The 922746-nt window shown below is 71.4% G+C and carries 798 protein-coding genes, 11 tRNA genes, 1 other RNA gene, 24 pseudogenes, 2 CRISPR repeat arrays and 4 riboswitches (2 of these 840 only partly in view); of the genes and pseudogenes, 358 read left to right on the forward strand and 476 right to left on the reverse strand.

Features of this window, described 5'->3' with window-relative positions:
- The 3 genes from QFZ74_RS06685 to QFZ74_RS06695 form a co-directional block, all read left to right on the forward strand.
- Window positions 1-237: the 3' portion of a sporulation protein gene (locus QFZ74_RS06685; protein WP_307619851.1), read on the forward strand. Its footprint begins 546 nt before the window's first position; the window shows 237 of its 783 coding nt (coding positions 547-783); the start codon falls outside the window, past its left edge; it ends in the stop codon at window positions 235-237.
- Window positions 238-486: 249 nt separating this feature from the next.
- A complete protein-coding gene (locus QFZ74_RS06690; RefSeq protein ID WP_307619852.1) occupies window positions 487-1026 on the forward strand; it encodes a YbhB/YbcL family Raf kinase inhibitor-like protein in 540 nt (179 codons plus the stop codon).
- A gap of 167 nt (window positions 1027-1193) precedes the next feature.
- Complete coding sequence (locus QFZ74_RS06695; protein WP_307619853.1) at window positions 1194-1700, forward strand: HNH endonuclease; 507 nt, start codon at window positions 1194-1196, stop codon at window positions 1698-1700.
- A gap of 67 nt (window positions 1701-1767) precedes the next feature.
- On the opposite strand, the gene QFZ74_RS06700 is transcribed toward QFZ74_RS06695, so the two are convergent.
- The 3 genes from QFZ74_RS06700 to QFZ74_RS06710 all read right to left on the reverse strand — a co-directional run bounded on the left by QFZ74_RS06700 (window position 1768) and on the right by QFZ74_RS06710 (window position 4203).
- On the reverse strand, window positions 1768-2730 hold the full coding sequence (locus QFZ74_RS06700) for an SPFH domain-containing protein (RefSeq protein WP_307619854.1): 963 nt from the start codon (window positions 2728-2730) through the stop codon (window positions 1768-1770).
- A 131-nt stretch (window positions 2731-2861) separates the two neighbouring features.
- Entirely contained in the window at window positions 2862-3293 is a 432-nt protein-coding gene (locus QFZ74_RS06705) for an NfeD family protein (RefSeq protein WP_307619855.1), read from the reverse strand.
- Window positions 3294-3405: 112 nt separating this feature from the next.
- On the reverse strand, window positions 3406-4203 hold the full coding sequence (locus QFZ74_RS06710) for an ABC transporter ATP-binding protein (protein WP_307619856.1): 798 nt from the start codon (window positions 4201-4203) through the stop codon (window positions 3406-3408).
- A 155-nt stretch (window positions 4204-4358) separates the two neighbouring features.
- On the opposite strand from QFZ74_RS06710, the gene QFZ74_RS06715 reads away from it, so the two are divergent.
- Window positions 4359-5198, forward strand: a complete 840-nt coding sequence (locus tag QFZ74_RS06715) for a hypothetical protein (RefSeq protein ID WP_307619857.1) — start codon at window positions 4359-4361, stop codon at window positions 5196-5198.
- Between the two features lie 114 nt (window positions 5199-5312).
- Here QFZ74_RS06715 and chpE read toward each other — a convergent pair whose 3' ends face one another.
- The 3 genes from chpE to QFZ74_RS06730 form a co-directional block, all read right to left on the reverse strand.
- Window positions 5313-5561, reverse strand: a complete 249-nt coding sequence (gene chpE, locus QFZ74_RS06720; RefSeq protein WP_307619858.1) for a chaplin ChpE — start codon at window positions 5559-5561, stop codon at window positions 5313-5315.
- Between the two features lie 160 nt (window positions 5562-5721).
- Window positions 5722-6363, reverse strand: coding sequence for a response regulator transcription factor (locus tag QFZ74_RS06725; RefSeq protein WP_307619859.1), 642 nt, complete (start codon window positions 6361-6363; stop codon window positions 5722-5724).
- On the reverse strand, window positions 6356-7504 hold the full coding sequence (locus QFZ74_RS06730; RefSeq protein WP_307619860.1) for a GAF domain-containing sensor histidine kinase: 1149 nt from the start codon (window positions 7502-7504) through the stop codon (window positions 6356-6358). Before QFZ74_RS06730 ends, QFZ74_RS06725 begins: the two co-directional genes overlap by 8 nt.
- Before the next feature lie 239 nt (window positions 7505-7743).
- Here QFZ74_RS06730 and QFZ74_RS06735 point away from each other — a divergent pair, with 239 nt between their 5' ends.
- The 4 genes from QFZ74_RS06735 to serB all read left to right on the forward strand — a co-directional run bounded on the left by QFZ74_RS06735 (window position 7744) and on the right by serB (window position 12224).
- A complete protein-coding gene (locus QFZ74_RS06735) occupies window positions 7744-8439 on the forward strand; it encodes an SDR family oxidoreductase (RefSeq protein ID WP_307619861.1) in 696 nt (231 codons plus the stop codon).
- Entirely contained in the window at window positions 8436-9554 is a 1119-nt protein-coding gene (locus QFZ74_RS06740) for an S-adenosylmethionine:tRNA ribosyltransferase-isomerase (RefSeq protein ID WP_307619862.1), read from the forward strand. Before QFZ74_RS06735 ends, QFZ74_RS06740 begins: the two co-directional genes overlap by 4 nt.
- A 400-nt stretch (window positions 9555-9954) precedes the next feature.
- Window positions 9955-10659 carry a transglycosylase SLT domain-containing protein gene (locus tag QFZ74_RS06745; protein ID WP_307619863.1) on the forward strand — a complete coding sequence of 235 codons (705 nt, stop codon included), beginning with the start codon at window positions 9955-9957 and terminating at the stop codon, window positions 10657-10659.
- Window positions 10660-11015: 356 nt separating this feature from the next.
- A complete protein-coding gene (gene serB / locus QFZ74_RS06750) occupies window positions 11016-12224 on the forward strand; it encodes a phosphoserine phosphatase SerB (RefSeq protein ID WP_307619864.1) in 1209 nt (402 codons plus the stop codon).
- Window positions 12225-12324: 100 nt separating this feature from the next.
- On the opposite strand, the gene QFZ74_RS06755 is transcribed toward serB, so the two are convergent.
- The 4 genes from QFZ74_RS06755 to QFZ74_RS06770 form a co-directional block, all read right to left on the reverse strand.
- Window positions 12325-12843 (reverse strand): histidine phosphatase family protein, encoded by a 519-nt coding sequence (locus QFZ74_RS06755; protein ID WP_307619865.1) that lies wholly within the window; start codon window positions 12841-12843, stop codon window positions 12325-12327.
- Between the two features lie 79 nt (window positions 12844-12922).
- Window positions 12923-13132: a hypothetical protein gene (locus tag QFZ74_RS06760; protein ID WP_307619866.1), complete on the reverse strand. Its 210-nt coding sequence runs from the start codon at window positions 13130-13132 to the stop codon at window positions 12923-12925.
- 161 nt (window positions 13133-13293) lie between these two features.
- Window positions 13294-13410 carry an SGM_5486 family transporter-associated protein gene (locus QFZ74_RS06765; RefSeq protein ID WP_307619867.1) on the reverse strand — a complete coding sequence of 39 codons (117 nt, stop codon included), beginning with the start codon at window positions 13408-13410 and terminating at the stop codon, window positions 13294-13296.
- A gap of 136 nt (window positions 13411-13546) precedes the next feature.
- Window positions 13547-14788: a CynX/NimT family MFS transporter gene (locus tag QFZ74_RS06770; RefSeq protein ID WP_373462353.1), complete on the reverse strand. Its 1242-nt coding sequence runs from the start codon at window positions 14786-14788 to the stop codon at window positions 13547-13549.
- A gap of 157 nt (window positions 14789-14945) precedes the next feature.
- Between QFZ74_RS06770 and QFZ74_RS06775 the strand changes: the two genes are divergently transcribed.
- Window positions 14946-15638 (forward strand): FadR/GntR family transcriptional regulator, encoded by a 693-nt coding sequence (locus QFZ74_RS06775; protein ID WP_307619869.1) that lies wholly within the window; start codon window positions 14946-14948, stop codon window positions 15636-15638.
- Here QFZ74_RS06775 and QFZ74_RS06780 read toward each other — a convergent pair.
- The 3 genes from QFZ74_RS06780 to fabG all read right to left on the reverse strand — a co-directional run bounded on the left by QFZ74_RS06780 (window position 15616) and on the right by fabG (window position 17657).
- Window positions 15616-15960: a hypothetical protein gene (locus QFZ74_RS06780; RefSeq protein ID WP_307619870.1), complete on the reverse strand. Its 345-nt coding sequence runs from the start codon at window positions 15958-15960 to the stop codon at window positions 15616-15618. The genes QFZ74_RS06775 and QFZ74_RS06780 overlap by 23 nt on opposite strands.
- A 204-nt stretch (window positions 15961-16164) precedes the next feature.
- Window positions 16165-16932, reverse strand: coding sequence for an enoyl-ACP reductase FabI (gene fabI, locus QFZ74_RS06785; protein WP_307619871.1), 768 nt, complete (start codon window positions 16930-16932; stop codon window positions 16165-16167).
- Between the two features lie 5 nt (window positions 16933-16937).
- Complete coding sequence (gene fabG / locus QFZ74_RS06790; protein ID WP_307619872.1) at window positions 16938-17657, reverse strand: 3-oxoacyl-[acyl-carrier-protein] reductase; 720 nt, start codon at window positions 17655-17657, stop codon at window positions 16938-16940.
- Between the two features lie 356 nt (window positions 17658-18013).
- Here fabG and QFZ74_RS06795 point away from each other — a divergent pair, with 356 nt between their 5' ends.
- From QFZ74_RS06795 to QFZ74_RS06815, 5 genes are all read left to right on the forward strand, one after another.
- Complete coding sequence (locus QFZ74_RS06795) at window positions 18014-19537, forward strand: TldD/PmbA family protein (RefSeq protein WP_307619873.1); 1524 nt, start codon at window positions 18014-18016, stop codon at window positions 19535-19537.
- Complete coding sequence (locus QFZ74_RS06800; RefSeq protein WP_307619874.1) at window positions 19534-20928, forward strand: metallopeptidase TldD-related protein; 1395 nt, start codon at window positions 19534-19536, stop codon at window positions 20926-20928. Before QFZ74_RS06795 ends, QFZ74_RS06800 begins: the two co-directional genes overlap by 4 nt.
- 56 nt (window positions 20929-20984) lie before the next feature.
- Window positions 20985-22253 (forward strand): tyrosine--tRNA ligase, encoded by a 1269-nt coding sequence (tyrS, locus tag QFZ74_RS06805; protein WP_307619875.1) that lies wholly within the window; start codon window positions 20985-20987, stop codon window positions 22251-22253.
- Window positions 22254-22428: 175 nt separating this feature from the next.
- On the forward strand, window positions 22429-22893 hold the full coding sequence (locus QFZ74_RS06810; protein ID WP_307619876.1) for a DUF3099 domain-containing protein: 465 nt from the start codon (window positions 22429-22431) through the stop codon (window positions 22891-22893).
- Between the two features lie 215 nt (window positions 22894-23108).
- Window positions 23109-23324, forward strand: coding sequence for a hypothetical protein (locus tag QFZ74_RS06815; RefSeq protein WP_307619877.1), 216 nt, complete (start codon window positions 23109-23111; stop codon window positions 23322-23324).
- 16 nt (window positions 23325-23340) lie between these two features.
- Here QFZ74_RS06815 and moaA read toward each other — a convergent pair whose 3' ends face one another.
- The 3 genes from moaA to QFZ74_RS06830 all read right to left on the reverse strand — a co-directional run bounded on the left by moaA (window position 23341) and on the right by QFZ74_RS06830 (window position 26479).
- Window positions 23341-24330 (reverse strand): GTP 3',8-cyclase MoaA, encoded by a 990-nt coding sequence (gene moaA, locus QFZ74_RS06820; protein ID WP_307619878.1) that lies wholly within the window; start codon window positions 24328-24330, stop codon window positions 23341-23343.
- Between the two features lie 176 nt (window positions 24331-24506).
- Window positions 24507-26126 (reverse strand): cation acetate symporter, encoded by a 1620-nt coding sequence (locus QFZ74_RS06825; protein WP_307619879.1) that lies wholly within the window; start codon window positions 26124-26126, stop codon window positions 24507-24509.
- The gene (locus tag QFZ74_RS06830; RefSeq protein WP_307619880.1) at window positions 26123-26479 is read right to left on the reverse strand and encodes a DUF485 domain-containing protein; all 357 of its coding nucleotides are present in this window, start codon (window positions 26477-26479) and stop codon (window positions 26123-26125) included. The genes QFZ74_RS06825 and QFZ74_RS06830 overlap by 4 nt, the downstream gene beginning before the upstream one ends.
- A 323-nt stretch (window positions 26480-26802) precedes the next feature.
- Here QFZ74_RS06830 and QFZ74_RS06835 point away from each other — a divergent pair, with 323 nt between their 5' ends.
- The 3 genes from QFZ74_RS06835 to QFZ74_RS06845 all read left to right on the forward strand — a co-directional run bounded on the left by QFZ74_RS06835 (window position 26803) and on the right by QFZ74_RS06845 (window position 30380).
- A complete protein-coding gene (locus tag QFZ74_RS06835; RefSeq protein ID WP_307619881.1) occupies window positions 26803-28338 on the forward strand; it encodes a S8 family serine peptidase in 1536 nt (511 codons plus the stop codon).
- A gap of 72 nt (window positions 28339-28410) precedes the next feature.
- The gene (locus tag QFZ74_RS06840; RefSeq protein ID WP_307619882.1) at window positions 28411-29781 is read left to right on the forward strand and encodes a CoA transferase; all 1371 of its coding nucleotides are present in this window, start codon (window positions 28411-28413) and stop codon (window positions 29779-29781) included.
- A 212-nt stretch (window positions 29782-29993) separates the two neighbouring features.
- The gene (locus QFZ74_RS06845; RefSeq protein ID WP_307619883.1) at window positions 29994-30380 is read left to right on the forward strand and encodes a hypothetical protein; all 387 of its coding nucleotides are present in this window, start codon (window positions 29994-29996) and stop codon (window positions 30378-30380) included.
- Here QFZ74_RS06845 and QFZ74_RS06850 read toward each other — a convergent pair whose 3' ends face one another.
- The 3 genes from QFZ74_RS06850 to QFZ74_RS06860 all read right to left on the reverse strand — a co-directional run bounded on the left by QFZ74_RS06850 (window position 30381) and on the right by QFZ74_RS06860 (window position 33216).
- Window positions 30381-31427 carry a zinc-dependent alcohol dehydrogenase family protein gene (locus QFZ74_RS06850; protein WP_307619884.1) on the reverse strand — a complete coding sequence of 349 codons (1047 nt, stop codon included), beginning with the start codon at window positions 31425-31427 and terminating at the stop codon, window positions 30381-30383.
- 126 nt (window positions 31428-31553) lie between these two features.
- Complete coding sequence (locus QFZ74_RS06855; protein WP_307619885.1) at window positions 31554-32429, reverse strand: sterol desaturase family protein; 876 nt, start codon at window positions 32427-32429, stop codon at window positions 31554-31556.
- A gap of 76 nt (window positions 32430-32505) precedes the next feature.
- Window positions 32506-33216 carry a VIT family protein gene (locus tag QFZ74_RS06860; RefSeq protein WP_307619886.1) on the reverse strand — a complete coding sequence of 237 codons (711 nt, stop codon included), beginning with the start codon at window positions 33214-33216 and terminating at the stop codon, window positions 32506-32508.
- Between the two features lie 162 nt (window positions 33217-33378).
- Between QFZ74_RS06860 and QFZ74_RS06865 the strand changes: the two genes are divergently transcribed.
- The 5 genes from QFZ74_RS06865 to QFZ74_RS06885 all read left to right on the forward strand — a co-directional run bounded on the left by QFZ74_RS06865 (window position 33379) and on the right by QFZ74_RS06885 (window position 38223).
- The gene (locus QFZ74_RS06865; protein WP_307619887.1) at window positions 33379-34401 is read left to right on the forward strand and encodes a DEDDh family exonuclease; all 1023 of its coding nucleotides are present in this window, start codon (window positions 33379-33381) and stop codon (window positions 34399-34401) included.
- A gap of 102 nt (window positions 34402-34503) precedes the next feature.
- The gene (locus QFZ74_RS06870) at window positions 34504-34737 is read left to right on the forward strand and encodes a hypothetical protein (RefSeq protein WP_307619888.1); all 234 of its coding nucleotides are present in this window, start codon (window positions 34504-34506) and stop codon (window positions 34735-34737) included.
- Window positions 34738-34753: 16 nt separating this feature from the next.
- The gene (locus tag QFZ74_RS06875; protein WP_307619889.1) at window positions 34754-35587 is read left to right on the forward strand and encodes an SURF1 family protein; all 834 of its coding nucleotides are present in this window, start codon (window positions 34754-34756) and stop codon (window positions 35585-35587) included.
- Window positions 35588-35677: 90 nt separating this feature from the next.
- On the forward strand, window positions 35678-37462 hold the full coding sequence (locus QFZ74_RS06880; protein WP_307619890.1) for a glycoside hydrolase family 15 protein: 1785 nt from the start codon (window positions 35678-35680) through the stop codon (window positions 37460-37462).
- A 5-nt stretch (window positions 37463-37467) separates the two neighbouring features.
- Window positions 37468-38223 carry an SDR family oxidoreductase gene (locus QFZ74_RS06885; protein ID WP_307619891.1) on the forward strand — a complete coding sequence of 252 codons (756 nt, stop codon included), beginning with the start codon at window positions 37468-37470 and terminating at the stop codon, window positions 38221-38223.
- A gap of 373 nt (window positions 38224-38596) precedes the next feature.
- On the opposite strand, the gene amaP is transcribed toward QFZ74_RS06885, so the two are convergent.
- From amaP to QFZ74_RS06910, 5 genes are read right to left on the reverse strand one after another with little or no spacing between them, the layout of a single operon-like run.
- Window positions 38597-39184 (reverse strand): alkaline shock response membrane anchor protein AmaP, encoded by a 588-nt coding sequence (gene amaP / locus QFZ74_RS06890; RefSeq protein ID WP_307619892.1) that lies wholly within the window; start codon window positions 39182-39184, stop codon window positions 38597-38599.
- Window positions 39181-39867, reverse strand: a complete 687-nt coding sequence (locus tag QFZ74_RS06895; RefSeq protein WP_307619893.1) for a DUF6286 domain-containing protein — start codon at window positions 39865-39867, stop codon at window positions 39181-39183. Before QFZ74_RS06895 ends, amaP begins: the two co-directional genes overlap by 4 nt.
- Window positions 39864-40283 (reverse strand): Asp23/Gls24 family envelope stress response protein, encoded by a 420-nt coding sequence (locus QFZ74_RS06900; protein ID WP_307619894.1) that lies wholly within the window; start codon window positions 40281-40283, stop codon window positions 39864-39866. The genes QFZ74_RS06895 and QFZ74_RS06900 overlap by 4 nt, the downstream gene beginning before the upstream one ends.
- Window positions 40280-40474: a hypothetical protein gene (locus tag QFZ74_RS06905; protein WP_307619895.1), complete on the reverse strand. Its 195-nt coding sequence runs from the start codon at window positions 40472-40474 to the stop codon at window positions 40280-40282. Before QFZ74_RS06905 ends, QFZ74_RS06900 begins: the two co-directional genes overlap by 4 nt.
- A 48-nt stretch (window positions 40475-40522) precedes the next feature.
- The gene (locus QFZ74_RS06910; protein ID WP_307619896.1) at window positions 40523-41011 is read right to left on the reverse strand and encodes an Asp23/Gls24 family envelope stress response protein; all 489 of its coding nucleotides are present in this window, start codon (window positions 41009-41011) and stop codon (window positions 40523-40525) included.
- A gap of 87 nt (window positions 41012-41098) precedes the next feature.
- On the opposite strand from QFZ74_RS06910, the gene QFZ74_RS06915 reads away from it, so the two are divergent.
- Window positions 41099-41821: a nucleopolyhedrovirus P10 family protein gene (locus QFZ74_RS06915; protein ID WP_307619897.1), complete on the forward strand. Its 723-nt coding sequence runs from the start codon at window positions 41099-41101 to the stop codon at window positions 41819-41821.
- Between the two features lie 62 nt (window positions 41822-41883).
- Here the strand turns inward: QFZ74_RS06915 and QFZ74_RS06920 are convergent, their stop codons facing one another.
- The 3 genes from QFZ74_RS06920 to QFZ74_RS06930 all read right to left on the reverse strand — a co-directional run bounded on the left by QFZ74_RS06920 (window position 41884) and on the right by QFZ74_RS06930 (window position 45025).
- A complete protein-coding gene (locus QFZ74_RS06920) occupies window positions 41884-42687 on the reverse strand; it encodes an enoyl-CoA hydratase/isomerase family protein (protein ID WP_307619898.1) in 804 nt (267 codons plus the stop codon).
- A 183-nt stretch (window positions 42688-42870) separates the two neighbouring features.
- A complete protein-coding gene (locus QFZ74_RS06925) occupies window positions 42871-43092 on the reverse strand; it encodes a helix-turn-helix domain-containing protein (protein WP_188114171.1) in 222 nt (73 codons plus the stop codon).
- A 334-nt stretch (window positions 43093-43426) separates the two neighbouring features.
- Window positions 43427-45025: an ABC-F family ATP-binding cassette domain-containing protein gene (locus QFZ74_RS06930; protein WP_307619899.1), complete on the reverse strand. Its 1599-nt coding sequence runs from the start codon at window positions 45023-45025 to the stop codon at window positions 43427-43429.
- A gap of 328 nt (window positions 45026-45353) precedes the next feature.
- Here QFZ74_RS06930 and QFZ74_RS06935 point away from each other — a divergent pair, with 328 nt between their 5' ends.
- Window positions 45354-45767 (forward strand): VOC family protein, encoded by a 414-nt coding sequence (locus tag QFZ74_RS06935; protein WP_307619900.1) that lies wholly within the window; start codon window positions 45354-45356, stop codon window positions 45765-45767.
- Between the two features lie 90 nt (window positions 45768-45857).
- On the opposite strand, the gene QFZ74_RS06940 is transcribed toward QFZ74_RS06935, so the two are convergent.
- From QFZ74_RS06940 to QFZ74_RS06950, 3 genes are all read right to left on the reverse strand, one after another.
- The gene (locus tag QFZ74_RS06940; protein WP_307619901.1) at window positions 45858-47270 is read right to left on the reverse strand and encodes a hypothetical protein; all 1413 of its coding nucleotides are present in this window, start codon (window positions 47268-47270) and stop codon (window positions 45858-45860) included.
- Between the two features lie 258 nt (window positions 47271-47528).
- Entirely contained in the window at window positions 47529-48656 is a 1128-nt protein-coding gene (locus QFZ74_RS06945) for an alpha/beta hydrolase (RefSeq protein ID WP_307619902.1), read from the reverse strand.
- Between the two features lie 459 nt (window positions 48657-49115).
- A complete protein-coding gene (locus QFZ74_RS06950) occupies window positions 49116-49814 on the reverse strand; it encodes a class II aldolase/adducin family protein (protein WP_307619903.1) in 699 nt (232 codons plus the stop codon).
- 343 nt (window positions 49815-50157) lie between these two features.
- Here QFZ74_RS06950 and QFZ74_RS06955 point away from each other — a divergent pair, with 343 nt between their 5' ends.
- The 9 genes from QFZ74_RS06955 to cobI all read left to right on the forward strand — a co-directional run bounded on the left by QFZ74_RS06955 (window position 50158) and on the right by cobI (window position 62984).
- Window positions 50158-51399, forward strand: coding sequence for an inorganic phosphate transporter (locus QFZ74_RS06955; protein WP_307619904.1), 1242 nt, complete (start codon window positions 50158-50160; stop codon window positions 51397-51399).
- Between the two features lie 34 nt (window positions 51400-51433).
- Window positions 51434-51661, forward strand: a complete 228-nt coding sequence (locus QFZ74_RS06960; RefSeq protein ID WP_307619905.1) for a hypothetical protein — start codon at window positions 51434-51436, stop codon at window positions 51659-51661.
- Window positions 51662-51808: 147 nt separating this feature from the next.
- A riboswitch (cobalamin riboswitch) is annotated at window positions 51809-51943 on the forward strand.
- Window positions 51944-52052: 109 nt separating this feature from the next.
- Window positions 52053-53012 carry a cobalamin biosynthesis protein gene (locus tag QFZ74_RS06965; RefSeq protein ID WP_307619906.1) on the forward strand — a complete coding sequence of 320 codons (960 nt, stop codon included), beginning with the start codon at window positions 52053-52055 and terminating at the stop codon, window positions 53010-53012.
- A complete protein-coding gene (locus QFZ74_RS06970) occupies window positions 53009-54589 on the forward strand; it encodes a cobyric acid synthase (RefSeq protein ID WP_307619907.1) in 1581 nt (526 codons plus the stop codon). Before QFZ74_RS06965 ends, QFZ74_RS06970 begins: the two co-directional genes overlap by 4 nt.
- Window positions 54590-54597: 8 nt before the next feature.
- Complete coding sequence (gene cobN, locus QFZ74_RS06975; RefSeq protein WP_307624061.1) at window positions 54598-58251, forward strand: cobaltochelatase subunit CobN; 3654 nt, start codon at window positions 54598-54600, stop codon at window positions 58249-58251.
- Entirely contained in the window at window positions 58248-60260 is a 2013-nt protein-coding gene (locus QFZ74_RS06980) for a putative cobaltochelatase (RefSeq protein WP_307619908.1), read from the forward strand. The genes cobN and QFZ74_RS06980 overlap by 4 nt, the downstream gene beginning before the upstream one ends.
- Window positions 60260-60859 (forward strand): cob(I)yrinic acid a,c-diamide adenosyltransferase, encoded by a 600-nt coding sequence (gene cobO, locus QFZ74_RS06985; RefSeq protein WP_307619909.1) that lies wholly within the window; start codon window positions 60260-60262, stop codon window positions 60857-60859. Before QFZ74_RS06980 ends, cobO begins: the two co-directional genes overlap by 1 nt.
- Window positions 60859-62238: a cobyrinate a,c-diamide synthase gene (locus QFZ74_RS06990; RefSeq protein WP_307619910.1), complete on the forward strand. Its 1380-nt coding sequence runs from the start codon at window positions 60859-60861 to the stop codon at window positions 62236-62238. Before cobO ends, QFZ74_RS06990 begins: the two co-directional genes overlap by 1 nt.
- Window positions 62235-62984, forward strand: a complete 750-nt coding sequence (cobI, locus tag QFZ74_RS06995) for a precorrin-2 C(20)-methyltransferase (RefSeq protein WP_307619911.1) — start codon at window positions 62235-62237, stop codon at window positions 62982-62984. Before QFZ74_RS06990 ends, cobI begins: the two co-directional genes overlap by 4 nt.
- A 50-nt stretch (window positions 62985-63034) precedes the next feature.
- On the opposite strand, the gene QFZ74_RS07000 is transcribed toward cobI, so the two are convergent.
- Complete coding sequence (locus tag QFZ74_RS07000; RefSeq protein ID WP_307619912.1) at window positions 63035-63766, reverse strand: ZIP family metal transporter; 732 nt, start codon at window positions 63764-63766, stop codon at window positions 63035-63037.
- 101 nt (window positions 63767-63867) lie between these two features.
- On the opposite strand from QFZ74_RS07000, the gene cobM reads away from it, so the two are divergent.
- Genes cobM through cobC form a run of 6 tightly spaced genes read left to right on the forward strand, consistent with a single transcriptional unit; the run spans window position 63868 to window position 70185 of the window.
- Window positions 63868-64686: a precorrin-4 C(11)-methyltransferase gene (cobM, locus tag QFZ74_RS07005; RefSeq protein WP_307619913.1), complete on the forward strand. Its 819-nt coding sequence runs from the start codon at window positions 63868-63870 to the stop codon at window positions 64684-64686.
- A complete protein-coding gene (gene cbiE / locus QFZ74_RS07010; RefSeq protein ID WP_307619914.1) occupies window positions 64683-65927 on the forward strand; it encodes a precorrin-6y C5,15-methyltransferase (decarboxylating) subunit CbiE in 1245 nt (414 codons plus the stop codon). Before cobM ends, cbiE begins: the two co-directional genes overlap by 4 nt.
- Window positions 65924-67618, forward strand: a complete 1695-nt coding sequence (gene cobJ, locus QFZ74_RS07015) for a precorrin-3B C(17)-methyltransferase (protein ID WP_307619915.1) — start codon at window positions 65924-65926, stop codon at window positions 67616-67618. The genes cbiE and cobJ overlap by 4 nt, the downstream gene beginning before the upstream one ends.
- Window positions 67615-68208: a precorrin-8X methylmutase gene (locus QFZ74_RS07020; RefSeq protein ID WP_307619916.1), complete on the forward strand. Its 594-nt coding sequence runs from the start codon at window positions 67615-67617 to the stop codon at window positions 68206-68208. Before cobJ ends, QFZ74_RS07020 begins: the two co-directional genes overlap by 4 nt.
- Window positions 68205-69116, forward strand: coding sequence for a sirohydrochlorin chelatase (locus QFZ74_RS07025; RefSeq protein ID WP_307619917.1), 912 nt, complete (start codon window positions 68205-68207; stop codon window positions 69114-69116). Before QFZ74_RS07020 ends, QFZ74_RS07025 begins: the two co-directional genes overlap by 4 nt.
- On the forward strand, window positions 69106-70185 hold the full coding sequence (gene cobC / locus QFZ74_RS07030) for an Rv2231c family pyridoxal phosphate-dependent protein CobC (protein WP_307624062.1): 1080 nt from the start codon (window positions 69106-69108) through the stop codon (window positions 70183-70185). The genes QFZ74_RS07025 and cobC overlap by 11 nt, the downstream gene beginning before the upstream one ends.
- An 81-nt stretch (window positions 70186-70266) precedes the next feature.
- Here the strand turns inward: cobC and QFZ74_RS07035 are convergent, their stop codons facing one another.
- The 5 genes from QFZ74_RS07035 to QFZ74_RS07055 form a co-directional block, all read right to left on the reverse strand.
- On the reverse strand, window positions 70267-70518 hold the full coding sequence (locus QFZ74_RS07035; protein WP_307624063.1) for an LAETG motif-containing sortase-dependent surface protein: 252 nt from the start codon (window positions 70516-70518) through the stop codon (window positions 70267-70269).
- A gap of 113 nt (window positions 70519-70631) precedes the next feature.
- Window positions 70632-71723 (reverse strand): amidohydrolase family protein, encoded by a 1092-nt coding sequence (locus tag QFZ74_RS07040; protein WP_307619918.1) that lies wholly within the window; start codon window positions 71721-71723, stop codon window positions 70632-70634.
- 91 nt (window positions 71724-71814) lie between these two features.
- A complete protein-coding gene (locus QFZ74_RS07045; protein ID WP_307619919.1) occupies window positions 71815-72606 on the reverse strand; it encodes an amino acid ABC transporter ATP-binding protein in 792 nt (263 codons plus the stop codon).
- Window positions 72603-73436 carry an amino acid ABC transporter permease gene (locus QFZ74_RS07050; RefSeq protein WP_307619920.1) on the reverse strand — a complete coding sequence of 278 codons (834 nt, stop codon included), beginning with the start codon at window positions 73434-73436 and terminating at the stop codon, window positions 72603-72605. The genes QFZ74_RS07045 and QFZ74_RS07050 overlap by 4 nt, the downstream gene beginning before the upstream one ends.
- Window positions 73437-73441: 5 nt before the next feature.
- Window positions 73442-74293, reverse strand: coding sequence for a transporter substrate-binding domain-containing protein (locus QFZ74_RS07055; protein WP_307619921.1), 852 nt, complete (start codon window positions 74291-74293; stop codon window positions 73442-73444).
- A gap of 246 nt (window positions 74294-74539) precedes the next feature.
- On the opposite strand from QFZ74_RS07055, the gene QFZ74_RS07060 reads away from it, so the two are divergent.
- The 5 genes from QFZ74_RS07060 to thpD all read left to right on the forward strand — a co-directional run bounded on the left by QFZ74_RS07060 (window position 74540) and on the right by thpD (window position 79580).
- Window positions 74540-75640: an alanine--glyoxylate aminotransferase family protein gene (locus QFZ74_RS07060; protein ID WP_307619922.1), complete on the forward strand. Its 1101-nt coding sequence runs from the start codon at window positions 74540-74542 to the stop codon at window positions 75638-75640.
- Window positions 75641-76393: 753 nt separating this feature from the next.
- Window positions 76394-76921, forward strand: a complete 528-nt coding sequence (ectA, locus tag QFZ74_RS07065; protein ID WP_307619923.1) for a diaminobutyrate acetyltransferase — start codon at window positions 76394-76396, stop codon at window positions 76919-76921.
- Between the two features lie 12 nt (window positions 76922-76933).
- A complete protein-coding gene (gene ectB / locus QFZ74_RS07070; protein WP_307619924.1) occupies window positions 76934-78205 on the forward strand; it encodes a diaminobutyrate--2-oxoglutarate transaminase in 1272 nt (423 codons plus the stop codon).
- 80 nt (window positions 78206-78285) lie between these two features.
- Window positions 78286-78690 (forward strand): ectoine synthase, encoded by a 405-nt coding sequence (locus QFZ74_RS07075; RefSeq protein WP_307619926.1) that lies wholly within the window; start codon window positions 78286-78288, stop codon window positions 78688-78690.
- Between the two features lie 5 nt (window positions 78691-78695).
- Complete coding sequence (thpD, locus tag QFZ74_RS07080) at window positions 78696-79580, forward strand: ectoine hydroxylase (RefSeq protein ID WP_307624064.1); 885 nt, start codon at window positions 78696-78698, stop codon at window positions 79578-79580.
- A 67-nt stretch (window positions 79581-79647) separates the two neighbouring features.
- Here thpD and QFZ74_RS07085 read toward each other — a convergent pair whose 3' ends face one another.
- The 4 genes from QFZ74_RS07085 to QFZ74_RS07100 form a co-directional block, all read right to left on the reverse strand.
- The gene (locus QFZ74_RS07085) at window positions 79648-80700 is read right to left on the reverse strand and encodes an aminotransferase class V-fold PLP-dependent enzyme (RefSeq protein ID WP_307619927.1); all 1053 of its coding nucleotides are present in this window, start codon (window positions 80698-80700) and stop codon (window positions 79648-79650) included.
- A gap of 126 nt (window positions 80701-80826) precedes the next feature.
- The gene (locus QFZ74_RS07090; RefSeq protein WP_307619928.1) at window positions 80827-81561 is read right to left on the reverse strand and encodes a DsbA family oxidoreductase; all 735 of its coding nucleotides are present in this window, start codon (window positions 81559-81561) and stop codon (window positions 80827-80829) included.
- A 73-nt stretch (window positions 81562-81634) separates the two neighbouring features.
- Complete coding sequence (locus tag QFZ74_RS07095; protein ID WP_307619929.1) at window positions 81635-82150, reverse strand: GNAT family N-acetyltransferase; 516 nt, start codon at window positions 82148-82150, stop codon at window positions 81635-81637.
- The gene (locus QFZ74_RS07100; RefSeq protein ID WP_307619930.1) at window positions 82147-83124 is read right to left on the reverse strand and encodes a GlxA family transcriptional regulator; all 978 of its coding nucleotides are present in this window, start codon (window positions 83122-83124) and stop codon (window positions 82147-82149) included. Before QFZ74_RS07100 ends, QFZ74_RS07095 begins: the two co-directional genes overlap by 4 nt.
- A gap of 70 nt (window positions 83125-83194) precedes the next feature.
- On the opposite strand from QFZ74_RS07100, the gene QFZ74_RS07105 reads away from it, so the two are divergent.
- A complete protein-coding gene (locus QFZ74_RS07105; protein ID WP_307619931.1) occupies window positions 83195-84571 on the forward strand; it encodes an MFS transporter in 1377 nt (458 codons plus the stop codon).
- 12 nt (window positions 84572-84583) lie between these two features.
- On the opposite strand, the gene QFZ74_RS07110 is transcribed toward QFZ74_RS07105, so the two are convergent.
- The 4 genes from QFZ74_RS07110 to QFZ74_RS07125 all read right to left on the reverse strand — a co-directional run bounded on the left by QFZ74_RS07110 (window position 84584) and on the right by QFZ74_RS07125 (window position 91835).
- A complete protein-coding gene (locus QFZ74_RS07110; RefSeq protein WP_307619932.1) occupies window positions 84584-89779 on the reverse strand; it encodes a caspase family protein in 5196 nt (1731 codons plus the stop codon).
- Window positions 89776-90138 (reverse strand): hypothetical protein, encoded by a 363-nt coding sequence (locus tag QFZ74_RS07115; RefSeq protein ID WP_307619934.1) that lies wholly within the window; start codon window positions 90136-90138, stop codon window positions 89776-89778. The genes QFZ74_RS07110 and QFZ74_RS07115 overlap by 4 nt, the downstream gene beginning before the upstream one ends.
- A gap of 166 nt (window positions 90139-90304) precedes the next feature.
- Window positions 90305-91102, reverse strand: a complete 798-nt coding sequence (locus QFZ74_RS07120; RefSeq protein ID WP_307619935.1) for an HAD family acid phosphatase — start codon at window positions 91100-91102, stop codon at window positions 90305-90307.
- 145 nt (window positions 91103-91247) lie between these two features.
- Window positions 91248-91835, reverse strand: coding sequence for a TIGR03086 family metal-binding protein (locus tag QFZ74_RS07125; protein WP_307619936.1), 588 nt, complete (start codon window positions 91833-91835; stop codon window positions 91248-91250).
- Between the two features lie 182 nt (window positions 91836-92017).
- On the opposite strand from QFZ74_RS07125, the gene QFZ74_RS07130 reads away from it, so the two are divergent.
- From QFZ74_RS07130 to QFZ74_RS07160, 7 genes are all read left to right on the forward strand, one after another.
- Window positions 92018-93226 (forward strand): MFS transporter, encoded by a 1209-nt coding sequence (locus QFZ74_RS07130; protein WP_307619937.1) that lies wholly within the window; start codon window positions 92018-92020, stop codon window positions 93224-93226.
- 272 nt (window positions 93227-93498) lie between these two features.
- Entirely contained in the window at window positions 93499-94269 is a 771-nt protein-coding gene (locus QFZ74_RS07135) for a DeoR/GlpR family DNA-binding transcription regulator (RefSeq protein WP_307619938.1), read from the forward strand.
- An 82-nt stretch (window positions 94270-94351) separates the two neighbouring features.
- A complete protein-coding gene (locus QFZ74_RS07140; protein ID WP_307619939.1) occupies window positions 94352-95722 on the forward strand; it encodes a sugar ABC transporter substrate-binding protein in 1371 nt (456 codons plus the stop codon).
- Complete coding sequence (locus QFZ74_RS07145) at window positions 95719-96657, forward strand: carbohydrate ABC transporter permease (protein WP_307619940.1); 939 nt, start codon at window positions 95719-95721, stop codon at window positions 96655-96657. The genes QFZ74_RS07140 and QFZ74_RS07145 overlap by 4 nt, the downstream gene beginning before the upstream one ends.
- A complete protein-coding gene (locus QFZ74_RS07150) occupies window positions 96654-97499 on the forward strand; it encodes a carbohydrate ABC transporter permease (RefSeq protein ID WP_307619941.1) in 846 nt (281 codons plus the stop codon). The genes QFZ74_RS07145 and QFZ74_RS07150 overlap by 4 nt, the downstream gene beginning before the upstream one ends.
- A complete protein-coding gene (locus tag QFZ74_RS07155; RefSeq protein WP_307619942.1) occupies window positions 97496-98485 on the forward strand; it encodes a zinc-dependent alcohol dehydrogenase family protein in 990 nt (329 codons plus the stop codon). Before QFZ74_RS07150 ends, QFZ74_RS07155 begins: the two co-directional genes overlap by 4 nt.
- Window positions 98486-98592: 107 nt before the next feature.
- The gene (locus QFZ74_RS07160; RefSeq protein ID WP_307619943.1) at window positions 98593-99780 is read left to right on the forward strand and encodes a TerD family protein; all 1188 of its coding nucleotides are present in this window, start codon (window positions 98593-98595) and stop codon (window positions 99778-99780) included.
- Between the two features lie 180 nt (window positions 99781-99960).
- Here the strand turns inward: QFZ74_RS07160 and QFZ74_RS07165 are convergent, their stop codons facing one another.
- Window positions 99961-101400 (reverse strand): alkaline phosphatase PhoX, encoded by a 1440-nt coding sequence (locus QFZ74_RS07165; RefSeq protein ID WP_307619944.1) that lies wholly within the window; start codon window positions 101398-101400, stop codon window positions 99961-99963.
- 188 nt (window positions 101401-101588) lie between these two features.
- Window positions 101589-103019 (reverse strand): hypothetical protein, encoded by a 1431-nt coding sequence (locus QFZ74_RS07170; RefSeq protein WP_307619945.1) that lies wholly within the window; start codon window positions 103017-103019, stop codon window positions 101589-101591.
- Window positions 103020-103357: 338 nt separating this feature from the next.
- Between QFZ74_RS07170 and QFZ74_RS07175 the strand changes: the two genes are divergently transcribed.
- The 4 genes from QFZ74_RS07175 (at window position 103358) to QFZ74_RS07190 (ending at window position 112009) form a co-directional block, all read left to right on the forward strand.
- The gene (locus QFZ74_RS07175) at window positions 103358-105184 is read left to right on the forward strand and encodes an endonuclease/exonuclease/phosphatase family protein (RefSeq protein WP_307619946.1); all 1827 of its coding nucleotides are present in this window, start codon (window positions 103358-103360) and stop codon (window positions 105182-105184) included.
- 117 nt (window positions 105185-105301) lie between these two features.
- On the forward strand, window positions 105302-106204 hold the full coding sequence (dapA, locus tag QFZ74_RS07180) for a 4-hydroxy-tetrahydrodipicolinate synthase (protein WP_307619947.1): 903 nt from the start codon (window positions 105302-105304) through the stop codon (window positions 106202-106204).
- A gap of 146 nt (window positions 106205-106350) precedes the next feature.
- Window positions 106351-106656, forward strand: coding sequence for a trypco2 family protein (locus tag QFZ74_RS07185; RefSeq protein WP_307619948.1), 306 nt, complete (start codon window positions 106351-106353; stop codon window positions 106654-106656).
- 7 nt (window positions 106657-106663) lie between these two features.
- Window positions 106664-112009, forward strand: coding sequence for a trypsin-like peptidase domain-containing protein (locus QFZ74_RS07190; RefSeq protein ID WP_307619949.1), 5346 nt, complete (start codon window positions 106664-106666; stop codon window positions 112007-112009).
- 11 nt (window positions 112010-112020) lie between these two features.
- On the opposite strand, the gene QFZ74_RS07195 is transcribed toward QFZ74_RS07190, so the two are convergent.
- The 12 genes from QFZ74_RS07195 to QFZ74_RS07250 form a co-directional block, all read right to left on the reverse strand.
- A complete protein-coding gene (locus QFZ74_RS07195) occupies window positions 112021-112200 on the reverse strand; it encodes a hypothetical protein (protein WP_307619950.1) in 180 nt (59 codons plus the stop codon).
- An 85-nt stretch (window positions 112201-112285) separates the two neighbouring features.
- Window positions 112286-113275, reverse strand: a complete 990-nt coding sequence (gene dapD / locus QFZ74_RS07200) for a 2,3,4,5-tetrahydropyridine-2,6-dicarboxylate N-succinyltransferase (RefSeq protein WP_307619951.1) — start codon at window positions 113273-113275, stop codon at window positions 112286-112288.
- A gap of 174 nt (window positions 113276-113449) precedes the next feature.
- Window positions 113450-113989 (reverse strand): TetR/AcrR family transcriptional regulator, encoded by a 540-nt coding sequence (locus tag QFZ74_RS07205; RefSeq protein ID WP_307619952.1) that lies wholly within the window; start codon window positions 113987-113989, stop codon window positions 113450-113452.
- Window positions 113989-114309 (reverse strand): multidrug efflux SMR transporter, encoded by a 321-nt coding sequence (locus QFZ74_RS07210; RefSeq protein ID WP_307619953.1) that lies wholly within the window; start codon window positions 114307-114309, stop codon window positions 113989-113991. The genes QFZ74_RS07205 and QFZ74_RS07210 overlap by 1 nt, the downstream gene beginning before the upstream one ends.
- Before the next feature lie 124 nt (window positions 114310-114433).
- Window positions 114434-114766, reverse strand: coding sequence for a metal-sulfur cluster assembly factor (locus QFZ74_RS07215; protein ID WP_307619954.1), 333 nt, complete (start codon window positions 114764-114766; stop codon window positions 114434-114436).
- Window positions 114763-115233: a Fe-S cluster assembly sulfur transfer protein SufU gene (gene sufU, locus QFZ74_RS07220; protein ID WP_307619955.1), complete on the reverse strand. Its 471-nt coding sequence runs from the start codon at window positions 115231-115233 to the stop codon at window positions 114763-114765. Before sufU ends, QFZ74_RS07215 begins: the two co-directional genes overlap by 4 nt.
- Window positions 115234-115249: 16 nt before the next feature.
- Window positions 115250-116506 (reverse strand): cysteine desulfurase, encoded by a 1257-nt coding sequence (locus QFZ74_RS07225; RefSeq protein WP_307619956.1) that lies wholly within the window; start codon window positions 116504-116506, stop codon window positions 115250-115252.
- A complete protein-coding gene (gene sufC, locus QFZ74_RS07230; RefSeq protein WP_307619957.1) occupies window positions 116503-117267 on the reverse strand; it encodes a Fe-S cluster assembly ATPase SufC in 765 nt (254 codons plus the stop codon). Before sufC ends, QFZ74_RS07225 begins: the two co-directional genes overlap by 4 nt.
- Window positions 117268-117274: 7 nt before the next feature.
- Window positions 117275-117592 carry a non-heme iron oxygenase ferredoxin subunit gene (locus tag QFZ74_RS07235; RefSeq protein ID WP_307619958.1) on the reverse strand — a complete coding sequence of 106 codons (318 nt, stop codon included), beginning with the start codon at window positions 117590-117592 and terminating at the stop codon, window positions 117275-117277.
- A complete protein-coding gene (gene sufD, locus QFZ74_RS07240; RefSeq protein ID WP_307619959.1) occupies window positions 117589-118773 on the reverse strand; it encodes a Fe-S cluster assembly protein SufD in 1185 nt (394 codons plus the stop codon). The genes QFZ74_RS07235 and sufD overlap by 4 nt, the downstream gene beginning before the upstream one ends.
- A 60-nt stretch (window positions 118774-118833) precedes the next feature.
- Window positions 118834-120255, reverse strand: coding sequence for a Fe-S cluster assembly protein SufB (gene sufB, locus QFZ74_RS07245; RefSeq protein ID WP_307619960.1), 1422 nt, complete (start codon window positions 120253-120255; stop codon window positions 118834-118836).
- On the reverse strand, window positions 120252-121013 hold the full coding sequence (locus QFZ74_RS07250; RefSeq protein WP_307619961.1) for a metalloregulator ArsR/SmtB family transcription factor: 762 nt from the start codon (window positions 121011-121013) through the stop codon (window positions 120252-120254). The genes sufB and QFZ74_RS07250 overlap by 4 nt, the downstream gene beginning before the upstream one ends.
- Window positions 121014-121171: 158 nt before the next feature.
- Here QFZ74_RS07250 and QFZ74_RS07255 point away from each other — a divergent pair.
- From QFZ74_RS07255 to QFZ74_RS07270, 4 genes and pseudogenes are all read left to right on the forward strand, one after another.
- Window positions 121172-122015: pseudogene (locus QFZ74_RS07255) on the forward strand (aminoglycoside N(3)-acetyltransferase).
- Window positions 122016-122046: 31 nt separating this feature from the next.
- Complete coding sequence (locus QFZ74_RS07260; RefSeq protein ID WP_307619962.1) at window positions 122047-122970, forward strand: ABC transporter ATP-binding protein; 924 nt, start codon at window positions 122047-122049, stop codon at window positions 122968-122970.
- A 59-nt stretch (window positions 122971-123029) separates the two neighbouring features.
- Window positions 123030-123746 (forward strand): ABC transporter permease, encoded by a 717-nt coding sequence (locus tag QFZ74_RS07265; RefSeq protein ID WP_307624065.1) that lies wholly within the window; start codon window positions 123030-123032, stop codon window positions 123744-123746.
- A 53-nt stretch (window positions 123747-123799) separates the two neighbouring features.
- Window positions 123800-124840, forward strand: a complete 1041-nt coding sequence (locus tag QFZ74_RS07270) for a heme A synthase (protein WP_307619963.1) — start codon at window positions 123800-123802, stop codon at window positions 124838-124840.
- On the opposite strand, the gene QFZ74_RS07275 is transcribed toward QFZ74_RS07270, so the two are convergent.
- The 4 genes from QFZ74_RS07275 to QFZ74_RS07290 all read right to left on the reverse strand — a co-directional run bounded on the left by QFZ74_RS07275 (window position 124789) and on the right by QFZ74_RS07290 (window position 128289).
- Window positions 124789-125535, reverse strand: a complete 747-nt coding sequence (locus tag QFZ74_RS07275; RefSeq protein WP_307619964.1) for a nucleotidyltransferase domain-containing protein — start codon at window positions 125533-125535, stop codon at window positions 124789-124791. The two genes, QFZ74_RS07270 and QFZ74_RS07275, sit on opposite strands and share 52 nt — an antisense overlap.
- 41 nt (window positions 125536-125576) lie before the next feature.
- Complete coding sequence (locus tag QFZ74_RS07280) at window positions 125577-126683, reverse strand: amidohydrolase family protein (RefSeq protein WP_307619965.1); 1107 nt, start codon at window positions 126681-126683, stop codon at window positions 125577-125579.
- 183 nt (window positions 126684-126866) lie between these two features.
- A complete protein-coding gene (locus tag QFZ74_RS07285; RefSeq protein ID WP_307619966.1) occupies window positions 126867-127199 on the reverse strand; it encodes a hypothetical protein in 333 nt (110 codons plus the stop codon).
- Window positions 127200-127308: 109 nt separating this feature from the next.
- Window positions 127309-128289: a heme o synthase gene (locus QFZ74_RS07290; protein WP_373462469.1), complete on the reverse strand. Its 981-nt coding sequence runs from the start codon at window positions 128287-128289 to the stop codon at window positions 127309-127311.
- A 399-nt stretch (window positions 128290-128688) separates the two neighbouring features.
- On the opposite strand from QFZ74_RS07290, the gene tkt reads away from it, so the two are divergent.
- The 5 genes from tkt to pgl are packed head-to-tail and all read left to right on the forward strand — an operon-like array spanning window position 128689 to window position 135251.
- The gene (gene tkt, locus QFZ74_RS07295; protein ID WP_307619968.1) at window positions 128689-130776 is read left to right on the forward strand and encodes a transketolase; all 2088 of its coding nucleotides are present in this window, start codon (window positions 128689-128691) and stop codon (window positions 130774-130776) included.
- Window positions 130777-130809: 33 nt separating this feature from the next.
- Window positions 130810-131928, forward strand: coding sequence for a transaldolase (tal, locus tag QFZ74_RS07300; protein WP_307619969.1), 1119 nt, complete (start codon window positions 130810-130812; stop codon window positions 131926-131928).
- 4 nt (window positions 131929-131932) lie between these two features.
- The gene (zwf, locus tag QFZ74_RS07305; protein ID WP_307619970.1) at window positions 131933-133456 is read left to right on the forward strand and encodes a glucose-6-phosphate dehydrogenase; all 1524 of its coding nucleotides are present in this window, start codon (window positions 131933-131935) and stop codon (window positions 133454-133456) included.
- Entirely contained in the window at window positions 133453-134472 is a 1020-nt protein-coding gene (opcA, locus tag QFZ74_RS07310) for a glucose-6-phosphate dehydrogenase assembly protein OpcA (protein ID WP_307619971.1), read from the forward strand. Before zwf ends, opcA begins: the two co-directional genes overlap by 4 nt.
- Window positions 134469-135251, forward strand: coding sequence for a 6-phosphogluconolactonase (gene pgl, locus QFZ74_RS07315; RefSeq protein ID WP_307619972.1), 783 nt, complete (start codon window positions 134469-134471; stop codon window positions 135249-135251). The genes opcA and pgl overlap by 4 nt, the downstream gene beginning before the upstream one ends.
- Window positions 135252-135320: 69 nt before the next feature.
- Here pgl and QFZ74_RS07320 read toward each other — a convergent pair whose 3' ends face one another.
- The 5 genes from QFZ74_RS07320 to QFZ74_RS07340 form a co-directional block, all read right to left on the reverse strand.
- Complete coding sequence (locus QFZ74_RS07320) at window positions 135321-136160, reverse strand: carbohydrate ABC transporter permease (RefSeq protein WP_307624066.1); 840 nt, start codon at window positions 136158-136160, stop codon at window positions 135321-135323.
- Between the two features lie 8 nt (window positions 136161-136168).
- Window positions 136169-137527, reverse strand: a complete 1359-nt coding sequence (locus tag QFZ74_RS07325) for an ABC transporter permease subunit (RefSeq protein ID WP_307619973.1) — start codon at window positions 137525-137527, stop codon at window positions 136169-136171.
- Window positions 137528-137533: 6 nt separating this feature from the next.
- Window positions 137534-138868 carry an ABC transporter substrate-binding protein gene (locus QFZ74_RS07330; RefSeq protein ID WP_307619974.1) on the reverse strand — a complete coding sequence of 445 codons (1335 nt, stop codon included), beginning with the start codon at window positions 138866-138868 and terminating at the stop codon, window positions 137534-137536.
- A gap of 41 nt (window positions 138869-138909) precedes the next feature.
- A complete protein-coding gene (locus QFZ74_RS07335) occupies window positions 138910-140586 on the reverse strand; it encodes a glycoside hydrolase family 13 protein (protein WP_307619975.1) in 1677 nt (558 codons plus the stop codon).
- Window positions 140587-140746: 160 nt separating this feature from the next.
- Window positions 140747-142018: an ABC transporter substrate-binding protein gene (locus QFZ74_RS07340; RefSeq protein ID WP_307619976.1), complete on the reverse strand. Its 1272-nt coding sequence runs from the start codon at window positions 142016-142018 to the stop codon at window positions 140747-140749.
- A gap of 133 nt (window positions 142019-142151) precedes the next feature.
- Here QFZ74_RS07340 and QFZ74_RS07345 point away from each other — a divergent pair, with 133 nt between their 5' ends.
- From QFZ74_RS07345 to QFZ74_RS07355, 3 genes are all read left to right on the forward strand, one after another.
- Complete coding sequence (locus tag QFZ74_RS07345) at window positions 142152-142667, forward strand: PadR family transcriptional regulator (RefSeq protein WP_307619977.1); 516 nt, start codon at window positions 142152-142154, stop codon at window positions 142665-142667.
- Window positions 142625-143416: an ABC transporter ATP-binding protein gene (locus tag QFZ74_RS07350; protein ID WP_373462470.1), complete on the forward strand. Its 792-nt coding sequence runs from the start codon at window positions 142625-142627 to the stop codon at window positions 143414-143416. Before QFZ74_RS07345 ends, QFZ74_RS07350 begins: the two co-directional genes overlap by 43 nt.
- A gap of 109 nt (window positions 143417-143525) precedes the next feature.
- The gene (locus QFZ74_RS07355; protein ID WP_307619979.1) at window positions 143526-145802 is read left to right on the forward strand and encodes an FtsX-like permease family protein; all 2277 of its coding nucleotides are present in this window, start codon (window positions 143526-143528) and stop codon (window positions 145800-145802) included.
- 533 nt (window positions 145803-146335) lie between these two features.
- Here the strand turns inward: QFZ74_RS07355 and pgi are convergent.
- The 10 genes from pgi to uvrC form a co-directional block, all read right to left on the reverse strand.
- Window positions 146336-147988, reverse strand: a complete 1653-nt coding sequence (gene pgi / locus QFZ74_RS07360) for a glucose-6-phosphate isomerase (RefSeq protein ID WP_307619980.1) — start codon at window positions 147986-147988, stop codon at window positions 146336-146338.
- A gap of 277 nt (window positions 147989-148265) precedes the next feature.
- Window positions 148266-148601, reverse strand: coding sequence for an RNA polymerase-binding protein RbpA (locus QFZ74_RS07365; protein WP_003957010.1), 336 nt, complete (start codon window positions 148599-148601; stop codon window positions 148266-148268).
- A 208-nt stretch (window positions 148602-148809) separates the two neighbouring features.
- The gene (gene secG, locus QFZ74_RS07370) at window positions 148810-149040 is read right to left on the reverse strand and encodes a preprotein translocase subunit SecG (RefSeq protein WP_307619981.1); all 231 of its coding nucleotides are present in this window, start codon (window positions 149038-149040) and stop codon (window positions 148810-148812) included.
- Between the two features lie 158 nt (window positions 149041-149198).
- Window positions 149199-149975, reverse strand: coding sequence for a triose-phosphate isomerase (gene tpiA, locus QFZ74_RS07375; protein WP_307619982.1), 777 nt, complete (start codon window positions 149973-149975; stop codon window positions 149199-149201).
- A gap of 5 nt (window positions 149976-149980) precedes the next feature.
- Window positions 149981-151192 (reverse strand): phosphoglycerate kinase, encoded by a 1212-nt coding sequence (gene pgk / locus QFZ74_RS07380; protein ID WP_307619983.1) that lies wholly within the window; start codon window positions 151190-151192, stop codon window positions 149981-149983.
- 181 nt (window positions 151193-151373) lie between these two features.
- A complete protein-coding gene (gap, locus tag QFZ74_RS07385; RefSeq protein ID WP_307619984.1) occupies window positions 151374-152384 on the reverse strand; it encodes a type I glyceraldehyde-3-phosphate dehydrogenase in 1011 nt (336 codons plus the stop codon).
- A 504-nt stretch (window positions 152385-152888) separates the two neighbouring features.
- The gene (gene whiA / locus QFZ74_RS07390; RefSeq protein WP_307619985.1) at window positions 152889-153878 is read right to left on the reverse strand and encodes a DNA-binding protein WhiA; all 990 of its coding nucleotides are present in this window, start codon (window positions 153876-153878) and stop codon (window positions 152889-152891) included.
- A complete protein-coding gene (gene yvcK, locus QFZ74_RS07395) occupies window positions 153869-154939 on the reverse strand; it encodes a uridine diphosphate-N-acetylglucosamine-binding protein YvcK (protein WP_307619986.1) in 1071 nt (356 codons plus the stop codon). The genes whiA and yvcK overlap by 10 nt, the downstream gene beginning before the upstream one ends.
- Window positions 154936-155940, reverse strand: coding sequence for an RNase adapter RapZ (gene rapZ / locus QFZ74_RS07400; protein ID WP_307619987.1), 1005 nt, complete (start codon window positions 155938-155940; stop codon window positions 154936-154938). Before rapZ ends, yvcK begins: the two co-directional genes overlap by 4 nt.
- Window positions 155937-157997 (reverse strand): excinuclease ABC subunit UvrC, encoded by a 2061-nt coding sequence (gene uvrC, locus QFZ74_RS07405; protein WP_307619988.1) that lies wholly within the window; start codon window positions 157995-157997, stop codon window positions 155937-155939. The genes rapZ and uvrC overlap by 4 nt, the downstream gene beginning before the upstream one ends.
- Window positions 157998-158275: 278 nt before the next feature.
- Between uvrC and QFZ74_RS07410 the strand changes: the two genes are divergently transcribed.
- The gene (locus QFZ74_RS07410) at window positions 158276-159262 is read left to right on the forward strand and encodes a hypothetical protein (RefSeq protein ID WP_307619990.1); all 987 of its coding nucleotides are present in this window, start codon (window positions 158276-158278) and stop codon (window positions 159260-159262) included.
- A gap of 73 nt (window positions 159263-159335) precedes the next feature.
- On the opposite strand, the gene QFZ74_RS07415 is transcribed toward QFZ74_RS07410, so the two are convergent.
- Window positions 159336-159764, reverse strand: a complete 429-nt coding sequence (locus QFZ74_RS07415; RefSeq protein WP_307624067.1) for a Rieske (2Fe-2S) protein — start codon at window positions 159762-159764, stop codon at window positions 159336-159338.
- Window positions 159765-159948: 184 nt separating this feature from the next.
- Here QFZ74_RS07415 and QFZ74_RS07420 point away from each other — a divergent pair, with 184 nt between their 5' ends.
- A complete protein-coding gene (locus tag QFZ74_RS07420; protein ID WP_307619991.1) occupies window positions 159949-161055 on the forward strand; it encodes a LacI family DNA-binding transcriptional regulator in 1107 nt (368 codons plus the stop codon).
- The gene (locus QFZ74_RS07425) at window positions 161052-161963 is read left to right on the forward strand and encodes a carbohydrate kinase (RefSeq protein ID WP_307619992.1); all 912 of its coding nucleotides are present in this window, start codon (window positions 161052-161054) and stop codon (window positions 161961-161963) included. The genes QFZ74_RS07420 and QFZ74_RS07425 overlap by 4 nt, the downstream gene beginning before the upstream one ends.
- Window positions 161964-162141: 178 nt before the next feature.
- Here the strand turns inward: QFZ74_RS07425 and uvrA are convergent, their stop codons facing one another.
- Window positions 162142-165228: an excinuclease ABC subunit UvrA gene (gene uvrA, locus QFZ74_RS07430; protein ID WP_307619993.1), complete on the reverse strand. Its 3087-nt coding sequence runs from the start codon at window positions 165226-165228 to the stop codon at window positions 162142-162144.
- Between the two features lie 223 nt (window positions 165229-165451).
- Here uvrA and QFZ74_RS07435 point away from each other — a divergent pair, with 223 nt between their 5' ends.
- Together QFZ74_RS07435 and QFZ74_RS07440 are read left to right on the forward strand one after the other, a co-directional pair.
- Entirely contained in the window at window positions 165452-166141 is a 690-nt protein-coding gene (locus QFZ74_RS07435) for a maleylpyruvate isomerase family mycothiol-dependent enzyme (protein WP_307619994.1), read from the forward strand.
- A 110-nt stretch (window positions 166142-166251) separates the two neighbouring features.
- On the forward strand, window positions 166252-166908 hold the full coding sequence (locus QFZ74_RS07440) for an MBL fold metallo-hydrolase (protein WP_307619995.1): 657 nt from the start codon (window positions 166252-166254) through the stop codon (window positions 166906-166908).
- Between the two features lie 61 nt (window positions 166909-166969).
- On the opposite strand, the gene aroQ is transcribed toward QFZ74_RS07440, so the two are convergent.
- Window positions 166970-167443, reverse strand: a complete 474-nt coding sequence (gene aroQ, locus QFZ74_RS07445) for a type II 3-dehydroquinate dehydratase (protein ID WP_307619996.1) — start codon at window positions 167441-167443, stop codon at window positions 166970-166972.
- A 100-nt stretch (window positions 167444-167543) separates the two neighbouring features.
- On the opposite strand from aroQ, the gene QFZ74_RS07450 reads away from it, so the two are divergent.
- Both QFZ74_RS07450 and QFZ74_RS07455 read left to right on the forward strand, forming a co-directional pair.
- Window positions 167544-168590, forward strand: a complete 1047-nt coding sequence (locus QFZ74_RS07450; protein ID WP_307619997.1) for a S66 peptidase family protein — start codon at window positions 167544-167546, stop codon at window positions 168588-168590.
- Between the two features lie 10 nt (window positions 168591-168600).
- A pseudogene (locus QFZ74_RS07455) lies at window positions 168601-169361 on the forward strand (MFS transporter); the annotation flags it as partial.
- 32 nt (window positions 169362-169393) lie between these two features.
- Here QFZ74_RS07455 and QFZ74_RS07460 read toward each other — a convergent pair.
- From QFZ74_RS07460 to QFZ74_RS07485, 6 genes are all read right to left on the reverse strand, one after another.
- Complete coding sequence (locus QFZ74_RS07460) at window positions 169394-170494, reverse strand: calcium:proton antiporter (RefSeq protein WP_307619998.1); 1101 nt, start codon at window positions 170492-170494, stop codon at window positions 169394-169396.
- A 112-nt stretch (window positions 170495-170606) separates the two neighbouring features.
- Window positions 170607-170921, reverse strand: coding sequence for a hypothetical protein (locus QFZ74_RS07465; protein ID WP_307619999.1), 315 nt, complete (start codon window positions 170919-170921; stop codon window positions 170607-170609).
- A 91-nt stretch (window positions 170922-171012) separates the two neighbouring features.
- Window positions 171013-172017, reverse strand: a complete 1005-nt coding sequence (locus QFZ74_RS07470; RefSeq protein WP_307620000.1) for a TerC family protein — start codon at window positions 172015-172017, stop codon at window positions 171013-171015.
- Between the two features lie 281 nt (window positions 172018-172298).
- Window positions 172299-172874: a TerD family protein gene (locus tag QFZ74_RS07475; protein ID WP_307620001.1), complete on the reverse strand. Its 576-nt coding sequence runs from the start codon at window positions 172872-172874 to the stop codon at window positions 172299-172301.
- A gap of 158 nt (window positions 172875-173032) precedes the next feature.
- Window positions 173033-175186, reverse strand: coding sequence for an excinuclease ABC subunit UvrB (uvrB, locus tag QFZ74_RS07480; protein WP_307620002.1), 2154 nt, complete (start codon window positions 175184-175186; stop codon window positions 173033-173035).
- A 40-nt stretch (window positions 175187-175226) separates the two neighbouring features.
- On the reverse strand, window positions 175227-176120 hold the full coding sequence (locus QFZ74_RS07485) for an MHYT domain-containing protein (protein ID WP_307620003.1): 894 nt from the start codon (window positions 176118-176120) through the stop codon (window positions 175227-175229).
- A 287-nt stretch (window positions 176121-176407) separates the two neighbouring features.
- On the opposite strand from QFZ74_RS07485, the gene QFZ74_RS07490 reads away from it, so the two are divergent.
- The 4 genes from QFZ74_RS07490 to QFZ74_RS07505 all read left to right on the forward strand — a co-directional run bounded on the left by QFZ74_RS07490 (window position 176408) and on the right by QFZ74_RS07505 (window position 179955).
- Window positions 176408-177280, forward strand: a complete 873-nt coding sequence (locus tag QFZ74_RS07490) for a glycerophosphodiester phosphodiesterase family protein (RefSeq protein WP_307620004.1) — start codon at window positions 176408-176410, stop codon at window positions 177278-177280.
- A 104-nt stretch (window positions 177281-177384) separates the two neighbouring features.
- On the forward strand, window positions 177385-177939 hold the full coding sequence (locus QFZ74_RS07495) for a methylated-DNA--[protein]-cysteine S-methyltransferase (RefSeq protein ID WP_307620005.1): 555 nt from the start codon (window positions 177385-177387) through the stop codon (window positions 177937-177939).
- Window positions 177940-178102: 163 nt separating this feature from the next.
- A complete protein-coding gene (locus QFZ74_RS07500) occupies window positions 178103-179011 on the forward strand; it encodes a pseudouridine-5'-phosphate glycosidase (protein WP_307620006.1) in 909 nt (302 codons plus the stop codon).
- Window positions 178996-179955, forward strand: coding sequence for a carbohydrate kinase family protein (locus tag QFZ74_RS07505; RefSeq protein ID WP_373462354.1), 960 nt, complete (start codon window positions 178996-178998; stop codon window positions 179953-179955). The genes QFZ74_RS07500 and QFZ74_RS07505 overlap by 16 nt, the downstream gene beginning before the upstream one ends.
- 39 nt (window positions 179956-179994) lie before the next feature.
- On the opposite strand, the gene QFZ74_RS07510 is transcribed toward QFZ74_RS07505, so the two are convergent.
- Window positions 179995-180789, reverse strand: coding sequence for a methyltransferase domain-containing protein (locus QFZ74_RS07510; protein ID WP_307620008.1), 795 nt, complete (start codon window positions 180787-180789; stop codon window positions 179995-179997).
- A gap of 285 nt (window positions 180790-181074) precedes the next feature.
- Between QFZ74_RS07510 and QFZ74_RS07515 the strand changes: the two genes are divergently transcribed.
- Window positions 181075-182202, forward strand: a complete 1128-nt coding sequence (locus tag QFZ74_RS07515; RefSeq protein ID WP_307620009.1) for a magnesium and cobalt transport protein CorA — start codon at window positions 181075-181077, stop codon at window positions 182200-182202.
- 36 nt (window positions 182203-182238) lie between these two features.
- Here the strand turns inward: QFZ74_RS07515 and QFZ74_RS07520 are convergent, their stop codons facing one another.
- Together QFZ74_RS07520 and QFZ74_RS07525 are read right to left on the reverse strand one after the other, a co-directional pair.
- On the reverse strand, window positions 182239-182673 hold the full coding sequence (locus QFZ74_RS07520) for a CBS domain-containing protein (RefSeq protein WP_307620010.1): 435 nt from the start codon (window positions 182671-182673) through the stop codon (window positions 182239-182241).
- A gap of 169 nt (window positions 182674-182842) precedes the next feature.
- Window positions 182843-183475, reverse strand: coding sequence for a uridine kinase (locus tag QFZ74_RS07525; protein WP_307620011.1), 633 nt, complete (start codon window positions 183473-183475; stop codon window positions 182843-182845).
- A 122-nt stretch (window positions 183476-183597) separates the two neighbouring features.
- Between QFZ74_RS07525 and QFZ74_RS07530 the strand changes: the two genes are divergently transcribed.
- A complete protein-coding gene (locus QFZ74_RS07530; protein ID WP_307620012.1) occupies window positions 183598-184293 on the forward strand; it encodes a DUF2293 domain-containing protein in 696 nt (231 codons plus the stop codon).
- A gap of 158 nt (window positions 184294-184451) precedes the next feature.
- Window positions 184452-185939, forward strand: a complete 1488-nt coding sequence (locus QFZ74_RS07535) for a glutamate synthase subunit beta (RefSeq protein ID WP_307620013.1) — start codon at window positions 184452-184454, stop codon at window positions 185937-185939.
- Window positions 185940-186097: 158 nt separating this feature from the next.
- Here QFZ74_RS07535 and QFZ74_RS07540 read toward each other — a convergent pair.
- The 3 genes and pseudogenes from QFZ74_RS07540 to QFZ74_RS07550 form a co-directional block, all read right to left on the reverse strand.
- Window positions 186098-186377 (reverse strand): annotated as a pseudogene (locus QFZ74_RS07540) (SAM-dependent methyltransferase); the annotation flags it as partial.
- A gap of 8 nt (window positions 186378-186385) precedes the next feature.
- A complete protein-coding gene (locus tag QFZ74_RS07545) occupies window positions 186386-186661 on the reverse strand; it encodes a DUF397 domain-containing protein (RefSeq protein WP_307620014.1) in 276 nt (91 codons plus the stop codon).
- On the reverse strand, window positions 186662-187522 hold the full coding sequence (locus tag QFZ74_RS07550) for a helix-turn-helix transcriptional regulator (protein ID WP_307620015.1): 861 nt from the start codon (window positions 187520-187522) through the stop codon (window positions 186662-186664).
- Window positions 187523-187925: 403 nt separating this feature from the next.
- On the opposite strand from QFZ74_RS07550, the gene QFZ74_RS07555 reads away from it, so the two are divergent.
- Window positions 187926-188588, forward strand: coding sequence for an ATP-binding protein (locus QFZ74_RS07555; protein ID WP_373462355.1), 663 nt, complete (start codon window positions 187926-187928; stop codon window positions 188586-188588).
- The gene (locus tag QFZ74_RS07560) at window positions 188579-189046 is read left to right on the forward strand and encodes a hypothetical protein (protein ID WP_307620017.1); all 468 of its coding nucleotides are present in this window, start codon (window positions 188579-188581) and stop codon (window positions 189044-189046) included. Before QFZ74_RS07555 ends, QFZ74_RS07560 begins: the two co-directional genes overlap by 10 nt.
- Before the next feature lie 21 nt (window positions 189047-189067).
- Here QFZ74_RS07560 and QFZ74_RS07565 read toward each other — a convergent pair whose 3' ends face one another.
- The 4 genes and pseudogenes from QFZ74_RS07565 to QFZ74_RS07580 form a co-directional block, all read right to left on the reverse strand.
- Window positions 189068-189715 carry a DUF899 domain-containing protein gene (locus tag QFZ74_RS07565; protein WP_307620018.1) on the reverse strand — a complete coding sequence of 216 codons (648 nt, stop codon included), beginning with the start codon at window positions 189713-189715 and terminating at the stop codon, window positions 189068-189070.
- A 131-nt stretch (window positions 189716-189846) separates the two neighbouring features.
- A pseudogene (locus tag QFZ74_RS07570) lies at window positions 189847-190242 on the reverse strand (cytochrome P450); the annotation flags it as partial.
- Window positions 190161-190588, reverse strand: a pseudogene (locus tag QFZ74_RS07575) (amidohydrolase family protein); the annotation flags it as partial. The pseudogenes QFZ74_RS07575 and QFZ74_RS07570, both read right to left, overlap by 82 nt.
- A pseudogene (locus tag QFZ74_RS07580) lies at window positions 190569-190920 on the reverse strand (nucleotidyltransferase domain-containing protein); the annotation flags it as partial. The pseudogenes QFZ74_RS07575 and QFZ74_RS07580, both read right to left, overlap by 20 nt.
- A gap of 222 nt (window positions 190921-191142) precedes the next feature.
- Between QFZ74_RS07580 and QFZ74_RS07585 the strand changes: the two are divergent.
- Window positions 191143-191559: a RidA family protein gene (locus QFZ74_RS07585; RefSeq protein WP_307620019.1), complete on the forward strand. Its 417-nt coding sequence runs from the start codon at window positions 191143-191145 to the stop codon at window positions 191557-191559.
- Window positions 191556-192020 (forward strand): GNAT family N-acetyltransferase, encoded by a 465-nt coding sequence (locus QFZ74_RS07590; RefSeq protein WP_307620020.1) that lies wholly within the window; start codon window positions 191556-191558, stop codon window positions 192018-192020. Before QFZ74_RS07585 ends, QFZ74_RS07590 begins: the two co-directional genes overlap by 4 nt.
- Window positions 192021-192059: 39 nt before the next feature.
- Here the strand turns inward: QFZ74_RS07590 and QFZ74_RS07595 are convergent, their stop codons facing one another.
- A complete protein-coding gene (locus QFZ74_RS07595) occupies window positions 192060-192755 on the reverse strand; it encodes a uracil-DNA glycosylase (RefSeq protein ID WP_307620021.1) in 696 nt (231 codons plus the stop codon).
- 82 nt (window positions 192756-192837) lie between these two features.
- On the opposite strand from QFZ74_RS07595, the gene QFZ74_RS07600 reads away from it, so the two are divergent.
- Window positions 192838-193410 (forward strand): RNA-binding S4 domain-containing protein, encoded by a 573-nt coding sequence (locus tag QFZ74_RS07600; RefSeq protein WP_307620022.1) that lies wholly within the window; start codon window positions 192838-192840, stop codon window positions 193408-193410.
- Window positions 193411-193448: 38 nt separating this feature from the next.
- Here the strand turns inward: QFZ74_RS07600 and QFZ74_RS07605 are convergent.
- Window positions 193449-194136, reverse strand: a pseudogene (locus tag QFZ74_RS07605) (class I SAM-dependent methyltransferase).
- 61 nt (window positions 194137-194197) lie between these two features.
- On the reverse strand, window positions 194198-195172 hold the full coding sequence (locus QFZ74_RS07610) for an acyltransferase domain-containing protein (RefSeq protein ID WP_307620023.1): 975 nt from the start codon (window positions 195170-195172) through the stop codon (window positions 194198-194200).
- A gap of 66 nt (window positions 195173-195238) precedes the next feature.
- Between QFZ74_RS07610 and QFZ74_RS07615 the strand changes: the two genes are divergently transcribed.
- Window positions 195239-195556 carry a DUF6343 family protein gene (locus tag QFZ74_RS07615; RefSeq protein WP_307620024.1) on the forward strand — a complete coding sequence of 106 codons (318 nt, stop codon included), beginning with the start codon at window positions 195239-195241 and terminating at the stop codon, window positions 195554-195556.
- Window positions 195557-195629: 73 nt separating this feature from the next.
- Here QFZ74_RS07615 and QFZ74_RS07620 read toward each other — a convergent pair whose 3' ends face one another.
- The 4 genes from QFZ74_RS07620 to rpsA form a co-directional block, all read right to left on the reverse strand.
- Window positions 195630-196010, reverse strand: a complete 381-nt coding sequence (locus QFZ74_RS07620; protein ID WP_307620025.1) for a M48 family metallopeptidase — start codon at window positions 196008-196010, stop codon at window positions 195630-195632.
- A gap of 84 nt (window positions 196011-196094) precedes the next feature.
- Complete coding sequence (gene coaE / locus QFZ74_RS07625; RefSeq protein WP_307620027.1) at window positions 196095-196694, reverse strand: dephospho-CoA kinase; 600 nt, start codon at window positions 196692-196694, stop codon at window positions 196095-196097.
- 206 nt (window positions 196695-196900) lie between these two features.
- A complete protein-coding gene (locus QFZ74_RS07630; RefSeq protein WP_307620028.1) occupies window positions 196901-197839 on the reverse strand; it encodes a PAC2 family protein in 939 nt (312 codons plus the stop codon).
- Between the two features lie 199 nt (window positions 197840-198038).
- The gene (gene rpsA / locus QFZ74_RS07635; protein WP_307620029.1) at window positions 198039-199535 is read right to left on the reverse strand and encodes a 30S ribosomal protein S1; all 1497 of its coding nucleotides are present in this window, start codon (window positions 199533-199535) and stop codon (window positions 198039-198041) included.
- Between the two features lie 297 nt (window positions 199536-199832).
- Between rpsA and QFZ74_RS07640 the strand changes: the two genes are divergently transcribed.
- Both QFZ74_RS07640 and hrpB read left to right on the forward strand, forming a co-directional pair.
- The gene (locus tag QFZ74_RS07640; protein WP_307624068.1) at window positions 199833-200714 is read left to right on the forward strand and encodes a class I SAM-dependent methyltransferase; all 882 of its coding nucleotides are present in this window, start codon (window positions 199833-199835) and stop codon (window positions 200712-200714) included.
- A gap of 97 nt (window positions 200715-200811) precedes the next feature.
- A complete protein-coding gene (hrpB, locus tag QFZ74_RS07645) occupies window positions 200812-203346 on the forward strand; it encodes an ATP-dependent helicase HrpB (protein ID WP_307620030.1) in 2535 nt (844 codons plus the stop codon).
- Window positions 203347-203411: 65 nt separating this feature from the next.
- Here hrpB and QFZ74_RS07650 read toward each other — a convergent pair whose 3' ends face one another.
- The 3 genes from QFZ74_RS07650 to polA all read right to left on the reverse strand — a co-directional run bounded on the left by QFZ74_RS07650 (window position 203412) and on the right by polA (window position 208801).
- Entirely contained in the window at window positions 203412-205172 is a 1761-nt protein-coding gene (locus QFZ74_RS07650) for a lytic transglycosylase domain-containing protein (RefSeq protein WP_307620031.1), read from the reverse strand.
- A 338-nt stretch (window positions 205173-205510) separates the two neighbouring features.
- On the reverse strand, window positions 205511-205906 hold the full coding sequence (locus QFZ74_RS07655) for a hypothetical protein (RefSeq protein WP_307620032.1): 396 nt from the start codon (window positions 205904-205906) through the stop codon (window positions 205511-205513).
- A 165-nt stretch (window positions 205907-206071) separates the two neighbouring features.
- Window positions 206072-208801 (reverse strand): DNA polymerase I, encoded by a 2730-nt coding sequence (gene polA, locus QFZ74_RS07660; protein WP_307620033.1) that lies wholly within the window; start codon window positions 208799-208801, stop codon window positions 206072-206074.
- Between the two features lie 171 nt (window positions 208802-208972).
- Here polA and QFZ74_RS07665 point away from each other — a divergent pair, with 171 nt between their 5' ends.
- The 6 genes from QFZ74_RS07665 (at window position 208973) to QFZ74_RS07690 (ending at window position 215811) form a co-directional block, all read left to right on the forward strand.
- Window positions 208973-209437: a hotdog fold thioesterase gene (locus QFZ74_RS07665; protein ID WP_307620034.1), complete on the forward strand. Its 465-nt coding sequence runs from the start codon at window positions 208973-208975 to the stop codon at window positions 209435-209437.
- Window positions 209438-210076: 639 nt separating this feature from the next.
- Window positions 210077-211288, forward strand: coding sequence for a branched-chain amino acid ABC transporter substrate-binding protein (locus tag QFZ74_RS07670; RefSeq protein WP_307624069.1), 1212 nt, complete (start codon window positions 210077-210079; stop codon window positions 211286-211288).
- Window positions 211289-211389: 101 nt separating this feature from the next.
- Window positions 211390-212319 (forward strand): branched-chain amino acid ABC transporter permease, encoded by a 930-nt coding sequence (locus QFZ74_RS07675; protein ID WP_307620035.1) that lies wholly within the window; start codon window positions 211390-211392, stop codon window positions 212317-212319.
- A 5-nt stretch (window positions 212320-212324) separates the two neighbouring features.
- Window positions 212325-214160, forward strand: a complete 1836-nt coding sequence (locus QFZ74_RS07680) for a branched-chain amino acid ABC transporter permease (RefSeq protein ID WP_307624070.1) — start codon at window positions 212325-212327, stop codon at window positions 214158-214160.
- Window positions 214161-214168: 8 nt separating this feature from the next.
- Window positions 214169-215098 (forward strand): ABC transporter ATP-binding protein, encoded by a 930-nt coding sequence (locus QFZ74_RS07685; protein WP_307624071.1) that lies wholly within the window; start codon window positions 214169-214171, stop codon window positions 215096-215098.
- Window positions 215095-215811, forward strand: a complete 717-nt coding sequence (locus QFZ74_RS07690; RefSeq protein ID WP_307620036.1) for an ABC transporter ATP-binding protein — start codon at window positions 215095-215097, stop codon at window positions 215809-215811. Before QFZ74_RS07685 ends, QFZ74_RS07690 begins: the two co-directional genes overlap by 4 nt.
- Before the next feature lie 76 nt (window positions 215812-215887).
- On the opposite strand, the gene QFZ74_RS07695 is transcribed toward QFZ74_RS07690, so the two are convergent.
- Window positions 215888-216544 (reverse strand): ANTAR domain-containing response regulator, encoded by a 657-nt coding sequence (locus QFZ74_RS07695; RefSeq protein ID WP_307620037.1) that lies wholly within the window; start codon window positions 216542-216544, stop codon window positions 215888-215890.
- A 106-nt stretch (window positions 216545-216650) separates the two neighbouring features.
- Between QFZ74_RS07695 and QFZ74_RS07700 the strand changes: the two genes are divergently transcribed.
- Window positions 216651-216734 (forward strand) — tRNA-Leu (locus QFZ74_RS07700).
- 86 nt (window positions 216735-216820) lie between these two features.
- Window positions 216821-217600: a helix-turn-helix domain-containing protein gene (locus QFZ74_RS07705; protein WP_307620038.1), complete on the forward strand. Its 780-nt coding sequence runs from the start codon at window positions 216821-216823 to the stop codon at window positions 217598-217600.
- A 7-nt stretch (window positions 217601-217607) separates the two neighbouring features.
- Here the strand turns inward: QFZ74_RS07705 and pyk are convergent, their stop codons facing one another.
- The 5 genes from pyk to QFZ74_RS07730 form a co-directional block, all read right to left on the reverse strand.
- Complete coding sequence (gene pyk, locus QFZ74_RS07710; protein WP_307620039.1) at window positions 217608-219044, reverse strand: pyruvate kinase; 1437 nt, start codon at window positions 219042-219044, stop codon at window positions 217608-217610.
- A gap of 150 nt (window positions 219045-219194) precedes the next feature.
- A complete protein-coding gene (locus QFZ74_RS07715) occupies window positions 219195-219869 on the reverse strand; it encodes an SIMPL domain-containing protein (RefSeq protein WP_307620040.1) in 675 nt (224 codons plus the stop codon).
- Entirely contained in the window at window positions 219866-221293 is a 1428-nt protein-coding gene (locus QFZ74_RS07720) for a lysine N(6)-hydroxylase/L-ornithine N(5)-oxygenase family protein (RefSeq protein ID WP_307620041.1), read from the reverse strand. The genes QFZ74_RS07715 and QFZ74_RS07720 overlap by 4 nt, the downstream gene beginning before the upstream one ends.
- Window positions 221294-221661: 368 nt before the next feature.
- The gene (gene pepN, locus QFZ74_RS07725) at window positions 221662-224142 is read right to left on the reverse strand and encodes an aminopeptidase N (RefSeq protein WP_307620042.1); all 2481 of its coding nucleotides are present in this window, start codon (window positions 224140-224142) and stop codon (window positions 221662-221664) included.
- 236 nt (window positions 224143-224378) lie between these two features.
- A complete protein-coding gene (locus QFZ74_RS07730) occupies window positions 224379-224735 on the reverse strand; it encodes a chorismate mutase (protein WP_307620043.1) in 357 nt (118 codons plus the stop codon).
- Window positions 224736-224892: 157 nt separating this feature from the next.
- Between QFZ74_RS07730 and QFZ74_RS07735 the strand changes: the two genes are divergently transcribed.
- Window positions 224893-225774 carry a hypothetical protein gene (locus tag QFZ74_RS07735; protein WP_307620044.1) on the forward strand — a complete coding sequence of 294 codons (882 nt, stop codon included), beginning with the start codon at window positions 224893-224895 and terminating at the stop codon, window positions 225772-225774.
- Between the two features lie 24 nt (window positions 225775-225798).
- Here the strand turns inward: QFZ74_RS07735 and QFZ74_RS07740 are convergent, their stop codons facing one another.
- Entirely contained in the window at window positions 225799-227496 is a 1698-nt protein-coding gene (locus QFZ74_RS07740; RefSeq protein WP_373462356.1) for a cytochrome bc complex cytochrome b subunit, read from the reverse strand.
- Window positions 227497-227677: 181 nt separating this feature from the next.
- Between QFZ74_RS07740 and QFZ74_RS07745 the strand changes: the two genes are divergently transcribed.
- Window positions 227678-228550: a rhomboid family intramembrane serine protease gene (locus QFZ74_RS07745; protein WP_307620046.1), complete on the forward strand. Its 873-nt coding sequence runs from the start codon at window positions 227678-227680 to the stop codon at window positions 228548-228550.
- Between the two features lie 25 nt (window positions 228551-228575).
- Window positions 228576-229502, forward strand: coding sequence for a chitosanase (locus QFZ74_RS07750; RefSeq protein WP_307620047.1), 927 nt, complete (start codon window positions 228576-228578; stop codon window positions 229500-229502).
- A gap of 124 nt (window positions 229503-229626) precedes the next feature.
- Here QFZ74_RS07750 and QFZ74_RS07755 read toward each other — a convergent pair whose 3' ends face one another.
- The 3 genes from QFZ74_RS07755 to QFZ74_RS07765 all read right to left on the reverse strand — a co-directional run bounded on the left by QFZ74_RS07755 (window position 229627) and on the right by QFZ74_RS07765 (window position 236833).
- Window positions 229627-231090: a glutamate synthase subunit beta gene (locus QFZ74_RS07755; protein WP_307620048.1), complete on the reverse strand. Its 1464-nt coding sequence runs from the start codon at window positions 231088-231090 to the stop codon at window positions 229627-229629.
- The gene (gene gltB / locus QFZ74_RS07760) at window positions 231083-235591 is read right to left on the reverse strand and encodes a glutamate synthase large subunit (protein WP_307624072.1); all 4509 of its coding nucleotides are present in this window, start codon (window positions 235589-235591) and stop codon (window positions 231083-231085) included. Before gltB ends, QFZ74_RS07755 begins: the two co-directional genes overlap by 8 nt.
- Window positions 235592-236101: 510 nt before the next feature.
- Window positions 236102-236833, reverse strand: coding sequence for a VIT1/CCC1 transporter family protein (locus QFZ74_RS07765; protein ID WP_307620049.1), 732 nt, complete (start codon window positions 236831-236833; stop codon window positions 236102-236104).
- Window positions 236834-237285: 452 nt separating this feature from the next.
- Here QFZ74_RS07765 and QFZ74_RS07770 point away from each other — a divergent pair.
- From QFZ74_RS07770 to QFZ74_RS07785, 4 genes and pseudogenes are all read left to right on the forward strand, one after another.
- Window positions 237286-237580, forward strand: a pseudogene (locus QFZ74_RS07770) (ADP-ribosylglycohydrolase family protein); the annotation flags it as partial.
- A 226-nt stretch (window positions 237581-237806) separates the two neighbouring features.
- Entirely contained in the window at window positions 237807-239171 is a 1365-nt protein-coding gene (locus tag QFZ74_RS07775; RefSeq protein WP_307620050.1) for an ADP-ribosylglycohydrolase family protein, read from the forward strand.
- Window positions 239168-240061: a ribokinase gene (gene rbsK, locus QFZ74_RS07780; RefSeq protein ID WP_307620051.1), complete on the forward strand. Its 894-nt coding sequence runs from the start codon at window positions 239168-239170 to the stop codon at window positions 240059-240061. Before QFZ74_RS07775 ends, rbsK begins: the two co-directional genes overlap by 4 nt.
- On the forward strand, window positions 240058-240906 hold the full coding sequence (locus QFZ74_RS07785; protein ID WP_307620052.1) for a CoA ester lyase: 849 nt from the start codon (window positions 240058-240060) through the stop codon (window positions 240904-240906). The genes rbsK and QFZ74_RS07785 overlap by 4 nt, the downstream gene beginning before the upstream one ends.
- 73 nt (window positions 240907-240979) lie before the next feature.
- On the opposite strand, the gene lgt is transcribed toward QFZ74_RS07785, so the two are convergent.
- The 9 genes and pseudogenes from lgt to QFZ74_RS07825 all read right to left on the reverse strand — a co-directional run bounded on the left by lgt (window position 240980) and on the right by QFZ74_RS07825 (window position 247970).
- Window positions 240980-242008 carry a prolipoprotein diacylglyceryl transferase gene (gene lgt / locus QFZ74_RS07790; protein WP_307620053.1) on the reverse strand — a complete coding sequence of 343 codons (1029 nt, stop codon included), beginning with the start codon at window positions 242006-242008 and terminating at the stop codon, window positions 240980-240982.
- 119 nt (window positions 242009-242127) lie between these two features.
- The gene (locus tag QFZ74_RS07795; RefSeq protein ID WP_307620054.1) at window positions 242128-242904 is read right to left on the reverse strand and encodes a thioredoxin domain-containing protein; all 777 of its coding nucleotides are present in this window, start codon (window positions 242902-242904) and stop codon (window positions 242128-242130) included.
- 88 nt (window positions 242905-242992) lie between these two features.
- Window positions 242993-243811, reverse strand: a complete 819-nt coding sequence (gene trpA, locus QFZ74_RS07800; RefSeq protein WP_307620055.1) for a tryptophan synthase subunit alpha — start codon at window positions 243809-243811, stop codon at window positions 242993-242995.
- A pseudogene (trpB, locus tag QFZ74_RS07805) lies at window positions 243808-245095 on the reverse strand (tryptophan synthase subunit beta). The gene trpA and the pseudogene trpB overlap by 4 nt, the downstream one beginning before the upstream one ends.
- A 110-nt stretch (window positions 245096-245205) precedes the next feature.
- Window positions 245206-245443: pseudogene (trpM, locus tag QFZ74_RS30400) on the reverse strand (tryptophan biosynthesis modulator TrpM).
- A gap of 22 nt (window positions 245444-245465) precedes the next feature.
- Window positions 245466-246275 carry an indole-3-glycerol phosphate synthase TrpC gene (trpC, locus tag QFZ74_RS07810; RefSeq protein ID WP_307620056.1) on the reverse strand — a complete coding sequence of 270 codons (810 nt, stop codon included), beginning with the start codon at window positions 246273-246275 and terminating at the stop codon, window positions 245466-245468.
- Between the two features lie 132 nt (window positions 246276-246407).
- Window positions 246408-246836 (reverse strand): DUF2752 domain-containing protein, encoded by a 429-nt coding sequence (locus QFZ74_RS07815; RefSeq protein WP_307620057.1) that lies wholly within the window; start codon window positions 246834-246836, stop codon window positions 246408-246410.
- A 110-nt stretch (window positions 246837-246946) separates the two neighbouring features.
- Window positions 246947-247201 (reverse strand): HGxxPAAW family protein, encoded by a 255-nt coding sequence (locus tag QFZ74_RS07820; protein WP_307620058.1) that lies wholly within the window; start codon window positions 247199-247201, stop codon window positions 246947-246949.
- A gap of 130 nt (window positions 247202-247331) precedes the next feature.
- Window positions 247332-247970 (reverse strand): TIGR02234 family membrane protein, encoded by a 639-nt coding sequence (locus tag QFZ74_RS07825; protein ID WP_307620059.1) that lies wholly within the window; start codon window positions 247968-247970, stop codon window positions 247332-247334.
- 260 nt (window positions 247971-248230) lie between these two features.
- Between QFZ74_RS07825 and QFZ74_RS07830 the strand changes: the two genes are divergently transcribed.
- Window positions 248231-249448, forward strand: a complete 1218-nt coding sequence (locus QFZ74_RS07830) for a peptidase S8 (RefSeq protein ID WP_373462357.1) — start codon at window positions 248231-248233, stop codon at window positions 249446-249448.
- A gap of 38 nt (window positions 249449-249486) precedes the next feature.
- Here QFZ74_RS07830 and QFZ74_RS07835 read toward each other — a convergent pair whose 3' ends face one another.
- Both QFZ74_RS07835 and hisI read right to left on the reverse strand, forming a co-directional pair.
- Window positions 249487-250965, reverse strand: coding sequence for an anthranilate synthase component I (locus QFZ74_RS07835; RefSeq protein WP_307620060.1), 1479 nt, complete (start codon window positions 250963-250965; stop codon window positions 249487-249489).
- A gap of 11 nt (window positions 250966-250976) precedes the next feature.
- Window positions 250977-251369 (reverse strand): phosphoribosyl-AMP cyclohydrolase, encoded by a 393-nt coding sequence (gene hisI / locus QFZ74_RS07840; protein WP_307620061.1) that lies wholly within the window; start codon window positions 251367-251369, stop codon window positions 250977-250979.
- Between the two features lie 84 nt (window positions 251370-251453).
- Between hisI and QFZ74_RS07845 the strand changes: the two genes are divergently transcribed.
- Together QFZ74_RS07845 and QFZ74_RS07850 are read left to right on the forward strand one after the other, a co-directional pair.
- A complete protein-coding gene (locus QFZ74_RS07845) occupies window positions 251454-252089 on the forward strand; it encodes a TIGR03085 family metal-binding protein (protein ID WP_307620062.1) in 636 nt (211 codons plus the stop codon).
- A gap of 10 nt (window positions 252090-252099) precedes the next feature.
- Complete coding sequence (locus tag QFZ74_RS07850) at window positions 252100-252498, forward strand: VOC family protein (RefSeq protein WP_307620063.1); 399 nt, start codon at window positions 252100-252102, stop codon at window positions 252496-252498.
- Window positions 252499-252853: 355 nt separating this feature from the next.
- Here QFZ74_RS07850 and QFZ74_RS07855 read toward each other — a convergent pair whose 3' ends face one another.
- The 11 genes from QFZ74_RS07855 to hisD form a co-directional block, all read right to left on the reverse strand.
- Window positions 252854-254080 (reverse strand): MFS transporter, encoded by a 1227-nt coding sequence (locus QFZ74_RS07855; RefSeq protein WP_307624074.1) that lies wholly within the window; start codon window positions 254078-254080, stop codon window positions 252854-252856.
- Between the two features lie 40 nt (window positions 254081-254120).
- Window positions 254121-254708, reverse strand: a complete 588-nt coding sequence (locus QFZ74_RS07860) for a transcriptional regulator (RefSeq protein WP_307620064.1) — start codon at window positions 254706-254708, stop codon at window positions 254121-254123.
- A 90-nt stretch (window positions 254709-254798) separates the two neighbouring features.
- Window positions 254799-254930, reverse strand: coding sequence for a hypothetical protein (locus QFZ74_RS07865; RefSeq protein WP_307620065.1), 132 nt, complete (start codon window positions 254928-254930; stop codon window positions 254799-254801).
- 67 nt (window positions 254931-254997) lie between these two features.
- Window positions 254998-255753 carry an imidazole glycerol phosphate synthase subunit HisF gene (gene hisF, locus QFZ74_RS07870; RefSeq protein WP_307620066.1) on the reverse strand — a complete coding sequence of 252 codons (756 nt, stop codon included), beginning with the start codon at window positions 255751-255753 and terminating at the stop codon, window positions 254998-255000.
- The gene (locus QFZ74_RS07875) at window positions 255750-256169 is read right to left on the reverse strand and encodes a RidA family protein (protein ID WP_307620067.1); all 420 of its coding nucleotides are present in this window, start codon (window positions 256167-256169) and stop codon (window positions 255750-255752) included. The genes hisF and QFZ74_RS07875 overlap by 4 nt, the downstream gene beginning before the upstream one ends.
- Window positions 256166-256891 (reverse strand): bifunctional 1-(5-phosphoribosyl)-5-((5-phosphoribosylamino)methylideneamino)imidazole-4-carboxamide isomerase/phosphoribosylanthranilate isomerase PriA, encoded by a 726-nt coding sequence (gene priA / locus QFZ74_RS07880; protein ID WP_307620068.1) that lies wholly within the window; start codon window positions 256889-256891, stop codon window positions 256166-256168. Before priA ends, QFZ74_RS07875 begins: the two co-directional genes overlap by 4 nt.
- Before the next feature lie 3 nt (window positions 256892-256894).
- A complete protein-coding gene (gene hisH, locus QFZ74_RS07885; RefSeq protein ID WP_307620069.1) occupies window positions 256895-257542 on the reverse strand; it encodes an imidazole glycerol phosphate synthase subunit HisH in 648 nt (215 codons plus the stop codon).
- A complete protein-coding gene (locus QFZ74_RS07890; protein WP_307620070.1) occupies window positions 257533-257697 on the reverse strand; it encodes a hypothetical protein in 165 nt (54 codons plus the stop codon). Before QFZ74_RS07890 ends, hisH begins: the two co-directional genes overlap by 10 nt.
- Before the next feature lie 4 nt (window positions 257698-257701).
- A complete protein-coding gene (gene hisB, locus QFZ74_RS07895; protein ID WP_307620071.1) occupies window positions 257702-258295 on the reverse strand; it encodes an imidazoleglycerol-phosphate dehydratase HisB in 594 nt (197 codons plus the stop codon).
- A complete protein-coding gene (locus QFZ74_RS07900) occupies window positions 258292-259416 on the reverse strand; it encodes a histidinol-phosphate transaminase (protein ID WP_307620072.1) in 1125 nt (374 codons plus the stop codon). Before QFZ74_RS07900 ends, hisB begins: the two co-directional genes overlap by 4 nt.
- On the reverse strand, window positions 259413-260756 hold the full coding sequence (hisD, locus tag QFZ74_RS07905) for a histidinol dehydrogenase (RefSeq protein ID WP_307620073.1): 1344 nt from the start codon (window positions 260754-260756) through the stop codon (window positions 259413-259415). The genes QFZ74_RS07900 and hisD overlap by 4 nt, the downstream gene beginning before the upstream one ends.
- A 230-nt stretch (window positions 260757-260986) precedes the next feature.
- On the opposite strand from hisD, the gene QFZ74_RS07910 reads away from it, so the two are divergent.
- From QFZ74_RS07910 to ybaK, 4 genes are all read left to right on the forward strand, one after another.
- Window positions 260987-262564 (forward strand): oxidoreductase, encoded by a 1578-nt coding sequence (locus tag QFZ74_RS07910; RefSeq protein ID WP_307620074.1) that lies wholly within the window; start codon window positions 260987-260989, stop codon window positions 262562-262564.
- 183 nt (window positions 262565-262747) lie between these two features.
- Window positions 262748-263797: a hypothetical protein gene (locus QFZ74_RS07915; RefSeq protein ID WP_307620075.1), complete on the forward strand. Its 1050-nt coding sequence runs from the start codon at window positions 262748-262750 to the stop codon at window positions 263795-263797.
- An 18-nt stretch (window positions 263798-263815) separates the two neighbouring features.
- Entirely contained in the window at window positions 263816-264556 is a 741-nt protein-coding gene (locus tag QFZ74_RS07920; protein WP_307620076.1) for an LON peptidase substrate-binding domain-containing protein, read from the forward strand.
- A 68-nt stretch (window positions 264557-264624) separates the two neighbouring features.
- A complete protein-coding gene (gene ybaK / locus QFZ74_RS07925) occupies window positions 264625-265131 on the forward strand; it encodes a Cys-tRNA(Pro) deacylase (protein WP_307620077.1) in 507 nt (168 codons plus the stop codon).
- 203 nt (window positions 265132-265334) lie between these two features.
- Here the strand turns inward: ybaK and QFZ74_RS07930 are convergent, their stop codons facing one another.
- From QFZ74_RS07930 to QFZ74_RS07945, 4 genes are all read right to left on the reverse strand, one after another.
- Window positions 265335-266000: an AAA family ATPase gene (locus tag QFZ74_RS07930; RefSeq protein WP_307620078.1), complete on the reverse strand. Its 666-nt coding sequence runs from the start codon at window positions 265998-266000 to the stop codon at window positions 265335-265337.
- 34 nt (window positions 266001-266034) lie between these two features.
- Window positions 266035-266859 carry an ABC transporter permease gene (locus tag QFZ74_RS07935; RefSeq protein WP_373462358.1) on the reverse strand — a complete coding sequence of 275 codons (825 nt, stop codon included), beginning with the start codon at window positions 266857-266859 and terminating at the stop codon, window positions 266035-266037.
- Window positions 266860-266902: 43 nt separating this feature from the next.
- Window positions 266903-267877 carry an ABC transporter ATP-binding protein gene (locus QFZ74_RS07940; protein WP_307624076.1) on the reverse strand — a complete coding sequence of 325 codons (975 nt, stop codon included), beginning with the start codon at window positions 267875-267877 and terminating at the stop codon, window positions 266903-266905.
- Window positions 267878-268004: 127 nt separating this feature from the next.
- The gene (locus tag QFZ74_RS07945; protein ID WP_307620079.1) at window positions 268005-269240 is read right to left on the reverse strand and encodes an NYN domain-containing protein; all 1236 of its coding nucleotides are present in this window, start codon (window positions 269238-269240) and stop codon (window positions 268005-268007) included.
- A 227-nt stretch (window positions 269241-269467) separates the two neighbouring features.
- On the opposite strand from QFZ74_RS07945, the gene QFZ74_RS07950 reads away from it, so the two are divergent.
- Window positions 269468-269647, forward strand: a complete 180-nt coding sequence (locus QFZ74_RS07950) for a hypothetical protein (RefSeq protein WP_307620080.1) — start codon at window positions 269468-269470, stop codon at window positions 269645-269647.
- 85 nt (window positions 269648-269732) lie between these two features.
- Here QFZ74_RS07950 and dnaE read toward each other — a convergent pair whose 3' ends face one another.
- A complete protein-coding gene (gene dnaE / locus QFZ74_RS07955) occupies window positions 269733-273272 on the reverse strand; it encodes a DNA polymerase III subunit alpha (RefSeq protein WP_307620081.1) in 3540 nt (1179 codons plus the stop codon).
- A gap of 231 nt (window positions 273273-273503) precedes the next feature.
- Between dnaE and QFZ74_RS07960 the strand changes: the two genes are divergently transcribed.
- The 5 genes from QFZ74_RS07960 to QFZ74_RS07980 all read left to right on the forward strand — a co-directional run bounded on the left by QFZ74_RS07960 (window position 273504) and on the right by QFZ74_RS07980 (window position 279614).
- A complete protein-coding gene (locus QFZ74_RS07960) occupies window positions 273504-274829 on the forward strand; it encodes a DUF2252 domain-containing protein (RefSeq protein WP_307620082.1) in 1326 nt (441 codons plus the stop codon).
- 67 nt (window positions 274830-274896) lie between these two features.
- Window positions 274897-275583, forward strand: coding sequence for a hypothetical protein (locus QFZ74_RS07965; protein WP_307620083.1), 687 nt, complete (start codon window positions 274897-274899; stop codon window positions 275581-275583).
- Between the two features lie 83 nt (window positions 275584-275666).
- Entirely contained in the window at window positions 275667-276527 is an 861-nt protein-coding gene (locus tag QFZ74_RS07970; protein ID WP_307620084.1) for a thioredoxin domain-containing protein, read from the forward strand.
- Window positions 276528-276630: 103 nt separating this feature from the next.
- Complete coding sequence (locus tag QFZ74_RS07975; RefSeq protein ID WP_307620085.1) at window positions 276631-278301, forward strand: alkaline phosphatase; 1671 nt, start codon at window positions 276631-276633, stop codon at window positions 278299-278301.
- 320 nt (window positions 278302-278621) lie between these two features.
- Window positions 278622-279614, forward strand: coding sequence for a zinc metalloprotease (locus QFZ74_RS07980; protein ID WP_307620086.1), 993 nt, complete (start codon window positions 278622-278624; stop codon window positions 279612-279614).
- A gap of 32 nt (window positions 279615-279646) precedes the next feature.
- Here QFZ74_RS07980 and QFZ74_RS07985 read toward each other — a convergent pair.
- The 6 genes and pseudogenes from QFZ74_RS07985 to QFZ74_RS08010 all read right to left on the reverse strand — a co-directional run bounded on the left by QFZ74_RS07985 (window position 279647) and on the right by QFZ74_RS08010 (window position 285275).
- Window positions 279647-280217: pseudogene (locus tag QFZ74_RS07985) on the reverse strand (dienelactone hydrolase family protein).
- 47 nt (window positions 280218-280264) lie between these two features.
- Window positions 280265-281851 (reverse strand): Na+/H+ antiporter, encoded by a 1587-nt coding sequence (locus tag QFZ74_RS07990; protein ID WP_307620087.1) that lies wholly within the window; start codon window positions 281849-281851, stop codon window positions 280265-280267.
- Between the two features lie 117 nt (window positions 281852-281968).
- The gene (locus tag QFZ74_RS07995; RefSeq protein ID WP_307620088.1) at window positions 281969-282436 is read right to left on the reverse strand and encodes a GNAT family N-acetyltransferase; all 468 of its coding nucleotides are present in this window, start codon (window positions 282434-282436) and stop codon (window positions 281969-281971) included.
- Complete coding sequence (locus QFZ74_RS08000) at window positions 282433-283377, reverse strand: RluA family pseudouridine synthase (protein ID WP_307620089.1); 945 nt, start codon at window positions 283375-283377, stop codon at window positions 282433-282435. Before QFZ74_RS08000 ends, QFZ74_RS07995 begins: the two co-directional genes overlap by 4 nt.
- 69 nt (window positions 283378-283446) lie before the next feature.
- Complete coding sequence (lspA, locus tag QFZ74_RS08005) at window positions 283447-284043, reverse strand: signal peptidase II (protein ID WP_307620090.1); 597 nt, start codon at window positions 284041-284043, stop codon at window positions 283447-283449.
- Between the two features lie 68 nt (window positions 284044-284111).
- Window positions 284112-285275 (reverse strand): TraR/DksA family transcriptional regulator, encoded by a 1164-nt coding sequence (locus tag QFZ74_RS08010; RefSeq protein ID WP_307620091.1) that lies wholly within the window; start codon window positions 285273-285275, stop codon window positions 284112-284114.
- 601 nt (window positions 285276-285876) lie between these two features.
- Between QFZ74_RS08010 and ileS the strand changes: the two genes are divergently transcribed.
- Entirely contained in the window at window positions 285877-289014 is a 3138-nt protein-coding gene (ileS, locus tag QFZ74_RS08015) for an isoleucine--tRNA ligase (protein ID WP_307620092.1), read from the forward strand.
- Window positions 289015-289253: 239 nt separating this feature from the next.
- On the opposite strand, the gene QFZ74_RS08020 is transcribed toward ileS, so the two are convergent.
- From QFZ74_RS08020 to rsmH, 16 genes are all read right to left on the reverse strand, one after another.
- Window positions 289254-290501: a DivIVA domain-containing protein gene (locus tag QFZ74_RS08020; RefSeq protein WP_307620093.1), complete on the reverse strand. Its 1248-nt coding sequence runs from the start codon at window positions 290499-290501 to the stop codon at window positions 289254-289256.
- A gap of 52 nt (window positions 290502-290553) precedes the next feature.
- Complete coding sequence (locus tag QFZ74_RS08025; protein ID WP_307620094.1) at window positions 290554-290838, reverse strand: YggT family protein; 285 nt, start codon at window positions 290836-290838, stop codon at window positions 290554-290556.
- Between the two features lie 51 nt (window positions 290839-290889).
- Window positions 290890-291531 (reverse strand): cell division protein SepF, encoded by a 642-nt coding sequence (locus QFZ74_RS08030; protein ID WP_307620095.1) that lies wholly within the window; start codon window positions 291529-291531, stop codon window positions 290890-290892.
- Between the two features lie 129 nt (window positions 291532-291660).
- Window positions 291661-292380 carry a YggS family pyridoxal phosphate-dependent enzyme gene (locus QFZ74_RS08035; RefSeq protein ID WP_307620096.1) on the reverse strand — a complete coding sequence of 240 codons (720 nt, stop codon included), beginning with the start codon at window positions 292378-292380 and terminating at the stop codon, window positions 291661-291663.
- 6 nt (window positions 292381-292386) lie between these two features.
- Window positions 292387-293115 (reverse strand): peptidoglycan editing factor PgeF, encoded by a 729-nt coding sequence (pgeF, locus tag QFZ74_RS08040; protein WP_307620097.1) that lies wholly within the window; start codon window positions 293113-293115, stop codon window positions 292387-292389.
- On the reverse strand, window positions 293112-294317 hold the full coding sequence (ftsZ, locus tag QFZ74_RS08045; protein ID WP_307620098.1) for a cell division protein FtsZ: 1206 nt from the start codon (window positions 294315-294317) through the stop codon (window positions 293112-293114). Before ftsZ ends, pgeF begins: the two co-directional genes overlap by 4 nt.
- A gap of 278 nt (window positions 294318-294595) precedes the next feature.
- Window positions 294596-295390 carry a cell division protein FtsQ/DivIB gene (locus QFZ74_RS08050; protein WP_307620099.1) on the reverse strand — a complete coding sequence of 265 codons (795 nt, stop codon included), beginning with the start codon at window positions 295388-295390 and terminating at the stop codon, window positions 294596-294598.
- 25 nt (window positions 295391-295415) lie between these two features.
- Complete coding sequence (gene murG / locus QFZ74_RS08055) at window positions 295416-296504, reverse strand: undecaprenyldiphospho-muramoylpentapeptide beta-N-acetylglucosaminyltransferase (protein ID WP_307620100.1); 1089 nt, start codon at window positions 296502-296504, stop codon at window positions 295416-295418.
- Window positions 296505-296510: 6 nt separating this feature from the next.
- Window positions 296511-297866 (reverse strand): putative lipid II flippase FtsW, encoded by a 1356-nt coding sequence (gene ftsW / locus QFZ74_RS08060; RefSeq protein WP_307620101.1) that lies wholly within the window; start codon window positions 297864-297866, stop codon window positions 296511-296513.
- A 112-nt stretch (window positions 297867-297978) separates the two neighbouring features.
- Window positions 297979-299418, reverse strand: a complete 1440-nt coding sequence (gene murD, locus QFZ74_RS08065) for a UDP-N-acetylmuramoyl-L-alanine--D-glutamate ligase (RefSeq protein ID WP_307620102.1) — start codon at window positions 299416-299418, stop codon at window positions 297979-297981.
- Window positions 299400-300470, reverse strand: a complete 1071-nt coding sequence (mraY, locus tag QFZ74_RS08070; RefSeq protein WP_307624077.1) for a phospho-N-acetylmuramoyl-pentapeptide-transferase — start codon at window positions 300468-300470, stop codon at window positions 299400-299402. Before mraY ends, murD begins: the two co-directional genes overlap by 19 nt.
- Window positions 300470-301885: a UDP-N-acetylmuramoyl-tripeptide--D-alanyl-D-alanine ligase gene (gene murF, locus QFZ74_RS08075; RefSeq protein ID WP_307620103.1), complete on the reverse strand. Its 1416-nt coding sequence runs from the start codon at window positions 301883-301885 to the stop codon at window positions 300470-300472. The genes mraY and murF overlap by 1 nt, the downstream gene beginning before the upstream one ends.
- A 4-nt stretch (window positions 301886-301889) precedes the next feature.
- Complete coding sequence (locus QFZ74_RS08080; RefSeq protein ID WP_373462359.1) at window positions 301890-303566, reverse strand: UDP-N-acetylmuramoyl-L-alanyl-D-glutamate--2,6-diaminopimelate ligase; 1677 nt, start codon at window positions 303564-303566, stop codon at window positions 301890-301892.
- A gap of 33 nt (window positions 303567-303599) precedes the next feature.
- Window positions 303600-305549, reverse strand: coding sequence for a penicillin-binding protein 2 (locus QFZ74_RS08085; RefSeq protein ID WP_307620105.1), 1950 nt, complete (start codon window positions 305547-305549; stop codon window positions 303600-303602).
- 247 nt (window positions 305550-305796) lie between these two features.
- Window positions 305797-306351: a septum formation initiator family protein gene (locus QFZ74_RS08090; RefSeq protein ID WP_307620106.1), complete on the reverse strand. Its 555-nt coding sequence runs from the start codon at window positions 306349-306351 to the stop codon at window positions 305797-305799.
- A gap of 33 nt (window positions 306352-306384) precedes the next feature.
- Window positions 306385-307341, reverse strand: coding sequence for a 16S rRNA (cytosine(1402)-N(4))-methyltransferase RsmH (gene rsmH / locus QFZ74_RS08095; RefSeq protein WP_307620107.1), 957 nt, complete (start codon window positions 307339-307341; stop codon window positions 306385-306387).
- A 424-nt stretch (window positions 307342-307765) separates the two neighbouring features.
- On the opposite strand from rsmH, the gene QFZ74_RS08100 reads away from it, so the two are divergent.
- The 4 genes from QFZ74_RS08100 to QFZ74_RS08115 all read left to right on the forward strand — a co-directional run bounded on the left by QFZ74_RS08100 (window position 307766) and on the right by QFZ74_RS08115 (window position 313430).
- Window positions 307766-308317, forward strand: coding sequence for a carbonic anhydrase (locus QFZ74_RS08100; RefSeq protein ID WP_307620108.1), 552 nt, complete (start codon window positions 307766-307768; stop codon window positions 308315-308317).
- A 283-nt stretch (window positions 308318-308600) separates the two neighbouring features.
- Window positions 308601-309641: a MoxR family ATPase gene (locus QFZ74_RS08105; protein ID WP_307620109.1), complete on the forward strand. Its 1041-nt coding sequence runs from the start codon at window positions 308601-308603 to the stop codon at window positions 309639-309641.
- Window positions 309641-311005: a DUF58 domain-containing protein gene (locus QFZ74_RS08110; protein WP_307620110.1), complete on the forward strand. Its 1365-nt coding sequence runs from the start codon at window positions 309641-309643 to the stop codon at window positions 311003-311005. Before QFZ74_RS08105 ends, QFZ74_RS08110 begins: the two co-directional genes overlap by 1 nt.
- Before the next feature lie 40 nt (window positions 311006-311045).
- Window positions 311046-313430 (forward strand): DUF3488 and transglutaminase-like domain-containing protein, encoded by a 2385-nt coding sequence (locus tag QFZ74_RS08115; RefSeq protein WP_307620111.1) that lies wholly within the window; start codon window positions 311046-311048, stop codon window positions 313428-313430.
- A gap of 90 nt (window positions 313431-313520) precedes the next feature.
- Here QFZ74_RS08115 and QFZ74_RS08120 read toward each other — a convergent pair whose 3' ends face one another.
- From QFZ74_RS08120 to QFZ74_RS08130, 3 genes are all read right to left on the reverse strand, one after another.
- Window positions 313521-313910: a DUF3040 domain-containing protein gene (locus tag QFZ74_RS08120; RefSeq protein WP_307620112.1), complete on the reverse strand. Its 390-nt coding sequence runs from the start codon at window positions 313908-313910 to the stop codon at window positions 313521-313523.
- Window positions 313911-314189: 279 nt separating this feature from the next.
- Window positions 314190-314960 carry a bifunctional 2-polyprenyl-6-hydroxyphenol methylase/3-demethylubiquinol 3-O-methyltransferase UbiG gene (locus QFZ74_RS08125; RefSeq protein WP_307620113.1) on the reverse strand — a complete coding sequence of 257 codons (771 nt, stop codon included), beginning with the start codon at window positions 314958-314960 and terminating at the stop codon, window positions 314190-314192.
- 669 nt (window positions 314961-315629) lie between these two features.
- A complete protein-coding gene (locus tag QFZ74_RS08130) occupies window positions 315630-316187 on the reverse strand; it encodes an SAV_6107 family HEPN domain-containing protein (RefSeq protein ID WP_307620114.1) in 558 nt (185 codons plus the stop codon).
- A 177-nt stretch (window positions 316188-316364) separates the two neighbouring features.
- Here QFZ74_RS08130 and QFZ74_RS08135 point away from each other — a divergent pair, with 177 nt between their 5' ends.
- Window positions 316365-316994 carry a TetR/AcrR family transcriptional regulator gene (locus tag QFZ74_RS08135; RefSeq protein WP_307620115.1) on the forward strand — a complete coding sequence of 210 codons (630 nt, stop codon included), beginning with the start codon at window positions 316365-316367 and terminating at the stop codon, window positions 316992-316994.
- Between the two features lie 482 nt (window positions 316995-317476).
- Window positions 317477-319015, forward strand: a complete 1539-nt coding sequence (locus QFZ74_RS08140; RefSeq protein ID WP_307620116.1) for an NAD(P)/FAD-dependent oxidoreductase — start codon at window positions 317477-317479, stop codon at window positions 319013-319015.
- Window positions 319016-319044: 29 nt separating this feature from the next.
- Here QFZ74_RS08140 and QFZ74_RS08145 read toward each other — a convergent pair whose 3' ends face one another.
- The 5 genes from QFZ74_RS08145 to QFZ74_RS08165 form a co-directional block, all read right to left on the reverse strand.
- Entirely contained in the window at window positions 319045-320019 is a 975-nt protein-coding gene (locus QFZ74_RS08145) for a hypothetical protein (protein ID WP_307620117.1), read from the reverse strand.
- Between the two features lie 56 nt (window positions 320020-320075).
- Complete coding sequence (gene metF, locus QFZ74_RS08150; RefSeq protein WP_307620118.1) at window positions 320076-320999, reverse strand: methylenetetrahydrofolate reductase [NAD(P)H]; 924 nt, start codon at window positions 320997-320999, stop codon at window positions 320076-320078.
- Window positions 321000-321107: 108 nt separating this feature from the next.
- Window positions 321108-321764 (reverse strand): thiamine phosphate synthase, encoded by a 657-nt coding sequence (gene thiE / locus QFZ74_RS08155; protein WP_307620119.1) that lies wholly within the window; start codon window positions 321762-321764, stop codon window positions 321108-321110.
- A 147-nt stretch (window positions 321765-321911) separates the two neighbouring features.
- Window positions 321912-322277, reverse strand: coding sequence for an Rv2175c family DNA-binding protein (locus QFZ74_RS08160; RefSeq protein ID WP_307620120.1), 366 nt, complete (start codon window positions 322275-322277; stop codon window positions 321912-321914).
- Window positions 322278-322397: 120 nt separating this feature from the next.
- Complete coding sequence (locus tag QFZ74_RS08165; RefSeq protein WP_373462471.1) at window positions 322398-323561, reverse strand: NAD(P)/FAD-dependent oxidoreductase; 1164 nt, start codon at window positions 323559-323561, stop codon at window positions 322398-322400.
- A gap of 167 nt (window positions 323562-323728) precedes the next feature.
- Window positions 323729-323842: riboswitch (TPP riboswitch) on the forward strand.
- On the opposite strand from QFZ74_RS08165, the gene thiO reads away from it, so the two are divergent.
- The 6 genes from thiO (at window position 323840) to QFZ74_RS08195 (ending at window position 329665) form a co-directional block, all read left to right on the forward strand.
- The gene (gene thiO, locus QFZ74_RS08170; protein WP_307620122.1) at window positions 323840-325027 is read left to right on the forward strand and encodes a glycine oxidase ThiO; all 1188 of its coding nucleotides are present in this window, start codon (window positions 323840-323842) and stop codon (window positions 325025-325027) included. It overlaps the preceding riboswitch by 3 nt.
- A complete protein-coding gene (gene thiS, locus QFZ74_RS08175) occupies window positions 325024-325236 on the forward strand; it encodes a sulfur carrier protein ThiS (RefSeq protein WP_307620123.1) in 213 nt (70 codons plus the stop codon). The genes thiO and thiS overlap by 4 nt, the downstream gene beginning before the upstream one ends.
- Before the next feature lie 3 nt (window positions 325237-325239).
- Complete coding sequence (locus QFZ74_RS08180; RefSeq protein WP_307620124.1) at window positions 325240-326034, forward strand: thiazole synthase; 795 nt, start codon at window positions 325240-325242, stop codon at window positions 326032-326034.
- Window positions 326035-326149: 115 nt separating this feature from the next.
- Window positions 326150-328111 carry a Stk1 family PASTA domain-containing Ser/Thr kinase gene (gene pknB, locus QFZ74_RS08185; protein ID WP_307620125.1) on the forward strand — a complete coding sequence of 654 codons (1962 nt, stop codon included), beginning with the start codon at window positions 326150-326152 and terminating at the stop codon, window positions 328109-328111.
- Between the two features lie 70 nt (window positions 328112-328181).
- Entirely contained in the window at window positions 328182-329078 is an 897-nt protein-coding gene (locus tag QFZ74_RS08190) for a deoxyribonuclease IV (protein ID WP_307620126.1), read from the forward strand.
- Between the two features lie 92 nt (window positions 329079-329170).
- A complete protein-coding gene (locus QFZ74_RS08195; protein ID WP_307620127.1) occupies window positions 329171-329665 on the forward strand; it encodes a DUF4396 domain-containing protein in 495 nt (164 codons plus the stop codon).
- A gap of 24 nt (window positions 329666-329689) precedes the next feature.
- On the opposite strand, the gene QFZ74_RS08200 is transcribed toward QFZ74_RS08195, so the two are convergent.
- Window positions 329690-330331, reverse strand: a complete 642-nt coding sequence (locus QFZ74_RS08200; RefSeq protein ID WP_307620128.1) for a sulfite oxidase-like oxidoreductase — start codon at window positions 330329-330331, stop codon at window positions 329690-329692.
- Window positions 330332-330506: 175 nt separating this feature from the next.
- Here QFZ74_RS08200 and bfr point away from each other — a divergent pair, with 175 nt between their 5' ends.
- Window positions 330507-330986 (forward strand): bacterioferritin, encoded by a 480-nt coding sequence (gene bfr / locus QFZ74_RS08205; RefSeq protein WP_307620129.1) that lies wholly within the window; start codon window positions 330507-330509, stop codon window positions 330984-330986.
- Window positions 330987-331111: 125 nt separating this feature from the next.
- On the forward strand, window positions 331112-332068 hold the full coding sequence (locus QFZ74_RS08210; RefSeq protein ID WP_307620130.1) for an IS481 family transposase: 957 nt from the start codon (window positions 331112-331114) through the stop codon (window positions 332066-332068).
- Between the two features lie 84 nt (window positions 332069-332152).
- On the opposite strand, the gene QFZ74_RS08215 is transcribed toward QFZ74_RS08210, so the two are convergent.
- Both QFZ74_RS08215 and QFZ74_RS08220 read right to left on the reverse strand, forming a co-directional pair.
- Window positions 332153-332395, reverse strand: a complete 243-nt coding sequence (locus tag QFZ74_RS08215) for a bacterioferritin-associated ferredoxin (RefSeq protein ID WP_307620131.1) — start codon at window positions 332393-332395, stop codon at window positions 332153-332155.
- Window positions 332396-332553: 158 nt separating this feature from the next.
- The gene (locus QFZ74_RS08220; protein WP_307620132.1) at window positions 332554-333906 is read right to left on the reverse strand and encodes a class II 3-deoxy-7-phosphoheptulonate synthase; all 1353 of its coding nucleotides are present in this window, start codon (window positions 333904-333906) and stop codon (window positions 332554-332556) included.
- A 100-nt stretch (window positions 333907-334006) separates the two neighbouring features.
- Between QFZ74_RS08220 and QFZ74_RS30405 the strand changes: the two genes are divergently transcribed.
- Together QFZ74_RS30405 and QFZ74_RS08225 are read left to right on the forward strand one after the other, a co-directional pair.
- Complete coding sequence (locus QFZ74_RS30405) at window positions 334007-334063, forward strand: trp operon leader peptide (protein ID WP_115913573.1); 57 nt, start codon at window positions 334007-334009, stop codon at window positions 334061-334063.
- 95 nt (window positions 334064-334158) lie between these two features.
- Window positions 334159-336072 carry an anthranilate synthase family protein gene (locus QFZ74_RS08225; protein ID WP_307620133.1) on the forward strand — a complete coding sequence of 638 codons (1914 nt, stop codon included), beginning with the start codon at window positions 334159-334161 and terminating at the stop codon, window positions 336070-336072.
- 16 nt (window positions 336073-336088) lie between these two features.
- Here the strand turns inward: QFZ74_RS08225 and QFZ74_RS08230 are convergent, their stop codons facing one another.
- The 4 genes from QFZ74_RS08230 to QFZ74_RS08245 form a co-directional block, all read right to left on the reverse strand.
- Entirely contained in the window at window positions 336089-337117 is a 1029-nt protein-coding gene (locus QFZ74_RS08230) for a 6-phosphofructokinase (RefSeq protein ID WP_307620134.1), read from the reverse strand.
- 130 nt (window positions 337118-337247) lie between these two features.
- Entirely contained in the window at window positions 337248-337928 is a 681-nt protein-coding gene (locus tag QFZ74_RS08235; RefSeq protein ID WP_307620135.1) for a response regulator transcription factor, read from the reverse strand.
- Complete coding sequence (macS, locus tag QFZ74_RS08240) at window positions 337925-339148, reverse strand: MacS family sensor histidine kinase (protein WP_307620136.1); 1224 nt, start codon at window positions 339146-339148, stop codon at window positions 337925-337927. Before macS ends, QFZ74_RS08235 begins: the two co-directional genes overlap by 4 nt.
- 65 nt (window positions 339149-339213) lie before the next feature.
- Window positions 339214-339975, reverse strand: a complete 762-nt coding sequence (locus QFZ74_RS08245) for a 1-acyl-sn-glycerol-3-phosphate acyltransferase (RefSeq protein WP_307620137.1) — start codon at window positions 339973-339975, stop codon at window positions 339214-339216.
- Between the two features lie 181 nt (window positions 339976-340156).
- On the opposite strand from QFZ74_RS08245, the gene QFZ74_RS08250 reads away from it, so the two are divergent.
- Window positions 340157-340936, forward strand: coding sequence for a carboxylesterase (locus QFZ74_RS08250; RefSeq protein WP_307624078.1), 780 nt, complete (start codon window positions 340157-340159; stop codon window positions 340934-340936).
- Window positions 340929-341522, forward strand: coding sequence for a hypothetical protein (locus QFZ74_RS08255; protein ID WP_307620138.1), 594 nt, complete (start codon window positions 340929-340931; stop codon window positions 341520-341522). Before QFZ74_RS08250 ends, QFZ74_RS08255 begins: the two co-directional genes overlap by 8 nt.
- A gap of 63 nt (window positions 341523-341585) precedes the next feature.
- Here QFZ74_RS08255 and QFZ74_RS08260 read toward each other — a convergent pair whose 3' ends face one another.
- The 6 genes from QFZ74_RS08260 to QFZ74_RS08285 all read right to left on the reverse strand — a co-directional run bounded on the left by QFZ74_RS08260 (window position 341586) and on the right by QFZ74_RS08285 (window position 346896).
- A complete protein-coding gene (locus tag QFZ74_RS08260; RefSeq protein ID WP_307620139.1) occupies window positions 341586-342344 on the reverse strand; it encodes an endonuclease/exonuclease/phosphatase family protein in 759 nt (252 codons plus the stop codon).
- 149 nt (window positions 342345-342493) lie between these two features.
- Window positions 342494-343447, reverse strand: coding sequence for an ROK family glucokinase (locus QFZ74_RS08265; RefSeq protein ID WP_307620140.1), 954 nt, complete (start codon window positions 343445-343447; stop codon window positions 342494-342496).
- Window positions 343448-343501: 54 nt separating this feature from the next.
- Entirely contained in the window at window positions 343502-343972 is a 471-nt protein-coding gene (locus QFZ74_RS08270; RefSeq protein ID WP_307620141.1) for a DUF5304 domain-containing protein, read from the reverse strand.
- 342 nt (window positions 343973-344314) lie between these two features.
- Window positions 344315-345493 (reverse strand): ArsA family ATPase, encoded by a 1179-nt coding sequence (locus tag QFZ74_RS08275; RefSeq protein ID WP_307620142.1) that lies wholly within the window; start codon window positions 345491-345493, stop codon window positions 344315-344317.
- 43 nt (window positions 345494-345536) lie between these two features.
- Window positions 345537-345980: an SRPBCC family protein gene (locus QFZ74_RS08280; RefSeq protein WP_307620143.1), complete on the reverse strand. Its 444-nt coding sequence runs from the start codon at window positions 345978-345980 to the stop codon at window positions 345537-345539.
- Between the two features lie 118 nt (window positions 345981-346098).
- Window positions 346099-346896: a metallophosphoesterase gene (locus tag QFZ74_RS08285; RefSeq protein WP_307620144.1), complete on the reverse strand. Its 798-nt coding sequence runs from the start codon at window positions 346894-346896 to the stop codon at window positions 346099-346101.
- Between the two features lie 312 nt (window positions 346897-347208).
- Between QFZ74_RS08285 and QFZ74_RS08290 the strand changes: the two genes are divergently transcribed.
- Window positions 347209-349005: a long-chain fatty acid--CoA ligase gene (locus QFZ74_RS08290; RefSeq protein ID WP_307620145.1), complete on the forward strand. Its 1797-nt coding sequence runs from the start codon at window positions 347209-347211 to the stop codon at window positions 349003-349005.
- Between the two features lie 81 nt (window positions 349006-349086).
- Here QFZ74_RS08290 and QFZ74_RS08295 read toward each other — a convergent pair whose 3' ends face one another.
- The gene (locus tag QFZ74_RS08295) at window positions 349087-350229 is read right to left on the reverse strand and encodes a glycosyltransferase family 4 protein (protein ID WP_307620146.1); all 1143 of its coding nucleotides are present in this window, start codon (window positions 350227-350229) and stop codon (window positions 349087-349089) included.
- An 82-nt stretch (window positions 350230-350311) separates the two neighbouring features.
- Here QFZ74_RS08295 and QFZ74_RS08300 point away from each other — a divergent pair, with 82 nt between their 5' ends.
- Window positions 350312-351547, forward strand: a complete 1236-nt coding sequence (locus QFZ74_RS08300) for a glycosyltransferase 87 family protein (RefSeq protein WP_307620147.1) — start codon at window positions 350312-350314, stop codon at window positions 351545-351547.
- Between the two features lie 335 nt (window positions 351548-351882).
- Here QFZ74_RS08300 and QFZ74_RS08305 read toward each other — a convergent pair whose 3' ends face one another.
- The 5 genes from QFZ74_RS08305 to QFZ74_RS08325 all read right to left on the reverse strand — a co-directional run bounded on the left by QFZ74_RS08305 (window position 351883) and on the right by QFZ74_RS08325 (window position 357267).
- Complete coding sequence (locus QFZ74_RS08305) at window positions 351883-353091, reverse strand: hypothetical protein (protein ID WP_307620148.1); 1209 nt, start codon at window positions 353089-353091, stop codon at window positions 351883-351885.
- Window positions 353092-353119: 28 nt separating this feature from the next.
- Window positions 353120-354142, reverse strand: coding sequence for an NlpC/P60 family protein (locus QFZ74_RS08310; RefSeq protein ID WP_307620149.1), 1023 nt, complete (start codon window positions 354140-354142; stop codon window positions 353120-353122).
- 254 nt (window positions 354143-354396) lie between these two features.
- Complete coding sequence (locus tag QFZ74_RS08315) at window positions 354397-355434, reverse strand: NlpC/P60 family protein (protein WP_307620150.1); 1038 nt, start codon at window positions 355432-355434, stop codon at window positions 354397-354399.
- Between the two features lie 209 nt (window positions 355435-355643).
- Window positions 355644-356987 (reverse strand): NYN domain-containing protein, encoded by a 1344-nt coding sequence (locus QFZ74_RS08320; RefSeq protein ID WP_307620151.1) that lies wholly within the window; start codon window positions 356985-356987, stop codon window positions 355644-355646.
- 40 nt (window positions 356988-357027) lie between these two features.
- Complete coding sequence (locus QFZ74_RS08325; protein ID WP_307620152.1) at window positions 357028-357267, reverse strand: hypothetical protein; 240 nt, start codon at window positions 357265-357267, stop codon at window positions 357028-357030.
- 162 nt (window positions 357268-357429) lie between these two features.
- On the opposite strand from QFZ74_RS08325, the gene QFZ74_RS08330 reads away from it, so the two are divergent.
- Together QFZ74_RS08330 and QFZ74_RS08335 are read left to right on the forward strand one after the other, a co-directional pair.
- Window positions 357430-358173: a rhomboid family intramembrane serine protease gene (locus tag QFZ74_RS08330; protein ID WP_307620153.1), complete on the forward strand. Its 744-nt coding sequence runs from the start codon at window positions 357430-357432 to the stop codon at window positions 358171-358173.
- Complete coding sequence (locus tag QFZ74_RS08335) at window positions 358170-358451, forward strand: Lrp/AsnC family transcriptional regulator (protein ID WP_307620154.1); 282 nt, start codon at window positions 358170-358172, stop codon at window positions 358449-358451. Before QFZ74_RS08330 ends, QFZ74_RS08335 begins: the two co-directional genes overlap by 4 nt.
- A gap of 130 nt (window positions 358452-358581) precedes the next feature.
- On the opposite strand, the gene trpD is transcribed toward QFZ74_RS08335, so the two are convergent.
- The 5 genes and pseudogenes from trpD to QFZ74_RS08360 form a co-directional block, all read right to left on the reverse strand.
- Window positions 358582-359652, reverse strand: coding sequence for an anthranilate phosphoribosyltransferase (trpD, locus tag QFZ74_RS08340; protein ID WP_307620155.1), 1071 nt, complete (start codon window positions 359650-359652; stop codon window positions 358582-358584).
- Window positions 359653-359793: 141 nt separating this feature from the next.
- Entirely contained in the window at window positions 359794-361431 is a 1638-nt protein-coding gene (locus QFZ74_RS08345; RefSeq protein ID WP_307620156.1) for a cytochrome bc complex cytochrome b subunit, read from the reverse strand.
- Window positions 361428-362496 (reverse strand): annotated as a pseudogene (locus QFZ74_RS08350) (Rieske 2Fe-2S domain-containing protein). The gene QFZ74_RS08345 and the pseudogene QFZ74_RS08350 overlap by 4 nt, the downstream one beginning before the upstream one ends.
- A complete protein-coding gene (locus tag QFZ74_RS08355; protein WP_307620157.1) occupies window positions 362493-363305 on the reverse strand; it encodes a c-type cytochrome in 813 nt (270 codons plus the stop codon). The pseudogene QFZ74_RS08350 and the gene QFZ74_RS08355 overlap by 4 nt, the downstream one beginning before the upstream one ends.
- A 76-nt stretch (window positions 363306-363381) precedes the next feature.
- Complete coding sequence (locus tag QFZ74_RS08360) at window positions 363382-364002, reverse strand: heme-copper oxidase subunit III (protein WP_307620158.1); 621 nt, start codon at window positions 364000-364002, stop codon at window positions 363382-363384.
- A 203-nt stretch (window positions 364003-364205) separates the two neighbouring features.
- On the opposite strand from QFZ74_RS08360, the gene QFZ74_RS08365 reads away from it, so the two are divergent.
- Window positions 364206-364607, forward strand: a complete 402-nt coding sequence (locus QFZ74_RS08365) for a hypothetical protein (RefSeq protein WP_307620159.1) — start codon at window positions 364206-364208, stop codon at window positions 364605-364607.
- Between the two features lie 65 nt (window positions 364608-364672).
- Here the strand turns inward: QFZ74_RS08365 and QFZ74_RS08370 are convergent, their stop codons facing one another.
- The 4 genes from QFZ74_RS08370 to coxB form a co-directional block, all read right to left on the reverse strand.
- On the reverse strand, window positions 364673-365947 hold the full coding sequence (locus QFZ74_RS08370; protein WP_307620160.1) for an Ig-like domain-containing protein: 1275 nt from the start codon (window positions 365945-365947) through the stop codon (window positions 364673-364675).
- A gap of 133 nt (window positions 365948-366080) precedes the next feature.
- Entirely contained in the window at window positions 366081-366479 is a 399-nt protein-coding gene (locus QFZ74_RS08375) for a cytochrome c oxidase subunit 4 (protein ID WP_307620161.1), read from the reverse strand.
- A complete protein-coding gene (ctaD, locus tag QFZ74_RS08380; protein WP_307620162.1) occupies window positions 366476-368209 on the reverse strand; it encodes a cytochrome c oxidase subunit I in 1734 nt (577 codons plus the stop codon). The genes QFZ74_RS08375 and ctaD overlap by 4 nt, the downstream gene beginning before the upstream one ends.
- Window positions 368206-369165 (reverse strand): cytochrome c oxidase subunit II, encoded by a 960-nt coding sequence (coxB, locus tag QFZ74_RS08385; protein WP_307620163.1) that lies wholly within the window; start codon window positions 369163-369165, stop codon window positions 368206-368208. Before coxB ends, ctaD begins: the two co-directional genes overlap by 4 nt.
- A 377-nt stretch (window positions 369166-369542) precedes the next feature.
- Here coxB and QFZ74_RS08390 point away from each other — a divergent pair, with 377 nt between their 5' ends.
- On the forward strand, window positions 369543-370922 hold the full coding sequence (locus QFZ74_RS08390; RefSeq protein WP_307620164.1) for a cysteine desulfurase/sulfurtransferase TusA family protein: 1380 nt from the start codon (window positions 369543-369545) through the stop codon (window positions 370920-370922).
- Between the two features lie 111 nt (window positions 370923-371033).
- Here QFZ74_RS08390 and QFZ74_RS08395 read toward each other — a convergent pair whose 3' ends face one another.
- A complete protein-coding gene (locus QFZ74_RS08395) occupies window positions 371034-372008 on the reverse strand; it encodes a carbohydrate kinase family protein (RefSeq protein ID WP_307620165.1) in 975 nt (324 codons plus the stop codon).
- A gap of 202 nt (window positions 372009-372210) precedes the next feature.
- Here QFZ74_RS08395 and QFZ74_RS08400 point away from each other — a divergent pair, with 202 nt between their 5' ends.
- Both QFZ74_RS08400 and QFZ74_RS08405 read left to right on the forward strand, forming a co-directional pair.
- A complete protein-coding gene (locus QFZ74_RS08400) occupies window positions 372211-372414 on the forward strand; it encodes a hypothetical protein (RefSeq protein ID WP_307620166.1) in 204 nt (67 codons plus the stop codon).
- Between the two features lie 100 nt (window positions 372415-372514).
- The gene (locus QFZ74_RS08405; protein WP_307620167.1) at window positions 372515-374062 is read left to right on the forward strand and encodes a hypothetical protein; all 1548 of its coding nucleotides are present in this window, start codon (window positions 372515-372517) and stop codon (window positions 374060-374062) included.
- A 110-nt stretch (window positions 374063-374172) separates the two neighbouring features.
- Here the strand turns inward: QFZ74_RS08405 and QFZ74_RS08410 are convergent, their stop codons facing one another.
- A complete protein-coding gene (locus QFZ74_RS08410; protein ID WP_307620168.1) occupies window positions 374173-374529 on the reverse strand; it encodes an iron-sulfur cluster assembly accessory protein in 357 nt (118 codons plus the stop codon).
- A gap of 301 nt (window positions 374530-374830) precedes the next feature.
- Between QFZ74_RS08410 and nadA the strand changes: the two genes are divergently transcribed.
- The gene (gene nadA, locus QFZ74_RS08415) at window positions 374831-376015 is read left to right on the forward strand and encodes a quinolinate synthase NadA (protein WP_307620169.1); all 1185 of its coding nucleotides are present in this window, start codon (window positions 374831-374833) and stop codon (window positions 376013-376015) included.
- A 342-nt stretch (window positions 376016-376357) separates the two neighbouring features.
- Here nadA and QFZ74_RS08420 read toward each other — a convergent pair whose 3' ends face one another.
- From QFZ74_RS08420 to QFZ74_RS08440, 5 genes are all read right to left on the reverse strand, one after another.
- On the reverse strand, window positions 376358-379486 hold the full coding sequence (locus QFZ74_RS08420) for an efflux RND transporter permease subunit (protein WP_307620170.1): 3129 nt from the start codon (window positions 379484-379486) through the stop codon (window positions 376358-376360).
- Window positions 379487-379663: 177 nt separating this feature from the next.
- Window positions 379664-380347 (reverse strand): response regulator transcription factor, encoded by a 684-nt coding sequence (locus QFZ74_RS08425; protein WP_307620171.1) that lies wholly within the window; start codon window positions 380345-380347, stop codon window positions 379664-379666.
- A gap of 38 nt (window positions 380348-380385) precedes the next feature.
- The gene (locus QFZ74_RS08430) at window positions 380386-381606 is read right to left on the reverse strand and encodes a sensor histidine kinase (RefSeq protein ID WP_307620172.1); all 1221 of its coding nucleotides are present in this window, start codon (window positions 381604-381606) and stop codon (window positions 380386-380388) included.
- A 217-nt stretch (window positions 381607-381823) separates the two neighbouring features.
- Window positions 381824-382102 (reverse strand): hypothetical protein, encoded by a 279-nt coding sequence (locus QFZ74_RS08435; RefSeq protein WP_307624079.1) that lies wholly within the window; start codon window positions 382100-382102, stop codon window positions 381824-381826.
- Between the two features lie 43 nt (window positions 382103-382145).
- Window positions 382146-382937, reverse strand: coding sequence for a PspA/IM30 family protein (locus QFZ74_RS08440; protein WP_307620173.1), 792 nt, complete (start codon window positions 382935-382937; stop codon window positions 382146-382148).
- A gap of 285 nt (window positions 382938-383222) precedes the next feature.
- Between QFZ74_RS08440 and QFZ74_RS08445 the strand changes: the two genes are divergently transcribed.
- The 3 genes from QFZ74_RS08445 to QFZ74_RS08455 all read left to right on the forward strand — a co-directional run bounded on the left by QFZ74_RS08445 (window position 383223) and on the right by QFZ74_RS08455 (window position 385753).
- On the forward strand, window positions 383223-383825 hold the full coding sequence (locus QFZ74_RS08445) for a DUF3043 domain-containing protein (protein ID WP_307620174.1): 603 nt from the start codon (window positions 383223-383225) through the stop codon (window positions 383823-383825).
- Between the two features lie 80 nt (window positions 383826-383905).
- A complete protein-coding gene (locus QFZ74_RS08450) occupies window positions 383906-384610 on the forward strand; it encodes a methyltransferase domain-containing protein (protein WP_307624080.1) in 705 nt (234 codons plus the stop codon).
- Window positions 384611-384682: 72 nt separating this feature from the next.
- Complete coding sequence (locus tag QFZ74_RS08455) at window positions 384683-385753, forward strand: S1C family serine protease (RefSeq protein WP_307620176.1); 1071 nt, start codon at window positions 384683-384685, stop codon at window positions 385751-385753.
- A 57-nt stretch (window positions 385754-385810) separates the two neighbouring features.
- Here QFZ74_RS08455 and QFZ74_RS08460 read toward each other — a convergent pair whose 3' ends face one another.
- Entirely contained in the window at window positions 385811-386023 is a 213-nt protein-coding gene (locus QFZ74_RS08460) for a hypothetical protein (protein WP_307620177.1), read from the reverse strand.
- A 105-nt stretch (window positions 386024-386128) separates the two neighbouring features.
- Between QFZ74_RS08460 and QFZ74_RS08465 the strand changes: the two genes are divergently transcribed.
- Window positions 386129-387331: a bifunctional adenosylcobinamide kinase/adenosylcobinamide-phosphate guanylyltransferase gene (locus tag QFZ74_RS08465; RefSeq protein ID WP_307620178.1), complete on the forward strand. Its 1203-nt coding sequence runs from the start codon at window positions 386129-386131 to the stop codon at window positions 387329-387331.
- A 35-nt stretch (window positions 387332-387366) separates the two neighbouring features.
- Here QFZ74_RS08465 and QFZ74_RS08470 read toward each other — a convergent pair whose 3' ends face one another.
- Entirely contained in the window at window positions 387367-388359 is a 993-nt protein-coding gene (locus QFZ74_RS08470) for a class I SAM-dependent methyltransferase (protein ID WP_307620179.1), read from the reverse strand.
- A gap of 136 nt (window positions 388360-388495) precedes the next feature.
- Here QFZ74_RS08470 and cobT point away from each other — a divergent pair, with 136 nt between their 5' ends.
- The 3 genes from cobT (at window position 388496) to QFZ74_RS08485 (ending at window position 392115) form a co-directional block, all read left to right on the forward strand.
- Window positions 388496-389572, forward strand: a complete 1077-nt coding sequence (gene cobT / locus QFZ74_RS08475; RefSeq protein WP_307620180.1) for a nicotinate-nucleotide--dimethylbenzimidazole phosphoribosyltransferase — start codon at window positions 388496-388498, stop codon at window positions 389570-389572.
- Between the two features lie 61 nt (window positions 389573-389633).
- Window positions 389634-391385, forward strand: coding sequence for a phosphatidylglycerol lysyltransferase domain-containing protein (locus tag QFZ74_RS08480; RefSeq protein WP_307620181.1), 1752 nt, complete (start codon window positions 389634-389636; stop codon window positions 391383-391385).
- A 10-nt stretch (window positions 391386-391395) separates the two neighbouring features.
- Complete coding sequence (locus QFZ74_RS08485; protein ID WP_307620182.1) at window positions 391396-392115, forward strand: hypothetical protein; 720 nt, start codon at window positions 391396-391398, stop codon at window positions 392113-392115.
- On the opposite strand, the gene QFZ74_RS08490 is transcribed toward QFZ74_RS08485, so the two are convergent.
- Complete coding sequence (locus QFZ74_RS08490; RefSeq protein ID WP_307620183.1) at window positions 392055-392819, reverse strand: hypothetical protein; 765 nt, start codon at window positions 392817-392819, stop codon at window positions 392055-392057. The two genes, QFZ74_RS08485 and QFZ74_RS08490, sit on opposite strands and share 61 nt — an antisense overlap.
- 72 nt (window positions 392820-392891) lie before the next feature.
- Here QFZ74_RS08490 and QFZ74_RS08495 point away from each other — a divergent pair, with 72 nt between their 5' ends.
- Window positions 392892-393671: an adenosylcobinamide-GDP ribazoletransferase gene (locus QFZ74_RS08495; protein ID WP_307620184.1), complete on the forward strand. Its 780-nt coding sequence runs from the start codon at window positions 392892-392894 to the stop codon at window positions 393669-393671.
- A gap of 556 nt (window positions 393672-394227) precedes the next feature.
- Here the strand turns inward: QFZ74_RS08495 and QFZ74_RS08500 are convergent.
- From QFZ74_RS08500 to QFZ74_RS08515, 4 genes are all read right to left on the reverse strand, one after another.
- The gene (locus QFZ74_RS08500) at window positions 394228-394893 is read right to left on the reverse strand and encodes a spherulation-specific family 4 protein (protein WP_307620185.1); all 666 of its coding nucleotides are present in this window, start codon (window positions 394891-394893) and stop codon (window positions 394228-394230) included.
- Window positions 394890-396389 (reverse strand): hypothetical protein, encoded by a 1500-nt coding sequence (locus QFZ74_RS08505; protein ID WP_307620186.1) that lies wholly within the window; start codon window positions 396387-396389, stop codon window positions 394890-394892. Before QFZ74_RS08505 ends, QFZ74_RS08500 begins: the two co-directional genes overlap by 4 nt.
- Window positions 396386-397909, reverse strand: a complete 1524-nt coding sequence (pelF, locus tag QFZ74_RS08510) for a GT4 family glycosyltransferase PelF (protein ID WP_307620187.1) — start codon at window positions 397907-397909, stop codon at window positions 396386-396388. The genes QFZ74_RS08505 and pelF overlap by 4 nt, the downstream gene beginning before the upstream one ends.
- Window positions 397910-398004: 95 nt before the next feature.
- Window positions 398005-400044 (reverse strand): hypothetical protein, encoded by a 2040-nt coding sequence (locus QFZ74_RS08515; protein WP_373462360.1) that lies wholly within the window; start codon window positions 400042-400044, stop codon window positions 398005-398007.
- Window positions 400045-400387: 343 nt separating this feature from the next.
- Between QFZ74_RS08515 and QFZ74_RS08520 the strand changes: the two genes are divergently transcribed.
- The 7 genes from QFZ74_RS08520 (at window position 400388) to QFZ74_RS08550 (ending at window position 411467) form a co-directional block, all read left to right on the forward strand.
- Window positions 400388-401905: a leucyl aminopeptidase gene (locus tag QFZ74_RS08520; RefSeq protein ID WP_307620188.1), complete on the forward strand. Its 1518-nt coding sequence runs from the start codon at window positions 400388-400390 to the stop codon at window positions 401903-401905.
- A gap of 664 nt (window positions 401906-402569) precedes the next feature.
- Entirely contained in the window at window positions 402570-403958 is a 1389-nt protein-coding gene (gene lpdA / locus QFZ74_RS08525; RefSeq protein ID WP_307620189.1) for a dihydrolipoyl dehydrogenase, read from the forward strand.
- Between the two features lie 58 nt (window positions 403959-404016).
- Window positions 404017-405849: a 2-oxoglutarate dehydrogenase, E2 component, dihydrolipoamide succinyltransferase gene (sucB, locus tag QFZ74_RS08530; RefSeq protein ID WP_307620190.1), complete on the forward strand. Its 1833-nt coding sequence runs from the start codon at window positions 404017-404019 to the stop codon at window positions 405847-405849.
- A gap of 276 nt (window positions 405850-406125) precedes the next feature.
- Complete coding sequence (locus QFZ74_RS08535) at window positions 406126-406749, forward strand: GntR family transcriptional regulator (RefSeq protein WP_307620191.1); 624 nt, start codon at window positions 406126-406128, stop codon at window positions 406747-406749.
- A gap of 283 nt (window positions 406750-407032) precedes the next feature.
- A complete protein-coding gene (gene aceE, locus QFZ74_RS08540; RefSeq protein WP_307620192.1) occupies window positions 407033-409774 on the forward strand; it encodes a pyruvate dehydrogenase (acetyl-transferring), homodimeric type in 2742 nt (913 codons plus the stop codon).
- Between the two features lie 88 nt (window positions 409775-409862).
- Complete coding sequence (locus tag QFZ74_RS08545; protein WP_307620193.1) at window positions 409863-410837, forward strand: YafY family protein; 975 nt, start codon at window positions 409863-409865, stop codon at window positions 410835-410837.
- 111 nt (window positions 410838-410948) lie between these two features.
- On the forward strand, window positions 410949-411467 hold the full coding sequence (locus QFZ74_RS08550) for a DUF4240 domain-containing protein (RefSeq protein ID WP_307624082.1): 519 nt from the start codon (window positions 410949-410951) through the stop codon (window positions 411465-411467).
- A 3-nt stretch (window positions 411468-411470) separates the two neighbouring features.
- Here the strand turns inward: QFZ74_RS08550 and QFZ74_RS08555 are convergent, their stop codons facing one another.
- Window positions 411471-412310 (reverse strand): peptidoglycan recognition protein, encoded by an 840-nt coding sequence (locus tag QFZ74_RS08555; RefSeq protein ID WP_307620194.1) that lies wholly within the window; start codon window positions 412308-412310, stop codon window positions 411471-411473.
- A 179-nt stretch (window positions 412311-412489) separates the two neighbouring features.
- Here QFZ74_RS08555 and QFZ74_RS08560 point away from each other — a divergent pair, with 179 nt between their 5' ends.
- A complete protein-coding gene (locus QFZ74_RS08560; RefSeq protein WP_307620195.1) occupies window positions 412490-413674 on the forward strand; it encodes a MarP family serine protease in 1185 nt (394 codons plus the stop codon).
- A gap of 22 nt (window positions 413675-413696) precedes the next feature.
- Here the strand turns inward: QFZ74_RS08560 and QFZ74_RS08565 are convergent, their stop codons facing one another.
- Window positions 413697-414185 carry a GNAT family N-acetyltransferase gene (locus QFZ74_RS08565; RefSeq protein WP_307620196.1) on the reverse strand — a complete coding sequence of 163 codons (489 nt, stop codon included), beginning with the start codon at window positions 414183-414185 and terminating at the stop codon, window positions 413697-413699.
- Window positions 414186-414259: 74 nt separating this feature from the next.
- Between QFZ74_RS08565 and QFZ74_RS08570 the strand changes: the two genes are divergently transcribed.
- A complete protein-coding gene (locus QFZ74_RS08570) occupies window positions 414260-415153 on the forward strand; it encodes a TIGR01777 family oxidoreductase (protein ID WP_307620197.1) in 894 nt (297 codons plus the stop codon).
- Between the two features lie 192 nt (window positions 415154-415345).
- Window positions 415346-416797, forward strand: a complete 1452-nt coding sequence (locus QFZ74_RS08575; RefSeq protein ID WP_307620198.1) for an NAD(P)/FAD-dependent oxidoreductase — start codon at window positions 415346-415348, stop codon at window positions 416795-416797.
- A 764-nt stretch (window positions 416798-417561) separates the two neighbouring features.
- Here QFZ74_RS08575 and QFZ74_RS08580 read toward each other — a convergent pair.
- Entirely contained in the window at window positions 417562-419040 is a 1479-nt protein-coding gene (locus tag QFZ74_RS08580) for a regulator (RefSeq protein WP_307620199.1), read from the reverse strand.
- A 240-nt stretch (window positions 419041-419280) separates the two neighbouring features.
- Here QFZ74_RS08580 and lipB point away from each other — a divergent pair, with 240 nt between their 5' ends.
- The 4 genes from lipB to QFZ74_RS08600 all read left to right on the forward strand — a co-directional run bounded on the left by lipB (window position 419281) and on the right by QFZ74_RS08600 (window position 422445).
- Window positions 419281-420081 carry a lipoyl(octanoyl) transferase LipB gene (gene lipB / locus QFZ74_RS08585; protein ID WP_307620200.1) on the forward strand — a complete coding sequence of 267 codons (801 nt, stop codon included), beginning with the start codon at window positions 419281-419283 and terminating at the stop codon, window positions 420079-420081.
- Between the two features lie 134 nt (window positions 420082-420215).
- Complete coding sequence (gene lipA, locus QFZ74_RS08590; RefSeq protein WP_307620201.1) at window positions 420216-421181, forward strand: lipoyl synthase; 966 nt, start codon at window positions 420216-420218, stop codon at window positions 421179-421181.
- Between the two features lie 285 nt (window positions 421182-421466).
- A complete protein-coding gene (locus tag QFZ74_RS08595; RefSeq protein ID WP_307620202.1) occupies window positions 421467-421667 on the forward strand; it encodes a hypothetical protein in 201 nt (66 codons plus the stop codon).
- 73 nt (window positions 421668-421740) lie between these two features.
- The gene (locus QFZ74_RS08600; RefSeq protein WP_307620203.1) at window positions 421741-422445 is read left to right on the forward strand and encodes a DUF4191 domain-containing protein; all 705 of its coding nucleotides are present in this window, start codon (window positions 421741-421743) and stop codon (window positions 422443-422445) included.
- A gap of 313 nt (window positions 422446-422758) precedes the next feature.
- On the opposite strand, the gene QFZ74_RS08605 is transcribed toward QFZ74_RS08600, so the two are convergent.
- Window positions 422759-423226: an RDD family protein gene (locus QFZ74_RS08605; protein WP_307620204.1), complete on the reverse strand. Its 468-nt coding sequence runs from the start codon at window positions 423224-423226 to the stop codon at window positions 422759-422761.
- Window positions 423227-423436: 210 nt separating this feature from the next.
- On the opposite strand from QFZ74_RS08605, the gene glnA (QFZ74_RS08610) reads away from it, so the two are divergent.
- On the forward strand, window positions 423437-424846 hold the full coding sequence (gene glnA, locus QFZ74_RS08610; RefSeq protein ID WP_307620205.1) for a type I glutamate--ammonia ligase: 1410 nt from the start codon (window positions 423437-423439) through the stop codon (window positions 424844-424846).
- Window positions 424847-424995: 149 nt separating this feature from the next.
- Here glnA (QFZ74_RS08610) and QFZ74_RS08615 read toward each other — a convergent pair whose 3' ends face one another.
- Window positions 424996-425247 (reverse strand): hypothetical protein, encoded by a 252-nt coding sequence (locus tag QFZ74_RS08615; RefSeq protein ID WP_307620206.1) that lies wholly within the window; start codon window positions 425245-425247, stop codon window positions 424996-424998.
- A 274-nt stretch (window positions 425248-425521) separates the two neighbouring features.
- Here QFZ74_RS08615 and QFZ74_RS08620 point away from each other — a divergent pair, with 274 nt between their 5' ends.
- The 4 genes from QFZ74_RS08620 (at window position 425522) to QFZ74_RS08635 (ending at window position 428774) form a co-directional block, all read left to right on the forward strand.
- Window positions 425522-425779, forward strand: a complete 258-nt coding sequence (locus QFZ74_RS08620) for a hypothetical protein (RefSeq protein ID WP_307620207.1) — start codon at window positions 425522-425524, stop codon at window positions 425777-425779.
- Between the two features lie 104 nt (window positions 425780-425883).
- Window positions 425884-426801, forward strand: a complete 918-nt coding sequence (htpX, locus tag QFZ74_RS08625; protein WP_307624083.1) for a zinc metalloprotease HtpX — start codon at window positions 425884-425886, stop codon at window positions 426799-426801.
- 2 nt (window positions 426802-426803) lie between these two features.
- Window positions 426804-427397, forward strand: coding sequence for a hypothetical protein (locus QFZ74_RS08630; protein ID WP_307620208.1), 594 nt, complete (start codon window positions 426804-426806; stop codon window positions 427395-427397).
- Between the two features lie 186 nt (window positions 427398-427583).
- Complete coding sequence (locus QFZ74_RS08635; protein WP_307620209.1) at window positions 427584-428774, forward strand: winged helix DNA-binding domain-containing protein; 1191 nt, start codon at window positions 427584-427586, stop codon at window positions 428772-428774.
- 61 nt (window positions 428775-428835) lie between these two features.
- Here the strand turns inward: QFZ74_RS08635 and QFZ74_RS08640 are convergent, their stop codons facing one another.
- On the reverse strand, window positions 428836-429150 hold the full coding sequence (locus tag QFZ74_RS08640) for a hypothetical protein (protein ID WP_307620210.1): 315 nt from the start codon (window positions 429148-429150) through the stop codon (window positions 428836-428838).
- Between the two features lie 279 nt (window positions 429151-429429).
- Here QFZ74_RS08640 and QFZ74_RS08645 point away from each other — a divergent pair, with 279 nt between their 5' ends.
- The 6 genes from QFZ74_RS08645 (at window position 429430) to QFZ74_RS08670 (ending at window position 435752) form a co-directional block, all read left to right on the forward strand.
- Window positions 429430-429792, forward strand: a complete 363-nt coding sequence (locus QFZ74_RS08645) for an arsenate reductase family protein (RefSeq protein WP_307620211.1) — start codon at window positions 429430-429432, stop codon at window positions 429790-429792.
- A 148-nt stretch (window positions 429793-429940) separates the two neighbouring features.
- Window positions 429941-430678 (forward strand): hypothetical protein, encoded by a 738-nt coding sequence (locus QFZ74_RS08650; RefSeq protein ID WP_307620212.1) that lies wholly within the window; start codon window positions 429941-429943, stop codon window positions 430676-430678.
- 249 nt (window positions 430679-430927) lie between these two features.
- On the forward strand, window positions 430928-431956 hold the full coding sequence (gene glnII, locus QFZ74_RS08655) for a glutamine synthetase (protein ID WP_307620213.1): 1029 nt from the start codon (window positions 430928-430930) through the stop codon (window positions 431954-431956).
- 377 nt (window positions 431957-432333) lie between these two features.
- Window positions 432334-432918 (forward strand): winged helix-turn-helix domain-containing protein, encoded by a 585-nt coding sequence (locus QFZ74_RS08660; RefSeq protein WP_307620214.1) that lies wholly within the window; start codon window positions 432334-432336, stop codon window positions 432916-432918.
- A 66-nt stretch (window positions 432919-432984) separates the two neighbouring features.
- Entirely contained in the window at window positions 432985-433989 is a 1005-nt protein-coding gene (locus QFZ74_RS08665; RefSeq protein ID WP_307620215.1) for an NAD-dependent epimerase/dehydratase family protein, read from the forward strand.
- Between the two features lie 191 nt (window positions 433990-434180).
- The gene (locus tag QFZ74_RS08670) at window positions 434181-435752 is read left to right on the forward strand and encodes a DUF1996 domain-containing protein (protein WP_307620216.1); all 1572 of its coding nucleotides are present in this window, start codon (window positions 434181-434183) and stop codon (window positions 435750-435752) included.
- Window positions 435753-435870: 118 nt separating this feature from the next.
- On the opposite strand, the gene QFZ74_RS08675 is transcribed toward QFZ74_RS08670, so the two are convergent.
- On the reverse strand, window positions 435871-436269 hold the full coding sequence (locus QFZ74_RS08675) for a hypothetical protein (RefSeq protein ID WP_307620217.1): 399 nt from the start codon (window positions 436267-436269) through the stop codon (window positions 435871-435873).
- 119 nt (window positions 436270-436388) lie between these two features.
- Here QFZ74_RS08675 and QFZ74_RS08680 point away from each other — a divergent pair, with 119 nt between their 5' ends.
- From QFZ74_RS08680 to QFZ74_RS08700, 5 genes are all read left to right on the forward strand, one after another.
- A complete protein-coding gene (locus tag QFZ74_RS08680; protein ID WP_307624084.1) occupies window positions 436389-436928 on the forward strand; it encodes a tetratricopeptide repeat protein in 540 nt (179 codons plus the stop codon).
- Between the two features lie 49 nt (window positions 436929-436977).
- Complete coding sequence (locus QFZ74_RS08685) at window positions 436978-438939, forward strand: hypothetical protein (RefSeq protein WP_307620218.1); 1962 nt, start codon at window positions 436978-436980, stop codon at window positions 438937-438939.
- Between the two features lie 119 nt (window positions 438940-439058).
- On the forward strand, window positions 439059-439955 hold the full coding sequence (locus QFZ74_RS08690) for a metal-dependent hydrolase (protein ID WP_307624085.1): 897 nt from the start codon (window positions 439059-439061) through the stop codon (window positions 439953-439955).
- Entirely contained in the window at window positions 439955-441016 is a 1062-nt protein-coding gene (locus tag QFZ74_RS08695; RefSeq protein ID WP_307620219.1) for a PDR/VanB family oxidoreductase, read from the forward strand. The genes QFZ74_RS08690 and QFZ74_RS08695 overlap by 1 nt, the downstream gene beginning before the upstream one ends.
- Window positions 441017-441108: 92 nt before the next feature.
- On the forward strand, window positions 441109-441825 hold the full coding sequence (locus QFZ74_RS08700) for a TetR/AcrR family transcriptional regulator (RefSeq protein ID WP_307620220.1): 717 nt from the start codon (window positions 441109-441111) through the stop codon (window positions 441823-441825).
- 62 nt (window positions 441826-441887) lie between these two features.
- On the opposite strand, the gene pulA is transcribed toward QFZ74_RS08700, so the two are convergent.
- Complete coding sequence (gene pulA, locus QFZ74_RS08705; RefSeq protein ID WP_307620221.1) at window positions 441888-447332, reverse strand: pullulanase-type alpha-1,6-glucosidase; 5445 nt, start codon at window positions 447330-447332, stop codon at window positions 441888-441890.
- A gap of 315 nt (window positions 447333-447647) precedes the next feature.
- Window positions 447648-447919 (reverse strand): annotated as a pseudogene (locus QFZ74_RS08710) (glycosidase); the annotation flags it as partial.
- 138 nt (window positions 447920-448057) lie between these two features.
- Here QFZ74_RS08710 and QFZ74_RS08715 point away from each other — a divergent pair.
- From QFZ74_RS08715 to QFZ74_RS08725, 3 genes are read left to right on the forward strand one after another with little or no spacing between them, the layout of a single operon-like run.
- Window positions 448058-449341, forward strand: coding sequence for a hypothetical protein (locus QFZ74_RS08715; RefSeq protein ID WP_307620222.1), 1284 nt, complete (start codon window positions 448058-448060; stop codon window positions 449339-449341).
- A complete protein-coding gene (locus tag QFZ74_RS08720) occupies window positions 449341-449937 on the forward strand; it encodes a hypothetical protein (RefSeq protein ID WP_307624086.1) in 597 nt (198 codons plus the stop codon). Before QFZ74_RS08715 ends, QFZ74_RS08720 begins: the two co-directional genes overlap by 1 nt.
- On the forward strand, window positions 449934-450665 hold the full coding sequence (locus QFZ74_RS08725) for an ATP-binding cassette domain-containing protein (RefSeq protein WP_307620223.1): 732 nt from the start codon (window positions 449934-449936) through the stop codon (window positions 450663-450665). Before QFZ74_RS08720 ends, QFZ74_RS08725 begins: the two co-directional genes overlap by 4 nt.
- A 95-nt stretch (window positions 450666-450760) precedes the next feature.
- On the opposite strand, the gene QFZ74_RS08730 is transcribed toward QFZ74_RS08725, so the two are convergent.
- The 5 genes from QFZ74_RS08730 to QFZ74_RS08750 all read right to left on the reverse strand — a co-directional run bounded on the left by QFZ74_RS08730 (window position 450761) and on the right by QFZ74_RS08750 (window position 457417).
- A complete protein-coding gene (locus tag QFZ74_RS08730) occupies window positions 450761-452134 on the reverse strand; it encodes an alpha-amylase family protein (RefSeq protein WP_307620224.1) in 1374 nt (457 codons plus the stop codon).
- A 151-nt stretch (window positions 452135-452285) separates the two neighbouring features.
- Window positions 452286-453965, reverse strand: a complete 1680-nt coding sequence (locus QFZ74_RS08735; protein ID WP_307620225.1) for a glycoside hydrolase family 13 protein — start codon at window positions 453963-453965, stop codon at window positions 452286-452288.
- 90 nt (window positions 453966-454055) lie between these two features.
- A complete protein-coding gene (locus QFZ74_RS08740; RefSeq protein WP_307620226.1) occupies window positions 454056-454964 on the reverse strand; it encodes a sugar ABC transporter permease in 909 nt (302 codons plus the stop codon).
- A 13-nt stretch (window positions 454965-454977) separates the two neighbouring features.
- Window positions 454978-455985, reverse strand: a complete 1008-nt coding sequence (locus QFZ74_RS08745; RefSeq protein WP_307620227.1) for a carbohydrate ABC transporter permease — start codon at window positions 455983-455985, stop codon at window positions 454978-454980.
- Between the two features lie 157 nt (window positions 455986-456142).
- Entirely contained in the window at window positions 456143-457417 is a 1275-nt protein-coding gene (locus QFZ74_RS08750) for an extracellular solute-binding protein (protein WP_307620228.1), read from the reverse strand.
- Between the two features lie 348 nt (window positions 457418-457765).
- On the opposite strand from QFZ74_RS08750, the gene QFZ74_RS08755 reads away from it, so the two are divergent.
- Window positions 457766-458890, forward strand: a complete 1125-nt coding sequence (locus QFZ74_RS08755) for a LacI family DNA-binding transcriptional regulator (protein WP_307620229.1) — start codon at window positions 457766-457768, stop codon at window positions 458888-458890.
- Between the two features lie 126 nt (window positions 458891-459016).
- Complete coding sequence (locus QFZ74_RS08760; protein WP_307620230.1) at window positions 459017-459871, forward strand: phosphatase PAP2 family protein; 855 nt, start codon at window positions 459017-459019, stop codon at window positions 459869-459871.
- Between the two features lie 27 nt (window positions 459872-459898).
- On the opposite strand, the gene QFZ74_RS08765 is transcribed toward QFZ74_RS08760, so the two are convergent.
- Window positions 459899-462898 (reverse strand): bifunctional [glutamine synthetase] adenylyltransferase/[glutamine synthetase]-adenylyl-L-tyrosine phosphorylase, encoded by a 3000-nt coding sequence (locus QFZ74_RS08765; protein ID WP_307620231.1) that lies wholly within the window; start codon window positions 462896-462898, stop codon window positions 459899-459901.
- 293 nt (window positions 462899-463191) lie between these two features.
- Between QFZ74_RS08765 and QFZ74_RS08770 the strand changes: the two genes are divergently transcribed.
- The 10 genes from QFZ74_RS08770 (at window position 463192) to QFZ74_RS08815 (ending at window position 471512) form a co-directional block, all read left to right on the forward strand.
- Window positions 463192-464079 (forward strand): alkaline phosphatase family protein, encoded by an 888-nt coding sequence (locus QFZ74_RS08770; RefSeq protein ID WP_307620232.1) that lies wholly within the window; start codon window positions 463192-463194, stop codon window positions 464077-464079.
- 1 nt (window position 464080) lies between these two features.
- Entirely contained in the window at window positions 464081-465382 is a 1302-nt protein-coding gene (locus QFZ74_RS08775; protein WP_307620233.1) for an MFS transporter, read from the forward strand.
- Window positions 465379-466398: a TolB-like translocation protein gene (locus tag QFZ74_RS08780; RefSeq protein ID WP_307620234.1), complete on the forward strand. Its 1020-nt coding sequence runs from the start codon at window positions 465379-465381 to the stop codon at window positions 466396-466398. The genes QFZ74_RS08775 and QFZ74_RS08780 overlap by 4 nt, the downstream gene beginning before the upstream one ends.
- A 115-nt stretch (window positions 466399-466513) precedes the next feature.
- Window positions 466514-467389, forward strand: coding sequence for a helix-turn-helix transcriptional regulator (locus QFZ74_RS08785; protein WP_307620235.1), 876 nt, complete (start codon window positions 466514-466516; stop codon window positions 467387-467389).
- Complete coding sequence (locus QFZ74_RS08790) at window positions 467386-467610, forward strand: DUF397 domain-containing protein (protein ID WP_307620236.1); 225 nt, start codon at window positions 467386-467388, stop codon at window positions 467608-467610. The genes QFZ74_RS08785 and QFZ74_RS08790 overlap by 4 nt, the downstream gene beginning before the upstream one ends.
- Window positions 467611-467870: 260 nt before the next feature.
- Window positions 467871-468668, forward strand: coding sequence for a hypothetical protein (locus QFZ74_RS08795; RefSeq protein ID WP_307620237.1), 798 nt, complete (start codon window positions 467871-467873; stop codon window positions 468666-468668).
- Between the two features lie 221 nt (window positions 468669-468889).
- Window positions 468890-469357, forward strand: coding sequence for a hypothetical protein (locus tag QFZ74_RS08800; protein WP_307620238.1), 468 nt, complete (start codon window positions 468890-468892; stop codon window positions 469355-469357).
- 341 nt (window positions 469358-469698) lie between these two features.
- Window positions 469699-469950, forward strand: coding sequence for a CopG family transcriptional regulator (locus QFZ74_RS08805; RefSeq protein ID WP_307620239.1), 252 nt, complete (start codon window positions 469699-469701; stop codon window positions 469948-469950).
- Complete coding sequence (locus QFZ74_RS08810; protein ID WP_307620240.1) at window positions 469951-470394, forward strand: type II toxin-antitoxin system VapC family toxin; 444 nt, start codon at window positions 469951-469953, stop codon at window positions 470392-470394.
- A gap of 371 nt (window positions 470395-470765) precedes the next feature.
- Window positions 470766-471512 (forward strand): dienelactone hydrolase family protein, encoded by a 747-nt coding sequence (locus QFZ74_RS08815; protein ID WP_307620241.1) that lies wholly within the window; start codon window positions 470766-470768, stop codon window positions 471510-471512.
- 126 nt (window positions 471513-471638) lie between these two features.
- Here the strand turns inward: QFZ74_RS08815 and glnA (QFZ74_RS08820) are convergent, their stop codons facing one another.
- Window positions 471639-473000 (reverse strand): type I glutamate--ammonia ligase, encoded by a 1362-nt coding sequence (gene glnA / locus QFZ74_RS08820; RefSeq protein ID WP_307620242.1) that lies wholly within the window; start codon window positions 472998-473000, stop codon window positions 471639-471641.
- A 286-nt stretch (window positions 473001-473286) separates the two neighbouring features.
- Between glnA (QFZ74_RS08820) and QFZ74_RS08825 the strand changes: the two are divergent.
- The 6 genes and pseudogenes from QFZ74_RS08825 to QFZ74_RS08850 form a co-directional block, all read left to right on the forward strand.
- A pseudogene (locus tag QFZ74_RS08825) lies at window positions 473287-473632 on the forward strand (hemin transporter); the annotation flags it as partial.
- Window positions 473633-473783: 151 nt separating this feature from the next.
- The gene (locus QFZ74_RS08830) at window positions 473784-474467 is read left to right on the forward strand and encodes a DUF3105 domain-containing protein (protein WP_307620243.1); all 684 of its coding nucleotides are present in this window, start codon (window positions 473784-473786) and stop codon (window positions 474465-474467) included.
- Window positions 474467-475102: a DUF305 domain-containing protein gene (locus QFZ74_RS08835; RefSeq protein ID WP_307620244.1), complete on the forward strand. Its 636-nt coding sequence runs from the start codon at window positions 474467-474469 to the stop codon at window positions 475100-475102. Before QFZ74_RS08830 ends, QFZ74_RS08835 begins: the two co-directional genes overlap by 1 nt.
- A gap of 228 nt (window positions 475103-475330) precedes the next feature.
- Complete coding sequence (locus tag QFZ74_RS08840; RefSeq protein ID WP_307620245.1) at window positions 475331-477271, forward strand: protease pro-enzyme activation domain-containing protein; 1941 nt, start codon at window positions 475331-475333, stop codon at window positions 477269-477271.
- A 108-nt stretch (window positions 477272-477379) separates the two neighbouring features.
- Window positions 477380-479134: an NAD+ synthase gene (locus QFZ74_RS08845; RefSeq protein ID WP_307620246.1), complete on the forward strand. Its 1755-nt coding sequence runs from the start codon at window positions 477380-477382 to the stop codon at window positions 479132-479134.
- A gap of 141 nt (window positions 479135-479275) precedes the next feature.
- Window positions 479276-479674 carry a hypothetical protein gene (locus QFZ74_RS08850; RefSeq protein WP_307620247.1) on the forward strand — a complete coding sequence of 133 codons (399 nt, stop codon included), beginning with the start codon at window positions 479276-479278 and terminating at the stop codon, window positions 479672-479674.
- 224 nt (window positions 479675-479898) lie between these two features.
- On the opposite strand, the gene QFZ74_RS08855 is transcribed toward QFZ74_RS08850, so the two are convergent.
- The 3 genes from QFZ74_RS08855 to QFZ74_RS08865 all read right to left on the reverse strand — a co-directional run bounded on the left by QFZ74_RS08855 (window position 479899) and on the right by QFZ74_RS08865 (window position 482536).
- Window positions 479899-480483 carry a hypothetical protein gene (locus tag QFZ74_RS08855; protein WP_307620248.1) on the reverse strand — a complete coding sequence of 195 codons (585 nt, stop codon included), beginning with the start codon at window positions 480481-480483 and terminating at the stop codon, window positions 479899-479901.
- Between the two features lie 108 nt (window positions 480484-480591).
- Entirely contained in the window at window positions 480592-481782 is a 1191-nt protein-coding gene (locus QFZ74_RS08860; protein WP_307620249.1) for a helix-turn-helix domain-containing protein, read from the reverse strand.
- A 112-nt stretch (window positions 481783-481894) separates the two neighbouring features.
- Window positions 481895-482536: an HAD family hydrolase gene (locus QFZ74_RS08865; RefSeq protein WP_307620250.1), complete on the reverse strand. Its 642-nt coding sequence runs from the start codon at window positions 482534-482536 to the stop codon at window positions 481895-481897.
- Window positions 482537-482626: 90 nt separating this feature from the next.
- Here QFZ74_RS08865 and QFZ74_RS08870 point away from each other — a divergent pair, with 90 nt between their 5' ends.
- From QFZ74_RS08870 to bla, 4 genes are all read left to right on the forward strand, one after another.
- On the forward strand, window positions 482627-482959 hold the full coding sequence (locus QFZ74_RS08870) for a hypothetical protein (protein WP_307620251.1): 333 nt from the start codon (window positions 482627-482629) through the stop codon (window positions 482957-482959).
- A gap of 99 nt (window positions 482960-483058) precedes the next feature.
- Window positions 483059-483553, forward strand: a complete 495-nt coding sequence (locus tag QFZ74_RS08875; RefSeq protein WP_307620252.1) for a GNAT family N-acetyltransferase — start codon at window positions 483059-483061, stop codon at window positions 483551-483553.
- Window positions 483554-483593: 40 nt separating this feature from the next.
- Window positions 483594-484253: a YdcF family protein gene (locus tag QFZ74_RS08880; RefSeq protein WP_307620253.1), complete on the forward strand. Its 660-nt coding sequence runs from the start codon at window positions 483594-483596 to the stop codon at window positions 484251-484253.
- A 37-nt stretch (window positions 484254-484290) separates the two neighbouring features.
- On the forward strand, window positions 484291-485208 hold the full coding sequence (gene bla / locus QFZ74_RS08885; RefSeq protein WP_307620254.1) for a class A beta-lactamase: 918 nt from the start codon (window positions 484291-484293) through the stop codon (window positions 485206-485208).
- Between the two features lie 295 nt (window positions 485209-485503).
- On the opposite strand, the gene QFZ74_RS08890 is transcribed toward bla, so the two are convergent.
- The 4 genes from QFZ74_RS08890 to QFZ74_RS08905 form a co-directional block, all read right to left on the reverse strand.
- Window positions 485504-486724, reverse strand: coding sequence for an MFS transporter (locus QFZ74_RS08890; protein WP_307620255.1), 1221 nt, complete (start codon window positions 486722-486724; stop codon window positions 485504-485506).
- 193 nt (window positions 486725-486917) lie between these two features.
- Window positions 486918-487874: an endonuclease/exonuclease/phosphatase family protein gene (locus QFZ74_RS08895; protein ID WP_373462472.1), complete on the reverse strand. Its 957-nt coding sequence runs from the start codon at window positions 487872-487874 to the stop codon at window positions 486918-486920.
- A gap of 267 nt (window positions 487875-488141) precedes the next feature.
- Window positions 488142-488777 carry a TetR/AcrR family transcriptional regulator gene (locus QFZ74_RS08900; RefSeq protein ID WP_307620257.1) on the reverse strand — a complete coding sequence of 212 codons (636 nt, stop codon included), beginning with the start codon at window positions 488775-488777 and terminating at the stop codon, window positions 488142-488144.
- 309 nt (window positions 488778-489086) lie between these two features.
- Complete coding sequence (locus QFZ74_RS08905) at window positions 489087-490676, reverse strand: MFS transporter (RefSeq protein WP_307620258.1); 1590 nt, start codon at window positions 490674-490676, stop codon at window positions 489087-489089.
- A 208-nt stretch (window positions 490677-490884) separates the two neighbouring features.
- Between QFZ74_RS08905 and panB the strand changes: the two genes are divergently transcribed.
- The 3 genes from panB (at window position 490885) to QFZ74_RS08920 (ending at window position 493894) form a co-directional block, all read left to right on the forward strand.
- Window positions 490885-491751: a 3-methyl-2-oxobutanoate hydroxymethyltransferase gene (gene panB, locus QFZ74_RS08910; RefSeq protein WP_307620259.1), complete on the forward strand. Its 867-nt coding sequence runs from the start codon at window positions 490885-490887 to the stop codon at window positions 491749-491751.
- A 311-nt stretch (window positions 491752-492062) separates the two neighbouring features.
- Window positions 492063-493088: an ATP-binding cassette domain-containing protein gene (locus tag QFZ74_RS08915; protein ID WP_307620260.1), complete on the forward strand. Its 1026-nt coding sequence runs from the start codon at window positions 492063-492065 to the stop codon at window positions 493086-493088.
- Entirely contained in the window at window positions 493085-493894 is an 810-nt protein-coding gene (locus QFZ74_RS08920; protein ID WP_307620261.1) for an ABC transporter permease, read from the forward strand. The genes QFZ74_RS08915 and QFZ74_RS08920 overlap by 4 nt, the downstream gene beginning before the upstream one ends.
- 38 nt (window positions 493895-493932) lie before the next feature.
- Here QFZ74_RS08920 and QFZ74_RS08925 read toward each other — a convergent pair whose 3' ends face one another.
- A complete protein-coding gene (locus tag QFZ74_RS08925) occupies window positions 493933-497400 on the reverse strand; it encodes a BTAD domain-containing putative transcriptional regulator (protein WP_307620262.1) in 3468 nt (1155 codons plus the stop codon).
- Between the two features lie 219 nt (window positions 497401-497619).
- Between QFZ74_RS08925 and QFZ74_RS08930 the strand changes: the two genes are divergently transcribed.
- Window positions 497620-498420, forward strand: a complete 801-nt coding sequence (locus QFZ74_RS08930; protein ID WP_307620263.1) for a site-2 protease family protein — start codon at window positions 497620-497622, stop codon at window positions 498418-498420.
- Here QFZ74_RS08930 and QFZ74_RS08935 read toward each other — a convergent pair.
- Both QFZ74_RS08935 and npdG read right to left on the reverse strand, forming a co-directional pair.
- Window positions 498410-498601, reverse strand: a complete 192-nt coding sequence (locus QFZ74_RS08935; protein WP_307620264.1) for a hypothetical protein — start codon at window positions 498599-498601, stop codon at window positions 498410-498412. The genes QFZ74_RS08930 and QFZ74_RS08935 overlap by 11 nt on opposite strands.
- 89 nt (window positions 498602-498690) lie before the next feature.
- Window positions 498691-499404 carry an NADPH-dependent F420 reductase gene (gene npdG / locus QFZ74_RS08940; protein ID WP_307620265.1) on the reverse strand — a complete coding sequence of 238 codons (714 nt, stop codon included), beginning with the start codon at window positions 499402-499404 and terminating at the stop codon, window positions 498691-498693.
- 127 nt (window positions 499405-499531) lie between these two features.
- Between npdG and QFZ74_RS08945 the strand changes: the two genes are divergently transcribed.
- Both QFZ74_RS08945 and QFZ74_RS08950 read left to right on the forward strand, forming a co-directional pair.
- Window positions 499532-500131: a hypothetical protein gene (locus QFZ74_RS08945; RefSeq protein WP_307620266.1), complete on the forward strand. Its 600-nt coding sequence runs from the start codon at window positions 499532-499534 to the stop codon at window positions 500129-500131.
- Window positions 500132-500231: 100 nt separating this feature from the next.
- Entirely contained in the window at window positions 500232-501509 is a 1278-nt protein-coding gene (locus QFZ74_RS08950) for an MFS transporter (protein ID WP_307624087.1), read from the forward strand.
- Here QFZ74_RS08950 and QFZ74_RS08955 read toward each other — a convergent pair whose 3' ends face one another.
- The gene (locus QFZ74_RS08955) at window positions 501510-501743 is read right to left on the reverse strand and encodes a hypothetical protein (protein WP_307620267.1); all 234 of its coding nucleotides are present in this window, start codon (window positions 501741-501743) and stop codon (window positions 501510-501512) included.
- 58 nt (window positions 501744-501801) lie between these two features.
- On the opposite strand from QFZ74_RS08955, the gene map reads away from it, so the two are divergent.
- The gene (gene map, locus QFZ74_RS08960) at window positions 501802-502659 is read left to right on the forward strand and encodes a type I methionyl aminopeptidase (protein WP_307620268.1); all 858 of its coding nucleotides are present in this window, start codon (window positions 501802-501804) and stop codon (window positions 502657-502659) included.
- A gap of 27 nt (window positions 502660-502686) precedes the next feature.
- Here the strand turns inward: map and QFZ74_RS08965 are convergent, their stop codons facing one another.
- Entirely contained in the window at window positions 502687-503331 is a 645-nt protein-coding gene (locus QFZ74_RS08965; RefSeq protein WP_307620269.1) for a PhzF family phenazine biosynthesis protein, read from the reverse strand.
- A 111-nt stretch (window positions 503332-503442) separates the two neighbouring features.
- Here QFZ74_RS08965 and QFZ74_RS08970 point away from each other — a divergent pair, with 111 nt between their 5' ends.
- The 5 genes from QFZ74_RS08970 to QFZ74_RS08990 all read left to right on the forward strand — a co-directional run bounded on the left by QFZ74_RS08970 (window position 503443) and on the right by QFZ74_RS08990 (window position 508878).
- Window positions 503443-504360 carry a YihY/virulence factor BrkB family protein gene (locus QFZ74_RS08970; RefSeq protein WP_307620270.1) on the forward strand — a complete coding sequence of 306 codons (918 nt, stop codon included), beginning with the start codon at window positions 503443-503445 and terminating at the stop codon, window positions 504358-504360.
- 162 nt (window positions 504361-504522) lie between these two features.
- Complete coding sequence (gene efeO, locus QFZ74_RS08975; protein ID WP_307620271.1) at window positions 504523-505662, forward strand: iron uptake system protein EfeO; 1140 nt, start codon at window positions 504523-504525, stop codon at window positions 505660-505662.
- Between the two features lie 13 nt (window positions 505663-505675).
- Window positions 505676-506935: an iron uptake transporter deferrochelatase/peroxidase subunit gene (gene efeB / locus QFZ74_RS08980; protein ID WP_307620272.1), complete on the forward strand. Its 1260-nt coding sequence runs from the start codon at window positions 505676-505678 to the stop codon at window positions 506933-506935.
- A gap of 4 nt (window positions 506936-506939) precedes the next feature.
- Complete coding sequence (efeU, locus tag QFZ74_RS08985; protein WP_307620273.1) at window positions 506940-507812, forward strand: iron uptake transporter permease EfeU; 873 nt, start codon at window positions 506940-506942, stop codon at window positions 507810-507812.
- Window positions 507813-507939: 127 nt separating this feature from the next.
- Entirely contained in the window at window positions 507940-508878 is a 939-nt protein-coding gene (locus tag QFZ74_RS08990; RefSeq protein WP_307624088.1) for a hypothetical protein, read from the forward strand.
- 45 nt (window positions 508879-508923) lie between these two features.
- Here the strand turns inward: QFZ74_RS08990 and QFZ74_RS08995 are convergent, their stop codons facing one another.
- The 7 genes and pseudogenes from QFZ74_RS08995 to QFZ74_RS09025 form a co-directional block, all read right to left on the reverse strand.
- Window positions 508924-509646 carry a bifunctional DNA primase/polymerase gene (locus QFZ74_RS08995; protein WP_307620274.1) on the reverse strand — a complete coding sequence of 241 codons (723 nt, stop codon included), beginning with the start codon at window positions 509644-509646 and terminating at the stop codon, window positions 508924-508926.
- Window positions 509647-509733: 87 nt separating this feature from the next.
- Window positions 509734-510735 (reverse strand): small ribosomal subunit Rsm22 family protein, encoded by a 1002-nt coding sequence (locus tag QFZ74_RS09000; protein WP_307620275.1) that lies wholly within the window; start codon window positions 510733-510735, stop codon window positions 509734-509736.
- Between the two features lie 117 nt (window positions 510736-510852).
- The gene (locus QFZ74_RS09005) at window positions 510853-512040 is read right to left on the reverse strand and encodes a serine hydrolase (RefSeq protein ID WP_307620276.1); all 1188 of its coding nucleotides are present in this window, start codon (window positions 512038-512040) and stop codon (window positions 510853-510855) included.
- Window positions 511992-512198, reverse strand: a pseudogene (locus QFZ74_RS09010) (Bcr/CflA family drug resistance efflux transporter); the annotation flags it as partial. The pseudogene QFZ74_RS09010 and the gene QFZ74_RS09005, both read right to left, overlap by 49 nt.
- Window positions 512199-512259: 61 nt before the next feature.
- Complete coding sequence (locus tag QFZ74_RS09015) at window positions 512260-513480, reverse strand: D-alanyl-D-alanine carboxypeptidase family protein (protein WP_307620277.1); 1221 nt, start codon at window positions 513478-513480, stop codon at window positions 512260-512262.
- Window positions 513481-513665: 185 nt separating this feature from the next.
- On the reverse strand, window positions 513666-513860 hold the full coding sequence (locus tag QFZ74_RS09020) for a DUF397 domain-containing protein (RefSeq protein WP_307620278.1): 195 nt from the start codon (window positions 513858-513860) through the stop codon (window positions 513666-513668).
- Window positions 513857-514702, reverse strand: coding sequence for a Scr1 family TA system antitoxin-like transcriptional regulator (locus QFZ74_RS09025; RefSeq protein WP_373462473.1), 846 nt, complete (start codon window positions 514700-514702; stop codon window positions 513857-513859). The genes QFZ74_RS09020 and QFZ74_RS09025 overlap by 4 nt, the downstream gene beginning before the upstream one ends.
- 127 nt (window positions 514703-514829) lie before the next feature.
- Here QFZ74_RS09025 and QFZ74_RS09030 point away from each other — a divergent pair, with 127 nt between their 5' ends.
- Window positions 514830-515270, forward strand: coding sequence for an ATP-binding protein (locus tag QFZ74_RS09030; protein ID WP_307620280.1), 441 nt, complete (start codon window positions 514830-514832; stop codon window positions 515268-515270).
- Window positions 515271-515281: 11 nt separating this feature from the next.
- On the opposite strand, the gene QFZ74_RS09035 is transcribed toward QFZ74_RS09030, so the two are convergent.
- Window positions 515282-516154, reverse strand: a complete 873-nt coding sequence (locus QFZ74_RS09035) for a trypsin-like serine protease (RefSeq protein WP_307620281.1) — start codon at window positions 516152-516154, stop codon at window positions 515282-515284.
- A gap of 213 nt (window positions 516155-516367) precedes the next feature.
- Between QFZ74_RS09035 and QFZ74_RS09040 the strand changes: the two genes are divergently transcribed.
- Entirely contained in the window at window positions 516368-517591 is a 1224-nt protein-coding gene (locus QFZ74_RS09040) for a CdaR family transcriptional regulator (RefSeq protein WP_307620282.1), read from the forward strand.
- Window positions 517592-517640: 49 nt separating this feature from the next.
- Here the strand turns inward: QFZ74_RS09040 and QFZ74_RS09045 are convergent, their stop codons facing one another.
- A complete protein-coding gene (locus QFZ74_RS09045; RefSeq protein ID WP_307620283.1) occupies window positions 517641-518624 on the reverse strand; it encodes a Dyp-type peroxidase in 984 nt (327 codons plus the stop codon).
- Window positions 518625-519261: 637 nt separating this feature from the next.
- On the opposite strand from QFZ74_RS09045, the gene QFZ74_RS09050 reads away from it, so the two are divergent.
- Window positions 519262-521616 carry an FdhF/YdeP family oxidoreductase gene (locus QFZ74_RS09050; protein WP_307620284.1) on the forward strand — a complete coding sequence of 785 codons (2355 nt, stop codon included), beginning with the start codon at window positions 519262-519264 and terminating at the stop codon, window positions 521614-521616.
- A 50-nt stretch (window positions 521617-521666) separates the two neighbouring features.
- Here the strand turns inward: QFZ74_RS09050 and rnpB are convergent.
- Together rnpB and QFZ74_RS09060 are read right to left on the reverse strand one after the other, a co-directional pair.
- Window positions 521667-522070, reverse strand: an RNA gene (gene rnpB, locus QFZ74_RS09055) — RNase P RNA component class A.
- A 73-nt stretch (window positions 522071-522143) separates the two neighbouring features.
- Window positions 522144-522722: a Uma2 family endonuclease gene (locus tag QFZ74_RS09060; RefSeq protein ID WP_307620285.1), complete on the reverse strand. Its 579-nt coding sequence runs from the start codon at window positions 522720-522722 to the stop codon at window positions 522144-522146.
- 266 nt (window positions 522723-522988) lie between these two features.
- Here QFZ74_RS09060 and yaaA point away from each other — a divergent pair, with 266 nt between their 5' ends.
- Entirely contained in the window at window positions 522989-523771 is a 783-nt protein-coding gene (gene yaaA, locus QFZ74_RS09065; protein ID WP_307620286.1) for a peroxide stress protein YaaA, read from the forward strand.
- 16 nt (window positions 523772-523787) lie between these two features.
- Here the strand turns inward: yaaA and QFZ74_RS09070 are convergent, their stop codons facing one another.
- Genes QFZ74_RS09070 through QFZ74_RS09080 form a run of 3 tightly spaced genes read right to left on the reverse strand, consistent with a single transcriptional unit; the run spans window position 523788 to window position 526648 of the window.
- Window positions 523788-525002 (reverse strand): bifunctional RNase H/acid phosphatase, encoded by a 1215-nt coding sequence (locus tag QFZ74_RS09070; RefSeq protein ID WP_307620287.1) that lies wholly within the window; start codon window positions 525000-525002, stop codon window positions 523788-523790.
- A 12-nt stretch (window positions 525003-525014) separates the two neighbouring features.
- Window positions 525015-525758, reverse strand: a complete 744-nt coding sequence (locus QFZ74_RS09075; RefSeq protein WP_307624089.1) for a zinc ribbon domain-containing protein — start codon at window positions 525756-525758, stop codon at window positions 525015-525017.
- Window positions 525755-526648 (reverse strand): Nif3-like dinuclear metal center hexameric protein, encoded by an 894-nt coding sequence (locus tag QFZ74_RS09080; protein ID WP_307620288.1) that lies wholly within the window; start codon window positions 526646-526648, stop codon window positions 525755-525757. Before QFZ74_RS09080 ends, QFZ74_RS09075 begins: the two co-directional genes overlap by 4 nt.
- 244 nt (window positions 526649-526892) lie before the next feature.
- Here QFZ74_RS09080 and QFZ74_RS09085 point away from each other — a divergent pair, with 244 nt between their 5' ends.
- Both QFZ74_RS09085 and QFZ74_RS09090 read left to right on the forward strand, forming a co-directional pair.
- A complete protein-coding gene (locus QFZ74_RS09085) occupies window positions 526893-528119 on the forward strand; it encodes a hypothetical protein (protein ID WP_307620289.1) in 1227 nt (408 codons plus the stop codon).
- Between the two features lie 116 nt (window positions 528120-528235).
- Window positions 528236-528385 (forward strand): hypothetical protein, encoded by a 150-nt coding sequence (locus QFZ74_RS09090; RefSeq protein WP_307620290.1) that lies wholly within the window; start codon window positions 528236-528238, stop codon window positions 528383-528385.
- Between the two features lie 60 nt (window positions 528386-528445).
- Here the strand turns inward: QFZ74_RS09090 and QFZ74_RS09095 are convergent, their stop codons facing one another.
- On the reverse strand, window positions 528446-529324 hold the full coding sequence (locus QFZ74_RS09095; RefSeq protein ID WP_307620291.1) for a MaoC/PaaZ C-terminal domain-containing protein: 879 nt from the start codon (window positions 529322-529324) through the stop codon (window positions 528446-528448).
- A gap of 166 nt (window positions 529325-529490) precedes the next feature.
- On the opposite strand from QFZ74_RS09095, the gene QFZ74_RS09100 reads away from it, so the two are divergent.
- Window positions 529491-530300, forward strand: coding sequence for an ATP-binding cassette domain-containing protein (locus tag QFZ74_RS09100; RefSeq protein WP_307620292.1), 810 nt, complete (start codon window positions 529491-529493; stop codon window positions 530298-530300).
- Here the strand turns inward: QFZ74_RS09100 and QFZ74_RS09105 are convergent.
- Window positions 530186-530872 (reverse strand): hypothetical protein, encoded by a 687-nt coding sequence (locus QFZ74_RS09105; protein WP_307620293.1) that lies wholly within the window; start codon window positions 530870-530872, stop codon window positions 530186-530188. The two genes, QFZ74_RS09100 and QFZ74_RS09105, sit on opposite strands and share 115 nt — an antisense overlap.
- 178 nt (window positions 530873-531050) lie before the next feature.
- Between QFZ74_RS09105 and QFZ74_RS09110 the strand changes: the two are divergent.
- Window positions 531051-531308, forward strand: a pseudogene (locus QFZ74_RS09110) (LuxR C-terminal-related transcriptional regulator); the annotation flags it as partial.
- 13 nt (window positions 531309-531321) lie between these two features.
- On the opposite strand, the gene QFZ74_RS09115 reads toward QFZ74_RS09110, so the two are convergent.
- On the reverse strand, window positions 531322-532566 hold the full coding sequence (locus QFZ74_RS09115; RefSeq protein WP_307620294.1) for an RNA-guided endonuclease TnpB family protein: 1245 nt from the start codon (window positions 532564-532566) through the stop codon (window positions 531322-531324).
- 27 nt (window positions 532567-532593) lie between these two features.
- Between QFZ74_RS09115 and tnpA (QFZ74_RS09120) the strand changes: the two genes are divergently transcribed.
- The 5 genes from tnpA (QFZ74_RS09120) (at window position 532594) to QFZ74_RS09140 (ending at window position 538020) form a co-directional block, all read left to right on the forward strand.
- Entirely contained in the window at window positions 532594-533010 is a 417-nt protein-coding gene (gene tnpA / locus QFZ74_RS09120; RefSeq protein ID WP_307620295.1) for an IS200/IS605 family transposase, read from the forward strand.
- Window positions 533011-533292: 282 nt separating this feature from the next.
- Window positions 533293-535032: an MFS transporter gene (locus QFZ74_RS09125; RefSeq protein WP_307620296.1), complete on the forward strand. Its 1740-nt coding sequence runs from the start codon at window positions 533293-533295 to the stop codon at window positions 535030-535032.
- A 334-nt stretch (window positions 535033-535366) separates the two neighbouring features.
- Window positions 535367-536017: a class I SAM-dependent methyltransferase gene (locus QFZ74_RS09130; protein WP_307620297.1), complete on the forward strand. Its 651-nt coding sequence runs from the start codon at window positions 535367-535369 to the stop codon at window positions 536015-536017.
- Between the two features lie 22 nt (window positions 536018-536039).
- Window positions 536040-537035 carry an N-acetylmuramoyl-L-alanine amidase gene (locus QFZ74_RS09135; RefSeq protein WP_307620298.1) on the forward strand — a complete coding sequence of 332 codons (996 nt, stop codon included), beginning with the start codon at window positions 536040-536042 and terminating at the stop codon, window positions 537033-537035.
- A gap of 163 nt (window positions 537036-537198) precedes the next feature.
- On the forward strand, window positions 537199-538020 hold the full coding sequence (locus QFZ74_RS09140; protein WP_307620299.1) for a DUF5336 domain-containing protein: 822 nt from the start codon (window positions 537199-537201) through the stop codon (window positions 538018-538020).
- A 104-nt stretch (window positions 538021-538124) separates the two neighbouring features.
- On the opposite strand, the gene QFZ74_RS09145 is transcribed toward QFZ74_RS09140, so the two are convergent.
- From QFZ74_RS09145 to QFZ74_RS30410, 4 genes are all read right to left on the reverse strand, one after another.
- Entirely contained in the window at window positions 538125-538703 is a 579-nt protein-coding gene (locus tag QFZ74_RS09145) for a hypothetical protein (RefSeq protein ID WP_307620300.1), read from the reverse strand.
- Between the two features lie 140 nt (window positions 538704-538843).
- Complete coding sequence (locus QFZ74_RS09150; RefSeq protein WP_307620301.1) at window positions 538844-539914, reverse strand: prenyltransferase; 1071 nt, start codon at window positions 539912-539914, stop codon at window positions 538844-538846.
- Window positions 539911-540654: a class I SAM-dependent methyltransferase gene (locus QFZ74_RS09155; protein ID WP_307620302.1), complete on the reverse strand. Its 744-nt coding sequence runs from the start codon at window positions 540652-540654 to the stop codon at window positions 539911-539913. Before QFZ74_RS09155 ends, QFZ74_RS09150 begins: the two co-directional genes overlap by 4 nt.
- A complete protein-coding gene (locus QFZ74_RS30410) occupies window positions 540648-542684 on the reverse strand; it encodes a glycosyltransferase family 4 protein (RefSeq protein WP_373462361.1) in 2037 nt (678 codons plus the stop codon). The genes QFZ74_RS09155 and QFZ74_RS30410 overlap by 7 nt, the downstream gene beginning before the upstream one ends.
- Before the next feature lie 209 nt (window positions 542685-542893).
- On the opposite strand from QFZ74_RS30410, the gene QFZ74_RS09165 reads away from it, so the two are divergent.
- The 11 genes from QFZ74_RS09165 (at window position 542894) to QFZ74_RS09215 (ending at window position 554467) form a co-directional block, all read left to right on the forward strand.
- Entirely contained in the window at window positions 542894-543511 is a 618-nt protein-coding gene (locus QFZ74_RS09165) for a TetR family transcriptional regulator (protein WP_307620303.1), read from the forward strand.
- A 50-nt stretch (window positions 543512-543561) separates the two neighbouring features.
- Window positions 543562-543738: riboswitch (TPP riboswitch) on the reverse strand.
- Window positions 543739-543828: 90 nt separating this feature from the next.
- Window positions 543829-543982: riboswitch (cobalamin riboswitch) on the forward strand.
- 112 nt (window positions 543983-544094) lie between these two features.
- Window positions 544095-545339 (forward strand): prenyltransferase/squalene oxidase repeat-containing protein, encoded by a 1245-nt coding sequence (locus QFZ74_RS09170; protein ID WP_307620304.1) that lies wholly within the window; start codon window positions 544095-544097, stop codon window positions 545337-545339.
- Entirely contained in the window at window positions 545336-545989 is a 654-nt protein-coding gene (locus tag QFZ74_RS09175) for an SCO2322 family protein (RefSeq protein WP_307620305.1), read from the forward strand. Before QFZ74_RS09170 ends, QFZ74_RS09175 begins: the two co-directional genes overlap by 4 nt.
- Window positions 545982-547058, forward strand: coding sequence for a CbiQ family ECF transporter T component (locus QFZ74_RS09180; RefSeq protein WP_307620306.1), 1077 nt, complete (start codon window positions 545982-545984; stop codon window positions 547056-547058). Before QFZ74_RS09175 ends, QFZ74_RS09180 begins: the two co-directional genes overlap by 8 nt.
- Complete coding sequence (locus tag QFZ74_RS09185) at window positions 547055-549262, forward strand: ATP-binding cassette domain-containing protein (RefSeq protein WP_307620307.1); 2208 nt, start codon at window positions 547055-547057, stop codon at window positions 549260-549262. Before QFZ74_RS09180 ends, QFZ74_RS09185 begins: the two co-directional genes overlap by 4 nt.
- Complete coding sequence (locus QFZ74_RS09190) at window positions 549259-550089, forward strand: ECF transporter S component (protein ID WP_307620308.1); 831 nt, start codon at window positions 549259-549261, stop codon at window positions 550087-550089. Before QFZ74_RS09185 ends, QFZ74_RS09190 begins: the two co-directional genes overlap by 4 nt.
- Window positions 550090-550397: 308 nt before the next feature.
- Window positions 550398-550817, forward strand: a complete 420-nt coding sequence (locus QFZ74_RS09195) for a transglycosylase SLT domain-containing protein (RefSeq protein ID WP_307620309.1) — start codon at window positions 550398-550400, stop codon at window positions 550815-550817.
- A gap of 263 nt (window positions 550818-551080) precedes the next feature.
- Window positions 551081-552475, forward strand: coding sequence for an MFS transporter (locus tag QFZ74_RS09200; protein WP_307620310.1), 1395 nt, complete (start codon window positions 551081-551083; stop codon window positions 552473-552475).
- Between the two features lie 163 nt (window positions 552476-552638).
- The gene (locus QFZ74_RS09205; protein ID WP_307620311.1) at window positions 552639-553310 is read left to right on the forward strand and encodes an O-methyltransferase; all 672 of its coding nucleotides are present in this window, start codon (window positions 552639-552641) and stop codon (window positions 553308-553310) included.
- 25 nt (window positions 553311-553335) lie between these two features.
- Window positions 553336-553761 (forward strand): DUF1992 domain-containing protein, encoded by a 426-nt coding sequence (locus tag QFZ74_RS09210; RefSeq protein WP_307620312.1) that lies wholly within the window; start codon window positions 553336-553338, stop codon window positions 553759-553761.
- A 196-nt stretch (window positions 553762-553957) separates the two neighbouring features.
- The gene (locus QFZ74_RS09215; protein ID WP_307620313.1) at window positions 553958-554467 is read left to right on the forward strand and encodes a GNAT family N-acetyltransferase; all 510 of its coding nucleotides are present in this window, start codon (window positions 553958-553960) and stop codon (window positions 554465-554467) included.
- Window positions 554468-554469: 2 nt separating this feature from the next.
- Here QFZ74_RS09215 and QFZ74_RS09220 read toward each other — a convergent pair whose 3' ends face one another.
- From QFZ74_RS09220 to QFZ74_RS09230, 3 genes are all read right to left on the reverse strand, one after another.
- Window positions 554470-556551, reverse strand: a complete 2082-nt coding sequence (locus tag QFZ74_RS09220) for an MFS transporter (RefSeq protein WP_307620314.1) — start codon at window positions 556549-556551, stop codon at window positions 554470-554472.
- A gap of 88 nt (window positions 556552-556639) precedes the next feature.
- Window positions 556640-556981 carry a hypothetical protein gene (locus QFZ74_RS09225; protein WP_307620315.1) on the reverse strand — a complete coding sequence of 114 codons (342 nt, stop codon included), beginning with the start codon at window positions 556979-556981 and terminating at the stop codon, window positions 556640-556642.
- 218 nt (window positions 556982-557199) lie between these two features.
- Complete coding sequence (locus QFZ74_RS09230; protein WP_307624090.1) at window positions 557200-558351, reverse strand: glutathione-independent formaldehyde dehydrogenase; 1152 nt, start codon at window positions 558349-558351, stop codon at window positions 557200-557202.
- A gap of 214 nt (window positions 558352-558565) precedes the next feature.
- Between QFZ74_RS09230 and QFZ74_RS09235 the strand changes: the two genes are divergently transcribed.
- A complete protein-coding gene (locus QFZ74_RS09235) occupies window positions 558566-559093 on the forward strand; it encodes a GNAT family N-acetyltransferase (RefSeq protein ID WP_307620316.1) in 528 nt (175 codons plus the stop codon).
- 38 nt (window positions 559094-559131) lie between these two features.
- Here QFZ74_RS09235 and QFZ74_RS09240 read toward each other — a convergent pair whose 3' ends face one another.
- A complete protein-coding gene (locus QFZ74_RS09240) occupies window positions 559132-560034 on the reverse strand; it encodes a ketopantoate reductase family protein (protein WP_307620317.1) in 903 nt (300 codons plus the stop codon).
- A 107-nt stretch (window positions 560035-560141) separates the two neighbouring features.
- On the opposite strand from QFZ74_RS09240, the gene QFZ74_RS09245 reads away from it, so the two are divergent.
- Window positions 560142-560378, forward strand: coding sequence for a DUF2277 domain-containing protein (locus QFZ74_RS09245; RefSeq protein WP_307620318.1), 237 nt, complete (start codon window positions 560142-560144; stop codon window positions 560376-560378).
- Between the two features lie 22 nt (window positions 560379-560400).
- Here QFZ74_RS09245 and QFZ74_RS09250 read toward each other — a convergent pair whose 3' ends face one another.
- From QFZ74_RS09250 to QFZ74_RS09260, 3 genes are all read right to left on the reverse strand, one after another.
- Window positions 560401-561009, reverse strand: coding sequence for a DedA family protein (locus QFZ74_RS09250; protein ID WP_373462362.1), 609 nt, complete (start codon window positions 561007-561009; stop codon window positions 560401-560403).
- 105 nt (window positions 561010-561114) lie between these two features.
- A complete protein-coding gene (locus QFZ74_RS09255; protein ID WP_307620319.1) occupies window positions 561115-562746 on the reverse strand; it encodes an alkaline phosphatase D family protein in 1632 nt (543 codons plus the stop codon).
- A gap of 191 nt (window positions 562747-562937) precedes the next feature.
- Entirely contained in the window at window positions 562938-563582 is a 645-nt protein-coding gene (locus QFZ74_RS09260; protein ID WP_307620320.1) for an HNH endonuclease family protein, read from the reverse strand.
- 400 nt (window positions 563583-563982) lie between these two features.
- Between QFZ74_RS09260 and QFZ74_RS09265 the strand changes: the two genes are divergently transcribed.
- Together QFZ74_RS09265 and QFZ74_RS09270 are read left to right on the forward strand one after the other, a co-directional pair.
- Complete coding sequence (locus QFZ74_RS09265; RefSeq protein ID WP_307620321.1) at window positions 563983-564564, forward strand: TMEM165/GDT1 family protein; 582 nt, start codon at window positions 563983-563985, stop codon at window positions 564562-564564.
- Between the two features lie 250 nt (window positions 564565-564814).
- A complete protein-coding gene (locus QFZ74_RS09270; RefSeq protein ID WP_307620322.1) occupies window positions 564815-565483 on the forward strand; it encodes an HAD-IA family hydrolase in 669 nt (222 codons plus the stop codon).
- A 122-nt stretch (window positions 565484-565605) separates the two neighbouring features.
- Here the strand turns inward: QFZ74_RS09270 and QFZ74_RS09275 are convergent, their stop codons facing one another.
- The gene (locus tag QFZ74_RS09275) at window positions 565606-566460 is read right to left on the reverse strand and encodes a GH25 family lysozyme (protein ID WP_307620323.1); all 855 of its coding nucleotides are present in this window, start codon (window positions 566458-566460) and stop codon (window positions 565606-565608) included.
- Between the two features lie 162 nt (window positions 566461-566622).
- Window positions 566623-566697, reverse strand: a tRNA-Val gene (locus QFZ74_RS09280).
- Between the two features lie 282 nt (window positions 566698-566979).
- Between QFZ74_RS09280 and QFZ74_RS09285 the strand changes: the two genes are divergently transcribed.
- The gene (locus tag QFZ74_RS09285) at window positions 566980-568245 is read left to right on the forward strand and encodes a hypothetical protein (protein ID WP_307624092.1); all 1266 of its coding nucleotides are present in this window, start codon (window positions 566980-566982) and stop codon (window positions 568243-568245) included.
- A gap of 121 nt (window positions 568246-568366) precedes the next feature.
- The gene (locus QFZ74_RS09290; RefSeq protein ID WP_307620324.1) at window positions 568367-568915 is read left to right on the forward strand and encodes a DUF4383 domain-containing protein; all 549 of its coding nucleotides are present in this window, start codon (window positions 568367-568369) and stop codon (window positions 568913-568915) included.
- On the opposite strand, the gene QFZ74_RS09295 is transcribed toward QFZ74_RS09290, so the two are convergent.
- The 3 genes from QFZ74_RS09295 to QFZ74_RS09305 form a co-directional block, all read right to left on the reverse strand.
- Window positions 568903-570081 (reverse strand): amidase domain-containing protein, encoded by a 1179-nt coding sequence (locus QFZ74_RS09295; RefSeq protein WP_373462363.1) that lies wholly within the window; start codon window positions 570079-570081, stop codon window positions 568903-568905. The genes QFZ74_RS09290 and QFZ74_RS09295 overlap by 13 nt on opposite strands.
- A gap of 108 nt (window positions 570082-570189) precedes the next feature.
- The gene (locus QFZ74_RS09300; RefSeq protein WP_307620325.1) at window positions 570190-571470 is read right to left on the reverse strand and encodes a hypothetical protein; all 1281 of its coding nucleotides are present in this window, start codon (window positions 571468-571470) and stop codon (window positions 570190-570192) included.
- A gap of 61 nt (window positions 571471-571531) precedes the next feature.
- The gene (locus QFZ74_RS09305; RefSeq protein WP_373462364.1) at window positions 571532-573787 is read right to left on the reverse strand and encodes a transglycosylase domain-containing protein; all 2256 of its coding nucleotides are present in this window, start codon (window positions 573785-573787) and stop codon (window positions 571532-571534) included.
- Between the two features lie 233 nt (window positions 573788-574020).
- Here QFZ74_RS09305 and QFZ74_RS09310 point away from each other — a divergent pair, with 233 nt between their 5' ends.
- Window positions 574021-574242, forward strand: coding sequence for a zinc ribbon domain-containing protein (locus QFZ74_RS09310; RefSeq protein ID WP_307620326.1), 222 nt, complete (start codon window positions 574021-574023; stop codon window positions 574240-574242).
- Window positions 574243-574564: 322 nt separating this feature from the next.
- Here QFZ74_RS09310 and QFZ74_RS09315 read toward each other — a convergent pair whose 3' ends face one another.
- The 3 genes from QFZ74_RS09315 to QFZ74_RS09325 are packed head-to-tail and all read right to left on the reverse strand — an operon-like array spanning window position 574565 to window position 579067.
- Entirely contained in the window at window positions 574565-575404 is an 840-nt protein-coding gene (locus QFZ74_RS09315; protein ID WP_307620327.1) for an HAD family hydrolase, read from the reverse strand.
- Window positions 575404-577875, reverse strand: a complete 2472-nt coding sequence (locus QFZ74_RS09320) for a phosphoribosyltransferase (RefSeq protein ID WP_307620328.1) — start codon at window positions 577873-577875, stop codon at window positions 575404-575406. The genes QFZ74_RS09315 and QFZ74_RS09320 overlap by 1 nt, the downstream gene beginning before the upstream one ends.
- 25 nt (window positions 577876-577900) lie before the next feature.
- Window positions 577901-579067: an HpcH/HpaI aldolase/citrate lyase family protein gene (locus QFZ74_RS09325; RefSeq protein ID WP_307620329.1), complete on the reverse strand. Its 1167-nt coding sequence runs from the start codon at window positions 579065-579067 to the stop codon at window positions 577901-577903.
- Between the two features lie 195 nt (window positions 579068-579262).
- On the opposite strand from QFZ74_RS09325, the gene QFZ74_RS09330 reads away from it, so the two are divergent.
- Window positions 579263-580099, forward strand: a complete 837-nt coding sequence (locus tag QFZ74_RS09330; protein WP_307620330.1) for a TerD family protein — start codon at window positions 579263-579265, stop codon at window positions 580097-580099.
- Between the two features lie 276 nt (window positions 580100-580375).
- On the opposite strand, the gene QFZ74_RS09335 is transcribed toward QFZ74_RS09330, so the two are convergent.
- The 7 genes from QFZ74_RS09335 to QFZ74_RS09365 form a co-directional block, all read right to left on the reverse strand.
- Window positions 580376-581110: a Tellurium resistance gene (locus tag QFZ74_RS09335; RefSeq protein ID WP_307624095.1), complete on the reverse strand. Its 735-nt coding sequence runs from the start codon at window positions 581108-581110 to the stop codon at window positions 580376-580378.
- A gap of 128 nt (window positions 581111-581238) precedes the next feature.
- Complete coding sequence (locus QFZ74_RS09340) at window positions 581239-582387, reverse strand: DUF475 domain-containing protein (protein WP_307620331.1); 1149 nt, start codon at window positions 582385-582387, stop codon at window positions 581239-581241.
- A 172-nt stretch (window positions 582388-582559) separates the two neighbouring features.
- Complete coding sequence (locus tag QFZ74_RS09345; RefSeq protein ID WP_307620332.1) at window positions 582560-582757, reverse strand: hypothetical protein; 198 nt, start codon at window positions 582755-582757, stop codon at window positions 582560-582562.
- A gap of 121 nt (window positions 582758-582878) precedes the next feature.
- Entirely contained in the window at window positions 582879-583454 is a 576-nt protein-coding gene (locus tag QFZ74_RS09350; RefSeq protein WP_307620333.1) for a TerD family protein, read from the reverse strand.
- A gap of 119 nt (window positions 583455-583573) precedes the next feature.
- Window positions 583574-584149, reverse strand: coding sequence for a TerD family protein (locus tag QFZ74_RS09355; RefSeq protein ID WP_307620334.1), 576 nt, complete (start codon window positions 584147-584149; stop codon window positions 583574-583576).
- 140 nt (window positions 584150-584289) lie between these two features.
- On the reverse strand, window positions 584290-584748 hold the full coding sequence (locus QFZ74_RS09360; RefSeq protein WP_307620335.1) for a peroxiredoxin: 459 nt from the start codon (window positions 584746-584748) through the stop codon (window positions 584290-584292).
- Window positions 584749-584901: 153 nt separating this feature from the next.
- A complete protein-coding gene (locus QFZ74_RS09365; protein ID WP_307620336.1) occupies window positions 584902-585339 on the reverse strand; it encodes a DUF3052 domain-containing protein in 438 nt (145 codons plus the stop codon).
- Between the two features lie 370 nt (window positions 585340-585709).
- Between QFZ74_RS09365 and aceE (QFZ74_RS09370) the strand changes: the two genes are divergently transcribed.
- Window positions 585710-588475, forward strand: a complete 2766-nt coding sequence (gene aceE, locus QFZ74_RS09370; RefSeq protein WP_307620337.1) for a pyruvate dehydrogenase (acetyl-transferring), homodimeric type — start codon at window positions 585710-585712, stop codon at window positions 588473-588475.
- 207 nt (window positions 588476-588682) lie between these two features.
- On the opposite strand, the gene QFZ74_RS09375 is transcribed toward aceE (QFZ74_RS09370), so the two are convergent.
- Complete coding sequence (locus QFZ74_RS09375) at window positions 588683-590170, reverse strand: MFS transporter (protein ID WP_373462474.1); 1488 nt, start codon at window positions 590168-590170, stop codon at window positions 588683-588685.
- 289 nt (window positions 590171-590459) lie between these two features.
- Between QFZ74_RS09375 and QFZ74_RS09380 the strand changes: the two genes are divergently transcribed.
- The 3 genes from QFZ74_RS09380 (at window position 590460) to QFZ74_RS09390 (ending at window position 593594) form a co-directional block, all read left to right on the forward strand.
- Entirely contained in the window at window positions 590460-591152 is a 693-nt protein-coding gene (locus QFZ74_RS09380) for a TetR family transcriptional regulator (protein WP_307620339.1), read from the forward strand.
- Window positions 591153-591458: 306 nt separating this feature from the next.
- The gene (locus QFZ74_RS09385) at window positions 591459-592676 is read left to right on the forward strand and encodes an alpha/beta hydrolase (protein WP_307620340.1); all 1218 of its coding nucleotides are present in this window, start codon (window positions 591459-591461) and stop codon (window positions 592674-592676) included.
- A 66-nt stretch (window positions 592677-592742) separates the two neighbouring features.
- Window positions 592743-593594, forward strand: a complete 852-nt coding sequence (locus QFZ74_RS09390; RefSeq protein WP_307620341.1) for a DUF4429 domain-containing protein — start codon at window positions 592743-592745, stop codon at window positions 593592-593594.
- Between the two features lie 7 nt (window positions 593595-593601).
- Here QFZ74_RS09390 and QFZ74_RS09395 read toward each other — a convergent pair whose 3' ends face one another.
- Window positions 593602-594063 (reverse strand): MerR family transcriptional regulator, encoded by a 462-nt coding sequence (locus tag QFZ74_RS09395; RefSeq protein WP_307620342.1) that lies wholly within the window; start codon window positions 594061-594063, stop codon window positions 593602-593604.
- Window positions 594064-594159: 96 nt separating this feature from the next.
- On the opposite strand from QFZ74_RS09395, the gene QFZ74_RS09400 reads away from it, so the two are divergent.
- Window positions 594160-594630, forward strand: coding sequence for a GNAT family N-acetyltransferase (locus tag QFZ74_RS09400; RefSeq protein WP_307620343.1), 471 nt, complete (start codon window positions 594160-594162; stop codon window positions 594628-594630).
- A 215-nt stretch (window positions 594631-594845) separates the two neighbouring features.
- On the forward strand, window positions 594846-595673 hold the full coding sequence (locus tag QFZ74_RS09405; protein WP_307620344.1) for a serine hydrolase: 828 nt from the start codon (window positions 594846-594848) through the stop codon (window positions 595671-595673).
- Window positions 595674-595681: 8 nt separating this feature from the next.
- On the opposite strand, the pseudogene QFZ74_RS09410 reads toward QFZ74_RS09405, so the two are convergent.
- A pseudogene (locus QFZ74_RS09410) lies at window positions 595682-596086 on the reverse strand (ATP-binding protein); the annotation flags it as partial.
- A gap of 311 nt (window positions 596087-596397) precedes the next feature.
- Window positions 596398-597053, reverse strand: a pseudogene (locus QFZ74_RS09415) (pirin family protein).
- A 95-nt stretch (window positions 597054-597148) separates the two neighbouring features.
- Here QFZ74_RS09415 and QFZ74_RS09420 point away from each other — a divergent pair.
- The 5 genes from QFZ74_RS09420 (at window position 597149) to fabF (ending at window position 602153) form a co-directional block, all read left to right on the forward strand.
- The gene (locus QFZ74_RS09420; RefSeq protein WP_307620345.1) at window positions 597149-598354 is read left to right on the forward strand and encodes a CdaR family transcriptional regulator; all 1206 of its coding nucleotides are present in this window, start codon (window positions 597149-597151) and stop codon (window positions 598352-598354) included.
- A gap of 89 nt (window positions 598355-598443) precedes the next feature.
- Complete coding sequence (locus tag QFZ74_RS09425; protein WP_307620346.1) at window positions 598444-599355, forward strand: ACP S-malonyltransferase; 912 nt, start codon at window positions 598444-598446, stop codon at window positions 599353-599355.
- 27 nt (window positions 599356-599382) lie between these two features.
- On the forward strand, window positions 599383-600450 hold the full coding sequence (locus QFZ74_RS09430) for a ketoacyl-ACP synthase III (RefSeq protein ID WP_307620347.1): 1068 nt from the start codon (window positions 599383-599385) through the stop codon (window positions 600448-600450).
- A 97-nt stretch (window positions 600451-600547) separates the two neighbouring features.
- Complete coding sequence (locus tag QFZ74_RS09435) at window positions 600548-600796, forward strand: acyl carrier protein (protein ID WP_004001566.1); 249 nt, start codon at window positions 600548-600550, stop codon at window positions 600794-600796.
- A gap of 85 nt (window positions 600797-600881) precedes the next feature.
- The gene (fabF, locus tag QFZ74_RS09440) at window positions 600882-602153 is read left to right on the forward strand and encodes a beta-ketoacyl-ACP synthase II (RefSeq protein WP_307620349.1); all 1272 of its coding nucleotides are present in this window, start codon (window positions 600882-600884) and stop codon (window positions 602151-602153) included.
- A 202-nt stretch (window positions 602154-602355) separates the two neighbouring features.
- On the opposite strand, the gene QFZ74_RS09445 is transcribed toward fabF, so the two are convergent.
- Window positions 602356-602850, reverse strand: a complete 495-nt coding sequence (locus QFZ74_RS09445; RefSeq protein WP_307620350.1) for a DUF3145 domain-containing protein — start codon at window positions 602848-602850, stop codon at window positions 602356-602358.
- A 258-nt stretch (window positions 602851-603108) separates the two neighbouring features.
- Between QFZ74_RS09445 and QFZ74_RS09450 the strand changes: the two genes are divergently transcribed.
- On the forward strand, window positions 603109-604002 hold the full coding sequence (locus QFZ74_RS09450; RefSeq protein WP_307620351.1) for an SGNH/GDSL hydrolase family protein: 894 nt from the start codon (window positions 603109-603111) through the stop codon (window positions 604000-604002).
- A gap of 247 nt (window positions 604003-604249) precedes the next feature.
- Window positions 604250-605503: a pyroglutamyl peptidase gene (locus tag QFZ74_RS09455; RefSeq protein WP_307620352.1), complete on the forward strand. Its 1254-nt coding sequence runs from the start codon at window positions 604250-604252 to the stop codon at window positions 605501-605503.
- On the opposite strand, the gene QFZ74_RS09460 is transcribed toward QFZ74_RS09455, so the two are convergent.
- Complete coding sequence (locus tag QFZ74_RS09460) at window positions 605493-606305, reverse strand: EI24 domain-containing protein (protein WP_307620353.1); 813 nt, start codon at window positions 606303-606305, stop codon at window positions 605493-605495. The genes QFZ74_RS09455 and QFZ74_RS09460 overlap by 11 nt on opposite strands.
- 34 nt (window positions 606306-606339) lie before the next feature.
- Window positions 606340-606804 (reverse strand): MarR family winged helix-turn-helix transcriptional regulator, encoded by a 465-nt coding sequence (locus tag QFZ74_RS09465; protein WP_307620354.1) that lies wholly within the window; start codon window positions 606802-606804, stop codon window positions 606340-606342.
- Window positions 606805-606917: 113 nt separating this feature from the next.
- Between QFZ74_RS09465 and QFZ74_RS09470 the strand changes: the two genes are divergently transcribed.
- A complete protein-coding gene (locus QFZ74_RS09470) occupies window positions 606918-607940 on the forward strand; it encodes an NADP-dependent oxidoreductase (protein WP_307620355.1) in 1023 nt (340 codons plus the stop codon).
- 101 nt (window positions 607941-608041) lie between these two features.
- On the opposite strand, the gene QFZ74_RS09475 is transcribed toward QFZ74_RS09470, so the two are convergent.
- Both QFZ74_RS09475 and QFZ74_RS09480 read right to left on the reverse strand, forming a co-directional pair.
- A complete protein-coding gene (locus QFZ74_RS09475) occupies window positions 608042-609199 on the reverse strand; it encodes a serine hydrolase domain-containing protein (RefSeq protein ID WP_307620356.1) in 1158 nt (385 codons plus the stop codon).
- A gap of 239 nt (window positions 609200-609438) precedes the next feature.
- Window positions 609439-610236: a hypothetical protein gene (locus QFZ74_RS09480; protein WP_307620357.1), complete on the reverse strand. Its 798-nt coding sequence runs from the start codon at window positions 610234-610236 to the stop codon at window positions 609439-609441.
- A 289-nt stretch (window positions 610237-610525) separates the two neighbouring features.
- On the opposite strand from QFZ74_RS09480, the gene QFZ74_RS09485 reads away from it, so the two are divergent.
- The 6 genes from QFZ74_RS09485 (at window position 610526) to QFZ74_RS09510 (ending at window position 619369) form a co-directional block, all read left to right on the forward strand.
- Window positions 610526-612157: a histidinol-phosphate transaminase gene (locus QFZ74_RS09485; RefSeq protein ID WP_307620358.1), complete on the forward strand. Its 1632-nt coding sequence runs from the start codon at window positions 610526-610528 to the stop codon at window positions 612155-612157.
- A 345-nt stretch (window positions 612158-612502) separates the two neighbouring features.
- On the forward strand, window positions 612503-615499 hold the full coding sequence (locus QFZ74_RS09490) for a beta-galactosidase (protein WP_307620359.1): 2997 nt from the start codon (window positions 612503-612505) through the stop codon (window positions 615497-615499).
- Window positions 615496-616077 (forward strand): hypothetical protein, encoded by a 582-nt coding sequence (locus QFZ74_RS09495; RefSeq protein WP_307620360.1) that lies wholly within the window; start codon window positions 615496-615498, stop codon window positions 616075-616077. The genes QFZ74_RS09490 and QFZ74_RS09495 overlap by 4 nt, the downstream gene beginning before the upstream one ends.
- A 78-nt stretch (window positions 616078-616155) precedes the next feature.
- Window positions 616156-617217 carry a MerR family transcriptional regulator gene (locus tag QFZ74_RS09500; RefSeq protein WP_307620361.1) on the forward strand — a complete coding sequence of 354 codons (1062 nt, stop codon included), beginning with the start codon at window positions 616156-616158 and terminating at the stop codon, window positions 617215-617217.
- Between the two features lie 28 nt (window positions 617218-617245).
- On the forward strand, window positions 617246-617860 hold the full coding sequence (locus QFZ74_RS09505) for an O-methyltransferase (protein ID WP_307620362.1): 615 nt from the start codon (window positions 617246-617248) through the stop codon (window positions 617858-617860).
- A gap of 51 nt (window positions 617861-617911) precedes the next feature.
- Window positions 617912-619369 (forward strand): acyl-CoA synthetase, encoded by a 1458-nt coding sequence (locus tag QFZ74_RS09510; RefSeq protein ID WP_307620363.1) that lies wholly within the window; start codon window positions 617912-617914, stop codon window positions 619367-619369.
- A gap of 28 nt (window positions 619370-619397) precedes the next feature.
- Here the strand turns inward: QFZ74_RS09510 and QFZ74_RS09515 are convergent, their stop codons facing one another.
- On the reverse strand, window positions 619398-623075 hold the full coding sequence (locus tag QFZ74_RS09515; RefSeq protein WP_307620364.1) for a S8 family serine peptidase: 3678 nt from the start codon (window positions 623073-623075) through the stop codon (window positions 619398-619400).
- A 305-nt stretch (window positions 623076-623380) separates the two neighbouring features.
- Between QFZ74_RS09515 and QFZ74_RS09520 the strand changes: the two genes are divergently transcribed.
- The 3 genes from QFZ74_RS09520 to QFZ74_RS09530 all read left to right on the forward strand — a co-directional run bounded on the left by QFZ74_RS09520 (window position 623381) and on the right by QFZ74_RS09530 (window position 626439).
- A complete protein-coding gene (locus tag QFZ74_RS09520) occupies window positions 623381-624418 on the forward strand; it encodes a rod shape-determining protein (protein WP_307620365.1) in 1038 nt (345 codons plus the stop codon).
- Between the two features lie 282 nt (window positions 624419-624700).
- Window positions 624701-625834, forward strand: a complete 1134-nt coding sequence (locus QFZ74_RS09525) for an LLM class flavin-dependent oxidoreductase (protein ID WP_307624096.1) — start codon at window positions 624701-624703, stop codon at window positions 625832-625834.
- The gene (locus tag QFZ74_RS09530; RefSeq protein ID WP_307620366.1) at window positions 625831-626439 is read left to right on the forward strand and encodes a CE1759 family FMN reductase; all 609 of its coding nucleotides are present in this window, start codon (window positions 625831-625833) and stop codon (window positions 626437-626439) included. The genes QFZ74_RS09525 and QFZ74_RS09530 overlap by 4 nt, the downstream gene beginning before the upstream one ends.
- 77 nt (window positions 626440-626516) lie before the next feature.
- On the opposite strand, the gene QFZ74_RS09535 is transcribed toward QFZ74_RS09530, so the two are convergent.
- On the reverse strand, window positions 626517-627479 hold the full coding sequence (locus tag QFZ74_RS09535; RefSeq protein ID WP_307620367.1) for a DUF5996 family protein: 963 nt from the start codon (window positions 627477-627479) through the stop codon (window positions 626517-626519).
- Between the two features lie 628 nt (window positions 627480-628107).
- Between QFZ74_RS09535 and QFZ74_RS09540 the strand changes: the two genes are divergently transcribed.
- Together QFZ74_RS09540 and QFZ74_RS09545 are read left to right on the forward strand one after the other, a co-directional pair.
- Entirely contained in the window at window positions 628108-628989 is an 882-nt protein-coding gene (locus QFZ74_RS09540) for a formate/nitrite transporter family protein (protein ID WP_307620368.1), read from the forward strand.
- A gap of 191 nt (window positions 628990-629180) precedes the next feature.
- Window positions 629181-631826 carry an SCO7613 C-terminal domain-containing membrane protein gene (locus tag QFZ74_RS09545; RefSeq protein WP_307620369.1) on the forward strand — a complete coding sequence of 882 codons (2646 nt, stop codon included), beginning with the start codon at window positions 629181-629183 and terminating at the stop codon, window positions 631824-631826.
- A 304-nt stretch (window positions 631827-632130) separates the two neighbouring features.
- On the opposite strand, the gene QFZ74_RS09550 is transcribed toward QFZ74_RS09545, so the two are convergent.
- On the reverse strand, window positions 632131-633027 hold the full coding sequence (locus tag QFZ74_RS09550) for a UbiA family prenyltransferase (RefSeq protein WP_373462475.1): 897 nt from the start codon (window positions 633025-633027) through the stop codon (window positions 632131-632133).
- A 7-nt stretch (window positions 633028-633034) separates the two neighbouring features.
- Here QFZ74_RS09550 and QFZ74_RS09555 point away from each other — a divergent pair, with 7 nt between their 5' ends.
- The 3 genes from QFZ74_RS09555 to QFZ74_RS09565 are packed head-to-tail and all read left to right on the forward strand — an operon-like array spanning window position 633035 to window position 635734.
- Window positions 633035-634180 carry a type III polyketide synthase gene (locus QFZ74_RS09555; protein ID WP_373462476.1) on the forward strand — a complete coding sequence of 382 codons (1146 nt, stop codon included), beginning with the start codon at window positions 633035-633037 and terminating at the stop codon, window positions 634178-634180.
- Between the two features lie 7 nt (window positions 634181-634187).
- Window positions 634188-634703 (forward strand): isoprenylcysteine carboxyl methyltransferase family protein, encoded by a 516-nt coding sequence (locus QFZ74_RS09560; RefSeq protein WP_307620372.1) that lies wholly within the window; start codon window positions 634188-634190, stop codon window positions 634701-634703.
- Complete coding sequence (locus tag QFZ74_RS09565; RefSeq protein ID WP_307620373.1) at window positions 634700-635734, forward strand: NAD(P)/FAD-dependent oxidoreductase; 1035 nt, start codon at window positions 634700-634702, stop codon at window positions 635732-635734. The genes QFZ74_RS09560 and QFZ74_RS09565 overlap by 4 nt, the downstream gene beginning before the upstream one ends.
- A 148-nt stretch (window positions 635735-635882) precedes the next feature.
- On the opposite strand, the gene QFZ74_RS09570 is transcribed toward QFZ74_RS09565, so the two are convergent.
- Window positions 635883-636251: a hypothetical protein gene (locus QFZ74_RS09570; protein ID WP_307620374.1), complete on the reverse strand. Its 369-nt coding sequence runs from the start codon at window positions 636249-636251 to the stop codon at window positions 635883-635885.
- A gap of 26 nt (window positions 636252-636277) precedes the next feature.
- On the opposite strand from QFZ74_RS09570, the gene QFZ74_RS09575 reads away from it, so the two are divergent.
- On the forward strand, window positions 636278-636514 hold the full coding sequence (locus tag QFZ74_RS09575; protein ID WP_307620375.1) for a hypothetical protein: 237 nt from the start codon (window positions 636278-636280) through the stop codon (window positions 636512-636514).
- A 354-nt stretch (window positions 636515-636868) separates the two neighbouring features.
- Here QFZ74_RS09575 and QFZ74_RS09580 read toward each other — a convergent pair whose 3' ends face one another.
- A complete protein-coding gene (locus tag QFZ74_RS09580) occupies window positions 636869-637261 on the reverse strand; it encodes a UTRA domain-containing protein (RefSeq protein WP_307620376.1) in 393 nt (130 codons plus the stop codon).
- A 47-nt stretch (window positions 637262-637308) separates the two neighbouring features.
- Here QFZ74_RS09580 and QFZ74_RS09585 point away from each other — a divergent pair, with 47 nt between their 5' ends.
- Complete coding sequence (locus tag QFZ74_RS09585; protein ID WP_307620377.1) at window positions 637309-637962, forward strand: bifunctional 2-polyprenyl-6-hydroxyphenol methylase/3-demethylubiquinol 3-O-methyltransferase UbiG; 654 nt, start codon at window positions 637309-637311, stop codon at window positions 637960-637962.
- A gap of 635 nt (window positions 637963-638597) precedes the next feature.
- Here the strand turns inward: QFZ74_RS09585 and QFZ74_RS09590 are convergent.
- From QFZ74_RS09590 to QFZ74_RS09695, 22 genes are all read right to left on the reverse strand, one after another.
- Window positions 638598-640247, reverse strand: a complete 1650-nt coding sequence (locus QFZ74_RS09590; protein ID WP_307620378.1) for a DUF4192 family protein — start codon at window positions 640245-640247, stop codon at window positions 638598-638600.
- Window positions 640244-640768 carry a hypothetical protein gene (locus tag QFZ74_RS09595; RefSeq protein WP_307620379.1) on the reverse strand — a complete coding sequence of 175 codons (525 nt, stop codon included), beginning with the start codon at window positions 640766-640768 and terminating at the stop codon, window positions 640244-640246. Before QFZ74_RS09595 ends, QFZ74_RS09590 begins: the two co-directional genes overlap by 4 nt.
- Entirely contained in the window at window positions 640765-641772 is a 1008-nt protein-coding gene (locus QFZ74_RS09600) for an N-6 DNA methylase (protein WP_307620380.1), read from the reverse strand. Before QFZ74_RS09600 ends, QFZ74_RS09595 begins: the two co-directional genes overlap by 4 nt.
- An 87-nt stretch (window positions 641773-641859) precedes the next feature.
- Window positions 641860-642162 carry a hypothetical protein gene (locus QFZ74_RS09605; protein WP_307620381.1) on the reverse strand — a complete coding sequence of 101 codons (303 nt, stop codon included), beginning with the start codon at window positions 642160-642162 and terminating at the stop codon, window positions 641860-641862.
- Between the two features lie 61 nt (window positions 642163-642223).
- Window positions 642224-642862 carry a hypothetical protein gene (locus QFZ74_RS09610; RefSeq protein WP_307620382.1) on the reverse strand — a complete coding sequence of 213 codons (639 nt, stop codon included), beginning with the start codon at window positions 642860-642862 and terminating at the stop codon, window positions 642224-642226.
- A gap of 297 nt (window positions 642863-643159) precedes the next feature.
- Window positions 643160-643789: a hypothetical protein gene (locus tag QFZ74_RS09615; protein WP_307620383.1), complete on the reverse strand. Its 630-nt coding sequence runs from the start codon at window positions 643787-643789 to the stop codon at window positions 643160-643162.
- Between the two features lie 43 nt (window positions 643790-643832).
- Window positions 643833-644333: a hypothetical protein gene (locus QFZ74_RS09620; protein ID WP_307620384.1), complete on the reverse strand. Its 501-nt coding sequence runs from the start codon at window positions 644331-644333 to the stop codon at window positions 643833-643835.
- A gap of 62 nt (window positions 644334-644395) precedes the next feature.
- On the reverse strand, window positions 644396-644737 hold the full coding sequence (locus QFZ74_RS09625; protein WP_307620385.1) for an HU family DNA-binding protein: 342 nt from the start codon (window positions 644735-644737) through the stop codon (window positions 644396-644398).
- A gap of 161 nt (window positions 644738-644898) precedes the next feature.
- Window positions 644899-645708: a hypothetical protein gene (locus QFZ74_RS09630; protein ID WP_307620386.1), complete on the reverse strand. Its 810-nt coding sequence runs from the start codon at window positions 645706-645708 to the stop codon at window positions 644899-644901.
- Window positions 645709-645741: 33 nt separating this feature from the next.
- Window positions 645742-646149, reverse strand: a complete 408-nt coding sequence (locus QFZ74_RS09635) for a hypothetical protein (RefSeq protein WP_307620387.1) — start codon at window positions 646147-646149, stop codon at window positions 645742-645744.
- Window positions 646150-646168: 19 nt separating this feature from the next.
- Window positions 646169-646897, reverse strand: a complete 729-nt coding sequence (locus QFZ74_RS09640) for a hypothetical protein (protein ID WP_307620388.1) — start codon at window positions 646895-646897, stop codon at window positions 646169-646171.
- Window positions 646898-646925: 28 nt separating this feature from the next.
- Window positions 646926-648416 carry a DNA cytosine methyltransferase gene (locus QFZ74_RS09645; protein WP_307620389.1) on the reverse strand — a complete coding sequence of 497 codons (1491 nt, stop codon included), beginning with the start codon at window positions 648414-648416 and terminating at the stop codon, window positions 646926-646928.
- A gap of 211 nt (window positions 648417-648627) precedes the next feature.
- Entirely contained in the window at window positions 648628-649248 is a 621-nt protein-coding gene (locus tag QFZ74_RS09650) for a hypothetical protein (RefSeq protein WP_307620390.1), read from the reverse strand.
- Between the two features lie 89 nt (window positions 649249-649337).
- Window positions 649338-649661 (reverse strand): hypothetical protein, encoded by a 324-nt coding sequence (locus QFZ74_RS09655; RefSeq protein WP_307620391.1) that lies wholly within the window; start codon window positions 649659-649661, stop codon window positions 649338-649340.
- 60 nt (window positions 649662-649721) lie between these two features.
- A complete protein-coding gene (locus tag QFZ74_RS09660) occupies window positions 649722-650621 on the reverse strand; it encodes a helix-turn-helix domain-containing protein (RefSeq protein WP_307620392.1) in 900 nt (299 codons plus the stop codon).
- 83 nt (window positions 650622-650704) lie between these two features.
- Window positions 650705-651847 (reverse strand): PD-(D/E)XK nuclease family protein, encoded by a 1143-nt coding sequence (locus tag QFZ74_RS09665; RefSeq protein WP_307620393.1) that lies wholly within the window; start codon window positions 651845-651847, stop codon window positions 650705-650707.
- 64 nt (window positions 651848-651911) lie between these two features.
- Entirely contained in the window at window positions 651912-652895 is a 984-nt protein-coding gene (locus QFZ74_RS09670) for a recombinase RecT (RefSeq protein WP_307620394.1), read from the reverse strand.
- A 17-nt stretch (window positions 652896-652912) separates the two neighbouring features.
- Entirely contained in the window at window positions 652913-653257 is a 345-nt protein-coding gene (locus tag QFZ74_RS09675; RefSeq protein ID WP_307620395.1) for a hypothetical protein, read from the reverse strand.
- A 112-nt stretch (window positions 653258-653369) separates the two neighbouring features.
- Window positions 653370-653573 carry a hypothetical protein gene (locus QFZ74_RS09680; RefSeq protein ID WP_307620396.1) on the reverse strand — a complete coding sequence of 68 codons (204 nt, stop codon included), beginning with the start codon at window positions 653571-653573 and terminating at the stop codon, window positions 653370-653372.
- 86 nt (window positions 653574-653659) lie between these two features.
- Complete coding sequence (locus QFZ74_RS09685) at window positions 653660-654232, reverse strand: hypothetical protein (RefSeq protein WP_307620397.1); 573 nt, start codon at window positions 654230-654232, stop codon at window positions 653660-653662.
- A 678-nt stretch (window positions 654233-654910) separates the two neighbouring features.
- A complete protein-coding gene (locus QFZ74_RS09690) occupies window positions 654911-655156 on the reverse strand; it encodes a hypothetical protein (protein WP_307620398.1) in 246 nt (81 codons plus the stop codon).
- 28 nt (window positions 655157-655184) lie between these two features.
- Entirely contained in the window at window positions 655185-656417 is a 1233-nt protein-coding gene (locus tag QFZ74_RS09695) for a peptidoglycan-binding protein (RefSeq protein ID WP_307620399.1), read from the reverse strand.
- A 204-nt stretch (window positions 656418-656621) separates the two neighbouring features.
- On the opposite strand from QFZ74_RS09695, the gene QFZ74_RS09700 reads away from it, so the two are divergent.
- Window positions 656622-657032: a hypothetical protein gene (locus QFZ74_RS09700; protein ID WP_307620400.1), complete on the forward strand. Its 411-nt coding sequence runs from the start codon at window positions 656622-656624 to the stop codon at window positions 657030-657032.
- Between the two features lie 174 nt (window positions 657033-657206).
- Here the strand turns inward: QFZ74_RS09700 and QFZ74_RS09705 are convergent, their stop codons facing one another.
- The 26 genes from QFZ74_RS09705 to QFZ74_RS09830 all read right to left on the reverse strand — a co-directional run bounded on the left by QFZ74_RS09705 (window position 657207) and on the right by QFZ74_RS09830 (window position 681419).
- The gene (locus QFZ74_RS09705; RefSeq protein ID WP_307620401.1) at window positions 657207-657641 is read right to left on the reverse strand and encodes a hypothetical protein; all 435 of its coding nucleotides are present in this window, start codon (window positions 657639-657641) and stop codon (window positions 657207-657209) included.
- The gene (locus QFZ74_RS09710) at window positions 657642-658754 is read right to left on the reverse strand and encodes a hypothetical protein (RefSeq protein ID WP_307620402.1); all 1113 of its coding nucleotides are present in this window, start codon (window positions 658752-658754) and stop codon (window positions 657642-657644) included.
- Window positions 658751-659677 carry a hypothetical protein gene (locus QFZ74_RS09715; protein WP_307620403.1) on the reverse strand — a complete coding sequence of 309 codons (927 nt, stop codon included), beginning with the start codon at window positions 659675-659677 and terminating at the stop codon, window positions 658751-658753. Before QFZ74_RS09715 ends, QFZ74_RS09710 begins: the two co-directional genes overlap by 4 nt.
- Before the next feature lie 13 nt (window positions 659678-659690).
- Window positions 659691-660638, reverse strand: coding sequence for a phage tail domain-containing protein (locus tag QFZ74_RS09720; RefSeq protein WP_307620404.1), 948 nt, complete (start codon window positions 660636-660638; stop codon window positions 659691-659693).
- A complete protein-coding gene (locus tag QFZ74_RS09725) occupies window positions 660638-664906 on the reverse strand; it encodes a phage tail tape measure protein (RefSeq protein ID WP_307620405.1) in 4269 nt (1422 codons plus the stop codon). The genes QFZ74_RS09720 and QFZ74_RS09725 overlap by 1 nt, the downstream gene beginning before the upstream one ends.
- 35 nt (window positions 664907-664941) lie before the next feature.
- A complete protein-coding gene (locus QFZ74_RS09730; protein WP_307620406.1) occupies window positions 664942-665340 on the reverse strand; it encodes a hypothetical protein in 399 nt (132 codons plus the stop codon).
- Window positions 665283-665837 carry a hypothetical protein gene (locus QFZ74_RS09735; RefSeq protein ID WP_307620407.1) on the reverse strand — a complete coding sequence of 185 codons (555 nt, stop codon included), beginning with the start codon at window positions 665835-665837 and terminating at the stop codon, window positions 665283-665285. Before QFZ74_RS09735 ends, QFZ74_RS09730 begins: the two co-directional genes overlap by 58 nt.
- 2 nt (window positions 665838-665839) lie before the next feature.
- Window positions 665840-666493: a hypothetical protein gene (locus QFZ74_RS09740; protein WP_307620408.1), complete on the reverse strand. Its 654-nt coding sequence runs from the start codon at window positions 666491-666493 to the stop codon at window positions 665840-665842.
- A 134-nt stretch (window positions 666494-666627) separates the two neighbouring features.
- Complete coding sequence (locus QFZ74_RS09745) at window positions 666628-667071, reverse strand: hypothetical protein (RefSeq protein WP_307620409.1); 444 nt, start codon at window positions 667069-667071, stop codon at window positions 666628-666630.
- Window positions 667068-667496, reverse strand: a complete 429-nt coding sequence (locus QFZ74_RS09750; protein WP_307620410.1) for an HK97 gp10 family phage protein — start codon at window positions 667494-667496, stop codon at window positions 667068-667070. Before QFZ74_RS09750 ends, QFZ74_RS09745 begins: the two co-directional genes overlap by 4 nt.
- Window positions 667496-667927, reverse strand: a complete 432-nt coding sequence (locus QFZ74_RS09755; RefSeq protein WP_307620411.1) for a DUF6093 family protein — start codon at window positions 667925-667927, stop codon at window positions 667496-667498. The genes QFZ74_RS09750 and QFZ74_RS09755 overlap by 1 nt, the downstream gene beginning before the upstream one ends.
- Window positions 667917-668288 carry a hypothetical protein gene (locus QFZ74_RS09760; protein WP_307620412.1) on the reverse strand — a complete coding sequence of 124 codons (372 nt, stop codon included), beginning with the start codon at window positions 668286-668288 and terminating at the stop codon, window positions 667917-667919. Before QFZ74_RS09760 ends, QFZ74_RS09755 begins: the two co-directional genes overlap by 11 nt.
- Before the next feature lie 169 nt (window positions 668289-668457).
- Entirely contained in the window at window positions 668458-669288 is an 831-nt protein-coding gene (locus QFZ74_RS09765) for a glycosyltransferase family 2 protein (protein ID WP_373462477.1), read from the reverse strand.
- Between the two features lie 162 nt (window positions 669289-669450).
- Window positions 669451-670611, reverse strand: a complete 1161-nt coding sequence (locus QFZ74_RS09770; RefSeq protein WP_307620414.1) for a DegT/DnrJ/EryC1/StrS aminotransferase family protein — start codon at window positions 670609-670611, stop codon at window positions 669451-669453.
- A complete protein-coding gene (locus QFZ74_RS09775; protein ID WP_307620415.1) occupies window positions 670608-671666 on the reverse strand; it encodes an NAD(P)-dependent oxidoreductase in 1059 nt (352 codons plus the stop codon). Before QFZ74_RS09775 ends, QFZ74_RS09770 begins: the two co-directional genes overlap by 4 nt.
- Window positions 671667-671683: 17 nt before the next feature.
- Window positions 671684-673012 carry a hypothetical protein gene (locus QFZ74_RS09780; protein ID WP_307620416.1) on the reverse strand — a complete coding sequence of 443 codons (1329 nt, stop codon included), beginning with the start codon at window positions 673010-673012 and terminating at the stop codon, window positions 671684-671686.
- A gap of 10 nt (window positions 673013-673022) precedes the next feature.
- Window positions 673023-673697 carry a hypothetical protein gene (locus QFZ74_RS09785; protein WP_307620417.1) on the reverse strand — a complete coding sequence of 225 codons (675 nt, stop codon included), beginning with the start codon at window positions 673695-673697 and terminating at the stop codon, window positions 673023-673025.
- 66 nt (window positions 673698-673763) lie between these two features.
- Window positions 673764-674792: an NAD(P)-dependent oxidoreductase gene (locus QFZ74_RS09790; RefSeq protein ID WP_307620418.1), complete on the reverse strand. Its 1029-nt coding sequence runs from the start codon at window positions 674790-674792 to the stop codon at window positions 673764-673766.
- A 74-nt stretch (window positions 674793-674866) separates the two neighbouring features.
- Complete coding sequence (locus QFZ74_RS09795; protein WP_307620419.1) at window positions 674867-675412, reverse strand: cysteine dioxygenase; 546 nt, start codon at window positions 675410-675412, stop codon at window positions 674867-674869.
- A 389-nt stretch (window positions 675413-675801) separates the two neighbouring features.
- The gene (locus QFZ74_RS09800) at window positions 675802-677124 is read right to left on the reverse strand and encodes an acyl-CoA dehydrogenase family protein (RefSeq protein WP_307620420.1); all 1323 of its coding nucleotides are present in this window, start codon (window positions 677122-677124) and stop codon (window positions 675802-675804) included.
- A gap of 85 nt (window positions 677125-677209) precedes the next feature.
- On the reverse strand, window positions 677210-677770 hold the full coding sequence (locus tag QFZ74_RS09805; protein WP_307620421.1) for a GAF domain-containing protein: 561 nt from the start codon (window positions 677768-677770) through the stop codon (window positions 677210-677212).
- A 45-nt stretch (window positions 677771-677815) separates the two neighbouring features.
- On the reverse strand, window positions 677816-678409 hold the full coding sequence (locus QFZ74_RS09810; protein WP_307620422.1) for an ATP/GTP-binding protein: 594 nt from the start codon (window positions 678407-678409) through the stop codon (window positions 677816-677818).
- A 4-nt stretch (window positions 678410-678413) separates the two neighbouring features.
- A complete protein-coding gene (locus QFZ74_RS09815) occupies window positions 678414-678821 on the reverse strand; it encodes a DUF742 domain-containing protein (protein ID WP_307620423.1) in 408 nt (135 codons plus the stop codon).
- Window positions 678818-679309, reverse strand: a complete 492-nt coding sequence (locus QFZ74_RS09820; RefSeq protein WP_307620425.1) for a roadblock/LC7 domain-containing protein — start codon at window positions 679307-679309, stop codon at window positions 678818-678820. The genes QFZ74_RS09815 and QFZ74_RS09820 overlap by 4 nt, the downstream gene beginning before the upstream one ends.
- Window positions 679310-679339: 30 nt before the next feature.
- Window positions 679340-680827, reverse strand: coding sequence for an ATP-binding protein (locus tag QFZ74_RS09825; protein WP_307620426.1), 1488 nt, complete (start codon window positions 680825-680827; stop codon window positions 679340-679342).
- Window positions 680820-681419, reverse strand: a complete 600-nt coding sequence (locus QFZ74_RS09830) for a hypothetical protein (RefSeq protein ID WP_307620427.1) — start codon at window positions 681417-681419, stop codon at window positions 680820-680822. The genes QFZ74_RS09825 and QFZ74_RS09830 overlap by 8 nt, the downstream gene beginning before the upstream one ends.
- Window positions 681420-681682: 263 nt before the next feature.
- Here QFZ74_RS09830 and QFZ74_RS09835 point away from each other — a divergent pair, with 263 nt between their 5' ends.
- The gene (locus QFZ74_RS09835; protein ID WP_307620428.1) at window positions 681683-683017 is read left to right on the forward strand and encodes a DNA-binding protein; all 1335 of its coding nucleotides are present in this window, start codon (window positions 681683-681685) and stop codon (window positions 683015-683017) included.
- On the opposite strand, the gene QFZ74_RS09840 is transcribed toward QFZ74_RS09835, so the two are convergent.
- Window positions 683018-684034 carry an NAD-dependent epimerase/dehydratase family protein gene (locus QFZ74_RS09840; RefSeq protein WP_307620429.1) on the reverse strand — a complete coding sequence of 339 codons (1017 nt, stop codon included), beginning with the start codon at window positions 684032-684034 and terminating at the stop codon, window positions 683018-683020.
- Window positions 684035-684504: 470 nt separating this feature from the next.
- Here QFZ74_RS09840 and QFZ74_RS09845 point away from each other — a divergent pair, with 470 nt between their 5' ends.
- On the forward strand, window positions 684505-684873 hold the full coding sequence (locus QFZ74_RS09845; RefSeq protein ID WP_307624097.1) for a 2'-5' RNA ligase family protein: 369 nt from the start codon (window positions 684505-684507) through the stop codon (window positions 684871-684873).
- A gap of 268 nt (window positions 684874-685141) precedes the next feature.
- Complete coding sequence (locus QFZ74_RS09850; protein ID WP_307620430.1) at window positions 685142-685771, forward strand: HAD family phosphatase; 630 nt, start codon at window positions 685142-685144, stop codon at window positions 685769-685771.
- Window positions 685772-685798: 27 nt separating this feature from the next.
- On the opposite strand, the gene QFZ74_RS09855 is transcribed toward QFZ74_RS09850, so the two are convergent.
- The 6 genes from QFZ74_RS09855 to QFZ74_RS09880 all read right to left on the reverse strand — a co-directional run bounded on the left by QFZ74_RS09855 (window position 685799) and on the right by QFZ74_RS09880 (window position 689190).
- Window positions 685799-686020, reverse strand: coding sequence for a hypothetical protein (locus QFZ74_RS09855; RefSeq protein ID WP_307620431.1), 222 nt, complete (start codon window positions 686018-686020; stop codon window positions 685799-685801).
- A gap of 174 nt (window positions 686021-686194) precedes the next feature.
- A complete protein-coding gene (locus tag QFZ74_RS09860) occupies window positions 686195-686530 on the reverse strand; it encodes a hypothetical protein (RefSeq protein WP_307620432.1) in 336 nt (111 codons plus the stop codon).
- 80 nt (window positions 686531-686610) lie between these two features.
- Window positions 686611-686898 carry a hypothetical protein gene (locus QFZ74_RS09865; RefSeq protein ID WP_307620433.1) on the reverse strand — a complete coding sequence of 96 codons (288 nt, stop codon included), beginning with the start codon at window positions 686896-686898 and terminating at the stop codon, window positions 686611-686613.
- Window positions 686898-687947, reverse strand: a complete 1050-nt coding sequence (locus tag QFZ74_RS09870; RefSeq protein ID WP_307620434.1) for a major capsid protein — start codon at window positions 687945-687947, stop codon at window positions 686898-686900. The genes QFZ74_RS09865 and QFZ74_RS09870 overlap by 1 nt, the downstream gene beginning before the upstream one ends.
- A gap of 15 nt (window positions 687948-687962) precedes the next feature.
- Window positions 687963-688379, reverse strand: a complete 417-nt coding sequence (locus tag QFZ74_RS09875; RefSeq protein WP_093542794.1) for a K structural protein — start codon at window positions 688377-688379, stop codon at window positions 687963-687965.
- A gap of 103 nt (window positions 688380-688482) precedes the next feature.
- A complete protein-coding gene (locus tag QFZ74_RS09880; RefSeq protein ID WP_307620436.1) occupies window positions 688483-689190 on the reverse strand; it encodes a hypothetical protein in 708 nt (235 codons plus the stop codon).
- Window positions 689191-689550: 360 nt separating this feature from the next.
- Between QFZ74_RS09880 and QFZ74_RS09885 the strand changes: the two genes are divergently transcribed.
- The 3 genes from QFZ74_RS09885 to QFZ74_RS09895 all read left to right on the forward strand — a co-directional run bounded on the left by QFZ74_RS09885 (window position 689551) and on the right by QFZ74_RS09895 (window position 692334).
- Window positions 689551-689715: a hypothetical protein gene (locus tag QFZ74_RS09885; protein WP_307620437.1), complete on the forward strand. Its 165-nt coding sequence runs from the start codon at window positions 689551-689553 to the stop codon at window positions 689713-689715.
- Window positions 689716-689835: 120 nt separating this feature from the next.
- The gene (locus tag QFZ74_RS09890) at window positions 689836-691020 is read left to right on the forward strand and encodes a nitrilase-related carbon-nitrogen hydrolase (protein ID WP_307620438.1); all 1185 of its coding nucleotides are present in this window, start codon (window positions 689836-689838) and stop codon (window positions 691018-691020) included.
- Window positions 691021-691131: 111 nt separating this feature from the next.
- A complete protein-coding gene (locus tag QFZ74_RS09895; protein ID WP_373462344.1) occupies window positions 691132-692334 on the forward strand; it encodes an IS110 family transposase in 1203 nt (400 codons plus the stop codon).
- Here the strand turns inward: QFZ74_RS09895 and QFZ74_RS09900 are convergent.
- Window positions 692326-692649, reverse strand: a complete 324-nt coding sequence (locus QFZ74_RS09900) for a hypothetical protein (protein ID WP_307619457.1) — start codon at window positions 692647-692649, stop codon at window positions 692326-692328. The genes QFZ74_RS09895 and QFZ74_RS09900 overlap by 9 nt on opposite strands.
- Before the next feature lie 75 nt (window positions 692650-692724).
- A complete protein-coding gene (locus QFZ74_RS09905) occupies window positions 692725-694491 on the reverse strand; it encodes a hypothetical protein (protein WP_307620439.1) in 1767 nt (588 codons plus the stop codon).
- A 245-nt stretch (window positions 694492-694736) separates the two neighbouring features.
- On the opposite strand from QFZ74_RS09905, the gene QFZ74_RS09910 reads away from it, so the two are divergent.
- Window positions 694737-694877 carry a hypothetical protein gene (locus QFZ74_RS09910; RefSeq protein ID WP_307620440.1) on the forward strand — a complete coding sequence of 47 codons (141 nt, stop codon included), beginning with the start codon at window positions 694737-694739 and terminating at the stop codon, window positions 694875-694877.
- 168 nt (window positions 694878-695045) lie between these two features.
- Here QFZ74_RS09910 and QFZ74_RS09915 read toward each other — a convergent pair whose 3' ends face one another.
- From QFZ74_RS09915 to QFZ74_RS09925, 3 genes are all read right to left on the reverse strand, one after another.
- Window positions 695046-696539 carry a terminase large subunit domain-containing protein gene (locus QFZ74_RS09915; RefSeq protein WP_307620441.1) on the reverse strand — a complete coding sequence of 498 codons (1494 nt, stop codon included), beginning with the start codon at window positions 696537-696539 and terminating at the stop codon, window positions 695046-695048.
- Window positions 696536-697072, reverse strand: a complete 537-nt coding sequence (locus tag QFZ74_RS09920) for a hypothetical protein (RefSeq protein WP_307620442.1) — start codon at window positions 697070-697072, stop codon at window positions 696536-696538. Before QFZ74_RS09920 ends, QFZ74_RS09915 begins: the two co-directional genes overlap by 4 nt.
- 62 nt (window positions 697073-697134) lie before the next feature.
- The gene (locus QFZ74_RS09925; protein WP_307620443.1) at window positions 697135-697458 is read right to left on the reverse strand and encodes a hypothetical protein; all 324 of its coding nucleotides are present in this window, start codon (window positions 697456-697458) and stop codon (window positions 697135-697137) included.
- Window positions 697459-698017: 559 nt separating this feature from the next.
- Here QFZ74_RS09925 and QFZ74_RS09930 point away from each other — a divergent pair.
- The 3 genes and pseudogenes from QFZ74_RS09930 (at window position 698018) to QFZ74_RS09940 (ending at window position 706944) form a co-directional block, all read left to right on the forward strand.
- Window positions 698018-704162, forward strand: a pseudogene (locus QFZ74_RS09930) (DNRLRE domain-containing protein).
- A complete protein-coding gene (locus QFZ74_RS09935) occupies window positions 704156-704353 on the forward strand; it encodes a hypothetical protein (RefSeq protein WP_307620444.1) in 198 nt (65 codons plus the stop codon). Before QFZ74_RS09930 ends, QFZ74_RS09935 begins: the two are co-directional and overlap by 7 nt.
- A gap of 317 nt (window positions 704354-704670) precedes the next feature.
- Complete coding sequence (locus QFZ74_RS09940; RefSeq protein ID WP_307620445.1) at window positions 704671-706944, forward strand: peptidoglycan recognition protein; 2274 nt, start codon at window positions 704671-704673, stop codon at window positions 706942-706944.
- Between the two features lie 731 nt (window positions 706945-707675).
- Window positions 707676-712460: a CRISPR direct-repeat array (repeat unit 29 nt; unit sequence CTGCTCCCCGCACGCGCGGGGATGGTCCC).
- Window positions 712461-712738: 278 nt separating this feature from the next.
- Here QFZ74_RS09940 and QFZ74_RS09945 read toward each other — a convergent pair.
- Together QFZ74_RS09945 and QFZ74_RS09950 are read right to left on the reverse strand one after the other, a co-directional pair.
- Entirely contained in the window at window positions 712739-714043 is a 1305-nt protein-coding gene (locus tag QFZ74_RS09945; protein ID WP_307620446.1) for a hypothetical protein, read from the reverse strand.
- Window positions 713964-715685 (reverse strand): CRISPR-associated endonuclease Cas3'', encoded by a 1722-nt coding sequence (locus QFZ74_RS09950; protein ID WP_307620447.1) that lies wholly within the window; start codon window positions 715683-715685, stop codon window positions 713964-713966. Before QFZ74_RS09950 ends, QFZ74_RS09945 begins: the two co-directional genes overlap by 80 nt.
- A gap of 88 nt (window positions 715686-715773) precedes the next feature.
- Here QFZ74_RS09950 and QFZ74_RS09955 point away from each other — a divergent pair, with 88 nt between their 5' ends.
- Genes QFZ74_RS09955 through QFZ74_RS09975 form a run of 5 tightly spaced genes read left to right on the forward strand, consistent with a single transcriptional unit; the run spans window position 715774 to window position 720821 of the window.
- Complete coding sequence (locus QFZ74_RS09955) at window positions 715774-717297, forward strand: type I-E CRISPR-associated protein Cse1/CasA (RefSeq protein ID WP_307620448.1); 1524 nt, start codon at window positions 715774-715776, stop codon at window positions 717295-717297.
- On the forward strand, window positions 717294-717896 hold the full coding sequence (gene casB, locus QFZ74_RS09960; protein WP_307620449.1) for a type I-E CRISPR-associated protein Cse2/CasB: 603 nt from the start codon (window positions 717294-717296) through the stop codon (window positions 717894-717896). The genes QFZ74_RS09955 and casB overlap by 4 nt, the downstream gene beginning before the upstream one ends.
- A complete protein-coding gene (locus QFZ74_RS09965; RefSeq protein WP_307620450.1) occupies window positions 717893-719257 on the forward strand; it encodes a type I-E CRISPR-associated protein Cas7/Cse4/CasC in 1365 nt (454 codons plus the stop codon). The genes casB and QFZ74_RS09965 overlap by 4 nt, the downstream gene beginning before the upstream one ends.
- On the forward strand, window positions 719254-720114 hold the full coding sequence (gene cas5e, locus QFZ74_RS09970) for a type I-E CRISPR-associated protein Cas5/CasD (RefSeq protein WP_307620451.1): 861 nt from the start codon (window positions 719254-719256) through the stop codon (window positions 720112-720114). The genes QFZ74_RS09965 and cas5e overlap by 4 nt, the downstream gene beginning before the upstream one ends.
- Window positions 720111-720821 carry a type I-E CRISPR-associated protein Cas6/Cse3/CasE gene (locus QFZ74_RS09975; RefSeq protein WP_307620452.1) on the forward strand — a complete coding sequence of 237 codons (711 nt, stop codon included), beginning with the start codon at window positions 720111-720113 and terminating at the stop codon, window positions 720819-720821. Before cas5e ends, QFZ74_RS09975 begins: the two co-directional genes overlap by 4 nt.
- A 665-nt stretch (window positions 720822-721486) precedes the next feature.
- Window positions 721487-722671: direct repeats of the CRISPR family, unit length 29 nt; unit sequence CTGCTCCCCGCACGCGCGGGGATGGTCCC.
- A gap of 82 nt (window positions 722672-722753) precedes the next feature.
- Here the strand turns inward: QFZ74_RS09975 and QFZ74_RS09980 are convergent.
- The 5 genes from QFZ74_RS09980 to QFZ74_RS10000 form a co-directional block, all read right to left on the reverse strand.
- Window positions 722754-723659, reverse strand: coding sequence for a ParB N-terminal domain-containing protein (locus tag QFZ74_RS09980; protein WP_307620453.1), 906 nt, complete (start codon window positions 723657-723659; stop codon window positions 722754-722756).
- Between the two features lie 2 nt (window positions 723660-723661).
- Window positions 723662-724996 carry a hypothetical protein gene (locus tag QFZ74_RS09985; RefSeq protein ID WP_307620454.1) on the reverse strand — a complete coding sequence of 445 codons (1335 nt, stop codon included), beginning with the start codon at window positions 724994-724996 and terminating at the stop codon, window positions 723662-723664.
- A 131-nt stretch (window positions 724997-725127) separates the two neighbouring features.
- Complete coding sequence (locus QFZ74_RS09990; protein WP_307620455.1) at window positions 725128-725541, reverse strand: hypothetical protein; 414 nt, start codon at window positions 725539-725541, stop codon at window positions 725128-725130.
- Between the two features lie 285 nt (window positions 725542-725826).
- Window positions 725827-726918 (reverse strand): ParB/RepB/Spo0J family partition protein, encoded by a 1092-nt coding sequence (locus tag QFZ74_RS09995; protein WP_307620456.1) that lies wholly within the window; start codon window positions 726916-726918, stop codon window positions 725827-725829.
- Window positions 726919-727340: 422 nt separating this feature from the next.
- Window positions 727341-727514, reverse strand: coding sequence for a hypothetical protein (locus QFZ74_RS10000; RefSeq protein ID WP_307620457.1), 174 nt, complete (start codon window positions 727512-727514; stop codon window positions 727341-727343).
- Window positions 727515-727775: 261 nt separating this feature from the next.
- On the opposite strand from QFZ74_RS10000, the gene QFZ74_RS10005 reads away from it, so the two are divergent.
- Window positions 727776-728318: a hypothetical protein gene (locus QFZ74_RS10005; protein ID WP_307620458.1), complete on the forward strand. Its 543-nt coding sequence runs from the start codon at window positions 727776-727778 to the stop codon at window positions 728316-728318.
- 213 nt (window positions 728319-728531) lie between these two features.
- A complete protein-coding gene (locus tag QFZ74_RS10010; RefSeq protein ID WP_307620459.1) occupies window positions 728532-729134 on the forward strand; it encodes a hypothetical protein in 603 nt (200 codons plus the stop codon).
- Here QFZ74_RS10010 and QFZ74_RS10015 read toward each other — a convergent pair.
- Window positions 729112-730086, reverse strand: coding sequence for a recombinase family protein (locus tag QFZ74_RS10015; RefSeq protein ID WP_307620460.1), 975 nt, complete (start codon window positions 730084-730086; stop codon window positions 729112-729114). The two genes, QFZ74_RS10010 and QFZ74_RS10015, sit on opposite strands and share 23 nt — an antisense overlap.
- A gap of 106 nt (window positions 730087-730192) precedes the next feature.
- Window positions 730193-730459, reverse strand: a complete 267-nt coding sequence (locus QFZ74_RS10020; RefSeq protein ID WP_307620462.1) for a helix-turn-helix domain-containing protein — start codon at window positions 730457-730459, stop codon at window positions 730193-730195.
- A gap of 152 nt (window positions 730460-730611) precedes the next feature.
- Here QFZ74_RS10020 and QFZ74_RS10025 point away from each other — a divergent pair, with 152 nt between their 5' ends.
- Entirely contained in the window at window positions 730612-732495 is a 1884-nt protein-coding gene (locus QFZ74_RS10025) for a tyrosine-type recombinase/integrase (protein WP_307620463.1), read from the forward strand.
- Window positions 732496-732642: 147 nt separating this feature from the next.
- Here the strand turns inward: QFZ74_RS10025 and QFZ74_RS10030 are convergent.
- The 4 genes from QFZ74_RS10030 to QFZ74_RS10045 form a co-directional block, all read right to left on the reverse strand.
- Window positions 732643-732719: transfer RNA gene (locus QFZ74_RS10030), tRNA-Ile, on the reverse strand.
- A gap of 177 nt (window positions 732720-732896) precedes the next feature.
- A tRNA-Asn gene (locus QFZ74_RS10035) sits at window positions 732897-732969 on the reverse strand.
- 5 nt (window positions 732970-732974) lie between these two features.
- A tRNA-Asn gene (locus QFZ74_RS10040) sits at window positions 732975-733047 on the reverse strand.
- A 5-nt stretch (window positions 733048-733052) separates the two neighbouring features.
- Window positions 733053-733125: transfer RNA gene (locus QFZ74_RS10045), tRNA-Asn, on the reverse strand.
- 144 nt (window positions 733126-733269) lie between these two features.
- Between QFZ74_RS10045 and QFZ74_RS10050 the strand changes: the two genes are divergently transcribed.
- The 4 genes from QFZ74_RS10050 to QFZ74_RS10065 all read left to right on the forward strand — a co-directional run bounded on the left by QFZ74_RS10050 (window position 733270) and on the right by QFZ74_RS10065 (window position 739384).
- Window positions 733270-733575: a YtxH domain-containing protein gene (locus QFZ74_RS10050; RefSeq protein WP_307620464.1), complete on the forward strand. Its 306-nt coding sequence runs from the start codon at window positions 733270-733272 to the stop codon at window positions 733573-733575.
- Between the two features lie 105 nt (window positions 733576-733680).
- Window positions 733681-735132: an FGGY family carbohydrate kinase gene (locus QFZ74_RS10055; RefSeq protein ID WP_307620465.1), complete on the forward strand. Its 1452-nt coding sequence runs from the start codon at window positions 733681-733683 to the stop codon at window positions 735130-735132.
- 590 nt (window positions 735133-735722) lie between these two features.
- Window positions 735723-737456 carry an ABC transporter ATP-binding protein gene (locus QFZ74_RS10060; protein ID WP_307620466.1) on the forward strand — a complete coding sequence of 578 codons (1734 nt, stop codon included), beginning with the start codon at window positions 735723-735725 and terminating at the stop codon, window positions 737454-737456.
- A complete protein-coding gene (locus QFZ74_RS10065; protein WP_307620467.1) occupies window positions 737456-739384 on the forward strand; it encodes an ABC transporter ATP-binding protein in 1929 nt (642 codons plus the stop codon). The genes QFZ74_RS10060 and QFZ74_RS10065 overlap by 1 nt, the downstream gene beginning before the upstream one ends.
- Window positions 739385-739456: 72 nt before the next feature.
- Here the strand turns inward: QFZ74_RS10065 and QFZ74_RS10070 are convergent, their stop codons facing one another.
- The 5 genes from QFZ74_RS10070 to QFZ74_RS10090 form a co-directional block, all read right to left on the reverse strand.
- Entirely contained in the window at window positions 739457-740770 is a 1314-nt protein-coding gene (locus tag QFZ74_RS10070; protein ID WP_307620468.1) for an RNA polymerase sigma factor, read from the reverse strand.
- Between the two features lie 104 nt (window positions 740771-740874).
- Window positions 740875-742791 carry a DNA primase gene (dnaG, locus tag QFZ74_RS10075; RefSeq protein ID WP_307620469.1) on the reverse strand — a complete coding sequence of 639 codons (1917 nt, stop codon included), beginning with the start codon at window positions 742789-742791 and terminating at the stop codon, window positions 740875-740877.
- A 29-nt stretch (window positions 742792-742820) separates the two neighbouring features.
- Window positions 742821-744083, reverse strand: coding sequence for an NAD(P)/FAD-dependent oxidoreductase (locus tag QFZ74_RS10080; protein ID WP_307620470.1), 1263 nt, complete (start codon window positions 744081-744083; stop codon window positions 742821-742823).
- 195 nt (window positions 744084-744278) lie between these two features.
- Window positions 744279-745565, reverse strand: a complete 1287-nt coding sequence (locus tag QFZ74_RS10085) for a deoxyguanosinetriphosphate triphosphohydrolase (protein WP_307620471.1) — start codon at window positions 745563-745565, stop codon at window positions 744279-744281.
- 294 nt (window positions 745566-745859) lie between these two features.
- Entirely contained in the window at window positions 745860-746732 is an 873-nt protein-coding gene (locus QFZ74_RS10090) for a sirohydrochlorin chelatase (protein WP_307620472.1), read from the reverse strand.
- 172 nt (window positions 746733-746904) lie between these two features.
- Between QFZ74_RS10090 and QFZ74_RS10095 the strand changes: the two genes are divergently transcribed.
- Window positions 746905-747591, forward strand: a complete 687-nt coding sequence (locus tag QFZ74_RS10095) for a vancomycin high temperature exclusion protein (protein ID WP_373462365.1) — start codon at window positions 746905-746907, stop codon at window positions 747589-747591.
- 105 nt (window positions 747592-747696) lie between these two features.
- Complete coding sequence (locus tag QFZ74_RS10100; protein WP_307620473.1) at window positions 747697-749772, forward strand: molybdopterin oxidoreductase family protein; 2076 nt, start codon at window positions 747697-747699, stop codon at window positions 749770-749772.
- Between the two features lie 51 nt (window positions 749773-749823).
- Here the strand turns inward: QFZ74_RS10100 and QFZ74_RS10105 are convergent, their stop codons facing one another.
- Entirely contained in the window at window positions 749824-750249 is a 426-nt protein-coding gene (locus tag QFZ74_RS10105) for a gamma-glutamylcyclotransferase family protein (protein ID WP_373462366.1), read from the reverse strand.
- Window positions 750250-750386: 137 nt separating this feature from the next.
- On the opposite strand from QFZ74_RS10105, the gene QFZ74_RS10110 reads away from it, so the two are divergent.
- On the forward strand, window positions 750387-752030 hold the full coding sequence (locus QFZ74_RS10110) for a M4 family metallopeptidase (protein ID WP_307620474.1): 1644 nt from the start codon (window positions 750387-750389) through the stop codon (window positions 752028-752030).
- A gap of 75 nt (window positions 752031-752105) precedes the next feature.
- Here the strand turns inward: QFZ74_RS10110 and QFZ74_RS10115 are convergent, their stop codons facing one another.
- Window positions 752106-752612, reverse strand: a complete 507-nt coding sequence (locus QFZ74_RS10115) for a hypothetical protein (RefSeq protein ID WP_307624326.1) — start codon at window positions 752610-752612, stop codon at window positions 752106-752108.
- 307 nt (window positions 752613-752919) lie between these two features.
- On the opposite strand from QFZ74_RS10115, the gene QFZ74_RS10120 reads away from it, so the two are divergent.
- The 3 genes from QFZ74_RS10120 to QFZ74_RS10130 all read left to right on the forward strand — a co-directional run bounded on the left by QFZ74_RS10120 (window position 752920) and on the right by QFZ74_RS10130 (window position 755210).
- Window positions 752920-753567, forward strand: a complete 648-nt coding sequence (locus tag QFZ74_RS10120) for a dihydrofolate reductase family protein (protein ID WP_307620475.1) — start codon at window positions 752920-752922, stop codon at window positions 753565-753567.
- A 382-nt stretch (window positions 753568-753949) separates the two neighbouring features.
- The gene (locus QFZ74_RS10125; protein WP_307620476.1) at window positions 753950-754477 is read left to right on the forward strand and encodes a hypothetical protein; all 528 of its coding nucleotides are present in this window, start codon (window positions 753950-753952) and stop codon (window positions 754475-754477) included.
- 112 nt (window positions 754478-754589) lie between these two features.
- Window positions 754590-755210, forward strand: coding sequence for a class F sortase (locus QFZ74_RS10130; RefSeq protein ID WP_307620477.1), 621 nt, complete (start codon window positions 754590-754592; stop codon window positions 755208-755210).
- 9 nt (window positions 755211-755219) lie between these two features.
- Here QFZ74_RS10130 and QFZ74_RS10135 read toward each other — a convergent pair whose 3' ends face one another.
- On the reverse strand, window positions 755220-756002 hold the full coding sequence (locus tag QFZ74_RS10135; protein ID WP_307620478.1) for a TSUP family transporter: 783 nt from the start codon (window positions 756000-756002) through the stop codon (window positions 755220-755222).
- A gap of 187 nt (window positions 756003-756189) precedes the next feature.
- Here QFZ74_RS10135 and QFZ74_RS10140 point away from each other — a divergent pair, with 187 nt between their 5' ends.
- The 3 genes from QFZ74_RS10140 to nirD are packed head-to-tail and all read left to right on the forward strand — an operon-like array spanning window position 756190 to window position 760402.
- Entirely contained in the window at window positions 756190-757428 is a 1239-nt protein-coding gene (locus QFZ74_RS10140; RefSeq protein WP_307620479.1) for an NAD(P)/FAD-dependent oxidoreductase, read from the forward strand.
- Window positions 757428-760028, forward strand: coding sequence for a nitrite reductase large subunit NirB (nirB, locus tag QFZ74_RS10145; RefSeq protein ID WP_307620480.1), 2601 nt, complete (start codon window positions 757428-757430; stop codon window positions 760026-760028). The genes QFZ74_RS10140 and nirB overlap by 1 nt, the downstream gene beginning before the upstream one ends.
- Window positions 760025-760402: a nitrite reductase small subunit NirD gene (nirD, locus tag QFZ74_RS10150; RefSeq protein WP_307620481.1), complete on the forward strand. Its 378-nt coding sequence runs from the start codon at window positions 760025-760027 to the stop codon at window positions 760400-760402. Before nirB ends, nirD begins: the two co-directional genes overlap by 4 nt.
- Window positions 760403-760511: 109 nt before the next feature.
- Here the strand turns inward: nirD and QFZ74_RS10155 are convergent, their stop codons facing one another.
- A complete protein-coding gene (locus QFZ74_RS10155; protein WP_307620482.1) occupies window positions 760512-761516 on the reverse strand; it encodes a YafY family protein in 1005 nt (334 codons plus the stop codon).
- A gap of 108 nt (window positions 761517-761624) precedes the next feature.
- Between QFZ74_RS10155 and QFZ74_RS10160 the strand changes: the two genes are divergently transcribed.
- Complete coding sequence (locus tag QFZ74_RS10160; protein WP_307620483.1) at window positions 761625-762137, forward strand: hypothetical protein; 513 nt, start codon at window positions 761625-761627, stop codon at window positions 762135-762137.
- Complete coding sequence (locus QFZ74_RS10165; RefSeq protein ID WP_307620484.1) at window positions 762134-763465, forward strand: APC family permease; 1332 nt, start codon at window positions 762134-762136, stop codon at window positions 763463-763465. Before QFZ74_RS10160 ends, QFZ74_RS10165 begins: the two co-directional genes overlap by 4 nt.
- A gap of 305 nt (window positions 763466-763770) precedes the next feature.
- Here the strand turns inward: QFZ74_RS10165 and QFZ74_RS10170 are convergent, their stop codons facing one another.
- Complete coding sequence (locus QFZ74_RS10170) at window positions 763771-763959, reverse strand: hypothetical protein (RefSeq protein WP_307620485.1); 189 nt, start codon at window positions 763957-763959, stop codon at window positions 763771-763773.
- 95 nt (window positions 763960-764054) lie between these two features.
- Here QFZ74_RS10170 and QFZ74_RS10175 point away from each other — a divergent pair, with 95 nt between their 5' ends.
- Window positions 764055-764453: a hypothetical protein gene (locus QFZ74_RS10175; RefSeq protein WP_307620486.1), complete on the forward strand. Its 399-nt coding sequence runs from the start codon at window positions 764055-764057 to the stop codon at window positions 764451-764453.
- 31 nt (window positions 764454-764484) lie between these two features.
- A complete protein-coding gene (locus QFZ74_RS10180) occupies window positions 764485-764709 on the forward strand; it encodes a hypothetical protein (RefSeq protein WP_307620487.1) in 225 nt (74 codons plus the stop codon).
- 221 nt (window positions 764710-764930) lie between these two features.
- Here the strand turns inward: QFZ74_RS10180 and QFZ74_RS10185 are convergent, their stop codons facing one another.
- The 4 genes from QFZ74_RS10185 to ppdK form a co-directional block, all read right to left on the reverse strand.
- Window positions 764931-766559 (reverse strand): transposase, encoded by a 1629-nt coding sequence (locus QFZ74_RS10185; protein ID WP_307620488.1) that lies wholly within the window; start codon window positions 766557-766559, stop codon window positions 764931-764933.
- Window positions 766552-767127, reverse strand: coding sequence for an IS607 family transposase (locus QFZ74_RS10190; protein ID WP_307620489.1), 576 nt, complete (start codon window positions 767125-767127; stop codon window positions 766552-766554). Before QFZ74_RS10190 ends, QFZ74_RS10185 begins: the two co-directional genes overlap by 8 nt.
- A 36-nt stretch (window positions 767128-767163) precedes the next feature.
- On the reverse strand, window positions 767164-768105 hold the full coding sequence (locus QFZ74_RS10195; protein ID WP_307620490.1) for an oxidoreductase: 942 nt from the start codon (window positions 768103-768105) through the stop codon (window positions 767164-767166).
- Between the two features lie 173 nt (window positions 768106-768278).
- Window positions 768279-771026 carry a pyruvate, phosphate dikinase gene (gene ppdK / locus QFZ74_RS10200; RefSeq protein WP_307620491.1) on the reverse strand — a complete coding sequence of 916 codons (2748 nt, stop codon included), beginning with the start codon at window positions 771024-771026 and terminating at the stop codon, window positions 768279-768281.
- A 662-nt stretch (window positions 771027-771688) separates the two neighbouring features.
- Here ppdK and QFZ74_RS10205 point away from each other — a divergent pair.
- Together QFZ74_RS10205 and QFZ74_RS10210 are read left to right on the forward strand one after the other, a co-directional pair.
- Window positions 771689-772360, forward strand: a pseudogene (locus QFZ74_RS10205) (amylo-alpha-1,6-glucosidase); the annotation flags it as partial.
- Window positions 772361-772696: 336 nt separating this feature from the next.
- Window positions 772697-774328, forward strand: a complete 1632-nt coding sequence (locus QFZ74_RS10210) for a CDP-alcohol phosphatidyltransferase (protein ID WP_307620492.1) — start codon at window positions 772697-772699, stop codon at window positions 774326-774328.
- A gap of 708 nt (window positions 774329-775036) precedes the next feature.
- Here QFZ74_RS10210 and dusB read toward each other — a convergent pair.
- Window positions 775037-776179, reverse strand: coding sequence for a tRNA dihydrouridine synthase DusB (gene dusB, locus QFZ74_RS10215; RefSeq protein ID WP_307620493.1), 1143 nt, complete (start codon window positions 776177-776179; stop codon window positions 775037-775039).
- Between the two features lie 83 nt (window positions 776180-776262).
- On the opposite strand from dusB, the gene QFZ74_RS10220 reads away from it, so the two are divergent.
- Together QFZ74_RS10220 and QFZ74_RS10225 are read left to right on the forward strand one after the other, a co-directional pair.
- A complete protein-coding gene (locus QFZ74_RS10220; protein ID WP_307620494.1) occupies window positions 776263-777732 on the forward strand; it encodes an MFS transporter in 1470 nt (489 codons plus the stop codon).
- Window positions 777733-777887: 155 nt separating this feature from the next.
- Window positions 777888-779513 carry a transposase gene (locus tag QFZ74_RS10225; protein WP_307624101.1) on the forward strand — a complete coding sequence of 542 codons (1626 nt, stop codon included), beginning with the start codon at window positions 777888-777890 and terminating at the stop codon, window positions 779511-779513.
- 12 nt (window positions 779514-779525) lie between these two features.
- On the opposite strand, the gene QFZ74_RS10230 is transcribed toward QFZ74_RS10225, so the two are convergent.
- Both QFZ74_RS10230 and QFZ74_RS10235 read right to left on the reverse strand, forming a co-directional pair.
- On the reverse strand, window positions 779526-780599 hold the full coding sequence (locus tag QFZ74_RS10230; protein ID WP_307620495.1) for an alpha/beta hydrolase: 1074 nt from the start codon (window positions 780597-780599) through the stop codon (window positions 779526-779528).
- Between the two features lie 157 nt (window positions 780600-780756).
- The gene (locus QFZ74_RS10235; protein WP_307620496.1) at window positions 780757-781638 is read right to left on the reverse strand and encodes a helix-turn-helix transcriptional regulator; all 882 of its coding nucleotides are present in this window, start codon (window positions 781636-781638) and stop codon (window positions 780757-780759) included.
- Window positions 781639-781816: 178 nt separating this feature from the next.
- Here QFZ74_RS10235 and QFZ74_RS10240 point away from each other — a divergent pair, with 178 nt between their 5' ends.
- Window positions 781817-783244: an MFS transporter gene (locus QFZ74_RS10240; RefSeq protein WP_307620497.1), complete on the forward strand. Its 1428-nt coding sequence runs from the start codon at window positions 781817-781819 to the stop codon at window positions 783242-783244.
- A 101-nt stretch (window positions 783245-783345) separates the two neighbouring features.
- Entirely contained in the window at window positions 783346-783552 is a 207-nt protein-coding gene (locus QFZ74_RS10245) for a hypothetical protein (RefSeq protein WP_307620498.1), read from the forward strand.
- 63 nt (window positions 783553-783615) lie between these two features.
- On the opposite strand, the gene QFZ74_RS10250 is transcribed toward QFZ74_RS10245, so the two are convergent.
- Complete coding sequence (locus tag QFZ74_RS10250) at window positions 783616-784998, reverse strand: glycine--tRNA ligase (protein ID WP_307620499.1); 1383 nt, start codon at window positions 784996-784998, stop codon at window positions 783616-783618.
- 181 nt (window positions 784999-785179) lie between these two features.
- On the opposite strand from QFZ74_RS10250, the gene QFZ74_RS10255 reads away from it, so the two are divergent.
- Genes QFZ74_RS10255 through QFZ74_RS10270 form a run of 4 tightly spaced genes read left to right on the forward strand, consistent with a single transcriptional unit; the run spans window position 785180 to window position 788326 of the window.
- A complete protein-coding gene (locus tag QFZ74_RS10255; protein ID WP_307620500.1) occupies window positions 785180-786127 on the forward strand; it encodes a metal ABC transporter substrate-binding protein in 948 nt (315 codons plus the stop codon).
- A gap of 26 nt (window positions 786128-786153) precedes the next feature.
- The gene (locus tag QFZ74_RS10260) at window positions 786154-786954 is read left to right on the forward strand and encodes a metal ABC transporter ATP-binding protein (RefSeq protein WP_373462478.1); all 801 of its coding nucleotides are present in this window, start codon (window positions 786154-786156) and stop codon (window positions 786952-786954) included.
- On the forward strand, window positions 786954-787856 hold the full coding sequence (locus tag QFZ74_RS10265) for a metal ABC transporter permease (protein WP_307620502.1): 903 nt from the start codon (window positions 786954-786956) through the stop codon (window positions 787854-787856). Before QFZ74_RS10260 ends, QFZ74_RS10265 begins: the two co-directional genes overlap by 1 nt.
- A gap of 59 nt (window positions 787857-787915) precedes the next feature.
- A complete protein-coding gene (locus QFZ74_RS10270; RefSeq protein ID WP_307620503.1) occupies window positions 787916-788326 on the forward strand; it encodes a Fur family transcriptional regulator in 411 nt (136 codons plus the stop codon).
- Between the two features lie 148 nt (window positions 788327-788474).
- Here the strand turns inward: QFZ74_RS10270 and QFZ74_RS10275 are convergent, their stop codons facing one another.
- The 5 genes from QFZ74_RS10275 to QFZ74_RS10295 all read right to left on the reverse strand — a co-directional run bounded on the left by QFZ74_RS10275 (window position 788475) and on the right by QFZ74_RS10295 (window position 792989).
- Window positions 788475-789008: a YcxB family protein gene (locus tag QFZ74_RS10275; RefSeq protein ID WP_307620504.1), complete on the reverse strand. Its 534-nt coding sequence runs from the start codon at window positions 789006-789008 to the stop codon at window positions 788475-788477.
- A gap of 35 nt (window positions 789009-789043) precedes the next feature.
- Window positions 789044-789895 (reverse strand): isoprenyl transferase, encoded by an 852-nt coding sequence (locus QFZ74_RS10280; protein WP_307620505.1) that lies wholly within the window; start codon window positions 789893-789895, stop codon window positions 789044-789046.
- A 45-nt stretch (window positions 789896-789940) separates the two neighbouring features.
- Complete coding sequence (gene recO / locus QFZ74_RS10285; RefSeq protein ID WP_307620506.1) at window positions 789941-790690, reverse strand: DNA repair protein RecO; 750 nt, start codon at window positions 790688-790690, stop codon at window positions 789941-789943.
- Between the two features lie 49 nt (window positions 790691-790739).
- Complete coding sequence (locus QFZ74_RS10290) at window positions 790740-791447, reverse strand: FadR/GntR family transcriptional regulator (protein WP_307620507.1); 708 nt, start codon at window positions 791445-791447, stop codon at window positions 790740-790742.
- 369 nt (window positions 791448-791816) lie between these two features.
- A complete protein-coding gene (locus QFZ74_RS10295; RefSeq protein WP_307620508.1) occupies window positions 791817-792989 on the reverse strand; it encodes a transposase in 1173 nt (390 codons plus the stop codon).
- A 32-nt stretch (window positions 792990-793021) separates the two neighbouring features.
- Between QFZ74_RS10295 and tnpA (QFZ74_RS10300) the strand changes: the two genes are divergently transcribed.
- The 4 genes and pseudogenes from tnpA (QFZ74_RS10300) to QFZ74_RS10315 all read left to right on the forward strand — a co-directional run bounded on the left by tnpA (QFZ74_RS10300) (window position 793022) and on the right by QFZ74_RS10315 (window position 795570).
- Window positions 793022-793450 (forward strand): IS200/IS605 family transposase, encoded by a 429-nt coding sequence (gene tnpA, locus QFZ74_RS10300; protein WP_307620509.1) that lies wholly within the window; start codon window positions 793022-793024, stop codon window positions 793448-793450.
- A gap of 76 nt (window positions 793451-793526) precedes the next feature.
- Window positions 793527-793955, forward strand: a pseudogene (locus tag QFZ74_RS10305) (oligopeptide/dipeptide ABC transporter ATP-binding protein); the annotation flags it as partial.
- A 212-nt stretch (window positions 793956-794167) separates the two neighbouring features.
- Window positions 794168-794635, forward strand: a pseudogene (locus QFZ74_RS10310) (oligopeptide/dipeptide ABC transporter ATP-binding protein); the annotation flags it as partial.
- Entirely contained in the window at window positions 794635-795570 is a 936-nt protein-coding gene (locus QFZ74_RS10315; RefSeq protein WP_307620510.1) for a dihydrodipicolinate synthase family protein, read from the forward strand. The pseudogene QFZ74_RS10310 and the gene QFZ74_RS10315, both read left to right, overlap by 1 nt.
- A 197-nt stretch (window positions 795571-795767) precedes the next feature.
- Here the strand turns inward: QFZ74_RS10315 and QFZ74_RS10320 are convergent, their stop codons facing one another.
- The gene (locus QFZ74_RS10320) at window positions 795768-796463 is read right to left on the reverse strand and encodes a TerB family tellurite resistance protein (protein ID WP_307620511.1); all 696 of its coding nucleotides are present in this window, start codon (window positions 796461-796463) and stop codon (window positions 795768-795770) included.
- 184 nt (window positions 796464-796647) lie between these two features.
- On the reverse strand, window positions 796648-798369 hold the full coding sequence (gene leuA / locus QFZ74_RS10325) for a 2-isopropylmalate synthase (RefSeq protein WP_307620512.1): 1722 nt from the start codon (window positions 798367-798369) through the stop codon (window positions 796648-796650).
- 326 nt (window positions 798370-798695) lie between these two features.
- On the opposite strand from leuA, the gene QFZ74_RS10330 reads away from it, so the two are divergent.
- Together QFZ74_RS10330 and QFZ74_RS10335 are read left to right on the forward strand one after the other, a co-directional pair.
- The gene (locus QFZ74_RS10330; protein ID WP_307624102.1) at window positions 798696-799766 is read left to right on the forward strand and encodes a M4 family metallopeptidase; all 1071 of its coding nucleotides are present in this window, start codon (window positions 798696-798698) and stop codon (window positions 799764-799766) included.
- A gap of 21 nt (window positions 799767-799787) precedes the next feature.
- The gene (locus QFZ74_RS10335; RefSeq protein ID WP_307620513.1) at window positions 799788-800054 is read left to right on the forward strand and encodes a protealysin inhibitor emfourin; all 267 of its coding nucleotides are present in this window, start codon (window positions 799788-799790) and stop codon (window positions 800052-800054) included.
- Window positions 800055-800470: 416 nt separating this feature from the next.
- Here the strand turns inward: QFZ74_RS10335 and era are convergent, their stop codons facing one another.
- Complete coding sequence (gene era / locus QFZ74_RS10340) at window positions 800471-801433, reverse strand: GTPase Era (RefSeq protein ID WP_307620514.1); 963 nt, start codon at window positions 801431-801433, stop codon at window positions 800471-800473.
- Window positions 801434-801609: 176 nt separating this feature from the next.
- Between era and QFZ74_RS10345 the strand changes: the two genes are divergently transcribed.
- Both QFZ74_RS10345 and QFZ74_RS10350 read left to right on the forward strand, forming a co-directional pair.
- A complete protein-coding gene (locus QFZ74_RS10345; RefSeq protein WP_307620515.1) occupies window positions 801610-802920 on the forward strand; it encodes an ammonium transporter in 1311 nt (436 codons plus the stop codon).
- Window positions 802917-803255 (forward strand): P-II family nitrogen regulator, encoded by a 339-nt coding sequence (locus QFZ74_RS10350; protein ID WP_307620516.1) that lies wholly within the window; start codon window positions 802917-802919, stop codon window positions 803253-803255. Before QFZ74_RS10345 ends, QFZ74_RS10350 begins: the two co-directional genes overlap by 4 nt.
- A gap of 65 nt (window positions 803256-803320) precedes the next feature.
- Here QFZ74_RS10350 and QFZ74_RS10355 read toward each other — a convergent pair whose 3' ends face one another.
- Together QFZ74_RS10355 and QFZ74_RS10360 are read right to left on the reverse strand one after the other, a co-directional pair.
- The gene (locus QFZ74_RS10355) at window positions 803321-803674 is read right to left on the reverse strand and encodes a cytidine deaminase (RefSeq protein ID WP_307620517.1); all 354 of its coding nucleotides are present in this window, start codon (window positions 803672-803674) and stop codon (window positions 803321-803323) included.
- 28 nt (window positions 803675-803702) lie between these two features.
- A complete protein-coding gene (locus QFZ74_RS10360; protein ID WP_307620518.1) occupies window positions 803703-804578 on the reverse strand; it encodes a helix-turn-helix transcriptional regulator in 876 nt (291 codons plus the stop codon).
- Window positions 804579-804668: 90 nt separating this feature from the next.
- Between QFZ74_RS10360 and QFZ74_RS10365 the strand changes: the two genes are divergently transcribed.
- A complete protein-coding gene (locus tag QFZ74_RS10365; protein WP_307620519.1) occupies window positions 804669-806138 on the forward strand; it encodes an MFS transporter in 1470 nt (489 codons plus the stop codon).
- On the opposite strand, the gene QFZ74_RS10370 is transcribed toward QFZ74_RS10365, so the two are convergent.
- From QFZ74_RS10370 to hrcA, 14 genes and pseudogenes are all read right to left on the reverse strand, one after another.
- Window positions 806100-806459, reverse strand: coding sequence for an MmcQ/YjbR family DNA-binding protein (locus tag QFZ74_RS10370; protein ID WP_307620520.1), 360 nt, complete (start codon window positions 806457-806459; stop codon window positions 806100-806102). The genes QFZ74_RS10365 and QFZ74_RS10370 overlap by 39 nt on opposite strands.
- On the reverse strand, window positions 806456-807808 hold the full coding sequence (locus QFZ74_RS10375; RefSeq protein WP_307620521.1) for a hemolysin family protein: 1353 nt from the start codon (window positions 807806-807808) through the stop codon (window positions 806456-806458). Before QFZ74_RS10375 ends, QFZ74_RS10370 begins: the two co-directional genes overlap by 4 nt.
- Before the next feature lie 9 nt (window positions 807809-807817).
- Window positions 807818-808315, reverse strand: a complete 498-nt coding sequence (gene ybeY, locus QFZ74_RS10380) for an rRNA maturation RNase YbeY (protein ID WP_307620522.1) — start codon at window positions 808313-808315, stop codon at window positions 807818-807820.
- Between the two features lie 12 nt (window positions 808316-808327).
- Window positions 808328-809398 carry a PhoH family protein gene (locus tag QFZ74_RS10385; protein WP_307620523.1) on the reverse strand — a complete coding sequence of 357 codons (1071 nt, stop codon included), beginning with the start codon at window positions 809396-809398 and terminating at the stop codon, window positions 808328-808330.
- A gap of 117 nt (window positions 809399-809515) precedes the next feature.
- Entirely contained in the window at window positions 809516-810631 is a 1116-nt protein-coding gene (locus tag QFZ74_RS10390; RefSeq protein ID WP_307624103.1) for a carbohydrate kinase family protein, read from the reverse strand.
- 183 nt (window positions 810632-810814) lie between these two features.
- On the reverse strand, window positions 810815-811843 hold the full coding sequence (locus QFZ74_RS10395) for an adenosine deaminase (protein WP_307620524.1): 1029 nt from the start codon (window positions 811841-811843) through the stop codon (window positions 810815-810817).
- A 20-nt stretch (window positions 811844-811863) separates the two neighbouring features.
- The gene (locus QFZ74_RS10400; RefSeq protein WP_307620525.1) at window positions 811864-812769 is read right to left on the reverse strand and encodes a ribonuclease Z; all 906 of its coding nucleotides are present in this window, start codon (window positions 812767-812769) and stop codon (window positions 811864-811866) included.
- Window positions 812770-812775: 6 nt separating this feature from the next.
- Window positions 812776-813129: a histidine triad nucleotide-binding protein gene (locus tag QFZ74_RS10405; RefSeq protein WP_307620526.1), complete on the reverse strand. Its 354-nt coding sequence runs from the start codon at window positions 813127-813129 to the stop codon at window positions 812776-812778.
- 163 nt (window positions 813130-813292) lie between these two features.
- Window positions 813293-816443: pseudogene (locus QFZ74_RS10410) on the reverse strand (S41 family peptidase).
- Window positions 816444-816540: 97 nt separating this feature from the next.
- A complete protein-coding gene (locus QFZ74_RS10415; RefSeq protein ID WP_307620527.1) occupies window positions 816541-817116 on the reverse strand; it encodes a hypothetical protein in 576 nt (191 codons plus the stop codon).
- Between the two features lie 100 nt (window positions 817117-817216).
- Window positions 817217-817966 (reverse strand): 16S rRNA (uracil(1498)-N(3))-methyltransferase, encoded by a 750-nt coding sequence (locus QFZ74_RS10420; RefSeq protein ID WP_307620528.1) that lies wholly within the window; start codon window positions 817964-817966, stop codon window positions 817217-817219.
- Window positions 817963-819084 (reverse strand): nitronate monooxygenase, encoded by a 1122-nt coding sequence (locus QFZ74_RS10425; RefSeq protein ID WP_307620529.1) that lies wholly within the window; start codon window positions 819082-819084, stop codon window positions 817963-817965. Before QFZ74_RS10425 ends, QFZ74_RS10420 begins: the two co-directional genes overlap by 4 nt.
- Window positions 819085-819138: 54 nt before the next feature.
- On the reverse strand, window positions 819139-820287 hold the full coding sequence (gene dnaJ / locus QFZ74_RS10430) for a molecular chaperone DnaJ (protein WP_307620530.1): 1149 nt from the start codon (window positions 820285-820287) through the stop codon (window positions 819139-819141).
- Window positions 820288-821304 (reverse strand): heat-inducible transcriptional repressor HrcA, encoded by a 1017-nt coding sequence (gene hrcA, locus QFZ74_RS10435; RefSeq protein WP_307620531.1) that lies wholly within the window; start codon window positions 821302-821304, stop codon window positions 820288-820290. It abuts the gene before it with no gap.
- Between the two features lie 165 nt (window positions 821305-821469).
- Between hrcA and QFZ74_RS10440 the strand changes: the two genes are divergently transcribed.
- Together QFZ74_RS10440 and QFZ74_RS10445 are read left to right on the forward strand one after the other, a co-directional pair.
- Window positions 821470-822192 (forward strand): MBL fold metallo-hydrolase, encoded by a 723-nt coding sequence (locus QFZ74_RS10440; protein ID WP_307620532.1) that lies wholly within the window; start codon window positions 821470-821472, stop codon window positions 822190-822192.
- A gap of 47 nt (window positions 822193-822239) precedes the next feature.
- Window positions 822240-823058: a DUF3097 domain-containing protein gene (locus QFZ74_RS10445; protein ID WP_307620533.1), complete on the forward strand. Its 819-nt coding sequence runs from the start codon at window positions 822240-822242 to the stop codon at window positions 823056-823058.
- A gap of 220 nt (window positions 823059-823278) precedes the next feature.
- Here QFZ74_RS10445 and hemW read toward each other — a convergent pair whose 3' ends face one another.
- The 4 genes from hemW to lepA all read right to left on the reverse strand — a co-directional run bounded on the left by hemW (window position 823279) and on the right by lepA (window position 830878).
- On the reverse strand, window positions 823279-824511 hold the full coding sequence (gene hemW, locus QFZ74_RS10450) for a radical SAM family heme chaperone HemW (protein WP_307620534.1): 1233 nt from the start codon (window positions 824509-824511) through the stop codon (window positions 823279-823281).
- Between the two features lie 126 nt (window positions 824512-824637).
- Window positions 824638-826554 carry a SpoIIE family protein phosphatase gene (locus QFZ74_RS10455; protein ID WP_307620535.1) on the reverse strand — a complete coding sequence of 639 codons (1917 nt, stop codon included), beginning with the start codon at window positions 826552-826554 and terminating at the stop codon, window positions 824638-824640.
- Between the two features lie 257 nt (window positions 826555-826811).
- On the reverse strand, window positions 826812-828689 hold the full coding sequence (locus tag QFZ74_RS10460; protein WP_307620536.1) for a long-chain fatty acid--CoA ligase: 1878 nt from the start codon (window positions 828687-828689) through the stop codon (window positions 826812-826814).
- A 320-nt stretch (window positions 828690-829009) separates the two neighbouring features.
- Entirely contained in the window at window positions 829010-830878 is a 1869-nt protein-coding gene (lepA, locus tag QFZ74_RS10465; protein WP_307620537.1) for a translation elongation factor 4, read from the reverse strand.
- 234 nt (window positions 830879-831112) lie between these two features.
- On the opposite strand from lepA, the gene rpsT reads away from it, so the two are divergent.
- Window positions 831113-831379, forward strand: a complete 267-nt coding sequence (rpsT, locus tag QFZ74_RS10470; protein WP_030601710.1) for a 30S ribosomal protein S20 — start codon at window positions 831113-831115, stop codon at window positions 831377-831379.
- Window positions 831380-831655: 276 nt separating this feature from the next.
- Here rpsT and holA read toward each other — a convergent pair whose 3' ends face one another.
- From holA to leuS, 7 genes are all read right to left on the reverse strand, one after another.
- Window positions 831656-832645, reverse strand: a complete 990-nt coding sequence (gene holA / locus QFZ74_RS10475) for a DNA polymerase III subunit delta (protein ID WP_307620538.1) — start codon at window positions 832643-832645, stop codon at window positions 831656-831658.
- Between the two features lie 76 nt (window positions 832646-832721).
- Window positions 832722-832967: a hypothetical protein gene (locus QFZ74_RS10480; RefSeq protein ID WP_307620539.1), complete on the reverse strand. Its 246-nt coding sequence runs from the start codon at window positions 832965-832967 to the stop codon at window positions 832722-832724.
- Between the two features lie 405 nt (window positions 832968-833372).
- On the reverse strand, window positions 833373-835952 hold the full coding sequence (locus tag QFZ74_RS10485; protein WP_307620540.1) for a ComEC/Rec2 family competence protein: 2580 nt from the start codon (window positions 835950-835952) through the stop codon (window positions 833373-833375).
- Window positions 835949-836839 (reverse strand): helix-hairpin-helix domain-containing protein, encoded by an 891-nt coding sequence (locus QFZ74_RS10490; protein WP_373462479.1) that lies wholly within the window; start codon window positions 836837-836839, stop codon window positions 835949-835951. Before QFZ74_RS10490 ends, QFZ74_RS10485 begins: the two co-directional genes overlap by 4 nt.
- A gap of 369 nt (window positions 836840-837208) precedes the next feature.
- Window positions 837209-838054 (reverse strand): DegV family protein, encoded by an 846-nt coding sequence (locus tag QFZ74_RS10495; RefSeq protein WP_307620541.1) that lies wholly within the window; start codon window positions 838052-838054, stop codon window positions 837209-837211.
- Window positions 838055-838153: 99 nt separating this feature from the next.
- Window positions 838154-838858: a hypothetical protein gene (locus tag QFZ74_RS10500; RefSeq protein WP_307620542.1), complete on the reverse strand. Its 705-nt coding sequence runs from the start codon at window positions 838856-838858 to the stop codon at window positions 838154-838156.
- A gap of 167 nt (window positions 838859-839025) precedes the next feature.
- Window positions 839026-841905 carry a leucine--tRNA ligase gene (gene leuS / locus QFZ74_RS10505; protein ID WP_307620543.1) on the reverse strand — a complete coding sequence of 960 codons (2880 nt, stop codon included), beginning with the start codon at window positions 841903-841905 and terminating at the stop codon, window positions 839026-839028.
- Window positions 841906-842321: 416 nt separating this feature from the next.
- On the opposite strand from leuS, the gene QFZ74_RS10510 reads away from it, so the two are divergent.
- Together QFZ74_RS10510 and QFZ74_RS10515 are read left to right on the forward strand one after the other, a co-directional pair.
- Window positions 842322-843590 (forward strand): cytochrome b/b6 domain-containing protein, encoded by a 1269-nt coding sequence (locus tag QFZ74_RS10510; RefSeq protein ID WP_307620544.1) that lies wholly within the window; start codon window positions 842322-842324, stop codon window positions 843588-843590.
- The gene (locus QFZ74_RS10515; RefSeq protein ID WP_307620545.1) at window positions 843587-845197 is read left to right on the forward strand and encodes an NADH-quinone oxidoreductase subunit NuoF family protein; all 1611 of its coding nucleotides are present in this window, start codon (window positions 843587-843589) and stop codon (window positions 845195-845197) included. The genes QFZ74_RS10510 and QFZ74_RS10515 overlap by 4 nt, the downstream gene beginning before the upstream one ends.
- A gap of 47 nt (window positions 845198-845244) precedes the next feature.
- Here the strand turns inward: QFZ74_RS10515 and QFZ74_RS10520 are convergent.
- Window positions 845245-845317: transfer RNA gene (locus QFZ74_RS10520), tRNA-Ala, on the reverse strand.
- A gap of 158 nt (window positions 845318-845475) precedes the next feature.
- Window positions 845476-845548 (reverse strand) — tRNA-Ala (locus tag QFZ74_RS10525).
- A 112-nt stretch (window positions 845549-845660) separates the two neighbouring features.
- Here QFZ74_RS10525 and QFZ74_RS10530 point away from each other — a divergent pair.
- Window positions 845661-846908: a glycosyltransferase 87 family protein gene (locus QFZ74_RS10530; RefSeq protein ID WP_307620546.1), complete on the forward strand. Its 1248-nt coding sequence runs from the start codon at window positions 845661-845663 to the stop codon at window positions 846906-846908.
- Here QFZ74_RS10530 and QFZ74_RS10535 read toward each other — a convergent pair.
- From QFZ74_RS10535 to QFZ74_RS10545, 3 genes are all read right to left on the reverse strand, one after another.
- Window positions 846877-847110 carry a hypothetical protein gene (locus tag QFZ74_RS10535; protein WP_307620547.1) on the reverse strand — a complete coding sequence of 78 codons (234 nt, stop codon included), beginning with the start codon at window positions 847108-847110 and terminating at the stop codon, window positions 846877-846879. The two genes, QFZ74_RS10530 and QFZ74_RS10535, sit on opposite strands and share 32 nt — an antisense overlap.
- Window positions 847111-847113: 3 nt before the next feature.
- A complete protein-coding gene (locus QFZ74_RS10540; RefSeq protein ID WP_307620548.1) occupies window positions 847114-847287 on the reverse strand; it encodes a hypothetical protein in 174 nt (57 codons plus the stop codon).
- Window positions 847288-847356: 69 nt separating this feature from the next.
- Window positions 847357-848721 (reverse strand): MFS transporter, encoded by a 1365-nt coding sequence (locus QFZ74_RS10545; RefSeq protein WP_307624104.1) that lies wholly within the window; start codon window positions 848719-848721, stop codon window positions 847357-847359.
- A gap of 228 nt (window positions 848722-848949) precedes the next feature.
- Here QFZ74_RS10545 and QFZ74_RS10550 point away from each other — a divergent pair, with 228 nt between their 5' ends.
- Window positions 848950-849870: a helix-turn-helix transcriptional regulator gene (locus QFZ74_RS10550; protein ID WP_307620549.1), complete on the forward strand. Its 921-nt coding sequence runs from the start codon at window positions 848950-848952 to the stop codon at window positions 849868-849870.
- 52 nt (window positions 849871-849922) lie between these two features.
- Here the strand turns inward: QFZ74_RS10550 and QFZ74_RS10555 are convergent.
- The 6 genes from QFZ74_RS10555 to QFZ74_RS10580 all read right to left on the reverse strand — a co-directional run bounded on the left by QFZ74_RS10555 (window position 849923) and on the right by QFZ74_RS10580 (window position 854101).
- A tRNA-Ala gene (locus tag QFZ74_RS10555) sits at window positions 849923-849995 on the reverse strand.
- A gap of 89 nt (window positions 849996-850084) precedes the next feature.
- Window positions 850085-850753 (reverse strand): histidine phosphatase family protein, encoded by a 669-nt coding sequence (locus QFZ74_RS10560; protein ID WP_307620550.1) that lies wholly within the window; start codon window positions 850751-850753, stop codon window positions 850085-850087.
- Entirely contained in the window at window positions 850753-851196 is a 444-nt protein-coding gene (gene rsfS, locus QFZ74_RS10565; RefSeq protein ID WP_307620551.1) for a ribosome silencing factor, read from the reverse strand. The genes QFZ74_RS10560 and rsfS overlap by 1 nt, the downstream gene beginning before the upstream one ends.
- Window positions 851197-851344: 148 nt before the next feature.
- On the reverse strand, window positions 851345-853075 hold the full coding sequence (locus QFZ74_RS10570) for an LCP family protein (RefSeq protein WP_307620552.1): 1731 nt from the start codon (window positions 853073-853075) through the stop codon (window positions 851345-851347).
- A 16-nt stretch (window positions 853076-853091) separates the two neighbouring features.
- Window positions 853092-853853, reverse strand: coding sequence for a nicotinate-nucleotide adenylyltransferase (gene nadD, locus QFZ74_RS10575; RefSeq protein WP_307620553.1), 762 nt, complete (start codon window positions 853851-853853; stop codon window positions 853092-853094).
- An 83-nt stretch (window positions 853854-853936) separates the two neighbouring features.
- On the reverse strand, window positions 853937-854101 hold the full coding sequence (locus QFZ74_RS10580) for a hypothetical protein (protein WP_307620554.1): 165 nt from the start codon (window positions 854099-854101) through the stop codon (window positions 853937-853939).
- Window positions 854102-854373: 272 nt separating this feature from the next.
- Between QFZ74_RS10580 and QFZ74_RS10585 the strand changes: the two genes are divergently transcribed.
- The gene (locus QFZ74_RS10585; RefSeq protein ID WP_307620555.1) at window positions 854374-855561 is read left to right on the forward strand and encodes a M48 family metallopeptidase; all 1188 of its coding nucleotides are present in this window, start codon (window positions 854374-854376) and stop codon (window positions 855559-855561) included.
- A 38-nt stretch (window positions 855562-855599) separates the two neighbouring features.
- Here the strand turns inward: QFZ74_RS10585 and QFZ74_RS10590 are convergent, their stop codons facing one another.
- The 5 genes from QFZ74_RS10590 to proB form a co-directional block, all read right to left on the reverse strand.
- Entirely contained in the window at window positions 855600-856670 is a 1071-nt protein-coding gene (locus tag QFZ74_RS10590) for a hypothetical protein (RefSeq protein WP_307620556.1), read from the reverse strand.
- Between the two features lie 88 nt (window positions 856671-856758).
- Window positions 856759-857349, reverse strand: coding sequence for a hypothetical protein (locus QFZ74_RS10595; RefSeq protein WP_307620557.1), 591 nt, complete (start codon window positions 857347-857349; stop codon window positions 856759-856761).
- Between the two features lie 89 nt (window positions 857350-857438).
- Complete coding sequence (locus tag QFZ74_RS10600; RefSeq protein ID WP_307620558.1) at window positions 857439-858725, reverse strand: glutamate-5-semialdehyde dehydrogenase; 1287 nt, start codon at window positions 858723-858725, stop codon at window positions 857439-857441.
- 75 nt (window positions 858726-858800) lie between these two features.
- Complete coding sequence (locus tag QFZ74_RS10605; RefSeq protein ID WP_373462367.1) at window positions 858801-859262, reverse strand: hypothetical protein; 462 nt, start codon at window positions 859260-859262, stop codon at window positions 858801-858803.
- 139 nt (window positions 859263-859401) lie between these two features.
- The gene (gene proB, locus QFZ74_RS10610; protein WP_307624106.1) at window positions 859402-860508 is read right to left on the reverse strand and encodes a glutamate 5-kinase; all 1107 of its coding nucleotides are present in this window, start codon (window positions 860506-860508) and stop codon (window positions 859402-859404) included.
- 369 nt (window positions 860509-860877) lie between these two features.
- Here proB and QFZ74_RS10615 point away from each other — a divergent pair, with 369 nt between their 5' ends.
- Window positions 860878-862977, forward strand: a complete 2100-nt coding sequence (locus QFZ74_RS10615) for a hypothetical protein (protein ID WP_307620559.1) — start codon at window positions 860878-860880, stop codon at window positions 862975-862977.
- Between the two features lie 353 nt (window positions 862978-863330).
- Here the strand turns inward: QFZ74_RS10615 and galE are convergent, their stop codons facing one another.
- Window positions 863331-864302 (reverse strand): UDP-glucose 4-epimerase GalE, encoded by a 972-nt coding sequence (galE, locus tag QFZ74_RS10620; RefSeq protein WP_307620560.1) that lies wholly within the window; start codon window positions 864300-864302, stop codon window positions 863331-863333.
- A gap of 361 nt (window positions 864303-864663) precedes the next feature.
- On the opposite strand from galE, the gene QFZ74_RS10625 reads away from it, so the two are divergent.
- Entirely contained in the window at window positions 864664-866895 is a 2232-nt protein-coding gene (locus QFZ74_RS10625; protein WP_307620561.1) for a bifunctional glycosyltransferase/CDP-glycerol:glycerophosphate glycerophosphotransferase, read from the forward strand.
- Between the two features lie 25 nt (window positions 866896-866920).
- Entirely contained in the window at window positions 866921-870487 is a 3567-nt protein-coding gene (locus QFZ74_RS10630) for a bifunctional glycosyltransferase/CDP-glycerol:glycerophosphate glycerophosphotransferase (RefSeq protein ID WP_307620562.1), read from the forward strand.
- A gap of 99 nt (window positions 870488-870586) precedes the next feature.
- On the opposite strand, the gene obgE is transcribed toward QFZ74_RS10630, so the two are convergent.
- The 8 genes and pseudogenes from obgE to QFZ74_RS10670 all read right to left on the reverse strand — a co-directional run bounded on the left by obgE (window position 870587) and on the right by QFZ74_RS10670 (window position 881099).
- A complete protein-coding gene (gene obgE / locus QFZ74_RS10635) occupies window positions 870587-872032 on the reverse strand; it encodes a GTPase ObgE (RefSeq protein WP_307620563.1) in 1446 nt (481 codons plus the stop codon).
- 145 nt (window positions 872033-872177) lie between these two features.
- A complete protein-coding gene (gene rpmA, locus QFZ74_RS10640; RefSeq protein ID WP_307620564.1) occupies window positions 872178-872432 on the reverse strand; it encodes a 50S ribosomal protein L27 in 255 nt (84 codons plus the stop codon).
- 14 nt (window positions 872433-872446) lie between these two features.
- Window positions 872447-872767 carry a 50S ribosomal protein L21 gene (rplU, locus tag QFZ74_RS10645; protein ID WP_307624107.1) on the reverse strand — a complete coding sequence of 107 codons (321 nt, stop codon included), beginning with the start codon at window positions 872765-872767 and terminating at the stop codon, window positions 872447-872449.
- Between the two features lie 189 nt (window positions 872768-872956).
- On the reverse strand, window positions 872957-874018 hold the full coding sequence (locus QFZ74_RS10650) for an iron-containing alcohol dehydrogenase family protein (RefSeq protein WP_307620565.1): 1062 nt from the start codon (window positions 874016-874018) through the stop codon (window positions 872957-872959).
- Window positions 874006-874758 (reverse strand): phosphocholine cytidylyltransferase family protein, encoded by a 753-nt coding sequence (locus QFZ74_RS10655; protein ID WP_307620566.1) that lies wholly within the window; start codon window positions 874756-874758, stop codon window positions 874006-874008. The genes QFZ74_RS10650 and QFZ74_RS10655 overlap by 13 nt, the downstream gene beginning before the upstream one ends.
- Before the next feature lie 164 nt (window positions 874759-874922).
- Entirely contained in the window at window positions 874923-878906 is a 3984-nt protein-coding gene (locus QFZ74_RS10660) for an Rne/Rng family ribonuclease (protein WP_307620567.1), read from the reverse strand.
- A 260-nt stretch (window positions 878907-879166) separates the two neighbouring features.
- On the reverse strand, window positions 879167-880012 hold the full coding sequence (locus QFZ74_RS10665; protein ID WP_307620568.1) for a TIGR03936 family radical SAM-associated protein: 846 nt from the start codon (window positions 880010-880012) through the stop codon (window positions 879167-879169).
- A gap of 46 nt (window positions 880013-880058) precedes the next feature.
- Window positions 880059-881099, reverse strand: a pseudogene (locus QFZ74_RS10670) (hypothetical protein).
- A 260-nt stretch (window positions 881100-881359) separates the two neighbouring features.
- Between QFZ74_RS10670 and QFZ74_RS10675 the strand changes: the two are divergent.
- Entirely contained in the window at window positions 881360-882097 is a 738-nt protein-coding gene (locus QFZ74_RS10675; protein ID WP_307620569.1) for a hypothetical protein, read from the forward strand.
- Window positions 882098-882168: 71 nt separating this feature from the next.
- Here the strand turns inward: QFZ74_RS10675 and QFZ74_RS10680 are convergent, their stop codons facing one another.
- On the reverse strand, window positions 882169-883665 hold the full coding sequence (locus QFZ74_RS10680; RefSeq protein ID WP_307620570.1) for a glycosyltransferase family 39 protein: 1497 nt from the start codon (window positions 883663-883665) through the stop codon (window positions 882169-882171).
- 243 nt (window positions 883666-883908) lie between these two features.
- Between QFZ74_RS10680 and QFZ74_RS10685 the strand changes: the two genes are divergently transcribed.
- On the forward strand, window positions 883909-885030 hold the full coding sequence (locus QFZ74_RS10685) for a glycosyltransferase (RefSeq protein WP_307620571.1): 1122 nt from the start codon (window positions 883909-883911) through the stop codon (window positions 885028-885030).
- Window positions 885031-885046: 16 nt separating this feature from the next.
- Here QFZ74_RS10685 and QFZ74_RS10690 read toward each other — a convergent pair whose 3' ends face one another.
- The 17 genes from QFZ74_RS10690 to QFZ74_RS10770 form a co-directional block, all read right to left on the reverse strand.
- Window positions 885047-886315: a hypothetical protein gene (locus tag QFZ74_RS10690; protein WP_307620572.1), complete on the reverse strand. Its 1269-nt coding sequence runs from the start codon at window positions 886313-886315 to the stop codon at window positions 885047-885049.
- A gap of 264 nt (window positions 886316-886579) precedes the next feature.
- Window positions 886580-888559 carry a TIGR03960 family B12-binding radical SAM protein gene (locus tag QFZ74_RS10695; protein WP_307620573.1) on the reverse strand — a complete coding sequence of 660 codons (1980 nt, stop codon included), beginning with the start codon at window positions 888557-888559 and terminating at the stop codon, window positions 886580-886582.
- Window positions 888560-888632: 73 nt separating this feature from the next.
- A complete protein-coding gene (locus tag QFZ74_RS10700; RefSeq protein ID WP_307620574.1) occupies window positions 888633-890144 on the reverse strand; it encodes a CYTH and CHAD domain-containing protein in 1512 nt (503 codons plus the stop codon).
- Between the two features lie 97 nt (window positions 890145-890241).
- Window positions 890242-891438: a rod shape-determining protein RodA gene (gene rodA, locus QFZ74_RS10705; RefSeq protein WP_307620575.1), complete on the reverse strand. Its 1197-nt coding sequence runs from the start codon at window positions 891436-891438 to the stop codon at window positions 890242-890244.
- A complete protein-coding gene (gene mrdA, locus QFZ74_RS10710; RefSeq protein WP_307620576.1) occupies window positions 891435-893684 on the reverse strand; it encodes a penicillin-binding protein 2 in 2250 nt (749 codons plus the stop codon). The genes rodA and mrdA overlap by 4 nt, the downstream gene beginning before the upstream one ends.
- A 113-nt stretch (window positions 893685-893797) precedes the next feature.
- Window positions 893798-894475, reverse strand: coding sequence for a rod shape-determining protein MreD (gene mreD, locus QFZ74_RS10715; RefSeq protein WP_307620577.1), 678 nt, complete (start codon window positions 894473-894475; stop codon window positions 893798-893800).
- 17 nt (window positions 894476-894492) lie between these two features.
- Window positions 894493-895521, reverse strand: a complete 1029-nt coding sequence (gene mreC, locus QFZ74_RS10720) for a rod shape-determining protein MreC (protein ID WP_307620578.1) — start codon at window positions 895519-895521, stop codon at window positions 894493-894495.
- 170 nt (window positions 895522-895691) lie between these two features.
- Complete coding sequence (locus QFZ74_RS10725) at window positions 895692-896711, reverse strand: rod shape-determining protein (protein WP_062705440.1); 1020 nt, start codon at window positions 896709-896711, stop codon at window positions 895692-895694.
- 334 nt (window positions 896712-897045) lie between these two features.
- Window positions 897046-897459 carry a nucleoside-diphosphate kinase gene (gene ndk, locus QFZ74_RS10730; RefSeq protein ID WP_307620579.1) on the reverse strand — a complete coding sequence of 138 codons (414 nt, stop codon included), beginning with the start codon at window positions 897457-897459 and terminating at the stop codon, window positions 897046-897048.
- Between the two features lie 228 nt (window positions 897460-897687).
- Window positions 897688-898032 (reverse strand): DUF4233 domain-containing protein, encoded by a 345-nt coding sequence (locus QFZ74_RS10735; protein ID WP_307620580.1) that lies wholly within the window; start codon window positions 898030-898032, stop codon window positions 897688-897690.
- Between the two features lie 8 nt (window positions 898033-898040).
- Entirely contained in the window at window positions 898041-899570 is a 1530-nt protein-coding gene (locus QFZ74_RS10740) for a folylpolyglutamate synthase/dihydrofolate synthase family protein (RefSeq protein WP_307620581.1), read from the reverse strand.
- Between the two features lie 186 nt (window positions 899571-899756).
- Window positions 899757-902381, reverse strand: a complete 2625-nt coding sequence (locus QFZ74_RS10745) for a valine--tRNA ligase (RefSeq protein WP_307620582.1) — start codon at window positions 902379-902381, stop codon at window positions 899757-899759.
- 114 nt (window positions 902382-902495) lie between these two features.
- Window positions 902496-903782: an ATP-dependent Clp protease ATP-binding subunit ClpX gene (gene clpX, locus QFZ74_RS10750; protein WP_307620584.1), complete on the reverse strand. Its 1287-nt coding sequence runs from the start codon at window positions 903780-903782 to the stop codon at window positions 902496-902498.
- Between the two features lie 231 nt (window positions 903783-904013).
- On the reverse strand, window positions 904014-904679 hold the full coding sequence (locus QFZ74_RS10755; RefSeq protein WP_307620585.1) for an ATP-dependent Clp protease proteolytic subunit: 666 nt from the start codon (window positions 904677-904679) through the stop codon (window positions 904014-904016).
- Window positions 904680-904749: 70 nt separating this feature from the next.
- Window positions 904750-905355: an ATP-dependent Clp protease proteolytic subunit gene (locus tag QFZ74_RS10760; RefSeq protein ID WP_307624108.1), complete on the reverse strand. Its 606-nt coding sequence runs from the start codon at window positions 905353-905355 to the stop codon at window positions 904750-904752.
- Window positions 905356-905714: 359 nt separating this feature from the next.
- Entirely contained in the window at window positions 905715-907103 is a 1389-nt protein-coding gene (gene tig / locus QFZ74_RS10765) for a trigger factor (RefSeq protein ID WP_307620586.1), read from the reverse strand.
- A gap of 179 nt (window positions 907104-907282) precedes the next feature.
- A tRNA-Pro gene (locus tag QFZ74_RS10770) sits at window positions 907283-907359 on the reverse strand.
- Between the two features lie 168 nt (window positions 907360-907527).
- Between QFZ74_RS10770 and QFZ74_RS10775 the strand changes: the two genes are divergently transcribed.
- A tRNA-Gly gene (locus tag QFZ74_RS10775) sits at window positions 907528-907598 on the forward strand.
- A 75-nt stretch (window positions 907599-907673) separates the two neighbouring features.
- Here the strand turns inward: QFZ74_RS10775 and QFZ74_RS10780 are convergent.
- The gene (locus QFZ74_RS10780; protein ID WP_307620587.1) at window positions 907674-907868 is read right to left on the reverse strand and encodes a hypothetical protein; all 195 of its coding nucleotides are present in this window, start codon (window positions 907866-907868) and stop codon (window positions 907674-907676) included.
- Between the two features lie 544 nt (window positions 907869-908412).
- On the opposite strand from QFZ74_RS10780, the gene QFZ74_RS10785 reads away from it, so the two are divergent.
- A complete protein-coding gene (locus QFZ74_RS10785) occupies window positions 908413-909552 on the forward strand; it encodes an acyltransferase family protein (RefSeq protein ID WP_307624109.1) in 1140 nt (379 codons plus the stop codon).
- 34 nt (window positions 909553-909586) lie between these two features.
- On the opposite strand, the gene QFZ74_RS10790 is transcribed toward QFZ74_RS10785, so the two are convergent.
- Together QFZ74_RS10790 and QFZ74_RS10795 are read right to left on the reverse strand one after the other, a co-directional pair.
- The gene (locus tag QFZ74_RS10790) at window positions 909587-910042 is read right to left on the reverse strand and encodes an HD domain-containing protein (protein WP_307620588.1); all 456 of its coding nucleotides are present in this window, start codon (window positions 910040-910042) and stop codon (window positions 909587-909589) included.
- A gap of 31 nt (window positions 910043-910073) precedes the next feature.
- The gene (locus QFZ74_RS10795; protein WP_307620589.1) at window positions 910074-911252 is read right to left on the reverse strand and encodes a PP2C family protein-serine/threonine phosphatase; all 1179 of its coding nucleotides are present in this window, start codon (window positions 911250-911252) and stop codon (window positions 910074-910076) included.
- A gap of 161 nt (window positions 911253-911413) precedes the next feature.
- Between QFZ74_RS10795 and QFZ74_RS10800 the strand changes: the two genes are divergently transcribed.
- Window positions 911414-912655: a GNAT family N-acetyltransferase gene (locus QFZ74_RS10800; protein WP_307620590.1), complete on the forward strand. Its 1242-nt coding sequence runs from the start codon at window positions 911414-911416 to the stop codon at window positions 912653-912655.
- Window positions 912656-912902: 247 nt separating this feature from the next.
- Here QFZ74_RS10800 and QFZ74_RS10805 read toward each other — a convergent pair whose 3' ends face one another.
- Together QFZ74_RS10805 and QFZ74_RS10810 are read right to left on the reverse strand one after the other, a co-directional pair.
- Window positions 912903-913712 (reverse strand): Fpg/Nei family DNA glycosylase, encoded by an 810-nt coding sequence (locus tag QFZ74_RS10805; protein ID WP_307620591.1) that lies wholly within the window; start codon window positions 913710-913712, stop codon window positions 912903-912905.
- A 30-nt stretch (window positions 913713-913742) separates the two neighbouring features.
- Window positions 913743-914231, reverse strand: coding sequence for a ribose-5-phosphate isomerase (locus tag QFZ74_RS10810; protein WP_307620592.1), 489 nt, complete (start codon window positions 914229-914231; stop codon window positions 913743-913745).
- A 255-nt stretch (window positions 914232-914486) separates the two neighbouring features.
- Here QFZ74_RS10810 and QFZ74_RS10815 point away from each other — a divergent pair, with 255 nt between their 5' ends.
- On the forward strand, window positions 914487-915923 hold the full coding sequence (locus QFZ74_RS10815; protein ID WP_307620593.1) for an amino acid permease: 1437 nt from the start codon (window positions 914487-914489) through the stop codon (window positions 915921-915923).
- A gap of 78 nt (window positions 915924-916001) precedes the next feature.
- Here the strand turns inward: QFZ74_RS10815 and QFZ74_RS10820 are convergent, their stop codons facing one another.
- Entirely contained in the window at window positions 916002-916589 is a 588-nt protein-coding gene (locus tag QFZ74_RS10820) for a biotin transporter BioY (protein WP_307620594.1), read from the reverse strand.
- A gap of 269 nt (window positions 916590-916858) precedes the next feature.
- On the opposite strand from QFZ74_RS10820, the gene QFZ74_RS10825 reads away from it, so the two are divergent.
- The gene (locus QFZ74_RS10825) at window positions 916859-918271 is read left to right on the forward strand and encodes an amino acid permease (protein ID WP_307620596.1); all 1413 of its coding nucleotides are present in this window, start codon (window positions 916859-916861) and stop codon (window positions 918269-918271) included.
- Between the two features lie 118 nt (window positions 918272-918389).
- On the opposite strand, the gene QFZ74_RS10830 is transcribed toward QFZ74_RS10825, so the two are convergent.
- Window positions 918390-919028, reverse strand: a complete 639-nt coding sequence (locus tag QFZ74_RS10830; protein WP_307620597.1) for a DsbA family protein — start codon at window positions 919026-919028, stop codon at window positions 918390-918392.
- A 143-nt stretch (window positions 919029-919171) separates the two neighbouring features.
- On the opposite strand from QFZ74_RS10830, the gene pepN (QFZ74_RS10835) reads away from it, so the two are divergent.
- Window positions 919172-921745 carry an aminopeptidase N gene (gene pepN / locus QFZ74_RS10835; protein WP_307620598.1) on the forward strand — a complete coding sequence of 858 codons (2574 nt, stop codon included), beginning with the start codon at window positions 919172-919174 and terminating at the stop codon, window positions 921743-921745.
- 223 nt (window positions 921746-921968) lie between these two features.
- Window positions 921969-922746 carry the 5' portion of a hypothetical protein gene (locus QFZ74_RS10840; RefSeq protein ID WP_307620599.1) on the forward strand. Its footprint extends 263 nt past the window's final position, so the window shows 778 of its 1041 coding nt (coding positions 1-778); it begins with the start codon at window positions 921969-921971; the stop codon falls past the right edge of the window.

Raw genomic sequence — 922746 nt, forward strand, 5'->3', positions numbered from 1 at the left:
GAGTTCTTCCCGCCGGCGCAGTACCGCGGCCTCAATCAGGTGGAGCTGAGCTTCGTGGCCGACGGCCAGGGCATGGACGTCGTCCTGGAGATGGACAAGAAGCCGGGTCTGTTCAGCGAGGGCAGCGACACGTTCCGCTCGTTCCATGTGGGCCTGCACGACTTCCACGGGACCGACTGGGCGGCGTACCTCAACCAGTGGCTGTCCGAGGTCGGCAGCAAGCGCAACTGGTTCTAGGGGTTCTAGGGGGTGTCTCGTCGATCAGGCCGGATCAGGGAGCGGCGTCTGGTGCCGTGCATCGCAAGGCGGAGGAGGGCGTCGATGCGTGGGGGTCCCCCCTGCTCGAGCGAAGCCGAGAGCTTGGGGGAATCGGCAACCGACGACAACGCAGCGAGGTGCGTGCCAGGCGTCGCGAGTCCGGCATGACCGACGAGACACCCCCTAGGCTCGGATCCATCTGCACGTAGCGATCAAGGAGGTACCGAGGTGTCCGAGCTCAAGCGGCGGCCGCTGCCCCATGACTTCCATCCGCCCGTGCCGTCGTTCACCGTGACGAGCGACGACATCGCGGACGGGGCGACCCTCAAGGACGCTCAGGTCCACTCCGGCGGCAACATCTCGCCGGAGCTGCGGTGGGAGGGCTTCCCGCCCGAGACCAAGAGCTTCGCCGTGACGTGCTTCGACCCGGACGCCCCGACGGGCAGCGGGTTCTGGCACTGGGTCGTGTTCGACATCCCGGCCACGGTGACCGAGCTGCCGGCGGGTGCGGGCAGCGGCTCCTTCGAGGGGCTGCCCAAGGGCGCGGTCCAGGTGCGGAACGACTACGGGACGAAGGACTTCGGCGGGGCCGCCCCGCCGCCCGGCGACGGCCCGCACCGGTACGTCTTCACGGTGTACGCGGTCGACAAGGAGAAGCTCGGCGTGGACTCCGACGCCTCTCCTGCCGTCGTCGGCTTCAATCTGCGGTTCCACACGATCGCCCGGGGCCAGCTCATCGGCGAGTACGAGAACCCCGCGCAGGGCTGACGCGCGGAGCACCACGTCGGCCGAGCGTTCACGGAACGTTTGCCCGCCCCAGGTCTTGGAAGTGATCTGGGGCGGGCATTTTTTATTGCGTTGTCCATCTCGGCGCGCCCGTCCAGAGTTGATCCACGCCCGCCGGGGGTGGGTGGCGCACAGAGGAGGTGGGCTGGATGCGGGACACGTTGGTGCTGAACGCGAGCTTCGAGCCGCTGTCGACGGTGACGCTGAACCGTGCCGTCGTGCTGGTGCTCCAGGACAAGGCGGTCGTCGAGCAGGCCCACCCCGAGCTGCGCATGCGCGGTGCCGAGGTGGACATACCCGCGCCCCGGGTGATCAGGCTGTGCAGGTACGTGCGGGTGCCGTTCCGAAGACAAGCCCCGTGGTCGAGGCGGGGGGTGCTGGTCCGGGACCGGCACCGGTGCGCGTACTGCGGGCGGCGGGCGACGACGGTGGACCACGTGGTGCCGCGGGCGCAGGGCGGCTCCGACACATGGCTGAACACGGTGGCCTCGTGCGCCGAGGACAATCACCGCAAGGCCGACCGGACGCCCGAGCAGGCGGGGATGCCGTTGCTGCGGCTGCCGTTCGAGCCAACGCCGCAGGACGCGATGCTGCTGGCCCTCGGCCAGGACGATCTGGCGGCGCTGCCACAGTGGCTGACGCAGTCGGCGGCCTAACCGATCATGAGAGAGGGGCTCACCTTCCCAGGAAGGTGAGCCCCTCTCGTACGTCGTGAACGGTACGTCAGTCGATCTGCGGCTTCTCGCGGCGCTCGGTGGCGCCGCCGCCGTTGCCGGAGGTGCCGTTGCCGCCGCTCGGGCCACCGCCGGTCAGGTTGCCGAAGTTGCCCATGGCGCCCGACAGGCCCTTGAGGGCGTCGCCGATCTCGCTGGGGACGATCCAGAGCTTGTTGGCGTCGCCCTCGGCGATCTTCGGGAGCATCTGGAGGTACTGGTAGCTGAGCAGCTTCTGGTCCGGGTCGCCGGCGTGGATGGCCTCGAAGACCGTACGGACGGCCTGGGCCTCGCCCTCGGCGCGCAGGGCGGCGGCCTTGGCCTCACCCTCGGCGCGCAGGATCTGGGACTGCTTCTCACCCTCGGCGCGCAGGATCTCCGACTGGCGGACACCTTCGGCCTGGAGGATCGCGGCGCGCTTGTCACGGTCGGCGCGCATCTGCTTCTCCATCGAGTCCTGGATGGAGGTGGGCGGCTCGATGGCCTTGAGCTCGACGCGGTTGACGCGGATGCCCCACTTGCCGGTGGCCTCGTCGAGGACGCCGCGCAGCGCCGCGTTGATCTCCTCGCGGGAGGTGAGCGTGCGCTCCAGGTCCATGCCGCCGATGATGTTGCGGAGCGTGGTGACGGTGAGCTGTTCGATCGCCTGGATGTAGCTGGCGACCTCGTAGGTGGCGGCCCGCGCGTCGGTCACCTGGTAGTAGATGACGGTGTCGATGTTGACCACCAGGTTGTCCTGGGTGATCACGGGCTGCGGCGGGAACGGCACGACCTGCTCGCGCAGGTCGATGCGGTTGCGGATGGTGTCGATGAACGGGACCACGATGTTGAGTCCCGCGTTGAGTGTCCGCGTGTAGCGGCCGAAGCGCTCCACGATGGCGGCGCTGGCCTGTGGGATGACCTGGATCGTCTTGATCAGGGCGATGAAGACCAACACCACCAGAATGATCAGGACGATGATGACCGGTTCCATCGTCGTTCCCCGTACCCTTCTTCGCCTCGGAGCTTTCGGCAGATCTTATGGTTGTCGAAGATCTTGCTGCTCGAGTCTGACAGACCGTCGTACAACTCGGGGAGTGTTCGGCGCAGTTGATTCACACGAGGTCAGATCACGATCGCCGTGGCCCCCTCGATGTCGACGACGTCCACTTCCTGGCCCACGTCGTAGGCGCGGCCGGTGTCGAGGGCGCGGGCGGACCAGACCTCGCCGGCGAGCTTGATGCGCCCGCCGGCGCCGTCGACCCGTTCGAGTACGACGGCCTGCCTGCCCTTCAAGGCGTCGACGCCCGTGGCGAGTCGGGGCCGCTGGTCGCGGTGCCGGGACGCGATGGGCCGTACGACAGCGATGAGGGCGACCGACACGACCACGAAGACGATCACCTGGAGCACGACGCCGAGGCCGAGGCCTGCGACGCCCGCGGCGGCCAGGGCGCCGACCGCGAGCATGCCGAACTCCGGCATCGCGGTCACCACGAGGGGGATTCCCAGCGCGACCGCGCCGACGAGCCACCACACCCATGCGTCGATGTCGTTCACACGGTCATGGTAGGGGCGCGGTCGCGGGGCCGACAGGGTGCGAAGGGGGCTGCTCAGGACATCGAGCAGGACTTGGTTCAGGAGTGGGCTCAGGAGTGGGCTCAGGGGTGGCTCAGGACATCGGGAGGCCGTGGGCGGTCCAGCGGTCGCCGACCTGCTCGACGACGAGCGGGAGGCCGAAGCAACGGGAGAGGTTGCGGGAGGTGAGCTCCAGCTCCAGCGGGCCCGCGGCGAGGACCTTGCCCTGCCGGATCATGAGGACGTGGGTGAAGCCGGGGGCGATCTCCTCGACATGGTGGGTGACCATGATCATCGAGGGGGCGATCGGGTCGCGGGCGAGCCGGCCGAGGCGGCGGACCAGGTCCTCGCGGCCGCCGAGGTCGAGGCCGGCGGCGGGCTCGTCGAGGAGGAGCAGCTCGGGGTCGGCCATGAGGGCGCGGGCGATGAGGGTCCGCTTGCGCTCGCCCTCGGAGAGGGTGCCGAACTTCCGGTTCAGGAACTCGTTCATGCCGAGGCGGTCGAGGAAGGCGCGGGCGCGCTGCTCGTCGATGTCCTCGTAGTTCTCGTGCCAGTGCGCGGTCATGCCGTACGCGGCGGTGAGCACGGTCTCGAGGACGGTCTGGTTCTTGGGGAGCTTCTCGGCCATCGCGATGCCGGCCACGCCGATGCGGGGGCGCAGCTCGAACACGTCGGTGCCGGGCTTGCCGAGGGTCTCGCCCAGGATGGAGACGGTGCCCTCGGTGGGGAAGACGTAACTGGAGGCGACGTTCAGGAGGGTCGTCTTGCCGGCGCCGTTGGGGCCGAGGATGGCCCAGCGCTCGCCCTCCTTCACCGACCAGGAGACCTGGTCCACCAGAGCCCGGCCCTCCCGGACCACGGATACGTCCTGAAGCTCCAGTACATCGCTCATGAGCGTGTTGTCTCCCCTTGCAGTGGTGGCCGGTCTCGGCTCGTGCATACGCCTGTGGGCTCGGTCTGCCGCCCTCGGTGGGCGCAGCCCCCACACGAAATCTACGCCACCGGTACCACAGTCCATTCCCTCGGTCCGGTCCTTAGGGTGGAGCCATGCTCTCGGAACCGCGTTCAGGACGCCTCGCCGCATGGGGAAATGCCCTTTTGGCCGGACTTGTCGCACCGGATGACGCCGCGCTCGCCATCGTCGGCGAGGACGCGGTGCATCGTGTGGAGGGGCTGCCGGGTGAGTCGGCGCCGGTCGGGCTCACGCTCGCCCTGGGCCGGCTGCGGTCGCTGGGCGCGAGCGGGCTGCGGGTGGCGCTTCCCGCGCCCGGGCATCCACTGGGGCTGTGCGGGCCGCCGGAGTTCAACGCGCGGGCGCTGGAGGCCGAGGAGGCGGTGCTCTGCCACGGCGCCGCGTTCGGGCTCGTGCCCGAGGTGTACGAGGCCGGGCCCGCCGGTGATGTGCATGCCGAGGTCGTCTGGCACTGCCTGCCGGTGCGGGAGGCGCCGCCCGCCGATGTGCCGTCCCTGGGTGAGGCGGAGCGGGAGCTGGCGGAGGCTCTGCGGGAGGCGACCGAGGTGCTCGCGCGGCTGGACGTGGCCGGGTCGGGGCCGGTCGCGGAGGCGGCGATCGACGCGTACCGGGCGCGAGTCGATGGGGCGGCGCGTAGCGCCTCGTTGAGGGGTGGTGGTCGGGCGACGGGCGGGAGTGGGCGCGAGGTGCTGGCCCCGGGGTATCCGCCGCGGGCGGTACGGGTGTTGGAGCTGGCGCAGCGGGTGGGGCTGCTGATCTCGCTCGCGTACGACAACGGGCACGGGGGTGCGGTGAGCGCGTCGGAGATGGCGGCTCGGGCGGCGGCGCTGCGGCCGGTGGAGCGGACGGCTCGGCGGGCGCTCGTCGCGACGTACAACTCCGTTGTGGAGGAGCGGGAGCGTGGGTTGCGGTGACGTTGGGGCTGCCGCCCCCAGGCCCCCGCTTTCGGCCTGAACGGCCTCGTCCTCGAACGCCGGACGGGCTGAGTGGTGCCCCTCCCGAATGAAGCGGGAGGCCGGGACCGGGCGTCAGTGGTTGTGGCCGACGTTGCCGAAGGCGGGGTTCAGGACGCCGATGACGTTGACGCTGTTGCCGACCGCGTTCACGGGGATGTGGATCGGGGCCTGGACGAGGTTGCCCGAGACGACACCCGGAGAGTGCTTGGCCTCGCCGTGGGCCCAGGAGCCGCCGTTGGTGGCGGAGGCCATGCCCGCGCCGGCCGCCACCAGGCCACCGGCCACCATCGTCACGGCCGCTGCCTTCTTCAGGTTCTTCACTTCTCAAGCCCTCCCTTGGCGATCACCGCGGCGGGTGCCGCGGTACGCACTGGAGAACGCGGGGCGGCCCGAGAGGATGCGCCATACGGGTGACATTCCCACGACGGTATGAATCTCAGCCTGGAACGGGACCTTCCGTATTGCCGTATGACAGGACGATTCAGCCGGCAACGCCATGGCGTACGGCCCACAGCGCGGCCTGGGTGCGGTCGGACAGGTCGAGTTTCATGAGGATGTTGGAGACGTGCGTCTTGACGGTCTTCTCGGAGAGGACCAGGGCGCGGGCGATCTCGCGGTTGGACCGGCCGTCGGCTATCAGTCCGAGCACCTCGCGCTCCCGTTCGGTGAGGGAGCCTCCTCTGCCCTGGCCGGTGCCCGTCTCCTCCTGGGTCAGGAGTGCCTGCGCCACCTCGGGCTGGAGCAGGACGTGGCCGGCGTGGACCGAGCGGATGGCGGCGGCGAGGGCGTCGGGATCCACGTCCTTGTAGACGTACCCGGCGGCGCCCGCGCGCAGGGCGGGCACCACCGTGCGCTGCTCGGTGAAGCTGGTGACGATCAACACGCGTGCGGGGTTGTCGAGTTCGCGCAGTCTGCGCAGCGCGTCGATGCCGTCCATGCTCGGCATCTTGACGTCCATGAGGACGATGTCGGGCCGCAACTCCTCGGCGCGGGCGACTCCTTCGGCGCCGTCGGGGGCCTCGCCCACGACCTCGATGTCGTCCTGCACCTCCAGGAAGGTGCGCAGGCCCCGGCGGACGACCTGGTGGTCGTCGACGAGCAGCACCTTGATCGCGTCAGCCACCGGGAACCTCCATCTCGATCGTGGTGCCCTTGCCGGGCGCCGACTCCACGGTCAGCGTGCCGCCGACCCCGCTCGTCCGGTCGCGCATGGAGACCAGGCCCAGATGGCGGCCGGCGCTGCGGACCGACTGCGGGTCGAAGCCCTTGCCGTCGTCGGTGACGCGCAGGACGGCGCCGGAGCCGTGTCTGCCGAGCGTGACGTCCACGTGCTCGGCCCCGGAGTGGCGCAGTGCGTTGTGCAGGGCTTCCTGGGCGACGCGCAGCATGGCCTCCTCCTGGGCGGCGGGCAGGGCGCGGAAGCCGGTGCCGGTGAAGGTCACGCGCGCGGTGTGGGCGCGGTCGAGAACCTGGATCTGGGTGCGCAGGGTGGCGACCAGTCCGTCCTCGTCGAGGGCGGTGGGGCGCAACTCGACGACAGCGGCGCGCAGTTCGTCCGCGGCCTCGGCGGCGAGGGCGGTCACCTGCTGCAACTCGCCCTTGGCGCGGGCGGGGTCGCGGTCGATCAGCGCCGTCGCGGCCTGGGCGGTCAGGCGCAGGGAGAACAGCTTCTGGCTGACCGCGTCGTGGAGTTCGTTGGCGAGGCGGGAGCGCTCCTCGGCGATGGTCAGCTCGCGGCTGCGTTCGTAGAGGCGGGCGTTGGTGAGGGCGATCGCGGCGTGCTGGGCGAGGATCGACAGCAGTTCCTCGTCCTCCTCGGTGAAGCCGCAGCCATCACAATCCTGCGCCGGGCGCAGCTTGTTGGCGAGGAACAGCGCGCCGATGATCTCGTCGCCGTCGCGGATCGGCAGGCCCAGGAAGTCGGACATCTCGGGGTGGGCGGCCGGCCAGCCCTCGAAGCGTGAGTCCTTGCGGACGTCGCAGAGGCGCTCGGCGCGGGCGTCGTGCAGCATCGCGGCGAGGATGCCGTGCTGGCGCGGGAGCGGGCCGATGGCCTTCCACTGCTCGTCGCTGACACCGTCGACCACGAACTGGGCGAAGCCGCCGTGATCGTCGGGGACGCCGAGGGCGGCGTACTGCGCGTCGAGCAGCTCGCGCGCGGAGGCGACGATCGTCTTGAGGACGTCGCGCACCTCCAGGTGCCTGCTCATGGCCAGCAGCGCGGAACTCACCGCGGCGAGGCCGGACCGGGGGCCTTGACTCATGTCCTCACGGTACCGGCGGGGTGTGACAGTGCGGATCGGCCTGGTGACGGCGGCGGCTGGGCCGGTGGACGTAGGTCCCGTGATCTAGGTCCGGTGATCTAGGTCCGGGCCCGGGCCGGCGGCGTAGGCCGAAGGGCCCTGCGCGGTTGCGGCCGGTGCCCGAGGCGTTCGGGATCGTCTCCTTCCTAGGTTGGGTGCGTCGCCGATCACAGGACGGCGCGGAAGAGGGGACGGTTGTCATGCCGGTAGCGATGATCACGGGGGCTTCGAAGGGGCTGGGGTTCGCGCTCGCCGAGGCGCTGGCCGTACGGGGGTGGGATCTGGTGCTGGACGCGCGGGACCCGATCCCGCTCGCGGAGTCGGCCGGGCTCGTCGCCTCGCACGGGAAGCGGGTGGTGGCGTGGCCGGGCGACGTGACGGATCCGGGGCACCGGGCGGCCCTGCTGGACGCCGCGCGCGAGCTGGGCGGTCTCGATCTGCTGGTGCACAACGCCAGCGCGCTGGGCGCGGAGCCGCTGGTGCCGCTGGCGGAGCTGCCCTTGGAAGGGCTGCGGCGCGCGCTGGAGGTGAACGTGGTGGCCGCGCTGGGCCTGGTCCAGGAGGCGCTGCCGCTGCTGCGGGAGTCGTCGGCGGGCACGGTGATCGCGGTCAGCTCGGACGCGGCGGTGGAGGCCTATCCGACGTGGGGCGGCTATGGGGCGTCGAAGGCGGCGCTGGACCAGCTGGCCGCGGTGCTCGCCGTGGAGGAGCCGGAGCTGCGGGTGTGGGCGGTCGACCCCGGGGACATGGCGACGGACCTGTACGCGGTGGCCGTACCGGACGACCACGCTCCGCGGCCCGCGCCGGAGAGCGTGGTGCCGGCGTTCCTGCGGCTCCTGGAGGAGCGCCCGGCCAGCGGCCGGTACGCGGCGCCCGCTCTGCTGGACGTGCGGTGACACCGGTCACGGGGGCCTCCAGGACCCCGCACGTCCGGGACTGGGACGGCCTTCCCGAGGAACTGTCCGCGCGCGTGCCCGTCGAGCAGCGCGGGACCGGGCTCGGCCGGGACGGCGTACGGCTGCTGGTGTCACGGGGCACCGACGTGACGCATCACGCGTTCACGGAGCTGCCGCGGCTGCTGCGGGCCGGGGACCTGCTGGTCGTGAACACCTCGCCGACGCTGGCCGCCGCGGTGGACGGAGAGGTGGAGGACACGACCGGGCACGCGCGCGTGGTGGTGCACTTCTCCACGCGCGGGGACGACGGCCGGTGGGCGGTGGAGCTCAGAAACCCTGACGGATGCGGTACAACGCGCGCGCGGGCGGGCGTGCGCGCGGAGACAGAGGTGTGGCTGCCCGGAGGCGGGCGGCTGGTGCTGGAGGCTCCGCTGAGTGCGCGGGGCGAGCGGTTGTGGTGGGCGCGGGTGTCCGGGGCGGAGGTCACGGAGCTGCTGCGGGAACACGGCCGCCCCATCCGCTACTCCTATACGGAGCGGGACCAGCCACTGTCCGCCTACCAGACGGTGTTCGCGCTCCCGTCGCCCGACGGGGCGGGCAGCGCGGAGATGCCCAGTGCCGCCCGGCCCTTCACCCCGCGGCTGGTGGCGGAGCTGGTGAGCCGGGGCGTGGGATTCGCGCCGATCACGCTGCACACCGGGGTGGCGTCGGCGGAGGCGCACGAGCCGCCGTATCCGGAGCGGTTCGTGGTGCCGGAGGCCTCGGCGCGGCTGGTGAACGCCGTCCGGGCGGCGCGCGGCGGCCGACGTCCCGGGGAGCGCGACGGGCGGGTCGTCGCCGTCGGGACGACGGCCGTACGGGCCCTGGAGTCGGCGGCGGGGCCGGATGGGGTGGTGCGGGCGGCCGCGGGGTGGACGGATCTCGTGGTGACGCCCGCGCGCGGGGTGCGCGTCGTGGACGGCCTGCTGACCGGGCTGCACGAGCCGGCGGCCTCGCATCTGCTGATGCTGGAGGCGATAGCGGGGAGCGCCGTGGTGGACCGCGGCTACGAGGAGGCGCTCCAGGCCTCCTATCTGTGGCACGAATTCGGGGACACGCACCTTCTTCTCCCCTAGGAGTTCCTCCCTGGAAGGGCCGTTCGCGGTCCCTGGGGAGGGCCCGGCGCGGACCGCCGAAAACCCGCTCACACAGGGCATTGCTCAAGCAACTCAGCGTGATTCGGAAGGGTGCCCCATGTGAGCCCGCACATAGGGCGCAGATCACGTACGAAGGAACATAGGAGACAAAGAGGACCGTTGCGAACGGGGCAAACCGCACCCTCTGTCCCGTTTTGCCCACCCTGATCCACTACCCAGGATCGTACGTCACACCTTTGCCAGGGCATTTTGCGACCGCTAAGAATTGCTGCTGTCGCTCAGCGCCGCGGGTTTGGACTCGCGGCGTTCTTGCGGGCCGGAACCGATTCCCCCGCCACGAGTGAGCGGCGTCCGCGCTATTCGAAGAGGTCCAACTGCCATGCCCAAGAACATGAGTATTCGTGCTCGCGGTCGACAGCTGACCAAGCAGCACAAGATCGCGATCGCCGGCGTCACCGCTCTCGGTGCCGCAGCCATCGCTGTCTCCGCGATTCCCAACAGCGCGGAAACCACCCACACCGCCGCGGCGCCCGCCGCGACGCACGTGGCCTACAGCTCCGAGAAGGTCCAGACCGTCAAGGGGACGGTCACCGACCAGCTCGCCACCGAGAACGTCAAGCTCGACGCGATCGCCGCGAAGATGAAGGTCCAGGCCGAGTCGCACGCCGAGGCCGCCAAGAAGGCCGCGCAGGAGCGCACGCACGAGGCCGCCAGCCGGTCCGCGTCGCGCCCGGAGGTCCAGCTGGTCTCCGCGAAGACGTACTCGAACAACCTGGACGGCTGGATCAACCAGGCGCTCGACATCATGCACGACAAGGGCATCCCGGGTTCGTACCACGGGCTGCACAAGAACATCATGCGTGAGTCCTCGGGCAACCCGAAGGCCATCAACGACTGGGACATCAACGCCATCAACGGCATCCCGTCGAAGGGCCTGCTCCAGGTGATCCCGCCGACGTTCAAGGCGTACCACGTCCAGGGCACGTCCTGGAACATCTACGACCCGGTCGCGAACATCACTGCCGCCGCCAACTACGCGGCCGACAAGTACGGTTCGATCGACAACGTCAACAGCGCGTACTGAGGTAGGCGCGGGCCTCAGGCGTGAACGCCGCAGGGCGGTACCCGGGACCCCCGGGTACCGCCCTCCGTTCACATCCCGGCCCAGGTCGTCTGTTCGTTCAGCAGCCGGCTTTTCAGCGGCCCCCTCGAAGGTCCCCGGAGCTGTTGGCACTGGGTGACGCGGGAGTCACGGTCTGGCACGGGAAGCTGGCGGATGACCAGCGGCAGCGGGGAGTAGCGGGAGTAGTCTGACGACGGTCGACCGGATCGTGTCCGGCGCGCAAGGTCCCGGACACCGGCCAAACACCCAGTGTTCCGTGTCCGTCAGACGGACCTCGCAGGCGCGAGGCACTCAGTGCCGGATACGGTGGATGCACCATGAGCGCTTCGCAGAGTTCCGAGAGCCCCACTCTCCTCGTCAAAATCTTCGGCAAGGACAGGCCGGGCATCACGGCCGGTCTCTTCGACACCCTTGCCGCCTACTACGTCGATGTCGTCGACATCGAGCAGGTCGTCACCCGCGGTCGGCTGGTCCTCTGCGCGCTCGTGACCCAGCCGCCCACCGGGCTGGAGGGCGATCTCCGGGCCACCGTGCACAGCTGGGCCGAGTCGATGAAGATGCAGGCGGAGATCATCTCCGGGCACGGCGACAACCGCCCGCGCGGTCTGGGACGTTCCCTGGTGACCGTCCTCGGCCACCCGCTCACCGCCGAGTCGACGGCCGCCATCACGGCCCGGATCACCAAGGTCGGCGGCAACATCGACCGTGTCTTCCGGCTCGCCAAGTACCCGGTCACGGCGGTCGAGTTCGCGGTGTCCGGCGTGGAGACCGAGCCCCTGCGCACCGCCCTGGCCTCCGACGCGAGCGCGCTCGGCGTCGATGTCGCGGTCGTGGCGGCGGGGCTGCACCGGCGGGCCCAGCGCCTGGTCGTCATGGACGTGGACTCCACCCTGATCCAGGACGAGGTGATCGAACTCTTCGCCGCCCACGCCGGCTGCGAGGACGAGGTCGCCGAGGTGACGGCGGCCGCGATGCGCGGGGAACTGGACTTCGAGCAGTCGCTGCACGCGCGCGTGGCCCTGCTGAAGGGGCTCGACGCCTCGGTCGTACAGAAGGTGCGCAGCGAGGTGCGGTTGACGCCGGGCGCGCGCACCCTGATCCGCACGCTGAAGCGGCTCGGTTACCAAGTCGGCGTCGTCTCGGGTGGGTTCACCCAGGTCACCGACGACCTGAAGGAGCGTCTGGGACTGGACTTCGCCCAGGCCAACACCCTGGAGATCGTCGACGGCAAGCTGACCGGCCGGGTCACCGGCGAGATCGTGGACCGGGCGGGCAAGGCACGGCTGCTGCGCCGGTTCGCCGCCGAGGCCGGGGTGCCGCTGTCCCAGACGGTGGCGATCGGCGACGGCGCCAACGACCTGGACATGCTGAACGCGGCCGGGCTGGGCGTCGCCTTCAACGCCAAGCCGGTCGTCCGCGAGGCCGCGCACACCGCGGTGAACTTCCCCTTCCTGGACACCGTCCTTTATCTGCTGGGCGTCACGCGCGAAGAGGTCGAGGCGGCGAACACGCACGACGAGAGCTGAGCGGCCCGGACACTTCCTGTCCGGCAAGCGCCTCCCGCTCACGGCAAGGGGCCCGGCACCGCATCGGTGCCGGGCCCCTTCGTGTCGCGTGGGGCAGGGGTCACTCGGACGGTGCCCAGTACTCGGTCAGCGTGGCCACGCCCGGCTCCACGTCCTTCCACGAGCCGGTGAAGGTCAGCACGGCGTAGGCCGCGGCGGGGAACCCGCGGCGTCGCATCCGCTCGTGGGCGTCGTCCTCGGCCGCGCCGGTCAGCACGTCGGCCAGGCCGTGCACCCCCGGGTTGTGGCCGATGAGGAGCACGCTCCGCACGTCGTCGGGGACCTCGTTGAGCACGGCGATCAGCTCGCCGGGCGAGGCGTCGTAGATCCGCTCCTCGTAGACGGTTTTCGGCCGGTGCGGGAACTCCTGGACGGCGAGCTTCCAGGTCTCGCGGGTCCGGGTCGCGGTCGAGCACAAGGCCAGGTCGAAGGGGATACCGAGGTCGGCCAGCTTGCGTCCGGCGACCGGGGCGTCCTTGCGGCCCCGCTCAGCGAGCGGCCGCTCGTGGTCGGTCACCTGCGGCCAGTCGGCTTTCGCATGCCGGAAGAGGACGATCTTGCGGGGTTCTGCGACGCTCATGGGTCCCAGCTTCGCATGAAACAGGCCATGGGGCGCAGGGAGTTGACATGCCGATTCACCGTTCGAAGGCCACCCCGCGCTAGCGCGCGATCAGCGGCAGCAGCTGCTCGAAGAGGTGGACGAGCGAGGGTGCGCCCGTGGCCGCCTGGGCCTCGGACGGGTTGAGTATCAGCCCGAGCAGGCAGGCGAAGGCGAGCGCCGGCAGGGCGAGGGCCCACCAGGGCAGCCGGGTCTCGGCGCCGCCCCGGGTCGCCGCCGGACGGGGCCGGGTGTGCGCATGGACCGACATGACCGCCTCCGCTGTCTCCGAGTGGTGCGCGCCCCGCGTCTCGCGGTGCGCATCTCGACGCTACGGAATCGGCTGCCGCCAACCCATCCGGTGATCCACCCACTTGACCCTGACACTCGCCCCCTAGGGGACAGGGGGGTCAGCCCTACCGCGGGTGTGGGTCAGGGGGCGGCGATCGTCGCGATGACGGCGATGACCACGAAGATGGCGAAGAACGCGCCGAGGACGATCAGCAGCTTCTTCTGGCCGTTCTGGGGGTTCGGTTCGAGCACGGGCATACGGCCAGTCTCCCACCCGCCGCCCGGACCGGATCCGCCGGGGCCGCGGGTCGCCCCTCGTCCCGAGCCGGCCCCTCGTCCCGAGTTGGCCCGCCGTCCCCGATCCAGCCCCTCGCCCCGAGCGGGCCCTGGCCCGTCAGGCCCGCGCCTCGTCCTCCACGGTGCGGTCGCGGCCCGCCAGGACGCCCACCGCCATCTGGGGCAGCATGAGGCAGGCCATGAGGGCGATCGGGACGCCCCAGCCGCCGGTGTGCTGGTAGAGGATGCCGACCAGGAGCGGTCCGGGGATGGAGATCAGATAGCCGGTGCTCTGCGCGAAGGCGGAGAGCTGGGCGACGCCCCCGCCGGTCCTGGCCCGCATGCCGACCATGGTGAGGGCGAGCGGGAAGGCGCAGTTGGAGACGCCGAGCAGCAGGGCCCAGGCCCAGGGGGCGGCCGCCGGGGCGAAGTACAGACCCGCGTAGCCGGAGAGGCCGCAGGCGCCCAGGACCAGCACGATCGGCCCCTGGTGGGGCAGCCGGGTGGCCAGGCGCGGAATGACGAAGGCCAGCGGTACGCCCATGACCATGGTGACGGCGAGGAGCAGTCCCGCCGTGCTCGCGGGGACGCCCGCGTCACGGAAGATCTGCGGCATCCAGCCCATGGTGATGTAGGCGGCGGTGGCCTGGAGTCCGAAGAAGACGGCGAGCGCCCAGGCGGTACGGCTCCGGGTGATCCGCAGCGGAGCGGGCCGCGGCTGGTCCCCCTCGTCCCGCACGGGCTCGTCGGCGGTGCCCTTCTGCCGTACGAGAGGCAGCCAGGGCAGGACCGCCACGGCGGCGAGGGCCGCCCATACGGCGAGGCCCGAGCGCCAATTGCCGCCGAGCGCGCCGGTCATGGGGACGGTCACCGCGGCGGCGGCCGAGGTGCCGAGGGCGAGAGCCATCGAGTACAGGCCGGTCATGGAGCCGACGCAGTCGGGGAACCAGCGCTTGACGATGACGGGCATCAGCACGTTGCTGACGGCGATGCCCATGAGTGCGAGCGCGCTGGCGGCCAGGAAGGCGGCGGTGCCGCCGGCGTACGGGCGTATGAGCACGCCGGCGGTGATGGCGGCCATGCCGGCGCACACCACGGCGGCCGGGCCGAAGCGGCGCGCGAGGCGGGGCGCCATGACGCCGAAGACGGCGAAGCACAACGGGGGCACGGACGTGAGGAGTCCGGCCACGCTGCCGCTCATGCCGAGCCCGTCGCGGACCTCTTCGAGGAGCGCGCCGAGGCTGGTGATGGCGGGGCGCAGGTTCAGCGCGGTCAGCACGATGCCGACGACGACCAGGCGCGTCGCCCACGCGCGCGCGGGCGGGGTGTGCCTCACGCGTTCACCCGTGGCCGCTGCCATGGCCGTAGCCGTGGATGTCGTACCCGATGAGCCCGATGAAGGACGCGCTGCCGTCCTGGTTTCCTCGCCTGCCATGCCGTCCATCATAGAATCATGGGATGATTGACTGTCCATCCCCGGGCCGGATCCGCCCGGCGCACGCGTGCGAAGGTGTGCCATGCCTTTGAGCCACCCCCGCCGTTCGGCACTGTCCGAGCAGGTCATCGCCGAGCTGCGGAACCAGATCACCTCGGGCGAGTGGCCGGTCGGATCACGCATCCCGACGGAGCCGGAGCTGGTCGAGCAGCTCGGCGTCGCCCGCAACACCGTGCGCGAGGCCGTCCGCGCGCTCGCGCACAACGGTCTGCTGGACATCCGCCAGGGTTCCGGCACCTACGTCGTGGCGACCAGCGAGCTGGCGGGCGTGATGCACCGCCGGTTCGCCGACGCCGACCCGCGCCACATCGCCGAGCTGCGCTCCACGCTGGAGTCGGCCGCTGCCAAGCTGGCCGCCGAGCGGCGCACCGAGAAGGACCTCAAGCAGCTCGACGCGCTCCTCCTGCGGCGCGAGCAGGCCTGGGACTCAGGGGACGCCGAGGACTTCGTGACCGCCGACGCGACCTTCCATCTCGCGGTGGTGGCCGCCTCGCACAACGACGTCATGACCGCGATGTACGCCGACCTCGGCGAGGTGCTGCGGGAGTGGCTGCGCGCCGACGTCGGCACGCGGCTGACCCCGGAGACGCACATGGACCACACGCGGCTCGTCGACGCGATCCGCGCGGGCGACGCCGAGGCGGCGGCCACCGAGGCCGCGAGCTACCCGTTCCTGTGCCGGCCGGGGCGGTTCAGCTCTCCTTCCCGTGGCTGACCCACGCCGAGCCGACCTCCTTCCAGCACCGGCCCGAGAGCCGTACGGTCGTCGCCGGTCCGGCGTCGACCGGGTCGGTATCGGTGTCCAGGTCCCACCATCGGGCGCACTCGATGTGCAGACTCACGCGATCGGTGCCGACATAGGGGTTGTGGCAGTAGGCCACCACGTGCGAGCCGTCGACGGCCGTACGGCACTCGGCCCCGAACAGGTGCGGGGCGGAGTCGGTCCTCACGCGCGCGTGGGGCAGCGCCTCGTAGGGCAGGAAGAGCACGAGCGCGGCGGCCGCGGTCACTGAGGCCAGGCTCTGGAACAGGCGCACAAGGGGAACCTCCTCGGCCGTGCTGGGGAGGGAACGCACGCGGTGAACCCGCATCTCAGAGTGCGCCATCAGGGCACGATCACGCCCGGCCGGTGGGCCGAACGGGTGACATCGCCGCTCCATTGGGCCATCAGTGCACACACGCCGAGGCCCGCACCCGGAAGGGGGCGCGGGCCTCGGCGGTCACTCGGCCGGTGATGTCGATCAGGCGCCGACGGCGTGCAGGCCGCCGTCCACGTGGACGATCTCGCCGGTGGTCTTCGGGAACCAGTCGCTCAGCAGGGCGACGACGCCGCGGCCGGCCGGCTCCGGGTCCTTGAGGTCCCACTCCAGTGGCGCGCGGTTGTCCCACACGGACGCGAGCTCCGCGAAGCCGGGGATGGACTTGGCGGCCATGGAGCCGAGCGGGCCCGCCGAGATGAGGTTGCAGCGGATGTTCTGCTTGCCCAGGTCGCGCGCCATGTAACGGTTGGTGGCCTCCAGGGCGGCCTTGGCCGGGCCCATCCAGTCGTACTGGGGCCAGGCGTACTGCGCGTCGAAGGTGAGGCCGACGACCGAGCCGCCGTTCTGCATCAGCGGCAGGCAGGCCATGGTCAGCGACTTCAGGGAGAACGCCGAGACGTGCATGGCCGTGGCGACCGACTCGAACGGGGTGTTCAGGAAGTTGCCGCCGAGCGCGTCCTGCGGCGCGAAGCCGATGGAGTGCACGACGCCGTCGAGACCGCCCAGCTCCTCGCCGACGACGTCGGCCAGGCGCGCGAGGTGCTCCTCGTTGGTGACGTCGAGCTCGATGACCTTGGTGGGCTTCGGCAGCTTCTTGGCGATGCGCTCGGTCAGCGTGGGCCGCGGGAACGCGGTGAGGATGATCTCGGCACCCTGCTCCTGGGCCAGCTTGGCGGTGTGGAAGGCGATGGATGCCTCCGTCAGCACACCGGTGATCAGGATGCGCTTGCCCTCGAGAATTCCGCTCATGGTGATCAGTGACCCATTCCCAGTCCGCCGTCAACGGGGATGACGGCTCCAGTGATGTACGAGGCGTCGTCCGAGGCGAGGAACCGCACCGTCGCGGCGACCTCCTCGGCCTGCGCGTAACGGCCGAGCGGCACCTGCGACACGATGCCCGCGCGCTGCTCGTCGGTGAGCGCCTGGGTCATGTCGGTGTCGACGAAACCGGGCGCGACGACGTTGAAGGTGATGTTGCGCGAGCCGAGCTCCCGCGCGAGCGAGCGCGCGAAGCCGACCAGGGCGGCCTTGGAGGCGGCGTAGTTCGCCTGCCCCGCCGAGCCGAGCAGGCCGACGACCGAGGAGATCAGGACGACGCGGCCCTTCTTGGCGCGCAGCATGCCGCGGTTGGCGCGCTTGACGACGCGGAAGGTGCCGGTGAGGTTGGTGTCGACGACCGAGGTGAAGTCCTCCTCGGACATGCGCATCAGCAGCTGGTCCTTGGTGATGCCGGCGTTGGCGATCAGGACCTCGACCGGGCCGTGCTCGGCCTCGATCTCCTTGTAGGCCTGCTCCACCTGCTCGGGGTCGGTGATGTCGCACTTGACGGCCAGGCAGCCGAGTTCCGTCAGGGCGGCCGGCGGCTCACCCGAGCGGTACGTGATGGCGACCTTGTCGCCGGCGTCGGCGAACGCGCGGGCGATGGCGAGGCCGATGCCCCGGTTGCCTCCGGTGACGAGAACCGAGCGGCTCAACGGATCACCCTTTCGATAGCGGTTTGCAACAGTCCGACAACCCGCCCGAACACCTGGATGACAGGCGGCTTCACCGAAAACCTATCGGTCCGGGCGCATCGACGGGCAATCGGTCACCGACAGTGGCTCCCCTTCACTCCTGTCGGGTTCCTACAGTGTGCGCGTCCGTACGTTCCGCTCCCGCCGCCGGGCCGGCACGGTCCCGCCGCCCCTCGGGAACGGCACGGCGGACGTGCGAAGTCGCCGCACTGGCCCGGGGGTTGGCCCCGCGCTCGCCCCTGGGGGCGCCGGTGGGCCATGATTCACTGCCTGCGACGGCCATCGCCGGAGAGCACCTCGTCGAAGGGACCCCACCCGTGCCCCATGAAGTCGATCAGTCGTTCCTGGCACTTCCCCTACGCGCCCTGGCCGACGCCGCGCTCGCCCGCGCGCGGGCGCTGGGGGCCGAGCACGCGGACTTCCGGTTCGAGCGGGTGCGCAGCGCGTCCTGGCGGCTGCGGGACGCAAGGCCGGCCGGGTCCTCCGACACCACCGACCTCGGGTACGCGGTTCGGGTCGTGCACGGCGGGACCTGGGGCTTCGCCTCCGGCGTCGACCTGACGATGGACGCGGCCGCCAAGGTCGCCTCGCAGGCCGTGGCGATGGCGAAGCTCTCCGCCCAGGTGCTCAGGGCCGCCGGGTCGGAGGAGCACGTGGAGCTGGCCGCCGAGCCGGTGCACGCCGAGAAGACATGGGTGTCGTCGTACGAGATCGATCCCTTCTCCGTGCCCGACGCGGAGAAGACGGCGCTGCTGGCCGACTGGAGCGGGCGGCTGCTGGCGGCGCGCGGGGTCAACCACGTCGACGCGTCGCTGCTCACCGTGCACGAGAACAAGTTCTACGCGGACACCGCGGGCACCGTGACCACCCAGCAGCGGGTGCGGGTGCATCCGCAGCTGACGGCGGTGTCGGTGGACGAGTCCAGCGGCGAGTTCGACTCGATGCGGACGATCGCGCCGCCGGTCGGGCGCGGCTGGGAGTACCTGACCGGCACCGGCTGGGACTGGGACGACGAGCTGGCACGGATCCCGGGGCTGCTCGCGGAGAAGATGCGCGCGCCGAGCGTGGATGCGGGCCTCTACGACCTGGTCGTCGACCCGTCCAACCTGTGGCTGACCATCCACGAGTCCATCGGGCACGCCACCGAGCTGGACCGCGCCCTCGGCTACGAGGCGGCCTACGCCGGCACCTCCTTCGCCACCTTCGACCAGCTCGGCAAGCTGAAGTACGGCTCCGAGCTGATGAACGTCACCGGTGACCGCACCGCCGAGCACGGCCTGGCGACCGTCGGCTACGACGACGAGGGCGTCGAGGCGCAGTCCTGGGACCTGGTGAAGGACGGCACGCTGGTCGGCTACCAGCTGGATCGCAGGATCGCGAGGCTGACCGGGTTCGAGCGGTCCAACGGGTGCGCGTTCGCCGACTCCCCCGCGCACGTGCCCGTGCAGCGCATGGCCAACGTCTCGCTCCGCCCGGACCCGGCGGGGCTGTCGACGCAGGATCTGATCGGGGGCGTGGACCGCGGCATCTACGTCGTCGGCGACCGCTCGTGGTCCATCGACATGCAGCGCTACAACTTCCAGTTCACCGGGCAGCGCTTCTTCCGGATCGAGAACGGCCGGATCGCCGGCCAGTTGCGGGACGTGGCCTACCAGGCGACGACCACCGACTTCTGGGGTTCGATGGCGGCCGTCGGCGGCCCGCAGACGTACGTCCTGGGCGGCGCCTTCAACTGCGGCAAGGCCCAGCCGGGCCAGGTGGCCGCCGTCTCCCACGGCTGCCCCTCCGCCCTCTTCCGGAGCGTCAACATTCTGAACACCACGCAGGAGGCCGGTCGATGAGCGCCCGTACGAGCAAGCCGCACGAGATCGTCGAGCGTGCGCTGGAGCTGTCGCGGGCGGACGGGTGCGTCGTCATCGCCGACGAGCACTCCACCGCCAACCTGCGCTGGGCGGGCAACGCGCTGACGACCAACGGCGTCACGCGCGGGCGCACGCTCACGGTGATCGCCACGGTGGACGGCAAGCAGGGCACGGCGGCCGGGGTGGTGTCCCGCTCGGCCGTGACCGCGGAGGAACTGGAGCCGCTGGTGCGGGCCGCCGAGGACGCCGCGCGCGAGGCCGGACCCGCCGAGGACGCCCAGCCGCTGGTGAGCGGGGTGCCGCAGTCCCCCGGTTTCACGGACGCGCCCGCCGAGACCTCCTCCGCGGTGTTCGCCGACTTCGCCCCGGCGCTCGGCGAGGCGTTCGCCCGCGCGCGCGGGGGCGGCCGCGAGCTGTACGGCTTCGCCAACCACGAGCTCGTCTCCACCTACCTGGGCACGTCGACGGGGCTGCGCCTCAGGCACGACCAGCCCACCGGCACGCTGGAGCTCAACGCCAAGTCCCCGGACCGTACGCGCTCGGCGTGGGCGGGCCGCTCCACGCGGGACTTCAAGGACGTCGACCCGACCGCGCTGGACGCCGAGCTGGCCGTACGGCTGGGCTGGGCCGAACGGCGCGTGGAGCTGCCCGCGGGCCGCTACGAGACGCTGCTGCCGCCGAGCGCGGTGGCGGACCTGCTGATCTACCAGCTGTGGTCGGCGTCGGGCCGGGACGCGGTCGAGGGGCGGACGGTGTTCTCCAAGCCGGGCGGCGGCACGCGCGTCGGCGAGAAGCTGTCCGGGCTGCCGCTGACCCTGCGCAGCGACCCGGGCGAGCCGGGCCTGGAGTGCGAGCCGTTCGTCGTCGCGCACTCCTCCGGGGGCGATCAGTCGGTGTTCGACAACGGGCTGCCGGTCGCGGCCACGGAGTGGATCGGCCGCGGTGAGCTGAAGCACCTGATCACCACCCGGCACAGCGCCGCCCTGACCGGGCTGCCGGTGGCCCCGACCGCCGGGAACCTGATCCTGGACGGCGGCGACGACCGCTCCATGGAGGAGATGATCGCGGACACCGAGCGCGGGCTGCTGCTGACCTGCCTGTGGTACATCCGCGAGGTGGACCCGGCGACGCTGCTGCTGACGGGCCTCACCCGGGACGGCGTCTACCTCGTGGAGAACGGCGAGGTGACGGGCCAGGTCAACAACTTCCGGTTCAACGAGTCGCCGGTGGGTCTGCTGGGGCGGGCGACCGAGGCGGGGCGTACGGAGAAGACGCTGCCCAGGGAGTGGAGCGACTGGTTCACCAGGGCAGCGATGCCCGCGCTGCGCATCCCGGATTTCAATATGAGCTCTGTCAGTCAGGGCGTATAACCTCGTAGTCGGCTGTCACCCGACCGCCCGAAGATCATCAAGGAGACACGAGAACCGTGACGGACATCGTCGACGAACTGAAGTGGCGCGGGCTCATCGCCCTCTCCACGGACGAGGACGCATTGCGCAAGGCGTTCGCGGACGGTCCCGTCACGTTCTATTGCGGCTTCGACCCGACCGCGCCCAGCCTCCATCTCGGCAACCTGGTGCAGATTCTGACGATGCGCCGGATCCAGCAGGCGGGCAACCGACCGCTGGGCCTGGTCGGCGGTGCCACGGGCCTGATCGGCGACCCGAAGCCGACCGCGGAGCGCACGCTCAACGACCCCGCGGTGGTGGCCGGCTGGGTGGCTCGGATGCGCGGCCAGATCGAGAGGTTCCTCGACTTCGACGGCCCGAACGCCGCGACCATGGTCAACAACCTGGACTGGACCCAGGGCCTGTCGGCCATCGACTTCCTGCGGGACATCGGCAAGCACTTCCGGGTCAACAAGATGATCTCGAAGGAGGCCGTCGCCCGGCGTCTGCACTCCGACGCGGGCATCAGCTACACCGAGTTCAGCTACCAGATCCTGCAGGGCATGGACTTCCTGGAGCTGTACCGGCGCTACGGCTGCACGCTGCAGACCGGCGGCAGCGACCAGTGGGGCAACCTCACGGCGGGCGCCGACCTGATCCACAAGGTCGAGCCGCATGTCCCGGTGCACGCGCTGGCCACGCCGCTGATCACCAAGGCGGACGGCACCAAGTTCGGCAAGACGGAGTCCGGCACGGTCTGGCTCGACGCCGAGCTCACCACGCCGTACGCCTTCTACCAGTTCTGGCTGAACGCCGACGACCGCGACGTCTCCAAGTACCTGCGCATCTTCAGCTTCCGCTCCCGTGCGGAGATCGAGGAGCTGGAGAAGCAGACCGAGGAGCGTCCGCAGGCGCGGGCCGCGCAGCGCGCGCTGGCCGAGGAGCTGACGACGCTGGTGCACGGCGCCGAGCAGACGGCCGCCGTGATCGCCGCGTCGAAGGCGCTGTTCGGCCAGGGCGAGCTGGCGGACCTGGACGAGGCCACGCTGGCCGCCGCACTCTCCGAGCTGCCGCACGCGAAGGTCACCGAGCTCGCCCAGGTGACCGACCTGTTCGCCGAGGTCGGCCTGGTGGCGAGCAAGTCCGCCGCGCGCCGCACGGTCAAGGAGGGCGGTGCCTACGTGAACAACGTCAAGGTCGCCGCCGAGGACGCCGTCCCCGCCCGGGAGGACCTGATCCACGGCCGCTGGCTGGTGCTGCGCCGGGGCAAGAAGAACCTGGCGGCGATCGAGGTCGCGTCCGCCTGAGCCCCGTCCGAAGGGCGGCTCCCGTGCTCGGGGGCCGCCCTTCGCCGTGTCCGCCGCCCCGGTCTCGAAGGCGGGGCGAGTGCGGCGTACCGTGGAACCCGGCCTGGTCGTTCCTGCCGGGCCGCTGGTCGGCTGCGGGGCCGGGAGGTCCGATGCGGGCGGATGGTGGAGCGTGATGCGGAAACAGCACGACGGGGGCAGCGCCCAGGTCTTCCGGATCACCGGCGCACGCACCGGCCTGGCCGAGGACGTGCGCGGCCGGCAGCGCCGGTACGTCATCTCGATGTCGGTCCGCACCCTCGCGGTGATCCTCGCGGCCAGTCTCTGGAACGTCGAACGGTACGTCGCCATCGTGGCGTTGGTGCTCGGGGCGATCATCCCGTACATCGCCGTGGTGATCGCCAACGCGGGCCGGGAGCGGCCGCCGTCGCTGCCGTCGACCTTCGCGATCACCCCGACGACCATGGCCCCTCCGACGCTGTCGCCGGTCGCGGAGATCGCGCCGAGGCTGCCGGCGGACGCGCACCGGGAAGCGGACGGCAGCGCGGACCCGTCGTCCGCGCATCCCGAGTCCGCTCCGGGAGACGCGCGGACCGGCCCGGAGGCGAAACCGTGCCGTGACCCGGCCGACGGGGTCTGACCACCGCGAACGCGCGGCGGACGGCCGCCGGCCCGGCGGCAACCTCAGGAAAAGCTCAGATCAATCATGCAGTTCCGGTGCCGGGCGACGGGTCACCCGTGACATACTGCGTACGCGCTCCGCATCCCCCGTCGGAGCGACGGACCGACGCCGGGCAGCTCCCCCCGTGGCTGCTCGGCGTCGCCTTGTTTACGGGCCTTTTGTGAGACGAACCAGTGACGACTGACCCCATCTGCTCCGCCAAGGGCTGCCGCGCCGACGCCGTGTGGGTGCTGGCGTGGAACAACCCGAAGCTGCACACGCCGGAGCGGCGCAAGACATGGCTCGCGTGCGACGAGCATCGGGAGCACCTGTCCCAGTTCCTGGGCGTGCGGGGCTTCCTGAAGGACGTCGTCCCGCTGAGCGACTGGGAGTCACCCGAAGGAGCGTGAGAGCGGGGCGGAAGGCCTAGCCGCCGATCGCCGACATGGGTCGGTCCGGCTGGTGGAAGGACGGGTCGTCCAGGCCGGAGCCCGCCTTCTTGCCCCACATCGCCTCGCGCCAGATGCGGGCGATCTCCTCGTCGGGAGCGTCCGAGCGCAGGGCGCCGCGCAGGTCCGTCTCCTCCGTGGCGAACAGGCATGTCCTGATCTGGCCGTCGGCGGTCAGGCGGGTGCGGTCGCAGGCCGCGCAGAACGGGCGGGTGACGGAGGCGATGACACCGACGCGGTGCGGGCCGCCGTCGACGATCCAGCGTTCGGCCGGGGCGGAGCCGCGCTCCCCGGTGTCCTCCGGGGTGAGTTCGAAGCGGGTGCGCAGGGCGGTGAGGATGTCACCGGCGGTGACCATACTGTCGCGCTTCCAGCCATGCTGGGCGTCCAGCGGCATCTGCTCGATGAACCGCAGTTCGTAGTCGTTCTTCACGGCCCAGGCCAGCAGGTCCGGGGCCTCGTCCTCGTTGAGGCCGGGCATCAGGACCGTGTTCACCTTGACCGGGTTCAGGCCGGCGTCGCGGGCGGCTTCCAGGCCGTCGAGCACGTCCTGGTGGCGGTCGCGGCGGGTGAGGGACTTGAAGACGTCCGGACGGAGCGTGTCGAGGGAGACGTTGACCCGGTCCAGGCCCGCGGCCTTGAGCGCGCTGGCCATCCGCTTGAGCCCGATGCCGTTGGTCGTCACGGACATCTGCGGGCGCGGCTCGAGGGCCGCGACGCGCTCGATGATGCCGACGACGCCGGGGCGGATCAGCGGCTCGCCGCCCGTGAAGCGGACCTCCTCGATCCCGAGGGAGGTGACCGCGATGTCGATCAGGCGGACGATCTCGTCATCCGTGAGCAGGGTGGACTTCGACAGCCACTGCAGGCCCTCCTCGGGCATGCAGTACGTGCAGCGGAGGTTACACCGGTCCGTCAGTGAGACGCGCAGGTCGGTGGCCACCCGGCCGTAGGTGTCGATGAGCACGTGGGCCCCCTCCCTTTCCCGGAAGACTCGTCTTTTCGTCACTTGCGAGCCTACGCGACATCTCTGACATCGGCTGCGACGACTGTGCTCCCGGAAGTTCCCGGAAGCAGAACGCGGCCGCGCCGCAGAGCCCTCTGCGACGCGGCCGCGCGCGGGCCGCCGTGGACACGGACCGCTCAGTGCGCTCCGGTACCCGTCAGGGAGCGGACCTCCAGCTCCGCGTACTTGCCGGCGTCCGGCTCCTCCTTCGACAGGAGGGTGCCGACGACGCCGAGCAGGAAGCCGACGGGGATGGAGATGATGCCGGGGTTCTCCAGCGGGAACCAGTGGAAGTCGACGTCGGGGAACATCGACGTGGGCGCGCCCGAGACCACCGGCGAGAACAGCACCAGGCCGACCGCCGTGACGAGGCCGCCGTAGATCGACCACAGGGCGCCGGCGGTGGTGAACCGCTTCCAGAACAGGCTGTAGAGGATGGTGGGCAGGTTGGCGGAGGCGGCGACCGCGAAGGCGAGGGCCACCAGGCCGGCCACGTTGAGGTCGCGGGCGAGGGCGCCGAGGACGATCGAGACCGCGCCGATGCCCACCGTCGCCCAGCGGGCCGCGCCCAGCTCCTGCTTCTCGGTGGCGTTGCCCTTCTTGATGACGTTCGCGTAGATGTCGTGCGCGAAGGAGGAGGACGAGGCCAGGGTCAGGCCCGCGACGACCGCGAGGATGGTGGCGAAGGCGACCGCGGAGATGGAGGCGAGGAGGATCGCGCCCCAGCTGGAGTCCACGCCGCCCAGGTGCAGGGCCAGCAGCGGGGCCGCGGTGTTACCCGCCTTGTTGGAGGCGATGATCTCGTCCGGCTTGATCAGCGCGGCGGCGCCGAAGCCGAGGGCGAGGGTCATCAGGTAGAAGGCGCCGATGAGGCCGATCGCCCAGATCACGGACTTACGGGCGGCCTTGGCGGTGGGCACCGTGTAGAAGCGGATGAGGATGTGCGGCAGGCCGGCGGTGCCGAGGACCAGGGCGATGCCGAGCGAGAGGAAGTCCAGCTTGGTGGTGCCCGTGGCGCCGTACTTCAGGCCCGGCTCCAGGAACGCTGCGCCCTTGCCGCTGGTGTCGGCGGCCCTGCCCAGCAGCTCGGAGAGGTTGAAGTGGAACTTCAGCAGGACCAGGAAGGTCAGCAGCAGGGCGCCGATGATCAGCAGGACGGCCTTGACCATCTGGACCCAGGTGGTGCCCTTCATGCCGCCGATGGTGACGTACACGATCATCAGGACGCCGACCAGGGCGACGATGCCGATCTTGCCGCCGTCGCTGGTGATGCCGAGGAGCAGCGAGACCAGCACGCCCGCGCCGGCCATCTGGGCCAGCAGGTAGAAGATCGACACGACGATGGTGGAGGTGCCGGCCGCGGTGCGGACCGGGCGCTGGCGCATCCGGTACGCCAGCACGTCGCCCATCGTGTAGCGGCCGGAGTTGCGCAGCGGCTCGGCGACCAGGAGCAGGGCGACCAGCCAGGCGACCAGGAAGCCGATGGAGTACAGGAAGCCGTCGTAGCCGAAGAGGGCGATGGCGCCGGCGATGCCGAGGAAGGACGCGGCGGACATGTAGTCGCCGGAGACGGCGAGGCCGTTCTGGAAGCCGGTGAACTGCCGTCCGCCGGCGTAGAAGTCGGCGGCGTCCCTGGTCTGGCGGCCGGCCCAGACGGTGATGACGAGGGTCGCGGCGACGAAGACCGCGAACAGGGTGATGATCAGCGTGCGGTGCTCGCTCGCCTCTCCGGCCGCCAGAGTGATCGCGGGGCTCATGCGTCGCCCTCCATCCGGGACTTGATGGCCTGGGCCTTGGGGTCGAGCTTGGCGGCGGCGTGCCGCGCGTACCACCAGGCGATGAGGAACGTGGTGAGGAACTGGGCGAGACCGAGGACGATCGCCACGTTGATGTTGCCGGCCACCTTGGTCCCCATGAAGCCGCCCGCGTAGTTGGACAGCAGGACGTACAGCAGGTACCAGGCGATGAAGGCGATGGTCAGCGGGAAGGCGAAGGAGCGGTAGGAGCGTCGCAGTTCACCGAACTCCGCGCTCTGCTGCATCTCGGCGAACTCCTCGGTGGAGGGGAGTTGGGCTTGCGCTTTGGGCGGGGGCGGCGTCTCGGTAGCCACGGAGTCTCCTCGCGTTACGGGCATGCGGTTGTTGCTCTGACAGAGACAAGGTCACACAACGGAGTGCGGCGGATCGACTCCCCTGCGTGATCTCGGCAGGGGGCCTCGATCCTGCTGACTTTCCCTGCCCAAGGTCACGGCGCCGCGCGAGGAGCGGTTCAACTCCTTTGTGTTCTTTCGGAAGTCACCTCCATGAGTCACCACAAGTCATTGCTGACCGGCGAGTGCGGGAGATAGTTTCAGCCGAGCACCACCCGTCATGTACCTGCCCGAAACACAGCCGTGTCTCGGGCGGCTTCGTTTTCGGACGATGTGGAGACCCCATGCCTCATGTGCGTTCCAGACACCGGCTCGCTCTCGCCGTGCCGGTGGCACTGTCGCTGACCGCCTCGCTGGGCTTCCTGCCCGCGGCGGCGTCGGCGGCTCCGCTGTCCGGCCAGGCGGCGCAGGCGTCCCGGGCGGCGACCGGCGAGAACCTCGCCTACGTCGTCAACACCGAGCGGGACAAGCGCACGATCGAGTCGGTGCGGAAGGCGATCGCCGCGAACGGCGGGACCATCGTGGCCACTTACGCGAAGATCGGCGTGTTCGTGGTCCACTCCGCGACCGCGGACTTCGGTGCGCGGATGCGCGCGGTGCGCGGGGTGCAGTCCGCGGGGGCGACGCGTACGACGCCGCTCACCGCGGCGGGGACCACGGACGAGGGTTCCGTGCAGGTCCTGTCCAAGGCCGAGGCCGCGCGGGTGGCGCAGCGTTCGGCGGCGGGCGAGGAGCCCCTCGAGGCCGACCAGTGGGACCTGCGGGCGATAGGCGCCGACAAGGCGGCGCAGGCCAACCCGGGCAGCAGGTCGGTGACCGTGGGCGTCATCGACACGGGCGTCGACGACACGCACCCGGACATAGCCCCGAACTTCTCCCCCTCGCAGTCCGCGAACTGCGTGAGCGGCAAGGCGGACACGACGTTCGGCGCCTGGCGCCCGGCGGACGCGGACCACTACCACGGCACGCATGTGGCGGGCGAGATAGCCGCCGCCCGCAACGGCATAGGCGTCGCGGGCGTCGCACCGGGTGTGAAGGTCGCGAGCATCACCGTGGCCCAGCCGGACCCGGGTTCGCTGTTCTATCCGGAGAGCGTCGTCTGCGCCTTCGTCTTCGCCGCCGATCACGGCGTCGAGATCACCAACAACAGCTACTACGTTGATCCGTGGCTGTACAACTGCATGGACGACCCGGATCAACGTGCCATCGTCGACGCGGTCAACAGGGCCCAGTTGTACGCCCAGGGCAAGGGCACGCTCAATGTGGCCTCGGCGGGCAACTCCAACGACGACCTCGACTCGGACGCCCTCGTCGACGACTCCAGCCCGGACGACTCGACCCCGGTGAACCGCACGGTCGACCCGCACGAGTGCTTCGACGTGCCGACCCAGCTACCGGGCGTCGTCACGGTCAGCGCGACGGGCGTCAAGGGCGCCAAGTCGTACTACTCGAGCTACGGCAACGGCGTCGTCGACGTCGCGGGTCCGGGCGGCGACAAGTACCAGATCCCGGACACGCCGTCGAAGAACGGCCGCATCCTGTCCACCCTGCCGAACAACCAGTACGGCTTCCTGCAGGGCACGTCGATGGCCTCCCCGCACGTGGCCGCCGTGGCCGCGCTGCTGAAGTCCACCCACCCGGACGCCGGTCCGGCCGAGCTGCAGGCGCTGCTCAAGGCACAGGCGGACAACCCCGGTTGCCCGACGGACCCGTACGACGGGGACGGCGACGGGGTCGTGGACGCGACCTGTGTGGGCGGCGAGCGGGTGAACGGCTTCTACGGATCCGGCATCGTCAACGCGCTGCGCGCGGTCAAGTAGCCGTCGAGATCGGTCGCTCCGTCAACTTCCCACGGCCATAGGTTGATTCAGTCAATACTGCATAGTGCAGTCATGACTGACATCAAGTTCGCCTGGTCCGCTCTGGACGGTGACCCCGGTCTGCTGCCCCGGGTCACCACCGTGGCACGGGAAGGCGCGCTCCAGGCGCGCCTTCCCGTACGGGAGTTGGCGCGCGCGTGCGTCGGCGCGTGCGCGCTGGCCGCCGCCGAACTGGGTGCCCGGCGGGCCGGGCTCGCCGAGGTGCCGGAGGTCCGGGTCGACGACGGCGCGGTCGCGACCGCCTTCCACAGCGAGCGGCACGTCCGGGTGGACGGCCGGCCGCCGGTCTCCTTCGCCCCGCTGTCGCGGTTCTGGCGCACGGCGGACGGCTGGGTGCGCACCCACGCCAACTACCCGCACCACCGCGCGCGGTTGCTGGGCGCGCTGGGGCTCCCCGAGGACGCCTCGCCCTCGGACGTCGCCGACCGGCTCGCCGAGCGCTCCGCCCTGGAGGCGGAGGAGACGGTGTACGCCGCCGGCGGTCTCGCCGTCGCCCTGCGCACGCCCGCCGAATGGGCCGCGCACCCGCAGTCGGCCGCGCTGTCCGAACGCCCCTTGGTGGAGCGTCGCCGACTGGACGCGGCCCGCGCGCGGGCGCTCCCTCCCGTGGACGCCTCTCCCCTGCTGCCCGCGGCCGGGCTGCGCGTCCTGGATCTGACCCGCGTCCTCGCGGGCCCCGTCGCCACGCGCACGCTCGCCCTGCTCGGCGCGGACGTGCTGCGCGTGGACGCCCCCTGGCTGCCCGAACTCCCCGATCAGCACGCGGACACCGGCTTCGGCAAGCGCTCGGCCCGGCTGGACCTCACCACGGACCACGCCGCCTTCGAGGAGCTGCTGGCCGCGGCGGACGTCGTGGTCACCGGCTACCGGCCGGGCGCCCTTGACCGGTTCGGGCTCTCCCCCGAGGCGCTGGCCGAGCGGCGGCCGGGGCTGGTGGTGGCGCAGGTGTCGGCGTGGGGTGCGTACGGGCCGTGGGGCGAGCGGCGGGGCTTCGACAGCCTGGTGCAGGTCGCGACCGGCATCGCGGCGGTCGAGGGCTCGGCCGGTGAGCCGGGCGCGCTGCCCGCGCAGGCTCTGGACCACGGCACGGGCTATCTGCTGGCGGCGGCCGTGCTGCGGGCGCTGACGGAGCGGTCGTACGACGGGCACGGCCGCCTCGTACGGCTGGCGCTGGCGCGGACGGCGGCGTGGCTGACGGACGGCGCTCCCGTGCATACGGTGAGCGGGGCACCGTACGAGGCGGCGGCCCCCTGGCTCGCCGAGCGGGACAGCGCGCTCGGACGGCTGCGGTACGCGCTGCCGCCGGTGTCCTTCACGGGCGCCCCGGTCGACTGGGCGCGACCGCCAGTACCGTGGGGGACGGACGCATCGCGCTGGACGTGAGGCCACGGTGTGATCCCAACGTCGGCGCATCTTCCGGGACTTGCCCCGGTTCGCGGATGCCGGCGAGGATCCCGGGGCGACGTCGACACGACCGGCCGCGGAAGCGCGCGGCGCGAGCGCGGACAGCCGCCTGGCCTCGGCGCCCCGTTCCGGGGCCGTCCGCGGCACTGCACGCCACCGGGGAGGCCGCGGCGGCCCCGGGCACCGGCGGAATGCCCCTGCTGCGCACGGTGCTGTTCGCGGCGCTGTGCGTCCCGGCGGGCAAGCTGTGCGTGAGCCGGCTCGCCCGCCGGCTGCCCGGCCCGGCGCCCGGCCTTCCCCGCGACCGGGCCCCGCACGCGGCCGCCGCCGGTTTCCTCGCCGAGGTCCGGCTCGCGTCGGTCATGGCGACCGGCAACCTGGCGCCCACCCTCCTCGGCCAGATCGACCTCGGCGGCCTGTGTCGGCTCCGGCTGGGCCGCATCCCCCGACCCGCTGGCCGCATCCCCCGACCCTCCGGCCGCGTACGCGCCCGCGCGCGCCGAAGTGTTCGTCCTCGGGGCGGTGGTCACGGTGTCGAGAGTGCTGACGGCTCTGCCGGGGCGATCCGCTGGTCCTGATCAGCCGTTGGTGACCAGGACCTTGAGCGCCGTGCGCTCGTCCATCGCCTTGTAGCCGTCCGGGACGCCCTCCAGGCCGACCGTCATGTCGAAGACCGGCGAGGGGTCGATGGTGCCGTCGAGGATGTCGGGCAGCAGCTCGGGGATGTACGTGCGGACCGGGGCGACGCCGCCGCGCAGGGCGATGTTCCGGTCGAACATGACGCCGAGGTCGAGGCCGGTGCCGCTGCCGTGCGGGACGCCGACGAAGCCGATGCCGCCGCCGTCACGGGTGATGTTGACGGCCGTCCGCATGGACTGCTCGGTGCCGACGGCCTCGACGACGCCGTGCGCGCCCTGGCCGCGGGTGAGCTCGCGCACCGCCTCGACGGCGGCGTCCCCGCGCTCGGCGACGACGTCGGTGGCGCCGAAGCGGCGGGCGATGTCGGTGCGGACCTGGTGGCGGCCCAGCGCGATGATCCGCTCGGCGCCGAGCCTCTTGGCGGCGAGCACCGCGCACAGGCCGACGGCGCCGTCACCGACGACGGCGACCGTGGCGCCGGGGCGGGCGCCCGCGGCGAGGGCGGCGTGGTGGCCGGTGCCGAGGACGTCGGAGAGGGTCAGCAGGGAGGACAGCAGGTGCTCGTCGGAGGCCGCGTCCTTGGGCAGCTGGACGAGGGTGCCGTCGGCGAACGGCACGCGCACCGCCTCGCCCTGGCCGCCGTCGTAGCCGACGGAGCCCCAGAAGCCGCCGTGCTCGCAGGAGGTGGTCAGGCCCTCGCGGCAGTAGTCGCAGACGCCGTCGGACCACATGAAGGGGGCGACCACCAGGTCACCGCGCCGGACGGTGCTCACGTCGGAGCCGGTCTCCTCGACCACGCCGAGGAACTCGTGGCCGATGCGCTGTCCCGGCCGGCGGGCCGCCTCACCGCGGTACGCCCACAGGTCGCTGCCGCAGATGCAGGCGCGCAGCACCCGGACCACGGCGTCCGTGGGCAGCTGCACCATGGGCTCGGGCACGTCCTCCACGCGCATGTCGAACGGGGCGTGGATGGTGGTGGCGCGCATGGCGGGTCCTTCTGGTGCTGTGTCTCGTGCGAGGCGCCCGGCGGGCGGCCGGGCGCCCTTCACGGTACGCCGCCCCCGTCGCGCCCCGCGCGCGGAGGGTGCCCCGGACCAGCGGAAGCCGCCCGCTCAGACGACCGCGGCCCCCTCGGCGGGCGCCGTCCGCTCGCGCGCGGGAGCCGGTTCCCAGCCGGGCCCCCGGAACACCCGGCCCGCGCGTTCGCGCCAGCTGGTCGCCGACTTGAGGTCCTTGACGATGGAGACGTACTCGTGCGTGGCGACCTTGATCGGGTTGTACGTGTTGATGTTCTTGGTCAACCCGTAGACGGGACGCTCCACCTCGTTCACGAACGATCCGAAGAGCCGGTCCCAGACGATCAGCATCCCGCCGAAGTTGCGGTCGAGGTAGCCGCCCTGGGAGGCGTGGTGGACGCGGTGGTGCGAGGGGGTGTTGAGGACGTACTCGAACCAGCGGGGCATCTTGTCGATGCGTTCGGTGTGGATCCAGAACTGGTAGACGAGGTTGACGGAGGAGCAGAAGGCGAGGGCGGCCGGGTGCACGCCAACGGCGACGAGCGGGACGTAGAACGGCCAGACCGTGAGGCTCGTCCAGGGCTGGCGCAGGGCGGTCGTGAGGTTGAACTTCCGGCTGGAGTGGTGGACGACGTGGCAGGCCCACAGGATGCGGACGACGTGATGGCCGCGGTGGGACCAGTAGTAGAGGAAGTCCTGCGCGAGCAGCATCAGCGGGAAGGTCCACCACAGCAGCGGCACGCGCAGGGGCGTGAGGGCGTAGACCGCCGTGTAGAGGGCGACGACCGGGATCTTCCACAGGGCGTCGAAGAACAGGCTGCCGAGCCCCATGGAGAAGCTCGTGGCGGCGTCCTTGGCCGCGTACCCGGCGGCGTCCTCGTCGGGATCGAGCCGGACGCCGATCATCTCGACGACGGTGAGCACCACGAAGGCGGGTATCGACCAGAGCACGACGTCCGGCAGGTTCGGCATGGGTGCACCGTAGAACCACCGGTCGGCCACGGCCAGACGCTGTTACCAACAAGTACGCCCGCCCGCGCGGCCGGAGCTAGACGCCGGCCGCTCCCAGCAGCGTCCCCGCGGCGTAGGTGACCCCCATGGCCAGCGCGCCGCCGGCCACGTTGCGCAGCACCGCCCGCCCCGGCTTGGCCGCTCCCATGCGCGCGCTGCTCCACCCGGTGAGGACGAGCGCGGCGAGGACGGAGCCCACGGTGACCGGCAGCCGTACGAAGGCCGGCGGCAGCACGATCGCGAGCAGGGGCAGCAGGGCGCCGATGGTGAAGGCGAGGAAGCTCGCCCAGGCGGCGTGCCACGGGTTGGCCAGCTCGTCGGGGTCGATACCGAGCTCCACGCGCGCGTGGGCCTTCAGCGCATCCCGTTCCGTGAGCTGGACGGCGGCCTCCCGCGCCACGTCCCGGGACAGGCCACGCTCCTCCAGGAGGTCGGTCAGCTCCTCCAGTTCGGCCTCGGGCTGCTCCTTCAGCTCGCGCCGCTCCATGGCGAGGGCGGCCTTCTCGGAGTCGCGCTGGGTGGAGACGGACACGTACTCCCCGGTCGCCATCGACATCGATCCGGCGAGCAGTCCGGCGAGGCCTGCGGTGAGCAGGGCGGCCCGGTCGTCCGTGGCCCCGGCCACGCCGACGACGATGCCGGCGGTGGACACGATGCCGTCGTTCGCGCCGAGGACGGCGGCCCGCAGCCAGTTGAGCCTGGAGCCGAGCGCGCCGCCGTGGGCCTCGGCATGGGTTGGTTCGGTCACGGGAGGGAGGATCGCACAACCGCCCACCCCGGGCGCCACTCCACCCGTACCACCCAATTGGCACACTAGCGGACATTAACCCCAATTCCCTGCGCGCGGGCGGCAGTCGGCGGGAGCCCTCCGGAACGGGGCTGTCAGTCATGGCCCGTATCCTCAGTGACCATGCTCGAAGACACGACCGCAGCGACCTCGCCCACCCAGTGGCCGGCCGCGTACCCGAAGGGGTACGCGGTCGTTGACGTCGAGACCACCGGCCTGGCCCGGCACGACCGGATCATCTCCGCGGCCGTCTACCGGCTGGACGCGCGCGGCGAGGTCGAGGACCACTGGTACACGCTGGTCAATCCGGAGCGCGACCCGGGTCCGGTGTGGATCCACGGTCTGACGAGCGAGACGCTGGAAGGCGCGCCGCTCTTCGCGGACATCGCCGAGGAGTTCGCGGCGCGGCTGGCGGACCGGGTACTCGTCGCGCACAACGCCGTCTTCGACTGGCAGATGATCGCCCGCGAGTACGCGCGCGCCGAGCGCGAGGCGCCGGTGCGGCAGCGGCTGTGCACCATCGCGCTCTCCAAGGAGCTGGGCCTGCCGCTGCGCAACCACAAGCTCCAGTCACTGGCGGCGCATTTCGGCGTCGTCCAGCGCCAGGCGCACCACGCGCTGGACGACGCGCGCGTGCTGGCGGAGGCGTTCCAGCCGAGCCTGCGGGCCGCGGCGGCGGGCAACGTACGGCTGCCGCTGCTGGAGTGCCGCCCGCTGACGGAGTGGAGCGACCGGCCCGCGCCACGGATCGGCCGCCAGGCCGGCGGCGAACACGGCGGCTACGGCGGCTACCGGCCGAGCAGTTGGCGCGCGGGCCGCAAGCGGCCGGCCTGCCCCTACCCCAACCCGGGCCGGTACGAGGAGGGCGCGCGCCTCAAGCAGGGCATGCGGGTCGCGTTCTCCGGGGACACGTCGGTGGACCGCGAACTGCTGGAGGACCGGGCGGCCGAGGCCGGGCTGCACGTCGCGACGAGCCTGTCCCGGCTGACCAGCCTGCTGGTCACCAACGACCCCGACTCGGGCACCTCGAAGGCGGCCAAGGCGCGGCAGTTCGGCACCCCGGTGGTCGACGAGGCGGCCTTCGGACAGCTCCTCGCCGACGTCGAGCCCGCGGCGGGCGACGGCGCGGGCGCGCCCCGGGAGTGACGGGACGAAGGCGCCTCCCCGGGTGCCCGGACGGGTGATTGCCGGGCGGTCCGCCCGGCGTGCCGCTCGCCCGCGCGGCGGCCGCCGCTCACCCTGTGGCGCATGGCGAAATGCGAAGTATGCGGCAATGAGTACGGAATGACCTTCGAGGTGCACGCGCAGGGCGCGGTGCACGTCTTCGACTGCTTCTCCTGTGCGATCCATCGCATGGCCCCGGTCTGCGAGCACTGCGACGTCCAGATCATCGGCCAGGGAGTGGAGGCCGACGGCCAGTGGTACTGCGGCGCCCACTGCGCGCGCGAGGCCGGGAAGACCGGGATCGTCGACCGGGTGTGAGCCCGTACCCGCCCGAATGCACCCCACGACCGAGTTGTACCGTCGTGGGGTGCACCGCTTCCGTTTCCTGCTGACCCGCCAGTGGGTGATCCTGACCCTCGTCGCGATCGCGCTGATCCCGACGATGATCCTGCTGGGCTTCTGGCAGCAGCACCGGTACGAGACGCGCACCGCCCGCAACCAGCTCGTCTCGGACGCCCTGCACGCGAAGCCGGTCCCCGTGGAGCGGCTGACCTCCCCCGGCCACGCCGTGACCAGCGCCGAGAAGTACCACACCGTCACCGCGACGGGCACCTTCGACACCGCGCGGGAGGTCGTCGTCCGGCGCCGCGTCAACGTCGACGACAAGGTCGGCTTCCACGTCCTGACCCCGCTCGTCCTGACGGACGGCAAGGTGCTGCTGGTCAACCGCGGCTGGATCCCCGCGACCGGCGCGCAGACCGCCTTCCCGAAGGTCCCCGCGCCGCCCGCCGGCCGGACGACCATCACGGGCCGGCTGATGGCCGACGAGACGACCGCGGCCAGCGGCATCAAGAACGTCCGGGGCCTGCCCGACCGGCAGATCATGCTGATCAACAGCGAGGAGCAGGCACGGCGGCTCGCCACCCCGGTGCTCGGCGGCTACGTCGAGCAGACGGCGCCCCAGCCGAAGGGCAGCACCCCGGAGCAGATCTCCGACCCCGGCAGCGAGGACGCCCCGCTGAACTACGCGTACATGATCCAGTGGTGGCTGTTCGCCGCGTGCGTCCCGGTCGGCTGGTGGTTCCTGGTACGCCGTGAGCTCCGCGACCGAGCCGAGGCGGCCCTCACCGAGCAGGCGACGCCGGAGACCGAGCCCGCGACGGCGTGAGACGCGTGAGACCGCCGCTCCGCACCCGCTCCTGAACCCACCCGGCCGCACCCTGATTGCCCCGCCCCCCTGCCGGGAACCCGAAACCCCGTGCATCCCCGCATCGAGGACTACGCCCTTATCGGCGACGAACAGACGGCGGCCCTGGTCGGCAAGGACGGGTCCATCGACTGGCTGTGCCTGCCACGCTTCGACTCCGCCTCCTGCTTCGCCCGGATCCTGGGCGACGAGGAGAGCGGCCACTGGCGGATCGCCCCCGCGGGCGCGGACGTCTGCACGCGCCGGGCCTACCGCGACGACACCCTCGTGCTCGACACCGAGTGGGAGACCTCCGACGGCTCGGTCCGGGTCACCGACCTGATGCCGCAGCGCGAGCACAGCCCCGACGTCGTACGCGTCGTCAAGGGCCTCAGCGGGCGCGTCACCGTGCGCAGCACGCTCCGCCTCCGCTTCGACTACGGCTCGATCACCCCGTGGATGCGCAAGTCCGGCGGCCACCGGGTCGCCGTCGCCGGTCCGGACTCGGTGTGGCTGCGCAGCGAACCCGCCGTGCGCACCTGGGGCGAGGACTTCGGCACGCACTCGGAGTTCACCGTCGAGCCGGGCGAGAAGGTGGCGTTCGTCCTCACCTGGCACCCCTCGCACGAGGCCCGGCCGCCGCTGGTCGATCCGTTCCACGCGCTGCACACCAGCGTCAAGGACTGGCGGCGCTGGGCGTCCCACTGCGACTACGACGGCCCGTACCGGGACGCGGTCGTCCGCTCCCTCATCACACTCAAGGCCCTCACCTACGCCCCGACCGGCGGCATCGTCGCCGCGGCCACCACCTCGCTGCCCGAGGAGCTCGGCGGCGTACGCAACTGGGACTACCGCTACTGCTGGCTGCGGGACTCCACACTCACCCTCGAAGCCCTGCTCTCGGCCGGCTACCACAAGGAGGCCGAGGCCTGGCGGGACTGGCTGCTGCGCGCGGTCGCGGGCGACCCGGCCGACCTCCAGATCATGTACGGACTGTCCGGCGAGCGCCGGCTGCCCGAGTGCGAGGTGCCCTGGCTGCCCGGCTTCGCCGGCTCCACGCCCGTACGCATCGGCAACGGCGCCGTGAACCAGCTCCAGCTGGACGTGTACGGCGAGGTCATGGACTCCCTGTGGCTGGCTCGCACTTCGGGACTCTCGACCAAGCCGCACATGTGGAACATGCAGCGCGCCCTGATGACGTTCCTCGAATCGGCGTGGCGGCAGCCGGACGAGGGCCTGTGGGAAGTGCGGGGCGGCAGGCGCCACTTCGTGCACTCCAAGGCGATGGTGTGGGTGGCCGCCGACCGGGCCGTACGGACGCTGGAGGCGTACCCGAAGCTGGCGGGCGACCTGGACGGCTGGCGGGCGATGCGCGACGAGGTGCACCGGGAGGTGTGCGAGAAGGGCTACGACCCCGAGCGGAACACCTTCACGCAGTACTACGGCTCGCGCACCCTCGACGCCGCCCTGCTGCTGCTTCCGCGCTTCGGCTTCCTGTCGCCGGGCGATCCGCGCATGGTCGGCACGGTGGACGCGGTGCGCGCGGAGCTGGGCCACGACGGGCTCGTGCGCCGCTACACCACCGACGATCCGCCCGTCGACGGCATGCCGGGCAGCGAGGGTGCCTTCCTCGCCTGCTCGTTCTGGCTCGCGGACGCGCTGCATCTGACGGGCCGCACCGAGGAGGCGCGGGAGCTGTTCGAGCACCTGGTGGGCCTGACCAACGACGTGGGGCTGCTGGCCGAGGAGTACGACCCGGTGTCCGGGCGCCAACTCGGCAACTTCCCGCAGGCGTTCAGTCATATCGGCCTGGTGAACACGGCCCTCGCCCTGTTCGGGGGCGACAAGGCAGGATAGGCACCATGGATCTTGGACTGAAGGACCGGGTGTACGTCGTCACCGGGGCCACGCGCGGACTGGGCAACGCCGCCGCGCGCCAGCTCGTCGCCGACGGCGCGAAGGTGGTCATCACCGGACGGGACGACGAGCGGGTCGCCGAGGCGGTGGCCGAACTGGGCCCGAACGCGGCCGGACTGGCCGTCGAGAACGCCGACCCCGAGGCTCCGGCGCGGCTGATCGAGGCCGCCCGCGAGCACTTCGGCGGCTTCGACGGCATCCTCATCAGCGTCGGCGGCCCGCCGGCCGGCTTCGTCGCCGACAACACGGACGAGCAGTGGCGTACGGCGTTCGAGTCGGTGTTCCTGGGCGCGGTACGGCTGGCCCGCGCGGCGGCCGCGGAGCTGGGGGCGGGCGGGGTCATCGGCTTCGTGCTGTCGGGCTCGGTGCACGAGCCGATCCCGGGGCTGACCATCTCCAACGGACTGCGGCCGGGACTCGCCGGGTTCGCCAAGTCGCTCGCGGACGAGCTGGGCCCGGGCGGCATCCGCGTGGTGGGGCTGCTTCCGGCCCGCATCGACACCGACCGGGTGCGCGAACTGGACGCCCTGTCCGCCGACCCGGCGGTCACCCGCGCGGCCAACGAGGCCCGCATCCCGCTGCGCCGCTACGGCACCCCGGACGAGTTCGGCCGCGTGGCCGCGTTCCTGCTCTCCCCGGCGGCGTCCTATCTGACGGGGCTCATGGTCCCGGTGGACGGCGGCATGCGGCACGGCTTCTGAACGGGGTGAGGTGACGCGGGACGGGTGGGCGGAACACTCCGTCCGGCGCGGACCACCCCGAAGCGAGCTCAGGCCGGGAGCGTCGAAGCGCGGGGCGGGCATGGGCCGACCTGTCACCGGCCGCCGCCTCCGGTGCCAGGCGACGGCGGGATACGACACGGGTCCGATACGCCCGGTCGCAAACCGACCGGGGGCCGCGACAGCTCACCCGTTCCCCGCGGCGCGGACCACCCTGAGGCGAGCCCAGGCCGGGAGCGTCGAAGCGCGGGGCGGGCATGGGCCGACCTGTCACCGGCCGCCGCCTCCGGTGCCAGGCGACGGCGGGATACGACACGGGTCCGAGACGCCCGGTCGCGAACCGGCCGCTACCGCGTCAACTCACCCGTTCCGCGCGATGCTTGCCTGCCCTCAGGCGGACCTCCGTCGGGAGGTTGGACAAGCCTGCCGAGGTGCGGGCGTGGGTCAGGGGTTGGGTGGAGAGTTCGTGCAGGACCGTGCCGGGGTCGACGTCCGGTTCCATCAGGAGCCACAGGCGGGCCCTCGGGGCGCCGCGCCGGCCCGTCAGGCTGGTCTTGGCGTAGGTCACGCCGTCCAGCCGTGTCGCCCCGTCGGACAGGGCGTTCTCCAGGGCGCGGCCGCGCAGCAGCGCGCCCGCGCCGTCGCCGGTGTCGACGAGCACCTCGGCCAGCCGGCGCCGGCGCAGCACCGCGACCAACCACCACAGCGCGAGCAGCGCGAGGATCGCGAGCGCGGCGAGGACCACCGGCCACCACCAGCCGGTGCTCTGCCACCGCGTCCGCTCGGCGGCGCTCAGCAGGACGTCGTCGCGCCCGGTGTGGATCCACCAGGCGGGCGGCCGCACGCCCAGGCCCACGGCCAGCACCGAGCCGCCGAGGACGACCAGCAGCAGCCCGACGAGTCCGATCAGCACACGGTTGACGGTCCTGAGCACCGCGCTCACCCCTTCCGTCCGGGCCGGGCGACCCGTACCGACAGCGCGGGAGGCTTGACGAGCCCCAGCCCGCGGACCGCCTCGGCGAGCGACACGTCCAAGTCGGCGCGTACCTCGTCGAGTTCCCGGAAGTGCGCGAGCGCGCGGACGTCGGCCTTGCGCCGTCTCATGCGCACCCGCACCGACCGCACGCCCGCGACCTCCATGGCCCGGTCGCGCAGCACCTGGCCCGCCGCGACCCGATGCAGCCCGGCGCGGACGTCGGTGTGCGTGCGCCGCATCGGCAGCAGGGCCCGCACTCCGGGCGTGAGCGCGAGGAGCAGCAGCCACAGGCCGAGGGCGACGGTGACGCCCGCGCCGATCAGCACCCACAGGTCGTCCAGTGGACGCTGGGCGAGCTGGCCGGCCAGTTCGCGGCGCCAGGCCAGGGCGGGCCGCCCGGCCCGTACGGCCGCGATGTCGTACAGGAAGACGCCCGCGCCGAGCAGGATCAGCAGCGCGACGATGCCCGCGGGAACGCGCCGCGCGGACCAGAAGCGGCGGTTGCCGCCGCCCTCGCCGTCCACCGTGTGCGGCGGGCCGTAGGCCGCGGCGGAGGACGACTGGTCCAGCTCGGGACCGGCCCCCTTCTCCATGACCGGCAGCCGCTGTGTGCTGTTCTCGGTTCTCTCGGTGCCCTGGGACTCGCTCATCGCGTCCTCCCGTGTAGCGCGCCGTGCGCCGGCACCGGATGCAGACGCTCCACCCGGACGGCGACCTCCGGTACCTCCATGCCCACCAACGCGCTTACCCGCTCGGTGACGTGACGACGCACGGCGGCGCAGCGGCCCGCGATGTCGCTCGGGTATTCCAGGTCGAGATGGATGCTCACCCGTGCCGATTCGTGAGGGGCTCCCGGCTCCACGGCGGTGACGGGTTTGCGGCGTACGACCACGGTCGCGTGCGGCGGCGCGGCGTCCGGCGGCAGCGATCCGAGCGCCTCGCGCGCCGCCTGCGCGGCGATCTTCGCGACGACCCGGTCGGGGATGCGGGTGGCACCGCGCTCACCGGGCATGACGACGGACGGTGCGCCGGTCGTCTCACCGGCCCCACCGCGGACGGACGTCATGGGCGCCGGTCGCGTTTGTGCTCGCGGGCATGGAAGAAGTCACCCAACTCCCATTCCCCCTCGATGAATCGGCCGACGACGAACCCGATGGCGCCCAGCGCCGCCACCAGAACGAACGCGCCGAACCCGCCGAAGTACCCGGCGAAGCCCAGCAGCATTCCGGCGATCATGCCGACCACGGCCATGTTCATGCCGTCCTCCTCAGGCTCTCAGCCGCAGGTTGTCCACTCGTCGGAGCGTCACTGGATGCGGGGCTCCGGCTCCTCATCTTCCTCTTCCTCCGGCAACTTGACGTCACTCACCGCGATGTTGACCTCGACGACCTCGAGCCCGGTCATCCGCTCGACGGCCGCGATCACGTTCTCCCGTACCGCGCGCGCGACGTCGGAGATCGCCACGCCGTAGACCACGACGATCTCCAGATCGAGCGCGGTCTGCTTCTCGCCGACCTCGGCCTTCACTCCGCGCGTCACGGACTTGGTGGACCCGCCGGGCACCCGGTCGCGCACGGCGCCGAGCGTGCGGCTCAGTCCGCCGCCCATCGCGTGAACGCCCATGACGTCCCGCGCCGCCAGCCCGGCGATCTTCTCCACGACGCCGTCGGCGATGGTCGTCCGCCCGCGGCTCGCGGGGTCGCCGCCGCCGCGCCGGGTGGGCTTACGGGTCTGCAGCCCAGGCTCCGTCTCGTCCGGGGAGGTGGTGGGGTTCGGCTCCCTCATGTCGCTCATCGCCGTACGTCCCTTCGCGATCGTCGTCCTTTGACCACGGTAAGTGCGGTTGGCGCATCCTGCGCCAAGATGGGGCAGGCTGGAGCAATGACGGCGGACCGATGGACACAGGCGGTACGGGATCAACTGGCGCTGGGCAGGGTGCTTCCGCTCGGTGGACCGCGAGACGGCGCCTGGATCACGGAGGGGGCGGCCGAAGCGGTGCTGCGGCGCGCGGTGGCGGCTGTGCCGGGCGTGCGCCTGGGCGCGCTCCGGATCGGCCTCGCCGACCCGGAGGACGTGAGCGACCCCGTCGTACCGGCGCCGCCGAGCGCGCTCCCGCCGGGGCCGCTGCGGCTGACGGCGGACTTCGCGGCCACGGCCGCCGAGCCCCTGCCGGCGGCGGCGAACCGGCTGCGCACGGCCCTGTCGACGGCGGCGGACGAACTCCTCGGCCTCACGGTCGCCGAAGTGGACCTGCGGGTGACCGAGCTGCTGGACGAGCAGACGCAGCCCGAGGCGGTCCGCTCACCGGAGCCGCCGCGGGCACGCGAGGCCACCACCCCGTACGAGACGCGGGCGGCCGAGGTGGCGCTCGGCGTCCCCGGCGTGACCCATCTGACCGGCACCCTGGGCGGACTGGGCCGGGCGGTGCACGTCGAGGACACCTGGCGCACGGAGACCGCGCTGCCCTCCCGCCACGTGCGCGTGGAGGTGGCGGTGTCCGGGGACCGCCGGGCCGTGGACGTGGCCCGGCAGATCCGCGCGGCACTCACGGACACACTGGACGACCGCCCGACGGCGGCCGTCCTGGTGACGACGGTGAGCTGACCGCCCGGTCCCACGCCACGCTCAGCCAGCCGCGGCCCTGCTCACGCCCCCAGGCGCACCGCTCACTCGCCGATGCCCGCCAAGTCCCGCAGTCGGCGGGCCTGGGCCTGGCGCTCGGCGGTGCACTGCTCCTCGAAAGTGCGGCTCGCCGCCCCGCGCAGCAGGGCCTTGGTCTCCACGACGGCGTCGCGGGGCGCGGCGAGGATCGCCTCGGCCAGGTCCCGTGCCGCGGCGTCGAGTTCGGCGGCCGGGACGGCCAGGTTGGCCAGTCCGGACAGCACGGCCTCCTCGGCCTGTACGTACCGGCCGGTGGCGCAGATCTCCAGCGCCCGGGCGTATCCGACCAGGTTCACCAGCGGGTGCGTGCCGGTGAGGTCGGGCACGATGCCCAGGCTGGTCTCGCGCATGGCGAACTGCACGTCATCGGCGACGACGCGCAGGTCGCAGGCGAGCGCCAGCTGGAAGCCCGCGCCGATGGCGTGCCCCTGGACGGCGGCGATGGACACGAGGTCGTTCCGCCGCAGCCAGGAGAACGCACCCTGGAACCCGGCGATCGTCGCGTCCAGTTCGGCGTCGTCCAGGCGCGCGATGTCGGTGAAGGTCGGCTCGCCCTCGATCCCCTCCGGGGTGAACATCTGCCGGTCCAGCCCGGCGGAGAAGGACTTGCCCTCGCCCCGCAGCACCACGACGCGGACGGAGCCCGGCAGCAGCCGCCCGACCTCGGCCAGCGTGCGCCACAGGGCAGGGCTCTGGGCGTTGCGCTTGGCCGGGTTGGTCAGGGTCACCGTGGCGAGCGCGTCGTCGGCGGTGAGGCGTACGCCGTCCTGGTCGAGTACGGCGGTGCGGTCCTGCTCGGGCGAAGCCATGGGGCGCCTCCGATGAGTGCGGTCATGACGCATGCCGTACGTGACGCAGGCATGCAGAAGTGACTGCACAGTAACCACCCGGTCGATCTGGTCTGTCCCCAGGTCCCCTTAAGGGCTTGCCTCAAGAAGACGTCGGGACGAACGACCGGGTGGCCACCATCGAAGCCGATGGGCCGCCCGGGGTCAGGACGATGCGGACTTCTTGCCCCGGGTCGCTCCGCCACGTCCGCGAAGCGTGACGCCCGACTCACTGAGCATCCGGTGCACGAAGCCATACGAGCGGCCGGTCTCCTCGGCCAGCGCCCGGATGCTCGCACCGGAGTCGTACTTCTTCTTCAGGTCTGCCGCGAGCTTGTCGCGCGCGGCGCCGGTCACCCGGCTGCCCTTCTTCAGAGTCTCGGCCACCCGTGCCTCCTCATGGGAAGTGCGCTCTGGTCCCCTCATGATCACCCCTCCGGGGCGGGATGGCCACCCATTCGGCAAGGTCCGTACGACCCGGATGTGACGACGGGAGCGCATCCCCACATACGGAATTGAGGCTTCCGGGGCAGGGCGCCGCGGGGGCCGAACGGGTTGTTCCGGGAAGCGGCAGGTCAGGGACGCGAAACGGCCGATCCCTTGGGGTGAAAGGGATCGGCCGCCTCATGGTCGGAGGACACACCTCAATACGAGGAGATCTCACACAGATGATGGATCACGGCTCGGCCGAATGATCCATACGCGTGGATCACACATTCGATCAAGCCAGGGCGACGAGATCCGCGTAGTCCGCGCCCCACAGGTCCTCGACGCCGTCCGGCAGCAGGATGATCCGCTCTGGCTGGAGCGCCTCCACGGCACCCTCATCGTGGGTGACGAGGACGACGGCGCCCTTGTAGGTGCGCAGCGCGCCGAGGATCTCCTCACGGCTGGCCGGGTCGAGGTTGTTGGTCGGCTCGTCGAGGAGCAGGACGTTGGCGGAGGACACCACCAGGGTGGCCAGCGCGAGCCGGGTCTTCTCACCGCCGGACAGCACACCGGCGGGCTTGTCGACGTCGTCGCCGGAGAACAGGAAGGAGCCGAGCACCTTGCGGACCTCGACGAGGTCCATGTCGGGCGCGGCCGAGCGCATGTTCTCCAGGACCGTGCGCTCGGGGTCGAGGGTCTCGTGCTCCTGGGCGTAGTAGCCGAGCTTGAGGCCGTGACCGGGGACGACCGAACCGGTGTCGGGCCGCTCGACGCCGCCGAGGAGCCGCAGCAGGGTGGTCTTGCCGGCGCCGTTGAGGCCGAGGATGACGACCCGGGAGCCCTTGTCGATGGCCAGGTCGACGTCGGTGAAGATCTCCAGCGAGCCGTACGACTTCGACAGGCCCTCGGCGGTCAGCGGGGTCTTGCCGCAGGGCGCGGGCTCGGGGAAGCGGAGCTTGGCGACCTTGTCGGACTGGCGGACGGCGTCCAGCCCCGACAGGAGCTTGTCCGCGCGGCGGGCCATGTTCTGGGCGGCGACCGTCTTGGTCGCCTTGGCGCGCATCTTGTCGGCCTGCGAGTGCAGGGCGGCGGCCTTCTTCTCGGCGTTGGCGCGCTCGCGCTTGCGGCGCTTCTCGTCGGCCTCGCGCTGCTGCTGGTAGAGCTTCCAGCCCATGTTGTAGACGTCGATCTGGGAGCGGTTGGCGTCCAGGTAGAAGACCTTGTTGACGACCGTCTCGACCAGGTCGACGTCGTGGGAGATCACGATGAAGCCGCCGCGGTACGTCTTGAGGTAGTCGCGCAGCCAGATGATCGAGTCGGCGTCGAGGTGGTTGGTGGGCTCGTCGAGCAGCAGCGTGTCCGCGTCGGAGAACAGGATGCGGGCCAGCTCGATACGGCGGCGCTGACCGCCGGAGAGCGTGTGCAGGGGCTGGCCGAGCACGCGGTCGGGCAGGTTGAGCGCGGCGGCGATGGTCGCGGCCTCGGCCTCGGCGGAGTAGCCGCCCTTGGTGAGGAACTCGGTCTCCTGGCGCTCGTACTGCTTGAGGGCCTTCTCGCGGGTGGCGCCCGTGCCGTTGGCGATGCGCTGCTCGTTGTCGCGCATCTTGCGGATCAGTACGTCGAGCCCGCGCGCGGAGAGGATGCGGTCACGGGCGAGCACGTCGAGGTCGCCGGTGCGGGGGTCCTGCGGGAGGTAGCCGACCTCGCCGGAGCGGGTGACGGTGCCCCCGGCGGGGATGCCCTCGCCGGCGAGGACCTTGGTGAGGGTGGTCTTGCCGGCGCCGTTGCGGCCGACCAGGCCGATGCGGTCGCCCTTGGCGACGCGGAAGGTGGCGTTCTCGATGAGGATGCGGGCACCGGCGCGCAGCTCGATGCCGGAGGCGGAGATCACGGACAGACTCCAGGGCGTGGGAAATGGACGGAGGGCGGCTGAGGACGGTCCCGCCGTCTAATGCGCGAGGAGAATGGCCATGGGCCGATTCTAGCGGGGCGATGCAAGCGCTTTATCTGCGTGCGGGTGTGCGATGGCGCACCGCGGGGTGGTCGAGGACGTCCGCGAGGCGGTCCGCGAGGCGTTGTCAGTGGTGGGTGGAAGACTGAACAGCGGGCCGGATTCCTGGGGTCTTCCCCGGGCTTCCGCGCCTGCTCCACCTTCGGTTTCACCAGTTCACGACCAGCGAGTTCACGACCCATCGACGACTCACGACGGAGTGATCGGCATGACGGACACGGGCGGCGGACGGCCGAGCATGTACCCCACGATTCTGTACGCGGACGCACGGGCGGCGATCAAGCAGCTCACGGAGGCCTTCGGATTCACCGAGCTGTCGGTGTACGAGGGCGAGGACGGCAAGGTGCTGCACGCCGAGCTGGCGCAGGGCAACGGCGCGGTGATGCTCGGCTCCAAGGGCCGCGGCGGCCTCTTCGACTCGGTGATGAAGGAGGCGGGCCCCGCGGGGGTGTACGTCGTCGTGGACGACGTCGACGCCCACCATCAGCACGCCGTGGACCACGGCGTGGAGATCCTGATGCCGCCGACGGACCAGGACTACGGCTCCCGCGACTACATGGCCCGCGACATCGAGGGCAACATCTGGAGCTTCGGGACGTACGCGCCCGAGATACGGGCCTGATCGAGGGGTCCTCGGGCCGGTACCGGCGGGTCCGGCGTCGCTTCACGGACGCCGGACCACCGCGCCGGCTCGCCGCCCGGGTGGATCCGCTCAGCCCCCGGTGTGCACCTGGAAGGCAGCGCGGCGCACGGCCTTGGCCAGGGCCGGGTCGGGGTGGGCGGCCGCGAGGGCGACCAGGACCTGCACAGTGCGCGGGTGCCCCACCGCGCGCACCTCGTCCAGCAGTTGGGGCACGGTGGGCTGTACCGCGGACTCCAGGTGCCGTACGAGCAGCGGCGCCTCGCCGTGGTCGGCGACGGCGGCGGCCGTGTCCACCCACAGCCATGTGGCCTCTTCGCGGGTGAGGGCCTGGTGGGCGTCCTCGGGGTCGACGCCCTCGTGCTCGGCCAGCCACAGCAGGGCGTACGGCCGCAGCGTCGGCTCGTCCAGCACGGCGTGCACGTCGGGCTCGGCGGGGGCGCCGACGACGCGCAGCGCCTCGAAGGCCAGGCCGCGCAGCAGGGCGTCCTCGCCGCGGGCGGCCTCGATGAGCTCGGTGACGGCGCTGCCGACGGGGCGGGCGGCGAGCCAGGCGCGGTACTCGGCGCGGGCGGCGTTGGGGCGCAGTTGGGCGCAGCCGCGGAGCATGTCCTCGGCCGCGTGCTCGATGTTCCCGGCGGGGCTCTGCGCGGCCACGCAGATCTGCTCCAGCTTGACCCACACCGCCCAGCTGCCGAGCGGGGTGAGCGTGGCCTGCCCCTCGCCGTAGGTGAGGGCACCGACGGAGGCGAGGGCGTTCAGGGACCAGTCGAGGAGCGGGGCGAGCGGGGCGTCCTCGGTGGGCGCCGGGCCGACGGGGCTCACGGACGCGGGTGCGACGTCGTCCGCGGGGGCGGCCGCGCTCGTGAGCGCGGCCGCCGTCGCCACCGGGCCGACCACGGCGGGGGCCGCCGGAGCGGGCTCGTACGCCACTTCGCAGCGGGCGGTGCGCAGTTCGGTGACCCGCTGCTGGAGCAGGTCGAGGAGCTGCTCCACGGGCACCGGGCCGGCGGACAGCTGGAGGAAGGAGAGCACCTGGGGCATGGCCGAGACCACCTCGGAGACGGCGGCGGCCTCGTGGCCGGCGGGCTCCGGGCAGGCGAGCGACCAGGCGTCGAAGAGGGCGACCCAGCCGCGCAGTACGGCGCTGTCGTCGCGGTCCCAGGCGTGCAGCCGCCAGCCGGGGCGGGCGATGCCGCCGTGCACCTCGACGAGGCCGGCGAGCCGGGCGGTGTCCCAGTCGGCGCTGACCTGAGCGACGGTCAGGCCGAGGTCTTCGGCCGCCCGTTCGGCGGTCTGCGGGGAGAGGGTGGCCTTGCCGTCGTCGGTGGCGCCGTCCCGGCCGGGGCCGAGGGAGGCGTCGGCCCACAGGGCGACACGGACGGCGCCGGACAGGCCGGAGCGTGCCATTCTGGCCAGTTCGGCGGGGGCGGGTGTGCCCTCCGGCGGCCGGGGTGCGGGGCGGCGCGCGGGCCGCTGGTTCATCGCTCGGGGGGCGGCGGCCAGGGGTCGCGGTCGGACGAGTCGAAGCCTGGAGTCGCGCGGGATACGGGACGTCACGGGTGCAGTCTTCCGGTTGACGGTCCGAAAACCCAAACGGAATGTCACGGCGGGCGACGGGGCTGGCCAACGCACGCGGTCCCGAGGAGGCCCGGAAGGCGTGTTCAGGCCAGGCGTACGGCCGTGAACGGAGGCGGGGTCAGGTGCCTCGACAGCGGTTCCGGACGCACGGATGCGGAGGAGTCACATGAGCGGAGTCAGGAAGCGGCGCAGCCGCTCCTCGTACTCCGCCGGGTCGGCGTTCCACATGGCGCCGTGCGGGGCGTTCGGCACGGTGTGCAGGGCGATCCGGTCGGGGCGGCTGTCGGCGAGGCGGCGGGAGAGGTCGAAGGAGGCCACCGCGTCGTCCGGCCCGTGGATGATCAGGGTCGGCACCGTGAGCCGCTGGGGGTCCGCGGCCTCGGCCAGGACGTCGGCGTGCGGGCCGGTACGGCCCTGGGCCGCCCGGACCGCGAGGGGCAGCATGGGGCCAGGCATGTGGCGGGCGGCGGCGAGGGACCGCAGCGTGCCTTCCCAGCTGAGCACCGGCGAGTCGAGGACGAGGCCGGCCACGTGCTCGCGCACCGGCGAGTGCGCGGCGGCGCGCAGGGCCATGGTGGCGCCGGTGGACCAGCCGTGGAGGACGACGCGGCGGGCGCCGTAGCGCAGGGCGTAGCGGATCGCGGCGTCCAGATCGCGCCACTCGGTCGTGCCGAGGTGGCTCAGCCCGTCGGGGGACGGGGGTGCGCCGAGGTCGCCGCGGTAGGCGAGGGCGAGCTGGGGCAGCCGTCGGTGGTGCAGGAACTCCATGACGTTCAGGGGGAGCTCGCGGGTGGTGCCGAGCCCGTGCACGAGGATCACCCAGGTGTCCCGCTCGCCGGGCACGAACCAGGCGGGCAGCCGACCGAGTTCGCCCGGCACGTCGACGTCGGCATGGTCGAGGCCGAGGGCGGCGCCCGGGTCGCCGACGTGCACGTTGGGGGTCAGCCAGACCTTGTCGCCGGACCGGAGGCTGCCGTGCGTGACGCGTTCCAGGCGGCGTACGACGGTGTCGGCGCTGTGCGCGGCGGACTCCAGGACGGGGCCGACCACGGCGTGCGTGCCGTTGCCCGCGAGGCCGTAGGTGCCGGGGTGCAGGGAGGCCAGGTCGCGGGTGAGGGTGATCCGGCCCGGGCCCGTGCCGTGCACGGTGAGCCGGGGCTGGGTCGGCAGCGGCCGGCCCGGGGGCGCCTTGAGCGCGGCATTGCTGGCCCGTCGTCCGGCGAGCACGCCGGCCACGGCGCCCACCAGGGCCGCAGCGACGCCGGCGGCCACCACTTTGACTGTGCGCACCCGTCCAGTGTCCGGTCGGACCCGCTCACCGGCCAGCGGGACCGGAGGTTGGCGACTGGGGCGAGCGGACCCGGCGAGGCGAGCGGACCCGGCGGGGAGACGAGCGGGCCCGGTGAGGGGGAGCGAGCCGACCCGGCGGGGGGGGCGAGCCGACCCGACCGGGGGCGAGCGGCCTCAGGGGCACGCGACGCCCGCGAGGCGAGCCAGCCCGCCCGGCAGAAAGACGAACAGACCCGGCCGAGAGGCGCGAGCCGCCCTGCGAACAGGCCCAGCGGGGAGTCCCGCCCGACGGGTGGGGCGAACGAGCCCGGCGGGGGGCGGGCGAGTCCGACCCGACGGGGGTGAGCGGCCCCGGGGCGCGCGACGCCCGCGGGGAGAGCCAGCGGCCCGGCGGAGAGACGAGCAGCCCTGCGGGGAGACAGGTCATCAGCCCGGCCGGGGGCGCGAGTGGGGCGGTGGTCAGGGTTTCTGGCCGTATGCGCGCAGGCGCTCGCCCGCCTCGGCTACCTGTGCCGGGGACAGCAGATGCGGGGTGCGGCCCGGCAGGGAGGATGCCTTCAGCCACACCCGGCACATCCACTCCAGCTGGGCCGTGCGGTCGTACGCCTGGTCCAGGGTGGCGCCGTAGGTGAGCGTGCCGTGGTTCTCCAGGAGGCAGCCGTAGCGGTCGTCAAGGGCGCGGAGCATGTTCTCGGCCAACTCCTCGGTGCCGTAGGTCGCGTACGGGGCGACCCGGACGGGGCCGCCGAGGGCGCCGGTCATGTAGTGGATGGAGGGGAGCTCGGGCACGAGCGTCGAGACGGCCGTGGCGTGCACGGCGTGCGTGTGGACGATCGCGCCCGCGTCGGTGGCCCGGTAGACGGCGAGATGCATGGGCAGTTCGCTGGTCGGGACCAGGCGGCCGAGGACCTGACGGCCGTCGAGGTCGACGCCGGTCACGTCGTCCGGGGTCAGCCGGTCGTAGTGCACACCCGACGGCGTGACCAGCACGGTGTCCCCGACGCGCACCGACACGTTGCCCGAGGCGCCGACGACCAGCCCGTCGGACACCGTGCGACGTGCGGCGACGACCAGGTCCTCCCAGGCGCGTGCCTCCTCGCCGCTCACGTCCCTCTGTTCCCGCCTCTGTTCAGCCTGTTCCCGCCTCTGTTCAGCCATGCGGTGATCTTGCCAGCCGGTCCCCCGGCGGGGCAGCGCTTGGCCGAAGACCGCCGGTCATTCGACACTTCGTACGCGACGGCGGCACCTGACCGCCGGACGGCCACACGCTGTACGCGAGCCGCGGCAGCCTGTCGGGTGACCAGGATCTCTTCGACGGGTCGCCGAACCGGCCGAAATCGTTCGCCCGGGACACTGAGCCAAGGGGCGTCTGGGCCGCCACGAGCAAGCGGAGCAGCGGCTCCCTCTTGGTGACACCATGACGCCCGACCCAGTTCACCTTCCGTTCACTCAGGTTCCTTACGGTCAACGCGCCAATGACCTCGAACGATTGCCTGGGTAAATGGAAAACTTCTCGCTGATCCTCGCGATTGTGGTGATAACCGCACTCGCGTTCGATTTCACGAACGGTTTCCACGACACCGCCAACGCGATGGCCACGACCATCTCCACCGGTGCGCTGAAGCCCAAGGTCGCGGTGGCCATGTCCGCCGCTCTCAACCTTGTGGGCGCCTTCCTCTCCGTGGAGGTCGCCAACACGATCTCCAAAGGTCTCGTCGACGAGACCGGCATCCGTCCCGAGGTCATCTTCGCCGCCCTGGTCGGCGCGATCCTCTGGAACCTGCTGACCTGGCTGGTCGGACTCCCCTCCAGCTCCTCGCACGCCCTGATGGGCGGCCTGGTCGGCGCCACCGTCGCCTCGGCGGGCTTCGGTGCCGTCCACGGTGACGAGCTCGTCACCAAGGTCCTCCTCCCGGCGGTCGCGGCCCCGGTCGTCGCGGGTCTGGCGGCGATGCTCGCCACCCGGCTCTCGTACACGATCGGCAGGAAGGCCGAGGGCGAGGCCACCCGCAAGGGCTACCGCGCCGGTCAGATCGCCTCCGCCGGCCTGGTGTCCCTCGCGCACGGCACGAACGACGCCCAGAAGACGATGGGCATCATCACCCTGGCCCTGGTCGCCGGCGGCGCCATCGCCCCGGGCTCCAACCCTCCGATGTGGGTCATCCTCTCCGCGGGTCTCGCCATCGCGCTCGGCACCTACCTCGGCGGCTGGCGCATCATCCGCACCATGGGCAAGGGCCTGACCGAGCTCCAGCCGCAGCAGGGCTTCGCCGCCCAGACCAGCGCGGCCACGGCCATCCTGGCCTCCTCCCACCTGGGCTTCTCCCTCTCCACCACGCACGTCGTCTCCGGCTCGGTGATGGGCGCGGGCCTCGGCCGCAAGGGCGGTGTGGTCCGCTGGTCCACGGCGACCCGCATGGTCGTCGCCTGGGTGCTGACGCTCCCGGCCGCCGCCCTGGTCGGCGCGCTCGCCGAGACCGTGACCGGCCTGGGCGACTGGGGCACCGCGGGCGTCGCCGTCTTCCTGGTCGCCTCCAGCGCCGCGATCTGGAAGCTCTCCCGCCGCGAGGTCGTCGACAGCAGCAACGTCAACGGCACCGAGGAGCCGGCCGGTGTGGTGACCACGGCGATGGCCGCCGTGACGCCGCCCCCGGTGGGCTCCGTGTCCGCCCAGGACCTGACGGCGAAGATGCCCGCCCAGGCCACCGCCGAGCCGGCCACTCACCCGGCCGCCACCGTCTGAGCCACGCCACCCGGGTACGTAAGGAATCATCACGATGAAGATCGACTGGGCAGCCATCGGCTCCGTCTTCGGTGTCAGCCTCGCGGTGGCCGTCGGCCTCGTGGCCCTGTTCACCCTCGGGGTGTCGGGTCTGTCGCGACGCGAGCGGGCGGTCGCGCAGGGCGACTCCGCGGCCCTCGCGCTGACCGGTGCCTACGTGTGCTTCGCCGGCTGCGCGGCGGCGGTGGCGTACGGCATCCACCTGATCATGGCCAAGGGCTGATCGAACTGATCATGATCAAGGGCTGACCGAAGCCCTTTCCGGAAGGCTCCTCCCCGACAGGTTCGGGCAGGAGCCTTCTCCATGCCGCCCTGTGGGGCTCGGCACACTCTCCCCGCGCAGGTCAATGGGCAGTTGACGGCCCTTCCGGGCACGTGGTGGACTGCCGGGGCCATGTACGGCGGCAGAAGAGGAAGCCGGTGCGAATCCGGCGCGGTCCCGCCACTGTCACCGGGGAGTACTCCCCGGGAGCCAGGAACTCTTGCCGCCGGTCTCGTCGAACCAGGGCGTGGACACCCTGAGTGAGGACATACCGCCATGCTCGGCTGCCGTTCGTGCGCCACCGGATCGCCCTTCCGCACCACGATCTCTGACACCACGACCGGCTGAGCACATGCGTGCCGATCGCGTCTTCGCGTACGGCACGGCCGCCGGCCTCCTCGGTGACCTGCTCCTCGGCGATCCCCGCCGCGGGCATCCGGTCGCCGTGTTCGGGCGCGCGGCCGGAGCCGTGGAACGGCTGCTCTGGCGGGACCACCGCGGATGGGGCGCGCTGCACACCGCCGTGTGTGCGGGCGGCGCCGTCGCCCTCGGGGTCCTCGCCGAGCGGGCCGTCCGTCCGTCGTTCACCGCGTCCGTCGCCCTGACCGGCGCCGCCACCTGGGCCGTCGTCGGGGGCACGTCGCTCGCCCGCGAGGCCCGGGGCATCGGGCGCGCCCTGGAGAGCGGCGACGTCGAGGAGGCCCGGGCACGGCTGCCGCGGCTGTGCGGGCGGGACCCGCAGGCGCTCGACGCCGACGGGATCGCGCGTGCCGTCGTGGAGTCGGTCGCCGAGAACACCTCCGACGCGGTCGTCGGGGCGCTGGTCTGGGGGGCCGTGGGCGGGGTGCCCGGACTCCTCGGGTTCCGCGCCGTGAACACCCTCGACGCCATGGTCGGCCACAAGTCGCCCCGCCACCGGCGCTACGGCTGGGCCTCGGCCCGGCTCGACGACGCCGCCGGCTGGCCCGGCGCACGCCTCACCGCGTCCCTCGCCGCCGTCGCGGGCCCGCATCCGCGCGGCGCCCTGCGCGCCTGGCGCGCCGACGCGCACCGGCACCCGAGCCCCAACGCCGGTCCGGTGGAGGCCTCCTTCGCGGGCGCCCTCGGCGTACGGCTCGGCGGCACCCTGTCCTACGCGGGGCGCGTCGAACACCGCCCGGTGCTCAACGCCGGCGGCCGCGCCGTCACCACCCGGGACGTCGAGCGCGCCGTACGCCTGTCCCGGCGCGTCGGCTGGCTCGCGCTCGGCGCCGCCGTCGCCGCCCGCGCGGCCCTCACCGCCGCAACGCGAACGAAGGGACGTACGTCATGAGCGGGGGACTCCTCGTCGCCGGCACCACCTCCGACGCCGGCAAGAGCGTCGTCACCGCCGGGATCTGCCGGTGGCTGGCGCGCCAGGGCGTCAAGGTCGCGCCGTTCAAGGCGCAGAACATGTCCCTCAACTCGTTCGTGACGCGCGAGGGCGCGGAGATCGGGCGGGCGCAGGCCATGCAGGCCCAGGCCTGCCGCGTCGAGCCGACCGCGCGGATGAACCCCGTGCTGCTCAAGCCGGGCAGCGACCGCAGCAGCCAGGTCGTGCTGCTCGGCAAGCCGGTCGGCGAGCTGAGCGCGCGCGGGTTCTTCGGGGGGCCTGGGGGGTCGTCCGGGTCGTCCCCCGGGAAGGAACTGCGCGGCGGACAGCGGGAGCAACTGCTCGGCACCGTGCTGGACAGCCTCGCCGAACTGCGCGGCAGCTACGACGCGGTGATCTGCGAGGGGGCCGGGTCCCCCGCCGAGATCAATCTGCGGCGTACCGACATCGTCAACATGGGTATCGCGCGCGGCGCCCGGCTGCCCGTGCTCGTGGTCGGCGACATCGACCGGGGCGGCGTCTTCGCCTCCTTCTTCGGCACGGTCGCCCTGCTCGCGCCCGAGGACCAGGAGCTGGTCGCCGGGTTCCTGGTCAACAAGTTCCGCGGCGACGTCGGCCTGCTCGAGCCCGGCCTGGACATGCTGCACGGGCTCACCGGACGCCGGACGTACGGCGTCCTGCCCTTCCAGCACGGGCTCGGCATCGACGAGGAGGACGGGCTGCGGGTGTCCCTGCGGGGAGCGGTCCGGGAGTCCACCGTCGCGCCGCCCGTCGGTGAGGACGTGCTGCGGGTCGCCGTCTGTGCGATCCCGCTCATGTCCAACTTCACCGACGTGGACGCGCTCGCCGCCGAACCGGGCGTCGTGGTGCGGTTCGTGGACCGGCCCGAGGAACTGGCCGACGCCGATCTCGTCGTGATCCCGGGCACCCGGGGCACGGTGAAGGCGCTCGCCTGGCTGCGCGAGCGCGGGCTCGCCGACGCGCTCGTGCGCCGGGCCGCGGAGGGACGCCCCGTCCTCGGCGTCTGCGGCGGCTTCCAGATCCTCGGCGAGCACATCGAGGACGAGGTCGAGAGCCGGGCGGGCCGGGTCGACGGGCTCGGCGTGCTGCCCGTCCGGGTGCGCTTCGCCCGCGAGAAGACCCTCACCCGGCCGGTCGGCGAGGCCCTCGGCGAACCCGTCGAGGGCTACGAGATCCACCACGGCGTCGCCCACATCACGGGCGGGGAGCCGTTCATCTCTGATGACCAAGGACACAGCCTGGACGGCTGCCGGGTCGGCCACACCTGGGGCACGCACTGGCACGGCTCGCTGGAGTCGGACGGCTTCCGGCGGGCGTTCCTGCGCGAGGTGGCGGCCGCCGCGGGCCGCCGTTTCGTGCCCGCCCCCGGCACCTCCTTCGCCGCGCTGCGCGAGGAGCAGCTCGACCGGCTCGGCGACCTGATCGAACACCACGCGGACACGGACGCGCTGTGGCGGCTCATCGAGTCGGGCGCGCCACAAGGACTGCCCTTCATTCCACCGGGAGCGCCCGCATGAGCACAGCGTTGAGCACAGTGTTGTTGTTGTCGACCGCCGACACCGATCTGCTGGCGGCCCGCGCCGCCGACGCCTCCTATCTCATCGGCAACCCGACCCGGGTGGACGTCGACGGCGAGCTGCCCGGGCTGATCGAGGGCGCGGACGTCGCCGTCGTACGGCTGCTCGGCGGCAAGCGGGCCTGGGAGGAGGGGCTCGCGGCGCTGAAGGCGTCCGGTGTGCCGACCGTGCTGCTCGGCGGGGAGGCCGTGCCCGACGCCGAGTTGATGGCCGAGTCGTCCGTCCCGGCCGGTGTCGTGGCGGAGGCGCTGCGCTACCTGGTCGAGGGCGGCCCCGCGAACCTCACCGAGCTGGCCCGGTTCCTGTCCGACACCGTGCTGCTGACCGGCGAGGGCTTCGAGGAGCCGCGGACGATGCCCGGGTACGGCGTCCACGGCGAGCGCGCCCAGGTGGCGGGCCGCCCGACCGTCGGCGTGCTGTTCTACCGGGCCCACGAACTGAGCGGCAACACCGCCTTCGTGGACACCCTGTGCGAAGCGATCGAGGCGCACGGCGCCAACGCCCTTCCGGTGTACTGCGGTTCGCTGCGCGACGCGGACCCCGGGCTGTACGAGCTGCTGGGCGACGCCGACGCCCTCGTCGCCACCGTGCTGGCCGCGGGCGGCACGCACGCCTCGCAGGCCTCGGCGGGCGGCGACGAGGAGGCCTGGGACATCGGAGCCCTGGCGGATCTCGACGTCCCGGTGCTGCAAGGGCTTTGCCTCACCTCCTCGCGCGCCGCCTGGGACGCCTCCGACGCGGCCCTCTCCCCCATGGACGCGGCGATGCAGGTCGCGATCCCGGAGTTCGACGGGCGCCTGATCACGGTGCCGTTCTCCTTCAAGGAGCAGGGCCCGGACGACGTACCGGTGTACGTCGCCGATCCCGAGCGGGCGGCACGCGTCGCCGGGATCGCCGTCCGGCACGCCCGGCTGGGGCACAAGACGAACGCCGACAAGAAGCTCGCGCTCGTCTTCACGGCGTACCCGACCAAGCACTCCCGCGTCGGCAACGCGGTCGGCCTGGACACGCCCGCCTCGGCGGTCCGCGTGCTCGACGCACTGCGCGACGCCGGATACGGAGTCACCGAATATCCCTCCGGCGGCGACGAGTTGATCCACCGGCTCATCGAGGCCGGTGGCCACGACGTCGAGTGGCTCACCGAGGATCAGCTCGCCGCCGCGCCCGCGCGCGTGCCGCTGGCCGACTACCGGGCCTGGTTCGAGGCGCTCGACCCCGCACTGCGGGAGGCCATGCTGGAGGCGTGGGGCGAGCCGCCGGGCAGCCTGTACGTGGACGGCAACGACATCGTGCTGGCGTCGCTCCGGTTCGGGAACGTCGTCGTGATGATCCAGCCGCCGCGCGGCTTCGGCGAGAACCCGATCGCGATCTACCACGACCCCGACATGCCGCCGTCGCACCACTACATGGCCGCCTACCGCTGGCTGGAGAACAGCTTCGGTGCCGACGCGATCGTGCACATGGGCAAGCACGGCACGATGGAGTGGCTGCCGGGCAAGGGGCTGGGACTGAGCGGCGGTTGCGCCCCGGACGCCGTCCTCGGCGACCTTCCTCTGATCTACCCCTTCATCGTCAACGACCCCGGCGAGGGCACCCAGGCCAAGCGGCGCGGACACGCCACGGTGGTCGACCACCTGGTGCCGCCGATGGCGCGGGCCGACACGTACGGCGACCTGGCGAAGCTGGAGCAACTGCTCGACGAGTACGCCCTGGTGAGCGACCTCGACCCGGCGAAGGCGCCGAGCGTGCGCGCCCAGATCTGGACGCTGGTCAAGGCCGCCGAGCTGCATCATGACCTGCACGTGGACGAGCAGCCGGGGGACGACGACTTCGACGAGTTCGTCATGCACATCGACGGCTATCTGTGCGAGATCAAGGACGTGCAGATCCGCGACGGACTGCACATCCTGGGCGGCGGACCGGTCGGCGAGCCGCGCGTGAACCTGGTGCTGGCGGTGTTGCGCGCCTCCCAGGTGTGGGGCGGCCGGGCGAACGCGCTGCCGGGCCTGCGTGCCTCGCTGGCCGCTCATTTCGGGCTGGTGGAGAAGGAGTTGCTGGCCGAGCCGGGCGCGCCGGTGAAGGTACCGGTGGAACTCACGGACCTGGTCGACGGTCCGTCCCGTACGGCCGCCGACGCGATCGACCTGCTGGAACAGCTGTGCCGCAGGCTCGCGGAGGCGATGGAGTCCCGGGAGTGGGACGTCACGGCGGTCCCGGCTCTGGTCCGCGTGACGGTGGGCACCGAACTGCCCGACGCCGTCGCCGTGTTGGAGTTCGCCTGCGCGGAGGTCGTGCCGCGGCTGGCGCGCACCACGGACGAGATCGGTCACATCCTGCGGGCGCTGGACGGCGGTTACGTCCCGGCGGGCCCCTCGGGTTCACCGACGCGCGGTCTGGTCAACGTGCTGCCGACCGGCCGCAACTTCTACTCCGTCGACCCCAAGGCCATTCCCTCCCGGCTGAGTTGGGAGGTCGGCCAGTCGCTCGCCGACTCTCTGGTGCAGCGGTACCTGGCCGACACGGGCGCGTACCCGAAGTCCGTCGGCCTGACGGTGTGGGGCACGTCCGCCATGCGCACCCAGGGCGACGACATCGCCGAGATCCTGGCGCTGCTGGGCTGCCGTCCGGTGTGGGACGACGCCTCGCGCCGGGTGACCGGCTTCGAGGTGATCCCCCTGGAGGAGCTGGGCCGCCCGCGCATCGACGTCACGGTCCGTATCTCCGGCTTCTTCCGGGACGCGTTCCCGCACGTGGTCGGGCTGATCGACGACGCGGTACGGGCGGTGGCCGAGCTGGACGAGCCGGCGGCGTCCAACTACGTGCGGGCGCACGTGGAGGAGGACGCGGCCGAGCACGGCGACCGGCGCCGCGCGACGGCCCGCGTCTTCGGCTCGAAGCCGGGGGCTTACGGCGCGGGCCTGCTGCCGCTGATCGACGCGCGCAACTGGCGCAGCGACGCGGACCTCGCCGAGGTGTACGCGGTGTGGGGCGGCTACGCCTACGGGCGCGGGCTCGACGGGCGCGCGGCGCGCGGGGACATGGAGACGGCGTTCCGGCGGATCGCGGTGGCGGCGAAGAACGTCGACACGAGAGAGCATGACATTGCGGACGCTGACGACTACTTCCAGTACCACGGCGGCATGGTGGCGATGGTGCGCCACCTGACGGGCGCGAGCCCCGAGGCGTACGTCGGCGACTCCGCCGTACCGGACCAGGTGAAGACGCGGACGCTCGGCGAGGAGACGCACCGCGTTTTCCGCGCCCGGGTGGTCAACCCCCGCTGGATGGCGGCGATGCGGCGTCACGGCTACAAGGGCGCCTTCGAGATGGCGGCGACCGTGGATTACCTGTTCGGGTACGACGCCACGGCGGGGGTCGTGGACGACTGGATGTACGAGAAGTTGTCGGCGGAGTACGTCTTCGACGCCGAGAACCGGGACTTCATGACGAAGTCCAACCCCTGGGCCCTGCGGGGCATCACCGAGCGGCTGCTGGAGGCGGCGGACCGGGGGCTGTGGGCCGAACCCGACGCGGACACGCTGGAGCGGCTGCGGGCCACCTACCTGGAGCTGGAAGGCGACTTGGAGGGCGACGAGAAGTGACCACCCCCTTTCCGTTCACGGCCGTCGTCGGCCAGGACGATCTGCGGCTCGCGCTGCTGCTGAACGCGGTCTCGCCAGCGGTCGGCGGCGTCCTCGTACGCGGCGAGAAGGGAACCGCCAAGTCCACGGCCGTACGCGCCCTTTCGGCACTGCTGCCGGAGGTCGACGTCGTCTCCGGGTGCCGCTTCTCCTGCGACCCGGCCTCCCCCGACCCCGGCTGCCCGGACGGCCCGCACGAGTCGGGTGCCTCCGGGCCCCGGCCGGCCCGTATGGTCGAACTGCCCGTCGGCGCCTCCGAGGACAGGCTGGTCGGCGCGCTCGACATCGAGCGGGCGCTCGCGGAGGGCGTGAAGGCCTTCGAACCGGGCCTGCTGGCCGACGCGCACCGCGGGATCCTGTACGTCGACGAGGTCAACCTCCTCCACGACCACCTCGTGGACCTGCTGCTGGACGCCGCCGCGATGGGCGCCTCCTATGTCGAGCGCGAGGGTGTCTCCGTACGGCATGCGGCGCGGTTCCTGCTGGTCGGGACGATGAACCCCGAAGAGGGCGAACTGCGGCCGCAGTTGCTCGACCGGTTCGGGCTGACCGTCGAGGTCGCCGCTTCGCGTGAGCCGGATCAGCGGGTGGAGGTCGTGCGGCGGCGGCTGGCGTACGACGACGATCCCGCCGGTTTCGCGGCCCGCTGGGCCGACGAGGAGGCCGCCGTCCGGCAACGGATCGTCGCGGCCAGGGAGTTGCTGCCGACGGTGCGGCTCGGTGACGGGGCGCTGCGGCAGATCGCGGCGACCTGTGCCGCCTTCGAGGTCGACGGCATGCGCGCCGACATCGTGATGGCCCGCACCGCCACCGCGCTGGCCGCCTGGGCGGGACGGACCGACGTGCTCGCCGAGGACGTACGGCAGGCCGCGCTGCTCGCGCTGCCGCACCGCAGGCGCCGTAACCCCTTCGACGCTCCGGGACTTGACGAGGACAAGCTGGACGAGACCCTGGAGGAGTTCTCCGGGAACGGGGACGGGAACGGGGAGGGGGACGACGATCCCGACCCCGGTCCGGACGGGCCCGGCGGGGGCGGCGGGCAGCCTGCGCCCGACGAGGGGCCGCAGGGCGGGGACACCGGAGCGCAGCCGGAGGCCGGTGAGGGCGGCGAGCCGCAGGCGACAGGCGCCTCCGAGCAGTCCCCGGCGCGCGCCTGCGAACCCTTCCGCGCCAAGGTGCTGAGCGTGCCCGGGATCGGCGAGGGTGCCGCCGGACGCCGCTCCCGCGCGAGGACCGAGCACGGGCGGACCACGGGGGCCCGGCGCCCCCAAGGTGCCCTCACCAAGCTGCACTTGGCGGCGACCGTACAGGCGGCGGCGCCGCATCAGCGGGCGCGGGGCCGGTCGGGTCCCGGGCTGGTCGTCCGCCGGGACGATCTGCGGCAGGCCACCCGCGAGGGACGCGAGGGCAACCTCGTGCTGTTCGTGGTCGACGCCTCCGGCTCGATGGCGGCGCGGCAGCGGATGAGCGCCGTGAAGGGTGCCGTGCTGTCGCTGCTGCTGGACGCCTATCAGCGGCGGGACAAGGTGGGGCTGGTGACCTTCCGGGGGTCGGCCGCCGATGTCGCGCTGCCGCCCACCTCCTCCGTCGATGCCGCCGCCGCGCGGCTGGAGTCGCTGCCGACCGGCGGTCGTACGCCGCTGGCCGCCGGACTGCTCAGGGCGCACGAGGTGCTGCGGGTGGAGCGGCTGCGGGATCCGGCGCGGCGGCCGCTGGTCGTGGTGGTGACCGACGGGCGCGCGACCGGCGGGCCGGAGCCGGTCGCGCTGGCCGGGCGGGCGGCGCGGCTGTTCGCGGCGGAGGGGGTCGCCTCGGTGGTCGTGGACTGCGAGTCCGGGCCCGTACGGCTGGGCCTGGCCGGGCAGTTGGCCGGTGAGCTGGGCGGCGCGGCGGTGACGTTGGACGGGTTGCGGGCGGATTCGATCGCCGGGCTGGTCAGGGAAGTTCAGGGCGACAGGAGGGCCGCGTAATGCCGCAGGGACAGCCGAGTGTGGTGCCGGACGACGGTCTGACGACGCGCCAGCGGCGCAACCGCCCGCTGGTCGTGGTGCACACGGGCGTCGGCAAGGGCAAGTCGACGGCCGCGTTCGGGCTGGCGCTCAGGGCGTGGAACCAGGGGTGGCCGGTCGGGGTGTTCCAGTTCGTCAAGTCGGCGAAGTGGAAGGTCGGCGAGGAGCGGGCGCTGCGGGTGCTCGGCGACTCGGGCGAGGGCGGCAGCGTCGCCTGGCACAAGATGGGCGAGGGCTGGTCCTGGGTGCAGCGGGACGCCCAGATGGACAACGAGGAGAAGGCCCGCGAGGGCTGGGAGCAGGTCAAGCGGGACCTGGCGGCCGAGACGTACCGGCTGTACGTGCTGGACGAGTTCGCGTACCCGATGCACTGGGGGTGGGTGGACACCGACGAGGTGGTCGAGGTGCTGCGCGGCCGGCCCGGGACCCAGCATGTGGTGATCACCGGGCGGAACGCGCCGGAGAAGCTGGTGGACCTCGCGGACCTGGTGACCGACATGTCGAAGGTCAAGCACCCCATGGACGTGGGGCAGAAGGGCCAGAAGGGCATCGAGTGGTGATGTCGTCGGTGCCTCGGCTGGTCATCGCCGCGCCGTCCTCCGGCAGTGGCAAGACCACCGTCGCCACGGGGCTGATGGCCGCGTTCACCGCGCGGGGGCTCGCCGTGTCCCCGCACAAGGTGGGGCCGGACTACATCGACCCCGGCTATCACGCGCTGGCCACGGGGCGGGCGGGGCGGAACCTGGACGCCTACCTGTGCGGTCCCGAGCTGGTCGCCCCGCTGTTCCTGCACGGGGCGCGGGGGTGCGACCTCGCCGTGGTCGAGGGCGTGATGGGACTGTACGACGGGGCGGCGGGCGAGGGGGAGCTGGCGTCGACGGCCCATGTCGCCAAGCTGCTGCGGGCGCCGGTGGTCCTGGTCGTGGACGCGTCGTCGCAGTCGCGGTCGGTGGCGGCGCTGGTGCACGGGTTCGCGTCGTGGGATCCGGAGGTACGGGTCGGGGGCGTGATCCTGAACAAGGTGGGGTCGGACCGGCACGAGGAGCTGCTGCGGGAGGCGCTGGATTCCTCCGGGGTGCCGGTGCTGGGCGCCTTGCGGCGGGCGCCGCAGGTGGACACACCTTCTCGGCACCTCGGGCTGGTCCCTGTCGCCGAGCGGCACGGTGCCGCTGTCGACTCCGTCGAGGCGATGGCCGCGCAGGTGGCCCGTGGGTGTGACCTGGCCGCGTTGGAAGCGCTGGCCCGTGCCGCGGGTCCCGTACCAGGGGGCTCCGCCCCCTGGACCCCCGAACCTGTGCCCACCCATGACCCGACTCGGTCTGCTGAAGAGCGAGCCCCCGTCGTCGCCGTCGCCGGCGGTTCCGCCTTCACCTTCTCCTACGCCGAGCACACCGAGCTGCTCACCGCCGCCGGTGCCGAAGTCGTCACCTTCGACCCCCTGCGGGACGAGCAACTGCCCGAAGGCACCGCGGGTTTGGTCATCGGGGGCGGATTCCCCGAGATGCACGCCGTGCAGCTGTCCGCCAACGAGCCGCTGCGCAGGGCCGTCGCCGAACTCGCGGAGCGCGGCGCGCCCGTCGCCGCCGAGTGTGCCGGGCTGCTCTATCTGTGCCGGGAGCTGGACGGGCTGCCCATGTGCGGTGTGCTGGACGCGACCGCGCGGATGACGGACCGGCTGACCCTGGGCTACCGGGACGCGGTCGCCGTCGGGGACAGCGTGCTGGCGGCAGCGGGGACGCGGATGCGGGGGCACGAGTTCCACCGGACGGTCGTGGAGCCGGGTTCGGGAGCGGCGCCGGCCTGGGGGGTGCGCGGGCCGGGGCGGCCGCGCGTGGAGGGTTTCGTGCAGCAGGGCGTGCACGCGAGTTATCTGCACACCCACTGGGCGTCCGAGCCCGGTGTGGCCCGTCGGTTCGTGGAGAGGTGCCGGACGTCATGAGCAGCAGGCTGGTCGGGGTCGGGGTCGGTCCGGGTGATCCGGAGCTGGTGACCGTCAAGGGGGTGGGCGCGCTGCGCGCCGCCGAGGTCGTCGTCGTCCCGGTGATGGCCGTGGCCGACGGGACGGACGGCGGGGAGCCGGGGCGGGCCGAGGCGACCGTGCTGCACTACGTGTCCGCCGAGAAGGTCGTCCGGGTCGTGTTCGCGCTCAACGAGCGCAGCGACCGGACCCGCCGGGAGGCGGCCTGGGACGCGGCGGGTGAACGGGTCGCCGCCCTGCTGCGCGGCCACGGCTCGGTGGCGTTCGCGACGATCGGGGACCCGAACGTGTACTCCACGTTCACGTATCTCGCGCAGACGGTGGCGGAGCTGGTGCCGGGGCTGGTCGTGGAGACGGTGCCGGGGATCACCGCCATGCAGGACCTCGCGGCCCGGTCGGGGGCCGTGCTGACCGAGGGCACCGAGCCGCTGACGCTGGTGCCGGTGACGGCGGGGTCGAGGGTGCTGAAGGAGGCGCTCGGCGGGCCGGGGACGGTCGTCGCGTACAAGTTCGGGCGGCAGGCGCGGGAGGTCGCCGAGGCGCTGCGGGAGAGCGGGCGGCTCGAGGGCGCCGTGTGGGGGTCGGCGCTGGGGCTGGCGGAGGAGTCCATCCGACCGGCCGGGGAGCTGGACGGGGCGCCGCTGCCGTACCTGTCGACGCTCATCGCGCCCGCGCGGCGCGAGGGCGGCCGGGGCGGCAAGCTGTGATTCCCTCAAAGGTCTCGGATGTCCCAGCCGTCCCGGTCGTCTCAGTGGTGTCAGCCGGACGACAGTCCGACCACCAGCCAGATGAACGCCACCCCGGCGACCGTGCACAGCAGGGTCGAGCGGGCGGGGTGCTCGTGGTGGGCCTCGGGGAGGATCTCGGCGGCGGCGAGGTAGAGCAGTGCGCCGCCGAAGAAGCCGAGATAGCCGCCGAGCAGTTGCTCCGGGATGGTGACGAAGGTGGTCGAGGCGGCGCCGACGACGGGGGCGAAGGCGTCCGCGACGAGCATGGCGATGGCCCTGCGGCGCGCGTTGCCGTACAGGCTCGTGATGGTGAAGGTGTTGAAGCCGTCGGCGAAGTCGTGGGCGATCACGGCGAGCGCGACCGAAAGGCCCACGCCGCCGCCGACCTGGAAGGCCGCGCCGATGGCGATGCCGTCCATGACGCTGTGGCCGACCATCGCGGCGGCCGCCGTGAGGCCCACCTCGGGCACGCGGTGACCGTGCTCGCCGGCGCCGTGGGCGGCCTGGCGGGCGGCGAGGAGACGTTCCACCAAATGGGCCACAAGAAAGCCGGCCACGAACAGCAGCAGGGCCGCCGGCACGCCGAAGATCTTCCGCCCGGCCGCCTCCAGCGACTCGGGCAGCAGATCCAGGCCGACCACGCCCAGCATCAGGCCGCCGGCCAGGCCCAGGACCAGGTGGCGGCGGTCGGTCACGCGCTGTGCCGTCCAGCCGCCGGCCAGCGTCATCAGGAACGCGCCGAGCGCGACGAGGACCGCCATAGGCCCTTGCTATCCGATCGGGGCCCGTTCGCGCACGTCCGGAGCGACGCGTGACGGACGTGACGAAGAAGAGCGACAAGAGCAGGAGAGGACCCGTTTCCATGGACGATGCCCCCACCGGCAAGGTGACCTTCGTCGGGGCCGGTCCCGGCGCCGCCGATCTGCTGACGTTCCGTGCCGCGCGTGCCATCGCCGAGGCCGACGTCGTGATCTGGGCGGCCAGCCTGGTCCAGGCCGAGGTCCTGGAGCACGCGCGCGAGGACGCGGAGGTCCTGGACTCGGCGGCGATGTCGCTGGAGGACGTCGTCGCCGTGTACGAGCGCGCCCGCGCCGAGGGGCTGCGGGTCGCCCGGATCCACTCCGGCGACCCGGCCCTGTGGGGCGGTACGCAGGAGCAGTTCGACCGGTGCGTTGAGCTCGGGATCGCCACGGAGATCGTTCCGGGCGTCTCCTCGTTCTCCGCCGTGGCGGCCCTCGCGGGGCGCGAGCTGACGATTCCCGAGGTGGCGCAGTCCGTCGTCCTCACCCGGCTCGGCGGCGGCAAGACCCCGATGCCGCCCGGGGAGGAGGTGCGCGAGTTCGCCCGGCACGGCACCACCATGGCGGTGTTCTTGTCGGCGGCCCGCAGTGGTCAGCTGGTGCGGGAGCTGCTGGAGGGCGGCTATCCGACGGCCACGCCGGTCGTCGTCGCGTACCAGGCGACCTGGCCGGAGGAGCTGGTCGTCAGGTGCACGATCGGCACGCTGGAGGAGACGGTCAAGGAGCACCGGCTCTGGAAGCACACGCTGTTCCTGGTCGGCCCGGCGCTCGACGCCCACGGCACCCGCTCGCACCTGTACCACCCGGGTCACTTCCACGGCTTCCGCAAGGCCGACCCCGAGGCCCGCAGGGCCCTGCGCGCGCGGCGGGCGGAGGCGTGATCACGGTCGTCGGGACGGGCACGGGGACGCCGGTTCCCCAGGACATCGCGGAGGACGTCCTCGCGGCGGCGGAGCTGGTGGTCGGCGGGCGGCGGCATCTGGAGTCCGTACGGCTGCCCGAGGCGGCGGAGCGGGTGGTGCTCGGGCCGCTGGCACCCGCGCTGGACGTCATCGGGGAGTACGTCGGCAAGGAGCGGCCGGTCGTCGTGCTGGCCTCGGGCGATCCGGGGTTCTTCGGGATCGTGCGCGCGCTGGCCGAGCGGTTCGGGTCCGGGCTGCTGGACGTGCGTCCGGGGGTGTCGTCGGTGGCGGCGTCCTTCGCGCGGCTCGGGCTGCCCTGGGACGACGCGGTCGTGGTCAGCGCGCACGGGCGGGACCTGCGGACGGCCGTGAACGTGTGCCGGGCGCATCCCAAGGTCGCCGTGCTGACCGGGCCGGGGACCGGTCCGGCCGAGCTGGGTGCGGCGGTCGGCGCCGGGCGGGTCCTGGTGGTGGCGAGCGCGCTCGGCGATCCGGAGCGCGAGCGCGTGGAGCGGGTGACGCCGGCTGAGGCCGCGGACCGGGACTGGGGGACGGCGGTGAGCGTGGTGCTGTGCCTGGACGAGACGCGGGCGCCGGCCGCCGTGCGGACGGTCGCCGGGGTGCCCGCGCGGCCCGCTCCATGGGCGCTGGAGGAGGACGCGTTCGCGTACCGCGACTCGATGATCACCAAGTTCGAGGTGCGGGCGCTGGCGCTGGCCCGGCTCGCGCCCGGCCTCGGCGACCTGGTGTGGGACGTCGGCGCGGGGTCCGGGTCCGTGGCCGTGGAGTGCGCGCGGCTCGGCGCGGCGGTCGTCGCCGTGGAGAAGACCCCGGACGGGGTGGCGCGCATCCGGGCCAACGCCGAGGCGCACGGCGTCGACGTGGACGTGGTCCACGGGGCGGCGCCGACCGTACTGTCCGGTCTTGACGATCCCGACGCGGTGTTCGTGGGCGGCGGGGGCGGCGAACTGCCCGCCATCGTCACGGCGTGCGCGCGGCGGGCCCGGCGGACGGTGGTGGTCGCCATGGCCGCCCTGGACCGGGTGCCGGCGGCACGCGAGGCGCTGACCGCCGCCGGGTTCACCTGCGACGGGGTGCTGCTCCAGTCGTCGCGGCTGGCACCGCTGCCCGGGGACGTGACCCGGCTCGCGGCCGCCAATCCCGTCTTTCTGCTGTGGGGCGTCCGGCCCCCGGCCCGTAGCGAGGGAGTTGCTCAGTGATCGGCCTGATATCCGCCACCGCGGCGGGGGCGGCGGCGCGGGACCGGCTGGCCGCGGCGTGGCCCGGGCGCACGCGGGTGTACGACGGTCCGGTCGCGGACGCCGTACGGGCCGCGTTCGCGGAGTGCGAGCAGTTGGTGTGCTTCCTGGCGACGGGGGCCGTGGTGCGGCTGATCGCGCCGCTGCTCGGCGACAAGGCCGCCGATCCCGGTGTGGTGTGCGTCGACGAGGGCGGACGGTTCGCCGTGTCGTTGGTGGGCGGCCACGGCGGCGGCGCCAATGAACTCGCCCGCCAGGTGGGCGGGTTGCTGGGTGCCGAGCCGGTGGTGACGACCGCGACGGACAGCGTCGGGCTGCCGGGCCTGGACACGCTCGGCCTCCCCGTCGAGGGTGCCGTGGCGGCCGTCTCGCGGGCCCTGCTGGACGGCGAACCGGTCGCGCTGGAGGCGGAGTTGGCGTGGCCGCTGCCTCCGCTGCCGACGGCGCCGCAGGGGGCGTACACGATCCGGCTGACCGATCGCGCGGTCGAGGCCGGTGAGCGCGCGGTGCTGCTGCGCCCGCCGTCGCTCGTCGTCGGTGTGGGGGCCTCGAAGGGGGCGCCGGTGGCGGAGGTGCTCGCCCTGGTCGAGACGGCGCTGCGTGAGGCCGGGCTGTCCGCGGCCTCGCTCGCCGAACTGGCCACCGTGGACGCCAAGTCGGAGGAGCCGGGCATCGTCGGGGCGGCCGAGCGGCTCGGGGTGCCGCTGGTGACGTACGCGGCCGGGGAGCTGGCGCGGGTCGAGGTGCCCAACCCCTCCGACGCGCCGCTCGCCGCCGTCGGCACCCCGTCCGTCGCCGAGGCCGCGGCACTGGTCGGCGGAGGCGAACTCCTCGTACCCAAGCGCAAGTCCTCCGAACGGCCCGCGATGGCCACCTGTGCCGTCGTACGGCGGCCCGGGCGCGGGCGGCTCGCGGTGGTCGGGCTCGGTCCCGGCGCCCGCGACCTGCTCACCCCGCGCGCGGAGGCCGAACTGCGGCGCGCCTCCGTGCTCGTCGGGCTCGACCAGTACGTCGACCAGATCCGCGATCTGCTGCGGCCCGGCACCCGCGTCCTGGCGTCGGGGCTCGGGGCCGAGGAGGAGCGGGCGCGCACGGCGGTCGCCGAGGCCCGCGCGGGGCACGCGGTGGCGCTGATCGGCAGCGGCGACGCGGGGGTTTACGCGATGGCGTCGCCCGCGCTCGCCGAGGCGTCCGACGACATCGACGTGGTCGGCGTGCCCGGGGTGACGGCGGCGCTGGCGGCCGGGGCGATCCTGGGCGCGCCGCTCGGCCACGACCACGTGTCGATCAGCCTCTCCGACCTGCACACGCCGTGGGAGGTCATCGAACGGCGGGTGCGGGCGGCGGCCGAGGCGGACCTGGTGGTCACGTTCTACAACCCCCGTTCCCGGGGCCGCGACTGGCAGCTGCCCAAGGCGCTCGCGATCCTCGCCGAGCACCGGGAGCCGCGGACGCCGGTCGGTGTCGTCCGCAACGCCTCGCGCCCGGACGAGTCCGGCCGGGTGACGTCGCTTGCCGAACTCGCCCCGGAGACGGTCGACATGATGACGGTCGTGACCGTGGGCAACACGGCGACCCGGGAGATCGCGGGGCGCATGGTCACCCCGCGCGGCTACCGCTGGCAGGACACCCGGCCGGAGGAGGCCCGATGAGCCGTGTGGTCCACCCCATCGAGCAGGAGTCCTTCCGCCGGCTGCGCGCCCGTCTGGACACCTCGTACTTCCCGCCGCTGAGCCGGGCGGTGGTGGAGCGGGTCATCCACTCCGCCGCCGACCTGGAGTACGCGGCCGATCTCGTCCTGGACGAGGCCGACCTGAGGCCCGCGCACGCGGCTCTGCACGCGGGCGCTCCGGTGGTCGTGGACGTGGAGATGGTCGCGGCGGGCATCACGCGCCGCGACACCGTCTGCCATCTGAAGGACGCCAAGTCGGGCCCGGGGCTGACCCGTTCGGCGCATGCGGTCCGGCTGGCGTACGAGGAGGTCGGGCCCGGCGCGCTGTGGGTGATCGGCTGTGCGCCGACCGCCCTGGAGGAACTGCTCACGCTGGACGCCGATCCGGCGCTCGTCATCGGTCTGCCCGTCGGCTTCGTCGGCGCGGCCGAGTCCAAGGCCGCGCTGCGCGCGAGCGGGCTGCCCGCCGTCAGCAACGTGTCCGAGAAGGGCGGTTCGGCGGTCGCCGCCGCCGCGCTCAACGCCCTTCTGTATCACCCGATTTCACCTTCCCCGGAGGAGACCCCGTGACCACCCAGCCGCCCGCCCTGCTCGTCGCCGGTCACGGCACCCGGGACACCGCCGGGGCCGAGGCGTTCCGCTCGTTCGTACGGGAGTTGGGGCGCCGGCATCCCGAACTGCCCGTGGCGGGCGGCTTCATCGAGCTGTCCCCGCCGCCGCTCGGCGAGGCCGTCGCCGAGCTGGTGGAGCAGGGGGTACGCCGGTTCGCCGCCGTTCCGCTGATGCTGGTGTCGGCCGGGCACGCCAAGGGCGACATCCCGGCCGCGCTGACCCGGGAGAAGGAGCGGCACCCCGGGATCTCTTACACCTACGGCCGTCCGCTGGGCCCGCACCCGGCGCTGCTGAACGTGCTGGAGCGGCGGCTCGACGAGGCGCTGGGCGGCGACGGGGACCGGGCGGACGTGACCGTGCTGCTGGTGGGTCGCGGCTCCACGGACCCGGACGCCAACGCCGAGGTGCACAAGGCGGCCCGGCTGCTGTGGGAGGGGCGCGGGTACGCGGGCGTGGAGACGGCGTTCGTGTCGCTGGCGGCCCCGGACGTGCCGAGCGGCCTCGACCGGTGCGTGCGCCTGGGCGCGCGCCGCGTCGTCGTCCTCCCCTACTTCCTGTTCACCGGGATCCTCCCGGACCGGGTGCGGCGGCAGACCGAGGACTGGGCGGCGGCGCACCCCGAGGTGGACGTGCGGTCGGCGGACGTGATCGGTCCGGAGCCGGAGCTGCTGGACCTGGTGTGGGAGCGGTACGAGGAGGCCGTCCGGGGCGACCTGCGGATGAACTGCGACTCGTGCGTGTACCGCATCGCGCTGCCGGGCTTCGAGGACAAGGTGGGCCTGCCGCAGCAGCCGCACTTCCACCCGGACGACGACGGCCACCACCACGGCCACGGGCACGGGCACGCGCATGCGCATGCGCACTGAGGGCGAGCACGACCTGCGTCACCACGGCGACGCGGAGGTCCGCGACGACGGCTCGGCGCTGGTCGACCTCGCCGTCAACGTCCGCTCCGGCACTCCCCCGGCGTGGCTGCGCGCGCACATCGCCGAGTCGCTGACCGGCCTCGCGGCCTACCCGGACGGGCGGGCCGCGCGGGCGGCGGTGGCGGCGCGGCACGGTCTGGCGGCGGAGCGGGTGCTGCTGACGGCCGGCGCGGCCGAGGCGTTCGTGCTGCTCGCGCGCGCCTTGAAGGTACGCCGACCCGTCGTCGTACACCCGCAGTTCACCGAGCCGGAGGCGGCTCTGCGGGACGCGGGGCACACGGTGGACCGGGTGCTGCTGCGGCCGGCCGACGGCTTCCGACTGGACGCTTCGGCCGTCCGCGAGGACGCCGACCTGGTGGTGGTCGGCAATCCGACGAACCCCACGTCGGTGCTGCACCCGGCCGCCTCGCTCGTCGAACTGGCGCGGCCTGGGCGGACGTTGGTGGTCGACGAGGCCTTCATGGACGCGGTGCCGGGTGAGGCCGAGTCCCTGGCCGGACGCACGGACATCCCCGGTCTGGTGGTGCTGCGCAGCCTCACCAAGACCTGGGGTCTGGCCGGGCTGCGTATCGGCTACGTGCTGTCCGCCCCGGAGACGATCGCGGAACTGGAGCGCGCCCAGCCGCTGTGGCCGGTCTCCACCCCGGCCCTGGCGGCCGCGGAGGCGTGCGTGTCCCCGCGCGCGCTGGCCGAGGCGGGCCACGCCGCCCACCGCGCCGCCGCCGACCGCGCCCATCTGCTGACAGGCCTGGCCGCCTTCGCCGACCGCGGCGTACGGGCCGTGCAGCCCGCCGCGGCCCCCTTCGTCCTGCTCCACACCCCGGCCGCCCCGACCGTCCGCCAACACCTCCGCGACCTGGGCTTCGCCGTACGCCGCGGGGACACCTTCCCCGGCCTGGGCGAGGACTGGCTGCGCCTGGCGGTACGGGACCGTGCCACGACGGACGCGTTCCTGACGGCGCTGGACCACGCACTGGAGCAGCCGCCCGGCCGCGCGGGCCCCGGCTAGCGGCCGCCCCACCGGCCCACCCCTCAAGACCCCTGGCCTCGGCGCACGGCATCGACAAGTCAACGGCAGCGCGGCACAGCTCTACCCCCGGCGCCCCCGTCGCCGCCGGGCCAGCGCCAGCGTTCCCGCGCCCATCGCGAGCAGTGCGGCGGAGCCGGCTGCCAGGTAGGGGGTCAGCGGGCTGCCGCCCGTGGTGGCCAGGTCCGCCTCGGTGGCCGGGGCGCCCTGGGGCTTCGGGGCGGCGGCGGGGGTGGCGGGGGTGGCCGGCGGGGTCTCGCGGACGAAGCTGCGTGGGAACCCGGCAAGAATTACGCACGACGGGTGAACCGTCAGCGATCCCGCGTCACTTCACTCCTTCGTGGACTCCTCGGGAGTGCGTTCGGATTCCGTGGTGCGAGCAACACACGTGTTCCCGCACGCCCGTTGCTCCACGACCGACCCGCCCCCTACTCCACGACCCGCCCGCCCAGCACCACCCGGCGCGGCGCCGCGAGCACCCGTACGTCCGCGCGCGGGTCGCCCTCGTACACCACGAGGTCGGCCGGTGCGCCCTCCTCCAGGCCGGGCCGGCCGAGCCAGGCGCGGGCGCCCCAGGCCGTCGCCGAGAGGGCGTCGACGGGCGGGATGCCGGCGGTGACCAGTTCGGCGACCTCGCCCGCGACCATGCCGTGCGCGAGCGCACCGCCCGCGTCCGTGCCGACGTACACCGGGATCCCGGCGTCGTACGCGCCGCGCACCGTGTCGTAGCGGCGCTCGTACAGCCGCCGCATGTGCGCGGACCAGGTGGGGAAGCGGGCGTCGCCGCCGGCGGCGAGCTGGGGGAAGGTGGCGATGTTGACGAGCGTGGGGACGATCGCGACGCCGCGCTCGGCGAAGAGCGGGATCAGGTCCTCGGTGAGGCCGGTGGCGTGCTCGATGCAGTCGATGCCCGCCTCGACCAGGTCCCGCAGGGAACTCTCGGCGAAGCAGTGCGCGGTGACGCGGGCGCCGAGGCGGTGGGCTTCCGCGATGGCGGCTTCGACCGCCTCGCGCGGCCAGCAGGCGGCGAGGTCGCCGAGGTCGCGGTCGATCCAGTCGCCGACCAGCTTGACCCAGCCGTCGCCGCGCCGGGCCTCCTGGGCGACGTACGTGACGAGGTCGTCCGGCTCGATCTCGTGGGCGTAGTTCCTTATGTAGCGGCGGGTGCGGGCGATGTGCCGGCCGGCGCGGATGATCTTCGGCAGGTCGTCGCGGTCGTCCACCCAGCGGGTGTCGGACGGCGAGCCCGCGTCGCGGATCAGCAGGGTGCCCGCCTCCCGGTCGGTCAGCGCCTGCTTCTCCGCGGTGTCCGCGTCCACCGGACCGTCCGCGCCGAGTCCCACATGGCAGTGGGCGTCGACCAGACCGGGCAGCGCCCAGCCCGTGACGGTCCGGACGTCGCGCGCCCCGGCGGGGCGGTCGTACGTGATCCGGCCCCCGAGGACCCAGAGTTCGTCGCGGACCTCGTCCGGGCCGACGAGGATCCGCCCCTTCACGTGCAGCACCGCTTGATCGCTCATGCACGGCACTCTAATGAAGGCACCGCTCGCTCCAGAAGGAGCTGTTCGGTCCCGCAGGAGCTACCCGTGGAGCTACCCGTCCCCGCAGGAGCTACTCGTTCCCGCCCACCTGGTCCGACGTCTCCTCCTCGACGTCCGCCATCGCGGGGTCGAGGAGCCGGGACAGGAAGTGGCGGGTGCGCTCGTGCCGCGGGTTGCCGATGACCTGGTCGGGGGTGCCCTCCTCGACGACCACGCCGCCGTCCATGAAGACGACCCGGTCGGCGACCTCGCGGGCGAAGGTCATCTCGTGGGTGACGACCATCATGGTCATGCCCTCGTTGGCGAGCATGCGCATCACGGCGAGGACGTCACCGACCAGCTCGGGGTCGAGCGCCGAGGTCGGCTCGTCGAAGAGCATCACCTCGGGGCCCATCGCGAGCGCGCGGGCGATGGCGACGCGCTGCTGCTGGCCGCCGGAGAGGGAGCCCGGGTAGGCGTCCGCCTTCTCGGACAGGCCCACCCGCTCCAGGTTCTCGGCGGCGACCCGCGCGGCCGTCGCCTTGTCCCGGCCGAGCACCCGGCGCTGCGGCAGGGTGAGGTTCTCGGTCACCGACACGTGCGGGAACAGGTTGAACTGCTGGAAGACCATGCCGATACGGCGGCGTACCGCGTCGATGTCGACGTCGGGGTCGGTCAGTTCGGTGCCACCGACGAAGACCTGCCCCTTGGTGGGCTCCTCCAGGAGGTTGACGCACCGCAGCAGGGTCGACTTGCCGGAGCCGGAGGGGCCGATGACGCAGACGACCTCGCCCTGGCCGATCTCCAGGTCGACGCCGCGCAGCACCTCGTTGTCCCCGAAGGACTTGTGCAGGTCCCGGACGTGGATCTCGGGGCGGCTCATCGGACGGCCTCCCGGCTCTTGGACTCCATGCGGCGGACGACGAGGCTCAGCGGGACGGTGACCAGCAGGTAGCACAGGCCCGCGACGAGGATCGGCGTGGAGTTGGCGGTCGTACTGGCCAGGTCGTTGCCGAACTTGGACAGTTCGCGCTCCTCCAGGGTGACGCCGAGGAACAGCACCAGCGAGGAGTCCTTGAAGAGCAGGACGAGTTCGTTGGTGAGCGGCGGCAGGATGATGCGGAAGGCCTGCGGCAGGATGATCGAGACCATGGCCCGGGCCGGGGAGAAGCCGAGCGAACGGGCCGCCTCCATCTGCCCCTTGGGGACCGCCTGGATGCCCGCGCGGATCGTCTCCGCCATGTAGGCGGCGGCGACCAGGCCGAGCGCGACGGCGACCTTGCCGTACGTCCCGCCCGGGAACTCGACGCCCGGGAAGGCGAGCGGCACGGCCACGCCGACGAAGATGAAGATCAGCAGGGCCGGCAGGCCGCGGAAGATCTCGATGTAGACGCTCGCGAGCCAGCGGTAGGGCGCCACGGACGACAGCCGCATCAGCGCGACGACCATGCCGAGGACCAGTCCGACGACGAAGCCGGACAGGGTGTAGAGCACGGTGTTCTTCAGCGCCAGCGTGATGACGTCGGGGAACATCTGCCGGGCGATGTCCACCTGCGCGAACTGGTTCTGCAGCCGTCCCCAGTCCGCCGAGGCCGCGAAGGCGGCCACGGCGGCGACGAAGACGGCGTACTGGATACCGCGCGAGAGCGTGCGCTTCTGGCTGCGGCTCAGGCCCTTCCTGCGGGGCTGGAGTCGTACGTCGGTGTCGGTCATGGGGTTCAGGAGGCCGCGGGCGAGGCGGCGGACGCCTCGTAGGGGCCGATCCACTTCTCGTAGAGCTTCTTGTACGTGCCGTCCGCCTTGGCGTCCTTGATCGCCTTGTTGACGGCGGCGAGGAGCTTGGTGTTGCCCTTCTTGACCGTGAAGCCGTACTGCTCACCGGTCTTGAGGTTGTCGACCACCTTGAAGGCGTCGGCGTTGGCCTTGTCCTTCAGCCAGCCCTGGACTACGGGATAGTCGATGACGACGGCCTGGACCTGGCCGGTGCGCAGGCCGTTGAGGACCGCGTCGGAGGAGTGGAAGGAGATCGGGTCGTAGCCCTTGCTCTTGACGTAGTCCTCGCCGGTGGTCTGCGCCTGGGCGCCGAGCTTCTTGCCCTTGGCCTTGACGTCGGCCAGCGAGTCGATGCCGGCTTTCTTGTTGACCAGGACGGCCTGGGTCGCCTCGAAGTACGGGTCCGAGAAGTCGACGTTCTTCTTGCGCTCCTCGGTGATGGTCATGCCGGCGGCGGCGATGTCGCACTGGCCGGAGTTCAGGAACGCACCGGTCTTGAAGTTCTCGAACGGCGTGTCGAGGATCTGCTGCTTCACGCCGAGGTTCTTGGCGACCAGGTCGACCAGGGAGACGTCGAAGCCCTGGACCTTGCCGTCGATGACCGACTGGAACGGCGGGTACGGCAGGTGGGTGCAGGTGGTGAGCTGGCCCGGCTTGGCGAGCTGGACCCCGCCGGCGGCAGTCTTGCTGGCGCCGCCGCCGCTGTCGCTCGACGAGCAGCCCGCCACGAGAGCCAGCCCGGCCGCGGCGGTGACAGCGGCGAGGATGCGGGCCCGGCGCCCGAGGAGCGTGGTCACAAAGGCCTCCTGTAGGTGGAAAACGAGGTTCCGATTATAAGGAAGTGTTTGGGTTACTCAAATTATTCCCTTGATCTTTTACTGCGGCGGCCTCGGATCCCATGCCCGCCCCAAAGCCAGCGAGAGCCCGCGAGCGTCCTGTCGGGGTGTCAGCTGCCCGCCGTCCGGAACGTATGGCCCGAAAGCCGCCGGTTACGCTCGACCCGCGTACTGGATCCGATCCCGTGACCGAAGAGAGCGACCGCCGTGACCCACCCCCTGCTCGATCTGCCCCCGCTGAGCGCCGACCGCTTCGCCTCCGTCGAGGACCGGGTGGCCCGGCTGCTCGACACCCGGCAGGACATCGTGATCATGCAGGGCGAGGCGCTGCTGCCGCTGGAGGGCGCGATCCGCGCGGCGGCCGGGTCGGGCACGACGGCGCTGAACGTGATCACCGGCCCGTACGGGCAGACCTTCGGCAACTGGCTGCGCGACTGCGGCGCCACGGTGATCGACCTGGCGGTCCCCTTCCACACGGCGGTCACCGCCGGCCAGATCCGCGAGGCCTTCGCCGAGCACCCCGGGATCGACTTCGTCTCGCTGGTGCACGCGGAGGCGGCGACCGGCAACACCAACCCGGTCACGGAGATCGGCGAGGTCGTACGGGAGCACGGCGCGCTGTTCTACCTGGACGCGGTCGCCTCCGTCGGCGCGGAGCCGGTGCTTCCGGACGCGTGGGGCGTGGACCTGTGCGTGATCGGCGCGCAGAAGGCGATGGGCGGGCCGGCGGGCGTCTCGGCGGTGTCGGTGAGCGAGCGGGCGTGGACCCGGATGGCCGCGAGCCCGCACGCCCCGCGCCGCTCCTACCTCTCCCTGCTGGACTGGAAGGAGCGCTGGATCGACGGCGGCCGCAAGGCTCTGCCGCACGCCCCGGCCCAGCTGGAGATGCTGGCGCTGGAGGCGTGCCTGGAGCGGATCGAGGCGGACGGCCTCGATGCGGTGATGGCCCGCCACCGCGGCGCCGCCCTGGCCACGCGGGCCGGCGCGGTCGCGCTGGGCGCGGGCCTGGAGCCGTACGTCTACGAGGAGCGGGACGCGGCCCCGGTCGCCACGACGCTGCGCGTACCGGCCGCCCTGAACGCCGCGGAGCTGGTCGCCCGAGCCCTGTCGGCCGACCCCGCCCTTCCCCTCGCCGCGGGCGGCGGACCCCTCTCCAAGGAAATGGTCCGCGTCAACCACTACGGCAAGGACGCAACCCCCCAAGCGGTACAGGCCACCCTGACCGCCCTGGCCACGGCCCTCTCCGAACAGGGCCTGACGGTTGACGTGCCTGCCGCTCGGCGCGCGGCGGAGTCGGCCTGGCAGTAGCCCTCCAGTCCCGGCGCCCGGAAGCGGCACCTTCCGGACGCCGGGCAACCGGGGCACCTGATTGCGAACACCCCTGCAAGGGGCCGAACGAACGCGACCCGAGCCGCCACTCACGAAGCGAACGCCCGCACAGGCCGACCGAGGCGAAGCCTCCGGCGCGGAGGAACGACAGGCGCGGACGCCCGGACGACGGAGCTGGACGGGCGCGGGCTCGGCCCGACGCGCGGAACGATCTCCTGCAGAGGCTGCTCGCGGCAAGCGCATGCACTGATCCGCCCGGCCACGCCGCGCACATTCGCACAGGCAAGGCGACGGGCCAGACCGGCACCCACGCGCACTGCTCGGCCGCGCGCCCAGCCGAGCAGAGGCAGGCGCGGGCCTACCGAAGCGAAGCCTCCCCGCGAACACGTACCCCAAGCAGCCCTCGCCAGAGCATTCGCCTCACAAACCGTCGCCCACATCCGATCAGCGGACATTTCGCGGGAGCGTATCGGTGGCGAAACGGGGGCATGAATTCGAGGTAATTCGGGAATCCCTTTTCAGGGATGGCTTTCCCTAGAACTTCTGCCCGCAATCCGCGAGGTTAAACAAAGCTATTTTCATCCAGGTTACGCGGATGTGACACACTCCACATAAGTGGGTAGTATGCCCGATTTATGGTGGGTCAAAAACGAACATAACACCCCTCCGCTCACACCCGCCCCCCTCACGCACTCGTGCATTTTTGAATTTGCCTCGCTAAATTCAACCGGCATGACTGCCGCACAAGCAGACCTGCTCATCGACCGACCGTCGGTGGCGGACGGGGCCGCGCTCTGGCGTATCGCCAAGGCCTCCGGAACACTCGATCTCAACTCCTCGTACAGCTATCTGCTGTGGTGCCGCGATTTCGCGGGCACATCGGCGGTGGCGCGCGGGGCGGACGGTGAGCCCGTCGGTTTCGTCACCGGGTACATCAGGCCGGAGCGGCCGCACACCCTGCTCGTCTGGCAGGTGGCGGTCGACTCGGCGCACCGGGGCCGGGGCGTCGCGGGCGCACTGCTCGACGGACTCACCGCACGGCTCACGGCCGAGCACGGGATCACCTCCGTCGAGACGACCATCACACCGGACAACACCGCCTCGGCACGCCTGTTCGCCTCGTACGCCGCCCGGCACGACGCCTCCGTCACCCGCGAGGTGCTGTTCGACGCGGGGCTGTTCCCCGACGGCCCCCACGAGCCCGAAGTCCTGTACGTCATCGGCCCGTTGACCACCGCGCCGACCCGCCCGTCGCATTGAGGAGCGATCACTGTGACCATCACCCAGCCCGACCTCAGCGTCTTCGAGACCGTCGAGTCGGAGGTGCGCAGCTACTGCCGTAACTGGCCCACGGTCTTCGACCGTGCGCAGGGCAGCCTGATGTACGACGAGGACGGCCACCGCTACCTCGACTTCTTCGCCGGCGCGGGCTCACTCAACTACGGCCACAACAACCCCGTCCTCAAACGGGCACTGATCGACTACCTGCTGCGTGACGGCGTCACCCACGGCCTCGACATGTCCACCACGGCCAAGCGCTCGTTCCTGCGGGCCTTCCAGGACCTGGTTCTGCGGCCACGCGACCTGCCGTACAAGGTCATGTTCCCCGGGCCGACGGGCACCAACGCCGTGGAGTCCGCGCTGAAGCTGGCCCGGAAGGTGAAGGGCCGCGAGTCGATCGTCTCCTTCACCAACGCCTTCCACGGCATGTCGCTGGGCTCGCTGGCCGTCACCGGCAACTCCTTCAAGCGCGCCGGGGCCGGTATCCCGCTGGTCCACGGCACGCCGATGCCCTTCGACCACTACCTGGACGGCCAGGTGCCGGACTTCCTGTGGTTCGAGCGGCTCCTGGAGGACCAGGGGTCCGGGCTCAACCAGCCCGCCGCCGTGATCGTCGAGACCGTGCAGGGCGAGGGCGGTATCAACGTCGCGCGTGCCGAGTGGCTGCGCCGGCTGGCCGAGCTGTGCGAGCGGCGCGACATGCTGCTGATCGTCGACGACATCCAGATGGGCTGCGGCCGCACCGGCGCGTTCTTCTCCTTCGAGGAGGCCGGGATCACGCCCGACATCGTCACGGTGTCGAAGTCGATCAGCGGCTACGGGCTGCCCATGTCGCTGTGCCTGTTCAAGCCCGAGCTGGACATCTGGGAGCCGGGCGAGCACAACGGCACGTTCCGCGGCAACAACCCGGCGTTCGTGACGGCCACCGCCGCCCTGGAGACGTACTGGAGCGACGGCGCCGCCATGGAGAAGCAGACCCGCACCCGCGGCGAGCAGGTCGAGCAGGGCCTGATCGACATCACCGAGGAGAACCTGGCCGATGTGAAGGAGTACCGCGGCCGGGGCCTGGTGTGGGGCCTGGAGTTCCGCGACAAGGAGCGTGCCGGGCGCGTGGCGCGGCGCGCCTTCGAGCTGGGGCTGCTCATCGAGACGTCCGGCCCGGAGAGCGAGGTCGTCAAGCTGCTGCCCGCGCTCACCGTCACGTCCGAGGAACTGGACGAGGGGCTGAGCGTCCTGGCCCGTTCCGTCCGCGAGACCGCCTAGCCCGGTCCGCGTATCCGTCCGGCGCGTCCGTGGGACGCGACGCGCCGGCAGTCCATCCCGCAAGGAGGAAGTGCACCACCGTGATCGTCCGTTCGTTCAAGGACATTGAAGGCACCGACCGTCATGTGAAGGCGGCGTCCGGCACCTGGGAGAGCAAGCGCATCGTGCTCGCCAAGGAGCGGGTCGGCTTCTCCCTCCACGAGACCGTCCTGTACGCCGGGACGGAGACGTCGATGTGGTACGCCAACCACATCGAGGCCGTCGTCTGCACGGAAGGCGAGGCCGAACTCACCGACCACGAGACCGGGAAGACGTACTCGATCACCCCCGGGACCATGTACCTGCTGGACGGGCACGAGCGGCATACACTCCGCGTCAAGGAGGACTTCCGCTGCATCTGCGTGTTCAATCCGCCGGTGACCGGACGGGAGGACCACGACGAGAACGGTGTCTACCCGCTGCTCACCGAGCCCGAGGAGGTGTGAGCACCATGACCGTCACCGACCTGTACCCCAGCCGCGGCACCACCGAGGTGACCGTCCCCCGCCAGGACCCCGTGGTCTGGGGCGCGCCCGACGCCCCGGGTCCCGTCACGCCCGCCGACCTCGGCGCGTTCGAGCGTGACGGCTTCCTCACCGTCGACCAGCTGATCAGCGACGACGAGGTCGCCGTCTACCGGCAGGAGCTGGAACGGCTGGTCAGCGACCCGGAGATCCGGGCCGACGCGCGTTCGATCGTCGAGCCGAAGTCGAAGGAGATCCGCTCGGTCTTCGAGGTGCACCGGATCAGCGAGGTGTTCGCCCGGCTGGTGCGCGACGAGCGGGTCGTGGGGCGCGCCCGGCAGATCCTGGGCTCGGACGTGTACGTCCACCAGTCCCGGATCAACGTCAAGCCCGGCTTCGGCGCGAGCGGCTTCTACTGGCACTCGGACTTCGAGACCTGGCACGCCGAGGACGGTCTGCCGCGGATGCGGACGGTGTCCGTCTCGATCGCGCTGACCGAGAACCACGACACCAACGGCGGGCTCATGATCATGCCGGGCTCGCACAAGACGTTCCTGGGCTGTGCCGGCGCGACGCCCAAGGACAACTACAAGCAGTCGCTCCAGATGCAGGACGCGGGCACGCCGTCCGACGAGGCGCTGACCGCGATGGCGGACGCGCACGGCATCCGGCTGTTCACCGGGAAGGCCGGTTCGGCGACCTGGTTCGACTGCAACTGCATGCACGGCTCCGGCGACAACATCACGCCGTTCCCGCGCAGCAACGTCTTCATCGTGTTCAACAGCGTGGAGAACACCGCGGTCGAGCCGTTCGCGGCGCCGGTGCGGCGCCCGGAGTTCATCGGCGCCCGGGACTTCACCCCGGTCCGGTGAGCTGAGCCCCGTCCCACCACGGCTGCCGCCGGTGCCCAGCGCGGGTGCCGGCGGCAGCCGTGTGTGTTCAGCCGTCCAGGACGTCCAGCAGGCGGTCGACGTCGGCGGGCGTGTTGTACAGGTGGAAGGACGCGCGCAGATTGCCCGCGCGGTCGGAGACCTCGATGCCCGCGCGGCTCAACTCCGCCTGACGGTGGCCGAGTCCGGGCACGGAGACGATCGCGGAGTCGGGTGCGGGCAGTGCCTCGTGGCCGAGCCGGGCCAGTCCGGCGCGGAACCGGTCGGCGAGGGCCAGGTCGTGGGCGCGCACGGCGTCCACGCCCAGTTCCTCGACGAGTTCGAGCGAGGGGCGCAGTCCGGCGTAGGTGAACAGGGCGGGGCTCACGTCGAACCGGCGGGCGGAGTGGGCGAGTTCGGCGACGGGGCCGTAGCAGCTGTCCCACGGGGCCTCCGCCGCGACCCAGCCCGCGAGCAGCGGTGTCAGTCCGCCGAGGTCCTCGGGCACCACGAGGAAGGCCGCCCCGTGCGGGCCGACGAGCCATTTGTGGCCGATGCAGACGGTGAAGTCGAACGCGTCCGCGTCGATCGGCAGCCAGCCCGCGGACTGGGAGCAGTCGACGCAGGTGCGCGCGCCGTGCGTGCGGGCCGCCTCGCGCAGGGCGGGCAGGTCGGCGAGCCGTCCGTCGGCGGACTGGGCGGTGCTGACCGAGACGAGCGCGGTGCCGGGCCGGACGGACTCGGCGAGCCGTTCCAGGGGGACGGTGCGCACCTTCAGGTCGCCGCGGATGTGGAACGGGGTGACGACGGAGCTGAAGTCGTCCTCGGCGGTGAGGACTTCGGCGCCCGCGGGCAGCGCGGCGGCGACCAGCCCGATCTGGGCGGCGGCCGAGGGTCCGGTCGCCACCCGGCCGACGGGGACGCCGGCCAGCCGGGCGAAGGACGCCCGGGCGGCCTCGACGTCGGCGAAGAGCGGGTCCGTCGGCCGGCCCTCGGCCCGCAGGAGCGCGGCCTGGTGCAGCGCGGCGACCGTGCGGGCCGGGAGGAGCCCGTTGCTCGCGGTGTTCAGGTAGGTGTTCCTCGGAGCGAACTCGGCACGGACGAGGGTCTCGAAGGTCTCCATGGGACCACTGTGCGGCCCCGCGAAGTCGCCGTCCATCGCGGATGATTACAGGGTTTCTCCCAGGAGCGCTTATACGTCACCGCCGAGCAGCGCTTCTCCCCCGTCGGCCGCCGGAGACGCTCCCGTTCAGCTCTTCGGTACGGCGCACCCGTCCGGCCCACACGCCTCGGCGCCGCCGTCGCCGCCATCGCCGCCCTCTTCGAACAGCCGGAGCACCGTCTGCTCGCCCCACGCCTGGTTCAGCGCCTGGGTGAAGACCTCGTCGGGCTGGGCGCCGGAGACGCCGTACTTGCGGTCGATGACGACGAAGGGCACGCCGCTGATGCCGAGCTGGGCGGCCTCGGCCTCGTCGGCGCGGACCTCGTCGGCGTAGGCGGTGGGGTCGGCGAGCACCGCACGCACCTCGTCGGCGTCGAGTCCGGCCTCGACGGCCAGCTCCACCAGGCGCTCGTCGCCCTCGGTGAAGACGGACCGCTCCTCGGCGAAGTTGGCCCGGTACAGCGCCTGGAGCAGCTCGCTCTGCCGGCCGCGCTCCTTGGCGAGGTGCAGCAGGCGGTGCATGTCGAAGGTGTTGCCGTGGTCGCGGCCGCGGGTGCGGTAGTCGAGCCCCTCGGCGGCGGCCTGCGCGCCCAGGTTGTCCTCGCCGGCCTGTGCCTGCGCCTCGCTCATGCCGTACTTCCGGGTCAGCATGGTGATCACCGGCTGGGCGTCGCCCTTGGCGCGGCCGGGGTCCAGCTCGAAGGACCGGTGGACCACCTCGACGTCGCCGCGGTGCGGGAAGGCCGCGAGCGCCTTCTCGAAGCGGGCCTTGCCCACGTAGCACCAGGGACAGGCGATGTCGCTCCAGATTTCGACGCGCATGCGATCGGCTCTTTCCAGTTCGTACGGGACGGAGGCTCTCTCCGCGGGTACGTGAACGTTCAAGCAGGCGGGTTCATTCCCCGGGCGTCTCCCCGGGCACGGTGTAGCGCAGGTACAGGTGGTGGTCGCCCGCGGCGGGCGGGGTCTGCGGGTCCGGCAGCCAGCCCTCGCGGGCGTAGAACGCCTGGGCGCGCTTGTTGTCGACGTGCACGTCGAGCACGGCCGCGCGCCGCCGGTCGGCCCGCCACTGCTCCACACAGGCGGCGTGCAGGGCCCTGCCGATGCCGGACCGCCAGCGGCCGGGGTCCACATGGAACTGGAACAGCTTGACGGTGTCCGCACCCGCCCCGTCCGGCGTCCGGAAGGACGCGATGCCGACGATGCTCCCCTTCTCCACGGCGCACAGCACGTGCGCGTCGGTGCGCTCGATCGACCCGCGCCAAGCGGCCTGCCAGTCGATATCGCCCTGCGGCACGCCGTCCGGGTAGTACGTCGAACGGGCCCGCAGATGCAGATCGGCGATGGTCTCGGCCTCCGCGGGCACAGCGGTGCAGATCAGGAGGATTCCGGTCTCACGGTCATCGATCATGCAGCGGAGGACGCGCCGGCTCCGCCCCCGGTTCCGCGCCGGCTGAACTGGGCGCGGTAGGCGCTCGGGGTGAGTCCGGTCCGCCGGACCAGATGGGCGCGCAGCGAGTCGGCGGTGCCGAGCCCCGAGGCGCGCGCCACCTGGTCCATCGGCAGGGTGGTGGTCTCCAGCAGTTCCCTGGCCCGCTCGATGCGCTGGTGGAGCAGCCACTGCAGGGGGCTGACGCCGCTCTCCGCGTGGAAGCGGCGGGTGAGGGTGCGGACGCTGACGCCGGCGTGCCGGGCCAGGTCGGTGAGGGTGAGCGGCTTGTCGAGGTTGCGCATGGCCCAGCCGCGGGTGTCGGCGCACACGGTCCCGCGCTCGGGCGGCAGCGGGGTTCGGGTGAACTGGGTCTGGCCGCCGGGGCGGACCGGGGCCACCAGGGCCAGCCGGGCGACCTCGTTGGCGACGGCGGCGCCGTAGTCGGTGCGGATGACGTGCAAGCACAGGTCGAGGCCGGCCGCGTAGCCGGAGGAGGTCAGGTACGGGCCGTCCTGGGCGTAGAGCACATCCCCCTGCATCTCGACGCCGGGGTGCCTGCGGCGCATCTCCTCGGCGTGCGCCCAGTAGGTCGTGGCCCGGCGGCCGTCGAGCAGACCGGCCTCGGCGAGGGAGAAGGCGCCGGTGCAGATGGAGGCGATACGGGTGCCCGCCCCGGCCGCCTCGCGCAGGGCCGCCACGACCCTCGGGTCCGGGGAGTAGGGCTCGCCGGTGCCGGCCACGAGCACGGTGTGCGCCTCGCGCAGCGCCTCCAGGCCGTGCGGCACATGCAGGTCGAGACCGCCGGTCGTGGCCACGGGGCCGGGGTCGGGCGCGCAGATGACGACCTCGTAGCCCGGCGCTCCGGCCACCTCGACCTTGCCGAAGAGGAGTTCGGGGATGGCGAGGTTGAACATCGACACGGGCGGCGACGCGATGACGGCGACACGGAGCATGGCCAGAACCTCCGGATGCATGGCAATCGGGCCACTACTGTACGCCGTTGAAGATCCGCAGCATGGAGCCATGTCAACGAGCCAGACTCTCCCTACGCCCCAACTGACGCCTGAAAAAGGCGAGTTCACGACTTCCTCCCCGCCGGCTGTCGCGCTCGCCGCCGCGCTGCTCGGCTTCGCGCTGATCACCCTCGACGCGTCGGTGGTGAACGTCGCCCTCCCCGCGATCGGTTCCTCCCTGGGCGGAGGCCTGTCAGGTCTCCAGTGGGTGGTGGATGCCTACACGCTGCCCTTCGCGGCCCTGATGCTCTCCACGGGCGCGCTCGCTGACCGGGCCGGGGCGAGCCGGGCGTACGGCCTGGGCATCGCGGTGTTCACCCTGGCCTCGGCGGCCTGCGGGTTCGCCCCGGCCCTCCCGGTGCTGATCGGCGCCCGGGTGGTACAGGGCGTCGCGGCGGCCGTCGTGCTGCCCGCCTCGCTGGCCCTGGTGCGGCAGGCGTACACGGACCCGGCGCGCCGGTCCCGGGCGGTGGCCGCCTGGGCGGCGGGCGGTTCGGTGGCGGTGGCCCTCGGGCCGGTGGCCGGTGGCGCGTTGACCACGGCCTGGGACTGGCGCGGGATCTTCTTCGTCAACCTGCCGCTCGGCGTCGTCGCCCTGGCCCTGCTGACGCGGACACGGCGCTCGGAGCGCCGGCCCGCGCCGCTGGACCTGCCCGGTCAGGCGACGGCCGTGATCGCCCTGACGGCACTCACCTTCGCGGTGATCGAGGGCGGTACGACGCGGGCGGTGGCGTTCGTGGTGGCGGTGACCGCGGCCGTGCTGTTCGTCCGGACCGAGGCCCGTCAGCCGCATCCGGTGGTCCCGCCCGCCCTGTTCCGCGACCGGGCCGTGCGCGTGGCGGTCGCGGCGGGCGCCGCGTGCAGCGTGGCCTTCTACGGTGTGGTCTTCCTCTTCTCGCTCTTCTTCCAGCAGGCGCAGGGCCGTTCCGCGCTCTATGTCGGCCTCATGTTCCTGCCGATGACCGGGCTGATCGCGGTGACCAACGTGGTGTCGGGCAAGCTCGCGCAGCGCTACGGCCCGCGGCCGCCGATGCTGGCGGGCCAGGCGCTCGCGGTGCTGGGGCTGCTGGGCCTGCTGACCGTCGGCACCAGGACGCCCGCCACCTTGGTGGCCGTGCTCCTGATCCCGCTGGCCCTGGGCTGCGCGCTCGCCATTCCCCCGCTGACCGCCCTGATGCTGGACGCGGTGCCCGCCGAGCGCGCGGGGGTCGCGGCGGGCGTACTCAACGCGGCGCGGCAGGTGTCCGGCGGGCTCGGCATCGCCGTGTTCGGGGCGCTGGTCGCCGGCGGCTTCGCCACGGGGATGCGGACGAGCCTCGCCGTGGCCGCCGCGCTGCTCGCCCTGACCTGCCTGCTGACCGCCCGCGGGACGGCGGCCCGGGGGTGAACTTCCGCCCCGTCAGGCCGCCGGGACCTTTCCGGGCAGGAAGGCGCGGGCCCGCTCGGCATCGGTGTCCGTGAGGTCCTTGCGGGCGAGCAGGGGGTCCAGGACGGCGTCGGCGCCCGAGGCGGCGAAGGCGTCCGGGGTGCCGTCGGTGTGGTGCTCCAGCCAGGCCAGGGACTGGGCGATCACCCGGCGGGAGTCGTCGGGGTCGAGGTCGTCCAGGCGCAGCAGGGAGCGGAGGACGAAGCGGGACCGCCAGATGGGCATGTGGTGGTCCAGCCAGGTCAGCGCCCAGCCGGTCGCCGCCCTGCGCTGGGCCTCGGTGAGGTCGGAGCGGGTGAGGTACGGCTCCAGCAGGAAGCTGACGTCGTAGACGGCGGGGTCGGCCTGCACGCTGTCGACGACCAGGCGCAGCAGGGCGCGCGTCTGGTCGGGGGCCAGGTCGGTCCGGTTCAGCAGGGGGCCGAGCACCCGCCAGGAGTCGGGGGCGGCGTGCGCGGTGACCCAGCGCAGGGTGAAGTCGGCGAACCGGCGCAGGTGTTCGGGGCCGAGGTCGGTCCGCCACAGCAGGGGCGTGAGGACGGTCTGGGCGTTGCCCGGGCTGCCGTAGCGCTCCAGCCAGACACCGGTGAGGTCGAAGGCCTGGCCGATCTCCTCGGCGGTGAGGCCGGGCTTGGCGTTCAGCGAGACCAGGACGTGGCGGGCCTCGCCGATGGTGCCGTAGGCGCGCAGCCAGGCCGTCGTGTGGGCGGCGGCGCGGCGGGTCTCCTCGCCGGTGAGGTCGGTGCGGGCGAGCAGTGGTTCGAGGACGAAGCGGGCCTCGCGCATGGACACATGGCGGCTGAGCCACAGGTCGGTGAAGGCGACGGTGGCCTGGGCCCGGGCCCCGGTGATCTCCCGCCGGGTGAGCAGCTTGTCCAGGACGAAGCGGGCGTCGGGCGTGGCCACTTGGCGCTCCAGCCAGTCCGCGGCCAGGGAGATGCCGCGCTCCAGCTTGTCCGGGCCGATCCGCGTGTTCCCGATCAACGCGCCGAGCGTGAAGGTGGCCTGGGTCCCCTGCCAGTGCTGCCCCAGCCACTGCAGGGCGTGGGCGGCGGCCAGGTCGACGTCCTCGTCGGTGAGACCGGGCAGTGACAGCAGCGGCTGGAGGAGGTAGGAGGCGCCGGGCTGGATGGCGTGGTGGGCGAGCCAGGTCATGGCCGCGGCGACGGTCTGCCGGAACTGCTCCTCGGTCAGCTCGTGATGGGTGAACGTCGCCCGCAACACCCGTACTGCCTCGGGACGTTCGGCGTGCTGCTCCAGCCATGCGAGCGCGGAGGCGAGGTCCTCGCGGACCTGTTCGTCCACCGGGCCGTCGGTGGTCAGCCGCCGCGAGAGTTCGGTCGCCTCACGGAAGGTGGTGCCGTTCTGCTGCTCGCGCAGGTCGGCGAAGGCGAGCGCGCGCCGGTGCTCGTCGTCGGTGAGGCCGGTGCGCTCCAGCAGCGGCGGCAGGACGAAGTCGGCCTCCAGCGCGCGCCCGTGGTCGGTGAGCCAGGCGAGGGCCGAGGTGACCGCTCCCTTGGCCTGCACCGGGGTGAGGTCGCCGCGGCCGAGCAGCGCGCCGAGGACGTAGCCGCCGTTGCGGCCGGTGCCGTGCAGCTTCAGCCAGCGCGTCGCGTGGCCGATGGCCTGCTGGGCGTGGCCGGGCGTGAGGTCGGGGCGGGAGAGCAGGGCGCGCAGGACGTAGTCGGCGACGTCGGTCCGGCCGTGGCAGCCGAGCCAGGTGATCGCCGACGCGATGGCCTGCCGGGCCTGTTCCTGGTCGAGGTCCTGGCGGCACAGCAGTTTGTTGAGGGTGAAGCTGGCCTCCCGGGACTCGGCGCGCGAGTCCAGCCAGGCGACGGCGACGGCGTTGGCCCGGCGGGCCGCGTCCTCGGGCAGGTCGGGGCGGTCGAGCAGGACCCTCAGGACGTATCCGGCGGAGTCGAGGTCGCCGTGGCAGCCGAGCCAGGCCGTGGCCGAGACGATGGCCTGCCGGGCCTGGCCGTCGGTGAGGTCGCCGCGGGCGAGCAGCGCGCCCAGCGCGAAGGTGGCGCCGGGGGTGGTGGCGTGGTGCTCCAGCCACTCACCGGCGTACTCGACGGCCCGGCGGCTCTCGTCCTCGGTGAGGTCGGAGCGCTCCAGCAGCGGGTGGATGAGGAAGTCCGCCTCGGTGGTGGTGGCGTGCTGTTCCAGCCACTGGCCGGCGAAGCCGACCGCCCGGCGGCTCTCGTCCTCGGTGAGGTCGGAACGCTCCAGCAGGCGGCGGATGAGGAAGTCGGCCCCGGCGGTGGCCGCGTGGTGCTCCAGCCACTGCCCGGCGCACTGGACGGCCCGCCGCATCTGGCTCCGGGCCAGTTCGGTGCGGGCGAGGAGCGGTCGCAGGACGTACGTGGCGGGGTGCGCGGTGGCGTGCTCCTCCAGCCACCACAGGGTCATCGACGCCGCCTGGCGGGCCTCGTTCTCGGTGAGGTCGCGGCGGCTCAGCAGGGCGCGCAGCACCTTGTGCGGGTCCCACAGCGTGCGGTGGTGGCGCAGCCACTCGAGGGCGAGGGCGACCACCTGCCGTGTCTCGTCGTCGGTGAGGTCGGTGCGGGCGACGAGCGGCGGCAGGATGTGGGCCACCTGGCGCACGGTGACGTCGTTCTCCGACCACTGCAGCGCGGCGGCGACGACCTTCCGGGTCTGCTGGAAGGTGAGGTCGGTGCGGGCGACGAGGCCGCGCAGCACGAAGTGGGCTTCCAGGATGTCGCCGTGGCGGCGCAGCCAGCCGATCGCCTTCCAGACGGCGGGCTTGTGCTGGTCGGCCGGTATGTCGGTCCGGCTCAGCAGGGGGCTGAGGACGTAGCTGGCCTCCCGCCGCCAGCCGTGGGACTCCAGCCAGCGCAGGGCCGCCGGGACGAGCAGCAGCGCGCCGTCGGTGGGCAGGTGCCACAGGCCGCGGTAGAGGACGTGCCGGGCGTTGACGCCGTCGCCGAACTCCTCCAGCCAGGGGCCCACGATCTCCGGCCAGTTCTGCACGGCGGCGTCGGACCAGGGCTGTCCGGTGCAGATCGCGCCGAGCGCGTAGCCGCCGATGTCGGCGTCGTAGCGCATGACGTCGCCGATGGCCGGGGCGTTGTCGGCGAACCAGGCGTCGAGCGCCGCGGAGACGGACTCGGCGCGGCCGGCGAGGGCGAGGTCGTTCACGAGCCGGGCGAGGTTGGTGGCGTAACGGCCGATGGTGCGCGCGCTGGTGAGGCAGCCGGCGAGGAGGATCCGGGTGCGGCGGCGGTCGGGGTTGCGGCTGGCCGCGGGCAGGATCACGGACTCGACGAGCTGGTCGCACACCACGTCGTGGGCGGTGGTGAGGATGTCGCCGTCGCCGCCCTCCCCCTCCAGCCAGCCGAGGTCGATGAGGGTCTCGACGACGCCCTCGGCGCGGTCGGCCCCGCTGGAGGTGTGGGTCAGCGCGGCGGCGGCCGCGGCGGTCACGTCGGCGCGGGCCTGCGGACAGGCGGCGGCCGCGGCGGCCGCGGCCACCAGGCTGTCGGAGGCGGTGACCTGGTCGAAGGTGGTCTCCTTGCGTCCGCGGACGGCGAGGTCGTCCTCCTCCAGCCGGCTCCTGAGCCACCGCGGGAGGTCGCCGCTCGCGCGCAGCCCGGCTGTGTCGGGGATGGGCAGCCCGCTGATGACCCGGCGCTCCAGCTCGCGGGCGACCAGCAGCGTGATGATGGGGCGGTGGCCGCAGATCTCCCGCATCCGGTCCATGCCGAGCCGGTCGATGGCGGTGGGGGCGAGGTTGGCCAGGGCGTGGTCGGCGACGAGGCGCTGGAACTCCTCGTCCTGGCGCAGCCAGACCTCGTCGAACAGGTCGTGCAGCTGGACGTGGTCGGCCTTCTGGAGCCAGCCGGGGCGCACCGAGGCGAGGAAGGCGACCTGGATGTTCCTGCGGCGGGCCTCGGGCAGCAGGCGGTGGCGCAGCGCGGTCAGGTCGAGCTGGGCGTCGTGGTTGTCGTCGTCCTTCAGGTACTCGTTGAGGTAGTCGATCACCACCAGGGCCGGGCCGGTGCCGGCGAGGACCTGGCTGCTGATCTGCCCGGTGACGGACGACTCCCGCCCCGGTCGGACGTGCAGGACGCGCCAGCCGCGGCTCAGCGCGATCCGGCCCACCTCCAGGCCGGTGCGGGTCTTGCCGGTGCCGGCCGCGCCCACCAGCAGCACCCCGCGGTCGTCGGAGTTCTGCAGGCGGCCGAAGAGCCGGTCGGGGTGGGCGCGGTGATCGGGGCCCGGGGAGACGAACGGCAGGTGCTCGGGGGTGAGGTTCTTCTTGAAGCCGCCGAGGCCGTCGACGAAGCTCTGCTGGCCGACGACCGCGGCGAGCGGGTCGGGCGCGGGCTCGGTCCGCTGCTGCGGGACGGCGGCCTCGGCCGGGGTGGCCGGGCGGCGCCAGGCGGTGTTCCGGGCGAGCGGGATCTTGTAGCCGGAGCCCCGGCTGGCCATCCGGGGCTCGGGGACGCGGGCGCCGTCCACCCGGACGTCCTTGAGCCGGGACCGTACGGCCTCGAAGACGTCGCCCGTGCTGAGGTGCGTCAGGTCCGGGCCGCGGCGCCCGTCGGGCAGGGTGTCCGGCAGGCCCTCCCGGAGTACGTCGACGAGCGCCAGGGTGAAGACACTGCCCTCGGGCAGGCACAGGGACTGCTGGGTCTCGGCGGCCGAGGTGAGCACGCAGGCGCCCTCGATGGCGAGCGTGTCGCTGTCCGCCGCGGGAGCGGTCTCGCCCATGCGCAACGCCATGCCGCTGTAGCAGCAGTCCACGATGACGACCTTGTGCCGTGCCCGGGAGGCGGACACGTACTCGCGGATGTCCTCGTACGGCACGGAGTGGTGGCGGCGGGTGTGGCTGGAGGCCTCGGTGGCCAGGAGCAGGCTGCGGCCGTCGCGGTCGTAGTGGCCGTGCCCGGCGTAGTAGACGAGGAGCAGGTCGTCGGCCTCGGCGGCGGCGGTCTCCACCGCGTCGAGGACGGTGCCCATGTCGCTGCCGGGGGGCAGGACGACGCACGTCTTCTCGTCCAGCTCCCCCACGTCCGGGGAGGTCAACTGGGCGCGCAGTGCGGGGATGTTGCGGCTGACGCCGTCGAGGTCCGGGAAGTGGCTGAAGGCGTGGACGCCGAAGAGCACCGCGCGGGAGCCGCCCGTCGGCTGCCCGGTCATGACGGGAGCGTGCCGGCGTCCGGGTTCTGGCCCTCCAGGCGGCGCAGCAGGTCGGCCAGTTGCGCCGGGTCGAGGTGGCCGATGTCGACGGTCGTGGCACCGTACGTCAGCTTCCGGGCGCCGGACCGCAGGGCCTGCCCGGCGCGGGCGCCGCGCCAGCTCGCGTACGCCACCGCGAAGTTGGCGATGTCGAGGGCGTGCCCGAAGGCGACGTCGAGGGCGTCGAAGGCGCCCATCGTGGAGCCGGGGGTGCTGACCGGGGTGACGGACAGCCGGGCGGCGTCGGGATCGCGGCTCAGCCACTGCTGAAGGTCCGTCAGAGCCTGTTCGTCACCGTCGCCTTGGATGCGGATCAGCATGCCTCGTCCTCCCCCGTCGCCTGTGCCTCAAGCAGAGCCGATGGTAACGGAATTCACCCGCCGGGGAAGTCTCGCGCGGCCACCCGGGAGGGGGCCGCCCGACCCGGCCGGCAGAACCGGACGGGGGGGCGGCCCGGGTCACCCAGGGCCTCTCGTGTGGAAGCCCCTAACCGACGAAGTACGTCGGGTTCGGCAGCTTGTAGGTCCGGTCGGCGTAGCCGCCGTCCAGGTCGGAGTACTGGTCGCCGAAGTCGGCGATGATGTCGTACCCGAGGTCCTGCTCGATGTGCTTGCGGGTGCCCGCCTTGTACTGGACGGTCGTGCACGTCCAGGTCCCCGGGGTGGCGCAGCCGCTCAAATACGCCGGCGGGTTCGCCTTGTCCTTGAGGAACATGTGGGCGGCGTCGAGGTTCACGTCGGCGCCGGTCCGCTTCAGGTTGGTCACGGCGGCGGTGCGCTGGGACTCGCTCAGCCCCGAGTTGTAGAAGACGGCCACGCCCCTGTCCTCGGCGTAGCGCACGAGTTCGGGGCTGCCGAAGACGGCCGGGCGGTCGGCGCGGTCGACGTAGGCCGCCCAACTCGCCGCGTTGTAGGTGTAGTTGTAGCGCTTCTCGTAGTCGAGGCTGAGCAGCAGCGTGTCGTCGATGTCGAAGACGACCGCGGGCTTCTCGCCCTTCTGCAGGGACTTGGCCGCCGCCTTGTCGATGTAGCGCCTGGCGTCGGCGTCGAGGCGGGCCAGGTCCCGCGCGTAGGGGCTGTCCGGGGACGCCTGGTACACGCCGTCGGCGTCGGGCGCGGTGCCGTAGTAGGTGTCGATGTCCTTCACCAGGGTGCCGATGTTGTACGGCTCCTGGGTGGAGTTGGCCGTCGACTGGCCGGCCGTGGCCGCGCCGGCGCCGTAGAGGGCGCCGCCGGCGACGGCGCAGGCGGCGGCTATGGCGGCCGCTCTGAGGGACTTCCGCATGGAATCTCCGGGTCTGCGTGAACGAGTGGTGCGCCAGTGTGATGAGTGGTGCACCAGGTCGCGCACTGTCTACGCGCATCACACCCGGACGGCGACCCGTTTTAACCGATCGATACCTGCGCGAGCGGCGACGCCCCGTGAGCGGCTACGCCTTCCACTCCGGGTCGCGTCCGCTCAGTCCCACCAGCCTCTCCACCAGGGGCCGGTCGTCCTGGACGGTGACGACGGGACCGAACAGGCCGGCCGGGCGGTTGGGCTCCTCGGCCGCGGCGCGCAGGAAGACCTGCGCTCCCTGGAGGGCGGCGGGGTCGGGCGTGTAGTCCTGCCCGGTGGCGCGGGCCAGGTCCCAGCCGTGGATCACCAGCTCGTCGGCGGCGACGAGGCCCGCGACACCGCCGGGCAGGTCGACGCCGCCCGCCCGGGTCATGCCGGCCCAGGCCTCCGGGTCGCGCCAGGCCTCGGCGAGTTCGTCCAGCGCCCCGGCGAGCTCCTCTCGCCAGCCGGGTCCGATGTCGGGGACGGCGGCGTCCGGGGCGGTGTCGGTGGTGGCGCCCAGGTCCTTGCGGCCGGCGTCCCGGAAGGCCCTGGCCAGCCCCACCAGGTGCCCCAGCAGATTGCGCACCGTGTAGTCGGGGCACGGCGTCGCTCCTGGAAGGTGCTCGTCGGACACCCCCTCGACGAGCCGCGCCACCTCACGGGCCTGCGGGCCCAGGTCGAACCTCATGTCGGTCATACCGGCCTCCTCCGCGTCCTCATACACACCGATCCCAGGATTGATTCGGATCCCATCACGAGAAGGACCGCCCCGCGACGCAAAACTCATCGGCCGCGGCCCCTTTGGGTCACCGCGCCCGCACGCTTCCAGGGCACCTGCCCGATGCCCGTACCCCCGCCTTAGACCAACCATGACCGGGTATGACGACTCGGACGACCTCCTGGGCGGTCACGCGCGTCCTGCGGGACCGCGACGCGGGGCTGTATCTGGCGGGCGTGGTGGTGTCCGCCTTCGGTACGTCGGCGCTGTGGCTGGCGTCCGGCGTATGGGTCAAGGACCTCACCGGCTCGAGCGGGCTGGCGGCGCTGTGCATGCTCGCGATGTGGCTGCCGACGGCGGCCGGTCCGGTGCTCGGCACACTGGCCGACCGCTTTCGCCGGGGCCAGCTGCTCCGCGGCTTGAACATCGGCCTGGCCGGCCTCCTCCTCACTCTCACCACCGTCCGCTCCCCGAACGGGCTGTGGCTCCTGTTCGCCGTCCTGTTCCTGTACGGCGCCGCCGGCGTCGTCCATGACGCCGCCGAGTCGAACCTGGTCGTCGCTGTCGTCGGTCCGGAGCTGCTCGGCGACTTCAACGGGCTGCGGACGACCGCGACCGAGGGCATGAAACTGGTGGCCCCGCTGACGGGCGCGGGCCTCTACGCGGCGTACGGCGGGCCGGCGGTCGCCCTCCTGGACGCGGCCACCTTCGTGCTGACGGCCGTGCTGTACGCCCTCCTTCGTGTCCGAGAGGAACCGCCCGCGGCGCGGACCGGAGGCGACTGGCGCAAGCAGACCGTGGCGGGCGTCCGCCACCTGTGGGGGCACCCGCACGTGCACGCGCTGGTCCGGGCGGGCGGCACGACGATGTTCTTCGGCGCCCTGAGCGCCACGACGACGTACGCCATCGTGGACGCCCTGGGGCACTCCCCCGCCTACGCCGGTGCGCTGTACGCCGCCCAGGGCGTCGGCTCGGTGGCGGTCGGGCTGTTCTCCGGACCCGCGTTGCGGCGGCTGGGCGAGCGGCGGTTCGCGGCGTACGGCATCGCCCTCATGGGCGTCGCGGTCGCCGCTCGGGGCGTCCCGGCCGATGCCGTGGCGCTGGCGGGCAGCGCGGCGATCGGTCTCGGGCTGCCGTGCGCGCTGATCGCCACGTTCACCGCCGTACAGCGCGGCACGCCGAGCCCCCTGCTCGGCCGCGTCACCGCCACCGCCCACACGCTGCTCTTCCTCCCGAACGTGCTCGGACTCGCCGTCGGCGCGGTCCTGGTCGAGCTCGTCGACCACTGGCTGCTGCTGGTCCTGTCCGGCCTGGGGCTGGCCGCGACGGCCACGTCCTTGGCGATGCGTACCCACGGGCACGCTCGCTGAAGAGTCCGGCGGCGGAAAACGATCGTTCGTGGCGGAGGCGGGCGTCGAACGGGCGTTCCGTCGTGCGTTTCGGGCACGGATGGTGCCCGCTCTCACCCCCTTGGGCGCAGCCACGCAGGTCCGCGGCGGGCACGCCCGGGGCCGAACGGGCATGAACGGGCAGCATCAGGAGCGCAACAGGCCTGGTCAGGGGCGCGCGCCCGCTGTAGAACTTCCCCCAGGGCCGAAGAGGGCCCGAACGGGCAGTCCTGCAACGAGGCGGGTGACGGGAAATGAGCACGCGGACGGCGGAGGAACGCCAGCGCGAGATCGTGCGGGCGGCGCGCGCGAGCGGCTCGGTCGACGTCACCGCGCTCGCCGCCGGCCTGGGCGTGGCCAAGGAGACCGTACGGCGGGATCTGCGCGCCCTGGAGGACCACGGCCTGGTGCGCCGCACCCACGGAGGCGCCTACCCCGTGGAGAGCGCCGGGTTCGAGACCACCCTCGCGTTCCGGGCGACCAGCCATGTGCCCGAGAAGCGCCGGATCGCGGCCGCCGCGGCCGGGCTCCTCGGGGACGCCGAGACCGTCTTCGTCGACGAGGGCTTCACCCCGCAGCTCATCGCCGAGGCCCTGCCCGCGGACCGGCCGCTGACCGTGGTCACCGCGTCCCTGCCGGTCGCCGGCGCGCTCGCCGAGAAGGGCGACATGTCGGTGCTGCTGCTCGGCGGCCGGGTCCGCTCGGGCACGCTGGCGACCGTCGACCACTGGACGACGAGGATGCTCGCCGGCTTCGTGATCGACCTCGCCTACGTCGGCGCCAACGGCATCTCCCGCGAGCACGGTCTGACCACCCCGGACCCCGCGGTCGGCGACGTCAAGGCGCAGGCGATCCGGGCATCCCGGCGCACGGTCTTCGTGGGCGCGCACACCAAGTTCGGCGCGGCCGGCTTCTGCCGGTTCGCCGAGATCGGCGCGCTGGAGACGATCGTGACGAGCACGCTGCTCCCAGCCACCGAGGCCCACCGGTACTCCCTGCTGGGACCGCAGGTCATCCGGGTCTGACCACTTGCACAACCCACGTGTTTCCAGGGGCTCTTCGCACCGAGCGGCGCCCCTTATGTCCGCATACATCCAGGAGCGACTCATGCGCACCCAGAGCCGGCGGAGGCCGCGAGCGATGCTCGTCATGGCCGCCGCAGGGACGCTGCTCGCCCCGCTGCTCTCCGGCTGCTGGGTCGGAGCGGGCGGGTCCGGTTCCGGCGGTGACTCCATCAACGTACTGATGGTCAACAACCCGCAGATGACCGAGTTGCAGAAGCTCACCCGCGCCCATTTCACCAAAGAGACCGGCATCAGGGTCAACTTCACGGTCCTGCCGGAGAACGACGTCCGCGACAAGATCAGCCAGGACTTCGCCAACCAGGCCGGGCAGTACGACGTGGCGACCCTGAGCAACTACGAGATCCCGATGTACGCCCGCAACGGCTGGCTGCGCGACATGGACGGGTACGTCGCGAAGACCCCGGCGTACGACGAGCGGGACATCCTGGGGCCGATGCGCCAGTCCCTGACCGCCGACGACGGCAAGCTCTACGGCCAGCCCTTCTACGGCGAGTCGTCCTTCCTGATGTACCGCAAGGACGTGTTCGCGAAGAAGGGCCTGAAGATGCCCGCCCACCCGACCTGGACGCAGGTCGCCGGCCTCGCCGCCAAGGCCGACGGCGCCGAGCCCGGCATGAAGGGCATCTGCCTGCGCGGACTGCCCGGCTGGGGTGAGCTGATGGCACCGCTCACCACCGTCGTGAACACCTTCGGCGGCACCTGGTTCGACAAGGGCTGGAAGGCGCGACTCGACTCCCCCGAGTTCGAGAAGGCGACGAAGTTCTATGTCGGCCTGGTGCGCAGGCACGGTGAGTCGGGCGCGGCCCAGTCCGGGTTCGCCGAGTGCCTCAACAACATGACCCAGGGAAAGACCGCCATGTGGTACGACGCCACCTCGGCGGCGGGCCTGCTGGAGGCGGCCGAGTCCCCGGTCAAGGGCAAGCTCGGCTACGCCCCGGCCCCCGTGGAGAAGACGGACTCCTCCGGCTGGCTCTACACCTGGGCCTGGGGCATCCAGAACGCCTCCCGCAACCCCGACAAGGCCTGGAAGTTCGTCTCCTGGGCGTCCGGCAAGGGCTACGAGCAGCTCGTCGGCGACACCAGCGGCTGGTCCGACGTCCCGGCGGGCAAGCGTGCCTCGACGTACGGCAACCCCGCCTACCGCCAGGAGGCCGCCGCCTTCCAGGAGATGACCAGGAAGGCCATCGAGAGCGCCCGGCCGAACGACCCGGGAGTGCAGCCGCGGCCCGCGCCCGGCATCCAGTTCGTCGGCATCCCCGAGTTCACGGACCTCGGCACCAAGGTCTCCCAGGAGATCAGCGCGGCCATCGCCGGACGGCAGTCGGTCGACGCGGCCCTGCGGAAGTCCCAGCGGCTCGCCGAGAAGATCTCGAAGGAGTACGAGGGACGTTGACCGCCACGACCACCGCACCGATGAGCACGGCATCCGTACCCGCCGTGCAGCGTCCCTCGACGCGGCTGCGCGCCTGGGCCACCCGGGCGCCGCTGCTGCCGGCCCTCGTCTTCATGATCGCGGTGACCCAGCTGCCGTTCGTGGCCACGCTGGTGATCTCCTTCTTCGACTGGAACGCGCTCTACCCCAAGGCCCGTCACTTCACCGGCCTCGACAACTACGGCCAGGTCCTGACCGACGCGGACCTACGCCACTCGGTGTGGGCCACCGTGCTGCTGACCGTGGCCGTGGTCCTGGCCAGCCTGGTGCTGGGCCTCGCGCTCGCCCTGCTGCTGGACCGCAGGTTCCGCGGCCGGGGGATCGTACGCACCCTGCTGATCGCGCCGTTCCTGGTCGTGCCGGTGGCCGCGGCCCTGCTCTGGAAGCATGTGCTCTACAACCCTGAATACGGCCTGTTCAATGGGCTGTTGCACTATGTGGGCGGGCCACAGCCCGACTGGGTGTCCCACACCCCGCTGCTCGCGGTGGAGGCCTCCCTGGTCTGGCAGTGGACGCCGTTCATGATGCTGATCCTGCTCGCCGGACTCCAGAGCCGCGACCAGCAGCAGCTGGAGGCCGCGCGGGTGGACGGCGCCAGTGACTGGCAGATCTTCCGCCATCTGACGCTCCCGCACCTGCGCCGCTATCTCGAACTCGGCGCGCTGCTGGGCTCGATCTACATCGTCCAGAACTTCGACGCGGTCTTCACGATCACGTCCGGCGGCCTGGGCACCGCCAACCTGCCCTACACCGTCTACCAGAGCTTCTACCAGGCCCACGAGAACGGACTCGCCTCGGCCGCGGGCGTCCTGGTGGTCATCGGCTCGATCGTCATCGCGACCTTCGCCCTGCGTGTGGTGTCGTCGCTGTTCCGCGAGGAGGTGTCGCGCGCATGAGCGCCACGGCCGTACGAGTACGCAGGGGCAAGGGAGTCGGACTGGGTCTGGTGGCATGGCTCGCCGGGATCCTGTTCTTCCTGCCCGTCGCCTGGATGGCGCTGACGTCGTTCCACTCGGAACAGGACGCGGCGACCAACCCCCCGTCCTTCGCCGCCTCCCTGACCCTGGACGGCTACCGCGAGTTCTTCGGCAGCGGCGGCGGGGCGAGCCCCTGGCCCGCGCTGATCAACTCGACCGTGGCGTCGGTGGCGTCGACGGCGTGCGTCCTGCTGCTGGCGCTCCCGGCGGCGTACGCGCTGTCGATCCGGCCGGTGCGCAAGTGGACCGACGTCCTGTTCTTCTTCCTGTCCACGAAGATGCTGCCGGCGGTGGCGGGCCTGCTGCCCGTCTACCTGTTCGCGAGGAACGCCGGGCTGCTGGACAACATCTGGCTGCTCGTCATCCTCTACACCTCCATGAACCTGCCGATCGCGGTGTGGATGATGCAGTCCTTCCTGGCCGAGGTGCCGGTCGCCGTGATCGAGGCGGCCCGGATCGACGGGGCGCGGCTGCCCACGATCCTGGCCCGCGTGGTCGCGCCGATCGCGCTGCCGGGCATCGCCGCCACCGCGCTGATCTGCTTCATCTTCAGCTGGAACGAGCTGCTGTTCGCCCGGGTGCTCACGGGCGTGGTCGCCGAGACCGCCCCCGTCTTCCTGACCGGCTTCATCACCAGCCAGGGCCTGTTCCTGGCGAAGGTGTGCGCCGCGTCGCTCGTCATCTCCCTGCCGGTGCTCGCCGCGGGGTTCGCCGCCCAGGACAAGCTGGTCCAGGGCCTGTCGCTTGGAGCCGTGAAATGAAGGCCGCCGTCATCGAGTCCGTGGGCCGCGCCGTCGTCACCGAGGTCCCCGACCCGACACCCGGCCCGCGCGAGGTCGTCGTCGAGGTCGCCGCCTGCGGCCTGTGCGGCACAGACCTGCACATCCTCCAGGGCGAGTTCGCGCCCAAGCTGCCGATCGTGCCGGGCCACGAGTTCGCCGGCGAGATCGTCGGGGTGGGCGCCCAGGTCACCGAGGTCGCGATCGGCGACCGGGTGGCGGTGGACCCCTCGCTGTACTGCTTCGAGTGCCGTCAGTGCCGCAGCGGGCACAACAACCTGTGCGAGCGGTGGGCCGCGATCGGCGTGACCGTGCCGGGCGGGGCGGCGCAGTACGCGGTGGCGCCGGTGGCCAACTGCGTGAAGCTGCCCGAGCACGTACGCACCCAGGACGCGGCCCTCGTGGAGCCGCTGTCCTGCGCGGTACGCGGCTACGACGTCCTCAATTCCCGCCTCGGCGCCCGCGTGCTGATCTACGGCTCCGGCACCATGGGCCTGATGATGCTGGAGCTGGCCAAGCGGACGGGCGCGGCGAGCGTGGAGATGGTCGACGTGAACCCGGCCCGGCTGGAGACCGCCCGCCGGCTCGGCGTCTCGGCCGCCGCGGGCAGCGCGGACGAGCTGGACCGGCCGCAGGGCTGGGACGTCGTGGTCGACGCGACGGGCAACGCGGCCGCGATCCAGGACGGCCTCGACCGGGTCGCGAAGGCGGGCACTTTCCTCCAGTTCGGCGTCGCCGACTACGCGACGCGGGTGACGATCGATCCGTACCGCATCTATAACTCGGAAATCACTATCACCGGTTCCATGGCCGTGCTCCACAGCTTCGAGCGGGCGGCGGAGCTGTTCGCGAACGGCGTGCTGGACCCGGACGTGTTCATCAGCGACCGGATCGCCCTGGAGCGCTACCCCGAGGCGCTGGAGCAGTTCAAGGCGGGCGTCGGGCGCAAGATCGTCGTCGTCCCCTGAGCTGGTGCCTGAGCCGGTGCCTGAGCCGGTGCCTGGGCCGATCGGGGGTCCGTCCGTCGGTAAGGGAACGGCAAAGTGATGTCGTTCGTTGACCCGGCATGACAGCTATGACCCCTGGCTCGAACATCCCTCTGCCGGTCGCCCGGGTGACGGTGGACGTCGCCGCCCCGGTGCGGCTCGACGTGTCGAGCCTGCTGCTCACCGCCGACGGCAAGGTGCGCTCCGACGACGACTTCATCTTCTACAACCAGCCGGCCGGCCCGGGGGTGACGTACCGCTCCGGAGGCGGTGCGACGCCCGACGCGATCACCGTCGACACCGCCGCCGTGCCGCCCGGCATCGAGAAGATCGTCGTCACCGCGAGCCCGGACGCCGCGGGCCAGACCTTCCAGGGCATCGAGCCGACGGCCACCATCCGCAACGCCGACGACGGCAGCGTCCTCGCCACGTTCACGCCCCCGCGGCTGGACGCGGAGACGGCGCTGCTGATCGTGGAGATCTATCGCAGGAACGGCACCTGGAAGGCCCGTGCGGTCGGCCAGGGTTATGCGAACGGGCTCGCGGGCATCGCCACGGACTTCGGCGTGACGGTGGAGGAACCGGCCGCGACCCCCCAGGCCCCGGCCCCGGCCCCCGCGCCCGCCACGCAGCCCGTGGCTCCCCCGCCGCCCGCGGCTCCGCCCGCCCCGGCCGCCGCCGCACCCGCTCCGGGCGCCGGGAAGATCAACCTGGACAAGGGCCGGGTCAGCCTCCAGAAGAACCAGACCGTCTCCCTGGTCAAGGGCGGCCGCCCGCTGCTCTCCCAGGTGAAGATGGGCCTCGGCTGGGAGCCGGCGTACCGCGGCAAGGACATCGACCTGGACGCCTCCGTCATCGCCTACGGCCCGCAGCGCAACCACGTCGACAGCTGCTACTTCGGCAAGCTGGGCATCCTGAACGGCGCGATCCAGCACTCCGGCGACAACCTCACCGGCGAGGGCGGGGGCGACGACGAGGTCATCACGGTCGACCTGGGGCGCATCCCGCAGGAGGTCACCGGCCTGGTCTTCACCGTCAACTCCTTCTCGGGCCAGAAGTTCACCGAGGTCGCCAAGGCCTACTGCCGCCTGCTGGACGCCGCGACCGGCGAGGAACTGGTCCGTTTCGACCTCACCGGCGCCGAGCCGCAGACGGGCGTGATGATGGCCAAGCTCATCCGCCAGTACTCCGGCGAGTGGGAGATGACGGCGATGGGCGACTTCGTGAAGTCCCGCACGGTCCGCGGCATGGTGAAGCCGGCGGCCCAGGCGCTGTGACGCCGTGAGCACGACGGCCGGTCCCACCGCGCGAGCGGGCGGGACCGGCCGGACGAGGGCAGCTCTCAGGGGGCCGGGCGGGACCTGGCGCGGTTCCGGCCGCGCCTCAAAGGGGCGCGGGGAACCGCGCGACCAGCCACGACGGACCCGCAGGTGAAGCACGCGCCTCCAGCGGAGCGCTCAGCGCTGGCGCTTCCAGGGGCCGGTGATGGCGAGCATGATGCCCGGCGTCTGGATGTTGGCGAACAGCGTGCTGCCGTCCGGGGAGAACGTCACGCCGGTGAACTCGCTGTACTCGGGCGCCTCGGCGGTGCCGATGTTCAGCTCGTTGCGGGCGATCGGGTAGGTGCGGCCGCTGTCGGTGGCACCGAACAGATGCTGCACGCCCTCGCCGTCCTCGGCGATGACGAGGCCGCCGTACGGGGAGACGGTGATGTTGTCGGGGCCGTCGAAGGCGCCGTCGGCGGACGGGTCGGGGTTGACGCCGAAGCGGACCTTCAGCGTCAGCGTGCGGCGCGCCGGGTCGTAGAACCACACCTGCCCGTCGTGCGGGACCGGGCTCTCCTCGCGGGCGTAGGAGGAGACGACGTAGACGCCGCCGTCACCCCACCACATGCCCTCCAGCTTGCGGGCGCGGGTGATCTGGCCGTCGGTGAACTGCTTGCGGACGGACGTGGTCCGCGCGTCGCGGTCCGGGACGTCCACCCAGTCGACGCCGTAGACGGTGCCGATCCGCGTCGCGCGGGAGAGGTCGTCGACGAAACGGCCGCCGGAGTCGAAGCACTTGAAGGCCTGGAGGGTCCCCGCGTCGTCGGCGAGGGTGCGCAGCTTGCCGTGGCCGTGCTCGAAGCCCTTCGGCGGGGTCCAGCGGTAGAAGAGGCCGTTCGGGCCGGCCGCGTCCTCCGTGAGGTACACCTGGCCGCGCCGCGGGTCGACGACGACCGCCTCGTGCGCGTAGCGGCCGAACGCCTTGACGGGCTTCGGGTCGCGGTTGGCGCGGCGGTCGGCGGGGTCGACCTCGAAGACGTAGCCGTGGTCCTTGGTCATGCCGTTCTGGCCGGCCTTGTCCTCGGTCTCCTCGCCGGTGAGCCAGGTGCCCCACGGGGTGTGGCCGCCCGCGCAGTTGGTGGAGGTCCCGGCGATGCCGACCCACTCGGCGACGTGGTCGCGGCGGACCTCGACGACCGTGCAGCCACCGGAGGCGGCCGGGTCGTAGACGAGCCCCTCGGTGAGCGGCACCGGGTGGGCCCAGTTGGCGCGGGGGCCCTTCAGCTCGTGGTTGTTGACCAGGAGGGTGGCGCCGCGGGGGCCGGGGAAGGTGGAGGTGCCGTCGTGGTTGGACGGGGTGAACTCGCCGGACTCCAGCTTGGTCCTGCCGCTGTAGGTGATGACGCGGTAGGAGAAGCCGGCGGGGAGGGCCAGGAGGCCGTCGGGGTCGGGGACCAGCGGTCCGTAGCCGAGGCCGCCCTGCCCGGCCGCGGACTCCTCGCCCGCGCTCTCGGTCTCCGTGGCGGCGAGGGCGTTCGGGGCGGTGGCGAGGGAGGCGACAGTGCCCGCCAGCGCGACGCCGGCACCGGTGAGCGCGGATGTCCTGGTGAAGTCCCTGCGGGTGAGCGACATGGTGTCTCCTGTGACGGTGGGTGCCTGGAGGGCGGCGGGCTCAGGCTCAGGTCCGGCGAAACAGTCGCCGCCCCGCCTGAACGGGAGTTGAACGCCGGACGACGGCACCGGGCCCGCTTCCGTGAATCCGCAGGGGCCGCCGGGCCCGCGCCGTCACACGCGGGCCGGGAACGGAGGGGGCGGGGGCCTCAGATCCCCTGCTGGGACCGTGCCTTGAAGGCGGCCTTGCGGGCCTCCTTGGCGACCTTCTTGTCCGGGTGCAGCCGGCCCATCGCCTCCAGGACGTCGGCGGTGTCCGGGTGCTCCACCCGCCAGGCGGCCTGGAAGAACCCGCTGTGCTGCGCGGCCAGGCCCTCGACCAGCGCCTGGAGTTCGTCGGAGTTGCCCTCGGCGCGGAGCTGCGCGGCCAGGGTGTCGATCGTCAGCCAGAACACCATGTCCTGCGACGGCGCGGGCACGTCGGCGGCGCCCCGCTCGCTCAGCCAGACCCGGGCCAGGCCGCCCAGTTCGGCCTCGTCGAGGACCTCCCGCAGCGCGGGCTCCGCATCCGGGCCGACCAGCGACAGCGCCTGCTGGCAGCGCAGCCGGCGCAGCGGCGCCCCGGCGTCGGCACCCTTCGCGGCGGCCAGCAACTCGCGGGCGGCGGCGAGGGATTGACGGCGGGTGAGCCACTGCTCGGTCTCCGCGCGGGCGGCGGCCGGCGGGAAGGCGGACGTCTCGTCGAGCAGGACGTCGGCGCCCTTGTCCGCGAGTTCGCCGACCGCGGGCGCCTCGAACCCGGCCTCCAGCAGCCGGGCCCGCAGCCCGTAGACGCCGAGCGGGGTGAGCCGGACCATGCCGTAGCGGGTGATGTCGGTGTCGTCGACCGGGGCCGGGGGCTCCTCGGCGCCCTCCTCCACCATCAGCGCGTCGTCGACGGGCCGGTACTCCACGAGCCCGGCCGGCTCCAGGATCCGGAACTGGTCGTCCAGGCGCATCATCGCGTCGGAGATCTGCTCCAGGACGTCGTCGGTGGGCTCGTCCATGTCGTCGGGGACGAGCATCGAGGCGGCCAGCGCGGGCAGCGGGACCGGGGCGTCGCCGGGGCCGTCCTCGCCGGCGGTCAGCAGGTACAGGTTGCCGAGGACCCCGTCGAGGAACTCCGCCTCGGCCTCCGGGTCCCAGTCGAGCGAGGAGAGGTCGATCTCGCCGCCCTCGTCCAGGGCGTCGATCAGCCCGTCCAGGTCGGGCACGCTCGCGTCGCCGATCGCGGCCTCCAGGACGGCGAGCCACACCGCGAGCACGTCGTGCGGCGAGCCGCCGGTGAGCAGCGCGAGCTCCTCGCCCGCGGTCACGGTCCCGGCCTCCTCGTCGACGACCTCGACCAGAGCGGCGTCCACGGCGGCCCGCCAGGCCTCGGCGGCGTACTGCGGGGCGTCCTCCCCGGTCAGCCCGAGCACCTCGGCCGCGGCGGTCAGCTGCTCCTCGACCAGGCTGCCCCCGGCGTCGACCCGGGTCCCCTCGCCGGCCCAGCGGGCGAGCCGGGCGGCCCGTGAGAGCAGCGGCGTGGCCAGCGCGTCGCGGGCCAGCTCCGCTTCGGGGCGCAGCCGTACCGGGGGCAGGGGGGAGCTGTCTGACATCGGCTCGTTCTCCTAGGGGCGCCGTGACGGCCGTGCGGCCTTGGGGACGACGTACGACTGGACCGGCGGGGACTGCGTACGACTCGGCTGCTCAGCCTAGACGGATTTCCACCTATGCCGCCCGGTTCCGCTCCCGTCCCCCGTGCACGGGGTGTCCGGACCTTGACAACTCCCGTGGCCAGGCTGGAGATTGACGCGCGTAGAAAACGGGGGGACCTCTGTTCGTCGTGCTCTGTGCGTGTCACGCGCCGCCGCCGCGTGTCATGCACGTCTCGTGTGTCAGGCACGCCCGCGTCCCGCCCTCGTCCCGACGCATCCGTACGTCCCCGGAGGGAACCTTGCCGAGCAGATCCAGCGCGCGTCTCGCCGCGCTCACCGTCGCCGCCGTCTGTTCCGCGGCATCCACTGTCGTCCTCACCTCTCCCGCGCACGCCGACGCGGTGCGCATCCACGACGTCCAGGGCACGACCCGCCTCTCGCCGTACACCGGCCAGAAGGTGACGGACGTCCCGGGCGTCGTGACCGGCGTCCGCGGCTACGGCTCCTCGCGCGGCTTCTGGATCCAGGACCCGTCACCGGACGCCGACCCGGCGACCAGCGAGGGCGTCTTCGTCTTCACCGGCTCCACCCCGAAGGTCGCCGTGGGCGACGCGGTCACGGTCACCGCGACGGTCTCCGAGTTCGTGCCCGGCGGTGCCACGAGCGGCAACCAGTCGGTGACCGAGCTGACCAAGCCGGTGATCACGGTCCGGTCGAGCGGCAACGCCGTCCCGGCCGCCACGGTGCTCGACGCCGCCTCGGTGCCGGACGCCTACGCCCCGGCGGGCGACAGTGCCTCGGGCGGTTCGGTCAACGGCCTGCCGCTCGACCCGTCGGCGTACGCCCTGGACCGCTACGAGTCCCTGGAGGGCATGAACGTCCGGGTCGCCGACGCGCGGGTGGTCGGCGCGAGCGACCCGTACACCGAGCTGTGGGTCACCGTGAAGCCCGAGGAGCACGCCACCGGGCGCGGCGGCACGCTGTACGGCTCGTACGACGCTCAGAACGGCGGCCGGCTCCAGATCCAGTCCCTCGGCGCGGTCGCCGACTTCCCGGCGGCGGACGTGGGCGACCGGCTCACGGGCAGCACCGAGGGCCCGCTCGACTACAACCAGTTCGGCGGATACACGCTGGTCGCGAACCGGCTGGGCGCGCTGGAGAGGGGCGGTCTGGAGCGCGAGACGACGCGCGAGCAGGGGCGCGACGAGCTGGCGGTGGCGACGTACAACGTCGAGAACCTGGACCCGGGCGACGCGACGTTCGACGCGCACGCGTCCGCGATCGTGCACAACCTCAGCTCGCCCGACATCGTGTCCCTGGAGGAGGTCCAGGACAACAACGGCGCGACGGACGACGGGACGGTCGCCGCGGACCGGACGGTCCAGAAGCTGACCGACGCGATCGTCGCCGCGGGCGGCCCGCGCTACGACTGGCGTTCCATCGACCCGGTCGACGACCGGGACGGCGGGGAGCCCGGCGGCAACATCCGCCAGGTCTTCCTGTTCAACCCCGAGCGGGTCTCCTTCACCGACCGCGCGGGCGGCGACTCGACGACCGCCGTCGGTGTCATCAAGGAGCACGGCAAGGCGCGGCTCACCGTGTCCCCCGGCCGGATCGAGCCGGCCGACGCGGCGTGGTCGAGCAGCCGCAAGCCGCTCGCGGGCGAGTTCGTCTTCCGCGGCAAGACGGTGTTCGTGATCGCCAACCACCTCAACTCCAAGGGCGGTGACCAGGCGCTGACCTCGCAGTACCAGCCGCCGACGCGCTCCTCGGAGATCCAGCGCCACGCCCAGGCGACCGTGGTGAACACGTTCGTCAAGGAGATCCTGAAGACCCAGAACAACGCGGACGTGATCGCCCTCGGCGACATGAACGACTTCGACTTCTCGGGCACCGTGCGGATCCTGGAGGGCGACGGCGCGCTCTGGTCGGCGATCAAGTCGCTGCCGGCGAGCGAGCGTTACTCGTACGACTACCAGGGCAACAGCCAGGTCCTGGACCAGATCCTGGTCAGCCCGTCGGTCCGCCGGGACCGCGGTCTCGACTACGACAGCGTGCACATCAACGCGGAGTTCCACGACCAGATCAGCGACCACGACCCGCAGGTGCTGCGGTTCCGCCCGTAGGGGCGCGTCCGGGCGGGGGCGGTGCGGCGACGCGCCGCCCTTCGCTCACCGGTGCTTAGCACTACCTCGCAGCAGATCTAAGTGGATCTCCGGGGCGGCGATGCCGAGACTACCCGCATGACGCTCATCCACACCCCCGTCCCGCCCTTCGGGCGCACCCTGTGCGCCATGGTCACGCCCTTCACCGCCTCGGGCGCCCTGGACCTGGACGGCGCCCAGGTCCTGGCGGCCCGGCTGGTCGCGGAGGGCTGCGACGGCCTCGTCCTGAACGGGACGACGGGCGAGTCCCCGACCACCACCGACGCCGAGAAGGCCGACCTCGTCCGGGCCGTCCGGCAGGCCGTGGGCGCCCGGACGCCGCTCGTCACGGGCACCGGCACCTTCGACACCCGCCACACCGTCGAGCTGACCCGGGCGGCCGAGAAGGCGGGCGCGGACGGGGTGTTGATGGTGACGCCGTACTACAGCAGACCGCCACAGGACGCCGTGGAGGCCCACTTCCGCGAGGTGGCCGACGCGAGCGCCCTGCCGGTGATGCTGTACGACATCCCGGGCCGCACCGGCACCCGCATCGCCCCGGAGACGATGATCCGCCTCGCGGGGCATCCGCGGATCGTGGCGGTCAAGGACTGCTCCTACGACTTCCTCGGCACCCAGAAGGTGCTGTCCCGCACGGAGTTGGCGTACTACGCGGGCTGCGACGAGCACATCCTCGCCCTGTACGCGGTCGGCGCGGCGGGCTGTGTGAGCACGGTCGCGAACGTCGTACCGCGCCAGGTCGCCGCCGTCCTCGACGCGTTCGAGGCGGGCGACACCGGCCGCGCGGCCGTGCTCCAGCAGCGGATCACCCCGTTCGTCGAGGCGGTGATGGACGGGGGCCTGCCGGGGGCGGTCACCACCAAGGCGCTGCTCGCCGGTCTCGGGCTCCCGGCCGGACCGGTGCGCGCACCGCTGCGGCCCGCCGGGCGGGAGGCGGTCGCCGGGCTGCGCGCGGCGCACGACGCGCTCGTGACCGCCTGACCGGGCGCCCTGCGCGGGTGGCCGGAGCAGGGCGACGGAGCGGTGCACTTCGGGTGCGCGGGGGCGGGCCGTCTGTCACACTTTGAGCCGCGCATACGCGTACGGGCGAACGCCTGTAGGGACAGCTGTACTTGACGGGGGATCACATGGACATCGAACTGGCCGACCTGCTCGCGTCGTTGCGCTCCGAGCTCGACCGCGCCCGGACGGACGCCGACGGCAAGGACGTGCGGTTCCGCATCAACTCCATCGACCTGGAGCTCCAGGTGGCGGTGGAGAAGTCCGCCGACGCCAAGGCGGGCGTCAGATTCTGGGTGGTCTCGGTGGGCGGCGGCGCCGCCGCGAAGTCCTCCCGCACACACACGATCAAGCTCAGCCTGGACGCCCGGACGGACACCGGCGATCCCGTGCTGACCGGCGACGACGTCTCGGACCTGCTGTCCGCCGGCTGACCGCGCGATGAAGCCGCTCGACAAGGCCCGTGTGGCCGAGGTGATCGTCAGACACCCGGACCGCGCGGAGTACGGATCGGGCTACCGCATCAGCACCCACCTGATCCTGACCGCGGCCCATCTGCTCGGGCCCGAGGGCACTTTGCCCTGCACGGTGCTGCTCGGCGGCACCGACACCGAGCACGCCGCCGCACCGGTGTGGCGTGCCTCGGGGCGGGATCTGGCACTGCTCCGGCTGGAGCCGCGGGCGCAGGACGGCGCGCCCGCGCCGGCGGCCGTGCCACCGGTGGCGCTCGGCCGGCTGCCGGACGAGACGGGCAGTGTGCCGTTCACCGGGATCGGGTTCCCGGCCTACGCCCAGCGGGCCGCCTCGGCCCGCGCGCAGGGGCTGCGCCGGCGCGACAGCAGGCAGGTCGGCGGGTTCGTCCAGCTGGGCTCCAACATGAAGTCCGGGCTGCTGGATCTCACGTTCACCACCGCACCGCCGGGCGACCGGGGCCCGGACGGGCAGGATCCCTGGCAGGGGATCTCGGGGACGTCCCTGTTCACACAGGACGGCGCGCTGCTGGTCGGGGTGCAGGCGCAGCGGCTGCCCGCGGCGGGCACCGGCAGCGCGGAGGCCGAGCCGGTCGCCGAGGCGCTGGCGGACCCGGAGTTCGTGCGTCTGCTGGTGCTCGACGGCGTACGACCGCAGCCGGTTCCGGTCGAGGTGCCCGGGCGGGAGCGCGGGGCGCCGCTGCCGGCGGTGGTGGGGCAGCACGATCTCATCGAGGGATTCGGTGACTTCAAGAAGAACCTGACCCCGGAGCACCTGCCGTTCGTCTCCCCCGGCAGCGATCACGACGCCGATCCGCAGCAGCTGTTCGTACGCCTGGTCACCTCCGCCGACCGGGGCGTGCTGCTGGTGGGCGCGGCGGGAACGGGCAAGACCCGCACCGGACTTGAGGTCGGGCGACTCGCCCTCCAGGCCGGCTGGCGCGTGCTGCACGTGCTGCCGGGCGAGGACACGTCGATCACCGACCAGATCGCGGAGCAGGTGCTCGCGGAGCACAGTCCCGTGCTGGTGGTGATCGACTATCTCAACGAGTCCCAGCTGGACCTGCCCGCGCTGCGGCACCGGCTCATACCCGAGGCCCATCGCCGGGGCATCCCGATGGCGCTGCTCGCGTCCGTACGTCCGGGTTGGCTGCAGCGGGCCGATCCGGCGCTGCTGCACGAGCTGTTCGACGAGGTGCCGCTGCGGCAGGACGACGCCTTCCGGCAGCAGGTCACCGACAACGCGCTGGTGAACCTGGCGCCCACCGCCGTCCGCAAGCTCGGCAAGGAGCGCATGACCGCGATGTGCGGGCACCGCCCGATCGTCGCCCTGCTGATCGCGCGCGAGATAGAACGCCGGGTCGAGGAGGGGCTGACCGTGCCCGTGACCGCGGGTCTGCGCAGCAGCGGTGAGCTGCCCGGCTGGCTGGAGCGGCGGCTGAGCGAGGACAGCCTGACCGTGCCCGGCCGTACGGACACCTTCACGCCCGCGCGGGCCTCGAACGGTCTGGTGGCCGCGGCCGCCGCGGCGGCGGCCTGCCCGCAGTCGCGGACGGAGGTGACGGCCGCCGCCCGCGCCGCCCTGGCCGAGGTGTCCGGTGAGGCGCCGGACGCCGAGGACATCGTGGGGACGCTCGTCTCGCTGGGCTGGCTGGAGCCGGAGAACGACCTGCTGTCGGTCGCCCACGACGTGGTGGCCGACCAGCTCATCGAGTCCGTCGTGCTGCCCGAGCGCGACGCCGGCCCGGACCGGACCCGCACCTCCGCGATGCTCGCCGGCTCTCTCACCGGACCGCGCACCATCGGCCGCTACGCGGTCAACATCGGCCGGCTCGTCAACGACCTGTCGCTCGCCGACCGCGCGGGTCCCGTCTCGCCCGTGCTCAGCGGGTGGTTCGAGGACAACGCCGCGACCATCGGCCGCGTCCTGCGCCATGACGCCCGCATCGGCAGCTACGCGCTCGGCGCCGTCTGCTCCGGGCCGCCGTGGGCCGCCGCCGCGGTCGACTGCTGGGAGGAGGTCGTCAGCCCGTGGCTCGTGGAGTTCGGCACCGGCGCCGACGCCCGTCACCTCCTCTACCGCGGCCTGCGTCATCTCCCCGCCGACGGGGCGCTGCTCCTCGTCCCCGCCGCGCTCCAGTGGCTCGAGGTCAACGTGCGGCGGCAGTACGCCAGTTACGTGCTCAGCCCGCTGCTGCACCGGACGGACCTGCCGCCCGAGGCCGTCGAACAGGCCGTGCGGGCGACGCTCATCTGGCTGGACCGCCATGTCCTCAGCACGGACGCGCAGTTCGTGCTGCGCTCGCTGCTCACCCGCCCCGACCTCACCGTCGACCAGACCCGGCAGGCGATCACGTCGGCCCTGACCTGGCTGGAACAGCACGCGACCGCCACCGAGGCCCGGCTCGTGCTGCGGTCGCTGCTCTCCCGGACCGACCTCACGCCCGAGGAGGCGCAGCCGACGGTGACGGCCGCGCTGGCCTGGCTGGACCGGCACGGGATCCGCGCCGAGGCCCAGTTCGTCCTGCGGTCCGTGCTCACCCGCCCCGACCTCGACGCGGACGAGGCCCAGCAGGCGATCGCCGCCGCGCTGACGTGGCTGGAGCAGCACGCCTCCACCGCCGACGCCGAGTTCGTGCTGCGCTCGCTGCTGTTCCGTACCGACCTCCGGGCGGACGCGGCACGGCGGTCCATCTCGCTGGCGGTGGACTGGCTGGACCGCCATGCCGAGCTCACCGACGTCCAGTTCGTGCTGCGGTCCCTGCTCACCCGGACCGACCTGCACACGGACGAGGTACGCAAGGCGGTCGCCGGCGCGGTGACCTGGCTGGAGGCCGAGGCCGCCACCATCGACGCCGGCTTCGTCCTGGCCCCGCTGCTGGCCCGCCCGGATCTCGACGCGGGCGAGACGCGGCAGGCGGTCGCCGCCGCCCTGACCTGGCTGCGGCATCACGCCACCACGGGCGACGCCGACTTCGTCCTGCGCGCGCTGCTGTTCCGTACCGACCTCCGCGCCGACGACGTACGGCAGGCCGTCTCCTCGGCGGCCGACTGGCTGGTCCACCACGCCGAGTTGTACGACGGCCAGTTCGTGCTGCGGTCGCTGCTCTCCCGGCCCGACCTCACCCCGGCCGACACGCGTCAGGCGGTCACCGCGGCCGGGACCTGGCTGGCATACCACGGCACCACGGCCGACGCGGGCTTCGTCCTGGCCCCGCTGCTGGCCCGCCCCGACCTCGCCCCGGAGGAGGCCCGGCCGACGGTCGCCACGGCCCTGACCTGGCTGAGCCATCACGCCGCCCTCGCCGACGCGGGCTTCGTGCTGCGCTCGGTGCTCTCCCGCGCCGACCTCGGTCCGGGCGACACGCGCCAGGTGGTCACGGCCGCCCAGACCTGGCTGGCCCAGCACGCGGGCACGCTCGACGCGGGCTTCGTCCTGGCGCCCCTGCTGGCCCGTCCGGACCTGGACGTGGCCGAGACGCGGCAGGGGGTGACCGTCGCGCTGGCCTGGCTGGACCTCCATGCCACCACCGCCGACGCCGACTTCGTGCTGCGCTCCCTGCTCACCCGGACCGATCTGCACACGGACGAGGCCCGGCCGACGGTCGCCGCCGCCCTGACCTGGCTCGACGACGTCCAGCACGCGGCCGCCGCCGACGCGTGCTTCGTCCTGTCCCCGCTGCTCGCCCGGCCCGACCTCGGTACGGACGAGGCGGCGCAGGCCGTCTCCATATCCCTGACCTGGCTGGACCTGCACGCCACCACCGGCAGTGCCCGCTTCGTCCTGCGGCCGCTGCTCGCCCGGCCCGAACTCGTCGCGGACGAGGCGCTGCCGACGGTCGCCGGGGCCCTGACGTGGCTGTCGCACCACGCCACCACGGCCGAGGCCGGCTTCGTCCTGGCTCCGCTGCTGTCGCGCCCCGACCTCACCCCGGACGGCACCCGCAGGACCGTCACCGCGACCCTGTCCTGGCTGGCGCACTACGCCGGGACCTCCGAGGCCGGTTTCGTCCTGGCCCCGTTCCTGGCCCGGCCCGACCTGGACCCGAACGAGGCCCGGCAGGCGGTCATGCTCGCCCTGAGCTGGCTGGACCTCCACTCGGCGACCTCCGAGGCCCGTTTCGTCCTGGGCCGTCAGCTCTCCCGCAGCGACCTCACCCCGGACGAGGCCCGCCGGACGGTCGCCGCGGCCCTGACCTGGCTGGACCATCACGCCACGGCCGCCGAGGCCCGCTTCGTCCTGCCCACGCTGCTGTCCCGTCCGAGCCTCCCGGACCCGCAGCCGGCGATCTCCACGGCCCTGACCTGGCTGGGCCATCACGCCGCGTCCGCCGAAGCCCGGTTCGTCCTGCGGCCGTTGCTCGCCCGCCCGGGCCTGGCCGAGACCCGCCAGACGGTCGCCGCCGCCCTGACGTGGCTGGGCCACCACGGTACGACCGCCGAGGCCCGATTCGTCCTGGACCGCCAGCTCTCCCGCAGCGACCTCATCCCGGACGAGGCCCGGCAGACGATCAGCGCCGCCCTCGACTGGCTGGACCAGCACGCCACCACCGCTGAGGCCGGCTTCGTCCTGGCCCCCCTGCTCGCCCGCACCGACCTCGCGGCGGACGACGCGCGGGGGGCGATCTCGGCGGCATCGGACTGGCTGACTCCCTACGCCACCACGGCCGAAGCCGGCTACGTCCTGCGGTCGTTGCTCGCCCGTACCGACATCTCCCGGGACCGGACCCGGCCGACGATCGCCACGACCCTGACCTGGCTGGCCCATCACGTCACGAACCCCAACGCGCGCTTCGTCCTGGACCGCCAGCTGACCCGCACCGACCTCACCCCGGACGAGGCGCAGCAGACGATCACCACGACGCTGGCGTGGCTCGACCACCACGTCACCACGCCCAACGCCCGCTTCGTCCTGCCCCCGCTGCTGTCCCGCCCGGACCTCGCCCCACCCGAAGCGCACCGGACCATCACGGCAGCCCTCACCTGGCTGAGCCTCCACGCCGAGACCCGCAACGCCAGCTTCGTCCTGCCCCCGCTGCTCTCCCGCCCCGACCTGGAACCCGACGAGGCACGGCAGGCGATCCCGGCCGCCCTCACCTGGCTGGGCCTCCACGCCGAGACCCGCAACGCCAGCTTCGTCCTGCCTCCGCTCCTGTCCCGCCCGGACCTCACCCCACCCGAGACCCGCCAGACGGTCGAGGCAGCCCTGACCTGGCTCACCCACCACCCCTCCAGCGCCCGCTTCGTCCTCCCGCTCCTACTGGCCCGCACGGACCTGACCCCGGAGGAGGCGGAGAGGGCGGCGACGCTGGGGTGAGCGACGACCGGTCACTCGTAGCTGCTCAGGCAGGGAAGCGTCGGCAGCAGGAAGCGGACCGCTTTCGGCGCGCGCAGCACCAGCCGTCGGCCGACGAGTAGCGCCACCAGCCCCAGGAGCGCCGTGCCTGCCACGAGCAGAGGGGGCAGGTTAGATCTCGGCTCGGCTCCGTCCACGACAGGACACGACACGGGGAACGCCCTTCCGGCTCGATCCTCGGACCGGTTGGAAGGGCGCTCAATGGTGCCGGCGGCGGCAAGTCACCGCCGCCGTCCGTCAGTTGTGGCTGTGCAGGATGTCGTTCAGGCCGCCCCAGACCGCGTTGTTCGGGCGGGCCTCGACCGTGCCGGTGACCGAGTTGCGGCGGAAGAGGATGTTGGAGGCGCCACTGAGGTCGCGGGCCTTGACGACCTGGCCGTCGGGCATCGTCACGCGGGTGCCCGCGGTGACGTACAGGCCGGCCTCGACGACGCACTCGTCGCCCAGCGCGATGCCCACGCCCGCCTCGGCGCCGACCAGGCAGCGCTCGCCGATGGTGATGCGGACGTTGCCGCCGCCGGAGAGGGTGCCCATGGTGGAGGCGCCGCCGCCGATGTCGGAGCCGTTGCCGACCACGACGCCCGCCGAGATGCGGCCCTCGACCATCGACGTGCCGAGCGTGCCGGCGTTGAAGTTGACGAAGCCCTCGTGCATGACCGTGGTGCCCTCGGCGAGGTGCGCGCCCAGGCGGACCCGGTCGGCGTCGGCGATGCGGACGCCCTTGGGGGAGACGTAGTCCGTCATGCGCGGGAACTTGTCGATCGAGGTGACCTGGAGGTGCAGGCCCTCGGCACGGGCGTTCAGCCGAACCGTCTCGACGTCGTCCACGGCGACCGGGCCGAGCGAGGTCCAGGCGACGTTGGCGAGGTGGCCGAAGATGCCGTCCAGGCTCAGGCCGTGCGGCTTGACCAGGCGGTGCGAGAGGAGGTGCAGGCGCAGGTAGGCGTCGTGCGCGTCGATCGGCTTGTCGTCCAGCGACGTGATGACCGTACGGACCGCGACGACCTCGACGTTGCGCCGGGGGTCCGGGCCGATCGCCTGCGCGGCACCCTCGCCGAGCAGCTCGACGGCCTGCTCGGGCGACAGCGACTCGGTGCCGGCCGGGCCGGGCTCGGTGACGAGTTCGGGCGCGGGGAACCATGTGTCGAGAACGGTGCCGTCGGCGGCGACCGTGGCGAGGCCGGCGGCGACGGCGCCGGTGGTGCGAGGAGCGTTGGTGTCGGTCATGAGGGAAACCTAACCTGGCCGGGGTCCCCCAGGCGAACCGTCGTGCCCTGCCCCACCGAGCCCGGGCCGGTTCCAGCCGCGCCTCACGCCCTGGCACCGGAGCCCGGCCGTACCAGGGGCGTTCGGATCCCCGGGAAGCACGCCGGGCCCGCCCCCAGCCCCGAGGCCCCCGCCTCACCCCCGGAGCACCCTCCCCAACGTCTCCCGCGCATACCCCTCGTCATACGCCGCCCCCGTCAGCAGCACCTGCAGACAGATCCCGTCCATCAGCGCGAGCAGCGCATGGGCCGTCACCGGGTCCGTGCGACGGGCCAGGCGCTGCGTCGTCTCCTCCGTCCACTCGGCGGCCACGGGGCGCAGGGCCGGGCGTCGCAGTGCCGCCAAGTACAGCTCGTACTCCAGCTCCACGCCCGTCCGGTCGGCGCCCAGCCAGTCCCCGAGCAGGCGCGCCAGGCCCGCCGCGAGGTCGCCCTCCTCCTCGTCCAGGACGCCGCTGGTCGCGAGCTCCTGGGCGAAGCCCTCGTTGGCCTGGCGAAGGGCGGCGACCATCAGGTCGTCGAGGGTCGCGAAGTGGTACGTCGTGGAGCCGAGCGGGACGTTCGCCTCGGCGGCCACGGAGCGGTGGCTGAGGCCGGCGATGCCCTTCCGCCCGACGACCCGGATCGCCGCGTCGATGATCCGCTGGCGCCGCTCGGGGTCGTAGCGCCGGGGCATCAGTGCGCGCCGCCCAGGTTGAGCACGACCACTCCCGCGACGATCAGCACGATCCCGGCGACCTTAGGGATGCTCAGCCCCTCGCCGAACAGCACCAGGCCGAGCGCGGCGACGGCCGCGGTGCCCACGCCGGCCCAGATCGCGTACGCCGTGCCGATCGACACGGTCTTCAGGGTCTGGGCCAGCAGGGCGAAGGCCACGAGGTAGCCGAGAACGGTCAGCAGTGATGGTCCCGGCCTGCTGAAGCCCTCGCTGTACTTCATCGCCGTCGTGGCGACCACCTCGGCGGCGATGGCTCCGGCGAGCAGCAGATAGCCCATGTGTACAAGCGTACACAACGCAGCCGCCTCATCTACCCGTAAGCGCACACGCCAAACCCATGAGCGGGCATGAAAAACGGCGAGGTCCCGGTCGGGACCTCGCCGTCGACAGAGCCGGCTGACCTCAGACGTTGAAGCCCAGCGCGCGCAGCTGCTCGCGGCCGTCGTCCGTGATCTTGTCCGGGCCCCACGGGGGCATCCAGACCCAGTTGATACGCAGCTCGTTGACCAGACCCTCGGTGGCGTCCTTGGCCTGGGACTCGATGACGTCCGTCAGCGGGCACGCCGCCGACGTCAGGGTCATGTCGATGGTCGCCACGTTCGAGTCGTCCACGTGGATGCCGTAGATCAGCCCGAGGTTGACGACGTCGATGCCCAGTTCGGGGTCGACCACGTCCATCAGGGCCTCACGGAGCTGCTCCTCCGAGGCCGGCTTCATCTCCACGGTGTCGCTCATGCCGTCTTCCTTTCGGCGTCGGCTCCGGTGGTCAGTGCCTGGGCCGTCGCGTCCTTCCACGCCATCCAGCTCAGGAGGGCGCACTTGACCCGCGCGGGGTACTTGGAGACACCGGCGAACGCGACCGCGTCCTCCAGGATGTCCTCCATGGCGTCGTCGGGCTCGATCCGGCCCTTGGACTGCATCAGCTCCAGGAAGGTCTCCTGGATCTTCTGCGCGTCGGCCAGTTCCCTGCCGACGAGGAGTTCGTTCAGTACGGACGCCGAGGCCTGGCTGATCGAGCAGCCCTGGCCCTCGTAGGAGACGTCCTCGACCGTCGTGCCGTCGTACTTCACGCGAAGGGTGATCTCGTCGCCACACGTCGGGTTCACATGGTGCACCTCGGCGTCACCATCCCGAAGACCACGCCCGTGCGGGTTCTTGTAGTGGTCCAGGATGACTTCCTGGTACATGGAGTCGAGCTTCACTGTTCCAGCACGCCCTTCAGCCGAAGAAGTTCCGTACGTGCTCCAGTCCGTCGACCAGAGCGTCGATCTCGGCCGGCGTGGAGTACAGATAGAACGACGCGCGCGTGGTCGCGGGAATTCCGTACCGCAGGCAGACCGGCCGTGCGCAGTGGTGACCCACACGCACCGCGATGCCCTGCTCGTCGAGGACCTGGCCCACGTCGTGGGGGTGGATGTCGCCGAGCGTGAAGGAGATCGCCGCGCCGCGGTCCTCGGCCGTGGTGGGGCCGATGATCCTGAGGTCGGGGACCTCCTTGAGCCGCTTCACCGCGTACTCGGTGAGCGCGTGCTCGTGGGCGAGGATCTTGTCCATGCCGATCGACGACAGGTAGTCGATCGCCGCGCCGAGACCGACCGCCTGCGCGATCGGCGGCGTACCCGCCTCGAACTTGTGGGGCGCGGGGGCGTACGTCGAGGAGTGCATTGACACCGTCTCGATCATCTCGCCGCCGCCGAGGAACGGAGGCAGGTCCTCCAGCAGCTCCTGGCGGCCCCACAGGACGCCGATGCCGGTCGGGCCGCACATCTTGTGGCCGGTGAAGGCCACGAAGTCGGCGCCGAGGGCCTGGACGTCCAGCGGCATGTGCGGAGCGGCCTGGGAGGCGTCGATGCAGACGAGCGCGCCGACCTCCTGGGCGCGGCGCACGATCGCCTCGACCGGGTTGACCGTGCCCAGGATGTTGGAGACCAGCACGAAGGAGACGACCTTCGTCTTCTCGGTGATGATCTGGTCGATGTTGGACAGATCGAGGCGGCCGTCGTCGGTCAGGCCGAACCACTTCAGCTTCGCGCCCGTGCGCTGCGCGAGCAGCTGCCACGGCACGATGTTGGAGTGGTGCTCCATCTCCGTGATGACGATCTCGGTCTCGTGGTCGACCCGGTAGGGCTCGTCGGCCCAGCCGAGCATGTTGGCCACGAGGTTGAGCGACTCGGAGGCGTTCTTGGTGAAGATCACCTCGTCGCGACTGGGCGCGTTGATGAACTCCGCGACCTTGTCGCGCGAGCCCTCGTACAGCGCCGTGGCCTCCTCGGCGAGCACATGCACACCGCGGTGGACGTTGGCGTTGTAGCGCTCGTAGTACTCACTGAGTGCGTCCAGCACCTGGCGCGGCTTCTGCGAGGTCGCGGCGTTGTCCAGGTACACGAGCTTCTTGTCGTCGTGGACCAGGCGGTCCAGGACGGGGAAGTCCTTGCGGATCGCCTCGGTGTCGAGGAGGCCCGGCAGCTGTGTCACGCGGATACGCCACCCTTCGTGTAAGCCTCGTAGCCCTCTTCCTCCAGCTTGTCGGCGAGCTCGGCGCCGCCGGACTCGACGATGCGGCCGCCGGAGAAGACGTGGACGAAGTCGGGCTTGATGTAGCGCAGGATGCGCGTGTAGTGGGTGATGAGCAGGGTGCCCGTCTCACCGGTCTCCCGAACGCGGTTGACGCCCTCGGAGACGACGCGCAAGGCGTCGACGTCGAGGCCGGAGTCGGTCTCGTCGAGGATCGCGATCTGCGGCTTCAGGAGCTCCAGCTGGAGGATCTCGTGGCGCTTCTTCTCACCGCCGGAGAAGCCCTCGTTGACGTTGCGCTCGGCGAAGGAGGGGTCCATCTGGAGACGCTCCATGGTCTCCTTGACCTCCTTCACCCAGGTGCGCAGCTTGGGGGCCTCGCCGCGGATGGCGCTGGCGGAGGTGCGCAGGAAGTTGGAGACGGAGACGCCGGGGACCTCGACCGGGTACTGCATGGCGAGGAACAGGCCGGCGCGGGCGCGCTCGTCGACCGACATGGCGAGGACGTCCTCGCCGTCGAGGGTGACGGTGCCGCCGGTGATCGTGTACTTCGGGTGACCCGCGAGCGAGTAGGCGAGGGTCGACTTGCCGGAGCCGTTGGGGCCCATGATGGCGTGCGTCTCGCCCTGCTTCACGGTGAGGTCGACGCCCTTGAGGATCTCCTTCGTGGCGTTGTCGGCCTCGACGGTGACGTGCAGGTCTCGGATTTCAAGCGTTGCCATGGGTGCCTCAGGACTCCTGGGTGAGGGAGACGAGCACGTCGTCCCCTTCGATCTTTACGGGGTATACGGGGACAGGGCGCGTCGCCGGAAGAGCGTCGGGCTTGCCGGAGCGGAGGTCGAAGCGCGAGCCGTGCAGCCAGCACTCGATGTGGCAGTCGTCCACCTCTCCCTCCGCCAGCGAGACGTTCGCGTGCGAGCAGATGTCGTAGATCGCGAACACCTCGCCCTCGGTGCGCACGACCGAGACGGGCGTGCCGTCGAGTTCCACCCGCTTCGGGGTGTCCTCCTCCAGCTCGCTCATCCCGCAGACTCGTACGAAGGTCATGCGACCGAAGCCTCCAGCTCCTCCGCGATCTTGGCGAGCAGGCGCTCCTCGATGTCGGCGACACCGATCTGCTGGACCAGCTCGGCGAAGAAGCCGCGGACGACGAGGCGGCGGGCCTCGTGCTCCGGGATGCCGCGGGCCATCAGGTAGAAGAGCTGCTCGTCGTCGAAGCGGCCGGTGGCGGAGGCGTGGCCGGCGCCGACGATCTCACCGGTCTCGATCTCCAGGTTCGGCACCGAGTCGACGCGCGCGCCGTCCGTGAGGACCAGGTTGCGGTTCATCTCGTAGGTGTCGGTGCCCTCGGCCGAGGCCTCGATGAGCACGTCGCCGATCCAGACCGCGTGCGCGTCGTCGCCCTGGAGCGCGCCCTTGTAGGCGACGTTGGACTTGCAGTGCGGGGTGTTGTGGGTGACCAGCAGGCGGTGCTCCTGGTGCTGGCCGGCGTCGGTGAAGTACAGGCCGTACAGCTCGGCCTCGCCGCCGGTGCCCGCGTAGGTGATGCGCGGGTGCAGGCGGACGAGGTCGCCGCCGAAGGTGACGACGACCGACTTGAAGGAGGCGTCGCGGCCGATCAGCGCGTTGTGCTGGGACACGTGCACGGCCTTGTCGTCCCAGTCCTGGACGGAGACGACGGTCAGCTTGGCGCCGTCACCGAGGATGTAGTCGACGCCCGCGGCGAGCACCGCGTCACCGGTGTGGTCGATGACCACGACGGCCTCGGCGAAGGCGCCGAGCTCGATCACCTGGTGGCCGAAGACGGTGCCGCCCTCGCCGTGGACCGCGATGCGGATCGGCTCGGTGAGGACGGTCTCCTTCGGCACGGTCACGACCGAGGCCTGCTCGAAGGCCGAGTACGCCTGGGCGGCGACGCGGTCGACGGGAGTGCCGGCCTTGCCGAGCCGGGCGTCGTCGCGGCCGACGGTCTCGACGGTGACGCCCTCGGGGGCCTCGACGGCGACCTTGACGCCCTCGCTGGTGGCGACGGCGGTGCCGTCGTGCAGACCGCGCAGGCGCTCCAGCGGGGTGAACCGCCACTCCTCCTCGCGGCCGTGCGGGACCGGGAAGTCCGCGACGTCGAAGGACGGAGGCGCGCTCATGCGCGAGACGACGGTCGACTCCGCGGCGACCGCGATCGAGCCGGCGGTGGTGGAGCCCACCGGGATGTTCTGAGCCTCAGCCATGGCTGTCGTTGTGCTCTCTTCCTACGTCAGAAATTCGCTGGCTGCTGTCGGGGGCGGGCCTTAGCCGACCGCGCCCTCCATCTGCAGCTCGATCAGCCGGTTGAGCTCCAGCGCGTACTCCATCGGCAGTTCCTTGGCGATCGGCTCGACGAAGCCGCGCACGATCATCGCCATCGCCTCGAACTCGCTCAGACCACGGCTCATCAGGTAGAAGAGCTGGTCCTCGGAGACCTTGGAGACGGTCGCCTCGTGGCCCATGGACACGTCGTCCTCGCGGACGTCGACGTACGGGTACGTGTCCGAGCGGGAGATGGTGTCGACCAGCAGCGCGTCGCACAGCACGTTCGACTTCGAGCCGGGGGCCCCCTCGCCGATCTCGATCAGACCGCGGTAGGAGGTACGGCCGCCACCGCGCGCCACCGACTTGGAGACGATGTTGGACGAGGTGTTCGGGGCCATGTGGACCATCTTGGCGCCGGCGTCCTGGTGCTGGCCCTCGCCCGCGAAGGCGATGGAGAGGGTCTCACCCTTGGCGTGCTCGCCCATCAGGTAGACGGCCGGGTACTTCATCGTCACCTTGGAGCCGATGTTGCCGTCGATCCACTCCATGGTCGCGCCCTCGTAGGCGACGGCGCGCTTGGTGACCAGGTTGTAGACGTTGTTCGACCAGTTCTGGATGGTCGTGTAGCGGCAGCGGGCGTTCTTCTTGACGATGATCTCGACGACCGCGGAGTGCAGCGAGTCCGACTGGTAGATCGGGGCGGTGCAGCCCTCGACGTAGTGCACGTAGGCACCCTCGTCGACGATGATCAGGGTCCGCTCGAACTGGCCCATGTTCTCCGTGTTGATACGGAAGTAGGCCTGGAGCGGGATCTCGACGTGGACGCCCGGCGGGACGTAGATGAAGGAGCCGCCCGACCACACGGCGGTGTTCAGCGAGGCGAACTTGTTGTCACCGGCGGGGATGACGGTGCCGAAGTACTCCTTGAAGAGCTCCGGGTGCTGCTTGAGCGCGGTGTCGGTGTCGAGGAAGATGACGCCCTGCTCCTCCAGGTCCTCGCGGATCTGGTGGTAGACGACCTCGGACTCGTACTGGGCGGCGACACCGGCGACGAGGCGCTGCTTCTCGGCCTCCGGGATGCCCAGCTTGTCGTAGGTGTTCTTGATGTCCTCGGGCAGGTCCTCCCAGGACTCCGCCTGCTTCTCCGTGGAGCGCACGAAGTACTTGATGTTGTCGAAGTCGATGCCCGACAGGTCCGAGCCCCAGTTCGGCATGGGCTTCTTGCCGAACAGCCTGAGGCCCTTGAGGCGCAGCTTGGTCATCCACTCGGGCTCGGACTTCTTCGCCGAGATGTCACGGACGACGTCCTCGTTCAGGCCGCGCTTCGCTGCGGCACCGGCTACGTCGGAGTCGGCCCAGCCGTATTCGTACTTGCCCAGACCCTCGAGTTCGGGGTGGGCAGTCTCCGTGGGGAGAGTCATGCGGGGTTCCTCCCGGCCGTGCTAGCAGATGCGTCAGATACGTCAGATGCGTCAGTGGAAATCTTGGGGATGAACGTCGTGCAGACACCGTCGCCGTGGGCGATCGTCGCCAGTCGCTGGACGTGGGTTCCGAGCAGCTCCGCGAAGATCTCGGTCTCCGCCTCGCACAGCTGGGGGAACTGCTCCGCGGCGTGCGCGACCGGGCAGTGGTGCTGGCAGAGCTGCTCACCCTTCTGGGGGTGGGGCGCGCTGCGTGCCGTAGCAGCGTACCCGTCCACGCTCAAGGCCTTGGCCAGCGCTTCGGTGCGTTCATCGGGGGCCGCCTTCTCGATCGCCTTGCGGTAGGCGTCAGCCTGCGCGGAGATCCGGGCCCGTGCGAAAGCGGCGACGGCTTCCTTGCCCCCGCCGTGCTCGGCGATCCAGCGGAGCGCGTCCACGGCGAGCTTGTCGTACGACTGGTCGAAGGCGTCCCGGCCGCAGTCGGTCAGCGCGAAGGCCTTGGCGGGGCGGCCGCGCGACCGCGTCCCGTACACCCGCCGCTCGCGCGCCTCCACGATGTCGTCGGCGACCAGTGCGTCGAGGTGGCGGCGGACCGCCGCCGGGGTGAGCCCCAGCCGGCCGGCGAGTTCGGTGACGGTCGACGGGCCGTGGTCCAGGATGGATCGCGCGACCCGGTTGCGCGTCGAACGCTCCCCGGTCGTGAGCTCCTCCTGCGGGGCCCCCTTGAGGGTCTCCCGAGCCATGCCGACGTTTTTCACAACGCCATTGTTGCGTAATTCCTCAGGCCCTGACAAGCCGGGCCCTGTCCGGCGGACGGTGCCTTTCATCACTTAGGCATACCTAATCCGACCTGCGGAAACACCGCGGAGACCCCACCGGCCCGACTCGGTGATCACGCGCCTCACCAGGCAATTCGATGGCGCACCGCACCGTCTTCCGGCACACGCTGGCCTCCGCCCCGACCGGCCCTCTCGTCACCCGCGACACCATTTCGGCGCGGTTGGGCGAAATGGGTGTCGAGAGGGGTGAGATCCTGCTCGTCCACTCCTCGCTGCGCTCCCTGGGCTGGGTGTGCGGCGGCGCCGTCGCCGTGGTCCGGGGACTCCTCGACGCCGTCGGTCCGGAGGGCACGCTCGTGGTCCCGACCCACTCCGCCGACCTCTCCGACCCCGCGGTGTGGGGGAACCCGCCCGTGCCGGAGGAGTGGTGGGAGACGATCCGCGCCACGATGCCGGCGTACGACCCTCGCGTCACGCCTTCGCGCGAGGTCGGCGTGATCCCGGAGACCGTCCGTACCTGGCCTGGCGCCCTGCGCAGTGCGCACCCCCAGACCTCGTTCGCGGCGCTCGGCCCGCGCGCGGCCGAGATCGTGGACGGGCACGCACCCGACTGCCGGCTCGGCGAGCACAGCCCGCTGGCCAGGCTGGAGCGCAAGGGCGCGCGGGTGCTGTTGCTGGGCGCGGGGATACGACGTGTGCACCAGCTTTCATCTGGCCGAATACCGCCTCCCGGCGCCGCGCGTGCGCATCGGGCGGCCGGCCGCGGGCGGCGGCTGGGAGACCGTGAGCGAGGTGTCGATCACCTCGGAGCGGTTCGACGAGCTGGGGCACGACTTCGAACGTGACCGTCCGGTCGTCCGCGGCACGGTGGGCGCGGCGGAGGTACGGCTGTTCCCCGTGGCCGACGCGGTGGCGTACGCGGAGCGGTGGCTGGTGCTGCACCGGCCCCGTGCGGAGGAGTTCCCGCACCCGGCCGCCTGAGGGCCGAACGGCGTACTTAGACTCTGTCCTCATGCGAAGTGAGCCGGCAGTCCAGGTCCAGGCCCTGGTGAAGCGGTACGGCACGAAGACCGCGGTGGACGGCCTCGACCTGGTGGCCCGGGCTGGGGTCACCGCCGTACTCGGACCCAACGGCGCGGGCAAGACGACCACGATCGAGACCTGCGAGGGGTACCGGAGGCCGGACTCCGGCACGGTGCGCGTCCTGGGTCTCGACCCGGTCGCCGACGCCGCCGCGCTGCGTCCCCGCGTCGGCGTGATGCTCCAGTCCGGCGGCGTCTACTCGGGCGCGCGGGCGGACGAGATGCTGCGGCACGTGGCGAAGCTGCACGCGCATCCGCTGGACGTGGACACGCTGATCGAGCGCCTCGGGCTCGGCAGCTGCGGCCGGACCTCCTACCGGCGGCTGTCCGGCGGCCAGCAGCAGCGGCTCGCGCTCGCCATGGCCGTCGTCGGACGCCCGGAGCTGGTGTTCCTGGACGAGCCGACGGCCGGCCTCGACCCGCAGGCCCGCCGGGCCACCTGGGACCTGGTACGGGACCTGCGCGCCGACGGCGTCTCGCTGATCCTCACGACCCACCACATGGACGAGGCCGAGCAGCTCGCCGACGACGTCGCCATCATCGACGCCGGCAAGGTGATCGCCCAGGGCTCGCCCGACGAGCTGTGCCGCGGCGGCGCCGAGAACACCCTGCGCTTCACGGGCCGCCCCGGGCTGGACGTCGGCTCCCTGCTCAAGGCGCTCCCCGCGGACTGCGCGGCCGCCGAGCTGACGCCGGGCTCGTACCGGGTCGTCGGCAAGGTCGACCCGCAGCTGCTGGCGACCGTGACCTCGTGGTGCGCGCAGAACGGTGTGATGCCGGACCGGATCTCGGTCGAGCGGCACACCCTCGAAGACGTCTTTCTTGAGCTCACCGGCAAGGAGCTGCGCTCGTGACGACGACCACCACCACGGGTACGTACGCCCCGAAGCCCGGCGCCGCCCCGCTCCCCCGCATGATCGCGGCGCAGGCGGCGCTGGAGACCCGGATGCTGCTGCGCAACGGCGAGCAGCTGCTGCTGACGGTCGTGATCCCGACGCTGCTGCTGGTCCTGTTCAGCTCCGTCGACATCGTGGACACCGGCGCGGGCAACGCCGTCGACTTCCTGACCCCCGGCGTCCTCGCGCTCGCGGTGATGTCGACGGCGTTCACCGGGCAGGCCATCGCGACCGGCTTCGAGCGCCGCTACGGCGTGCTGAAGCGGCTGGCGTCCTCGCCGCTGCCCCGCTGGGGGCTGATGACGGCGAAGACGGCGTCCGTGCTGGTCACCGAGGTCCTCCAGGTGATCCTGCTGACGGCGATCGCCTTCGCGCTGGGCTGGTCGCCGCACGGCGGGCCCGCCGCCGTCGTGCTCCTGCTGATCGTCGGCACGGCCGCCTTCTCCGGCCTCGGCCTGCTCATGGCGGGCACGCTGAAGGCGGAGGCCACGCTGGCCGCCGCCAACCTGGTCTTCCTGCTGCTGCTCGTCGGCGGCGGCGTCATCGTGCCGCTGGAGAAGTTCCCCTCCGCCGCGCAGCACGTGCTCGCGCTGCTGCCGACCTCGGCCCTCTCGGACGGCCTGCGGGACGTCCTCCAGCATGGGGCCGGGATGCCGTGGGGCGACCTCGGGATCCTGGGCGTGTGGGCGGTCGTGGGCCTGGCAGCGGCCGGCAGGTTCTTCCGCTGGGAGTGACGAAGCCCCGCAAGGGCGACCCTCGTGAAAGCGTGCACAAGCCGCCCCCTACGATGGTGCGCGTGCCAAAGCTGACCCGCGCCGACGCCGTAGCGGCCCTGCGCAACCCGCTCGCCTTCATCGCCGACCGCTGGACCCCGGCTCCCCGGACCGTCCAGCGGGCGGCGCTCGCCGCGCTCGTGATGGCGGTGGTCATCGTGGTCACCGGTGGTGCGGTACGCCTGACCGGCTCGGGCCTGGGCTGCCCGACCTGGCCCAAGTGCACCGCCGACTCGCTCACCACCACCGGCGCGATGGGTATCCACGGCGCCATCGAGTTCGGCAACCGCATGCTGACGTACGTGCTGTGCGCGGCGGTCGGCTGGGCCATCGTCACCGCCCGCTCCGAGAAGCCGTGGCGGCGCGGCCTGACCCGGCTGGGCTGGGCGCAGTTCTGGGTGGTCATGGGCAACGCGGTGCTCGGCGGCATCGTCGTGCTGGTCGGCCTCAACCCGTACACGGTCGCGGCCCACTTCCTGCTCTCCACCGCGCTGATCGCGGTCGCCACGGTGATGTGGCAGCGCACCCGTGAGGGCGACGAGGCGCCGCGTCCGCTGGTCGGCAGGTCGGTGGCCCAGCTGGTGTGGATCCTGGTGGCCGTCTCCGTGCTGCTGATCGCGGCCGGCACCGTCGTCACCGGCTCGGGTCCGCACGCGGGCGACTCCAGCCAGGTCGAGCGGATGCCGCTGGACTGGGAGACGGTCAGCAAGCTGCACGCGGTCCTGGCCTGGATCGTGGTGACCCTGACGTTCGCCCTGTGGTTCGTCCTGAAAGCGGTCGACGCCCCGAAGGGCCCGCTGAACCGCACCCGCGACCTCTTCGTCGTCCTGCTCCTCCAGGGCGTCATCGGCTACGTCCAGTACTTCACGGACCTCCCCGAGGGCCTGGTCGCCCTGCACATGCTCGGCTCCTGCCTGATGTGGATCGGCGCCCTGCGCGTGCTGCTGTCGCTGCGCGAGCGCCCCGGCGCGGCGGTCGAGGTGCCGGCCCCGGCGGCTCAGGCTCAGACTCCGTCGTACGACGCGACGAGCTCGTCGATCGCCGCCCCGAGGTAAGCCCGCGTCAACTCCGCCCTGCGAGCCGTCCACCGTTCGGTGGGCGGCTCGGCGGTGCCGTAGCGACGGCGGCGGATGTCCTCGACCACCTCGACGGGGGCGCCCAGCGCGGGCAGCGTCTCCAGCGCCTCGCGCTTGGTGATCAGCCGGCCCTCCCTGAGCGTGACGGCGGCGCGGGCGTGGGTGACCATGCCGAGGTCCACCCAGACCTCCTGGGTCCAGTTGTCCGCCCGGTCCACCTGCCGCCGCCAGTAGTTTTGTTGGTCGCGCACCACGAACGCGGCGAGCTCCCGGTCCGGCACCGCCGGGAGCAGCTCGCCGGGCTCCGCCCCGTAGAGCACCCGGCCGAAGTCGTGCAGCTCGCGCCGGGTCACCGGGGTGACCGGCCGCCGGAACAGCTCCTCGTACGCCCAGGTCAGATGCGATCGCCCGGCGTCGGCGGTCGTCGCCGGGGTCAGATAGCTGCAGTGCAGACGGTCGGCGAGCGGCGCGTCGCGCAGGCGGGCGTGCAGCAGGGCCACCCGCCACACCGTCCGTGCCGTGAGCGGACGCGGCAGTACGGCGACCAGGTCCAGGTCGCTGCGCCCCTCCTGGTAGTCGCCCCCGGCCAGCGACCCGTGCGCCCACACGGCGACGGGGGCCGACGTGGCCAGGCCTGTGAGGAAACGCCCGATGAGGGCTTCGGTGTCGGTCACCCGGCCAGTCTGGGGAAGCGGGCCCGGGCCGTACACCCCGCTCACCCGAGTCCGTACACCCGCCGCGCGTTTCCGGACGCCAGCATCGACGCCACCCGCTGGGCGTCGGACGGGGACCAGGCGCCCTCGGTGATCCAGGTGCCGAGGACGCGGTTGAGGGCCTCGCGGAACAGGTGGGCGCCCACGACGTGCAGCTCCGGCAGGCTCTGGGCGCCGCTGGAGAAGAGGATCTTGCCGAAGGGGGCCAGCTCCAGGATCTCGGCGAGGACGGTGGCCGCACGGGCGCCGGTGCGTACGAGCGCGGCGCCCGAGTCGGCGTACACGTGCGGGAAGGCGCCCGCGAGATGGGCGGCGTGGCGGTGGTACGGGTAGCCGTGCAGCAGGACCAGGTCGGTGCCGAGGCCGGCGGTGGCGCGGACGAAGCCGGTCAGCAGCCCCGGGTCCGTGCGGTCGACGCGGGTGCCCGGTCCGCCCAGTCCGGCGTGGAGTTGCAGCGGCAGGCCCGAGGCCACCGCGATCCACAGCAGGTGCCGCAGCAGCACCGGGTCGTTCAGCTCCCCGCCGACGCGCCGCCCCGCCAGCCAGCGGCCGGCGGCCCCGCGCACCTCCCCCGGTCCGGGCGGCTCGGGCGCGAGCGCCAGTCCGTGTCGCAGCGCCGCCACCGAGGTGAAGGCGACGGCGCCGGTGGCGGCGCCGTGCACCGACTCGGCGAGGTTGGCGAGGAAGGAGTCGACGGTGCCGGAGGTGTCGGCGACCTGCTCGGCGAGGACTTCCAGGCGCACGATCTCGTGGGCGCGCGCGCCGCCCGCCGAGGCCAGTTCGTCCGGTCCGGTCAGATCGCCGGGCAGGCCGGTGTCGACGAGGAACGTCGTGATGCCGCTGCCCCGCAGCAGCCTGCGGCCCGCTTCCAGTACGCCGAGTTCACGACGCCGGGCGAGATAACGGGCGGGCGCGCAGTGCGCTTCCAGGCCGAGAAGCGGGGGGCACCAGCGGCGTACCGCGAAGCCGGTCTGGGTGTCGAAGAGCGTGGTGCCCGGCGCGGGCGGTCCCTCGGTCCGCGCCAGTTGGGCCTCGAAGGTGCCGAGGCCCAACTCGGTTCTCAGGACGCCGTGGCAGTACTGGTCCACCAGGGACGGCGTTTCGATCATCCGGGCTCCCCGCGTAGACGCTGCGCTGCTCTACGGTCCTAACGGGTGAACCGGGGTAGAGGTGTTGCGGGCTGTTCGAGGGAGGACGATGTGGTGAGGCGGCCGCGGGTCATCGGTGGCTGGTCGCGCCCACGCGACGGAGTCGCAAATTCAGCAGGGCCCCGTGCCCTTTGGGCGCGTTGTTCAGCCGTTGCTCGGGCCGCCGAGCTGGATCCCCGCCATGCGCGTCCACTCGTACGGGCCCGTCTTCACCTTGGCGGCGAACTCGCCGTCGAACGACTCGTGGACGGTGATGCCGGCCTTCTCCACCGCCTTCTCGGCGATCTCGTAGCTGGGCGCCACCAGGTCGCCCCAGCCGCCGTCCTCGCCGACGAGCACGATGCGGGCGCCGCGCTCGCCGATGTAGGCCACCTGTCCCTCGGCACCGCCGTGCGCCTTGGAGAAGCTGTCGATCTGCCGGGCGAGCTTCGCCGCCGTCCGCTCGGCCTTCGCGTCAACCTGCTGCGTGTCTGCCATGGTCAGGATGCTACCGACGGGTAGATCAAACGGCGACGGGCGGGGTGCGTGGCCTTGACCACGAACCCCGCCCCTACGGCGGACAGATGAGGGACTGGCGGAAGAGGGACTAGCGGAGGAAGGGGTCCACCGCGACCGCCACGAAGAGGATCGACACGTAGGTGATCGACCAGTGGAACAGGCGCATCTCCTTGAGCTTGGCGCCCGTCGCCTCCGCCTTCGCACGGTTCTGCAGGCCGTGCGCCTCCCACAGCCAGAAGCCGCCGGCCGCCAGCGCGACCGCCGTGTAGAACCAGCCCGTGTAGCCGAGCGGGGTCAGCAGCAGGGAGACGGCGACCATCACCCAGCTGTAGATCACGATCTGCCGGGCGACCACCTTGTTGGAGGCGATGACCGGCAGCATCGGCACGCCCACGCGCGCGTAGTCGTCCTTGACCTTCATGGACAGCGGCCAGTAGTGCGGCGGCGTCCAGAAGAACATGACGAGGAAGAGGATGACCGGCGCCCAGGACAGGGAGTCGGTCACCGACGACCAGCCGATGAGCACCGGCAGACAGCCCGCGATGCCGCCCCACACGATGTTCTGCGACGTACGCCGCTTGAGGATCATCGTGTAGACGACGACGTAGAAGAGGAGCGCTCCGAGCGACAGCCACGCCGACAGCCAGTTGACGGTGAATCCGAACAGCAGCGTCGAGACGACCGCCAGCATGATGCCGAAGGCGAGGCATTCACGCGGGCTGACCATGCCGGTGACCAGCGGGCGCTGCGAGGTGCGGTCCATGAGCGCGTCGATGTCGCGGTCGATGTACATGTTCAGCGCGTTGGCGCCGCCCGCGGAGAGGAAGCCACCGACGCAGGTGAGGAGCACCAGCGTCAGGTCGGGCACGCCCTGCTGGGCCAGGAACATCACCGGGACGGTGGTGATGAGCAGCAGCTCGATGATCCGTGGCTTGGTCAGCGCCACGAACCCCATGACACGGGCCCCCAGCGGCCGGTGGCCCGGGCTCTGAGTCGCACCGGGTTCCCCCGTGGCCCTCATGGCACGGGCGGTGCCCCCAGGACGGGAATCGACGGCCGTCACGTACACCCCTGACAGAGACATCCCAGCGAGCCCCGCCGTGTGAACAGGCGGTAAAGGCTCGCGCGTACCACGCCACTGTAGACGTTGCCCAGACCCCGGCTTCCGCGGGGGTCGGATCGTGTTCGGCGGGGGCGCTGCCGGACGTGTCGCGGGCGGCGGCCGGAGCTGACCGAAACCCGGTTGAGCAGGGAGGCGGAAGCGTCCGTATTCATGTGCCACACCGCCTCGCGGGCGACCGGGAGGCGGATCCGCGGGAGTCCCGGCAGTCTGGAATGGCTCGCAAAAACGCACGTCCCCACGAGGGTAGGCTCGACAGCGGCCGGTGGGCACCCAGTGCGCCGGCAGCCGGGGGCACCTGCCCACAGAGACCGGCAACCGACATGTGGAGAGGAGCCCTGACCCAGGGTGAGCACCAAGCCGACCACCACAGACCTCGAGTGGACCGAAGTGGACCAGCGGGCCGTGGACACCGCCCGCGTCCTGGCCGCCGATGCCGTACAGAAGGTCGGCAACGGCCATCCTGGTACGGCGATGAGCCTGGCGCCGGCCGCGTACACCCTCTTCCAGAAGGTGATGCGGCACGACCCCGCCGACCCGGAGTGGGTCGCGCGCGATCGCTTCGTGCTGTCCGCGGGCCACTCCTCCCTGACCCTGTACACCCAGCTCTACCTCGCGGGCTTCGGCCTGGAGCTGGACGACCTGAAGGCGTTCCGCACCTGGGGCTCGAAGACCCCGGGCCACCCGGAGTACGGGCACACGACGGGCGTGGAGACGACGACCGGCCCGCTGGGCCAGGGTGTCGCCAACGCGGTGGGCATGGCGATGGCCGCCCGGTTCGAGCGCGGTCTGTTCGACCCGGACGCTCCGCAGGGCGAGTCCCCCTTCGACCACTACATCTACTGCATCGCCGGTGACGGCTGCCTCCAGGAGGGCGTCTCCGCGGAGGCCTCCTCGATGGCGGGCCATCAGCAGCTCGGCAACCTGATCCTGCTGTGGGACGACAACCACATCTCGATCGAGGGCGACACCGAGACGGCGGTCTCCGAGGACACCTGCAAGCGCTACGAGGCCTACGGCTGGCATGTGCAGCGCGTCGAGCCGAAGCCCAGCGGCGACCTCGACCCGCAGGCCCTGTACGAGGCGATCGAGGCCGCGAAGCAGGTGACGGACAAGCCGTCCTTCATCGCGATGCGCTCGATCATCGCCTGGCCGGCCCCGCACGCGCAGAACACCGAGGCCGCGCACGGCTCGGCGCTGGGTGACGAGGAGGTCGCGGCCACCAAGCGCGTCCTCGGCTTCGACCCGGAGCAGAGCTTCGAGGTCTCCGACGAGGTCATCAGCCACACCCGCCAGGCGCTGGAGCGCGGCCGCCAGGCCAAGGCCGAGTGGGAGAAGTCCTTCCAGGAGTGGCGCATCGACAACCCGGAGCGCGCCGCCGAGTTCGACCGCATCAGCAAGGCCGAGCTGCCCGCCGGCTGGGAGGACAAGCTCCCGGTCTTCGAGACGGGCAAGGGCGTCGCCACGCGTGCCGCCTCCGGCAGGGTGCTCCAGGCGCTGGGCGCGGTCGTGCCCGAGCTGTGGGGCGGCTCCGCCGACCTGGCCGGCTCGAACAACACGACCATCGACAAGACGTCGTCGTTCCTGCCGGCGGACAACCCGCTGCCGGAGGCCGACCCGTACGGCCGGACCATCCACTTCGGCATCCGCGAGTTCTCCATGGGCGCCGAGATGAACGGCATCGCCCTGCACGGGAACACCCGCGTCTACGGCGGCACGTTCCTCGTCTTCTCCGACTACATGCGCAACGCCGTGCGCATGTCGGCGCTGATGCACCTGCCGGTGACGTACGTGTGGACGCACGACTCCATCGGCCTCGGTGAGGACGGCCCGACGCACCAGCCGGTCGAGCACCTGGCCGCGCTGCGCGCGATCCCGGGTCTGAACGTCGTCCGCCCGGCCGACGCCAACGAGACGGCCGTCGTCTGGGGCGAGATCCTCAAGCGCTACACCAAGGTCTTCGGCAAGGGCGCCCCGCACGGCCTCGTGCTGACCCGCCAGGGCGTGCCGACGTACGAGCCCGACGAGAACGCCGCGCGCGGTGGTTACGTCCTGTTCGAGGCCGAGGGCGGCGCTCCCGAGGTCATCCTCATCGCCACCGGCTCCGAGGTGCACGTCGCCGTCGAGGCACGCGAGCAGCTCCAGTCCGAGGGCATTCCCACGCGCGTGGTGTCGATGCCGTCGGTCGAGTGGTTCGAGGAGCAGGACCAGGGGTACCGGGACAGCATTCTGCCCCCGTCCGTGAAGGCGCGGGTCGCGGTGGAGGCCGGGATCGGCCTCACCTGGCACAAGTACGTCGGGGACGCCGGCCGCATCGTGTCGCTGGAGCACTTCGGTGCCTCCGCCGACGGCAAGGTCCTCTTCCGCGAGTTCGGCTTCACGCCCGAGAACGTGGCCGCGAAGGCCCGGGAATCCCTGGCCGCCGCCCAGCGCTGACGCTCATATACGACACGTAGGAGATGTAATTCCATGACAGACGCACTCAAGCGCCTCTCCGAGGAGGGCGTCGCGATCTGGCTGGACGACCTGTCGCGCAAGCGGATCACGTCCGGCAACCTCGCCGAACTGATCGACCAGCAGCACGTCGTGGGCGTCACCACCAATCCGTCGATCTTCCAGAAGGCGATCAGCCACGGCGACGGTTACGAGCAGCAGGTCGCGGACCTCGCCGCCCGCAAGGTCACCGTCGAGGAAGCGATCCGCATGATCACGACGGCGGACGTCCGGGACGCGGCCGACGTCCTGCGCCCCGTCTTCGACGCGACCGACGGCCAGGACGGCCGGGTCTCCATCGAGGTCGACCCGCGCCTGGCGCACAACACGGCGGCGACCATCGCCGAGGCCAAGCAGCTGGCCTGGCTGGTCGACCGGCCCAACACCCTCATCAAGATCCCGGCCACCAAGGCGGGCCTCCCGGCGATCACCGAGGTCATCGGCCTCGGCATCAGCGTCAACGTCACGCTGATCTTCTCGCTGGAGCGCTACCGCGAGGTCATGGACGCCTACCTGGCCGGCCTGGAGAAGGCCAGGGCGCGCGGCCTGGACCTGTCGCTGATCCGCTCGGTGGCGTCGTTCTTCGTGTCCCGCGTGGACACCGAGATCGACAAGCGGATCGACGCCCTGGGCACCGACGAGGCCAAGGCGCTGCGCGGCAAGGCCGCCGTCGCCAACGCCCGGCTCGCCTACCAGGCGTACGAGGAGGTCTTCTCCTCCGACCGCTTCAAGGCGCTGGAGCAGGCGGGCGCCCACAAGCAGCGTCCGCTGTGGGCCTCCACCGGCGTGAAGGACAAGGCGTACTCGGACACCATGTACGTCGACGAGCTGGTGGCGCCGAACACGGTGAACACCATGCCGGAGGCCACCTTGGAGGCCACCGAGGACCACGGCGACGTCCGCGGTGACACGGTCTCCGGCACCTACGAGCAGGCCCGCGCCGACCTCGACGCCGTCGAGGCGCTCGGCATCTCGTACGACGACGTGGTCCAGCTGCTGGAGGACGAGGGCGTCGAGAAGTTCGCGACGTCCTGGAACGACCTGCTGAAGTCGACCGAGGCGGAGCTCAAGCGCCTCGCTCCCGCGAAGGACTGACACCTTGTCGAGCAGCAACCCGCTGCGTGACCCCGCAGACCGACGGCTCCCGCGTATCGCGGGGCCGTCGGGCCTGGTCATCTTCGGCGTCACGGGCGACCTGTCACGCAAGAAGCTGATGCCCGCCGTGTACGACCTCGCCAATCGGGGTCTGCTGCCGCCGGGCTTCGCCCTCATCGGCTTCGCCCGCCGCGAGTGGGACGACGAGGACTTCGCCCAGGAGGTCCACGACGCGGTCAAGGAGCACGCCCGCACGCCCTTCCGCGAGGAGGTCTGGCAGCAGCTCGTCCAGGGCATGCGCTTCGTGCAGGGCACCTTCGACGACGACGCCGCCTTCGACCGGCTGCGCTCCACGATCGACGAACTGGACAAGGCACAGGGCACGGGCGGCAACTTCGCCTTCTACCTGTCGGTGCCGCCCAAGGCGTTCCCGGTCGTGATCAAGCAGCTGAAGAAGCACGGCCTCGCCGACCAGGAGGGCGGCTCCTGGCGGCGCGCGGTCATCGAGAAGCCGTTCGGCCACGACCTGAAGTCGGCCGAGGAGCTCAACGAGATCGTCCACGAGGTCTTCGCCCCGGACCAGGTCTTCCGCATCGACCACTACCTGGGCAAGGAGACCGTCCAGAACATCCTGGCGCTGCGCTTCGCCAACACGCTCTTCGAGCCGATCTGGAACCGGTCGTACGTCGACCACGTGCAGATCACCATGGCCGAGGACATCGGCATCGGCGGCCGGGCCGGCTACTACGACGGCATCGGCGCCGCGCGCGACGTCATCCAGAACCACCTGCTCCAGCTGCTGGCGCTCACCGCCATGGAGGAGCCCTCCTCCTTCGACGCGGACGCGCTCGCCGCGGAGAAGACGAAGGTCCTGGGCGCGGTCCGGCTGCCGAAGGACCTGGGCAAGCACACGGTGCGCGGTCAGTACGCCGAGGGCTGGCAGGGCGGCGAGACGGCGGTCGGTTACCTCCAGGAGGAGGGCATCGACCCCAAGTCGAAGACCGACACGTACGCCGCGATCAAGGTGGAGGTCGACAACCGCCGCTGGGCGGGCGTCCCCTTCTATCTGCGCACCGGCAAGCGGCTCGGCCGCCGGGTCACGGAGATCGCGGTCGTCTTCCAGCGCGCCCCGCACTCCCCCTTCGACCAGACGGTGACGGAGGAGCTTGGGCAGAACGCGATCGTCATCCGGGTCCAGCCGGACGAGGGCATCACGGTCCGCTTCGGCGCCAAGGTGCCGGGCACCTCGATGGAGATCCGGGACGTCTCCATGGACTTCGCCTACGGCGAGTCCTTCACGGAGTCCAGCCCGGAGGCGTACGAGCGGCTCATCCTCGACGTCCTGCTCGGTGACTCGAACCTGTTCCCGCGCACCGAGGAGGTCGAGCTGTCCTGGAAGATCCTCGACCCGATCGAGGAGTACTGGGACAGGCACGGCAAGCCGGCGCAGTACCCCGCGGGCACGTGGGGCCCCGTCGAGGCCGACGAGATGCTCAAGCGAGACGGACGGAGCTGGCGCCGCCCATGAAGACCGATCTCACGGACACCACCGCGAGCAAGATAAACAAGGCGCTCGTGGAGGGCCGGCGCGCCATCGGCACCCCGGCCGTCGGCATGGTCCTGACCCTCGTCATCGTCACCGACGAGGAGAACGCCTACGACGCGCTGAAGGCCGCCAACGAGGCCTCGCGCGAGCACCCCTCGCGCACCCTCGTGGTCATCAAGCGCGTCTCCCGCTCGCCCCGCGCCCGCACGGCCTCGCGCCTGGACGCGGAGGTGCGGCTCGGCATGGAGGCGGGCACCGGCGAGACGGTGATCCTCCGGCTGTACGGCGCGGTCGCCGACCACGCCCAGTCGGTGGTCCTGCCGCTGCTGCTGCCGGACGCGCCGGTCGTCGTCTGGTGGGCGGTCAACGCCCCGCTGGATCCGGCCGGCGACCCGCTCGGCGCGCTGGCCCAGCGCCGGGTGACCGACACCTACTCCGCCGAGGCCCCGCTGCGCGAGCTCAGCGCCCGCGCCGAGGCCTACACGCCCGGGGACACGGACCTGTCGTGGACCCGCATCACGCCCTGGCGTTCGATGCTGGCCGCGGCGCTGGACCAGGTCGACTGCGAGGTGCGGGCCGCCGAGGTGGAGGGCGAGGAGTTCAATCCGAGCTGCGAGCTGCTGGCGATGTGGCTCGCGGACCGGCTGGACGTGCCCGTCAAGCGCTCGCTGTCCGCCGGCCCCGGCCTCACGGCCGTCCGGCTGGACACCAACTGCGGGCCGATCGCCCTGGACCGCGCGGACGGTTCGCTGGCCACGCTGTCCATCGCGGACCAGCCGGACCGTGCGGTGGCGCTGAAGCGGCGCGAGACGTCCGAGCTGATCGCGGAGGAGCTGCGGCGGCTGGACCCGGACGACACGTACGCCGCGGCGCTGCGGTTCGGGCTGAACCGGCTGTCGGGTACGTCCGAGACGCCCGAGCCCGCGACGGAGCAGCCCGCGCCCGCGAAGAGGACGGCCGCCAGGAAGGCCCCGACGAGGAAGGCGGCGGCGAAGTGAGCACCCCGCAGCTGGTCGTGCACCGCGACAAGGAGCTGATGGCGCAGGCCGCCGCGGCCCGGCTGATCACCAAGATCGTGGACGCGCAGTCCTCGCGCGGCTCCGCGTCGGTGGTGCTCACCGGCGGCCGCAACGGCAACGGCCTGCTGGCCGCGCTGGCGGCGGCGCCCGCACGGGACGCCGTCGACTGGGGCCGGCTGGACCTGTGGTGGGGTGACGAGCGGTTCCTGCCCGAGGGCGACCCCGAGCGCAACTACACCCAGGCGCGCGAGGCCCTGCTCGACGCCGTACCGCTGGACCCCAAGCGCGTGCACCCGATGCCCGCGTCGGACGGTCCGTACGGCAGTGACGTGGACGCGGCGGCCGAGGCGTACGCCGAGGAGCTGGCCCGGGCGGCCGGTCCGGAGAACCACGGCAGCGTGCCCGTCTTCGACGTGCTGCTGCTGGGCGTCGGCCCGGACACGCACGTGGCCTCGCTCTTCCCCGAGCTGCCCGGCGTCCGGGAGACCGAGCGCACGGTGATCGGGGTGCACGGCGCGCCGAAGCCCCCGCCGACCCGGATCTCGCTGACCCTTCCGGCGATCCGCGCGGCCCGCGAGGTGTGGCTGCTGGCGGCCGGCGAGGACAAGGCGCAGGCCGTGGCGATGGCCCTGTCAGGCACGGGCGAGATCCAGGCCCCGGCGGCGGGAGCGCGGGGCCGCTCGCGCACGCTGTGGCTGCTGGACTCGGCGGCGGCCTCCCAGCTGCCGCGGTCGCTGTACCCCCCGGCGTCCCCGTGACCGGGTGACACGGACGGAGGGGCGGCGCAGATTCCCTGCGCCGCCCTCCGCTTTTCCGTTGTACGCCGGTTACTTCACCGATCCGGCCATCACGCCCTGCACGAAGTGCTTCTGGAACGCGAAGAACACGACCACGGGCACGATCAGCGACAGGAACGCGCCCGGCGCCAGCACGTCGACGTTGCTGCCGAACTGCCGGATCTGGGACTGGAGTTCCACGGTGAGCGGCTGGGCGGAGCTGTCGGCGAAGAGCAGCGCGACCAGCATGTCGTTCCACACCCACAGGAACTGGAAGATGGCGAGGCTGGCGATGGCCGGCCGGCCGATGGGCAGCACGAGGCGGGTGAAGATGCGCCACTCGGTGCCGCCGTCCATGCGGGCCGCCTCCAGCATCTCCTGCGGTATCTCGGCGAAGTAGTTCCGGAGCAGGAACACCGCGAACGGCAGTCCGTACGCCACATGGAAGAGGATGACGCCGGGGATGGTGCCGAACAGGCCGAGCTGTCCGAAGAGTTGGGCGACCGGCAGCAGGCCGATCTGCACCGGCACCACCAACAGGGCGACCACCAGCAGGAAGACGGGTTCGCGGCCAGGGAAGTCCAGCCACGCGAAGGCGTATCCGGCGAGCGCGGCGATGACGACGACCAGGGTCGTGGCCGGCACCGAGATCAGCACCGTGTTCCAGAACGCCTGCGTCATCCCGGCGTTCTTCAGCAGCGCCGTGTAGTTGTCGAGGGACAGCTGCCCGGGGGTGGCCAGCGCCGTCCACCAGCCGCCCTTGGCCGCGTCCTGCGCGGAGCGCAGGGAGGAGACGAACAGCCCGGCCAGCGGGGTGAGCCAGACGAGCCCGATCACCACGAGGAACGCCTGGACCAGCGAGCTGCCCAGACCGCGCCGGACCGTGTGCATCGCCGCGCTCATCGCTGACTCCTTCGGAAGCGGCGGACGTTGAAGACCATCGCGGGGACGACCAGGAGCAGGAGCAGCACGCCGAGGGCGCTGCCGAGTCCCTGGTTGTTGCCGCCGCCGAAGGACACCAGCCACATCTGGGTGGCGAGCACGGTCGCGTCCTCCTGCACGGGCCCCGGCGCGATGATGTAGACGAGGTCGAAGACCTTCATTACGTTGATGACCAGGGTGACGAAGACGACCGTCAGCACCGGCGCGAGCAGCGGCACGGTGATCCGCCGGAAGATCTGCCACTCGTTCGCCCCGTCCATCCGCGCCGCCTCCAGCACGTCGCGCGGCAGCGTGGACAGGCCCGCGCCGATCAGGACCATGGCGAAGCCGGTCCAGATCCACAGGTACGCCCCGATGATCGCCGGGGTGACCAGCGCGGGGCCGAGCCAGGAGACGCCGTCGTAGGGCTGCGCGAAGTTCGACGCGGGCAGCTTCAGCGTGTACGCGCCGGAGCCGAGGTGCCCGAACCGGAAGGAGCCGTCGGGTGCGGTGGTCGTGGCGGCGACCGTCTTCCCGTCGCGTACCGCCTCGACCTTCATGCCGGGCAGTCCGCTCTCGCGCGGGTCGACCTTGCCCTGCCGGCCGCCACCACCGGGTACGAAGTCCAGGTAGACGACGCCTCGCAGTTCGCCAGGGGTCGCGTTCTGTCCGACGGCGGGGCTGGCGTTCTTGGGCAGGTCGCCCGGCAGCACGCCGACCATCGGAAGCGCCACGGTGTCACCGGGCGACACGCGCGCACTCGTCCGGTACGAGCCGTCCCGGCCGTGGGTCAGCAGCTCCCGTCCCTCGCGGCCGCGTGCCGTCGGGTAGGGCGAGGTGCCCTGGAAGGCGTCGTGCACCGAGACCACGGCCGCGTTGAGCACGCCCTTGTGCGGGTCCTCGTCGTAGGCGAGCCGGAAGACGATGCCGGCGGCGAGGAAGGACACCGCCATGGGCATGAACATCAGCAGCTTGAAGGCGGTGGCCCAGCGGACCTTCTCCACCAGGACGGCGAGGATCAGGCCGAGGCCGGTCAGCAGCGCGGGGGCGACGACCACCCAGACGGTGGTGTTGCGGATGGCCTTGAGGGTGGCCGGGTCGCGGAACATCTCGGCGTAGTTGCCGCCGCCGACGAACCGGGTGCCGGAGGCGTCGAAGAAGCTGCGGCCGACCGAGAACAGCACCGGGTAGACGACGAGCGCGCCGAGCAGGAGCAGGGCGGGCAGCACGAAGAGCAGGGCGACGGTCCGACCGCGCCGCCGGGCGCGGCGCTTGAGCGCCGCGCCCGGGGCGGTGGGCGCGCTCCCCGTCTCGTGTGCGAGCGTGGTGGTGGTCATGGCAGGTCAGCCCTTGTAGGCCTTGGCGGCCGCGGCCTCGAGCCTGTCCGCGGTCGCCTTCGGGTTGGAGGGGTCACGCAGGAAGTCCTGCAGCAGCTTCCACTCGCCGGCGCCCTTCGTGCCGCCGAACGCCGCGGGCGCCTGGTCGGACATGTCGAAGCGGACGGCGTTCTTGTCACCGGCGGCGACGAGGGACTTGGCGGTGGCGCGGGTGACGTCGTCGCCGTAGGAGGCCATGTCGACCTTCTTGTTCGGCGACAGGAAGCCGCCGGCCTTCGCCCACACGGCCGCGGCCTCGGGGGTCGCCAGGTACTCCAGGAGCTTCATGCCCGCGTCGGCGTTCTTGCCGGACTTGAGCACGACGGCCGCGTCGCCGCCGCTGACCACCGGGGCGCTGCCGCCGCCGACCGCCGGGAACGGGAAGAAGTCGGCGTCCTTGCCGACGGTCTTGCCGAACTGGTCGTGGGCGACACCGGCGACGAAGTCGCCCTCGTAGACCATGCCGGCCTCGGGCTTGGGGCCGAAGACCTTCTCCACCGAGCCGGGGAAGTCGGTGTTGAGGGCCTCCTTCTGGCCGCCCGCGACGAGTTGCTTGTCCTTGAAGAGCTTGCCCAGCGTGGTGAGGGCCTTGACGACGCTCGCGTCGGTCCACTTCAGCTTGTGGGCGGCGAGGGCGTCGTACTTCTCGGGACCGGCCTGGGAGAGGTAGATGTTCTCGAACCAGTCGGTGAGGGTCCAGCCGTCCTGGCCGGCGACCGCGAAGGCGGAGAGGCCGGAGTCGGAGACGGTGTGACCGGCCTTCAGCATCTCGTCGTACGTCTTCGGCGCCTTGACGCCGGCCTGGGCGAGGGCGTCGGGGCTGTACCAGACGGTCGACTTGTGGGCGGCCTTGAAGTAGAGGCCGTACAGCGTGCCGTCGACGCTGCCGTACGTCTTCCACACCGGCGCGTAGTCGGCGCTGATGGTCTGGTCGGTGGTCTTGGACAGCGGCTTGAGCCAGCCCTTCTTGGCGAACTGCTGGAGCACGCCGACCTGCGGGACCATCACGACGTCGGGGGCGTTGCCGCCCTCGATCTTGCTGCCGACGACGGTGGAGACGTTGTCGCCGGTGGAGGTGAACTGCGTCTTGGCGCCGGTCTTCTCGGTGAAGGCGTCGAGCACCTTCTGGAAGTTCTTCTGCTCACTGCCGGACCAGACACCGGCCACGGTGACCGTCTGACCGCTGAGCGCCTTGTCGCCGCCGCCCGCGGCGACCGGGGAACCGCCGCCGCAGGCCGTCGCGCCGAGAGCAAGGGCGAGGGTCGTGCAGCCGGTGAGGAGGGTGGTACGTCGTCGCATCATCGTTGATGTTCCTTCGTGGTGTGGGGAGTTGACGGAGACGGTCAGAGGTCGGCGAGCCACCAGGCGGCGGTGGCGCCGGGCAGTTCCCCGGCCGGGCACGGCCCGCTGGCGAGCAGGGGGGTGCCGGGGACGGGCGCGGTGGCGGGGGCCGTACCGAAGTTGACGGCACAGACCAGGCCGTCGCCGCGGACGAAGGCGAGGACGTCGGGCTCGCTGTCCAGCCAGCGCAGCGTCCCCTCGCCCAGCTGGGGCAGGGAGCCACGCAGCTGGAGGGCGTCGCGGTACATGTGCCAGAAGGAGCGGGTGTCGGCGAGGGCACGCTCGGTGGCGTACTCGGCGAACCACTCGGGCTGCGGCAGCCACGTCCTGACGCCGTCGCCCCCGGTGGTGAAGCCGAACGGGGAGGCCTGTCCCGACCAGGGCAGCGGCACCCGGCAGCCGTCGCGGACGTGCATACGGCTTCCGGTGCGGTGGAAGATCGGGTCGGTGAGGACGTCGTCGGGCAGGTCGACGACCTCGGGCAGGCCGAGCTCCTCGCCCTGGTAGACGTACGCGGCACCGGGCAGCGCCAGCATCAGCAGCGCGGCGGCGCGGGCGCGGGCGGCGCCGAGGCCGCTGCCCTCGGGGGCGGCCTCGCCGTAGCGGGTGACGGTGCGGACCTGGTCGTGGTTGTTGAGGACCCAGGTGACGGTGGAGCCGGTGCCGGCGATGTCGGCCATGGCCTCGGAGACGACCTTGCGGAAGGCGTCGGCGTCCCAGGGGGTGCGGAGCAGGTCGAAGAAGAAGGCCTGGTGGAGCTCGTCGGAGCGGACGTACTCGGCGTGCTCGCGGGCGGTCGGCACGGAGACCTCGCCGACCAGGAGCCGCTCGCGGCCGTCGCGTGCGGTGTACTCCTCGCACACCGCGCGCCAGTGCCGCCACACGTCGTGCACCTCGGGCTGGTTCCAGGCGAGCTGGTTGATCGCGTCGCGGGTGCGGTAGTCGGCCTCCGGGTCGTCGGAGTCCGGCAGTTCGGGGTGCTTGTAGAGGCCGGCGGCGACGTCGATACGGAAGCCGTCGACGCCCCGGTCCAGCCAGAAGCGCAGGACGCGGTCGAACTCGGCGGCGATCTCCGGGTTGCGCCAGTTCCAGTCGGGCTGCTCCGGCGTGAACATGTGCAGGTACCACTGGCCGGGGCGGCCGTCCGCCTCGGTGACCCGGCTCCAGGCCGGACCGCCGAACATGGCGTGCCAGTTGTTGGGCGGCTCCTCGCCGTCCACGCCGCGGCCCTCGGCGAAGTGGAAGCGGGCGCGGGCCTCGGAGCCCGGCTCGGCGGCCAACGCCTCACGGAACCACGCGTGCTCGCTGGAGCAGTGGTTGGGAACGATGTCCAGGAGCACCTTGATGCCGAGCCGCCGTGCTGCCGCCATCAGCAGGTCGAACTCGGCGAGGTCGCCGAAGACCGGGTCGACGTCGCAGTAGTCGGCGACGTCGTAGCCGTGGTCGTGCTGGGGCGAGGGGAAGAAGGGGCTCAGCCAGATGCCGTCGACGCCGAGCTTCTTCAGGTACGGCAGCCCGGCCCGTACGCCGGCGAGATCGCCGATGCCGTCGCCGGTGCTGTCCAGGAAGCTGCGGACGTACACCTGGTAGATCACTGCGTCGCGCCACCAGTGGTGGGTGCGGACGTGCTGGAGACTCACCCCGAGGACCTGTCTGTCGTGCCGACGTAATGCCTGCATGTTAAGTAGCGGTGTCGCGCAGGTGTCAACGAACATCGGGGAGCCGACGGGCAGTTGAGCTACTCAAAAACGGACGTATCACCTCGACCTGGCAACAAATGAGATGCCCGCGTTACCTAACAGGTAAATAGGCGTGTCGAGGGGGGCGCCTACCGGCCGGCTACCGGTGGGAGACGGCGGCGAGCTCGCGGGCCAGCCGCCGTACCGCGCTGCCCGGCGTCTGCCGCCCGGTGAGCGCGTCGTGCACGACCGCCTGCACCACCAGGCTGACCTGGTCGTAGTGCGGGCTCTTGGGGCGCGGGACGGCCGACAGCACGCTCTGCCGCAGGGTCGGCAGATACGGGAACTTCCGTACCAGGGACGGGTCGTCGTAGAGCGAGGCGCGCACGGGCGGCAGCGCGCCCCGCGTGAGGACCTCGCGCTGGACGCGCTCACCGGTGAGGTACGCGATCAGGCGGGCGGCGGAGTCGGGGTGCCGCGCGTGCGTGGTGACGGCCAGGCTGGAGCCGCCGAGAACGCTGGTGCCCGGCCCGTCCGGTCCCGGCAGCGGTACGGCGCCGACCTTCCCGGCGACCTTGGAGCCCGGGGCGGACGCGGCGACGTACGCGTACGGCCAGTTGCGCAGGAAGAGCAGCCGGCCGTCCTGGAAGGCCCGCCTGGACTCCTCCTCCTTGTACGTCAGCGCCCGCTTCGGGATCCAGCCCTCGCGCACCCCGCGCGCGAGGAACCCGATGCCCTCGCGGGCCGCCGCCGAGTTCACGGTGACGCGGGCGCCCTCGTCGCCGAGGATGGAGCCGCCCGCCGAGTACACGGCCTCGGCCGCGTTCACGGTGAGGCCCTCGTAGGGCAGGAACTGGCCCGCGTAGCCGTCGAGTCCGTGCCGGGGCGCGATGGTCCGGGCGTCGTGGGCGAGTTCGGCCCAGGTGCGCGGCGCCGGCACGCCTTCCGCGGCGAGGACGTCCTTGCGGTACAGCAGCAGACCGGCGTTGGTGACGTACGGCACAGCGTAGAGCCGGCCGTCGTAGGTGGCCGTGTCGACGACCGGCGGCAGGAAGGACTTCAGCGGGAAGCGTCCGGGCGGCAGCGGGCGGATCCAGCCGGCCGCCGCGAACTCCGAGGTCCAGTTGACGTCGATGTTGAGGACGTCGAACCGGCCGCGGTCGCCGCCGCGCAGGTCGGTCGTCATCTGCGCGTGTGTCTCGTCGGCGGAGTCCGGCAGTTCGACGAGGGTGACCCGCTCGCCGGGGTGGGTGCGGTTCCAGCCGTCGAGCAACGGGCCGAGGTAGCCGGTGAGATCCCCGGCGGTGGCCAGGGTGAGCGGCCCGCGGCCGCCCCCGGCCGCCTCGTCGGCCCGGGCGCCCGAGGCGACGTACCCGGTCAGAACCACGGCCAGGACGAGAAGGCCCCTACCGGCGGCACGGATCCACCGCATAGGTTCCTCCCGTACAGCGGCGCACTCCGGGCACCGTTGCCCGGGATCAGAGGCAATCTATACCGGTTGGGTATGGGCGATACTAGGGCGTGGAGCACATCACGGGGACCACGAGGACAGGAGGACCGCACACGTGCGTCTGGCCCTCCTCGCACTCCTCGCGCGTGGCCCCGCCCACGGATACGAGCTCAAGCTGGCCCTTGAGCAACTGCTGGGCGCCGCGTACCCTCAGCCGAACGTCGGCCAGATCTACGTGACCCTCGGCCGCCTGGAGAAGGCGGGACTGATCGAGGGCGAGGAGGTCGAGCAGTCCGGTCGGCCCAACAAGAAGCCGTACCATCTCACCGACGCCGGGCGCGAGGCGCTGCACGCCTGGTACGAGGAGACGGCGGACGAGCCGCGGGTCCGGGACGAGTTCTTCATGAAGCTCGCGCTCGCCCGGCAGACCGGTCTCGCCGACCAGATCACCCTCATCAACAAGCAGCGGCGCCAGTACCTCAACACCATGCGCAACCTGTCGAAGCTGGCCGCGGCCGAGAACCGGGACAACCGCATCGCCCATCTCCTCATAGAGGGCGCGATGCTGCACCTCCAGGCCGACCTCGACTGGCTGGAGCGGTGCCAGGAAGAGCTGGAGGAGCTCCAGTGAGCAGCACCACCGCCGCTCCCCTGCTGCGGGCCGAAGGCCTGGTGAAGACCCACCACGGCGCGGGCGCCCCGGCGCACGCCGTGCGCGGGGTCGATCTGTCCGTGGCCCGGGGCGAGTTCGTGGCCGTGACCGGCCCGTCCGGCGCCGGCAAGTCGACGCTGCTGCATCTCCTCGGCGGCCTCCAGCGGCCCGACGCGGGCAGCATCTGGCTGGACGGCGAGCGGACCGACGCCTACTCCGAGGCGCGCTGGGCGGTGGAGCGCCGCAAGCGCATCGGCATCGTCTTCCAGTTCTTCAACCTGGTCTCCAACCTCTCGGTCGCCGACAACGTCGAACTGCCCGCGCTGCTCGCCGGCGCGGCGCCGAAGCGGGCGCGCGCCGAACGGGAGGCGCTCCTGGCCGAGCTGGGCCTGGCGGGCAAGGAGCGCAGCATGCCGGGCGAGCTGTCGGGCGGCGAGCAGCAGCGGGTCGCGCTGGCCCGCGCGCTGGTCAATCATCCCCCGCTGCTGCTGGCCGACGAGCCGGCCGGCAGCCTCGACAGCAAGGGCACCCGTGAGGTGATGCGCCTGCTGTCCCGCTTCCACGACCGGGGCCAGACCATCCTGCTGGTCACCCACGACGCCCGCCTGGCCAGCGCCGCGGACCGCGTCATCAGCTTCTTCGACGGCCGTATCGCCGACGACGCCGCCCTGGACACCGCCCCGTCCCGGCACACGGGGATATCGGGCGTGCTGGAACTCAGGGACTGACGGTGGAGTACGGCGAACTGACGGTGAAGTACGGCGAGCCGAGGACGGCGGCTCGTTCCGCCGGGCATGCGCGCGACCGGGCCCCGCACGGGCCGGGGGCGGAGTAGCCGTGCGGGCCATGGTGCGCTGGGCGCACTCCGATCTGCGCACGCACCGCGGTGAGGCGCTGTTCATGGTGCTCGCCACCGCGGGCGTCGTCGCGTCGCTGCTGCTGGCCACCGCGCTGTTCGGCTACGCCACCAACCCCTGGCAGCGGATCTTCACCCAGGCCCGCGGCGCGCACGTGTGGATCCACGCCGCACCGTCCGCCGACACCGGCCGGCTCGCCCGGCTGGCCGGCGTCGAGGCCGTCGCCGGGCCCTTTCCGACCGAGTCCGTCACCGTCTCCTCGCGCGGCACCCGCGCCCAGACCGAACTCCGCTCCACCCCCGAACGTCCCGCCGTGGGCCGGCCGTTGCTCACCTCCGGCCACTGGCTGCGCCCCTCCGACCCCGACGGCGTGGTGCTGGAGAACCGTCTCGCCCGAGCCCTGCTGGCGGAGCCCGGGGACACCCTGACGCTGCCCGGCACGACCCGGACCCTGACAGTCGTCGGCGTCGCCGACAGTCCCGAACCCCGCTACAGCCCCGGCGAGCAGCCCGGCCTGGTCTGGGCCCCGCCCCCCGCCGTCCACCCCGCCGGGGACCAGGTCGTCGGACTGCGGCTGACACGTCCCGACGACACGGACTACGCCGTGCAGCGCGCCGTCACCGTGCTCGGTGCCGGCGCGGTCGGCGAGGTCTCCACCTGGCAGCAGGCGCGCGCGGAGGCGCAGGGCGACAGCCGGCTCCTCGGCCAGGTGCTGGGCCTGTTCGGCCTGGGCGCGCTGGTGGCCGCGGGGTTCGCGGTCCACGGCGCGATCGGCACCCGCATCCGCGGTCATCTGCGGGACATCTCGGTGCTCAAGACGATCGGCTTCACGCCCGGCCAGGTCGTGCGGATCTTCCTGCTCCAGCATGTCGCGTACGCCGTCCTCGGCGCCGTCGCCGCGGCGGCGCTCATCCGGGGCCTGGGCCGCCTGATCCCGGGCCGGCTCGGTGACGCGGTGGGCGTGTGGCAGGGGCTGCCCGGACACACCACGGCACTGTTCGCGATACCGGTGGGATCGGTGCTGTTCATCGCCCTGACGACCGGCCTCGCGGCATGGCGAGCGGGCCGGGTGTCGCCGGTCCCGGTGCCGCGCCGCGTCACCCCGACCGGCGGCCGCCTGACGGGGATCGCCCGCCGGGCACTCGGCCTGCGCCTCCCCCCGGCCCTGGTCCTGGGCTGCCACGCGGCGTTCACCGGCCGCCGCCGTTCGGTGGCCACGGTGGCCCGGCTGACACTTCCGCTGCTGCTGATCGTGGTGGCGCTGAGCGCGTGGACGACGATCGACCGCTTCCACAGCGACCCGCAGCGGATGGGACTGGCCGCGTCGCTCACGGCCCGGGCGGACCACGACCTGACCGACCGGCAGACCCGCTCACTGCTGGAGCACGACCCCCGGGTCGCCGCCGCCTACCCGGGCGTCGAGATGGCCGCGCTGGTCCCGGGCCAGACCGCCACGATCGCGCTGCGCGGCCTGGGCATCCGGCACCACCCCTACCCGTACGCCATCGCCGAGGGCCGCCCGGCCCATGGCCCCGACGAGGCGGTGGCCGGCCAGGGCTTCCTGACCCTCCTGGACGCGCGCGTCGGCGACTGGGTCCGGATGACCGTGGGCGACCGGCCGCAGATCCTGCACATCGTCGGCCGCAGCATCGAACCGGAGAACGCCGGCCGCACGGTCTCGACCTCGCTGGACACCCTCCGCGAGAACGACCCCCAGCTCACCCCGACCCTCTACCAACTCCGCCTGCGCCCCGGCGCCGACCCCCACCACGTCGCCGCCGCCCTGACCCGCGCCGGCCACGGCCACCTCGACGTCCACGCCGTGACCAACCCGGCCGACGGCCTCTCCCCGCTCCGCGGAGTCGTGGCCGGCCTGGTCGCCGTACTCGCCCTGATCGCCGTCGTCGAACTCCTCACCACCATCGGCGGCTCACTCCGCGACAGCGAACGCGACCTGCTGGCCCTGAAGGCGATCGGCATGTCCCCCCGCCAGATCACCACACTCACGGCCACGTCCACGACCTGCACCACCCTTCTCTCCACCCTCCTCGCCACAACCCTGGGCCTCCCCCTCTCCCACTGGCTGATAGACACCCAGGCAACCACCAACGGAATCGGCCCAGGAATCGCCCAGCCCCCGTCACTCCCCCTACTCACCACCCTCACGGCAACGGCGCTCGCGGCCGCGGCAGGACTGTCAGCGGTTCCGGCGGGGCGGGTGGCTCGGGGGAGGTTGGGGGAGGTGGGGGTGGGGTGAGTTGAGGGGGGCACTGGGGAGGCAGGCGGGGAGTTGAGGGGCGCGGCCAGGGAGGGGGCGGGGTGCGGCCGGGGGCTGGGGTCCGGGGCGGAGCCCAGCAGGAGTGCAGGGGGCGCAGCCCCCGCTGGGGTCCGGGGCCGGAACCCAGCAGGGGTGCAGGGGGCGCAGCCTCCCCTGGGGTCCGGGGCCGGAACCCAGCAGGGGTGCAGGGGGCGCAGCCCCCGCTGGGGTCCGGGGCGGAGGCCCACCGGGAAGCTCATCCACCTCAGCGCCCCACTCGCCCGCCCCAGCAGGGGCAACACCCGCCGGGGCGAGGGCGGAGCCCAGGAGGGGTGCAGGGGGCGGAGCCCTCGCCGGGGTCTGAGGCGGAGCCTCAGGGGACGTCAGCTCTTCAACTCACCGAGACGGGTGGGCCGGTGGGCAAGACCCCTCACCGCACCGCACCCGCACCGCCGGGGTCTGGGGCGGAGCCCCAGGGCGAGGGCGCCCTTCTGACCTACCGAGACGGGCGGGTGGGTGGGCAAGACCCTCCGTCAACGCCCCCGCAGGGAGCGATACCTAGCCACCAACCCCCGCGTGGACCCGTCCAACCCCACCACCTCCGCCCCCTCCGTCAACGCCGGCTCCACCCTCTTCGCCAGCACCTTCCCCAGCTCGACCCCCCACTGGTCGAAGGAGTCGATGTTCCACACCGCCCCCTGCACGAACACCTTGTGCTCGTACAGCGCAATCAGCTGCCCCAGCACCGACGGAGTCAACTCCCGCGCCAGGATCGTCGTCGTCGGCCGGTCCCCCCGGAACGTCTTGTGCGGCACCAGCTCCTCCGGCACCCCCTCCGCCCGCACCTCGTCCGCGGTCTTGCCGAAGGCCAACGCCTGCGTCTGCGCGAAGAAGTTGGCCATCAGCAGATCGTGCTGCGCCCTGAGTTCCTCACTCAACTCCCCCACCGGCTCGACGAAGCCGATGAAGTCCGCCGGGATCAGCTTCGTACCCTGATGGATGAGCTGGTAGTACGCGTGCTGACCGTTCGTCCCCGGCGTCCCCCACACCACCGGCCCGGTCTGCCACTCCACCTCCCGCCCGTCCCGCGCGACGAACTTCCCGTTGGACTCCATGTCCAACTGCTGCAGATACGCCGTGAACCTGGACAGGTAGTGCGAGTACGGCAACACCGCATGTGACTGCGCGTCATGGAAGTTGCCGTACCAGATCCCGAGCAGCCCCAGCAGCAGCGGCACGTTCTCCCCGGCAGGCGCGTCGCGGAAGTGCTCGTCGACGATGCGGAACCCGTCGAGCATCTCCCGGAACCGCTCCGGACCGATCGCGATCATCAACGACAGCCCGATCGCCGAGTCGAACGAGTACCGACCCCCGACCCAGTCCCAGAACTCGAACATGTTGGCCGTGTCGATCCCGAACTCGGCGACCTTCTCGGCGTTGGTCGACAGCGCCACGAAGTGCTGGGCGACGGCCTCCTGCCCGGCGTTCAGCCCGGAGAGCAGCCAGTTGCGCGCGGACGTCGCGTTGGTGACCGTCTCGATCGTCGTGAAGGTCTTGGACGCGACGACGAACAGCGTCTCCGCCGGATCCAGGTCCCGTACCGCCTCGTGCAGATCGGCCCCGTCCACGTTCGACACGAAGCGGACGGTCAGATCCCGGTCGGTGAAGCTGCGCAGCGCCTCGTACGCCATCGCCGGCCCGAGATCGGATCCGCCGATCCCGATGTTGACGACGTTTCTGATGCGCTTGCCGGTGTGACCGGTCCACTCCCCCGAGCGCACCCGCTCGGCGAACTCGCTCATCCGGTCGAGCACCGCGTGCACGGCGGGGACCACGTTCTCGCCGTCGACCTCGATCACGGCGTCCCGCGGCGCGCGCAGCGCGGTGTGCAGCACGGCCCGGTCCTCGGTGACGTTGATCTTCTCGCCCCGGAACATGGCGTCCCGCAACCCGAAGACGTCCGTCCGGGCGGCCAGTTCACGCAGCAGCCGCAGCGTCTCGTCGGTGACCAGCTGCTTGGAGTAGTCGACGTACAGATCGCCGACCTGAAGCGTGTACGTGTCACCGCGCTCCGGATCCCCGGCGAACAGGTCCCGCAGATGCGTGTCGGCGAGCTCCTCGCGGTGCTTGGCCAGAGCGGTCCACTCGGGGGTCTGGTTGAGCCTGGTGCGGCCGTCAGCGTTCATGTCCGACTTCAGCCTTCTTTCCTGCCTGTTCCGTGCTGCGTGTCTTGCCCCCGCTGCCGGCCCAACCTAGTTGATCAGCCCGGAACACGAGCCGTCGCAGGGCCGTCCACCCGCGCAACATCAGATACGTCCGTCTTGCGCGCCGGTGTCGACGAGGTGGCCGCCGACCGTAAGAGGACGGCCGTCCGCGGACACGCCCGCGACCGCTCCGTACACGCGCAGGCAGGCGAAACAACTCCGGCCAGGCGCCCGCAGGCACCCAGCCGGTTCACAACCTCTAGATCTCGCCCCGCAGTTTGGCGAGCGCCTCGGCGAGGATCGCCTCGCCGTCCGCGTCGCTGCGCCGCTCCCGCACGTACGCGAGGTGGGTCTTGTAGGGCTCGGTACGCGGCGGGTCCGGCGGATTGTCCCGGTCCTGTCCGGCCGGGAAGCCGCAACGCGGGCAGTCCCAGGTGTCGGGGACCTGCGCGTCGCTGGCGAAACTCGGCTGAGTCTCATGCCCGTTGGAGCACCAGAAGGAGATGCGCAGGCGCGGGGCGGACTCGCCCCGCTCTGCCTCGCCCATCGGCCCCGCCCCGACCCGGCTTCCTCGGATCGCGTTGCCACTTGCCACGGTCGTAACTCCCTGCGTGATGGTGCCGCGAAGCGAGTCGGCGTTTCACTTCGCCGCGAGCGCCTCAGTCTACGTAAGGCCCAACGCGCGTCCAGTGATAGGAGTTACAGCCCCACACAAGACGCAAGCCCCATGATAGGCCGCGCCTTGGAGCGCGTACCGAACATGGGGCCCTGCGTACGAAATGTATGTACTTGTGAGACGCTGATCAGCTGTTCGTCTTCATGAGCATTCCGAGGACGATGATGCTCGCGAACCACAGCAGCCCGACCACCAGGGTGATGCGGTCCAGGTTCCGCTCGGCGACCGAGGAGCCACCGACGGACGACTGCATACCGCCACCGAACATGTCGGAGAGACCGCCGCCCTTGCCCTTGTGCATCAGCACCAGCAGCATCAGCAGCAGGCTGAAGATGATCAGGGCGATCGAGAACCCCAAAACCACGGCTGGACCAACTCTCTCGGAATCGTATGAACGACGGGGGCACGGTGCCCAGGGACTATCCAAGGCTTCCTACCATGCCCCCGCAAGGGTACGACGGATCGCGCCGGGCGCCTACTCACCGGCTGCCCGGCGCACTGATCACGCCCGGCGGCTCACTGGTCGCGGAAACGCACGATCTTGACGAACTCGTCCGTGTCCAGCGAGGCCCCGCCGACGAGGGCGCCGTCGATGTCGGGCTGGGCCATGATCTCGGCCACGTTGCCCGCCTTGACGGAGCCGCCGTACTGGATGCGGACCTTGTCGGCCACGTCCTGCGAGTACAGCTCGGCGAGCCTGGCGCGGATGGCGGCGCAGACCTCCTGCGCGTCCGCGGTGCCGCAGACCTGGCCGGTGCCGATGGCCCACACGGGCTCGTAGGCGATCACGATGCTCTCGGCCTGCTCGGCCGGGACGTCCTTCAGGGCGCCGTCGAGCTGGGTGAGGGTGTGGGTGACGTGGTTGCCCGCCTGGCGGACGTCGAGCTCCTCGCCGACGCACAGGATCGGAGTCAGGCCGTGCTTAAGGGCGGCCTTGACCTTGGCGTTGACGACCTCGTCGGTCTCGTTGTGGTACTGCCGGCGCTCGGAGTGGCCGATGACCACGTACGTGCACTTCAGCTTGGCCAGCATCGGGCCCGAGATCTCACCGGTGTACGCACCGGAGTCGTGCGCCGAGAGGTCCTGGGCGCCGTACTTGATCTTGAGCTTGTCGCCGTCGACCAGCGTCTGCACGGAGCGCAGGTCGGTGAACGGCGGCAGGACGGCGACCTCGACGGCGTCGTAGTCCTTGTCGGCCAGGGCGAAGGCGAGTTTCTGGACGTGGGCGATGGCCTCGAGGTGGTTGAGGTTCATCTTCCAGTTGCCCGCCATGATCGGCGTGCGCGTGCTCATTGAGGTCAGTCCTCCAGTGCGGCGAGGCCGGGGAGCGTCTTGCCCTCGAGGTACTCGAGAGAGGCGCCGCCACCGGTCGAGATGTGGCCGAATGCGTTCTCGTCGAAACCGAGCGTACGCACGGCCGCGGCGGAGTCACCGCCGCCGACGACGGTGAAGCCGTCCGAGTTGACGAGAGCCTGGGCTACCGCCTTGGTGCCCTCGGCGTAGTCGGGGTGCTCGAAGACGCCCATGGGGCCGTTCCAGAAGACGGTCTCGGCGTCGGCGAGCTTCGAGGCGTAGAGCTCTCGGGTCTTCGGGCCGATGTCCAGGCCCTCCTGGTCGGCGGGGATCTTGTCCGCGTCGACCACGGTGTGCCGGGAAGGCGCCTTGGTCTTCAGGTCCGGGAACTCCGGGGAGACCAGGACGTCGACGGGGAGCAGCAACTCCACGCCTTTCTTCGCGGCGCGCTCCATGTACTCCTTGACGGCCGGGATCTGGTCCTCCTGGAGGAGGGAGATGCCGACCTCGTGGCCCTGGGCCTTGAGGAACGTGTAGGCCATGCCGCCGCCGATGAGCAGGCGGTCGGCCTTGTCGAGGAGCTTGTCGATGACGTCGAGCTTGTCGGAGACCTTGGCGCCGCCGAGCACGACGACGTAGGGGCGCCGGACGTCGTCGGTGAGCTTCTTCAGGACGTCGACCTCGTTCGCGATCAGGTAGCCGGCGTAGTGCGGCAGCCTGGCCGGGAGGTCGTACACGGAGGCGTGCTTGCGGTGGACCGCGCCGAAGCCGTCGCCGACGTAGACGTCCGCGAGGGCGGCGAGCCGGTCGGCGAACTCGCCGCGCTCGGTGTCGTCCTTGGATGTCTCGCCGGGGTTGAAGCGCAGGTTCTCGATGACCGCGACCTGGCCGGGCTCCAGGCCGTCGACGGCGTCGTGGGCGGCGGGGCCGACGGTGTCCTGGGCGAACGCGACGGGCGCGCCGAGCAGTTCACCGAGGCGCTCGGCGGCGGGCAGCAGCGAGAACTCGGGGTCCGGGGCGCCCTTGGGGCGGCCCAGGTGCGAGGCCACGATCACCTTGGCGCCCGCGTCCGCGAGGGCCTTGACGGTGGGCAGCACAGCGCGGATCCGGCCGTCGTCGGTGATGACACCGTCGGCGAGCGGGACGTTGAGGTCGGCGCGGACGAAGACCCGCTTGCCGGCCACGCCGTCGGCGAGAAGTTCGTCGATGGTCTTCATGAGGGGAACTCCTGAGAGGTCTCTGTGACGAGGCTCTTGATCGTACGAGGGCTGATCGTGATCGTACGAGGGCTGATCGACCGTACGTCAGCGGCCGACCCGCACGTGCGGCAGGGCCCGGGCAGTGCGTCGGTCGCGCTGCCCGGGCCCTGCTACCGCATCGGTGTGTCTGCTCTGGTGATCAGAGCTGCTCGCCGACGAAGACCGTGAGGTCGACGAGGCGGTTGGAGTAGCCCCACTCGTTGTCGTACCAGCCCAGGATCTTCACCGAATTGCCGTCCTGGACCATGGTCATGGACGAGTCGAAGGTGCAGGACGCCGGGTCGCCGACGATGTCCGAGGAGACGATCGGGTCCTCGGTGTAGGACAGGTAGCCCTTGAGGTCGCCGTCGTCGGCGGCCTTCTTGAACGCGGCGTTGACCTCGTCCTTGGTGACCTCGCGCTGGAGCTGCACGACCAGGTCGGTGGCCGAGCCGGTGGGAACCGGGACGCGCATGGCGATGCCGTCCAGCTTGCCCTTGAGCTGCGGCAGCACCAGGGCGGTGGCCTTGGCGGCGCCGGTGGTCGTCGGGATGATGTTCTCGGCGGCGGCACGGGCGCGGCGCAGGTCCTTGTGCGGGAAGTCCAGGATGCGCTGGTCGTTCGTGTACGCGTGCACCGTGGTCATCAGACCCTTGACGATGCCGAAGTTCTCGTCGAGGACCTTCGCCATCGGCGCCACACAGTTGGTGGTGCAGGAGGCGTTGGAGATGATGTGGTCCTTCTCCGGGTCGTACTGGTCCTGGTTGACGCCCATGACGATGGTGACGTCCTCGTCCTTGGCCGGAGCCGAGATGAGGACCTTCTTGGCGCCACCGGCGAGGTGCTTCGCGGCGTCTTCCTTCTTGGTGAAGATGCCGGTCGACTCGATGACGATGTCGACGCCCAGCTCACCCCAGGGGATGTCGGCCGGGTTGCGCTCGGACAGAACCTTGATGGTGTGGCCGTCCACGGTGATGGTGTCGGCGGTGTGCGAGACCTCCTGCTTGAGACGACCCAGGATGGTGTCGTACTTCAGCAGATGAGCCGTGGTCGCGGTGTCACCCAGGTCGTTGACAGCCACGATCTCGATGTCTGCACCCTGCTCCAGCAGCGCGCGGAAGTAGTTACGACCGATGCGGCCAAAGCCGTTGATGCCTACGCGGATCGTCACGAACCGATCTCCTCGTTGGTACGCCGGCTCAGCGCCGGCGAGCTGTATGGGATGTCCCCGACCACCCACGACCCTACCCCTCTGAGTCCCCCGTAGTGACATCTAGATGCCCTCATACGCGGCACGCCGACCTTTACCCGCCAGTAGGGGACGGATTGCTCAAACGTGCAGGGGCACAAGCCACTTGAGCACGCGACGTCGATCGCCCTGTGCCGCACGGCTTTCCGACGCGAACCGGCGTCCCCGGAAGGGGGTTCGGGTACGGAGCCCGGCCCTCGACGGCCCGCTCCGCCCGCCCGCGACCGCCGCTGGTCGCCGCCGATCGCTGCACGCGAACATCCGTCAGGCGGTCCTGCCCGGCGCGGCGTCGACCGCGTGGGCGGTGGAGGGGGTGGGTGGTGGAGGGGATGGCGGTGGAGCCGGTGGCCGGTGGGTGGTGCGGAGAAACGAAAGTGCCGACACCCTGCGACGGGTGTCGGCACTTTCATGCCTGAGGAGGGGGTGTCAGCCCACCAGGTTGTCCGCCATCTCCTCGGTGAGGTTGGCCTCCGTGCCCGGGATGCCCAGGTCGGCGGCGCGCTTGTCGGCCATCGCGAGCAGACGGCGGATACGGCCGGCGACGGCGTCCTTGGTCAGCGGCGGGTCGGCGAGGGCGCCCAGCTCCTCCAGCGAGGCCTGCTTGTGCTCCATGCGCAGCCGGCCCGCGGCGGCGAGGTGCTCGGGGACGTCGTCGGCGAGGATCTCCAGCGCACGCTGCACCCGGGCACCGGCGGCGACGGCGGCGCGGGCCGAGCGGCGCAGGTTGGCGTCGTCGAAGTTGGCGAGCCGGTTGGCCGTGGCGCGGACCTCGCGGCGCATCCGCCGCTCCTCCCAGGCCAGCACGGACTCGTGCGCGCCGAGGCGCGTCAGCAGGGCGCCGATCGCGTCACCGTCCCGGACGACGACCCGGTCCACCCCGCGCACCTCGCGTGCCTTCGCGGCGATCGACAGCCGCCGTGCGGCACCGACGAGGGCGAGCGCAGCCTCGGGACCCGGACAGGTCACCTCCAGGGAGGAGGAGCGGCCCGGCTCGGTCAGCGAGCCGTGCGCCAGGAAGGCCCCGCGCCAGGCCGCCTCCGCGTCACAGGTGGCCCCGGAGACGACCTGCGGGGGCAGGCCGCGGATCGGGCGCCCCCGGCCGTCGACGAGGCCGGTCTGCCGGGCCAGCTGGTCCCCGCCCGCGACGACGCGTACGACGTAGCGCGAGCCGCGCCGCAGCCCGCCGGGCGCCATGACGATCAGCTCGGAGCTGTGGCCGAAGATCTCCAGGATGTCCCGCTTGAGGCGCCGGGCGGCCATCGCCGTGTCCAGCTCCGCCTCGATCACGATCCGCCCGCTCACCAGGTGCAGGCCGCCGGCGAACCGCAGAACGGCGGAGACCTCCGCCTTCCTGCAGCAGGTCCGGGTGACGGGGAGCCGAGAGATCTCGTCCTTCACCGCTGCCGTCATCGCCATGGGCCGATCCTTCCATGCATCCGAAAAATACGGTCGTACGCGGCGGCCAACAGCTCCGGGTCGTGCCGGGGAGAACCGTCGGTCCGGGCCACGGGCGCCAGCTCCACCGCGGCTCCGAGCCGCTTGGCAGCCTCCGTGAGCAAGTCGCGGTCGGGCACGGCGGCCTCGTCGGCCAGCACCACGTCCAGGGCGAGTTTAGGGGCGTGTCGCCCCAAAACCTCCAAATGACGCTGCGGGGAGAAGCCCTCGGTTTCTCCCGGCTGCGGGGCGAGGTTCAGGGAGAGGACCCGTCGCGCCTTCGTCGCCGTGAGTGCCTCCAGGAGTTCGGGGACGAGCAGATGCGGGATGACCGAGGAGAACCAGGAGCCGGGACCGAGCACCACCCAGTCCGCGTCCAGCACCGCCTCGACGGCCTCGGGAACCGCCGGCGGGTCGTGCGGCACGAGGTGCACCGACTGCACCTCGCCGGGTGTGAGGGCCACGGTCGCCTGCCCCCGCACCGTGTCCACATCGTCCGGACGCTCCGGGTCGTGGCCCTTGACCAGGGCCTGGAGCGCGAGTGGCACGGCGGACATGGGCAGCACCCGGCCGTGCGCGCCGAGCAGCTTGCCGACCAGGTCCAGGGCCTGGACATGGTCACCGAGCTGCTCCCACAGCGCGACGATCAGGAGGTTCCCGACCGCGTGGTCGTGCAGGTCTCCATGGGACGCGAAGCGGTGCTGGATGACCCTGGACCAGGTCTGACCCCAGTCGTCGTCGCCGCACAGCGCGGCCAGCGCCTTGCGCAGATCACCGGGCGGCAGAACGCCCAGCTCGTCACGCAGCCGCCCGCTGGAGCCGCCGTCGTCGGCCACGGTGACGACGGCGGTGAGGTCGCCGGTGATCCGGCGCAGCGCGGCGAGCGAGGCGGACAGCCCCATACCGCCGCCGAGGGCCACCACCTTGGGCTGGGCGCCCCGGCGGCGCGGCCGGGCGCCCCGGGCCACGGCCGGGAGGCGGCTCGCACGTGCCTCGGGCATCACCCGGCGCAGCCTGCTCAGCCGCGGTGTACGTCTCGTCATTCCCGTCCCATGTCCCGGTGGACGACCACCGTCTCCACGCCCTCGGCCGCGAGCCGCGCGGCGAGCTTCTCCGACATGGCCACCGAGCGGTGCTTGCCGCCCGTACAGCCGATGGCGATGGTCACATAGCGCTTGCCCTCCCGGCGATAGCCGGCCGCGATCAACCGCAGCAGCTCGGCGTACCGGTCGAGGAACTCCTTCGCACCGGGCTGGTTGAAGACGTACGCGGCGACCTCCTCGTTGACGCCGGTGTACGGGCGCAGTTCCGGGACCCAGTGCGGGTTGGGCAGGAAGCGCATGTCGGCGACCAGGTCGGCGTCGACCGGGAGACCGTACTTGAAGCCGAACGACATCACGGTGGCCCGCAGCTCGGGCTCCTCATCACCGGCGAACTGGGCGTCCATCTTGGCGCGCAGCTCGTGCACGTTGAGGCTGGAGGTGTCGATCACCAGGTCGGCGTCGCCGCGCAGCTCACGCAGCAGCTCCCGCTCGGCGGCGATGCCGTCGACGATGCGGCCGTCGCCCTGGAGCGGGTGCGGGCGGCGCACCGACTCGAAGCGGCGTACGAGGGCCTCGTCGGAGGACTCCAGGAAGACGATGCGCCGGGTGACGCCCCGGGTGTCGAGCCCGGCGAGGGACTCGCGGAGGTTGTCGAAGAAGCGGCGGCCGCGCACGTCGACGACGACCGCGATCCGTGCCACGTTGCCCTGGGAGCGCGCGCCGAGCTCCACCATGGTGGGGATGAGGGCGGGCGGGAGGTTGTCGACGACGAACCAGCCGAGGTCCTCCAGACACTTGGCTGCCGTCGACCGGCCGGCTCCGGACATGCCGGAGATGATCACCAGCTCGGGGATGTCCGGAGCGGCGGCCCCGGCTGTCGTGGCGTCCGTACTCACCTGGGCTGCTCCGTCTTCCGGGGGCGTCGGCCGCGTCTGGTCCCGGCCCGCTTCCTCGTGCGTGCGATCTCGCTCGGCTGTGGGCTGTGCGTCGTGGTCCGTCATGTCTCCTGCCCCCGTCGTTCGTCCGGGTTGCCCGCAGACACGGGCTCCCCCGAGGAGTCCGTCGTCGCTCCGGGTTCCTCGTCATCCATGATCTCTCCGGTCGCCGTGTTCACGGCCGGTGCGGCCGCGGGCGCCTGCGCGAGGGCCGCGGCGATCGTCTCGGCCGTCTTCCGGCCTATGCCGGGCACCTCGCGGATCTGGTCGACGGTGGCGGCCCGCAGCTTCTTCAGCGAGCCGAAGTGCTTGATCAGCGCCTGCTTGCGCGCGTCGCCGAGGCCTGGCACGTCGTCGAGGGGGCTGGAACGCAGGCGCTTGGCGCGCTTGGCCCGCTGATAGGTGATGGCGAAGCGGTGCGCCTCGTCACGGACGCGCTGGAGCAGGTAGAGGCCCTCGCTGGTCCGGGGCAGCACCAGCGGGTCGTCGTCGCCCGGCAGCCACACCTCCTCCAGGCGCTTGGCGAGGCCGCAGACGGCGATGTCATCGATGCCGAGCTCGTCGAGTGCCCGCTTGGCGGCCGCGACCTGCGGCTGGCCACCGTCGACGACGACGAGCTGGGGCGGGTAGGCGAACTTCCTGGGCCGGCCGTCGGCGTCTTTCAGTCCGCCCTCACCATCGCCCTGCAGCGCCTCCTCGCCGTCGGTCCACTCCCCCGTCTTCTCCTTCTCGGCGAGGTAGCGCTTGAAGCGCCGCGAGATCACCTCGTGCATGGAGCGGACGTCGTCCTGCCCGGCGAATCCCTTGATCTGGAAACGGCGGTACTCGCTCTTGCGCTGGAGCCCGTCCTCGAAGACGACCATGGAGGCCACCACGTCGTCACCCTGGAGGTGCGAGATGTCATAACACTCGATCCTGAGCGGGGCGCTGTCCAGGTCGAGGGCGTCCGCGATCTCCTCCAGGGCTCGCGAGCGCGTGGTCAGGTCGGAGGCCCGCTTGGTCTTGTGCAGGACGAGCGCCTGCTGGGCGTTGCGCTGGACCGTCTCCATCAGCGACTTCTTGTCGCCGCGCTGCGGGATGCGAAGCGAGACGTTCGCCCCGCGGCGAGTGGCCAGCCACTCCTGGATCGGCTCCACCGGGTCGGGCAACGCCGGGACCAGCACCTCCTTGGGGACGGCGTCCCCGCTCTCCTCGCCGTACAACTGCTGGAGGGCGTGCTCGACCAGGGCCCCGGTGGTGATCTCCTCGACCTTGTCGGTCACCCAGCCGCGCTGGCCCCGGACCCGGCCGCCGCGCACGTGGAAGATCTGCACGGCCGCCTCCAGCTCGTCCTCGGCGACAGCGATGAGGTCGGCGTCGGTCGCGTCGGCGAGCACGACCGCGTTCTTCTCCATGGCCTTCTTCAGGGCCCCGATGTCGTCGCGCAGGCGGGCGGCCCGCTCGTACTCCATCTCGTCGGCCGCCTCCATCATCTGCTTCTCCAGGCGGCGCAGATACGTCCCGGTGCGGCCGGCCATGAAGTCGCAGAACTCGTCGGCGAGTTCGCGGTGCTCCTCGGCGGAGATCCGGTCGACGCAGGGGGCCGAGCACTTGCCGATGTAGCCGAGCAGGCAGGGGCGGCCGGTGCGGGCGGCGTTCTTGAAGACGCCGGCCGAGCAGGTCCGCACGGGGAAGACGCGCAGGAGCAGGTCGACCGTGTCGCGGATGGCCCAGGCGTGCGCGTACGGCCCGAAGTACTTCACGCCCTTCTTCTTGTGGCCGCGCATCACCTGCACCCTCGGGTACTCCTCGTTCATCGTCACCGCGAGGTAGGGGTAGCTCTTGTCGTCGCGGTACTTGACGTTGAACCGGGGGTCGAACTCCTTGATCCAGGAGTACTCCAGCTGCAGCGCCTCGACCTCCGTGGACACCACGGTCCACTCCACGGACGCGGCCGTGGTGACCATGCTCCGGGTGCGGGGATGGAGGTTCGCCAGGTCCTGGAAGTAGTTCGCCAGACGTTGACGCAGGCTCTTCGCCTTTCCGACGTAGATCACCCGGCGGTGCTCGTCGCGGAACTTGTACACCCCGGGGGAATCCGGGATCTCTCCCGGCTTGGGGCGGTAGCTGGAGGGGTCGGCCATGTCTCACACCCTACTGTCGAGGGGTGACAGTCCGGCGGGCCTGTGGACAACGCCCGCCGGGGCTGACGCGACTCGGCCAGGTGTGCGCCACGGTTGGCCCAAGGTGTTGTCGGGGCTTGGTCAACACGCTTCAATGCGGGGGAACTCGGGGCCGTGAACGACGGCGTCCGGATCGGCGTAGGGATGTGCGGACGCCCCGGTGCCGACGGGGTGGCCCCGAAGACCGGTGCGAACGGTCTGACCAGCCGTTGTGATCATTCACAGAAAGGCCCCTGTGCATGCGGCACGCCACACAGCACGCGGATGTCGCCACCGACGATCCCCTCGCGGCGGCGGAGGAAGCCGGCCGAGCCGAGGAACTGGACACCGCTCTGCGGGGCGGCCCCTTCCACGTCGCTCTGCGCGCCGCGATCGCCGCTCGCGGACTGCCGCTCCAGCGCGTCCAGCACCATCTGTCGCGCCACGGGGTCAGAGTGGGCGTCACCAGCCTGAGCTACTGGCAGCAGGGAGCGCGGCGTCCTCAGCGCCCCGAGTCGTTGCGGGCGGTGCGGGCCCTGGAGGAGATACTGCAGCTGCCGGAGGAGTCGCTGATCCGGCTGCTCGCCGAGGCCGAGGAGCGCTCGGCGGCACAGCGCCCCGCCGCCCGCTCGTACCGGTCCCTGGTGGAGGCCTCCGACGTCCTGGACCGGCTCCACGCCGAGCTGGGCTGGCCCCTCGACAGCGGCCTGCACTCCCTCGGACACCACGAGCGGGTACGGATCGGCGCCCACCGCGAGCTGGCGGCCCGCGAGTCGCACCACATCGTGCGGGCCCACCGGGACGGCGTGGACCGCTTCGTGGCCGTCCACCACGGCGACCCGGGCTGCGCGCCCGAGCGCATGACGGTGCACGCCCTGGAGAACTGCCGCACCGGACGGGTCCGGCTGGACCAGGCGACCGGCGTCCTCGTGACCGAGCTGCTCTTCGGCACCCGGCTGCGCTCGGGCGACACCTTCCTCTTCCGGTACGGCGTCGAGGACGGCACGGCCGGACCCTCGCGCGAGTACGTCCGCGGCTTCCCCTCCCACGGCGGCCAGTACGCGCTCCAGGTGCGCTTCCACGCGGACGCCCTGCCGGTGCGCTGCCACCGGTTCGCCCAGCACTCGGCAGCTGCCCCGCGCAGCGGCCGGCAGGAGCTCCCGTTCAGCGGGCTGTACCGCTCCGTCCACCTCGTGGAGCCCCGCGTGCGCCCGGGAATCATCGGTATCGGCTGGGACTGGGACTGAACGGCCGGTCCCGGCTCCGTCCGGTCCCGTCGGCTGTGGCGCGCCAGCGGCCGGAGGCGCACCGGCCCGCTGATCAGGCCTCGGGGCCCGCGACGATCCTGCCCTTGGCGACCTTGACCGGCAGCTCGTTCAGCGGCTCGGTCGCCGGGGCCTGAAGGACCTTGCCGGTGCGGGCATCGAACTCGCTCCCGTGGCAGGGGCAGATCAGCGTCGTCCCCTGAAGCCGGTTGATGGCGCATCCCGCGTGCGTGCAGATCGTGCTGTACGCCTTCAGGGTGCCGTCGTCGTCCCGGCTGACCACCACGTTGTGCTCGCGGTACAGCGTGGCGCCGCCCTTCGCGACCTCGCTCTCGGCCCCGAGCTGCACGGGTGCGGTCGGCTTCGGGGCCCCTGCTGCGCCGGCTCCGGGACCGCAGGCGGTGAGGCCGAGCCCGGCGAGCGGAGTGACGGCGGCTCCTCGGAGGACGGTACGACGGCTCGCGGGGGTGGGCCGGGCGGGCATCTGGTTCTCCACGGTTCGGGGGTGGTGCAGGGCGACGATACCCGGGGAGATCAGGGCGTTCTCCGGCGGGACCGGGTTGGGGCGGCGAGAGACGTAAGCGATTACGCAAGCGTTTACGTCTCCCTGCCGGATGGGATACCTTCCCGGCCAGAAGGCCCGCCGCGGCCGCTCAGGGAGGATCACGATGCCCACGATGGCCGACGTCGCACGCAGCGCCGGAGTCTCCGTGGCGACCGTCTCCCACGTGCTGAACGGCACCCGCCCTGTACTGCCCGGCACCCGTCAGGCCGTGCTGGACGCGATCGACGCGCTCGGCTACACGCCCAACACCCTCGCCCGCTCCCTGGTGACCTCCCGCACCCGCTCCATCGGACTCGCGGTGTCGGCGATCAGCAACCCGTACTTCACGGAGATCCTCCAGGGCGTGGAGGCCGCCGCCCTGGAACGGGGCTACAGCCTGCTCATCGCCGACCCGCACGACGACCCCGCTCACGAGCGCACGGTCGTCCAACTCCTCCATGAGCGGCGCGTGGACGGCATGATCGTGACGCCGTCCGCGGACCCGAGCGCCCTGCTCGCCTACCTCGGCCGCCACGCCGTACCGACCGTGTTCCTGGACCGGGTGACCGACGTCCCCGCCGAGTCCGCCGGTGAACCGGCGCCGCACTTCGACCAGGTCTGCGCCGAGAGTGCCGAACCCATGGCCCGGCTGGTCACCCACCTCGCCGAACTGGGTCATCGACGGATCGGCCTGGTCGCCGGGCTGCCGGGACTCAGCACCACGCGGGAGCGGATCACCGGCTACCGCCAAGGCCTCGCCAAAGCCGGCCTGGACTACGACGACCGGCTCGTGGTGTCCGGCAACTCCACCTCGGCCGGCGCCGAACAGGCCACCGCTTCCCTCCTCTCGCTCGCGGCTCCGCCCACGGCGCTCGTCACCGCCAGCAACACGATGACGATCGGCACCCTGCGCGCCCTGCGCGAGCGCGGCCTGACCGTGCCGGACGACATCGCCCTGTGCTGCTTCGACGACTTCGCCTGGGCGGACCTGTTGTCGCCCCGCCTCACCGCGATCGCACAGCCCAGCAAGGAGATCGGCGTCCAGGCCGTCCAGCTGCTGCTCGACCGGCTGGCCGCGCCGGACCGGCCCGCTCGAACCGTGCGGCTGCCCTGCACCTTCGTCCACCGCACGTCGTGCGGTTGCCCCGAGCGATCCGCGAGGGGCGGGAGCTCCGGGCACTCTGCGGACCCGAACCGACCCGAGCAGCCCAGGAAAGGACGCCTCTCTTGATCGTCGTCGCCGGTGAGGCACTGATCGACCTCGTACCGCAGGGCACAGGCGCCCTCGCGAGCCTGAAACCGGCTCTTGGCGGCGGGCCGTACAACACGGCCGTGGCGCTCGGCCGCCTCGGCTCTCCCACGGCCTTCTGCTCCCGCACGTCGCACGACGCCTTCGGCGAGGCGCTGCTGGGCGGGCTGCGCCGGGCCGGCGTTGACGTTTCGGGCGTGCAACGCGGTACGGAGCCGACCACCCTCGCGGTCGCCACCGTCGACGAGAGCGGCTCGGCCGCCTACTCCTTCTATGTCGAGGGCACCGCCGACCGCCTGTTCACGCCGCCTGCCCAACTCCCGGCCGCGGCACGTGCCGTCTCCTTCGGTACCTGCTCGCTCGTCCTGGAACCGGGGGCGAACGCCTACGAGGAGCTGATGCGGGCCGCGGCAGGACAGGGCCTGTTCACCGCGCTCGACCCGAACATCCGGGCGGGACTGATCCCGGACGCCGACGCCTACCGGGCACGGTTCAGGACGTGGCTGCCCTCGGTGTCGCTCCTGAAGCTGTCCGAGGAGGACGCGCAGTGGCTGGGCGGCACCCCGCGCGACTGGCTGGCCGCAGGGCCCTCGGCCGTGGTGATCACCCGCGGCGGGGACGGGCTCACCGTGTTCACCCGGGACGGAGGGGAACACTCCGTCCCGGGTGAGAAGGTTGACGTCGTGGACACGATCGGCGCTGGTGACACGGTCAACGCGGCCCTGCTGCACGGGCTGTACACCCAGGACCTCCTCTCCCCCGAGGCGCTCGCCGGCCTGGGGGCCGACGAGTGGAAGCGGCTGCTGCGGTTCGCGGCGCGGGCGGCGGCGATCACCTGCTCGCGCGCGGGAGCCGAGCCTCCGTACGCGGGCGAGTTGGGCGATCTCTAGCTCGATCCAGTTGTCAAGGTTCGGCTGGACAAGCGGTTCGCGGGACCGGTGAACCGCAGGGCCAGGGTGGCTGATGGTGGAACGAGCGGTGCCCCGCGGGGAGTTCCCGCGGGGCACCACTTTTTTGACGAGGTATCAGAAACCGGCTGTCGCTCGGCTTCGACGGCTCTGCCGTCGGTCACGCCTTGGGTGCGCCCGTCGCCTTCTTCGCGGCCGCCGTCTTCTTCGTGGCCCCGGCGGCCTTCTTGGTCACCGTGCTGTTGACGGACTTCGCCTTTGCGGAGACGGTCACCTTGGCCGTGGCCGTCTTGCGCGCCGTCGCCCCGGCGGCGACCGTCTTCTTCGCCGCCGTCTTCTTGGCCGTGGCCGCCTTCTTCGCCACCGTCTTGCGCGGGGCCTTCACAGGAGCCGCGTCGCTGATCCGGTCGGCGCCGAGGATGTCGCGCAGGAACTTGCCGGTGTGGCTGGCCGGAACCCCGGCGACCTCCTCCGGCGTGCCCTCGGCGACGACCAGGCCACCGCCGGCGCCGCCCTCCGGGCCCATGTCGACGATCCAGTCGGCGGTCTTGATCACGTCGAGGTTGTGCTCGATGACGATGACCGTGTTGCCCTTCTCTACCAGCCCGCCCAGGACCTTCAGCAGCTTGCTGATGTCCTCGAAGTGCAGGCCGGTGGTCGGCTCGTCCAGGACGTAGACCGTGCGGCCGGTGGAGCGCTTCTGGAGTTCGCTGGCGAGCTTCACACGCTGCGCCTCACCGCCGGACAGCGTGGTCGCGGACTGGCCGAGACGGACGTAGCCGAGACCGACCTCGCTGAGGGTCCTGAGGTGCCGGGCGATCGCCGGGACGGCCTCGAAGAACTCGAGGGCCTCGTCGATCGGCATGTTCAGGACTTCGGCGATGGACTTGCCCTTGTAGTGGACGTCCAGGGTCTCCCGGTTGTAGCGGGCGCCGTGGCAGACCTCGCACGGGACGTAGACGTCCGGCAGGAAGTTCATCTCGATCTTGATGGTGCCGTCGCCCGCGCAGTTCTCGCAGCGGCCGCCCTTGACGTTGAAGGAGAAGCGGCCGGGCAGGTAGCCGCGGACCTTCGCCTCGGTGGTCTCGGCGAACAGCTTGCGGATGTGGTCGAAGACGCCGGTGTAGGTCGCCGGGTTCGACCGCGGGGTGCGGCCGATGGGCGACTGGTCGACGTGCACGACCTTGTCGACAAGGTCGTCGCCGGCCACGCGCGTGTGCCGTCCGGGCACGTTCCTCGCGCCGTTCAGCTCACGGGCCAGGTGCGTGTAGAGGATGTCGTTGACCAGCGTCGACTTTCCGGAGCCGGACACGCCCGTGACGGCGGTGAACAGGCCCAGCGGGAAGGACACGTCGATGTCCTGGAGGTTGTTCTCGCGGGCGCCGTGCACGGTGAGCTGGCGGGACGCGTCGCGCGGGCGGCGCACGTCGGGCAGCGGGATCGACTTCTTGCCGGCCAGGTACTGACCGGTCTGCGACTCGGCGTTGGCGAGCAGCTCGTCCAGGGAGCCGCTGTGCACGACCTTGCCGCCGTGCTCGCCCGCGCCGGGGCCGATGTCGACGATCCAGTCGGCGACCTTGATGGTGTCCTCGTCGTGCTCGACGACGATGAGCGTGTTGCCCATGTCGCGCAGCCGGACCAGGGTCTCGATCAGCCGGTGGTTGTCGCGCTGGTGCAGACCGATGGACGGCTCGTCGAGGACGTACAGGACGCCGACGAGTCCGGAGCCGATCTGGGTGGCCAGGCGGATGCGCTGGGCTTCGCCGCCGGAGAGCGTGCCTGCCGCGCGGTTCAGCGACAGGTAGTCGAGGCCGACGTCGACCAGGAACCGCAGCCGCTCGTTGACCTCCTTCAGCACCCGCTCGGCGATCTTCTTGTCCCGGTCGCTCAGCTTCAGCTCGCGCAGGAAGTCCGCGCAGTCACTGATGGACATCGCGGCGATCTCGGCGATCGACTTGTCCATGATCGTGACCGCGAGGACGATCGGCTTGAGGCGCGTGCCCTCGCAGGTGGGGCAGGGCACCTCGCGCATGTAGCCCTCGAAGCGCTCGCGGCTCGCGTCGCTCTCGGCCTCGCTGTGCCGGCGCTTGACGAATGGGACGGCGCCTTCAAAGGCCGTCGTGTACACGCGCTCGCGTCCGTACCGGTTGCGGTAGCGGACCTCGATCTGCGTCTTGTGGCCGTACAGCAGGGCCTTCTTGGCGCGCTGCGGAAGTCCGGCGAAGGGGATGTCGGTGCGGAATCCGAGCGCGTCGGCCAGGGCACCGATCAGTCGGCCGAAGTAGTCCTTGGTGTGACCGTGCGACCAGGGGTGGATGGCGCCCTCGTCGAGGGACTTCTCCTCGTCGGGGACGATCAGCTCCGGGTCGACCTCCATGCGCGTGCCGATGCCGGTGCACTCCGGGCAGGCGCCGAAGGGCGAGTTGAAGGAGAAGGAGCGGGGCTCGAGCTCCTCGAAGGACAGGTCGTCGTACGGGCAGTACAGGTGCTCCGAGTACATGCGCTCGCGCTCGGGGTCGTCCTCGGGGAGGTCGACGAAGTCGAGCACGACCATGCCGCCGGACAGGCCGAGCGCGGTCTCCACGGAGTCGGTGAGGCGGCGCTTGGCGGAGTCCTTCACCGTGAGGCGGTCGACGACCACCTCGATGGTGTGCTTCTCCTGCTTCTTCAACGTGGGCGGGTCGGAGAGCTGGATGATCTCGCCGTCCACGCGCGCGCGGCTGTAGCCCTTGGCCTGGAGGTCGGAGAAGAGGTCGACGAACTCGCCCTTGCGCTCGCGCACCAGCGGCGACAGCACCTGGAAGCGGCTCCCCTCGGGGAGTTCCAGAACCTTGTCGACGATGGCCTGCGGCGACTGGCGCGAGATCGGACGCGAGCACTCGGGGCAGTGCGGCTTGCCGATGCGCGCGAAGAGCAGGCGCAGGTAGTCGTAGACCTCGGTGATCGTGCCGACCGTGGAGCGCGGGTTGCGCGAGGTCGACTTCTGGTCGATCGAGACGGCCGGGGAGAGGCCCTCGATGAAGTCGACGTCCGGCTTGTCCATCTGGCCGAGGAACTGCCGGGCGTACGAGGAGAGCGACTCCACGTAGCGCCGCTGCCCCTCGGCGAAGATCGTGTCGAAGGCCAGCGAGGACTTGCCCGACCCAGACAGGCCCGTGAAGACGATGAGCGAGTCGCGCGGCAGGTCGAGCGAGACATTCTTGAGGTTGTGCTCGCGCGCGCCACGGACGATGAGACGGTCGGCCACGCCGGTCCGCACCTTTCTTGAGAGAAGTGACAGGGGCGAGGCCCCCGTGCTTCTTCAGACTAGGGGGAGCCACTGACAACGCCGGTCGGATTCCCGGTTGCATAACAATCCCCGACCATCCAGCATGCCCGACGCCACCTTCGACGATATAGCACGCGCATTCGATTAGCGGGGGCGGTTCACCTCCTTCACCCGAAGGAGTGGCGCCGCTAGGGTCGGCCTCATGATTGATCACGCCCACGACCTGGCGTCTGTACGGGACGCGTCCGAACGGCTCCTCACCGCAGTCGCACAATTGGACGAAGCGGCAGTGACCGAACCCTCACGGTTGCCCGGCTGGACCCGCGGGCACGTCCTCGCGCACGTCGCCCGCAACGCGGACGCGCTCGTCAACGTCCTCGAGGGGCGCCCCATGTACGCCTCCGGCCCGGTCCGGGACGCCGACATCGAACGGGACGCCCCGCGCCCCGTCGCCGTCCAGCTCGCCGACCTCCGCGAGAGCATCGACCGCTTCCAGGAGGCGGGTGCCGAACCGGCGGACTGGTCGCGCACGGTCGAGCTGCGCAACGGGATCACCGACTCGGCGACGCGGGTGCCCTTTCGCCGGTGGGCCGAGGTCGAGCTGCACCATGTGGACCTCGGGATCGGCTACGAGCTGGAGGATCTTCCGGCCGAGTTCGTCGAGCGGGAAATCGACTTCCTCGCGGACCGATTCCGCGGGCACGAGGACGTGCCTTCCACCGATCTGGTCTCCACCGAGGAGCGCACCTGGACCACCGGCGGCGGCGCTCCGGGCGGCCCCGTCGTGGTCGAGGGACCGGCAGCCGAACTGCTCGGCTGGCTCGCCGGCCGCCGCGACGGCTCCGCGCTGACGGTCAAGGGCGGCACGCTTCCGGTGCTTCCTCCGCTCTAGCAGCCGACGGGCGCCGCAGTGCCTCCGGCTGCTTGCAGCGCCGCGGCCGGCGGCCCGGTGACAGCCCGTGCACGGCCCCCGGAGCACCCCTCCGCTATAGGCTGATCGTCATGACGTACAGCGGCGAAGTGACGGTCGGCGGACCGGCGGACGTGCACGAGCTGAAGGACCTGATGATCACCAAGATCGCGGTGGGTCCCATGAACAACAACGCCTATCTGCTGCGCTGCCGGGCCACGGACGAGCAGTTGCTGATCGACGCGGCCAACGAGCCGGACCGGCTGCTCGGCATGATCGGTGACGACGGCATCGCGTCCGTCGTCACCACGCACCAGCACGGTGACCACTGGCAGGGTCTCGCCGAGGTCGTGGAGGCCACGGGCGCGCGCACGTACGCGGGGCGGGACGACGCGGACGGCATCCCGGTGCCGACCGACGTCCGCGTCGACGACGGTGACGTGATCCGGGTGGGGCGCGTGGAACTCACCGCGCGCCACCTGGTGGGGCACACGCCGGGATCGATCGCGCTGGTCTACGACGACCCGCACGGCCACCCGCATGTCTTCACCGGGGACTGCCTCTTCCCGGGCGGTGTGGGCAACACCCACAAGAACCCCAAGGCGTTCGCCAGCCTGATCCACGACGTCGAGACCAAGATCTTCGACGCGCTCCCGGACGAGACCTGGGTCTACCCCGGCCACGGCAACGACACCACGCTGGGCGCCGAGCGACCGCACCTTCCGGAGTGGCACGCGCGCGGGTGGTGAGCGCGAGGGGGCGCTCGTCGGGGGCGCGGTCCCCGCGGTCGTACGCCCCCGAGCTCCCCGGCTAGGCCTCGGACTCCCCCGCCCCCACCAGCGTGGCCACCCGCTCCACGCCGAACACGTACCCCTGCACACCGCATCCCGCGATGACGCCGTCGGCACGCAGGGAGACGTACGAGTGGTGCCGGAACGACTCGCGCTGGTGGATGTTGGAGATGTGGACCTCCACCACCGGAATGTCGTCGCAGGTGTTGAGGGCGTCCAGGATGGCGATGGACGTGTGCGAGTAGGCACCGGGGTTGATCACGATCCCGCAGTGGCTGAGCCGCGCCTCATGGATCCAGTCGACCAGTTCGCCCTCGTGGTTGGACTGCCGGAAGTCCACCGTGCCGCCGTGCGCGGCCGCCGCCTTGGCGCACATCGCCTCGACGTCGGCCAGCGTCTCCGTGCCGTAGATCTCCGGCTGGCGCTGGCCGAGCAGGTTCAGATTGGGCCCGTTGAGGATCATGATCGGTGCATGGGCCAAGGTGCGGGGCACGGTTCCTCCGGTCCGGTCCAGGGCGGTCGGACGGCGACCGCGGCTCTCACCCCGGTTTATCACGCTGCGCAGGCGAGTCCGCTCGCCGTACCCTCCTGCAATGACGACGATCACGTACCCGCCGAAGCCGTCGCCCGGTGACCGCATAGCGGTGATCTCGCCTGCCTCGGGCCTCCCGGAACTCTTTCCGCGCCCGTTCGAACTCGGCCTGGAGCGGCTGCGTGAGGAGTTCGGCCTCGAACCGGTCGAGTACCCGACCACCCGCAGGATGGGCACGACGCCCCAGGAGCGTGCCGCCGACATCAACGCGGCGTTCGCCGACCCCGACGTCAAGGCGGTCATCGCCTCCATCGGCGGCGACGACCAGATCACGGTGCTGCCCTTCCTGGACCGGGAGTTGATCCGCGCACACCCGAAGCCGTTCTTCGGGATGAGCGACAACACGAACCTGCTCGCCTTCCTGCGTAACACGGGAATCGTCGGCTACCACGGGGCGACGGTGATGACCGCCCTCGGCCGCCCCGGGGCGATGCATCCACAGACCGCGGCGTCCCTGCGAGCGGCGCTTTTCACGTCCGGCGCGTACGAACTCGCGCCCGCCGAGCGCTGGCGCGACATCGACCGCGACTGGAGGGATCCGGCCACCTTCGAGACCGAACCGGAGACCCGCCCGGGCACCGGATGGATCTGGCACCACGCCGACCGCGTGGTCGAGGGCCGCAGTTGGGGCGGCGCCCTGGAGATCGTCGGCTGGCTGCTGATGGCCGACCGCGAGATCGGCAGCGACCTCTCCGAGTACGACGGCGGCGTACTGCTGCTGGAGACCTCGGAGGAGTTGCCGAGCGCTACGGAGGTATTCCGCACCCTGCGGAACATGGGCGAGCGCGGACTGCTGGGACGATTCTCCGCGCTGCTGATGGGCCGGCCCAAGACGTGGTCGTTCGAGCAGCCCAACAGCCCGGAGGAGGCCGCCCGTTACGCCGCCGAGCAGCGGGAAGCCGTGCTGCGCGTGCTGCGAATGTATGCACCCGACATGCCTGCTGTCTTCGATGTGGACTTCGGCCACACCGATCCCCAACTCGTCCTCCCCTATGGGGGAACGATCCGCGTCGACGGCCCTTCCCGGCGCATCACGGTCACCTACTGACGCGCTCCGCACCTCGCAATTCGCCGAGTGGGGGTGGCGCGTGCCCTTCTGGGCGGGGTGCTGGCCGTGGCCGGGCTGTGGCTGCGCTCGTCGCTCGCCGAGAGTCCCCGGTTCCTGGAGATCGACGCCCCGCGCGCGTGCCGTTCGCCGATCTCGTACGGCACCACTGGCGGCTGCTGCTGCTCGCGGCTGGGGCGCTCGCGGTCGGATACGCGGTGTTCTACGCGGTGACCACCTGGTCGCTGGCGTATGCGACCGAGCGGCTCGGGGTGAGCCGTACCGTCATGCTGGCCTGCATCCTGGCCGCCGTGGTCGTGAAGGGCGCGCTCACGCCCTTGATGGCGATGCTCGGCGATCGCTACGGCCGACGGCCGCTGTGCCTGACCGGGTGCACGAGGTGTGCCCTGTGGATGTTCCCGATGGTCGCGCTGCTGTCGACCGGCGCCCCGCTGCTGATGTCTCTCGGCACCCTCGGGGCGCTGATCGGGATTCATCACGATGTTCGCGGTGATCGCCGCATATCTGCCGGAGCTGTACGAGCCACGGGTGCGCTGCACCGGCGCCGCAGTGAGCTAACCTCGGCGGCGTCCTCGGGGGTGTGCTCACCCCCGTCGCGGCGACCGGGCTCGCGGAGCACGGCGGGCGCGTTCCGTGGGGCGTGGCGCCTATCTGACTGCGGTCGCACTGCTGCTGAGCCTCGGCTGCTTCGCGCCCCTGCCGGAGACGCGCCCCGTGCCCGTGATGGCGGGGGCCGAACCGGCCGCGGGGTGAGGCAGCGAAGGCTGGATCGGGGACGTCTCCGACTACGGGTTGATCGCCAGCTCCAGGTACGCCGCGAACAGCACCAGGTGTACGCCGCCCTGGAGCAGTGTGGCGCGTCCCGGTGCCACCGTCAGGGAGCTCACCACCACCGTCAGAGCGAGCAGCAGCATGTGCGTGGAGCCGAGGCCGAGGACGAGCGGTCCGGGCAGCCACAAGGTGGCGAGGGCGACGGCGGGGATGGTGAGTCCGATGCTGGCCATCGCGGAGCCGAGGGCGAGGTTGAGGCTGGTCTGCACGTGGTCGCGGCGGGCCGAGCGCAGGGCCGCGATCGTCTCGGGCAGCAGCACCAGCAGCGCGATGATCACACCGACGACGGCATGGTGCAGACCGGCGGCCTGCACGCCGGCCTCGATGGCCGGCGACACGCCCTTGGCCAGACCGACCACGCCGACCAGGGCGAGCCCCAGCAGGCCGAGGCTGATCCAGGCGGTACGCGCGGACGGCTTCGCCGCATGGTCGTCCGCCGTGATCACCTCGCCGCGTCGGGTGACCGGCAGGAAGTAGTCGCGGTGCCGCACGGTCTGAGTGGTCACGAACAGGCCGTACAGGATCAGCGACGTCACCGCGGCGAAGGTCAGCTGCACGCCGGAGAACTCCGGACCCGGCGCGCTGGTGGTGAACGTCGGCAGCACGAGGCTGAGCGTGGAGAGGGTCGCCACGGTCGCCAGCGCGGCGCCGGTTCCCTCGGGGTTGAAGACGGCGGTGCCGTGGCGGAGGGAGGCCACGAGCAGACTCAGGCCGACGACACCGTTGCAGGTGATCATCACGGCCGCGAAGACCGTGTCCCTGGCCAACGTCGCACTCTTGGGCCCTCCGTCGGCCATGAGGGTGACGATCAGGGCGACCTCGATGATCGTCACGGCGATGGCGAGGACCAGGGAACCGTAGGGTTCGCCGACACGATGGGCGACCACCTCGGCGTGATGCACTGCGGCCAGTACCGACCCGGCGAGCACCGCCGTCACCAGCGCGACGAGCGGGCTGGGAAGATCACGTCCCCAGGTGAGGCCGAGAAGGACGACCGCAAGCAGCGGCACGATGACGGTCCACTGCACGGCGAGCGACCTGAGCCGAGTACTCATGCATCAGTGATGGCCGAGACGTACGGGGTTCGCATGCCGGTCCTCCCTCGCGCGGGGGCCGCGCCGGCACAGCGCGGCCCCTCCCCAGTAATGGTTCGGGATATCGGGCCCGTCACTTGGCCTCGTTCATCTCCAGAACGTCGCACTCCGTGAAGGACGGCGGGCTCGTACACAGGGCCGCCATCTTCTCGGCGAACTGCCTCGCCTCGGGGTCCTGGCTGCTGCGCACGGCCTCGTCGTATGAGTCGAACATGAGCAGTTCGAGATAGCGGCCCGGGTGGTTTCTGTCCTTGAGGACGGCCTGGCGCGCAGGGCCGTGCCCATTGCCGCCGAAGCGCTTCTCGATGTTCCTGGCAAGAGCTCGCATCTCATCGATGCGGTCGGTCTCGAACTCGATGATCTGCACGAACTTCTTCGATGTGTCCACGGTTCTCTCCACCTGGCCGTGGCGCCCCAGGACGGGAACGCTCAGCACCCACCGAAGCACCGTGTGTGACGGTCGGCAATTCGTCACATGGTCAGGAGGCGTCGACGCTGTCCTTCTGGGTGCCGCCGCTCCGTGCGTGTACGGCTTCGGCCGCCGCCTGCCTCCTGGACGCCACCAGACTGGTGATCGTGGTGACGATCAGTACGGCGCAGATCACGCCGAGCGAGACCGGGATGCTGATCTCCGGGACGTGGACCCCAGACTCGTGGAGCGCGTGGAGCACCAGCTTGACGCCGATGAAGCCGAGGATGATCGACAGACCGTACGAGAGGTGGACCAGCTTCTTGAGCAGGCCGCCGATGAGGAAGTAGAGCTGCCTGAGGCCCATGAGGGCGAAGGCGTTGGCGGTGAAGACGATGTACGGGTCCTGCGTCAGACCGAAGATCGCCGGGATCGAGTCGAGCGCGAAGAGCACGTCGGTGGTGCCGATCGCCAGCATCACGACCAGCATCGGCGTCATGACGCGCTTGCCGTTCTGCTGGATCCACAGCTTGGTGCCGTGGTAGCGGTCGGCCACACCGAACCTGCGCTCGACAGCCTTGAGCAGCCTGTTCTCCTCGTACTCCTCGTCCTCGTCCTTGGATCGGGCGTCCTGGATCAGCTTCCAGGCGGTCCAGATGAGGAAGGCACCGAAGAGGTAGAACACCCAGGAGAAGCTGGCGATGATCGCGGCTCCCGCGGCGATGAAGACGGCCCGCAGGACCAGGGCTATCAGGACACCGACGAGCAACACCCGCTGCTGATAGCGCGAGGGGACCACGAACTTCGCCATGATCAGGACGAAGACGAAGAGGTTGTCGACGCTCAGCGACTTCTCGGTGATGAAGCCGGCGAAGAACTCCCCGGCTGGCTGACCGCCCCCGAAGAAGAACAGTCCCAAGCCGAAGAGTCCGGCCAGGGCGATCCAGACGGCCGTCCAGATGCCCGCTTCCTTGATGGACACGTCATGGGGCTTGCGGCCGATCACGAAGTCCGCCGCGATGAGAGCGGCGAGACCCGCGATGGTCAGGACCCACAGGGTCAGGGAAACATCCACTGCGCCTCCGGTTGTGAACGGCAAAAATCATCGTCGTTGTCACCGGAGGTCTCTTCCACCCGGGGCGGGCCGGCGCCCCGGGACCTTCTGGATCCGTACTGACGGGAACGCCGCAGCAGATAGGGAGTACTCCCCTCCGTACGGAAGACACTACCCAATTGCCAAAGATTAGTAAAGTGTTCAGTAAAAGAAAGACCAAGTTCGCTGGTCAGTTGCACTTTACTTACATTTGATCAAAGCTTCGCCGACCTGGGCGGGACGCGTGGCACCTGCCCCCTCCTCTACAGGAGCGGCAGGATCGTCGGCATCAGGTCCTGGAAGGTACGGCCGTTGGCGGGGGCACCCAGAGCGGTCATCTTCCAGCCGCCGCCGGCCCGGTGCACCTTCGCCATGATCTGAGCGGTGTAGGCGCCGCCGCCCGCCAGGGTGTAACGGGCGAGCTCCTGTCCGTTGGTCTCGTCGACCAGGCGGCAGAACGCGTCCTGCACCTCCTGGAAGGTCTGGCCCGTGAAGGAGTTCACGGTGAAGACGATCTGGTCGATGGTGGCGGGAACGCTCTGGAGGTTGACAAGGATGGCCTCATCGTCGCCCCGGCCCACGCCGCCCACGAGGTTGTCACCGGTGTGACGCACGGAGCCGTCGTCGCTGACCAGGTGCCGGAAGAACACGACGTCGACGGGCTCCTTGTCGGCGAACAGCACGGCGGAGGCGTCCAGGTCGATCTCCCGCGTCCGCGAACCGAACAGGCCGCGGCGGGGTGCCGCCTGCCACCCGAGCCCCATCCGGACCGCCGTCAGGGTGCCCCCGTCCTGCTTCTCCAGGCTGATGGCCTGACCCTTGGTCATGTTGACGGTCACGGCGACTTCCCCTTTCGCATGTCCCCTGTCGCCGCGGAGCCCGCGGCTCATCAGGAAACCCTACGCAGGGGCACCGACGGAGCCGAGCCCCGGCCCGTGCTTTGTGTCGGTGTTGCAACACTTCGCGCACCGACTGGGTCCGGCACCGGATGCGGAGGTCAGGCCAGCCCCGCCTCCCTCATCTGGCGCAGCTCCTTCTTCATCTCGGAGACCTCGTCGCGCAGCCGGGCGGCGATCTCGAACTGGAGGTCCGCCGCGGCGGCGCGCATGCGCTCCGTCATCTCCTCGATCTGCTCCGCGAGTTCGGCTGCGGGCCGGTCGGTCGGCACCGCGTCCTTCGCCTTGGCCCTGCCCTTGGCGGGCTTGGCGGCCTTCGTGCCCTTGGCCGCCTTCTCGGAGAGGGCCGGAACGGGGGCCTTGGCGCCCCGGCCGTCCTTCGTCTTGCGGTAGCCGGAACCGAGCAGCTGCTCGGTGTCGACCTCCTCGCGAGCGATCCGCGCGACGATGTCATTGATCTTCTTGCGGAGCGGCTGCGGGTCGATGCCGTTGGCCTTGTTGTAGGCGACCTGCTTCTCGCGTCGGCGGTTGGTCTCGTCGATGGCCTTCTCCATCGCCGGCGTGATCTTGTCGGCGTACATATGGACCTGACCGGAGACGTTGCGCGCCGCGCGGCCGATGGTCTGGATCAGCGACGTGCCGGAGCGCAGGAAGCCCTCCTTGTCGGCGTCGAGGATCGCCACCAGGGACACCTCGGGCAGGTCGAGGCCCTCGCGGAGGAGGTTGATGCCGACCAGGACATCGAACTCGCCGGCGCGCAGCTCGCGCAGCAGCTCGACGCGGCGCAGGGTGTCGACGTCGCTGTGCAGATAGCGCACCTGGATGCCGAGCTCCACGAAGTAGTCCGTGAGGTCCTCGGCCATCTTCTTGGTGAGCGTGGTGACCAGGACCCGCTCGTCCTTCTCGGTGCGCTGGCGGATCTCGTGCACCAGGTCGTCGATCTGCCCCTCGGTGGGCTTGACGACGACCTCCGGGTCGACGAGGCCGGTGGGGCGGATGATCTGCTCGACGACGCCATCGCCGCGCGAGAGCTCGTACTTGCCCGGGGTCGCCGACAGGTAGACGGTCTGGCCGGTCCGCTCCTGGAACTCCTCCCACTTCAGGGGGCGGTTGTCCAGGGCCGAGGGAAGGCGGAAGCCGTGGTCGACGAGGGTGCGCTTGCGGGAGGCGTCGCCCTCGTACATGGCGCCGATCTGCGGCACGGTGACATGCGACTCGTCGATGACGAGCAGGAAGTCGTCCGGGAAGTAGTCGAGCAGGGTGTTGGGCGCGGAGCCGGGCGAGCGGCCGTCGAAGTGCATCGAGTAGTTCTCGACGCCGGAACAGCTGCCGATCTGGCGCAGCATCTCGATGTCGTACGTCGTACGCATCCGCAGACGCTGGGCCTCCAGGAGCTTGCCCTGCTTCTCCAGCTCGGTCAGGCGCTCGACCAGCTCCTTCTCGATGTCGTTGATGGCCCGCTCCAAGCGCTCGGGTCCGGCGACATAGTGGGAGGCCGGGAAGACATACAGCTGCTGATCGTCGCTGATGATCTCACCCGTGAGCGGGTGGAGGGTGGACAACGCCTCGATCTCGTCGCCGAACATCTCGATGCGGACGGCGAGCTCCTCGTACACCGGGAAGATCTCGATGGTGTCGCCGCGGACGCGGAAGGTGCCGCGCGTGAACGCCATGTCGTTGCGCGTGTACTGGATGTCCACGAAACGGCGCAGCAGCTCGTCGCGGTCGATCTCGTCGCCCACCTTCAGGGGCACCATGCGGTCCACGTACTCCTGCGGAGTACCGAGGCCGTAGATGCAGGAGACCGAGGCGACCACGACGACGTCGCGGCGGGTGAGCAGCGAGTTGGTTGCCGAGTGGCGCAAGCGCTCGACCTCCTCGTTGATCGAGGAGTCCTTCTCGATATAGGTGTCCGACTGCGGGACGTACGCCTCGGGCTGGTAGTAGTCGTAGTACGAGACGAAGTATTCGACCGCGTTGTTCGGGAGGAGCTCACGGAACTCGTTGGCCAGCTGGGCGGCGAGCGTCTTGTTCGGCGCCATCACGAGGGTGGGGCGCTGGAGCTTCTCGATCATCCACGCCGTGGTGGCGGACTTGCCGGTGCCGGTCGCGCCCAGCAGGACGACGTCCTTCTCACCGGCCTCGATGCGCCGGGCCAGCTCGGCGATGGCCGCCGGCTGGTCACCGCTGGGCTGGTACGGGCTGACGACCTCGAAGGGCGCCACCGTGCGTTCGATCTGGGAAACGGGCCGCATGGGATCCACCGTACGACCCCGCACTGACAACGGGTCCGGATCACCAGTTCTGCGGGGTGCGGGAGCTGCGGTACTCCCGCTGCCTGGCCAGCTGCCCGGCGCGGAGGTACATGCTCCGGCTCCGGTGCGGGGCGACGGCACCGGCCGGGACCCCGGGCTTGCGTTCGACACGGCTCCAGTCGGGCTTGCCCATGACCATCAGCGGGTCGAACATCACGACGACGCCTGCGAGCAGGAGGAAGGCGAAGGGGCCGATCAGCATGGGCGCGAGCAACGCGGCGGGCGAGTCGCCGACGGTGGACGACGTGGCGGCGTGCAGAGCGTGAAGATCGCGCAGTTGGACACTGAGGGCGGCCATGCCGGTGTAGTGCATGCCACTGACGGCCAGCCCCATGACGAGGCTCGCCCCCACGCTCCCCAGGACCCCGCGGACATGCCCGGCGGCCCACAGGGCGGCGGTGGCGGCCACGACCCCTATCAGGACCGACACGGCGACGGTGAACGTGTTGTAGACGAACTTGCCGTCGACGTGCACGCCCGCCATGCCGAGGTAATGCATGGACGCGATGCCCAGCCCGGTGATCGTTCCACCGGTGAAGAGCGCCGCCCCTTTGGCACCGCGATAACCGACGATGAAGATCCCGATGCTGACCATGACGATGGCGAGCCCGAGGCTCGCGTACATGATCGGCCTGTCGTAGTGGATCGGGGTCCCGGTGACGGTGAACCCCATCATGCCGACGAAATGCATGGTCCATATCCCGGAGCCGATCGCGGCCGAGCCCAGGGCGAGCCAGAGGGGGCGCCAGGCCTGCGTCACCAGCATCGATCTCGCGGTGCAGCGCAGGCCGAGGGCCCCGCCCAGGCAGGCCATCAGATAGGCCACCAGCGGGGTCACGACTCCATAGCTGAATCCGTCGACCGTGCCTTGCATGCGCGGCTGCCCTTCACCCTCTTGCGTCCCCGAATTACTGACACGCGGCCCCGCCCCGGAACCGCTCGGGCGGTCAGGGTTGACGCTGAGAGTATGACCCGCACCGGAATGGTCGAACGATTTTCCGGCAAAGAAACACGCACCTGCCCCAGTTGTGAGGCACCGGTGAGCGGTCTTGGGCAACTCCATGCCATCTGTGCCCCTCCTGCACCCTGTCTCGTTGCCCCTCTGCTGTCACTGTGGTTCTGTCCATATTCGTCAGCATTCGCTCGATGCGAGGAGCACGTATGTACGCGCGCGCAATTGCCGCCACGACCACCGCGCTTCTGGGGACGGCCACCCTGCTGACCCCAACCTCCGACGCGCGGGTCGGCGACGTCCGCGCGCGTCCCGCCGTCGTCGCCCACCGGGGCGCGTCCGCTTACGCCCCGGAGAACACCCTGCCCGCCGTCGACACGGCCGCCCGCCTGGGCTTCTCCTGGGTCGAGAACGACGTGCAGCGCACCAAGGACGGGGAGCTCGTCGTCATCCACGACGACAACCTCAAGCGCACCACGAACGCCGAGGAGGTCTTTCCCGGCCGGGCGCCCTGGAAGGTGAAGGACTTCACCGCCGCCGAGATCGCGCGTCTGGACGCGGGGAGCTGGTTCGGTCCCGCGTACGCGGGCACACGCGTGCCGACCCTGAAGCAGTACCTGCGCCGGCTCGACCTCAACCACGAGAAGTTGCTCCTCGAACTCAAGAACCCGGAGCTGTATCCGGGCATCGAGCAGCAGACCCTCAAGCTCCTGGGCAACGAGGGCTGGCTGGGCGGGCGATACTCCGGACGGCTGATCGTGCAGAGCTTCGACGCGGGCAGTCTGCGCACCGTGCACGATCTGAAGCCGGCCCTCACGACCGGCTTCCTCGGCACACCGGCCAAGGCCGAGCTGCCCGGCTACGCCCGCTTCGCCGACCTGGTCAACCCGTCGCACAGAAAGCTCACCAAGGGCTACGTCACCGCCGCGCACGCGCTCACGGGGCCGCACGGCAGACACCTGAGGGTGTTCACCTGGACCGTGAACGACGCGGACACCGCGCGGAGCGTGGCCCGGTACGACGTCGACGGCATCATCTCGAACAAGCCCGACCTGGTGCGGGCGGCACTGAACGGGCGCTGACCCCCGCGCGGGCAGCCGATCGCCGGGTCCGTTCCGGGCCGTTGGCGCTGTCCCCGGGCCGGGGTTCGCGGGGCGCTGTCAGTGGCGGGTCGTACCGTGGGCGCATGGACAGCCATGGAGAGTACGAGCAGCAGGTCGTGTGGGCCGTCATGGACACCGGCATCGGTCCGCTGCTGCTGGCGGCAACCCGGGACGGCCTGGTCAGCGTCGCGTTCCACGCCGACGACGCGGTACGCGACGAGGCGCTCGCGCAGTTGGCGGCCCGGCTGGGCGCCGAGCCCGTCGAGGCGCCCGGCTCTCCGCTGCTGGCCGAGGCGATACGGCAGGTCGAGGAGTACTTCGCGGGCCGGCGGAAGGACTTCTCGGTGCCGCTGGACTGGACGCTGATCTCCGGCTTCAACCGGCAGGTGCTGCGCGAGCTGGCGACCGGCGTCCCTTACGGCGCGGTCGTCGGGTACGGGGAACTGGCGAAGCGGGTCGGCCAGCCCGGCGCGGCGCAGGCGGTGGGTGCCGCGATGGGCGCCAACCCGCTGCCGGTCGTCGTGCCCTGTCACCGGGTCGTGGAGAGCGACGGCGGGATCGGCGGCTTCGCCGGCGGTCTGGAGACCAAGCGGAGGCTGCTCGCACTGGAGGGCGTGCTGCCCGAGCCCCTGTTCTGACCTGGCCCGACCGCTACGCGTCGTGCCGGGCCGCGAAGGCGCAGCCCCGGGCGCCGTACGAGACCATGATCGAGGTCGGACACGGGCACGTCGAGCGCAGGCGTTTATCCGGGCCGTCGTCACGCCAGAGATGAGGGAGGACCGACTGACGGGAGGCGGACACGTGGGGCTGGTGGTGTCGGAGGAGGTCCGGGAGGCGATCGACGCAGGCCGTCCCGTGGTGGCCCTGGAGTCCACGATCATCGCGCACGGGCTGCCACGCCCGCGCAATCTGCGGGTGGCGCGCGAGCTGGAGGACGCGGTACAGCAGGAGGGTGCCGTACCCGCGACGATCGCGGTGCTGGACGGACGCCCCCACGTCGGCCTGGACAAGGAGCAGTTGGAGCGGGTCGCGAACGAGGAGGGGATCCGCAAGCTCGGCCAGCGGGATCTGCCGCTCGCCATGGCCGCGGGGGCGAGCGGGGCGACCACGGTGTCGGGGACGGCACTGCTGGCGGCTCTGGCGGGTATCCGGGTGTTCGCGACGGGCGGCCTCGGCGGCGTGCACCGGCAGTGGACGGTGACGCAGGACGAGTCCGCTGACCTGGGGCTGCTGGCGCGTACGCGGATCACGGTGGTGTGCGCGGGCGTGAAGTCGATCCTGGACGTCCCGGCGACGCTGCAACGTCTGGAGACGCTGGGTGTGGCCGTCGCCGGATACCGCACGGACCGCTTCCCCGGCTTCTACCTGTCCGACTCCGGGCACCCCGTGGACTGGACCCTGGAGAGCCCGGAGCAGGTGGCGGCGGTCATGCGGGCGCAGGACACGCTCCGCAGGCCGGAGTCGGCGCTGATCGTCGCCAACCCTGTCCCCGAAGCTCAGCAGCTCGACCCCGCGCTCCACGCGCGCGTGCTGACCGAGGCGCTGCACGCGTGCGAGGAGCAGGGTGTCACCGGTCAGGCGGTCACCCCGTTCCTCCTCGACTACCTGGTCCGGCACACGGACGGGGCTTCCCTGGAAGCCAACCTGGCGGCGGTGCGCGGCAATGTGCGGCTGGCCGCGCGGATCGCGGCGGCGTGGGCTCGAGGGTGAGGGCGGAAGGAGGTGCGAGCCGCGGCGGTCTCCTGGTCGTGGGGGATGTCATCACCGACGTCGTGGCCCGGCACCGGGGCCCGCTCTCGGCCGGAACCGACACGGCGGCCTCGATCCTGGCGCTGCCCGGGGGCGCGGGCGCCAACGTGGCCTGCTGGGCGGCCCACTCGGGCTGTGCGGACGTACGCCTGTTGGGGCGATTGGGCGCGGACGCGGCGGCGTGGCACGAGCGGGAGCTGATCGCGGCCGGGGTGCGGCCGCAGCTCGTGGTCGACCCCACGGCCACGACGGGGACGGTGATCTGTCTGGTCGACACGGCGGCCGCCGCCGAGCGCACCTTCCTCACGGACAGCGGCGCTTCACTGCGGCTCGATCCCGCCGACTGGTCGGATGCGCTGCTCGACGGGGTCGCCCGGCTCCACCTGTCCGGCTATCTGCTGTTCTCGAAACCGAGCCGGGCCGTTGCCGCGGCAGCGCTCGGGGCGGCCCGCGCGCGTGGTGTGCCGGTGAGTCTGGATCCGGCCTCGGCGGGCTTCCTGCGCGAGCTGGGCGTGGACCGCTTTTTGGCGCTCGTCGACGGTCTGGACGTACTGCTGCCCAGTCTCGACGAGGCGTGCCTGCTGACCGGGCTGCCCGATCCGGTGGACGCGGCGGCCAAGCTGAGCCGTCACGTCCCGCTGGTGGTGGCCAAGTTGGGCGCCGACGGCGCTCTGGTCGCACGGTCGGGCGCCGTGATCGCCCGCGTTCCCGCCGCACCGGCCGCGCCCCGTGACACCACGGGTGCCGGTGACGCCTTCACCGGCGCGTTCCTCGCCGCGCTGATGGCGGGCGCGAGTGCCGAGGAGGCGGCGTCATCGGGTTGCCGGGCGGGAGCGCTGGCGGTGGGGAGGACGGGCGGGCGCCCACCCGCCCGCAGGCCCGCCTCTCCGCCGCCCCTGCCATGAGCCGGGGGACGGCAAGCTACGGCGCGAAGCCGGCCCGGACTAGGCCTTGCGACCCCACGCCGAGATCATCGGCGCCGTGGCCAGGTCCATGCTGCCGGAAGCGACGTTGGCCAGGTGCTCCTCGATGTCCTGGTCGGTGGCCAGGCCCGCGGTGACGAGCTGATCGCGGATCTGCCGCACGGTGGCGGTCTCCAGGGCGGCGCAGGCCGGCGAGGTCACCGGGAAGTACGCGTCGGCCTCCACGCGGCGCAGTCCGGCCTCGCGCAGCAGGCGCGGCAGCCTGCGGCCGTAGGACAGGTCGGCTCCGCGGTCGGCGAGCAGCTCGCGGAAGCCGTTCCGCAGCCGGTTCGCGAGCTGCTGCTGGGGACCGCTCTCATCGGGGCAGATCAGGGGCTGAAGAGCAGGGTCGGCGTCCTCGATCAGCAGCCGTCCGCCCGGCCGCAGGGCCTTGATCATCGACGCCAACGCCCTTTCCCTGTCCGGTACATGGACAAGGACGAGCCGGGCGTGCACCAGGTCGAAGCCCTCCGCGGGCGGTTCGTCGGTGCCCACGTCGTGGACGCGCACCTGGACCGGCGGGCGGGCGGCCGCGGCGAGAATCGAGGTGTCGATGTCGGTCGCGACCACCTTTCCGGTGGGCCCGACCTTCTTGGCCAGCCAGGACACGACCGAGGTGCCGCCGGCGCCGACCTCCCAGCAGCGCCAGCCGGGGCCGACGCCGAGCTGTTCGAGGTGCCGGAACGTGGTCGGGTCGAAGAGGGTGGCGAAGGCATCGAAGCGTTGCCGCGCCTCGGCCTGCCGGTTGTCGAGGAGATAGCCGTCGGTTCGCGTCATGCCGCGATCATCCCAGTTGCCTCGCATGTCCGGGACGGCCGACGCTCCGAGGCGCCGGGCCTGACCGTCCGCGGCTGTGAAAGGGTGGACCACCAGCGGAAACGAGTCGCGATCAAAGCCGGGGAACGGGCCTGTTCCACAGCCGGCGCTGAGCCTTGTCCACAGCCGGGAACAAAGCGGAATTCCCTGTTCCCACAGGCTTTCCCACGATGTACTCGGGACTGGCAGACTTTTCCGCCAAGGCGCGACCACACGGCGCGAGGAGATCCACGCAAGGAGATCCAGATGTCCATGGCAGGAAACCTGCGGAAGGTCCGAGGGCTGGGCCGGGTCGGCGGTCTGCGCAGGGTGGCGCGGCTGGCCAGGCGGCAGCCGCGGGTCGACCTGAGTCATCCCGCGCGGTCACCGCTGGGATCCTCCGTGGTCAACTGCGTGACCTACCGGGGCGGTGCCCGGGTCGCCGGGAGCGATGATCTGGTGGACGCCGTGCGGCGGGTGCGCGAGAGCGGCGACGGGTTCGTGTGGCTGGGACTGCACGAACCGACGGACCGTGAGTTCGCTGGCATCGCCGAGCTGTTCGACCTGCATCCGCTCGCGGTCGAAGACGCGGTCGAGGCGCATCAGCGCCCCAAGATGGAGCGGTACGGCGACACGCTGTTCGCGGTGTTCAAGACGGTCTGCTACGTCGAACACGAGCAGCTGACAGCGACCAGCGAGGTGGTGGACACCGGAGAGATCATGGTGTTCGTCGGCCATGACTTCGTGATCACCGTTCGGCACGGGCGGCACGGCTCACTGGGGCCGCTGCGCGAGGAGTTGGAGTCGGACCCGAAACAGCTGACCAAGGGACCAGCGGCCGTGCTGCACGCGATAGCGGACCATGTGGTCGACGACTATCTGAACGTCACGGACTCGGTCCAGGCCGACATCGACCAGGTCGAGACGGACGTGTTCGCGGAGAACGGCGCACGGGTCGATCCCGGGCGTATCTACCAGCTGAAGCGTGAACTCCTGGAGCTGAAGCGGGCGGTGGCGCCCCTGGCCCGCCCTGTCGAGGATCTCGCCACACGGCCGATACGGGTGATCGACCCGGAGATACAGGCCTACTTCAGGGACGTCCTCGACCACCTGTTGCGGGCCAAGGACCAGATCGCCTCCTTCGACGAGCTGCTCAACTCGATCCTGCAGGCCCACCTCGCGCAGGTGACGGTCGCGCAGAACGAGGACATGCGGAAGATCACGGCCTGGGCCGCGGTGATCGCCGTGCCGACCATGGTGTGCGGGGTCTACGGCATGAACTTCGATCACATGCCCGAACTGCACTGGCGGTACGGCTACGCGCTGGTCATAGGCCTCATATCCGTGGCGTGTCTGGTGCTGCACCGAGGTTTCCGGCGCAACGGCTGGCTGTGACCCACGCGGAGATGGGCGGAGTGGTGAACGCCGGCGTCAGTGGCCGGACGGCATGGTCCTGGCGTAGACGCTCTCGGTGAAGGCGGCGATCTCATCCTCGCCCAGGTGCTCGACAAGGTCGGATTCGCTGATCATGCCGACCAGGCGCTTGTTCTCGATGACGGGGAGCCGGCGGATCTGGTGCTCCCGCATCTCGTGCAGGACGTCGCCGATGTCGGCACTCGACTCGATCCACCGGGGCGTGCCCTTCGCCATCTCGCCGGCGGTGACCTTGGACGGGTCGTGCCCCATCGCCACGCAGCCGACGACTATGTCGCGGTCGGTGAGAATGCCGCAGAGCCGCTCGTTCTCGTCGCTGATGGGCAGCGCCCCCACGCCCAGTTCGCGCATCAGCTGGGCAGCACGGTCGAGGGTCTCGTGGGCGGGGATCCACTGAGCGCCGCGGTGCATGATCTCTCCAGCGGTGGTCATGGTGTACCTCCCGGTACCGGACGGGCCGGTGCGGCGCGGGACGCACCGCTGGGTCCCGGCGCCCTCAATTCTCCCGCGCACGGGCCGGTACCCGCACCCTCAGGGCCAACGGCTACGTGAGCGGGAGGCCGGTTTCCGCGAGTCGATGGGGATCGGCGGGTGTGCCGGATCAGCCGTTCCACGCCGGGTGGCGGGGGTCGTCGGCGCGTACCAGGACGTCGGCCGAGGACGCGGGGTCGGTCTCCTCGATGTAGCGCTCGAAGGCTGGGAGAGTCCACTGGTCGTCCTCCGGCGTACGGCGCCGCAGGGCGCCCGGGGAGAGCTGGACGTGGACGGTCATGTCGAAGGGGAACCAATGCCGAAGGAGGAGAGGACCGTGAAGCAACAGGACTCCACCAGGCGGGAGTTGGACGTACGAGCTGCGCGTGGCGCGGTCGGTGGCGGGGTCCCACAGGTCAGGGAGGACGCGGCCGTCTCCGCCAGGGTCGAGAGGACCGAACACCTCGCGCCACAGGGCTGCCGTGTCGAACCAGCCTTCGTAGTACGACTCCGTGTCGCGGCGGCCATACTCCAGCCGGAGGGAGGCCGGACGCAGAAAGTCCTCGGTCCCCACCAGCAGCGAGGGGCGGCCACGCACCCTCAACGCCTCCGCGACCCGCTCGGCCAGGTCCCCCGGCCGAGCCGCCGGCGCACCGTCGAAAGCGACGCGCGGCCAGGAGCCACCGTCGGCGGACTCCAGCATGAGCAGCCGCTCGGCCAGCTGCTCGCCGAGCCGGTCCCAGGTGATCGCTTCGAGTCGCACGGGTCCCATGATGCCGCGCGATGTGCGGGGAGCCCCGACCCAGGGCTCCGTGCTGGATGCCCGGCCACCCGGCCGGAGAGACCCAGCAGAGAATCCTCGGCCGGACAGGGAAAGGACCACGTATGGCGCCCCTCGTGACTCCCTCGTCCGGAAGCGGCCTGGTCGTGATCCAGCCGCTGCGGCGGAAGCACTGTGCCGCGTGCCGGCGCGGGCCGTTGTCGCTGCTCGTGGTCGAGGACGGTACGCCGCGTTGCCTCGACTGCGCCGACCTCGGGCATCTGGTGTTCCTGCCGAGCGGTGACACCGCGCTCACGCGCCGGTCGCGGGAGGAGAGCGCGTTGTCGGCGGTGGTGGTGCGGCTCAACCGGCGCAGGAACCGGTACGAGCGCCAAGGGGTGCTCGTCGAGGAGGAGGCGCTGGCGCGGGCCGAGGAGCGGTGCCTGGCCGACTCGGAGGCCAGGAGCAGACGCCGGGCACGGGACACGCAGCGCCGGGCGGTGGAGGACGTGCGGTTCCCGGAGGCGTTCACCGCGGAGATCCGGCGGCTGTTTCCCGGGTGTCCGGCCGAGCGGGCCCAGGGGATCGCGGCGCACGCGTCGCTGCGGGGCAGCGGCCGGGTCGGGCGTAGTGCGGCGGGGCGGGCCTTGTCCGAGGAGGCCGTGAGATCGGCGGTCGCGGCGTCAGTACGGCACGTGGACACGCCGTACGACCAGTTGCTGATGAGCGGCGTGCCTCGGAAAGAGGCGCGGCGGCGAACGGCGGGAAAGGTGGAGACGGTGCTGGCGGAGTGGGGGGTGTCGGATGAGGGTGTGGACTGAGACAGGGGTGGGGCGCGTTCTGCGGAGGTTGCTGGGCTCGCCGCTGTGGGGATGGCTCGGCTCTCCTCTGCGCGGCGGGAGCGGGGGACGTATCGTGGCCGGAAGGGCGCCGACCGGTGATGTACGGGTCGTGGTACGCGGACGCAAGGAAGACGGCCATGGCCGATCCCAAGGGTTTCATGACCACGCCGCGCGAGGAGTGGCCGCGTCGGCCTGTCACGGAGCGGGCCCGGGACTGGGACGAGGTGTACGTCCCTGGAGCGCTGCTGCCGATCATCAGCAAGCAGGCCGACCGCTGCATGGACTGCGGGATCCCGTTCTGCCACGACGCCTGCCCGCTGGGCAATCTGATCCCCGACTGGAACGACTTGGTCTCGCGCGAGGACTGGCGTGCGGCGAGCGAGCGGTTGCACGCCACGAACAACTTCCCCGAGTTCACGGGGCGGTTGTGTCCGGCGCCGTGCGAGGCGGGGTGTGTGCTCGCGATCAACCAGCCGGCCGTCACCATCAAGAACGTCGAGTGCGCGATCGCGGACCGGGCCTGGGTGGAGGGCTTCACACCGCCGCGGCCGCCGGACCGGCTGTCCGGCCGGACGGTCGCGGTGATCGGTTCGGGGCCGACGGGGCTCGCCGCGGCGCAGCAGCTCACCCGGGCCGGCCACACCGTCGCCGTGTACGAGCGGGACGACCGGATCGGCGGGCTGATGAGGTACGGCATCCCCGCGTTCAAGATGGAGAAGCACCATCTGGAGCGGCGGCTGGAGCAGATGCGCGCCGAGGGGACCAGGTTCCGTACGTCGACGGTGGTCGGACGGGACGTAGGGGCGGCCGAGCTGCGGGCGCGCTACGACGCCGTGGTGATCGCGACCGGGGCGACGGCGTGGCGGGAACTTCCGGTGCCTGGTCGGAAGTTGCAGGGGATACACCAGGCGATGGCGTATCTGCCGCTGGCCAACCGGGTGTGCGAGGGGGATCTGGAGGCCTCTCCCCTGTCGGCCGCTGGGAAGCACGTCGTGATCGTGGGAGGGGGCGACACCGGGGCGGACTGTCTCGGTACGGCGGTGCGGGAGGGCGCGGCGTCGGTGACCCAGCTGGACATCTACGCCCAGCCGGGGGCCGACCGGGACGAGGACCGCGATCCCTGGCCGACGTACCCCAAGCTCTACCGGCTGTCGCCCGCGCACGAGGAGGCGCGCGACCTGGAGACGGCGCCGGCGGCGGACGCGGACGCGCGGCTCTTCGCGGCGTCGACGCTCCGCTTCGCCGGGGACACGAACGGGCACGTGCGGTCGCTGCATCTGACCGAGGTGGACGCGGAGCGGCGGCCGCTGCCGGGTACGGAGCAGGTCCTCCCGGCCGATCTGGTGCTGCTCGCTCTCGGCTTCTCCGGTCCCGACCGGAAGGACGGGCTCATCGACCAGCTGGAGCTCGCCCTGGAGCCCCGGGGCACGATCGCCCGGGACGCGGACTTCGCGACCAATGTTCCCGGGGTGTTCGCCGCAGGGGACGCCGCGCGTGGGCAGTCGCTGATCGTGTGGGCGATCGCGGAGGGGCGGGCGGTGGCGGCGGCCGTCGACCGCTATCTGACGGGGAGTTCACAACTGCCGGCGCCGATATCGCCGTACGACCGGCCCATGGCAGTCTGACGCGGGGGCGTCGGCCGCACCGAGAGTCCGGGGTTACGGGCCGGAGGTCAGGGTTTGCGGCCCACCGTGCCGTAGCCCGGGACGGTTCCGTCGTTCTGGCCGGGGACCGGCTCGCCCAGTTGGGGGTTTCACTGGTGCACCCCGAGGACGGCGCGTTGGACGACGTGGGGGTCCGTGGCGATCTCCCGGGCGATCTGATGGAGGTTCGGCTCGGTGGGGATGCCCGTGCCGATGTCGGGGAACTGCCGTGTCCCGTTCCGGGGCAGCCGGCGCGTGGCGCGGTGCTTGAACGCGCGGTTGACGCGGGTCATGACCGGAACCCTCGGTTCGAGGGCGAGTATCAGCCGGCCCATCTCCTGGTCGGCCGGGTAGTTGTCCTGTTCGGGAGGGATGCGGTCGGCTGGTGTCGATCTCGGTCAATTCGGTGGTCGAGAGCAGCGGGCTGTTCAGGACAGCAGGAAGTCCGCCGCCCCGGCCTTGGCGCCCTCGATGAAGGCCGTCATCTCGGCAGAGGTGTAGATCAGCGCCGGTCCGTCCGGGTCGGTGGACTGGCGGACGGCTATTCGGCCGTCGTCCAGCTTCATCGCTTCCAGGCAGTTGCCCCCGTTGCCGCCGCTCCAGGGCTTGTGCCACCCCTCGCTGCCCAACTCCCGTGCGGGCATGCCGTTGTAGACGCGCTCCGCGCAGACCACGGGCCCGGGCTGGGACATGATGCGATCCATTCACAACTCCTTGCGGAGATCCAGGAGGATCTCCTTCGTGCGATGTGCTGCGGCGGCCTGGGCCGCCATGCGGTCCATGACCTCGAGGTAGCTCGCCACCTCGGCGGGCGTGTCCAGGTAGACGGCGCCGGTCAGGTACTCGCTGTAGACCATGTCGGGAAGCTCCGGCACGGCGAATCGGAACAGGACGAACGGGCCGTACGTGCCGGGGTGCGGCCCACTCGCGAAGGGGGTGATCTGGAGGGTCACGTTGGGCAGCCGTTCGACGTCGAGCAGCTTGTCGATCTGCCCGCGCATGACCTCCGGTGGGCCGACCGGCCGGCGCAGGGCGGTCTCGTCCATCACCGCCCAGAACCGGGGGGCGTCGGAGCGGGTGAGCAAGCCCTGGCGCTGCATGCGCAGTGCGACGTGCCGCTCGATGTCGTCGGGACGGGTCTGGCCGATGGCACCCGATCTCAGCACACCCCGCGCGTAGTCCTCGGTCTGGAGGAGTCCGGGCACGAAGTGCGGCTCGTACGAGCGGATGAGCGCGGCGGCGCCCTCCAGGCTGACGTGCATCGAGAACCAGCCCGGCAGGATGGCGTGGAATCGCTGCCACCAGCCCGGCTTGTTGGCCTCCTCGGCCAGCCGTACGAAGTCGTCGGTTTCGTCGTCGCGGACGCCGTACGCCTTCAGCAGGAGCTGGACGTACGGGATCTTGAGGGATACCTCGGCGGTCTCCATGCGGCGGATGGTGGCCGGGGCGACGTGGAGGACGCGGGCGGCCTCCTCGCGCTTGAGGCCGGCGCGTTCCCGCAGGTCCAACAGGCGTCGGCCGAGGACGACCTGGCCCACGGTCGGTGCGGACCGCGGCTCGCTCACGCTCCCACCTCCACGCATGCGTCCCGGACAGTCCTACGGCGCCATGCGAAGGCTCACTCGGTGAACGGTCCCCCGGTCATGTTCCGCGGCCATGCTCAAGGGCCGCGTTCCATGACCTGTTCTTTGACCGCGTTCGTGGCCGTGCTTCGTGGCCGGAAACCGCGTTCCGTGATGCGACCGATCGCCGATGACCCCAACTGGCGCCGTGGGACCTGCTGTTGCGAGCAGTGTGCCACGGCTCTTCATCTCGTCATACAACACTCTGCATTTTTCAGAGTGATGCTTGCCATGTGTTCCTGGCAGGGTGATAGTGGCAAGCGTGATTCCGTCCGCGCCCTTAGCAACAGTCACCGCCGCCGACCGTTCCGGTCCCGGCGCAGTTACGGGAGTCGTCCCCGGTGGGGTGGCTGTCGAGCGCAGGTTCCGGTTCGAGTTGGCCGCGCATCCGGCTTCTCCCGCCCAGGCGAGGCGGCTGACACGGGCCAGACTCGCCGGCTGGTCGGTGAGCGCGGAGACCCGCGACTCGGCCGCCCTGGTCGTGTCCGAGCTCGTCACCAACGCGATCGTGCACACGACGAGCTGCCGTCTCGTCTGCGAGCTGCGCCGTCACGAGGACTCGGTGCGGATCTCCGTGTGCGACGAGGGGTGCGCGCCGGGCGAACCCCACCCGTCCCCGCAACAGCCCGAGGAGGAGCACGGGAGGGGATTGCTCCTCGTCGAAGCCCTCTGCGAGGCCTGGGGTGCCCAGGAGCACGGCCCGGGGCTGCTGGTGTGGGCCGAGTTGCGCAACGACCTGGGCTGGGGCGCACGCCCCAAGCCGGGCCCGTCCCAGGGTTCCAGCGACCAGGAGCGTACGCAGCCGGACCACCGACTCACGGAACCCGACCACGGATTCGCGGCACTGGAACACCGACCTGCGGCCCCGGAGCACGGACTCGCGAACCTGAACCACCGCCTCCCGGCCCCGGAGCACGGCCTCACAGAGTCGGACCACGGACTCGCAGGGTCGGAACCGGACCACCTGTTCGCGGAACCGCACCACCGCACCGAGCCGGAATGGCCGTGAGCCGCGGCCAGGGCTCGGGACAGGCACGCGCACTGGACACGCTGGTGCGCATGTCGCGCGCGCGGCACGCTACCGCGGTCGCTCCGGCCGCGGCAGCCACGACGGTGCGCGTGCCGCTGCCCGACGGCATGACGGCACCGCTGGGCTGCGACGCCGTCGCCGTGCCGATCCGTATCGCACGGCTCGTCGCGCCCCGGCTCCCCCGCGTGGGATGCGTGTACGCCGACGGGACGCACTGGTGGTGGATCCTGCCGTCCGACTCGGACTACGCCCTGCGGTGGCCCGCCCCCTCGCACTACGCGTCCGGCGCGCTCCTGCCCGCGGGCGCGCGCCTCATCCACCGACCGGAGGGCACGCTTCCGTACACCCCGCCGATACCCCTCTACCTCGCGCTGTGCCGGATCACCGGAGCACCCCCGAACTGGGCCGGCCAGCGCAGCACCCCGAACGGGGTGTGAGCCGGAGCCCTTCCGGGGCCGTCAGTAGTCGTACTCGTCGTGATAGCGCACGCGGTCGCTGCCCTCCGGGGTGCGGCCCAGCGCCGTCAGGTCGAGCAGGCTGGTGGTGGAGCCGAGTCCGTCGAGCCCGTCCTCGTACGTCGAGTAGGTGTGGAAGACCCGGTCGTGTTCCCGCAGGAAGCAACTGAGGCCGGGCCGTTCGACCAGCTCGCCGTCCTGCTGCTCCAGGGTCACCTCGAAGTCGCGGTTGAAGGTGCTGTCGTACGACGAGACCCAGGGCAGCGTCCATCCCATCCGCGCCTTGAACGGCAGGATCTTCGTGAACGGCGCCCGGGACACGGCCGCGAACGACGTCGCGCGCGCCCTGAGATGCGCCAGATTCCCGATCTGGTCGAGGAAGGCCGAGCAGTGGGGGCAGCCCGCCTCCCACTCCGGCGCGAACATGAAGTGGTAGACGACGAGTTGGGGCCGCCCCTCGAAGAGGTCCAGCAGGGTCGCCTTCCCGTCGCCGCCCTCGAAGACGTACTCCGTGTCGACCTCGACCATGGGAAGGCGGCGGCGTTCCGCGTTGAGCGCCTCACGCGCACGCCGCGCCGCCTCCTCCTTGGCGCGCAACTCGGCCCGCGCCGCGTGCGCTTGCTCGGGCGAAACGATCTCCGGTAGCGGCATCGGCCCCTCCTGTACGACGGTCACGACAATCACGACGGTGCGTTCTCGGTGGTGACCGTCGGGCGGAGCGGAACTCATCGCTGGGGCGCGAGATTTTTTCGCGGTGCCGGATCGTTCAGCGTACGGACGCGTCAGTACGTCACCGGAAGCGCGCGAAGGCCCCGCGCGCGCAGGGAGGGACGCCAACGCAACTCGCCGTCCGCGAGCGCCAGGTCGGGGAACCGTTCCAGGAGGGCCGCGAGCGCGATCTCGGTCTCGGCGCGGGCCAGCGGCGCGCCCAGGCAGTAGTGGATGCCGTGTCCGAGGGCGAGGTGTCCAGAGGTGTCGCGGCCGAGGTCGAGTCGGTCGGGGTCGGGGAAGCGGGCGGGGTCGCGGTTGGCGGCGGACAGGGACACCCAGGCGGTCTCGCCCGCGGGGACGGTGACCTCGCCGATCGTCACGTCCTCTACCGGGAAGCGCCTGATCGCCAGCAGAGCGGGACCCTCGTAGCGGACGAACTCCTCGACCGCGGAAGGGATGCGACCGGGGGCAGCAGCAACGCGCGGTCGTGCATCACCACGAGTCCGTGGACGATCGTGGTGCGGACATCGAAGGAACGCGCGCTGTGCACGAGCGTGGCGGCGAGGTCGTGGATCGGCTGGGTGTGCGGGCCGGTGAGGTCGACGAGGATGATGTCGGCTCGGCGTTCGGGCGCGAGCGTGCCGACGCTGTCGCCGGGGCCGACCGCGCGGGCGCGCTCTGGAGAGTCGCGTGGTGCAGGGCCTGGCGCGACGTCAGCCAACGCGGGTCGCCTTCCGCCGACTTCTGGTCGAGGGAGGTCAGCGCCATCGACTCCCACACGTCGAGCGAGTTGTTAGAGGCGGCGCCGTCCGTGGTCCGGGCGCAGTTGTGCGAGGGCGTCGTCGATCCCGCGCAGTCCGGCCCTCTCCAGCAGCCGCTTCTCGTTCGTCACCCACGCGCCGCGGAACGCCAGCACCGCGTGGGCGGTCTGGGTGGCTGCGGTGACGATGGCGCCGGCGACCTCGGTGAGGCGGGCGTACGGGGCGTGGTTGGCCTTCGTAGTCGAGGGTGGCGCGGGCGGTGCCGTGCCAGCGTGCCGGGGCCGTACGCCGCAGCGCTTCCGGGTACTCGGTCGGGCGTGGCAGCTCGCATCGCAGGACCTGGTTGAGCGCCAGCTCGGCGACGATCAAATAACTGGACCTGCCACGGGCGGGCCGCCGGTCGTAGAGGGAATGGGCCGGTGCGCGGCGCGGGCCGCGCGGACCAGAAGCACGAGGGCGAGCGGTTGGTCGTCGATCGCCGCGGCCAGCGACTCGTCCCGCCTCTTCCTCGAGTCGCTGCGCGCCGAGGAGAAATGGGATGCGCCGGTGGTCGGCGGTGCGGATGATCGGGAGTTGCCCGGTCACTCACCGCAGGAGGCACTGCCCATGATCCACCGCGCCATCGCTCCCGTCCTGTTCCCGCCGCCCACCTACTCCCATGCCTCCGTCGTCGAGGCGGGTACGAAGCTCGCGTTCCTCGCCGGGGCCGTGCCGCTCGACGAGCGGGGTGAGGTGGTCGGAGCGGGGGATCCGGTGCGGCAGGCCGAGCAGGTGATCGCGAACCTGAGTGAGCAGCTCAGGGTCGTGGGCAGCGACCTGCCGCATGTGGTGGCGACCGAGGTGTACGTCGTGAGCAGTGAGCCCGCGGTGCTCTCGGACGTGTGGAAGGTGGTCGAGGCTTCCGGGCTGAGCGCCGGGCCCCACTCGTCGACGCTGCTCGGGGTGGCCTGCCTCGGGTACACGGGGCAGTTGGTGGAGATCACGGCCACGGCGGTGGTGCCGGAGGAGGGCGCGCGCCCGTGAGCAACGACGCGGCGATCGTCCTGCGCCGGGCGGCCGCTGCCGACGCGGCCGCCGTCGCCGATGTCTGGCTGCGCTCCTTCGCCGCCGCGCTGCCGACGGTCGTACGGCCGCGGTCGGACGACGAGGTACGCGACTACATCCGGGACGTGGTGCTGCCGTTCCGGGACACCTGGGTCGCCGAGTCGGCCGGCGGGGGCGGTGTCGTCGGGATGATGGTGCTCGACGACAGTCTGCTCTCCCAGCTCTACCTCGCCCCGGAGTGGCGGGGGCGGGGCATCGGCGACCGGTTCGTCGCCCTCGCCAAGGAGCGCAGTCCGGCGGGCCTCGCTCTGTGGACCTTCCAGGTCAACAAGCCCGCCCACCGCTTCTACGAACGGCACGGCTTCGTCGCCGCGGAGTTCACGAACGGCAGCGGCAACGAGGAGCGGGAGCCGGACGTGCGGTACGTGTGGCAGCCGTAGGGCGATCCCGGTCGGCCTCCGTCGTTGCGGCGATGCCGCTCACGTGGCGAGTCCCGCCGCATCCGCCGCCGTACGCAGTACCTCCCGCAGCATCTCGGGGGTGAGGCGGCCGGTGAAGGTGTTGCGCTGGCTGACGTGGAAGCAGCCGAAGAGGTCCAGGCCGTCGAGCGGCACACGGGTGCCGTGGGCGAAGGCGGGCCGGGGGCGGGGTACGGTCCAGCCCGCTTCGGCCAGCGCGGGCAGCGCCGCCTGCCAGCCGAAGGCGCCGAGCACGACCACGGACCGCAGCGTCGGCCGCAGCAGCCGCAGCTCCTCGACCAGCCAAGGGCGGCAGTTGTCGCGCTCCTCGGGCGTCGGTTTGTTGGCGGGCGGAGCGCAGTGCACCGGCGAGGTGACCCGTACCCCGTACAGTTCCAGCCCGTCGTCGGCGCTGACGGCGGTGGGCTGTGAGGCGAGCCCGACATCGTACAGCGCCTGGTACAGCACGTCGCCCGAACGATCACCGGTGAACATGCGCCCAGTGCGGTTGCCGCCGTGCGCGGCCGGGGCGAGCCCGATGATCAGCATGCGGGCGTCGGGCGGCCCGAAGCCGGGTACCGGCCGCCCCCAGTAGTCCCAGTCGGCGAAGGCGGCCCGCTTGGTCCGGGCCACTTCCTCCCGCCAGCCGACCAGCCGCGGACAGGCCCGACAGCCGGCGATGCGCCGGTCGAGGCCTGCGAGAGGGCTGTTTTCCATGCGTCCACGGTAGGTCAGGGGGCGGGGTGGGTGGCCGATGCTGAGGAACGGCTCCCCCGTCCCATGGAGCTAAGGTCAGAACATGGCCCCCGACGATCTGCACTCCGGAAAGAGCAGCCGGACCGGCGCGACCGACACCGCCACGGACGCACCCACCGGCTCAGACCCGACCGGAACCGTCCTGGGCGACGGCACCCAGACTGCCGAGGACCCCACGACCGCAGCCGCCGTGGCTGCCGCTCAGGCCGCCAGTGTGGCGCCCGGCGAGACCGTGCGCGTCGACAGCTGGATCTGGGCGGTGCGGCTGGTCAAGACCCGTTCTCTGGGCGCCGCCGCCTGCCGGGGCGGGCACGTCCATGTGAACGGCGACCGCGTGAAGCCCGCGCACTCGTTGAGCGTCGGTGACGAGGTGCGGCTGCGGCACGAGGGCCGGGAGCGAGTCGTCGTGGTCAAGCGCCTGATCCGCAAGCGGGTCGGTGCCCCCGTCGCCGTCCAGTGCTACCTCGACAACTCCCCGCCGCCCCCGCCCCGCGAGGCCGTGGCCCCCGCCGGTCTCCGCGACCGCGGCACCGGCCGCCCCACCAAGCGGGACCGGCGCGAGCTGGAGCGCCTGCGAGGACTCGGCGGCGCCGGCGATCGCCCCGAAGGGCGCTGACCCTCGACGGGCGCCTACCCCCGGCCCCCCTCAGCCCCTCAGCCCTCCCCCCTCCGAACCGCCCGCACCCACACCCGATCCGGCGTCAGGTACTCGTCCACCTCCAGTCCCGCCTCCCTCAGAGCCTCCTCGAACTGTTCCCGGGTGAGGGGCCTGGCCAGGAATGTCTGGGTCCAGGTCGTGTCCGGGAACAGGTACTCCGCCCTTACCGAGTTCACGCCGTCCCCGACCGGGTCGGCCGACACCATGCGCACGGTGAAGCCGTTGGGGTCGACGCGTTCTCTCGGCAGGTCGGTGTGGTAGTCCTCGCCCTCCCGCTGGATCAGCACGTAGCCGCCGTCGGCCACGTGGCGGGCGCACGTGCGCAGCATGCCTCGCCGCACGTCGGCGTCGCCGGCGTGGACCAGGAACGACGCGAGCATCACTACGTCGAAGCTCTCGCCCAGGTCGAGTTCCTCGATGGGGCTGCATATCGTGCGTGCTCCGCGGACGCGTTCCAGCATCTCGGCGGATTCATCCACCGCCGTGACCGTGAAGCCCCGTTCCAGCAGGGGGTGTGTCACGCGTCCGACGCCGCTGCCCAGTTCCAGGATGCGGGCCGCCGGCCGGTACGGCCGCGGCGATGATGTCCGGCTCGTCGCCCACCGGCAGGCGCGCGTAGAGCTCGACCGCGCAGCCGTCCGGGGTGATCGCACCGGGTCCTGTCCCCTCGTACCCCTCACGCATTTCTGCCGTCATGCCCGGACAACGGGCCGTGCCCGCACGGACGTTCCCTCACCGCGCTGGTTCACTCGTCCGAGTAGTGCTGCGGCCCCACGGGAACTTCCCGCGTGCCCAGCTCCCCCCGCAGCTCACCTGGTTCCAGCGGGAACCACCCGTGCCCGATGTGCCAGTGGCGGCCCGCTCGCAGATGATCGCCGACGGCCCGTTGGACGGAGGTGCGGCGCGGCAGGTCGGCGGGCGGCAGGTCCGCGTCGCCGAACACGAACTGCACCGGCTCCTTGTCGGCCGGTTCCGAGCCGTCCCAGCCGACCCGGAACCGGTCCTGGAAGCGGACGATGTTGGAGTCCGCGGGCAGATACTCCCTCAGTTGCGGATCGAGCAGCCAGGACTCGCAGATCGCGGTGTCGCGGCGCTCCTCGGGGAAGTGCCGGGAGAAGAACTCCCGTGCCCGGGCGAGGGAAAGGTCACAGGCGGCGGGGGTGAGCGGGCCGTGGAAGTCGGGGATGTGGAGGGCGAGGCAGGGGTCGCCCGCCGACTCGGGCATCCCGGTCGCGGCGAGCCGCCGTGCCGCGCTCCTGCGGACCCGCGCCCGCTCGAACTGCAGCCGCCCCAGCTGGTACAGCAGACCGCGGAAGTGCAGGACGAGCCAGTACGGGGACTGCACCCCGCCTCTGCCGTACCGTCTGCGGTACACGGCGATGTGGCGGCCCAGGTCGGCGAGGGTGCGCCGGGAGATCTCGTCCGGGATGCCGCGCTCGCGGTGGTACGCGCGCGTGTACGGGAGCGCGGCGACGAAGACGTACACGGAGAAGTAGTCGCCCAGGGCCGCCGGCGGCTCGGCGGACCGGTCCTCGATCCGCGAGGGGCGGCCGATCTCCCCCATGTACTGGACCAGGTCCTCGCTGTACTCCGCCACGAGCCGCGACAGGCCGGGGTCGCCCGTCACCCTGCGCCGCAGACCGACAAGTTGGTTGATGTCCTCGTGGGGTACGGCGAGGTCCAGCAGCAGCTCGGCAAGGTCGTCGGCGTCGGGCAGCACGGCACGGTCTCCCTTTGGTGAACGACTTTCGCGAAGAGTACGTTGCTAGAAGGAGTGATGGTCCCGATGCGTACGGGCAGTGAGCCGGTGACCGCACGCAGTGCGCTGCGCGCGCGGTTCTGGCTGAGCCTGTGGGGGATGGCATGGGCGGTCTTCGGCACGGCGGCGTTCGCGCTCGTCGGACGCCCGGGCTGGGCCACGGCGTGCGGGGCGCTGTGGCTGGTGGCCACCATCGACATGTTCATGATTCTGAGGCACCTGCGGCAGGGTCCGCACTACCAACCGGGCCGGAACATCCCGCCGTACCGGCCGCCGGACCGCGGCCCGCCCTACCCCCGCCACCCACGCCCACGCCCACGCCCACGCCAGCATCACCACCCCTGACCCGGCCCCGACCGACCAGTACCCGGCCGGCACGATGCGAGCAGCGACCCGCCCTGACCACCGAGTGGCCCCCTCAGGTCTCGAAGCGGGCCGCCCTCAGATACTCCGGGTTCGGGTCCAGCGCGGCGGCCAGCCGGAAGTGGCGTTTGGCCTGGTCCGGATAGCCCCGGCGTTCGTAAGTGCGGGCGAGGGCGAAGTGCGCGAACGCGTTGTCCGGCTCGCGCTCCAGGACGATGGTGAACTCCAGCTCGGCGGGGCGCAGTTGCGCTGCCGCGAAGAAGGCACGCGCGCGCAGCAGGCGCGCGGCCGTGTTCTCGGGGTGCGCGGCGATGACTCCGTCGAGCAACTTCACCGCGCCCCGCGGGTCCCGTGCGTCGAGCAGTTGCTCGGCGGCACGGAAGTCGATGACATGCGTCTCCGGACTACGTCCGTTCGAACCGCTGGTCTGGGGCACAGCAAAGTCCTTCCCTCGCTGGAGGACTTCAACGCCCCGGCAGGGACACGCTATTCCCCGGAATCCTCGGACACCCGCCGTGCGTCACGCGTGCGCTCTGCGGACGAGGTCGGCCCATACGTCGTCCACGCGCCGCTCCAGCACGTCCAGGGGTACGTCGTTGTCGATGACGACGTCGGCGATCTCCCGGCGCTTCTCGCGGGTCGCCTGGGCGGCCATGCGCGCGCGGGCGTCCTCCTCGGTCATGCCGCGCAGCCGTACGAGCCGGTCGAGCTGGGTCTCGGGGCTCGCGTCGACGACCACCACGACGTCGTACAGCGGTGCGAGGCCGTTCTCGGTGAGGAGCGGGACGTCGTGGACGACGACGGCGTCGTCGGCCGCCGCGTTCTCGAGTTCGAGGGAGCGGGCGCGTACCAGGGGGTGCACGATGGCGTTCAGGACGGCCAGCCTCTCGGCGTCCGCGAAGACGATCGCGCCCAGTGCGGGCCGGTCCAGGCTGCCGTCCTCGGTGAGCACTCCCGCGCCGAAGGCCTCGACGACCGCCGCGAGTCCGGGAGTTCCGGGCGCGACGACCTCGCGGGCGATGCGGTCCGCGTCGATCAGCACGGCACCGCGCTCCACGAACAGCCGCGACACCTCGCTCTTGCCGGCGCCGATCCCGCCGGTCAGGCCAACTTTCAGCATGAGCGGAAGCCTAGGCCCTGCCACTGACAGGCAGTCGACCGGCACCGCGACCGCCGCCGACCCGGCATACGCCCGCCGGCCCCCGCCGGCCCCCGCCGGCCCCCGCCGGCCCCGCGACCTCCACCGCCCCTCGACCTCCGCCGACGCCGACACCGACACCGACACCGACACCGACACCGACACCGACCAGCCCTATCTCCTCGCGCCTACCCGTCGCCCTCGCGCTCCGCCAGGAACCGCTCGAATTCCTGCCCGATCTCGTCCGCCGAGGGGATGTCGGCCGGTTCGGCGAGCATGTTGCCCCGCAGCTCGGCGCCCGCGGCGGCGTCGTACTGGTGCTCAAGTCCCTGAACGAGCGAGGTGAGTTCCTCGTCGCCCTCCTGGATCTGGCGGTCGATCTCGGTCTGCGTGCGGTGTGCCTCCGTGCGCAGGGCGTGCGCGATGTTGGGCAGGACCAGTCCGGTGGCGGAGGTGATGGCCTCCAGGGCCGTCAGTGCCGCGTCCGGGTAGGCGGAGCGCGCGATGTAGTGCGGGACGTGGGCGGCGACGCCGAGCACGTCGTACCCGGCTTCGATGAGGCGGTACTCGAGCAACGCCGCGGCGCTGCCCGGCACTTCGGCCTCGTCGAAGGGGCTGCGGTGGCCCCAGACGAGGTCGGTGCGGTTGCCGTGCGGGGTGAGACCCACGGGGCGGGTGTGCGGGACGCCCATGGGGATGCCGTGGAAGTTCACGGACAGGCGCACGCCGAGCCGCTCCACGATCAGCCGTACGGCCTCGGCGAACCGCTCCCACTCCACGTCGGGTTCGGGGCCGGACAGCAGCAGGAAGGGCGCACCGGTGGCGTCCTGGAGGAGCCGGACCTCGATGCTGGGCACCTCGTAGTCGGTCCAGCGGTCGCGCTTGAACGTCAGCAGGGGGCGGCGCGCCCGGTAGTCCACGAGCCGGTCGTGGTCGAAGCGGGCCACGACCTGGTGGGGCACCGTGTCGAGGAGGCGCTCGACGATCTGGTCGCCGGTCTCCCCCGCGTCGATGTATCCGTCGAAGTGGTAGAGCATGACCAGACCGGCCGCCTCCTGGGCGAGCGCCATGTCGACGACTGCCAGCCCCTTCGGCTCCCATGCGTACAAACCCTGCGGATCAAGCACTGTGACCGCTCCTCCTCGTGTTCATACGGTCCAACACGCCTCGGAACACGAGCATTCCCGCCCCACGGCTTCTGACGCCCCATCACAAGGCGCCCCATCTCATGACACGCACGGCGGGCCCCCGGAAACGCTTGAGGGACCGCACCTCGAAAGGTGCGGTCCCTCAACCGACTTACCGGCTAAGCCCAGCGGCTAGCGATCAGCTCTGGCCGCCGGCCAGCTTCTCGCGCAGCGCGGCCAGCGCCTCGTCCGAGGCCAGGGCACCAGAGGTGTCCGCGCCCTCGGAGGAGTACGAACCGCCACCGCCGGCCGCGGCCGGAGCGGCAGCCTCGCCGCCCTCGGCGGCAGCGGCCTCGTCGGCCTCGCGGGACTTGATGACCTGCGCCTGGTGCTGCTCGAAGCGAGTCTGCGCCTCGGCGTACTGGCGCTCCCACTCCTCGCGCTGCTTCTCGTAGCCCTCGAGCCAGTCGTTGGTCTCGGGGTCGAAGCCCTCGGGGTAGATGTAGTTGCCCTGGTCGTCGTAGGACGCGGCCATGCCGTACAGGGTCGGGTCGAACTCGACGGCCGACGGGTCGGCACCGAAGGACTCGTTGGCCTGCTTGAGGGACAGCGAGATCCGGCGACGCTCGAGGTCGATGTCGATGACCTTGACGAAGATCTCGTCGTTGACCTGGACGACCTGCTCCGGGATCTCCACGTGGCGCTCGGCCAGCTCGGAGATGTGGACCAGACCCTCGATGCCCTCGTCCACGCGGACGAACGCACCGAACGGAACCAGCTTGGTGACCTTACCCGGGACGACCTGGCCGATCTGGTGGGTACGGGCGAACTGCTGCCACGGGTCTTCCTGGGTCGCCTTCAGCGACAGGGAGACACGCTCGCGGTCCATGTCGACGTCGAGGACCTCGACGGTGACCTCCTGGCCGACCTCGACAACCTCGGACGGGTGGTCGATGTGCTTCCAGGAGAGCTCGGAGACGTGCACGAGACCGTCGACGCCACCCAGGTCCACGAAGGCACCGAAGTTGACGATCGAGGAAACGACGCCGGAGCGGACCTGACCCTTCTGGAGGGTCGTGAGGAACGTCTGGCGGACCTCGGACTGGGTCTGCTCGAGCCAGGCACGGCGGGACAGGACCACGTTGTTGCGGTTCTTGTCCAGCTCGATGATCTTGGCCTCGAGCTCCTTGCCCACGTAGGGCTGGAGGTCGCGAACGCGGCGCATCTCGACGAGGGAGGCCGGCAGGAAGCCACGGAGGCCGATGTCGAGGATGAGACCACCCTTGACGACCTCGATGACGGTACCGGTGACGATGCCGTCTTCTTCCTTGATCTTCTCGATCGTGCCCCAGGCACGCTCGTACTGAGCGCGCTTCTTGGACAGGATCAGACGGCCTTCCTTGTCCTCCTTCTGGAGAACGAGGGCCTCGATCTCATCGCCCACGGCGACGACCTCGTTGGGGTCGACGTCGTGCTTGATGGAGAGCTCGCGGCTCGGGATGACGCCTTCGGTCTTGTAACCGATGTCGAGCAGGACCTCGTCCCGGTCGACCTTCACGATGACGCCGTCGACGATGTCGCCGTCGTTGAAGTACTTGATCGTCTCGTCGATCGCGGCGAGGAAGGCTTCCTCGTTACCGATGTCGTTGACCGCAACCTGCGGGGTGGTGGCGGTGGTCTCGGTGCTGCTCGTCATGTGGAAAAGGGCTCCGGTACGGACATTGAAGTCGTAGGTACTGCTTACGCCGGGAGCCCGTTTCGCTCTGATGAAGCCGGACAGCCAAGGAAACGCCTCACCAGTAACTGGTGATGGCGCCTCGAGAACCGAGGGGACATACAACAGATGCGAGCGCAGCCTGCTACGTCTGAGGTGCGCAGGCCCGCAGCGCAACTTGTAGCATACGGGGGCAGCCGGACAGGGTCAATGCGCGAAGGCGCCCAGCCGGGGCGGATCACCGCATACCCGGCACAAGAACCGTCCCACGAGGCCATGATGACCCCGCTGGACCCCCCTCGCGACACACTCCTGGCGGCTGCTCGGAAGAGTACGACGAGGGAGCCCATCATCCAAGAGCCCGAACCCTTCGAACCGGAAGCCACCCGGCGTGACGCCTCGGTCGCGGAGAGCTCCCGTGCCAACCGCGGCTGGTGGGACCGGAACGCGGACGAGTACCAGAGCGAGCACGGCACGTTCCTCGGCGACGACCGCTTCGTGTGGGGACCCGAGGGCCTCGACGAGGTCGAGGCGGAGCTGCTCGGTCCGGTGGAGGAGCTGAAGGACAAGGACGTCCTGGAGATCGGCGCCGGCGCGGCCCAGTGCTCGCGCTGGCTGACCGCCCGTGGCGCCCGCCCGGTCGCCCTTGACCTCTCCCACCGCCAGCTCCAGCACGCGCTGCGTATCGGCGGCTCGTTCCCCCTGGTGTGCGCGGACGCCGGCGCGCTGCCGTTCGCGGACGCCTCCTTCGACCTGGCCTGCTCCGCCTACGGGGCGCTGCCGTTCGTCGCTGATCCGCGGCTGGTGCTGCGCGAGGTGCGGCGGGTGCTGCGCCCGGGCGGCCGCTTCGTCTTCTCCGTCACCCACCCCATCCGCTGGGCCTTCCCGGACGAGCCGGGCCCCGAGGGGCTGTCGGTGTCGTCCTCCTACTTCGACCGCACGCCGTACGTCGAACAGGACGATCAGGGCCGCGCGGTCTACGTCGAGCACCACAGGACGATCGGCGACCGCGTCCGGGACATCGCCGTCTCGGGCTTCCGCCTGGTCGACCTGGTGGAGCCGGAGTGGCCGGCCTGGAACACCTCGGAGTGGGGCGGCTGGTCGCCGCTGCGGGGCGCCCTGATCCCGGGGACAGCGATCTTCGTCTGCGAGCGCGACTGAGGGCAGCCCCCGTCTCCCCCTCGTCCTCTTCACACGCACGCGTTCACACGCACGCGCGCGTGAAGGGCGGTTCGCGGTGGCGTACGACACTAGGGGCGTGATCCGTTACGACGCTCTGGACGCCCTGCCCGTACGTGGTGCCCTGCCCGCCCTGGACGACGCGCTGGAGGGGCACGGCACCGCCGTGCTCGTCGCGCCGCCTGGTACGGGCAAGACGACGCTGGTGCCGCCGGCGCTCGCGGGGCTGCTGGGCGAGGGACCCGCGCGGCGGGTGGTCGTGGCCGAGCCGCGGCGGATCGCGGCGCGGGCGGCGGCCCGGCGGATGGCGTGGCTGCTGGGCGAGAAAGTGGGCGAGAGCGTCGGGTACACCGTGCGCGGTGAGCGGGTCGTGGGCCCCCGCGCGCGTGTGGAAGTCGTCACGACCGGTGTGCTGCTCCAGCGGCTCCAGCGCGACCAGGAGCTGAGCGGCGTCGACGTGGTGGTGCTCGACGAGTGCCACGAGCGGCATCTGGACGCGGACACGGTGGCGGCGTTCCTGTGGGACGTACGCCAGACGCTGCGGCCGGAGCTGCGGCTGGTGGCCGCGTCGGCGACCACGGACTCCGAGGGGTGGGCGGCACTGCTGGGCGGCGCGCCGGTCGTCGAGGCTCGGGGTGTGGCGCACGAGGTCGGTGTGGTGTGGGCGCCGCCGGCTCGTCCGGTGCGGCCGCCGCACGGCATGCGCGTCGATCCGGCGCTGCTCGCGCATGTGGCGTCGCTGGTGCGGCGGGCGCTGGCCAAGTGCTCCGGGGACGTGCTGTGCTTCCTGCCGGGCGTGGGCGAGATCGCGCGCGTCGCCGGACAGTTGGGGGATCTGAGCGGATTCGGCGACGTCGAGGTGCTCCAGGTGCACGGCCGGGCTCCTGCCGCGGTGCAGGACGCGGTGCTGGCGCCCGGGGAGCGGCGCCGGGTGGTGCTGGCCACGTCGGTGGCGGAGTCGTCGCTGACGGTTCCCGGGGTGCGGGTCGTGGTCGACTCCGGCCTCGCGCGGGAGCCGCGGGTCGACCACGCGCGCGGGCTGAGCGCGCTGACGACGGTACGGGCGTCGCAGGCGGCGGGGCGGCAGCGGGCGGGCCGCGCCGGGCGTGAGGCGCCGGGTGTGGTGTACCGGTGCTGGTCGGAGGCGGAGGACGTACGGCTGCCGCGTTTCCCGGCACCGGAGATCAAGGTGGCCGATCTGACGGCGTTCGCCCTGCAGGCGGCGTGCTGGGGCGACCCGGACGCCACCGGGCTGGCCCTGCTGGACGCGCCGCCGGGCGGGGCGATGGCGGCGGCGCGGGACGTCCTGACGGCGATCGGCGCGGTGGACGCCGCCGGCCAGGCCACCGAGCGGGGCGTACGGCTGTCCCGGCTGGGGCTGCACCCCCGGCTCGGCCGGGCGCTGCTCGACGCGGTGCCGCTGGTCGGGGTGGAGCGGGCCGCCGAGGTCGTCGCACTGCTGAGCGAGGAGCCACCGCGGGAGTACGGGGACGATCTGGCGGCGGCGTTGCGGGCGGCCCGGCGGGGCGGTGACGCGTACGCGGCGCGCTGGCGGACCGAGGTACGGCGCCTGCGCGATGCCGCTGCGCAGTCCGGCCCCACGCGCGCGCGGGAGCCCGAGCGGGCGGAGGCCGGTGTCACGGCCGAGGACAGGGTGGTCGGGGTGGTGGCCTCGCTGGCCTTTCCGGAGCGGGTGGCCAGGCGGGTCGGCGGGTCGCATCTCATGGTGTCGGGAACGCGGGCCGAGGTCGCGGACGGGTCGGGGCTGCGGGACGGCGAGTGGATCGCGGTCGCCGTGGCGGACCGGCCCGTGGGCAAGGGGCACGCGCGCGTGCGGCTGGGGGCGCTCGTCGACGAGGATGTCGCGCGGCTCGCGGGCGGGGCGCTGCTGGCGGAGCGGGACGAGGTGCGCTGGGGCGACGGGGACGTCGTGGCGCGGCGCGTCGAACGGCTGGGGGCCGTGGAGTTGACGGTACGGCCGCTGAAGGACGCCGATCCCGCCCTCGTACGCGAGGCCCTGCTGGAGGGGCTGCGGCAGGAGGGGCTCGGGCTGCTGCGGTGGTCGGCGGAGGCGGAGGTCCTGCGGCAGCGGCTGGCGTTCCTGCGGCTGCATCTCGGGGAGCCGTGGCCGGACGTCTCGGACGAGGCCCTGCACGCGCGCGTGGACGAGTGGTTGGAGCCCGAGCTGGGGCGGGCCCGGCGGCGCGCCGACCTCGCGCGGATCGACGCCGGTGAGGCGCTCGCCCGGCTGCTGCCCTGGGCGGGCGGTGAGGCGGCCCGGCTCGACGAACTCGCTCCCGAGCGCATCGCCGTACCGAGCGGGTCGCGGATCCGGATCGACTACGGCGATCCCGAACAGCCGGTGCTGGCGGTGAAGTTGCAGGAGATGTTCGGGCTGCACGAGTCGCCCGCGGTCGCGGGGGTGCCGCTGCTCGTGCACCTGCTGTCCCCGGCAGGGCGGCCGGCCGCCGTCACCGCCGACCTCGCCTCCTTCTGGAAGGACGGGTACCGGGGCGTCCGGGCGGAGCTGCGCGGGCGCTATCCGAAGCACCCGTGGCCGGAGGACCCGGCCACGGCCCAGCCGACGCGGCACACCAAGGCCCGGCTCGGGTGAGAGACGGGTGAGGGCGCCTCCGCCGCGGCGGGGGCGCCCTCGAACTCCCGGTGTCCCGGCGGTCGTTACGGCGTCGGGGACTGGCTCGGCGACGGGTCGGCCGTCGAGGGGCTCGGCGAGGGACTGGCCGAGGCGTCGGCCGCGGCGACCTTCAGCTCCACGGTCAGGGTCGCGCCGCCGGTGGCGGCGATGCGGAGCAGGAACGTGCCGGTGGTGTCGTCGGCGTACAGCTTCGGCAGTGTGAGCTTGCCGTCGGCGTCCGTCGTGAGGCCGGTCAGGGCGCGCACGGGCTTGCCGTCGGCGTCCTTGAAGTAGGGGCCCTTGTCGTTCGCGGTGGTGTCGTCGGCCGACTTGATGAGCGTGGCGGTGGCCGCGACCTTGTCCGCGGCCGTGCCCTTGTACGTCGCCTTCACCTCGACCTGGTCGGCGAACTCGCCGCCCGGGCCGCAGGTGAACGCGGTGTCGCCGGTGCGGGCGAGGGTGTCGGCGGCGTGCGGGGTGACGGTGGCCGTGTAGTCGAGGCCGCGGACCGAGCGGCCCACGACGGTGGCGCGGACCGTGAAGTCGCCGGTCTTCTCGCCCGCGTGGAGTGCGGGGGCGACCGCGGTACCGCCGGCGTCGGTGACGACCGTGGCGACGCTCTCGCCGCCGGTGAAGACGGCGTCCGTGTCCCCGACGACGGCGAAGCGGATCCTGACCTTGCCGACGGGCTTGCCGTCCGCGGTCTCGGCGCGCGTACTGATCCGCTTGGTGAACGCGTCCCCGGCCATCGCGGTGAGCTTGGCGGTGCCCGCGTCCTCCAGGTGGTCCACCGTCTCGGTGGGCGTGGGCGAGGGGGTCGGCGTGCCGGGAGCGGGCTTGCCGGGAGTGCTCGGCGAGCCCGGAGTGGGCGGGCTCGACGGGTTGGCGGGCTTCCCGTCGCCGGAGTCGCGGTGGTGGTTGTGGTTGTTGTCCGGCTGCGTCGGCGACGGCGACGGGGTCACGCGCGCGTGGTCGTCGCTGCGGTTGACGGGCACGGTGCCGGTGCCGTCGGGGACGGAACGGGCGCCCTCGCGGTAGTACTCCAGCCACCTGAGGACCGTGTTCAGGTAGTCCTGCGAGTTGTTGTAGCTGAGGATCGCGTGGTGCAGGTCGCTCTGGACGGACAGGTCCCAGCCGTTGCGGCACAGGTAGTGACCGGTGGCGAGGGCGGCGTCGTAGACGTTGTTGGGGTCCTTCTTGCCGTCGCCGTTGCCGTCGCGGCCGGCCCACGCCCAGGTGGACGGGATGAACTGCATGGGGCCGACGGCCCGGTCGTACCTGCCGTTGCCGTCGTACGCGCCGTGGTCGGTGTCCTTGATGAGCGCGAAGCCGTTACCGTCGAGCTCGGGGCCGAGGATCGGGTCGGGCGTGGTGCCCGACGCGTCGACGCGGCCGCCCCGGGCGTGGCCCGACTCGACGTTGCCGATGGCGGCGAGGAGTTCCCAGGGCAGGTTGCAGCCCGGCTTGGCGTCGCGCAGCTCGGTCGCGGCCTTCTTGTAGGCGCCGAGGACGGTGGCGGGGATGTTCGCCTCGCTGCCGCCCTGGGTACCAGGGCCGCCGGGGCCCGACGAGGGGTCGGGGGCGGGGCTGTGGAGCGGCGGAAGGTCCGTGTAGTACGGCGAGTTGCCGGTGGCGCTGCCGTCGGAACCGGATCCCGGCGAGGGACTGGAGGCGCCCGCGGAGGCCTCGTTGTGACCCACCGCCGCGCCCGGGGCCTGCGACGCGGACAGGGCCGCCACCGCTGCCGCCGCCACCGCGGTCGTCACCGCCCCCTTGCGGAGCCGTCTGCCGAATTGCGCCGCCATTGAGTGCACCCTCCCGTGGACGCCCACGCGTCCTTCTCTGTCTGCCTGCCTCGCCGTGGTGGTGTGACGGTTGAGCCTCTGTTCTGGTTGCCCCCCGCTGTCCCTGTACGAGGCTGTCCTTGTACGAGCTGACCCGGCGCGGTCGACCGAACCCCGCGGCCGGCGACCTCAGGTGACCCTACGACAACTTGCTTTGCGCGGACATGCATTGCCGCCCGATGTCCCCGTGTTGGCCACATGTCGTCACCGGAGGGGCTGCGTTGGCCTGCGAAGTGGTGGGGATGCCGCCGCTGTCGGGGCGGCGGGCCACTGCTGAGGGTCGGCGTACGTCGGTGGGCTCAGAGGCCGGCGTCCGGCCGCCGCCGCCGGGCGCGGCGCTGGGCCGCGCTGCCCGGTCGCTCGGTGAGGGTCGCCACGAAGACGGTGACGGTGCGCGACGGGCGCGGTCTGGGCAGCAGGGTGAGCAGCAGCGCGAGGTAGCCGCGCAGAAGGTCGGCCCACTGCCGCCAGGCGGCGGCCGGGCCGGGCCGGCGCAGACGGCGCCTGAACCGCCGCCGGAGATCCGTCACGGCGGTGCGCATGACCGCGGCCAGGTCGGTCGGGATACGGGCGGTGCTTGCGTCGGCCGCGAGGGCCAGGACCAGCGGAGGCCGCATCGACGGGGCCGCGGCGGCGTCCGCCCATGCCGTGGTCCACGGGTGCGCCGTCCTGCGGTGGAGCATGCGTATACCCATGCCCGCATCCTGACCGCCGGGGGTGGACGGGGCGTTCTGACGGGGGCCACGTGAGTGACGGGCCCTCCGGGGGTTGCCGGCCGGAACTTTCCGGCCTGCCCGAAGAACGGGGCGCTGCGGCACCCCGTGCCGCAACGCCCCCCTTCCGCTTCAGCCGCCGCAGGCTCAGTGGGCGGCCGATTCCCAGTCGCGGCCCACGCCGACCGAGACGTCCAGCGGGGCGCGGAGGTCGACGGCGTGGGCCATCTCGTGGCGGACGAGTTCCTCGACCCGCTCGCGCTCGCCGGGGGCGATCTCCAGGACGATTTCGTCGTGGACCTGGAGGAGCATGCGGGAGGTGAGCTTCGCCTCGCGCAGGGCCCGGTCGACGTTGAGCATGGCGATCTTGACGATGTCGGCCGCCGTGCCCTGGATCGGCGCGTTCAGGGCCATGCGCTCGGCCGCCTCGCGGCGCTGGCGGTTGTCGCTGTTGAGATCGGGCAGGTAGCGGCGGCGCCCGAAGAGCGTCGCCGTGTAGCCCGTGGCCCGCGCCTCGTCGACGGCCCGGCGCAGATAGTCCCGTACCCCGCCGAAGCGCTCGAAGTAGGTGTCCATCAGGGCACGCGCCTCGGCGGCCTCGATGTTCAGCTGCTGGGAGAGACCGAAGGCCGACAGGCCGTACGCCAGGCCGTACGACATCGCCTTGATCTTGCGGCGCATCTCCGCGTCCACGGCGGAGCGCTCGACGCCGAACACCTGCGAGGCGACCGTGGTGTGCAGGTCCTCGCCGGAGTTGAACGCCTCGATCAGGCCCTCGTCCTCGGAGAGGTGGGCCATCACGCGCAGCTCGATCTGGCTGTAGTCGGCGGTCATCAGGGACTCGAAGCCCTCACCGACCACGAAGCCGCGGCGGATCGCGCGGCCCTCGTCGGTGCGGACCGGGATGTTCTGGAGGTTCGGGTCCGTGGAGGACAGCCGGCCGGTCGCGGCCACCGTCTGGTTGAAGGTGGTGTGGATGCGGTCGTCGCCGCCCGCGATCGTCTTGATCAGACCCTCGACCGTGACGCGCAGCTTCGCCTGCTCACGGTGGCGGAGCATGATCACCGGCAGTTCGCTGTCGGTCTGGGTCGCGAGCCAGGCCAGCGCGTCGGCGTCGGTGGTGTAGCCGGTCTTCGTCTTCTTCGTCCTGGGCAGCGCCAGCTCGCCGAAGAGGACCTCCTGGAGCTGCTTGGGCGAGCCCAGGTTGAACTCGTGCCCGGCCGCCGCGTGCGCCTCCTTCACGGCCTGCTGCACGGCGGCCGCGAACGTCTGCTCCATCGCCTCCAGATGGGCGCGGTCGGCGGCGATGCCGTGGCGCTCCATGCGGGCCAGCAGCGCGGACGTCGGCAGTTCGACGTCGCGCAGGAGGCCCGCGGCGCCGACCTCCTCCAGGCGCCCCTCGAAGGCCTCGCCCAGGTCGAGGATGGCACGGGCCTTGATCATCAGGGCCTCGGCCTCGGCGCCGTCGTCCGCGCCGAAGGCGAGCTGGCCGTCGGCCGCGGCGGCGGGGGCCAGCTCGCGGTGCAGGTACTCCATGGACAGCGCGTCCAGGTCGAAGGAGCGGCGGCCCGGCTTCACCAGGTACGCGGCGAGCGCCGTGTCCATGCCGACGCCCTCGATGGTCCAGCCGTGCTCCGCGAAGACGCGCATGGCGCCCTTGGCGTTGTGGAAGACCTTGGGCCGGTCCGCGTCGGCCAGCCACGCCGCGAAGGCGTTCTCGTCGGCCTCGTCCAGCTCGGCCGGGTCGAACCAGGCGGCCGCCCCGTCGGCCGCGGCCAGCGCGACCTCGGCGACCGAGCCGGCACCGCGCGCCCAGCTGTCCACGGTGGCGACGCCCAGCGTCCCCGTGCCGTGCTCGGCGAGCCAGCCGGCCAGCTCGCCCGTGCCGAGCTGCCTGCCGTCCAGCTCCACGCCGTCGACCGCGACCGGGGTGGTCTCCGCCTCCTCGGCGCCGGGGTCGACGGCGAAGAGCCGCTCGCGCAGCGAGGGGTTGCGGATCTCCAGGGTGTCCAGGATCATCGCGACGCTCTTGCGGTCGTACGGCGCCCGCTCCAGGTCGGCGACCGTCTTCTCCAGCTCCACCTGGCGCTCCAGCTCGGTCAGCCGCCGGTTGAGCTTGACCGCCTCCAGGTGGTCGCGCAGGTTCTGACCGGCCTTGCCCTTGACCTCCTCGACGCGCTCCACCAGCTCCGCGAACGAACCGAACTGGTTGATCCACTTCGCGGCCGTCTTCTCGCCGACGCCCGGGATGCCGGGGAGGTTGTCGGACGGGTCACCGCGCAGCGCCGCGAAGTCGGGGTACTGGGCGGGCGTCAATCCGTACTTCTCGAAGACCTTCTCCGGGGTGAACCGGGTCAGCTCGGAGACGCCCTTCGTCGGGTACAGCACCGTCGTGTGCTCGGAGACCAGCTGGAAGGAGTCGCGGTCGCCGGTGACGATCAGCACCTCGAAGCCCTCGGCCTCGGCCTGCGTGGCGAGCGTGGCGATGACGTCGTCCGCCTCGAAGCCGTCGACCGCGAAACGCTGGGCGTGCATGGCGTCGAGCAGCTCGCCGATCAGCTCGACCTGGCCCTTGAACTCGTCCGGCGTCTTGGAGCGGTTCGCCTTGTACTCCGTGAACTCCTGCGAGCGCCACGTCTTGCGGGAGACGTCGAACGCCACCGCGAAGTGCGTGGGCGCCTCGTCACGCAGCGTGTTGGCCAGCATCGACGCGAAACCGTAGATCGCGTTCGTCGGCTGGCCCGTCGCGGTCGTGAAGTTCTCCGCGGGCAGCGCGAAGAACGCGCGGTAGGCCAGCGAGTGCCCATCCATGAGCATCAGCCGGGGACGGCCGCCGCCCGGGGTCTTGTCGGTCTTCTTCGATGCTGTCTCTGCCACGCCCCCGATCCTGCCACGCCCCACTGACATCCCCGAACGCGTCGCGACGGGCCCTGGCCGCCGGGCCGGTCAGCGTCCGTCTGGAACAATCGCCGCCCGACTGAGCGTTTGCTCAGTCGGGTGTACATCGGCCCGACCACGACGACCCGACGACGAACGGAGCCCGGCCCCATGGGTGAGCAGCAGCACGTGAAGTTCCCGCAGGAGGTCATCGACGAGTACGCCGCGCTCGGCGTCGACCTGCCCGCACTGTTCTCCGCCGGCCACCTCGGCACGCGCATGGGCGTCCAGATCATCGAGGCCTCCGCGGACAAGGTCGTCGGGACGATGCCCGTGGAGGGCAACACCCAGCCCTACGGACTGCTGCACGGCGGCGCCTCCGCCGTGCTCGCCGAGACCCTCGGCTCGATCGGCTCGATGCTCCACGGCGGCCCCTCGAAGATCGCGGTCGGCGTCGACCTCAACTGCACCCACCACCGCGGCGCGCGGTCGGGCATGGTCACCGGCGTCGCCACCCCCGTCCACCGGGGCCGCTCGACCGCGACGTACGAGATCGTCATCAGCGACGAACAGGGCCGCCGCGTGTGCAGCGCCCGGCTCACCTGCCTGCTCCGCGAGACCCCCTCGGCGGGCTGACCTCCGCGCCCCCTCACCGGACGACCGGCCCGGCGTACGCCCCCCAGCGCGTACGCCGGGCCGTCAGCGTTTCTATAGCTGAGCGGAGTTGCCCGACCGTCCACCGGCCTCGGGGCCTGACCGGGACCGGCGTACCCCGCGGCACATTGGCCGAACCAACGCCCCCTCCTTTCCCGGAAGTTGTGCACCGGAACCTTCGGCCACCGCACCGCCGCCTCCGCGCCACCTGCGCACACCGATGTCACACTCCGTAACTCACACGTCATCCACACCGCAGACGCGTCTCCCCCACCGCGCCGACCTCTACCCCTCCCGCACTCCGCCCCTCACCCGCGCCCCGCGGCGCGCCCGCCGCAACGCCAACTGCCAACCGGAAGTGCGCGTTCTCGACACGCGGGCCCGGCACGATTTCCACCGGACCCGTCAACGCCCCTCCCACGTCAGGCACGCAGCTCGCCGCCCGAAGGGTCATAACAAGAACGTCACAAGCCGGTCCACGCCGATGTCCCGGCCCTCGTACCGGCCTTAGAGTCACGGCCAGTCACCGCTCCATCAGGAGTTCGGTACCGGCGCGGCACCCGCTGTCCCCCGTGGGGAAGGGCGTGCCTGCGGAAAGGACTGATTGTGCGACAGCGTTCACTGGTGATTCTTACCTCCGTCCTCACCACCGGAGCTCTGACTCTCACCGCCTGCGGCTCCCGCAACGACGACGGCAAGAGCGGTGACAGCGGCAACACCACCGTCGTCATCGGCGTCGACGCCCCGCTCACCGGCCAGAACTCGGCCACCGGCCTCGGCATCCAGTACGGCGCGCAGATCGCCGTCGACGACGCCAACAAGAACAAGACCGTCCCCGGCGTCACCTTCAAGATCAAGGCCCTCGACGACAAGGCGCTGCCCGCCACCGGCCAGCAGAACGCCAGCCAGCTCGTCGCGGACAACGACGTCCTCGGCACCATCGGCCCGCTCAACTCCGGTGTGGCCACGCAGATGCAGCAGGTCTTCGCCACCGCCAACCTGGTGGAGATCTCGCCGTCCAACACCAACCCCGAGCTCACCCAGGGCAAGGACTGGCAGACCAAGAAGGTCCGCCCGTACAAGACGTACTTCCGCACCGCCACCACCGACGCCTACCAGGGCGGGTTCGCCGCGGACTACGCCTTCAACGGCCTCAAGAAGAAGAAGGCCTTCGTCGTCGACGACAAGCAGACCTACGGCGCCGGCCTCTCCAAGATCTTCAAGCAGCAGTTCGCCAAGCAGGGCGGCAAGATCGTCGGCACCGACCACGTCAGCGTCGGCGACCGCGACTTCTCCACCCTCGTCACCAAGATCAAGAACTCGAAGGCCGACATCCTCTACTACGGCGGCCAGTACGACGAGTCCCAGGTCCTGACCAAGCAGCTCAAGGACGGCGGCGTCAAGATCCCGCTGTTCGGCGGCGACGGCATGTTCACCCCGACCTTCATCAAGACCGCAGGCAAGGCCTCCGAGGGCGACCTCGTCACCTCCATCGGCGTCCCCGTCGACACCCTGCCCGCCGCCAAGGACTTCGTCGCCGCCTACAAGGCCAAGAAGTACCCCGGCGACTACGGCACCTACGGCAGCTACTCCTACGACGCCGCCACCGCCATCATCAAGGCCGTCGGCCAGGTCGTGAAGGACGGCAAGGTCCCCAGCGACGCCCGCGCCCAGGTCACCGACGCCATCCAGAAGACGTCCTTCGAGGGCATCTCCGGAAAGATCTCGTTCGACGAGTTCGGCGACACCACCAACAAGCAGCTGACGGTCTACCAGGTCACCAAGGGCGAGTGGAAGTCCGTCAAGAGCGGCACCTTCGAGCCCAAGAACTGACCCTCGCACCACCCCGGGCCGCGCGGCACAGACCACCGTCTCCGCGCGGCCCCTGTTCTACCCCAGACCCCTGTTACTCCCCACCACATGGAGGCCATGCGGTGAACACCCTGCCGCAGCAGCTGGCCAACGGGCTGTTCCTCGGCTCGATGTACGGCCTGATCGCCATCGGCTACACGATGGTGTACGGCATCGTCCAGCTCATCAACTTCGCCCACGGCGAGATCTTCATGACCGGAGGCTTCGGCGCACTCACGGTCTACCTCGCCCTGCCGGACGGCATATCCATGTGGATTGCCCTACCAGCCATGCTCATCGGCGGAGCACTCGTCGCCGTGCTCATCGCCGTCGGCGCCGAACGCTTCGCCTACCGGCCACTGCGCGGCGCACCACGCCTCGCCCCCCTCATCACCGCCATCGGCCTCTCCCTCGCCCTCCAGCAGGCCGTCTTCAACTGGTACCCCGACGCCAAGTCCGCCCGCGTCTTCCCCCAGCTCCCCGTCGGCCCCTTCCATCTCGGCCACATCACCATCCAGAGCGGCGACCTCTTCCTCCTCGTCGCCGCCCCCCTGTGCATGGCCGTCCTCGCCCTCTTCGTCCGCCTCTCCCGCACCGGCCGCGCCATGCAGGCCACCGCCCAGGACCCGGACACCGCACAGCTCATGGGCATCGACACCAACCGCATCATCGTCATCGCCTTCGCCATCGGCGGCCTCTTCGCCGCCGTCGCCGGCGTCTCCTACGGCCTCAAGTACGGCTCCATCGCCTACGACATGGGCTTCATCGCCGGCCTCAAGGCCTTCACCGCCGCCGTCCTCGGCGGCATCGGCAACATCTACGGCGCCATGCTCGGCGGCCTCGTCCTCGGCCTCGCCGAAGCCATGGCCACCGCCTACATCGCCGACGTCCCCGGCATGCAGCAGCTCGGCGGACAGGGCTGGGCCGCCGTCTGGGCCTTCGTCCTGCTCATCCTCGTACTCCTCTTCAGGCCACAAGGCCTGCTCGGCGAACGCGTCGCGGACAGGGCGTGAGCAGCATGACCGACATCGAGACCACCCCCGTCATCCCGCTGCCCGCAGCCCTCGCACGCGCGCTGGCCACCGCAGGCGCCGTCCTCACCCTCGCGTCCACCTTCCTCGCATGGACATGGACCGCAGCCTTTCCCGGCGACCTCACCATCTACGGCTACCCCGCGGGCCTCCAGGTCATCACCCTCATCGGCGCGGTCCTCGCCCTCGTCCTCGCCCTCGCCGCCTACGGCGTCCCCGGCCTGGACCGGCTCACCCCCAGCCGCAGCAACAACCCCCTCGCACTCATCTCCCTCGGCACCTTCGCCGTCGTCTGGTTCACCATCATCGCCATCGCCGTCGACCTCGGCGGCCTCGCCAACCTCGAACCCGGCGGATACATCGCCGCCGTCGCCGCCCTCATCCTCGCCGGCGGCGCACTCGGCCTGCCCCTCGACCGGCACACCGCCGACTCCCAGCGCAAGTCGAGCTGGGCCGCACACCGCATGCTCGGCATTTACTACCGCGCATACCGCTACCTGCGGCTCGCCAAGCCCACAACACCCAAGGCCACCACGACGCCCCGCGCCTGGGCCGAACGCCTCACCATCGCCATCGCCACCGCCCTCGCCCTCGTCGTCTTCACCTACGGCATCGGCATCGACGACGACGCCAGCGAAACCTTCATCGGCTACCTGATCCTCATCGTCTTCGGCACCATCGCCCTCATCCACGCCGGACTCCTCGACCGCTACGCGGCCATCTGCGCCCGGCACAAGGGATTCGCCGCCGGCCTCGCCTTCGCCGCCGCCGCGGTCTTCCCCTTCACCCAGAGCAACGACCACAACGCCAACCTCGGCGTCAGCATCCTCATCTTCGCCACCGTCGCCCTCGGCCTGAACATCGTCGTCGGCCTCACCGGCCTCCTCGACCTCGGATACGTCGCCTTCCTCGGCGTCGGCGCCTACGCCGCCGCCCTCGTCTCCGGCTCCGAGTTCTCCCGCTTCGCCGGCGTCCAGTTCCCCTTCTGGGCCGCCGCCCTCACCGGCATGGGCGCCTCCCTCGTCTTCGGCGTCCTCATCGGCGCACCCACCCTGCGCCTGCGCGGCGACTACCTCGCCATCGTCACCCTCGGCTTCGGAGAGATCTTCCGCATCACCGTCAACAACCTCGACGGCGACTCCGGACCCAACCTCACCAACGGCCCCAACGGCATCTCCCGGATCCCCGACATCGAGCTCTTCGGACTCAACCTCGGCGACTCCCACGACATCGCCGGATTCACCCTCGGCCGATTCGCCAACTACCTGTTCCTCATGCTCATCGTCACGGCCATCGTCGTCCTCGTCTTCACCCGCGCCGCCGACTCCCGCATCGGCCGCTCCTGGATCGCCATCCGCGAGGACGAGACCGCCGCCACCGCCATGGGCATCAACGGCTTCCGCGTCAAACTCATCGCCTTCGCCCTCGGTGCCTCCCTCGCAGGACTCGCCGGCACGGTCATGGCTCACGTCAACTACAGCGTGAACCCGCAGCCCTACCAGTTCGCCGGCGCCGCCCCGCCCAACTCCGCCTTCCTCCTCGCCGCCGTCGTCCTCGGCGGCATGGGCACCGTCAGCGGCCCCCTCCTCGGCGCCAGCCTGCTCTACCTCATCCCCGAGAAGCTCCAGTTCCTCCAGAACTACGAACTCCTCGCCTTCGGCATCGCCCTCGTCCTCCTCATGCGCTTCCGCCCCGAGGGCATCATCGCCAACCGCCGCCGCCAACTCGAATTCCACGAGACCGGCCAACTCGACATCCCAGAACAAGCGACGCTGACCGACGAACCGTCGTCCATCACGTCCGTCACCAAGGCGGGGGCGTGACCACCACCATGACCACACCCGTACTCGAAGCCCGCGACGTCACCATGCGCTTCGGCGGACTCACCGCCGTACGCTCCGTCGACTTCACCGTCAACAGCGGCGAGATCGTCGGCCTCATCGGCCCCAACGGCGCCGGCAAGACCACCTTCTTCAACTGCCTCACCGGGCTCTACACCCCCACCGAAGGCACCGTCGCCTACAAGGGCACCGTCCTGCCGCCCAAGCCCCACCTCGTCACCCAGGCCGGCATCGCCCGCACCTTCCAGAACATCCGCCTCTTCGCCAACATGACGGTCCTCGAGAACGTCCTCGTCGGCCGCCACACCCGCACCAAGGAAGGCCTCTGGTCCGCCCTCCTGCGCGGCCCCGGCTTCAAGAAGGCCGAAAAGGCCAGCGAAGAACGCGCCATGGAACTCCTCGAGTTCATCGGCCTCGACCACAAGCGCGACCACCTCGCCCGCAACCTGCCCTACGGCGAACAGCGCAAGCTGGAAATCGCCCGCGCGCTCGCGAGCGAACCCGGACTGCTCCTGCTGGACGAACCCACCGCCGGCATGAACCCCCAGGAGACCCGCGCCACCGAGGAACTCGTCTTCGCCATCCGCGACAAGGGCATCGCCGTCCTCGTCATCGAGCACGACATGCGCTTCATCTTCAACCTGTGCGACCGCGTCGCCGTCCTCGTCCAGGGCGAGAAGCTCGTCGAGGGCACCTCCGAGGTCGTCCAGGCCGACGAACGCGTCGTCGCCGCCTACCTCGGCGAGCCCTTCGAGGGCGACCCCGGCGAGGCCGAGGTCCAGGAGGTCGAGGCGGCCGAAGCGGCGGCGACAGCCGAGGCTTCCACGGAGACCGAGAGCGCCGACGCCGAAGCCGAATCCGACGCCGAATCCACCGACGCGGAGAGCACCACCGGCACCACCAAGGGAGAGACCCCGTGACCGCACTCCTCGAGGTCGAGGACCTCCGGGTCGCCTACGGCAAGATCGAAGCCGTCAAGGGCATCTCGTTCAGCGTCGAGGCCGGCCAGGTCGTCACCCTCATCGGCACCAACGGCGCCGGCAAGACGACCACCCTGCGCACCCTCTCCGGACTGCTCAAGCCCACCTCCGGGAAGATCCTCTTCGACGGCAAACCGCTCAGCGGCGTACCCGCCCACAAGATCGTCGCCCTCGGCCTCGCCCACTCCCCCGAAGGCCGGCACATCTTCCCCCGCCTCACCATCACCGAGAACCTCCAGCTCGGCGCCTTCCTCCGCAAGGACAAGGAAGGCATCGAGAAGGACATCCAACGGGCCTACGACCTCTTCCCCATCCTCGGAGAACGCCGCAAGCAGGCCGCCGGCACCCTCTCCGGCGGCGAGCAGCAGATGCTCGCCATGGGCCGCGCCCTGATGTCCCGGCCCAAGCTGCTCATGCTCGACGAACCCTCCATGGGCCTCTCGCCGATCATGATGCAGAAGATCATGGCCACCATCGCCGAGCTGAAGTCCCAGGGCACCACCATCCTGCTCGTCGAGCAGAACGCCCAGGCCGCCCTCTCGCTCGCCGACCAGGGCCACGTCATGGAGGTCGGCACCATCGCCCTCTCCGGCAGCGGACAGGACCTGCTGCACGACGAGTCGGTACGCAAGGCGTACCTCGGCGAGGACTGATGCCGTAGACGCCGTATATGGGAGAGGCCCGCGCCCCTGGATCCAGGGGCGCGGGCCTCTCCCGTACGACTGTTGCTCAGCCCTTGGCGGACTTCTTCTCCTGGCTGTCCGCGATGACCGCCTCGGCGACCTGCTGCATCGACATCCGCCGGTCCATCGACGTCTTCTGGATCCACCGGAACGCGGCCGGCTCGGACAGCCCGTACTCCGTCTGGAGAATGGACTTCGCGCGGTCCACCAGCTTGCGGGTCTCCAGGCGCTGGGAGAGGTCGGCGACCTCCTTCTCCAGCTCCCGCAGCTCGGTGAAGCGGGACACGGCCATCTCGATCGCCGGCACGACGTCGCTCTTGCTGAACGGCTTCACCAGGTACGCCATCGCACCGGCGTCCCTCGCCCGCTCGACGAGGTCGCGCTGCGAGAAGGCGGTGAGCATGAGGACCGGGGCGATGGACTCCTCGGCGATCTTCTCGGCCGCGGAGATGCCGTCGAGCTTGGGCATCTTCACGTCGAGGATCACCAGGTCGGGCCGGTGCTCGCGGGCGAGTTCCACGGCCTGCTCCCCGTCACCGGCCTCGCCGACGACGGTGTACCCCTCCTCCTCCAGCATCTCTTTCAGATCGAGCCGGATCAGCGCCTCGTCCTCCGCGATGACGACGCGGGTCGTCAGCGGAGGCACGTGCGACTTGTCGTCGTCGGGCACGTCTGTGGGCTGGGGCGACTCGGGGGCGGTCACAGGGGCTCCTTGATACGGGCCGGGCGGGTGCTGCGCTAACCACAGAGCCTACCTAGCTGCAGCAGCCTCCAGTGAACCGGTACACTGCCATGCAGTTCCACGACCTGCCCGGTTGGAGGAATCTGGTTAGACTCGCGGTGCTCAAACCACCGTGCCTTAGGGCATGTGGGTTCGAATCCCACACCGGGCACTCAGAACGGAAAGCGGAGGACCACGTTCGCATGGTCCTCCGCTTTTTGCTGCATATGGCCGTCGGCGATCACACAGAGTGGCCGCATGGAACAGCACAGTCCTTCGATCCGCGCTCATGCTGTCGCACTCATGCGCCAGGGCGTCCCCAACCGTATGGTCGCCGAGCAGCTCAACATCCCGCGCGGGACCGTCGGCTGGTGGCGGAGCGAAGACCGCAAGGCTCGCGGCGAGATCTACCATCAGCCGACCGACTGTCCTAGGTGTACCGGGCGCCCTGTCGACCAGGTCGCGTACGCCTACCTGCTCGGCCTCTACCTCGGCGACGGGCACATCGTCTCCAAGTACAAGCAGCACCACTTGTCGATCTTCTGCGACGCCACACAAACCGGCCTCATCGCAGCCGCCGAGGATGCCATGCGCAAGGTGATGTCACAGCCCAGCGTCAGGCAACGACGCAAGACCGGCTGCGTGGAGGTGAAGTCTCACAGCATGCACTGGACCTGCATGTTCCCCCAACACGGCCGGGGCAAGAAGCACGAACGCCACATCGCCCTTGAACCCTGGCAGCAGGAAATCGTCGACGCGCACCCTTGGGATTTCATCCGAGGGCTCATCCATTCCGACGGTTGCCGCATCATCAACTGGACGGAAAAGCTGGTCGCCGGGGCGCGCAAGCGCTACGAATACCCTCGGTATTTCTTCTCCAACAAGTCGGACGACATCCGGAAGCTCTTCACGAACACCCTCGACAAGGTAGGCGTCGAGTGGACCACCCTGGCTCGCGGAAGCGACCCCTTCAACATCTCCGTCGCCCGCAAAGCCTCCGTCGCCCTCATGGACCTCCACGTAGGGCCCAAATACTGACCGTCCCCTACTTAGGGCTGTCGTCCTCCCCGATGTGATGCACCCGCACCAGGTTCGTCGAGCCCGCGACTCCCGGAGGCGAGCCCGCCGTGATGACGACCACGTCGCCCTTCTTGCAGCGGCCGTACTTCAACAGCAACTCGTCCACCTGGTCCACCATCGCGTCCGTCGAGTCCGCCTGCGGTCCCAGGAACGTTTCCACGCCCCACGTGAGGCTGAGTTGGGAGCGGGTGGCCGGTTCGGGGGTGAAGGCGAGGAGGGGGATCGGGGAGCGGTAGCGGGAGAGGCGGCGGGCGGTGTCTCCGGATTGGGTGAAGGCCACCAGGAACTTGGCGGCGAGGAAGTCGCCCGTCTCCGCCGCCGCGCGGGCGACCGCGCCGCCCTGGGTGCGGGGTTTGTTCCTTTCCGTCAAGGCCGGTAGGCCCTTGGCGAGGATGTCCTCCTCCGCCGCCTCGGCGATACGGGCCATCGTGCGGACCGTTTCCACGGCGTGCTTGCCCACGCTCGTCTCACCCGACAGCATCACCGCGTCCGTGCCGTCGATGATCGCGTTGGCGACGTCGGAGGCCTCCGCGCGCGTGGGCCGGGCGTTCTCGATCATCGAGTCGAGCATCTGGGTGGCGACGATGACCGGCTTGGCGTTGCGTTTGGCGAGTTTGATGGCGCGCTTCTGGACGATGGGGACCTGCTCCAGGGGCATTTCGACGCCGAGGTCGCCGCGGGCGACCATGAGGCCGTCGAAGGCGGCGACGATGTCCTCGATGGCGTCGACGGCCTGGGGTTTCTCGATCTTGGCGATGACGGGCAGGCGCCGGCCTTCCTCGTCCATGACGCGGTGGACGTCCTTGATGTCCTTGCCGCTGCGGACGAAGGAGAGGGCGATGGTGTCGAAGCCGGTGCGCAGGGCCCAGCGGAGGTCGGTCTCGTCCTTCTTGGAGAGGGCGGGGACGGAGACGGCGACGCCGGGCAGGTTGAGGCCTTTGTGGTCGGAGACGACGCCGCCTTCGAGCACGGTGGTGTGGACGCGGGGTCCGTCGACGGAGGTGACTTCGAGGCTGACCTTGCCGTCGTCGACGAGGATGCGTTCGCCGGGGGTGACGTCGGTGGCGAGGCCGGGGTGGGTGGTTCCGCACTGGTGGCGGTCGCCCTGGGCGCCGTCCTCGACGGTGATGGTGAAGGGGTCGCCGCGTTCGAGGAGTACGGGGCCTTCGGTGAAGCGGCCGAGTCGGATCTTCGGGCCTTGAAGGTCGGCGAGGATTCCGACGCTGCGGCCGATTTCGTCGGAGGCCTTGCGTACGTGCTGGTAGCGCTCCTCGTGTTCGGCGTGGGTGCCGTGGCTGAGGTTGAATCGGGCGACGTCCATTCCGGCTTCGACCAGGGCTTTGATCTGGTCGTACGCGTCGGTGGCGGGTCCCAGTGTGCAGACGATCTTTGCTCGGCGCATGGTTTCGAGCCTAGGCCTTACCCGCGGGTAGAGATTTGGTGTGACGTGACTGCTCAAGGACCTTCGGGTGAAGGGGGATTGACAAGTCTTGAATCAAGCAGCCTGGAATATTCCGTTGGGTTATTCATTCGAATTCCGGGCTCGGTCGGTTCACAGGTGCGGTGGCGTCATCGTGAAGCGGGCGGTGACCTGGGCGTAGAGGTGCTGGCGTTGGGGTTCGAGGTCGAGTGCGGGAGGCGGTGTGTTTTCCGCGGGTGCTCCGTAGCCGGGGGCGCGGGGGGCTGTGCGGACGCGGGGTTCGGCGTGTTCCGTGCCGATGTCGGCGATGTCGATGAGGCCGGTCAGGGTGCTGCCGAGGGCTTCCGCGTATTCGCGGGCGCGCTGGACGGCTTCGCGTACGGCCTGCCGGCGGACCTGGGTGCGGGCCGGTGAGTCGGGGCGCAGTGCCCACCAGGGGCCGTCGACGCGGGTGAGTTCGAGGTCGGCGAGGCGGGTGGTGAGTTCGCCGAGGAGGGTGAAGTCGGAGAGTACGGCGGTGATCTGGACGTGTCCGTGGTGGGTGCGGACGCGTTCGCCTCGGCCGCGTTCGCTGAGTTCGGGGGTGATGGTGAGGTGGCCGGTCTCCAGGCGTTCTACGGCGTCGCCGTGGCTCTTGATGAGGTCGAGGGCGGCGGCGTTGCGTCGGGTGAGGTCGTCGAGGGCCGAACGTCGGTCGCGGCCACGGGCGTTGACGGTGACGGTGATGCGTGCTGTCTCGGGTTCGGCTTCGAGGTGTGCTTCGCCGCGGACGGCGACGCGGGGCGGTTCGGGCGAAGGGCTCGTCATGGTTTCACTGTGTCATGGGCCCGGTCGGTGAGGGGGGTGAGCCGGTGTGTCTGCCGTGCTCCGGGTACCGCGGCGGGCTGTTCGAGGCCGAAGGTGGTGAAGGCCGTCCGGGGTGGGAGGGGGTAGGGGTCTTTCCCGGTGAGGGTGTTGAGGATGGTGGCGCTGCGGTGGGCGGCGAGGCCGAGGTCGGGGGTGCCGACGCCGTGGGTGTGGAGTTCGGCGTTCTGGACGAAGGCGGTGCCGGTGATGGTGGGGTCGAGGACGAGGCGGTGGTGCTCGTCGACGCGGGGGCGTTCGCTGCTGTCGCGGCGCAGGTAGGGGTCGAGTCCGGCGAGGAGTTGGTCGAGGGGGCGTTCGTGGTAGCCGGTGGCGAGGACGACGGCGTCGGTGGTGAGGCGGGTGCGGGTGTGCTGCTGGGTGTGTTCGAGGTGGAGTTCGATCTTGGTGGTGGCCATGCGGCCGGCGGTGCGGACCTGGACGCCGGGGGTGAGGACGGCGTCGGGCCAGCCGCCGTCGAGGGTGCGGCGGTAGAGCTCGTCGTGGATGGCGGCGAGGGTGCCGGCGTCGATGCCCTTGTGCAGTTGGCCCTGGCGGGCGACGAGTTGGTCGCGGACGGGTTCGGTGAGGGCGTGGAAGTAGCGGGTGTAGTCGGGGGTGAAGTGTTCGAGGCCGAGTTTGGAGTACTCCATGGGGGCGAAGGCCTCGGTGCGGCCGATCCAGTGGAGGCGTTCGCGGCCGGTGGGGCGGTGGCGCAGGAGGTCGAGGAAGATCTCGGCGCCGGACTGGCCTGAGCCGACGACGGTGACGTGCCCGGCGGCGAGGAGGGCGTCGCGGTGGTCGAGGTAGTCGGCGGCGTGCAGGACGGGGACGCCGGGAGCGTCGGCGAGCGGCTTGAGGGGGCTGGGGATGTGGGGGGTGCTGCCGATGCCGAGGACGATGTTCCTGGTGTAGGTGCGGCCGAGGGCTTCGGCTTCGCCGTCGGCGTCGAGTTGGGTGAAGTCGACTTCGAAGAGGGCGCGTTGGGGGTTCCAGCGGACGGCGTCGACCTGGTGGGAGAAGTGCAGTCCGGGGAGGTTCTCCGAGACCCAGCGGCAGTAGGCGTCGTATTCGGCGCGGTGGATGTGGAAGCGCTCGGCGAAGTAGAAGGGGTAGAGCCGGTCGCGGGTCCTGAGGTACTGGAGGAAGGTCCAGTTGCTGGTGGGGTCGGCGAGGGTGACGAGGTCGGCGAGGAAGGGGACTTGGAGGGTGGTGCCCTCGATGAGGAGTCCGGGGTGCCAGTCGAAGCGGGGCCGTTGTTCGTAGAAGACGGTGTCGAGTTGGGTGAGGGGCTGGGCGAGGGCGGCGAGGGAGAGGTTGAAGGGGCCGATCCCGATGCCGGTCAGGTCGCGGGGTGCCGCGGGTTCGTGGTGTGGGGGGTGGGCCATCGGGGGGGTGGTTCCTTCCACGAGTTCGAGGAGCTGGGTCGGGTCGTCGGGGCGGGTGCGGTGTGGAGCAACGGCCTGAGGGCGCCCGGCCCTTCGGGTCCTGAGGTGAGGGGCGGCGTGCTCATGGGCTCTCCTCGGGGGCACGGGCCTCGGGGGCAGGGTCAGGCGGGCTTGCCGGGGCGGCGCGGCCGGACTGCGCAACGATCGGAACCCGATCGTGGGTACTCCCGTGCGGCGAAAACGTGTGAGAGCGCCGGGTGAGGAAGGGGCGGCGCCGGGCGTGCGGTTGACGTGAGCCCGCGGAAAGACGGACGTCCGCCCCGTCCTCGAGAGGGCGGGGCGGACGTCGGCCGGGGTGAAGGGGGGTGCTACGCCTCCCGTACGCGCAACGCTCGTGCCAGGTCGTCGAGTTGGTCGGCGAGGGTGCGGCCGAGGGACGGGGCGGGGGCCGACTCGCGCAGGCAGGCCTCGCCGAGGGTGAGGGTCTCGGCGTCGACGGCGTGGGCCGGGAAGGCCCAGCGGCCGGCCGCGGTGGCGATGGCGGGGCCGCGGCGGGCGGCCACGGCGACGGCGTCCTCGAAGTAGCGCGGGATGTACTCCCGTACGAGGTCGGCCTGTTCGGGCTGCCAGAAGCCGCGGGCGGTGGCGGTGAACAGGTAGTTGGAGAGGTCGTCGGAGGCGAACATCGCCTCCCAGGCCGCGCGCTTGGTCTCGGGGTCGGGCAGACAGGCGCGGCAGCGGGCGGCGCCTTCCTGGCCGGTGGCGCTGGGGTCCCGGTTCAGTTCGGCGGTGATGGCGGCCTCGTCGGTGGCGCCGAGGACGGCGAGGCGGGCGAGGATGCGCCAGCGCAGTTCGGGGTCGAGTTCGGGGCCGCCGGGCACGGTGCCTTCGGCGAGCCAGGCGGCGATGGTGTCGGGGTGGGCGGCGACGTCGATGAAGTGGCGTACGGCGACGAGGCGCAGGCCGGGGTGGTCGCCGTCCTCGCTGCGCCGGATGAGGTCGCGGCACAGGGAACTGAGGGTGGCCAGGGCGGCGGGGCGTTCCTCGGGGCTCAGGTAGCGGTCGGCGACCTGGGTGGCGGCGAAGGCGAGGACGCCCTGGACGAGGGCGAGGTCGGTCTCGTGCGGGAGGTGGGTGCGGGCGGTCTCGAGGTAGGCGGCGGGCGGGAGTTCGCCGTCGCGGACGGCGTCCCTGAGAGCGTTCCAGACGACGGCGCGGGTGAGCGGGTCGGGCAGGCCGGACAGGTGGGTGCGGAGCGTCTCGAAGGACTCGGGGTCGAAGCGGACCTTGGCGTAGGTCAGGTCGCCGTCGTTGAGGAGGAGCAGCGCGGGCCGTTTGCCGAGGGGGTGCGGGGTGGTCTGGGGGATGTCGAGGTCGACGCGTTCGCGCAGGGTGAGGCCGCCGTCGTCGGTGAGGTCGTGGTCGTAGAGGCCGGCGGTGACGCGGTGGGGGCGGCTGCCGGTGCGTTCGACGGTGAGGGTGCGGGTGCCGTCGGTGGTGTCGATGAGGGGGGTGAGGGTGTCGACGCCGGTGGTGCGCAGCCATGCGTCGGCCCAGGCGTGGACGTCGCGGTCGGTGGCGGAGGCGAGGGAGTCGATGAAGTCGGCGAGGGTGGCGTTGGCGAACCGGTGTCGTTCGAAGTGGGTGTTGATGCCGGCGAGGAAGTCCTTCTCGCCGAGCCAGGTGACGAGTTGGCGCAGGGCGGAGGCGCCCTTGGCGTAGGAGATGCCGTCGAAGTTGAGCAGGGCGGAGGCGGTGTCGTCGACGGCTTCGGGGGCGACGGGGTGGGTGGTGGGGCGCTGGTCGGCGTCGTAGCCCCAGGCCTTGCGGGTGACCCCGAACTCGACCCAGGGCTGGGTGAAGCGGGTGGCTTCGAGGGTGGTCTGGTAGCCCATGTACTCGGCGAAGGACTCGTTCAGCCAGATGTCGTCCCACCACTTGAGGGTGACGAGGTCGCCGAACCACATGTGGGCCATCTCGTGGGCGATGACCATGGCGCGGGTCTGGCGTTCGGTGTCGGTGACGGCGGAGCGGTAGACGAAGTCGTCGCGGAAGGTGACGAGTCCGGGGTTCTCCATGGCGCCGGCGTTGAACTCGGGGACGAAGGCCTGGTCGTAGGAGTCGAAGGGGTAGGGCTCGTTGAACTTCTCGTGGTAGCGGTCGAAGCAGGCGCGGGTGATGTCGAGGATCTCGTCGGCGTCGGTGTCGAGGTGGGGTGCGAGGGAGCGGCGGCAGTGGATGCCGAAGGGCAGGCCGCGGTGTTCGGTGCGGACCGAGTGCCAGGGGCCGGCGGCGACGGCGACGAGGTAGGTGGAGATGAGCGGGGTGGTGGCGGCGCGCCAGCGGCCCTGCCCGAGGTGTTCGGTGATGCCGTTGGCGAGGACGGTCCAGCCGTCGGGGGCGGTGACGGTGAGGTCGAAGACGGCCTTGAGGTCAGGCTGGTCGAAGGCGGCGAAGACTCGCTGGACGTCGTCCATGAACATCTGGGTGTAGACGTACGTCTCGCCGTCGGTGGGGTCCGTGAAGCGGTGCATGCCCTCGCCGGTGCGGGAGTAGCGCATCGTGGCGTGGACGCGCAGTTCGTGCTCGCCGGCGGTGAGGTTCTTCAGGGGGAGTCGGTTGCCGTCGAGGCTCTCGGGGTCGAGGGGTTGTCCGTCGAGCGTGGCGGCGCGCAACTCGGCGGGCTTCAGCTCGACGAACGTGTCCCCGTCGGTCCGTGCGGTGAACCGGATCTCGGTGCGGGAGTCGAAGGTCTCGTCGCCGGTGGTGAGGTCGAGGTCGACCGCGTACCGGTGGACGTCGAGGAACTGTGCTCGGAGCTGCGCTTCGTCGCGCGTCAGTACGGACATGCCCGCCATGCTGCCTGATGGCGCGGACCACGCACAGGGGTGGTCCGGTCAGCGGCTTGTATCCGCGTCCGCGGCGACGCCCAGCGCGAGGGCGGCGCTGATGCCGGGCAGGCATGCCGGGCAGGCATGCCGGGCAGGCGGATGCCGGACAGGAGCGGGCCGGCGCGGGCGGCGGCCGGGCCTGCTCCGCGCGTCCGTGTCACGCCGGTGCGTGGGGGCCGCCGGGTCGGCGGCGGTCAGTGCGTGCCGACCGCCGGGTCGGCGGCGGTGTCTCCGGCGATGCGCTCGTGGTGCCGGATCACCTCGGCGATGATGAAGCCCAGGAACTTCTCGGCGAACGCGGGGTCGAGTTTGGCGTTCTCGGCGAGGCTGCGCAGGCGGGCGATCTGCCGGGACTCGCGGGCCGGGTCGGCGGGCGGCAGCTGGTGGGCGGCCTTGAGGCGGCCGACCTGCTGGGTGCACTTGAAGCGCTCGGCGAGCATGTGGACGACGGCCGCGTCGATGTTGTCGATGCTGTCGCGGAGCCGGTCGAGCTCCTGGAGGACGGCGGCGTCGACATCTCCGGTCCCGGTACCGGGGGTGCTGGTGGTCATGGGGGTCCACCCTATGCGGCGCGCGGAGCGCGGGACATCGCGCCCCGTCACCGCAAGCGCCCCGTCACCGCGAGCGCCCCCGCACCGCGCGCCCCTCACCGAGCCCGTGCCGCGCATACAGTGGTGGGGAGGTTCTGGGCGTCTTTGGGGGTAGGGCGTGGCGAACGGCGGACCGGTCGAGCACGGCTACCCGCATCTGGAGACGGTGCGGGCCGCTGTCACCGCGCTGTACAGGCGGCTCTCGTACGACACGGTGCAGACCTTCGCGGCGAGTGTGGCCCCGGCGGACGTGGCGTTCTGCGACACCGACGACCTGTATCTGGGCGCGCAGCGGGTGGCCCGGGAGATGGTGCGGCACTTCCGGCTTCCCGACGCCCGGCTGGTGGTGAGCTTCCGCGAGATGACGCATGCGGCGAACGTGGAACTCGCGGCGGGTCCCGAGTACTTCGTGGAGCTGAACGAGCGGTTCCGTACGCATCGCCGGGACATCGGGGCGGCGCTGGCGCACGAGGTGGCGCACGTCTATCTGCACCGGCTGGACCTGTCGTTCCCTTCGACGGCGGAGAACGAGATCCTCACGGACACGGCGGCGACGTATCTGGGCGCGGGCTGGCTGCTGCTGGACGCGTACCGGGAGGACGAGGTGTCGTCGCAGAAGCTCGGGTATCTCACGCCGGAGGAGTTCGGCTACGTCCTGGCGAAGCGGGCGCTGCTGTTCGGTGAGGATCCGTCGGTGTGGTTCACCAGTCCGCAGGCGTACACGGCGTACCGCAAGGGTCTGGACCGGGCTCGGCAGGACGCGGAGCAGCCGCCGCTGACGGGGGCCGGCTGGGCGGGGCGGAGGCGGTACGCCCGGGACCGGCGGCACGCTCCGGGGCCGCGGCCCGGTGTGCCGTACGCCTTCGCTCCCGACGGCCGGGGGCGGCTGCGGGTGTCGTTCCCCTGTCCGACGTGTCACCAGCGGATCCGGGTGCCGGTGAGCGGCCGGGTGCGGGCGCGGTGCGCGCTGTGCCGGACAGTGCTGGAGTGCGACACGTAGGCGGCTGTTGCTGGTGGGGCGGGCTCAGTGCGGGTGTTCCCCGCCGGTGAGTTCCCGGTACTCCTCGGGGGTGGGTTTGGCCACGTGCGTCCCGGGTCCGTACATGCGGCGGGACAGCCGGGCGCGGAGCCGCTGGGAGCGGGTGACCTGGCGTCGTACGCCGCCCGCGTCCTCGCGCGGGCCGATCTCGTACGGCGGGTTCTGCTCGTGCTGGGTGAGGGTGAACAGCTGTGCCTGGGTGAGGGGCTCGTGGACCTCGATGTACTCGCCGTGCGGCAGCAGCTTGATGGTGCCGGTCTCGCGGCCGTGCAGGACCTTGTCGCGGTCGCGCAGTTGGAGGCCGAGGCAGATCCGTTTGGTCAGCAGGAAGGCGAGGACCGGGACGACGAAGACGGAGACCCGTACGAACCAGGTGATCGCGTTGATGGAGAGGTGGAGGTGGGTGGCGACGATGTCGTTGCCGCCGCCGATCAGCAGGACGACGTACAGGCTGAGCCAGGCGACGCCGAGGCCGGTGCGCACGGGTGCGTTGCGGGGGCGGTCGAGGAGGTGGTGCTCGCGTCTGTCGCCGGTGACCCAGGCCTCCAGGAAGGGGTAGAGGCCGAGGGCGAGCAGGAGCAGCGGGAAGAGGCTGAAGGGGATGAGGACACCGAGGGCCAGGGTGTGGCCGAAGGCGTTGATCTCCCAGCCGGGCATGACGCGGATCAGTCCCTCGGAGAAGCCGAGGTACCAGTCGGGCTGGGCGCCGGTGGTCACCAGGTCGGGGCGGTAGGGGCCGAAGGCCCAGACGGGGTTGATGGTGGCGAGGCCGCCCATCAGGGCGAGGACGCCGAAGACCAGGAAGAAGAAGCCGCCCGCCTTGGCCATGTAGACGGGCAGGAAGGGCATGCCGACCACGGTCTTCTGGTCGCGTCCGGGCCCGGGGTACTGGGTGTGCTTGTGGTGGAAGACCAGGATCAGGTGGGCGACGACGAGGCCCAGCATGATGCCGGGCAGCAGCAGGACGTGGATCGGGAAGAACCGCGAGATGATGTCGTGTCCGGGGAACTCGCCGCCGAACAGGAACATCGACAGGTACGTCCCGACGATCGGGACGGACAGGATCGCGCCGTCGGCGAAGCGGACGCCGGTGCCGGAGAGCAGGTCGTCGGGGAGCGAGTAGCCGGTCAGTCCGGTGATGATGCCGAGGAACAACAGGGTCCAGCCGAACAGCCAGTTGATCTCGCGGGGCTTGCGGAACGCGCCGGTGAAGAACACCCGCATCATGTGCACGAGCATGCCGGCGACGAAGACGACCGCGGCCCAGTGGTGGATCTGCCGGATCAGCAGGCCGCCGCGTACGTCGAAGCTGATGTGCAGGGTCGACTCGTACGCCTTGGTCATGACGATGCCGTCGAGCGGTTCGTACGAGCCGTGGTAGACGACCTCGGCGCCGCTGGGTTCGAAGAAGAGCGTGAGGTAGATGCCGGTGAGGATCAGGATGAGGAAGCTGTAGAGGCAGATCTCGCCGAGCATGAAGGACCAGTGGTCGGGGAACACCTTGCGCAGGTTGGTCCTGGCCAGGGCCATGAGGCCCAGCCGTCCGTCGGCCCAGTCGGCGATCCGCTCGCCTTTTCCGGGCGGGTCCTCGCGTGCCAAGCGAGCCTTGTGTGTCTCGTGTGTCTTGTGTGTCTTGTGTGCGGAGGGCCCTGACTCGTCTGCCGGTCGCGCGCGGTCGCTCATACGCCGCCTCCCCGTCGTCTGCCTTCAGGGTGGCACGGGGGCGCGGCTGGGCCAACGGTGTGGACGGGAGGGCTGGTTGATCACGAGCCCCGCGTTGATCTCCTGTCACACCCCTTCGCTATTTTGTTCGCCGCCGACCCCACCGGCGCAGTCCTGTCCCTGTGTCTTCGAGGAGCCGGCCGTGGATGCCCAGTCCGCTGTCACCACCTGCTACCGCCATCCCAAGGTGGAGTCGCACGTCCGCTGTACGCGCTGTGACCGTTACATGTGCCCCGACTGCATGCGCGAGGCCTCCGTCGGCCACCAGTGCGTGGACTGCGTGAAGGAGGGCGCGCGCTCGATACGCCGGGCACGGACGGCGTTCGGCGGCCGGATCACGGCGGTGCCGATCGTGACGTACGTGCTGCTCGGCCTCAACGTAGCCGCTTACCTGGGCGAGTTGGTGCGGCCGGGGCTGGTGCGCCGGTTCGACATGCTGGGTGCGGTGCCGCCGGGCTACCTCCCCGAGGGTGTCGCGTACGGCGAGTGGTACCGCCTGCTGACCAGCGGGTTCCTGCATCTGCTGCCGGACGAGGGCATCGGGGTGGTGCACATCGTGATGAACATGGCGTCGCTGTGGACCATCGGCCGGGTGGTGGAGGCGCAGTTGGGCCGGGTCCGCTACCTCGCCCTGTACCTGCTGTCGCTGCTCGGCGGCTCGGTCCTGGAGATGCTGATCTCCCCCGACGCCCGGGCCGTCGGCGCGTCCGGCGCGATCTTCGGGCTGGGTGCCGCGTACTACGTGCTGGCCCGCCGGCTGGGCTTCGGCATGAGCGAGGTCAACCGCTATATGACGGGGCTGCTGCTGTGGCTGGTGCTGTCGTCGTGGTTCGCCTCCTGGCAGGGGCACCTCGGCGGGCTGCTGACCGGCGGCGCGGTGGCGCTGGCGTACGCGTACGCGCCGCGTGACGGGCGCCGGGTGCTGGTGCAGACGGGTGCCTGCGTGGGCCTGCTGGTGCTGCTCGTGGTGCTCGCCTGGGCTAAGGCCACGCAGCTCACGGGAGGGGCGGTCTGACCCGCCGCGCCGTACGGTGTCCGGCATGAAACGTTCCGCGGTCCTGCTGCTCGCGGCCGTCCCGGTCGTCGTGACGGCGGTGGTGTACGCCGTCTCCCCCGGCGGGCCGGACCCCGGCGCGGAACGGGACCGGCCGTCGGCCGCACGGAGCGCGGGCGCCCGGGACGCCGGCGCCGCGGACGCCAAGGCGCGGGCCGAGCGGGCGCGGCGGGCCGAGGACGACGCGCTGGTCGCCGACGCCCCGCCCCGCCTGTCCGCTCCCGACAAGAAGGAGCTGGCCCAGCAGATCCTGGCCAGCGCCGAGAACTCCACCCTCGACTGGCGCAGCGCCTTCGGCTACATCGAGGACATCGGCGACGGCCAGGGCTACACGGCCGGCCTCGTCGGCTTCTGCACGGGCACCCATGATCTGCTCACCCTGGTCGAGCGTTACACACGAGCGCACCCGGACAACGGTCTCGCCCGCTACCTGCCCGCGCTGCGCGAGGTGGACGGCACGGACTCGCACCGGGGCCTGGACCCCGGGTTCCCGGCCGCCTGGAAGGCGGAGGCGGAACTTCCCGCGTTCCGCAGGGCGCAGGAGGACGAGCGGGACCGGGTCTACTTCGACCCGGCCGTGCGCCTCGCGGGGCTCGACGGGCTCGGCACGCTGGGCCAGTTCGTGTACTACGACGCGATGGTCTTCCACGGCCCGGGCACCGGCCCCGGCGGCTTCTACGGGCTGCGCGAGCGGGCGATGGCCGAGGCCGGCACCCCGGCGGAGGGCGGCGACGAGACGACGTATCTCGGTGTCTTCCTGGACGTACGGCGGGAGGCCATGCGGTCCAAGCGGCCCGGTATCGACACGACCCGCATCGACACGGCCCAGCGCCGGTTCCTGAAGGAGGGGAACCTGGACCTGAGCACGCCGCTGGAGTGGCAGGTGTACGGGGACACGTACCGGGTGCCGTAGGCGCGGCGTTCGCGGACGTGCGGCGGCGCCTGCCCGGATGTCCGGTCGGGGACAGGAGGGCAGGCGCCGCCTGGCGTTCCGTACTCCGTTGTACGGGACGTGTGGTGGGGTCCTTGCGGGACCGTCAGACCATCAGTGCGCGGTCCGTCGGGCGGATCGGGGCGGGGAGTTCGCTGGCGCCGGTCAGGAAGCGGTCGACTCCCTTCGCCGCCGAGCGGCCCTCCGCGATCGCCCACACGATGAGGGACTGGCCGCGGCCGGCGTCACCGGCGACGAACACGCCGGGCACGTTGGTCTGGAAGTCGGCGTCGCGGGCGATGTTGCCGCGCTCGTCGAGGTCCAGGCCGAACTGCTCGACCAGGCCGTTGGCCCGGTCGGTGCCGGTGAAGCCCATGGCCAGGGTGACCAGTTGGGCGGGGATACGGCGTTCGGTGCCCGGCTTGGAGGTGAGCCTGCCCTCGACGAACTCGACCTCGGCCAGGTGCAGCCACTGCACGTCGCCGTTCTCGTCGCCCTCGAAGTGGGTGGTGGAGACGGAGTAGACCCGCTCGCCGCCCTCCTCGTGGGCGCTGGTGACCTTGTAGAGCATGGGGAAGGTCGGCCAGGGCTGGTCGAGGGGGTGCCGCTCGTCGTTCGGGCGCGGCATGATCTCCAGCTGGGTCACCGACGCGGCGCCCTGGCGGTGGGCGGTGCCCACGCAGTCGGCGCCGGTGTCGCCGCCGCCGATGACGACGACGTGCCTGCCCTCGGCCGAGATCGGCGGGCTGACGTAGTCGCCCTCCTGGACCTTGTTGGCCAGCGGCAGGTACTCCATCGCCTGGTGGATGCCGTTCAACTCCCGGCCGGGTACGGGGAGATCGCGGGCGGTGGTGGAGCCGGCGGCGATGACGACCGCGTCGTAGCGCTTGCGCAGGGCGGTCGCGGTCATGTCGCGGCCGATCTCGATGCCGGTACGGAAGCGGGTGCCCTCCGCGCGCATCTGCTCGATGCGCCGGTTGATGTGCCGCTTCTCCATCTTGAACTCGGGGATGCCGTACCGGAGGAGGCCGCCGACGCGGTCGGCGCGCTCGTAGACGGCGACCGTGTGCCCGGCCCGGGTGAGCTGCTGGGCGGCGGCGAGGCCGGCCGGGCCGGAGCCGATGACGGCGACCGTCTTGCCGGACAGGCGCTCGGGCACCTGCGCGGCGACGGCTCCGTTCTCCCACGCCTTGTCGATGATCGAGACCTCGACGTTCTTGATGGTGACCGGCGCCTGGCTGATGCCGAGCACGCAGGCCGACTCGCAGGGGGCGGGGCAGAGGCGACCGGTGAACTCCGGGAAGTTGTTGGTCGCGTGCAGGCGCTCGGAGGCCCCCGTCCAGTCCTCGCGGTAGGCGTAGTCGTTCCACTCGGGGATCAGGTTCCCGAGTGGACAGCCGTTGTGGCAGAACGGGATGCCGCAGTCCATGCAGCGGCTCGCCTGCTTGCTGATGATCGGCAGCAGGGAGCCGGGGGCGTACACCTCGTTCCAGTCCTTGACGCGCTCACCGACGGGGCGGGTCCTGGCGACCTCGCGGCCGTGGTTGAGGAAGCCCTTGGGATCAGCCATTGGTCGCCGCCTCCATCATCTTCTCGGTGATCTCGGTCTCGGAGAGACCGGCTCGCTCGGCGGCGTCCTTGGCGGCGAGCACTGCCTTGTACGTACTGGGGATGATCTTGCTGAAGCGGTCGGCGGCGGTGTCCCACTCGGCCAGGAGCTTCTCGGCGACCGTGGAGCCGGTCTCCTCCTGGTGGCGGCGCACCACGTCGTGCAGCCACCGCTTGTCGTCCTCGTCCGGCGCCCCGACGGCGGCGAGGTTGCCGGCGTTGACGTTGTCCGGGTCGAGGTCGAGGACGTAGGCGATGCCGCCGGACATGCCGGCCGCGAAGTTGCGGCCCGTCTCGCCGAGGACGACCGCGCGGCCGCCGGTCATGTACTCGCAGCCGTGGTCGCCGACGCCCTCGGCGACCACCGTCGCGCCGGAGTTGCGGACGCAGAACCGTTCGCCGGTGCGGCCGCGCAGGAACAGCTCGCCGCCGGTGGCGCCGTAGGCGAGGGTGTTGCCCGCGATGGTGGAGTACTCGGCGAGGTGGTCGGCCGTGCGGTCCGGGCGGACGACGACGCGGCCGCCGGACAGGCCCTTGGCGACGTAGTCGTTGGCGTCGCCCTCCAGTCGCAGCGTGATGCCGCGTGGCAGGAAGGCGCCGAAGGACTGGCCGGCCGAGCCGGTGAAGGTGATGTCGATGGTGTCGTCGGGCAGGCCGGCGCCGCCGAACTTCTTCGTCACCTCGTGGCCGAGCATCGTGCCGACGGTGCGGTTGATGTTGCGGATGGCGACCTGGGCGCGCACCGGGTGGGCGTCGGTGGCGTCGGAGCCGGCCAGCGCGTCGGCGGCGAGCTTGATCAGCTCGTTGTCGAGGGCCTTCTCCAGGCCGTGGTCCTGGGGGACGACCTGGTGGCGTACGGCGCCCTCGGGCAGTTCAGGGACGTGGAACAGCGGCTGAAGGTCCAGGCCCTGCGCCTTCCAGTGGTCGACGGCGCGGGTGACGTCGAGCGCCTCGGCGTGGCCGACGGCCTCCTCGATGGAGCGGAAGCCCAGCTCGGCGAGGATCTCGCGGACCTCCTCGGCGATGAACCGGAAGAAGTTCACGATGTGTTCGGCCTTGCCGGTGAAGCGCTCGCGCAGGGTCGGGTTCTGCGTGGCGATGCCGACCGGGCAGGTGTCGAGGTGGCAGACGCGCATCATGACGCAGCCGGAGACGACGAGCGGCGCGGTCGCGAAACCGAACTCCTCGGCGCCGAGCAGCGCGGCGATGACGACGTCGCGGCCCGTCTTCAGCTGGCCGTCGGTCTGGACGACGATGCGGTCGCGCAGCCCGTTGAGCAGCAGGGTCTGCTGGGTCTCGGCGAGGCCGAGCTCCCAGGGGCCGCCCGCGTGCTTGAGGGAGGTCAGCGGGGAGGCGCCGGTGCCGCCGTCGTGACCGGAGATCAGCACGACGTCGGCGTGCGCCTTGGAGACGCCGGCGGCGACCGTGCCGACGCCGACCTCGGAGACCAGTTTCACGTGGATGCGGGCGGCCGGATTGGCGTTCTTCAGGTCGTGGATCAGCTGGGCGAGATCCTCGATGGAGTAGATGTCGTGGTGCGGCGGCGGGGAGATGAGGCCGACGCCGGGCGTGGAGTGCCGGGTCTGGGCGATCCACGGGTACACCTTGTGGCCGGGCAGCTGGCCGCCCTCGCCGGGCTTGGCGCCCTGAGCCATCTTGATCTGGATGTCGTCGGCGTTGACGAGGTATTCGCTGGTCACGCCGAAGCGGCCGGAGGCGACCTGCTTGATGGCGCTTCGTCGCGCCGGGTCGTACAGGCGCTCCGGGTCCTCGCCGCCCTCACCGGTGTTGGACTTGCCGCCCAGCTGGTTCATGGCGATGGCGAGGGTCTCATGCGCCTCCTGGGAGATGGAGCCGTACGACATGGCGCCGGTGGAGAAGCGCTTGACGATCTCGGAGACCGGCTCGACCTCCTCGATGGGGATCGAGGGGCGGCCGGAATCGAGGCTGAACAGGCCGCGCAGCGTCATCAGGCGCTCGGACTGCTCGTTCACGCGGTCCGTGTACTTCTTGAAGATGTCGTAGCGGCCGCTGCGCGTGGAGTGCTGGAGGCGGAAGACCGTGTCGGGGTCGAACAGGTGCGGCTCGCCCTCGCGGCGCCACTGGTACTCGCCGCCGATGTCCAGCGCCCGGTGGGCGGGCGCGATGCCGCTCGCCGGGTACGCCTTGGCGTGCCGGGCGGCGACCTCCTCGGCGATGACGTCGATGCCGACGCCGCCGATCTTGGTGGTGGTGCCGTTGAAGTACTGCTCGACGAAGGCCTCGTCGAGGCCGATGGCCTCGAAGACCTGGGCGCCGCGGTAGGAGGCGACGGTGGAGATGCCCATCTTGGACATGACCTTCAGGACGCCCTTGCCGAGCGCCTTGATGAGGTTGCGGATGGCCGTCTCGGGCTCGGTGCCGGGCAGGAAGGTGCCCGCGCGGACCAGGTCCTCGACGGACTCCATCGCGAGGTAGGGGTTGACGGCGGCGGCGCCGTAGCCGATGAGCAGGGCGACGTGGTGGACCTCGCGGACGTCGCCGGCCTCGACCAGCAGGCCCACGTGGGTGCGCTGCTTGGTGCGGATGAGGTGGTGGTGGACGGCGGCGGTGAGCAGCAGCGAGGGGATCGGCGCGTGCTCGGCGTCGGAGTGCCGGTCGGACAGGACGATCAGGCGGGCGCCGTTCTCGATCGCGGCGTCGGCCTCGGCGCAGATCTCGGCGATGCGGGCGGCGAGGGAGTCGCCGCCGCCGGAGACCCGGTAGAGGCCGGAGAGGGTCGCGGCCTTGAAGCCGGGCAGGTCGCCGTCGGCGTTGATGTGGATGAGCTTGGCGAGCTCGTCGTTGTCGATGACCGGGAAGGGCAGCAGGACGGACCGGCAGGAGGCGGCGGTCGGGTCGAGCAGGTTGCCCTGCGGGCCGAGGGAGGAGCGCAGGGAGGTGACCAGCTCCTCGCGGATCGCGTCCAGCGGCGGGTTGGTGACCTGTGCGAACAGCTGGGTGAAGTAGTCGAAGAGCAGCCGCGGGCGCTCGGAGAGGGCCGCGATCGGCGAGTCGGTGCCCATCGAACCGATCGGCTCGGCGCCGGACTCGGCCATCGGCGCGAGAATGACGCGCAGTTCCTCCTCGGTGTAGCCGAAGGTCTGCTGGCGGCGGGTGACCGAGGCGTGGGTGTGGACGATGTGCTCGCGCTCGGGCAGGTCGCCCAGCTCGATCTCGCCGGCCTCCAGCCACTCGGCGTAGGGCTGCTCGGCGGCGAGGGTCGCCTTGATCTCGTCGTCCTCGATGATGCGGTGCTCGGCGGTGTCGACGAGGAACATGCGGCCGGGCTGGAGGCGGCCCTTGCGGACGACCCTGGCGGGGTCGATGTCGAGGACGCCGACCTCGGAGCCGAGGACGACGAGGCCGTCGTCGGTGACCCAGTAGCGGCCGGGGCGCAGGCCGTTGCGGTCGAGGACGGCGCCGACCTGGGTGCCGTCGGTGAAGGTGACGCAGGCGGGGCCGTCCCAGGGCTCCATCATCGTGGAGTGGTACTGGTAGAAGGCGCGCCGGGCCGGGTCCATGGAGTCGTGGTTCTCCCACGCCTCCGGAATCATCATCAGCACGGAGTGCGGCAGCGAACGCCCGCCCAGGTGCAGGAGTTCGAGGACCTCGTCGAAGGACGCCGAGTCGGAGGCGTCGGGCGTACAGACGGGGAAGGTCCGCTGAAGGCTCTGCTCACCGAAGAGGCCGGAGGCGAGCTGGGACTCGCGGGCGCGCATCCAGTTGCGGTTGCCCTTGACGGTGTTGATCTCACCGTTGTGCGCGACGAAGCGGTACGGGTGCGCGAGCGGCCACGACGGGAAGGTGTTCGTGGAGAACCGGGAGTGCACGAGCGCGATCGCGGAGGCGAAGCGGCGGTCGGACAGGTCCGGGAAGAAGGGCTCCAGCTGGCCGGTGGTCAGCATGCCCTTGTAGACGATCGTGCGCGCGGACAGCGAGGGGAAGTAGACGCCCGCCTCGCGCTCGGCGCGCTTGCGCAGACCGAAGGCCTTGCGGTCCAGCGCGATGCCCTCGCTGGCGCCGTCGCCGACGAAGATCTGCCGGAAGGCGGGCATGGTGGAGCGGGCGGTGGCGCCGAGGAGTTCGGGGGCGACGGGCACCTCGCGCCAGCCGAGGACGGTCAGGCCCTCCTCGGCCGCGATGGCGTCGATCCGCGCGACGGTCTCGTCGGCGTCCTCCTCGGGGAGGAAGGCGATGCCGACGGCGTAGGCGCCGGCGGCGGGGAGCTCGAACCCGGTGACCTCGCGGAAGAAGGCGTCGGGGACCTGGCTGAGGATGCCCGCGCCGTCGCCGGAGTCGGGCTCGGAGCCGGTGGCGCCGCGGTGTTCGAGGTTGCGCAGCACCGTGAGTGCCTGCTCGACCAGCGCGTGGCTCGCCTCGCCGGTGAGGGTTGCGACGAAGCCGACGCCGCAGGCGTCGTGCTCGTTGCGGGGGTCGTACAGACCCTGCGCGGCAGGGCGAGCGTCCATGAACGACCAGGACTGGTCGTTCATGGAGAGCTGGGACGGCTGGCGCGGTGTACGCATCGGCTCTCCCGTCGTCGTCATTGGCATGTGGCTGGTGCCGAGGGACGACGTTGGCCCTCTGCGTGGAGCGTGGAGCTCAAAATTTCGTGCAGGTTACCGGCGGCTCTCGATAACTGGAAAGTAGGTTCCAGCATGCGGACACCGGGCGCGCGCTGCGGGTACGGCGAACCGACGCCGGAGGGTGTGAGCGGGGGTATATGCGGGGACTGGGTGCGGCACATGAAAGACCGGGCCGGGCGGGATCAGGGTTGGATCCAGACCCGTCGGCCGAGGGGCGGGAAGAGCGTCGTGGCCCGTCCCGCGTTGCACGGCAGGCGTCATTGCCCGCAGCGCTTACGGCTCATGCCCGCTGGTTAAGCGTTCGAAACCAGCAAGTAACAGTTGTGACGGCTATTCATGCAGGCCACCGCATAAACAGCGGTTCACCTATCCTACGGCCGTTCCGAACAGCACGCCGAGGAGGTACGTCACACCGGCCGCAGCCCCGCCGAGCGCGAGCTGCCGCAGACCGCTGAACCACCAGCTGCGCGCCGTCACCTTGGCCACCACGGCGCCGCAGCCGAACAGCCCCGCGAGCGCCAGCACCACGGCCGGCCACAGCGCGCTCGCGCCGAGCAGGTACGGCAGGAGGGGCAGCAGGGCACCCAGCGCGAAGGAACCGAACGAGGACACGGCCGCGACCAGCGGCGAGGGCAGGTCGCCGGGGTCGATGCCCAGCTCCTCACGGGCGTGGATCTCCAGGGCCTGCTCGGGGTCCCTGGACAGCTGGCGGGCGACCTCGCGGGCGAGCTCCGGCTCGACGCCGCGGGCCCGGTAGAGCGCGGCGAGTTCCTTCTCCTCGTCCTGCGGGTGCTTGCGCAGCTCCCTGCGCTCCACGTCGAGCTCGGCCTCGACGAGTTCGCGCTGGGAGGCGACGGAGGTGTACTCGCCGGCGGCCATGGAGAAGGCCCCGGCGGCGAGCCCGGCCAGACCGGTCAGAATGATGGCCTGCTGCCCGACGGATCCGCCGGCGACGCCGGTCATCAGGGCGAGGTTGGAGGCCAGGCCGTCCATCGCCCCGAAGACGGCGGGGCGCAGCCAGCCGCCGTTCACGTCCCGGTGCGTGTGGTTGTCACGGTGCGCCTCGTGCAGCGCGGCCTCGGTTTCGATGATGGCCATGAGGTCCCCCAGATAGCTTAGGCAAAGCTAACTTTAGATACGTTCTACTTTTCGACAACCTCAACCTACGCCACTCCCCCAGCCCCCCGCCAGCAAGGAAAGGCTGCGCTAACCTGCACGTTTGTCGTGGAGCGCTGCCCCGTGCCGGGGGGCCGGCCGGATGTCGGTCCGGGTGATGCTGCGGCCGGTGAGGCTCGTGCGCGCTTCGCCGCCGGGCCTGCGTGAGCGCCTGGCGCCGGCGCTCACCGGCGAGCGACTGGAGGCGGGCGTGGCGGCCGTGGCGCAACGCCCGGCGCGCGCTCGCCCTCGCACACGCCACGACACCGCCTTCGCTCTGCCCCTGCTCCTGCTCCTGCCCCTGCCCCTGCCCCTGCCCCTGCCCTGCTCCTGCTCCTGCCCTGCTCCTGCTCCTGCCCCTGCCCCTGCCCCTGCTCCTGCCCCTGCCCCTGCTCCTGCTCCTGCTCCTGCGGCACCAGATCGTCGGCCACGTCCACAGCTACGGCGTAGCCGCCGCCGAGACGGTCCGGTCGCCCTCGCCGCCGCGGCCCGCCTGTGCCGGGTCGCCGACTCGGCGCCCGCGCTGGCGGCGCGCCGACCGGCACCCTCGGCGGCGGCGTCGATCCCGGAGTCCCGGCGCGACGCCTGCCGCACACTCTCCGGGTGCGCGATCCCCGCCTCACCGGCACCGGCCTCGTGGAACTCGCCGATCTCCTGGAAGCCGCACAACCGGCCCCACCGGGAGGATGATTCGGGGCATGACGCCCAAAGGAGAAGAGAGCAGCGGGCCGTGTCCGGGCGGGCCCGGCGGTCTCGACGAGCGGATCGCCTCCGCTCTCGTGGGAGCCGCCGTCGGCGACGCTCTCGGGGACCCGTCGAGCGCTGCTCCCCCGACCAGACCCTCGAACGCCACGGCGGCCGCGTCCACGGCGTCGCCGGCCCGTGGAACGGCGACGCCTGGCGCCGGAGGTCCCCGATGCTCCGCGTGACCTGGGTGCAGCCGGAGGACCTGGTGCGCCACGAGTTGCGACAGGCACGGCAGGACGGCCGCGAGCCCAAGGTGATCGCGGCCCGGTGGCGGGCGGCCGGCGGCAGCGAGGAAGCGCCGCCCGGGGGCGCGTCGACGCAGCCGGCGTCGCGCTATCTGCGGCTGCTCGCCGAGGACCTGCTGGACGAACTGGCCGATCTGCCCAGCCGGTTGAGCGAGCAGGAGCCGACCGACCTGGCGCGGATCAGGCGGCTCTGCCCGGACTGGCCGCAGGCGTCCGGGCGGGCCCCCTCCCCCGGCCATCGAGGCTTCGAGGCGGCCTGGCTCGGGCGGGCGGCGGGCTGTCTGCTCGGCAAGCCCGTCGGGACACTCCCCCTCGACGCCATCCGCAGGCTCGCCCGCGCCACCGGCAACTGGCCGCTGAACACCTGGTTCACGGCACGCGGCGTCCCCGAGGAACTGCTGGACGAGCACCCGTGGAACCGCCGCTCGGCCGCGACCTCCCTGGCCGAGAACATCGACGGCATGCCCGAGGACGACGACCTCGACTACCCGCTCCTCAACCTGCTTCTGCTGCAACGCCACGGCCGGGCCTTCACCACCACCGACGTGGCCCGGCTGTGGCTCGACGAGCTCCCGGCCGGACGGACGTCCACCGCCGAGCGCCTCGCCTACCGCAACCTCCTCGTCGGCATCGAGCCCCCGCACACCGCCCGCCACCGCAACCCGTTCCGCGAGTGGACCGGCGCGCTGACCCGCGCCGACGTGCACGGCTGGACCAACCCGGGCGACCCCGCGGCCGCCGCGGAACAGGCCCACCGCGACGCCGTCCTCACCCACACCGCCAACGGCGTCTACGCGGCGATGTTCACCGCGGCCACCATCGCCGCGGCGGCCACCGGCACCCAGGACGTCCACGCCTGTCTGCGCACCGGGCGCTCGGTGGTCCCGCCCGGCTCCCGGCTCGCCCGGGCAGTCGACCATGCCGTCGAACTGGCCTTGACGCACGAGAAGTTCGAGGATGTGGTGGACGAACTGCACGCCGTCCACTCCGCCGACCACCACCGGGCCCATGCCATTCCCAACACCGCCCTGATCGCCGCCGCCCTCACCCACGCCGACGGCGACTTCACCGGCTCCGTCTGCCGTGCCGTGTCCGGCGGCTGGGACACGGATTCCACCGGCGCGACAGCCGGGAGCGTCGCGGGCCTGCTCGCCGGGACCCCCGCCGCCCTCCCCGAGCGCTGGACGGCTCCGCTGAAGAACCGGCTGGCCACCTCCGTGGCCGACTTCGACGGCACCGGCTTCGACACCCTGGCCCATCTCACCCACCTGGAGACGACCCGCCCATGACCCATATCGCCGTCCTCGGCAGCATCAACATGGACCTCGTCGCGTACGTCGAGAAGGCCCCGCAGCGCGGAGAGACCGTGACCGGACGGGAGTTCCGTACGATCCCCGGCGGCAAGGGCGCCAACCAGGCGATCGCCGCGGCCCGTGCGGGCGCCACGGTCTCGATGATCGGCGCGGTCGGCACCGACGGCTCCGGCATGCGGCTGCGCGAGACGCTCGAACACTCCGGTGTCGACACCGACTTCCTGCGCACGGTCGAGGGTCAGTCCGGCACCGCGCACATCGTCGTGGACGACGAGGGCGGCAACGCGATCGTCGTCATCCCCGGCGCGAACGGCACCGTCGACCACCTCAGCCCCGGCGACGAGGGCGTGATCGCCTCCGCGGACGCCCTGCTGCTCCAGCTGGAGATCCCGCTCGCCGGTGTCCTCGCCGGCGCGCAGGCGGCCCGCCGCCACGGCGTCCGTACGGTCCTCACCCCGGCGCCCGCCCAGCCGCTGCCGCCCGAACTCCTCGAAGCCGCCGACCTGTTGGTGCCCAACGAGCACGAGGCGGCAGCCCTCACCGGCCGCGCCGACCCGTACGACGCGGCGGTCGCGCTGCTCGACCTGGTGCCGGAGGTGGTCGTCACCCTGGGCGCGTCCGGCTGTCTGTACGTGACGCGGGACGCCGAACCGCTCATGGTCCCCGCGCCGCAGGTGACCGCCGTGGACTCGACCGGCGCGGGCGACACCTTCGCCGGCACCCTCGCGGTGGCGCTCGCCGAGGAGCGCCCCATCCGGGAGGCGCTGACCTGGGCGGCCGCCGCGGCGGCGCTGTCGGTGCAACGGGAAGGCGCCTCGGCGTCGATGCCGTACCGGCCCGAGATCGAGACGCAGTACACCGCATGAGCGACACCTCCCGCCCGCACGGCGCGGACACGGCCGCCGTCCATCCGCTCACCTGGCTCTACGTCCCCGGCGACCGGCCCCACGTGGTGCCCAAGGCACTGGCCTCGGGCGCGGACGTGGTGCTGGTCGACCTGGAGGACGCGGTCGCCCCCGACCGCAAGGACTACGCCCGCGACGCCACCGCCGAGCTGCTCTCCGAGCCGCAGTCGGTGGCGGTGCACGTGCGGATCAACTCCGCCGAGACCCCCTGGGCGGCGGCGGACCTGCGAGCGGTCGCCGCGCTCCCGGGCGTCGCCGGGCTGCTGCTGCCGAAGGTCGCGTCCGCGGGCGAGGTGGTGCGCGCCGCGGAGCGGACCGGGCTCCCGCTGTACGCCCTCCTCGAAACGGCCCTGGGCATCGAGCACGCCTACGCGATCGCCTCCGCCCACCCGTCCCTGAAGGGCATCACGCTCGGAGAGGCGGACCTGCGCGCCGATCTGGGCGTACGCGACGACGAGGGCCTGGTGTGGTCCCGCTCCCGGATCGTCGTCGCCGCGCGGGCGGCCGGGCTCGTCCCGCCCTACCAGTCGGTGCACACCGACGTCCGTGACCTGGACGGCCTCGCCGCCTCCTGCGCCCACGGTCGCCGCCTGGGCTTCCTGGGCCGCGCCGCCATCCACCCCCGCCAGCTCCCGGTCATCGAGCGGGCGTATCTGCCCACGGAGGCGGAGCTGGAGGAGGCCGAGACGATCGTGAAGGCGGCGACGACGGAGCAGGGCGCCCAGGCGCTTCCGGACGGCCGCTTCATCGACGCGGCGGTCGTGGCGGCGGCCCAGCGCACGCTGGCCCTGGGCCGCCGGGCCTGAGAAACGCCGAGGGCGCCCGGATCGATCCGGGCGCCCTCGGGCGGTCGTACGGAGTCCGTCGTACGGAGGAAGGTCAGCTCTTCTTCCCCGCCGACGTGGCTTCGTCCTTCTTCTCAGGCTTCTTTACAGAGGCTTCGGAGTCTTCGGAAGGTTCCGAGGTGGACTCGGCCTCGGACTTTGCGTCGTCCTCCTCGGGCACCGCCTCCGCCTCCGCCTCGGGGGCGGACTTCTCCGCCCTGGCGTCCGGCGGCACCTCGGAGTCGTCGTCCTGGTCCGCGTCGTCGGAGGCGCCCGGCTCCACCACGGACTCGCGGCCCGGCCGACGCTTCGACGACACGAAGATGTACCCCACCGCGAGCAGGAAGACGATCAGCGCGGTCCAGTCGTTGAGGCGCAGGCCCAGGATGTGGTGGGCCTCGTCGACGCGCATGTACTCGATCCAGCCGCGGCCCACGCAGTACGCGGCGACGTACAGGGCGAAGGCCCGGCCGTGGCCGAGGTTGAAGCGGCGGTCGGCCCAGATCACGAGCAGGCCCACACCGACACACCACAGGGACTCGTACAGGAAGGTCGGGTGGTAGTAGCCGGGCACCCGGCCGCCCGTGGAGGAGGTGATGTGCAGGGCCCACGGGACATGGGTCTCGCGGCCGTACAGCTCCTGGTTGAACCAGTTGCCCCAGCGGCCGATGGCCTGTGCGAAGGCGATGCCGGGGGCGATGGCATCGGCGTAGGCGGGCAGCGGGATGCCCCGGCGGCGGCAGCCGATCCAGGCCCCGACGGCGCCGAGTGCGATGGCGCCCCAGATGCCGAGGCCGCCCTCCCACACCTTGAAGGCGTTCACCCAGTCACGGCCCTCGCTGAAGTACAGCTGGTAGTCCGTGATCACGTGGTAGAGCCTGCCGCCGACCAGGCCGAAGGGAACGGCCCAGATCGCGATGTCGGCCACCGTACCGGGCCGGCCACCGCGGGCGACCCAGCGCTTGTTGCCGAGCCAGACGGCGACGAAGACGCCGATGATGATGCAGAACGCGTAGGCACGCAGCGGGATCGGACCGAGGTTCCAGACCCCGCGCGACGGGCTGGGAATGTAGGCAAGTTCCATGGCAAGGTCGACGCTACCGTGCCGGGCGGGGCGCGCGGTGTGCGGTCCGGCTACGGGTCCATAACAGGGCGTGAGGCGGCGCCCTGCGCGAGACCCACCCGGGGCGCCGCCCGCCGGGCTCAGCCCTTCGCCGCGTCCTCCACCATCTGCTTCAGCTTCGCCGGGGTCATGGTCTGGTCCTGGTAGATGTTCTTGCCGTTCAGCAGGACGGTCGGGGTGCCGCTGTAGCCGCCGGCCTGGAAGGCCTTGTCGGACTTCACGACCCAGTTGTTGTGCTTGCCGTCCTTGACGCAGGCGCGGAACGCCGGGGTGTCCAGACCCTCGACCTTGCCCGCGAGCTCGATCAGCTTGTCGTTGCCGGCGAAGGCGTCGTCCGTCTCCTTGGGCTGGTTCGCATAGAGCACGTCGTGGTAGTCGCGGAACTTCCCGGCGTCCTGGGCGCAGGCCGCCGCGTTGGCCGCGTGCAGCGAGCCGGTGCCGCCGAGGTTGCCGTCGATGAGCGTGACCACGTGGTAGTCGATCCGGAGCTTGCCGGAGTCGGTCAGCTCGTGGAGCGTCGGCCGGTAGCTCGTCTCGAAGGCCTGGCAGGCCGGGCAGCGGAAGTCCTCCCAGACGGTGAGCGTCGACTTGGCGCCGTCCTTGCCGACCGGGATCGCGAGACTGTCCTTGCCCTGCGCGCCGGAGGGCGCGACGACCGGGCCCGCGGAGTCGCCGCTCTTGTTCTTGCCGGCGTTCGCGGCGATCACGCCGATCACGGCGGCCAGGCCGAGCACACAGACGACGCTCGCGCCCACGATCAACGCGCGTCGTCGCTTCTCGGCGGCCTTCTGCTTCTCACGCTCGACCGCCATCCGCTCCCGGGCGGTGCGCTTTCCGTCACGGTTCTTCTCGCTCACACCCCCAGAACGAACCGGGGAGGCGCAACGCGCCTCCCCGGTCCCAGGTCCACCCGTACGAGGGACCCCGGCAGAAATCACCGCTCCGTTACGCCTGTCCGCGCACGCCCTTGGCCAGGTCACCGGCGAGTTCGCGGACGGCTTCGAGCCCGGCGGCCTCGTCGGGCGCGTCCAGCATCAGCTTGACGAAGGCCGAGCCGACGATCACGCCGTCGGCGAAGCCGGCGACCTCGGCGGCCTGGGCGCGGTTGGAGACGCCGAGGCCGACGCAGACGGGCAGGTCGGCGCGGGCGGCCCGGGTGCGCCGCACCAGGTCCTTGGCCTGCGTGCCGACCGACTCGCGGGTACCGGTGACGCCCATCAGCGAGGCGGCGTACACGAAGCCGCTGCCTGCCGCGGTGATCTCGGCGAGCCGCTGCTCCTGGCTGCTGGGGGCGACGACGAAGACCGTGCCGAGGCCGTGCTTCTCGGCGTGCTCGCGCCACAGGGCCGACTCCTGGACCGGCAGATCGGGCAGGATGCAGCCCGCGCCGCCCGCCTCGGCCAGCTCGGCGGTGAACCGCTCGACGCCGTAGCGGTCGATGGGGTTCCAGTACGTCATGATCAGGACCGGCTTGCCGGTGGCCTCGTAGGCCTCGCGGACCGTGCGCATGACGTCGGCGATCTTCACCCCGCCGCGCAGGGCGATGTCGTCGGCGGTCTGGATGACCGGGCCGTCGAGCACCGGGTCGCTGTGCGGCAGGCCGACCTCGACGATGTCGGCGCCGCCGTCGAAGGCGGCCTTGATCGCCTCGATGCCGCCGTCCACGGTCGGGAAGCCGGCCGGGAGGTAGGCGACGAGGGCGGAGCGGCCCTCCGCCCTGGCACCCGCGAGGGTGTCGTTCAACAGCTGGACGTTGCCGCTCACTTGGCGTCTCCCTCGATCTCGGCGGTGTCGGCCGCGTCGGCGGCCACCGTGGCGTCGGTGTCGTACAGGCCGAAGTAGCGGGCGGCGGTGTCCATGTCCTTGTCGCCGCGGCCGGAGAGGTTGACGATGATCAGGCCGTCCGGGCCCAGCTCCTTGCCGACCTCCAGGGCACCGGCGAGCGCGTGGGCGCTCTCGATGGCCGGGATGATGCCCTCGGTGCGCGACAGCAGGCGCAGTGCCTGCATGGCGGCGTCGTCGGTGACCGCGCGGTACTCGCCGCGGCCGCTGTCCTTGAGGTAGGAGTGCTCGGGGCCGATGCCCGGGTAGTCCAGACCGGCCGAGATGGAGTACGGCTCGGTGATCTGGCCCTCCTCGTCCTGCAGGACGTAGGAGCGGGAGCCGTGCAGGATGCCGGGCTCGCCGGCGGTGAGCGTGGCCGCGTGCTCGCCGGTCTCGACGCCGTGGCCCGCGGGCTCGCAGCCGATCAGGCGGACGTCCGCGTCGGGGATGAAGGCGTGGAAGAGGCCGATGGCGTTGGAGCCGCCGCCGACGCAGGCGATGGCGGCGTCGGGCAGCCGGCCCGCGCGCTCCAGGATCTGGCGGCGCGCCTCGACGCCGATCACGCGGTGGAAGTCGCGGACCATGGCCGGGAAGGGGTGGGGGCCTGCGACGGTGCCGAAGAGGTAGTGGGTGTGGTCGACGTTGGCGACCCAGTCCCGGAACGCCTCGTTGATGGCGTCCTTCAGGGTGCGGCTGCCGGACTTCACGGCGACGACCTCGGCGCCCAGCATGCGCATGCGGGCCACGTTGAGGGCCTGGCGCTGGGTGTCGATCTCGCCCATGTAGATGGTGCAGTCGAGGCCGAACAGCGCGCAGGCGGTGGCGGTGGCGACGCCGTGCTGGCCGGCGCCGGTCTCCGCGATGACGCGGGTCTTGCCCATGCGCTTGGTGAGCAGGGCCTGGCCGAGCACGTTGTTGATCTTGTGCGAGCCGGTGTGGTTGAGGTCCTCGCGCTTGAGGAACACCCGGGCGCCGCCCGCTTCCGCGGCGAAACGGGGTACCTCGGTGAGCGCCGACGGGCGGCCCGTGTAGTTGACCAGCAGGTCGTTGAGCTCTCGGGTGAACTCGGGGTCGTGCTTGGCCTTGTCGTACTCGACGGCGACCTCGTCCACGGCGGCGACGAGGGCCTCCGGGATGAAACTTGCCGCCGTATGCGCCGAAGTAGCCTTCGGCGCTGGGGACTTGACCCTCCGGGTCGGGGAAGAAGAAGTGTTCGCTGGGCATGCCGGTACCTCACGGTGAGTGCGTGGAAAAGACACTAATCGCCGTGGGGGCAGGGGTTGTCCGTTGGCCGCGGGCCGGATGTGGCTGGTCGCTCCCCCAAGCTCTCAACTTCATTCGAGCAGGGAGGGACCCCCATCGCGGCGGAGTCGCATATTCGAACAGAGTCCCGCGCCCCTATGGGGCGCGCTGCCATCGACGTCCGTTTACCTGCCCAGGTTCGTCACCGATGACGTAACGCACCCGTCGCCCGTGCACGCGCCGTGCGGGCGCGCGGCAGCCCCGGGGCCGGCAGCCGCGCGCAAGGCGGGCATACGGGTCCCGGGTCGCCGGGGTGTCAGGGGTGGTCATCGGGGCCAAGCCTACCGGCAGGTCAGTCCCGGCCGTGGCGGAGTGCGGGGTGCTCGCCCGCGGCCACGAGGTCGGCTACGGCGGTCTTCGGGTCGCGGCCGGTGACGAGGGACTCGCCGACCAGGACGGCGTCGGCGCCCGCGTTGGCGTACGCGATCAGGTCGTGTGGGCCGCGCACGCCGGACTCGGCGACCCGGACGATGCCCTCGGGGACCTCCGGCGCCACCCGCTCGAAGGTCGTACGGTCGACCTCCAGCGTCTTGAGGTTGCGCGCGTTGATGCCGATCACCTTGGCGCCGGCGGCCACGGCACGCTCGACCTCGTCCTCGTCGTGCACCTCGACGAGCGGAGTGAGGCCGATGGACTCGGCGCGCTCGATGAGGGACTCCAGGGCGGGCTGATCCAGGGCCGCGACGATCAGCAGCGCGAGGTCGGCGCCGTACGCGCGGGCCTCCCACAGCTGGTACGACGTGACGATGAAGTCCTTGCGCAGGACCGGGATGTCGACGCGGGCGCGGACGGCCTCCAGGTCGGCGAGCGAGCCGCCGAAGCGGCGCTGCTCGGTCAGCACGGAGATGACGGCCGCGCCGCCCGCCTCGTAGTCGGCGGCGAGCCGGGCCGGGTCGGCGATGGCGGCCAGCGCGCCCTTGGACGGGCTGGAGCGCTTGACCTCGCAGATCACCTTGACGCCTTCGCCGCGCAGGGCGGCCACGCCGTCCTTGGCGGCAGGAGCCTTCGCCGCGCGCTCCTTGAGCTCGTCGAGGCTGACGCGCGCCTGCCGTTCCGCGAGGTCGGCACGGACTCCGTCGATGATCTCGTCGAGCACACTCACGCGAGGGGCCCCCTTCCGGACGGTGGTTCAAGTGGGCGGGAAGCCCGTGGTCACTGCGATGGTATCCGGAGGAAGGCGCTGGCCTCGCATCCGGTTGACGGTGGTCCCAATACCTGGACGCCCACCTTTTGATCAAGGATGCAACCAGCCACCGAAGGGCAGGTTCCGGACAACCGTGAAGATCAGCAGGAGCGCCCCCAGGCTCCACAGGCGCACGGGCCCGAGTTCGACGCGCAGGGGTCGGCCGCGGGCCGCGCGCACCGCCCAGACGGTCCACAGCACGGCGAAGGCGGCGTAGCCGGCGACGGCGAGGGCGTTGTCCTGGAGGGCCGCGGCGATGTCTCCGTGGACGAAGGCGTGCGCGCTGCGCAGGCCGCCGCAGCCGGGGCAGTACAGGCCGGTGAGGCGGAGCAGGGGGCACACCGGGTAGTGGCCGGGCTCGTTCGGGTCCACCGCGCCGACGTACGCGAAGGCGGCGGCGACGGCCGCGAGGACACCGGCCGGGGCGGCGAGCCGCTTCCAGGGGGCCGCGGTCAGGGTGTCGGCGTTCACGCCCGTCATTGTGCCCGGTGCGCGTGTCGCCCGGTGCGCGTGTCGCGGGCGCACGAAAGGGGCGGTCCCGGCTGCTCGTCGAGCGCCGGGACCGCCCCTCACCTGAGGTCCTGCGAAGCTCAGCCCTCGACGCCGACCGGCTCGGGCGTCACTGACGGGCGGGGCTGCGCCTGGTGGCTGTCCTTCGGCTGGCCCAGGCCCATGGAGCGCATGACGGCGCCGACGACACCGCCGAGCACCACGATCACCATTCCGGCCCAGAAGCCCAGCGGCTGGGCCATCACCATGAACGCGCCCGAGACGCAGAAACCGATGAAGGCGATGGTGACACCGGTCCAGGCGGCCGGGGTGTGTCCGTGGCTGCTGCCCGCCATTGCTTGCTCCTCATTGCGCTGGTCATTGCTCTGTTCGTGGGGGGTGAGCCGGAAGCTCACGCTCCATTGTCCCGTACCACGCACGCGCGAGATGAGCGGGGGTCGTTCTTCGGCGGGGCCCCTGTGCCGCTTACGCCCCCGTCGGGTCCTCGCCCCGGTCCAGTGCCTTCCAGAGGTCCTCGGGCCGGTCCGGGTCGACGGCCTTGGCGGGGCGGCGCGGCTCGGCCGTGCCGCGCTCGTAGCGGCCGGACATCGCGGGCCAGGTACGGCCGTGGCGCAGGGCGATCAGCCCGGCGATCAGGAGCAGCGCACCGCCGACGGCCGCGACGTAGGGCCAGCCGGTGTGGGTGAGCGCGGTCACCGTGGCGGAGGTGTCGCCGGTGGCCTCGGCGGCCTTCTCGTCGAGCGCGGCGCTGTCGGAGGCGCCGACCAGGGCGGCGGCGACCGTACCGGCGCCGGAGAGCGTGAGGAGCGCGGCGACCAGGACGCGGCCGAGCCGGCGCACGGCGAAGACGGCGACGAGCGCGGCGAGGCCCACGACGGCGAGGGCAGCGGGGACGCCGGTGACGTCGCTGCCCTTGGCGGTGAGCGGGATGGCGCCGCCGGCCACCGCCGCGGCGCCCTCGGACCAGAGCTGCCGCGAGGCCAGCAGCGTCACGGCCGCGCCGAGCGCACCGCACAGCAGCGCCAGGGCGAGGCTGCGGCGGCCGGTTCGCGCGGGTCCGGCGGTTTCGGAACGGGGGTGGGGAACGGCAGTCACGTACTCCACTATCGCCTGCTCGGGGACCGGCTCTCCGCCCGGGGGCTCGTCAACCCATGGTCGGACCACTCTTCGATCATGAACATCTCATGATCGCCACATGAATCGGCCACGCACGGCAAAGGGTCGTCCCGGCTTCAAGCGTCCGTCTTGTTGACGTGTTCCCGACACTCATAGGTTCTGCGCCGGTCCTGCCGCGCTCCCTGCGTCAGGCCCGCACAACGCACCCGCATGCCCCCTGGTTCACCCCCACTTCCGGAGGAAGTACGTTGCGCAGAACCGCTTCGTTCAGCGTCGTGGCATCGCTCGCCACGGCAGCCCTGGCCCTGACGGCACCCGTCGGACAGGCGGCGACCACCGCTTCGCCGGCCCACGGCGTCACGACCGCCCGCTCGTGTGCGGCGCCGACGCAGAAGGACGTCATGGCCTGCAACGCGCTCAAGGTCACCGCGGGGACTCCGAAGTCCGCGCGCGCCGAGAGCGATCTCACCGCCGCCGCCGCGCCCGCCGGCTACGGCCCCACCTCGCTCCAGACGGCGTACAACCTGCCGTCCGCCACGGGCGGTTCGGGCCAGACCGTGGCCATCGTCGACGCGTACGACGACCCGAACGCGGAGGCCGACCTCGCGGTCTACCGTTCGCAGTACGGTCTGCCCGCCTGCACCACCGCCAACGGCTGCTTCCAGAAGGTCGACCAGAACGGCGGCACCAGCTACCCGCGCGGCGACTCCGGCTGGGCCGAGGAGATCTCCCTCGACCTCGACATGGTCAGCGCGGCCTGCCCCAACTGCAAGATCCTGCTGGTCGAGGCGACCACGCCGACCATGACCAACCTCGGCACGGCCGTGAACACCGCGGTGAACAAGGGCGCCAAGTTCGTCTCCAACAGCTACGGCGGCGGCGAGTCCTCCAGCGACGCGACGTACGACTCCTCGTACTTCAACCACCCGGGCGTCGCCATCACCGTCAGCTCCGGTGACAACGGCTACGGCGTGGAGTACCCGGCCGCGTCCAAGTACGTGACGGCGGTGGGCGGTACGTCCCTGAACACGTCGTCCACCGCGCGCGGCTGGACCGACACGGTGTGGAACGGCGCCGGCTCGGGCTGCTCCGGCTACGACGCCAAGCCGACGTGGCAGACCGACGGCGGCTGCGCCAAGCGCACCGTCGCCGACGTCTCCGCGGTCGCCGACCCCAACACCGGCGTGGCGGTGTACGACTCCTACCGGACCGCCACCGGCTGGATGGTCTTCGGCGGCACCAGCGCCTCGGCCCCGCTGATCGCGGCCACCTACGCGCTGGCGGGCGCCCCGTCCGCGGGCTCGTACCCGGCCTCGTTCCCGTACGCGCACACCTCGGCGCTGTACGACGTGACCAGCGGCTCCAACGGCAGCTGCGGCGGCTCGTACCTGTGCACCGGCACCGCCGGGTACGACGGTCCGACCGGCCTCGGCGTGCCGAACGGCACGGCGGCCTTCACCGGCTGAGTCCGGCTGGGGCCGACGCACTGCCTCCGGCTGAACCCCTACGGGTTCAGCCGGTTGGCCGTATTCACCGCCCGCAGGACCGCGGCCGCCTTGTTGCGGCACTCGTTGTCCTCCGCGACCGGGTCGGAGTCGGCGACGATGCCCGCTCCGGCCTGCACGTACGCCGTGCCGTCGCGCAGCAGGGCGGTGCGGATGGCGATGGCGGTGTCGGAGTCGCCGGCGAAGTCCAGATAGCCGACGCAGCCGCCGTACAACCCGCGCCGGGACGGCTCCAGTTCGTCGATGATCTGCATCGCGCGGGGCTTGGGCGCGCCCGAGAGGGTGCCGGCGGGGAAGCAGGCCGTCAGCACGTCGAAGGCCGTACGCCCGTCGGCGACCTTGCCGGTGACGGTCGAGACGATGTGCATGACGTGCGAGTAGCGCTCGACGGACATGAAGTCGACGACCTCGACCGAGCCGGGCTCGCAGACCCGGCCCAGGTCGTTGCGGCCGAGGTCGACGAGCATGAGGTGCTCGGCGCGCTCCTTGGGGTCGGCGAGCAGCTCGTCGGCGAGCGCCTGGTCCTCCTGTGGGGTGGTGCCGCGGTGCCGGGTGCCGGCGATGGGGTGCACCATGGCCCGCCCGTCCTCGACCTTGACGAGGGCCTCGGGGGACGATCCGACGACGTCGAATCCGTCGAAGCGGAACAGGTACATGTACGGCGAGGGGTTGGTGGCCCTGAGGACCCGGTACACGTCCAACGCGCTTGCGGTGCACGGGGTTTCGAAGCGCTGCGAGGGGACGACCTGGAAGGCCTCGCCCGCGCGGATGCGCTCCTTGACGTCCTCGACGGCCTCCTGGAAGTCGGGGCCGCCCCACAGCGCGGTGTACTCGGGCAGTTCGGAGGGCGGCAGGACGGCCGGGGGCTGGGCCACCGGGCGGGAGAGGTCCGCCTCCATCGCGTCGAGCCGGGCGACGGCGTCGGCGTACGCCTCGTCGACGCCGGTGTCGAGGTCGTTGTGGTTGATCGCGTTGGCGATCAGCAGGACCGAGCCCTCCCAGTGGTCCATGACGGCCAGGTCGCTGGTGAGCAGCATGGTCAGCTCGGGCAGCTTCAGGTCGTCGCGCTCGCCGGGGCCGATCTTCTCCAGGCGGCGGACGATGTCGTAGCCGAGGTAGCCGACCATGCCGCCGGTGAAGGGCGGCAGGCCCTCCTGGTGCGGGGTGTGCAGCGCCTCGATGGTGGCGCGCAGGGCGGCCAGCGGGTCGCCGCCGGTGGGGACGCCGACCGGCGGGGTGCCGAGCCAGTGGGTCCGGCCGTCCTTCTCCGTGAGCGTCGCGGCGGAGCGGACGCCGACGAAGGAGTAGCGGGACCACGAACGGCCGTTCTCCGCGGACTCCAGGAGGAAGGTGCCGGGGCGCTCGGCGGCCAGCTTGCGGTAGAGCGCGACCGGGGTGTCGCCGTCGGCGAGGAGCTTGCGGGTGACCGGGATGACGCGGCGGTCGGTGGCGAGCTTGCGGAACGTCTCGAGATCCATGGCGGCCGACCTTACTGAGCCGGGGCGGACGAGCGGTCCGCGTCGGGGGCGAGCAGGACGTCATCGTCGAAGCAGGTGCCCGCGCCGGTGTGGCAGGCGGCGCCCACCTGGTCGACCTTGACCAGCAGCGTGTCGGCGTCGCAGTCGAGGGCGACGGACTTGACCCACTGGAAGTGGCCGGAGGTGTCGCCCTTCACCCAGTACTCCCGGCGGCTGCGCGACCAGTAGGTGCAGCGGCCGGTGGTCAGCGTGCGATGCAGTGCCTCGTCGTCCATCCAGCCGAGCATCAGCACCTCTCCGGTGTCGTACTGCTGGGCGATGGCGGGGACGAGCCCGTCGGCGCCGCGCTTGAGGCGCGCGGCGATCTCGGGGTCGAGGCTGCTGGGAGGCGGCGTGCTGGTCATGGGTGCCATTGTGCCGCGCGGCACCGGCACTCCCGAAAACCGTGTCCCCTGCGCGGACGCGGTGCGTGGCCGTAGGCTGACGTCATGTCGACCTTCGCCAAGCGTGAACGGCTTCTGCTCGCCGACCTCTTGGAAACCGCCGGTCCGGACGCGCCGACCCTCTGCGAGGGCTGGCAGGCCCGTGATCTCGCCGCGCACGTGGTAGTGCGCGAGCGCCGCCCGGACGCCGCCGCGGGTGCCATGATCAAGCAGCTCGCGTCCCGGCTGGGCACGGTGACGGAGGAGTACGCGGCCAGGCCGTACGAGGAGCTGCTCCGGCTGATCCGCACCGGTCCGCCGCGGTTCTCGCCCTTCCAGCTCAAGCAGCTGGACGAGGCGGCGAACACGGTCGAGTTCTTCGTCCACGCGGAGGACGTGCGCCGCGCCCAGGAGGGCTGGAGTCCGCGCGAGCTGGACCCCGTCTTCCAGGACGCGCTGTGGTCCCAGCTGGAACGCTCCTCCCGCCTGGTGGGACGCCGCGCCCCCACCGGGCTGGTGCTGCGCCGCCCCGACGGCCGGACGACGGTCGCCCACCGCGGCACGCCGGTCGTCACGGTCACCGGCGAGCCGTCGGAGCTGCTGCTGTTCGTGTACGGCCGGCAGAACGCGGCGCACGTCGCCCTGGAGGGAGACCCGGACGCCATCGCCGAGCTGACCGAGTCGAAGCAGCTGGGCTTCTGAGGGGCGTCCCATGATCAAGGTCGCGATGACCCATGTGTACGTCGACGACGTCCCGACGGCGCACACCTTCTACACGGACGTCCTCGGCTTCGAGACCCGCACCTACCTGGACCTGGGCGGCGGCACCCTGTTCGTCACGGTGGGCGCCCCCGGCGGCACCCAGCAGGACCTCCAGCTCCTGCTGGAACCGGGCGAGGGCCCCATCGCGGAGCCGTACCGCCGCGCGCTGTACGAGGCCGGCATCCCCTGCATCGTCTTCGCGGTGGACGACATCCGGGCGGAGTACGCACGCCTGCGCACCCGGGGCGTCCACTTCACCCACGAACCCCAGGAACAGGGCCCGGTGATCGCCGCGGTCCTGGACGACACGGTCGGCAACCTGGTCCAACTGGCGCAGCCGAAGGACTGACGGGTCTCTCGGACGCCGGCGCGACAGCGTCCCCGTGGAGCCCCGGCCGCCGTGCACGACGCCCGCGTGGCGGTCCCCGGACCCGGCCACGCGTGACGCCGCGGTCGACGGCCTCACCCCGTGAGCCGGAGGCGGCCCGACACCGACTCGACCCCGCCCCAGGCGCCACGCCCCGTCAACGCGGCGGCAGGCCCGGGTAGAGCCCCGACGCCATGCCCGACTGCCGGGCGTCGCATGACGCCGTCGACAGCCTCACCCCGTGAGCCGGAAGCAGCCTGAGAGCGGCAACACTGCCGGCACCGACTCGACCCCCAGGCGCCCACCCCGCCCCACGAAAATCGAGCCCCCGCCCGCCTCAGCGAGGCAGCTCGGCCCGGCGCAACCCCGGTACGCACAGCGCGACGACGCCGCCGAGGCCGCAGGTCGCCGCGCTGGCGACGAACACCGGGCCGCAGCCCCAGGCGCCGATGGCGCCGGCGGCGAAGGGCATGCTCAGCGGGGCGATGCCTAGGCTGACGACGCTGGCGACGGAAGTGACGCGGCCCAGGTACGCGGGTTCGCCCTGGGTCTGGAGCAGGGCGCCGCACATGGCGCCGCTGAGTCCGGCGAGCAGTCCGATGAGCACGGCCACCCCGACGGCACCGACCAGGTTCGGGACGTAGGCCAGCGCGCCGATCGCGACGCAGCCACCGAGGATCGCGCAGGCGGCGACCAGTCCGGCGCGCGGCAGCCGCCCCCGGACGGCCAGCAGCAGCGAGGCGGCGCCCGCGCCGACGCCGAAGCCGGCGAGCACCCAGCCCATGCCGGGAGCACCCCAGCCGCGCTGCTCGGCGAGCAGGGTCAGGCCGACGTTGAGCGGACCGACGAAGCCGAGGTCGCCGAGGGCGATGGCCAGCATCAGCGGGGCGAGGACGCGGTGCCGGCGGATGTAGGTCAGCCCCTCCCGGAGGTCCCGCCAAGGGGTCGCCCTCTTCGCCGCGCCCCCGGTGTCGTCGGCGGGCAGTTCACGCACCCGGACCGAGACCAGCAGCGGTACCGACACCGCGATGAGCAGCCCGGCCAGGGCGAAGGCCGTCGCCGCGCCGCCGAGCGCGACGCCGAGTCCGCCCAGCGGGGCTCCGGCGACGCTCGCGCCGCGGATCGCGAGCCCGCGCATGCCCTGGACCCGGGCGAGCTGTCCCTTGCCGGTGATCCGGGCGGGGAGGGCGCCGACGGCGGGCATGAACACGGCGTCGACGGTGCCGAAGACGAGGGCCAGTACAGCCAACGGCCACAGTCCCGGACGCGTGAGGAACAGCAGCGCGGCCACCGCGAGGGCGGCCGCGCAGCGCACCGCGTCGCTCCCTATGACGACCCGGCGCGGCCCCAGCCGGTCGGCGATCACTCCCCCGCCCAGCATCAGCACGGCCCGCGGCAGCGCGCTGACCGACATCACGATCCCGGCCTGCGCGGCCGTCCCGGTCTGCACGGCGGCCCAGGACAGTGCGATGTAGTACACGTTGTCCCCGACCATCGAGGCCGTGTAGGCACCGAGCCAGCGCAGGACGTTGGGGTCGCGATGGGCCGGGCGGTCCGTGCCCATGGCAGCGGACGGTATGAGCGTGTCGGTCACGGCATTCCTCTCAGACACGGAACGGGAACCCGTACACGTGCAGCGCGACGTTCTCGCGCCCTTCGGTGTCGCCGGCGGCTTCGGCGGCCCGGCCCTTCTCCTCGTACTTCCTGGCCAGCGCGACCAACTCCTCGCGCAGCTCGCCCAGTTCTGTGGGCGTCAGGCGCAGCAGGGACTCGCTGTCCGGGGCGGAGGAGTTCCACTCGGGGCCCCAGGTGGCGCGCTCGTCGAGATAGCGGCGGTACAGGTCGGCACGCTGGTCGTGGAAGAGCCGGGTGGCCGCCAGATGGGCGGCGGCCTTGCCCGGCTCACCGCGGAAGTCCTTGTCCTGGATGCTCAGCCCGTCGGACGCGGGCTGCCACCACCGCTCGCGTCCGTCACCGCTTTGCGCCCGCGCCTCCTCGATGAGCCCGTGCTCGGCGAGCTTGCGCAGGTGGTAACTGACCAGGGACACGGCCTCGTCCACGTGCTCGGCGAGCTGGGACGCCGTGGCGACCCGCTCGACGCACAGCAGCCGGTACAGGTTCGCCCGCAGCGGATGCGCGAGCGCCTTCAGCGTCCCCACGTCGGTGATCCGCCGGTTCTCCTTGCCTGCCATGCCCCGCACTCTAGAAGCGAAAGAAAGGTTGCGCAATTAATATTGCGCAACCTTTCTTTCGCTTCCTGGGGTGACGCGCACACAGTTGCGCTACCGCGGCCGCGCAAGCCCCTCGATCAAGGCATCATGCGCCAGCCGCTCAACCGGAATGTCCCACTCCTCGGCCTCCGCGCACAGCTCGGCCAGCTCTTCCTCGGTGAAGTCGATCGTGATGACAGGCATCTGCGCAGCCTAGGAACGCGGACCGCAGTGCCGCCACCGCGTTCCCCACCAAGAGCGACCCCCCGAACTAACGAACGGGATGCCCCGCCTCCCGCAACGTCTCCTTCACCTCGCCGATCCGCAGGTCGCCGAAGTGGAAGACCGAGGCGGCGAGGACCGCGTCCGCGCCCGCCTCGACCGCCGGCGGGAAGTCGGCGAGCTTGCCGGCGCCGCCCGAGGCGATGACCGGGACCCGGACGTGCTTACGGACGGCGGCGAGCATCTGGAGGTCGTAGCCGTCCTTGGTGCCGTCCGCGTCCATGGAGTTGAGCAGGATCTCGCCGGCACCCAGCTCCGCCGCCCGGTGCGCCCACTCCACCGCGTCGATGCCGGTGCCGCGGCGGCCGCCGTGGGTCGTCACCTCGAAGCCCCCGGACGGGGTCCGGCGCGCGTCCACCGACAGCACCAGGACCTGACGGCCGAAGCGCTCCGCGATCTCGCGGATCAGGTCCGGGCGCGCGATCGCGGCGGTGTTGACGCCCACCTTGTCGGCGCCCGCCCGCAGCAGCTTGTCGACGTCGTCGGCCGTGCGGACGCCGCCGCCGACCGTCAGCGGGATGAACACCTGCTCGGCGGTGCGGCGCACCACGTCGTACGTCGTCTCGCGGTCGCCCGAGGACGCGGTGATGTCCAGGAACGTCAGCTCGTCGGCGCCCTCGGCGTCGTACACCTTGGCCATCTCGACGGGGTCGCCCGCGTCGCGCAGGTTCTGGAAGTTGACGCCCTTGACGACCCGGCCGTTGTCCACGTCCAGGCAGGGGATGACTCGGACCGCCAGGGTCATGACTCCACGGCTCCTCTTACTGTCCCGGTGAATGCTTCTAGTTCGACTTCGACCAGGATGCGCGGGTCGACGAAGCCCTCCACCACCAGGAGGGTCGCCACCGGGCGCACCGCGTCGAACAGTTCCTTGTGGGCGCGGGCCGCCTCGTCGACGTCCCGCGTGTGCGTCAGGTACATCCTCGTACGGATCACGGACTCGATGCCGAGCCCGAACTCGCCGAGCGCCTCCAGCGCGCTGGTGAAGGCGACCTTGGCCTGTTCGTACGGGTCGCCCTCGCCGTACAGCACCTGGCCGCGGAAGGACGACGTACCGGCCACCAGCACCCGGTCGCCCGCCGCGACGGCGCGCGCGAAGCCGATGGCGTCCTCCCAGGGACTGCCGCTCTGCACGCGCCGTACGGGGGCATCGGGTGTCACGACGACACAGCCTCCAGGGCCTCTTCCAGGGTGAACGCCTTGGCGTACAGGGCCTTGCCGACGATGGCGCCCTCGACGCCGAGCGGCACCAGGTCGGCGATGGCGCGCAGGTCGTCGAGCGACGAGACGCCGCCGGAGGCCACGACCGGGCGGTCCGTCGCCGCGCAGACGTTCCGCAGCAGCTCGAGGTTCGGGCCCTGGAGCGTGCCGTCCTTGGCGATGTCGGTGACGACGTAGCGGGCGCAGCCTTCCTGGTCGAGGCGCGCCAGCGTCTCGTAGAGGTCGCCGCCGTCGCGGGTCCAGCCGCGGCCGCGCAGCGTGGTGCCGCGTACGTCCAGGCCGACCGCGATCTTGTCGCCGTGCTCGGCGATGACCTTGGCGACCCACTGAGGGGTCTCCAGGGCGGCGGTGCCGAGGTTGACGCGAGTGCAGCCGGTGGCCAGGGCGGCGGCGAGCGTGTCGTCGTCGCGGATGCCGCCGGACAGCTCCACCTTGATGTCCATGGCCTTGGCGACCTCGGCGATCAGCGCCCGGTTGTCGCCGGTGCCGAACGCGGCGTCCAGGTCGACCAGGTGCAGCCACTCGGCGCCGGAGCGCTGCCAGGCGAGGGCGGCCTCCAGCGGGGAGCCGTAGGAGGTCTCGGTCCCGGACTCGCCGTGCACGAGGCGGACGGCCTGGCCGTCGCGTACGTCGACGGCGGGGAGGAGTTCGAGCTTGGCCATGGTCTACAGGGTTCCGATCCAGTTGGTGAGCAGCTGTGCGCCGGCATCGCCGGACTTCTCGGGGTGGAACTGCGTGGCGCACAGGGCGCCGTTCTCGACGGCGGCCACGAAGGGCTTGCCGTACGTGGACCAGGCGACCATGGGCGGCCGCATCGCCGGGTGGGTCGCCTCCATGGTCCAGTCCTGGCAGGCGTAGGAGTGCACGAAGTAGAAGCGCGCGTCGGGGTCGATGCCGGCGAACAGGTCGGAGCCGGCCGGCCAGTCGACGGTGTTCCAGCCCATGTGCGGCACGATGTCGGCCTCCAGCGGCGCGACCGTGCCGGGCCACTCGTCGAGGCCCTCGGTCTCGACGCCGTGCTCGATGCCGCGCGCGAACATGATCTGCATGCCGACGCAGATGCCCATGACCGGGCGCCCGCCGGCCAGCCGGCGGCCGATGATCCAGTTGCCGCGGGCGGCCTCCAGGCCCTTCATGCAGGCGGCGAAGGCGCCGACGCCCGGCACGAGCAGGCCGTCGGCGTTCATCGCCTTGTCGTAGTCGCGGGTGATCTCGACATCGGCGCCCACGCGCGCGAGGGCGCGCTCGGCGGAACGGACGTTGCCGAAGCCGTAGTCGAAGACCACGACCTTCTTGGTGGCGCTCAACTCCACACCCCCAGACGCATGACGCCGGCGACGAGACACATGCCGGCGCCGATGGAGAGCAGGACGACGAGGCTCCTCGGCATGTCCTGCTTGACGAAGGAGATGATGCCGCCGGCCAGGAAGAGGCCGACGACGATCAGGATGGTGGACAGGCCGTTCATGGGGTTACAGCGCGCCCTTCGTCGAGGGGAGGATGCCCGCCGCGCGCGGGTCGCGCTCGCTGGCGTAACGCAGTGCCCGCGCCAGTGCCTTGAACTGGCACTCCACGATGTGGTGGGCGTTGCGCCCGTACGGCACGTGCACGTGCAGCGCGATCTGCGCCTGGGCGACGAACGACTCCAGGATGTGCCGGGTCATCGTCGTGTCGTACTCGCCGATCATCGGCGCCATCTTCTCGGGCTCGGTGTGCACGAGGTAGGGGCGGCCGGAGAGGTCGACGGTGACCTGGGCGAGGGACTCGTCCAGCGGGACCGTGCAGTTGCCGAAGCGGTAGATGCCCACCTTGTCGCCGAGCGCCTGCTTGAAGGCGGCGCCGAGCGCGAGGGCGGTGTCCTCGATGGTGTGGTGGGAGTCGATGTGCAGATCGCCGTCGGTCTTGACGGTCAGGTCGAACAGACCGTGCCGGCCGAGCTGGTCGAGCATGTGGTCGTAGAAGCCGACACCCGTGGAGATGTCGGTCTTCCCGGTGCCGTCGAGGTCGATCTCGACCAGGACCGAGGTCTCCTTGGTGGTGCGCTCCACGCGCCCTACGCGGCTCATGAGCTCTGCTCCTTCTTCAGCTTGCGGACCGCGTCGAGGAACGCGTCGTTCTCTTCGGGGGTGCCGGCCGTGACCCGCAGCCAGCCCGGCACGCCGTTGTCCCGGACCAGGACGCCCCGGTCGAGGATCCGCTGCCAGGCCTCGTGGGCGTTCTCGAACCGGCCGAACTGGACGAAGTTCGCGTCGGACGCGGTGACGTCGTAGCCGATCGCGCGCAGCTCGGCGACCAGCCGGTCCCGTTCCTCCTTCAGCTGCTCGACGTACTTCAGCAGCGTGTCGGTGTGCTCCAGGGCGGCCAGCGCGGTCGCCTGGGTGATCGCCGACAGGTGGTACGGCAGCCGGACGAGCTGGACGGCGTCCACGACCGCCGGGGCGGCGGCGAGGTAGCCGAGCCTCAGGCCCGCCGCGCCGAACGCCTTGGACATGGTGCGGGAGATGACGAGGTGCGGGCGGCCTTCGAGCAGCGGCAGCAGCGAGTCGCCGTGGCTGAACTCGATGTAGGCCTCGTCCACGACCACCATCGACGGCTTGGCCGCCTGCGCGGCCTCGTACAGCGCGATGACCGTCTCGGGCGGGACCGCGTTGCCCGTGGGGTTGTTGGGGGTGGTGATGAAGACGACGTCGGGCCTGTGCTCGGCGATCGCCCGCTCGGCCACCGCGAGGTCGATATCGAAGTTCTCGTCGCGGGGACCGGAGATCCAGCCGGTGCCGGTGCCGCGCGCGATCAGCGCGTGCATGGAGTACGACGGCTCGAAGCCGATGGCCGTACGTCCGGGTCCGCCGAAGGTCTGCAGCAGCTGCTGGATGACCTCGTTGGAGCCGTTGGCGGCCCACACGTTCTGCGGGCCGAGCCGGTACTTGCCCGTCCGCGTCAGGTACGCGGCGAGCTCGGTGCGCAGTTGGACCGCGTCCCGGTCGGGGTAGCGGTTCAGGTTCCGGGCGGCCTCGCGGACCCGCTCGGTGATCCGCTCGACCAGCGGCCCGGGCAGCGGGTAGGGGTTCTCGTTGGTGTTCAGCCGTACGGGGACGTCCAACTGGGGCGCGCCGTAGGGGGACTTGCCGCGAAGCTCGTCGCGGATGGGGAGCTCGTCCCAGGGGGACGAAGAGGGGTTGCCGGTCACTTGCTCGTCGGTACCTTCCAGCCGAACCTCGCCTTGACCGCCGCGCCGTGCGCGGGCAGGTCCTCCGCCTCCGCCAGCGTGACCACATGGTGCGCGACGTCCGCCAGCGCGTCCTCGGTGTAGTCGACGATGTGGATGCCGCGCAGGAAGGACTGCACGGACAGACCGGAGGAGTGGCAGGCGCAACCGCCGGTGGGCAGCACGTGGTTGGATCCGGCCGCGTAGTCGCCCAGGGAGACGGGCGCCCAGGGGCCGATGAAGATCGCGCCCGCGTTCTTCACACGGTCGGCGACCGCGGCGGCATCGGCGGTCTGGATCTCCAGGTGCTCGGCGCCGTAGGCGTCGACGACCCTGAGGCCCTCCTCGACGCCGTCCACGAGGACGATCGCGGACTGCCGGCCGCCGAGGGCCGGGACGATCCGGTCGTCGATGTGCTTGGTGGCGGCGACCTGCGGCTTCAGCTCCTTCTCCACCGCGTCGGCCAGCTCGGCCGAGTCGGTGACCAGCACGGCGGCGGCCAGCGGGTCGTGCTCGGCCTGGCTGATCAGGTCGGCGGCGACGTGCACGGGGTCGGCCGTGGAGTCCGCGAGGATCGCGATCTCGGTGGGGCCGGCCTCGGCGTCGATGCCGATCTTGCCGGTGAAGTAGCGCTTGGCGGCGGCCACCCAGATGTTGCCGGGGCCGGTGACCATGTTGGCGGGCGGGCAGGACTCGGTGCCGTACGCGAACATCGCGACGGCGGTGGCGCCGCCGGCGGCGTACACCTCGTCCACGCCGAGCAGCGCGCAGGCGGCGAGGATCGTCGGGTGCGGCAGGCCCCCGGCTGGATCATTTTCAAAAGCGGGGGCCTGGGCGGGCGAGGCAAGGGCGATCGACTCGACGCCGGCCTCCTGTGCGGGCACCACGTTCATGATCACGGAGGACGGGTAGACGGAGCGGCCGCCGGGCGCGTACAGCCCGACCCGCTCGACCGGCACCCACTTCTCGGTCACGGTGCCGCCGGGCACGACCTGGGTCGTGTGGGTCGTACGGCGCTGTGCGCGGTGGACGAGACGGGCGCGGCGGACGGACTCCTCCAGGGCGGCACGGACGTCCGGGTCGAGGGCTTCGAGCGCGTCGGTGAGCGCCTGGGCCGGGACACGGACGGATTCCAGCCGTACTCCGTCGAACTTCTCCGCGAAGTCGATCAGCGCCGCGTCGCCACGATGATGCACGGCCTCGCAGATCGGACGCACCTTCTCCAGGGCGGCCGCAACGTCGAAGTCGGCTCGGGGCAGCAGGTCACGCAGGGCGGGGCCCTCGGGGAGGGCGTCGCCGCGCAGATCGATTCGGGAGATCACGGTCCCAATTCTCTCAGACCGGAGTCGAACACTGTCCGCGCGTATCAATGGCTGATACAGAACCCACCGGGGACTGATACAGAACGTGAGGCAATCGCTGCTACAGAGCGTGGCCGGAACCAGAAGTTCCCCTCACGCTCAGTGTTCGAAGTGTCACCCAGCGGGCATCAGCGGTGTACGAGCCGCACGCAACAGACGAACCGCGTGGGGCTGAGGAGGAAGGAGGAGCCGTGACCGAAGTGGCGGCCCTCTCCACCGGGGACCTGCCCGAGGACCTGACCGCCACCGAGGCCGGGATGTGGCAGGCCTTCCGCAACGGCAGCGTGTACGACCTGAGCAGCGGGGACCGGGGCGTCGACGATCCGCACAGCGGGCATCCCTGGGGCGCCGGACGGAGCGTGCGCGCCCGGGTCGTCGCCTGGCTGCTGCTCGACGGGCCGCCCGCGCTCACCGGCCGGGTGGCCGCCCTGAAGCTGGTAGGCGTCCGGATCACCGGCGTGCTGGCCCTGGCGGGCGGCACGGTCACGCCGTACCTGGAACTGCACGACTGCCGCTTCGACCAGGAGGTCCGGCTGCCCGAGGCCCGCTTCACGACGCTGCGGCTGGTGAACTGCTCGGTGCCGCGCCTGGAGGCGGCGCGTGTGCAGACCGAGGGCGATCTGCACCTGCCGCGCTGCCGCTTCCGGTACGGCATCCGGCTGACCGACGCGCACATCGGCACCGACCTGCTGCTCAACCAGGCGGTCGTGCACCACGACCGCAGTGGCCGCTCGATCTCCGCGGACGGCGTGAGCGTCGGCCAGGACCTTCAGGCGGAGCTGCTGGAGTCGCACGGTGAGCTGCGGCTGCGCGGCGCCAAGGTCGGCGTGTCCCTGAGCCTGCGCGGCGCGCGGCTGATCAACCCGCGCGCGCGGTTCGCCCTGAACGCGCCCCAGCTCACCGTCGAGCGCAGCCTGTACCTGACCCCGGCCGGGGTGGGCAGCCCGCTGCTCAGCGGCGCGACGCCCGCGCGCGGGACGCGCATCCAGCGGTTCGAGTGCCAGGGCGGGATCCGGCTGGACGACGGGCGGTTCGGGGACGCGGTCGACCTGGAGCGGGCGCGGCTCACCCTCACCGACGACCAGGAACTGTCGCTGCGCCGGGTGCAGACGCCCGAGCTGCGCTTCCTCGGGGACCGGCCGCAGCGCGGGCGGGTGGTGCTGTCGGGGGCGCGGATCGTGACCCTCGTGGACCGGGCGGGCAGCTGGCCGGGACCGGGCGGCCTGCAGATGGGCGGCTTCGCGTACGAGAGCCTCGTCCCGCGCGGGCCGTTCCCGCTGGACCGGCGGCTGGAGTGGGTGGCGGCGGCGACCGCCGAGTACCACCCGGAGCCGTACGAGCGGCTGGCCGGGGTGCTGCGCGGCGCCGGCGAGGACGAGGACGCGCGCGAGGTGCTGCTGGCCAAGCAGCGCCGCCGCCGCGAGACGCTGCCCCTGGCCGCGAAGCTGTGGGGGTACGCGCAGGACTGGACGGTCGCCTACGGGTACCGGCCGGGCAGGGCCGCGGTGTGGATGGCGGTGCTGTGGGCGGCGGGGACCCTCGCCTTCACGCACACGACCCCGGCGCCGATGGACCGCGGCGGCCACCCGTCCTGGAGCCCGTCCCTGTTCGCCCTCGATCTGCTGCTGCCCGTGATCGACCTGGGCCAGGTGGACGAGTGGCAACTGCACGGCGGCTGGCAATGGCTGGCCGCATCGATGATCCTCCTCGGCTGGGTCCTGGCGACAACGGTGGCGGCGGGGGCGACTCGGCTGCTGCGGCGGGGGTGAGACGGGCGGGGTCCGTGGCGGGGCCGGGGCCGGAGCCGACGTGGCGCAGGCGCGTCGGCTCGGCAATGGCAGGTGCGCAACAATGGTTGAAGAATCACCTTTTACCGGGCCTTGACCGGTGCCCGTACAACTTTCCGCAGGTTGCCCGAACCCTCTGGCGCCGCGATGACCTGCGGACTTTCAATGGTCGACACCATGCCTCTGCTGCACGCCCTCCTCCGTTCCGTACGGAGGGCACGAACCGCCTCGCGCCCCGCCGACGGACTGCCGGCCGACGACGAGGTCCTGCTCGACGCGCCCGACGAACGGCTCGCCCCGGCGCTGGTCGCCGCGGCCGGCGGCGCGTACGAGCCCGCCGCGACGGTGCTGGCCGCGACACGCGCGGACCGCGCCTGGGAGGACCGGGACCGGTACCTGCGGCGGCTCGCCGCCTTCGCCCGCTCGCGCCCGGAGTGGGCGGACGCGTGGCGCGCGGCCGCCCCGGACGACCCGGACGCCCTGCTGCTGCACGCCCAGCTCGCCGTCGACCGCGCCTGGTGCTCCCCCGCCCGGGCCGAGCTGCTGCGCGAGGTGGAGCCGCTGATCACCGCGGCCGCCGGGGCCGACCGGCGCGACCCGGTGCCGTGGCGCCTCGCGCTGGACCGGGCGCGCGGCACGGACGCCGGGCGCGCGGAGGCCACCCGTCTGTGGGAGGAGGCGACACGCCGCTCGCCGCACCACTACGGCTGCCATGTCGCCGCCCTGCGCCACCTGTGCGACCGGGCCCTCCCGGACGCCCAGGACGAGCCCGGCGCGCCCGAGGTACTGTTCGCCTTCGCCGAGTCCGCCGCCCAGGACGCCCCGCCCGGCGCCCTGGTGCGGGCCCTCCCGCTCCACGCGGCCCACGCCTGCCTGACCCGGAACGCCGCGGTGCCGCGGGACAGCCTGGACACGGCCGCCGACCTGGCCCTCGACCTGTCCGCACGGCACCCCGCGGCCGACCCCGCCACGGCCCGGATACGTAACCTGCTGACGTACGTCCTGATACGCCTGGACCGTCCGCGGGACGCCCTCGGGCAGCTGCGGCTGATCGGGCCGTACGTCACGTCCTTCCCCTGGGACCGGTTGTCCGACGACCCGCTGGGTCACGTCCTGCGGCTGCGCGAGGAGCTCGCCGCGGCCGCGGACCGGCCCCGCGAACCCGCCGGATCCGGACGAACCGGCAGGCAGGGCGGGACACCACTCCGCCCATGACCATTAGGCTGTGACGCCGTGACCACCGTCCGTCTTCCCCTCTTCCCGCTGAACTCGGTGCTCTTCCCGGGCCTGGTGCTCCCCTTGAACATCTTCGAGGAGCGCTATCGCGCCATGATGCGCGAGCTGCTCAAGACCCCCGAGGACGAGCCGCGCCGCTTCGGCGTCGTCGCCATCCGCGACGGCCACGAGGTGGCCCCGAGCGCGCCGGGCATGCCGGATCCGACGGCGGTGCCCGAGCGCGGCCCGACCGCCGGCTTCGGCGCCGACCCGTCGCGGGCCTTCCACGGCATCGGCTGCATCGCCGACGCCGCGACCATCCGCGAGCGGCCGAACGGCACCTTCGAGGTGCTGGCGACGGGCACGACCCGGGTCCGGCTGCTGTCGGTGGATACGTCCGGCCCGTTCCTGACGGCGGAGCTGGAGGAGCTCACCGAGGAGCCCGGCGACGAGGCGGGCGCGCTGGCCGAGGGCGTGCTGCGCTCGTTCCGCCAGTACCAGAAGCGCCTGGCGGGTGCCAGCGAGCGGTCGCTCACGACGAACGCGGAGCTGCCGGACGACCCGTCCGTGGTCTCCTACCTGGTCGCCGCCGCGATGATGCTGGACACCCCGACGCGCCAGCGCCTGCTCCAGGCCCCCGACACGGCCTCCCGCCTGCGCGACGAACTGAAGCTCCTTCGCGCGGAGACGGCCATCCTCCGCAACCTGCCGTCCCTGCCGGCGGCCGAGCTGACGCGCTCGCCGACGAGCCTGAACTGAAGCCTGAACGAAAGCCCGAACTGAAGCCTGAACGGAAGCCCGAACAGAAGCCTGACCTGAAGAAGGCAATGCCGAAGAAGCAGCAGAAGCAGAAGCAGCAGTCCGGTGGCACCCCCGCCACGGTGGCCCTGACGGCCGCGGGCGTGGAGTACACCGTCCACGCCTACGACCACGACCCCGCCCACCCGTCGTACGGCGAGGAGGCGGCCGAGGCGATGGGCGTGTCCCCGGAGCGCGTCTTCAAGACACTCGTCGCGGACGTCGACGGCGCGCTGACGGTGGCCGTGGTCCCGGTGGCGGGCTCCCTCGATCTCAAGGCCCTGGCCTCGGCGGTGGGCGGCAAGCGGGCCGCGATGGCCGACCCGGCCCTCGCCGAGCGCACGACCGGCTACGTACGCGGCGGCATCTCCCCGCTGGGCCAGCGCAAGCGGCTGCGCACGGTCCTGGACGACTCGGTCGCCGCCCACGGCACGATCTGCGTCTCCGCGGGCCGCCGCGGCCTGGAGGTCGAGCTGGCCCCCGACGATCTGGCCAAGCTGACGGACGCCGTCCTCGCGCCCATCGGGCGTGCGTGACCTCTCGACGGACGCCCCGTCCTCGGCTACTACGAGGACATGTCGAAGAGAACCCGCAAACGCAGGTGGCGCACGAAGAAGGGCCGCGCGAACCACGGGCGGCGACCGGCGTAAGGCGCAGAGAGCGACCGGCGTAAGGCGCAGAGAGCTCGACGGGGCGCCGTTCGCTTCACGCGAGCGGCGCCCCGGTCTCCCTCACGACCTCACGCGGGCGGCGTCCCGTACGGCCCCGCCTGCTCCACGTGCTCGAAGGGGTCCGGGTCCCGCGGCCCGAACAGGGCCGTCAGCCCCAGGTGCACCAGCAGTGCGCTCACCGGCCAGGCCAGCAGCGCCCCCTTGGCGCCGAGCTTGAGCGGGGCGGAGAACATCACGCCCTTGCCGACGGCCTTCGCGTGCGCGATCACGTCCTGGGTGGGCCCGAGCCACACCCCGAGCCGCCACGCCAGCACCGAGCCGAGCAGCCCGCCGACGCCGAGCGCCACCGCGAGCGGCGCGCCACCGCGCCGCCGCAGCAGGAACACGGCGAGCGCGCTCACCAGGCCGAAGCCCAGTGCCAGCAGGGTGAACGTTCCGTCGACACCGGCCGCCTGCTCACCCTCGGTGTCCTTGAGGTAGACCACCCAGGCCTTGTCCACCTGGTCGCCCACCAGCGGCACATGGGGAGCCAGCCACCACCACAGCAGCCCGAGCAGCAGCCCGCCGAGCGTCATCGCCGCCGTGATCACGGCGGCCTCCCGCACTTCGGTCTTCATCCCGGGACCGTCCTGTTCGTACACGCCCCCGTCCGCTCCGGCAGGCGGCGACCCCTGCCAGGCCTGGTGCGGGGACTGGTCGTGCGGTGGCGGTGGCGGAGTCAGCGGTGCGGTCACCCTGACATCGTGCCAGGTCGCCCGGTACGGCGCGTCACCGGACGGCGGCCCGCCGGTAGGCCCAGGAGGCCACGGCGAGCGACACCACCCCGACGATCGCGCACACCCCCAGGTCAGCGGCGACGAGCGCCCAGTCGGGGTGCGGGGCGAAGGTGCGCGCGTAGGCCTCGACACCGTAGGTCGACGGCAGCAGGTCCCGCGCGAGGCGGACGATCCCCGGCATCCGGTCGGCCGGGAGCACCCCGAGCAGCAGGGCCGCCGACATGCCCAACTGGCCGAGCAGGGTCGCCAGTTCCGGCCGGGGCGCGAGCAGCCCGAAGGCGGCGCCGAGCCCGGAGAGCGCGGCGCCCGCGAGCGGGATCACGGAGGCCAGGATCCACAGGTTCGTCAGCGGCAGCCCGAACAGCACGGACCCGAGGACGGCGGTGACCAGGGTGCCGGGCACGGTGAAGGAGGCGTACGCGCCGGCCGCGCCGAGCACCACCGCGGCGGGCGGCACGGGCAGCGTGGCGTAGTGGTCGAGCCCGCCGCCGGCCCGCAGCTGCCCGAAGTACTGCGACAGCAGGTTCAGGGCGACGTAGGCGACGACCACGACCGACGAGCCGGCCACCACGGCCCGGGCCTCGGCCGGGGTGTCCACCACGCCGCGCATCATGACCATGATGCCGACGGACTGGAAGGTCGCCACGAACAGCAGCGGGATGCGTGCCACGCGCGCGCGGGACAGCTGCGCCCGGTAGACGGCGGCCAGCGACGGCCACAGCCGGGCGCGCGGTCCGAGCTTCGCGGCGCCGCGGACCGGCGGCTCCGCCAGGGTCCGGGCCCGGCCCGACACGGCCTCGGCGGATACGACACTCACGTAGTGCTGCCCTTCCTCACACCGATGACACCGATGCCCTCGCTCACGCCTTCACCAGCCCCTGCCGTGCGGCCCCGCCCAGCGTCAGGTAGACATCCTCCAGGCTGGGCGTGGTGAGCGTGAAGTCGTCCAGCGCGGCGAACGCGGCCCCGCCGGTCACCGTGGCGACGACCGCGCGGGCCTCCTCGGGCACCAGCCGGAGCGTCCAGCGGCGCCCGGACTGCTCGGCCCGCTCCCGCAGCGCGGCGATCTCGGGCACCCCCAGGGGCGCCGCCTCCCGCCACACCAGCTCGACGCGCACCTCGTCGGCGACGCGCTCCTTGAGCCCGGCCGGGGTGTCGCAGGCGATGACCCGGCCCCGGTCCAGGACGGCGACCCGGTCGAGGACGGACTCGGCCTCGATGACGTTGTGGGTGACCAGCAGCACGGTCGTGCCGTGCTCGGCGCGCCGCCGGTCGACGGCCGCCCAGACCGCGCGCCGGGCCACCGGGTCCATGCCGGTGGTCGGCTCGTCGAGGACCAGCAGGGGCCGCTGCCCGACGAGGGCGGCGGCGAAGCAGGCGAGCCGGCGCTGTCCGCCGGAGAGCTTCTTCAGCGGGCGCCCGGCGATCGGGGCGAGCCCCAGCTCGTCGAGGACGTCGTCCCGCGCGGCCCGCGCCTGGCGTACGTCGAGTCCGCGCAGCCGTCCGGTGGTCTCGGCGGCGAGGGAGACGGTCAGCTCGTCGAGGGCGGTCGACTCCTGGCCGAGGTAGGCGAGGATCCGGGCGGCCCGCTCGGGGTGCCGGACGATGTCGTGGCCGAGGATCCCGACGCTGCCGTCGTCGGGGCGCAGCAGCCCGGTGAGCTGCCGTACGAGGGTGGACTTGCCGGCGCCGTTCGGCCCGAGCAGTCCGAAGATCTCCCCGCGCCCGACGTCCAGGTCGATCCCGTCGGTGGCCCGGACCTCGGGCACGGCCGGTGTGCCGCGGCGCGCGGGGACGGCCGGGTAGGTCTTGGTCAGCCCGCGTACGGCGCACACGACGTCGTGCTGATGCCGAGGTGCCGGTGCCGCGCGCGTACTCACAAGGGAGGAGACTACGGGGTGCGCGGCCTTTACTCGCCTTTGGGGCCGCTCCCGCGGATCCCCCGCGGTGTGCCCTGCGGGTTCACTCCCCGGCGGCCGCGTGCTCCGCCGCCGTGCGGACGTCGATCTCGCGCCAGAAGCCGGCTCGGATGGCGTAGCGGTCGTGCTCGTCGATCTGGTCGTCCTTGTGGGCGAGCAGGCCGAACCGGGCGGCGTAGCGCAGCAGTTCGCCGTCGATGCGGTGCGGGATGCGCGGGTACATGCCGGACAGCTTCTGCAGGTGGACCTGGTCGCCGAGCCGGGCCATCCAGCGCCGGGCGAAGACCTGTCCGACCTCGTACGGGTCACCGCCGACGGTCGTGATGTCCTCCTCCCGGTCGGCCCAGCGCTGCTCGGCCGTGGTGAGCTGGGCGAGCGTCGGCATGGAGGCGGCGTCGGCGGACTCCGCGGTGCCGCCGGGCCGGTCGACCCAGCCCTTGTCGGAGGACCAGCGCAGGGTGGCGGTCGAGGGGGTCCCGGGGTGCTGGACGCCGTGGGTGCCGGGGGCGTGCAGCGCGGCGAGGTCCTTGGGGGTGGGGACGCCGCCGCCCTTGGCCGCGGCCGTGCGCTCCTGCGTCCCGTTGCCCGGCGCGTGGGCGGCGGAGGCGTGGTCCTCCTGCTCGGCGGCCCGCTCGGCCGCGGCGGCGAGCGCGGAGTCGGGCAGCGGGGCGGAGAGAATCGCGGCGATCTCGGGCCGGGGCACCGGGGGCGGGGCGCAGACGCCGGTGAGTTCCTTGGCGCGGACGGCCTTGGTGATCCACGTCCGGTCCAGCACGCGCCGCTCGTCGGCCTCGGCGACCAGGTCCTCGGACTGGTTGTAGTCGCCGTCGGCGGCCTGGACGGCCCACAGGTGGACGGCGACGCCGTGCTCCTTGGCAGCCATCATGCCCGGCAGCAGGTCGCCGTCGCCGGTGACGAGGACGATGTCGGAGCAGGCGCGGTTGCGGGCCAGCTCGGTGAGCTCGGCGTGCATGGCGGCGTCCACGCCCTTCTGGGCCCAGCGTCCGTCGCTGCGGGTCAGGGCGCCCAGCCGGACGGTGACCCTGGGCATCACGCGCAGCCTGCGGTGCTCGGGCTGGGGGACGCGGTCCGGGGCGCCGTCGAACCAGTAGATGCGCAGCAGGGGGCGCTCGGTGTCCGACTCGGCTCGCTCGCGCAGCGCTTGGACCAACGCGGGGTGGTCGACGGTGATCCGGGACCGCGACGGCTCACCGGCGAGGAGGCTGGCGGCGGCCCCCAGCAGATACCCGGCGTCCACCAGCACGATGCAGCGGTCCACGCGACTCACCCTCTTTCCGGGAGGTTTGCTTCGGGCTGTGCTTCGAGTCTGCCCGACCGCGCGGGCGTTAACGGCCCGAACTCGATCTTCGGCGTGGCGTTTCGGGGTGCGGTATGCCCGACGAGCCCTGTCACAGACGGTAATTGTCCGACATGCGAGTTATGTCGACACATGTGAATCTGAGGACGGCCCTGGCCCCTAGATTCCCCCTCAGGAGGCAGATCACCATGGCCAAGAACAAGAACCGCAAACAGGGTGCCCCCCAGAACCGCGCCTCGCAGGCCGAGCAGGCCAAGGAGCAGGCGCACCGGGCGTCCACGGAGGCGCACGAGTCCCCCGTCATGCACGCCCCGGGCAGCCCGGCGGATGTTGCTCGTAAGCAGCAGAAGCGCTTCGGCCACAACTGAGGCCCGCGCAGGCAGCCGAGAGGGGTGCACCCGTGACGACGGGTGCACCCCTCTCGCGCTGTGGGCCGCGCTCACGCGGCGCCGCTCAGCCGGCCAGGCAGGACGGGCCCAGCAGCACCTTCAAGTCGCCGAACAGCGCCGGGTCCGGCTTCACCCGATGCCGGTCCAGCCGCAGCACCGTCGTCTTGCGCGGGCCCTGGAGCTTGATGCGGACCTCGCTGTCGCCCTTGTGGTGGGTGAGGATCTCACCGAGGCGGCTGATCATCGGCGGGGTCACCTTGACCGCCGGAATGGTCAGCACCACGGGCGCGTTGGTGCCCGCGTTGGACAGGTCCGGGACCATCAGCTCCATCGCGACGAGCCGCGGCACGTCCTCGCGCTTGTCCAGGCGTCCCTTGACGAACACCACGGCGTCCTCGACGAGTTGGGTCGACACCAGCTGGTACGTCGCCGGGAAGAACATGCACTCGATGGAGCCCGCGAGGTCCTCGACCGTGGCGATCGCCCAGGCGTTGCCCTGCTTGGTCATCTTGCGCTGCAGGCCCGAGATGATGCCGCCGATGGTGACCACCGCGCCGTCGGCGTGCTCGCCTCCGGTGAGCTGGGAGATGCCCGCGTCGGCCTTGTCGGACAGCACGTGCTCCAGGCCGAAGAGCGGGTGGTCGGAGACGTACAGACCGAGCATCTCCCGTTCCTGGGCGAGCAGATAGGTCTTGTCCCACTCCTCGGTCGTGAACTCCACGTCGAGTCCGAAGCCGGGCTCGCTGCTGTCCTCCTCGCCCATGCCGCCGAAGAGGTCGAACTGCCCCTCCGCCTCCTTGCGCTTGACCGCGACCACGTTGTCGATCATCGGCTCGTACTGCGCGGTGAGGCCCTTGCGGGTGTGGCCCATCGAGTCGAACGCGCCCGCCTTGATCAGGGATTCGGTGGTGCGCTTGTTGCAGGCGACCGCCTCGACCTTGTCGAGGTAGTCGGGGAAGGAGCTGTACTTCCCCTTGGCCTTGCGGCCGCGGATGATCGCCTCGACCACGTTGGTGCCGACGTTGCGGACCGCGGAGAGGCCGAAGAGGATCACGTCGTCGCCCTGGGCGGCGAAGTTGGACTCGGACTCGTTGACGTTCGGCGGGAGCACCCTGATGCCCATGCGGCGGCACTCGTTGAGGTAGACCGCCGACTTGTCCTTGTCGTCCTTGACGGAGGTCAGCAGCGCGGCCATGTACTCGGCGGGGTGGTTCGCCTTCAAGTAGGCGGTCCAGTACGACACCAGGCCGTACGCGGCCGAGTGCGCCTTGTTGAACGCGTAGCCGGCGAACGGGACCAGCACGTCCCACAGGGCCTGGATGGCCTCGTCGCTGAAGCCCTTGTCGCGGGCGCCCTTCTGGAACAGGACGAAGTTCTTCGCCAGTTCCTCGGGCTTCTTCTTGCCCATCACGCGGCGGAGGATGTCGGCCTCGCCGAGCGAGTAACCGGCGATGATCTGGGCGGCCTTCTGCACCTGCTCCTGGTAGACGATCAGGCCGTGGGTGACGTCCAGGACCTCCCTGAGGGGCTCTTCGAGCTCCTTGTGGATCGGCGTGATCTCCTGGAGGCCGTTCTTGCGCAGCGCGTAGTTGGTGTGCGAGTCCATGCCCATCGGGCCGGGACGGTAGAGCGCGGAGACGGCGGAGATGTCTTCGAAGTTGTCGGGTTTCATCAGCCGCAGCAGGGAGCGCATGGGCCCGCCGTCGAACTGGAACACGCCGAGGGTGTCGCCGCGCTGGAGCAGTTCGAAGGTCGTCGGGTCGTCGAGCGGCAGGCTCAGGAGATCGATGTCGATCCCCTTGTTGGCCTTCACCATCTTGACGGCGTCGTCCATGATCGTGAGGTTGCGCAGGCCCAGGAAGTCCATCTTCAGCAGGCCGAGCGACTCACAGCTCGGGTAGTCCCACTGCGTGATGGTCACGCCGTCGGTGTGCCTCACCCAGACCGGGACGTGGTCGGTGATGGTCTCGCTGGACATGATCACGCCGGCGGCGTGCACACCCATCTGCCGGACCAGGCCCTCGACGCCCTTGGCGGTGTCGATGACCTTCTTCACGTCCGGCTCGTTCTCGTACATCCCGCGGATCTCGCCGGCCTCGCTGTAGCGCGGGTGCGAGGGGTCGGTGATCCCGTTCAGGTCGATGCCCTTGCCGAGGACGTCGGCGGGCATCGCCTTGGTGAGCCGGTCGCCCATGGCGTACGGGTAGCCCAGCACGCGCGCGGAGTCCTTGATCGCGTTCTTCGCCTTGATCTTGCCGTACGTGCCGATCATGGCGACCTTGTCGGCGCCGTACTTCTCCGTCACGTACCGGATCACCTCGACGCGCCTGCGCTCGTCGAAGTCGATGTCGACGTCGGGCATGGAGACGCGCTCGGGGTTGAGGAACCGCTCGAAGATCAGGCCGTGCGGGATCGGGTCGAGGTCGGTGATGCCCATGGCGTAGGCGACGATCGAGCCGGCCGCGGAGCCTCGGCCGGGGCCGACCGCGATGCCGTTGTTCTTGGCCCACATGATGAAGTCGGCGACCACGAGGAAGTAGCCCGGGAACCCCATCTGGATGATGACGTCCATCTCGTACTCGGCCTGCTTCTGGCGGTCCTCGGGGATGCCGCCGGGGAAGCGGCGCTCCATGCCGCGGCGGACCTCCTCCTGGAACCAGGTGATCTCGGTGTAGCCCTCGGGGATGTCGAACTTGGGCATGAGGTCGCGCTTCTCGAACATGCCTGTGGTGTCGATCTGCTCGGCCACCAGCAGCGTGTTGCGGCAGCCCTCCTGCCAGGCGTCCGAGGAGTCGATGGCGTACATCTCGTCCGTGGACTTCAGGTAGTAGCCGGTGCCGTCGAACCTGAAGCGGTCGGGGTCGGAGAGGTTCTTGCCGGTCTGGATGCACAGCAGGGCGTCGTGCGCGCCGGCCTCGTGCGCGTACGTGTAGTGCGAGTCGTTGGTGACCAGCGGCGGGATGCCGAGCTTCTTGCCGATCTCCAGCAGGCCGTCACGGACCCGGCGCTCGATCTCGATGCCGTGGTCCATCAGCTCCAGGAAGTAGCGGTCCTTGCCGAAGATGTCCTGGTAGTCGGCCGCCGCCTTCAGGGCCTCGTCGTACTGCCCGAGGCGCAGCCGCGTCTGGAGTTCGCCGGAGGGGCAGCCGGTGGAGGCGATCAGGCCCTCCGACCACTGGGCGATGGTCTCCTTGTCCATACGCGGCCACTTCTGGAGCCAGCCCTCGGCGTACGCGTCCGAGGACAGCCGGAAGAGGTTGTGCAGGCCCGTGCTGTTCGCCGCCCAGATCGTCTTGTGCGTGTAACCACCCGAACCGGAGACGTCGTCCCGCTTCTGGTGCGGCTGGCCCCACTGGATCTTGCGCTTGTTGCGCCGGGACTCGGGCGCGACATAGGCCTCGATCCCGATGATCGGGGTGACTCCGGCCTTCTGCGCGGAATGGAAGAAGTCGTACGCCCCGTGGAGGTTGCCGTGGTCGGACATGGCGATGTGCGTCATGCCCATCTCATTGCAGGCGTTGAACATGTCCTTGAGCCGCGCGGCACCGTCCAGCAGCGAGTACTGGGTGTGGACGTGCAGGTGCGTGAAGGGCGGCTTGGACACGGTTCGGGCCTCCAAGGGAAACTGCCGCGGACGATCCGGGGATCGCCTGCTGACCGTTTGCGGACGGACTGGGGGACAGCTCGGAAGTCTATGCCCCGGCACTGACACTCGACGGGCTTCAGCGCGTACGGTCGTGCGCGGGCCCGGGCACGACCGCGTACCGTCGCCCGTTGGACACGGCAGAAACGCCGTCGTACCCGATCCAGCACCTGCACCAGGAGGCACCCAGCGATGTCGGTCCCCCAGCTCAGCGACGAGCAGCGCGGCGAGGAGATCCTCGCCGTCTTCGACACCGCCTTCGGCCAGCTTCTGGCCGCCGACCCCGCCGCGTTCCACGTGAAGTTCCGGAAGATGGCGGCGTCGGCCTTCGCGTTCTACCGGGGCACGGCGTGCCTCTTCTACCACGACCTGGACGCCGAGAAGCGCGGCGGACCGTACCTGGACGAGCGCACCTCGCGTGTGTGGATCCACGGTGACCTGCACGCCGAGAACTTCGGCACGTACATGGACGCGAACGGCCGCCTGGTCTTCAACGTCAACGACTTCGACGAGGCGTACGTCGGCCCCTTCACCTGGGACCTGAAGCGCTTCTCGGCCTCCGTCGCCCTGATCGGGTACGCGAAGGCGCTCAGCGACGAGCAGATCACCGACCTGGTGCGGGTGTACGCGGGCGCGTACCGCGAGCGCGTCCACGACCTGGCGACCGGCGCCAAGAGCGACGAGGTGCCGCCGTTCACGCTCGACACCGCGCGCGGGCCGCTCCTGGACGCGCTGCGCGACGCCCGTTCGCTGACCCGGTTCGGGCTGCTGGACTCGATGTCCGAGATCCGTGACTTCGAGCGCCGCTTCGCGCCCGGGGCCGGCTCCATCGAGCTGGACGCCGCCACCCGCTACAAGGTGCTGGCCGCCTTCGACGGCTACCTGGAGACGCTCCCGGAGACCTCCCTGGCCCGCCCGGACTCCTACCGGGTCAAGGACGTGGTCGGCCGGCGCGGCATCGGCATCGGCTCGGCGGGCCTGCCGTCGTACAACATCATGCTGGAGGGCCACAGCGACGCCCTCGAGAACGACGTCGTGATCTACATGAAGCAGGCCCAGACCCCGGCGGTCTCCCGGCACATCACGGACCCGGCGATCCGCGACTACTTCCAGCACGAGGGCCACCGCACGGTGATCTCCCAGCGCGCCCTGCAGGCGCACGCCGACCCGTGGCTGGGCTGGACCGAGCTGGACGGGGCCGGTCAGCTGGTCGCCGAGATCTCGCCGTACGCCGTTGACCTGGACTGGGGCGACATCGACGACCTGGAGGAGATCGCGGCCGTCGTCGCCGACCTGGGCCGGGCCACCGCCACGATGCACGCGGCCGCGGACACCACCTCGGGCGAGTCGCTGGTGCCGTTCTCCACGGAGCGGGCCATCGACGCGGCGATCGCCGCCGACGAGGAGGGCTTCGCGGACGTACTGGTGGACTTCGCCCACGACTACGGCGCCCGCGCGCGGGCCGACCACCAGATCTTCGTCGACCTGTTCCGCAACGGCCGGATCCCCGGCCTGTGACCGCCCCCGGGCTCACAGGAACCCTTTAGGGGTGTCTTACCGGAGCCCGTGACACACTCTCCACGCTATGGACATATCCGGGACCCAGCTCAGAGCCGTGCGCGCGGCGCTGTTCACGGCCTTCGTCGTGACGCTCAGCACCGCGTCGCACGTGCTGCTGTCCCGGGTTCCGCTGCCGCTGCCGACCGTGGGCGCGGTCGCCGCCGGGGTCTTCGCCACCGCGTTCGCGCTGGCGGGCCGGGAGCGCGGCGTCGGCCGCATCGCGGCCCTGCTGGTGCCGCTGGAGCTCGCCGCCGACACGGTGTTCACCACCGGCCAGCACGCCTGCTACGGCCGGGCCGGCGGTCCGGTGGCCGGCCCGCTGCACGCCGTCGGGCTGGACGTGCTGTGCCGCGGCGGGGCCGTGGGCACACCGCTGGCCCGGATGACGGACGGCCCCGGCCGCGCCTCCGCGCTGCTCGCGCACGCCGAGCCGGCCGCCGCCTGGCTGCTCCTCGCGGCGCACGTCGCCGTCGGGCTCCTCGCGGCGGCGTGGCTGCGCCGCGGCGAGCGGGCGCTGACCCAGTTGCTGCGGGCGGCCGCGGCCGTCACCTTCCGCCCGCTGCTGGTGGCCGTGGCGGCGGTGGCGGTACGTCCCGCTCCGGTGCGCCGGCCGGCGCGCCCCGCACCGCTCGTGGCCGCCGCCCGCGACCGGCTGTTCGTGTACTCCCTGGGACGCCGTGGCCCACCGCGTCCGGTGGCCGCCGCCGTCTGAGCGGCTCCCCCGGCCCCCGAACAGGACCACCTCCCCACACGTATCCCGCGTACGACAGGTGCGCGTCCCACAGGAGATCACCCATGAGCAAGCGGAACGCCCAGGCGGCGAAGACGGCGGCACGGGAGCGGCTGCGCGTCGAGCGTGAGCGGCAGGCCAAGCGCGACAAGGTCAAGCGGCAGGCGATCGTGGCCGCCTCGGCCGTCGCGGTGCTGGCCGCGGCCGGCGGCATAGGTTACGCGGTGGTGCAGGCGAACCAGCCGAGCCACTGGCAGAGCGTGCAGGACAGCAAGGACGTGAAGGCCGGCAAGATCGTCGCGCCGGCGAACACCACGGGCCGGAACGGCACCACGGTCGTCATCGGCAAGAGCAGCGCGAAGAAGACCCTGAAGGTCTACGAGGACCCGCGCTGCCCGGTCTGCGCCGGCTTCGAGCAGGCGGTCGGCCCGACCGTGAAGAAGGACGTCGACAGCGGCAAGTTCAGGATCCAGTACATCGGCGGCACCTTCCTCGACGGCGACGCGCTCGGCAAGGGCAAGATCGGCAAGAACGGCGAGGGCTCCAAGAACGCGATGAGCGCCATGGGCGCCGCGCTGAACGTGAGCCCCGAGGCCTTCCTCGACTACAAGTCCGCGCTGTACTCGGCGAAGTGGCACCCGGACGAGAAGGTCGACAAGTTCAAGGACGACGCCTACCTGATCGAGGTCGCCGACACCGTCCCGGCGCTCAAGGGCAACGCCCAGTTCCAGAACGCCGTGAAGAAGGGCACCTACGACGCCTGGGCGCTGGCGATGTCGAAGACCTTCGACACCAACAAGGACGACGTGACGGGCACCCCGAGCTTCGTCATGGACGGCAAGAAGCTCACGAGCGGCCCCCAGGGCTACCCGCCCATGACGGTGGCGGCCTTCAACTCGGTGGTGGGCGCGGCGCTGAAGGGCTGACGGGCCGCCGGAAACCGGTACCGCGGCAAGCTCCACGCAAAGAGCGGGCGAACTTCACGAGTTCGCCCGCTCTCGTGCGTACCGATCAGTAGCCTGATCGGTCGTGACCAGTCGACACAGATCACTCGCAGCGGCCGCGGGACTCAACTCCCCCGCGCCGCGCCGCCGTACGGTCGTCAAGGCCGCGGCCGCCACCGCCGTCCTGGCCGGCCCGATCGCCGCCGCGCTGCCCGCTCGCGCCGCCACCGGCGCCCCCTCCTTCCTGCACGGCGTCGCCTCCGGCGACCCGCTCCCGGACGGCATCCTGCTGTGGACCCGGGTGACCCCGGTCCCCGAGGCGATACCCGGCTCCGGGGTCGGCCCGGACACCGAGGTGAGCTGGGTCCTCGCCACGGACAAGGCGCTCGGGAACGTCGTCGCCCGGGGCTCCACCACCGCGACGGCCGCCTCGGACCACACCGTCAAGGCCGACATCCGCGGCCTGGCCCCGGCCACCGACTACTGGTTCCGCTTCTCGGCGGGCGGCACCGACTCCCCGGTGGCGCGCGCCCGTACCGCCCCGGCGGCGGACGCGGCGGTGCCGGGCCTGCGCTTCGGCGTGGTCTCCTGCGCCAACTGGGAGGCGGGGTACTTCTCCCCGTACCGCCATCTCGCCGCCCGCGGCGACCTCGACGCCTGGCTGCACCTGGGCGACTACATCTACGAGTACGGGACCGGCGAGTACGGCACGCGCGGCACGGTGGTGCGCCCGCACACGCCCACGCACGAGATCCTCACGCTCGCCGACTACCGTGCCCGGCACGGCCGTTACAAGACCGACCCGGACCTCCAGGCCCTGCATCTGAAGGCGCCCGTCGTCGCCATCTGGGACGACCACGAGTTCGCCAACGACGCCTGGTCGGGAGGCGCCGAGAACCACACCGAGGGCGTCGAGGGCTCCTGGGCGGCGCGTCAGGCGGCCGCCAGGCAGGCCTACTTCGAGTGGATGCCGGTCCGCCCGGCCATCGCGGGCACCACCTACCGCCGACTGCGCTTCGGCAAGCTCGCCGACCTGTCCCTGCTGGACCTGCGCTCCTTCCGCTCCCAGCAGGCCGCCGTCGGCAGCGGCGCGGTCGACGACCCGGACCGCACCCTCACCGGCCGCGCCCAGCTCGACTGGCTGAAGGCCGGGCTGAAGAGCTCCGACACCACCTGGCGGCTGGTCGGCAACTCGGTGATGATCTCGCCGGTCGCCTTCGGCTCGCTCACCGCCGATCTGCTGAGGCCGCTCGCCGAGCTGCTCGGTCTGCCGCAGGAGGGCCTGGCCCTCAACCCCGACCAGTGGGACGGCTACACCGACGACCGCCGTGAGCTGCTGGCGCATCTGCGCTCCAACGCCATCGGCAACACCGTCTTCCTGACCGGCGACATCCACATGGCGTGGGCTTGTGACGTGCCGGTGGACGCGGGCACCTACCCGCTGTCCGCGTCGGCGGCCACCGAGTTCGTGGTCACCTCGGTGACCTCCGACAACCTCGACGACATGGCCAACCTGCCCGAGGGCACCGTCTCCGCGGTCGCCGCGCCGGTCCTGTGCTCCGCCAACCGGCACGTCCAGTGGGTCGACACCGACCGCCACGGCTACGGCGTCCTGGACATCACCGCGGACCGGGCGCAGATGGACTACTACGTCGTCTCCGACCGCACGAACGCCGACGCGACCTCGTCCTGGGCGCGTTCGTACCGCACGCGCAGCGGCACGCAGAAGGTCGAGCGGACGTACGACCCTGTGTAAATCCTGTGCGGCAAGGCCTGTTTCGGTCAACCGTGCCGCGACCAAGGTCTGTTGACCGGGGATCGCGGCGATGCGGCGGGTGGTGCCGACCGCGCACCAAATCCGGACACACCACCCGCCAGCGTCATCCAGCTCGTGACACCGGGATCCCGGACTCCGGCTCGCGGCACGGACCACTGCCGTCAATTGTCAGGATCTGCCGGACATTTGATTGGGCTTGATCACGACTCCTCGCGGTTGGTCATGTCCACGTAATCTCCGGGCGGCGGCTGGGAAGACCCCAGGCCTCCTTCCCCACAACGCATCAGCTAGGAGTCAGCATGCGTGCGCTCGCCCGGATACCCCGCCTTACGCGCAGACGCCTCGTCGGCACGGCCCTCGCGGCCGGAACGCTGTTGCTCTCCCCCGTGTCGGGGCCGACCCAGGTGGCCGCGGCGCACGCTCCGGCCGCCAAGTGCGCCGGGGAGACCGGTCAGTCCGCGGCCCGCAAGGCCCGCCCCGTACACGGCGACGAGGGCCTCGCCGAGCCCAACGAGGTCAGCACCGCCAAGGCCGAGGCGATGAACGCCGACCTGCGCAAGAAGGTCGACAGGCTGCCCTCCTCCGGCAGTCGCAGTCTCGCCGCCGCCGCGGCGGCCACGGTCCCGGTGTACTTCCACGTCATCCACGACGGCGCGGCCGGCCAGCTCAGCTCGACCGACATCAACGCCCAGATGAACGTGCTGAACGCGGCCTACGCCGGCCAGGGCACCGGCAACACCGACTCCGGCTTCCAGTTCAGCCTGGCCGGCACCGACTACACGGACAACGCGGCCTGGTACAACGTCGGCTCCGGCTCGCAGGAGGAGAAGGCGATGAAATCCGCCCTGCGCAAGGGCGGCGCGAACGCGCTCAACATCTACACCGCCAACCTCGGCGGCGGCCTGCTGGGCTGGGCCACCTTCCCCAGCTCCTACGCCTCCAGCCCCTCCATGGACGGCGTCGTCATCCTCGACGCGTCCCTGCCGGGCGGCTCGGCCGCCAACTACGACGAGGGCGACACCGCGACGCACGAGGTCGGCCACTGGCTCGGCCTCTACCACACCTTCCAGGGCGGTTGCAGCGGCCAGGGCGACTACGTCTCCGACACCCCGGCCGAGAAGAGCGCCGCGTTCCAGTGCCCCGAGGGCCGGGACACCTGCACCCGCTCGGTCGGCGCCGACCCGATCCACAACTTCATGGACTACACGTACGACTCCTGCATGTACCAGTTCACGGCCGGTCAGGTGGCGCGCATGCAGCAGAGCTGGGCGGCGTACCGCGCGGCGGGCTGAGCGGCCACCGCTGACCAGCCACGGCTGACCGGCTACAGCGAGTCGAGGAAGCCGAGCGCCACCCGCCAGGTGGCCTCGGCGGCCTCCGCGTCGTAGTCCGGCAGGTCGGGGTCCATGTACAGGTGTCCGGCGCCGGGGTAGCGGTAGATCTCGACGTCGGCGCCCGTCCGGCCCATCTGGAGGTACCAGGAGCTCAGCCACTCGTCCGTCTCGTAGGGGTCGGGTTCCGCCACGTGCAGCTGGACCGGCAGGTCGTCGGCCGTCGCGTTCGACGCGATGTCCGAGGTGCCCTGAAGGAGCAGCAGTCCGCGCGCCTTGTCGTCGCCCAGGGCCAGCGTCTGCGCGACGGAGGCGCCGAGCGAGAAACCGGCGTACACGAGCCCGCGCTCCGAGTAGGGGCGCTGAAGCGAGGACCGCCCTCTTCAGCAGTTCGTCCTTGCCGACCTCGTCCCGGTAGGCCGCGGCCTCCTCCATGGTCTCGAACGTCCGCCCCTCGTACAGGTCCGGCGTCCACACCTCGTGCCCGGCGGCCCGCAAGCGGTCCGCGGCCTGGCGCACGGCGGGGGTGAGGCCGTAGGCCGAGTGAAAGAGCATGATGTTCATGGGGCCATGGTGCCAGCCGGGTACGACAGCACCGTGCCGCGAGGCGCTCAGCGCAGGCTCCGTACGTCCAGGTGCCGCAGCACCCGGTCCACCACCTCCGGGTCGGCCCCGGGCTCGCTGCGCGCCGAGAGCACCGCGTGCCGCGCGGCGCTCAGCATCTCGCCCTGGATGCGCCGCACCCGCTTCAGCCGCCGTACCCGCTTCTCGTGGCCCTCGCGCCGCTCCTCCTCGCCGACGTCCGGGCTGATCCGCGCCCCGATGTCGAAGGCCCGCCGCAACATCTGCTCGGACAGCTCCTCCGGCAGTTCCTCGTCCTGCTCGATCTCCCGCAGCCGCTGCTTGGCCGCTTTCGCCGCCCGCAGCGCCAGTTGCTTCTCGAAGTCCTTCTCGCGCTCGGTGTCGGCCCGCACCCCCAGCCGTTTCACCAGCCAGGGCAGGGTCAGCCCCTGGAGCACCAGCGTCGCCATGATCACCGCGAAGGCGATGAAGATGATCTCGTTCCGGTCGGGGAACGGCCCGCCGTCCCGGGTCGTGAGCGGGATGGCGAGCGCCAGCGCGACCGACGCCACCCCGCGCATCCCCGCCCACCACATGACGACGGTCTCCCGCCAGGTCATCGGAATGTCCTCGTCGCGAACCGCCTTCGCGTGCCAGCGCTGGGTCAGCGCGGTGGCGGGCACCAGCCACAGCAGGCGGACGACCACGACGACCGCCACGACCGCGGCCGACCAGACGAGCATCTCCGCCCAGCGCCCGGCCGCCGTCCGGATCGCGGTGTGCAGCTCCAGCCCGATCAGTCCGAACGCGACCCCGGTGACGAGCGTCTCGACGATCTCCCAGAAGGTGTGCCCGGCCAGCCGCGTCGTCACGTCGTCGGGATCGGCGGCGTACTCGGCGAGGTACAGCGCGACGGTGAGCACGGCCAGCACGCCGGAGCCGTGCAGCACCTCGGCGAGCACGTACGAGGCGTACGGCACCAGCAGCGTGAGCCCGATCTGGAGCGTGGCGTCGCCGAGGAAGTCGAGCAGCCGGTTCGCGCACCAGCCCAGCACCAGTCCGACGCCGACCGCGACGACGGCGGACAGGACCAGGTCCAGCCCGGCCCGCCAGGGCGAGAAGCTTCCGCTGACGACGGCGGCGATCGCCACGTGGTAGAGCACGATGGCCGTGACGTCGTTGAACAGCCCCTCGCCCTCCAGGATCGACACCAGCCGGCGCGGCAGCCCGAGCTGACCGGCGACGGCGGTGGCGGCGACCGGGTCGGGCGGGGCGATCAGCGCGCCCAGCGCCAGGGCACCGGCGATGGGCAGCCCGGGCACGATCGCGTGGGCGACCGCGGCCACGCAGAACGTGGTGACGAACACCAGGGCCACGGCCAGCAGGAAGATCGGCCGCTTGTTGGCCGTGAACTGCCGCCAGGAGGTGCGCCGTACGGCCGCGTACAGCAGCGGCGGGAGCAGGGCGGGCAGGATCAGCGCGGGCGGGATGCTGACGTCCGGCACGAAGCTGGCCAGCGAGAGGGCGATCCCGAGGAGTGTCATGAGCACCGGCGCCGGGAGCCGGAAGCGGTCCCCGACCGGGACGCTCACCACGGCACCGAGCAGCAGCACGAACAACAGGACCAACTGATCCACGGCCGGCACTCCGGGAGTCGACGTTCACACAGCGGGCCTCAAGCCTGCCATGTGACCTCGCTCACCCGACTCTTTCGCCGCCCGGCCGCGAAGCGCGCCGCAGCGCCCCGGCCCGCCCTACAGAGCGCGCCGCATCGCCTGGTGCGGGATCCCCGCCTCGGGGTATTCCGGGCCGTACGCCGCGTAGCCGAGCCGCTCGTAGAAGCCCAGGGCGTGTGTCTGCGCGTGCAGGTCGACCGCGGTCAGGCCCCGCGCGCGGGCCGCGTCCTCGATGGCGCGCACGAGGGCGACGCCGACGCCCAGTCCGCGCGCCTCCCGGGCGACGGCGAGCCGCCCCAGCGCGCCCACCGACGGGTCGGCGCCGGCCTTCGGGGCGGCCGCCTCGCCGTACAGCAGCCGGCCGGTGCCGAGCGGCGTGCCGTCCTCACGGACCGCCAGCACGTGCACCGCAGCGGCGTCGTACGCGTCGTACTCCAGGTCCTGCGGGACGCCCTGCTCGACGACGAAGACCTCCTTGCGGACCGCGAAGCACGCCTCGCGGTCGGCGGGGTCCTCGGCGACGCGCACCACGTACGGCGCACTCACGCGTAGGTCTCCTCGCGGACCTGGTCGAGGGCCTGCTGGAGGTCCTCCGGGTAGTCGCACTCGAACTCCACCCAGTCACCGGTGCCCGGGTGCTCGAAGCCGAGCCGCACGGCGTGCAGCCACTGGCGGGTCAGGCCGAGCCGCTTGGCGAGCGTGGGGTCGGCGCCGTAGGTCAGATCGCCGACGCACGGGTGGCGGTGGGCGGCCATGTGGACGCGGATCTGGTGGGTGCGGCCCGTCTCCAGCTTCACGTCGAGCAGGGAGGCGGCGCGGAAGGCCTCGATGAGGTCGTAGTGGGTCACGGAGGGCTTGCCCTCGGCCGTGACCGCCCACTTGTAGTCGTGCTGGGGGTGACGGCCGATGGGGGCGTCGATGGTGCCGCTGGTCGGGTCGGGGTGGCCCTGGACGAGCGTGTGGTAGCGCTTGTCGACCGTGCGCTCCTTGAACTGGCGCTTCAGCGACGTGTACGCGCGCTCCGACTTGGCGACCACCATCAGGCCGGACGTGCCGACGTCGAGGCGGTGGACGATGCCCTGGCGCTCGGCGGCGCCGGAGGTGGAGATGCGGTAGCCGGCGGCGGCGAGGCCGCCGATGACGGTCGGACCGGTCCAGCCGGGCGAGGGGTGGGCCGCGACGCCGACCGGCTTGACGATGACGACCACGTCATCGTCGTCGTGGACGATCTCCATGCCCTCGACCGGCTCGGCGACCACCTGTACGGGCGCGGGCGCCTGGGGCATCTCGACCTCGAGCCAGGCGCCGCCGCTCACCCGCTCGGACTTGCCGACCACCGTGCCGTCGACCTGGACCTTGCCGGCAGCGGCCAGCTCCGCCGCCTTGGTGCGGGAAAAGCCGAACATGCGCGAGATGGCGGCGTCGACGCGCTCGCCCTCCAGGCCGTCGGGCACGGGCAGGGTACGGATCTCGGGAATCGTGCTCACCCGTCGAGTATGACGGACGGCTCCGACGGCACCGACCGAGCCTGTGGACAAACCCCCCGGACCGGGGCCTCAGTCCTTGTGGACGGTGCCGTCCGGGTCCAGGCCGCGGAAGGACAGCAGCACGATCAGGATGCCGCCGCACACGATCGCCGAGTCGGCCAGGTTGAACACCGCGAAGCCCCGGGGCGCGATGAAGTCGACGACCTCGCCCTCGAAGAGCCCGGGCGAGCGGAAGATCCGGTCGGTGAGGTTGCCGAGCGCGCCGCCGAGGAGCAGGCCGAGCGCGATCGCCCAGGGGGCGCTGTAGAGCTTGCGGGCCAGCCGGATGATCACGACGATCACGGCGGCCGCGATCACGGTGAAGATGATCGTGAAGGCCTGTCCGAAGCCGAAGGCGGCGCCCGGGTTGCGGATGGCGTTGAGCTCCAGCCAGCCGCCCACGATCTCGATCGGCGGGTGGTGCTCCAGCTTCGCGACCACGAGCAGCTTGCTGATCAGGTCGAGGGCGTACGCGAAGACGGCCACCACGAACAGCACGGCGATGCGGCGCTTGCCCCGGGGCCGCGCCGCCGCGTCCTCGGCCGCGCCCGCGCCGGGCCGCGCCGGCTGCTCGCTTCTGTCGTCCGGAGTGTCCGGCATGCCGATGGTGCGCTCCGCCTCTGCCACGTGAGTCCCTCAACCTAGGTGCCTCGACCGAGGATGAGACTACGGCACGCCCCCGACGGCCCTCGCGCTCAGGAGCGGCGTTCCTGCTTCTGCTTGCACTCCACGCACAGTGTGGCGCGCGGGAACGCCTGCATACGGGCCTTGCCGATGGGGTTGCCGCAGCTCTCGCACAGTCCGTACGTGCCCGCGTCCAGCCGCTGGAGGGCGTGCTCGGTCTGGATCAGCATCTCGCGCGCGTTGGCGGCCAGCGCCATCTCGTGCTCGCGCGTGATGTTCTTGCTGCCGGTGTCCGCCTCGTCGTCGCCCGCGCCGTCACCGGAGTCACGCATCATGCCGACGAGGGAGGCCTCCGACGAGCTGATCTCGGTGCGCAGCCGCTCTCCCTCGGACAGCAGTTCGGCGCGCGCCTCCTCGACCTCCTGGGGCGTCCACGGGTCCTCCCCCGGGCGGACGGCGAGTTCGCCGGGCGCCGCCGGCCGTGCCTTGGGAACGGCGGTCTTCGCCGCCGTGGCCGTGCCAGGGGTCTTCTTCGCAACCACCGTCGTGGCTCCCGTCTGCTTCGCGGCCTTGGCCGCGCCCACCTTCTTGGCCGTGCTCTTCTTCCTGGCCGTGCTCTTCGCGGCGGTGTCCTGGACAGTGCTCTTCTCGGCCGGGCGCTTGGCCGCGCTCTTCTTGGACGTGCTCTTCCTGCCCGCGCGCGCGGCGGTGCTCTTCGGGGGGGCCTGCTCCGCGACCGCCGCGGTGCCGGCCTCGGCGACCGGCTTCTTGGCCGCGGCCCGCTTGGCGGTCGTCTTCTTGTCGGTCGTCCTCTTGTCGGTCGTCTTCCTGGCGGCCGTCTTCTTCGCGGGGGCCTTCGCGTTCGCGGGGCTCTTCGCGGCGGCCGCCTTCGTGGTGGCGGCCTTCCCGGACGCGCCCTTGGCGGCGCCCGCTCTACTGGAGGCCTTCTTGGGGGCGGCCTTCTTGGCAGCCGTCCTCTCGTCCTCGGCCTCTGCACTCATCGTCGTCATCACGGCCGCCTTCTTGCCCGCCGATTTCTTCCTGCTCACCGACTTCTCCGCGCCCGGCCCCTGGTGGGCGGACGCACCGCTTCCGTTGACCGCTCCCCCGGTCCTGGCCGGACCTGCCCGCGTGCTCTTCTTCCCCCCGGCGCCCCTGGCCGCACCAGCGGAGGCAGCCGCGCGCCCGGACCTGCCGGACGCCGGCTGCTGTACGGCCGTCTTCTTCGCCACCATGGCCGCGGCCCCTTCACATATTGTGATTTCGCTCGCGAATCGTTATGGGACGATAAATCGACTTCAGCCCCGCGGCAACGGGGCACGCTGTCCGATTCGTCCGCCCCCGTACCGCCCGCGCGGACCCTTTTGCGTTGTGCCCCGCTCCCCGCCGGGTAATCCGCCGGGCCGGGCATCCCCGGATACGCTCCCCCGCACCTCCCCATTCGGGTCATCGCCGCCGGGGCCGGTGCCGGAAAAGCGGTCGGCCGCTGTCTGTGCCGCGCCGTACACTGGGCAGAGCGAAAAGCGTGGATGGGGACGAGTAGCGGCGTACGCAGCCCAGAGCGACCCGGGGACGGTGGGAGCCCGGGGGCGAGCGCGACGTGAAGATCACCCCGGAGCCGCCGGAAGAACGCCTTGGACAGTGGGCTCCGCCCACTGTCCGCCCAGGGCCAGTAGAACCGGTATCGCGACCCCAATGAGGGGGCTCACCGGCGCGCAGGGCGCCTGGAGAGCCAAGGAGGGTGGTACCGCGGGAGCGCGCCGCACGGCGCACGTAGCACTTACGGCTCTCGTCCCTCCGACGGAAGGCAGCAAGTCCGTTGGAGGAAGCTCGCAGATGACAGAGCCGACGTACCGCCAGGTGCCCGCCCAGGTCGACCTGCCCGCGCTCGAGCACGAGGTGCTCGACTTCTGGCGCGAGCAGAAGATCTTCAACAAGACCCTGGAGCAGTCCGCGGGCCGTCCGGAGTGGGTGTTCTACGAGGGCCCGCCCACCGCCAACGGCATGCCGGGCGCCCACCACATCGAGGCGCGCGTCTTCAAGGACGTCTTCCCCCGCTTCCGCACCATGCGCGGCTACCACGTGGGCCGCAAGGCCGGCTGGGACTGCCACGGCCTGCCCGTGGAGCTGGCGGTCGAGAAGGAGCTGGGCTTCAGCGGCAAGCAGGACATCGAGGCGTACGGCATCGCCGAGTTCAACGCCAAGTGCCGTGAGTCCGTGCTGCGACACACCGACGCCTTCGCCGCGCTCACGACCCGCATGGGCTACTGGACCGACCTCGAAGACCCGTACCGCACGATGGACCCCGAGTACATCGAGTCGGTCTGGTGGTCGCTGAAGGAGATCTTCGACAAGGGCCTGCTCGTCCAGGACCACCGCGTCGCCCCCTGGTGCCCGCGCTGCGGCACCGGCCTGTCCGACCACGAGCTGGCGCAGGGCTACGAGACGGTCATCGACCCCTCCGTGTACGTCCGCTTCCCGCTCACCTCCGGCCCGCTCGCCGGCGAGGCCTCGCTGCTGGTGTGGACGACGACCCCCTGGACGCTCGTGTCCAACACGGCCGTCGCCGCGCACCCCGACGTCACCTACGTCGTCGCGAGCAACGGCGAGGAGAAGATCGTCGTCGCCGAGCCGCTCCTCGAGAAGGCGCTCGGCGAGGGCTGGGAGACCACCGGCCAGAGCTTCACCGGCGCCGAGATGGAGCGCTGGACGTACCAGCGTCCCTTCGAACTCGTGGAGTTCCCCGAGCCGGCCCACTTCGTGGTGAACGCCGACTACGTCACCACCGAGGACGGTACGGGCCTGGTCCACCAGGCCCCCGCCTTCGGTGAGGACGACCTCAAGGTCTGCCGCTCCTACGGCCTGCCGGTCGTGAACCCGGTCCGCCCCGACGGCACCTTCGAGGAGGACGTCCCGCTCGTCGGCGGCGTCTTCTTCAAGAAGGCCGATGAGCAGCTCACCGCGGACCTCGACGCCCGCGGTCTGCTCTTCCGGCACCTGGCGTACGAGCACAGCTACCCGCACTGCTGGCGCTGCCACACCGCGCTGCTCTACTACGCGCAGCCGTCCTGGTACATCCGCACCACGGCCGTCAAGGACCGGATGATCGCGGAGAACGAGGGCACCAACTGGTTCCCGGAGACGGTCAAGCACGGCCGGTTCGGCGACTGGCTGACCAACAACATCGACTGGGCCCTGTCCCGCAACCGTTACTGGGGCACCCCGCTGCCGGTCTGGCGCTGCGAGGAGGACCACCTCACGGTCGTCGGCTCGCGCGCGGAGCTCTCCGAGCTGACCGGCACCGACCAGTCCGAACTGGACCCGCACCGTCCGTACATCGACGCGGTCACCTTCCCGTGCCCCGAGTGCGGCAAGACGGCCACGCGCGTGCCGGAGGTCATCGACGCCTGGTACGACTCGGGTTCGATGCCGTTCGCGCAGTGGGGCTACCCGCACAAGAACAAGGAGCTGTTCGAGAGCCGCTACCCGGCGCAGTTCATCTCCGAGGCGATCGACCAGACCCGCGGCTGGTTCTACACGCTGATGGCCGTCGGCACGCTGGTCTTCGACAAGTCGTCGTACGAGAACGTCGTCTGCCTGGGCCACATCCTCGCCGAGGACGGCCGCAAGATGTCCAAGCACCTGGGGAACACCCTGGAGCCGATCCCGCTGATGGACCAGCACGGTGCGGACGCCGTGCGCTGGTTCATGGCGGCCGGCGGCTCGCCCTGGGCGGCCCGCCGCGTCGGCCACGGCACGATCCAGGAGGTCGTCCGCAAGACGCTGCTCACGTACTGGAACACGGTCGCCTTCCAGGCCCTGTACGCCCGTACGTCGAACTGGGCGCCGTCCGCGGCGGACCCGGCCCCGGCCGACCGCCCGGTCCTGGACCGCTGGCTGCTCTCCGAACTGCACGCGCTCACCGACCAGGTCACCCAGGCCCTGGACGCGTACGACACTCAGCGCGCCGGAAAGCTCCTGTCGGCGTTCGTCGACGACCTGTCCAACTGGTACGTCCGCCGCTCGCGCCGCCGCTTCTGGCAGGGCGACAAGGCCGCGCTGCGCACGCTGCACGAGGTCGTCGAGACGGTCACGAAGCTGATGGCGCCGATCACCCCGTTCATCACCGAGCGGGTGTGGCAGGACCTGATCGTGCCGGTCACCGCGGGCGCGCCCGAGTCGGTGCACCTGGCGTCCTGGCCGGAGGCGGACCTGTCCGCGATCGACCCGGAGCTGTCGCGGCAGATGGTCCTGGTCCGCCGCCTGGTGGAGCTGGGCCGCGCCACGCGCGCGGAGTCGGGCGTCAAGACCCGCCAGCCGCTGTCGCGTGCGCTGGTGGCGGGTGCGGGCTTCGAGACCCTCGACCCCGAGCTGCACACGCAGATCACCGAGGAGCTGAACGTCAGCTCCCTGGCCTCGCTCTCGGAGGTCGGCGGCTCGCTGGTGGACACGACCGCCAAGGCCAACTTCCGTGCGCTGGGCAAGCGGTTCGGCAAGCGAGTCCAGGACGTCGCCAGGGCCGTAGCCGACGCCGACGCGGCCGCGCTGTCCCTGGCGCTGCGCGAGGGCACGGCGTCGGTCGAGGTCGACGGCGAGACGATCACCCTCGCCCCCGACGAGGTGATCATCACGGAGACCCCGCGCGAGGGCTGGTCGGTGGCCTCGGACTCCGGCGCGACCGTCGCGCTGGACCTGGAGATCACCGAGGAGCTGCGTCAGGCGGGCCTCGCCCGTGACGCGATCCGCCTGATCCAGGAGGCCCGCAAGAACAGCGGCCTCGACGTGGCCGACCGCATCGCGCTGCGCTGGACCTCGACGGACCCGGCGGTCATCGCGGCCCTGACCGAGCACGCGAACCTGATCGCGGACGAGGTCCTGGCCACGGACTTCGCCCAGGGCGAGGCGGACGACTCCTACGGCACCCCGTTCACCGACGAGGGCCTGTCCCTCACCTTCCGCCTCCGCAAGGCATAAGGACCCCGGCACCCGAGGGCCCGGGTCCCGAGATTCGTCTCGGGACCCGGGCCTTCGGCATTGCGTACGCCGAAAACCCCCTCACCACCCGAACGAACACCGCACCCGCCACGAACAGACGTCCGACGCGCCCCACTCGCGCCGACCCCCGTCAACACGCGTAAAAAGGGCGAGGCCCCGGATCGAAATCCGGGGCCTCGCCCTGAACGCTGCCGACGTTCTGGCCGTACTACTGGCCGTCAGTTGTCGTCCTCGTCGATCAGGAACCCGCGCATCGGCGACGGTGCCTGACCCATCGGGGACGGGCCCTGCGGGCGGACCGGCGCCATCGGCTGGGTCATCGCCGGGGACATCTGCTGCTGACCGCCACCGTAGGAGGGGGCGGACGGCGCAGAGGAGCCGCCCATCGTCTGGTTGCCGCCGCCGTAGGACGGGGCACCCGCGCCGGCCGGAGCCATCGAGGGCGCCGGGGACGGCGGCAGGGACGCCGCGGCCGGGGTACGCGGCGGAGCCAGCGAGTCGTCGGCCTGGGTCTCCAGCTGACGCAGCTGCGACTCCAGGTACGACTTCAGGCGCGTGCGGTACTCGCGCTCGAAGCCGCGCAGGTCCTCGACCTTGCGCTCCAGCGTGGCGCGCGCGGACTCCAGGGAGCCCATGGCCACGCGGTGCTTCTCCTGCGCGTCCCGCTCCAGGGCGTCGGCCTTGGCACGGGCGTCACGCTCGAGACCCTCGGCGCGGCTGCGGGCCTCGCCGACGATCTTGTTGGCCTCGGAGCGGGCCTCGGCGATCGCCTGGTCGGCGGTCTGCTGGGCCAGCGAGAGGACACGCGCGGCGCTGTCGCCACCGGGGCCACCCTGACCGGGGCCGCCGGGACCACCCATCGGACCGCCCATGGGGCCGCCCATCGGGCCACCCATCTGCTGCGGCATGGGGGGCTGACCACCCATCGGGCCGCCCTGACCCATCGGACCGGGACCCTGACCCATCGGGCCGGGACCCTGCGGACCGCCCTGACCGCCGGGACCGGCAGGCAGCTGCGGGGCACCGCTCGGCAGCTGGGGCGGGCCACCCATGGGGCCACCCATCTGCTGCTGCGGCGGGCCCGATATGCCGGCGGGCACCGGGCCGCCGGGGCCTCGCATGCCCTGCTGCGGCATACCGCCCTGCTGCATCCCGCCCTGCTGCATGCCACCCTGCTGCTGCATGCCACCCTGCTGCTGCATGCCACCCTGCTGCTGCATGCCGCCCTGCTGCTGAGGCGGGCCGTCCTGCTGCTCCGGGGGCTTGCGCATGTTCTGCTGGTTCTGCGCAGCCGCGCGCGTGGCAGCGGCCAGCTTGGCGCGCAGGTCCTCGTTCTCGCGGAGCATTCGGGTCAGCTCGGCCTCGACCTCGTCGAGGAAGGCATCGACCTCGTCCTCGTCATAGCCTTCTCGGAGGCGTACGGTCGTGAACTGCTTGTTCCGCACGTCCTCGGGGGTCAACGGCATCTCTTCACCTCAACGTAGTCGTCGGCATCGGCAAGACGGTAGTTCACATCGCTCACAGCCGGCTCACGATAGAGATCAGGATGTAGACGATGATCATCAGCACGAAGAAGGACAGATCGAGCGCCACGCCCCCGAGACGCAGCGGCGGAATGAACCGCCGCAGAAGCTTGAGCGGTGGATCGGTGACAGTGTAAGTGGCCTCCAGAACGACCACCATCGCCTTGCCGGGTTGCCACGAGCGGGCGAACTGGAAGACATAGTCCATGACCAACCGGAAGATGAGCACAACGAGGAAGCACATCAGCGCGATGTAGATGACATCCAGGACCACGCCCATGACCCCTGCTTCCCTCTCCCCTGGTTTTCGTGCAACTGCCGGTCTTGCGTCTCAGCTCTGGTTGAAGAACCCGCCCTCTGCGATACGGGCCTTGTCCTCCGCCGTGACATCGACGTTAGCAGGCGACAACAGGAACACCTTCTGCGTCACCCGCTCGATGCTGCCGTGAAGACCGAACACCAATCCGGCCGCAAAGTCGACAAGTCGCTTCGCGTCCGTGTCATCCATCTCGGTCAGATTCATGATCACCGGGGTGCCCTCGCGGAAGTGTTCCCCGATGGTACGGGCCTCGTTGTAGGTCCGGGGGTGGAGCGTGGTGATCCGGTAAGGCTCTCGCTCGGACACGACCTTGGGCATGATCACCGGCGCACTCTTCTCCAGGGACTGGCGTTCTTGTGTGATGGACGCCACGGGCGCGATACGCGCAGGGCGCCCCGATTCCGCGGCTAGCGAAGCCGAATGGGACACCGGCTCGCGCGGCGCCGGAGGCTGCACCACACGTACCGATTCGTCCCTTTGGGGTTGGTGTGCACTGTGCGACTGGTGTGACGGCTCATGCCGTCTGTGGTCACGCTCGGGCTCCGGGTCGAGTTCGGGCTCGAAGTCGTCGTCGGGGTCGAATCCCCGGCCGTCGTACCCATCGTCCTCCACGAGGCCGAGGTAGACCGCCATCTTGCGCATCGCGCCGGCCATGCTCTGAGTCCTCCGCTCTGTGGTGGATCGGGTGACGACTGCCAAGTGCCCGCGATCCACTCGGTCGTTGCGGCCGCCTTTCGGCCGTATTGACCATATTTTCTGCTGTGGTCCGACTTCTTGGCGACGTTACCCGAGCCCGGGGCGGACTCCGAGTACCGCAGTGCCGACGCGCACATGTGTCGCTCCGGCCGCCACGGCCTGCTCGAGGTCCGTGCTCATCCCCGCCGAGACCATGTTCGCAGCCGGATGAGCTCGGCGCAGGCTGGTCGACAAATCCATCATCCGCTCGAACGCCTGTTGTTGGCGCCCGGCGTACTCCCCCGTGAGAGGGGCGACGGTCATCAGTCCGTCGAGCCGCAGTCCCGGCGCGACGGCGACATGGTCGGCCAACTCTTCGATTCCGCCCGGCGCGACGCCGCCCCTCTCGCCCCGGCCGCTCTCCCCCGCGTCGAGCGCGACCTGGAGCAGGCACCCCACCTCGCGCCCGGCCCGGACGGCCTCCTTGGACAGGGCCGTGACGAGCCGTGAACGGTCGACGGACTGCACGAAGTCGGCGTAACCGACCACGGAGCGCACCTTGTTGGTCTGCAACTGACCGACGAAGTGCCAACTCAGGGGCAGGTCCGCGCACTCGGCGGCCTTGGGTGCCGCGTCCTGGTCGCGGTTCTCGGCGACGTGGCGCACACCGAGTTCTGACAGGATCCGCACATCGCTCGCGGGGTAAGTCTTGGTGACCACGATGAGGGTCACGTCCTCCCGCTCACGGCCCGCCGCCGCACACGCGGCGGCGATCCGCTCCTCCACCTTCGCCAGATTCGCGGCGAGTTCAGCCTTACGGTCCGTCATGTCCCATCAGTCCAGCCACACATAGCCCGCGAGCCGCCCGGTGGTGCGGTCGCGGCGGTACGAGAAGTGGTCGCCCGACTCCCGCGTGCACACCGGGGAATGCTCCCGGTCGTGCACCCCGAGCCGTTCGAGCTGCGCGTGCACGCCGGCGCTCACGCCGACCGCCGGTGTACCCCAGCTCGTCTCGGCGTGCGCCGCCGGTTCGACGGCGGCCACCTCGGCGCGCATCTCCTCCGGCACCTCGTAGCACCGGCCGCAGACGGCGGGTCCGGTGCGTGCGACGATCCGGGCCGGATCCGCGCCCAGTTCGGTCATCGCCCGTACGACGGCCGGAACGACTCCGGCGACCATGCCGGGGCGCCCCGCGTGCGCCGCCGCGGCGACCCGGGCGACCGGATCGGCGAGCAGCACCGGGGTGCAGTCGGCGGTGAGTACGGCGAGGGCGAGCCCGGGGCGCGCGGTCACGATCGCGTCGACCTCGGGCACGGGCCGGGTGCCCCAGGGTCCGTCCACCACCGCGACGACCGCCGAGTGGACCTGGTTCATCCAGACCACGTTCGCCGGGTCGAGTCCCAGCGACTTGGCGGCCAGTTCGCGGTTGGTGCGTACGGCCTCGGGGTCGTCGCCGACCGCCCCGCCGAGGTTGAGCTCCTCGTACGGAACGGCGCTCACCCCGCCCCACCTGTCGGTGAAGGCGAAGTGCGCGCCGCTCACGGTGTCGCGCTGTCCTATCACTTCAGGAAGTCCGGCACGTCCAGTTCCTCGGCCGTGCTGTCCGAGTAGCTCCGCGGCGCGGGCGGCGCCGGCGGGGTGACCGGGATGTCCGGCACCGGCGCCGGGGCGGGCTCGGGCTCCTCCTTCGGCGTCACGCTGCCGAGCGAACCGAAGGACGGGCGGCTCTCGGTCTGCCGTGCCGGAGCGGGCTCCTCGCGGCGGGCCGAGGACGGGGCCGACGACGAGCCGGCGGAGTTCTCCCGGCGGGCCGGCGGCTGTCCGCCGTCGAAGCCGGCCGCGATCACGGTGACCCGGACCTCGTCGCCGAGGGCGTCGTCGATGACCGCGCCGAAGATGATGTTGGCCTCGGGGTGAGCGGCCTCGCTGACCAGCTGGGCGGCCTCGTTGATCTCGAACAGACCGAGGTCCGAGCCGCCGGAGATGGAGAGCAGGACGCCGCGGGCGCCGTCGATGGACGCCTCCAGCAGCGGCGAGGAGATCGCCATCTCGGCGGCGGCCACCGCGCGGTCGTCGCCGCGGGCCGAGCCGATGCCCATGAGGGCCGAACCGGCCTCGGACATGACCGACTTGACGTCGGCGAAGTCGAGGTTGATCAGACCCGGGGTGGTGATGAGGTCGGTGATGCCCTGGACACCGGAGAGCAGGACCTGGTCCGCGGACTTGAAGGCGTCCAGGACCGAGACCTGGCGGTCCGAGATGGACAGCAGCCGGTCGTTGGGGATGACGATGAGGGTGTCGACCTCTTCGCGGAGTTCGGCGATGCCGTCCTCGGCCTGGTTCGCGCGGCGCCGTCCCTCGAAGGTGAACGGGCGCGTGACCACGCCGATGGTGAGGGCGCCGAGCGAGCGCGCGATGTTGGCCACGACGGGTGCGCCGCCGGTGCCGGTGCCGCCGCCCTCGCCGGCCGTCACGAAGACCATGTCGGCCCCCTTGAGGACCTCCTCGATCTCCTCGCGGTGGTCCTCGGCGGCCTTGCGGCCGACGGCCGGGTTGGCGCCGGCGCCGAGTCCGCGGGTGAGTTCACGGCCGACGTCGAGCTTGACGTCGGCGTCGCTCATCAACAGCGCCTGAGCGTCGGTGTTGATGGCGATGAACTCGACGCCCTTGAGACCGACCTCGATCATCCGGTTGATGGCATTGACACCACCGCCGCCGACACCGATGACTTTGATGACTGCGAGGTAGTTCTGCGGTGCTGCCACGTCGAAGGCCTCTCGCCTCGAGTTACGTGTCGACGACTCGCGGCGCTGCCGCGATCCGACGACTGATGCCGATTGGGACGGTCCGAGTGCCGACCCGAACCCTAACGCTGAAGTTTAGGGTTACCAGTGTGTCTGTTCCTTGGACTCTTCCGAACAGGACACTAAGTCGACAAGTGGCGCGCGTTCAACGAACACGCCGAACCTCCCGTTTTTCTTTTCACCCTATGTGATCAGCCCTGGCAGTACCCAACCAGGGTGTTGGCCTGCGCTGATGTGCGTCAACTCCCCGATGACACCGGGGCGGTGGGAACGGCGACGTCGAAGTGCCGTGCGTTCGGGGCCGCTTTCATGAGCGCGGTGAGTGCGCGCGCCTTCGCGCGGCCGTTCTCGCCGCTTCCCCAGTCGACCGTCCGACCGCCGCCCAGCTGAAGCGAGATGGCGTCGTAGGAACGGACTTTGACGCTCCCGGTCTCGTGCAGGACGGCGGCCGGGAGGGCGCCCGCGACGCGCACCGCGGCCCGCGTGAGCCGGTCGGTGCCGAAGCGCCGCAGACTCGCGGAGGCCGAATCGGACCGGGAGGCAGCGAGGTCCAGAACCGGAATGTTCTTCGGTGCCTTGGGAACGGTGGCGAAACGGACGCCCTCGTCGTCGACTTCGACGAACTCGCCATTTCTGCGCACCAGGAGGACCGGAGCCCGCTCGGTCACCTTCAGCCCGATGCCGTGCGGCCAGGCGCGCACGACCTCCACGGTGTCAATACGCGGCATTTTCCGGCGGAGTCGGGCCTCGATCGCGCCGGTGTCGACGGAGACCAGCGGGGCACCGACGGGCGCCTCGGAGGTCCGGCGGACCTGATCGGACGTCAGAATCCGGGTACCGGCGACGGATACGCGCTCCACCCGCAGCCACGGGGAGCCGTACAACACCCAGACGGAACCGGCACCGAGCAGCACGACGGCGACCGCCAGGATGACGATCGTACGAAGACGGGGCAGGCCTGGTCGCCGAAGGAGCGGCGGGCCGGACGACCCCTGCTGGCGTTCACCGCGCTCGGCAACGGTCGGTCCGGCCACGCTACTGCCCTTTCGTCATACGGTCCTAACGGCGCGAGGCGATGGCCTCGTACACCATGCCGACGAGCAGCTCGTCGGCGTCGCGGCGGCCGAACTCGCCCGCGGCGCGGGACATCTCGTACAGCCGGTGCGGATCGGCCAGCACGGGAAGGACGTTCTGCTGCACCCACTCCGGCGTGAGGTCGGCGTCGTCGACGAGGAGACCGCCGCCCGCCTTGACCACCGGCTGGGCGTTCAGCCGCTGTTCGCCGTTGCCGATGGGCAGCGGGACGTAGGCGGCGGGAAGTCCGACGGCGGAGAGCTCGGCGACGGTCATCGCGCCCGCGCGGCACAGCATCATGTCGGCCGCGGCGTACGCGAGGTCCATCCGGTCCAGGTAACTTACCGGGATGTACGGGGGCATTCCCGGCATCTGCTGCACCTGCGGCAGTTCGTTCTTCGGACCGACCGCGTGCAGGATCTGGATGCCGGCCTGCTGCAGCCACGGAGCGACCTGCTGGGTCACCTCGTTGAGGCGGCGGGCGCCCTGCGAGCCGCCGGAGACCAGCAGCGTGGGCAGGTTGGGGTTGAGGCCGAAGTAGGCGCGGGCCTCGGGGCGCAGCGCCGACCGGTCCAGCGTCGCGATGGTGCGGCGCAGCGGGATGCCGATGTAGCGGGCGTCGCGCAGCTTGCTGTCGGGCGTGGAGACGGCGACGCGGGAGGCGTAGCGCGAGCCGATCTTGTTGGCGAGACCGGGGCGGGCGTTGGCCTCGTGGATCACGATCGGCACCCCGAGCCTCTTGGCGGCCAGGTACGCGGGCAGCGCGACGTAGCCGCCGAAGCCGACCACGGCGTCCGCCTTGGTGCGTTCCAGGATCTCCTCGGTCGCCTTGATCGTGCCGCGCAGCCGGCCCGGGACGGTGATCAGCTCAGGCGTGGGCTTGCGCGGCAGCGGCACCGCCGGGATCAGCGCGAGCTCGTAGCCGCGCTCGGGAACGAGCCGGGTCTCCAGACCCCGCTCCGTGCCCAGGGCCGTGATCCCCACGGTCGGGTCCTGCCTGCGCAGGGCGTCCGCGAGGGCGAGCGCGGGCTCGATGTGGCCCGCGGTGCCCCCGCCGGCAAGTACGACATGCACCGAAATTCACCGCTCTCCGGACGATCGCGCCACCGTGGCGCGCCGTCGCATCGTGTTCCATCTACGGGGCCCCGCAGGACCCCCAGCACTCCGCTTTCTACCAAAGCGAGGTTGCCGCATCGCAAGCGCCGCCCTCGCCGCGGGCTCCTCGCGCGCGAAGGCGATCAGCAGCCCGATGGCGAACATGGTCGGCAGCAGGGCGGACCCTCCGTAGGAGAACAGCGGGAGGGGGACGCCGGCGATCGGCAGCAGACCGAGCACCGCACCGATGTTGATCACCGCCTGCGCGGTGATCCAGGTCGTCACGCCTCCCGCGGCGTACCTCACGAAGGGGTCCTCCGTGCCTCCGGCCACGCGGATACCCGCATAGCCTAGGGCCGCGAAGAGCGCGAGTACCGACAGCGTCCCCGCGAGGCCCAGTTCCTCACCGGTGACGGCGAAGATGAAGTCGGTGTGGGCTTCGGGGAGTTGACCCCATTTTTCCACACTCGCGCCCAGTCCGGATCCGAAGAGGCCGCCGGATGCCAGGGCGTAGATCCCGTGCACGGCCTGCCAGCAGTCGGCTACTCCGGAGCGTGGTTCGGTGGCGCCGACGCAGGCGAGCCTGGCCATGCGGTTGGGGCTGGTCTTGATGAGGATCACACCGATCGTGGCGGCGATCGAGAGCACGCCGACGAACAGCCGGGTCGGCGCTCCCGCGAGCCACAGCAGGCCGAACAGGATCGCCGTGAGAATGATCGCGGTGCCCATGTCGCCGCCGAGCATGATCAGCCCGAGCAGCAGGAAGGCGACCGGGACCAGCGGCACCAGCATGTGTTTCCACTGGGTCAGCAGCTTCTTGTCCTGCTTGCGCGCGATCAGGTCGGCGCCCCACAGCACCAGGGCGAGCTTGCCGAACTCACTGGGCTGGATCTGGAAGGAGCCGCCGAGCGAGATCCAGTTCCGGTTGCCGTTGACCGCCATCCCTATCCCCGGGATCTGCACCAGGGCCATCAGGAAGACGGCGCCGGCCAGGATCGGGTAGGCCAGCGCCCTGTGCAGCTTCACCGGCATGCGCGAGGCCGCGAACAGCAGGCCGCCGCCGATCACCGCCGCCAGGAACTGCTTGCGGAAGAAGTACGACCCCGGCAGCGACAGCTGGAGCGCGGTGATCTGGGAGGCCGAATACACCATCACCAGGCCGAGCACGGTGATCAGCAGACTGCCGCCGAGGATCAGGTAGTACGCCGTCAGCGGCCGGTCCCAGGCCTTCCGCGCGCGGGTGTAGAACCGCCGTACCGGGTTGTCGTGCGAGGACTGCGGGGAAGCGGGCCGTCTCGGGGTCCGCTGGACCGGGGGACGGCTCGTACGGCTAGCGGCCATCACCGGCTCCCGCCCCGCCGCCGGCTCCCGCCCGCAGGCTCCGCCTGAGCCACATCCGAGTCACGCGTCCCTCCAAGGGTCCCGAAGTACCCGTCCTGGCCGAGACCCGCCGTCAGGCGCCCGCGCCGAGTTCGCGCACCGCCTGCGCGAACGCGTCACCGCGCTTGTTGTAGTTGGTGAACATGTCCATGGAAGCGCAAGCCGGGGCCAGCAGCACCGTGTCGCCGGGCTGTGCGAGCCGCGCCGCCTCCTGGACCGCCTGGAGCATCGCCCCAGTGTCGGCCCGGTCGAGGTCGACGACGGGTACTTCCGGCGCGTGTCGCGCGAGGGCTTCGCGGATCAGACCGCGGTCCGCGCCGATGAGGACGACGCCCCGCAGCCGCTTGGCCGCGCCCGCGACGAGTTCGTCGAAGGAGGCGCCCTTGGCGAGGCCGCCCGCGATCCACACGATCGGCTCGTACGCCGCCAACGAGGCTTCCGCGGCGTGGGTGTTGGTGGCCTTGGAGTCGTCGACGTACGCCACGCCGTCCACGTCGGCGACGTGGGAGATGCGGTGGGCGTCGGGGGTGAAGTTCCGCAGACCGTCGCGTACGGCCTCGGCGGGCACCCCGAAGGAGCGCGCGAGAGCCGCCGCGGCAAGGGCGTTGGCGATGTTGTGCGGGGCCGGCGGGTTCACGTCGCAGACCTCGGCGAGCGCCGCCGCGTTCTTCTGCCGGTTCTCGACGAAGGCGCGGTCGACCAGGATGCCGTCCACGACGCCGAGTTGGGAGGGCGCGGGCGCGCCCAGGGTGAACCCGATGGCCCGGCAGCCCTCCTCGACGTCGGCCTCGCGGACCAGGTCCTCGGTGAGCTTGTCGGCGACGTTGTAGACGCAGGCGACCCGATTGCCCTCGTAGATACGGCCCTTGTCCGCGGCGTAGGCCTCCATGGAGCCGTGCCAGTCGAGGTGGTCCGGGGCCAGGTTGAGCACGGCCGCCGAGTAGGCGCGCAGCGAGGGCGCCCAGTGGAGCTGGTAGCTGGACAGCTCGACCGCGAGGACGTCGTACTCCTCGTCGCCGAGGACCGCGTCCAGCAGCGAGACGCCGATGTTGCCGACGGCGGCGGTGCGCAGGCCCGCCGCCTTCAGCATGGAGGCGAGCATCTGGACGGTCGTGGTCTTGCCGTTGGTGCCCGTCACGCACAGCCAGGGCGCGGCGTCCGGGCCGCGCAGCCGCCAGGCCAGCTCGACGTCGCCCCAGACGGGGACGCCGGCCTGCTCGGCGGCCGCGAACAGCGGCTTGTCCGGCTGCCAGCCGGGCGCGGTGACGATCAGCTCGGTGCCTTCGGGCAGGGTCGCTCCGTCACCGAGGCGCACGGTGATCCCGAGTGCCTCCAGTTCGGCCGCCTGCGCCCGGGCGCGCTCGTCGTCGCCGTCGTTGACGACGGTGACGATCGCGCCGAGACCGTGCAGGACCTTGGCCGCCGGGACGCCGGAGACGCCGAGCCCGGCGACGGTGACGTGCTGGCCCTGGAATTCCGAAGGCACCGAGTCGGTCACTTGTCTGCTGCCCATCCTGCGTAGAAGAGACCCAGTCCGACGATCACACAGATGCCCTGAATGATCCAGAAGCGGACCACGACAAGGACTTCGGACCAGCCCTTGAGTTCGAAGTGGTGCTGCAGTGGCGCCATCCGGAAGACGCGCTTGCCGGTGAGGCGGAAGGAGCCGACCTGGATGACCACCGACATGGTGATGAGCACGAACAGGCCGCCGAGGATGGCCAGCAGCAGCTCCGTACGGGAGCAGATGGCCAGACCGGCGAGCACACCGCCGAGGGCGAGCGAGCCCGTGTCACCCATGAAGATCTTCGCCGGCGAGGTGTTCCACCACAGGAAGCCCAGGCAGGCGCCCATCAGCGCGGAGGAGACGACCGCGAGGTCGAGCGGGTCGCGCACCTCGTAGCAGGCGCCCGGGTTGGTCAGCGTCATCGCGTTGGCGCAGGACTCCTGGAACTGCCACACGCCGATGAAGGTGTACGCGCCGAAGACGAGGACGGAGGCGCCGGTGGCGAGGCCGTCCAGACCGTCGGTGAGGTTCACGCCGTTCGACATCGCGAGGATCATGAACAGCGCCCAGACCACGAACAGCACGGGGCCGATCGTCCAGCCGAAGTCCGTGATGAACGACAGCTTGGTGGAGGCCGGGGTGTTGCCGCGGGCGTCGGCGAACTGGAGCGAGAGGACCGCGAAGGCGATACCGACGATCAGCTGGCCGGCCATCTTCGCCTTGGCCCGCAGACCCAGCGAACGCCGCTTGACGATCTTGATGTAGTCGTCGAGGAAGCCGACCAGGCCCATGCCGAACATCAGGCCGAGCACCAGCAGGCCGGAGAAGGTGGGCGGGTAGCCCGTGATCACCTTGGACAGGAAGTACGCGGCGATCGTCGCCAGCATGAAGGCGATACCGCCCATGGTCGGCGTACCGCGCTTGCTGGCGTGCTCGCGCGGGCCGTCGTCACGGATGTACTGGCCGTAGCCCTTGCGGGCGAGGAGCTTGATCAGCAGCGGGGTGCCGACGAGGCTCAGGAAGAGACCAATGACTCCTGCGAACAGGATCTGCTTCATCATCGGGCGGCAACCTCACCCTCGGCACCGGTCGCGAGCAGCGCCTGGGCGACACTCTCGAGACCGACCGAACGGGACGCCTTCACGAGGACGACGTCTCCCGGGCGCAACTCGCTGCGCAACAGGTCGATCGCCGCCTGTGCGTCGGACACGTGCACCGACTCCTCACCCCACGAACCCTCGTTATATGCGCCCAGTTGCAGCCAGGACGCTTCCCTGCCCCCGACCGCGACGAGCTTGCTGACGTTGAGCCGGACGGCGAGCCGTCCGACCGCGTCGTGCTCGGCGAGCGCCTCGTCACCGAGCTCGGCCATCTTGCCGAGCACCGCCCAGGTGCGCCGCCCGTTGCCCATGGCCGCGAGCGCGCGCAGAGCGGCTCGCATGGACTCGGGGTTGGCGTTGTAGGCGTCGTTGACGATGGTCACGCCGTCCGGGCGCTCGGTGACCTCCATCCGCCAGCGGGAGAGGGAGCCCGCCTCCGAGAGCGCGGTGGCGATCTCGTTCGCGGACATGCCCAGCTCATGGGCGACGGCGGCCGCGGCGAGCGCGTTCGACACGTGGTGCTCACCGTACAGGCGCATGGTCACATCGCTTGCACCGGAGGGTGTGTGAAGCCTGAACGAGGGCTGTCCACTGTCCGTGAGTCGCACGTTCTCGGCCCGTACGTCCGCTTCGGCCGACTCTCCGAAAAGGACCACCTTCGCCTTGGTACGGGCGGCCATGGCGCGGACCAGCGGGTCGTCGGCGTTGAGGATCGCGGCGCCGCCGTCTTCGGCTGAGGGCAGGCTCTCCACGAGCTCGCCCTTGGCCTCGGCGATCTGCTCGCGGCCGCCGAACTCGCCGATGTGGGCGGTGCCGACGTTGAGCACGAGGCCGATCCTCGGCGGGGTGAGGCCGGCGAGGTAGCGGATGTGGCCGATGCCGCGGGCGCCCATCTCCAGCACGAGGAACTTCGTCTCCTCGGTGGCGGACAGGGCGGTCAGCGGCAGCCCGATCTCGTTGTTGAGCGAGCCGGGCGTGAACACGGTCGGCGCCTTGCGCTGGAGCACCTGGGCGATGAGGTCCTTGGTGCTGGTCTTGCCCGCGGAGCCGGTGAGGCCCACGAGGGTCGCGCCGAGGAGGGTCACCACGTGCCGGGCGAGGGCGCCGAGCGCGGCCTGGACGTCGTCGACGACGATCGCGGGCACGCCGACGGGGCGCGACGCCAGTACGGCGGCCGCCCCGGCGTCCACCACCTGGCGGGCGTAGTCGTGGCCGTCCGCGCGCTCGCCCACGAAGGCGACGAAGAGGCTGCCGGGTCCCACCTCACGGGAGTCCCGGACCACCGGCCCGGTGACCTGGACGGACGGATCCGGTATGTCGTGCGTCTGCCCGCCGACGACTGCTGCGATCTCGGCGAGGGAGAGGGCGATCACAAGTTCATCCCTGGGTCTTCTGGATAGCTTCGCGAAGCACCTGGCGGTCGTCGAAGGGACGGACCACTCCGGCGATGTCCTGGCCCTGCTCGTGGCCCTTGCCCGCGACCAGCACGGTGTCGCCGGGCTGGGCCCGGCCGACGGCGGCGGCGATGGCGGCGGCCCGGTCCTCGAAGAGGAGCACCTCTCCGCGCTCGTGCGCGGGCACGGAGGCCGCGCCCTGGAGCATGGTGGCGAGGATCGCGAGGGGATCCTCGGAGCGGGGGTTGTCGGAGGTCAGTACGGCCGTGTCGGAGAGCCGGGCCGCGGCGGCGCCCATCGGGGCGCGCTTGGTCTGGTCGCGGTCGCCGCCGCAGCCGAGCACGATGTGCAGCTGCCCCTTGGTGACCTTGCGGAGCGCCTTGAGGACCGACTCGACGGCGTCGGTCTTGTGGGCGTAGTCGACGACGGCGAGGTACGGCTGCCCGGCGTCCACCCGCTCCAGCCGGCCCGGTACGCCGGGGACGGCGGCGATGCCGTCGGCGGCGCTCTGCGCGTCGAGGCCGGAGGCGGCGAGGGCGGTGATCGCGGCGAGGGTGTTGGCCACGTTGAAGGGGCCCGCCAGCGGCGACTTGGCCGCGATGCACTGGCCCTCGGGGCCGATGACGGTGAACGTCGAGTCCATCGGACCGACCTCGACGTCCTCGGCGCGCCAGTCGGCGTCGGGGTGGCCCTCCGCGGAGAAGGTGACGACCGGGACGGATGCCTCCCGCGCGAGCCGGCGGCCGTACTCGTCGTCGAGGTTGACCACACCGAGCCGGCTGCGGCGCGGGGTGAACAGCTGCGCCTTGGCCCGGAAGTAGTCCTCCATGTCGGAGTGGAACTCCATGTGTTCCGGGCTGAGGTTGGTGAACACCGCGATGTCGAAGACGCAGCCGTCGACCCGGCCGAGGACCAGCGCGTGGCTGGAGACCTCCATGGCGACCGCCTCGACCCCGCGCTCGCGCATGACGGCGAACAGGGCCTGGAGGTCGGTGGCTTCGGGGGTGGTGCGCTCGGACTTGATGCGCTCGTCGCCGATGCGCATCTCGACCGTGCCGACCAGTCCGGTGGACCGGGCCGTACGCAGGCCGCCCTCGACGAGGTAGGCGGTGGTGGTCTTGCCGGAGGTGCCGGTGATCCCGATCTGGAGCAGATCGCGGCCCGGCCGGCCGTAGATGGTGGCCGCCAGTTCGCCCATCCCCGCGCGCGGGTCGTCGACCACCAGGACCGGCAGTCCGGTCGCGGCGGCGCGTTCGGCGCCGGCCGGGTCGGTCAGCACGGCGACCGCGCCGAGGCCGGCGGCCTGGGTGGCGAAGTCGGCGCCGTGCAGGCGGGCGCCCGGGAGGGCGGCGTACAGGTCGCCGGGACGGACGGCGCGCGAGTCATGGGTGATACCCGTGACGGCAGCGGCGGTCGCCGGCGTGGCGGCACCCAGCTGATCGGCGAGCTCCGCGAGTGGGGTGGCGGAGACCTGAACCGGTCGTGGCGGTCCCGGATATGTCACGGAAGCGCCCTTCTGGGTGGTTTGGGACTGATCAGCGTGTGGCACGGCGGTGAGCGTACCGGGCTCACCCGCTCCAGAGCTAAAAAGGGGCCCGCGCCCGGCGCTGGGGGGCGTGGAGCCGGAATGGTTCCCCGGCTCGGGAGTGATCGTTGTCACGACTGGTTCCTGTGCTCTTTCCCGACGTTCTGCTCAGGGCTTGTAGGCGACGGGCAGGTTCGCGGCCTTGGCGCCGGTGGGCGGGACCTGGAGGGTCTTCAGCGCGAACTCCATCACCTGCTTGTAGATGGGGCCGCAGATCTGACCGCCGAAGTAGCTGCCCTTGGTGGCGTTCTGGATGGCGCAGTAGACGGTGACGCGGGGCTTGTCCGCCGGGGCGAATCCGGCGAACGAGGAGGTGTAGCCGCGGTACTTGCCCGTGGCCGGATCCACGCGGTTGGCGGTGCCCGTCTTGCCCGCGACGCGGTAGCCGGGGATGCGGGCCTTGATGCCGGTGCCCTGCTCGTCGTCGACGACGGACTCCAGCATCTGGGCGAGGGTCTTCGCCGTCTTCTCGCTGACGACCCTTGTCCTCTCCGGCTGTGGGGCGGGCGCGAAGCGGCCGTCGGCGCCGCGCGTGCCGCGCACGAGGGTCGGCGCGATACGGACACCGCCGTTGGCGATCGTCGAGTAGACGGACGCCGCCTGCATCGCGTTGATGGAGAAGCCCTGGCCGAAAGGAATCGTGTACTGCTGCGAGGTGGACCAGGTGTTCGCGGGCGCCAGGATGCCCCGGGTCTCCCCGGGGAAGCCCAGTCCCGTGTACGCGCCGATGCCGAACTTGCGCAGGTACGAGGAGAGGACCTTGTTGGCCTCCGGCTGGCTCTTTCCGAGCTGACCGGTGGCCAGGATGGTGCCGATGTTGCTCGACTTGGCGAGCACGCCGTTGAGCGTGAGGTGCCAGGTCGGATGGTCGACGTCGTCCTGGAAGAGCCGGTCGCCGCGGTGCAGCCGGTTGGGGACCACGACGTGGGTGAACGGGGTGGCCGCGTTCTCCTCCAGGACGGCCGCCATCGACATGACCTTGGCGGTCGAACCGGGCTCGAAGGCGTCCTGGAGGGCCGCGTTGCCCATGGCCAGGGGGTTCGCCTTCGAGAGGTCGTTGGGGTCGAAGCCGGGCGAGTCCGCCATGGCGAGGATCTCGCCGGTGCGGGTGTCCTGGACGATCACGTAGCCGCGGTCGGCCTTGGACTTCCTGACCTGCTCGCTGATGGCGTTCTGTGCCGCCCACTGGATGTCGCGGTCGAGGGTGAGCTCGACGTCGGCGCCGGACACGGCGGGGGTCTCGGTGGAGCCCACGGTGGGCACCTGGCGCCCGCCGGACTGGGCGTAGCGGACCTTGCCGTCCTTGCCGGACAGCTGCTTGTCCAGCTGCTGCTCGATCCCGCCGCCGCCCTTGCCCTCGGCGTTGACCCAGCCCAGCGTCCCGGCGGCGAGGTCGCCATTGGGGTACACGCGCTGGCTGCTGGGGTCGCAGAAGACGCCGGCGAGGACGTTGGCGGCGCTCTTGTCGTGCTGCGCCTTCTGGGCGAGCGCGTTCTTCAGGTCCTTGATCTGCTTCCAGACCTGCGGGGTCTGGCGTGCGGCGAGCTTGACGTAGCGTGCGTTCTTGTTGCTCGGCCGGAGCTTGTGGACCAGGTCGGCCTGCTCCTGGCCGAGGATGGGCGCGAGGAGCGCGGCGGCCCGCTCGGGGCCGTCGTCGATGCCCAGCTGCCTGCGGTTGAACATCGTCGGGTCGGCGGTGATGTCGTTGGCGTCCTCGCTGATCGCGAGGGCCACCCCGGAGCGGTCGGTGATCCCGCCGCGCTCGGCGGTGATGGTGTGGACGACATAGCGGTTCTGCTCGGCCTTGGCGGCGTACGCGCTGGCGTCGACGGCCTGCACCTGGAGCAGCCGTACGAAGAAGACGAGCAGCACCAGCGTCAGACCGAGCCCGACCATGCGCAGCCGCGGCCGCGGACTGCCGAGCCGGAGGCTGCGGGGCCCCGGGGGCCGCCCCCCGCCGGGCCGCCGCACCGGCCGCGCCCCGTTACGGGGACGGGGAGGCCGCGGAGGACGGGCCGGACCGGGCACACGGCGACGCGGCGGATTCCTGTCGGGCACTTGCGTCACCTGCCGGGAGTCGGGGTCGTGGCGAACCGGGGAGCGGTTACCGAGGCACTCCGGCCCCTGCTTCCCGCCCGACGCACACCGGAACCCACCGGCCGCCCGCCACCGCTCGCGCGGCGGAGCGGCATCGCGGGACCGGACACACGGCGGCACGGCGGACACCCGCCGCCGCTTCCGCAGCGGAGCGGCATGGCCGGACCGGGCACCCGGCGACGCGGCGGATTCCTGTCGGGCACTTGCGTCACCTGCCGGGTGTCGTGGGCGGGGTGGAGCTCGGGGCGGTGGGGGCCTGCGGGCGTGCCGACGAGGAGGCGGCGGGGGCCGGGCCGGCCGGGGGCTGCTGCGACGGGCCGGCCGGGGACTGCGTCGGCGCGGCGGACTGGGTGAGCGCCTCGGGGGCCGGCGGCTGGGACGGGCGGGGTGCGGACTGGGGGGCGGCGGGGCTGGGGGCGCCCTTGACGGAGCCGTCGGGGGCGAGGAAGGCGGGGTCACCGCCGGGCACCATGCCCAGTTCGCGGGCGCGGCGCTGGAGGGCGTCGGGCGCGGAGTAGGCGTCGATACCGCGCTGGAGGGCCTGCTCCTCGTCGGTGAGGCTCTTGGTCTGTTTCTGCAGGTCGTCGAGTTGGAACGAGCCCTCGCTGAGGGCCGAGTTCAGCACCAGCAGCCCGATGAGGCCGCCGCCGAGGAGGAGGACGACGAGGAGGACGAACGGAGTGCGCGCGGCCTGACCAGAGCCGCTCGGGAGGAGCCGCGCGAGCCGGGCGGCCCTCCCCCGCAGTTCGGGTTTCCTACGCACTTGCCCTCCGGTGAGTCCGGGGACCCGACTCGCTCACTCGGCGTCCTCCCTGATGCGCTCCACCCCACGCAGCCGCGCCGGAGCGGCCCGGCGGTTCTCGGCGATCTCTTCCTCGGTGGGAAGTTCGGCACCGCGCGTGAGCAGCTTGAGCCGGGGCTGGTAGCGCTCGGGCACGACGGGCAGCCCGGGGGGCGCGGTGGACGTGGCACCGGCCGCGAACACCTGCTTGACCAGGCGGTCCTCCAGCGACTGGTACGACAGGACGGCGATCCGCCCGCCCACGTCGAGCGCCTTCACCGCGGCAGGGATCGCCCGTTCCAGGACGGACAGCTCGCCGTTGACCTCGATGCGCAGCGCCTGGAAGGTGCGCTTGGCGGGGTTGCCGCCGGTGCGCTTGGCCGCCTGCGGCAGCGCGTCGCGGATCAGCTCCACCAGCCGGGCGCTGTTGGTGAACGGCTCCTTCTCGCGCTCGCGGACGATCGCGGCGACGATCCGCTTGGCCTGCTTCTCCTCGCCGTACGCGCGCAGGATCCGCACCAGTTCGCCCGCTGGGTAGGTGTTGAGGACCTCGGCCGCGCTGATGCCGCTCGTCTGGTCCATGCGCATGTCGAGCGGGGCGTCCTGGGCGTAGGCGAAGCCGCGGTCGGCCTCGTCGAGCTGCATGGAGGACACACCGAGGTCGAACAGAATGCCCTGCACGCGCGGGATGCCGAGCCGCTCCAGGACCTCCGGCAGCTCGTCGTAGACGGCGTGCACGAGGGTGGCCCGGTCACCGAAGGGGGCGAGCCGCTCCGCGGACAGGCGCAGGGCCTCCTTGTCGCGGTCGAGGGCGACGAGCCGGGCCTCCGGGAAGCGGGTGAGCAGGGCCTCGCTGTGACCGCCGAGGCCCAGGGTGCAGTCGACGACCACCGCTCCCGGCTGCTCCAGGGCAGGTGCCAGCAGATCCAGGCACCGCTGGAGCATCACCGGGACGTGTCGACTCTCGGTCAAGGGGGGCCTCTCAGGTCCGGCGCGGTCGTACGCACCGCCGGGTCCCCGCCCTCCCTCGGTGAAGGGGAGCTCTGCCGGCGCCGGAGGCGTCAGCCGACCGGAGCGGGGGGAGGCCGAGCCGTACGTACGCGCCGCGCACGTGGGGAGACGCACCGCGCGGGTGGCGGGGTCTCCGGGGGAATTCAGTCCAGCGGGGAGGGTCTCGCCTCCCGCTTCGCGTCACTTTAGTCCACCCTGTCGTACGGTCAATCAACCGGCCTGCGCGTCGCCCGCCCCGTCCCGAACGGCGCCGAATTTCGCCCGGAAACACCCTTTCAGCGCAGCTTTATCCACCCTGTGGGGTAGCCCACAACAGGCCGCGATGACGTTCTTTGTCCCCCCTCACAACGGGACCGGACGGCACGTGACCAGTAACGTCATGAGTATGACGACTTCTGCAGCAGTTCCCGCCGGGTCCGAGAACGCCATAACAGGCGGCAGCGCCGTAACGAACCGTCTCGTAGAGGCCAACGAGCGGTACGCGGCCGCCTTCACCGACCCGGGGATGGACGCCCGTCCCGTCCTCCAGGTCGCCGTCGTGGCGTGCATGGACGCCCGTCTCGACCTGCACGCCGCGCTCGGCCTGCAGCTCGGTGACTGCCACACCATCCGCAACGCGGGCGGTGTCGTGACCGACGACGTGATCCGCTCCCTGACGATCAGCCAGCGGGCCCTCGGCACGCGCAGCGTCGTCCTCATCCACCACACCAACTGCGGCATGGAGTCCCTCACCGAGGACTTCCGGCACGACCTGGAGATGGAGGTCGGCCAGCGTCCGTCCTGGGCCGTCGAGGCCTTCCGGGACGTCGACCAGGACGTACGGCAGTCCATGCAGCGCGTGCGCACCTCGCCGTTCCTGCTGCACACCGACGACGTGCGCGGCTTCGTGTTCGACGTCAAGACGGGTCTGCTGCGCGAGATCGACCCGGCCTCCTGACCTCGGCCCGGCCGGCCCGGCCGCCCCGGGCCGGCCGACGGCCCGAGCCGCTCCCTCTGGCCCGGAACACCCCGCCTTACCGCATCGGCGGACGGTCGAAAAGACCGCAAGACCGACATCGTGCGGGCAGTTATCCACAGGCGAGTGACACGAATCGGTAACGGCGGCAAGATTGCGGGATGAGGCGTCACGCGGAACCGTTCTCGCGTGGTGCCCGTTTTCGGGGAGGGCCGGTCCGCGCACGGAGCGACGGCCCGGGCAAGTGCGGGCCGAGGAGGGCCGGGTGACGACCTATGACGATCGAGCGAGCCTCACTGATCTGACTGCCACCGTGGAGCGGATTCGCGGGTCGGTGGAGGGAGTGATCGAGGGCAAGTCCGAGGTCGTGCGGCTTTCGCTGACCGTGTTGCTCGCCGAGGGGCATCTCCTGATCGAGGATGTCCCCGGCGTGGGCAAGACGATGCTGGCCAAGGCGCTCGCGCGGTCCATCGACTGCTCGGTGCGGCGCATCCAGTTCACGCCCGACCTGCTGCCCTCGGACATCACCGGTGTGTCCATCTGGGACCAGCAGCGTCGGGACTTCGAGTTCAAGCCGGGCGCCGTCTTCGCGCAGATCGTGATCGGCGACGAGATCAACCGCGCCTCGCCCAAGACCCAGTCCGCGCTGCTGGAGTCGCTGGAGGAGCGCCAGGTCACCATCGACGGGAAGACCTACGAACTGCCCAGCCCCTTCATGGTGGTGGCCACGCAGAACCCGGTCGAGATGGAGGGCACGTACCCGCTGCCCGAGGCCCAGCGCGACCGCTTCATGGCCCGCGTCTCCATCGGCTACCCCAGCGCGGACGCCGAGTTGCAGATGCTCGACGTCCACGGCGGGGTGAGCCCGCTGGACGACCTCCAGCCGGTGGCGCACGCGCACGAGATCGTGAAGCTGATCGAGGCGGTGCGCGGCGTGCACGTCGCGGAGTCGGTCCGGCGCTACACCGTGGACCTGGTCGCCGCGACGCGCACGCACCCGGATCTGCGGCTCGGCGCCTCCCCGCGCGCGACGCTGCATCTGCTGCGCGCGGCCAAGGCGTCGGCGGCCCTCAGCGGCCGGGACTACGCGCTGCCGGACGACGTCCAGGAGCTCGCCGTCCCGGTCCTCGCGCACCGGCTGCTGCCCACCGCGCAGGCCCAGCTCAACCGGTGCACGGCCGAGCAGATCGTCGAGGAGATCCTCCTGAACACCTCCGTGCCCGCCTCGCCGCATCAGGACAGCGGCTTCGGGCTGGGCGGCCGGGGCGCGTCCGCCCTGGGCCGGCCGTCGAGGCGGAGCATGTGATGAGCACCGGGGGGATGCATCAGCCGGAGGCCGAGCGCGGGGAGTACGGGGAGGGTGGCGGCTTCCGTGCGGCCCTGGCGGGGCTGACCACACGCGGGCGGTCCTTCTTCGCGGCCGGGGTCGCCGCCGCGATCTGCGCGTACGTCCTCGGGCAGAGCGATCTGCTCCGGGTCGGGCTCCTGCTGGCCCTGCTGCCGCTGATCTGCGTGATCGTGCTCCACCGGACCCGCTACCAGGTGGCGGCCGCCCGCCGGCTCTCCCCCGCGCGCGTGCCCGCGGCCGGCGACGCCCGGGTGCAACTGCGGATGGACAACGTCTCGCGGCTGCCCACGGGTCTGCTGATGCTCCAGGACCGGGTGCCGTACGTGCTCGGTCCGCGCCCCCGCTTCGTCCTGGACCGGGTCGAGCCCGGCGGCAGCCGCGAGGTGTCCTACCGGGTCCGTTCGGACCTGCGCGGCCGCTATCCGCTGGGCCCGCTCCAGTTGCGGCTGACCGACCCGTTCGGGATGTGCGAACTGACCCGCTCCTTCTCGGCGTACGACACCCTGACCGTCGTCCCGCGCGTGGCGGCGCTGCCGCCGGTGCGGTTCGGCGGCGAGGCGAAGGGGTACGGCGATGGGCGGCAGCGCGCGCTGGCGCTGGCCGGCGAGGACGACGTGATCCCGCGCGAGTACCGCCACGGCGATGACCTGCGCCGCGTGCACTGGCGCTCCACCGCGCGCTACGGCGAGCTGATGGTGCGCCGCGAGGAGCAGCCGCAGCGCGCCCGCTGCACGGTGCTCCTCGACACCCGGGGCGTCGCGTTCGAGGGCGCGGGCCCGGAGTCGGCCTTCGAGTGGGCGGTGTCGGGCACGGCGTCCGTCCTGGTCCACATGCTCGAACGCGGCTTCACGGTACGGCTGTTGACGGACACCGGCAGCTCGGTGCCCGGGGAGGGCGCCGAGGGGTTCTCGGGCGAGGCCACGGCGGACGCGGCCGGGCTGATGATGGACACCCTCGCCGTGGTCGACCACTCGGACGGCACCGGCCTGTCGCGCGCGTACGACGTGCTGCGCGGCGGCAACGAGGGGCTGCTGGTGGCGTTCCTCGGCAGTCTCGACGAGGAACAGGCCACGGTGGTCGCCAGGATGCGGCGGCGCAGCGGGGCCGCGGTCGCCTTCGTCCTGGACAGCGACACCTGGGTGCGCGGGGCGGCGGAGGATCAGATGCCGGACCCGGCCGCGGATCCTCTGCGTCTGCTGCGCGAGGCCGGCTGGACGGCGCTGAGCGTGCCGCGCGGTGCCGCGTTGGCCGACCTGTGGCGTCGGGCGGAGCGCGAGGGCACAGGAGTGGCCGCGGTGGGCGGCGGGGAGGCACGGAGTTGAGCGTGGGGGCGGGGTCGTGGCGGGGGCAGGAGGGGTGGGCATGAGCGGGCGTGCGCGGCTGGCGGTGTGTGCCGTGGCGGCGACGATGATGGCGGCCTGCGCCCTGTTGCCGCTGGTCTCCCCGGCGACATGGATCATCCAGGCGGCCTTCCTGCTGTCCGTGCAGGCGGGGGTGGGCGCGGCGGCCCGCCGGGTGCCGCTGGCGCGGACGCTGACGGCGGCGGCGCAGGTGCTGGTCACGCTGATGCTGCTGACCCTGTTCTTCGCGCGCGGCCACGCGATCGTCGGCGTGATCCCGGGTCCGGAGGCCCTCGGCCACTTCGGTTCCCTGTTCGTCCAGGGTGCGGACGACGTCGGCCGGTACGCGACGCCGGCGCCGCTGTCGGACGGCATCCGGCTGATGCTGCTCTGCGGTGTCCTGGTCATCGGGCTGCTGGTGGACACCCTCACGGTGTCCTTCCGCAGCGCGGCCCCCGCCGGGCTGCCGCTGCTCGCGCTGTACTCCGTCGCGGCGGGCCTGAACGGCAGCGGCGCCGACTGGCTGTGGTTCCTGGTCGCGGCGGGCGGCTATCTGATGCTGCTGCTCGCCGAGGGCCGGGACCGGCTCGCGCAGTGGGGCCGGGTCTTCGGCACGGCGCCCCGCGCTCCCGGTGATCCGGCGCCCGACGTGGCGGCCCCGGCCCGCACCGGGCGGCGCATCGGCGCGGCCGCGCTGGGCCTCGCCCTGTTCGTGCCGTTCCTCCTGCCCGCGATGCAGGGCGGCCTGCTGGGCGACGCGGGCACCGCCGGGGGTGCGGACAACGGCTCCGGCGACACGATCTCCGCGGTCAACCCGCTGGTCTCGCTGCGCGACAGCCTGAACGCGGACGAGGACCGCCAGGTGCTGTCCCTCAGGACCACGTCGACCGACATCTCGCACCTGTATCTGCGCATCGTCTCCCTGGACGACTTCGACGGCACCACCTGGAAGCCGTCCCGGCGGCGCATCACCGGCGTCCCCCATCCGTTCCCGGCCCCGGCCGGTCTGAGTCCCGCGGTCAAGCGCACGCCGGTGCGCACCTCGATCGAGGCGGCGGACTGGTACGCGCAGGACTGGCTGCCGATGCCGTACCCGCCGAGCGAGGTGAGGATCGGCGGCCGCTGGCGCTATGAGCCGGAGGGCATGACGCTGGTCGGCGACCACGGCCAGACCACGCGCGGCGCGACGTACGACGTGAGCAGCCTGACCGTGGAGCCGACCGCCGAGCAACTGGCCGACGCGCCGAACCCGTCGGCGGAGCTGGTGGACGCGTACACGCGGGTGCCGCCCTCGCTGCCGCCGGTGGTGGCCAGAACCGCCCGGCAGGTCACCGAGGGGACCCGCAGCCACTACGACCAGGCGGTCGCGCTCCAGGACTACTTCGCGGTGAACGGCGGCTTCCAGTACGACACCGAGGTGGCCGTCGGCCGGGGCCCGGGCGCGATAGCGACCTTCCTGCGCAAGAAGCAGGGCTTCTGTATCCACTATTCGTTCACGATGGCCGCGATGGCCCGCACGCTGGGCATCCCGGCCCGGGTCGCGATCGGCTTCGCGCCCGGCTCCCCGCAGCCGGACGGCACGGTGTCGGTCGGTCTGAAGGACGCGCACGCGTGGCCCGAGCTGTACTTCGAGGGCATCGGCTGGACCCGCTTCGAGCCGACTCCGACCCGGGGCGACGCGCCGGCGTACACGCAGCGGGAGGCGCCCGGGAGCAGTGTCCCGGACCCGGCCCGTCCGTCGCGGGGCGCCTCCGTGGAGCCCTCGGTGTCGGCGTCGGCGAGCGAGAGCTGTACGGCGATGCGGCGGAAGCTGGAGGAGTGCGGGGGCCCGTCGGCGCAGGTCGGGGCGGGGTCCGGCGGGAGCGGCCCGCGGTGGTGGGAGCCGGTGCTGTGGACCCTCGGCGCGCTCGCGGTCGTGGTGGTCCCGCTGCTGCCGATGCTGTGGCGCAGGAGGCTGCGGGCCGTACGGCTGGGCGCGCACGCCCGCACGGACGAGGGCGCGGCGGCCCACACGCTGGCGGTCTGGCAGGAGGTCACCGACACGGCCTGGGACGTCGGCATCCCGCCGGACGACTCGCGGACCCCGCGCAAGGCGGCCGACCGGATCGTCCGGCTCGGCCAACTGGATCCGGCGGCCGCCTCCGCCGCGCACCGGCTGGCGGACGCCGTGGAGCAGGTGCTGTACGCGCCGCGGCCGCGGCCGGTTGCCGGGCTCGCGGAGGACGCGCGCCAGGTGATCGGCGGCCTGACCGGCGCGGTCGGCGAGCGTACGCGGCTGCGCGCGCGGCTGGCCCCACGGTCGTGCGTCCGGGTGCTGTGGGCGGTGTCGGCCCGGTGGGCGTCGCTCATGGAGCGGGCGGCGGCGGCCCGGCCGGTCCTGCGCAATCCGTTCGGACAGCGCGGCTGAGAACGCCCGGCGCGCCGAGCACGACCGAGGGGTGACCACCCGGACCGGGTGGTCACCCCTCGTGCTTGTCCAGAGATGCGCTGGTGGGCGCTAGTGGCCCTGTTCGTCGCGGCGGCGCTGCCAGCGCTGCTCGATGCGGTCCATCATGGAGCGTCGCTGCCGTGCCTGACGGCGGGTGTGCGGGGTGCCCGCGGGCTGCTCGCCCGGCTTCGGAGCCTTGCGCCAGCCTGTGACGGCGAGTACCGCGCACCCCAGCATGACGAGGAAGCCCACCACGCTGACCCAGATCTGCTGCGCGACCATTCCGGCCATGAGGAGCGCGATACCCACGAGGAATCCGGCGCCTGCCTGATAGACCCGTCGCCGGGTGTGCGTGCGCAGCCCGTTTCCCTCAAGCGCTGTCGCGAACTTGGGATCTTCGGCGTACAGCGCTCGCTCCATCTGCTCGAGCATGCGCTGCTCGTGCTCCGAGAGCGGCACGGAGTCCTCCTCATCGTGCAGTCGCCGGGGCGGCGACCCGGGGGTCCCTTAAGGATAGGCAGGGAATCGCCCCCGTGAAACCCGCCCCTCTGCGCCAATTGGCCAACCAGAACCCACCACGACGGACCCGGCTCGCTGAGGCTTCCATTCCCCTGCGGCCGCCCCGTCATGCCGGGCGGTCTCCCTCGATCATACGGCGCAAACCCCTCGATCGGGGGGCGTGTGCTGTAGTCCATGTGCCGCCGAGGCCCTGATCAGGGGCGTGACGGGGGCGGTTGCTCAGTCCTGTGCAGCGCCGTGCGTCTCGCCGAGCACATGGAGCTGGGTGGCGACGGAATGGAACGCCGGGAGCTCGGCCGCCGCGGCCTCCAGCTGGAGCAGGGCGTCGAGGGCTCCGGGTTCGGTGTCCACGAGGACTCCGGGGACCAGGTCGGCGAAGACCCGCACGCCGTGCACGGCCCGGACGCTGAGCCCGGCCGCCTCGACCAGCTCGGTGAGCTGCTCGGCGGTGAAGCGGTGCGGCACGGGGTCCGCCGCGCCCCAGCGGCCCTGGGGGTCGTCGAGGGCGTGCTTGGCCTCCCGGAAGTGACCGGCCAGGGCGCGGGCGAGCACGGCGCCGCCGAGGCCGGCCGCGAGCAGGCTGAGGACGCCCTCGGGGCGCAGGGCGGCGACGGTGTTGCGGATGCCCTCGGCCGGGTCGTCGACGTACTCCAGGACGCCGTGGCACAGCACCGCGTCGTAGCTGCCGCGCTCGACCACGTCGAAGAGGCCGAGGACGTCGCCCTGGACGCCGCGCACCCGGTCGGCGACGCCGGCCTCGGCGGCCCGGCGCTCCAGCGCGAACAGCGCGTTCGGGCTGGGGTCGACGACGGTGACGCGGTGGCCGAGGTGGGCGAGGGGCACCGCGAACCTGCCGCTGCCGCCCCCGAGGTCGAGGACGTCCAGCGCGTCACGCCCCGTGGCCTTGACGCGGCGGTCCAGGGCGTCCTGGAGAACGTCCCGGACCACGGCAGTACGGAGGGAGGCGCGAGAACGGCTCGGGTCCGGCACGGCAGTTGGCTCCTCGGCGCGGCACCGCCTGCTGCCGGCGGTGCGAACGGAGTGCCTCCCCCGCCCGGCAACGGGAGCGGGAGGCTTCAGGCGTTCCCCACCCTATTGCCTCCCCCGCCGCCCCCGGTCACCACGGTGACCTGCGCCGCCCCGAGTCTCGCAGGGTGGACGGCACGGGCCGCACGAAGCGCGCCCTCCCGATCGAGCACCAGGCGCGCACCGCAGCCGTCACGCCCGACGGCCGGCCCCGACCCGTCAGGGAGAAGGCCGAGCAGGCCGGTGGGCGTCCACGTCGGTCACGCGACCGCCGGCGAGAACAGCAGGCGCCCCGCAAGGGCGGACGCGGCACTCCTGGCCGGGTCAAGGCCCGCCCTTGGCACAGCCCGCCCCGCCTACCTCCCCCTTCAGCCGCCTCCGGCCCGCCCCGGACAGCGGTCACGCGGCCGCCAGTGCGAAACAGCAGGCGCCCCGCACGGGCGGACACGGCGCTCCCCGCCGAACCGGGGCCGGCCCTTCGCACAGCCAGCCCCGCCTACCTCCCCCTTCAGCCGCCTCCGGCCCGCCCCGGACAGCGGTCACGCGGCCGCCAGTGCGAGCGGCAAGGCGCCCCGCACGGGCAGACGCGGCACTCCTGGCCGGGGCACGGCCCGCCCCCGCCCGCCTCCCCCTTCAGCCCGCGTCCGGCATGTTCCGATCGGTGGCTGAGGTGTCCGGGCGGGGTCGGGGCAGGGCCGGCGGGAGCTTCAGCAGGCGTTCGACGATGCGGACGAACATCGCCACGTCCCGTATGAGGTCGTCGGCGTCGCGGCGGCCTGCCGCGCCCTGGATGCCCGCCTCGGCGCGGGCGCGGCGGTCGGCGCCGGAGGCGAACAGGGCGCTCCACTCGGTGAGTTCGGGCGCGATCTCGGGCAGCACCTCCCAGGCGCTGCGGATGCGGGCGCGACGCCGCGGCGAGGGTTCGGGCCGGGCGCGCGCGGCGAGGACGGCGGCGGCCGTCCGCAGGGCGGCCAAGTGGGCCGTGGCGTAGCGCTCGTTGGGCGTTTCGAGGGCGGTGGCCTCGTCGAGTCCCGCGCGGGCCTGGGCGAGCAGGGAGAGGGCGGCGGGTGGGACGGCGGCCGGCCGCTGCACGGGGTGGACGTCGCTCGCCGGGTCGCCCGGCGAGGGGGCGGGGAGGGCAGGGCCGGTGGCGCTGCGCCGACGGGCGGCGGCCGCGGACGAGTTGGCCATGACGAACCTCCTGTCGTCTGGATGACGGCACCGTGGCCGTATGTGCCCATCATGAGGTATGCCACCGACAACCCGTTCTGACCTGGACTTTCTCCTCGATCGAAAGTTCGGACGGCAGCGGGGCGACCGATCGGCCCGCGTTCCGGCCGGGGCGCCCTTCCTGTGAGAATCGGGGCCATGGAAAGCAGCAGCGCCCGGCCGGGCGGCAGCACACGCCGTGAGGCCACGCGGCAGAGGCTCTACGAGGCGGCCGTCACGCTCATCGCCGAACAGGGCTTCTCCGCCACCACGGTGGACGAGATCGCCGAGCGGGCCGGGGTCGCGAAGGGGACGGTGTACTACAACTTCGCGAGCAAGTCGGTCCTCTTCGAGGAGCTGCTGCGGCACGGGGTGGGGCTCCTGGCCGCCTCCCTGCGCGAGGCCGCCGAGCGCACCGCGCGCGCGGGCGGCGACAGTACGGCCGCCCTGGACGCGATGATCCGCGCCGGGCTCGTCTTCATCGACCGCTACCCGGCCTTCACCCAGCTCTACGTCGCCGAGCTGTGGCGCACCAACCGCGCCTGGCAGTCCACGCTGATGATCGTCCGCCAGGAGGCCGTCGCCGTCGTCGAGGGCGTTCTGCACGAGGGGATGGCGAACGGCGAGCTGAGCGCGCGGACGGACGTCCAGCTGACGGCCTCCGCGCTCGTCGGCATGGTGCTGGTGGCCGCGCTGGACTGGCAGGCGTTCCAGCCGGAGCGCTCCCTGGACGACGTCCACGCGGCGCTGTCCCTGCTGCTGCACGGACGGTTCGGCGGCCGGGACTGACCCGGTTCCGCTCCGCCCGCGCGCGGGCACGGGAAAGCGCCGGTCCGCCGTGGCCGCGTCCCCCGCGGACCGCCGTCGGACCGGCGCCTTCGTGTTCCCCCGTTCCCCACCGGGCTCCGCAGCCGCACTCCCCGTGCGGACCCCCGTCGAAGCCCCTGCCGGTCGTTCCCCGCTTCCCCCGTACCCCCGTTGCCTCTCTTCCGCCGACGGCATCGGCGGAAGGAGCGGTCAAGGGCGCGAGCCGCGTTCCGCCGCCCCGTGTCGGCGGTGCCGGAGCCGCGCCCCCTTCCGTGCCTCCACTCTCCCGTTCCCGCAGGTCGCGCCCCATCCGCGCACGTACTCAACTCGCTCCCTAGGTACGGATACTCAGTTCTGCGCACGCAGGCCCAGCAGCCGGCGCCGCCGTCTGGTCCCGAGCGCGTCCGCGCTCGTACTCCCGCCCGCGCGGGGGACTGTCAGTGGTGGTGGATAAAGTCGCAGGCATGGCACGGATTGCGGTGATCGGCGCCGGGATGGGCGCGATGGCGTCCGCCGCCCGGCTGGCCGTCGCGGGCCACCGGGTGGTGGTGTACGAGCGGACGGAGACGTACGGCGGAGCGGTGCGCCGGTTCGAGCGGGACGGGTTCCGTTTCGACACCGGTCCCGGTCTGCTGCCGCTGCCCGCGGTCTACCGCGACCTGTTCGTCAAGACCGGCAAGGAGCCGCTGGAGGACTGCGTCGATCTGGTGCAGGTCGACCCGTCCTCGCACCACGTCTTCGCCGACGGTACCGAGGCCCCGCTGCCCAACGCCTCGCGCGCGGGCGTCGTCTCGGCGCTCGACGAGGCCCTCGGCTCGGGCGCCGGGCAGCGCTGGGGCGACTTCCTGGTGCGCGCCCGCGAGGCCTGGGACCGTACGCGCCGCCCCCTGCTGGAGGAGCCGCTGTGGCCGAACTGGCCGGTGCTGGCCGAGCGCGAGCCCTATCCGGCCGTCCCGCACAAGAAGCTGCTGCGCACCCGTCGCGCGGGCACGCTCGCCGAGGTCGGCGCCTGGGAGCTGCGCGACGAGCGCCTCACCGCGCTCCTGGAGGGTCACGCGCTCGCGTACGGCCTCGACCCCCGGACCACCCCGGCGAGCGCGGCCGTGCTGCCGTACATGGAGCACGCCTTCGGCACCTGGTACGTCCGCGGCGGCATACGGGAGTTGGCGCGCGCGGTGTACGAGCGCTGTCTGCGGCGCAAGGTCGAGTTCGTCTTCGGCGCCGAGGTCACCGGGATCGTCCGGGAGGACGGCCGGGCGGCGGGAGTGGAGCTGGCCGGGGGCACGGTGGCCGAGGCCGACTTCGTGGTCGCCGGTGTCGCTCCCGAAGCCCTCGACGGCGTCGTCGCGGACGCGCCCGTGCGCGGCGACGGCGAGGTGGCGCCCCAGCAGGGACGGGCGAGTCGGCTGACCGTGCTGCTGGCGCTGCGCGGCGCACGGCCGGACGGGACGCCGCACCGGACCGTGGTGCACGCCCAGGACCGCGACGCCGAGCTGGACGCTCTGTTCGGCGCCCCGGCGGCCGCCACCGCGCACCCGACCGTCACCGTGCCGCGCCCGACCGTCACCGTGCTGCGCCCGGACGACCCCTCGCTGGTCCCCGACTCCGCGCACGAGGCGGTCACCCTCGTCGCGCCGGTCCCCGCCGGGTTCGGCGAGGGCGGTCAGTCAGCGCGGCGGGCCCTCGACGCCCACGTGGAGGCCATGATCGGCGCCGCCGAGCAGGCCGTGCCCGGCCTGCGGGACCGCATCCTGTGGCAGCACACGTGCACACCCGCCGACATCGCGGAGGCGACGGGCGCGGTGGGCGGCGCAGTCCCGGCCCCAGCGCTCGCGGCCGGCGGCGGACGCCTGCTGCATCCGGCCAACTCCACCGCTCTGCCAGGGCTGTTCACCGCCGGAGGCTGGTCACACCCCGGCGGCGGCCTCCCGCACGCGGGCATGTCGGGTGCGCTGGTCGCCGGACTGATCGTGGAGGGGCCGGAGTTCAAGGGCTCCCAATGACGCCCCGGCAGCGCGGCTAGGCCGGCGACTCAGAAGCGGTACTGCTCGTCGTAGCCGTGCCCCTGCTGCTGCTGTCCGTGGCCCTGCTGCCCGTACTGCTGCTGCTCGGGCGGGAGTTCGCCGCCGTAGGCCTCGTCGGTGCGCTGCTGCGGTACCCACGTCCCGCCGCCCTGGGTCTCGCCGTAGCCGCCGGACGCGTACTGATCCTGGCCGTAGCCCTGCTGCCCGTACTGCTGCTGGCCGCCGTACGTGGAGTCGTACGAGCCCTCGCCATAGGTCTGGGCGCCGGTGTACGGGTCGTACTGCACGTACTGCTGCTGGCCGGTGGCGTCGTAGCCGTACTGCTGCTGTCCGTATCCCGAGTAGTCGTAGGCGTAGGCCTGGTCGGCGCCCTGGCCCGCGGTGGCGTAGCTCTGGTCGTGGTGCTGTCCGGCGGCCGCGTAGGCGGGGTCGGCGGAGGCGGTCGCGTACGAGCCGGTGTCGTAGATGCCGTACGAGCCGGTGTCGTCGGGCAGGGGCTGGGGCTCGTAGACGGCGGTCGCCTCGGCTGCCGCGCGGGCCGGCGTGAAGACGTCGTCCCGGTCGTAGTCGGCGGCGGCCGCAGGGGAGTTGACCTGGTCGTACGGCGCGCCGTCCTGGCCGGCGTAGCCCGGCGCGGGCGTCGCCGCCTCGTAGGCGGGACCCTCGTCGCGCGCGTCGTCGTAGGCGCCGCCCTCGTGGTCCGCCTCGTCCCGGCCGTCGTCGGCGCCGGGGCGCTTGACCGCCCAGCCCTCGGCGAAGCCGCGGCGGAACGACAGCGTGACGTAGGTCTGGCCGACCGCGAACGCTGCCGCGCCCAGCCCGATGACCACCACGGAGGGGATGAGCACACCGATCACGACACAGAGGAAACCGCCGAAGGCGAGGAGTCGCCAGCGCAGCCGCGCCTTGTACTGCAGCAGCACCTCGCCGAGCAACCACAGTGCGACGATGCCGAACGCGATATAGAGGACCGTCCAGCCCATGTACGCCCCTCTCCCAGTGACCGTTACGCAGTGTGTCGTATCCGGGTGTGGCCGGTCTAGGCCTGCGGCGGGTCGTGCAGGCCCAGGTTTTCGTAGATTTCCAGTGGTGCCGTGGAGTTGTTGAGCGTGATGAAGTGCAGCCCGGGCACACCTTCGGCCAGCAGCCGCGCGCAGAACTCCGTGGCGAACTCGATGCCAATGGAGCGTACCGAAGCCGGATCGTCCTTCGCCGCGAGGATGCGCTCCCGCAACGCGGACGGGAACGTCGCGTTGCTGAGCTGGGGCAGCCGCTCCAGCATCTTCACGCTGGTCACCGGCAGGATCTCGGGGATGACGGGTGTCTCGCACCCCGCGGCGGCGACCCGGTCGCGCAGGCGCAGATAGGACTCCGGCTGGAAGAACATCTGCGTGATGGCGTAGTCGGCGCCGGCCCGGCACTTGTCGACGAAGTGCGCGACGTCCGTATCCCAGTCGCGCGAGCGCGGGTGCATCTCCGGGAAGGCGGCGACGCCCACGCAGAAGTCGCCCGCCTCCTTGATGAGTTGGACGAGCTCGACGGCGTAGGTCAGGCCCTGGGGGTGTGCCAGCCAGTCGCCCATCGGGTCGCCGGGCGGGTCGCCGCGCACGGCGAGCATGTTGCGGATGCCCGCGTCCGCGTACTGGCCGATGATGTTGCGGAGTTCGGCCACGGAGTGGTTGACCGCGGTGAGGTGGGCGACCGGGGTGAGCGTCGTGTCGACGACGATCTGCTGGGTCTCCTTGACCGTGGTCGCGCGCGTGGTGCCGCCTGCGCCGTACGTCACGGAGACGAAGTCGGGGGCCACCGCCTCGACCCTGCGAAGCGCCGCCCACAGGTTCTTCTCACCTTTGGGGGTCTTCGGCGCGTAGAACTCGAACGAATACGTCGTCTTGCCGGTCCCCAGGATGTCGCGCACGGTGCGTGCGCGGTCGGTCCTGGTGGATGCGGTTCCGAGGGCCATACCCGCAGGTTAGTCAGGGGTGGGCGGTGTCCCAACCGGGCACGGGAAAATGGCACGAATTGCCGACTTCTTGTCCACCCCTTGGACAGCTCCGCGCTACCGCTACCGCTACCGCTGCCGCAGTCGCTTCGCGAAGTCGGCCGCGGCGGCGCCCGGGTCGTCCGCCTCGGTGAGCGCGCGGACGACGACGACGCGGCGGGCGCCCGCGTCGAGTACCTCGTCGAGGTTGCCGAGGTCGATGCCGCCGATCGCGAACCAGGGGCGGTCCGTGCCCAGCGCGGCCGTGTGCCGGACCAGGTCGAGGCCGGGGGCCGGGCGGCCGGGCTTGGTGGGGGTCGGCCAGCAGGGGCCGGTGCAGAAGTAGTCCACGCCCTCCTGGACGGCGGCCGCGGAGGCCTCGGCCTCGGTGTGCGTGGAGCGGCCGATGAGGACGTCGTCGCCGAGGATCGCGCGGGCCGCGGGGACCGGCAGGTCGCCCTGGCCGAGGTGGAGGACGTCGGCGGAGGCGGCGTGGGCGACGTCCGCGCGGTCGTTGACCGCGAGCAGCTTGCCGTGCCGGGCGCAGGCGTCGGCGAGGACCTCCAGGTACTCCAGCTCCTCGGCGGCCTCCATGCCCTTGTCGCGCAGCTGCACGATGTCGACACCGCCGGCCAGGACGGCGTCCAGGAACTCGGCCAGGTCGCCCTGGCGCCTGCGGGCGTCCGTGCACAGGTAGAGACGGGCGTCGGCGAGCTGGGCACGGGCGGTGGTCGTGGTGTCGGGCATGGCGGAACGTCCCCCCGGGGTCGGTGCGTGGTGGGTGGCCGAGCGGTGACCCGTGGCCATGAGGAAAGACCCTAGGTCACCGCCCGGCCGGGGACGGAGCGTGCCCGCCCCCGGCCGCCGCACCTGTGCGTGGTGTCGGTGTACGGGTCAGACGGCGAGCGCCTGGGCGCGGCGCTTCACCTCGGTGCCGCGGTTCTCGCTCAGGGCCTGGGCGGGGGTTCCGGGCAGGGACGGGTCGGGGGTGAAGAGCCACTCCAGCATCTCTTCGTCGGTGAAGCCGTCGTCCCGCAGGAGCGTCAGGGTGCCGGTCAGGCCCTTGACGACCTTGTCCCCGTCGATGAAGGCGGCGGGGACGTGCAGTGCCCGGTTCTCACCACGGCGTACGGCGATGAGCTGGCCCTCCTTGACCAGCTGCCGCACGCGCGTCACCTCGACACCGAGCATCTCGGCGATCTCGGGGAGGTTGAGCCAGGCAGGGACGAGAGCATCGATCTTTGCGTCAATCTCGGTCACGGAAACAGCGTGCCATCCCGGACTGACAGTCGGAAGTCGGGCCGGTCCAACTCGGGACATTTCTGGTCATCTCATGGCTTCCTTCGGCCGACCAGGCCACGGGCTCCCCGAAGCGACCGCTCAGAGCGTGGCCGCCTTCAGGGGCCGGGCGTGGTCCGCCAGCAGCTCCGGATCCATCGGCGCGCCGCTCTCGATGAGCCGCCGCCCCTGGGCCAGGTCACGCGGCCGGCCCACCGCCAGCAGGGCGACCAGCCGGCCCTCGCACAGCCAGCAGACGGACCAGGCCGGGCCGACGGGGTCGCCGCGCCAGACCAGCGTGTCGGCCGACGCGTGGTGGCCGGCGTACTGGACGAAGCGGCCGAACTGCTCGGACCAGAAGTACGGCACCGGGTCGTAGACGGCGTCGGTCTCGCCCATGACGGTCGCCGCGACCGTGCGTGGCCCCTGCAGGGCGTTGTCCCAGTGGTGCACCAGGAGCCGCTCGCCGTACCGGTGCGAGGGGAAGGAGGCGCAGTCGCCGACGGCGTACACGTCCGGGGCGGAGGTGCGCAGCCGGTCGTCGGCGACGACCTCGCCGTGCGCGCCGAGTTCGATGCCGGAGCCGGCCAGCCAGGCCGTGGCGGGGCGCGCGCCGATGCCGACGACGACGGCGCCCGCGGGCAGCCGCGCGCCGTCGTCGAGGACGACCGCGCCCTCCTCGACGCGCTCCACGCGCGCGTGGGTGCGCAGGGTGGCGCCACTGTCGGCGTACCAGGCGGTCATCGGCGCGGTCACCTCGGCGGGCAGCGCCTCGGCGAGCGGGCGGTCGGCGGCCTCGACGACGGTGACCGCGCAGCCCGCCTCGCGGGCCGCCGTCGCGAACTCGGCGCCGATCCAGCCGGCGCCGACGACCACGATGTCGTGCTGCCGGGCGAGCACGGGCCGCAGCCGCTCGGCGTCGTCGAGGGTGCGCAGCAGATGGACACCGGGGACGCCCTCCGAGCCGGGCAGGCTGATGGGTGCGGCGCCGGTCGCGAGGACGAGGACGTCGTACGGGACGGGTCCCGCCTCGGTGTCCAGTTCGTGGTCGGCTGGGCGCACGCCCAACGCCTCGCGGCCCAGCAGGAGTTCGATGCCGAGTCCCTCGAAGTCCACGTCGAGGGCCGAGCCCTCCGCCTTGCCGAGCAGGACGGCCTTGGACAGCGGCGGCCGGTCGTACGGCTGGTGCGGCTCCGCCCCGATGAGCGTCACGATGCCGGTGAAGCCCCGTTCGCGCAGGGCGACCGCGGTCTGCACCCCCGCCATCCCCGCCCCGACGACGACCACGCGCCGTCCCTGTGCCGTGTCCGCGTCCCGCGTCTCGTCGCTCACTCGATCACCATAGACAATCCGGATTCCCTCGGTCAGGGGGCGAGCGAGGGCCGGGGGACGTGCTGGCAGGCCTGCGCGGCCGCGGGCTAGGGTGGCGGGGACAACGCACTCGCGGGAGCCCGGACGCACCGGGCTGAGAGGGAGGCTGACGCGGCCTCCGACCGTACGAACCTGATCCGGGTCATGCCGGCGAAGGGAGGGGCTGGACGCCCATGTCGTCACGTACGTCCGACGTGCTCGTCGTCGGAGGCGGGATCATCGGTCTGGTCACGGCCTGGCGTGCCGCGCAGCGCGGCGTGGCCACGGCCGTGGTGGACCCCGGCCCCGGCGGAGGGGCCGCCCAGGTCGCCGCCGGGATGCTGGCCGCGGTCACGGAACTGCACTACGGCGAGCAGACCCTGCTGGCCCTGAACCTGGAATCGGCCCGCCGCTACCCCGACTTCGCCGCCGAGCTCACCGAGCTGACCGGCCTCGGCCTCGGCTACCGCCGGTGCGGCACGCTCGCGGTCGCGCTGGACTCCGACGACCGGGCCCACCTGCGTGAACTGCACGCGCTGCAACAGCGCTCGGGCCTGGAGTCGGTGTGGCTGACCGGCCGGGAGTGCCGGCGCCTGGAGCCGATGCTCGCGCCGGGCGTGCGCGGCGGGCTGCGCGTCGACGGCGACCACCAGATCGACCCGCGCCGGCTGGCCGCGGCCCTGGTCGCCGCCTGCGAGCGCACCGGAGTGGTCTTCCACCGCACGCGCGCCGAGCGCCTCGACGTCATCGGGGACCGGGTCACCGGCGTCACCACGGCGGACGGCACCGCGCTGGCCGCCGGGCAGGTCGTGCTCGCGGCCGGCAGCCTGAGCGGCGAGCTGGCGGGCGTACCGGACGACGTAAGGCCGCCGGTGCGCCCCGTGAAGGGGCAGGTGCTGCGGCTGACCGTGCCGAAGCGGTACGCGCCGTTCCTCAGCCGCACCGTGCGGGCCGTGGTCCGCGGCGGCCAGGTCTATCTGGTGCCGCGCGAGAACGGCGAGCTGGTCGTCGGCGCGACGAGCGAGGAGCTGGGCTGGGACACGACGGTGACCGCGGGCGGCGTGTACGAGCTGCTGCGCGACGCCCACGAGCTCGTGCCCGGCATCACCGAGCTGCCGCTGACCGAGACGCGCGCGGGGCTGCGTCCCGGCTCCCCCGACAACGCGCCGCTGCTCGGCCCGACCGCCCTCGACGGACTGCTGCTGGCCACCGGCCACTTCCGCAACGGCGTCCTGCTCACGCCCGTCACCGGCGACGTCATGGCCCACGTCCTCGCCACCGGCGACCTCCCCCCGGAGGCGCGCCCCTTCACGCCGCGGCGCTTCGACGCCGCCCTCACCCCTGTCTCGCCTGTCTCGTCTGTCTCGGAGCAGCCCGCATGAGCACGCCCGTCACCATCTCCGTCAACGGGCAGCGCCGCGAGGTCGCGCCCGGCACCGTGCTGGACGCGCTGGTGCGGAGCCTCACCGCGGCGCCCGCCGGAGTGGCCGCCGCTCTCAACGAGACGGTGGTCCCGCGCGCGGAGTGGCCGTCGACGGCCCTCGCCGAGGGAGACCGCGTCGAAGTCCTCACCGCCGTCCAAGGAGGCTGACCCATGGCCGACGATCCCTTCGTCCTCGGCGGTACGTCCTTCACGTCCCGCCTGATCATGGGCACCGGCGGTGCGCCGAGCCTCGACGTGCTGGAGCGGGCGCTGGTCGCCTCCGGCACCGAGCTGACGACCGTGGCGATGCGCCGGGTCGATCCGGGGGTGCACGGCTCCGTGCTGTCGGTCCTGGAGCGGCTCGGCATCCGGGTGCTGCCCAACACGGCCGGCTGCTTCACCGCCGGCGAGGCCGTGCTGACGGCCCGGCTGGCGCGGGAGGCGCTGGGCACCGACCTGGTCAAGCTGGAGGTCATCGCCGACGAGCGCACCCTGCTGCCGGACCCGATCGAGCTGCTGGACGCCGCCGAGACGCTGGTCGACGACGGGTTCACGGTGCTGCCGTACACCAACGACGACCCGGTCCTCGCGCGCAAGCTGGAGGACGTGGGCTGCGCGGCGATCATGCCGCTCGGCTCGCCGATCGGCTCCGGTCTCGGCATCCGCAACCCGCACAACTTCCAGCTGATCGTCGAGCACGCGCGCGTGCCGGTGATCCTGGACGCGGGGGCCGGTACGGCGTCCGACGTGGCGCTGGCGATGGAGCTGGGGTGCGCGGGTGTGATGCTCGCCTCGGCCGTCACGCGCGCGCAGGAGCCGGTGCTGATGGCGGAGGCGATGCGGCAGGCGGTCAGCGCGGGCCGGCTGGCCCTGCGGGCCGGGCGCATCCCCCGCAGGCACTTCGCGGAGGCGTCGTCGCCCACCGAGGGACTCGCCCGTCTGGACCCGGAACGCCCGGCGTTCTAGTCCGTTCGGTCTTCCGTCCGGTCTCTGCGTGGCGCGTCACAAGTGGGCTGCGGTAACGCCCTGAACCCGGTCCCGGCCGGGCGGCGTGTCAGTCTCCCCTCGTAGACTCGCCTGCGTGGATACGACGCTTCAGGACCCCCTCGTCGGGCAGGTGCTCGACGGCCGTTACCGCGTCGAGGCGCGGATCGCCGTCGGCGGCATGGCCACGGTCTACCGGGCCCTGGACACCCGTCTGGACCGGGTCCTCGCCCTCAAGGTGATGCACCCCTCGCTCGCGGCCGACGGCTCCTTCGTCGAGCGGTTCATCCGCGAGGCGAAGTCGGTGGCCCGGCTCGCCCACCCCAATGTGGTGCAGGTCTTCGACCAGGGGGCCGACGGGTCGTACGTCTATCTCGCGATGGAGTACGTCGCCGGGTGCACCCTGCGCGACGTGCTGCGCGAGCGCGGGGCGCTTCAGCCGCGCGCCGCCCTGGACATCCTGGAGCCGGTGCTGGCCGCGCTGGGCGCCGCGCACCGGGCGGGGTTCGTGCACCGGGACATGAAGCCCGAGAACGTGCTCATAGGGGACGACGGCCGGGTCAAGGTCGCCGACTTCGGGCTGGTGCGGTCCGTGGACACGGTGACGAGCACCACCGGTGCCGTGCTCGGCACCATCTCCTACCTCGCGCCGGAGCAGATCGAGCGGGGCGGCGCCGCGGACGCCCGCGTCGACGTGTACGCCTGCGGTGTCGTCCTGTACGAGATACTGACCGGCGACAAGCCGCACACCGGCGACTCCGCCGCCGCGGTGCTCTACCAGCACCTCCACGACGACGTACCGCCGCCCTCGGCCGCCGTGCCCGGGCTGCCGTACGCGCTGGACGAGCTGGTCGCCGCGGCCACCGCGCGCACCCCGGACGTCCGGCCGCACGACGCCGTGGCGCTGCTCGCCCAGGTGCGTGAGGCCCGCGCGGGCCTGACCGCCGAGCAGCTGGACGCCGTACCGCCGCAGGCGCTCTCGGCCGGGCACGACAACGCCGGGGACCGCACGAGCGTGATCCCGCGCTCGCTGACCGTGCCGCGGCTGCTGCCGGTCGGCGAGGCGGACGACCCGACCACGCGCGTGGAGTGGACCGCGTCCGTCGAACGGACCAGCCTGTACGAGGTGCCGCCCGCCCCGCCGTCCGGTGGCGCCGGACGCGGGCTCTCGCGCGCGCGGCGCGGCATCGTCACGCTCGTGGCGGCCGTGCTCGTGGTCTTCGGCGTCGGGGCCGGCGTCTGGTACATCAACTCCGGGCAGTTCACCAAGGTCCCGCCGCTGCTCGCGAAGACGGAGGCACAGGCCAGGGCCGAACTGAAGGGGGACGGGCTCGACGTCAAGCAGGTCAGGCACGCCTACAGCGACACGGTGAAGCGGGGCACGGTCATCAGCACCGATCCGGGGGCCGGCGCCCGCATCCGCAGCAGCGGCGCGGTGACGCTGACCGTCTCCGACGGGCCGGAGACCGTGCGGGTGCCGGGTCTGCAGGGCTACCGGCTGGACAAGGCGCGGGCGCTGCTGAAGGACCAGAGTCTGGAGCCGGGCATGGTCACCCGGGAGTTCAGCGACGACGTCGCCAAGGGCATGGTGATCGGCACCGACCCGGAGGCCGGCACCGAGCGGCACGCGGGCTCCGCCATCGCGCTCACCGTCAGCAAGGGCAGCCCGGTCGACGTTCCGGACGTCACCGGCGAGGACCTGGACAGCGCCCGGGAGGAGCTCACGGACGCCGGCCTGCGGGTGCGGATCGCCACGCGCGAGGTCGACTCGGAGTACGACAAGGGCGAGGTCGCCGAGCAGACCCCGGCGGGCGACGGCGAGGCCGCCGAGGGCGACACGGTGACGCTGACGCTGTCCAAGGGCCCCGAGATGGTCGGGGTGCCGGACGTGGTCGGGGCGAAGGCCGACGACGCGAAGAGGCGGCTGGAGAAGGCCGGCTTCGAGGTCAAGGTGAGCCGCGGGCTGTTCGGCCTGTTCGGCGACACCGTGAAGCGGCAGTCGGTGCGCGGCGGCGAGAAGGCGCCCAAGGGCTCGCAGATCACGATCACCGTCCGCTGAGCGGCCGGGGCGGGGCTGGCCGATGACCGGTGTTTTCCTCGGGCCGGACCGGGCGTGACACCCTGAACGGGTGATACGTCAGCAGTCCGGCGCCCCCGCCCCCCTCAGCCCCCTCCGCAACCCCGTCGGCGGCCACGTCCCCGTGGCCGGCGGCCTGCACTCGGTGGGACTCACCTACGCCCACGATCTGAAGGCCGAGGCCGTGCAGGTCTTCGTCGCCAATCCGCGCGGCTGGGCGACCCCGGCCGGGAACGCGCGGCAGGACGAGGCGTTCCGGGAGACCTGCGCGCGGGAGTCGGTCCCTGCGTACGTGCACGCCCCCTACCTGATCAACTTCGGCTCGCACACCGAGGCGACCGTGGAGAAGTCGGTGGAGTCACTGCGGCACTCGCTGCGGCGCGGGCGGGAGATCGGCGCGCTGGGCGTCGTCGTGCACACGGGCAGCGCGACGGGCGGACGGGACCGGGCGGTGGCGCTGAAGCAGGTACGGGAGTTCCTGCTGCCGCTGCTGGACGAGCTCACCCACGACGACGACCCGTACCTGCTGCTGGAGTCCACGGCCGGGCAGGGCGCCTCGCTGTGCTCGCGCACCTGGGACTTCGGGCCGTACTTCGAGGCGCTGGAGGCGCACCCGAGGCTGGGCGTGTGCCTGGACACCTGCCACGTCTTCGCGGCCGGGCACGACCTGACCGGCCCGAGCGGCATGCACCAGACGCTCGACCTGCTGGTGGAGACGGTCGGCGAGGGCCGGCTGAAGCTGATCCACGCCAACGACTCCAAGGACGTCGTGGGCGCGCACAAGGACCGCCACGAGAACATCGGCTCGGGCCACATCGGCGAGGACCCGTTCCGGGCCCTGATGACCCACCCCGCCACCGAGGGCGTCCCGCTGATCATCGAGACCCCGGGCGGCAAGGAGGGACACGCGGCGGACGTGGAGCGCCTGAAGAAGCTGCGGGAGGGATAGTCCGGCCCGGAATCCAGAACCTCGGGAATACCCCTGGGGGGTATCTACGTTCCAGTCGTCACGGGAAACGGCACTCAGCACCGGAGGCACCCATGACGCACGAGGCGCACGCACACGCACACCACACCCATGAGCACGGCCACGCGCCAACGGCCACGTGGTCCATGGCCGCGCAGGCCACCCTGCACTGCCTCACCGGCTGTGCCATCGGCGAGGTGCTCGGCATGGTCGTCGGCACGGCGTTCGACTGGGGCAATCTGCCGACGATGGTCCTGGCGATCGCGCTGGCGTTCCTCTTCGGTTACGCGCTCACGCTGCGCGGGGTGCTGCGGGCGGGCGTCGGTCTGCGCACCGCCGTGCGCGTGGCGCTGGCCGCGGACACGCTGTCGATCGCCGTGATGGAGCTGATCGACAACGGCGTGATCGCGCTCTGGCCGGGCGCGATGGACGCCCACCTGGGCGACCTGCTCTTCTGGACCGCGCTGGCGATCTCGCTAGTGGCGGCCTTCGTGGTCACGACGCCCGTCAACAAGTGGACGATCGGCCGCGGCAGGGGCCATGCGGTGGTGCACCGGTACCACCACTGACCGGCGCCGGCCGGGAGGAGAGCGTCAGAGCTCGGGGCCGTCCCCGGGCTCCTCCTGGTAGGAGTAGCGCTGTTCCTTCCAGGGGTCGCCGAGGTTGTGGTAGCCGCGCTCCTCCCAGAAGCCACGGCGGTCCTCGGTCATGTACTCGACGCCGCGGACCCACTTGGGCCCCTTCCAGGCGTACAGGTGCGGGACGACGAGGCGGACCGGGAAGCCGTGCTCGGCGGTGAGGAGTTCGCCGTCCTTGTGGGTCGCGAAGATCGTGCCCTCGGCGGCGAAGTCCGACAGGCGGAGGTTCGCGCTGAAGCCGTACTCCGCCCAGACCATCACATGGGTGACGCCGGAGGCGGGCGGCGCCGCCTTCAGGATCGCGCTCGCCGGGACGCCGCCCCATTCGGCGCCGAGCATGCTGAACTTGGTCACGCAGTGGAGGTCGGCGACGACGCTGGTGTACGGCAGGCCCGTGAACTCCTCATGGGTCCAGCAGCGCTTGTCGCCGTCGGCGGTGGCCCCGAAGACCCTGAACTCCCAGCGCTCGGGGCGGAACTTGGGCACCGGGCCGTAGTGCATGACCGGCCAGCCGCGCTGGAGCCGCTGCCCCGGCGGAAGCTCGGACCGTACGCCCTCTCCGAATTCTCCAGATTCGTGCTCCACCGGCTGCCCCATGGTTCCATCCTGACAGACGCGGAGCAGTGCGTTTGACCAGGTGTCCCCCGAAGCGGACAACTGATGACAAGCGTGGATGTACTTACTAAGTACGCACTTACTGGACGATCTTTGGCACCCGGTGCAATCATGCGCCCGCAACCTCCCCATCCCCCATGCGGAAGGAGCCTCTGCGATGCAGGGCGACCCCGAGGTCCTGGAATTCCTGAACGAGCAGCTCACCGGCGAGCTCACCGCCATCAACCAGTACTTCCTGCACGCCAAGATGCAGGAGAACTTCGGCTGGACGAAGCTCGCGAAGTACACGCGGCACGAGTCGTTCGACGAGATGAAGCACGCCGAGGTGCTGACCGACCGGATCCTGTTCCTGGAGGGGCTGCCCAACTACCAGCGGCTGTTCCATGTGCGGGTGGGTCAGACCGTCAAGGAGATGTTCGAGGCGGACCGGCAGATCGAGGTGGAGGCGATCGACCGGCTGACGCGCGGCGCGAAGGTGATGCGCGAGAAGGGCGATCTCACATCCGCGAACATCTTCGAGGACATCCTCGCCGACGAGGAGCACCACATCGACTACCTGGACACCCAGCTGGAACTGGTGAACAAGCTCGGGGAGGCGCTCTACCTCGCGCAGCTCATCGAGCAGCCGGACAGCTGAACCGGCTCCGCACGAGGAGACTAGGTGTATTGATCACGAGCGTTGTTGACACTCGCTGGGCTTGATCATGGCGAAGACCTCCGGTGTGGTGGAGCTGTCTAGGACTGCACCGCACGGAGGTCTTCGTGTCCCACCGTAATGCCCGGCTGACCGTTCACGGCAGGCGGCTTCTCGTTGAACGTGTCTGCGCAGGTCGCCCCGTTGCGCATGTCGCGGCGGAGATGGGCATCTCGCGGGCCACGGCTCACAAGTGGGTCCGCCGCTGGCGGGCAGAGGGCGAGTCGGGCCTGCACGACCGTTCCAGCAGGCCGCGGACGACACCCCACCGCACGCCCGCGATGGTGGAGGCCCACGTGTGCCAACTGCGTCAGGCCCGCAAGCTCGGCCCGGCCCGCATCGGCCCCGTCCTGGGCATGCCCGCCTCGACCGTGCACCGCATCCTGGTCCGCCATGGCCTGAATCGCCTGGCCCATCTTGACCGGCCCACGGGTGAGGTCATCCGCCGCTACGAACGCGACCGCCCCGGCGAGCTCGTCCACGTCGACGTCAAGAAACTCGGCCGGATCCCGGACGGCGGCGGTCACAAGGTCCTGGGCCGCCAGGCAGGCCGTGCCCGACGCAGCAGCATGGGCTTCGACTACGTCCACTCCGCCGTCGACGACCACAGCCGTCTCGCCTACAGCGAGATCCACCCGGACGAGAAGGCCGACACCTGCGCAGGCTTCCTCCGCCGGGCCGCAGCCTTCTTCGCCACCTGCGGCATCGAGCACATCGAACGCGTTCTGACCGACAACGCCTGGCCCTACCGCAAAAGCTTCGCCTGGCGGCAAGCCCTGGCCGACCTCGGTGCGGCCGGCAAGCTCACCCGCATCTACCGGCCGCAGACCAACGGCAAGGTCGAACGCTTCAACCGCACACTGCTCGACGAATGGGCCTACCTGCGGCCCTACACCAGCAACACCGAACGCGCCGAAGCCCTGCCAGACTTCCTCCACACCTACAACCACCACCGCTGCCACACCGCACTCGGCGGCCACCCACCGATCAATCGTGTGAACAATGCTGCGGGTCAATACAACTAGGGCCTGTCGTTTGGATCATCCCGGCGTCGCGGACGGTCGAGAAGTACCGCACCTCACAGCCGGCCTGATCCAAACGACAGACCCCTAGGCCGCTTCCGGGAACGCGGGTGCGGACGGGAGGTCGGAGAGTACCGGCCTGCCCTGGTCGGCCAGCTCGCGGCGCGGGCAGGCGCCCCGGCCGAGGATCGCCTGGATGCGGCGTACGCACGACCCGCAGTCCGTGCCCGCCTTGCAGGCGGAGGCGATCTGGCGCGGGGTGCAGGCGCCGCCCTCCGCGTGCTGCTTCACCTGTTGCTCTGTGATGCCGAAGCAACTGCAGACGAACACGCGGATCCACCTCCAGCCGGGGATTGAAAGGTCATGCCGCCCCGATTGATCGGTGAGGCAAACCTAACCTTACCCGCGATGCGGGTACGGAGAAAGCGATGGGGCGCGGATCGTCTGTGATCCGCGCCCCACTCACGCCTCGGTCAGAGGCCGGAACCTCACTGGTCCCGGTACATCTCCGCCACGAGGAACGCCAGGTCGAGCGACTGGCTGCGGTTCAGCCGCGGGTCGCAGGCCGTCTCGTAGCGCTGGTGCAGGTCGTCGACGAAGATCTCGTCGCCGCCGCCCACGCACTCGGTGACGTCGTCGCCGGTGAGCTCCACGTGGATGCCGCCCGGGTGCGTGCCGAGCTCCTTGTGGACCTCGAAGAAGCCCTTCACCTCGTCGAGCACGTCGTCGAAGCGGCGGGTCTTGTGGCCGGAGGCCGCCTCGAAGGTGTTGCCGTGCATCGGGTCGGTCACCCAGGCCACCGTCGCGCCGGACGCCGTGACCTTCTCGACCAGCTCGGGGAGCCTGTCGCGGATCTTGTCGGCGCCCATACGGACGATGAAGGTCAGCCGGCCCGGCTCGCGGTCGGGGTCGAGGCGCTCGATGTACTGCAGCGCCTCCTCGGCCGTGGTCGTCGGGCCGAGCTTGATGCCGACCGGGTTGCTGATCCTCGAGGCGAACTCGATGTGCGCGCCGTCCAGCTGCCGGGTGCGCTCACCGATCCACACCATGTGCCCGGAGACGTCGTACAGCTTGCCGGTGCGCGAGTCGATCCGGGTCAGGGCGGTCTCGTAGTCCATCAGCAGCGCCTCGTGCGAGGCGTAGAACTCGACCGTCTTGAACTCCTCGGGCTCCGCGCCGCAGGCCCGCATGAAGTTCAGCGCGTTGTCGATCTCGCGGGCGAGCTGCTCGTAGCGCTGGCCCGAGGGGGACGACTTCACGAAGTCCTGGTTCCAGGCGTGCACCTGGCGCAGGTCGGCGTAGCCGCCGGTGGTGAAGGCGCGCACCAGGTTCAGCGTCGAGGCGGAGGCGTGGTACATCCGCTTCAGCCGCTCGGGGTCCGGGACGCGGGCGGCCTCGGTGAACTCGAAGCCGTTGACGGAGTCGCCGCGGTAGGTCGGCAGGGTCACGCCGTCGCGGGTCTCGGTCGGCTTGGAGCGCGGCTTGGAGTACTGGCCGGCGATCCGGCCCACCTTCACCACGGGCACGGACGCGGCGTAAGTGAGCACGGCGCCCATCTGCAGCAACGTCTTCAACTTGGCCCGAATCTGCTCGGCGCCCACAGCGTCGAAGGACTCCGCGCAGTCGCCGCCCTGGAGCAGGAACGCCTCCCCCTTGGCCACAGCCGCCATACGGGCACGCAGCTGGTCGCACTCGCCCGCGAAGACGAGCGGCGGATACGACTCGAGGTCCGCGATCACTGCGCGCAGAGCCTCGGGGTCGGGGTACTCGGGCTGCTGCGCCGCGGGCAGGTCTCGCCAGGTGTTGCCAGCGTGGGAGCTGGTCTTAGCGTTCACGGTCACGCGCTCAACATTACGGGGTGATGTCACGTGATCCCGTCCGCGCCCAGCAAATGAGACACGGCGTACGCAGTGCGGACATGCATGCGATAGGGTCCGACGCATGTTCGCGCTTTCGATCCAGAACTGGTGGTGGACCGCTCATCCGGCGGCCCACTGACTGCGCGTACCCACAGACTTCGCGAAGGCCGCCCGAGGGCGGCCTTCGGCGTTTCCGGGCCGCCCCTCTCCCACCCGAGAAGGATCACGGACCCCATGGACCTGCTGGACCTGCTGCACGACCCACGCCCCTTCGCCCTGCTCCGCCGCCGCTCCCCCGGGCGCGACGGGGACACGGTGGAGGTGCTCGTCGGGCCGGTGACCACCCGCGAGCGGCTCGCCGACCTCCCGGAGGAGGGCCTCGCACTCGTCCCGTTCCGGCAGATCCGCGAGCGCGGCTTCGACGTCCGCGACGACGGGACCCCGCTGGCGGTGCTCACGCCCGAGGAGTCGTACGAGATCCCGCTGTCCGAGGCGCTGGAGCAGCTCCCCGCGCACGACGTCCGTGTCCGGGGCGGCGGCTTCGACGTCGATGACGAGGAGTACGGCGAGATCGTCGGGCGGGTGCTGCGCGAGGAGATCGGGCGGGGCGAGGGCGCGAACTTCGTGATCCGGCGGACGTACGAGGGTGAGGTCCCGGGGTTCGGGCGCGCCGACGCGCTGGCGCTGTTCCGGCGGCTCCTCGAGGGCGAGCGCGGCGCGTACTGGACGTTCGTCGTGCACACCGGGGAGCGGACGCTGGTCGGGGCGAGCCCGGAGGTGCATGTCCGCATGTCGAATGGAAGGGGCGAGCGCGAAGCGCTCCCGGCTGAGGGCGGTGGTGGGAGACGGGCGGGCGGGACGGTCGTGATGAACCCGATCAGCGGGACGTACCGCTACCCGGCCGAAGGGCCGACGCCCGAGCACCTGCTGGACTTCCTCGCCGACGGCAAGGAGATCGAGGAGCTGTCGATGGTCGTCGACGAGGAGCTCAAGATGATGTGCACCGTCGGCGACATGGGCGGGGTGGTGGTCGGCCCGCGCCTGAAGGAGATGGCGCACCTCGCGCACACCGAGTACGAGCTGCGCGGGAGGTCCTCGCTGGACGTGCGCGAGGTGCTGCGGGAGACCATGTTCGCCGCCACGGTCACCGGGTCCCCGGTGCAGAACGCCTGCCGGGTGATCGAGCGGCACGAGAGCGGCGGGCGCGGCTACTACGCCGGGGCGCTGGCGCTGCTCGGCCGGGACTCCGGGGGCGCCCGGACGCTCGACTCCCCCATCCTCATCCGCACCGCCGACATCGACGCGGCCGGGCGGCTGCGGGTCGGGGTGGGCGCGACGCTCGTCCGCGGCTCGGACCCGGCGAGCGAGGTGGCGGAGACGCACGCGAAGGCGGCGGGGGTGCTGGCGGCGCTCGGCGTAGGGCCGTCGCGTCCGCGCGCGGAGCGGGCCCGGCCCCGGCTGGCCGACGACCCGCGGGTGCGGGCGGCGCTGGACGGGCGGCGGTCCTCGCTGGCGCCGTTCTGGCTGCGGATGCGGGAGCAGGCGCCGTCCCTCGGGGAGCACGCGCTGGTCGTCGACGCGGAGGACACCTTCACCGCGATGCTGGCGCATGTGCTGCGCGCGTCCGGCCTGGACGTGACCGTGCGACGGTACGACGAGCCGGGACTGCGGGAGGCGGTGCTCGCGCACGAGGGTCCGGTGGTGCTCGGCCCGGGCCCGGGGGACTCCTCGGATCCTGCCGACCCGAAGATGCGGTTCCTGCGGGAGCTGACCGCCGACGTGCTGCGCGAGCACCGGCACGGCGTGCTCGGGGTGTGCCTCGGGCACGAGCTGATCGCGGCGGAGCTGGGGCTGGAGATCGTCCGCAAGGAGGTGCCGTACCAGGGTGCGCAGACGGAGATCGACCTGTTCGGCAGGATCGAGACCGTCGGCTTCTACAACAGCTTCACGGCCCGCTGCGAGGACGAGGCTCAGGCGGAACTGGCAGCCCAGGGCATCGAGGTGAGCCGGGCCGCGAACGGTGAGGTGCACGCGATCCGGGGCCAGGGGTTCGCCGGGGTCCAGTTCCACCCGGAGTCGGTTCTGACCCTCGACGGGGTCTCGGTCGTGCGGGAACTGGTGGGGCAGCCGCGCCGCACGACCGTGTAGCGTCCGGGGGCTTTCGTCAGCCGAAGAAGACGCCGACCTCCTCGTACAGCTTCGGGTCCACGGTCTTCAGCCTGGCCGTGGCCTCGGAGATCGGGACGCGGACGATGTCCGTGCCGCGCAGGGCGACCATCTTGCCGAAGTCGCGGTCGTGGACGGCGTCGATGGCGTGCAGGCCGAAGCGGGTGGCGAGCCAGCGGTCGAAGGCGCTCGGCGTGCCGCCGCGCTGGACGTGGCCGAGGACCGTGGTGCGCGCCTCCTTGCCGGTCCGCTTCTCGATCTCCTTGGCCAGCCACTCGCCGACGCCGGAGAGCCGGACGTGGCCGAAGGCGTCGAGCGAGCCGTCCTTGAGCACCACGTCGCCGTCCTGGGGCATGGCGCCCTCGGCGACGACGACGATCGGGGCGTACGACGCCTTGAAGCGGGAGGTGATCCAGGCACACACCTGGTCGAGGTCGAAGCGCTGCTCGGGGATGAGGATGACGTTGGCGCCGCCTGCGAGGCCGGAGTGCAGGGCGATCCAGCCGGCGTGCCGGCCCATCACCTCGCAGACGAGGACCCGCATATGGGACTCGGCGGTGGTGTGCAGCCGGTCGATGGCCTCCGTGGCGATGCCGACGGCCGTGTCGAAGCCGAAGGTGTAGTCGGTGGCGGAGAGGTCGTTGTCGATGGTCTTGGGCACGCCGACGCAGGGCACGCCGTACTCGTCGGACAGCCGCGCGGCCACGCCCAGGGTGTCCTCGCCGCCGATCGCGACGAGCGCCTCGACCTCCTGCTTGGCGAGGTTGTCCTTGATCCGGCGGATGCCGTCCTGGAGCTTGAGCGGGTTGGTGCGCGAGGAGCCGAGGATGGTGCCGCCGCGGGGCAGGATGCCGCGCACGGCGGGGATGTCGAGACGGACGGTGTCGCCTTCGAGGGGGCCGCGCCAGCCGTCCCGGTAGCCGGTGAATTCGTAGCCGTACTCCTGGACGCCCTTGCGGACGATGCCGCGGATGACGGCGTTGAGCCCGGGGCAGTCGCCGCCTCCGGTCAGTACTCCGACCCGCATGGATGTGTCCCTTCGCCGCGGTTGCCTGACGAGGGCCACGCTAATGGTGATGCACGTCACTCATGCAGGGGCGGGAAGGGCAATTCCGGTGAATTGCCGGTCGGTTGGTTGACGCGGGCGGCGGCGCCGCTCACTCCTCGTCGAGCCCCCGCTCGATCGCGTACCGCACCAGCTCGACGCGGTTGTGCAACTGGAGCTTGCCCAGAGTGTTCTGGACGTGGTTCTGCACCGTGCGGTGGGAGATGACCAGGCGCTCGGCTATCTGTTTGTAGCTCAGTCCCTTGGCGACCAGGCGCAGCACCTCGGTCTCGCGGTCGGTCAGCCGCGGCGCGTTCGGCTCCTCGGCCTCGGCCGCGGCGCCGCCCGGATCGGAGGCCAGCCGCCGGTACTCGCCGAGGACCAGTCCGGCGAGTCCGGGCGTGAACACCGGGTCGCCGACGGCGGTTCGGCGCACCGCGTCGAGGAGTTCCTCGGTGGACGCCGACTTCAGCAGATAGCCGGTCGCCCCGGACTTCACGGCCTCCAGGACGTCGGCGTGCTCGCCGCTGGCCGACAGCACCAGGACGCGCAACGCCGGGTTGGCGCCGACGAGTTCCTTGCAGACCTGGACGCCGGGCTTGGCCGGCAGGTTCAGGTCCAGGACGAGGACGTCCGGGCCGGCGGCCAGCGCGCGGCGCACCGCCTGCTCGCCGTCCCCGGCGGTGGCGACCACCTCGAAGCCGGACTCGGCCAGGTCCCGGGCGACCGCGTCGCGCCACATCGGGTGGTCGTCGACCACCATGACCTTGATCGGGCCCTGTGCCTGCGTCATCGCTTCTCCGCCTTCCCCCGCGGGGCCTTCGACCGGGCCCTGGGAACCGTCAACTCCACTTCGGTGCCCTGTCCCTGAACCGACACCAGCTCGGCGCTGCCGCCCAGGTCGCGCAGGCGCCCCCGGATCGACTGGGCCACCCCGAGCCGTCCCTCGCCCTCGGCCTGGGCGAGCCGGCCCTCGGGGATGCCGGGTCCGTCGTCCCGGACGGTCACGACGACCTCGCCGGGCTCGTCCTCGACCAGGATCCAGGCCCGGGCGTCCTCTCCCGCGTGCCGGCGGACGTTGTCCAGGGCGGCGCCCACCGCCGCGGCCAGCTCGCGCGCGGCGGCCGGCGGCAGCAGGACGGGCGCGCCGGGTTCGGCCAGGCTGACGTGGGCTCCGGCGTGCGGGGCGAGCAGGGCGCACAGGTCGACGGGGGCGGTGGCGTCGTCCGGCTCCTCGACGGTGCGGACGACCGCTCCGGCGTCCGCCGATGTCCGGGGGACGGGGACCAGTCCGCCGGAGACCAGCGTGCGCAGCGCCGCCTCCTGCTCGCCGGCCAGGCGTCCCAGCTCGGCCGCCTCGCCGCCGAGCACCGCGCCCCGGCGCTGCACCATCGCCAGCACCTGGAGCACGCCGTCGTGGATGTCCCGGGCGAGCCGCTCCCGCTCCCGGGTCACGGCCTCGATCTCCAGGGCGCGGGCGAGGGTGCGCTCGGAGGCGCGGGCGACCTCGACGACGTACCCGATGCCGATGGAGGCGATACAGACGAGGAGCACGTTGTGCACGGTGTCGCGGGTCGGGGCCCCCCGCTCGACCAGGTTGGCGCAGGCGACGATCGTCGAGGCGCAGGCCGCCCACCGCCAGCCGCCCTTGATGGCGAAGGCCAGCACGGCGCCGGCGGTCCATATCGACGGCAGGGTCGGGCCGCCGTCGGTGATGCGGTGGTGGGTGACGGCGAACGGGGTGAGAAGGATGCCGACGAGGGCGATCGTCAGGTCGGCGACGAGGAAGCGCCGGGTGCAGTGCGCCGCGCCGGCCACCTTGGGGAAGGTGGCCAGGGTCCAGAGCAGCAGGACGGCGTAGTAGCCGATCGCGATCCAGGGGCGGGCGAACTGGGCGTGGGCGGCGACGCCGAGACCGATGGCGTACAGCGCCGTCAGCACGCGGTACGCCGTCAGGGCACGCCACAGCGGCTGCTCGACGGACATCGTCATGACCCGCTCACGCTTGGACATGTCCCCCCATGATGTTCGGTTCGCCGCCCCCGGCCCCGGATCCGTCCCGATCCTGACGAAAGACCCTAGGCCTCGGAATTCTTCTTCCCTGACTTGCCTGGCTTGCCTGGCTTGCCTGACTTCTCGGCCTTCTCGGCCTTCGCCGCCTCCGCGATCTGCCGCTTGGCGGCGGTCGCGTACATGTCGACGTACTCCTGGCCGGAGAGCTTCATGATCTCGTACATGACCTCGTCGGTCAGCGCCCGCAGGACGAAGCGGTCGTGCTCCATGCCCTGGTAGCGGCTGAAGTCGAGCGGCCTGCCGATCCGGATGCCGGGCCGCATCAGCTTCGGCACGACCTGGCCGGGCGGCTGGATCTTCTCCGTGTCGATCATCGCGACGGGGATGACCGGCGCACCGGTGGCGAGCGCGACGCGCCCGAGGCCCCCGGGCTTGCCGCGGTAGAGGCGGCCGTCGGGCGAGCGCGTGCCCTCGGGGTAGATGCCGAACAGTTCACCGCGCTCGATGACCTCGATGCCGCTCCTGATGGCCGCCTCGCCCGCGCCGCGCGCGCCGGAGCGGTCCACGGGGAGTTGGCCGACGCCCTTGAAGAAGGCGGCGGTCATCCTGCCCTTGAGACCGGGGGTGGTGAAGTACTCGGCCTTCGCGATGAAGGTGACCTTGCGGTCGAGCATCACGGGCAGGAAGAACGAGTCCGAGAACGACAGGTGATTGCTCGCCAGGATGGCGGGGCCCTCGGCGGGGATGTTCTCCAGCCCCTCCACCCAAGGTCTGAAGGCGACCTTCAGCGGTGCCCCGATGGCGACCTTCATCGCGCCGTACAACAACCGAGTGCCTCCTGTTTCCGTCGGTCAGACCATAACCCGGACCACTGTCAAAGGACCCGACGACCCTGGTCGGTGTCAGTACGGTCGCGTACGGTGAGGGGGCCTGGAGTCGTGCACGCCCGCTCCACGCCCGTTTCGTGATCACATCCCGTACGTCCTTCTCATGAACAGGAGTACCGAGGTGCCGGTCCTGCCTGGAGCCGAGCCGTACCGCCACGACGGCGGTGAGGTCGGGATCCTCCTCTGCCATGGTTTCACCGGCTCGCCCCAGTCGCTGCGCCCCTGGGCGGAGCACCACGCCGCGCACGGCCTGACCGTGTCGCTGCCGCTGCTGCCCGGCCACGGCACGCGGTGGGAGGACATGCGGCTCACCGGCTGGCGGGACTGGTACGCGGAGGTGGACCGCGAGCTGCGGTCCCTGCGCGAGCGCTGCGCGCGGGTGTTCGTGGCGGGCCTGTCGATGGGCGGCGCGCTGGCCCTGCGGCTGGCGGCCCGGCACGGGGACGCGGTCGCCGGCGTGGTGGTCGTCAACCCGGCGAACAAGGTGCACGGCGCGTCGGCGTACGCCCTTCCGGTGGCCCGGCACCTGGTGCGGTCGGCGCCGGGGATCGCGAGCGACATCGCGCTGGAGGGCGCGCAGGAACTCGCCTACGACCGGGTGCCGCTGCACGCGGCCCACTCCCTGCGGACCTACCTGCGACTGCTGGACGGGGAGCTTCCGCAGGTCACCCAGCCGCTGCTGCTTCTGCGCAGCGCCCAGGACCATGTGGTGCCGCCGGCCGACTCGGCCCGGGTGCTGAGCCGGGTGTCCTCGCGGGACGTACGAGAGGTCGTACTGGAACACAGCTACCACGTCGCGACGTTGGACCACGACGCGGACCGGATCTTCGAGGAGAGCCTCGCTTTCACCGGCCGGCTCGCACCCCGTGTCGGCAAGGAAGGGACGGCCGCAGTTGGCTGAGCACGACTCCGACCGCGAGGATCGCGAGCCGGACGAGAAGGGTGTCCCCTTCGACGAGAACGCCGCCTGGGCGGCGATCGTCGCGGGGTACGGGGACGAGCCGCCGGACCCGCCGGGCACCGAGCCCTACCGGCCGGTCCGGGATCTCGCGCTGCCCGAGCCGGAGGAGTCCCCGGAGGAGTCCGGCGAGGAGGACCGCGGCACGGAGACGGGCGGTGCGAGCCGTCCCGGCGGGCCGCTGGGCAGCTCGATCTCGTTCGCGCCCGGCGTCGGACCGCGCGACTACCGGGTGTCCGAGGCGTCCGAGGCGTCCGACGACGATCTCGGCGAGGACGACGAGGGCCACTTCGTGCCGCCCGAGCCGCCGCCGCTGCCCGCCGCCGACACCACCGCCAAGTTCGCCTGGCTCGGTGTGGTGGGCGGCCCGATCCTGCTCCTGCTGGCGATACTGCTCGGCTGGGAGATGACCTGGTGGCTGGCCACGCTCGGTATCGGCGGCTTCCTCGGCGGCTTCGTCACGCTGGTGACGCGGATGCGGACGGACGACGACGAGGACGACGGCCCGGGGAGCGGCGCGGTGGTCTGAGCAGCGCGGTGGTCTGAGCAGCGCGGTGGTCTGAGCGGCGCCGCGTTTTTCACGCCGCGCCTTTCACAACGCTGGGACCCGGAGGGCGGCCAGGACCGGGAGGTGGTCCGTGGCCGCCCTCAGGTCTTCCTCCGTCACGCCCGGCAGGCCGGCGGTCGGCACGCCGCAGCCGAGCACCTCGACGCCCTTCGTCGCGAAGATCGCGTCGATGCGCTGGTGGGGGTCGGCGGGGGTGGACGTGTACTCGCCGCCCCAGGGGGCGGTGGCCCAGCCGTCCTGGAGTTCGCGGGCCAGCCGCCGGAAGGTGCGGCCGCCGGGGCGCTCGTTGAGGTCGCCGCCCGCGACGGCGTGCTCCACGCCGAGGCCGGCCAGCCGGTCGAGCAGCAGACCGCCCTGCGCGTACCGCTCGTCCTTCTGCAGGCTCAAGTGGCAGCTGAGCACGCCGATCCGGGCGGCGCCGAAGCGTACGACGGCGGTGGCGAAGCCGCGGCGGTGCAGGCCCGGGGTGTGCGGCAGGAGGACGTCCTCGGTCCGCTCGACAGTGGCCCGCAGCGAGCAGAGGATCGCGGGTCCCGTCGCCGTGGCACCGCCGGTGAGGACGACCTGTCCCGAGGCCGCCGCGAGCCGGGCGAGCTTCTTGCGCCAGCGGAAGAAGCGGGGGGCCTCCTGGAGAAGGACCAGGTCGGGGGCGCAGGCGGTGATGACCCTGGCCAGCGCGTCGGTGTCGTCGCGCATCGAGCGGACGTTGTAGCTCAGGACGCGGACGAGGGCTGAACCGTCGGGCTCTGTGCGGGAGTCGGGTAGCGGTGGCGGTGTCGGCATGCGGGTCAATTTAGTTGGCACCCGGGGCTGGTGCGCCTATGAGATCGGGGCGCGGGGGTGGGTGCGCGACTGCCAGTCGTCGGTGGCTGGTCGCGCCGTTCCCCGCGCCCCTTGGGTGGGCACAGGCGCCGTGGCCCGAAAGGCGAGCGTCACATGATCGGGTCGGGCTCGCGGGCGAGGTCCGCCGCGCCGACGAGGCCGGCCTTGTTGCCCAGCTGAGCCGCGATCACCTCGGCGACCGGACGCCAGTTGCCGCCGACCAGCCAGCGCTTGTACGACTTGCGGATCGGGTCCAGGACCAGCTCGCCCTCGTCGGAGAGACCGCCGCCGACGATGAACGCGGAGGGGTCGAAGAGGGAGGCCAGGTCGGCGAGACCGGCACCGGCCCAGCGGGCCAGCTCGCGGTAGGAGTCCACGGCGACCGGGTCGCCCTGGCGGGCGGCCATGGAGATGTGCTTGCCCTCGATGCCGTCGGGGGTGCCGTCGCCCAGGGAGAGCAGCAGTTCGGCAAGCTCGGGGGTGGCGTTGGCGCGCTGCTTGGCGTACCGGACGAGGGCGCGGCCGGAGGCGTACTGCTCCCAGCAGCCCTGCGAGCCGCAGCCGCACATCAGGCCGTCCGGCACCATTCGGATGTGGCCGAACTCGGCGGCCACGCCGAAGTGGCCGCGGCGCAGCTTGTTGCCGATGATGATGCCGCCGCCGAGGCCGGTGCCGAGCGTGATGCAGATGACGTTGCGGTGGCCCTTGCCCGCACCGAACTTGTACTCGCCCCAGGCGGCCGCGTTGGCGTCGTTCTCCACGACGACCGGCAGGCCGACGCGGGCCTCGACCTTGTCCTTCAGCGGCTCCTGGCGCCAGTCGATGTTGGGCGCGAAATAGACGGTCGAACGCTGCCGGTTCACGTAGCCGGCCGCGCCGATGCCCACGCCGACGATGTCGTGCCCGGCGCGCGCGCCCTCCACCGCCGAGGCGATGGCGTCCACGATGGCCTCCGGCGTGGTGGGGGTCGGCACCTTGAAGGTCGAGAGGATGTTGCCTTCCTCGTCGACCACCCCGGCCGCGATCTTCGTGCCGCCGATGTCGACGCCGATGGTGAGTCCCATGAATCCCTCAGTTCCGGTCGAGCCCCGCTAGGGCCAACCGTACCCGAGGCGGTTTCAGTCCAGGTCGATGCGTTCCCCGGGGCCGTCGTCGTCGCCCTTCGCGGGGTTCGTACGGGACGTCCAGCGCCCCTCCTGGCCCTGCACGGCGGAGCGGTAGGCGGCGAGGAGTTCGGTGCCGGCCGCGGCCAGGTGGTCGAAGACGTCCGGGTTGCGCTCGATGACCGGCTCGACGGCGGCCTTGGCCTGCTGCACGGCCTGCCGCACCGCCTGCTGGGCGGCCGGCCCGGCGATCGCGCCCAGGAGGGGCGACTGGACGCCGGACAGTTTGTCGGCGACGGCGTCGACGAGCTTGCGCAGCTCCTCGGCGGCGGACCCCGGCGGCGGGGCCTGCTCGGACCGGCGGCGGGCCTTCTCCGCCGCGAGGTCCTCGGCGCAGGCGGTGGCCCACGCGTCGGCGTCACTCACCCGCACCTCGTCGGCCGCTTCCGGCTCCGGGGCGTCAGGCGTGGGGCGCTCTTCGCTCATGGCGGACTCCTGACTACGGTTCGTCTCTCCGACGTTACCCGAACGGGCGTACCGGGTTCACCACGCGCTCGCGTCCGCGAGGCCGGCCCTGGGCAGAGCGGGCGGCGACCACGCCCCGGGGTGGGGCGGCTGGCGCCGTTCCCGCGGCCGCGGTGCCACCTCTTCTGTCTTCGGCCGGTGCGCGGGCGGTTCGGGCGTGGGGGGCATGGCCACCCATGGTCTCGACCGGTGCGCGGGCGGTTCGGGCGTGGGGGGGGCGATCCGGATACGCAGTTCGCTGTCACGCAGCCAGGCGCCCGCCAGAGTGCAGCGGCGCAGAACGCCGCGACCGCTCCCCCGGTGTCACTTCCCCCGTGGCCACAGTCCCGGGTCCGGGGTGAAGCGGATGCGGAGTTCGCCGTTGCGGAGGGCGGCGCCTGCGACGGTGCAGCGGCGGAGGGCGGAGGGGAGGGGGACGATGCGGTGGAACGCGCCGGTGGTGACGACCAGTTCGTCGCCGCGGCGGATCAGGTCGAGTTCCTCGCGTATCGCGCCGGGCAGCGGGATGTGCCAGACGAGGACGCCGTCCTCGGCGATGGAGTCGGTGACGTGCCACTCGACCGGGGCGGGCGCCGCGTTGACGCCGGGTGCGGTGAGCGCGGCGAGGTCCTCCGGGCCGCGCGGGTCGCGGCCGAGGTGGGGCACCTCGTGGACGTCGTACGGCTCCCCCGGCTCGCGCCAGTCGGCCAGGGCCTTGCGCTGCTGGGCGAGGAGGCAGGCGAGCCAGCTGTCCGGGGCGGTCTCGGGCAGGACGCGGTTGGCGACGAGGGCCTCGGTGCGCAGGCCGCGCAGGGCGATGCCGAGACCGGCGGCGCGCACGGCGGCGGCGCCGGCCGGGCCCGGCTCCGCGACCAGGCGGACGGTGGTGGCGCGGTCGGCCAGGACGGCCTCGACGGCGGCGAGTTCGACGTCCCACCGGCCGGCCGTCTCGTACAGCCACTCGGCGGGCATGGGGACGCCGGCGAGCCGGCCCAGGACCGGGCGCAGGGCGCGGGCCGCCTGCCGCTCGGGCGGGAGCAGGCGGCGCAGGTAGCGGCGCAGCTCCTCCGGGAGCGCGAGCAGGGCGAGGGCCTGCGGAGTGGGCGGGAGGTCGACGACGAGGAGGTCGTAGCGCTCCGAGAGGGCCGCGTCCCTGAGGGCGCGCAGGAACGACAGCTCCTCGGCGCCGGGGAGCGGCGTGACCTCCTCGGCGTCCAGGCGGGAGGCACCGAGCAGGTCGAGGACGTTCGCGGCGCGGGTCTGGAACGCGGTGAGGTCCTCACGGAAGCGTTCGACCGCGTCGGGGCGCCAGGCCGTGAGGCCGGGGGCGGCTTCGACCGGGACGGGCCCGGTCTCCGTGCCGAGCGCGGCCCCGAGGGTGTCGGTGCGGTCGGCGCTCAGCACCAGGGTGGTGGTGCCCTCGCGCGCGGCCCGCAGGGCGGTGGCCGCGGCAACGGTCGTACGGCCGCAGCCGCCCGGACCCGTGATCAGGATGGTGCGCATGACGGTGAACGGTACCCGCGCGCGGGGCGCGAGGGCGCCATGCTCACTGCTCGCCCGACTCCACGCGCTTCTTCAGGCCCGCGAGCGCCCGGTCGATGATGACCTTCTCGGCCTTGCGCTTGATCATGCCGAGCATGGGGATCTTGACGTCCACCGTCAGCCGGTACGTCACCTCGGTGGCGCCCGCGCTGGCCGGCTTCAGCACATAGGTGCCGTCGAGGGAGCGCAGCATCTGGGACTTGATCAGGGTCCAGGAGACCTCGTGGTCGCCGGTCCAGGTGTAGCCGAGGACCTGGTCGTCCTTGATGGCGCCGGCGTCCATCACGAGGCGGACCTGCTCGGCCCGGCCCTGGGCGTCGGTCTCGAGGATCTCGGCCTGCTTCACTTCGCCCGTCCAGTCCGGGTAGCGGACGAAGTCGGCGATCACCGCCATCACGTCGGCCGGTGCCGCCTCGATGGTGATGCTCGAGCTGGTGTGTTCCGCCATCGCCGTGGCTCCTCCAGATACGGGCCGGTTGTGCGCGCTGCGTGCGCACGCGTGTGCAGCGTGAAGGCTACCGCGCGGCCTCCCGGCCGACTTCACCGCCCGCCCCCACACGCCGCTCTCACCACTGAAGCACCCACGGCTGTCCGGTCCCCGCGAAGTGGCCCACGTTCACGCACTCGGTCGCCCCGATCCGCATGCGGCGCACCAGCGGCTGGTGGACGTGGCCGAACAGGTGGTAGCGGGGCCGGGTGCGGCGGATCGCGGCCAGCAGGGCCCGGCTGCCGCGCTCGAAGCGGCGCGCCACCGTGTCGTACACCAGCTCCGGGACGTCCGGCGGGATGTGCGTGCACAGCACGTCGACCTCGCCGACCGCCTCGACCTTCGCGGCGTACTCCTCGTCGCTGATCTCGTACGGCGTCCGCATGGGCGTGCGCAGGCCGCCGCCGACGAAGCCGAAGACGCGGCCGCCGATCTCCATCCGCTCGCCGTCGAGGACCGTGGTGCCGGGCCCGGCGTACTCGGGCCACAGCGGCGGCATGTCGACGTTGCCGTACGTCGCGTACGTCGGGGTCGGGAACGCGGCGAACATCTCGGCGTACTGTCTGCGCACCGCCGCCTCGATCACCGTGCGCCGGTCGGAGCCGAGGCCCGCCCACAGCCGGGCGCCGAACTCCCGGGCCTCCTCGAAGCGGCGGGCGGTGCGCAGCTCCACGATCCGGCGGGCGTTCTCGGCGCCGAACAGGTCGGGGAAGATGCCGCGCGAGTGGTCGCGGTAGTCCAGGAAGAGCACGAGGTCGCCGAGGCAGATCAGGGCGTCCGCGCCCTCACCTGCCCGGGCGAGGTCGCGGGCGTTGCCGTGCACGTCGCTGACGACGTGGACGCGGGTCCTCGGCTTGCCGGCGGGTGTAAGTGCCATGGTGATCGAGCGTAGGCGTGTGTGGCATACGTGAACAGTGGCGTCCTGGCCTCCGGTTACTGGCACCTCAGGAAAGGCGTGGACTACTGTGCGCGAAGAAGCACCGATCGGTGTGACGCGGCGAACATCTCGCCGAGACCCCCTGTCGAAGAAGCCATACCGGCGGGTAACGTCCGGCCAGTCCAGTCGTGCTCTGGATTTCAACCACCGGGCCCCGGGCTCCTGGTGATTCCGGAGCACCTGCCCGCGCCGTGGACCGCACTGTCGCATGCACAACGTCGTGGCGCCGGCGCCTTAAGAGGAGCAGCAGTCTTGCGCGAGTTCAGCCTTCCGGCCTTGTACGAGGTCCCTGCCGACGGCAATCTGACCGACATCGTCCGCAGAAACGCCGCGCAGCACCCCGACGTCGCCGTCATCGCGCGCAAGGTCGGCGGCACCTGGCAGGACGTGAACGCCCTGGACTTCCTGTCCGAGGTGCACGCCGCCGCGAAGGGCCTCATCGCCTCGGGCATCCAGCCCGGCGACCGGATCGGCCTGATGTCGCGCACCCGCTACGAGTGGACACTGCTCGACTTCGCCATCTGGAGCGCGGGCGCGGTCACCGTGCCGGTGTACGAGACCAGTTCCCCGGAGCAGGTGCAGTGGATCCTCTCCGACTCGGGCGCCAAGGCCTGCGTCGTCGAGATGGACAACCACGTCGCCGCCGTCGACTCCGTGCGTGACCGGCTGCCCGCCCTCGATCACGTCTGGCAGATCGAGGCCGGCGCCGTGGAGGAGCTCGGCCGGCTCGGCAAGGACGTCAGCGACGCGACGGTCGAGGAGCGCAGCTCGCGCGCCAAGGCCGACGACCCGGCGACCCTCGTCTACACCTCCGGGACGACCGGCCGCCCCAAGGGCTGCGTGCTGACCCACCGCAGCTTCTTCGCCGAGTGCGGCAACATCGTCGAGCGCCTGCGTCCGCTGTTCCGCACGGGCGACTCCTCGGTCCTGCTCTTCCTGCCGCTCGCGCACGTCTTCGGCCGGCTCGTGCAGGTCGCCTCGATGATGGCGCCGATCAAGCTGGGCCTGGTCCCGGACATCAAGCAGCTCACGGACGAACTGGCGTCCTTCCGCCCGTCGATGGTCCTGGGCGTGCCGCGCGTCTTCGAGAAGGTCTACAACTCGGCGCGCGCCAAGGCGCAGGCCGACGGCAAGGGCACGATCTTCGACAAGGCGGCGGACACCTCCATCGCCTACAGCAAGGCGCTGGACACCCCGGCGGGCCCGGGTCTGCGTCTGCGGCTCAAGCACAAGACGTTCGACAAGCTGGTGTACAGCAAGCTGCGCGCGGTGCTCGGCGGGCGGGGCGAGTACGCCATCTCCGGCGGCGCCCCGCTGGGCGAGCGCCTCGGCCACTTCTTCCGCGGCATCGGCTTCACGGTCCTGGAGGGCTACGGCCTGACCGAGTCGTGCGCCGCCACCACGTTCAACCCCTGGGACCGGCAGAAGATCGGCACGGTCGGCCAGCCGCTGCCGGGCTCCGTCGTCCGGATCGCCGACGACGGCGAGGTGCTGCTGCACGGCGAGCACCTGTTCAAGGAGTACTGGAACAACGCGGGCGCGACCGCCGAGGCGCTGGCCGACGGCTGGTTCCACACCGGTGACGTCGGCACGCTCGACGAGGACGGCTACCTCAGGATCACCGGCCGCAAGAAGGAGATCATCGTGACCGCGGGCGGCAAGAACGTCGCCCCGGCCGTGATCGAGGACCGCATCCGGGCGCACGCGCTGGTCGCGGAGTGCATGGTGGTGGGCGACGGCCGCCCGTTCGTGGGCGCGCTGGTCACCATCGACGAGGAGTTCCTCGGCCGCTGGGCCGCCGAGCACGGCAAGCCGGCGGACTCCACCGCCGTGTCGCTGCGCGAGGACGCGGAGCTGCACGCCGCGATCCAGGCCGCGATCGACGACGGCAACGCCGCGGTGTCGAAGGCCGAGTCGGTCCGCAAGTTCCGTATCCTGTCCGGCCAGTTCACCGAGGAGTCGGGCCACCTGACCCCGTCACTGAAGCTCAAGCGCAACGTGGTGGCGAAGGACTTCGCGGACGAGATCGAGGGGATCTACCAGAAGTAGTCGCCCGTACGACGCTCCACGTGCCGTGGCGCGGCCTCCCGTCGGGGAGACCGCGCCACGGCGCGTTTCAGGGAGCTGGTCTCAGAGCAGCGCCTTGAGGTTCTCGGCGAGCAGGTCCCAGCGCCACTTCTCCTCGACCCAGGCCCGTCCGCGCTCGCCCATCCGGCGGCGCAGCGCGGGGTCGCCGAGGAGGGCGACGATGCGGTCGGCGGCGTCCTCGGGGGAGCCGCCGCGCACGACCCAGCCGGTCTCGCCGTCGAGCACCGCGTCTGGCGCCCCGCCGGAGTCGCCGGCGACGACGGGCAGTCCGGTCGCCGAGGCCTCCAGGTAGACGATCCCGAGCCCCTCGACGTCGAGGCCGCGGCGCCGGGTCCGGCACGGCATGGCGAAGACGTCACCGGCGCCGTAGTGCGCGGGCAGCTCCGCCCAGGGCACGGAGCCGGTGAAGCGCACGGAGTCCGCGACCCCGCTCTCGCGGGCGAGCCGGCGCAGGTCGTTCTCGTACGGGCCGCCGCCGACGATCAGCAGCACCGCGTCCGGCTCCTTGGCCAGGATGCGCGGCATGGCCCGGATCAGGGTGTCCTGGCCCTTGCGCGGCACGAGCCGCGAGACGCACACGACCACCGGCCGGTCGGACAGTCCGAGCCGGGCCCGTACCTCGTCGCCGCCGGAGCCGGGGTGGAAGGTCTTCTCGTCGACGCCGGGCGGCAGTTGCACCATCCGCGCGGCCGCCTCGGGGGTCAGCGCCCCGGCGATCCGCGAGCGGGTGTACTCGCCGAGGTAGGTGAGTGTGTCGGTGTCCTCGCCGATCCGGCGCAGCAGTTGCCGGGCGGCGGGCAGCTGGGCCCAGCCGGCCTCGTGCCCGTGGGTCGTGGCGACCAGCCGCTCGGCGCCCGCGGCCCGCAGGGCGGGCGCCATCAGGCCGAGCGGCGCCGCCGCCCCGAACCACACCGAGGTGCAGCCGTGCTCGCGCAGCAGCCCGGTGGCGCGCCGGGTCGCCCCGGGCGTCGGCAGCAGCATCGTCGTACGATCGCGTACGACCGTGAAGGGCTGCTCGGCGTCGAAGGCGGCCGTGGCCTCGATCCCCTCCCGGCTCCGCTTCCAGGTGGAGGCGTAGACGACGAGGCGCTCCGGGTCCAGCCGCAGCGCCATGTTGTGCAGGAACGCCTGGATGCCGCCGGGCCGGGGCGGGAAGTCGTTGGTCACGATGAGGGTCTTGTGCATCGCCGCCGACCCTACCGGGCGCGTGTCCGGAACGGGTCCGGCGGACCGGGTGGCGACGGGCAGCGGACGAACAGGGGCTCAGGTGAACAGGACGGCCGTGGGACGGCCCGTGGCGTGGCTGCTCGGCGCGTGGGGGGCCGGCCGGCTGGTGCTGCTGCTCCTCGTCTTCCGGGTGGTCGCCCTCCCGGGCGCGGACGTCACGACCGACGTGTCGGTGATCTACCAGGGCTGGTTCGAGGTGCTGCGCCAGGGCACGTTCCCGCTGGACGACGTGACCTGGCAGTACCCGCCCGCCGCCGCCCTCGCGATCCTCTCCCCCGCCGTCCTGCCCTTCCTCGGCTACGCCTCCGCCTTCTTCGCCCTGGCCTGCCTCGCCGACCTGGCCGTCCTCGCCCTGCTGGTGTCCGCGGGCCTGCGCCCCGGCCGGTCGCTGTGCGGCGCCGGGGTGTGGGTGGCGGGCCTGCCGCTGCTCGGCCCGACGGCCTACGCCCGCTACGACGTGATGGTGACCGCAGTCGCCGTGGCCGCGCTGCTCACCGCGGCGCGGCACCCTCGGGCGGCGGGAGCGCTGGCGGGCTTCGGGGCGATGCTCAAGGTGTGGCCTGCGCTGCTGCTCCTGGGGGCCGTACGGCGCCGGACGTGGGCGGCGGCCGCGCTGACCGCCGCGTCCGTGGCCGCGCTGTTCGCGCTGGCGATGCCCGGCGCCTTCGCGTTCCTCACCTTCCAGCGCGACCGGGGCACCGAGGTGGAGTCGCTGGGCGCCCTGGTCTTCCATGTGGCCCGGCACTTCGGCTGGCAGGGTCAGGTGCTGCTCAACTACGGCTCGGTGGAGTTCCTGGGCCCGTACGTCGGGGCGGTCAGCACGGCCGCGCTGGGCCTCACCGCCGCCGCCTTCGGCTGGCTGCTGCTGTGGCGGCTGCGGGCGAGACGGTTCCTCCCGCACACGCTCGCCGACGCGGCCTTCACTGCGGTGCTGATGTTCACGGTCACCAGCCGGGTGATCAGCCCGCAGTACCTGGTGTGGCTGATCGGCGTGGCCGCCGTCTGCCTCGGCTACCGCGCCGGACGCATGGCGCTGCCCACCTGGCTGCTGCTGGCGGCGGCCCTGGTGACGACCGTGGAGTTCCCGCTCTGTTTCGGCAACGTCGTGGCCAGTGACCGGTACGGTGTCGGCCTGCTCGTCCTGCGTAACGGCCTGCTGCTCGCCGCCGCCCTCCTCGCAGCCCGCCGGCTGTGGCGGGACTCGGTGATGCCGCCCGCCGCGGCCCCCGTCCCGAGCCAGACCCCCCACACGAAGGCGACCGCGGACGCCTCCTGACGACACCCCGGCACCGCCGCTCACCCCAACTGCACCCGCAGACAGTCCCGTCACCGCCCGGTGAACCTCTCCGGCGTCGTCCCGAGCACCGCCCGCAACGCGCCGCCCAACACACCCGCGCGCCCACGGTGGCCACGCAGGCGACCCCGATCGGCCGCCTGACCAGGCACCGTCGAAGGCCGCCCGCCTCAGCCCAACTGCACCCGCAGGCAGTCCCCGCCACCGCGCAGTGAACTTCTCCAACGTCCACCGCAACGCCCCGCCCAACACGCCCGCGCGCCCACGCAGGCGACCCCGATCGGCCGCCTGACCAGGCACCGTCGAAGGCCGCCCGCTCACCCCAGCTGTGCCCGCAGGTAGTCCCGCCACCGTGCCGTGAACTTCTCCGGCGTCGTTCCGAGCACCGTTCGCAGTGCCTCCTCCAGCGCGCCCGCTCGCTGGGGATGGGCGCCGACGGCTCGGTAGAACTCGCCGAGCCGGACCTCGCCCCAGTGGTCGGCGATCATGCGGCAGGCCAGCCAGCCGCTCTCGTAGGCCTGCGCGAGCTGGGTGGCGTCGCCGCTGAAGGCGAAGTCACGGTCCTCCGGCAGGCTCGCCGGGATCCGGCCCTGGCGGACGGCGCGGGACAGTTCCGGGGCGGCCTGGAGGGGGGTGCGGCCGGTGCCGAGGTAGCCGGCCCAGTCGGCGTAGCCCTCGGAGAGCCACAGCGGGGTGGCCGCGGAGGTGTCGGCGCGGGTGGCGACATGGGTGGTCTCGTGGGTGAGCACCACCTGCTTGCCGACGTCGCCGAGGTCGGCGTACGCCTGCGGGTTCACGGTGATCCGGTCCGCAGGCGCCCGGCCCGAACCGCCCGCCTCGCCGGTGGTGACGGCGGCGATGCCGCGGTAGGAGGAGGCCGGCGAGCCGAGGAGCGCCGCTATGTCGTCCAGGGACCGCGGGACCAGCAGGACGACGCGCCGGGCCCAGGAGGTGCCCCAGGTCTGGGTGACGGCGGGGACCGCGCGGTCGGCGAGCCGGGCGTACCCGCGCAGCGCGCCGGCGGACTGCCCGACGCCCAGCACCAGGCTGCGCTCGCCCCGGGCCACCGCCACCGTGCCCTGGTCCCACAGCTGCGCGGAGGCCTCCTTCGCGGGCCGGTCGGCGGCGACGTACCAGTGCCCGTCGGCCGTGCGGCCGAGGGTGAGGCTGCGCTCGGCGGTGACGGGGGACCGGTCGTAGCCCCGGATGCGGTAGCGCAGTTCGGCGTCGGCCGTGGTGGTGGGGCCGCCGCGGTGCAGGCCGGTCAGGCGGTACGTCCAGGACGCGAGCGGCAGCGCGCGCAGGCGCCCGTACGGGGTGCTGCTGCCGGTGTCGGCGTACGCCCGCTCGTCGTGGCCGAGGAGGGCCGCCGCGCGCCGGTCGAGGACGTGCTGCACCTCGGTGCGCGCGGGGTCGGCGGCGGGCTGTCCGCCGCACCCCGTCAGGGAGACGAGCAGCAGACAGAGCCCCACGGCACCCGGGCTCCACGCCCGCCTGCGACCCCTGCGACCCCTGCGACCAGCCATCCGCCGATCGTACGGCCCCCGCCGCCGGTCAGACGCGGGTGACCGAGGAGACCGGCATCATGCCGACCGGGTCGTAGCGCACGGCCGCGCCGGGATGGGGCGCGTGGATCACCTGGCCGTTGCCCACGTACATGCCCACGTGTCCGGCGTCGGAGCGGTAGATGACCAGGTCGCCGGGCCGGGCCTCGGCGAGCGGGATCCGGCGTCCGGCGAACCGCTGTTCCTGCGAGGTGCGCGGCAGCTGGATCCCGGCGCGGGCGTACGACCACTGCATCAGGCCCGAGCAGTCGAAGCCGGAAGGGCCGCTCGCGCCCCACACGTAGGGACGCCCGAGGGCGGAGCGGGCGGCGGCGACGGCCGCGGCGGCCCGGGCGCTGGGCGCGACGGCGCCGCCGAAGCCGGGCAGGCCGGCCAGGTCCGGGCGGCCGTCGCGGGAGGTCCGCTCGTAGGCGGCCCGCTGCTCGTACGGCAGGGAGGCGAGCAGCAGCCGGGCCCGGGCGAGCTTCTTCTCCACGGTGCGCTTGTGGTCGGCGACGGCCCTGCGGCTCCGCTCCAGGTCGTGGAGCGCGCGGGCGGTCTCGGCCCGCTCCTGGGTGAGTTCACGCAGGGCCGTGCGGAGTCTTCGCAGCCGGCCGGCCTGGCGGGCGTCGATCCGGCCGAGCGTGGTCGCCTTGTCGAGGTAGGCGTCCGGGTCGTCGGAGAAGAGCAGGGCCACGGCGGGGTCGATGCCGCCGGAGCGGTACTGGGCCCCGGCCAGCGAACCGAGCTGCTCCCGCAGGGAGTTCACGCGCTCCTGCTGGCGGGCGATCTCGTCCTGCGCGTCGCCGATCCGCCGGTGCAGCACGCCGGCGCGCTCATGGGCCTTGTTGTAGGCCTCGGTCGCCTTCTCGGCCTGCTCGTAGAGGCGGTCCACCTCGACGCGGGGATCGGCGTGCGGCGCGGCGCCCGCCGGTACGGCGCCGAGGACGGCGGTCGCGGTGGACAGCGCGCACAGGGCGGCGCCGGCGCCCCGGTCGAACCCGGACGGTACAAGGCGGCGATGGAACCCCACGAAGCCGCACCCCTTCCGCTGGCGGACATGACAGCTCCGAGCGGTCACGCTCCCCGGGACGCATGGCTGCGAGGGGAACGTGACCGCTCGAAAACGCGCCAGACAGTAGCCGTGCGGACCCGTACCGGCCAAAGACGTCCGCGGGCACAGACGGTGACACCCCGCCGCCGACGCAGGTCAGCAGCGGGGTGCGGGGCAGAACGCGCCCTGGCAATTCGCCCGTTCGGGCGGACGGGGGCGGGTCCGGAAGAACCTCAGACGCGGACGCCGAACATGAACGGACCGCCGATGGTGCTCATCGACTCGTAGCGGACGACCGTGCCGGTTCGCGGGGCGTGCAGCACCTGGCCGTTGCCCGCGTAGAGGCCGACGTGGTGGATGTCGTTGAAGAAGAAGACCAGGTCGCCGACCTGGAGGTCGTTCATCGACGAGATGCGCGTGCCGATGTTGGCCTGCTGCTGCGCGGTGCGCGGGATGGAGACGCCGGCCTGGGCGTAGGCCCAGGAGGTCAGGCCCGAGCAGTCGAAGGAGGACGGGCCGGTGGCACCGTAGACGTAGGGCTTGCCGATCTGGCTCTGGGCGGCGGAGAAGGCCGCGGAGGCCCGGCCGGAACCGAGGTGCAGGCCCAGCTCCACGCGGGCGGCGGCGGAGCGGCTGGCGCGCGCCTCCTTGGCGGCGAGTGCCGCCTTCTCCTGCGCGGTCAGGGTGTTGAGCAGTCTCTGCGCCTCGGCGAGCTTGCCCTGGACTTCCTTCTTCTTGTTGCCCAGCTCGGTCCGGGTGGAGGCGAGGTCCTTGAGCTTCTCGGCCGCCTCGGCGCGCTCCTGGGCGAGTTCGCGCTGCTTGTCCTGGATCTTCTTCAGGGCCTCGACCTGCTGGCTGCTCAACTGGTCGAGCGTGGAGGCCTTGTCGAGGTAGTCGTCCGGGTCGGCCGACAGGAAGAGCTGGACGGAGGGATCTATGCCACCGGAGCGGTACTGGGCGGAGGCCATCGAACCCAGGCCGTCGCGGAGCTTGTTGAGCTCTTCCTGCTCGCGCGCGACGTTGTCCTGGATGGTGGAGATCTCCTTCTGGAGCTTCTCCTGCTTCTCCTTGGCGCCGTTGTAGCGCTCGGTGGCCTGCTCCGCCTGCTCGTAGAGCGCGTCGACCTTGGCCTTGACCTCGTCCTTGTTCGGCTTCTCGCTCGGAGCCGCGTTGGCGGCCTGTGCGCTGAGGACGACGGCAGCGGCGGCTGCGGTGGTCAGCACGGTCACGCGTGCGCGGCTCGGCTGCTTCGGTCGACGGTGGGACGCCACGGAGCTGGGCTCCTTCGTTTGAGTGATAACCCGTGCGGAGGTTCGAGCCCAGACCCTAGTGACCTTGCTGTGATCAGTTCAAATCCTCAGATGAAAAAATGCGTCACACCCTGCATTCTTTGCACACAATTCACATGCGGTGACGCTCACTTGACGCTAGGTCGTGCGACGGAACCGTCAATTCAGGCATTGAGCCCGTACGTTGACCTTCACGACAGACGCTTGAGAAGCACCGCGGAAGCCACGGGACGGGCCCCGGCCTTGGCGACCCCGTCGGCCACCTCGCGGTCGGTCGAGGCGACGATGACCGGACGGCCCGGCGGCTCGGCGCGCACCAGCTGGCGGATCAGCTCGTCGGCCGTCACACCCGGCTTGGAGAACAGCACCCGCACCCCGCGCGGCGGGGCGAGCAGCACGGGCGCGGCGAGTTCGGCGCCGTCGAAGACGCATGTGACCTCGGCGCCGGTCTGCGCGGCGAGCTGCGAGAGCTGACCGAGCAGCCTGAGCCGCTGCTTCTCCAGCGGCATCTGCGGATAGCCGGTCTTGGTGACGTTGTAGCCGTCGACGACCAGATGCGCCTGCGGCAGCGCGAGCAGCTGGTCGAGGATCGCGGGGTCGCTGTCGGACAGCGCCCGCGCCGCGATGTCCTTCGGCGTCATCCGCCCCGGCTCGACCGCGTCCACGGTCTCGGCCGGGCGTACGGAGACGGGCGGCAGCGCCAGTTCCCTGCGCAGCCCCTGGGCCGCGTCCAGCACGGTGTCGAGCAGCAGCCGCAGCCGCATGTCCTCGACGCTGCGCCCCTCGCGGACCGCCCGGCGGCCGGCCTCCAGCGCCGCCTCGGCCTCGCCCAGGCGGGCCTTGAGCCGGCGCGTCTCGCTCTCGGCGGCGGACACCTGCGCCTGCCCCTCGGCGCGCACTGCCTCGATCTCGGCCTGCGCCTTGCGCAGCGCCGCCTCGCCGCGCTTGACGTCACTGAGGGCCGCACGGAGCTTGCGGTGAAGCGACTCCGCTTCCTTCTTCGCCGACTCCAGCTCCCCGCGCAGCCGCTCGGTCTCGGCGCGGGCCTGCTCCCGGGCACGGTCGCGCTCCTCGCGCAGCCGCTCCAGTTCGGCCCGGCTCTCCTCGTCGGCGCGCTCGGCGTCGGCGCGCTCGACCTCCTCGCCGGCCGCGCTGACCAGCTTCACCCAGCCCGTGGGGCGCAGCACATAGGCCGCGGCCGCCACGTCGAGCGGATCCGCGGCCGGGGGCGCCGAGCCGGCGTCGAGGGCGCCGGAGAGCTCCGGCTGGGCCTCTCTGAGCTTCTCGCCGATGCGCTGGCGGAAGAGGGTGTCGGTCTCGACGGCCGCGGCCATGGCGCTGCCCGCGAACTTGGCCCGGCGATTCGGGGCGAAACGGGCGTACTGCCGTAGCTGGGCGGGCAGTTCGCCGACCGTCAGCCCACCGAAGCCGTCCGCCACGATCTGCACGACCCGGCGCCGCACGCCGTCGGGCAGCGGACGGTCAAGCACCTCGGCGGTGCCGTCGCCCGGCCCTCCGCTGGTGGTCTCCACCATCCGTCACACCCCAATACGTGTACGGGGCCCGCTCCCTGACTCAGGAGCCGGCGCCCGGCCTGTCCACGAGTTCCACCTGATCCAGCGCGTTGCACCAGCGGCAGCGCACCGACTCGATGGTCTCACTGAGCACCTCGCGCTCCTCGACCGTGGGTTCCCCGCCGAGATCGAGGTGGACGAACTCGACGACCTTCGACTCGCGCGTCACGTCGAAGCGGGTGAGGTTGCCGCAGAGGGTGCACCGCCACCGCGTCGTGGCGGTCGGCAGGGGAACCGGCATCGTGGCCTCGCTTCCGTCTTCTGCTTCCAGTGTCCGTGACGCGCCGTCTGCCCGACGCCTGTGGCTCGTAACCCTACGGCCTGGGGGGTCCTCGACGCCCGCCCGGCCACGGCGGCGAGGCGGTCCGTGCTACTGCGTCCCGTTACGTCATGCTCTGTATTCATGATCGGCAATTGGAGCGGGGCGCGTGGCAGGACCCTTCGGACCGTCCGGCGCGCGCCGGCACCCGTGACGCACGCCCTGATCACCCTGTGCTGTCTGATCTTCGCACTCGGCCCGGCGTCGGGACTCAATCCCTCGTACGGGACCGGCCAGACGCTGTTCCTCGCCCAGCGGGCGTACTTCCGGCACTGGGGCGTGGTCCCCGCGGACCTCTTCGACGGCCCCGCCGGCGAGGTCCTCACCCCGGTCACGGCCCTGTTCCTGCACGGCAGCTGGGTGCATCTGCTCGGCAACATGCTCTTCCTGTACGTCTTCGGCGCGATGGCCGAGGAACGGATGGGCCGGGTGCAGTTCACGCTGTTCTACCTCGGCTGCGGCTATCTGGCACTGCTCGGCTACGCGGCGGCCAACGCGAACTCCGAGCAGTCGCTGGTCGGAGCCTCGGGGGCGATCTCGGCGGTGCTCGGCGCCTTTCTCTTCCTGTTCCCCGGGGCCCGTGTCACCAGTCTCCTCCCCTTCCTGCTGTTCCTCCCGGTGCGCTTCCCCGCCTGGGTCGTGCTGCCCTTCTGGGCGGCCCTGCAGTGGGTCGCGGCGGGGCGGGCCTCGCAGGGGCCGGGGGTCGCGTACCTGGCCCACCTGGTGGGCTTCGGGCTGGGCTTCGTCTACGCGTGGGGGCGGTTCGGGCGTGGGACTAGAGTGAAGGTCACCGCAGCTCCGGCCCCCGAGGGAGAGAACCAGCCGTGATCACCGCGATCGTGCTCATCAAGACCAGCGTGGACCGGATCCCCGAGATCGCGGAACAGATCGCCTCACTGGACTCGGTGAGCGAGGTCTTCTCCGTCACGGGCACGTACGACCTGATCGCGATGGTGCGGGTGCGCGAGCACGAGGACCTCGCGGACGTCATTCCGGGGCGGATCAGCCGGATTCCAGGCGTGGAGGCGACGGATACGCATGTGGCGTTCCGTACGTATTCGCAGCACGACCTGGAGGCGGCGTTCTCGATCGGGCTGGACGCGTAGGCCTGAGGCCTGCTTGAGCGCCTGCTCGTCTGCGGGGCGCGGATCGTGGGCGACTGCCGGCACGTGGTGGCTGGTCGCGCCCGCGCGGCGGAGCCGCACATCGATGCAGCCCCGCGCCCCTAGAGGTGCGCTATCCCTGAGCGTTGCTCGCCAGTACCCAGCGTTCCAGGGCTCGCTTTGCCGCGCCTGAGTCGATCGACTCCGCCGCCTTCGCCATGCCCTCGCGGATCTGGTCCGGCAAGGGGGCCTCGGTGGGGTTCAGGGCTACCAAGGCCGCCGCCGCGTTCAGGAGGACCGCGTCTCGGACCGGGCCCTTCTCGCCGTCCAGGACGCGGCGGGCCACCTCCGCGTTGTAGGAGGGGTCACCGCCACGGAGGGCCTCCACCGGGACCAGGTCGATGCCGACGTCGCGCGGGTCGAAGGTCTCCTCGGTGACCTTGCCGTCGCGGACCACCCACACCCTCGAGGTGGACGTCGTGGTCAGCTCGTCGAGGCCGTCGTCGCCCCGGAAGACCAGCGACGAGTTGCCGCGCTCGGCGAAGACGCCCGCCACGATCGGCGCCATGCGGGGGTCCGCGACGCCGACCGCCTGGGACCGCACCTGCGCGGGGTTGGTCAGCGGGCCCAGGATGTTGAACGTGGTGCGGATGCCCAACTGACCGCGCGCGGCGGCCACATGCCGCAGCGAGGGGTGGAACTTCACCGCGAAGCAGATGGTGATGCCCGCTTCCTCGGCGACCTCGGCCGTGCGCTTCGGCGTCAGGTCGAGGTTGATCCCGAGCTTCTCCAGCACGTCCGAGGAGCCCGACGCCGAGGACGCCGCCCGGTTGCCGTGCTTGACCACCTTCACGCCCGTACCGGCGACGACGATCGAGGCCATCGTGGAGATGTTCACCGTCTTCGCGCCGTCGCCGCCGGTGCCGACGATGTCGACGGCGTCCCCCGGCACCTCGATGACGTTGGCGTGCGCGTACATCGTCCGTACGAGGCCGGTGATCTCCTCCACCGTCTCGCCCTTGGCCCGCAGCGCCACCGCGAAGCCGGCGATCTGGGCGTCGGTCGCCTCGCCGCGCATGATCCGGTCCATGGCCCAGGCGGTCTCGTCGGCGCTCAGGTTCCGGCCGCTCAGCAGACCGTCCAGCAGGGCAGGCCAGGAACGGCCCGCCGCGGTGTCGCCTCCAGCGGGGGTCACAGCGCTCATGAGCACGCTCCTGGGTCACAGGTCCCGGAGGTCCGGGACGCGAATCTAGACAGTCCCACCCTATCCAGCCTCCGGGTGTGCGAAGGGCCCCCGTCCCAAGAGGACGGGGGCCCTTCGACCGTGGCGTGGCGTGCGCAGCGATCAGTGGTGGCCGTGGCCGCTCGTGATCTCCTCGTACTCCTCGGCGGTCGCCTTCGGGATCTGGGAGTCGTCGCCGTAGTAGGCGTTGCTGAGCTTGGCGCGCAGCTTCTCGGCACCCGTGATCTTCCGCTCGACGCCGTTCTCGTCCACCGCCGGGCCGACCAGGGCCGGCTCGTACTGGTGGTGGGCGGTGAGGGTGTGCAGCTGCTCCTGGCTGAGCGGCTCGTGGACCTCGATGAACTCACCGTGCGGCAGGCGCTTGATGATGCCGGTCTCCCGACCGTGCAGCACCTTCTCCCGGTCGCGGCGCTGGAGGCCGAGGCAGATCCGCTTGGTGACGAGGAACGCGATGACCGGTCCGACGAAGAAGAAGATCCGGACGAACCAGGTGACGGCGTTGATCGACAGGTGGAAGTGCGTGGCCCACAGGTCGTTGCCGCCGCCGACCAGCGTGATCATGTAGATCGTGATCCAGGCGACGCCGAACGCGGTACGCGTCGCGGCGTTGCGCGGACGGTCCAGGATGTGGTGCTCGCGCTGGTCGCCGGTGATCCAGGACTCGATGAACGGGTAGACCGCGAGCGCGACCAGGACCAGCGGGAAGAGCACCAGCGGGATGAACACGCCCAGGACGAGCGTGTGGCCCCAGAAGTTGATCTCCCAGCCCGGCATGAAGCGGATCAGGCCCTCGGCGAAGCCCATGTACCAGTCGGGCTGGGCGCCGGTCGACACCTGGTCCGGGCGGTAGGGGCCCATGGCCCAGATCGGGTTGATCTGCGCGATGGCCGCGATGGCCGCGATGACACCGAAGACCAGGAAGAAGAAGCCTCCGGCCTTGGCCATGTACACCGGCAGCAGCGGCATGCCGACGACGTTCGTTTCCTTCTTGCCGGGGCCCGCGAACTGCGTGTGCTTGTGGTAGAAGACCAGGATCAGGTGCGCCACCATCAGGCCGAGCATGATGCCCGGCAGCAGCAGGATGTGGACCGCGTAGAACCGCGCCACGAAGTCGTGGCCGGGGAACTCGCCGCCGAAGAGGAAGAACGACAGGTACGTGCCGACGATCGGCACGGACAGGATCGCGCCCTCCATGAAGCGGACACCGGTGCCGGAGAGCAGGTCGTCCGGGAGCGAGTAACCGGTGAAGCCGGTGAACATGCCCAGGACGAACAGCAGGAAGCCGAACAGCCAGTTGATCTCACGCGGCTTGCGGAACGCGCCGGTGAAGAAGACGCGCATCATGTGCACGAACATGCCCGCGAGGAAGATCAGGGCGGCCCAGTGGTGGATCTGCCGGATGAGCAGACCACCGCGCACGTCGAAGGAGATGTGCAGGGTCGAGCTGAACGCCTCGGACATCAGCTGTCCCTGGAGCGGGACGTAACTGCCGTGGTACTCCACCTCGTTCATCGACGGGTGGAAGAACAGCGTCAGATACACACCCGTCAGGATGATGATGATGAAGCTGTACATGCACACTTCGCCCAACATGAACGACCAGTGGTCGGGGAAGATCTTGCGCATGTTGGCCTTGGCCAGGGAGTAGATCCCGAGCCGGCCGTCCGCCCAGTCGGCGATGCGCTCGCCGCGGGGCGCCTGCCCGCCGGAGCGGGGCTGTTCGTTGGCTGCAGTACTCATCCGCGCTCCCAGAATGCAGGACCGACGGGCTCCTCGAAGTCGCCGAGCGCCTGGAGGTAACCCTCGTCGTTCACGCCGATGCGGAGCTGCGGCAGGGCGTGACCGGCGGGGCCGAAGATCACTCGGGCACCGTCGGAGAGGTCGAAGGTGGACTGGTGACACGGGCACAGGACGTGGTGCGTCTGCTGCTCGTACAGGGAGATCGGGCAACCCACGTGGGTGCAGATCTTCGAGTACGCCACGATGCCCTCGTGCGACCACTCGAGCTCGCGCTTGTCCTTGATGTCGTCCGGCTGGAGCCGCACGATCATCAGGGCCGCCTTGGCGATCTCGGTCTGGAAGTCCTCGGCCTTGTCCTCCAGGCCCTCGGGCTTGGCGAACGTCAGCGAACCGACGGCGACGTCCTCGGGACGCAGCGGCTGGTTGGTGTTGACGTTGACGAGGAGCTTGCCCTTCGACCACAGCGTGTGCCGCAGCGAGGTGCCCGGCAGCGGGCCGAGGTCGCGCAGCAGGACGAGGCCGGACAGCGGCACCAGGGTGAGCGCGCCGAGCATCGTGTTGCGGATCAGCTTGCGGCGGGCCGAGCCCGGACTCCTTGGCGCCCGCCCGGAAGTCCTCGAAGACCTTCGCGCGGACCTCGGGGGTCGCCGAGATGTCGTGCCGCTCGTCGGTCAGCTCCACGTCGGACATCAGGGTGCGGGCCCAGTGGACCGCGCCCGCGCCGATGCAGAACAGCGCCGTGCCGAGGGTCAGACCCAGCGCGAAGTTCAGGGCGCTGAGGTGACCGATCGGGAAGACGAAGACCGACTTGTCGGCCGGGATCGTCACATACGCGGCGATGAAGGCGAGGGCGGCCAGCATCGACACCGTGAACAGCATGGCCACGACGCGCTCGGACCGCTGGGCGGCCCGCTCGTCGATGTCCTGGATCCGGTGCTCGTGCGGCGGCAGACCGGGGTCGGCGAACGGGTGCTTCTCGTCCGCGACGCTGACGGCCTCGTGCTCGCTGTGTCCTGCGGGCCGCTGGGCCGGCAGGTTCTCTTCTGGAATGTCTTGGCTACTCATGACTTCTTGGCCTTTGCGGTCCGAGCGGCGACCCAGACGGCGACCGCGATCAGGGCACCCAGTCCGAAGATCCATCCGAACAGGCCCTCGGTGACCGGGCCGAGACCGCCCAGCTCGAGACCGCCGGGGTTCTCGGTGTTGCTGCTGTTGACCGCGTTCAGGTACGCGATGATGTCCTTCTTGTCCTTCTCCGGCATCGTCGTGTCGGGGAAGGAGGGCATGTTCTGCGGGCCGGTCTGCATGGCCTCGTAGATGTGCTTCGGGGCGACACCCTCGAGGGTCGGCGCGAACTTGCCCTTGGTCAGCGCACCACCCTTGCCGGTGAAGTTGTGGCACTGCGCGCAGTTGGTGCGGAACAGCTCGCCACCGTGGGCGATGTCGGCGCCCTGGGGGCCGTACTGCTGCTCGGTCGGCACCTCAGGACCGGCGCCCAGCGACGCGATGTACGCCGCGAGCTGGTCGATCTGGGCCTGGTCGTAGATGGGCTTCTTGCTCGGGACCTGGGCACCCTGGGAGGTGGCGGCCGGCATGCGGCCGGTGCTGACCTGGAAGTCCACGGCCGCGGCGCCCACGCCCACCAGGCTCGGCCCGTCGGAGGTGCCCTGGCCACCGGTGCCGTGGCAGCTGGCGCAGCCGACCGAGTAGAGCTTCTTGCCCTCCTCGATCGTCAGGGACTGGGCCGTTTCATCGGCCTGTGCCTTGCTCGCGGGCGCGAACGCGGCGTACAGCCCCCCAGTGGCCGCCAGCGCAAGGAGTAGGACGACGACCGCCGCCAGCGGATGGCGTCGTCGTACGGAGAGCTTTTTCACGGATTACCCCGGTGTCAGGATCTTCTGCGTCGATGCTTCAGGGATTGGATCGGCCCGGCCGTCTCCGGCGCGCCGATTACTTGATCAGGTAGATCGTTGCGAAGAGGCCGATCCAGACGACATCGACGAAGTGCCAGTAGTAGGACACGACGATGGCGGCGGTCGCCTGCTCGTGCGTGAACCTCTTGGCCACGTAGGTGCGGCCGAGGACCAGCAGGAAGGCGATGAGACCGCCCGTCACGTGCAGGCCGTGGAAACCGGTGGTCAGGTAGAACACCGAGCCGTACGGGCCGGAGGAGAGCGAGAGCCCGTCCTTCGTGACCAGCTCCGTGTACTCGAAGATCTGACCGCCGATGAAGATCGCACCCATCACGAAGGTGACGGCGAACCAGGCCCGGAGCTTCTTCACGTCACCGCGCTCGGCGGCGAACACGCCGAGCTGACAGGTGAGTGAGGAGAGCACCAGGATCGTGGTGTTGGTCGCCGAGAACGGAAGGTTCAGCGCGGACGCCATTTCCTTCCAGTACTTGGGACCGGTCACCGATCGCAGGGTGAAGTACATCGCGAAGAGGGCCGCGAAGAACATCAGCTCGGAACTCAGCCAGATGATGGTTCCGACGCTGGTGAGGTTCGGCCGATTGACCGACGGGTGCGCGTGCCCGGTTTCTACTGTCGTTGCTGTCGCCACGACCGACATTATGTCGGTCGCTTATCTGGCCCTCACCCCGGGGGTCCCGTTCGGAGTGTCCGTGCGGTGTGTACTGCTTTGATGCCGCCGCGCGGACCCATCGAAGGCCTGTCCGAACCGGTGTTGACGAGGTGTCGGAAGGGGTAGCATCCGCGCCATCGGTACCCGGAAGTTCCCGACCCATACTGTGTCTTTCTAGGCGTGGAGGAACAATGCAGGCGACCGCGACGGTGCTGGTCTACAGCGATGACGCAGGCACCCGTGAGCAAGTGCGGTTGGTCACGGGCCGCCGGCCCGCCCCGGACGTCCCCCTCGTGGAGTTCGTGGAGTGCGCCACGCCCGCCGCCGTCATGCGGGAGCTGACCAAGGGCGGCATCGACGTCTGTGTCCTGGACGGCGAGGCCGTGCCGATGGGTGGCATGGGCCTGTGCCGGCAGATCAAGGACGAGATCTTCGACGCCCCGCCGGTACTGCTGCTCATGGGCCGCCCCCAGGACGCCTGGCTGGCCACCTGGAGCCGCGCGGAGGCCGCTGTGACGCTCCCGGTGGAGCCGGTGGAGTTCGCGGGCGCCCTCGCCTCCCTGCTGCGGCAGAAGAGGCTCCAGAGCGCCTAGGAGACGCAAGGGGCGTGCGGGGGGGCGTACAGCGGCTGTACGGCCCCCCGCACGCCCCTGTGTGTTCAGAGCGCCGTCGGCTGGAGGCGGGCCATGTCCTCGGGCCGCTGGGTGTCCGGCGTGCCGGCCATCAGGGCGCTGCCGCCCCGCCACTTCTCCCAGGGGACGTTCCAGTCGCCGAAGCCGTTGTCGAACGGGGTCATCTCCTGGCCGTTGGAGTTGACGACCTGGACGATGTCGCCCTCTCGGACGGTGTTGAAGAACCACTCCGCGTTGCCGGTGCTCATGCCGGTGCAGCCGTGGCTGACGTTGGCGGCGCCCTGGGAACCGACGGACCAGGGTGCGGCGTGGACGTACTCGCCGGACCAGGTGACCCGGGTGGCGTAGTACACGGGCAGGTCGTAGGAGTCGGAGGTGCCCTCGGCGATGCCGACCGTGGTCCCGCGCATGCGTACGAAGTACTCCTTGCCCAGGATGACCTTGACACCGTTGCGGGTCTCGAAGCCGGGCTTGCCCGTGGTGATCGGGATCTCCTTGATCACCGCGCCATTCTTGTAGACCTTCATGGAGTGCGTCGCGGCGTCGGTGACGGCGATGATCTGGTCACCGGTGGTGATCTTCAGGGGTTTGCCGGTGCCGCCGCGCAGCCGGTCGCTGATCTTGACGCCCTCCAGGTTGCTGCGCACCTGGATCGTGGCGTGGGTGGGCCAGTACTCCTTGGGCCGGTAGTGCAGTTGCTTGTCGTTCACCCAGTACCAGGCGCCCGCGACACCCGGCACCGAGTCGACCTGGAGGGACCGCTCGACGAGGGCGCGCTGGGCCTTGTCCCGTACGGGCTGGCTGAGGTCCGCGGTGATGGGCTGGCCGACGCCGTACTCCCCCGTCTTGGGCCCGAACGTGACGTCCAGGGCCTTCTTGGCGGTGGGCTTGGTGGTGTCGAAGTCCAGGACCTTGCGGCCGGGCGCCCCGTCCTCGCCCTCCGTGCTGACCCGCACGGTGTAGTGGGCGTTGGCGGCGAGTGGGGAGGTGCTGTGCCAACGGCTGCCGTCGGCGGCGAGTTCGCCCGTCACGTAGCGGCCCGTGGCGTCCATCGCCGTGACGTCCGTGATGCGGTCGTCCCCGGTGGCGCTGACCTCGAGGGGCTTGTCCGGGTCGGCCTTCTTGCCGGAACCCGTGGGGGCGTTGAAGGAGATCCTGTCCGCCGCGTCGTAGGGCCGGGCTGACAAGGATTCGCTGTCCGAGCTACAGGCGGTCAGGCCCGCACCGAGGGCGGTCACCAGCAGGGTGCAGCCGATGACGGTGCCGGCTCCCGCGCCGCGAAAACGCACAGTGTGGCTCATGCCGCCACGCTAAGCAGATGAGCGGACCGGTGCGCGGTAGGACAGTCCGATCGTGGGCCTTTTGTCCGGCAAATGGGGGAAGCCCGGGCCTCCTGACGGAGTGCCCGGGCTTCCCCGGAGTGCGCTGCGTGCGCTACTGCGTGCGGCTCTCACCGTGGTAGTACTCGAACACCCAGCCGAACAGACCGATCAGGATGATCGGCGCCGAGAAGTACATCAGCCACCAGCCGACGGCGATGCCGAGGAAGGCCAGCGCGCCGCCGATGCCGAGCGCGAGCGGCTGCCAGCTGTGCGGGCTGAAGAAGCCCAGCTCGCCGGCCTCGTCCGCGACGTCGGCCTCCTTGTTGTCCTGGGCACCCGCGTCGACCCGCCGGGCGGTGAAGCCCAGGTAGTAGCCGACCATGATGCACAGGCCGAAGGCCATGACGAGCGCCGTCGTACCGACCGGCTCCTTCGACCACACGCCATAGACGACCGCCATGACGAGGATGAAGGCGCTCAGCCACATGAACATCCTGCCCTGGATCTTCACTTGCCGGCCTCCTTGCCGCCCGCGATGGCACCGGCGTGGCCGGCGTGCTCAAGCTGCTCGAGGGCCGCGATCTCAGGGTGGTGCAGGTCGAACGCCGGGGATTCGCTGCGGATCCGCGGCAGGGTGAGGAAGTTGTGCCGCGGGGGCGGGCACGAGGTGGCCCACTCCAGCGAACGGCCGTAGCCCCAGGGGTCGTCGACGCCGACCGGCTTGCCGTACTTGGCCGTCTTCCACACGTTGTAGAGGAACGGCAGGATCGACAGGCCGAGCAGGAACGAGCTGATCGTGGAGATCGTGTTCAGGGCGGTGAAGCCGTCGGCCGCCAGGTAGTCGGCGTAACGACGGGGCATGCCCTCGGCGCCCAGCCAGTGCTGGACCAGGAAGGTGCCGTGGAAGCCGATGAACAGCGTCCAGAAGGTGATCTTGCCGAGGCGCTCGTCGAGCATCTTGCCGGTGAACTTCGGCCACCAGAAGTGGAAGCCGGAGAACATCGCGAAGACGACGGTGCCGAACACGACGTAGTGGAAGTGCGCCACCACGAAGTACGAGTCCGAGACGTGGAAGTCCATCGGCGGCGAGGCCAGGATGACACCCGTCAGACCACCGAAGGTGAAGGTGATCAGGAAGCCGACGGCCCAGAGCATCGGGGTCTCGAAGCTCAGTGACCCCTTCCACATGGTGCCGATCCAGTTGAAGAACTTCACACCGGTCGGGACCGCGATCAGGAAGGTCATGAAGGAGAAGAACGGCAGCAGCACACCGCCGGTGACGTACATGTGGTGCGCCCACACGGTCACGGACAGACCGGCGATCGAGATCGTCGCGGCGATCAGACCCATGTAGCCGAACATCGGCTTGCGGGAGAAGACCGGGATGACCTCACTGATGATGCCGAAGAACGGCAGGGCAATGATGTACACCTCTGGGTGTCCGAAGAACCAGAAGAGGTGTTGCCACAGCAGTGCGCCACCGTTGGCCGCGTCGAAGACATGGGCACCGAACTTGCGGTCCGCCTCCAGGGCGAACAGCGCGGCGGCCAGCACCGGGAAGGCCAGCAGGACCAGGACACCGGTCAGCAGCACGTTCCACACGAAGATCGGCATGCGGAACATGGTCATGCCCGGAGCACGCATGCAGATGATCGTGGTGATGAAGTTGACCGAGCCGAGGATCGTGCCGAAGCCGGAGAGGGCCAGACCCATGATCCACATGTCGGCGCCGAGGCCCGGCGAGCGGACCGCGTCCGACAGCGGGCTGTACGCGAACCAGCCGAAGTCGGCCGCGCCCTCGGGGGTGATGAAACCACCGACCGCGATCGTCGAGCCGAACAGATAGAGCCAGTAGGCGAACATGTTCAGCCGCGGGAACGCCACGTCGGGCGCGCCGATCTGCAGCGGCATGATCCAGTTCGCGAAGCCGGCGAAGAGCGGGGTCGCGAACATCAGGAGCATCACGGTGCCGTGCATCGTGAACGCCTGGTTGAACTGCTCGTTGGACATGATCTGCAGGCCCGGCCGGGCCAGCTCGGCGCGCATGAGGAGCGCCATCACGCCGCCGATCAGGAAGAACGCGAACGACGTCACGAGGTACAGCGTGCCGATCGTCTTGTGGTCGGTGGTCGTCAGCCACTTCACCACGACGTTGCCGGGCTGCTTGCGCCTGACCGGCAGCTCGTGCTCGTACGAGTCTTCAGCTGCCGCGGCACCCTGGGGTTCGTTGAGGATGCTCACAGGTTGTTCGTCTCCCGGTTCTTCTCATGCGGCGTCTGCTTGATGCCGGCGGGAATGTAACCGGTCTGCCCCTTCTTGGCGAGGTCCTTGAGGTGCTGCTCGTAGCGCTCGGGGGAGACGACCTTCACGTTGAACAGCATCCGGGAGTGGTCGACGCCGCAGAGCTCCGCACACTTGCCGAAGAAGGTGCCCTGGTGGTTCGGGGTCACCTGGAAGGCGTTGGTGTGGCCCGGGATCACGTCCTGCTTCATCAGGAACGGCACCACCCAGAAGGAGTGGATGACGTCACGCGAGGTGAGGATGAAGCGGACCGTCTTGCCCTCAGGGAGCCAGAGCGTCGGACCGGGGTTGTGCGTCTGCGGGTTCCGCGTACCGGGCGTGCCGACGTCGTAGACGCCGCCGGCGTTCGCCGGGAATTCCTTCACGAACCGGTTCGGAATGGCGTCCAGGTTCGGATCGGTCTTCGCGTTGCCCTTGGAACCGGGAACGTTCTCGATGTAGTTGAAGCCCCAGCTCCACTGGAAGCCGACCACGTTGACCGTGACGTCGGGCTTCTTGGAGAGGCTGAGGAGCTTCGCCTCGTCCCGGGCCGTGAAGTAGAAGAGCACCGAGATGATGATGATCGGGACCACCGTGTACAGGGCCTCGATCGGCATGTTGTACCGGGTCTGCGGAGGTACCTCGACCTTGGTGCGGCTGCGCCGGTGGAACATGACGCTCCACAGGATCAGGCCCCACACCAGCACGCCGACGGCGAGCGCGGCAGCCCAGGAACCCTGCCACAGGGAAAGGATCCGCGGAGCCTCTTCCGTGGTCGGGGTGGGCATACCAAGGCGGGGGAAGTCCTTGTATGTGCAACCGGTCGCGGTCGCCAGGACCAGGCCCGCGGTCAGTGCCTGCAGCAGCTTCCGCCGCATCGGGCGCCGCGGCGAGCGGTCGGAGCCGTTGGGACTCACGTAGCGCCTTCCCGAGAGTCTCGCCCGCGCTGTACGGCTGCGGCCGTCTCGCTGGTCGGTCGCCGCCCTGCGTCGGGCAGGGGTTTGATGTTTATGCGGACCAAACCCTACTGGACGCATTTCGGGGTCGCGCGGGAGGGGTGGGCAACGCGTCGCGCCTCCCCCCGAGGGGCCCCGGACACCCCGCCGTACACCGCCATCTGACGGGGATTCGACGCTTTCGGGGGCCTATGTCTCGGGGTCGTTACGGACGCTCGTGCGGGGGGTGACGACGAGGGGTCGGGATTGTGCGTGTTCAGGCGGATCTCCCACGAAAAGCCCGACAGGTGAGCCGGGCCGCCAGGACGGGTCGGCGCACCGAGGATTAGCGTGGCGGTGTGTCCTACTTCGACGCGGCCTCCGCCGCTCCCCTCCACCCCGTCGCCCGGCAGGCGCTCCAGGCCTCGCTCGACGAGGGGTGGGCCGATCCCGCACGGCTGTACCGGGAGGGGCGGCGGGCGCGGATGCTGCTGGACGCGGCGCGCGAGGCGGCCGCGGAGGCGGTGGGGTGCCGGCCGGACGAGCTGGTGTTCACCTCCTCCGGGACCCGGGCCGTGCACACCGGCGTCGCGGGCGCGCTGGCGGGACGGCGCCGGACCGGACGCCACCTGATCGTGTCAGCCGTCGAACACTCCTCGGTGCTGCACGCGGCGGACGTGTTCGAGGCCGACGGCGGATCGGTGACCCGGGTCCCGGTCCTGCGTACGGGCGCGGTCACCGCGGACTCCTACGCCGGGGCGCTGCGCACCGACACCGCGCTGGCCTGTCTGCAGTCGGCCAGCCACGAGGTGGGGACCGAGCAGCCGGTGGCCGCGGTGGCCGAGGTGTGCCGGGCGGCCGGGGTGCCGCTGCTGGTGGACGCGGCCCAGTCGCTGGGCTGGGGGCGCGTCGAGGGCGACTGGTCCCTGCTGACGGGCAGTGCCCACAAGTGGGGCGGGCCGTCGGGGGTCGGGCTGCTCGTCGTACGCAAGGGGGTGCGGTTCGCGGCCCAGGGGCCGGTGGACGAGCGCGAGTCGGGGCGGGCGCCCGGGTTCGAGAACATCCCGGCGATCGTGGCCGCGGCCGCATCGCTGCGGGCGGTACGGGCCGAGGCGGCCCAGGAGGCCGTACGGCTGCGGGAGTTGACCGAGCGGATCCGCACCCGGGTGCCGGAACTGGTGCCGGACGTCGAGGTGGTGGGCGATCCGGCGCGCAGGCTGCCCGGGATCGTCACCTTCTCCTGCCTCTACGTCGACGGCGAGGCGCTGCTCGACGCCCTGGACCGGGAGGGCTTCTCGGTGTCGTCCGGGTCGTCCTGCACGAGCAGCACGCTGATCCCGAGCCATGTGCTGAAGGCGATGGGTGTGCTGAGCGAGGGCAACGTACGGGTGTCGCTGCCGCCGGGGACGCCGGCGGAGGACGTCGAGCGGTTCCTGTCGGTGCTGTCCGGGGCGGTGGCCGGGGTCCGCGAGAAGCTGGGGGCGCCGGTCGGGACGGCTTCTGCGACGCCGGTCGAGGAGCTGATCGTGGACGCACTCGGCCGGCGCTGCCCGATCCCCGTCATCGAGCTGGCGAAGGTCATCGGGGACGTGCCGGTGGGCGGCACGGTGCGCGTCCTGTCGGACGACGAGGCGGCACGGCTGGACATCCCGGTGTGGTGCGAGATGCGCGGCCAGGAGTACGTCGGCGAGGAGCCGGCGGAACGAGGCGCCGCGTACATCGTCCGCCGGGTGAGCTGAACAGAGGCTCAGGGGCAGCCGACTCAGGGGCGCGGGGAACTGCGCGACCAGCCCCGACGGACCCGCGGTCGACACGGGACCCGTCGAGGCACACGCGTGGTCGCCCGCAGATCAGGCCAGGTGCGCCCGCACCTCCGCGGCGGCGTCCTCGCCGTAGGCCTTGGTGAAGCGGTCCATGAAGTGACCGCGGCGCAGCTGGTACTCCTGCGTGCCGACCGTCTCGATGACGAGGGTGGCGAGCATGCAGCCGACCTGGGCGGCGCGCTCCAGGGAGACGCCCCAGGCCAGACCGGACAGGAAGCCGGCGCGGAAGGCGTCGCCGACGCCGGTCGGGTCGGCCTTCACGTCCTCCTCGGGGCAGCCGACCTCGATCGGGTCCGCGCCGACCCGCTCGATGCGCACGCCGCGCGAGCCGAGGGTGGTGACCCGGTGGCCGACCTTGGCGAGGATCTCCTCGGCGCTCCAGCCGGTCTTGGACTCGATGAGCCCCTTCTCGTACTCGTTGGAGAAGAGGTAGGTCGCCCCGTCCAGCAGTATCCGGATCTCCTCCCCGTCCATGCGGGCGATCTGCTGGGAGAAGTCGGCGGCGAACGGGATGTTCCGGGAGCGGCACTCCTCGGTGTGGCGGAGCATCGCCTCGGGGTCGTCGGCGCCGATCAGGACCAGGTCCAGGCCCTCGACACGGTCGGCGACGGTCTTCAGCTCGATCTGCCGGGCCTCGCTCATCGCACCGGTGTAGAAGGAGCCGATCTGGTTGTGGTCGGCGTCGGTGGTGCACACGAAGCGGGCGGTGTGCAGGGTCTCGGAGATGCGGACCGACTCGGTGTCCACGCCATGCCGCTCCAGCCAGGCGCGGTACTCGTCGAAGTCGAAGCCCGCGGCGCCGACCAGGACCGGCCGGGTGCCGAGCTGTCCCATGCCGAAGGCGATGTTGGCGCCGACGCCGCCCCGGCGTACGTCGAGGTTGTCGACCAGGAAGGAGAGCGAGACCGTGTGCAGCTGGTCCGCGACGAACTGGTCGGCGAAGCGGCCGGGGAAGGTCATGAGGTGGTCGGTGGCGATGGAGCCGGTGACTGCGATGCGCACGGCTGGGACTCTCCTGAGGAATGTGGTGGGGCGCGGCGCCCGCGCACGTCCGAGGGGCGGCGGGGAGGAGACGGGCGGGCGGTTGACAGTTAACGCTACCCGCTCCGCTCTCCGTACCGGCCCGAATGCGGACGTCGCGGCCGACAAACCTACCCGATAGTAGATCTTTCGCCACCACCCGCACCATGCCTACGGTGCGTTCATGACGAACCTCAAGGCCCCCGCTCCGGCCGACCTCGACGGCGATCTGGCCTCTCTGCGCGGCGACTGCGCCCGGATGGCCCGGCACTGGACGACGCCCAAGCGCGCCGCGTCCCGGCCGGTACCACCCTCGCTCATCCACGGGGTGGACGTCCCGGCGAAGTCCGCCCGGCTGCTGGACGCGATGTCGGAGTACGGCGACTAGCCGACTCCCGTCTTCGAGGGAACCGCACGCTCCTCTCCCGCGTCCCATCGCCGTCCCCCATGAAGGGGACGCGGGCCACGACTCACCAAGGAGCGATGCGGTGAACAGCGAGCGACCGGACAACCCCGACCACGCCCCCGGCGAGGACGCGGCCGCGGGGAGCGACAGGCAGGCCCTTGCCGGGGACGGCAGGCCCGCGCGCCGCCGCTCACCCGTGGTCATCGCCTCGGTCGCGGCCGCCGTGCTGGTGGCCGGGGGCGGCGGCGCCTACCTCGCCACGACGGCCGCGGGCGGGTCGGGCGGACGTACGGACTCCGAGGCACCCGGCACCGACGCGGCTCCCCCGCCCCTCGCCCTGGACGGCTTCACGGCGGGCGACACGGGCGGCGGCACCGGCAGTGGGAGCGGCGGAAGTGGAGGGGGCAACAACGGGATCGCGCCCGGTGAGCCCGATCCGTACGGCCCGACGTACCGGGTGCGCGGTTCGCTGCCCGAGGGACCGGGCTCGGCGCCCGTGTACCGACCGGCCGGTGAGGTCACCCGCGGTGAGGTCACCCGGTTGGCCGAGGCGCTCGGGGTGAAGGGGACGCCGGTGGCCGAGGGGCGGCAGGGCTGGCGGGTGGGACCGGAGAAAGGCGGCGCGGGTCCGACGCTGCGGGTGACCCGGCAGGCGCCGGGGACCTGGACCTTCCAGCGGTCCGGAGCCGGGAGCGACAACTGCGCGAAGGGCCCGGTGTGCGCCCAGCCGCCGAACGGCCGGGACGCCGGCCCGGTGAGCGCGAAGGACGCGGAGAAGGCGGCGGCGCCGGTGCTGAAGGCGCTGGGCCAGGACGACGCCAAGGTCGACGCGAGCCAGGCCGCCGGTGGCCGGCGCATGGTGAACGCCGATCCGGTGGTGGGCGGACTGCCCACGTACGGCTGGCGGATCGGGCTGTCCGTGGACGAGCGGGGCGACGTGGTCGACGGCAGCGGGCTGCTGAAGGCGCCGGCGAAGGGGGTCACGTACCCCGTCGTGAGCGCGCGCCGGACGCTGGAGCTGATGAGCAAGGCGCCGCGGACCGAGCAGCGGATGGGCATCGGCGGCTGCGCCAGTCCTGTACCGCTGAAGGACCGGGCGGAGCAGCCGTGCGGGGCGTCGGGGAGCCCTTCGGGGCAGGAGGCGGCGACGGTGGAGAAGGCGGTGTTCGGACTGGCCGCGCAGTCCGTCGCGGGGCGGCAGACGCTGGTGCCGTCCTGGCTGTTCGAGGTGCGGGCGGCGGGGGCGCGGGACGCGTTCACGGTGACGTATCCGGCGGTCGACCCGAGGTATCTGGCCTCACCGTCGGAGCCGTCCGGGAAGGCGACCGGGGTGCCGCGGACGCAGGACGTGAAGGTGGCGGGTTACTCGGCCGACGGCCGGGAGCTGACCGTGCGCTTCACGGGCGGGGTGTGCGCCGAGTACCGGGCGACAGCGGCGGAGAGCGGGGAGCAGGTGACGGTCAGGGTGACCGAGACGGTGCGGTCGGACAAGCCCTGCATCCTCATCGCCAAGGAATACGGGCGGACCATGCGCCTGGACGAGCCGCTCGGCGACCGGAAGGTGGTCGGGACGTTGGGCACGCGGGTCCCGCTGGCCAAGCCGGGCGCGCGTCTGCCGCAGGCTCGTTGAGGGCCGGCGGCGGCAGGTCTGGGTGAACGCGAAGGCGGCGGCCCCCGTCGAGTGGGGGCCGCCGCCTTCGCGTTCACATGAGGTCGTACGGCCGGGGCCGTACGGGGGGCTCAGCTGAAGGAGTCGCCGCAGGCGCAGGAGCCCGTCGCGTTCGGGTTGTCGATCGTGAAGCCCTGCTTCTCGATCGTGTCCACGAAGTCGATCGTGGCGCCGCCCAGGTAGGGGGCGCTCATGCGGTCGGTGACGACCTTGACGCCGCCGAAGTCCTTCTCCACGTCGCCGTCGAGCGAACGCTCGTCGAAGAAGAGCTGGTAACGCAGGCCGGAGCAGCCGCCGGGCTGGACGGCGACGCGCAGGGCGAGGTCGTCACGGCCTTCCTGGTCGAGCAGGGCCTTGACCTTTTCCGCGGCGGCGTCGGTCAGAACGATGCCGTCGGTGACGGTGCCGGTCTCGTCCGATACGGACATCTACATCTCTCCCGGGTTGTACGGAGACTGCTTGCGGACCAGTGCAACCAGCGAGGCCGCGGATTCATTCCGGGCCCGCGGATTCGGTTCCGGTTCGAGCACATGTGTTTCTTTTCCGTCCTCATGCTCGCACATGCGCCGCGGGGCGGACAGCGAGCTGTGGACGACCGCGGGCGCGTCACGGCACCGCGAGAGGCCTTCGGGATTCATGTCACACCGACGCGATGGCCATCGTCAAAGTGACATAAAGCAGTTATCATAGATAGCGTCAGTTAGACGAAAAGTAGAAAGGGTGCGTGCCGTGACCACCGCCCAGACCCCGGAGCTCGACGTACAGCCGACTCCCCTCGCCCTGCTGCTGCTCGGCCGCGAGGCCGATCCGAAGAGCGAGCGCGGCGTCGAGTGCCCCGGTGACCTCCCCTCGCCGTCCGACCCCGACCTGGTGGCGCGCGCCCGCGCGGCCAAGGAGAAGCTCGGCGACAAGGTCTTCGTGCTCGGCCACCACTACCAGCGCGACGAGGTCATCCAGTTCGCCGACGTCACGGGCGACTCCTTCAAGCTGGCGCGGGACGCGGCGGCGCGCCCCGAGGCCGAGTACATCGTGTTCTGCGGTGTGCACTTCATGGCGGAGTCCGCGGACATCCTGACGGGCGACGACCAGAAGGTCGTCCTCCCGGACCTGGCCGCGGGCTGCTCCATGGCCGACATGGCGACGGCCGAGCAGGTCGCCGAGTGCTGGGACGTCCTGACGGAGGCGGGGATCGCCGAACAGGTGGTCCCCGTCTCGTACATGAACTCCTCCGCCGACATCAAGGCCTTCACCGGCAAGCACGGCGGCACCATCTGCACCTCCTCCAACGCCAAGCGCGCCCTCGACTGGGCCTTCGAGCAGGGCGAGAAGGTGCTGTTCCTGCCCGACCAGCACCTGGGCCGCAACACCGCCGTCCGCGACATGGGCATGTCCCTGGACGACTGCGTCGTCTACAACCCGCACAAGCCGGGCGGCGGTCTGACGGCGGACGAGCTGCGCGCCGCGAAGATGATCCTGTGGCGCGGCCACTGCTCGGTGCACGGCCGCTTCAGCCTGGACTCGGTGAACGACGTGCGCGCCCGCATCCCCGGGGTGAACGTCCTCGTCCACCCCGAGTGCAAGCACGAGGTCGTGGCCGCGGCGGACCACGTCGGCTCGACCGAGTACATCATCAAGGCCCTGGAGGCGGCCCCGGCCGGCTCCAAGTGGGCCATCGGCACGGAGCTGAACCTGGTCCGCCGCCTGGCGAACCGTTTCGCGCCCGAGGGCAAGGAGATCGTCTTCCTCGACAAGACGGTCTGCTTCTGCTCGACCATGAACCGCATCGACCTCCCTCACCTGGTCTGGGCCCTGGAATCCCTGGCCGAGGGCACCCTCGTCAACCGGATCACGGTCGACAAGGAAACGGAGGCGTTCGCGAAGCTGGCCCTGGAGCGGATGCTGGCGCTGCCGTAGGTCTCCCACCGACCCGCCCCCGCTGTCGATCACGCCGCCCTCACCGACGCGCCTACGGCGCCCGGCGGGGGCCCGGTCGGGCTCGGGGGCGGGCCGACGGAGGGTCCGGGAACGGCCGGCGGCGTGCCCGGCGTGGCTGGCGCGGGCTCCGGGCACGGGGCCGGCGGAGGCTGGCGGGGGTATGGGGGCGCAGCCCCCAAAAGGGGCGCGGGGAACTGCGCGACACGCCATCACGCACCCGCAGCCGTCGACGGGCAAGTGACGGCAGACGAGGTGAACGCACCGAGGCCCGGCACGCACCACCGTGCGTGCCGGGCCTCGGTCATGAGCAGGCGGGCGGCGCTACACCCCCGCCGGCTCCGGCTCGTCGGAAGCCGGCGTCGCCTGCGAGGTGCTCCCCGCCTTCCTCGCCCGCTTGATCTCCCGCTTCTTCGCCCGGCGCTCCTTGCGGAGCTCCAGCATCGCGTAGAGCGTCGGGACCAGGAGGAGGGTCAGCAGGGTCGACGTGATGAGACCGCCGATCACGACCACCGCGAGCGGCTGGGCGATGAAGCCGCCCTCGCCGGTGACGCCGAGCGCCATCGGCAGGAGGGCGAAGATCGTCGCCAGGGCCGTCATGAGGATCGGGCGCAGACGGTGGCGGCCGCCCTCGATCACGGCCTCCACGACGCCGTACCCCTGGCCGCGGTACTGGTTGATCAGGTCGATCAGCACGATCGCGTTGGTCACCACGATGCCGATCAGCATCAGCATGCCGATCATCGCGGGCACGCCCATCGGGGTGCCGGTGGCGATCAGCAGACCGATCGCACCCGTCGCCGCGAAGGGGATGGAGACCAGCAGGATCAGCGGCTGGGCCAGTGAGCGGAACGTCGCCACCAGCAGCATGAAGACGATCGCGATCGCCGCCAGCATGGCCAGGCCGAGGTTCTTGAACGCGTCGTCCTGGTCGGACGACACGCCGCCGATCTCGGCCGTCGCGCCCGCCGGGAGCTTCAGCGCCTTGATCTTGGTCTGGAGCGCCGCACTCACCGCGCCCGTGTTCTCGCCGTCCGGCTTCGCGGTGATGGTCGCCGCGCGCCGGCCGTCGATCCGGGTCATGGAGACCGGGCCGTCCACCAGCTTGACCGTCGCGATGTCACCCAGCTTCACCGCGCCGAGACGCATCGCGCGCAGCTGGGCCAGCGTCTTCGCCGGCGTCGCCGACTTCACGACGATGTCGCGCTCGGTGTCGTCCAGGATCGCCTTGCCGGCCGGGGTGCCCCGCACTCCCTGCGCCACGGCGGCGCCCAGCGTCTGGTCGGTGAAGCCCGGCGCGGCGGCCTTCGCGTTCGCCTTGACCGAGATCCGCGGCACGCTCCGCGCGAGGTCGCTGGAGACGTCGGTGACGCCGTCCAGGCCCGCGACGACCGACCGCACCTGCTCCGAGGCCGTGCTCAGCACCTTCGGGTCGGCCGCCTTCACGACGACGCTCAGGTTCTGGTTGCCGAATGCGGCACCGGCCGCGACCGTGGTCGTACCGGCGCCCTTGAGTTCCTTCAGACCGTCCTCGATACGGCGCTGCACGTCGGCGGAGGACGCGGAGTCCTCCAGCATCACCTGGTACGACGCCTGGTTGGTGTCCGTACCGCCGCCGAAGGCCGCCATGAAGCCGGACGAGCCGACCGTGACCTGGTAGTCCTTGACGCCCTTGGTCGCGGCGAGGAGCTTCTCCACGCGGCGCGCCTGCGCGTCCGTGGCCGCCAGGCTGGTGCCGGGTTTCAACTGCTGCTTGACGGTGAGGACTTCCTGCTCGCCCTGGTCGAAGAAGTTCGTCTTCAGCAGCCCGCCCATGCCGAAGGTGCCGAACAGCACCACCACGGCGATCAGCACGCTGGTCAGCCGGCGGCGCGTCGCGAAGCACAGCACCGGGACGTACGCGCGCTGCAGAAGGCTGCGGGCCTCCTTCTCCTCCGCCTTGCGGCGGGCCTCCGCCGCGTCCTCGGGGGTGCCCTTCGGGGCGCGCAGGAACCAGTACGACAGGACCGGGACGACCGTCAGCGAGACGAGCAGGGACGCGAGCAGCGCGGCCGTCACCGTGAGGGAGAACGAGCCGAACATCGCGCCCACCATGCCGCCGACCAGGCCGATCGGCAGGAACACGGCGACGGTGGTGAGGGTCGAGGAGGTCACCGCGCCGGCCACCTCGCGGACCGCGCTGACGATGGCCTCGTGGCGCTCCTCGCCGTAGCCGAGGTGGCGCTTGATGTTCTCCAGGACCACGATCGAGTCGTCGACGACGCGGCCGATGGCGATGGTCAGCGCGCCCAGCGTCAGCATGTTCAGCGACAGGTCCCGCGTCCACAGGACGATCAGCGCGAGCACGACCGACAGCGGGATGGAGACCGCGGTCACCAGGGTCGAGCGGAGCGAGGCGAGGAAGACCAGGATGACGAGGACCGCGAAGAGCAGGCCGAGGGCGCCCTCGGTGGTCAGGCCCTTGATGGACTTCGAGACCGCCGGGCCCTGGTCGCTGACGACCGTGATCGTGACGCCGGAGCCGAGGTCCTGACGCAGCTTCGGCAGCTTGTCCTTGACCGCGTCGGAGATGGCGACCGCGCTGCCGTCGTGGTCCATGGTCACGTTGACGGCGAGGCTCGGCCGGCCGTCGGTGCGGGTGAGCGAGTCGGCCGGGGCCGGCTGCTCCTTGACCGTGGCCACGTCACCGAGACGAACCGGCTTGCGGACGCCCTCACCGGTGATCATCAGATCCCGGATCTGCTTCAGCGAGCTGAATCCGCCGCCGACCTGGACGGTGCGGTTGGCGCCGTCCTCGTCGAAGGAGCCCGCGGGGACGGTCGCGCCGCCCGCCTGGAGGGACTGGCCGATGGCCGCCGGGCTGACGCCCGCGCGGGCCAGCTTGGCGGTGTCGGGGGTGACGGCGACCTGGAGGTTCCGCACGCCCATGACCTGGACGCGGCCGACGCCGTCGACGTCCTTCAGTGCCGGGACCACCGTCGTGTCGAGCTGGTCGGCGAGGGCCTGCTGGTCCTTGCCGGAGGTGACGGCGAGGACGACGGTGGGCATGTCGTCGGTGGAGCCGGAGATCACCTGCGGGTCGACGGTGTCCGGGAGCTGGGCGCGGGCCCGGTTGACGGCCTGCTGAACGTCGGTGACGAGGCGCTTGGTGTCGTTGCCGTAGTCGAAGGACGCCATGATCACGGCGTTGCCCTCGCTGGCCGTGGAGGTGACACCGGTGATGCCGTCGACGCCCTCGAGGCTGGTCTCGATGGGCTCGACGACCTGCTTCTCGACGACGTCGGGGGACGCGCCCTGGTACGGCGCGATGACCGACACCATCGGCAGTTCGATGGTGGGCAGCAGCTGCTGCTTGATCTGGGGTATCGCGATCGCCCCGAAGACGATCGCGACGAGCGACACGAGCCCGATCAGGGCCCGTTGCGCGAGGCTGAATCTCGACAGCCAGGACATGTGTCAGGGTCTCTCTTCGGTGAGCGGCGTGAGCGGCGTGAGCCGCGGAGAAAGCGGAAGGGGGCACGTCTGCGCGCCCACCCCACCACCCTGGTCCATGCGCGGACGCCGATCCGTAGGCCCCAGGTCCATTTCCTCACCCCCCGCCTACTCCGACCGCAGTACGCCCGGTGGCGGTCAGTCCGTCCTCGGGCGGACCAGCCCCGATTCGTACGCGATCACCACGAGCTGGGCGCGGTCGCGGGCGCCGAGCTTGGCCATGGCCCGGTTGACGTGTGTCTTCACGGTCAGCGGGCTCACCTCCAGGCGCTCGGCTATCTCGTCGTTGGAGTGGCCGCCGCCGACCTGCACGAGCACCTCGCTCTCGCGTCCGGTGAGCGCGGCGAGGCGTTCGGAGCGAGCCGGGTCTCCGGCGTCGTCTGTCGCGTCGCCCTGGGCGAGGAAGCGGGCGATGAGCCCCTTGGTGGCCGCCGGCGAGAGCAGGGCGTCCCCGGCGGCGGCGACCCGGATGGCGTTGAGGAGTTCGTCGGGCTCGGAACCCTTGCCGAGGAAGCCGGAGGCGCCGGCCCGCAGCGCCCGCACCACGTAGTCGTCGACCTCGAACGTCGTCAGGATGACCACGCGGACGTCCGCGAGGGACGGATCGGCGCTGATCTGACGGGTGGCGGCGAGGCCGTCGGTGCCCGGCATCCGGATGTCCATGAGGACGACGTCGGCCTGGCGTTCCCGGGTCAGCCGCACCGCCTCGGCGCCGTCGGAGGCCTCGCCGACGACCTCCATGTCGGGCTCGGAGTCGACCAGCACCCGGAACGCGCTGCGCAGCAGGGCCTGGTCGTCGGCGAGCAGGACACGGATCGTCATGCGAACTCCCCCGTCGTCGTGCGGGTGCCCCGCACGTGTCATGCCGGCTCCCCCGTCGCGGCGGTCCGGGTCTTGACCGGCAGGATCGCATGGACACGGAAGCCGCCTCCGTAACGGGGACCGGTGGTGAGGGTGCCGCCGAGCGCGGTGGCCCGCTCGCGCATGCCGAGCAGCCCGTGCCCGCCGCCGGGCTGCGGGGCGGTGTCCTTCGCCGGGCCGTCGTCGAGGACGGTGACCTCGATGTTCGGTCCCACGCGGACGACGCTGACCTCGGCCTTGGCCTCGGTGCCCGCGTGCTTCTGCACGTTCGTCAGGGCTTCCTGGATGATCCGGTACGCGGCCAGGTCGACGGCGGCGGGCAGTTCGGTGTCCTGGTCGGCGCGGGCGACCTCGACCTGGAGCCCGGCGCTGCGGCAGGTGCCGGCGAGGTCGTCGAGGCGGCTGAGTCCGGGGGCGGGTTCGGTGGGGGCCTCGGGGTCGCCGGACTGGCGGAGCAGGCCGACGGTGGCGCGCAGTTCGTCGAGCGCGGAGCGGCTGGCCTCGCGGACGTGGGCGAGCGCCTCCTTGGCCTGGTCCGGGCGCTTGTCCATGACATGGGCGGCGACCCCGGCCTGGACGTTGACCAGGGCGATGTGGTGGGCGACGACGTCGTGCAGATCGCGGGCGATGCGCAGGCGCTCCTCGGCGACCCGGCGGCGGGCCTCCTCCTCGCGGGTGCGCTCGGCCCGCTCGGCGCGTTCGCGGATGGCCCGCACGACCGCGCGGCGGCTGCGGACGGCGTCCCCGGCGGTGGCGCCGATGCCGGTCCAGGCGACGAGGGCGAGGTTCTCCTGGGCGTACCAGGGCAGAGGGCCGGCGAGCATGGCGGCGCCGGTCAGCACGGCCATGGTGAGCAGGCCGACGCGCCAGGTGGTGGAGCGGTCGGTGGCCGAGGCGACGGTGTAGAGGGCGATCACGGCGGACATGGCGACCGGGGCGCGCGGGTCGCTGATGACGCACTCCACGACGGAGAGGGCGACGGTGACGGCGAGCACCGTGCGGGGTGCGGCGCGGCGGAAGACGAGCGCGGCCGCGCCGAGCGTGATGAGGACGAGGCTGAGCGGGTCCGGGGTGCGCACACCCCAGGTGACGCCGTGCGGTCCCCGGGGGTCGGCGAACGATCCCGCGACCATGCACACGAGCACGCCGGCCGCGATGGCGGCGTCCAGGGCGAGGGGGTGCGCGGTGAAGGGGCGGCGCGCGCGGTCGACGGTGCTCACCCGGTGAACAGTACGTCCCCGGCGCCCGCGCTCCCGGACCTCCGCATCGGACCGGATGCCCGCAATCGCGCCCCGGACCGGGGACGGGCCGGGTTCCCGCCCCGGACCGGAGACAGCAAGGGTTCCCGCCTCGGAGCGGACGCTCCGCAGCCCCGCCGTGCACGCGCCGGACGGGACGGCCCCGCCCCCACCCGGAACCGCACGGGCACCGGCACCGTCACCCCGGGATGAGGCCGTCGCCGCTGAGCAGCTCCCGGACCTCCTCCAGGGTGGCGTCCGGGGAGGGAAGAATGAGGTCCGACGGCTCCAGGAAGTCGTCCGGGACGGGCTCGCCCAGGTCGCGGACCTTGTCGAGCAGGGCCTGGAGGGTGCGGCGGTAGCCGGGGCCGTCGCCGTTCTCCATCTCGGCCAGGAGCTCGTCGTCGAGCTTGTTGAGTTCGGCGAGGTGGCTGTCCGCCAGCCTCACCTGCCCCTCCCCCATGATCCGCACGATCATGTCGGCCATCTCGCCCTCCGGCTCTCGCACCTGCGGGGTGGTCCTACTGCTTGTCGAAGCGCGGGGTGTCCTGCGGCTGCTGCTGGGACTGCCCCTGGCCGGCGCCGCCCTCGATCGCCTGCTGGGAGGTGCCCCCAGCCAGCTCGGCCTTCATGCGCTGGAGCTCCAGCTCCACGTCCGACCCGCCGGAGAGCCGGTCCAGCTCGGCCTGGAGCTCGTCCTTGGCCATGCCGGTGGGGTCGTTCAGGGCGCCGGAGGCGAGCAGTTCGTCGATGGCGCCGGCCCGGGCCTGCATCTGGGCGGTCTTGTCCTCGGCGCGCTGGATGGCGAGGCCGACGTCGCCCATCTCCTCGGAGATGCCGGAGAAGGCCTCGCCGATACGGGTCTGGGCCTGGGCGGCGGTGTAGGTGGCCTTGATCGTCTCCTTCTTCGTACGGAAGGCGTCGACCTTGGCCTGAAGGCGCTGGGCCGCCAGGGTGAGCTTCTCCTCCTCGCCCTGGAGGGTCGCGTGCTGCGATTCGAGGTCCGTGACCTGCTGCTGGAGCGCGGCGCGGCGGGAGAGCGCCTCGCGGGCGAGGTCCTCGCGGCCGAGGGCGAGCGCCTTGCGGCCCTGGTCCTCCAGCTTGGTGGACTGCTGCTGCAGCTGGTTGAGCTGGAGTTCCAGGCGCTTGCGCGACGTGGCGACGTCGGCGACGCCGCGGCGCACCTTCTGGAGCAGCTCCAGCTGCTTCTGGTACGAGTAATCGAGGGTCTCGCGCGGGTCCTCGGCCCGGTCAAGGGCCTTGTTCGCCTTCGCGCGGAAGATCATCCCCATACGCTTCATGACACCGCTCATGGGCTTCGCGCGCCCCCTTCTGACGGACTCCGGCTCACAGCTCTGCGACAGAACCCACAGTACGGGCCCTGCATCCATTACCGCACTGTTCGGGGACGGATGCGCTCCTCCCCAAGGACGATGGCGGACGGTTCCGGTCCGGCGCAGGGAGGAGGTGACTCCCAGAGGTGCGCCGGGTGAACCGTCTGCAACGTCCGCTCTGTCCCCCTACAGACGACTGGTGTTGCCGGATCGTTCCCCGCGGGGCTGGGGTCTATACCCGGCCACCACGTACCCTTGGATTTTGTGTTCCGTAGCCGTGCCAACAAGGACGAGAAGGGCCGGGCCGCCGACAAGGCGCCGGTGACCGACTCCAAGCAGCCCCGTGACCCGCAGGCCCCGAAGGGCCGCCCTACCCCCAAGCGGAGTGAGGCGCAGTCCCAGCGCCGCAGCATCGCCAGTACGTCGTCGTCACGCAAGGACGTCGCCCGTCGTCAGCGCGACGATCGCCGCGCCCAGATGGAGCGACAGCGCCAGGCCCTGGCCGGCGGCGACGAGCGTTACCTCCCCGCCCGGGACAAGGGTCCTGTCCGCAAGTTCGCCCGCGACTGGGTCGACTCGCGGTTCAACGTCGCGGAGTTCTTCCTGCCGGTGGCCGTGGTCATCCTGGTGCTGAGCATCGTGAAGGTGCCGGTGCTCCAGCAGGTCGCGCTGGGCCTGTGGGTGCTGGTGATCGTCCTGATCGTGCTCGACTCCGCCTTCAGCGGGTTCCGGCTGCGTACGCGGCTGGCGGAGCGCTTCCCCGACCACAACCGCCGGGGCGCCGTCGCCTACGGCCTGATGCGCTCGCTCCAGATGCGCCGTCTCCGGCTGCCGAAGCCGCAGGTCAAGCGCGGAGAGCGGCCCTGAGCGCTGCCTCTTTTCCCGAGGGCGCGGCAAGCGCCTGGCTCAGCACTCTGGGCGGGCTGCGCAATGTCGTACGGCAGGAACTGGTCGCCCGTCAGCTGGAGGAGCAGATAGCCGCGCGGTTCCCGGTGGGACAGCGGCTGCGGGTGCTCGACGTGGGCATGGGCCAGGGCACGCAGGCACTGCGGCTGGCCCGCGCCGGGCACCGGGTGACCGGGGTCGAGCAGAACACCACGATGATCGAGGTGGCCCGCGAGGCCCTGGCCGGTGAGCCCGAGGGCATCCGCGCGCGGATGCGTGTCATCCAGGGCGACGGTCAGGAGACCGGCGTCCACTTCCTGCCCGGCAGCTTCGACGTGGTGCTCTGCCACGGCGTACTGATGTACGTCGACGAGCCGGACCCCCTCATCGCCGGGCTGGCCCGGATGCTCGCCCCCGGCGGGCTGTTGTCGCTGCTGGTGCGCAACGGCGACGCCCTGGCGATGCGGCCGGGGCTGTCCGGGGACTGGGCGGGGGCGCAGGACGCGTTCGACACCACCTCCTACCGCAACCGGCTGGGGCTGGACGTACGCGCCGACCGGCTGGAGTCGGTCACCGCAACGCTGGCAGGGATCGGGGCTCCGCTGCACGCCTGGTACGGGGTGCGCGTCTTCACGGACCTGGCGCCGGACGGGGCCCCGGCTCCGGAGGACCTGGACGAGCTGCTGGCCGCCGAGGAGCGGGCCGGGCGCACGGATCCGTACCGCGCGGTGGCGGCGCTGCTGCACCTGTGCGGCGTACGGGGCTGACGGCCCCGCGCGCGGCGCCCGTTCGGAGGTACACCGCAGGCCCGGCCGTCCGCCGCGCAAGAGACTCTGGGCATGGACGCTTCCCGTGCCCCTGCCCTGCGGGCCGTCGCCTCGCTCTCCGCGCTCGTGTGCTGTGCGCTCCTGGTCTCCGGATGCACCGGCTCCGGTTCGCCGACCCGGACGGAGGTCGCGACCACGCGGTCCTCGGTGCACATGCCGAACAACGACCTGGAGCACGACTACCAGAAGGTGATCAAGGACGTCCTGCCGTCGGTGGTGCAGATCCAGGCGGCCCGGGACCTGGGGTCGGGCGTCGTGTACGACGACCGGGGGCACATCGTCACCAACGCGCACGTGGTGGGCGACGAGAAGATCTTCCAGGTGACGACGGCCAGCAGCAAGGACCCGCTCACCGCCCGGCTCGTCTACTCCTTCCCGGACCAGGACCTCGCCGTGATCAAGCTGGACCGGGTTCCCAGGGGGCTGAAGCCGGCGCGGTTCGGGGACTCCGAGAAGGTGGAGGTCGGGCAGATCGTCCTCGCCATGGGCTCGCCGCTCGGGCTGTCGTCCAGCGTCACGCAGGGCATCGTCTCGGCGACCGGGCGGACCGTCAGCGAAGGCTCGCAGGACGGCGGCACGGGCGCCACTCTCGGCAACATGGTGCAGACGTCGGCCGCCATCAACCCGGGCAACAGCGGCGGCGCGCTGGTCAACCTCGACGGGCAGGTCATCGGCATCCCGACGCTCGCCGCGACGGACCCCCAGCTCGGGGGCGGGGCGGCGGCCGGGATCGGGTTCGCCATCCCGGCGTCGATGGTGCGGACGGTCGCCGACCAGATCATCAGGACCGGCAAGGTCACCAACACGGGGCGGGCGGCGCTCGGCATCACGGCGCGGACGGTCGTGGACGACTCGTTCCAGCCCGTCGGGGCCGCCGTGGTCGAGGTGCAGAGCGGCGGGCCGGCGGACAAGGCGGGCATCGAGTCCGGGGACGTCATCACCCGGCTCGGCGACGCGGACGTCACGGATCTCACCTCGCTCGCCGAGGCGCTGGCGGCCGCGAAGCCGGGCCGGCGGACGACGGTGACGTTCGACCGCGACGGCACCGAGCACAAGGCGGAGGTCACGCTGGGCGAGCAGTGAGCGGGCGGGGGGCGGCCGGAGTCCCCGGCCCGCCCCCCGCCCCCTGCCCTCGGGCTCCTACGCCTCCTCGGCGTGCAGGCTCATCGGCCCGTAGATCTCCGTGGTGTCCTCGAACAGCCGTACCTGGTCCGCGCCGCCCTCCGTCAGGGCCTTCCAGTGCTCACCGATCCAGGACTCGGCGTCCCCCTGCGTGGTGAACTCCTCGGGCTGCACCGCGGGCTGGAGCTCCGCCCCGTCGGTCTTCTCGAACCGCCACGTCCATGCCGCCATGTGCGCCTCCCAGATGTGAGCACGTGCCGAGCGGAAAGCCTATACGGACGTCCCTTCGGCGCCACCGGTGCGCGAGACCTGGGGCGACACGGGAAAATCGGGTCTGTGGAACTGACTCTGCTCGGCACCGGTGCCCCCGCGGGACTCCCCCGCCCCGACTGTCCCTGCGCGGCCTGCGCGACCGCTCTGGGCCCGGACGCGCGGGCGGCCACCTCCGTGCTGGTCGACCGCGCGCTGCTGCTCGACCTCACGCCGGGCGCGGCGTTCGCGGCCGCGCGGGCCGGGCACTCCCTGGGCGGCGTACGCCAGGTGCTGCTGTCGCATCCGCACGACGGACCGGCGGTGGAGGTGCCGGCGGGCCTGCCGCAGCCCGTACGGGTCCCGGACGGGCGGGAGTTGACCCTGCTGACGGGACATCGGGTGCGGGCGCTGGCCATGGACGCGGGCGGTACGGGGTACGCGGTGACCGGGCCCGGCGGGCAGCGGCTGCTGTACCTGCCGCCGGGAGGCGCGCCGGCCGGTCTGGAGGAGGGGTCCACGGAGATGTACGACATGGTGCTCGCGGACGTCGTCGGACGTCCGGACGCGCTGGCCAGGCTGCGGGCGGTCGGCGCGGCCGGGCCGACGACGGACGTGGTCGCCGTCCATCTGGACCACGACGTGCCGCCGGGCCCGGAGCTGCGGCGCCGGCTGGCGGCGGCCGGGGCGCGGGCGGTGCCGGACGGGGCGACGCTGATGGTCGGGGCGTACGAGGACGTCCCGGACGTGCCGCGCCGGACCCTGATCCTCGGCGGCGCCCGCTCGGGCAAGTCGGTGGAGGCCGAACGCCGGCTGGAGGCGTTCCCGGACGTCCTGTACGTGGCCACCGGCGGCACCCGTGCCGGGGACTCCGAGTGGGCGGCCCGGGTGGCCGCGCACCGGGAGCGACGCCCGGGCTCCTGGCGTACGGCGGAGACGTGCGACCTGGTCCCCCTGCTCAGGGAGGACGGCCCGCCCCTGCTGATCGACTGCCTCGCCCTGTGGCTGACGGACGCGATGGACGCGGTCGGCGCGTGGGACGACGCCGAGTGGGCCTCGGGCGGCGAGCGCGCCCTGCGCGCCCGGGTGCGGGAGCTGACGGACGCGGTACGGACCACCCGCCGCAGCGTCGTCGCCGTCTCCAACGAGGTGGGCTCGGGCATCGTCCCGGCCACCCCGTCCGGCCGCCGCTACCGGGACGAACTCGGCAAGCTGAACGCGGCGTTCGCGGCCGAGTGCGAGCAGGTGGTGCTGGTGGTCGCGGGGCAGGCGCTGGTGCTGCGGGGCTGAGGACCGGCTGGGCCCGCTGGGCCGCTGGGCCGCTGCTAGGGCTTGCGGGCGATGAGGCGGTACGCGTTGGAGAAGCGCGTGCGGCGCAGGACGGGGGCCAGGGTGTGGTCGAGGGCGGTGGCCAGGGCGATCGCGGGGGTGCCGGCCCGGGCCAGGCGTTCGGGCAGGGTGTGGCGCAGGGCCAGGGAGAGGGCCGTCGCGAGGTCGTGCGGGGTGTGCGCGGCGCGGCGGTCCACCGAGAGGATCGTGCAGCCCTGGTCCTGGAGTTCGGCGCGGAGGTTGGCCAGGGGCATCAGGTGCAGCGGGCGTCTGCGGCCGTGCGGCAGCCACCACGTGCCGAGCAGGGCCGCGAACGCGCAGTGCGGGTCGGGGAGTTCGAGCAGCAGATGGCCGCCGGGGCGCAGGACGGCCAGGGCCGCGCGGAGTTCGGCGCGCGGGTCGGGGGCGTGTTCCAGGTGGTGGAACAGGCTGACGACGTCGTAGCGGGAGCGCAGCCGGGCGGCGACGGGCGGGTCGGTGAGCCGACCGACGTACGCCTCCTCCACGCGCCCGGCCGCCCGCGCCTCCATGACGTGCGGGCCGCGGTCCAGGCCGTCGAAGGCGGTGTAGGCGAGCAGTTCGCACGCAGCCTCTGGGAAGCGGGCGTCGCCGGTGCCGACGTCCAGCCAGCTCTCCGGCTCGGTGAACCCGGGCGAGCGGAGCATGGCGCGGGCGGCCGCGCGGTGACGGCGGGCGGAGCGGGGGCGCTCGGCGAGCGGGTACGGCTCCTCGTCGTCAGCGGCCCGCTGGTGGAGGGCGAGGCCCTCGGCGGTGAGCCGGGGGTTCTGAAAGGCGTGGGCGCACTCCAGGCACTCGTCGAGGTCGGACATCTCCGGTGCGCGGCGGCGCGGGCCGGGGGCGCGCAGCCGGGTGCGCAGCCGGGCGGAGCCGCACCAGGGGCAGTCGACGCGGCGCGGTTCGCGGAGGGGGTCGGCGGCCCGCGGAGCGGGGGCGCGAGGGGCGGGGGGTGTGGGCGGCTCCGGCGGCATGGGCGACTCCCGATCGTGCGACAATCCGCTGCAAACCGGAACGTAGGGGATGCCGATCTTGGGTGCCAAGGCGGCGCGGCGGTGCGGGGGCGATGTGGCCGGGAGAGGTTCGCGCGCTGCCGGTACTGTTCGGCGAATGAGCTCGCTTAATCTCGACGACTTCACCGATCTGATCGAGCGTCCCGACGGGGGCGTGCGCCGTGACGCCGAGGCGCTCCGGGAGTCTCGGATCGTGCCGCCCGGCGCGCTGGGGCGCCTGGACGAACTGGGTGAGTGGCTGTCGGCCGCGCAGGGCGCGGTGCCGGTGCGGCCGGTGGAGCGGCCGCGGGTGGTGCTCTTCGCCGGCGACCACGGGATCGCCGCGCAGGGCGTCTCGGCCCGGCCGGCGGGCAGCGCCGGGCAGTTGGTGCGGGCCGTCCTGGAGGGCGCGAGCCCGGTGGCGGTACTGGCGCGGCGGCTCGGGGTGCCCGTGCGCGTCGTGGACATGGCGCTGGACTGCGCGACGGACGGGCTGCCGGAGGAGGTCGTACGCCACCGGGTGCGGCGCGGCAGCGGCCGGATCGACGTCAAGGACGCGCTGACCCTCGAGGAGGCGGAGGCCGCCTTCCGTGCGGGCATGGCCGTGGCCGACGAGGAGGCCGACTCCGGTACGGACCTGGTGGTGCTCGGCGATGTGAGCGTGGGCGGGACCACCGCCGCCGGCACGCTGGTCGCCGCGCTGTGCGGGACCGACGCCTCGGTGGTGACCGGACGCGGGGGCCTGGCGATCGACGATCTGGCCTGGATGCGCAAGTGCGCGGCGATCCGCGACGCGCTGCGCCGGGCCCGGCCGGTGCTCGGGGAGCCGCTGGAGCTCCTGGCCACCGTGGGCGGCGCCGACCTCGCCGCGATGACCGGCTTCCTGCTCCAGGCCGCCGTACGCAAACTCCCGGTGATCCTGGACGGCATGGTGGTGTCCGCGTGCGCGCTGGTCGGGCAGCGGATCGCCTTCCGCGCGCCGGACTGGTGGCTGGCCGGGCACCGGTCGGGCGAGCCGGGGCAGGCGAAGGCGCTGGACCGGATGGCGCTGGAGCCACTGCTGGACCAGGGCGTGACCGTCGGCGAGGGCGTCGGCGCGCTGCTCGCCCTCCCGCTGGTCCAGGCCGCGGCGGCGCTGGCCGCGGAGCTCCCCGAGAAGGAGGAGGAGAAGAAGAAGGAGGAGGAGAAGGAGTAGCGCGGGGCGCGAGGCGCGAAAAGCGCGGTTCGCCGCATTTGCACCCATATGATCTTCCGTTATGGGAGATGTGCGTTTCGCTGCCCGAATTCCTGACCGAGCCGCCGCCTTCGCCGTCTGGTATTTGCGGGCCGTCGCGTTCGTCAACTTCCTCAGCGCGGTGTGGGTCTCCCTCGGCCAGGACGTGCGCCGGCACAACCAGGAGAACCTCTTCACGCCGTACCTGCTGACGGCCGGCTTCGCCTCCGGGGTGTTCACCGCGTTCCTCGCCGTCACCATGCGGCGCCGCAAACGCGCCGCGTGGATCCTCAACCTGGTGCTCGGCGGGGCCTTCCTCGCCCTGCTCGCCTTCGCGATGGCGTTCCCGGAGATCAGGCGGTCCGCGCAGAACTGGGTCTCGCTGGCCCTCACCGCCGCCTTCGTCGCCGCCCTTCTCGCCGGGCGCCGGGAGTTCTACGCCAAGGGCGACCGGTCCAACCCGCGGCTCGCCGCCACCGTCGCCGTCGGCGGCGGACTCGCCGCCTCGCTGCTGGCCGCGCTGCTGGTGACGGTGACCAACCAGGCGCCGGACGCCGGGAGTTCGACGTTCGCCGAGCGCTGGCAGTACGGCACCCTGCGGCTGATCTCGGTGTCCGCCGAGGAGTCCAGCTTCCCCGGGATCTCCTCGCCCACCTGGTCCGACGTCGCCGTCAACGTGCTCAGCACGGCCCTCGTCCTCGGCGTCCTCTACGCCGCCTTCCGCTCCCGGCGGGCCGTCGACCCGCTCACCGAGGACGACGAGAAGCGGCTGCGCGCCCTGCTCGACGCGCACGGCGAGCGGGACTCGCTCGGCTACTTCGCGCTGCGCCGGGAGAAGAGCGTGCAGTGGTCGCCGACGGGGAAGGCGGCCGTGGTGTACCGCGTCATGGGCGGGGTGGCCCTGGCCTCGGGCGATCCGATCGGCGACCCGGAGGCCTGGCCGGGGGCGATCGTGCCCTGGCTGGCGCAGGCGCGGGCGCACGGCTGGATCCCGGCCGTGATGGGGGCCGGCGAGGAGGCGGGGACGGTGTACGCGCGGCACGGTCTCGACGCCCTCGAACTCGGCGACGAGGCCGTCGTGGACGTCGCCGAGTTCACGCTGGAGGGACGGGCCATGCGCACCGTCCGGCAGGCGTACAACCGGGTCCGGCGGGCCGGGTACACGGTGCGAGCGCGGCGGCACGAGGACATCCCGGCCGACGAGATGGCGTACCTGATCGAGCGCGCGGACGACTGGCGCGACGGGGCCACCGAGCGCGGCTTCAGCATGGCGCTCGGCCGGCTCGGGGACGCCCGCGACGGCCGCTGCCTGATGCTGGAGTGCACCGGCGCCGACGGCGAGTTGAGGGCGCTGCTCTCCTTCGTGCCCTGGGGCCCGGGCGGCCTCTCCCTGGACCTGATGCGGCGCGCGAGGGACTGCGACAACGGGCTGATGGAGTTCATGGTCATCGACCTGCTGCGCCACGCCCGCGAACTCGGCGTCCGCCAGGTCTCGCTCAACTTCGCGATGTTCCGGTCGGTCTTCGAACGTGGCGCCCGCCTCGGCGCGGGCCCGGTGCTGCGGCTGTGGCGGTCGCTGCTCAGCTTCTTCTCGCGCTGGTGGCAGATCGAGTCGCTGTACCGGGCCAACGCCAAGTACCGGCCCATCTGGGAACCGCGGTTCCTGCTCTTCGAGAAGAGCGCGGACCTGCTGCGCATCGGCCTCGCGGCGGCGCGCGCGGAGGGGTTCCTCGGGGCGCCGCCGCCGGGACTGCCGAAGTGGCTGCACCGCAGACACCTGGAGTCGACGGGATGAGGGCCGCCGGATGACGACGCTCGCCCGCTGGGCCCGCACCGAATGGGGACCGCTGTACACCACCGTGCGCGGCCCCCTCCGGGAGCGGGGCTGGCGGGCGGCCCCGCTGACGCTCGGGGCGGTGTGTCTGACGGCGGTGCTGCAGTTCGCGCAGAACCGGACGTGGGGATACGGCCTGGTCCAGGAGTGGGGGACGGTGCGGGCGGCGGACCCGCTGCTGCCGTCCCTGCTGCGCACCCCGCTGTCGCTGTTCGTCCCGGCGCTGGACCTGCCGGTGTGGGGCGCGCTCGCCCAGGTCCTGTTCGTGATCGGGATCGCCGAGATCTGCCTCGGCCGCCGCCGGACGCTGCTCATCGGGTACGCCGCCACGCTCGCCGGAACCTTGTACGCCCGCGTCGGCGTCGCCCTGGGCCCGGGCCATCTACTGGGCCTGCCCGCCTCGGACGCGCTGGTCGTGGACACCGGCCCGTCGGCGGCCGTCGTCGCGCTCGCCGTGTTCGTGGCCTGGCGGTACGGCGCCCGGGTCACGGCCGGTGCGGTGGTGGTGGCGATGGTGGCCGAGGTGCTGGTGAAGAACAACCTCGCCGGCAAGGAGCATCTGTCGGCCCTCGCCGGCGTCGGCCTGCTGTGCGCGGCCTCGGCCCTGCGGGACCGCTACCGCGCGGCGGCTCAACGGGGGCCGGGCAGGCGGCCCTTCCCCGGGTCGGGCCTTCCGCCGATCCAGTCCTGAACGGCCCGGCTGGGGCCCATCCATCGCCGGTCGTGCCGGTAGGCGCGCAGGATCGACTTGGCCCGCGCGCGTGACCGGCGCCGGTAGAAGCGCTTGGCCCAGAGGGAGCCCGGGCGGGCGAGGCGGAGGGCGCCGAACAGGGCGACGGGCGGGACGACCACGCCGAACAGCGCGATGCGGGCCTTGCCCTTGCCCAGGGCGATGAGCGAGAAGAGGAAGTTCACCGCGATGGTCGCGATGACGGTGCCCCGGTCCTGGAGTTCGTCCTGGGTGAGGTCGTCGACGCCGAACGGGGCGAAGCCGGCGAGGAGCAGCCCGACCAGCGCCGCCGTGAGGACCACGACCTCGACGCTCTTGCGGCCCTGCTCGCTCCAGTACACGTCGTCGAGATGCAGGATCAGCGCGAACTCGTCCAGGACGAGCCCGACCCCGACACCGAAGACGAAGGCGGCGAGGACCCCGCCGAAGCCGTGCCGGTCACTGGCGACGGCCCCGAAGCCGCCGACGACGGTGAGGAGCACCCCGGGAACCACATGATGGATGTGCAGCCCGCCCGCCTCGACGTTGCCGAACGGCCCCTTGCCCGCCCGGATCAGACGGGTGATGAGCCGGGTCACGAGGAAGGTCAGCACGAACGCCGACAGGGCGACGAGCAGCGGGAGCTTGCCGGGTTCGACGACGTTCCGCTCCCACCAGTGCCCCATGTGCGCACTTTATCCGCACTTGCCCCTCGGGTGCCCGTTCGGCCCCGGCCGGGCGCCCGGTACCCTGCGCCGATGTCCAAGTCCCCCTGGCCGGACGGCCTGCGCTTCGCCTTCGGCACCCTCACCGTGTTCCCGGTCAAGGTCTCCCGCTGGGACCGCGAGGCCGCGCGCGGCGGCATGCTGTGCGCCCCGCTGGCCGGGCTGGCGGTCGGGGTGTGCGCCGCGGCGCTGGGCGTGCTCCTGCTGGTCCTCGGCGCCGGGCCCCTGCTCGCCGCCGTCGCCACCGTGGCCGTCCCCGCCGCGCTGACCCGGGGTCTGCACCTAGACGGCCTGGCCGACACCGCCGACGGGCTCGGCAGCGGCAAGCCCGCCGAGGACGCGCTGCGCATCATGAAGCAGTCGGACATCGGCCCGTTCGGGGTCGTCACCCTCCTGCTCGTACTGCTGACCCAAGTGGCCGCGCTGACCCAGGCCTACGCCGACTCGTGGGCCCGGGGCGCGCTCGCCGCCGTCGTCTCGGCGACCGCCGCCCGGCTGGCCCTGACCCTCGCCGCCCGCACGGGGATACCTGCCGCCCGCCCGGAGGGGCTGGGGGCGGCCGTGGCCGGGGTGGTGCCGGCGGGCGGCGCGCTGGTCGCCGCGCTCGCCGTGGTGCTGGCCGCCGCGGGCGCCGGCCTCGGACCGTACGACTCCGTCCGCACGGCCCTCGCGGTCGCGGCCGCCGTCGCCGCCGCCGAACTCCTCCTGCGCCGCTGCGTACGCCGCTTCGGCGGCGTCACCGGCGACGTGTTCGGCGCCCTCGCGGAGACCGCGGCGACGACGGCCCTCGTGGTGCTGTCGCTGCGCCACTAAGCAACCCGCACCCGTACCGGGAGGGGCTGCGCGGGCGCCGGCCTCGGACCGTACGACTCCGCCCGCACGCCCCTCGCGGAGACCGCCGCGACGACGGGGCACTCGTGGCGCTGTCGCTGCGCCACTAAACAACCCGCACCCGTACCGGGAGGGGCTGCGCGGGCGCCGGCCTCGGACCGTACGACTCCGCCCGCACGCCCCTCGCGGAGACCGCCGCGACGACGGGGCACTCGTGGCGCTGTCGCTGCGCCACTAAACAACCCGCACCCGTACCGGGAGGGGCTGCGCGGGCGCCGGCCTCGGACCGTACGACTCCGCCCGCACGCCCCTCGCGGAGACCGCCGCGACGACGGGGCACTCGTGGTGCGTCGCTGGGACGCTAGGAAATCCGCACCCGTACCGGAGGGGCTGGAGGCAGCCGTGGCCGGGGTGGCGCCTTGGTCGCCGCGCTCGCCGTGGCGCGTGGACGCCGGCCTCGGACCACACGACTCCGTCCGCACGCCCCTCGCGGAGACCGCGGCGACGACGGGGCACTCGTGGTGCCGTCGCTGGGCCGCTAAGCGACCCGCACCCCGTACGGCAGCGTGCCCCACGGATGGGGTCCCGTTCCGGGCACCGCGCAGTGCACCCCGGCGCCGCGCTCACGCGCGATGCTCTCCAGGTCGACGCCGGGCGGGACGCCGTACACCAGGTGGCACAGCCGCACGCCGGGGTCGTAACGGCCGGGTGGCGGACGGGCGGTGCGGTACGCCGACCAGGGGCCCTCGAAGGTGACGAGGACGTCGGCGAGCCTGGCGTAGGCGGGGTGCGGCGGCGTGCCGTGGTTGAGGACCAGCGTGCCGCAGCCGGTGCTCCAGGCGGCCGCCGCCAGATGCTGGTAGTGCCGCAACTGCTCGACGCCCGCGGCCGCCTGGTCCAGGAAGGCGCCGTCGGTCCCGTACCAGGAGCGGTAGCGGGCGAGGTCGCGGACGACGTCGGCGTGCGGGCGGCGGCCGTAGTCGGTGTCGACGTACCCGAGCAGCCGTACTCCCCCGGAGGGGGCGCCCCCAGCCGCCCGCAGCCGGGCGGCGGCCTCGGCGAACGCCGGGTCGGGACGCTCGCCCGGGCCGCTCGCCGGGTTGAGGACGACCCCGTACAGGCGCGGGGCGGCCAGGGCGATCGACTCCCATTCGGCGGGGCGGACGGACGGGTGCTCGTAGTAGGGGACCAGCAGCGCGCTCATCGGTGGGCGGTCGCCCTTCCCAGCAGGCCGCACACCAGGCCGGTCTGGGCGGCGGCGGCCGAGCCGTAGGCGGCCAGGGCGATCCAGTGCGGGCCGGCGGCGTGGGTGAGCAGGGCCGCGGTCTGGCCGGCGGCTGCCACGCAGCAGAGCACGGCCGCGCCGAGGACCGCGCCGAAGGACTGGAGCAGCAGCCCGGTCCACAGGACGACCCCGAGCAGGAGCAGGTCGGCGAGGCGGACGCCGGACAGGCGTGGGGTGTGCGGCCACAGGGCGGAGGTGGCCAGGCCCAGGGCGAGCAGGGTGAGCAGGAAGCCGGCCAGGCAGCGGACGAGGGTGAGGGCGGTCCTGCGCCGGAACGCCCTGGCCGTGCCGCTGGCGCGCAGCCCGGCGAGGCCGCCGCTGCGGAAGCGGTGGAGCAGCCATTCGGCGGGCCCCATGCTGAGCGTGAGCGCGACGGCGGCGGGCGCGGCGACCGCGCTGCGCGCCTCGCCCGCTATGACGTCGCCGAGCGCCGAGTACACCAGCAGCACCCCGCTGCCCAGCCCGAACGCGGCGTACGGGAGCGAGTCCGCGAGCCACGGACGGCCGAACCGCCGCCCCCGCGAGGGCACCAGCGCCACCAACCCCGCGCCCCACCGCCCCTGCCCCAACTCCTTCACCACCGGGGCGACTTCGAGCAGTCCGAGGACGGCCACGGTGGCGAGCGGGCCCAGCAGCAGGACCAGCCGGGCGGACAGGGGCACGGGATGGACCAGGGCCAGCAGCGCGCCCGCCGCCATCGGCGCGAGGGCGGCGAGCAGTACCCGTTCGCGGCCCATCACCAGCAGGACACCGGCCGCCCCCAGATAGCAGGACTGCCCGGCGGCGAAGGCGACGGCGCCCGGCCGGCCGGGGCCCGCGACGGCCAGCGCGACGAGCGTGCCGAACAGCATGCCCACCGGCGCCCCGACGAGCAGGCAGCGGCGGGCGGCCGTGCGGTCCCCCAGGCCCAGCCAGACGTACGCCCGGTGCGCCAGCCCCTGGTTCCAGGCCCAGCCGGCAAGGGCGCCCGCCAGCAGCGGGAGAGTGCCCGCGGGCAGGCCGAGGGCCTCGGGGCGGCCGGTGAGCAGGGGGCCGCCGAGGACGTAGGCGAAGCCTGGGAGGGCGAAGACGACACCGCGCAGCAGACAGCCCAGCAGCCCGATCCGCCACGGGTCGGGGGCGGGTCCCTCCGGTTCCGGGTGGCTGCGCGGGACGCGGTCGTAGAGTTCCTCGGCGAGCGCGAAGGAGTTCCTGACGCCGTACCGCTCGCGTATCTGGTCGTCCGACAGGCCGTCGGACTCCAGCAGCGCGGCGATCTCGTCGGGGTGGACGGCCGCGGCGACGAAGTCGTCGAAGCGCAGGGCGAGTTCGCCGATCGGATCGGGCGTGGCCCAGCCGGGAACGGAGGGCTGGCGGGGGACGTACGGGACGGTGTCGGGGACGGCGCCGGGCGGCAGCCGGACGCTGCCGCTCACCAGTCGGTCCCGTCCGTGGCGACCGCCGCGTACCAGGGGTCGCGCAGCTCGACGGTCCAGTCGGCGACCGTCTCGACGGCGGGCTCGTAGACCTCGGGCAGGCCCGCGAGCTCCAGGTAGATCGTGCGGAAGTTGTCCACGCAGCGACGCAGGGTGAAGCGGTCGATCACCCGCTGACGGGCCGACTCCCCCAGTTTCGCGCGCCGTTGATCGTCCTTGAGGAGGGTCAGCGCGGCGGCGGCCATCTTCTCGGGCTCGCGCGGCGGGACGACGAGACCGCTGTCGCCGACGGCCTCGCGGACCCCGCCGACGTCGGTCGAGACGGTCGTACGGCCGCAGGACATGGCCTCGATGAGGGAGAACGGGAAGCCCTCGGAGATGGAGGACAGCATGACGACGTGGCCGGCCGCGTAGGCCCGCCAGACCTCGCTGATCCGGCCCTCGAAGGTGAGCCCGTCGGTGACGCCGAGTTCGGCGGCGAGTTTCTCCAGCCGGGTGCGGTAGGCCTCGCCGCCGGGCGGGACGGGACCGAACAACCGCAGCCGGGTCTCGGGGAGTTCGGCGCGCACGAGGGCGTACGCGCGCAGGAGCGTTTCGAGGTCCTTGATGGGGTCGACGCGGCCGCACCAGGTCAGGGTGGGCACGTCGGGCTCGGGTCCGGCGCAGGGGAAGGCGTGCGGGTCGACCCCGTTGTAGACGGTGCGGATCCGGTCGGCGTCGGCGCCGCCGCGCTCCTCCCAGCGGCGGTTGTACTGGTTGCAGGGGGTGATCAGGTCGGCCGCGCGGTAGCCGAGGGAGTTCAGCTCGCGGTAGAAGCCGAGCATGAATGCCTTCACCGGCCAGCGCTGCCCGTCGCCGAGGTAGCCGAGGTAGCGCTCGCGCAGATAGATGCCGTGCTCGGTGAGCAGGAAGGGCACGCCGTCGAGGTGGCGGGCGGCGAGCGCGGGCAGGGTGGCCAGGCCGCTGCTGACGGCGTGCGCGACGGAGTCCTCGGGGATGCGCACGCCGAGCGGGCGCAGCGCGTGCTCCAGCAGGTCGGTGGCGGTCAGGGCGTCGTGCACGGTGGGCCGGGCGGCCGCGGTCGGCAGGTGCGGCATCGTCCAGATCCACATCAGCGAGCGCAGCGCGGACTCGGTGCGCAGGGCGGCCGAGAGCCGTCCGTCGCGGGCGAGCAGGGCGAGTTCGTGCAGCGCCGCGCCGAAGTCGCAGGGGGCGCCGGGGTCGAGGAAGGACAGCAGGAAGCGCTCGTAGGTGTCGGTGAAGCGGCGGCGGGCCCTGCCGTACGGAGGCCGCTTGTGGCCGGGGCGCGGGCCCCAGGTCGGTACGGAGACGTGCCGTCGGACGTTGGCCGGCAGCTCCCAGGTCACCGGTTCACGGCCGGTTCCGGTGAGCGAGACGAGGTGGAAGCCGACCTCGGGCATGCCCTTGACGAGCTGGTCGCACCAGGTGCTGACCCCGCCGTGGACGTGCGGATAGGTGCCTTCGGTGAGCATGGTGACATGACGGCCTGTTCGCCTCATGCGCGGTTCCCCCCTGTGGAACAACAAGTGCGACGCTCGCCGCACGCCTCGGCCGCCGGTGACCGGCGGCCGAGGCGTGGACGGTGTTCCGCTCGTTATGCGGGCAGCTTCAGCGTGACGGCGGACTGGAGCGTGCCCGACGTGGTCCACGCCGAGCGCTCCCCCGCGTACGGCGTCCCGAACGCGGGGCTGGTGAGCAGGAGTTGCTGCCTCGTTCCCTCGGGCGCGGTCACCGGGACCTGGGTGCCGGACGGGGCGGTGACGGTGACCGTGCTGCCGACGCGGTACGCCGTGACCTTGCCGGCGTCGAGCGCGTCCTGCCACTTGGCGCGGTTCTGGAGCTCGGCGCCGAGGGCGCTCTGGCGGAGGTTCACGATCGGGGTGTTGTCGGTGAACAGGGCCCGATAGCGGGCGAGCACCTCGTTCAGGACCGGGTAGAGGATGCGGTCCTCGGCCAGGTTGGACTGGTGCGCGTAGTGCGGGCGCGGGTCGTTGCCGAGCACATGCCCGAGGTCGGTACGGGCCTCGGCGGGCACGATGTGGGCGTCGTAGCCGGTGGCGGTGTCCAGCGGCGCGGGCAGGCAGGTCGAGGCGGGGTTGTTCTCGCAGACGCCACTGCCGCCATCGGCCCTGGACGTGTAGATGTAGTTGTACTCGTCGGCCATCTCGGCCTTGGTGCCCACGTTGTAGTACACGTTCATCGGGTAGCGGGGCACGGTCAGCGTGCTGCTGCCGACCGGTCGCTGCTCGGGCTCGCGGGAGTTGTCCGAGGCGGTCCACCTGATGCCGTTCGTGGCGAGGGCGCCCGCGAGGTTCGGGTTGTCCTGCGGCTGCTGGGGCAGCGTCTTCAGGCCCGAGTGCTCGCCGGTGACCAGTTCGGTGCGGTCGACCGACAGACCGTGGGTCAGCGCCCAGGAGTAGTTGTCGCCGATCTCCGCCGAGATGGCGGAGCGGCTCAGCCACCGCGTCGTGCCGTCGGCGTTCTCGGCGCAGCTCCACGGCACGGTCGAGGTGTCCTGCACACAGCCGAGGAAGCGGTGCGTGTAGGTGTGGTTGACCCAGCGGTACTGGGCCTTGTCGGCGAGCAGCCGATCGGTGAGCGCGTCGGCGCCGCCGTGCTCGCTCTTCCACTCCTCCCCGGCACCCGCGTTGAAGACCATGTCGAGCGTGAATCCATGCTCCCGCTGCCACTGCGCGGCGTACGCGGCGTCGTCGGCGGTCATCCGGATCGGCACGGTCCCCTCGCCGTCGCCGCCGACGCAGTCGAGGTCGCCGGGTGTGCAGTTGCGGGCGGTGTCCCAGCGGGCGTCGGGGGCGAAGACGTCGTCGACGTGCACCGCGAAGTAGTTGCGGGCCTGCCCCAGGTGCACGCCCTGGGTCAGCCAGTCGACGATGCCGCGGGCGAGGACCCGGAACTGCTCCTGGTACTGGTTGTAGGCGAAGGTCAGCACCAGCTCCCGCCGCCCGTCGTGGGCGTACTCCCCGAGCAGACTGCCGCTTCCCGTACCCCCCGGCACCGGCACGTCCACATAACTGGTGAACCCGCTGCGCGGCCGGGCGACGAAGGCGTAACTCTCTTGAACGCTCGACGAGTTGTCCTCGAACCGGAAGTCCCCGTCGAGGTAGCCGAAGGGCCCGGACCGTCCGGCCGCGGTGACGGAGGCGGTACGCCCGTCGAGGCTGCCGGTGTAGCCGCCCTCACCGGCGTAGTCGAGCCCGACCTCGGGATGGGCCCAGGTGTAGGCGTCGACCTGCGGGATGGCGTACGTCCGCTCGTACGCCTCCAGGGCGGTCTGCTCGGCGGAGCCGGCGCCGAAGGGGGCCTCGTCCGGGAGGATCACGCCCTGGTACTTGGCCCGGGGCACGCCGCCGACCGTGTCGCTCAGGAAGGCGCCGGTGACGACCGGACGGCCCGGGTCGTCGAGGTCGACGCTGGTGTACGGGATGCCCTGGCTCTTGAGCTGGGCGGTGAGGGCGTCGACGGGAGCGCCGCCGTCGTCCACCACCAGCACCTTCAGATCGATGCGCGGCGGGGCGGCCGCCGATGCGGCGGGCGCGCCGAGCCCCAGCCCGGCCACCCCCACCACCGCCGCGACGACGACCGTCGCTCTCCATCGGTGCGCACGGTGTGCCAATCTCGGTTCCTCCCCCCAGAAGACCCCCTGCGGTCAATTCCGTGGGGGATCAGTGGAAATCATGTGAACCGGCGGGCACTTGACCCTCCGGAACCCGACGAGTGTGGCTCAGCTCACCCACAAGGGGGGACGAGAAGCGACCATGACTCCCCGTACAGGTGAACGACCGCAGAAATGAGCGAACGGCCGCACGAGCGTAGTCTCATCCCGGGTGTTCACCGGGAGACCGGACAAGAACCCCGGTCGAGAGGCGCCCAGACCACATCGCGGGCCGGTCCCCGGGCCCGGTCGCCCCATCCGCTCGACCACAGCAACTTCACACCGGAAGCGAGATCTCACCACCGTGACTGCTCTGACTCTCAGCACCGCCGCGGCGCCCGGCCTGCGGGCCGACGCGATCGTCGTCGGCGTCGCCAAGGGCGCCAAGAGGCCCGTCGTCGCGCCGGGCGCCGAAGCCGTGGACGAGGCGTACGACGGCAAGCTGGCCGGCGTCCTGGAGACCCTCGGCGCCTCGGGTGCCGAGGGCGAACTGACCAAGCTGCCCGCCCCGGCCGGATTCAAGGCGCCGATCGTGCTGGCGGTCGGCCTGGGCGACAAGCCCGCGAAGGGCGCGTCCTACGACGCCGACGCGCTGCGCCGCGCGGCCGGTGCCGCCGCCCGCGCTCTGGCCGGCTCGAAGAAGGCCGCGTTCGCCCTGCCCGTCGCGGACGCCGACGCCGCCGGTGCGGTGGCCGAGGGCGTGCTGCTCGGCGCGTACGCGTTCGACGCGTACAAGCAGAACGGCGGCAAGGCGGACAACGGCAAGGCGCCGCTCGCGGAGGCCGTGCTGCTCGGCGGCAAGGGCCGCGACAAGGCGTACAAGGCCGCCGTCGAGCGCGCCACCAAGGTCGTCGAGGAGCTCAACCGCGCCCGCGACCTGGTCAACACCCCGCCGAACGACCTCGACCCGGCGGCCTTCGCGGCACTGGCCGAGACCGCGGCCAAGGAGCACGGCCTCAAGGTGCAGGTGCTCGACGAGAAGGACCTGGTCAAGGGCGGCTACGGCGGCATCCTGGGCGTCGGCGGCGGCTCGGCGTCGACCCCGCGCCTGGTGAAGCTGTCGTACACGAACCCGAAGGCGAAGAAGCACCTGGCCCTGGTGGGCAAGGGCATCACGTACGACTCGGGCGGCATCTCCCTGAAGCCGGCCGGCCACAACGAGACGATGAAGTGCGACATGGCCGGTGCCGCCGCGGTCTTCGCCGCCGTGGTCGCCGCCGCCCGCCTCGGCCTGGAGGTCAACGTCACCGGCTGGCTGGCACTGGCCGAGAACATGCCGTCGGGCTCCGCCGTCCGCCCGGGCGACGTGCTGCGCATGTACAGCGGCAAGACCGTCGAGGTGCTGAACACCGACGCCGAGGGCCGCCTCGTCCTCGCCGACGCGCTGTGGGCCGCCTCCGCGGAGAAGCCGGACGCGCTGATCGACGTGGCCACGCTGACCGGCGCGATGATGGTGGCGCTGGGCAGCCGCACCTTCGGGATCATGGCGAACGACGACGAGTTCCGCTCGACGATCCACGAGACGGCCGAGCAGGTCGGCGAGCCGGCCTGGCAGATGCCGCTGCCCGAGCACCTGCGCAAGGGCATGGACTCGGCCACGGCCGACATCGCCAACATGGGCGAGCGCATGGGCGGCGGCCTGGTCGCCGGCCTGTTCCTGCGCGAGTTCGTGGCCGACGGCATCACCTGGGCCCACCTGGACATCGCGGGCCCGGCCTTCAACGAGCAGTCCCCCTTCGGCTACACCCCCAAGGGCGGCACGGGCTCGGCCGTCCGCACCCTGGTCCGCCTGGCCGAACGCATGGCCGACGGCGAAGCCTGACGCAACGGCGCGGCGGCGACCTCTCGCCGCCGCGCCCGGACAGCCCCGCACCGTAAAGACGGCGCCCGCCCGAACACGGCCCCTACCGCGGCCCGCACCCAAGGACGGCGAGATCCCGCCCGCCTGCCCGCAGCCCGCACCGCAGGACGGCGAGACCCCCCGGCCCCTGCCCGCGCAGCCCGCACCGCAGGACGGCGAGATTCCGGCGTCCCTGCTCACTGCGCCACGCGCCCGCACCCGCACCCGCACCCGTACCCGGCCGGGTACTGCCATCCCCCATCCCTCCGCCCCCGTGCCCGCAGCCGCGGACGGCGGGAAGGGGACGTGGCGGGGGTGCCCGCCCGCAGCGGCCGGCGAAAAGTCCGGTCCCCTCGAAACCCACCGTGCGCCGGACCGAGGACGGGGACCCCCGTCGCGGCCCCGCCCCACGACCCAACCGCCCGCGCACCCGCCAAAGCCAGGCGCAGCCAGACTCCCCGAGCACACCGGTGTGATGGACGAGACGTCTCAGACACCGGCCCGGCGTCTCCTCCGCACGCGGCAAGTGCAAAGATGGGGCTCGGCAGGACAGGGCCCCCCAAGGGCCGAGAAAGAGCGGCCGGACACCAGCCGCCGCCCGGTCAGTGAAGACCGGCGTACGGCGCACATGCATGGAGGACGTGACGTGGCGAACGACGCCAGCACCGTTTTCGACCTAGTGATCCTCGGCGGCGGTAGCGGCGGTTACGCCGCGGCCCTGCGCGGGGCACAGCTGGGCCTGGACGTCGCCCTGATCGAGAAGGACAAGGTCGGCGGCACCTGCCTGCACCGGGGTTGCATCCCCACCAAGGCCCTGCTGCACGCGGGCGAGATCGCCGACCAGGCCCGCGAGAGCGAGCAGTTCGGCGTCAAGGCCACCTTCGAGGGCATCGACGTACCCGCCGTCCACAAGTACAAGGACGACGTCGTCTCGGGCCTGTACAAGGGCCTGCAGGGACTCATCGCCTCCCGCAAGGTGACGTACATCCAGGGTGAGGGCCGGCTCTCCTCCCCCACCTCCGTGGACGTCAACGGCCAGCGCATCCAGGGCCGTCACATCCTCCTCGCGACCGGCTCCGTGCCGAAGTCGCTGCCGGGCCTGGTGATCGACGGCGACCGCATCATCTCCTCCGACCACGCCCTCGTCCTGGACCGCGTGCCCAAGTCCGCGATCATCCTCGGCGGCGGTGTCATCGGCGTCGAGTTCGCCTCGGCGTGGAAGTCCTTCGGCGCGGACGTCACGGTCATCGAGGGCCTCAAGCACCTCGTCCCGGTCGAGGACGAGAACAGCTCCAAGCTCCTCGAGCGTGCCTTCCGCAAGCGCGGCATCAAGTTCAACCTCGGCACGTTCTTCGAGAAGGCCGAGTACACGCAGGACGGCGTCAAGGTCACCCTCGCCGACGGCAAGGAGTTCGAGGCCGAGGTCCTCCTCGTCGCCGTCGGCCGCGGCCCGGTCTCGCAGAACCTCGGTTACGAGGAGCAGGGCGTCGCGATGGACCGCGGCTACGTCCTCGTGGACGAGTACATGCGGACCAACGTCCCCACCATCTCCGCCGTCGGCGACCTGGTCCCGACGCTCCAGCTCGCGCACGTCGGCTTCGCCGAGGGCATCCTGGTGGCGGAGCGCCTGGCCGGTCTGAAGACCGTTCCGATCGACTACGACGGTGTGCCGAAGGTGACGTACTGCCACCCCGAGGTCGCCTCCGTGGGCATCACCGAGGCCAAGGCCAAGGAGATCTACGGCGCGGACAAGGTCGTCGCTCTCAAGTACAGCCTGGCGGGCAACGGCAAGAGCAAGATCCTCAAGACCGCGGGCGAGATCAAGCTCGTCCAGGTCAAGGACGGTGCCGTGGTCGGCGTCCACATGGTCGGCGACCGCATGGGCGAGCAGGTCGGCGAGGCCCAGCTGATCTACAACTGGGAGGCGCTGCCGGCCGAGGTCGCCCAGCTCATCCACGCCCACCCGACGCAGAACGAGGCGCTCGGCGAGGCCCACCTGGCCCTGGCCGGCAAGCCGCTGCACGCGCACGACTGACCCTCGGTCGACGGACGCGACGACAGACTTCCGCAATTCATAAGGAGCAACCGAAACCATGCCGGTTTCCGTAACCCTTCCGGCGCTCGGTGAGAGCGTCACCGAGGGCACAGTCACCCGCTGGCTGAAGGCCGAGGGCGAGCGCGTCGAGGCCGACGAGCCGCTGCTCGAGGTCTCGACCGACAAGGTCGACACCGAGATCCCCTCGCCCGCCGCAGGCGTGCTGGCCTCCATCAAGGTCGCCGAGGACGAGACCGTCGAGGTCGGCGCCGAGCTGGCCGTGATCGACGACGGCACGGGCGCCCCCGCTGCCGCCCCGGCCCCCGCCGCTGCCGAGGCCCCGGCCCCGGTGGCCGAGCCCACCCCGGCCCCGGCCGCCGAGGCCCCCGCTGCCCAGGCTCCGGCCCCCGCCGCCGCGGCCCCGGCCGGTGGCGCCGAGGGCACGGACGTGGTCCTGCCCGCGCTCGGTGAGTCCGTCACCGAGGGCACCGTCACCCGCTGGCTGAAGTCGGTCGGCGACAGCGTCGAGGCCGACGAGCCGCTGCTCGAGGTCTCCACGGACAAGGTCGACACCGAGATCCCGGCGCCCACCGCGGGTGTGCTGCTGGAGATCGTGGTCGGCGAGGACGAGACCGCCGAGGTCGGCGCCAAGCTCGCCGTCATCGGTGCCGCGGGCGCCGCCCCGGCCGCGGCCCCGGCCCCGGCCGCCGCTGCCCCCGCGCCCGCTGCCCCAGCCCCCGCCGCCGCAGCCCCGGCTCCGGCCGCCCCGGCTCCGGCCGCCCCGGCCCAGGCTCCGGCGCCCGCCGCTCCGGCTCCCGCCGCCGCTGCCCCGGCCCCGGCCGCCCCCGCGGCCCCGGCTGCCCCGGCCCAGGCTCCGGCTCCGGCTCCGGCTCCGGCCGCCCCGGCTCCCGCCGCAACCCCCGCCGCCCCCGCGGCCCCGGTCGCCGCCCAGGCGACGGACGAGGGCGCCTACGTCACCCCGCTGGTGCGCAAGCTCGCCGCCGAGAGCGGTGTGGACCTGTCCACCGTCAAGGGCACCGGCGTCGGCGGCCGCATCCGCAAGCAGGACGTCGTCGCCGCCGCCGAGGCCGCGAAGGCCGCCGCCGCTGCCCCGGCTCCGGCCGCCGCCGCGCCGGCCGCCAAGAAGGCCCCGGCGCTGGAGGTCTCCCCGCTGCGCGGCCAGACCGTCAAGATGACCCGCATCCGCAAGGTCATCGGCGACAACATGGTCAAGGCGCTGCAGGAGCAGGCCCAGCTGTCGTCGGTCGTCGAGGTCGACGTCACGCGTCTGATGAAGCTGCGCGCCAAGGCGAAGGACTCCTTCGCGGCCCGCGAGGGCGTCAAGCTCTCCCCGATGCCGTTCTTCGTCAAGGCCGCCGCGCAGGCGCTGAAGGCCCACCCGGTCATCAACGCCAAGATCAACGAGGCCGAGGGGACCATCACCTACTTCGACACCGAGAACGTCGGTATCGCGGTGGACTCCGAGAAGGGCCTGATGACCCCGGTCATCAAGCACGCCGGTGACCTCAACATCGCCGGTATCGCCAAGGCCACGGCGGAGCTGGCGGGCAAGGTCCGCGCCAACAAGATCACTCCGGACGAGCTGTCCGGCGCGACCTTCACCATCTCCAACACCGGTTCGCGCGGTGCCCTGTTCGACACGATCATCGTGCCGCCGGGCCAGGTCGCGATCCTCGGCATCGGCGCCACGGTCAAGCGCCCGGCCGTCCTGGAGACGGAGGAGGGCACGGTCATCGCCGTCCGCGACATGACCTACCTGACCCTCTCCTACGACCACCGCCTGGTCGACGGCGCCGACGCGGCCCGTTACCTGACGGCGGTCAAGGAGATCCTGGAGGCGGGCGAGTTCGAGGTCGAGCTGGGCCTCTGATCCCCTGAGGCAGTACAGCGCCCCGTCCGGAACTTCTCCGGACGGGGCGCTGCCGTTGCAGCCGGCGCTAGCCGCAACCCCCGGGGGCGCGGGGAACTGCGCGACCAGCCACAACCGGACCCGCACCCGCCCGACGACAGACCAAACCGAGCTCCAAGGCGCCCCAACCCACGTGTAAGCCTCGTCTCACCTGCGCAAAAGCACCCTCGTCGGCCTAACCCGCGGAGCGAACCGGCCTTATTGTCTAAGCGTCAAAGTCCTCCCGAAGGAGCCCTCATGACCGCCCCCGTCGTCCACTCGCTGCGCGAACAGATCCGCGAGCACATCGTGGAGGGGATCGTCAGCGGCCGCTGGCAGCCGGGCGAGCGGATCGTGGAGCGGCGGATCGCGACCGAGCTGGAGGTCAGCCAGACCCCCGTACGCGAGGCGCTGCGCGAGCTGGAGTCGCTGCGGCTGATCGAGTCGGCGCCCAACAAGGGCGTGCGCGTACGCAATCTCACCGCGGCCGACCTGGAGGAGAGCTACCCGGTCCGGGCGGGCCTGGAGGCCATCGCGGCGGAGCTGGCGGCCGCACGGCTGGCGGAGGACTGCTCGGCCCTGGAGCCGCACGTCACGGCCCTCTACGACGCCGACCGCAACGCCGACGGCACGGCCCAGGTGCGCCATACGGTCGGTTTCCACCGGGAGTTGGTGCGCGCGGCCGGCAACTCCGTGCTGCTGCACACCTGGGAGGGGCTGGGCATCGAGGTGTTCACCGCCCTGTCGATCCGCTGGCTGGGGACCGTGCAGCAGTCGTACGCGGAGGAGCACGAGGAACTGGTGCAGGCCTTCCGCCGCCGGGACCCGAGGATCGCGGACCTGGTCAAGTCTCACGTCCTGGGCTGCGCCCCGCGCGCGTAAGCAAGCCGCCCCACACCCAGCGAACCAAGGTCACCCCCGTCACTCACCTGCGAAAACCCGGATCTTCGGCGTCACCGGGTGCCATTTCCGAAGGCACGCCGTGCCGACTTTCTCGAAATCAAGGGGTTTTACCCCTTCCCCCTTTGATCGATCATCGATCAGCAAGTTACAGTCGCCGACGGACTTCCATCCCAGAGTCCGCGCCCTGTCCTGCCAAAGACCAAGGGCACCCCCGAACCCTTATCGATGAGGGAACCCCCTTCGCACTGAGGAAGGCGGCGACATGACCGACCCCAACGCCATCCAGCCGAGCGCGCTGGACCAGCTCCCGGACCGCGACCCGGAGGAGACCGCCGAATGGCAGGCCTCGCTGGACGCCGTCGCGCGGGAGGCCGGTCCGCACCGTGCCGCGTACCTGATGCGCCGCACGCTGGAGCGCGCCGAGGCGGGCGGCGTGGCGCTGCCGAAGCTCCTCGAGACCGACTACGTCAACACCATCCCGACCGCCGCCGAGCCCGAGGTGCCCGGTGACGAGGAGATGGAACGCCGGATCACCGCCTGGAACCGCTGGAACGCGGCCGCGATGGTCACCCGCGCCTCGAAGCTCGGCGTCGGCGGCCACATCGCCACCTTCGCCTCGGCGGCCTGGCTGTACGAGACGGGCTTCAACCACTTCTTCAAGGGCAAGGAGGCCGACGGTTCGGGCGACCAGCTCTACATCCAGGGCCACGCCTCCCCCGGCATCTACGCCCGCGCCTTCCTCGACGGCCGCCTCAGCGAGCACCACCTGGACAACTTCCGCCAGGAGGCGGCCGGTGGCGGTCTGCCGTCGTACCCGCACCCGCGGCGGCTGCCCTGGCTGTGGGAGTTCCCGACCGTCTCCATGGGCCTCGGCCCGCTGTCGGCGATTTACCAGGCGCGCTTCAACCGCTACCTCACCAACCGCGGCATCAAGGATGTCTCGGCGTCCCACGTCTGGGCGTTCCTCGGCGACGGCGAGATGGACGAGCCCGAGTCGACGGCCGCGCTCGCGCTGGCGAGCCGCGAGGGCCTGGACAACCTGACCTTCGTCATCAACTGCAACCTGCAGCGCCTCGACGGCCCGGTCCGCGCCAACTTCAAGATCGTGCAGGAGCTGGAGGCCCAGTTCCGCGGCGCCGGCTGGAACGTCGTCAAGACGCTGTGGGGCACCGCCTGGGACGAGCTGTTCGCCCTGGACACCACCGGCGCGCTCGTCCGCCGGCTGCGCGAGGTGCCGGACGCGCAGGTGCAGACGTACCAGACGCGCGACGCCGCCTACATCCGCCAGGACTTCTTCGGCAAGGACCCGGCGCTCGTCGAGATGGCGAAGCTGCTGAGCGACGACAAGATCCTCGAGTGCTTCCACCTCTCGCGCGGCGGTCACGAGGCCCGCAAGGTCTACGCGGCGTACAAGGCGGCCGTCGAGCACAAGGGCGTGCCGACCGTGATCCTGGCCCAGACGGTCAAGGGCCACACCCTCGGCGACGGCTTCGCGTCGAAGAACGCCAACCACCAGATGAAGAAGCTGTCGGTGGAGGAGTTCAAGCAGATGCGTGACCTGCTCGAACTCCCCATCTCCGACGAGCAGTTCGTCGACGGCGTGGTGCCTTACGGCCGCCCGGGCGCGGACTCCCCCGAGGTCCGCTACCTCCAGGAGCGCCGCGCGGCCCTCGGCGGTCCGGCCCCGGCCCGCCGTGTCCACCCGGTCGCGCCGCTCCCCGCTCCCGCCGACAAGGCGTTCGCCTCCTTCGACAAGGGCTCCGGCTCGCAGAACGTCGCCACCACCATGGCGTTCGTCCGTCTGGTCAAAGACCTGGTCCGCGACAAGGAGACGGGCAGGCGCTGGGTGCCGATCGTCCCGGACGAGGCGCGCACCTTCGGCATGGAGTCGCTGTTCCCCTCGCTCGGCATCTACTCGCCCAAGGGCCAGACGTACGAGCCGGTCGACCGCGACCAGTTGATGTACTACAAGGAGGCCCAGAACGGCCAGATCCTCAACGAGGGGATCACCGAGGCCGGTTCGATGGCCGACTTCATCGCCGCTTCGTCGTCGTACGCGACGCACGGCGAGGCGATGATCCCGTTCTACATCTTCTACTCGATGTTCGGCTGGCAGCGCACGGCCGACCAGATGTGGCAGCTCGGCGACCAGCTCGGCCGCGGCTTCCTCGTCGGCGCCACGGCGGGTCGTACGACGCTGACCGGTGAGGGTCTGCAGCACGCCGACGGCCACTCGCCCGTGATCGCCGCGACCAACCCGGCCGCGCTGTCGTACGACCCGGCGTTCGCGTACGAGATCGCCGTGATCGTCAAGGACGGTCTGCGCCGCATGTACGGCGAGGCGGCCCCGGGCGAGGACCCGAACGTCTTCTACTACCTGACGGTCTACAACGAGCCGCTGCCGCAGCCCGCCAAGCCGGCCGGCCTCGGCATCGACGAGGGCATCGTCAAGGGCCTGTACCGCTTCAACACGGCGGAGTCGGCGGGCCTCACGCCTGCTTCCCCCAAGCTCTCGACTTCGCTCGAGCAGGGAGGTACCCCCACCGCCCCGCGGATCCAGCTCCTCGGCTCGGGTACGGCGATCCACTGGGCGCTGGACGCGCAGAAGCTGCTCGCCGAGGACTGGGGTGTGGCGGCCGACGTGTGGTCGGCGACGTCCTGGACCGAGCTGCGCCGCGACGCGCTGGAGGCGGACGCCGCCCTGTTGCGCGGCGAGGAGCGGGTGCCGTACGTCCGCCAGGCGCTGCACGGCGCCGAGGGCCCGGTGCTGGCCGTCTCCGACTACATGCGCCAGGTCCCCGACCAGATCGCGCAGTGGGTGGAGCAGGACTGGTCCTCGCTGGGCGCCGACGGCTTCGGTCTGTCGGACACCCGTGCGGCCGCCCGCCGCCACTTCGGCGTCGACGCCGAGTCGATCGTCGTCGCGGCCCTGGCCCAGCTCGCCAAGCGCGGCGAGGTGCAGGTGACCGCGGTGAAGGAAGCGCGGGAGAAGTACGGCCTGTAGCAGGGTAGTAGGGCTTGATGTCCGGTGAAGGGGTACGGCGAACTCGCCGTACCCCTTCGCTGTCAGTGGGCCCCGGCATCATGGCCGTATGCGCGCCGCCCGCCTCATCAAGATGGTGCTCCTGCTCCAGTCCCGCCCGGTCATGACCGCGGCCGAGCTCGCCCGTGAGCTGGAGGTCTCGGAGCGGACGGTCACGCGGGACGCGCAGGCGCTCTCGGAGGCGGGCGTGCCGGTGTACGCGGACCGGGGGCGGGCCGGGGGCTACCGCCTGATCGGCGGCTACCGGACGCGGCTGACGGGGCTGGCCCGCGGCGAGGCCGAGGCGCTGTTCCTGAGCGGGGTGCCGGCGGCGCTCAGGGAGATGGGCCTGGAGGACGTGGCGGGTGCGGCCCGGCTGAAGGTGTCGGCGGCCCTGCTTCCCTCCCTGCGGGACGCTCCGCACACGGCGGCGCAGCGGTTCCATCTGGACGCGCCGGCCTGGTTCCGCGAGCCGGACCCGCCCGCGCTGCTGCCCGCGATCGCCGAGGCGGTGTGGGACGACCGGTGCGTCGTCGCCCGCTACCGGCGCGGCGAGGCCGAGGTGGAGCGGACGCTGGAGCCGTACGGACTGGTGCTGAAGGCGGGCGCCTGGTACCTGTGCGCGCGGGTCCCGGACGCGGACGCCTTCCGGACCTACCGCCTCGACCGCTTCACCGCCGTCAAGCCCTCCGGGCTCCGGTTCACCCGCGACGAGGCCTTCGACCTGCCCGGCTTCTGGGCGAACCAGGCGGAGCGGTTCGCCCGCTCGATCCTGCGCGCCGAGGTCGTCGTACGCCTCTCCCCGGAGGGCGTGCGCCGACTCCCGTACGCCGTCGACCCCCTGGCCGCGCGCGAGGCCCTGCGCGAAGCCGCCGAGCCGGACCCCGACGGCTGGCTGAGAGCGATCGTCCCGGTGGAGTCGGAGGAGGTGGCCCACACCCAGCTCACGGCCCTGGGCCCGGAAGCGGAGGTCCTGGCCCCGGAGTCCCTGCGCAAACGCTTCACGCAGGACGCGGAGCGGCTGGCGCGGCTGTACGCCCGCTGACTCGCGCGACTGTACGGGGTCCCTTCCCCCGTGGGCCCTGGTGCTCCCCGCCGGGTGAATCGTCGTACTCCACGTGCGTCGTACGCGATCAGGCCCGATGCTTGACGCGTGATGGACGAGATGGAGTTCTGGGAGCTGGTGGATGTCACCCGGGCCGGTGCCGAGGGCGATCCGGAGGACCAGGCCGACCTGCTCGTGGAGCGGCTTGTGCAGTTGGACCCGGAGTCGGTCCTGGACTTCGCCCGTCATTTCGAGGCCCGTTACAACCGTGCGTACCACTGGGACCTGTGGGGTGCCGCCTGGGTGCTGCTCGACGGGGCGAGCGACGACGCGTTCGACTTCTTCCGCTGCTGGCTGATCGGCCAGGGACGGGAGGTCTTCGAGGGCGCGGTGCACGACCCGGACTCGCTGGCCGACCTCCTGGGCGACTTCGACGAGGAGATCGACGGCGACGGCGAGGATCTGGGCTACGCGGCGGACGAGGCGTACGAGCAGCTCACCGGTGCCGTCGCCCCCGACCTGGGCATCGCGTCGGCGCCCGCGGAGCCGGAGGGCGACCCGGTCGACTTCGAGAACGACCGAGTGCTCGCGGAGCGTTATCCCCGGCTGTGGGACCGGTTCAGGGAGTGAGGCTCAGTGGGCCTCGGGCCGCAGGTTCTGCCAGCCGGGCCGTCGGCCGGCCGGTGGCACCGGCCGGCCCTGCAGCCGCGCCGCCGACGTCCTGATCTCCGGGAGCCGGGCGGTCAGCGCCGCGCCGGGGCAGCTCGTCCGGTACCCGGCGTCGTGGCCGGAGAGGACCGGGAGGCCGGCCGGGACGCCGGCCGGGTAGCGGCTGAGCCCGTTGCTGGAGACGAGGCGGGTCCGTCCGCGCGGGTCGATGCCGGCCAGGCCCAGCTTCCAGGCGGCGACGGCGGCGATCGCCTCGGTCATGGCGCGCGGCACGGGCACGCCGTCCGTGAAGGTGCCGATCGCGGCGATGCCCGCGGTGCGGTGGTTGAAGCCCTGGGTGTGGGCGCCGGTGACGGCGCGGTCGACGCCGCCCGCGCGGCCCTCGTAGATGGTGCCGCAGCGGTCGACGAGGAAGTTGTAGCCGATGTCGTCCCAGCTGCGGGCGCCGGTCTGGCCGGCGTACAGGTGGCGGATGATGCGGGGCGCGTCGGCGCAGGCGTAGTCGCCCGGCGAATCGGTGTGGTGGACGAAGACGGCGACGACCTTGTCGTCGTAGCGCGGCGGCGGCTGGGTGTGCGCCGCCGTGCCGTCCAGCCAGACCGAGCGCGGCACGATGGGCGGCCTGGGCGCGTGGTGCGGCGCGACGGGACCTCCGGGCCGGGCGGCGGGCCGGTCCTGCGCGACGAGGCCCACGGCGCCGCCGCCCGGCCACACCGCGAGCGCGAGGACGGCGGCGAGGACGGACAGGCAGCCGAGCAGCAGCATGAGGCGGGGTACGCGCACGCGGCGTCGGAGGGCACACATGGTCCCCACTGTCGACACGGCGCGTCCCGTCCGCGATGTGTGATGTGCCACCCGGCGGAACCATCGTCCTGGTCCGGGGCGTTTCTGGGGGTACACGCACGCGTGACCGGTTCCGGAGTTCACGGGCCGGACCCGGCCGCGCGCGCGTGGTCGTCCGGGACGAGAAGAAAGGCGGCTCCGTGGACGTACTCGACGTGCTGCTCGCCCTGGTGATGCTCCTCTACGCGGCGTCCGGCTACCGGCGCGGACTGGTGGCCGGCTGTGTCTCGCTGGCCGGGTTCGTGGGCGGCGCGGTCGTCGGGGTGTGGATCCTGCCGTGGGTGATGGGCCACGTCGCGCGCGGGACGACCCTGGCGACGGTGCTCGCGGTGCTGACGGTGCTGGTCCCGGCGGCGGTGGGGCACGAGCTGGCGGCGCAGTTGGCGCTGCGGGTGCGGCTGGAGCTGGACCGGGGGCCGCTCAGAGTGGCCGACGGCATAGGCGGCGCGGCGGCCAACGCGGTCGCCGTGCTGATCGTGGCCTGGGTGGCGGCGAGCGTGCTGGGCGCCTCGTCGACGCCGGTGGTGACGACGGCGATCCGGGACTCGGCGCTGCTGCGCACGGTGCAGAACACCATGCCGGACACCACTCCCACGTGGTTCTCCCGTGCCACGTCCGCGCTGACCGAGGCGGGCTTCCCGCAGGTCTTCAACCCGTTCGAGAGCGAGTCGGCCGCCCGGGTCGCGCGACCGTCCGGGGACAGCGTCACGGCCGACGCCGCGCGCGCGGCGCGGCTGAGCACGGTGAAGGTCGAGGGCGCCGTGGGCACGGAGGGCCGCGAGGGCAGCGGGTTCGTGTACGCGGCGCAGCACGTGATGACCAACGCACACGTGGTGGCGGGCATCGACCACCCGAGCGTGCGGATCGGCGGGGTCGGTGAGCCGCGCACGGCGCGGGTGGTGCTCTTCGACCGGTACCGGGACGTGGCGGTGCTCTACGTGCCCGGGCTGAGGGCACCCGTGCTGCACTTCGACGGCGTGGCCTCGCGCGGCGACTCGGCGGTGGTCGCGGGCTATCCGCGCAACGGCGCCCTGAACCTCCAGGCCGCGACGGTGGCGAGCCGGGTGCGGGCCCGGGGCCAGGACATCTACGGCGAGGCGACGGTCACCCGTGAGATCTACTCGATCCGTTCGACGGTGCGCCCCGGCAACTCCGGCGGCCCGCTGCTGACCACCGACGGCCAGGTGTACGGCATGGTGTTCGCCCGTTCCGTGTCCGACGCGGAGACGGGGTACGTCCTGACGGCGGACGAGGTGGCCTCCGACGCCGGGCGCGCGGCGAACGCGACGGCGCCGGTGGACACCGGGGAGCTGCTCACGTCGTAGCGCCGGCCCGGCCGGGTCGGTCTCACACGCGGCGCCCCATGATCACGTCGTCGACGTACGCGCCGTCGAGCAGGAACTCCTCCGGCAGCACGCCCTCCACGGCGAACCCCTCGGACTCGTAGAGCCTGCGCGCGGGGGCGTTGTGCCCGAGCACGCGCAGGGTGACGCGCCGGGCGCCGCGCCGGCCCGCCTCCGCGACGGCGGCGCGCACCAGCGCCCGTCCGACGCCCCGGCCGCGCGCCTCGTCGGCGACGGCGATGCCCTGGATCTGCCGGACGTGCGCGTTCGAGGCGAGCGGGGTCGCGGGGACGAGGCGGACGTAGCCGACGGCGCGTCCGTCGAGCTCGGCGACCAGATAGTCGTCGGGGAGGTGGCGCTCGTCGAAGAACGGCGGGTACGGCGGCGTCGGCTCGGGCTGGACCGCGTGCAGGGGCGACCAGGTGAGACGGTCGAGAAGGGCGAGTGCCTCCTCGTCCTCGGACAGGGCGGCGCGTATGTACGGTTCCGGCATGGCGGTCAGCCTACGTCGGCCGACAGGAGCACCTCGTCGGGTTTTCGGGCGCCCGCACCGGCATGCTGGGGTGCATGAAACCTTCGCGAATCGCGGTGGCCGGCGCGTCCGGGCTCATCGGCAGCGCCCTCGTACGGTCCCTGGAGGCGGACGGTCACGAGGTGGTGCGCCTCGTACGCCGTGAGCCCCGGGCCGGGAACGAGGTGCGCTGGGATCCGGAGCGGGGCGAGGTGGACACGGCCGGGCTGGCCGACTGCGACGTCGTGATCAACCTCGCGGGCGCCGGGGTGGCCGACCACCGCTGGACGGAGGCGTACAAGAAGACGATCCGCGACAGCCGGGTGCGCGGTACGGCGACGCTGGCCGGGGCGATCGCCGGCCTGGAGCAGCCACCGCGCGTCTTCGTGAACGGCAGCGCGATCGGCATCTACGGCGACACCGGGAACCTTCCCGTCGACGAGCGGACGCCGCCCGGGGAGGGTTTCCTGCCGTCCGTGTGCGTGGAGTGGGAGGCCGCGGCGGCGCCGGCGCGGGAGGCGGGGATCCGTACGGTGTTCCCGCGCACCGGCCTGGTGGTGTCCCGCGCGGGCGGCGCCTGGGGCCGGATGTTCCCCCTCTTCGCGGCCGGGCTCGGGGGCCGGATGGGCAGCGGGCGGCAGTACTGGTCGTACGTCGCGCTGGACGACGAGGTCGCCGCGATCCGTCATCTCATCGACCGGGACGACCTGTCGGGGCCGTTCAACATCACGGCGCCGCAGCCGCTGACGAACCGTGAGATCACCGGGGCGATGGGCCGGGTGCTGCACCGGCCGACGCTGTTCTCGGTCCCGGAGAGCGTGCTGCGGGTGGCGCTGGGCGAGATGGCCGGGGACGTGCTGGGCAGCCAACGGGTGCTTCCCGCCCGGCTGTTGCAGTCGGGGTTCACCTTCGCCTACCCCGGCATCGAGGACGCGATCCGCGCGGCGTGACGGCCCGCCGCCCGGCCGCCGCACGAGGGTGACACGGTCCGACCGCATGCGACCGCCGTGCGACCGTGCCCTGTCGATGCGCGACTGCCGCTGACCGGTCCCGGCCCTAACCTCGACCCGAACTCGGGTATCCCAGAAGCCGGTTGGGGGCATGACGTCTCCACCGGCCGCGCAACCTCGAGGAGGGGCCACGTGCTTGAGCCCGCGTACCAGGCGGACGTCGTCGTCGTGGGAGCCGGGATCGCCGGACTGTCGGCGGCCCATCGGCTGACCAGCGCCGGAGTGACGACCGCGGTCCTGGAGGCCGCCCCGTGCGTGGGCGGCCGCATGTCGACCGAGAAGGTCGACGGCTTCCGGCTCGACCGGATCGGACAGTTCCTGTCCACCGCGTACCCCGAACTGCGCCGGACGCCCGGGCTCGACGCCCTCGTCCTGCGCCCGTTCGCCCCGGGGGTCCTGCTGCACCACGACGGGCGCCGGCACCGCGCGGGCGCGCCGGGCAGCGGAGGGAGCGCAAGGGGCGCACTTCATGTGGCGCGCGCCCTCGCAAGCGCCCCTCGTGGGCCGGGCGGCTCCGGCCGGCCCGGCCCGAACACCGCCGCCGACGGCGGCAGTACGTCGTCGCCGGGCCGCCTCGCCCGCCACCGGCCGGGCGACCGCGCCCCGATGTCCTTCGGCCCCGCCCTCACCCGCCCCCTCGGCATCGGCGCCCCGCTCCGGCTGCGCGCCGAGCTCACCCGGATCGCCGCGACGCCCGTGGAGCGCATCCTGGCCCGGCCCGAACTGCCCGCCGCGCAGGCCCTCGCGGCGCGCGGGGCGACCGCCCGCACGCTCGACGGTTTTCTGCGCCCCCTGCTCGCGGCCCTGCTGTGCGACCCGGAGCTGACGACGTCCAGCCGATGCGCCGACCTGGCGCTGCGCTCCTTCGCGAGCGGGAGGCTGTGCGTGCCGGAGGGCGGTGCCGAGGTGCTGCCGGAGCTGCTCGCCCGCGCGCTGCCGCCCGGCACCGTGCGCACCGGCGTCCGGGTCACCTCGGTCTCCACGACCTCGGTGACCACCGCCGAGCACGGCGAGATCCGCTGCCGCGCCGTCCTGGTGGCGACCGACGCGCGCACCGCGGCCACGCTGCTGCCCGGCCTGCGCGTGCCGGACTTCCACCCGGTGACGGTGGTGCACCACGCGACCGACGAGCCGCCCGCCACGGGCACGTCGCTGCTGCTGGACGCGGACCGCGGCGGCCCCGTCGCGCACACCGCGGTCGCCAGCGAGGTCGACCCGAGCCGCGCACCCGCCGGCCGCGCCCTGGTCTCGTCGACCGTCCTCGGCACCCCGCCCGGGGACGTGGACACCGCCGTCCGCCGCCACCTGGCCCAGCTGTACGGCACCTCGACCCACCGCTGGGAGACCCTCGCCGTCCACCACACCCCCGAGGCCGTCCCCGCCATGCGCCCCCCGCACGACCTGCGCCGCCCGGTACGCCTCCTGGCCGGCCTCTACGTCTGCGGCGACCACCGCGACACCAGCACCGTCCAGGGCGCCCTCCACTCCGGCCGCCGAGCCGCCGCCGCGGTCCTCTCCGACCTGGACACCCCAGACTCCCTCCACCAAGCAGACCCGCCCCCGACGATGCACAGGGCAGCGTGAGGGGGGCGGCGGGCGCCTCCGGCACGGGCCCGACCGGGCCGCCCCACACGGGACTCGACCCACGGGACGACCGAACACGGCCCGCATCGTGGGCACCCGGCCTCACGCCGGACGGCCAGGGTCCGAACCCGCGCACAAGGCCCCTCCGGCACGGGCCCGACCGGGGTATCCCACACGGGACTCGACCCACGGGACGACCGAACACGGCCCGCATCGTGGGCACCCGGCCTCACGCCGGACGGCCAGGGTCCCAACCCGCGCACGAGGCCCCTCCGGCACGGGCCCGACCGGGGTATCCCACACGGGACTCGACCCACGGGACGACCGAACACGGCCCGCATCGTGGGCACCCGGCCTCACGCCGGACAGCCAGGGTCCGAACCCGCGCACAAGGCCCCTCCGGCACGGGCCCGGCGTAGGCCCTGTCCCGCCCGTGAAGCATGGCCGCCGGGGCGCCACAAGCCCGTCCCGGCGCGACCTCAGCCGAGCACGCCCCGAGCGCCCGGCTCGGGCTGCCCTCCCCCGCGCCGACCTGCTGCCGCAGTGCGGGCCGGCGAACCCGGCACAGACCTGCCCGAACCCGGTCACCCCTTCCTTTCGCCTGGCGCAAGCCTGGCGGCGCCGCCACCACCACCCACGCGGCCTGACCCGAAAGCGGCGCGCCCCTGACGCAGGGCCGCCGGGGCGCCGCCCCAAGCCGGCCCCAGACATGGCCCCTGCCAACACGAACCGCCCCTCCCGCGGCAGCCCCCACGCCGCGTCCCCTACCCCAACGCCGCCACCTTGTCCCGATACCCCCGTACCGGTGCCGCTTCCTTGTAGGGCGCCAGACGGCGCTCGAAGTCCTTGACGTACTCGACGGCCCGTACCGAGCGCATCTCGGCGGCCTGGGTGGCGGCTTCGGCGGCAAGGGCGCAGGCCTGGTCGAGTTCGCCGAGGCCCAGGCGGGCGGTGGCGAGGACGACGCGGCAGAACAGGCGGCTTCGGGCGAACGCGGGGGCGCGGAGCTGGAGGGAGCGCTCGGCGTGCTGGGCGGCCGCGCGGAACTGCTGGAGGTCGCGGTGGCAGTGCGCGAGATCGTCGGCGAGCTGGGCCTCGTCGAAGAAGCGGGCCCAGTGCGGCACCTCGTCCCCGGGCCGGGCCGTCTCCAGGGCGCGCTCGGCGCGGACCAGCGCGCCGGTGCACGCCCGCACCTCCCCCAGGACGCCGTGAGCCCGCGCCTCGGCCGCGTGCAGCAGTGCCTGGACGACCGGCGGGGCGCTCGTCCCGATGCCCTGCTGCGCCACCCGCACCAGCTGGACGGCCTCCCGCCCGTGCCCGAGGTAGACGGCCTGGCGGCTCATCGTGACCAGGACGTACGAGCCGTAGGCCCGGTCCCCGGCGGTCTGGGCGAGCCGCAGCGCCTGCACGAAGTAGCGCTGGGCCAGTCCGTGCGCGGCGATGTCGTACGACGTCCAGCCCGCGAGCCAGGTCAGGTCGGCGGCCGCGGCGAACAGGCGGCGGCCGGTCTGCTCCCCGTAGGTGCCGCGCAGCATCGGCTCGCACTCGTGTTCCAGGTAGCGCACCAGCGCCTGCCGGGCGTGGCCGCCGCCGTACTGGTCGTCGAGGGAGCGGAACAGCTCGGCGACCGAGCGCAGCGCGGCGATGTCGCCGCCGGTGACCCGGTGGCCGGGGGCGCGCTCGACCTGCACGCGCGCGCGAGGCGCGGTCCTGCCCTGCGCCGGGAGCGGGGCCGCGAGCCGGGGACCCGCGGGGCCGCCCTGCGCCGGCACCTTGGGCACCGCCTCGCCGTGGGCCACCCGGTCGTCGGCCCGGCCGATCAGCCAGTCCCGGCTGGGCACGACGAGGCCCGCCGGGGTGAACGCGATCTTGCGCAGCTCGGCATGGCTGCCGGAGTCCTTGCGCCACAGGCCGCTGACGATGTCCACGGCCTCCTCGGGGGTGATGGCGAACTCCAGCCCGGCGTACACCGGCGCACAGGCGTCCAGCCCGAGATCCTGGGCCGTGAGCCGGCGCCCGAGCCGGCGCGTGAAGACCTCGGCGATGAGCGCGGGCGTGGTGCCGCGCGGCTGCTGACCGCGCAGCCACCGGGTCACGGATGTCTTGTCGTATCTGAGATCCAGCCCGTGTTCGATCCCGAGCTGGTCCACGCGGCGGGCCAGACCCGCATTGGAGAACCCCGCTTCTGTGATGAGCGCGGCAAGCTGGCGGTTGGGAGTGCGCTGCGCGGGTCGTTCCGTCATCTGCGGTGCGGTCTCCTGCCTTCCGGACTGTCGAAGTGCCCGGATTGCCTGTGAGCAGCCCTTATGGCCTCATGAACGGCGCGAATGTAGCGGAGAGTGAGCAGCCGATCGCACACTTCCCCGTTCATTCATCCGATCGGGTGAGGAGTGACCGCTGAGCTGACGCGCGAAGGCCAGACGTACAGTGGCTTGGGCGCATGACGTGCCTGACACACCCTGTCGCCGAAGGAGGCGCTTGCCGTGAGTGAACTGCGGTTCGTCCGCATGGGGTTCGGCGCGAACGCCGTCGACTACCAGGAGGCGTGGGACGAGCAGCGCCGCGTGCACGCGGCCCGGTTCGCCGACGAGGCCCCCGACACCGTGCTGCTCCTGGAGCACCCCCCGGTGTACACCGCGGGCCGCCGCACCGAGCACAGCGAGCGCCCGCTGGACGGCACCCCGGTCATCGACGTGGACCGCGGCGGCAAGATCACCTGGCACGGCCCCGGCCAGCTCGTCGGCTACCCGATCCAGAAGCTCCCGCGCCCGGTGGACGTCGTCGCGCACGTCCGCCGCCTGGAGGAGGCGCTGATCCGCACCTGCGCGGAGTTCGGCCTGGAGACCACCCGGGTCGAGGGCCGCAGCGGCGTCTGGGTCCTCGGCGACCCCGTCGAGCAGCGCCCGGCGCTCGGCGGACTCTCCCTCGACCTCGACCCGCGGCTGAGCGACGAGGAGTTCGACCCCCGCCTGAACGGCCCGGAGTACGCCCCCTCCAACGCCGGCCAGCGCCGCGAGGACCGCAAGATCGCCGCGATCGGCATCCGCGTCGCCAAGGGCGTCACGATGCACGGCTTCGCCCTGAACGTGAACCCCGACAACAAGTGGTTCGACCGGATCATCCCCTGCGGCATCCGCGACGCCGGCGTCGCCTCCCTCGCGGGCGAGCTCGGCCGCGACGTGACGCTCGACGAGGTCCTGCCGGTCGTCGAACGCCACCTGAAGGAAGTACTCGAGAACGCGGACCTGAAGCCGCGCGTGATCGAGAAGACCCCGGCGGCATAAATCGCCCCGCGCAGCGCTTGAGAGCGAGGGACTGGGCCATAGGTCAGAACCACCGCCGGGCACCAGCGCCGGGCACCAAAACCAACGGGCGTACCCTGAAGGACGCCGAAGAACCAATCGCTAGGGAGCCGGTCGTGTCCGCAGTCGCACCCGACGGACGCAAGATGCTGCGCCTGGAGGTCCGCAACAGCCAGACCCCCATCGAGCGCAAGCCCGAGTGGATCAAGACGCGGGCGAAGATGGGTCCCGAGTACACGAAGATGCAGAACCTCGTGAAGAGCGAGGGCCTGCACACGGTCTGCCAGGAAGCCGGCTGCCCGAACATCTACGAGTGCTGGGAGGACCGCGAGGCGACCTTCCTCATCGGCGGCGACCAGTGCACCCGGCGCTGCGACTTCTGCCAGATCGACACCGGCAGGCCCGAGGCCCTCGACCGCGACGAGCCCCGCCGCGTCGGCGAGTCCGTGGTCACCATGGACCTGAACTACGCCACCGTGACCGGCGTCGCCCGCGACGACCTGGAGGACGGCGGCGCCTGGCTGTACGCGGAGACGGTCCGCCAGATCCACGCGCAGACCGCCGGGCGCCCGGCCGGCCGCACCAAGGTCGAACTGCTCGCGCCCGACTTCAACGCGGTCCCGGAGCAGCTCGCCGAGGTCTTCGCCTCCCGCCCCGAGGTCTTCGCGCACAACGTCGAGACGGTGCCCCGGATCTTCAAGCGCATCCGCCCCGGCTTCCGCTACGAGCGCTCGCTGAAGGTCATCACCGAGGCCCGCGACTTCGGCCTGGTCACCAAGTCCAACCTGATCCTGGGCATGGGCGAGACCCGCGAGGAGATCAGCGAGGCGCTGCGGCAGCTGCACGACGCCGGCTGCGAGCTGATCACCATCACCCAGTACCTGCGCCCCTCCGTGCGCCACCACCCGGTCGAGCGCTGGGTGAAGCCGCAGGAGTTCGTGGAGCTGAAGGAGGAGGCCGAGCAGATCGGCTTCTCGGGCGTGATGTCCGGACCGCTGGTACGGTCCTCCTACCGCGCCGGGCGCCTCTACCAGATGGCCATCGAGAAGCGCGGCACCTACATCGCCGTCCAGGCTGTCTGACGCTCCGTCACCGCCCTTGCGTCACCGAGTGCCAGGGCGGGATATGAGTTCGAGCACACAGAGCTACTCACCGGTAGGGGTAGCGACGACGCGGTCCTGACCGTCCTCGCAGCTGAGGGCGCCCGTCAGGGCCGCGTCAGCATTTCGGACGCCACCGTCCAGGCTTCATCGGTGTTTGACGGGTCGGTCACGCGCTGGTAACACCAATCAGTGACCCTGGAATCACAGCACGTGCACATTCACCCGTACTCGAACTCGAGCTCGTTCCGAGGGGGGACCCCCGCCATGCAGGCCGCGCCCGTCCGCGCCAACGCCATCCCGTCCATCACCGGGGCACTCCGTGCCGTCGAGTCGCTGCTGATGAGCGGCGGCCACCGCACCGCCCGCCGCAACGCCTGGACCTCCGTCCTGGAGGACCGCCGCCGCGCCCAGGACAGGGTCGAGGCGCAGCGTGTGATGGAGCGGGCCACCGCTCCCCGCCCGTGACCCTCGCCGTACGCTCCGTGCTCTGCGGGCACTGCCTTCGTGGGCGCTGCCGGGGGCACGTAGACTTCGTGGCATGGCGAGGAAGGAAACCGCGGTGGCGAACGCCGCGAACACCGGGCGACTGAAGCAGATCGTCCTGACCTACAAGATGACCCGCAAGGCCGACCCTCAGATCGGTCTTGTACTCGCGGCTGTCGGCATCATCACCTTCGGTGTCCTCCTCGCGATCGGCTTCCTGATCGGTTACCCCATCTATCTGGGCATCCTGGGCCTGCTGCTCGCGCTGCTCGCGATGGCGATCGTCTTCGGCCGCCGGGCCGAGCGCGCCGCCTTCGGGCAGATGGAGGGGCAGCCGGGCGCGGCCGCGGCCGTGCTGGACAACATCGGCCGGGGCTGGACGACGACACCGGCGGTGGCGATGAACCGCAGCCAGGACGTCGTGCACCGCGCGGTCGGCAAGGCCGGCATCGTGCTGGTCGCCGAGGGCAACCCGAACCGGGTGAAGTCCCTGCTGGCCGCCGAGAAGAAGAAGATGAACCGCATCGTCGCCGACGTTCCGGTGCACGATCTGGTCGTCGGCACCGGCGAGGGCCAGGTCGAGCTGAAGAAACTGCGCACGACGATGCTCAAGCTCCCGCGTGTCCTGTCCGGCCCGCAGGTCACCACGACCAACGACCGGCTGCGCGCGCTGGGCGACCTGATGAGCAACATGCCGCTGCCGAAGGGGCCCATGCCCAAGGGCGCCCGCGTCCCGAAGGGCGGCCCGAGGGGCCGCTAGTCCTTGCCAGTCCCCGCTGGTCCTCGTACGAGAAAGGGGGCGCGCCCGGAGTGATCCGGGCGCCCCCTTCGTCGTACGTCCGGAAGGTCCTTCGTGCGGGAACGCCAGGGCCTGTCCGGCGGATCAGGTCGCGGGAAAGCTACGGCGCCTGATCAGTGCAGGTGAGCGGGGTCTGGTGCGTCCAGCTGCAAGGCGGAGGAGGGCGGCCCCCCGCGCGAGCGGAGCCGAGCGTGGGGGAGTTGGCAACCGACGACAACGCCGCAGACGGGCGGTGCCAGGCCCCGCGTCTGCGGCGTGATCCGCCGGACAGGCCCTAGATGCGGACCTCGACCGTCTTCGCCAGCCGGTCGTGCAGGCCGCGGCCGTCGCGGTCCCAGACGAGGGGCGGGATGGCGAGGAAGAGCAGGACCGTGCGCAGCAGGGCGCGCGCCGGGCTCACCCGGCCGGTCTCCAGGGCGACCACGCGCAGCCCGAAGAGCCGCTTGCCCGGGGTGAAGCCCACCGTGCCGAGGGTGAGGACCAGCAGCACGAAGAGGACGAGCGGCGCCCAGACCCGGGCCGCCTCGTTGTAGCTGTGCGCGATCAGGCCGTATGCGATCAGGAGGCACAGGCCCCAGTCCACCGCCAGTGCCCCGAGCCGCCGCCCCGGACGAGCGATCGAGCCCGGACCGTCCTCGGGCAGACCGAGCTGCTCGCCCCGGTGGCCGAAGTCGGCCCCGGCGTCCTCCATGGCCGCGCGCGGCCCGGAGAGCCACGACCCCATTGCTTGCCTGTTGTCCACCCGTCCAAGGTACTGCCCCGGTAAAGGGCGGGGAGACGTCGGGGTGTCCCGGGGCTACCGTTGAAGCGGGGGCGGTTAACTTCAGCGAAACAAACGGGTCACGCCCGAGAAATCACCCGTCCCTAGGGTCGGGGACAGCGTGTGCCACCGGACTGGCCGCACGAACGATCTACCACCCCGGCACGGACGGTCGGGAGTAGGAGGAGCTGGATGTTCCAGAACGCCGACGAAACCAAGAAGTTCATCGCGGACGAGGACGTCAAGTTCGTCGACGTCAGGTTCTGCGACCTGCCGGGCGTCATGCAGCACTTCACGGTGCCCGTCGATGCGTTCGACCCGGACGAGGAGCTCGCCTTCGACGGATCGTCGATCCGCGGTTTCCAGGCGATCCACGAGTCCGACATGGCGCTGCGCGCGGACCTGTCGACCGCCCGGATCGACCCCTTCCGCCGCGACAAGACGCTGAACATCAACTTCTTCATCCACGACCCGATCACGGGCGAGCAGTACTCCCGTGACCCGCGCAACGTGGCGAAGAAGGCCGAGGCCTACCTGGCCTCCACGGGCATCGCGGACACCGCGTTCTTCGGCCCCGAGGCCGAGTTCTACGTCTTCGACAGCGTCCGCTTCAAGACGGCCGAGAACGAGGCCTTCTACCACATCGACTCCGAGGCCGGCGCCTGGAACACCGGTGCGCTGGAGGACAACCGGGGTTACAAGGTCCGCTACAAGGGCGGCTACTTCCCGGTCCCGCCGGTCGACCACTTCGCCGACCTGCGCGCCGAGATCTCCCTGGAGCTGGAGAAGAACGGCCTGAAGGTCGAGCGCCAGCACCACGAGGTGGGCACCGCCGGCCAGGCCGAGATCAACTACAAGTTCAACACGCTGCTCGCGGCCGCCGACGACCTCCAGCTCTTCAAGTACATCGTGAAGAACGTCGCCTGGCGCAACGGCAAGACGGCGACCTTCATGCCGAAGCCGATCTTCGGCGACAACGGTTCGGGCATGCACGTCCACCAGTCGCTGTGGGCGGGCGGCGAGCCGCTCTTCTACGACGAGCAGGGCTACGCCGGCCTCTCCGACATGGCCCGCTACTACATCGGCGGCATCCTCAAGCACGCCCCGTCGCTGCTGGCCTTCACCAACCCGACGGTGAACTCGTACCACCGCCTGGTGCCGGGCTTCGAGGCGCCGGTCAACCTCGTGTACTCGCAGCGCAACCGCTCGGCCGCGATGCGTATCCCGATCACGGGCTCCAACCCGAAGGCCAAGCGCGTCGAGTTCCGCGCGCCCGACTCCTCCGGCAACCCGTACCTGGCCTTCTCGGCCCTGCTCCTCGCGGGCCTGGACGGCATCAAGAACAAGATCGAGCCGGCCGAGCCGATCGACAAGGACCTCTACGAGTTGGCCCCCGAGGAGCACGCGAACGTCGCGCAGGTCCCGACCTCGCTCCCGGCCGTCCTCGACGCCCTCGAGGCCGACCACGAGTTCCTGCTCCAGGGCGACGTCTTCACGTCCGACCTGATCGAGACGTGGATCGACTACAAGCGCACCAACGAGATCGCGCCGCTCGCGCTGCGTCCGCACCCGCACGAGTTCGAGCTGTACTACGACGTGTGATCAGCCGCGGGGTTCCTCGGACCCCGCCCGCACGATCATCGCGCACGATCGAGGGCCGTCACCCCGAGTGTTCCCACTCCGGGTGACGGCCCTCGGCCGTTGTCATGCCGTTGTGTTGTGAGCTCTGTTGTGAGCTACGGCCGCCGGTGTCAGGGGACGAGGATCACGACGACGTTGCTTGCGCCACCGTAGAAGCCGTTCCCGTAACCGTAGGGATAGCCGTAGAAGCCGTTGTAGCAGTTGTTCCACCAGCCGCGGCCGCAGCCGTGCGTGATGGCGTTGGTCGCCTGGTCCGGGGTGGCCGCCGAGGCCGTTCCGGCTGCGCCCGCCGCAGCTCCACCGGCCATCAGAAGGCTGACGGCAGACACCGCGAAAAGACGCTTGGCCCGAAGTGCATTCATGGACACACCTTCCTTCCACCGCAAAGTCCCACCGCAAAGGGAGGTACGGCGCGGTGATAGGTGTTGCCGCCTGACTGACGAGAGGCACCCGGGGTCCCTGGCCGGGGGCGTGCCTCCCTCGCGCGGCCCTCACCCAGAAAGGCTAGCCGTCCGGTGTCCGCTCGGCATCCGGAGCGACTACGGAGCGAATCCGGGTGCAACCATCGGCGCGCCACCGCGTCCTACTCTCGGGGGCGATCGTTCCCCTCTCCTTGGATGCGAAAGGTGACCGGGAATGTCCGAACGGGACGACTGGCAGCGCGAGTTCGATCACCGCTGGGCGCGTGCAGCCGAGCACAAGGAGCCGTCGGCGCGGGCCCGGATGCTCGCCGCCCGCTGGCGCGAGAACCCTCCGGAGCCGGTCCCGTTCCGTGCCGACCCGGATCCCGTCTCGCAGCCCCGCTCGTCCTGGACGTCGGCGGCCATCGTGTTCGGCTGCGTCGCCGCGGTGATCCTCCTGCTCGGGTACGTCCGGCTGCGGTCGCCGTACTAGAAGGGGCACGGCAGGCGTACAGGACTCCCCGCGCCGGGTGCCGAGGTGCACACTGGACTCGGGACGACTGCGGAACGAGAGTGCCTGACTGCGGGGTGATGCAGATGCAGAGCCGCTTCCGGAGCGATCGGCGGTTGACCGCGCGCATGGGCGTCACGCTGTTCCTGCTCGGGTTGCTGTACGTGGCGTTCGTCGCCGCGCTGATCGTGCTGCTGAAGTCCTGGATCCTGGTCGTGGTGCTCGCGGCCGGGCTGCTCCTCGCCCAGTACTGGTTCTCCGACCGGGTCGCCCTGTACGCGATGCACGGACGGGTCGTGGAGCGGGAGGAGTATCCCGAGCTGCACGGGGTGGTCGACCGGCTGTGCGCCCAGGCGGACATGCCCAAGCCGGTGGTCGCCGTGTCCAACATGGACATGCCGAACGCCTTCGCGACCGGGCGGAACCCCGATCACGCCGTGCTCTGCGTGACCACCGGGCTGCTGCGCCGGCTGGAGCCCGGGGAGCTGGAGGGCGTCCTCGCGCACGAGCTGTCGCACGTGGCGCACAAGGACGTCGCCGTGATCACGGTCGCGTCCTTCCTCGGCGTGCTCGCGGGCCTGATGGTGCGGTTCGCCTTCTACTCGCAGCTCTTCCGCGGGCGCAAGGACCAGAACACGCTCGTGATCTTCGCGGGCGTGATGGGCGTCTCGGCGGTGGTGTACGCGCTGAGCTTCCTGCTGATCCGGGCGCTCTCGCGGTACCGGGAGCTGGCCGCCGACCGGGCCGCCGCCCAGCTGACCGGCCGCCCCTCGGAGCTGGCTTCCGCGCTCACCAAGGTCACCGGGGAGATCGCCCGGATCCCGACGAAGGACCTGCGCACGGCCCAGGCCTTCAACGCCTTCTTCTTCACCCCGGCGCTCGGTGCCCAGCCCGGGATCACCCGGCTCTTCTCGACCCACCCCAGCCTGGAGCAGCGGCTGGAGCAGCTCAGCCGCATGTCCGTCGAGCTGGGCGAGGCGACGGCGCCGGGGAAGGCGGCCTGAGCATGGGGCTCCTGGACGTCCTCCTGGGTCGTACGAAGCCCGTCGCACCCGATCTCGACCAGCTGTTCGCGCTGCCCTCGGCGGCCGTGACGCTCCAGGCCGCGACCGGGTTCACGCCGACCGGCGCCGGGGCGGTGTGCTTCGCCACGGTGGAGGGCGCGGCCTTCGAGCAGACGCACCGGGAGGTGCAGGCCCTGCTCGACGCGGACGCCGACCGTGAGGGACCGCCGGTCGAACTCGTCCGGGACGACTACGGCTACTCCTGGCTGGTGTCCCGGCGCCGCCCCGACCGACTGCCGCAGCTGGTCAACGACCTGCACGCGGTGAACGGTTCGCTGGAGACGGCCGGCTTCGGCCCGCAACTGCTGTGCTCGCTGGCCGGCTTCGAGACCGAAGGGGCCGGCAGCGAGCAGCGCCTCGCTCTGGTCTACCTCTACAAGCGAGGTACGTTCTTTCCGTTCGCGCCGCTGACCGACGGCGGTGAGCGACGCGACAACGCGCTGGAGCTGCGCGTGAAGGCGGCCCTCGGCGACGACCTGCGGATCGAACCGGACCTGGGCCGCTGGTTCCCGGTGTGGGGCGCCCCCGGCCTGTGACGGCGGGCGCGCCGCCTCAAGTGCGCTTGCGCCGCTCCTGCCGCCGCGCCTCGAAGGGCCGCTCGCGCCGGTAGGCACCCCGGTACTCCACCGTCACCGGGTGAGCGTTCCCCGCCCCCGCTGTCAGTGCCGTACGTCACCATGCATCCGGACGCACAGGGACGGACCCGAGGGGTGGAGGTCGGTATGACCGGCGGAGGACGGCGGCGGCACATCGGTGTGGCGGAGCGGCGGGCCCGGCTGGGGCTGCGGCACCGGCTGGCTGGAGCGGCGCGGGCGGCGAGCCCCGAGGAGGTCGCCGACTCTCTGGTGGCGCTGCACGGCACGGACCCGGCGACGGTGTACCTGGCGGTGGGCGCGCGGCTGACGGAGCCGGACAAGACGGTGGCCGAGACCGAGCGGGCGCTGTACGAGGACCGCACGCTGCTGCGCATGCACGGCATGCGGCACACGGTGTTCGTGTTCCCGGCGGAGCTGACCGCCGTGGTCCACGCGTCCACGAGCCTCGCGGTGGCCGCCCGTGAACGGGCCAAGCTGCTCAAGGACATGGCGGAGGCGGGCGCCCCGGACGCGGCCTGGCTGGCGGAGGTCGAGCGCGCGACGCTGGCCGCGCTGGCGCGACGCGGGCGGGCGACGGCCGCGGAGCTGGCGGCCGACGAGCCGCGTCTGCGGGAGCAGTTCGTGTACGCGGCCGGGAAGCCCTACGAGGGCATCCACACCGTCTCGACCCGTCTGCTGAGGGTGCTGGGCGTGGAGGGCAAGGTGGTCCGCGACCGCCCGCTCGGCTCGTGGACGTCGAGCCAGTTCCACTGGGCGCCGGCCCCCGAGCGTCCCGAGTTGGACCCCGCCGAGGCCCAGGCGCGCCTGCTCGAACTCTGGCTCACGGCCTGCGGCCCGGCGACGGAGGCCGACCTCAAGTGGTGGACGGGGTGGAAGGTGACGGAGGTCCGCCGCGCGCTGGCCGCGATCGGCGCGGTGACCGTCTCCCTGGACGAGGGCCTCACGGGGTACGTCGCCCGGGACGACGTCGAGCCGGTGGCGGAGCCGTCGGCCCCCTGGGCGGCGCTGCTCCCCGCCCTGGACCCGACGGCGATGGGCTGGCAGCAGCGGGACTGGTACCTCGCCCCGGAACTGCGCCCCCTCCTCTTCGACCGCAGCGGCAACGTCGGCCCGACGGTGTGGTGGAACGGGCGGGTGGTCGGGAGCTGGGCGCAGCGGGCGGACGGCGAGATCGTGTGGCGGATCGTCGATCCGGACACCGGCCGCGAGACGCGGGAGGCGGTCGCGGCGGAGGCGGAACGGTTGCTGGGCCGGCTCGACGGGAGACGGGTGACCCCGCGCTTCCGGACGCCGCTGGAGCGGGAGTTGGTGGCCTGAGCCGGCCGCCTCTCGGCGTCGGGCGCCCCGGGAGATCACGGGGCGCCCGGCGCCGCGGCGCTCAGCGGGAGTAGCGCATGAACGCGCGCACCATGTGGCACGTCGTGTCCGACGGCGGGTGAACGCCTATCAGCTCCGCCGCGCTGCGGATGGTCTCGTTGCGGGCCTGGTCCGGGAGGTACACGCCCAGGTCGAGCAGGGCGATGGCGAGGCGCATGGCCTTGAGGCGGCGGTTGTGCATGACGTACCAGGCGCGCGGGCGGCCGGCCGGCAGCGCGCGCTTCATCACGGGCGCGAACGGCAGGTCCATCTGGACGGGGCGCTTGGCGGTGGACTGGGTGGGCAGGGACGTCGGCTTCAGTGCGGCAGCGGGCACGGGCATCCTCCTGTCGCGATCAGGGCACCCGCCAAGGTCTCCGACGACCTTGGCGACCCCCTCGAACACTGCTTCCAGTCTACCGGCCACCACTGACAATCGGTGAGGTCGCATCGACCCTCAAATCCGGTGCTGGACCTGGGAATTGCTGCCGTTTCACGGCCGTTCCGCACGGGGCGTGAGAGGCGGTTAAGTATTCGAACAGAGGGGGTGGTGCGGGTCACGGAATCCAGGCCCTCCCATGGGACTTCGAGGCCGCCACCGGCTACCGTGTGCCGCATGGAAATCTGGATCAACCCGGCCTGCTCCAAGTGTCGCAGCGCCCTCTCCCTGCTCGACGCCGAGGGCGCCGACTACGTCGTCCGCCGCTACCTCGAGGACGTACCGAGCGAGGACGAGATCAGGGCCGTACTGGAGCGCCTCGGCCTCGAACCGTGGGACATCACCCGCACCCAGGAGGACGACGCCAAGGAGCTCGGCCTCAGGGACTGGGCGCGCGACGACGCCTCGCGCGATCGGTGGGTCAAGGCCCTCGCCGAGCACCCCCGGCTCATCCAGCGTCCGATCATCACGGCCGAGGACGGCACGGCGGTCGTCGGGCGCTCGGAGGAGGCCGTACGGGACGCCCTGTCCCGCGGCTGAGGCCGGCGCCGGCGGACGGTTCACGCGAGCCCCCAACTCCCTTGTGACACACGTTACTTCAGCGAACTCCAGCAACCGCTGAGCAACCTCGTCCGGGCGCCCGTACATAGCGGCGTACGCTCCCCTACCTCTTCAGGAGGCGACGCGCATGTCGCGCAGGCGAACGCTCGGCACGAAGAAGAAGATCGCACTGCTGGTCAGCGCCGCGGCGGTGGCGGGCGGCGGGGCATTCGCGATGGCGGCCACGTCGAACGCCGCGCAGACCCCCCGGACGCTGTCCGCCGCGGACTCGACCGTCTGCCAGGGCCTGGCCACGGCGCTCGGCAACAACGAGAAGTTCATCGAGGGCCAGCGCGCCGATCCGGACGCCCAGTCGGCGGCCCGGATCGAGAACCGCGAGGCGGTCATCGAGCAGATCAAGGTCCAGCAGAAGGCGGCCGGCTGCACCGTCGGGGAGTCGGCCCAGGGCTCCCAGGCGGAGCAGAACGGGCAGCAGGCCGGGCAGCAAAGCGGGCAGGCGGGTGCCCAGCAGGGCGCCGGACAGGGTGCTGACCAGGGCGGTCAGCAGGCAGGTGGGCAGACCGCGCCCGGTGGGGACGCGGGGGACGCCGGGAACGCGGGCGGTGCCGCCGCCTCCGGCCAGCAGGTGTGCAACGGCTCCACCGTGACGCTCTCCGGCGAGGCCGGCGCCCCGGCGGCCTCCAGCAACCAGTTCCCGGCGGGAACGACGCTGAAGGTCACCAACCTGGACAACGACAAGTCCACCACCGTGAAGGTGACCTCCGTCTCGGGCAGTTGCGTCCTGCTCAACAACGCCGCCTTCGAACAGGTCCGGGAGCCCGGCAAGTTCCTCATCCGCCGGGCGGTGATCGAGAAGGTGGGGTGAGCGTGCGGCCCTCAACGGCCGCGCGTGCCGCGGGTACGCCGCCTCGGACCGGCACATGACCGGGCCAGGTCCAGGAGGAACAGGCGGCGTACCCGCGTGCCATCGCCGGATGAACCATCGGACGACTCGTCAGGTAACACCGGGTTCACATTCAGGCAATGATCGGGAAATCGCCTTTTGGCAGGCTGTCCGTCGGCGCTCCGCGAGGCGCGCCAGACCCACCCGAAGCCCGAAGGAATGATGGGGCCCATGAGCTTCAAGGCCGAGTACATCTGGATCGACGGCACCGCACCGACGGCCAAGCTGCGTTCCAAGACCAAGATTCTGGCCGACGACGCCAAGGGCGCCGAGCTCCCGCTGTGGGGCTTCGACGGCTCGTCCACCAACCAGGCCGAGGGCCACTCCTCGGACTGCGTGCTCAAGCCGGTCTTCTCCTGCCCGGACCCGATCCGCGGCGGCGACGACATCTTGGTGCTGTGCGAGGTCCTGGACACGGACATGACGCCGCACCCGTCCAACACGCGTGCCGCGCTGGCCGAGGTCGCCGAGCGGTTCGCCGACCAGGAGCCGATCTTCGGCATCGAGCAGGAGTACACCTTCTTCGAGGGCGCCCGCCCGCTCGGCTTCCCCGAGGGCGGCTTCCCGGCCCCGCAGGGCGGCTACTACTGCGGTGTCGGCGCCGACGAGATCTTCGGCCGCGAGGTCGTCGAGGCTCACCTGGACAACTGCCTGAAGGCGGGCCTCGGCCTCTCCGGCATCAACGCCGAGGTCATGCCGGGCCAGTGGGAGTTCCAGGTCGGCCCGCTCGCCCCGCTGGAGGTCTCCGACCAGATGTGGGTGGCCCGCTGGCTGCTCTACCGCACCGCCGAGGACTTCGGCGTCTCCGCCACCCTCGACCCCAAGCCGGTCAAGGGCGACTGGAACGGCGCCGGCGCGCACACCAACTTCTCCACCCGGGCGATGCGCGAGGGCTACGACGCCATCATCACCGCCTGCGAGTCCCTCGGTGAGGGCTCCAAGCCGCTCGACCACGTCAAGCACTACGGCGCGGGCATCGACGAGCGCCTCACCGGCCTGCACGAGACGGCCCCGTGGGACGAGTACTCCTACGGCGTCTCCGACCGCGGCGCCTCGGTCCGTATCCCGTGGCAGGTCGAGAAGGACCGCAAGGGCTACATCGAGGACCGTCGCCCGAACGCCAACGTCGACCCGTACGTCGTGACGCGGCTGCTCGTCGACACCTGCTGCACCGCGCTGGAGAAGGCCGGCCAGGTCTGATCCGCGCGCCACTTGTGAACACGCGCCGGGGCGTCCACCACTGCGGTGGGCGCCCTTTGGCGTCCACCAGCCTGTCCGAGCAGTGAGAGGAGACTCCTGTTGCCGGGCCGCTTCTGCTTCAATGGGCCCATGACCGGCTACCGGAAGTGCGGCGCGACGGGTCGCCATGACCTCGAGCCCTTCTGGCCGTCCCGTCAGCACCACGACTTCGACCGGGTGTGTTGCCGCGCGATGACCGCGCCGGCCCTCTGAAGCCGTTCCACCCAGGCCTTCGGCCGGCGCGAGACGACGTACGTCCCCCGGCGCGCCCGATCCGCATCGCGGCCGCCGCCCCTCCCGACGAACTCGCACTCCTCGCGCGAAGGAGCTGACCTCCCATGGCGACCACCCATACTCTTCCTCTCGCCTCCGACTCCCCTTTCCCGAACGGCACCCGGCAACGGCTGCGGGCCGTCGACCGGGACGAGGTGACCGAGCTGGCGGACCTCCTGCCGCCGGGCGCCACCTGGCTGCCCGCGCCTCCGCACGCCCTGCCCACCCTGCCGGGCCGACCCCCGATGGTCGGCTACCTCGTGCTCGTCCCGGCGGACCAGCAGCCACCCTTCCCGCCGGCACCGGCACCGGCGCCCGCGACACCCGACGTGACGGCGGCGCGGGACACCGGCGGCGACGCCCTCGTCCGCATAGACGCCGCCCAGCGCGTCGCGACCGTAGACGGACGCCAACTCGACCTCACCTACCTGGAGTTCGAGCTCCTCGCCCATCTCGTGGCGCACCCGGGCCGGGTGCACACCCGCGACCATCTGGTCAGCACCGTGTGGGGCTACGGCCACGTGGGCGACGGCCGCACCGTCGACGTCCACATCGCCCGGCTGCGCCGCAAGCTGGGCGCCGAGCACCGCCGGACGATCCAGACGGTGCGCCGCGTCGGCTACAAGTACAGTCCCCCGACGGCGAGTTGAGGCCCGGCGCGTACGCTCTCGGCGAATCGGCCCGCGTCCCGCGTCCCGGCCGTGCACGATCGCGGCATGAGGCTTCTGATGCTGGGCGGTACGGAGTTCGTGGGGCGGGCCATCACCGAGGCGGCGCTCGAACGCGGCTGGGAGGTGACCGTCTTCCACCGAGGACGGCACCAACCCCCGGCGGGCGTGCGGTCGTTGACCGGTGACCGCACCGGCCCCGACGGGCTGGCCGCCCTCGCGGGCGACGCGGAGTGGGACGCGGTCGTGGACACCTGGTCGGGCGCGCCCCGCGCCGTGCGGGCGGCGGCGCGGCTGCTGCGGGGCCGCGCCGGGCGGTACGTGTACGTGTCGAGCCGCTCGGTGTACGCCGACCCGCTGCCGGCCGGCAGCGCCGAGGACGCGCCCCCGGTGGAGGGGGCCGCGGCCGACGCGGAGCAGACCGACTACCCGCGGGACAAGCGGGGCGGCGAGCTGGCCGCCGTCGAGGCGTTCGGCGCGCAGGACTCGCTGCTGGTGCGGGCGGGACTGATCCTCGGGCCGTACGAGAACGTCGGCCGGCTGCCCTGGTGGCTGACCCGGATCGCCCGCGGCGGCCCGGTCCTGGCGCCGGGGCCGCGCGACCTCTCCCTGCAGTACGTCGACGTACGCGACCTCGCCGACTGGACGCTCGGCGCGGTGGAGCGGGGGCTCGGCGGTCCGTACAACCTCGTCAGCCCGCCCGGGCACACCACCATGGGCGCCTTCCTCGACGCGTGCGTACGGGCCACCGGCGCCGCGGCCGAACTGCGCTGGACCGACCCGGAGATCGTCCTCGGCGCGGGCATCGAACCCTGGACCCAGCTTCCGCTGTGGGTCCCCCCGGACACCGAGCTGTACGACGCCGTGCACCGCGGCGATGTCACCCGCGCCCTGGCGACGGGCCTCACCTGCCGCCCCGTCGAGCACACCGTCGCTGACACCTGGCACTGGCTCCGGGCCATCGGCGGCACGGCGCCCCAGCGGGCGGACCGCACGCGCAAGGGTCTCGATCCGGAGGTGGAGGCGAAGGTGCTTGCGGCGACCGCTGACTGACGCGCCGCCCGTCTCACGCGATCCATTCAACTCCTGTCAGGAAAAGGCCTGTTGGGGGCCAGCGCCCCCATGAACCTCGAATGAATTCGTGAGGCGGCTGAACACTCCTGGGGCCCCGTCCGTATCGAAGGGAGCCGCTTCACTCCTGTCGGGCGCCTCGATGCCCCGCAAGGAAGCCAGAGGAGTTCCCAATGGGACGCAATACACGAAAACGCCGTATGCCCCTGGCCGCCAAGGCCATCGCCGCATCGGCAGCCCTAGCGCTCGGTGGGGGCGGGCTGGTCTGGGCGAATTTCTATGCCTCCGCGCACGAGTCGGGTGGCTCGGCACAGAGTCGTACGACGGCCGCCGCCGCGCAGGTCTCGACGATCGACTGTCCGGACGTCGGCCAGAAGCTGACGGACGTGCCGGGCCAGGCCCGGACCGAGGTCGACGGTGAACTGGGCACGCTCGACAGCCAGATCACGGACGCCTACCAGCGTCTGGCGACCACGCGCGACGCCCAGACCCGGGACGCGAGCTTCGTCCAAAACGACATCCTCCAGCCGTTGACGGACCGCCGGAAGGTGATCCTCGACCGGATCAGGCTGGAGATCACCCGGGTCGGCGGCAGCGCCCCCCAGGACCTGGACAACCTCGCCAACTGCACCGGTCGGCCCGCCGACCAGAACACCGGCGGCCAGACCGGCGGCTGGGGTTCGCAGACCGGCGACGGCCAGCAGCAGGGCGACCAGAACAGCCAGCCGCCGCAGGACGGTTCCGCGCAGCCGCCCCAGGACGGCGGGGCCCAGCCGCCGCAGAACGGCGACGGCGGGGGCCAGCAGCAGGGCAACGGCGGTCAGGCCGGCAACGGTCCCGTCGCGGCGGACTTCGTGGACATCACGAAGGTGCAGGCGAACGTGGCCGCGAAGCCGCGCCAGGCCCGCGGCGCCTCGACGGGCACGTTCACCACGCGGTGCGGCGTCAACGCGAACAAGAACCACAACACCGACAACGTCATCGTGGCGCCCGGCGTGACCAACGGCGCGCACCACCTGCACGACTACGTCGGCAACCAGAAGATCAACGCGTTCGCCAGCAACGACACGTTCCTCCAGGGCGGCACCAGCTGCCAGAACAAGAACGACCTCTCGTCGTACTACTGGCCCGTGGTCCGCGTGCAGGACGGCTCGCAGGACTTCGACCAGAACGCGGACGGCGGGGGCAAGGAGGGGAACGTCGGCAAGATCCTGGTGCCCAAGCAGGCCCAGATCAAGTACGCCGGCTCCCCGACCGGCAAGGTCGTCGCGATGCCCCAGTTCCTGCGCATCATCACCGGTGACGCCAAGACGACCACCAACGGTCTGGCGAACGCCAACGCGCACTGGAGCTGCACCGGTTTCGAGGACAAGGTCCAGCTGACGGAGCAGTACCCGATCTGCCCCGAGGGCAGCGACGTGGTGCGCTCGTTCGCCTTCCAGAGCTGCTGGGACGGCCAGAACACCGACAGCGCCAACCACCGCACCCACGTGGCGTTCGCGGACGCGAGCGGCAACTGCCAGAACGGGTTCAAGGCGATCCCGCAGCTCACGATGCGCCTGGTGTACGACATCGATCCCCCGGCCATCGAGAACGGGGCGGTGAAGAACGCCTACGCCGTGGACGGTTTCCCGGAGCAGCTCCACAAGCCGGCCACCGACCACGACGACTTCATCAGCATCACGAACGGCGGCCTGGCGAACAAGATCGCGAGCTGCCTCAACCGCGGTCAGCGGTGCCAGTGAACCGGTGATCCCGTGAGCCGGTCGACGGACCGGCGATGACGAGGCCGGTGGCGGAGCCCCCCTCCCGCCACCGGCCTTCGTCGTGTCCCCGTGCCTGCGCGCGTCGTGCCTGCGCGCGTCAGCCGCCGTGCGCGTGGTGGTCGGCCCCGTTCTCCACGGTGCCGCCGAGCGTGCCGCGCAGCGCCCTGACGACGCCGTCGTCGCCGACCGCGACCCACTTGCGGCCGACGAGGTAGTGACCGCCGTAATCCTTCGCGTCATTGATCCACTCGCGCTGACCGCGGTCGGTGGCGAAGGTCGCGAGGACGAACGTGCCGTCCCGGTTACGGCACAGGGCCTGGCGGATCTCGTCGGCGTCGGTCTGCATGTCCGGCGTGCACTTGACCTCGGCGGCCAGGCTCTCCAGGCTGCCGGTGGCGGTCGGCGGCACGGTGTCCTTGTCCCCCGAGCCGCAGCCGGCCAGCGCCGCCGCGGCCACGACGCCCGCCACGGCGAGCATCGCTCGCGTCACCCTCATGGTGTTCCTCCGGTCCTGTGGGCCGAGCATTACGCGCCGGGCCCCTGACGGAGACCCGGCGCCCTTCGATACGGGCGCCGCGCACCCTGCGCTCAAATCCCCTGTCCCCACGGGCACAGCTGTGCGAGGGTGGGCCGGTGAACCAGGACTGGGAAGACCGCGTATCGGCCGCATGGGCCTCCTTCGAGACGTACGCGGAGGACGACGCTCCCCGCTTCCGTGCCGTGATCGACGCGCTCGTGGCCGAACTGCCCAAGGGCAGTCCGCTGGGTCCCTTCGAGCGGGCCTGCGCCTGGGACTCGACCGGCCACTCGGACAAGGCGGTGCCGCTGTACCGGGAGGCCCTCGCGCTCGGGCTCGGTGACGTGAGCGGCTACAAGGGCCGTCGGGCCAGGATCCAGCTCTCCAGTTCGCTGCGGAACACCGGACAGGCGGAGGAGGGCGTCAAGCTCCTCACGCCCGAACTGGACGCGCGGTCGGACGAGTTGGACGACGCCGTGCGCGCCACCCTCGCGCTGTGTCTGTCCAGCCTCGGCCGGGACCGCGAGGGGCTCTCCCTCGTCCTCGGCGCGCTGGCGCCCCATCTGCCGCGTTACCAGCGGTCGATGGCCAACTACGCGCGGGCGCTGGTCGATCCGGCCGACGAATCGGACGCCTGAGTCACCCGTGCGGCGGTGACCAACCACCGGCCGGCTCGTTCTTCTGGACGTGCAGCCACAGGATGTAGCCCCGCGTCACGCCTCCGTCCCCTCCCCCGCGACCGGCGCCGCCGTCGACGTCGCCCGCGCCGAGGCCGCACTCGTCGAGCACTATCCACGGCTCGTCCGGCTCGCCTACCTGGCGCTGCCGTCCTCCCTGGGCCGCAGTCGGCGCGTTCTGACCGCGCACGCCCTCACCCAGCGTGCCCTGCCGCGCGGCCGCAGGCCGGCCTCCGTGATCCCGGCCCAGAGCGGCGGCGCGGGCGGCACCGCGATCGACGGCGTGACCGACGGCCGTGAGGACAGCCCCGGTTACGCCTTCGTCCGCCTCCAGGTGGTCCGCGGGGCCCTGGAGGCGGGTCTGCCGCTCCGGCGCCTGGCCTTGCCGAAGCGGTCCCAGCTGCCGCCGCTGCTCCCGCAGGTGCGGGGCCTGCGCCTGTTCCCGCGCTCGGGCGGTGCCGACGAACTCGCCCTGGAACAGCGGCTGTCCGCCCTGTCCGCCCCGGCCCGTGCGGCGTATCTGCTGCGCGGTCTGGAGCGGCTCGCCGACCCTGACGTACGCCGGGTGCTCACCGCGGCCGGGGTCGCGGAGCCGGACGCGGCCCTGGCGGAGGCGAACGGCGTCCCCGCCGAGTACGCGCTGCTGGACTCGCCCGAGTTCGACCCCTGCTCGCTCCAGGCCCGGCCGACCGATCTGATGCGGCGCAGGCAGCACACCAAGGCGGCACTCGCCGCGACGGCCGCGCTGGCGCTGTGCGGCGCGCTGGTCGCGCTGCCCGGCGGCTGGGGGCCCGACGGCGCGGCGGCTCCAGCGTACGCGCAGAACCCGGCTGCCGAAGCCGCCCTGGACCCGGGCAAGTTGACCCGGGTCGCACCGATCGCGTGGAAGACCTCGTCTCGGAAGGACTTCTCCGCCTGGCCGGCCCGCGGCTCCCTCACCGGCGACACGGCCCTGCTGCGCCGCGCCCTCGCGGTATGGGCGCGCCCCGGCGAGTCGGTCCGTGTCTCGGCGACGCCCGGCACCCAGACCGGCGGCCCGGCCGGACCGCCCCAGCTGTTGTACGCGGGCGAGGTCGACGCCGCGCGTGTGGTGATCCTCTACGACGGCCTGCGCATCGCCCGGTACGCCGAGCCGAAGGACGGCACCCAGGGCGCGGCCCTCGACTTCGCCCGGGTGGACGGGGCGAACGGGGCGGCGGCGAGCGCGGTGGTGCTGGGCCGCTCCGACGGCAACGTCCGCTATCTGACGGCTCCTTGGGTGACGAAGGCCGCCGAGCGGGACCTGCTGAAGCCGGGCGCCGGGGCGATGGACCTCGATCTGGCCGACGGAATCACCTCTCCGCTCGCCAGCCCGGCGCTTCAGCCGCAGGCCTGTACGTCGTGGAACGCCCTGGAGCTGACCGACTCCTCCGGCCGGCATCTGACTACCGACCTGGGCGAGTTGGTGCCCGCCCGGCTCACCACCGGCCGCCCCGGCTCGACCGGCGACGCGCCCTCGGCGCAGGCGCTGCGCGCGTGGGCGCCGTTCGCCTGCTCGCTGGGCGCGGCGCGGGCGGCGGGGGTGCGCAGCGTCAACGCCTGGGCGTACGCGTCCCAGCCGCTGCCGGACGCGGGCGGCACGGCCGCCTGGGTGTGTACGCGGGCCGAGACCTGGCGGGGCGAGGGTTCGGTGTCGCTGGCGCAGTTCCACACGCCCGAGGGGCGGTACGGGGCGGTCGCGGCCAAGGGCGTCGACGTGACGGCGTGCGGGTGGCGTGATCCGCACGTGCTGGCCGGGGTGCTGTGGAAGTCCGGTACCGGCTCCTGGTACCTGCTGGCCGCGGGCAGCAAGGACACCGCGTCGATCCGCGCGAGCGGCGGGGCCGAGGGTTCCGCCCAGGGCCCGCTGCTCGCCGTCCGCGCCGCGCAGGGGGCGCGGGCCGAGCTGAGGGGCACCCGGAAGGACGGCGGTTCGCTGACGGGTCTGCGCTAGTCGGCGCCGCGCCGGCGGGCGCCGCGCCACGCTTGCTGACATTCGTGTCAGCGAGTCCGTGCAGAAGGGTTCTCCCGCTGTCGGTCCGTCGCTACATTGACGCCATGTCCAACAAGGCCATGTCCAACAAGCAGGCCCGGCCGGTGACGTCCGAGCGGACTCCGCTCAAGGCCCGCAACGTGTCCTTCTCGTGGGAGGACACGCCGCTGCACTGGGTGCCCGGGGATCCGTTCACCACGCACACCATCAACGTGCTGCACCTGCTGCTGCCCGCCGGCGAGCGGTGGTTCGTGCATGTCTACAAGCAGGTGCTGCCGTACATCCGCGACGAGCGGCTGCGCGAGGACGTCATCGGGTTCATCGGGCAGGAGGCGATGCACTCCCAGGCCCACGACGAGGTGCTGCCGCATCTGAAGGAGCAGGGGCTCGACCCGACGCCGTACACCGCGCAGGTCGACTGGTTCTTCGAGAAGCTGCTCGGCGACCGCACGCTGCCGCCCGGCAAGCCGCGCACCTGGTGGCTGATGGAGCGGGTGGCGCTGATCGCGGCGATCGAGCACTACACCGCGTTCCTGGGCGACTGGGTGCTGAACGCCGAGGAGCTGGACCGGCGCGGCGCCGACCCGATGATGCTGGACCTGCTGCGCTGGCACGGCGCGGAGGAAGTCGAGCACCGATCGGTCGCGTTCGAGCTGTTCATGCACCTCGACGGCGGCTACCGGCGCCGGGCGCGCACCTGGGCCGCGGCCTTCGCGGCGCTGGTGTTCCTGTGGCAGCGCGGCACCCGTTTCTTCATGGAGAACGACCCCACGCTGCTCGACGGCAAGGCCACCTTCCGGGACTTCTACCGGCGCGGCCGCCGTGGCACGCTGCCGGCGACCGGGGACCTGCTCAAGGCGATTCCCCGCTATCTGAGCCGGGACTACCACCCCTCGCAGGAGGGCTGCACCGAGCAGGCGGTCACCTATCTGGCCTCCTCCCCCGCCGCGCTCGCCGCCGAGAAGGGGACGGCGTGATGCCGAGGCTGCGTACGGTCGTGCTCGTCGCGGGTGCGGCCCTGCTGACCAAGCGGGCGCTGCGGCGCCGTATCCAGGCCGCGCCGCTGTGGCCGATGCCCGCGCTGGAGGAACCGGTCTCGGGGCGGCCCCGCTCCCGGTCCCTGCGGCTCCGGATCACCGCGCACGAGACGGTGGCCGACGGCGTGGTCCAACTACGCCTGGAAGGGAAGGGGTTGCCGCGGTGGCAGCCCGGGGCGCATCTCGACCTGGTGCTGCCGTCGGGGCTGGTGCGCCAGTACTCGCTGTGTGGGGACCCCGGGGACACCTCGTCGTACACCGTCGCCACCCGGCTGGTCGAGGGCGGGCGTGGCGGCTCGCGCGAGGTGCACGATCAACTGGCCCTGGGGATGCGGCTGGAGGTGCGCGGGCCGCGCAACCGCTTCCCGCTCGTCGAGGCGCCCGCGTACCTGTTCGTGGCCGGCGGCATCGGCATCACGCCGATCCTGCCGATGCTGCGGGCGCTGCCGGAGGACGCGGAGTGGCGGCTGCTGTACTGCGGCCGGACGCGGGCGTCGATGCCGTTCCTGGAGGAGGTCGGCAAGCTGGCGGGTGACCGGGTGACCGTCGTCGCGGAGGACGAGGACGGACGGCCGGACCTGGACGGGCTGTTCGCGGACGCCGTCGCCGAGGGCACCGCCGTCTACTGCTGCGGCCCGGAGGGGCTGATGGACGCGGTGGAGGCGCGGCTGCCCGAGGGTGCCGAGCTGCACCTGGAGCGCTTCGCGCCGCGCACCGCCCCCGGCGGGGGCAGCGGGGACACGGAGTTCACTCTCGAACTGCGCCGCAGCGGACGGACGTTGACCGTCCCCGCCGACTCCACCGCCCTGGCCGCCGTCCGGGCGGAGCTGCCGGGCACCCTCTACTCCTGCGAGCAGGGCTTCTGCGGTACCTGCCGGCAGCGGGTGCTTCAGGGCGAGGTGGACCACCGGGACGAACTGCTGTCGGACGCGGAGCGGGCGGACTCGATGCTGATCTGCGTCTCGCGGGCGCGCGGCGACCGCCTCGTGCTGGACCTGTGACGGAATCCGTACCGGACAGACCCTTCGTTCCTGCACGCTCTCCGTTCGAACCTGCTCCATAGGCGGCCGGATTCGATCGGTAAGGTGTTCGTATGACTACCGGTGCCCGCCGCCGCATGGGTGTCGAGGAGCGGCGGCAGCAGTTGATCGGCGTCGCCCTCGAACTGTTCAGCCGCCGCTCCCCCGACGAGGTCTCGATCGACGAGATCGCCGCGGCGGCGGGCATCTCGCGCCCGCTCGTCTACCACTACTTCCCCGGCAAGATGAGCCTGTACGAGGCCGCGCTGAGGCGCGCCTCGCAGGATCTGGCGGGCCGGTTCGTGGAACCGGCCGAGGGACCGCTGGGGGCCCGGCTGCTGCGGGTGATGGGCCGGTTCTTCGACTTCGTCGACCAACATGGGCCCGGCTTCTCGGCGTTGATGCGCGGCGGCCCCGCGGTCTCCGCGGAGGGCACCCGCGCGAAGGACCACGTCTCGGCCACGCACGCGCTCATCGACTCCGTGCGGCAGGCGGCGTACGACCACATCCTGGCGCACCTGGACGTCGCCGATCCGCCCGCGCGCCTGGAACTGGTGATCCGCTCCTGGGTCTCGCTCGCCGAGTCGACGGCCCTGATCTGGCTGGACGGCCGCCGCATCCCGCGCGCCGAACTGGAACTCCAGCTCGTGCACGACTTCGCCGCGCTGGCGGCGGTGAGCGCCGCCTACGACGCGGAGATGGCCGCCCTCCTGCGCCGCATGGTCGAGGACGAACCGGCCGACGGCCCCTTCGCGGAGCTCGTCGGCCGGCTGATGTCCCTGGCGTCCTGAGGCTGCTCCCTACCGGTCGAACTTCCGGTAGGGGACGTCCAGTTCGCGCACGGAGCCTGGCCCTACTGCCCGGCCCACGTGAACACCGCCACGCTCCTCGCCGGGACGGTGAACGTGCCCGAATCAGCCGCGTACGACGAGGACTTCACGGTGGCGTCCGTGCCCGACGCCTGCACGGGGTGCAGACGGTACGGCGTGCCCGCGAGGGTGCCGACGCGCTGCTCCTGCTTCTCCGGGGTGGCGTTGAACACCACGACCAGGTCACCGAGCTTCATGGTGATCACGCCGGGTGTCTCGTCCGTGCCGGACAGTGGGAAGGACAGCTGGGACTGCACCTGCGCGGCCGTGCCGAGGGAGAATGCCTTCTCGGTCGTACGGATCCGCAGCAGGTCGCGGTACGCGGCCGAGGCCCCGCCGATCTGCTCGCAGCCGACGCGGATCTTCCCCAACAGCGGCTTGGCGTACGCCCACTTGGACTCGTTGTCGGCCGCCGGAGGCAGCCCGCGTCCGAAGCCGTTGCCGTCCGCGCAGTTCCAGTGGATGGCGTTGAACCAGTCGCCGCTGTCGAAGGAGTTGCGGTCCAGGGACTTGGAGCGCAGCAGGTCACTGCCCGCCTGGGACAGGGCCGGGCCCTGCGAGAGGGCGGCCGTGGCCATGGCGAGGACCTGCATCCGGGCCCGGTCGGCGGCGCTCGTGCCGACGGGCAGCTTGAAGGCCAGCGCGTCGAACAGCGACTCGTTGTCGTGCGCGTCGGCGTAGGCGAGGGCGTCGCCCGGCGCGTCGGCGTACCCGGCGGGTGAGCCGTTGTAGTCGACCCCGGCGCCGGTGACCTCCTTGCCGCCGGTGTCGGTGAAGCGGTACGCGGCGAGGTTGCCGGACAGGCCGACCTTGATCAGGTCCTGGTAGTGCAGGAGGCGGGCCTTCTGCTCCTCCCGGCTGCCGTTGCTCTCCGAGGAGTTGGGGTCGGTGTAGAGGCCCGACGCGAAGCCCTGGACGCCGGGGTCGGAGTCGAAGGGGCCGCCGCCGCGCACGGCGTCTCGGGCGCGGTCGGAGAAGGTGGCGATGCCCGTGCCGGCCATGTTCTTCTGCGTGGCCTGCACGAACCGGGCGTCGTCGGCGACCTCCCCGAAGTTCCAGCCCTCCCCGTAGAGGATGATCTTCTTGCCGTCGACGCCGTCCTTCGCGAGGGTCAGCGCGTCGAGGGCCTTGCGGACGGCGATGATGTTGGCCTTCGGGTGGTGGCCCATGAGGTCGAAGCGGAAGCCGTCGACCTTGTACTCCTTGGCCCAGGTGACGATCGAGTCGACCACCAGCTTGCCCATCATGGCGTTCTCGGTCGCGGTGTTGGCGCAGCAGGTGCTGTTGGCCACGCTGCCGTCCGCGAGGAGGCGCTGGTAGTAGCCGGGCACGATCTTGTCGAGGACGCTGGTGTCCGCCTGGCCGCTCGCCGCGGTGTGGTTGTAGACGACGTCCATGACGACCCGCAGGCCGTCCTCGTTCAGCGACTTGACCATCTCGCGGAACTGAACCGTACGGGCCGTACCGTCCGGGTCGGTGGCGTAGGAGCCCTCGGGGACCGTGTAGTGGTACGGGTCGTAGCCCCAGTTGTAGGCGTCCTTCGCGGCGGTCTTCGCGACGCACGCCTGCTGACGGTCGGAGTCGGGCGCGTAGGAGCCGAGGTCGCAGTCGACGGTGGCCTGGTCGGCCTTCTTCTCGGGGATGGTGGCGATGTCGAAGGCGGGCAGCAGGTGCACGTACGAGGTGCCGGCCTTCGCCAGCTCCCGCAGGTGCTTCGAGCCGTCGCTGTCCTTGTCGGTGAACGCGAGGTAGGTGCCCCGGTCCGCGGCCGGCACGGTCGGGTCGGCCACCGAGAAGTCCCGGATGTGCAGCTCCTGGATCTGCGCGTCCCGCAGCGGTACTGCCGTGGGCTTGGCCAGGGACGACCACCCGCCCGGGGCGAGGGACTTGTCGGCGAGGTCGACGACGAGGCTGCGCTCGGAGTTCGCGGTGAGGGCGACCGAGTAGGGGTCGGTGACCTTGTTGGTGACGACCTTGCGGACGCTGGGCGCCCAGACCGTGACGACGTACCGATAGGCCTTGCCCTTCCAGGACTTGGGCCCGGTGACGGACCAGACGCCGGTCGCCTCGTCGCGGTGCATCGGCACGGTGGAGCCGTCGATCTCCAGCGCCGCGCTCTGCGCGGTGGGCGCCCACACGGCGAGCGTGGGACGGCCGTCGCGGAAAACGGGCCCGAGGTGTGCCGTCGTCGCACCGGAGTACAGGTCGTCGAGCGCGCCCGCGATCTGCACGCCGGTCGCGGCCAGGACCGCTCGGTTGGCGGCGCGCTGGGAGGCGACGAGCTGGCCGCGCAGGGCCTCGCGCACCCGGTCCCGGTCGCGCGGGTCGACGGACCAGGCGGTGTAGTTCTTGAGGTGCGGGAACCTCGCCTTCTGGGCGTCGGTGAGGGCGGTCTTCGTCAGGCGCAGCCAGCGCTCGTCGTCGCTGGTGAGCGTCCCGTCCTTGGCGGCGATCGAGCCGTCGTGGGAGGAGAGCAGCTGGGTGGAGGCGGCGCCCTCGACGCCGTTCCAGGCGACGGTGTCCCGGTCGATCCAGATCGCCTTGGACGTCGTCAGGTCGAGCGCGGCCGCGCTGCCCGCGGGCTGCGGCAGCAGGTACTTCTCCTGCCCGCTCACCAGCCACACCTCGTGGCCGCTCGCCGTGAGGTCCAGGGACTGGTCGGTGGGCAGGTCCTTCTCGTCGCCCTTGTGGAGGATGTAGCTGAGACTGGTGGCACCCTCGGTGAGCGGCACCTCGAAGACCGCGCCATAGGCATCAGTCTTCACCGGCTTCAGAGGGTCCGACCAGTCGGTGGGGTGGGCGGCGCCCGTCCAGGTGTGCAGGCCCCAGCCGTCGTAGTTCCCTCCCCCAGAGCCGAATGCCTGGGAGGTGCCCCCAGCACGGTGGTAGTGCAGGACGGCCTTGGCCGTGTCCTGCGCGGGATAGTCGGGCCGTTCGGTGAGGACGTCCGTCTTACCCTGCTCGACCCACACCTCACCCGTCCTGGTGACGTCGATGGCGCGGTCGGCGGAGACGTCCTTGTTGCCGTCCTTGTCGATGACCAGGAAGCCGACGTTCGAGGCGCCCGGCTTGAGCTTGACGTAGGCGAAGGCGCCGTAGGCGTCGCGGCCGATGAAGGGGTGGCTGGCGGGCCAGTTCGTGGCCTCGCCGTCGGCGAGGTCGCCCCAGGCGTACAGGCCCCAGTTGCCGTAGTCGCCGTCGGCGCGCTTGTAGTGGACGACCGCGTACTCGCGCGAGGAGGCCGTGGGGACCTCGGGGGCGGGCGGGGTGCCCGTGGTGCTGTCGGCGGTGGCGCTCGCGGTCCGCCCGGCCGAGTCGATCACGACGGCCTTGTAGCGCAGGGCGGTCCCGGGCGGTACGTCCTTGTCGATGGTCTGGGTGACCTTGTACGGGGCGTGGTCGGCGGACCCGAGCGTGCGCCAGGCGCCGCTTCCGGCCTGGGCGGCGAAGACGACCCGGTTGAGCCGTCCTCCGTCGGTGTCGGCGGAGACCTCGACCGTTCCGGTGGCGCCGGCGGCCGGGGCCTTCAGGGTGAGCGTGGGGCTGGTGGCCGGCTCGGCGAGCGGGGCGACCGCCTTGAGGACGACGGCGGATCCGGGCGGGACGGTGAGCGTGAGCCTGCGGTCGGCGTCCGTGCGCACCGTGGCGTCGGTGCCGTACAGGCCCCGGTACGTCATGTCGGCCGAACCGGTCGCGAAAGTGGCCGACTTGGCGTCGTCGGCGTTGTTGAAGGCGACGACGTACTCGGCGCCGGTGTGGGCGTCCGTCCGGGTGACGGCGTAGACGCCGGGGCCGTCGGCGGCGTACCGCTGGACCTGGACGCCGTCGGTGAGCGCGGGGTTGTGCCTGCGCAGCTCGGCGAGGGACGCGATCTGCCGGTAGAGGGGCGCACGGGTGTCGTAGGCGTCGTCGGCGTGGGTGCGGTCGGTGCCGATCTCGTCGTCGTCGAGGTAGTCGGCGGTCTTCGAGGCGAACATGGTCTGGCGGGCGTCCTTGTCGCCGCCGGAGCCGGTGAAGCCCTGTTCGTCGCCGTAGTAGACGACCGGGTTGCCTCGGTTGAGGAACATCAGCTCGTTGGCGAGCTTGTCCTTGCGCAGGATCTCGGCGTCGCCGGCCTTCGGGTTGTCCTGCTTCAGGAAGTACCCGATGCGGCCCATGTCGTGGTTGCCGAGGAAGGTGACCTGCTCGTAGGCGTTGGCCTTGTCGGTCGTGTACCTGTAGTCGTCGCCGAAGACGCCCGCGAGCCGCTGCGCGCTGCCGCCCTGGGAGGCGTAGGCGCGGGCCGCGTCCTGGAAGGGGAAGTCGAGGGTGGCGTCGAGGCGGCCCTGGGTGACGTACGGGGACGTGACGGCGGTGTCGGCGGAGTAGACCTCGCCGAACATGAAGAAGTTCTCACGGCCGTGCGCGGCGGCGTACCGGTCGAGCGCGGTCGCCCACTGGGTCCAGAACTCCATGTTGACGTGCTTGACGGTGTCGATGCGGAAGCCGTCGACGCCGTAGTCCTTCACCCAGCGCTGGTAGATGTTCTCCATGCCTCGGACGACCTCGGGACGCTCGGTCCACAGGTCGTCGAGGCCGTTGAAGTCGCCGTACGCGCTGTTCTCGCCGGCGAAGGTGGAGTCGCCGCGGTTGTGGTACATCGTCGGGTCGTTGAGCCACGAGGGGGCTTTGACGGACCGCTTGGCGGCGGGGACGACCGGCGTGCGCGGGAAGGAGCCGGCGTCCACGGCGGGGAACTCCCGTCTGCCGTCCGCGTAGTCGGCGTCGTCGAAGGGGCGGCCGTCCTTGGTGAGGTAGGGGAAGGCGCCCTTGGAGAGGTACGCGTGGGACTTCGGCTCGTAGTCCACGACGTCGGCGGTGTGGTTGGTGATGACGTCGAAGAAGACCTTCATGCCCTTGGCGTGCGCCGCGGAGATGAGGGCCTTGAGGTCGTTGTCGGTGCCGAAGTGCGGGTCGACATGGGTGAAGTCGGTGATCCAGTAGCCGTGGTAGCCGGCCGAGGCGTCGGAACCCGACCCCTGCACCGGCTGGTTCTTGAAGATCGGCGCCATCCACAGGGCGGTGGTGCCCAGGCCCTTGATGTAGTCGAGCCGCTTGGTCAGGCCCTTGAGGTCGCCGCCCTGGTAGAAGCCCTTGTCGGTGGGGTCGTAGCCGGTGCTGAGCCGTGAACCGGTCAGCCCGCCGCGGTCGTTGGCGGTGTCGCCGTTGGCGAAGCGGTCCGGCATGACGAAGTAGAACTGTTCACGGGTGTCGTCGTGCCGCGTGGGCGCGGAGGCGAGCCGTGCGTCGGACGGGGGCGGGGGCGGGGCGTCGGCGTGCGCGGCCACCGGCTGCACGAGGGCGGCGACCAGGGCGGCGACGGTGACGGCCGCGGCCCGTCGGGCGTGCGGGGTACGGCGCGTGCGGGGCGCCGGCCATCTCGGTATCACAGGGTGAACTCCTCGCGACTGCGGCTCACTTGGGTCCGGCCCCTTCACCGCGGCACGGCTGCGCTGCCGGACGCCCGCGCGACGCTATCGCCAACGAAAGGTTTACAGCAAGAGTCTTGAAAAGAGCAGCAAGACCTTTCACGCAACTCCAAAGCGGAGTCGAAGCAACAGCGGTCAGTGGGTGACGCCCTCCGGCCACAGCACGCGTACCGGGACGCCAGTCCACTCCGCGTAGGCCACCACGTCCGAACCCCCACGCGGGTTTCCCGTCCCACACCGCGATCAGCTCGTCCTCCAGACCTACGAGAGCTTCGGCTCGTGGCTGATCACCACGTAGCCCTTGCTGCCGCGGCCGAAGGTGATGAGGTTGTTGCCGTTGTCCCACTGTTGGTCACTGGCTGACCGCGGGTGGCGTTGCGGAAGGCGACCATGGACTTGATCTCCGGCCACGCCTGCCGGCACTTCCAGTCGCCCACCCAACAGGCTTTGACCGTACCGCCGTTGGGTGGGCCAACGTCCGGGTCCGACCACCCGTAACCGGAGTTGATGTCCGGGGCGCCGTACGGCCAGGCCAGCATGAAGACCGATGGACCACACCGCCGCGGACCCAGGCCGCCCTTACCCTGCACCTGACCAACTCGGCACCATGACAAAACAAGCACTCGCTGTTTACCCGACGGCGACGCACCACGCCCCCTGTTCGGACCGCTCCAGGAAGCCAAGAAGTGAAACCCCTCACACTCATCAGGTCCAGCAGTGCGCTGCGGGTCGCGCCCGTCGCCCTGCTTCTCGTGTTCGCCTACTACGCCACCGATCTCGGTGACGACCTCCGCGTCGATCCGCTGGGCTACTCCGCCACCGTGGTCGACGCGGTACTGCGCAACCTGCTGCCCGTGGCCTTCGCGCTTGCCTCAGGTCTCGCCGCGTGGGAGGCGCGGAAGCTGGGGGTCTCCGAAATCTGGAGGCTGGGGGCCGTGCGATCCCGCTACACGATCGCCGCACGGCACCTGTCTCCCGTCGTCGCACTGGCCTGGTTGATCCTCGCCCTTCCCACGCTGTGCGCCCTTGTCCAAAAGCAGGTTGCGCCCGACCTGCCCGGCCTCACGCTGCTGGCCTTCGCGCTGGTGCTTTGCGTCGCCCACGCCATCGTCGGATTCGCCGTCGGAGCCGCCATTCAGCACATCGCCGTAGTGCCCGTCGTCGCGGTCACCGACTTCCTGGCCGTCGGCTGGTCCACCGGACTGTCGATACCGTGGCCCCGGCACCTCACCGGCCTCTTCGCCGGAAAGATGATGTTCGGCGAACTGCCCACCCCGGCAGCCCTCGCGGCCCCCCTCCTGCTCGCCGTCGGCTCCGCCTGCGCCATGGCTCTGCTCTGGGCACCTGTTTCTCGCTGGCTGCGAGGAGCCCTCGCGGGAGCACTCTTCTTCGCCTGCGCGTTCGGATCGTTCTCCTTGGTCAGCAACTGGAGTTACATAGGCCCACGGAGCACCGGTCACGGCATGCTCGCCTGTGCCGGGCAGTCCCCACGCATCTGTCTGCCTGAGGCGCGCGCCGAGCACATATCCGCTCTCACCGAGGAAGCGGAAACGACGCTGGAAACCCTGCGTCGAGCCGGTCTGCCTGCCGAGCCCACGTCCATTACAGACACTGCTCTCAGCATCCGGTATCCCGAACCGTCCACGGATGACGACTGGACCGTCCCACTCAGTGTCGGCGAGGCGACCGGCACCGTTCGCTACCAGATCGCCCGCGAAGCGGTGCGTTTCGAATGTGCCCCTCCCGCCACCGGTCCCGCCCGCCAGGTGTACTACTGGGTGTCCTTCAAAGTCGGAGAGGCAGACACCTACTTGAGACGGCTCAGCTCCGAACCCGATTTCACAGCCCAGGAGCGCAGCCGTCTCCAAGACCAGGTAGGAGAGGTCCTGCAGTTGAGCGGGGCACAGCAAATCGGCTGGTACGAGAGGACCGTGGCGGAGGCGTGCGAGGAAGACGGGAAGACAACGTGATGTGGTGGCTGCGTGCCCGCCGCGCCCACACGCGACTGCCCCTGGGCTTCCTGATGTTCACGCTTCTGGCGGCGATCGTTCAGGACACCCCCCTCTTCCTGCCGTCCATCTGGGCCGGCGGCTCTGAGCTCGTGCAGGCTGTCACACTTGTTCCGCTCGTCCTGACCTCGGTCCTCTTCGACTGTCTGCACACTCGGCTGGACGCCGCCGAGAACACCGGAATCCGCCCCGTCAGGTTCTTCGACGTCCTGCTCACACTCGGCGTGGTGGTACTCGCGCTTGCCGTGGGCGAGGTGATCGTCATGGTCACCGGGGCCGCATCGGCCGAGACACTGGGCCGCAACACAGCCTTCCTCGCCGGCCTCACCCTGTTGTGCGGGGCTCTCTTCGGGAGATCCGCAGTCCTCGTTCCCGCACTATGGCCGCTGATCAGCGTGCTTTTCGGCATGAGGGCGGCTGGCGATCCGTACCCGTGGACCATACTCCTCGAACCGCCTGGCACCTGGTACGCCTCTACGGGAGCCCTCTTGATGCTCGCCGTCGGCGTTGGTGCCCACCTCCTTCCACCGAACCGCTTCGTACGGAGAGCCGCATGACCCTTGTTCTCAATTCCTGCACCTTCGCCTACGGCCGACGGCGGGCTCCCGTGCTGAAGGACTTCGACTACCGCCTTCCGGACGGACTGACCATCCTTCTCGGCCCGAACGGGGCCGGCAAGTCCACGATGTTGCAGCTGGCTGCTGCCGTCACCGCGCCCCAGCGGGGAACCGTGACGTGGGATGGACTCGACGCCAAGAGCAAGGACTACCGGCGGACGGTGGCCTGGATGCCGCAGAACATCACCCCCCTGCCCTCGCTCACGGCACGGGAGTACGTCGCCTACGTGGGCTGGTTGAAGGGAATGAGCAGGGACGACGCCTGGGACAACGCCCCTCGAGCGCTGTCCCGCGTCGAGATGTCGGAGCACGCTGACACCCGCACCAGCCAGCTCTCGGGCGGCCAGCTGCGGCGTGTGGGTGTGGCCTGTGCCCTGGTCCACGATGCGCGGGTGCTCCTCCTGGATGAACCCACGGCCGGCATGGACCCACGTCAGCGACGGGTTTTCCGCGATCTCCTTGTCGCGGTCAAGGGCGAGGTCCGCATCCTGCTGTCCACGCACGACGTGACCGACCTCGCCGAAGAGGCCGATCACGTGTCCGTTCTGGTTGGCGGACGTCTCGTGCAGAGCGGGTCGACCAGCGAGTTCCTCGCCCACACTCCGCCCGGTACGGCGCAAGGCCGGGCTGCCGAAGGGGCTTACACGACCCTACTCGAGTCGGCCTGACCCGTTCGGGCGAGCCCGGTCATGGACGAGACGCCCTTGAGCGACCACGAGCGTATCGTTGGCGGGCGACTCACCCCTCGGACGCTCACTACCGGTTAACAGCTCGACTTCCCCGCATAGATGGCGAGCGCGGTGTTCGGCGCGACCGACGCCGTGAACCAGCCGGTGCTGTTCACCGTCACGGTCCGGCCCGCCTGCACGTCGCAGTAGGTGCCCGCGGGCAGCGACGTCTGGAAGGAGCGGTTGGCCGCCGTGCCCTCGTGGTTGATCACCACATAGCCCTTGCTGCCGCGGCCGAAGGCGATGAGATTGTTGCCGTCGTCCCACCAGTTGGTGACCGCCTGGCCCCGGGTGGTGTTGCGGAAGGCGACCATGGACTTGATCTCGGGCCAGGCGTGCTGGCACTTCCAGCCGTCCTGCCAGCAGGCGTTGACGGTGCCACCGTTGGGCGGACCGGCGTCGGCGTCCGACCACTCGTAGCCCGAGTTGATGTCCGGGGCGCCGTAGGGCCAGGCCAGCATGAAGACGTTGGCCAGCGTGTAGGTGGCGCCGCTCTTGTAGTTGAGCGTGCTGCCGTTGCGCTCGGTGTCGTGGTTGTCGACGAACACCCCGGCCTGCGAGCTGCCCAAGTAGCCCCACGGCTCACCGAAGTTGTTCAGATAGGCGAGCTTCTCGGTGTTGAAGACCCGCTTGAGGTCGTAGGCGTACCGGAACTCCTGGACGTCGCCGTTCGCCGTGTACTCGGTGGGCTGGACCGCCTCGCCCGCGCCGTAGATGACCTCCTGCTTCCAGTAGACGGACGGGTTGGTCAGGCGGGACTTGATGTTGGCGAGGTCGGCCGTGTCGATGTGCTTGGCCGCGTCGATGCGGAAGCCGTCCACGCCCAGGGAGAGCAGGTCGTTCATGTAGGCCGCGATGGTCTGGCGGACGTACGGCTCGCCGGTGTCCAGGTCGGCCAGGCCCACGAGTTCGCAGTGCTGGACGTTGAAGCGGTCCTGGTAGTTGGAGACCTGGGCCGTGCAGTCGTCGAAGTCGGGCGAGGAGTACAGGCCGGGGTAGTTGTACTTCGTGTAGGACGAGCCGCCGGTGCCGGTGCCGGATCCCGCCGACATGTGGTTGATGACCGTGTCGGCGACGACCTTCACCCCGGCGGCGTGGCAGGAGTTGACCATGTTCTGGAAGGCCGCGCGGTTGCCCAGGCGGCCCGCGATCTTGTAGCTGACCGGCTGGTACGACGTCCACCACTGCGAGCCCTGTATGTGCTCGGCGGGCGGTGAGACCTGGACGTAGCCGTAGCCGGCCGGGCCGAGGGTGGTGCCGCACTCGCGGGCGACCGAGGCGTAGCTCCACTCGAAGAGGACGGCGGTGACGTCCTTGGTGCCCGGCGGGGAGGCGTGTGCGGTAATCGGGTTCATGACAAGAGCCGCGGCCGCGAGGGCCGTGACCCCGGAGAGCGTTCTGCGCGCCATGTGGGGGTTCCTTCGCCGTTGAAGGCTTGCTGCGATGTCGACTTGCTGCAAGATTGCTGAAACCTTGCGGTAGCGCAGATGTTAAGGGCCCGCCACCCAAAAGGGCAGCGGGCCGTGGGAAGTTGAGCCGAGAAGTTTCCCGGGCGGGGCCTCAGGCCGTCGTCCACCACACCGTCGTGTCGGCGGTCAGCTTGGCCTCGCCGTCGGCCTCGGTCAGCTCACCACTGGCGAGCAGCACCTCGCCGTACGCCGGGATGGTCACCGACTCGCCCGAGGTGTTCGCCACGCACACGAACCCCCCGCGACGGAAGGCGAGGACGCCCTCCGGAGCGCGCAGCCACTCGACCGCGTCGCCCGCGCCGAGGTCGGGCTGCTCCCGGCGCACGCGCAGCGCCGACCGGTACAGCTCCAGCGTCGAACCGGACACGCCCTCCTGCGCCTCGACGCTCAGCCCGCCCCAGGACGGGGGCTGGGGCAGCCAGCTCCCGGCGGGGCCGAAGCCGTACGAGGAGCCGGTGCGCGTCCACGGGATCGGCACCCGGCAGCCGTCGCGGAAGCCGTCCTGGCCGGCGCCGCGGAAGTACGCCGGGTCCTGGCGCACCTCGTCGGGCAGGTCGACGACGTCCGGCAGGCCGAGTTCCTCGCCCTGGTAGACGTACGCCGATCCGGGCAGGGCGAGCATCAGGAGGGTGGCGGCGCGCGCCCGGCGCAGACCCAGCGCACGGTCTCCGGCGGTGCGGATCTGGGTGCCGAGGCCGGGCGGGTTGGCGAAGCGGGTGGAGTGCCGGGTGACGTCGTGGTTGGACAGCACCCAGGTGGCCGGGGCGCCGACCGGGCGCATGGCGTCGAGAGTGCGGTCGATGACGGTCTTCAGCTCCTCGGCGTCCCAGTCGGTGCTCAGGTACTGGAAGTTGAAGGCCTGGTGCAGCTCGTCCGGGCGGACGTAGTTGGCCGTGCGCTCGACGGTGGGCGTCCAGGCCTCGGCGACGAAGATCCGGTCGCCCGCGTATTCGTCGAGGATCGTGCGCCACTGCCGGTAGATGGCGTGCACGCCGTCCTGGTCGAAGAACGGCATCACGTCGTTGCCCAGCAGCTTCAGCTGGTCGTGGTCGCCGAGGTCGGGCAGACCCTCGGCCTTGACGAGGCCGTGGGCGACGTCGACGCGGAAGCCGTCCACGCCCATGTCCAGCCAGAAGCGCAGGATGGAGCGGAACTCGTCGCCGACGGCCGGGTGTTCCCAGTTGAAGTCGGGCTGCTCGGGAGCGAAGAGGTGCAGGTACCACTCCCCGGGCGTGCCGTCGGGTTCGGTGACCCGCGTCCAGGCCGGGCCGCCGAAGACGGACTCCCAGTCGTTGGGCGGGAGTTCGCCGTTCTTCCCCTTGCCGGGGCGGAAGTGGTAGCGCTCCCTGAGCGGTGATCCGGGGCCCTCGGCGAGCGCCCGCTTGAACCACTCGTGCTGGTCGGAGGAGTGGTTGGGGACCAGGTCGACGATGATCCTGAGGCCGAGGGCGTGCGCGTCGCGGATCAGCGCGTCGGCGTCCAGCAGGGAGCCGAACATCGGGTCCACGGCACGGTAGTCGGCGACGTCGTAGCCCGCGTCGGCCTGCGGCGAGGCGTAGAACGGGCTGAGCCACACGGCGTCCACGCCGAGGTCGCGCAGGTACGGGAGTCGGGAACGTACGCCTTCCAGGTCTCCCATGCCGTCGCCGTCGCTGTCGGCGAAGCTGCGCGGATAGACCTGGTAGATCACCGCGTCCCGCCACCAGTCGCGGTGGGAGGCGACGGTGGCGAGGGCGGAGCTCGGGGCCGGGTCGGCGGAGTGCTGGCTCATGGCGTCCTTGATACGAGACTGAGTGCGGATCTTGGGAGGGTGCGCGGCGGGCGCACGGAAGCCCTGCGCCGGAGCTTCGGGGCGGGCGGGTCAGCCCTTCGTGCCACCCGCGGTGAGACCGGTCACCAGGTTCTTCTGGACGAGGTAGAAGAAGACGGCGACGGGTATCGCGATCAGCACCGCGGTGGCGCACATCAGGTTGCGCTGCGCGTCGTGCTCGCTGATGAAGCTCTGCAGACCGACGGCGAAGGTGTACTTGTCGTCGCTCAGCATGAACGTCGAGGCGAAGGCGACCTCGCCGAAGGCCGTGATGAAGGAGTAGAAGGCGGCGACCGCGAGCCCGGGCTTGGCGAGCGGCAGGATCAGCCGCAGGAAGGTGCCGAAGGGGCTGAGCCCGTCGACCCGGCCGGCCTCGTCGATCTCGAAGGGGATGGTGTCGAAGTAGCCCTTCAGCAGCCACGCGCAGTACGGCACGATCGTCGAGGAGTTGACCAGGACGAGGCCGAGGTAGGTGTCGACGAGGCCCAGGTCCGACATGATCTGGTACATCGGCACGATCAGTACGGCGATCGGGAACATCTGGGTGACCAGCAGGACCCACATGAACTTCTTGTAGCCGGGGAAGCGCATGCGGGAGACCGCGTAACCGGTGGTGGCGGCGATCAGCACGCCGACGGCGGTGGTGCCGAGGACGACGATCAGCGTGCTCTTCAGCCAGTCGAGGAAGCTGGTGTGCCCGAGGACGAAGGTGTAGTTGTCCAGCGTCATCTTGTCCCAGATGGCGCCCGGGTGGAGGTAGTCGTCCTTGTCCGGGCCGAGGGACAGATAGATCAGCCAGCCGACCGGGAAGAACGCGATCAGGCTCGCCGCGGTCAGCACGGTGTGGCGGGCGGCGGAGGCGAGGGGGCCGCTCGCGCCGCGCCGGCTGCGGCGCTCGGCGGGGCGTGCGGGGGCCTCGGCGGTCGGGGCGGAGGTCAGGGCGGTGGTCGTCGTGCTCATGGGAACTCCTGCCTCAGATCGCGAGCTGCTGGTCGTTGCGGTTCAGCCAGCGGCGGTAGAAGGAGGTGAAGACGACCAGGATGGCCAGCAGCAGCATGCCGTAGGCGGCGGACTGGGCGAAGTCACGCGGCTGCTGTCCGAAGCCCAGGTAGTAGGCCCAGGTGACGAGGATCTGGGCGTCGGGCGAGCTGTGGGCGCCGAACAGCAGGAAGATGATGGCGAACTGGTTGAAGGTCCAGATGACGCCGAGGAGTACGACGGTGGAGCTGACGGACCTGAGGCCCGGCAGGGTGACGTAGCGGAACCGCTGCCAGGCGCTCGCGCCGTCCATCTCGGCGGCCTCGTACAGCGAGGTGTCGATGGACTGCAGCCCGCCGAGCAGCGAGACCATCATGAACGGCACACCCACCCAGGCGTTGACCATGATCGCGGCGAACCGCTGCCAGAACACGTCCTCGAGCCACTGCGGCTCGGGCAGATGGAGGGCGTGCAGCGCGGTGTTGACGATGCCGGTGTCGGCGAGCATGAACCGCCAGCCGAAGACGGTGACGAAGGTGGGCACCGCCCAGGGCAGCACGAGGATCAGGCGGTACAGCGTGCGGCCGCGGAAGTCCTGGTTGAGCAGCAGGGCGAGGCAGAGCCCGATGGTGTAGTGCAGGGCGACGCCGACCGCCGTCCACACGATCGTCCAGAGGAAGTGCGACCAGAAGCGGTCGTAGGACGCCGGGCCGAACAGGATGTCCTGGTAGTTGTCCAGCCCGATGAACCTGTACGTCGCGTCGATGTGGTTGACGCCGATCGTGCGCGCGGTGTTGAGGCTGTTGGCGTCGGTGAGCGTCAGATAGAAGCCGTACACCAGGGGGTAGACCACGAGGACGCCGAGCACGACGGCCACGGGGGTGATCATCGCGTAGGCGTACCAGTACTTCTGGACGCTGTGCTTGAGGCGCAGGGCCGGCCCGGGCCGGGGCGTGCGGTCACCGCGGCGCTGGCCGGTCGCGCGGTCGATGGCGACTGTCATGGTTCGACAACCTTCTCAAAGGTCTGCGGATCAGGCGGAAACGTGAGATTCGGGCGGTGAGCCGTGGGCCGGTCGGTGAGCCGCGGCGGGCCGGGCACAGGCCGATGGCCGCCGGATCCCTCCCCCCATGTCGGGAGATCCGGCGGCCATACGGGGCTTACTTGCTGAAGTCCGGGACCAGCTTGGTGAACGCGATCTCCGCGTTGTCCAGGCCCTTGTCCAGGGACTCCTTGCCACCGGCGATCTTGGGCAGCTCGGTGTCCAGCGGGCCCCACAGGGAGCTGTACTCGGGCAGCGCCGGGCGCGGCTGGGCGGCGGGCAGCACGGACTGGTAGCCGGCGATACCCGGGTCGGCCTTGACCTGGGCGGTGTAGGCGTCGTCGCGGGTGGGCAGCGTGGAGTTCTTCAGGGCGACGGTCTCCTGCGACTTCGCCGAGGTCATGAACTGCACGAACTTCAGGGCCGCTTCTTGGTGCGCCTTGTCGGAGCCGGCGTACACGGACAGGTTGTGGCCGCCGGTCGGGGCGCCCGCCTTGCCGCTGGAGCCCGCCGGGACGGTCGCGATGCCGAGGTTGGCCTTGTCCTTGAAGGCCGAGCCCTTGTAGAAGTTGGTGATCTCCCAGGGGCCCTGGACGATCGAGGCGACCTTGCCGCTGACGAACGCGTCCTGGATGTGGGCGTAGGCGTCCGCGGTGGCGTCGGCCTTGTGCAGGCCCTTGCCGGAGAACAGGCCGAGCCAGGTGCCGTAGGCCTTCTTGGCGGCGGGCGAGGCGACGGTGATCTTCTTGGCGGCGGCGTCGACGGTGTCGGTGCCCTCGCCGTAGAGGAAGCTCTGCGCGTAGTAGGCCTGGGTGGAGCCCCAGTAGCCGTCGACGCCGGTCTTGGCCTTCACCTTCGCCGCGTCCGACTTCAGCTCGGCCCAGGTCTTGGGCGCTGCGTCGATGCCGGCCTTCTTGAACAGGGCCTTGTTGTAGACGAGTGCGAGGGTGTCGGTGACGATCGGCACGCCGTACGTCTTGCCCTGGTACTGGGCCTGCTTGATCAGGTTGGGCTGGAACTTGTCCTTGTCGGCGAGGGCGGCGGTGTCGTCCAGCGGCAGGAAGTAGCCCTTCTTGGCGAAGGCCGGGGTCCAGCCGACCTCGGAGCGCAGCACGTCCGGGGCGCCCTTGGAGGAGGCGGCCGTGTCGAACTTGTTCTGCGCCTGGTCGAAGGGCACGTTGGTGTACTTGACCTTGATGTTCTTGTTGGCGGCCTCGAACTGCTTGACGAGGGCCTTGTACGTCGGTGCCTCATTGGTGGCGTTGGTGGTGTCCCACCAGGTGATGGTCACCGGGCCGTCCGACTTCTCGTCGCCCTTGTCGCTGCCGCCGCAGGCCGTCGCCGCGAGGGCGAGGGACGCCACCAGAGCGGTGGACGCTATGCCACGCCGCATGAGTTCTCCTTGAGGGTGAAAGCCCGAGTGCTGCAAGGGGCGGGCCCGTCCGCCGCCCCTGCGACTTTGCCGACCGCGCCGTTGCCGCCGCCGGGCGACTGGAACGTAACAGCGATGCAAGCCTTGCGAAAGACCTTGCAGAAAAAAAGTGCAAGAGGCCCCGAGAGTTACCCTGTCGTGACCGGGTCTCGACCCTGTCGCGACCCGGCAGCGGGGCCGCTCAGCGGGTGATGGCGCACTTGTGCAAGACTCTGCAAGCTCTTGCCAACCAACTCCGCCGCCGGGATCATCCGTTGCAGAGCGGACGCCGACCGGCCGCGTGGCCGACCACAACGACGAGGGAGCGCGATGACGCAGCAACCCGCAGCGGGCCGTGGGGCGGCGCGCGCACGGCGTCCGATCGGCGGGCAGGACGGGCCGCGGCCGGCGACGGCCGGTGCCGTGACCCGGCTCGCCGACATCGCCGCGCAGGCGGGCGTGAGCGAGGCGACCGTCAGCCGCGTCCTCAACGGCAAGCCCGGCGTCGCCGCCACCACCCGCCAGTCCGTGCTCGCCGCGCTGGACGTCCTCGGCTACGAGCGCCCGGTCCGGCTGCGGCAGCGCAGCGAGGGCCTGGTGGGCCTGATAACACCGGAGCTGGAGAACCCCATCTTCCCGGCGCTGGCCCAGGTCATCGGCCAGGCGCTGACCCGCCAGGGCTACACGCCGGTGCTCGCCACGCAGACCCCGGGCGGGTCGACGGAGGACGAGCTGACCGAGATGCTGGTCGACCGCGGGGTCGCCGGGATCATCTACGTCTCCGGGCTCCACGCGGACACCACCGCCGACATGCAGCGCTACGAGCGACTGCGGGCGCGGGGCGTGCCGTTCGTCCTGGTCGACGGTTTCTCGCCGAAGGTGCAGGCGCCGTTCATCTCCCCCGACGACCGGGCGGCGATGCACCTGGCGGTCACCCATCTGGCCTCCCTCGGCCACACCCGGATCGGCCTGGCGCTGGGCCCGAAGCGGTTCGTGCCCGTCCAGCGGAAGATCGAGGGGTTCGTCCGGACGATGCAGGAGCTGCTGGGTCTCAGCGCGGACACGATCGAGTCGGACCTGGTCCAGCACTCCCTCTACACCCTGGAGGGCGGGCAGGCGGCGGCGACGGCGCTGATCGAGCGGGACTGCACGGCGATCGTGTGCGCCAGCGACATGATGGCGCTGGGCGCGATCCGGGCGGCCCGGCAGCGCGGGCTGGAAGTCCCGCGGGACGTCTCGGTGGTGGGCTTCGACGACTCGCCGCTCATCGCGTTCACCGACCCGCCGCTGACGACGGTCCGCAAGCCGGTGCCGGCCATGGGCCAGGCGGCGGTGCGCACGCTGCTGGAGGAGATCGGCGGCACGCCCGCGCCGCACAGCGAGTTCGTGTTCATGCCGGAGCTGGTGGTCCGCGGCTCGACGGCCTCGGCCCCCGGGGAACGCGGCCGGCCCTGAGCCCTCCCTCGCGTCCTGAGGGCGCCCTCGGGGCGGGCGCACGGCAGCGGTAGGACATGCGAACGGATGCCGACCTTGGGATGATCTGTTGGAGAACGCTTTTCTGGCAGACTCTAGGCCATGCCCATGAGTGACTCGACCGTGACGGAGCAGGAAGGTCGCGCACACACGGCCGTTCCGGAGCCTGTCACGGGCGAGGGCGAGCAGGGTCTGGTGCGTCGGCTGCGCAGTCCCGGGCGCCCCCGCTTGTGGTTCGAAATCCTCCTGATCGCGGCGAGTTACTGGACGTACTCGCTGGTCCGCAACGCGGTCCCGGAGCAGAAGGCCGGGGCGCTGCGCAACGCCGACTGGCTCTGGAGCCTGGAGCACCAGCTGGGCATCGCCGTCGAGGTCTCGATCAACCACACCGTGAACTCGGTGACTTGGCTGATCGTGAGCATGAACTACTACTACGCCACCCTGCACTTCGTGGTGACCATCGGGGTGCTGGTGTGGCTGTACCGCTGGCATCCGGGCCGGTACGCGGCGACCCGGCTGGTGCTGTTCGCGACGACGGGCGTGGCCCTGCTCGGCTACTACCTGTTCCCGCTCGCGCCGCCCCGGCTGATGAACGGCCGCCGCTTCGTCGACACGGTGTCGGTCCACCACACGTGGGGCTCCATGGCCTCCGGCGACCTGAAGCACATGTCCAACCAGTACGCCGCGATGCCGTCCATGCACATCGGCTGGTCCCTGTGGTGCGGGCTGACCATCTTCGCCCTGACCACCGTGCCCTGGGTCCGCGTCCTCGGCCTGCTCTACCCGGCGACCACCCTGCTGGTCATCGTGTCCACGGCCAACCACTTCTGGCTGGACGCGGTCGGCGGCGTCCTGTGCCTCACGTTCGGCTTCGCCCTGGCCCGCCTCTGGTACGGCTCGCTGCCCTACGCGCTGCCCCGGCTGGCGCCGCGGGCGCGGGCGCCGCTGCCGAGTGAGGCGTAGCGGCCGTACGAGCTGCGCATACGGGCTTCACGCGCCGTAGAAGAGTTCCTCCACCACCGCCCGCGCCCGCCGCGTCGTACGGCGGTAGTCGTCGAGCATGTCGCCGACGTGGCCCGCGCCGTAGCCGAGGTACCGGCCGACGGCGGCCAGGTCGCGGCCGTGCGAGGGGAAGGTGTCGCCGGCCCGGCCGCGCACCAGCATCACGGCGTTGCGCACCCGGGTGGCCAGCACCCAGGCCTCGTCCAGGGTCTCGGCGTCCTCGGTGGAGACCAGCCCGGCCGCGCAGGCGGCGGCGAGGGCCTCGCGGGTGCCGGTGGTGCGCAGCCCGGGCTCGGCCCAGCCGTGCTGGAGCTGGAGCAGCTGGACCGTCCACTCGACGTCGGACAGGCCGCCGGGGCCGAGCTTGGTGTGCAGCTTGGGGTCGGCGCCGCGCGGGAGACGCTCTGACTCCATGCGGGCCTTCAGCCGCCGGATCTCGCGCACGGCGTCCTCGCCGAGCCCCTCCGCCGGATAGCGCAACGGGTCGATCAGGTCGATGAAGCGGCGGCCGAGGTCCTCGTCGCCGGCGACCGGTTCGGCCCGCAGCAGCGCCTGGGACTCCCAGACCAGGGACCAGCGGCGGTAGTACGCCCCGTACGACTTCAGGGTGCGCACCAGCGGGCCGGACTTGCCCTCCGGGCGCAGGTCGGCGTCGATGAGCAGCGGCGGGTCGGTGCTCGGGATCTGGAGCAGCCGGCGCATCTCGGCGACGACCTTGTTGGCGGCGTCCGCGGCCACGCGCTCGTCGACGCCCTCGCGCGGCTCGTGCACGAACAGGACGTCGGCGTCGGAGCCGTAGCCCAGTTCGTGTCCGCCGAAGCGGCCCATGCCGATGATCGCGAACTTGGTGGGCAGCTCGTCGCCCCAGCCCTCGCGGACCACGGCCCGCAGGGTGCCGGAGAGGGTGGCCGCGGTGATGTCGGAGACCGCCGCGCCGACCCGGTCGACGAGCGCCGCCGGGTTGTCCTCGACGGGCTTGGTCTCGGTGCCGTAGGAGTCGACGATGGCGGCGGCGGCCGTACGGAACAGCTCCCGGCGCCGGACCCCGCGGATCGCGGTGACCGCCTGGTCGGCGTTCTTGGCGCGGCCGACGGCGGCGAGGATCTCCTGGTCCAGCTGGGCGCGGTCGCGCGGCTCCAGGTGGCCCTTGCCGCCGTCGCCGTCGCCGAGCAGGGCGACCGCCTCGGGGGCGCGCATCAGCAGGTCGGGGGCGAGGCGTCCGGCCGAGAGGACCCGGGCGAGGTTCTGCGCGGCGGCTCCCTCGTCCCGCAACAGCCTGAGATACCAAGGGGTCTTGCCGAGGGCGTCGGAGACCTTGCGGAAGTTCAGCAGGCCCGCGTCCGGGTCGGCCGAGTCGGCGAACCAGCCCAACAGGACGGGCAGCAGCGTGCGTTGGATGGCCGCCTTGCGGGTGACGCCGGAGGCGAGCGCCTCGATGTGGCGCAGGGCGGCGGCCGGGTCGGCGTAGCCGAGGGCGACCAGGCGTTCGCGGGCCGCCTCGGCGCTCAACCGGACTTCGCCGGGCGCGAGTTGGGCGACGGCGTCGAGCAGCGGCCGGTAGAACAGCTTCTCGTGCAGCCGTCGTACGACCCCGGCGTGCCGCTTCCACTCGCGGATCAGCTCGGCCACCGGCTCGGTGCGCAGCCCCAGGGAGCGGCCGAGGCGGCGCAGGTCCTCCTCGGCCTCGGGGACGAGGTGGGTGCGGCGCAGCCGGTGGAGCTGGATGCGGTGCTCCATGGAGCGCAGGAAGCGGTAGGCGTGGTCGAGCTGGACGGCGTCGGCGCGGCCGATGTAGCCGCCGGCGGCCAGGGCCTGGAGGGCGTCCAGCGTGGTACGGCTGCGCAGTGTGCGGTCGGCGCGGCCGTGCACCAACTGCAGGAGCTGCACGGCGAATTCGACGTCGCGCAGACCGCCGGGCCCGAGCTTCAGCTCGCGCTCGACCTCGGCGACGGGGATGTTCTCGACGACCCGGCGCCGCATGCGCTGCACGTCGGCGACGAAGTTCTCGCGCTCGGCGGCCTCCCAGACGAGCGGTTCGACGGCGGCGACGTACTCCTGTCCCAGCGCCATGTCCCCGGCGACCGGCCGGGCCTTGAGCAGGGCCTGGAACTCCCAGGTCTTGGCCCAGCGCTGGTAGTAGGCGAGGTGGCTGCTGAGCGTGCGCACGAGGGGGCCGTTGCGGCCCTCGGGCCGGAGGTTGGCGTCGACGGGCCAGATGGAGCCCTCGACGGTGGTCTCCGAGCAGATCCGCATCATGTGCGAGGCCAGCCGGGTCGCGGCGCGCAGCGCCTTCTGTTCGTCGGTACCGTCCGCCGCCTCCGCGACGAAGATGACGTCGACGTCGGAGACGTAGTTCAGCTCGTGGCCGCCGCACTTGCCCATCGCGATCACCGCGAGCCGGCACGCCGCGGCGTCCTCGGGGGCGGCGGCGGAGGCGATACGGAGGGCGGCGCGCAGGGTGGCGGTGGCGAGGTCGGCCAGTTCGGCGGCGGTCTCGGCGACGTCGGTGGTGCCGCACACGTCACGGGCGGCGATGGACAGCAGGCAGCGGCGGTAGGCGACGCGCAGGGAGACGGGGTCGGTGGCGCCGGCCAGCCCCCGCTCGAACTCCGCCACTCCGGGGTGCAGGTCCTGCGGTTCGTAGGTGACGAGCTCCTCCCAGTCCCGCGGATGGCGGGCGAGGTGGTCGCCGAGCGCGGCGGAGGCGCCGAGGACCCCGAGCAGCCGGTCGCGCAGCGGCTTGGCCGCGACGAGGGTGTCGAGCAGCTCGCGGTGGGCGGCGTGGTCGGGCTGGGCCTCCAGCAGCCGGACGAGGCTGTGCAGGGCGAGGTCGGGGTCGGCGGTCGCGCCCAGCGCCTCCAGCAGCACCGGGTCGTCGCGCACGGGCACGAGTTCGGCGCTGTCCAGCTGCCGCTCGGCGGCCGACGGGTCGGTGAAACCGTGCCGCAGCAGCCGCGTGAAGGTACTGCTCCTGCGCCCCGGCGTCATCCGGCGGCCTCCCCTCGGATCAAGGTCGTCCTGGCCTGAGCCTAGTCGCAGAGCGAGGGCGGGGCGCGGAGTCGTACGTCTCACCTGCGGCCTTGGCCCGCGGGGCGTTGCCGGGGAGCGGTGTCGTGCTGCGCGGGACGGCGGCGCGCCGTCCGAAATCACGCCCAGGGTCCGGCAGTTCACGCCGTTTTCACCGGACCGACCCGAAGGTGTCGGGTGGGGTGATGTTGACGTGGGCATGCTCTGTCCGCGCCGCCGCGTCCATCCCGTCCGCTCCCTCACCGGAGGTTGTTGTGTCAGGCAGTTCCGTGTTCCGCCGTGCCCGCGCCGTCGTGGCGTCGGCGTCGGCCTTCGCCGCGGCCGCCGTCGGCCTGTGGACCGGGCTCGGCGGTGAGTCCGCGCACGCCGCGGGCGCCGTGCCGTCCCCGGACCACGTCGTCGTCGTGGTCTTCGAGAACCACGCCTACAGCCAGGTCATCGGCTCCTCCAGCGCCCCGTACATCAACTCGCTGAAGACCGGCGGGGCGAACCTCACCCAGTCCTACGGCATCACCCACCCCAGCCAGCCCAACTACTTCGCCCTGTTCTCCGGCTCCACCCAGGGCATCACCGACGACAGTTGCTACACGCCCGGCTTCTCCTCCGCCCCCAACCTGGCCTCCGAGCAGCTCGCGGCCGGCCGCACCTGGGCCAGCTACAACGAGACGCTGCCCAGCCAGGGCTCGACCACGTGCAGCAGCGGCACCTATGCCCGCAAGCACAACCCGTGGTTCGGCTTCAGCAACGTGCCCACGTCGAGCGCGAAGACGTTCACCCAGTTCCCGACGGACTACACGACGCTGCCCCAGCTGTCCTTCGTGGTCCCCAACCTGTGCAGCGACATGCACGACTGCTCGGTCTCGACCGGCGACACCTGGCTGAAGAACAACCTCGGCGCCTACGCCACCTGGGCCAAGACCCACAACAGCCTGCTCGTCGTCACCTTCGACGAGGACAACCGGCTCAGCGGCAACCGCATCCCGACCGTCCTGTACGGCCAGCCGGTCACGCCGGGCTCCAGCAGCGCGACCACGTACAACCACTACGACCTGCTGCGCACCCTGGAGGACACGCAGGGCCTGACGAGCCACGCGGGCAACGCGGCCTCCGCGCAGGACATCACGGGGATCTGGGCCCCCTGACATGTACGTAGCGGACAGCCGCGCAAGCACGCCCAGCGCTGAGGTGTCCGCGAACGGCGCCGTCCGGCCTCCCGCCGGGCGGCGCCGCACCGCGGTCGCCCCCACGGTCCTCGCGCTCGGCACGGTCAGCCTGGTCACCGACGTCTCGTCCGAGATGGTCACGGCGGTGCTCCCGCTGTACCTGGTGGCGGGCCTCGGCCTCTCCCCGCTGGGCTTCGGCCTCCTGGACGGCATCTACAACGGCGTCTCGGCGCTGGTACGGCTGGCGGGCGGGCATCTGGCCGACCGGGGCGGAGGCCGCCACAAGTGGGTGGCGGGCGCCGGATACGCGGTGTCGGCGCTCTGCAAGCCACTCCTGCTCCTCGCGCACACCGTGACGCCGATCGGCCTGGTCCTGGCCGCCGACCGCACCGGCAAGGGCCTGCGCACCGCCCCGCGCGACGCGCTGATCTCCCTCACCAGCACCCCGGAGACCCGCGGCCGCGCCTTCGGCGTCCACCGCGCGATGGACACGGCGGGCGCCCTGCTCGGCCCGCTCGCCGCGTTCCTGATCCTCAGGGCGACGGTGGACGGCTACGACGCGGTGTTCACGGTGAGCTTCTGCGTGGCGGTGATCGGGGTGCTGGTACTGGTGCTGTTCGTGCCGGGCGATCCGGGCGATCCGGGCGACCGGCACGGGACCGCCGTCGCCGAAGGCCCGCGCCCCACACTTCGCGCGGCGGTGGCCCTCCTCCGCCACCGCGACCTGCGCCGCATCGCCGTCTGCGCCCTGCTGCTGGGCCTGGCGACGGTCAGCGACTCCTTCGTCTACCTGCTGCTGCAACGCCGCCTCGGCGTCCCGGACCGCTGGTTCGCCCTGCTGCCGCTGGGCACGGCGGCGGCGTTCCTGCTCCTGGCGATCCCGCTGGGCCGGCTCGCGGACCGGCTGGGCCGCCGGCGCGTGTTCCTGGCGGGCCACGCCGCCCTGCTCCTCGCCTACGCCCTGCTCCTCACGTCGTGGCACGGCCCGGCGCTCCCGTACGCGGTCCTGCTCCTGCACGGCGCCTTCTACGCGGCGACGGACGGCGTGCTGATGGCGGCGGCCTCGGAGGTCGTACCGCCGGGACTGCGCACGTCGGGCCTGGCGTTGGTCCAGACGGGCCAGGCCCTGGCCCGCTTCGTCTGCTCGCTGGCCTTCGGTGCGGCCTGGACGGTGTGGGGCGACCGTACGGCGCTCACGGTGGCGACGGTGGCACTGGCGGGCTGCGCGGTGTACGCGGTGTATGCCCTGACCTTGAACGGTACGGAGGAGAAAGCAAGTTGACGGTACGAACCCGCATCCTGATCCTGCTGTCGGCGGTAGCGGCCCTGGCGGTGGTGGCGGTGGCCGCGGTGCTTCACGCATCGGCCCGAGCCGAACACCGCGACCAGCCGCAGGCAGGCGGCCCGCCTGTGGTCTCGGGCGAGGTGAGGCTCACGACCCCCGGCCGCATGGTGTTCCGCAACATGGCGTGGGGCCCGCACCGCGACGAACTGACGACGGTCGACGCGTCGTCCCCGACGGGCCCCCGCACCGCCTCGGGCGTCAAGTGCCTCCGCTTCTACGCCGCTTCAGGCACCGGTGTCTGCCTCCAGTCGATCCACGGCGCCCTCTCGGACACGTACCGCGCCTTGATCCTCGACTCGGCTCTCCACACCAAGGCGCACTACGACGTCCCCGGCATCCCGTCCCGCGCCCGGGTCTCCCCCACCGGCCACTTCGCCGCCTGGACTGCGTTCGTCGGCGGCGACTCCTACGCGGGCACGAACTTCTCGACGCGCGCGGCGATCGTGGACGTCAGGACGGGGAAGCTGATCCCGACCCTGGAGACCTTCCGCGTCATCAAGGACGGCCGCACGTACCGTGCTTCCGACGCGAACTTCTGGGGCGTGACGTTCGCATCGGACGACCGCACGTTCTACGCGACGCTGGCGACGAAGGGCCGGACCTACCTGGTCCGGGGCGACCTGCACACCCGCACGGTCACGACCCTGCACGAGAACGTGGAGTGCCCGTCCCTCTCCCCGGACGGGACACGCATCGCGTACAAGAAGCGAGTCAAGGGCCTTTCGAAGGACGCCCCGTGGCGCTTGCACGTCCTGAATCTGCGCACGATGCGCGAGACACCACTTGCGGAGACGCGAAGCGTCGACGACCAGGCGGTCTGGAAGGACGACCACACGGTGGTGTACTCGCTGCCGGGCGACTACGGCGCCGACCTGTACGAAATGCCGTCCGACGGCACGGGACGCCCCCACCGCATCAGCACCTCGGCGGTCTCCCCGGCGTTCATCGGCTGACCTCATGTAGCTCAAAGGCGTTCCGGTCGCTTCGTTCACGTCACTCGGGGTGGCCGGGCCCTCTACCTTCGGACACGTCGCGATAGGACGCGTACGAGGGAGGGGGCGCGGGCGGATGTCGGTGGACGGTGAGGCCGTACGGCTCAGGGGCGGGATGGACGAGCCGGGGTGGGAGGTGGACCCGGACGACGAGTGGGGCGTGGCCGTCGTCGCCACGGTGGGACGCCAGTTGAAGCTCCGGAGAGAAGCCGTCGGGCTGCGCGCCGCCGAGTTCGGGGCGGCGGTGGGGTACGGAGAGGACCTCGTCTACAAGATCGAGGGCGGGTCGCGCATCCCCCGGCCCGAGTATCTGGAGAAGGCGGACGAGGTTCTGCGGGCGGGCGGGTTGCTCGCCGCGATGAAGGAGGACGTGCAGAAGGTCCGGTATCCGAAGCGGGTGCGGGATTTGGCACGGATGGAGGCAACTGCCATAGAGATGGGGGTGTATGTAGGGCTCAGCGTTCACGGGCTGCTGCAGACGCCGGAGCATGCGCGGGCGCTCTTCGAGGTGTGGCAACCGGCTTACTCGACGGAGGAGGTCGAGCGCATGGTCACGGCCCGCATGGCCCGCAAGTCCGTCTTCGAGCGGTTGCCTGCCCCCTCCCTCAGTTTCGTCCAGGAGGAAGTCACGCTGCGGCGCCCCGTCGGCGGCACGACGGTGTGGCGTCAGCAGCTCGAACATCTGCTGGAGGTAGGGCGATTGCGTAACGTCACACTGCAAGTGATGCCGACGGATGCCGGTGCTCACCCTGGTCTGAACGGCAAGATCGAGGTGCTGAAGTTCACCGACGGCACGGCGGTCGGCCGCTCGGACGGCGCCTACAACGGCCGCCCGACCACAGACCCGAGGCAGCTACGCATCCTTGAACTGCGCTATGCCACGATCCGGTCGGAGGCTCTCACGCCCCGGGAGTCGCTGGCCTTCATCGAGCACATGCTGGGAGAATCATGATTCGTAAGGCCCCTGCCGCGGACCGCCCCGAGCCGGACTGGTTCAAGAGCAGCTACAGCGACGGCCCCGACGGCAACTCCTGCGTGGAGATCGCCATAGCGATAACCCCCGCTACCGCTCCCGTCGTTCACGTACGGGACTCCAAGTCCCCGCGGGGCCCCCGCCTCACCCTCACCCCCTCCGCGTGGGCGGACTTCCTGGCCTTCACGGGCCGGGATTGATCCGCCCGGCCATGTCCGGATGGCGTCACCCGGAACCGACCAACGGCGCCGCAGCCGACGGGAGTTCGGTCAGGACGGCGTCCGTGCCGTACTCGGCGGCGAGGGTGATGTCCACGGGCAGTGCGGCCGGCGACCCGGCGGGACGAGGTCGCTGTCCGGGCAGTCCGCCAGCGGGCCGCGGTCACCCGGCCGTACGTGTCCAACGTCAGATACGTCCGTGAGCACGCCCCTTGTCAGTGCGGTGCGCTTCACTGTCCGCCATGGAGCTCACGCAAGCGACCGTCAACGACCTGCTGGCCCAAGTCGGCCCGGCGGGCGGCCACATGTACCTGCCCACCGACCTGGACCCGCAGGACCTGACCGACCTGCTCGCCGACAGGTACGGCGTCCCGCGCACCCTCGTCCTCGACGGCTTCACCGATCCGACGGCCGACGAGTCCAGGGGCGCGGCTCTCCTCGTTCCCTTCGAGGACCGGGCCGTGAAGATACGGGCATGGGCGTACGGGGATCAGTGGGTCGGCACGGGTACGGCGCGGGATGCAGAAGGAACCGAGCGCCCGGTACTGGTGGTCGCCCCCAGAGAGGTGCCCGAGCCCGTGGAGGTGGCTCCGGACGAGGGCGTCGACTGGATGGAACGGCTCATACGGATCACCGGCTGGACGCAGCCCGCTCAGCGGCCGGACGTGGACTGGGCGGAGATGGAGTCGCGCCTGGGTACCGCGCTGCCCAGCGACTACAAGCGCATGGTCGAGACGTTCGGCGAGGGTGCCTTCGACGGATACCTGGACCTGAACCAGGAACCGTGGACGCATCACAGAGAGGACGGGCTGCTCATCTGGGCGGGCACCGAGCACGAGGACCTTTACTGCTGGAGGACCGACGGCGACGACCCCGAGCACTGGCCCGTCGTGGTCCAGTCCTTCGACGGCGAGGACGTCCCCTTCGAGTGCCAGACCGCGGAGTTCGTCTGCCGCATCCTCATCGACCCGCACCACCGGTTCACGATGGCCCGCTATTTCGACACCCACTGGTTCATGAACTACCGGGAAGCCGACTGACCTCTCGGGAACAGGACGGATCGAACCGTGTCAGTGGCTGGTGACAGGATCCAGGGATGCGGATCAAGGGATACGACCACGGCCCTCTGGTCGCGGGGGAACCACTGCTGGATCGGCCGGGCTTCTGGTCGAACTACCTCCTGGCGATGTGCGGTTACGGGTCGAGTACGGCGCGCCCTGTTCCGGAGTAGTTCGGCGATGACGGCGCCGATACCGATGCCTTGTCGGAGGTCCTCTTCGACTGCGAACGCTGGCCGGTGTTCCGCGTACCCGCTGCAGACGGTCCCGGAGTCGTGGTGATCCACCGCAACATGGTGGGCGACTACGGCATCGACTACCTCCTCACCCACCCGGGCCGGAGCTACGCGCAGCAGGTCGCCGGCTGGGAAGGCGGCCTCTCCGGAACCGGACTGCCTTGGCACGAACTGGTCCGCATCGCCGAGACCCCGTCCCCCACGGCCGAAGGGGTCCGGGACACGGCCGCCCGCCTCCTGCTGATCCTTCCCCTCCTCAGCGATTCGGACGTCCCGGAGACAGCGCCGGCGAGACTCGGCGCCGCCCTGACTTCGGCCGGAGCACCCCAAGACACCGTCTCCCACACAGCGGAGCACCTGCTTGTCCACCTGACGAGAAGAGCGCACCACGATCACACATGGGGTTCGCCCCTGAGCGGGAGCTGTGAGAGCTGAGCAACGGACCATGACCCGTTCACCCCGGACAGCTAAGGGGCCGCAGAACCACGAGGCGCAGGGCGCCCAGCCCCATCCGGTGCGAGGAAGTCGATGTCCCTGGCGGAGTGCATGTCGCCGAACATTACGGTCATGCCATGGCACAAGCACTGCTCCGACGTTTCATCGCTCTGAGTTAGGCCCCGCTCGGCACATGCTGCTCACGGCCACGGGCCGGGCTCCCGCCGCCCAGCGCCGACAGGCGGTGGAGTCGACGTTCACGTCCCAGGTGATCAGCCCGTATCAACGACCGTCGGCCCACAGACCCGGCAGCGAACGTATGGCAGGCGTACCATATAGCCATGAGCCTGAAACGAACCACGGTCTATCTCGAGGACGAGGACCTGCGGCAGCTCAAGGTCACCGCCGCCCGTCAGGGCATCAGCGAGGCCGAATTGATCCGCGAGGGTGTCCGACTCGCCATCGCCCGCAATCGCGTGTGGGACGAGCCGGCCGGGCTCCCCGTGCTCGACAGTGGTGATCCCGGCTTCGCGGAGCGGGCTGACGACATACTGCGCGACACCGGCTTCGGTGACTGGAGCAAGGCCTCATAGGTGATCGTCATTGCCGACACCTCGGGCATCATCGCGTCGGTCGACCGCAGCTGTCCCGAGCACGCGACGGCTCGGCACGTCATGGACACCGCTGGGCTCGTCGTCATCCCCCAGCTCGCGCTGGCCGAACTCGATCATCTGTTCAGCGGCCGGTTCAGCAAGGACGCCGCAGGGCAGGTCATCGACCAGCTCCTCGCGCAGGTACGGAGCGGGCGCTACCGCCTGGGTGACGCCGACGTCGACGTCCTCACCGACGCACGACTCGTTCAGCGCCGCTACCAGGGGCTCGCGCTGGATCTGACCGACTCGGTGATCGCCGTCCTGGCCCGCGAATACGCCACGGAGGCCGTCCTCACCCTGGACCGCAAGGACTTCCGGGCCATCCGCCCCCTCACCGCCCACCCGGCATTCCGGCTCCTGCCCGATGACCTGGATGACCTGTAGGTGCCGCGGAGCCACCCGCTGAAAGTCTTCGGGCCGAGCGGCAGCCGCTCCGGCCCGCAGGCAAGTCCAGCCTCGGATCTGTTCACCGCCCCGGCAACCGCGCGATGCAAGGGACGAACGAGCCCTGGCCATACAGTGCTTGCGCCTGCGCCAAGACGTCCGCCCACTCGTCGAGCGGACCACGGGGCCCCCGCGGAAAACCGTTTGGCGGCCCACGGCGCCCCCTGCTAATTTCACAGAGGCCGTGCGAGAGAACGAGGAGGTGGGACCCATGAACGTATCGACGTGGGTGCTCTCCTCCGGGGTCACGGTCGGGCGATAGGCAGGTCGTCCGGGAGCGCCGTTCAGCAGCACTCCCGAAAGGCACGACCATGGACCTTCGCTTCACTTCCGAGCAGCGCCTCGACGACGGCGTCCTCGAACGCGAATTCACCCTCGGCGAGATCCCCGGCATCCTGTGGACCCCCGGATCCGCATCCGCATCCGCACCGGTGCCGCTGATCCTGCTCGGCCACCCCCCGCTCGGACTGCACAAGATGTACCCCCGGCTGGTGGGCCGGGCCCGGCGCGCCGCGGCGGACGGCTTCGCCACGGCCACCATCGAGCTCCCCGGATGCGGCGACCGGCCCCGCTGGCCCGCCGCCGAGCAGGCCCGCGCCGACCTGCGCCGGGCCAGGGAAGCCGGCGAGCCGGTCGGCGACGAGATCGTCGACGCCCTCGTCCTCCCTCTCGTCGACAAGGCGGTCCCGGAATGGCAGGCCGCCCTTGACGCCCTCCTGACGCTGCCCGAGATCGGCGGCCCGGTCGGGTACTCGGGGGGAGTGATCTCCATCGGCGTCCGGCTGGCGGTGGTCGAGCCGCGCATCGTGGCCGCCGGTCTCTTCGCCGGGAGCCTCGTGCCTCGCACCATGTTCGAGGAGGCCCGCCAGGTCACCATTCCGCTGCACGTCCTGCTGCAGTGGGACGACGAAGGGAACGACCGGCAGGCGGCCCTGGACCTGTTCGACGCCTTCGGCTCCAAGGAGAAGTCCCTGCACGCCAACATGGGCGGCCACGCCGGCGTCCCGCAGTTCGCGGGAGACTCCGCGGCGCAGTTCTTCACCCGGCACCTGAGGTGAGGCCGGGCCATCCGCCCCCTCACCACCGGTTCACCGGTGCCACTGAGCCACTGAGCCACTGAGCCACTGAAAGCCTTCGGGCCGGCGCACACCGTGCCGGCCTGAAGGCAAGTCCAGCCCAGTCGGCTACAGCACCGGCAGATTCTTCCGAAGCTCGAACGCCGTCACCTCGGACCGGTACTCCTCCCACTCCGACCGCTTGTTCCGGAGGAAGAAGTCGAAGACATGCTCGCCGAGCGTCTCGGCGACCAGGTCGCTGCGCTCCATGAGCGTCAGGGCCTCGCCCAGGTTCTGGGGCAGTGGTTCGATGCCCATCGCGCGGCGCTCGGCGTTGGAGAGGGCCCAGACGTCGTCCTCGGCGCCCGGTGGGAGTTCGTAGCCCTCCTCGATGCCCTTGAGGCCGGCGGCCAGGAGGACGGCGTAGGAGAGGTAGGGGTTGGCGCCCGAGTCCAGGGAGCGGACCTCGATGCGGGCGGAGCCGGTCTTGCCGGGCTTGTACATGGGCACGCGGACGAGGGCGCTGCGGTTGTTGTGGCCCCAGCAGATGTAGGACGGGGCCTCGCCGCCGGCGCCGGCCGTGCGCTCGGAGCCGCCCCAGATGCGCTTGTAGGAGTTGACCCACTGGTTGGTGACCGCGGAGATCTCCGCCGCGTGCCGCAGCAGGCCCGCGATGAAGGAGCGGCCGACCTTGGAGAGCTGGTACTCGGCGCCGGACTCGTAGAACGCGTTCCGGTCGCCCTCGAAGAGGGAGAGATGGGTGTGCATGCCCGAGCCGGGGTGCTCGGAGAACGGTTTCGGCATGAAGGTCGCGTGCACGCCCTGCTCCAGCGCCACCTGCTTCATGACCTGCCGGAAGGTCATGATGTTGTCCGCCGTCGAGAGCGCGTCGGCGTAGCGGAGGTCGATCTCCTGCTGGCCCGGGGCGCCCTCGTGGTGGGAGAACTCCACCGAGATGCCCATCGACTCCAGCATCGTGATCGCCGTACGGCGGAAGTCCATGCCGACGTGCGTCGGGGTGTGGTCGAAGTAGCCGGAGTTGTCGGCTGGGGTGGGGCGGGAGCCGTCCAGGGGCCGGTCCTTCAGCAGGAAGAACTCGATCTCCGGGTGGGTGTAGAAGGTGAAGCCCAGGTCGGAGGTCTTGGCCAGCGCGCGCTTGAGGACGTAGCGCGGGTCGGCGAAGGACGGGGAGCCGTCCGGCATGAGGATGTCGCAGAACATGCGGGCGGTGCCGGGGGCCTCGGCGCGCCACGGCAGGACCTGGAAGGTCGACGGGTCCGGCTTGGCGATCATGTCGGACTCGTAGACCCGGGCGAAGCCCTCGATGGCGGAGCCGTCGAAGCCGATGCCCTCGTCGAAGGCCTGCTCCAGCTCGGCCGGGGCCACGGCCACGGACTTGAGGAATCCCAGCACGTCCGTGAACCACAGCCGTACGAACCGGATGTCGCGCTCCTCCAAGGTCCGGAGCACGAACTCCTGCTGCTTGTCCATCTTCCGCTTCCCCATCCTTGCTGGTCAGGCCGCCTTCCACGGTGCCGCGAGAGGCGGTCGGCACCCGAGCATCCCACCACACCACCATTTCGTGCGCGTTGCGGACCATGATCGAGCGGCCGGCTCCTGTCTGAACGCCGTACGGCCACCGTCACACACGGACCGCCGCGCCGTCACACATACGACGGCGGGTGTACCGCCCTGTCGACCATCTTGCCTGGTCCCGCCGACATCCGTAATGGCCGAGCGGTCCGCCGCGGGGCAATGTCGGCGGTCCGCCGCCCGAGTCTCGATGCTGGCGCAGCTCGCGGAGACCGGTCACCAGGGCCCGGTCACCGTCGTGCACGGCGACCGCTCCCCCGCCACCCACGCCCTGCGCGACGACCAGGAGGCGTACGCCACCAAGCTCGCGGACGCCTCCGTGCACTTCTTCTACGAGCAGGGCGCGCGGGAGGGCGAGCCCACGGGACGCGTCGGCCTGCGGGACATCGACGTCCTGCCCGGCACGCGCGCGTACCTCTGCGGGCCGCTGCCGTTCATGCGCGCGATGCGCTCGCAGCTTGATCGAGAAGGATGTGGCTCCGGCCGACATCCACTACGAGGTCTTCGGCCCCGACCTCTGGCTGGCGTAACGGCCCTGTCACGAGTCCGCGGGAGCCCGGGGGATCCCCAAATTATTCTTCTCGAGCGTTTCCATGGCGCATCCCTGTGGCGGGACCCGCCTCTCCCCTTAGGATCATCGGGCCCTACCGTCCCGCCCTTTTCTTCAGAAGGACACGCCTCATGGGTTCCGCCAAGAGCACCGGCACCGCGGCGCGTACCGCGCGCATAGAGGAGATGCGGCGCGCCGAGAAGGCGCGTGAGCGTCGCAACCGGATCCTTGTCATCGCCGCGAGCGTGGTGGCCGTCGCCGGTCTCGTCGTCGGCGGCATCGTGGTCGTGCGGTCGCAGGGCGACGACTCCGACGCCAAGCAGGACGCCAAGAACACGGCGGCGAGCGCGAAGAAGCGCCCCGGGCACTTCGTCACGCGCAAGGACGGGGTACGGGTCTGGGAGGGCACGCTGACCCGCAATCACGTCGTCGCGGCGGTGCACTACCCGAGCGAGCCCCCGGTCGGCGGCGACCACAGCCGCGTCTGGCAGAACTGCAACGGCGACGTGTACACCAAGGCGCTCAACAACATGAACACCGTGCACGCGATGGAGCACGGCGCGGTCTGGGTGACGTACACCAGCAAGGCGCCCAAGGCCGACGTCGAGGCGCTGGCGGCCAAGGTGCGCAAGACGCCGTACACGCTGATGAGCCCGGACGAGGCGCAGAAGGACCCGATCATGCTCAGCGCGTGGGGGCATCAGCGCACGGTGAAGAGCGCGAGCGACCCCGATGTGGACCGTTTCCTCGCCGAGTTCGTGCAGGGCAAGCAGACGCCCGAGCCGGGTGCACCGTGCACGGGCGGCCTGTCGTAGTGCGCAACACGGTGCTGATCGCCGGGGCCGCGGCGGCCGCGCTCGTCGCGGCCGGCGCGATCACCTACGCGGTCGCCGAGGGCGACGGCACGAAGCCGGTGACCTCCGCGGGCACGCCCGGCGCCGAGTCCGCGGACGCGGGGTTCGCGCGGGACATGGCGGTCCATCACCAGCAGGCCGTCGAGATGTCGTGGATCGTGCGCGACCGCACCCGGGACAAGGAAGTGCGGTCGCTCGCCTACGACATCGCGCAGACGCAGGCCAACCAGCGGGGCATGCTGCTTGGTTGGCTGGATCTGTGGGAGCTGCCGAAGGTGTCGGCCGAGCCGCCGATGACCTGGATGGGCATGGGCGACATGGCCTCCGGCAAGGACGGCGCGCTGATGCCTGGCATGGCGACCAACGCCCAGTTGAAGGAGCTGAACCGGCTCAGCGGCCGTAAGGCCGAGGTGCTCTACCTCCAGTTGATGACCGCCCATCACCGGGGCGGCATCCACATGGCCGAGGGTTGCGTGGCCAAGTGCACGGTGGGCGTGGAGAAGAGGCTCGCGCGGGGCATGGTCGACGCGCAGCGGTCCGAGATCGAGTTGATGGCGGCGATGCTCAAGGAGCGGGGCGTGCAGCCGCGTTCGTAACACCACCGCAAGGATCAAAGCCCCAATTCGCCCCGCCTGGCGGTTCCTTGAGCCCGCCTGACGGTTCCTTGGGTTTCTCTTGACCCTCGCGTTCCCCTGGCATGAACGGTTCATCGCAAGAGTGGCCGTCATCGTGTGATCCATGAGCGGGCCACTGCCGCCGCGGGCCCGAGCGGATCGGCGAAGACCGACCACTACATGCATGCGAGTCGCATCGCAGGGGGTTCTATGAGATCCAACCGCGCCACATTGCGCACCGGCATGAGCCTGGCGGCGACGCTGCCGATGCTCGCCGGTGCGCTGGCGCTCGGCATACCCGCGGCACACGCCGCGGACGACCCGGGCCGGGACACGCTCTCCGGCACCCGGCCGGCCTGGGCCACGGCCACGGCGGACAAGGGCGACGCCGCGAACGGCGCCCAGGTCTCCGCGCGGGTCTACCTGGCCGGACGGGACGCGGCCGGCCTCGCCCGGTACGCGAAGGCGGTGTCCGACCCGTCCTCGTCGCAGTACGGCAAGTACCTGACGGCCAAGCAGGCGCAGGCGCGCTTCGGCGCGACCCGGGCGCAGGTGGCCGCGGTGAAGTCGTGGCTGACCTCGGCCGGCCTGAAGGTCACCGGCGTCAGCGCGCACTACGTCTCCGTCACCGGTGACGTGGCCGCCGCCGAGAAGGCGTTCGGCACCCAGCTGCACAACTACGCCAAGGGCAAGAGGACTTACCGCGCGCCGTCGCGCACGGCCTCCGTCCCGGCCACCCTGAAGGGCGCCGTCCTGACCGTCACCGGCCTGGACAACGCCCCGCACAAGGCGAGCCACAAGGACCAACTGCCGCCGCCGGACGCCGTGTTCAAGAACTCGGGCCCGTTCTCCTCGTACTACGGCTCGAACATCGCGAGCACGCTGCCGGACGCGTACGGCACGAAGATCCCGTACGCGGTCAAGGGCTACACGGGCAAGCAGCTGCGCGCCGCGTACGGTGCGGGCGCGCACACGGGCAAGGGCGTGCGGATCGCCATCACCGACGCCTTTGCCTCGCCGACCATCGCCTACGACGCGGCCACCTACGCGAACAAGCACGGTGACGCGGCCTGGACGACGGACCAGCTCCACCAGGTGCTGCCGAAGAAGTACACGAAGACCGAGGAGTGCGGGGCGGCCGGCTGGTACGGCGAGGAGACCCTCGACGTCGAGGCCGTGCACGCGGTCGCGCCGGAGGCCGACGTCACCTACGTCGGCGCCTCGTCCTGCTACGACGACGACCTGCTCGACTCGCTCAGCAAGATCGTCGACAAGCACCTGGCCGACATCGTCTCCAACTCCTGGGGCGACATCGAGGCCAACCAGACGCCCGACCTCGCGACCGCCTACGACCAGGTCTTCCAGCTCGGCGCGGTGCAGGGCATCGGCTTCTACTTCTCCTCCGGCGACAACGGCGACGAGGTCGCCAACACCGGGACCAAGCAGGTGGACACCCCGGCCAACTCAGCGTGGGTGACCGCGGTCGGCGGCACCTCGCTGGCCGTCGGCAAGGGCGACCACTACCTGTGGGAGACCGGCTGGGGCACCGAGAAGGCGGCGCTGTCGGCCGACGGCAAGAGCTGGGTCGGCTTCCCCGGCGCCTACACCTCGGGCGCGGGCGGCGGCACCAGCAAGACGGTCGCGCAGCCGTACTACCAGAAGGGCGTCGTCCCGAACGCGCTCGCCACGGCCAACAGCGCCTCCGGCAACCGCGTCGTCCCGGACATCGCGGCGATCGCCGACCCGAACACCGGTTTCAAGGTCGGCCAGACGCAGACCTTCCCGGACGGGAGCCAGCAGTACAGCGAGTACCGCATCGGCGGCACCTCGCTGGCCGCCCCGGTGATCGCGGCCGTCCAGGCCCTGGCCCAGGAGGCGCGCGGCGGCAAGCCGATCGGCTTCGCCAACCCGGTGATCTACAGCCGGTTCGGTTCGAAGGCGTACCACGACGTCACGGACAACCCGACGGGCTCCGGACTCGCCGTGGCACGCGTCGACTTCGCCAACGGCGTCGACGCTGCGGGCGGTGTGCTCACCTCCGTCCGCAGCCTCGGCAAGGACAGCTCGCTGTCCGCGGGGAAGGGCTACGACGACGTGACCGGCGTGGGCTCGCCCGCGAACGGCTACGTCGACTCGTACAGCCGCCGCTGATCCTTCGGCGACCGGTGCCCGCCCGGCACCGGTGAGGGGGGCGGCGTGGGGTGCACCACACCTCACGCCGCCCCCCATCGCGTCGCTCTGACGATTACACTGGGTCGCGTGCCTCAGCTACGTCTCGCCCTGAACCAGGTGGACGCGAAGGTCGGCGACCTCGCCCACAACACCGAGTCGGTGGTCCGCTGGACGCGGCACGCCGCCGAGCGGGGAGCGCACCTCGTGGCGTTCCCCGAGATGGTGCTGACCGGGTATCCCGTCGAGGACCTGGCGCTGCGCTCCTCCTTCGTCGAGGCCTCCCGCGCCGCCCTGCGCACGCTGGCCGCACGGCTCGCCGACGAGGGGCTCGGGGAGGTGCCGGTGGTCGTCGGCTACCTCGACCGCGCCGGGACCGCGCGGCCGCGCTACGGCCAGCCGGCCGGCGCCCCGCAGAACGCGGGAGCGGTGCTGCACGGCGGCGAAGTGATCCTCACCTTCGCCAAGCATCACCTCCCCAACTACGGCGTCTTCGACGAGTTCCGCTACTTCGTTCCGGGTGACACGATGCCGGTCCTGCGGGTGCACGGGGTGGACGTCGCCTTCGCCATCTGCGAGGACCTGTGGCAGGACGGCGGGCGCGTCCCGGCGGCCCGTTCGGCGGACGCGGGCCTGCTCCTGTCCATCAACGCCTCCCCCTTCGAGGTCCACAAGGACGACACCCGCCTCGACCTGGTCCGCAAGCGGGCCCAGGAGGCGGGCTGCACCACGGCCTACGTCGCGATGACCGGCGGCCAGGACGAGCTGGTCTTCGACGGCGACTCGATCGTGGTCGACGCCGACGGCGACGTGCTCGCGCGGGCGCCCCAGTTCGCCGAGGAGTGCGTGCTGCTGGACCTGGACCTCCCGCCGGCCGCTGCCGTCGCCCCGACGGGCGTGGTGGACGACGGTCTGCGCATCGAGCGCGTGGTCCTGTCCGAGGAGCCGGTCCCGGCGTACGAGCCCCGGTACACCGGCGAGCGCGCGGACCGGCTGGACGACACCGAGGAGATGTACGCGGCGCTGGTGGCGGGCCTGCGGGCGTATGTGCACAAGAACGGCTTCCGGTCGGTCCTGATCGGCCTGTCCGGCGGCATCGACTCGGCCCTCGTCGCGGCGATCGCCTGCGACGCGGTGGGCGCGGAGAACGTGTACGGCGTGTCGATGCCCTCGAAGTACTCCTCGGAGCACTCGAAGGAGGACGCGGCGGAGCTGGCGCGCCGCACGGGCCTCAACTTCCGTACGGTGCCCATCGCCCCGATGTTCGACGCGTACATGGAGTCGCTGGGGCTGACGGGCCTGGCGGAGGAGAACCTCCAGTCCCGCCTGCGCGGCACGCTGCTCATGGCCCTCTCCAACCAGGAGGGCCACATCGTGCTGGCCCCGGGCAACAAGTCCGAGCTGGCGGTGGGCTATTCGACCCTGTACGGCGACTCGGCGGGCGCGTACGGGCCCATCAAGGACGTGTACAAGACGTCGGTGTTCCAGCTCGCGGAGTGGCGCAACCGCGTCGCGCTGGAGCGGGACGAGACCCCGCCGATCCCCGAGAACTCCCTCACCAAGCCCCCGAGCGCCGAACTCCGCCCGGGCCAGATGGACACGGACTCCCTCCCGGACTACGCGGTCCTGGACGCGATCCTCGACCTCTACGTCGACCACGACAAGGGCGCCGACACGATCATCGCGGCGGGCTTCGACCCCGACCTGGTCACGAAGACCCTCCGCATGGTCGACACGGCGGAGTACAAGCGCCGCCAGTACCCGCCGGGGACGAAGATCTCGGCGAAGGGCTTCGGGAAGGACCGGCGGATGCCGATCACGAACGGGTGGCGGGAGCGGGGCTGAGCGGTTCCCTGGGGGCTCCGCCTCCAAGCCTCATTTGCCCACCCGGCCCCTGGGACGGGTGGGCTCGCCTGGTGAGGTGTCGCGTATTTCACCAACGGCATCAGTAGATCGCCCCGGTGTGTGTCGAGGCTCTGCGGCATCATGATCGCCGTGAATACCGAGACACTCGTCGACGTCTGGCAGCGCCTTCTCACCGACCCTCACAAGTCGTGGGTGCTGTTCGAACACGGCACCTGTGTGGTGCTTACCGCTCCCGATAGAGACCTTGCCGAACAGGCCACCGAGATCCTCAGGGAGTTCGGTCCTGTGCGTGCAGGCTCTGCTGCGGGAGACTTCGGGGTGATCGACGTCAAGGACGCCGACGGCTGGGTGGTCACCGGTCACCACCAGGACGTCCTCTCTTATGTCGCGCCCGACGAGCCCAGTGGTCCAGAGAACTTTGCTGTCGGGATGTGCGGACGTTCCAAGCGCCACCGTGACGGCACCGAGCTGCACGTCGTCCATGTCGAGGACCGGCGTGGCTCCGCAGGTCCTGTTTAGGGACGCGGCTGACCCTCGGCCGCGGCGCTTGGCCACGACGACCAGGCCGGGCTGGGCGGCACCTACCCTTGTTGCCCAGGGCTGGGCCCACAGAGAACTGACGACAGTCGAATACGCGAGCCCACCGGTATCGAGGCCCGCCCGTCCCCTTCGACGCGGTTGATCGAACCCCCTGTCTCTCAGCCCCCACCTCTGAGTCCGGTCTGCCCAGGTGCGTTCTTCCATCACTGGCCGTCTTCCGCCACTGCCCGCTGCCCGACCGCGAGCAGCCGTGCAACCCTCAGCGGCGCGCAGAGTTCGGCGGCCGACCGCATCGGCACGGACCAGTACGAGTGGCACGAGCTCGGGTCGAAGTCCGTCTCGTTCAACCGCGGCACCCCGAGATAGGTGGCGCGCCCGAGCACCTCCACGTCCAGCCGGGTACGCCACTCGTCCGCCGCCTGGCGCCAAGTGTGGGGCATGCTCGCCGGCACCAGCACGTAGTACCGGCGTCCGCGAGGGTCGCAGATGACCGGGCCGCTTCCGAGGGCGTCTTCCAGGAACGGGTCCACCTCGTCCGGCTCCTCCGCCCCGGCGATCGCGAAAACCAAGCCACCAGGGATCCGTACGGCGGAGAACAGGGTTCCGAGCGGCAGCAGCGCGACCTTGTGCTCCTGCCACTCCAGCCGGGCCCGCTGAGGAGCGCCATGGGAGGACAGCAGCCAGTGCTCGGCCGCCAGTCTCCGATCGGCGGTGGAGTGTGCCAGAACGCCGGGCTCATGTTCGACCGGGCTGAGTGCCATGACTGCGGATTCGGCTGTGGGTTCCATGTGCCGACGCTCCTTCTCGGGCCGCTGGTTCCTGCGCGTGCGACAGAGAATGAGCCCCGGAGAAGTGCACAAGTACCCCGGTGAGGGTTAGTTGACCTACTGGCTGGCTCAGGTGGCGGCACACCACTCGGCGAAGTTCGTGAGACTTTCCGCGTCGGCTCGCTTCAGGCGTCGTAGCGTGGCGGCGTCCTCCCGCACCCAGGGGTGCTCACGGGTGTGCTGGGGTGCGATGCTGCGAGCCGTCTGCAGCGACGCGAATGCGTCGTCGGTACGACCGGACCACAGCTGGGCGCGGGCGAGTTCGATGTAGTAAGCGCTGCGGCGCTCGGCCGGCAGGCCTTCCTGGGGCGGCTTCCATCCGTCCGCGACCTCAAGAGCCCGTACGACATGTTCGTCCCCGAGGCTGACTGCTACGGACACCTCGTGAACGCGTACCGAATCGCGACCGAACGCCGTACCGCAGTACACCCCTTCCGGTACCCGGTCTGCGCATCGGCGGGCCTGATCGAGGTGAGTGTGTGCGGCAGAGGCATCCCGCGCCCGGCCGGACACGACCGCAGCGCGCATGTGAAGAGCGCCCCGAGCCGCGATCGCCGGTGGAGCGTCGGAGATCGGCAATTCGTCCAGTGCCTGCTCCAAGGCACGCAGCCCCGAAGAGTAGGCGTGTGCGGCGAAGAACGTCTCCGTTCTGACGTAAGCGACCGAGGCGGCCAGCAGGGGATCCTCGACCTTGGGCGCCGCCCACCGCATCAGCTCGACCAGTTGGGCGGACAGGTCATGGGCTCCGAACTTGTAGGCGATGGCGTCCGCCGACCGATAACCCCGCACCAGGAGTCCGGCAAGCGCGGGCCGTGTCTGAGGACCGGCGGCGTCGTACGCACGAGCCAGTTCAGCGAGCAGGTCGGGGAGTTGACGGACAATGCGCGTGTACTGGGCGGCCAGGCGCCAGCGCACTGTATCCGCGACAGCCGTGCGGAGTTCATGGAGGCAGCGCACAGGTCCCTCTTCGGGAAGGTCGTACGCGGCGATCGCAGCAGAAAGGGCGGGGAGCGCTTCACGAACCCGCGTATGAGCCGGGCCGCGGTCCGCGCGTAATCGGGACGGGTCGACACCGAGGGCGTCGGCGATGGCCTCGAGCGTCGCATTGCTGACACCGCGCTCACCACGCTCGATCTTACGAACGGCCCCGAGAGACAGATGGGCGGCATCAGCGAGTTGCTGCTGGGTCAGCTTCGGCCGCAGGACGCTCCGGTAGTAGGCGATCCGCGCGCCTACTGAGCCCATGTTGCGCGAAGACATACTGGCTCCAGTTCGGTCCGTCCTCCTCGCACCGTACCCACGGCGCCATGTCACGGACCTACGAAAGGCCCTGATTCAAGGCCTGTTGGGACCATGGGGCCCCAGCCCCCACTCAGGCCGAGACGATCCGAGCGAGTTGTGTCAGGCTCTCCACTCTCCAGTCCGCCGCTGCCACGACCTCCGGGTCGTCCGCCCAGAGATGCCCCCACGGTCCACGCCGGATGTGCGCGGTGCGCAGTCCTGCGGCCTTCGCGGGGAAGATGTCATTGGCCGGGTGATCTCCCACGTACAGGGTTGCTTCCGGAGCGGCCTGGGCCACCTCCAACACCCGCGCGAAGAACTCGGGTTGCGGCTTGGCCACCCCCCACTCCCCCGAGGTGAGAACGACGTCCGCCGGCAGGTCCAGGTCACGCATCAAGTCACCCATCCGGGCTGTCTGGTTGCCCGCGACGACGACGCGTACCCCGGCCTTTCGCAGGGCGGTCAGCGCGGGCCGTACGTCGTCGTAGAGGTCACTCTCGTCCAACTGCTCGCCTCGGCCCGCAGCCTCACGAGCGCGGTACTCGGACGCGACATCGATACCCGGCCGCACGAGCCGGATGGCCTCCGCGTTGTCGAGGCCCTGGGCGACGACGGCCCCGACGAGCGCGGAGAGGGTGTGCCGGGGGACTCCGAGCCAGTCCGCCCAGGAGGCCCAGTACCGATCGTCCCTGGTGATCGTCTCGCCGATGTCGAACACGATGGTCTCAATCACCCGACGCAGCCTACGGTTTCCGGGACACCGTGTGCTCTGCGGCTCTGCCGCACGATCCGCAGGTCTCCGCCCGTGGGCCCAAGGAGTGTCATGGGAATCGAGCTGGAATTGCATTCCAGGCGACCGGCCCGGGGGAAGGCGTCCCGGGACAGCCTGATCCGCGGGTCCTACCAGCACGGCGACGCACTGGCGCGGGTGCTCAGCGGGCTTCATCGACGTGCCCCGGGCAAGCTCGCCTGGGTGGATCCCTACGGCAACACGTTGTTCAACGAACAGGAAGCACAAGCCACCCTCGACGAAGTCGCGCCCCTGGAGCAGCAGTGCACCGACACGCGCCAGAAGGCAGCCCTGAGGGATCTCACCGAACTGCTGGAGGCGTGCGCGGCGACGAAGGGCAGCTACTTGTGGTTCGTCGGTGACTGATACTCCAGTCGTAGATCGTTATGTGCCCTGGTCTCAGGGCTGTCTGCCACTGGCAGAAACTCAGATGGCCTCAGCGCACGATCTGGTTAGAGTCGGGCGATGCCCGAGCTGAAGCGGCTGCATGCCGGCCACGCCCCGGCGGTCCTGGACTTCGAGCTGGCGAACCGCACCTACTTCGCTGCCTCGATCTCCGACCGCGGCGACGACTTCTTCGACCAGTTCACCGACCGGTACAACGCCTCGCTGGCCGAGCACGAGGCCGGCATCTGCGCCTTCTACGTGCTCGTCGCCGAGGACGGCTCGGTACTCGGCAGGTTCAACCTGTACGACCTGGAGGACGGCACTGCCAGACTCGGCTACCGGGTCGCGGAGCGGGTCGCCGGCCGTGGCGTGGGGACCGCGACCGTCCAGGAGCTGTGCCGGATTGCGGCGGCACGGCACGGGCTGCGCACACTGCGGGCGGCCACCTCCCACGACAACGCCGCGTCCCAGAAAGTCTTGACCAAGGCCGGGTTCTTCCCGGTTGGCCCTGCCACCCCGGCCGATCTCGGCGGCAAGTCAGGCACCTGGTACGAGCGCAGCCCCCAGCCGTAGACCTTCGCCGTCCGACGTCGAGCTGCCCTAGGGTCGCCCCATGCGACGTACGGCACGAGTGGCATTAGCTGGAGCTGCAGTTCTGGCCTGGGGCGAGTGGTTGAACTGGCGCTGGTCCCGAGCTCTCGTGGGGAACAGCGGGGGAACTACCGAGGCCGTGGTCGTGCTGGGATACCGGAACTCCCAAGCAACAGCGAACGGCATCAACCGCTGGCGAGTTCGTGCTGGAATTCGCTCCATCGCCGCTGACAGCACGCCGCGTGACACTCGCGTCATCTTCAGCGGCGGAACGACCAGCGGTGGCACGGCGGAGGCTCGGTTGATGGCCGACTACGCGAAGTCGGGGCTCGGGTTCGACGGCACAGTGGTCCTCGAAGATCAGAGCAGGACGACATGGGAGAACATCACGAACGTGATCCCGCTGCTTGAGGACGTCGACCGCATCAAGATCGCCTCCCAGCCGGCTCATGCGCTCAAGGCCCGCGCTTACTTGCTGCGGCAGCGCCCCGATCTTGCCGAGAGGCTCGTGCGTGCGGATGACTACCGTCCTGGCGAGTGGACAGTCGTCAAACCGTTGCTGGCTCTGTACGGACTTTGGACACTCCGCGGGCTCAACGCCGGCGAACGGAACATCTCTCGGCAGAGCCAGGGCGGCGGTCACTTGCGCGGCGGAACCAACCTCTCCCCCGCGCACGTGTAGACGTACATCGTGATCGTCACAGAGGGGAACGCACGCCTTGCTTAGCTCAGGACCACGCCCGTCCCGGCGTTCCGCGCTGCTTCTCGGTGCCGGTGCGGCGGCTTCTGTCGCTCTCGCGTCCGCCGGGACGGCCCACGCGTCGGTCGCATCCGGCGACGACGTCAGCGCGCAGTTGAAGGCGCTGGAACGGGAACACGCCGCCCGGGTGGGGGTGTTCGGCCGCAATCTGCGTACCGGGAAGCAGGTGGCGTACCGGGCGGACGAACTCTTTCCGATGTGCTCGACGTTCAAGACCATCGCCGTCGCGGCCGTCCTGCGCGACCTCGACCGGGACGGCGAGTTCCTGGCCAAGCGGGTCTTCTACGCCCAGGCGGACGTGGACAAGGCGGCGTACGCCCCGGTCACCGGCCTGCCGGAGAACCTTGCGAACGGCATGACCGTCGCCGGGCTGTGCGACGCCGCCATCCGCTACAGCGACAACGGAGCGGCGAACCTTCTGTTCGCCGAGCTGGGCGGGCCGAGGGCCGTCACCCGGTTCTGCCGGTCGATCGGGGACGGCACGACCCGGCTCGACCGCTGGGAGCCCGAGCTCAACTCGGCGGAGCCGGACCGCGTCACCGACACCACCACCCCGCGCGCCCTGGGCCGGACGTACGCCCGCCTCGTGCTCGGCGACGCGCTCGCGCCGCACGACCGCGAGCGGCTCACCGGGTGGCTGCTCGCCAACACGACCAGCGGCGAGCGATTCCGCAAGGGGATCCCCGCCGACTGGACCGTCGCGGACAAGACCGGCGGCGGACGGTACGGCACGAACAACGACGCGGGCATCGCCTGGACGCCGGACGGCGCACCGGTCGTCATGACCGTACTGACGACCCGGTTCGAGGAGGCCGCCGCGGCCGACCACCCGCTGGTCGCGAGCACCGCCGCACTGCTGGCGGCGGCACTCGGCTAGGGCGGCTGGTACGGCCGGTCGACTGCTAGCGCTGATGTGGCTGGCACGGCTGGTCGACTGGCACCGCCGGTCAACTGGTACCGCTGGTGCGGCCAGTTCGGCTGGTACCCCTGGTGCGGCTGGCACGGCCGGTCGACTAGTACCGCCGGTCAACTGGTACCGCCGGACGGCCAGTCGACTGGCACCGCCGATACGGCCAGTTCGGCTCGTACCGCTGGTGCGGCTGGCGCCGCCGGTACCGCCGGCCCGGCCTGCGGCGCCCCGGCCAGGACGGCCGACGGCGCGGCGCGCGCGGTCAGTGGCGCAGTGCCTCCGACGGCTCCGGGACGTGGCCGGTGACCAGGCGTTCGCGGGCCGGCGTCACCGCGCCGCGCCTGCGGTCCACGGCGTACGCCAGGGTCGCCACCGCCACGCCCAGGACCGCGAGGCCCGCGCCCGCCAGTGCCGGGGAGGTGACGCCGAAGCCCGCGGCCAGGGCCAGGCCGCCGATCCAGGCGCCGCCCGCGTTGGCGAGGTTGAAGGCAGCCTGGTTGGCGGAGGAGGCGAGGGACGGGGCGGCGGAGGCCTTCTCCATGACCATGAGCTGGAGCGGCGAGCCGGTGATGAACGCGGCGGCGCCGAGCAGGGTGACCGCGACGGCCGCGCTCCACTGGGCGCTCATGAGCACGGGGAAGAAGGCCAGGACGACCACCAGGGCCGCCAGGCCCCCGAAGAGCGTGCCGCGCAGGGAGTGGTCGGACAGGCGGCCGCCCAGCAGGTTGCCGGCGGTCGCGCCGACGCCGAACAGGGCCAGCAGCACGGTGACGCTGGCGTGGGCGTACCCGGCCGAGTCGGTGAGCATCGGCGTGATGTAGCTGTACGCCGAGAAGAGCGCCGCGAAGCCCGCCACGGTCGTGGCCTGCGCCAGCCAGACGGGCAGGGAGCGCAGGGCGGCCAGTTCGCGGCGCAGGCCCACGGCCGGGGCCTCGGCGGAGTCGCGCGGGATGAGGAGCAGCAGCGAGGCTATCGCCGCCAGGCCGATCACGCCCACGGCGAGGAAGGTGGCCCGCCAGCCCAGGTGCTGGCCCATGAGCGTGGCCACCGGCACCCCGACGACGTTGGCGACGGTCAGGCCGAGGAACATCCGCGAGACGGAGCGGGCCTTGCGCTCGGGGGCGACGAGGCCCGCGGCGACGACGGCACCGACGCCGAAGAAGGCGCCGTGCGGCAGACCGCTGAGGAAGCGGGCGGCCAGCAGCCAGTGGTAGTCGGGGGCGAAGGCGGAGAGAACGTTGCCCACGGTGAACAGACCCATCAGCGCGACGAGGACCGTGCGGCGGGACATCCGGGCGGTGGCCGCCGCGAGCAGCGGGGCGCCGATGACCACGCCGAGCGCGTACGCGGAGACCAGGTGCCCGGCGGTGGGGATGGAGATGTGCAGGTCGTCCGCGACGTCGGGCAGCAGGCCCATCATGACGAACTCGGTCGTGCCGATGCCGAAGGCGCCCACGGCGAGGGCGAGCAGGGCCAGGGGCATGAAGGGGCCTGTGCCTTTCTGAGGAAGGGGATTCAAGCTGCTTCGAGCTGCTTCGAACTACTTCGTGCAGCTTCCTGCGGCTTCGTGCGGCTTCGTGCGGCTGTCCCGCGGCATTCGCGCCGCTTATGTTCAGCTACGCAACAAAGTCTCTCAGGCCCAGTATTCCAGCGGGTTACGGCGACCCCCGCGCCGGTTAAGAGACCGTGTCGAGCTTCACACGCGCGGCCACCGGCAGATGGTCGCTCCCGGTCGGCGGCAGCGTCCAGGAGCTCTCCGGCTCGACGCCCCGCACCATGATCTGGTCGATCCGCGCCATCGGGAACGACGCCGGCCAGCTGAACCCGAAGCCGCTGCCCGCCGCGCCCTGCGTGGAGCGCAGCTGGGAGGTGACGGCGTTGAGCGCGCGGTCGTTCATCGTGCCGTTCAGGTCGCCGAGCAGCGCGACCCGCGAGATGGGCTCGTCCGCGATGGCCTCGCCGAGCGCGTCGGCGCTCGTGTCGCGCTGCCGGGCGGTGAAGCCGGCCGCCATCTTCACCCGGACCGAGGGGAGATGGGCGACGTACACCGCGAGCGGTCCCTCCTGCGTGCGGACCGTGGCCCGCATGGCGCGCTCCCAGCCCAGCCGGATGTCGACGGGATGGACGTCGCTCATCGGGTACTTGCTCCACAGCCCGACCGTGCCGACGACCGCGTGGTACCGGTACGTCGGCGCCAGCGCGCGCTCGTAGACGGGGACCGCGGAAGCCTCCAGCTCCTCCAGCGCCACCACGTCGGCGCCGGAGGACGCGACGTCACGGGCGGTGCCGGCCGGGTCGGCGTTGTCGGCGTTGACGTTGTGCGTGGCCACCATGAGGTCGCCGCCCGCGCCGGTCCGGTCGACGAGCAGCTGGCCGAAGAGGTTCAGCCACACGATCGCCGGCAGCAGCACCGCGATCAGCGCGGTGGCCGACTTGCGGAGCAGCCCGAGGAGCAGCAGCACCGGGATCAGCAGACCGAGCCAGGGCAGAAACGTCTCGATGAGGCTGCCGAGGTTGCCCACGGTGTTGGGGATGCGCGAGTGGAGCAGCAGCACCAGGGCGAGGGCGATCGCGACGAGGCCGATGAGGATCCCGCGGCGCCAGATGCCCGGGTCGCCCCGCCAGGACCGCATCAGGCGCCGAATCCGAGAACCCCGGTGCTCGGGCCCCGAACCCGCGGCGCCCGTCTCCGTCACGTACGCCTGCTGCGCCATACCGCCCGCCTCACAAACTGCCGCGCCGCCGTCGTTCCCCCAGGTGACGACCCTAGGGGATGACCGGCTCCGTTCTCACCGTCCCATGACGGCCGTACGCAAGACGAAGACGTACAACTCGGCGCGAGAAGTTCCGGTTACCCGGGGTACGAGTGCGTGCTGTGACGAAACGCGCACAGAATCCGGCTATGCGGTGGCGGCCCGTGGCCGCAGGCCGTCGAGCACCGTGTCGACGATCTGTTCCGCGAGCCCCTCGGGGAGTCCGGCGTCGGGGCGCATGAAGGCGCGCACGATCATCGGGCCGACGACGATGTCGTTGATCAGGTCGATGTCGAGGTCGTCGCGGAGCTCGCCGCGGCTGAGCCCACGGCGCAGCACGTCGTAGCCCAACTGGCGCCGCGGAGCTATGACGGTGGCCTCGTACGCCGCCCACAGCTTGGGGCTGCTCTTCATCTGGGCGTAGACGTTGTGCATCATCATCGACGAGCGGTTGAGCAGGCCGCGTTCGCGCATGGCATCCAGGATGACGACCAGGTCGTCGCGCACCGAGGTGCCGGGGAGCACGGGGTCGGGGGGCTCGGCGGCGCGCAGGACGTCGCAGAAGAGCTCCTCCTTGCCGCTCCAGCGGCGGTAGATGGTGGCCTTGCCGACGCCCGCGGTGCGGGCGATCCGCTCGATGGAGAGCTCGGCGAGGGGCACGCCCTCCTCCAGGAGCTTCATCACGCCCTCCAGGATGGCGCGTTCCACGGTCTCGCTGCGGGGGCGCCCCCGGGCGGGACCACCGGGACCGCACGGTCGCGGCCGGCTCTCGGCAAGGCTCACGTCACTCCGTCCTTTCGCTGTGCTGCGGGCATTGTCTCCCGCAGCCGCCTCCTTCCCCCGTTGTCCTTCTTGTCCTTCGGTACCGCCCGCGCGTCGGCCGCCCGGCGCTCACGCCTCCGGGGCGCGCCGCCACGCCGCTCTTGCGGACCGGGGACACCCTCCCGGCCGCCCCGGCTCCGCCCCGCGGACCCTGCTCCGCCCCGCGGGCCTGGTGGCGCCCCGGGACCGCATCGGCACGACCAGCACCGAGTGCGTCCCGGACGCCCTCCGTCCCTCGGGCCCCACTCCGCCCCGCGGGCCGCCGGCCCGCTACTCCGCGGCCGTGACCAACTCCTTCTCCTTCTCGCCCTCGTGGTCCGCCGGGGGCTTGCCCGGCAGGAACAGGGCGACCACCACCGAGCCGAGCAGCGCGACGCCGGTGCCCCACAGGGCGGTGGTGTGCATGGCGTGCAGGAAGGCGTCGCCGGCCGGGCCGACCAGCGCCTTGCCGGGCGCGCCGAGCCGGGCGGCCACGCCCAGGGTGGCCTCGATGGACTCGCCCGCGGCGTTCCGCAGGCCGGGCGGCAGCGCGGTGAGCTTGTCCTCGATGCCGTTGCGGTACGCGGTGGACAGCACCGAGCCGAGGACGGCGATGCCGAGGGCGCCGCCGACCTGGCGGAAGGTGTTGCTGAGCGCGGAGGCGGAGCCGGCCTTCTCGCGCGGCAGGGCCTGCATGATGACGACCGAGGTCGGCGTCATGATGTGCGCCATGCCGGTACCCATGAGGAAGAAGACGGCCTCCAGCGCCCAGATCGGCGTGTCCGCCTCGAAGCTCGCGAACGCGGCCAGCGTCGCGGCGACCAGGAGGAGCCCCGCGGTGGTGGTGACCTTGTTGCCGAACCGGTCGACGACCAGCCGGGCCCGCGGCGCGAAGATCATCTGCGCGGCGGCCAGCGGCAGCATCAGCAGACCGGCCTGCAGCGGCGTGTAGCCGCGCACGCTCTGGACGTAGAAGACCGAGAAGAAGGTCACGCCCATCAGCGCGAAGAAGACCAGCGCGATGGCGGCCATGGCGGCCGAGAAGACCTTGTTCCTGAAGTAGGTGACGTCGAGCGAGGGGTGGTCGCTGTGCTTCTCGAAGAGGACGAAGCCGACGAGGACCGCGAGGCCGCCGATGATGGACGCGAGCACCTTGGCGTCCGTGAAGTCGGCCTGCTGGCCGCCCTTGATGATGCCGTAGACGAGCAGGACCAGGCCGACGACGGACAGTACGACGCCGACGGGGTCGAGCCGGCCGGGCTTCGGGTCGCGCGAGTCGGGCACGAGCCAGACCATCAGCGCGACCGCGAGGATCACGATCGGCACGTTGATGAGGAAGACCGAGCCCCACCAGAAGTGGTCGAGCAGGACGCCGCCGGTGATCGGGCCGATGGCGATGGCGAGTCCGACGCCGCCCGCCCAGATGCCGATGGCCTTGGGCTGCTCCTCGCGCTCGAAGACGTTCATCAGGACCGCGAGGGTCGCGGGCATGACGAACGCGGCACCGAGGGCCATCAGCGCGCGGTAGGCGATGAGCTGGCCCGGGGAGCCGGACTCGGCGGCGAGGGCCGAGCCGAGGCCGAACACGACGAGGCCGCCGAGCAGGACCTTCTTGCGGCCCACCCGGTCGCCGATGAGGCCCGCGGTGAACAGCAGGCCCGCGAAGACCAGGGTGTAGGCGTTGATGGCCCACTCGATCTCGCTCTGGGTCGCACCCAGTCCGGTCGGCGCCGGGGTGGCGATGGTCTTGATCGCGACGTTCAGGATCGAGTTGTCCAGCACCACGATCAGCAGGCTCAGCATCAGCACGCCGAGGATCGCCCAGCGGCGCCGGTGCACCGCTTCGGGTATTCGAGGGGCGGAGACGGCAGGAGTTGTCATGGATCCGACCCTAGAACCATTTCAATACGGCACCGTCTCGTATCTGAATTCTTTTACCGAGACCTTACGCGTACGGCGAGATCGAGGCGGCCCGCGCACCATGTCAAGTGGGGGTCCCTCTGGCCGTCCTTGGCACGAGGTGCCACCATGGAGGGGATCCGGGGACGCCGTCAGGGCGCCTCGAGATGACTTGTAAGGAGCCGTTGCAATGACGCAGCTTTCGGCTGCCCAGACGAAGCCCTCCGACGGCAGCAAGGCGCTGTACGGGGGCAAGGGCACGCGCCGTATCACCGTCCGCGACATCGCCCTCGCCAAGGAGCGGGGCGAGAAGTGGCCCATGCTCACCGCCTACGACGCGATGACCGCGTCCGTCTTCGACGAGGCCGGCATCCCCGTGATGCTGGTCGGCGACTCGGCGGGCAACTGCCACCTCGGGTACGACACCACCGTGCCCGTCACCCTCGACGAGATGACCGTGCTGTCCGCCGCGGTCGTACGCGGCACGAACCGCGCCCTGATCGTCGGCGACCTGCCCTTCGGCTCGTACCAGGAGGGCCCGGTGCAGGCCCTGCGCTCGGCGACCCGCCTGGTGAAGGAGGCCGGGGTCGGCGCCGTGAAGCTGGAGGGCGGCGAGCGCTCGCACGAGCAGATCCGGCTGCTGGTGGAGTCCGGCATCCCGGTCATGGCCCACATCGGCCTGACCCCGCAGTCCGTCAACGCCATGGGCTACCGCGTCCAGGGGCGCGGCGAGGAGGCGGCCGCGCAGCTGCTGCGCGACGCCAAGTCCGTGCAGGACGCGGGCGCCTTCGCGGTGGTCCTCGAACTGGTCCCCGCGGAGCTGGCCGCCGAGGTCACCCGTGTGCTGCACATCCCGACCGTCGGTATCGGCGCGGGCCCGGAGACGGACGCGCAGGTCCTGGTGTGGACCGACATGATGGGGCTGACCGGCGGCCGCGTCCCGAAGTTCGTCAAGAAGTACGCCGACCTGCGCACGGTCATGGGCGACGCCGCCAAGGCCTTCGCGGAGGACGTCGTGGGCGGCACGTTCCCGGCCGAGGAGCACTCCGTCCACTGACGTACATCAGACCACTGCGGTAACACCACGGACAGCCTCTGCCGACTTCCCCCATCGGCAGGGGCTGTCCCCTTTTTGCGCCTGAACCGGCGCCGCTCTCGCGGAGGCGGTTGCTCGCCGTCGTGGTTACTCAATTGATGGTTGCGGTGGTCGTCGGGGGTTTTTGCGCCTTGAACCGGCGCCGCTCTCGCGGAGGCGGTTGCTCGCCGTCGTGGTTACTCAATTGGTGGTTGCGGTGGTCGTCGGGGGTTTGTCGGTGCTGTCGGCTTCTTGTCGGCGGTTTGTCAGTGGCGGCTGGCACTGTCCTTGCCATGACGCGAATCGACAAGAACCCCAGGGGCGGGAGCCACGCGGTACAGGTGCGGGGGCTGGTCAAGCACTACGGCGAGACCAAGGCGCTGGACGGCGTCGACCTCGATGTGCGCGAGGGCACCGTGATGGGCGTGCTCGGGCCGAACGGCGCGGGCAAGACCACCCTCGTACGGATCCTGTCCACCCTGCTGGCCCCCGACGCCGGCCAGGCGACCGTGGCCGGGTACGACGCCGTGCGCCAGCCCCGGCAGCTGCGCCGGGTGATCGGGCTGACCGGACAGTACGCCTCGGTCGACGAGAAGCTCCCCGGCTGGGAGAACCTCTACATGATCGGCCGGCTGCTCGACCTGTCACGCCGGGACGCCCGTGCCCGCGCCGACGAACTGCTGGAGCGGTTCTCGCTCACCGAGGCGGCCAAGCGCCCGGCGTCGACGTACTCCGGCGGTATGCGCCGGCGGCTCGACCTGGCCGCGTCGATGATCGGCCGCCCCGAGGTGCTGTTCCTCGACGAGCCGACCACCGGTCTGGACCCGCGCACCCGCAACGAGGTCTGGGACGAGGTCAAGGCCATGGTCGGGGACGGCGTCACCGTCCTGCTGACCACCCAGTACATGGAGGAGGCCGAGCAGCTCGCCTCGGAGCTGACCGTCGTGGACCGCGGGAAGGTCATCGCGAAGGGCGGCATCGAGGAGCTGAAGGCGAAGGTCGGCGGGCGGACGCTGCGGGTGCGGCCCGCCGATCCGCTTCAGCTGCGCCCGCTCGCCGGGGCGCTGGACGAGCTGGGCATCACCGGGCTCGCCACCACCACCGTGGACACCGACAGCGGCACGCTGCTGGTGCCGATCCTCAGCGACGAGCAGCTCACCGCCGTCGTCGGCGCGGTCACCGCGCGCGACGTCACGATCTCCTCGATCACCACCGAACTCCCCAGCCTGGACGAGGTGTTCCTGTCCCTCACCGGCCACCGTGCCAGTGCCCCGCAGGACGCCACGCCTGCCGACACCCGCGAAGAGGTCGCCGTATGAGCGCCAACGTCCCTGCCGTCGACGTCCGTATCCCACTGCGCGGCCACCTGCGCCACACTGGGGCCCTGATCCGCCGCAACCTGCTGTGGATCCGCCAGGACCCGGAGTCGATGTTCGACGCGCTGCTGATGCCGATCGTCTTCACCCTGCTGTTCGTCTACGTCTTCGGCGGCTCGATCGGGCAGGCGCTGGGCGGCGGTCAGGACCAGTACGTGCAGTACGTCATCCCCGGCATGATCGCGATGATGAGCATGACGCTGTCCCAGGGCGTCGGCACCGGCTTCAGCCAGGACTTCAACTCCGGTGTGATGGACCGGTTCCGGTCCCTGCCGATCGGCCGCGGCTCGGTGCTCTTCGCGAAGATCTCGGTGGAGCTGGCGCGGATGCTGTTCGCGACGACCGTGCTGATGATCGTCTCGGTGCTGGTCGGTTTCGACATCAGCAACTGGGCGGGCCTGTTCGCGGCCGTGGGTCTGTCCGCGGTGTTCGCCTCGTCGGTCATGTGGGTGTTCCTCACCCTGGGCGTGGTCCTGAAGAACGCGCAGTCCGTGCAGGCGATGGGCTTCCTGGTGCTGTTCCCGCTCCAGTTCGGCTCGTCGATCTTCGCGCCGACGAAGTCGATGCCCGGCTGGCTGCAGGCCTTCACCGACTACAACCCGCTGTCCACGCTGGCGGACGCGGCGCGCGGGCTGATGCTGAACGGCTCGGCCAGCCCCCACGACCTGTGGGTGACCCTGGGCTGGTCCGTGGCGATCACCGTGGTGATGGCGCCGGTCGCGATCCACAAGTTCCGTACCAAGAGCTGACGTTCAGGCCTGTGGGCAGGCCTGCGGGCGTGCGCGTGTCAGACCAGGGCGGTGGCCTTTGCGAGGGAGAGGTCACCGCCCTCGGCGTACGCGGCCTCGTACGCCGGGCCGTCGAGCGAGGCCCGGATCGCGGCCATGGTGCGCTCGCGCACCTCGCGCTCCACTCCGGACGCGACATGGCCGGGCGGCAGCAGGGCGTCCGCGGCGGCCAGACACCGGGCGGCGTCCGCGGCGCGGCCGCCGCCGTCGACGCCGGCGAGGGCCATCGCGGCGACGGTCAGGCAGATGGACGGCAGATGCGGGGTGATGGTCTGGGACAGCGGGTCGGCGGTGTGCCGCAGCGCCTCGCGGATCTTGCCCAGGGAGTCGGTGGGCGCGCCGTCGAGGGCCTCCACCCAGGCCTCCTGGGTGAGGATCATGGCGTCGAAGACGACGAAGTGCGCGATCTTGAACTCCTCGCGCAGGAGCCGGAGTTGTTCGCGGGCCTCCGTGACGCGGTCGGTCAGGGCGAGCCGGCCGGCGAGGAAGAGACGGGCGGCGGGCATCGACTCGTTGTGCGTGCCGTCACCCCGGGCGATGACCTCGCGCAGCAGGCGCTCACCGCGTTCGACGTCGCCCGTCTCCAGGAGCACATTGCCGAGGCGGGCGCTGAGAATCGCCTTCTGGGCGCGGGCACCGAGACGTTCGGCGTGCTCCATGGCGGCCTCGTAGTCGGCGGCGGCCCGGGCGTACTCGCCCTTGCGCTCGCGCGCCTCACCGCGTGCGGAGAGCGCCTCGGCGGTGCCCCAGTCGTCGCCCAGGCGGCGGAAGATCTCCAGCGACTCGTCCGCGTCCTGGGTCGCGTCGCCCGCCCAAGTGGTGCGGTTGGCAAGGAGGTTGGCGCGCATCTGCAGGGCGCCGGCCAGCTCCCATTCGTAGCCCTCGGTGTCCCGGCAGGTGCGGACGCAGGCGTCGACGATGGTCCGCAGCCGGTCCGCGCCGCCGGTCAGCATCACGGCGAAGAACCAGACCAGGCCCGGACTGCGGCAGACCTGCGGGAGCCCGGGCTCGTAGACCTCGGCGATGGCCCGCAGCTTGGCCTGGGCCGCCGGAGTCTGCCACGCGTCCAACTCGGTGTCCATGCACGCGAGATGGGCGAGGTGGACACTGCGCCGGGCCTCGACGAGGAGTTCGCCGGTGAGCGGGGGCGAGACGTCGGTGCAGCGCTGCCACACGGGTTCGGCGCGGCGGACCGGCTCGGCGAAGGGATCGGGCCCGAGGGACATGACCTCACGGCACCAGGTGCGGGCCTCGATGCGCAGGTCACGCATCTGCCAGTACGAGATCAGGGAGAGGGCCAGGCAGAGCGCCTCCTGCTCGTCCCGTTCGGCGACGGCGTGCCGCAGGGCGGTGCGCAGGTTCTCGTACTCCAGCTGGATCCGCTCGACGGCGGCACGCTGTCCCCGGCCGCGCAGCAACGGGTCGGTGGTACGGGCGAGTTCACGGAAGTACGTCAGGTGGGCGCGCTCGGCGGGCCCCCGCTGCCCGGCCTCGTCGAGCCGTTCGCGCGCGTACTCGGCGACGGTCTCCAGGAGCCGGTAGCGCATGCCGCCGTCGGCCGAGGGGGCCGCGACGACGAGGGACTTGTCGACGAGGGAGCCGAGCGCGTCGAGGGCGACGGGGCCGCAGACGGCCTCGGCGGCGGCGAGGTCGCAGCCGCCGGCGAACACCGACAGGCGGCGCAGGACGTCCCGTTCGTCCTCGTCCAGCAGGTCCCAGGACCAGTCGACGACGGCCCGCAGGGTCTGCTGGCGCGGCAGCACGGTGCGGCTGCCCGAGGTGAGCAGCCGGAAGCGGTCGTCCAGCCGGTCGGCGATCTGCCGCGGGGTGAGCATCCGCAGCCGGGCGGCGGCCAGTTCGATGGCGAGGGGCAGTCCGTCGAGCCGTCGGCATATCTCGGCGCAGGCGGCCGCGGTCTCCGCGTCGGCGTCGATGCGGAAGCCGGGCCGGGCGGCGGCGCCGCGGTCGGCGAGCAGCCGCAGCGCGACCGGCTCGGGCAGCGGCTCCACGGGCCGCAGCAACTCCCCCGGTACGCCGAGGGGTTCACGGCTGGTGGCCAGTACGGTCAGCCCGGGGCAGCGCTCCAGGAGCCGCTCCACCAGACGGGCCGCGGCGTCCACGACGTGCTCGCAGTTGTCGAGGATGATCAGCATGCGGCGCCGGCCGCAGTGCTCGACGAGCCGCTCGACGGGATCGTCGTACCGATCGGCGACCGCCCGCATGCCCTCGGCGCCGGCGCCGTGCAGCAGCGTCTCGCGGGCGCCGATCGCGGTGAGCACGGCCTCCGGTACGGCCTCGGGGTCGTCGACCGGCGCCAGCTCGGCCAGCCACACCCCGTGCCGGCCGGCGTCCCGCACGGTCTCGGCGGCCTCCTGCGACAGCCGGGTCTTGCCGGCCCCGCCGGGCCCGAGCAGCGTGACGAGCCGGGCCGACGCGAGGTCGCCCCGGATGGTCTCGATGTCCGCCTCGCGGCCCACGAAGGAGGTGAGGCGCGCGGGGAGGTTGCCGTGGAGGGCTCCGTCAGGACGGCTCGGGTGGGCCGTGCCCACGGAAGGATCCGGCGCCCGCACATCGGCATCCGGCGGACCGTATCCGGCCGAAGGCACGCCCGCGACATCAACAGCGCCCCGGCCGCCGCCATTGCCGTACGTCCCGTACGTGCCGGCCCCGGCCGGGTACCCGGCACGCGGCGCGCCGCCCCCGTCGCCGTTCCCGTGGGCAGGGCCTCCGGCCGTATGTCCGCCCCGCAGCAACTCCCCGTGCAGAGCGCGCAGTTCCGGACCCGGGTCCGAGCCGAGCCGCTCCGCGAGCAGCCGTCGTACGTCCTCGTAGGCGGCGAGCGCCTCGGCGGTGCGGCCGGTGTCGCGCAGGGCGCGCAGGCGCAGCGCCTGGAGGGGTTCGTCCAGTGGGTGGCCGTCACACAGGGCGGTGAGCCCGGGCAGCGCCTGTGCGGCGTGGCCGAGGGCGAGGGCGGCGGTGTGCCGGGCGCGCAGGGCGTCGAGGCGGCGGGCCTGGAGCCGGGCCGCCTCGGCGGTGCGGTCGGGCAGGTCGGCGAGGGCGGGTCCGCCCCACAGGGCGAGGGCGTCGTCGAGGGCGACGGCGGCCTTGGCCGGATCGTCGTCGTCCAGCGCGCGCAGCCCCTCCCCGACGAGCCGCTCGAACCGGTGCAGGTCGATGTCGTCGGGGGCGGCGGCGAGCCGGTAGCCACCGTCCGCCGAGGCCACGGCGTCGGCGCCGAGCGCCCGCCGGAGCCGGCCGACCAGCGCCTGGAGCGCCCCGGTGGCGTCGGCGGGCGGCTCGGCGCTCCAGACCTCGTCGACGAGCAGCCCCACCGGGACGGTCCGCCCGGCCCGCAGGGCGAGCACGGTCAGCAGGGCACGCAGCCGAGCTCCGCCCACGGGAACGGCCGTGCCGTCGGGGCGGAGCGCCTGGGTGGTGCCGAGGATGCGATAGCGCACGGGGTCCATTGTCCCTGGGGACGCCGGTCCGCCGCCTCCGGGTTTCACACACCCGTGAAACGGGGAGCGGCTCCGGTCACGGCACGACCGCGGCGAGGAACCTCCGGCCGAGCGCGGAACGTTCTCCCCTCACCGTCGGTACGGTCGATCCCCGCCGCCGGTACGGTCGACCCTCACCCCCGTATACGGTCGACCGGACGGCCGCCACCGACCCGACTCAGGAGATCCATGACCACCGCCACCACCCGCCCCGCCGACCGCCGGATCAGTCCCGTCTTCGTGGGGATCCTGGCCGTCACGGCGGTCACCGGATGGGCCACCTGGACCGGGTTCGCGGCGCAGCCGGGGCTCGCCGTGTTCCTCTTCGTGACGGCGGCCTGGGTCGTCTCGCTCTGTCTGCACGAGTACGCGCACGCGCGCACGGCGCTGCACGGCGGGGACATCTCCATCGGCGCGAAGGGCTATCTCACGCTGAACCCGCTGAAGTACACGCACGCCCTGCTGAGCATCGTGCTGCCGGTCGTGTTCGTGATCATGGGCGGGATCGGTCTGCCCGGCGGGGCCGTCTTCATCGAGCGCGGGCGGATCCGGGGCCGCTGGCGGCACAGTCTGATCTCGGCGGCGGGCCCGCTGACGAACGTGCTGTTCGCGATCGTGTGCACGGCCCCGTTCTGGCTGCACGCCGTGGACGGTGTGCCCCTCGGCTTCCGGTACGCGCTGGCGTTCCTGGCACTGCTCCAGGTCACGGCCGCGATCCTGAACTTCCTGCCGGTGCCGGGCCTGGACGGCTACGGGGTGATCGAGCCGTGGCTGCCGTACGGCGTCAAGCGCCAGGTGGAGCCGTTCGCGCCGTTCGGTCTGCTGCTCGTGTTCGCGCTGCTGTGGGTGCCCTCGGTCAACGCCGTGTTCTTCGACGTGGTCGACGTGGTCCTGCGCGGGCTGGGGATCGACCTCAGGGACTGGTACTGCGGCCAGGAGCTGTACCGCTTCTGGCTGGGCACGAACGAGCTGTGCGCGGTCAGCCCGTGACGGACGTCGCGTCGCCCTTCGCGGCCCGGCCGCGCTTGACGTAGTACCAGGCCATGTTGGACGAGACGCCCGCGAGCAGCACCCAGACGATCCCCAGCCAGCTGCCCTGGACGAAGGAGACGGCTGCCGCGACGACGGAGAGGACGCAGACGGCGAGGGCGTAGAGGGCGAGGCGGGACATGGGGTGGGCTCCTGTCGGGGGACACTGCTTCGCCGACCAGTGTCCCCCATGCCTGTGGGCCTCCCGGAGCCGGGAGTGCCCGGCCCGGCTCACACGTCGGTGACGCGGAGCCCGGCGTGCGCCTTGTAGCGGCGGTTGACGGAGATCAGGTTGGCGACGAGAGCCTCCACCTGGTGGGCGCCCCGCAGCCGGCCCGCGTAGACGCCGCGCATGCCGGGGATGCGTCCGGCGAGCGCCTGCACGATGTCGGTGTCGGCCCGCTTGTCGCCGAGGACCATCACGTCGGTGTCGATCCGGTCGACCTCCGGGTCCTCGAGCAGGACGGCCGACAGGTGGTGGAAGGCGGCGGTGACCCGGGAGTCGGGCAGCAGGGCGGCGGCCTGCTGGGCGGCGCTGCCCTCCTCCGGCGTCAGGGCGTAGGCGCCCTGCTTGTCGAAGCCGAGCGGGTTGACGCAGTCCACGACGAGCTTGCCGGCCAGCTCCTCGCGCAGTGACTGAAGCGTCTTGCCGTGGCCCTCCCAGGGCACGGCGACGATCACGATGTCGCTGCGGCGGGCGGTCTCGGCGTTGTCGTAGCCCTCGACGCCGTGTCCGATCTCCTCGGCGGCGGCCTGTGCGCGCTCGGCCGCGCGGGAGCCGATGATCACCTTCTGGCCGGCCCGGGCGAGCCGGTATGCGAGGCCCTTGCCCTGCGGTCCGGTGCCGCCGAGCACGCCGACGACCAGCCCGGAGACGTCGGGCAGGTCCCAGGGGTCCTTGGCGGGGGCCTTCGCGGGCTGCTGTGCACTGTCGGTAGAGGTCATGCGGCCGACTCTACGTCCGCCGCCCGCCGCACCGGATCATGCGGCCGGGGGCCCCGTCCTCCCCGGTCGGGCGAATCCCGCCCGAACCCCGCGCCCGGCAGGCGTGGTTGGGGCAGGATGCGGTCGCATGGACGCCGTACGGGTCGCGCTCCTTCGCGAAGTGCTCGCCGGAACCGAGTGGTTGGGGGCCACGCGGCGGTTCGCCGGAGTGCTGCGCGGCTCCGTGGTGACGCACGGCGGCGGGCTGCTGCTGGTGGGCACCCCGGAGTACGAACCGTGGCACCTGGCGGCGCATCTGGTGGACGAGGCCGCCTGGTCGGGCACGCCGGAGCTGGCCCCGACGCTCGTACGCCATGGCGCGCGCCCCTCGGACCCCGCGCACCTGGCCGTCGGTCCGGGCCGGATCGCGGCGGCCCGGCGCGGCGAGACGCTGCTGGTGGTCGCCCCCGGGGAACCCGCCCCGCTGCTGGAACGGGTGCATGACGCGCGCCGGGCCGGGGCGACCGTGCTGGCGCTCGGCTCGACCGACGGTGACCTGGGCGCGATGGCCCACGAGACGCTGGCCGTCCCGGACGGGGCCGAGCTGGACCTGGACACCGTGCAGCACCTGGTGAGCGCGGCGGCCGGCGAGAACCCGCTGCCCGTCCCGCGGGGCCGCGGCCGCTTCCGCGACCGGCTGTCGCGGATCGCCGACCATCTGACCTCGCCGCCGCCGGGCGTCTGGTAGCCCGCGAACGGCCCCCGCCCGCGCGGAAACCCGCGCGGAAATCGGTTGCCCGCGGCTTTCCCGCGGCGGACGATGACCCCTCGTGACCGATGCCGACGGCCTGCGCGGCCTGCTCCCCGACCTGTCTCCCTGGCGGGCGTCCGCCGACTTCCGCCGGCTCTGGCTGTCCGGGCTGATCAGCAACTTCGGCAGCTTCCTCACCCTCGTCGCGCTGCCGGTGCAGCTCAAGGACCTCACCGGGTCGGCCGCGGCGGTGGGCGCGATCGGCGCGGTGGAACTTCTCCCGCTGATCGTGTTCGGGCTGTACGGCGGCGCGCTCGCCGACGCCCTGGACAAGCGCGGGCTGATCGTGTCGTCGGAGGCCGGACAGGGGCTGCTCAGCGCGGCGCTCCTGCTCAACGCCCTGCTCCCGCACCCCGCCGTCTGGCCGCTGTACGTCGTCGCGGCCCTCTCCTCCGCGCTGTTCGCCATCCAGCGCCCGGCGCTCGACTCACTGTGGCCGCGGATCGTCGCCCACGCCGACCTCCCGGCCGCCGCCGCGCTCAACTCCCTGCGCTGGACGGTCAGCGGGGTGGCCGGCCCGGCCGTGGCGGGCGTGGTCGTGGCGTACGCGGGGCTCGCGTGGGCGTACGCGGCGGACGCGCTGACCTTCGTCGTCTCCCTCGCCCTGGTCCTCGGCATCGCCGCCTCGCCCGCGTCCCACGAGGCCGTCAAGCCGTCCCTGAAGGCGATCGGCGAGGGCGCCCGCTACGCCTGGAGCCGCAAGGAGCTCCTCGGCACCTACACCGTCGACCTCGCGGCGATGTTCCTCGCGATGCCGCTCGCGGTGCTGCCGTTCCTCGCGGACGAACTGCACGCGAAGTGGGCGCTGGGGCTGATGTACGCGGCCATCCCGGCGGGGTCGCTGCTGGTGAGCCTGACCAGCGGCTGGACCTCGCGGATCCACCGGCACGGCCGGATGGTGGTGCTGTCGGCCACCCTGTGGGGCCTGGCCGTCGCCGCCGCCGGCGTGGTGGGGAACGTCTGGCTGGTGCTGCTGTTCCTCACCGTGGCCGGCGGCTGCGACATGGTCAGCGGGATCTTCCGCTCCGCCATGTGGAACCAGACGATCCCGGACGAGCTGCGCGGGCGGCTCGCCGGGATCGAACTGCTGTCGTACTCGGTGGGCCCGCAGCTGGGCCAGGTCCGCGCGGGCGGCATGGCGGCCTGGCTCGGCGTGCGGACGTCCGTGGGGGCGGGCGGGCTGCTGTGCGTGGGCGTTCTCGGCCTGCTGGCCCTGTGCCTGCCGGGGCTGATGACCTACGACGCGCGGACGAACGAGCACGCGGTCCGGCTGCGCGAGCGGCGGGCGGCCGCGGCCGAGCCCGTGGCGGGCTGATCAGCCCTCGTCCTTGCCCTCGCCCGAGGGGGCGTCGTGCCAGCGCGGGTCGTTCTCCCACTGCAGGTCGCGCTCCCGGGCGGTCTCCAGGGCGTGCTGGGCCTCGGCGGGGGTGGCGTACGGACCGAAGCGGTCCTTGGCCGGGCACTCGGGGCCCTCCTCCACCTTCTTGTGCTCCAGGCAGTAGTACCACTCGCCCGGCTTCCCGGACGTCCGCTTCTTGAACACCGTCATGACCGGCTCCTTTCGCCACGGACATGGTCCCCCATGCCCGCTGGTTAGACTCGCTGGCATGTCTGGCCAGTCGCTGCTCGTACCAGGGGAGCTCTCTCCCACCCGTTCGGTACCCGGAAACATCCGCCGCCCCGAGTACGTCGGCAAGCCCGCGCCGACGCCCTACACCGGACCGGAGGTGCAGACCCCCGAGACCGTCGAGGCGATGCGCGTCGCCGGGCGGATCGCCGCGCGGGCCATGGAAGAGGCCGCGAGGATCATCGCGCCCGGCGTGACCACCGACGAACTGGACCGGGTCGCCCATGAGTACATGTGCGACCACGGCGCCTACCCGTCCACGCTCGGCTACCGCGGTTTCCCCAAGTCGCTGTGCACCAGCGTCAACGAGGTCATCTGCCACGGCATCCCGGACTCGACGGTGCTGCGGGACGGCGACATCGTCAACCTGGACGTCACCGCGTACATCGGCGGGGTGCACGGCGACAACAACGCCACGTATCTCGTGGGGGACGTCGACGAGGAGTCGAAGCTGCTCGTCGAGCGGACCCGGGAGTCCCTCAACCGCGCGATCAAGGCGGTCAGGCCGGGCCGCCAGATCAACGTCATCGGCCGCGTCATCGAGTCCTACGCCAAGCGCTTCGGGTACGGCGTGGTCCGGGACTTCACCGGGCACGGGATCAGCACGTCCTTCCACTCCGGACTGATCATCCCGCACTACGACAGCCCGCACGCGACGACGGTCATGCAGCCCGGGATGACCTTCACGATCGAGCCGATGCTGACGCTGGGCACACACGAGTACGACATGTGGGACGACGGCTGGACCGTCGTCACCAAGGACCGCAGGCGCACGGCCCAGTTCGAGCACACGCTGGTCGTGACGGACACCGGGGCGGACATCCTCACCCTGCCGTGACCGGCTCGGAGAAGTCCAAGACACCCCCTAGCGCTCCAGGATCACGCGGCCGCCGATCTCCACCCAGCCCTCGGGCTGGGGCGCGGTCAGGATCTGGGAGCCCGCGCCCTGGCGGATGTTGAGCGCGCGGCCCAGCTGACGGGTGAGCAGCAGGGCCGCCGCGCCGGTGGCCTCGTCCTCGTCGATGCCGTCGTCGCGTCCCGGGAAGGCGCGGGCGCGGATACGCCCGGCCGCCTCGTCCTCCCACGCCCAGGCGTAGATCCACTCACCGGGCGGCGGCACGGGCAGCGCGTCGACCTCGGCGGCGCCCGCGTACTGGCGCAGGGTGCGCGGCGGCGCCCACTCGGGGCGGGCCTCGATCCAGCTGAACTCCCCGTCCAGGCGCGCGCCGACGGCCCCGGCGGGGGTGAGGAGTTCGGGCACGTCCAGCAGCCAGGCCGTGCCGACGCAGGGGTGGCCGGCGAAGGGCAGGCGCAGGGTCGGGGTGTAGATGTCGATGACACCGCGCTCGGGGTCGTCGACGAACACGGTCTCGCTGAAGCCGAGTTTCCCGGCGAGCGCCTGCCGGTCAGCCCGCTCGGGAAGCCGGGAGCCGTCGCGGACGACGCCGAGCTCGTTGCCGTACCCGCCGCCCGCCGCGCAGAAGACGCGCAGCACGTCGTAATCAGTCACCCCTGCATATTCGTCCACGCCCGCGCGAGCTGTCCACGCGCCTCCGACCGGCCGCGCCGTACACTGCCCACACCCGTCTCCGCTTCAGCGCCGTGACCCATCGCAGGCCTCATGCCCACTGATTCCGCCCAGTCCGCCGCCCCCCGTCCCGTCGTCAACTCCCGGCGCCGCGCCGCCTGGTGGCCCGCGTTGCGGCGTACGCCCGTGTCGTTGTGGCACGACGACATCTCCGACTACGCGGCCGCCCTGACGTACTACGCGGTCCTCGCGGTGCTGCCCGCGATGCTGGTCGCGGTCCTCGCGTTCGGTCTGATCAGTCCGGACACGGCGAAGGAGTTCGTCAGCCACGTCACCGCGTACGCGCCCGCCGAGTCCGCCGCGGACCTGCACGCCGTCCTGACGCGGATGCTGGACACGGACGGGAGCGCGTGGCCGCTGCTGGTCGCCGGTACCGTCAGCGCGCTGTGGTCCGCCTGCAGTTACCTCGCCGTCTTCCGCCGGGCCCTGCACTTCATGCACCGGGTCGAGGACCGGCGCTCGCCGTGGCGGAAGGCGCATCGGCTCGTCCTCACCGCGCTCGCGCTGCTCGTGCTGCTCCTGGCCGGTTCGCTCGCCCTGCTGCTCACCGGGCCGCTGGCCGAGGACGCGGGCCGGCTGCTCGGGCTGGGCGCCACGGCGGCCTGGGGCTGGAGCGTGCTGCGCTGGCCGTTGCTGCTGTGCCTGGTGGCGCTGCTGGTCGCGGTCGTCTTCCGCACCGGTCCGGTCCCGGCGCGCCGGAGCGGACACAGCGTGACCGGCGGTGTCGTGGCCGCCGTCCTGTGGCTGGCCGTCTCCACCGGCTTCGAGGTGTACGCCTCCACCCTGAGCACGTACAGCAGGCTCTACGGCTCCCTCGCCGGCGTCGTCGTCTTCCTCGTCTGGCTGTGGCTGTCCAACCTCGCGTTGCTCGCCGGCGCGCAGTTCACCGCGGAGTTGGCGAAGGACGGCGCGAAGGACGGCACCCCCAGCGCCGCCGCCACCGCGACTTGACCTACGCATGACTCGCCATTGACGTGGCTTTTGGGACGTCGAGATCAAGCCGTGTCTGTGATTTTCGCCCTGCCCGGGAGTCCCGGATTGATGGGTGCCACTGAGGTTAGCCTCAGGTAAGTTAGGTGAGCCTCACCAACCCGTCCTCTGCTGGGAGCCCGCATGCGAGCCGTCCGACTTTCCGTCATCGCCGCCGCCACCGTGGTCGGTCTGACCGCCGTCACGGCCTGCACGGCGAAAAGCGACGCCAAGAGCGACAGCGACGCGATCCGGGTGACCGCCGCCGACTCCACGTGCGACACCTCGGCCAAGTCGGTCCCGGCCGGCCAGGTCACACTGGACATCGAGAACAAGGGCTCGAAGGCCACCGAGGTCGAGATCCTCTTCCCGGACGACCGGATCGTCTCCGAGAAGGAGAACATCGGCCCCGGCACCAAGTACACGCTGACCGCCGAGATGAAGGCCGGTTCGTACGAGATCGCCTGCGTCCCGGGCATGAAGGGCCACGGCGTACGGCAGAAGCTCACCGTCGACGGCGGCGGGTCCGCCGCCAAGCGGGACCCGAAGCTGGACAAGGCCGTCGCCGAGTACCGCGCCTACGCCCAGGAGCAGGCCGACGCCACGCTGCCGCTCGTCGAGAAGTTCGCGAAGGCCGTCAAGGACGGTGACGTCAAGGCGGCTCAGAAGGCCTACGCGCCCTCGCGCCTCGGCTGGGAGCGCACCGAGCCGGTCGCCGAGTCCTTCGGCGACATCGACCCGAAGGTCGACGCCCGCGCGGACGGCCTGGAGGACGGTCAGAAGTGGACGGGCTGGCACCGGCTGGAGAAGGCGCTCTGGAAGGACAAGAAGATCGGCGCCGAGGAGAAGGCCCTGGCCGGCCAGTTGGTGACCGACCTGAAGGAGTGGCAGGAGCGGGTCGGCGAGGCCGAGATCACCCCGACCTCCATGGCCAACGGCGCCAAGGAGCTGCTCGACGAGGTCGCCACCGGCAAGGTCACCGGCGAGGAGGACCGCTACTCGCACACCGACCTGGCCGACTTCAAGGGCAACGTCGAGGGCGCCGAGAAGGCGTACGAGCTGCTCAAGCCGGTCGCGTCGAAGAACGACCCGGCGCTGGCCAAGGAGCTCGACCGGCAGTTCGCGGCCCTGAACACCCTGCTCGACAAGTACCGCTCGGGCAAGGACTCGTACGACTTCGTCTCCTACGACAAGGTCACGGAAAAGCAGCGCAAGGAGCTGTCGGACGCGGTGAACGCGCTCGCCGAGCCGCTGTCCAAGCTCGCCGCCTCCGTCGTCAAGTAAGGAAGTCCTGACCATGACGACCGAGACGACGCAGCAGTGCCCCGCCTCCCCCTCCCGCAGGGCGGTCATCGGCTGGGGCGGGGCCGGGCTCGCGCTCGGTGCCGCCGCGACCGGCGGCGCGGTGGCGATGACCCGCACCGGCGACGACGTCGCCCCGGTGGCCGCGGACGCGGGCGCCGCGGTGGACTTCCACGGCCCTCACCAGGCGGGCATCGCCACGCCGGTGCAGGACCGGCTGCACTTCGCCGCCTTCGACGTGAAGACCGAGGACCGCGCGGAGTTCGTGCGGTTGCTGAAGGACTGGACCCGGGCCGCCGCGCGGATGACCGCCGGACAGCCGGTCGGTGACGCCTTCGGCGGTCTGCCCGAGGCGCCGCCGGAGGACACCGGCGAGGCGATGGGCCTCAAGCCGTCACGGCTGACGCTGACGATCGGCTTCGGCCCCTCCCTGTTCGAGAAGTTCGGCCTGAAGGACCGGCGCCCGGAAGCCCTCGTCGACCTTCCCAAGTTCCCCGGCGACAACCTGGAGAAGGCGCGCAGCGGCGGCGATCTGTGCGTCCAGGCCTGCGCCGACGACCCGCAGGTAGCGGTGCACGCCATCCGCAACCTGGCCCGTATCGGCATGGGCAAGGTCGTCGTCCGCTACTCGCAGCTCGGCTTCGGCAAGACGTCGTCGACGACGCCGGACGCGCAGACTCCGCGCAACCTGCTGGGCTTCAAGGACGGCACCCGCAACATCGCGGGAACCGAGACGGACCGGCTGAAGAAGTTCGTGTGGGTGGGCGAGAAGGACGGTCCCGACTGGATGACCGGCGGCTCGTACCTGGTCGCCCGGCGCATCCGCATGAACATCGAGACCTGGGACCGGACTTCGCTCCAGGAGCAGGAGGACGTCTTCGGGCGGGACAAGCGCGAGGGCGCGCCGGTCGGCAAGGCCAAGGAGCACGACGAGCCGTTCCTGAAGGCGATGAAGCCCGACGCGCACGTGCGCCTCGCGCACCCCGACGCCAACAACGGGGTGACGATCCTGCGCCGCAGCTACTCCTACACCGACGGCACGGACGGTCTCGGCCGCCTCGACGCGGGCCTGCTCTTCCTCGCCTACCAGCGCGACGTACGCGAGGGTTTCATCCCGCTGCAGCGCAAGCTGTCGCGTCACGACGCGCTCAACGAGTACATCCAGCACGTGAGTTCGGCGGTCTTCGCGATCCCGCCCGGCGTCCGCGACAAGGACGACTGGTGGGGCCGGGCGCTGTTCTCCGAGGAGGCGTAGTCACTTGTTCTCCAACTACCTGATCGGTCTGCGCGAGGGCCTGGAGGCCAGCCTCGTCGTCTGCATCCTGATCGCCTATCTGGTCAAGACCGGCCGCAGGGACGCCCTGAGGCCGATCTGGACCGGCATCGCGGTCGCCATCGCCATCGCCATGGGCTTCGGCTGCGCGCTCGAATTCGGCTCCCAGGAGCTGACGTTCGCGGCGCAGGAGGGTCTCGGCGGCACGCTGTCCATCGTCGCGGTGTGCCTGGTGACGTGGATGGTCTTCTGGATGCGGCGCACCGCGCGGCACCTGAGGTCCGAGCTGCACGGCAAGCTGGACGCCGCCCTCGCGATGGGCACCGGCGCGCTGGTCGCCACCGCCTTCCTGGCCGTCGGCCGGGAGGGCCTGGAGACCGCGCTGTTCGTGTGGGCGTCCGTGCACGCGGCCAGCGACGGCACCCCGCGCCCGCTGATCGGCGTGGCGCTGGGCCTGGCCACCGCGGTGTTCCTGGGCTGGCTGTTCTACCGGGGCGCGCTGCGGATCAATCTGGCCAAGTTCTTCACCTGGACCGGCGGGATGCTGGTCGTCGTGGCGGCGGGCGTGCTGGCGTACGGCTTCCACGACCTGCAGGAGGCCGGCTGGGTCCCGGGCCTGCGTGACCTGGCCTTCGACATCAGCGACACGATCGAACCGGACAGCTGGTACGGCACGCTCCTGAAGGGCGTGTTCAACTTCCAGCCGGATCCGACCGTCGTCCAGGTCACGGTGTGGCTGCTCTACCTGGTCCCGACACTCACGGTTTTCCTCGCCCCGGTAGGGTTCGCCTCCGGGAAGGGGAAGGTGAAGGCACCTCATGACCAGGGATCGCAGCCCTCGAAGGCTTCGCAGGCGTGACCGGACGACGCCGGCCGGCTCCGGCTCCGGCTCCGGCTCCGGCTCCGGCTCCGGCTCCGGCTCCGGCTCCGTGAGAACGCTCCGCTCCGTGAGAACGCTCCGCCGGGGCGTGCTGGCGGCGGCCGCGCTGACCGTGCTGTCGCTGACGGCGAGCGGATGCGTGGTGGTGCACGGGGAGCGCGAGGTGCTCCCCGTCACCACGCGCGCCGAAGCGGCCACGGCGCTCCGGCAGTTCACGGACGCGTACAACAAGGCCGACAAGGCGTACGACCGTTCCCTGGACGCGGGCCATGTCACCGGGGCCCTCGCCGACATCGACGGGGCCCGGCTGAAGGCGGCGCACGCGAGCAGCCCGGGCGGCAACCCCGGTTCGATACCGCTGAAGCTGTCGGACGCGAAGTTCACGATCCCCAAGAAGGCCGGCTGGCCGCGCTGGTTCGTCGCCGACGCCACGGCCAACAAGGGCGGCAGCGCCCACTGGCTGTTCGTCTTCACCCGCCACAGCCTGTCCCAGCCGTTCCAGGTGGCGTATCTGACGCTGCTGGCGCCGGGCGCCGTACCGGAGTTCAAGAAGGACAAGGACGGCTGGGCCGAGGCGATTCCCGCCGACTCGAAGGAACTGGCGTACCCCCCGCAGGACTTGAGCCGCATGTACGCCACGTACCTCAAGTCCGGCGGCAGCGGCTTCGCGCCGGGTCCGCACACCAGCGACTGGCGTCAGCAGCGCATCAAGTCGGCCAGGAAACCGGGTCTGGTCACCCAGTACGTCGACGAGCCCCTGACGTCCGGCGACTACGCCCCGCTGGCCCTGCGCACGGCGGACGGCGGCGCGCTGGTGTTCTTCACCTCGCGCCACTTCGCCAAGCAGACCGCGGCGGTGGGCGCCGCCATCCCGACGTTCACCAAGCAGGTGCAGTCCCTCACCAAGGGCGAGGTCAAGCAGTCCCTGACCCTGGAGTTCATCTCCAACCAGGCGGCGCTGGACCCGAAGAAGGGCGCCTCGGGCCCGGCGGGGGTGTCGCTGGTGGGTCGTATCCAGGGGCTGACGGGGGCGCGGGGCGAGTAGCCCCTGCCCTCGCGGGGGCGTCTCAGTGTCGCCGCGGGGCGGCCCTCAGTGCCGCCGGGGCCAGGCCGGGCGCTCGTCCGCGTGGCGGGTGCAGGCGTCGGTGAGGGACTCGAGGAGCGTCAGCGGGTCGGGCAGCGGATGCTCCGGACCGCGCAGCCAGCTGACGCCGCGGTCACCGTCGCCGGGGAGCCGGGCCGGCGGGACGAGGACGTACGAGCCGCGGCAGTGCCAGCGCAGGCCGGGGTGCTCGTCCATCGTCTCGGGGCGGCAGTCCAGCTCGCACGGCCACCACTCGTCCTCGTCCTCGGGGGTGCCGCGGGTGAGGGTGAAGAACAGCATGCGGCCGTCGCCGCTCTCGGCGACCGGGCCGACCTCGACGCCGGAGGCGAGCAGCCGCTCCAGCGCCTCGCGCCCGGCCTCCAGGGGCACGTCGAGCACGTCGTGGACCATGCCGGTCGCGGTGATGAAGTTGGCCTCGGGCTGCTGGCGGATCCAGCGCTCGAGCTGGGCGCGGTCGGTCGTGGACTGGGTCTGCCACGCGAACGACACCGGGTGCCGGGCCGGGGTGGGACAGCCCACGCGGTCGCAGGAGCAGCGGTAGTCGGGGCCGGGGTGGGCGGCGGGTGCGAGCGGCAGTCCCGCTCCGGCGGCGTCGAGCAGCAGGGCCTCACGGCCGCCGTCGTCGGCGGGCTGCTGCGGGCGGCGTCCACGCAGCCACCGGGAGAGCCTGCCCTGCCGGTCGGACCGACCGCCGAACGTCCCGCTCATCAATCCCCTCGCCTCGCTGGTGTGCGGACAACATGCCCTATGGTCCCACCCTTCGAGGCATCCGGTGACCGGGGCCCTTTCCGGCGGTCACGGCTCCTGGGTGCCGGGCGGCGGCCAGGCGTCGCCCCACTGCGTGTCCCGGGCGGCCCTGTACAGCTCGCCGTGGCGCTTGGTGACCGTCGTGCGGCGCAGCTGGTCGTCGGCCTCGCACAGGTCCAGCAGCACCTGTCCCTTGCGGATCTGCGGCCGCCGGATCACGCGGGCGGCGGCCGGGTCGACGGGGAAGCGGGCGGCGGCGACGTAGCTGAACTTCTCGTCCTCGTACGCCAGTGAGCCGCCCTTGACCTGCCGGTGCAGCGAGGAGCGGCTGACCCGGGCGGAGAAGTGGCACCAGTCGGTGCCGGGCACGATCGGGCAGGGCGCGCTGTGCGGGCAGGGCGCGGCGACGTGGAACCCGGCGTCGATCAGCCGCTGCCGGGCCTCGATGACGCGGGCGTACCCGGCGGGGGTGCCGGCCTCGACGATCACGACGGCCTGTGCGGCGGCCGCGGCGGCGTCGACCAGGGCGGCGCGGTCGGCCTCGGAGAGTTCGTTGAGGACGTAGGAGACGGTGACGAGGTCGGCGCTGCCGAGCGCGAGGCCGGCGCCGATGCGGGCGCGCTGCCAGCGGGCGCCGGCCAGGGCCGGGTTCGCGGCGGCGATCTCCCGGCCGAGGGCGAGCGCGGGCTCGGCCCAGTCGAGCACGGTCACCGGCCGCTCCCCGTCCCAGGTGGCGCTGACCGCCCAGGTCGCCGCCCCGGTCCCGCCGCCGACGTCGACATGGCTGCCGGGCGCCCAGCCGGGCACGGCGGCGGCGAACGCCTCCAGCGCCGCCCGTACGGCCTCGAAGGTCGCGGGCATCCGGTACGCGGCGTACGCGGCCACGTCGGCGCGGTCCCGCAGGATGGGCGCGTCGGTCGGGGTCTGCCCCCGGTAGTTGGCGATCAGCCGGTCCACGGCTCCGGCGGCCTGTTTGGGCGGCAGCCCGTCGAGCAGGCCGGCGAGGGCGGCGCGGAGGGTCTCGGCGGTCGGCAGTGCGGGGTCGTTCACCCGGCGATTCTATGGGCGCCCTGCGTTGGCCCGGCGCGACCACCGCGTTGCCATGGCCGTCGTCCGGAGGCTGCCGCCCTCAGCCCTCCCCCGCTGTCGGCCTGAACGGCCTCGTCCTCAAGCGCCGGACGGGCTGGGATGCACCGCCCGCGCCAGCCGGGTGGCCGCCGCCGCGCGGGGCCGGCTGTCCGGCGTTTGCCGCCGGGGGTGGACGGTGTTGGCGAGCAGCACGAGGAAGGTGTCCGTCGCCCGGTCCAGCACCAGCGAGGTCCCGGTGAACCCGGTGTGCCCGGCCGCTCCGCCGCCCGCCAGCTCCCCCATGAACCAGGGCTCGTCCACGCGGAAGCCCAGTCCCGGCGGGGCCAGCAGCAGGTCGGTGAAGTCCGGGCCGAGGATGCGGGCGGGACCGTACGCGCCGCCCGCCAGCAGTGTCCGGCACAGGATTGCCAGGTCGGGGCCGGTGGAGAACAGTCCCGCGTGGCCCGCGACGCCGCCCAGCGCCCAGGCGTTCTCGTCGTGGACGACGCCCCGCAGCATCCCGCGCTCGGCCTTGGCCCACGGCCGCCGCTGGTCCTCGGTGGCCGCCGCGCCCGGGCACGGCCCGAAGCCGGTCGCGGTCATCCCGAGCGGCCGGGTGATCCCCTCGTGGACGAGGACGTCGAGGGTGCGGCCGGTGACCCGCTCCAGGACGTACTGGAGCAGCAGCATGTTCAGGTCCGAGTAGAGGTACGTCCCCGGGGCGCCCGTCGGTTCCTCGGCGCGCAGCATCGCCATCCGCTCCTCGTCGTCCGCGCAGTCGTACAGCGGGAGTTCGGGGCGCAGTCCGGAGGTGTGGGTGAGCAGCTGGCGTACGGTGACCCCGTGCCGGGCGGCCGCGTGGAACCCGGGGAGACAGGCGCCGACGCGCGCGTCGATGCCGAGGGTGCCCCGCTCGATCTGCTGCATGGCGGCGATGGCCGTGCACAGCTTGGTCAGGGAGGCCAGGTCGAAGGGGGTGTCGACGGTCATCGGCACCCGTGCGGCGGGCGGCAGTTCGACGCCCGTGCCGGTCCCGGCGTCGTACGCGGCGTACCGCACGGCCCAGCCGGCCGCTTCCTGTACGGCGATGACCGGTCCGCGTCCGGCGACCACGACGACGCCGGGCGCCCAGGGGCGCGGCCCGGCGGTGAGGTCGCGCACCTCGCGGACGAGGCGGTCCGTTTCCACCGGGTCGAGTCCGGCCCGCCGGGGGGTGTCGACGCGCAGTCTCGGTGCCCTCAGTTGCCGTCTCCCTCCGTCGGCGCGCTTGCGTTCCAGGGACGGCACAGTCCCACGAAGCAGGCCGTCGCGACCAGCGCTCCGGCCAGTTGGACCACGGCCATGGGCACGGCGGTGTGCTCCCCGGCGACCCCGACGAGGGGGGAGGCGACCGCGCCGATCAGGAAGGCGGAGGTGCCGAGCAGCGCCGAGGCGCTCCCGTACGCTGCCGGATCACTGGACGGGCGGACGTACAACCTCGCTCTCGCTGTCGGGCAGATCGTCCCGTCAACGCCGGTGCTGGCCACCCGCGTTGCCGCCGTCCGCCTCCGCCGTGTCCGTACCGGCCGCCGTCCGGCGCCGCCGTAGCAGCCAGGCGCCCGCGCCCGCCAGCGCGACGGCTCCCGCGCCGCCTTCCAGCGCGGTCCACGAGGTGCCGCCGGACCGCGAGCCCGCCGCCGCGGCGGCCCGGACTGCCTTGCGCGCGTCCTTGCGCGGGGCGCTGCCGCCCGCGGCGCCCCGGCTGCCGCCCTCGCTGACGGGCGGGACGAGCTGACCGATCGCCCGTGCCGAACTCCCCTTGCCGAAGCCCCAGTCGAGCAGCGCGGCGGTCTCCTCGTAGACGGCGTTGCCGCCGCTGGAGGGGTGCATCACGGTGACCAGCAGGGTGCGCCCGCGCCGGACGGCCGCACCGGTGAAGGTGTTGCCGGCGTGGCTGGTGTAGCCGTTCTTGACGCCGAGCAGGCCCTCGTACGTCCCGAGGCCCCACGCGCCCGTCAGCAGGCGGTCGGTGTTCTGGATCTGGAAGGTCTTCTTGCCGCCCGCCGGGAAGTCGGCGATCCGCGTGCCGCAGTGCCGGCGGAAGTCGGCGTCCTTCAGCCCGTGCCGGGCGAACAGCGTCAGGTCGTACGCCGACGACAGCTGCCCCTTGTGGTCGAAGCCGTCGGGGCTGACGACGTGGGTGTCCAGCGCCTGGAGGTCGGCGGCCTTGTCCTGCATCTCGGCGACCGTCTTGGCGACGCCGCCGTTCATATGGGCCAGCACATGCACCGCGTCGTTGCCCGAGCGCAGGAACACGCCCTGCCACAACTGCTCGACGGTGTAGGTGATCCCGGGCTTGACCCCGACGAGGCTGGAGCCGAGGGGGACGTCGGCCAGGTCGGCCTCGGTGACCGTGTGCCGCTCGGTCGGCGCGAACTTCTTCAGCAGCGTGTCCGCGAACAGCATCTTCAGCGTCGACGCGGGCGCGAGTCGCCGGTGCGCGTGGTACGAGCCGAGCACCTCCCCCGTCTCCGCGTCGGCCACGAGCCAGGCGCGGGCGGTCAGCTTCTTGGGGAGGCCGACGGCGTCCCGCGCCTGGATCCCGCCCCGGGCCAGCCGCTCACCGCCGATCACCGTGGTGGCGGAGGCCACGGAGGCCGCGGAGGCAGGGGTGGCCGCGGAGAGCGGCAGGGCGCCGAACGCCAGACCGAGAGCGGCACGCCGGGTGTGCCGAGAGGAGTCGCGCATCCCGGGACCGTACACCGCGCCCACCAGGCATTTCGGGGCCGCCTGCCCCTGGGGCGCAGAAATTTACCGTCTTATGAAATTCGCTGACGCGTTCGGACACGCCACCCTAACGGGGGGCTGGAAAGAGCCGTCGGGATGTCCCGGGCGGAAAGGGGTGCAACGGAGCGGTCACTGGGACCGTCGGGTCAGCGCACGACGGCGTAGCGCAGGAAGGCGGTCCACTCCGTGGGGTGGAAGGCGAGTTGGGCGCGGGTGGGGTTTTTGGAGTCGCGGATGTGGACGGCGCCGGGTGCCACGGCGGCTTCGACGCAGGCGCCGCCTTCGTTGCCGCTGTAGCTGCTCTTGAACCATGCGAGGGGCGCGGGTTCCGCGGTGCTCATAGTTCTCCCAGCATCTTTTCGATCAAGGCGAGCGACTCCTGCATCGTAAGCGCCTGGGCCCTGATGCTCCCGTACTGTGCGGCCACGATACGTACTTCCTCGGGGTCCATGACCAGTCGGCTTGAGTTCTGTGCCTCGGTGTATCCCAGCTGGGGTTTCCCCTTGGGTGTCAGCAGGATGAAGGAGCCGCCCATTCCCGCGTGTTCGGTACGGGCCATCGGCATCACCTGAAGTTCGACGTTGCGCAACGCGCCCAGACGACACAGCTGTTGCAGCTGTTCCTGGTGGACGTCCCGCCCTCCGAGGGGGCGCCGCAGCACCGACTCCTCGATCACCGCGGTGATCATCGGCGGGGGCCAGCCGGTGAGGATCTCCTGCCGCGCCAGCCGGGAGACCACCCTCTGCTCGATCGTCTCCTCGTCGAGAAGCGGTTTCCGCATCTCGTACAGGGCCCGGATCCTCCGCACGGTTTGGAACAGCCCAGGGATGTCATGGCAGTTGTAGTCATTGATCTCTACCGCCTCCCGCTCCAGCCGGGCATAGTCCCTGAACCACGCCGGATGCCGGACCCGCGCCCTCGCCTTGGCCTTCTCGACGTCCTCGGCGGTGGCCTTCAACAGCCCTCCCGCGTCGAAGAATTCATCCGCCGCCTCCAGGAACTCCCGTTGCGGCGTCCGCCTCCCCCGCTCCAGCGAGGAAACGAGGTCCTCGCTGTAGCCGAGCCGGTCGGCCAGCTCCCGCTGGGTGAACCCGGCCCGCTCCCGCAGGAGTTTGATCTGCTTGCCGACGGCCCGGTTCAGGTCGCCGGCCTGCTCGCTCTCGTCGTACGTGTCCGTGTCCATCCGCCCGCCCGCCTTGCCGTCGGTCACGGCCGACGTCCCGTACAGGACACCGCCCGTACCGGTACGCACCCCCGCGTACCGTGAGACTTCCTGTTCAGCGTAGAGCGGAGCGACCACGCTCTGTGACATGAAGTCACAAATCTCCACCCGCCGGTTCACGCAGTTGTTCAGCGCCACGCCGCGCGGTGCCCGGCTCGCGCGGCTGCTGGCCGAGCGGCAGATCGAGGAGTGGGGCTGGCCTCCGAGCTGCGAGGCGAGCGAGTCGGCGGTGCTGGTGGTGGCGGAGCTGGCGGCGAACGCGGTGGTGCACGGGCGGGTGCCGGGGCGCGGGTTCCGCCTCACGCTGACGGCCGGGGCGGGCGAGACGCTCCGTATCGAGGTGGTCGATCCGCGCGGGGAACGCGGGCTGCCGGCCGCCGCCCGCCGTCCGGACGCCCTGGCCGAGCACGGTCGCGGGCTGCTGCTCGTGGAGCGGCTGACGGACCGGTGGGGCAGCGGGCCCTGGCCGCCGTCGGGCAAGCTCGTGTGGGCGGAGATCGACTGCCCACACGAGCATGCGCGTTGGTGATCTACGGCGACCTACGGCAGCTTCACGAAGGGCGAGAGGAAGGCGCGGGCGCCGGGGGTGTCCAGCCGGTAGACGACGTTCGTGGCGTAGCAGGGGGTGTCGCCGGTGATGGTGGTGGCCGCGAGGACGTTCCGGCCGCCGACGACGGCGAAGTTGGGGCCGCCCGAATCGCCGTAACAGGCACCGCCGTTGCCCTGGGGGGCGGTCATCGCCAGGCGCAGCCAGGCGTCGTTGAGGGCGTCGAAGGTCACGGGTGCCTTCATGCGGACGCCGCCGCCGGGGTGGGTCTGTCCGCCCGGGCCCCTCTCCGCTTCCTGAGTTCCGTACCCGGCGACGAACCAGTCGGTGGAGTTGAGTCCCTGGGGGCCGAGTTCGCCCCACTGGTTCGCGGTGGGCAGCGTGGCCGGGGTGAAGGACCACCTGGACTTGACCTGGGCGGCGGGCAGTTGGACCACGGCGATGTCGTGCGGGTCCGAGGCCGGGCCGGGGTAGTCGGGGTGGGTGCGGGCGGTGCCCTCGACGGCGACGTCCCGCGCCTGGGCGGCCGGGTCGCCGGGGTGTCTCTTGGCGGCGGCGTCGAGCCCGGCCTGGACGTCCTGGTCGAGGGAGACGTAGAAGCGCACGTCGTCCGGCCAGTCGGTGGTGCAGTGGGCGGCGGTCAGGAACGTGTCCGCGTCGACCATCGTGCCCGAGCAGACCCAGTCGACCCGGTCGGGCGTCGCGGGGTCGCCGTCGTTGTCCCAGGTGGCCACGAGGGCGCCGACCTCGGTGCGTTCGGGCGCGGGCGTCGCGTTGTAGGAGTTGATCGCGGAGGAGGGCAGCGCGGCGGCGAGCACGGCGGCGCAGGCCGCTGCGGTGATGGCGGAGGCGCGTACGGCAGTCAAGTGGAACCCCTTCGGCGACGGGAGTGGAACGGGCGATGCGATCTCCTGTGGGGGACGCGGAAATTGAAACGTCTTGAGGGGCGCGCGACAAGATGGCCGGGGCCGGGGCGGCGGAGTTGTGTGATCACGCGCCGAGCGCCCGGCTCAGCACCGCCGACGAGAACGACGGCCGGGTAGCATGCCAGGCCGGATGGGAGCACTCTATGGTTGATCATGGTTGATCGCATCAATACAGACCAAGTCGGCCGGGTACGGGAGGCCGCGCTGGCCGAACTGATCACGTGGGCCGGGCAGCAGCTGCCCCGGTTGATCGACGACGTGTGCGCGGCCGTGTGCGAGCGCATCTCCTTGTACCGCGGGGACGATGTCGTACCGCGCGAGGACCTGCATCGCTCGATCGCGCTCAACCTGGGGTTCATGGTCAGCGGTCTCGGCGATCCCGGGGTCTCGCCCGACCTGGCCGCACCGTCCGAGACCGGTCGGCGCCGGGCGCGGCAGCGGGCGCCGCTGCCCGAGGTGCTGCAGGTCTACCGGATCGGGTGCTCGATGCTGTTCGACGCGCTGATGGCTCATGCCCGCCGCGACGACTGGCCCGGCACCACGGACGCGCTGCTCGACGCGGCGAGCACGCTGTGGCGGCTGGCCGACGAGCACGCGTTGGTGCTCACGGAGGCGTACCGGGCGGCGACCGCGGAGCTCGTGGCCGTCCAGCAACGGCGGCGCTCGGCGTTGGTGGAGGCCTTGTTCACCGGTCGGCCGGTGCGTGACGCCGGACCGTGGGAAGTGGGCAAGCTGCTCGGCCTGCCACTCGACACGAAGCTGGTGGTGGTGGCCGCGGAGACGTGTGGTCTGGCCGAGGAGAGCCTGATCGGGGTGGAGCGGGCTCTCGCCGAGCAGGGCATCGTGTCGGCGTGGCAGCTCACCCCCGCCATGCAGGCCGGTGTGGTGGCGATGCGCGACGGGCAGAGCGCCACGGTGCTCACGACCTTGCGTGCCACGGCTGGTGCGCGTACCGGGGTGAGCCCCTCTTACGTCTCCCTCGCCGATACGCCGCGTGCACTGCACCTGGCCCGGACGGCGCTCGCCGAGATCCCGGCCGGAGAGACCGGCGTACGCGTGTTCAGCAACAGCCCGCTCGCCGCGCTGGTCGCCCTGGACCCGGACGAGGGGCGGAGGCTGGCGGAGGAGGTGCTCGGCCCGGTGGTCAGCCTGCCGCAGGAGGACCGCGACGCGCTCCTGGACACCCTTCACGCGTTCCTGCATCAGGGCGGATCGGCGGACCGGGCCGCCCGGGTCCTGCACTGCCACCCCAACACCGTCCGGTACCGGCTGAACCGGATCCGCGAGCTGACCGGCCGGTCACTGAGCGAGCCGCTCGCCCTCGCCGAACTGGCGACCGCGGCGCAGGCGATACGCATGACCACCGACCGCTCGTGACCCAACGATCCCGGAGGCCGTGAGGGTTGCGGGCGGGGTGGCCGGGTGATCAGGCTCCTTGGAGACTGCCGGTGCCCGGGGAATCTCCGTTCGCGGTGACGCTCGCGGGCGGGGCGGGCGGATCGTCGAGGAAGTCGGCGGTCGGAACGTGGAAGAGGCATCCGGTGACCGCGGTGGAGAAGTCGAGGATCCGGTCGTGCACGTTCGGGCGGTCTCCCAGGAACATGTGCCGCAGCATCTGTTCGGTCACGTCGGGAGTGCGTGCGTAGCCGATGAAGTAGGTGCCGAACTCCCTTTCTCCGATACGGCCGAACGGCATGTTGTCGCGCACGATCTTGCGCTCGTTGCCGTCCTCGTCGGTGATCGTGTTCAGCGCCACGTGGGAGTCCGCGGGTTTGACGTCGTCGGACAGCTCGATGTTGTTCAGCTTTGTCCGGCCGATGACCTTCTCCTGCTCTTCGGTCGAGAGCGTGTTCCAGGCCGTGAGGTCATGCAGGTACTTCTGGACGATGACGTAGCTGCCGCCCGCGAAGTCCCGGTCCTCGTCACCGATGAACACCGCGTCGTCCGCGAGCCGGCCGTCCGGGTTCTCGGTGCCGTCGACGAAGCCGAGGTGGTCCCGCTCGTCGAAGAACTTGAAACCGTGCACCTCGTCCACCACGGTGACCGCCCCGTGAAGCCGTTCACCGATCAGCCGGGCCAGCTCGAAACAAAGGTCCATACGACGGGCCCGCAGGTGGAAGAGGAGGTCACCCGGGGTGGACGGAGCGTGGTGACGGTCGCCGGTCAGCGGCACGAAGGGATGCAGATCGCGGGGACGCGGCCCGTCGAAGAGCCGGTCCCACGCGGTGGAACCTATGCCGACGACGCAGGTGAGCCCGGCGTCCGGATCCCGGAAACCCACCGACCGCTTCAACCCGGCCAGATCCGGGAGCAGTTCGCGGACAACGGCCTCGCGCCCGGACGCGATGGTGCACACGAGGAACACGGCGGCTTCGGCCGGCGGGGCGATCACGGACTGGGACTCGGCCACAGAGCCTGCCTCCTGTTTGTTGCGGCTTCGGTACGGTGCTCGTCGGCTCGGTCTCGACGCGGCCGGATCGGTCAAAATTACGACACTGTCGTGCAGTTGCGCCGCCCAGCCCCGATGTGGGGCCGCTTCCCATCGTGATCAGACCCTAACCCCGGGCGCCACCCGCAGCGGCCCCGGGGGCGACACTGGTAGATGCCACAACGGCCCTTGTGGCACAGCCCAAAGCCGGTTCCCTGACGCAGAACCAGGGGATGCCATGTCGTAGGTTCGGGGCAGTCGGCCGGCCGCGTGGAGGGAGGTCGAGGCCGGTGCCGACGCGGCCAGGGACGCGCAGGCCGACGCGGCCTCCGGACTCCGGGCTCCGGACTCCGGACTCCGCACCCACAAGCGCGCCGAACACCGCGAGGAGTTCCACGAGCGGTGGGAGCGGGTCAAGGACGAGCTTCACCACTGAGCGTGCTCGCCGCGGCAGTTGAAGGCAGAGACGCTCTGGTGAACGACCTTCCGCCCGGCCCGCTGACAGGGAAGCCACGGACATGGACGAGCGACTCGGGCTGTGGAACCGTTACGGCCCCGCAGGCAGTTCCACCGTGTGGCCGCAAGTCGCCCCGGAGAACCTGGAGAACAGAGAGTACCCATGACTGATCAAGACACCTCGACGCAGTCCGCGAAGGGCACCCGGGAGCAGGAGGGCGCCGGGGAGCAGGTGGGCGCCAGGAAGCAGCGGGCTCCGGAGTTCCGCCCGTACCACCATCCCGCGGCCGGCTGGGGCGCGGCCACGAGCGTGTCCCGCTTCCTGCTGCGCGAACGCGAACCGGTCGACGGGCCGCGGGCCATGCTGAAGATGAACCATGAGGACAAGGGCTTCGACTGCCCCGGATGCGCTTGGCCGGACGATCAGAAGGGTCTCCGGCTCGACCTCTGCGAGAACGGGGTCAAGCACGTCACCTGGGAGATGACCCACAAGCGGGTGGGGCCGGAGTTCTTCGCGACGCACACGGTCGCCGAACTGTCCACCTGGAGTGAGGAGGCCCTGGAGCGCCAGGGCCGGTTGACGCATCCGATGGTCTACGACCAGGCCACGGACAAGTACGTGCCCATATCGTGGGGAGACGCCTTCGCGTTGGTGGGCCGGACGCTGCGCGAGCTGGACAGCCCTCACCAGGCCTCGTTCTACACCTCGGGGCGGCTCGGAAACGAGGCGACGTTCCTGTACCAGCTCATGGCACGGGAGTTGGGGACGAACAACCTGCCCGACTGCTCCAACATGTGTCACGAGGCCAGCGGTCGCGCCCTCCAGGCCGCGCTCGGCACGGGCAAGGGCACGGCCGACCTCAAGGACTGGGAGGCCACCGACGCACTGTTCGTCCTCGGGGTCAACGCGGCCTCCAACGCTCCCCGGATGCTGACCTCGCTGGCCGAGGCGTACAAGCGCGGCGCGCAGGTCGTGCACATCAACCCGATCGTCGAGGCCGCCGCGACCCGGACCATCATTCCCCATGACTTCGTCGACATGGCGTTGTTCCGGTCCACTCCCACCAGCACCCTGAATCTTCAGCCGCGGATCGGCGGCGACATGGCCCTGCTGCGCGGAATGGCGAAGACGGTCCTCGCCGCGGCGGAGACCGACCCGAAGGCGCTCGACCAGGAGTTCATCGACCGTCACACGACCGGCTTCGAGGCGTACCGGGCCAAGGTCGAGGCCACTCCGTGGGACGAGATCGAGCGGCAGAGCGGCGTCGGCCGGGCCGACATCGAGAAGGCGGCGCGGGTCTACCTCGAAGCCGACCGGAGCATCTTCAGCTGGTGCCTGGGGATCACGCAGCACGAACACGGGGTCGACACCGTCCGGGAGATCGTCAACCTGCTGCTCCTGAGGGGCAACATCGGCAGGGAGGGAACAGGGCCCTCGCCGGTGCGCGGCCACAGCAACGTGCAGGGCAACCGCACCTGCGGCATCGACCACCGGCCGGCTCCGGAGTTTCTCGACCGTCTGGCCGAGGCCTGCAAGATCGACCCGCCCCGGGAGCACGGGCTGGACACGGTGGCCACCATCGAGGCGATGCACCGTGGTGAGGTCAAGGTGTTCGTCGGCATGGGCGGCAACTTCGCCCTCGCCGCCCCGGACACGCCGTACACCGCCGAGGCGCTGCGCACGTGCGAGCTGACCGTGCAGGTCAGCACCAAGCTGAATCGCAGCCACCTGGTTCACGGGCGTCAGGCGCTCATCCTGCCCTGCCTCGGCCGGACCGAGAAGGACCTCCAGCAGGCCGGTGAGCAGTCCACTTCCGTGGAAGACGCGATGAGCATGGTCCACCTCTCCAAGGGCATGAAGCGACCGGCCTCGCAGCATCTGCTCTCCGAGCCGGCGATCATCGCCGGGATGGCGCGAGCCGCGCTGCCCGACAGCGACACGCCCTGGGAGTGGTACGTCGAGGACTACGACCGTATCCGCGACACCATGGCCGAGGCCCTGGAGGGGTTCGAGGACTTCAACCGCCGCGTACGGCTTCCCCTGGGGTTCCGGATCGAGCAGCCCGCCCGGGAACTCGTGTTCCTCACGCCGTCCGAGCGCGCGGAGTTCTCCGCGGCGGACCTCACCGACGTGGTGCCGGAGAGCGGGATGCTCAAGCTGGGCACGATGCGTTCCCACGACCAGTGGAACACCACGATCTACTCGGACAACGACCGCTACCGTGGCATCAAGAACCTGCGCACGCTGATCTTCATGAACGAGGACGACATGCGCGAGCGCGGGCTGAAGCTTTTCGACGAGGTCGACATCACCAGCGTCGCCAAGGACGGCAGCACTCGAAGTGTGCACGCCTACAAGGTCGTTCCGTACGACATCCCGCAGGGCTGTGCGGCCGGTTACATGCCGGAGATGAACGTGCTGTGCGCCATCGGCGACTACAGCACGCAAAGCGACCAGCCGCTGATGAAGAACGTCAACGTCAGGGTGCGTCCGACGGCTTCCGCAGAGAGCGCCTGACGCGTACGGGCCCTGCCCCCGGGTAGAGGCGGTTGTGCCGCGGGTAGCGGCAGACGAGTCGGGCTGTACGCCGGGTTCTGTCCTCCCAGGTCCTCGCGGGCCTGGGAGCGACGGCCATCCATCTAGGGCCGGCGTTGCCACCGGCCTCGTGCGGTCTACCCGCGGACTCGGGCGGGCAGCCCTCGATCGTCCGCGCAGAGCACTTTTTACGGTGCTCCTTTTGACCTTGCTCCGGGTGGGGTTTACCTAGCTGCCCAGGTCACCCTGGGCACTGGTGGTCTCTTACACCACCGTTTCACCCTTACCGAGGACCGAGGTCCCCGGCGGTCTGTTCTCTGTGGCACTGTCCCGCGGGTCACCCCGGGTGGCCGTTAGCCACCACCCTGCCCTTCGGAGCCCGGACGTTCCTCGGGAAGCCTCCGAAGAGACTCCACGCGGCCGCCCGCCCGGCTCGTCTGCCGTATCGACCATGGTACCGGGCGCTGGGCCGGGGCGGACCCCACGGACGGCTCGGCTCCTCGGCCTCCTCAGAGGAAGTCGGCGGTGTCCAGTTCGAAGGCGAAGGGTTCGGGGAGGGCCAGCGGTTTCCCCAGGGGGCGGGTGCACTGCCCGCGGTACTCGTCCTGCTCCGGTTCGCTGAACAACGTGATCGAGGAGGTTTCACGATCGACGAGCAGGTAGAGAGGGATCCCGCCGCGGGCGTAGCAGCGGCGCTTGGCCTCGCGGTCGGCCTGAGGCTTGGTGGATGTCACCTCAAGGACCAGGGCGACGCCCTCGCAGGGCATCCAGGAGTCGGCGCCTCGGTAGAGCCGCAGTTCCGTCGGCGCGAAGGTGCCGTCCGGAATCGCGTGGTCCTTCGGGCAGGCGAACCCGCTCTTGAGTTTCAAGCCCTTGTTCCCGGAGAAATCCATGTCGGTACGGGACCGCCTGATCACCTGTTTCATGATCAGGTTGATGTAGTCCTCGTGATCCCCGTCCGGCGGCGGCGTCACAACGATCTCCCCCTCGATCAGCTCCGCCCGGAAGCCCTCTGGGGTGTCCAGGGCGAGGAACCCCTCCAGCAGGACTTCCGCCTGCGTAAGCGGCTCATGGGCCATGGCAGTCATGTCACGCCCCTCCTTCGGTCGCTCGCCAGACTGGGACATCGGCTGACCACCTGTCCGAGAGATCGGGAACCCGTCCCTCGATCGTGGCACACGATCAGGGGAACGGTCAGTCACCGAGCCATGGGCCCCGGCCCACGCGATCGGTCCCGGCTGGCGGGTCGCGGCCGTCTCGTACGCTGTCGCAGGGGGTTCAGGGATCCATGCGCTCCATGCGCTGCATGCGTTCCGAGAGATCCAACGGTTGTACGTTCCAAGAAGGAGTCCGTGTGCTTGTCCTGCTGCCGCCCTCCGAAGGCAAGGCGTCCTCGGGGCGTGGTGCCCCGCTCGACCTCGGGGCGCTGTCGCTGCCGGGGCTCGCCGGCGCTCGCGAGGCCGTGCTGAGCGAGCTCGTCGAGCTGTGTGCGGGGGACGAGGAGAAGGCGCGCGAGGTGCTCGGGCTGAGCGAGGGGCTGCGCGGCGAGGTCGGCAAGAACGCGGAGCTGCGGACGGCCGGGGCACGCCCCGCCGGGGAGATCTACACCGGGGTCCTGTACGACGCCCTCGACCTGGCCTCCCTCGACGCCGGCGCCAAGAGGCGTGCCGCCCGCTCGCTGCTGGTGTTCTCGGGGCTGTGGGGCGCGGTCCGGGTGACGGACCGGATCCCGTCGTACCGCTGCTCGATGGGGGTGCGCTTGCCCGGGCTCGGGGCGCTGGGCGCGCACTGGCGCGCGCCTATGGCCGACGTCCTGCCCGAGGCGGCCGGCGACGGGCTCGTCCTCGACCTGCGCTCCTCCGCGTACGCCACCGCCTGGAAGCCGAAGGGCGAGGTGGCCGGACGTACCGCGACCGTGCGGGTCCTGCACGCGCCGACGCGGAAGGTCGTCAGCCACTTCAACAAGGCGACGAAGGGGCGGATCGTGCGGAGTCTGCTGGCGGACGGTGCCGCGCCGAAGGATCCGGCCGGGCTGGTGGAGGCGCTGCGGGATCTCGGGTACGTCGTGGAGTCCGCGGCGCCGTCGAAGGCCGGGCAGGCCTGGGCGCTGGACGTGCTGGTGACCGAGGTCCACTGAGCCGGCCCCGGGGCGCTCAGGGACGCAGGTGAGCCGTGTCGTTGAGCAGCCGTACGCTCGCGTTGCCGTCCGCGTAGTACGCCACCGCCGACAGCGACGCCGCCGACAGTTCCATGCGGAACAGCGACTCGGGCGGGGCGCCCAGGGCGAGACGCACGAACGTCTTGATCGGGGTGACGTGCGTGACGAGGAGCACGGTGCGGCCCGCGTACGCCGCGGTCAGCTTGTCGCGGGTGGCCGCGATCCGGGTCGCGGTCTCGGCGAAGCTCTCGCCGCCGCCGGTGGGCCGCGCCTCGGGGTCGGCGAGCCAGGCGTTCAGGTCGTCCGGGTGGCGCTCGCGTACCTCCCCGAAGGTGAGGCCCTCCCAGGCGCCGAAGTCCGTCTCCCGCAGTCCCTCGTCGATCGTGACGTCGAGCCCGAGACGGGCGGCGACGATCTCGGCCGTCTCGCGGGTACGGGCCAGGGGCGAGGCGACGATCGCCTGGATCGTGCCGCGCCGGGCGAGCGCCGCCGCGACCCGCTCGGCCTGCTCGCGGCCGATCTCCGACAGCGCCGGATCACTGCCGCCGCTGCCCGAGAACCGCTTCTGCGGCGTCAGCGGCGTCTCGCCGTGCCGCAGCAGGACGAAGGTGGCGGGCGCCCCGAGATCGGCGGGGGCGGCCCAGCCGACGGTGGGGGTGGTGGCCGTGGCGTCGGAAGTGGCGACCGTAGCGTCGGGGGTGGTGGCGGTGGTACGGAGGCCGGTCGCGGTGGTCGCCTCACCGGCGGGTGCCGCCGCCGCGTCCAGCTCCGCCGTCGACGCCGACGGCGACCACCGCTCGCCCCGGCCCCCGGCGTCCATCGCCTCGTTGGCCAGGCGGTCGGCGTGCTTGTTGCGTTCGCGCGGGATCCACTCGTACGTCACCCGGCCTGGCGGGAAGACCCGCGCGGCCTGGGTCGCCAGCGGCTTGAGGTCGGGGTGCTTGATCTTCCAGCGGCCCGACATCTGCTCGACGACGAGCTTGGAGTCCATCCGGACGTGGACCTCGGCGGACGGGTCCAGGGCGTGGGCGGCGCGCAGGCCGGCCACGAGGCCCTGGTACTCGGCGACGTTGTTGGTGACGGTGCCGAGGTACTCGGCGGCCTCCGCCAGCGTCTGCCCCGTCGCCGCGTCGAGCACGACGGCGCCGTAACCGGCCGGCCCCGGGTTGCCCCGTGAGCCGCCGTCCGCCTCGACGATGAACTCCCGCACGCCGTAAGCCCCTTACAGCCCCGACTCGGCCGTACGCACCAGGATGCGGCCGCAGTTCTCGCAGCGCAGGACCTTGTCGGCGGCGGCCTGGCGGACCTCGTTCAGCTCGGTGATGGCGAGCTCCTGGCGGCAGCCCTGGCAGGTGCGCTGGTACAGCTTGGCCGCGCCGACGCCGCCCTGCTGGGTGCGCAGCTTGTCGTACAGCTTGAGCAGGTCGGCCGGGACCGAACCGGCCACGACCTCGCGCTCCTTGGTGATCGAGGCGGTCTCGCCGTCGATCTCCTCGCACGCGGCGTCGCGGCGGGCGGTCGCCTCGTCGGTCTTGCCCTGCACCGAGGCCACCCGCTCGGTCAGCTCCCGCACCCGCTCCAGTGCGGACTCGCGGCGCTCCATGACCTCCAGGACGACCTCCTCGAGGTCACCCTGGCGCTTGGCCAGCGAGACGATCTCGTGCTGGAGGTTCTCCAGGTCCTTCGGGGAGGTGACCGCGCCGGAGTCGAGGCGCTGCTGGTCGCGGGCGGAGCGCTGGCGCACCTGGTCCACGTCCTGCTCGGCCTTGGTCTGCTCCCGGGCGCAGTCGCTCTCCTCGGTCTGCGCGGCGACGAGCAGGTCGCGCAGCTGGGTCAGATCCTTGGTCAGCGAGGCGATCTCGGCGTGCTCGGGCAGCGACTTCCGCCTGTGCGCCAGTTGCTGGAGGCGGGCGTCGATGGCCTGGACGTCGAGAAGTCGGATCTGGTCGGCGGGCGCGGCGTTCAGTTGGGGGCTCCCAAGGTGTTGGAGGAGGCGGGCTCGGAGTTCGGCCCGGAGGTCGTGCTGGAGGCCGCGTGTGCGGTCCAGGGGTCGGTGACCGTCTTCGAGACGTGGACGCGAAGTCCCCATCCGTGCCGGTCGGAGATCTGGTCGAGCTGGGCTGCGGCCAGCTCGCACCAGGGCCATTCGGTGGCCCAGTGCGCCGCGTCGAGCAGCGCGATCGGACGCTGCGCCACGGCCGCCGAGAACTCAGCGGCGGGGTGGTGGCGCAGGTCCGCCGTGAGGAAGGCGTCGACGCCGGCCGCGCGGACCTGGTCGAAGAGGCTGTCGCCGGAGCCGCCGCTCACCGCGACCGTGCGGACGACCGCGTCCGGGTCGCCGGCGACGCGGATGCCCTGCGCTGTGGCGGGCAGCCGCTCGGCGGCGCGGGCGGCGAGCTCGCGGACGGTCAGGGGGTGATCCAGTTCGCAGACGCGGCCGAGGCCGCGGCACCCGGACGGGTCGGACGTGTCCGGCACCAGCGGGCGTACGACCCTCAGGTCCAGCGCCCCGGCCAGCGCGTCACTGACGCCCGGGTCGGCCGTGTCGGCGTTGGTGTGGGCGACGTGCAGCGCGATGTCGTTCTTGATCAGCGCGTGCACGACGCGGCCCTTGAAGGTGGAGGCCGCGACCGTGGTCGTCCCGCGCAGATAGAGCGGGTGGTGCGTGACCAGCAGGTCGGCGCCCAGCTTCACGGCCTCGTCGACGACCTCCTGCACGGGGTCCACGGCGAACAGGACCCGGGTGACCTCCTGGTCGGGGTCGCCCACGACGGTGCCGACCGCGTCCCAGGACTCGGCCCACTCGGCGGGCCACAGGTTCTCCAGCGCGGCGATGACTTCAGACAGACGGGGCACAGGGCAAGGCTACCTGCCTGCTCTGCGGGGGCGTACCGGCTTCCGTCCGGACTCCCGCCGCCCCGGCGCTCCCCCGGCTCGCCGCCCCGGCGCTCCCCCGGCTCCGGAGGGCCTCGCTCAGCACATTCGTCCCCGTTTCCTCAGGCGAACCGCGGCCCGGCCACCCTTATGTGTGAAGCGGCCGCTTGCCGGTCTCACGCCCGTGCGTACGAAAACTAGCTTCGTCGCCGGAGGTGACCGAACGATGACAGTCTGTGCGATCGAACCCTCGGCTGCCGACGAGTCCGCGACGGCCGAGCGGCCCGCGACCGACGGCCCGGACGGCGGCGGTACGCCGGGAGCGGGGTGCGCCGTCACGGCGGACGGCGCCTACGCCGCGCGGCTCGCGTCGGCCGGTGGCTGTCTGCTCCCGGAGCGCTGGACGCTGGACGGCCCAGAGCCGTACGTCGTGCCGCTGCCCGGCAACCAGCCGGAGGAGCCCGGCACCGAGGTGCAGCCGATGGGCGACGGCCGGGTCCTCATCCACCGGCTGGTGGAGCGGCGGCACGCCTTCTCCCTGCTGTACCCGACCGGCCCCGGCACCGGTGAGCTGCCGCTGGGCGGGGTCGAGTGCCCCGAGCCCGGCACCCGGCTGCGGCTGCTGCCTCCCGCGCCGGGCGGCGTACGGGCGTACGCGCTCGCGGTCGGCCCGCGTTCCACGGCGGTGTGGCAGGTGGCGGGCGGCGCCTTCGGGCCCGAGCACCTCGCCGAGATCCCGGGACGATGCTCGGGCGGGGTGTGGCTGGACCGCACCGGCCGCATGCTGGCCCTGGACCGGGAGACCGGCGGCCGGACCAAGGCGGTCGTGGTGGACCTGGAGCGGGAGGGCGAGGTCTCCCCGCTGCTCCAGATCGCGGCCGACAGCGACGACCGGCTGCTGCTAGCAGACCCCGAGAGCGGACTCCTCCTCATCGGTTCGGACGCGCCCTCGCCGGGGCAGGAGCGGCTGGGCTGGGGTGTGCTCGGCAGCATGCTGCCGGTGCGCTTCCCGGAGTGCCTGCGGGTGCCGGACTGCACCGTGACGCCGTTCGCGATCCAGCCCGGTCAGGCGCTGATGCCGGAGAACTGCGCGGTGGCGCTGCGCGTCGACGGCCCGTTCGGCAGCTGGGTGGCGGTGTGGCGGCCGGCGAGCAGGACGGTGCATCATCTCGCGGCGCCGAAGGGCTGGTTGGCGGGGACGGGCCTGTGGACCGCCGACGGTGTGCTGCGGTTGCCGTACGCGACGGAGGAAGTGCCGTGCGGGGTGGCCCGGTTGACCGCACCCGACCGGGCGCGGGCCGCGAGCTGGACGCAGGACGCACGCGAGGCGGAGGCGGAGGACGCGTCCGGTGAACCGGCGGAGGCCGGGCCGGAGCCGGAGCCCGCGGCGCCCGTCACCCCGCGTCCGGTCCCCCTGCAGCAGGCGCCACTTGGGCGACTTGTAACGAAGTAATGACGATGTAACGAAGGAGTGCCGGATGGCGTGGAGGACACGATCTGGCGCGAGTCGGCCCGGTTAGACTCGCCTGGCCGTACGAAAGATGATGCTGACGGGGTGAATTCCTTCCCATGAGCGACGCCACTACGTCCCAGCCGGCCACCGACGTCCAGGAGGCCGCCGGTCACGGCAGGCACCGTGGGCCGGTCTCGGTGCAGGACAGCGAGTCGGGCCCGCGCGGGCGCCACCGCAAGGAGGAACAGGCCGAGACCTCGGCCTGACGGAACGTCGAAGGGGGTTGCCCGCCGAGCGCGGGCAACCCCCTTTCACCTGCCCGCGGTTCAACCGGCGTCGCGGGCCCGTACGACCGCGCCCGCGAGGACGAGCGCGTCGTCCCGCTCGACGACGCTCACCGCGACGCGTACCACGCCCGGATCCGGGGCCTCCTGCCGCCACATGCGGATGCGCAGGGTCTCCCCCGGATACACGACCCCGGCGAACCGCGCCTCGTACGACCGCACCTGGGTCACGTCCCCGCCGAGCAGGGTGTCCACGACGGCCTTGAGCGTCATGCCGTACGTGCACAGCCCGTGCAGGACGGGCCGGTCGAAGCCGGCGCGCACGGCGAACCCGGGGTCGGCGTGCAGGGGGTTGTCGTCGCCGGTGAGGCGGTAGAGCAGGGCCTGGTCCTCGCGGACGGGCCGCTCGACGATGTGATCGGGCTTTCCGGCCGGCGGTTCCGGGGCGCCGGACGGACCGCGGTCGCCGCCCCAGCCGCCCTCGCCGCTGACGAAGACCCGGGCCTCCTCCGTCCACAACGGCCCCTCGGCGTCGGTGACTTCGGTGCGCAGGACGAGGACGGCCGCGCGGCCCTTGTCGTGGACGGCGACGACACGGTCGGCGGCGGTCGCAGTGCCACGGACCGGAATCGGGCGGTGCACGGTGAGCGTCTGGCCGCCGTGCAGGACGCGGGCGAGGTCGACGTCGACGCCGGGCATCGACAGCACGCGGATCACCCCGGGCACTCCGCCGCCCGCGACGGTGGCGAAGCCCGGCAGCACATGGAGGCGGGACTCCAGGGTGTAGCGCAGCTCGCCGGGGTCGGTCGCCGGGACGCCCGCGCCGATGCCGAGGTGGTAGAGCCGGACGTCCCGGTCGTCCCAGGCGATCTCCCGGGTACGGGGTCCGGCGGCGAGGGCCTCGGTTGCGTCGATCGGCATGCGACTCCTGACACTCCTGACACTTCTGATGGGACGGGGCGCTCGGTGTCCCCGGCGTCCCGGCTGGACGTGACACCCGGCCCGGGGGCGGCATGACATTTGTCCTGCCCGGATCCGTACAACACGCATCTGCCCAACCGGACCCCGGGCCAATACCGTCGACGCCATGACACAGACGCAACGCGCCGTGTCCTTCACGGGGGCGGTCAGAACATTCGGTGAGGTCCGTGCCGTCGACGGCATCGACCTGGAGATCAACCGCGGCGAGACGGTCGCGCTGCTCGGCCGCAACGGGGCCGGGAAGTCGACGACGATCTCGCTGCTGCTCGGGCTCGCCGAGCCGGACGAGGGCAGCGTCGAGCTCTTCGGCGCGGCTCCGGAGCGGTCCGTGCGGGCGGGGCTGGTGGGCGCCATGCTCCAGGAGGCGCGCCCGGTGCCCCGGGTCACCGTCGGGGAGCTGGTCTCCTTCGTGGCCTCGCGCTATCCGGAGCCCATGCCGGTGGCGCGGGCGCTGGAGCTGGCCGGGATCGGCGAGCTGGTGGGGCGCCGGGTGGACCGGCTGTCGGGCGGGCAGGGCTGGGGGCGGCCCCGCTCGAGCGAAGCCGAGAGTGGGGGAGGGTGCGGTTCGCGGTGGCCTCACCGGCCTGACCGAGCGCCTCGCGACGGCGGGCGGATCACTACGGGCCTGTCCTGCGCCGCGCGGGGGGTTCACGGTGGCCGCCGAACTCCCGCTGGAGCCGGTGGGGTTGCCGCCCGATGGCACGGTCACGACGCCTGCGGCGACCTGACAGCGGGCCGGCTCCCGCTCGGAGCCGGCCCACAGGCGCAGCGGGGGGCGTGCCGCCGCGTGTCAGCAGGCGATCACCCCTGCGTGGCGGTGCCGGGTGAGCAGTACGCGATGGCGTACAGGAGTCCGTCGCTCGGGCTGTTGTTCTGTACCGCGACGTCCCAGCCCGTGCCGCCGTCGCTCTGGTAGGAGAACACCGGTGAGGTCGGGACGACGGTCCCTTCGTCATCGATCACGAGCCAGCCTCCCGAGATGGCGATCTGGCCCGTCGGGCACTCGGCGTGGGCGCCAAGTGTGTTCCCGACCGGGACGTACGTCGGCTCCGAGAGAACTTCCTTGGTGTTGACGATCCCGGTTCCCGCCGGTCCGGTGTCTCCCTTGGGACCCGTGTCGCCCCTCGGACCGGTGTCCCCCTTGGGACCCGTGTCGCCCTTCGGACCGGGATCGCCCTTCGGGCCGGGGTCGCCCTGGGGGCCCGTGTCACCCTTCGGTCCCGCCGGCCCCGTGTCGCCCTTCGGCCCGGGCGGACCGGGGGTGCCGGTCGTGCCGTCGTGGCAGGGATCGTTCTTGCAGCCCTCGCCGTGGGAGAGGCTTGTCGCGCTCGCATGGACGGCCGCGCCGCGACCGGCGACCGCCGCCGCCGGACCCGCGACACCCGTCACCGCCGCCAGGGCGAGCAAGGCGATCGCGCCGGCGGCCTTCCTCGTGTCACGCCGGGGCAGCGGACCCCACGGGGATCTTGTCCTGCTGTCAGGACGCATGTGTGCTCCTCGGTGAATTCGGTTCGCAGGGCTTCACGACGGAAACCCGAGGCGAGCTTGGCCTCTGAGCAGCTGGTTCCTCACCGCCCCCGCTCGGAACGCGCCGACAAGTCAGCACCCTGGAGCATGCGGCTCGTCTGCACGGATCAACGGCCTCGCCCCAGACGGCCGGCGGAGCACCGGAGCCGATTCGCGATACGCCGCGGCCGCGCTGAGCGCCGGTCCCAGTCCGCTGACCGCCCGCGAGTGCGACGTACTGAAGGCGTCGGTGGACGGCGCGACCGCCGCCGACATCGCGGCGAAGCTCCATCTGTCGGAGTCCACGGTCCGCAACTACCTCTCCGCCGCGATCGGTAAGACGGGCACCCGCAACCGCACCGAGGCCGTGCGCGAGGCCAGGCCCGGCCCGCCGGCCCGCCGGCAGGGCTGGTTTTGACGTGCTCCCTGGCCTAAAGGCCGGGGATTCCGGCCTGGGTCGTCTGACCCTTCCGGGGGCTTCCTGCTTCACCGCGCTGGGCGGGCACGGGTGCCCGTCTTACCGGCGCTCCACAGGCGTTTAGCGTCTCCGCCCGTCCGGCGGCGACGATACGGCGTCCCTCGAAGAGGACGTTGCGGGCTGCGTTGTGGTCGCGGTCGTGCACGATCCCGCACGCCCCGCATGTCCATTCACGGACGTGCAGGGGCTTGGGTCCGTCCCTGAATCCGCAGGCCGAGCAGACCTGAGAGGATGGGAAAGCACGGCCCACCTTGGCGAAGACGTGGCCGTGCCGAGCCGCCTTGTACTCCAGCATGCCGACGAACGCGGACCATCCCGCGTCGTGCACGGACTTGGCGAGCCGGGTACGGGCCAGGCCCAACACCCCGAGGTCCTCCACGTACACCGCTTGGTTGTCGCGAATGATCTGTGTGGATGCCTTGTGGTGCCAGTCCCGGCGCCGGCTGGCCACCCTGGCGTGCTGGCGTGCGACCTTGATGCGGGCCTTGGCCCGGTTCTTCGATCCCTTGGCCTTGCGGGACAGCTCCCGCTGAAGGCGTTTGAGTTTCTTCTCCGCCCGGCGCAGGAAGCGCGGGCTGTCGATCTTCGTCCCGTCGGACAGGACGGCGAAGGCGGACAGACCGAGGTCGATACCGGCGTCGGTCTCCGACTCGGGGAGGGTGTCCGGCTCGGTGTCCACGACGAAGCTGAGGAAGTACCGGCCGGAGCTGTCCTTGGTGACGGTCAGAGACGTGGGTGCGGCCGGGAGCCGGCGGGACCACTTGACCTTGAGGCTGCCGACCTTGGCCACGTACACCGTGCCGTCGTCCTTCAGGGAGAAGGCGTTGGTGTTGAGGCGGAGCGACTGCCGGGTGTCCTTCTTCGACTTGTAGCGGGGAGGGCCGACCTTGCGGCCCTGCCGCTTACCCTTGACCGAGTCGAAGAAGTTCTTGTAGGCGGTGTCCAGGTCCCGCAGAGACTGCTGCAGCACGACCGCCGACACATCCGCGAGCCAGGCCCGTTCCTCGGTGTGCTTGGCCTGGGTGATGCGAAGCCGCGACAACTCCGCCGACTTCACGTACGGCAGTCCCGCCGCGTGCGCCTCCTTGCGGTCGCGCAGGCAGTCGTTCCACACCACGCGGGCGCACCCGAACGCCTGCGCCAGCGCACGGCGCTGGGTGCCGTCCGGATAGGCCCGGTAGTTGTAGCGGAGCTGCACAGCCAAGATCCTAATACGATTGGTCTCATGGATGGGCAGAATGACTACAGGCGGGGCAGACATGTTGTTTCGGCGATGCATGTGCACTTGGTCTTCGTGACGAAGTACCGGCGTGGAGTGTTCAACGACGAGATGCTGACACGCTGCGAAGAGATCATGCGCAAGGTCTGCGAGGACTTCGAGGCGGAGCTGAAGGAGTTCAACGGCGAACGCGACCACGTACACCTCCTGGTCCACTACCCGCCCAAGGTCGCCGTCTCCAAGCTGGTCAACAGCCTCAAAGGCGTCTCCGCCCGCCGGATACGGCAGGAGTTCACCGGCCGGATCAACCACGCCATCATGCACGGACACCTGTGGTCGCCCTCGTACTTCACCGCATCATGCGGAGGAGCACCGTTGGCAATCGTCCGCCAGTACATCGAGCAGCAAAAACGCCCGCTCTAAGGTGCACGTCAGAGCAGCCTTGAGATGCATCCATCCCCGGCGTGAACGCCGGGGCCTTCCGCAAGAGCCCCGGTAAACGAGTCTGTGCTGACGGTACGTCAGATTCCCATGAGCGGGTCAAGGATTCGTTAGAGGCCCGAAGCAACGGAATAGTTGCCTGTGCATACGGCGTTGGCACCAGCATGTCCGGCGCGGATCCCACGGATCACACCGCGGACGTCCGTCCCGCTCCCTCTCCCTTCCTCTTCTCCTCCCTCTTCGCCGGCCCGGAGGCCTCATTCAATGACGCGTACGACGACCGATCAGCCCACCCGCGAGGCGAGTGGGGTCCTGGTCCCCGTGCTCGCCTTCGCCGGCATCGTGGTCGCGGTGATGCAGACCCTGCTCGTCCCGGTGATCAAGGATCTGCCGCAGCTGCTGGGCACCGCGCCCAGCAACGCCACCTGGGTCCTGACCTCGACCCTCCTGTCGGGCGCCGTCGCCACCCCGATCATGGGCCGCCTCGGCGACCTGTACGGCAAGCGGCGCATGCTGGTCCTCAGCCTCGCCGTGATGGTGGCGGGCGCGCTGCTCAGCGCGTTGACCAGCGCCCTGCTCCCCATGATCGTCGGCCGTACGCTCCAGGGCTTCGCGATGGGCGCGATACCCCTCGGCATCGGCCTGATGCGGGACATGCTGCCGCGTGAGCGGCTCGGCTCGGCGATGGCCCTGATGAGCTCCTCGATCGGCGTCGGCGGCGGCCTCGCGCTGCCCGCCGCGGCCCTGGTCGCCCAGCACGCCGACTGGCACGTCCTCTTCTACGGCGCCGCCGGACTCGGCGCCCTCGCCATCGCCCTCACCCTCCTCGTCGTACCGGAGTCCCGGACGCGCGCGAAGGGCTCCTTCGACCTGCTCGGGGCGATCGGCCTGTCCGCGGGCCTCGTCCTCTTCCTGCTGCCGATCACCAAGGGCAGCGACTGGGGCTGGACCTCGCCCACCACGCTCGGCCTGTTCGGCGCTGCGGCCGCCGTGCTGCTGTTGTGGGGCGTGCTGGAGCTGCGCCTGAAGGCGCCGCTGGTGGACCTGCGCACCACGGCCCGCCCCGCGGTGCTCTTCACCAACCTCGCCTCGATCATGGTGGGCGTCGCGTTCTACGTCGTCTCCCTCGTCCTGCCGCAGCTGCTCCAGCTGCCGAAGGCCACCGGGTACGGTCTCGGCCAGTCGATGGTCGTCTCGGGTCTGCTCGTGGCGCCGCTCGGCCTGACGATGATGTTCACCGCGCCCGTCTACGCCCGCCTGTCGGCCAAGTACGGCCCCAAGGTCACGCTGATCATCGGCATGCTGATCATCGGGGTCGGCTACGGCGCCGGCCTCGGCCTGATGAGCGCCGCCTGGCAGAGCCTGGTCATCGCGGTGGTCCTGGGCGCGGGCATCGGCCTCGCGTACTCCTCGCTGCCCGCGCTGATCGTCGGCGCGGTCCCGGCCTCCGAGACGGGCGCGGCCAACGGCCTGAACACCCTGATGCGGTCCATCGGTACGTCCGTCTCCAGCGCCGTCATCGGCATGGTGCTGGCCAACACGGCGAACAACGTGGGCGGCGTCGCGGTCCCGACCATGCACGGCTTCCGGGTCTCCTTCCTGATCGCGACGGGTGCGGTGGCGCTCGGCCTGCTGATGGCGCTGCTGCTGCCCGGCCGTCGCCCGGCGCCGGGTCCGCAACTGCGCGCGAGCAGCGAGGAGGACGCCGGCCTGGCGCGCGCCGAGGAGGTGCTGCGCGGCTTCCGCGGCCGGGTGCTCGCCGCCGACGGTGCCCCGGTCGCCCGTGCCAAGGTCACCCTGATCGACCGCCGGGGCCGCCAGGCGGGCGCCACGCTCTCCGCGGAGGACGGCAGCTACACCCTCACCGTCCCGGCCGAGGGCCCCTACGTCCTGGCCGCCCGCGCCACGGGCCACGGCCCCCACGCCTCGTCCGCGACCCACACGGGCGACGACCGCCCGGTCGACCTGGACCTCTCCCTCCCGGCCGAGACCATCAACGCCTGACCGCCACCTCGCGCCTCCCCTCCGCACCCCCGTCACTTGACCGACGGGGGTGCGGCGGCATGGGCACCCTGCCGCCACGCACGGCGAAGGGCTCCCTCGCCGCCCCGGCCGAGAGCCCCACGTCCCGGCCGCCCGCGCCGCCGGCCACGGCCCGCACGCCTCCACCGCGACCCACGCGGGCGATGGCCGTCCCTCGACCTGGACCTCTCCCTCCCCGCCGAGACCGTCACACCGCCTGCCCCCGCCCGAGACCCCCACCGCACCCCCCGTCACCTGCCCCACAGGAGGTGCGGCAGCATGGGCGGCCTGACGTACGTACGACGAAAGGACCCCCATGACCGCGGCGCCCAAGCCCGAGATCCTGGCCGCGTTCGAGGCCGCGAAGGGGTTCATGCCCGTGGACGAGGGGCTCGCGCTGTACGCGGCCGCCGTGGGGGCGGGGGGGCTCGGGCTGCCGCTGCTGGAGGTCGGGACGTACTGCGGGCGCTCGACGATCCTGCTCGCGGACGCGGCCCGGCAGGCCGGGGTCACCGCGCTCACGGTCGACCACCACCGGGGCAGCGAGGAGCAGCAGCCGGGCTGGGAGTACCACGACCCCGAGACGGTGGACCCCGAGGTCGGTCTGATGGACACGCTGCCCACGTTCCGCCGGACCCTGCACCGGGCCGGCCTGGAGGAGCACGTGGTGGCCCTGGTCGGCCGCTCGCCGCAGGTGGCGCGGATCTGGGGCGCCCCGCTGGGCCTCGTCTTCATCGACGGCGGCCACACCGACGAGCACGCCACGGCCGACTACGAGGGCTGGGCCCCCCATCTGGCCGAAGGCGGTCTGCTCGTCATCCACGACGTCTTCCCGCACCCTGAGGACGAGTTCACCGGCCAGGCCCCTTACCGCGTCTACCTCCGGGCCCTGGAGTCCGGCGCGTTCACGGAGGTGTCGGACCATGGCTCGCTGCGTGTGCTGCGGCGCACGAAGGCGGGGATCTGAGCGCGAGGTTAGAGTCACAGTCGTGTCGTACACAGGCCCGGACTTCGATGCCCCCCAGCAGCGGCGCCGCCCCCGGCGGGTGCCGCTGACCGTCGCCTTCGCCGGACTGCTGTCCGGCTCCCTGCTCGGCTGGTTCGTCTACGAGGCGGTGGCCGACCCCGGTGCGCCGGGCGGCCCGGGCCACCTGGACCGGGCGGGCGCCGCGTCGGCCTCCGCACCCGCCTCCCCGTCGCCCGCCGCCCCGGGCGACGACGCGAAGAAGCCGGACGGGAAGAAGACGGACGCGAAGAAGACGGACGCGAAGAAGACGGGCACGACGGCCTCCGCTCCCGCCGCGACCGACGCCCTCAAGGGAAAGGTCATCGTGATCGACCCGGGGCACAATCCCGGCAACGTCCGGCACACAGCCGAGATCAACCGCCAGGTGGACATCGGCACCAACCGCAAGGAGTGCGACACGACGGGGACGTCCACCAACGCCGGTTACGCGGAAGCCCAGTTCGCCCTGGACGTCTCCCACCGGCTGCGCACGCTCCTGGAGAAGGAGGGCGCCACGGTGAAGCTGACGCACGACGGCGACGAGCCGCCGTGGGGCCCGTGCGTGGACGAGCGGGCGCGGATCGGCAATACCGCCCGCGCCGACGCGGCGATCTCCATCCACGCGGACGGCTCGGCGCAGGGCGACCGCGGCTTCCACGTCATCCTGCCCGGCTCCGTGCACGCCGGCGCCGCCGACACCCGCCCGATCGTCGGCCCCTCCCGCGACCTCGGCGAGCGCATCGCCGGCAACTTCGTGCGCGTGACGGGCAGTTCGCCGTCCAATTACGTCGGCGGCGGCAGTGGCCTGGTCACCCGGACCGACCTGGGCGGGCTCAACCTGTCGACGGTCCCGAAGGTCTTCATCGAGTGCGGCAACATGCGCGACAGCAAGGACTCGGCCCTGCTGACGAGCGGCACCTGGCGGCAGAAGGCGGCCCAGGGAATCTCCGACGGAATCGTGAGTTTCCTGCGCGGGTAGTACGGGACGTGTGATCTCTGCGGACGCCGTGATCGTACGGGCGATAGGGTGGACGTTCCTGACATGAGGGGCCACCCCCGAACACCGCGCCGGGCCCGAGGCCGACACGGTGACGGCGCCTCTCCCGACGACCGACGACGAGACGACCTGCGAAGGACCTGAAGTGAATATCCGCTCCCTCAATCGAGGCGACGGCGTGGTGCTCGGAGCAGCGGTGTTGCTGTTCATCGCGTCGTTCCTCGACACGTTCGACAAGTCCGGCGACAAGGCCCCGAACGCGTGGGACAACCTCGGTCTGGTGATGAGCGCCTACATCGGCGGTGTCATCGGCGCGGCCCTGATCATCGTCGCCCGTACGCTGCCGCAGCCGCGCAAGGTGGTCGGTCTCGACCTCGGTCAGTTCGGCGTCGCGCTCACGATCTTCGCGGCGTGGACCTCGTTCTGGGCGATCGTCGACCCGCTGGGCTCGTTCAGCGACGCCTTCGACAGCGCCGACGTCGGTCCCGGTACCGGCCTGATCCTCGGTCTCATCGCCGCCCTGGTCCTGGCCGCCGCGGCCGTGGCGACCCCGCTCGTCCCCGCGCTGAAGGGCGGCCTGATCCCGGCCCCCAAGCCGGCCGCCCCGCAGCCCTACGGCGCCCAGCAGCCCACGGGCTACGGCTACCCCGGTGCCCAGCAGCAGACGTACGGCGCGCAGCAGCCGGGCCAGCCGTACGGTGCCCAGCAGCCGCAGCCGGCACAGGCTCAGGCGCAGCCCGCGCCGCAGCAGCAGGCGGCTCCGGCCGCGGAGTTCTCGCCGTTCTGGTTCGCCGTTCCGGTGCCGCGGCCGCTGTTCTCCGAGGACGGCTCGCAGGCGCCGGTCGCCGAACTGGCGCCGGGCACCTGGTACTTGGCGGTCGACCAGCGCGGTGGCGCGCTGGTGGCGCAGACCCAGGACGGCCGTCGCGGCGTGCTCCAGGACACCTCGGGCATCCAGCGCGGCTGAGCCCCCGACGCCCGTCGCCTCCGGGCCCCTCGCCCTCACGGGTGGGGGGCCGTTGCCGTAAGGGAGGGCCCGACTCTCATGCGCGAGGCCGGAGTTGGGTTGTCCTACCCCTGTCGCAGCTCGGAGGCCGAGGGCACCTTGTCCTTGACGGGGGCTCCGGCGCTCTTGCCGGCGTCCTTCACGTTGTTGATGACGTCGTTGAAGGAGTCGGCCGCGTTGCCGTCGCCCTTGCGCAGCTTGGAGGGGAGGTCCTTGAGGCCGTCGATGGCCGCGGTGAGCGGCGCGAGGGCCTTGGAGAGGGTCGGGTCGCCCTTGGCGTTGCGCACCGCCGCCTTGAGCCGGTTGTACGTGAACGCTCCGGCGAGCGCCGCCTTGACGAGCGCGAGCCGGCGCCCGTGCGCGCCCTTCTTGAACTTGCCCGCCTTCCAGGGCTTCACGATCCACTGGTAGGTCGCGCCGGCTGCGAGTGCGGCGTTGGCGACGAAGCGGGTCTTGGCGAACTTCTGTTTCTCGGCGGAGGTACTGGGGCTGGGTGTGGGGTCGGCGATCGCCGCCGCGACCGCCGCGACCGCCGCGCTGTCCCGGGTGGTGGTGGTCTCGCCGCCCGCGTAGGCGGTGGAACCCGCGAGCAGGGCACAGCACAGCGTGAACGCCACGACGAGGCGCCGTATGGGTACGGGCACGAGGTCCTCCGGGCTGTCTTCCCCGAGCAGATGTCGCAGATGTCGTCCCCGAGCGTCTTCCCCCGAGCAGATGCCTCTCCCGGCAGGCTCACCCCGGGCGGCCGGCTACGCCACTCGGGGGAACCCGCACCCGTCTCACCTCAGGCGCAGCAGTCGGGGTCTAGACCACTGGGGAGGTGGTCTCCCGCGAAGACGGCGCAGGTGGCCTCGTGGCCGCCGAGGGCCGCGACCGCCAGGAGGAGGGCGCCAGCCGTCCAGGTGGTGAGCTCGCGGGGCCATACGGCGTCGTCGTCGAAGACGTACCCGGTCCAGTAGAGGCCGGACTCGGCGTCGCGCAGGTGCTGGATGGACTTGAGGATGTCCAGCGCCCGGTCGGACTCGCCCATCACCCAGAGCGCCAGGGCGAGTTCGGCGGACTCGCCGCCGGTGACCCAGGGGTTTGGGGCCACGCACCGGACACCCAGTCCGGGTACGACGAACCGCTCCCAGTCCTGTTCCATACGGGACTTGGCCGCGGTGCCGGTCAACGCGCCACCCAGGATGGGGTAGTACCAGTCCATCGAGTAGCGGTCCTTGTCGAGGAACCGCTCGGGGTGGCCGCTGATCGCGTGCCGCAGGGCGCCGAGCGCCAACTCCCAGTCGGGCTGGGGTTCTTCGCGCTGCTCGGCGATCGCGAGGGCGCAGCGCAGCGCCTGGTGGATGGAGGAGCTGCCGGTGAGCAGGGCGTCCGTCGTGGGGGTGCCGTCGGCGTCGCGCCGCCAGCCGATCTCGCCGCCGGGCCGCTGGAGCCGCAGGACCCACTCGATGGCCGCGACGACCGAGGGCCACATGCGGTCGAGGAAGGTGTCGTCGCCGGTCGACAGGTAGTGGTGCCAGACGCCGACGGCTATGTACGCGACGAAGTTCGACTCGCGGGAGGGGTCGGTGACGTCGTCGAAGGCGCCGTCCGCGTAGGCCGCGTACCAGGAGCCGTCCTCGTTCTGGTGCCGGGCGAGCCACAGGTAGGCGCGCTCGGCGGCCTCGTGCTCGCCGGCCGCGTCCAGGGCCATGGCGGCCTCGGTGTGGTCCCACGGGTCGAGGTGGTGCCCGCGGAACCAGGGGATCGCGCCGTCCTCCCGCTGCACGGCGAGGATGCCGCGGACGGTCTCGGCGGCCTGCTCGGCGGTCAGGACCCCGGGCAGGACGAGGTGTTCTGTCCGGGGGGTCGTCACTTGGCGTCCGCCTCGGAGAGCCGGGGCAGGTGGGGCTTGGTCGCGTACGCCACGAAGCTCTTGCCGATCAGCGGGTTCAGCGCCTGTTCGGCGACCCGGGTGGCCAGCGGCTTCTTCATGATGTCCCAGACCAGGAGCTTGTGGTACGCCCGCACCGGCAGCACCTTGTCGTTGTCGACGCCGAAGGCGCACTTCAGCCACCAGTACGGCGAGTGCAGCGCGTGCGCGTGATGCGTGCCGTACGGCCGCAGACCCGCCCCACGCATCTTGGCGAGGAGTTCGTCCGCCTTGTAGATGCGGATGTGCCCGCCCTCGACCTCGTGGTAGGCGTCGGACAGCGCCCAGCAGACCTTCTCGGGGCCGTAGCGCGGGACGGTGACGGCGATGCGGCCGCCGGGCTTGAGCACCCTCACCATCTCGGCGAGGACGCCCTTGTCGTCGGGGATGTGCTCCATGACCTCGGAGATGATGACGACGTCGAAGGACTCGTCGGGGAAGGGCAGGGCGAGGGCGTCGCCCTCCATGGCGGTCGCGGTGGCACCGGCCGGGGCCTCACCGGCCTCCTTCATCGCCGCGAACCACTTGGCGACCTCGCGGATCTCCTCGGCGTTCTGGTCGAGGGCCACGACCTGGGCGCCGCGCCGGTAGCACTCGAAGGCGTGCCGTCCGGCCCCGCAGCCGAGGTCCAGGACGCGGTCGCCCGGGGCGAGCGGGAACCGGGTGAAGTCGACGGTCAGCACGTGGCCCTGCTTTCGGGATAGACACCGGTGTCAGTCGTCGAGGCCGCCCCCGCGGCACTCGCTGCGGCCGCACGGCGGCCGGTCTTCGTCTCCCCCGAGAACACCGGACCGCCACCGCGAGAAGGCTCCGGCACGGCGACGACGGCAGCGTCCTGCGCTGCGCCGACGGGAGAACGGTCGTGCGTCGCGCCGGTGGCCGAGTGATCCCGCGGTACGTCGGCTGGAAAACGCTCGTGCGCCGCGCCCGCAGGCTCGTGCGCCGGGACCTCGTCCTGCGCCGCACGCACCCCGCTCCCGGCAGGGCTCGCCGGAACCGCGGGCGCGGGCGACCCGCCCGGCAGCGCGCCGACGGCGGCGTGGTCCTGCACCGCGCCGACGAGAGAGCGGTCCTGGACCGCGGCAGCGGGTTCGTGGGCTGAAGCCGCGCCAACGGCTGCGGCCGGGAGTTCGTCCTGCGCCGCGGCAGCGGCCTGGTCCTCCCGCACCGCGTTCGTGGCAGGGCTCGCCGGAACCGCGGGCGCGGGCGACCCGCCCGGCAGCGCGCCGACGGCTGCGGCGTCCCGCACGGCAGCGGCCTGGTCGTCCCGGACCGCGATCGCGCTCGTGGCGAGGTCCGACGAACCGGCGTGCGCGGCCGAGCCGGTCGGCATCGGGGCTCCGGAACCGGCCGGGCGGCCCGAGGGCACGCCTCCCGAGCGGCTCGCCGGGCGGCTCGGGGCGGCGGCTCGGGCGATCGCTTCGCGGTAGCGGGCCGCCGTTCCTTCGGCGGCTCGGGCCCAGGTGAAGTTCTTCAGGACTCGGTCGCGGCCCGCGGCGCCGAGGCGGGCTCGGAGTTCGGGGTCGGCCAGGAGGCGGTTCAGGCCCGCGGCCAGGGCGTCCGCGTCGCCGGTCGGCACCGCCAGGCAGGTCTCGCCGTCGGGGCCCGCGACCTCGGGGATCGCGCCGCCGGTCGTGGCGAGGAGCGGGGTGCCGGTGGCCATGGCCTCGGCGGCGGGCAGGGAGAAGCCCTCGTACAGCGACGGCACGCAGGCGACCTCGGCCGAGCGGACCAGGTCGACGAGTTCGGCGTCGGAGATGCCCTTGACGAACTCGACGGCGCCTTCCAGGCCGTAGCGCTCGATGGCCTGGGCGACCGGCCCGTCCTCGGCGCGCTTGCCGACGACGACGAGGTGGGCGGCGGGGTGCTCGGTGCGCACCTTCGCCAGCGCCTCGACGAGGAAGACCAGGCCCTTGAGCGGCACGTCGGCGCTGGAGGTGGTCACGATCCGGCCCGGCACTCGCGCGATCGACGGGTCGGGCGAGAACAGGTCGGTGTCGGCGCCGATGTGGACGACGTGGATGCGGTCGTCCCGCACGCCGAGGTGGTCCACGATCTCCTGGCGCGAGGTCCCGGAGACGGTGAGGACGGACGGCAGCCGGCGCGAGACGCGCTTCTGCATGCGCGTGAAGGCGTACCACCGGCGTACGGAGTAGCGGCGCTTCCAGTCACCGGCGGCGTCGAGTTCCAACTGCCGGTCCACGGTGATGGGGTGGTGGATCGTGGTGACGAGCGGCGCGCCGATGTCGCCCAACAGGCCGTAGCCGAGCGTCTGGTTGTCGTGCACGACGTCGAACTCCCCGCGCCGGGCGCGCAGATGACGGCGCGCCCGCAGGGAGAACGTCAGCGGCTCGGGAAACCCGCCGGTCCACATCGTGCCGACCTCGAGCGCGTCGATCCAGTCGCGGTACTCGTCGCGCTTCGGGGTGCGGAAGGGGTCGGGCTGGCGGTAGAGGTCGAGGCTGGGCAGTTCGGTCAGGCTCAGGCGCCCGGAATAGTCCTCGTGTTCGTCGAGCACGGGGTACGGCTGCGAGCCGATGACCTCCACCCGGTGGCCGAGCCGGGCCAGCTCACGGGAGAGGTGCCGTACGTAGACGCCCTGGCCGCCGCAGAACGGGTTGCCCTTGTAGGTGAGGAGGGCGATGTTGAGCGGTCGCCCCCCATCGGCCGCGGGGCCGTCACCGGCACCCGCATCGCTGGCCTCAGCGGTCACCCTGGGCCCCCTTCTCCCTGCACCATTCCGCGAGATTACGCGTGGCGTTAATCTAGAACAAGTTACAGACTTGATCGTTCAAGAGGCTCTGAATCTACCGGCAGGTAGGGGCGCTGCGAGCTGTGGATCAGGTGATTCACGCCACGGCCGGAGCCCCCTGCCCTGCGGTCCGGTCACACGTACTCACCGACCGTCACGGAACGGGACCCATGCCTGCGGAAGCCAAGGTCGCACCGAGAGCCGTACCGCCGACGCGGCAGTCCGCGCCGCCCCTGACGGCGCGGCAGGAGGCGCGCCGGCGCCGGATCCTGGAGACGAGCGCGCGGCTGGCCGCTCGGGGCGGCTTCGACGCGGTGCAGATGCGGGAGGTCGCCGAGGACTCGCAGGTGGCGCTCGGCACGCTCTACCGCTACTTCCCGTCCAAGGTGCACCTGTTGGTGGCCACGATGCAGGACCAGTTGGAGCGCCTGCACGCCACCCTGGGCGGGCGGCCCCCGAAGGGGGACACGGCGAGCGAGCGGGTGGCGCGGACGCTGATGCGGGCCTTCCGCTCACTGCAGCGCGAGCCGCAGCTCGCCGGCGCCATGGTGCGCGCCCTGAGCTTCGCGGACCGCGGTGTGTCGGCGGAGGTCGACCGGGTCTCGCGGCAGACCACGGCGATCATCCTGGACGCGACGGGACTGAAGGACCCCACCCCGGAGCAGCTCTCCGCGGTCCGCGTCATCGAGCACACCTGGCACTCGGCGCTGATCACCTGGGTGTCGGGGCGCGCGTCCATCGAGCAGGTCAGGACCGACATCGAGACGGTGTGCCGGCTCATCGACTAGAGCCGCATCAGGGCACAGAAAATCAGGGGCACATAGTCAGGGCACACAAAAAACCTACGAAACGGGTTCCCTTCGCCGGTATTACCCGGATCAGGTACTAGGGGTCGCCTTCCAGCCTTACTGCTGCTTTCAGGCCTCTCAGTTACGACCGTCGACGTCGGCCTCAATGGATGCTTTACGCGTCCATCAAAGTCGGCTACTCCGGTCGAACTCCCTCACTCGTTCCGTAGGCCACTTACAGGATAGAACACCCCATACCCGATGCAACACCCCGAACGGGAAGATTTTTTCACCCTTTCACGGGACCGCCGCCACCCCTCAGCATTACGGCTACGGGCCGGTAGAGTGTGCGCGTCGTCATCACACCCGTACGGGGGGAAGCCGGTGCAATTCCGGCGCTGACCCGCAACCGTGAGCCGCTCCGCGAGGACCGGTGAGCCGGACTGCCCCGCCCGGACGTGACCGGCTCACGTGCGCCGGCACCCGCCCGCGTACGGCACCGTCGAGGTTTACGGAGCCGAGCCGCCCGGGGTTCTCCCGTGTGCTGCCCGGCTCCCCCGCAGGGAGAGGCACCCGCCCGACCATGAACGTCCTCCGCAGCGCTGCTGCCCTGGCCGCAGTCGGCGTGCTCGCCGCCGCCACGCCCGCCATAGCCGACGGCGCTTCGCCGTCCGCGTCCCCGAAGCCGCCGGCGCTCCCGTCCGGTCTGTACGGGAAGACGGACCCGAAGTACGACGGCGTCTGGCGCCAGTCGCTGGCACTGCTCGCCCAGCGCACCGTGCACGTGACCCCCGCCCCCAAGGCCGTGGACTGGCTGACCGGGCAGCAGTGCGCGAGCGGCGCCTTCCCGGCCTTCCGCGCCGAGCCCCGCAAGGCGTGCGACGCCAAGGTCATGGTCGACACCAACAGCACGGCCGCCGCCGTCCAGGCCCTGGCGGCGACCGGCGGCCACAGCGACGTCACCAAGTCGGCGATCGCCTGGCTGAAGTCCGCGCAGAACAAGGACGGCGGCTGGGGCTACACGGCCGGCGGCCCCAGCGACGCGAACTCCACCGCCGTCGTCATCGGCGCCCTCGCGGCCACCGGGACGAAGCCCGCGGACGTCGTCAAGGACGGCAAGTCCCCCTACGACGCGCTCCTGACGTTCGCCCTGCCCTGCTCCGGCGACGACGCGGGCGCCTTCGCCTACCAGCCCGACAAGAAGGGGAAGCTGGCCGCCAACGCGGACGCGACCGCGGCGGCCGTGCTGGGCGCGCTCGGCCAGGGCATGGCCGCGGGCGCGGGCAAGGACGCCGCGAAGGAGGACGGCAAGAAGGCCGGCGCCGGCTGCACCGACTCCGGCAAGGCCACCCCCGAGCGGGCCGCGGCCAACGGCGCCGCCTACCTCGCCGACGCCGTCGCGAAGACCGGTCACCTCACGTCCGTGATGCCCGGCGCCGACGCCCAGCCCGACTTCGGCAACACCGCGGACGCGGTCGTCGCGCTCGCCGCCCAGGGCGGCACCGAGCGCACCGGCAAGCCGCTGAAGTGGCTGGAGAAGAACGCCTCCGCCTGGGCCGGGCAGAGCGGCCCGGCCGCCTACGCCCAGCTGATCTTCGCGGCCCACGCCGCCGGCACCGACCCGCACGACTTCGGCGGCATGGACCTCGTGCGCGCACTGAACGCGACCGGCCCTGCGCCGGCGGTCCAGCCCAAGCCCAAGCCCGCCGTGGAGGACGAGCAGAAGTCGGGCGGCCGCGGCTGGTGGATCGGCGGTGCCGGTCTCGTCGCGGGCATCGGCGTCGGCCTCCTGTACAGCGGTCGCAAGAAGAAGCAGCAGCAGGCGTGACCACCGTCCGCCGTGCCGCGCTCCTGCTCCTGGCCGGGTTCCTCCTGTGGGGGACCGCCGGCCAGGCGCAGGCCGCGGGCTACCGCTACTGGTCCTTCTGGGAGCGCGGCGGCGACCACTGGACGTACGCCACCGAGGGCCCGGCGACCGCCCGCCCCGCCGACGGCGCCGTCCAGGGCTTCCGCTTCTCCGTGAGCGAGGACTCGGCCGACGCCACGCGCCCGCGCGGCGACGCGGACTTCGGCTCGATCTGTGGGAAGACCCCCGCCCGCGAGCACCGCAAGCGGGTGGCACTGGTCCTCGACTTCGGTACGGCGGCCGACGCCCCGTCGGGCGAGGGGCCCCCGAAGTCCCGGACCGCCTGCGCGGTGGTCTCCCCTGACGCGACCACGGCCGAGGCCCTGGCCGCCGTCGCCAAGCCGCTGCGCTATGACACCAACGCCCTGCTGTGCGCCATCGCGGGGTATCCGCGGCAGGGCTGCGGCGAGCAGGTGGCGGCGCGGCCCGGCGGCGCGAAGCCCGCGACCGCTCCGCAGAAGCCGGCCGCCGCTGATCACGGCCCGTCCGTCGGGCTGCTGGCGGGGGCGGGTGCGGTGGCGCTGCTGGGCGTGGCCGCGGTGTGGCAGGCACGGCGGCGCCGGGATGCGTGAGCGCCGCGGCCCTGCCTCCGTGCACCCCGGCGCGTGGTGGCTGTGGTCCCTCGGACTGGGGACCGCGGCCACCCGCACCACCAACCCCCTCCTGCTCGCCCTTCTCATAGCCGCGGCGGGGTATGTGGTGGCCACCCACCGCACCGCCGCCCCCTGGTCCCGCTCCTACGCGGCCTTCGCCAAGCTCGCCCTCGCCGTCCTGCTCATCCGCCTGGTGTTCGCGGTGGTCCTCGGCTCCCCGATCCCCGGCACGCACGTGATCGCCACTCTGCCCGAAGTCCCGCTGCCCCACTGGGCGCAGGGCATCCGGCTCGGCGGCCGGGTCACGGCCGAGGCGATGGTCTTCGCCCTGTACGACGGCCTCAAGCTGGCCACGCTCCTCATCTGCGTCGGCGCCGCCAACGCCCTCGCCAACCCGGCCCGGCTCCTCAAGTCCCTGCCGGGCGCCCTGTACGAGACGGGCGTGGCCGTGGTCGTCGCCCTCACCTTCGCGCCGAACCTCATCGCCGACGTCCAGCGGCTGCGTGCCGCCCGCCGGCTGCGCGGCCGTCCGGACAGCGGGCTGCGCGGACTGCTCCAGGTGGGGCTGCCGGTGCTGGAGGGCGCCCTGGAGCGCTCGGTGGCGCTCGCCGCCTCGATGGACGCCCGCGGCTACGGACGTACCGCCGACGTGCCCGCCCCCGTCCGCCGTACGACCGCCGTCCTCACCCTCGGTGGGCTGCTCGGCGTCTGCGCGGGGACGTACGGGCTGCTCACCGCGGAGGGCGGCGCCTACGGGCTGCCGGTGCTGGCCGTCTCGGCCGCCGCCGCGCTCGCGGGGCTGCGCCTCGGCGGCCGCCGTTCGCCGCGCACCCGCTACCGGCCGGACCCCTGGAACGCGCGCGCCTGGCTGGTCGCCGGGTCCGGCACCGCCGTCGCCGCGCTGCTCTCCCTCGCGGCGGTCCGCGATCCCGCCGCCCTGCACCCCGGAGTCGTCCCGCTCGCCGCGCCCGCGCTGCCGCTGTGGCCGGCGGCGGCCGTACTCCTCGCCCTGACACCGGCCTTCGTCGCCCCCAAGGAGCCGTCGTGATCCGCTTCGAGGACGTCAGCGTCACCTACGACGGTGCGGCCGAACCCACCGTGCGCGGCGTGGACTTCGAGGTCCCGGAGGGTGAACTCGTCCTGCTGGTCGGCCCGTCGGGCGTGGGCAAGTCCACGGTCCTCGGCGCGGTCAGCGGGCTCGTCCCGCACTTCACCGGCGGCACCCTGCGCGGCCGGGTCACGGTCGCCGGCCGCGACACCCGCACCCACAAGCCCCGCGAACTGGCCGACGTCGTCGGCACGGTGGGCCAGGATCCGCTCGCCCACTTCGTGACGGACACGGTCGAGGACGAACTCGCGTACGGGATGGAGTCGTTGGGACTCGCGCCCGCCGTGATGCGGCGCCGGGTGGAGGAGACCCTCGACCTCCTCGGCCTCGCCGCCCTGCGCGACCGTCCCATCGCCACCCTCTCCGGCGGCCAGCAGCAGCGCGTCGCGATCGGCTCGGTCCTCACCCCGCACCCCGAGGTGCTCGTCCTCGACGAGCCGACCTCGGCGCTCGACCCGGCGGCCGCGGAGGAGGTCCTCGCCGTCCTCCAGCGCCTGGTCCACGACCTCGGCACGACGGTCCTGATGGCCGAGCACCGCCTGGAGCGGGTGATCCAGTACGCCGACCGGGTCGCCCTGCTGCCCGCGCCGGGCGCGGCCCCGGTCCTCGGCACCCCGGCCGAGGTGATGGCCGTCGCCCCGGTGTACCCGCCGGTGGTGGACCTGGGCCGGCTGGCGGGCTGGTCTCCGCTGCCCCTGACGGTGCGCGACGCCCGCCGCCGGGCGGGCGACCTCCGCGAACGCCTCGCCGCCCACTGCCCGGCCCCGCACCCGGGGCTCCCTGGCATGCGCGAGCCGAGCGCCCCCGCGCGCGAGGAGCCACGGCCCCCCGCCCCCGCCACGCCACGATCCGCGGCCCGCGAGCCGGGCCGACCCGAGGAGCCACGGCCCTCCGTCCCCACCGCGCCACGATCCGCGATCCGCGAGCCGGGCCGACCCACGTCCCACGCTCCGTCCGCAGCCGCCGCCACCACGGAAACGCCCCTGCCCGCAGCGCACAGCCCCGAGGCACCCGAACCCCCCACCTACGAAGCCACCCAAGCCGCGCCTTCCGAGACAGGCCGACCCCCGGCCCACGCCCCGTCCGCAGCCGCCGCCACGAAAACGCCCCCGCCCGCAGCGCACAGGCCCGAGACACCCGAACCCCCCACCCACGAAGCCACCCAAGCCGCGCCTTCCGAGGCAGGCCGACCCCCGGCCCACACTCCCTCCGCAGCCGCCGCCACGAAAACGCCCCCGCCCGCAGCGCACAGGCCCGAGACACCCGAGCCCCCCACCCACGGCGCCACCCAAGCCGGGCCTTCCAGCGAGCCCGAGCCCGCCCCCCGCTCCTTCCTCTCCCTCCTCCGCCGCCTCCGCAAGCGCACTCCCGACGCCACGGCCCCCACCTCCGCGCCGGTCGCCGAGGTGCGCGGGCTCGCCGTGCGCCGGGCCCGCGTCCAGGCGCTGCGGCACGTCGACCTCACCGTCACCCCGGGCGAGACCATCGCCCTCATGGGCCGTAACGGCGCCGGCAAGTCCACGCTGCTGGGATCGCTCGTCGGGCTCGTCGAGCCGACGTCCGGTTCCGTGCGGGTCGGCGGGGCGGTCCCCCATCGCACCGCGCCGCGCGAACTGGTGCGCCGCGTCGGCCTCGTACCGCAGGAGCCCCGCGATCTGCTGTACGCCGACACGGTCGCCGCCGAGTGCGCGGCCGCCGACCGGGACGCGCAGGCCGAGCCCGGCACCTGCCGCGCGCTGGTCGGCGAACTGCTCCCGGGGATCGCCGACGACACGCACCCGCGCGACCTGTCCGAGGGCCAGCGGCTGGCGCTCGCCCTGGCCGTCGTGCTGACCGCCCGCCCTCCCCTGCTCCTGCTGGACGAGCCGACCCGCGGCCTGGACTACGCGGCGAAGGCCCGCCTGGTCGCCGTGCTTCGTGGCCTCGCCGCGCAGGGGCACGCGATCGTGCTGGCCACCCACGACGTGGAGCTGGCCGCCGAACTCGCCCACCGGGTCGTGCTGCTGGCCGAGGGCGAGGTGATCGCGGACGGGCCGACGGCGGACATCGTGGTCTCCTCCCCCTCCTTCGCCCCGCAGGTCACCAAGATCCTCGCCCCGCAGAAGTGGCTCACGGTCGCCCAGGTACGAAAGGCACTCGCGTGAGCACGACCACCCGCACCACCACTCGCCAGTCCCGCCCCATCCGCCTCGGCCCGCGCTCCACCGCCGCCCTGATCCTGGTCAGCGCGGTCGGGCTCGTCGCCTTCGGGTGGCCCTTCCTCGCCCCGCCCGGCTCGCAGCTGAGCGCCCACGCGCAGGACGCGCCCTGGCTCTTCGCGGGGCTGCTGGTGCTCCTCGTCGCCGTCGTCGCCGCGACGATCTCCGAGTCGGGGCTCGGCCCGAAGGCCGTGGCCATGCTGGGCGTGCTGGCCGCGACCGGGGCGGCCCTGCGCCCGATCGGCGCGGGCACCGCCGGGATCGAGCCCATGTTCTTCCTCATGGTGCTCAGCGGCCGCGTCCTCGGTCCGGGCTTCGGCTTCGTCCTCGGCTCCCTCACCATGTTCGCGTCCGCGCTGCTCACCGGCGGGGTGGGGCCCTGGATGCCGTTCCAGATGCTGGCGATGGGCTGGTTCTCGATGGGCGCGGGGCTGCTCCCCGGCGCCGACCGGCTGCGCGGCCGGGGGGAGCTGCTGCTGCTCGCGGGCTACGGCTTCCTCGCCGCCTTCGCCTACGGCACGGTCATGAACCTCGCGGGCTGGCCGTTCATGGGCGCGCTGGCCTCGAACATCGCCTTCGACGCGCACGCCGCGGTCCCCGCCAACCTGGCCCGCTTCGTCGCGTACTGCCTGGCCACCTCGCTCGGCTGGGACCTGGGCCGGGCCGTCTGCACCGTCGCCTTGACCCTGGCGCTCGGCCCGACGCTCCTGCGCGCCCTGCGCCGGGCCACACGCCGGGCGGCCTTCGAGACGGCGGCCGCCTTCGAGCGGTGACCGGCCCCACATGACGCACCTCACGTACGAGGCGCGATCGTAGACCTTTTCAACCGAATTGCAGCTATTTGCACGCCGCCTGACCTGCGGTTTGCGGCGCAGGTCACACACCTCCCCCCGCTCCCCAATTCGGCCGGAAATAGTAAAAGGGGGCATTGCGGGCACTTCTCGCAGCTGCTTCTCTGGACGAGTCGCCAGGCGCCACGAGCCCTCCCGGGCCGCGGCGCCGACGTATGCCCCCCGCCACGCGGCGGGCGCGCGTGGCTCCGTTCACGGCGACTCCCTGTCCCCCGCAGAAGAGGTTGTCCGTGTCTGTTTCGTCCGTCCGTCGTCTTGTCACCCCGAAGAAGGCCCTTGCCGGCGCCGCCATGGCAGCCGCCGCGACGGGCATGATCCTCTCCTCCGCGCCCGCACAGGCCGACACCGGATCCGCCTCCTCCGCCTCCGCTCAGGCGGTCGCGCACCGGATGATCCCGGACGCCGCGCAGTACCGGGCGTTCGACAAGATCGTCTCGCACGAGAGCGGCTGGAACATCCACGCCACCAACAGCTCCTCCGGTGCCTACGGCCTGGTCCAGGCGCTGCCCGCCTCGAAGATGTCGAGCGCCGGCACCGACTGGAAGGAGAACCCGGCCACGCAGATCAAGTGGGGCCTGGACTACATGAACTCCCGATACGGCAGCCCCGTCGACGCCTGGAACTTCTGGCAGGCCCACGGCTGGTACTGAGCCGGCCCGGACCCGCGCGGTCCGGACCTTAGTGCGCAACGGGCCCGGTTGCGCCGATCGAGAGCGATATGGATCACAAAAGAGTGTGGACATCCAGACCCCGGGCAGGTGCAGCGTGCCTGCATATACGACGTTTCGGCGCACTGTGTGACGACAGACGCACGACACGTGAGGGATGGATGTCCCCCTATGGTCGCTTTTCGACTTGCCGTAGCTGCGGGTCGACTGTCCCTGTCCCCGTCGAAAGGTAGGCGAGCTCCGTTTTGCCGGCCGCCACTGTCATCACTCAGCCCACCCGGACCGCATCGACGTCTCAGGCCCCACAGGCGTCCTCATCCCAGAAGGTCACCGTCACCGACCCGGCGCTCGTCAAGCGTGCCGTCCGGGCCGCCGCGCTGGGCAACGCGATGGAGTGGTTCGACTTCGGTGTCTACAGCTACATCGCTGTGACGCTGGGCAAGGTCTTCTTCCCGTCGGGCAACCCGACCGTCCAGCTGCTCTCCACCTTCGGCGCCTTCGCCGCGGCCTTCCTGGTCCGCCCCATCGGCGGCATGGTCTTCGGCCCGCTGGGCGACCGTGTGGGCCGGCAGAAGGTCCTCGCCCTCACGATGATCCTGATGGCGGCGGGCACGTTCGCCATCGGTCTGATCCCGTCCTACTCGCTGATCGGTGTCGGCGCTCCGATCCTGCTGCTGGTCGCGCGCATGCTCCAGGGCTTCTCGACCGGTGGTGAGTACGCGGGCGCCACGACGTTCATCGCCGAGTACGCGCCCGACAAGAAGCGCGGCTTCCTCGGCAGCTGGCTGGAGTTCGGCACGCTGGCGGGCTACATCGGCGGTGCCGGTATCGTCGCCGCGTTGACGGCCTTCCTGAGCGAGGGCGACCTGCTCTCCTGGGGCTGGCGCGTCCCGTTCCTGATCGCCGGTCCGATGGGTCTGATCGGCCTGTACCTGCGGATGAAGCTCGAGGAGACGCCGGCGTTCGCCGCGGAGCTGGAGAAGGCGGAGACCAACCGTCCCAAGGTTCCGCTGCGCGAGATGGTCATGGGTCAGTGGAAGACGCTGATCGTGTGCATGGCCCTGGTGCTCGTCTACAACGTCACCGACTACATGCTGCTGTCGTACATGCCGACGTACATGTCCAGTGAGCTCAAGTACGACGAGACGCACAGCCTGGTCGTGTCGCTGATCGTGATGGCGGGCATGATGATCGTCCAGCCGTTCGCGGGTGCCCTGACCGACCGGGTCGGCATGCGTCCGGTGATCGGTGCGGGCTGTGTGGGCTTCCTGGCCCTGTCCATCCCCGCCCTGATGCTGATCCGTGAGGGCAGCATGCTCGGCGTCAGCCTCGGTATGGGTGCCTTCGGTCTGCTGCTGGTCTGCTTCACCGCGTCGATGCCCTCGGCCCTGCCGGCCCTGTTCCCGACCCGGGTCCGCTACGGCTCGCTGTCGATCGGCTTCAACTTCTCGGTGTCGCTGTTCGGTGGTACGACCCCGCTGGTCACCACCGCCCTGATCAGCGCCACCGGCAACATGATGATGCCCGCCTACTACATGATGGCGGCGGCGGTCATCGGTGGCTTCGCCGTCTGGCGCATGGCCGAGTCCGCGGGCCGTCCGCTCCCGGGCTCCCCGCCGGCCGTGGAGGCGACCCGCTAGTCGCCTCGCGCCCTCTTCGCACCCCCGCACTGCGGCGGGCCGGGCACTGCCCGGCCCGCCGCAGTGCGTTGTGCCCGGTGCCGCCCGCCGGTCAGGGGCACACTGGCGGTGGCGGAAAAAGCGGGTACTCGACCCGTACGGGACACGGAAAGGCAAGGGGCCAATGAGCGGCTCGCAGCTCTGGGACGACGTCGACTTCTACTTCACCACCCATCTCGCGCCGGACGACGAGGCGCTTCAGGCGTGCCTGCGCGAGAGCGAGGCCGCCGGGCTGCCGCACGTCAACGTGACCGCGAACCAGGGCAAGTTCCTCCATCTCCTCGCCCAGATCCAGGACGTCCGCCACATCCTGGAGATCGGCACGCTGGGGGGCTACAGCACCATCTGGCTCGGCCGCGCGCTGCCCGCCGACGGCCGGCTGATCTCGCTGGAGTACAGCCCGCGGCACGCCGAGGTCGCCACCCGCAACATCGCCCGGGCGGGGCTGGACAAGATCACCGAGGTGCGGGTCGGCCCGGCCCTGGAGTCGCTGCCCAAGCTGGCCGACGAGAACCCGGCCCCCTTCGACCTGGTCTTCATCGACGCCGACAAGGCCAACAACGCGCGCTACGTGGAGTGGGCGCTGAAGCTCGCGCGCACCGGCAGCCTGATCATCATCGACAACGTCGTACGCGGTGGCCGGGTGATCGACGCCGAGAGCGCGGAGCAAGACGTGCGCGGCACCCGCGCCGCGATCGAGCTGATCGCCTCCCACCCGAGGCTGAGCGGCACGGCGATCCAGACGGTGGGCAGCAAGGGGTACGACGGCTTCGCGCTGGCGCGGGTGCTGGCCTGACGCCGGCCGTGGGCACAATGGGGGCATGACCGAGCGCAAGCCTCCCGGCGTCCCGTTCGAGTCCTGGGTCGACCGGCAGATCCGCACCGCGCAGGCGCGCGGCGAGTTCGACGGGCTCCCGGGCGAGGGCGAACCGCTGCCGCCGGGCACCGACACCTCGTACGACGAACTGTGGTGGATCAAGCGCAAGATGGCCCGCGAGGGCCTGTCGGTGCTGCCTCCGTCCCTGGCCCTGCGCAAGGAGGCGGAGGACGCGCTGGCCGCGGCGTACGCGGCGCCCTCGGAGCAGCTAGCGCGGAGGATCATCACCGACATCAACGTCAGGATCCGCGACATGATGTTCAGGCCGCCGCCCGGCCCTCCGCTGGGCATGAAGCCGTACGACGTCGAGGAGGTCGCGCGCGAGTGGCGCGAGCTGCGGAAACCGCCTCGCGGAGCGGCCGGCGTCTAGTAGGGCCTGTCCGGCGGATCATGCCGCAGACGCGGGGTCTGGCACGCCCATCTGCGGCGTTGTCGTCGGTTGCCGACGCTCCGCGTCGACGCCCTCCTCCGCCTTGCAGCTGAACGCACCAGACCCCGCTCACCTACACTGATCAGGCACCGTAGCTTTCCTGCGACCTTATCCGCCGGACAGGCCCTAGCCGACAATGCCCCGCATGACCCACGCGTCCTGGACCATCGCCCCCGAACCCTTCGGCTCCCCCGTCGCCGCCGCGCTCTGGCGGGCGTACTTCACCGAGGTCAGCGATCGCTGGTACCTGCGATTCGAGGGGCGCCGTACGGCCCCGGACGAGCTGGAGAAGGGGCTCGTCTCGCACGCCGGACGCGATCTGACGCCACCAGGCGGGCAGTTGATGGTCGCTCGGTACGGTGGTGAGCCCGTCGGCTGTGCGGGCGTACGACTACTGGAGCGGGGCACGGCCGAGTTGACCCGTGTCTTCGTGCACAAGGAGCTGCGTGGCAAGGGCGGCGCCGCACTGCTGGTGCGCGCCGCCGAGGACGCCGCCCGTGCGCTCGGAGCCACGCGGATGATCCTCGACACCCGCGGCGACCTGGTGGAGGCCCGCGCGCTGTACGCCCGCCTCGGCTACACGGAGACCGAGCCGCACAACGACGACAAGTACGCCGAGCACTGGTTCCGCAAGGACCTCGGCTGACCTCAGCGGGCCGGGGCCGCCGTCCCGTCCTGCGGCTGCTCGCGCCGGGAGCCGCTCATCTCGTCGGTCAGCTCCTTCACCAGCTGAGTCAGATCGGTGGGCCGCTCGGCGCTCCACCAGTCGCCGAGCAATTCGGCGAGGGACTCCTCCCGGGCGTGCGCCAGCCGGTCGGCGACCTCGTGCCCCTGCTTGCTCAGGACGAGGTCGACGCCCTCGCGCACGGCCAGCCGCCGCTCCTCGACCTGGCGGACGGCCGCCAGGAGCGCGGGCAGCGGGATGACGCCGCGCTCGGCGAGCAGGGCCGGCTCCACCGCGCCGAACCTCCTGATCCGCAGCAGCAGCCAGCTCGCCGCGGGCAGCAGGTCGTAGCCGGCCCGGCGGGTGATCTTCTCGTAGACCTCGCGCCGCCCCTCGCGGGTGCCCAGCAGCGACAGCGCCCGGCAGCACTCGTCGTAGGAGGACCGCTCGACGGGGTTGCTGGCGAGGGTCTCGGTCCCGTCGGGCGCGGTGACCGAGCCGCGCAGGCGGTCCTCCTTGAGGTACCAGGCGAGGACGAAGCCGAGGAGGGCGACCGGCGCGGCGTACAGGAAGACGTCGGAGATCGAGACGGCGTAGGCGTGCAGGGCGGCCGGGCGCAGCGGGGGCGGCAGGGCGACGATGCCGTGCGGGTCGGCCGCGAGCCGGTCCGCGGAGAGGCCGCCGGGCAGCCGCACGCCGCGGAAGGCGGCGGTGAGCTCGTCGCCGAGGCGGCTCGCGAAGACCGTGCCGAAGATGGCGACGCCGAAGGAGGCCCCGATGGAGCGGAAGAAGGTGGCCCCGGAGGTGGCGACGCCGAGGTCCTCGTAGGAGACGGAGTTCTGCACGATCAGGACGAGGACCTGCATGACCAGGCCGAGGCCCAGGCCGAAGACGAAGAAGTAGCCGCTGATCTCGGCCGTCGTGCTGAACTCGTCGAGCTGGTGCAGGAGCAGCAGGCCGAGGGTGGTGACCGCGGTGCCGAGGACCGGGAAGACCTTCCAGCGGCCGGTGCGGCTGACGATCTGCCCGGACACCGTCGACGACAGCAGCAGGCCCACCACCATGGGCAGCATGTGCACGCCGGACATGGTCGGCGAGATGCCGTGGACGACCTGGAGGAAGGTGGGGAGGTACGTCATCGCGCCGAACATCGCGAACCCGATGACGAAGCTGATGACCGCGGCGAGCGTGAACGTGCGCATGCGGAAGAGCCGCAGCGGCAGGACGGGCTCGGCGGCCCGGCGCTCCACGGCGACGAAGGCCACGGCCAGGGCCACTCCCAGCACGGCCAGCCCGATGATCTGCGGCGAGTCCCAGGCCCAGGTGATGCCGCCGAGCGAGGCGACCAGGACCAGACAGGTGGCGACCGAGGCGATCAGGAAGGTGCCGAGGTAGTCGATGACGTGGCGGACGGCGCGGTGCGGGATGTGCAGGGCCGTGGCGATCACGGCGAGGGCGACCACGCCGAGGGGCAGGTTGACGTAGAAGACCCAGCGCCAGCTCAGGTGCTGGGTGAACAGGCCGCCGAGCAGCGGCCCGAGCACGCTGGTCGCGCCGAAGACGGCGCCGAACAGCCCCTGGTAGCGGCCGCGGTCGCGGGGTGGGACGAGGTCGCCGACGATCGCCATCGACAGCACGATCAGGCCGCCGCCGCCCAGTCCCTGCAGGGCCCGGAAGGCGATGAGCTGGCCCATGTCCTGCGCCGCGCCGCACAGCGCGGAGCCGATCAGGAAGATCACGATCGCGGCCTGGTAGAGCTTCTTGCGCCCGTACTGGTCGCCGAGCTTGCCCCACAGCGGGGTGGCCGCGGTCGAGGCCAGCAGGTACGCCGTGACCACCCAGGACAGGTGCTCCAGGCCGCCGAGATCGCTGACGATGGTGGGCAGCGCGGTCGCCACGATGGTCTGGTCGAGCGCGGCGAGCAGCAGACCCAGCAGAAGGGCGCCGACAGAGGCGAGGACGCTGCCGGGGACATGCTGTCCGGCGCCCTTTCCCCCTGGTCCACCGTTCGCCGTCGGTATGCCGCTCGCGCCGTCCTTCGCCGTGCCGTGGGCCTCCAGGGCCATGTGACCTCCCGGGCTCTCGTGACCCTTCCATCGTGAACGGGTTCCCCGGTCACGGCCTGTCGAGCGCCCGCTCTCGCTCCGGCAGCGGTCACTCGGAGCCGTCGGGCTCCTCGTGCGCGTGCTTGAGTCGGCTGCGGGCGGCCACCCGGTCCGGCCCGGTCAGCTGCGTCCAGAAGCGGTGGCCGCTCACGAACACCGCGAGTTCGTGCTCCCGCCGGCGCAGCTTCTCCACCTCGGCCTGCTCGTCGGCCGTCCAGCCCGGGGAGGCGGGCCGTTCCACCTTGCGCCAGCCGTGGTCGTCACTGAAGCCGTCCAGCGGCACGACCGACCACGGAAGCCGCTTCAGCAGGACCGACAACTCGGCCCGGACCTGATGCAGCTCCTCCTGACCAGCGCGGAGGTCATCAGGAAAGTCATAGGTCTCAGCCACACCGCAATGCTACGCCTGTTCGATTTTGGACGGCGAGCCTGTTCCCGGAGCTTCACGCGAACGTGTGTCTTGTGCTGTCGAACACGCATCGGGTTCGACGGTAACCGCCCCCGCGTCGGGAAGGTGCTCCACGACGCGGGGGCGGTTCTGGTCTTCCTCACCCGGCCGTCAGGGCCTCACCCGGCCGTCAGGGCCGTGCGGGCCGTGCGGGCGGTGAGTCAGGCGGCGAGGTCGTGACCGGGATGCAGCACCACCTTGGTGTAGCCCTCGACCCGCTTGTCGAACTTCTCGTACGCCAGCGGGGCCTCGTCCAACGGGAGTTCGTGGGACACGACGAAGCTGGGCCGGGCGCGGCCGGAGATGATCATGTCGCGCAACTGGCGGTTGTACCGCTTGACGTTGCACTGGCCGGTGCCCATCTTCTGCCCCTTCTCGAACATCTTGCCGATCGAGACCAGGAGCTGGCCGTGCTTGGCGTGCTCGTCGGGTCCTCCCGGGTCGGACGGGACGTACAGCCCCGGAATGCCGAGCCTGCCGGTCGGCCGTACGGTCTCGACAAGCGAGTTGAGGACGATGGCGGGTTCCTCGTGGCTGGCGTCGGGGGCCTGGGCCTGGTAGCCGACGGCGTCGATGCCCTTGTCGGTGCCCTCTCCGTCCGTCAACTCCTTGATCTGCTCGGCCGGATCTCCCTGCGTGAAGTCGATGGGGATGGCCCCGATCTCCGCGGCCTTGGCCAGCCGCTCGGGCACCCGGTCCACCACGAACACCTTCGACGCGCCGCGCAGCAGCGCCGAGTAGGCGGCCATCAGGCCCACGGGACCGGCACCGTAGACGGCGACGGTCTCACCGGGCGACACCTGGGCGAGTTCACACCCGTGGTACCCGGTCGGGAAGATGTCGGCGAGCAGTACGAAGTCGGTCTCGAACTCGTCGCCCTCCGGCAGCTTCAGACAGTTGAAGTCGGCGAAGGGCACCCGCAGCCGCTCCGCCTGGCCTCCGGTGTACGGCCCCATGGCCACGTATCCATAGGCACCGCCCGCGAAGCCGGGGTTGACCGTGAGACAGAACCCGGTCTCACCGGCCAGGCAGTTCTTGCAGAACCCGCAGGCGACGTTGAACGGCATCACGACACGGTCCCCGACGGACAGGGAGGTCACACCGCTGCCGACCTCCTCGATCACGCCCAGGTTCTCGTGCCCGAAGACGATGCCGGGCTCGGCCGCCGTGCGGCCCTCGTACATGTGCAGGTCGGAGCCGCAGATCGCCGACGACGTGACCCGCACGATCACGTCGTTGGGGTGCAGGATGCTCGGGTCCTCGACGTCCTTCACCGCGACGCTGAAAGGCTCTTCGTAGACGACGGCCTTCACCTCTGTCACCTCCGTGTCCGGTACGGATCACGGCGGTGACGGGACCGCGGACGGGGACGCGCAGCAGCACGCGCTCCTGGACCACGTTCGAACCGCGGCCCGGCGCTCTCGCTGTCACCGCCGGTACTTCCAGGTAACGCCCGTACGGCAGCCGATGCAAGCCCCTCCCCCGGCGGGACCCTCGGTGTCAGACCCCTGCCCTACGGTGACCGGCATGGAGAACACACGCGAACGGCACGTGCTCTTGGTGCCCTGGGCCGAGGACGACTTCTGGCTGCTGCGGCGGACCAACAGCCCGGAGATGACCCGGTTCCTGGGCGGCCCCGAGACCGAGGAGCAGCTCGCCGGGCGGCACCGCAGATACGTCGAGCCGTCGGCGGGGCGGATGTACCGGGTGACGCTGGGGGACGGCGGTGAGACGGTCGGCTCCATCGGGTTCTGGGAGCAGTCCTGGCAGGACGGGACGGTGTGGGAGACCGGCTGGGGCGTGCTGCCCGGGTTCCAGGGGCGGGGGCTGGCGGTGGCGGCCGCGCGCGCCCTCGTCGAGGAGGCCCGGGCGGCCGGGCGGCACCGGTATCTGCACGCGTTCCCGAAGGTGTCGCACGCCGCGTCGAACGCGGTCTGCCGCAGCGCCGGGTTCACCCTGCGCGGACAGGCCGACTTCGAGTACCCGAAGGGCAACCCGATCCGGTCCAACGACTGGCGGTACGACCTCGCGGCGGGCGCGGAGGACGGGGACTGAGTGCCGTAGCTCCCGTGGCCCGCCCCCGCGCCCACGGCTCAGTGACCGGCTTGCCTCAGCTCCCGCACCAGGCGGGCGGTGACCGGGACCAGCACGTTGTGCCGGTCGGCAGCGCGCAGCAACGCGCCGCCGATAGTGTCGAGTTCGAGCGGTCGGCCGGACTCGGCGTCGCGCTGCATCGAGGACTTCGTACGGTCGGGGAAGGTGTCGTACCGGGCGAGTGCCTGCGCCGGGTCGGCGGGGGCTCCGCAGGCGCGGCTCACGGCCGCCGTCTCCTGGACGAGGGCCGTCAGCTCCTCGCGGTACCGGGTCCGGGCCTCGCCGATGGGCACGCCGTAGCGCGTGGTCAGCAGGGCGAACGGGGCGAGGAACGCCATCTTCGCCCACAGCGCCGACGCCTCGTCCTCCAGGACGCGGGTGGCCGGTCCGGCGTCCGCGAGCGCCGCCGCGAGGGCGTCGAGGCGGGGCCGGGGGACCCCGGTACCGGTCAGGTCGATCTCGGCGAAGGGGCTGCCGTGTTCGATCACGCCCGGGGCGACGCGTGTGGACTCGCAGCGGATGACGGCCGGGGCGACCCGGTCGGCGCGGTAGCGGGCGCGCAGGGCCTCGGGGTGTTCGACGCCGTTGAGGAACGGTACGAGGAGACCGTCGCCGAGGATCTCGGGCGGGACGCGGGTGAGGGCCGCGTCGAGGCTGGTGTGCTTGACGGCGACCAGGCAGGCGTCGACCGGCTCGCGCAGCTCCGTTTCGGCCTCGACAGGGGCGGTGAAGTCGCCGAACCGGGCGCTGCGCAGCTGGATCCCGCCGGTGCGCAGCGCGTGGGCGGTGTCCTCGCCGGCCAGGCAGATCACCCGGTGCCCGGCCCGGGCGAGCAGGGCGGCCAGCAGGCCGCCGATCCCGCCGGGGCCCAGGACGGCCACGGTGAGTTCGTCGTTCGTCATGTCGCGTGGGTCCTCTCGTCGGTCGGCCCCGAATCGGTGGCCGCCACGCGGGAGATCCTCGCAGGAAGTACGGGTGCACGGCGAGACATGAGGAGGAGACTGGGGACATGTGCCGGAGTATCAAGACGCTTCGCCCGCCCGCGCTGGCCGAGGAGGCCACGGAGGACGAGATCCGGGCCGCGGCGTTGCAGTACGTACGCAAGGTCTCGGGATTCCGGGCGCCCGCCGCCCACAACCGGGAGGTGTTCGAACGGGCCGTGGACGCCGTCACCGAGGCGACGGCCGAGCTGCTCGACGGCCTGGAGATCCGCGGCCGGTCGCCCGCCGCCCGCGAGGCGGGCTGACCACTCCCCTGCGGGCGGTCGGCTACGACTGGCGGCGCATCAGGTACGCCGCCCCCGTCCCGACGCCGAACAGCGCCGTGAGCGACACCCCCGCCGCGAGCCAGGTCGCGCCCAGCCACTGGGCGCCGAAGTAGCCGAGGGCGACGCTGTAGCCGGCCCAGGCGATCCCGGCCAGGGCGGACCAGGGCAGGAAGTCGCGGACCCGGCGGTGGGCCGCGCCCGCGCAGAACGAGACCACCGAGCGCCCGGCCGGGGCGAACCGGGCCAGCACGACCAGGGCGCCGCCGCCCCGGGACAGGACCGCGCCGAGACGTTCCTGCGCGGTGGTGAGGCGCCGGGAGCGGGCGATGGCCCGGTCCAGCCGCTCACCTCCGCGCCAGGCCAGCCGGTACGCCACCAGGTCACCGAGCACCGACGCGGTGGCCGCGGAGAAGATCAGGACGAGGATGTCCGGAACATGCTGCGGGACCCGGCCCGTCGCCGCGCCCGAGCCCGCCGCCGCTGCCGTGGCCGCCGCGACCACCAGCACCCCGCTCGGCAGCACCGGCAGGAAGACGTCGAGGAGGACCGACAGCGCCACCATGGCGTAGATCCACGGCCCGGCGGTCAGTGACCCCACGCTCTCCCACACGGCAACCCCGCCCCCACTCCCCCGTCGGCCGCCCGACAGCGTACGCCGCGGACGTGACAGGAGGGTCAGAGGAGATCAAGTTGTTGTTCAGGGACCGGTGCGTGTTCAGGGACCGGTGAGGTCGAACTCGGCCGCGGAGGCCAGCGCTCCGTCCTCTCCCGCCTGCTCCAGTCGCATCCCGGCCGAACGCCCGCGCAGGGTCAGGGTCATGAGCTGGTTGCCGAACCAAGGGCCGCCCGTCCTGCGCCAGTTCACCGGCGGCCGGGGGCAACGGCCGTGCCGGGCCAGCCATCTGCCGAGGCGCCGCGCCACGCCACTCCAGCCGAAGCGGAAGCCGAGCCGCATCGACAGCGGGATGGAGTTGTGCACCGGCGAGCAGGTGAGCTGCAGGACCCGGGCGTCGGGCGCGGCCACGGGCGCGTCCTCGGGCCACGACGGCTCGGCGACGTAGGCGTGGTGGACGTCCCCGGAGAGCACGCAGATGCTGGCGGGCGCGCTCGGGCCCGAACCGGCCTCGGCGATCAGCGCCGTCAGATCGGCGAAGGACTCCGGGAAGGCCGCCCAGTGCTCCAGGTCGGCCGCGCGGCGCACCTTCTCGCCGACGCGCGCCCAGCGCGCCCCGCGCTCGCCCCGGCACAGGGCCGCGTTCCAGGACTCGGCGTCGTGCACCAGGTGCGGCAGCAGCCAGGGCAGGGAGGTGCCGAGGAGGAGGTGGTCGCACTCCTCCCGATCCTTGAGCGCCTGTGCGCGCAGCCACTCGGCCTCGCCCGGATCGAGCATGGCGCGGCCGTCCTCGTCGAGCACCCGCGCAGCCCGGCTGTCCACCATGAGCAGGCGTACGCGCCCGAAGTCACGCCGGTAGCTCCAGCGGGCCGAGGCCGGTTGGGTGTCGGCCCGGGAGGCGAAGGCGCGCAGCAGGCCGGTGGCGTCGGGGGTCGCGCGGACCTCGCGGTAGAGCGGGTCGGCGGCCAGGTCGTCCGGGGAGAGGTTCCCCAGGTGCTGATGGACCCAGTACGACATCAGCCCGCTCAGCAGCCGCTCCTGCCACCACGCGGTGGTCCGCATGTCCGCGAGCCAGGCGGCGGAGGTGTTCCAGTCGTCGATCACGTCGTGGTCGTCGAAGATCATGCAGCTGGGCACGGTGGACAGCAGCCAGCGCACCCCGGGGTCGAGCCAGGACTCGTAGTAGAGCCGGGTGTACTCCTCGTAGTCCGCGACCTCGCTGCCCGGCGGGGCGTCCAGGCCGCGGCGGGCGGCGAGCCAGCGCCGGGTGGCCGCGGAGGTCTCGTCGGCGTAGACCTGGTCGCCCAACAGCAGCAGCACGTCGGGGCGTTCACCGCCGGCGACGATGCGGGCGGCGAGCGCGCCGAGGGCGTCGGGGCCGACCGGGTCCCGCTCGGCGGCCGGGGGCGCGGCCCAGCGGCAGGAGCCGAAGGCGAGCCGGACGGTGCCGGAGCCAGGGGCGGAGATGACGGAGGGCGGGAACGGCGAGCCGGGCAGGGGCCAGACGCGGGCGCCGTCGAGGAACACCTCGTACGACGGCGCCGACTCCGGCGTGAGCCCGGTCACCGGCACCAGCGCGTAGTGGTGGCCCGCCACCTGGAAGGTACGGGCCGTGCCGCCGGCGCCGTCCGAACAGCGCACCTCGGCCGCGCACGGACGGCTCGTCTCGACCCATACGGTCGCTGACGAGCCGTCGGCGTACCTCAGCAGTGGCCCCAGGCGCAGTCCCGCCATGATCGTCCCTCCTCCGTCGCCCCGTACGGTACGGAACGACGGGGCCGGGCGGGGAGGTTCCTGCGTGGAGAACCGCGGAGAACTGCGGAGAACGCGGGGAGTTGCGGGGAGCGCGGGGAGTGCGGGGAGTTGCGGGGAGCGCGGGGAGTGCGGGGAGCGCGGGGAGTGCGGGGAGCGCGGCTTTTGACGGGTCAGCAGCCCGAGAGGTAGTTGGTGAGCGCGCTCTTCTCGGCGGAGTCGACCGAGAGGTTGTAGTAGTACTTCACCTGGACCCAGGCGCGGACGTAGGTGCAGCGGTAGGAGGAGACCGACGGCATCCAGGTCGACGGGTCCTGGTCGCCCTTGGCCTGGTTCACGTTGTCCGTGACGGCGAGCAGTTGGGGCCGGGTGACGTCGTTGGCGAAGCCCTGGCGCTGCGAGGTGGTCCACTTGCTGGCACCGGAGTCCCAGGCCTCGGCGAGCGGGACGAGGTGGTCGATGTCGACGTCGGCCGCCGCGTACCAGGTCGCGCCGTCGTACGGGGAGTACCAGCTGCCGCTCTGGGCCACGCAGGCGGAGTCGGTGACGACGTTGGAGCCGTCGCGCTTGAGGATCCACTCGCGGGTGTTGCACGTGCCGCTGATGGTGATCCACGTCGGGAACAGGTCGCGGCTGTAGCCGGTGCGGTTCTCGGAGGCCACGGTGAGCTGGGAGAGGTAGCTGCGGGCGGTGGCTCCGCTGACCGGGGTGGGAAGCGCGGCGGAGGCCGTCGGCGAGTTGAGGAGCGCGACGGAGGCGAGGAGCCCGGTGAGGGCCGCGACTATGCCGAACCGTCGACGCGCGTAGAGTTTCCGCATGGCAACGAACTCCCTTGTGGGGTGAGGGTGTTGGGCACGAGCTAGGAAATGCTCACAGCGCCGGATGGCCGGAGGGTGTGCATCCGGTAAGACGATAGTGACGCGTACATGACCCGACAAGGTTCATGACAACTTTGGGGCAAACGTCCGGTCACGGCCGGTCCCGTACCATGGCAGGAGCAGAAGGGGAGTAGCTCTTCGCCGGACCGTCGACATACTGCTCAGCCCGCCTGAGCCGGCGCCCGGAGGGAGACCTCGGTCACGAGGCCACCCAGCGAGACCTTCGGCAAGCAGTGCACGCCCGAGCCGTACGGCCCGGGTGCCATGTGTGCTGCCGCGCCGAGGTGTCCGCGAACAGCAACGCACTCTCGGCGGGGCGGCCCCGACCGATTGAGGGACCTTGATCAGCCTGACCGTGACGGCACTCGTCTTCGGCGTCGTCTTCCTCGCCGAACTGCCGGACAAGACCGCGCTCGCCGGTCTCGTCCTCGGCACCCGCTACCGCGCCTCGTACGTCTTCGCGGGCGTGGCCGCCGCCTTCACCCTGCACGTCGTGCTCGCCGTCGCCGCGGGCAGCCTGCTGACCCTGCTGCCGCAGCAGATCGTCCACGCGGTGACGGGCGTCCTCTTCCTCGGCGGCGCCGCGGTGCTCTTGCTGAAGAAGGACGACCACGAGGAGAACATCAAGCCGCCGGAGGACCAGTCCTTCTGGAAGGTGGCCGGAGCGGGCTTCACGCTCATCCTGGTCGCCGAGTTCGGCGACCTCACCCAGATCATGACGGCCAACCTCGCCGCCCGTTACGACGACCCGTTCTCCGTCGGCATCGGCGCGGTGCTCGCCCTGTGGGCGGTCGCCGGCCTCGGCATCATCGGCGGAAAGGCCCTGATGAAGCGGGTGCCGCTGAAGCTGATCACCCGGATCGCCGCGCTGATCATGCTGGGCCTGGGCGTCTGGAGCATCTGGGAGGCGGTCGCCGCCTGACCCGGCAGAGCGTCCGCGAGACCGGTCGCCGCCCGACCCGGCGGAGCGTCCGGGAGACCGGTCGCCGCCTGAGCCGGGCGGCCCGCATACCGACGCCGCCCGCCGGGGGCGGTAGCGGGAGCCCGGCCCCGTTTTGTACCGTAGAGAAACAAAGTGGCTCCCGCCCGTTTTCCCTGACCGGCGGGCGGGGCCGCCTTGGTCCTCCGGGGGGTACGTCCGCGACCCCCTCCGTAGCGCCTTGGAGCTGCCGATGACGGCCACCGCCACGCCCACCGTCCTCACCGCCCGCGCCCTCCTGCTCGACATGGACGGCACCCTCGTCAACTCGGACGCCGTCGTGGAACGGATCTGGCGACGCTGGGCCGATCAGCAAGGATTGGACGGCGACGAGGTGATGAAGGTCGTGCACGGACGCCAGGGGCAGGCCTCCATGGCCCTGCTCCTGCCGGACCGGCCGGTGGAGCAGAACCTCGCCGACAACGCCCGCATGCTCGCGGCCGAGACCGCCGACATGGACGGCGTCGTGGAGATCCCGGGCGCGACCGCGTTCCTCCGCTACCTCCAGGGCCACCCCCACGCCCTGGTGACCTCGGCCGACGTGGCCCTCTCCACGGCCCGCATGAACGCCGCGGGCCTCCCCCTCCCCGACGTCCGCGTCACCGCCGAGTCGGTCAGTGCCAGCAAGCCCGACCCGGAGGGCTTCCTCAAGGGCGCCGCCGAACTGGGCTTCACCCCCGCCGACTGCGTCGTCTTCGAGGACTCCGGCGCCGGCATCGCGGCCGGCCAGGCGGCGGGAATGCGCGTGGTGGGCATCGGGCCGCGAGCAGCCGCCCACGGCCCGGACGTGGTCGTACGGGATCTGACGCAGGTGCGGGTCGAGGCGGCGGGGGACGGGGTGCTGCGGATCCACGTCGGCTGATACCCGGCGTGACGCCGACTACGTCACCGGAGCGGTGATCGCGGTCGACGGAGGATTCACCGCCTGACCTCGGGCTCGCCCAGGTCTCCGGAACCCCATCGGGGCGATGCCGCAGGCCGGCGTCAGTCGATGACCGTGAAGCCGTGTCGGGCGGCCAGCCTCGTCAGGGAGGTCCGGCCGGGGACGCCGTCCGCGTCGCTGCCGCTGTAGCCGAGGTGGCGCTGCCACGCGGCGTAGGCGGCGATGGTCTTCGTGCCCCAGCTGCCGTCGACGTACTGGCCGGCCAGCATGCCCTCGGCCTTCAGCGCACGCTCGACGACGAGGACTTCGGACCCGTGCGTGGTGTGCCCCTGCGGGGCGGCCGGGTCGTGGCGCGCGGAGTACACCACATGCGCCAGCGAGACCCGGGGCTTCGAAGGCGCCGCGCCCGCCCACTGCTGGAGGGCGGCCTTGCTCGCGAAATTCGCCACGTTCCGGTCGATGCCGCCCGCGTCACCGTACTGGTGGACCGTCCACGCGTGCTGGATGCGCGGATGTCCGGCCGGTGCGCCCGGATCGGCGATCCACAGGCCGTCGCCGACGTACGACGTGGTGTCGCGACCCTTCCAGTAGTTCAGGTTGCAGTACAGCAGGACGCGATGGCCGGGCGCCTTGCTCTTGACGTACCGGATCCAGGCGTCCTTCTCGGCGTTGGAGACGTCCGAGTCCTCCCAGTCGAAGGCCAGCATCTCGCCCTTGGCGAGGCTCACCTTGGACAGGAAGTAGTCGGCCTCGGCGAGGTTTCTGACGCCGTGGGCGTAGTGGTAGTAGCCGACGACGAGTCCGGCCCTGCGGGCGTGATCGCGCTGCGCCTGCCACTTGGGGTTGGTGTAGCTCGTGCCTTCGGTGACCTTGATGAACACGAAGTCGATGCCTTCCGTGGGAAAGGCCTCGGATTGATACGACGCGACGTCGATGCCCTTGACGGTCATCAGCATCCCTTCACCGGTAGTGGGTGCTCGTGCTCTCTCTCGTACGTTCAACGCGTAAAGACGAGTGAGCGGCCGGGCCGGTTGCGGTGAGGGGACGGACGGCAAATGGAACACGGCCCAGGTCTTCGGATGCTTCCGCTGACCTGAGCCTTGCTCGTGTCCTGTGACTGGTGGGCGCGGACGGTTTCGAACCGCCGACATCCTGCTTGTAAGGCAGGCGCTCTACCTCTGAGCTACGCACCCCGGGACAGGTCGACAGCCTACATGGACACGGGTCCCGTCCTGCAAACCGTGCCCGGGGCCGGAGGCCCGAGGCTCGTGCGATCACCCCTCGCCACCAGGAAGTCATAGGCGAACCGTGAACCAACCGGGTCGTGTCTTCGTCCTCGACAGGTGGGAGAATGGCAGCCCGCAGGGCGAAGGACGGCACAGGAGAGGGATGTGACGGCGACACCCCCGAGGACTTCAGGTGCGGTGCGCGATGTCCTGAGGCTGGTGAGTCTGCCCGTGGGAGTCGCGCTCGTCATGGCCGGGGCGTTCGCCGGTGGGGGGACGCGACGGTGGTTCGGGGGGCGGGCCGAGGGGCAGCGGGCCGAGGCGCAGGCCGCCAAGGATGCCGCCGCGGCCGCTTTCTACGAGCTGGACAGCGGCCAGCGGGACCTGCGGATCTCGGTCGAGACGATCGCCGCCGTGGACGACTCCGCGGCCGCCCGGCGGGCCGTGAGCGACTTCGAGGCGCTCGGGCGGCGCATCGACGAGGTCAGCCACCGCTACATCGAGGCCGTCGACGCGCACGATCTCGACCGCGACGGCCTGGAGGCCTCGGCCGCCGCACGGGCCCGTGCCGAGCTGACCGCCGCCAAGGACGAGCTGGTCAGGGTCAAGGGGGAGCTGGACCGGTTCGGCAACAGCCTCGGTCCCCTGCTCGGGAACGCCGAGACACGGCTGGCCCGGCTGGCGCCCGCCGTGGAGCGGGCCCGGCAGGCGCTGCTCGCGGCGACCGGCGCCCTGGACGGCGTACGGGAGTCGGGGCTGCGGGCGGACGACCTGGCGGCCCGGCTCGCGGCGCTCTCCCCCGAGCTGACGCGGCTGAACCAGGGCGCCGGGCAGCACGGGGTGCAGGCGACGCTGGAGCGCGCGGAGCGGGTCGCGCGGGAGGCGGAGGCGATCCGGGCCGAGGCCGAGCGGCTGCCGGAGCGGGCCGCCGAGATCGACCACCGGCTGGTATCGCTGCGCACGCGCGCGCAGGCGCTGACCACCCGGGCCGGGCAGGTCGAGCAGGTGCTGAGCGAGCTGCGCCGCCGGTTCGCGGCCGCCTGCTGGCAGGACCTGCAGCCCCTGCCGGAGCAGGCGGCGGAGAGCGTACGGCAGGCCGAGCGGAAGCTCGCGGAGGCGCAGGCCGCGCGGGACGCGCAGCGCTGGCCGGACGCCACCTCACTGCTGTCGACGGTGCGGGCGCTGCTGAACACCACGGACGAGGCGGTGTCGGCGGCCGGTGAGCGGCTCACGCGGCTGAACGCCGTGCAGAAGGACCCGCAGCAGGAGATCGAGCGGACCCGGTTCGCGATCCGGGACGCGCAGCGGCTGGCGATGGCCGGGCGGGCCACGCCCGAGGCGCGGCACGCGCGTCCGCTGGACGAGGCGGTGGCCCGGCTGGAGCGGGCGGTGGGGACGCTGGAGGGGCGCCATCCCGACTACTGGCACTTCCTGACCGAGACGGAGGCGGTACGGGGGTCGGTGGCGCGGGTGGTCACGCAGATCCGCGGGGAGCGCGGCGGCACCGGCTCCTAGAGAGGCGCGCAGGTGGGCCGCGCGTTGCCGCTTGCTTCGGCGCGGCGGATATTGGGTGTTACGCGGGCGGAATCCGGGAGACCCGTACATTCTCCGCTCGCTACCGCACCGGGAGGCGGACATGGCCTCACACACACTGCGCCCGTCGGGGACGCGACGACGGACCCGGCTCGACGAGCACCTTCCCGTGGACCACCGGCTGAGCAGGATCTACCGGGTGGGCGCGGGCCTGATGGGTCTGTTCCTGCTCGCGTTCGGCATTCTCGGCCTGGTCGGGACCGGCGGTCAGGGCACCGTCCTGGGCATGGGCTCCAACACCGCGCTCGCCATCCTGTCGATCTGTGTCGGCGCGCTGCTGTTCGTGGGCATGGTGGCCGGCGGGAACTTCGCGTCCACGCTGAACATGGTGTTCGGCATCCTGTTCCTGGCCAGCGGGTTCATCAACCTGGGGCTGCTCGACACCGACTACAACGTCCTGAACTTCGAGATCCAGAACGTCCTGTTCAGCTTCGTGGTCGGGCTGCTGCTGATGGTGTTCGGGATGTACGGCAGGGTCGGTTCGACGCTGCCGCACGACAACCCGTACTGGCGGGCCCGCCACCCCGACGCGGTGGAGCAGGAGCGGCCGGTGCAGCCGGGGCGGCGGGACCGGCCGGATCAGGTGCGGTAGGCGTAGTACGCGGCGTTCGGGTACGACGCGACGAGGCTCGCGACGGACCGGTTGTACGTGTTGGTGGAGTGGTACGACACGTACGGCACGCCCTGCGTGCTGCGCGAGGTGACGATCATGGAGTGGTCCTTGGACCCGTCCTTGTCGAAGTCCATCTGCAGCACGTCGCCGAGGTCCATCTGGTAGACGTTGGCGAGGCTGGTGACGCGCTTCGAGGACAGCGCGAACCAGGAGAACTCGTTGACGCCGATGAACGAGTCCGACTGGATGTCGGCGTTGCCGAACCACTTGTGGAAGTCGTTCGTGTAGCCGGGGACGTGCGTCCAGCCGCCCGCCTTCAGGGACTGGCTGACGAAGTTGGTGCAGTCGCCGCCGGCGCCCTGGCCGTTGAAGTCGGGGTACGCGGTGTTGTACGTCTTCCAGTACTTCGTCGCGTACGCCGCCATGGCCTTGTAGTTGTACGTGCCCCCGGTGAGGCTCTTCGGCTTGGCCGGCGCGGGGTAGGAGGTGGCCGAGCGGGCCGCCTCCGGCGGGGCGTCGTCGTCGGCGGTCGTGGCGGCGACCAGCGGCTTGGCCACCTGGTTGACCGCGAGGTAGCCGTCGTCGGTGTCGCGGACGCGGGTGAGCTGCCAGTCGCCGTCGCGGTCGGCCTTGAAGGTCAGCTCGTGGTGGGCCTGGAAGCCGGTGGTCTGCGGCTCGGTGCCCTTGGCGCCGGCGTAGGCCAGCGTCGTGGACTCCGTGACCTCGACGGTGGCGTGGCGGCCGTCGACCCGCGTCTTGTCCAGCGTGACGCGGGTGTCGGCGCCGCTGTACTCCTCGCCCAGCTTGGCGAGGCGGGACTGGCGGCGGTGCAGTTCGGTCAGCGCGGAGCGCTCCTCGCGCGACTGCGCCGCGGACAGTCGTACGTCGCCGGAGAAGCCGGAGGCGAGCGGCTTGGCCGGCTGCTGCCCGCCCCCGTCCACCAGCGCGTCGGTGCGGTCGGTGAAGACCGCGTCGGCCAGCTTCTGGAAGGTGGCCTTGGTGCCGGCGTCCACGGTCGCGCCGTCGGTCACCGCCGCGCCCGCACTCCAGTTGGGCACCAGGGCCACGCCGGCGACGACCGAGGCGGCCGCCGCCGTGACTATGGCGGTGCGGCGCCGCTTATGGCTGAGTCTTCTCGAGTTCAATGATGTTTCCCCTCTTCACCGGCAGAGCTGCCGGAGGCGGAATCTTCGCACGTTCTGTGCGACTGCCGTGAAGGACGTTGCACAGCTGCAACCAGCCTTGTGCGTACGTCACTTGACGACGGTGGACCAGTCGGGGGACTGGGCCGGGTCGAGGCTGCGCAGGTTCGCCAGGGTCTGCGGCTTCTGCACGTCCATCCAGTCGGCGAGCTCCTTGAAGGAGACGCACTTGACGCCGGGCTTGGTGCAGACGTTCTTCACGACCTGGTCGATGGCCTTCATGTAGACGCCGCCGTTCCAGTCCTCGAAGTGGTTGCCGATGAACAGGGGCGCGCGGCTGCCGTAGTACACGCGGTTGAAGCCGGCCATGTAGGAGGCGACGGTCTCCTGTTCCCACCGGGGGTACTTCGCGGGGTCGCCGTGGACCTCGCCCTCGGACTGGTTGTAGAGGAAGTTGAAGTCCATCGACAGGCCCTGGTACTTGCCGCCCTCGTAGGGCAGCAGTTGCAGCGGGAAGTCCCAGATGCCGTTCTTCTTGACCGGCCATATCTGGTAGTCGCCGGAGGAGCTGGCGTCGTAGCGCCAGCCGTAGTCCTTGATGGCCTTCAGCAGGTTCTTCTGGCCCTCCAGGCAGGGCGCGCGGCCGCCGGTGATCTCGCGCTTGAAGTCGAAGGGCAGGGCGGGGATGTCCTTGAAGCCGGTGTTGGTCTTCCAGTTCTCCACGAAGGAGTAGAACTGGTCGATCTCGCTCCTCCACTCCTCGACGCTCCAGTCGCCGCCGCCTTTGGCGCCGCAGAAGTGGCCGTTGAAGTGGGTGCCGATCTCGTTGCCGTCCTCGTACGCCTTGCCCAACTGCTGGAGCGTGTCGCGTATGTGGGCGTCGGTGGCGTAGTCGATGGCGGCCGCGCCCGCGGCGTGCTGGGGCGGGTGGTAGAGGTGGCTCTTGCTCTTGGGCAGCAGGTAGATGCCGGTGAGGAAGAACGTCATGTGGGCGTTGTACTGCTGGGCCAGTTCCCGGTAGTGGGAGAAGAGCGCGTCGTCGCCCTGGAGGGCGCCGTCCCAGGAGAAGACGACGAACTGGGGCGGTTTCTCGCCGGGTTTGAGCGGTTCGGCCTTCAACTCGCCCTTCTGTGGGCCGGTGTAGGACGTGGAGCCGTCGCCGAGGATCTTCGTCCTGCCGTCCCAGGAGGGCGTCGGGCGGGCGGTCGGTGCGCGCCCGCCGCCCTTGGCGGACGCGGCGGGCGTGGTGCTGTCCGAGCGGTTCAGCGCCAGGTAGCCCCCCACCAGCGAGGCGACGACGAGCAGGGCGGCGAGTGTCAGGACTTCCGGACGGGTGCTGCGGCGGCGGGAGCGGGCCCGGCGACGTCGGCCGTCCGTCGGCTGCTGGTTCATTCGGCGGCTCATTCTGCGTGGAAGGTGTGGGAGGCGGCGGTGGCACGCCGGGTCCCGGTGGTCATCCAAGGCCCATGGCCCGTGCCCAGATGCCGTACGGGACGCTGTCGGCGGGCGGGCCGTCCAGGCCCTTGAGCGGGAGCGGTTCGAGGCTCTTGGCCAGGTCGATCCGGTAGAGGACGACGGCGGTCGACACGGACGCGTCGGTGCCGGCGTACCAGGCGGCGGTGTCGTTCTGGGTGGTGCCTGCCTTGCCGCCGGCCGTGGGCCTGGTGGCGGCGGCGGTGGGGTGGGCGAGGCGCAGGGAGTCGGTGAGCGCCTGGGTGACCTGCTGGGCCACCCGGGCACCGACCGCCTGGCGCGAGGCGGGCCGGTCCAGGGCGACCGTGGCGCCGTTGCGGGTGATGCGGCGCACCGAGTAGGGCTCGGTGTGCCTGCCGCCGGCGGCGAAGGTGGCGTACCCGCTGGCCATGCGGATCGCGCTGGGCGAGGCGTTGCCCAGGGACAGTGCGGGCACCTGCGGGCCCATGCTGGAGTGGAGCAGGCCGGCCGCCTCGGCGGTGTCGCGGACCTTGTCCAGCCCGGTGTCCATGCCGAGCTGCATGAAGGGTGTGTTCACGGACTGGGCGAGGGCCTTGCCGAGGCTGATCCGGCCGTAGGAGCGCTCGCCGTCGTTGCGGGCGGCGACCTTCTTGCCGCTGCGGTCCCAGTAGGGCCCCTCGGGGGTGTTGACGGGGATGCCGTCGTCGCCGTCGTACACGGTCTCGGGCGTGACGGGGGTGGCCGGTCCGCCGCGGATCTTGCGGACGCCGTGTTCGAGGGCGGCGGCGTAGACGAACGGCTGGAAGGCCGAACCGGCCTGCACGGTGGAGGCGTTGGACTCGTTGTAGCCCTGTCTGCGATGGTCGGGTCCGCCGTGGACGGCGAGGATCCGTCCGTCGGCGGCCACCGAGGCGGCGCCGTAGTGGGCGGTCCTGGCCAGGTGGCGGGAGTCCTTGCGGGCCTGCTCGCGGACCTTGGTCACGGCGTCGGTGAGGACGGTCTCGCGGTGGCGGTCGAAGGTCGTGTAGATCTGGTAGCCGCCGAGGTCGAACTGCTTGTCGGACAGGTGCGCCGACTTCTTGGCGTACTGCTGGGCCAGTTCCACGAGGTAGTCGCTCTGTTTGCCGGTGTCGTACAGGCGGGAGGACTTCAGCGGCTCGGGGAACGTCCTGATCCGGGCCCGCTCGGACGGCGACAGCTTGCCGATCTTGACCATCCGGTCGAGGATCCAGGACCAGCGCTCCACCGCGCGGGCGTGGTTGACCTTGCCGAGGGTGGGGTCGTACAGGCCGGCGCCCTTGAGCAGGGAGGCGAGCATGGCGGCCTCGCTGACGTCGAGTTCGCCGACGTCCTTGCCGTAGTAGGCCTGGGCCGCGCGCTGGATGCCGTACGTGCCGCGGCCGAACCAGCTGGTGTTGAGGTAGCCCTCGAGGATCTGGTCCTTGCTCATCCGGTTGTCGAGCTTGAGGGAGATCATCGCCTCGGTGTACTTGCGGCTGACCGTCTGGTTCTGCGTCAGGTAGACGTTCTTGACGTACTGCTGGGTGATGGTGGAGCCGCCCTGGGTGCCGCCGGTGCCGACGGTCCGCCACAGGGCGCGGGTGATGCCTTCGAGGGAGATGCCGGGGTCGGAGTAGAAGCTCTCGTTCTCGGCGGCGAGCACGGCCCAGCGCACGTGCTGGGGAACGTCCTTGAGCGGCATCTCCTGCCGCCGCACCCAGCCGGTGCGGGCCATCGGCGTCCCGTCGGACCAGAAGTACACGTTGTCCTGCTGGGTGGCGAACGAGTTGAGGTTGTCCGGCACGTCCGTCGCCGCGTAGGAGATGCCGAGGAACAGGCTCGTCAGCCCGAAGGCCGCCAGTACGGTTCCGAGCCACTGGCGGCCGGAGGGTATCCAGCGCCGCCAGCCGTCCCGGCCGGGCCGCGGGTAGACGGGTCTGAGGCGGCGGGCGTACGGGGCGAGGCGGGCGAGCGAGGGGCCCGCGGCGTCGCGCAGGCGGGCGAGGGCGGGGAGACGGGAGGCGGAGCGCTCGGCGCGGCGGCGTTCGGCGCGGCGACGCTCGGCGCGGCCGTCACGGGCGGGGGTGTCACGGGCGGGGGTGTCCGGCTGTTCCGGCGGCGGGGGCAAACGCAGCTGCATGGTGGCGTCCGCCCGCAGCGCGTCCACCTTCAGACGCAGCGTCATGTCCGACCTCGGCGGCTCCCCGTTCCCGGGTCCGGATCCGTCCGGCTCGCCGCCGTTCGGATCGTCCGCCTGCGGCCATGCGTCCGTCACGACTGGGTCCCCCTCGCATCTGGTCCTGCTCGCGCGGTCGGACCAGTGGGCGGACACCGCCCCGGCGGGCGCGGCGCTACAAGCCCCCCACTTCCCCCGGTCTCACGGCTCCTCGCGGCGTGCCCAAATTATCAGCGCCATTTGCAAAATCTCCACAGAGGTATCGGACAGAAACGAACACTCGTGGAATTCCGAGCCGTCGTGTCGAACGTCACGCCAGCTAGCCTGTGCCCATGCCTCGTTACGAATACCGCTGCCGGACCTGCGGCGACACCTTCGAACTGAGCCGTCCGATGGCGGAGTCCTCCGCCCCGGCCGCCTGCCCCACGGGCCACGACGACACGGTCAAGCTGCTGTCGGCGGTGGCCGTCGGCGGCACGGCCTCGTCCGCCGCCCCGGCTCCGCGGGCGGGCGGAGGGGGCGGCGGATGCTGTGGTGGGGGTTGCTGCGGCTGATCTTTGGGGGGCGACGGGGTCAACGGGGGTGGGACAACAGGCGTGGGCCAACGGGTGTTGGCGCCTACGCGTGTCGGCCTGCGCGTGTGGGCCTACAGCTGTTGGCCAACTGCTGATTACCCACGCCAGTTGACCAGACTGCGGGCGGTCTACGCCCGTTGGCCACACGCCGGTTGCCTACAGCCGTAGGCCTGCCGACGGGTTGCCTACAGCCGTTGGCCCACCGACGGGTTGCCTCCGGCCGTAGGCCACCCGGCCGGTTGCCTACAGCCGTTGGCCCGCCGACCAGCTGCCTCCAGCCGTAGGCCACCCGGCCGGTTGCCTACAACCCTTGGGCCGCCCGCCCGGCCGCCCCATCTCCCCGTGCCGCCCGCAGAAACTCTCGTGTGATCCGCTCGCCCGCCAGGACGCCGCGTTCCGACAGGGCGATGATCGCCGGGGCCGTCCAGTCGGCGTCGGCGAGTTCGCCGTGGCCGGGGCGCCAGCCGCGGTCTCCCGCGAGCAGCAGGTCGGCGTCGAGCAGCGAGTCCCCGGCCGTCAGCGTCAGCTCCGCGCCGGTGCGGCGGGCGACCTCGCGGACGGCCGCGCTCTTGGTGAGCGGCTTCGGGACGGCGTAGAGCTTGCGGCCCTGGAGGGAGACGGTCCAGCCCCGGTTCTCCGCCCACACGGCGAGGTCCTTCACCCAGCCCTCGGGCAGCAGTTCGCGCTCGACGACCAGGTAGGCGAAGAGGTCCTCCGCCACCCGGTGCTTGCGCACCCAGGCCGGGTCGGTGGAGGCCTCCAGGTGGGCGCGGATCTCCTCCAGTGGCGCGCACTCGTCGGCGAGCCGGGACAGCACACCGGCGTGCCAGTCCGGGTCGGTGACGCCGTCGACCAGCAGATGGCCGCCGTTGGCGCAGATCGCGTAGCGCGGCGCCGGGCCCGGCAGGTTGATGCGCTGGTACTGCTTGCGCGTCCGAGTGGTCGTCGGCACGAACACCGCCGCGTCCCCGAGGTCGGTCAGCAGCCGCGCGGCCGTCTCCGTCATGTACGACAGCGGCCTGCTCTCGTGGACCTCGACGCACAGCAGCCTCGGGGCCCGCGGGTCGGGCATGGTCAGGGCCAGGGCCGCCGAGGAGTAGATCAGCGTCCGGTCGAGGTCGCTCGCCACCAGTACCGGCATCAGACGTGCACCGCCTTTCCGTCGGCGCCCGTGGCGCCTCGCGTGTACTTGGGATGGATCAACCCCACGCAGATGTACGGCAGTTCGCCGACCTCCTCCACGGGGACGCCTCGCTGCTGCGCCAGCAGGCGTACGTGGTCCAGGTCGGCGCCCGCACCGGCGCGGGCGAGGATCTTCCACGGGACGCGGCGCAGCAGCACGCGCGTGGTCTCGCCGACGCCGGGCTTGACCAGGTTCACGTCGTGGATGCCGTACTCCTCGCTGATGCGCTCGACCGCGACCCAGCCCTCCCAGGTGGGGGTGCGGTCGGCGCCGGCCAGGTCCTTCACGGCGGCGTTCACGGACTCCGCGACCTCGGTGAAGCGGGCGGAGACCGCGTCCAGGAAGGCCACCGAGGCGTCGGTGCTGGCGAGTTCGCGGTAGAACTTCGCGCCGTGGAAGTCGTGTGGGCCGACCAGGTCGGGGCGCAGCACGGTGCGCGAGATCAGGCCGGACACGGTGGAGTTGAGGCAGGCGGAGGGGATGAGGAAGTCCTCGCGGGTGCCGTAGGTGCGCACGCACGAGCCGGGGTCGGCGAGCACCGCGATCTGCGGGTCGAAGCCGGTGATGCCGTCGGACTCCTCGAACGCGCTGATGGCGTCGGCGAGTTCGCGGGTGATGGCGCCCTTGCCGGTCCAGCCGTCGACGAAGACGACGTCGCGTGGGTCGTGGTGGGCGGCGAGCCAGCGCAGGGCGTTGGCGTCGATGCCGCGGCCGCGGACGATGGAGACGGCGTAGTGCGGCAGGTCGGTGCCGTGCCGGAGCTGTGCCCAGCGGCGCATCAGGACGCCGACCGGGGTGCCGGCGCGGGCGAGGGAGACCAGCACGGGCCGCGGGGACCGCTCGGCGATGACCGTCTCGGTGACCACGCCGACGGCCTGGGCCAGGCGGGCGGCGGAGACGTCGAGGGCGGCGCGGAACAGTTCCTGGTACTGCTCGCTCGGCTGGTATTCGATCGGCAGCGACTCGGCGTAGTGCGCCCCGCCGCTCTGGACCGCCTCCTCGCGCTCCTCGGTCGGCGCCTCCAGCGTCACGTCCGAGAGGTCCTGGAGCAGCCAGCCGACCTCGTCGGGCGCGTACGAGGAGAAGGCGGGGCCGCGGAGGGGCTCGGGCAGCATGGCGGATCTCTCTTCGGACGACGCGGGGGCGTGCGGGGGCTCGGGGACGTACGAGGGGACGACCGCGAGCAGGACGTGCTCGGCGTGCCCGGCCAGTTCGGCCAGCAGGCCGTCGGGAGCGTGCAGGGCGGGGGTGTCGGCGGCGGAGTCGACGACGGCGACGACGGTGTCGAAGCCGGCGCCCGCGACGTTGTAGGCGTAGCGCTCGCCGGGGCCGTCGGCGGGGTCGTCGTGGGCGGGGAAGACGAGGCGGCTGCGGATCGCGTAGCCGGGGTCGTCGACGGCGAGGACGGGTGAGCGGGTGGTGGTGGAGTAGCGGATCTCGGCGGCCACGACCTGCTCCAGCTCGCGGGCGAGCCGCAGCGGGGCGTACATCAGCTCCTCGAAGCCGAGGACGAGGACCCGGCGGGCGTCGGCGGGCAGCGCCTCGGCGAGGCGGGCGGCCAGGGCGGGCAGTGCGGCGTCCAAGCGGGCGCGGTGTCGGGGCGTGAAGCCGTGCCGGGCGCCGTCGGGAAGGGCCTGCGGCCAGTGCAGGTCGACGCGGGTCGCCCGGCCGCGCTCGGGCGCGGTCGGGTCCGTCACCGCCTTGGTGGCGGACTCGTGCCGGGCGACCAGCGCCTGGCCCTTCTCCAGCACGCCCTCCGGCAGCCGCACGGTGCCCGAGGCCGCGGCGACCAGGTCGACGCGGGCGCCGAGCTCGCGGGCGAAGTCCTCCAGGCGCCGGGCGTCCTCGGGGGCGCGCATGTCGACGAGAGCCACCACGACGTAACGTTTCCGCGGGTAGCGTGCGTGCAGGTCACGGATGGTGTTGAGGACCGTGTTGCCGGTCGAGAACTCGTCGTCGACCAGGACCAGCGGCCCGTCTCCGGCCAGCAGGGCCGGGTCCTCGGGGAGCAGCAGGTGCGTGGTGGCGTGCGAGTGGGACTCCTCGAAGCCGCCCGCCCGCGCGACCCCGGCGACCGGGCGGCGCGTGGAGTGCAGATAGGGGGCGAGGCCGAGGCCGTCGGCGACCGAGTGGCCGAGGCCGGTGGCGGTCTCCGCGTAGCCGAGGACGACGGCAGCGGCCGCCTCCGCGTCGCCGAGCAGGGCGCGCACCCGGCGCCCGAGGGCGACCCCGTGGCCGTACACGACGGCGGGCGACTGCGGTACGTGCTTGCCCAGCACATGGGAGACGAGCAGGTGCGCCCGCTTGGGGTTGCGGCGCAGCGCCAGCCCCAGCAGTTCGGTGAGCGGCTCGTCGCCGACGAGTTCGACGCCGAGCCGCTCGGCGACCCAACTACCGGACCAGACCTCGTGGTTCACTGCGTTGTTCATCCGTTCCTCGGTCGGTGGGCGGCGATCAGCCGGATGCCCCGGCGGCGAGCAGTTCCACGAAGCCGACGTCCTCGTGGGCGACGCCGAACACCTCGGCGCGCAGCAGCGTGCGCTCGGCCCAGGCGCGGTGCGGCTTCACCTCGTTCATCTTGTTCGTGTACGCCGATCTGAGCACCCCGCCGCCGTCCTGCTCCGGGCGCAGGATGTCACGGGCGTCGCTGAACTCCTCGTGGCTGACCACGGACAGCGCGTGCACGGGCAGCGTGTGCGAGGGGTGGATGCAGGTCTTGCCGAGCAGGCCGTTGGCCTGGTCGAGGGAGATCTCCCGCAGCAGTCCGTCCATCGCGTGCTCGATGAGGCGCGCGCGCAGCTGCTCGGCCTGGCCCTCCAGGAACGGGCTCTGCCGCAGCAGCGGCTTGAACATCCGCTCCGAGGCGCGGAAGTACTCCCACACCGGCCCGGTCACGGTGAAGCCGGTGCCGTCGGTGCGGCCCAGCATGTTGACCACGTCGGCGATCACGGAGGCGACGACCTGGACGTCGTACGCCGTCATGTCGGGGGCGCGCCGCAGTCCGTACGCGGAGCAGAAGTCGGTGACGCCGAGGCGCAGGGCGAGGACCCGGTCGCGGTACTTGTCGACCGCGCGGAAGATGCCCTCCAGGGTGTCCACGCGGGACTCGCGGTAGAGCAGCTCGGGCGATTCGAGGACCGGCATGGCGAACAGCCGCCTGCCGCAGTCCTCTTCGGCCGCGGCCAGGGCCTCCAGGAAGGGCAGGCCGCGCTTCTCGGTGAACTTCGGCAGCACGAATCCGGACAGCAGCCGCACGGCGGGGCCGAGCCGCCGTGCCAGGTCGGGGATCTGCTGGGGGGCGCGGACGCGTACGAAGAGCAGGGGGACGGTGTCGTCGGGCCGTCCGGCCAGGTCGGCGAGGTGCCGGACGAGGTTCTCCTCGCCCGCGGCGACGTCCTCGTCGCCGATCGAGTCCTCCAGGCACAGCACCATGGAGACCACACCGCGCCGCGCCTGCTTGAGGATGTCGTCGGCGAGCCGGGGCCGGGTGGCCGGGCTGTACAGCGTGGCGCCCAGGGCCGCGGAGAGCAGCCGGGCCGGGGAGTCGGCGGTGAACTCGCACGGCTCCTGGTGGAAGAGGCGCTGCCGCACCTCAGGGGCGATGTGCCCGAAATGACGCATAGAACTCCCCCGCGTGACGCGGTAGGTCTGGTAGGCCTGGCAAGCCTGTGGATTCTGAAGACAGTTGGCCGGTAATAGTACGTACGGATGTATGTCACAGGTTCCCGCCGGGTGTGAATTCCAGGTAACCCGGCCGTGTCGGCTCCGAGGACCCCCGCATTGTCGTGACCAGGACCGAGAAGGCAGGATGACCGCATGACGCACGCCATGCTGAAGGGGTCGAACGTCCCGCTCGAAGTCTCGACGGTGCGCGCCGTGCTGCGCTGGGCGCCCGGGCAGGGGGCCGCGGACGTGGACGCGTCGGCGCTGCTCCTCGGTCCCGACGGTCATGTGCGTTCCGACGAGGACTTCGTCTTCTACAACCAGCCCCGGCACCCCTCCGGTGCGGTGTGGCTGCTCGGCAAGAAGCGGGTGGCCGAGGGCCTCACCGACGCGATCCAGACGGACCTCGACGGCGTCGAGTCGGGCATCGGCCGGATTCTCCTGGTCGCGTCGGCGGACGGCGTCTCCTTCGACCGCGTGGAGTCGCTGCGCATCCTGCTGTACGACGCGGCGGCCGCCGACGGTGAGCCGCTGGCGTTCTTCGACGTCAAGCCGGAGACGGGCGCGGAGACGGCGCTGATCTGCGGCGAGCTGTACCGCCGGGCGGACGCCTGGAAGTTCCGCGCCCTGGGCGAGGGCTACTCCAACGGCCTGCAGGGTCTGGCCACCGACTTCGGTATCTCGGTGGACGAGGCGGAGGCGGTCGACGAACCGCGCCGCCCCCAGCCGACGCCGCCCACGGTCGCGCCGACCCAGCCCGTCGTCTCCGCGGCGCAGCCGACGGTCTCGCAGCCGCTCCCTCCGGAGCAGCCGACCCTCTCCCCGGCCCAGCCGACCGTCGCCCAGCAGGTCCCGGCCACCGCGCCGGCCTACGGCTACCCCCAGCCGACCTCACCCCAACCGGCCTACGGCTACCCCCACCCGATGCCCCCGACCCCGGACCCCAACTTCCGCATGCCACCCCAGGGTCCTCAATTCATCGGCCGCTAGCGGCAACCCCCTAAGGGGCGCGGGGAACTGCGCGGCCAGCCCCCACACACCCGCACCCGCCGCCCGACCCGAACCCCTCGAGCTACTAGGGTCTTTCTTTTGGATCAGGCCGGATCAGGGAGCGGGGTCTGGTGCCGTGCATCGCAAGGCGGAGGAGGGCGTCATGGCGGAGCCATGGCAACCGACGACAACGCGGCGAGGCGCGGTGCCAGGGCCCGCGAGCCCGGCATGATCCAAACGAGAGGCCCTAGGCGCCCCGCTCAAGCCGGCGCAGCGTCACCGCTCGACCTGCGACTTGTACCCCCGCCCCCACTGCAGCCCCCACCCGTACAGCCGGTCCAGTTCGCCCTGGAAGCCGTAGACGAACTTCACCTCGCGTCGGACGACGAGTTCGCCCTTCACGTTCTCGATCATGACGACCGCGCAGGACCGGGCCTGCGGGTGGCGTTCGTCGAGGCCGATCTGGATGCGGGGGCCGTTGCTGGGGTAGAGCGTGACGATGGCGTGGGTGCGGTCGAAGGCCGGGGTCTGGTCGTAGATGTAGACGAAGACCAGCAGCCGCTTGATGGCGTCCCGGTGATCGAGGTTGACGTACATCGTCTCGCCGGACGCGGAGCCGAACCGGTCGTCGCCGCTGAGTTTGACGTACGGCGGTGAGTTGACGTCCCCGAGGTAGCCGCCGAGGGGCTGGACGACGCCCTTGGTGCCGTCCGCGAGCTCGTACAGGCACCCCAGGTCGAGGTCGACGTTGACCATGCTCTGCCCGTGGCCGAGGAGCTCCGGGGGCTTCAGCGCCCGGAGGGGGTGCCGGAGGAGGCTCGGGCGCTCGACGCCGATGTCGGAGGTCCGCATCCGCCAGGTGAGGTTGACGCGCAGATGGCCGGTGGCCGCGCTCTGCTTGGTCAGGGACACCTGCTGGTGCCGTTTGGTGAGTTCTATGGCGTTGGTGGCGGCGCTGCCCGAGTCGAACTCGGCCGCCCGTCCGCCCAGCAACCCGTCGAAGAAGCCCATTTCCGCCCCCAGGTCCTTCCCGTCCCGCCTGCCGCTGTTCGTCCCGCCCGCGGGGCTCTTGGTGAACGCCGCGGGGCGGCCGACCAGGTCGGCCGCCCCGCTCAGAGCGTTCCTCGGACGGAAGGTGATCACACCCCCGACGAGACCTCAGTCTTCGCGTCCGAGCCCGCCGCTTTTCCCTCGGCCGCCGCCAGCCGCTGGTTGCGGCGCAAGGAGGACCAGAAGGACCAGGCGATCAGGATGACGCCGACCAGGCCGGTGATGACCTCGTTGATCTCGTACCGGATGGTGATCATGAGGAGCACGGCCAGGGCGCCGATCGCGTAGTGGGCGCCGTGCTCCAGGTAGACGTAGTCGTCGAGGGTGCCCTGGCGGACCAGGTAGACCGTGAGCGACCGGACGTACATGGCGCCGATGCCGAGGCCGAGCGCCATCAGGACGATGTCGTTGGTGATGGCGAAGGCGCCGATCACGCCGTCGAAGGAGAAGGAGGCGTCCAGGACCTCCAAGTACATGAACATGAAGAACGCGGCCTGGCCGGCCAGCAGCACCGCCGGGCGCTTCTTGCCGCTGCGCGCGGCCTCTTCCTCTTCCTCGTGCTCGCGCTCCTCCTCTTCCTCGAGCTTGTCCTCGAAGTAGCCGGAGAGACCGCCGACGATCATGTACGTGATGAGACCGGCGATGCCGGCGATCAGCACCGTCTGCCCCTTGTCCACGTGCGCGCCGCCGTGCTGGTGGGCGTGGGTGGCGAAGGTGAAGGAGGTGATCAGCAGGACGATCAGGGAGATGCAGACCGACAGCATGTCGACCTTGCCGAGCTTGGCCAGCGGCCGCTCGATCCAGCGCAGCCACTGGATGTCCCGGTCCTCGAAGATGAAGTCGAGGAAGATCATCAGCAGGAACATGCCACCGAAGGCGGCGATCGCCGGGTGGGCGTCGGTGACCAGCTCCTGGTAGCGGACCTTGTTGTTGAGCGCGAGGTCGACGGCCTCGATCGGGCCCATCTTGGCGCTGATCGCGACGATCACCACGGGGAAGACGAGCCGCATGCCGAAGACCGCGATGAGCACGCCGACGGTGAGGAAGATCTTCTGCCAGAAGGCGTTCATCTTCTTCAGGATTCCCGCGTTGACCACCGCGTTGTCGAACGACAGCGAGACCTCGAGGATGGACAGGATCGCCACGATGCCGAGGGCCGTCCACCCCCCGTAGAGGACCGCCACGACCAGGCCGGCCACGGTGACCGCGAACGACCAGCCAAAGGTTTTCAGAAGCACTGGCTACCCCATCATCTGTTGGGGGCGCCCCCAGACGAGAGTCTGAGGGAGGGTCTCCCCCGCGCCGTACCCGGCTTTACGAAACGTTGACCACGAAGTTTAGAACGTCTCCCGCGGGCCGGGCCAGAAGGGGCGTCGGCCGGGAAAACACGCGGTTCCTGGACGTATGGCCTCAACGCCTCCCCGTCAATCGCTCGAAGATGACGAGAAAGGGCGCGACGTACCCGGACGCCTCGACCGGAGTGGCCCGGCCGGCCACGATCAGGAGGACTCCGGAGGCCAGGGCGGCGCAGTACATGCAGGCACTGGCGGCCGGGCCGAGACGCCGGCCGAGTGGGGGCGCTTCGCTGGGCTGGTGCGGCTTGGGCATAATGACCGGACTCCCGTCCATCCGTGGTCGGCGAGATTCCGGAGAGCCACCTGCCTCGTTTCCAGGCGCAGCGGGTGGCTCTCCCTCGTTGCTCCGAGGCGCACCCACCCGCACCCCGGCTTTACGAAACGTTGACCCCGAAGTCTAGAGCGATGCCGCGCAACCCGGACGCGTACCCCTGGCCGACCGCACGGAACTTCCATTCGCCCTGATACCGGTAGAGCTCGCCGAAGATCATGGCGGTCTCGGTGCCGGCGTCCTCGCTGAGGTCGTAGCGGGCCAGCTCCTGGTCGTCGGCCTGATTGACCACGCGGATGAAGGCGTTGGAGACCTGGCCGAAGGTCTGGCCGCGCTCGTCGGCCAGATGGATGGAGACCGGGAAGATGATCTTGTCGCAGGTGACCGGGACCTTGGCCAGGTCCACCAGGAGCGTCTCGTCGTCGCCCTCGCCCTCACCGGTGAGGTTGTCGCCGGTGTGCTCGACCGAGCCGTCGGGGCTGGTGAGCTGGTTGTAGAAGACGAACCACTCGTCGCCGAGCACGCGGCCGCCCTGGCACAGCAGGGCGCTGGCGTCGAGGTCGAAGGGGGCCCCGGTGGTGGAGCGCGCGTCCCAGCCGAGCCCGATCAGCACGTTCGTGAGGTTCGGTGCGGCTTTGGAGAGGGAGACGTTGCCTCCCTTGGCGAGCGTGACGCCCATGGTGCTGGTCCTCCCCTAGGTGGTGCTTCTTCGGTTGTCTGCGCGTCCGGCGCCGCGCGTAAACAGCGCGGCGCCGGACGGGTGGGCGATCTCTCGGACGGCGGCGTCCGAAGGCGTCTTCAGACGTTGACGCCGAAGTCCTGGGCGATGCCGCGCAGACCCGAGGCGTAGCCCTGGCCGATGGCGCGGAACTTCCACTCGGCGCCGTGGCGGTAGAGCTCGCCGAAGACCATCGCGGTCTCGGTGGAGGCGTCCTCGCTCAGGTCGTAGCGTGCGATCTCCTGGCCGTTCGCCTGGTTGACGATCCGGATGAAGGCGTTGCGCACCTGGCCGAAGGACTGCTGGCGGTTCTCGGCGTCGTAGATCGAGACCGGGAAGACGACCTTCTCGACGTCGGCCGGGACGCCGGCGAGGTCGACCTTGATCTGCTCGTCGTCGCCCTCGCCCTCACCGGTGATGTTGTCGCCGGTGTGCTCCACCGAGCCGTCGGGGCTCTTGAGGTTGTTGAAGAAGACGAAGTTCTGGTCACTGCCGACCTTGCCGGCGTTGTTCAGCAGCAGCGCGCTGGCGTCCAGGTCGAAGTCCTGGCCGGTCGTGGTGCGGACGTCCCACCCCAGACCGACGATGACGGCGGTCAGGCCCGGGGCCTCCTTCGTCAGCGATACGTTGCCGCCCTTGCTGAGGCTGACTCCCACGAGTCCTCCATGTGGTGTCCAGGGGCGGGGAGCCCCGTCGTACGTCGGATACCGGATCAACGAGTCGATCCTAGTGACGGGTTCCCGCCCCCCGCAGGCCCTGGACCACAAGTACGCCGAAGGGGCGCGCCCGTGTCAGATCACAGGGTGTCGAGCGCCTTGACGTACTCGCCGAGGTCGCGCGCGTCCATCAGGGCGTTGCGGACGGTCCAGCGCACGACGCCTTCCTTGTCGATGATGAAGGTGCCGCGGTGGGCGAGACCCTTGTCCTCGTCGAAGACGCCGTAGGCGCGCGACACGTTGCCGTGCGGCCAGAAGTCGCTCAGCAGCGGGTACTCCAGGCCCTCCTGCTCGGCGAAGACGCGCAGGGTGTGGATGGAGTCGTTGGAGACGGCGAGCACCTGGGTCTCGCGGTCCGCGAACTGCGGGAGGTTGTCGCGCAGCTCGCACAGCTCGCCGGTGCACACACCGGTGAAGGCGAAGGGGTAGAAGAGCAGGACCACGTTCTTCTCGCCGCGGAAGTCCGAGAGCTTCACGGTGCGGCCGTGGTTGTCCTGCAGTTCAAAGTCAGGGGCCTTGTCGCCGACCTGGATCGCCATCGTCCTGCATCCCTTCGATGGGCTGTATGGGTGAGGACACCCTACGCCGCAGTGATCACCGGGGGTGGGCGGACAGGCAGACAGGGGTGGGCGGACAGGCAGAAGGGCGGGCCGAGCCATGGCTCGGCCCGCCCGGTGTCCGGGGGAGGCTGCCTACCTCTTGGACTTGGCGGCCTTCGGCGTCACAAGACGCGAGCCGCTCCAGTCCTTGCCCACGCTGACGCTCTTGGACGCCGAAAGTCCCGCCGTGGTGGCGGCTTCCGAGATGTCGCTCGGCTCGACGTAGCCGTCACGGCCGGTCTTCGGCGTCAGCAGGAGGATCGAGCCGCCCTCTTCGATGTACGTCGTGGCGTCCACGAGCGCATCGGTCAGGTCTCCGTCCTCGTCGCGGAACCACAGCACCACGGCGTCGGCAACGTCGTCGTAGTCCTCGTCCTTCAGCTCGCTGCCGATGACTTCTTCGATGGACTCGCGGAGCTCCTGGTCGACGTCGTCGTCGTAGCCGATCTCCTGGACCACCTGCTCGGGCTGGAACCCCAGCCTTGCGGCAGGGCTCGTCCGTTCCTCCGCGTGGTCCGCGGTCGCGCTCACGGGTTGCCTCCTGATCATGTCTTGATGAATAACTCAGCCACGCGCGTGCGCGAAGCATTGGGCGTAGTCCACACGGGCGGGACGGATCGCGCAAGTACCCGGCCGATCTGACCGCCGAAACGGTGACGATCCGGGCCGTCTCGCCCCAACTCCTGGCACCGTATCCCGGTATCGCGTGGCCCACATCACACCTTCTGTCCGCTTTACGCGAGAGCGCGTCCCGGGTGTTCCGGCGGTCCCGCGGTTACCCCCCGGTAGAGATGACGTACGCCCCCTCTGGGTACACGATGGGGACCGTGCAGGCACGGACACGTACGGCGAAGCAGTGAAGCAGTGGTCCCCAGCGGCCCTCCGACACGTAAGGAACAGCGTGGCTTCCGGATCCGATCGCAATCCGATCATCATTGGCGGCCTTCCGAGTCAGGTTCCTGACTTCGATCCCGAGGAGACCCGGGAGTGGCTCGACTCCCTGGACGCCGCCGTCGACGAGCGCGGCCGGGAACGGGCCCGCTATCTCATGCTGCGCCTGATCGAGCGGGCGCGCGAGAAGCGCGTGGCCGTGCCCGAGATGCGCAGCACGGACTACGTCAACACCATCCCCACCAAGAGCGAACCGTTCTTCCCGGGCAACGAGGAGATCGAGCGCAGGATCCTGAACGCGACGCGCTGGAACGCGGCCGTGATGGTCTCGCGCGCCCAGCGCCCCGGCATCGGCGTCGGCGGCCACATCGCCACGTTCGCCTCCTCCGCCTCGCTGTACGACGTGGGCTTCAACCACTTCTTCCGCGGCAAGGACGAGGGCGACGGCGGCGACCAGGTCTTCTTCCAGGGGCACGCCTCGCCGGGCATCTACGCGCGCGCCTATCTGCTCGACCGGCTCACCGAGAACCAGTTGGACGGCTTCCGCCAGGAGAAGTCCAAGTACCCCGACGGCCTGTCCAGTTACCCGCATCCGCGGTCCATGCCGGACTTCTGGGAGTTCCCGACCGTCTCCATGGGCCTCGGCCCGCTCGGCGCGATCTACCAGGCGCGGATGAACCGTTACATGGAGGCGCGCGGCATCGCCGACACCTCCAGGTCGCATGTGTGGGCGTTCCTCGGCGACGGCGAGATGGACGAGCCGGAGTCGCTCGGCCAACTGTCCATCGCCGCGCGCGAGGGCCTGGACAACCTGACCTTCGTCGTCAACTGCAACCTGCAGCGGCTCGACGGGCCGGTGCGCGGCAACGGCAAGATCATCCAGGAGCTGGAGTCGCAGTTCCGGGGCGCCGGCTGGAACGTGATCAAGCTGGTGTGGGACCGGACCTGGGACCCGCTGCTCGCCCAGGACCGTGACGGCATCCTGGTCAACAAGCTGAACACCACCCCCGACGGCCAGTTCCAGACGTACGCCACCGAGTCCGGCGCGTACATCCGTGACCACTTCTTCGGCGACGACCAGCGGCTGCGCGCGATGGTCGAGAACATGACCGACGACCAGATCCTGCATCTGGGCCGGGGCGGTCACGACCACCGGAAGATCTTCGCGGCGATGTCGGCGGCCAAGGCGCACAAGGGCCAGCCGACGGTGATCCTGGCGCAGACGGTCAAGGGCTGGACGCTCGGCCCCAACTTCGAGGGCCGCAACGCCACGCACCAGATGAAGAAGCTGACGGTCGACGACCTCAAGCACTTCCGCGACCGGCTGCACCTGCCGATCTCCGACAAGGAGCTGGAGTCCGGCGCGCCGCCGTACTACCACCCGGGCCGGGACTCGGAGGAGATCCAGTACATGCACGACCGGCGCAAGTCGCTCGGCGGGTACGTCCCGACGCGCCTCGTGCGCTCGAAGCCGCTGCCGCTGCCGGACGACAAGACGTACGCGAGTGTGAAGAAGGGGACCGGCCAGCAGCAGATCGCCACGACGATGGCGTTCGTCCGGCTGCTCAAGGACCTCATGCGGGACAAGGAGATCGGCAAGCGGTTCGTACTGATCGCGCCGGACGAGTACCGCACGTTCGGCATGGACTCCTTCTTCCCGAGCGCGAAGATCTACAACCCGCTGGGCCAGCAGTACGAGTCCGTCGACCGCGATCTGCTGCTCGCCTACAAGGAATCCCCGACCGGCCAGATGCTGCACGACGGCATCTCGGAGGCGGGCTGCACGGCCTCGCTGATCGCGGCCGGCTCGGCGTACGCCACGCACGCTGAGCCGCTGATCCCGGTGTACGTCTTCTACTCGATGTTCGGTTTCCAGCGCACCGGCGACCAGTTCTGGCAGATGGCCGACCAGCTGGCGCGCGGGTTCGTCCTGGGCGCGACCGCCGGCCGTACGACCCTGACCGGCGAGGGCCTCCAGCACGCCGACGGCCACTCCCAGCTGCTCGCCTCGACCAACCCGGCGTGCGTGGCGTACGACCCGGCGTACGGGTACGAGATCGCGCACATCGTCCAGGACGGTCTGCGCCGCATGTACGGCGGCCCCACCGAGAACCCGGAGCACCCGCACGGCGAGGACGTCTTCTACTACCTGACCGTCTACAACGAGCCGATCCAGCACCCGGCCGAGCCGGCGGACGTGGACGTCGAGGGCATCCTCAAGGGCATCCACCGGATCGGCGAGGGCACCGGCGGCGAGATCCCGGCGCAGATCATGGCGTCCGGCGTCGCGGTGCCGTGGGCGCTTGAAGCGCAGAAGATCCTCGCCGAGGAGTGGAACGTCAGGGCGGACGTCTGGTCGGCGACCTCCTGGAACGAGCTGCGCCGCGACGCGGTCGCCGCGGAGGAGCACAACCTGCTGCACCCGGAGGAGGAGCAGCGGGTGCCGTACGTCACGCGGAAACTGAGCGGTTCCGAGGGGCCGTTCGTGGCGGTGTCCGACTGGATGCGCTCGGTCCCGGACCAGATCGCGCGGTGGGTGCCGGGGACGTACACCTCGCTCGGCGCGGACGGCTTCGGCTTCGCGGACACCCGGGCGGCGGCCCGGCGCTACTTCCACATCGACGCCCAGTCGATCGTGGTGGCGGTCCTGACGGAACTGGCCCGGGAGGGGAAGGTAGACCGGTCGGCGCTGAAGCAGGCCATCGACCGGTACCAGCTGCTCGATGTGAAGACGCAGGCGGAGGCGGAGGGTCAGCCCGCCTCGTCCGGCGCCTGAGGGCGCGGCCGTCCGGACGGCCCGAGCGACGACAAGGCTGCGGTGCGCCGCCCCCCTCCGGCAGCGCACCGCAGCCTCGACACCCCCATGCCCTGCGGAGGACTTCACCCACTGTCACCTGCCGTACGGGCCAGGGTCGAGCGATCTTCGGCGATGTCACCCTGATGAGGGAACTGTGCCGAACTCCCCGCATGGGGCTGACAGTTGTCAGACGTGACCGGGGCCGGCGCCCGCCTCCGCGTTCTCGCCCCGCTTGGTCAGCAGCGCCACGAGCACGGCGACGGCCGCGACCCCCGCCGCGACGAGCGACGCGAGACTCATGCCGGAGACGAAGGTGTCGTGCGCGACGGACGTGATCTTCGCGGCGACCGGCGCGGGGATGCCCTTGGCCAGCGGGGCGACGCCCATCTGCACCGCCTCGGAGGCCTGGTCGAGCTGGGCCGGGGGCAGCTTCGGCAGCCCGGCGGCGGCCCAGTTGCCCGGCAGGTCGCTGTCGACCTTGGACGCCATCACGGCACCCAGCACCGCCGTACCGAGGCTGCCGCCGATCTGCATCGCGGCCTGCTGGAGGCCGCCGGCCACACCGGAGAGCTCCAGCGGGGCGTTGCCGACGATGACCTCGGTGGCGCCGACCATGACGGGCGCGAGGCCGAGGCCCAGCAGGGCGAACCAGAGCGACATCTCGGCGCTGCCGGTGTCCGCCTTCAGCGTCGACATGCCGTACATGGCGAGCGCGGTGGCGACCATGCCACCGGCCAGCGGGATGCGCGGGCCCAGCTTGGTGATCAGGACACCCGCGAGCGGCGAGCCGACGATCATCATGCCGGTGAGCGGCAGCAGGTGCAGGCCCGCGTCGACCGGGCTCATCCCGTGCACGTTCTGGAGGTAGAAGGTCACGAAGAACAGGCCGCCCATGAACGCGATGGCCATGAGAACCATCAGCACCACACCCGCCGACAGCGGCAGCGAGCGGAACAGTCCGAGCGGGATCAGCGGCTCCCCGGCCCTCGTCTCCCAGAAGGCGAAGAGGAGGAAGCCCAGCACCGACGCGGCGATGAACCCCAGCGTCCGGCCGTCGCCCCAGCCCCAGGCCGGCGCCTTGATGAGCGCCCAGACCAGGCAGAACATCGCGCCGGAGAGCAGGGCTATGCCGAGCAGGTCGAAGGAGCGCGGGGCGCTCGCGGCGCGGTGGTCCTTCAGGATGACCGCGCCCAGGACCAGGGCGAGCAGGCCGACCGGCACGTTGATGAAGAACACCGACTGCCAGTTGACGTGCTGCACCAGCAGGCCGCCGAGGATCGGGCCGCCCGCGGTGGAGGCGCCGATCACCATGCCCCAGATGCCGATCGCCATGTTGAGCTTCTCGGCCGGGAAGGTGGCCCGCAGCAGGCCGAGCGCGGCCGGCATCAGCAGGGCGCCGAACAGGCCCTGGAAGACCCGGGCGGTCACGACCATGGCGATGGTGTCGGACAGGCCGATGGCACCGGAGGCGGCGGCGAAGCCCGCGACCCCGACCAGGAAGGTCTGCCGGTGGCCGAAGCGGTCACCGAGCTTGCCCGCGGTGATCAGGGAGACCGCGAGCGCGAGGACGTAGGCGTTGGTGATCCACTGGAGCTGGGCCCAGCTCGCGTGCAGATCCTTGCCGATGGCCGGGTTGGCGATGGCCACGATGGTGCCGTCGAGGGCGACCATCATGACGCCCACGGCGACGGTGATGAGAGTGAACCAGGGGTGGCCCCGCAGGCCCGCGGTCTGGGCCGGGGCGGGCGGGGCGGCGGGCACGCGGTCCGCCTTGTCCCCCGGCCCCGTCGTGTCGAGGGTGCTCTGACCAGTCATGCGGTCGAGGCTAATGACGGCCACTGACAGATGACAAACGCAATCAGAAGACGGCGGCTGACACATTTCCCGGCGCCGAGAGCCTGAACTGCGCCGATAGCCTGAACTGGAAGAACGGTGCGGCGAAAGTTCGGAGAAAAGAGACCCCATGGACACAGCGACGTCCGACGGTGCGCGCACGGACCCGCGGGCGGAACCGCGGCCGGGGCTGCGCGAGCGCAAGAAGCAGCGCACCCGGGACGCGCTGCTGAGGGCGGCTCTGGAGCTGTTCACGACCCAGGGGTACGAGCGCACGACCGTCGACGAGATCGCCGAGGCGGTCGACGTCTCGCAGCGCACCTTCTTCCGCTACTTCGCCAGCAAGGAGGACGTCGCCTTCTTCGTGCCCCGGCTCGCGGAGTCGCACTACGTCGAGGCCCTGCGCGCCCGCCCGCCCCACGAGGCACCGCTGGAGTCGCTGCGCCGGGCCGTGCTGGAGAGCTGGGACACCATCGGCGAGTCGATCGAGCAGCTCGTGCCGGTCGAACTCCACATGCGCGCCTACCGGATGATCGAGGCCTCTCCGGCGCTGCTCGCCGCCCATCTGCGGCGCTCGGCGGAGCTGGAGGAGGACATCGCCCGGATCATCGCCGAGCGCGAGGGTGTGGACCTCGACACGGACCCGCGCCCGCGACTGGTGGTCGCCCTCTTCGGCGCGGTGATCCGGGTGACCGAGCGCGCGTGGTCCATGGGGGACGACTTCAGCATCGACGCGATCCGCGAGCTCACCACGGCGTACCTGGACCAGGCGGGCCCGGCCCTGCTGGGCGACTGGCGCGACGCGACGGCTGGGACGACGTAGATCGACGCGCGGGAGGACCGGGATCGACGCGCGGGACGACCCGAGAGCGACGCGCGGGGACGGCCGCGCCACCACACCGAGCGCGACGCGCGGGAGGACCGGGATCGACGCGCGCGACGATCGAGTGCGACGCAGGACGACGGAGATCGACGCGCGGGCGACGACCGAGATCGACTCGCGGGGACGGCCGCGCCACCACGGAGATCGACTTGCGCAACAGCCGAGGTCATCGTCACGTCCGCTGATACGTGATACCTATCACTCGGTTACCGCGAGCCCCATCCGTTCTCCTAGTGTGTCCTCCCAGTGACTTCTTTCGGCACCTCCCCGCACCTCAACGTCTGGCGCGCACTGCTGGCGCTGGCCGTCGTCTTCGTGATGCTCGCGACGACCGGCTGGACCGCCCTGCACACCCACCGGGACTCGACCGCCCTCCAGGCCTCGGTCACCGCGTGGGAGCGCGACAGCGTCGGCGGGCACCGGCTGCCGAACCCAGGCGCGGCCCCCGCCGAGCTCTCCGGCTTCTTCGACTCGCTCGGCGCACACGAGCGCGAGGAGCTCGCCCAGCGCCACCCCCTCGTGGTCGGCAACATGAACGGCGCCCCGGTCGAGCTGCGCTACCGCGCCAACTACCTCGCCCTGGACGAGGCGCGCAAGGTCGAGCGCCGGCGCATGCACGACAACCGGCTCAGCCCCATCGGCAAGCAGCAGGCGAGCCGCCGTATGCACCGCTTCGAGGCGCTGATGGCCGGCGGCCGGCACATCCTCGCCTTCGACCCCGACGGCTCCGGCCGGGTCGCCGAGGTGTTCGGGGACCTGGCGCGGGCCCAACGGGTCTCCGTCGTCGTCCCCGGTGTCGACACCGACCTGCTCACCTTCGAGAAGTCGAACCGCCCGTTCACCGCCCCGGTCGGCATGGCCAAGGCCCTGTACGCGGCCGAGCGGGCCAAGAGCCCCACGACCCGCACCGCCGTCATCGCCTGGGCCGACTACACGGCCCCCGCCGGGCTCGGCGTGGACGCGGCCACCGCGATGCGCGCCGAGGACGGCGCCGTACGTCTGAACGCGATGCTGCGGGGGCTGCCCGGCGGCGTGCCGGTCTCGATGTTCTGCCACAGCTACGGCTCCGTGGTCTGCGGGGTCGCCGCGCCCGGCATGCCGCACCGGGTGGCCGACATGGCGGTGGCCGCGAGCCCCGGCATGCGGGTCACCTCGGCGGCGCGGCTGCGCACCTCCGCCCATGTGTGGGCGATGCGGGACCCCAGCGACTGGATCCAGGACGTGCCGTACCTGGAGGTCGGCGGTCTGGGCCACGGGCAGGACCCGGTGTCCGCCGCGTTCGGGGCGCGAGTGCTCTCGGCGCGCGACGCCCAGGGCCACGCCGGCTATTTCGAACCCGGCACGGACAGCCTGCGCAACCTCGCCGACATCGGGGTTGGCGCGTACCACTCGGTGCGCTGCGCGCACGATGGTGACGTGTGCCGGGCGGGTTTGTCCGGTACGGCGCACGCCGGACGCGCGTAGAGGCGCAGAAACTGCGGTCCGCGCGGGGTGGGGACGTAGAAGCCCGAGCCGCATACGATGACCCGCATGGGTGACGTACTGGCCGGATTTCATGCCGCCTGGGAGTTCGAGTCCGACTCCGTGCTCATCCGCTACGAACGGGGGATTCGGACGCCCAGGCTGTTCCAGGTGCTCGGCGAACGGCGCGTGCCGCTGGCCGCGCTCTGCGGGGTGACCCTCACCCCGGGCAGACGCGGCACGGTCGTCCTGCGGGCCGAGCCGCGCCCCGGCGCCGATCCGCTGATGGAGGCGGCGGCCGGGCAGCTGCGCGAGAGCTGCGACCCGTACCGCCTGGTGCTGCCCGCCGAGCGCGAGACCCTCGCCGAGTACTACGCCGACGAGCTGCGCCCCCTGCTGGCCGGCTCCGCTCCGGCCGACGAGCACCTGGTGGCCGCGCCCGAGGGACCCCAACACTTCAAGGCCTACGACGCCAAGGCCTCCTTCGACGGTATCTCCGTACGCTTCCGCTGGTCCTGGACGGGCGCGTCCTCGGCGAAGTGGAAGGCCGGCGACCAGACCTTCCCGGTCACCGACCTGAGCGGCGTCGATTGGCGCTCCCCGGAGACCTTCGAGGGGCATCTGCGCCTGCTTCCGCGTGAGCAGCAGGCGGCGCAGCTTGCCCAGCCGGACCAGGATCCGGCGGCGGTCGTCTTCGGTCTGGGGTACGGACCCGTCCACGAGTCGCTGCCGTTCGCGGCGGCGGTCCTGGCGGCGCTGCGGGCGCGCGGGCCGGTGCCCGCGATACCGGTGCCCGCGCCGCGCCGGGACCCGGCGGACATCGCCGAGCGGATCCGCCACCTCGGGGAGCTGCACAGCGCGGGACTGGTGACCGACGAGGAGTTCTCCTCGAAGAAGGCCGAACTGCTGGCGGAGCTGTGACCGCTGGTCAGCGGGCGGCGCCGCCCGCGTAGAGGCTGATCTTCCGGTCGAGCACGGCGAGGGTGTCCCGCAGCTCGCTGATGCGCGCGAGCACGTCGCGGCGGGTGGACTCCAGCAGCTCGTGCCGCTCGCCGTAGGTGTGCTCGCCCTCGCGCACCAGCTGCGCGTACCGGACCATGTCGGCCACCGGCATCCCGGTCAGCCGCAGCTTGGTCACCAGGTCCAGCCAGTCCAGGTCGCGGTTGCTGTAGCGGCGCTGGCCGGTGTGCGAGCGGTCGACGTGCGGCATCAGCCCGATCCGCTCGTACCAGCGCAGGGTGTGGGCGGTCAGCCCGGTGACGGCGACGACCTCGCTGATCGTGTAGCGGTCCTGGCCGTCGGGACGCGGGTGCCGGGGCGGCCCCGCGCAGAGGTCGGCGGGTTCGGGTGTCTGCTCCGTGTCCGCGGGGGTGGTCTGCATCACCGTCATGCCCCCAACGCTAGAACCTTCGAGTGCACTCCAGGCAAGCGGACCCGGAGGAAATCCGCAGGACGGCGGCCGGGCGCGGTGGTTAGCGTGCGGGACATGAGTTCCGTACGCCGTGCGCTGCCGGAGGACGCCGCCGAAGTGCTGCGTCTACGTCAAGTGATGATCGACTCCGTCTCCGCGAGCACGGGCGGCGCCGGCTGGCACGGACAGTCCCTGCCGACCCTGCGCCGCCGCCTCGCGGAGCCGGACGGGGCCTTCGCCGCGTTCGTCGTCGACCACCCGGAGCGACCGGGGGCGCTGGCCGCGCTGGCGGCGGGGAGCCTGGAGTACCGGATCGGGCGGGCGGACAATCCGCACGGCCGCGTCGGCTATGTCTACAGCGTCGCCACGGACCCCGACGCCCGGCGCCGCGGCTACGCCCGAGCGGTCATGGTGGCCCTGCTGGACTGGTTCCGCGAGCAAGGCGCCCGCCACGTCGACCTCAACGCGTCCGCGGAGGCGGAACCGCTGTACGCGTCGCTGGGTTTCGCTCGCAAGCCTGATCCTTCGATGCGGCTGGTCCTGTGAGCCGCGTATGCGTGGGCGCCCTGCACCGACTGACTCCGCGTGCGCTGGGCGCGTGGCGCAGATCCGGCTCGCGGTCGCCCGCTGAGGGTCGGCCCCTCGATGCGGCTGGTATGCGCGGGCGGCGCGGCGTTGGCGGCGCCCATCCGGCCCGCCATCGCCGCTGAGGCCCGACCCCTCGATGCGGCTCGTACTGTGAGCCGCCTAGGCTCACCAGCATGTCGTTGAAGAGCCTGGCGCTGATCGAGAACTGGCCCGTGCCCACCGCCGCCGCGGGTGTCGTCCGAGCGGACGGCACGATCCTCGGGACCCACGGCCCGGCCGACCGGCGCTTCCCGCTGGCCTCGGTCACCAAGCCGCTCGCGGCGTACGCGGCGCTCGTCGCGTACGAGGAGGGCGCGATCGAGCTGGACGAGCCGGCCGGTCCGCCCGGCTCCACGGTCCGCCACCTCCTCGCCCACACCTCCGGCCTCGCCTTCGACGAGCACCGCACGATGGGCGCGCCCGGGGAGCGCCGCCTGTACTCCAACGCCGGTTTCGCGCAGCTCGGCGACCACATCGCCAAGGCGACGGAGATCCCCTTCGCCGAGTATCTGCGGCAGGCGGTGCTGGAGCCGCTCGGCATGACGTCGACGTCGCTGGAGGGCTCCCCGGCGAAGGACGGCGTCTCGACCGTGGACGACCTGCTGCGATTCGCCGCCGAGGTCCAGGCCCCGCGCCTGCTGGACACCCGTACGGTCGCCGAGGCGATGACCGTCCAGTTCCCGGGCACGAAGGGCGTCCTGCCGGGCTACGGCCACCAGAACCCCAACGACTGGGGCCTGGGCTTCGAGATCCGCGACACCAAGTCCCCGCACTGGACGGGCAGTTCGTCCTCCCCACGCACGTTCGGGCACTTCGGTCAGTCGGGCACGTTCGTGTGGATCGACCCGGACGCGGGCGTGGCGGCGGTTGCCCTCACGGACCGCGCGTTCGGCCCCTGGGCGGTCGAGGCATGGCCGGCGTTCACGGACGCGGTACTGGCGGAGGTGCGGGGGCGGGACTGAGGACTCCAGCACTCGAACCACACGGTCTTCCCGCGCCCGCCCGGGCGCGGCGTCACACCCCAGCGGTCGGTCACCGCCTCGACGAGGAGCAGGCCGCGCCCACCGTCGGCGAGTGAGTCCCGCGGCGCCCGCACAGGCAGCAGCGAGCAGCCGTCCGCGACCTCCACCCTCACCCCACCGGGCATGAGCAGGAAGCAGGTGCGGCAGCGACGGCCTGGTACATGACGGACGACGTTGGCGACGAGCTCCGTCAGTGCCAGCTCGGCGGCGTCGGCGACTTCCAGGAGCCCCGAACTGGTGAGGTAGAGCCGCAGGAGGCGACGCAGGTGCCGCGCCGAGTGCTCGCCCAAGGCGAACTCGGCGCGGTATTCCGACTCGAAGTCCGTTGCGCGCGGACCAGTTACGTGATTCACGTCACGAGACGGAGCACCCGAAACTGTTCGTCTACATCGGCGACCCCGACAGCTGGGACCTCTACATCCTGCGACGCCGCGACCAGGCCGTGGCCTCCGCCCCCTCGGAGCGGCGCGATGCCACAGCCGCCGGTTCCAGGCCCTCCTCCTTCACGCTTTACGCGCACGGCGCGGGACAGCCCCGACAGTGAGCGGCCGGCCGGCAGCGCAGTGCGGAAGGGATCGGGTCATGGGCGATGGACGGTTTGAGAGCGGCTGGTACGTGGACTCCGGCCGCGCCCGACGTCACACGCGTCGAAGGGCGGTCCGGCTCAGCCCGCCCCCATCTCCCACACCAGCAGCTCCACCGGCGTCACCCCCACCGCCTCCAGCCCCTCCGCCCCCGTGATCCGCGCCGAGTCCCCCGGCCCGAGCGTCTCCTCCCCCAGCCGCACCTCGCCCCGTACGACATGGACGTACCCGTACGCCCCGTCCGGCACCGCCGTCCGCTCCCCCGCCCCCAGCCGCCGTACGTACAGCATCGCGCCCGCCTCCGGAACCGCGTACGGCGTGGAGTCGGCGATGCCTCGGACGATCTCGTAGGACGGGTCGCCGCCAGGGGCGCGCGGGGCCAGCCACATCTGGACGAAGGCGAGAGGGACCGCGCCGTCGTTGCGCTCCACGTGCCGGACCCCCGCCGCGGCGCTCAGGCGCTGGACGTCGCCAGGGCGGACGGTCGTCTCGTGGCCGGTGGAGTCGCGGTGGGTCAGCTCGCCCTCGATGACCCACGTCACGATCTCGGTGTGGCTGTGCGGGTGCTCGTCGAAGCCGGCGCCGGGGGCGAGGCGCTCCTCGTTGCAGGCGAGGACCGCGCCGAAGCGGAGGTTCTCGGGGTCGTAGTGCGGGCCGAAGGAGAAGGCGTGGCGGGTCTCGATCCCCGCCGCGGGGCTCCTCCCGGGTAGCGCCGCTCGGCGCGCCTGACGTCCATCACGAGCACCACGGTAGCCATCACGAGCCCTGCCCAGGGCCCCTGTTCCGACCCGGCGGCGCGCACACCCGTCCGGATAAGGCAGGCTTGTCCCCGTGCCCGAACCCGAAACCCACAGGACAGAACACGCAGCGCACGAGGTCCACGCGCACTCCGCGACGCTGAAGCGGCTGGAGAAGTCGTCAGGCAGACTCGCCGCGCAGGCCATCGCGCGCATGGACGAGACCCTGTCGTGGTACCGGGCCATGCCACCGGAGAACCGTTCCTGGATCGGGCTGGTGGCCCAGGCGGGCATCGCCGCCTTCACCGAGTGGTTCCGGCACCCGGAGACGCCGCAGGCGATCTCGACGGACGTGTTCGGGACGGCGCCGCGCGAGCTGACGCGGGCGATCACCCTGCGGCAGACCGTGGAGATGGTGCGCACCACCATCGAGGTCATGGAGTCGGCCATCGACGAGGTGGCGGCCCCCGGCGACGAGTCCCTGCTGCGCGAGGCGCTGCTCGTCTACGCCCGGGAGATCGCGTTCGCCACCGCCCAGGTCTACGCCCAGGCCGCCGAGGCACGCGGTGCCTGGGACGCGCGGCTGGAGTCCCTGGTGGTCAACGCCGTGCTGAGCGGGGAGGCCGACGAGGGCGCCGTGAGCCGGGCGGCCGCGCTCGGCTGGAACTCGCCGGAGAACGTCAGCGTCATCCTCGGCACGGCCCCTGACGGGGACAGCGAGCTGACCGTCGAGGCCATCCGGCGGGCCGCCCGGCACGCCAAGCTCCAGGTGCTGACCGGGGTGCTCGGCGACCGGCTCGTCGTCATCGCGGGGGGCAGTGACCGTCCGCTGGCCGTGGCCAAGTCGCTGATCGGGCCGTTCGCGGCCGGACCGGTCGTCGCGGGTCCCGTCGTACCCGATCTGCAGGCTGCCACGCGCTCCGCGCAGGCTGCCGCGGCGGGGCTGAAGGCCTGTTCCGCCTGGCAGGACGCACCGCGTCCGGTGCTGGCGGACGACCTGCTGCCGGAGCGCGCCATCGCGGGCGATCCGAGCGCGCGCGAGCAGTTGGTGGAGGAGATCTACAGACCGCTGGAGGAGGCGGGTTCGGCGCTCCTGGAGACCCTCGCCGTCTATCTGGAGCAGGCGAGCAGTCTGGAGGGGGCGGCGCGGATGCTCTTCGTTCACCCGAACACCGTGCGCTACCGGCTCCGACGTGTGACAGATGTCACGGGCTGGTCACCGTCCGATGTACGATCCGCGTTCACGTTGCGGATCGCGCTGATCCTGGGACGTCTGGCCGATGGGGATGCTCAGGCCTGAGCTTTTGTCGAGGGCCCACAAATCCCCCTCGTGTTCTTCGTCCCTGTCCCCACGGGCGGCCGTGGCCGTCCCCAAGAGAGAGTGTGAGAGTGCTCGTACTCGTCGCTCCCGGCCAGGGCGCTCAGACGCCCGGCTTCCTGACCCCCTGGCTCGAACTCCCCGGTGCCGCCGACCGCGTCGCCGCCTGGTCGGACGCCATCGGACTGGACCTGGTCCACTACGGCACCCAGGCCGACGCGGACGCCATCCGTGACACCGCGGTGGCCCAGCCGCTGCTCGTCGCCGCCGGAATCCTGTCCGCCGCGGCACTTGGTGACGTGACGCCCGGTGCCGTCGCAGGCCACAGCGTGGGCGAGATCACCGCCGCCGCGATCACCGGGGTGCTCGACGACGCCGCCGCCCTGAGTCTCGTACGGCGGCGCGGCCTGGCCATGGCAGACGCCGCCGCGATCACCGAGACCGGAATGTCGGCGCTGCTCGGCGGCGACCCCGAGGTCTCGGTCAAGCACCTGGAGAAGCTCGGGCTGACCCCGGCGAACATCAACGGCGCCGGCCAGATCGTCGCCGCGGGCACGCTGAAGCAGCTCGCCACGCTGGCCGAGGACAAGCCCGAGGGCGTCCGCAAGGTCGTCCCGCTGAAGGTCGCCGGCGCCTTCCACACGCATCACATGGCCCCCGCGGTCGAGACCCTGGCCCAGGCGGCCGCCGGTCTCGCGCCCGCGGACCCGAAGGTTCCGTACGTCTCCAACAAGGACGGCCGTGCCGTGGCCACCGGCGCCGAGGTGCTTCAGCGCCTGGTCGGCCAGGTCGCCAACCCGGTCCGCTGGGACCTGTGCATGGAGACCTTCAAGGAGCTCGGCGTCACCGCGCTCATCGAGGTGTGCCCCGGCGGCACGCTGACCGGCCTGGCCAAGCGTGCCCTGCCGGGCGTCACGACGCTGGCCCTGAAGACCCCCGACGACCTCGACGCGGCCCGCGCGCTCGCCGCCGAGCACGCCTGACGCTTTCAGCCTTAAGGAGCCGACCGAATGTCGAAGATCAAGCCCAGCAAGGGCGCCCCGTATGCCCGCATCCTCGGGGTGGGCGGCTACCGCCCGACCCGTGTGGTGCCCAACGAGGTGATCCTCGAGAAGATCGACTCGTCCGACGAGTGGATCCGGTCGCGTTCCGGCATCGAGACCCGTCACTGGGCGGGCCCTGAGGAGACCGTCGCCGCGATGTCGGTGGAGGCCGCCGGCAAGGCGATCGCCGACGCGGGCATCGACCCCGAGCAGATCGGCGCCGTGGTCGTCTCGACCGTCTCGCACTTCGCCCAGACCCCGGCCATCGCCACCTCGATCGCCGACCAGCTCGGCACCGACAAGGCCGCCGCCTTCGACATCTCGGCGGGCTGTGCGGGCTTCGGCTACGGCCTCACGCTGGCCAAGGGCATGGTGGTGGAAGGTTCCGCCGAGTACGTGCTCGTCATCGGCGTGGAGCGGCTGAGCGACCTGACCGACCTGGAGGACCGCGCGACGGCCTTCCTCTTCGGCGACGGCGCGGGCGCGGTCGTGGTCGGCCCGTCCCAGGAGCCGCACATCGGCCCGACCGTCTGGGGCTCGGAGGGCGACAAGTCCGAGACCATCAAGCAGACCGTGTCGTGGGACCGCTTCCTCCCCCACTCTCGGCTTCGCTCGAGCGGGGGGACCCCCACCGGCGACGTCTCCGAGCTGCCCCTCGACAGCGAGGGCAACGTCAAGTTCCCCGCGATCACCCAGGAAGGCCAGGCGGTGTTCCGCTGGGCCGTGTTCGAGATGGCGAAGGTCGCCAAGGAGGCGCTGGACGCCGCCGGCCTCACCGCGGACGACCTGGACGTCTTCATCCCGCACCAGGCGAATGTGCGCATCATCGACTCGATGGTGAAGACTCTCAAGCTGCCGGAGCACGTCACGGTCGCCCGTGACATCCGCACCACCGGCAACACCTCGGCCGCCTCGATCCCGCTCGCGATGGAGCGGCTCCTGGCGACCGGGGAGGCGAAGAGCGGCGACACCGCGCTCGTCATCGGATTCGGGGCGGGTCTCGTGTACGCCGCCACGGTCGTTACCCTCCCCTAGGCACTCCGTGCCGGATCATGCGATTCGGTACGGGAGCCGCACCACCTGCCGCCGCCGCGGCAGGCGTCACACCGGAAACTACGAAGGAGCGCCTGACATGGCCGCCACCCAGGAAGAGATCGTCGCCGGTCTCGCCGACATCGTGAACGAGATCGCCGGCATCCCGGTTGAGGACGTCCAGCTGGACAAGTCCTTCACCGACGACCTGGACGTCGACTCGCTGTCCATGGTCGAGGTCGTCGTCGCCGCCGAGGAGCGCTTCGACGTCAAGATCCCCGACGAGGACGTCAAGAACCTCAAGACCGTCGGCGACGCGACCGACTACATCCTCAAGCACCAGGGCTGAGTCACCCCTCAGTCCCGAGGCTGCACAGCCCCGCCACCCGGCGGTGGCGCCGCTGAATCCCGCATCCGTTGGAGAAAGAATTCCCGTGAGCCCGACCAATCGCACCGTGGTCGTCACCGGTATCGGCGCAACCACACCGCTGGGTGGCGACGCAGCTTCCACCTGGGAGGGTCTGATCGCCGGCAAGTCCGGCGTCGGTCCCCTCGACCAGGAGTGGGCCGCCGACCAGGCGGTCCGTATCGCGGCGCAGATCGCCGTGGAGCCCACCGAGGTCATCCCCCGGCCGCAGGCCCGCCGCCTGGACCGCTCGGCGCAGTTCGCGCTGATCGCGGCCAAGGAGGCCTGGGCGGACGCCGGTTTCACCGACAAGGCCGGTGAGGACAGCAGCATCGACCCCGACCGCCTCGGCGCGGTCATCGCCTCCGGCATCGGCGGCGTCACCACCCTGCTCGACCAGTACGACGTGCTGAAGGAGAAGGGCGTCCGCCGCGTCTCCCCGCACACCGTGCCGATGCTGATGCCGAACGGCCCGTCCGCCAACGTGGGCCTGGCCGTGGGCGCGCGCGCCGGTGTGCACACCCCGGTCTCCGCCTGCGCCTCGGGCGCCGAGGCGATCGGCTACGCCATCGAGATGATCCGCACGGGCCGCGCCGACGTCGTCGTCGCCGGTGGCACCGAGGCGGCCATCCACCCGCTGCCCATCGCCGCCTTCGGCAACATGATGGCGATGTCCAAGAACAACGACGACCCGCAGGGTGCCTCGCGCCCCTACGACGTCGCCCGCGACGGTTTCGTCCTCGGTGAGGGCGCCGGCGTGCTGGTCCTGGAGTCCGCCGAGCACGCCGCCAAGCGCGGCGCCCGCGTCTACGCGGAGGCCGTCGGCCAGGGCATCTCGGCCGACAGCCACGACATCGTGCAGCCGGAGCCCGAGGGTCGCGGCATCGCGCACGCCCTGCAGAGCCTGCTCGACAACACCGGCCTGAACCCGGCCGAGATCGTGCACGTCAACGCGCACGCCACCTCGACGCCGGCCGGTGACGTGGCCGAGCTGAAGGCGCTGCGCAAGGTGTTCGGCGACGACGCGGACCACTTCGCGGTCTCCGCCACCAAGTCGATGACCGGCCACCTGCTCGGCGGCGCCGGCGGTGTCGAGTCGGTCGCGACCGTGCTCGCGCTGTACAACCGGATCGCCCCGCCGACCATCAACGTCGAGAACCTCGACCCCGAGGCCGAGGCCACCGCCGACATCGTCCGCGGTGAGGCGCGCAAGCTGCCCGCCGAGGGCCGTATCGCCGCGCTGAACGACTCGTTCGGCTTCGGCGGCCACAACGTCGTGCTGGCGTTCCGGACGGTCTGAATTCGGCCGTAGCTGCACTGAACGGCGTTGGCCCGAGCCCTTGGAGGGGTTCGGGCCAACGCCGTTCGTCGTCTCTTGTGCGCCGGGCGCGGGCCGCCTTGGGCTGGTCGCTCCCCCAAGCTCTCGACTCCGTTCGAGCAGGGAGGCACCCCCATCGCGGCGGAGCCGCATATCGATACAGCCCAGCGCCCCTTCAGGTCGGCTACACCACCTGGTGCAGCCAGCGCACCGGTGCGCCCTCTCCCGCGTAGCGGAACGGCTCCAGTTCGTCGTCCCACGGCTTGCCGAGGAGCTTGGACAGCTCGGCCTCCAGGTCGCTCTCCCCGCGCCGGCTGCGCAGCAGGGCCGCCCGGAGCCGGTCCTCGGGGATGAGGATGTCGCCGTGGATGCCGGTGACGGCGTGGAAGATGCCCAGCTCGGGGGTGCAGCTGTAGCGCTCGCCCTCGGCGTTGTTCGAGGGCTCGGAGGTCACCTCGAAGCGCAGCAGGTGCCAGCCGCGCAGGGCCGAGGCGAGCTTGGAGGCGGTGCCGGCCTCGCCCTGCCAGGAGAACTCCGAGCGCCAGGTGCCGGGGGCGGCGGGCTGCCGGATCCAGTCGAGGCCGACGCGTGTGCCGAGCACTCCGGCGACGGCCCACTCGACGTGCGGGCACAGCGCGCGCGGCGCGGAGTGCACGTACAGGACTCCACGTGTCGTCACCGGGACCTCCGTGCTGAGCGGGACATGGTGCGGTCTGACCGGCGGCCTGGCACGACGGCCGCGTTGATGGCGAGGCTACCGTGCGGCGACGACGCGAGTGTGACGTACGGTCGGTCCCGTCGACAGGAAACGCCGCCATTCACCCGGGGGGACGCTTGTACGGGTGTGAGCCGCGGCATCCGGGCCACCGGGGAGACTCTGACGCGTTGTCATGGGTGCAGGGAACAGCGACCGCGGGACAAGGGGATGGACCAGGGGATGCGAAACCGACGCCGGCGTACCCGGTCCGCACTCGCCGTCCTGTTGACGGCGACTCTGGGCCTCACCGGCTGCGACGCCCTCGGTGGCGGCTCCCCCCGGCCCTCCGCCAGCCGGACGCACTCGCCCGACGTGTGGAACCGCAGTCCGTCCTCCATCGCCGCTGTCGGCGACTCCATCACGCGCGGCTTCGATGCGTGCACGGTGCTGTCGGACTGCCCCGAGGCGTCGTGGGCGACCGGTACCAGTGCCCGGGTGGACAGTCTGGCGGTACGGCTGCTGGGCCGGGCGAAGGCGGCCGAGCGCAGCTGGAACTACGCGGTGACGGGCGCCCGGATGGCCGACCTGCCCGGCCAGATCGCCCAGGCCGCCACGCGGCGGCCCCAGTTGGTGACGGTGATGGTGGGCGCGAACGACGCCTGCCGGGCCACGGCCTCGGCGATGACCCCGGTGGCCGACTTCCGCACCGGGTTCGAGGAGGCGCTGCGCACCCTGCACCGGACCCTGCCGCGGACGCAGGTGTACGTGGCGAGCGTGCCGAACCTTAAGCGGCTGTGGTCGCAGGGGCGGACCAGTCCGCTGGGCCGGCAGGTGTGGAAGCTGGGCATCTGCCCCTCGATGCTGAGCGAGCCCGACGCGCTGGACACGGCGGCCACGCTGCGCCGGGAGTCGGTGCAGCAGCGTGTGCAGGCGTACAACAAGGTGCTGGAGGAGGTCTGCGCGAGGGACCGGCGGTGCCGCTTCGACGGGGGCGCGGTCTTCGACTTCGACTTCGGGGCCGGGCAGTTGAGCCAGTGGGACTGGTTCCATCCGAGCGTGGACGGCCAGGCGCGGCTCGCGGCGATCGCCTACCGGGCCGTCACCGCCGAGGACCGCGCGGAGGCGGCCGGCTGAAAGCGGCCGGCTGGGGAGGCCGACTGGAGCGGCCCCGGCCCGGGTGTCAGGTCCCGGGCCGGGGCAGTTCGCGACGGGAGGCTTGTCCCGGCTCAAGACGTTAACCGTGGCCGGGCGCTCGGCGGCCGCCGGGGGATCGGCGGGCGGTGATCTCGTACGAACCCTTCACAATCGGCGCCGTCACGCGATACTTCCGCCGTCCGGTACCACTTGCCCCCGCACGTCGACGAAAAGGGTGTGAAACGCCTTGAGTTCCCTGCGTGTTCGGATCGGCGTCCTCGGACTGGCCCTGCTGGCGGGCCTGTCCGCCCCTACGACCCCCGCCTCCGCCCAGGCGGCCCCCACAGCCACCGTGGAGGAACAGCGCCTCGATCAGGCCGTACCCCGGGAGATCCTCGCCCGGTCCGGATTCGGCTCCGTGGCACCGCGCTTCGCCCGCGCGCTCGCGTCCGCGCGCTCGTACGCCGAGGCCCGGCAGAGCGTCGTACAGCAGGGCTCGGCGCTGTGGCGGCGGGCCGTGGACCGCGCACAGGGCCGGGGCCCCGAGGGCGGGGACCTCAGCCGCGACGACGACCGGCCGCTGTACTGGGCACGGTTGGCGATGACGCGCGAAGTTCGGTCGTACGAACCGGGGTTCGCGCTCGGTGAGGCGCAACGGTCCTCGCTGCTGGACGAGTTGGAGCGGACCTCGCGCGGGCAGGCGGATCTGCGCTGTGACCGGGGGACGGCGGGCCGGCGCATCCTCGTCACCGGTTTCGACCCGTTCACGCTCGACCGGGACATCCGTATCTCCAATCCCTCCGGGGCCGCCGCGCTCGCGCTGGACGGGACGGTGATCGAGACGGCGGACGGTCCGGCACGGGTCGAGACGGCCGTGTTCCCGGTGCGCTGGCGGGATTTCGCGCAGGGGACGGTGGAGCGGGCGCTGGAGCCGTGTCTGCGCCGGGTGGACCTGTTCACGACGGTGAGCCAGGGCCGGGTGGGCCGGTTCGACGTCGAGCGCACCAACGGGGCCTGGCGGGGCGGCTTCCCGGACAACGACAACGTCTCCCGGACCGAGACCGTCCCGGTGACCGACCCGGCCTCGCAGCCGCAGTGGACGACGACCACACTGCCGTACCGGGACATCGTGGCCGCGCACACGGGCCGCTTCCCCGTGTACGACCGTACGGAGGTCACCGAGATCCCGGCGGGAGGCACCGACCCCGTCGTACGGCCGGAGGGGCCCACGCCGGGCTCGACGGCACGGGCCGGGACCGGCGGCAACTACCTGTCCAACGAGATCGCCTACCGCGCGACCCTGCTGCGGGACCGGCTGGGCCTGACCGGCACGCTGCCGGGCGGGCATGTGCACACGCCGGTGCTCCAGTTCGGCGCGGGCAACACCGATCCGGCGACCGGTGCCGTCACCGACCCGGAGTTCGTGCGCAACCGGCTGGACATCGTCGCGCAGGTGCGGTCGATCCTGACGGTGGCGGCGGACGCGTCGTTCAGGAGGTGACCGGCTCGTCCTCGGCGGCGTCCTTGTGAACGTCCTCCTCGGTGGTCTCCTCGGCGGTCTCCTCGCCCAGCAGCTCGCGGGCGAGGAGCGTCGCGCCCGCGACCGCGCCCGGCATCAGGAACACGGCGACGACCGGGACCAGGAAGGCGAGGCCGAGGGGCGTGCCGAAGCCCCAGACCAGGGTCTTGCGGGAGCGCAGCAGGGCGAGGCGGGCGCGCAGGTCGACGCCGCGGCGCTGGAGGGCGACCGCGGTGAGTTCCTCGGTCAGGAAGAAGCCGGTGACGAAGAAGCCGAGCACCGGAATCACGGTCTGGCCGACGAACGGCAGGAAGCCGAGGCCGAAGAGGAGGACGCCCCACAGGCCCGCGCGGATCAGGATGCGCAGGCTGTCCCGGCCCGAGATCCACACCTCGCGCCAGAGCGGGAGGTGCGACTCGGGCGCCGTGCCCTCGGGCGAGGCGTCCCGGTCCACCGCCTCGGAGAGCTTCTCGTAGAAGGGCTGGCCGACCAGGAGGGCGACCGCGGTGAAGGTGAGGACGGCGAGGAGCAGGGCGAGGGCGAACAGGACGACGGTGAGGAAGCCGCGGAACAGTCCGGACCAGGGGCTCGGCCAGCCGTCGGCGAAGGGGGTGGCCCAGGTGACCAGGTCGTCGCCCCACAGGGCGAGCGCGACGAGGGAGGCCAGGTAGAGCACGAGGGTGATCAGGCCTGGCAGCAGTGAGACGCCGTAGTGCTTTCCGTGCCGGGCCATCCATCGCTGGCCCTTGAGCAGATAGCCGAAGCCCACCCCGAGATCACGCATGCGGGAACCCTATCGGAGGCGATCGGAGGCCCGCTCAGGCGTTCCCGGTCGTCTCCTGGGGGGTCCGATCCAGCATCCGCCGCAGCAGGTCCCGCAGCGACAGCCGCTCCTCGTCGGAGAGGCCGGCGAGGGGCTCGCGGGCGAAGTGCAGACCGTCGCGCAGGTCCTGGGCGACCCGGCGGCCCTCGTCGGTGGCGGCGGCGAGCTTGACCCGGCGGTCCGAGGGGTCGGGGCGGCGCTCCACCAGGCCGCGGGACTCCAGGCGGTCCACGATGCCGGTCACGTTCGACGGCTCGCACTTGAGCTTGCGGGCCAGCTTGCGCATCGGCAGCGGTTCCAGCGAGAGCAGGCTGAGCAGGCGGGCCTGCGCCCCGGTCAGGGCGTGCTCGGCCGCGGCCTCCTCGTAGTCCGCGTAGAACCGGGCCACGACGTCCCCTATGAGGTCGACGACCTCGGTGGTCAGCGCGTCGGGGCGGTGGCGCTTGTGTGGGGTGGACATGCGCCCCAGGATACTCCGTTACTTGACATCATGAAATATTCAGGCGCATGGTTGTTTCAGGTGCTGAAGTATCTGGCTCCGTGCGGGCCTCATGCCAGGAAAGGCGCGATCCCATGTCCGACACCCCCTCCCTCCCCTCCTCCGGCCGCGAGTGGCATCTGAAGAGCCGTCCGGTCGGCGTGCCGAAGCCCGAGGACTTCGACCTCGTCGAGTCCACGATCCGGCCGCCCGGCCCGGGCCAGCTCGTGGTGCGGAACGAGTACCTGTCCGTCGACCCGTACATGCGCGGCAGGATGTCGGCCGCGAAGTCGTACGCCGCCCCCTTCGAGCTGGGCAAGGTCATGGACGGCGGCGCGGTCGGCAAGGTCCTCGTCTCCCACGCCGACGGCATCGCCCCGGGCGACCACGTGCTGCACTTCGGCGGCTGGCGCGAGTACGCCACCATCGACGCCAAGCAGGCCGTGGTGGTCGACCCCGACGCGGCGCCGCTGTCCGCCTACCTCGGCGTCCTCGGCATGCCCGGCCTCACCGCCTACGCGGGCCTGCTGCGCACCGCCGGGTTCAAGAAGGGCGACATCGTCTTCGTCTCCGGCGCGGCCGGCGCCGTCGGCAGCCAGGTCGGCCAGCTCGCCAAGCTCATGGGCGCCTCGCGCGTGATCGGCTCGGCCGGCTCCGACGAGAAGGTGCGGCTGCTGCTGGACGAGTACGGCTTCGACGCCGCGTTCAACTACAAGAGCGGCCCGGTCGCCGAGCAGCTGCGCGCCGCCGCCCCCGACGGCATCGACGTCTACTTCGACAACGTGGGCGGCGACCACCTGGAGGCGGCCATCGGCGAGCTGCGGCGGGACGGCCGTATCGCCATCTGCGGCATGATCTCGGTCTACAACAACACCGAGGCGGCCCCCGGCCCGCGCAACCTCGCCCGGCTCATCCAGACCCGCGGCCGCATCCAGGGCTTCCTGGTCGGCGACCACTACGACCTGCAGCCGCAGTTCGTCGAGCAGGTCGGCCCGTGGATCGCCTCTGGCCGGCTGAAGTACCGCGAGACGGTGGTCGACGGCATCGAGAACACCGTGGACGCGTTCCTCGGGCTCCTGCGCGGCGACAACACCGGGAAGATGGTCGTGAAGCTCTGACGCGCCGTCGCCGGTCCCCGTGACGCCGCCCGGCGACGGTCGTTGCGCACGGCGGAGGCCGCACCCTTGGACGTGGGGTGCGGCCTCCGCCCGTACGAACGTCAACTGCTCAGGGCCGCCCGGTGCACGGCGCGGGCCAGCCGTCCGTTCTCCGGCGCCGCCCCGCCCGGGAAGACGTACCGGCGCCGGGTGTAGCCGTAGGCGAGTCCGCTGCGCGGGTCGGCGAAGGCCTGGCAGCCCACGACGCCGCTGTGCCCGATCGTCCCGGCGCCCAGGAAGGGGTGCCAGGTGTCGGCGGTCGCCTGGAAACCCAGCCCGAACGACTTGTGCGTCCGCGCCACCAGGTCGTAGCCGGTGGAGTGCACCATCCCGAACTCGGCCACGGTGTCCGGCTTGAGCAGCGGCGCCTTCTCGTCCAGCTCGCTGATCACCGCCGCGTACAGCCCCGCGAGCCCGCGCGCCGAGGCGACCCCGCCCACCGACGCCGGCCCCATGGCGCGCACCAGGGGCTCGTTGGGCAGGCTCTCCAGGTCGGTCGGCTCGGCCGCGTGCCGATTGAAGGCGATGGCCTGGAGGGTGTGCGGGGCGTCGCGGAGCCCGTCGAGCGCGACCTGCTGCTCGGGGGTCGGGAGCAGGGGCTGCACGGTGCGGAAGCGCGGCTCCCGCGAGGCGGGCAGCCCGAGGTGGAAGTCCAGGCCGTAGGGGGCACGGACCCGCTCCTCGTACAGTTCCTGGATGGTCCGGCCCGTGGCGCGCCGGACGACCTCCCCGGTGAGGGCTCCGATGACCAGCGCGTGGTAGCCGAAGGCGGAGCCGGGGCGCCAGAACGGGCGCTGGTCGGCGAGGCGTTCGGCCATCGCCCGGTCGTCGGCCAGTTCGGCCAGGGTGAACCCGGCGTCGGTGCCGATCAGTCCGGCCCGGTGCGCCAGCAGGTCGCGCAGGGTCAGCGTGGCCTTTCCTTCGGCGCCGAACTCGGGCCAGTAGTACGTGACTTTGCGGTCGAGTTCCAGCGTGCCGTCCTGGACGAGCATCGCCACGACGAGATGGGCGGCTCCCTTGGTGGACGAGTACACGCCGTAGAGGGACTCGCCGTCGACGCCGTCACCGGCCCACAGGTCGACCACGCGCCGCCCGTGGACGTACGCGCACAACTGCCCCTCGTAGTCCGCCCGTTCCGCGGCCGCGACCGCGGCGAACTCCTCGCGGACCGCCTCGTAGCCGTCGGCGACCGTGCCGCGGACGGTGATCTCCTGTGTCATGCGCTCTCCTCCGCTCGACCGCCGGCCGCCGCTCCCACGGCGGGCGACACTCCTCCGTACGCGTACCTCCTCCGTGGTTCCTGAGACCGGTACGGCGAGACGTGCCCTTTCGACTCAACGGCGCGGAGCCCGGGTCGGTGTCATTCATACCCCGGATGGCCGACGCCCCCGGGGCCGCACGGGGCACAGCGGGCCTGCAACTGCTGAGCGCGGGGCCCTGGAGTGTCGGAGAACGTGGATCAGCCGCACCACCACAGGAAGCACTTGCGGGTCTGCGAGGGCTCCGGGGAAGGGGCCGAGGTCGGCTGCTGGGTGGTGGGGGCGGGAGGCGGCGCCGCGGTGGCCGTGGCCGGCGGGGGCGTCGCCGGGCCGGTGCGCGGCGGCACGGTCTGCCCCTGCGGGCCCTTGTCCCCGGTGGCCGGGGTGGCGGACGCCGTCTCCTTCGGGGAGGCGGAGGCCGACGCGGACGCCGAGGCGTCCGGCGAGACGGAGCGGGAGGTGTCGGCGGAACCGCTCGCCGCGTCCTTCCCGGGCCGTGCCGTCGCTCCCGTCACCGAGGGGGAGGCGCCGTCGGCGCGCGGCCGGTCCTCGGCCACCGCGGGTCCGGAGCCGGCGAAGGGCGTGGCGTCCATGCCGAGTTCGGCGATGCTCAGGGCACCGGTGGCCAGCACGAAGCCCGCGGTGATCAGGAGCGTACGGCGGCGGCGCCGGCGGTGGACGGCGGCCTTGCGGTCCCGGCGGCTGGCGTCGGCCCCGGCACCCGCGCCCCCGCCGCGCGACCGGCCCCGGCCGCGGCCCTGTTCACGGCGCCGGGCCGCGCGTCCGCCGCCCGGCTCGTCCTCGCCGTCCTCCTCCTCGTCGGCCTCGCCGTCACCCGCGTACGCGTACTCGTCCTGGTACGGGGCCTGGTCATCGGCCTGATGGCCGTCGTGGGGCGCGTCCCTGCGATGCGGGCGCAGCTCTTCGATCGGTGTACCGCACCCCGGACAAGCCAGGGCGCCGTTGAGGTGCCGTCGGCACGGGTGGCAGTAGTCCATGACGCGGGAAGGGTAAGTTCCCGGCAGGTAACGTTCCTAGGGGTCGTGGTGAAAGTTCTGTAGGGAGCCGGGAGAGTTATCGGGGACACAGGGTGTTCGCGTGCCGGTTGTCACTGGTGGGGAGGTACTCGGCCCTCCCCGCGGCCCCTCAAGTCACGTTTTTCTCATACCCGTTGAACGCCGCGCCCGCCCGCTCCGTATCCGTGGGTGGCCCGCACTCCCCCGTGCGGGCCACCCACGGATGACGAGCCCGGCCGCCCCCGCCGGGCTCGCCGCACACGGAGGTTCCATGGCCGGCAACGTCGCCTCGCTGTTCCGCGGCACCGCGGCGCACAGCCCGTCGATGGCGGCGCTCACGCGGGAGGGCGGCGAGGGGGCGGGGCCGGTGGACTTCTGCATCCCGTGCAACCCGTACTTCCCCACCCCGGCGATGTTCGAGGACATGGCGGCGCGGCTGCGGGACATCATCACGTACTACCCGAGCGGCGCCGACACCATCACGGCCGAGCTGTGCTCGCTGCTCCGGCTGCCGCCCCAGTGCGTGGCCATGGGCAACGGCTCGACCGAGCTGATCACCTGGATCGACCATCTGCTGGTCCGCGAGTCGCTCGCCGTCCCGGTGCCCACGTTCGGCCGCTGGACCGACCAGCCGATGGAGACGGGCAAGCGGGTCGACATGTTCCCGCTCCAGGAGTCGAGCGGCTTCGCCCTGGACCTCGCGCAGTACGCCGAGTTCATCCGGGCGCGCGGTACCCGGGTCGCGGTGGTCTGCAACCCGAACAACCCCGATGGCGGCTATGTGCACCGGCACGCGCTCGTGCAGTTCATGGACGCGATGGCGGACCTGGACCTGGTCGTGGTCGACGAGTCGTTCCTGGAGTTCGCGGACGCCGAGGCCGAACCGAGCGTCGTCCAGGAGGCGATGCTGCGGCCCAACGTGGTGGTGCTGCGCAGCCTGGGCAAGAACTTCGGGCTGCACGGCATACGGTTCGGCTATCTCGTCGCGAACCCGGCGCTGGCAGGCCGTGTCCGCTCGATGCTGCCGAAGTGGAACCTCAACTCCTTCGCGGAACACGTGGTGTTCATGCTGCGCGAGCACGGCGCCGAGTACGCGCGGAGCCTGCTGCAGGTGCGCCGCGACCGCCTGGAGATGACCAGCGCGCTGTCCACGCTGCCCGGCCTGACGGTCTACCCCTCGCAGGGCAACTTCCTCTTCGTGCGTCTTCCCGTGGGCGCCGAGGGCACCGTGGTCCGGGACCGGCTGCTCACCGAGCACCGGATCCTGGTCCGCGAGTGCGGCAACAAGATCGGATCCTCCAGCCGCTTCCTGCGGCTCGTGGTGCGCCCCCAGGTCGATGTGCGACGCCTGGTGTCCGGCCTGGAGTCGGTGCTCTACGAGCCCGGGAGGGGAGCCGTCGTACCCGAGCTGGGCAACGGGACCAGCTACAGCTCGGGTACGGCGGCGGTGGACCGCCTGGTCAGCGAAACCAACGGCCGCGGGCTGCCGGTCCCGGCGACCGCCGTCGCCGCCCCGACAGCCCCCGCCGCCGCCCCTCCGGCCGGCGGCGGGATGCCGGTGCCGATTCCGCAGGTGCAGCAGGCTCCGCAGCCGGCGGTACCTCTGGCCCCGGCGGCCGTCGCACCGGCACCGGTTTCGGCCCCTGTACCGGCGCCGGCCCCCCTACCGGCACCGATTCCGGCCAGCGCGCCCTTTCCGGCACCGGCAGCCGCAGCCGCAGCCGCAGCCGCAGCCATGCCAAGCGCCCCCACCCCGCCCGGCGTCCCGGCCCGCGGCGGCCTCACCGCCGCCCAGGTCCGCGGCATGACAGGCCCGGCACCGGCCCTCACGACCGCACCCGCCACGGCCTGGCCCAACGCCCAGAGCTGGCCGAACGCGGCGGGCATGGGCGAGGTCTGCTAGGTCGATCCGCCTCGTACGCCGCTCCCCGCACCGGCAGCACCCCGGCACCGGCAAGCGCAGCCATGCCAAGCGCCCCCACCTCGTCGGCGTCGCCCATGCCAGCCCCCGCCCGGTCCACTGACCGGCTCAACGCGGCCGGCATGGGCCACGTCCGCCAGGTCGATCCGATCGCCGTAGCCACCTCCCGGCCACGCACCCGGCCCCGCCCCGCCCGATGCCCTGACCCACCCTCAACACGCCCGTACCGCCTAATCCCCCGTGCCAAGCCCCCCATACGTCCTCGTGTGGCGTGCGGGCGTGGAGAATGGCCGGGCTCGTGCCCCGTAAGATCGCCGGGAGGATCCCTTGGCGCTCAGCAGACGAACTTTCAGTGCCCTGGCCGGGTCGGCCGCGCTCGGACTCGCCCTGGGTGGCAGCGGTGGTCCGGGGGCGTCCTCGGCGTACGCGCGCAGCGCGCCGACCGGGCCCGCGCCCGAGCCGCCCCGTGCGGACGGGCGGCGGCACACGATCGGTCACGACCGCCACTCGCTCGTCGTGGACGGCAGACGGCTCGTCGTGTGGTCCGGTGAGATGCACCCGTTCCGGCTGCCGAGCCCCTCCCTGTGGCGCGACGTGCTCCAGAAGATGCGCGCGCACGGCTACAACGCCGTGAGCATCTACGTCGCGTGGAACTACCACTCCCCCGCCCCGGGCCAGTACGACTTCACCGGCGTCCGCGACCTGGACCTGTTCCTGCGCATGGCCGCCGAGACCGGGCTGTACGTCATCCTGCGCCCGGGCCCGTACATCAACGCCGAGGTCGACGGCGGCGGTTTCCCGGGCTGGCTCACCGCCACGAAGGGCTCCGCGCGGACTGCCGACCCGGACTATCTGGCATACGTCGACGAGTGGCTGACGGCGGTGAACCGCATCGCCCGCAGGCACCAGTTCACGGACGGCGGCGGCACGGTCCTGCTGTATCAGCTCGAGAACGAGTACGACTCCCACGTCACCGAGGCCACCGGCCGCGCCTACATGGCACACCTGTACAAGAAGGTGCGGTCGGACGGCATCGACGTCCCCCTCTTCCACAACGACAAGGGCCGTAACGGACATTGGGGCCCCGGCACCTTCGACACCGGTGGCGAGAAGGGCCGTTGGCTGTACGGCTTCGACGGCTACCCCTCGCCTTCCCAAGTCCCGCCGGACTGGGGTTACTTCGGCACCGGCGGCCTCACGGGCGGCGCCACCGCCAGTCCGCACACGCCCGGGTTCGTCCCGGAGTTCGGCGGCGGCTGGTTCGACCCGTGGGGCGGCGCGTGGTCCCACGGCAAGGGCTACGCCGAGTCGCGGCGCACCCGGGACGCGGCGTACGAGCGGCGGTTCTATCTGACCAACCTCGCCAACGGCATCACGCTGCACAACGTCTACATGACGTTCGGCGGCACCTCGTGGGGCTGGCTGCCCGCGCCGGTGGTCTACACGTCGTACGACTACGGGGCCGCCATCGACGAGGGCCGCGGCGTCACCGACAAGATCGCCCCGATGCACCAGATCGGCCATCTGCTCCAGCGCGTCCCGGACTTCGCCAAGCTGGACCGCGCGGCGGACGTGAGCGCCGCGGGGCTGAAGGTCTACCACCTCACCAACCCCGACACCCGGGCCCATGTGTACGTGGCGCGCAACGACGGCACCGAGGAGGTCACGTCCACGCTGCCCACCGCCGAGGGCGAGTTGGAGGTCACCGTCCCGCCCCGGGACGCCCGCCTGCTGACCACCGGGCTGATGCTCGGCAAGCGGCGGCTGCGGCACTCCACCGCCCAGCCCATGCTGTGCGTGAGCACCGGCCGGCAGGACGTCGCCGTGTTCACCGGCCGCTACGGCGAGATGGCGCACCTCGTGCTCGACTGCCCGACCGACCCCTCGGTCAAGCGCATCGACTCCGAGGCCGCCTATGTCTACGACCGGGGCGCCCTGCACGTGACCGTGCCCCTCGGCGAGGGCGGCCTCACCCGGATCCTGGTCGAGGGCGGCGGCAGCGAGAAGCCGCTGGTGCTCCTCTTCGCGGACGACGCGACCTCCACCCGCCTGTTCCCCTACGACACCCCCTCCGGGACCGTGCTGGTCTACGGCCCGGCGCTGCTGCGCCACGCCGCCCTGGACGGCGCGACGGTCCACCTCACCGGCGACGTCGTCCAGGCGACCGGCGTCGAGGTGTGGGGGCCGCGCGGCATCGGGAACATGGTGTGGAACGGCCGCCGGCTGCCCTGTCGGCCCACGCTGTCCGGGAGCCTGACCGCCGACGCGCCCGCGCTGGCCGCCGTACCGCGGACGGCGCTGCCGGAGCTCGGCGGGTGGCGGCGCAAGGCCGAGAACCCCGAGGCGGATCCGAAGTTCGACGACTCGACGTGGACGGTCGCCGACCGGACGACGTCGTACAGCACCACGCCCGTGCCCGACGGCGGCCCGGTGCTGTTCGCCGACGACTACGGCTTCCACTACGGCGACGTCTGGTACCGGGGGCACCTCGACGGCGCCGACGGTCTGGAGTCGGTGTCCCTCGCCTACAGCACGGGCACCCAGGGCCTGCTCATGGCCTGGCTGGACGGCGAGCCGCTCGGCACGCACCGGATGCCGGTCCCCGACAACAGCACGATCCGGCAGGGGACTTGGCAGGACACGGCGGTCCTGTCCCTGGCGCGGCTGCCGAAGAAGAAGCGCAAGAAGCTGCGCAGGAAGCTGGCCGAGCCCGGTAAGCACGTGCTGTCCGTGCTCGTCCGGCGGATGCAGCACGACCAGGACGGCAAGGCCCTCGACACGCACAAGGCCGCCCGCGGGCTGACCGAGGTCTCCTTCAAGGGGGCCTCGCCCGAGGTGAGTTGGCGGATCCAGGGCGCGCTCACGTCCGACCCGGTGCGCGGGCCGCAGAACCACGGCGGCCTGTTCGGGGAGCGGAAGGGCTGGCACCTGCCGGGGTTCGCGGACCACGGCTGGAAGCCCGCCGACCTGCCGCGCTCCGACCGGGGACAGGGGGTGACCTGGTACCGGACCACCTTCCGGCTGGCCGTACCGGGCGACATCGACGCCTCGATCGGGCTGGTCCTGGACGACGACCCGGACCGCGCCTACCGCGTGCAGGTGTTCCTCAACGGCTGGAACATGGGCCAGTACATCAACGACGTGGGCCCGCAGCACACCTTCGTCCTGCCGAACGGCATCCTGCGCACCCGCGGCACCAACACCCTGGCCCTGGCCGTCCTGTCCGACGGCACCACGGAGTCGGGACCGGGCCGCGTCCGTCTGTCGCTGCTGGGCAGTGCGACGGGAGGGGTGCCGGTGACGCCGGTGGTGTCGCCGGGATGACCCCGCGCGACTTCCAACTGGTGCTGCTGCGCCGCATGGCCGACTTCCATCCGGAGCTGGTCGAGGACGCCCGCCTCGAACTGGGGGCGTCCGTCGCGGACATGCGGGAGGCCAACAAGCGTTGGCAGGCCATGTCCCGCTCCCCGCACGCCCGTTCGGCCGCCGCCCGCTATCGCTCGGCCCTCGGACCACCGGAGACGGAGGCCGAGCGCACGGTCGGCGACTTCGAGTGCGCGTCCTGGCAGTGGCCGCTGTCCCTCTGGCCCGGTCTGCGCTTCGAGGTGCTCGTCGCCCCCGACGGCACGGCCTGGAACGCGTGGCTGGTCCGCGCGCCGGGAGCCGGGGCGCCGCCCCTGCGCACGCTGGAGGACCTGACGCCCTGGTCCTGCACCGTCGACGAGGCGGCCCGCGCCTTCCCTCCGGCCCGCCCCCTGGAGGGCTCGGCCCCCACCCGCTCCGGCCTGATCCTCACGGTCCCCGACGCACAGGGGGTACGGCGGGAGGTCGTCGCCGAGTTCACCTGGGGTCTGCTGCAGCGCACGACGGTCCGGGACGAGCTTCCGGAGCACGGGAGTTGACCTTCCCCTTCGGGCAAGCCCCAGCATCGGTGGCGGAACGACGAGGCAGGCGCGCGAGCGCGGTGACGGGGGTGACGCATGGAGATGCTGACGATCGGTGCCTTCGCGAAGGCGTCCCGGCTGTCGCCGAAGGCGCTGCGGCTGTACGACGAACTGGAGCTGCTGCGGCCCGCGCGGGTCGATCCGCACACCGGGTACCGGTACTACGCCGCCGGGCAGTTGGAGCGGGCCCGGCTCGTGGCCTGGCTGCGCCGGCTGGGGATGCCGCTGGCCTCGATCCGTGAGGTGTGCGCCCTGGACCCGGCGGCGGCCGCCCGCGAGGTCCGGTCGTACTGGGCCCGCATCGAGGCCGAGACCGCCGTACGGCGCGATCTCGCCGCGTTCCTCGTCGACCATCTGACCGCGGAGTCGAGGAAGGACACCACCATGCTGGAACTGCGCTACTGCGCCCACTCCGACACCGGACGCGTACGCCCCGCCAACCAGGACACGGCGTACGCCGGCACCCGGCTGCTCGCCGTCGCCGACGGCTTCGGGGCCGCCGGGGCACCCGCGAGCAACGCCGCCGTGGCGGCGCTCAAGCCCCTGGAGAGCGCGGAGTTGACCGCGGGCGGCGTCCTCAACGTCCTGGAGGACGCCGTGCACGAGGCGGCCCGGGCGGTGCGGGACGTCGCCGACGGCAGCGAGGAGATCGGCACCACGCTGACCGCGCTGCTGTGGACGGGCTCGCGGCTGGCCCTCGTCCACATCGGCGACTCGCGGGCCTATCTGCTGCGCGACGGCGCCCTGTTCCGGATCACCCACGACCACACCGTGGTCCAGTCGATGGTCGACGAGGGCCGGCTGACCCTGGAGGAGGCCGTCACCCACCCCCAGCGCGCCCTGCTCCTGCGGGCCCTCTCGGGCGGCGCCCCGGCCCTGCCGGACCTGAAGCTGCACGACGCCCGGCCCGGCGACCGGTACCTGCTGTGCTCCGACGGGCTGTCCGGGGTCGTACCGGAGGAGCGCATAGAGCTCCTGCTCGCCGCCGCCCCGGCCCCGGACGAGGCGGTGCGCACGCTGGTCGACGAGGCGAACGCCGCGGGCGGGCCGGACAACGTGAGCTGTGTCGTGGCCGATGTGGTGGATCCGGCCACCTGATCCACGCCCGCACGGCAGGATCGCGTCCATGGCGATATCGGGTACGGACGCGTACGGGACCGGTGCGGCGCTGGACGGGCTGCCTCCGCTCGTCCGGCGGGCGGTGGCCGCCGCCCGCGCGCACGGCTTCCCGTACTCCTGCCGCCCCGAGCAGGGGCTGCTGCTGCGCGCGCTGGCGGGAGGGGCACGCGGGCGCGTCGGCGAGACGGGGACCGGGTTCGGGGTGGGGCTGGCGTGGCTGGCCTCGGGGGCGGGGCCGGGGGTGCGGCTGGTCGGTGTGGAGCGGGATCCCGAGCGGGCCCGCGTCGCCGCCGGCCTGTTCGCGGACCGGCCGGAGGTAGAGGTGGTGACCGGGGACTGGCGGCGGATCGAGGAGTGGGGGCCGTACGACCTGCTCGTCCTCGACGGCGGCGGGCAGGGGAAGGCGCCCGGCGACCCGGCCGCCGACGTCGAGCGGCTGCTGGCGCCGGGCGGCACGGTCGTCGTCGACGACTTCACCCCGGCCGCCGGCTGGCCGCCCCGGCACGAGGGCGCGCCCGACCTGGCGCGGCTGCACTGGCTGGAGCATCCGGCCCTGCACGCGACCGAACTGCGGCCGGCGCCCGACCTCAGCACGGTCGTCGGGACGCGTCTGCTGGTGTAGGAAGGAGCTGTCGTCCCCGACCTTGTGTCCCGGCAGTCAGGAGTGCGTCACGTGTCCTCCCTCTTTCCGGCCCTGACGGGCGGTCCGGGCGAGCAAGTCGCCCTGCGGTTCGGCGATCGGACCCTCACCTACGCTCAACTCCGGTCAGCCGCGGGCGCGGTGGCCGCGCGGGTGCGGGACGCGGGCAGGGTCGCGGTGTGGGCGACACCCGAACTGGAGACCGCCGTCGGCGTCGTGGGCGTCCTGCTCGCGGGAGCGGCCGCCGTGCCGCTCAACCCGAAGTCGGGGGAGAAGGAGCTGGCCCACATCCTCTCCGACAGCGGACCGGCACTGGTCCTGGCCGCGCCCGGAGCCGGACTTCCGCCCGCGCTGGCCGACTTGGAGCGCGTCGATGTCGACGCGTACGGCACCGGGACCGTCCCCGAGGACCGTACGTCCGAGTCCGACCCGGCCCTGATCGTCTACACCTCCGGCACCACCGGGCCGCCCAAGGGCGCCGTCCTCCCCCGCCGGGCGGTCGCCGCCACGCTGGACGCGCTGGCGGACGCCTGGCAGTGGACCGGGGACGACGTGCTGGTGCACGGGCTGCCGCTGTTCCATGTGCACGGTCTGGTGCTGGGCATCCTGGGTCCGCTGCGACGCGGTGGGTCGGTGCGGCACCTGGGGCGGTTCACCGCGGAGGGTGTGGCCCGGGAGCTGAACGACGGCGCGACCATGCTGTTCGGGGTGCCGACGATGTACCACCGCATCGCCGAGGCGCTGCCCGGCGACCCCGGGCTGGCCAAGGCGCTGGGCCGGGCGCGGCTGCTGGTCTCCGGCTCGGCGGCGCTGCCCGTGCACGACCACGAGCGGATCACGGCCGCGACCGGGCAGCGGGTGATCGAGCGGTACGGCATGACGGAGACGCTGATGAACACGAGCGTCCGGGCCGACGGCGAGGCGCGGGCGGGGACGGTCGGCGTACCGCTGCCGGGCGTGGAGCTGCGGCTGGTCGAGGAGGACGGCTCGCCGGTGACGGCGTACGACGGGGAGAGCGTCGGCGAGATCCAGGTGCGCGGTGCGAACCTGTTCACCGAGTACCTGAACCGGCCCGACGCCACCGCCGCCGCCTTCACCGCCGACGGCTTCTTCCGCACCGGCGACATGGCGGTGCGCGAGCCCGACGGCTATGTGCGCATCGTCGGCCGCAAGGCCACCGACCTGATCAAGAGCGGCGGTTACAAGATCGGGGCCGGTGAGATCGAGAACGCGCTCCTGGAGCATCCGGGGGTCCGGGAGGCGGCCGTCACCGGCGAGCCGGACGCGGACCTGGGCGAGCGGATCGTGGCCTGGATCGTCCCGGCCGATCCGCAAGCGCCTCCCGGCGAGAAGGAGTTGGCCGACCATGTCGCCCGGCGGCTCGCCCCGCACAAGCGCCCGCGCGTCGTCCACCACCTGGATGTCCTCCCCCGCAACGACATGGGGAAGATCATGAAGCGGGCGCTGGGCGACACGGGCAGCACTGTCTGAGCGGCCCGAGGCGGTCGGGGTGGAGCAGCTACTTCACCCCCACCGCCCGGCTCACCCCCACCGCCCGGATCACCTCCTGCTTCACGGAGCCGCCTCGGTCATCGGCCGCCGAGGCGCGCAGGGACACGGAGGCCGCGTCGCGCGGCACCGTCAGCGTCCCGCTCCACGAGGCGGCGCCCGGATCGTCCGTCAGCTCGACCGCCCGCCACGTCGCGCCGTCGTCGTACGACACCTCCAGCCGGCCGTCGCCGACCGCGCCCGTACCGGCCGCCCCCGCCGCGTACTGCGCACCGAGCCCGACCCGCACGCGGCGCCCGCCCCGCACGTCACCCGCGAGGTCGGTGCCGACGTCGAAGGCGAGGTTGATGAGCGGCAGGCCGGTCCAGCGGTCCTCCGGGGTGGCCTCCGACCGGAAGGTCCACTCGGCGTGGCCGCGTGCGGCCAGGTGCCAGCGGCCCTGGTCCAGCGTGGTGTCGGTGACGAGCTTGTAGGTGTGCTCGTCGGCCGGCGCGTCCGACAGTGAGGCGGCGGATCCCGTCTGCCGGTCGACCAGGGCGCCGTCCAGGTACGCGGACGTCTCCTGGCGCATGCCGCTGCCTTCGCTCCACACGTCGCCGGAGCCGGTGTGACCGGGGCCGGAGTCGCCCCAGCCAGGTGCGGTGAACCGCAGTCGGCCGCCGGACCGCTCCTGTCCTGCGGCGAGCCACGGGTGCCACACCGGCCTGAACCAGTTCAGCACCGGGCGGGAGCCGCCCCGGTAGGACACCACGCCGCCGCGCTCCTCCAGGCTGCCGCCGTCCATGGTCACCGACTCGTACCAGGACTGCCCCGGCCCCGTGGACACGTAGTCCGTCCGCCGGGCCGGCAGGTCGACCCGCTCGGGGAAGCCGAGCGCGATCGGGAAGGCGTCGGTGACCGAGTAGCGGAACTCGTCGCCGACGACCGGCCTCGCCGCGTGGAACCGCACGTCCAGGGCGGCGAGTTGGCGTGGTGCGGGCGCGTAGGTCAGGTCGCGGTCCGGGATCGCGCCCTGGTGGCCGTCCGAAAGGTCGTACACGTACGGCGAGTTGCGCGTCCCCGTCATCACCGCGCGCCCGGTCGCCCGCAGCCGGGCCGCGTCGGCGGCGTCCACCGTGGCGATCTGCAGCGGCCGGTCGGCGTTGTCGTCCGTGCCCCACCAGGCCAGGAGCCGGCCGGGCGCGTCGTCCGTCACGAACAGCGCCTTGACGCCCGCGACCTGGGCGGCCTCGGCGAGTGCGGCCGGGTCGGCGCCGTCGGCGAGGTGCGCGAGCGCGGCCTTGCCCGCGACGCCGGTGAACGGGCCGTCGCCGACGTCCACCAGCGGCAGCGTGCGGTGCCCCTCGATCAGCGTGCCGCCCGGCTGGGCGGCCGCTTCGCGCACGCCCTCGACCTCCAGGGCGGGCTTGGCCAGCCGCCACACGGTGCGGTACTCGAAACCGCCCCGCGTCACCGCGTCCGTGGGCGCGGCGAAGACGCTGTCGTAGGTCTCGGGCACCTGGACCGCGCCGGACAGATCGGTGCCGCCGGCCTTCCGGTCGTACTCCATGATCAGCTGCCGGGTCTCGGTGCGCCGCTCCACCTCGGCCTTCACCTCGCGCAACGTCCTCCCGTCCAGGGTGACTTCGCGGTCCCGGTCGAGGTCGATCTCGGGTGCGGCGAGGAAGCCGAGGCCGAGCGAGTCGGCGCCGTGGCTGCCGCGCACGTCGAGGAAGGAGGCGAGGGTGTACGTGCCCGGCGGGAGCCGCAGTGCGAGGGTGCCGGAGCCGCCGACGTGCTCGGAGGCGGCCTCGGCGCCCTCGGCGAGCCGCTGCACGGTCAGGTCGGCCGCGGTAGGCGCCCCGTCGCGGTCCCTGACGTGGACGGTGAGCGTGTACCGCTCGTCCTCGTTCACCAGCCCGAAGGCGGTGTGGGCCAGCCGGGTGCCGTGAGTGTCGTCGGCGACGATCCGTCCGCTGCTCTCGCCGACCGGGGCCCGGGCGGCGTCCGCGGTCACCGTCGTGGCGGCGGTGCCGTGCGCGGGGACGGTGAGGACGGGGTCGGCGACGCGCACGGCCCCGTCCGGGGCGCCCTGTACGGAGAGCCGCAACTGCACTGGTTCGTCGGAGGAGTTGGCGTACGTGACGGTCCGGGTGACCGGCTCGTCGTCGGCGTACGGCCAGGCGTGGAAGCCGAAGTCGACGCTGCCCGTGGCGGTGACGTCGGCGCCGACGGCCTTCGCCACGCTCACCCGGCCCGCGCCCAACTGGTAGGCAGGGGCGTCGAGTTCCGTGGCCGTCGACATCAGCGCGTCCTTCAGGCGCGGCCCGCTCCAGTCCGGATGCTCCTCGGCGAGCAGCGCGGCCGCCCCGGCGACGTGCGGGGCCGCCATCGACGTACCGCTCATGGAGGTGTACGGGCCGCTGCCGCCGGTGAGTGCGGAGCGGGCGGCGAGGATGCCGACGCCGGGGGCCGCGAGGTCGGGCTTGAGGGCGTGGTCGCCGTGGCGGGGGCCGGCGCTGGTGAAGGGGGCCGCGAGGTCGGCGGAGTCGACCGCGCCGACGGTGAGGGCGGCGTCGGCGGCGCCGGGCGAGCCGATGGAGGAGGGGGCGCCGGTGTTCCCGGCGGAGACGACGAAGAGGGCGCCGGTCTCGCCGGAGAGGGTGTCGAGGGCCTTCGCCATCGGGTCGGTGCCGTCGCTGGGCTCGGTGGAGCCGAGGCTCATCGAGACGATCCGGGCGTGCACGTCCCGCGCCGCCCACTCCATGCCCGCGATGATCTGGGACTCGCTACCGGAGGCCTGGTCGCCGAGCACCTTGCCGACCGCGAGGGCGACGCCGGGCGCGACGCCCCGCTCCCGGCCGTCGGAGGCGGCGCCGCTGCCGCCGAGGACGGAGGTGACATGGGTGCCGTGCCCGCTGCGGTCGGCTATGTCCCCGGCGTCGTCCCCGGCGTCCTGGCCGTCGACGAAGTTCCGGGTGGCCGTGACGCGGCCCGCGAGGTCGGGGTGGGTCAGGTCGGCGCCGGTGTCCAGCACGGCGACGGTGACGCCCTTGCCGGTGAGCCCGGCGTCCCAGGCCGCGGGCGTGCCGATCTGTGCGTTGCTCTCGGCCATGGCGGCGCGCACGCGCCCGTCCAGCCAGACCTTGTCCAGGCCGCCGCGCCGGGTGAGGTCCTGCCAGAAGCCACGTCCCCGGTGCGCCTCGACGGCCGCGCCGCCGAGGCTCGGCAGGCTCCGGGTGCGCTCGGTCCCGCGCGGGACGGTGGCCCCTACCCCCGGGGCGTACGTCACGATCAGCGGCAGCCCGCCGGTTCTCGCGTCCGTGAGCCCTTGCCGGATCAGCCCGCTCACGTCGAACAGCCGCCGGTCCAGGGTGCCCGCCCGCAGATACGGCAGCGCCTCGTCCGGGACGACGGTGACGTCGCCGTCGCTCGTCCGCGTCCGTACGGCCCCGACCGCTCCCGGCGGCCGCTCGACGGTCACCGCCCTCCTGCCGTGCCCGAGGCCGGTGACGGTCACCCTGTCGCCGGTGACGAGGGTGACGGTGGTGGCGCCGGTCGCGGGCGCGGGGGTGCCGCGGGTGCTCGCGATGACGGTGCCGGTGTCAGCGCCGGTGTCGCGCGCCGCGGCCGGAGCCGCGGGCAGCAGGGCGAGCACGAGCCCGGCCGACAGGAGCATCGCCCCGCGTCCCCCTGGTCCTCTGGTCATCCACGCCTCTCCCGTGTCCGTCGAACCTCGTGTCCGTCGAGTCCCGGGTCCGCCGAGTCTCGCGTCCGTCGAGCAGGTCGCGTACCGATCTGAGTGTCACGAGACAGGTGGGGCAAGGGAGTTGGGCGGTGCTGGCGGGTTGGCGCCTGGCGGGTTTCCGCCAGCGACACGCCGCTACCCCCCGTTCAGCCGCACCCCGCGCGGCCCCCTCCAGCAGGCGCCCGCCGCCGCCGGCTCGGAGGATGCGTAAGAGGCCGGCCGACGGTCGGCCGCCCACGGCCTGCGCACACTCGGGAGGATCTGCCGTGACCGTCAGTCTGGAGCAGTTGCGCCGCTGCCACTTCGCCGTCGACCTCGGGGCGGCCCGCACCCGTGTCTATGTGAAGGGCCTCGGGCTCGTGGTCGACCAGCCGTCCGTCGCCGCCGTCAACACCCGCAGCGGCGCGCTCATCGCGGTGGGCGAGTTCGCGGAGCGGATGACCGGGCGCACGCCGAGCTACATCCGCGTCGTACGGCCGGTCTCCGGCGGCACCGTCGTCGACATCGAGATGGCCCAGCGCATGCTGCGCCATCTGATCGGCGACAAGATCCGCCGCGCGCTGCGCCGCAAGGCCCGGCTGCGCGCCGCCGCCTGCACCCCGCACGACGCCGACCCGCTGGCCCAGCGGGCGACGATCGAGACGCTCGTCGGCCTCGGCGCCCGGCGCGTCGAGCTCGTCGACACCCTCATCGCCGCCGCCGTGGGCTGCGGGCTCCCGGTCGAACGGCCCGAGGGCACCATGATCATCGTGTGCGGTGCCGCCGCCACCCAGGTCGCCGTGCTCTCCCTCGGCTCGATCGTCACCGCCGTACGGATCCCGGTGGGCGGCGAGGCCGTGGACCACGCGATCGTGCAGCACCTGCGCCACGAGCACGAGCTGATACTGCCCAGCCAGTCCGTACGCCCCCTCCAGCTCGCCCTCTCCGGCAACGGCCTCACCACGCAGGGGCCGACGTCCACGGAGATCCACGGACGGGACGTGGCCACCGGCCTCGCCCGCAGCGTGCAGGTCGACACCGCCGCCGTCCGCAACGCCATCGAGACCCCGCTCACGGCCGTCCTCGACGGCATCGGCAAGGTGCTCCGGGACTGCCCGCCCGACCTGGTCGCCGACCTCGTCGACCGCGGGATCATGATGGTCGGCGGCTCGGCCCTGCTCCCGGGCCTGGACGAGATGCTGCGGCACGCCACCGGCATGCCGGTCAACATCGCCGAACGGCCCGACGTCTGCGCCGTACAGGGCATCGGCGCCATGCTGGAGGGCCGGATCGAGCCGCTCGTCCTGGACCCGCTGGCCGCCTGAGCGGCGGCCCCGGGCACACGTGCGGGATCCCCACCAGCGTGACACGATGGCGGGGCGCCCGCCCGAGGCCGACATCCGCAGGCGCGAAGCCGGGACGGACGTACGCACTACGCGACCGGAGTGCCTCAGGACGCACCTCAGGGCCGGTCGCACCAGCCGGTTGGGACACCGTCAGTCCAGGAGGCACGCACCATGGCGCCGCCCGATACGACCGCCCCGCAACCGTCCGGCGCGCAGCAGTCCGAAGCGGCGGGCACGGAACCGCCCGAAGCCGGCAGCGGGATGCAGTTCGGCATCTTCACCGTCGGTGACGTCACCCCCGACCCGACCACCGGGCGCACCCCCACCGAGGCGGAGCGCATCCAGGCCACCGTCGCCATCGCACGCAAGGCCGAGGAGGTCGGGCTCGACGTGTTCGCCACCGGCGAGCACCACAACCCGCCCTTCGTGCCGTCCTCGCCGACGACGCTGCTCGCCTACATCGCCGCACAGACCGAGCGCATCATCCTGTCGACCTCGACCACGCTGATCACGACCAACGACCCGGTCAAGATCGCCGAGGACTTCAGCGTGCTCCAGCACCTGTCCGGCGGCCGTACGGACGTCATGCTGGGCCGCGGCAACACCGGCCCGGTCTATCCCTGGTTCGGGCAGGACATCCGCAACGCCATCCCGCTGACCGTCGAGCACTACGACCTGCTGCGCCGGCTGTGGCGCGAGGAGGTCGTGGACTGGGAGGGCAAGTTCCGCAGCTCCCTTCAGGGGTTCACGCTCGCGCCGCGCCCGCTGGACGACGTCCCGCCCTTCGTGTGGCACGCCTCCATCCGCACGCCCGAGGTGGCCGAGCTCGCCGCGTACTTCGGGGACGGGTTCTTCGCCAACCACATCTTCTGGCCCGCCTCGCACACGAAGCAGATGGTGAGCCTGTACCGCCGCCGGTTCGCGCACTACGGCCACGGCACCCCGGAGCAGGCGATCGTGGGCCTGGGCGGACAGATCTTCATGCGGCCCAACAGCCAGGACGCCGTCGACGAGTTCCGCCCCTACTTCGACAACGCCCCGGTCTACGGCCACGGGCCGTCGCTGGAGGAGTTCACCGACGCGACGCCGCTGACGGTCGGCTCACCGGCGCAGGTCATCGAGAAGACGCTGAGCTTCCGCGAGTACGTCGGTGACTACCAGCGCCAGCTCTATCTCATCGACCATGCCGGACTCCCCCTCAAGACGGTGCTCGAACAACTCGACCTGCTCGGCGAGGAGGTGGTCCCGGTGCTGCGCAAGGAGTTCGCCGTCGGCAGGCCGGCCGACGCCCCGGCGGCGCCGACCCACGCGTCGCTGCTGCGGGCACGCGAGGCCGAGGCGCACTCCACCGGTCAGGGCGAGGGGGACGACGAAGGGAATCCGGGAGCGCGATGAAACTCACGATCATCACCGGCGGCGTACGGGAGCCGTCCTCGACCCGGCTCCTCGCGGACCGGCTCGCGGCGGCCGTGTCCAAGGAACTGGAAGAGCGCGGCGACACCGTCGAGCTGTCGTTCGTGGAACTGCGTCCGCTGGCCCACCCGATCATGGACGCGATGCTGACCGGGTTCACCGGGGAAGCACTGGAGTCGGCGTTCGAGGAGGTCCGGAGCGCGGACGGCGTCATCGCCGTCACCCCCGCCTTCAACGCCTCCTTCAGCGGGCTGTTCAAGTCCTTCTTCGACGTGCTGCCGGAGGAGACCCTCGCGGACATGCCGGTCCTCATCGCGGCGACCGGCGGCACCGAGCGGCACTCCCTGGTCCTCGAACACGCCCTTCGGCCGATGTTCTCCTACCTGCACGCCATCGTCTCCCCCCGGCCGGTCTACGCCGCCACTGGCGACTTCGGCTCCCAGTCGGGGTCAGCGGCCCTGGGCTCACGGATCACCTCCGCCGCCGACGACTTCACCCGCCTGCTGCTGGCCTGCGGCCCGCGCACGCGGCGGGAGTTGGCGGACGAGGACCTGGCGGCGATGCAGCGGCTGCTGAGTGACACGTAGTAAAAGGAGGGAGGGTCCGGGTTCTTCGAGAAGAACCCGGACCCTCCTTCCTTCTTCGCCGTGCCGCGCCGTGCCGGTCAGTTCCCCTGGTGCTGCTTCCCGACGATCTCCTCGGGCGGTGTCTTGCTCATGTACCAGCCGTCGACGCGCGGGCCCATGAGGTCGGTGGGCCAGCCGGCCGTCTGGACGGCGGCCTGGTAGACGGCGTCACCGAACCGCACGATCGCCTGCTGCGGGTCCGCCGTCGCGCGCAGCTTGTCCCACGGCAGCCGCACCAGCCCTGCGTCGGGATGCCACTCGGCGCCCTCGACGCCCCAGGTGCAGTTCTCCAGTCCGTCCGGCTGGGGCCAGATGTAGGCGTACATGCCGAGGTGCGGGTCGTGGGCGTCGCCGAAGGAGAAGCCCACCGAGATGTACGCGTCGAGCTGGGCGTTCTGCTGGAACGGCGGCCGGTTCGCCGGCGGCACGGTGGGCTTGGCCCGCCAGCGCGTGGCGGAGAGGTCGAAGCCGCCCCACATCACGCCGACGCGCGGCCGGTGGCCGAGGAAGGGGGCCTGCCAGGCCTCCAGCCCGCCGGCGGCGAGGTTCAGCGCCTCCCACATGCGGCGGGCCGCCTGCGGGTCCCAGTCGTACTCGGTGCGGTCGTCCTCGAAGGTCGGCGGGGCGTCGGGGATCTCGCAGATCAGCGAGCTGTGCGGCCGGTGGATGCCGAGTTCGGCCGCCGCCTCGCAGAACTCGGTGTAGAAGTCGGCGACGGAGCCGTGGGACAGGGGCAGTGTGCGGGTGCCGTTGTCGGCCTCGATGACCACGTCGCCGTCGAGCAGGCGGTGGTGCACGGTGAAGGTCACACCGCCGTGCCGGAAGGTCGGCGTGCGCAGTCCGCGGGGCGTGACGTCGAGCACGATGTTCCCCCAGCCGACCTCGAAGGGTTCGTCGAGGGTGTACTTGCCGGCGACCTGGATCAGCCGGTTCACGTAGTCGATCATCGGCGCCAGTTCCTCGTGGTCGAGCGCCGGCCACGCGTTGAGACGTTCACTCACGGAGAGCCTCCCTGTGTGAGGCGGTCAACGGGAGGAGAAGCAGGTCAGGCCCCCATTTTCGCACGCGGGTCAGCGCCCCGCCCGCTCGCGGAACGGGTAAGGGAACGGTGTGAACGCGGCCTGGTCGGGGGCGCGAAACAGGGGCGAACCGGTGGAAGAACACCGGGGACACCGGCGTGAGAACCTCGGAGATAAATGTCGCCTATCAACAGATTGAATGGGCTTTTGACTTTTCCCGGCGGGCGAGCGCAGACTGCTCAGGCAGCGGGAGTCGGACATCGCGGACAACGCCGGAGAGTGTCGGCACACATGCCTAGCGCATATGCCGGTGAATCCGGTCGGCGACGGTCTCGCTCCCCGAGCCCCGATCACCCGGGAAGCGGCGGATCGTCGGACGACGAGTCGAGCGTCGAGACGTACGACCGCCTCCCCGCGGTCACCGGTGGGCGCGGCCGCATCGCCGTGTTCCTGGAGCGCCACCGTCGTCGCCCCAAGGGCGCGGCGGCGCGGGCCGCATTTCCCCAGCGCGCCCAGGGCTCGGTTCCGATCCCCCGACGCACCGCCGCCGGGCGATCGAGGACGACCAGCCCGGACCGATCCCTTGTTGAGCAGCACTGAAAGGTCCGTCGTGTCCCTACCCCTTGAAGAGGCCTTGGAAGAGCAGGCCGCGACGGCGCGGAGCAAGGCCCAGCTGCTCCGTTCCCCTGGCCGCTACCTGGTGCTCGCGGCGCTCGCCGGGGCCTTCATCGGCGTGGCCGTGGTGCTGATGGTCATGGTGACCGGCCCGCTCGGCCTGGCGCACTCCCCTTGGACGAAGCTGATCCAGGGCGCGGTCTTCGGTGTCGCGCTGACCCTGGTGATCTTCGCCGGCGGCGAGCTGTGCACCAGCAACATGATGACGGCGGTGCAGGGCGCCGGCCGGCGGCGGATCTCGGTCCTCGCGGCCGCGGCCGTCATCGTCGCCTCCTTCGTCGGCAACCTGGTCGGCTCCATCGCCTTCGCCTGGCTGGTGCACTCCGCCGGCGTGCTGGGCATCGCCCCCGCGCCCGGCCAGCCGGCGCCCGGCGCGACGCTGCTGAGCGGCATGCTGAAGGCGAAGATGGGCGAGAGCGGCGAGGCGCTGTTCTTCCGCGGCGTGCTCTGCAACTTCCTGGTCTGCGTGACCGTGTGGATGGGCGTGCGTACCCGTTCCGAGAGCGCGAAGCTGGTGCTGATCTTCTGGGGCCTGCTGGCCTTCGTCGGCTCGGGCTTCGAGCACGTCGTCGCCAACATGACGACCTTCTCCCTGGGCCTGTTCGAGCACGTTCCCGGCGTCACGGTCGGCGCCTTCGCCCACAACCTGCTCTTCGTGGGCCTGGGCAACCTGGCCGGCGGCGGCCTCCTGGTCGGCGTGGCCTACCTGGTCGCCGGCCGCCCGCGTACCAAGGCGACCCCGGTCCTGCCGAAGCAGACGACCGAGGAGCCCGACCTCACGGCTCCGGTCCCGGTCGGGGCGGGCCAGAGCGCCTGACCCCCGTACGGAGCCGTCATACCGCGCCGGGCCGCCATCACAGGCGGCCCGGCGCGGTGCTTCGTGCGTGCGGCCTGCGCCGTGGCCCCCGGGACATCCGGGCAGGCCCCGCGTACCTGGGAGACGTACCAGGGAACCCTTGAGTACACGTACTCATGCCGCGGCCGGACAGGGCTACGCATACTCGCGCCATGCCCATGGAACCACCGGAATGCCCGGACTGCGGAACGCCCCTGGGGGCGCCTCCACTCACCAGGTGCGTCCGTTGCCGACTGCCGCTGGCCGGGCCGGACGCCTTCGCGTTGTGGCAGGTCACCACAGAGCTGAGCGCGCTGGACGCACGCAGGCAGTGGCTGGTGCGGCGGCACGGCGAGTTGCTGGCCGCGCTGCGAGCACGCCGGGACGCGCCTGCGGGCGCGCAGACGGTCGCCCCCGCGGGCGAGACCGGCGGCGCGGTGGGCGGTTCGGCGCGGGAGGTCTCCGCGCCGTCGGCCCGGACCGCGCTGCTGGTCATCGGCGGAGTGCTGGTGGTCATGGCCGCGCTCGCGTTCACCCTGGTGAGCTGGGGGCGGCTGGGCATCGGCGGGCGGGCCGCCGTTCTGCTCGCGCTGACCGTGTGCGCGCTCGCACTGCCCCGTCCGCTGCGGCAGCGGCAGCTCACGGCCACCGCCGAGGCTTCGGCGGCGGTGGGCCTCGCCCTGGTGGTCCTGGACGCGTACGCCGCCCGGCAGGCCGGACTCGGGGGCCTGGACCGCGCTGGTACGGCGGGTTACTGGGCGGTGGTCACCGCGCTGACCGCGGCGGGGGCCGCGCTCTACGGCTGGTGGCAGCGGCTCCGGCTCCCGCTGCCCGCAGGATTCCTGATGGCCCGTCTGCCAGGTCTCCTGGCCACCGCGGCCTTGGGCGGGGGCGCCCAGGACTACGCGACCGCCATGATCGCCACAGCCGCGGTGGACTTCGCGGTCCTGTACGCCCTCACGGCACACTCCGCCACCGAACCCGCCGCGTTCCGCGACCGGTTGGGCGGCGAACGAGCCACCGCCACCCTGGTCCTGGGGGTCCGGGCGGTCGCCGGCGGATGGGCGCTGCTGGGTGGGGCGCTCGCGGTGGGGCACGCGCTGGGCGCCTCGTCGCCGGGCGAGGTGGTACGGGCCTGGGTGCCGCTGGGTCTGCTGACGCTGCTGGGCGGGGCGCTGTGCCGTGGCCTGCGTGCGGCGCCGTTCGCGTTGCGCGCCGTCGGCGAGTCGGTGGCCGTCGTGGCCGTGATCGTGGCCGTCGGCGCCGGCATGCGGTGCGTCACGCCTTCGGGGTGGGCGGTGGCCGGGTACGCGGGTACGGCCGCGCTCATCGCGGTGTGGTCGGCGGTGTCCTGTGCGCGGGGCGGCCGGTGGCCGAAGACCGCGAACGGTGGGCGACCGGCACCACCGACCGGAGCCGCGGCTGCGGTGGGCGAGCTGGCCGCCGCCTCAACCGTGCTGCTGCTGGCCGGAGTTGTCGTTCTGCCGGACCTGGCACACGCCCTCGTCCGGCCCGCCGCTCACGGCATGGTGCTCTGGTACGACGGTCAACCGTCGCCCTGGAACTGGCAACTCGCGGCCGCACCACTGGTCGTGCTCTGGCTGGTCGCCTCCGTCCTGGCCGCCATGGCCGTGCTGCGCGCCCGCACCGTCGATGACCGGCACACGGACCGGTGGGCGAACGGGCTGCGCGACGCAGCCGCGTTGGCCGCCGTACCCGCGCTGTTCCTGCTGCCGGTGGCACTGGGGCTGCCGTACGCGGGGGTGCTGGCGACCGTCGCCGCGGCGTCCGTGATCCTCGTGGTGGACGTCGTACGCCGGCCGGGGGCAGCACTCGGGCCGCGGCTTGTGACGCTGACCGCCACCGGCACTCTGGCCCTGCTGTGGTCTCCGGCCGACCGGACCGCCGTACTCGCGGTGTGGGGGACCGCCGCCGCGTCGAGTGCCGTACTCGCCCATGTCCTCTCGGCGCCGTCCGCCCCGCCCACCGGGCACGCGGCGGCACGCGTGGCGGGTGCGGTCGCCGTCCTCGCCCTGGGCGTCGAGGCGGCCGCGTCCGGAGTCACCGCGGGCCTGCCCTGGCGGGTCACCGCGTTCGCGGTGCTCGCGGTGGCCGTCCTCGCCGCCTGCGCCGCGGCGGCGTGGCACCGGATCCCGGGGCGCGATCAGGTCTCCACCGCCGTCGAGGGCGCCGGGTACGCGCCGGTCGCGACCGCCCTCGCGTTGACGATCCCTCACCCCGGCGCGCTGAGCCTCGCCCTCGCCATCACCGGCGTCGCGGGACTGGGCATCGCGTTGCGCCCGGACCGCCGCCGCGCCGCACTCGCCGGAACGACGCTGCTCATCGCCTCGTCCTGGGTGCGCCTCGCCCTGGCGGACGTCACCGCACCCGAGGCCTACACGCTCCCGGTCACGGCTGCGGCACTGGTCATCGGTCACCGACGCCGTTCGCGCATCCCGGGCACGGGCTCCTGGCCCGCCTACGGGGCGGGGCTGACGGCGAGCATGCTCCCCAGCCTCGTCGCCACGTGGAGCGACGGGAACTGGGTGCGCCCGCTGCTCCTGGGCGCGGCCGCCCTGCTCGTCACCCTCGTCGGGGTACGCGCAGATCTGCAAGCACCGCTGATCGTCGGCGGCGGCGTCCTGATCCTGGCCGGACTGCACGAACTCGCCCCGACCGTGGCCCAGGTGCTCGGCCTCCTCCCCCGCTGGGTGCCCCTGGCCGCGGCCGGCCTGCTCCTGCTGGCACTCGGAGCCACCTACGAGAAACGTCTCGACGAAGCCCGACGCCTGCGTGACACGGTGCGCGGCATGGGGTGAGCTTTTGGACACCATCGCCCGCGCCGTCGACTGCCGAGAACGCCGGCCAGGACGGGGAACGGGTGGACGTCTGCCGTCAACATACGCCTTTGCCTGGCGGCGGTGATCGCTCACCTGGCGGGCTGGCCGCGCCGGCGCTTCCGGGTGGGGATCCCGTGGCTCCGGTCCATTTCTCGAGGTCTCCTCACCGCCTGGGAAGCCGCGGCGGGCGACGGGTGGACGACGGGGTGGACGACGGGGTGGACGACTTCCTCCTCGGCGGTCTCGGCAGAAGGCTTCGGACAAGGCCCACGGGCGCGGCCGGTCACGTCATGTCCGCACCGCGAAGCAGAAGCTGGGCCACGGCGATCCCGGCCACCAGGATCGCCGCCCGGAACGGCCACCGGCTGCCGGCCTGATACGGCACCGCCGTACCCCCTACCGCGACCGATGCGGCCGCCGCCAGTGTCCAGCCCGTGACTCCGACCGCCCCGGACGGTCCTGCGACGAGCACGCCCACGGCCGTCAGCATGATGAACGGGGCCAGCCACCGGCAGGCTCGGGGCCCCAGCCGGTGAGGCAGACCGCGGACACCGGTCGCGAGATCGTCCTCGATGTCGGGAAGGACGTTCACCAGATGAGCTCCGACGCCCAGAAGGGCCCCCGCGGTCACCGCCCACCAGGCGGGCCAGGACGACGGATGCAGGCCGAGCGTGACGAAGGGGGGCAGCGAGCCGAAGCCCACGGCGTAGGGCAGCGGGGACAGCGCCGTGTGCTTCAGCCGCAGGTTGTACGTCCAGCCGGCGGCCACGCCCCCCAGATGTGCCGCTCCCGCGGCGACCCCGCTCAGCAGAGACAGCGGTACGCACAAGCCCAAGGCCGTTCCGGCCGCGCCGAATGCCGCCCAGCGCGGGATCTCGCCGGTTCCCACCGGCTTGTCGCCGCGCCCGCAGGTCATGTCTCGCTGGGCGTCGGCCGCGTCGTTGCACCAGCCGATCGAGAGCTGACCGGAGAGCACGGCCACGGCCACCGCCACGGTCCCGGTCACGCCCCGGCCCGCCACCACGGCAAGGCACGTCACGAACACGGTCACGGCGACCGCCGGCTCCGGATGACAGGAGCGCAGCAACGCCGGGACACGGTGTGTCGTGTGCGGCAGAGCCCCAGACGGGTGGACGGACACGTACGCACGGTAATCGCCCGTCCCGGGCGAGGAAGGCATGAACGACATGCGTGTCCCCGTGATCGTCGAGCATGCCCCTTCCCCGCCCGCCGCCCCGCACCGGACGGCCGCGCCCCCCGCCACGGCGACCACCGTCGCGGCTGTCCGCACCAGGCTGCCGCCGCACCGTTACGCCCAGGAGGACCTCACCGAGCCGATCGGCGAGCTGTGCCTGGCCCCGGGCGCGGACCGCGCCGTGCTGCGCCGCCTCCACGCGTCCGCCGGGGTGCGTACACGTCATCTCGCCCTGCCGATCGAGCAGTACGCCCTTCTCGGCGACTTCGGGGACAGCAACGACGCGTGGATGACGGCGGCCCTCGAACTCGGCGAGGAAGCACTCACCGGCGCGTTGCGCGAGGCGGGACTCGGACCGGCCGATGTCGACCTGCTGGTCTGCGCCTCCATCACCGGTGTCGCCGCTCCTTCGCTCGACGCCCGGCTGGCCGGACGCATCGGAATGCGGCCCGACGTCAAGAGACTTCCCGTGTTCGGCCTCGGCTGTGTCGCGGGCGCCGCCGGCCTCGCCCGGGTGCACGACTACCTTCGCGGACACCCCGAGGACACCGCCGTGCTGCTCACCGTCGAACTGTGCTCACTGACGCTCCAGCAGGGCGACGCCTCCCGGGCCAACCTCGTCGCCGGTGCCCTGTTCGGCGACGGCGCGGCGGCGCTCGTCGCACGGGGCGGTGACTGCGCCCGAGGGGACACGGCCGGGCCCTTCGTGGTCGCCACGCGCAGCTGCCTGTTCCCGGGCACCGAACAGCTCCTGGGCTGGGACATCGGCGCAGGCGGATTCCGGGTCCTGATCGATGCCGGTGTCCCCGGCTTCGTCAGGGACCACTTCGGCCGGCACGTACGTGCCTTCCTGACCGAACACGGCCTGACCACCGACGACATCGGGACCTGGGTGTGCCACCCGGGAGGCCCCAGGGTCCTCTCCGCGCTGGCCGACGCCCTCGGCCTGCCCGGCAATGCCCTGGACCCCTCATGGCGCTCACTCGAAACGGTGGGGAACATGTCGTCCGTGTCCGTGCTGCACATCCTGCAGAGCATCCGGGAGTCCGAGTCCCGTCGTCCCGAGCCCGGCACGTGGGGGCTGATGCTGGCGATGGGCCCGGGATTCTGCTCCGAACTCGTCCTGTTGCGCTGGTGAGGGCCTCATGCCGTGGTACGCGCTTGTCGTCCTCGCAGTAGCCGCCGAACGCGTCGCCGAACTCGTCGTGGCACGGCGCAACGCGGCGTGGACCTTCTCCCGCGCCGGAGTGGAGCACGGCCGTGACCACTACCCCGTCATGGTCGCCCTGCACATGGCTCTGCTCGCCTGCTGCCTGCTCGAACCCGCGCTCGCCGGCCGGCCGTTCCTGCCGGTTCTGGGGTGGCCCATGCTGGCGTTCGTCGTCCTGGCCCAGGCCCTGCGCTGGTGGTGCGTGACCGCACTCGGCCCGTACTGGAACACCCGGGTCATCGTCGTTCCCGGAGCGCGGCTGGTCGGCGCCGGGCCCTACCGTTTCCTGCGCCACCCCAACTACCTCGCGGTCGTCGTGGAGGTCGCCGCGCTGCCCTTGGCGCACTGCGCATGGTTGACCGCCACGGTGTTCACCGTGGCCAACGCGGTGCTGCTCACCGTCCGGGTGCGCTGCGAGAACGCGGCCCTCGCCCAAGCGGCACCCGCGTGAGCGGCGGCGGCCACGACCTGCTGATCGCCGGCGGCGGACCCGCCGGTCTCGCCACCGCCCTGCACGCTGCGCGCGCCGGTCTCGACACCGTCATCGCCGAGCCGCGCCGGGCGCCGGTCGACAAGGCGTGCGGGGAGGGTCTGATGCCCGGTGCCGTCCGCTCTCTCGCCGCCCTGGGGCTGGAGGTCCCCGGCCACCCGATCGCCGGCATCCGCTATGTACAGGGCCACCGCCAGGTCCAGGCCGCCTTCCGCGACGGCCCCGGCACCGGTGCGCGCCGCACCGACCTGCACGGCATCCTGCACCGGGCCGTGCTGGCGGCCGGGGTGCCCGTACTGCCCCTGCGGGTGGAGCAGGTACGGCAGGACGCCACCGGCGTGACCATTCCCGGGACGGGGCTGCGCGCCCGGTGGCTGGTCGCCGCGGACGGCCTGCACTCACCCGTGCGCCGCTGCCTGGGCCTGGAGGTGAAGACCCGGGGCGTACCTCGTTACGGGCTGCGCCGGCACTACGCGGTGCCCCCGTGGTCGCCGTATGTGGAGGTGCACTGGGGAACGCACACGGAGGCGTACGTCACCCCGCTCGGGCCCCGGCTCGTCGGCATCGCCGTGCTGACGACCCGGCGAGCCCCCTTCGCCACCCATCTCGAGCACTTCCCCGAGCTGGCCGGCCGCCTCCCCTCGCAAGCGGCCGTCACCGCGGTGCGGGGCGCCGGTCCGCTGCGTCAGAGAGTCCGCGCCCGAGCGCACGGGAGGGTACTGCTCGTCGGCGACGCGGCCGGTTACATCGACGCGCTGACCGGTGAGGGCCTCGCCCTCGCCCTGACCGGCGCCGAAGCCCTGGTCACCAACCTGTGTCGTGGCACGCCCAGCCGGTACGAAACCGACTGGGCGAACGCGACCCGCCGACATCGGCTCCTGACCGAACTGCTGGTAAGAGCCCGTCAGCAGCCCGTGCTCGCCCCGCACATCATGCCCACCGCAGCACGCCTGCCACGCCTGTTCAGGGCAGCCGTCAACGCGTTGGCCTGAGAACCAGGTCCTCTTAACTGGTCGGGTCCTTCACGTACACGGCAGCGATCAATCGGCGCATCACAGCACCTTCGCAACGACGTGAGCGTCCGGCGTGTGCATTACCGGCATCCCGACCGCTGCGCCCTTGGTCCAGATCTGAACCGGATCATCCTGAACGCCTCGGGTGATGATCAGCCCCGGAGCCTCCTTCCGGATGATCTCCGGGTTCGACCCCCCGCGACAGCACCAGCACCAGCACCAGCACCTCCGCCGTCACACCCAGCATGGTCTGCGCCCACTTCTCCCGCTCCGGCGGCACCAGAATCCACAGATCCTCCGGCAACGCCTTGCGCGGCTTGCCGTCCACCCGCACCTGCGCCTTGTAGAACGTCACCGGCGGCAGGGAGTAGTTACCCCGAACCACGTTGATCTGCTGCGGAGTCAGCGTCGCCGTCGGTGTCATCGACGGGCTCACCCCCCGATGAGTACGCTTGTCTGGGCAGTCTCCGGCGATCAGTGCCGGGGCGAAGATCATGATGAGCGGTCTGAGACAAGTGCGGGGTGTCGATGGTCTATCTGGTGCTGACCGCGCTCGCAGTCATATCCATCGTGGCGGCCGCAGCGACCGTTCTGATCCGCCGCGACCGGCGTCGGATGGACTCCAGCCCGGAGGCTCAGCGAATCGAAGCGGCGGCTACCAGAGGCATCCGCGACGCGCGCCGCCAGGCTCACGCTTATCAGCATTTCAACGATGCCAGCGGCGTCAGCGCCCTGCGGGATCGAGACTCACTCCAGTAGGGCTTGGCATGCCGACGGACGAGCACCTGGGGAATTGCGTGAACTTTTCCCTGGGGAATTACGCGACGTCCACAACTGGATCGGCCACCGCGAACCCGATGCCTCTGGGCTCCAGCTCATTGCTGCCACAGCGTCCGCCTACCTGGCTGCCATGCCCCACATCCTTGACGCGCTGTCTGAAGTAACTGGCGCCCACGCCTTCCGCGTTGTCAACTTCCCCCTGCAAACTGGTCAACGCGTCAAGATCAACCCATTGAACATGTAGCCACCGCAAACCGCCTGACTCCGCACCCCCGAACGCCCTCTGTACGGCCCCGCGCGGGCTGTGCAGGGGGCGTTTCGTCGTGCCCGGGGTCAGTCGTCCAGGTCGATACGGAAGTCGACGATCGTGGTGTCGCCGCGGCGGACGATCGGGTGCGCGACCTCGATGACGCGGCCGGTGTCGGCGATGTGTTTGCGGGTGTACCGCAGGACGGGGACGCCGGTGCCTATGCGGAGCGTCGCCGCCTCCAGCTCGGTCGGCATGCCCGCGGTGAACGACTCCGTGATCTGGCTGATGCGGATGCCGAGGCTGGCCATCTGCGCCCTGGTGCCGCCCGGCCAGGGCTCGTTGATGGGGTCGGCTACCGGTGTCCCGGCGACGTCGGACCAGCGCACGCAGGACGTGCTCATCTGGGTGGGCTGGTCGTTGTCGTAGAACACGAAGTGCCGCGCGAGCAGCGCCGCTACAGTCGCCCCCGTCCTCACGGCACCCCGAGGGCGGGGGCTCCCGCATCCCGACGAGAGGAACCGCTGTGCTCGTACCGCACGACATCCCGGCCGAGACCGAACTGTGGGACGCCTTCGCCGAGTCGGCGTTCAAGGCCGACGCCGAGCCGTCGTTCTGCTGGACGCAGTACGCCGGCCACGGGCCCGGCCCCGAAATGCTCGGCTCCCCGGAGTCGGTGCTGGAGATCGGCTGCGGCACCGGCCGCGCCCTCGCACACCTCGCGCAGCAGGGCATCAAGACCACAGGCGTCGACCTGTCGCCGCGCATGGTGCAGTTCGCGGGCGAGCGCTGGGCGCCGCTCGGAGTACGGATCGAGCAGGGCGAGATCCTCGAATGGCTCACCACCAACGAGAGCCGCTACGACGCCGTCTACAGCATCTTCGGAGCCGCCTGGTTCACCGACCCGTCCCGCCTCGTCCCGCTCGTGCATCAGCGCCTGGTGCCGGGCGGCGTGTTCGTGTTCTCCCAGCCGCCGGCGATCCCGGGCGCCTACGGCCCGCAGGGCATGTACAAGGGCGGCTTCGCAGGGAAGGCCATGTTCACGTACCGGTACAGCTACCGGCCTGCAGTGTGGGAGCGGCACCTCCTCCGGGCCGGCTTCGCCAAGGCCAAGGCGGAAGTCGTCGAGGCGCCGAAGCCGGGCCACATCGGGACGCTGATCGTCTCCGCGACCGCCTGACCCATCACCGCTCGAAGGCCCCGGCCGGACGCCGTTCCGGTCGGGACCGCTCCATGTCTTGATCGTCTGCCTTTCGGGCCGGCAGCGGGCCAGCAGCGGGCCAGCTAATGATCTCCAGAGACGCGAAAAGCCCCTCCGTCCGGGAGGGGCTGGTGCTTCGAGGCAGGTGAAAACGTTCCTGCACCGAGCAGTCTGGGTGGGGCGGGTGGGACTCGAACCCACGGCCGACGGATTATGAGTCCTTTTCGGATCTTCCGATCGGTTCCCGATCATGCCTCGATCTTCCCATAAATGCAGGTCAGGGCCCTACTGCCCTTCGCCTGCCTCCGCCGGCTTCCTAGTCTTTCCGGGTCCTTCCGTCCACTGCGTGTCCACTGGGGGCGCAGTCGTGTCCGTTCGCACGCGACGCAGAACGGGCGCGTGAGAGCGTCCGCGCTGGTGGCGGACTACGTGGTGGAGGAGGAGACAGACTCCGGCGCAGCGGAGGGCCTTACCGGCGAAGCGGGCTCTCGCCCCCTGTGCCCGGGGGTGGAGCGGAACGGCTTTTCGCAGGTCAGCCGCCGTTCCCCAGCGTAGCGCGCAGCCCCCCGTTCACGCTGCCGGCCCCGGCGAAGTTGCCGGGGCCGCCGTGAGGGTCAGAGGTTGTCGAGCTCGGCGCGGCCCGCGGCGAATCGCTGTGCGGCTGTGCGGAAGATCGCCAGGAACTTGGCCGGGTCGCACTCGGTGCGGATGCCTTCGAGCATGTGCTTGGCGAGCCTGTAGTGGGGGTCGATGTCGAGGGCGTCCGAGAAGGCGTGGCTGGCGGTGACGGTGTCGTTCTGCCGCCAGGCGACCCAGCCGAGGAGGGCGAGGAGTGGCGGGGCCTTGTCGGTGTGCGGGGGTACGCAGCGTCGGGCGAGGTAGCCCCACAGTTCCCGTTCGGCGGGGAGGTCGTTCTCGTCGCCGGTGGACAGTGCGGCGTCTCGGGTCTCGGGGTCCTGGAGGCCGAGGATGATGCAGGCGGCGATCTCGTCCATGAGCTGTGGGGGGCCGTTGCGGAAGTCGGCCAGGGCTCCGCCGATGATGTCGATCGTGCCGTAGCGGGCGAGGAGCTGTCCGCGGTAGGTGCTGACCTGCGCGGCGTGGTACTCGGTGGCGGTGTCGAGGGCTTCGCGGTGGCGGTCCGCCGTGCTGTCGGTGACAGGTCGGTACTCGCTGGCGACCTGGACGGCGTGCTGGACGTGCGCCATGCGGTGGTCGCAGTTCTCTCGGGCGGCGGTACGGAAGTCTCGGGGGTCCTCGCCGTCGATGGTGCCGAGGTGTATGCCGACGGCCAGGTCGTATTCGGGGTCGGCGGTGAGCGCGTCGCGGAGGGCGAGCCGGGCGGCGATGAGGTCGCCTTGCCGCCAGGCGACGAAGGCGTACAGCGTCAGTGCGGGGACGGCCTCCTGCGTGAACGGGTCGGCGCAGTGCCGGGCGAGGTAGGCCCACAGGCGTCGGGCGTGGGGAAGGTCGTCGTCGTCCGTGTGCGCCATGCCGGCCTCCACGGCGCCGTCGTCGTGCAGACCGACGAGGAGCTGCGTGGCCAAGGTGCGGTTGAGGGTGGTCGCTCCGGCCCGGAACTGGCTGACGGCCGCATCGATCTGGGCGCAGGTCGAGGTGAGGGTGGCGTCGCGTCCTGCGCTGGTCGCGCACCGGGTGTTGAACTGGTCGATGGCCGTGTCCAGGGCCTTGAGGAAGTCGGTGTCGGCGAGGACCGCCGCCCGGAACTCCTTGACGATGTCGCGGGTGCGGGGGCCGGAGGTGCGGCCGAGGCGGGCCATCTGTGCCGCAACGCTGCTGGGGTCGTCGGCAGTGGGGAGCGGCTGGCCCTCGCAGCACCCTTCGGTGGTGCACTCGAACGCCCACCACCGGTTCGCGACGAGACCGATGGTCTGGAGTACGTCGGCGCGCTGCCCGCCAAGGGCCGTCGTGAGCCAGTCGGCGACGGGGGCGAGGAGCGCGGCGGTGTCCCACGGGGTCTCGTCGGGGCGCGGCTCGCGGCAGAGGTAGACGATGACGCCCTCGCCGGGGTCGTGCCCGCGGTCGTGGGCGTACGCCACGAACCGGCGGGCGGCGAGTTCGGCGGTGTCCTTCCACACCGCGGGATCGTCGGGCAGGGGGCACGTCATGGTCGGGCCGTCGATGAAGTTGGGGCCGGGGGCATGGAGGGCGATGCTGTCGTCGGGGTAGTGGCCGAGGAGGTACGGCAGGATCTCGGCGAGGTTGGGCAGGCTGGTGACCTGCACGGTGTTGTCGGGGCTCACTTCTGGATTCCTTCTGGGGTCGAGGTGGGGTCGGACTGGCCGATGCGGGCGGGTGGGGGCGGGGCGGGGATGCCGCGCGGCTTGTTCGTCAGGGCGGGGAGCAGGCGGTCTCGGACGAGTGCGCCGAGGTCAGTGGCCAGGGCCGTGCTGGTGCGCGTGTTGAGGACGGCGTGCCAGGTGCGGCCGGGCTGGAGCCGGGCGTCGCGGGCGGCCTGGGCTTCGGCCTGCTCGGCGGCGGTTGCGCTGTCGGGGAGCGGGGGCAGGTCGGGGCCTGCGGTGATCCAGGTCTGGATGGCGAACCCGCGGGACTGGATGCGCAGGCCGACGTTGTGGCCGTCGGGGTGGAGATAGAGGGCTTTGCGGTCGGGGGTGTCGGTGTCCTCCTTGCGCCAGGGCGGGTCGAGGGGTGGGGCGATCTGGTCGAGGGGCGGTACGTCGATCTCGTCGCGCGGCGCGGCGAAGGCCGGGCGTCGGCGGCGGACGACGGGCGTGGTGGCGGGGCGGTCGAAGGTGCCGGTCACGCAACGGGCTCTTTGCTGGGCATCCGCTCGTCGACCAGGTCGAAGGCGCGGCGGACGGCGACGAGCGAGTGGGCGGCGCCTACATACCGGTCGCGCTCCTGGAACGCTTCGAGGGCTTCGGCGCGGGTCTTGGCGTAGTCGTCGTCAGGGGTGAGGGAGTCGGCGCAGCCGATGAGGCAGCGCGGGCCGAGGTCCCAGATGATCGCATTCACGGCGGCGCATCCGGCCGACAGCGAGTCGATGTCGTTGCCGTACCAGTGGAAGTCGTGCGGGTCGAGGCCGAGGTCGCGCAGTCGGACGGCGACGGAGCGGAACATGGTCCCGCTGCCGACGGCGGGTTCGCGGAAGGACATGCCCGGCTTCGCGAAGTCCTTGTCGATCGTCATGTTCGCCATCAGGTCGGTGATGCACGCCGGCGTGTGGTACTCGCCGCGCCACTTCTTGTCGCTCTTGTGCCGGAGGCCGGTGAGCAGGGGGCTGAGGACGTCGGCCTCGGACCGTCGCCAGACGTCGTCGTGGCCGGTGAGGTCCATCAGGCCGGTGTTGATGGCGGCGCGGGTGACGGCGTGGACGGCGCGGAGTTGCTGCTTGTCGGGCTCGGGGTTCCAGGCCCAGTCGTGCAGGCGTATCGCGCGGTTGATGAGGTCGGGTCGGTCGATCCAGTGCCCGAGGTAGATCTCCTTGAGGAGCTGCGGGAGCTGTTCGGGCGGCAGGTTGAGCACCCAGTCCGCGAGTCCGGGGAGGTTGCGCAGCAGTGAGAGCCCGGCGACGGTGCCCAGGGGGACGTCGATGCTGCTGCCGCCGAAGGACTGGTACCAGGCTTCGAGGACGTTCTCCGCGATCTTGCGGGCGTGCTCGTGCGGGTCGCGCGGAGCAGCGTAGCGACGTGCGGTGATCTTGCCGGTGGGGCGGGCCTTGGACCTGGGCGGGGTCCTCTTCGCCCACGAGGGGGCGGGCCGTGCGGCGGTCGGGGCCGCGGCACGGGGCAGGAAGTCGTCGCTCACGACGGCGGAATCCTTTCTGTGGGCGCGCATGGGACCGCCCCGGTGCGCGGAGCGCGACCGGGGCGGTGAGCGGGTGTGAGGGGAGGGTCAGCCGGTGTGCTGGAGGGAGTGGAGCGTGGCGAAGATGCTGCGCACCTCGATGTCGTGGGCGGCTGCGAGGTATCCGGCCTGGCGCAGTCCACTGATGAGGAACATTAGGGCTGCTTCGTCCTTGTCCATCTCGCTGATGAGCTGGTCGAAGGTGGCGTCGCGCAGGTCGTCAGGGCGGTACTCGTAGCCCTGGCGGAGAGTCTTCTCGATCTCTTCGAGGGCCGCGGCGCTCTGCTTATCGGTGAGGCCGAGGAGCGTGGACCAGGACGCGAGCGTGGCGTCGTCGACGGGGAGCTTCATGAGAGTGGTGCCTTTCGGGTGGGCCGTGCCCGGCCGCCTGGGCGGCCGGGCACGGGCGAGGTCAGGAGGCGGGGGCGGCGGGGAACGGGTTGTCGCGGCGGCTGGGGTGGCAGACGGCGTACAGGCCGCCGTCGAGGCGTTCGGTGATGACGCCCCATCCGGCCCAGCGCATGACGGCGAGGTAGCCGAGGTCGCCCCCCGCGAATCCGGTCCGGCCCTTGGCGCCGGGGTCGGGTGCGATGAACAGGAAGCCGGGCAGGTGGCCGGTGGTGTCCGGCAGGACCTGGAAGCCGGCGCGCAGTTCGTGGACGCCGTCGGTATGGATGGGCGGGAGCCCGGCGGCGGTCAGGATGCGGATGGCGTCCCGGACCAGCGGGTGGTCGTGGTGCTCGGGCAGCGTGCCGATCCCGGTGTGGATGGGCGGCTGGTACGGGGCGATGCCGACGCTGGCCTTGTAGATGTCCATGAGGAGCAGGGCGTCGTCGCGGCGGCCGGCCCGACGCATCGCGATGTTGGCGACGATGGCGATGGAGTGCCGGTTGTGGGTGAACAGGCGGCGGAACTGCTCGCCGGTCATGCCGGTGTTCGCCTGGATGTGGTTGAAGGAGCGGCACGCCAGGCGCAGGCCCTCCGCGACGTGTTCGGGTTCGAGCCCTATCTGTTTGGCGAGTTCGAGGACTCCGGTGGAGTAGGTGTTCATCTCGGTCTCCAAGAGGACGCTTGCGCGTATGGGTGCGCCCCCGGCGGTGGGCCGGGGGCGCGGGGTGTGTTCGGGGGTGGTTAGCGTCGGCCGCCACATCCGGCGTGGCCGCAGCCTCCGCAGAAGCCGCCACTGCTGCACTCGCAGCCGCATCCGTGATGCTGGTGGGGCTTCACTCCAACTCCCTTCCGGATTCGGGCATTTCCCGAATTCATTACTTATATCTTAATGGCATACACCCCAGAAGCAAGGTATATCCGACGGAATGCGAATTGATTTCCCGCAATGCAATTCCCTTTAATTCGCGGCCGGGGGAATGAGGTCCGGCCAGCGGACGGCCTCCAGCGCACGGCGGTGCGAGTCGGGCACCGGCACGGTCGGGTAGCCCAGCCAGTCCAGGCCCATCGCCGCAAGGATCGTCGCGTCGGCCTGGTCGTAGCGGCCCGGCCCTTCGCACTCGACGCCGTACCGCTCGACCGCCGCGCTGCGGACCATTCCCTTCGCGACGCGGGAGCGGTCCTTGCGCGGCCACTCCTGCGCGGGGTTGGCCCGGCCGGTGGCGTAGATCGTGCGGCCGTGCGGCGTGACGACGGCGTACGGGATGCGGTTGCGCCACAGGTACTGGGTGACCAGCCACCACAACCCGGCCAGTTCGTGGTACCCGGCCTGGCCGCCCTGGGCGTACGCGGCTCCCTCGACCACCACCAGGTCCGTGCCGTCCCGCACGCTGTCCGCGACGCCCGCCAGCAGCCAGTCCAGCCGCTCATGACTGCGGCGGCGTCCGGGCCGGTAGGCGCGCGCCCAGCTCGTACCGGCCACTCCGGTGGAGGTCAGCGAGAGGTCGAGGCCCACCACGCGCGGCTGCCACTCTCCCTTCTCCTGCACGCTCGGCAGGGTCACCGGGGCGCTCTGGAGCTGGGCGGTCACGTGGCACCTCCCGTGCACCGGATGATCTCCGCCATCTGCGCGTTCACTCGGCGTCCTCGCGGCCCGCGGCGCGGTGCTTGGTGATCAGCCGCTCGGCCTCCTCGATAGCCGGGCCCTTGTGGCGGTCGATCCATTCGCCGTCGTAGCTGCCGACCGGTCCCCACAGATACCAGCCGGTGTCGTGGTAGCCGTCGTTCGGGTTGCGGCGCCTGTGTCCCAGCTCCCACCAGCCGTCGCGCCAGCGCAGCATGCGCTTCGCGGCCGGGTCCGCCACCCAGCCGGCACGCTCGGCCAGGGACTGGAGGCGGGCGACGTCCGTGCGCAGCATCGCCGTTTCGGCGGCGGCGTCCAGGTCGCGCGGGGCCGCGAACTCGGTGCCGCTCGTCGCCGGTGCGGATGGGCCGGGCCGCAGGCCTAGCCGCTGCACGGCCTGGTCCCGCTGCCACGCGACGCGCCGCAGCAGGTTCGCCGCGCCGGTTATGCCGCGCGCTTCCAACCACCTCGCGGTGGCGTCGATCTCGACGCCCACGGAAAGGTCGTTCATCTGTCGTGCTCCTTGGGCGGGCCGCCTCGGTGCGCGCCGGGCGGCCCCTGGTGTGCGGGCGGTTACGGGCGAGCGGCAGCGGCGGTCTTCGGGTCCTTCTGGATGCAACTGCCGGACTCCGGCACGGCGCGGCGGCCCGCCACGAACTCCTTGAACCGCGTGCCGGGGCGGTACTTCACGACCCGGCTGGCGGCGACGCGCAGCGGTTCACCCGTCTGCGGGTTACTCGCGACGCGCGCTGGGCGGTCCTCGGGCGTCAGGCTGCCGAAGCCCGTGATGGAGACGGGTTCACCGGCCGCGACGGCGCGGACGATCGCGTCGAACGTGGTCTCCACCGCGAGCGCCGCCTGAGCGCGGTCTCCGGTCGCGGCGGCCACGACCTTGATGAGCTGGGCCTTGTTCACTGGGAATTCCTCTCGGATCTCTGGCTGTGCCGCAGGAGTAGAGGGGGCGGGTGCGCCACGCGGCGGGCAGGGGGCTGAGCCCGAACCCGGGGTCCGCGTCGTGGTCGCACACCGCGGCATGAGAGTGCTGTGCGGTTTGCATAAATGCCATCTATCTTTGGTCAGTCGGGGAGCCGGATCAGGAGGTTCCCGCCCGCGAGCACCTGGGAGATCGGCAGGGCGACGGCCGCGCAGTCGGCGGAGACGAGCATCGGCTCCTCGCCGGGGGCGGGACGGGCGGGCACCACCCACGCAGTTCCGGTGTGGTCCTCGTACCGCGCTCCCACCTCGAGGAAGGCCCCGGCGAACAGGAACAGGCGGGTGCGCAGCGAAGAGGACCATCCCTCGCCCGGCGTCGGGCCGTCCCAGGTGTGGGGGGCCTGGAGGCCGAGGAAGTCGCCTCCGGCCGTCACCATCGTGCCCACCGGGCCCAGGGAGCGGAACTCGATCACCTCGCCGCCCGCGCCGGCGTTCCCCCACAGCGCGAGGTCGTCGGCGTTGAGCTGCACCGGGCGGCCGACGGCCAAGGGGTAATTGCAGGCACCGATCGCGAGGCGCACCAACGCGCGCCAGGGCAGCCGGCTTGTGTGGCAGGCCGCGGGCACGGTGATCTCGGCGGGGCCTTCGGTGAAGCGGAGCTTCTGGTGACCGCCGTGGGTGATGTGCTCGACAGTGATGTGGTCGGAGGATTCCAGCCAGGCGCGGAGCGCGGCGGCGTCGTCGTAGCCGACGGGGGCCGTCCACACGTCGCCGGTGACGGCGATGCGGGCGACGGCGAGAGTCCGCTCACCGCATCCCACGGCGTGCAGATGGCCGGGGATGCAGTCGAGGACCAGGACATCAAGGTCGTGGGTGTCGTCGTTCGTCCGGAAGCGGTGCGGGGCGACGCGGTCGAGGATGGCCGCCAGGTCGCGGGCCTTGATGGTGAACACACTGCTTCTCCGCAGGAGTTGTAGGGGTGGTGATCAGGTGCCGGAGGCACGCTTGCGGGCCCGGCGGGCCTGCTGGGCGAGCCGTCCGGCTTCCCGGCACAAGGAGCAGGCGCGCTCCCCGCGCCGGTTGTGCGCGCGGGCCCCGGCTTCGGTGCCGTGGATGATCGGGCGCCGCCCACGCTCGCGCAGCTCGTCGGGCTGCGCGTCGTCGCAGGTCGCCAGGACCTGCCCGTTGTGCCAGAGACGTCCGCCGCACACGCCGTCGAACAAGCTCGCGCTCGGCAGAACCAGGTCGATGCACTGCGCGCGGAACGGGCAGTCCCGGCAGACGGCGAGGAGGGCGACCAGCGGCTTCGTGGGGGCTTCGGCCGTCGTCTCCTCGGGCGTGAAGCGGAAGTCCCCGGCGCAGGGGGCCTCACCGGCCCACCCGTTGCCGCTCATCTGCTCCTCCTCCCGGCGCTTAGGCGGTCGGCGGCAGCGACATCAGGCGCACCTGGTCACTGGTGCTGATGCCGAACGGGTGGGCGTAGTCGCCGGGCAGCGGCATCAGGTGCCGGTCGGCCAGGGCCGGGAGGGCCAGCACCTGCCCGAGGAGCCTGGTGAGGCTGGTGTCGCAGTCGGCCGTCCACCGTGGGCGCGGCGTGCGCGCCGGGGTGCCGTCGTCGGCGACACCTTCGAAGATCTCGATGACGCGTCCGGCGCCGCGCCCGTCCACGACGAGGGCGGTCGCCTCGGGGTGGCGCTCGCGGACCAGGTCGGCCACACGGGCGGCCCGGTCGGCCGGGGGCAGCTCCAGGAGCCACGAGTTACCGTCGGAGGCCGCGTTGCGGTGCACGCTCGCCCACGCCGGAGAGGAGTAGGGGGCGAGCGCGGTCTGCACGTCGGACTCGATCTGGTCCGCGATGGCGTCGAGCGGGTGCTCGTCTTCCTCGCCCCGGTTGTCCCACAGCTCGGGGCAGGTGCGGACCGGGTTGGTCTGTGCACCCAGGACGCCGTGCAGGTCGAGGGTGCGGGAGCCGTAGAAGGCGAAGGTCACGTAGACCGCTTCGGGGCACGCGGCGCGGATCTTCGCGGTGATGTGGTCGAGCACCGCGAGGCAGTACGCCTTCTCGATGCGCAGGCGCTGGGCCTTTAGGTCCTCGCGCTGCTCGCTGAGGATGGTCAACTGGTCGTGTGCTGCTGGTGTCATGGCAGTGGGGTCCCTTCTTGGGGTGGGGTCAGGCGAGGACGGGCTTGAGGCGTTCACCGATCCAGCGGGCGACCGACACCGTCACGGCGTTGCCGGCCTGCTGGGTCTGGGCGGCCTTGCTGCCGGTGACCTCGTACGTCTCGGGGAACCGCTGGGCGCTCAACTGCTCGCGGGGCTGGAGCATCCGGAAGTAGCAGTCCTCGATGGCGGGTGCGGTCCTCGCGACGGCCGCCGAGTCGCGGGTGGAGAGGGTGTGCAGCGGCTGGGCCGCCGTCTTGGGTGCTGCCTTGCGGTACGGGATCACCAGCGTGTTGCGGGCCCGGGTGCGCACGTCGCCGTCGGGCACGACCAGGCCGTGGTGGCGGGCCGTGGCGATGGTGCTCAGCGGCGCGTCGATCGGTGCGGCGTCGCAGTTGTTGCGGAACTCCACGATGAACGGGTCCACGGTGACGAGGGCTTCGCTCTCGCGGGTGGTGCGGGTGCGCATCGGCTCGGCGGCCGAGGAGGCGGTGTCGTTCCACGAGCCGCCGACCGGCACCAGGAGGGCTTCACCGAGCTTGGCCGTGCGGGTCGGCAGCGGCCGGGTGTGTGGGGTGAAGGCGCGGTCGGTGCCGTCCTTGCCGTGCGTGAGGGTGATGACGGACGGGTCGTAGGGGAACTTCTCCAGCCCGGCCGCGATCCGCCGCATCGTGTTGGGCACCAGCGGCTGGGCGCGGTCACCGATGCGCTGGCCGATGTTGTCCCACAGGATCACGTCGGAGGCGGGCCGGACGTACGGCTCCACCAGAGCGTGGCCGCAGCGGCTGTTCGGGCACCGGTAGTCGTACTGCTGCTGGTACTTGCCGACCTTGACCCGCGGGTCGCGCCAGCTCTGGCGGGCCTTGACGTCGCGCCCGCAGTCGACGCAGTACGCGAGCGGGCGCGGCGCGAGGTCGGGGCGACGAATCCCGGCGAGGGTGAACACCAGGTAGACGCGGTCGCGCCACTGCGGGGCGTAGGGGTTGGTGTCCGAGCCGATGTGCGCGGAGGACACCGAGACGATCTGGACCCGGTAGCCGAGCTTCTTCATGGCGCGTATCCACTCGGGGAACAGCAGCCAGTCGGTGATGAACTCGACGACGTTCTCCACGACGACGCAGGGGAAACGCTTCGCCTCGGCGGCGCGCAGCACGCACCAGGCGGTCACCCGCGTCATCTCGAAGGCTTCCGGGGGAAGTTCGCGCCACTGCTCCTCTTCCTCAAACAGGGCTTCCTGCACCGGGTCGGGGCGCTTCCTGCCGCCGGCGGGGCTGATCTCGGTGCAGATGATCGAGGCCCACAGCACGAGGGCCTTGGGGAGCCAGCGCATGGGGTAGTTCTGGATGTCGGCGCAGCGCGCCGCCGCGGTCGGGTGGTTGGCCGCGAAGGTGTCGATGGCGGTCTGCCAGTGGTTGATGCCGAGGATCGGCTCGAATCCGGCTTCGAGCAGACGCTGGCCGTCTCCGCCCGCTCCGCAGAGCAGGTGGATGGATCGGGGCACGGTCTTCGGTCTCCAAGAGGTGGGGCCGCCCGGCCCGGTTCGCGGGCCGGGCGGCCGTGGGTCAGGACTGGTCGGTGGCGCGCAACGCGCGGTGGTGGTGGCTGTCCTCGATGCCGAGGGCGGTGAACCCCAGCAGTCCGAGGGCGCACGCAGTCAGCAGCCAGGTCACCGGTCCGCGCCCCCGGTGGGGCGCGGTGCGCGGCGCGGCCGGTCAGTCATTGCTGCGGGTGACGCGGACGGTCGCGATGTGCCCGGCGTTCTCGAACAGCGCCATCGGGTAGCCCTCTTGCTCGGGTCGCTGCCACACGCGGCGGTAGCCCTCGTGGCCGGTGAGTCGCCACGACCACTCCGCGAAGCGGGCGATGGCGGTGGCCGGGTCCTCGATCCCGGCCGTCTGGTTGTGGCTCGCGCCGTACGGGGCCGTGTGCGTAGCCGACACGATCAGCCGGGGGGCGTGGCCGGGAACGTCGAGACTGTCGATGCGGGCCATGAGCGGGATCAGGCTGGTGCCGTGGTGGCGCTGCGGGCCGTTCGGGGTGGAGTCGTACAGGACGGTGTGCGTGCTGGGGTTCTCCGTGTCCTGGCGGACGGCGGTCCAGCCGCTCACCTCGGTGGGGTCGACGGGCAGGCTGTGCTCGGAGGCGATGATCACTTCCGTGCCGTCCCGCAGGTCGGCGCGGACGAAGAACTCGCCTCCGCTGCCGGTCTCCACGTCGGTGACCCAGCCCGCGTAGCGCAGCGGCGTGATGACGTGGCCGTAGTTGTGGAACAGCCGCTGCCAAAGCGGGTCGTTCAGGCGGTTGTGATCGGACAGAGCAGCGATGGTGGTCATGTTCTGGTCTCCAAGAGGGTGTGCACGGCGGGCACACAGAACGCGCGCCCGCCGTTGAGAAATGTCACCTATCTCAGGTGACGCGAGCATCAGACGTTGGGCAGTTCACCGCTGGCGAGGATCTGCACCGACCACATGCGGCCGCCACGCGTGACGGCACAGCCGATCATGCGGCCCTGGTGGGGCAGGGCGAAGCCGCTGCCGCCCTCTTCCTCGGCGAGCTTGCCGACGAGTTCGCGGACGCCATGCTCGGCACACTCGGCGGAGCAGTAGAGGCCGTCGCCGACTCGCGGGGCGAGGTGCGGGCCGTGGATCACTTCCGCGACCACGAGATAGGCGTCAGGGGCGGAGGCGAGTGCTGAGGTCAAGTCGGTCTCCAAGAGGTCGGTGAGTTCGGCCAGTTCCCAACTCATGCTTATATCTTAATGGCGCCCACCGGGGCGTCAATGTTGGCGATCTTGCGAACGCTCCTGCTAGCGGCGGGAGTTGTGGAACTTCTCGCGCCCCATCCGGCTAAGTGCGCGCACCCGCTGACGGGCCTCCTCCACCGCTGCGGGGTCTGTCCCGGCCACACGGCGCTCCTGCTCGGCGAAGAACTCCCGTAGCCAGTCCTGCTGCCCGCGGTGCTCACGGTCGACTGCCTCGCGCCGTGCCTCCTCGCGCCCGGCACGCGGGTTCGTGCCGCAGCCCCGGCAGTTCGCCACGGGCTGCTCGTGCTTCGGGCAGCTCCCCCGCCGCTGCGCTCCCTGCGCCGCTCCCGGCTCCCCTGCGGCGTCAGCCGTGGGGGTAGGGGGGTTAGGAAGAGAAGAGGAAGAAGGGGGAAGAGAAGGGGTTTCCCCAGGGGAACCCGCCCGGTTTCCCTGCGGCAACCCACTGGGTTCCCCCACGGCAACCCTGCCCTGATCCGATTCAGGGTTCCCCTGAGGCAACCCTGAATCGGCAGCGGCCCGCGCTTCTTCCCGCGCGACGACGTCCTGCTGGGTACGGGCAGCCGCCGAGGGCTTGCGGCGCGGGGTCTTCCTCGCCAGCCGGGGGTTCTTCGGAGCACGCTGCTGCGCACGGCGCCGCTCGATCAGCTCCTCCGTGGACGGGATGGGCGGCACGCCGTACGGGAAGACCCTGTACTCGGCGCGCAGGCCGAGCCGGCCGACCGTGACCCGCTCGACCAGGCCGAGGCCGACGAGCTGCGTGACCACCGTGACGACGGTCTTCTCGCCGACACCAGCCCAGGCCATCATCCGTTCCAGGCCCGGCCGGGCGAGCCGGGTCTGATCATCGGCTGAGTCCGCGATCTTCATCAGGACCGCCTTCTGCGTCTGGTTGATCACCTCCTTCGGCAGGTAGGCGGCCACCACCATCAGTTGGATGCTCACCGGCACCTCTCCGTGTCGCGTCCTGCTCGCGCCGTCGCGGGGCGGGTCGGGGCACGGCGGCCCCGCCCACGCCGACGGGCGTCTCAGGGCTTCCTGCTGGCGGTGACGTTGATGCTCACTGCGGTCCGCCGATCGTGGTCGAGGCGCGTCGGCACCGGGATGCCGATCTCCTTGAGCGTCGACTTCATGGCCGTCACGTCGGGCGCCATCGGGACCTCCAGCCGCGCGCGGCGGTACAGCGCGACCATCGCCTCGACGTCATCGACCTTGGTCGGGTTGCCGCCGCTCCACTTCAACGCGTTGTCGCCGTAGATGCCCGGCTCGGAGCCGTCGAGCTTGGCGCGCAGGAACTTCTGCTTCTCCTTGAGCGGCTTGATCTGCTCCGAGACCTCGGCGTAATCGGCCAGCGCCTCGGCGCGCTCGGCGTCGTCGTGGATGAGCTGGCTCTGCGGAGAGCGCCCGGCGACCAGCGGCCCCCAGCAAGCGGTGCGGAATGGACAGTGGTCGCAGATCGCACTGATCCCCGGCCCCTGAAAGGTGCGGGGCAGTTCCTCCGGGGAGGCGGCGGAACGCACCTGCTGGACCCACCAGCGTGCACGGCGGGCGCGGTCGGCCTCGTAGGCGATCTCCTGGACGTAGTCGTCGCCGTTGTCCCGGTTGATGAACCGGAAGCGGATGCGCGCGACGGGCAGGGGCCCGAGGTAGGCGAGCTGGCGCTGTCCCTGGACGCTGACGAAACCCTCGCTGCCGAGCAGGTCGGCGTACAGGTAGACCTGCCGCAGCTCGGCTTCGCTCGCGCCGTACCGCAGGACGTTGTCCCACTGGTAGGTGCTCTTAGTCTTCACGTCCTCGACGGTCGTCTCCTCGGCCGGGAGCGTGGGACGCAGCCGCTTCGGGAGCCGGGCGGCAGTCCTGGCGTCGAGCTGGACGGCGTCGATGTGGCCCCGAACCGTCTGATCCTCGACGCGGCGTTCGACGAGCCATCCGTACTCCTCGCGGGCGGCCTCGAGTATCCCGGCGTGCAGCCAGGTCCCAAGGATCGCCTTGCGCTTCTCGCCGGTGTCGGTCGGGGTACGGCCGTGCAGGAGGTATCCCGCGCGGCGCGCGCACACCGTGTCGCTGGCGCCGAGCTTGGTCTGCTGGGAGCGGGGACGGCGTGCGTCCGCCGCGTGGGCGGCGGGCCACAAGCTGACCGGCCGCTCGGGCGCGATGGCCAGGGTGGTCATGGTGCTCTCCAAGAGGATGGGGCGCCGACCGCCGGACGACGGGCGGCACCCGATGTCGTCAGGGTCAGGAGGCGGCGCGGCGTGACGCAGCGGCCTTGCGGGGCTTGCGCTTCGCCGGAGCTGGGGCCTCGTCGGACTCGGCAGCGGGGGCGGGCTGCTCTGCCGGGGCCGTCTTCTTCGCGGCACGCGTCCGCTTCCTCGCCGGATGCTTGGCCGCTTCCGCGTCCCGGTCCTCGGCCGCGGGGGCACCCGGCTCGTCCTTCGTGCTGTCGCCAGAGTCGTCGCCCGCCTCCAGGCCGGCGGCGGCGCGCAGGCGACGCGTTGCGTCCTCCGCCTCGCACACGACTGCGTCGGCGTCGGCGCGTGCCATCTCCTCGTCCACGTACACGCCGGACAGGTCCTGCGGCGCGGCCATGCGCAGCGAGCCGGCTTCGCCACATTTGCGGATCATGTGAGCGGGCATCTGCCGCCACATCTTCGCCACGACGTACGCGCCCTCCTTGGGGTCGTAGTACGTCGGAGCGAACTCGTCCCACCGGGCGATGAACGGGAACCGCGCGGTGCCGCGCAGGACCGTGACCTTCACCGCGGCCGGGTACTGCCTGGACAGCCAGACGTCGTGGGCGTTGCCCTCGGAGTCGTAGTAGACGGTGTCCTCGTACGAGATGGATTCCCCGGCCTTCGCCGCTGCCCTGTGGGCGATGGTGCGGAAGCCGTCGATCCCCGTTTGGATCGTCCACGTCCGCTCGGGCTCGTCCGGGTCGTCGGCGGCCTTCCAGTTCTTGCGGCCGATCATGTAGATCTGCCGCGCGAACGGGTCGAGCCCGGACCGCACGCAGAAGTGGAAGAAGATGGCCAGTTGGGCGCGCGGAGCCTTCGCGAGTCCGGGGCTGATCAGCGACAGCGCGGCCACCTGACGCGCGTCGAACTCCGTCTGGTCGGCGCGCAGCACAACGGCGCTCTGCGCAGCGGCCGAGGTGGATGCCGGGAGCGTTTCGACCACCGTGCCCTCCACGATGGCGGGCTCGGCGGATGGTTCGTCGGTCACGTTCTCTCTCCAAGAGGTCAGTCGGTCCGCAGGCTGCGAACCTCGAATGCGCCCGCCCACTCGGGGTGGCGCTCGATGAGCAGCCGGACATACCGGCTGCGGAAGTTGTTGTTGAGGCGGAACTCGTCGCCCTCGGTCGCCGTGACGTAGCGCCAGCGCAGGACCTCGAAGAGCATCCCGATGCCGACGCGGCGTGCACCGCGCTTGAGGTAGTCGGCGGTCAGGGTCTCCAGGGCCCGGAGAACCCAGGGGTTGAGCTGGTGGAACATCTCGAACTGGGCCTGTATCGAGGCGGGTTGGCCGTCCGGCTGCCGCACGGTGTGGATAACCAGGCCCGGAAGCTCGTCTTGGACGGATGCCACGCCAACGCCCCCTGATGGTGACCGACTTCAAGAATGTCACCTATCTTGAGGGCTGGCGGTCAGATGATCAACCCCATCGAGGGTGAGCGCGACTTCGCACCCTCAACTCCAGTCAGGAGCAGGCACGCTCGGCCTCAGCCTCCATGCGCGCCTCGCGGGACTCGTTGGCCGACGAGACTTCCCGCAGAGCCCTGAACGCCAGATTGGAGTTCGGATTCTTCGCGACGTAGAGCGAGAGAGCCCCTTCCACGACCAGGACCTCGCTCGGCTTCATGATCGCAATCTCGCCGCCGCCGGGCGTGACGATGAACTGCACTACCGCCTCCTTCGAACTGCCGCCCCATTACGGGGATTACTTATATCTTATTGGCAATTCGGGGCAAAGTATAGTTTTTGCGCTGGTCAGGAGCTCTTTCGGGTGTGGCGGCCACGGGTGAGGACACGGCTCCCCGGGCCGTCGTAGGTGCCGTCCCGCAGGGCCGCGACCACGGCCTCGTCCACCTCCCACGGCAGGGTCCGCGCGGTCTCGCGCAGCATCTCGGTGGAGTCGAGGACGGTCTCCAGCATCCAGAGCATCGAGCCCGACAGCAGCCAGTCGCGCTCCGGGAAGCGCCCGCTCGCGATCGTCGTGGCCAAGGCCCCCTGCGAGGGCAAGCCGAAGATCTGGATGATCTCCTGCTGGCCGACGATCGGCGGCAGCTCGGCCGCGAGACGCGGCTCCCAGCCTTCGCCCTGCTCCGCGATGATCTCTGCCTTCGCGTCGTGGTCAACCTGGCGGAAGTGGGCCGTGGTCGCGCCCCAGCCGGCCGCGAAGCCCAGCGGCCAGTACCGCACGCCGCTGACGACGACGGCGGTCGACGGGTCCAGCACTCTGCCGCGACTCGGGGAGAGCCACTGCGCGACCTGCTTCGGATCGACGCGGTACAGCCTGGCGAACTCCTGGTGCCCGACCAGATACGGCTTGCGCCGACTCATCCCGTCCTCCGTGTCCCGTCCTGGATGCCGGGGGAAGCGTAGCCGCACGCGGACGCCCGTGTGCGCGGTGGTCGCTGCTATGGTGGCGGCGGTCTTTCTCCAAGAGGACCAAACGGCCTCCGCTTCGGCGGGGGCCGTGTGCGTTGCCGCGCACTACGCGGTCTTCTCCTCCGCCTGCCGGGCAGTGGCGCTGCGCCCGGTCCCTCTCCTTGAGCTGGCGGGTGAACCGCAGAGCGTGCAGGCTGCGCCCGCCGGTGGCCTCGCGGAACGCGGCTGCCACCTCGACCCTGTTCATGCGCCGCCCGTCTACGGTGAACAGCGGTCCCTCGATGCGCGCCCCGATCAGCTCGCGCAGCACGCCGGCCGCCGACGCGGTGACGCCGGTCTCGAAGAGGTCGCCTTCCTTCGAGCGCCGGATGACGACCAACCGGTCGTCGAGCTCGGCGTCCTGAACGTCGAAGGCCAGGACCTCATCGGGCCGGACCTCCGACTCCCACAGAAGCTGCCAGACCGCGCGGACGGCGAGCGGGACCGTCGGGTCCGCCAGCACGGTGTCCACCTCCAAGTCGGTGACGAGCAGGTATGTCGGTTCCATCAAGACCCCCAGGCCGCAGAAACAGTTCGCCCTCACCGTACGAACCGCGTCGGACACGGGCTCTTAACAACCGATCCGTCAGATCACGTACGGATCAGGCTGACGACGGTCAGCACCACCGCCGTGATGCTGACCAGGACAGCGACGGTCGGCAGCGGCCACCGCGTCTTCTCCAGCGCCGCCACCCGCTCCTCCAGCTCCTCCAGCGCCTTGTCAGTCTGGTCACTGCGTTGGACGAGCAGCGCGAGCTGGCCGTCCATGCGTGCAAAGCCGACCTCCAGCGCCGAGCGGAGTTCGGCCAGGGCGAGAGCCACCTGTCCCTCGGGCACGACGTCCTCCTCTCTGCTCACCGGGTCGTCAGTACTTCGGCGTGGCAGGGTCGCGGTTGAGCGTCAGCCACGACGCCGTACCGGGCCTGCCCAGGACGGTGCCGATCGTGGACTTCAGCGCGCTGAGCGCGGCGGGCATCGCGGAGACCGCCGCGGCCTGCCACGCCGAGAGGGACACCATGCCCGTCGTGTTAGAGGCGGCCATCAGGCCCAGCAGGGACTGGAGGTAGGTGGCGACGGTGCGCTCCGCGACGTCGGCAAGAGCCTGCGGCATGGGGTCGTACTCCTGGTTCGGGGTGGTCGTGCTCGGCGCGGGAGCGCCGGCCTGGTGCGGGACGCGGAGGTCCGCCCAGGTTTCGGGGCCGGGGATTCCGTCGGCGTCAGCGCCGTGGTGGCCGCGCTTGATCTGATAGGCGGCGTACGAGCGGCGGTGCGCCTCGTTCCACACCTGGCGCGGCGGGGAGTCGTAGGAGTCGCAGCCCTCCGCGATCAGCCGCCTCGCCATCGCGGCGATAACCGGCGACGACCGGCCCTCCCGGAAGAACTGCGCGCCCGGGTACGCCGCGTACTTCGGAGTCGGCTTGGGCTTCGGATCAGGCCGGTCCGGCTTCGGCTTCGGCCTCGGCTTCGGCCTCGGGGCAGGCTTGGGACCGAGCTTCGGCTTGCCGTCGTCCTTGAGGTGGCGGGCGACACGGGCGCGGAAGTCGTCCATGTCGATGCCGCCCGGGTCCGGCTTGCCGGGCTGCCACTCCTTGTGGCCGATCACGCTGTGCTCGTTCCAGCCGTGCGCGCGGCAGATCGCCGCCGCCGCTCGCGCCATCGCGTCCAGCTGCGCCGAAGGCCAGGACTGGCCCCCAGTGTTGATGCACTCGAAGCCGTAGAAATGCCGGTTCCCGTCCGTATCGGCTTCGTTGTCGCGCGGGAGGGTCTTCTTCTCCGCGATGACCGCGAGCAGAACGTCGGTATCGCCCATGCCTGCGTGATTGCAGCGCCCGTACCCGACCAGGTGAATGGTCCCGGAGCGGTCAACAACTCCATGACACAGCGGGCCAGGGAGATCCTGATACCCGGTGCGGCACAGCTCCACCATGTCCTTCTCGGAGCTGTACGGGCCCGTGTGGTGAATCATCACCCCATTCACGGGGCCCCAGTTGCCGTGCGTGTTGCGGTTGTGGGTGCGCCACTTCCCGTGCTCGACCACGCCGAGCCCGGCGCTCTTCAGCACGGACTGGAACCCGTCCGCGCTCAGCGGTGTAGCCACGCGCTTCGTCCATCTCCCCTGCGCCGGATGGCAGTCGGCCGTGGCCGCCGAAGCGGTCCGGTCCCTCGGGGGTGCGAAGCGGGTGGAGGGTCACCCAGGCCGTCATGCTACCGGCGGTGCGCCGGGCCTTAGAACTCCTAGCGGAATGAACTCCATGGAATCCGCCCCCTCTTATCGAGAGATGCCGGCGGGCAACATGGCGCCATGAACTCGGATCAACCGCTGCCTCGTCAAGTGAAGTTCATCGACACGGCCTCGCTGCTCAGGCTGGAGGAACGGGCCCGTGAGCTCAGCCTCAGTCAGCGGCTGGACCCAGCCTTGGTGATGGAAAATGCGGCGCCCGACGGAACCCACTACCTCTGGCCGGCCATGTGGCACAGCTTGTCCCATCGCCCGGACCTTCCGCGTCAGGTGCGGTGCGAGCTGTTGATCACCACGCGTACGGGAGACCGGGTGCTGAGCCTGCTTGATGTGCTTCCCGACGACTTCACCCCGCTACCGAGGGTGACCTCGCGCGACGACGGCATGCGGGTCCGTGAACTGCTGGACCATTCTCCTTCAGTCAGGGAGTGGCTGCTGCGAGAGGGCGAAGGCCACTCAGACCGGCTGCCGTGACAGGCGGCGCCAACAGATCAGTGAGCGCGCGAGCTTCAGGAAGACTTCGTGGATGTCGTCGCGGATCTCCCAACGGATCAGCAGAAGGCGGGAATCAGCGCAGGTGGGCGAATGCGTGCTCAACGACTCACCGTTGTCATTCCGTTAGGAGTTCTAAGCCGATGCACCGCTCGGTCAGGCGTTATCGCGATCGGTACGGATCGACGTGCTGTCGAGGCTGAGCCAGGTCACGCGGACGCTGCCCCCGCCCTGGACGCGTAGCCGCACCAACCCCTTCAGGTCGATGTCGAGTTGGAGCGCGCGTCGCGCATCGGAGGCGACGTCGACCGTGCGCGGGGCCTCGGGCCAGTACCCCTCGGGCAGCAGAGCAATGAGCTGTTCGTCGGTGGCCCGGCCGCCTTCGATCCCGACCTGGCCGCAGAACTCCGTCGTGTCCCACAGGTTCGCCCGGAACTGCGGCGGCTGCTCCTCATCCGGGACGGAGGTGTCCCCGGTGAGCGGGAGGTCCTTCCACTCCGGGTACGGGGCGCGGCGGGCGCGCTCCAGCGCGGTGACCCGGCGCTCCAGCTTGGCCAGGCGGCGGCCGAGGGTGGCGATCGTGTCCGGCATCTACTGCTCCGTTCCTTGTTCGCCTGCCTCGTCCTCGGGCTTGTTCGTACGCTCCAGCTTCAGCGTCACGCGCTCGGCGGTCTCGCCCTCTCCGGGTCGCACGGTCCACCCGACGATCCGGCACCAGCCGTCGAACTCGGTGTGCGGCTCGAACAAGCGGATGCGTACGTCGTCCCCGACGCGCAGCGCGTGGATCGGGGCCGCCGGATGGTCGGTGATCTCCAGCTCGGTCAGCGAAGGAAGGTGGTGGCGGGCCAGCCGCTCGCGGCGTGTCCGCTGCTTCAGCTTCGCCTCGTCCTTCTCGCTGGTCTCCAAGACGTGCTCCAGGCGCAGGCGGCCGTTGCGCTCGCCGTCCACGACGACCTTGCGCTTCTTGCCTTCGCCCGCGCCGAGCCCGATGACCCACTGGGCGTAGGCGTCGGCGTCCTTGATGACGTGCGGCGTGCCGACGACGTTCGCGCCGGTGGTGAACGTCAGGTCCTCCCGCCGCTGGCCGAGGCGCGGCGCGCCGAGGAGAATGCGGCGCTCGGCGCGACGCCCGCGCCAGGCCACGGTCTCCGACCACTCCAGGCCGTCATCGATCTCGGCCATCTCGTCCACCATCTCGCCGAGGTTGCGCGGCTCGGTCCTGGTCGTGGTGTACGGGTCTTTCGCCGTGCCGGTCTTCGCCTTCGACGTGGTGTCGTCCACGACCACGCCGAGGTCTCCGTCTTCCTGATCCTGGGCGTAGGCCCATGCGTCGCGGATCACCTGGCACGGGTCGGCTTCGATGTACGGGCCGCGGCCGTCGAGGTTGCCGTGCACGTCGAAGCGTTTGTGGAGGTAGCTCGTGAAGCCGGAGGCTTCGACCGGAACCGTGTTGCCCTCCGGCTCGGCGCGCCACAGGACTCCGCCCCAGTCCAGGCGGGCGTCGCGCTCGACCAGGAGCACGGTGTCGCCCGCGTCGAGCGTGTCGCTCAGCTCGTGGCGGAATGAGGTCGGCAGGGTCGCCTTGAACGAGCCGGGCCCGGATATCTCGGGGCCGTACTCGACTTCGCCGAGGGGGAGGTTCCAGTGCAGGACGTCGCCGGTCGAGGCCCGCGCGACGATGTAGCGGTAGTCGGCCATCGTCACGCGGGCCCTTCTGTGAAGGCGACGTCGAGTGTGACCGTCGTGCCCTTGGCCACGGTCAGCTTGCCGTCGCCGTACTTGTCGTTCCGGTTGATCTGGACGGCCAGGTGCTGGCGGGTGCCCCGGTAGTCCGGCGGCACGGCGAGCGTGTCGGCCAGGGTCGCGGAGGAGCGGCGGGTGGTGGTGCCGTCGTCGTCCACGACCGTCGGCTTCGCGGCCCGCTCTCCGAGGCGGGTGCGCAGCTCGGCGTACACCGAGCCCGCATCCGTGCGCAGCCCGGAGAGCGTGACGACGATGGTGGCCGTCGTCGCCCAGGCGGGAACGTCGAGATCCCAGGCCGCTTCCTGCGGCCAGGCCGCCCACTGGCCGTGCTTGCCCGGCACTTCCTCGGTCTTCGTCGGGTGCACGGTCCGCAGAATGCGTTCGGTGCGCGGGTTCGCGACCTGCCGCAGGTCGGTGATCATCTCGGCGGTGACCGCCGCGGTGTTGCGCGGCAGGGTGACCCGGGCCAGGGCGAGACCGGTCATCCCCTCGGGCACGGCGACGGCGTCGGCGGCCACGCCCTGGACGACGTGGAAGTAGCCGATCTCCTGGGTGCGCGGGTCGCGGTCCCCTTCCCACTCGGGGTCCTCGATCCGGAGGACGATGAGGTCGGTGCGCGCGAACGGGCCGGTCGGCTCGACGTCGACACGGGCGTCACCGATGTTGCTCTGGGTGTAGGCCCCCTGCCACGGGCGGGCGCCGTGGATGAGGGCGGAGCCGTCACCGACGCGGACGCCCGGACCGGGGGTCTCCAGCGGCCGGACCTTCAGGTCCTCGCTCTCGGCGATGCCCTGCCGGCCGCGGGCCAGGTCGCGGATCATCAGGCGCATCGCGCGGGCGGAGTGGTCGGCCCCGCGCACCATCATGGGGGGTTGCAGCGTCACGAGTGCTCTCCGTTCACAGGGTGGTGTACGCGGACCGCCACGCCACCTCGAGGCGCGCGGTGCCGGACGGGTCGCTCGCGGTCCACGCGATCTCGGATCGGCCGGGCGGCAGGGTGAACAGGTCGAGACGGCTAGCAGGGCTCAGGTCGTTGGCGACGTTGACGGTGCCGTTGCGCAGCGCCCAGCAGGTGTTGGGCCGGGTCTCCAGCTCCACCCACTCGCCGTCGCGCAGCGACAGGTCGAGTTCGAGGACGCGGCGGGTGACGGTGTTCCAGATCCGCGGCCGGGTGACCGGTCCGTGTACGCGCAGGCTCGGGTACGTCGGCGCGTCCCCGTGGTTGGTGACCCAGCCGGGCCGGTCGTCGGCCGGGCGGTGCTCCGGGTCGGCGGTGCGGCGGCAGGCGGTGCGGCGGCCCATCGCCTCGTCCACGGTGCGGTCGGTGTCCGCGTGCGCGGCCTGGTCGAGGCCGAGCGTCAGCTTCGACAGCTTGTCGTCGTACCAGCGCGGGTTGTCCAGGCCCACGAACTCAATGTCCAGGGGTATCCACCCGTGCACGGCGGTGGCGGTGCTGGTGGCCTCCATCCGGCGAAGTCGCCCGTATAGGCGCCGTGTTGTGTGACCGGGCCACCGGCCGCGCAGAACGTGGCGGCCGTCCGGGCTGGTCCGGGCGGCGGGGTCGTCCAGGGCCCGCTCCAGCCGGGCGAGAATCTCGGCCGCCTTCACCGGGTCGCCGGGGGTCTTGATGCCCGCCTCAAAGCGCAGCGGGCGCGGACCGTAGAAGTCGCGGCCCGGGGCGGTGCCGTCGCCGTTCGCGTTGTCGGAGTCCTGCGATCGGGTGGCCGGGGAGCCGAGCCCTTCGATGTTCCCGACCGGGACGAGGCTGCCGGTGCCGAGGACAACGCCGCCGATCTCGTACTGAAACGGGGCCAGTTCGGGGTTCTTGTTCAGTGCTGTGGTCATCACACTCTCCCGCCCCGCTGCGCGTTGCGCAGGGTGCGCATCATTTCGTTGCCGATCTGCTCGGGGGTGGCGGAGCTGTCGGAGACGGTGACCGGCATGGAGCCGATCAGCGGCTGCTGCTCGCGTACGACGACAACCTGGACCCGACCGCCAGCGCGGGCATCGACCACACGGGTGCGGGCACGGTCGCTGCTGGTGCGCAGGTCGAAGGAGCGGACGACGCCCGCCATCGCCGCGACGCTGCGGGCCTGCTTGAAGGAGTTGGCGAGCATCGGGCTGTAGTCGCGGCCGCGGGCGTTCCGGACGCCGCCGTCGGCGTACCACTCGATCTGGCCGCCGAATCGGTCGACCACCGTCTCCACGATCGCCTTGCTGCGATCGCGCTTGGCGGCGGCCAAAGGCACGTATGCCTCCCCACCTGTCTCCCGCTCACCCCAGACGCGGTAGCTCCCGGCCGGGGCGATCTGCGCGACGTGCTGCTCCTTGCGCGGGCCGTCGGTGACGCCGCCGTCCGCGTAGTAGTCGACGACCGCGCCGTCGGCGTGCTTCTTCGCGCCGCGGGCCTGGACGTCGGCCTGACGCCTGATGGCGTCCGCGACGTTGGTGTTCTGCTCCGCGAGCTGGCTGAAGATCGAGACGTGCCGGGTGGTGACCGTGACTTCCTTGCCGCGCAGGGAGTTGATGCGCTCCTGGATGGAGTCGGCAGCCTTCCGTGGGCCGCCGGTTGGCACCGTGATCTTGACTTTCTTCGATCCGGGGACCTTCTCGATCCGGAAGCCCAGGGCCTCCAACTGCTTGCGGGCCTCGGCCGTCGGCGCACGCACGACGACGGACTTCGCGCCGGGTGTCGCACGGATCTTCGCCTGTACGGCTTCCAGGCTCTTGATCGCCGCGGCGGTCGGGGCGGACACCTTGACGTTCTTGCTGTCCGGGGTGCGGCCGAGCTTGTCGATCAGGGTGTCGAGGTTCTTCTTCGCTCCGGCGGTCGGAGCGGTGATCTTGATCTGCCGGGTGCCGGGCACGGTCTTGACCGTGAATCCGAGGCTCCGGAGCTTCTTCTGCGCCCCGTCGGACAGTGAGTCGACCTTGATCGTCTTCGCGTTCGGCAGCCGCTGGAACTCCGCCTGGACGGCGATGAGGTTCGCCAGGGTGGAGTCCATGCCCTTCGTCTGGAGAAGCAGCGACACCTTCGACGGCAGCAGGCCGAGGCTGTCCGCGACGCCTTCGGCCTGGGTCTTGGTCAGCCCGTAGCCGCGAGCGGCCTGGATCGCCTCGGACCGGGCCCGGCTCATCTGCTCGCGGGCTTTCGCGAGCGCGGCCGGCAGGTCCTCGCCGTTACGCTGGGCCAGGTCGAAGGTGGCCACAGAGGCGTCGGCCGCCGCGTCGGAGAGCGCGGTGAGCTGGGTGTAGAGGCCCTGCCCGTTCCGGGTCGTGGTGTTGAGGGTCTTGTCGTCGTTGACGAGCTGCTTGCCGCCATACCCCTGACTGCGGTCGACGTTCTTGCTGCCGTCCTTCAGGTCGAGGACGGCCGAGTTCACCTTGGCCTCGGCGGCCTGGAGGGAGATCTGACCGCCCGACAGCAGGTCGAGCGCGGACTTCAGCGAACGGGTGCGGGTGTCGGCGTCGGCTGTCTGGTCGGCCAGGCCGCCGACGGCCTGCTTCAGCCGGTCGTACGCCGAGGTGCCGTCCCCGGCGCCCTTGGTGGCCTTGGCCAGGTCCTTGGCATTCTTCAGCGCCCCGGCCATCTCGCCCTTGACGGAACCGAGCGCGTCGGCGGCGTCCTTGTACTGCTGGCCGACCTCGGAGTAGTCGAGGACCGTGGCCTTGCCTCCGGCCAGGTCCTTGTACTCCTTGTGCTTGTCGGCCGTGGCCTGGAGCTGCTTCTGCAGCGCGTCCAGTGAGGTGCCCTGGCCGAGGTAGGCGTCGGTGAGCAAGGACAGGGGGACTCCGGCTTGCTCCATCACCTTGGTGAGCTGGCCCTGTTCCGTCTTCGTGTCCAGCAGGGACTGCGCCGCCGCGTTGCGGACGTTGCTGTTGATCTGGCCGCCGGACTCGCGCAGCGCGGAGGTGAGCGTGGAGACGCGCTGCTGGTGCTCGGCCGCGGCCTGGGCTGCCTTCTGCTGCCGCGCCGCGAGCAGCCCCAGGCCCACCGACACCCCAGCCATGACGACGCCGAACGGTCCGCCGAGCGCGTTGGTTACGCCGCCGAGCGCGGAGCGCAGGCCCGATCCGGCGGCCCTGCCGATGCCGTTGAGCGTGCCGGTGAAGGTGGCTCCGGCGCCGTTCACGCTGCGGAACGCCGAGGTCATGTTGCCGAGGAACCCAACGCGTGCCTGCACGGCGGCCCAGGCCGCGCCGTACCGCGACAGGGCGACACCGGAAGCGGCGGCCAAGGACTGCTGCACGCGCATCTGCTGGTTGAACGAGGCGATGCCCGAGCGGACCGGCCCGGTCATGGTCGTCGCCATGTTCGTCAGCGCCGGCTGGGCCCGGCGGAACAAGAGCATGGCCAAGGCGGCGGACTGGATCGGTCCGGGCAGCGCGCCGAACAGGCTGACCAGACCGCCGACGGCGTGACCGATCGGGACGAGCACCATCGACAGGCCCGAGACCGCGTCCATCGCGAGGTTGGCGACGGTGGCGATGATGTCGAGCGTGCCGGCCGCCGCGCCGCCCTCCTGCCCGAGTCCGGAGATGGCGTCCAGGATCGGCTCCGCGCCGTCGGCGGCGTTCGACAGGACGTCTCCGAGCGTGCGACCCGCGTTGATCAGCAGGTTGAGACCGGTGGCGAGGGAGTGCTCACCGATGTCCTTGAGCGGACCGACGAGCTGCTGGGCCTCCTCGATGAGGCCGCTGAGCCCGTCCTTCGTCTGCTCCTTCAGCTCCGGGCCGTACAGCGAGGCAATGTTCCGCCCGTACTCCAGTGCCGTGGTCAGGTACGGCGTGGCGCCGGACATCCCGCGGGTGAGCAGACGGGTCACCCACTCCAGGCCGGGAGCCATCCCCTCATACAGAGCGATGCCGGTCTGTCGTGCCTGGGTGCGCAGTTGCGTCATGGCACCGGCCAGGCCCTCACCGCGCGAGGCGGTGATGGACGCGGCCGAACCGGTCTGCCCGACTGCCCTCGACAGGGCGTCGAAGCTCTCGGTGCCCTGATGGGCGAGCGCGACAGCGCCGCTGAGCGCGGGCTTGCCGAACGCGCGGGTCACTTCAGCCGTGAAGTCCTTCTGAGACATGGAGTGTTCGGCCTTCGACAGGCCCTCGATCACCGTGCGCAAGCCCTTGAAGCGGCCCTGCGCGTCCCATGCCTCGATCCCGAGGTCGCGCAGGGCGCCCTTCATGATCGGCGTCGGCGCGGCGAGGTTCGCGAAAAGACCTCGCAAGCTCGTGCCGGCCGTCTGCCCGAGGATGCCCGACTTGCCGAGCATTCCGACCGCGGCCGCCGTGTCTTGGAGGGTTACACCCAGCGCGTTCGCGACCGGGCCCGCGTACCGCATCGAGTAGTAGATGTCGGTGATCGAGCCCGACGCGTTGTTCGCCGTGGCGGCGAGGGTGTCGGCCGCGCGGGACGCCTGATCAGCGCCGAGGCCGTACTGATCCATGATGTCGCCCAAATACTTGGCCGACGTGGCGGCGTTGACGTCGGCCGCCGCCGCGAGCTGGAGCGAGGCGCGTACGGCGTCGATCGACTGGTCCGCGCGGAAGCCGGCCTTGCCCAGCTCGACCATGCCCTCGGCGGCGTCCGCCGACGTCGAGGTGGGCAGCGTCAGGTCGTTGCCGAGTTCGCGGGCGACGGCGGCGGCCCGCTGCATTTGTCCGGCGGTCGCGTCGGTCACCGCGCGGAAGAGGTTCATCTGCCGCTGGTAGCGGTTGCCCTCCTCGATGACCTCGCCGGTGCCGAGGACGAGGGCGCCGCCCGCCAGCATGTTCGTGGCGGACATGCCGCGCCGACCGGCACCGGCGGTCGCCCGCTGGAGCCGGGACATCGACCGGGCGCCGTCGTCTCCGGCTGAGCGCAGCGCCGCGCGGGCAGCTCCGGCGCGGGCGGTGATCCGGTTCAGCTCCCCGACGGCACCGCGGACGGAACGATTCAACGCGGTGAACTGCGAAGCGAGGCGTGCCCCGTTGGCGTCGAGCCGGGCCAGGGACCGGTTCGCGGCGTCGGTCCGGTCCCCCAGGGTCCGCATCTGTGCGGAGGCAGTACGGGTTCCCGCGATCAGGTCGCGGACCTCGGCGCGCATCGCGACCGTGAGGGTGAACCCGGCCATCGCTGGCGGTCTCCTTACTTACGTGCGGGGGTGGATCAGGGGCGCGGCTCGTACTGGTCGCGCGGGAGGAGCTGGATCTTCACGCCGTAGCCGGAGCGGTCCTGGGGGACGTGGTCGCGCTCCTGCTCGATCAGCTCGCAGCCGGGGCAGCGCAGGGTGCCGGTGACGTACGCGTGGGGGTCGCCGCCGCGGGCGCGGTCCCACTCCTCCAGCCGCGTGCGGCACTCCGGGCACACCGACCGCTGCCAGTCCGCCCAGGCCAACGCCTTCGCCCGGTCGAGGTCGGACCAGCGGCCGTCGCCGCCGAGGAACTGCGAGTGCGGGATCTGGAACCGCTCGCACAGCTCCAGCTCCGCGCGCAGGCCGGCGTCGCGGCTCAGTCTTTTCCCAGCTCGACCCGGCTCTCCTGCTGGATCTGCCAGGCCGCGTCCCACAGGGCGTTCGCGTCCGGCGCCGACCAGCCGTTCAGCAGCTCGTCGGCCTCCTCGCGGCTCATGCCGTCCACGGAGGCCGCCGCCACCAGGGCGGCGGGGAAGGTGTCGGCGTTGAAGATCGCCCCCTCCTCCGCCTGCTGTTCGGTGGGCGGGTGCTCGGAGATCAGCTCCTCCAGCACCGGGCGCGGCAGCGCGCGGAAGGTCAGGAACTCCGACGCGGCATCGAGCGCGGCAAGGGCCTGATCGCGCGCCGAGTCGGCGTCGGCAGCCTGGCGTGCGGCCAGCTCGGCACCGGGGTTGACCTCGGCGACGAACTTCGCCCGGCGCACGGCCTGTTCGGCCTCGTCGTACCGCTGGCGCAGGTCGGTGTCGTCGCAGACGCGGAGCCGGTTCTGGGGCCTTGCGCGGCGGCGGAGGCGGTCCATCTTGGCCGCCCAGGCCCCCTCCGCCGGGTTGGCGGAGCGGGCGGGGCGCTTGGCCTGTGCGGGGCGCGACACGATCAGCCCTCGCTGGCGTCGTGCTCGCGGACCGTGGCCTCGGTCTCGGTCTTCGTGGTGCTGACCACGGTCACGTCGACGTCGTCGCCGTCGTGATCGCCGTGGTGGTGGCCGTGCCCGTGACCGTGGCCGTCGTCGCAGTCCTCGTCCGGCAGCGACCGGGCCTGGGCCTGCGGCACGGGGCTGTCGAGCGACGGCTCGTCGGTGATCGTGAAGGTGACCTTGAACTTCGCCGCTTCATTGCCGGTCGAGTACGCCGCGGCGCGGGTGGCGACCTGGACGGGGAAGGCGTCGACCGAGCGAGACCCGGGCAGGTCACCCTTGCGGAGCAGGACCACGTAGCCCTTGGCTCCCTTGGGGAGCTGCTGTTCGATCGCGTCGGAGAACCGGTCCTCGTAGAACGTCAGGCTGGAGTTCTCCGCCTTGTCGTTGCCGGGGATCGAGGAGTTGAAGGTCGAGCCCATGTCCGGGGTCTCGATCGGGTCGTTCTCCAGGGCCCAGCCCTCGATGTCCGAGACCGCGTCGGTCAGGACGAACGCCTTGGTGATCTCAGGGCGGCTGGGGTACTTCGGATCGTTGAGATCCTTCACCCAGAGGATCTTGGAGATGCCGCGCCGCAGAAATCGGGTCTGGGTCTTCTTCGTGCTGGTGGACACAGGTCCGCTCCCACTTCTGGGGCAGCGTCCCGTGCCGAGACCCTGCCCCTTGATGATCAAAGGGGGTTCGCCTGGCCTGGTGGGGCTTAGCGTCCGCGCGGGCCTCCGCGGTGAGGATCAGAAGAAACGTTGCTTCATGCCGGGGTCACGGTGATTGTGACCCGCTGCACGTAGGACACGATAGCGCCTGCCGCCGACACCGAAGCCTCTCCACCTGCGTCGTAGGTCAACTCCCGGTCGATCACGCGGGCTTCGGGAATCGGCAGGTTATGGGCCCAGCGGCCATCGGTTCGGCCGACGACGCCTGAGCGCACGCGGTCCGCCAGCCACTCGACCTGATCGCCCCGTTCCCCGACCGAGGTGATCTGGTACGACCAGGCGGCGTCCGCGTGCCAGTCCCACAGCGGCGGCCCGCCGAACTCCGCCGGCAGCGAGTCGAGGACGGTGTACGGGGAGGAGGCGGGCTCCCACCCCGACTTGCCCTCGACACGGGGCAGTTCACCGATACCGCACGGGCGACCGGTGGCCTTCTCCACGAGGGCGGCGAGCGCGCGGGTCACCGGCAGACGGGCCGTCACGGCAGCACTCCGTCGGCCAGGGCCCGGATGAACGCCGGTTCGGTCTGCCGGAAGGCAGGCTCGACGTGCGGAAACGGCGGCTGTCGGTAGTGCCTTCCGAGGGAGTCGACTCCGACAAAACCGTGCTCAAGCCGCCTCGACTGCGGCGCGTCGGAGAACACCTCGGCCGTCACCTCGCCGCCCCCGCTGCGCATCCGCACGTCCCATGAGGCCCGGTACTGCCCGGTGATGACGTTCGGGCCCGGCCGACCGCTCGCGTTCCGCTGGATACGGACACGCAGCAGCATGGCGTGGTGCCGCGTGATCGTCCGCGTACGGGCGCGGGTCGCTGGGCCCATGCGGGCCAGCGCGGCGGCCAGCGCGATCGGGTCGCGGAACGCGGTCGCGTCCGGGTGAGCGTTGGGGTGCGGGTTCGCCGGGGCCATCAGTCGATCACCTGGACCCGGACGAGGCGCACCACGCTGTAGGTGCCCACCGCCTCGTCGGAGAACCGGAAGCGGCGGCCTATCAGCTGAGGGTCGCGGGGGCCTCCGGGCCGGACGGACCCGGCGACACGGACCACGTCGTCGCGCCGGAGCGCCGGAGCGTCGACGGGCAGCACGGCCTGGTAGTCGGTGGTCGGCGGTTCGACGGCGAGCGACCCGCCGACCGGCTTGGTGATGGCGGGGCGGCCGAGCAGCATCACCGCGCCGAGCCCGTGCCAGACCAGCTCCTCGTCCGGCGCGGGCGGCACCAGCTTGCCGGTGGTCTCGTCGAGCACGTCGTCCGTACGGCCCGCGCTGTCCCGCCACACCTCCAGCTTGTCGTCCAGGATGCGGCCGACGACCCGACGGGCACCGTCCACGTCAAAGGCCACGAGCCCACTCCTGAAGCTGGGTGAGCATGGCCTCCGTCAGCGAACGCGGGCCGGTGCCAAGATCGGGCCGGGCCAAGGCGGCACGCTCCAACTCCTCAGGGTCGATTGCCGCCAGGAAGACCGCAGCCGCCGCGCCGGGGTCAAAGGCGTCGGCCACTGCGACACGGGCCAGGCCATCGAAGACCGTCTCGGTCCATTCCCCGGCGCGCAGCACGACTTGTGCGGACTCGCCTTCCTGTTGACTGATCGTGTAGCCCTTGAAAGCCCCGGGGTCGACCCGCTTCCCGTTGAGCTCTATCCCGACCTTGGGCCCGCGGGCGGTGATCTGTACTCGGTGCAGGTCCTCGTCGTTGTGATCCATTCAGCCGACGCTAAGGCTGCTGTCGGACAACGCCGGGCGCCCGGTGCTACAGCTTCTGCTCCGCTGTCTCCACAGCCAGTGGAAGAGCATGGCGAGATCTCGCACAGGCCCGAAAGGCGGGGTACGGCGCCGCCGGCCTTATGTCGCTGATCTCAGTTTGTGTGGCAGCTCAGACGGCGGGAGGCCGGCCAGCCCGGGTCAGACGGGCGACCGTGGTCCAGCTCATTGGCTCCCGTGTCCCGCACGCTCCACGTACGCCCTCCAGGAATCCGTTGAGGGACGCGCGCAGGGCGGGCATCCCGCGCGTTCGGCTGAGGGTGACCGCGGCCCAGACGGCGAGGTTGACGGGGATCAGAAGGCGGGGCAGGCGGCGGCGCGCGAGCCAGACCCGGTTGCGGGCGTTGAGCCGATAGAAGCTGGCGTGCCGGGACGGGTGGGTGGCGGGGTGGTGCACGATCACGTCCGGCATGTAGTAGCCGCGGTATCCGTGGTCCCACAGCCGCCACGCCAGGTCTACGCCTTCGTGGTAGAGGAAGAAGCTGCCGGGCCAGCCTCCGACCTCGTCGAATGCGGAGCGGCGGATCATCACGACGCCCTCGGCCATGACGGTCACGATGCCGGGCCGGGCCGGGTCGCTTGCTCGCAGGCGCGGGACCCAGCGGCGGAGGGTGACGCCGCTGTCGGGGTCGGCGATGCGGGGCTGGGTGTAGGCGAGGCCGGGATCGGTTTCGAGGCGGGCTACGAGCTGGGCCAGGATGCGGGGGGTCGGCAGCATGGCGTCGTTGTCGAAGAAGAACAAGTAGTCGCCCTTGACCTGGGCAGCTCCGATGTTGCGGCCCTCGGGGATACCGACGTTCTCCGCCAGCGTGACCGTGCGCACGCCGTCAGGAACCTGCTGAGGGGTGCACCCGTTACCGACGACGACGACGTCCAGGTCGACGCCTTCCTGCGCCAGGAGGGACGCCATGGCCTTGGGGAACTCGGCCGGCCGGTCGTTCATGGTCAGGACCACGGCCCCCACGGCGGGTGAGGCGAAGCCGGTGTTCACGCGGATGTTCCCCTTCGTTTCACTGCGGGCGGTCAGCCTACGGCATGGCCGCCCGCGCCCTGATTCAGGTGAGTGAGCACGTCCGGCCCACCCCGATTCACGCTCCGTGGCCGGCTAGGAGGACCAGAGAGTGTGCATGGCGGTGATGACGCGGTCCACGTCGCTGTCGGTCATGGCCGGGTAGCAGGGCAGGGACAGCTGCTGTGCGGCGGCCGCCTCGGTGACGGGCAGGGGGCTGGTGATCAGGCTTCGGTAGCCGGTGAGGGTGTGTACGGGTTTGAAGTGTGCGCTGGTGCCGATCTGGTGCACCTCGCGCAGCGCCTGCGCGACCTGGTTGCGGTCCAGAGGCGCGATGGCGGGGTCGATGAGGACCGAGTACAGGAACCAGCCGTGCTCGACGCCGGGCAGGGTCGTGGGAAGGGTCAGGCCGGGCAGGCCAGCGAGGGCTGCGGTGTAGACGGCGGCGATCTCGCCGCGGCGAGCGGTGAAGGCCGGGAGTTTGGTGAACTGCGGCAGGCCGATGGAGGCGGTGACGTCGGGCATCACGTATTTCAGGCCTGGCACGGTTACCTCATAGTCGGCGGTGTTGCGCTGTCCGTGCCGGCGCCAGGCGGAGGAGTCGATGCCGTGGCGGCCGAGCGGGCGGGCCACGCGGATGAGATCGGTGCGGCCGACGAGCATGCCGCCTTCGCCGGTGGTCATGACCTTGTTCGCGTAGAAGCTGAAGGCAGCGAGGTCGCCGACGGAACCGGCGCGGTGGCCGTCGCGGCTGGCGTGCAGGGCGTGGGCGGCGTCCTCGATCAGGATGAGCCCGTGCTCGTCGGCCAGCTTGCGGAACGCGGTGAGGTCGCAAGGGTGGCCACCGTAGTGCATGACGACGATGGCCTTCGTCTGGTCGGTGATCGCCGCCGTGGCCGCCTCGGGGTCGATGTTGAGGGTCGTGGGCTCGATGTCCGCGAAGACGGGGCGGGCGCCGACCTGGAGGAGTGCGTTCGGGACGGCGCAGAAGGTGAGGCTCGGGGTGATCACCTCATCGCCGGGGCCGAGCCCGAGGGTGAGGAAAGCAAGGTGCAGGGCGGCGGTGCAGGAGGACACGGCGAACGCGTCCTGGACGCCGAGGGCGTCTCGTACCACCTCCTCGAGGCGGGCGGCCTTCGGGCCGTAGGTCAGCCAGCCGGAGCGGAGTGTGTCAGTGACCTCGGTGATCTCCTCCTCGCCGATGGACGGCTGGTTCCACGGCAGGAACGGCACGCTCGCCGGGGCGGTGGGGGTCATCGAGTGCTCCAGCCGCTGGCGGCGTACTCGGCGTACAGGCGGTTGCACTCGGGCGTGTGCAGGACGGTGAGGTGTCCGGCGTCGCGGGCGAGGGTGAGACCTTTGAGGTTGTCGTACTCGGGACGGTCCGGGTCTCCCAACTTCCCGTTCTCCATGGCCTCGGCGATCTCGCGGATGCCGTCGTGGAGCCGGGTCGGGCACGCTCCGGGAAAGGCTTCGGCGAGGCAGGCGAAGGACGTGCGGTAGTCGCGGGCGTCCGTCTCGTCGCGCTCCGGGCCGCGATCGATCTTCGTGCCGGGGACCGTCCGTTGCACGGTTTCGGCGATGTCAGCGATGGTGAAGTTCGCCCGGTCCGCTCCGACGTTGAACACCCGCTGGCCGTTGGGGGTGTTCAGGACGCCGGCCAGGGTTTCGGCGACGTCGGCGACGTGTACCAGGGGGCGGCGCTGGGAGCCCCCGTTGAGCGGGATGCGGCCGGTCACGACGGCCTGTGCGGTCATGCGGTTGGCGACCGAGTCGAGACGCTGGCGCGGCGATCGTCCGTGCACGGTGGCCAGCCGCAGCACGGTCAGCGCCGCATGGTCCAGCATGGCGGCCAGGCGGCGTTCGGCCAGGACCTTGGTGGTGGCGTAGATGCCCAGCGGGTTCGGCGTGGTGGACTCGTCCACCGTGCCCTCGTGCTGGCCGTAGACGCTGCACGAAGAGAAGAACACGTAGTGCCCGACTCCTGCGTCCTGGGCGGCCTCGGCGGCGAGGACAGGGGCGGCGTAGTTGAGCTCGACGGCCAGGCGCTCGTCGACGGCGCAGGCGGGTTCCCCGACGAGACCGCCGAGGTGCACGACCGCATCCGCGCCCTGGACCGCATGCCGGAGCGTGTCGGGGTCGCGCAGGTCGGCGTGGATGAAGTCGGTGGCGGTCGGCACGAGCCGTGCCGGGTCGTCGCCGCGGTGATAGATCAGGCCGTCCACGACGGTGACATGGTGGCCGAGGGCGGTCAGGTGGCGGGTGGCGACGGTGCCGATGTAGCCGGCGCCGCCGAGCAGGACGATGCGCACGCTGGGGGTCCTTTCGATCAGTGTGCTGCGGTCGCGGTCGTGGTGCGGAAGGCGGCCTTGCCCAGGGCGGTGGCGCGCAGGTCGGTGAGGCGAGGGATGAAGGTGACGTCGAGCTGCTCGACGGGGTGGAGGAGGCCTCGGTCGCAGATCTCCGCCGTCCACACTGCGTAGGAGCCGCGCGGGTAGGCCAGGTTGACGCCGATCTCTCCCTTGGGCAGGAAGCCGTTGAACGGGGTGGGGATGCCCTGGCGGTTCCAGTAGCCGTACGCGCCCAGTGCCTTGGCCTGTTCGAAGACGGAGAAGAGCTGCGGGTAGCGGGGCTCGGTGCGCATCTGGCGGAACACCATCTGCCCCAGCAGAGAGGGCGCGACCTGGGCGAGGGTGAGGAAGTCCGCGCCGTGGAAGGAGACGGCCGCCGCGTCCTGCGATGGGTCCAGGGCCGCGAAGGCGAACAGGTGCGACAGGCGCCGCTCCACATAGTGGGCTGCCCCGGACGCGAGGGAGGGTTCGATCTCGCCGACGAGTGCGGTGAGCCGGTCGCGGTCGGGCGCGAACAGGGCGAGGTCGAACAGGCGGTTCATGCTCTTGACCGCCGCGAACGCGAGCTGCTTGTAGAGCCGGTTGTTCAGCTCCCCCGCTTCGGCGTACGTCTTGGTCTGCGGGGAGGTGGAGTGGAGCATCAGGTACTCGGACAGCACCTCGAAGTACAGGTAGCCCAGGAACGGCACCAATGACACCGTGTCGGCGAGCTGGTCGACGAACGCCACCTCTCGGCTGAGAGGCCGGCCGCAGGCGGTTGCCAGCAGTACGTCCAGGAATCCCGAGGCCGCCCGCACACGCTCCACCGCGGCCTTCCGTAGCCGGGCGTCCTCGGCGCCGGTCAGGACGTCGCGGTGCTCCTCGTAGGTGAGCAAGTGGATACGGCCGAGGCGTAGATAGTCGATGCCCTTGACCGGCACAGGCGCATCCGGGCGGATCTCGATGACCAGGACGTCGCGGTTCTGCTTCGTCTCCAGCAGATAGGCGCCCATGTTGTGCGGCCGCAGCCCCTCCGGCTCGGGGCTGAGCGGAGCGCAGTACAGGCTGCCGACCAGACAGCCCGCCGCGGCATAGACCTGCCTACTCGCCCGGATCGCCTCCAGAGCCGGAGTGGTGTGCATCAAGTGGATCGGGCGACCGCTGGCCAGGGTCTGCAGCATGCTGTTGCCGCGCAGCAGCCACCCGTTCGCGGTGTCCTGCTCAAGCAGACTGGCCCACTCGGTGGGGGTCTCGTGGAGGGAGGCCGGACCGGGTGGCCGGGCCGGGGAGGCGTAGTTGGTGTGGGCGTCGTCCCATTCGGCGCGCACGCTGTGTCTCCTACCGGTAGAGGGTCAAACGGGCGTGGGCTAGGGCGTCATCGGGGCTGGCCCCGTCCAGGCGGTGCTGCTCGCTGGCGGTGACGAGGTCGAAGGCCACCTGGGGAAGCCACGCGGGCACACGGATACGCAAGCGGGTGGTGTCGGGCCACCAGCGATCCCGCGGCAGCCGGTACCGATCGAGGCAGTCCGCGGCCTTCAGCAGATCCGTGAACTGCCGGGCCTGCGCGTAGGCATGTGTCTGCTCGGCGGAGAACGCGTCGTAGGGGACGTCGTGCAGGGCCACGGCGGTGGCCGCCGGAGCGATCAGCCCCACGGGAAGCTGGAAGTCGAAGAAACAGCTGACGGTCTGGTGGTATCGGGCGAACCAGCGGGCCGCCCGCCGGCCGTGCCCTACGTCGTCGCGGTCATGGCGACGGCGGCAGTCGTGCATCGCCGCCGCGGCACACAGCACCGCCGTCTCCTTCCGGCTCAGGTCGTACTCGCCCGCGAGGAGGGAGGCGAGCATGCTGACGCGGGCGCCGTGCAGGACGCCGTGAATGGAGTCGGCGATCCGGGCGTCGAAGAACCACTCCGTAGGCGGGATCAGCAGAAGGGGTGCGTGCGGCAGCTGTGACGGACGGTCGGGGAAGGAGGGCCGGTTGGCGGTGATCCAGTCCAGCGTGGTCTGGTCCATAACCTGGTGATCGCCGAGCCGCCGTCCTTCTGCGAGCTCTCTGAGCGAAGGCATCCGCTGCACCTCCTACGCCGCAGCGTCTTCACGCAGCCACTGCGGGATGACGTCCGGACGCTCGCGCAGCCACGCCGCATACCGGGCCACCCCGTCCTCCATGCTGATGCCCGGTCTCCAGCCCAGGAGATCTTCCATTCTTCGGGTGCAGGCGTAGCCGCCTTCCGGGTCGCCGGGAGGCATCGCCGTCTCCCGCAGCGGAACACCGGGGTAGTGCGAACAGACCAGGTCAGCCAGGCGGCGGATCGACGTGCCCGTGCCGGTACCGATGTTCACCGTCGCCTGGTGCGCCCGCTCGGCGGTCAGGGCATGCAAGGTGCCGGTAGCGATGTCGTCCACGTGCACGAAATCGCGGACCTGGTGCCCGCCGCCGTTGAGGTGCAGCGGGAGCCCCAGTGAGGCGCGCATCGCGAACCAGGCGATGACCCAGGAATGACTGTGCTCCTTGATGACCTGCGGTTCGCCGTACACGGAGAAGTAGCGGACGATGGCGTACGAGATGCCGGCGGCGCCGAGCACTGCGGCGGTCTCGTGCTCGCCCCACACCTTGCTCGCGCCGTACACCGAGACCGGCCGCACGGGGGCGTCCTCGCGGAACTGTGCTCCGGGCTGTCCCTGTTCGCCGTTGCCGTAGACGCTGGCGGAGGAGACGAACACCATCCGCCGCACGGTCCGGGAGGCGGCCACCGCGTCGAGGACCCGTTGAGTGCCGACGACGTTGCTGTCGATCGCCTCCAGGGGCTGGCGGGTGCAGGCGGCCACGTCGGCCAGGGCGGCGGCGTGGATGACGTAGTCGCAGCCGGGGATGAGCCTCTTGATCAGGCGAGGCTCGGCAATGTCGCCAACGATGAAGTCGGGGTCGTCGGAACGGATGCCGAAGTAGTCGCGGTAGGTGGACTCCGGATAGGCGTCCATCTTGCACACCGACACCGTTCGCGCGCCGAGCTGGCGGAGCTGGGCGGTGATGCGGCTACCGATCAAACCGGCCGCGCCGGTGACGAGCACGGTGCTTCCAGCGAGTTCGTATAAGGACACGACCATGTTCCTTTCATGGAGCCCGCGCGCGGCAGGCGGATTCACGGGGCCGCCGCGCGCGAGGCGTCCGAACGCCCCGCTCACTGCCAGTCCTGCGGGCGCTCGACCTGTTCCAGGCGCAGGACCTGGCCCGTGCGGCTGTAGCGGCGGATCTGGGGCAGGGGCGGGTAGTAGGCGTGCACGGAGATCGCGTGCTGGTCGGTGGACTCGTTGAGCACCTCGTGGACGTGGTGCCGTCCGAAGGCCCGGCCCTGACCGGCCGGGAGCCGACGCTCGCGGTCCACGTCGTCGGTCAGTTCCAGGATCTTCCAGCCGTCGGTGGGCAGCCGGGCGGCGAGCGAGTTCTCCTTCAGCTCGCCGGACGCGGTGAGGAAGACGCCGACCGACTCGGCGTGGTCGTGCCAGCCGGTGCCAGTGCCGGGCGGCCAGCCGATCAGCCACGCCTCGCTGCCATCGGGGCCGGAGATCTGCAGCCAGGTGCGTTCCGTCGGATCGAGGGGGAACACGGCGAGCATCTCTGCGTCGGAGGCGACCTGCCGTACGAAGTCGAGCAAGACGTCTTGGCCGGGGCCCGGGGTCGCGTCGCGATCGACAACGGCAGTGGCAGCAGGGCTGAAAGCGTGCATCGGTGTCCTTCCTGGGAGGCGGTCTTGACGCGAGGCCAAGGAGCCGCGGTCGGGGCAGGATGTGCGGGCCCTCGTTCCCCGGCCACCGTCGAGACCGGGGAACGAGGGCGTGCTCCGCCTCCAGGCCGGGAGCGGCCAGGCGCTGGCTGAGGCTTGGCTCTCCCAAAGGCGGAACACGGGGACCGCGCAGCAGCAGCCGGGGAAACTGCCGCGCGCGGCGGTTCATACGGCGGTCGGGGCGGGGCGCCCTCTGTGAGTGGTCACGTCCCTGCTCCTTGAGTGGGCTGGTGGTGCGGTGGCCGGCGCAGGTACGGCGCCCCTCGGGGAGGAGGGCGTTGAGCTGCCGCGCCCGCGCCGGCCGGTGTCCCGCGCTCGATAACGGGGGGTACCTAGCGCGGGACTTGGCCCGTGCACGGCGGTGCGGATGGAAGGGGTGCCGTGCACGGGAGCTTTTGGACGGCGATCGGCGGGTCGGATATGGAGGGTTGGGGGCGGCCGGAGTGGAGAACGGACCACGGCGTGCGGACGCTCTCGCTGGTTTCCTCCTGCAGGAGGTTCTCCGCGAGGCGTAGACGCTGAACTTCACCCGTGCCGGCGGGCGCGTAGGTGGTCTGCATGTCGCGCCAGATCCGTTGGATGGGGTAGTCCCCGTCCAGGCCGTTCGCGGCGTGCAACTCCATGGCGTCGTTTCCGCTTTCGGCGGCGAGTTCGTGGCCGAGCGCCTTGGCGGCGATGAGTTCGTCGTCGCACGGCAGGCCGCGGTCGAGCATGTCGACGGCGTGGTAGGTCAGGATCCGCGCCATGATCAGCCGGGCGGACATGCGGCCGAGGCGGTCCCGTATGACGCCGACGTCGGCGAGCTTTCCCTCGTAGCGGGGGCGGGTGCTGACGTACCGGGCCGTCAGGGAGACGGCCATCTCGTGCAGGCCGAGCGAGACCGCAGTGAGGTTGGGCCGCCCGTACAGGATGCTGCTGGACTGGGCGACGTCGAGTCCCTGGCCGACGTCGCCGAGGACGTTGTGCGGGGCGACGCGGACACGGTCGAAGCGGATCCTGCCGAAGCCGAAGCCGCGCAGCCCCAACTTGCTGCTGTCCCTCTGGAGGGTCACTCCTCGCTGGTCGCCCTGGACGAGGAATGCGGTGAGGGCCTTCGAGGTGCGGGTGCCCTCCCGAGCCGTGCGTGCGACGACGACGTGCAGGTCCGCGATGGGGCTGTTGCCGACGTGGGACTTCTCGCCGGTGAGGACCCAGGCCTTCCCGTCCCACTCGGCAGCGGTCGCCATCCCGCCGATGTGGCCGCCCTGATCGGGTTCGGTCACGGCGATCGACATCAACGTACTGCCGTCCGCCACCTGCGGCAGCAGCTCTTTGTGCTGGTCGCGGCTGCCGTAGTGGAGCAGGGCGGCAACGGGGATCAAACTGGCCTGGAGTACGGCAGCGGCCGCGGCGGAGGTCCGGGCCAGGCGGTGGATCAGGATCGTTTTGGCGACGTGACCGGCCTGCATGCCGCCGAAGGCCTCGGGCACGGTGACGCCGAACCAGCGGCGGCCGGCCAGCAGCCGGGCGAGCTTGCGGTCCACGCGGTGCGGCGCGCTCTCCATGCGGTCCACCCGCGGTTGTATCTCCTGGGCGGCGAAGTCGTCGGCGGCCTCCCACAGGGCCCGGTGGGAGGGCGTGAGGAACCTGTCGAGAGTGACGGAGGTGGGCATCATCGTGGGCGGTCCTTCTGCCTGAGAGGGGCTCACATGGGGGCGGCTGCGGCCTGTACCGCGTGGTGAGGGCCGGGCGGTTCGTCGCTCAGGAAGCAGGGGTCCTGATCTTGAGGACGTCGGCCGCTGCACGAGTGGAGTCCCGGACGATGCCCTGGAGCCGGTCGGCGTCGCGGAGGGTCCTCGGCTCCGGGTCGATGATGCAGACGGTGACCAGGACGAGGCCGGTAGCGGCGTCGATGATGGGGCTGCCGAAGTAGGACTCGATGCCGATGGCGTCGACGACATGGTTGCTCTGGAAGCGCGGAGAGGCGGCCACGTCGGGCAGGGGAAGGCCGCGCTTGCGTTCGACGACCTCGGGGCAATAGCCGTGGTTGCGGCTCATGGTGCGGCCGACGACAGGAAGGCCCGACTCCCGCGGGGGGTTGTGCAGGCCCAGGAACGTCTGCTCCTCGCCGAAGCCGTTCACCATGGCGTAGAAGAAACCGGCCCGCTCCGCCATGTCGGTGGCCAGGTCGTCGAGCACGTCGTTCGGCTGCATGACGATGCCCAGCTCGTTGAACCGGTTGAGACGGATGGCCATCTCGGACAGCTCGGTGGCCGGGTCTTCCGTGAAAGCCTCGATCTGGTGCTCCCTCGTGCCGGGCAACGGCATAGGCAGGTGAGGGGCGTGGGGGCTCTGAGAAATAGTCATCTAGGCGTCCAAATAAGCAGAGTTGGGGTAGGTCAAGCGCACCGCGTGCTCGACCAGGACGAGCAGGACCGAGGCCACGGAATCGGCGTTGCGGGCATCGCAGAACATCACCGGCACGCCCGCGTGCACGTCGAATGCCTCGCGGACCTCGTCCAGCGTTCGCACGCTGGCGTCGGGGAACCGGTTGATCGCGATGACGAAGGGCATGCCGAGCTGTTCGAAGAAGTCGGCTGCATGAAAGCTGGAAGCGAGCCGGCGGGTGTCGGCCAGCACGACGGCGCCGAACGCCCCTTCGGCCAGGACGTGCCAGAAGTCCCAGAAGCGAGGCTGCCCCGGTGTGCCGAAGAGGTAGAGCTCCACGGGCTCGGGGTCGTCCCAGCCGGCACGGCCGAAGTCGAAGGCGACCGTCGTGGTCCTCTTCTCCGCGATCCCGGTCAGGCTGTCCGTGGCCTCGCTCTGCGTGGTGAGCAGCTCTTCGGTTTTCAACGGCGTGATGTCGCTGATGGCGCCGATCGCAGTGGTCTTGCCGACACCGAATCCTCCAGCGATGACCAGCTTGAGGGGCATCCGTTCGGCGGGCTTGTGCTGGGTCATGACGTCACCCGGCCTTCGCTGCGGCATTGGGGTGCCTGCGCTTGATGGCGGCGCTCAGCGCCATCAGCTTCTGCACGTGGCCGTCCGCGCTGAGCGCGTCCCCCGCGGGAATCCTCAGCGCACTGGCGTCGATCAGGTCGGAGACGAGCACCTTCACCGTGGTGATGGGCAGGCCGAGACTGCCGGCCAACTCGGCGAGTGGACACCGTCGTTGCGAGCACAGTTCGACGATCCGCGCGCTCTCCTCGGGCAGCCCGCGAGGAGTCCGCCGGCCGGGGCCAAGGACGGTGTGCAGGCTCAGGATGTGGCGGGGCCGGGTGCGCCCGTCGGTCACCGCGTACAGCCGGACGATGCTGGCCGTCTCGTCCGGGGCCGCGGCATCCGTGGCCTCCTGGTGCGGGCGGGAGGTCATTCGACACCGCTGTCCTGGCCGGTGCGCGTGCGGACGGGGGTGGTCATGAAGGGGGCGAACCGCTGCACCAGGCGCCCGGCGCTGTAGGCGACCGACCCGATGTTCGCGTCCGGGACGGTCAGCACGACCAGTACCGTCGCGACCACATCCCCGGACGAGCTGAAGGTGCTGCCTGCACCGGCGTGGGTGACGAGGAAGAGCGTGTCGTCCCGCTCGATCAGGACCTGCCGCGCGGGCATCATCTCGTCCGTCCGGCCGGTGATGCCCTTGGCCAGTCCCGCGATGCCCGAGAACGCCGCTGCGAGGCCGTCCGCCCAGTCGGGGTCCATGTGCGAACAGATCGCCTGTTTCATCCCGTCGGTGGAGACCAGCAGGACGTGGGTGACACCGGCGGTGTCCGCCACGAATTCGTCCAGCAGGCGCGTCATCTGCCCCTGGACAGCTTGGGGAGTGAGCACGGTGCTTGAGCCGGTCGCGTCGTAGGCCATGGCCGTTCGCTCCAAACGAGGTAGTGGGGGTCAGGAATGAGGGTTCGGGGCGGTGGAGGGCGGCTCGCCGTGAAGGCCAGCGCGCAGGCCCGACCGCCAATCGGCCACCGTCTGGGGCCTTGCAGCCCGAGCCGGGCCCGCGGGCTCGGCGGCGTGGCTGTCGGGCATAGGCCTGGCCACCCGCTGGCGCCGCGGCAGAGAACCCGCTCCGCTCATGTCGCTCTGCTGCCGGGCCGGTTCGGCAGCCGCGGGCGCGAGCCGCATGGGCTGTGGAGCGGCTCCCGCATACTCCACCTGTCGGCTCTGGGGCGCGGCGGAGACCGTGACGGTGCCGACGACGGGAGCGGCAGGGACGAGGTAGCGGTCCGGCACGACGACGTTGGCGGTAGTTCCGCCCGCCGGGTTCAACGCCAGCCACACCTTCAGGTCGTACTTGGCGGCGAGCTTCCCAGCGGTGATCAGGCCAAGGCTTCCGGCACGGACCTGGCCGGCGACATCGGCCTGGTTCGGGTTGTCGAGGAGACGATTCAGCAGATCCCGCTTATCAGGATCCAGCAGCAGCGAGGCCCGGTCCTCGACCTCGATCAGCAGTCCCTTCGCCACCTTCTGCGCGCGGACGATCACCTTCGATGCCGGATCGGAGTTCTCCAAGCCGTTGTCGATCAACTCCGCGATGACGTGCGCGACATCGGGGTGCACATGCGCGGGCAGCGCGAACGCGGCTCCGACTTCACCGGGCGCTGTCTGGACACGCGTGTACTTGACGACCTCCGACTTCGCACCGCGCAGCACCGTGGAGACGGGAACGGGCGCCCGGGTCTCGCGGAGAGACTGGCCGCCCAGCACGACCGACACGCTCTCCACGATGCGGCGCAGCCGTGTCGCCAGGTGATCGATCTTGAAGCTGCGGTCGAGCAGCTCCGCGTCCTCGGTGGACTTCTGCAGACCGGTCAGATGCTCCAGCATCTCGTCGATCAGGAGGTGCATACGGCGCGTCAGCGTCCGGTGCATGGCGACAAGTACGGATGCCTGAGACTCGTCGTGCACCCGCTGCATGGTGTACGCGCCCTGGACCTGGATGACGCCGATGAGCTCCAGGACCTTGTCGAGCATGTCGTCGCCCGCTCTCGGGGGATCCGGGGGCAGGTCGGGCCGGCCGCCCGCGCAGATCTGGTCGGCCGTCCAGATCATGGTCCGTTCCGCGGCGCGCGCCGCTTCCGCGATCTGGTGGAGCTCGGCGTCGCGCTGCTGCTGAAGCGCGGCGGCCACGACCTGGGCTCTGACGGCCCCGACCAGCCCCGCGATGAACACGCTGCCGCCGAGTGCGATGCCGAGCGGGACGGTATAGAACCCATAGATCCACGAGGCGAGAGCGGTCATACCCTCCAGCACCACGAGGCACAACAGAGGCGCGGCGAACACGCTCATGACCTGGTGGCGGAGGTCGCGGCCTATCTGGGGGCGTCTGCTACTGCGGCGATGGGTGACCGGCCGGGCGACGGAGACGCGGTCAGGCATGCGGGTCCTCACGAGTCAGTTCCGACAGGGGGCACGCCGCGGTGCGCGCGTGGGCCCACGTGATCGGGAGGACGACCTGTACGGTCTTGCCTACGATCACGCCGCCCTCGTCCCTCTTCGGGCTCCACGACAGGCGACCGCGGTAATGGGCCACCCACCACAGGCCAGTCGGAGATGCCACGGGCTCGCCGGACATGTTCACGGCCTCGTCGAAGCCCGGGAACTCGGGATAAGCGTCGTCCACCTCGATGAGCAGCTCGCGGACATCGGCGCACACGATCATGCGCAGCGGGACACAGCCGTCGGCGAACGGCAGGCCGTGCCGCACGGCGTTGTCCACCAACTTGTCGGCGACTCGAATCGCGGCGTCCGCGTTTCCGGGCCAATACCGCTTCTTGAGCCGCGGTCGAGCACGAAGTCGGGCGTTGGCGCCGGCCTCTTCGTTGGTCAGCAACTTTGTACTCCACTCCCAGGCCGGCTGCTCCTCCACTCGCAGAGGAAACGGCGCGAACGCAGCCTGCGTCGGCGCCGCGATCGCTCCTACGGCCGTACCGCTTCTACAAGCGGCGGGGTACTGGTTCGGCGACGTCACGCGATGCTCCCAAGTTCACGATTGTGCTCGGTCACGCACTCTCAGCGAGGGTTGGCGATCAGCGTTCACCCAGATCACGTGGCCTTGCCATGTCTTCGCACGTGGCCTCTACACGCACTTACGGCGTCATCCCTGGCCTCGGGGTAGCTTTGAAGTGGCTTCTGTTCAGGACGTGTTGCCGCAGCGAGGGAATACACGTTCCCCTTCGAAGGAAGGGATCGATCCGCGAGCCACCCGGACGCGGCCGCAAACTTGGGGGCGGTATGAGCGGAACAAGAAGCGCACCGCGGACACTGCTCGCGAAGCTGTGCGATCGAGACAACCTCACCTACCGCCGGTTCGAAGAGAAGTTCAACCAGACAGGCGTCCACCTCTTCGGGCACAACCCCAATAATCCGACGTGCGGCGAGACGCAATTCCGGCGTTGGACTGGCGGCAAGCTCATCGGCTTACCCGCGTCGGAGGCCTGCCAAATCCTGGAAGCCATGTGGCCCGGATACACAGCAGAGCAACTGTTCGGGCCGCCACCCGCGGGCGACCCCCAGGCACCCGCGTTCGACCTGGAAGAGCGAGTTCAGATGACCGCACGTGAAGCCCACGACGGCGCCGATGCGACCGCAGCAGCGTCCATCTCCGACAACACCATCGACGAACTGCGTGACCAGGTGGTGACCCTTGCCCGGCGTTATCACAGCATGCCTGTGGTGAGGGCGTACGAAGCAGCCGACGATCTCCGCCAAGAACTCGAACGGCAGCGGGACCGGACCCAGGTTCCGATCCAGCAGCAGACCCTGATGATCCTCAACGGGCAAACAGCCGCTCTCCTTGCCGTAGCAGCGTTCGACCTGGGCTATTTCCCCAGTGCTCGAACCCTGGCTCGCGCCGCCGCGGTGTACGGAGAAAGCACACGCTTCGCGCCCCTGCAGGCTTACGCCGACGGCACCCTGGCCTACATCGCGTACCACTCGGGCGAGCCGAACGAGGCCCTGTCCAAGGCCAAGCGGGCACTGTCATACGGAGGCCTCGGCGACATCGCCCAACGCCGCCTTCATGCCATCGCAGCCCGCGCCTACGCTCACCTCGGCGACATCGCCTCCGCTCGGCGAGCCATCCAGCTCTCCAAGGAGGGCAGCCGCGACATCCGCGACGAACTACACGACGCCGTGGGCGGCGAATTCGGATTCTCCGAAGAGCGGCTGCACATGTCCAACAGCACCACCGCGCTCCTCATGGACGATGCCGAGCAGGCTGAAGTGGAGGCCAGCCGCGCACTCGCCCTCCTCGCGGAGGGGACACAGGACGGGCAGTCCACCCACGTTCGCGCGAAAGCAGCTGCCGATCTGGCCTACGCACGCCTGCTGGCTAGCAATGTGGAAGGAGCGGCTGACGCCCTGTCGCCGATTTGGGAAGTACCAGCCGACAAGCGCAGCACAGGCATCGTCGTGAGAACGGCACGTATCGGCAGGCACCTGGCACGCCCGCAGTACCACGGGTCCCAGCTCCCGACGGAACTCCGCGAGCAGATCGAGGACTTCACCAGGGTCTCCCCGCCCTACCGGCTCGGCCCACACGCAACTCTGCTGGCAATCGAGTCCTGACTACTCCAACGAGGTAAGGATCCGGGCCTCCTTCGCTCGGGCGATCCCGTGTTCCGCCCACCGTGGGTGATCCACGGGACGCCCGTCTACTGCAAGCCAGGTCCATGTGTCCCTGATGGTCTCGGCAAGCGGCCGGCAGCGGAGCCCTGCGGTTACCGCACGGCTGGAGTCGACCGACCACACACCCGTATGTGTCCGCCACAGCGGCAGCTCGGTCCACTGCGCAACGCCCTGCTCGCTCAGTACGGCCGGCTCCACCCACTCCGGCTTCCCGATCCCACCGGTAACGGCCAGGCACTCGGCGAGGAAGTCGGCAAAGGTGATGCCCTCTGGGTGGGTGACGTTGTAACCGCCGCTCGTCTCACTCGCTGCCTGCTCCAAGGCGAACTCGGCAACGTCACGGACATCGACCGGCTGGATTCGCTGACTACTCGGCGCCGGAGCGAGGATGTGACCGCCGCGCTTGGCCCTGGTCAACCACCACGGGAGGCGGCCAACGTACTCTCCGGGACCCAGGATTACCCCCGGGCGCAGGAAGACAGCCGCATCACCGAACGCCTCAGACACGGCTCGCTCCCCACCGGCCTTCTGGAAGCCGTACCTAGTGGGACTCCCGTCCGCACCCGTGTACCCGAACGTACCGTCCGCGTCAGCCGGGCAGTCCAGCAGCGCCGAATCCTCGGTGAGGTGATGGTTCGGCCAGCCTTGATACACGGACACGGTAGAGATGTGGACCCAGCGCCGAGCTGCCTCCCGAAGCGTGGTGGTAGCCAGCAGAACTTCCCGAGGGGGGAAGTCTGAGCTGGACGTGTCGATCACGGCGTCCCACGGCCCAAGCTGGGCAAGGCGCCTTAGGTCGCTGAGATCCGTACGGTCGCCGCGTACGGTCTCAACCCCGGGCACATCGGGTCCCGATCGGCCGCGGTTAAAGGTGGTGACATCCCACCCCCGCACCTGTGCACTTTCCGCAATGGCCTTGCCCAGGAACCACGTTCCGCCGATGACGAGAATCCTCATGTGCCGATCCTGCCCTGTCCGAGGAGAGGAACGACAGGGCAACCGGGATCAGGTGAGGGTCGACACAGGGGCCGGGATGCAACGGCCGACCCTACGCCAGTGCCAGTACAACCGTTGGGCTGCGACAGGCTATCGAAGAGTTCTGCGTGGACTCCGCTCCGCGGCATCTTGCACTCTCGCCAGGGGAGGACTCTGCCTGATTTGATCCCTGGTTATGACGACGCAACCCGAGGCCATGCGGAACCACTGGTGGTGGCGCCCCGGTTGGAGCGTGGGCCGCCGCTTCTACACCTGGCACCTGACGTTCGAAGGCCAGGACGATGTGCACCGGCTCACTGCCGAGTACCGATCCGCGCTCGCACCTCTCGCCGACACCCTCACGCCGATCCCCAACCAGTGGCTGCACCTGACCATGCAGGGAATCGGATTCGTAGGCGAAGCGAAGGAGCGTGACGTCCGCGCCATCGTGGATGCAGCCCCGCCCACGACTGGCGGCCATCCCATCCTTCGGCCTGCAGATCGGGCCTGCGGTGCTGGCCCCGGAGGCGGTACTCCTACATGTCCACCCCGACGGGCCTGTCCGAGCCGTCCGGAACGCTATCCGGGATGCCATCGGGCACGTTTTGGGTGAGGTCCCGGAGAAGGCCGAGGGCTTTACCCCCCACGTCTCCGTGGCCTACAGCGCGGGAGACGGTCCCGCCGAGCCGATCCAACAGGTCCTCGCCAACCTCAACCTCGCTCCAGCGCAGGCCCGCATCTCCAGCGCGGAGCTCATCGTGATCCACCGGGACAACCAGATGTACGAGTGGGAGCCTTTCGCGAAGGTACCTCTCGGCTGAGGGTTTGTTACGGTTCGGGGTCTTGCCGCGCCCATGACGGTAAGGCCCCATGCCTCTCCGCCCTGGCGAAGTCCCGCGAGTAGGTCTGTCACACGTACGAGCAGCAGGCGCGGAAATCAGGGAGCCCCATCACAGTGGGCCCAGGATTCCGGACCGCCGCCCCGCCACTCAATCCAGACTGAATGCGTCTCCCGCGTGAGAGGGCACCCACGGGTCCCCCGTCGGACGCGGGGATCGACTTACAACGCGCGTCTCACAAGGAGCCACCTTGTCTTCCTCCTACCGCGGCCTGATCCTCGACTTCGGCGGAGTCCTCACCACGCGGATGCGGCTCAACGGCCAGGCTTTCGAACGCTCCGAAGGTCTGGAACCCGGCGCCTACTTCCATGCCCTCGACGAGAACCCGGAAGGCGTGGCCGTGTATTCCGCGCTTGAAGTCGGCAAGGCCACCCAGGAGGACTGGAATCGCGTCATCGGTGGAATCCTCGGCATCGACGCCACCGACCTCATGCGCCGCGCTCTGGCCAACCTCCGGCCAGAGCCGGCCATCGTGGCGGTCGTCGACCGAGCCCGCACCGCAGGGATCAAGGTGGCGATGCTTTCGAATAGCTTCGGCCTGCAGCCCTACAATCCGTACGCGGCGCTCGGCATGTGGGAGGACGCGTTCGACGCGGTGATCCTGTCTGAGCGGGAAGGCGTACGGAAACCGTCACCCTTCATCTACCAGCGGGCGCTGGATGCGCTGGGGCTAACCGGGCCAGAGTGCGTGTTCGTCGACGACCATGCCGAGAACCTGCCGCCAGCCGAAGCACTCGGCATCCGCACCATCCACCACACGACGGACCCCGAGGGAACGGCGGCGCAGCTCAATGCGCTACTAGAGTGCGCGGCCGCTTGAGCCTGAAACAGCCAGGAGGAAATCCGCTCAGTAGGCCCAGGCTTCCGGACCACCTCCCCGCCACTCGATCCAACCCGACAGCGGGCTGGTGGCCACGTCGTCGACCTCCACATCCTCCAGTCCCGCCCGGCGCAGGAACTCCACGATGTCGAGCATCGTGTAGGCCATGCCTACAAAATCGTCGCCCACGCGGACACGCCGCCCGCCGTCCTCGGCCGGTGGGTAGACGATGACGGGAACGAAAGTCATGTCCCCAGCCTCAGGCAAGCCGGAGGAGCATGCACGTCCGGCTAGACCGCTGCAAGGTCTCCTTGCGCATGCCGAACAGCCTTCTTCGCAGCTTGTTCAAGTTCGTACCGGTTTTCGCCGACGGCGCTTGCATGCGGGGTGAAAAAGCAACACCAAGGCCGTGGCGAGGTGCGTCTACCGGTAGCGGTACACCGGAGCGATCCACGTCACCTGCACCATCTCCCCCGCCCCCTCCGTCTCCTCCTCGACCGGGTCGTCCGGCGCGGGCGCCCGACCCGCCTGGTCGATCTGCCGCTCGATCCCCCGCAGGTTCTCCTGAAGGTCCATCGTCACCACACCGTCGACACTGACCTTCAACGGGTCTGCGAGGAGCTTGGCCCGCCGCTCACCCAACACCTCGAGGGCGACCGCGCGCACCGACCGCAGCCGGAAGTACCGGCGCTCCAAGTCGGCCGGGTCAGTGTCCGGACCGAGCTGCGCAAGCAGCCACGATCTCTGAAACTCATCCACAGGGGGCTGCCCCTCCATCGAACGAAGTACGGCCCGTCACCAGACGGGGGAGGCCGGTGACGAGCCGTACGAGCGGCATCCTACGACCCGGACGAGCGGGAGCGCCGGGTCTGCGGCTTCTTCGTCCCGCTCGCGCCGGCGCCGACCTCCTGGCCGTCGTCCTTGTTCTCGGCCAGCTCCGGTTTCACCGCCGAGACCATCTCGTCCGGTTCCTCGCAGCCGTCCGGCGGGACGTCCCACGCGTCCGGATTGGTGATCAGGGCGGCCACCTCCGGTTCCGGGCAGTCGCCCGGCATCAGGACCAGGTCCTCCCTCGTGGTCGGGTCCTGCACGTACACCGCGGCCTTCAGCCGCCCACCGCCCACCATCACAGGACCTTCGCCACGATGTGCGCGTCCGGGGTATGCATGACCGGCATCCCGACCGCGGCACCCTTGGTCCAGATCTGCACGGGGTCATCCTGAACACCTCGGGTGATGATCAGGCCAGGGGCATCCTCCCGGATGATCTCCGGGTTCGTCCCCCGCGACAGCACCAGGGCCTCCGCCGTCACCCCGTACATGGTCTGCGCCCACTTCTCCCGCTCCGGCGGCACCAGAATCCACACGTCCTCCGGCAGCACCTTGCGCGGCTTGCCGTCCACCCGCACCTGGGCCTTGTAGAACGTGAGCGGCGGCAGCGAGTAGTTGCCGCGCACCACGTTGATCTGCTGCGGGGTGAGCGTCGCCGTCGGCGTGGTCGACGGGGACACGGACCCGTAGTACGCCGCCCTGTAGGCGTTGTTCGCCGCCAGGTACGAGAACGCCTTCCGGCTCGTGATCACCAGCTCCGGTTCGGGGGCCCCAATGTCGTCGAGCTGCTGAATCCACCGCAGCTCGTCCGCGATCGGATCGGAAGCCGGATCCGACCACGGGATACGGGCGACCGGCCGGTTCTCCACCGGCACGTTCCAATCGACTTCGAGCGTCAGCCCGTTCTCCTGCTCCAGCGTGAACCGGCCATCCGCGAGCACGTCGCCGGCGGCCAGCTCCAGTCGGGAACGGATGGCTTCGACGTGACGCTCCACGTCGTCGTACAGCAGCTCGATCAGCCGGTCCTGATCACTGCCGTGCGACGCCTCCAGCAGGATCTGCTCCTGCTCGGAGACGACGAGCTTCTGCCCCAGCGGCGGCAGCGCACCCTCGCGGGAGGTCTGCCATGCCTCACGGGTTGCGAACGGCACGCTGGCGTTGAACGCCCGGTACTTCGCGACGTTGACGTACCGGCCGGAATCCTTCGTCCGCCACTTCACCTCCCGCATCTCGACCGTCGGGAAGATCGTCTGGGTGAGGAGGAAGTCCTTCGGGGACGGGATCGCCCTGGCGAACGCCGTCAGGTCCATGACCGAGACGTCCTTGAGGAGGTCCTGAATCGTCACAGCTCAAGCCCCCGCTCAGACGAAGCGGATCTGCGCGGCACGCGGGTGCCACACGAGCTGGGACACGTCGATCCCGCCGGGAACCTTCGACGCCTTCACCGCGCCGTGCCACAGCAGGGCGGCCGGGACGCGGGTCTGGCCCGGAGCGAACGGGGCCTCCGCGATCACGAAGCCGCGCAGGATCTGACGGCCGCAGTGCGCGTCCGGGTCGTACGGGCCGTAGAGGCCGGACTCCGCGACGCGGCCGACCGGCACGCCGGACAGTACTCGACCGTACGGGTCGCAGCCGTCGCCGCACACGTAGTGGGTGCCCTCGCAGAACAGGTTCAGGTCGAGGGTGATGGTGTCGACGGAGTCGGTGCCGTGCAGGGAAGCCAGCCACTCGCGATTGGCGGTGGTGTACTCGGACTTCGAGACGGGCTGGATGGTCATGTGCGTGTCTCCATGGACGCTGCGGTGACTTCCGCACACCGCCCACGGAGGCGGTGACGTCCACGAAGTTGCGGGGCGTGGTCCCCTGGATGCGGGCCCGGAACTACCGGGCGGCTGTGTCGCTGAACTCGGGTATCAGGCCCCGGCGCTTGGCCATCTCCAGCCCGGCGGAGCCGGGCTTGGACACGGGCGTCGTACGGGTCGGGCCGCGTCCGGCCGGAGCACCCGCGGGGGCCGCCGGCACCGGGGTACGGACCTCCCCGAACAGCTCGGGGCGGCGAGTGCGCAGGGCCTCGGCCGCCGACTGGATCTGCGCCTCGTCGGCGTCCTCGTCGTCCACGGCCAGCAGACGCTCGGCGTCCACCAGGTCATCGCCCTCCGCGCCGAGCGCCACCAGCGCGGCCCGGCGAAGCGCCGCCCGCTCGCGCTCGGCGGCCAGCTCCTCCCGGCGTGCCGCCTGCAACTCGCGCTCCTGAGCGGCCTGCTCGCGGCGTTCGACCTCCGACAGCGCGGCCTGCTCGGCCTCCCGCTGCGTGGTCACGAACTCGGTCAGCGCCTTCGGGTTGTCGAACCCGAGCGTGGTCAACAGCCGCTTGATGGCCGCGCGTTCACCCTGGGCCTTCTCGCGGGTGAGCATCTTGCCCAGTCGGTCCTGGGAGAACGTGACCTGCTGCTCCTGGCCGCCGTCGTCGTTGGCGTCATCGAGCTGGTCGTTCGTCTCGTCCTCCGGGGAGGCACCGAGGATGGGGTAGATCGGCCGCCCGTCACGGCGGTGGCCGACAGGACGGCGAGGCGGCAGGGGCCGGACCATACATCTCCTCCAGAGCGCGCCCCCGCGCTGTCGATCAGTGTAGCCAAACCGGGTTTATCACTGTCTGACGCGCTCAGGACGAGGCATGCCCCTATCACACAGACTCATGGCACTACTACGCCAAACCCTGGCCACTTTGTGGCCACTTGGCACCTGAATCCTCACGCGCTCACCGTGCGCAAATAGCAAGAAAGCCCATATATCTCACCCCCTCAACACGGAGGTGACCGCCGAAGTGGCGGCAAAGTGGCCAGCGTTTGGCGTATCGGCGCCACGTGAATCCGGGCAACGTTGAGGCCACTCAAGCGGAGACCGGCACCCCGGGCCCTCCCTCACCTCGACCGCAGCAGGAGAAGTGTTTTGGACTGGGACGCCATCACCCGATGGGCACTCGCCGCATTCGGCCTCGTCGGCCTCTGCCTCATGCTGCTGACCGGGTTATTCCGTCAACTCCCCGAACTCATTCGCGCCATGCAAGAAGCCCGAGAGGCGATGCGCGGCCGAAGCCAGGGCAACAACGACTGAAGCGATCACGGCTCAGCGGCGGCTGCCACCTCGAACCGAGCCCACCGTCTGCTTTCACCGCCTCCAGCCCTCTGTCCGACCGGCCCCAAAGGATGGCGTCGGACAAGGAGGCCACACCCCATGACGATCAATCCGTACACCGCGGTCGGACTCATCCCGGAGATCACCGAGATCCAGGACCGCGACGACATCGCTACCAACCTGGACTGCCTGTACTCGCTTACCCGTACCGCCGTCGCGCTCGGCGGCCTGGACCACCCCGTCCGCCTCGTCGCCCTGCCCGAAGGCGCGCTCCAGGGGTTCACCGACGAGATCCATGACCTCGACCACACCACCTACGCCGGCACCTGCGCCATCACCCTCCCTGGGGCGGAGAGCGAAGAACTCGGCCGCTGGGCACGCGAGTTCGGCGTGCACATCATGGCGCAGGCCAAGGCCCTCCACCCGGCCTTCCCCGACCGGTACTTCAACGTCGGCTTCGTCATCGACCCGACGGGCGAGATCGTCCTGCGGCACTACAAGCTCGCCCCGCTCCCGCCGATGGAACACAGTCTCAGCCCGCACGACGTTCTCGACCAGTGGACTGAGCTGTACGGCAACGGCCCCGACGCGTACTGGCCCGTCGCGGACACCGCCATCGGCCGCCTCGGCGTCATGATGGCCAACGAGGCCAGCTACCCGGAGAACGCCCGCGGCCTCGCCCTCAGCGGATGCGAAATCGCCTACCGCACCAGCTACCCGCTGCCCGGCGTCGCCTCCAACGCCTTCGACATCCAGAACCGGGCCCGCGCCCTCGACAACCTCATGTACGTCCTCGCCCCCAACCCGGCCTCCTACACCGGCGCCGACGGGCAGCGCGTCGACTTCTTCGGGGGCCGCTCCACGATCACCGACCACACCGGCCGCATCGTCGGCCACCTCGACCACGGCGGCGTCGCCTCGTTCGTCACCGCCACCATCGACCTGCCCGCCCTGCGCCGACAGCGCACCACTGCCGCGTGGACGAACTGGCCCAAGGACCTGCGCACCGAGCTGTACCGCACCCTCTACAACCAGCCCATCTACCCGGCCAACCTCTACGCTGACCGACCGCCGTACGACCACGGCGAGTATCGCGAGCACGTCACCGAACCCCAGATCGAGCTGATGCGCGCCCGCGGCATCTGGCGCTGCCCCCCCCCGTTACCTTTTTGGTGGCTCCGCTATGGGGCCTCCGGCCTTCGGGTCCGGCATGACTTCCCCCTCCTGTTGTTGATGATCCGGGGGGTGGTGTCACCGGGTCCGGAGGCATCGACGGACCGCTGATGAGGGGCTTGAGCACCGGCTTCACCCGAGCCGGAAGAGCTCTCCGTAACGTGGATGTGGCAGCTCGGTGCCGAGGCAGGCCGGACGAAAGCGTGATGGAGGGGCCTGCACGTGATCGACACCGGCGACATCGACGTCTTCCTCGGCCTGGACGTCGGCAAGGGCGAACACCACGCCACCGCCGTCACACCAGCCGGGAAGAAGGCGTTCGACAAGCGACTGCCCAACACCGAACCCAAGCTCCGCGAACTGTTCGCCAAGTTGAAGGCCAAGCACGGAACGGTGCTGGTCGTCGTCGACCAGCCGGCCTCGATCGGCGCCCTGCCGCTGGCAGTCGCACGAGACTTGGGCTGTCTGGTCGCCTATCTGCCCGGGTTGACGATGCGGCGGATCGCCGACCTCTACCCGGGTGAGGCGAAGACGGACGCGAAGGACGCGTTCATCATCGCGGACGCGGCCCGCGCGATGCCTCACACGCTGCGAGCCATCGACGGCGAGGACGAGACGATCGCCGAGCTGGAGATGATCGTGGGCTTCGACGACGATCTGGCCGGAGAGGCCACCAGGGTCGCGAACCGGTTGCACGGCCTGCTGACGCAGATCCATCCGTCACTGGAACGGGTGCTGGGGCCGCGGTTGCAGCACCCTGCGGTGCTGGCCTTGCTGGAGCGGTTCGGTTCACCGGCCCAGATCCGCAAGGCCGGACGGCGGCGGCTGGTCACGCTGTTACGGCCGAAGGCCCCGCGGATGGCCGAGCGACTGGTCGAGGACATCTTCACCGCGTTGGACGAGCAGACCGTCACCGTTCCGGGCACCGAGGCAGCCGCGCTGATCGTCCCGAGCCTGGCCGGATCCCTGACCGCAGTCCTTGACCAGCGCAAACTCCTGGCCGGGCGGATCGAGGAACTCCTGGAGGCCCACCCTCTTTCGAAGGTCCTGACGTCCATGCCGGGAATCGGCGTCAGGACCGGAGCCAGGATCCTGATCGAGGTCGGTGACGGCAGCACCTTCCCGACCGCCGGCCACCTCGCCGCCTACGCAGGTCTCGCCCCGGCAACCCGCAGTTCCGGGTCCTCGATCCGCGGCGAACAGCCCTCCAGGAGAGGAAACAAGCAGCTCAAGAGGGCCTTCTTCCTCTCCGCGTTCGCAGCCCTGGGCGACCCGGCATCACGGGCCTACTACGACAAGAAGATCGCCCAGGGCAAGCACCACACCCAGGCCCTGCTCTGCCTCGCCAGACGACGGGCAGACGTCCTCTTCGCGATGCTCCGCGACGGAACTTTCTACGAACCCCAACCCGCCAGGTCAGGCTGAATCGCCGAGAGCCCGCCGTGCTTCAGTCCACAACCGCTCGAACTCCTCCACGGTGATCTCGGCCGCCTGCGGCTGGTCCTGCCAGCCGTCCATGGGACCTTCGGCGAGAACGCCGTACTGCCGTTCATAGCGGAACATCGCCGCGAGATCGGCATGATCACGCAAGTGCAGCACCTCTTCCAACGAGGCCGCCGTCACCGGACGCGAGTCCTGCCCCCGGACCTCAACCTGCCGCGCGGCCCAGCCCTCGTCATCGGCCTCGAAATACAGCCACAGATCTTCGTCCTCGTAGTAGGTGCGGAACCAGGTCGCCATGCCGCAATCCTGACCCACGACCTTGACCAAAGAGATAGGGGCACCCCCCCCCGCTCACGCACCCAGCGGCCCACGTCACCGGCCCGAGCCCACCGGCTCCCGCTCGCTCTCCCGCCGCACCGGCTTCCGCTCCTCCGCCGAGCCCGGACCGGCGTCGTCCCCCTGGTCCTCCTCGTCCTCGTCGCGCCCACGCCGCGCCGCTGCCTCCGCCATCCGCACCTCGGCCTCCTGCTGCGCCTTCGCCCGGATGCGCTCCACCTCCTGTGAGGCGTCCTTGATCGGGTATCCGGCCTCCAGCAGCATCATCACCGCCGTCTCCAGCGACAGCACTCCGGCCCCGTACGCCTTGACGACCTCCTCCAGTACCGCCCCGCGGTCGGTCGGCGTGTGCGGCGCCCACGCCAGCCGCGCCGGCAGCGTCTCCCCGGCCGTCCAGCCCTCCGCCCGCCCGGCCTGGTACAGCCTCTGCACCATCTTGAACAGCAACCGGTACTTGTGCTCCCTGGCCAGCCGCATCATGCCGATCAGCGCATCCAGCGGCCCCAGCGCCAACTTCAACGCGTACCCCGACGGCACCTCCGTGGCGTCCAGCGTCCCCAACCCGGCCGCCGTCACCCGCGAATTCGCCGCGATCCGCTCCAACAGGTGATCCACCCGCGCCCGCAACTCGGCCAACTGCGGCGACGTGTCCAGGGCATCCATCCGCCCCGTCTCACCGAGCTGCCACACCGCCCCCGCCTTCACCTGAAGCTCCTGCGGCCTGCCCGTGGCCCGGTCCACCGGCAGCCGTGCACCCGCAAGTCCGATGATCGGCGTGCCCGTCGTCGCCGACGCCGCCGAGCTGTCCGAGTCCGTAGCCGCCAGCTCGTCCAGCGCCTGCAGAACGCGCGCGAGGATCGACCGGCCCCAGTGCTCCCCGCCGTCCGGGATCGTGTTCGCCACATGGATCACCGGCACGAAGTCGATCCACAGATCGAGCCGGTTCAGCTCCGTGCCGTCCGGCCGCACCCGGTACGACGCCTTATCCATCGGCAGCCGATTCAGCGGCTCACCGTTCTTCAGGTCCTCCAGCAGCCACTCCGCGTCCGTGAGGTAGCACGTCACGTTGGAAGTCCGGCCCGGCTCCCACGGGTACTGCCGACCGCCAGCCGCAGCCCCCTCTTCCTCACCTTCGGCGCCCTCTGAGATCGGGCCCAGCTCGTACGTCACCCGGCGCACCCTGGCCTTCAACCCTGCGTCGTCGTCGGCTGGCAGGTCCCACGCCAGGTGCACCCGACGGGGGAAGTCCTCGTCCTCGTCGTCCCACTGCGGGAAGAAGAACCCCGGATCGTAGACCCTGAGCGTCGGCCGCTGCTTCTCCGGGTTCCAGGCCAGGACCATCACACTGTCCCCGAGCAGGACCGCCGCCCGCTCCGCCTGCTGGACTCGGAACGTCAGCAGCTCCTTGTCCGCCCACTTCCGCAACCGGTCCTGCACCGCGGCGGCCTCCGCCGCACCAGGGGTCGGTGTCCCCTCGTCGGCGTTCTCCGCCCCCTCGACCGCGACCTTCTGCTCCGAGCCGAGGAGGTAACCGAGCGCGGTATCCACCAAGTTCGCCGCGTCGCCCAGCTCCCGCCGCTCCAACGCGCTTGCGTCACCACCGGCCGCCGCGAGCTGCCCGGCCTGGTTGTTGTCGTACGACGCGAGCACCTTGTACGCAGCCAGCCGCCGCAACTCATGCGGTGGCACCCACGTCTTGGCCAGCTCCGGGAACGCGCGGCTACCCGTACGCCCAGCCTCCGCCATCACCGGCTTGTAGTTCAGCCACGACCACGCATCGATCACGAGTTGGCGCAGACCCACGGGCTCCTCCGGACGTCGACCCCGCGCCGCCAACTAGCCTATATGGCAGGTGAGCACCCATTCGGCCGCGCGTTCCCGTACGACGGCCCACGCGTAAATCGATTCAGCGGTCACGTTTCTGCCCGCAACAGCCCGACACTGTCACGAACTTGCCTAGGATCCACATGCAGAGGCGCTCTTTGCTCCTCCTCCTGGGCATCGGCCCCAGGGCCGCACCCAGCGGTCGTGTCCGGAAGGTGGAGCAAATGGCCAGGCAGGACCAGCCCCAAGGGGACGACGGAGAGAAGAGGGAGAAAGAACCACGGCGCCGCGAGCGGACGATGCTCGTGATCAAAATCGCACTCCTGATCATTCACATCGTCCACTCCATGAGCGGCAACAACTAACCGCAGGCGGGGGTCGCTCCAGGGGTCCAACCAGGGGGCGGCCCTCGCCCATGCCATGCCACCACCAGGATGGCAGTACATAGCTAAACCCAATTAAGCAACATGCGCAGGGGCCTGGGTCAAGTTATATGCGTCAATCCGCCCTAACGACCAACACAGCACGACGGCTTACCGACGCCCACTCAATCGCTGATCATCTCCGCCCCGCGGCGGCGGCATCGTCGGGTCGAGGAACAAGTCCCACAGCGCCCACACCGCCGAATCCAGCAGGTCCGGCGAGTCCTCCGTCTCGCCCTGCCCGACGAACGTCGTCATCTGCTCCTCCAACGGTGCGAACCGCCGAGCCGGACCAACGTGCGACACCCGCGCCTGCTCGTACAACTGCGCGACCGGAGCCGCCCGCGCCCGCTTCCCGCGCGTCGCATGAACGATCCTCCAGTTCACCGTCGGATCCACCTGCTCCAACAGCGCCGGCAGGTAGTCACCACCGTTGTTCGCCTCAATGACCACGCAGTCCGCACGGTGCTCGTGATACAGCGCGGCGGCACGCTTCATCGCCTGCGTTGGCGTGTACCGGTCCTGCTCGCAGTGCAGCAGATACCCACGCGGCCGGTCGTCCCCGAACATCGACTCCACGGGGAACCCGCGCCCGGCCACAGTGAACGCCGTCATGTCCGCGTCCTCATGGCTCTTGGTCGCCGGGTCCACCGACACCACCACCCGCTGAAGATCCGGCAGATGCTCAGGCCGAGGCCGGAAACCCTCGACCTCCAGCATCCACCCCTTCCACAGCGCGCCCTCCACGTCCTCGAGTAGCTCGCCGGACAGCTCCTGCCGACCCAGCCGCGTGCCGGCGTACTCCTCCTCCAGCTCCTCACGGGCCGCAGCCGACAGGTTCGCGTCGTTCTCCCGCATGTGCCCGCGAGTCAACACCACCCGCGGCGGCGCCCCACCCTTCCGGTGCGCCTCCTCCTGCGCTCTACCGCGCTCGACCAGCCGCTTAACGTGCGGGAGCGGCTTCGGCGTCGTCGAGATGACAACCTGAGGGGTGTCCGCCTCACGTAGGCAGAACCACAGCATGTCGTACACCGCCTGCGCCGTGATCCGGTTCCACGCCGCGTACTCGTCGCACCACGCCTTGTCGAACGCCCAGCCCCGCAAGTTGTCCGGGGTCTCAGCGCCGAACCCCCTGATGATGGTCCCGTTCGTCAACCGGAGCGTCGTATCACCCAGCGACGAGTTGTACTTCGCCACCTCCTCCGGCGGGAACACCGACAACAGCCCCGACTTCGGGGACGCGAAGCAGATGTCCCGCACCAGCGTCGCGTTCTTCGCCACCACCGCGATCTGCATCCCCGGCGTCCGCGCCCACTCCCGCACCTCCTCCGCTGCCGTCCGCGACTTCCCCCAGCCACGGCCGGTGAGCAGCATCCACACCGTCCACAGCCACAGCGGCCGCCGCTGCGCCGCACGGGCGTGATGGTGCAGCCACCCCGCATGAGGCAGCCCGTCACAGTCCGGGACCTCACACGCCCACCGTCGCGCCGACAGCTCATCGGCACGCACCAAGGCCGCGACCTCCGCTCGAAGCTGCTCGTCGCTCATCACCGACGGGTCCGTGAACCCCTCGATCTTCCGCCGCTTCGCCCAGCCCCGGCTCATGACGCGCCCTCCGACAGCCGCCGCTCCAGCTCCCGGCGCAGCTGAGCCATCCGCGCCCGGCGCTCCTCATCCGACAGCGAGCTCACCTCAGCGCCCTCGTCCTGACCCTCAACCGCCCCGGCCACCGGAGCCTCACCCACGGCTCGGCGTTCGATCTCCGCCGCGACCTGGATGTAACGCAGCAGCTCCGAGGGCGACAGCTCCCGAGGGTCAAGCAACTGGAGCCGCGCCACGGCCTTGCTCTGCACGGCCTGCGCCAACTTCGCGTGCCGACGCGCGATATCCCGCCTGGCCTGCGCCTGCTCCGCGAGGAACAGCCGGTCCTGCTCCCGGTCGTAGGCCGCTGCCCGCATCACCCATGCGAACTGCCGCGACCACCGGCCCACCAGCGCGCGGGATTTATCCAACTCCCGTGCCACCTTCGTGACACTCCGCCCTGGGCCGAGATCGCGATACACGGCGAATGCCCCGAACGCCTGGATGGACTCACGATCCTGGCGCTCCCAGGGATCAACGACGCGCCGGTCAACCACCGGTTAGCCTTCCTTCTCCCCATGCGCCAAGCAAGTGTCAAAAGCTGTTGATCAGTAGCTGTTCACACAGTCTCGTGGTTCAGGTGGATGAGCCCTTCGATGGAGCCCAGGCGTGCCTGCATGGCAGGGTCCGCAACCGGCGTGATGGTGAGCAACAGCACCTGCGTCGAAGGGTGTTCCGGAGCGTAGAGGTCGTCTTGGCCGTTGTCGCCGGGGATCCGGTTGGGTTGGATCTCGACCCGTCCGCCTGGGCTGCTAGGAAGGCGGTAGACGCCCCGGTAGTCGCTGTCGCGCTCGGTGAAGACCAGCCCGAGACGGACACTGACGAGCCGGACCAGGTCGTCGGCGGTGTGGGTGCTGGTGCCGTACGTGTGATGGTCGGTCATGATGCATCAGACCCTATGTCGCGACGGTGGCGGGAGCTCGACCAGTTGGCCGCGCTCGAAGCGGGCCCCGGCTCGGACGAGGGCGACGAGGTGAGGTGCGTTCACGGCCCACCACTGCTGGGCGGACTCGACGAGCTTGAAGGCCATGGCTAGGGCGGCGGTGCGGGAGCACGCAGGCTTTGTCTTCCCCCAAGCGGACAAGCGGACATTGAGGCGGAGTCCGGCGCCCCACGGACCGCGACAGATGTCAGCGCAGTCCGGTGACGATACCCAGCGGCCGTGCGAGCAGCCCTGCACGTCCGCGAGGCGAGCGATCTCGTCGCCGCCTTCCGAGATATGGATCACATCACGTTTACTTTGCGTCCGACCTTGATTATCCCTTTCACATCTTTACTTCCCAGGTATCTTCACCCAACGGTCACACAAGTGATCCTTGTGAAAGATTTTAGGGGGGTAAATGAAGCCATCCCAGCTATCCCTAGCGCGAAAGCACAGAAAACGCACAAGACTCTGGCAGGGAGACGGTTCCCGCTACCTCGCGGGCGGTCTCGCGCTGGCCTTGTCGGTCACACTCATCCAGGGCACGAACGCCGCGTTCGCGGCGCAGTCCGAGCCGCCCCAGGTGTCGAAGGCACCGAAGGCTCCGGCCGCAACCCAGGCCCCGGACATCGCGTCGGCGAGGGTGGCAGCCCGCCTGTCGGGTAAGCGCGTTGAAGCCCTGTCGGAGAGGACGGAGACGTCGACGACGTGGGCCAATAAGAACGGCAGCCTGACAACGGAGCTGTCGGCTGGCCCGGTCCGCTTCAAACGGGACGGCAAGTGGGTCAACGTCGATGTGAGGCTGCGCAAGTCCGGTGGCGGTGTGGAGCCCGTGGCGCATCCCAACGGGCTTGTCTTGGCGGGCAAGGCAGGCACTCCCGTGAAGTCGCTGAAAGCGGCTCAGGATGCCAAGGCCGTCGACCTGGTGACGTTGGGCGACGGCGACGAGCAGATCAGCCTTCAGTGGAAGGGGGGGCTGCCCGCGCCGAGGCTGAGCGGGACGCGGGCGGAGTACGTCAACGCCGTGCCCGGAGCGGACGTGGTGATCGAGGCGACCCGTACGGGCTTCGAGCAGTACGTGAAGATCAAGCAGAGGCCAAAGGGGCAGGAAGGTTCCTCCTACACTCTGCCGCTTCAGGCCGAGGGCCTGAAGGTGAGGAAACTGCCGGACGGCAGCGTGCAGTTCACCGACAAGAAGAACAAGCGACGGGCTACGATGCCCGCCCCTGTCATGTGGGACTCCACCGTTGATGAGCTCTCCGGTGAACACACCCGTCGCGTGCCGGTGAAGATGAAGGTGGTGAAGAAGAAGGGCGACGCCGTCGACTTGGTAGTCACCCCGAACGCCAAATTCCTCGCCGACCCTAAGACCAAGTTCCCGGTAACGGTTGACCCGTCCACCTCCTCGCTGGCCAACGTCTTCGACACCTACGTTCAGCAGGGCGAGACCGTCGACTGGTCCAACGACACCGAACTCGACTTGGGCGACCCCGGCACAGTCAACGCCGACGGCTCCCCGCGCTACGCGCGTTCCTTCATCACCTGGGACACCACTCCCGTGCGCGACGCGCTGGTGAAGGACGCGAAGTTGAGCCTGTACAACTTCCACTCTGGCAACACGGACTGCTCCGCGGCGGCATGGTCCGTGTGGGCGACCGGTGCGCCGTCGACGTCGTCGAGATGGACCAACCAGCCGGAGTGGCTCCAGGAGTACGCCACGTCGACCGAGACCGCGGGCCGGGACAACTGTGGCGGTGACGGCTGGATCAACGCGGATGTAACCGACCTGGTCCAAATGTGGGCGTCGGCGATGAACACCCGCTCACACATGGGCCTGCGTGCCCCGTCGCCGGAAACGATGGAGTGGAAGCAGGTCAACTCCGCAAATGCGGCGTCGAACCCGCCGAAGCTGACGGTTACGTACAACTTCCGTCCCAAGACAGGCACCAACCAGGAGGCCGGTCCGCCGTTCTTCTCCTATGGCGGTGACTACGCCGTCAATACCACAACGCCGACGCTGCGGGACACCTTCGTCGATGTCAACGGCGACACGGTCATCGGTGCCTTCCAGATCGCCGATTCCGCCAGCGGCTCGCAGGTCGGCGACATCCTCACCTCCGAGTACACGACCTCCGGCGCGCCGGCCTCGGTCAAGGTGCCGTCGGGCCTTCTGGCCAACGGCAAGACCTATAAGTTCCGTACCTCCCCGTACGATGGGACGGACTACAACCTCGACTGGTCAGCGTGGAAGACGTTCACCGTCGACACCAGCGCCCCCTCTTCCCCGGAGTCCATCACCTCCACCGACTACCCGAGCGGGCAGTGGGTCAAGGGCGCGGGTCAGGCGGGTACCTTCACCGTTACCCCGCCCTCCGGCACCGATCACCAGTGGTTGGAGTGGTCGCTGGACGGCGTGACCTGGACCAAGGTCACCACGGACGGCGCAAGCGCCGCGAAGAGCATCAGCGTGACTCCACCCAAGGACGGCACGCACACGCTGCAGGTCCGCTCAGCGGATAAGGCGGACAACAAGTCCGAGGCCAAGGAGTACGTCTTCCACGCCGGACCGGGTGGCTTCCTCCAGCCGTCCGAGGGCGAGCGGACCGCACGTCGGCTGCCGCTTGTCGCCGAGGCCGAGTCGGGCAAGTACGACCAGGTGTCGTTCTCCTGGCGGCGTTCGGAGGCCGACGACTGGGTGAAGATCCCGGTCGCTGACGTCACCTCCGGCGGCACCGCGCTAACCGCCTGGCCCGTGCCCCTGACCAATGGCAAGAACTCCGCACTGGTATGGAACGCGACCGGCACCGTTGACCCGGACGGTTCGGTCCAGATCAAGGCCGACTTCACCGGCCCCGGCTCGGCCGCTGGCAGCACCGAACCGCTGACCGTCGTCGTGGACCGCAGCGCCGACGCGGCGTCGACGACCGACATCGGACCCGGCTCGCTCAACCTACTCACCGGTGACTACACGCTCTCCGCCGAGGACGCCTCGTTCTTCGGCATGAGCGTCACCCGCGGCATCTCCTCGCGCGCCCCCGGCGAGGGCGCTCAGCAGGAGGGCCAAGCCGCTATATTCGGTAAGGAATGGACTTCCGGCACGGTCGCGGCGGTATCCCAGTCCGACTACACCTACCTGGAGAAAGTCTCTGACACAGCCGTGCGGGTGGTGACGCAGGACCAGCGGCAGTTGAGCTTCACCGCGAACGCCGGGGAGACCGGTTGGATCGGCGAACCCGGAGCCGAGGCACTGACGCTCAAGGGCGCCTTCTCCGGGTCCTTCACGCTGACCGACACCAGCGGCACGGTGACCACCTTCACCAAGCCGGCCACGGCCTCGACGACCTGGCAGGTGACCGGCTCACTGCTGAACGGCCTCACCAACTCGACCACCACAATCTCCTCTGAGACCGTGGAGGTTGACGGCAAGACACTGGCCCGTCCCAAGCGGATCATCGCCCCCACGTCCGCCGCCACTGCGGCCGCGTGCGAGGCGGATCCGGCGACAAAGGGGTGCCGGGTCCTGGAGTTCGTGTACGCCACGTCCACCACGGCCACCGGCACGGAGACCGATGCCGAGTTTGGTGACTTCACAGGCCAGGTCAAGCAGATCCGGCTTTGGGCCACCGAGCCCGGCGCGAGCGCCGCGACCGCGACCGCCGTGGCCGCCTACCGCTATGACTCTCAGGGACGGCTGCGCCAGACCTGGGACCCACGGATCGGACAGCAGGCGGAGACCAAGTACGCCTACCAAGAAGACCGGATCACCTGGCTCGACCCAGCCGGGCACCTGCCATACACCTTCTCCTATGGTAACGCGGACAGCGGTTCCGCTGCAGGCGAGGGCATGCTTTTGAAAGTCTCCCAGCCGCGGCTGAAGCAAGGGTCGACCGACGAGACCGACGGCAATTCCGTCACCAGCGTGGTCTACGGCGTTCCGCTCAGCGGCTCCAGGGCACCGTACGCAATGGATGCCACGCGCATCGCGTCCTGGGGCCAGAGCGACGCGCCCACCGATGCCACCGCCGTATTCCCGGCCGACTCCGTGCCAGCCTCGAACTCCGGTGCCGACTTGGGCGCCGGCGACTACCAGCGGGCGAGCATCAACTACCTGAACGCCTCTGGCCGCCAGGTGAACACGGGCGCGCCGGGCGGGCACATCTCCACAGTCGAGTACAACCGGTTCGGCGCCGTTGTACGCGAACTATCCGCGGCCAACCGAGCGTTGGCGCTCGGCGGAACCACCGTGCAAAACGCGACCCTGACCGAACTGGGCATCATAGACCTGTCATCGGCCGAGCGGGCGGACCTGCTCTCCACCACGACGCTCCACAACGAGTCGGGCACCCGCGTGGAGGAGGTGTTTGGCCCCCTGCACCGACTGGACCTAACGGAGGACCTCAAGGACGGCAACACCGTACTGGCCGAGGCGGGTTCCTCGGTTCCCGGGCGCAGCTGGACGGTCAACGAGTTCGATGAGGGCCGTCCCACCGACGGCACGGCGGTCGCGAAGAACCAGATCACCCGGACCGAAACCGGCGTCCGCGTGCGTGACCACTACTCGGTCATGGGTGACAAGCGGGTGACCGAGACCCAGTACGACTGGACCAAGGGTCTGCCCACCCGTACCATCCAGGACCCGGGAGGCCTGAACCTCACGACCACTACGGCATACAACGCCGAGGGCCGAGCGACGGCCGTCGTACCGCCCGATGGGACGGGCGAGGACGCCGCGTCCAGGGTGGTCACGTACTGGAAGGCGACAGGTACCGGCCGGTGCGAGGGACGTCCCGAATGGGCCGGCCTGGAGTGCTGGGCCGGACCCGCCGGCGCGATCACGGGCGGCGGCGACAACCCCACCGAGGCAACCGGCGCAACCAGCGAGTACAGCTACTACGGCAACGTCACCAAGCGCACGGAGGACGCCAACGGCGTGGCTCGTACAACCACCGTCCAATACGACGCGGCCGGCCGACCCACCACGACCACGGTGACCGGCGGCCTGGGCACGGCGGTAGCCGGTTTCCACCACCACGTACGACCCAGAGTCCGGTCAGGTCATCAAAATCAGCTCGAACACCGGAGGGACGGTCACCAAGGCCTACGACGCCCTCGGTCGGCAGATCTCCTACACCGACGCCGACGGCGGAACCACGACCACCGAGTACGACCTACTCGACCGGGTCGTCAAGGAAATCGACAGCGTCCCGTCCACCATCACGTACACCTACGACACCGCGGTCGACCCGCGCGGTGTGCTGACGAAGGCGAGCGACTCGGTCGCCGGTGACTTCAGCGCCACGTACGACGCCGACGGCGCCGTCACCGCGGAGAAGCTCCCAGGCGGCTACAGGCTGGCCGTCGACACGGACCCCACGGGAGCGGTCGTCAGTCGCGCCTACACCCGCGACAGCGACGGCGCCTCGGTTTACGCCGACACCGTCGCCCGGTCCGCGCACGGACAAGTGCTCCGGCACGCTGGCTGGTCGGAGCAGAACTACCGATACGACGCCGTCGGCCGGCTGTCGTCTGTCGATGACACGGTCGGAACCCTCTGCACTCGGCGTTCCTACACCTTCGATAAGCGGGCCAACCGCACCTCGCTGACCACCGCCACCGCCGAAGCCGGCGCGGCCTGCCCGACCACGGGAGGAACCACTCAGAACCACACCTACGACAGTTACGACCGCATCACCGACTCGGGCTACACGTACGACGCCCTAGGCCGGACCACGGCGGCGCCGGGCAACGGCACCATCGGCTACTACACCAACGACCTCGTCCGACAGCAGACCTCTGCGGGCAACCGTCAGACCTGGTCCCTGGACGCCCTGCACCGCTTCCGGGGCTGGACGCTGGAGACCTCGGCCGACGGCAGCACCTGGAACGAGACCGCGTCGAAGCTCAACCACTACGACGACGACGGCGACAACCCCCGCTGGATCGTGGAGAACGCGTCGAGCGGTCTAGTGACCCGAAATGTCCGCTCAGCAAGCGGCGATCTGGGAGCCACGACCGCCAAGTCCGGCGAGACCGTGCTCCAGTTCACCTCGGTGCACGGGGACGTCGCGCTCCGGCTCCCGCTGGACGCCTCGACGGCGCCCGTCGCTCTCGACAGCGACGAGTACGGGAAGAGCAGGGCGGGACAGCAGGCCACGCGTTACGGCTGGCTGGGCAACCACCAGCGGTCGTCCGAGACGGTGAGTTCGCTCATGCTCATGGGCGTGCGCCTCTACAACCCGGACACCGGACGCTTCCTCTCGGTCGACCCCATCTACGGCGGGAACGAGAACGCCTACGAGTACTGCGGCGGCGATCCGATTGGGTGCACCGACCTCACTGGCAAGCTGCGCGTTCGCTGGTGGAAGCCGTGGTGGTCCTCGCAGTACTTCATCAGGCTCGATCTGAACAGGTCCGAGACTCGCTGGGTGGCGTTCGGCACCGGAAGCGCGGCGGCGTTCGTCGGTTGGGCCAAGGATATTAAGTGGATCCCCGCTACATGGAAGCACGCCATCACCGCGATCCGTGGCTACCTCTGGTACTTCACCACAGTGGCCGCGTACGCGGTGGCTCGCGGGAAGTGCACCTCCATCATCTCCGGAGCCATGAGACTGGGAGGCAATGTATACATTCCCATCCCACCGACCATCTGGACGCGCAGATGCTGAATCAACTGACTGAGGCGGCGAAGCATCGACTCGCACTAACCGCCGAGATAGGCGCCGCCGCGGCGCTGGCGGCCCTGGCCATCACTCTCGCGGTCCAGCACGAGACGGCCCTCGCCGTGGTCCTGGCCGCGGGCTGCGCATCGTTCGTCTTCGACGCGACGCGACGGTTCCGCAGGACCGGCAGGGACTAACGTTGGAAGCCGGCCGGGGCGCCCCACTCGTGAGCGCCCCGGCTCTCGTCACCCGCGGTCATGAAACCGCGACACGATCGGCCAGATCCCTGCGCCACCGACGCGAACGCGGCGAAGCTCAGGCGTCGTACACCTGCATGTCTGTCTGTGTGCAGATGGCGTTGTTCTGGAACGTTCACCAGATGAGTCCCTGATAATGACGTGCCCACGGCAGTTCATTACCTGACATACTCATCAAGCTTTCTTTACAGCAGCATCGCAAATGTGAAGGTCCTTGGAATTCTTGAAGTCTTAGGGGGAAGGGTGTGCGGTCAGGTATGAGAGTGCGTCGTTGGTGGGGGGCAGGCGCGGTCGTCGCTGCGGCCGTGTGCGGGACGTTGGTGGCTCAGGGGTTGATCGGGGGATCTGCCAGCGATGGGGATGGCGACGGCAAGCCCGGACCGGTCAGGAACGAGGTCCGTTCGACCGCGCTGAAAAGGAGCGGTGACGGGGATTCCGCGACGCTGGGGCGGCGGAACGCCGAGACCTTCAGCATGCTTGGAGTCACCTGGCAGAAGCCTTCTGACAAGGTGACCGGCAAGGTCGAGGTGCGCACGCGGGCAGTCAATTCGGGTAAGTGGTCGGACTGGCTGACTCTGGGCAGCGACAACGGCGAGAGGGAAGACGGTGCGGCTCGGGGCGGAACCGAACCCGCGTGGGTGGGACCGTCCAACGGCGTCGAGGTCCGCGTGAACGGGAAGCCGAAGACGCAACTGCCCCGGGGACTCCGCGTGGACATGATCGGCTCCGCAGGCAGATCCGGCTCCGCAGGTGACGTCGAGCCTGCGGCATTCATTGCCGAAGGAAGCGACCCCACCTCCTCAGAGTCGCCGACCTCGGAAGCGACCGACGGCACCACCAGTGAGCCGTCCTCCTCGGAATCGACGACCGCCGAGCCCTCCACCTCCGAGTCGGCGTCGGCCTCTGAGTCTCCGTCGGAGAGCGCCACTCCCAGCGATTCGGCGAGCGACTCCGCCTCCTCCTCGCCGTCCGCGACCGAGCCGACCACGCCCACTATCCCACCGTCCACCGTGCCGCAGCCGCCGATCACCCCGCGCTCCGGGTGGGGTGCGGACGAGTCGCTCAGCCCGGAGGCGCCGAGCTATCTGCCGGGTGGAAAGATCAAGGCGGTGGTGGTACACCACACCGCCCAAAGCAACACGTACACATGCGACGAGGCTCCATCCATCATCAACGCCATCTACACCTACGATGTGACGACGCTGGGCTGGAAGGACCTCGGCTACAACTTCGTCGTCGACAAGTGCGGGACGGTGTACGAGGGTCGCAAGGGCGGCGTCGATCTGCCGGTCGTGGGCGCGCACGCCTACGGCTTCAACTCCCAGACCACCGGCATCGCGGTCATTGGCACGTACACCGACTCCGCCCCCTCGCAGGCTGCGCTGACCTCGGTCGCCCGTCTCGCCGCGTGGAAGCTGGGCCAGTATGGCGTCGACCCAGACTCGACCGTCACCCTCACCACCGCCGTGGACGGCCAGAACCTCGCTGGCAAGACGTGGGGCCCGGGCGAGGAACTGAGCTTCCCGGCGATTCACGGCCACCGCGACGGCTACAACACTCTTTGCCCAGGCGACGCCTTCTACGCCGCACTCGACACGGTCCGCAGCTTGGCCGCTGGCCCGGTCACCGGGCTCACGCTCACCTCCGTCACCGGCACGGGCCTGATCGGCTCGACCCCGTACACCAACGGCCCCGTCACGATGAACTGGTCGGCGACGACCCCGGCCTCGCTGATCTCGAAGTATGAAGTGCTGGTTGACGGGAAGTCAGTGACCATCACTGAGGGCAGTGCGACATCCGCCAAGGTGACACTGGCCGCCGGCACCCACCAATTGCAGGTCAAAGCAGTGCACCAGTCCGGGCGCACCGCGACCAGCGCGGCCGTCACCGTGGTCGCTGAGACCACCGCGCCCACCTTCACGACCAAGCCGAACCTGGCCCTTCGCACCGGCACCGTGAACACCACGGCCGTCCCGCTGACCCTGAACTGGAAGGCGACCGACACAGCCGCCCTGAAGGACGTACTCCTTACCACCCCAGTCACGAAGACATACGGGCCGACCGTGACCACCGCTCAGCACACGGCCAAGCCCGGCACCGCGACCGTGTGGTCTCTGAAGGCGTACGACCTGGCCGGCAACACCGCCACCGCCTCGACCTCGGGCACCCCGGTGATTCTCCAGGAGACCGCAGCTACCCGGTCCGGGACCTGGACGGCCAAGTCGTCCACCAGCTACCTGGGCGGCAAGTCCCTCACCAGCAAAACCAAGAACGCTTCGCTGGCCTGGACCTTCACCGGCCGTTCAGTCGCCTGGGTGGTGTCCAGGGCCGCAACCTCAGGCCAGGCGTATATCTACGTCGACGGCAAGAAGGTGGCGACCGCAGATCTGAAGTCATCCACCACGGCCTACCGAAACGCGATCTGGACCAAGACCTGGCCCGCCAGTACGAAGCACACAGTCAAGATCGTGCTGCTGGGCACGTCAGGGCGGCCCACGGTCACCACTGACGGCATCGTGTACCTCAAGTAGGCAACACTCATCGACGAGGACCTGGAAGCGTCCCTGGTAGCCCGCAAGGGCAGACCATGCCCCCAGGGTTCAGACCTCAGACAAGGGCCGCCCGGTCTGCCGGGCGGCCCTTGCGCTTCCCATATCCACGGGGCAGCGAGCAACGCGGCGGGCCAGGACGAGCCCATGGGTGCAGTCCGGGCACCGGCCCGGGCGAGCGGTGGAAACCGTCTCCACCACCAGGACGTCGGAGGAGCCGCTGACGCGCTCCACTTGTCATCGGATGGACCCCGAAGTCGGTGGCCACCTGCTCCACCGTCACCCCCGGGCCGCGGTTCCGCGCGACCCGCACGACGTCCTCGCGGAACTCTTCCGGATAAGGCTTGGGCACAGCGACATCCTTCCCACCCGCCCTACAGGGCAAGCCAGTTCAAATGTCACCCGATCATGCAGCAGACCCATCGCTTCAACTCGCGCTCCCCACCACAGGACCATGATCGACGATCACGACTCGACGCCTCACCGCCTACCGTGCACGAGCTCGTTAGGAAGTAAGAACGGTGACGTGCGCCAGATTGCAGAGAGCAGTGGAACACTTCGCCTGCAGGAGGGGCTGTTCTGCGTATATGAGTTATTGCATCGGGATGCCGCTACATCTTGTCAGGTTTGGCGGAGGTTTGGGGAGAATGCCGGAGTCGGTGAAAGTACTAAGAGTCGAGCTGTGGCGTGGCTAGAGTCGCAGGTCAGTGGGTCTGCTCCCCGCACGCGCGGGGATGGTCCCCCGTCGACCCGCCCAAGGAGAAGCGCCTGAAGCTGCTCCCCGCACGCGCGGGGATGGTCCCCTGCCCGCCGGCCAGAGCCGTACGGACTGGCTCTGCTCCCCGCACGCGCGGGGATGGTCCCGGGATGGAGAGCCGCCTGGTGAGGCGGAAGAACTGCTCCCCGCACGCGCGGGGATGGTCCCCACTTCGCCACCTGGTCCGTGCCGCCGTGCAGCTGCTCCCCGCACGCGCGGGGATGGTCCCGCCGCTCCGGGTCCCACGTCTCGGCGTTCAGCCTGCTCCCCGCACGCGCGGGGATGGTCCCGCTCTGACCAGCGGCAACGTTCTTCATTTCTGCTGCTCCCCGCACGCGCGGGGATGGTCCCTCACGGCTACGGCGAGGACGAACTCGTTCTGACTGCTCCCCGCACGCGCGGGGATGGTCCGCAGTGCAACCAGGCCGCCACCGTCGCAGAGGGCTGCTCCCCGCACGCGCGGGGATGGTCCCGCCGATGCCGCAGGGGGGTTCGTCGTTTCCAGCTGCTCCCCGCACGCGCGGGGATGGTCCCCGTTCTCCGCGCCCGGCTGGAGCCCGAAGTCACTGCTCCCCGCACGCGCGGGGATGGTCCCCGCCGGCGGTCAACCAGCCGGACCGAGGCTCTCTGCTCCCCGCACGCGCGGGGATGGTCCCTTCTGGCTGATGCTCGCCGCAGTGGTGACGTTCTGCTCCCCGCACGCGCGGGGATGGTCCCAAGACCAAGACGAAGGCGAAGTGATCAAGGTGCTGCTCCCCGCACGCGCGGGGATGGTCCCATGGCGCCCGGCCCGACGTCCATCTGGCTGCGCTGCTCCCCGCACGCGCGGGGATGGTCCCCGGTGGGAGTCCCCCTGCCTCGGGGACCAGGTCTGCTCCCCGCACGCGCGGGGATGGTCCCGGTCTCTCCAGCCATCAGGCTGCCTCCTCCATCTGCTCCCCGCACGCGCGGGGATGGTCCCAGCAGGCTGTAGTCGGAGATCGTGACGGTGATCTGCTCCCCGCACGCGCGGGGATGGTCCCCCGGTGGCGCGCTACAAGTTCCGCCCGAGCGACTGCTCCCCGCACGCGCGGGGATGGTCCCTCTGCCCAGTGGATCGGCCCGCAGTCGGACAGCTGCTCCCCGCACGCGCGGGGATGGTCCCGAAGCTCGGGGTCATCGGTCAGATTCCCGACGCTGCTCCCCGCACGCGCGGGGATGGTCCCTCGCGGACCTTCAACTTGAGGCCGGACACGTTCTGCTCCCCGCACGCGCGGGGATGGTCCCTCGATGACGATCTCCTCGTCGCGGGTGTGGAACTGCTCCCCGCACGCGCGGGGATGGTCCCCGTGCTGATGGAGACTTCGTCGTTGAGGCGTTCTGCTCCCCGCACGCGCGGGGATGGTCCCACCTGTGGAGCCAGATCCTGCACACGGGTCCACTGCTCCCCGCACGCGCGGGGATGGTCCCGTTATGCGCTAGCCCTTCCCAACTCTTGCCATCTGCTCCCCGCACGCGCGGGGATGGTCCCGGCTGGCCGCGGCGGGCCATGAGCTCTATCGCCTGCTCCCCGCACGCGCGGGGATGGTCCCCGGCTGGCCCTGCCCCGTCGATGACCCAGCACCTGCTCCCCGCACGCGCGGGGATGGTCCCAACCTGATGGCCAACAGCGGGTCGTGGGAGATCTGCTCCCCGCACGCGCGGGGATGGTCCCCCGACGATCGCGCCGAACAGCACGACGACCGTCTGCTCCCCGCACGCGCGGGGATGGTCCCTCCGTGGGCCAGAAGTGGTTCGACTTCGGCGGCTGCTCCCCGCACGCGCGGGGATGGTCCCGCGTTGCCGAGCGCCCGGCCGGCCTGCATGGACTGCTCCCCGCACGCGCGGGGATGGTCCCGACCCTGACCTGGCGCTGGCCCTGGAGGCGAACTGCTCCCCGCACGCGCGGGGATGGTCCCACCCCGGACCGCGTCAACGGCGACGGCTCCACCTGCTCCCCGCACGCGCGGGGATGGTCCCGGCGCGGTCTGATAGCGCGCATGAACCAGCTGCTGCTCCCCGCACGCGCGGGGATGGTCCCCTCGTGCCGAAGGGGACGTTGACGGGTTTGATCTGCTCCCCGCACGCGCGGGGATGGTCCCAGCACCGCCCTGAAGGTCACCGGGTCCGGCACCCTGCTCCCCGCACGCGCGGGGATGGTCCCGTCATCATGTGGATCGTCGCGAGCGCGACGAGCTGCTCCCCGCACGCGCGGGGATGGTCCCTGCGAGACCGGCCTCGGACTGCGCCGCCTCATCTGCTCCCCGCACGCGCGGGGATGGTCCCCGGACCCGTACGAAGCTTCCCGGTGTGTACGACTGCTCCCCGCACGCGCGGGGATGGTCCCTGCAGCTGCTCGGTCATGACGCGGCCTCCTCGCTGCTCCCCGCACGCGCGGGGATGGTCCCTCGCGGCGTCATACGGGATCAGCGACGTGCCCCTGCTCCCCGCACGCGCGGGGATGGTCCTCCGGCCGGGGGTGGCGGTGAGCCGGTCGATCTCTGCTCCCCGCACGCGCGGGGATGGTCCCATGCTGGACGATGGTTCGGGCGCGGCAGCGATCTGCTCCCCGCACGCGCGGGGATGGTCCCGTACCGGTCGGCCGCCTGCCATGCGCGGGTCACTGCTCCCCGCACGCGCGGGGATGGTCCCTACGACCACGTCCTCACGTCGCCGTGCGGGACCTGCTCCCCGCACGCGCGGGGATGGTCCCCGAGCGGTGCACAGCGGCTTGTCGCAGACGAGCTGCTCCCCGCACGGGCGGGGATGGTCCCTGGGCACTCGGCGGCACCCGCCACGTCCTCATCTGCTCCCCGCACGGGCGGGGATGGTCCCTCCTCGTAGAGGCGCTCGGGAACCTCGATCTGCTGCTCCCCGCACGGGCGGGGATGGTCCCAGGCCGGCGAGGGAGGCGAGGTTGCGGGCGGCCTGCTCCCCGCACGGGCGGGGATGGTCCCCACTGGAACCACGAGTACGACGGCGTCTGGCCCTGCTCCCCGCACGGGCGGGGATGGTCCCAAGTGGACCGGCCACACCATGATCCGTCTCGGCTGCTCCCCGCACGCGCGGGGATGGTCCCACGCCTGATTCCTCTCGTGCGTGGGGCGCGGAACTGCTCCCCGCACGCGCGGGGATGGTCCCTACGGGTTCGCCGGCTCCCCGCGGGGCTGATCCTGCTCCCCGCACGCGCGGGGATGGTGCCCGTGCGATCGCCAAATGGCGCGAGGCCATCGACTGCTCCCCGCACGCGCGGGGATGGCCCCGCCGGGAGGCGTCGTCGTGGGGTGGTGCCCACCTGCTCCCCGCACGCGCGGGGATGGTCCCGCCTTGTACCGGCCCTGATCCCTGTCCGTTCTCTGCTCCCCGCACGCGCGGGGATGGTCCCCTGAACGTGGCGGTCGCCTGGGACCCCACCGTCTACTCCCCGCATGCGCGGGGATGGCCCCCACCGGTCGCGATGGTGCGGAGCTCCGATGTCCTGCTCCCCGCACGCGCGAGGATGGTCCCAAGTACGGCGGATGCGCGTACGGTTCAGACCCCTGCTCCCCGCACGCGCGGGGATGGTCCACGGTCGTCGGAGCTTCGGCGGACACGGCTGTTCTGCTCCCCGCACGCGCGGGGATGGTCCCCACTCGTAACGCCCCTCGGGCGTCCCGGGCCGCTGCTCCCCGCACGCGCGGGGATGGTCCCACTTCGTCGATAAAGTCCGGGTGTTCAAAGCACTGCTCCCCGCACGCGCGGGGATGGTCCCGATGAGCGGCGGCCGGGTCGGGTGTCGATCGGCTGCTCCCCGCACGCGCGGGGATGCTCCCGCGTAGATGGCGGCGCGCGGGTCGAGGGCGGCCTGCTCCCCGCACGCGCGGGGATGGTCCCTTCACGAAGGCGCACCGCAAGATGGGTAAGGGCTGCTCCCCGCACGCGCGGGGATGGTCCCTCGACGGCCGGGCGGTCGACGTCGCCGTGTCCCTGCTCCCCGCGCGCGGGGATAGTCCCTGCTCGGGTCTGATGTCCGCGATCGAGTCCGTTTGCTCCCCGCACGCGCGGGGATGGTCCCGGCCTGTCGAACAAGCAGATCGGCGCCACGCTCTGCTCCCCGCACGCGCGGGGATGGTCCCCACGTGAACCCGTCGCCCGAGCTGGAGCACGCCTGCTCCCCGCACGCGCGGGGATGATCCCGCGGTCTTCTACTCCAACGTGGCCCAGCAGACCTGCTCCCCGCACGCGGGGGGATGGTCCCTCTGTTGTTTCTTTCCCAAGGGCGTCCGGATTCTGCTCCCCGCACGCGCGGGGATGGTCCCGACTGGGGCGCCCGGGACAGGCCCAGGCCGATCTGCTCCCCGCACGCGCGGGGGATGGTCCCAGAGTCGAGAGGACGACGGTGGAGACGCCGTCCTGCTCCCCGCACGCGCGGGGATGGTCCCGCGGCCGGGATTCAGGACACGGTCGAGGGCATCTGCTCCCCGCACGCGCGGGGATGGCCCCCGGAGGTACGGTCATGATCAAAGGCATCGCTGCTCCCCGCACGTGCGGGGATGGTCCCGGCGCCTTCCGCGTCGCCCTGGCCGTCGCAGTCTGCTCCCCGCACGCGCGGGGATGGCCCCCACCGCTCGCGATGGTGCGGAGCTCCGATGTCCTGCTCCCCGCACGCGCGAGGATGGTCCCCGTCCGGCACTCCGGATGTGGTCGGCGGGCGCCTGCTCCCCGCACGCGCAGGGATGGTCCGCTCCGAGCGCGAAGCGTGAGGTGTTACTCCCCGCCCGTGGGCCGTGGGTGGTTTGCTCCCCGCTCGCGTGCGGTTGGTTTCGTGCCCTCGACGCCACCGAGGAAGATTTGCCCCTGCTCCCCGCATGCGCGGGGAGCAGTCTCTGGCCGGCTTCTAAACGGCGCAGGCGATGGGACCATCCACGCGGTGCGGGGAGCGCACTTCTGCGGTGAGGGAGAGAATCTCGGCCTGCCCCAACGGGGGAGACGCTGAGGATGCATATGCATTTCCTCGCCGGGTCAGATGCGTTCGAGCCCGGTGGTGTGGTCGTAGCGGAGTTTGCCGAGTGGTCCGCTGAGGCAGGTCCCGTCCGGGGCTATGAGGATGACGGGTTTGTTTCTGAGGGCGGGTTGGCGGTGTGCGGGCCAGTCGGTGATCGGTTGGAGGCCGCGGCGGCCGTTCCACCAGCGTGTGGGGATGGCGATGGTGTTGGCGAGGAGGTCTTTTTGCTGGCGCCGGTAGGCGGTTACGTCTCGGTCGGGGGAGCGCCGACCGAGGTCGGCTTTCAGTAGGCCTTGGTGGTCGTAGGTGATGGTGCCGTCTGGCTGCTGGTAGAGGATCAGGCAGTCGACGGATTCTTCTCCGAGGCGGGATACGGCACTGATCCCGGTTATGCCTCCGCTGTCGCCGTCTCCGTGGGCGTGTCCGGATGCGAGTTCGTAGGTGGCTACGGGGGTTCGCCGTCGGCGCGTGTAGGGGTGAAACATGCGCTTCTCGGCTTGGCGGGCCTCGGCGGCGAGCGCGTGCCGGTAGGCGGCGTGCGTCCGGTCGAGGAGCTCCTGTACGGCTCCTGCGCCGTGGATGGGTTCACCGTAGACGCTTTCCAGTGCCCACGCGGAGTCTCGTGGGGTCTCTAGCCGTACGATCCCGTCGTCGTCTTGGCGTTGGGTGAGGGTGTGCCAGCTGGCTGTCAGGACGTAGGGGGCGTAGACGAGACCGTCGTAGGTGCCGGTCGGTCGCCCGGCCTCAAAGTCTGGGGGTTCCACGAGAGGCAGACCGTCGGGATCTTTCTGCCACAGCATGGTGAGACGTGTCGTGCGGCACCAGGAGGCGCGGTGCGGGTTGTTGACGGCGTGCCGGTGGATCCGTCCGCGGAACTGTACGGCCACGTCGATCGGGCACAGATCGGTGACACCGTGGTCGAAGTCCAGGTCGAGGGACTGTTCGATCACGCCTGTTGCGAGCACCAGGAGCCGGTGGGGCCGGTCGGGGTTGCGCTTTCCTTCGGGGCCGGGGCCGAGGAGGTGGGCGAGCCGGCTTTCCAGCAGGAGGCGGTGACGGGGGAGCAGCATCCCGTGCAGGATGAGGATCTCCTCGGGCCGCCAGCCGCTCGCATGGGCAAGGCGGACCGCTTGCCGGTATCGGGAGCGGCAGGGGTCGACACGCGTGCTGCGGATCACGACGCATCCGCCGTCGCGGGCCTGCTTCAGCACTCCGGCGACCAGGTCTTTCTCGCCCGGGTCCTCAGTCAGGTGGATGCTGGTCAGGAGCTTCGGTGTCCCAGGAGCTTCGGGGGAGGGGTCCGCCCCGGCGGAGCCGGCCATGGTGGTCGATCACCATGATCGGACCTTGGCTTGCGTCCTCGTCGCCGGTCTTGCCCAGGCCGCGCCGCCAGGCGGCCGTCAGCTCGTCCCGGATGCTGCACGGGAGGGTCGCGGAGAGCACTACCAGCGACGCGCCGCCCTCCGCCAGCCACTCCACCGCAGCGCCCAGCAGGTTTTGCTGGAAGAGTTCGTAGGCGTGCGCTTCGTCGATGATGACGACCTTGCTCATCAGCGCACCCAGCCGCAGTGCCCAGTGCCGTGAGCCTTGCGGGGCGAGAGCGATCTGGTCGACCGTTCCGACTCCGAACGCGGCTACTAGAGCCAGGCAGCGTCGCAGGTACCACGGGTCCAGCACCGCCAGACCGCTATCGTCAGTGCAGGTGGCCGTTTCCACCGTGCTGGCCAGGTCGGTCAGCGGGTCCCCTTGCGCCTGGTGTGCGTCGAGCAACTGGTGTACGAGGTCTGTGGCCTGTGCTGTGCCGTGCACGAGAGCCATGTTCTGCACCTCGCCCGGTTCCAGCACCGTCCTCAGGAACTTCCGTAGTTCCTCGGCGACCTGGTTGCCGGCTGCTCGGGTGGGTAGCGCCATATACAGACCGCTGTACCCGCACGTGCGCGCCAGATGGTGGGCTATCCACAGCGCCAGCCTCGTCTTGCCGGATCCAGTGTCCGACTCCACCACGACCATGGCCTGCCCTTCGGCTGGTACCAGCCGCATGCCGTCGGCCTGAAATGCGCGGGGCAGGGGGGTGTCGGGCCACATCTGCTCCCACGTCACGGGCCGCGCCTGCCAGCGGGCCAGTCGTCGGGCCCGCACCGCCTGGTCGGCCTCCTGAAGGGCGGCCCGCCACCAGTGGGTGACCGGCGTGGGGGGAGTACGGAAGCGGAAGAACTCGGTGTCGGAGGCGATCCAGTCCGCCAGGTACACCAGGTAGAGGAACGCGATCCGTGCCGAGGGCCGCACCGGGTCGACCACCTTCGCCACGGTGGCGAGGTCGAGTCCGATCGTGTCGGCCACCGTCTGCGCGAGCGCCGCGTGCACCTTTCCCCACTGTGCGGCCGGTGCGGCCCCTCGGGCCCGTTCGACGGTCTCCGGGTGCGGGATGTGCCCGTGATGGCCGCCGAGCAGCACCGCTGCATCGTGCAGTCCCTCATGCCGCTCGCCGGTGCCGCCGCACTCCGTGCACGCGCAGCCCAGCAGCCGGGGCAGCACGACGGCGGTGATGTGCTCATGCCGGGCGTAGAAGGCGTGGGCCAAGTCGTCACCTAGGGGGAGACCCGCCGCGCGGGCCTGTTCCTCCCACGTCGTCGCCTGCGCCTTCGTCCGGGCGTTTCCCCGGCCGTGCTGCCATTGCCCGAGGAAGCAGTCGGATGCCTTCCCGAGATCGTGGAGCGCCGCGAGCAGCATCACCACGCGCCGGGCGGTCGCTTCGCTCCCTGCGCCGAACGCCAGCGTGAGCCGCCGGCGGATGTGCGGGGGAAGGTGCCGGTCCCACAGGACGCCTGCCGCGGCGGCGACGTCCAGGAGGTGTGCGAGCAACGGCGTCCACGAGGAGCCGCCGCGCCGGGCACTGTCACCGCTCAGATCGGTCTTGCCCCACGCCAACACCACTGTGCGAAGCAAGTTTTGAAGAACGCTCACCTTCAACTCCTCGCGCTGCTACGGTCCTTGCCCAGCACGCTACGGCAACCAACGATGCCCATGAAGAGATTCACCTGAAGGAGGTGACGTGGTTCCGTACTGGGATCCCCGCACCCAAGCCTGCCTGTCGGCACTGACAATGGCCGCTCTGCCCAGCCGCCTCGGCCTCATCGAGACTTTCCAGAAGGCCGACGACCTCCAGGGCGTGGCCGGACGCCACCCCGGCGAGACCCTTGCCATGCTGGAGCTGCTCACAGGCATCGCGTACGCGGCCGACTTCTATCCGGAGACCAGCAGCGAATGGCGGACCTGGGTCACCGGCCGCCGACCGTTCACCGATGTCGCCGACTGGCTCAGGCAGCAACCCGACGAGCAGTGGAACTTCTTCGACCCCGACCGGCCGCTGTACCAGAACGCGCTGCTGGCGCCGTTCATGAGCGAGCACGGCGTCGGCACCTCGCAGATCGTCATGCATCACGTCGGCGACTACGTGCAGCTCTTCGACCGGCACCACCTCCACCACGGCGAGCCCCTCACCGCGGCCGACGCCTTCACGGCCGTCATCACCCAGCACATGTGTGGCCCCGGCGGCCGGGGCATGATCCCCGGCAACCTCCTCGGCGCCGCCCTCAACAACCAGGCCACGTGCCGGGCCGGGCAACGCGTCCACGTCACCGCGCTCGGCCGGACCCTCGGCGACACTCTCCGCCTGAACCTGCACCCCCACGACGGCGACCCCGGCAGCTACAACCACACCTGGACCGACCAGCCGCGCCGCTCCTTCACCGCCAAGCCCACCGCCCGCATCCCCGACGGCCCGGCCGACCTGCACAGCATCTTGGGCCGGTCCGTCCTCACCCGCCCCACCCGGCTGCCCGACGGCAGCTGGGGAGTCGACCGCGTCCTCATGGGAGCCGGCGACATCGTGGACCTCACCCACGCCAGCGCCCTCCAAGACGCCGTGATCGAAAAGAACGCGCCCCTGAAGGCATCCGCCGCGCGCGCCCTGTGGCGAGAGGCCCACTCCCTGTACGCGGCCACTGCACGCCGGGAAAAGGGCATGGACCTCTACGGGCGCCTGGCCCTGCTCCCCGAAGGTCACCGCGTCACCCTGTGGACCGTCGGCCTCCTCGCCAGGCCCGGCAAGCTCATCGCCTGGGTCAATGACGCCTTCCCCTACATTCCCGGCCGCGAGACTGCCCTGCGCCAGGCGTCCGAGGAAGGCTGCGCCATCGCCGAGTACGTTGCCACGGCCCTGGACGCCGCTGCGTACGCCGCCTGGCGGATCGCCTACCCGAACCCGAAGCCGGCCGACAAGCAGAGCCAGTTGGCCCGCTTCAAAGCCGCCGGCGAGCACTTCGCCGCGACCGAACCCCTCTTCCACGAACTCCTCGACGAAGCCGCTGAAGGCATTTCCGTCCCCGAGGCGCTCACCACCTACGCCACCGAGGTCCGCTCGAACGCCGAACGCTTCCTCGCCGCGCGGCTTCGCTCACTGCCCCCCAGCAGCCAGGGCCACAGAGCCTCCACCGAAGCCCGCGAAAAGCTCGAAGAGATCCTCAACAACCCCCGCAAGGCCCCCACGTACCTGCGAACGGAGCAGCCCGCATGACCCTGCCACTGTTCGAGATGTCCGAACCCAGCCCCCCGCCCGACGCCGAACAGAGCACCCCGACCACCGCCGAACCAGCTACCGGACCGGTCCCGTACGTTGCCTGGCTGGGCTACCTCGTGCACACCCACCAGTACGGCAAACTGGCCGACCTCCGACGCCCGGCGACCGCCGAGAATCCCACGCACTTCGAAGCCCGCGCCTACGCCCCCACCGACGAGCACCGGGCCCTCTACCGTCAGATCGGCTTTCTCTTCGCCCGCTACCACGCAGGCAGGACCAGGCCCCACTACGGCCGCGGCAGCATGGGCACCGCGATCCGCGCCATCGGCTACGACGGAGCCCGGGGCCCCTCCAACCCCGGCGCCGAACGCCTCATGATGCGCATCCTTCCGGCCCGGCAGATCCCCTGGCGCCACCTGCAGCACGCCATCGAACGCATCCGCGTCGGCGAGACCACACCGCCCTCCTGGGCTGAGCTCATCACCGACCTCACCAAGTGGACGGAACGCGGACGTCCCACCGCCGAAAAGTGGGGTGACACCTTCTACACCCGCCGCCCCACCACGACCGCCCGCACGAACGGAGCAGCCACATGACCAACCCCACGCCGCAGTACCTGTCCCTGCACGCCCTGGAAACCTTCGCCGCAGCCCTCCCTGTCCGCGACGAGAACGGCCAGCCCAAAGCATTCGTCTACGGCGGCGCCGAACGCACCGCCATCTCTTCCCAGGCCCGCCGCCGAGCCGAACGCACCCACTCACGCCATCGCGCCAATCGAGGCGAAGGCCCCCTCGCCTCCTACAGCAGCGGCAGGCGCACCCGCGAATGGGCCCTGTTCACCCGAGACGCCCTGATCAAGAACCACGACTGGGACTCCGACCAGGCCATCTACGCCGCCAAGGCCGCACTCGAAGGACTCGGCCTGAAGTTCGGCGAGAAGGAATCAACCACCCTCCTCACCAAGGTGCTCCTCTACGCACCCACAGACTCCGGCGACCGGATCGCCGACCACATCAACACCCACGCCGACGCCTTCAACACCTGGCTGACCCAGTACACGGCCGCCAAGGCAGAAGCCGCCGCCAAGGAAGAAGTCAGGAAGAACGCGAAGAAGAACATCCGGAAAAAGACCACCACCGCCGCCGACGACGACGCCGAGCCCGCAACCAAGGACATCAAGGAGGAGAAGGAGCAGGAGATCAAGATCCCGCCCCTGCCCAAGGACCTCCGCACCGGCATCCTCACCGCATTCGCCCCCCGCGACGCCATCGACATCACCGTCTTTGGCCGGTTCCTCGCCGAAGTCGCCGAACTGCGCACCGTTGACGGCGCCGCCCAGCACTCCTGGGCCTTCACCATCGCTCCCGCCGAGCACATCGACGACTTCTATGCCGCCGCCGACGACGCCAAGCTCGAACGCCGCGAGAACGCCCTCGACTTCCTCGACGCCGCCGACAACGCCGGCGCCGGCATGACCGGCTACCAGTCACTCATCTCCGGCACCTTCTACCGCCACGCCGCCCTCGACCGGGACAAACTCCGCGTCAACCTCCGGGCCGCGGGCATGACCGAGGACCAAGCCGACCTCGCCGCCCAGGCCGCCGAAGCCGAATTCATTCAGGCATTCGTGGACGCCGTCCCCCGCGCCAAGGCCAACAGCACCGCATCCACCGGCACCCTGCCCAACCTCGTCCTGGCCCACGAAGGCGCCCGCCCCTACTTCTACGCCGCCGCCTTCCAGACCCAGATCGATGAAGCCTCCGACGGCCCCGCTGCCCTCGCCGGCGCCAAACGCCTCCTCGACCACCACCGCCTCATCACCACCAAGCGCAGCGACGCCACCCCCGGCCGCCTCCTCACCTACGACCTCGACATCCAGAACCTGATCGACCAGCTCACCGCCGACGGCACCCTCCCCGCCTCCGAGGTCGCAACCCTGGAGGAACTCACCGCATGAGCAGCACGACTCCCCGCGCAGGCAGGGAAGTGGCCACGCTTCTCATCCGCCTCGCAGGTCCCCTCCAAGCCTGGGGCACCTCCGGCGCATTCGAACGCCGCGCCACCCACATGCGCCCCACCAAATCCGCAGTCGTCGGCCTCATCGCCGCCGCCCTCGGCTACGACCGCGAAGACCCCCTCGGCCCGCTCACCGAACTCCGCTACGGCGTCCGCGCCGACCGGCCCGGCACCCCCTACCGCGACTTCCACGTAGCCGGCGGCGGCCCCTACCCCCTACGCCCCCGCGACCTCATCACCGACCACCGCCGCGCCGCCAAAGCCACCACCGTGGAAGACATCACCGGCCCCCACTTCGGCCAGCACCACATCGACGGCTGGTACGGAGCCCCCAAGTACATCGAAGCGGACCCCGACACCGGCCACCTGCTCACCGCAGCCAAAGCAGTCCTGCGCAACCCCGCCGTCAGCGAACGCTGGTACCTCGCCGACGCGGCATTCGTCGCCGCCGTCCAACACCACGACACCACCCTCCTGAACACCATCTCCCACCACCTCGAACACCCCCGCCGGCTTCTCTGGCTCGGCCGCAAATCCTGCCCCCCCACCGGCGACCTCTCCGGCGGCGTCCACCCCGGCACCCTCGAACACGTCCTCACCCACACCCCCCTCCTCAAGGAAGCCGACACCCCCCGCCCCTGGGCCTGGATCGACGCACCTCCCGGCGCCCCCCGCGCCGTCCCCATCGACGACCAGCCCGTCACCTTCCACCCCGAGGACCGCGCCCACGCCACCCGCTGGGAAACCCGCACCCGCATCACCCCCACGCCGACCATCGAATGGACGCCCAACCCGTGAGCACACCCACGCGCTTCGTCGCCACCCAAAGTGTCCTCACCCTCGACACCCGCCACCCCGACGTCATCCGCGCCATGAACGACGTCCATGACATGCACCGCCTCGTCATGAGCGGCCACCGGGGCTGGGTGCCCGACGGTGAAACCGACGCCCGCTCACAGATGGGCGTGCTCTCCGCCTGGACCGTCAACCTGCGCACCCAGACCCTCACCCTCATTACCCAGGCCCGCGTCACCCCCGACTGGACACCGGTCCCCCGCGCTGCACTCCTGGAACGCCCCCATCTGATCAGCATCGACCAGACCATCAAGGCCGGCGACACCTACACTTTCCGCGCGTTCATCAACCCCATCCGGTCCGTCATGCCCACTGCCGGAGCGAAGAAGGGCCAACGCGGACGACGCACAGCCAGCATGTCCCCGCACCACGCGTCGGAGTGGTTCACGCAGCGGCTCCAGCCTCAAGGCGAACCCCCCATCGGGCCATCCAGCATCAAGCGCATCGGCGCTGACGCCGACCCGGCCCGCATCACCACTACGATGCTGCCGCCCCTCGTCTCCACAGCCAAAAAGGGCCTCAAAGTCGTCCGAGCCGAAGTCCGCGGCCAGCTCACCGTTACCGATCCGACCACCTTCGCCTGCACACTCACCGAAGGGCTTGGCAAAGCACGCTCCTACGGAGTTGGCCTCGTCCTTGTACGGAAGTAGCATTCCAACCGGCCGGATCAGCCAATTCCGGCCGGACAAATTCTCCGCGCAAGCGAAGATCGGCCAGATGCACACGAAGACATCGACCGATTCCCCGCGCAGGCAGGGACTACAAGCCCAAGGACCTTGACGAGTTCACGGCGTGGCGACGGATGGTCCCGAGTACGGCAACGCGATCCTGCGGACGCGGAACTGTTCACTGCGTCCGCAGGGATGGTTCTACTCCCGGCGTCCAGCAATACACCGGCCTGGCCTGCTCCCCGCACCCGCTGGGGATAGTCCCGGCTTCATCGCCCTCCAGGGCGCCGTCAGCGCATGCTCCCCGGTGCCCGCGGGAATGGTCTCGTCCCGTACGGCCGCTACAAGCGGTTCGACAAGTGCTCCCGCGTCAGCAGGGATGTTCCCATGCTCATTCGGCAGATGGCCGCTCCCCACCCGTGCTCCCCGCACGCGCGGGGATGGTCCCGCCGGGCACACCGTCACCGCGGTCGACGACCTCTGCTCCCCGCACGCGCGGGGATGGTCCCTACAGCGGCGGCAACGGCACGGCGGAGGTGGACTGCTGTCGACGGTCACGTATTTCATTACGTGACGCTCTAGCCCTCGGAAGTGGGGAATTGCGTGACCGCTGACACTGCCGGACAGTCGCCGTTCGCGCACAACGGCTGCTCCCCGCACGCGCGGGGATGGTCCCTGGCAGATGTCCACGCCGCGTGGTGTGCAGGACTGCTCCCTGCACGCGCGGGGATGTCCCCGGAGAACGCCCCCAGTCGCCGGGCTCGCCAGGCTGCTCCCCGCACGCGCGAGGATGGTCCTGGTACGAAGTTGGTGCGCGAACTTCATGTCTGCTGCTCCCCGCACGCGCGGGGATGGTCCCGCCACCTCGTCCACGGCGCCGATGCCGAGCAGCTGCTCCCCGGACGCGCGGGGATGGCCCCACGTGCCGCAGATCGTGCACCCCCGGCCACCACTGCTCCCCGTACGCGCGGGGATGGTCCCGAGCGGAGCCAGCACCCTGCCTTCGAGGGCAGCTGCTCCCCGCACGCGCGGGGATGGTCCCGCCCGACGTGGATGCGGACGGAACCGGCCGGCCTGCTCCCCGCACGCGCGGGGATGGTCCCGATGCCCAGACCGCCGAGGACGGCCAGCGCGACTGCTCCCCGCACACGCGGGGATGGTCCTGACTTCGCGCTGAACAACTGTTGGGCTGCCGGCTGCTCCCCGCACGCGCGGGGATGGTCCCTTGGCGACGGCGATGATGGCCAGCGACCTGACCTGCTCCCGCACGGGCGGGGGTGGTCCCCTGGGCGCCTACCTGCTCGTCAAGGCTCTGTTCTGCTCCCCGCACGGGCGGGAATGGTCCCTCCCGGGCCTTCTGATTTGCTCGGGCTCTGGCCTGCTCCCCGCACGGGCGGGGATGGTCCCTTCTACCTCGGCAGCTCCAGCCTCGCGTCCTTCTGCTCCCCGCACGCGCGGGGATGATCCCGCCGTCACCGGCCTGCTCCGCTTCGGCAACGACTGCTCCCCGCACGCGGGGATGGTCCCGACCCGGACGCCCTCGTTTGCCGACGCGACGGCTGCTCCCCGCACGCGCGGGGATGGTCCCCCGAGGGGAACCTGATGCACAACATGTCCGCCCTGCTCCCCGCACGCGCGAGGATGGTCCCACCACCACGCCGGAGATCTCGGGCTGGCACTCCTGCTCCCCGCACGCGCGGGGATGGTCCCGGCGGAAGGACGGGTTTCTACTGGCGGGGATTCTGCTCCCCGCACGCGCGGGGATGGTCCCCAGCGCATGAGCACCTTCGGCGGCCTGCTCCGCTGCTCCCCGCACGCGCGGGGATGGTCCCCATTTGTTGCGGCGATGCGCCAGCCCTGAGCCACCGAAAGTGAGAGAGATTTATAGTCCCGCGCTCCAGTGGCCTGAGATGCCTATCCCCTCTGATCGGCAAAGACTTCCAGCGCCCGCCACGGCTCGTCCGCTGGCACGGTGCCGTCCTGCACCATCCGGTCGATCGCCCTTCGCACGGCGGCCGCCGTCTCCACGGGTAGATCCCGCACGCCGAACACCGTCTCCAGTGGCGCGGTCCCCGCCCGGGTCGGCTCCCCAGTAGCCCCGTCGAACCAGCCCTCGGCCAACTCCGCCAGGTGATTCTCGAACACCGCGAGCACAACGCCGAGCGCCGTCGCCGAGTTGCCGATCTTGTACGCGGCCCGCGAGGTCTCCAGCGCATCGAGCACCGGCTCGTACTGCTCCAGCCCCGCCACCCACCGCTCATCCGCCGTCGCCGTGGAGCGGGCCGCCTCGAACGCCGCCTCGGCCCGTTCCAGCTCGGCAGGCAGGAACATGAACTGCACGCTGGCGAAGTCGAGATTCGCCTCGCCCAGGGAGGCGACGTCCACCTTCTCCAGCAGGTCAAGAGCCTTGTCGTCCAGGCCCGTGTACTGCCGCCACTCCACCGACTCCAGCTCGTCGTACAGCTCCTTGAGGATCGCCGGATCGTCCTGTCCCGCAATCGCGTTGTGCGAGAGCTGGAGCGCGATCTGCCGCTGCCGGGGCAGCGGCTCGTCTATCTGCATCCACCAGATCGTGGACAGGCCGGCCTCGACCGCGGCGAGCGTGCGGTGGTTCCCGGACAGGACGACCAGCCACCCCGTCTCCCGGTCGTTCCACACCAGCGGCGTCGAGGTCAGGCAGCCGTCGCGCTCGATGTTCGCGACGAGTTGCCGGAACTGCTCGTGAGGCAGGAACCTCGCGTTGTGGTCGAGGAGCGTCAGTGTGCGCGGGTCGCCCTGCACCATCTGCGGCGGGGCGAGCCGGGTGGACTCGGTCTCCATGATCAGACTCCCGTCTTCGTCGTCGGGGCGCCCCACCGCTTCGCCCACATCTGATGGGCCTCGGCCAGCGTGTGCTGGCCCATCGGCCCCTGGTACTGGAGCTGGAACTTCCAGCCCGGCTCGTTCGACGGGCTCCGCTTGTTCAGGCGCAGCAGCCCGCGGTACTTCATCGACACCGGGTTGTTGCTGAACGCGGTCGTCGCCACCCGCCGGATGCGCCGCGAGAACGCCCGCTGGCACAGCAACTGCGTCTCGGCGCTCATGGCCGCCATGACGATCAGCTTCGACAACCGCGGGTACTCCGTCGGCGCGACCGCGAAGTCCGAGAGCACGTAAGCCTCGTCCGGGGTGAACGTGCTCGGCGCCATCGCGAAAACGCCCAGCAACCGACCGCCGCCGTCGCGCACCGCGACCGCCAGGTTCGCCGCGCCCGGAGCGATCCTCGGGTTGAGGTACCGGGAGCGCAGCGCGTTGAACTGGCCGGGCTTGAGCAGCGACAGCCGCAGCGGGCCGACCAGTTCTTCGCCCTCACGCAGGCGCGGGATCTTCACCGGATCGATCGGCTGGCGCGGAGCGACGATCCGCGTCCGGGCCTCGCTGGCGTACACATAGAAGGGAGCGGCGCGCGGCGTCGCCTTGATCACGCCGCGCAGGTACGGCTGGAGCTCGGGCACGCTGTGATTGGAGGCCGTCAGCCAGTACGGCCGGTCGGTGATCGCGCCGAGCACGCTGACCACGTCGTCGTCCGACAGCGGCTCGTACTGCGGCGCGTCCCAGGTGAAGTGGGCTTCCAGCGGCTCGTACAGCTTCTCGTAGCCGCCGCCGTAGAAGGGAGGGAAGGAGCACACGGGAGCGTCGGCAGGGACCTTCTGGAGCCAGGAGCGCACGTCCTCCACCTCGTACGAGGCCAGTTCGACGTCCGAGCCGGACAGCCGCTCCACGGTCTCCGCGTGCTTGGCCTTCCACTGCTCCCGGTAGGAGCGCACCACCCGCTCGTGCCACAGCCCCTCGCGGTCGACGCTGGCGAGGAACCGCGTGCCGAGCATGAGCGTGGCCACGGTGCCGACACCGTCGTCCAAGGAGTCCGCGAGCCAGCCGAGTTCGTCCGCGCTCTCTTCGCGGAGCTGGATGCCGACCGGCTGCTGGGTGAGCCAGCGGCCGACCGCGCTGGTGTAGATGGACACGTCGGAGGAGTGGAGGCCGAAGCCCATGCCGGCCAGGGACCGTTCGATGGTGAAGTTCCCGCAGCATGGGACGTACACCGGGCCGCTCGGCCACAGGCTCGCCGTCTCGCGCACGATCGAGCGCATGGGGCTCGGGATGGTGCCCTGGAACATCTTCGCCTCCCAACGAGCGACAACGCCCGGCCTCGGCGGGGTGCCGGGCCGGTCGCTGCGCTGGAACCTACATCAGGAGCACGCAGCCCCTTGGAATCATGTCACCTATCTCTGGAGCGCGGTTCCGACGCTCACATCAAGGTTCCCTGCTGGTAGTGGCCGTCCCCCATCGGAGACAGCTCCCGCACGTCGTCCCCGGTGCGGTCCTTCCACCACGCCGCGAACGTTCGGCGGTGACACCACAGTCCGGGCTTGGCCAGGTCCTCGAAGCAGAGCAGCACCAGGCGGTGGTCGCCCTCGGCCTCCGCGATCTGCCGGAGCCGCGCCGCGATCCGCTCGGGGCCGAGCTGGTCGAGGTCGCTCCGGAACGCCGCCGTGAACTCCGGCTCGGGCGCGTGGAGATAGTCCCGACGCGGCGCGAGCTCCCGCACCGCATGGGTGAGGGAGTAGGGGAGCTTGAACCGGACACCGCCGAGCGTGATGCGCACCGGCACCCCCTGTGGGGGCTGGAACGCCTGGAACCGGTTGGTGAACAGGGTGAGCACGCTTGCTTCCTTCCTTGCTGCCGATCACCCGGCCGTGGGCATGGAGCCGATGGCCGGGGTCTTGCCGGCCCCGCTCGTACCTGTGAGCAGGGCCGGAGGACACCGGGTCCGCGGGGAGAGCGAAGTCCCTGCGGACCCGGGCCAGATATGACAATTCCAATTCCATGAACATGGATACGGAAAGGAATTCAAATAAAAGCGGGCGCGGCCGGGGCTTCCGGCTGCGCCCACCCCGCCCCCTGGAGAGACGAGGAGGGGCGCGGGCTCCGCCGCGCCCCTCCCGCTCTACTTCGCCACTGCGTCAGCCTTCTTGGCGGGCGCCCGGCGCGCCGTGGGCTTGGCACTCGTGGCCGTCTTCGCTGCGGGCTTGGGTGCCGCCTTCTTCGCCGTCGGCCGCGGCTTGGACGCGGGCTTCTCGGCCTCGGCCTCTTCGGGCTTGGCCTCGGTCTTCTTCGCCGCCGCCTGCTGGACCTCGACAGCCGCCTTGTTGAACGCCTCGACCTGGGCCCGCTGTATGCCCTGCGCCTTGCTCAGCAGGTTCCGCACCATCTGGACCTTGGCGTACAGGCGGCCGACCACCCGCAGGTGGCGGGCGAGGTCGTCACCGAGGATGACGGCCAGATCTTCGGGCTTCGTCTCGGCCAGCTCCTCCAGCAGCGGGATCAGGACCTCTTCCGCCTTGCCGAGCCCGTCCTTCGTCTTGGCCTTGGCCTTCTTCTGCTTCTCCTGCTGCTCAGCCGTCGGGACCTCCTCGCCGGTGAGCGAGGTCTGGGCCTCCATCATCTTGAGGCCGTTGGCGAAGTGCTGCGCCTCGGCCTCGCTGTCGAAGTCGCCGCGCACGTAGCGCATGGCCGCCACCATCTGGTTAGCCGGGTTGAGCTGGGCGATGTGCCAGGCCAGGTTGTTCTTGATCTGGCCCTTGTCGACCAGCTCGGCGACCTCGGGGCGCAGGGTGAGCAGGCCCAGCCGCCAGGTGATGTGCGTTTCGGTCTTGCCGAACTGCTTGGCGATCTTGAGCGGCGCCCAGCCGGCCGCCTTGAGGTCGGCATAGGCGCCCGCCTCTTCCATGATCGTCATGTCCGAGCGGTTCACGTTCTCGGCGATGCTGAGAACGTACGCCTCCTCGTCGGTGGCGCCCTCGATCACCTTGGCCGGGATGACCTCCAGACCGGCCGCGCTACAGGCACGCCACCGGCGCTCGCCCGCGATCAGCATGTAGGGCACCTCAGCCCCCTCTACGGGGCGAACAACGACCGGCTGAAGAAGGCCGTTCCCCTTGATGCTGGCCGTCAGCTCCTCGTGCTGTGCCTCGTCGAAGAACTTGCGAGGCTGGTCGGGGTTCGGGGCGATTTCCTTGACCTTGAGGTTTGCGAACACTTTCCCGCGCCTTTCTCGAATTCCAGGAGAGCCGTCCTTTTTGGCTTTCCCTTTATTGTTGTACTTATATCTTATTCGCATACATCTCTAAAGCAAGGGGGAATGCATATTGATTTCTGGATTTAAATTCCGGAATTCCGCAGCGGTCTCAATGAATGCAGCACCCAGAACACGGCGAGCCCGCCGCGACCTCATGGTCGCGACGGGCTCTGATCCCATCTCGCACCCCGGCGGCCACGCTGACGCGGCCAACTCCTCGCGAGTGGGGCGCGGGGGGGGTCGACCACCCGCGAGGAGTAGGGAAGAACGCCGCTTGCACGACGCACCGGGCGGGATCCTGCGGCTGCCGTACCCGCCCGGCACGCCACAACGTACAGCAGCGTCTTAACAATGTCACCTATCTAGACCGACGGTCGACACCGTCAACCACTCGCACCCCCCACCCCCTGCGACTCCTGCGCGTCCCGCGACATGAGCGCCTGCCACTCCAATACCTTGCGCGCCTCCCCCCGTGCCGCCAGGCCACCAGAGCCGCGCACCACTCGCGGAGGCAACTTCGCCAACTCCTCGATCCGCCGCTCGTCAAGCTCGGACATGCGATTCCCTCCGTGACCGGCTGCACGCCGATGCCGCTCGCCCTGACACACCCCTCGGCGCGCTCACCCTGAGGGCGAGCAGGAGCGCGTACCGATGCCCCGTCTGCATGGTCATGCGAACCGAGAAAGTGTTCGACAAACCTTATAACCCCTCCCACCTGCGGGGTACTGTTGGTTCCAGGAGATCGTTACCGGCTGGTCACCTGCGGGGAGCATGCGGTACGGCCACGGAAGCATGCGGTACGACCACGGAAGACAGACATGGCAGAAGCGCACGACCAGGCCGACCAGCTTGGCCTGGGAGCCAAGTTGCTCGCCCTGCTCCGGTTGCGCCGTGATCCGGACGGCTACATCCCCAGCGCGCGGGATGTCTCTGCGGCCACCAGGCAAGGAGGGCAAGCCAAGCCCAACCTCTCCCATGGTCAAGCCAGCAGTCTGATGAACGGCACGAGTTGCAACCCCACAGCAGCTACGATCGCCGCTCTCGCTCAGGCCCTGGGCGCGCCGGCTGCGTTCCTGCTGCCTGGCTCGGAGTGGGACGACCTCACCGCGCTCACCGTGTATGCGACGCATCCCGAGGCTCGACAGGCCCTCCGCTTAATGCACGGGCTAGAAGTGCAGGACATTGCTGAAATCAACTCCATGCTCCTGGAGAAACGTCGGCGGGTTGGTCTGTCCGAGGACGTCCCGTCGATCCCCCCACCTCCCCCTGGCGTCGATCAGCCCCGAGAGGGCCGGCCACGCCGGTGGTTGAGCATGAACGAAGCCGCTGAGAGGGCAGCGGCTGACTTGGAAGGACGTTGAGAAGTGGACGCCCCCTTCTTTAGCGCGAGCGCCCTACTGATCGCACTCACGACAGCCACATACATGGTCTGTACGCCCCCGCCTCAACGACACGAACCGTTCTACACGGCTCGCCGCGCCCGGGTCTGGGTCTTTGCCACCGGTTTCCTCGCTACGTTCTTCTTGGTCCCCCAAGTCGCCGTGGCCGTAGACGCGGTGGTTGGACGTGCGGGAATGAGCACCTTGGTCTCGGATCTCGCCAGCGTTGTGACCATCGTCAGCCTGCAGATCGTGACGGTGAACTGGACACGTCCGTCGGCTCTCGTCGGCAGAGCCGTTGCAGGCCTTACCTGCGTTGCCGGTTGCATGATGGCGATCGCAGCAGCCGAGTTTCAGCTCACCCGCGCTTCCTCCGCAGAGCTGGCCTCAGTGTCCCCCAGGTCCCATCAGGCGGCGATCTACATCCTGACCCACGTCTGCTTTCTAGCCGTCATGGCGACCACCGTCAGCGTTCGTTATGCCCTGCTGGCCCGCGCCGCGTGGCCACGTCGGCCGATCACGGCCACCGGTCTGACGATCACCACGCTGGGGGCCCTCTGTGGCATGGTCTACGCGATGGGCCGCGTGGGAACCACCGCCGCCCACCTTGCAGGCGCGGTATGGCCCCCCACTGTGGAAACCCACCTGTTGCCTGTGACAGGTTCACTGGCGGCGCTCTTCGTGGCTCTTGGACTCACGCTGCCCACGATCGCTCAGCAGATCGCCCTGCCGCTCCGCCGGTCGGCGAACGGGAAGATGCTCAAGGGTAATGCCGTTAGGCGGGTTGTCCGTCTGTAGACATCGCGTCCCACACGCGCCACTTCAGGGCCACCCGGTCTGCGTCCACGGTGCGCGTGCCCCTGGACGCGGCCGGGTAGACCGCGATCTGCTCCAGGAGCAGGACGAGAACGCCCCGCTTCGCGGCCATGGGGGCGTGCTTCCACCATCGGATGAGGTCGGGAATGTCACCGACGGGAACATGCTTGACCTGCTCCAGGAAGAGCGCCTGCGTGGACTTCTCCCGCGCAGCCTTGGCCAGTTCCTTGTCGGCTGCCGTGAATGCCGTCAGCGACAGCCCGCCCTGGGCGTAGCTCTCGCCGAGCTCCTTTTGCCTGGTGCCGGCGGTGGCGGCTTCCTGGCGCAGCTGTGCCGCTTGGGCGAGTAGTTCCTCGCGGGCCTGCCCGATCAGTGCAGCGACCTCAGGCTTGGCGAGCTCTGCCAGAACATGTTCGGCGAGGTAGTTCTCCAGCAGATCGGCGTTGATGCGCACCTTGCCGCACCCGCCCGGGTGCTGGGCTGTACTCGGGGCGCAGCGATGCCCACGGCTGCCCACGTTCGACGGCGACGCGCTTAGGGTGCTGCTGCACAGACCGCACACGCCCAGCACCCCAGTGACGAGGTACTCGCGGGCAGGGGCGCGTTGAGCGTCGGGGACGTTGGACTGGCGGAGTGCGCGAATGGCCGCGAAGTCCTTGGGGGGGATGATCGCCGGGCCACCGGTCTCGACGAGTTCGCCGTTCTCATCCTCGGCCAGTCCGGCGATGGCCGGATGGTCGAGGATGTTGGCCAGGACGTCGGGCTTGAAGGGGTTGCCGCGCGTCGTGCGGTACCCCTCGGCGTTCACCCACTCGCAGATGGCTGGCCAGCTCTGCTTGAGCAGGCGCCGCGAGGCCGCCTGCCTGATCCCTTCCGCCTCGCTCTCGCGTACGCGACGGAACGCCGTGTCCTCAAAGCCGTACAGCCTCGGCATACTCTCGCCCTCCTGCCGACCCCCTTACATCCACCAGTTTACCGAAGATAGGTCACAGTGTTGATGAAAGTGCGAACACATCAGCCACGCGCATAACCGTCTTCGATCACACCTCAGCCTCTACCCCACGTCGGGGCTCGATGCCGAGAAGCCTCCACAGCTCGGCCGTCGGTACGCGCACAGTGCGCCCGAGCGGGAGCGTGCGAACGGGGAACCGGCCCGACCGCACCAGCTCGTAGGCCTTGTCGCGGCCAATACCCAGAGCACGCCCGGCAGTCGTCACGTTGACCGTGGCTGGAAGAGACAGAAGCTCCTCAAGCCCCATCGCTCCGGCCTCGGCTTGCGCCTGCGCGTCCACTTCCTGAACAGCCATCTCGTTGGTCGCCTTCTCCCCCGCGCCAACTTGTAAACGACTTTACAGCAGTGTCCGACAGCCCCGGCAGGATCAAGAGAGATCACGCCACAGGCGTGCACAGACGTAGGCACAACCGACTGGCTGCACGTCAGTCGCCCGCAGGGGGCCAGATGTTCGAGCCGAGTTACTACCGACGATGCCAGTGCAAGGGGCCGCTCAAGGACAAGGACGGCAAACCCAAGCTCAACACTGACGGCTCCCCAAAGATCGGCTCCATCGGCACCACGTGCCCAAAGCTGGGCCCGAAACACGGCACGTGGGCCTTCTACTTCGAGCTGGAACCCGACGAGAACGGTCACCGACAGCGCATCCGCCGCGGTGGCTTCACCAAGAAGGACGACGCCAAGAAGAAGGCGAAGGAACTCTACGACGCCGCCATGGCCGGCACCGATGTGCTGTCCGACGAGAAATGCGGAGACTTCTTCCTCCGCTGGATCAGAGCGAAGAAGTCCCTAGCCCGCACCACCCGCCACGGCTACGAGGAGCACCTCGCCAACTACCTCATCCCCTACCTCGGGCACATCAAGCGCCGCGACCTCAAAGTCCGCCACCTCGACCGCATGTACGACGCGATCGAGAAAAAGAACGCCGAAAGGGTCCTCCACCGCCTCCGCGTAGACCAGCTCCAGAGCCAGCGCGACACCGCCCACCGGGCCTGGGTGAAGGCTGCTGGAAAGGCAGGGGAGCGCCGCGCCGCCCGCCGGGCGTTCCTCGACGCGAACGCGGCACTCCGCGAAGGAAGGAAAGGGCTGCGCAAGGTGACCTCCGCAGCCACCATGCACCGCATCAACGACACCCTCTCCTCGGCCCTCTCCTGGGGCATCAAGAGCGAGCAGGCCTTCGCCAAGAACTGGGCACAATTCGTCGAGCTACCCTCAGCCACCCGACCGAAGCCGATCGTCTGGACACCCGAACGCATCGAACACTGGAAGCGCACGGGCGAGAAGCCCGGACCGGTCATGGTCTGGACTCCGGAGTTGACCGGCCAGTTCCTCGACTTCGTCAAAGGCGACTGGCTCTACGAGCTCTGGCACTCGTTCATCTTCCTCGGCCCCCGCCGCGGCGAAATGGCCGCGCTGCCCTGGACGGATGTCAGCACTGACGCGCTCTGGCTACGGGTCTCCCAGCAGGTCGTAGAGGTCGCCTACCAGTTGTACGACGAAGCACCGAAGGCCGACAGCGTCCGCACGCTCTCGCTGAGCTTGGAGTCGGGCGACAACCTGGTCGCCTTTCGAGCCAAGCAGGAGCGCGAGCGCCAGGAGTGGGGCGACGCCTATGTCGAGACCGGCCGCGTGTGGACACACGAGAACGGCGGCGCCCTCCACCCCGACTGGATATCCCGACGCTTCACCCGCCTCGTGGAGCTATCCGGACTGCCCCCGGTCCGCCTTCACGATCTGCGACACCTCGCCGCCACCCTGTCCCTACTCGCCGGGAATGACATCAAGGTGGTCCAAGAGAAGCTGGGCCACTCCTCACGCCAGATCACCTCGGACACCTACACCAGCGTGCTGCCCGAGATGATGCGCGCCGAAGCCGAATCGGTCATGGCCGTCGTCCCTCGCGACATCGCCTTCGACGTACGCACACCACTGAAGCTTCCCGAGACAGCCTGGCAGGACGGCCTAGCCGTCCTCGTGGCCCATGGCGCACGCCAGTCGGCCGGCACCTGGGCCGTGGGAGCCCAAACCCGACCGGACGCCGATCTTCTCGGCATGATCACGCTCGCCGCCCGAGGACAGGACGACGCCGCCAACGCAGCCGTGAAGTGGATACGCGACCACTGCGCCGCGAACGACCTGGAGTTGGTGCGGGTCGAGAACTTCAACGACCGCTACCCAGAGGAGCAGCGAGCGGACTTCTCACTCACGCGCTTCACCCTCGGCGGCGCCGACACCCCCGGACCAGAGGGCTGGGCACTGCCGACGGGCCTGCCGCCCGCACCTACGCGGGCCGCCCGCCGGTCGCACGCTAGGGGCCAGCAGGCCGCCTGAACGCCTCCCTGTCCACTGATCCAGCCCTGCGTCCACTACGCGTCCACTGGATCTTGATCTGAACAGACGAACGGGGGTCGCCACTTTCGAGTGGCGACCCCCGTTCTCACGTTTCCGCAGGTCACATCGTTTCTGCACGATGCTTGGTGGTGGGGCGGGTGGGACTCGAACCCACGGCCGACGGATTATGAGTCCGCTGCTCTAACCGGCTGAGCTACCGCCCCATAGCGGCGTGTCGCGTACAAGTGTGCGCGCCGTCTGCCGCAGCATAGCCGCTCATACGATCTCCTGCTTCGGATGGTCGGCTTCCGCGGTCCTTCATGACCTTGAGGACTGCGCCGAGGGCGCGGCGGTTCCGCCGGACATGAAAAAGGACCCCTGAGGGGCCCTCGTTCAACAAGCTCCCCCGACTGGACTCGAACCAGTAACCTGCCGGTTAACAGCCGGCTGCTCTGCCAATTGAGCTACGGAGGACCGAGCTCCCCCGACTGGACTCGAACCAGTAACCTGCCGGTTAACAGCCGGCTGCTCTGCCAATTGAGCTACGGAGGACCGAGCTCCCCCGACTGGACTCGAACCAGTAACCTGCCGGTTAACAGCCGGCTGCTCTGCCAATTGAGCTACGGAGGAATGCCTCGTTGCATCGAACGTACCTACCTGGGCATTCGCCAGGGGGCGCTCGCTCGCTGCGACACATACATTAGCGCAAGCAGGGGGGTGCTCCGCCAATCGGTACCCCCCTGCCCCGCTCCTACGTCAGGAAAGGTGGCCGCCATGCGCTACCGGCTCACGTTCGTCGCCGGACTCGCCGTGGGGTACGTACTGGGCACGAGGGCCGGACGCGAGCGCTACGAGCAGCTCAAGAAGTCCGCCCGGCGGATCGCCGAGAACCCCACCGTCCGCAACACCGCCGAGGCCGCCGCCCTCCAGGGCCGCCGCTTCGCGGGCAGCGCGCTGCACATGGTGGGCGGCAAGGTGACCGACCACCTCCCGCACTCGGTGACCCGACGCGTCCACTCCCTCCGCGACCGGACCCCGGACCGCCCTTACGAGGACGACTGGGGCACGAGCAACACCTAGCGGCGCCCGTTCAGCACCGGTGACGACCCCGCACCCACCGAACAACCCCCACCCTCACACCGCTCATGGCCAAAGCAGGCGCAGCGCTACGGCAGAATCTGAGTCATGGGGATAGTCGCCGGGTTGGACAGTTCGCCCGATTTCACACGCATCGTCGTCTGTGACGCGGACACCGGAGCCGTCATCCGGCAGGGCTACGCGCCGCACCCGCTGGAGAACGCCGACGGCGGGCGCCCCTCCGACGTCGATCCGCAGGCGTGGCTGCTGTCCCTGGGCGAGGCGGCCGGCGGCGGGCTGCTGGAGGGCGTGCAGGCCATCGGCGTCTCCGCGCAGGCGAACGCGCTGGTCCCGCTCGACGCGCAGGGCAACACCGTGCGCCCGGCCATGACCGGCGGCGACAAGCGGGCGCAGGTCGCGGCGGCCGACCTGATCGACGGGCTCGGCGGGCGCGAGGCGTGGGCGCAGGCGGTGGGCTGTGTGCCGCAGGCCGCCCAGCCGGTGACCAAGCTGCGCTGGTACGCCAGGAGCGAACCCGAGAACGCCCAGCGCACCGCCGGCCTGCTCCAGGCCCACGACTGGCTGGTGTGGCAGCTGCTCGGCCGCCCGGTCCGGCGCACCACCGACCGCGGGGGCGCCTCCGGCACCGGGTACTGGTCCGCGGGCACCGGCTCCTACCGGCCCGACCTGATCGAGCTGGCACTGGGTCACCAGGCCATGCTCCCCGAGGTGCTCGGCCCGTCGGACGCGGCCGGTACGACGCCCGAGGGTCTGCTGATCTCTGCCGGGACGGGGGAGACGATGGCCGCCGCCTTCGGGCTCGGGATCGGGCTCGGGGACGCGGTCGTGTCCCTCGGGGCGTCCGGGTCCGTGATGGCCGTGCACCCCGAGGCGCTCGCCGACCAGAGCGGGATGATCACGTCCCTGGCCGACGCGACCGGCATGCACCTGCCCGTCGTCACCACCCTGAACGCCGTACGGACCCTGCGGGGTACGGCTGAACTCCTCGGGCTGCCCGACCTGGAGAGCCTGTCCGAGCTGGCCATGAAGTCCACCCCCGGCTCGCACGGGCTGGTGCTGCTGCCCTACCTGGAGGGCGAGCGCACGCCGAACCTGCCGCACACCGCCGGGACGCTGGCCGGGCTGCGCCGGGAGTCGATGAAGCCGCAGCACCTCGCGCGGGCCGCCTTCGAGGGCATGCTGTGCGGGCTCGGGGACGCCCTGGACGTGCTGCGCGGCCGGGGCGTGGAGGTGCGGCGGGTGTTCCTGCTCGGGCCGGCCGCCGAGCTGCCCGCCGTACAGGCCGCCGCGCCCGCCCTCTTCGGCGCCCAGGTCGTCGTACCGCAGCCCGCCGACTACGCCGCGATCGGCGCCGCCCGGCAGGCCGCCTGGGCGGTCGGCGCCTCCCAGGGCACCCTCGACCCGCGCATCCCTCCGGTGTGGCCGGCCCCCGCGGCGCAGTACCTGGACCCGGGCGACGAGCTCGCGGTCGGCCAGGCGGTGCGCCAGCAGTTCACGGCGGTGCGGGAGCAGACGCACCCGGGAGCGTTCGGGGCGTAGGACGGACGACGGAGGGCGTAGGGCCGGGGCCGTCCAAGGGCACGCCCTTGGACCACTGGGGGTTGGGGTTGGTTGGCTTAATCGGTTGAGTTGACGTGCTTCCTGGTCTGCGGTCCAGGGATTCTGGCCTGGGCCGTCCGACCCTTCCGGGGGCTTCCTGCTTCACCCCGCTGTGCGGGCACGTGTGCCCGTCTTACCTGCGCTCCACAGGCGTTTGGCGTCTCCGCCCGTCCGGCGGCGACGATACGGCGTCCTTCGATCAGGACGTTGCGTGCTGCGTTGTGGTCGCGGTCGTGCACGGTGCCACATGCTCGGCATCCGGATAGGCCCGGAAGTTGTAGCGGAGCCGCATGACCAAGACGCTAGCAACGGTTGATCTCATAGATGTACAGAACGACAAAAGTCGTGGCAGACGTATCGTTTCGGCGCTACACGCGCACTTGACCTTCGCGACGAAGCACCGGCGCGAGGCAGCCAAAACGCCCGCTCTGAAAGGACTTTCTGCAAGAGTCCGTAACACCGGTGGAGTGCCCGACGATAGGGGCCAGGGGACATCGACCGACCCCACCGCCGACTCCGAGAGACGTAGCGTGCTCATACGACTTCTGCGGACCTGCCTCAGGCCCTACAAGAAACCCATAGCTCTCCTGGTGCTGCTGCAGCTCCTCCAGACCTGCGCCACCCTCTACCTGCCCACCCTGAACGCCGACATCATCGACAACGGTGTCATGAAGGGTGACACGGGGTACATCCTGTCCTTCGGCGCGCTGATGATCGGCGTCTCGCTGGTGCAGGTCGTCTGCAACATCGGCGCCGTGTACTTCGGCGCCCGGACCGCCTCGGCGCTCGGCCGGGACGTCCGGGCCGCGGTGTTCGACCGTGTGCAGTCCTTCTCCGCGCGCGAGGTGGGTCACTTCGGGGCGCCCTCCCTCATCACGCGGACGACCAACGACGTCCAGCAGATCCAGATGCTGGTCCTGATGACGTTCACGCTGATGGTGTCGGCGCCCATCATGTGCGTCGGCGGCATCGTCCTGGCGCTCGGCCTCGACGTACCCCTGTCCGGGGTGCTGGTGGCGGTGGTGCCGGTGCTGGGGATCTGCGTGACGCTGATCGTGCGGCGGCTGCGCCCGCTGTTCCGGACCATGCAGGTGCGCCTGGACACGGTGAACCGGGTGCTGCGCGAGCAGATCACCGGCAACCGGGTCATCCGCGCCTTCGTGCGCGACGAGTACGAGCAGCGCCGGTTCGGCAGGGCCAACGCCGACCTCACCGAGATGCAGCTGGCCAGCGGCAACATGCTCGCGCTGATGTTCCCGATCGTGATGACGGTGGTGAACCTGTCGTCGATCGCGGTGGTGTGGTTCGGCGCACACCGCATCGACAGCGGCGGCATGGCGATCGGCGACCTGACGGCGTTCCTCGCCTATCTGATGCAGATCGTCATGTCCGTGATGATGGCCACCTTCATGTTCATGATGGTGCCGCGCGCGGAGGTCTGCGCCGAGCGCGTCCAGGAGGTCCTGGACACCGAATCCAGCGTCGTGCCGCCCGCCGCTCCCGTCACCGAGCTGCGCCGCCACGGCCATCTGGAGATCCGCGGCGCCGGGTTCCGCTACCCGGGTGCCGAGGAGCCCGTGCTGAAGGCCGTCGACCTGGTGGCCCGGCCGGGTGAGACCACCGCCGTGATCGGCTCGACCGGCAGCGGCAAGTCGACGCTGCTCGGGCTGGTCCCGCGGCTGTTCGACGCGACCGACGGCGAGGTGCTCGTGGACGGCGTCGACGTGGCGAGCGTCGAGCCGGAGCTGCTCGCGCGGACGGTCGGCCTGGTGCCGCAGAGGCCGTATCTGTTCGCGGGCACGGTGGCCACCAACCTGCGCTACGGCAATCCGGACGCGACCGACGAGGAGCTGTGGCACGCGCTGGAGGTGGCGCAGGCCAAGGACTTCGTGGAGCGGCTGGAGGGCGGGCTGAACGCGCCGATCGCCCAGGGGGGTACGAACGTGTCCGGAGGTCAGCGGCAGCGGCTCGCCATCGCCCGCACCCTCGTGCAGCGCCCGGAGATCTACCTGTTCGACGACTCCTTCTCCGCCCTCGACTACGCCACGGACGCGGCCCTGCGCGGCGCGCTCGCCGCGGAGACCGCCGAGGCCACGGTCGTGATCGTCGCCCAGCGCGTGGCGACCATCCGGGACGCCGACCGGATCGTGGTCCTGGACGAGGGCCGGATCGTCGGCACCGGCCGCCACCACGAGCTGATGGCGGACAACGAGACCTACCGGGAGATCGTGCTCTCCCAGCTGACGGAAGCGGAGGCTGCCTGATGGCCGGTCCCATGGGACGGATGATGGCCGGCGGCGGCCCCGACCAGCGCTCGATGGACTTCAAGGGCTCGGGCAAGCGGCTTCTCGCCCGGTTCCGCCCCGAGCGCGTGACGATCTACGTGCTGCTCACCTGCGTCGTCGTCAGCGTCGGGCTGAGCGTGATCGGGCCGAAGATCCTCGGCAGGGCCACCGACCTGGTCTTCGCCGGCATCGTCGGCCGGCGGATGCCGGAGGGAGCCACCAAGGAGCAGGTGCTGGCGTCGATGCGCGAGCACGGCCAGGGCGCCATCGCGGACATGCTCCGCAGCACCGACTTCACCCCGGGCAAGGGCATCGACTTCGGTGCCGTCGGCAGCGTGCTGCTGCTGGCGCTCGGCACCTTCCTGGTCGCCGGTCTGTCGATGGCGGTGGCGACCCGGCTGGTGAACCGGACCGTCAACCGCACGATGTACCGGATGCGCGAGGACGTACAGACGAAGCTGTCGCGGCTGCCGCTGTCGTACTTCGACAAGCGCCAGCGCGGGGAGGTGCTCTCGCGGGCGACGAACGACATCGACAACATCGGCCAGACGCTCCAGCAGTCGATGGGCCAGCTGATCAACGCGGTGCTGACCGTCATCGGCGTGCTCGCGATGATGTTCTACGTCTCCTGGATCCTGGCGCTGGTCGCGCTCGTCACCGTGCCGCTGTCGTTCGTCGTCGCCACCCGCATCGGCAAGCGCTCGCAGCCGCACTTCGTGGCGCAGTGGCGCACCACCGGCAAGCTGAACGCGCACATCGAGGAGATGTACACCGGGCACACCCTGGTGAAGGTGTTCGGCCGCCAGGAGCAGTCGGCGGCACAGTTCGCCGAGGAGAACGACGCGCTGTACGAGGCCGGGTTCAGGGCGCAGTTCAACAGTGGGATGATGCAGCCGCTGATGATGTTCGTGTCGAACATCAACTACGTGCTGGTGGCCGTGGTCGGCGGTCTGCGGGTCGCCTCCGGTTCCCTGTCCATCGGTGATGTGCAGGCCTTCATCCAGTACTCGCGGCAGTTCTCGATGCCGCTGACGCAGATCGCCTCGATGGCGAACCTGGTGCAGTCCGGCGTCGCCTCGGCCGAGCGGATCTTCGAACTCCTGGACGCGGAGGAGCAGGAGGCGGATCCGGTGCCCGCCGAGCGGCCGGCCGAGCTGCGCGGGCGGGTGGCGCTGGAGGGCGTGTCCTTCCGGTACGACCCGGAGAAGCCGCTGATCGAGGACTTGTCGCTGAAGGTCGAGCCCGGTCACACAGTGGCGATCGTCGGCCCGACCGGCGCGGGCAAGACCACGCTGGTCAACCTGCTGATGCGGTTCTACGAGGTCTCCGGCGGCCGGATCACGCTCGACGGCGTCGACGTCGCGCGGATGTCCCGGGACGAACTGCGCGCCGGGATCGGCATGGTGCTCCAGGACACCTGGCTGTTCGGCGGCACCATCGCGGAGAACATCGCGTACGGCGCCTCACGGGATGTCACGCGGGGCGAGATCGAGGAGGCCGCGCGGGCCGCGCACGCCGACCGGTTCGTGCGGACGCTGCCCGACGGCTACGACACGGTGATCGACGACGAGGGCACGGGGGTGAGCGCCGGTGAGAAGCAGCTCATCACCATCGCGCGGGCGTTCCTGTCCGACCCGGTGATCCTGGTGCTGGACGAGGCGACCAGCTCGGTCGACACCCGGACCGAGGTGCTGATCCAGAAGGCGATGGCCAAACTGGCGCACGGGCGCACGTCGTTCGTCATCGCGCATCGGCTCTCCACCATCCGGGACGCCGACACGATCCTGGTGATGGAGAACGGTTCGATCGTCGAACAGGGCACGCACACCGACCTGTTGGCGGCCGACGGTGCGTACGCGCGGCTGTACAAGGCGCAGTTCGCGGAGGCGGTCGCCGAGGTCGACTGACGTCCGCCGTCGCCGGGGGCCGTCCTTCGGGGCGGCCCCCTTGGCGTATCCGGCGGCGTACCGGTCGGCGTATCAGTCCAGATAGCCCCGGAGTTGGTCCGCGAAGGCGTGGTCGCGGAGCTTGTTCAGCGTCTTGGACTCGATCTGGCGGATGCGCTCGCGGGTGACGCCGAAGAGGCGGCCGATCTCCTCCAGCGTGCGCGGGCGGCCGTCGGCGAGCCCGTAGCGCAGCTGGACGACCTTGCGCTCCCGCTCCCCCAGCGTCGACAGGACGGCCTCCAGGTGCTGGCGCAGCAGCAGGAAGGCGGCGGACTCGACGGGGCTGGTCGCGTCGCCGTCCTCGATGAGGTCGCCGAGGGCGACGTCGTCCTCCTCGCCGACGGGGGCGTGTAGCGAGACGGGCTCCTGGGCGAGCCGCAGCACGTCGCTGACCCGCTCCGGGGGCAGGCCGAGATGGGCGGCGACCTCGGCCGCCGTGGGCTCGTAGCCGCGCTCCTGGAGCATGCGCCGCTGGACCCGCACGACCCGGTTGATCAGCTCGACGACGTGCACCGGGACCCGGATGGTGCGGGCCTGGTCGGCGAGCGCCCGGGACATGGCCTGCCGGATCCACCAGGTGGCGTACGTCGAGAACTTGTAGCCGCGGGCGTAGTCGAACTTCTCGACGGCGCGGATGAGGCCGAGGTTGCCCTCCTGCACGAGGTCGAGCATGGTCAGCCCGCGTCCGACGTACCGCTTGGCGACGGAGACCACGAGCCGCAGGTTGGCCTCGATGAGCCGCCGCTTGGCCATGCGGCCCATGACGACGAGCCGGTCCAGGTCGAGGGCGACCTCGCTGTCCAGGTCGGGGGTGGTGCCCAGCTTCTCCTCGGCGAACAGACCGGCCTCGACCCGGCGGGCGAGCTCGACCTCCTCGGCCGCGGTGAGCAGCGGGATGCGGCCGATCTCGCGCAGGTACTGGCGGAACAGGTCCGAGGAGGGGCCGCCGGTCTCGGTGCGGGCGACGGGGATCCGGACGGACTCGACCGCCTCCGCGGCGTCGGCCCCTGCGAGCTCCTCGGCGGGCGGTTCGGACGGTTCGGCCGGTGCCTGCGGCGCCGTGCCGCCCGCCTCCGGGTGGCGTGCCGGGCGGCCCTGCGCGGGTACGGCCGCGAGCACTCCGGGCTCCGCGTCGGGCTCGTCCTGCGTGCCGCTGTCGGTCTGCGTGAGGGTCTGGGTCTGCACGGGAGCGACCTCCAGGATGATCGCTGCCAGGGTGGGCGGCAGCGGTACGTCGGGGGCGGAGTCGACGGCCTCACCGCTGTCCGTCCCGTACGGGATGAGCGGAACCGCGGGGATCCAGGACCCGTGGGGGCCGGGCCGGCCGCGCTCCGAGGACTCAGGCACCGCACCCAGTGTGGGGTACGACACACAGCCGCCACGAGGGTCGTGCGGTGACTTTTTGCGTCCGCTCCGTGACTGGGCGGTGACCCTGGCGGCCCGCGCCGGGCTCAGAGAGCGCCGGCTCCCCGCTCCCGCAGCGCCTGTCCGTACTGCTGGAGCACCCACAACTCGTTCTGCACGGACGCGAGATGGGCGGGGTCGCCGCCGGCGCCGACACGGGCCAGGGTGCTCTGGACCTCCTGGATGCGCCGGTCCACGGCGCGGCGGCGGACGGCCACCAACTGGTCGCCCGCGTAGGCCTCGTCGACCGTGCGGCGCATGATCGCCTCGACGGCCAGCTCCGTCACCATGGCGCGCACCGTGTCGTCGGGGGCCGCCTCACGGACCCGGACCAGGTACTCCTGCGGGTCCGCTACGCCGTACTCGGCGCCGCCCGCGTCCATGATGGCCTGGCGGACGGCCGCGTAAGGGGCGGCGGTGAACTCGTCGATGCCGTACGCGTCGAAGGCGGGGGACACCAGTTCCGGGCGCTGGAGGGCGAGTTTGAGCAGCTCGCGCTCGGTGGCGTACACCGCGTTGCGGAGGTTGAGGGCCGGGCCGGAGGTGCGGGGGCGGCCGGCCTGCGTCTCGTACGGCTGCGGGGCCTGGCCCCGCGCGGGGCCGCCCTTTCCGCCGCGCTCGCCGCCGCGTTCACGGGCCCAACGGGCCAGCTGGGCCACGCGCTTGACCACGAACTGGGTGTCCAGGATGCCGAGCATGCCGGCCAGTTCGACCGCGACCTCGTGCTGGGCGCCGCTGTTCTTGATGCGGGCGACGACCGGGGCCGCCTCGTCCAGGGCGGCCGCGCGGCCGGCGGGGGTGTCCAGGTCGTAGCGGCTCACGATCTGCCGCAGCGCGAACTCGAAGAGCGGCGTGCGGGGTTCGGCCAGTTCGGCCACCGCCTCGTCGCCCTTGGCCAGGCGCAGCTCGCAGGGGTCCATGCCGTCGGGGGCGATCGCGATGTAGGTCTCGGCGGCGAACTTCTGGTCGTCCTCGAAGGCGCGCAGGGCCGCCTTCTGACCGGCCGCGTCACCGTCGAACGTGAAGATCACCCGCGCCGAGCCGTTGTCCATCAGCAGCCGGCGCAGGATCTTGATGTGGTCGCCGCCGAAGGCGGTGCCACAGGTGGCGATGGCCGTCGTGACGCCCGCGAGGTGGCAGGCCATCACGTCGGTGTAGCCCTCGACCACGACCGCGCGGCTGGCCTTGGCGATCTCCTTCTTGGCCAGGTCGATGCCGTAGAGGACCTGGGACTTCCTGTAGATCGCGGTGTCGGGGGTGTTCAGGTACTTCGGGCCGTTGTCCGCCTCGTACAGCTTGCGCGCACCGAAGCCGACGACCTCGCCGCCGATGTCGCGGATGGGCCACATCAGGCGGCCGCGGAAGCGGTCGATGGGGCCGCGGCGGCCCTCCTGGGCGAGGCCGGAGAGGACCAGCTCCTTGTCGCTGAAGCCCTTGCCGCGCAGGTAGCGGGTGAGGTGGTCCCAGCCCTGGGGGCTGTAGCCGACGCCGAAGTGCACGGCGGCGGCCTGGTCGAAGCCGCGCTCGGCGAGGAAGATGCGGCCGGTCTCGGCCTCGGGGCTGGTGGCGAGCTGCTCGGCGTACCACTGGGCGGCGATCTTGTGGGCCTCGACCAGGCGGATCCGCTCGCCGCGCTGGTGGGCGGGGTTGTAGCCGCCCTCCTCGTAGCGCAGGGTGATGCCGGCCTGGGCGGCGAGCCGCTCCACCGCCTCCGAGAAGGAGAGGTGGTCCACCTTCATCACGAAGGTGATGGTGTCGCCGCCCTCCTGGCAGCCGAAGCAGTGGAAGAGCCCCTTGCTCGGGCTGACCTGGAAGGAGGGCGACTTCTCGTCGTGGAACGGGCACAGGCCCTTGAGGTTGCCGCCGCCCGCGTTGCGCAGCTGGAGGTACTCGGACACCACGGCGTCGATCGGGACCGCGTCCCGTACCGCCTTCACGTCCTCGTCGTTGATCCGTCCTGCCACGCGTGAATTCTACGGGGGCGGACGGACATCTACGGGACGAGGCTTTCGAGCGGGACGTGCGGGTCCGCCAGCGCGTCCGCGTCCACCGGGGCTCCCGTGCGGATCAGCCGCTGGATCGGCTCTGTGACGTCCCACACGTTCACGTTCATCCCGGCCAGCACGCGCCCGTCCTTCAGCCAGAAGGCGACGAACTCGCGCTTGCCCGCGTCCCCGCGGATCACCACCTGGTCGTACGACCCGGGGGGCGCCCAGCCGCTGTACTCCATGCCCAGGTCGTACTGGTCGGAGAAGAAGTAGGGCACCCGGTCGTAGATCACGTCCTGGCCGAGCATGGCGCGGGCCGCCGCGGGGCCGCCGTTCAGCGCGTTCGCCCAGTGCTCGACGCGCAGCCGGGTGCCGAAGAGGCCGGACGGGACGGAGGCGACGTCGCCGGCGGCGTGGATGTCGGGGTCGGAGGTGCGCAGCCGCTCGTCCACCACGATGCCGCCGCCGTGCGCGCGGTCGGCGAGCTCCAGGCCCGCCGCCTCGGCCAGTCCGATGCGCGGGGCGGCGCCGATCGCGGCCAGCACGTCGTGCGCCGGGTGCTCCTCGCCGTCGTCGGTGCGTGCGGCGAGGACCACGCCGTCCTGGCCGATGATCTCCGTCAGGCGGACCCCGAAGTGGAAGCGGACACCGTGCTCGCGGTGCAGCTCGGCGAAGAGGTTGCCGAGCTCGGGGCCGAGGACGCCGTACAGCGGGGTCGGCTCGGGCTCGACCACGGTGACCTCGGCGCCGTACTCGCGGGCGGCTGCCGCGACCTCCAGGCCGATCCAACCGGCGCCCGCGATCACGATGTGGCCGTTGTCCCGGCCGAGGGAGGCGAGGACGCCCTTGAGCCGCTCGGCGTGGGCGAGGCGGCGCAGGTGGTGCACGCCGGCGAGACCGGTGCCGGGGATGTCGAGGCGGCGCGGCTCGGAGCCGGTGGCCAGGAGCAGCTTGTCGTAGTGGACGAGGGTGCCGTCGCCGAGGCGGACGGTCTTCGCGGCCCGGTCGATCGCGGTGACGGTCTGGCCGAGGTGCAGCTCGATGTCGTGGCGCGCGTACCAGGCGGGTTCGTGCACGAAGACGCCCTCGCGTTCCTCCTTGCCCAGGAGGTAGCCCTTGGACAGCGGCGGCCGTTCGTAGGGGTGGTCGCGCTCGTCGCAGATCAGTATCACCCGGCCGGTGAAGCCCTCCGTCCGGAGCGTCTCGGCCGCCTTGGCTCCCGCCAGGCCACCTCCGACGATGACGAACGTCTCATCCGCGTCGACCACTTGATGCCTCCTCGTCAGGGTGCCGCCACATGCGAGCCTCCCGCACGGAGCGTGATGCGGGAAGGGGTGGTGCCCCGATCAGGCCACGCAGGGTCACGTTCGCACCACACGCGTCTCATCAGTCTCGCGTGCCGGTCGTAAGCGTCCTATCAGGCACGCGTGCCGGTCATATGCCGTCCGCGAGCGCCGCGCCGTTCACACGCGTCCGGTCAGGCGCGCGTGCAGGGAGCGTGCCGAGGCGTCGGTGAGGGACGCTATCTGGTCGACGATCACGCGCTTGCGGGCGCGGTCGTCCTGTGCCGCGTCGAACAGCGCGCGGAACTGCGGGTCCAGGCCGTCGGGGGCGCGCACGGTGAACGCCTCGGCCAGCTCGGCGACGACGATCCGCTGGTCGGCGCGCAGCCGTTCCTGCTCGTCGCGCTGCATGACGTACCGGTCGGCGACGGCCTTGAGCACGGCGCACTCCATGCGGACGCTTCTCGGTACGACGAGTTCGGCGCCGTACCGCGTGAGCCGCCCGCTGCCGTACGCCGCGCGCGTGGCGCCCTCGGCGGCCAGGCAGAACCGGCCGATCAGCTGGCTGGTGGCGTCCTTGAGGCGGGCCTGGGCGACCGCGGTGCCGTCGTAGCCGTGCGGCCACCACTCCTGGTCCTGGAGCCGGTCGAGGGCCTCGGCCAGTTCGGCGGGGTCGGTGTCGGCGGGGACGTACCGCCCGACGGCGACCGCGAACACCGTCTGCCGCTCGGGCTCGGCGTGCAGGCAGTTGGGGTCGATGTGGCCGGCGTGCAGTCCGTCCTCGACGTCGTGCACCGAGTACGCCACGTCGTCGGCCCAGTCCATCACCTGGGCCTCGAAGCAGGTGCGCGTGCCGGGGGCCTCCTTTCGGACCCAGTCGAAGACGGGCCGGTCGTCCTCGTAGACACCGAACTTGGCCGAGTCCGGATCACTGGGGTGGGCGCCGCGCGGCCAGGGGTACTTGGTGGCGGCGTCGAGGGCGGCACGGGTGAGGTTGAGGCCGACGGAACGGGTGCCTCCCGCGATGAAGCGTTTGGGCTCGATGCGGGTGAGGAGGCGGAGGGACTGGGCGTTGCCCTCGAATCCGCCGATGTCGTCCGCGAATTCGTTCAGCGCCTGTTCGCCGTTGTGCCCGAAGGGCGGGTGGCCGAGGTCGTGGGAGAGGCAGGCGGCTTCCACGAGGTCGGCGTCGCAGCCGAGGGCCGCGCCCAGCTCGCGGCCGACCTGGGCGCATTCCAGGGAGTGCGTGAGGCGGGTCCTCGGGCTGGCGTCCCAGACCTGGCTGCGGGTGCCCGGGGTGACGACCTGGGTCTTGCCGGCGAGGCGGCGCAGGGCCGAGGAGTGGAGGATGCGGGCGCGGTCACGCTGGAAGGCGGTGCGGCCGGGGCGCTTGTCGGGCTCGGGCGCCCAGCGGTCGACTGACGGCGGGTCGTAGCCGGTGGGGAGTGCGGTGTCGGTGCCTTCCATGACTCGACAGTACGGGGCGGGTGTGACATTCGGGTGGTGCGGGGGCGCACGCTCGTCTGCCGGGTCGGGTTGTTCGGCGGGTGCGGGTTCGGTGTGGCTCGGCGGGTGCGGGTTCGGTGTGGCTCGGCGGGTGCGGGTTCGGTGTGGCTCGGCGCGCAGCCCCGCGCCCCTTTGCGGGGTCGGCCCCGCCCGGCGTTTCATGCCGGGGCCAGCGCGGGTTCTGGCGTCGCCGGCCTCGTGGGCGCCGAGGGGGTGCGGGGCGCGCCCCTTTGGGGGGTCGGCCCCGCCGGCGTTTCAGGCTGAGGCCAGTGCAGGTTCTGTCGTCGCCGGGGTCTTCAGCGCCTCGTCGTAGCGGTGCAGGGCCAGGCGGGCCATCGCCTCGTGAGCGCCGAGCGGGGCGGAGGCGATCCACGGGGCGTGCCGTGCGCACTCCGTGGCGAAGCGGCCGGGGGCGGTGAAGCAGGCGGCCACGGCGAGGTGGTGGCGGCCTCGGGCGGTGAGGGTGCGCAGGGCGGCGGGGACGGTGGGCGCGGCGGCGGAGGCGTGGGCGGGGAGCACCGGTACGCCGAGGCGGTCCGCGAGGAGGCGGGCCGTGCGGCGGGTGTCGGCCGTCGAGTCCGGGGCGCGGGAGCCGGCGGCGGCGAGGACGACGCCCCCGGTGCGGCGGAGGGCCGCGTCGCTCCCGGCGGGCGGCCAGCCGGCCTCGAGGAGACGGGCGTGCAGGGTCTCCACGAGCAGCGGGTGCGGGCCGAGTGGGGCTGCCACGCGCGCGTGCACGCCGGAGGCGGCCACCGCCGCCGGTATGTCCCGCTTGACGTGGTACCCGCGGGTGAGCAGCAGCGGTACGAGCACGGCGGGGGTGGTCCCGAGGGCCGCGAGGGTGTCGGGCAGGAGCGGCTCGTCGAGCTCGATGTGGCCGAGGCGGACCGAGAGGGCGGGCCGCAGCTCGCGCACGCGATCCCTGAGCGCGTACACCGTCTCCCGCGCGCGTGGGTCGCGACTGCCGTGGGCGACGAGGACGAGGACGGGCGGTGCGTGGCGCCGCCGGCCGCGGGGCGTGACGAGGCTGAGCTGCCTGGCCAGTTGGGTGCCGATGCTGTCCATGAGGTGCGCCGTGCTGTAGAGGTGACTTCCGGGCTGCTCGTGAGGAGGGTTCGACGCCGTCATGGAACGATCCTGAGGGCCGGAGATTGCGCCCCCGTTGCGCGGCGGTGACAGGTGTTTTCCGGGAGCCGACAGCGGGCGCCTGCCCACTGTGAAGCGAACCGGAGCACCGTGTGCGACGTCCTCCGTGAACGAGGACGGCCGGCCGTCGGCCGGAGCAGACTGGGGGGCCGTAGTGAAGTTCCACCGACCACGCCTGCCGCGCACGCGCGCGGGGCAACGGCGTCTGGTGCAGGCCGTGATGGCCGGGTGCGTGCTGGCGCTGCTCCCGGCGGCATGGCTGTTCGTGTCGACGGCCGACCGGCTGCGCACGACCGCGGACGCGCCCCGCACCGGCGTCGCCGTCGTCTTCGGCGCGGGCCTGTGGGACGGCGAGCCGTCGCCGTACCTCGCCCACCGGCTGGACACGGCGGCGCGGCTCTACCACGAGGGCCGGATCGAGGTCGTGCTCGTCACCGGCGACAACAGCCACGAGGACTACGACGAGCCGGACGCCATGCGCGCCTATCTGACCCGGCACGGCGTCCCGGGCACCCGTGTCGTCCGTGACTACGCGGGCTTCGACACCTGGGACTCCTGCGTCCGCGCGAAGCGGATCTTCGGCGTGGACCGGGCCGTCCTGATCAGCCAGGGCTTCCACATCCGGCGCGCGGTGGCCCTGTGCGAGGCGGCGGGCGTCGACTCGTACGGCGTCGGCGCCGTCGACCGCCACAACGTCACCTGGTACTACGGCGGCACGCGCGAGGTCTTCGCGGCGGCCAAGGCGGCCCTGGACGCGGTGTTCCGGCCGGACCCGCGGTTCCTCGGGCCGAAGGAGCCGGGGGTGCGGCGGGCACTGGCCCTGGCCGCCGACGGCCGGTGAGGGCGGGCACCTCACGGTGGCCGATGAGCGGGCGGGAGGGCGTCGTCCCGGCCGCGTAACAGGGAGCCGGACGGGACGTAACACGTCCGCAGCACGCTGGGCGGCATGGAGACCACCGCGACGCCCACCCACTGCCCGTACTGCGCCCTCCAGTGCGGGATGACCGTGTCGCCCGCGCCGGAGGGTGTGGAGGTGGCCGGCCGCGACGACTTCCCGGTGAACCGGGGCGCGTTGTGCGGCAAGGGGCGTACGGCCGGCGCGGTGCTCTCGCCCGGGGTGCGGCTGACCTCCCCGCTGGTCCGATCCGGCGACGGCACGCTCGTCCCCGCGTCCTGGGCCGAGGCGCTGGACCGGATCGCCGCCGGGCTGTCCTCGGCCCGGAGCGCGTACGGAGCCGACGCGTGCGCGGTGTTCGGCGGGGGCGGGCTGACGAACGAGAAGGCGTACGCGCTGGGCAAGTTCGCGCGGGTGGTCCTCGGGACCTCGCAGATCGACTACAACGGCCGGTTCTGCATGTCGTCCGCGGCGGCGGCCGGGACGCGGGCGTTCGGCCTGGACCGGGGGCTGCCGTTCCCGCTGGAGGACATTCCGCGGACGGGCTGCGTGATCCTGGTCGGCTCCAACATCGCCGAGACCATGCCGCCCGCGCTGCGCTACTTCCGCGAACTGCGCGAGAACGGCGGCAGGTTGATCGTCGTCGACCCGCGCCGCACTCCGACCGCCGAGCAGGCCGATCTGCACCTGGCGCCCCGGCCGGGCACCGATCTCGCCCTGGCGCTGGGCCTGTTGCACCTGGTGGTGGCGGAGGGCCGGACGGACGAGGCCTACATCCAGGACCGTACGGCCGGCTGGGAGGAGGCGCGGGCGGCGGCGATGGCGCACTGGCCGGAGTACGTGGAGCGGGTCACCGGGGTGCCGGTCCCCCAACTGCGGGAAGCGGTACGTCTGTTCTGCGAGCCGTCGGCCGCGATGGTGCTCACGGCGCGCGGACCGGAGCAGCAGTCCAAGGGCACGGACACGGTGGGCGCGTGGATCGACCTGTGCCTGGCGACCGGGCGGGCGGGGCGTCCGCTGTCCGGGTACGGCGCTCTGACCGGGCAGGGCAACGGGCAGGGCGGCCGCGAACACGGCCAGAAGGCGGATCAGTTGCCCGGCTACCGCAAGCTGACCGATCCGGCGGCGCGGCGGCACGTGGCCGAGGTGTGGGGCGTCGATCCGGACAGCCTGCCCGGCCCGGGGCGCAGCGCGTACGAACTGCTCGACGCGCTGGGGACGGACATCCGCGCGCTGCTGCTGATGGGCTCCAACCCGGTGGTGTCGGCGCCGCACGCGGCCCATGTCGAACAGCGGCTGCGGTCGCTGGACTTCCTGGCCGTGGCGGACGTGGTGCTCTCGGAGACGGCGGCGCTCGCGGACGTCGTCCTGCCGGTCGCCCAGTGGGCCGAGGAGACGGGCACGACGACCAGCCTCGAAGGCCGCGTGCTGCTGCGCCGCCGGGCGGTAGAGCCACCCCCCGGAGTCCGCACCGACCTGCACGTCCTGCACGAACTGGCCGCCCGCCTGGGAGTGGAGAAGGGCTTCCCGGAGGACCCCGAGGAGGTCTTCGAGGAGCTGCGCCGGGCGAGCGCGGGCGGCCCGGCGGACTACTCCGGCATCACCTATCGCCAACTGGCCCGGGATAAGGGGCTGTTCTGGCCGTACCCCTCCGGAACGACGGCCCCCGGCACCCCGCGCCTCTTCCTCGACCGGTTCGCCACCGAGGACGGCCGGGCCCGCTTCGCGGCGGTCTCGCACCGCCCGTCGGCCGAGGAACCGGACGCCGAGTACCCCCTGCTGATGACGACCGGCCGGGTGGTGTCCCAGTACCAGTCGGGTGCCCAGACCCGTCGCGTGGACGAGTTGAACGCGGCCGCGCCCGGCCCGTTCGTCGAGCTGCACCCGCGCCTCGCGGCACGGCTCGGGGCGGCGGACGGCGACCCGGTGGCCGTCACCTCCCGCCGTGGCCGCACGGTGGCCCCCGCCCGCCTCACCCCCGCCATCCGCCCGGACACCGTGTTCATGCCCTTCCACTGGCCCGGCCCCGGCCGCGCCAACACGGTGACCAATCCGGCGCTTGACCCGGTCTCGCGCATGCCGGAGTTCAAGGTGTGCGCGGTACGGGTGGAGGCGGTGGGACCGTAGGCTTCGGGCTCATCGCCGACAACGGCGCCTGAACGTCTCGGTCGGCACGCTTCAGCGGCCGCGCCCCCGCCAGTCCCCGCCCGTGACGGGCCTGCCGTGGGCCCGCAGACGGGCGGCCACACGGGGCGCCGCGACGTACACCCACGCCCGTACGGTGCCGCCGTCCTCCCGGACGGCCTCGCGCTCGACGCGTTCGTAGAGGCTGTGCGCGTCGCCCGGTACGTACTCCTCCAACTCATCCAATTCATAGAGCAATTGGACGTACGCCTCCGGGAGCGCGGTGACGAGTTCGCCGTGGACCGGTCCGGCGCCCCGCTCCTCGACGGCGTACGGATAGCCGGGGCCCTCGTAGAGCACGGCGTCACCGAGCAGCGCGGGTTCCTCGGAGCGGATGCGGCCTCGCAGGAAGCGGTCGTGGTTGGGTTCGCCGGGGCGCAGGGTGCCGTAGACGAAGAACGGCAGGGCCGGGGAGATCACAGAAGCGATTCTCCACCACCTCCACACCCTCACACATCTCCATCGCGAACCCCTGGACATGCCCATGCCACGGCCTCTTGAATCGCAAGGACATCAGGCCCACCCCAAGCCCTCGAGGCTCCATCACAAGGAGACTGATGAGTCGGATACGACACATCCGAGGAACACGTCTCGCCACGGCCGGCATAGCCGCCACCACCGTCGGCCTGCTGGCCGTCACGCTCTCCCCCGCCGCAGAGGCCGACGTCAGACCGACCCGGGCCACCGCGATCGAGAACGCGACCTCGGCGCTCGCAGACTACGCCACCACCCTGGGGCTCACCGCGGCGCAGGGCACCAGCGTCCGGGACGTCATCGTCGACAACGACGGTACGCAGCACGTCCGTTACGACCGCACGTACCACGATCTCCCGGTCCTCGGCGGTGACTTCGTGGTCCACCTCGCGCCCGACGGTACGTACCGCAGCGCGAACCGCGCGACGAAGGCCCCGATCTCCCTCGCCTCGATCGTCCCGCAGCTTTCCAAGGCGAAGGCGTCCGACATCGCGGTGAACGCGCTGCGTGCGGTCAACCTCGGCGAGATCCTGAAGCAGGTGACCGCCAAGCCGCAGCTGGTCGTGGACGCCTCGCACGGCACTCCCCGGCTGGCCTATCGCACCGACGTGGTCGCCAAGGACTCGCTCGGCAACCCGGTCGGCCGCACCGTGCTGACGAACGCGGACACGGGCAGGCAGATCGACGCCTGGGACAACATCGAGACGGCGACCGGTGACGGCAAGTCGCTCTACAGCGGGGCGGTTCCGCTGGAGACGACGCTGTCCGGGTCGACGTACCAGATGAAGGACCCGACCCGCGGCAACACGTACACGGGCGACGCGGCGAACAAGTCCGACGTCTGCGTCCTCACCGTCTGCATCAGCCGCGCCCCGGCGACGCTGTTCACGGACACGGACAACCACTGGGGCACGGGCGACTCCGCCGACCGGGCCTCGGCGGCGGTGGACGCGCAGTACGGCACCGACCAGACGTGGGACTACTACAAGAACGTCCACGGCCGCAACGGCATCGCCGGCGACGGCAAGGGCTCGTTCAACCGCGTCCACTACGGCACCAACTACAACAACGCCTTCTGGGACGACACCTGCTTCTGCATGACGTACGGCGACGGTGACGGGACGCAGCTCGGCCCGCTGGTGTCGCTGGACGTGGCGGGTCACGAGATGACGCACGGCGTCACGTCCAAGACGGCCGCGCTGACGTACTCGGGCGAGTCCGGCGGTCTCAACGAGGCCACCTCGGACATCCTGGGCTCGCTGGTGGAGTTCCACGCGAACAACTCCTCCGACCCGGGCGACTACCTGATCGGCGAGAAGATCGTCCGCTCGGGCTTCGGCAAGGCCGCGCTCCGCTTCATGGACAAGCCCTCGAAGGACGGCAAGTCCGCGGACTACTGGAGCTCCTCGGTCGGCAACCTGGACGTCCACTACTCCTCGGGCGTCGCCAACCACTTCGCCTACCTGCTGGCGGAGGGCAGCGGCCCGAAGACCGTCAACGGCGTCAGCTACGACTCCCCCACCGCCGACGGCTCCACGGTGACGGGCATCGGCCGCGACAAGCTCGGCGCGATCTGGTACCGCGCGCTGACGGTCTACATGACGTCCTCGACGAACTACGCGGGTGCGCGGACGGCGACTCTCAACGCCGCCAAGGACCTGTACGGCGCGGGAAGCACCGAGTACAACGCGGTGGCGGCGGCGTGGAGTGCCGTCAACGTGAAGTGATCCGCTGATCACGGGCCTGCGGCCGCCCCCGTCCGGTTTCCGGACGGGGGCGGCCGTTCGCGTGTCCGGGGCTGGTCAGGAGTCCTTGCGCAGGACGCAGAGCTCACCGTTGTCGGGATCACCGATGTACTCCCACAGAACGGGACGGGCCGCCGTCCCCCGGGCGTCGTACTGGGTCCACACGCCGCTCGGACGGAAGGTGACGTGCACGGACGTCATGGGGGAGTCCTCGCCCGGCCACGTATCGGAGTCGCTGTTCCAGGTGCCGGCGCCGGGATCGGGAGCGGAGGCCTCGTCCAGATCGTCGTCCGCGAAGTCCCCGCACACCCCCTTGGAGACGAACGTGCCGTCGGCGCGGAAGACCAGCCGTCCGCCGTCCTCATCACGCCAGGTCCCGGCGATCGCGCCGGCCCGCAGCACGAGCGGCTTCCCCTCCGGCTCCGGAACCGGGGCGAGAGCGCGCCCGATCCCCATGAGCGCGATCAGCCCCACGAACAACACCGCGGGAACCGCCAGCACACCCCCCGAGCAGAGCATCAGGATCCCCCACCAGGGCATGGACCGCCGCTCGCCTGTTCTCATCCCACTCCCCCAAGGCCGACCGCGCCGTCGCCGTCGGCCACCATGGTGCCTCAGCCTCTTGGGCGTCAGCGGGCCAGGCCCGCACGCGAAGTACCGCAGGAGCAGGTGGTCGGCCTTCCCCGCTTTGATGTCGCGGATCAGGCTGCGGAGCGCCTCTCGGCTGTCGGCGAAGTAGGTGCAGCCCCTCCCCGCACAGCTCTGCCAGAACGGCCGGACGCTGACAGCAGCCACGGATCTGGACACAACGATGAGTTTTCGCGGCCTGGAGAGTCTCACTCACCGTCATCGACAACGCAGGAGGGAACACATGGCTCAGCTACTGAGAGTCCAGAACTTCAACGTCTCGAGCGACGGCATCGGCGCCGGTGAGGACCAGACCCTTGAGAATCCGTTCGGCCGCGGCATCGATCCCGCCAGACTGTTCGCGTGGGCCGGCGCCACGGCTAGCTGGCCCATGCGCACGGACCCCGGGGGCAGCCGTGGCCTCGACGACTACTTGACGCGGGACTACGCGCGGAACATCGGTGCCGAGATCATGGGCCGCAACAAGTTCGGGCCCCAGCGCGGGCCCTGGAATGACCATGAGTGGCGCGGCTGGTGGGGTGACGAGCCCCCGTTCCGCACCCCGGTGTTCGTCATGACTCATCACAAGCGTCCTTCGTTCACGCTCTCCGACACCACGTTCCACTTCGTCGACGGCGACCCGGCCACGGTCCTGGAGCAAGCACGGGAAGCGGCGCAGGGGAAGGACGTCCGCCTCGGCGGCGGGGTCACCACCATCCGGCAGTTCCTGGACGCCGACCTCGTCGACACCATGCATGTGGCGGTCTCACCGGTGAAGCTCGGATCCGGACTGCGGCTCTGGGACTCCCCCGACGAGCTGCTCGACCGATTCCATCTTGAGGTCGTGCCCAGCCCGAGCGGCGTGACGCACCATCTGTTCTGGCGAAAGTGACACGAGGACTCCGCAACGTGCCCTCTCCCACAGGGCGTCAGCACAAGGTGTCGGCACACGTGAACCGGACGCACCTCCCCTCGCTCGCCGGCTGGTTGGCAGGCGCGGGTCCCGCCCAAGCCCCATCACCCGTTCACCCCCTCCCGCCCCGCCCGTTCGTGTCCTCTTCCCCCACACCCCTACGCACCCCGATGACCTGCCGTAACGCGGGCCCCGTCACTCCGGCGGGCCCCCGCAGGGGCCACCCGTTCGTCGCAACGCCGGCGTTCTCTCAGGAAGCGGGCGCGGCCGAGTGCCTTTTACCTCGGTAGGGCAGGGGCGCGACCGACTCGGCGGCACAGGGGGTGCCGCGGGGCGTGCCTCCTGGACTCGAGGGAGCACCATGCGACGCACCGCCCGTCTGCTGACCGGTACCGCGCTCGCCGTCGTCGCGGCGGGGCTCGGTGCCGCGCCCGCCTGCGCCGTCGGCGCCGGGAGCCTGGAGGTGTTCCCGTCCAGCGTGGTGCCTGGCTATCAGGTCACGGTGAACACGAAGGCGTGCGGCGGGCAGGGCGCGGCGACGGGGGACGCGGGCGCGGTGGGGGCCGGGACGTTCACGCTGGCGCCCAGCGCGCACGAGGGCGACGCGATCGGCCAGTTCCGGGTGCCGTCGAGCGCGCAGCCGGGGACGTACGAGATCGTCGCGCGGTGTGCCCAGGGCGGCCGGGAGGTGACGGGCGACCTCGTGGTGGCGCTCAGCACGGCGGGCGGGCAGGTGCAGCCGCGCGGCAGCCTGAAGACCGGGGTCGGCGGCAGCGCTCTGGGCGGCCCCGGCTCCCTGCAGACCACGGCGGGTGTGGCGGCTCTGGCCGTCGCCGCCGCGGGCGGTACCTGGCTCCTGCATCGCCGGGCGAGAGGCGACGGGATCTGACGGACACCCTCCGCTGTCCGTCCGCCGGTACCGCAAGTCCCGCCCCCTCCGGGTCCGATGCCCCTCGCGGCCCGGAGGGGGTACGGGGTCCAGCTCCGGGAGAGGGGTTCGCATGCGCAGGATCGGGGACGCCGCGATAGCCGCGGTCACCGTCGTCGCCCTGGCCTCGGGGGTGTGGCTGCTCGGCGGCAACGCCGGGACCCCCGCCCCGCCGCAGCCGGCCGCCGCCGAGGGCCGCCCGGATCCGGGCGAGGAGGCGCTCACGTCGCCCGCGCTGCCGCCCTCACCGCCGGACCGCATCCGCATCCCCTCGATCCGCGTGAACGCCCCGCTGATGGGCCTGCGCCTCACCGCCTCGGGCAGCCTCGACGTGCCGCCCGCCGCGAACAAGAACCTCGCCGGCTGGTACGAGGCCGGCACCACACCCGGCGACCGGGGCACCGCGATCGTCGCCGGGCACGTGGACAACAGCGAGGGCCCGGCCGTCTTCTACGACCTCGGCGCCCTCAAGCGCGGCGCCGCCATCGAGGTCGACCGGCGCGACGGCAGCATGGCCGAGTTCACGGTGGACGCCGTCGAGGTCTACTCGGCCAAGGACTTCCCCGACGAGACGGTGTACGGCGCCGCGAACCGCCCGGACCTGCGCGTCATCACCTGCGGGGGCGGCTACTCGAAGTCCACCGGCTACCAGGGCAACGTGGTCGTCTTCGCCCACCTCACCGGCAGCCGCTGAATCGCGGAATCACGCCACCCACTGCTGGTACGCAAGGTTCGCCACCAGCGCGAACACCACCGTGAGCAGCACGACCCGTACGAAGCCGCTGCCCTTCTTCAGCGCCGTACGGGCGCCCAGCGTGCCGCCCGCCAGGTTGAACACGGCCATCAGCGCGGCCAGTTGCCACAGCACGGTGCCGTGCCAGGCGAACGTGGCGAGGGCGCCCGCATTCGTGCAGCAGTTGACGATCTTGGCGGTGGCGGAGGCGGTGACCAGGTCGAGGTGGAGGACGGCGGTGAGGGCGAGGACCAGGAAGGTGCCGGTGCCGGGGCCGATGAGGCCGTCGTAGAAGCCGATGCCGAGGCCCGCGAGCCCGATGGCGGCGAGCACCTGGTGGCGGGTGGCCGGGCCGGGCGCGGGGGCCGTCCCGAAGGCGGGCCGCAGGATCACGAAGGCCGCGACGGCGAGCAGCACCACCATGATCACCGGCTTGAGCACCTCCGTGCTCATCCCGGCCGCGAAGAACGCGCCGGCCGAGGAGCCGACGAGCGCGGCGAGCCCGATGCGCAGGGCCAGGCGTACGTCGACGGGCGCCTTACGGGTGTACGTCACCGCCGCCCCGGTCGTCCCGACGATCGCGACCGCCTTGTTGGTGCCGAGGGCGTACGCCGCCGGGGTGCTCGCCGGGAGCCCGAGCAGGAGCGCCGGGAGGAGCAGGAGGCCGCCCCCGCCCACCACCGCGTCGATCCATCCGGCCGCGAGGGCCGCGAGGCAGAGGAGAGCGACCATGGTCAGCGATATGTCGGGCATGATCGGGACCCTAGAGGACGGCCCGCCGGAATGGGTGCGCCCGCCACGTACTTGAGGCACTCCTGAGGTTCGCCCCCCGCTCGGCCTTCCCGCTCACACTCCCGCCCCGCGCCCGCTGAGCGCAGCGTTCCGCGAGGGAAACAGGCGTGATGCCGCCGGGTAACGTCGGCGTCGCACGCTGCGGTGCATGACCTCGGATGCGCGTGTGCTGGTGATCGGCGCCGGGCTGGCGGGCGTACGACTCGCCCGCCGGCTCGGCGATCTGGGTGTGCCCGCGCTGGTCGTCGGCGAGGAGGAACACCGGCCGTACAACCGGGTCCTGCTCGCCGAGGTGCTGGCGGGGCGGTACGGACCCGACGTGATCGCGCTCCCGGCGCCGACGGAGCTGGTCCGCGCGCGGGTCACCGGCATCGACCGGCGTCGGCGCACCGTGGAGTGCGCTGACGGTACGGAGATCCCGTACGGCACGCTCGTGCTGGCCACCGGCTCCAATCCCGTACTCCCGCCGCTGCGCGGTCTGTTCGGCCCGCCGGGCGGTGAACTCCCCGAGGGCGTCCACGCGTTCCGCACCATGGACGACTGCCTGGCCCTGTCCAAGGCGGTCCGGCCGGGCGTGCGGGCGGTCGTCATCGGCGGTGGACTGCTCGGAGTCTCCGCCGCCCGCGCGCTCGCGCTGCGCGGCGCGCAGGTGGTCGTGGCCCAGCAGGCGGAACGGCTCATGGAGCGCCAGCTCGACCGGAACGCCTCGCGGCTCGTGCTGCGGCATCTCACGGACGACCTGGGTGTGGAGGTGCACACCGAGTGCCGGGTACGGGACGTGCGCAGCGTCGGCGGCGCGGTCCGCTCGGTCGAGCTGGCCGACGGGTACGCCCTCGACACCGACCTCGTGGTCGTCGCGTGCGGGGTCCGGCCGCGGGTGGGGCTCGCGGTGGACGCGGGGCTCGCCGTGCGCCAGGGCGTCGTCGTGGACGACCGGCTGCGTACGTCCGACCCGCACATCCATGCCCTCGGCGACTGCGCCCAGCACGACGGAACGGTGTACGGCCTGGCCGCCCCCGCACTCGAACAGGCCGACGTACTCGCCGAGTTGATCGCCAAAGACAGCGGCGGCGCGGGCTACCGCGGCACCCGCTCCCTGACCCGGCTCGCCCTCCCCGGCCGGGACCGCTCCCCCTTCGACCTCGCCGCGTTCGGCGAGGCCGAGCCGCGCCCCGGCGACGAGGTCGTCCAGCTCACGGACGCCACCCGAGGCACGTACCGCAAGGTCGTCGTCCGCGACGACCGCCTGGTGGGCGGGGTCCTCGTCGGCGAACTCGGCACCGTCGGCGCACTCGCCCGTGCCTGGGAGGGGACGGAACCGCTTCCCGCGCCCGACGGCGGCGGCGCCCCTCTGCTCCATCTGTTCACCCATGACGGAGGCTCTTGATGCCCACGAACACCCACACGCCGGGCGCTCCCACGCTCGTGCTCGTCGGCCACGGCATGGTCGGCCAGCGCTTCCTCGAAGCGCTCGCCGGGCGCGGCCTGACCGGCACCCACCGCGTGGTCGTGCTGTGCGAGGAGCCGCGTCCGGCGTACGACCGCGTGCAGCTCACCTCGTACTTCTCGGGCCGTACGCCCGAGGAACTCTCCCTGACCGACCGGACGTTCATCGAGGAACACGGCATCGAGCTGCACCTCGGCGACCCGGCTGAGCGCATCGACCGGTCCGCGAGGACGGTCACCGCCCGCTCCGGTCTGACCATCGGCTACGACACCCTCGTCCTGGCCACCGGCTCCTTCCCCTTCGTACCGCCCGTCCCGAACAAGGACGCCGAGGGCTGCTTCGTCTACCGGACCATCGAGGACCTGCTGGCGATCGAGGCGTACGCGAAGACGCGGGCGACGACCGGTGCGGTGGTCGGCGGCGGGCTGCTCGGACTGGAGGCGGCGGGCGCGCTCCAGGGCCTCGGACTCGCCACGCACGTGGTGGAGTTCGCGCCGCGGCTGATGCCGGTGCAGGTGGACGAGGGCGGCGGCGCGGCGCTGCTGCGCACGCTCACGGACATGGGTCTGCGCGTGCACACCGGCACGGGCACGGAGGCGATCCTGACGGACGGTGCTTCGGGTGCCGTCACGGGCATGAGGCTGTCCGACGGATCCGAACTCCCCACGGACATGGTGGTGTTCAGCGCCGGTGTCCGACCTCGCGACCAGCTGGCCCGGGACTGCGGTCTGGCGGTCGGCGAACGCGGTGGCATCACCGTCGACGAGCGGTGCCGCACGGTGACGGACCCGCGCGTCTTCGCGATCGGCGAGTGCGCGCAGGCGGCGGACGGCCGGGTGTACGGCCTGGTGGCCCCCGGCTACGAGCAGGCGGAGACGGCCGCCGACGCCATCGCGGGCGGCGAGACGTCCTTCACCGGCGCCGACCAGTCCACCAAGCTGAAGCTGCTCGGCGTGGACGTGGCGTCCTTCGGTGACGCGCACGGCACCGCCGGGGACTGTCTCGACGTCGTGTACGCCGACTCCCGCGCGGGCGTGTACAAGAAGCTGGTCGTCGGCCGTGACGGCACCCTGCGCGGAGGCGTCCTGGTCGGCGACGCGGAGGCGTACGGCACGCTGCGCGCGCTGACCGGCTCGGTGCCGCCGGTCCCGCCGGAGCAGCTGGTCCTCCCGGCGGGCGCCGGCGCCCCCGCCACGCTCGGCCCGTCCGCCCTCCCCGACGAGGCGGTGGTCTGCTCCTGCCACAACGTGACCAAGGGCGCGATCCGGGGCGCGGTGACGGAGCACTCCTGCACCACCGTGCCCGAGGTGAAGCAGTGCACCAAGGCCGGGACGGGCTGCGGCAGTTGCGTGAAGGTGGTCGGTCAGCTCGTCACCGCCGAGCTGGAGGCGAACGGCGTCGAGGTCGACCAGGGCCTGTGCGGCTGCTTCGCGCAGACCCGCGAGGAGCTGTACGAGATCGTCCTGGCCCTGCGCATCACGTCGTACCAGGACCTCCTGGACCGCCATGGCCGCGAGTCCGCCCGGGGCGGCGACGGCTGCGAGACCTGCAAGCCGGCGGTGGCCTCGATCATCGCCTCGCTGGCGCCGGCGATCGGCGCGAGCGGCTACGTCCTCGACGGGGAGCAGGCGGCCCTTCAGGACACCAACGACCACTTCCTCGCCAACCTCCAGAAGAACGGCTCGTATTCGGTCGTCCCGCGCATCCCCGGCGGCGAGATCGCCCCGGAGAAGCTGATCGTGATCGGCGAGATCGCCCGCGACTTCGGCCTCTACACGAAGATCACCGGCGGCCAGCGCATCGACATGTTCGGCGCGCGGGTGGAGCAACTCCCGCTGATCTGGACGCGCTTGGTGGACGCGGGCTTCGAGTCGGGCCACGCGTACGGCAAGTCGCTGCGCACGGTGAAGTCCTGCGTGGGACAGACGTGGTGCCGGTACGGCGTCCAGGACTCCGTCCGCATGGCCATCGACCTGGAGCTGCGCTACCGGGGCCTGCGCTCCCCGCACAAGCTCAAGTCGGCGGTCTCGGGCTGCGCGCGCGAGTGCGCGGAGGCCCGGTCGAAGGACTTCGGCGTGATCGCCACGGCGTCCGGCTGGAACCTGTACGTGGGCGGCAACGGGGGCGCGACGCCACGCCACGCGGACCTCCTGGCCCAGGACCTCACCGACCCCGACTTGATCCGCCTGATCGACCGTTTCCTGATGTTCTACATCCGCACGGCCGACCGACTGGAGCGCACGAGCGCGTGGCTGGAGCGGATCCCGGGCGGCCTGGACCACGTACGCGACGTGGTGGTGCACGACTCGCTGGGCATCTGCGCGGAGCTGGAGTCCCTGATGACCGCCCACGTCGCGCACTACCGAGACGAGTGGGCGGAGACGATCAACGATCCGGAGAAGCTGGCCCGCTTCGTGTCCTTCGTGAACGCCCCGAACACCCCGGACCCGGTCGTCGCCTTCGTCCCCGAGCGCGACCAGATCAAGCCCGACCTACCCCTGCTGACCATAGGCCGCCCCCTGGAAGGAGCCACACTGTGACGACCGTTGCCCCGGAGACGACGAAGACGACGAGCGTGCAGGTCCAACTCGCCCTGGAGGGACAGTGGTTCCCGGTCTGTGAGCTGACCGCGCTGCTCCCCGGACGCGGAGTGGCGGCACTGCTCCCAGACGGCCGCCAAGCGGCCCTCTTCCACGACCGCACGGGCCGCCTGTACGCCATCGACAACCGCGACCCGTTCACCGGAGCGGCCGTCCTCTCCCGCGGCCTGACCGGCACGCACCGGGGCCGCCCGTACGTGGCCTCCCCGCTGCTGAAGCAGCGCTTCGACCTCGCCGACGGGCGGTGCCTGGACGACGGGACGGTGCGGGTGGCGACGTACGGGGTGCGGGCGGCGCAGGCGGGCAGCCCCTGACCGTCGCCCCCACTTGCCCTCACCCGTACTTGACCGTTCGTTCCAGAAATACGGAGTTCGACCCGGATGCGGCCCTGTACCCGCTCAAGTGCCGCAGCACGCACGGCGGTCACCGGCACCGGTAGAGGGCGGCCAGTGACGTCGCCGTCTCCGCCATGTGCGCCCGCAGCTCGGCGGGGGCCAGGACCTCCGCGTCCGCACCGAGGCGGAGGAGCTGTGCGGCGGTGTGGTCGACGGACTCGACCGGGATGACGACCTCGACGCGGCCCTCGGCGTCCGGGGAGCCGGCGCTGTCGCGGGCGGCGCGGGCGAGCGCCGGTTCCAGGAGGTCGGGGAGCCGGCTCAGGATCCGCGGGGACAGGCGTACCGTCGCCTCGCCCCGGTGGCGGCGGGCGTCGAAGTCCGCGAGGTAGTCGCGCCAGTGAGCGGCCAGGTCGAAGCCGTCCGGGCGGGTGAAGGCGTCGTCCAGGACTTGGATCCGGAGGATCTGGGAGACACGGTAGGTCCGGCAGGCCTGTGCGTCCTTCGGGTCATCCGGGCCACCCGGCCGGGCCGCCACCAGGTACCAGCGGCCGGACTTGAGCACGAGCCCGTAGGGGGCCAGCGTCCGGGACACCTCCTGGGGAGCCCGCCAGCGCCGGTAGCGGATCCGTATCCGGCGCTGGCGCCACACCGCGTCGGTGACGGCGGCGAGGTGCGGGGTGGCGTCCGGCTCGGCATACCACCCCGAGGTGTCGAGATGGAACCGCTGCCGCAACTCCCCGCTCCTCTCCCGCAGTTCTGCGGGGAGCGCCGCCGTGAGCTTCAGCTGGGCGGTGGCCAGGACGGCCCCGAGCCCGAGGTCGGCGGCGGCTCCCGGCAGCCCGGCCAGGAAGAGCGCCTCCGCCTCGTCCGGGGTGAGCCCGGTCAGCCGGGTGCGGTACCCGTCGACCAGCTGGTAGCCGCCCTCGTGCCCGGGATCACCGTAGACGGGCACACCCGCGGCGGCGAGCGACTCCATGTCCCGGTAGACGGTGCGGACGGACACCTCCAGCTCGTCGGCCAGTTGCCGGGCGGTCATCCGGCCACGCGTCTGGAGGAGCAGCAGGGCGGAGAGAAGTCGGCTCGCGCGCATGGCGGGAGTCTGCCGCACTCTGCTGACACAAGCTGTCAGGGGACCCGGGCTAGCTTTCCGGCCGGGCGCCCGATCAGGGCGCGAGGCAGAGCGAAGGACAGACCCGTTATGAGCACTGCATCCACCCCCAGACCCACCCGCCGCCCCGGCATCGGGGACTTCGACTTCCTGGTGGGAACCTGGGACGTGACGAACCGGCGGCTGGTCGAGCCGCTGAGCGGCGACACCGAGTGGGACGAGTTCCCGGGCTGGGTGGTGTGCCACGGCACCCTGTTCGGCGGTGCGGCCAACCTGGACGAGATCGCCTTCCCGACCAAGACGTTCAACGGTCTGACACTGCGCCTGTTCGACCCGGTGCGCGAGGAATGGTCGCTGAACTGGGTGAGCAGTCGTACCGGACTGCTCCAGCCGCCGGTCTTCGGTCGGTTCGGCGACGACGGCCGGGGCGAGTTCTACGGCGACGACACCCACGAGGGCACTCCCGTGCGCTGCCGCTTCATCTGGTCGGGGATCACGCCGCTCTCGGCGCGCTGGGAGCAGGCGTTCTCGACGGACGGCGGGCAGAGCTGGGAGACCAACTGGACCATGGACTTCCGGCGCACCGGGCAGGTCCCGGCGTGACGGGGAACGTCACCGGGAAGTCGCCGGCGCACGTGGGCGCCGACGCCCGCGTCCCGGTCCGACCGGCCGGACGGCTGACCGTCTGGCAGGGGACCGCGCTGTACGTCGGCGCGGTCCTCGGCACCGGCGTGATCGCGCTCCCCGCCCTCGCCGCGCGGGCGGCGGGACCGGCGTCCCTGCTGGCCTGGCTGGGCATGGTCCTGCTGTCGGTGCCGCTCGCGGCCACCTTCTCGGCGCTGGGCGCCCGGTACCCGGACGGTGGCGGCGTCTCCACCTACGTGCGGCACGCCTTCGGCGGGCGGGCCGCGGCGGTGGTCGGCTGGTGTTTCTACTTCGCCGTACCGGCGGGATGCCCGGCGGCGGGGATGTTCGCCGGCGCCTACGTCGCGAACGCGCTCGGCGGCGGCCGGCTCACGGTGGCGCTCACGGCCCCGGTGCTGCTCGTCGTCGTCACGGTGGCCAACGGCTTCGGACTGAGGGTGTCGGGCCGACTGCAACTCGTCCTCGCCGTCCTGCTCGTCACGCTGCTGCTGGCCGCCGTGGCCGCGGCGGTGCCCCACGCCCGCGTGGACAACCTGCGGCCGTTCGCCCCGCACGGCTGGGCCGCGGTCGGTTCGGCCGCGGCCCTGCTGGTCTGGAGCTTCGCGGGCTGGGAGGCCATCACCCACCTGGCCGCCGACTTCCGCCGCCCCGCACGGGACCTGCCGCGCGCCGCTCTCATGGCGGTGGCCGTCGTCGGCGTGCTCTACCTGGCCGTCGCCGCCGCCGGCCTGCTCGTCCTCGGCCCGGCCGCCGGCACCACCGACGCCCCGCTGGCCGAACTGCTGGCGCTCGGGACCGGTGGAACCGCCCGTGGTCCGGCCGCGGTCGTCGCGGTGCTGCTCACGCTCGGCGTGATGAACTCCTACTTCGCGGGCGCGGCCAAGCTCGGCGCCGCGCTCGGCCGGGACGGCGCGCTGCCGTCGTGGCTCGCCCGGGGCAGCAGCGCCGGCGAGGTACCGCGGCGCAGCCTGGCCCTGGTGTCCGGCCTCGCGGCCGTCGCCCTCGCCGTCACCACCTTCGCCGGCGTGGGCCCCCAGCCGCTCGTCCTGCTCTCCACCGGCTCGTTCGTCACGGTCTACGCCCTGGGCACCGCCGCCGCCCTGCGCCTGCTGCCCCGCGGCACCCTCCACCACCGCGCCGCTCTCCTCGCGCTCATCGCGGTAGCGGCCCTCCTCCTCATGACCGGCCGCTATCTCCTCTGGCCGCTGATCGTCACGGCGGGCGCACTGGGCTATGTGCGGTGGCGCAGGGAACGGGACAAGCGGCAGTCCCGGCGGGTGAGTTGAGGGCCCTCTCACTCCCCCTCGGCGGAAGTGCGGGCGAACCCCGCCAGGTTCCGCGGGCAGGCCCACACGTCGCGCGTCATCCGGTCCTCGTACCAGGAGCCCGCGTCCTCCTCGTCGGACGGGGCCGCCGCGCACTCGGCGTCCCGGTCCGGGTGGGCCAGCTCCAGGACTTGACTTGCTCCTCGGGCTGAAGCCCGAGGATTCTGGCCTTCTCGTCCGATGCTGTGCCGCTACGCGACACGAGGTTCGGGGGGAGAATCCGTGGCTTTCTGCTTCGTCGCGCTGCGCCGGGACGAGTCCTGGTCTTACCGGCGCTCCACAGGCTGCAACCGCCAGTCCGGCGGCCGTTTTGACGTTCTTCGCGGCAATACCGTGCCCGGTGCATCGCTGCCGTAGTAGTAGCCGTGCCGGATCCCGTCCCAGTCGGCTATGAGGGCGTCCCACTCGGCAGGAGTGGCCAGCGCCGGGACCTGGGTCTTCCCTGCTTCGGTCATGATCCGAGAATGTCATGGGCTCGCTGCGGCTCGAGTTCCGCGTACGTCTGCTGTCTGCCGCCTGCGATGTCAGTGGCGGCTGCGACGCTGGCGGTATGACTCCTTGGAACCTGCTCGATCTCGACAGCGCCCTGCGTGCCAGTTGGGCCGCCGACACCTGTTCACCCGATGACCAGGCCGACTGGCAGCCCGGCAACCCGGCCTGGGGGCACTGTGACATCACGGCCTTGGTCGTCAACGACGTCTTCGGGGGTGATCTCATGCTTGGTGAAGTGCACCTCGACGGGGTCCAGCACGGCTTCCACTGGTGGAACCAGCTGCCCAGCGGGGTTGAACTCGACCTGACGCGCGAGCAGTTCCGGCTCGGACAGGCCATCACCGCCGCCCGTGTCGTCGAGCGGCCGCCGGGTCCTCTGCCGCGCCGCTGGGAGGAGTACCTCCTTCTGCGTGAGCGCGTCGTCAAGCACCTCGGTCGCCTTCCGGAACCCGTTTGAGTGGAGGTCCGGGTCGGCCTACGTTTCGTACATGGCTGACGAGAGCGAGAGTGCCGTACAAGCGGCCGTCGATGGGGAGTTGCGGCTGCTCGACCCTGAGGTGCGTGCTTCTCCGGCGCTGGTGCTGGAGCTCCTGGATCGGGACTTCACCGAGATCGGAGCGTCGGGACGCTGGTGGGACGCCGAGTCGATCCTCACGGTGACGAGTGCGGGAACAGTGTCGCCGGAGTCCCCGGTCGAGGTCAGCCGGATGTAAGGAACGGTCCTTGCTCCGGGCGTCGTTCACTTGACGTACTTCGCCGACAACCAGGGGCGCAGGGTCTGGCGGAGTTCCGTGTGGCGGCTGACGGAAGCAGGCTGGCGCCTGTGCTTCCATCAGGGAACCTTGGCCGGCTGACGAGGAGGCGAGGGGGAGGGGACGTCGTAGACGCCCCCTCTGAAAGGGCTACGCCTTGAGCGCCTCGTACGTCACCGTTCCTAATCAGTGAGCAGGAGTGAGTCTTGGGCCCATACCTGGTCACTGCGGACATCCCGAACGGTTTTGGGTGTCCTGGTCGCCCGCGTACTCGCCGCGTCCGGCTGCACGGATCGTGTCCGTGGTCCGGGGATGCGGGGGCGGGTTTCCTCACGCTCAAGGGCTTCCGGTCCGGCCTGGGCGGTCCGATGCCCGCGACGATCGCTCTGGTCGTTGCGGGGCGGTGCCGTCCGTCGCCGGATCGGGTGTCCTTGGGCGCGTCGCCCGATCGCGATGCTTGCCGCATCGTGACGGGTCGTCTTACGGGTCTTGCTGGTGAGGGGCTTCTGCCAGTGCTGAGCGCCCCACTTGCTGGTGTAGGCCGGATCGACAGCGATGATCGCGATACCGGTGGCGTCGGCCATCGACGTCAAGCGAGCGCGGAGCCTGCCGGTGGGCATACCGGAGATGAGCTGCCGGAACTTGCGGCGCCGGCCGTTCTTCTCCCTGGTCTTCTCGGCCTGGAAGTCGAGGTCTTCGACCGCGATGGCCTTCACGCCGCAGGTCTTGGCCCAGTTCAGAAGCCGGGACAGGGCGTGGCGGACCTGGGCGTCTCGGTGGTCGGCCGACCCGCTGAGGTCGTAGGAGAAGCGGCGGGGCTGCCCGGTCGGGTTGCCGCAGGTGTCGAGGCGCCAGGCCGCGAGGTGATCAGCGTTGGTGTCCACACCGATCACACCGTGAGCCAGGGCGGCATCCAGCGGGATGGTCTTCGACGGCGGGATCTGCCAGGAAGCGGTCAGGTACCAGCGGTCCTTGGCCACGTCCAGGTGGATGCGGTAGGCGACTGCCCGGTTGGCCTCGATGCGGTCGGCCCACTGCGTACCCCGGTGCGGAAACCGCGCCTTGGCGGCGAGTACGTACCGGCCGTGCTTGGCGTTGGCGTACTCGGCGAGGGGAGCCGGGAGCTTGATGGACACCTCGCCGTCCGGGGCGACTCGGATGGTTTCGTTCCCGAAGCGCTTGCCGGACTCGCCGTCGGCCTGGAGGAACCAGCGTTCCGCCTCCCACCGTGTCCGCCACTCGGCCTCGGTGAGCTGCGCGGCGTCGAGGTTGTGACGGTTGCCCGCAAGGCGCTTGCCGCCCCGCACGACGTGCACGACGCCCTCTTCGCGGTCGGCTCGCTCCCGCTCAAGGCGTTCTTCGAGGACATGCAGGCGACGGGCCTTGTGGAACCACTCGTTCTTCGAGCGGTACCCGCCTGGAGCCTTCTTGGTGCCCTTCTCCCCGATGGGCTGGGACAGACGGTGCCGAATCGTCGTGAGACCTGCTTCGAGGCCCTGGACGTGCGCGAGCTGGCAGCGGCGGGACAAGGCCCACTGGTCGTGCGTTGCCTTTGTGATCGCCCCCGCCCAGCGGGACGACGACTCAGAGGTCAGGCTCTTCTTCCGGGCCGCCCACGTGTCCGTGGAGTGTTCCAGGCCGTCCGCGCATCGGGCCTTGAGATCGCGGGAGGCAAGCGACCCGAGGTGCGCGCCTACCAGTCGCAGCACCTTCTCGTCGGCGGGTGTCAGGCCCTTGAGGCGGTCGCGAATCGCCACACCGGATGGCCCGAGGGCAACTAACGGCGCGGCGATCGGGCGGAGGTCAGCCATGTTCGGCGGCCTCCAGCGCCTTGCGGGCGCGGTTCTTCGCCGACCTGCGCCCGTACAGGCGGGCACAGAACGAGGTCAGCACCTCCACCATGTCCCGCACCAGGTCGTCTTCGACCTCGCCGTCGTCCAGCACCAGCAGCCGACGGCCCGTCGCGGACAAGGCGGCCTCGACAAGCTCGACGTTCATCCGGCCGAGCCGGTCCTTGTGCTCCACCACCACGCAGGTCACGTTCGGGTCGGCCAGCAGACGCCGGGCCTTGGAACGGCAGCCGTTCATCCCGGAAGCGATCTCCGCCTCAACACGAACGATTCGGTGACCGGCCTTCGCCGCCCACGCCGACAGCCGTGTGACCTGGCGTTCCAGATCGGTCTTCTGATCGTGCGAGGACACCCGGGCATACAGGCCCAGACCACCGATGACCTCGGGCGTGGTGTTCGCGTCAATGTTCACCAGAATCGTACGCGGCCCGACCCGCTGAGCCGGCACCGGCAATATCCCCTCACGGAACCAGCGATACGCGGTCTGCGGATGCACGCCCTGCGTCTTCGCCCATTCCGTCAGATTCACGCTCTGACAACGACACTCACTCATACATGGTTACGCTCACTCACCCGACTTCAAGGACCAGCAGGTGGAGACCCCGGTCAGCCGCTCCGACGCCTCCCAAAGCAGCTTCGACGTCTGGTCGTTGCGCGTCCAGCTCGTCCGCCAGGACAGGGCCGGTGCGCCGCGCCACATCGCGAAGCTCGGGCCGTAGAAGGAGTCAGGGCCGGCCGCCGGGTCGGTGGCGGCTCGGAGCGTGGGCAGCGCGCCCGCTTCCGCGGACTGGGCGAAGACCCGGTTGCCGAGCTCCATCAGCTGCTCGGCACGCCTACGCCCCTCCGCCTTCGGACCCGCCGTCTGGAGATTGGTGGCCGCGTAGCCGGGGTGGGCGGCGGTCGCGGTCACGTCGGCGCCGGTGGCCGCCAGGCGGCGGGCCAGCTCGTGGGTGAAGAGGAGGTTGGCGGTCTTGGAGCGGCCGTAGGAGATCCAACGGCGGTACCCGCGCTCGCTGTTGAGGTCGCCGAGGTCGATGTTGGACAGGGCGTGCAGCATGCTCGACACGGTCACGACCCGCGCGCCGGGCACCGCCAGCAGCCTGGGCAACAGCAGCCCCGTGAGGGCGAAGTGGCCCAGGTGGTTGACGCCGAACTGGGTCTCGAAGCCGTCCGCGGTCGTGCCGTACGGCGGCGCCATCACGCCCGCGTTGTTGACGAGCAGGTCGAGACGGTCGTACGGGAGGGCCTGCGCGAACTGCCGTACCGACGCGAGGTCCCCGAGGTCCAGCTGCCGGAACTCGGCCGTGGCGCCCGGCACTTCGGCAGCGAGACGCCCGGCCGCCTCGGCGCCCCGCGCCTCGCTGCGGCAGGCGAGCACCACACGCGCCCCCTTGCGCGCCAGCTCGCGCGCGGTGACGTACCCGAGCCCGCTGTTGGCCCCGGTGACGACGGCCACCCGGCCGGTCAGATCAGGGATGTCGGTCACGTTCCAGGCCGCACTGCTCACGAGTCGGTCACCTTCCTTGGCGGGGGCCGGTCGTGCCCGAGCGTACGTGCAGCCGGACATGCGGAAAGGGGCGGCACCCCCGCACAGGGTGCCGCCCCTTCCATCGGGCGCCGGAGCCGGCGTCGATCGGTTGAGGGTCGGGGACCTTCACCGGCTCCGGGTTCAGTGGAGGGTCAGCGGTGGTCGCTGCCCTCGGACTGGGTGGCCGCGCGGCCCGCTTCGAGGCGGGCGACCGGGATGCGGAACGGGGAGCAGGAGACGTAGTCCAGGCCGACCTCGTGGAAGAAGTGGACCGACTCCGGGTCGCCGCCGTGCTCGCCGCAGACGCCGAGCTTCAGGTCGGGGCGGGTGGCGCGGCCGGCCTTCGCCGCCGCCTTCACCAGCGAGCCGACGCCGTCCTTGTCGATCGTCTCGAACGGGGAGACGCCGAAGATGCCCTTCTCCAGGTACGCCGTGAAGAAGCTCGCCTCCACGTCGTCCCGGCTGAAGCCCCACACCGTCTGGGTGAGGTCGTTCGTGCCGAAGGAGAAGAACTCCGCCGCCTCGGCGATCTGGTCCGCGGTCAGGGCGGCGCGTGGCAGCTCGATCATCGTGCCGATCGCCAGCTTGAGCTGCGTGCCCGTGGCCGCCTCGACCTCCGCGATGACGGCGTCGGCCTCCTCGCGGACGATCTCCAGCTCCTGGACGGTGCCGACGAGCGGGATCATGATCTCGGGGCGCGGGTCGCCCTTGGCGTTCTTGCGCTCGGCGGCCGCCTCGGCGATGGCGCGGACCTGCATGGTGAACAGGCCCGGGATGACCAGACCGAGGCGTACGCCGCGCAGGCCCAGCATCGGGTTCTGCTCGTGCAGGCGGTGGACGGCCTGGAGCAGGCGCAGGTCGTTCTCGTGCGGCTCCTGGCGGGACTCGGCGAGGGCCACGCGTACTGACAGCTCGGTGATGTCGGGCAGGAACTCGTGCAGCGGCGGGTCGAGGAGGCGGACCGTGACCGGGAGGCCGTCCATCGCCTCGAACAGCTCGACGAAGTCCTTCTTCTGGAGCGGAAGCAGCTCCTCCAGGGCGGCCTGCCGCATCTCCTCCGTGTCCGCGAGGATCAGCTTCTCGACCATCTCGCGGCGCTCGCCGAGGAACATGTGCTCGGTGCGGCACAGGCCGATGCCCTGGGCGCCGAATCGCCGCGCCCGCAGCGCGTCCTCGGCGTTGTCGGCGTTGGCGCGCACCCGCAGCCGGCGCTTGCGGTCGGCGAAGGCCATGATGCGGTGGACGGCCTCGACCAGCTCGTCGGCGTCGTCGGCGCCCGCGTGCATCCGGCCCTCGAAGTACTCCACGACCGGGGAGGGGACGACCGGGACCTCGCCGAGGTAGACCTTGCCGGAGGAGCCGTCGATGGAGATGACGTCGCCCTCCTCGACCACGTGGCCGCCCGGCACCGTCATCCGGCGCCGCTTGGTGTCGACCTCCAGCTCCTCGGCGCCGCAGACACAGGTCTTGCCCATGCCGCGCGCGACGACGGCCGCGTGGGAGGTCTTGCCGCCGCGCGAGGTCAGGATGCCCTCGGCCGCGATCATGCCGTCGAGGTCGTCGGGGTTGGTCTCGCGGCGGACGAGGATGACCTTCTCGCCCGAACGGGACCACTTCACGGCGGTGTACGAGTCGAAGACCGCCTTGCCGACCGCCGCGCCCGGCGACGCGGCGATGCCCCGGCCGACCTTCTCGACCTTCGCGTCCTCGTCGAAGCGCGGGAACATCAGCTGCGCGAGCTGGGCACCGTTGACGCGCTGGAGCGCCTCGGTCTCGTCGATCAGACCCTGGTCCACCAGCTGGGTGGCGATGCGGAAGGCGGCACCGGCCGTGCGCTTGCCGACGCGGGTCTGGAGCATCCAGAGCTGGCCGCGCTCGATGGTGAACTCGATGTCGCAGAGATCCTTGTAGTGGTTCTCCAGGGTCTCCATGATCTGCATGAGCTGGTCGTACGACTTCTTGTCGATCGACTCCAGCTCCGCGAGCGCGACCGTGTTGCGGATGCCGGCGACGACGTCCTCGCCCTGCGCGTTCTGCAGGTAGTCGCCGTAGACGCCCTGGTGGCCGCTGGCGGGGTCGCGGGTGAAGGCGACGCCGGTGCCGGAGTCCGGGCCGAGGTTGCCGAAGACCATCGAGCAGACGTTGACGGCCGTGCCGAGGTCGTGCGGGATGCGCTCCTGGCGGCGGTAGAGCTTGGCGCGGTCGCCGTTCCACGAGTCGAACACCGCCTTGATGGCGAGGTCCATCTGCTCGCGCGGGTCCTGCGGGAAGTCCCGGCCGGCCTCCTTCTTGACGATCTTCTTGAAGGTGGTGACCAGCTTCTTCAGGTCGGCGGCCTCCAGCTCGGTGTCGACCGAGACCTTCTTGGCCTCCTTGGCCTTGTCCAGGGCCTCCTCGAAGAGCTCGCCGTCGACGCCGAGGACGGTCTTGCCGAACATCTGGATCAGGCGGCGGTAGGAGTCCCACGCGAAGCGGTCGTCGCCGGCCTGCTTGGCCAGGCCCTGCACGGACTTGTCGGAGAGGCCGATGTTCAGGACCGTGTCCATCATGCCGGGCATGGAGAACTTGGCGCCGGAACGGACGGAGACGAGCAGGGGGTTGTCGGCCTGGCCGAGCTTCTTGCCCATCTTCTGCTCGAGGGCGTCGAGGTGTGCACTCACCTCGTCACGCAGTGCCGCGGGCTCCTCGCCGCTGTCGAGGTAGGTCTTGCAGGCCTCGGTGGTGATGGTGAAGCCCGGAGGGACGGGAAGGCCCAGGTTGGTCATCTCGGCGAGGTTCGCGCCCTTGCCGCCGAGGAGGTCCTTGAGGTCCTTGTTGCCCTCGGTGAAGTCGTAGACGAACTTCACGCCCTCCACGCTGCTGCTCTGCTCGGCTGCGTGGGGATCTTTGTTTTCCGACACGGTTCTCGACTCCTCGAGGACGCGATGGCTGCCCTGACGGCCAGGAACATACCCAGATCGAAGGCGTCTGGGTACATCCAGCAGCGCCTCATACGCCCGTAACCAGCCGTCTGCCACAGGATCGAAAGTCAAGGCGCGGAGAGCGCCGGACTCAGACTGTCTTCATTTCTTGAACGAATGAGCCCTTCTAGGCCTTCTTTTCGCTCACATGAGCAGCTCTCTCTACGTTTGAGTTCAAGTATTGAACGCACAAGGGGTGGCACCCAGTGCCACCCCTTGGAGAAGTACAGTCGCCGCCGATTCGCTCATCTGAGCGCAACCCTTATCAAGGGTGGCGATAATCACGCTGCCACAGGCGGCCGCTTTTCACCATGCGGACCGCCCACGGGACTCCGAGCGGGCCGCGCGTGCACGGGGAGCGGGAGCGGGCAGACGTCCTCGAGAGAGGATCGTGCGCACCGCCGTTCGGCTGGACCGTCGCCCTCGCGCTGGATCTGCTCCCCGTGCTTCCTGGGGCCAGCGGCTGAGGTGCCGGGCGTCCCGGACGAAGAGCCCCTCGGGGTCCGGCGCCCGGCGCCTGGTGTGGACCCTCGACCTCGAACCGCACGGCACGGCCGAGGTGGTGGTGCGGGTGCTGGCCCGGCCGCACGGCGAGCGGCGGGCCCGGCGCCATCTGCTCGGCCGACGGCACGCGCGCGAGCGGCCCGGTGATGGCGGCGGGCGCGCAGGGCTACGCCTACGACGCGTTGCGCCGTACGGCATGGCTCGCGCGCACCGTCTGGCAGGACCAGTCCTACGCGGCCCTGCTGGAACAGGCGGCCGCCGACCTGCGCGACCGCTTCCAGCGGGACTTCTGGATGCCGGACCTCTCCTTCCCGGCGCTGGCGCTGGACGGCCACGGCCGCCAGGTCGACGCGCTGGCCTCGGACGCGGGGCATCTGCTGTGGTCGGGGCTGCTGGACAAGGAGTACGGCGAGGTGGTGGGCCGCCGTCTGCTGGAGCCGGACTTCTTCTCCGGCTGGGGCGTACGTACGCTCGCCTCGGGCCAGCCGGCGTACCACCCGCTCTCGTACCACCGGGGCTCGGTCTGGCCGCACGACAACGCTCTGATCGCGCTCGGCCTGTCCCGCTACGGCCTCCACGACGAGGCCCGCGCGGTCGCCCAGGCCCTGGTCGACGCGGCCGCTACCACCGCCCACCGGCTGCCCGAACTTCTCGCGGGGTACGACCGGACGGCCCATCCGCGACCGGTACCGTTCCCGCACGCCTGCGTCCGCGAGTCCCGCTCGGCGGCGGCTCCGCTGGCGCTGCTGACGGCGGTGGGCGGCGCGTAGTACAGGATTGACGACCCGTTTGCCCGGTGTTTGCCGACGGCCGTGAACAGGGGCCGCCGGCCGGCCGTACGGAAGGACGGCGTGCTCCTGCCTCCCCAGCGTGGCCCGCCACCCATTCCCCCGCTCACGGTCTCGCACGGAAGGACCCCCGGGTTGTCCCAGCACACGAGCACGCGCCAGTCACCGGACACGACCGGGGAGCCGAAGGAAGCCGAGACACAGCCCGCGCAGCCCCGTCCCCGCCCCCGCCACCGTCCCGGTGAGTGGCGGGTGTGGCGTTTGTGGCGCGGGTGGCGGGGGGCGTGGCGTGTGTGGCAGCAGGCTCACCCCACCGCCGTGCGCACCGCCTCCGTCACCCTCACCGTCCTCGCGGCCCTCCTCGTCCACGTCTGTCTTGTGCTGCCGAACGTGCCGTCCGGGCTGCGGCCCGCCTCCTTCGTACGGCTGCCGGCCGAGGCGATCATGGGGGCCGTCGTCCTGCTCAGCGTGCCGCGCCGGGCGCGGGTGGCGGTGTCGGCGACGGCGGGGGCGCTGCTGGGCCTCGTCGCCGTGGTGAACCTGTTCGACCTGGGCTTCAACGAGTTCCTCGGCCGGGGCTTCAACGTCATCCTGGACTGGAGCCTGCTCGACGACGCCCGCGGGTATCTCCGGGACACCTTCGGGGGCCCCGCCGAGGCCGGCATCACGATCGGCGCGGTGCTGCTGATCGTCCTGGTGATCGCGCTCGTCTCGCTGGCCACCGTGCGGCTGTCCGCCCTGCTGGCCGCGCACCGGGCCCGGGCCTCGCGCGGCGCGCTGATCGTGGGCACCGTGTGGATCGCCTGCACCGCGCTCGGGCTCCAGGTCGCCGGGGTCCCGCTCGCCTCGGAGCACACCGCCACCGTTCTGAAGGCCCAGGCGCGGCAGATGCGGGACACGCTGCGGGACGAGGCGGCGTTCGCGAAGACGGCGCGGGTGGACGCGTTCGCGAACACGCCGGGCTCCGAGCTGGTGCCGGGCCTGCGTGGCAAGGACATGATCTTCACGTTCATCGAGAGCTACGGCCGTACCGCCATCGAGGACCCGGTCATCGCGCCCGGCGTCGACCGGACGCTGGACCGGAGCAACCGGGCGCTGGCCAGGGCCGGTTACCACGCGAAGAGCGGCTGGCTGACGTCGGCGACGTACGGCGGCGGCAGCTGGCTCGGCCACTCCACGACGATGTCCGGCCTGTGGGTCAGCAGCCAGCAGCGCTACCGCACGGTCATGGCGGGCGACCACCTCAGCCTCACCAAGATGTTCAGGAAGACCGGCGCCTGGGACACGGTGGGTGTCATGCCGGGCGTGCAGAAGGCGTGGCCCGAGCAGAAGTTCTACGGCCTCGACAAGGTCTACAACGCCTTCCAACTGGGGTACAAGGGGCCGAAGTTCAGCTGGTCGACGATGCCGGACCAGTACGCCCTCGAACAGTTCCAGAAGCGGGTGCACGGCAAGAAGCGCACCGACGGCAAGCAGCTGATGTCGTTGGTCATCCTGACCTCCAGCCACCAGCCGTGGGCGCCGATTCCGAAGATGGTGGGCTGGGACCGGCTCGGCGACGGCTCGGTCTTCAAGGGCATCGAAGCGGCGGGCAACGACCCGGCCGACGTGATCGCGGACACGGCCAAGTCCCGTCAGGAGTACGGCAAGTCGGTGCAGTACTCGGTCACCGCGCTGGCCCAGTGGCTGGAGCGCTACGGCACGAACGACACGGTGCTCGTCGTCCTCGGCGACCACCAGCCCATCGCCCGCGTCAGCGGCAACCACTCCGGCTTCGACGTGCCGATCTCGATCGTCGCGAAGGACCCGAAGGTACTGGACAAGATCGCAAGCTGGAACTGGACGAACGGCCTGCGCCCCGCCCACAACGCCCCGGTCTGGCGCATGGACGCCTTCCGCAACCGCTTCCTCACGGCCTACGGCTCGACCCCCCACCCAAAGAAGGACTGACGCCCCGCCACCGTCCCACCGGGCTGGCGGCCTGGCCCACCGAACGCGGCTACCCGCCGACCACCACGCCACGGCGCCGCCGGGTCTCCAGACCCCTGAACCGCGGGGCCGCCGACCGGACCACCGGGCGGCTGGACCGCTGGACCGCCAGACCGCCGCGCCCCTGTGCCGCCGCACCGCCAGGCCGCCGGGCGGGGCCGGTACTGGGCCACTGGACCGCCAGGCCGCCAGGCAGGGCCGGCGCTGGACCACCGCACCGCCAGGCCGCCAGACGGGGCCGGTACTGGGCCACCGCACCGCCAGGCCGCCAGGCAGGGCCGGTACTGGGCCACCGGGCCGCCGGACGGGGCCGGCGCTGGACCACCGCACCGCCAGGCCGCCAGACGGGGCCGGTACTGGGCCACCGCACCGCCAGGCCGCCGGGCGGGACTGGTACTGGGCCACCGCACCGCCAGGCCGCCGGGCGGGGCCGGTACTGGGCCACTGGACCACCGGGCCGCTCGGCCAGGGGCGAGCCGCCGAAGGCGGCGGCCTCCTGGCCCGCTCGGGTCCCGAGCACCGAAAGGTGCTCCGCCCGGGCTCACGGGGGGTCCGGGGGGAGCGGAAAGGTGCCCTCCCACCGGGACCCGCGGGGTCCGGGGCGGAGCCCCGGGGGTGGGTGACCTCTCGGCCTGCCGAGTCGGGCGGGTGGGTGGGCGAAAAATCCGCTCAACCGCCGGAGGTATCCAGTTCCGCTTCCTCCCCCACGCCCGCACAGTCGTACGGATCCTTCAGCCAGCCGTCCGGCAGCACCACGCGGTTGTTGCCGGACGTACGCCCGCGGGGGCCGTCCGCGCCGTCGGGCCAGGGCTGGTCGAGGTCCAGCTCGTCGAGGCCGGCGCGCAGCTCCCCCAGCGAGGAGGTGATCGCGAGCCGCTTGCGCATCTCGGAGCCGACCGCGAAGCCCTTCAGGTACCAGGCGACGTGCTTGCGGAAGTCGATGACGCCCTTGGACTCGTCGCCGATCCACTCGCCGAGCAGCGTGGCGTGCCGGACCATCGCGTCGGCGACCTCGCGCAGCGCCGGGCGGGCGAGGTCCTGCGTACGGCCCTCGAAGGCGGCGACCAGGTCCTGGAACAGCCACGGCCGCCCGAGGCACCCGCGGCCGACGACCACACCGTCGCACCCGGCCTCGCGCACCATCCGCAGCGCGTCCTCGGCCGACCAGATGTCGCCGTTGCCCAGGACCGGGATCTCCGGCACATGCTCCTTGAGGCGCGCGATCGCGTCCCAGTCCGCCGTGCCTCCGTAGTGCTGGGCGGTCGTGCGGCCGTGCAGCGCGATGGCGCTCACGCCCTCCTCGACGGCGATGCGGCCGGCGTCGAGGTAGGTGATGTGGTCGTCGTCGATGCCCTTGCGCATCTTCATGGTCACCGGCAGGTCGCCGGCCCCGCTGACGGCCTCGCGCAGGATCGCCCGCAGCAGGTGGCGCTTGTACGGGAGCGCGGAACCGCCGCCCTTCCTGGTGACCTTCGGGACCGGGCAGCCGAAGTTCAGGTCGATGTGGTCGGCGAGGTCCTCCTCCGCGATCATGCGGACGGCCTTGCCGACGGTCGCCGGGTCCACGCCGTACAGCTGGATCGAGCGCGGCTTCTCCGTCGCGTCGAAGTGGATCAGCTGCATGGTCTTCTCGTTGCGCTCGACCAGCGCCCGGGTCGTGATCATCTCGCTCACGAACAGGCCCTTGCCGCCGCTGAACTCCCGGCACAGGGTGCGGAAGGGCGCGTTGGTGATACCGGCCATGGGGGCCAGCACGACGGGCGGCTGGACGGTGTGCGGACCGATCTGGAGGGGGGACACGGGCGTGGACATTCCCCCATTGTCGCGTATCGAGGCGGAGGGGCGTGACCCCGGTGGTTAGTTAGGCGCACTATTGAATGTCGTACGATGGGGTCATGCCCGAGTTGAGTCATCGTCGACGCCTGCTCGTGCTCGCGATCTGCTGCTCCAGCCTGCTGATCGTGAGTCTCGACAACACCGCGCTGAACGTGGCGCTGCCCTCGATGCAGCGCGAACTGCACGCCACGACGTCGGGCCTGCAGTGGACGATCGACGCCTACACGCTGGTACTGGCCTCGCTGCTGATGCTCGCGGGCTCGACGGCCGACCGGATCGGCCGCAAGAAGGTCTTCATGACCGGCCTGGCGACGTTCACCGCCGGTTCCCTGCTGTGCTCGCTCGCGCCGAACCTGGAGCTGTTGATCGTCTTCCGGATGGTCCAGGCGGTCGGCGGCTCGATGCTCAACCCGGTCGCCATGTCGATCATCACCAACACCTTCACCGACGCCCGCGAGCGGGCGCGCGCGATCGGCATGTGGGGCGCCGTGATCGGCATATCCATGGCCGCCGGCCCGCTGGTCGGCGGCCTGCTGGTGGACTCGGTGGGCTGGCGCGCGATCTTCTGGGTCAACCTGCCCGTCGGCCTCGCGGCTCTGCTGCTCACCCTGCGCCTCGTCCCCGAGTCCCGCGCCCCGAAGGCCCGCCGCCCCGACCCCGTCGGCCAGCTGCTGGTGATCACCCTGTTCGGCTCGCTGACGTACGCGATCATCGAGGCGCCGGCCTCCGCCGCCTCCTCGGTCCTGCCGTTCGCCGCGCTCGCCGCGGCCGCCCTGCTCGCCCTGCTGTGGTACGAGCCGCGCCGCGACGAACCCCTCATCGACCTGCGCTTCTTCCGTTCGGTGCCGTTCAGCGGGGCGACGGTGATCGCGATCAGCGCGTTCGCGGCGCTGGGCGGCTTCCTCTTCATGTCGACGCTGTACCTGCAGAACGTACGGGGCCTGAGCGCGCTGCACGCCGGGCTGTGGATGCTGCCGATGGCCGTACCGACGTTCCTGTGCGCGCCGCTGTCCGGACGGCTGGTGGGGGCGCGGGGCCCGCGGCCTTCCCTGCTGCTGGCCGGTGCCGCGATGACGGCCAGCGCCGTGCTGTTCGCGGTCTTCGGGGTGGAGACCTCGAACGTCACACTGTTCGCCGCCTACCTGCTGTTCGGCATCGGCTTCGGCTTCGTCAACGCGCCCATCACGAACACGGCGGTCTCCGGCATGCCGCGCGCCCAGGCGGGCGTCGCCGCCGCCGTCGCCTCCACCAGCCGTCAGCTCGGCCAGACGCTCGGCGTCGCGGTGGTCGGCGCCGTCCTCGCGTCGGGCGTGGGGGCGTCGTCGTACCGGCAGGCCTTCGTGTCGGCGTCGCTCCCCGGCTGGTGGATCCTCACCGGCTGCGGACTCGCGGTGCTCGGCCTGGGCGCGCTGACGAGCGGCCGCCGGGCGCGCGCGAGCGCCGAGCGCACGGCCGAGCGGCTTCGGACGGCCGAGGTGAGCGAGGCCGCGGGGGTTGTGAGCTGCTGCGATGTAACCGTGCACAAGTGAGTTCTGGTGTGCGGGAGCGAGTGCCCGGGCCCGGTGCGTGCCTCTCCTCGCCTATGGAACGGGGGGTTTGTCTGTCGAATGGGTGACCTTTGCGGGTGGTGGTCGTTGGGTGGGGTGGCGGGTTGCTTGGGGGCGGGTGGGGAGGGTGGGTGCCGGTGGGCGGGCTGCGGGAGCTGGCGGCGCCGTTCGTGGTGCCCGGTCCTTCCGGTGTTGCGGTCCGTGACCGGCTCAAGCACCTGAGCGCGGGGGACGAGGAGGTGCTGCGGCTGGTCGGTGACCATCTCGGTGGGCTTGCCTCCCGCGATCTGAAGGCCCGGTGTGCGGCCGGGCCGGACCACGACAGCGATGCGTGGGCGGAGCGCAAGCGTGTGCTTACCGGGGAGTCGTCGTCGCGGTGGGCGGGTTCGATCACGAAGGCCACGCACGATCAGTGGGGTCTGGCCCGGCGTGCCCAGCTCGCGCACGTGCAGGGGCTGGAGGCGGGGGTGCGCACGATCGAGCACCGGCTGTCCCTGCCGCTCGGACAGAAGGGCGGCAAGGGGGCGCCGGGCGGCTACCGTTCCCGGCGGGAGTGGTTCGCCAAGTCCCGCCGCCTGCATGTCCTCGAGGACCGGCTGCGGGCGGCGCGCGCCGACTGGCGGGCCGGTGTCGTGCACGTGGTGCGCGGCGGGAAACGGCTGCTGCACACCCGCCACCACCTCGATGCGGCGGGGCTCACGGAGCCGCGGTGGCGAGAGCGGTGGGAGGCCGCGCGCCGGTTCCTGGCCGCGGACGGCGAGTCCGGGAAGCGGTACGGCAACGAGACCATCCGCGTCACCCCGGACGGTGAGGTGAGCCTCAAACTCCCCGCACCGCTCGCCCACCTGGCGAACGCCCCGCACGGCCGGTACGTGCTGGCCGCCCGCGTGGCGTTCGCGCACCGGGGCGAGCAGTGCCGCGACCGCGTGAGCGCGAACCGGGCCGTCGCCTACCGCATCCACCAAGACCCGGTGCGTGGCCGCTGGTACCTCACCGCCTCCTGGACGATCTCTCCGGCGACGACCGTCCTCCTGGCAGCCGCCCGCGCGAACGGGCTGATCGGTGTGGACACCAACGCCGATCACCTCGCCGCCTGGCGCCTGGACACCCACGGCAACCCGGTCGGCCGGCCACACCGGTTCGACTATGACCTGTCCGGCACCACCGCCCACCGTGACGCCCAGGTCCGCCACGCCCTGATCCGGCTGCTGCACTGGGCCAAACGCCACCATCTCGCGATCGCGGTCGAGGACCTGGACTTCACCGCGGACAAGACCCGCGAGAAGCACGGCAGGCGCAAGAAGTTCCGCCACCTCATCTCCGGCCTGCCCGTGGCAAGGCTGCGCGCCCGGCTGGTCAGCATGGCGGCCGAACTCGACATCCCCCTGATCGCCGTCGACCCCGCCTACACCTCCCGATGGGGCGCCCAGCACTGGCAGAAACCCCTCACCGGCAAGAACAGGAAACCCAGCCGTCACGATGCCGCGAGCATCGCGACCGGCAGGCGCGCCCTGGGGCACCCGATCCGGCGACGGACGACACCGCCCCGCACCCACCAGAGCGATGGGTACGGGCATCGGACCGTCCAGGCCGGAGCAGGCACCCCAGGGCGTGAGGAACCCCGCCCCCGCATTCCCGGACCACGCACCAGATGCGTGCAGCCGGACGCGGCGAGAACGCGGGCGACCAGGACACCCAAAACCGTTCGGGATATCCGCAGCGACCAGGTATGGGCCCAAGACCCACTCCTGCTCACTGAATAGGAACGGTCTCAGTCAGTCACGGCTGAGCGCGGTATCGCTGTCGCTCAGGGCCGCACGCAGCGCGTCGGCCGCCTCGGCCGTGGCCTCGCGGAAGAGGTCCCCGATGCCGAGGAAGTTGGCGTAGCCGTGGATCAGGTCCGGCCGACGGCTGAGGACGACCTTCACGCCGGCCTCGGTGAGCGCCTCGGCGTAGGCCTCGCCCTCGTCGCGCAGCGGGTCGAAGCCCGCGGTGGCGATGTAGGCGGGCGGCAGTCCGGCGAGGTCGTCGGCGAGCAGCGGGGAGATGCGCGGATCAGCGCGGTCCACGCCTGCGGGGGCGTAGTGGTCGGCGAACCAGTCCATCTGCTCGCTGGTGAGGAAGAACCGGTCGGCGAACAGCTCGCGTGACCGCCGGTGCCGCGAGGCGTCGGTGGCCGGGTAGAGCAGCAGCTGGAACGCGGGCGCCGGGCCGCCGCGCGCGGTGGCGAGCTGGGCGGTCACGGCGGCGAGGTTGCCGCCCGCGCTGTCGCCGCCGACGGCGATCCGCTCCGGGTCGGCCCCGAGCTCGGCCGCATGGGCGTGGACGTGGTCGAAGGCGGCCAGCGCGTCGTCGACGGCCGCCGGGAAGACGTGCTCGGGGGCCAGCCGGTACTCCACCGACAGCACCCGTACGCCGGCCTGCCGGGCGAGGAAGCGTGCGGTGTTGTCGTGGCTGACCCGACTGCCGAGCACCCAGCCGCCGCCGTGCAGGAACACCAGCAGCCCGGACGGCGCCGTGAGTCCCTCGGGCGTGTACAGCGTGGCGGGCAGCTCGCCGTGCTCCGCCGGAACGACGATCTCCCGTGCGGTCACCGGCTCGATCACGGGCCCGCTCACGATGTGCCGGCCCAGCTCCAGCAGCGTGCGGGAGGTCTCCACCTGGTCGCCGACGACCAGTCTGGTCCCGGCGGCGCGCATCAGCCGGAGCAGCAACTGCGCGTCCAGGGCGAGTTCCTGGCCGTCCCGCCGGACCGGCGCTCCGGCGATGAGCCGCCGTAGCGGGCGGGGCAGTGCGAACGCCGCGCGGACGGCGGCCGCTTGGACGCGGACGGGAAGCGGAATCGTCATCGGGCCTCTCTCAGGCGGGTTCCACACACGCGGCAGGGGCTGGCCAGGCTCTCACGGAAGCGGCCCTGCCGGTAGATGATCGCGGCGGCTTCCCGAACCGGCCGAACGACCGAACCACCCGCATTGCAGAGGCAGTAGGGGTTGGAGGCGCTGTCGGTCAGTCGTCGCCCCGCGCGATCTCCAGCAGCTTCTCCAAGCGCTCGCGCGTCTCCTCGTTCTTCGGCGTGTAGGTCAGCATCCGGGGGCCGTGCTGCGGTCCTAGCCACAGGTCGGTGTGCTCGACGGTGAGATGGCCGACGTAGGGGTTGAGGAACTCCTTGGTCCTGGAGCGCATGCCGACCACCTCGTAGCGGTCCCAGTTCTCGCGGAACTCGGGGGAGGCCGACTTCAGACGCTTGAGGAGCATCTTCCAGGCGGGCTCGCCGAGATGGCCGGCCATGGAGGCGCGCAGCCGGGCGGCCATCACACGCATGACCTCGTCGAGGTGGACGATCGCGGCCTGCCAGTCGGGGTGGGTGTGGACGAGGAACACGCAGTTGCGGTCCTCCGGCGGGATCGCGTCGAGGTCTCCGAAGAGCCGGGCGTACGTGCGGTTGTAGACGAGGATGTCGTAGCGGCTGTTCTGGACGCAGGCCGGAACGGGCTCCAGGCGGTCCAGCATCTCGCGCAGCGCGGGCGTGAGGCTGGGGCAGCTCGCCGCGGGGGTCGGGTCGGTGGCGGCGGCCAGCTGGAACAGGTGGACCCGCTCGCTCGGGTCGAGCATGAGGGTGCGGGCGAGGGCGTCCAGGACCTGGACGGAGACCTGGATGTCACGGGCCTGTTCGAGCCAGGTGTACCAGGTGACGCCGACCGCCGAGAGGTGGGCGACCTCCTCGCGGCGCAGACCGGGGGTGCGGCGCCGGGAGCCGCGGGGCAGCCCCACCTGCTCGGGCGTGATCCGCTCGCGCCGGCTGCGCAGGAAGGCGGCCAGTTCGTGCCGCCGGATCGCCGCTCCCCGGGTCGCCGGGACGGCGGGGCTTTCCTGGGCCATGGTCGTCATGACTCCAGGGTGCCGTCCGGTCCAGCCTGTTTCCAGGTGCTCCTGCCACCAGGATGAGCCCGGCCCGGTACCCCTCTGCGCGCCGACCGCACTCGGGCGGAGGCTGTTGCCGGGTACTTCCTCTACCAGGACAAGGACACTCTGGTACCGGTCTGGGAACGGGCACATGCTCCGGTACATGACTGAAACCCTCAGCGCTCCGGCCGTCCGCGCCGCCCCGGCGCCGCGCGCACTCGGCGGGCCGGGCCTGTTCACCGTCCTGCTGGCCGCGGCGCTGCCGCTGGTCGACTTCTTCATCGTCAACGTCGCCCTGCCGGCCATCGGCACCGGTCTGTCCGCGGGCGAGGCCGTGCTGGAGCTGGTCGTGGCCGGGTACGGGGTGGCGTACGCCGTGCTGCTGGTGCTCGGCGGGCGGCTCGGCGACCTGTTCGGGCGGCGCCGGATGTTCCTCGGCGGAATGGCCGCCTTCGGGCTGACGTCGCTGGCGTGCGGGCTGGCACCGGACGCGTGGACCCTGGTGGCCGCCCGCGTCGCGCAGGGCGCCTCGGCCGCCGCGATGCTGCCGCAGGTCCTCGCCACCATCCAGGCCACCACCAGCGGCGCCCGCCGCGCCCGGGCGATGAGCCTGTACGGCGCCACGGCCGGGCTGTCCATGGTGGCGGGGCAGATCCTGGGCGGCGTCCTGGTCGCGGCGGACGTCGCCGGGACCGGCTGGCGGTCGGTCTTCCTCGTCAACGTGCCGGTGGTCCTGCTGGGGCTGGTGCTCGCGGTGCGGTACGTGCCGGAGACGCGCTCGCCGCGTCCCGAGCCGGTCGACGGTCCCGGGACGGTCCTGCTCGCGGCGTCCCTGCTGACGCTGCTCGCGCCGCTCACCGAGGGCCGCGCGGCGGGCTGGCCGCTGTGGACGTGGCTGTCGCTGGCCGCGTTCCCGGTGGTGGCCGGGGTGTTCTACGCGGTGGAGCGACGGGCGGACCGCGAGGGCCGTACGCCGTTGGTGCCGCCGAGCCTGCTCGCGCTGCCGTCGCTGCGCAGGGGCCTCATGCTGATCCTGCCGTTCTCCATCGGCTTCAGCGGCTTCATGTTCGTGATCGCGGTGGCGTTGCAGCGGGGCGCCGGGCTGGGTCCGGTGCCGGCGGGGCTGGCGCTGGCACCGATGGCGGTCGCCTTCCTGTGCGCGTCCCTGGCAGGACCGCGCCTGGTGGCCCGGCACGGCAGCCGGGTGGTGACCGCCGGGGCGCTGGTCCAGGGGGTGGGCGTGGCACTCATCGCCCTGGTCGCCTGGCGTGACTGGCCGGACCTGGGCATCGCCGCGCTGCTCCCCGGGGTCGCGGTGGCCGGCGCCGGGCAGGGGCTCCAACTTCCCGTCCTCATGCGGCTCGTGCTGTCCGACGTACCGGCCGCGCGAGCCGGGGTGGGAAGCGGCGTGATGGTCACCACACAGCAGTCGGCGATGGCACTGGGCGTGGCGACGCTCGGCACCCTGTTCCTCGCTCTGGCCCCGCGCCTGGGCATGCGGGACGCGCTGGTCACCACGTTGCTGGTGCAGCTGGCCGGGATCGTCCTCACCGGCCTGCTCGGTCTCCGGCTGCCGCGCGCGGTCCGCTGAGACCCGCCCGGATCCGGCGAACCCTCCCGCTCCGCACGCCAGTTGCTGCACACTCCTTGCGGTCGGAGTACGGAAAGCAACGGACGGACGTGGGAGGCGCCATGCCGCAGAGCATCACGACGAGCAAGGTCAGCCGCTGGGACCAGCACGGCCGGGAGCACGTGGTCCGGGTGCGGCGCACCGGCATCCAGCGCACGATCAGCTGCGACACCTGCGGCTGGCAGCTGACGACCCAGTTCCTGCCCTGGCTGAAGGCGCAGGAGCATCTGGCCGAGGCCCACCAGGCGACGGTGGACCCGTCGCAGTGACACAAGAACGCCCACCCACCGGCCGACGGCGTCGGACAGGTGGGTGGGCGAAGGAAGCGGAGGTCAGGCGCCGATCAGACGCGAGGCCAGGTAGCCCTCGATCTGGTCCAGGGAGACGCGCTCCTGCTTCATCGTGTCGCGCTCGCGGACGGTCACGGCGTTGTCCTCGAGGGTGTCGAAGTCGACCGTGACACAGAACGGCGTACCGATCTCGTCCTGGCGGCGGTAGCGGCGGCCGATGGCGCCGGCGTCGTCGAACTCGATGTTCCAGTTCTGCCGCAGCGCCTGGGCGAGGCCCTTGGCCTTCGGCGACAGCTCCGGGTTACGGGACAGCGGGAGCACCGCGACCTTCACCGGGGCCAGACGGTGGTCGAGGCGCAGCACCGTGCGCTTCTCCATCTTGCCCTTGGCGTTCGGGGCCTCGTCCTCGACGTAGGCGTCGAGCAGGAACGCCAGCATCGTGCGGCCGACACCGGCGGCCGGCTCGATGACGTACGGCGTCCAGCGCTCGCCGGCCTCCTGGTCGAAGTAGGAGAGGTCCTGGCCGGAGGCCTTGGAGTGCGCGCCGAGGTCGTAGTCGGTGCGGTTGGCGACACCCTCCAACTCGCCCCACTCCGAGCCGCCGAACCGGAAGCGGTACTCGATGTCGGCGGTGCGCTTGGAGTAGTGGCTGAGCTTCTCCTTCGGGTGCTCGTACCAGCGCATGTTCTCCTCGCGCATGCCGAGGCCGGTGTACCAGTTCCAGCGCTGCTGCATCCAGTACTCCTGCCACTGCTCGTCCTCGCCCGGCTTGACGAAGAACTCCATCTCCATCTGCTCGAACTCGCGGGTCCGGAAGATGAAGTTGCCGGGCGTGATCTCGTTGCGGAAGGACTTGCCCATCTGGGCGATGCCGAACGGCGGCTTGCGGCGCGAAGTGGTCTGCACCTGGGCGAAGTTGGTGAAGATGCCCTGGGCGGTCTCGGGGCGCAGGTAGGCGACGGAGCCGGAGTCCTGCGTCGGGCCGAGGTGGGTGGAGAGCAGACCCGAGAACTGCTTGGGCTCGGTGAACGTGCCCTTGTTACCGCAGTTCGGGCAGTTGAGGTCGGCCAGGCCGTTCGCCGGGGCGTGGCCCTTCTTCTCCTCGTACGCCTCTTCCAGGTGGTCGGCACGGAACCGCTTGTGGCACGAGGTGCACTCGGTCAGCGGGTCCGTGAAGGTGGCGACGTGACCGGAGGCGACCCAGACCTCGGGGGCCAGGATGACGGACGAGTCGATACCGACGACGTCCTCGCGCGACGTCACCATGTAGCGCCACCACTGGCGCTTGATGTTCTCCTTGAGCTCGACACCCAGCGGTCCGTAGTCCCAGGCGGCACGCTGGCCGCCGTAGATCTCACTGCAGGGGAATACGAAGCCACGGCGCTTGCTCAGGCTGACGATGGTGTCGATCTTGTCGGCGGCCACGGTGCTCTCTTCATTACGACGACGGCGACGAAGCGAGATGCTTCCAGCGAATGCTTCAGGTTACCGGCGCAGCCTCCCCCACCTCCAAATCGGTGTCCGTTACCGGACTCTCCTCACCTTTGTAAGGGCGATCGAGAGGGCTTGTTGACAACGGTTTCCATCTTTGTTGAAAATGACTCTCATGAACGTACGACGACGCCTCATACCCGCCCTCGCCGCGGCCGCCGCCCTCACCGGCCTCTCCGCCTGCTCGGGCACCGGCGCGGCATCGGGCGACACGGGCAGGTTCGACGTCGTCGCGTCCTTCTACCCGATGGCCTTCCTCGCCGAGCGGATCGGCGGTGACCACGTCCACGTCACCAGTCTCACGCAGCCCGGTCAGGAGCCGCACGACCTGGAGATCAGCGCACGGCAGACCGCGCAGCTCCAGGAGGCCGACGCGGTGCTCTACCTGAAGAACCTCCAGCCCTCGATCGACGACGCGGTGGCCCAGGCGCCGGTGAAGACGAAGATCGACGCGGCCTCCCTGACCACGCTGGAGACGCACGGCACCGAGGTCGGCGGCCACACGGCCGGCCACGACCACGCGCACGACGAGGAGCAGGGCGCCAAGGACCCCCACATCTGGCTCGACCCGGTGCGCTACGCCCAGGTCGCCGAGGGCGTCGGCAAGGCCTTCGAGAAGGCGGACCCGAAGCACGCGGCCGACTACCGGAAGAACACCGCCGCCCTGGTCGGGAAGCTCCACGGCCTCGATGCCGACTTCAAGGACGGCCTCGCCCACACGCGGAGCAAGGTCTTCGTCACCACGCACGCCGCCTTCGGCTACCTCGCCGAGCGCTACGGCCTCACCGAGGAGGCGATCAGCGGCCTCGACCCCGAGTCGGAGCCCAGCGCCGCCCGGGTCAGGGCCCTGCAGAGCATGGCGAAGGCCGACGGCGTCACCACCGTCTTCTACGAGACGCTCGTCAGCGGCAAGACCGCGGCGACCATCGCCCGCGACGCACGTCTGCGGACCGACGTCCTCGACCCCATCGAGGGCATCACGGACAAGTCCCGGGGCACCGACTACTTCTCGGTGCAGGAGGCCAACCTCAAGGCCCTGCGGTCCGCCCTGGGCGCCAAGTGACCATCACGGAGGGCGACATGAGTGACATGGACGAGTCCGTCATCGCGATGCGGGGCGTACGGGCCGAGCTGGGCTCGCGTCCCGTCCTGCGCGGCATCGACCTCACCGTGCGCCGCGGCGAGGTCGTCGCCCTGCTCGGTGCGAACGGCTCCGGCAAGTCGACGGCCGTACGCAGCGTCATCGGCCAGGTGCCGGTGAGCGCCGGTGAGATCGAGCTGTTCGGCACCCCGCGCCGGACCTTTGGCGACTGGGCGCGCGTGGGGTACGTACCGCAGCGCACCACTGCCGCGGGCGGGGTCCCGGCGACGGTCACCGAGATCGTCTCCTCGGGCCGCCTCTCGCGCTCGCGCTTCGGCCTGTTCCGCAAGGCCGACCAGGAGGCCGTACGGCGGGCCCTGGACCTGGTCGGCATGGCTGACCGGGCGAAGGACTCCGTGAACGCCCTCTCCGGCGGCCAGCACCAGCGCGTACTCATCGCCCGCGCCCTGGCCGCCGAACCCGAGCTGCTGATCATGGACGAGCCGATGGCCGGCGTCGACCTGGCCAGCCAGGAGGTGCTCGCCGAGACGCTGCGGGTCCAGGTGTCCCAGGGCGCCACGGTGCTGCTCGTGCTGCACGAGCTGGGCCCGCTGGAGCCGCTGATCGACCGGGCGGTCGTCCTGCGCGACGGCTGCGTCGTGCACGACGGGCCGCCGCCACGGGCCGCGGCCAGCACTCCCCCACTCTCGGCTTCGCTCGAGCGGGGGGACCCCCAGCCCGTCCACGACCACGTACACCCGCACGCCCCCGCGGGCCCCGATCCGATCTGCACGGGACTGCTGAGCTGATGGACCTCCTGAACTACGCCTTCATGCAGCGGGCGCTGCTCGCCGCCGTGCTGGTCGGCATCACCGCGCCCGCCGTCGGCATCTACCTCGTCCAGCGCCGCCAGGCCCTGATGGGCGACGGCATCGGCCATGTGGCGATGACCGGCGTCGGCCTCGGCTTCCTGCTGTCCACGTCCCCGGTGTGGATGGCGACCGCTGTCTCCGTGCTCGGCTCGGTCCTGATGGAACTGATCCGCTGGTACGGCCGCACTCGCGGCGACATCGCCCTCGCGATGCTCTTCTACGGCGGCATGGCCGGCGGCGTGATGTTCATCAACCTCGCGCCGACGGGCTCCAACGCCAACCTGACGTCGTACCTGTTCGGCTCGCTGTCGACGGTGTCGGAGTCGGACGTACTGGCGATCTGCCTGCTCGCGGCGTTCGTCGTCCTGGTCACCCTCGGCCTGCGCCGCCAGCTGTTCGCGGTCAGCCAGGACGAGGAGTTCGCCCGCGTCACCGGCCTGCCCGTGCGCGCCCTGAACCTGCTGACGGCCGTCACGGCGGCGGTGACGGTGACGGTCGCCATGCGCGTGGTCGGCCTGCTGCTGGTGAGCGCGCTGATGGTGGTGCCGGTGGCGGCCGCGCAGCAGCTCACCCGGAGCTTCGCCGCGACGTTCGCGATCGCCGTGGCGCTCGGCGTGACCGTGACGATCAGCGGCACCGTGACGTCGTACTACCAGGACGTGCCGCCCGGCGCGACGATCGTGCTGCTGACCATCGCCGCGTTCCTGGTGCTGACCGCGCTGGCCGCGCCGCTGGCCCGCCGCCGGGCCCGGGCCGCCGCCGCTGCGCGGCCGGCCGGGGACCCCGCGGAGTGCTCGATTCCCGGCGCGCGGGGGTCCGCCGACGAGGTCGGTGTCTGACCGCGCCTGCTCCGGCCTGGCAGAATGGCCCGGCAGACGCGGAGTTTAGGAGGCAACCGGTGACCACCGCTGGACCGCCCGTGAAGGGCCGCGCGACCCGCCAGCGTGCGGCCGTGGCGGCCGCTCTTGACGAGGTCGACGAGTTCCGCAGCGCGCAGGAACTCCACGACATGCTCAAGCACAAGGGCGACTCGGTCGGCCTCACCACGGTCTACCGCACCCTCCAGTCCCTCGCCGACGCGGGCGAGGTCGACGTCCTGCGCACGTCCGAAGGCGAATCGGTCTATCGCCGCTGCTCCAGCGGCGAACACCACCACCACCTCGTCTGCCGCACCTGCGGCAAGGCCGTCGAGGTCGAGGGCCCGGCGGTGGAGACATGGGCGGAGGCCGTCGCCGCGGAACACGGATATGTCAACGTGGCCCACACGGTGGAGATCTTCGGTACGTGCGCGGAGTGCTCCGCGGGCTAGGGGTGCCTCGTGAGCGCCGCGGGGTGCTCCGCAGGCCGACTCGTGAGCGCCGCGGGGGTTCCTGGCCGTTTCGGACCGCGGGTCGTCGTGGGCTGGTCGCGCAGTTCCCCGCGCCCCTTTTGGGGCGGGGATTCAGGCCGGCAGGGTTTCAGGCCCGCGTCAGGTGTCGGTCCAAGATTGCCCGCAGCCGGTCGGCGTCCGCCGGGTCGGCCAGCCCGCGCTTGGGCAGCGGGGTCAGGCAGCGCGCGTTGCGGTCGCCGCTGAAGAGGACGAACACCTCGGGGGTCTCCCGGTACACCGGCCGGGCGCCCCAGCCCTGGAACAGCGTGGTGTGCTCCGCGCGGATCGTGACCCCCTCGTCCGTCACCGTCGTGCGGCACGGCCCGATCAGGTCGGCCACCCGGGCCAGACCGCGTGCCTGAAGCAGGGGCACCACGGGGAGCCCGACGCCGAAGTAGCACATGAGGAGCAACGAGAACGGGTCCACCCGCCCGGCGGCCAGCTGGGCCGCGGCGATCAGCGCGAAAGCGACGAAGCCCAGGCCTATCGACCACATCATCACCCTGCCCGACCTGCTGACCTTCCGGCGCGCCCGCAGCGCCGCCGCGAAGTCCCGCACCTCGTGCCGGTACGTCAGCTCGACGGCTTCCTGAACGGTCTCCCGCCCCATGTCCATGACCATGAGGCGGGATCGTAGCGCCCAGGCGGAACCCCCGGTCAGCCGCCCTGGGGCCGGCCCTTCATCGCCGCCTCCATGGCCAGCAGTTGCTCGTTCGGAACGGCTCCGCCGAAGCGGCGGTCGCGGGAGGCGAACTCGATGCAGGCGCGCCACAGGTCGCGGCGGTCGAAGTCCGGCCACAGCACGTCCTGGAAGACCAGCTCGGCGTACGCGCTCTGCCAGAGCAGGTAGTTGGAGGTGCGCTGCTCGCCACTGGGGCGCAGGAACATGTCGACGTCCGGCATGTCCGGGTAGTACAGGTACTTCTGGATGGTCTTCTCGTTGACCTTGGACGGGTCGAGGCGGCCCGCCTTCACGTCCTCGGCCAGGGCCTGCGCGGCGTCGGCGAGCTCGGCGCGGCCGCCGTAGTTCATGCAGAAGTACAGGGTGAGCCTGTCGTTGTCCTTGGTCTGCTCCTGGGCGATCTGGAGCTCCTTGGCGACCGACTTCCACAGCTTGGGCATCCGGCCCACCCAGCGCACCCGGATGCCGAGCGCGTCGAGCTGGTCGCGGGTCTTGCGGATGAAGTCCCGGTTGAAGTTCATCAGGAAGCGGACCTCGTCGGGCGAGCGCTTCCAGTTCTCGGTGGAGAAGGCGTACAGGGAGATGGCGCCGACGCCCATCTCGATGGCGCCCTGGAGCACGTCCAGGACCTGCTCGGCGCCGACCTTGTGCCCCTCCGTGCGCGGCAGGCCGCGCTCCTTGGCCCAGCGTCCGTTGCCGTCCATGACGATCGCGACGTGGTTCGGCACGAGCTCACCGGGGAGCTTCGGCGCGACGGCGCCGGACGGGTGCGGCTCCGGCGTCTTGTACTCGCGGCGCTGGCGGCCCAGGATCCCGCGTACGACCATGTGCTTCTCGTCTCCTCTGTGGTGCTCGCGCCGTGTGCGGCGCGCCTACGACTTTTCCACGTACCGAAGTGAGCGCAGCCCGCGCTCCAGATGCCAGTGCAGGTAGGCGGACACCAGCCCGCTCCCCTCCCGGACGTACCGCGGCTCGCACGCGTCCGCGGTCTCCCAGTCTCCCGTAAGCAGCGCGCCGAGCAGCTCCAGGGTGCGCGGTGAGGGTACGACACTGCCCGCGACCCGGCAGTCGACGCAGACGGAGCCGCCGGAGGCGACCGAGAAGAACCGGTTCGGTCCGGGCATTCCGCACTTCGCGCAGTCGCCGAAGCTGGGGGCGTAGCCGTTGACGGCGAGGGAGCGCAGCAGGAAGGCGTCGAGCACGAGGTGCGGGGCGTGCTCGCCGCGGGCGAGGGTGCGCAGCGCCCCGACGAGCAGCAGGTACTGCTGCACGGCCGGCTCGCCCTCGTGGTCGGTGAACCGCTCGGCGGTCTCCAGCATGGCCGTCCCGGCGGTGTACCGGGAGTAGTCGGCGACGATCCCGCCGCCGTACGGAGCGATGGTCTCGCCCTGGGTGACCAGCGGCAGCCCGCGGCCGACCAGCTCGCTGCCCCGGGCGAAGAACTGCACGTCGACGTGCGAGAACGGCTCCAGGCGGGCCCCGAACTTCGACTTGGTGCGCCGCACCCCCCGCGCCACGGCCCGCACCCGCCCGTGCCCGCGCGTCAGCATCGTGATGATCCGGTCCGCCTCACCCAGCTTCTGGGTGCGCAGCACGATGCCGTCGTCGCGGAACAGAGTCATGGACCCATTCTCGCGTACTCCCCTACCGGCTCGGCACGCCGCCGGAAGGTCAGCCCGTCTCCCCCGCGGCCCGTGCCTCGATCGCGTGGAAGTGGACGGTCATGGCGCGCTGGGCTCCCTCGGTGTCGTGGGCGCGCAGGGCCGTGACGATGTCGCGGTGGCGGCGGACGGTGTCCCCGGGGGCGGGGACGGCGCTCCAGCCGCGGGCGTCGGCGACGCGGTGGAAGACGGTCCAGAAGGCGCCGAGGAGCTGGGGGACGAGGGCGTTGCCGAGCGGGGCGTAGAGCAACTCGTGGAACTCCCGGTCCAGTTCGGGGAAGGGCAGGCCGGCGCGGGCGGCGGCCTCCATCCGGGAGACCACGGACTCCAGGCGGGCCAGCTCGGGTTCGGTGATGGTCGCCGCGACCCGGCGGATCAGTCCCTCCTCCAGCACCTCGCGGACCTGGAGGATCTCGGCGAGGGCGCCCGCGTCGGTGCCCTGGCGGGTCAGGGTGCGGAAGGTGAGGCCGTCGACGAGCGGGGTGAGGGAGGCCTGGCCGACGTAGGTGCCGTAGCCGTGGCGGATCTCCACGATGTCGAGGGCCTGGAGCGCCTTGAGGGCCTCGCGGACGGAGTTGCGGCTGACGCCGAGGTCCTCCATCAGCTCCGGCTCGGTCGGCAGGGGCGCGCCGGGCGGTAGGCGGCGGTCGAGGATCAGCTGCACGACCGCGCGCTGTATCCGGCTGTTCCTGGGCTCCCCGGCGGTCATGCGCCGCATCGTACGCGCACCGGACCCCGTCGGCTCCCCTTCGGCGCAGGCCAGTACGGTGCGGCGTCAACTCCCGTCGTTTCGTCCGCCATTGGTCCGACCTCTGACGGGTGTCTCATTCGTGCGGGATCTCTTGACCCTCCCCATGGGTCCTTTTATGGTCACGCTGATCGAGCCGGACGTAGGACGTCGTACCTCCCCGTCGTATCCGGGTGTCTGCTCGCTGGAGGAACCGTGCGCGACCACGTAACCCCCGACCTGCCGGCGCTGCCCCGCCGGTCCCTTGTCAACTACCCGGGACTGAAGTCCCGGGCTTGCTGCTCGGGTCATCACTGGCGGTGATGGGTCCCGGCTGCGTCCAGCCTTCGTGCTCGGTCGCTAGGCGAGGAGCGCGAGGGCAGGGGCCTGCGACTCGGCCCCGCGGACCCATTTCGACCAGCCGCGCTGGCTGATGTTGTGGGACGCGTTCAGGTCGGCGTGCTCAACGAAGCCGCAGACTCTGCAGGTGAAGGTGGCCTGGTCGGGCCGGTTCTTTCGGTCGGTGTGGTGGCACTGGGAGCATTCCTGGCTGGTGTACGCCGGGTTGACGTACACCACGGGGACCCCTGCGTGTTGGGCCTTGTAGCCGATGAAGGTGCCCAGCTGGTGGAAGGACCAGGAGTGCAACGTGACGCGTTGGGGCTTTCTCAGCCGTACCCGCTCGCGAATGCCCGTGAGGTCCTCCAGGGCGATGCCGCGTCCGGTGCGTTGTGCCGCCGCCACGATGGCCTTGCTGATCTTGTGGTTGATGTCGCGGGTCCTCCGCTTCTCCTTGCCCGCGTGCTTCTTCGCCCGCCGCTTGGCGGACTTGGTGCCCTTCCTCTGGAGCTTGCCGCGCAGCTTGCGGTCGGTTTCCCGGCGGCGGTTCGTCTTCCGTCCGCTGTGGCGGGTGCCGTCGGTGGTGGAGGCGATATTCACGATGCCCAGATCCACCCCGAGAAAGCCGACCGGGTGGGTGTTCAGCCCGGCCTCGGCGATCTCGCACGTGGCCAGCAGATACCACTGCCCGCCCTGGTAGAGCAGGTCGGACTCGCCCTGTCGGTGCGCGGCCACCACGGTGAGCTGCGCGGCCTGGCCGGTGAATCCCACACCCTTCAGGCGCCCGGCGGTCGTCCAGATCGAGACCGTGCGCTGCTCGTGCTGCCAGGACAGCATCCGATCGTCAAACGGCTGGGCCGCATCCTTACGGAAGGCAAGCGGCTTGCCCGCCGCCCTGGCGTACCGCTTGGTGCCCGGCCGTCCGTAGTTCCCGGCCTTCAGGTTGGCCCGCAGCGTGGTGTAGGCGTCGGCGGTCTTCTTGATGGAGTGCTGGGCGGCCTGCGCACCCAACCCCCACCGCTCCTTGACCTCCTGGTAACACCGTTCGCGCAGCGCCCGGTTGGAGGTGGCCTTGGCCTCGAAGCCGGTGGCCGACACCCAGGAGGCCGCCTCGTTGCACGCGCGCAGGGACGCCTCAAGTGCCGCCGCCTGCACGGGCGTCGGCAGAAGCTTGATGCGCACCACCAGTTTCATGCCCGCGAGGCTAGCACTCCTACAATCAGTCCATGTCACCTCGATGGGAGCCGAACCCCGATCTGAGGAGGGGTAGAACAGTTGTCCATACCCTCCATGCGCGCTTGGTCTTCACCCCGAAGTACCGGCGTGGACCCTTCACCGACGAGATCCTCGTCCGCTGCGAGGAGATCATGCGGGACGTCTGCGACGACTTCGGCGCGGAACTGACCGAGTTCAACGGCGAAACCGACCACGTCCACCTCCTCGTGCAATATCCCCCGAAGGTCGCCCTGTCCCGCCTGGTCGGCTCCCTCAAGGGCGTCTCCGCCCGACGCCTGCGCCAGGAGTTCCCCGACCACATCCGCACGTACCTCTGGGGCGACCACTTCTGGTCGCCCTCCTACTTCGCCGCCTCCGCCCAAGGCGCCCCCCTCGAAGTCATCAAGGAATACATCGAGAACCAGAAACGCCCCGGCTGAGCCCTCACGCCCGGCCGCGCCGGGACTCTCACCGGCTCCGCCGGTCACGAACCCGCGACGCTCCGCGTCGCAACCACGGGCGCAGATCATCGAACTCCTGCTGCGGCTGCGCGCCGAGCTGGGCTTCGCGCTGATCCTGGTCTCGCACGACCTGGCGCTGGTCGCGGACGTCACGGACCGGGTGGTGGTGATGTACGGCGGGTAGATCGTGGAGACGGGCGTGACCGCCGACCTGGTGGCCGCCCCGGCCCACCCCTACACGCGCGGCCTGCTGGGCAGCGTCCTGTCCCTGGAGGCGGCGGCCACCCGGCTGACCCAGATCCGCGGCACCGTCCCCGCCCCGGCCGACTTCCCCACGGGCTGCCGCTTCACCGACCGCTGCCCGCGGGTGAGCGAGGTGTGCCGGACGACCCCGCCCGGTCTGGCAGGACCCCACACGCACACGGCGGCCTGCCACCACCCGGTCGTCGACCTCATGTCCCCGGAATGCGAGGCGGTGAAGTGAGCGCGCTGGTCGAGCATTCCGAGCCCGTCGCCCCACCCGGCGGGGCGGCCCGCGCAGCCGGTGAGCCCGGCGGCGGCACGCGAACGACACAGGCTCCGGGTGGCCTCGCCGGCCCGCCCGACTGCCGGACCTCCGGCCGCCTTCCACCGGCAGGTGCCCCGGCGCCCAGGCAGAGCCAGGAGAGGGTCAAGTGAGCGCACAGGTGCGACCTCGCCCCGGACGTGTCGGTGCGGGCCCAGATCCTCAACCTCCTGCTGGACCTGAAGGAACGGCTCGGGCTGGCCCTGGTGTTCGTCTCGCACGACATCCAGACGGTCCGGCGGATGAGCGACCGTGTGATCACCATGTACCTGGGCCGGATCGTCGAGGAGACCCCGGCCGCCCTCGTCACCGACCGGGCCCGGCACCCGTACACCCGCGCCCTGTTCTCGGCCACGCCCGGGCTGCTGGACCCGATCGACCCGATCCCGCTGACCGGCCCGGTGCCCTCGGCGACCCGGCCGCCGAGCGGCTGCCCGTTCCGCACCCGCTGCTGGAAGGCCGACGACGTGTGCGCCACGGCGATGCCGGACTTCACGGCCGCGTCGCAGCCGGGACATCGCTTCCGCTGCCACCATCCTGTGCAGGAGGACCAGTCGACCCGCGACCTCGTACGCCAGAGTGTGCCCAGGGAGCCCTGATGACCTTGCCCACCCCGCTGACCGGTGTCGTCCCACCCGTCTGCACCCCTCTGACACCGGACGGCGAGGTGGACGTCCCCTCGCTGCTCGCCCTCGTCGACCATCTGGTGGCCGGCGGGGTGCACGGGCTGTTCGTGCTCGGCTCGTCCTCCGAGGCGGCGTACCTCACGGACCGGCAGCGGGAGCTGGTGGTGCGGGCGGTGACGGCGCACGTGGCCGGGCAGCTGCCCGTGCTGGCCGGGGCGATCGACATGACCACGCCCCGCGTGCGGGACCACGTCGCGGCGGTCACGGCGGCGGGCGCGGACGCGGTGGTCGTCACCGCCCCGTTCTACACGCGCACCCACCCCGCGGAGATCGCCCGCCACTACCGTCTGGTCGCGGCCGCCTCCCCCGTCCCGGTCGTCGCCTACGACATCCCCTCCGCCGTCGGCACCAAGCTCCCCGCCGAGATCCTGCTGGAGCTGGCGGCCGACGGGGTGCTGGCGGGGCTGAAGGACTCCAGCGGCGACCTCGGCGGCTTCCGCCGGATCGTCACCGGCGTCCGGGACCGGCCCGGGGCGAGCGGCTTCGCCCTGCTCACCGGCTCCGAGCTGGTCGTGGACTCGGCCCTCGCGCTGGGCGCCGACGGGGCGGTGCCGGGCCTGTCCAACGTCGACCCGCACGGCTACGTCCGCCTCTACCGCCTGTGCCGGGCGGGCGACTGGGACGGCGCGCGGGCCGAACAGGAGCGGCTGTGCGCCCTGTTCGGCATGGTGGGCGTCGGGGACCCGGCCCGGATGGGCGGCAGTTCCTCGGCCCTCGGCGCGTTCAAGGCGGCGCTGCACCTGCGCGGCGTCATCTCCTGCCCGGCGACGGCGGAGCCGCAGGTCCCGCTGTCGGGCGAGGAGACGGAACGGGTCGGCAAGTACCTGGCGGCGGCCGGGCTGCTGTGAGCCGGGGCGCCACGGCCCCTGTTGGCCGGGGCCCGTAGCCCCTGTGAGCCGCTGAGCCACGGCCGCGCTACCCCTGCGAGCACTGAGCCACGGCCCCGGCGCCTCTGTCGGCTGGGACGCCACCGGCCCTGTTGGCCGGGGCGCCACAGCCCCTGTAAGCCGGCGCCCCGCCGACCCTGTTGGCTCGGCCCCGCCCCTCAGGACGGGGTGCGCGCCGCTGCCAGCAGGCGGGTCACGTCGTCCGTGCCGAGGGTGAGGGCGGCGCCGACCGTGGCGAGGGTGTCGCGCTCGGCGGGCGTGTAGGGGCCGTCGGACAGGGCGATGCGGGCGGCCTGGAGGAGGATCGACTCGCGGCCGGCGCGGGCGAGGTGCGGGGCGAGCGGGTCGAGGGCCTCGTGCAGCTCTATGGCCAGCCCCGCGCCGTCCTGCTGGTCGAGGACCCGGCCGGTGTCGGCGGCCAGCGCCTCGACGAGCGCGGCGAGCTGTTCCTCGGTGCAGTCGGCGAAACCGGCCGCGCGGACCGCGCTCGCGGCCGTCTCCAGGGCCGTACGGGAGCCGGTGCCGCCCGCGGCCAGCACGGCCAGGGCGACGGTGTGCACGGCGTCGCGGAGCATCGCGGAGAAGCGGGCGGTGGTCGGATGGTCGAGGACGTCGGTGCCGTAGCGGTGGCCGCAGGCGGCGCACTCCACGACGGGCCCGGTCTCCCCGCGCGGCACCAGGGGCACGCCGAGGACGGTGAGGCGCCGGCGGCCGGTCAGCCGCTGGTAGTTGCGGTCGCCTCCGCAGCCGGGGCAGAAGAACTCGCCGTCCCCCACGGGTGTCCACGCGGTACGGGTGCCCAGGATCCGCACGACCCTGGTGGCACAGTCGTCTCGTCCCCGTACTGGCAGCACGTCGCACCTCCGTAACCCCGCGGCAACATCGCCGCGCTGGCGTGATGTTAGCCACATTGTCGACGTGGAGTCAGTACCCCGTAAGAGACCTTTCCGTGACCTGGGCGCGACGATGGCCGGTAATGGACGGGGCCCTGATCGTCGTATACGACGATCAGGGCCCCGAAACCCCCGGTCAGAGGGATCAGCGGGCCGCGCGGTTGACGGCCGAGACGACCGCCTTCAGCGACGCACGCGTCGTGTTCGCGTCGATTCCGATTCCCCACAGGATCTTGCCGTCGATCGCGCACTCGATGTAGGAGGCGGCCTGCGCGGAGGCGCCCTCGCTCATCGTGTGCTCCTGGTAGTCGAGCAGGCGTACGTCGATGCCGATGGACTCCAGGGCGTCGAAGAAGGCGGAGATCGGACCGTTGCCGGAGCCGGTCAGGACCGTGTCCTCGCCGTCGACGGTCGCCTCGACGGTGAGCGTGTCCACGCCGTCCGTGTCGGTGGTCGACTGTCCCGCCCTGACCTGGATCCGGCCCCAGGGGTTCTCCGGGTTGGGCAGGTACTCGTCCTGGAAGACCGTCCAGATGGCACCACCGGTGACCTCGCCGCCCTCGGCGTCCGTCTTCGCCTGGATGATCTTCGAGAACTCGATCTGCATCCGGCGGGGCAGGTCCAGCTTGTGGTCGTTCTTCAGGACGTACGCGACCCCACCCTTGCCGGACTGCGAGTTGACGCGGATGACCGCCTCGTAGGAGCGGCCGACGTCCTTGGGGTCGATCGGCAGGTACGGCACCGCCCACGCGATGTCGTCGACGGTGACGCCCTTGGCCTTCGCATCGGCCTCCATGGCGTCGAAGCCCTTCTTGATGGCGTCCTGGTGCGAGCCGGAGAAGGACGTGTAGACCAGGTCGCCCACGTACGGGTGGCGCGGGTGGACCTCCATCTGGTTGCAGTACTCCCACGTACGACGGATCTCGTCGATGTCGGAGAAGTCGATCTGCGGGTCGACGCCCTGCGAGAAGAGGTTCATGCCGAGGGTGACCAGATCGACGTTGCCGGTGCGCTCGCCCTGTCCGAACAGGCACCCCTCGACGCGGTCGGCGCCGGCCATCAGCGCCAGCTCGGCCGCCGCGACGGCCGTACCGCGGTCGTTGTGCGGGTGGACCGACAGGCAGACGTGCTCACGGCGGGAGAGGTTGCGGCCCATCCACTCGAAGCGGTCCGCGTGCGTGGACGGGGTCGAACGCTCCACCGTGGCGGGCAGGTTGAGGATGATCTCGCGGCCCGGGCCGGGCTGCCAGACGTCCATGACCGCCTCGCAGACCTCCAGCGCGAAGTCCAGCTCGGTGTCGGTGAAGATCTCGGGCGAGTACTGGTAGCCGAATTCGGTCTCGGGGCCCAGCAGCTTCTCGGCGTACTCCATCACCAGGCGGGTGCCGTCGACGGCGATCTGCTTGATGTCGTCCTTGGAGCCACGGAAGACGACCCGGCGGAAGACGGGGGCGGTGGCGTTGTACAGATGCACGGTCGCGCGCCTGGCGCCCTTCAGCGACTCCACGGTCCGCTCGATCAGATCCTCGCGCGCCTGGGTGAGGACGGAGATCGTCACGTCGTCCGGAATCGCGCCCTCCTCCTCGATGATCGAGCGCACGAAGTCGAAGTCGGTCTGGCCGGAGGCCGGGAAGCCGACCTCGATCTCCTTGTAGCCCATCGCGACCAGCTGGTCGAACATCCGGCGCTTGCGCTCGGGCGACATCGGGTCGATCAGGGCCTGGTTGCCGTCGCGCAGGTCGGTGGAGAGCCAGCGGGGAGCGGTCGTGACGCGCCGCTCCGGCCAGGTCCGGCCGGGGAGGTCCACCTGCTCGTACCGGCCGTACTTGTGGGTCGGCATGGGGCTGGGCTGCTGGCGGTTGGCCATGGTGCGAGGCTCCTCAGGGTGTCCGTGGGACGGAGGGTGTCCGGTGGGACGGCCGACGACACAACGCCAAGCGCCGCGGGGAGGGGGTCGGCCTCGACTACAGGCCCTCACCGCGGCAGCTAAGGAGAAGCAGCCCGAAACGCATGATGCTCCGCATGCTAGTCGAGCCCCCTCCGGATGCGGACGCCCGTATCACTATGCGAAACCGAAAAGTAGGACGGCATACCACCCGCCCTGCCGATACGGGCCGAGGCACCCCAAAATTTCCCCCATCACGGTTGCAGCTAGTGACAGACAGATAACTCAGTGCAATGGTGCGTGGCATGATGACGACCCACGGGGGCTTCGAGCCCGTCTTCTGCACCATCGTCCCGCCCCACCTCCTCGACAAGCTCGCCCAGGACGGCGACGCCGCCCTGTCCGGCCCCGCGCGCCGGACCCTGGAGCGCGACGCCCTCGAGCGCACCCGCCGCCGGCTGACCACGGTCGTCGGCGCCACGTCCGTCGCCGCGCCCGCGGGTGCGGCCGCCGACCAGCCGCACCGCACCGTCTACGACGCGCGGCACACCGAGAACCTGCCCGGCGAGAAGGTCCGCGCCGAGGGCTCGGCCCCCGGCAAGGACGCCACCGTCAACCGCGCCTACGCGGGCCTCGGCGCCACCTTCGAGCTGTACCTGAAGGCGTACGGCCGCAACTCCATCGACGGCGAGGGCCTGCCGCTCGACGCCACCGTGCACTTCGGCGAGAACTACGACAACGCCTTCTGGAACGGCGAGCAGATGGTGTTCGGCGACGGGGACAACGAGGTCTTCCTCGACTTCACCATCCCGGTCGACGTCATCGGCCACGAGCTGACCCACGGCGTCACGCAGTACACCGCGAACCTCACGTACTTCGGCCAGTCCGGCGCACTCAACGAGTCGATCTCGGACGTCTTCGGCTCGCTGATCAAGCAGTACTCGCTGGGCCAGACCGCCGCCGAGGCCGACTGGCTGATCGGCGCCGGCCTGCTCGCCCCGCGCGTCACCGGCACCGCCCTGCGCTCCATGAAGGCCCCGGGCACGGCGTACGACGACGACGTCCTCGGCAAGGACCCGCAGCCCGCGACGATGGACGACTACGTCCGGACCGGCCGCGACAACGGCGGCGTGCACATCAACTCCGGCATCCCCAACCACGCGTTCTACCTGGCCGCCACCACCCTCGGCGGCAACTCCTGGGAGCGGGCGGGCCAGATCTGGTACGACGTCCTCACCGGCGGCGAACTCATCGCCAAGGCCACGTTCACGGACTTCGCCAAGCTGACGGTGAAGGCGGCCCGGGCCCGCTACAAGGACGGCGAGGAACTCCAGGCCGTTCTGAAGGCGTGGGAGCAAGTCGGTGTGCAGACGGCGTAGTTCCGTACTACACAGGGACTCATGCATATCGAGGTGAGGCGCACGGGCGGTTTCGCGGGCATCGAACGCCACGCGGAAGTGGACACCACGGACCGCCCCGACGCCCAGCACTGGCAAACCCTGGCCGAACAGGCCCTGACCCCCGCGTCACCCACCCCCTCGAGGGGCGTACCGGACGGCTTCCACTACGAGATCACGGTAGACGGCAAAACAATCCACACCGCCGACCCCCACGTGACGGAACCCCAACGGGAGCTGATCTCAAGAGTGTTGAAGGAGGGGGCGTAGTTCTCGGGAGTCGGGTTCGGGTTCGGGGGCGGGCGCAGTCAGGCGTTCGGGGCGCACGGTCAGGTGAGGCCGGGGGCCCTGATAGGGGCGCAAGGGACGCGGGCCCGCCGGGGCCGGGGGCGCAGTCCCCGCCCGGCCCGGGCCCCGGGGGTGCAGGGGGCGGAGCCCCCGCCGGGGTCTGGGCCCGGGGGTGCAGGGGGCGGAGCCCCTGCCGGGGTCTGGCCCCGGGGGTGCAGGGGGCGGAGCCCCCGCCGGGGTCTGGGGCGGAGCCCCAGGGCCGAACCTTTCGACTTACCGAGTCGGGCGGGTGGGTGGGCGACTCGCAGGGGACGCAAGTCCCGCCGGGGGGCCGGGGCGGAGCCCCGGGGCGGGACCTCTCCACCCACCGAGTCGGGCGGGTGGGTGGGCAAAGAAGGTCAGAAGCCCAGCTTACGGAGCTGCTTCGGGTCGCGCTGCCAGTCCTTGGCCACCTTCACGTGCAGATCCAGAAAGACCGGCGTCCCCAGCAGCGCCTCGATGTGCTTGCGGGACTTGATGCCGACCTCCTTCAGCCGCTTGCCCTTGGGCCCGATGATGATGCCCTTCTGGCTCGGCCGCTCGATGTACACGTTGGCGTGGATGTCGAGCAGCGGCTTGTCCGCCGGCCGGTCCTCGCGCGGGAGCATCTCCTCCACGACCACCGCGATGGAGTGCGGCAGCTCGTCGCGTACACCCTCCAGCGCCGCCTCCCGGATCAGCTCGGCGACCATCACCTGCTCGGGCTCGTCCGTCAGATCGCCCTCGGGGTAGAGCGCGGGCCCCTCCGGCAGCAGCGGCACGATCAGGTCGGACAGCAGGTCCACCTGCTCGTCCCCGACCGCCGACACCGGGATGATCTCCGCCCACTCGAAGCCGAGCTCCGTGGCGAGCTGGTCGATCGCGATGAGCTGCTCGGCGAGCGTCTTGGAATCCACCAGGTCGGTCTTCGTGACGATCGCGATCTTCGGCGTCTTCTTGATCGACGCCAGCTCCTTCGCGATGAAGCGGTCACCGGGGCCGATCTTCTCGTTCGCCGGCAGGCAGAAGCCGATCACGTCGACCTCGGCCCACGTCGTGCGCACGATGTCGTTCAGCCGCTCGCCCAGCAGCGTGCGCGGCTTGTGCAGCCCGGGGGTGTCGACCAGGATCAGCTGGGCGTCCGGACGGTGGACGATGCCCCGTACCGTGTGCCGCGTCGTCTGCGGCTGGTTGGCGGTGATCGCCACCTTCTGCCCGACGAGAGCGTTCGTGAGGGTGGACTTGCCCGCGTTGGGGCGGCCCACGAAGCAGGCGAAGCCGGCACGGTGGGCGGCCTCGGCCGACTGCTCGGATGACTGGGTACGAACGCTCATGGCGCCCATTGTCCCTGATCCCGGACGCCACTTCTCCCTGACCTCGCCGCCTGCCCGGCACGACACCCCACCGTGAGCACCCGGTAACCTCCGCGCAACGAAACGTCACCGAAACACACCCGTAGACATCCGGAAACGCGCACCGGTGACCCTCTGACGAGCCCCCACACCGTTGGAGACACCCCGTGCCCCTCGCCGCCGCGAAACTGGACACCGGCGACACCGCCTGGCTGCTCGCCGCCACCGCACTCGTCCTGCTGATGACCCCGGGACTGGCCCTCTTCTACGGCGGCATGGTCCGTACGAAGAGCGTCCTCAACATGCTGATGATGAGCTTCGTGTCGATCGCCCTGGTCACCGTGGTGTGGCTGGCGGCCGGCTACTCCCTCGCGTTCGGCGACGACGCGTTCGCCGGGCTCGTCGGCTCCCTCGGCCACGCGGGGATGGCGGGCCTCGGCCCCGGCAGCGTCCAGGGCACGGTGCCCACCCTCCTCTTCGCCACCTTCCAGCTCACCTTCGCGATCATCACGGCCGCCCTGATCAGCGGCGCCGTCGCCGACCGGACACGGTTCGGGGCGTGGCTGGTCTTCGTCCCCGTCTGGGCGCTGCTCGTCTACGTCCCCGTCACCCACTGGGTGTGGGGTCCCGGCGGCTGGATCAGGGACGGGCTCGGCGCGCTCGACTTCGCCGGCGGCCTCCCGGTCGAGATCACCTCCGGCGCCTCGGGTCTCGCCCTGTGCCTGGTCCTCGGTCCGCGCCTCGGCTTCAAGAAGGACGCGATGCGCCCGCACAACCTGCCGATGGTCGTGATCGGCGCGGGTCTGCTCTGGTTCGGCTGGTTCGGCTTCAACGCGGGCTCCGCGCTCGGCGCGAACGGCCTCGCCGCCGCCGCGTTCCTCAACACCCTCGCCGCGGGCTGCACGGGCCTGCTCGGCTGGCTCTTCGTCGAGCACAAGCGCGACGGCCACCCCACCACCCTGGGCGCGGCCTCCGGCGCGGTCGCGGGCCTGGTGGCGATCACCCCGTCCTGCGGCTCGGTCTCGCTGCTCGGCTCGCTGGCCGTCGGTCTGGTCGCGGGTGTCGTCTGCTCGTACGCCGTGGGCTGGAAGTTCAAGCTGAACTACGACGACTCGCTCGACGTCGTCGGCGTCCACCTGGTCGGCGGGATCATCGGCACCGTCCTCATCGGCCTGTTCGCGGTCCGGGAGATGACCGGTGGACCGCAGGGGCTGCTGTACGGCGGCGGGCTCGCGCAGCTCGGCAGGCAGCTGGTGGCCGTGGCGGTCGTCGCGACGTACGCCTTCGCCGTCACGTACGGCATCGGCAAGCTGATCGACAAGGCCATGGGCTTCCGCGCGAGCGAGGAGGAGGAGCGGGAGGGCCTGGACCTTACGGTGCACGCCGAGACGGCCTACGATCACGGGGTCCTGGGCCACGGCGCCCCGGTCGCCCACTCCGCAGTCTCCTCCGCGCAGAAGGTCAACCGCCCGGCATGAAGCTCATCACCGCGATCGTGAAGCCGTACCGCCTCGACGAGGTCAAGAACGCCCTCCAGGAACTCGGCGTGCACGGCCTGACCGTGACCGAGGCCAGCGGATACGGCCGGCAGCGCGGCCACACCGAGGTGTACCGCGGCGCCGAGTACCGCGTCGACCTGGTGCCGAAGGTCCGTATCGAGGTCGTCGTCGAGGACGCCGACGCGGACGCCGTGATCGACGCGGTCGTCCGGGCCGCGCACACCGGGAAGATCGGCGACGGGAAGGTCTGGGCGGTGCCCGTCGAGACCGTCGTACGGGTGCGCACCTCAGAGCGCGGTCCCGACGCGCTCTGACCGGCGGCGCCCTTCACGATCTGCTTCAACCGGTCAGGGTCTGCTTCCGCCGGTCAGGATCTGCTTCAGCCGGTGGAGACGGTCAGCCGGACCGCACCGTCCGGGCCCGCCACCAGCACCGGCGTCCCGGCACCGCCCAGGTCCCGTACGGCCGCCAGGTCCTCGGGGGCGGCGCCGTCGGCCTCCGTGACGACCGCCGCCGCCTCCAGCGACCTGGCCCCGGACGCCACCGCCATCGCGACCGCGGTCCGCAGTGCGCTCAGCTTCAGCGAGTCGAGGGCCACGGTCCCGGCGACGTACGTACGGCCCGTCTCGTCGCGCACCGCCGCGCCCTCGGGCACCCCGTTGCGGGCCCGGGCGGAACGGGCCAGGGTGACGATCTTGCGGTCTTCCGGGTCAAGCGCGTTGGTGTCCGTCATGCCCTGAGCATACGAAGTCCGGCTCACCTCAGCCCGCGACGGGGTGGAGCGCCCCGCGCCGCCCCTCCGGCGAGGCCAGCCACTCCAGCTTCGCGGCGGTGTCCGCCTCGTCCAGCGGGGTATGCAGAACGACCGTCAGATCGGGCCGGGCCGGCAGCTTCATCGCCGTCGACTCCACGCACAGCAGCCCGACCAGCGGATGCTCCAGCTCCTTGCGGATCTGCCCGGCGTCCTCGATGTCCCGCTCGGCCCACAGCGCGGTGAACTCCGGGCTGGACTCGGTCAGTTCGGCCAGCAGTGCCTGGAACCCCTCGTCGTCGGGGCGGCAGGAGCTGGCGGCCCGGAACTGGGCGACCACCGCACGGGCGTTGCGCTCCCAGCTCCTCGCCCGCGACCGGTACAGCGGGTCCGTGAAGTAGTCGACGACGCAGTTCTGGGTGGTGCCGGGCCGCATGCCGAGCACGATCGCGGCGGCGTCGTTGTACATCACGCAGTTGTAGTACATGTCCATGATGTGCGCCGGGTACGGCATCCAGGTGTCGATGACCCGCCGCAGCCCCTCGCACATGTCCCGCTTCTCCGGCGCCACTTCGGGCGCGGGCGGGTTCAGTCCGGCGAGGACGTACAGGTGCCGCCGCTCGGCGTTGCTGAGCCGCAGCACCCGTGCGACGGAGTCGAGGACCTGCGGCGAGACGGAGATGTCCCGGCCCTGCTCCAGCCACTGGTACCAGGAGGCGCCCACGCCGGCGAGCACGGCGACCTCCTCGCGGCGCAGTCCGGGCGTGCGCCGCCGTCCCCCGCCGCCCGGCAGTCCGGCCTCGGCCGGGGACACCCGGGCCCGCCGGCTCCGCAGGAACTCGCGCAGTTCGCCCAGCCGACGGCTCTTCAACTCGTCGTCCGCCACGTGCAGATCCCCCTCGCACTGTCTGGTGGTGCCACCACCACCATAAGTTCCGGCTCCCCGCGCTTATTCCGGCCGCGGCAGGCTCGTGCCATGGCGATCGACACCTCCCTCTCCCCCGCCCCCACGCCCGGACCGGACGACGTACAACCGTCCCGGACGGCCCGGCTGTCGCGGCGCGACACGCTCGTCCTGCTGGTCCTGTGCGCGGCCCAGTTCATGGTCTCGCTCGACTTCTCCGTGCTGAACGTGGCACTGCCCGCGCTCGGCGACGACCTCGGCATGAGCCGCTCCGCCCTCCAGTGGGCGGTCACCGCCTTCGCGTTGCCCTCCGGCGGCTTCCTGCTGCTGTCCGGCCGGATCGGCGACCTGTTCGGTCGCCGCAGGCTGTTCCTCATCGGGCTCGCCCTGTTCGGCGCGGCCTCGCTGCTCGCGACGTTCGCCTGGGACCCGGCGTCCTTCCTCGCCGGCCGGGCGCTGCAGGGCCTGGGCGCGGCGGCGATCGTCCCGACCGGCATGTCCCTGCTCACCACCACCTTCGCGGAGGGCCCGGCCCGCGACCGCGCGCTGAGCATCTCGGGCACGCTGCTCTCGCTCGGCTTCACGATCGGCATGGTCGCGGGCGGCGTACTGACCGACACCCTCGGCTGGCGTTCCACGATGGGCCTGCTCTCGGTGTTCGCACTGCTCGCACTGGTCCTGGCGCCCGGTCTGCTGCCCGAGTCGCGTTCCCCGGAGCGCCCGCGGCTGGACGTGCCCGGCGCGGTGACCGTCACCGGCGGCCTGCTCGCGCTGATCTACGCCCTGTCGACGGCCGCCGACCGCGGCTTCGGCCACGGCGACGTCGTCGTCACCCTGGTCGCGGGCCTCGCGCTGCTCGCCGCCTTCACCGTCGTCGAGTCGCGCGCCGAGGCTCCGCTGGTCTCGCTGCCCATGCTGCGCCGCCGCACGGTGGCCTGGGGCAACCTGGGCGGTCTGGTCACGTTCTCGATGATGTCGGCGGTGGTCTTCGTGCTGACGCTGTACTTCCAGGAGGTCCTGGGGCTGTCGGCCTTCGAGACGGGGCTCGTCTTCGGTGTGCAGGGCGTTCTGTCGGCGGTCGCCGGCGCCTGTGCCCCGAGGGTCATCGGCCGCTTCGGCGCCCGGCGTACGCTGGTCGGCTCGCTCGCCGGACAGGGTGCGCTGGTCGCCGCCCTGCTCGGCCTGGACGCCCACACCTGGTCGGTGTGGCTCGCGACGGCGGCCGTGTCGCTGGCGAGCATGTGCCACCTGGGCGCGATCATCTCCTACGGCCTGACCGTCGCCTCCGGCGTCCCGGACGAGGAGCAGGGCCTGGCCACCGGGCTGATCACCTCGACGCAGCAGGTCGGCATCACCGTCGGCATCCCGCTGCTCGGCGTCCTGGCGACGACCTCCGCGGACCTGCTGTCCGGCGTCCGCACGGTGCTGGCGCTGGACGCGGCGATCGTGCTCGCGGCGGCGGTCCTGGTCGGCCTGGGGCTGCGGAGCCGGCGCCAGGCCGCCTCAGGGGCGGTCGAGCCGGAGGCGCTCGGCGCGCGGTAGCCCGGCGACGACCAGGTCGTACGAGTCCTCGACGAGCTCCCGGACCAGCCGGTCCGGGAGCTCGTCGCCGACGGTGACGGTGTTCCAGTGCCGCTTGTTCATGTGGTACCCGGGGAGGATCAGGCCCGGGTACTCGCCGCGCAGCCGGACCGCCTCGTCCGGGTCACACTTGAGGTTGATCCTCAGGGGGCGCGCGCCGAGGTCGGTCAGCGCGAAGAGCTTGCCCAGGACCTTGAAGACCGAGGTCTCCGGGTTGAACGGGAAGTCCTCCACGGCCGCGTTGAACGACAGGCAGAACGCGCGCAGTTCCTGAGGTCTCACGCGGGCCTCGTCTCCTGCTCATCGCGGGCGCGGGCCTCCGCCCGCTCGGGCGAGCCCGGGAGGGAGGGCCGGTCCGCCTCGCCCGCCGGCTCCACCAGCACGGTCACGATCTTGTTCCGGCGGCCGGCCGCGGCCTCGGCGGTGAGCCGCAGCTCGCGTCCGTCGGGGAGTTCCACGGCCGAGGAGGCACCGGCGATCGGCACCCGGCCGAGGGCCTTGGCGAGCAGGCCGCCGACGGTCTCGACGTCCTCGTCGTCGTAGCTCTCCAGGCCGTACAGCTCGCCGAGGTCGGTGATGTCGAGGCGGGCGGTGACCCGGTAGCGGTCGTCGCCGAGCTCCTCCACGGGCGGCAGCTCACGGTCGTACTCGTCGGTGATCTCGCCGACGATCTCCTCGAGGATGTCCTCGATGGTGACGATGCCGGCCGTGCCGCCGTACTCGTCGATGACGACGGCGACGTGGTTGCGCTCCTTCTGCATCTCGCGCAGCAGGTCGCCGGCGTTCTTGGTGTCGGGCACGAAGACGGCGGGGCGCATGGCCGTGGACACCAGGTCGTTCTCGGCGTCGCGGCTGATGTGCGTCTTGCGGACCAGGTCCTTGAGATACACGATGCCGACGATGTCGTCCTCGCTCTCGCCGGTGACCGGGATGCGCGAGAAGCCGGAGCGCAGGGCGAGGGTGAGCGCCTGGCGGATGGTCTTGTACCGCTCGATGACGATCAGGTCGGTGCGGGGGACCATGACCTCGCGTACGAGGGTGTCGCCGAGCTCGAAGACCGAGTGGACCATGCGGCGCTCGTCGTCCTCGATCAGCGACTCCTTCTCCGCCAGGTCGACCATCGCACGCAGCTCGGCCTCGGAGGCGAACGGACCGCGACGGAAGCCCTTGCCGGGAGTCAGCGCGTTGCCGATGAGGATGAGCAGCGACGGGACCGGACCCATGACGCGGGCGAGCGGCAGCAGCGCGTAGGCGGCCGCCGTCGCCGTGTTCAGCGGGTGCTGGCGGCCGATGGTGCGCGGGGAGACGCCGACGGCGACGTACGACACCAGGACCATGACGCCGATGGCGGCGAGCAGCGCCTGCGCGGTGCCGCGGATCTCCTGGAGGCACGCGTACGTGACCAGGGCCGCGGCGGCCATCTCACAGGCGACGCGGACCAGCAGGGCCACGTTGAGGTAGCGGGTCGGGTCGGCGGCGACCTGGGCGAGCTTGGCGCTGCCGCGCCGCCCGGACTTCACCGCCTCCTCGGCCCGGAAACTGGACACGCGCGCGATGCCCGCCTCGGCGCAGGCGGCGAGCCATGCGACGACGACGAGGGCGACCGCGCCGACGACGATCTGCGGACTCATACGCCCCTCTTACGAGACCGTCGGCGCCGGGGACGGGCCGGTCAGGCCCTTCTCCGCGCGCCAGCCGTCCACGATGGCCGCCTGGAGGCCGAACATCTCCGCCTTCTCGTCGGGCTCCTCGTGGTCGTACCCGAGCAGGTGCAGCACGCCGTGGACGGTGAGCAGTTGAAGCTCCTCGTCCATGGAGTGCTGCGTGGGCGCCTCGGCGCCCTGCCTGGTGGCGACCTCCGGGCACAGCACGATGTCACCGAGGAGTCCCTGCGGGGGCTCCTCCTCGTCCTTCGAGGGCGGCCGCAGCTCGTCCATCGGGAACGACATGACATCGGTGGGGCCCGGGAGGTCCATCCACTGGATGTGCAGCTGCTCCATGGCGTCGGCGTCCACGACGATCACCGAGAGCTCGGAGAGCGGGTGGATGCGCATCCGCGCGAGCGCGTAGCGGGCGATGTCGAGGATCGCCTGCTCGTCGACCTCGGTTCCGGACTCGTTGTTGACGTCGATCGACATGGTCGTGCTGGTCTACTTCCCCTTGTGTCCGGCCTTGCCGCGGCTGTGCCCCTTGGGGGTGCCGTTCTCCGTGCCGTGCCTGCTGTCGTACTGCTCGTACGCGTCGACGATACGGCCCACGAGCTTGTGCCGGACGACATCCTGCGACGACAGCCGCGAGAAGTGCACGTCGTCGACGCCCTCGAGGATCTCCTGCACCTGCCGGAGACCGGACTTGTTGCCGTTCGGCAGGTCGACCTGCGTCACGTCACCGGTGATGACGATCTTCGAGTCGAAGCCGAGGCGGGTGAGGAACATCTTCATCTGCTCGGGGCTGGTGTTCTGGGCCTCGTCCAGGATGATAAAAGCATCATTAAGGGTGCGACCCCGCATATATGCCAGCGGCGCCACCTCAATGGTCCCCGCCGCCATCAACCGCGGAATGGAATCCGGGTCCAGCATGTCGTGCAGCGCGTCGTAGAGCGGGCGCAGGTACGGGTCGATCTTCTCGTAGAGCGTGCCGGGCAGGAAGCCGAGGCGCTCTCCGGCCTCGACCGCCGGGCGGGTCAGGATGATCCGGTTGACCTGCTTGGACTGCAGGGCCTGGACCGCCTTGGCCATGGCCAGGTAGGTCTTGCCGGTACCGGCGGGGCCGATGCCGAAGACGATCGTGTGCTTGTCGATCGCGTCGACGTACCGCTTCTGGTTGAGCGTCTTGGGGCGGATGGTGCGGCCGCGCGAGGACAGGATGTTCTGGGTGAGCACCTCGGCCGGTGTCTCCTCGGGACCCTCCCCGTTCTCGCTCGCCTTGAGCATGGCGATCGAGCGTTCCACTGCGTCCTCCGTCATCGGCTGCCCGGTGCGGAGCACCAGCATCATCTCGTCGAACACGCGCTGGATGAGGGCGACTTCACGAGCGTCGCCGACCGCGCTGATCTCGTTGCCCCGGACGTGGATGTCGGCCGCCGGGAAGGCCTTCTCGATCACGCGCAGGAGGGAGTCGCCGGAACCCAGCACGGTGACCATGGGGTGCTGGGCAGGGACCGTGAACTGTGCTCTCGCCTGGTCCTGCGCGGCGCTGTGAGCTGTGGGTGTCTGAGTCATGGGCCGGCTCTGTAGGCCTGCGGTTCCTCCTCGTCACGGCCGCACCGCCGAGGGCGGCCTCGCGGTTCCAGGGTACGACGGTGGAGTGACAACGCCGTAAGTCTTTTCCGCGGTTGTTCAGGCCGGTCGCCTGAAGCCGATCGTCGGGACCGCTCTGCGCAGGGGCCAGGGGCTTACCGGATCTCGGGGGATCAGGTCGGCCAGGAAGGCGTAGCGGCTCAGGGCGGCGGGGTCCTGGGTCTCGACGGACTGGACCTTGCGCCACCAGGCGCCGATCTCGGCCCAGCCGGGGGCGGAGAGGGAGCCGCCGAACTCCTGGACGGAGAGGGCGGCGGTGAGGCCCGCGAAGGCGAGGCGGTCGGCGAGCGGCCAGCCGGCCAGGCTGCCGGTGACGAAGCCGGCCACGAACACGTCCCCGGCGCCGGTCGGGTCGAGTGCCTCGACGGCGATGGCGGGCACCTCGGCAGCCTCCCCGGTGCGCCGGTCGACGGCGTACGCGCCCTCGGCGCCCAGGGTCACCACCGCCACCGGCACGTGCCGGGTCAGGGCGTGCGCGGCCGCGCGCGGGCAGTCGGCGCCGGTGTAGCGCATCGCCTCGGCGGCGTTCGGGAGGAATGCCTCGCAGTGCGCCAGGTCGGGGAGGGCCGCCAGGTCCCAGGCGCCCGTGTCGTCCCAGCCGACGTCGGCGAAGACCCGGGTGCCCTCGCTCGCGGCGTGGCCGATCCAGTGGGCGCTCACGCCCGGCGTCAGGGAGGCGACGGCGGCCCGCGCGCGGGGCGGGCAGTCCGGCGCCGGCTCCTCCGGGGGCGGCTCGTGTCCGTGCGAGACCATCGTGCGCTCGCCCTCGTACGCCATCGAGACGGTGACCGGCGAGTGCCAGCCGGGCACGGTGCGCGAGGGGGAGAGGTCGATGTTCTCGCCCCGGGCGAGCGCGTCCCAGCAGTAGTCGCCGTAGTGGTCGTCGCCGAAGGCCGCGGCGAGGGAGGTCCGCAGCCCGAGCCGGGCCAGCGCGGTGGCCATGTTGGCCACGCCGCCGGGGCTGGAGCCCATCCCCCGCGCCCAGGACTCCGTACCGCGCACCGGGGCGCAGTCAAGGCCGGTGAAGACGATGTCCAGGAAGACGGTGCCGGTCAGGTACACGTCCCAGGGCGGGTCGGCCGCCGTGCGCAGGCCGGCCAGCGGGTCGGTCTCGGACTGACGGTGCGGCTGCTCCAGGACGTACTCGGGCTGCAGGACGTGGTGTTCCGTTTCCCGTACGTGCTCCGGTTCCCGTACGTGCTCCGGTTCCCGTACGTGCTCCGGTTCCCCTCCGGCATACGCGTTGGACGCGGTCACGGTGCGCTCCCTGACGTCGTGCGGACCCGGCCAGTGTGCACCACGGCAGGAAGCACGGGAGGGACACGGGAGGCGACGGGCCTAGGAGAACGTGTACGCGTCCACCTCGGCGAGATACCGTGCGCGCCGCTCCTCGTCGTCCTCCAGGAAGGAGGCGAGGAAGGAGTTGCGGGCCAGCTCGCGCATCTGTTCCTTGGTCAGCCCCAGGCTGTCGTGCACGGCGTGGTAGTTGTCGGCGACGTAGCCGCCGAAGTAGGCCGGGTCGTCGGAGTTGACGGTGCACAGCAGCCCGGCGTCGAGCATGGCCGGCAGCGGGTGGTCGGCGAGGACGTCGACGGCGCGCAGCCGGACGTTGGACAGCGGGCACAGGGTCAGCGGGATGCGTTCGCGCACCAGTCGCTCGACCAGCGCCGGGTCCTCCATGCAGCGCAGCCCGTGGTCGACGCGCTCCACGCCGAGCACGTCGAGGGCCTCGGTGATGTACTCCGGCGGTCCCTCCTCACCGGCGTGCGCCACCCGGCGCAGACCGAGCGCGGCGGCGGCCTCGTACACCTCGCGGAACTTCACCGGCGGGTGGCCGACCTCGGCCGAGTCCAGGCCGACACCGGTGATCCGGTCCAGGTAGGGCCGGGCCAGCTCCAGGGTCTGAAGCGCCGACTCGGCGGTCTCGTCGCGCAGGAAGCACAGGATCAGCCTGGTGGAGATGGCCGGGCTCTCCTCTCCCCCACTCTCGGCTTCGCTCGAGCGGGGGGACCCCCAGCTGCCCAACGCCCGCCACAGCCCCTCCACGACGGTTCCCATCGACACGCCGCGCGCGAGGTGGGCCTGCGGGTCGAAGAAGATCTCCGCGTGCCGCACGCCCTGCTCGGCGGCGCGGGCGAGGTAGGCGTTCGCGAGGTCCTCGAAGTCCTGCTCGGTGCGCAGGACGGCCATCAGCTCGTAGTACAGGTTCAGGAAGGACTGGAGGTCCTCGAACTGGTACGCCTTGCGCAGCTCGTCGGTGGTCTCGTACGGCAGCGTGACGCCGTTGCGCTCGGCGAGGCGGAAGGCGAGCTCGGGTTCGAGGGTGCCTTCGATGTGCAGGTGCAGCTCTGCTTTGGGGAGGGGCATCAAAGCATCGTACGGGCGTTTTATGCGCGCTTCGGCACCGGCACTCGCAGCAGGTCGTGAGCTACCGTCAGCTCCCCCTCGAAACCGGCCGCCCGGGCCTGCCGCCCGAACTCCTCGGGGTCGGAGTAGCGCTGGCTGAAGTGGGTGAGCACCAGGTGGCGCACCCCGGCGTCGCGCGCCACCGACGCCGCCTGCCCGGCCGTCAGATGGCCGTGCTCGACGGCCAGGTCGATGTCCTCGTCGAGGAAGGTGGACTCGATGACGAGCATGTCGCAGCCCTCGGCGAGCGCGTACGCCCCCTCGCACAGGCGCGTGTCCATGACGAACGCGAACCGCTGTCCGCGGCGCACCTCGCTGACCTCGTCGAGCGTGACGTCCCCGAGCCGTCCCTCGCGCTGGATCCGGCCGACGTCGGGGTCTTTGATGCCGTGCGCGGCGAGCCGTTCGGGCAGCATGCGACGCCCGTCGGGTTCGACAAGCCGGTAGCCGTAGGAGTCGACGGGGTGGGAGAGCCTGCGGGCCTGAAGGGTGTACGACGCGGTCACCGCGAGGTCGCCGTCGGCGTCGACCGGGGCCTCGGTGATCCGGGCCGTCTCCCGGTAGGCGGTGGCGTACCGCAACCGGTCGAAGAAGCGCTGCCCGGAGCGCGGATAGTGGGCGGTGACCTCGTGCGGCACCTTGTCGAGGTTGATCCGCTGGACCACTCCGGGCAGGCCCAGCGCGTGGTCGCCGTGGAAATGGGTGACACAGATCCGGTTCAGGTCGTGGGCGGCGGCCCCGGCCCGCAGCATCTGGCGCTGCGTGCCCTCCCCCGGGTCGAACAGGATGCCCTCGCCGTCCCAGCGCAGCAGGTAGCCGTTGTGGTTGCGGTGCCGGGTGGGGACCTGGCTGGCGGTGCCGAGGACCACCAGTTCACGGACGGACACGGTGACTTATCCCGGGGGCCACTGCAGACCGCGCCCGCCGAGGACGTGTGCGTGGGCGTGCCAGACGGTCTGTCCGGCGCCGCTGCCGGTGTTGAAGACGACGCGGTAGCTCTCCAGCTTGTCGTCGTCGGCGACGGCCTGCGTCTCGCGCAGTATGTCGGCGGCGACGTCCGGCCTGGCGGCGGCGAGTTCGGCCGCGTCCCGGTAGTGCACCTTGGGGATCACCAGGACGTGGGTGGGCGCCTGGGGATTGATGTCCCGGAAGGCGATCGTCGTCTCCGTCTCCCGGACGATGGTCGCCGGAATCTGCCCCGCGACGATCTTGCAGAACAGGCAGTCTTCCTGCGGCTCCCCAGCCATGTGCCCTCCGGCGGTTGAGCGGGATCAGGTTTACGGGGGGCATCGTATCGTCGTCGGGTGCGGGTGTGCCGTGGCTGGTCGCTCCCCCAAGCTCTCGACTCGTTCGAGCAGGGAGGTACCCCCATCGCGGCGGAGCCGTATATCGATACAGCCCCGCGCCCCTTCAGGTCGGCAGAGTCGGCGGCGTCTTCACGGGCCGCTCCTCCAACGCTTCCAGCGCCAGTCTGATCGCCTCGTCCAGTTGTACGTCGCTCCCCGCCGCCCAGTCCTGTGGGCGCTGTACGACCTCGACGTCCGGGTCGACGCCGTGGTTCTCCACGCCCCAGCCGTAACCCTCCAGCCAGTAGGCGTACTTCGGCTGGGTGACGAGTGTGCCGTCGACGAGGGCGGTAGCGGCTGTCGATGCCGATCACGCCGCCCCAGGTGCGCGTGCCGACCACGGGGCCGATGCCGAGGGCGCGTATCGCCGCGTTGACGATGTCGCCGTCGGAGCCGGAGAACTCGTTGGCGACGGCGACCACGGGCCCGCGGGGCGCGTCCTGCGGGTAGCTGATGGGCCGCATCCCGCGCGGCACGGCCCAGCCGACGATCCGCCGGGCCAGCTTCTCCACGACGAGCTGGGAGGTGTGGCCGCCCCGGTTCTCCCGGACGTCGACGACCAGCCCCTCGCGGGTCACCTCGCTGCGCAGGTCGCGGTGGATCTGGGCCCAGCCGGGGGCCTGCATGTCGGGCACGTGGAGATAGCCGAGCCGGCCGCCCGAGCGCTCGTGGACGTGGGCGCGCCGGTCGGCGACCCAGGCGTGGTAGCGCAGCGGCTCCTCGTCGGCGAGCGGGATGACGACCGTGTGCCGCGGGTCGCCGCCGCCGGCGGGCGAGACGGTCAGCTCGACGGGCTGTCCGGCGGTTCCGACGAGCAGGGGGCCGGGTCCGGTCACCGGGTCGACCAGGTGGCCGCCGACGGCCACGATCGCGTCCCCGGCGCGCACGGCGACACCGGGCGCGGCGAGCGGGGCGCGGGCCTCGGGGTCGGAGGTCTCCGAGGGCAGGATGCGGTCGATGCGCCAACTGCCGTCCGGGTGGCGGGAGATGTCGGCGCCGAGCAGGCCCTGGCGGGCGCCGCCGTCGTATCCGCCGCGCGGGATGACGTAGGCGTGCGAGGTGCCGAGTTCGCCCTGCACCTCCCACAGCAGGTCGACCAGGTCGTCGTGGGTGGCGATGCGGTCGAGCACCGGGCGGTAGCGGTCGAGGACGCCGTCCCAGTCCACGCCGCTGAGGTCGGGGCGCCAGAACTGGTCGCGCATGATGCGGCCGGTCTCGTCGTACATCTGCCGCCACTCGGCGGCCGGTTCGACCGTCTGCCGGATCCGGGCGAGGTCGACGGTGAAGCTGGTGTCGCCGTCGTCGTCGGAGGGGGCGCGCCGGTCGCTGGGGACGACGCGGAGCCGCTCGTCGGTCCACAGCAGGACGCGTCTGCCGTCGCCGCTGACCTCGAAGTGGTCGGCGTCCGCGGCGAGATGCTCCAGGCGCCGCTGGGCGAGGTCGTAGCGCTCCAGCTCGGTCTTGGGCTCGGGGTCGTCGGGGGTGGCCCGGCCGGCGCCGAGGGTGCCGCGCACCGGGTGCCGCAGCCACAGCACGCCGTCCTTGGCGGCGCGCAGGCCGGAGTAGCGGGCGGCCTCGACCGGGAAGGGCACGATCCGGTCGGCGAGGCCGTCGAGGTCGACGCGGGTGACCGGGGTGCCCTCGCTGTCGGGGGTCTCGTCCCGGTCGGGCGTCTCGAAGGCGCGGCCGTGCCGCTGCGGGCCGAAGGGCGAGGGCGTGGTCGCGGCCAGGGTGATCAGGTGCGGGCGGTCGCCGACGACGAAGGCCAGGTCGAAGACGTGTTCGTCGTAGACGGGGTCGAAGGAGCGGTTGGAGAGGAAGGCGAGGTGCTTGCCGTCGAGGGTGAACGCGGGCGCGTAGTCCCTGAAGCGCAGCGGGGTCGCCTCGGTGACGGAGAGGTCGGTGGTGTGGGCGAGCCGGAGCTGGGAGAGGGGGCGCGGGCCGGGGTGGGTCCAGGCGAGCCACGCCGAGTCGGGCGAGAAGGCGAGGCCGTGGACGTCGCCGTCCTCGCTGCGGTCGACCTCGCGGACCTCGCCGGTCTCCCGCTCGACGAGCAGCAGGCGTCCGTCGTGCGCGGCGACGGCGGCGCGGCTGCCGTCGGGGGCCATGGCCAGCTCCAGCACCCGGCCGAGCTGTCCGGCGGCGAGCCGCCTGGCGGTGGCGCCGGGGGCGAGGCCGGTGGCCGGGGCGAACTCCAGGGCGTCCTCGCCCTCGGCGTCCGTCACCCACACCACCCACTCCTCGCCGTCCATGCGGAAGGTGCGCGGCAGCCGGGCCCGTACGCCGGGCCGGTCGGCGAGCGCGCGGGCGGGGCCGGAGCGGTGGGTGACCCAGTGGACGGCGCCGCGCACACAGACGGCGCTGCCGCGTGCGGTGTGGTCGGGCGAGGCGTCCGAGAACCAGCGGGCTGCGTCCACCGGGTACGGCTGGAGGTCCACCCGCGGTCCGCCGAGCCGGATGTCCAGGCGCCGGGGCTCGGCGCCCTCCAGGTCGTCCAGCAGCCACAGTTCGCCGGCGCTGGCGTAGACGACACGGCGGCCGTCGCTCGCCGCGTGCCGGGCGTAGAAGCCTTCCTCGAGCGGGGTGTGCCTGCGCAGACCGGAGCCGTCGGCGAGGGAGGAGTAGAAGGAGCCGGTGCCCTCGTGGTCGGAGAGGAAGCCGATCCGGTCCCCGGCCCACAGCGGGCACTCGATGTTGCCGTCCAGGTCCGCGTGCAGCCGGACGAACTCGCCGTCGCCGTCGCGGTCGATCCACAACTTGCCCGCCGTGCCGCCCCGGTAGCGCTTCCACCAGGCCGCCTCCCGGCCCATGAGCGCCGAGAGCAGGACGGTGCGCTCCCCGAACGCGACGTCGCCGACGGGGCCGTAGGGAAGGGTGGTCGCCGGTCCGCCGTCCAGCGGGACGGCGCGCGCCCAGCTGCGGCGCAGGCTGGCCTGTCCTTGCGTGGAGAGCGCGAGGACCTGTCCGTCGGGGGTCCAGCCGAGCACGCGGGTGTGCCAACTGCCCCAGTACGTCAGCCGTTTGGAGACGCCGCCCTCGACGGGGGCGACATGGACCTCCGGTGCGCCGTCGCGGGTGGAGGTCCAGGCGACGGTGGTGCCGTCGGGTGAGATCCGGGGCTGGGTCACCGGTACGTTGTCGGCGCTGACCCGCCATGCCCGGCCGCCGTCGAGCGGCGCGAGCCAGACGTCGTCCTCGGCGGTGAAGGCGACCAGATCGCCGTGCAGGTGCGGGAAACGGAGATACGAACCCGTGGACGCAGTCACCCGGTCACCCTATGCACGCGGCGGCGTCCGTGGGCCCGGTTTCCGATCACTTGCCTTCGACGGGCCGGCAACTCGGGTCCGTCTCGCACCAGATGGTCCGGGTGACGGTCACCGTGACGGTGGGGCGGGGCTGCCCGCCGGCCGGGGGCCGGTGGGTGGCGGGCGGGCTGTACGCCGGGCCGGGGGTGGCGTCGCAGTCGCCGAGGCCGTGCACATGGAACCGCTCCTTGCCGCCGACCCGGGCGACGAGGTCGCCGCGCACGCACGCGCCGTCCACGGCCCGGGTGACGCGTCCGGTCACGGTGATCTTCCGCCCGTCCTCGGTCCGCCCCTGGCAGTCGACGGACACCACGGTGGACTCGCTGGGCGACGGGCTCCGCCCGGACGCCTGGGTCCGCCCGCCGCTGCCGTAGTCGCCGGTGCAGCTGAGCCAGCGCACGTCGACATGCTGCCGGTCGAGTCGGGCCGTCGCCGTCCGGTCGGTGGTGTACGCCGCCGACGCGGAGTTCAGGTCCCCCGGCCGGCAGCCCGCGACGGTGACCGCAGCCAGCGCCGCGAGTCCCGCCGCGGCCACCGGCCGCACCGCGCGGGGCCGTTGCCGCGTTCGCCTCAATACCCCCATGCAGGGCAGCGTCCCACCGACACGCGCACCGCGGTAGGGCGCATACGGCCACTCACGTGTTCGGGCAGCTCACCGATGGGTGACGTGCGGGGTGGTGCCGTCAGCTCCAGCGCCCGGTGCGGCCCAGCAGCAGGGCCGCCGCCGCGGTGCCCGCGGTGGAGGTGCGCAGGACGGAGCGGCCGAGGACGTACGGCTTGGCGCCCGCCGCCCGGAAGGCCGCCAACTCGTCGGAGGAGACGCCGCCTTCGGGACCGACGACGAGCACGATGTCGCCCTCGGCGGGGAGTTCGGCGGTGGCGAGCGGCTCGCTGACGGTGTCGAAGTCGGAGTGCAGCACGGCGGCGAAGTCGGCGTCGGCCAGAAGTGCCGCCACCTGCTTGGTCGTCGCGGCGTCGGCCACCTCGGGGAAGCGGACCCGGCGGGACTGCTTGCCGGCCTCGCGGGCGGTGGCCCGCCACTTGCCGAGGGCCTTCAGCCCGCGCTCGCCCTTCCACTGGGTGATGCAGCGGGACGCCGCCCACGGCACGATGGCGTCGACGCCGACCTCGGTCATGGTCTCCACGGCGAGTTCGCCCCGGTCGCCCTTGGGCAGGGCCTGCACGACGGTGATGCGCGGGGACTCGGCGGGCTCCTGGACGACATCGCCCAGCCGGACGACCAGCCGGTCCTTGCCCTCGGTGCCGGTCACCTCGCACTCGGCCCAGCGCCCGGCGCCGTCGGTGAGGACGACGGCCTCGCCCGGCTGCAGCCGCTTCACGGAGACGGCGTGCCGTCCCTCGGGGCCGTCGAGGACGAAAGAGCCCGAGCCGTGCGCGGGGAACTCCTCGACGACGAAGACGGGAGCGGTCATCGGAGGTCACCTCCGGCGGACAGCGGGGCCTGGGCGGCGGCGAGTTCACCGGCGAGGACGTGGACGAGCTGCCCGGCGGGCAGGTCGCGGGCGAGCCGGTGCCCCTGGCCCGCCCACAGCGCCATGCCCTGCGCGTCCCCGGCCCTGGCGGCGGCCTTGCGCAGCGGCGCGGTGAGGTGGTGGACCTCGGGGTAGGCGGCGGGGGCGTACGGGCCGTGCTCGCGCAGGAACCGGTTGACCAGGCCGCGGGCCGGGCGGCCGGAGAAGGCGCGGGTCAGTTCCGTGCGGGCGAACAGGGGGTTGGTGAGCGCCTGCTTGTGCAGATCGGCGGCGCCGGACTCGGGGGTGGCGAGGAACGCGGTGCCGAGCTGGGCGGCACTCGCGCCCGCCGCGAGGACGGCGGCGATCTGGCTGCCGCGCATGATGCCGCCCGCGGCCACGACGGGCAGGTCCACGGTTTCGCGGATCAGGGCGACCAGGGAGAGCAGGCCGAGGCCGGCACCGTCGTTCTCCGGGAGGTCGCGGTGGGTGCCCTGGTGGCCGCCGGCCTCCACGCCCTGCGCGATCACGGCGTCGGCGCCGGACCGCTGTACCGCGAGGGCCTCCTCGGGGGTGGTCGCGGAGACCATCGTGAGGGTGCCGGCGCGGTGGAGGGAGTCGATCACCTCACGGCTCGGGACGCCGAAGTGGAAGGAGACCACCGGCACCGGGTTGTCGAGCAGCGCGGCCAGCTTGACCTCGTAGCCGTCGTCCCGGCCGCTGTCGGGGTCGCCGAGTTCGGTCCCGTACCAGGCGGCCTCGCCGCCGAGCTGATGCGCGTAGACCTCGACGGCGGCCGCGGCCGGCGTCGTCGCGCCCTCGGCCGCGGCGGCCGTGGGGCCCGCGCTCGAACACTCCGGCTGGGGCACGAACAGGTTGACGCCGAAGGGGCGCCCGGTGAGGCCCCGCAGCTGCTTGATCTCCTGGTACATCCCGTCGGCGGTCTTGTACCCGGCGGCGAGGAAGCCGAGGCCGCCCGCCTCGGACACGGCGGCGGCGAGCCGCGGGACGGCGACACCGCCCGCCATCGGGGCCTGCACGATCGGATGCCGGAAGAGATCGGTCAGTGCGGAGGACATGACGGCATGTTGTCACGTCCTCCGATCAACACCGAATCGGACGGTTCCCGGGCGTCAGCGCCCGTTGAACGCGTCCTTCAGCCGCGAGAACAGGCCCTGCTGACCGGGCTGGAACTGACCCAGGGGCCGTTCCTCGCCGCGCAGTTTGGCCAGCTCGCGCAGGAGGCGCTCCTGCTCGGGGTCGAGCTTGTTCGGGGTCTGGACCTCGACGTGGACGATCAGGTCGCCCCGGCCGCCGCCGCGCAGGTGCGTGATGCCCCGGCCGTGCAGCGGGATCGACTGGCCGGACTGGGTGCCGGGCCGGATGTCGACCTCCTCCATGCCGTCCAGCGTCTCCAGCGGCACCTTGGTGCCGAGGGCCGCCGCCGTCATCGGGATCGTGACCGTGCAGTGCAGGTCGTCGCCGCGCCGCTGGAAGGTCGAGTGCGGCAGCTCGTGGATCTCGACGTACAGGTCGCCGGCGGGACCGCCGCCGGGGCCGACCTCGCCCTCGCCGGCAAGCTGGATGCGGGTGCCGTTGTCGACACCGGCCGGGATCTTGACGGTCAGGGTGCGGCGCGAGCGGATGCGGCCGTCGCCGGCGCACTCCGGGCACGGCGTCGGGACGACCGTGCCGAAGCCCTGGCACTGCGGGCAGGGACGCGAGGTCATGACCTGGCCCAGGAAGGACCGGGTGACCTGCGAGACCTCACCGCGGCCGCGGCACATGTCGCACGTCTGGGCGGACGTGCCCGGTGCGGCGCCCTCGCCGTTGCAGGTGTTGCAGACGACCGCCGTGTCGACCTGGATGTCCTTCGTCGTGCCGAAGGCGGCCTCGTCGAGCTCGACGTCGAGCCGGATCATCGCGTCCTGGCCGCGGCGGGTGCGCGAGCGCGGTCCACGCTGCGAGGCCGTGCCGAAGAACGCGTCCATGATGTCGGAGAAGTTCCCGAAGCCCCCGGCACCGAATCCGCCCGCACCCGCGCCCGCACCGGCTCCGCCGGCCTGCGAGAGCGGGTCGCCGCCGAGGTCGTAGACCTGCTTCTTCTGCGGGTCCGACAACACCTCGTAGGCGGCGTTGATCTCCTTGAACCGCTCCTGCGTCTTCGGATCGGGATTGACGTCCGGGTGCAGCTCGCGCGCGAGCCGGCGGAACGCCTTCTTGATCTCATCCTGCGACGCGTCGCGGCGCACGCCGAGAACGGCGTAGTAGTCCGTGGCCACTTACGACTCCGCCAGGATCTGTCCGACGTACCGTGCCACTGCGCGTACCGCTCCCATCGTTCCCGGGTAATCCATGCGGGTCGGTCCGACCACGCCGAGCTTGGCTACTGCCTCGCCGCCCGAACCGTAGCCGACCGCCACCACGGAAGTGGAGTTGAGTCCCTCGTAGGCGTTCTCGTGACCGATGCGTACGGTCATGCCCGAATCCCCGGCCTCCCCAAGCAACTTGAGGAGCACGACCTGCTCCTCGAGTGCTTCGAGCACCGGACGGATGGTGAGGGGGAAGTCATGTCCGAAGCGCGTCAGATTGGCGGTACCGCCGATCATCAGCCGCTCCTCGTTCTCCTCGGCCAGCGTCTCCAGCAACGTGGAGAGCACTGCGGAGACCGTACCGCGATCCTCGACCTCGAAGGCCTCCGGCAGGTCCTCCACGAGACGCGGGACGTCCGTGAAGCGCCGGCCGGCGACCCTGCTGTTGAGCCGCGCCCGCAGATCCGCGAGCGTCGCCTCGCCGCACGGCGCCGGGCAGTCCACCAGCCGCTGCTCGACCCGGCCGGTGTCCGTGATCAGCACGAGCATGACGCGCGCCGGGGCGAGCGACAGCAGCTCCACGTGCCGCACGGTCGAGCGGGTCAGGGACGGGTACTGAACGACGGCGACCTGCCGGGTGAGCTGCGCGAGCAGCCGTACCGTGCGGGCCACGACGTCGTCGAGGTCGACCGCCCCTTCGAGGAAGTTCTGGATGGCGCGCCGCTCGGGCGCGGTCATCGGCTTCACGCCGGCGAGCTTGTCGACGAAGAGCCGGTAGCCCTTGTCGGTGGGGATGCGCCCCGCGCTGGTGTGCGGCTGGGCGATGAATCCCTCGTCCTCCAGGGCGGCCATGTCGTTGCGGACGGTGGCCGGGGACACCCCGAGGTTGTGCCGCTCGGTGAGCGCCTTGGAGCCCACCGGCTCCTCGGTGCCGACGTAGTCCTGGACGATGGCGCGCAACACCTGGAGCCTGCGCTCGCTCAGCATCGCACTCACCTCCGGAATCGGTCGTCACCGCGCTTCGCGGCCTGGCACTCTGCGCGTACGAGTGCCAATGTTCCCCGGCCAAGTGTACGGCCGTGAGGTACGGCGGGGGCAAGGCCGGTCCTGCGGCGTCGTGCCCCGGACGGACCTCACCGCTAGCGTCGCGGTATGACGGTGACTTGGGAAGACCTGGGGTGGGAGCGGCTGGCCGCCGGGGCCGGCCGGTGCCGCCTGCCGGGCTGGGACTGCACGGTGGGCCTGGTTCTCGGGGAGGGGACGGCGCTCGTCGTGGACGCCGGTTCCAGCCTCGCGGAGGGCGCCCGGCTGCGGACCGAGGCACAGGAACTGACCGGGCACCGTGTGACTCATCTCGCTCTCACGCACCCCCACTTCGACCATGTCCTCGGCGCTCCCGCGTTCGCGGGCGCGGAGGTGTTCGCCGCCGTGGGCACGGACGCCGTGTTCGCGTACGAGCGCGAGGAGCTGCGTCTGGACGCCGTCCGGCACGGTCTGCCGGCCCCGGAGGCGGAGCATGCGGCCGACGCCCTCGCGGTGCCGCGCCGTCTGGTCTCCGGCGAGTGGACGCTGGACCTGGGCGGCGGCCGCCAGGTGCTGCTGGCGAACGTGGGCCCGGGGCACACGGCGTACGATCTGGCGGTTCTGGTGCCGGGCGACCCGGAGGTGGTCTTCTGCGGCGACCTGGTCGAGGAGTCCGGCGCTCCGCAGGCGGGATCCGACGCCGTCCCGGCGCAGTGGCCGGCCGCCCTGGACCGGCTGCTCGCCCTCGGCGGCGAGGACGCGCTCTACGTGCCCGGTCACGGCGCGGTGGTGGACGCGGGGTTCGTGCGCAGGCAGCGGGACGAGCTGGCGGCGCGTTTCGGCGTGTCGTAAGCGCGGGTCGCTAGTGCTGGTCGCGGGCTTCTCCTATCGTCATCCGAATGCGCCAGTACTCCGCCGACCTGACCCCGCCGTGGAAGAAGCCGAAGCCCGCCCCGGAGGTCCCGGCGGACCCCGGCCTGGTGGTGGAGGAGCCCGGCACCGGCTTCTGCGGCGCGGTGATCCGCTGCGAGGCGGGCACGGTGACCCTGGAGGACCGCTTCGGCAAGCACCGGGTGTTCCCGCTGGAGCCGAGGGGCTTCCTGCTGGAGGGCCAGGCGGTGACCCTCGTACGGCCTGCGTCAGCGGCTGTACGTCCCACCCGTACGGCATCCGGTTCGGTCGCCGTCCCCGGCGCCCGCGCCCGGGTGGCCCGTGCCGGGCGCATCTACGTCGAGGGCCGGCACGACGCGGAGCTGGTCGAGAAGGTGTGGGGCGACGACCTGCGCATCGAGGGCGTGGTGGTTGAGTACCTGGAGGGCGTGGACGACCTCCCGTCGATCGTGGCGGAGTTCGGGCCAGGGCCGGACGCCCGGCTGGGCGTGCTGGTGGACCACCTGGTGCCGGGCACGAAGGAGTGGCGCATCGCGGAGTCGGTGACGAGCGAGCACGCCCTGGTCGTCGGCCATCCGTACATCGACATCTGGGAGGCCGTGAAGCCCTCGTCCCTGGGGATTCCGGAGTGGCCGCGTGTGCCGCACGGGCAGGACTGGAAGACGGGCGTGTGCCGGGCGCTGGGCTGGCCGTCGGACAACACGGGGGCGGTCTGGCAGGCGATCCTGAAACGGGTGGGGTCCTACAGGGACCTGGAGCCGGCGTTGCTGGGACGGGTGGAGGAGCTGATCGACTTCGTCACGGCAACGGGTACCGGTAGGGCTTGACGTCGGGCAGCGTCCCGAAGCCGCTGGTGTCCACTTCGCCCCCCCCAAAGCCTCGAGTCCGTCGGGCGGCTCGAACCCCTCGAAGGACTCTGCGACTCCACGTTCGTCCACAGCGGTCATCTCCGTGGCCTCCACAATTCGCCGCGTACGGTCAGCGGCGGACTACGAATCAGGTCAGGGACCGAACCGGCGTTTCGCAGTGGTTCACCCCGCCGAGTGATCAGTCCACCAGGTCCCGCACCACCGCGTCCGCCAGCAGCCGCCCGCGCAGCGTCAGCACGGCCCGCCCCTCGTCGTACGCCCCCTGCTGCAGGAGCCCGTCCGACAGTGCCTGGCGCGAGGCCGCGAGGCCGTCGGGGCGCAGCAGATCCAGCGGCGCCCCCTCGCGCAGCCGCAGTTCCAGCAGGATGCGCTCGACCCTGCGGTCCTCGGCCGAGAGGAGTTCCCGGCCCGCGCCCGGTGAGCGGCCGGAGGCCAGCGCCGCCGCGTACGCCCCCGGGTGCTTGACGTTCCACCAGCGCACCCCGCCGACGTGGCTGTGGGCTCCGGGGCCGGCGCCCCACCAGTCGGCGCCGCGCCAGTAGAGCTCGTTGTGCAGGCAGCGGCCGGCGGCCGAGGTGGCCCAGTTGGAGACCTCGTACCAGTCGAAGCCGGCCGCGGCCAGGCGCTCCTCCGCGATGAGGTAGCGGTCCGCGTGGACGTCGTCGTCGGTCATGGGGACCTCGCCGCGGCGGATCCGGCGGGCGAGCTGGGTGCCCTCCTCGACGATGAGCGCGTAGGCGCTGATGTGGTCGGGTCCGGCGCCGAGGGCCGCGTCCAGCGAGGCCCGCCAGTCGTCGTCGGACTCGCCCGGGGTGCCGTAGATCAGGTCGAGGTTGACGTGCTCGAACCCGGCCGCGCGGGCCTCGGCGACGCAGGCCTCGGGGCGGCCCGGGGTGTGCGTGCGGTCGAGGATCTTGAGCACGTGCTGTTTCGCGCTCTGCATGCCGAAGGAGATCCGGTTGAAGCCGCCCTCGCGCAGGGTGGCGAGGTAGGCCGGGTCGACGGACTCGGGGTTCGCCTCGGTCGTGATCTCCGCGTCGGCCGCCAGCCCGAACTCGTCGCGGATCGCCGCCAGCATCCGCACCAGGTCGGCGGCGGGCAGCAGGGTCGGCGTGCCGCCGCCGACGAAGACCGTGCGGACCTCGCGCGGGTCGTCGCCGAGCACCTTGCGGGCGAGGCGGATCTCGTCGGTCAGGGTGTCCGCGTAGTTCTCCCGGGAGGCGAGCACACCGCCGGTGCCGCGCAGCTCGGTGGCGGTGTAGGTGTTGAAGTCGCAGTAGCCGCAGCGGGTCGCGCAGTACGGGACGTGCAGATAGAACCCGAGGGGTCGGTCGGCGGCCCCGGCGAGCGCGGAGGCGGGCAGCGCCCCGTCGGTGGGGACGGGCTCGCCGTCGGGGAGAGCGGAAGGCATGCCTTCCATTGTCCAGCACCAGCGCACAAGCCATGGTCCAGCACCGGCGGGAAAGCTCCGGGACGACGGAGAGGCTCCCGGACGACGGAAAGAGGCTCCCGGACGACGGGAAAGCTCCTCAGGCCGTCACTCGGCCTGGAGCACCAGCAGGGCGAGGTCGTCCTCCGGCGGGCGCGCGCCGAACTCGTGGACCAGCCGCCGGATCCGTTCCGCGATCAGCTCGGCGTCCAGACCCGCGCAGCCGGCGAGCGCCTGGGCCAGCCCGTCGCCGTCGTCGAACTGGCGGGAGCCGGAGCGCCGTTCGGTCACGCCGTCGGTGACGCACAGCAGGCTGGCGCCGTGGCCGAGCTCGATGGTCTCGCTGGTGTACGTGGCGTCCTCGACGACGCCGAGCAGGGTCTGCGGCCGGGCGGCCGTGCGGACCTCGCCGTCGGGGCCGAGGAGCAGCGGGAGCGGGTGCCCGGCGGAGGCGAGGGTGCAGCGGACGCCGCCGTCGAAGGGCACCAGTTCGCCGTAGAGCAGCGAGAGGAAGCGGGTCTGGGGACCGCCGTCGCCGGCCCCCAGGGCCCGGCCCCCGGCGGCCACGAGCGCGCGGGCGGCGGCGTCCGCGGCCTCGGTGGCGTCGTCGAGGAGGAGCTGGTTGAGGCGGTCGAGGACGTCGGCGACGCGGTAGCCCTCGCGTGCGAGCAGGCGCAGCCAGGGCCGGGCGAGCCCGATCACCACGGCGGCCTCCGGGCCCTTGCCCTGTACGTCGCCGACGGCGAAGCACCAGCGGCCCTCTCCGGCCGGGAACAGGTCGTAGAAGTCGCCGCTGGGGCCGCCCTTGTCGCACGGCTCGTAGACGAGCGCGCTGCGCAGCCCGGGGATCTCGGCGACGGCGCCGGGCAGCAGCCCGCGCTGGAGGACGGCGCTGATGGTGGCCTGCCGGGCGTACTGGCGGGCGGCGCCGATGGCGAGGGCGACGCGGCGGGCGAGGTCCTCGACGAGCCCGGTGATCTCGTCGGGGAAGCCCGTCGGCCCGCACCGGCCGATGACCAGCGTGCCGAGCGGCCGGCCGCCCGCGATCAGCCGGTAGGCGAGCGCGGTGCCGTGGGTACCGCGCGGGCCGAGCGCCTCGCCCGGCCAGGGGTAGGGCTCGGGGCCGGAGCGCAGGACGTCGTCCCTCGGGCGCGGCGGGTCCTTCTCCAGCGCGCGGTGCAGCTCCTCGATCCGGTGCTCGCTGCTGTGCCACACCCGGGCCAGCCGCGGGCCGGCCACCCCGACGCCGTCGCCCGCCGGGGAGGGCGAGCCCCAGCGCCCGGTCGACTCGTCCTCGAGCCACACCGCGCACCAGTCGGCGAGCCTCGGCACGATCATCTGTCCGGTGAGGGCGGCGACCAGGCTCTCGTCGAGCTGCCCGGCGAGCAGGTCGGAGGCCTCGGCGAGGAACGACAGCGCGCCCCGGCCGAGCCAGTCGCGGTCCCGCTCGGCGCGGGCGGGCTCCGGGGCGAACTCCTCGGCGAGACGGAGCCCGCCCTGCCCGGCGTACGCCTCACCCGCGCCGGCCGGCGCGCTCCCCTCCAGGGGCAGCCGCGCCCACACCGTCTTGGCGCCGGTGCGGTAGGTGACGCCCCAGGACTCGGCGAGCGTGGCGACGAGGCGCAGGCCGCGCCCGTACTCCGGGGTGTCGTACGCCGTCTCGCCGCCGCCGTCGCGCGGGGCGCGGGAGGGGTGGTGGTCGGTGACCTCGACGACGGCCGCCCCGCTCTGCTCCAGGGCGCAGACCAGCTCCAGGTCCGTGCCGGCGTGCACGACGGCGTTGGTGACCAGCTCGCTGACGACGATCGTCACGTCGTCGGCCAGCCGCCCCGCACCCTCCGCGCCGACCAGGCCGAGGCGGCCCCAGTCGCCGAACGCCGCCCGCACCAGCGTCCGGGCCGAGCCGGGCGCGAGGGGGCTGCCGGGCAGCGTCGCCCGGACCCGCGGCAGCCCGTCGGCGACCGGGCACGCGGCCCCGTCACGGGCACGGGACGCGGTCTCCCGCTGCGTGGGTATGGCCCCCATGGCCGGCTCCCCGAACGTTTCGGACGAATGGGCCTGTGTCGTTGCCGACAGCGTGACAGACAGACCGCGCCCATAAGCACCGAGTTACCGAAGTGGGCGATCGGGGAGAGCAACACAACACACGTGCTCGCACCCGGACAGAAACCGTCCAGACTCCGAACACACCGACGCCTCAGGGGCGCGGGGAACTGCGCGCCCAGCCACGACCCACCCGCAGCCGGAACCCGACCCGCATGTCCCCGCCCCCAGCGGAGCGCCTACGCCTCGCGCGCCCCCGCGTACATCTCGTCGATCAGGTCCTTGTACGCCCGCTCCACCACCGGCCGCTTCAGCTTCAGGCTCGGGGTGATCTCGCCGTGCTCGATGTCGAGGTCGCGCGGCAGCAGGCGGAACTTCTTGACGGTCTGCCAGCGCTGGAGGCCCTGGTTGAGCTGCTTGACGTAGCCGTCGATCAGCTCGACCGTGGCCGGCGCCGCGACGACCTCGGCGTACGCCTTGCCGCCCAGGCCGTTCTCCTGCGCCCAGGCCAGGATCGCGGGCTCGTCGAGGGCGATGAGGGCGGTGCAGAAGTTCCGGTCGGCGCCGTGCACGAGGATGTTGGAGACGTACGGGCACACCGCCTTGAACTGCCCCTCGACCTCGGCGGGCGCGATGTACTTGCCGCCGGACGTCTTGATCAGGTCCTTCTTGCGGTCGGTGATGCGCAGATAGCCGTCGGGGGACAGCTCGCCGATGTCGCCGGTGTGGAACCAGCCGTCGGACTCCAGCACCTCGGCGGTCTTCTCGGGCAGCCCGTGGTAGCCCTGCATGATGCCGGGGCCGCGCAGCAGGATCTCGCCGTCGTCCGCGATGCGCACCTCGGTGCCGGGCACCGGCTTGCCGACGGTGCCGGTGCGGTAGGCCTCGCCGGGGTTCACGAAGGAGGCCGCGGAGGACTCGGTGAGGCCGTAGCCCTCCAGGATGTGGATGCCGGCGCCCGCGAAGAAGTAGCCGATCTCGGGGGCGAGGGCGGCGGAGCCGGAGACACAGGCGCGCAGGTTGCCGCCGAAGGCCTCCCGGATCTTGGCGAAGACGAGCGCGTCGGCGGCCTTGTGCTTCATCCCGAGCGAGAACGGCACGGCCGCGGTCCCGGTGCGGCGGAAGTTGTCCTGCGAGACCTTGGCGTACTCGCGGGCGACGTCGGCCGCCCACTGGAAGATCTTGTACTTGGCCGCGCCGCCGGCCCGCGCCTTGGCCGCGACACCGTTGTAGACCTTCTCGAAGATGCGGGGCACGGCCGCCATGTACGTCGGCCGGACGACCGGCAGATTCTCGATGATCTTGTCGACCCGGCCGTCGACCGCGGTGACATGGCCGACCTCGATCTGGCCGGAGGTGAGCACCTTGCCGAAGACGTGCGCCAGCGGCAGCCACAGGTACTGCACGTCGTCCGGGCCGACCAGCCCGGTCGAGGCGATCGCCTTCGCCATGTACGACCAGTTGTCGTGCGGAAGGCGCACGCCCTTGGGACGGCCGGTGGTGCCGGAGGTGTAGATCAGCGTGGCGAGCTGGTCCTCGGTGATCGCCGCCACCCGCTCCTTGATGAGCTCGGGGTGCTTCTCCAGGTAGGCGGCGCCGCGCCGCTCCAGGTCGGCGAGCGTGAGCACCCAGTCGCCGGTCTCGGCAAGCTCGACGCCGGCCGGGTCGATGACCACCACATGGGTGAGGCCGGGCAGTTCGGCGCGCTTCTCCTGGGCCTTGGCGACCTGCGCCGTGTCCTCCGCGATCAGCACCCGACTGTCGGAGTCGGAGAGGATGAACGCCGACTCGTCCGCGTTGGTCTGCGGGTAGACGGTGGTCGTGGCCGCGCCCGCGCACAGGATGCCGAGGTCGGCGAGGATCCATTCGACGCGGGTCGAGGAGGCGAGCGCCACGCGCTGCTCGGGCTCCACGCCCAGTTCGATGAGGCCGGCGGCGATCGCGAAGACCCGCCGGGCGGCCTCGGCCCAGGTCAGCGACGTCCATGCGTCCGGGCCGGCGCCCGAAGCGACCGGGTAGCGGTAGGCCTCGGCGTCCGGTGTGGCCGCAACGCGGTCCAGAAAGAGGGACGCCACGGACGGCGGACGGTTCTCGATCAGTGTCTGTGTGTCGCTCACGACATCCTCCGGGACCCGCGACAGTGCGGCTGGCTCAGTTGCGTGCGTCTGGGTTGGCCACGGGCTGCGATCAGGGTCCGGACTGGCCCGGACAGTTGTTTAACCCGTGAGTAACTATCGAGCAGAGATCAGACTAGAGCCCGACCCGCCGGTGCGTAAGAGGCGTCGGCCAGTCAGTTTCCACGGAGAGCGACGCTACGCACGCGTAGGGGCCCGCCGCACTTTCGTACGACGGGCCCCTGTTGCACCCGGTTTGCCGGGCCGGCAGGCGTGACCGCGGTCACGTCCTGCCGTCGCGCGGTCACCGGCCGCGCCCTGGGTCACTTCTTGCTCTTGCCCGCGCTCTCGTCGCTGGACAGGACCGCGATGAAGGCCTCCTGCGGAACCTCCACGGAACCCACCATCTTCATCCGCTTCTTGCCCTCCTTCTGCTTCTCCAGCAGCTTCCGCTTACGGGAGATGTCACCGCCGTAGCACTTGGCGAGGACGTCCTTGCGGATGGCGCGGATGGTCTCGCGGGCGATGACCCGGGAGCCGATGGCGGCCTGGACCGGCACCTCGAAGCTCTGCCGCGGGATGAGCTCCCTGAGCTTGGCGACGAGCCGCACGCCGTACGCGTACGCCTGGTCCTTGTGGGTGATCGCCGAGAAGGCGTCGACCTTGTCGCCGTGCAGCAGGATGTCGACCTTGACCAGGGAGCTGGCCTGCTCGCCCGTGGGCTCGTAGTCCAGGGACGCGTAGCCGCGGGTCTTCGACTTCAGCTGGTCGAAGAAGTCGAAGACGATCTCGGCGAGCGGCAGCGTGTAGCGGATCTCGACGCGGTCCTCGGAGAGGTAGTCCATGCCGAGCAGCGTGCCGCGCCGGGTCTGGCACAGCTCCATGATCGCGCCGATGAACTCGGTGGGCGCGAGGACCGTGGCGCGTACGACCGGCTCGTACACCTCGGCGATCTTCCCCTCGGGGAACTCGCTCGGGTTGGTCACCGTGATCTCGGTGCCGTCCTCCATGACCACGCGGTAGACCACGTTGGGCGCGGTGGCGATCAGGTCCAGCCCGAACTCGCGCTCCAGCCGCTCACGGACCACGTCCAGGTGGAGCAGGCCGAGGAAGCCGACGCGGAAACCGAAGCCGAGGGCGGCGGAGGTCTCGGGCTCGTAGACGAGCGCGGCGTCGTTGAGCTGGAGCTTGTCCAGGGCCTCGCGCAGGTCCGGGTAGTCGGAGCCGTCGAGCGGATACAGACCGGAGAAGACCATGGGCTTCGGGTCCTTGTATCCGCCCAGGGGCTCCTCGGCGCCCTTGGCCTGGCTGGTGATCGTGTCACCGACCTTGGACTGGCGGACGTCCTTCACACCGGTGATGAGGTAGCCCACCTCGCCGACGCCGAGGCCGTCGGCCGGCAGCATCTCGGGCGAGTTGGTACCGATCTCCAGCAGCTCGTGCGTGGCGCCGGTCGACATCATCCGGATCCGCTCACGCTTGTTGAGCTGGCCGTCGATGACACGGACGTACGTCACGACACCGCGGTAGGAGTCGTAGACGGAGTCGAAGATCATCGCGCGGGCCGGGGCGTCCTTGACGCCGACCGGGGCCGGGATCCGCTCGACGACCCGGTCGAGGAGGGCCTCGACGCCCAGGCCGGTCTTGGCGGAGACCTTGAGCACGTCGTCGGGGTCGCACCCGATGAGGTTCGCCAGCTCCTCGGCGAACTTCTCCGGCTGGGCGGCCGGCAGGTCGATCTTGTTGAGCACGGGGATGATGGTGAGGTCGTTCTCCATCGCCAGGTAGAGGTTGGCGAGGGTCTGCGCCTCGATGCCCTGGGCGGCGTCGACGAGGAGGACGGTCCCCTCGCACGCGGCGAGCGACCGCGAGACCTCGTAGGTGAAGTCGACGTGCCCCGGGGTGTCGATCATGTTGAGGATGTGAGTGCTGCCCTGGTCGGGGCCCACGGTGGGGGCCCACGGCAGACGCACCGCCTGGGACTTGATCGTGATACCGCGCTCGCGCTCGATGTCCATCCGGTCGAGGTACTGAGCACGCATCTGCCGCTGCTCGACCACACCGGTCAGCTGGAGCATCCGGTCGGCGAGCGTGGACTTGCCGTGGTCGATGTGCGCGATGATGCAGAAGTTGCGGATCAGAGCCGGGTCGGTACGGCTCGGCTCGGGCACATGGTTAGGGGTCGCGGGCACGCAGGGTCCTGTCTCTTGAGGCGCCTTATGCCTCGGGTCGGATCGATACGTAGTCTCCATGGTCCCACGGGCGGCGACCTGGAAGCGGTTTGGGCCGTCCGGAGGGCCGCTGGTACTGTGGATGGCTGTGCCTCATGCCCTCTCAGGCGCGAGGCACGCGAGAAGATTCAGAAATTTTCGAAATCCCGGCACGGAGCCTTGCGGCCCCGTGCCTGAACCTGAAAAGGCTCTTTCGTGGCGAACATCAAGTCCCAGATCAAGCGGATCAAGACCAACGAGAAGGCTCGGCTGCGCAACAAGGCCGTCAAGTCCTCCCTGAAGACCGCGATCCGCAAGGCCCGCGAGGCTGCTGCCGCGGGTGACGTCGAGAAGGCCACCGAGTACCAGCGCGCTGCCGCGCGTCAGCTCGACAAGGCCGTCTCGAAGGGCGTCATCCACAAGAACCAGGCCGCCAACAAGAAGTCGGCCCTGGCTTCCAAGGTCACGACCCTCAAGGGCTGAGTCAACTCTGACTTGACCGCCGGAAGGACCTAGAGCGGGCCCTCTCTCATCCGCTCCCGACCGGCACCCCCGTGATCCGCGCGCGGCCTGCGTTCGCCACGCGGGCGCGGATCCTTCAGCTCGAACCGAAACCCCCGCCGTCCACCCTTCCCCAGGGTGAATCGGCGGGGGTTTTCGGCATGTGGCGAGGTGCTTCGGCAATGTAGCGAGGTGCTTCGGCATGTAGCGAGACGAGGTACCGGGGCTACTCGGGGGAGGGGGAGGCCAGCGGTATGTCTATCCGCGTCCACGGGAACGGGCCGCGCGCGCGATCGTCACGACGGCCTTCTCCAGCGCGTACTCGGGATCGTCCCCGCCGCCCTTCACACCCGCGTCCGCCTCGGCCACGGCGCGCAACGCGAGCGCCACCCCGTCCGGCGTCCACCCGCGCATCTGCTGCCGCACCCGGTCGATCTTCCACGGCGGCATCCCCAGCTCGCGGGCCAGATCGGCGGGACGCCCCCCGCGCGCCGACGACAGCTTCCCGATCGCCCGCACCCCCTGCGCCAGCGCACTGGTGATCAGCACCGGCGCCACCCCGGTCGCCAGCGACCAGCGCAGCGCCTCCAGCGCCTCCGCCGTACGCCCCTCGACCGCGCGGTCGGCGACCGTGAAGCTCGACGCCTCGGCCCGGCCTGTGTAGTACCGCCCGACGACGGCCTCGTCGATCGTCCCCTCGACATCGGCGACCAGCTGGGTCGCCGCGGACGCCAGCTCCCGCAGATCACTGCCGATCGCGTCGACCAGCGCCTGGCACGCCTCGGGCGTGGCCGACCGCCCGAGTCCGCGGAACTCGCTGCGCACGAACGCCAGCCGGTCCGCCGGCTTGGTCATCTTCGGGCAGGCCACCTCGCGCGCCCCCGCCTTACGCGCCGCGTCCAGCAGGCCCTTGCCCTTGGCCCCGCCCGCGTGCAGCAGCACGAGGGTGATCTCCTCGGCCGGCGAACCGAGATACGCCTTCACATCCTTGACGGTGTCGGCCGACAGGTCCTGCGCATTGCGTACGACGACGACCTTGCGCTCCGCGAAGAGCGACGAGCTGGTCAGCTCGGCGAGCGTGCCCGGCTGCAACTGGTCCGGGGTCAGGTCACGTACGTCCGTGTCCGCGTCGGCGGCCCTGGCAGCGGCCACCACCTCCCGCACGGCACGGTCGAGCAGGAGGTCCTCCTGGCCCACGGCGAGTGTCACCGGGGCGAGAGGGTCGTCGTCAGCAGTCTTCCTGGCCATCGCGACAAGCATCCCACGCCCCACTGACAACGGTCGGCGCGACCGCTTCACCGCCGCACGGCCTCCGGCTCACGGCTCACGGCTCCTCGCGCCACCCGTCCCACTCGCCCGCGAGCGCGTCCAGCTCCGCCGGGTCCAGCCGATCGCCCTCGTCGTGCAGGACGACCAGCCACTGCGCGTCTTCGGCGTCGTCCTCCCCGGCCAGCGCGTCCCGGACGAGCTGCGGCTCCTCGCCGATCCCGAAGCGCTCCCCGAGCGCCTCCGCCACCTCCTCCGCGGCATCACGATCGGGCAGCACCAGCACGTGTCTCACATCGCTCACGGGAACATTCTCGGGTACTGAGGGGAGGGGGAATGACCAGGTCGGGGGGGGTGGGCCGATCCTGGTTGAGGGGCGGGTCGATCCCGGTCGGGGGGCGGGCCGAGCCTGGGTCGGGGGCGGGCCGAGCCCGGTCGGGGGCGGGCCGAGCCCGGGTAGGGGGTGGGCCGAGCCCGGGTAGGGGGTGGGCCGAGCCCGGGTAGGGGGCCGTTCCCTGTCGCGGGGAGCCGTTCCCTGTCGCGGGGAGCCGTTCCCTGTCGCGGGGAGCCGTTCCCTGTGCCGGGGGGGGAGGTTCCCTGTCGCGGGCCGGCCGATCCCTGTCGCGGGGGACTTGCGCCGTTCCTTGGGGGGCTCCCCCTCCCCCTCTCCCTCACCACCCACCCCGCCCCCTCCCCCACCCCCCACCCCTCACCCCCGCGCCACGCGCAGCTCCGCCCCCTCCCCCGTGACCGCCAGTGCCCCGTCCTCGTCCGTGCGCAGCACCACGGCCCCGCCCGCCCGCAGCGCGGCCACGGTGCCGGGCGCCGGGTGGCCGTACGGGTTGTCCGCACCGCATGAGATGAGCGCGAGCCGCGGAGCCACCAGGCGCATCAGCTCCGGGTCCTGATAGGCCGAGCCGTGATGGGCGACCTTCAGCACGTCCACGCGGCCCGCCCCCGCTGCCGCCGGCGACCTCAACAGCGCCTGCTGGGACGGCGGTTCCAGGTCCCCGAGCAACAACAGCCGCAGCCCTCCCGACCGGACGAGCAACGTGAGGCTCGCGTCATTGGGCCCGTCCGGCTCCGGCGCCGGGAACGGAGATGCCATGCCGCTCGCCCCTCCCGCCTGAGTGCGAGGGCCGACGGGAGGCCACAACACCTGCCAGGAGAGCGCCCCGATACCCCGCCGCTCCCCGCCGACGGCCCGGGTGAGTGGGATGTGCCGCGCCGCCGCCTCCCTTCGTACGAACTCCACCTGGTCCGCGGGCTCCTCGAAGTACGTGGTCTCGATCGCCCCCACGGACCGCCCGCGCAGCACCCCGGGCAACCCCGCGACGTGGTCGGCGTGGAAGTGGGTGAGCACGAGGAGCGGGATCCGCGTGATGCCGAGTTCCCGTAGGCAGTGGTCGACGAGCTTCGGATCGGGTCCGGCGTCCACGACCACCCCACTGCCGTCGCCCGCCGCGAGGACCGTCGCGTCGCCCTGGCCCACGTCGCACATCGCGTAACGCCAGCCGGGCGACGGCCATCCCGTGATCACTCGGGTCAGCGGAGCCGGCCGTATCACCAGCAGCAGGAGCAGCGCCCCGCCGGCCGCGCACCACCACGGGTGCCGCAGCAACCGCCGCCCGACGAGCACGGCACTCACCGTGACCACGGCCAGCAGCAGCGCCCCCGTCCAACTGCCCGGCCAGTCCACTCCCCCGCCCGGCAGCGCGGCCCCGGTCCGAGCGACGCCAGCGATCCAGCCGGCGGGCCAACTCGCGCACCACGCCCACAGTTTGGCCAATGGCATCGCGACCGGCGCCGTCATCAGGGCCGCGAACCCCAGCACAGTGGCCGGGGCGACCGCGATTTCGGCGAGCAGGTTGCACGGCACCGCCACCAGGCTGACGCGTGCCGACAGCACCGTCACGACGGGCGCGCACACGGCCTGCGCCGCGGCAGCGGCGGCCAGCGCCTCCGCCAGTCGCGCGGGAAGCCCACGCCGTTGCAGGGCCGTGCTCCATCCCGGCGCGAGCACCAGCAGCGCGCCGGTCGCCAGCACCGAGAGCAGGAACCCGTAACTCCGCGCCAGCCAGGGGTCGTAGAGCACCAGCAGCAGAACGGCCGTCGCCAGCGCCGGGATCAGGGATCTGCGGCGTCCGGTCGCCAGGGCCAGCAGCGCGACCGCTCCGCAGGCGGCGGCCCGCAGCACACTCGGGTCGGGTCGGCACACGACGACGAATCCCAGTGTGAGCCCGGCCGCGAGCAGCGCGGTGCTCCGCAGCGAGATTCCGAGGCGTGGGGCGAGCCCGCGGCGCTCCACGTGCTGGGCCACTCCGGGTGGTCCGAGCAGCAGGGCGAGCAGGATGGTGAGGTTGCTCCCGGAGACCGCGAGTGTGTGCGCCAGGTCCGTCTCCTTGAAGGCCTCGTCCAGCTCGGGAGTGATCCGCGAGGTGTCCCCGACGACCAGCCCGGGAAGCAACGCCCGTGCGTCCGGCGGCAGTCCGTCGGTCGCCACCCGCAGCCCGGCCCGCAACCGCCCCGCCAGCCGCTGGGGCGCGCTCGGCTCCCGCACGACGGTTGGAGCACGCTGCTCCGTGACGCGCAGTACGGCCGCGCTCCGGTCCCCGTTCGTCATCGTGGGCGCCAGCCGTGCGCTCACCCGCAACCGGGTGGACGGCAGCAACCCGAGCCACGCCTCACGCCGCCCGTCTCCCGCGTGCCGCTCGCCGTCCCGCTCGGGCGCAGGCACCTCCGCGTCCACGATCATCAGCACCGGCGTCCGCGTGGTCACCGCCGTTCCGTCGGCCTGCTCGACGTGCCGCACCTCGGCGCGGACCAGGACCGCTTCCGGGGCCGCGTGATCGCCTCGGACACGGGGCTTACTGAGCCAGGGGTCGGACGTGAGCTCGACCTCCGCGGTCACCGTCGCGTACTGCCTGGCCAGCTCCGGTACCGGGCCACGGCGTACGTCCGCCCCGTGCAGCCCGGCGGACACGGCTGCCGCGGCGACGCACAGGAGGACGGCGGCGGCCGAGGCGCTCGGCCAGGTGAACAGCCCTCTGAACCGGTGGGGTCCGAGCCGGTGGGCCAGGAGCAGGGCAACTGCTGCCGTGAGGCAGGCCGTCGCGATGCCGGCAGCCCACGCGGGCGGAGCGTTCAGCGTCAGTGCCGCCGTCGCCCATACCGCCAGCGCGGGCGGCACCAGGCGGAGGTCCGTCGGTCCTTCCTGGCGGGGATGGGCCTTCCCCAGCCGTTTCTCGGAACCGGCGTGCACCGACCGGCGGGTGGGCGGCGGGCTCATGGCTGCACCAGGTTCCGCAGGTCGGAGAAGCGTCGATCCCCGATGCCGTTGACCTGGCGCAGCTCGTCCACGGAGCGGTAACCGCCGTGCTGGGTGCGGTAGTCGATGATGTGCTGGGCCAGCACGGGACCGACCCCGGGAAGGGTGTCGAGCTGGTCCGCGGTGGCCGTGTTGAGGGAGACCGGGGTCGCGGGGCCCGCCCCGGCCGCCGTGGAGCCCGAGGCCCCGGGCCCCGCTGCGGATCCGGTGCCTGGTGCCGCCGCCAGCGCCGGGGTACCGACGGCGACCTGTTCCCCATCGATGAGGAGGCGCGCGCGGTTGAGTCCCTCGGTGCTGGTGCCCGGCCGTACCCCGCCCGCCGCCCTCAGCGCGTCGGCGACCCTGGAGCCGGCCGGCAGCCGATGAATCCCGGGGTTCCGCACCTTGCCGCTGACATCCACCACGATCTCGGTCCCGGCGGTCCCTGGGGAGCCCCCGACCGCGGCTCCCGCGACGCCCCCGGCAGCGGCGGGCCCATCCGAGTCACCCTCGCTGCCCTTCCCCGCTCGGGCATCCGTACCGAACGACGCCTCCGCCCGCACCACTTGCGGCGCCTGTACAGGTTGGGTTCGGCCGGCCCAGAAGTGCTGCACGGCGAACACCGCGGCGGCGACGAGCAGAACCGAGAGCGCGACCACGCCCCGCCGTTCCATCCCGCACCTGGCCTGTAGCCAGACCGGCATGCGCTCCCGCACGGCAATCCCGACTCGTGCCCCCCACCCCGGCACCACATGACCGGAATCCCGGCGAGACTCGGCCGGTTGGTCCGCCGCCCATGCCGCCCATGCCTCCGATGCGTCCGATGCATCCGGCTCCTCCACAACCTCGGCTTCGCCGGGATGCACCACATCAGGTGGCCCATGCCCCGACTCCTCCCGCTCACCGACGCGTTCACCGGCACGCTCCCCGAAGAGCAGCTCCGCCCGGCGGCGCAGCTCACCCGCCGATGCGTGACGGTGGTTCCTGACGCGGTGTCGTGGTGCGGAACGGCGGTGGCCGGCGCGGCCGTCGGAGGCCGGGGCGGCGGCCCGGGCCGCTGGTCGCGGCCGCTGTGCGTGTACGTGATCGAAGTGCCATGCGCCGAGGATCGGACATCTCGCCACATCGCGATGATCTTGGTCAATTTCCGGGGACCACGGCCCAGTTGTGGATAACTCGGCCACTCACACGAGTGAGCCGGCCCACGAACACCACGCCGACCGGCCCCCGACGCAGGTTCAGCGCGGCGACACCACGACGCCCAGCAGCCCCGGCCCGGTGTGTGCCCCGATCACCGCTCCGACCTCGCTCACATGCAGGTCGGCCAGTCCCGGTACCCGGGTGCGCACGTGGTCGGCGAGGGCCGATGCCCGGTCGGGGGCGGCGAGATGGTGGACGGCGATGTCGACCTCGGCGCCGGCGGCCCGCTCGGCGACGATCTCCTCGAGGCGGGCGATGGCCTTCGACGCGGTGCGGACCTTCTCCAGCAGTTCGATGCGGCCGCCGTCCAGCTGGAGCAGCGGTTTCACGGCGAGCGCGGAGCCGAGCAGTGCCTGGGCGGCGCCGATGCGGCCGCCGCGGCGGAGATAGTCGAGCGTGTCGACGTAGAAGTACGCGAAGGTGCCCGCGGCCCGCTTCTCGGCGGCGGTCACGGCCTCGTCCACGGTGCCGCCGGCCTCGGCCACCTCGGCGGCGGCGAGCGCGCAGAAGCCGAGGGCCATGGCGACCATGCCGGTGTCCACCACCCGCACCGGCACCGGCGCTTCGCGGGCCGCGAGGACGGCGGCGTCGTAGGTGCCGGACAGCTCGGCGGAGAGGTGGAGCGAGACGATGCCGGTGGCGCCGGACTCGGCGACCCTGCGGTAGGTCTCCGCGAACGTCTGAGGGCTGGGGCGCGAGGTGGTGACGGGGTCCCGCTTCTGGAGGGCCTGGGCCAGGGAGCGGGTGGAGATCTCGGTGCCCTCTTCGAATGCCTCGTCGCCGAGGACGACGGTCAGGGGCACTGCGGTGATGCCGTGACGCACCATCGTCCGCGGCGGCAGGTAGGCCGTTGAATCGGTGACGATCGCGACATGGCGGGACATGAGCTGGAGGTTACCTGGCGTAGCGTCCCGGCGGCAGACCGGCCCCTCCCACCTGCTCCCGGACCGTCGATGCGGTGCGGACGGTCCGTGCGGTCCGGATCATCTGCTGCTCTCGGGACGGGCCTTCTTCTGCCCGTTCCCCAGCCAGGGGTACTCGGGGCTCGGGCCGGGCGGGGTGATGGCCGCGGGGGCCGGTTCGTCACCGGCCGGGCGGGAGTGCGGCGTCTCCGGCCAGGGCTGCGGCTCCGGCGCGGGCTCCGTGCGCTGCCAGTGCCGCAGGGCGCCGGTCTCGACGTCGATCTGTGCGCTCAGGGCGTCCAGGTCATCGTCGGCGAAGCGGTGGGCGCGGTCGCGGACGGCCCAGCGCAGGGAGTCCGCGGACCGGGTGATGCGCTCGGTGCGGCGGCGCAGCTCGGGCAGCCGGGCCGCGAGCGTGGCGCGGTCCGGTTCGCTCTCCAGGCGCTTGAGGTCGCCGTCCAGCTCCTGCCCGTGCACGCTGAGGCGCTCGAAGAGGCCGAGGGACTCCTTCAGCGACTCGTCGCGCGGGGCACCCGCGCCCAGCGCGTCCTGGGTGGCGCGCATCGAGGTGCGCAGGCCGAGCCGTAGCTGGGCGATCTCGCCGAGGGGGCCCGGCTGGGCGAAGGACTTGGCGCGCAGCGTGTGGTCCTCGACCGTGCGGCGCGCCTGAGTGATGGTCCGGTCGACGCCCTGCTTGGCGGCGCCGACGGCCTTGACCGTGGCGTAGGTGCCGAGGCCCACGAAGAGCAGGAAGAGCAGTGCGAAGACTGTGATCACGACGTCCACGATGCTCCTCCTCCGGCCTGCCCGGCACGATCCGCTGCGCTCTCCACGGTAAACGCAACGGGCAGGCCCGGAGTTCCATCGGAACCCCGAACCTGCCCGTACAGAACCCGGAACCTGCCCGTAGGGGACTACCCGGAGGCCGTGCTCACGCCCTCACGCTCACGCCGTTACGCGGGAACGATGTTCACCAGCTTCGGCGCGCGGACGATCACCTTGCGGATCCCGGCGCCGTCCAGCGCGGCGACGACCCGCTCGTCGGCCAGGGCCACCTTCTCCAGCTCCTCGTCGGAGATGGACGGCGGCACCTCCAGGCGGGCCTTGACCTTGCCCTTGATCTGCACGACGCAGGTCACGGTCTCGTCGACGACGTACGCCGGGTCGGCGACGGGGAAGTCCTGGTGGACGACCGAGTCGGTGTGGCCCAGCTTGCGCCACAGTTCCTCGGCGATGTGCGGGGCCAGCGGTGCGATCATCAGCACCAGCGTCTCGGCGACGGAGCGCGGCAGGGCGCCGCCGGCCTTGGTCAGGTGGTTGTTCAGCTCGGTGACCTTGGCGATGGCGGTGTTGAAGCGCAGGCCCTCCAGGTCCTGGCCCACGCCGTCGATCGCCTTGTGCAGGGCGCGCAGCGTGTCCTCGTCGGGCGCGGCGTCGGTGACGGTGACCTCGCCGGTGGCCTCGTCGACGATGTTGCGCCACAGCCGCTGCAGCAGGCGGAACTGGCCGACGACCGCGCGCGTGTCCCACGGGCGGGAGACGTCCAGCGGGCCCATCGCCATCTCGTACAGGCGCAGGGTGTCCGCCCCGTACTCGGCGGCGATCTCGTCCGGAGTGACGGCGTTCTTCAGGGACTTGCCCATCTTGCCCAGCAGGCGGCTGACCTTCTCGCCCTGGTAGTAGTACGCGCCGTCGCGCTCCTCCACCTCGGCGGCCGGCACGGCGATGCCGCGGCTGTCGCGGTAGACGTAGGCCTGGATCATGCCCTGGTTGAACAGCTTGTGGAACGGCTCCGCGGAGGAGACGTGTCCCAGGTCGAACAGGACCTTGGACCAGAAGCGGGCGTACAGCAGGTGCAGCACGGCGTGCTCGGCGCCGCCGACGTACAGGTCGACACCGCCGTGCGGCTGGCCCTCGCGCGGGCCCATCCAGTACTGCTCGATCTCGGGGTCGACCAGCTTTCGGTCGTTGTGCGGGTCCAGGTAGCGCAGCTCGTACCAGCAGGAACCGGCCCAGTTGGGCATGGTGTTGGTCTCGCGGCGGTACTTGCGCGGACCGCGCCCGTCGCCCAGGTCCAGGGTGACGTTGACCCATTCCTCGTTGCGCGACAGCGGCGTCTCGGGCTGGGTGTCGGCGTCGTCGGGGTCGAAGGTGCGCGGGCTGTAGTCCTCGACCTCGGGCAGCTCCAGCGGCAGCATCGACTCGGGCAGCGCGTGGGCGATGCCGTCCTCGTCGTAGACGATCGGGAAGGGCTCGCCCCAGTAGCGCTGGCGGCTGAACAGCCAGTCGCGCAGGCGGAAGTTGACGGTGCCTTCGCCGATGCCCTTGCGTTCCAGCCACTCGGTGATGCGCGCCTTGGCGTCGACGACGCCCAGGCCGTCCAGTTTCACGTCGTCGCTGGAGGAGTTGACCAGCTTGGCGTCGTAGGAGACGAAGGCGTCGTCCCAGGTCGACGGGTCGGTACCGCGATCGTCGGACGGCTCGACGACGCAGCGGATCGGCAGCTCGAAGGCGCGCGCGAAGGCGAAGTCGCGCGTGTCGTGGCCCGGGACGGCCATGATCGCGCCGGTGCCGTAGCCCATCAGCACGTAGTCGGCGATGAAGACGGGGACCGGCTCGCCGTTGACGGGGTTGGTGGCGAACGCGCCGGTGAAGACGCCGGTCTTGTCCTTGGCCTCGGCCTGGCGCTCGACGTCGGACTTCGAGGCGGCCTGCGCGCGGTACGCGGCGACGGCCTCGGCCGGGGTTGCGTGGCCGCCGGTCCACGCCTCGTGGGTGCCCTTGGGCCAGGCGGCCGGGGTGAACTTCTCGACCAGCGGGTGCTCGGGGGCCAGCACCATGTAGGTCGCGCCGAACAGGGTGTCGGGGCGGGTGGTGAAGACGGTGATGCGCTCGCCGTCGATGGGGAAGTCGACGCGGGCGCCCTCGCTGCGGCCGATCCAGTTGCGCTGCTGCAGCTTGATGGCCTCGGGCCAGTCCAGCTCCTCCAGGTCCTCCAGCAGCCGGTCGGCGTAGGCCGTGATGCGCATGTTCCACTGGCGCAGCTTGGCCTTGAAGACGGGGTAGTTGCCGCGCTCGGAGCGGCCGTCGGCGGTGACCTCCTCGTTGGCCAGCACGGTGCCCAGTCCGGGACACCAGTTGACCGGCGAGTCGGAGGCGTAGGCCAGGCGGAACTCGCCCAGGACGTCGGCGCGCTCGGCGGCGGTCAGCTCGTTCCACGCGCGCGTGTGGCCGGGGACGGTGCGGTCACCGGACTCGAACTGGGCGATCAGTTCGGAGATCGGGCGGGCCTTGTTCGCCTCGTCGTCGTACCAGGAGTTGAAGATCTGCAGGAAGATCCACTGGGTCCACTTGTAGTACTCCGGGTCGATCGTGGCGAACGACCGGCGCTTGTCGTGGCCCAGGCCCAGCCGGCGCAGCTGGGCCTTCATGTTCTCGATGTTGGCCTCGGTGGACACGCGCGGGTGCGTGCCGGTCTGCACGGCGTACTGCTCGGCGGGCAGGCCGAAGGCGTCGAAGCCGAGGGTGTGCAGGACGTTGTGGCCGGTCATGCGCTGGAACCGGGCGTAGACGTCGGTGGCGATGTAACCCAGGGGGTGGCCGACGTGCAGACCCGCACCGGAGGGGTACGGGAACATGTCCATGATGAACTTCTTGGGCTTGGCCACCGTCGCGGGGTCGCCGGCCAGGTCACCGGTGGGGTTCGGCGCGGCGTACGTTCCCTCGGCGTCCCAGACGTCCTGCCAGCGTGCCTCGATCTCGGCGGCCACGGCTGCCGTGTAGCGGTGCGGCGCGGTCACCTCGGCGGTGGCGGCGGGGTTCGTCTCGCTCATGATCCTCAAAGCTCCATCGATCGTCTCTGCCTGCGGCTGTGACATCCAAGAAACGAAAAAGCCCCTCGCACAGGAGGGGACGCCGCGCCGATGCCGGCCACTCGACTTCGCGAGGGTCGGGACTGATCAGCGCGGCCCGCTAAGCAGAAGGCGTACGGCACGCATGGCGTTAGGGTACCGCAGCCCTTGAGCACGAGGCGACGCGCTTCCGTATGCCTGGTTGGCCGAACAAGATCTGAACCAAGAACTGAACCAAGTTCAAAGGTTACTTCGCGTACCACCCGCTAAAGGACATCACAACAACCGCATTGTCATTTGATAACAGCGCAATAACTCAAACCACGTACTGATCGGTATGGCGCCGCTTAGAGTCTCGGCAGCGGGACCGCTTTCCCGAACCGCTCGGAGTTGCCCCCATGAATCCTCGTCGTAGTCACGGTTCGCTCCCCAAACCGGGCCGGTCGGCCTACGGGGTGGCGACCGCCTTCGCCTTGTTACTGATACCCGTGATCGTGCTGATCGGAGACGGCCCGTTCCGCGACTTCCTGAACTTCGGTGCGGGCGTGCTGTCCCTCGTCTCGCTCAGCTGCTCGGTGATCTGGGGCCTGGTCGCGCAGGACCGGATCGTCCTCAACACGCGCCAGCGGATCGTCGGCCAGGCGGTCCACCGGACGACGGCGGTCGCCTCGATCGCGTTCCTGCTGCTGCACATCACCACGAAGATCGCGCTCGACCACACCGTGCTGATCGCCGCGATCATCCCCTTCTCCCTCGGCGTCACCGGGAGCGCCGGCCTGATCGGGCTCGGCTCGGCGGCCGGCCTGCTGATGATCTTCGTGGGGGTCACCGGCGCCCTGCGCAGCAACTTCGCCTCCCCCGCCCCGGTCGCCGCCCGCTGGCGGGCCATGCACATGCTGGCCTACCCCGCCTGGGGCGCGGCCCTCGTGCACGGCCTGTACGCGGGACGGCAGGCCAAGCCGGTCTTCGTGATCCTCTACAGCCTGTGCCTGCTCGGCGTCATGGCCGCCCTCGCGCTGCGCGCGGCGCCGCGTCCCGTCAAACGGCGGGTCGCCGACCGCCTCGTGTCGTTCATGGGCCCCTCGGAGCGCCGGGACCTGGACGAGAGGGAAGCGAGCCGCTCCCGGGGCCGCGAGACGATGTCCGCCCTGCCGGGCTACGAGCGGCAGCCGTCGTTCGCGGCGGCCTCCCCGAGCACCCCGGCCCCGCCGTACGACACCCCGGTGCCCCGGCCCGGGGCCGGCTTCGCGGCCGCTTACCGGGCCATGTCCACGGTCCCGCAGCAGCCCTCGGGGAGCGAACGGAACGCACGTATGGACCGCCCAATGGAGGCCACGGAGGTCTTCGCGCGCGTGGACGGCGGCCCCTCCAGCACCTCGGGCAGCTGGCCGGTCCCGTCCCCGCCGCCGGTCGGCGAGGCGCCGCGCTCGGTGTACGACCCGCTCCGGGACACCGGCCACAGCATTCCCGTCTACGGCGCGGCCGGCACCGGCGCCTACCCGGACAGCGACGTCCGCGGCACCGCTGAGACGAACACCCTCTACGGCACGTACAACCCGAACGACACGTACAACAGCGGTCCCGCCACTGATCCATCGCCCGGTGCGCCCTACGACGCGCCGGGTCCGGGCGAACCTTGGAACATGCCTTCCGGAGGCCATAGGTGAACGAGGCCCTGCCCGACGTCCCGGAAGTCCGCGTCGTCGGGCTTCCCCAGCTCACGTCGGGCTTCGACCTTGTCGAAAGACTTGATCTGCCCATGCACCTCAGGGTGCACGGGCCGCTCGACCCGGTGGGCGGCGAGAAACTCGCCAAGCTCGCCGAGAGCATCAACCTGAAGGGCCGCGGCGGCGCGGGGTTCCCCTTCCACAAGAAGCTGCGCTCGGTCGCCGAAGCGGCGATCAAGCGCGGCGTACGGCCGGTCGTCGTCGTCAACGGCAGCGAGGACGAACCGGCCTGCCGCAAGGACACGGTGCTCATCAACCGTGCCCCACACCTCATCCTGGACGGGGCGCTGCTGTGCGCCGAGGCGATGGGTGCCCGCACGCTCGTGGTGGGGGTCACCCGTGAGTCGACGCAGCGCTCCATGGAGGCCGCGCTCGCCGAACGCGGCCTCAGCAACAGCCGCCGATCCGCGCTCCGCGCGTGGGTGCAGCGCAATCCGATCCGCATGGTCACCGGCGCCGCCGCGTCGGTGATCCGCTCGATCGACGGCGGCCCGGCGATCCCGCCCGGCCGCAAGGTCAGCGCGTCCAAGAGCGGCGTCGGCGGCGCGCCCACGCTGCTGTCGAACGCCGAGACGTTCGCGCAGCTGGCGATCGCCGCCCGCATCGGCCCGGAGCGCTACGGCAACACCGGCCTGTACGACGAGCCGGGCACCGTCATGCTGACGGTCTCCGGCGCGGTCGCCCGCCCGATGGTGATCGAGGTCCCCACGGGCGTGCCGTTGCGCTACGTCCTGCAACTGGCCGGTGCGCCGCCGGTCCCGCAGGGCGTGCTGACCGGCGGCTACCACGGCAAGTGGATCGACGCGGCCACGGTCGAGGAGGCCATCGTCTCCCGCAACTCGCTGGACGCGGTGGGCGGTTCGCTCGGAGCGGGCGCCATCCTGCCGATCAGCCAGGAGACCTGTCCGCTGGGCGAGTCGCTGCGGGTGGCCCAGTGGCTGGCCGAGGAGAGCGCGGGGCAGTGCGGCCCCTGCTACCTGGGCCTGCCGGCCGCCGCGCGCGGGCTGGAGGACATCCTGAACGGAGGCGGTCCGGCCGCGCTGGAGGCGCTCAAGCAGGTCGCGAAGAACGTGAAGCGGCGCGGCGCCTGCTCGCACCCGGACGGCTCCGCGATGTTCCTGGAGTCCACCGTCAAGGCGTTCACCGACGACCTCGCCGCCCATGTCCTGGGAAGCGGCTGCGGACGGCCCGTGGAGGGCGTTCTGCCGCTCTTCGAGGGCGGCTACGGCGGCGCGGGTGCCATGGGTGACGCGGCGGCTCAGGAGGCGGGCGGGAGCCGCCAGAAGATCTACGTCGACTGGACGCTGTGCCGGGGCCACGGCCTGTGCGCGGACATCCTCCCGGAGGTCTTCCAGCTGGGCGCGGACGGATTCCCGACCGTCGCCCAGGCGCAGGTGCCGCAGTACGCCGAGGCCAAGGCGCTGCGCGCGGTGCGCCGCTGCCCGGCGCTGGCGCTGCGGCTCGAGGAGGACACGCGCGGGCAGGCGCCGTCGCGCAACCTTCCGGTCCTCTCCCAGGGCCGCGGTCGCCGGGCCCTAGGCCGCTGAACGCCGAAGGCGGACCATCCATCGGGATGGTCCGCCTTCGACTTCTGTGGAGCTAAGGAGAATTGAACTCCTGACCTCCTGCATGCCATGCAGGCGCTCTACCAACTGAGCTATAGCCCCTCGCGGCGCGCCGCCCGGTTCCCCCGGCGGCCACGCCAACTTTACACGGTCCTACGGGTGCCTCGGCTCACGCGGATGGGCACCCAGCCCCACCGGCATGTGACCCACGCAACGCCGAAGGCGGACCATCTGTCCGGATGGTCCGCCTTCGACTTCTGTGGAGCTAAGGAGAATTGAACTCCTGACCTCCTGCATGCCATGCAGGCGCTCTACCAACTGAGCTATAGCCCCTCACGGTGCGCCGCCCGGTTCCCCCGGCGACGACGGCAACTTTACACGGCCGCCCCGGGACCTTGCCAAATCGCTTCCGCTCCGCACCGATAAGGGCCTAATGTCGGCCCTCATGTCGGTGATCAGGTTCTCCGCAGTCCACCGTCGCGTGCCGGTCGCCCTGGGGGCGTGCCTGCTCTCCTTCGTGGCCTTCTGGGCCGCGCAGCGGGCCGCCGACGTGTCGATGCTCGACCTCATGGTGTACCGGGCGGAGGGGGCGACCGTCCGCGCGGGCGGCGATCTCTACGCCCTACGGACGACCTATGCCCAGCTTCCGGCGACGTATCCCCCGTTCGCGGCCCTGCTGTTCACCCCGCTGACGCTCTTCGGCACGGGGACCATGCGGACGCTGGCCACCGCCGGGAACCTCGCCCTCCTCGTCGCGCTCGTCCACCTGTCGCTGAAACTCGTAGGGCACGCGCGCGTGGAGAGCACGCTCTGGGGCGCGGCGGTGGTCGTGTGGTGCGAGCCGGTGTGGACGACGCTGCGCTACGGGCAGATCAATCTGCTGATCGCCGTCCTGGTGATGTGGGACCTGGCCCATCGCTCCCCCGCCGGCCGGGCCCGCTGGGCCGGGGTCGGTCTCGGGCTTGCCGCGGCGATCAAGCTGACGCCCGGACTGTTCGTGATCTTCCTGGCCGCCACCGGTCTCGCGGCGTACGTCCGGGGCGCCGGCGGAGGCCCGTGGCTGCGTCACGCGCGCGGGGCGGTCGGCGCGTTCGCCGGGGCGACGCTGCTCGCGGCGGCCGTCCTGCCGTACGACTCCTGGCGGTTCTGGACCGAGATGGTGTTCCGCACGAGCCGGGTCGGGTACGCCGAGGAGACCGGCAACCAGGCCCTGCGCGGTGTGGTGGCGCGGCTGCTGCACACGCCGGAGCCGGGCGCCCCCTGGTTCGCGCTGGCCGTCCTAGTGGCCGTGGCGGGGCTGTCGGTGGCGGTCGCCGCCGAACTGCGGGGCGAGCGGGCGTGGGCGGTGACCGCGTGCGCGGTGACGGCACTGCTGGTCAGTCCGGTGTCGTGGTCGCACCACTGGGTGTGGTGCGTGCCGTTGGTGCTGGTGCTGTGGACGAGCGGGCTCCGCGCGGCCGCCCTGGGCGCGCTGCTGGTGTTCTGCTCGTACGCCCTGTGGTGGGTGCCACACAGCTACGGTCGGCCCGAACTGCACCAGAACGCGCTCGAATTGACGCTGTCGATGCTCTACGGGGTGGTGGGCTGCGCCTTCTTGGTGCTCACCGCTGCCTCGGGGCGGGGCCCGGCCGAGGTGGCCGGGGTGCCCGAGGCGGCGGAGGTCAGGCCGTCACGAATGAGTAGAACCGCTTGAGCGTGCAGTGCTCTTCGAGAAGGCGACCGTAGATCGGTTCCCCGTCCAGTTCACGGTAGGTCTCGATCGGGTCGCCTTTTATGATCAGCGCCCGTGCGCATTCCTCGCACCAGTACTGGTAGTCGGGGTTGATCGGCTCCATGTCACGGACGATGGGCGTGCCGCTGCCGCACCAGTCGCACTTCCTCCTGTGTGCACCCATCGATCAGCTCCAGCTGTGGCCGCAGGCCGTGCACACGTAGGAGATCCCCCCGTTGTCGCCGAGGACTTGGGCCACATGGGCGGATCCGCAGGAAGGGCAGCTGAGACGGGTGGCCGTGCCCCGTTTCGACGCCCCGCCGAGGAGGTGGCCGACCTCCTCGAGGATGCTCGCAGGCATCACTGCTCCCTCCCGTCGGGCCGCGCCCCCTTCCGGCCGTTTGATTCTGCCACGGCCAGACCAATACGGTCAGCGACGCCTTCGTACCAGTCCGGACACGGCGGCCGCCGCGGCCGTCCCGGCCATCGCCCACAGGCACACCGAGAGCGCCTCCGCAGAGGTATACGCCCCCGGAGCCCCGAGCGACTCAAGCCGGTTCAGGAACAGTGTGCCGAAAACCGCGACACCGATCAGCTGGCCGAGCTGCGTGACCGTGGCCAGCAGCCCGCTGGCGTCCGCCGCGTCCTCGGGGCGCACCGCTGCGAGCGCGCGGGTGAGCGTGGGGCTGAAGGCGAGCGACAGTCCGACTCCCACGCCGAGGTAGGCGACGTACAACGCTGCTCCCCCGTCACCGCCGCCTCCAAACGCCGCCGCGACCCCGGCCGTGCCGAGCGCGGTGAGCGCGAACCCGCAGGGGATCAGCGCACGCTGCCAGGAGACGGGCCAGCGTCGCCAGGTCAGGCCGACCGCTCCGAAGACGAGGGCGGTCGGCGCGAACGCGAGGCCCGCGTGCAGCGCGCTGTAGCCGAGGCCGGCCTGGACGTGCAGGGTGAGCGTGAACAGGAAGCCGGCGTTGACCGCCATGACGGCCATGATGCGGACGACGGCCAGGCCCATGCCGGGCAGGCGCAGCACGCGCGGCGCGATCAGCGGGGCGCCGCCGCGGCGGGCCAGCCGGGTCTCGTACCCGCAGAACACGGCGAACAGGACGGCCGCGGTCACCAGCGACAGCCAGGTCCACCGCGGCCAGCCCGCCTCCTGCCCGAGCACCAGCGGGACGGTCAGCAGCGACACGGCCGCGCCGAGCAGCACCAGGCCCGGTACATCGAGGCCGCGCGCCCGCTCCCGGCCGGCGCCGCCGTCCCGCGGCAGGACGCGGCGGCCGAGGACGAGCAGAGCGACGCCGACCGGCACGTTCACGAGGAACACCGGGCGCCAGCCGGTGCCCAGGAGGTCGGCGCCGACCAGGACGCCGCCGACGATCTGCCCGGCCGCGGCACCGACGGCGAGGACGGCCGAGTAGGCGCCGAGCGCCCGGACGCGGGCCTCGCCGGTGAAGGTGCGCTGGAGCAGGCTGAGCACCTGCGGGATCATCACGGCCGATCCGGCGCCCTGTACCAGCCGGAAAACGATCAGTTCGGTGGCGCCCTGGGCCAGGCCGCAGGCGAGGGAGGCGGCGGTGAACAGGGCGAGTCCGGCGAGGTGGGCCCGGCCGTGGCCGTACCGGTCGCCGAGCCGTGCGCCGGTGATCAGGAGCACCGAGTAGGTGATGGCGTATCCGGCGACCACCAGCTGCAAGTCGGCGCCGGAGGCGTGGAGTTCGGAACCGATGGTGGGGGCCGCGACGTTCACGATGAAGACGTCGAGGACCGCCATGAACAGGGCCGAGAGCACGAGCGCGAGCAGCAGGCGGGGCCGGTTGTCAGTGGGGGGTGCTTCACTGATTGCAGGCCTCGTCGACGGTGCGGGGCCTGGTGCCGAACGGGATGTCGTCGTCATGCCATCGAGCCTGACGACGTGCCGGTACCGGTGCCGAGAGCCCGCGGGTGCTGGTAGTGGCAGTACCTGGCAGGGGGCGGGCCGGGGACCGACGATGGGAACGTGACGACGGGGGGCGGGACCATGGGAACGACAGCGCAACGCCGGCGACCGGAGCTGGCCACCTTTCTGCGCAGCCGAAGGGCCCGGGTGACTCCGGCCGACGTGGGGATGCCGCCGGGACTGCGGCGGCGCACGCCGGGGCTGCGCCGTGAGGAGGTCGCGCAGCTCTCGGGCGTGGGGGTGACCTGGTACACGTGGCTGGAGCAGGGCCGTCCGATCAACGCCTCCGCTCAGGTGCTGGATGCGGTGGCGCGCACGCTGCGGCTGGACCCGCCGGAGCGGGAGCATCTCTACCGGCTGGCGGAGGTGCCGTTCGTCCCGGACCCGCAGGGCCTGACGCGGGCGGTCGGGCCCGAGGTGCAGGGCATCGTCGACGCCCTCGATCCGCTGGTGGCGGTGGTCTACAACTCGCGGTACGACATCGTCGCCACCAACCCCGCCTACCGCGACCTGTTCCTGGTGACGGAGTCCCTCCGGCTCGGTGTGCCGAACGTCCTGTGGACGCTGTTCACCACGCGGGAGGAATGCTGCCCGCTGCTGCACCGGGAGCGTGAACTGCCCCTGATGGTGGCCACGCTGCGGTCGTCCTACGGCAGACATGTCGGCGAGCCGGCCTGGGAGGACTACATACGCGCGCTGTCGGCGGCCAGCCCGTACTTCGCCGAGCTGTGGGCGAGCGGTGCGGTGGTGCGGCCGGGGCCGCGGGTGAAGACGTTCCGTCATGAGGCGGTGGGCGAGGTGCGGATGACGTCCCAGTCGCTGTCGATCGACGGGATGCCGGAGTGCCGGATCGTCGTCTACACACCGGAGGACGAGGAGGCGAGCGGGAAGATCGCCCTGCTGAGAAAGCGCAGACAGCGGGTGGGGTGCGCGGACGCCACCGACACGACGGCCGCCGAGATCATCCGCAAGTGGCACGACGCAGAAAATCCCGCCCCCTGAGGGACGGGATTCTCATCACCGATCTTTGACAACTCAACAGAGTGTCGATCTGTGGAGCTAAGGAGAATTGAACTCCTGACCTCCTGCATGCCATGCAGGCGCTCTACCAACTGAGCTATAGCCCCTTGCGTTCTTCCCGCTCGGCGGGCGAACAAGAAGAACTTTAGCCTGCGACCTGCCAGAAAGTGAAATCGGGTCCCCGGGCCCCGGGCGCTCAGTCGTCGTCGCCGAGGACGGGCTCCGGGAGGGTGCCCGCGTTGTGCTCCAGCAGGCGCCAGCCGCGGGCGCCTTCGCCGAGGACGGACCAGCAGCAGTTGGACAGTCCGCCGAGGCTCTCCCAGTGCTGGGCCTCCAGGCCGAGGAGCCTGCCGATGGTGGTCCGGATGGTGCCGCCGTGGCTGACGACCACGAGAGTGCCGTCCTCGGGCAGCTTCTCGGCGTGCCGCAGCACGACGGGGGCGGCCCGGTCGGCGACCTCGGTCTCCAGTTCGCCGCCGCCGCGGCGGACCGGCTCACCGCGCTTCCACGCGGCGTACTCGTCGCCGTGCCGGGCGATGATCTCGTCGTGCGTCAGGCCCTGCCAGACGCCCGCGTAGGTCTCGCGCAGACCCTCCTCGCGGGTGACGTCGAGGCCGGTGAGGGCGGCGAGCTCGGCGGCCGTTTCGGAGGCCCGCTGAAGGTCCGAGGCGATGATCGCGTCGGGCTTCAGGGAGACGAGCAGCCGGGCGGCGCGGCGCGCCTGCTCGACGCCGGTGGCGGTGAGCTCGACGTCCGTGGAGCCCTGGAAGCGGCGCTCCACGTTCCAGGCCGTCTGGCCGTGCCGCCACAGGATGATGCGGCGGCCCCGCTCCGGCGTGCGCTCGACCTCGGCGGTGGAGGTCATCACCAGTCCCCGCCGGGCTCGGCAGCGTCCTCGGCGGCCTTGAGCTTGGCGTGCTCCTCGGCCTTGCCGCGCGTGGCCTTGGCCTCGGCCGGCAGCTCGATCTCGGGGCAGTCCTTCCACAGCCGCTCCAGGGCGTAGAAGACGCGCTCCTCGCTGTGCTGGACGTGGACGACGATGTCGACGTAGTCGAGCAGGATCCAGCGGGACTCACGGTCGCCCTCGCGGCGCACCGGCTTGACGCCGAGCTCCTTCTGGAGCCGCTCCTCGATCTCGTCGACGATCGACTTGACCTGGCGGTCGTTGGGCGCGGAGGCCAGCAGGAAGGCATCCGTGATCGACAGCACATCGCTCACGTCGTAAGCGATGACGTCGTGGGCGAGCTTGTCGGCGGCCGCCTGGGCGGCGGTGTTGATGAGCTCGATGGAACGGTCGGTGGCGGTCACTACGTGGCTTTCCGTCGGCGGTCAGTAGACCTCAAGGGTCTCACGGACGGCCTTGCCCGGCCCACGGTGATACGGGCGCCGCGGCACCCTGCGCGGCGAAAGCGTCACGTGGGGTGCCGCGGCGGTCACGCGTACGGCGGGCCCGCGCTCACGAGGCGGACGGGCGGTAGTCCTGGCCGAGGACCACCGAGACGTCGGCGTTCGAGGCGACGGAGCCCTTGGTCACGGCGCTCGCGGGCAGGCCCAGGGTCTTGGCGACCTCGCCGGCGTTCTCCTTGTCGGCGGCGTCCGAGTAGGTCACCTGGGAGGTCGTCCGGGCGACGGACCCGCTGCCCGCCTCCATGAAGGTGAAGCCGCCGTTGAGGAGCACCACGCGCGCCTTCTCGGTGTTGTCCTCGGCGCCGGTGGCGTTCTGGACGGAGACCCGGACGGCCGAGCCCTGGTCGGGGCTCTTGGCGGTGCCGCCCAGGATGTTCTTCACGACGTCGGCGCTGGTCTGCGCGCTCACCGTGCCGTCGGCCTGGACGGGCAGCAGCGCCGACCTGTAGTCGCCGCCCTTGGCCAGGTCGGCGAGCTTGGCGAGGAAGGCGCCGAGGTTCTTGTCGGACAAGGGCGGCTCGATGATCTGCCCCAGCGTCTGCACGGTGACGGTGGCCGCCTGCGGGTCGGAGGAGACCTTGCGCAGCACGCCGTGCAGCACCTGGCCGAACCGCTCCAGCTGGGCGTTCGAGGCCTCGCCCGGCGCGCGGTAGGTGGCGTAGGCGACGGCCATCTTGCCGCTGAGCGTCTGGCCCTGGCCGCGGTGGACGAGGGGCCCGGTGTTCTTCTTCTTGGCGTCCTTGGCGGCGGGGTCGGGGACGTCGGTGTTGGTGTCGACCTCGATGTTGCCGACCAGGTCGACGAGGTTCTGCAGGTAGGGCGTGTCCAGTCGCCAGGTTCCCTGGATGCTGGTGCCGAGCACGGTGTCGAGCTGGTCGCGGGTGCCGGAGGAGCCGTCGTCGTCGACCGACTTGGCGAGGGTGGTGACCGCGCCGTCCTCGTCGGTCAGGGTCAGGGAGTTGGGCAGCAGGACGGTGGTGCCCTGCTTGGTGGTGGTGTTGTCGACGAGCAGCGCCGTGGAGGTGCCGCCCTTCGCGGTGTTGTGCAGGTGGACGACGATCACGTCGCGGTTCTGCGCGCCGAGCGGCGTCCCGGTGCCGGCCTTGGTGCCGGACGAGGACAGGCCGGGCAGCTTTCCGGCGTACCAGAGGTAGCCGACGCCGCCGGCCGCGACCAGGGCGAGTACGACGACGAGGGAGATGAGGCGGCTGCGCGCGCGGCGGCGGGCCTCCTCGCGGCGCTCGGTGCGGTTCTCGGTGAACTTCAGCCAGTCGATGACGTCCTCGGAGTCGCCGTCGGGCTCCTCGACGAAGTCGAACTGCTCGTTCTCGCCGCCCCGTTCACCTTCGCCGTGCAGCCGTGACTCCTCGGCCTCGGCCGGGCCGGTCTGCTGCGGGATGCGGGCGGTCTGCTCGGCGCCCCGGGGGCGTGCGGGCCCGCCCTGCGGGGGCCGACCGTAGGGGGTGTACGCCTGCTCGGACGCACCGCCCCGCGCGCCGGCGCCGTAGGGGTCGTAGGAGGGGACGGGCGGCTGCTCCCCGGTGTCGTAGCCGTCGTAGGACGGCACGCGCTGCTGCGGTCCCGTGCCGTACGGGTCGCTGCCATAGCCCTGCTGGGCCTGCTGGCCCTGCTGCGCGTACGGGTCGTAGGTCGCCTGCGGAGCCTGTTGCGCCGGGATCTGGCGGTACACGGGCTGCCCGTACGTGTCGTAGCCGACGATCTCGTACTGGTCGCCCCCGTACGTCTCGCCCCCGTATGCCGGGTCGTATCGGTCGTTCACCGGTGCCCCTCTCGGCTCACTCGCCGCGGTACAGCTCGCGTTTGTCGATGTAGCGCACGACGCCGTCCGGCACCATGTACCAGATGGGGTCGCCATGGGCGACTCTCGCACGGCAGTCTGTGGAGGAGATGGCGAGCGCGGGAACCTCGACGAGCGAGACGCCCCCCTCCGGCAGACCGGGATCGGTCAGATGGTGTCCGGGCCGGGTGACCCCGATGAAGTGCGCGAGGGAGAACAGCTCGTCGGAGTCGCGCCACGTCAGGAGCTGGGCGAGGGCGTCCGCACCGGTGATGAAGTAGAGGTCGGTGTCGGGGTTGAGCGCCCTCAGGTCGCGCAGCGTGTCCACGGTGTAGGTGGGTCCGCCGCGGTCGATGTCGATGCGGCTCACCGAGAACTGGGGGTTCTCGGCGGTCGCGATGACCGTCATCAGATAACGGTCCTCGGCCGGGGACACCTTGCGGTGGGTCTTCTGCCACGGCTGGCCGGTGGGCACGAAGACCACCTCGTCGAGCTGGAACTGCGTGGCGACCTCGCTGGCCGCCACGAGGTGCCCGTGGTGGATCGGGTCGAACGTCCCGCCCATGACGCCGAGACGGCGCTTGCCCAGGTGCATGGGCCCCTCGACCGGCCTGGTGGCCCGGGCCCTCGCCGTGCTGCTCGCCGCGCCGCTCGCCCTGTGCCGCGCCGCGTCACGCGCCGTCGCGTCCTGCGTCGCGTCGTCCGCCACGCCGTTCGCCGCGCCCTGTGCCGGACCGACAGGCATGTCCTGCTCTCCCATGCGTGCAGACCCTACCGGCCCGGCCTGCGGGCCCCGGTCGCCAGACCCCCGGGTACGGTCCGGCGGGCGCCGGGCCGCCGTGCTCAGCGGTCGCGGTTGAAGCGCGTGGTGATCCACAGCAGGAGCAGCAGGATGAAGAGCGCGCCGCCGCCGGTGAGGAACGGGTTGAGGCTGTCGTGGTTGCCGCCGTGCTCCCCGCCCTCCGCGGCGAGGGTGACCAACTGGGCAGCGGTGCTGTGGAGGCTCATCTTCGGCAGACCTATCCGGTGTGGGCGGGATAAAGACGTCGGCTCATCGTATGCGGGCGCCCCCGCGTCGATCACGCCGACTCCGCAGTTGGGCGTGAGCGGGCCAATCCACGGGGGACAAACGGGAAATGAGCGACGTCCGCGGGAACGATCCGGGAGCCTCGGCCGTCCTTCTGCTTGTGCCCGCGCAGCAGGAGCCGGTCAACGGTGACTCCGCCTAGGCTGGGGTCTGCCTCGGGGGCACAGGGGCCACGACGCACTTGGGGGAAGGCATGTCCGACGACGGCCGGCAAAACGGGCACGAGCGCGTGCCCGGCAGGCGGCGCAGGCGTTTCCCGGGGCTCTCCTCGCGTGCGTACGAGCACCCGGCGGACCGCTCCGCCCTGGTGGCGCTGCGCAGGCTGAGCGGTTTCGACACCGTCTTCAAGGCGCTCAGCGCGCTGCTCCCGGAGCGGAGCCTGAGGCTGCTGTTCCTGTCCGACTCGGTGCGCGTCTCGGAGCAGCAGTTCGCGCACCTGCACGACATGCTGCGGGACTCCTGCTACATCCTGGACCTCGAGAAGGTCCCGCCCATGTACGTCACGCAGGATCCGCAGCCGAACGCGATGTGCATCGGCCTGGACGAGCCGATCATCGTCGTCACCACCGGGCTCGTCGAGCTGCTGGACGAGGAGGAGATGCGGGCGGTCGTCGGCCATGAGACGGGGCACGCCCTGTCCGGGCACGCGGTGTACCGCACGATCCTGCTGTTCCTGACCAGCCTGGCGGTCAAGGTCGCCTGGATCCCGCTGGGCAACCTCGCGATCATGACGATCGTGACGGCGCTGCGGGAGTGGTTCCGCAAGTCGGAGCTGTCCGCCGACCGGGCGGGCCTGCTGGTCGGGCAGGATCCGCAGGCCTCGATGCGCGGCCTGATGAAGATCGCGGGCGGCAACCATCTGCATGAGATGAACGTGGACGCGTTCCTGGAGCAGGCCGAGGAGTTCGAGGCCGGGGGCGACCTGCGCGACTCCGTGCTGAAGATCCTCAATGTGCTGCCCCGTACGCACCCGTTCGCCGCCGTCCGCGCGGCCGAGCTGAAGAAGTGGTCCGAGTCCCGCGACTACCAGCGGATCATGGACGGCCACTACCCGCGGCGCAGCGAGGACAGGGACACCTCGGTCGGCGACTCGTTCAGGGAGTCGGCCGCGAGCTACGCCGGCGACGTGAAGACCTCCAAGGACCCGCTGATGAAGCTGGTCGCGGACCTCACGGGCGGGGCCGGGAACCTGGGCGGCCGGGTGAAGCGCGGCTTCAGCGGCTTCACCAGCCCGCCGCCGCCGAAGGACCGGGACACCAAGGCGGACGGACCGTCGGGCCGGCCGTCCACCGACGAGCCACCCACCCACGAGCCGCCCACCGACGAGCCGCCGACGGACGAGCCGCCGACGGACGGCACCACGTCACGCGAGGGCGACTGACAGGACGTTCCGGAGCCGCAGGTGAGCGCCGCGCGCCCTCACACCTTCGGCTGCGCCCCGCCGGCCAGGGTCCCGCACAGGGCGGTGGCGCTGCCCGTGGCGTAGGGGTTCGTTCCCGCCGGTCCGCCCGACCTGGCGGTCTGGCCGGCGAGCAGCGGGTGCAGGTGCTCGGCGGCGGCCTCGGCGCAGGACAGCGGGCCGGCCTGGACGTAGGAGGCGACCAGCTGGGCCTGGTGGCGGCGCAGGTCGGCGCGGTCGTAGCGGAAGGTCAGCTCGCGGCGGACGGTGAACAGGGAGACCAGCGCGGGGTCGCTTCCGCCGGGGCCCCGCAGCGCGTAGACGAAGGTGTGGTCGGCGGTGACCTCCAGCGTGCCGGAGTCGGTCTCGGCGGCCTGGAGGGTGCCCTGGACCCGGATCCTGCGGTCGGCCAGCTCCGCGCCGGCCGGCGCGAACCGCACCAGCCATCCGGTGGGCGCGTGCCGCCCGTCCGCGGCCGGATGCCGGAAACTCTGGTCGAACTGGTCGAGTTGGTCGGGGTCGAGCAGTACGCGCACCGGCCGCACCTGGCTGCCGTTCAGCACCTCGGGATAGAGCGAGGAGCGGACGAGGTAGTCCTTGGCCGTGGTCAGGGCCGTCACGACGTCGCCGTCGGTGAAGTGGGCGGTGCGCCGGGAGGCGGGCAGGGGTATCCCCTCGGCGCCGATCCTGAACTGGGCGGCGGGGCTGTGCGCGTACAGCCGCTCGGCGTCGGCCGCGCCGGGCACCCTGCCCTGCGGGGCGAGCGGGATGACGGTCATGCGCAGGGGCTCGACGGGCTGGCGGGTCTCGGCGGTGCCGTAGGGGTGGCGTACGCCCATGTAGATGGCGGTGCCGAAGGCGACGGCGATCAGCAGGACCAGGATGAGCGCCTGCCGGGACAGGCCACGGTGCAGGGGCGGGCGCCGGCGTACGGCGGGGGCGTGGTCGCCCATGCGCTCCTGGGCGGAGTACTCCTGGAGGCGGGCAGCGCGGACGAACGACTCGTCGAAGACGACGGATCGGTATTCGTCCTCGCCACCACCGGGAGCGCCTTCGGGTGTCCCCTCAGGTGGTTCTCCTGGCCCGCCCATACCTTCAGAGTAGGTCTCGGGGGGCTCAGGTAAACGCCCTGGTACACGACAAGTTCTGACAGGTTCTCACAGTGCGGGGAACGGCTGCTCAGGGCGTGCGCGGGAGCACGGGGACGGCCGGCCGGGAGTGGTCGGCGGGGGCGGAGGGGGGCGCCGCGCCGGGCGGTTCCAGGCCGGTGGAGGCGGGTGGCACCACCGCGTCCCGGCTGCCCGAGGAGGCGCTGCGGTAGACCGCGGCGAAGGCCAGCGCGACCATGCCGACGCCCATCACGAGGGCGAGTACCCAGGCGACGGGCCGGTGCCAGCCGACGTGCCGGCCGTACAGGCCGAAGGTGCCGTAGCGGCTCTCGTGGCCGTCGGGGTCGTCGGCGCCCTCGGGCTCGTCGGAGTGGTCGGGGGCCGCGTCGCGGGGGAAGTCGTGGTCGTCAGGTCCGTACCCGTCGCCTGGCCGCTCGCTGCGGGTGCGGCCGCGGCGGGCCTCGGCCTCGGAGGCCTCGGCTCTCGCCTGCGCGGCGGCCAGGAGGCGTTCGACGGCGCTCGGCTCGTGCACCGGGGCGGCCTGCACGAAGGCCTCGTCGAAGACCACGGAGGCGAACCCGTCGTCCGGCACCCCGTGATCGCGGTCGTCGTCGGGCTCCCGGCCGTCAGCGAACGGCGTGCCCCCCACGTCCTCCGTCACGGGGTCCAGCCTAGACCTGGGGGGTCAATTTGGGCAGACGGTATGGAAATTAACCCGCCCGGCGGACCGTGCGGCCGGGCGGGATTCCGTCAGCCGCGTACGTGCCCGTCGCCGGTCACGATGTACTTCGTGCTGGTGAGTTCGGGCAGGCCCATCGGGCCGCGGGCGTGCAGCTTCTGGGTGGAGATGCCGATCTCGGCGCCGAAGCCGAACTGGCTGCCGTCGGTGAAGCGGGTGGAGGCGTTGACGGCGACCGTGGTGGAGTCGACCAGCTGGGTGAACCGGCGGGCCGCCTGCTGGGAGGTGGTGACGATCGCCTCGGTGTGCCCGGAGGTCCACAGCCGGATGTGCTCGACGGCTTTGTCGAGCGAGTCGACGACGGCGGCGGCGATGTCGTACGAGAGGTACTCCGTCTCCCAGTCCTCCGGCGTCGCCTCGACGACGGTCGCCTCGGAGTCCTTGGCGTACGCCATCACGCGCTCGTCGGCGTGCACGGTCACCCCGGCCGCGGCGAGGGCGTCCAGCGCGCGCGGCAGGAACACGGGGGCGATGTCCTGGTGGACCAGGAGGGTCTCGGCGGAGTTGCAGACGCTGACGCGCTGCGCCTTGGAGTTGATCAGGATCTCGATCGCCATGTCGAGGTCGGCGTGGGCGTCGACGTAGACGTGGCAGTTGCCGGTGCCGGTCTCGATGACCGGGACGGTGGACTCGGCGACGACGGTCCGGATGAGGGAGGCGCCGCCGCGCGGGATCAGGACGTCGACCAGGCCGCGGGCGCGCATCAGCTCGCGCACGCTCTCGCGGCTCTCGCCGGGCACCAGCTGGACGGCGTCGGCGGGCAGCCCGGCCCCGCCCACGGCGTCGCGCAGGACCCGGACGAGGGCGGTGTTCGACTCGTACGCGGAGGCCGAGCCGCGCAGCAGCACCGCGTTGCCGGCCTTCAGGCACAGGGCGGCGGCGTCGACGGTGACGTTGGGGCGGGCCTCGTAGATGATGCCGACGACGCCGAGCGGGACGCGGACCTGGCGCAGGTCGATGCCGTTGGGGAGGGTGGAGCCGCGCACGATCTCGCCGACCGGGTCGGGCAGGGCGGCGACGTCCCGGACGTCGGAGGCGATGGCCCGGACCCGCTCGGGGGTGAGGGTGAGCCGGTCGACGATCGCCTCGCTGGTGCCGGCCTCGCGGGCCCGGGCGACGTCCAGGGCGTTGGCCTCGACGATCTCGGCCGTACGGACCTCCAGCGCGTCCGCGACGGCGAGCAGGGCGTCGTCCTTCGCGGCCCGCGGGAGCGGGGCGAGGTCGGCCGCGGCGGCCTTGGCGCGGTAGGCGGCCTGGGTGACCGGGGACATGGCGTCGTACGGGGAGAGCGTGGTCATGGGGGAAGGGTAGTGCGCATGGCCCGGTCGGGTCCGGGGCATTTCACACCCTGGTCACGTCATGCCCGTACCGGGTCAAAAGGGGTGGACGCCCACCGGGGTCGCGGGCGGCGGTCCGCACCCCTCGGCGATGCGGTGGTGGTAGGTCTCTCGGTCGATGACCTCCAGGCCGACGATCTCCCAGGGGGGCAGCCCGGCGCTCTGCCGGTGCTCGCCCCACAGCCGCAGGGCCACCGCGGCCGCGTCGTGCAGGTCGCGGGCCTCCTCCCAGTACCGGATCTCGGCGTGGTCGGGTGCGTACCGGCTGGTCAGCAGGAAGGGGTGGTCGTGGGCGAGCTGCTCCAGGGCGCGCCGCAGGTCCTTCAGGGGGACCTCCTCGCCGGAGACGCTGAGGGTGACGTGCCACAGGCGCGGCAGGTCCTTCGGCGCCGCGTACCGGTCGCCGGGCGCGACGCTCGCCAGGGGACGCTCCTCCGCCGGACCGCGGGAGGGGGAGCCACCGCGGGATCCGGCCGCCCCAGGGCGCACTCGTCTCACGACGGCCTCCTTCACCCAGCGCTCGCACGGGACGTGCCCCTGAAACACGTCAAACACGTCCCAGTTGAGCAGGCCCGACGGCTCCGCGTGGCGGTTTTACGGAACGTCCCCCACCGGGGTCGCCGGCCGCGCGCCCGGTTTACGCGTGCAGGATCACCAGGTCGTCCCTGTGTACGACCTCGCGTTCGTACGCCGGGCCGAGCTCACGCGCCAGCTCCCTGGTCGAGCGGCCGATCAGCTGGGGGATCTCCTTGGCGTCGAAGTTGACGAGCCCGCGGGCCACCGGGTGCCCGCGCCCGTCGCGCAGCTCGACCGGGTCGCCCGCGCTGAACTCGCCCTCGACGGCGGCGATCCCGGCCGGCAGCAGCGAGGTGCGCCGCTCGACGACCGCGCGCACGGCGCCGTCGTCCAGGGTGAGCGAGCCCTGCGGGGCGGAGGCGTGCTGGAGCCACAGGAGCCGGTCGGCGGAGCGCTTGCCAGTGGGGTGGAACCAGGTGCCGGTGTCGGCGCCGGAGAGGGCGTCGGCGGCATGGACGGTGCTGGTGAGGACGACGGGGATGCCCGCGGCGGCCGCGATCCGGGCGGCCTCGACCTTGGTGATCATGCCGCCGGTGCCGACGCCGGCCTTGCCCGCGCTGCCGATCTCCACGTGCGCGAGGTCGGCGGGGCCGCGCACCTGGGCGATCCGCGAGGTGCCCGCCCTGCCGGGGTCGCCGTCGTACACGCCGTCGACGTCGGACAGCAGGACCAGCAGATCGGCGCGGACGAGGTGGGCGACGAGGGCGGCGAGGCGGTCGTTGTCGCCGAAGCGGATCTCGTCGGTGGCGACGGTGTCGTTCTCGTTGACGACCGGGAAGGCACCCATCGCCAGGAGCTTGTCGAGGGTGCGGGAGGCGTTGCGGTGGTGGGCGCGGCGGCTCATGTCGTCGGAGGTGAGCAGCACCTGGCCGACGCGGACGCCGTAGCGGGCGAAGGAGGCGGTGTAGCGGGCCATGAGCAGGCCCTGGCCGACGCTGGCGGCGGCCTGCTGGCGGGCGAGGTCCTTGGGCCGGCGGCGCAGGCCCAGCGGGGCGAGGCCGGCGGCGATGGCGCCGGAGGACACGAGCACGACCTCCCGCTCGCCGCCGCCGTGGCTCTTGGCGAGGACGTCGACGAGCGCGTCCACCCGGTCGGCGTCGAGGCCGCCGGCGGCGGTGGTCAGGGAGGAGGAGCCCACCTTGACGACGATTCTGCGGGCGCCGGCCACCTCCTGCCGTGCCGTGGTCCGCTCTGCCGCCGTCTGCCCTGCCGCTGACACCTGCTGCCCCCATGCTCGGAACCGGCCCGGAGGATGCGCGTCCGGGTGGGTGCAATCTACGTGAGCCGGGCACCGGGGCGCCGCCGCGTTTCGAGGGGCGGACGGTGCGTGGACCCTCCGTCCGTTCCGTGATTCGCGCCCGGACTGTCCGTTATCCAGTGATTGATTTCACGCCGGATTGCTAGGCGAATACCAAAAGTCATACGGTCAGTGGTCGCCCTACCCTCCTGCGGCATGCGTGCCGCAGATCCGTGCGGGCAGCTCCCACCCCCCATGCTCGCCCTCCATCCGCCGAACCCCTTCGCAGGAGCCCCCCCAGTGCCCTCCGCAGGCCTCGCCCCTCGCCGCATCATGCAGCTCTGTGCGCTGTTCACGATGCTGGCGCTCATCACAGCCCAGATAGTCTCGGCTCTGGTGCCCTACGTCCCGGTGTTCGTCGCCGCGAGTGCCGCCGGGCTCGCCCTGGACCTGTATCTGCAGTACCGCGAACCGGGCCTCCTCGGATCCCTGGGCAAGATCCGTTTCGACGCCCTGGTCCGCCAGCTGCTGCGCGACATGCTGATCCTGATAGGACTGCTGCGCATCGAGGGCATCGACCCGGAGCGCGAGCACGCCCCGGTCCTGGTGGCGCTGTTCGTCTTCTACGGGCTGCATTTCGTCTGCCAGGCCGTCGCCGTCCTGGTCCGCCGCGCCCGTACGCTGCCGATCGTCACGCGCAACATCGACGCCTCGGCGCTGCGTCTGACCGTCGCCCCGCCGCGGCTGCTCTCCCGCCGCCACAACCGCCGGCTGCTCGTCTTCTCGGTTCCGGCGACGGCCGGCCTGCTGACGACCGTGGTCACCTCCCAGGGCCGCTGGGCCGCCTTCGGCGTGGGCCTGGCCATCCTGCTGATGACCGGCGGCATCGTCCGCCTCGGCACCTGGCTGCTGCCGAAGAAGCGCGCCGTGAACTCCCAGAAGGTCATGGAGTGGCTGGACGGCTGGCTGGCCGACTACCAGCCGACCGTCGCCATGTACTTCTCCGGCGGCACGACCTCCGCCTACCAGGCCAACATGTGGCTCTCCACGCTGTCGCAGCTGGACGCCAAGCCGCTGATCGTGCTGCGCGAGCGCTTCATGGTGCAGAAGATCGACGCGACCGACGTCCCGATCATCTGCTTCCCGCGGGTCTCGACGATGTTCTCGCTGGAGAACTCGACGCTGAAGATGATGCTGCACCCGGCCAACGCCGCGAAGACCTCGCAGGTGCTGCGCATCCCCACGGTCAAGCACGCCTTCATCAACCACGGCGAGAGCGACAAGCTGTCCTCCTGCAACCCCTACGCGAAGGCGTACGACGAGGTGTGGGTCGCCGGTCCGGCCGCGCGTGAGCGCTACGCCCTCGCGGACGTCGGCGTCGCCGACCAGGACATCGTGGAGGTCGGCCGCCCGCAGCTGGCGCCGATCCGCCCCTACGCGGGCGCGCCGACGGGCCCGTACACGACCGTGCTGTACGCCCCCACGTGGGAGGGCTGGGACGGCAACCCGGGCAACACCTCGGTGCTGCTGGCCGGCGAGAACATGGTCCGCGAGCTCCTCGCGGACGAGGGCGTGCGCCTGCTGTACAAGCCGCACCCGATGACCGGCTCCGTCGACCCGCGCTGCGGCGCGGCGAACGAGCGGATCAAGGCGATGATCCGCGAGGCCAACACCCGCCGCTCGGGCACGCGCCCCGGCCCGGAGGCCGCCGCCGAGCTGGCCCGCCGCACCGCCGAGCTGGACGCGCTGACCTCGACCGCCTTCCGCAAGGGCGCGGACGAGCTGGAGCGGATGCTGGTCCAGGGCGCGCCGCAGGGCGACCGCGAGGCGGAGATCGCGCAGGCGACGGCCGCCTGGGAGAAGGCGTACTGGGCGTCCCTCCCGGAGTGGGAGCACCAGATCATCACGTCCGCCCGGCCGCCGATCTTCGCCTGCTTCAACGTGGCGGACCTGCTGATCAGCGATGTCTCGTCGGTCGTCTCCGACTGGCTCTCCAGCGAGAAGCCGTACGCGGTCGCCAACACCTCCGGCATGTCGGAGGCCGACTTCCGCGAGAACTTCCCGACGGTGTCGGCGGGCGCGATCCTCACTCCGGCCGCGGACGGCGTGCCGGCGCTGCTGGACTCGGTCCGCAATCCGGAGAAGGACACGTTCGCCGCGGCCCGCGCCGAGCTCAAGGTGCACCTGCTCGGCCCGTCGGACCCGCCGTCGCTGGCCCGCTTCGACGCGGCCGTGCACGCGCTGTGCGGCAAGGCCGACGAGCGGCGCGCGCGCATGGAGGCCCGTCAGGTCACCCCGGCCATCCCCGCGCCGCGCGCCGGTGCCGAGGAGGCGGTCCCGGAGCCGTCCGAGGACCCCGACCCCTCGGACCGCACGGCCGACACCTCCGTCAGCGCTTAGGGCCTGTCGTTTGGATCATCCCGGTGTCGCGGGGTCTGGCACGCACATCTGCCGCGTTGTCGTCGGTTGCCAACTCCCCCACGCTCGGCTCCGCTCGCGCGGGGGGACCCCCATCGCGTTGACGCCCTCCTCCGCCTTGCAGCTGCACGCACCAGACCCCGCTCGGGTCGGTCGAGAAGTACCGCACCTCACAGCCGGCCTGATCCAAACGACAGACCCTAGGCGCTGCGGCCGGGCCGGCCGCTGAACGCACGAAGTGCTCCTGACCTCATGGTCGGTGGGACTCTCGACGAGTCCTACCGGGGAGGTCAGGAGCACTTCCGCGTCATGGGGAACCGGGCGGCGCCGGAGGCTCAGTCGTGCCGGCGGCGCCAGCCCTGCCAGGCGGACTCGATCATCTCGTCCAGGCCGTGGCGGGCGGTCCACCCGAGTTCCTCGCGGATACGTCCCGCCGACGCCACCACGCGCGCCGGGTCGCCGGGCCGCCGGGCCGTCACCTCGGGCGCCACCTGCTCGTTGCCGGTTACCTTGAGAATGCGGTCCACCATCTCGCGGACCGAACTGCCCTCGCCCCGGCCGATGTTGAGGATCAGCGAGGTCCCCTCGGCGGCGTCGCGCAGGTGTTGCGCGGCCGCTAGGTGGGCGGAGGCGATGTCCTCGACGTGGATGTAGTCGCGTACGCAGGTGCCGTCCGGGGTGGCGTAGTCGTCGCCGAAGACGCGCGGGGCCTCGCCGGCCTCCAGCCGCTCGAACACCATCGGGATGAGGTTGAAGGCGCCGGAGTCGGCGAGTTCGGGGGCGGCCGCGCCGGCGACGTTGAAGTAGCGCAGGGAGGCGGCCCGGATGCCGTGGGCGCGGGCGGCCGCGGCGATCAGCCACTCGCCGATCAACTTGGTCTCGCCGTAGGGGCTCATGGGCGCGCAGGGGGTGTCCTCGGTGACGAGGTCCACGTCCGGCATGCCGTACACGGCGGCCGAGGAGGAGAAGACGATCCGGTCGACGCCGGCGGCGGCCATCGCGTCGAGCAGGGTCTGCAGACCGGTGACGTTCTCCCGGTAGTAGTGGAGCGGGCGCTCGACCGACTCCCCCACCTGCTTCTTGCCCGCGATGTGCACGACGCCGGTCACGGCGTGCTCGCGCATCGTCCGCTCCAGGAGCTCGCCGTCCAGCACACTGCCGACGACCAGCGGGACACCGGTGGGCACCCGGTCGGCGTCTCCGGTCGAGAGGTCGTCGTACACGACCACGTCCTCGCCGCCGCGGGTCATCGCACGCACCACATGGGCGCCGATGTACCCGGCCCCACCCGTCACCAGCCAGCTCATCCTCATGCCTCCTACGTCCGTGTCGCTGAGGGGCAGACTCGCCCATGGGCCGGGGAAAATCGAGTCCGACGCACCGGAGCGACTTGCCCAACTATAGGGAACCCGACGGTAAAGAAGACGAAAGAAGATCGACCGGGCAAGTGTGAGGAATTTCTCCAGGCGTAAGAAAAGGGACGTTAAAATCCCTGCGTGCGCCTGCTGAAGGGGTGGCCGAACTCTTACTTTGCCCTCAACTCCGCCAGGGAAACGGAAAGTGAATCCCTTAGGCTGAGCGACGCACTCCGCGCCCGCGGCGGAGTGAGCGCACTCTCGGTCTTCCGGACCATGCTCTCGTGACCAGCTCTCGGAACAGGTTGTAAGGATGCCCAGACTCTCCCTCGTCGTGCCGGTGTACCAGGTGCGGAGTTATCTGTCCGAGTGCCTGGACTCCGTACTCACGCAGGACTGCACGGACTTCGAGGTCATCGCGGTCGACGACTGCTCAACGGACGGGTCGGGCACCATCCTCGACGAGTACGCGCGGCGTGATCCGCGTATTCGCGTGACACACCTCACCGACAACGTGGGCCTCGGACGTGCGCGCAACGCCGGTCTGGAAATGGCGCAGGGCGATTACGTGCTGTTCCTGGACAGTGACGACACGTTGACCCCCGGCGCCCTCACGGCGATATCGGATCGCATAGACGCAACCGATTCCCCCGAGATACTCGTCTACGACTACGCGCGTTCCTACTGGGACGGACGAATACGTCCCAATCAGCGGAGGGATCTCCTCCGCGCCGACGGCCCGGACGTGTTCCGTCTCACCGACCGGCCAGGGCTGCTGGACCTGCTCCAGATCGTCTGGAACAAGGCCTACCGCCGCGACTTCATCGCCCGCCACGGCCTGACCTTCCCGCCGGGCTACTACGAGGACGCCCCCTGGACGTTCTGCTCCCTGATCAGCGCGGAGAGCATCGCCGTCCTGGACCGGGTCTGCGTGGAGTACCGGCAGCGGCGCGAGGGCGGCAACATCCTCAGGACCGTCAGCCGCAAGCACTTCGACGTCTTCGACCAGTACCGCCGCGTCTTCGACTTCCTCGACGAGCGCCCCGAACTCGCCGAGTGGCGCGGGCCGATGTTCCGCAAGATGGTCGACCACTACCTGACCGTCCTCAAGCAGCCGGGCCGTCTCCCCCGTGTCTCCCGCGCCGAGTTCTTCCACCGCGCCGCCGCCGACTACCGGGCCCTCAGGCCAGCGGGGTTCGTACGCCCGGCCGGTGCCCGCGGGCACAAGTACACGCTGCTGGAGCGCGACTCCTACGCCGCCATGGCGGGCGTCATGGCCGCCGTGAAGTTCCGGCAGGCTGTGGGCAGTCGGGCCCGCACCGCGCTCAACCGCTCCAAGCGGGGCGCGATGGGCGTCTTCTACCAGTCCCAGCTGAGGCTGCCGCTGGACGAGAACCTGGCGCTGTTCTCCGCCTACTGGAGCCGCGGCGTCTCCTGCAACCCGGCCGCCGTCGACGCCGAACTCGCCCGCCTCGCCCCGCACATACGCCGGGTGTGGGCGATCCGGCCGGACGCGGTGGACCAGGTGCCGAAGGGCGTGCGGTACGTCCGGGTCGGCTCGCGCGAGTACTGGACGGCCCTCGCCCGCGCCAAGTACCTCGTGAACAACGTGAACTTCGCGGACTCCGTGGTCAAACGCGAGGGCCAGATCCACCTCCAGACCCACCACGGCACCCCGCTGAAGACGATGGGCCTGGACCAGCGCAAGTACCCGGCCTCGACCGACATGGACTTCGACAAGCTCCTTCAGCGCTGCGACCGCTGGGACTTCAGCCTCAGCTCCAACCGGTTCTCGACCGCCATCTGGGAGCGCGTGTACCCCTGCCCGTACACCTCGCTGGAGACCGGCTACCCGCGCAACGACGTCCTCGTCAACGCCACGTCCGACGACGTGCGCCGGGCGCGCGCAGCACTCGGACTGGCCGAGGGCACCCGGGCCTTCCTGTACGTACCGACCCACCGCGAGTACCAGCCCGGGTTCACCCCGAGTCTCGACCTCGCCCGGCTCGCCGAGGAACTCGGCCCCGACGTCACCCTGATGGTGCGCGGCCACTACTTCTACGGCACCTCCCCGCACATCGCCGAGCTGCGCCGCAGCGGCCGGGTCGTCGACGTGTCGGGGCACCCGCGGGTGGAGGAGCTGTACCTCGCCGCGGACGCGCTGATCACGGACTACTCCTCCGCGATGTTCGACTACGCCGTCCTCGACCGGCCGATCATCATCTACGCGCCGGACTGGGACATCTACTCCGCGGTCCGCGGCACCTACTTCGACCTGCTCCAGGAGGCGCCCGGCGCGGTGGCCACCTCGCAGGCGGAACTGATCAGACTGCTGGGAGCGGACCCGTACGGCGACGAGGACGCGGCCGCGCGCCGCGCCGCCTTCCGCCGGCGTTTCTGCGAATTCGACGACGGACAGGCAGCCGAGCGCGTGGTGCGCCGCGTCTTCCTCGGTGAGCAGGACCTGCTGCCCCTCGTCCCGTTCGCCGACCGGCCCCACGCCCCGACTCCCGCGCAGGCACTCGCACTGACCGAGCGGGCCTGACCCCAGACAGGAGACCCACCACGCCATGGCCCCTCGGCTCAGCGTCATCGTCCCGATCTACAACGTCGAGCGCTACCTTCCGGCCTGCCTCGACTCGCTCGCGGCCCAGACCTTCCGGGACCTCGAGGTCCTGATGGTGGACGACGGTTCCCCGGACGGTTCGGCGGCGATCGCCGAGGCGTACGCGGCGCGCGACTCCCGGTTCCGGCTGATCCGCAAGGAGAACGCGGGCCTGGGCGCCGCCCGTAACACCGGCATCGCCCATCTCGCCGCGGAGGCGGAGTTCCTCACGTTCGTCGACAGCGACGACGTCATCCCGCCGGACGCCTACCGGCTGATGGTCGCGAGCCTCGACGAGACCGGCTCGGACTTCGCCACCGGCAACGTCTTCCACCTCAAGGGCGAGAAGTCCTGGCAGGTGCCGCTGCTGAAGATGCTCGCCGGCCGCGAGGCCCGCCAGCGCACCCACATATCCCGCTACGGCAGGCTCGTCGCCGACCGAATAGCGTGCAACAAGGTGTTCCGGCGCGACTTCTGGGACAAGCACGGCCTCGCCTTCCCCGAGAGCCGGCTGTACGAGGACACGCCCGTCACCATGCGGGCGCACTACCTCGCCGAGGCCGTCGACGTGATCTCCGAGCCCTGCTACTACTGGCGGCTGCGCGAGGGCGAGTCCGCCCCCTCGATCACCCAGCGCCGCACCGACCCGGCCGGCGTGCGCGACCGCACCACCTCCGTGCTGGAGATCAGCACCTTCCTCGCCGAGCAGCCCGGCGAGACCTTCGCCCGGCTCAAGCGCGAGTACGACTCCCGGGTCCTGATGGACGACCTGCGGCTGTTCCTCAACGTGGTGCCCGACGGCGACGAGGAGTACCGCGCCGAGTTCCTGCGGTCGGCCAACCGGTTCCTGGACCACATCGACCCCGAGGTCGTCATGGCGCTGCCCGCCCAGCTGCGCGTGCAGTGGCTGCTGGTCCGCAAGCACCGGCTCGACGAGCTGATCACCCTGCTGGCCGGGCAGCGCCGCAAGGAGGCCGTCGAGGTCAGCGGCCTGGTCCGCAAGTACGCCGCCTTCCCCTCCCTGGCCGGTACCGACCTCGGCATCCCGCGCCGGGCGCTGCGCATCGACCAGGATCTGGAGATGCGCGCCCCGCTGCAGGAGGTGAGCTGGGCGGACGGCAAGCTGGTGCTGTCCGGTCACGCCTGGATCGACAAGATCGGTCTGCCGTCGAGGCGTTCCTCGGTGAAGGTCCTCCAGCTGCGCAAGGACCGTTCCCGGCGTCGGCTGCTGCTGCCGGTGCGGAACACCGAGCGCCCCGGGCGCACCACCGACTCCGGCCAGGACCGCTACAACTACGACTGGTCCGGCTGGGAGGCCACCCTCGACCCGGCGCGGCTGCGCAAGGGCGGCGCGTGGCAGGAGGGGCTGTGGCACGTGGGCCTCGGCCTCTACGCCTCCGGTCTGATACGCCGGGCGCCGGTGCAGTCCAGCGGCGGCGCCGCCTGCAACTTCCCGCCGTACCACTGGCTGAGCCCCGACTTCCGGCTGCTGCCGTCCGTCGAGGGTGGTGTGCTCAAGCTGCGCGTCGAGCGGGTCCGGGCCCTGGTCACCGGCCACGCCCTGGAGGGCGACCGGCTCAGGGTCACGGGTGAGATCAAGGTGCCGCTGGCCGACGGCGAGCGCGTCGTGCTGCGCGTGAAGAACCAGAAGGGCGCCCAGGTCCACGAGTTCCCGGTGACCGTGACCGAGGAGGACGGCACGCGCCGGTTCTCGGCCGAGGTTCCGGTGGCGGACGTGGCGCTGCTCTTCCACGAGGGCGTGGCCGCCAAGGCCCAGCCGGAGAGCCGTACCTGGTCCACCGCGCTGGTCGCCACGGACGCAGGCGGCCGCGAACGCCAGTTCAGCACCGTGCTGCGCGAGGGCCTGGCGGACACGCGGTTCAACCTGCCCGCCTCGCTCGGCGAGCAGGCCGAGGGCTGTGAGCTGGCCGTGGTCGGCGGCCACAACGGCTATCTGAAGCTCGCCGGCCGCACCCGGCGCGCGCTGATCGAGCACATCGGGCTGCGCGACGGCCTGATCACCCTCACCGCGCGCACCGACCCGCGCCTCACCGGCTCCCGGTTCCTGCTCAGGCCGCGCAACCGCTTCGAGGAGCGGTTCGTGGAGCCGCAGTGGGGCGAGGACGGCCGCTTCGAGGTCGCCTTCGACCCCTCCGTCCTCGGTGGCGGCGGCAACGTGCCGCTGCGCGCGGGCCGTTGGAACCTCTTCCTGCGCCCGGCCGACGGCGAGAGCGCGGACGTCCCCTTCGTCACCGACCGGCTCGCGGCCGATCAGTTCCCGCTTCGCGCCGAACTCGGCGGCCGTCTCTACCTGTTGGAGAACCGCTGGGCCGACTTCCCGCAGCTGAACTGCCGTTCGGAGCTGAGCGACCTGGAGCGCGGCCCGTACCGCCAGCGGCAGCTGCGTGCCGAGGTGTACGAGCCGCTGCGCCGGGAGCCGCTCAAGGACCAGGTGTTCTACCTGAGTTACAACGGCAAGCAGTTCTCCGACAGCCCGCGGGCGATGTACGAGGAGCTGGTCCGGCGCGGCTGCGACCTGAAGCACCTGTGGGCCGTACGCGACGGGCAGGTCCTGCTGCCGGAGGGCGTCGAGCCGGTGCGGATGTGGGGCCGCGAGTGGTACGAGGCGCTGGCCTCCAGCCGCTACATCGTCACCAACGGCCACCTCCCGGACTGGATCGAGCGGCGCCCGGGCCAGGTCATCGTGGAGACCTGGCACGGCACGATGCTGAAGAAGATCGGCCACGACATCGACACGCTGCACTTCGACCGCCGGTACCAGGAGAAACTGGCGCTGGAGGCGAAGCAGTGGAGCCTGCTGGTGTCCTCCAACCGCTTCAGCACGCCGATCCTCCAGCGCGCCTTCTCCTACGACGGCGAGATCCTGGAGGCGGGCTACCCGCGCAACGACTACCTGTACGCGGCCGACGGCGACCGCATCGCCGCGCGCGTGAGGAGGGAACTCGGGCTGCCCGCGGGCAAGAAGGTCGTGCTGTACGCGCCGACCTGGCGCGACGACCAGTCGCACAGCGCCGGCCAGTACCTGTTCGACCTGCGGATCGACCTGGAGGACGCGCAGCGGCGGCTCGGCGACGACCACGTCCTGCTCATCCGCCGCCACTCCAACGTGGTGGACGCGGTGCCGGGCGCGGGCAACGGCTTCGTGTGGGACGTCTCGGAGTACCCGGACATCGCCGACCTCTATCTGGCGGCCGACATCATGATCACGGACTACTCCTCGGTCATGTTCGACTACGCGCACCTGAAGCGGCCGATGCTGTTCTTCACGTACGACCTGGAGCACTACCGGGACACCCTGCGCGGGTTCTACTTCGACTTCGAGCAGGACTCGCCGGGCCCGCTGGTCTTCACGTCCAAGGAGCTCGTCGACGCGATCCGCGACATCGACGCGGTCTCGGCGGAGTACCAGGACCGCTTCGACCGCTTCCACCACCTGTTCTGCGACCTGGACGACGGCAACGCCTCCGCCCGCGTCGTGGACCGGATGCTGGAGCAGTCCCGCGAGCTGTGACGCGGGAGCAGGCAAAGGGCGGGGCCCCGGAGGTTCTTCCTCCGGGGCCCCGCCCTTTGTGCTCTGCTCTTCTGTCGTACGCCGGTGAAGGCGGCGTGGCTAGAACGGCTCGAAGTCGTCGAAGTCCCGGTCCGCCTCGTCCCGTTCGGCCTGCCGGTCGCGGCGGCGCTGGGCGGCCGGGCGGGGCTCCTCGAAGCGGTGGTCCTCGCCGCGGCGGCCGAGCATCTCGGCGCCGGTGGTCATCGACGGCTCCCAGTCGAAGACGACCGCGTTCTCCTCGGGGCCGATGGCGACGCCGTCGCCGGAGCGGGCGCCCGCCTTCATCAACTTCTCCTCGACACCGAGGCGGTTGAGGCGGTCGGCGAGGTAGCCGACGGCCTCGTCGTTGTTGAAGTCGGTCTGGCGGACCCAGCGCTCGGGCTTCTCGCCGCGCACCCGGAACAGCGGCTCGCCGTCGACCTCCTCGCGCGTGACCGTGAAGCCCGCGTCGTCGACGGCCTTCGGCCGGATGACGATCCGGGTCGCCTCCTCCTTGGGCTTGGCCGCGCGCGCCTGGGCCACGATGTCGCCGAGGGCGTACGACAGCTCCTTCAGGCCGGTGCGCGCCACCGCCGACACCTCGAAGACGCGGTAGCCGCGCTCCTCCAGGTCGGGGCGGACCATATCGGCCAGGTCCTTGCCGTCGGGTACGTCGATCTTGTTGAGGACGACGATGCGGGGACGGTTGTCGAGGCCGCCGTACTGCTTCAGCTCCTCCTCGATGATGTCGAGGTCGGAGAGCGGGTCGCGGTCGGACTCCAGCGTCGCGGTGTCCAGGACGTGCACCAGGACGCTGCACCGCTCCACGTGCCGCAGGAACTCCAGGCCCAGGCCCTTGCCCTGGCTGGCGCCCGGGATCAGGCCCGGCACGTCCGCGATGGTGTACACGGTCGAGCCGGCGGTGACCACACCGAGGTTCGGGACGAGCGTGGTGAAGGGGTAGTCGGCGATCTTCGGCTTGGCCGCGCTCAGCACCGAGATCAGCGAGGACTTGCCGGCGCTCGGGTAGCCGACCAGCGCCACGTCGGCGACGGTCTTCAGCTCCAGGACGATGTCCTGGAGATCGCCGGGCTCGCCGAGCAGCGCGAAGCCGGGCGCCTTGCGGCGGGCCGAGGCCAGCGCCGCGTTGCCGAGGCCGCCGCGGCCGCCCTGGGCGGCGACGTACGAGGTGCCCTCGCCGACCAGGTCGGCGAGCACGTTGCCGGCCTTGTCGAGGACCACCGTGCCGTCCGGCACCGGCAGGACCAGGTCCTGGCCGTCCTTGCCGGAGCGGTTGCCGCCCTCGCCGGGCTTGCCGTTGGTGGCCTTGCGGTGCGGGGAGTGGTGGTAGTCGAGCAGCGTGGTGACCGACTGGTCGACGGTGAGGATCACATCACCGCCGCGTCCGCCGTTGCCGCCGTCCGGGCCGCCGAGCGGCTTGAACTTCTCACGGTGAACGGAGGCACAGCCGTGGCCCCCGCTACCCGCGGCGACGTTCAGATCGACGCGGTCCACGAAGGTGGTCATGTTCGGTGCCTCCAGAATGGTGCGGGTATGTCTTGTAGTAACACGCGAAAGGCGGACCTGCTTCCCCGACCGGGAAGTAGGTCCGCCTCGCGGAACGAAACGTTCGGTTCAGCCGTGAATCAGAGACTCACTTGAATCAGATGATTCAGGCGACCGAAACGATGTTCACGACCTTGCGGCCACGGTGGGTACCGAACTCCACGGCACCGGGCAGCAGGGCGAACAGGGTGTCGTCGCCGCCACGGCCGACGCCGGCGCCCGGGTGGAAGTGGGTGCCGCGCTGACGGACCAGGATCTCACCAGCGTTGACCAGCTGACCGCCGAAGCGCTTCACGCCGAGCCGCTGGGCATTCGAGTCGCGACCGTTCCGAGTGGACGATGCGCCCTTCTTGTGTGCCATTTCTCCTCAGTCCCTTACTTCGCAGCCGTGGGGATCTCAGTGACCTTGAGCGCCGTGTACTGCTGGCGGTGGCCCTGACGACGGCGGTAGCCGGTCTTGTTCTTGTAGCGCAGAATGTCGATCTTCTGCCCCTTGTGGTGGTCCACGACCTCGGCCTGGACCTTGACACCGGCCAGCACCCACGGGTCGCTGGTCACAGCGTCGCCGTCGACGAGGAGCAGGGTCGAGAGCTCGACCGTGTCGCCAACATTGGCGGTGGAAATCTTGTCAACCTCAACGATGTCGCCGACAGCAACCTTGTGCTGGCGACCACCGCTGCGCACGATGGCGTACACGCGGATCTCTCTTTCGCTCAAAAACGGCACCCCCGCAGGCCAGCCGCCCGGTGTCACCACGGACGACCTCTCCCGGTCAGCCAGGCGCCCGGGAGGATGAAGGTTTACGGGAATGTGGCATGTTCAGTGGACACGCCGACGGCCAAGGTTACGGGGCCTTGGCCGAACGGGTCAAACCGGGGTGCCCTCTCACGCGGAGACGGCGGCGGCGTAGTCGGCGTACGCGTCCTTGATCTGGGTCGGCGACAGGTCGAGGTGCTCCAGGATCGTGTAGCGGCCCGGGCGGGTCTCCGGGGCGAACTCCACGGCCCGGACGAACTCGTCGTCGCTGAACCCGATCTCCTGCGCCAGCACCGGCAGGCCGTGCCGACGCAGCACGTCCGCCATGAGCCCGGAGCTCTCGTGCTCGCCGCGCAGGTGCATGGCGAAGGCAGCGCCGAGTCCCACCTGCTCGCCGTGGCTGGCGGCGCGCTGGGGGTACAGGAGGTCGATCGCGTGGCTGATCTCGTGGCAGGCACCGGACGAGGGCCGGCTGTGGCCCGCGATCGACATGGCGATGCCGGACATCACCAGTCCCTCGGACAGCACCGTCAGGAAGCCGTCGTCGCCGCTGCCGCCGGGGTGGCGCAGCACCGCCTCGCCGGCCTGGCGGGCCATGGCGGCGGACAGGCCGTCGATCTTCTCGCCGTTGACCCGGTGGGCCAGCTCCCAGTCCGCGACGGCGGAGATGTTGGAGACGGCGTCACCGATGCCCGAGCGCACGAAGCGGATCGGCGCGTCGCGGATCACGTCGAGGTCGATGAGCAGCGCGACGGGGGTCGGCACCCCGTAGGAGCCGCGGCCCGCGTCGTTGTCGAGGATGGACACGGGCGAGCAGATGCCGTCGTGTGACAGGTTCGTCGCCACGGAGACCATGGGCAGGCCGATCCGCGCCGCGGCGAACTTGGCGCAGTCGATTATCTTGCCGCCGCCCAGGCCCACCACGGCGTCGTAGTGGCCGGACTTCATCTCGTCCGCGAGCCGTACGGCGTCGTCGATGGCGCCTCCGCCGACCTCGAACCAGGTCGCGCCCGGCAGGGACGGCGCGAGCCGCTCCCGCAGCTTCGCACCGGAACCACCGCTGACCGCGACCGCGAGCCGGCCCGAGTGCGAGATGCGCTCGTCGGCGAGGACAGCCGCCAGTTCGTCCAGGGCACCCGGACGGATGTCCACGACGACCGGCGAGGGAATCAGCCTCGTCAGTACTGGCACGCGATCTCACGCCCCTTGGCGAGGTCGTCGTGGTTGTCGATCTCGACCCACCTCACGTCGCCGATCGGCGCCACGTCCACCTTGAAACCACGGTTGACGAGCTCCTGGTAACCGTCCTCGTAGTACAGGTCCGGGTCCCGCTCGAACGTCGTCCTCAGCGCGTCCGCCAGCTCCGCCGCCGCGTCACCCTCGATCAGCGTCACACCGATGTACTCGCCCGTCGCCTCCGCCGGGTCCATCAGCTTCGTGATCCTCTGGACACCCTTCTCGGCGTCCACGACGACCTTCATCTCCTCGTCCGCCAGCGACTTCACCGTGTCCAGCGCGAGGATGATCCTCTTGCCGTCACCGCGGGCGGCCAGCAGCGTCTTCTCGACCGAGACCGGGTGCACCGTGTCACCGTTGGCGAGGATCACACCGTCCTTCAGCGCGTCCCGCCCGCACCACAGGGAGTAGGCGTTGTTCCACTCCTCGGCCTTGTCGTTGTCGATCAGCGTCAGCTTCAGGCCGTACTTCGCCTCCAGCGCCGCCTTCCGCTCGTACACGGCCTCCTTGCGGTAGCCGACGATGACCGCGACCTCCGACAGACCCACCTCGGCGAAGTTCCCCAGAGTCAGGTCCAGCACCGTCAGCGACTCCTCGTCGCCCTCCGGACCCACCGGCACCAGAGCCTTGGGCAGGGTGTCGGTGTAGGGACGCAGACGCCGTCCGGCGCCGGCGGCGAGTATGAGGCCAATCATCGCGGTTATCTCCTCTGATGGTGCAGATGCCGCCGAGACGGTATCGGTCTCGGCGGCGGGGACATCTGACGGGGCCGCGGTCCATTCGCGCATGGCCCGGACCCTGGGGAAACGGCGTGGTCCTGCCCAGGGGGGGGCAGGACCACGCGGGGTGTTCGAGCGGCTCAGTCCTCGTCGGCGGCGGCCGAGACCGTGGTCTTCTTCGCCGTCGTCTTGGCGGCGGCCGTCTTGGCGGTCTTCGCCGCCTTCTTGGCCGTCGTCTTCTTCGCCGTCGTCTTCTTGGCAGCCGCCTTCTTGGCCGTGGTCTTCTTCGCCGCGGTCTTCTTGGCGGCCGCCTTCTTGGCCGGAGCCTTCTTGGCGGCCGTCTTACGGGCCGTCTTCTTGGCCGGGGCGGCCTCCTCCTCGGCCGGGGCCTCGGTGGGAGCCTCCTCGACCGGCGCGGCGGCCGACTCGACGACCACGACGGCCGCTTCCTCGGACGCGGTCGGCGCGGTGGCCTTGCGCACGGCACGGCGGCGCGGGCGGGGCGGGGCGGCGGCCTCGGCGGGCGCCTCCTCGACCGGGGCCGGAGCCTCGGCCCGCTCCACCGGCGCCTCCGCTGCGGGCGCGGTCTCGGCGACCGTCACCACGGCCGCCTCGGCGGACTCGGGGGAACCGGCCGGCGCCGACACCCGCCGGGTGACCCGGCGGCGCGTACGGGCCTTGGGCGCGGCCTCCTCGACGACCGGGGGCTCGACCGGGGCCTCGACGGCCTCGGCGGTCTCGGTCACCTCGGCGACCTCCGCGGCGGCCTCGGCCTTCCTGCCCCTGCGGGCCTTGGGGGCCTCCGCCGTCACGGCCTCGGTCTTCGGCGCACCCGCCGGGGCAGAGGCCCGACGGCTCGTCCGGCGGCGCGAACGGCCACGGCCGGCCGCGGCCTCCGCCTCGGCGACGCTGCTGTACAGCTCCTCGTCCGGCGCGAACGTCGGCGAGGCGAGCGACATGGGGGCGGCGACCTCGGCCGCGATCTCGGCCTCGGACTCCGCCTCCTGCTCGGCGGTCTCGGCGACCTCGGCGATCACGGTCTCGGCGGCCTCGTGCACATGGCCGTCGCCGCCGGCGCGGGCCCGCTTCTTGCGCTTGCCGCCGCCTCCGGCAGCGGTCGGCTGCTCCATGTGCACGATGACACCGCGGCCGTTGCAGTGGACGCAGTTCTCGGAGAACGACTCCAGCAGGCCCTGGCCGACCCGCTTGCGGGTCATCTGGACCAGGCCGAGCGAGGTCACCTCGGCGACCTGGTGCTTGGTCCGGTCGCGGCCCAGGCACTCCAGCAGACGCCGCAGGACCAGGTCGCGGTTGGACTCCAGGACCATGTCGATGAAGTCGATGACGATGATGCCGCCGAGGTCGCGCAGCCGCAGCTGACGCACGATCTCCTCGGCCGCCTCCAGGTTGTTCCGGGTGACGGTCTCCTCGAGGTTGCCGCCCTGACCGGTGAACTTGCCGGTGTTGACGTCGATGACGACCATCGCCTCGGTCCGGTCGATCACCAGCGAACCGCCGCTGGGCAGCCAGACCTTGCGGTCCAGCGCCTTGGCGAGCTGCTCGTCGATCCGGTAGGTGGCGAAGACGTCGACCTCGGAGGTCCACCGCTGCAGACGGTCCGACAGGTCCGGCGCGACGTGCGAGACGTAGCCGTGGATGGTGTCCCACGCCTCGTCACCGCTGACGATGACCTTGGTGAAGTCCTCGTTGAAGATGTCGCGGACGACGCGGACGGTCATGTCCGGCTCGCCGTACAGCAGGGACGGGGCACTTGAGCTGCCGCCCTTCGCCTTCTTCTGGATCTCCTCCCACTGCCCCTGCAGACGCTCGACGTCGCGGCGCAGCTCCTCCTCGCTCGCGCCCTCGGCGGCGGTGCGCACGATGACGCCCGCGTCCTCGGGGACGATCTTCTTGAGGATCGTCTTCAGCCGGGCCCGCTCGGTGTCGGGCAGCTTGCGGCTGATGCCGGTCATCGAGCCCTCGGGGACGTACACGAGGTAGCGGCCGGGGAGGGAGACCTGGCTGGTCAGGCGGGCGCCCTTGTGGCCGATCGGGTCCTTCGTCACCTGGGTGAGCACGGGCTGGCCGGACTTCAGGGCGGCCTCGATGCGGCGCGGGCCGTTGGCCATGCCCAGCGCGCCGAAGTTGACCTCACCGGCGTACAGGACGGCGTTGCGGCCCTTGCCGATGTCGATGAAGGCGGCCTCCATCGACGGCAGCACGTTCTGGACCTTGCCCAGGTAGACGTTGCCGACGTACGAGGTCGACTGCTCCTTGTTGACGTAGTGCTCGACGAGCACGCCGTCCTCCAGAACGCCGATCTGCGTACGGTCGCCGTGCTGGCGGACGACCATCACGCGCTCGACGGCCTCGCGGCGGGCGAGGAACTCGGCCTCGGTGATGATCGGCACGCGGCGGCGGCCCTGCTCGCGGCCCTCGCGGCGGCGCTGCTTCTTGGCCTCCAGACGCGTCGAGCCCTTGATGGACTGCACCTCGTCGGACGGCTCGGCGGCCTTGCGGGGCTCACGGACCTTGACGACCGTGCGCTCGGGGTCGCTCTCGCCGGGCTCGCTGTCGGAGGCGGAGTCACCGGCGCGACGCCGGCGACGGCGACGGCGACGGCTGCCGGCGCTGGAGCCGCCGGCCTCGTCGCGGGCCTCGTCGGCGTCGTCCTCCTCCTGCTCGGCGGTGTCCTCGGCGTCCTGGGCGGCCTGCTCGGCGGCCAGTTCCTCGGACTCGGCGTCGGCGCCCTCGGCCTCGCCGTCGGCGCTGTCACCGCGGCGGCGGCGACGGCCTCCGCGACGGCGGCGGCGACGCGAGCCGGTCTCCTCGGAGTCGTCCTCGGCGTCGGCATCGGCCTCGGCGGAGGTCTCGGGCTCCTCGGCCTCCTCCGTCTCGTCCTCGGCGGCGGCGGTCTCGACGGTCTTGGTCTCCTCCTCCTGCGCGGCACCGCGACGGCGGCGGCGACGGCGGGAGGCGGTCTCGGCCTGCTCCTCGAAGACCTCCTCGGCCTCTGCCACGGGCTCCTCGGAGCCGGCGGCGGCCGCTTCGGCCGCTTCGGCGGCGGCGCGCTGCGGGGTCTGGAACTTCGGCTCGGTGAAGACGGGCGCCTGGAACACGGCCGCGGCGGGGCGGCCCGGACGGCGCGGCTCGTCGCCCTCGGCGGCGGGCTGCGGCGCGGGAGCGGAGAAGCCGGACGCGGGGCGCGCGGCACGGCGGCGGCCGCGGCGCGGGGCACCGCTCTCGGCGGAGGCCTCGGCGGCGGGTGCCGTGGTGGCGGCGACGGGCTCGGCGGCGGCCTCGCTCTGGGCGGCCGGCTCGGCCTGGGGGGCGGTCTCCGGCGACCCGGCGGGCGCGGACACACGGCGCGTGGCGCGGCGGCGGGCGCGGCGCGGAGCCTCCTCGGCGGCCTTCTCCTCCGCCGTCTCGGTCTCCTCGACCGCTTCGGCGGCGGGCGCGGCGACGGTCTCGGCGGCCTTAGGGGCACCGGCGGGCGCGGACGCACGGCGGGTCGCACGACGACGCGGACGCGCGGCCGGCGCGGCCTCCTCGGACGCGGCGGGCGCCTCGGCGACGACCCCCGCCGTCTCCTCGGTCTCCTCCTCGGCCTCCGCGGTCTCGGGGACCTCCACGGTCTCGGGCGCGGCGGCCTTCTCCGGCGACCCGACGGGCGCGGACACACGGCGGGTCGCGCGGCGGCGGGTACGGCGCGGGGCCGCGTCGTCCTCGGTGGTCTCGACGGCCTCGACCGGCTCGGTGGCCACGGGCTGCTCTGCGGCAGCCGGGGCGACGACGGTCTCGGGGGCGGCCTCGGCCGCCTTCGGGGCACCGGCGGGCGACGCGGAACGACGCGTCGCACGGCGACGCGGACGCGCGGCCGGCGCGGCCTCCTCGGCCACGGCGGGCGCCTCGACGACGGTCTCCACCGTCGTCTCGTTCTTCGTTTCGGTCTTCTTCTCGGTCTCGTCGTCCGTCACGCCGGCGGACGAGGGCGCCTCGTTCCCGGCGGGCGGGCCCGCGGGTCGGGAGGCGGCGCGACGACGCCTGCGCGGCGGCAGGGTGTCGCTGGGGGTGTTCGGTTCGGAACCCGTCTGAGGGTCCATGGATTCGGTCGGCTCGAGCATGCGGGCGTTTCTCCCGTCAGGCTCCCGGGCGCCGCACCTGGTCCGGCGTCGGTCTCATCGACCGATCACCGTTGACGTCCGCGGCTCGCGCGGTGCGCGATGGCCGCCGTCCGGGGCGCGGGCGCCGCACGGGAGCTCTCTGTGTCCTGTCTCGCCGGTTCCGTACGCCGTGTTGCGTACGGCCTGGCGAAAGTCTTGTGGTCGGTGCGCTGCCCGACCCAGGTGGCTCCCGAGTCCGAGGGCGGCGCTACGACGTGTCCCTACGCGGAACCTTCCGGCGCCGACGCCGTCGCGGCGGCAGTGGCGGCGGCCGGATGCGGCGCGGTCGCTGCTGCCTCGCGGTCGGGCGCGAGCGGGTCGGTCACCGTGCCTGTCTCTTCATCGAACAGCCCCTGCGCCAGCCTGGTCACCGCTGCGGGGACCGGCGGCGCCAGGTCGGCCACGGCGCGGAGACCGGACAGGACGTCGTCGGGTCGAACGGCAGGCGTCACGTGCCGAACAACCAGCCGCAGTATCGCACAGGGCTGGTCGGTAGGCCCATTAAGGGGCGCGGCGAATGCCGCTCCAGTGGAGCCGACGCTTGCGTCGGGCTGCGAACTGTGCGTTTCCGCGTCCGCCACGCGCGTAAGGCTCGCGACGGCCGCGCGGGTGTCGAAGGTGCGGACACCGTTCTTGGTCTGGCGCTGCACCTCGACGGTCTCGGCCTGGTTGAAGGCCTCGACCGCGCGCTCGGCGTCGGCGGGGTCGACTCCGTCCAGCCGCAGCTCCCACACGGAAGCCGTCAGCCGATCGGCCAGCCCTGACGTCCGTGCTTCGACGGCGTCGACGATGTCGAGCCCGGTGGGCAGCGACTCGTCGAGGAGGGCGCGCAGGATCTGCGGGTCGCGGGCCGCCGTGAGCGCGATCTCCAGGTACTCCGCCTCACTGCCCGTGCCGGTGGGTGCGGCATTGGCGTACGACACCTTCGGATGCGGCGTGAACCCCGCCGAGTACGCCATCGGCACCTCGGCACGGCGCAGCGCACGCTCGAAGGCGCGCTGGAAGTCACGGTGGCTGGTGAACCGGAGGCGGCCGCGCTTGGTGTATCGCAGTCGGATGCGCTGCACCGCGGGTGCGGGCGGCGGGCCTACGGGCTGTCGCTTGCCCAGTGTCCTAGTCCTTCGTGAGTGCGGTTGTCCTGCTACCAAGAGTACGTGTCCCGTCCGCCGGAGGTTCCCGCCGGGCGGTCTACCTCAAGGGCCGGGGCTCGCCGAACAGCATGCGGCGGGCGTCGGCGCGGGCCTGCCGCACCGTCGCGCGCGCGGAGACCAGCGCCTGCCCGGTGGCCTGCCCGACGGCGCGCGCGGCCTCGGCGACGGGCCGCAGGACGGCGTCCCGTACGACATGCCCGACCGGGATGACGACGGTCCGGTACACCCAGCGCACCGGCTCGACGACGATCCAGCGGAAGAGGGTGGCCAGGAACCGGCCGACGGCGCGCGCGAGGTGCCCGGCGATCCGCCAGGCGTGTCCGAGCGCCTCTCCGATCTCCCGCGCGACGACGGCGAGGACCCGGCCGACCGGCACGAGCACCGAGCGCCACAGCGCGCGGGCGGGCAGCACGAACAGCACGCGGGCCGTCCAGTACAAAGCGGCGCCGACCCCGGTCGCCACGGCGTCCGCGCACCACGCCAGCGCCCGTCCGACCGGCGTGAGGACCCGGACGTACAGCCACTTCAGGGCCGCCCCGACCCCGCGCGCGAGCCAGGCGATGCCGTGCCCGAGGGGCGTGAGGAGCCGGACGTACAGCCACTTCAGGGCCGCCCCGACCCCGCGCGCGAGCCAGGCGATGCCGTGCCCGAGGGGCGTGAGGAGGGAGCGGTGGAGCCAGCCGAGAGGGACGACGACGAGGACGCGGCCGAGCCACAGCAGGGCCCGGCCGACGGGCACGGCGACGTACCGCCACAGCGCCACCCACGGCCACACGAACACGGCGCGGCCGAGCCACAGCAGCACCCGGCCGACGGGGCGCAGCACGGTGTCGGTCAGGAACCGGCCGGCCACGACCAGCGCGTCCCACAGCATCCGCACCGGCACCACCAGCACGAGCGCGACGATCCGCACGGGCAGCCGGATCGCGACGACGAGGCACCCCTGCGCCTGCGGCGGGGGCTGCGGTCCGTCGGGGCTCTTGCGGGGGTGGATGGCGTCCATACGGGAACAGACGCCGTAGCCACCCGCATGGATGCGCGCGGCGCCCACGACGTACGGCAAGTCCGCCCGAACAGTCGTACAAGCGCTCAACTGTGCCTTCCGCAGCAAAGATTGAGCCATCGGAACGTTATGTTTTGCTCCGATCTGCGGATAAAGCACCGGGCTCGCCCCGATGCGCGTGCCACGCCACCCATACAGGGTCCAACCTCGCACTCAGATTCGGGACTTCACCCGAACCTGACGACGCAAGGAGCAATGGGATGAGTCCTGAGCACAGGACGACTTCGCTTCTCGGGCCGCTGGCCCGGGACAGGTTCAAGAAAGCCGGGATGCTGACCTCGCTCGCGCTGGTCCTCGCGGCCGGTGTGGTCAGCCCGGCGGCCGCCGCGGCGCGGAGCATGCCCGACGGCCACGCGCCCGTGGCGCGCCACTATGGCGGCGACCACTGCAAGGAGGACAAGCCGGGCAAGTCCCTCCTGGACAGCCGTGCCGAGGCGGGCGGTGGCGACGGCAAGGACGAGTGCAAGGGCGCGACCGGCGCGACCGGCCCGAAGGGCAACACCGGCGCGACGGGCGCCACCGGCGACACCGGACCCAAGGGCGACACCGGCGGCACCGGCCCCGCGGGCCCGTGCTCCGACATCGACGCCAGCCAGGACAGCAACGACTTCGAGCTGCGTGCCGTGCTGACCGGCGGGCGGACGTACGCGGGCATCCGTGACCTCACGACCGCGACGCCCGGTCCCTACCTGTGGACCGACCTGTCCAACAAGACCAACTACCCGCAGGACGCCTGCGCGGTCTCCATCGCCCAGCACGCCCAGGGCATGCAGGTGGAGGGTGACCTGAGGGTGAACGTCGTGACCACGGCGGGCGTGGTCTGGGAGAACACCTGCCAAGTGGTCACCAGCAACCGCACCCTGAACTGCAACGACCCCTCCTGGCACCGTGTGACGCTCCAGCCGGCGCCAGGCGCCATCAACGGCGGCAACCCGTAACGAGTACCCGTCGCCGAAGGGGCGTCCGGTGGTCCGCGACGGACCGCCGGACGCCCCTTCGCGTCACCGGCTCACTTGTCGTCGCGGACGAGCAGGCTCACCGTCATCCCCGTCACCGACCGGCTCGACGTCACCGTGTACCGGCTCCGCAGCGCGCTCGACTGCGCCGGGCCGAGCGCGTCGAGGGGGAAGCCGGAGCCCTCGGTGAGCAGCCAGACGCGCCGCTCGTCATCCTTCAGGCACAGCTCCGGCGCCGGGCACTCGACCGCGTACAGGTCGTCGATCGCGGTGGCCGACTTCTCCAGGAAGACGTCGCGCATCCGCAGGTCGCGGGGCAGGTAGTACCGCACCCCGCTGTCGAGCTTCCAGGTGTCCGTGCGGTCGTAGACGACGGCGTCCCCGGGCTGGTGGCCCTGGCTGACCACGTCGGCCGCCGCCGCGTAGTCGAGCGGCACGGGGGCGTTGTGCTCGAACGGCTGCCGCATCTGCCGCTGGTCGGGCAGCCCGAGCACGGCCACCGCCGCGAGCACCACCACGGCCGCCCCGCGGGAGCGGCAAGCCGCGGCGAGACCGGCGCCGGCGAGCAGGGCCCACGCCGGGAGCGTGAACAGGACGTACACGGGACGGAAGTACGACACCTGGCCGTGCGAGGCGATCCAGACCAGGACGGGCGGCACCAGCGCCCACGTCCCGCACAGCAGCAGCGCGCTCCGGCGCGGCGAGCGGGCCAGCAGCGCGAGCGCGACCAGCGCGCCGGCACACAGACCGGAGGCGAAGACCTCGCCCAGCATCGACGGCAGCGCCCACGCGTCGGGCTCCGGGACCCAGTACAACTGGCGCCCCACCTGGGACCGCCCGAGCAGCACGACCGGCGCGACACAACCGGCGACCGCCGACAGGGCCAGGGCGGTCTTCCACCACAGCGAGCGGTCCCGCCGCGCGGCGGACACGAGCGGCCAGACGTGCGCGAGGACGACGGACAGCGCGATCAGATGGAGCAGCCCGACGCCGGCCAGGGCGAGCGCGTAGGCGGCCCAGCGCCCGGGACGGCGCGGTTCGTCCAGCACCCGGAGCAGCAGGAACGTGGCGAGGGCGACGGCGAACACCACCAGCGCGTAACTGCGGGCCTCCTGGCCATAGCGGCTCACCGCCGGCACCAGCGCGAAGAGAATTCCGGCGGAAATTCCCGCACGGTATCCGAAGAGCCGGTTGCCGATGAGGCTCACCATGGCGGCGGCCCCGGCGGCGGAAAACACCGTGGGAATCCGCAAGGAAATGACGGAATCCCCAAAGATCCCGACCCACAGGTGCATCAGCAGATAATAGGCGCCGTGCACCGCGTCGACATTACCGAGCGTGGCGAGAATCTCCCCCGTACCTCGGTTCACCATGTCCCAGGTGACCAGCTCGTCGCGGCCCAGCAGCGGATGCGTCATGCCGTAGCAGGCCACGGCGAGGGTGACGACGAACGGCCGGAGCCAGAGCCCCGTCCCGCGGCTTCCGGCTCCGGCCGCACCGGCTTCCTCGATTTCATCGCGCGGAGCGGGGAGCTGCGCGGTGACGACCATCAGGACCTCCCATGCCCGACATCGGGAACGGCCAACAGGAACGGCTAACGGGAACGGCTCCCTATATACACGCGCACGGGCGGCCCGAACGGCCCCGAAGCACGGCCCTGCCGAGCCGCCACCTGTATGGGCGGCAATTCCAGGGCGGCGGTCCTTGAACGGGGTTTACGGACTCACTAAAGTCGCCGACCAAATCCTTTTCATCACAGAAAAGATAAAGTCATGCCAACGGTCTGCCTCAATATGATCGTCAAGAACGAGGCACACGTGATCCGACGCTGCCTCGAATCCGTGCGCCCCCTCATCGACACCTGGGTGATCCTTGACACCGGCTCGACCGACGGCACGCAGGACGTCATCCGCGAGACCCTCGCCCACCTGCCCGGCACGCTGCACGAGAGCCCCTGGAAGGGCTTCGACCTCAGCCGCACCGAGGCGATCGACCTGGCCCGGGACCGCGCCGACTATCTGCTGTTCATCGACGCCGACGACATGATGGAGACCGACCCCGGCTTCACCATGCCGGACCTCACGCACGACTGCTACGACTTCGAGGTGCGGCACGGCTCCATCGTCCACTGGCGCGCCTCCATGGTGTCGACGCGCCTGCCCTGGCGCTACGTCGGCGTCCTGCACGAGTACCTGGAGTGCGACACGCGCTATACCCGGGCGACCCTCGATGGCGCACGCATGCTCATCATGGGCGGCGGCGGCCGCCTCCAGGGCGGGGACCAGCGGGCGAAGTACCTCCGCGACGCCGCGATCCTCAAGGACGGACTCGTCAAGGAACCCGACAACGCCCGCTACGTCTTCTACCTCGCCCAGAGCTGGCGCGACGCCGGCGAACCCGCGAAGGCGATCGCGGCGTACGACCGGCGGGCGGTGATGGGCGGCTTCGCCGAGGAGGCGTTCTGCGCCCGGCTCTACGCGGCCCGGCTCGCGGTCGACCTCAAGCGCCGGATGCCGGAGGTCATCGCCCGCTTCCTGGACGCCCACGAGTCCCGCCCCACCCGCGCCGAACCCCTCGGCGAACTCGCCCACCTGTGCCGCACGAACGGCGAACGCTGGCCACTGGCTTACCTGTTCGCCCGCCGCGCGGTGGAACTCCCGCAGCCGCCGGACATCCTCTTCCTCGAACACCCCTGGTACGACTGGCGGTCGCTGGACGAGCTGGCGGTGGCGTCGTACTGGGTCGGCGAGTACCGCGAGTCCCTGGAGACCTGCGAGAAGCTCCTCGACGGCGGCAAACTCCCCGAGGCCCACCGCGAACGCGTCCTCGCCAACCGCGACTTCGCCCGCGCCAAGCTCCGCCTGTCCCCCCGGTCCGCCAACAAGCCCCCGTCGAAGTCCCTCGTCGGCAACTGACGCCCCTCAGGCACGCTCACGCGGTGCAGGATCCCGGGCCGCTCTTGTCGAAGGACGCCTTCGTGCAGTACGTGACGATCGGATAGTAGGCGCCCATCACCTTCGCCGGGTCCTCGCCCTTGCCGACGTCCTGCACCGCGTTGGTGAAGCTCCGCTCCGGGAGCATGTTCCGCATGATCAGCAGGCTCTCCACGTTGGTCGGACCCCAGTCGAGCCAGGTCACGCCGTGCTCCATCGTCGCGTCGGCGGGGCGGTCCTGCTTGGTGGAGACCACGTAGGTGTAGCGGCCGTCCTTGTTCCGCACCGTCTGGAAGTCGGCGGCGCAGGAGCTGACCGGGTACGGGAGCCGGACCTGGTTCTGGCACAGCGACCAGTACCGGAGCTGGCTCTTGGTCAGCACCGACTGGCCGTTGGCGGTGTCGGGGAACGTGGGCGCCTTGCCGCGGACCACCGCGACCCGGCCCTCCTTGTACGCGAGCGGCGTGCACAGGTACGCGTTGTACGGGTTGGGGAACAGCCCCCCGGTCTTGTTGGGCTCGGCGAAGCCCGGATCGCTCGCCGTGGCCGCCCCGCAGCCGCCGAACCCGCCGCGCGGGGCGTACTTCTCCACCACACTGCGCGCCTCGTCGGCGACCGGCCCCGCGGGACCCTGGGTCGAACCGGAACGCGGGCACGCCGACAGGGACTTGGCCGCGCTGCCGTGCCGCTGCACCGACAGTGTGGGCAGCGCGACGCCGCCCGTCGGGTCGGACTGCCGGTCCGGCACGTAGATCCGCAGCGCCAGCCACCCCGAACCCGAGGCGGCGCCCTTCGCGGTGGCGGCGAGGGTGTTCTGGCCGGAGCCGGGCTCCGTACCGGGCTTGAGCGTCACCCGGTACCGGTGCCGCGCCGGGTTCGGCCCCGCGTCCGGGACGGCGAAGGGGTTCATGCTGCCCGCGCTCGGCGCGATCTGGTCGTCGGCCAGGGAGTCGATCGGCGATCCCTTGGCGTCATACGCCGTCAGCGACGTGAACCGGGCCGCGGGGTACGTCCCGTTCACCACGATGCGGTCGCCCTCGCCGAGCCGGTACGGCATCAGCCAGTACGTGGCGTTGGACTCGGGGAACGCGATGTTCAGCCGGCCGGGAGCGACGACCGCCGGCCACGCGCAGGAGACCTGGGGCGCGTCACCGGCCGTCCTGTCACCGGCCGTCCCGGCGGCGGCCGACGGCGCCGCCAGCACCGTCACCACCCCCAGCCACGCCAGAGCGGAGACCTTCAGGGTTCGCCAAGGGCCACGCAGCATGAAGCCCCTCCGTCCATGAGGAGCGGGAGCAGCGGAGAAGGGAGGCGCCCGGCGTGTAACTCACCCACGCCTGGGGGGGGACTACAGCCCGGTACGACGCCGACGCAGGCCCCCGCGCCGACGGAACGCAACCGCCTCACCAGTCTCACCCCGGCCCGATTGCTCCGCAAACCAGTGCACACGCCCGCTCTTCCCTCACCCACCGAAACCGACGAGCCCCTCCCCGGCGGGGAGGGGCTCGTCATGTCAGCCAGTGCTCAGTGCTCAGTGCGCGTGTCCGCTCGCGGCCGGGGCCGGCGCCGCGTTCTTCACCGCCAGCGGGAGCAGCTTCTTGCCCGTGGGGCCGATCTGGATGTGGGTGTCCATCTGCGGACACACGCCGCAATCGAAGCACGGCGTCCAGCGGCAGTCCTCGACCTCGGTCTCGTCGAGGGCGTCCTGCCAGTCCTCCCAGAGCCAGTCCTTGTCGAGGCCCGAGTCGAGGTGGTCCCAGGGGAGGACCTCCTCGTAGGTGCGCTCGCGGGTGGTGTACCAGTCGACGTCCACGCCGAGCGGCTCCAGGGCCTTGTCGGCGCAGGCCATCCAGCGGTCGTACGAGAAGTGCTCGCGCCAGCCGTCGAAGCGGCCGCCGTCGTCGTAGACCGCGCGGATGACGGCACCGATGCGGCGGTCACCGCGGGAGAGCAGGCCCTCGACGATGCCGGGCTTGCCGTCGTGGTAGCGGAAGCCGATCGAGCGGCCGTACTTCTTGTCGCCGCGGATCTTGTCCCGGAGCTTCTGCAGGCGGGCGTCCGTCTCCTCCGCCGAGAGCTGCGGGGCCCACTGGAAGGGCGTGTGGGGCTTGGGGACGAAGCCGCCGATGGAGACCGTGCAGCGGATGTCGCCGGAGCCGGAGACCTCGCGGCCCTTCTGGATCACGCTCATCGCCATGTCGGCGATCTGCAGGACGTCCTCGTCGGTCTCCGTGGGCAGGCCGCACATGAAGTACAGCTTCACCTGGCGCCAGCCGTTGCCGTAGGCGGTGGCGACCGTGCGGATCAGGTCCTCCTCCGAGACCATCTTGTTGATGACCTTGCGCATGCGCTCGGAGCCGCCCTCGGGGGCGAAGGTGAGGCCCGAGCGGCGGCCGTTGCGGGTCAGCTCGTTGGCCAGGTCGACGTTGAAGGCGTCGACGCGGGTGGAGGGGAGGGACAGACCGATCTTGTCCTCCTCGTAGCGGTCCGCGAGACCCTTGGCGATGTCGCCGATCTCGGAGTGGTCCGCGGAGGACAGGGAGAGGAGGCCGACCTCTTCGAAGCCGGTCGCCTTGAGGCCCTTGTCGACCATGTCGCCGATGCCGGTGATCGAGCGCTCACGCACCGGGCGGGTGATCATGCCCGCCTGGCAGAAGCGGCAGCCGCGGGTGCAGCCGCGGAAGATCTCGACCGACATGCGCTCGTGGACGGTCTCGGCGAGGGGGACGAGGGGCTGCTTGGGGTAGGGCCACTCGTCCAGGTCCATGACGGTGTGCTTGGACACGCGCCACGGCACGCCCGACCGGTTCGGGACGACGCGGGCGATGCGGCCGTCGGCGAGGTACTCGACGTCGTAGAACGCCGGGATGTACACGCTGCCGGTCTTGGCCAGGCGGAGGAGGACCTCCTCGCGGCCGCCGGGGCGGCCCTCCGCCTTCCACTCGCGGATGATCTTCGTCATGTCGAGCACGGCCTGCTCGCCGTCGCCGATGATCGCCGCGTCGATGAAGTCCGCGATCGGCTCGGGGTTGAAGGCCGCGTGGCCGCCGGCCAGGACGATCGGGTCGTCGATCGTGCGGTCCTTGGACTCCAGCGGGATGCCGGCCAGGTCCAGGGCCGCGAGCATGTTGGTGTAGCCCAGCTCCGTGGAGAAGGACAGGCCGAACACGTCGAAGGCCTTCACCGGGCGGTGGCTGTCGACCGTGAACTGCGGCACGCCGTGCTCACGCATCAGCGCCTCCAGGTCCGGCCACACGCTGTACGTGCGCTCGGCGAGGACGCCCTCCTGCTCGTTCAGTACCTCGTAGAGGATCATGACGCCCTGGTTGGGCAGACCGACCTCGTACGCGTCGGGGTACATGAGCGCCCAGCGCACGTCACAGTCGGCCCAGGGCTTGACGGTGGAGTTGAGCTCTCCGCCGACGTACTGGATCGGCTTCTGCACATGCGGGAGCAGAGCTTCGAGCTGCGGGAACACAGACTCCGCGGACTCGGCGGCTTCGGCAGGCATCTCGCGAACCTTCGTGAGCTGAGGACAGGGGTGACCATCAAGCGTAACCCGCTCGGCGGCCTCCCCCGACCGCTCAGACGGACGCCCCCGCCTTGATCTCCGCCCAGGTCCCGGGCAGCTCCGCCTCGTCCGCCGCCGCCCGCTGCTCCTCGCGGCCGTACAGCACGCCGTAGGTGAAGGTGCTCTCCCCCACCGCGTGCGCCACGGCGGACAGCTCACGCAGCGCCTCGCGGGCCAGCACGCTGTCCTGGTGGTCGCCGAGCAGCTTCTGCAGGGACTTCATCGCCTTGGTCAGGGCCGCGGCCGGGTCACCGAGGACCGGGGTGGCCGCCTCCGCCGCGTACCGGGTGCGCTTGGCCTTCTTGCGGGCCTCGTGCAGGCCGAGGTCGCGGTCGCGGCCGGGCGGCAGGTCGATGGCCCGCTCGACGAGGGCGGAGAGCTTCGCGAAGTCCTTGCGTACGGCCTTGGCGATCACCTTCGCCGGCTTCTTCGCGGCCGTCTTCCGCAGGGGCGGGTCGGCGAGCAGGGCGTCGAGGGTGTCGAGCAGCGTCAGATAGCGGTGGGAGTCGAGGACGCCGGTCAGCCGGCGGCGGGATCCGCCGCGGCGGACCTTGGACCAGGTGCGCAGCCGGGTGCGGACGGGCCCGGCGACCAGGGTGCGGGGCAGGGCGTCGAGGGCCGTCGCGATGCGCTCGGTGAGCACCTCGCGGTCGCGGTCCACGCCGAGTTCGGTCGCCAGCCACTTGAGCTCCTCGCCGATCGGGTCGGTGACGGCGCGGTCGAGGATGGTGCGGTACGAGCGGAAGGTGCTGCGCAGCCGGCGGGTGGCGACGCGCATCTGGTGCACGGAGTCGAACTCGTCGCGCCGGACGGCCGGATCGAGTTCGACGATGGCGTCGCGCTGGGCGCGGACGTAGGCGAGGACATGGTCGCCGGCGGTCACGTCCGCCGCGCCCTTCCCTGCCTCACTCCCCTTCTCCTTTCCCTCCGGGGCGGTCTCGGCGAGCGCCCGCGCCAGTTTCGACGACGAGCCGGAGCGCCGTACGCCCGCCTTGCGCAGCCGCTTCTCCACCTTGTCGAGGATGTCCGTGCCGATCCCCTCTGCGGCCTCCACCTCGATCTCGGTCCACTGGACGGTGGCGCCGCCCCCGCCGAGCCGCTCGGCCGTGACGGCGTCCTCGCTGACCTCGGCGAGCAGCGTGCCGTCGGCGTCGACGAGGTGGTGCACGTCGCGGGCGGACAGGAGCCGGACCACGGGCACCAGCTCGGCGTCGCGGACCCGGGAGCGCACCAGCGCGGCGAGCGCGGGCGGAACGGTGTCGGAGAGCGGCGCCCTGATCTCGTCCCGGACGTCGGCCGCGACGGGAAGCTTGAGATGCCAGCCCTCGTCGGAGCCGCCGGTGCGCCGGCGCAGGGTGACGGAGTGGGCGGCCAGGCGTTCGTCGGCGGTGTCGTAGTAGGTGGCGTCCAGTTCCATGACGCCCTTGTCCAGCACGGCCGCCACCCCACCGACCCCGGCCAGGTCAGGCAGCCCGCTCTCATCGGCTTCGTACTTGCGCTCGATCTCGCGTTTCGTATCCGCCATGAACTGAATCTACAGAGGAGTACGGAATGAGGGGAGGGTGCCCGGCGGACGCTCGGCCGGGCACCCTCCCCTCGTTGCGAAGGGCTCTTGTGAAGACCTACGCCGACAACGGCCGCTGCACCTTGATCGATTGCAGCAGGCCCACGGCCACCCATACCGCGAACATCGACGAGCCGCCGTAGGAGACGAAGGGCAGGGGAAGGCCGGTGACCGGCATGATGCCGAGGGTCATGCCGACGTTCTCGAAGGTCTGGAAGGCGAACCAGGCGACGATTCCGGCGGCGACGATCGTGCCGTACAGCTCGGTCGTCCCGCGGGCGATGCGGCAGGCGCGCCACATGACGACGCCGAGGAGGGCGATTATCAGGCCCGCGCCCAGGAAGCCCAGTTCCTCGCCGGCGACGGTGAAGACGAAGTCCGTCTGCTGTTCGGGGACGAACTGGCCGGTGGTCTGGGAGCCGTGGAAGAGGCCGGCGCCGGTGAGGCCGCCGGAGCCGATGGCGATGCGGGCCTGGTTGGTGTTGTAGCCGACGCCCGCCGGGTCGAGCTTGGGGTTGGCGAAGGCCGCGAAGCGGTTGATCTGGTAGTCGTCCAGGATGTGCAGCTGCCACACCGCGATGGCGCCGAGCGCGCCGGCGGTGATCAGGCCGAAGACCCAGCGGTTGGAGGCGCCGGAGGCGAGCAGCACGCCGAGGATGATGATCACCATGACCATGACCGAGCCGAGGTCGGGCATCAGCAGCACGATCAGGATCGGTACGGCGGCCAGGCCCAGGGCCTGAAGGACCGTGCGGTGGTCGGGGTACTTCTTGTCGCCGGCGTCGACGCGCGCCGCGAGGAGCATCGCCATGCCCAGGATGATCGTGATCTTCACGAACTCGGAGGGCTGGAGCGAGAAGCCGCCGCCGAACACGATCCACGAGTGGGCGCCGTTGACGGTGGAGCCGAGCGGGGTGAGCACCATCAGGATGCCGAGCAGCGAGAGGCCGTAGAGGATCGGCACGGCGTTGCGCAGGGCGCGGTGGCCGAGCCAGATCGTGCCGATCATCAGGACGAGCCCGATGCCGGTGTTCATGAAGTGCCGGATCAGGAAGTAGTACGGGTCGCCCTGGTTGATCTCGGTGCGGTTGCGGGTCGCGGAGAAGACCAGTACCGAGCCGATCGTCGACAGGGCGATGGCCGCGAGGAGCATCGGCCAGTCCATGCGGCGGGCCACCGAGTCGCGGGCGAAGAGCCGTGTCCAGCCGGCCCGCTGGGGTCCGTATCCGGGGACGGAGAAGGTGTTGCCGGTCATGCGGGCGTCCTCCGGTTTCCCCGCCTGCGCGGTCGCCTGCGGGTGTCGCGGTTGCCCGTGCCGGGCGAGGGGGCGGTCGAGGCGGGCTGCGAGCCGTCCGGGGCGGGTGAGCCCGAGGGGGCCGGGCGGACGTCCTTGGCCGGGTCCTCGGAGACCTTCGGGGACTTGATCGTGCCGTCGGTGCGGACCTTCGGCAGGCTCTTCTCCGGCTCGGGCAGCAGCGCCTTCTTCGGGTCGATCTTGCCGTCGGGCTGGACGCCGTACATCGCGCTGTAGATGTTGCGCACGGCCTCACCGGAGGCGCCGGAGCCCGTACCGGCCTGGGAGATGGTCATGATGACCGAGTAGTCCTTGGAATACGTGGCCAGCCAGGACGTGGTCTGCTTGCCGTAGACCTCGGCGGTACCGGTCTTGGCGTGCAGCGAGATCTTGTCCTGCGGCCAGCCGTTGAACTTCCAGGCGGCGGTACCGCGGGTGACGACGCCCGCGAAGGCGTCGTGCATGCCCTTGAGAGTGGCCTTGCTGACCGGGAGCCTGCCGTGCGGCTGCGGCTTGATCTCCTGCACGTGCTTGCCGTCGGGGCTGACGACCGCCTTGCCGATGCTCGGGGTGTACATGGTGCCGCCGTTGGCCACGGCGCCGTAGATCACGGCCTCCTGGATCGGCGTGACGAGTGTGTCGCCCTGGCCGATGGAGTAGTTGATCGCGTCACCCTCGCGCATCTTGTTGCCCTCGAGGCAGTTCTCGTACGCGATCTTCTCGACGTAGGAGCCGTTCTTCTTGCCGGACTTGCACCAGGCGTCCTTGTTGGCCTTCCAGTAGTCGAGCTTCCACTTGCGGTCGGGGACGCGGCCGGTGACCTCGTTGGGGAGGTCGACGCCGGTCTCCTTGCCGAGGCCGAACTGGTGGGCGGTCTTGTAGAACCAGTCCTTGGGCTGGCCCTTCTTCGGGTTGATGCCGCCGTCGCGCTTCCACTCCCGGTCCGCGAGGCCGTAGAAGACGGTGTCGCAGGAGACCTCGAGGGCGCGGTTGAGCGGGATGGGGCCGAAGCTCTCCCCCTCGAAGTTCTTGAAGACCTGGCCGCCGACGGAGTACGAACTGGTGCAGGGGTAGCGGCCGTTGAAGGGGTAGCCGGCCTGGACGGCGGCCGCCGTCGAGACGACCTTGAAGGTCGAACCGGGTGCCGCCTGCCCCTGGATGGCCCGGTTGAGCAGCGGGTAGTCGGACTTCTTGCCGGTGAGGGCCTTGTAGTCCTTGGCGGAGATGCCGCCGACCCAGACGTTCGGGTCGTACGTCGGCGCGGACGCCATGGCGACGATGCGGCCGGTCTTGGCCTCCATCACGACGACGGCGCCGGAGTCGGCCTTGTAGTTCTCGCCGGTGATCTTGTCGTACTGCTGGCGGGCGACTTTCATCGCGTGGTCCAGCTCGTACTCGGCGACGCGCTGGACACGGGAGTCGATGCTGGTGACCAGGTTGGAGCCGGGCTGGGCGGCGTCCGCCTCGGCCTGGCCGATGACGCGCCCGAGGTTGTCGACCTCGTAGCGGGTGACGCCGGCCTTGCCGCGCAGCTCCTTGTCGTACTGCCGCTCCAGCCCGGAACGGCCGACCATGTCGGAGCGCAGGAACGGCGAGTCGGTGTCCTCGGCCTTGGTGATCTCCTCGTCGGTGACCGGCGAGAGGTAGCCGAGGACCTGCGAGGTGTTGGACTTGCCGGGGCTCGGGTAGCGGCGCACGGCCTCCGGTTCGGCGGTGATGCCGGGGAAGTCCTCGCCACGCTCACGGATCTGGAGGGCCTGCTTGGCGGTGGCCTCGTCGGTGATCGGGATCGGCTGGTACGGCGACCCGTTCCAGCAGGGCTGCGGGGTCTTGGCGTCGCACAGCCTGACCTTCTGCATGACCTCCGTGGGGCTCATGCCGAGGACGCCGGCCAGCTTGGCGAGGACGGCCTTGCCGTCGTCGTGTTGCTTCAGCAGGTCCGTGCGCGAGGCGGAGACGACCAGCCGGGTCTCGTTGTCGGCGAGTGCCACGCCGCGCGCGTCGAGGATCGAGCCGCGGGGCGCGGGCTGGACGACCTGCTGGACGTGGTTGCCGGAGGCCTCCTTCTGGTACTCCGCGCCCTGGCGGACCTGGAGGTACCACAGGCGGCCGCCGAGGGTGCCGAGCAGGGAGAAGACGAGGATCTGGATGACGACGAGTCGGATCTGGACTCGTGGGGTCCGTCCGGTCTCGGGAATATTGGTCACTGCGGCTGCCTCCCCCTCTCAGTGCGTGTACGGGTCGTGCGGGTACGAGGCGCTCGTACCGGTGTCGTGCGGGGCGCGGCGGCTGGGCCGGGCCGTGGTCGACTCCCGTGTGGTCACAGCTTCTTGACCCCCTTGATGCGGCCGACGCGGGCGGTGCGGGTGCGGGCCTTGTTCTTCAGGGCGCCGAGTCCGCCGCGCTGGCCGCCGATACGCAGGCCGGTGCCGGCGGAGAGCCAGCCGGAGGAGATGTCGGTGCCCTTGGAGCCGGAACCGGCCTCCGCGAGGGGGTCGTTGTCGGCGCGCCGGGCCAGGGCCATGATCCCGGGGACGACGAACGGTGCGAGCAGCAGGTCGTACAGGGCGGCGCTGAACAGCAGTCCGGCGAGGCCGACATGGCGGGCGGCGGTGTCGCCGACGAGGGCGCCGACGAGCGCGTACAGCAGTGTCGAGCCGATGGCCGCGGCGACCACCACGACCATGGGGGCGGTCGCCGACTTGATGCGGCCGGTCTCGGGCTTGACCAGTCCGGCGAAATAGCCGATGACGCACAGCACCAGGGCGTAGCGGCCGGCCGCGTGGTCGGCGGGCGGGGCGAGGTCGGCGAGCAGTCCGGCGCCGAACCCGACGAGGGCGCCGCCGACCTGGCCGTACACCAGGGCGAGGCCCACGACGGTGAGCAGCAGCAGGTCGGGGACGGCGCCGGGGAGGTGGAGGCGGGCGAGGACGCTCACCTGCACCACCAGGGCGACGACGACCAGGGCGGTGGAGAGCAGGATCCGGTTGACACGCATGGGGGTTGAGCTCACTCCTACTGCTGCTCGTCGGTGGCGGTCGTGTCGCTGGTCGGCTCGTCCGTGGCCGTGTCGTCGGTGGCGGAGTCGTCGGTCGCCGAGGTGTCACCGGACGACTCCTCGCCGGAGTTCGCCTGGGCGGACGGGGTGACCGTGACGGTGACCGTCGGGGTCGGGGTCGGCCTGGGCTTGGCCGGGAGCACCTCGTCGCGCGGGTCCTTCTTCGGGGCCTCGACGACGACACCGACGATGTCGAGCTGGGTGAAGTTGGCGAAGGGCCTGACGTACATGGTGCGGGTCAGGCCGCCGCCGGAGGGGTCGACGCGGGAGACGGTGCCGACCGGGACGCCGGGCACGAAGGGCTTGTCGGCCTGGGAACCGAAGGTGACCAGCCGGTCGCCCTTCTTCACCTCCGCCTTGCCGTTGAGGAGTTCGACGCGCAGCGCGCGGTCGCCCTGGCCGGAGGAGAAGCCGAGTTCGTCGCTGCCCTCCATCCGGGTGCCGACGGTGAAGTCGGGGTCGTTGGCGAGCAGGACGGTCGCGGTGTCGGGGCCGACGGTGGTAACGCGGCCGACCAGGCCGTCCCCGTTGAGGACGGTCATGTCGCGCCGGATGCCGTCGCCTGCGCCGGCGTCGATGGTGATGGTCCAGGAGAAGCCCTGGGCCGCTCCTATGGCGATGACCTGGGCGCCCTTGATGCCGTACTGCCCGTCACCGGCGAGCTTCAGCATCTTGTCGAGCTGGTGCAGCCTGCTGCGGTCGCGGTCCTTGCTGCCGAGCTTCGCCTTGAGAGCGGCGTTCTCCTTCTCCAGCAGGGCGAGCCGGTCATGGCGCTCTCCGGAGTCACGGACGGCGGAGACGGCGTTGCCGACGGGACTGACCGCCGACGACACTCCGTTCTCGATCGGACCGAAGACCGCTGCCGCGGCCTGCCGGGCACCGTCGACCGGGGAGTTCTGGCCGCCGCGGATATCCACCGTGATCAGCGCGAACGCGATGGCGATCAGCAGCACCAGAAGCAGCCGGCTCTCTTTCGTGTCCCTCACGTGCGGCGGCCGTGCCCTTCCTCGTAGGAATGCGGAGGCCCCTTCGATGGGCGCGAGCGCGAAGTCGAAACGCAAACCCAAGGGGCCCGTTTGTGGGAGCTTATGCCTCTATATCAACGATCCGCCGCACGAGGAGAGAACGTCTCGTACGGCGGAATCGAAGAGTTGTGTCACCTGCGCGGCTGGGCGTCCAGCACCTGCTGGAGCGCCTCGAACTCCTCGACACACTTGCCGGATCCGAGCGCCACACTGTCCAGCGGGTCCTCGGCGATGTGGATCGGCATGCCGGTCTCGCGCCGCAGCCGCTCGTCCAGCCCGCGCAGCAGCGCGCCACCGCCGGTCAGGACGATGCCCCGGTCCATGATGTCGCCGGACAGCTCCGGCGGGCACTTGTCGAGGGTGGTCTTGACCGCGTCGACGATGGCGTTGACGGGCTCCTCGATCGCCTTGCGGACCTCGGCGGCCGAGATGACCACGGTCTTGGGCAGCCCGGACACCAGGTCCCGGCCACGGATTTCGGTGTGCTCGTCGGAGTCGAGGTCGTACGCCGAGCCGACAGTGATCTTGATCTGTTCCGCGGTCCGCTCACCGAGGAGGAGGCTGTACTCCTTCTTGATGTGCTGGATGATCGCGTTGTCCAGTTCGTCGCCCGCGACACGGATGGACTGGGCGGTGACGATCCCGCCGAGCGAGATGACCGCGACCTCCGTGGTGCCGCCGCCGATGTCCACCACCATGTTGCCCGTGGCCTCGTGGACCGGCAGGCCGGAGCCGATGGCGGCGGCCATGGGCTCCTCGATGATGTGCACCTGGCGGGCGCCCGCCTGGGAGGACGCCTCGATGACCGCGCGGCGCTCGACGCCCGTGATGCCCGAGGGCACACAGACGACGACCCGGGGCCGGGCGAGGTAGCGCCGCTTGTGGATCTTCAGGATGAAGTAGCGGAGCATCCGCTCGGTGATCTCGAAGTCGGCGATCACGCCGTCCTTCAGAGGGCGTACGGCCACGATGTTGCCGGGCGTGCGCCCGATCATCTTCTTCGCTTCGGCACCGACGGCGAGGATGCCGCCGGTGTTGGTGTTGATCGCGACGACGGACGGCTCGTTGAGTACGATCCCCCGACCCCTGACGTACACCAGCGTGTTGGCGGTCCCGAGGTCGACAGCCATGTCACGGCCGATGAACGACATTGAGTTCCCCATCAGGATTCGTCAGGCCTTCCCAGGAGCTTTTGAGGGCTTTTCAGGTCGGCGAAGTGGGTGCTGTGACGTGAAGGCTTCCATCGTAGACGCGGCTTCACGAACACTGCGCGAGGGTCTCCGCCATTGTCAGCATGTGCGCCGCCGCCTCGCTTGTGGAGACGGTCCATCGGGGGCACTGGTTCCCCCGATCGGCACGCATATGCCAAGGGACGGCCGAAACTACGGCCGTCCCAGGCGGATGTCCAGACCGGACTGATGATCATTCAGAAAAATCCGCGAAACCTTCGCTCAGCAGGTCAGGCGCGGGTTTCCCGTGAGCGGATCAGCCGCGCCCCGGGAAGAAGATCTTGACCTCGCGCTCGGCCGACTCCTCGGAGTCGGAGGCGTGGATGAGGTTCTCACGCACGATCACGCCGTAGTCGCCGCGGATGGAGCCGGGGGCCGCGGCGATCGGGTCGGTCGGGCCGGCCAACTGGCGCACGCCCTCGATGACACGGTCACCCTCGACGATCATCGCCACGACCGGGCCGGAGGACATGAACTCCACGAGGGGCTCGTAGAACGGGCGGCCCACGTGCTCCGCGTAGTGCTGTTCCAGGATGGCCCGGTCCAGAGTCCGCTGCTCCAGCGCCGTGATCCGCCAGTCGGCCTTGCGCTCGATACGGCTGATGATCTCGCCGACCAGGGAGCGGCGGACAGCGTCCGGCTTCAGGAGGACGAGAGTGCGCTGGGACATGGTGTGCGGGCTCCTTGCAGGCCAGGGAATGATGGTGCGACTGGCCTGAGGCTACCCGCTGGCGCTCCGTAAGTGGCACCCGGACCGCTTCCGGACGTTCCCCCCCGCGTATGCGGGGACCACGATCAGCAATACGCCGAGCACAAGGGAAAGCCGGGATCACCCCCGCTCCTGCGGGGAAGGTCCGGGCGCCGTATCCAGTAAAGCGCCCGCCACTGACAACGCCCCCTACTGCGCCTCTGCCTGACGCGCCGCGAATCTGGCCTTCGCCTCGTCGATCTTGCGGCCGTAGTGCACCGAGGCCCACCACAGGGCGGCGAAGACCGCGCCCAGGAAGTACATCGTCGGGACGAAGAACCCGGCGGCGATCAGGGCGAGCTGGAGGGCCCAGCCCAGGGCGATGCCGGCGGGACGCGTCACCACGCCGCACAGCAGGACGCACAGGAGCATGGCGACCCCGCTGACCGTCCACACCGTCGACATCGCCAGGTCCGGGTCCTTCATCGCGACCAGACCGGCGAAGCCGATGACGAAGAACTCACCGATCAGCGTGGACGAACAGAGCGTGCGCATCGGATCTCTCAGCCCCTCTTCAGCAGCATGCGGGCCTCGCCCACCGTGATGACGGACCCCGTGACCAGCACGCCGCCGCCCGCGAACTCGGCCTCCTCCTCGGCCAGCGTGATCGCGGCCTCCAGGGCGTCCGGCAGCCGCGGCTCGACCTGGACGCGGTCCTCGCCGAAGACCTCGACGGCGATCGCGGCCAGCTCGTCGGCGCTCATCGCCCGCGGGCTGGTGTTCTGCGTGACGACGACCTCCGCGAGGATCGGCTCGAAGGCCTCGAGCAGCTCGCGGACGTTCTTGTCGGCGCTGACGCCGATGACACCGATCAGCCGGCTGAAGTCGAAGGCCTCGCGCACGGCCTCGGCGGTGACCCGGGCGCCGGCCGGGTTGTGCGCGGCGTCCAGGACGACCGTCGGCGAGCTGCGGACGACCTCCATCCGGCCCGGCGAGGAGACCGACGCGAAGGCCTGGCGGACCGTCTCGATGTCCAGCGGCTGCGCCCGCTCCTTGCCGACGCCGAAGAACGCCTCGACGGCGGCGAGCGCCACGGCCGCGTTGTGCGCCTGGTGCGCGCCGTACAGCGGGAGGTACACGTCGGGGTACTCGCCGCCCAGCCCCCGCAGCTTCAGCAGCTGGCCGCCGACGGCGACCTGGCGGTCCACCACGCCGAACTCCAGGCCTTCGCGGGCCACGGTGGCGTTCTCCTCGACGGCCTTCTTCAGCAGCACCTGCGCGGCGTCCACCGGCTGCTGCGCCATGATGACCGTCGCGTCCGGCTTGATGATGCCGGCCTTCTCCGTGGCGATCTCGGCGGGCGTCTCCCCGAGCCGGTCCGTGTGGTCCAGGTCGATGGGCATGACGACGGCGACGTCGCCGTCGATCACGTTCGTCGCGTCCCAGCTGCCGCCCATGCCGACCTCGACGACGCCCACGTCGACCGGGGCGTCCGCGAACGCGGCGTACGCCATGCCGGTGAGCACCTCGAAGAAGGAGAGCCGGAAGTCCTGCTGGGAGTCGACCATCTCGACGTACGGCTTGATGTCCTGGTACGTCTCGATGAAGCGCTCGGCGGCGATCGGGGCGCCGTCGAGGCTGATCCGCTCGGTGACCGACTGCACGTGCGGGCTGGTGTAGCGGCCGGTGCGCAGGTCGAAGGCGCCGAGCAGGGCCTCGATCATGCGGGCGGTGGACGTCTTGCCGTTGGTGCCCGTGATGTGGATCGAGGGGTACGAGCGCTGCGGGTCCCCGAGGACGTCCATCAGCGCAGAGATGCGGCTGACGGAGGGCTCCAGCTTGGTCTCGCCCCAGCGGGTGGCCAGCTCCGTCTCGACCTCGCGCAGCGCCCTGTCGAGCTCCGGGTCCTCCGGACGCCCGGGTACGTCGGCCTCCGGCGGCCCGCCCTGGGTGCGCAGGGTGCGGCTGCCGGCCTCGATCACCGCGAGATCGGGGTCGCGGTCGGTCTCCGCGTCGATGATCTCGTCGAAGTCGGCGTCGAGGGGCTCGGGCCCGAGGCTGTCATCGCTGTTGTCAGGGGGGAGGTCGCTCACGGGGACCAGTCTACGGAGCCGATGCGACTGCGCGCGGCGTGGTCGGGCGCCTGAGGGGTGGGGTGGCTCGTGCCGCCGGCGCCTGCGGGGGCCTTGTGGCTCGTCGCGCAGTTCCCCGCGCCCCTGAGGAAGGCGAAGGCCCCGGTGCCTGTTACGCACCGGGGCCTTCAACCTGCGTGCAAACCCTTACGCCTGCGGCAGCCTGTCCAGCTGGGCCTGGATTCGGGTGATGTCCTCGTCCGCCTTGGCGAGGCGGCCGCGGATCTTGTCGACCACGTTCTCCGGGGCCTTGGCCAGGAAGGCCTCGTTGCCGAGCTTGGCGCCTGCCTGGGCCTTCTCCTTCTCGGCGGCCGCGAGGTCCTTCGCCAGGCGCTTGCGCTCGGCGGCGACGTCGATGGTGCCGGAGAGGTCGAGGGCGACCTCGGCGCCGGCGACCGGGAGGGTGGCCGTCGCCGTGAAGGACTCGCCCTCGGGCTGCAGGCGCAGCAGCTGGCGGATGGCGGCCTCGTGCGGGGCGAGGGCCGTGCCGTCGAGCGTGAGGCGGGCCGGGACGCGCTGGCCGGGCTGCAGGCCCTGGTCGGCGCGGAAGCGGCGCACCTCGGTGATGACGGACTGGAGGGACTCGATCTCCTGCTCGGCCGCGGCGTCACGGAAGCCGGAGTCGGTCGGCCAGTCGGCGATGACCAGGGACTCGCCGCCGGTCAGCGTGGTCCACAGGGTCTCCGTGACGAACGGGACCACCGGGTGCAGCAGCTTCAGCGTGACGTCGAGGACCTCGCCGAGGACGCGCTTGCTGACCTCGGCCGGCTCGCCGCCCGCCTGGAACGTCGTCTTGGACAGCTCGACGTACCAGTCGAAGACCTCGTCCCACGCGAAGTGGAAGAGGGCGTCGGAGAGCTTCGCGAACTGGAAGTCCTCGTAGTACGCGTCGACTTCGGCGACGACCGAGTTCAGGCGGGAGAGGATCCAGCGGTCGGTCGCCGACATCTTCGAGGCGTCCGGCAGCGGGCCCTCCACCGTCGCGCCGTTCATCAGCGCGAAGCGGGTGGCGTTCCAGATCTTGTTGGCGAAGTTGCGCGAGCCCTGGACCCAGTCCTCGCCGATCGGGACGTCGACGCCGGGGTTGGCGCCGCGGGCGAGGGTGAAGCGGAGGGCGTCGGAGCCGTACTTGTCCATCCAGTCCAGCGGGTTGACCGCGTTGCCGAAGGACTTCGACATCTTCTTGCCGAACTGGTCGCGGACCATGCCGTGCAGGGCGATGGTGTGGAACGGCGGGGTGCCGTCCATCGCGTACAGGCCGAACATCATCATCCGGGCGACCCAGAAGAAGAGGATGTCGTAGCCGGTGACCAGGACGGAGTTCGGATAGAACTTCGCGAGTGACTCGGTCTGTTCGGGCCAGCCCATCGTGGAGAAGGGCCACAGGCCGGAGGAGAACCAGGTGTCGAGGACGTCGGTGTCCTGGTGCCAGCCCTCGCCGGTGGGGGGCTCCTCGCCGGGGCCGACGCAGACGACTTCGCCCTCGGGGCCGTACCAGACCGGGATGCGGTGGCCCCACCACAACTGCCGTGAGATGCACCAGTCGTGGAGGTTGTCGACCCAGTCGAAGTAGCGCTTCTCCATCTCCTGCGGGTGGATCTTGACCTTGCCGTCGCGGACCGCGTCACCGGCGGCCTGGGCGAGCGGGCCGACCTTGACCCACCACTGCATCGACAGGCGCGGCTCGATGGTGGTCTTGCAGCGCGAGCAGTGGCCGACGGAGTGGACGTAGGGGCGCTTCTCGGCGACGATCCGGCCCTCGGCGCGCAGGGCGGCGACGATGGCGGAGCGGGCCTCGAGGCGGTCCAGGCCCTGGAAGGGGCCGTGGGCGGTGATGACGGCGTGCTCGTCCATGACGGTGATGGACGGCAGGTCGTGCCGCTGGCCGATCTCGAAGTCGTTCGGGTCGTGGGCCGGGGTGACCTTGACCGCGCCGGTGCCGAACTCGGGGTCGACGTGCTCGTCGGCGACGACCGGGATGGAGCGGTCGGTCAGCGGGAGCCTGATGAGCTTGCCGACGAGGTGCTTGTAGCGCTCGTCCTCGGGGTGGACCGCGACGGCCGTGTCGCCGAGCATCGTCTCGGCGCGGGTGGTGGCGACGACGATCGTCTCGTCGCCCTCCCCGTACGTCATGGAGACGAGCTCGCCGTCGTCGTCCTGGTACTCGACCTCGATGTCGGAGATCGCGGTGAGGCAGCGCGGGCACCAGTTGATGATGCGCTCGGCGCGGTAGATCAGCTCGTCGTCGTACAGGCGCTTGAAGATGGTCTGGACGGCCTGGGAGAGGCCCTCGTCCATGGTGAAGCGCTCACGGGACCAGGCGACGCCGTCGCCGAGGCGGCGCATCTGGCCGCTGATCTGGCCGCCGGACTCGGACTTCCACTGCCAGACGCGGTCGACGAAGGCCTCACGGCCCAGGTCGTGGCGGGACTTGCCCTCCTTGCCGAGCTCGCGCTCGACGACGTTCTGGGTGGCGATGCCCGCGTGGTCCATGCCGGGCTGCCACAGGGTCTCGAAGCCCTGCATGCGCTTGCGGCGGGTCAGGGCGTCGATGAGCGTGTGCTCGAAGGCGTGGCCCAGGTGGAGGCTGCCGGTGACGTTCGGCGGCGGGATGACGACGGTGTACGGAGGCTTGTCGCTCTTCTCGTCCGCCTCGAAGTAACCCCGCTCCACCCAGCGCTCGTACAGCGGCCCCTCTACGTCGGCCGGCGCGTACTGGGTCGGCAGTTCGGTCTCGGGCGCGGTTGGCTGCTGCTGAGCGTTCTCGGTCACGGGGGTCAGTTTAGAGGGGTCACCTCCGTGCCTCGAAACCCGTTTCTCCCGCGACGGCGAAAGGGCGCCCGGCGGCGATCCGCCGGGCGCCCTCGATGTTCTCGGTGATACGGGCTAGGCCGTCTTCTGTTCGCCGGATCCGCGGCCGCGCGCATCGCGCGGGATGAGCGTGGGGTTCACGTTCGAGTGAACGACGTCCGCGGTGATGACGACGCGGGCCACGTCCTTGCGGGACGGGACCTCGTACATCACCGACATCAGGACCTCCTCCATGATGGCGCGCAGGCCGCGCGCGCCGGTCTGGCGGAGGATGGCCTGGTCGGCGATGGCCTCCAGGGCCTCGCGCTCGAAGTCCAGCTCCACGCCGTCGAGTTCGAACAGGCGCTGGTACTGCTTGACGAGGGCGTTGCGCGGCTCGACCAGGATCTGGAGCAGGGCCTCGCGGTCGAGGTTGTGCACCGACGTGATCACGGGGAGGCGGCCGATGAACTCGGGGATCATGCCGAACTTGACCAGGTCCTCCGGCATGACGTCCTCGAAGATGTCCTTCTCCTCCAGCTCGCGCTTGGAGCGGATCGTCGCGCCGAAGCCGATGCCCTTGGCGCCGGCCCGGGACTCGATGATCTTGTCCAGTCCGGCGAAGGCGCCGCCCACGATGAACAGGACGTTCGTCGTGTCGATCTGGATGAACTCCTGGTGGGGGTGCTTGCGGCCGCCCTGCGGCGGGACCGAGGCGGTGGTGCCCTCCAGGATCTTCAGCAGCGCCTGCTGGACGCCCTCGCCGCTCACGTCCCGCGTGATGGAGGGGTTCTCGCTCTTGCGCGCGACCTTGTCGATCTCGTCGATGTAGATGATCCCGGTCTCGGCCTTCTTGACGTCGTAGTCGGCCGCCTGGATCAGCTTCAGGAGGATGTTCTCGACGTCCTCGCCGACGTATCCGGCCTCCGTCAGCGCGGTCGCGTCCGCGATGGCGAAGGGGACGTTCAGCATGCGGGCGAGGGTCTGCGCGAGGAGCGTCTTGCCGGAGCCCGTGGGACCGAGCAGGAGGATGTTGGACTTCGCCAACTCGATGGCGTCCTCGCGGCTTTGGGCGCCGCCGTTCTCGCCGGCCTGGACGCGCTTGTAGTGGTTGTACACCGCGACCGAGAGGGCCTTCTTGGCGGGCTCCTGGCCCACCACGTAACCCTCGAGGAACTCGTAGATCTCGCGGGGCTTGGGGAGTTCCTCCCAGCGCACCTCGCTCGTCTCGGCGAGCTCCTCCTCGATGATCTCGTTGCAGAGGTCGATGCACTCGTCGCAGATGTACACACCGGGCCCTGCGATGAGCTTCTTGACCTGCTTCTGGCTCTTGCCGCAGAACGAGCACTTGAGCAGATCGCCGCCGTCACCGATGCGTGCCACGGTGTGCTTCCCCTTCGCCTGGGAGCCGCCTGGACGTCACAGGTCCAACGACTCCTGGTGCTGCCTTATGTCCGACGGTACCTTGCCAGGCCCCCCGTTCGGGCCCCCCTTGGCACGGTTCACTTTGACGTGGACCTTGTCGCGCACGGGGTCAAACCGTGCCAAGGGCGGCAGAGGCTGCTTCCCGCCCCCGGGCGGACGGCCTCGGCCATACGGGGGACTCCCCCACCGTCAGCGGACGGATTCGTTGTTCATCTTCCGGGTGGAGATGATCTGGTCGACGAGGCCGTACTGGAGCGCCTCCTCGGCCGTGAGGATCTTGTCGCGCTCGATGTCCTCGCGGACCTTCTCGATCGGCTGGTTGGAGTGCTTGGCCAGCATCTCCTCCAGCTGCGTACGCATCCGGGTGAACTCGTTGGCGATGATCTCCAGGTCGGAGAGCTGCCCGCGGCCGGTGGAGCCGGCCGGCTGGTGGATGAGCACGCGGGAGTTCGGCAGCGCCATGCGCTTGCCCGGCGTACCGGCGGCGAGCAGGATGGCCGCGGCCGAGGCGGCCTGGCCCATGCACACCGTCTGGATGTCGGGCTTCACGAACTGCATCGTGTCGTAGATCGCCGTGAGGGCGGTCATGTCGCCGCCGGGGCTGTTGATGTAGATCGAGATGTCCCGGTCGGGGTCCATCGACTCCAGGCACAGCAGCTGCGCCATGACGTCGTTGGCGGAGGCGTCGTCGATCTGGACGCCGAGGAAGATCACGCGCTCCTCGAAGAGCTTCGCGTACGGGTCGTACTCGCGGACGCCCTGGGAGGTGCGCTCGACGAAGCGCGGGATGACGTAACGGCTCTCGGGCCGCGGCCCGTCGTACAGGCCGCTGGCGGCGCCGGGGAAGTTGCTCATGTGCGTGTTCACCGTCCTGGTGGCGTTCAAGGGGCTGGGGGCGTGGCGGTGCGTGGCGCGGCCGGGCCGGTCAGGCACCGGTGCCGCCGCCTCCCGGAACACCCGAGGCGTGCGTGATGATCTCGTCAATGAGACCGTACTCCTTGGCCTCTTCCGGGGTGAACCAGCGGTCGCGGTCGCCGTCGCGGACGATCGTCTCCACGGTCTGGCCCGAGTGCTCCGCGGTGAGCTCGGCCATGCGCTTCTTGGTGCGCAGCAGGTACTCGGCCTGGATCTTGATGTCCGAGACCGTACCGCCGAGGCCCGCGGAGCCCTGGTGCATCATGATGTCCGCGTGCGGCAGCGCGAAGCGCTTGCCGGCGGCGCCCCCCGTGAGCAGGAACTGGCCCATCGAGGCCGCCATGCCCATGGCGATCGTGACCACGTCGTTCGGGATGTACTGCATGGTGTCGTAGATCGCCATGCCAGCCGTCACCGAGCCGCCGGGGCTGTTGATGTAGAGGTAGATGTCCTTGTCCGGGTCGGCGGCAAGGAGCAGCAGCTGCGCGGTGATCTTGTTGGCGATGTCGTCGTCGACCTGCTGGCCGAGGAAGATGATCCGCTCGTTGAGCAGCCGGTTGTAGACCTGGTCGCCGAGGCCACCACCGATGGAAGGCTCGCCGGCGGCTGAGGGCATCAGATTCGTCACGTATCCACCTGCTCGTCTTACGACGGCGCCGGGCCGTCTCACGTGTTCCCGTCCGGGGGCTTGCGGGGACTCCAGTCCCCTTGCCCCCGTATTCATGGACCCTAACGCGCTGGTCCCTTCGGGGAATCCCGGTGATGGGGGTGTTCGCCCGGGGCGTAGCGCTCCGCGGTGGGGGCGGGTTCGGATCGTGAGGGGTGGGACGGGTGATTGTCGGGCTTGCGGGTGCGTGGGGGCTGGTCGCGCAGTTCCTCGCGTCCCTTTGGGTTGGCTGCGCCTGCGTACGTCGAACGGGCCCCGGTATCAAGACACCGGGGCCCGTTCCAGACGCTCAGAGGGGAGCGGGAGGCTCAGGCCTCCGGCTTGTCCTCGGTGGCCTCGACCGTCTCGACGGTCTCGACCGTCTCCGTGGTGGTCTCGGCCTCGTCCTCGTCGGACAGGTCGACGACCTCGCCGTTGGTGTCCTTGACCGTGGCGGCCTCGACCACGAGGGCCAGGGCCTTGCCGCGGGCGACCTCGCCGACGAGGAGCGGAACCTGGCCGCCCTCGACGACGGCCTGGGCGAACTGGTCGGGGGACATGCCGGAGGAGGCCGCACGCCGCATGAGGTGCTCGGTGAGCTCCTCCTGGTTGACGTTCAGGTTCTCCTTCTTGACCAGCTCGTCGAGGACAAACTGGGTCTTGATGCCCTTGACCGCGGCGTCGCGGGTCTCGGTGTCGAACTCCTCGGCGGACTTGCCCTGGATCTCCAGGTACTTGTCGAGGTCCAGACCCATGCGGCCGAGCTGGTGGTGCTCGAGGTTGTGCTTACGGGTGTTGACCTCGTCCTCGAGGAGCTTCTCGGGGACGGGGACCTCGACCAGCTCGAGCAGCTTGTCCAGCACGCGCTCCTGGGCCTGCGTGGCCTGGTCGTACTGCTTCATGTCGGCGAGGCGCTTGCGGCTGTCGGCCTTGAGCTCGTCGAGGGTGTCGAACTCGGAGGCGAGCTGCGCGAAGTCGTCGTCCAGCTCCGGCAGTTCGCGCGCGGCGACCTGGGTGACCTTGACGGTGACCTCGGCCTCCTTGCCGACCGCGGAGCCGCCCTTCAGCTCGGAGGTGAAAGTCGCCTCGGCGCCGGCCTCCAGGCCCTTCACGGCCTCGTCGATGCCGTCCAGCAGCTCCCCGGAGCCGATGGTGTAGGTGACGCCCTGGGCGACACCGTCCTCGAGGACCTCGCCGTCGACCTTGGCCTCCAGGTCGATCGTGACGACGTCGCCGTCCTCGGCGGCGCGCTCCACCGGGGAGGTGGACGCGAAGCGCTCGCGGAGCTGCTCGACCGACTTCTCGATGTCCTCGTCGGTGACCTCGACGGCGTCGACCTCGACCTCGATACCGGAGAAGTCCGGGATCTCGACGGCCGGGCGGATGTCGACCTCGGCGGTGAAGTTCAGCGTCTCGCCGTCCTTCAGCTCGGTGATGTCGACGTCGGGCTGACCCAGCGGGCTGAGCTCGGCCTCGTTGACCGCCTCGGTGTAGAACTTCGGAAGCGCGTCGTTGACGGCCTCCTCGAGCACGGCGCCACGACCGAACCGCTGGTCGATGACCCGGGCGGGGATCTTGCCCTTGCGGAAGCCCTTCACCGTGACCTGCTGGTTGATCTTCTTGTACGCCGCGTCGAGGCTGTCCTTGAGCTCCTCGAAGGGCACCTCGACAGTGAGCCGAACCCGGGTCGGGTTCAGGGTCTCCACGGCGCTCTTCACGGTTCGGTCTCCTTGTGGCTGACTGCTTGGTTTCGCCGGAGCCAGACAGGTCCGGCGGATCTCGCCGCCCGGAGGAGTTCGTAGGCCGAGTGGGCCAGGACACACGGGCGCGCAACCTGCATAGTAACCGGAGCGGGTCGGCGCCCCAAAAGGCGACCTTGACGAGCCTTGTCAGCCGGTGGTCGGGGTGGCGGGATTTGAACCCACGGCCTTCCGCTCCCAAAGCGGACGCGCTACCAAGCTGCGCCACACCCCGTCTGGTGCGACACGTAGGGTACATGCCCGCAGACGGTGCGGCCGCCGCTTTCCCGGGGCCGTGAGAGCCGCGGTGCGGCGAGCCGGGAACCGGGGTGTGCGGCGAGCGCCCGCGACCCGCTACGATGCGTCGTGTGCCGCGGTCACGCGACCTGCCGGTACGCCGCATGCGGGCGTAGCTCAATGGTAGAGCCCTAGTCTTCCAAACTAGCTACGCGGGTTCGATTCCCGTCGCCCGCTCTGTACGGCCGAGGGGCCCGGTTCATCTGCGAACCGGGTCCTTCCGCATTTCGATCATCTTCGATCACTCATCGCTCAGAAGCTGATCGAATTGATCGTCTCGGCTATGGAGTTCATGAACCGGTTGATGGACGGGGCCATGCCGGTCGAAGCGAGGAAGAACCCGAAGAGCACCGCGACGATCGCCGGGCCGGCCTTGATGCTCCCCCCTCGGATCAGCACCACAAGGATGATCGCCAACAGCAGCACCACGGACAGTGAAATGGCCACACTGATCACACCCTCGGTCGGTCCGCTCTCCCGGCCCTGAGGCGCACCACCGCGCCCCCGCCAGAGTCATCGTGCCACCAACTCGGCTGCTGTATGCGGCCCGTGACAGATCGTTGGCCATCGGTTGGGGCGCCGCGGCGCGCCGGGCGCCAACCGCCGTGCGCCGCAAGGAAATTCGAGGACCCACCCACAGGGATCACGGTCGGGAATTGTGTGACTTCGTTTCCGTGTCCACACAACCTGTTCGCAGGTAATTCGAATTGACGGCGCGGGGCGCCACCTTATGCACCAATTAGTCCGGATAGATCGGTACATCGAGGGCGCTGTACGACCCGTGATGGCCCGTGATGTGCCGACCCTCACATATGCAGAGATCCCGACTTCATCGAATTTCCGGGTGATCCCGGACCTTAAACCTGGAATGACGTCGGAGGTTTTCCCAAATCCTCAGGGCGACGCTAGGGTGCCTGAGATGTTTGAAGCCGCCTCGTCCCCCGGCCAGAACCGAAGTCCACTCCCACCGGCGCAGCAGCCGGCCGACGGAGTGCCCTCCCCGCGTACCCCGCTGAGTACGCAGAAGCGAGTGCCACAGCCGGACAGACCGGGCAAGCAGCGCGACGCCTTCTTCGACAACGCCAAGTACCTGGCGATCGTGCTCGTGGCCGTCGGCCACTTCTGGGAGCCGCTGAAGGGCGACAGCCGCGCCCTCAGGGCCGCGTACGACGTGGTGTACACCTTCCACATGCCGGCGTTCATAATCATCTCCGGCTACTTCTCCCGCAGCTTCGACATGCGGCCGGACCGGCTCAAGCGGCTGATCACCGGCGTGGCGGTGCCGTACCTGATCTTCGAGGCGGCGTACTCGCTGTTCCAGCGCTTCGGGGCGCCGGACCCGGGCCAGCACCTGACGCTGCTGGACCCCATGTACCTGACGTGGTTCCTGTGCGCGCTGTTCGTCTGGCGGCTGATCACGCCGATCCTGAAGGTCGTGCGCTGGCCGCTGCCGCTCGCGCTCGGCATCGCCATGCTGGGCACCGTCTGCCCGGGCGTCGGCAACGACCTGGACATGCAGCGGGTCCTGCAGTTCCTGCCGTGCTTCGTTCTGGGCCTGTGCCTCAAGCCCGAGCACTTCAAGCTGGTGCGCCGCCGCTCGATGCGGATCGCCGCGGTGCCGGTGTTCGCCGCCGCGCTGGTGTTCGCCTACTGGGCGGCGCCGCGGATGACCACCGCCTGGTTCTACCGCCGTGACTCGGCGCCGGAGCTGGGGGCGCCCTGGTGGACCGGTCCGATCATGACGCTGGCCCTCTTCGGTTGCTCCGTGGTGCTGACCGCCTGCTTCTTCGCCTGGGTGCCGGGCCGCAAGATGTGGTTCACGGCGCTGGGCGCGGGCACGCTCTACGGCTACCTGCTGCACGGCTTCCTGCGGAAGGCCGGCGAGTACCAGGGCTGGTTCGACCACCCCTGGCTGCACACCCACTTCGGCATCGTCCTGACGACCGTCCTCGCGGCCGCCGCGGTCACCCTGCTGTGCACCTCGCCCGTGCAGCGCGTGTTCCGGTTCGCGATGGAGCCGAAGATGGACTGGGCGTTCAAGAAGGACCCCGTCGAGATCGCCCGCGAGCGAGAGAAGCGCGAGATGCGGGAGAAGCAGACGAGCGCGGTACGGGAGACCGTCAGCGCGTAACCCCCCGCGTCCGGTCCGGACCGGGACGTACGGCTCAGACAGGGAGGCCGAGAAGTGCACGCATCCGCGTGTACTTCTCGGCCAATCGCGTTCTTACGGGGGCTTCCAGGACCGCCAGGCGCGCGGGGTCGGCGTTGTGCGCCAGGTCGGCCTCCTTCACCAGCAGCGCGCCCGGGACGGCGAGGATGCGGCGCGCGTACGCCTCCGGCTCCTCCCCCGGCCGCTTGGTGAGAGCGAGGACGATGTCCTTCGTGCGCCGGCTCAGGGCGGCCCGGCCGAGCCACTCCTCGGTGAGCGCGTCGTCCTCGACGGCGTCGTGCAGCCAGGCCGCCGCGATCTGCTCCGCGTCGCCGCCGCGGGCGCGCACGCCCTCCGCGACGGCCTGAAGATGCTCGGCGTACGGGCGGGCCGCCTTGTCCGTCTGCCCGGCATGGGCGGCGCGGGCGAGGGCCTCGATCTCGGCCAGGGTCAGCCGGGGCTTCTCGGTCATCGCCCCAGTGTGGCGTGCGAACGGCTCGGGATCAGCGCACGATCGCGGCCGACGGGCCCTCGCGGCAGATCAGCAGCAGTGCCCGGTCGTCGTTGACGTCCTTGGCGACCGCCTCGATCAGATGCCAGGCGGCGCCCGCGAAGCCGCCGGCGACGTACCGGTCGGCCTCCCCGGTGAGCCGGTCGATGCCCTCGACGATGTCGCGGTCGGATGTCTCCACCAGGCCGTCCGTGAACAGCATCAGGACGTCGCCGGGGCGCAGCGAGCCCTTGACCGGGTCGAACTGGGCGCCGTCGTACACGCCGAGCAGCGGGCCCTCGGCGGCCTTCTCCTCCCAGCGGCCGCTGCCCGCGTTCAGCTGGAGACCCGGCGGATGGCCGGCGGTGTAGAGCTCGTAGTCCCCGGAGTCGAGGTCGAGGACGAGGTGGATCGAGGTGGCGAAGCCCTCGTCCCAGTCCTGGCGGAGCAGGTAGCCGTTGGCGGCCGGCAGGAACGCGTGCGGGGGCAGCGAGCCCAGCAGGCCGCCGAACGCGCCCGACAGCAGCAGCGCCCGCGAGCCCGCGTCCATGCCCTTGCCGGAGACGTCGGTGAGGACGACCTCCAGCGTGCGGCCGCCGTTGGTCCGGGCCGCGACCACGAAGTCGCCGGAGAAGGACTGGCCGCCCGCGGGCCTGAGCGCCATCTCGCGGTGCCAGCCCCGCGGCAGCGTGGGCAGTTCGCTCTGTACGCGGATCCGCTCGCGCAGGTCGAAGAGCATGGTGCCGCCGCGCCGCCAGGGCACACCGACGCGGCTGCGGAACTGGGCGGTGAGCAGCCCGAAGAGGCCACAGGCGGCGACCACCAGGACCACACCGGGCGTCACCCGGGCGGGACCCTCGGTGTACGGGCCGAGTTGGACCGACTCCACGATCAGCGCGGTCGCCGCCGTCGCGTACAGCCCGAGCAGGCTGGCCGGGCGCAGCAGCAGCCCGCCGGCGACGACCGGCAGCACCAGCGTGGCCGGTGCGCACCACACCGGGTCGGCGAGGGTCACGGCCGCCAGCACCGGGATCATGAGCAGCAGGCCGGTCAGGGCGATCCAGTCCGAGCCGTCGCCGCGGAAGTAGTCCACGGCGCTTCTGCGCACGCCGACGCGGGCCCGGTGCCACTGCATCTTCCACCGGGCCGTGAACGTCTCGGCCTTCCCGCGCCGTTCTCGTGCTGCTGCCATTAGTTCGGGACCCTATCCATCGGACCGGCCGCTTGGCACGGGAGGTCCCACTTGTCCCCCGTGCGGTGCGGACTTCACAGTGAACTTCACGTGGCACCCTCGCGCTGCCGTCCGGCGGAAATTCGCTGGCTCCGCTCCACAGGCGCTGATAGGCATGGCGCATGGCGACTGAGCACGGGACCGGGCCGCGGGTGCTGCGGCCCGAGGAGTGGGACCGCTGGTACGAGAACCTGGTCCGTGCCTTCGGCGGCGGTCCGGGCTCCCCCGAGGAGCGTGAACTCGACCGCTCACTCACCGAGTTCGACCGTACCCTGGCCGTCTGGGACGGGGACGTGTGCGTGGGGACGGCGGGCGCCTTCGGATTCCGGATGACCGTGCCGGGCGGCGCCCTGGTGCCCGCGGCCGGGGTCACGATGGTCAGCGTGGCCGCCACGCACCGGCGGCGCGGGGTGCTGACCTCGATGATGCGGCGTCAGCTCGACGACGTACGCGGCTGGGGTGAGCCGCTCGCGGTGCTGACCGCCTCCGAGCCCGCGATCTACGGCCGCTTCGGCTACGGCGCCGCGACCTACCGGCTCGGCGCCGAGATCGACACGAGCCGGGTGACCCTGGCCCGGCCCGCCGGCACCGACGACGTACGCCTGAGGTACGCGGCGCCCGCCGACGTCCTCGATGAGTGTGAGGCGGTGTACGCCGCCCTGGTGCCGCGCCGGCCGGGGATGCTGGCCCGGCAGCCGGGCTGGGAGCGGGTCGGGCTGAACGACCCGGAGAGCCGCCGGGGCGGGGCGTCACCGTTGCAGTGCGTGCTGGCCGAGCGGGACGGCGCGGTCACCGGGTACGCCCGCTACCGCACCCGGCTCGGCTGGGGCGCGAGCGGGCACGACGGCACGGTGACCCTGGAGGAACTGGCCGCGCTGGACCCGGCGTCGGACGCCGCGCTGTGGGGGTTCCTGTGCGGCATCGACCTGATGTCGACGCTGACGGTGCGCGGGCGGCCGGTGGACGACGCCTGGCAGTACCTGGTCTCCGACATCCGGCGCTGCCGGCCGACGCTGCGGGACGACTGTCATCTGCGGCTCGTTGACGTGGGCGCGGCGCTTCAGGCGCGTACCTACCAGGCGCCGGTGGACGTCGTGTTGGAGGTGGAGGACGCCTTCTGCCCCTGGAACACGGGGCGTTGGCGGCTGAGCGGCGACACCAAGGGCGCGTCGTGCGGGCGTACCGAGGAGGCGGCCGATCTCGCCCTGTCCGTACGGGAGTTGGGCACGGCCTACCTCGGCGGGGTGTCGCTGCTGTCGCTGGCTCGTGCCGGACTGGTGCGGGAGCTGCGGCCGGGGGCGCTGGCGGAGGCGTCGGTGGCGTTCGGTTCGCCGGTGGCGCCCTGGCTGCCGCACGGCTTCTAGGGTCTGTCGTTTGGATCAGGCCGGCTGTGAGGTGCGGTACTTCTCGACCGACCCGAGCGGGGTCTGGTGCGTGCAGCTGCAAGGCGGAGGAGGGCGTCAACGCGATGGGGGTCCCCCCGCGCGAGCGGAGCCGAGCGTGGGGGAGTTGGCAACCGACGACAACGCGGCAGATGTGCGTGCCAGACCCCGCGACGCCGGGATGATCCAAACGACAGGCCCTAGGGGTTTCTCGGGGATTGCCGGGGCGTCAGCCCTTCTGGCAGGCCGGGCACCAGAAGAGGTTGCGGGCGGCGAGGCCCGCGGTGCGGATCTCGGTGCCGCACAGATGGCAGGGCAGCGTGGCCCGGCGGTAGACGTACACCTCGCCGCCGTGGTCGTCGACGCGCGGCGGGCGTCCCATCGCCTCCGGCGTGTGCTCGGGGCGGACGGTGTCGATCCGGTTGAGGCGGACGCCCTCACGCATGAGCAGGGCCAGGTCGGCCCAGATCGCGTCCCACTCGGCGGGGCTGATGTCCCGGCCGGGACGGTACGGGTCGATGCCGTGCCGGAAGAGGACCTCGGCGCGGTAGACGTTGCCGACGCCCGCGATGACCTTCTGGTCCATGAGCAGGGCGGCGATCGACGTACGGCTGCGGCGGATCCTGGCGTAGGCGGCCGCCGGGTCGGGGTCGGGGCGCAGTGGGTCGGGGCCGAGGCGGTCGTGGACCGCGCGCTTGTCGGCGTCCGTGATCAGGGCGCAGGTGGTGGGGCCGCGCAGGTCGACGTACGACGTGGTGTTGGCGAGCCGGAGGCGGACGGTGTCGGTGGGCGGCGGCGCGGGGGCGTCGCCGAAGCCGACCTTGCCGAAGAGGCCGAGGTGGATGTGCACCCACTCGCCGTCCCGGAAGCCGAGGAAGAGGTGCTTGCCGTGGGCCTCGGTCCGGGTGAGCTCCGCGCCGTCGAGCAGGACCGCGGCGGCGGAGAACTTGCCCTGGGGACTGGTGACACGGGCAGCCGTACCGGCGAAGCGGTCGGCGTAGTCCGAGGCCAGCCGGTGGATGGTGTGCCCCTCTGGCACGGCGCTCGCCCTTCCAGTCCCCGGCGGCGGTCAGTCCTGCTGCGGGTGGTGCGCCGGGATGGGGGGCAGCGCGCCCGTCGTCTCGTAGTCCGCGAGCATCTCGATGCGGCGGATGTGGCGCTCGTCGCCGGAGAAGGGCGTGCCGAGGAAGGTCTCGACGAACTTGGTCGCCTCCTCCGTGGTGTGCATGCGCGCGCCCACGGCCACGACGTTGGCGTCGTTGTGCTGGCGGCCGAGCGCCGCCGTCTCCTCGCTCCAGGCGAGGGCGGCACGGACGCCCTTGACCTTGTTGGCGGCGATCTGCTCTCCGTTGCCGGAGCCGCCGATCACGATGCCGAGGGAGTCGGGGTCCGCGGCCGTGCGCTCCGCGGCGCGGAGGCAGAACGGCGGGTAGTCGTCCTGGGCGTCGTAGATGTGCGGGCCGCAGTCGACGGGCTCGTGCCCGGCGGCCTTCAGCCACTCGACGAGGTGGTTCTTGAGTTCGAAGCCCGCATGGTCGGAGCCGAGGTACACGCGCATGATCCGAGTGTGACACGGCACATGGAGGGCGGCAGCCGCGAGTCCGGGGGGCGATATGTGAGTTCCGCCATAGAACTTGCCGGGAAGGTGAAGTAACAATCCGGAATCAGAGGTTCCCGGATCCGTTCGCCTCGGATTCACTGAACCACCGCGTACGCCGGGCGCCACGCCCTGCGTACCAGGACCCGTACACCGCCGTACAACGGCGACCCCCGCTCGTACGGGCCAAGCCCCCGGCGCAAAGGAAATCCGTCCATGACCCCTGGTTCCGGACTTCAGGCAGGCCTCAAGAACCGACATCTGTCGATGATCGCCATCGGTGGTGTGATCGGCGCCGGCCTCTTCGTCGGCTCCAGCACCGGCATCGCCACGGCGGGCCCCGGCATCCTGCTCTCGTACGCCCTCGTCGGCACGCTCGTGGTGCTGGTGATGCGCATGCTCGGCGAGATGTCCGCCGCCAACCCGACCTCAGGCTCCTTCTCCGCACACGCGGACCGGGCCCTCGGCCGCTGGGCCGGGTTCTCGATCGGCTGGCTGTACTGGTTCTTCTGGGTCGTCGTTCTCGCCGTCGAGGCGACCGCGGGTGCCAAGATCCTGCACGGCTGGATCCCCGGGGTCCCGCAGTGGGGCTGGGCCCTGCTCGTGATGGCCGTCCTGACGGCCACCAACCTGGTCTCGGTCGGCTCCTACGGCGAGTTCGAGTTCTGGTTCGCCGGCATCAAGGTCGTGGCGATCGGCGCGTTCATCGTCATCGGCGCGCTCGCGGTCTTCGGTGTGCTGCCGGGCGTCGACAGCGACAAGGCCGGCCTGAGCAACCTCACCGCGCACGGCGGCTTCCTGCCGCACGGACCGGGCGCGATCCTCACCGGCGTGCTGCTGGTCGTCTTCTCCTTCATGGGCAGTGAGATCGCCACCCTGGCCGCGGGCGAGTCCGAGGACCCGCAGCGTGCGGTCACCAAGTCGACCAACAGCATCATCTGGCGGATCGGCGTCTTCTACCTGGGCTCGATCCTCGTGGTCGTCTCGCTGCTGCCGTGGAACGACCCGTCCATCGCGAAGGACGGCTCGTACGTCGCCGCGCTGGGCTCGCTCGGCATCCCGCACGCCGGTCAGATCATGAACTTCATCGTGCTGACCTCGGTGCTGTCCTGCCTCAACTCCGGCCTCTACACGGCCTCCCGCATGGCCTTCTCGCTGGGCCAGCGCGGCGACGCGCCGAAGGCGTTCGCGAAGACCACCTCGCGCGGTGTGCCGATGGCGGCGATCATCGCCTCCGTCCTCTTCGGCTTCGTCGCCGTCTTCTTCAACTACAAGTTCCCGGACTCGGTCTTCCTCTTCCTGGTCAACTCCAGCGGTGCGGTCGCCCTGTTCGTCTGGCTGGTGATCTGCTTCTCGCAGCTGCGGATGCGGAAGATCATCCAGCGCGAGGCGCCGGAGAAGCTCGTCGTGAAGATGTGGCTGTACCCCTACCTGACCTGGGCCACGGCCGCGCTGATCGTCTTCGTCCTGGGCTACATGCTCACCGACACCGAGGGCGAGAGCAGCGGACGTGTCACCGTGGAGCTGTCGCTCGGCGTCGCCGCGCTCGTGGTGCTGATCGCCGTGGTCAAGCAGAAGGTCCTGGACGCGCGCAAGCCCGCCGAGGTCCCGGCCGCGCCGGAGGCGGAGGCGGACAAGGTGTCCGTCGGCTAGCCGTTCACCTGACACACGAAGGAAGGAGGGGAGGGAGCCCGTTGCGGGCTCCCTCCCCTCCTTCCTTCGTGTGGCGCGTCAGCGCTTGCCGGCGAGCTTCCAGGCCGTGGGCAGGGCGCCCATCGCCAGGATCGCCTTGAGGGCGTCGCCGATGAGGAACGGGGTCAGGCCCGCCGCGATCGCCGCGGTCGCCGACATGCCGGTGGCGATGGCCAGGTACGGGACGCCGACGGCGTAGATGACCGCCTCGCCCAGCAGCATCGTGCCCGCCATGCGCAGCACGGAGCGGTCGGCGCCGCGCCGGGCCAGGGCGCCGACGAGGGTGGAGGCGAGCAGCATGCCGAGGATGTAGCCGAAGGACGCGCCGCCCGCGCCGGAGGTGCCGCCCGCGAACCAGGGCAGGCCGGCGATGCCCGCGAGGGCGTACAGCGCGAAAGAGAGGAAGCCGCGGCGGGCGCCGAGCGCGGTGCCCACGAGCAGGGCCGCGAAGGTCTGGCCGGTCACCGGCACCGGGGAACCGGGCACCGGGACGGCGATCTGGGCCGCGAGTCCGGTGAGCGCGGCGCCGCCGAGCACGAGGGCGGCCTCGCGCACGCGCGAGGCCGGAATCAGGTCGGCGAGGACTTCACCGGGGCGAGCGGTGGTGGCTGCGGTAGCGGTGCTCATGAGGTCTCCGCGGGTGTGGACACAGTGGGACACCGTGACGCTATACCGGGGGGTTCGGCGCGATCACCGTCTGTGCTCGACAAAGGCGACGGCGACGGCTTGGTCGGCTCCATACAAAGGGGACAGGTGACACCGGGTGCGAGGTGATCCCCGTCACTGCGGGTGGGTGGCCTTCGTCCCTTCATCGCGGGGACAAGGGCTCTGTAGGTAGCCTCCAAATAGGCTTTACGCCCGTCCTTCCCCGCCTCACGCACTGGACCAGCCTCCCCATGCCCAACAGCACCCCCACCACGGATACCGGGACGCCCCCGCAAGCGCGGGACGGCGTCTCTCTTTCTTCCGGCCTCTCTTCCGGCCTCAAGCAGCGCCATCTGTCGATGATGGCCCTCGGCGGCGTGATCGGCGCGGGCCTGTTCGTCGGGTCCGGCGCGGGCATCGCCGCCGCCGGTCCGTCGATCGTCGTCGCCTACGCCCTCTCCGGCCTCCTGGTGATGCTGGTGATGCGGATGCTCGGCGAGATGTCGGCCGCGTACCCCTCGACGGGCTCCTTCTCCGCGCACGCCGGGCGGGCGATCGGCCCATGGGCGGGCTTCGCCACCGGCTGGTCGTTCTGGGTGCTCCAGTGCACCGTGGTCGGCCTGGAGGGCATCGGCGCCGCGCACATCGTCAGCGGCTGGCTGCCCGGCACGCCCGAGTGGGCCTGGGTGGCGCTCTTCGTGGTCGTCTTCTGCGGCACGAACCTGGCGGCGGTGCGCAACTTCGGCGAGTTCGAGTTCTGGTTCGCCGCGCTCAAGGTCGGTGCCATCGTGCTGTTCCTCGCGCTCGGCGTGCTGGCCGTCGCCGGGGTCCTGCCGGGCACCGAGGCGCCCGGCGCCTCCAACCTGACCGACTTCCTGCCCCACGGCAGTCAGGGCCTGGTCATCGGCCTGCTCGCCTCCGTCTTCTCCTACGGCGGCCTGGAGACGGTCACCATCGCGGCCGCGGAGTCGGACAACCCGGTGCAGGGCGTGGCCCGGGCCGCGCGCACGGCGATGTGGCGGATCGCGCTGTTCTACGTCGGCTCGATGGCGGTCGTCGTCACGCTCGTCCCGTGGGACTCCAAGGAGGTCGTGACGAAGGGCCCGTACGTCGCCGCCCTCGACCAGCTGGGCATCCCGGGCGCCGGCCAGCTCATGAACGTCGTGGTCCTGCTGGCCCTGCTGTCGGCGATGAACGCCAACGTCTACGGCGGCTCGCGCATCCTCTACTCCCTGGTGGAGCGGGGCCAGGGGCCGAAGGCGCTGGCCAAGGTGTCCTCGGGCGTGCCGCGCGCCGCGGTGCTCGTGTCCTGCGTCTTCGGGTTCGGCTGTGTGGTGCTCAGCTACTGGCGGCCGCAGGACGTCTTCCCCTGGCTGCTGAACATGATCGGCGCGGTCACCCTCGTCGTCTGGATCGTCATCGCGATCTCGCAACTGCGCCTGCGCCGCCGCCTGGAGCGGGAGTCGCCGGAGAAGCTCGCGGTGCGGATGTGGGCGTTCCCGGTGCTGACGTGGGCGGCGCTGGCCGGCATGGCCGGGGTCTTCTTCCTGATGGCCCGCCAGCCGGACACCCGGGTCCAGCTGTACTCCACCGGCGCGATGATGCTGCTGCTCTCCGCCGCCGGCTACGCCTGGCAGCGCGCCCGCGGCCGGGCCCGCGACTGACGCCCCGCCCCGCCCCGTACGAAGGCCCCCGCGAGCACGTGGCTCGCGGGGGCCTTGTCAGAACTCGCCCACGTTGTCGCGGCCCAGGACCGTCACAGGTGACCGTCGCAGGTGACCGTCACAGATTGCTGAAGTCCGGGCCCTTCGTCCTCGTGCGCTTGATCTCGTAGAAGCCGGGGACGGAGGCGACGGCGACGGTGCCGTCCCACAGCCGGGCGGCCTCCTCGCCCTGGGGGGCGGGGGTGACGACCGGGCCGAAGAAGGCGATCTCCTCGCCCTCCGGGCCGGGCAGGGCGATCACCGGGGTGCCGACCTCCTGGCCGACCTTGTCGATGCCCTCCTGGTGCGAGGCGCGCAGCTCGGCCTCGTACGGGGTGGAGTCCCAGTGCTCCATGAGCGACTCGGGCAGGCCGACATCCTTCAGGGCGGCGGCGACGGTCTCCTTGCCCGGGCCCTCCTCCCGGTTGTGGATGCGGGTGCCGAGCGCGGTGTAGAGGTCGCCGAGCACCTGCGGACCGTGCTCGTGCTCGGCCGCGATGACCACGCGGACCGGCCCCCACGCCTTGGTCTCGAGCATCTCCCGGTACTCCTCGGGGAGCTGGTCGAGCTTGTCCTCGTTGAGGACCGCGAGGCTCATCAGGTGCCAGCGGACCTCGACGTCCCGGACCTTCTCCACCTCCAGCATCCAGCGGGAGGTCATCCAGGCCCAGGGGCACAGCGGGTCGAACCAGAAGTCGACGGGGGTCTTGTCCGTCATGTCTCTCCTCGGGTGGAACACCGGCAACGCGTCGTCGGCGACAACGCCGCTCCGCGCGCCCTCATTCCCTGCTGTTCCGTGTCAGGTGCACGTGGCAGGATCGGTCCTGATTCCGGTCCTGATCCGAAGAGGGAGACCCGCCCGTGCCCGGTGAGAATCTGTCCCGCGACGAGGCCCGGGAGCGGGCCGCACTGCTGTCCGTCGACGGCTGCGACGTGTCCCTGGACCTGCGCTCCGCCGTCGGGGACGAGGCCGCCGAGCCGCGCACCTTCCGGTCGGTGACCACGATCCGCTTCCGCTGCAACGAGCCCGGCGCCACCAGCTTCGCGGACCTGATCGCGCCGAGCGTGACCGCCGTGTCCCTCAACGGCAGGGACCTCGACCCCGGTGAGGTCTTCGACGGCGCGCGGATCACCCTGGAGGACCTGGCCGCCGAGAACGAGCTGGTCGTCGACGCGAACTGCGCGTACTCCCGCACCGGCGAGGGCATGCACCGCTTCGTCGACCCCGAGGACGGCGAGGTCTACCTCTACACGCAGTACGAACCGGCCGACGCCCGGCGCGTGTTCGCGAACTTCGAGCAGCCTGACCTCAAGGCGCCCTACCGCTTCGAGGTGCGGGCACCCGAGGGCTGGCGGGTGTGGAGCAACGGCGCCGGTGAACTCGTCGACGGCGTCTGGCAGTTCGCGGAGACGAAGCCGATCTCGACGTACATCACCTGCGTGGTGGCAGGCCCGTACCACTACGTCACGGACTCCTACGAGCGCGTGCTGGAGGACGGCACGAAGCTGGAGATCCCGCTGGGCGCGATGTGCCGCAAGGGGCTCGCGCCGTACTTCGACGCGGACGACGTCTTCCTGATCACCAAGCAGGGCCTGGACTTCTTCCACGAGCACTTCGACTACCCGTACCCGTTCGGGAAGTACGACCAGGCGTTCGTGCCCGAGTACAACCTCGGCGCGATGGAGAACCCGGGGCTCGTGACCTTCCGCGAGGAGTACATCTTCCGCGGCAAGGTGACGCAGGCGTCGTACGAGGCGCGGGCCAACGTCATCCTGCACGAGATGGCGCACATGTGGTTCGGCGACCTGGTCACCATGGAGTGGTGGGACGACCTGTGGCTGAAGGAGTCCTTCGCGGACTTCATGGGCACGTTCGCCAACGTCGGCGCGACCCGGTTCGCCGACGCGTGGATCACCTTCGCCAACCGCCGCAAGGCGTGGGCCTACCGCGCGGACCAGCTGCCCTCGACGCACCCGATCACCGCCGACATCCGCGATCTGCAGGACGCCAAGCTCAACTTCGACGGCATCACCTACGCCAAGGGCGCCTCGGTGCTCAAGCAGCTGGTGGCGTACGTCGGCCAGGACGCGTTCCTCGAGGGCGCCCGGCGCTACTTCAAGCGCAACGCGTACGGCAACACGCGCCTGGGTGACCTGCTGTCGGCGCTGGAGGAGACCAGCGGCCGGGACCTTGCCGCGTGGGCTCGCTCCTGGCTCCAGACGGCGGGCGTCAACTCCCTGACCCCGCAGGTGCTGTTGACCTCCGAGGGCCGGGTGGCCGAGCTGGCCGTGCTCCAGGAGGCGCCGGAGTCCTACCCCGAACTGCGCCCGCACCGGGTGGCGGTGGGCCTGTACCGGCGGAACTGCGAGGGCGCGCTGGAGCGTTACGCGCGCGTGGAGGCCGACGTCGACGGTCCTCGCACGATCGTGGCGGAGCTGGCCGGCGCCGAGGCGCCCGAGCTGGTCCTGGTCAACGACGACGACCTGACGTACTGCAAGATCCGCTTCGACGAGACGTCGCTGGCGACCCTGCGCGATCACCTGGGTGAGCTGACCGATCCCCTCGCGCGGGCCCTGTGCTGGTCCGCGCTGTGGAACATGACGCGCGACGCTCTGTTGCCGGCGCGGGACTTCGTCGGCCTGGTGCTGCGGTTCGCGGGCGGCGAGTCGGACATCGGCGTGCTCCAGATGCTGCACGCGTGGGCGAACTCGGCGCTGGTGCACTACGCGGCGCCCGCCTGGCGGGAGACCGGCGAGCGGCTGCTGGCGGAGGGCGCGCTGCGCGAGCTGCGCGAGGCCGAGCCGGGCAGCGAGCACCAGCTGGCCTGGGCGCGCTTCTTCGCCGCGGTGGCGTCCGGCGAGGCGGACTTCCAGCTGCTCGGCGGTCTGCTGGAGGGCACGGCGAAGATCGACGGTCTGGAGATGGACCAGGAGCTGCGCTGGGCGTTCCTGGAGCCGCTGGCCGCTCACGGCGTGGTGGACGAGCGGGTGCTGGCCGCGGAGCTGGCCCGTGACGACACGGCCTCCGGCAAGCGCCACCAGGTCCGCTGCCTGGCCGCCCGCCCCTCGGCGGCGGTGAAGGCGCAGGCGTGGGCCCAGGTGGTGGAGTCGGACGCCCTGTCCAACGCCCTGGTCGAGGCGACCATCGCGGGCTTCCAGCAGGCATCGCAGCGCGCGCTGACGGCACCGTACGCCGAGAAGTACTTCGCCGCGATCGAGCGGGTGTGGACCGAGCGGTCGATCCAGATCGGCATGGATGTGGTACGGGGCCTGTTCCCCTCGCTCCAGGACAGCCAGGCGACGCTGGACGCGACGGACGCGTGGCTGACCGCCCACGAGGACGCGGCCCCGGCGCTGCGCCGGCTGGTGCTGGAGGCGCGGGACGATCTCGCACGGGCGCTGCGGGCACAGGAGTGCGACGCGGCGGCCGGATGACCGATGACGGACGGCATCTTTGGCCAAGGCTCGGGCGGTCGGTGACCGTTACGAAATCCAGCCAATAAGCGCCGTAACCCCTGGTCCTCACTACAACGGACCAGGGGTTTTCTCTGCCTACTCGGCATCCGAACACCCGTCCTTTAGCCCCGCCTTGTCCGCATTCGTCGACGAGCGTGTAACAGCGGTTACGGAGGGAATCAGGGGCGGGAATCGGGGGGTCATGACCCACAACACCCCGCTCTCGCCCCGCCCGTTGCACCACCTCGCCGAGACCCACCGCCGCGTCCTGACGCGGGCCCAGCTCCGCTCCCACGGTGTCCCGCCGGCCGAGCTGGACGCCCAGTGCCGCCCCGGTGGCTCCTGGCAGCAGGTCCTGCCCGGTGTGATCCTGCTGCACCCAGGGCCGCCGACGAGCGAGGAACGGCTGCACGCGGCGCTGCTGTACGCGGCACGCGAACCGGCATCGACGGTCCCGTCCCAGGCGCGCGCGGAGGGTCCGCACCGTCCGGCGTTCCCGGAGGCGATGGTCACCGGCCTCGCGGCCCTGACCCTGCACGGCTTCGCCTCGTCGCCCTCGCTGCTGACGCTGGACCGCATCGACGTCCTGGTCCCCCGCGCCCGCCGGCTGCGCTCCACGTCCGGCGTGCGCGTCGTGCGCACCCCGGCGATGCCCACCCCGCGCCAGGTGACCGGCCTGCCGGTGGCCCCCGTCCCGCGCGCCCTGGCCGACGCGGTACGGCAGTTGTCGGACGCGGAGACGGTACGGCGGCTGCTGACGGAGGCGGTACGCGCGGGCCACTGCGAACCCGCGTCGGTGGTAAGGGCGTTGAACCAGGCCAAGCTTCTGTCCCGGCCGCATGTGGTGGACGCGGTGGATGCGTTGCTGGCCGAGGGAAGGGCGATCGCGGAGGACCGGTTGTACGAGATGGTGCGCGGGTACGGCCTCCCGGAACCGGTGTGGAACGTGGACCTGCGCCTGCCGGGCGGACCACACCTCG

The organism is Streptomyces sp. V3I7 (assembly GCF_030817495.1).
Lineage (GTDB): Bacteria > Actinomycetota > Actinomycetes > Streptomycetales > Streptomycetaceae > Streptomyces.

Excerpts from the sequence above, each read along its gene's own strand:
- QFZ74_RS07090 (WP_307619928.1), bottom strand. The coding sequence starts at position 81,561 with ATGCGCGTCGAAATCTGGAGCGACATCGCCTGTCCCTGGTGCTACGTG.
- QFZ74_RS08365 (WP_307620159.1), top strand. The coding sequence starts at position 364,206 with ATGCAGGCGACCGCGACGGTGCTGGTCTACAGCGATGACGCAGGCACC.
- QFZ74_RS06760 (WP_307619866.1), bottom strand. The coding sequence starts at position 13,132 with ATGTCGGTCCATGCGCACACCCGGCCCCGTCCGGCGGCGACCCGGGGC.
- QFZ74_RS07280 (WP_307619965.1), bottom strand. The coding sequence starts at position 126,683 with ATGATCGAAACGCCGTCCCTGGTGGACCAGTACTGCCACGGCGTCCTG.
- QFZ74_RS07685 (WP_307624071.1), top strand. The coding sequence starts at position 214,169 with ATGACCACACCCGTACTCGAAGCCCGCGACGTCACCATGCGCTTCGGC.
- QFZ74_RS07335 (WP_307619975.1), bottom strand. The coding sequence starts at position 140,586 with ATGCAGGCATTACGTCGGCACGACAGACAGGTCCTCGGGGTGAGTCTC.
- QFZ74_RS06935 (WP_307619900.1), top strand. The coding sequence starts at position 45,354 with ATGACGGACACGGGCGGCGGACGGCCGAGCATGTACCCCACGATTCTG.
- QFZ74_RS06840 (WP_307619882.1), top strand. The coding sequence starts at position 28,411 with ATGACTGACATCAAGTTCGCCTGGTCCGCTCTGGACGGTGACCCCGGT.
- QFZ74_RS08775 (WP_307620233.1), top strand. The coding sequence starts at position 464,081 with ATGTACGTAGCGGACAGCCGCGCAAGCACGCCCAGCGCTGAGGTGTCC.
- lgt (WP_307620053.1), bottom strand. The coding sequence starts at position 242,008 with ATGGAACTTGCCTACATTCCCAGCCCGTCGCGCGGGGTCTGGAACCTC.
- QFZ74_RS09880 (WP_307620436.1), bottom strand. The coding sequence starts at position 689,190 with ATGGTCCGGCCCCTGCCGCCTCGCCGTCCTGTCGGCCACCGCCGTGAC.
- QFZ74_RS08500 (WP_307620185.1), bottom strand. The coding sequence starts at position 394,893 with ATGAGCGCGCTGCTGGTCCCCTACTACGAGCACCCGTCCGTCCGCCCC.
- QFZ74_RS06875 (WP_307619889.1), top strand. The coding sequence starts at position 34,754 with ATGCACCCCACGACCGAGTTGTACCGTCGTGGGGTGCACCGCTTCCGT.
- QFZ74_RS07845 (WP_307620062.1), top strand. The coding sequence starts at position 251,454 with ATGTCGACCTTCGCCAAGCGTGAACGGCTTCTGCTCGCCGACCTCTTG.
- QFZ74_RS06910 (WP_307619896.1), bottom strand. The coding sequence starts at position 41,011 with ATGAGCGACATGAGGGAGCCGAACCCCACCACCTCCCCGGACGAGACG.
- QFZ74_RS10365 (WP_307620519.1), top strand. The coding sequence starts at position 804,669 with ATGGCGATCGACACCTCCCTCTCCCCCGCCCCCACGCCCGGACCGGAC.
- QFZ74_RS09845 (WP_307624097.1), top strand. The coding sequence starts at position 684,505 with ATGCAGCCCCGCCCACGACTGGCGGCCATCCCATCCTTCGGCCTGCAG.
- QFZ74_RS07105 (WP_307619931.1), top strand. The coding sequence starts at position 83,195 with ATGTCAACGAGCCAGACTCTCCCTACGCCCCAACTGACGCCTGAAAAA.
- QFZ74_RS10005 (WP_307620458.1), top strand. The coding sequence starts at position 727,776 with ATGGCAGAAGCGCACGACCAGGCCGACCAGCTTGGCCTGGGAGCCAAG.
- QFZ74_RS07680 (WP_307624070.1), top strand. The coding sequence starts at position 212,325 with ATGACCGACATCGAGACCACCCCCGTCATCCCGCTGCCCGCAGCCCTC.
- QFZ74_RS10675 (WP_307620569.1), top strand. The coding sequence starts at position 881,360 with ATGAGTCCTGAGCACAGGACGACTTCGCTTCTCGGGCCGCTGGCCCGG.
- QFZ74_RS07970 (WP_307620084.1), top strand. The coding sequence starts at position 275,667 with ATGAGCAAGCGGAACGCCCAGGCGGCGAAGACGGCGGCACGGGAGCGG.
- tal (WP_307619969.1), top strand. The coding sequence starts at position 130,810 with ATGACAGACGCACTCAAGCGCCTCTCCGAGGAGGGCGTCGCGATCTGG.
- QFZ74_RS08285 (WP_307620144.1), bottom strand. The coding sequence starts at position 346,896 with ATGGCACTTACACCCGCCGGCAAGCCGAGGACCCGCGTCCACGTCGTC.
- murD (WP_307620102.1), bottom strand. The coding sequence starts at position 299,418 with ATGGGCAGCAGACAAGTGACCGACTCGGTGCCTTCGGAATTCCAGGGC.
- QFZ74_RS09060 (WP_307620285.1), bottom strand. The coding sequence starts at position 522,722 with ATGACTGCCATGGCCCATGAGCCGCTTACGCAGGCGGAAGTCCTGCTG.
- QFZ74_RS10295 (WP_307620508.1), bottom strand. The coding sequence starts at position 792,989 with ATGAAACTGGTGGTGCGCATCAAGCTTCTGCCGACGCCCGTGCAGGCG.
- QFZ74_RS08840 (WP_307620245.1), top strand. The coding sequence starts at position 475,331 with ATGAGATCCAACCGCGCCACATTGCGCACCGGCATGAGCCTGGCGGCG.
- QFZ74_RS07775 (WP_307620050.1), top strand. The coding sequence starts at position 237,807 with ATGCTCCGCGTGACCTGGGTGCAGCCGGAGGACCTGGTGCGCCACGAG.
- QFZ74_RS08875 (WP_307620252.1), top strand. The coding sequence starts at position 483,059 with ATGCCCGAGCTGAAGCGGCTGCATGCCGGCCACGCCCCGGCGGTCCTG.
- hrcA (WP_307620531.1), bottom strand. The coding sequence starts at position 821,304 with ATGCTGAGCGAGCGCAGGCTCCAGGTGTTGCGCGCCATCGTCCAGGAC.
- QFZ74_RS09685 (WP_307620397.1), bottom strand. The coding sequence starts at position 654,232 with ATGAGTCGGCGCAAGCCGTATCTGGTCGGGCACCAGGAGTTCGCCAGG.
- QFZ74_RS06900 (WP_307619894.1), bottom strand. The coding sequence starts at position 40,283 with ATGACGTCCGTCCGCGGTGGGGCCGGTGAGACGACCGGCGCACCGTCC.
- QFZ74_RS08920 (WP_307620261.1), top strand. The coding sequence starts at position 493,085 with ATGAGCGCCAACGTCCCTGCCGTCGACGTCCGTATCCCACTGCGCGGC.
- QFZ74_RS07130 (WP_307619937.1), top strand. The coding sequence starts at position 92,018 with ATGACGACTCGGACGACCTCCTGGGCGGTCACGCGCGTCCTGCGGGAC.
- QFZ74_RS10425 (WP_307620529.1), bottom strand. The coding sequence starts at position 819,084 with ATGTCCTCCGCACTGACCGATCTCTTCCGGCATCCGATCGTGCAGGCC.
- QFZ74_RS08570 (WP_307620197.1), top strand. The coding sequence starts at position 414,260 with ATGAAACCTTCGCGAATCGCGGTGGCCGGCGCGTCCGGGCTCATCGGC.
- QFZ74_RS08370 (WP_307620160.1), bottom strand. The coding sequence starts at position 365,947 with ATGAGCCACACTGTGCGTTTTCGCGGCGCGGGAGCCGGCACCGTCATC.
- QFZ74_RS07560 (WP_307620017.1), top strand. The coding sequence starts at position 188,579 with ATGGCCGTGAGCCGCGGCCAGGGCTCGGGACAGGCACGCGCACTGGAC.
- QFZ74_RS09320 (WP_307620328.1), bottom strand. The coding sequence starts at position 577,875 with ATGAACAACGCAGTGAACCACGAGGTCTGGTCCGGTAGTTGGGTCGCC.
- QFZ74_RS09170 (WP_307620304.1), top strand. The coding sequence starts at position 544,095 with ATGAACGTCCTCCGCAGCGCTGCTGCCCTGGCCGCAGTCGGCGTGCTC.
- coaE (WP_307620027.1), bottom strand. The coding sequence starts at position 196,694 with ATGCTGAAAGTTGGCCTGACCGGCGGGATCGGCGCCGGCAAGAGCGAG.
- QFZ74_RS08470 (WP_307620179.1), bottom strand. The coding sequence starts at position 388,359 with ATGCCGCCGGAGCCGCCCACACCCCCCGCCCCTCGCGCCCCCGCTCCG.
- QFZ74_RS07535 (WP_307620013.1), top strand. The coding sequence starts at position 184,452 with ATGGCCGATCCCAAGGGTTTCATGACCACGCCGCGCGAGGAGTGGCCG.
- QFZ74_RS09840 (WP_307620429.1), bottom strand. The coding sequence starts at position 684,034 with ATGAGGATTCTCGTCATCGGCGGAACGTGGTTCCTGGGCAAGGCCATT.
- QFZ74_RS09360 (WP_307620335.1), bottom strand. The coding sequence starts at position 584,748 with ATGGCGATCCAGGTCGGCGACAAGGCCCCTGACTTTGAACTGCAGGAC.
- QFZ74_RS07160 (WP_307619943.1), top strand. The coding sequence starts at position 98,593 with ATGACCCCTGGCTCGAACATCCCTCTGCCGGTCGCCCGGGTGACGGTG.
- QFZ74_RS08265 (WP_307620140.1), bottom strand. The coding sequence starts at position 343,447 with ATGGGACTCACCATCGGCGTCGACATCGGCGGCACGAAGATCGCGGCC.
- QFZ74_RS06970 (WP_307619907.1), top strand. The coding sequence starts at position 53,009 with ATGAGCGGGGGACTCCTCGTCGCCGGCACCACCTCCGACGCCGGCAAG.
- QFZ74_RS07600 (WP_307620022.1), top strand. The coding sequence starts at position 192,838 with ATGGCCCCCGACGATCTGCACTCCGGAAAGAGCAGCCGGACCGGCGCG.
- pyk (WP_307620039.1), bottom strand. The coding sequence starts at position 219,044 with ATGCGCCGAGCAAAGATCGTCTGCACACTGGGACCCGCCACCGACGCG.
- galE (WP_307620560.1), bottom strand. The coding sequence starts at position 864,302 with ATGAGCTGGCTGGTGACGGGTGGGGCCGGGTACATCGGCGCCCATGTG.
- QFZ74_RS10155 (WP_307620482.1), bottom strand. The coding sequence starts at position 761,516 with ATGCGCGCGAGCCGACTTCTCTCCGCCCTGCTGCTCCTCCAGACGCGT.
- QFZ74_RS08580 (WP_307620199.1), bottom strand. The coding sequence starts at position 419,040 with ATGACGGAACGACCCGCGCAGCGCACTCCCAACCGCCAGCTTGCCGCG.
- QFZ74_RS09770 (WP_307620414.1), bottom strand. The coding sequence starts at position 670,611 with ATGACCCCCACCGCCCCGGCGAGCGTGCCGTTCCTGCCGTGGAACCAG.
- QFZ74_RS06895 (WP_307619893.1), bottom strand. The coding sequence starts at position 39,867 with ATGAGCGAGTCCCAGGGCACCGAGAGAACCGAGAACAGCACACAGCGG.
- QFZ74_RS08805 (WP_307620239.1), top strand. The coding sequence starts at position 469,699 with ATGAGCCTGAAACGAACCACGGTCTATCTCGAGGACGAGGACCTGCGG.
- QFZ74_RS08305 (WP_307620148.1), bottom strand. The coding sequence starts at position 353,091 with ATGGCTGGTCGCAGGGGTCGCAGGGGTCGCAGGCGGGCGTGGAGCCCG.
- rpsA (WP_307620029.1), bottom strand. The coding sequence starts at position 199,535 with ATGACGAGCAGCACCGAGACCACCGCCACCACCCCGCAGGTTGCGGTC.
- QFZ74_RS08905 (WP_307620258.1), bottom strand. The coding sequence starts at position 490,676 with ATGACAACTCCTGCCGTCTCCGCCCCTCGAATACCCGAAGCGGTGCAC.
- QFZ74_RS09260 (WP_307620320.1), bottom strand. The coding sequence starts at position 563,582 with ATGCGGAAACTCTACGCGCGTCGACGGTTCGGCATAGTCGCGGCCCTC.
- nadD (WP_307620553.1), bottom strand. The coding sequence starts at position 853,853 with ATGGGAGAGCAGGACATGCCTGTCGGTCCGGCACAGGGCGCGGCGAAC.
- QFZ74_RS08495 (WP_307620184.1), top strand. The coding sequence starts at position 392,892 with ATGTCCAAGTCCCCCTGGCCGGACGGCCTGCGCTTCGCCTTCGGCACC.
- QFZ74_RS09330 (WP_307620330.1), top strand. The coding sequence starts at position 579,263 with ATGACGCACGCCATGCTGAAGGGGTCGAACGTCCCGCTCGAAGTCTCG.
- dapA (WP_307619947.1), top strand. The coding sequence starts at position 105,302 with ATGACGCTCATCCACACCCCCGTCCCGCCCTTCGGGCGCACCCTGTGC.
- QFZ74_RS10735 (WP_307620580.1), bottom strand. The coding sequence starts at position 898,032 with ATGCGCACGCTCTGTTCGTCCACGCTGATCGGTGAGTTCTTCGTCATC.
- QFZ74_RS07085 (WP_307619927.1), bottom strand. The coding sequence starts at position 80,700 with ATGGAGACCTTCGAGACCCTCGTCCGTGCCGAGTTCGCTCCGAGGAAC.
- QFZ74_RS10125 (WP_307620476.1), top strand. The coding sequence starts at position 753,950 with ATGCGACGCACCGCCCGTCTGCTGACCGGTACCGCGCTCGCCGTCGTC.
- QFZ74_RS06800 (WP_307619874.1), top strand. The coding sequence starts at position 19,534 with ATGAGCGCCCGTACGAGCAAGCCGCACGAGATCGTCGAGCGTGCGCTG.
- QFZ74_RS07750 (WP_307620047.1), top strand. The coding sequence starts at position 228,576 with ATGAAACGTTCCGCGGTCCTGCTGCTCGCGGCCGTCCCGGTCGTCGTG.
- thiE (WP_307620119.1), bottom strand. The coding sequence starts at position 321,764 with ATGCCCGACACCACGACCACCGCCCGTGCCCAGCTCGCCGACGCCCGT.
- QFZ74_RS08165 (WP_373462471.1), bottom strand. The coding sequence starts at position 323,561 with ATGGCGGGGGTGCAGACCGCGGTCGCCCTGCGCGAACGGGGCTTCACC.
- QFZ74_RS07185 (WP_307619948.1), top strand. The coding sequence starts at position 106,351 with ATGGACATCGAACTGGCCGACCTGCTCGCGTCGTTGCGCTCCGAGCTC.
- QFZ74_RS09475 (WP_307620356.1), bottom strand. The coding sequence starts at position 609,199 with ATGACACAGGAGATCACCGTCCGCGGCACGGTCGCCGACGGCTACGAG.
- yvcK (WP_307619986.1), bottom strand. The coding sequence starts at position 154,939 with ATGACGAGACGTACACCGCGGCTGAGCAGGCTGCGCCGGGTGATGCCC.
- QFZ74_RS07435 (WP_307619994.1), top strand. The coding sequence starts at position 165,452 with ATGATTGATCACGCCCACGACCTGGCGTCTGTACGGGACGCGTCCGAA.
- QFZ74_RS10260 (WP_373462478.1), top strand. The coding sequence starts at position 786,154 with ATGGACGAGTCCGTCATCGCGATGCGGGGCGTACGGGCCGAGCTGGGC.
- QFZ74_RS06870 (WP_307619888.1), top strand. The coding sequence starts at position 34,504 with ATGGCGAAATGCGAAGTATGCGGCAATGAGTACGGAATGACCTTCGAG.
- QFZ74_RS08765 (WP_307620231.1), bottom strand. The coding sequence starts at position 462,898 with ATGACGCCGGGGCGCAGGAGCAGTACCTTCACGCGGCTGCTGCGGCAC.
- QFZ74_RS10795 (WP_307620589.1), bottom strand. The coding sequence starts at position 911,252 with ATGGCAGCAGCACGAGAACGGCGCGGGAAGGCCGAGACGTTCACGGCC.
- QFZ74_RS09640 (WP_307620388.1), bottom strand. The coding sequence starts at position 646,897 with ATGACACCAGCAGCACACGACCAGTTGACCATCCTCAGCGAGCAGCGC.
- QFZ74_RS08795 (WP_307620237.1), top strand. The coding sequence starts at position 467,871 with ATGGAGCTCACGCAAGCGACCGTCAACGACCTGCTGGCCCAAGTCGGC.
- QFZ74_RS07165 (WP_307619944.1), bottom strand. The coding sequence starts at position 101,400 with ATGTCGCTCACCCGCAGGGACTTCACCAGGACATCCGCGCTCACCGGT.
- serB (WP_307619864.1), top strand. The coding sequence starts at position 11,016 with ATGAGCGCTTCGCAGAGTTCCGAGAGCCCCACTCTCCTCGTCAAAATC.
- thiO (WP_307620122.1), top strand. The coding sequence starts at position 323,840 with ATGTCGTCACGTACGTCCGACGTGCTCGTCGTCGGAGGCGGGATCATC.
- QFZ74_RS10560 (WP_307620550.1), bottom strand. The coding sequence starts at position 850,753 with ATGACCTCCACCGCCGAGGTCGAGCGCACGCCGGAGCGGGGCCGCCGC.
- QFZ74_RS07040 (WP_307619918.1), bottom strand. The coding sequence starts at position 71,723 with ATGAGCGATCAAGCGGTGCTGCACGTGAAGGGGCGGATCCTCGTCGGC.
- QFZ74_RS07655 (WP_307620032.1), bottom strand. The coding sequence starts at position 205,906 with ATGGGTATACGCATGCTCCACCGCAGGACGGCGCACCCGTGGACCACG.
- QFZ74_RS06965 (WP_307619906.1), top strand. The coding sequence starts at position 52,053 with ATGCGTGCCGATCGCGTCTTCGCGTACGGCACGGCCGCCGGCCTCCTC.
- QFZ74_RS08745 (WP_307620227.1), bottom strand. The coding sequence starts at position 455,985 with ATGACAGTCGCCATCGACCGCGCGACCGGCCAGCGCCGCGGTGACCGC.
- QFZ74_RS09090 (WP_307620290.1), top strand. The coding sequence starts at position 528,236 with ATGAGCGACGCCACTACGTCCCAGCCGGCCACCGACGTCCAGGAGGCC.
- QFZ74_RS10580 (WP_307620554.1), bottom strand. The coding sequence starts at position 854,101 with ATGAGCCTCCACAGCACCGCTGCCCAGTTGGTCACCCTCGCCGCGGAG.
- QFZ74_RS08860 (WP_307620249.1), bottom strand. The coding sequence starts at position 481,782 with ATGTCTTCGCGCAACATGGGCTCAGTAGGCGCGCGGATCGCCTACTAC.
- QFZ74_RS09235 (WP_307620316.1), top strand. The coding sequence starts at position 558,566 with ATGGAGAACACACGCGAACGGCACGTGCTCTTGGTGCCCTGGGCCGAG.
- QFZ74_RS09655 (WP_307620391.1), bottom strand. The coding sequence starts at position 649,661 with ATGAGTTGGGAACTGGCCGAACTCACCGACCTCTTGGAGACCGACTTG.
- QFZ74_RS08535 (WP_307620191.1), top strand. The coding sequence starts at position 406,126 with ATGACCGCCCCCGTCGTCCACTCGCTGCGCGAACAGATCCGCGAGCAC.
- QFZ74_RS07190 (WP_307619949.1), top strand. The coding sequence starts at position 106,664 with ATGAAGCCGCTCGACAAGGCCCGTGTGGCCGAGGTGATCGTCAGACAC.
- QFZ74_RS09800 (WP_307620420.1), bottom strand. The coding sequence starts at position 677,124 with ATGATGCCCACCTCCGTCACTCTCGACAGGTTCCTCACGCCCTCCCAC.
- QFZ74_RS10760 (WP_307624108.1), bottom strand. The coding sequence starts at position 905,355 with ATGCCCTCAGCCGCCGGCGAGCCTTCCATCGGTGGTGGCCTCGGCGAC.
- dusB (WP_307620493.1), bottom strand. The coding sequence starts at position 776,179 with ATGTCCACGCCCGTGTCCCCCCTCCAGATCGGTCCGCACACCGTCCAG.
- QFZ74_RS07450 (WP_307619997.1), top strand. The coding sequence starts at position 167,544 with ATGACGACGATCACGTACCCGCCGAAGCCGTCGCCCGGTGACCGCATA.
- pepN (WP_307620042.1), bottom strand. The coding sequence starts at position 224,142 with ATGTCCGTACTGACGCGCGACGAAGCGCAGCTCCGAGCACAGTTCCTC.
- QFZ74_RS08690 (WP_307624085.1), top strand. The coding sequence starts at position 439,059 with ATGTCCAACAAGCAGGCCCGGCCGGTGACGTCCGAGCGGACTCCGCTC.
- QFZ74_RS10685 (WP_307620571.1), top strand. The coding sequence starts at position 883,909 with ATGATCGTCAAGAACGAGGCACACGTGATCCGACGCTGCCTCGAATCC.
- QFZ74_RS09255 (WP_307620319.1), bottom strand. The coding sequence starts at position 562,746 with ATGGCGGGACTGCGCCTGGGGCCACTGCTGAGGTACGCCGACGGCTCG.
- QFZ74_RS08630 (WP_307620208.1), top strand. The coding sequence starts at position 426,804 with ATGGGGCTCCTGGACGTCCTCCTGGGTCGTACGAAGCCCGTCGCACCC.
- QFZ74_RS07415 (WP_307624067.1), bottom strand. The coding sequence starts at position 159,764 with ATGCCCGCCCGGCCCACCCCCGCGAGCCGTCGTACCGTCCTCCGAGGA.
- QFZ74_RS10130 (WP_307620477.1), top strand. The coding sequence starts at position 754,590 with ATGCGCAGGATCGGGGACGCCGCGATAGCCGCGGTCACCGTCGTCGCC.
- QFZ74_RS09310 (WP_307620326.1), top strand. The coding sequence starts at position 574,021 with ATGCCTCGTTACGAATACCGCTGCCGGACCTGCGGCGACACCTTCGAA.
- QFZ74_RS10290 (WP_307620507.1), bottom strand. The coding sequence starts at position 791,447 with ATGCGGCGCATGACCGCCGGGGAGCCCAGGAACAGCCGGATACAGCGC.
- QFZ74_RS07715 (WP_307620040.1), bottom strand. The coding sequence starts at position 219,869 with ATGACGAGCCCTTCGCCCGAACCGCCCCGCGTCGCCGTCCGCGGCGAA.
- QFZ74_RS09465 (WP_307620354.1), bottom strand. The coding sequence starts at position 606,804 with ATGTCCACCCCACACAAGCGCCACCGCCCCGACGCGCTGACCACCGAG.
- QFZ74_RS09665 (WP_307620393.1), bottom strand. The coding sequence starts at position 651,847 with ATGACCACCCTGGCCATCGCGCCCGAGCGGCCGGTCAGCTTGTGGCCC.
- QFZ74_RS09545 (WP_307620369.1), top strand. The coding sequence starts at position 629,181 with ATGCCCATGGAACCACCGGAATGCCCGGACTGCGGAACGCCCCTGGGG.
- QFZ74_RS10170 (WP_307620485.1), bottom strand. The coding sequence starts at position 763,959 with ATGACCGAAGCAGGGAAGACCCAGGTCCCGGCGCTGGCCACTCCTGCC.
- QFZ74_RS09450 (WP_307620351.1), top strand. The coding sequence starts at position 603,109 with ATGCGAAACCGACGCCGGCGTACCCGGTCCGCACTCGCCGTCCTGTTG.
- QFZ74_RS10240 (WP_307620497.1), top strand. The coding sequence starts at position 781,817 with ATGACTGAAACCCTCAGCGCTCCGGCCGTCCGCGCCGCCCCGGCGCCG.
- QFZ74_RS10015 (WP_307620460.1), bottom strand. The coding sequence starts at position 730,086 with ATGCCGAGGCTGTACGGCTTTGAGGACACGGCGTTCCGTCGCGTACGC.
- QFZ74_RS10375 (WP_307620521.1), bottom strand. The coding sequence starts at position 807,808 with ATGAGTCCGCAGATCGTCGTCGGCGCGGTCGCCCTCGTCGTCGTCGCA.
- rapZ (WP_307619987.1), bottom strand. The coding sequence starts at position 155,940 with ATGACGGACCACGACGCACAGCCCACAGCCGAGCGAGATCGCACGCAC.
- QFZ74_RS06700 (WP_307619854.1), bottom strand. The coding sequence starts at position 2,730 with ATGGAACCGGTCATCATCGTCCTGATCATTCTGGTGGTGTTGGTCTTC.
- QFZ74_RS08480 (WP_307620181.1), top strand. The coding sequence starts at position 389,634 with ATGGGAGATGTGCGTTTCGCTGCCCGAATTCCTGACCGAGCCGCCGCC.
- QFZ74_RS06755 (WP_307619865.1), bottom strand. The coding sequence starts at position 12,843 with ATGAGCGTCGCAGAACCCCGCAAGATCGTCCTCTTCCGGCATGCGAAA.
- QFZ74_RS10800 (WP_307620590.1), top strand. The coding sequence starts at position 911,414 with ATGGCGACTGAGCACGGGACCGGGCCGCGGGTGCTGCGGCCCGAGGAG.
- QFZ74_RS08895 (WP_373462472.1), bottom strand. The coding sequence starts at position 487,874 with ATGCGGTCCTGGCGGGGCGACCCGGGCATCTGGCGCCGCGGGATCCTC.
- QFZ74_RS10135 (WP_307620478.1), bottom strand. The coding sequence starts at position 756,002 with ATGCCCGACATATCGCTGACCATGGTCGCTCTCCTCTGCCTCGCGGCC.
- QFZ74_RS08230 (WP_307620134.1), bottom strand. The coding sequence starts at position 337,117 with ATGCGGGTCGGAGTACTGACCGGAGGCGGCGACTGCCCCGGGCTCAAC.
- QFZ74_RS09335 (WP_307624095.1), bottom strand. The coding sequence starts at position 581,110 with ATGGGCTTCTTCGACGGGTTGCTGGGCGGACGGGCGGCCGAGTTCGAC.
- QFZ74_RS07740 (WP_373462356.1), bottom strand. The coding sequence starts at position 227,496 with ATGAGCGACCGCGCGCGACCGGCAGACGAGTCAGGGCCCTCCGCACAC.
- hemW (WP_307620534.1), bottom strand. The coding sequence starts at position 824,511 with ATGCCTTCCGCTCTCCCCGACGGCGAGCCCGTCCCCACCGACGGGGCG.
- QFZ74_RS07050 (WP_307619920.1), bottom strand. The coding sequence starts at position 73,436 with ATGACCGACACCGACGTACGACTCCAGCCCCGCAGGAAGGGCCTGAGC.
- QFZ74_RS10820 (WP_307620594.1), bottom strand. The coding sequence starts at position 916,589 with ATGAGCACCGCTACCGCAGCCACCACCGCTCGCCCCGGTGAAGTCCTC.
- cas5e (WP_307620451.1), top strand. The coding sequence starts at position 719,254 with ATGAGCAGCACGACTCCCCGCGCAGGCAGGGAAGTGGCCACGCTTCTC.
- QFZ74_RS08915 (WP_307620260.1), top strand. The coding sequence starts at position 492,063 with ATGACGCGAATCGACAAGAACCCCAGGGGCGGGAGCCACGCGGTACAG.
- fabI (WP_307619871.1), bottom strand. The coding sequence starts at position 16,932 with ATGAGCGGAATTCTCGAGGGCAAGCGCATCCTGATCACCGGTGTGCTG.
- recO (WP_307620506.1), bottom strand. The coding sequence starts at position 790,690 with ATGACTCTGTTCCGCGACGACGGCATCGTGCTGCGCACCCAGAAGCTG.
- QFZ74_RS07100 (WP_307619930.1), bottom strand. The coding sequence starts at position 83,124 with ATGCTCCGTGTCGCCGTCATCGCGTCGCCGCCCGTGTCGATGTTCAAC.
- QFZ74_RS07640 (WP_307624068.1), top strand. The coding sequence starts at position 199,833 with ATGACCCCGCTGGACCCCCCTCGCGACACACTCCTGGCGGCTGCTCGG.
- QFZ74_RS07410 (WP_307619990.1), top strand. The coding sequence starts at position 158,276 with ATGCGGCACGCCACACAGCACGCGGATGTCGCCACCGACGATCCCCTC.
- QFZ74_RS10265 (WP_307620502.1), top strand. The coding sequence starts at position 786,954 with ATGGACCTCCTGAACTACGCCTTCATGCAGCGGGCGCTGCTCGCCGCC.
- QFZ74_RS09220 (WP_307620314.1), bottom strand. The coding sequence starts at position 556,551 with ATGGCCCTGGAGGCCCACGGCACGGCGAAGGACGGCGCGAGCGGCATA.
- QFZ74_RS09925 (WP_307620443.1), bottom strand. The coding sequence starts at position 697,458 with ATGACCGACCATCACACGTACGGCACCAGCACCCACACCGCCGACGAC.
- QFZ74_RS06825 (WP_307619879.1), bottom strand. The coding sequence starts at position 26,126 with ATGAGCCCCGCGATCACTCTGGCGGCCGGAGAGGCGAGCGAGCACCGC.
- rodA (WP_307620575.1), bottom strand. The coding sequence starts at position 891,438 with ATGACCGGCAACACCTTCTCCGTCCCCGGATACGGACCCCAGCGGGCC.
- QFZ74_RS07485 (WP_307620003.1), bottom strand. The coding sequence starts at position 176,120 with ATGCAAGGCACGGTCGACGGATTCAGCTATGGAGTCGTGACCCCGCTG.
- era (WP_307620514.1), bottom strand. The coding sequence starts at position 801,433 with ATGGGCGCCATGAGCGTTCGTACCCAGTCATCCGAGCAGTCGGCCGAG.
- QFZ74_RS08440 (WP_307620173.1), bottom strand. The coding sequence starts at position 382,937 with ATGAGCGGTGTCATGAAGCGTATGGGGATGATCTTCCGCGCGAAGGCG.
- QFZ74_RS07665 (WP_307620034.1), top strand. The coding sequence starts at position 208,973 with ATGGGTGAGCAGCAGCACGTGAAGTTCCCGCAGGAGGTCATCGACGAG.
- QFZ74_RS07155 (WP_307619942.1), top strand. The coding sequence starts at position 97,496 with ATGAAGGCCGCCGTCATCGAGTCCGTGGGCCGCGCCGTCGTCACCGAG.
- QFZ74_RS07120 (WP_307619935.1), bottom strand. The coding sequence starts at position 91,102 with ATGCGGAAGTCCCTCAGAGCGGCCGCCATAGCCGCCGCCTGCGCCGTC.
- QFZ74_RS07815 (WP_307620057.1), bottom strand. The coding sequence starts at position 246,836 with ATGACGGGCGTGAACGCCGACACCCTGACCGCGGCCCCCTGGAAGCGG.
- QFZ74_RS10700 (WP_307620574.1), bottom strand. The coding sequence starts at position 890,144 with ATGGCGGATACGAAACGCGAGATCGAGCGCAAGTACGAAGCCGATGAG.
- QFZ74_RS07460 (WP_307619998.1), bottom strand. The coding sequence starts at position 170,494 with ATGAGTACTCGGCTCAGGTCGCTCGCCGTGCAGTGGACCGTCATCGTG.
- glnII (WP_307620213.1), top strand. The coding sequence starts at position 430,928 with ATGAGCTTCAAGGCCGAGTACATCTGGATCGACGGCACCGCACCGACG.
- QFZ74_RS09945 (WP_307620446.1), bottom strand. The coding sequence starts at position 714,043 with ATGGCCGGCTCCGCCGGGGCGGACCCCTCCCCCGAAGCTCCTGGGACA.
- QFZ74_RS08270 (WP_307620141.1), bottom strand. The coding sequence starts at position 343,972 with ATGAGCGAAGAGCGCCCCACGCCTGACGCCCCGGAGCCGGAAGCGGCC.
- QFZ74_RS09400 (WP_307620343.1), top strand. The coding sequence starts at position 594,160 with ATGAGTTCCGTACGCCGTGCGCTGCCGGAGGACGCCGCCGAAGTGCTG.
- QFZ74_RS08830 (WP_307620243.1), top strand. The coding sequence starts at position 473,784 with ATGGGTTCCGCCAAGAGCACCGGCACCGCGGCGCGTACCGCGCGCATA.
- map (WP_307620268.1), top strand. The coding sequence starts at position 501,802 with ATGTCTGGCCAGTCGCTGCTCGTACCAGGGGAGCTCTCTCCCACCCGT.
- QFZ74_RS08955 (WP_307620267.1), bottom strand. The coding sequence starts at position 501,743 with ATGACGGTGTTCAAGAAGCGGACGTCCGGGAAGCCGGGCGAGTGGTAC.
- QFZ74_RS07420 (WP_307619991.1), top strand. The coding sequence starts at position 159,949 with ATGCCCACGATGGCCGACGTCGCACGCAGCGCCGGAGTCTCCGTGGCG.
- QFZ74_RS10350 (WP_307620516.1), top strand. The coding sequence starts at position 802,917 with ATGAAGCTCATCACCGCGATCGTGAAGCCGTACCGCCTCGACGAGGTC.
- hisI (WP_307620061.1), bottom strand. The coding sequence starts at position 251,369 with ATGACCAGCACGCCGCCTCCCAGCAGCCTCGACCCCGAGATCGCCGCG.
- QFZ74_RS06765 (WP_307619867.1), bottom strand. The coding sequence starts at position 13,410 with ATGCCCGTGCTCGAACCGAACCCCCAGAACGGCCAGAAGAAGCTGCTG.
- QFZ74_RS08925 (WP_307620262.1), bottom strand. The coding sequence starts at position 497,400 with ATGGACCCCGTGCGCTATCGCATCCTCGGCACCACCCAGGCGCTCCGC.
- casB (WP_307620449.1), top strand. The coding sequence starts at position 717,294 with ATGACCCTGCCACTGTTCGAGATGTCCGAACCCAGCCCCCCGCCCGAC.
- QFZ74_RS09105 (WP_307620293.1), bottom strand. The coding sequence starts at position 530,872 with ATGCGTCCTGACAGCAGGACAAGATCCCCGTGGGGTCCGCTGCCCCGG.
- QFZ74_RS10600 (WP_307620558.1), bottom strand. The coding sequence starts at position 858,725 with ATGACCACGCTCTCCCCGTACGACGCCATGTCCCCGGTCACCCAGGCC.
- QFZ74_RS08140 (WP_307620116.1), top strand. The coding sequence starts at position 317,477 with ATGGCACGGATTGCGGTGATCGGCGCCGGGATGGGCGCGATGGCGTCC.
- QFZ74_RS07150 (WP_307619941.1), top strand. The coding sequence starts at position 96,654 with ATGAGCGCCACGGCCGTACGAGTACGCAGGGGCAAGGGAGTCGGACTG.
- hisF (WP_307620066.1), bottom strand. The coding sequence starts at position 255,753 with ATGACCCTGGCGGTCCGAGTCATCCCCTGCCTGGACGTGGACAACGGC.
- QFZ74_RS07495 (WP_307620005.1), top strand. The coding sequence starts at position 177,385 with ATGGACAGCCATGGAGAGTACGAGCAGCAGGTCGTGTGGGCCGTCATG.
- QFZ74_RS08755 (WP_307620229.1), top strand. The coding sequence starts at position 457,766 with ATGACGCAGCAACCCGCAGCGGGCCGTGGGGCGGCGCGCGCACGGCGT.
- pgk (WP_307619983.1), bottom strand. The coding sequence starts at position 151,192 with ATGAAGACCATCGACGAACTTCTCGCCGACGGCGTGGCCGGCAAGCGG.
- QFZ74_RS09720 (WP_307620404.1), bottom strand. The coding sequence starts at position 660,638 with ATGACCACAGCACTGAACAAGAACCCCGAACTGGCCCCGTTTCAGTAC.
- QFZ74_RS07595 (WP_307620021.1), bottom strand. The coding sequence starts at position 192,755 with ATGGAAAACAGCCCTCTCGCAGGCCTCGACCGGCGCATCGCCGGCTGT.
- QFZ74_RS09050 (WP_307620284.1), top strand. The coding sequence starts at position 519,262 with ATGACTGATCAAGACACCTCGACGCAGTCCGCGAAGGGCACCCGGGAG.
- QFZ74_RS07545 (WP_307620014.1), bottom strand. The coding sequence starts at position 186,661 with ATGGATCGCATCATGTCCCAGCCCGGGCCCGTGGTCTGCGCGGAGCGC.
- uvrB (WP_307620002.1), bottom strand. The coding sequence starts at position 175,186 with ATGCGGCCCGTTTCCCAGATCGAACGCACGGTGGCGCCCTTCGAGGTC.
- QFZ74_RS10050 (WP_307620464.1), top strand. The coding sequence starts at position 733,270 with ATGCGCTACCGGCTCACGTTCGTCGCCGGACTCGCCGTGGGGTACGTA.
- QFZ74_RS06845 (WP_307619883.1), top strand. The coding sequence starts at position 29,994 with ATGCCCCTGCTGCGCACGGTGCTGTTCGCGGCGCTGTGCGTCCCGGCG.
- QFZ74_RS09210 (WP_307620312.1), top strand. The coding sequence starts at position 553,336 with ATGACCGAGCGCAAGCCTCCCGGCGTCCCGTTCGAGTCCTGGGTCGAC.
- obgE (WP_307620563.1), bottom strand. The coding sequence starts at position 872,032 with ATGACCACCTTCGTGGACCGCGTCGATCTGAACGTCGCCGCGGGTAGC.
- QFZ74_RS07045 (WP_307619919.1), bottom strand. The coding sequence starts at position 72,606 with ATGAGCCGCCCCGAGATCCACGTCCGGGACCTGCACAAGTCCTTCGGG.
- QFZ74_RS09605 (WP_307620381.1), bottom strand. The coding sequence starts at position 642,162 with ATGAAGCTCCCCGTCGACGACGCCACGCTCGCGTCCTGGTCCACGCTC.
- QFZ74_RS10550 (WP_307620549.1), top strand. The coding sequence starts at position 848,950 with ATGGGAACGACAGCGCAACGCCGGCGACCGGAGCTGGCCACCTTTCTG.
- QFZ74_RS07320 (WP_307624066.1), bottom strand. The coding sequence starts at position 136,160 with ATGCACACGGTCCGGCGCGGTCTGGGCAGCTCGCTGGTCCAGGCGTTC.
- sufD (WP_307619959.1), bottom strand. The coding sequence starts at position 118,773 with ATGGCTGAGGCTCAGAACATCCCGGTGGGCTCCACCACCGCCGGCTCG.
- QFZ74_RS09290 (WP_307620324.1), top strand. The coding sequence starts at position 568,367 with ATGGCCTCACACACACTGCGCCCGTCGGGGACGCGACGACGGACCCGG.
- QFZ74_RS10660 (WP_307620567.1), bottom strand. The coding sequence starts at position 878,906 with ATGCTCGAGCCGACCGAATCCATGGACCCTCAGACGGGTTCCGAACCG.
- QFZ74_RS07490 (WP_307620004.1), top strand. The coding sequence starts at position 176,408 with ATGTACGCGCGCGCAATTGCCGCCACGACCACCGCGCTTCTGGGGACG.
- cobT (WP_307620180.1), top strand. The coding sequence starts at position 388,496 with ATGAGCTCGCTTAATCTCGACGACTTCACCGATCTGATCGAGCGTCCC.
- QFZ74_RS10830 (WP_307620597.1), bottom strand. The coding sequence starts at position 919,028 with ATGACGGACAAGACCCCCGTCGACTTCTGGTTCGACCCGCTGTGCCCC.
- QFZ74_RS10330 (WP_307624102.1), top strand. The coding sequence starts at position 798,696 with ATGACGACCCACGGGGGCTTCGAGCCCGTCTTCTGCACCATCGTCCCG.
- QFZ74_RS10255 (WP_307620500.1), top strand. The coding sequence starts at position 785,180 with ATGAACGTACGACGACGCCTCATACCCGCCCTCGCCGCGGCCGCCGCC.
- QFZ74_RS10690 (WP_307620572.1), bottom strand. The coding sequence starts at position 886,315 with ATGCTGCGTGGCCCTTGGCGAACCCTGAAGGTCTCCGCTCTGGCGTGG.
- efeO (WP_307620271.1), top strand. The coding sequence starts at position 504,523 with ATGCGAGCCGTCCGACTTTCCGTCATCGCCGCCGCCACCGTGGTCGGT.
- QFZ74_RS08485 (WP_307620182.1), top strand. The coding sequence starts at position 391,396 with ATGACGACGCTCGCCCGCTGGGCCCGCACCGAATGGGGACCGCTGTAC.
- ybeY (WP_307620522.1), bottom strand. The coding sequence starts at position 808,315 with ATGTCGATCGACGTCAACAACGAGTCCGGAACCGAGGTCGACGAGCAG.
- QFZ74_RS09460 (WP_307620353.1), bottom strand. The coding sequence starts at position 606,305 with ATGCGTGATCTCGGGGTGGGCTTCGGCTATCTGCTCAAGGGCCAGCGA.
- QFZ74_RS09180 (WP_307620306.1), top strand. The coding sequence starts at position 545,982 with ATGCGTGAGCGCCGCGGCCCTGCCTCCGTGCACCCCGGCGCGTGGTGG.
- QFZ74_RS10175 (WP_307620486.1), top strand. The coding sequence starts at position 764,055 with ATGACTCCTTGGAACCTGCTCGATCTCGACAGCGCCCTGCGTGCCAGT.
- QFZ74_RS08785 (WP_307620235.1), top strand. The coding sequence starts at position 466,514 with ATGTCGGTGGACGGTGAGGCCGTACGGCTCAGGGGCGGGATGGACGAG.
- efeB (WP_307620272.1), top strand. The coding sequence starts at position 505,676 with ATGACGACCGAGACGACGCAGCAGTGCCCCGCCTCCCCCTCCCGCAGG.
- QFZ74_RS08435 (WP_307624079.1), bottom strand. The coding sequence starts at position 382,102 with ATGATCGTGCGGATCATGGGGGAGGGGCAGGTGAGGCTGGCGGACAGC.
- sufB (WP_307619960.1), bottom strand. The coding sequence starts at position 120,255 with ATGACTCTCCCCACGGAGACTGCCCACCCCGAACTCGAGGGTCTGGGC.
- QFZ74_RS10630 (WP_307620562.1), top strand. The coding sequence starts at position 866,921 with ATGGCCCCTCGGCTCAGCGTCATCGTCCCGATCTACAACGTCGAGCGC.
- QFZ74_RS06735 (WP_307619861.1), top strand. The coding sequence starts at position 7,744 with ATGCCGGTAGCGATGATCACGGGGGCTTCGAAGGGGCTGGGGTTCGCG.
- QFZ74_RS08815 (WP_307620241.1), top strand. The coding sequence starts at position 470,766 with ATGGACCTTCGCTTCACTTCCGAGCAGCGCCTCGACGACGGCGTCCTC.
- cobC (WP_307624062.1), top strand. The coding sequence starts at position 69,106 with ATGCGCACTGAGGGCGAGCACGACCTGCGTCACCACGGCGACGCGGAG.
- QFZ74_RS09505 (WP_307620362.1), top strand. The coding sequence starts at position 617,246 with ATGGCGATATCGGGTACGGACGCGTACGGGACCGGTGCGGCGCTGGAC.
- mreD (WP_307620577.1), bottom strand. The coding sequence starts at position 894,475 with ATGCGTGTCAACCGGATCCTGCTCTCCACCGCCCTGGTCGTCGTCGCC.
- QFZ74_RS10815 (WP_307620593.1), top strand. The coding sequence starts at position 914,487 with ATGACCCCTGGTTCCGGACTTCAGGCAGGCCTCAAGAACCGACATCTG.
- QFZ74_RS10540 (WP_307620548.1), bottom strand. The coding sequence starts at position 847,287 with ATGCCTGCGAGCATCCTCGAGGAGGTCGGCCACCTCCTCGGCGGGGCG.
- QFZ74_RS09325 (WP_307620329.1), bottom strand. The coding sequence starts at position 579,067 with ATGCGTCATTTCGGGCACATCGCCCCTGAGGTGCGGCAGCGCCTCTTC.
- QFZ74_RS08180 (WP_307620124.1), top strand. The coding sequence starts at position 325,240 with ATGGCCGACGATCCCTTCGTCCTCGGCGGTACGTCCTTCACGTCCCGC.
- QFZ74_RS09300 (WP_307620325.1), bottom strand. The coding sequence starts at position 571,470 with ATGAACCAGCAGCCGACGGACGGCCGACGTCGCCGGGCCCGCTCCCGC.
- QFZ74_RS07330 (WP_307619974.1), bottom strand. The coding sequence starts at position 138,868 with ATGATGCGACGACGTACCACCCTCCTCACCGGCTGCACGACCCTCGCC.
- QFZ74_RS07515 (WP_307620009.1), top strand. The coding sequence starts at position 181,075 with ATGTCCATGGCAGGAAACCTGCGGAAGGTCCGAGGGCTGGGCCGGGTC.
- QFZ74_RS08360 (WP_307620158.1), bottom strand. The coding sequence starts at position 364,002 with ATGTCGGTCGTGGCGACAGCAACGACAGTAGAAACCGGGCACGCGCAC.
- QFZ74_RS08025 (WP_307620094.1), bottom strand. The coding sequence starts at position 290,838 with ATGGGCGTGGTCCTGGATGTCATCTACATCGCGCTGATGTGCTTCCTC.
- QFZ74_RS09610 (WP_307620382.1), bottom strand. The coding sequence starts at position 642,862 with ATGAACACCTACTCCACCGGAGTCCTCGAACTCGCCAAACAGATAGGG.
- holA (WP_307620538.1), bottom strand. The coding sequence starts at position 832,645 with ATGGCCAGGAAGACTGCTGACGACGACCCTCTCGCCCCGGTGACACTC.
- QFZ74_RS10275 (WP_307620504.1), bottom strand. The coding sequence starts at position 789,008 with ATGGTCATGGACATGGGGCGGGAGACCGTTCAGGAAGCCGTCGAGCTG.
- QFZ74_RS10010 (WP_307620459.1), top strand. The coding sequence starts at position 728,532 with ATGAGCACCTTGGTCTCGGATCTCGCCAGCGTTGTGACCATCGTCAGC.
- QFZ74_RS06990 (WP_307619910.1), top strand. The coding sequence starts at position 60,859 with ATGTCGTCGGTGCCTCGGCTGGTCATCGCCGCGCCGTCCTCCGGCAGT.
- QFZ74_RS07960 (WP_307620082.1), top strand. The coding sequence starts at position 273,504 with ATGTCGGTCCCCCAGCTCAGCGACGAGCAGCGCGGCGAGGAGATCCTC.
- QFZ74_RS10755 (WP_307620585.1), bottom strand. The coding sequence starts at position 904,679 with ATGAGCAACTTCCCCGGCGCCGCCAGCGGCCTGTACGACGGGCCGCGG.
- sufC (WP_307619957.1), bottom strand. The coding sequence starts at position 117,267 with ATGGCAACGCTTGAAATCCGAGACCTGCACGTCACCGTCGAGGCCGAC.
- QFZ74_RS08935 (WP_307620264.1), bottom strand. The coding sequence starts at position 498,601 with ATGTCCCGCCTCGCCCTCTACGCCCTCGCCGTCTGCGTCCTCTCCGTC.
- QFZ74_RS10625 (WP_307620561.1), top strand. The coding sequence starts at position 864,664 with ATGCCCAGACTCTCCCTCGTCGTGCCGGTGTACCAGGTGCGGAGTTAT.
- QFZ74_RS10455 (WP_307620535.1), bottom strand. The coding sequence starts at position 826,554 with ATGGGGGCCATACCCACGCAGCGGGAGACCGCGTCCCGTGCCCGTGAC.
- QFZ74_RS07820 (WP_307620058.1), bottom strand. The coding sequence starts at position 247,201 with ATGGCGGGCAGCAGCCACGGACACACCCCGGCCGCCTGGACCGGTGTC.
- QFZ74_RS09760 (WP_307620412.1), bottom strand. The coding sequence starts at position 668,288 with ATGGATCACAACGACGAGGACCTGCACCGAGTACAGATCACCGCCCGC.
- QFZ74_RS08330 (WP_307620153.1), top strand. The coding sequence starts at position 357,430 with ATGATCGGCAATTGGAGCGGGGCGCGTGGCAGGACCCTTCGGACCGTC.
- QFZ74_RS07260 (WP_307619962.1), top strand. The coding sequence starts at position 122,047 with ATGCGAAGTGAGCCGGCAGTCCAGGTCCAGGCCCTGGTGAAGCGGTAC.
- QFZ74_RS08735 (WP_307620225.1), bottom strand. The coding sequence starts at position 453,965 with ATGAGCCAGCACTCCGCCGACCCGGCCCCGAGCTCCGCCCTCGCCACC.
- QFZ74_RS10790 (WP_307620588.1), bottom strand. The coding sequence starts at position 910,042 with ATGACCGAGAAGCCCCGGCTGACCCTGGCCGAGATCGAGGCCCTCGCC.
- QFZ74_RS09095 (WP_307620291.1), bottom strand. The coding sequence starts at position 529,324 with ATGCCGATCGACGCAACCGAGGCCCTCGCCGCCGGACCCCGTACCCGG.
- nirB (WP_307620480.1), top strand. The coding sequence starts at position 757,428 with ATGCCCACGAACACCCACACGCCGGGCGCTCCCACGCTCGTGCTCGTC.
- QFZ74_RS09890 (WP_307620438.1), top strand. The coding sequence starts at position 689,836 with ATGACGATCAATCCGTACACCGCGGTCGGACTCATCCCGGAGATCACC.
- QFZ74_RS10355 (WP_307620517.1), bottom strand. The coding sequence starts at position 803,674 with ATGACGGACACCAACGCGCTTGACCCGGAAGACCGCAAGATCGTCACC.
- QFZ74_RS09025 (WP_373462473.1), bottom strand. The coding sequence starts at position 514,702 with ATGGACACGGACACGTACGACGAGAGCGAGCAGGCCGGCGACCTGAAC.
- QFZ74_RS07850 (WP_307620063.1), top strand. The coding sequence starts at position 252,100 with ATGATCAAGGTCGCGATGACCCATGTGTACGTCGACGACGTCCCGACG.
- QFZ74_RS09030 (WP_307620280.1), top strand. The coding sequence starts at position 514,830 with ATGAAGTCACAAATCTCCACCCGCCGGTTCACGCAGTTGTTCAGCGCC.
- QFZ74_RS09470 (WP_307620355.1), top strand. The coding sequence starts at position 606,918 with ATGTCCGACACCCCCTCCCTCCCCTCCTCCGGCCGCGAGTGGCATCTG.
- QFZ74_RS08555 (WP_307620194.1), bottom strand. The coding sequence starts at position 412,310 with ATGTGTGCCCTCCGACGCCGCGTGCGCGTACCCCGCCTCATGCTGCTG.
- QFZ74_RS09495 (WP_307620360.1), top strand. The coding sequence starts at position 615,496 with ATGACCCCGCGCGACTTCCAACTGGTGCTGCTGCGCCGCATGGCCGAC.
- QFZ74_RS09900 (WP_307619457.1), bottom strand. The coding sequence starts at position 692,649 with ATGGCGACCTGGTTCCGCACCTACTACGAGGACGAAGATCTGTGGCTG.
- QFZ74_RS10140 (WP_307620479.1), top strand. The coding sequence starts at position 756,190 with ATGACCTCGGATGCGCGTGTGCTGGTGATCGGCGCCGGGCTGGCGGGC.
- QFZ74_RS09915 (WP_307620441.1), bottom strand. The coding sequence starts at position 696,539 with ATGAGCCGGGGCTGGGCGAAGCGGCGGAAGATCGAGGGGTTCACGGAC.
- hisB (WP_307620071.1), bottom strand. The coding sequence starts at position 258,295 with ATGAGCCGCGTAGGGCGCGTGGAGCGCACCACCAAGGAGACCTCGGTC.
- QFZ74_RS06885 (WP_307619891.1), top strand. The coding sequence starts at position 37,468 with ATGGATCTTGGACTGAAGGACCGGGTGTACGTCGTCACCGGGGCCACG.
- QFZ74_RS07785 (WP_307620052.1), top strand. The coding sequence starts at position 240,058 with ATGAGCGACACCTCCCGCCCGCACGGCGCGGACACGGCCGCCGTCCAT.
- QFZ74_RS10590 (WP_307620556.1), bottom strand. The coding sequence starts at position 856,670 with ATGGGCGGGCCAGGAGAACCACCTGAGGGGACACCCGAAGGCGCTCCC.
- QFZ74_RS09750 (WP_307620410.1), bottom strand. The coding sequence starts at position 667,496 with ATGGCCCCGGCGAACCCGCACCCCAACGCTCACCCGGACGCGACCGCG.
- QFZ74_RS09650 (WP_307620390.1), bottom strand. The coding sequence starts at position 649,248 with ATGACCACCATCGCTGCTCTGTCCGATCACAACCGCCTGAACGACCCG.
- QFZ74_RS08700 (WP_307620220.1), top strand. The coding sequence starts at position 441,109 with ATGACTACCGGTGCCCGCCGCCGCATGGGTGTCGAGGAGCGGCGGCAG.
- npdG (WP_307620265.1), bottom strand. The coding sequence starts at position 499,404 with ATGACCTCTACCGACAGTGCACAGCAGCCCGCGAAGGCCCCCGCCAAG.
- QFZ74_RS07855 (WP_307624074.1), bottom strand. The coding sequence starts at position 254,080 with ATGGGCACGGACCGCCCGGCCCATCGCGACCCCAACGTCCTGCGCTGG.
- QFZ74_RS09795 (WP_307620419.1), bottom strand. The coding sequence starts at position 675,412 with ATGCACGCTTTCAGCCCTGCTGCCACTGCCGTTGTCGATCGCGACGCG.
- QFZ74_RS09810 (WP_307620422.1), bottom strand. The coding sequence starts at position 678,409 with ATGACCCAGCACAAGCCCGCCGAACGGATGCCCCTCAAGCTGGTCATC.
- QFZ74_RS08600 (WP_307620203.1), top strand. The coding sequence starts at position 421,741 with ATGGCGAGGAAGGAAACCGCGGTGGCGAACGCCGCGAACACCGGGCGA.
- QFZ74_RS09085 (WP_307620289.1), top strand. The coding sequence starts at position 526,893 with ATGACAGTCTGTGCGATCGAACCCTCGGCTGCCGACGAGTCCGCGACG.
- QFZ74_RS09620 (WP_307620384.1), bottom strand. The coding sequence starts at position 644,333 with ATGAACGACCTTTCCGTGGGCGTCGAGATCGACGCCACCGCGAGGTGG.
- QFZ74_RS08320 (WP_307620151.1), bottom strand. The coding sequence starts at position 356,987 with ATGGTGGAGACCACCAGCGGAGGGCCGGGCGACGGCACCGCCGAGGTG.
- QFZ74_RS10495 (WP_307620541.1), bottom strand. The coding sequence starts at position 838,054 with ATGTCCCGCCATGTCGCGATCGTCACCGATTCAACGGCCTACCTGCCG.
- QFZ74_RS08030 (WP_307620095.1), bottom strand. The coding sequence starts at position 291,531 with ATGGCCGGCGCGATGCGCAAGATGGCGGTCTACCTCGGCCTCGTGGAG.
- QFZ74_RS08455 (WP_307620176.1), top strand. The coding sequence starts at position 384,683 with ATGGACGCTTCCCGTGCCCCTGCCCTGCGGGCCGTCGCCTCGCTCTCC.
- QFZ74_RS10695 (WP_307620573.1), bottom strand. The coding sequence starts at position 888,559 with ATGCCTGCCGAAGCCGCCGAGTCCGCGGAGTCTGTGTTCCCGCAGCTC.
- QFZ74_RS09015 (WP_307620277.1), bottom strand. The coding sequence starts at position 513,480 with ATGCGCGACTCCTCTCGGCACACCCGGCGTGCCGCTCTCGGTCTGGCG.
- QFZ74_RS10110 (WP_307620474.1), top strand. The coding sequence starts at position 750,387 with ATGAGTCGGATACGACACATCCGAGGAACACGTCTCGCCACGGCCGGC.
- QFZ74_RS09430 (WP_307620347.1), top strand. The coding sequence starts at position 599,383 with ATGTCGAAGATCAAGCCCAGCAAGGGCGCCCCGTATGCCCGCATCCTC.
- QFZ74_RS07340 (WP_307619976.1), bottom strand. The coding sequence starts at position 142,018 with ATGCGGTGGATCCGTGCCGCCGGTAGGGGCCTTCTCGTCCTGGCCGTG.
- QFZ74_RS08750 (WP_307620228.1), bottom strand. The coding sequence starts at position 457,417 with ATGCGGCGTGGCATAGCGTCCACCGCTCTGGTGGCGTCCCTCGCCCTC.
- QFZ74_RS09485 (WP_307620358.1), top strand. The coding sequence starts at position 610,526 with ATGGCCGGCAACGTCGCCTCGCTGTTCCGCGGCACCGCGGCGCACAGC.
- QFZ74_RS08790 (WP_307620236.1), top strand. The coding sequence starts at position 467,386 with ATGATTCGTAAGGCCCCTGCCGCGGACCGCCCCGAGCCGGACTGGTTC.
- QFZ74_RS07835 (WP_307620060.1), bottom strand. The coding sequence starts at position 250,965 with ATGGATCTCGAGACGTTCCGCAAGCTCGCCACCGACCGCCGCGTCATC.
- QFZ74_RS10655 (WP_307620566.1), bottom strand. The coding sequence starts at position 874,758 with ATGATTGGCCTCATACTCGCCGCCGGCGCCGGACGGCGTCTGCGTCCC.
- QFZ74_RS09040 (WP_307620282.1), top strand. The coding sequence starts at position 516,368 with ATGGTTGATCGCATCAATACAGACCAAGTCGGCCGGGTACGGGAGGCC.
- rpmA (WP_307620564.1), bottom strand. The coding sequence starts at position 872,432 with ATGGCACACAAGAAGGGCGCATCGTCCACTCGGAACGGTCGCGACTCG.
- QFZ74_RS08595 (WP_307620202.1), top strand. The coding sequence starts at position 421,467 with ATGCAGGCCGCGCCCGTCCGCGCCAACGCCATCCCGTCCATCACCGGG.
- QFZ74_RS07705 (WP_307620038.1), top strand. The coding sequence starts at position 216,821 with ATGGAACAGCACAGTCCTTCGATCCGCGCTCATGCTGTCGCACTCATG.
- bfr (WP_307620129.1), top strand. The coding sequence starts at position 330,507 with ATGCAGGGCGACCCCGAGGTCCTGGAATTCCTGAACGAGCAGCTCACC.
- pgi (WP_307619980.1), bottom strand. The coding sequence starts at position 147,988 with ATGAACGCTGACGGCCGCACCAGGCTCAACCAGACCCCCGAGTGGACC.
- QFZ74_RS08995 (WP_307620274.1), bottom strand. The coding sequence starts at position 509,646 with ATGAGCGGGACGTTCGGCGGTCGGTCCGACCGGCAGGGCAGGCTCTCC.
- QFZ74_RS10235 (WP_307620496.1), bottom strand. The coding sequence starts at position 781,638 with ATGACGACCATGGCCCAGGAAAGCCCCGCCGTCCCGGCGACCCGGGGA.
- QFZ74_RS10315 (WP_307620510.1), top strand. The coding sequence starts at position 794,635 with ATGACCTTGCCCACCCCGCTGACCGGTGTCGTCCCACCCGTCTGCACC.
- QFZ74_RS08130 (WP_307620114.1), bottom strand. The coding sequence starts at position 316,187 with ATGGCCAACTCGTCCGCGGCCGCCGCCCGTCGGCGCAGCGCCACCGGC.
- dapD (WP_307619951.1), bottom strand. The coding sequence starts at position 113,275 with ATGACCGACACCAACGCTCCTCGCACCACCGGCGCCGTCGCCGCCGGC.
- QFZ74_RS10725 (WP_062705440.1), bottom strand. The coding sequence starts at position 896,711 with ATGTCGTTCATCGGCCGTGACATGGCTGTCGACCTCGGGACCGCCAAC.
- QFZ74_RS06960 (WP_307619905.1), top strand. The coding sequence starts at position 51,434 with ATGAAGATCGACTGGGCAGCCATCGGCTCCGTCTTCGGTGTCAGCCTC.
- QFZ74_RS08620 (WP_307620207.1), top strand. The coding sequence starts at position 425,522 with ATGTCCGAACGGGACGACTGGCAGCGCGAGTTCGATCACCGCTGGGCG.
- QFZ74_RS09910 (WP_307620440.1), top strand. The coding sequence starts at position 694,737 with ATGGCCAGGCAGGACCAGCCCCAAGGGGACGACGGAGAGAAGAGGGAG.
- glnA (WP_307620205.1), top strand. The coding sequence starts at position 423,437 with ATGTTCCAGAACGCCGACGAAACCAAGAAGTTCATCGCGGACGAGGAC.
- QFZ74_RS10055 (WP_307620465.1), top strand. The coding sequence starts at position 733,681 with ATGGGGATAGTCGCCGGGTTGGACAGTTCGCCCGATTTCACACGCATC.
- tnpA (WP_307620509.1), top strand. The coding sequence starts at position 793,022 with ATGTCACCTCGATGGGAGCCGAACCCCGATCTGAGGAGGGGTAGAACA.
- QFZ74_RS09725 (WP_307620405.1), bottom strand. The coding sequence starts at position 664,906 with ATGGCCGGGTTCACCCTCACGGTCGCGATGCGCGCCGAGGTCCGCGAC.
- mraY (WP_307624077.1), bottom strand. The coding sequence starts at position 300,470 with ATGAAGCAGATCCTGTTCGCAGGAGTCATTGGTCTCTTCCTGAGCCTC.
- QFZ74_RS08275 (WP_307620142.1), bottom strand. The coding sequence starts at position 345,493 with ATGCGCACCATCCTGATCACGGGTCCGGGCGGCTGCGGCCGTACGACC.
- QFZ74_RS06710 (WP_307619856.1), bottom strand. The coding sequence starts at position 4,203 with ATGAGCGATGTACTGGAGCTTCAGGACGTATCCGTGGTCCGGGAGGGC.
- QFZ74_RS10230 (WP_307620495.1), bottom strand. The coding sequence starts at position 780,599 with ATGACGATTCCGCTTCCCGTCCGCGTCCAAGCGGCCGCCGTCCGCGCG.
- QFZ74_RS07285 (WP_307619966.1), bottom strand. The coding sequence starts at position 127,199 with ATGGCAGACACGCAGCAGGTTGACGCGAAGGCCGAGCGGACGGCGGCG.
- QFZ74_RS10160 (WP_307620483.1), top strand. The coding sequence starts at position 761,625 with ATGAGCACTGCATCCACCCCCAGACCCACCCGCCGCCCCGGCATCGGG.
- QFZ74_RS09700 (WP_307620400.1), top strand. The coding sequence starts at position 656,622 with ATGAACTCGGATCAACCGCTGCCTCGTCAAGTGAAGTTCATCGACACG.
- QFZ74_RS09785 (WP_307620417.1), bottom strand. The coding sequence starts at position 673,697 with ATGGACCAGACCACGCTGGACTGGATCACCGCCAACCGGCCCTCCTTC.
- QFZ74_RS08280 (WP_307620143.1), bottom strand. The coding sequence starts at position 345,980 with ATGGCGGAACACACCAGCTCGAGCATCACCATCGAGGCGGCACCGGCC.
- QFZ74_RS08740 (WP_307620226.1), bottom strand. The coding sequence starts at position 454,964 with ATGAGCACGACGACCACCGCCCTGACCTCCGCCCCGACCGCCGAGGCC.
- QFZ74_RS08195 (WP_307620127.1), top strand. The coding sequence starts at position 329,171 with ATGACGCACGAGGCGCACGCACACGCACACCACACCCATGAGCACGGC.
- QFZ74_RS08295 (WP_307620146.1), bottom strand. The coding sequence starts at position 350,229 with ATGCACAAGACCCTCATCGTGACCAACGACTTCCCGCCCCGGCCCGGC.
- QFZ74_RS09515 (WP_307620364.1), bottom strand. The coding sequence starts at position 623,075 with ATGACCAGAGGACCAGGGGGACGCGGGGCGATGCTCCTGTCGGCCGGG.
- tpiA (WP_307619982.1), bottom strand. The coding sequence starts at position 149,975 with ATGAGCACGCGCACGCCGATCATGGCGGGCAACTGGAAGATGAACCTC.
- aceE (WP_307620192.1), top strand. The coding sequence starts at position 407,033 with ATGACCGACCCCAACGCCATCCAGCCGAGCGCGCTGGACCAGCTCCCG.
- QFZ74_RS08425 (WP_307620171.1), bottom strand. The coding sequence starts at position 380,347 with ATGACGATCCGTGTCCTGCTCGCCGACGACCAGGCCCTGCTGCGCAGC.
- QFZ74_RS10825 (WP_307620596.1), top strand. The coding sequence starts at position 916,859 with ATGCCCAACAGCACCCCCACCACGGATACCGGGACGCCCCCGCAAGCG.
- opcA (WP_307619971.1), top strand. The coding sequence starts at position 133,453 with ATGAAGACCGATCTCACGGACACCACCGCGAGCAAGATAAACAAGGCG.
- QFZ74_RS10115 (WP_307624326.1), bottom strand. The coding sequence starts at position 752,612 with ATGAGAACAGGCGAGCGGCGGTCCATGCCCTGGTGGGGGATCCTGATG.
- QFZ74_RS10680 (WP_307620570.1), bottom strand. The coding sequence starts at position 883,665 with ATGGTCGTCACCGCGCAGCTCCCCGCTCCGCGCGATGAAATCGAGGAA.
- tnpA (WP_307620295.1), top strand. The coding sequence starts at position 532,594 with ATGGATGGGCAGAATGACTACAGGCGGGGCAGACATGTTGTTTCGGCG.
- QFZ74_RS10020 (WP_307620462.1), bottom strand. The coding sequence starts at position 730,459 with ATGGCTGTTCAGGAAGTGGACGCGCAGGCGCAAGCCGAGGCCGGAGCG.
- QFZ74_RS09130 (WP_307620297.1), top strand. The coding sequence starts at position 535,367 with ATGACCGCGGCGCCCAAGCCCGAGATCCTGGCCGCGTTCGAGGCCGCG.
- QFZ74_RS07235 (WP_307619958.1), bottom strand. The coding sequence starts at position 117,592 with ATGACCTTCGTACGAGTCTGCGGGATGAGCGAGCTGGAGGAGGACACC.
- QFZ74_RS08720 (WP_307624086.1), top strand. The coding sequence starts at position 449,341 with ATGTGGTGGCTGCGTGCCCGCCGCGCCCACACGCGACTGCCCCTGGGC.
- QFZ74_RS09375 (WP_373462474.1), bottom strand. The coding sequence starts at position 590,170 with ATGATGGTCGCCCTCGACGGCACCATCGTGGCCATCGCCAACCCGGCC.
- glnA (WP_307620242.1), bottom strand. The coding sequence starts at position 473,000 with ATGGACAAGCAGCAGGAGTTCGTGCTCCGGACCTTGGAGGAGCGCGAC.
- QFZ74_RS08010 (WP_307620091.1), bottom strand. The coding sequence starts at position 285,275 with ATGGTGGCGAAGAAGACGGCCGTACAGCAGCCGGCGTCCGGCAGGTCC.
- QFZ74_RS08020 (WP_307620093.1), bottom strand. The coding sequence starts at position 290,501 with ATGCCGTTGACCCCCGAGGACGTGCGGAACAAGCAGTTCACGACCGTA.
- QFZ74_RS09020 (WP_307620278.1), bottom strand. The coding sequence starts at position 513,860 with ATGAGCACCGCGGAACCCGCGCCCCTCGCATGGTTCAAGAGCAGCTAC.
- QFZ74_RS08460 (WP_307620177.1), bottom strand. The coding sequence starts at position 386,023 with ATGGCGGCATGGACGTGGCGGTTCGAGAAGACCGACGGGGCGGAGCTC.
- QFZ74_RS10510 (WP_307620544.1), top strand. The coding sequence starts at position 842,322 with ATGAATCCTCGTCGTAGTCACGGTTCGCTCCCCAAACCGGGCCGGTCG.
- QFZ74_RS08490 (WP_307620183.1), bottom strand. The coding sequence starts at position 392,819 with ATGGGGCACTGGTGGGAGCGGAACGTCGTCGAACCCGGCAAGCTCCCG.
- QFZ74_RS09165 (WP_307620303.1), top strand. The coding sequence starts at position 542,894 with ATGCCTGCGGAAGCCAAGGTCGCACCGAGAGCCGTACCGCCGACGCGG.
- QFZ74_RS07730 (WP_307620043.1), bottom strand. The coding sequence starts at position 224,735 with ATGACCACCAGCACCCCCGGTACCGGGACCGGAGATGTCGACGCCGCC.
- QFZ74_RS06730 (WP_307619860.1), bottom strand. The coding sequence starts at position 7,504 with ATGAGTCAAGGCCCCCGGTCCGGCCTCGCCGCGGTGAGTTCCGCGCTG.
- QFZ74_RS08110 (WP_307620110.1), top strand. The coding sequence starts at position 309,641 with ATGAGCACCGGGGGGATGCATCAGCCGGAGGCCGAGCGCGGGGAGTAC.
- trpD (WP_307620155.1), bottom strand. The coding sequence starts at position 359,652 with ATGAGCGCTGTGACCCCCGCTGGAGGCGACACCGCGGCGGGCCGTTCC.
- QFZ74_RS09865 (WP_307620433.1), bottom strand. The coding sequence starts at position 686,898 with ATGGTGGGCGGTGGGCGGCTGAAGGCCGCGGTGTACGTGCAGGACCCG.
- QFZ74_RS07095 (WP_307619929.1), bottom strand. The coding sequence starts at position 82,150 with ATGATCGATGACCGTGAGACCGGAATCCTCCTGATCTGCACCGCTGTG.
- QFZ74_RS10415 (WP_307620527.1), bottom strand. The coding sequence starts at position 817,116 with ATGGGGGTATTGAGGCGAACGCGGCAACGGCCCCGCGCGGTGCGGCCG.
- QFZ74_RS06770 (WP_373462353.1), bottom strand. The coding sequence starts at position 14,788 with ATGGCAGCGGCCACGGGTGAACGCGTGAGGCACACCCCGCCCGCGCGC.
- QFZ74_RS08100 (WP_307620108.1), top strand. The coding sequence starts at position 307,766 with ATGACGACTTCTGCAGCAGTTCCCGCCGGGTCCGAGAACGCCATAACA.
- QFZ74_RS09550 (WP_373462475.1), bottom strand. The coding sequence starts at position 633,027 with ATGCCTTCCTCGCCCGGGACGGGCGATTACCGTGCGTACGTGTCCGTC.
- QFZ74_RS07520 (WP_307620010.1), bottom strand. The coding sequence starts at position 182,673 with ATGACCACCGCTGGAGAGATCATGCACCGCGGCGCTCAGTGGATCCCC.
- QFZ74_RS06695 (WP_307619853.1), top strand. The coding sequence starts at position 1,194 with ATGCGGGACACGTTGGTGCTGAACGCGAGCTTCGAGCCGCTGTCGACG.
- QFZ74_RS10100 (WP_307620473.1), top strand. The coding sequence starts at position 747,697 with ATGGAGACCACCGCGACGCCCACCCACTGCCCGTACTGCGCCCTCCAG.
- QFZ74_RS09100 (WP_307620292.1), top strand. The coding sequence starts at position 529,491 with ATGACACAGACGCAACGCGCCGTGTCCTTCACGGGGGCGGTCAGAACA.
- metF (WP_307620118.1), bottom strand. The coding sequence starts at position 320,999 with ATGGCCCTCGGAACCGCATCCACCAGGACCGACCGCGCACGCACCGTG.
- QFZ74_RS08850 (WP_307620247.1), top strand. The coding sequence starts at position 479,276 with ATGATCGCCGTGAATACCGAGACACTCGTCGACGTCTGGCAGCGCCTT.
- QFZ74_RS08420 (WP_307620170.1), bottom strand. The coding sequence starts at position 379,486 with ATGTCCTGGCTGTCGAGATTCAGCCTCGCGCAACGGGCCCTGATCGGG.
- QFZ74_RS08670 (WP_307620216.1), top strand. The coding sequence starts at position 434,181 with ATGGGACGCAATACACGAAAACGCCGTATGCCCCTGGCCGCCAAGGCC.
- QFZ74_RS07530 (WP_307620012.1), top strand. The coding sequence starts at position 183,598 with ATGGCGCCCCTCGTGACTCCCTCGTCCGGAAGCGGCCTGGTCGTGATC.
- QFZ74_RS08135 (WP_307620115.1), top strand. The coding sequence starts at position 316,365 with ATGGAAAGCAGCAGCGCCCGGCCGGGCGGCAGCACACGCCGTGAGGCC.
- QFZ74_RS08650 (WP_307620212.1), top strand. The coding sequence starts at position 429,941 with ATGTCGCGCAGGCGAACGCTCGGCACGAAGAAGAAGATCGCACTGCTG.
- QFZ74_RS07205 (WP_307619952.1), bottom strand. The coding sequence starts at position 113,989 with ATGCCCCGGCGCTACGACCCCGAGCGGCGCCAGCGGATCATCGACGCG.
- thpD (WP_307624064.1), top strand. The coding sequence starts at position 78,696 with ATGACCGTCACCGACCTGTACCCCAGCCGCGGCACCACCGAGGTGACC.
- QFZ74_RS09825 (WP_307620426.1), bottom strand. The coding sequence starts at position 680,827 with ATGCCTGACCGCGTCTCCGTCGCCCGGCCGGTCACCCATCGCCGCAGT.
- QFZ74_RS07115 (WP_307619934.1), bottom strand. The coding sequence starts at position 90,138 with ATGCTGATCCGCATCCAAGGCGACGGTGACGAACAGGCTCTGACGGAC.
- QFZ74_RS09935 (WP_307620444.1), top strand. The coding sequence starts at position 704,156 with ATGCTGAATCAACTGACTGAGGCGGCGAAGCATCGACTCGCACTAACC.
- QFZ74_RS09965 (WP_307620450.1), top strand. The coding sequence starts at position 717,893 with ATGACCAACCCCACGCCGCAGTACCTGTCCCTGCACGCCCTGGAAACC.
- QFZ74_RS06835 (WP_307619881.1), top strand. The coding sequence starts at position 26,803 with ATGCCTCATGTGCGTTCCAGACACCGGCTCGCTCTCGCCGTGCCGGTG.
- QFZ74_RS09205 (WP_307620311.1), top strand. The coding sequence starts at position 552,639 with ATGAGCGGCTCGCAGCTCTGGGACGACGTCGACTTCTACTTCACCACC.
- QFZ74_RS08410 (WP_307620168.1), bottom strand. The coding sequence starts at position 374,529 with ATGTCCGTATCGGACGAGACCGGCACCGTCACCGACGGCATCGTTCTG.
- sucB (WP_307620190.1), top strand. The coding sequence starts at position 404,017 with ATGCCGGTTTCCGTAACCCTTCCGGCGCTCGGTGAGAGCGTCACCGAG.
- QFZ74_RS10025 (WP_307620463.1), top strand. The coding sequence starts at position 730,612 with ATGTTCGAGCCGAGTTACTACCGACGATGCCAGTGCAAGGGGCCGCTC.
- QFZ74_RS09815 (WP_307620423.1), bottom strand. The coding sequence starts at position 678,821 with ATGACCTCCCGCCCGCACCAGGAGGCCACGGATGCCGCGGCCCCGGAC.
- QFZ74_RS07565 (WP_307620018.1), bottom strand. The coding sequence starts at position 189,715 with ATGCCGCTACCGGAGATCGTTTCGCCCGAGCAAGCGCACGCGGCGCGG.
- ndk (WP_307620579.1), bottom strand. The coding sequence starts at position 897,459 with ATGTCCCAGCGCACTCTCGTCCTCCTGAAGCCGGACGCTGTCCGCCGC.
- QFZ74_RS06955 (WP_307619904.1), top strand. The coding sequence starts at position 50,158 with ATGGAAAACTTCTCGCTGATCCTCGCGATTGTGGTGATAACCGCACTC.
- QFZ74_RS09245 (WP_307620318.1), top strand. The coding sequence starts at position 560,142 with ATGTGCCGGAGTATCAAGACGCTTCGCCCGCCCGCGCTGGCCGAGGAG.
- QFZ74_RS07440 (WP_307619995.1), top strand. The coding sequence starts at position 166,252 with ATGACGTACAGCGGCGAAGTGACGGTCGGCGGACCGGCGGACGTGCAC.
- QFZ74_RS10485 (WP_307620540.1), bottom strand. The coding sequence starts at position 835,952 with ATGAGCCCGCCGCCCACCCGCCGGTCGGTGCACGCCGGTTCCGAGAAA.
- QFZ74_RS09635 (WP_307620387.1), bottom strand. The coding sequence starts at position 646,149 with ATGAGCGGCAACGGGTGGGCCGGTGAGGCCCCCTGCGCCGGGGACTTC.
- QFZ74_RS08695 (WP_307620219.1), top strand. The coding sequence starts at position 439,955 with ATGCCGAGGCTGCGTACGGTCGTGCTCGTCGCGGGTGCGGCCCTGCTG.
- QFZ74_RS09405 (WP_307620344.1), top strand. The coding sequence starts at position 594,846 with ATGTCGTTGAAGAGCCTGGCGCTGATCGAGAACTGGCCCGTGCCCACC.
- QFZ74_RS08880 (WP_307620253.1), top strand. The coding sequence starts at position 483,594 with ATGCGACGTACGGCACGAGTGGCATTAGCTGGAGCTGCAGTTCTGGCC.
- thiS (WP_307620123.1), top strand. The coding sequence starts at position 325,024 with ATGAGCACGCCCGTCACCATCTCCGTCAACGGGCAGCGCCGCGAGGTC.
- QFZ74_RS09240 (WP_307620317.1), bottom strand. The coding sequence starts at position 560,034 with ATGACGAACGACGAACTCACCGTGGCCGTCCTGGGCCCCGGCGGGATC.
- QFZ74_RS08035 (WP_307620096.1), bottom strand. The coding sequence starts at position 292,380 with ATGACGGACCGTAAGGCTGAACTCGCCGCGAATCTGGCGAAGGTGGAG.
- QFZ74_RS07135 (WP_307619938.1), top strand. The coding sequence starts at position 93,499 with ATGAGCACGCGGACGGCGGAGGAACGCCAGCGCGAGATCGTGCGGGCG.
- QFZ74_RS06915 (WP_307619897.1), top strand. The coding sequence starts at position 41,099 with ATGACGGCGGACCGATGGACACAGGCGGTACGGGATCAACTGGCGCTG.
- QFZ74_RS09390 (WP_307620341.1), top strand. The coding sequence starts at position 592,743 with ATGGGTGACGTACTGGCCGGATTTCATGCCGCCTGGGAGTTCGAGTCC.
- QFZ74_RS07950 (WP_307620080.1), top strand. The coding sequence starts at position 269,468 with ATGGCCAAGAACAAGAACCGCAAACAGGGTGCCCCCCAGAACCGCGCC.
- QFZ74_RS09500 (WP_307620361.1), top strand. The coding sequence starts at position 616,156 with ATGGAGATGCTGACGATCGGTGCCTTCGCGAAGGCGTCCCGGCTGTCG.
- QFZ74_RS06775 (WP_307619869.1), top strand. The coding sequence starts at position 14,946 with ATGCCTTTGAGCCACCCCCGCCGTTCGGCACTGTCCGAGCAGGTCATC.
- QFZ74_RS06810 (WP_307619876.1), top strand. The coding sequence starts at position 22,429 with ATGCGGAAACAGCACGACGGGGGCAGCGCCCAGGTCTTCCGGATCACC.
- QFZ74_RS10280 (WP_307620505.1), bottom strand. The coding sequence starts at position 789,895 with ATGGTCGTACGCGGGATCCTGGGCCGCCAGCGCCGCGAGTACAAGACG.
- QFZ74_RS07980 (WP_307620086.1), top strand. The coding sequence starts at position 278,622 with ATGCGTGCGCTCGCCCGGATACCCCGCCTTACGCGCAGACGCCTCGTC.
- QFZ74_RS08645 (WP_307620211.1), top strand. The coding sequence starts at position 429,430 with ATGGAAATCTGGATCAACCCGGCCTGCTCCAAGTGTCGCAGCGCCCTC.
- QFZ74_RS08635 (WP_307620209.1), top strand. The coding sequence starts at position 427,584 with ATGACCGGCGGAGGACGGCGGCGGCACATCGGTGTGGCGGAGCGGCGG.
- QFZ74_RS09765 (WP_373462477.1), bottom strand. The coding sequence starts at position 669,288 with ATGAACGACCGGCCGGCCGAGTTCCCCAAGGCCATGGCGTCCCTCCTG.
- QFZ74_RS07265 (WP_307624065.1), top strand. The coding sequence starts at position 123,030 with ATGATCGCGGCGCAGGCGGCGCTGGAGACCCGGATGCTGCTGCGCAAC.
- ileS (WP_307620092.1), top strand. The coding sequence starts at position 285,877 with ATGACAGAGCCGACGTACCGCCAGGTGCCCGCCCAGGTCGACCTGCCC.
- QFZ74_RS07650 (WP_307620031.1), bottom strand. The coding sequence starts at position 205,172 with ATGGCGGCGCAATTCGGCAGACGGCTCCGCAAGGGGGCGGTGACGACC.
- leuS (WP_307620543.1), bottom strand. The coding sequence starts at position 841,905 with ATGAGCGAGACGAACCCCGCCGCCACCGCCGAGGTGACCGCGCCGCAC.
- QFZ74_RS08400 (WP_307620166.1), top strand. The coding sequence starts at position 372,211 with ATGACGAACCTCAAGGCCCCCGCTCCGGCCGACCTCGACGGCGATCTG.
- QFZ74_RS06920 (WP_307619898.1), bottom strand. The coding sequence starts at position 42,687 with ATGGCTTCGCCCGAGCAGGACCGCACCGCCGTACTCGACCAGGACGGC.
- QFZ74_RS10535 (WP_307620547.1), bottom strand. The coding sequence starts at position 847,110 with ATGGGTGCACACAGGAGGAAGTGCGACTGGTGCGGCAGCGGCACGCCC.
- QFZ74_RS10065 (WP_307620467.1), top strand. The coding sequence starts at position 737,456 with ATGGCCGGTCCCATGGGACGGATGATGGCCGGCGGCGGCCCCGACCAG.
- QFZ74_RS07110 (WP_307619932.1), bottom strand. The coding sequence starts at position 89,779 with ATGACCGGGCAGCCGACGGGCGGCTCCCGCGCGGTGCTCTTCGGCGTC.
- leuA (WP_307620512.1), bottom strand. The coding sequence starts at position 798,369 with ATGGCCAACCGCCAGCAGCCCAGCCCCATGCCGACCCACAAGTACGGC.
- macS (WP_307620136.1), bottom strand. The coding sequence starts at position 339,148 with ATGTCCAAGCGTGAGCGGGTCATGACGATGTCCGTCGAGCAGCCGCTG.
- ftsW (WP_307620101.1), bottom strand. The coding sequence starts at position 297,866 with ATGGCCGCTAGCCGTACGAGCCGTCCCCCGGTCCAGCGGACCCCGAGA.
- QFZ74_RS08115 (WP_307620111.1), top strand. The coding sequence starts at position 311,046 with ATGAGCGGGCGTGCGCGGCTGGCGGTGTGTGCCGTGGCGGCGACGATG.
- QFZ74_RS10385 (WP_307620523.1), bottom strand. The coding sequence starts at position 809,398 with ATGACTCAGACACCCACAGCTCACAGCGCCGCGCAGGACCAGGCGAGA.
- QFZ74_RS08890 (WP_307620255.1), bottom strand. The coding sequence starts at position 486,724 with ATGCCCCTGGCCCTGCTCGCCCTCGCCGTGGGCGCCTTCGGCATCGGC.
- QFZ74_RS09350 (WP_307620333.1), bottom strand. The coding sequence starts at position 583,454 with ATGGGCGTCACGCTCGCCAAGGGAGGCAACGTCTCCCTCTCCAAAGCC.
- QFZ74_RS06745 (WP_307619863.1), top strand. The coding sequence starts at position 9,955 with ATGCCCAAGAACATGAGTATTCGTGCTCGCGGTCGACAGCTGACCAAG.
- QFZ74_RS07915 (WP_307620075.1), top strand. The coding sequence starts at position 262,748 with ATGGTCGACACCATGCCTCTGCTGCACGCCCTCCTCCGTTCCGTACGG.
- QFZ74_RS10085 (WP_307620471.1), bottom strand. The coding sequence starts at position 745,565 with ATGGAAGGCACCGACACCGCACTCCCCACCGGCTACGACCCGCCGTCA.
- QFZ74_RS09560 (WP_307620372.1), top strand. The coding sequence starts at position 634,188 with ATGCCGTGGTACGCGCTTGTCGTCCTCGCAGTAGCCGCCGAACGCGTC.
- QFZ74_RS09270 (WP_307620322.1), top strand. The coding sequence starts at position 564,815 with ATGACGGCCACCGCCACGCCCACCGTCCTCACCGCCCGCGCCCTCCTG.
- QFZ74_RS09215 (WP_307620313.1), top strand. The coding sequence starts at position 553,958 with ATGCCCCGCATGACCCACGCGTCCTGGACCATCGCCCCCGAACCCTTC.
- QFZ74_RS10090 (WP_307620472.1), bottom strand. The coding sequence starts at position 746,732 with ATGACGGCGTCGAACCCTCCTCACGAGCAGCCCGGAAGTCACCTCTAC.
- QFZ74_RS06855 (WP_307619885.1), bottom strand. The coding sequence starts at position 32,429 with ATGCCGAACCTGCCGGACGTCGTGCTCTGGTCGATACCCGCCTTCGTG.
- QFZ74_RS08260 (WP_307620139.1), bottom strand. The coding sequence starts at position 342,344 with ATGCCGACACCGCCACCGCTACCCGACTCCCGCACAGAGCCCGACGGT.
- QFZ74_RS07755 (WP_307620048.1), bottom strand. The coding sequence starts at position 231,090 with ATGGCTGATCCCAAGGGCTTCCTCAACCACGGCCGCGAGGTCGCCAGG.
- QFZ74_RS09315 (WP_307620327.1), bottom strand. The coding sequence starts at position 575,404 with ATGCCGGTACTGGTGGCGAGCGACCTCGACCGGACGCTGATCTACTCC.
- QFZ74_RS09820 (WP_307620425.1), bottom strand. The coding sequence starts at position 679,309 with ATGGCCTACGACGCGACCGGCTCAAGCACCGTGCTCACTCCCCAAGCT.
- QFZ74_RS08675 (WP_307620217.1), bottom strand. The coding sequence starts at position 436,269 with ATGAGGGTGACGCGAGCGATGCTCGCCGTGGCGGGCGTCGTGGCCGCG.
- QFZ74_RS10440 (WP_307620532.1), top strand. The coding sequence starts at position 821,470 with ATGACGGTGACTTGGGAAGACCTGGGGTGGGAGCGGCTGGCCGCCGGG.
- QFZ74_RS08945 (WP_307620266.1), top strand. The coding sequence starts at position 499,532 with ATGGACGCCGTACGGGTCGCGCTCCTTCGCGAAGTGCTCGCCGGAACC.
- QFZ74_RS10220 (WP_307620494.1), top strand. The coding sequence starts at position 776,263 with ATGCCCGAGTTGAGTCATCGTCGACGCCTGCTCGTGCTCGCGATCTGC.
- QFZ74_RS09835 (WP_307620428.1), top strand. The coding sequence starts at position 681,683 with ATGAGCGGAACAAGAAGCGCACCGCGGACACTGCTCGCGAAGCTGTGC.
- QFZ74_RS09985 (WP_307620454.1), bottom strand. The coding sequence starts at position 724,996 with ATGTTCCAGGGCACCATCCCGAGCCCCATGCGCTCGATCGTGCGCGAG.
- QFZ74_RS08235 (WP_307620135.1), bottom strand. The coding sequence starts at position 337,928 with ATGACGCAGGCACAGGGCCCGATCAAGGTCATGGTGGTCGACGACCAC.
- QFZ74_RS09525 (WP_307624096.1), top strand. The coding sequence starts at position 624,701 with ATGCAGTTCGGCATCTTCACCGTCGGTGACGTCACCCCCGACCCGACC.
- rbsK (WP_307620051.1), top strand. The coding sequence starts at position 239,168 with ATGACCCATATCGCCGTCCTCGGCAGCATCAACATGGACCTCGTCGCG.
- QFZ74_RS08730 (WP_307620224.1), bottom strand. The coding sequence starts at position 452,134 with ATGGCGCGCAGAACGCTCTCCGGGGTCACGGCCCTCGCGGCCGCGGCT.
- QFZ74_RS09855 (WP_307620431.1), bottom strand. The coding sequence starts at position 686,020 with ATGACTTTCGTTCCCGTCATCGTCTACCCACCGGCCGAGGACGGCGGG.
- QFZ74_RS09435 (WP_004001566.1), top strand. The coding sequence starts at position 600,548 with ATGGCCGCCACCCAGGAAGAGATCGTCGCCGGTCTCGCCGACATCGTG.
- QFZ74_RS09125 (WP_307620296.1), top strand. The coding sequence starts at position 533,293 with ATGACGCGTACGACGACCGATCAGCCCACCCGCGAGGCGAGTGGGGTC.
- QFZ74_RS08665 (WP_307620215.1), top strand. The coding sequence starts at position 432,985 with ATGAGGCTTCTGATGCTGGGCGGTACGGAGTTCGTGGGGCGGGCCATC.
- QFZ74_RS08145 (WP_307620117.1), bottom strand. The coding sequence starts at position 320,019 with ATGGGCTGGACGGTCCTCTATATCGCGTTCGGCATCGTCGCACTGTGG.
- QFZ74_RS07210 (WP_307619953.1), bottom strand. The coding sequence starts at position 114,309 with ATGGGCTATCTGCTGCTCGCCGGAGCCATCGCCGCCGAGGTGGTCGCC.
- QFZ74_RS09395 (WP_307620342.1), bottom strand. The coding sequence starts at position 594,063 with ATGACGGTGATGCAGACCACCCCCGCGGACACGGAGCAGACACCCGAA.
- QFZ74_RS10585 (WP_307620555.1), top strand. The coding sequence starts at position 854,374 with ATGTCCGACGACGGCCGGCAAAACGGGCACGAGCGCGTGCCCGGCAGG.
- QFZ74_RS07865 (WP_307620065.1), bottom strand. The coding sequence starts at position 254,930 with ATGCCTGTCATCACGATCGACTTCACCGAGGAAGAGCTGGCCGAGCTG.
- QFZ74_RS08870 (WP_307620251.1), top strand. The coding sequence starts at position 482,627 with ATGGGAATCGAGCTGGAATTGCATTCCAGGCGACCGGCCCGGGGGAAG.
- QFZ74_RS07325 (WP_307619973.1), bottom strand. The coding sequence starts at position 137,527 with ATGACCACCACCACGCTCGCACACGAGACGGGGAGCGCGCCCACCGCC.
- QFZ74_RS09530 (WP_307620366.1), top strand. The coding sequence starts at position 625,831 with ATGAAACTCACGATCATCACCGGCGGCGTACGGGAGCCGTCCTCGACC.
- QFZ74_RS10180 (WP_307620487.1), top strand. The coding sequence starts at position 764,485 with ATGGCTGACGAGAGCGAGAGTGCCGTACAAGCGGCCGTCGATGGGGAG.
- QFZ74_RS08565 (WP_307620196.1), bottom strand. The coding sequence starts at position 414,185 with ATGCCGGAACCGTACATACGCGCCGCCCTGTCCGAGGACGAGGAGGCA.
- QFZ74_RS10405 (WP_307620526.1), bottom strand. The coding sequence starts at position 813,129 with ATGGCTGGGGAGCCGCAGGAAGACTGCCTGTTCTGCAAGATCGTCGCG.
- QFZ74_RS09285 (WP_307624092.1), top strand. The coding sequence starts at position 566,980 with ATGGCCGGGGCGTTCGCCGGTGGGGGGACGCGACGGTGGTTCGGGGGG.
- htpX (WP_307624083.1), top strand. The coding sequence starts at position 425,884 with ATGCAGAGCCGCTTCCGGAGCGATCGGCGGTTGACCGCGCGCATGGGC.
- QFZ74_RS10245 (WP_307620498.1), top strand. The coding sequence starts at position 783,346 with ATGCCGCAGAGCATCACGACGAGCAAGGTCAGCCGCTGGGACCAGCAC.
- QFZ74_RS09705 (WP_307620401.1), bottom strand. The coding sequence starts at position 657,641 with ATGCCGGACACGATCGCCACCCTCGGCCGCCGCCTGGCCAAGCTGGAG.
- QFZ74_RS08615 (WP_307620206.1), bottom strand. The coding sequence starts at position 425,247 with ATGAATGCACTTCGGGCCAAGCGTCTTTTCGCGGTGTCTGCCGTCAGC.
- whiA (WP_307619985.1), bottom strand. The coding sequence starts at position 153,878 with ATGGCGATGACGGCAGCGGTGAAGGACGAGATCTCTCGGCTCCCCGTC.
- QFZ74_RS08225 (WP_307620133.1), top strand. The coding sequence starts at position 334,159 with ATGGACCTGCTGGACCTGCTGCACGACCCACGCCCCTTCGCCCTGCTC.
- ybaK (WP_307620077.1), top strand. The coding sequence starts at position 264,625 with ATGCCGAAGAAGCAGCAGAAGCAGAAGCAGCAGTCCGGTGGCACCCCC.
- QFZ74_RS09875 (WP_093542794.1), bottom strand. The coding sequence starts at position 688,379 with ATGACCATCCAGCCCGTCTCGAAGTCCGAGTACACCACCGCCAATCGC.
- QFZ74_RS08550 (WP_307624082.1), top strand. The coding sequence starts at position 410,949 with ATGGACGAGATGGAGTTCTGGGAGCTGGTGGATGTCACCCGGGCCGGT.
- ectA (WP_307619923.1), top strand. The coding sequence starts at position 76,394 with ATGACTGCCGCACAAGCAGACCTGCTCATCGACCGACCGTCGGTGGCG.
- QFZ74_RS10120 (WP_307620475.1), top strand. The coding sequence starts at position 752,920 with ATGGCTCAGCTACTGAGAGTCCAGAACTTCAACGTCTCGAGCGACGGC.
- pelF (WP_307620187.1), bottom strand. The coding sequence starts at position 397,909 with ATGAGGCGAACAGGCCGTCATGTCACCATGCTCACCGAAGGCACCTAT.
- QFZ74_RS09380 (WP_307620339.1), top strand. The coding sequence starts at position 590,460 with ATGGACACAGCGACGTCCGACGGTGCGCGCACGGACCCGCGGGCGGAA.
- QFZ74_RS06850 (WP_307619884.1), bottom strand. The coding sequence starts at position 31,427 with ATGCGCGCCACCACCATCCACGCCCCGTTCGACATGCGCGTGGAGGAC.
- QFZ74_RS08760 (WP_307620230.1), top strand. The coding sequence starts at position 459,017 with ATGAGTGACTCGACCGTGACGGAGCAGGAAGGTCGCGCACACACGGCC.
- cobI (WP_307619911.1), top strand. The coding sequence starts at position 62,235 with ATGAGCAGCAGGCTGGTCGGGGTCGGGGTCGGTCCGGGTGATCCGGAG.
- QFZ74_RS08970 (WP_307620270.1), top strand. The coding sequence starts at position 503,443 with ATGCCCACTGATTCCGCCCAGTCCGCCGCCCCCCGTCCCGTCGTCAAC.
- QFZ74_RS08545 (WP_307620193.1), top strand. The coding sequence starts at position 409,863 with ATGCGCGCCGCCCGCCTCATCAAGATGGTGCTCCTGCTCCAGTCCCGC.
- QFZ74_RS07965 (WP_307620083.1), top strand. The coding sequence starts at position 274,897 with ATGGACATATCCGGGACCCAGCTCAGAGCCGTGCGCGCGGCGCTGTTC.
- QFZ74_RS09940 (WP_307620445.1), top strand. The coding sequence starts at position 704,671 with ATGAGAGTGCGTCGTTGGTGGGGGGCAGGCGCGGTCGTCGCTGCGGCC.
- QFZ74_RS07020 (WP_307619916.1), top strand. The coding sequence starts at position 67,615 with ATGAGCCGTGTGGTCCACCCCATCGAGCAGGAGTCCTTCCGCCGGCTG.
- panB (WP_307620259.1), top strand. The coding sequence starts at position 490,885 with ATGACGCAGCTTTCGGCTGCCCAGACGAAGCCCTCCGACGGCAGCAAG.
- QFZ74_RS10000 (WP_307620457.1), bottom strand. The coding sequence starts at position 727,514 with ATGTCCGAGCTTGACGAGCGGCGGATCGAGGAGTTGGCGAAGTTGCCT.
- cobM (WP_307619913.1), top strand. The coding sequence starts at position 63,868 with ATGGACGATGCCCCCACCGGCAAGGTGACCTTCGTCGGGGCCGGTCCC.
- QFZ74_RS07890 (WP_307620070.1), bottom strand. The coding sequence starts at position 257,697 with ATGAACGGCCTGTCCACCATCCTGATCGTCGTCGGCCTCTTCCTGGCC.
- QFZ74_RS08660 (WP_307620214.1), top strand. The coding sequence starts at position 432,334 with ATGGCGACCACCCATACTCTTCCTCTCGCCTCCGACTCCCCTTTCCCG.
- QFZ74_RS07585 (WP_307620019.1), top strand. The coding sequence starts at position 191,143 with ATGATCCACCGCGCCATCGCTCCCGTCCTGTTCCCGCCGCCCACCTAC.
- QFZ74_RS07510 (WP_307620008.1), bottom strand. The coding sequence starts at position 180,789 with ATGACGCGAACCGACGGCTATCTCCTCGACAACCGGCAGGCCGAGGCG.
- QFZ74_RS08725 (WP_307620223.1), top strand. The coding sequence starts at position 449,934 with ATGACCCTTGTTCTCAATTCCTGCACCTTCGCCTACGGCCGACGGCGG.
- priA (WP_307620068.1), bottom strand. The coding sequence starts at position 256,891 with ATGGCCAAGCTCGAACTCCTCCCCGCCGTCGACGTACGCGACGGCCAG.
- QFZ74_RS10335 (WP_307620513.1), top strand. The coding sequence starts at position 799,788 with ATGCATATCGAGGTGAGGCGCACGGGCGGTTTCGCGGGCATCGAACGC.
- QFZ74_RS10395 (WP_307620524.1), bottom strand. The coding sequence starts at position 811,843 with ATGCCCCTCCCCAAAGCAGAGCTGCACCTGCACATCGAAGGCACCCTC.
- QFZ74_RS07720 (WP_307620041.1), bottom strand. The coding sequence starts at position 221,293 with ATGGCCCACCCCCCACACCACGAACCCGCGGCACCCCGCGACCTGACC.
- QFZ74_RS07125 (WP_307619936.1), bottom strand. The coding sequence starts at position 91,835 with ATGACCGACATGAGGTTCGACCTGGGCCCGCAGGCCCGTGAGGTGGCG.
- QFZ74_RS07270 (WP_307619963.1), top strand. The coding sequence starts at position 123,800 with ATGGTGCGCGTGCCAAAGCTGACCCGCGCCGACGCCGTAGCGGCCCTG.
- QFZ74_RS06950 (WP_307619903.1), bottom strand. The coding sequence starts at position 49,814 with ATGGCTGAACAGAGGCGGGAACAGGCTGAACAGAGGCGGGAACAGAGG.
- QFZ74_RS10420 (WP_307620528.1), bottom strand. The coding sequence starts at position 817,966 with ATGACCGCTCCCGTCTTCGTCGTCGAGGAGTTCCCCGCGCACGGCTCG.
- QFZ74_RS06865 (WP_307619887.1), top strand. The coding sequence starts at position 33,379 with ATGCTCGAAGACACGACCGCAGCGACCTCGCCCACCCAGTGGCCGGCC.
- cobO (WP_307619909.1), top strand. The coding sequence starts at position 60,260 with ATGCCGCAGGGACAGCCGAGTGTGGTGCCGGACGACGGTCTGACGACG.
- QFZ74_RS09345 (WP_307620332.1), bottom strand. The coding sequence starts at position 582,757 with ATGCCCAAGCCGCACCAGCCCAGCGAAGCGCCCCCACTCGGCCGGCGT.
- QFZ74_RS06905 (WP_307619895.1), bottom strand. The coding sequence starts at position 40,474 with ATGAACATGGCCGTGGTCGGCATGATCGCCGGAATGCTGCTGGGCTTC.
- QFZ74_RS07615 (WP_307620024.1), top strand. The coding sequence starts at position 195,239 with ATGCGTACGGGCAGTGAGCCGGTGACCGCACGCAGTGCGCTGCGCGCG.
- QFZ74_RS10445 (WP_307620533.1), top strand. The coding sequence starts at position 822,240 with ATGCGCCAGTACTCCGCCGACCTGACCCCGCCGTGGAAGAAGCCGAAG.
- QFZ74_RS07860 (WP_307620064.1), bottom strand. The coding sequence starts at position 254,708 with ATGGCAGGCAAGGAGAACCGGCGGATCACCGACGTGGGGACGCTGAAG.
- QFZ74_RS07140 (WP_307619939.1), top strand. The coding sequence starts at position 94,352 with ATGCGCACCCAGAGCCGGCGGAGGCCGCGAGCGATGCTCGTCATGGCC.
- QFZ74_RS08345 (WP_307620156.1), bottom strand. The coding sequence starts at position 361,431 with ATGAGTACTGCAGCCAACGAACAGCCCCGCTCCGGCGGGCAGGCGCCC.
- QFZ74_RS08325 (WP_307620152.1), bottom strand. The coding sequence starts at position 357,267 with ATGCCGGTTCCCCTGCCGACCGCCACGACGCGGTGGCGGTGCACCCTC.
- QFZ74_RS10530 (WP_307620546.1), top strand. The coding sequence starts at position 845,661 with ATGTCGGTGATCAGGTTCTCCGCAGTCCACCGTCGCGTGCCGGTCGCC.
- QFZ74_RS07215 (WP_307619954.1), bottom strand. The coding sequence starts at position 114,766 with ATGAGCGACACCGTGGAGATGAAGCCGGCCTCGGAGGAGCAGCTCCGT.
- QFZ74_RS08200 (WP_307620128.1), bottom strand. The coding sequence starts at position 330,331 with ATGGGGCAGCCGGTGGAGCACGAATCTGGAGAATTCGGAGAGGGCGTA.
- QFZ74_RS09570 (WP_307620374.1), bottom strand. The coding sequence starts at position 636,251 with ATGATCTTCGCCCCGGCACTGATCGCCGGAGACTGCCCAGACAAGCGT.
- QFZ74_RS10185 (WP_307620488.1), bottom strand. The coding sequence starts at position 766,559 with ATGGCTGACCTCCGCCCGATCGCCGCGCCGTTAGTTGCCCTCGGGCCA.
- QFZ74_RS07170 (WP_307619945.1), bottom strand. The coding sequence starts at position 103,019 with ATGTCAGACAGCTCCCCCCTGCCCCCGGTACGGCTGCGCCCCGAAGCG.
- QFZ74_RS08930 (WP_307620263.1), top strand. The coding sequence starts at position 497,620 with ATGACCACCGCCACCACCCGCCCCGCCGACCGCCGGATCAGTCCCGTC.
- uvrC (WP_307619988.1), bottom strand. The coding sequence starts at position 157,997 with ATGGCCGACCCCTCCAGCTACCGCCCCAAGCCGGGAGAGATCCCGGAT.
- QFZ74_RS10810 (WP_307620592.1), bottom strand. The coding sequence starts at position 914,231 with ATGCGCGTGTACCTCGGCTCCGACCATGCGGGCTTCGAACTCAAGAAC.
- QFZ74_RS09980 (WP_307620453.1), bottom strand. The coding sequence starts at position 723,659 with ATGGAGACCGAGTCCACCCGGCTCGCCCCGCCGCAGATGGTGCAGGGC.
- QFZ74_RS09790 (WP_307620418.1), bottom strand. The coding sequence starts at position 674,792 with ATGGTCGTGTCCTTATACGAACTCGCTGGAAGCACCGTGCTCGTCACC.
- QFZ74_RS08855 (WP_307620248.1), bottom strand. The coding sequence starts at position 480,483 with ATGGAACCCACAGCCGAATCCGCAGTCATGGCACTCAGCCCGGTCGAA.
- QFZ74_RS09275 (WP_307620323.1), bottom strand. The coding sequence starts at position 566,460 with ATGCTGATGACCGTCAAGGGCATCGACGTCGCGTCGTATCAATCCGAG.
- QFZ74_RS06715 (WP_307619857.1), top strand. The coding sequence starts at position 4,359 with ATGCTCTCGGAACCGCGTTCAGGACGCCTCGCCGCATGGGGAAATGCC.
- QFZ74_RS09555 (WP_373462476.1), top strand. The coding sequence starts at position 633,035 with ATGCGTGTCCCCGTGATCGTCGAGCATGCCCCTTCCCCGCCCGCCGCC.
- QFZ74_RS06940 (WP_307619901.1), bottom strand. The coding sequence starts at position 47,270 with ATGAACCAGCGGCCCGCGCGCCGCCCCGCACCCCGGCCGCCGGAGGGC.
- QFZ74_RS07000 (WP_307619912.1), bottom strand. The coding sequence starts at position 63,766 with ATGGCGGTCCTCGTCGCGCTCGGCGCGTTCCTGATGACGCTGGCCGGC.
- QFZ74_RS07765 (WP_307620049.1), bottom strand. The coding sequence starts at position 236,833 with ATGGCCATCATCGAAACCGAGGCCGCGCTGCACGAGGCGCACCGTGAC.
- QFZ74_RS09480 (WP_307620357.1), bottom strand. The coding sequence starts at position 610,236 with ATGGACTACTGCCACCCGTGCCGACGGCACCTCAACGGCGCCCTGGCT.